The 907,124-nt window shown below is 59.2% G+C and carries 882 protein-coding genes, 11 tRNA genes, 2 riboswitches and 1 other annotated feature (1 of these 896 running past the window's edge); of the genes, 393 read left to right on the plus strand and 500 right to left on the minus strand.

All coding sequences use genetic code 11. The annotated features are described in order from the left end of the window. Positions 1-45 precede the first annotated feature (45 nt). The 4 genes from ccoN to ccoP are packed head-to-tail and all read left to right on the plus strand — an operon-like array spanning position 46 to position 3,442. On the plus strand, positions 46-1,668 hold the full coding sequence (gene ccoN / locus FB593_RS02025) for a cytochrome-c oxidase, cbb3-type subunit I (RefSeq protein WP_003515308.1): 1,623 nt from the start codon (positions 46-48) through the stop codon (positions 1,666-1,668). 10 nt (positions 1,669-1,678) lie between these two features. Then, positions 1,679-2,410, plus strand: coding sequence for a cytochrome-c oxidase, cbb3-type subunit II (gene ccoO / locus FB593_RS02030; protein ID WP_003515307.1), 732 nt, complete (start codon positions 1,679-1,681; stop codon positions 2,408-2,410). A 12-nt stretch (positions 2,411-2,422) separates the two neighbouring features. Beyond that, complete coding sequence (locus FB593_RS02035) at positions 2,423-2,575, plus strand: CcoQ/FixQ family Cbb3-type cytochrome c oxidase assembly chaperone (RefSeq protein WP_003502810.1); 153 nt, start codon at positions 2,423-2,425, stop codon at positions 2,573-2,575. Positions 2,576-2,578: 3 nt separating this feature from the next. After that, complete coding sequence (ccoP, locus tag FB593_RS02040; protein WP_003515305.1) at positions 2,579-3,442, plus strand: cytochrome-c oxidase, cbb3-type subunit III; 864 nt, start codon at positions 2,579-2,581, stop codon at positions 3,440-3,442. 48 nt (positions 3,443-3,490) lie between these two features. Here the strand turns inward: ccoP and FB593_RS02045 are convergent, their stop codons facing one another. Both FB593_RS02045 and FB593_RS02050 read right to left on the minus strand, forming a co-directional pair. Then, complete coding sequence (locus FB593_RS02045; RefSeq protein WP_003515303.1) at positions 3,491-3,847, minus strand: VOC family protein; 357 nt, start codon at positions 3,845-3,847, stop codon at positions 3,491-3,493. 11 nt (positions 3,848-3,858) lie between these two features. After that, positions 3,859-4,263, minus strand: a complete 405-nt coding sequence (locus FB593_RS02050; protein WP_019566249.1) for a polyketide cyclase — start codon at positions 4,261-4,263, stop codon at positions 3,859-3,861. A gap of 121 nt (positions 4,264-4,384) precedes the next feature. Here FB593_RS02050 and ccoG point away from each other — a divergent pair, with 121 nt between their 5' ends. From ccoG to gndA, 5 genes are all read left to right on the plus strand, one after another. After that, positions 4,385-5,968 (plus strand): cytochrome c oxidase accessory protein CcoG, encoded by a 1,584-nt coding sequence (gene ccoG, locus FB593_RS02055; RefSeq protein WP_113473141.1) that lies wholly within the window; start codon positions 4,385-4,387, stop codon positions 5,966-5,968. Further along, positions 5,965-6,465, plus strand: coding sequence for a FixH family protein (locus tag FB593_RS02060; protein ID WP_065660933.1), 501 nt, complete (start codon positions 5,965-5,967; stop codon positions 6,463-6,465). The genes ccoG and FB593_RS02060 overlap by 4 nt, the downstream gene beginning before the upstream one ends. Further along, positions 6,462-8,753: a cation-translocating P-type ATPase gene (locus FB593_RS02065; RefSeq protein ID WP_113473142.1), complete on the plus strand. Its 2,292-nt coding sequence runs from the start codon at positions 6,462-6,464 to the stop codon at positions 8,751-8,753. The genes FB593_RS02060 and FB593_RS02065 overlap by 4 nt, the downstream gene beginning before the upstream one ends. Then, the gene (gene ccoS, locus FB593_RS02070) at positions 8,750-8,908 is read left to right on the plus strand and encodes a cbb3-type cytochrome oxidase assembly protein CcoS (protein ID WP_003515291.1); all 159 of its coding nucleotides are present in this window, start codon (positions 8,750-8,752) and stop codon (positions 8,906-8,908) included. The genes FB593_RS02065 and ccoS overlap by 4 nt, the downstream gene beginning before the upstream one ends. Before the next feature lie 158 nt (positions 8,909-9,066). Next, complete coding sequence (gene gndA / locus FB593_RS02075) at positions 9,067-10,497, plus strand: NADP-dependent phosphogluconate dehydrogenase (RefSeq protein WP_065687357.1); 1,431 nt, start codon at positions 9,067-9,069, stop codon at positions 10,495-10,497. A 68-nt stretch (positions 10,498-10,565) separates the two neighbouring features. Here the strand turns inward: gndA and FB593_RS02080 are convergent, their stop codons facing one another. The 3 genes from FB593_RS02080 to FB593_RS02090 all read right to left on the minus strand — a co-directional run bounded on the left by FB593_RS02080 (position 10,566) and on the right by FB593_RS02090 (position 14,705). After that, the gene (locus FB593_RS02080) at positions 10,566-10,892 is read right to left on the minus strand and encodes an RcnB family protein (protein WP_003515287.1); all 327 of its coding nucleotides are present in this window, start codon (positions 10,890-10,892) and stop codon (positions 10,566-10,568) included. A gap of 192 nt (positions 10,893-11,084) precedes the next feature. Then, positions 11,085-12,116 carry an L-glyceraldehyde 3-phosphate reductase gene (gene mgrA, locus FB593_RS02085; RefSeq protein WP_013636166.1) on the minus strand — a complete coding sequence of 344 codons (1,032 nt, stop codon included), beginning with the start codon at positions 12,114-12,116 and terminating at the stop codon, positions 11,085-11,087. A gap of 123 nt (positions 12,117-12,239) precedes the next feature. Continuing rightward, the gene (locus FB593_RS02090) at positions 12,240-14,705 is read right to left on the minus strand and encodes a beta-mannosidase (protein ID WP_112152898.1); all 2,466 of its coding nucleotides are present in this window, start codon (positions 14,703-14,705) and stop codon (positions 12,240-12,242) included. A 499-nt stretch (positions 14,706-15,204) separates the two neighbouring features. Here FB593_RS02090 and FB593_RS02095 point away from each other — a divergent pair, with 499 nt between their 5' ends. Next, positions 15,205-16,257, plus strand: coding sequence for a LacI family transcriptional regulator (locus tag FB593_RS02095; RefSeq protein ID WP_112292177.1), 1,053 nt, complete (start codon positions 15,205-15,207; stop codon positions 16,255-16,257). Between the two features lie 21 nt (positions 16,258-16,278). On the opposite strand, the gene znuA is transcribed toward FB593_RS02095, so the two are convergent. After that, entirely contained in the window at positions 16,279-17,265 is a 987-nt protein-coding gene (gene znuA / locus FB593_RS02100) for a zinc ABC transporter substrate-binding protein ZnuA (protein WP_111799657.1), read from the minus strand. Positions 17,266-17,369: 104 nt separating this feature from the next. Between znuA and znuC the strand changes: the two genes are divergently transcribed. The 3 genes from znuC to zur are packed head-to-tail and all read left to right on the plus strand — an operon-like array spanning position 17,370 to position 19,499. Further along, positions 17,370-18,287: a zinc ABC transporter ATP-binding protein ZnuC gene (gene znuC / locus FB593_RS02105; RefSeq protein WP_113473143.1), complete on the plus strand. Its 918-nt coding sequence runs from the start codon at positions 17,370-17,372 to the stop codon at positions 18,285-18,287. Continuing rightward, positions 18,280-19,098 carry a zinc ABC transporter permease subunit ZnuB gene (gene znuB / locus FB593_RS02110; RefSeq protein WP_013636161.1) on the plus strand — a complete coding sequence of 273 codons (819 nt, stop codon included), beginning with the start codon at positions 18,280-18,282 and terminating at the stop codon, positions 19,096-19,098. Before znuC ends, znuB begins: the two co-directional genes overlap by 8 nt. Further along, a complete protein-coding gene (zur, locus tag FB593_RS02115) occupies positions 19,095-19,499 on the plus strand; it encodes a zinc uptake transcriptional repressor Zur (protein WP_025593459.1) in 405 nt (134 codons plus the stop codon). Before znuB ends, zur begins: the two co-directional genes overlap by 4 nt. 39 nt (positions 19,500-19,538) lie before the next feature. On the opposite strand, the gene FB593_RS02120 is transcribed toward zur, so the two are convergent. After that, positions 19,539-20,072, minus strand: coding sequence for a gamma carbonic anhydrase family protein (locus FB593_RS02120; protein ID WP_013636159.1), 534 nt, complete (start codon positions 20,070-20,072; stop codon positions 19,539-19,541). A gap of 37 nt (positions 20,073-20,109) precedes the next feature. Next, on the minus strand, positions 20,110-20,799 hold the full coding sequence (locus FB593_RS02125) for a fumarylacetoacetate hydrolase family protein (protein ID WP_003515271.1): 690 nt from the start codon (positions 20,797-20,799) through the stop codon (positions 20,110-20,112). A gap of 138 nt (positions 20,800-20,937) precedes the next feature. Between FB593_RS02125 and dusA the strand changes: the two genes are divergently transcribed. Beyond that, the gene (dusA, locus tag FB593_RS02130; RefSeq protein ID WP_145166289.1) at positions 20,938-21,948 is read left to right on the plus strand and encodes a tRNA dihydrouridine(20/20a) synthase DusA; all 1,011 of its coding nucleotides are present in this window, start codon (positions 20,938-20,940) and stop codon (positions 21,946-21,948) included. Positions 21,949-21,953: 5 nt separating this feature from the next. Here the strand turns inward: dusA and FB593_RS02135 are convergent, their stop codons facing one another. Next, positions 21,954-22,754: a DUF72 domain-containing protein gene (locus FB593_RS02135; RefSeq protein WP_145166290.1), complete on the minus strand. Its 801-nt coding sequence runs from the start codon at positions 22,752-22,754 to the stop codon at positions 21,954-21,956. A gap of 56 nt (positions 22,755-22,810) precedes the next feature. Further along, positions 22,811-25,732 (minus strand): excinuclease ABC subunit UvrA, encoded by a 2,922-nt coding sequence (gene uvrA / locus FB593_RS02140; protein WP_145166291.1) that lies wholly within the window; start codon positions 25,730-25,732, stop codon positions 22,811-22,813. Positions 25,733-25,997: 265 nt separating this feature from the next. On the opposite strand from uvrA, the gene FB593_RS02145 reads away from it, so the two are divergent. After that, positions 25,998-26,573, plus strand: coding sequence for a single-stranded DNA-binding protein (locus FB593_RS02145; protein ID WP_186447874.1), 576 nt, complete (start codon positions 25,998-26,000; stop codon positions 26,571-26,573). A 66-nt stretch (positions 26,574-26,639) separates the two neighbouring features. On the opposite strand, the gene FB593_RS02150 is transcribed toward FB593_RS02145, so the two are convergent. Together FB593_RS02150 and FB593_RS02155 are read right to left on the minus strand one after the other, a co-directional pair. Beyond that, complete coding sequence (locus FB593_RS02150) at positions 26,640-27,788, minus strand: HPP family protein (RefSeq protein ID WP_145166292.1); 1,149 nt, start codon at positions 27,786-27,788, stop codon at positions 26,640-26,642. A gap of 123 nt (positions 27,789-27,911) precedes the next feature. Next, positions 27,912-28,541, minus strand: a complete 630-nt coding sequence (locus FB593_RS02155) for a MarC family protein (protein WP_145166293.1) — start codon at positions 28,539-28,541, stop codon at positions 27,912-27,914. A gap of 217 nt (positions 28,542-28,758) precedes the next feature. On the opposite strand from FB593_RS02155, the gene gyrA reads away from it, so the two are divergent. Beyond that, positions 28,759-31,551 (plus strand): DNA gyrase subunit A, encoded by a 2,793-nt coding sequence (gyrA, locus tag FB593_RS02160; RefSeq protein WP_145166294.1) that lies wholly within the window; start codon positions 28,759-28,761, stop codon positions 31,549-31,551. A gap of 94 nt (positions 31,552-31,645) precedes the next feature. Here gyrA and FB593_RS02165 read toward each other — a convergent pair whose 3' ends face one another. From FB593_RS02165 to FB593_RS02175, 3 genes are all read right to left on the minus strand, one after another. Continuing rightward, positions 31,646-31,906, minus strand: coding sequence for a hypothetical protein (locus FB593_RS02165; RefSeq protein WP_003515258.1), 261 nt, complete (start codon positions 31,904-31,906; stop codon positions 31,646-31,648). 84 nt (positions 31,907-31,990) lie between these two features. Further along, on the minus strand, positions 31,991-33,505 hold the full coding sequence (locus FB593_RS02170; RefSeq protein ID WP_003515257.1) for a D-alanyl-D-alanine carboxypeptidase family protein: 1,515 nt from the start codon (positions 33,503-33,505) through the stop codon (positions 31,991-31,993). Positions 33,506-33,653: 148 nt separating this feature from the next. Continuing rightward, positions 33,654-34,364 carry a hypothetical protein gene (locus FB593_RS02175; RefSeq protein WP_145166482.1) on the minus strand — a complete coding sequence of 237 codons (711 nt, stop codon included), beginning with the start codon at positions 34,362-34,364 and terminating at the stop codon, positions 33,654-33,656. Between the two features lie 137 nt (positions 34,365-34,501). Between FB593_RS02175 and FB593_RS02180 the strand changes: the two genes are divergently transcribed. The 3 genes from FB593_RS02180 to FB593_RS02195 all read left to right on the plus strand — a co-directional run bounded on the left by FB593_RS02180 (position 34,502) and on the right by FB593_RS02195 (position 35,682). Beyond that, entirely contained in the window at positions 34,502-34,765 is a 264-nt protein-coding gene (locus FB593_RS02180) for a hypothetical protein (RefSeq protein ID WP_003515255.1), read from the plus strand. Positions 34,766-34,780: 15 nt separating this feature from the next. Next, positions 34,781-35,008, plus strand: a complete 228-nt coding sequence (locus tag FB593_RS02185) for a hypothetical protein (RefSeq protein WP_145166295.1) — start codon at positions 34,781-34,783, stop codon at positions 35,006-35,008. A 584-nt stretch (positions 35,009-35,592) separates the two neighbouring features. Next, positions 35,593-35,682 (plus strand) — tRNA-Ser (locus FB593_RS02195). Positions 35,683-35,816: 134 nt separating this feature from the next. Here FB593_RS02195 and FB593_RS02200 read toward each other — a convergent pair. After that, positions 35,817-36,155, minus strand: coding sequence for a hypothetical protein (locus FB593_RS02200; protein WP_003515252.1), 339 nt, complete (start codon positions 36,153-36,155; stop codon positions 35,817-35,819). 319 nt (positions 36,156-36,474) lie between these two features. Between FB593_RS02200 and FB593_RS02205 the strand changes: the two genes are divergently transcribed. The 9 genes from FB593_RS02205 to FB593_RS02245 all read left to right on the plus strand — a co-directional run bounded on the left by FB593_RS02205 (position 36,475) and on the right by FB593_RS02245 (position 46,679). After that, positions 36,475-37,563, plus strand: a complete 1,089-nt coding sequence (locus FB593_RS02205; RefSeq protein WP_025593441.1) for a septal ring lytic transglycosylase RlpA family protein — start codon at positions 36,475-36,477, stop codon at positions 37,561-37,563. Positions 37,564-37,639: 76 nt separating this feature from the next. Further along, positions 37,640-38,812: a D-alanyl-D-alanine carboxypeptidase family protein gene (locus tag FB593_RS02210; RefSeq protein ID WP_145166296.1), complete on the plus strand. Its 1,173-nt coding sequence runs from the start codon at positions 37,640-37,642 to the stop codon at positions 38,810-38,812. Positions 38,813-38,949: 137 nt separating this feature from the next. After that, the gene (gene tmk, locus FB593_RS02215) at positions 38,950-39,624 is read left to right on the plus strand and encodes a dTMP kinase (RefSeq protein WP_003515249.1); all 675 of its coding nucleotides are present in this window, start codon (positions 38,950-38,952) and stop codon (positions 39,622-39,624) included. Then, entirely contained in the window at positions 39,617-40,642 is a 1,026-nt protein-coding gene (locus tag FB593_RS02220) for a DNA polymerase III subunit delta' (RefSeq protein ID WP_038490997.1), read from the plus strand. Before tmk ends, FB593_RS02220 begins: the two co-directional genes overlap by 8 nt. A 104-nt stretch (positions 40,643-40,746) precedes the next feature. Next, entirely contained in the window at positions 40,747-42,297 is a 1,551-nt protein-coding gene (metG, locus tag FB593_RS02225; RefSeq protein ID WP_145166297.1) for a methionine--tRNA ligase, read from the plus strand. Between the two features lie 11 nt (positions 42,298-42,308). Further along, the gene (locus tag FB593_RS02230) at positions 42,309-43,091 is read left to right on the plus strand and encodes a TatD family hydrolase (RefSeq protein ID WP_145166298.1); all 783 of its coding nucleotides are present in this window, start codon (positions 42,309-42,311) and stop codon (positions 43,089-43,091) included. Positions 43,092-43,093: 2 nt separating this feature from the next. Then, positions 43,094-43,924 carry an MBL fold metallo-hydrolase gene (locus FB593_RS02235; RefSeq protein ID WP_065658521.1) on the plus strand — a complete coding sequence of 277 codons (831 nt, stop codon included), beginning with the start codon at positions 43,094-43,096 and terminating at the stop codon, positions 43,922-43,924. A 21-nt stretch (positions 43,925-43,945) separates the two neighbouring features. After that, positions 43,946-45,727, plus strand: a complete 1,782-nt coding sequence (locus FB593_RS02240; protein ID WP_081308757.1) for a chloride channel protein — start codon at positions 43,946-43,948, stop codon at positions 45,725-45,727. Positions 45,728-45,905: 178 nt separating this feature from the next. After that, a complete protein-coding gene (locus tag FB593_RS02245; protein WP_065658520.1) occupies positions 45,906-46,679 on the plus strand; it encodes a class I SAM-dependent methyltransferase in 774 nt (257 codons plus the stop codon). Between the two features lie 65 nt (positions 46,680-46,744). Here FB593_RS02245 and FB593_RS02250 read toward each other — a convergent pair whose 3' ends face one another. Then, positions 46,745-47,125, minus strand: coding sequence for an RDD family protein (locus tag FB593_RS02250; RefSeq protein ID WP_013636091.1), 381 nt, complete (start codon positions 47,123-47,125; stop codon positions 46,745-46,747). A 118-nt stretch (positions 47,126-47,243) separates the two neighbouring features. On the opposite strand from FB593_RS02250, the gene FB593_RS02255 reads away from it, so the two are divergent. From FB593_RS02255 to FB593_RS02310, 12 genes are all read left to right on the plus strand, one after another. After that, positions 47,244-47,738, plus strand: a complete 495-nt coding sequence (locus FB593_RS02255) for a ribonuclease H family protein (protein WP_065658519.1) — start codon at positions 47,244-47,246, stop codon at positions 47,736-47,738. 278 nt (positions 47,739-48,016) lie between these two features. Further along, positions 48,017-49,039, plus strand: a complete 1,023-nt coding sequence (locus tag FB593_RS02260; RefSeq protein ID WP_003515239.1) for a substrate-binding domain-containing protein — start codon at positions 48,017-48,019, stop codon at positions 49,037-49,039. Between the two features lie 119 nt (positions 49,040-49,158). After that, a complete protein-coding gene (locus tag FB593_RS02265; protein WP_145166299.1) occupies positions 49,159-50,652 on the plus strand; it encodes a sugar ABC transporter ATP-binding protein in 1,494 nt (497 codons plus the stop codon). After that, a complete protein-coding gene (locus tag FB593_RS02270) occupies positions 50,649-51,593 on the plus strand; it encodes an ABC transporter permease (protein ID WP_019566277.1) in 945 nt (314 codons plus the stop codon). Before FB593_RS02265 ends, FB593_RS02270 begins: the two co-directional genes overlap by 4 nt. A 1-nt stretch (position 51,594) precedes the next feature. After that, complete coding sequence (locus tag FB593_RS02275; RefSeq protein WP_013636086.1) at positions 51,595-52,563, plus strand: ABC transporter permease; 969 nt, start codon at positions 51,595-51,597, stop codon at positions 52,561-52,563. A gap of 3 nt (positions 52,564-52,566) precedes the next feature. After that, positions 52,567-53,589, plus strand: a complete 1,023-nt coding sequence (locus FB593_RS02280) for a LacI family DNA-binding transcriptional regulator (RefSeq protein ID WP_003515235.1) — start codon at positions 52,567-52,569, stop codon at positions 53,587-53,589. A 33-nt stretch (positions 53,590-53,622) separates the two neighbouring features. Beyond that, on the plus strand, positions 53,623-54,672 hold the full coding sequence (locus FB593_RS02285) for a sugar phosphate isomerase/epimerase family protein (protein WP_065687373.1): 1,050 nt from the start codon (positions 53,623-53,625) through the stop codon (positions 54,670-54,672). An 11-nt stretch (positions 54,673-54,683) separates the two neighbouring features. Further along, positions 54,684-55,853 carry a Gfo/Idh/MocA family protein gene (locus FB593_RS02290; RefSeq protein ID WP_145166300.1) on the plus strand — a complete coding sequence of 390 codons (1,170 nt, stop codon included), beginning with the start codon at positions 54,684-54,686 and terminating at the stop codon, positions 55,851-55,853. A gap of 128 nt (positions 55,854-55,981) precedes the next feature. Then, positions 55,982-56,836, plus strand: coding sequence for a sugar phosphate isomerase/epimerase family protein (locus tag FB593_RS02295; RefSeq protein WP_186447875.1), 855 nt, complete (start codon positions 55,982-55,984; stop codon positions 56,834-56,836). A gap of 153 nt (positions 56,837-56,989) precedes the next feature. Beyond that, positions 56,990-58,675, plus strand: coding sequence for a GMC oxidoreductase (locus FB593_RS02300; protein ID WP_145166301.1), 1,686 nt, complete (start codon positions 56,990-56,992; stop codon positions 58,673-58,675). After that, positions 58,675-59,235: a gluconate 2-dehydrogenase subunit 3 family protein gene (locus FB593_RS02305; RefSeq protein WP_080798554.1), complete on the plus strand. Its 561-nt coding sequence runs from the start codon at positions 58,675-58,677 to the stop codon at positions 59,233-59,235. The genes FB593_RS02300 and FB593_RS02305 overlap by 1 nt, the downstream gene beginning before the upstream one ends. Before the next feature lie 68 nt (positions 59,236-59,303). After that, a complete protein-coding gene (locus FB593_RS02310) occupies positions 59,304-59,699 on the plus strand; it encodes a c-type cytochrome (RefSeq protein ID WP_003515228.1) in 396 nt (131 codons plus the stop codon). Positions 59,700-59,859: 160 nt separating this feature from the next. Here FB593_RS02310 and FB593_RS02315 read toward each other — a convergent pair whose 3' ends face one another. From FB593_RS02315 to FB593_RS02325, 3 genes are all read right to left on the minus strand, one after another. After that, positions 59,860-61,020, minus strand: a complete 1,161-nt coding sequence (locus FB593_RS02315; protein WP_145166484.1) for a glucoamylase family protein — start codon at positions 61,018-61,020, stop codon at positions 59,860-59,862. A gap of 224 nt (positions 61,021-61,244) precedes the next feature. Further along, complete coding sequence (locus FB593_RS02320) at positions 61,245-61,628, minus strand: response regulator (RefSeq protein ID WP_025593416.1); 384 nt, start codon at positions 61,626-61,628, stop codon at positions 61,245-61,247. After that, the gene (locus tag FB593_RS02325; protein ID WP_321186266.1) at positions 61,625-63,832 is read right to left on the minus strand and encodes a GAF domain-containing protein; all 2,208 of its coding nucleotides are present in this window, start codon (positions 63,830-63,832) and stop codon (positions 61,625-61,627) included. Before FB593_RS02325 ends, FB593_RS02320 begins: the two co-directional genes overlap by 4 nt. Between FB593_RS02325 and FB593_RS27780 the strand changes: the two genes are divergently transcribed. Beyond that, positions 63,770-63,931, plus strand: coding sequence for a hypothetical protein (locus FB593_RS27780; protein ID WP_236735600.1), 162 nt, complete (start codon positions 63,770-63,772; stop codon positions 63,929-63,931). The genes FB593_RS02325 and FB593_RS27780 overlap by 63 nt on opposite strands. 39 nt (positions 63,932-63,970) lie before the next feature. Here FB593_RS27780 and FB593_RS02330 read toward each other — a convergent pair whose 3' ends face one another. The 6 genes from FB593_RS02330 to FB593_RS02355 form a co-directional block, all read right to left on the minus strand. Further along, positions 63,971-64,396, minus strand: coding sequence for a response regulator (locus tag FB593_RS02330; RefSeq protein ID WP_003515224.1), 426 nt, complete (start codon positions 64,394-64,396; stop codon positions 63,971-63,973). 11 nt (positions 64,397-64,407) lie between these two features. Further along, positions 64,408-65,517, minus strand: a complete 1,110-nt coding sequence (locus FB593_RS02335; protein ID WP_121556571.1) for a PAS domain-containing protein — start codon at positions 65,515-65,517, stop codon at positions 64,408-64,410. 232 nt (positions 65,518-65,749) lie between these two features. Continuing rightward, entirely contained in the window at positions 65,750-66,526 is a 777-nt protein-coding gene (locus FB593_RS02340) for an ABC transporter permease (protein WP_113473206.1), read from the minus strand. Continuing rightward, positions 66,513-67,280 (minus strand): ABC transporter ATP-binding protein, encoded by a 768-nt coding sequence (locus FB593_RS02345; RefSeq protein ID WP_034502326.1) that lies wholly within the window; start codon positions 67,278-67,280, stop codon positions 66,513-66,515. The genes FB593_RS02340 and FB593_RS02345 overlap by 14 nt, the downstream gene beginning before the upstream one ends. Before the next feature lie 63 nt (positions 67,281-67,343). Beyond that, entirely contained in the window at positions 67,344-68,345 is a 1,002-nt protein-coding gene (locus FB593_RS02350; protein WP_162760828.1) for an ABC transporter substrate-binding protein, read from the minus strand. A 48-nt stretch (positions 68,346-68,393) separates the two neighbouring features. Beyond that, a complete protein-coding gene (locus FB593_RS02355; RefSeq protein ID WP_113473207.1) occupies positions 68,394-69,476 on the minus strand; it encodes a 4-oxalomesaconate tautomerase in 1,083 nt (360 codons plus the stop codon). A 105-nt stretch (positions 69,477-69,581) separates the two neighbouring features. On the opposite strand from FB593_RS02355, the gene FB593_RS02360 reads away from it, so the two are divergent. From FB593_RS02360 to FB593_RS02390, 7 genes are all read left to right on the plus strand, one after another. Next, complete coding sequence (locus tag FB593_RS02360; RefSeq protein ID WP_003515217.1) at positions 69,582-70,478, plus strand: LysR family transcriptional regulator; 897 nt, start codon at positions 69,582-69,584, stop codon at positions 70,476-70,478. Positions 70,479-71,192: 714 nt separating this feature from the next. After that, entirely contained in the window at positions 71,193-72,566 is a 1,374-nt protein-coding gene (locus FB593_RS02365) for an ISNCY family transposase (protein ID WP_112392152.1), read from the plus strand. A gap of 469 nt (positions 72,567-73,035) precedes the next feature. Next, on the plus strand, positions 73,036-73,602 hold the full coding sequence (locus FB593_RS02370) for a YceI family protein (protein WP_112289961.1): 567 nt from the start codon (positions 73,036-73,038) through the stop codon (positions 73,600-73,602). A gap of 111 nt (positions 73,603-73,713) precedes the next feature. Continuing rightward, entirely contained in the window at positions 73,714-74,103 is a 390-nt protein-coding gene (locus FB593_RS02375; RefSeq protein WP_003513000.1) for a hypothetical protein, read from the plus strand. A gap of 5 nt (positions 74,104-74,108) precedes the next feature. Continuing rightward, positions 74,109-74,615 carry a sigma-70 family RNA polymerase sigma factor gene (locus FB593_RS02380; RefSeq protein ID WP_112391580.1) on the plus strand — a complete coding sequence of 169 codons (507 nt, stop codon included), beginning with the start codon at positions 74,109-74,111 and terminating at the stop codon, positions 74,613-74,615. Then, positions 74,612-75,391, plus strand: a complete 780-nt coding sequence (locus tag FB593_RS02385; RefSeq protein ID WP_112289957.1) for an anti-sigma factor family protein — start codon at positions 74,612-74,614, stop codon at positions 75,389-75,391. Before FB593_RS02380 ends, FB593_RS02385 begins: the two co-directional genes overlap by 4 nt. A gap of 3 nt (positions 75,392-75,394) precedes the next feature. Beyond that, positions 75,395-76,036, plus strand: a complete 642-nt coding sequence (locus FB593_RS02390) for a cytochrome b (protein ID WP_112289955.1) — start codon at positions 75,395-75,397, stop codon at positions 76,034-76,036. On the opposite strand, the gene FB593_RS02395 is transcribed toward FB593_RS02390, so the two are convergent. Both FB593_RS02395 and FB593_RS02400 read right to left on the minus strand, forming a co-directional pair. After that, on the minus strand, positions 76,037-76,687 hold the full coding sequence (locus FB593_RS02395; RefSeq protein WP_145166302.1) for a pyridoxamine 5'-phosphate oxidase family protein: 651 nt from the start codon (positions 76,685-76,687) through the stop codon (positions 76,037-76,039). Positions 76,688-76,985: 298 nt separating this feature from the next. After that, positions 76,986-77,636, minus strand: coding sequence for a glutathione S-transferase family protein (locus tag FB593_RS02400; RefSeq protein ID WP_065704583.1), 651 nt, complete (start codon positions 77,634-77,636; stop codon positions 76,986-76,988). A 268-nt stretch (positions 77,637-77,904) separates the two neighbouring features. On the opposite strand from FB593_RS02400, the gene FB593_RS02405 reads away from it, so the two are divergent. Beyond that, positions 77,905-78,561 carry a peroxiredoxin gene (locus tag FB593_RS02405; RefSeq protein WP_003512980.1) on the plus strand — a complete coding sequence of 219 codons (657 nt, stop codon included), beginning with the start codon at positions 77,905-77,907 and terminating at the stop codon, positions 78,559-78,561. A 63-nt stretch (positions 78,562-78,624) separates the two neighbouring features. Here the strand turns inward: FB593_RS02405 and FB593_RS02410 are convergent, their stop codons facing one another. Further along, the gene (locus tag FB593_RS02410) at positions 78,625-79,077 is read right to left on the minus strand and encodes a DUF5680 domain-containing protein (RefSeq protein ID WP_112289952.1); all 453 of its coding nucleotides are present in this window, start codon (positions 79,075-79,077) and stop codon (positions 78,625-78,627) included. A gap of 166 nt (positions 79,078-79,243) precedes the next feature. Between FB593_RS02410 and FB593_RS02415 the strand changes: the two genes are divergently transcribed. Genes FB593_RS02415 through FB593_RS02430 form a run of 4 tightly spaced genes read left to right on the plus strand, consistent with a single transcriptional unit; the run spans position 79,244 to position 82,086 of the window. Continuing rightward, positions 79,244-79,699 (plus strand): YaiI/YqxD family protein, encoded by a 456-nt coding sequence (locus FB593_RS02415; protein ID WP_003512976.1) that lies wholly within the window; start codon positions 79,244-79,246, stop codon positions 79,697-79,699. A 25-nt stretch (positions 79,700-79,724) separates the two neighbouring features. Continuing rightward, on the plus strand, positions 79,725-80,384 hold the full coding sequence (locus FB593_RS02420; protein ID WP_013636061.1) for a DUF1345 domain-containing protein: 660 nt from the start codon (positions 79,725-79,727) through the stop codon (positions 80,382-80,384). A 33-nt stretch (positions 80,385-80,417) separates the two neighbouring features. Then, complete coding sequence (fghA, locus tag FB593_RS02425) at positions 80,418-81,251, plus strand: S-formylglutathione hydrolase (protein ID WP_112289950.1); 834 nt, start codon at positions 80,418-80,420, stop codon at positions 81,249-81,251. Between the two features lie 49 nt (positions 81,252-81,300). Beyond that, positions 81,301-82,086, plus strand: coding sequence for a DUF3658 domain-containing protein (locus tag FB593_RS02430; RefSeq protein ID WP_081626714.1), 786 nt, complete (start codon positions 81,301-81,303; stop codon positions 82,084-82,086). A gap of 21 nt (positions 82,087-82,107) precedes the next feature. On the opposite strand, the gene FB593_RS02435 is transcribed toward FB593_RS02430, so the two are convergent. From FB593_RS02435 to crcB, 5 genes are all read right to left on the minus strand, one after another. Further along, entirely contained in the window at positions 82,108-82,596 is a 489-nt protein-coding gene (locus FB593_RS02435) for a hypothetical protein (protein ID WP_013636057.1), read from the minus strand. A 60-nt stretch (positions 82,597-82,656) separates the two neighbouring features. Further along, positions 82,657-83,451 carry an ATP12 family chaperone protein gene (locus FB593_RS02440; protein WP_003512964.1) on the minus strand — a complete coding sequence of 265 codons (795 nt, stop codon included), beginning with the start codon at positions 83,449-83,451 and terminating at the stop codon, positions 82,657-82,659. A gap of 30 nt (positions 83,452-83,481) precedes the next feature. Beyond that, positions 83,482-84,150 carry an HAD family hydrolase gene (locus tag FB593_RS02445; RefSeq protein ID WP_003512962.1) on the minus strand — a complete coding sequence of 223 codons (669 nt, stop codon included), beginning with the start codon at positions 84,148-84,150 and terminating at the stop codon, positions 83,482-83,484. A 6-nt stretch (positions 84,151-84,156) separates the two neighbouring features. Further along, positions 84,157-85,146, minus strand: coding sequence for an RluA family pseudouridine synthase (locus FB593_RS02450; protein WP_003512960.1), 990 nt, complete (start codon positions 85,144-85,146; stop codon positions 84,157-84,159). Positions 85,147-85,212: 66 nt separating this feature from the next. Next, positions 85,213-85,590, minus strand: a complete 378-nt coding sequence (gene crcB, locus FB593_RS02455) for a fluoride efflux transporter CrcB (protein ID WP_013636055.1) — start codon at positions 85,588-85,590, stop codon at positions 85,213-85,215. Between the two features lie 202 nt (positions 85,591-85,792). Between crcB and FB593_RS02460 the strand changes: the two genes are divergently transcribed. Together FB593_RS02460 and FB593_RS02465 are read left to right on the plus strand one after the other, a co-directional pair. Next, positions 85,793-86,083 (plus strand): hypothetical protein, encoded by a 291-nt coding sequence (locus FB593_RS02460; RefSeq protein ID WP_019565563.1) that lies wholly within the window; start codon positions 85,793-85,795, stop codon positions 86,081-86,083. 119 nt (positions 86,084-86,202) lie between these two features. After that, a complete protein-coding gene (locus FB593_RS02465) occupies positions 86,203-86,631 on the plus strand; it encodes a plastocyanin/azurin family copper-binding protein (RefSeq protein ID WP_065688278.1) in 429 nt (142 codons plus the stop codon). Positions 86,632-86,693: 62 nt separating this feature from the next. On the opposite strand, the gene FB593_RS02470 is transcribed toward FB593_RS02465, so the two are convergent. Then, a complete protein-coding gene (locus FB593_RS02470) occupies positions 86,694-87,683 on the minus strand; it encodes a copper chaperone PCu(A)C (RefSeq protein WP_019565561.1) in 990 nt (329 codons plus the stop codon). Positions 87,684-87,771: 88 nt separating this feature from the next. Then, a complete protein-coding gene (locus FB593_RS02475) occupies positions 87,772-88,152 on the minus strand; it encodes a hypothetical protein (protein ID WP_081308534.1) in 381 nt (126 codons plus the stop codon). Between the two features lie 173 nt (positions 88,153-88,325). On the opposite strand from FB593_RS02475, the gene FB593_RS02480 reads away from it, so the two are divergent. The 5 genes from FB593_RS02480 to FB593_RS02500 all read left to right on the plus strand — a co-directional run bounded on the left by FB593_RS02480 (position 88,326) and on the right by FB593_RS02500 (position 94,235). Further along, positions 88,326-88,511, plus strand: coding sequence for a DUF3008 family protein (locus FB593_RS02480; RefSeq protein WP_003496099.1), 186 nt, complete (start codon positions 88,326-88,328; stop codon positions 88,509-88,511). A gap of 124 nt (positions 88,512-88,635) precedes the next feature. Beyond that, a riboswitch (glycine riboswitch) is annotated at positions 88,636-88,723 on the plus strand. A 154-nt stretch (positions 88,724-88,877) separates the two neighbouring features. Beyond that, positions 88,878-90,017: a glycine cleavage system aminomethyltransferase GcvT gene (gcvT, locus tag FB593_RS02485; protein WP_111783086.1), complete on the plus strand. Its 1,140-nt coding sequence runs from the start codon at positions 88,878-88,880 to the stop codon at positions 90,015-90,017. Positions 90,018-90,045: 28 nt separating this feature from the next. Beyond that, positions 90,046-90,408, plus strand: a complete 363-nt coding sequence (gene gcvH, locus FB593_RS02490; protein WP_003512948.1) for a glycine cleavage system protein GcvH — start codon at positions 90,046-90,048, stop codon at positions 90,406-90,408. Then, a complete protein-coding gene (gcvP, locus tag FB593_RS02495; RefSeq protein ID WP_003512945.1) occupies positions 90,408-93,272 on the plus strand; it encodes an aminomethyl-transferring glycine dehydrogenase in 2,865 nt (954 codons plus the stop codon). The genes gcvH and gcvP overlap by 1 nt, the downstream gene beginning before the upstream one ends. A 159-nt stretch (positions 93,273-93,431) precedes the next feature. After that, a complete protein-coding gene (locus tag FB593_RS02500) occupies positions 93,432-94,235 on the plus strand; it encodes an endonuclease/exonuclease/phosphatase family protein (RefSeq protein ID WP_113473209.1) in 804 nt (267 codons plus the stop codon). Positions 94,236-94,279: 44 nt separating this feature from the next. Here the strand turns inward: FB593_RS02500 and FB593_RS02505 are convergent, their stop codons facing one another. Continuing rightward, the gene (locus tag FB593_RS02505) at positions 94,280-94,783 is read right to left on the minus strand and encodes a hypothetical protein (protein WP_013636046.1); all 504 of its coding nucleotides are present in this window, start codon (positions 94,781-94,783) and stop codon (positions 94,280-94,282) included. A 194-nt stretch (positions 94,784-94,977) separates the two neighbouring features. On the opposite strand from FB593_RS02505, the gene FB593_RS02510 reads away from it, so the two are divergent. Continuing rightward, positions 94,978-96,255 carry an MFS transporter gene (locus FB593_RS02510; RefSeq protein ID WP_113473210.1) on the plus strand — a complete coding sequence of 426 codons (1,278 nt, stop codon included), beginning with the start codon at positions 94,978-94,980 and terminating at the stop codon, positions 96,253-96,255. A 60-nt stretch (positions 96,256-96,315) separates the two neighbouring features. On the opposite strand, the gene FB593_RS02515 is transcribed toward FB593_RS02510, so the two are convergent. The 5 genes from FB593_RS02515 to cysG all read right to left on the minus strand — a co-directional run bounded on the left by FB593_RS02515 (position 96,316) and on the right by cysG (position 101,241). Beyond that, positions 96,316-97,128 carry a ferredoxin--NADP reductase gene (locus FB593_RS02515; protein WP_003512938.1) on the minus strand — a complete coding sequence of 271 codons (813 nt, stop codon included), beginning with the start codon at positions 97,126-97,128 and terminating at the stop codon, positions 96,316-96,318. A 146-nt stretch (positions 97,129-97,274) separates the two neighbouring features. After that, positions 97,275-97,781, minus strand: a complete 507-nt coding sequence (locus FB593_RS02520) for a DUF934 domain-containing protein (RefSeq protein ID WP_038492802.1) — start codon at positions 97,779-97,781, stop codon at positions 97,275-97,277. Between the two features lie 10 nt (positions 97,782-97,791). After that, positions 97,792-99,462, minus strand: coding sequence for a nitrite/sulfite reductase (locus tag FB593_RS02525; RefSeq protein ID WP_003512935.1), 1,671 nt, complete (start codon positions 99,460-99,462; stop codon positions 97,792-97,794). 8 nt (positions 99,463-99,470) lie between these two features. Next, positions 99,471-99,785 carry a DUF2849 domain-containing protein gene (locus FB593_RS02530; RefSeq protein WP_003512933.1) on the minus strand — a complete coding sequence of 105 codons (315 nt, stop codon included), beginning with the start codon at positions 99,783-99,785 and terminating at the stop codon, positions 99,471-99,473. Next, complete coding sequence (gene cysG, locus FB593_RS02535; RefSeq protein ID WP_113473211.1) at positions 99,778-101,241, minus strand: siroheme synthase CysG; 1,464 nt, start codon at positions 101,239-101,241, stop codon at positions 99,778-99,780. Before cysG ends, FB593_RS02530 begins: the two co-directional genes overlap by 8 nt. Positions 101,242-101,503: 262 nt before the next feature. Between cysG and FB593_RS02540 the strand changes: the two genes are divergently transcribed. Next, positions 101,504-102,091, plus strand: coding sequence for a deaminase (locus tag FB593_RS02540; RefSeq protein WP_038490910.1), 588 nt, complete (start codon positions 101,504-101,506; stop codon positions 102,089-102,091). Positions 102,092-102,155: 64 nt separating this feature from the next. Next, entirely contained in the window at positions 102,156-103,001 is an 846-nt protein-coding gene (gene mazG, locus FB593_RS02545) for a nucleoside triphosphate pyrophosphohydrolase (RefSeq protein WP_145166303.1), read from the plus strand. A gap of 200 nt (positions 103,002-103,201) precedes the next feature. Here the strand turns inward: mazG and hflX are convergent, their stop codons facing one another. The 8 genes from hflX to dusB form a co-directional block, all read right to left on the minus strand. Further along, positions 103,202-104,626 carry a GTPase HflX gene (hflX, locus tag FB593_RS02550; RefSeq protein ID WP_019565550.1) on the minus strand — a complete coding sequence of 475 codons (1,425 nt, stop codon included), beginning with the start codon at positions 104,624-104,626 and terminating at the stop codon, positions 103,202-103,204. 108 nt (positions 104,627-104,734) lie between these two features. Next, positions 104,735-104,977 (minus strand): RNA chaperone Hfq, encoded by a 243-nt coding sequence (gene hfq, locus FB593_RS02555; RefSeq protein ID WP_003496145.1) that lies wholly within the window; start codon positions 104,975-104,977, stop codon positions 104,735-104,737. Between the two features lie 184 nt (positions 104,978-105,161). After that, entirely contained in the window at positions 105,162-106,538 is a 1,377-nt protein-coding gene (trkA, locus tag FB593_RS02560) for a Trk system potassium transporter TrkA (protein WP_003512920.1), read from the minus strand. Between the two features lie 50 nt (positions 106,539-106,588). After that, positions 106,589-107,953: a sigma-54-dependent transcriptional regulator gene (locus tag FB593_RS02565; RefSeq protein ID WP_003512918.1), complete on the minus strand. Its 1,365-nt coding sequence runs from the start codon at positions 107,951-107,953 to the stop codon at positions 106,589-106,591. Continuing rightward, positions 107,943-110,204, minus strand: coding sequence for a sensor histidine kinase NtrY-like (locus FB593_RS02570; RefSeq protein WP_145166304.1), 2,262 nt, complete (start codon positions 110,202-110,204; stop codon positions 107,943-107,945). The genes FB593_RS02565 and FB593_RS02570 overlap by 11 nt, the downstream gene beginning before the upstream one ends. Positions 110,205-110,353: 149 nt before the next feature. Next, positions 110,354-111,805, minus strand: a complete 1,452-nt coding sequence (gene ntrC, locus FB593_RS02575) for a nitrogen regulation protein NR(I) (protein WP_003512914.1) — start codon at positions 111,803-111,805, stop codon at positions 110,354-110,356. Then, positions 111,802-112,950: a two-component system sensor histidine kinase NtrB gene (locus tag FB593_RS02580; RefSeq protein ID WP_003512904.1), complete on the minus strand. Its 1,149-nt coding sequence runs from the start codon at positions 112,948-112,950 to the stop codon at positions 111,802-111,804. The genes ntrC and FB593_RS02580 overlap by 4 nt, the downstream gene beginning before the upstream one ends. Then, entirely contained in the window at positions 112,947-113,933 is a 987-nt protein-coding gene (gene dusB, locus FB593_RS02585; RefSeq protein WP_255610144.1) for a tRNA dihydrouridine synthase DusB, read from the minus strand. The genes FB593_RS02580 and dusB overlap by 4 nt, the downstream gene beginning before the upstream one ends. A gap of 305 nt (positions 113,934-114,238) precedes the next feature. Here dusB and FB593_RS02590 point away from each other — a divergent pair, with 305 nt between their 5' ends. Together FB593_RS02590 and FB593_RS02595 are read left to right on the plus strand one after the other, a co-directional pair. Then, complete coding sequence (locus FB593_RS02590) at positions 114,239-115,426, plus strand: bifunctional 2-C-methyl-D-erythritol 4-phosphate cytidylyltransferase/2-C-methyl-D-erythritol 2,4-cyclodiphosphate synthase (protein ID WP_111799050.1); 1,188 nt, start codon at positions 114,239-114,241, stop codon at positions 115,424-115,426. Next, positions 115,423-115,932, plus strand: coding sequence for a CinA family protein (locus FB593_RS02595; RefSeq protein ID WP_013636037.1), 510 nt, complete (start codon positions 115,423-115,425; stop codon positions 115,930-115,932). Before FB593_RS02590 ends, FB593_RS02595 begins: the two co-directional genes overlap by 4 nt. Here FB593_RS02595 and FB593_RS02600 read toward each other — a convergent pair. Both FB593_RS02600 and FB593_RS02605 read right to left on the minus strand, forming a co-directional pair. Then, positions 115,914-116,369, minus strand: coding sequence for a type II toxin-antitoxin system RatA family toxin (locus FB593_RS02600; protein WP_003512897.1), 456 nt, complete (start codon positions 116,367-116,369; stop codon positions 115,914-115,916). The genes FB593_RS02595 and FB593_RS02600 overlap by 19 nt on opposite strands. A 9-nt stretch (positions 116,370-116,378) precedes the next feature. After that, entirely contained in the window at positions 116,379-116,948 is a 570-nt protein-coding gene (locus tag FB593_RS02605; RefSeq protein ID WP_113473213.1) for an AAA family ATPase, read from the minus strand. 246 nt (positions 116,949-117,194) lie between these two features. Between FB593_RS02605 and FB593_RS27425 the strand changes: the two genes are divergently transcribed. The 3 genes from FB593_RS27425 to FB593_RS02615 all read left to right on the plus strand — a co-directional run bounded on the left by FB593_RS27425 (position 117,195) and on the right by FB593_RS02615 (position 119,245). Beyond that, positions 117,195-117,371 carry a hypothetical protein gene (locus FB593_RS27425; protein ID WP_003512893.1) on the plus strand — a complete coding sequence of 59 codons (177 nt, stop codon included), beginning with the start codon at positions 117,195-117,197 and terminating at the stop codon, positions 117,369-117,371. A gap of 114 nt (positions 117,372-117,485) precedes the next feature. Further along, entirely contained in the window at positions 117,486-118,220 is a 735-nt protein-coding gene (locus tag FB593_RS02610) for a helix-turn-helix transcriptional regulator (RefSeq protein WP_145166305.1), read from the plus strand. Positions 118,221-118,315: 95 nt separating this feature from the next. Continuing rightward, the gene (locus FB593_RS02615) at positions 118,316-119,245 is read left to right on the plus strand and encodes a DMT family transporter (RefSeq protein WP_145166306.1); all 930 of its coding nucleotides are present in this window, start codon (positions 118,316-118,318) and stop codon (positions 119,243-119,245) included. Between the two features lie 78 nt (positions 119,246-119,323). Here FB593_RS02615 and lipA read toward each other — a convergent pair whose 3' ends face one another. The 11 genes from lipA to FB593_RS02670 all read right to left on the minus strand — a co-directional run bounded on the left by lipA (position 119,324) and on the right by FB593_RS02670 (position 130,714). After that, positions 119,324-120,295 (minus strand): lipoyl synthase, encoded by a 972-nt coding sequence (gene lipA / locus FB593_RS02620; protein ID WP_003512887.1) that lies wholly within the window; start codon positions 120,293-120,295, stop codon positions 119,324-119,326. A 104-nt stretch (positions 120,296-120,399) separates the two neighbouring features. Next, positions 120,400-120,648: a GlsB/YeaQ/YmgE family stress response membrane protein gene (locus FB593_RS02625; RefSeq protein WP_003512885.1), complete on the minus strand. Its 249-nt coding sequence runs from the start codon at positions 120,646-120,648 to the stop codon at positions 120,400-120,402. An 81-nt stretch (positions 120,649-120,729) separates the two neighbouring features. Then, the gene (gene lpdA / locus FB593_RS02630; RefSeq protein WP_013636031.1) at positions 120,730-122,175 is read right to left on the minus strand and encodes a dihydrolipoyl dehydrogenase; all 1,446 of its coding nucleotides are present in this window, start codon (positions 122,173-122,175) and stop codon (positions 120,730-120,732) included. 58 nt (positions 122,176-122,233) lie between these two features. Next, the gene (locus FB593_RS02635) at positions 122,234-122,878 is read right to left on the minus strand and encodes an SGNH/GDSL hydrolase family protein (RefSeq protein WP_013636030.1); all 645 of its coding nucleotides are present in this window, start codon (positions 122,876-122,878) and stop codon (positions 122,234-122,236) included. 12 nt (positions 122,879-122,890) lie between these two features. Then, complete coding sequence (locus FB593_RS02640; RefSeq protein ID WP_013636029.1) at positions 122,891-124,261, minus strand: pyruvate dehydrogenase complex dihydrolipoamide acetyltransferase; 1,371 nt, start codon at positions 124,259-124,261, stop codon at positions 122,891-122,893. Positions 124,262-124,275: 14 nt separating this feature from the next. Then, positions 124,276-125,697 carry a pyruvate dehydrogenase complex E1 component subunit beta gene (locus FB593_RS02645; RefSeq protein WP_003512876.1) on the minus strand — a complete coding sequence of 474 codons (1,422 nt, stop codon included), beginning with the start codon at positions 125,695-125,697 and terminating at the stop codon, positions 124,276-124,278. A 17-nt stretch (positions 125,698-125,714) separates the two neighbouring features. Further along, positions 125,715-126,758, minus strand: coding sequence for a pyruvate dehydrogenase (acetyl-transferring) E1 component subunit alpha (gene pdhA / locus FB593_RS02650; protein WP_003512874.1), 1,044 nt, complete (start codon positions 126,756-126,758; stop codon positions 125,715-125,717). Positions 126,759-126,911: 153 nt separating this feature from the next. Further along, positions 126,912-127,229: an FtsB family cell division protein gene (locus FB593_RS02655; RefSeq protein WP_003512872.1), complete on the minus strand. Its 318-nt coding sequence runs from the start codon at positions 127,227-127,229 to the stop codon at positions 126,912-126,914. A gap of 336 nt (positions 127,230-127,565) precedes the next feature. Then, the gene (eno, locus tag FB593_RS02660) at positions 127,566-128,840 is read right to left on the minus strand and encodes a phosphopyruvate hydratase (protein ID WP_003512870.1); all 1,275 of its coding nucleotides are present in this window, start codon (positions 128,838-128,840) and stop codon (positions 127,566-127,568) included. A 147-nt stretch (positions 128,841-128,987) separates the two neighbouring features. Then, on the minus strand, positions 128,988-129,833 hold the full coding sequence (gene kdsA, locus FB593_RS02665; RefSeq protein ID WP_113473216.1) for a 3-deoxy-8-phosphooctulonate synthase: 846 nt from the start codon (positions 129,831-129,833) through the stop codon (positions 128,988-128,990). Next, complete coding sequence (locus tag FB593_RS02670; protein WP_112289924.1) at positions 129,833-130,714, minus strand: VOC family protein; 882 nt, start codon at positions 130,712-130,714, stop codon at positions 129,833-129,835. The genes kdsA and FB593_RS02670 overlap by 1 nt, the downstream gene beginning before the upstream one ends. A gap of 211 nt (positions 130,715-130,925) precedes the next feature. Here FB593_RS02670 and lexA point away from each other — a divergent pair, with 211 nt between their 5' ends. Beyond that, on the plus strand, positions 130,926-131,648 hold the full coding sequence (gene lexA / locus FB593_RS02675; RefSeq protein WP_065657947.1) for a transcriptional repressor LexA: 723 nt from the start codon (positions 130,926-130,928) through the stop codon (positions 131,646-131,648). Between the two features lie 440 nt (positions 131,649-132,088). After that, the gene (locus tag FB593_RS02680) at positions 132,089-132,772 is read left to right on the plus strand and encodes a glutathione S-transferase family protein (protein ID WP_019565539.1); all 684 of its coding nucleotides are present in this window, start codon (positions 132,089-132,091) and stop codon (positions 132,770-132,772) included. Positions 132,773-132,788: 16 nt separating this feature from the next. On the opposite strand, the gene FB593_RS02685 is transcribed toward FB593_RS02680, so the two are convergent. Continuing rightward, positions 132,789-135,224 (minus strand): ComEC/Rec2 family competence protein, encoded by a 2,436-nt coding sequence (locus FB593_RS02685; RefSeq protein ID WP_112289922.1) that lies wholly within the window; start codon positions 135,222-135,224, stop codon positions 132,789-132,791. Between the two features lie 306 nt (positions 135,225-135,530). On the opposite strand from FB593_RS02685, the gene gltA reads away from it, so the two are divergent. Beyond that, positions 135,531-136,820 carry a citrate synthase gene (gene gltA, locus FB593_RS02690; RefSeq protein WP_003496202.1) on the plus strand — a complete coding sequence of 430 codons (1,290 nt, stop codon included), beginning with the start codon at positions 135,531-135,533 and terminating at the stop codon, positions 136,818-136,820. Positions 136,821-136,950: 130 nt separating this feature from the next. Here the strand turns inward: gltA and lpxB are convergent, their stop codons facing one another. From lpxB to FB593_RS02760, 15 genes are all read right to left on the minus strand, one after another. Further along, positions 136,951-138,132 carry a lipid-A-disaccharide synthase gene (gene lpxB / locus FB593_RS02695; RefSeq protein WP_113473218.1) on the minus strand — a complete coding sequence of 394 codons (1,182 nt, stop codon included), beginning with the start codon at positions 138,130-138,132 and terminating at the stop codon, positions 136,951-136,953. Then, complete coding sequence (locus FB593_RS02700; protein ID WP_003512855.1) at positions 138,129-139,010, minus strand: LpxI family protein; 882 nt, start codon at positions 139,008-139,010, stop codon at positions 138,129-138,131. The genes lpxB and FB593_RS02700 overlap by 4 nt, the downstream gene beginning before the upstream one ends. Before the next feature lie 3 nt (positions 139,011-139,013). Beyond that, positions 139,014-139,829, minus strand: a complete 816-nt coding sequence (lpxA, locus tag FB593_RS02705) for an acyl-ACP--UDP-N-acetylglucosamine O-acyltransferase (protein WP_013636021.1) — start codon at positions 139,827-139,829, stop codon at positions 139,014-139,016. Further along, on the minus strand, positions 139,826-140,293 hold the full coding sequence (gene fabZ / locus FB593_RS02710) for a 3-hydroxyacyl-ACP dehydratase FabZ (RefSeq protein WP_013636020.1): 468 nt from the start codon (positions 140,291-140,293) through the stop codon (positions 139,826-139,828). Before fabZ ends, lpxA begins: the two co-directional genes overlap by 4 nt. Beyond that, entirely contained in the window at positions 140,286-141,353 is a 1,068-nt protein-coding gene (lpxD, locus tag FB593_RS02715) for a UDP-3-O-(3-hydroxymyristoyl)glucosamine N-acyltransferase (protein WP_145166307.1), read from the minus strand. The genes fabZ and lpxD overlap by 8 nt, the downstream gene beginning before the upstream one ends. A 49-nt stretch (positions 141,354-141,402) precedes the next feature. Further along, positions 141,403-143,727 carry an outer membrane protein assembly factor BamA gene (bamA, locus tag FB593_RS02720; protein WP_065704631.1) on the minus strand — a complete coding sequence of 775 codons (2,325 nt, stop codon included), beginning with the start codon at positions 143,725-143,727 and terminating at the stop codon, positions 141,403-141,405. 199 nt (positions 143,728-143,926) lie between these two features. After that, positions 143,927-145,048 (minus strand): RIP metalloprotease RseP, encoded by a 1,122-nt coding sequence (gene rseP, locus FB593_RS02725; RefSeq protein WP_019565535.1) that lies wholly within the window; start codon positions 145,046-145,048, stop codon positions 143,927-143,929. Positions 145,049-145,097: 49 nt separating this feature from the next. After that, positions 145,098-145,931: a phosphatidate cytidylyltransferase gene (locus FB593_RS02730; protein ID WP_065657951.1), complete on the minus strand. Its 834-nt coding sequence runs from the start codon at positions 145,929-145,931 to the stop codon at positions 145,098-145,100. Then, positions 145,931-146,674 carry an isoprenyl transferase gene (locus tag FB593_RS02735; protein WP_003512842.1) on the minus strand — a complete coding sequence of 248 codons (744 nt, stop codon included), beginning with the start codon at positions 146,672-146,674 and terminating at the stop codon, positions 145,931-145,933. The genes FB593_RS02730 and FB593_RS02735 overlap by 1 nt, the downstream gene beginning before the upstream one ends. Positions 146,675-146,738: 64 nt before the next feature. Further along, the gene (gene frr, locus FB593_RS02740) at positions 146,739-147,296 is read right to left on the minus strand and encodes a ribosome recycling factor (protein ID WP_003512840.1); all 558 of its coding nucleotides are present in this window, start codon (positions 147,294-147,296) and stop codon (positions 146,739-146,741) included. A gap of 66 nt (positions 147,297-147,362) precedes the next feature. Continuing rightward, entirely contained in the window at positions 147,363-148,085 is a 723-nt protein-coding gene (gene pyrH / locus FB593_RS02745) for a UMP kinase (RefSeq protein ID WP_003502561.1), read from the minus strand. A gap of 97 nt (positions 148,086-148,182) precedes the next feature. Next, positions 148,183-149,109 carry a translation elongation factor Ts gene (gene tsf / locus FB593_RS02750; RefSeq protein WP_003512838.1) on the minus strand — a complete coding sequence of 309 codons (927 nt, stop codon included), beginning with the start codon at positions 149,107-149,109 and terminating at the stop codon, positions 148,183-148,185. Positions 149,110-149,471: 362 nt separating this feature from the next. Then, entirely contained in the window at positions 149,472-150,239 is a 768-nt protein-coding gene (gene rpsB, locus FB593_RS02755) for a 30S ribosomal protein S2 (protein ID WP_003512836.1), read from the minus strand. A 6-nt stretch (positions 150,240-150,245) separates the two neighbouring features. Continuing rightward, positions 150,246-150,371, minus strand: coding sequence for a hypothetical protein (locus tag FB593_RS27785; RefSeq protein WP_003512833.1), 126 nt, complete (start codon positions 150,369-150,371; stop codon positions 150,246-150,248). A gap of 61 nt (positions 150,372-150,432) precedes the next feature. Next, a complete protein-coding gene (locus tag FB593_RS02760; protein ID WP_019565533.1) occupies positions 150,433-151,275 on the minus strand; it encodes a cell envelope integrity EipB family protein in 843 nt (280 codons plus the stop codon). A gap of 116 nt (positions 151,276-151,391) precedes the next feature. Between FB593_RS02760 and FB593_RS02765 the strand changes: the two genes are divergently transcribed. The 4 genes from FB593_RS02765 (at position 151,392) to FB593_RS02780 (ending at position 154,354) form a co-directional block, all read left to right on the plus strand. Continuing rightward, the gene (locus FB593_RS02765; RefSeq protein ID WP_145166308.1) at positions 151,392-151,862 is read left to right on the plus strand and encodes a RidA family protein; all 471 of its coding nucleotides are present in this window, start codon (positions 151,392-151,394) and stop codon (positions 151,860-151,862) included. After that, positions 151,859-152,599: a glycerophosphodiester phosphodiesterase gene (locus tag FB593_RS02770; RefSeq protein ID WP_112674431.1), complete on the plus strand. Its 741-nt coding sequence runs from the start codon at positions 151,859-151,861 to the stop codon at positions 152,597-152,599. The genes FB593_RS02765 and FB593_RS02770 overlap by 4 nt, the downstream gene beginning before the upstream one ends. Further along, complete coding sequence (locus tag FB593_RS02775) at positions 152,596-153,795, plus strand: GNAT family N-acetyltransferase (protein WP_112674433.1); 1,200 nt, start codon at positions 152,596-152,598, stop codon at positions 153,793-153,795. The genes FB593_RS02770 and FB593_RS02775 overlap by 4 nt, the downstream gene beginning before the upstream one ends. Positions 153,796-153,922: 127 nt before the next feature. After that, positions 153,923-154,354 carry an HIT family protein gene (locus FB593_RS02780; protein WP_111789258.1) on the plus strand — a complete coding sequence of 144 codons (432 nt, stop codon included), beginning with the start codon at positions 153,923-153,925 and terminating at the stop codon, positions 154,352-154,354. Positions 154,355-154,527: 173 nt separating this feature from the next. Here FB593_RS02780 and FB593_RS02785 read toward each other — a convergent pair whose 3' ends face one another. Further along, positions 154,528-155,382 carry an urea carboxylase-associated family protein gene (locus FB593_RS02785; protein ID WP_111789259.1) on the minus strand — a complete coding sequence of 285 codons (855 nt, stop codon included), beginning with the start codon at positions 155,380-155,382 and terminating at the stop codon, positions 154,528-154,530. 110 nt (positions 155,383-155,492) lie between these two features. Here FB593_RS02785 and FB593_RS02790 point away from each other — a divergent pair, with 110 nt between their 5' ends. After that, complete coding sequence (locus FB593_RS02790) at positions 155,493-156,383, plus strand: LysR family transcriptional regulator (RefSeq protein ID WP_145166309.1); 891 nt, start codon at positions 155,493-155,495, stop codon at positions 156,381-156,383. Here FB593_RS02790 and FB593_RS02795 read toward each other — a convergent pair. From FB593_RS02795 to FB593_RS02835, 8 genes are all read right to left on the minus strand, one after another. Continuing rightward, positions 156,362-157,312: a phosphatase PAP2 family protein gene (locus FB593_RS02795; protein ID WP_145166310.1), complete on the minus strand. Its 951-nt coding sequence runs from the start codon at positions 157,310-157,312 to the stop codon at positions 156,362-156,364. The genes FB593_RS02790 and FB593_RS02795 overlap by 22 nt on opposite strands. Positions 157,313-157,589: 277 nt before the next feature. Further along, positions 157,590-158,540: a phosphatase PAP2 family protein gene (locus FB593_RS02805; protein WP_112289906.1), complete on the minus strand. Its 951-nt coding sequence runs from the start codon at positions 158,538-158,540 to the stop codon at positions 157,590-157,592. A gap of 68 nt (positions 158,541-158,608) precedes the next feature. Next, the gene (locus FB593_RS02810) at positions 158,609-158,953 is read right to left on the minus strand and encodes an AzlD domain-containing protein (protein WP_003512818.1); all 345 of its coding nucleotides are present in this window, start codon (positions 158,951-158,953) and stop codon (positions 158,609-158,611) included. Next, positions 158,950-159,708, minus strand: coding sequence for an AzlC family ABC transporter permease (locus FB593_RS02815; protein ID WP_112289903.1), 759 nt, complete (start codon positions 159,706-159,708; stop codon positions 158,950-158,952). Before FB593_RS02815 ends, FB593_RS02810 begins: the two co-directional genes overlap by 4 nt. Before the next feature lie 158 nt (positions 159,709-159,866). Further along, a complete protein-coding gene (gene clpA / locus FB593_RS02820; protein WP_145166311.1) occupies positions 159,867-162,383 on the minus strand; it encodes an ATP-dependent Clp protease ATP-binding subunit ClpA in 2,517 nt (838 codons plus the stop codon). Between the two features lie 10 nt (positions 162,384-162,393). After that, positions 162,394-162,747 (minus strand): ATP-dependent Clp protease adapter ClpS, encoded by a 354-nt coding sequence (gene clpS / locus FB593_RS02825; RefSeq protein WP_003512812.1) that lies wholly within the window; start codon positions 162,745-162,747, stop codon positions 162,394-162,396. Between the two features lie 293 nt (positions 162,748-163,040). Continuing rightward, positions 163,041-165,629: a cell cycle histidine kinase CckA gene (cckA, locus tag FB593_RS02830; protein WP_003512808.1), complete on the minus strand. Its 2,589-nt coding sequence runs from the start codon at positions 165,627-165,629 to the stop codon at positions 163,041-163,043. A gap of 165 nt (positions 165,630-165,794) precedes the next feature. Further along, positions 165,795-166,082, minus strand: coding sequence for a hypothetical protein (locus FB593_RS02835; protein ID WP_111799036.1), 288 nt, complete (start codon positions 166,080-166,082; stop codon positions 165,795-165,797). A 232-nt stretch (positions 166,083-166,314) separates the two neighbouring features. On the opposite strand from FB593_RS02835, the gene FB593_RS02840 reads away from it, so the two are divergent. Next, positions 166,315-167,553 carry a flagellar biosynthetic protein FliO gene (locus tag FB593_RS02840; RefSeq protein ID WP_162701216.1) on the plus strand — a complete coding sequence of 413 codons (1,239 nt, stop codon included), beginning with the start codon at positions 166,315-166,317 and terminating at the stop codon, positions 167,551-167,553. A gap of 128 nt (positions 167,554-167,681) precedes the next feature. On the opposite strand, the gene dksA is transcribed toward FB593_RS02840, so the two are convergent. After that, positions 167,682-168,101: an RNA polymerase-binding protein DksA gene (gene dksA / locus FB593_RS02845; protein WP_003512796.1), complete on the minus strand. Its 420-nt coding sequence runs from the start codon at positions 168,099-168,101 to the stop codon at positions 167,682-167,684. 268 nt (positions 168,102-168,369) lie between these two features. On the opposite strand from dksA, the gene FB593_RS02850 reads away from it, so the two are divergent. The 4 genes from FB593_RS02850 (at position 168,370) to FB593_RS02865 (ending at position 172,254) form a co-directional block, all read left to right on the plus strand. Next, positions 168,370-168,879 (plus strand): SixA phosphatase family protein, encoded by a 510-nt coding sequence (locus FB593_RS02850; protein WP_035198195.1) that lies wholly within the window; start codon positions 168,370-168,372, stop codon positions 168,877-168,879. Between the two features lie 131 nt (positions 168,880-169,010). Continuing rightward, positions 169,011-170,489, plus strand: coding sequence for a YcjX family protein (locus tag FB593_RS02855; protein ID WP_112959047.1), 1,479 nt, complete (start codon positions 169,011-169,013; stop codon positions 170,487-170,489). After that, complete coding sequence (locus FB593_RS02860; RefSeq protein WP_145166312.1) at positions 170,486-171,565, plus strand: YcjF family protein; 1,080 nt, start codon at positions 170,486-170,488, stop codon at positions 171,563-171,565. Before FB593_RS02855 ends, FB593_RS02860 begins: the two co-directional genes overlap by 4 nt. Positions 171,566-171,693: 128 nt before the next feature. Then, the gene (locus FB593_RS02865; protein ID WP_003512790.1) at positions 171,694-172,254 is read left to right on the plus strand and encodes a hypothetical protein; all 561 of its coding nucleotides are present in this window, start codon (positions 171,694-171,696) and stop codon (positions 172,252-172,254) included. A gap of 14 nt (positions 172,255-172,268) precedes the next feature. Here FB593_RS02865 and folK read toward each other — a convergent pair whose 3' ends face one another. The 3 genes from folK to folP form a co-directional block, all read right to left on the minus strand. Beyond that, positions 172,269-172,784, minus strand: coding sequence for a 2-amino-4-hydroxy-6-hydroxymethyldihydropteridine diphosphokinase (gene folK / locus FB593_RS02870; protein ID WP_080798678.1), 516 nt, complete (start codon positions 172,782-172,784; stop codon positions 172,269-172,271). Positions 172,785-172,788: 4 nt separating this feature from the next. Next, the gene (gene folB / locus FB593_RS02875; protein ID WP_013636000.1) at positions 172,789-173,154 is read right to left on the minus strand and encodes a dihydroneopterin aldolase; all 366 of its coding nucleotides are present in this window, start codon (positions 173,152-173,154) and stop codon (positions 172,789-172,791) included. A gap of 79 nt (positions 173,155-173,233) precedes the next feature. Continuing rightward, positions 173,234-174,019 carry a dihydropteroate synthase gene (folP, locus tag FB593_RS02880; RefSeq protein WP_113473854.1) on the minus strand — a complete coding sequence of 262 codons (786 nt, stop codon included), beginning with the start codon at positions 174,017-174,019 and terminating at the stop codon, positions 173,234-173,236. A 179-nt stretch (positions 174,020-174,198) separates the two neighbouring features. Between folP and FB593_RS02885 the strand changes: the two genes are divergently transcribed. After that, positions 174,199-174,825 carry a DUF922 domain-containing Zn-dependent protease gene (locus FB593_RS02885; RefSeq protein ID WP_038490810.1) on the plus strand — a complete coding sequence of 209 codons (627 nt, stop codon included), beginning with the start codon at positions 174,199-174,201 and terminating at the stop codon, positions 174,823-174,825. A 308-nt stretch (positions 174,826-175,133) separates the two neighbouring features. Here FB593_RS02885 and FB593_RS02890 read toward each other — a convergent pair whose 3' ends face one another. Together FB593_RS02890 and FB593_RS02895 are read right to left on the minus strand one after the other, a co-directional pair. Further along, entirely contained in the window at positions 175,134-175,454 is a 321-nt protein-coding gene (locus FB593_RS02890; protein ID WP_003512782.1) for a 2Fe-2S iron-sulfur cluster-binding protein, read from the minus strand. Between the two features lie 127 nt (positions 175,455-175,581). Further along, a complete protein-coding gene (locus FB593_RS02895) occupies positions 175,582-175,950 on the minus strand; it encodes an Hpt domain-containing protein (protein WP_003512780.1) in 369 nt (122 codons plus the stop codon). Positions 175,951-176,429: 479 nt separating this feature from the next. Here FB593_RS02895 and FB593_RS02900 point away from each other — a divergent pair, with 479 nt between their 5' ends. Beyond that, complete coding sequence (locus FB593_RS02900) at positions 176,430-182,981, plus strand: hypothetical protein (RefSeq protein WP_145166313.1); 6,552 nt, start codon at positions 176,430-176,432, stop codon at positions 182,979-182,981. 104 nt (positions 182,982-183,085) lie between these two features. On the opposite strand, the gene FB593_RS02905 is transcribed toward FB593_RS02900, so the two are convergent. Continuing rightward, on the minus strand, positions 183,086-184,003 hold the full coding sequence (locus FB593_RS02905; protein WP_145166486.1) for a PhzF family phenazine biosynthesis protein: 918 nt from the start codon (positions 184,001-184,003) through the stop codon (positions 183,086-183,088). Between the two features lie 306 nt (positions 184,004-184,309). On the opposite strand from FB593_RS02905, the gene FB593_RS02910 reads away from it, so the two are divergent. Together FB593_RS02910 and FB593_RS02915 are read left to right on the plus strand one after the other, a co-directional pair. After that, complete coding sequence (locus FB593_RS02910; protein WP_003512774.1) at positions 184,310-185,083, plus strand: NAD kinase; 774 nt, start codon at positions 184,310-184,312, stop codon at positions 185,081-185,083. Positions 185,084-185,104: 21 nt separating this feature from the next. Further along, the gene (locus FB593_RS02915; RefSeq protein WP_111783317.1) at positions 185,105-185,605 is read left to right on the plus strand and encodes a hypothetical protein; all 501 of its coding nucleotides are present in this window, start codon (positions 185,105-185,107) and stop codon (positions 185,603-185,605) included. 80 nt (positions 185,606-185,685) lie between these two features. Here FB593_RS02915 and FB593_RS02920 read toward each other — a convergent pair whose 3' ends face one another. The 4 genes from FB593_RS02920 to FB593_RS02935 form a co-directional block, all read right to left on the minus strand. Continuing rightward, on the minus strand, positions 185,686-186,156 hold the full coding sequence (locus FB593_RS02920; protein ID WP_013635994.1) for a cysteine hydrolase family protein: 471 nt from the start codon (positions 186,154-186,156) through the stop codon (positions 185,686-185,688). 73 nt (positions 186,157-186,229) lie between these two features. Continuing rightward, a protein-coding gene (gene prfB / locus FB593_RS02925) for a peptide chain release factor 2 (RefSeq protein WP_097102382.1) occupies positions 186,230-187,361 on the minus strand; the annotation gives its coding sequence in 2 pieces (ribosomal slippage) (positions 186,230-187,291 and positions 187,293-187,361; 1,131 coding nt in all). 98 nt (positions 187,362-187,459) lie between these two features. Beyond that, positions 187,460-189,904, minus strand: a complete 2,445-nt coding sequence (locus FB593_RS02930) for a penicillin-binding protein 1A (RefSeq protein ID WP_003512768.1) — start codon at positions 189,902-189,904, stop codon at positions 187,460-187,462. A 329-nt stretch (positions 189,905-190,233) separates the two neighbouring features. Then, a complete protein-coding gene (locus tag FB593_RS02935) occupies positions 190,234-191,505 on the minus strand; it encodes an N-acetylmuramoyl-L-alanine amidase (protein ID WP_041694533.1) in 1,272 nt (423 codons plus the stop codon). 645 nt (positions 191,506-192,150) lie between these two features. Here FB593_RS02935 and FB593_RS02945 point away from each other — a divergent pair. Further along, a complete protein-coding gene (locus FB593_RS02945; RefSeq protein WP_145166314.1) occupies positions 192,151-195,096 on the plus strand; it encodes an Rne/Rng family ribonuclease in 2,946 nt (981 codons plus the stop codon). Positions 195,097-195,302: 206 nt separating this feature from the next. On the opposite strand, the gene FB593_RS02950 is transcribed toward FB593_RS02945, so the two are convergent. From FB593_RS02950 to FB593_RS02960, 3 genes are all read right to left on the minus strand, one after another. Then, a complete protein-coding gene (locus FB593_RS02950; protein WP_025593304.1) occupies positions 195,303-196,007 on the minus strand; it encodes an SDR family oxidoreductase in 705 nt (234 codons plus the stop codon). A gap of 147 nt (positions 196,008-196,154) precedes the next feature. Next, complete coding sequence (locus tag FB593_RS02955) at positions 196,155-196,520, minus strand: antibiotic biosynthesis monooxygenase family protein (RefSeq protein WP_065688247.1); 366 nt, start codon at positions 196,518-196,520, stop codon at positions 196,155-196,157. After that, entirely contained in the window at positions 196,517-196,843 is a 327-nt protein-coding gene (locus FB593_RS02960; RefSeq protein WP_065688246.1) for an NIPSNAP family protein, read from the minus strand. Before FB593_RS02960 ends, FB593_RS02955 begins: the two co-directional genes overlap by 4 nt. A gap of 74 nt (positions 196,844-196,917) precedes the next feature. Here FB593_RS02960 and FB593_RS02965 point away from each other — a divergent pair, with 74 nt between their 5' ends. Continuing rightward, the gene (locus FB593_RS02965) at positions 196,918-197,601 is read left to right on the plus strand and encodes an ArsR/SmtB family transcription factor (protein ID WP_038490782.1); all 684 of its coding nucleotides are present in this window, start codon (positions 196,918-196,920) and stop codon (positions 197,599-197,601) included. A 30-nt stretch (positions 197,602-197,631) separates the two neighbouring features. On the opposite strand, the gene FB593_RS02970 is transcribed toward FB593_RS02965, so the two are convergent. Beyond that, on the minus strand, positions 197,632-198,789 hold the full coding sequence (locus FB593_RS02970) for a pyridoxal phosphate-dependent aminotransferase (RefSeq protein WP_025593298.1): 1,158 nt from the start codon (positions 198,787-198,789) through the stop codon (positions 197,632-197,634). Between the two features lie 171 nt (positions 198,790-198,960). Between FB593_RS02970 and FB593_RS02975 the strand changes: the two genes are divergently transcribed. The 5 genes from FB593_RS02975 to aat all read left to right on the plus strand — a co-directional run bounded on the left by FB593_RS02975 (position 198,961) and on the right by aat (position 202,780). After that, on the plus strand, positions 198,961-199,728 hold the full coding sequence (locus FB593_RS02975; RefSeq protein ID WP_038490779.1) for a DsbA family protein: 768 nt from the start codon (positions 198,961-198,963) through the stop codon (positions 199,726-199,728). A gap of 124 nt (positions 199,729-199,852) precedes the next feature. Further along, the gene (gene aroQ, locus FB593_RS02980) at positions 199,853-200,290 is read left to right on the plus strand and encodes a type II 3-dehydroquinate dehydratase (RefSeq protein ID WP_019565501.1); all 438 of its coding nucleotides are present in this window, start codon (positions 199,853-199,855) and stop codon (positions 200,288-200,290) included. Between the two features lie 25 nt (positions 200,291-200,315). Beyond that, positions 200,316-200,801: an acetyl-CoA carboxylase biotin carboxyl carrier protein gene (gene accB, locus FB593_RS02985; protein WP_003512759.1), complete on the plus strand. Its 486-nt coding sequence runs from the start codon at positions 200,316-200,318 to the stop codon at positions 200,799-200,801. A gap of 12 nt (positions 200,802-200,813) precedes the next feature. Further along, the gene (accC, locus tag FB593_RS02990) at positions 200,814-202,160 is read left to right on the plus strand and encodes an acetyl-CoA carboxylase biotin carboxylase subunit (protein ID WP_145166315.1); all 1,347 of its coding nucleotides are present in this window, start codon (positions 200,814-200,816) and stop codon (positions 202,158-202,160) included. 5 nt (positions 202,161-202,165) lie between these two features. Continuing rightward, positions 202,166-202,780: a leucyl/phenylalanyl-tRNA--protein transferase gene (aat, locus tag FB593_RS02995; protein WP_003512757.1), complete on the plus strand. Its 615-nt coding sequence runs from the start codon at positions 202,166-202,168 to the stop codon at positions 202,778-202,780. Positions 202,781-202,796: 16 nt separating this feature from the next. Here aat and FB593_RS03000 read toward each other — a convergent pair whose 3' ends face one another. From FB593_RS03000 to gatB, 5 genes are all read right to left on the minus strand, one after another. Then, positions 202,797-203,234, minus strand: coding sequence for a DUF2155 domain-containing protein (locus FB593_RS03000; protein WP_013635979.1), 438 nt, complete (start codon positions 203,232-203,234; stop codon positions 202,797-202,799). 145 nt (positions 203,235-203,379) lie between these two features. Then, complete coding sequence (locus FB593_RS03005; RefSeq protein ID WP_013635978.1) at positions 203,380-203,778, minus strand: NADH:ubiquinone oxidoreductase subunit NDUFA12; 399 nt, start codon at positions 203,776-203,778, stop codon at positions 203,380-203,382. Between the two features lie 109 nt (positions 203,779-203,887). Beyond that, positions 203,888-204,361: a GNAT family N-acetyltransferase gene (locus FB593_RS03010; RefSeq protein ID WP_065661078.1), complete on the minus strand. Its 474-nt coding sequence runs from the start codon at positions 204,359-204,361 to the stop codon at positions 203,888-203,890. After that, positions 204,358-204,855: a GNAT family N-acetyltransferase gene (locus FB593_RS03015; protein WP_003512751.1), complete on the minus strand. Its 498-nt coding sequence runs from the start codon at positions 204,853-204,855 to the stop codon at positions 204,358-204,360. Before FB593_RS03015 ends, FB593_RS03010 begins: the two co-directional genes overlap by 4 nt. Before the next feature lie 159 nt (positions 204,856-205,014). Then, entirely contained in the window at positions 205,015-206,520 is a 1,506-nt protein-coding gene (gene gatB, locus FB593_RS03020; protein ID WP_111799024.1) for an Asp-tRNA(Asn)/Glu-tRNA(Gln) amidotransferase subunit GatB, read from the minus strand. 151 nt (positions 206,521-206,671) lie between these two features. Here gatB and FB593_RS03025 point away from each other — a divergent pair, with 151 nt between their 5' ends. Beyond that, positions 206,672-207,004 (plus strand): DUF1294 domain-containing protein, encoded by a 333-nt coding sequence (locus FB593_RS03025; RefSeq protein WP_186447876.1) that lies wholly within the window; start codon positions 206,672-206,674, stop codon positions 207,002-207,004. Here FB593_RS03025 and FB593_RS03030 read toward each other — a convergent pair. Further along, complete coding sequence (locus FB593_RS03030; RefSeq protein ID WP_065704678.1) at positions 206,986-207,495, minus strand: GNAT family N-acetyltransferase; 510 nt, start codon at positions 207,493-207,495, stop codon at positions 206,986-206,988. The two genes, FB593_RS03025 and FB593_RS03030, sit on opposite strands and share 19 nt — an antisense overlap. Before the next feature lie 299 nt (positions 207,496-207,794). Here FB593_RS03030 and FB593_RS03035 point away from each other — a divergent pair, with 299 nt between their 5' ends. After that, entirely contained in the window at positions 207,795-208,052 is a 258-nt protein-coding gene (locus FB593_RS03035; RefSeq protein WP_145166317.1) for a YjhX family toxin, read from the plus strand. A 59-nt stretch (positions 208,053-208,111) separates the two neighbouring features. Here FB593_RS03035 and gatA read toward each other — a convergent pair whose 3' ends face one another. The 3 genes from gatA to FB593_RS27430 form a co-directional block, all read right to left on the minus strand. Next, positions 208,112-209,593, minus strand: a complete 1,482-nt coding sequence (gene gatA / locus FB593_RS03040; RefSeq protein WP_003512742.1) for an Asp-tRNA(Asn)/Glu-tRNA(Gln) amidotransferase subunit GatA — start codon at positions 209,591-209,593, stop codon at positions 208,112-208,114. A 55-nt stretch (positions 209,594-209,648) separates the two neighbouring features. After that, complete coding sequence (gene gatC, locus FB593_RS03045; RefSeq protein ID WP_003512734.1) at positions 209,649-209,936, minus strand: Asp-tRNA(Asn)/Glu-tRNA(Gln) amidotransferase subunit GatC; 288 nt, start codon at positions 209,934-209,936, stop codon at positions 209,649-209,651. Positions 209,937-210,061: 125 nt separating this feature from the next. Further along, positions 210,062-210,766: a metal-dependent hydrolase gene (locus tag FB593_RS27430; protein ID WP_003512733.1), complete on the minus strand. Its 705-nt coding sequence runs from the start codon at positions 210,764-210,766 to the stop codon at positions 210,062-210,064. 84 nt (positions 210,767-210,850) lie between these two features. On the opposite strand from FB593_RS27430, the gene FB593_RS27435 reads away from it, so the two are divergent. Both FB593_RS27435 and ruvX read left to right on the plus strand, forming a co-directional pair. Beyond that, positions 210,851-211,153 (plus strand): alkylphosphonate utilization protein, encoded by a 303-nt coding sequence (locus FB593_RS27435; protein ID WP_003512732.1) that lies wholly within the window; start codon positions 210,851-210,853, stop codon positions 211,151-211,153. Between the two features lie 15 nt (positions 211,154-211,168). Further along, the gene (gene ruvX / locus FB593_RS03055) at positions 211,169-211,648 is read left to right on the plus strand and encodes a Holliday junction resolvase RuvX (RefSeq protein WP_003512731.1); all 480 of its coding nucleotides are present in this window, start codon (positions 211,169-211,171) and stop codon (positions 211,646-211,648) included. Here the strand turns inward: ruvX and FB593_RS03060 are convergent. The 5 genes from FB593_RS03060 to FB593_RS03075 form a co-directional block, all read right to left on the minus strand. Next, positions 211,600-211,917, minus strand: coding sequence for a DUF6105 family protein (locus FB593_RS03060; protein ID WP_003512730.1), 318 nt, complete (start codon positions 211,915-211,917; stop codon positions 211,600-211,602). The genes ruvX and FB593_RS03060 overlap by 49 nt on opposite strands. After that, positions 211,914-212,075 carry a hypothetical protein gene (locus tag FB593_RS27440; RefSeq protein ID WP_013635969.1) on the minus strand — a complete coding sequence of 54 codons (162 nt, stop codon included), beginning with the start codon at positions 212,073-212,075 and terminating at the stop codon, positions 211,914-211,916. The genes FB593_RS03060 and FB593_RS27440 overlap by 4 nt, the downstream gene beginning before the upstream one ends. Before the next feature lie 258 nt (positions 212,076-212,333). Next, positions 212,334-212,978, minus strand: a complete 645-nt coding sequence (locus tag FB593_RS03065; protein ID WP_003512728.1) for a TetR/AcrR family transcriptional regulator — start codon at positions 212,976-212,978, stop codon at positions 212,334-212,336. A 135-nt stretch (positions 212,979-213,113) separates the two neighbouring features. Next, complete coding sequence (locus tag FB593_RS03070) at positions 213,114-213,725, minus strand: GNAT family N-acetyltransferase (RefSeq protein WP_003512727.1); 612 nt, start codon at positions 213,723-213,725, stop codon at positions 213,114-213,116. 139 nt (positions 213,726-213,864) lie between these two features. Beyond that, entirely contained in the window at positions 213,865-215,517 is a 1,653-nt protein-coding gene (locus FB593_RS03075) for an acyl-CoA dehydrogenase family protein (protein WP_145166318.1), read from the minus strand. A gap of 129 nt (positions 215,518-215,646) precedes the next feature. On the opposite strand from FB593_RS03075, the gene FB593_RS03080 reads away from it, so the two are divergent. The 4 genes from FB593_RS03080 to dprA are packed head-to-tail and all read left to right on the plus strand — an operon-like array spanning position 215,647 to position 219,704. Next, complete coding sequence (locus FB593_RS03080; RefSeq protein WP_003512724.1) at positions 215,647-216,588, plus strand: aspartate carbamoyltransferase catalytic subunit; 942 nt, start codon at positions 215,647-215,649, stop codon at positions 216,586-216,588. After that, positions 216,585-217,877 (plus strand): dihydroorotase, encoded by a 1,293-nt coding sequence (locus tag FB593_RS03085; protein WP_013635967.1) that lies wholly within the window; start codon positions 216,585-216,587, stop codon positions 217,875-217,877. Before FB593_RS03080 ends, FB593_RS03085 begins: the two co-directional genes overlap by 4 nt. A 48-nt stretch (positions 217,878-217,925) precedes the next feature. Beyond that, positions 217,926-218,543, plus strand: a complete 618-nt coding sequence (gene plsY / locus FB593_RS03090; RefSeq protein ID WP_003512722.1) for a glycerol-3-phosphate 1-O-acyltransferase PlsY — start codon at positions 217,926-217,928, stop codon at positions 218,541-218,543. A gap of 21 nt (positions 218,544-218,564) precedes the next feature. After that, on the plus strand, positions 218,565-219,704 hold the full coding sequence (gene dprA / locus FB593_RS03095; protein WP_145166319.1) for a DNA-processing protein DprA: 1,140 nt from the start codon (positions 218,565-218,567) through the stop codon (positions 219,702-219,704). Here dprA and FB593_RS03100 read toward each other — a convergent pair. Next, entirely contained in the window at positions 219,660-219,890 is a 231-nt protein-coding gene (locus tag FB593_RS03100; protein WP_019565491.1) for a hypothetical protein, read from the minus strand. The genes dprA and FB593_RS03100 overlap by 45 nt on opposite strands. Before the next feature lie 258 nt (positions 219,891-220,148). Here FB593_RS03100 and topA point away from each other — a divergent pair, with 258 nt between their 5' ends. The 6 genes from topA (at position 220,149) to rpmG (ending at position 227,801) form a co-directional block, all read left to right on the plus strand. After that, entirely contained in the window at positions 220,149-222,833 is a 2,685-nt protein-coding gene (gene topA / locus FB593_RS03105; RefSeq protein WP_003512719.1) for a type I DNA topoisomerase, read from the plus strand. After that, complete coding sequence (rnr, locus tag FB593_RS03110) at positions 222,830-225,184, plus strand: ribonuclease R (protein ID WP_003512718.1); 2,355 nt, start codon at positions 222,830-222,832, stop codon at positions 225,182-225,184. Before topA ends, rnr begins: the two co-directional genes overlap by 4 nt. 46 nt (positions 225,185-225,230) lie before the next feature. After that, entirely contained in the window at positions 225,231-225,674 is a 444-nt protein-coding gene (locus FB593_RS03115) for a DUF983 domain-containing protein (RefSeq protein ID WP_003512717.1), read from the plus strand. Between the two features lie 20 nt (positions 225,675-225,694). Further along, entirely contained in the window at positions 225,695-226,363 is a 669-nt protein-coding gene (locus FB593_RS03120) for an NUDIX domain-containing protein (RefSeq protein WP_003512714.1), read from the plus strand. A 17-nt stretch (positions 226,364-226,380) separates the two neighbouring features. Further along, entirely contained in the window at positions 226,381-227,544 is a 1,164-nt protein-coding gene (locus FB593_RS03125) for an MFS transporter (RefSeq protein ID WP_019565488.1), read from the plus strand. An 89-nt stretch (positions 227,545-227,633) separates the two neighbouring features. Beyond that, on the plus strand, positions 227,634-227,801 hold the full coding sequence (gene rpmG / locus FB593_RS03130) for a 50S ribosomal protein L33 (protein ID WP_003496403.1): 168 nt from the start codon (positions 227,634-227,636) through the stop codon (positions 227,799-227,801). An 880-nt stretch (positions 227,802-228,681) separates the two neighbouring features. Here the strand turns inward: rpmG and FB593_RS03135 are convergent. Then, on the minus strand, positions 228,682-230,052 hold the full coding sequence (locus FB593_RS03135) for a PleD family two-component system response regulator (RefSeq protein WP_019565487.1): 1,371 nt from the start codon (positions 230,050-230,052) through the stop codon (positions 228,682-228,684). 18 nt (positions 230,053-230,070) lie between these two features. Beyond that, entirely contained in the window at positions 230,071-230,442 is a 372-nt protein-coding gene (locus FB593_RS03140) for a response regulator (protein WP_003496409.1), read from the minus strand. Between the two features lie 131 nt (positions 230,443-230,573). On the opposite strand from FB593_RS03140, the gene FB593_RS03145 reads away from it, so the two are divergent. The 3 genes from FB593_RS03145 to FB593_RS03155 all read left to right on the plus strand — a co-directional run bounded on the left by FB593_RS03145 (position 230,574) and on the right by FB593_RS03155 (position 233,639). Continuing rightward, positions 230,574-230,882 (plus strand): DUF3572 domain-containing protein, encoded by a 309-nt coding sequence (locus tag FB593_RS03145; RefSeq protein ID WP_019565486.1) that lies wholly within the window; start codon positions 230,574-230,576, stop codon positions 230,880-230,882. Positions 230,883-230,951: 69 nt separating this feature from the next. Further along, positions 230,952-232,235 carry a DNA polymerase IV gene (locus FB593_RS03150; RefSeq protein WP_162760883.1) on the plus strand — a complete coding sequence of 428 codons (1,284 nt, stop codon included), beginning with the start codon at positions 230,952-230,954 and terminating at the stop codon, positions 232,233-232,235. 165 nt (positions 232,236-232,400) lie between these two features. After that, the gene (locus tag FB593_RS03155) at positions 232,401-233,639 is read left to right on the plus strand and encodes a L,D-transpeptidase family protein (RefSeq protein ID WP_145166320.1); all 1,239 of its coding nucleotides are present in this window, start codon (positions 232,401-232,403) and stop codon (positions 233,637-233,639) included. 12 nt (positions 233,640-233,651) lie between these two features. Here FB593_RS03155 and dnaE read toward each other — a convergent pair whose 3' ends face one another. The 26 genes from dnaE to FB593_RS27790 form a co-directional block, all read right to left on the minus strand. Further along, on the minus strand, positions 233,652-237,152 hold the full coding sequence (gene dnaE, locus FB593_RS03160) for a DNA polymerase III subunit alpha (RefSeq protein WP_111799016.1): 3,501 nt from the start codon (positions 237,150-237,152) through the stop codon (positions 233,652-233,654). Between the two features lie 483 nt (positions 237,153-237,635). Beyond that, a complete protein-coding gene (locus FB593_RS03170) occupies positions 237,636-238,319 on the minus strand; it encodes an ABC transporter ATP-binding protein (protein ID WP_145166321.1) in 684 nt (227 codons plus the stop codon). Positions 238,320-238,334: 15 nt separating this feature from the next. After that, positions 238,335-239,642: a lipoprotein-releasing ABC transporter permease subunit gene (locus FB593_RS03175; protein ID WP_003512696.1), complete on the minus strand. Its 1,308-nt coding sequence runs from the start codon at positions 239,640-239,642 to the stop codon at positions 238,335-238,337. A gap of 122 nt (positions 239,643-239,764) precedes the next feature. After that, a complete protein-coding gene (gene proS, locus FB593_RS03180; RefSeq protein ID WP_019565481.1) occupies positions 239,765-241,087 on the minus strand; it encodes a proline--tRNA ligase in 1,323 nt (440 codons plus the stop codon). Positions 241,088-241,772: 685 nt separating this feature from the next. Further along, positions 241,773-242,078 carry a DUF1467 family protein gene (locus FB593_RS03185; RefSeq protein WP_162697977.1) on the minus strand — a complete coding sequence of 102 codons (306 nt, stop codon included), beginning with the start codon at positions 242,076-242,078 and terminating at the stop codon, positions 241,773-241,775. 148 nt (positions 242,079-242,226) lie between these two features. Next, positions 242,227-243,894: a ribonuclease J gene (locus tag FB593_RS03190; RefSeq protein ID WP_003512693.1), complete on the minus strand. Its 1,668-nt coding sequence runs from the start codon at positions 243,892-243,894 to the stop codon at positions 242,227-242,229. 207 nt (positions 243,895-244,101) lie between these two features. Next, entirely contained in the window at positions 244,102-244,842 is a 741-nt protein-coding gene (locus tag FB593_RS03195; protein WP_025593259.1) for a biotin--[acetyl-CoA-carboxylase] ligase, read from the minus strand. Positions 244,843-244,868: 26 nt separating this feature from the next. Further along, positions 244,869-246,311 carry an NADH-quinone oxidoreductase subunit NuoN gene (gene nuoN, locus FB593_RS03200; protein ID WP_003512691.1) on the minus strand — a complete coding sequence of 481 codons (1,443 nt, stop codon included), beginning with the start codon at positions 246,309-246,311 and terminating at the stop codon, positions 244,869-244,871. An 18-nt stretch (positions 246,312-246,329) separates the two neighbouring features. Beyond that, positions 246,330-247,841: an NADH-quinone oxidoreductase subunit M gene (locus FB593_RS03205; RefSeq protein WP_013635953.1), complete on the minus strand. Its 1,512-nt coding sequence runs from the start codon at positions 247,839-247,841 to the stop codon at positions 246,330-246,332. Beyond that, positions 247,841-249,838 carry an NADH-quinone oxidoreductase subunit L gene (nuoL, locus tag FB593_RS03210; protein WP_013635952.1) on the minus strand — a complete coding sequence of 666 codons (1,998 nt, stop codon included), beginning with the start codon at positions 249,836-249,838 and terminating at the stop codon, positions 247,841-247,843. Before nuoL ends, FB593_RS03205 begins: the two co-directional genes overlap by 1 nt. A gap of 7 nt (positions 249,839-249,845) precedes the next feature. Next, positions 249,846-250,154 carry an NADH-quinone oxidoreductase subunit NuoK gene (gene nuoK, locus FB593_RS03215; protein ID WP_003496445.1) on the minus strand — a complete coding sequence of 103 codons (309 nt, stop codon included), beginning with the start codon at positions 250,152-250,154 and terminating at the stop codon, positions 249,846-249,848. Positions 250,155-250,183: 29 nt separating this feature from the next. Continuing rightward, the gene (locus tag FB593_RS03220; RefSeq protein WP_003512680.1) at positions 250,184-250,798 is read right to left on the minus strand and encodes an NADH-quinone oxidoreductase subunit J; all 615 of its coding nucleotides are present in this window, start codon (positions 250,796-250,798) and stop codon (positions 250,184-250,186) included. Between the two features lie 141 nt (positions 250,799-250,939). Further along, positions 250,940-251,431, minus strand: a complete 492-nt coding sequence (nuoI, locus tag FB593_RS03225) for an NADH-quinone oxidoreductase subunit NuoI (protein ID WP_003512679.1) — start codon at positions 251,429-251,431, stop codon at positions 250,940-250,942. 36 nt (positions 251,432-251,467) lie between these two features. Beyond that, the gene (gene nuoH, locus FB593_RS03230) at positions 251,468-252,514 is read right to left on the minus strand and encodes an NADH-quinone oxidoreductase subunit NuoH (protein ID WP_013635951.1); all 1,047 of its coding nucleotides are present in this window, start codon (positions 252,512-252,514) and stop codon (positions 251,468-251,470) included. A 12-nt stretch (positions 252,515-252,526) separates the two neighbouring features. After that, positions 252,527-254,608, minus strand: a complete 2,082-nt coding sequence (nuoG, locus tag FB593_RS03235) for an NADH-quinone oxidoreductase subunit NuoG (protein WP_145166322.1) — start codon at positions 254,606-254,608, stop codon at positions 252,527-252,529. Between the two features lie 156 nt (positions 254,609-254,764). Further along, positions 254,765-256,069: an NADH-quinone oxidoreductase subunit NuoF gene (gene nuoF, locus FB593_RS03240; RefSeq protein ID WP_003502381.1), complete on the minus strand. Its 1,305-nt coding sequence runs from the start codon at positions 256,067-256,069 to the stop codon at positions 254,765-254,767. A gap of 10 nt (positions 256,070-256,079) precedes the next feature. Continuing rightward, on the minus strand, positions 256,080-257,189 hold the full coding sequence (locus tag FB593_RS03245; RefSeq protein WP_019565474.1) for an NADH-quinone oxidoreductase subunit E: 1,110 nt from the start codon (positions 257,187-257,189) through the stop codon (positions 256,080-256,082). A gap of 16 nt (positions 257,190-257,205) precedes the next feature. Next, positions 257,206-257,466, minus strand: a complete 261-nt coding sequence (locus FB593_RS03250; protein WP_113473846.1) for a hypothetical protein — start codon at positions 257,464-257,466, stop codon at positions 257,206-257,208. Continuing rightward, a complete protein-coding gene (locus FB593_RS03255; RefSeq protein ID WP_003512668.1) occupies positions 257,466-258,656 on the minus strand; it encodes an NADH-quinone oxidoreductase subunit D in 1,191 nt (396 codons plus the stop codon). The genes FB593_RS03250 and FB593_RS03255 overlap by 1 nt, the downstream gene beginning before the upstream one ends. 1 nt (position 258,657) lies before the next feature. Then, on the minus strand, positions 258,658-259,086 hold the full coding sequence (locus FB593_RS03260; RefSeq protein WP_038490727.1) for a GFA family protein: 429 nt from the start codon (positions 259,084-259,086) through the stop codon (positions 258,658-258,660). Beyond that, complete coding sequence (locus FB593_RS03265) at positions 259,083-259,685, minus strand: NADH-quinone oxidoreductase subunit C (protein WP_003512657.1); 603 nt, start codon at positions 259,683-259,685, stop codon at positions 259,083-259,085. The genes FB593_RS03260 and FB593_RS03265 overlap by 4 nt, the downstream gene beginning before the upstream one ends. A 21-nt stretch (positions 259,686-259,706) precedes the next feature. Beyond that, positions 259,707-260,291 carry a NuoB/complex I 20 kDa subunit family protein gene (locus FB593_RS03270; protein WP_003512655.1) on the minus strand — a complete coding sequence of 195 codons (585 nt, stop codon included), beginning with the start codon at positions 260,289-260,291 and terminating at the stop codon, positions 259,707-259,709. Beyond that, positions 260,282-260,647, minus strand: coding sequence for an NADH-quinone oxidoreductase subunit A (locus FB593_RS03275; RefSeq protein WP_003512653.1), 366 nt, complete (start codon positions 260,645-260,647; stop codon positions 260,282-260,284). Before FB593_RS03275 ends, FB593_RS03270 begins: the two co-directional genes overlap by 10 nt. Before the next feature lie 435 nt (positions 260,648-261,082). Next, a tRNA-Asp gene (locus FB593_RS03280) sits at positions 261,083-261,159 on the minus strand. A 41-nt stretch (positions 261,160-261,200) separates the two neighbouring features. Continuing rightward, positions 261,201-261,277, minus strand: a tRNA-Asp gene (locus FB593_RS03285). 89 nt (positions 261,278-261,366) lie between these two features. Beyond that, on the minus strand, positions 261,367-261,498 hold the full coding sequence (locus FB593_RS27790) for a hypothetical protein (protein WP_003512651.1): 132 nt from the start codon (positions 261,496-261,498) through the stop codon (positions 261,367-261,369). Between the two features lie 226 nt (positions 261,499-261,724). On the opposite strand from FB593_RS27790, the gene FB593_RS03290 reads away from it, so the two are divergent. Next, positions 261,725-261,800: transfer RNA gene (locus FB593_RS03290), tRNA-Val, on the plus strand. 311 nt (positions 261,801-262,111) lie between these two features. Next, on the plus strand, positions 262,112-262,252 hold the full coding sequence (locus tag FB593_RS27445) for a hypothetical protein (RefSeq protein WP_003512649.1): 141 nt from the start codon (positions 262,112-262,114) through the stop codon (positions 262,250-262,252). Positions 262,253-262,460: 208 nt separating this feature from the next. On the opposite strand, the gene FB593_RS03295 is transcribed toward FB593_RS27445, so the two are convergent. The 5 genes from FB593_RS03295 to clpP form a co-directional block, all read right to left on the minus strand. Beyond that, complete coding sequence (locus FB593_RS03295; RefSeq protein ID WP_112289856.1) at positions 262,461-264,659, minus strand: esterase-like activity of phytase family protein; 2,199 nt, start codon at positions 264,657-264,659, stop codon at positions 262,461-262,463. 358 nt (positions 264,660-265,017) lie between these two features. Then, positions 265,018-265,293, minus strand: coding sequence for a DNA-binding protein HupB (gene hupB / locus FB593_RS03300; RefSeq protein WP_003496481.1), 276 nt, complete (start codon positions 265,291-265,293; stop codon positions 265,018-265,020). Positions 265,294-265,581: 288 nt separating this feature from the next. Next, the gene (gene lon / locus FB593_RS03305) at positions 265,582-267,999 is read right to left on the minus strand and encodes an endopeptidase La (protein WP_003512645.1); all 2,418 of its coding nucleotides are present in this window, start codon (positions 267,997-267,999) and stop codon (positions 265,582-265,584) included. Between the two features lie 412 nt (positions 268,000-268,411). After that, complete coding sequence (gene clpX / locus FB593_RS03315; protein ID WP_003512644.1) at positions 268,412-269,689, minus strand: ATP-dependent Clp protease ATP-binding subunit ClpX; 1,278 nt, start codon at positions 269,687-269,689, stop codon at positions 268,412-268,414. 291 nt (positions 269,690-269,980) lie between these two features. Continuing rightward, complete coding sequence (gene clpP, locus FB593_RS03320) at positions 269,981-270,613, minus strand: ATP-dependent Clp endopeptidase proteolytic subunit ClpP (protein ID WP_003496491.1); 633 nt, start codon at positions 270,611-270,613, stop codon at positions 269,981-269,983. A 455-nt stretch (positions 270,614-271,068) separates the two neighbouring features. Here clpP and FB593_RS03325 point away from each other — a divergent pair, with 455 nt between their 5' ends. Next, on the plus strand, positions 271,069-272,316 hold the full coding sequence (locus tag FB593_RS03325; RefSeq protein WP_065688229.1) for a sensor domain-containing diguanylate cyclase: 1,248 nt from the start codon (positions 271,069-271,071) through the stop codon (positions 272,314-272,316). Positions 272,317-272,401: 85 nt separating this feature from the next. Further along, positions 272,402-273,655, plus strand: coding sequence for a cytochrome P450 (locus FB593_RS03330; RefSeq protein ID WP_025593249.1), 1,254 nt, complete (start codon positions 272,402-272,404; stop codon positions 273,653-273,655). Between the two features lie 58 nt (positions 273,656-273,713). Here the strand turns inward: FB593_RS03330 and FB593_RS03335 are convergent, their stop codons facing one another. The 4 genes from FB593_RS03335 to FB593_RS27450 form a co-directional block, all read right to left on the minus strand. Further along, the gene (locus tag FB593_RS03335; protein WP_113473845.1) at positions 273,714-274,082 is read right to left on the minus strand and encodes a cupin domain-containing protein; all 369 of its coding nucleotides are present in this window, start codon (positions 274,080-274,082) and stop codon (positions 273,714-273,716) included. A 15-nt stretch (positions 274,083-274,097) separates the two neighbouring features. Next, complete coding sequence (locus FB593_RS03340; RefSeq protein ID WP_035198148.1) at positions 274,098-275,381, minus strand: O-acetylhomoserine aminocarboxypropyltransferase; 1,284 nt, start codon at positions 275,379-275,381, stop codon at positions 274,098-274,100. A gap of 73 nt (positions 275,382-275,454) precedes the next feature. Then, positions 275,455-275,889: a CoA-binding protein gene (locus FB593_RS03345; protein WP_025593243.1), complete on the minus strand. Its 435-nt coding sequence runs from the start codon at positions 275,887-275,889 to the stop codon at positions 275,455-275,457. A gap of 497 nt (positions 275,890-276,386) precedes the next feature. Beyond that, entirely contained in the window at positions 276,387-276,533 is a 147-nt protein-coding gene (locus FB593_RS27450; RefSeq protein WP_162633688.1) for a hypothetical protein, read from the minus strand. A 239-nt stretch (positions 276,534-276,772) separates the two neighbouring features. Between FB593_RS27450 and FB593_RS03355 the strand changes: the two genes are divergently transcribed. The 6 genes from FB593_RS03355 to FB593_RS03380 all read left to right on the plus strand — a co-directional run bounded on the left by FB593_RS03355 (position 276,773) and on the right by FB593_RS03380 (position 281,740). After that, positions 276,773-277,609, plus strand: coding sequence for an EamA family transporter (locus tag FB593_RS03355; RefSeq protein WP_019565462.1), 837 nt, complete (start codon positions 276,773-276,775; stop codon positions 277,607-277,609). Between the two features lie 251 nt (positions 277,610-277,860). Then, positions 277,861-278,325, plus strand: coding sequence for a 50S ribosomal protein L13 (gene rplM, locus FB593_RS03360; RefSeq protein WP_003512633.1), 465 nt, complete (start codon positions 277,861-277,863; stop codon positions 278,323-278,325). 2 nt (positions 278,326-278,327) lie between these two features. Next, entirely contained in the window at positions 278,328-278,795 is a 468-nt protein-coding gene (gene rpsI / locus FB593_RS03365; protein WP_003512631.1) for a 30S ribosomal protein S9, read from the plus strand. 131 nt (positions 278,796-278,926) lie between these two features. Further along, a complete protein-coding gene (gene speB / locus FB593_RS03370) occupies positions 278,927-279,880 on the plus strand; it encodes an agmatinase (protein WP_145166324.1) in 954 nt (317 codons plus the stop codon). A gap of 71 nt (positions 279,881-279,951) precedes the next feature. After that, positions 279,952-280,884, plus strand: a complete 933-nt coding sequence (gene argC / locus FB593_RS03375; RefSeq protein ID WP_019565461.1) for an N-acetyl-gamma-glutamyl-phosphate reductase — start codon at positions 279,952-279,954, stop codon at positions 280,882-280,884. A gap of 10 nt (positions 280,885-280,894) precedes the next feature. Next, on the plus strand, positions 280,895-281,740 hold the full coding sequence (locus tag FB593_RS03380; RefSeq protein WP_145166325.1) for an aminoglycoside phosphotransferase family protein: 846 nt from the start codon (positions 280,895-280,897) through the stop codon (positions 281,738-281,740). Between the two features lie 6 nt (positions 281,741-281,746). Here the strand turns inward: FB593_RS03380 and FB593_RS03385 are convergent, their stop codons facing one another. Further along, a complete protein-coding gene (locus FB593_RS03385) occupies positions 281,747-282,865 on the minus strand; it encodes a COX15/CtaA family protein (RefSeq protein ID WP_003512619.1) in 1,119 nt (372 codons plus the stop codon). Between the two features lie 227 nt (positions 282,866-283,092). On the opposite strand from FB593_RS03385, the gene FB593_RS03390 reads away from it, so the two are divergent. Together FB593_RS03390 and uppA are read left to right on the plus strand one after the other, a co-directional pair. Beyond that, on the plus strand, positions 283,093-283,305 hold the full coding sequence (locus tag FB593_RS03390; RefSeq protein WP_003512618.1) for a DUF2842 domain-containing protein: 213 nt from the start codon (positions 283,093-283,095) through the stop codon (positions 283,303-283,305). A gap of 98 nt (positions 283,306-283,403) precedes the next feature. Continuing rightward, entirely contained in the window at positions 283,404-284,636 is a 1,233-nt protein-coding gene (uppA, locus tag FB593_RS03395; RefSeq protein WP_003512617.1) for a polysaccharide biosynthesis GNAT family N-acetyltransferase UppA, read from the plus strand. A 21-nt stretch (positions 284,637-284,657) separates the two neighbouring features. Here uppA and uppB read toward each other — a convergent pair whose 3' ends face one another. Beyond that, positions 284,658-286,922, minus strand: coding sequence for a polysaccharide biosynthesis protein UppB (uppB, locus tag FB593_RS03400; RefSeq protein WP_145166326.1), 2,265 nt, complete (start codon positions 286,920-286,922; stop codon positions 284,658-284,660). Positions 286,923-287,131: 209 nt separating this feature from the next. On the opposite strand from uppB, the gene uppC reads away from it, so the two are divergent. The 6 genes from uppC to FB593_RS03430 all read left to right on the plus strand — a co-directional run bounded on the left by uppC (position 287,132) and on the right by FB593_RS03430 (position 293,016). Continuing rightward, complete coding sequence (gene uppC, locus FB593_RS03405) at positions 287,132-287,704, plus strand: polysaccharide export protein UppC (protein ID WP_003512614.1); 573 nt, start codon at positions 287,132-287,134, stop codon at positions 287,702-287,704. Between the two features lie 17 nt (positions 287,705-287,721). Beyond that, positions 287,722-288,864, plus strand: coding sequence for a polysaccharide biosynthesis type 4 glycosyltransferase UppD (uppD, locus tag FB593_RS03410; protein WP_038490701.1), 1,143 nt, complete (start codon positions 287,722-287,724; stop codon positions 288,862-288,864). A gap of 221 nt (positions 288,865-289,085) precedes the next feature. Then, the gene (gene uppE / locus FB593_RS03415; protein WP_003512611.1) at positions 289,086-290,639 is read left to right on the plus strand and encodes a polysaccharide biosynthesis glycosyltransferase UppE; all 1,554 of its coding nucleotides are present in this window, start codon (positions 289,086-289,088) and stop codon (positions 290,637-290,639) included. Continuing rightward, positions 290,636-291,877: a polysaccharide biosynthesis O-antigen ligase family protein UppF gene (gene uppF, locus FB593_RS03420; RefSeq protein ID WP_065661100.1), complete on the plus strand. Its 1,242-nt coding sequence runs from the start codon at positions 290,636-290,638 to the stop codon at positions 291,875-291,877. The genes uppE and uppF overlap by 4 nt, the downstream gene beginning before the upstream one ends. A 78-nt stretch (positions 291,878-291,955) precedes the next feature. Further along, the gene (locus FB593_RS03425) at positions 291,956-292,105 is read left to right on the plus strand and encodes a hypothetical protein (protein ID WP_003512607.1); all 150 of its coding nucleotides are present in this window, start codon (positions 291,956-291,958) and stop codon (positions 292,103-292,105) included. Positions 292,106-292,335: 230 nt separating this feature from the next. Then, on the plus strand, positions 292,336-293,016 hold the full coding sequence (locus FB593_RS03430) for a hypothetical protein (RefSeq protein WP_112289845.1): 681 nt from the start codon (positions 292,336-292,338) through the stop codon (positions 293,014-293,016). Positions 293,017-293,112: 96 nt separating this feature from the next. On the opposite strand, the gene FB593_RS03435 is transcribed toward FB593_RS03430, so the two are convergent. Further along, the gene (locus FB593_RS03435; protein ID WP_112289842.1) at positions 293,113-293,649 is read right to left on the minus strand and encodes a DUF1269 domain-containing protein; all 537 of its coding nucleotides are present in this window, start codon (positions 293,647-293,649) and stop codon (positions 293,113-293,115) included. A gap of 219 nt (positions 293,650-293,868) precedes the next feature. Between FB593_RS03435 and FB593_RS03440 the strand changes: the two genes are divergently transcribed. From FB593_RS03440 to FB593_RS03450, 3 genes are all read left to right on the plus strand, one after another. Next, positions 293,869-293,945: transfer RNA gene (locus FB593_RS03440), tRNA-Pro, on the plus strand. Between the two features lie 138 nt (positions 293,946-294,083). Next, on the plus strand, positions 294,084-294,344 hold the full coding sequence (locus FB593_RS03445; RefSeq protein ID WP_003512603.1) for a hypothetical protein: 261 nt from the start codon (positions 294,084-294,086) through the stop codon (positions 294,342-294,344). 170 nt (positions 294,345-294,514) lie between these two features. Beyond that, positions 294,515-294,718 carry a hypothetical protein gene (locus FB593_RS03450; RefSeq protein WP_013635930.1) on the plus strand — a complete coding sequence of 68 codons (204 nt, stop codon included), beginning with the start codon at positions 294,515-294,517 and terminating at the stop codon, positions 294,716-294,718. A 59-nt stretch (positions 294,719-294,777) separates the two neighbouring features. Here FB593_RS03450 and FB593_RS03455 read toward each other — a convergent pair whose 3' ends face one another. The 7 genes from FB593_RS03455 to FB593_RS03485 form a co-directional block, all read right to left on the minus strand. Beyond that, positions 294,778-295,275 carry a ferritin gene (locus tag FB593_RS03455; protein ID WP_145166327.1) on the minus strand — a complete coding sequence of 166 codons (498 nt, stop codon included), beginning with the start codon at positions 295,273-295,275 and terminating at the stop codon, positions 294,778-294,780. Between the two features lie 116 nt (positions 295,276-295,391). Further along, on the minus strand, positions 295,392-295,847 hold the full coding sequence (locus FB593_RS03460) for a pseudoazurin (RefSeq protein WP_065658036.1): 456 nt from the start codon (positions 295,845-295,847) through the stop codon (positions 295,392-295,394). Continuing rightward, positions 295,844-296,665 carry an ABC transporter ATP-binding protein gene (locus FB593_RS03465; protein ID WP_112289837.1) on the minus strand — a complete coding sequence of 274 codons (822 nt, stop codon included), beginning with the start codon at positions 296,663-296,665 and terminating at the stop codon, positions 295,844-295,846. Before FB593_RS03465 ends, FB593_RS03460 begins: the two co-directional genes overlap by 4 nt. Further along, positions 296,662-297,714: a FecCD family ABC transporter permease gene (locus FB593_RS03470; protein ID WP_065704973.1), complete on the minus strand. Its 1,053-nt coding sequence runs from the start codon at positions 297,712-297,714 to the stop codon at positions 296,662-296,664. The genes FB593_RS03465 and FB593_RS03470 overlap by 4 nt, the downstream gene beginning before the upstream one ends. Before the next feature lie 120 nt (positions 297,715-297,834). Next, positions 297,835-298,929, minus strand: coding sequence for an ABC transporter substrate-binding protein (locus FB593_RS03475; protein ID WP_112289834.1), 1,095 nt, complete (start codon positions 298,927-298,929; stop codon positions 297,835-297,837). A gap of 312 nt (positions 298,930-299,241) precedes the next feature. Then, a complete protein-coding gene (locus FB593_RS03480) occupies positions 299,242-299,796 on the minus strand; it encodes a dual specificity protein phosphatase family protein (RefSeq protein WP_003512595.1) in 555 nt (184 codons plus the stop codon). A gap of 138 nt (positions 299,797-299,934) precedes the next feature. Then, a complete protein-coding gene (locus FB593_RS03485) occupies positions 299,935-300,522 on the minus strand; it encodes a YqaA family protein (protein WP_112289831.1) in 588 nt (195 codons plus the stop codon). Between the two features lie 515 nt (positions 300,523-301,037). On the opposite strand from FB593_RS03485, the gene FB593_RS03490 reads away from it, so the two are divergent. Beyond that, positions 301,038-301,682, plus strand: coding sequence for an exopolysaccharide biosynthesis protein (locus FB593_RS03490; RefSeq protein WP_003512591.1), 645 nt, complete (start codon positions 301,038-301,040; stop codon positions 301,680-301,682). A 3-nt stretch (positions 301,683-301,685) separates the two neighbouring features. On the opposite strand, the gene FB593_RS03495 is transcribed toward FB593_RS03490, so the two are convergent. Continuing rightward, positions 301,686-301,964, minus strand: a complete 279-nt coding sequence (locus FB593_RS03495) for a hypothetical protein (protein WP_013635921.1) — start codon at positions 301,962-301,964, stop codon at positions 301,686-301,688. Between the two features lie 176 nt (positions 301,965-302,140). On the opposite strand from FB593_RS03495, the gene FB593_RS03500 reads away from it, so the two are divergent. Continuing rightward, a tRNA-Asn gene (locus tag FB593_RS03500) sits at positions 302,141-302,215 on the plus strand. A gap of 91 nt (positions 302,216-302,306) precedes the next feature. Here FB593_RS03500 and FB593_RS03505 read toward each other — a convergent pair. Next, the gene (locus FB593_RS03505; RefSeq protein WP_065658039.1) at positions 302,307-302,699 is read right to left on the minus strand and encodes a DUF2934 domain-containing protein; all 393 of its coding nucleotides are present in this window, start codon (positions 302,697-302,699) and stop codon (positions 302,307-302,309) included. Between the two features lie 169 nt (positions 302,700-302,868). On the opposite strand from FB593_RS03505, the gene FB593_RS03510 reads away from it, so the two are divergent. Next, entirely contained in the window at positions 302,869-303,108 is a 240-nt protein-coding gene (locus tag FB593_RS03510) for a hypothetical protein (protein ID WP_013635919.1), read from the plus strand. Positions 303,109-303,177: 69 nt separating this feature from the next. Here the strand turns inward: FB593_RS03510 and FB593_RS03515 are convergent, their stop codons facing one another. From FB593_RS03515 to FB593_RS03525, 3 genes are all read right to left on the minus strand, one after another. Beyond that, positions 303,178-303,621, minus strand: coding sequence for a TIGR02594 family protein (locus tag FB593_RS03515; protein WP_081308529.1), 444 nt, complete (start codon positions 303,619-303,621; stop codon positions 303,178-303,180). A 113-nt stretch (positions 303,622-303,734) separates the two neighbouring features. After that, positions 303,735-304,292, minus strand: a complete 558-nt coding sequence (locus tag FB593_RS03520; RefSeq protein WP_111783320.1) for a methylated-DNA--[protein]-cysteine S-methyltransferase — start codon at positions 304,290-304,292, stop codon at positions 303,735-303,737. A gap of 131 nt (positions 304,293-304,423) precedes the next feature. Beyond that, positions 304,424-304,711, minus strand: a complete 288-nt coding sequence (locus FB593_RS03525) for a DUF982 domain-containing protein (protein WP_003512562.1) — start codon at positions 304,709-304,711, stop codon at positions 304,424-304,426. 189 nt (positions 304,712-304,900) lie between these two features. On the opposite strand from FB593_RS03525, the gene FB593_RS03530 reads away from it, so the two are divergent. The 4 genes from FB593_RS03530 (at position 304,901) to sseA (ending at position 309,688) form a co-directional block, all read left to right on the plus strand. Next, a complete protein-coding gene (locus FB593_RS03530; RefSeq protein ID WP_113473838.1) occupies positions 304,901-306,340 on the plus strand; it encodes a cryptochrome/photolyase family protein in 1,440 nt (479 codons plus the stop codon). Positions 306,341-306,462: 122 nt separating this feature from the next. Continuing rightward, positions 306,463-307,500: a cysteine synthase A gene (locus tag FB593_RS03535; RefSeq protein ID WP_003512558.1), complete on the plus strand. Its 1,038-nt coding sequence runs from the start codon at positions 306,463-306,465 to the stop codon at positions 307,498-307,500. A gap of 12 nt (positions 307,501-307,512) precedes the next feature. Continuing rightward, entirely contained in the window at positions 307,513-308,250 is a 738-nt protein-coding gene (locus FB593_RS03540) for an alanyl-tRNA editing protein (protein ID WP_065658041.1), read from the plus strand. A gap of 16 nt (positions 308,251-308,266) precedes the next feature. Further along, a complete protein-coding gene (sseA, locus tag FB593_RS03545; protein ID WP_025593211.1) occupies positions 308,267-309,688 on the plus strand; it encodes a 3-mercaptopyruvate sulfurtransferase in 1,422 nt (473 codons plus the stop codon). A 138-nt stretch (positions 309,689-309,826) separates the two neighbouring features. Here sseA and FB593_RS03550 read toward each other — a convergent pair whose 3' ends face one another. Together FB593_RS03550 and FB593_RS03555 are read right to left on the minus strand one after the other, a co-directional pair. Continuing rightward, positions 309,827-310,471 (minus strand): dihydrofolate reductase family protein, encoded by a 645-nt coding sequence (locus tag FB593_RS03550; protein WP_065658043.1) that lies wholly within the window; start codon positions 310,469-310,471, stop codon positions 309,827-309,829. A 54-nt stretch (positions 310,472-310,525) separates the two neighbouring features. Next, positions 310,526-311,410, minus strand: coding sequence for a DUF4344 domain-containing metallopeptidase (locus FB593_RS03555; RefSeq protein ID WP_113473836.1), 885 nt, complete (start codon positions 311,408-311,410; stop codon positions 310,526-310,528). Positions 311,411-311,572: 162 nt separating this feature from the next. Here FB593_RS03555 and FB593_RS03560 point away from each other — a divergent pair, with 162 nt between their 5' ends. The 3 genes from FB593_RS03560 (at position 311,573) to FB593_RS03570 (ending at position 314,677) form a co-directional block, all read left to right on the plus strand. After that, positions 311,573-312,040, plus strand: coding sequence for a DUF1203 domain-containing protein (locus FB593_RS03560; protein ID WP_013635908.1), 468 nt, complete (start codon positions 311,573-311,575; stop codon positions 312,038-312,040). Positions 312,041-312,138: 98 nt separating this feature from the next. After that, positions 312,139-312,474 (plus strand): PilZ domain-containing protein, encoded by a 336-nt coding sequence (locus FB593_RS03565; protein ID WP_003512551.1) that lies wholly within the window; start codon positions 312,139-312,141, stop codon positions 312,472-312,474. A gap of 214 nt (positions 312,475-312,688) precedes the next feature. Further along, entirely contained in the window at positions 312,689-314,677 is a 1,989-nt protein-coding gene (locus FB593_RS03570; RefSeq protein WP_003512549.1) for a bifunctional 2',3'-cyclic-nucleotide 2'-phosphodiesterase/3'-nucleotidase, read from the plus strand. A 45-nt stretch (positions 314,678-314,722) separates the two neighbouring features. On the opposite strand, the gene FB593_RS03575 is transcribed toward FB593_RS03570, so the two are convergent. After that, positions 314,723-315,274, minus strand: coding sequence for a DUF2087 domain-containing protein (locus FB593_RS03575; protein ID WP_145166328.1), 552 nt, complete (start codon positions 315,272-315,274; stop codon positions 314,723-314,725). A gap of 200 nt (positions 315,275-315,474) precedes the next feature. Continuing rightward, complete coding sequence (locus tag FB593_RS03580) at positions 315,475-316,443, minus strand: LysR family transcriptional regulator (protein ID WP_080798799.1); 969 nt, start codon at positions 316,441-316,443, stop codon at positions 315,475-315,477. Positions 316,444-316,592: 149 nt separating this feature from the next. Between FB593_RS03580 and FB593_RS03585 the strand changes: the two genes are divergently transcribed. Continuing rightward, positions 316,593-317,210, plus strand: a complete 618-nt coding sequence (locus FB593_RS03585) for an FMN-dependent NADH-azoreductase (RefSeq protein ID WP_080798803.1) — start codon at positions 316,593-316,595, stop codon at positions 317,208-317,210. A 42-nt stretch (positions 317,211-317,252) separates the two neighbouring features. Here FB593_RS03585 and FB593_RS03590 read toward each other — a convergent pair whose 3' ends face one another. From FB593_RS03590 to ilvA, 3 genes are all read right to left on the minus strand, one after another. Then, positions 317,253-318,518: a sensor domain-containing diguanylate cyclase gene (locus FB593_RS03590; protein WP_035251754.1), complete on the minus strand. Its 1,266-nt coding sequence runs from the start codon at positions 318,516-318,518 to the stop codon at positions 317,253-317,255. A gap of 117 nt (positions 318,519-318,635) precedes the next feature. Then, a complete protein-coding gene (locus FB593_RS03595; protein ID WP_013635901.1) occupies positions 318,636-318,944 on the minus strand; it encodes an HlyU family transcriptional regulator in 309 nt (102 codons plus the stop codon). Positions 318,945-319,020: 76 nt separating this feature from the next. Continuing rightward, on the minus strand, positions 319,021-320,295 hold the full coding sequence (gene ilvA, locus FB593_RS03600) for a threonine ammonia-lyase (protein ID WP_080800450.1): 1,275 nt from the start codon (positions 320,293-320,295) through the stop codon (positions 319,021-319,023). 79 nt (positions 320,296-320,374) lie between these two features. Between ilvA and FB593_RS03605 the strand changes: the two genes are divergently transcribed. Both FB593_RS03605 and FB593_RS03610 read left to right on the plus strand, forming a co-directional pair. Then, a complete protein-coding gene (locus tag FB593_RS03605) occupies positions 320,375-321,832 on the plus strand; it encodes a TrkH family potassium uptake protein (protein ID WP_162760882.1) in 1,458 nt (485 codons plus the stop codon). Positions 321,833-321,939: 107 nt separating this feature from the next. Further along, on the plus strand, positions 321,940-322,194 hold the full coding sequence (locus FB593_RS03610) for a heavy-metal-associated domain-containing protein (protein ID WP_003496638.1): 255 nt from the start codon (positions 321,940-321,942) through the stop codon (positions 322,192-322,194). A gap of 281 nt (positions 322,195-322,475) precedes the next feature. Here FB593_RS03610 and FB593_RS03615 read toward each other — a convergent pair whose 3' ends face one another. The 16 genes from FB593_RS03615 to FB593_RS03690 all read right to left on the minus strand — a co-directional run bounded on the left by FB593_RS03615 (position 322,476) and on the right by FB593_RS03690 (position 338,350). Then, positions 322,476-323,969, minus strand: a complete 1,494-nt coding sequence (locus FB593_RS03615; protein WP_113473835.1) for an ABC transporter substrate-binding protein — start codon at positions 323,967-323,969, stop codon at positions 322,476-322,478. Positions 323,970-324,210: 241 nt separating this feature from the next. Further along, positions 324,211-325,221: an ABC transporter ATP-binding protein gene (locus tag FB593_RS03620; protein WP_065688216.1), complete on the minus strand. Its 1,011-nt coding sequence runs from the start codon at positions 325,219-325,221 to the stop codon at positions 324,211-324,213. Between the two features lie 12 nt (positions 325,222-325,233). Next, positions 325,234-326,298, minus strand: coding sequence for an ABC transporter ATP-binding protein (locus FB593_RS03625; protein WP_145166329.1), 1,065 nt, complete (start codon positions 326,296-326,298; stop codon positions 325,234-325,236). Between the two features lie 141 nt (positions 326,299-326,439). Next, positions 326,440-327,345 (minus strand): ABC transporter permease, encoded by a 906-nt coding sequence (locus FB593_RS03630; protein ID WP_013635895.1) that lies wholly within the window; start codon positions 327,343-327,345, stop codon positions 326,440-326,442. Then, positions 327,335-328,279, minus strand: a complete 945-nt coding sequence (locus FB593_RS03635) for an ABC transporter permease (protein WP_003512536.1) — start codon at positions 328,277-328,279, stop codon at positions 327,335-327,337. The genes FB593_RS03630 and FB593_RS03635 overlap by 11 nt, the downstream gene beginning before the upstream one ends. 72 nt (positions 328,280-328,351) lie before the next feature. Then, complete coding sequence (cueR, locus tag FB593_RS03640; RefSeq protein WP_013635893.1) at positions 328,352-328,840, minus strand: Cu(I)-responsive transcriptional regulator; 489 nt, start codon at positions 328,838-328,840, stop codon at positions 328,352-328,354. Positions 328,841-328,851: 11 nt separating this feature from the next. Then, positions 328,852-329,874 carry a 2Fe-2S iron-sulfur cluster-binding protein gene (locus FB593_RS03645; RefSeq protein WP_065704746.1) on the minus strand — a complete coding sequence of 341 codons (1,023 nt, stop codon included), beginning with the start codon at positions 329,872-329,874 and terminating at the stop codon, positions 328,852-328,854. A gap of 12 nt (positions 329,875-329,886) precedes the next feature. Next, a complete protein-coding gene (locus tag FB593_RS03650; protein ID WP_162633698.1) occupies positions 329,887-332,391 on the minus strand; it encodes a heavy metal translocating P-type ATPase in 2,505 nt (834 codons plus the stop codon). Positions 332,392-332,638: 247 nt separating this feature from the next. Continuing rightward, positions 332,639-332,724: transfer RNA gene (locus FB593_RS03655), tRNA-Leu, on the minus strand. 141 nt (positions 332,725-332,865) lie between these two features. Continuing rightward, positions 332,866-333,594 carry a hypothetical protein gene (locus tag FB593_RS03660; RefSeq protein WP_013635890.1) on the minus strand — a complete coding sequence of 243 codons (729 nt, stop codon included), beginning with the start codon at positions 333,592-333,594 and terminating at the stop codon, positions 332,866-332,868. Between the two features lie 116 nt (positions 333,595-333,710). Continuing rightward, positions 333,711-334,244 (minus strand): MerR family transcriptional regulator, encoded by a 534-nt coding sequence (locus tag FB593_RS03665; protein WP_003512531.1) that lies wholly within the window; start codon positions 334,242-334,244, stop codon positions 333,711-333,713. 275 nt (positions 334,245-334,519) lie between these two features. Then, positions 334,520-334,858, minus strand: a complete 339-nt coding sequence (locus FB593_RS03670) for an integration host factor subunit alpha (protein WP_003512530.1) — start codon at positions 334,856-334,858, stop codon at positions 334,520-334,522. A gap of 243 nt (positions 334,859-335,101) precedes the next feature. Continuing rightward, complete coding sequence (locus tag FB593_RS03675) at positions 335,102-336,073, minus strand: beta-ketoacyl-ACP synthase III (protein WP_003512529.1); 972 nt, start codon at positions 336,071-336,073, stop codon at positions 335,102-335,104. A gap of 4 nt (positions 336,074-336,077) precedes the next feature. Then, positions 336,078-337,139 carry a phosphate acyltransferase PlsX gene (gene plsX / locus FB593_RS03680; RefSeq protein ID WP_003512528.1) on the minus strand — a complete coding sequence of 354 codons (1,062 nt, stop codon included), beginning with the start codon at positions 337,137-337,139 and terminating at the stop codon, positions 336,078-336,080. 99 nt (positions 337,140-337,238) lie between these two features. Further along, positions 337,239-337,802, minus strand: a complete 564-nt coding sequence (locus FB593_RS03685) for a YceD family protein (RefSeq protein ID WP_003512527.1) — start codon at positions 337,800-337,802, stop codon at positions 337,239-337,241. A gap of 8 nt (positions 337,803-337,810) precedes the next feature. Then, a complete protein-coding gene (locus tag FB593_RS03690) occupies positions 337,811-338,350 on the minus strand; it encodes a ubiquinol-cytochrome C chaperone family protein (protein WP_003512525.1) in 540 nt (179 codons plus the stop codon). Between the two features lie 270 nt (positions 338,351-338,620). Between FB593_RS03690 and FB593_RS03695 the strand changes: the two genes are divergently transcribed. Continuing rightward, a complete protein-coding gene (locus FB593_RS03695; protein WP_065661135.1) occupies positions 338,621-339,151 on the plus strand; it encodes an outer membrane protein assembly factor BamE in 531 nt (176 codons plus the stop codon). 75 nt (positions 339,152-339,226) lie between these two features. On the opposite strand, the gene FB593_RS03700 is transcribed toward FB593_RS03695, so the two are convergent. The 12 genes from FB593_RS03700 to FB593_RS03755 form a co-directional block, all read right to left on the minus strand. Then, positions 339,227-341,365 (minus strand): sodium-translocating pyrophosphatase, encoded by a 2,139-nt coding sequence (locus FB593_RS03700; protein WP_145166330.1) that lies wholly within the window; start codon positions 341,363-341,365, stop codon positions 339,227-339,229. 219 nt (positions 341,366-341,584) lie between these two features. Next, complete coding sequence (locus FB593_RS03705) at positions 341,585-342,808, minus strand: MFS transporter (protein ID WP_025593088.1); 1,224 nt, start codon at positions 342,806-342,808, stop codon at positions 341,585-341,587. 21 nt (positions 342,809-342,829) lie between these two features. Then, positions 342,830-343,327 carry a transcription antitermination factor NusB gene (gene nusB, locus FB593_RS03710; protein ID WP_013635887.1) on the minus strand — a complete coding sequence of 166 codons (498 nt, stop codon included), beginning with the start codon at positions 343,325-343,327 and terminating at the stop codon, positions 342,830-342,832. Between the two features lie 4 nt (positions 343,328-343,331). Next, positions 343,332-343,778, minus strand: a complete 447-nt coding sequence (gene ribH / locus FB593_RS03715; protein ID WP_025593086.1) for a 6,7-dimethyl-8-ribityllumazine synthase — start codon at positions 343,776-343,778, stop codon at positions 343,332-343,334. Positions 343,779-343,941: 163 nt separating this feature from the next. After that, entirely contained in the window at positions 343,942-344,574 is a 633-nt protein-coding gene (locus FB593_RS03720; protein ID WP_145166332.1) for a LysE family translocator, read from the minus strand. Between the two features lie 262 nt (positions 344,575-344,836). Further along, on the minus strand, positions 344,837-345,448 hold the full coding sequence (locus FB593_RS03725; RefSeq protein WP_003512512.1) for a riboflavin synthase: 612 nt from the start codon (positions 345,446-345,448) through the stop codon (positions 344,837-344,839). After that, positions 345,448-346,689: a bifunctional diaminohydroxyphosphoribosylaminopyrimidine deaminase/5-amino-6-(5-phosphoribosylamino)uracil reductase RibD gene (gene ribD / locus FB593_RS03730; RefSeq protein ID WP_145166333.1), complete on the minus strand. Its 1,242-nt coding sequence runs from the start codon at positions 346,687-346,689 to the stop codon at positions 345,448-345,450. The genes FB593_RS03725 and ribD overlap by 1 nt, the downstream gene beginning before the upstream one ends. 2 nt (positions 346,690-346,691) lie before the next feature. Next, entirely contained in the window at positions 346,692-347,171 is a 480-nt protein-coding gene (gene nrdR / locus FB593_RS03735; RefSeq protein ID WP_003512508.1) for a transcriptional regulator NrdR, read from the minus strand. 12 nt (positions 347,172-347,183) lie between these two features. Continuing rightward, a complete protein-coding gene (gene glyA / locus FB593_RS03740; protein WP_003512506.1) occupies positions 347,184-348,473 on the minus strand; it encodes a serine hydroxymethyltransferase in 1,290 nt (429 codons plus the stop codon). 210 nt (positions 348,474-348,683) lie between these two features. Next, positions 348,684-350,015 carry a L,D-transpeptidase family protein gene (locus FB593_RS03745; RefSeq protein ID WP_013635882.1) on the minus strand — a complete coding sequence of 444 codons (1,332 nt, stop codon included), beginning with the start codon at positions 350,013-350,015 and terminating at the stop codon, positions 348,684-348,686. A 375-nt stretch (positions 350,016-350,390) separates the two neighbouring features. Beyond that, a complete protein-coding gene (gene ldtR / locus FB593_RS03750) occupies positions 350,391-350,900 on the minus strand; it encodes a transcriptional regulator LdtR (RefSeq protein ID WP_025593036.1) in 510 nt (169 codons plus the stop codon). A 234-nt stretch (positions 350,901-351,134) separates the two neighbouring features. Further along, positions 351,135-351,572, minus strand: a complete 438-nt coding sequence (locus tag FB593_RS03755) for a DUF6163 family protein (RefSeq protein ID WP_003512497.1) — start codon at positions 351,570-351,572, stop codon at positions 351,135-351,137. A gap of 181 nt (positions 351,573-351,753) precedes the next feature. On the opposite strand from FB593_RS03755, the gene hemB reads away from it, so the two are divergent. The 5 genes from hemB to FB593_RS03780 all read left to right on the plus strand — a co-directional run bounded on the left by hemB (position 351,754) and on the right by FB593_RS03780 (position 354,965). Beyond that, positions 351,754-352,767 (plus strand): porphobilinogen synthase, encoded by a 1,014-nt coding sequence (gene hemB / locus FB593_RS03760; RefSeq protein ID WP_003512495.1) that lies wholly within the window; start codon positions 351,754-351,756, stop codon positions 352,765-352,767. A 115-nt stretch (positions 352,768-352,882) separates the two neighbouring features. After that, entirely contained in the window at positions 352,883-353,341 is a 459-nt protein-coding gene (locus FB593_RS03765) for an RDD family protein (protein WP_038490628.1), read from the plus strand. A gap of 176 nt (positions 353,342-353,517) precedes the next feature. Beyond that, positions 353,518-354,285 (plus strand): arginyltransferase, encoded by a 768-nt coding sequence (locus FB593_RS03770; RefSeq protein ID WP_038492769.1) that lies wholly within the window; start codon positions 353,518-353,520, stop codon positions 354,283-354,285. 72 nt (positions 354,286-354,357) lie between these two features. Then, positions 354,358-354,579 (plus strand): AbrB/MazE/SpoVT family DNA-binding domain-containing protein, encoded by a 222-nt coding sequence (locus FB593_RS03775; protein WP_038490623.1) that lies wholly within the window; start codon positions 354,358-354,360, stop codon positions 354,577-354,579. Continuing rightward, positions 354,576-354,965, plus strand: a complete 390-nt coding sequence (locus FB593_RS03780; RefSeq protein ID WP_038490620.1) for a type II toxin-antitoxin system death-on-curing family toxin — start codon at positions 354,576-354,578, stop codon at positions 354,963-354,965. The genes FB593_RS03775 and FB593_RS03780 overlap by 4 nt, the downstream gene beginning before the upstream one ends. Before the next feature lie 64 nt (positions 354,966-355,029). Here FB593_RS03780 and parC read toward each other — a convergent pair whose 3' ends face one another. Beyond that, positions 355,030-357,282: a DNA topoisomerase IV subunit A gene (gene parC / locus FB593_RS03785; RefSeq protein WP_013635880.1), complete on the minus strand. Its 2,253-nt coding sequence runs from the start codon at positions 357,280-357,282 to the stop codon at positions 355,030-355,032. Between the two features lie 230 nt (positions 357,283-357,512). Here parC and FB593_RS03790 point away from each other — a divergent pair, with 230 nt between their 5' ends. Continuing rightward, on the plus strand, positions 357,513-358,703 hold the full coding sequence (locus tag FB593_RS03790; RefSeq protein WP_003512485.1) for a hypothetical protein: 1,191 nt from the start codon (positions 357,513-357,515) through the stop codon (positions 358,701-358,703). A gap of 43 nt (positions 358,704-358,746) precedes the next feature. Here FB593_RS03790 and FB593_RS03795 read toward each other — a convergent pair whose 3' ends face one another. The 3 genes from FB593_RS03795 to aspS form a co-directional block, all read right to left on the minus strand. Next, complete coding sequence (locus FB593_RS03795) at positions 358,747-360,228, minus strand: SulP family inorganic anion transporter (protein WP_145166334.1); 1,482 nt, start codon at positions 360,226-360,228, stop codon at positions 358,747-358,749. Positions 360,229-360,302: 74 nt separating this feature from the next. Next, positions 360,303-360,358: a sequence feature (sul1 is cis-regulatory element that is thought to sense ions involved in sulfur or methionine metabolism; They are found in Alphaproteobacteria), on the minus strand. A 76-nt stretch (positions 360,359-360,434) separates the two neighbouring features. Next, positions 360,435-361,889, minus strand: coding sequence for a cell envelope integrity protein CreD (creD, locus tag FB593_RS03800; RefSeq protein ID WP_003512481.1), 1,455 nt, complete (start codon positions 361,887-361,889; stop codon positions 360,435-360,437). A gap of 256 nt (positions 361,890-362,145) precedes the next feature. Then, on the minus strand, positions 362,146-363,933 hold the full coding sequence (gene aspS / locus FB593_RS03805) for an aspartate--tRNA ligase (RefSeq protein ID WP_003512477.1): 1,788 nt from the start codon (positions 363,931-363,933) through the stop codon (positions 362,146-362,148). Positions 363,934-364,113: 180 nt separating this feature from the next. Here aspS and FB593_RS03810 point away from each other — a divergent pair, with 180 nt between their 5' ends. The 8 genes from FB593_RS03810 (at position 364,114) to FB593_RS03845 (ending at position 371,917) form a co-directional block, all read left to right on the plus strand. Next, the gene (locus FB593_RS03810; RefSeq protein WP_113473830.1) at positions 364,114-365,385 is read left to right on the plus strand and encodes an MFS transporter; all 1,272 of its coding nucleotides are present in this window, start codon (positions 364,114-364,116) and stop codon (positions 365,383-365,385) included. An 82-nt stretch (positions 365,386-365,467) separates the two neighbouring features. Next, a complete protein-coding gene (gene rnd / locus FB593_RS03815; RefSeq protein WP_003512471.1) occupies positions 365,468-366,628 on the plus strand; it encodes a ribonuclease D in 1,161 nt (386 codons plus the stop codon). Positions 366,629-366,765: 137 nt separating this feature from the next. Next, entirely contained in the window at positions 366,766-367,380 is a 615-nt protein-coding gene (locus FB593_RS03820) for a hypothetical protein (RefSeq protein WP_065704759.1), read from the plus strand. A 185-nt stretch (positions 367,381-367,565) separates the two neighbouring features. Continuing rightward, positions 367,566-368,594, plus strand: a complete 1,029-nt coding sequence (locus tag FB593_RS03825; RefSeq protein WP_003512469.1) for an adenylate/guanylate cyclase domain-containing protein — start codon at positions 367,566-367,568, stop codon at positions 368,592-368,594. A gap of 149 nt (positions 368,595-368,743) precedes the next feature. Further along, positions 368,744-370,099: an esterase-like activity of phytase family protein gene (locus FB593_RS03830; RefSeq protein ID WP_065658055.1), complete on the plus strand. Its 1,356-nt coding sequence runs from the start codon at positions 368,744-368,746 to the stop codon at positions 370,097-370,099. Positions 370,100-370,258: 159 nt separating this feature from the next. Next, the gene (locus tag FB593_RS03835; protein WP_003512467.1) at positions 370,259-370,606 is read left to right on the plus strand and encodes a hypothetical protein; all 348 of its coding nucleotides are present in this window, start codon (positions 370,259-370,261) and stop codon (positions 370,604-370,606) included. Between the two features lie 176 nt (positions 370,607-370,782). Beyond that, the gene (locus tag FB593_RS03840) at positions 370,783-371,097 is read left to right on the plus strand and encodes a hypothetical protein (RefSeq protein ID WP_003512466.1); all 315 of its coding nucleotides are present in this window, start codon (positions 370,783-370,785) and stop codon (positions 371,095-371,097) included. 187 nt (positions 371,098-371,284) lie between these two features. Beyond that, the gene (locus FB593_RS03845; RefSeq protein ID WP_145166335.1) at positions 371,285-371,917 is read left to right on the plus strand and encodes a DapH/DapD/GlmU-related protein; all 633 of its coding nucleotides are present in this window, start codon (positions 371,285-371,287) and stop codon (positions 371,915-371,917) included. 47 nt (positions 371,918-371,964) lie between these two features. Here the strand turns inward: FB593_RS03845 and ppx are convergent, their stop codons facing one another. The 4 genes from ppx to FB593_RS03865 form a co-directional block, all read right to left on the minus strand. Further along, on the minus strand, positions 371,965-373,488 hold the full coding sequence (gene ppx / locus FB593_RS03850) for an exopolyphosphatase (protein WP_112289783.1): 1,524 nt from the start codon (positions 373,486-373,488) through the stop codon (positions 371,965-371,967). Further along, positions 373,485-375,683, minus strand: coding sequence for an RNA degradosome polyphosphate kinase (locus FB593_RS03855; protein WP_112290000.1), 2,199 nt, complete (start codon positions 375,681-375,683; stop codon positions 373,485-373,487). Before FB593_RS03855 ends, ppx begins: the two co-directional genes overlap by 4 nt. A 98-nt stretch (positions 375,684-375,781) precedes the next feature. Next, positions 375,782-376,510: a DnaA regulatory inactivator HdaA gene (gene hdaA, locus FB593_RS03860; RefSeq protein ID WP_065658059.1), complete on the minus strand. Its 729-nt coding sequence runs from the start codon at positions 376,508-376,510 to the stop codon at positions 375,782-375,784. Positions 376,511-376,512: 2 nt separating this feature from the next. Next, positions 376,513-377,652: an AI-2E family transporter gene (locus FB593_RS03865; protein ID WP_013635868.1), complete on the minus strand. Its 1,140-nt coding sequence runs from the start codon at positions 377,650-377,652 to the stop codon at positions 376,513-376,515. A gap of 296 nt (positions 377,653-377,948) precedes the next feature. Between FB593_RS03865 and purM the strand changes: the two genes are divergently transcribed. From purM to FB593_RS03880, 3 genes are all read left to right on the plus strand, one after another. Beyond that, entirely contained in the window at positions 377,949-379,022 is a 1,074-nt protein-coding gene (purM, locus tag FB593_RS03870) for a phosphoribosylformylglycinamidine cyclo-ligase (protein ID WP_003512456.1), read from the plus strand. After that, positions 379,019-379,693, plus strand: a complete 675-nt coding sequence (purN, locus tag FB593_RS03875; protein WP_145166336.1) for a phosphoribosylglycinamide formyltransferase — start codon at positions 379,019-379,021, stop codon at positions 379,691-379,693. The genes purM and purN overlap by 4 nt, the downstream gene beginning before the upstream one ends. 133 nt (positions 379,694-379,826) lie before the next feature. Then, on the plus strand, positions 379,827-380,762 hold the full coding sequence (locus FB593_RS03880) for an omptin family outer membrane protease (protein WP_145166487.1): 936 nt from the start codon (positions 379,827-379,829) through the stop codon (positions 380,760-380,762). A gap of 412 nt (positions 380,763-381,174) precedes the next feature. Here the strand turns inward: FB593_RS03880 and FB593_RS03895 are convergent, their stop codons facing one another. Further along, positions 381,175-381,801: an NUDIX domain-containing protein gene (locus FB593_RS03895; RefSeq protein WP_025593009.1), complete on the minus strand. Its 627-nt coding sequence runs from the start codon at positions 381,799-381,801 to the stop codon at positions 381,175-381,177. 66 nt (positions 381,802-381,867) lie between these two features. Then, a complete protein-coding gene (locus FB593_RS03900; RefSeq protein WP_186447877.1) occupies positions 381,868-384,087 on the minus strand; it encodes a molybdopterin-dependent oxidoreductase in 2,220 nt (739 codons plus the stop codon). A gap of 29 nt (positions 384,088-384,116) precedes the next feature. On the opposite strand from FB593_RS03900, the gene FB593_RS03905 reads away from it, so the two are divergent. After that, positions 384,117-384,980, plus strand: a complete 864-nt coding sequence (locus FB593_RS03905) for a 23S rRNA (adenine(2030)-N(6))-methyltransferase RlmJ (protein ID WP_115063971.1) — start codon at positions 384,117-384,119, stop codon at positions 384,978-384,980. Positions 384,981-384,989: 9 nt separating this feature from the next. On the opposite strand, the gene FB593_RS03910 is transcribed toward FB593_RS03905, so the two are convergent. Further along, positions 384,990-385,925, minus strand: a complete 936-nt coding sequence (locus FB593_RS03910) for a lysylphosphatidylglycerol synthase domain-containing protein (protein ID WP_041694364.1) — start codon at positions 385,923-385,925, stop codon at positions 384,990-384,992. Positions 385,926-386,124: 199 nt separating this feature from the next. On the opposite strand from FB593_RS03910, the gene FB593_RS03915 reads away from it, so the two are divergent. Beyond that, positions 386,125-386,898: a ribonuclease T2 family protein gene (locus FB593_RS03915; protein WP_003512443.1), complete on the plus strand. Its 774-nt coding sequence runs from the start codon at positions 386,125-386,127 to the stop codon at positions 386,896-386,898. 33 nt (positions 386,899-386,931) lie between these two features. Further along, positions 386,932-387,528, plus strand: a complete 597-nt coding sequence (locus tag FB593_RS03920; RefSeq protein ID WP_003512441.1) for a glutathione S-transferase — start codon at positions 386,932-386,934, stop codon at positions 387,526-387,528. 115 nt (positions 387,529-387,643) lie between these two features. Here the strand turns inward: FB593_RS03920 and FB593_RS03925 are convergent, their stop codons facing one another. Then, positions 387,644-388,300: an outer membrane protein gene (locus FB593_RS03925; RefSeq protein WP_003512439.1), complete on the minus strand. Its 657-nt coding sequence runs from the start codon at positions 388,298-388,300 to the stop codon at positions 387,644-387,646. A gap of 346 nt (positions 388,301-388,646) precedes the next feature. Between FB593_RS03925 and FB593_RS03930 the strand changes: the two genes are divergently transcribed. From FB593_RS03930 to FB593_RS03950, 5 genes are all read left to right on the plus strand, one after another. Beyond that, positions 388,647-389,435 carry an SDR family oxidoreductase gene (locus tag FB593_RS03930; protein ID WP_003512437.1) on the plus strand — a complete coding sequence of 263 codons (789 nt, stop codon included), beginning with the start codon at positions 388,647-388,649 and terminating at the stop codon, positions 389,433-389,435. Next, positions 389,432-391,483, plus strand: a complete 2,052-nt coding sequence (uvrC, locus tag FB593_RS03935) for an excinuclease ABC subunit UvrC (protein WP_162705198.1) — start codon at positions 389,432-389,434, stop codon at positions 391,481-391,483. The genes FB593_RS03930 and uvrC overlap by 4 nt, the downstream gene beginning before the upstream one ends. A gap of 102 nt (positions 391,484-391,585) precedes the next feature. After that, positions 391,586-392,173: a CDP-diacylglycerol--glycerol-3-phosphate 3-phosphatidyltransferase gene (pgsA, locus tag FB593_RS03940; protein WP_003512433.1), complete on the plus strand. Its 588-nt coding sequence runs from the start codon at positions 391,586-391,588 to the stop codon at positions 392,171-392,173. Continuing rightward, positions 392,173-392,427 (plus strand): molybdopterin converting factor subunit 1, encoded by a 255-nt coding sequence (gene moaD, locus FB593_RS03945; protein ID WP_019565410.1) that lies wholly within the window; start codon positions 392,173-392,175, stop codon positions 392,425-392,427. Before pgsA ends, moaD begins: the two co-directional genes overlap by 1 nt. Positions 392,428-392,431: 4 nt before the next feature. Continuing rightward, the gene (locus tag FB593_RS03950; protein ID WP_013635855.1) at positions 392,432-392,887 is read left to right on the plus strand and encodes a molybdenum cofactor biosynthesis protein MoaE; all 456 of its coding nucleotides are present in this window, start codon (positions 392,432-392,434) and stop codon (positions 392,885-392,887) included. Positions 392,888-392,947: 60 nt separating this feature from the next. Here the strand turns inward: FB593_RS03950 and FB593_RS03955 are convergent, their stop codons facing one another. Next, entirely contained in the window at positions 392,948-393,844 is an 897-nt protein-coding gene (locus FB593_RS03955; protein ID WP_003512428.1) for a branched-chain amino acid ABC transporter permease, read from the minus strand. Positions 393,845-393,903: 59 nt separating this feature from the next. Here FB593_RS03955 and FB593_RS03960 point away from each other — a divergent pair, with 59 nt between their 5' ends. Next, on the plus strand, positions 393,904-394,455 hold the full coding sequence (locus tag FB593_RS03960; protein ID WP_013635854.1) for a CGNR zinc finger domain-containing protein: 552 nt from the start codon (positions 393,904-393,906) through the stop codon (positions 394,453-394,455). Next, a complete protein-coding gene (locus tag FB593_RS03965; RefSeq protein WP_013635853.1) occupies positions 394,452-394,964 on the plus strand; it encodes a hypothetical protein in 513 nt (170 codons plus the stop codon). Before FB593_RS03960 ends, FB593_RS03965 begins: the two co-directional genes overlap by 4 nt. A gap of 295 nt (positions 394,965-395,259) precedes the next feature. On the opposite strand, the gene ndk is transcribed toward FB593_RS03965, so the two are convergent. Together ndk and FB593_RS03980 are read right to left on the minus strand one after the other, a co-directional pair. Further along, entirely contained in the window at positions 395,260-395,682 is a 423-nt protein-coding gene (gene ndk / locus FB593_RS03975; RefSeq protein WP_003502118.1) for a nucleoside-diphosphate kinase, read from the minus strand. Between the two features lie 103 nt (positions 395,683-395,785). Next, the gene (locus tag FB593_RS03980; RefSeq protein WP_013635852.1) at positions 395,786-396,481 is read right to left on the minus strand and encodes a glutathione S-transferase family protein; all 696 of its coding nucleotides are present in this window, start codon (positions 396,479-396,481) and stop codon (positions 395,786-395,788) included. Between the two features lie 256 nt (positions 396,482-396,737). Between FB593_RS03980 and FB593_RS03985 the strand changes: the two genes are divergently transcribed. Together FB593_RS03985 and abc-f are read left to right on the plus strand one after the other, a co-directional pair. After that, complete coding sequence (locus tag FB593_RS03985; protein WP_186447878.1) at positions 396,738-397,784, plus strand: GGDEF domain-containing protein; 1,047 nt, start codon at positions 396,738-396,740, stop codon at positions 397,782-397,784. Between the two features lie 70 nt (positions 397,785-397,854). After that, positions 397,855-399,738, plus strand: a complete 1,884-nt coding sequence (gene abc-f, locus FB593_RS03990) for a ribosomal protection-like ABC-F family protein (RefSeq protein WP_145166338.1) — start codon at positions 397,855-397,857, stop codon at positions 399,736-399,738. A 25-nt stretch (positions 399,739-399,763) separates the two neighbouring features. Here the strand turns inward: abc-f and FB593_RS03995 are convergent, their stop codons facing one another. Beyond that, complete coding sequence (locus FB593_RS03995; RefSeq protein WP_112154981.1) at positions 399,764-401,701, minus strand: GGDEF domain-containing phosphodiesterase; 1,938 nt, start codon at positions 401,699-401,701, stop codon at positions 399,764-399,766. Positions 401,702-402,449: 748 nt separating this feature from the next. Here FB593_RS03995 and FB593_RS04000 point away from each other — a divergent pair. Further along, a complete protein-coding gene (locus FB593_RS04000; RefSeq protein ID WP_003512408.1) occupies positions 402,450-403,376 on the plus strand; it encodes a Gfo/Idh/MocA family protein in 927 nt (308 codons plus the stop codon). 42 nt (positions 403,377-403,418) lie between these two features. Here FB593_RS04000 and FB593_RS04005 read toward each other — a convergent pair whose 3' ends face one another. The 3 genes from FB593_RS04005 to FB593_RS04015 all read right to left on the minus strand — a co-directional run bounded on the left by FB593_RS04005 (position 403,419) and on the right by FB593_RS04015 (position 406,573). Then, the gene (locus FB593_RS04005) at positions 403,419-404,447 is read right to left on the minus strand and encodes a sensor domain-containing diguanylate cyclase (RefSeq protein WP_145166490.1); all 1,029 of its coding nucleotides are present in this window, start codon (positions 404,445-404,447) and stop codon (positions 403,419-403,421) included. Positions 404,448-404,604: 157 nt separating this feature from the next. Continuing rightward, a complete protein-coding gene (locus FB593_RS04010; protein WP_003512404.1) occupies positions 404,605-405,054 on the minus strand; it encodes a DNA polymerase III subunit chi in 450 nt (149 codons plus the stop codon). Between the two features lie 25 nt (positions 405,055-405,079). Beyond that, positions 405,080-406,573 carry a leucyl aminopeptidase gene (locus FB593_RS04015; protein WP_145166339.1) on the minus strand — a complete coding sequence of 498 codons (1,494 nt, stop codon included), beginning with the start codon at positions 406,571-406,573 and terminating at the stop codon, positions 405,080-405,082. Positions 406,574-406,886: 313 nt separating this feature from the next. Between FB593_RS04015 and FB593_RS04020 the strand changes: the two genes are divergently transcribed. The 7 genes from FB593_RS04020 (at position 406,887) to FB593_RS04050 (ending at position 415,310) form a co-directional block, all read left to right on the plus strand. Then, positions 406,887-408,056, plus strand: coding sequence for an LptF/LptG family permease (locus FB593_RS04020; protein ID WP_003512402.1), 1,170 nt, complete (start codon positions 406,887-406,889; stop codon positions 408,054-408,056). After that, entirely contained in the window at positions 408,053-409,141 is a 1,089-nt protein-coding gene (gene lptG, locus FB593_RS04025; RefSeq protein WP_013635845.1) for an LPS export ABC transporter permease LptG, read from the plus strand. The genes FB593_RS04020 and lptG overlap by 4 nt, the downstream gene beginning before the upstream one ends. After that, positions 409,141-411,522: an LPS-assembly protein LptD gene (locus FB593_RS04030; protein WP_013635844.1), complete on the plus strand. Its 2,382-nt coding sequence runs from the start codon at positions 409,141-409,143 to the stop codon at positions 411,520-411,522. Before lptG ends, FB593_RS04030 begins: the two co-directional genes overlap by 1 nt. Before the next feature lie 297 nt (positions 411,523-411,819). Next, positions 411,820-412,767 (plus strand): peptidylprolyl isomerase, encoded by a 948-nt coding sequence (locus tag FB593_RS04035; RefSeq protein WP_038490548.1) that lies wholly within the window; start codon positions 411,820-411,822, stop codon positions 412,765-412,767. Positions 412,768-412,786: 19 nt separating this feature from the next. Beyond that, positions 412,787-413,809: a 4-hydroxythreonine-4-phosphate dehydrogenase PdxA gene (gene pdxA / locus FB593_RS04040; RefSeq protein ID WP_025592978.1), complete on the plus strand. Its 1,023-nt coding sequence runs from the start codon at positions 412,787-412,789 to the stop codon at positions 413,807-413,809. After that, complete coding sequence (gene rsmA / locus FB593_RS04045) at positions 413,809-414,639, plus strand: 16S rRNA (adenine(1518)-N(6)/adenine(1519)-N(6))-dimethyltransferase RsmA (protein WP_013635841.1); 831 nt, start codon at positions 413,809-413,811, stop codon at positions 414,637-414,639. The genes pdxA and rsmA overlap by 1 nt, the downstream gene beginning before the upstream one ends. A 56-nt stretch (positions 414,640-414,695) precedes the next feature. Further along, complete coding sequence (locus tag FB593_RS04050) at positions 414,696-415,310, plus strand: alpha/beta hydrolase (protein WP_112289770.1); 615 nt, start codon at positions 414,696-414,698, stop codon at positions 415,308-415,310. Positions 415,311-415,337: 27 nt separating this feature from the next. On the opposite strand, the gene gmk is transcribed toward FB593_RS04050, so the two are convergent. From gmk to fabD, 7 genes are all read right to left on the minus strand, one after another. Continuing rightward, positions 415,338-416,000 carry a guanylate kinase gene (gmk, locus tag FB593_RS04055; RefSeq protein WP_003512388.1) on the minus strand — a complete coding sequence of 221 codons (663 nt, stop codon included), beginning with the start codon at positions 415,998-416,000 and terminating at the stop codon, positions 415,338-415,340. 4 nt (positions 416,001-416,004) lie between these two features. Beyond that, positions 416,005-416,892: a YicC/YloC family endoribonuclease gene (locus FB593_RS04060; RefSeq protein WP_145166340.1), complete on the minus strand. Its 888-nt coding sequence runs from the start codon at positions 416,890-416,892 to the stop codon at positions 416,005-416,007. 68 nt (positions 416,893-416,960) lie between these two features. Further along, positions 416,961-418,181, minus strand: coding sequence for an endolytic transglycosylase MltG (mltG, locus tag FB593_RS04065; protein ID WP_003512383.1), 1,221 nt, complete (start codon positions 418,179-418,181; stop codon positions 416,961-416,963). Positions 418,182-418,544: 363 nt separating this feature from the next. Then, positions 418,545-419,807, minus strand: coding sequence for a beta-ketoacyl-ACP synthase II (gene fabF / locus FB593_RS04070; RefSeq protein ID WP_112289994.1), 1,263 nt, complete (start codon positions 419,805-419,807; stop codon positions 418,545-418,547). A gap of 246 nt (positions 419,808-420,053) precedes the next feature. Then, the gene (locus tag FB593_RS04075; RefSeq protein ID WP_003502080.1) at positions 420,054-420,290 is read right to left on the minus strand and encodes an acyl carrier protein; all 237 of its coding nucleotides are present in this window, start codon (positions 420,288-420,290) and stop codon (positions 420,054-420,056) included. 350 nt (positions 420,291-420,640) lie between these two features. Next, complete coding sequence (gene fabG / locus FB593_RS04080; protein ID WP_003512379.1) at positions 420,641-421,378, minus strand: 3-oxoacyl-[acyl-carrier-protein] reductase; 738 nt, start codon at positions 421,376-421,378, stop codon at positions 420,641-420,643. A 99-nt stretch (positions 421,379-421,477) separates the two neighbouring features. Continuing rightward, positions 421,478-422,422 (minus strand): ACP S-malonyltransferase, encoded by a 945-nt coding sequence (fabD, locus tag FB593_RS04085; protein WP_065661162.1) that lies wholly within the window; start codon positions 422,420-422,422, stop codon positions 421,478-421,480. Between the two features lie 222 nt (positions 422,423-422,644). On the opposite strand from fabD, the gene FB593_RS04090 reads away from it, so the two are divergent. The 5 genes from FB593_RS04090 (at position 422,645) to rplI (ending at position 426,456) form a co-directional block, all read left to right on the plus strand. Then, a complete protein-coding gene (locus tag FB593_RS04090) occupies positions 422,645-423,688 on the plus strand; it encodes an aldo/keto reductase (RefSeq protein WP_111783327.1) in 1,044 nt (347 codons plus the stop codon). Positions 423,689-423,979: 291 nt separating this feature from the next. After that, the gene (gene rpsF / locus FB593_RS04100; RefSeq protein ID WP_003512373.1) at positions 423,980-424,441 is read left to right on the plus strand and encodes a 30S ribosomal protein S6; all 462 of its coding nucleotides are present in this window, start codon (positions 423,980-423,982) and stop codon (positions 424,439-424,441) included. 13 nt (positions 424,442-424,454) lie between these two features. Beyond that, positions 424,455-424,703 carry a 30S ribosomal protein S18 gene (gene rpsR / locus FB593_RS04105; RefSeq protein ID WP_003496832.1) on the plus strand — a complete coding sequence of 83 codons (249 nt, stop codon included), beginning with the start codon at positions 424,455-424,457 and terminating at the stop codon, positions 424,701-424,703. 188 nt (positions 424,704-424,891) lie between these two features. Continuing rightward, complete coding sequence (locus FB593_RS04110; RefSeq protein WP_025592960.1) at positions 424,892-425,866, plus strand: hypothetical protein; 975 nt, start codon at positions 424,892-424,894, stop codon at positions 425,864-425,866. 14 nt (positions 425,867-425,880) lie between these two features. Further along, complete coding sequence (gene rplI / locus FB593_RS04115; RefSeq protein ID WP_003512362.1) at positions 425,881-426,456, plus strand: 50S ribosomal protein L9; 576 nt, start codon at positions 425,881-425,883, stop codon at positions 426,454-426,456. Positions 426,457-426,721: 265 nt separating this feature from the next. On the opposite strand, the gene FB593_RS04125 is transcribed toward rplI, so the two are convergent. From FB593_RS04125 to FB593_RS04135, 3 genes are read right to left on the minus strand one after another with little or no spacing between them, the layout of a single operon-like run. Continuing rightward, the gene (locus FB593_RS04125; RefSeq protein ID WP_003512361.1) at positions 426,722-427,789 is read right to left on the minus strand and encodes an HlyD family secretion protein; all 1,068 of its coding nucleotides are present in this window, start codon (positions 427,787-427,789) and stop codon (positions 426,722-426,724) included. An 18-nt stretch (positions 427,790-427,807) separates the two neighbouring features. Continuing rightward, entirely contained in the window at positions 427,808-429,508 is a 1,701-nt protein-coding gene (locus FB593_RS04130) for an MFS transporter (RefSeq protein WP_186447879.1), read from the minus strand. Then, positions 429,505-429,960 (minus strand): MarR family winged helix-turn-helix transcriptional regulator, encoded by a 456-nt coding sequence (locus FB593_RS04135; protein WP_003512359.1) that lies wholly within the window; start codon positions 429,958-429,960, stop codon positions 429,505-429,507. Before FB593_RS04135 ends, FB593_RS04130 begins: the two co-directional genes overlap by 4 nt. 310 nt (positions 429,961-430,270) lie before the next feature. Here FB593_RS04135 and FB593_RS04140 point away from each other — a divergent pair, with 310 nt between their 5' ends. After that, positions 430,271-431,767, plus strand: coding sequence for a replicative DNA helicase (locus FB593_RS04140; RefSeq protein ID WP_003512358.1), 1,497 nt, complete (start codon positions 430,271-430,273; stop codon positions 431,765-431,767). A gap of 91 nt (positions 431,768-431,858) precedes the next feature. Here the strand turns inward: FB593_RS04140 and FB593_RS04145 are convergent, their stop codons facing one another. The 3 genes from FB593_RS04145 to FB593_RS04155 all read right to left on the minus strand — a co-directional run bounded on the left by FB593_RS04145 (position 431,859) and on the right by FB593_RS04155 (position 433,812). Next, positions 431,859-432,161: an AzlD family protein gene (locus FB593_RS04145; protein ID WP_003512357.1), complete on the minus strand. Its 303-nt coding sequence runs from the start codon at positions 432,159-432,161 to the stop codon at positions 431,859-431,861. Continuing rightward, the gene (locus FB593_RS04150) at positions 432,158-432,862 is read right to left on the minus strand and encodes an AzlC family ABC transporter permease (protein ID WP_112289762.1); all 705 of its coding nucleotides are present in this window, start codon (positions 432,860-432,862) and stop codon (positions 432,158-432,160) included. Before FB593_RS04150 ends, FB593_RS04145 begins: the two co-directional genes overlap by 4 nt. Positions 432,863-432,954: 92 nt before the next feature. Beyond that, entirely contained in the window at positions 432,955-433,812 is an 858-nt protein-coding gene (locus FB593_RS04155; protein ID WP_035251674.1) for an AraC family transcriptional regulator, read from the minus strand. An 86-nt stretch (positions 433,813-433,898) separates the two neighbouring features. Here FB593_RS04155 and alr point away from each other — a divergent pair, with 86 nt between their 5' ends. From alr to rarD, 13 genes are all read left to right on the plus strand, one after another. After that, positions 433,899-435,074: an alanine racemase gene (gene alr / locus FB593_RS04160; protein ID WP_013635829.1), complete on the plus strand. Its 1,176-nt coding sequence runs from the start codon at positions 433,899-433,901 to the stop codon at positions 435,072-435,074. 65 nt (positions 435,075-435,139) lie between these two features. Beyond that, positions 435,140-435,406, plus strand: a complete 267-nt coding sequence (locus FB593_RS04165; RefSeq protein ID WP_065658079.1) for a type II toxin-antitoxin system ParD family antitoxin — start codon at positions 435,140-435,142, stop codon at positions 435,404-435,406. Positions 435,407-435,603: 197 nt separating this feature from the next. Continuing rightward, the gene (radA, locus tag FB593_RS04175) at positions 435,604-437,004 is read left to right on the plus strand and encodes a DNA repair protein RadA (RefSeq protein ID WP_003512347.1); all 1,401 of its coding nucleotides are present in this window, start codon (positions 435,604-435,606) and stop codon (positions 437,002-437,004) included. Positions 437,005-437,099: 95 nt separating this feature from the next. Further along, a complete protein-coding gene (locus FB593_RS04180; RefSeq protein WP_003512345.1) occupies positions 437,100-437,687 on the plus strand; it encodes a CvpA family protein in 588 nt (195 codons plus the stop codon). A gap of 138 nt (positions 437,688-437,825) precedes the next feature. After that, the gene (gene purF, locus FB593_RS04185) at positions 437,826-439,319 is read left to right on the plus strand and encodes an amidophosphoribosyltransferase (RefSeq protein WP_003512343.1); all 1,494 of its coding nucleotides are present in this window, start codon (positions 437,826-437,828) and stop codon (positions 439,317-439,319) included. A gap of 150 nt (positions 439,320-439,469) precedes the next feature. After that, a complete protein-coding gene (locus FB593_RS04190) occupies positions 439,470-440,210 on the plus strand; it encodes an SDR family NAD(P)-dependent oxidoreductase (protein WP_019565381.1) in 741 nt (246 codons plus the stop codon). Positions 440,211-440,435: 225 nt separating this feature from the next. Further along, positions 440,436-441,821: a cysteine--tRNA ligase gene (gene cysS, locus FB593_RS04195; RefSeq protein WP_013635827.1), complete on the plus strand. Its 1,386-nt coding sequence runs from the start codon at positions 440,436-440,438 to the stop codon at positions 441,819-441,821. A 317-nt stretch (positions 441,822-442,138) separates the two neighbouring features. Next, positions 442,139-442,447, plus strand: a complete 309-nt coding sequence (locus tag FB593_RS04200) for an endonuclease domain-containing protein (protein ID WP_038492745.1) — start codon at positions 442,139-442,141, stop codon at positions 442,445-442,447. Continuing rightward, positions 442,444-442,920, plus strand: a complete 477-nt coding sequence (locus tag FB593_RS04205) for a GFA family protein (protein WP_113473814.1) — start codon at positions 442,444-442,446, stop codon at positions 442,918-442,920. The genes FB593_RS04200 and FB593_RS04205 overlap by 4 nt, the downstream gene beginning before the upstream one ends. Next, positions 442,917-443,381 carry a GFA family protein gene (locus tag FB593_RS04210; protein ID WP_003512324.1) on the plus strand — a complete coding sequence of 155 codons (465 nt, stop codon included), beginning with the start codon at positions 442,917-442,919 and terminating at the stop codon, positions 443,379-443,381. Before FB593_RS04205 ends, FB593_RS04210 begins: the two co-directional genes overlap by 4 nt. Further along, positions 443,378-443,857, plus strand: coding sequence for a GFA family protein (locus tag FB593_RS04215; RefSeq protein WP_038490509.1), 480 nt, complete (start codon positions 443,378-443,380; stop codon positions 443,855-443,857). The genes FB593_RS04210 and FB593_RS04215 overlap by 4 nt, the downstream gene beginning before the upstream one ends. A gap of 3 nt (positions 443,858-443,860) precedes the next feature. Beyond that, complete coding sequence (gene pip, locus FB593_RS04220; protein WP_113473813.1) at positions 443,861-444,817, plus strand: prolyl aminopeptidase; 957 nt, start codon at positions 443,861-443,863, stop codon at positions 444,815-444,817. Between the two features lie 215 nt (positions 444,818-445,032). Continuing rightward, a complete protein-coding gene (gene rarD, locus FB593_RS04225; RefSeq protein ID WP_145166341.1) occupies positions 445,033-445,941 on the plus strand; it encodes an EamA family transporter RarD in 909 nt (302 codons plus the stop codon). Positions 445,942-445,998: 57 nt separating this feature from the next. Here rarD and FB593_RS04230 read toward each other — a convergent pair whose 3' ends face one another. Next, positions 445,999-447,759 carry a peptidoglycan D,D-transpeptidase FtsI family protein gene (locus FB593_RS04230; RefSeq protein WP_065658082.1) on the minus strand — a complete coding sequence of 587 codons (1,761 nt, stop codon included), beginning with the start codon at positions 447,757-447,759 and terminating at the stop codon, positions 445,999-446,001. A gap of 194 nt (positions 447,760-447,953) precedes the next feature. Further along, complete coding sequence (locus FB593_RS04235; RefSeq protein ID WP_003512311.1) at positions 447,954-448,574, minus strand: TIGR00730 family Rossman fold protein; 621 nt, start codon at positions 448,572-448,574, stop codon at positions 447,954-447,956. Positions 448,575-448,730: 156 nt separating this feature from the next. Here FB593_RS04235 and FB593_RS04240 point away from each other — a divergent pair, with 156 nt between their 5' ends. The 6 genes from FB593_RS04240 (at position 448,731) to FB593_RS04260 (ending at position 456,486) form a co-directional block, all read left to right on the plus strand. Then, positions 448,731-450,734 (plus strand): LysM peptidoglycan-binding domain-containing protein, encoded by a 2,004-nt coding sequence (locus FB593_RS04240; protein WP_145166342.1) that lies wholly within the window; start codon positions 448,731-448,733, stop codon positions 450,732-450,734. 109 nt (positions 450,735-450,843) lie between these two features. After that, on the plus strand, positions 450,844-452,730 hold the full coding sequence (locus FB593_RS04245) for an ABCB family ABC transporter ATP-binding protein/permease (protein ID WP_112289745.1): 1,887 nt from the start codon (positions 450,844-450,846) through the stop codon (positions 452,728-452,730). 164 nt (positions 452,731-452,894) lie between these two features. Beyond that, the gene (locus FB593_RS04250; protein WP_003512305.1) at positions 452,895-453,593 is read left to right on the plus strand and encodes a phosphatidylserine decarboxylase; all 699 of its coding nucleotides are present in this window, start codon (positions 452,895-452,897) and stop codon (positions 453,591-453,593) included. 23 nt (positions 453,594-453,616) lie between these two features. Next, the gene (pssA, locus tag FB593_RS04255) at positions 453,617-454,486 is read left to right on the plus strand and encodes a CDP-diacylglycerol--serine O-phosphatidyltransferase (RefSeq protein WP_003512304.1); all 870 of its coding nucleotides are present in this window, start codon (positions 453,617-453,619) and stop codon (positions 454,484-454,486) included. A 172-nt stretch (positions 454,487-454,658) separates the two neighbouring features. After that, positions 454,659-454,790: a hypothetical protein gene (locus FB593_RS27800; RefSeq protein ID WP_003496883.1), complete on the plus strand. Its 132-nt coding sequence runs from the start codon at positions 454,659-454,661 to the stop codon at positions 454,788-454,790. Between the two features lie 403 nt (positions 454,791-455,193). Further along, the gene (locus FB593_RS04260) at positions 455,194-456,486 is read left to right on the plus strand and encodes a response regulator (protein WP_145166343.1); all 1,293 of its coding nucleotides are present in this window, start codon (positions 455,194-455,196) and stop codon (positions 456,484-456,486) included. A 75-nt stretch (positions 456,487-456,561) separates the two neighbouring features. Here the strand turns inward: FB593_RS04260 and FB593_RS04265 are convergent, their stop codons facing one another. Together FB593_RS04265 and FB593_RS04270 are read right to left on the minus strand one after the other, a co-directional pair. Beyond that, positions 456,562-457,323 (minus strand): SOS response-associated peptidase, encoded by a 762-nt coding sequence (locus FB593_RS04265; RefSeq protein ID WP_112289740.1) that lies wholly within the window; start codon positions 457,321-457,323, stop codon positions 456,562-456,564. 10 nt (positions 457,324-457,333) lie between these two features. Beyond that, on the minus strand, positions 457,334-457,657 hold the full coding sequence (locus tag FB593_RS04270) for a YnfA family protein (protein WP_111803707.1): 324 nt from the start codon (positions 457,655-457,657) through the stop codon (positions 457,334-457,336). A 106-nt stretch (positions 457,658-457,763) separates the two neighbouring features. On the opposite strand from FB593_RS04270, the gene FB593_RS04275 reads away from it, so the two are divergent. From FB593_RS04275 to FB593_RS04315, 9 genes are all read left to right on the plus strand, one after another. Further along, positions 457,764-458,180 carry an NUDIX hydrolase gene (locus tag FB593_RS04275; RefSeq protein WP_111803601.1) on the plus strand — a complete coding sequence of 139 codons (417 nt, stop codon included), beginning with the start codon at positions 457,764-457,766 and terminating at the stop codon, positions 458,178-458,180. A gap of 178 nt (positions 458,181-458,358) precedes the next feature. After that, positions 458,359-458,799: a TIGR02301 family protein gene (locus FB593_RS04280; RefSeq protein ID WP_111789338.1), complete on the plus strand. Its 441-nt coding sequence runs from the start codon at positions 458,359-458,361 to the stop codon at positions 458,797-458,799. A gap of 105 nt (positions 458,800-458,904) precedes the next feature. Then, a complete protein-coding gene (locus FB593_RS04285) occupies positions 458,905-459,162 on the plus strand; it encodes a hypothetical protein (RefSeq protein ID WP_003496894.1) in 258 nt (85 codons plus the stop codon). A gap of 14 nt (positions 459,163-459,176) precedes the next feature. Beyond that, positions 459,177-459,944 (plus strand): hypothetical protein, encoded by a 768-nt coding sequence (locus tag FB593_RS04290; RefSeq protein ID WP_112289737.1) that lies wholly within the window; start codon positions 459,177-459,179, stop codon positions 459,942-459,944. 190 nt (positions 459,945-460,134) lie between these two features. Continuing rightward, positions 460,135-460,983: a YgfZ/GcvT domain-containing protein gene (locus tag FB593_RS04295; RefSeq protein WP_026330793.1), complete on the plus strand. Its 849-nt coding sequence runs from the start codon at positions 460,135-460,137 to the stop codon at positions 460,981-460,983. A gap of 2 nt (positions 460,984-460,985) precedes the next feature. Further along, complete coding sequence (locus FB593_RS04300; RefSeq protein WP_019565368.1) at positions 460,986-461,621, plus strand: YfbR-like 5'-deoxynucleotidase; 636 nt, start codon at positions 460,986-460,988, stop codon at positions 461,619-461,621. Continuing rightward, positions 461,618-462,136, plus strand: coding sequence for a tyrosine phosphatase family protein (locus FB593_RS04305; protein WP_019565367.1), 519 nt, complete (start codon positions 461,618-461,620; stop codon positions 462,134-462,136). The genes FB593_RS04300 and FB593_RS04305 overlap by 4 nt, the downstream gene beginning before the upstream one ends. Before the next feature lie 79 nt (positions 462,137-462,215). Beyond that, positions 462,216-463,037 (plus strand): mechanosensitive ion channel family protein, encoded by an 822-nt coding sequence (locus tag FB593_RS04310; RefSeq protein WP_019565366.1) that lies wholly within the window; start codon positions 462,216-462,218, stop codon positions 463,035-463,037. Positions 463,038-463,237: 200 nt separating this feature from the next. Then, entirely contained in the window at positions 463,238-463,921 is a 684-nt protein-coding gene (locus FB593_RS04315) for a metal-binding protein ZinT (protein ID WP_038490476.1), read from the plus strand. Between the two features lie 117 nt (positions 463,922-464,038). Here the strand turns inward: FB593_RS04315 and FB593_RS04320 are convergent, their stop codons facing one another. The 3 genes from FB593_RS04320 to FB593_RS04330 all read right to left on the minus strand — a co-directional run bounded on the left by FB593_RS04320 (position 464,039) and on the right by FB593_RS04330 (position 466,774). Next, entirely contained in the window at positions 464,039-464,857 is an 819-nt protein-coding gene (locus FB593_RS04320; RefSeq protein WP_003512280.1) for an ABC transporter permease, read from the minus strand. After that, positions 464,854-465,642 (minus strand): ABC transporter ATP-binding protein, encoded by a 789-nt coding sequence (locus FB593_RS04325; protein WP_003512279.1) that lies wholly within the window; start codon positions 465,640-465,642, stop codon positions 464,854-464,856. Before FB593_RS04325 ends, FB593_RS04320 begins: the two co-directional genes overlap by 4 nt. An 88-nt stretch (positions 465,643-465,730) precedes the next feature. After that, positions 465,731-466,774, minus strand: a complete 1,044-nt coding sequence (locus FB593_RS04330; RefSeq protein ID WP_065661179.1) for an ABC transporter substrate-binding protein — start codon at positions 466,772-466,774, stop codon at positions 465,731-465,733. A gap of 292 nt (positions 466,775-467,066) precedes the next feature. Here FB593_RS04330 and FB593_RS04335 point away from each other — a divergent pair, with 292 nt between their 5' ends. The 4 genes from FB593_RS04335 to FB593_RS04350 all read left to right on the plus strand — a co-directional run bounded on the left by FB593_RS04335 (position 467,067) and on the right by FB593_RS04350 (position 473,127). Next, the gene (locus FB593_RS04335; protein ID WP_112391614.1) at positions 467,067-468,620 is read left to right on the plus strand and encodes a VOC family protein; all 1,554 of its coding nucleotides are present in this window, start codon (positions 467,067-467,069) and stop codon (positions 468,618-468,620) included. A 241-nt stretch (positions 468,621-468,861) separates the two neighbouring features. Continuing rightward, a complete protein-coding gene (locus tag FB593_RS04340; protein ID WP_162760876.1) occupies positions 468,862-471,633 on the plus strand; it encodes a DUF2339 domain-containing protein in 2,772 nt (923 codons plus the stop codon). Further along, positions 471,630-472,274 carry an HD domain-containing protein gene (locus FB593_RS04345; protein ID WP_097102068.1) on the plus strand — a complete coding sequence of 215 codons (645 nt, stop codon included), beginning with the start codon at positions 471,630-471,632 and terminating at the stop codon, positions 472,272-472,274. Before FB593_RS04340 ends, FB593_RS04345 begins: the two co-directional genes overlap by 4 nt. 10 nt (positions 472,275-472,284) lie before the next feature. After that, entirely contained in the window at positions 472,285-473,127 is an 843-nt protein-coding gene (locus tag FB593_RS04350; RefSeq protein WP_111798966.1) for an MOSC domain-containing protein, read from the plus strand. Between the two features lie 31 nt (positions 473,128-473,158). On the opposite strand, the gene FB593_RS04355 is transcribed toward FB593_RS04350, so the two are convergent. Beyond that, a complete protein-coding gene (locus tag FB593_RS04355) occupies positions 473,159-473,893 on the minus strand; it encodes a class I SAM-dependent methyltransferase (protein WP_065658094.1) in 735 nt (244 codons plus the stop codon). A gap of 176 nt (positions 473,894-474,069) precedes the next feature. Here FB593_RS04355 and FB593_RS04360 point away from each other — a divergent pair, with 176 nt between their 5' ends. Beyond that, a complete protein-coding gene (locus tag FB593_RS04360; RefSeq protein ID WP_003512255.1) occupies positions 474,070-475,284 on the plus strand; it encodes an MFS transporter in 1,215 nt (404 codons plus the stop codon). A gap of 2 nt (positions 475,285-475,286) precedes the next feature. Here FB593_RS04360 and recO read toward each other — a convergent pair whose 3' ends face one another. The 11 genes from recO to rpoZ all read right to left on the minus strand — a co-directional run bounded on the left by recO (position 475,287) and on the right by rpoZ (position 484,788). Then, positions 475,287-476,051 (minus strand): DNA repair protein RecO, encoded by a 765-nt coding sequence (gene recO, locus FB593_RS04365; RefSeq protein WP_025592903.1) that lies wholly within the window; start codon positions 476,049-476,051, stop codon positions 475,287-475,289. A gap of 56 nt (positions 476,052-476,107) precedes the next feature. After that, the gene (locus FB593_RS04370; protein WP_025592901.1) at positions 476,108-476,485 is read right to left on the minus strand and encodes a response regulator; all 378 of its coding nucleotides are present in this window, start codon (positions 476,483-476,485) and stop codon (positions 476,108-476,110) included. 136 nt (positions 476,486-476,621) lie between these two features. Beyond that, positions 476,622-477,374 (minus strand): Crp/Fnr family transcriptional regulator, encoded by a 753-nt coding sequence (locus FB593_RS04375; protein ID WP_003512249.1) that lies wholly within the window; start codon positions 477,372-477,374, stop codon positions 476,622-476,624. A gap of 182 nt (positions 477,375-477,556) precedes the next feature. Beyond that, complete coding sequence (gene era, locus FB593_RS04380) at positions 477,557-478,507, minus strand: GTPase Era (RefSeq protein ID WP_013635798.1); 951 nt, start codon at positions 478,505-478,507, stop codon at positions 477,557-477,559. An 83-nt stretch (positions 478,508-478,590) separates the two neighbouring features. Next, positions 478,591-479,304, minus strand: a complete 714-nt coding sequence (gene rnc, locus FB593_RS04385) for a ribonuclease III (RefSeq protein WP_003512245.1) — start codon at positions 479,302-479,304, stop codon at positions 478,591-478,593. After that, on the minus strand, positions 479,301-480,047 hold the full coding sequence (gene lepB / locus FB593_RS04390; protein WP_003512243.1) for a signal peptidase I: 747 nt from the start codon (positions 480,045-480,047) through the stop codon (positions 479,301-479,303). The genes rnc and lepB overlap by 4 nt, the downstream gene beginning before the upstream one ends. Positions 480,048-480,258: 211 nt before the next feature. Further along, the gene (gene acpS / locus FB593_RS04395) at positions 480,259-480,663 is read right to left on the minus strand and encodes a holo-ACP synthase (protein ID WP_003512241.1); all 405 of its coding nucleotides are present in this window, start codon (positions 480,661-480,663) and stop codon (positions 480,259-480,261) included. Beyond that, positions 480,660-481,238: a DUF2062 domain-containing protein gene (locus FB593_RS04400; RefSeq protein WP_003512239.1), complete on the minus strand. Its 579-nt coding sequence runs from the start codon at positions 481,236-481,238 to the stop codon at positions 480,660-480,662. Before FB593_RS04400 ends, acpS begins: the two co-directional genes overlap by 4 nt. Before the next feature lie 446 nt (positions 481,239-481,684). Next, positions 481,685-481,831 (minus strand): hypothetical protein, encoded by a 147-nt coding sequence (locus FB593_RS04405; protein ID WP_003496944.1) that lies wholly within the window; start codon positions 481,829-481,831, stop codon positions 481,685-481,687. Between the two features lie 197 nt (positions 481,832-482,028). Next, complete coding sequence (locus FB593_RS04410) at positions 482,029-484,263, minus strand: RelA/SpoT family protein (protein WP_003512236.1); 2,235 nt, start codon at positions 484,261-484,263, stop codon at positions 482,029-482,031. 132 nt (positions 484,264-484,395) lie between these two features. Next, positions 484,396-484,788, minus strand: coding sequence for a DNA-directed RNA polymerase subunit omega (gene rpoZ / locus FB593_RS04415; RefSeq protein WP_003512234.1), 393 nt, complete (start codon positions 484,786-484,788; stop codon positions 484,396-484,398). 391 nt (positions 484,789-485,179) lie between these two features. Between rpoZ and FB593_RS04420 the strand changes: the two genes are divergently transcribed. Then, positions 485,180-485,749: an NYN domain-containing protein gene (locus FB593_RS04420; protein ID WP_013635795.1), complete on the plus strand. Its 570-nt coding sequence runs from the start codon at positions 485,180-485,182 to the stop codon at positions 485,747-485,749. 224 nt (positions 485,750-485,973) lie between these two features. Beyond that, positions 485,974-487,473 (plus strand): globin-coupled sensor protein, encoded by a 1,500-nt coding sequence (locus FB593_RS04425; protein ID WP_113473812.1) that lies wholly within the window; start codon positions 485,974-485,976, stop codon positions 487,471-487,473. Positions 487,474-487,632: 159 nt separating this feature from the next. On the opposite strand, the gene smpB is transcribed toward FB593_RS04425, so the two are convergent. Next, a complete protein-coding gene (gene smpB, locus FB593_RS04430) occupies positions 487,633-488,115 on the minus strand; it encodes an SsrA-binding protein SmpB (protein WP_003512228.1) in 483 nt (160 codons plus the stop codon). Positions 488,116-488,277: 162 nt separating this feature from the next. Beyond that, positions 488,278-489,162, minus strand: a complete 885-nt coding sequence (gene dapA, locus FB593_RS04435; protein ID WP_145166344.1) for a 4-hydroxy-tetrahydrodipicolinate synthase — start codon at positions 489,160-489,162, stop codon at positions 488,278-488,280. A 387-nt stretch (positions 489,163-489,549) separates the two neighbouring features. Between dapA and FB593_RS04440 the strand changes: the two genes are divergently transcribed. Beyond that, positions 489,550-491,622, plus strand: a complete 2,073-nt coding sequence (locus FB593_RS04440; RefSeq protein ID WP_174027526.1) for a lytic transglycosylase domain-containing protein — start codon at positions 489,550-489,552, stop codon at positions 491,620-491,622. Positions 491,623-491,767: 145 nt separating this feature from the next. On the opposite strand, the gene FB593_RS04445 is transcribed toward FB593_RS04440, so the two are convergent. The 3 genes from FB593_RS04445 to FB593_RS04460 form a co-directional block, all read right to left on the minus strand. Further along, positions 491,768-492,814 (minus strand): porin, encoded by a 1,047-nt coding sequence (locus tag FB593_RS04445; RefSeq protein ID WP_038490442.1) that lies wholly within the window; start codon positions 492,812-492,814, stop codon positions 491,768-491,770. Between the two features lie 592 nt (positions 492,815-493,406). Beyond that, positions 493,407-494,471, minus strand: a complete 1,065-nt coding sequence (locus FB593_RS04450) for a porin (protein WP_113472877.1) — start codon at positions 494,469-494,471, stop codon at positions 493,407-493,409. A gap of 778 nt (positions 494,472-495,249) precedes the next feature. Beyond that, positions 495,250-495,340: transfer RNA gene (locus FB593_RS04460), tRNA-Ser, on the minus strand. A 163-nt stretch (positions 495,341-495,503) separates the two neighbouring features. Here FB593_RS04460 and FB593_RS04465 point away from each other — a divergent pair. Then, the gene (locus FB593_RS04465; RefSeq protein WP_003512218.1) at positions 495,504-495,845 is read left to right on the plus strand and encodes a hypothetical protein; all 342 of its coding nucleotides are present in this window, start codon (positions 495,504-495,506) and stop codon (positions 495,843-495,845) included. Between the two features lie 94 nt (positions 495,846-495,939). Continuing rightward, a complete protein-coding gene (locus tag FB593_RS27455) occupies positions 495,940-496,116 on the plus strand; it encodes a hypothetical protein (RefSeq protein WP_164876626.1) in 177 nt (58 codons plus the stop codon). A 3-nt stretch (positions 496,117-496,119) separates the two neighbouring features. Here the strand turns inward: FB593_RS27455 and FB593_RS04470 are convergent, their stop codons facing one another. Continuing rightward, entirely contained in the window at positions 496,120-496,920 is an 801-nt protein-coding gene (locus FB593_RS04470; protein ID WP_145166345.1) for an aldolase/citrate lyase family protein, read from the minus strand. A gap of 7 nt (positions 496,921-496,927) precedes the next feature. Further along, a complete protein-coding gene (locus tag FB593_RS04475; RefSeq protein ID WP_145166346.1) occupies positions 496,928-498,145 on the minus strand; it encodes an NAD(P)/FAD-dependent oxidoreductase in 1,218 nt (405 codons plus the stop codon). A 328-nt stretch (positions 498,146-498,473) separates the two neighbouring features. On the opposite strand from FB593_RS04475, the gene FB593_RS04480 reads away from it, so the two are divergent. Further along, a complete protein-coding gene (locus tag FB593_RS04480; protein WP_013635784.1) occupies positions 498,474-498,821 on the plus strand; it encodes a hypothetical protein in 348 nt (115 codons plus the stop codon). A 159-nt stretch (positions 498,822-498,980) separates the two neighbouring features. Beyond that, a complete protein-coding gene (locus FB593_RS04485) occupies positions 498,981-500,093 on the plus strand; it encodes a pyridoxal phosphate-dependent aminotransferase (RefSeq protein ID WP_013635783.1) in 1,113 nt (370 codons plus the stop codon). A 412-nt stretch (positions 500,094-500,505) separates the two neighbouring features. On the opposite strand, the gene FB593_RS04490 is transcribed toward FB593_RS04485, so the two are convergent. Then, positions 500,506-500,772 carry a sel1 repeat family protein gene (locus tag FB593_RS04490; RefSeq protein ID WP_003496982.1) on the minus strand — a complete coding sequence of 89 codons (267 nt, stop codon included), beginning with the start codon at positions 500,770-500,772 and terminating at the stop codon, positions 500,506-500,508. A 481-nt stretch (positions 500,773-501,253) separates the two neighbouring features. On the opposite strand from FB593_RS04490, the gene FB593_RS04495 reads away from it, so the two are divergent. The 5 genes from FB593_RS04495 (at position 501,254) to amn (ending at position 504,444) form a co-directional block, all read left to right on the plus strand. Continuing rightward, complete coding sequence (locus FB593_RS04495) at positions 501,254-501,592, plus strand: DUF2147 domain-containing protein (protein WP_013635782.1); 339 nt, start codon at positions 501,254-501,256, stop codon at positions 501,590-501,592. Positions 501,593-501,713: 121 nt separating this feature from the next. Continuing rightward, entirely contained in the window at positions 501,714-502,310 is a 597-nt protein-coding gene (locus FB593_RS04500) for a hypothetical protein (RefSeq protein ID WP_145166347.1), read from the plus strand. A gap of 159 nt (positions 502,311-502,469) precedes the next feature. Beyond that, positions 502,470-502,652: a hypothetical protein gene (locus FB593_RS27460; RefSeq protein WP_013635780.1), complete on the plus strand. Its 183-nt coding sequence runs from the start codon at positions 502,470-502,472 to the stop codon at positions 502,650-502,652. 10 nt (positions 502,653-502,662) lie between these two features. Then, positions 502,663-502,836 (plus strand): hypothetical protein, encoded by a 174-nt coding sequence (locus FB593_RS27465; protein WP_003509979.1) that lies wholly within the window; start codon positions 502,663-502,665, stop codon positions 502,834-502,836. 102 nt (positions 502,837-502,938) lie between these two features. Next, a complete protein-coding gene (gene amn, locus FB593_RS04510) occupies positions 502,939-504,444 on the plus strand; it encodes an AMP nucleosidase (RefSeq protein ID WP_003512205.1) in 1,506 nt (501 codons plus the stop codon). Between the two features lie 212 nt (positions 504,445-504,656). Here amn and FB593_RS04515 read toward each other — a convergent pair whose 3' ends face one another. From FB593_RS04515 to FB593_RS04525, 3 genes are all read right to left on the minus strand, one after another. Then, positions 504,657-505,127, minus strand: a complete 471-nt coding sequence (locus tag FB593_RS04515; protein WP_019564049.1) for an OsmC family protein — start codon at positions 505,125-505,127, stop codon at positions 504,657-504,659. Between the two features lie 59 nt (positions 505,128-505,186). After that, the gene (locus FB593_RS04520) at positions 505,187-506,563 is read right to left on the minus strand and encodes an aspartate aminotransferase family protein (protein ID WP_065688154.1); all 1,377 of its coding nucleotides are present in this window, start codon (positions 506,561-506,563) and stop codon (positions 505,187-505,189) included. 210 nt (positions 506,564-506,773) lie between these two features. Then, entirely contained in the window at positions 506,774-507,682 is a 909-nt protein-coding gene (locus tag FB593_RS04525; protein ID WP_013635775.1) for a diacylglycerol/lipid kinase family protein, read from the minus strand. A gap of 235 nt (positions 507,683-507,917) precedes the next feature. On the opposite strand from FB593_RS04525, the gene FB593_RS04530 reads away from it, so the two are divergent. Together FB593_RS04530 and mgtE are read left to right on the plus strand one after the other, a co-directional pair. Beyond that, a complete protein-coding gene (locus tag FB593_RS04530; RefSeq protein WP_013635774.1) occupies positions 507,918-509,162 on the plus strand; it encodes an MFS transporter in 1,245 nt (414 codons plus the stop codon). 286 nt (positions 509,163-509,448) lie between these two features. Next, entirely contained in the window at positions 509,449-510,822 is a 1,374-nt protein-coding gene (mgtE, locus tag FB593_RS04535) for a magnesium transporter (RefSeq protein ID WP_097171704.1), read from the plus strand. 68 nt (positions 510,823-510,890) lie between these two features. Here the strand turns inward: mgtE and FB593_RS04540 are convergent, their stop codons facing one another. Both FB593_RS04540 and FB593_RS04545 read right to left on the minus strand, forming a co-directional pair. Further along, positions 510,891-511,727 (minus strand): undecaprenyl-diphosphate phosphatase, encoded by an 837-nt coding sequence (locus tag FB593_RS04540; RefSeq protein ID WP_003512187.1) that lies wholly within the window; start codon positions 511,725-511,727, stop codon positions 510,891-510,893. A gap of 120 nt (positions 511,728-511,847) precedes the next feature. Then, a complete protein-coding gene (locus FB593_RS04545; protein ID WP_013635769.1) occupies positions 511,848-512,237 on the minus strand; it encodes a winged helix-turn-helix transcriptional regulator in 390 nt (129 codons plus the stop codon). 103 nt (positions 512,238-512,340) lie between these two features. Here FB593_RS04545 and FB593_RS04550 point away from each other — a divergent pair, with 103 nt between their 5' ends. Beyond that, positions 512,341-513,357, plus strand: a complete 1,017-nt coding sequence (locus FB593_RS04550; RefSeq protein ID WP_013635768.1) for a zinc-binding alcohol dehydrogenase family protein — start codon at positions 512,341-512,343, stop codon at positions 513,355-513,357. Positions 513,358-513,412: 55 nt separating this feature from the next. On the opposite strand, the gene FB593_RS04555 is transcribed toward FB593_RS04550, so the two are convergent. The 4 genes from FB593_RS04555 to FB593_RS04570 form a co-directional block, all read right to left on the minus strand. Further along, a complete protein-coding gene (locus tag FB593_RS04555; RefSeq protein WP_003512182.1) occupies positions 513,413-514,153 on the minus strand; it encodes a pentapeptide repeat-containing protein in 741 nt (246 codons plus the stop codon). A 302-nt stretch (positions 514,154-514,455) separates the two neighbouring features. After that, positions 514,456-516,120, minus strand: a complete 1,665-nt coding sequence (locus FB593_RS04560) for an electron transfer flavoprotein-ubiquinone oxidoreductase (RefSeq protein WP_145166348.1) — start codon at positions 516,118-516,120, stop codon at positions 514,456-514,458. A gap of 505 nt (positions 516,121-516,625) precedes the next feature. Continuing rightward, positions 516,626-517,390, minus strand: a complete 765-nt coding sequence (locus FB593_RS04565; RefSeq protein ID WP_145166349.1) for an isocitrate lyase/PEP mutase family protein — start codon at positions 517,388-517,390, stop codon at positions 516,626-516,628. Between the two features lie 218 nt (positions 517,391-517,608). Beyond that, positions 517,609-518,529 carry a cation diffusion facilitator family transporter gene (locus FB593_RS04570; RefSeq protein WP_038490406.1) on the minus strand — a complete coding sequence of 307 codons (921 nt, stop codon included), beginning with the start codon at positions 518,527-518,529 and terminating at the stop codon, positions 517,609-517,611. Between the two features lie 143 nt (positions 518,530-518,672). On the opposite strand from FB593_RS04570, the gene FB593_RS04575 reads away from it, so the two are divergent. Further along, positions 518,673-519,461 (plus strand): SDR family oxidoreductase, encoded by a 789-nt coding sequence (locus tag FB593_RS04575; RefSeq protein ID WP_145166350.1) that lies wholly within the window; start codon positions 518,673-518,675, stop codon positions 519,459-519,461. Positions 519,462-519,483: 22 nt separating this feature from the next. On the opposite strand, the gene FB593_RS04580 is transcribed toward FB593_RS04575, so the two are convergent. After that, complete coding sequence (locus FB593_RS04580) at positions 519,484-520,461, minus strand: sensor domain-containing diguanylate cyclase (protein ID WP_186447880.1); 978 nt, start codon at positions 520,459-520,461, stop codon at positions 519,484-519,486. A 299-nt stretch (positions 520,462-520,760) separates the two neighbouring features. Between FB593_RS04580 and FB593_RS04585 the strand changes: the two genes are divergently transcribed. From FB593_RS04585 to FB593_RS04600, 3 genes are all read left to right on the plus strand, one after another. Further along, positions 520,761-522,059 carry an Hsp70 family protein gene (locus tag FB593_RS04585; protein ID WP_003512167.1) on the plus strand — a complete coding sequence of 433 codons (1,299 nt, stop codon included), beginning with the start codon at positions 520,761-520,763 and terminating at the stop codon, positions 522,057-522,059. Between the two features lie 43 nt (positions 522,060-522,102). After that, complete coding sequence (locus tag FB593_RS04590; protein WP_003512166.1) at positions 522,103-523,002, plus strand: uracil-DNA glycosylase; 900 nt, start codon at positions 522,103-522,105, stop codon at positions 523,000-523,002. Positions 523,003-523,155: 153 nt separating this feature from the next. Continuing rightward, positions 523,156-523,347: a hypothetical protein gene (locus tag FB593_RS04600; RefSeq protein ID WP_003497027.1), complete on the plus strand. Its 192-nt coding sequence runs from the start codon at positions 523,156-523,158 to the stop codon at positions 523,345-523,347. Between the two features lie 161 nt (positions 523,348-523,508). On the opposite strand, the gene FB593_RS04605 is transcribed toward FB593_RS04600, so the two are convergent. Next, a complete protein-coding gene (locus tag FB593_RS04605; RefSeq protein WP_003512165.1) occupies positions 523,509-524,447 on the minus strand; it encodes a DMT family transporter in 939 nt (312 codons plus the stop codon). 493 nt (positions 524,448-524,940) lie between these two features. Between FB593_RS04605 and pepN the strand changes: the two genes are divergently transcribed. The 3 genes from pepN to FB593_RS04620 all read left to right on the plus strand — a co-directional run bounded on the left by pepN (position 524,941) and on the right by FB593_RS04620 (position 530,628). Further along, complete coding sequence (pepN, locus tag FB593_RS04610) at positions 524,941-527,589, plus strand: aminopeptidase N (RefSeq protein ID WP_112289714.1); 2,649 nt, start codon at positions 524,941-524,943, stop codon at positions 527,587-527,589. A 143-nt stretch (positions 527,590-527,732) separates the two neighbouring features. Beyond that, on the plus strand, positions 527,733-528,053 hold the full coding sequence (locus tag FB593_RS04615; protein ID WP_111798950.1) for a carboxymuconolactone decarboxylase family protein: 321 nt from the start codon (positions 527,733-527,735) through the stop codon (positions 528,051-528,053). Between the two features lie 238 nt (positions 528,054-528,291). Then, positions 528,292-530,628, plus strand: a complete 2,337-nt coding sequence (locus FB593_RS04620; protein ID WP_019564062.1) for a PAS domain-containing sensor histidine kinase — start codon at positions 528,292-528,294, stop codon at positions 530,626-530,628. 62 nt (positions 530,629-530,690) lie between these two features. On the opposite strand, the gene FB593_RS04625 is transcribed toward FB593_RS04620, so the two are convergent. Continuing rightward, positions 530,691-533,660, minus strand: a complete 2,970-nt coding sequence (locus FB593_RS04625; RefSeq protein WP_112289712.1) for a bifunctional [glutamine synthetase] adenylyltransferase/[glutamine synthetase]-adenylyl-L-tyrosine phosphorylase — start codon at positions 533,658-533,660, stop codon at positions 530,691-530,693. A gap of 322 nt (positions 533,661-533,982) precedes the next feature. On the opposite strand from FB593_RS04625, the gene FB593_RS04630 reads away from it, so the two are divergent. Next, positions 533,983-534,846 carry a MipA/OmpV family protein gene (locus tag FB593_RS04630; protein WP_162692001.1) on the plus strand — a complete coding sequence of 288 codons (864 nt, stop codon included), beginning with the start codon at positions 533,983-533,985 and terminating at the stop codon, positions 534,844-534,846. 113 nt (positions 534,847-534,959) lie between these two features. Here the strand turns inward: FB593_RS04630 and FB593_RS04635 are convergent, their stop codons facing one another. The 21 genes from FB593_RS04635 to FB593_RS04735 form a co-directional block, all read right to left on the minus strand. Beyond that, the gene (locus tag FB593_RS04635; RefSeq protein ID WP_003512153.1) at positions 534,960-535,385 is read right to left on the minus strand and encodes a thiol-disulfide oxidoreductase DCC family protein; all 426 of its coding nucleotides are present in this window, start codon (positions 535,383-535,385) and stop codon (positions 534,960-534,962) included. 191 nt (positions 535,386-535,576) lie between these two features. Beyond that, entirely contained in the window at positions 535,577-536,986 is a 1,410-nt protein-coding gene (locus FB593_RS04640) for a sensor histidine kinase (RefSeq protein ID WP_113472890.1), read from the minus strand. A gap of 9 nt (positions 536,987-536,995) precedes the next feature. After that, on the minus strand, positions 536,996-537,754 hold the full coding sequence (locus FB593_RS04645) for a response regulator transcription factor (protein ID WP_145166351.1): 759 nt from the start codon (positions 537,752-537,754) through the stop codon (positions 536,996-536,998). Positions 537,755-538,025: 271 nt separating this feature from the next. Beyond that, positions 538,026-539,579, minus strand: a complete 1,554-nt coding sequence (locus FB593_RS04650) for a Do family serine endopeptidase (protein ID WP_003512147.1) — start codon at positions 539,577-539,579, stop codon at positions 538,026-538,028. A 156-nt stretch (positions 539,580-539,735) separates the two neighbouring features. Then, a complete protein-coding gene (locus tag FB593_RS04655) occupies positions 539,736-540,200 on the minus strand; it encodes a cytochrome c-type biogenesis protein CcmH (protein WP_019564066.1) in 465 nt (154 codons plus the stop codon). Beyond that, entirely contained in the window at positions 540,197-542,191 is a 1,995-nt protein-coding gene (locus tag FB593_RS04660) for a heme lyase CcmF/NrfE family subunit (protein ID WP_003512142.1), read from the minus strand. The genes FB593_RS04655 and FB593_RS04660 overlap by 4 nt, the downstream gene beginning before the upstream one ends. Continuing rightward, on the minus strand, positions 542,188-542,700 hold the full coding sequence (gene ccmE / locus FB593_RS04665; protein ID WP_003512141.1) for a cytochrome c maturation protein CcmE: 513 nt from the start codon (positions 542,698-542,700) through the stop codon (positions 542,188-542,190). Before ccmE ends, FB593_RS04660 begins: the two co-directional genes overlap by 4 nt. Continuing rightward, positions 542,697-543,851, minus strand: coding sequence for a c-type cytochrome biogenesis protein CcmI (ccmI, locus tag FB593_RS04670; RefSeq protein WP_019564067.1), 1,155 nt, complete (start codon positions 543,849-543,851; stop codon positions 542,697-542,699). Before ccmI ends, ccmE begins: the two co-directional genes overlap by 4 nt. A 143-nt stretch (positions 543,852-543,994) precedes the next feature. Beyond that, the gene (locus tag FB593_RS04675; RefSeq protein ID WP_025592860.1) at positions 543,995-544,423 is read right to left on the minus strand and encodes a membrane protein; all 429 of its coding nucleotides are present in this window, start codon (positions 544,421-544,423) and stop codon (positions 543,995-543,997) included. A 107-nt stretch (positions 544,424-544,530) separates the two neighbouring features. Continuing rightward, entirely contained in the window at positions 544,531-545,931 is a 1,401-nt protein-coding gene (locus FB593_RS04680) for a sensor histidine kinase (protein ID WP_003512137.1), read from the minus strand. Beyond that, positions 545,921-546,592 carry a response regulator transcription factor gene (locus FB593_RS04685; protein ID WP_003512135.1) on the minus strand — a complete coding sequence of 224 codons (672 nt, stop codon included), beginning with the start codon at positions 546,590-546,592 and terminating at the stop codon, positions 545,921-545,923. Before FB593_RS04685 ends, FB593_RS04680 begins: the two co-directional genes overlap by 11 nt. 96 nt (positions 546,593-546,688) lie before the next feature. Next, the gene (locus FB593_RS04690; protein ID WP_003497070.1) at positions 546,689-546,943 is read right to left on the minus strand and encodes a hypothetical protein; all 255 of its coding nucleotides are present in this window, start codon (positions 546,941-546,943) and stop codon (positions 546,689-546,691) included. A gap of 139 nt (positions 546,944-547,082) precedes the next feature. Then, positions 547,083-547,289, minus strand: a complete 207-nt coding sequence (locus FB593_RS04695) for a hypothetical protein (RefSeq protein WP_003512133.1) — start codon at positions 547,287-547,289, stop codon at positions 547,083-547,085. A gap of 34 nt (positions 547,290-547,323) precedes the next feature. Continuing rightward, positions 547,324-551,127: a baseplate multidomain protein megatron gene (locus tag FB593_RS04700; protein ID WP_145166352.1), complete on the minus strand. Its 3,804-nt coding sequence runs from the start codon at positions 551,125-551,127 to the stop codon at positions 547,324-547,326. 17 nt (positions 551,128-551,144) lie between these two features. Then, positions 551,145-551,579 carry an NlpC/P60 family protein gene (locus FB593_RS04705; protein WP_145166353.1) on the minus strand — a complete coding sequence of 145 codons (435 nt, stop codon included), beginning with the start codon at positions 551,577-551,579 and terminating at the stop codon, positions 551,145-551,147. Next, on the minus strand, positions 551,576-552,460 hold the full coding sequence (locus FB593_RS04710) for a DUF2163 domain-containing protein (protein ID WP_113472867.1): 885 nt from the start codon (positions 552,458-552,460) through the stop codon (positions 551,576-551,578). The genes FB593_RS04705 and FB593_RS04710 overlap by 4 nt, the downstream gene beginning before the upstream one ends. Then, the gene (locus FB593_RS04715) at positions 552,457-553,095 is read right to left on the minus strand and encodes a TIGR02217 family protein (RefSeq protein WP_003512120.1); all 639 of its coding nucleotides are present in this window, start codon (positions 553,093-553,095) and stop codon (positions 552,457-552,459) included. Before FB593_RS04715 ends, FB593_RS04710 begins: the two co-directional genes overlap by 4 nt. 90 nt (positions 553,096-553,185) lie before the next feature. Beyond that, positions 553,186-553,767, minus strand: a complete 582-nt coding sequence (locus FB593_RS04720) for a phage tail tape measure protein (RefSeq protein WP_003512118.1) — start codon at positions 553,765-553,767, stop codon at positions 553,186-553,188. Between the two features lie 97 nt (positions 553,768-553,864). Then, complete coding sequence (locus FB593_RS04725; RefSeq protein ID WP_025592848.1) at positions 553,865-554,086, minus strand: rcc01693 family protein; 222 nt, start codon at positions 554,084-554,086, stop codon at positions 553,865-553,867. After that, positions 554,083-554,439 (minus strand): gene transfer agent family protein, encoded by a 357-nt coding sequence (locus FB593_RS04730; protein ID WP_145166354.1) that lies wholly within the window; start codon positions 554,437-554,439, stop codon positions 554,083-554,085. Before FB593_RS04730 ends, FB593_RS04725 begins: the two co-directional genes overlap by 4 nt. Then, on the minus strand, positions 554,439-554,846 hold the full coding sequence (locus FB593_RS04735) for a phage major tail protein, TP901-1 family (RefSeq protein ID WP_003512111.1): 408 nt from the start codon (positions 554,844-554,846) through the stop codon (positions 554,439-554,441). Before FB593_RS04735 ends, FB593_RS04730 begins: the two co-directional genes overlap by 1 nt. A gap of 107 nt (positions 554,847-554,953) precedes the next feature. Here FB593_RS04735 and FB593_RS04740 point away from each other — a divergent pair, with 107 nt between their 5' ends. Beyond that, a complete protein-coding gene (locus FB593_RS04740; RefSeq protein ID WP_186447881.1) occupies positions 554,954-556,153 on the plus strand; it encodes an MFS transporter in 1,200 nt (399 codons plus the stop codon). A gap of 7 nt (positions 556,154-556,160) precedes the next feature. On the opposite strand, the gene FB593_RS04745 is transcribed toward FB593_RS04740, so the two are convergent. From FB593_RS04745 to FB593_RS04800, 11 genes are all read right to left on the minus strand, one after another. Next, on the minus strand, positions 556,161-556,556 hold the full coding sequence (locus FB593_RS04745) for a DUF3168 domain-containing protein (protein WP_121556471.1): 396 nt from the start codon (positions 556,554-556,556) through the stop codon (positions 556,161-556,163). Further along, positions 556,553-556,888, minus strand: a complete 336-nt coding sequence (locus tag FB593_RS04750; protein ID WP_065658132.1) for a phage head closure protein — start codon at positions 556,886-556,888, stop codon at positions 556,553-556,555. Before FB593_RS04750 ends, FB593_RS04745 begins: the two co-directional genes overlap by 4 nt. A gap of 3 nt (positions 556,889-556,891) precedes the next feature. Continuing rightward, positions 556,892-557,461: a head-tail connector protein gene (locus FB593_RS04755; RefSeq protein ID WP_121556470.1), complete on the minus strand. Its 570-nt coding sequence runs from the start codon at positions 557,459-557,461 to the stop codon at positions 556,892-556,894. 112 nt (positions 557,462-557,573) lie between these two features. Beyond that, on the minus strand, positions 557,574-558,842 hold the full coding sequence (locus tag FB593_RS04760) for a phage major capsid protein (RefSeq protein WP_041694343.1): 1,269 nt from the start codon (positions 558,840-558,842) through the stop codon (positions 557,574-557,576). Positions 558,843-558,879: 37 nt separating this feature from the next. Further along, positions 558,880-559,470: an HK97 family phage prohead protease gene (locus FB593_RS04765; RefSeq protein ID WP_065661221.1), complete on the minus strand. Its 591-nt coding sequence runs from the start codon at positions 559,468-559,470 to the stop codon at positions 558,880-558,882. Between the two features lie 41 nt (positions 559,471-559,511). After that, positions 559,512-559,832, minus strand: coding sequence for a DUF6107 family protein (locus FB593_RS04770; protein ID WP_003512100.1), 321 nt, complete (start codon positions 559,830-559,832; stop codon positions 559,512-559,514). Positions 559,833-560,019: 187 nt separating this feature from the next. Continuing rightward, positions 560,020-561,186, minus strand: a complete 1,167-nt coding sequence (locus tag FB593_RS04775; protein ID WP_112155261.1) for a phage portal protein — start codon at positions 561,184-561,186, stop codon at positions 560,020-560,022. A gap of 186 nt (positions 561,187-561,372) precedes the next feature. Next, entirely contained in the window at positions 561,373-561,696 is a 324-nt protein-coding gene (locus FB593_RS04785; protein ID WP_003512096.1) for a Dabb family protein, read from the minus strand. Positions 561,697-561,739: 43 nt separating this feature from the next. Beyond that, the gene (locus FB593_RS04790) at positions 561,740-562,378 is read right to left on the minus strand and encodes a hypothetical protein (protein WP_065688296.1); all 639 of its coding nucleotides are present in this window, start codon (positions 562,376-562,378) and stop codon (positions 561,740-561,742) included. Positions 562,379-562,828: 450 nt separating this feature from the next. Then, on the minus strand, positions 562,829-564,088 hold the full coding sequence (locus FB593_RS04795; RefSeq protein ID WP_003512090.1) for a DNA-packaging protein: 1,260 nt from the start codon (positions 564,086-564,088) through the stop codon (positions 562,829-562,831). Beyond that, positions 564,085-564,612, minus strand: a complete 528-nt coding sequence (locus tag FB593_RS04800; protein ID WP_038490345.1) for a hypothetical protein — start codon at positions 564,610-564,612, stop codon at positions 564,085-564,087. Before FB593_RS04800 ends, FB593_RS04795 begins: the two co-directional genes overlap by 4 nt. Positions 564,613-564,865: 253 nt before the next feature. Here FB593_RS04800 and FB593_RS04805 point away from each other — a divergent pair, with 253 nt between their 5' ends. Further along, a complete protein-coding gene (locus tag FB593_RS04805; RefSeq protein ID WP_162701110.1) occupies positions 564,866-566,506 on the plus strand; it encodes an alpha/beta hydrolase in 1,641 nt (546 codons plus the stop codon). Positions 566,507-566,532: 26 nt separating this feature from the next. On the opposite strand, the gene FB593_RS04810 is transcribed toward FB593_RS04805, so the two are convergent. Next, entirely contained in the window at positions 566,533-567,372 is an 840-nt protein-coding gene (locus FB593_RS04810; RefSeq protein WP_003512086.1) for an SDR family oxidoreductase, read from the minus strand. Positions 567,373-567,515: 143 nt separating this feature from the next. On the opposite strand from FB593_RS04810, the gene FB593_RS04815 reads away from it, so the two are divergent. Beyond that, entirely contained in the window at positions 567,516-567,887 is a 372-nt protein-coding gene (locus FB593_RS04815; protein WP_013635728.1) for a winged helix-turn-helix transcriptional regulator, read from the plus strand. 103 nt (positions 567,888-567,990) lie between these two features. Here FB593_RS04815 and FB593_RS04820 read toward each other — a convergent pair whose 3' ends face one another. Continuing rightward, entirely contained in the window at positions 567,991-568,422 is a 432-nt protein-coding gene (locus FB593_RS04820; protein WP_003512084.1) for an Lrp/AsnC family transcriptional regulator, read from the minus strand. A 147-nt stretch (positions 568,423-568,569) separates the two neighbouring features. On the opposite strand from FB593_RS04820, the gene FB593_RS04825 reads away from it, so the two are divergent. Next, positions 568,570-569,670 (plus strand): saccharopine dehydrogenase family protein, encoded by a 1,101-nt coding sequence (locus FB593_RS04825; protein ID WP_003512083.1) that lies wholly within the window; start codon positions 568,570-568,572, stop codon positions 569,668-569,670. A 140-nt stretch (positions 569,671-569,810) separates the two neighbouring features. Here FB593_RS04825 and FB593_RS04830 read toward each other — a convergent pair whose 3' ends face one another. Beyond that, positions 569,811-571,271 (minus strand): protein adenylyltransferase SelO, encoded by a 1,461-nt coding sequence (locus FB593_RS04830; RefSeq protein ID WP_145166494.1) that lies wholly within the window; start codon positions 571,269-571,271, stop codon positions 569,811-569,813. Positions 571,272-571,448: 177 nt separating this feature from the next. Here FB593_RS04830 and FB593_RS04835 point away from each other — a divergent pair, with 177 nt between their 5' ends. From FB593_RS04835 to FB593_RS04845, 3 genes are all read left to right on the plus strand, one after another. Next, positions 571,449-572,519, plus strand: a complete 1,071-nt coding sequence (locus tag FB593_RS04835; protein ID WP_246662299.1) for a sensor histidine kinase — start codon at positions 571,449-571,451, stop codon at positions 572,517-572,519. A 63-nt stretch (positions 572,520-572,582) separates the two neighbouring features. Further along, complete coding sequence (locus FB593_RS04840; RefSeq protein WP_145166355.1) at positions 572,583-574,301, plus strand: glycoside hydrolase family 32 protein; 1,719 nt, start codon at positions 572,583-572,585, stop codon at positions 574,299-574,301. A 57-nt stretch (positions 574,302-574,358) separates the two neighbouring features. Beyond that, complete coding sequence (locus FB593_RS04845) at positions 574,359-574,532, plus strand: hypothetical protein (RefSeq protein WP_003512077.1); 174 nt, start codon at positions 574,359-574,361, stop codon at positions 574,530-574,532. A gap of 22 nt (positions 574,533-574,554) precedes the next feature. Here the strand turns inward: FB593_RS04845 and FB593_RS04850 are convergent, their stop codons facing one another. Then, positions 574,555-575,943 (minus strand): MFS transporter, encoded by a 1,389-nt coding sequence (locus FB593_RS04850; protein ID WP_186447902.1) that lies wholly within the window; start codon positions 575,941-575,943, stop codon positions 574,555-574,557. A gap of 175 nt (positions 575,944-576,118) precedes the next feature. Between FB593_RS04850 and FB593_RS04855 the strand changes: the two genes are divergently transcribed. Continuing rightward, on the plus strand, positions 576,119-576,367 hold the full coding sequence (locus FB593_RS04855; protein ID WP_003512073.1) for a hypothetical protein: 249 nt from the start codon (positions 576,119-576,121) through the stop codon (positions 576,365-576,367). Between the two features lie 28 nt (positions 576,368-576,395). Here FB593_RS04855 and cueR (FB593_RS04860) read toward each other — a convergent pair whose 3' ends face one another. The 4 genes from cueR (FB593_RS04860) to FB593_RS04875 form a co-directional block, all read right to left on the minus strand. Further along, on the minus strand, positions 576,396-576,821 hold the full coding sequence (gene cueR / locus FB593_RS04860; RefSeq protein WP_145166357.1) for a Cu(I)-responsive transcriptional regulator: 426 nt from the start codon (positions 576,819-576,821) through the stop codon (positions 576,396-576,398). A gap of 139 nt (positions 576,822-576,960) precedes the next feature. Continuing rightward, the gene (locus FB593_RS04865) at positions 576,961-577,569 is read right to left on the minus strand and encodes a class I SAM-dependent DNA methyltransferase (RefSeq protein WP_145166358.1); all 609 of its coding nucleotides are present in this window, start codon (positions 577,567-577,569) and stop codon (positions 576,961-576,963) included. 34 nt (positions 577,570-577,603) lie between these two features. Beyond that, entirely contained in the window at positions 577,604-578,425 is an 822-nt protein-coding gene (blaOXA, locus tag FB593_RS04870; protein WP_003512067.1) for a class D beta-lactamase, read from the minus strand. A gap of 150 nt (positions 578,426-578,575) precedes the next feature. Next, complete coding sequence (locus tag FB593_RS04875) at positions 578,576-579,055, minus strand: YcgN family cysteine cluster protein (RefSeq protein WP_019564095.1); 480 nt, start codon at positions 579,053-579,055, stop codon at positions 578,576-578,578. Between the two features lie 255 nt (positions 579,056-579,310). On the opposite strand from FB593_RS04875, the gene FB593_RS04880 reads away from it, so the two are divergent. After that, the gene (locus tag FB593_RS04880; protein ID WP_003512063.1) at positions 579,311-581,506 is read left to right on the plus strand and encodes a transglycosylase domain-containing protein; all 2,196 of its coding nucleotides are present in this window, start codon (positions 579,311-579,313) and stop codon (positions 581,504-581,506) included. A 178-nt stretch (positions 581,507-581,684) separates the two neighbouring features. After that, the gene (locus FB593_RS04885) at positions 581,685-582,143 is read left to right on the plus strand and encodes a VOC family protein (protein WP_003512061.1); all 459 of its coding nucleotides are present in this window, start codon (positions 581,685-581,687) and stop codon (positions 582,141-582,143) included. Between the two features lie 6 nt (positions 582,144-582,149). On the opposite strand, the gene FB593_RS04890 is transcribed toward FB593_RS04885, so the two are convergent. Beyond that, entirely contained in the window at positions 582,150-583,049 is a 900-nt protein-coding gene (locus FB593_RS04890; RefSeq protein WP_025592816.1) for a LysR family transcriptional regulator ArgP, read from the minus strand. A 296-nt stretch (positions 583,050-583,345) separates the two neighbouring features. On the opposite strand from FB593_RS04890, the gene FB593_RS04895 reads away from it, so the two are divergent. Next, a complete protein-coding gene (locus FB593_RS04895) occupies positions 583,346-583,954 on the plus strand; it encodes a LysE/ArgO family amino acid transporter (RefSeq protein ID WP_065661234.1) in 609 nt (202 codons plus the stop codon). Here the strand turns inward: FB593_RS04895 and FB593_RS04900 are convergent. Further along, positions 583,951-585,339, minus strand: a complete 1,389-nt coding sequence (locus tag FB593_RS04900) for a M20 family metallopeptidase (RefSeq protein ID WP_112681499.1) — start codon at positions 585,337-585,339, stop codon at positions 583,951-583,953. The two genes, FB593_RS04895 and FB593_RS04900, sit on opposite strands and share 4 nt — an antisense overlap. A 108-nt stretch (positions 585,340-585,447) precedes the next feature. Here FB593_RS04900 and FB593_RS04905 point away from each other — a divergent pair, with 108 nt between their 5' ends. After that, a complete protein-coding gene (locus FB593_RS04905) occupies positions 585,448-586,035 on the plus strand; it encodes a DUF1214 domain-containing protein (RefSeq protein ID WP_112681500.1) in 588 nt (195 codons plus the stop codon). Then, on the plus strand, positions 586,028-586,576 hold the full coding sequence (locus tag FB593_RS04910; RefSeq protein WP_013635715.1) for a membrane protein: 549 nt from the start codon (positions 586,028-586,030) through the stop codon (positions 586,574-586,576). Before FB593_RS04905 ends, FB593_RS04910 begins: the two co-directional genes overlap by 8 nt. A gap of 20 nt (positions 586,577-586,596) precedes the next feature. Here the strand turns inward: FB593_RS04910 and FB593_RS04915 are convergent, their stop codons facing one another. Beyond that, the gene (locus FB593_RS04915) at positions 586,597-586,785 is read right to left on the minus strand and encodes a hypothetical protein (RefSeq protein ID WP_038490312.1); all 189 of its coding nucleotides are present in this window, start codon (positions 586,783-586,785) and stop codon (positions 586,597-586,599) included. A gap of 555 nt (positions 586,786-587,340) precedes the next feature. Here FB593_RS04915 and FB593_RS04920 point away from each other — a divergent pair. Further along, complete coding sequence (locus FB593_RS04920) at positions 587,341-588,249, plus strand: DUF2336 domain-containing protein (RefSeq protein WP_186447882.1); 909 nt, start codon at positions 587,341-587,343, stop codon at positions 588,247-588,249. A gap of 58 nt (positions 588,250-588,307) precedes the next feature. On the opposite strand, the gene FB593_RS04925 is transcribed toward FB593_RS04920, so the two are convergent. From FB593_RS04925 to FB593_RS04935, 3 genes are all read right to left on the minus strand, one after another. Next, positions 588,308-588,661: a DUF1491 family protein gene (locus FB593_RS04925; RefSeq protein ID WP_145166359.1), complete on the minus strand. Its 354-nt coding sequence runs from the start codon at positions 588,659-588,661 to the stop codon at positions 588,308-588,310. A 113-nt stretch (positions 588,662-588,774) separates the two neighbouring features. Next, positions 588,775-589,698: a peptidoglycan-binding protein gene (locus FB593_RS04930; protein WP_186447883.1), complete on the minus strand. Its 924-nt coding sequence runs from the start codon at positions 589,696-589,698 to the stop codon at positions 588,775-588,777. Further along, positions 589,670-591,199: a sensor histidine kinase gene (locus FB593_RS04935; protein ID WP_038490306.1), complete on the minus strand. Its 1,530-nt coding sequence runs from the start codon at positions 591,197-591,199 to the stop codon at positions 589,670-589,672. Before FB593_RS04935 ends, FB593_RS04930 begins: the two co-directional genes overlap by 29 nt. Positions 591,200-591,684: 485 nt before the next feature. Here FB593_RS04935 and FB593_RS04940 point away from each other — a divergent pair, with 485 nt between their 5' ends. Continuing rightward, positions 591,685-592,110, plus strand: coding sequence for a DUF5330 domain-containing protein (locus FB593_RS04940; protein ID WP_025592804.1), 426 nt, complete (start codon positions 591,685-591,687; stop codon positions 592,108-592,110). Positions 592,111-592,306: 196 nt separating this feature from the next. Beyond that, the gene (locus tag FB593_RS04945) at positions 592,307-592,723 is read left to right on the plus strand and encodes a SufE family protein (RefSeq protein ID WP_025592801.1); all 417 of its coding nucleotides are present in this window, start codon (positions 592,307-592,309) and stop codon (positions 592,721-592,723) included. A gap of 4 nt (positions 592,724-592,727) precedes the next feature. On the opposite strand, the gene FB593_RS04950 is transcribed toward FB593_RS04945, so the two are convergent. The 10 genes from FB593_RS04950 to FB593_RS04995 form a co-directional block, all read right to left on the minus strand. Then, positions 592,728-593,585 (minus strand): DUF6456 domain-containing protein, encoded by an 858-nt coding sequence (locus tag FB593_RS04950; RefSeq protein ID WP_065661238.1) that lies wholly within the window; start codon positions 593,583-593,585, stop codon positions 592,728-592,730. Continuing rightward, complete coding sequence (locus FB593_RS04955; protein WP_003512040.1) at positions 593,578-594,000, minus strand: helix-turn-helix domain-containing protein; 423 nt, start codon at positions 593,998-594,000, stop codon at positions 593,578-593,580. Before FB593_RS04955 ends, FB593_RS04950 begins: the two co-directional genes overlap by 8 nt. 390 nt (positions 594,001-594,390) lie before the next feature. After that, complete coding sequence (gene ros, locus FB593_RS04960) at positions 594,391-594,819, minus strand: MucR family transcriptional regulator Ros (protein ID WP_003512037.1); 429 nt, start codon at positions 594,817-594,819, stop codon at positions 594,391-594,393. 431 nt (positions 594,820-595,250) lie between these two features. Then, entirely contained in the window at positions 595,251-595,583 is a 333-nt protein-coding gene (mnhG, locus tag FB593_RS04965) for a monovalent cation/H(+) antiporter subunit G (RefSeq protein ID WP_003512029.1), read from the minus strand. Further along, on the minus strand, positions 595,580-595,966 hold the full coding sequence (locus FB593_RS04970; RefSeq protein WP_003512027.1) for a cation:proton antiporter: 387 nt from the start codon (positions 595,964-595,966) through the stop codon (positions 595,580-595,582). The genes mnhG and FB593_RS04970 overlap by 4 nt, the downstream gene beginning before the upstream one ends. Beyond that, positions 595,963-596,442: a Na+/H+ antiporter subunit E gene (locus tag FB593_RS04975; protein WP_013635705.1), complete on the minus strand. Its 480-nt coding sequence runs from the start codon at positions 596,440-596,442 to the stop codon at positions 595,963-595,965. The genes FB593_RS04970 and FB593_RS04975 overlap by 4 nt, the downstream gene beginning before the upstream one ends. Next, positions 596,439-598,016 carry a Na+/H+ antiporter subunit D gene (locus FB593_RS04980; protein WP_145166361.1) on the minus strand — a complete coding sequence of 526 codons (1,578 nt, stop codon included), beginning with the start codon at positions 598,014-598,016 and terminating at the stop codon, positions 596,439-596,441. Before FB593_RS04980 ends, FB593_RS04975 begins: the two co-directional genes overlap by 4 nt. Before the next feature lie 19 nt (positions 598,017-598,035). Next, positions 598,036-598,413 carry a Na+/H+ antiporter subunit C gene (locus tag FB593_RS04985; RefSeq protein WP_003509263.1) on the minus strand — a complete coding sequence of 126 codons (378 nt, stop codon included), beginning with the start codon at positions 598,411-598,413 and terminating at the stop codon, positions 598,036-598,038. Then, positions 598,413-598,832 carry a Na(+)/H(+) antiporter subunit B gene (locus FB593_RS04990; protein ID WP_003512013.1) on the minus strand — a complete coding sequence of 140 codons (420 nt, stop codon included), beginning with the start codon at positions 598,830-598,832 and terminating at the stop codon, positions 598,413-598,415. The genes FB593_RS04985 and FB593_RS04990 overlap by 1 nt, the downstream gene beginning before the upstream one ends. Then, on the minus strand, positions 598,829-601,198 hold the full coding sequence (locus FB593_RS04995) for a putative monovalent cation/H+ antiporter subunit A (protein ID WP_145166362.1): 2,370 nt from the start codon (positions 601,196-601,198) through the stop codon (positions 598,829-598,831). The genes FB593_RS04990 and FB593_RS04995 overlap by 4 nt, the downstream gene beginning before the upstream one ends. Before the next feature lie 205 nt (positions 601,199-601,403). On the opposite strand from FB593_RS04995, the gene msrB reads away from it, so the two are divergent. Further along, entirely contained in the window at positions 601,404-601,811 is a 408-nt protein-coding gene (gene msrB / locus FB593_RS05000) for a peptide-methionine (R)-S-oxide reductase MsrB (RefSeq protein ID WP_003512009.1), read from the plus strand. A 116-nt stretch (positions 601,812-601,927) separates the two neighbouring features. Next, a complete protein-coding gene (locus FB593_RS05005) occupies positions 601,928-602,554 on the plus strand; it encodes a LysE family translocator (protein ID WP_065688115.1) in 627 nt (208 codons plus the stop codon). A 20-nt stretch (positions 602,555-602,574) separates the two neighbouring features. Here the strand turns inward: FB593_RS05005 and FB593_RS05010 are convergent, their stop codons facing one another. The 4 genes from FB593_RS05010 to FB593_RS05025 all read right to left on the minus strand — a co-directional run bounded on the left by FB593_RS05010 (position 602,575) and on the right by FB593_RS05025 (position 604,829). After that, positions 602,575-603,072: a GNAT family N-acetyltransferase gene (locus FB593_RS05010; RefSeq protein WP_065688114.1), complete on the minus strand. Its 498-nt coding sequence runs from the start codon at positions 603,070-603,072 to the stop codon at positions 602,575-602,577. A gap of 108 nt (positions 603,073-603,180) precedes the next feature. Then, positions 603,181-603,849: a PAQR family membrane homeostasis protein TrhA gene (trhA, locus tag FB593_RS05015; protein ID WP_003512005.1), complete on the minus strand. Its 669-nt coding sequence runs from the start codon at positions 603,847-603,849 to the stop codon at positions 603,181-603,183. A 187-nt stretch (positions 603,850-604,036) separates the two neighbouring features. Continuing rightward, positions 604,037-604,357 (minus strand): TraR/DksA family transcriptional regulator, encoded by a 321-nt coding sequence (locus FB593_RS05020; RefSeq protein WP_003512004.1) that lies wholly within the window; start codon positions 604,355-604,357, stop codon positions 604,037-604,039. 61 nt (positions 604,358-604,418) lie between these two features. Beyond that, positions 604,419-604,829: a universal stress protein gene (locus FB593_RS05025; RefSeq protein ID WP_003512003.1), complete on the minus strand. Its 411-nt coding sequence runs from the start codon at positions 604,827-604,829 to the stop codon at positions 604,419-604,421. Between the two features lie 272 nt (positions 604,830-605,101). Here FB593_RS05025 and FB593_RS05035 point away from each other — a divergent pair, with 272 nt between their 5' ends. Next, positions 605,102-605,962 (plus strand): VOC family protein, encoded by an 861-nt coding sequence (locus FB593_RS05035; protein WP_112289658.1) that lies wholly within the window; start codon positions 605,102-605,104, stop codon positions 605,960-605,962. 83 nt (positions 605,963-606,045) lie between these two features. Further along, positions 606,046-607,230, plus strand: a complete 1,185-nt coding sequence (locus FB593_RS05040; RefSeq protein WP_013635695.1) for an AI-2E family transporter — start codon at positions 606,046-606,048, stop codon at positions 607,228-607,230. Positions 607,231-607,237: 7 nt separating this feature from the next. Here the strand turns inward: FB593_RS05040 and FB593_RS05045 are convergent, their stop codons facing one another. The 4 genes from FB593_RS05045 to FB593_RS05060 form a co-directional block, all read right to left on the minus strand. Continuing rightward, the gene (locus tag FB593_RS05045) at positions 607,238-608,314 is read right to left on the minus strand and encodes a bifunctional transcriptional activator/DNA repair enzyme AdaA (RefSeq protein WP_065688112.1); all 1,077 of its coding nucleotides are present in this window, start codon (positions 608,312-608,314) and stop codon (positions 607,238-607,240) included. A 116-nt stretch (positions 608,315-608,430) separates the two neighbouring features. Continuing rightward, positions 608,431-609,156 carry a polysaccharide deacetylase family protein gene (locus tag FB593_RS05050; RefSeq protein ID WP_019564112.1) on the minus strand — a complete coding sequence of 242 codons (726 nt, stop codon included), beginning with the start codon at positions 609,154-609,156 and terminating at the stop codon, positions 608,431-608,433. Positions 609,157-609,208: 52 nt separating this feature from the next. Continuing rightward, positions 609,209-610,117, minus strand: a complete 909-nt coding sequence (locus FB593_RS05055) for a dihydrodipicolinate synthase family protein (RefSeq protein ID WP_003511998.1) — start codon at positions 610,115-610,117, stop codon at positions 609,209-609,211. Between the two features lie 105 nt (positions 610,118-610,222). After that, on the minus strand, positions 610,223-610,624 hold the full coding sequence (locus tag FB593_RS05060; RefSeq protein WP_003511997.1) for a DUF930 domain-containing protein: 402 nt from the start codon (positions 610,622-610,624) through the stop codon (positions 610,223-610,225). Positions 610,625-610,847: 223 nt separating this feature from the next. On the opposite strand from FB593_RS05060, the gene FB593_RS05065 reads away from it, so the two are divergent. From FB593_RS05065 to FB593_RS05090, 5 genes are all read left to right on the plus strand, one after another. Beyond that, on the plus strand, positions 610,848-612,947 hold the full coding sequence (locus FB593_RS05065) for a S9 family peptidase (RefSeq protein ID WP_145166364.1): 2,100 nt from the start codon (positions 610,848-610,850) through the stop codon (positions 612,945-612,947). Positions 612,948-613,442: 495 nt separating this feature from the next. Then, positions 613,443-614,453, plus strand: coding sequence for an ABC transporter substrate-binding protein (locus FB593_RS05075; RefSeq protein WP_145166365.1), 1,011 nt, complete (start codon positions 613,443-613,445; stop codon positions 614,451-614,453). Positions 614,454-614,717: 264 nt separating this feature from the next. Further along, positions 614,718-615,626 (plus strand): ABC transporter permease, encoded by a 909-nt coding sequence (locus tag FB593_RS05080; RefSeq protein ID WP_003511991.1) that lies wholly within the window; start codon positions 614,718-614,720, stop codon positions 615,624-615,626. After that, positions 615,619-616,725 carry a quaternary amine ABC transporter ATP-binding protein gene (locus FB593_RS05085; RefSeq protein WP_145166366.1) on the plus strand — a complete coding sequence of 369 codons (1,107 nt, stop codon included), beginning with the start codon at positions 615,619-615,621 and terminating at the stop codon, positions 616,723-616,725. Before FB593_RS05080 ends, FB593_RS05085 begins: the two co-directional genes overlap by 8 nt. A 366-nt stretch (positions 616,726-617,091) precedes the next feature. Then, entirely contained in the window at positions 617,092-617,373 is a 282-nt protein-coding gene (locus tag FB593_RS05090; RefSeq protein ID WP_003511987.1) for a hypothetical protein, read from the plus strand. A gap of 10 nt (positions 617,374-617,383) precedes the next feature. On the opposite strand, the gene dmeF is transcribed toward FB593_RS05090, so the two are convergent. Then, complete coding sequence (gene dmeF / locus FB593_RS05095; protein ID WP_025592771.1) at positions 617,384-618,394, minus strand: CDF family Co(II)/Ni(II) efflux transporter DmeF; 1,011 nt, start codon at positions 618,392-618,394, stop codon at positions 617,384-617,386. 79 nt (positions 618,395-618,473) lie between these two features. Continuing rightward, a complete protein-coding gene (gene dmeR / locus FB593_RS05100; RefSeq protein WP_003494395.1) occupies positions 618,474-618,746 on the minus strand; it encodes a Ni(II)/Co(II)-sensing transcriptional repressor DmeR in 273 nt (90 codons plus the stop codon). A gap of 127 nt (positions 618,747-618,873) precedes the next feature. Here dmeR and FB593_RS05105 point away from each other — a divergent pair, with 127 nt between their 5' ends. The 4 genes from FB593_RS05105 to FB593_RS05120 all read left to right on the plus strand — a co-directional run bounded on the left by FB593_RS05105 (position 618,874) and on the right by FB593_RS05120 (position 621,019). Next, complete coding sequence (locus FB593_RS05105) at positions 618,874-619,227, plus strand: hypothetical protein (protein WP_003511979.1); 354 nt, start codon at positions 618,874-618,876, stop codon at positions 619,225-619,227. A 96-nt stretch (positions 619,228-619,323) separates the two neighbouring features. Then, positions 619,324-619,737: a MerR family transcriptional regulator gene (locus tag FB593_RS05110; protein WP_003511977.1), complete on the plus strand. Its 414-nt coding sequence runs from the start codon at positions 619,324-619,326 to the stop codon at positions 619,735-619,737. Positions 619,738-619,942: 205 nt separating this feature from the next. After that, on the plus strand, positions 619,943-620,431 hold the full coding sequence (locus FB593_RS05115) for a GNAT family N-acetyltransferase (RefSeq protein ID WP_065661247.1): 489 nt from the start codon (positions 619,943-619,945) through the stop codon (positions 620,429-620,431). 21 nt (positions 620,432-620,452) lie between these two features. Next, positions 620,453-621,019, plus strand: a complete 567-nt coding sequence (locus tag FB593_RS05120; RefSeq protein ID WP_145166367.1) for a type 1 glutamine amidotransferase family protein — start codon at positions 620,453-620,455, stop codon at positions 621,017-621,019. A 104-nt stretch (positions 621,020-621,123) separates the two neighbouring features. Here FB593_RS05120 and FB593_RS05125 read toward each other — a convergent pair whose 3' ends face one another. The 6 genes from FB593_RS05125 to FB593_RS05150 form a co-directional block, all read right to left on the minus strand. Continuing rightward, on the minus strand, positions 621,124-621,438 hold the full coding sequence (locus tag FB593_RS05125) for a hypothetical protein (protein WP_112289646.1): 315 nt from the start codon (positions 621,436-621,438) through the stop codon (positions 621,124-621,126). Between the two features lie 4 nt (positions 621,439-621,442). Next, a complete protein-coding gene (locus FB593_RS05130; protein WP_112289643.1) occupies positions 621,443-622,159 on the minus strand; it encodes a CbtA family protein in 717 nt (238 codons plus the stop codon). 11 nt (positions 622,160-622,170) lie between these two features. Then, complete coding sequence (locus FB593_RS05135; RefSeq protein WP_003494386.1) at positions 622,171-622,353, minus strand: CbtB domain-containing protein; 183 nt, start codon at positions 622,351-622,353, stop codon at positions 622,171-622,173. A gap of 165 nt (positions 622,354-622,518) precedes the next feature. Continuing rightward, a riboswitch (cobalamin riboswitch) is annotated at positions 622,519-622,744 on the minus strand. Between the two features lie 91 nt (positions 622,745-622,835). Then, positions 622,836-623,756 (minus strand): c-type cytochrome, encoded by a 921-nt coding sequence (locus tag FB593_RS05140; protein ID WP_003511962.1) that lies wholly within the window; start codon positions 623,754-623,756, stop codon positions 622,836-622,838. Positions 623,757-623,842: 86 nt separating this feature from the next. Beyond that, the gene (locus tag FB593_RS05145) at positions 623,843-624,277 is read right to left on the minus strand and encodes a c-type cytochrome (RefSeq protein WP_025592760.1); all 435 of its coding nucleotides are present in this window, start codon (positions 624,275-624,277) and stop codon (positions 623,843-623,845) included. Positions 624,278-624,392: 115 nt separating this feature from the next. Then, positions 624,393-625,022, minus strand: coding sequence for a LysE family translocator (locus FB593_RS05150; protein ID WP_003511960.1), 630 nt, complete (start codon positions 625,020-625,022; stop codon positions 624,393-624,395). A gap of 133 nt (positions 625,023-625,155) precedes the next feature. On the opposite strand from FB593_RS05150, the gene FB593_RS05155 reads away from it, so the two are divergent. Next, positions 625,156-625,881, plus strand: a complete 726-nt coding sequence (locus FB593_RS05155) for a helix-turn-helix transcriptional regulator (protein ID WP_112289641.1) — start codon at positions 625,156-625,158, stop codon at positions 625,879-625,881. Between the two features lie 105 nt (positions 625,882-625,986). Here the strand turns inward: FB593_RS05155 and FB593_RS05160 are convergent, their stop codons facing one another. Next, positions 625,987-626,856 (minus strand): metallophosphoesterase, encoded by an 870-nt coding sequence (locus FB593_RS05160; protein ID WP_112289638.1) that lies wholly within the window; start codon positions 626,854-626,856, stop codon positions 625,987-625,989. A gap of 132 nt (positions 626,857-626,988) precedes the next feature. Continuing rightward, on the minus strand, positions 626,989-627,591 hold the full coding sequence (locus tag FB593_RS05165; protein WP_003511955.1) for a superoxide dismutase: 603 nt from the start codon (positions 627,589-627,591) through the stop codon (positions 626,989-626,991). A gap of 220 nt (positions 627,592-627,811) precedes the next feature. Here FB593_RS05165 and FB593_RS05170 point away from each other — a divergent pair, with 220 nt between their 5' ends. Continuing rightward, positions 627,812-628,156, plus strand: coding sequence for a hypothetical protein (locus FB593_RS05170; RefSeq protein WP_186447884.1), 345 nt, complete (start codon positions 627,812-627,814; stop codon positions 628,154-628,156). 4 nt (positions 628,157-628,160) lie between these two features. Here FB593_RS05170 and FB593_RS05175 read toward each other — a convergent pair whose 3' ends face one another. Beyond that, positions 628,161-628,703, minus strand: a complete 543-nt coding sequence (locus tag FB593_RS05175; protein WP_003511952.1) for a GNAT family N-acetyltransferase — start codon at positions 628,701-628,703, stop codon at positions 628,161-628,163. A gap of 95 nt (positions 628,704-628,798) precedes the next feature. Here FB593_RS05175 and FB593_RS05180 point away from each other — a divergent pair, with 95 nt between their 5' ends. Continuing rightward, entirely contained in the window at positions 628,799-629,686 is an 888-nt protein-coding gene (locus FB593_RS05180) for a LysR family transcriptional regulator (protein ID WP_112289632.1), read from the plus strand. A 174-nt stretch (positions 629,687-629,860) separates the two neighbouring features. Here the strand turns inward: FB593_RS05180 and FB593_RS05185 are convergent, their stop codons facing one another. Continuing rightward, positions 629,861-632,209 carry a methyl-accepting chemotaxis protein gene (locus FB593_RS05185; RefSeq protein WP_003511949.1) on the minus strand — a complete coding sequence of 783 codons (2,349 nt, stop codon included), beginning with the start codon at positions 632,207-632,209 and terminating at the stop codon, positions 629,861-629,863. A 260-nt stretch (positions 632,210-632,469) separates the two neighbouring features. Then, on the minus strand, positions 632,470-633,351 hold the full coding sequence (locus FB593_RS05190; RefSeq protein ID WP_003511946.1) for a branched-chain amino acid aminotransferase: 882 nt from the start codon (positions 633,349-633,351) through the stop codon (positions 632,470-632,472). Positions 633,352-633,744: 393 nt separating this feature from the next. On the opposite strand from FB593_RS05190, the gene tam reads away from it, so the two are divergent. Continuing rightward, positions 633,745-634,515, plus strand: coding sequence for a trans-aconitate 2-methyltransferase (gene tam, locus FB593_RS05195; RefSeq protein ID WP_025592746.1), 771 nt, complete (start codon positions 633,745-633,747; stop codon positions 634,513-634,515). 192 nt (positions 634,516-634,707) lie between these two features. Here tam and FB593_RS05200 read toward each other — a convergent pair whose 3' ends face one another. Beyond that, a complete protein-coding gene (locus tag FB593_RS05200) occupies positions 634,708-635,076 on the minus strand; it encodes a VOC family protein (protein ID WP_112289629.1) in 369 nt (122 codons plus the stop codon). A 49-nt stretch (positions 635,077-635,125) separates the two neighbouring features. Next, the gene (locus FB593_RS05205; protein WP_019564133.1) at positions 635,126-635,836 is read right to left on the minus strand and encodes a helix-turn-helix transcriptional regulator; all 711 of its coding nucleotides are present in this window, start codon (positions 635,834-635,836) and stop codon (positions 635,126-635,128) included. Positions 635,837-636,022: 186 nt separating this feature from the next. Here FB593_RS05205 and FB593_RS05210 point away from each other — a divergent pair, with 186 nt between their 5' ends. Continuing rightward, the gene (locus FB593_RS05210) at positions 636,023-636,850 is read left to right on the plus strand and encodes an aldo/keto reductase (protein ID WP_112289626.1); all 828 of its coding nucleotides are present in this window, start codon (positions 636,023-636,025) and stop codon (positions 636,848-636,850) included. A 22-nt stretch (positions 636,851-636,872) separates the two neighbouring features. On the opposite strand, the gene FB593_RS05215 is transcribed toward FB593_RS05210, so the two are convergent. From FB593_RS05215 to FB593_RS05225, 3 genes are all read right to left on the minus strand, one after another. Further along, positions 636,873-637,484 (minus strand): LysE family translocator, encoded by a 612-nt coding sequence (locus FB593_RS05215; RefSeq protein WP_112289624.1) that lies wholly within the window; start codon positions 637,482-637,484, stop codon positions 636,873-636,875. A 125-nt stretch (positions 637,485-637,609) separates the two neighbouring features. Then, positions 637,610-638,416: an AraC family transcriptional regulator gene (locus tag FB593_RS05220; RefSeq protein WP_113291410.1), complete on the minus strand. Its 807-nt coding sequence runs from the start codon at positions 638,414-638,416 to the stop codon at positions 637,610-637,612. Between the two features lie 70 nt (positions 638,417-638,486). Then, positions 638,487-639,245: an SDR family oxidoreductase gene (locus FB593_RS05225; RefSeq protein WP_038490216.1), complete on the minus strand. Its 759-nt coding sequence runs from the start codon at positions 639,243-639,245 to the stop codon at positions 638,487-638,489. Between the two features lie 103 nt (positions 639,246-639,348). Here FB593_RS05225 and FB593_RS05230 point away from each other — a divergent pair, with 103 nt between their 5' ends. Further along, on the plus strand, positions 639,349-639,780 hold the full coding sequence (locus FB593_RS05230) for a winged helix-turn-helix transcriptional regulator (RefSeq protein WP_145166368.1): 432 nt from the start codon (positions 639,349-639,351) through the stop codon (positions 639,778-639,780). 9 nt (positions 639,781-639,789) lie between these two features. On the opposite strand, the gene FB593_RS05235 is transcribed toward FB593_RS05230, so the two are convergent. Next, the gene (locus FB593_RS05235) at positions 639,790-640,182 is read right to left on the minus strand and encodes a hypothetical protein (protein ID WP_003511926.1); all 393 of its coding nucleotides are present in this window, start codon (positions 640,180-640,182) and stop codon (positions 639,790-639,792) included. A 311-nt stretch (positions 640,183-640,493) separates the two neighbouring features. Here FB593_RS05235 and FB593_RS05245 point away from each other — a divergent pair, with 311 nt between their 5' ends. After that, on the plus strand, positions 640,494-642,056 hold the full coding sequence (locus FB593_RS05245) for a helicase HerA-like C-terminal domain-containing protein (protein ID WP_065658168.1): 1,563 nt from the start codon (positions 640,494-640,496) through the stop codon (positions 642,054-642,056). A 60-nt stretch (positions 642,057-642,116) separates the two neighbouring features. Here FB593_RS05245 and FB593_RS05250 read toward each other — a convergent pair whose 3' ends face one another. Continuing rightward, positions 642,117-642,467 carry an Atu4866 domain-containing protein gene (locus FB593_RS05250; RefSeq protein WP_186447885.1) on the minus strand — a complete coding sequence of 117 codons (351 nt, stop codon included), beginning with the start codon at positions 642,465-642,467 and terminating at the stop codon, positions 642,117-642,119. A 14-nt stretch (positions 642,468-642,481) separates the two neighbouring features. After that, entirely contained in the window at positions 642,482-643,204 is a 723-nt protein-coding gene (locus FB593_RS05255) for an SDR family oxidoreductase (protein WP_003511923.1), read from the minus strand. Between the two features lie 122 nt (positions 643,205-643,326). Between FB593_RS05255 and FB593_RS05260 the strand changes: the two genes are divergently transcribed. Beyond that, positions 643,327-644,223 carry a LysR family transcriptional regulator gene (locus FB593_RS05260; protein ID WP_145166369.1) on the plus strand — a complete coding sequence of 299 codons (897 nt, stop codon included), beginning with the start codon at positions 643,327-643,329 and terminating at the stop codon, positions 644,221-644,223. A 47-nt stretch (positions 644,224-644,270) separates the two neighbouring features. Here the strand turns inward: FB593_RS05260 and FB593_RS05265 are convergent, their stop codons facing one another. From FB593_RS05265 to FB593_RS05275, 3 genes are all read right to left on the minus strand, one after another. After that, on the minus strand, positions 644,271-645,053 hold the full coding sequence (locus FB593_RS05265; protein ID WP_025592729.1) for a VOC family protein: 783 nt from the start codon (positions 645,051-645,053) through the stop codon (positions 644,271-644,273). A gap of 100 nt (positions 645,054-645,153) precedes the next feature. Then, on the minus strand, positions 645,154-645,642 hold the full coding sequence (locus FB593_RS05270; protein WP_145166370.1) for a DUF1579 domain-containing protein: 489 nt from the start codon (positions 645,640-645,642) through the stop codon (positions 645,154-645,156). A 26-nt stretch (positions 645,643-645,668) separates the two neighbouring features. Further along, a complete protein-coding gene (locus FB593_RS05275; protein WP_003511917.1) occupies positions 645,669-646,397 on the minus strand; it encodes a DUF899 domain-containing protein in 729 nt (242 codons plus the stop codon). A gap of 149 nt (positions 646,398-646,546) precedes the next feature. Between FB593_RS05275 and FB593_RS05280 the strand changes: the two genes are divergently transcribed. The 4 genes from FB593_RS05280 (at position 646,547) to FB593_RS05295 (ending at position 649,404) form a co-directional block, all read left to right on the plus strand. Further along, positions 646,547-646,993 (plus strand): MarR family winged helix-turn-helix transcriptional regulator, encoded by a 447-nt coding sequence (locus FB593_RS05280; protein ID WP_019564141.1) that lies wholly within the window; start codon positions 646,547-646,549, stop codon positions 646,991-646,993. Between the two features lie 100 nt (positions 646,994-647,093). Then, entirely contained in the window at positions 647,094-647,516 is a 423-nt protein-coding gene (locus tag FB593_RS05285) for a YciI family protein (protein ID WP_038490203.1), read from the plus strand. Between the two features lie 25 nt (positions 647,517-647,541). Next, complete coding sequence (locus FB593_RS05290; protein ID WP_019564143.1) at positions 647,542-647,730, plus strand: hypothetical protein; 189 nt, start codon at positions 647,542-647,544, stop codon at positions 647,728-647,730. Between the two features lie 159 nt (positions 647,731-647,889). Beyond that, entirely contained in the window at positions 647,890-649,404 is a 1,515-nt protein-coding gene (locus tag FB593_RS05295; protein ID WP_113472847.1) for an ABC-F family ATP-binding cassette domain-containing protein, read from the plus strand. Between the two features lie 43 nt (positions 649,405-649,447). On the opposite strand, the gene FB593_RS05300 is transcribed toward FB593_RS05295, so the two are convergent. The 3 genes from FB593_RS05300 to FB593_RS05310 all read right to left on the minus strand — a co-directional run bounded on the left by FB593_RS05300 (position 649,448) and on the right by FB593_RS05310 (position 651,071). After that, positions 649,448-650,209, minus strand: a complete 762-nt coding sequence (locus FB593_RS05300) for an RES family NAD+ phosphorylase (RefSeq protein WP_186447886.1) — start codon at positions 650,207-650,209, stop codon at positions 649,448-649,450. Beyond that, complete coding sequence (locus FB593_RS05305; protein WP_003511907.1) at positions 650,169-650,552, minus strand: MbcA/ParS/Xre antitoxin family protein; 384 nt, start codon at positions 650,550-650,552, stop codon at positions 650,169-650,171. Before FB593_RS05305 ends, FB593_RS05300 begins: the two co-directional genes overlap by 41 nt. Positions 650,553-650,648: 96 nt before the next feature. Then, positions 650,649-651,071 carry an organic hydroperoxide resistance protein gene (locus FB593_RS05310; protein WP_003511906.1) on the minus strand — a complete coding sequence of 141 codons (423 nt, stop codon included), beginning with the start codon at positions 651,069-651,071 and terminating at the stop codon, positions 650,649-650,651. Between the two features lie 193 nt (positions 651,072-651,264). On the opposite strand from FB593_RS05310, the gene FB593_RS05315 reads away from it, so the two are divergent. Together FB593_RS05315 and FB593_RS05320 are read left to right on the plus strand one after the other, a co-directional pair. After that, complete coding sequence (locus FB593_RS05315; RefSeq protein WP_038490190.1) at positions 651,265-651,723, plus strand: MarR family winged helix-turn-helix transcriptional regulator; 459 nt, start codon at positions 651,265-651,267, stop codon at positions 651,721-651,723. A gap of 78 nt (positions 651,724-651,801) precedes the next feature. Beyond that, on the plus strand, positions 651,802-652,671 hold the full coding sequence (locus FB593_RS05320; protein ID WP_145166371.1) for a hypothetical protein: 870 nt from the start codon (positions 651,802-651,804) through the stop codon (positions 652,669-652,671). A gap of 43 nt (positions 652,672-652,714) precedes the next feature. Here the strand turns inward: FB593_RS05320 and FB593_RS05325 are convergent, their stop codons facing one another. The 3 genes from FB593_RS05325 to FB593_RS05335 form a co-directional block, all read right to left on the minus strand. After that, positions 652,715-653,653, minus strand: coding sequence for a calcium-binding protein (locus tag FB593_RS05325; protein ID WP_111798909.1), 939 nt, complete (start codon positions 653,651-653,653; stop codon positions 652,715-652,717). Positions 653,654-654,008: 355 nt separating this feature from the next. Then, positions 654,009-654,734, minus strand: coding sequence for a L,D-transpeptidase (locus FB593_RS05330; protein WP_013635657.1), 726 nt, complete (start codon positions 654,732-654,734; stop codon positions 654,009-654,011). A gap of 159 nt (positions 654,735-654,893) precedes the next feature. Then, positions 654,894-655,802, minus strand: coding sequence for a L,D-transpeptidase (locus FB593_RS05335; protein ID WP_019564146.1), 909 nt, complete (start codon positions 655,800-655,802; stop codon positions 654,894-654,896). A gap of 167 nt (positions 655,803-655,969) precedes the next feature. Here FB593_RS05335 and FB593_RS05340 point away from each other — a divergent pair, with 167 nt between their 5' ends. Further along, positions 655,970-658,690: a heavy metal translocating P-type ATPase gene (locus FB593_RS05340; RefSeq protein WP_112391609.1), complete on the plus strand. Its 2,721-nt coding sequence runs from the start codon at positions 655,970-655,972 to the stop codon at positions 658,688-658,690. Positions 658,691-658,735: 45 nt separating this feature from the next. Here the strand turns inward: FB593_RS05340 and FB593_RS05345 are convergent, their stop codons facing one another. The 4 genes from FB593_RS05345 to FB593_RS05360 all read right to left on the minus strand — a co-directional run bounded on the left by FB593_RS05345 (position 658,736) and on the right by FB593_RS05360 (position 664,364). Continuing rightward, a complete protein-coding gene (locus FB593_RS05345) occupies positions 658,736-659,701 on the minus strand; it encodes an alpha/beta hydrolase family protein (RefSeq protein WP_003511897.1) in 966 nt (321 codons plus the stop codon). Between the two features lie 260 nt (positions 659,702-659,961). Next, on the minus strand, positions 659,962-661,587 hold the full coding sequence (locus FB593_RS05350; RefSeq protein WP_080799185.1) for a cisplatin damage response ATP-dependent DNA ligase: 1,626 nt from the start codon (positions 661,585-661,587) through the stop codon (positions 659,962-659,964). A 1-nt stretch (position 661,588) separates the two neighbouring features. Next, on the minus strand, positions 661,589-662,605 hold the full coding sequence (locus tag FB593_RS05355; RefSeq protein WP_035251638.1) for a ligase-associated DNA damage response exonuclease: 1,017 nt from the start codon (positions 662,603-662,605) through the stop codon (positions 661,589-661,591). 226 nt (positions 662,606-662,831) lie between these two features. Continuing rightward, positions 662,832-664,364, minus strand: coding sequence for an MDR family MFS transporter (locus tag FB593_RS05360; RefSeq protein ID WP_019564151.1), 1,533 nt, complete (start codon positions 664,362-664,364; stop codon positions 662,832-662,834). 141 nt (positions 664,365-664,505) lie between these two features. Here FB593_RS05360 and FB593_RS05365 point away from each other — a divergent pair, with 141 nt between their 5' ends. Both FB593_RS05365 and FB593_RS05370 read left to right on the plus strand, forming a co-directional pair. Then, on the plus strand, positions 664,506-665,021 hold the full coding sequence (locus tag FB593_RS05365; RefSeq protein WP_145166372.1) for a MarR family winged helix-turn-helix transcriptional regulator: 516 nt from the start codon (positions 664,506-664,508) through the stop codon (positions 665,019-665,021). Positions 665,022-665,102: 81 nt separating this feature from the next. Then, positions 665,103-665,762 carry a glutathione S-transferase family protein gene (locus tag FB593_RS05370; RefSeq protein ID WP_003511889.1) on the plus strand — a complete coding sequence of 220 codons (660 nt, stop codon included), beginning with the start codon at positions 665,103-665,105 and terminating at the stop codon, positions 665,760-665,762. A gap of 97 nt (positions 665,763-665,859) precedes the next feature. Here the strand turns inward: FB593_RS05370 and FB593_RS05375 are convergent, their stop codons facing one another. Further along, positions 665,860-666,480 (minus strand): glutathione S-transferase family protein, encoded by a 621-nt coding sequence (locus tag FB593_RS05375; RefSeq protein ID WP_013635651.1) that lies wholly within the window; start codon positions 666,478-666,480, stop codon positions 665,860-665,862. Positions 666,481-666,725: 245 nt separating this feature from the next. Further along, a complete protein-coding gene (locus FB593_RS05380) occupies positions 666,726-667,718 on the minus strand; it encodes an asparaginase (protein ID WP_111789401.1) in 993 nt (330 codons plus the stop codon). Positions 667,719-667,791: 73 nt separating this feature from the next. Here FB593_RS05380 and FB593_RS05385 point away from each other — a divergent pair, with 73 nt between their 5' ends. Next, complete coding sequence (locus tag FB593_RS05385; protein WP_003511884.1) at positions 667,792-668,544, plus strand: DUF3750 domain-containing protein; 753 nt, start codon at positions 667,792-667,794, stop codon at positions 668,542-668,544. Between the two features lie 7 nt (positions 668,545-668,551). On the opposite strand, the gene FB593_RS05390 is transcribed toward FB593_RS05385, so the two are convergent. Next, complete coding sequence (locus tag FB593_RS05390) at positions 668,552-669,895, minus strand: chloride channel protein (protein WP_162632935.1); 1,344 nt, start codon at positions 669,893-669,895, stop codon at positions 668,552-668,554. A gap of 146 nt (positions 669,896-670,041) precedes the next feature. Between FB593_RS05390 and FB593_RS05395 the strand changes: the two genes are divergently transcribed. Both FB593_RS05395 and FB593_RS05400 read left to right on the plus strand, forming a co-directional pair. After that, on the plus strand, positions 670,042-670,314 hold the full coding sequence (locus tag FB593_RS05395) for a YlcI/YnfO family protein (RefSeq protein WP_003511882.1): 273 nt from the start codon (positions 670,042-670,044) through the stop codon (positions 670,312-670,314). Then, entirely contained in the window at positions 670,311-670,610 is a 300-nt protein-coding gene (locus FB593_RS05400) for a type II toxin-antitoxin system RelE/ParE family toxin (RefSeq protein ID WP_065661272.1), read from the plus strand. The genes FB593_RS05395 and FB593_RS05400 overlap by 4 nt, the downstream gene beginning before the upstream one ends. Positions 670,611-670,613: 3 nt before the next feature. On the opposite strand, the gene betA is transcribed toward FB593_RS05400, so the two are convergent. From betA to betI, 3 genes are all read right to left on the minus strand, one after another. Next, positions 670,614-672,263, minus strand: a complete 1,650-nt coding sequence (betA, locus tag FB593_RS05405) for a choline dehydrogenase (RefSeq protein ID WP_065658185.1) — start codon at positions 672,261-672,263, stop codon at positions 670,614-670,616. A 69-nt stretch (positions 672,264-672,332) separates the two neighbouring features. Then, positions 672,333-673,814: a betaine-aldehyde dehydrogenase gene (betB, locus tag FB593_RS05410; RefSeq protein ID WP_019564156.1), complete on the minus strand. Its 1,482-nt coding sequence runs from the start codon at positions 673,812-673,814 to the stop codon at positions 672,333-672,335. An 11-nt stretch (positions 673,815-673,825) separates the two neighbouring features. Then, a complete protein-coding gene (gene betI / locus FB593_RS05415; protein WP_003511878.1) occupies positions 673,826-674,446 on the minus strand; it encodes a transcriptional regulator BetI in 621 nt (206 codons plus the stop codon). Positions 674,447-674,792: 346 nt separating this feature from the next. On the opposite strand from betI, the gene FB593_RS05420 reads away from it, so the two are divergent. The 3 genes from FB593_RS05420 (at position 674,793) to FB593_RS05430 (ending at position 678,119) form a co-directional block, all read left to right on the plus strand. Continuing rightward, positions 674,793-675,032: a type II toxin-antitoxin system ParD family antitoxin gene (locus FB593_RS05420; protein ID WP_025592709.1), complete on the plus strand. Its 240-nt coding sequence runs from the start codon at positions 674,793-674,795 to the stop codon at positions 675,030-675,032. A gap of 182 nt (positions 675,033-675,214) precedes the next feature. Continuing rightward, positions 675,215-677,017 (plus strand): GGDEF domain-containing protein, encoded by a 1,803-nt coding sequence (locus FB593_RS05425; protein ID WP_013635646.1) that lies wholly within the window; start codon positions 675,215-675,217, stop codon positions 677,015-677,017. 88 nt (positions 677,018-677,105) lie between these two features. Next, the gene (locus FB593_RS05430; protein WP_186447887.1) at positions 677,106-678,119 is read left to right on the plus strand and encodes an NAD(P)H-quinone oxidoreductase; all 1,014 of its coding nucleotides are present in this window, start codon (positions 677,106-677,108) and stop codon (positions 678,117-678,119) included. 390 nt (positions 678,120-678,509) lie between these two features. Here the strand turns inward: FB593_RS05430 and FB593_RS05435 are convergent, their stop codons facing one another. From FB593_RS05435 to FB593_RS05455, 5 genes are all read right to left on the minus strand, one after another. Further along, entirely contained in the window at positions 678,510-679,550 is a 1,041-nt protein-coding gene (locus FB593_RS05435) for a sulfate/molybdate ABC transporter ATP-binding protein (protein ID WP_145166373.1), read from the minus strand. 11 nt (positions 679,551-679,561) lie between these two features. Further along, entirely contained in the window at positions 679,562-680,431 is an 870-nt protein-coding gene (gene cysW, locus FB593_RS05440) for a sulfate ABC transporter permease subunit CysW (RefSeq protein WP_003511871.1), read from the minus strand. Further along, positions 680,424-681,281: a sulfate ABC transporter permease subunit CysT gene (gene cysT / locus FB593_RS05445; RefSeq protein ID WP_038490139.1), complete on the minus strand. Its 858-nt coding sequence runs from the start codon at positions 681,279-681,281 to the stop codon at positions 680,424-680,426. The genes cysW and cysT overlap by 8 nt, the downstream gene beginning before the upstream one ends. A 201-nt stretch (positions 681,282-681,482) precedes the next feature. Further along, on the minus strand, positions 681,483-682,508 hold the full coding sequence (locus tag FB593_RS05450; RefSeq protein ID WP_003511869.1) for a sulfate ABC transporter substrate-binding protein: 1,026 nt from the start codon (positions 682,506-682,508) through the stop codon (positions 681,483-681,485). A 245-nt stretch (positions 682,509-682,753) separates the two neighbouring features. Continuing rightward, the gene (locus FB593_RS05455; protein WP_025592702.1) at positions 682,754-683,194 is read right to left on the minus strand and encodes an RrF2 family transcriptional regulator; all 441 of its coding nucleotides are present in this window, start codon (positions 683,192-683,194) and stop codon (positions 682,754-682,756) included. A 204-nt stretch (positions 683,195-683,398) separates the two neighbouring features. Between FB593_RS05455 and FB593_RS05460 the strand changes: the two genes are divergently transcribed. Genes FB593_RS05460 through cysN form a run of 3 tightly spaced genes read left to right on the plus strand, consistent with a single transcriptional unit; the run spans position 683,399 to position 686,643 of the window. Beyond that, positions 683,399-684,181 (plus strand): phosphoadenylyl-sulfate reductase, encoded by a 783-nt coding sequence (locus FB593_RS05460; protein ID WP_186447888.1) that lies wholly within the window; start codon positions 683,399-683,401, stop codon positions 684,179-684,181. A gap of 27 nt (positions 684,182-684,208) precedes the next feature. After that, positions 684,209-685,162 (plus strand): sulfate adenylyltransferase subunit CysD, encoded by a 954-nt coding sequence (gene cysD, locus FB593_RS05465; RefSeq protein ID WP_003511863.1) that lies wholly within the window; start codon positions 684,209-684,211, stop codon positions 685,160-685,162. Continuing rightward, positions 685,162-686,643 carry a sulfate adenylyltransferase subunit CysN gene (gene cysN / locus FB593_RS05470; RefSeq protein ID WP_003511861.1) on the plus strand — a complete coding sequence of 494 codons (1,482 nt, stop codon included), beginning with the start codon at positions 685,162-685,164 and terminating at the stop codon, positions 686,641-686,643. The genes cysD and cysN overlap by 1 nt, the downstream gene beginning before the upstream one ends. Before the next feature lie 79 nt (positions 686,644-686,722). On the opposite strand, the gene FB593_RS05475 is transcribed toward cysN, so the two are convergent. Further along, a complete protein-coding gene (locus FB593_RS05475) occupies positions 686,723-686,950 on the minus strand; it encodes a hypothetical protein (protein ID WP_112289584.1) in 228 nt (75 codons plus the stop codon). Between the two features lie 94 nt (positions 686,951-687,044). Here FB593_RS05475 and FB593_RS05480 point away from each other — a divergent pair, with 94 nt between their 5' ends. Together FB593_RS05480 and FB593_RS05485 are read left to right on the plus strand one after the other, a co-directional pair. After that, positions 687,045-687,275 (plus strand): hypothetical protein, encoded by a 231-nt coding sequence (locus FB593_RS05480; protein WP_236742465.1) that lies wholly within the window; start codon positions 687,045-687,047, stop codon positions 687,273-687,275. Next, entirely contained in the window at positions 687,272-687,592 is a 321-nt protein-coding gene (locus tag FB593_RS05485; protein ID WP_112289581.1) for a hypothetical protein, read from the plus strand. Before FB593_RS05480 ends, FB593_RS05485 begins: the two co-directional genes overlap by 4 nt. Positions 687,593-687,752: 160 nt before the next feature. On the opposite strand, the gene FB593_RS05490 is transcribed toward FB593_RS05485, so the two are convergent. Then, positions 687,753-687,829 (minus strand) — tRNA-Pro (locus tag FB593_RS05490). Between the two features lie 264 nt (positions 687,830-688,093). On the opposite strand from FB593_RS05490, the gene FB593_RS05495 reads away from it, so the two are divergent. Both FB593_RS05495 and mqo read left to right on the plus strand, forming a co-directional pair. Beyond that, positions 688,094-688,513 (plus strand): hypothetical protein, encoded by a 420-nt coding sequence (locus FB593_RS05495; protein WP_003511854.1) that lies wholly within the window; start codon positions 688,094-688,096, stop codon positions 688,511-688,513. A gap of 389 nt (positions 688,514-688,902) precedes the next feature. Beyond that, positions 688,903-690,636, plus strand: coding sequence for a malate dehydrogenase (quinone) (gene mqo, locus FB593_RS05500; RefSeq protein ID WP_025592695.1), 1,734 nt, complete (start codon positions 688,903-688,905; stop codon positions 690,634-690,636). Between the two features lie 119 nt (positions 690,637-690,755). Here mqo and FB593_RS05505 read toward each other — a convergent pair whose 3' ends face one another. The 3 genes from FB593_RS05505 to FB593_RS05515 all read right to left on the minus strand — a co-directional run bounded on the left by FB593_RS05505 (position 690,756) and on the right by FB593_RS05515 (position 692,367). Further along, positions 690,756-691,667, minus strand: coding sequence for a S1 family peptidase (locus tag FB593_RS05505; protein ID WP_145166375.1), 912 nt, complete (start codon positions 691,665-691,667; stop codon positions 690,756-690,758). 88 nt (positions 691,668-691,755) lie between these two features. After that, on the minus strand, positions 691,756-692,136 hold the full coding sequence (locus FB593_RS05510; protein WP_065661283.1) for a hypothetical protein: 381 nt from the start codon (positions 692,134-692,136) through the stop codon (positions 691,756-691,758). Positions 692,137-692,292: 156 nt separating this feature from the next. Further along, positions 692,293-692,367, minus strand: a tRNA-Gln gene (locus FB593_RS05515). Between the two features lie 202 nt (positions 692,368-692,569). Between FB593_RS05515 and FB593_RS05520 the strand changes: the two genes are divergently transcribed. Then, a complete protein-coding gene (locus tag FB593_RS05520) occupies positions 692,570-693,478 on the plus strand; it encodes an MBL fold metallo-hydrolase (protein ID WP_065661284.1) in 909 nt (302 codons plus the stop codon). 123 nt (positions 693,479-693,601) lie between these two features. On the opposite strand, the gene FB593_RS05525 is transcribed toward FB593_RS05520, so the two are convergent. After that, positions 693,602-694,522 (minus strand): DUF1499 domain-containing protein, encoded by a 921-nt coding sequence (locus FB593_RS05525; RefSeq protein WP_112673315.1) that lies wholly within the window; start codon positions 694,520-694,522, stop codon positions 693,602-693,604. Positions 694,523-695,028: 506 nt separating this feature from the next. Here FB593_RS05525 and FB593_RS05530 point away from each other — a divergent pair. The 3 genes from FB593_RS05530 to FB593_RS05540 all read left to right on the plus strand — a co-directional run bounded on the left by FB593_RS05530 (position 695,029) and on the right by FB593_RS05540 (position 697,372). Continuing rightward, entirely contained in the window at positions 695,029-696,393 is a 1,365-nt protein-coding gene (locus FB593_RS05530) for a dicarboxylate/amino acid:cation symporter (RefSeq protein ID WP_145166376.1), read from the plus strand. A gap of 192 nt (positions 696,394-696,585) precedes the next feature. Beyond that, the gene (locus tag FB593_RS05535; RefSeq protein WP_162719771.1) at positions 696,586-696,918 is read left to right on the plus strand and encodes an MliC family protein; all 333 of its coding nucleotides are present in this window, start codon (positions 696,586-696,588) and stop codon (positions 696,916-696,918) included. Between the two features lie 181 nt (positions 696,919-697,099). After that, positions 697,100-697,372: a hypothetical protein gene (locus FB593_RS05540; protein ID WP_003511845.1), complete on the plus strand. Its 273-nt coding sequence runs from the start codon at positions 697,100-697,102 to the stop codon at positions 697,370-697,372. Here FB593_RS05540 and ppdK read toward each other — a convergent pair. Next, entirely contained in the window at positions 697,350-700,076 is a 2,727-nt protein-coding gene (ppdK, locus tag FB593_RS05545; RefSeq protein WP_003511838.1) for a pyruvate, phosphate dikinase, read from the minus strand. The genes FB593_RS05540 and ppdK overlap by 23 nt on opposite strands. Positions 700,077-700,304: 228 nt before the next feature. On the opposite strand from ppdK, the gene FB593_RS05550 reads away from it, so the two are divergent. Then, positions 700,305-701,282 (plus strand): VOC family protein, encoded by a 978-nt coding sequence (locus FB593_RS05550; protein ID WP_112751902.1) that lies wholly within the window; start codon positions 700,305-700,307, stop codon positions 701,280-701,282. Positions 701,283-701,555: 273 nt separating this feature from the next. Here the strand turns inward: FB593_RS05550 and FB593_RS05555 are convergent, their stop codons facing one another. The 3 genes from FB593_RS05555 to FB593_RS05565 form a co-directional block, all read right to left on the minus strand. Further along, a complete protein-coding gene (locus FB593_RS05555; protein ID WP_112496964.1) occupies positions 701,556-705,023 on the minus strand; it encodes a chromosome segregation SMC family protein in 3,468 nt (1,155 codons plus the stop codon). 84 nt (positions 705,024-705,107) lie between these two features. Then, the gene (locus FB593_RS05560; protein WP_003511833.1) at positions 705,108-705,788 is read right to left on the minus strand and encodes a DsbA family protein; all 681 of its coding nucleotides are present in this window, start codon (positions 705,786-705,788) and stop codon (positions 705,108-705,110) included. A gap of 128 nt (positions 705,789-705,916) precedes the next feature. Continuing rightward, a complete protein-coding gene (locus FB593_RS05565; protein ID WP_003511832.1) occupies positions 705,917-706,429 on the minus strand; it encodes a DUF721 domain-containing protein in 513 nt (170 codons plus the stop codon). A gap of 97 nt (positions 706,430-706,526) precedes the next feature. On the opposite strand from FB593_RS05565, the gene mutY reads away from it, so the two are divergent. Next, positions 706,527-707,630 carry an A/G-specific adenine glycosylase gene (mutY, locus tag FB593_RS05570; protein WP_112751901.1) on the plus strand — a complete coding sequence of 368 codons (1,104 nt, stop codon included), beginning with the start codon at positions 706,527-706,529 and terminating at the stop codon, positions 707,628-707,630. Next, a complete protein-coding gene (locus FB593_RS05575) occupies positions 707,627-708,238 on the plus strand; it encodes an HAD family hydrolase (RefSeq protein WP_112751900.1) in 612 nt (203 codons plus the stop codon). The genes mutY and FB593_RS05575 overlap by 4 nt, the downstream gene beginning before the upstream one ends. 336 nt (positions 708,239-708,574) lie before the next feature. On the opposite strand, the gene FB593_RS05580 is transcribed toward FB593_RS05575, so the two are convergent. Then, positions 708,575-709,717 carry a site-specific DNA-methyltransferase gene (locus FB593_RS05580; protein WP_003511827.1) on the minus strand — a complete coding sequence of 381 codons (1,143 nt, stop codon included), beginning with the start codon at positions 709,715-709,717 and terminating at the stop codon, positions 708,575-708,577. 232 nt (positions 709,718-709,949) lie between these two features. On the opposite strand from FB593_RS05580, the gene FB593_RS05585 reads away from it, so the two are divergent. Next, positions 709,950-711,050 carry a hypothetical protein gene (locus FB593_RS05585; protein WP_065661290.1) on the plus strand — a complete coding sequence of 367 codons (1,101 nt, stop codon included), beginning with the start codon at positions 709,950-709,952 and terminating at the stop codon, positions 711,048-711,050. Here the strand turns inward: FB593_RS05585 and FB593_RS05590 are convergent. Both FB593_RS05590 and FB593_RS05595 read right to left on the minus strand, forming a co-directional pair. Next, the gene (locus tag FB593_RS05590; RefSeq protein WP_145166497.1) at positions 711,010-711,471 is read right to left on the minus strand and encodes a DUF1284 domain-containing protein; all 462 of its coding nucleotides are present in this window, start codon (positions 711,469-711,471) and stop codon (positions 711,010-711,012) included. The two genes, FB593_RS05585 and FB593_RS05590, sit on opposite strands and share 41 nt — an antisense overlap. A gap of 215 nt (positions 711,472-711,686) precedes the next feature. Next, positions 711,687-712,367 (minus strand): GntR family transcriptional regulator, encoded by a 681-nt coding sequence (locus tag FB593_RS05595; protein ID WP_013635630.1) that lies wholly within the window; start codon positions 712,365-712,367, stop codon positions 711,687-711,689. Between the two features lie 191 nt (positions 712,368-712,558). Here FB593_RS05595 and FB593_RS05600 point away from each other — a divergent pair, with 191 nt between their 5' ends. Next, positions 712,559-713,248: an HAD family hydrolase gene (locus FB593_RS05600; RefSeq protein ID WP_145166377.1), complete on the plus strand. Its 690-nt coding sequence runs from the start codon at positions 712,559-712,561 to the stop codon at positions 713,246-713,248. Between the two features lie 196 nt (positions 713,249-713,444). Here FB593_RS05600 and FB593_RS05605 read toward each other — a convergent pair whose 3' ends face one another. Then, positions 713,445-713,984 carry a hypothetical protein gene (locus FB593_RS05605; RefSeq protein WP_003511819.1) on the minus strand — a complete coding sequence of 180 codons (540 nt, stop codon included), beginning with the start codon at positions 713,982-713,984 and terminating at the stop codon, positions 713,445-713,447. 276 nt (positions 713,985-714,260) lie between these two features. On the opposite strand from FB593_RS05605, the gene thrC reads away from it, so the two are divergent. From thrC to FB593_RS05625, 4 genes are read left to right on the plus strand one after another with little or no spacing between them, the layout of a single operon-like run. Continuing rightward, positions 714,261-715,658, plus strand: coding sequence for a threonine synthase (gene thrC / locus FB593_RS05610; protein ID WP_003511817.1), 1,398 nt, complete (start codon positions 714,261-714,263; stop codon positions 715,656-715,658). A 19-nt stretch (positions 715,659-715,677) separates the two neighbouring features. After that, positions 715,678-716,976: a M16 family metallopeptidase gene (locus tag FB593_RS05615; RefSeq protein WP_003511816.1), complete on the plus strand. Its 1,299-nt coding sequence runs from the start codon at positions 715,678-715,680 to the stop codon at positions 716,974-716,976. A 33-nt stretch (positions 716,977-717,009) separates the two neighbouring features. Further along, positions 717,010-717,609 carry a GNAT family N-acetyltransferase gene (locus FB593_RS05620; RefSeq protein WP_003511814.1) on the plus strand — a complete coding sequence of 200 codons (600 nt, stop codon included), beginning with the start codon at positions 717,010-717,012 and terminating at the stop codon, positions 717,607-717,609. Continuing rightward, positions 717,606-720,521, plus strand: a complete 2,916-nt coding sequence (locus tag FB593_RS05625) for an EAL domain-containing protein (protein ID WP_003511812.1) — start codon at positions 717,606-717,608, stop codon at positions 720,519-720,521. The genes FB593_RS05620 and FB593_RS05625 overlap by 4 nt, the downstream gene beginning before the upstream one ends. A gap of 123 nt (positions 720,522-720,644) precedes the next feature. On the opposite strand, the gene FB593_RS05630 is transcribed toward FB593_RS05625, so the two are convergent. From FB593_RS05630 to FB593_RS05640, 3 genes are all read right to left on the minus strand, one after another. Further along, positions 720,645-721,751, minus strand: a complete 1,107-nt coding sequence (locus FB593_RS05630) for a putative zinc-binding metallopeptidase (protein ID WP_145166378.1) — start codon at positions 721,749-721,751, stop codon at positions 720,645-720,647. 167 nt (positions 721,752-721,918) lie between these two features. Next, positions 721,919-722,110 (minus strand): CsbD family protein, encoded by a 192-nt coding sequence (locus FB593_RS05635; protein ID WP_003511808.1) that lies wholly within the window; start codon positions 722,108-722,110, stop codon positions 721,919-721,921. A 107-nt stretch (positions 722,111-722,217) separates the two neighbouring features. Next, positions 722,218-722,823: a YqgE/AlgH family protein gene (locus tag FB593_RS05640; RefSeq protein WP_003511807.1), complete on the minus strand. Its 606-nt coding sequence runs from the start codon at positions 722,821-722,823 to the stop codon at positions 722,218-722,220. A 162-nt stretch (positions 722,824-722,985) separates the two neighbouring features. On the opposite strand from FB593_RS05640, the gene FB593_RS05645 reads away from it, so the two are divergent. Continuing rightward, positions 722,986-723,834 carry a protein-disulfide reductase DsbD domain-containing protein gene (locus FB593_RS05645; protein WP_065661292.1) on the plus strand — a complete coding sequence of 283 codons (849 nt, stop codon included), beginning with the start codon at positions 722,986-722,988 and terminating at the stop codon, positions 723,832-723,834. A 122-nt stretch (positions 723,835-723,956) separates the two neighbouring features. After that, positions 723,957-724,442 carry a peroxiredoxin gene (locus FB593_RS05650; protein WP_003511803.1) on the plus strand — a complete coding sequence of 162 codons (486 nt, stop codon included), beginning with the start codon at positions 723,957-723,959 and terminating at the stop codon, positions 724,440-724,442. A gap of 64 nt (positions 724,443-724,506) precedes the next feature. Here the strand turns inward: FB593_RS05650 and FB593_RS05655 are convergent, their stop codons facing one another. The 12 genes from FB593_RS05655 to coxB form a co-directional block, all read right to left on the minus strand. Further along, positions 724,507-724,815, minus strand: coding sequence for a Dabb family protein (locus FB593_RS05655; protein WP_013635620.1), 309 nt, complete (start codon positions 724,813-724,815; stop codon positions 724,507-724,509). A 128-nt stretch (positions 724,816-724,943) separates the two neighbouring features. After that, the gene (gene rnhA, locus FB593_RS05660) at positions 724,944-725,384 is read right to left on the minus strand and encodes a ribonuclease HI (RefSeq protein ID WP_003511799.1); all 441 of its coding nucleotides are present in this window, start codon (positions 725,382-725,384) and stop codon (positions 724,944-724,946) included. Further along, positions 725,381-726,349, minus strand: a complete 969-nt coding sequence (locus FB593_RS05665; RefSeq protein ID WP_145166379.1) for a homoserine kinase — start codon at positions 726,347-726,349, stop codon at positions 725,381-725,383. The genes rnhA and FB593_RS05665 overlap by 4 nt, the downstream gene beginning before the upstream one ends. Positions 726,350-726,441: 92 nt before the next feature. Next, entirely contained in the window at positions 726,442-727,488 is a 1,047-nt protein-coding gene (gene ispH, locus FB593_RS05670; protein ID WP_019564182.1) for a 4-hydroxy-3-methylbut-2-enyl diphosphate reductase, read from the minus strand. A gap of 63 nt (positions 727,489-727,551) precedes the next feature. Next, positions 727,552-728,286 carry an SURF1 family protein gene (locus tag FB593_RS05675; protein ID WP_112289559.1) on the minus strand — a complete coding sequence of 245 codons (735 nt, stop codon included), beginning with the start codon at positions 728,284-728,286 and terminating at the stop codon, positions 727,552-727,554. A 10-nt stretch (positions 728,287-728,296) separates the two neighbouring features. Then, positions 728,297-728,683, minus strand: coding sequence for a DUF983 domain-containing protein (locus FB593_RS05680; protein WP_019564184.1), 387 nt, complete (start codon positions 728,681-728,683; stop codon positions 728,297-728,299). 100 nt (positions 728,684-728,783) lie between these two features. Beyond that, complete coding sequence (locus FB593_RS05685; RefSeq protein ID WP_003511788.1) at positions 728,784-729,659, minus strand: cytochrome c oxidase subunit 3; 876 nt, start codon at positions 729,657-729,659, stop codon at positions 728,784-728,786. Positions 729,660-729,722: 63 nt separating this feature from the next. Then, positions 729,723-730,352 carry a cytochrome c oxidase assembly protein gene (locus tag FB593_RS05690; protein WP_003511786.1) on the minus strand — a complete coding sequence of 210 codons (630 nt, stop codon included), beginning with the start codon at positions 730,350-730,352 and terminating at the stop codon, positions 729,723-729,725. A gap of 42 nt (positions 730,353-730,394) precedes the next feature. Then, positions 730,395-730,526, minus strand: a complete 132-nt coding sequence (locus tag FB593_RS27805; protein ID WP_013635615.1) for a hypothetical protein — start codon at positions 730,524-730,526, stop codon at positions 730,395-730,397. Further along, entirely contained in the window at positions 730,526-731,479 is a 954-nt protein-coding gene (locus tag FB593_RS05700; RefSeq protein ID WP_019564185.1) for a heme o synthase, read from the minus strand. Before FB593_RS05700 ends, FB593_RS27805 begins: the two co-directional genes overlap by 1 nt. 381 nt (positions 731,480-731,860) lie before the next feature. Continuing rightward, positions 731,861-733,555 (minus strand): cytochrome c oxidase subunit I, encoded by a 1,695-nt coding sequence (gene ctaD / locus FB593_RS05705; protein WP_112289556.1) that lies wholly within the window; start codon positions 733,553-733,555, stop codon positions 731,861-731,863. 17 nt (positions 733,556-733,572) lie between these two features. Further along, a complete protein-coding gene (gene coxB, locus FB593_RS05710) occupies positions 733,573-734,436 on the minus strand; it encodes a cytochrome c oxidase subunit II (RefSeq protein ID WP_019564187.1) in 864 nt (287 codons plus the stop codon). A 441-nt stretch (positions 734,437-734,877) separates the two neighbouring features. Between coxB and FB593_RS05715 the strand changes: the two genes are divergently transcribed. The 4 genes from FB593_RS05715 (at position 734,878) to FB593_RS05730 (ending at position 738,291) form a co-directional block, all read left to right on the plus strand. Further along, positions 734,878-735,402: an invasion associated locus B family protein gene (locus tag FB593_RS05715; RefSeq protein WP_145166380.1), complete on the plus strand. Its 525-nt coding sequence runs from the start codon at positions 734,878-734,880 to the stop codon at positions 735,400-735,402. 79 nt (positions 735,403-735,481) lie between these two features. Beyond that, positions 735,482-736,897 (plus strand): metalloprotease TldD, encoded by a 1,416-nt coding sequence (tldD, locus tag FB593_RS05720; protein WP_003511774.1) that lies wholly within the window; start codon positions 735,482-735,484, stop codon positions 736,895-736,897. 275 nt (positions 736,898-737,172) lie between these two features. Continuing rightward, positions 737,173-737,610, plus strand: a complete 438-nt coding sequence (locus tag FB593_RS05725; RefSeq protein ID WP_003511773.1) for a bleomycin resistance protein — start codon at positions 737,173-737,175, stop codon at positions 737,608-737,610. Positions 737,611-737,616: 6 nt separating this feature from the next. Then, a complete protein-coding gene (locus FB593_RS05730) occupies positions 737,617-738,291 on the plus strand; it encodes an HAD family hydrolase (protein WP_145166381.1) in 675 nt (224 codons plus the stop codon). 35 nt (positions 738,292-738,326) lie between these two features. Here FB593_RS05730 and pdxH read toward each other — a convergent pair whose 3' ends face one another. Next, positions 738,327-738,947, minus strand: coding sequence for a pyridoxamine 5'-phosphate oxidase (pdxH, locus tag FB593_RS05735; RefSeq protein ID WP_003511768.1), 621 nt, complete (start codon positions 738,945-738,947; stop codon positions 738,327-738,329). Positions 738,948-739,003: 56 nt separating this feature from the next. Between pdxH and FB593_RS05740 the strand changes: the two genes are divergently transcribed. From FB593_RS05740 to FB593_RS05755, 4 genes are all read left to right on the plus strand, one after another. Beyond that, positions 739,004-739,453, plus strand: coding sequence for an RT0821/Lpp0805 family surface protein (locus FB593_RS05740; protein WP_003511767.1), 450 nt, complete (start codon positions 739,004-739,006; stop codon positions 739,451-739,453). 212 nt (positions 739,454-739,665) lie between these two features. After that, entirely contained in the window at positions 739,666-740,775 is a 1,110-nt protein-coding gene (locus tag FB593_RS05745; RefSeq protein WP_113472840.1) for a DnaJ C-terminal domain-containing protein, read from the plus strand. Positions 740,776-740,906: 131 nt separating this feature from the next. Further along, positions 740,907-741,725, plus strand: coding sequence for an enoyl-ACP reductase FabI (fabI, locus tag FB593_RS05750; RefSeq protein ID WP_003511762.1), 819 nt, complete (start codon positions 740,907-740,909; stop codon positions 741,723-741,725). Positions 741,726-741,756: 31 nt separating this feature from the next. Beyond that, a complete protein-coding gene (locus tag FB593_RS05755; protein WP_003511761.1) occupies positions 741,757-742,350 on the plus strand; it encodes a histidine phosphatase family protein in 594 nt (197 codons plus the stop codon). A 199-nt stretch (positions 742,351-742,549) separates the two neighbouring features. On the opposite strand, the gene FB593_RS05760 is transcribed toward FB593_RS05755, so the two are convergent. Next, positions 742,550-742,810: a DUF1344 domain-containing protein gene (locus tag FB593_RS05760; RefSeq protein ID WP_003511760.1), complete on the minus strand. Its 261-nt coding sequence runs from the start codon at positions 742,808-742,810 to the stop codon at positions 742,550-742,552. Positions 742,811-742,893: 83 nt separating this feature from the next. On the opposite strand from FB593_RS05760, the gene FB593_RS27470 reads away from it, so the two are divergent. The 3 genes from FB593_RS27470 (at position 742,894) to ribB (ending at position 745,473) form a co-directional block, all read left to right on the plus strand. Next, complete coding sequence (locus tag FB593_RS27470) at positions 742,894-743,160, plus strand: hypothetical protein (protein WP_162715930.1); 267 nt, start codon at positions 742,894-742,896, stop codon at positions 743,158-743,160. Between the two features lie 103 nt (positions 743,161-743,263). Then, positions 743,264-744,361: a chorismate synthase gene (gene aroC, locus FB593_RS05765; RefSeq protein ID WP_145166382.1), complete on the plus strand. Its 1,098-nt coding sequence runs from the start codon at positions 743,264-743,266 to the stop codon at positions 744,359-744,361. An 11-nt stretch (positions 744,362-744,372) separates the two neighbouring features. Then, on the plus strand, positions 744,373-745,473 hold the full coding sequence (ribB, locus tag FB593_RS05770; protein WP_003511757.1) for a 3,4-dihydroxy-2-butanone-4-phosphate synthase: 1,101 nt from the start codon (positions 744,373-744,375) through the stop codon (positions 745,471-745,473). 162 nt (positions 745,474-745,635) lie between these two features. Here the strand turns inward: ribB and FB593_RS05775 are convergent, their stop codons facing one another. After that, complete coding sequence (locus FB593_RS05775; RefSeq protein ID WP_038490068.1) at positions 745,636-746,829, minus strand: winged helix-turn-helix domain-containing protein; 1,194 nt, start codon at positions 746,827-746,829, stop codon at positions 745,636-745,638. 115 nt (positions 746,830-746,944) lie between these two features. Between FB593_RS05775 and FB593_RS05780 the strand changes: the two genes are divergently transcribed. The 7 genes from FB593_RS05780 to dxs all read left to right on the plus strand — a co-directional run bounded on the left by FB593_RS05780 (position 746,945) and on the right by dxs (position 753,085). Beyond that, positions 746,945-747,625 carry an energy-coupling factor ABC transporter ATP-binding protein gene (locus tag FB593_RS05780; RefSeq protein WP_013635602.1) on the plus strand — a complete coding sequence of 227 codons (681 nt, stop codon included), beginning with the start codon at positions 746,945-746,947 and terminating at the stop codon, positions 747,623-747,625. Next, the gene (locus FB593_RS05785) at positions 747,622-748,227 is read left to right on the plus strand and encodes an energy-coupling factor transporter transmembrane component T family protein (RefSeq protein ID WP_065688063.1); all 606 of its coding nucleotides are present in this window, start codon (positions 747,622-747,624) and stop codon (positions 748,225-748,227) included. Before FB593_RS05780 ends, FB593_RS05785 begins: the two co-directional genes overlap by 4 nt. Before the next feature lie 31 nt (positions 748,228-748,258). After that, positions 748,259-748,822 carry a biotin transporter BioY gene (locus FB593_RS05790; RefSeq protein WP_065661301.1) on the plus strand — a complete coding sequence of 188 codons (564 nt, stop codon included), beginning with the start codon at positions 748,259-748,261 and terminating at the stop codon, positions 748,820-748,822. 26 nt (positions 748,823-748,848) lie between these two features. Continuing rightward, positions 748,849-749,784: a histone deacetylase family protein gene (locus tag FB593_RS05795; protein WP_003511750.1), complete on the plus strand. Its 936-nt coding sequence runs from the start codon at positions 748,849-748,851 to the stop codon at positions 749,782-749,784. 2 nt (positions 749,785-749,786) lie between these two features. Then, the gene (locus tag FB593_RS05800) at positions 749,787-750,041 is read left to right on the plus strand and encodes an exodeoxyribonuclease VII small subunit (RefSeq protein ID WP_003503059.1); all 255 of its coding nucleotides are present in this window, start codon (positions 749,787-749,789) and stop codon (positions 750,039-750,041) included. Between the two features lie 102 nt (positions 750,042-750,143). Beyond that, the gene (locus FB593_RS05805; RefSeq protein ID WP_003511747.1) at positions 750,144-751,067 is read left to right on the plus strand and encodes a pirin family protein; all 924 of its coding nucleotides are present in this window, start codon (positions 750,144-750,146) and stop codon (positions 751,065-751,067) included. Between the two features lie 98 nt (positions 751,068-751,165). Next, positions 751,166-753,085: a 1-deoxy-D-xylulose-5-phosphate synthase gene (gene dxs / locus FB593_RS05810; protein WP_003511745.1), complete on the plus strand. Its 1,920-nt coding sequence runs from the start codon at positions 751,166-751,168 to the stop codon at positions 753,083-753,085. A gap of 41 nt (positions 753,086-753,126) precedes the next feature. Here the strand turns inward: dxs and FB593_RS05815 are convergent, their stop codons facing one another. Then, entirely contained in the window at positions 753,127-753,489 is a 363-nt protein-coding gene (locus FB593_RS05815; RefSeq protein WP_111796210.1) for a nuclear transport factor 2 family protein, read from the minus strand. Between the two features lie 107 nt (positions 753,490-753,596). Here FB593_RS05815 and FB593_RS05820 point away from each other — a divergent pair, with 107 nt between their 5' ends. Beyond that, the gene (locus tag FB593_RS05820) at positions 753,597-754,391 is read left to right on the plus strand and encodes a helix-turn-helix domain-containing protein (protein WP_111796211.1); all 795 of its coding nucleotides are present in this window, start codon (positions 753,597-753,599) and stop codon (positions 754,389-754,391) included. 6 nt (positions 754,392-754,397) lie between these two features. Beyond that, positions 754,398-754,706: a putative quinol monooxygenase gene (locus tag FB593_RS05825; protein WP_065688061.1), complete on the plus strand. Its 309-nt coding sequence runs from the start codon at positions 754,398-754,400 to the stop codon at positions 754,704-754,706. 54 nt (positions 754,707-754,760) lie between these two features. On the opposite strand, the gene FB593_RS05830 is transcribed toward FB593_RS05825, so the two are convergent. Continuing rightward, positions 754,761-755,144: an ACT domain-containing protein gene (locus FB593_RS05830; RefSeq protein ID WP_065688060.1), complete on the minus strand. Its 384-nt coding sequence runs from the start codon at positions 755,142-755,144 to the stop codon at positions 754,761-754,763. A 126-nt stretch (positions 755,145-755,270) separates the two neighbouring features. Further along, positions 755,271-757,292, minus strand: a complete 2,022-nt coding sequence (locus tag FB593_RS05835; RefSeq protein WP_145166383.1) for a methyl-accepting chemotaxis protein — start codon at positions 757,290-757,292, stop codon at positions 755,271-755,273. 277 nt (positions 757,293-757,569) lie between these two features. On the opposite strand from FB593_RS05835, the gene FB593_RS05840 reads away from it, so the two are divergent. Beyond that, positions 757,570-758,322: a TlyA family RNA methyltransferase gene (locus FB593_RS05840; RefSeq protein WP_019564205.1), complete on the plus strand. Its 753-nt coding sequence runs from the start codon at positions 757,570-757,572 to the stop codon at positions 758,320-758,322. After that, entirely contained in the window at positions 758,319-759,569 is a 1,251-nt protein-coding gene (locus FB593_RS05845; RefSeq protein WP_025592642.1) for a class I SAM-dependent RNA methyltransferase, read from the plus strand. Before FB593_RS05840 ends, FB593_RS05845 begins: the two co-directional genes overlap by 4 nt. Here FB593_RS05845 and FB593_RS05850 read toward each other — a convergent pair whose 3' ends face one another. From FB593_RS05850 to FB593_RS05860, 3 genes are all read right to left on the minus strand, one after another. Beyond that, entirely contained in the window at positions 759,570-759,884 is a 315-nt protein-coding gene (locus FB593_RS05850; RefSeq protein WP_111798837.1) for a hypothetical protein, read from the minus strand. Positions 759,885-759,974: 90 nt separating this feature from the next. After that, positions 759,975-760,733 carry a crotonase/enoyl-CoA hydratase family protein gene (locus FB593_RS05855; protein WP_003511725.1) on the minus strand — a complete coding sequence of 253 codons (759 nt, stop codon included), beginning with the start codon at positions 760,731-760,733 and terminating at the stop codon, positions 759,975-759,977. A 10-nt stretch (positions 760,734-760,743) separates the two neighbouring features. Then, positions 760,744-762,528 carry an acyl-CoA dehydrogenase gene (locus FB593_RS05860; protein ID WP_111798836.1) on the minus strand — a complete coding sequence of 595 codons (1,785 nt, stop codon included), beginning with the start codon at positions 762,526-762,528 and terminating at the stop codon, positions 760,744-760,746. A gap of 223 nt (positions 762,529-762,751) precedes the next feature. Between FB593_RS05860 and FB593_RS05865 the strand changes: the two genes are divergently transcribed. Next, positions 762,752-763,747, plus strand: coding sequence for a transporter (locus FB593_RS05865; RefSeq protein WP_003511722.1), 996 nt, complete (start codon positions 762,752-762,754; stop codon positions 763,745-763,747). Positions 763,748-763,850: 103 nt separating this feature from the next. On the opposite strand, the gene FB593_RS05870 is transcribed toward FB593_RS05865, so the two are convergent. The 4 genes from FB593_RS05870 to FB593_RS05885 all read right to left on the minus strand — a co-directional run bounded on the left by FB593_RS05870 (position 763,851) and on the right by FB593_RS05885 (position 767,580). Further along, a complete protein-coding gene (locus FB593_RS05870; protein WP_003511720.1) occupies positions 763,851-764,375 on the minus strand; it encodes a BA14K family protein in 525 nt (174 codons plus the stop codon). 224 nt (positions 764,376-764,599) lie between these two features. Next, positions 764,600-765,064 (minus strand): BA14K family protein, encoded by a 465-nt coding sequence (locus FB593_RS05875; protein WP_003511718.1) that lies wholly within the window; start codon positions 765,062-765,064, stop codon positions 764,600-764,602. 181 nt (positions 765,065-765,245) lie between these two features. Next, positions 765,246-766,328 carry a hybrid-cluster NAD(P)-dependent oxidoreductase gene (locus tag FB593_RS05880; RefSeq protein WP_013635587.1) on the minus strand — a complete coding sequence of 361 codons (1,083 nt, stop codon included), beginning with the start codon at positions 766,326-766,328 and terminating at the stop codon, positions 765,246-765,248. A gap of 7 nt (positions 766,329-766,335) precedes the next feature. Next, positions 766,336-767,580: an aromatic ring-hydroxylating oxygenase subunit alpha gene (locus FB593_RS05885; RefSeq protein ID WP_003511714.1), complete on the minus strand. Its 1,245-nt coding sequence runs from the start codon at positions 767,578-767,580 to the stop codon at positions 766,336-766,338. Positions 767,581-767,912: 332 nt separating this feature from the next. Here FB593_RS05885 and FB593_RS05890 point away from each other — a divergent pair, with 332 nt between their 5' ends. The 3 genes from FB593_RS05890 (at position 767,913) to FB593_RS05900 (ending at position 771,045) form a co-directional block, all read left to right on the plus strand. Beyond that, positions 767,913-768,521 (plus strand): DUF6656 family protein, encoded by a 609-nt coding sequence (locus FB593_RS05890; protein ID WP_112751889.1) that lies wholly within the window; start codon positions 767,913-767,915, stop codon positions 768,519-768,521. A gap of 64 nt (positions 768,522-768,585) precedes the next feature. Continuing rightward, positions 768,586-769,563 carry an L-threonylcarbamoyladenylate synthase gene (locus FB593_RS05895; RefSeq protein ID WP_111796218.1) on the plus strand — a complete coding sequence of 326 codons (978 nt, stop codon included), beginning with the start codon at positions 768,586-768,588 and terminating at the stop codon, positions 769,561-769,563. A 48-nt stretch (positions 769,564-769,611) separates the two neighbouring features. Continuing rightward, the gene (locus FB593_RS05900) at positions 769,612-771,045 is read left to right on the plus strand and encodes an FAD-binding oxidoreductase (protein ID WP_112751888.1); all 1,434 of its coding nucleotides are present in this window, start codon (positions 769,612-769,614) and stop codon (positions 771,043-771,045) included. Between the two features lie 27 nt (positions 771,046-771,072). Here FB593_RS05900 and FB593_RS05905 read toward each other — a convergent pair whose 3' ends face one another. Then, positions 771,073-771,591 (minus strand): hypothetical protein, encoded by a 519-nt coding sequence (locus FB593_RS05905; protein ID WP_003511706.1) that lies wholly within the window; start codon positions 771,589-771,591, stop codon positions 771,073-771,075. 288 nt (positions 771,592-771,879) lie between these two features. Between FB593_RS05905 and FB593_RS05910 the strand changes: the two genes are divergently transcribed. The 3 genes from FB593_RS05910 to FB593_RS05920 all read left to right on the plus strand — a co-directional run bounded on the left by FB593_RS05910 (position 771,880) and on the right by FB593_RS05920 (position 774,855). Then, positions 771,880-773,037: a PA0069 family radical SAM protein gene (locus FB593_RS05910; protein WP_145166384.1), complete on the plus strand. Its 1,158-nt coding sequence runs from the start codon at positions 771,880-771,882 to the stop codon at positions 773,035-773,037. 337 nt (positions 773,038-773,374) lie between these two features. Continuing rightward, positions 773,375-774,028, plus strand: a complete 654-nt coding sequence (locus tag FB593_RS05915) for a ribonuclease HII (RefSeq protein ID WP_112289534.1) — start codon at positions 773,375-773,377, stop codon at positions 774,026-774,028. Positions 774,029-774,165: 137 nt separating this feature from the next. Further along, on the plus strand, positions 774,166-774,855 hold the full coding sequence (locus FB593_RS05920) for a hypothetical protein (RefSeq protein WP_003511701.1): 690 nt from the start codon (positions 774,166-774,168) through the stop codon (positions 774,853-774,855). 219 nt (positions 774,856-775,074) lie between these two features. On the opposite strand, the gene FB593_RS05925 is transcribed toward FB593_RS05920, so the two are convergent. The 12 genes from FB593_RS05925 to FB593_RS05980 all read right to left on the minus strand — a co-directional run bounded on the left by FB593_RS05925 (position 775,075) and on the right by FB593_RS05980 (position 786,979). After that, positions 775,075-775,560 carry a F0F1 ATP synthase subunit B gene (locus FB593_RS05925; protein WP_003511699.1) on the minus strand — a complete coding sequence of 162 codons (486 nt, stop codon included), beginning with the start codon at positions 775,558-775,560 and terminating at the stop codon, positions 775,075-775,077. Between the two features lies 1 nt (position 775,561). Beyond that, a complete protein-coding gene (locus FB593_RS05930) occupies positions 775,562-776,203 on the minus strand; it encodes a F0F1 ATP synthase subunit B (protein WP_065661314.1) in 642 nt (213 codons plus the stop codon). Positions 776,204-776,284: 81 nt separating this feature from the next. Continuing rightward, positions 776,285-776,512 (minus strand): F0F1 ATP synthase subunit C, encoded by a 228-nt coding sequence (locus FB593_RS05935; protein ID WP_003494147.1) that lies wholly within the window; start codon positions 776,510-776,512, stop codon positions 776,285-776,287. Positions 776,513-776,585: 73 nt separating this feature from the next. Next, positions 776,586-777,335, minus strand: a complete 750-nt coding sequence (locus tag FB593_RS05940) for a F0F1 ATP synthase subunit A (RefSeq protein ID WP_003511697.1) — start codon at positions 777,333-777,335, stop codon at positions 776,586-776,588. 60 nt (positions 777,336-777,395) lie between these two features. Continuing rightward, on the minus strand, positions 777,396-777,761 hold the full coding sequence (locus FB593_RS05945) for an AtpZ/AtpI family protein (RefSeq protein ID WP_003511695.1): 366 nt from the start codon (positions 777,759-777,761) through the stop codon (positions 777,396-777,398). Between the two features lie 270 nt (positions 777,762-778,031). Further along, complete coding sequence (locus FB593_RS05950) at positions 778,032-779,183, minus strand: cell wall hydrolase (protein ID WP_186447889.1); 1,152 nt, start codon at positions 779,181-779,183, stop codon at positions 778,032-778,034. A gap of 146 nt (positions 779,184-779,329) precedes the next feature. Continuing rightward, positions 779,330-781,249, minus strand: a complete 1,920-nt coding sequence (locus FB593_RS05955) for a potassium transporter Kup (protein WP_013635578.1) — start codon at positions 781,247-781,249, stop codon at positions 779,330-779,332. A 15-nt stretch (positions 781,250-781,264) separates the two neighbouring features. Beyond that, complete coding sequence (gene corA / locus FB593_RS05960) at positions 781,265-782,242, minus strand: magnesium/cobalt transporter CorA (RefSeq protein ID WP_013635577.1); 978 nt, start codon at positions 782,240-782,242, stop codon at positions 781,265-781,267. Between the two features lie 337 nt (positions 782,243-782,579). Beyond that, positions 782,580-783,731 (minus strand): Mrp/NBP35 family ATP-binding protein, encoded by a 1,152-nt coding sequence (locus FB593_RS05965; RefSeq protein ID WP_019564221.1) that lies wholly within the window; start codon positions 783,729-783,731, stop codon positions 782,580-782,582. Between the two features lie 127 nt (positions 783,732-783,858). Continuing rightward, complete coding sequence (locus FB593_RS05970) at positions 783,859-785,082, minus strand: CmpA/NrtA family ABC transporter substrate-binding protein (RefSeq protein WP_003519038.1); 1,224 nt, start codon at positions 785,080-785,082, stop codon at positions 783,859-783,861. A 78-nt stretch (positions 785,083-785,160) separates the two neighbouring features. Next, on the minus strand, positions 785,161-785,901 hold the full coding sequence (locus FB593_RS05975; RefSeq protein ID WP_025592618.1) for a helix-turn-helix transcriptional regulator: 741 nt from the start codon (positions 785,899-785,901) through the stop codon (positions 785,161-785,163). A gap of 208 nt (positions 785,902-786,109) precedes the next feature. After that, positions 786,110-786,979 carry an IclR family transcriptional regulator gene (locus FB593_RS05980; protein ID WP_162760770.1) on the minus strand — a complete coding sequence of 290 codons (870 nt, stop codon included), beginning with the start codon at positions 786,977-786,979 and terminating at the stop codon, positions 786,110-786,112. A gap of 84 nt (positions 786,980-787,063) precedes the next feature. Here FB593_RS05980 and FB593_RS05985 point away from each other — a divergent pair, with 84 nt between their 5' ends. From FB593_RS05985 to FB593_RS06000, 4 genes are all read left to right on the plus strand, one after another. Then, positions 787,064-787,834, plus strand: coding sequence for an SDR family NAD(P)-dependent oxidoreductase (locus FB593_RS05985; RefSeq protein WP_113472837.1), 771 nt, complete (start codon positions 787,064-787,066; stop codon positions 787,832-787,834). Further along, on the plus strand, positions 787,834-788,748 hold the full coding sequence (locus FB593_RS05990) for a 2-dehydro-3-deoxygalactonokinase (RefSeq protein WP_112289531.1): 915 nt from the start codon (positions 787,834-787,836) through the stop codon (positions 788,746-788,748). The genes FB593_RS05985 and FB593_RS05990 overlap by 1 nt, the downstream gene beginning before the upstream one ends. 77 nt (positions 788,749-788,825) lie before the next feature. Then, a complete protein-coding gene (locus FB593_RS05995; protein WP_113472878.1) occupies positions 788,826-789,455 on the plus strand; it encodes a 2-dehydro-3-deoxy-6-phosphogalactonate aldolase in 630 nt (209 codons plus the stop codon). Between the two features lie 4 nt (positions 789,456-789,459). Continuing rightward, entirely contained in the window at positions 789,460-790,347 is an 888-nt protein-coding gene (locus FB593_RS06000; RefSeq protein WP_113472836.1) for an SMP-30/gluconolactonase/LRE family protein, read from the plus strand. Between the two features lie 94 nt (positions 790,348-790,441). On the opposite strand, the gene FB593_RS06005 is transcribed toward FB593_RS06000, so the two are convergent. Beyond that, the gene (locus tag FB593_RS06005) at positions 790,442-791,794 is read right to left on the minus strand and encodes a putative bifunctional diguanylate cyclase/phosphodiesterase (RefSeq protein WP_003519050.1); all 1,353 of its coding nucleotides are present in this window, start codon (positions 791,792-791,794) and stop codon (positions 790,442-790,444) included. 142 nt (positions 791,795-791,936) lie between these two features. Then, a complete protein-coding gene (locus FB593_RS06010) occupies positions 791,937-793,556 on the minus strand; it encodes a response regulator (RefSeq protein ID WP_162714258.1) in 1,620 nt (539 codons plus the stop codon). A gap of 407 nt (positions 793,557-793,963) precedes the next feature. Here FB593_RS06010 and mutL point away from each other — a divergent pair, with 407 nt between their 5' ends. Both mutL and FB593_RS06020 read left to right on the plus strand, forming a co-directional pair. Next, positions 793,964-795,784: a DNA mismatch repair endonuclease MutL gene (mutL, locus tag FB593_RS06015; protein WP_145166386.1), complete on the plus strand. Its 1,821-nt coding sequence runs from the start codon at positions 793,964-793,966 to the stop codon at positions 795,782-795,784. Positions 795,785-795,934: 150 nt separating this feature from the next. Further along, positions 795,935-796,156: a DUF2093 domain-containing protein gene (locus FB593_RS06020; protein WP_003519053.1), complete on the plus strand. Its 222-nt coding sequence runs from the start codon at positions 795,935-795,937 to the stop codon at positions 796,154-796,156. A gap of 229 nt (positions 796,157-796,385) precedes the next feature. Here the strand turns inward: FB593_RS06020 and lpxK are convergent, their stop codons facing one another. The 6 genes from lpxK to FB593_RS06050 form a co-directional block, all read right to left on the minus strand. Next, complete coding sequence (lpxK, locus tag FB593_RS06025) at positions 796,386-797,432, minus strand: tetraacyldisaccharide 4'-kinase (protein ID WP_145166387.1); 1,047 nt, start codon at positions 797,430-797,432, stop codon at positions 796,386-796,388. Between the two features lie 164 nt (positions 797,433-797,596). Beyond that, a complete protein-coding gene (locus tag FB593_RS06030; RefSeq protein WP_115064354.1) occupies positions 797,597-798,334 on the minus strand; it encodes an HAD family hydrolase in 738 nt (245 codons plus the stop codon). Beyond that, positions 798,328-799,650 (minus strand): lipid IV(A) 3-deoxy-D-manno-octulosonic acid transferase, encoded by a 1,323-nt coding sequence (waaA, locus tag FB593_RS06035; RefSeq protein WP_004432170.1) that lies wholly within the window; start codon positions 799,648-799,650, stop codon positions 798,328-798,330. Before waaA ends, FB593_RS06030 begins: the two co-directional genes overlap by 7 nt. Positions 799,651-799,865: 215 nt before the next feature. Beyond that, positions 799,866-800,105, minus strand: a complete 240-nt coding sequence (locus tag FB593_RS06040) for a DUF4170 domain-containing protein (protein ID WP_019564234.1) — start codon at positions 800,103-800,105, stop codon at positions 799,866-799,868. Positions 800,106-800,163: 58 nt separating this feature from the next. After that, positions 800,164-800,970 (minus strand): 3'(2'),5'-bisphosphate nucleotidase CysQ, encoded by an 807-nt coding sequence (locus tag FB593_RS06045; protein ID WP_004432172.1) that lies wholly within the window; start codon positions 800,968-800,970, stop codon positions 800,164-800,166. Positions 800,971-801,063: 93 nt separating this feature from the next. Continuing rightward, positions 801,064-802,410, minus strand: coding sequence for a TldD/PmbA family protein (locus FB593_RS06050; RefSeq protein ID WP_065658307.1), 1,347 nt, complete (start codon positions 802,408-802,410; stop codon positions 801,064-801,066). 116 nt (positions 802,411-802,526) lie between these two features. Here FB593_RS06050 and FB593_RS06055 point away from each other — a divergent pair, with 116 nt between their 5' ends. Next, a complete protein-coding gene (locus FB593_RS06055) occupies positions 802,527-804,356 on the plus strand; it encodes a monovalent cation:proton antiporter-2 (CPA2) family protein (RefSeq protein ID WP_004432178.1) in 1,830 nt (609 codons plus the stop codon). Between the two features lie 42 nt (positions 804,357-804,398). Here FB593_RS06055 and FB593_RS06060 read toward each other — a convergent pair whose 3' ends face one another. The 3 genes from FB593_RS06060 to FB593_RS06070 all read right to left on the minus strand — a co-directional run bounded on the left by FB593_RS06060 (position 804,399) and on the right by FB593_RS06070 (position 808,029). Then, positions 804,399-805,325 (minus strand): patatin-like phospholipase family protein, encoded by a 927-nt coding sequence (locus tag FB593_RS06060; protein WP_013635561.1) that lies wholly within the window; start codon positions 805,323-805,325, stop codon positions 804,399-804,401. A 189-nt stretch (positions 805,326-805,514) separates the two neighbouring features. Continuing rightward, positions 805,515-806,072 carry a 16S rRNA (guanine(966)-N(2))-methyltransferase RsmD gene (gene rsmD, locus FB593_RS06065; protein WP_004432183.1) on the minus strand — a complete coding sequence of 186 codons (558 nt, stop codon included), beginning with the start codon at positions 806,070-806,072 and terminating at the stop codon, positions 805,515-805,517. Further along, positions 806,053-808,029, minus strand: coding sequence for a pseudouridine synthase (locus FB593_RS06070; protein WP_145166388.1), 1,977 nt, complete (start codon positions 808,027-808,029; stop codon positions 806,053-806,055). Before FB593_RS06070 ends, rsmD begins: the two co-directional genes overlap by 20 nt. Before the next feature lie 71 nt (positions 808,030-808,100). Here FB593_RS06070 and FB593_RS06075 point away from each other — a divergent pair, with 71 nt between their 5' ends. Continuing rightward, positions 808,101-808,559: a nucleoside deaminase gene (locus tag FB593_RS06075; protein ID WP_097101644.1), complete on the plus strand. Its 459-nt coding sequence runs from the start codon at positions 808,101-808,103 to the stop codon at positions 808,557-808,559. Between the two features lie 52 nt (positions 808,560-808,611). Here FB593_RS06075 and FB593_RS06080 read toward each other — a convergent pair whose 3' ends face one another. The 4 genes from FB593_RS06080 to FB593_RS06095 form a co-directional block, all read right to left on the minus strand. Beyond that, positions 808,612-809,265, minus strand: coding sequence for a hypothetical protein (locus FB593_RS06080; RefSeq protein WP_019564237.1), 654 nt, complete (start codon positions 809,263-809,265; stop codon positions 808,612-808,614). A gap of 205 nt (positions 809,266-809,470) precedes the next feature. After that, entirely contained in the window at positions 809,471-812,374 is a 2,904-nt protein-coding gene (ileS, locus tag FB593_RS06085; RefSeq protein ID WP_145166389.1) for an isoleucine--tRNA ligase, read from the minus strand. 268 nt (positions 812,375-812,642) lie between these two features. Further along, positions 812,643-813,623 carry a bifunctional riboflavin kinase/FAD synthetase gene (locus tag FB593_RS06090; protein ID WP_145166390.1) on the minus strand — a complete coding sequence of 327 codons (981 nt, stop codon included), beginning with the start codon at positions 813,621-813,623 and terminating at the stop codon, positions 812,643-812,645. 43 nt (positions 813,624-813,666) lie between these two features. After that, complete coding sequence (locus tag FB593_RS06095) at positions 813,667-814,515, minus strand: TIGR01459 family HAD-type hydrolase (RefSeq protein WP_004432196.1); 849 nt, start codon at positions 814,513-814,515, stop codon at positions 813,667-813,669. 369 nt (positions 814,516-814,884) lie between these two features. Here FB593_RS06095 and groES point away from each other — a divergent pair, with 369 nt between their 5' ends. The 4 genes from groES (at position 814,885) to FB593_RS06115 (ending at position 818,533) form a co-directional block, all read left to right on the plus strand. Further along, complete coding sequence (gene groES, locus FB593_RS06100) at positions 814,885-815,181, plus strand: co-chaperone GroES (RefSeq protein WP_003494080.1); 297 nt, start codon at positions 814,885-814,887, stop codon at positions 815,179-815,181. A gap of 74 nt (positions 815,182-815,255) precedes the next feature. Beyond that, a complete protein-coding gene (gene groL / locus FB593_RS06105) occupies positions 815,256-816,890 on the plus strand; it encodes a chaperonin GroEL (protein ID WP_004432205.1) in 1,635 nt (544 codons plus the stop codon). A gap of 500 nt (positions 816,891-817,390) precedes the next feature. Further along, positions 817,391-817,825, plus strand: coding sequence for a hypothetical protein (locus FB593_RS06110; RefSeq protein ID WP_025592588.1), 435 nt, complete (start codon positions 817,391-817,393; stop codon positions 817,823-817,825). Between the two features lie 261 nt (positions 817,826-818,086). Beyond that, positions 818,087-818,533, plus strand: a complete 447-nt coding sequence (locus FB593_RS06115) for a DoxX family protein (protein WP_013635551.1) — start codon at positions 818,087-818,089, stop codon at positions 818,531-818,533. Between the two features lie 63 nt (positions 818,534-818,596). Here the strand turns inward: FB593_RS06115 and hisG are convergent, their stop codons facing one another. Genes hisG through hisS form a run of 4 tightly spaced genes read right to left on the minus strand, consistent with a single transcriptional unit; the run spans position 818,597 to position 822,326 of the window. Then, positions 818,597-819,289, minus strand: a complete 693-nt coding sequence (hisG, locus tag FB593_RS06120; RefSeq protein ID WP_145166391.1) for an ATP phosphoribosyltransferase — start codon at positions 819,287-819,289, stop codon at positions 818,597-818,599. Then, entirely contained in the window at positions 819,286-820,413 is a 1,128-nt protein-coding gene (locus FB593_RS06125) for an ATP phosphoribosyltransferase regulatory subunit (RefSeq protein WP_113291965.1), read from the minus strand. Before FB593_RS06125 ends, hisG begins: the two co-directional genes overlap by 4 nt. Before the next feature lie 16 nt (positions 820,414-820,429). Then, positions 820,430-820,798 carry a VOC family protein gene (locus tag FB593_RS06130; RefSeq protein WP_113292026.1) on the minus strand — a complete coding sequence of 123 codons (369 nt, stop codon included), beginning with the start codon at positions 820,796-820,798 and terminating at the stop codon, positions 820,430-820,432. A gap of 4 nt (positions 820,799-820,802) precedes the next feature. Continuing rightward, complete coding sequence (gene hisS, locus FB593_RS06135; protein WP_038489960.1) at positions 820,803-822,326, minus strand: histidine--tRNA ligase; 1,524 nt, start codon at positions 822,324-822,326, stop codon at positions 820,803-820,805. A gap of 156 nt (positions 822,327-822,482) precedes the next feature. On the opposite strand from hisS, the gene FB593_RS06140 reads away from it, so the two are divergent. Genes FB593_RS06140 through FB593_RS06150 form a run of 3 tightly spaced genes read left to right on the plus strand, consistent with a single transcriptional unit; the run spans position 822,483 to position 823,734 of the window. Beyond that, positions 822,483-822,710 (plus strand): DUF6290 family protein, encoded by a 228-nt coding sequence (locus FB593_RS06140; protein ID WP_013635548.1) that lies wholly within the window; start codon positions 822,483-822,485, stop codon positions 822,708-822,710. Beyond that, a complete protein-coding gene (locus tag FB593_RS06145) occupies positions 822,694-822,963 on the plus strand; it encodes a type II toxin-antitoxin system RelE family toxin (protein ID WP_111796761.1) in 270 nt (89 codons plus the stop codon). The genes FB593_RS06140 and FB593_RS06145 overlap by 17 nt, the downstream gene beginning before the upstream one ends. Before the next feature lie 6 nt (positions 822,964-822,969). Beyond that, entirely contained in the window at positions 822,970-823,734 is a 765-nt protein-coding gene (locus FB593_RS06150; protein ID WP_111796760.1) for a hypothetical protein, read from the plus strand. A gap of 51 nt (positions 823,735-823,785) precedes the next feature. Here the strand turns inward: FB593_RS06150 and FB593_RS06155 are convergent, their stop codons facing one another. Then, complete coding sequence (locus FB593_RS06155) at positions 823,786-824,703, minus strand: LysR substrate-binding domain-containing protein (protein ID WP_004432220.1); 918 nt, start codon at positions 824,701-824,703, stop codon at positions 823,786-823,788. Between the two features lie 82 nt (positions 824,704-824,785). Between FB593_RS06155 and FB593_RS06160 the strand changes: the two genes are divergently transcribed. Continuing rightward, entirely contained in the window at positions 824,786-825,829 is a 1,044-nt protein-coding gene (locus tag FB593_RS06160; protein WP_065688317.1) for a YeiH family protein, read from the plus strand. 15 nt (positions 825,830-825,844) lie between these two features. On the opposite strand, the gene FB593_RS06165 is transcribed toward FB593_RS06160, so the two are convergent. Beyond that, a complete protein-coding gene (locus FB593_RS06165) occupies positions 825,845-826,288 on the minus strand; it encodes a hypothetical protein (RefSeq protein WP_013635544.1) in 444 nt (147 codons plus the stop codon). Continuing rightward, the gene (locus tag FB593_RS06170; RefSeq protein WP_004432231.1) at positions 826,285-826,914 is read right to left on the minus strand and encodes a DNA-3-methyladenine glycosylase I; all 630 of its coding nucleotides are present in this window, start codon (positions 826,912-826,914) and stop codon (positions 826,285-826,287) included. The genes FB593_RS06165 and FB593_RS06170 overlap by 4 nt, the downstream gene beginning before the upstream one ends. A gap of 237 nt (positions 826,915-827,151) precedes the next feature. On the opposite strand from FB593_RS06170, the gene FB593_RS06175 reads away from it, so the two are divergent. Both FB593_RS06175 and FB593_RS06180 read left to right on the plus strand, forming a co-directional pair. Next, positions 827,152-827,925: a L,D-transpeptidase gene (locus tag FB593_RS06175; RefSeq protein ID WP_065658316.1), complete on the plus strand. Its 774-nt coding sequence runs from the start codon at positions 827,152-827,154 to the stop codon at positions 827,923-827,925. 263 nt (positions 827,926-828,188) lie between these two features. After that, on the plus strand, positions 828,189-828,848 hold the full coding sequence (locus FB593_RS06180) for an outer membrane beta-barrel protein (RefSeq protein ID WP_013635541.1): 660 nt from the start codon (positions 828,189-828,191) through the stop codon (positions 828,846-828,848). A 150-nt stretch (positions 828,849-828,998) separates the two neighbouring features. Here FB593_RS06180 and glcF read toward each other — a convergent pair whose 3' ends face one another. The 3 genes from glcF to FB593_RS06195 form a co-directional block, all read right to left on the minus strand. Continuing rightward, positions 828,999-830,300 (minus strand): glycolate oxidase subunit GlcF, encoded by a 1,302-nt coding sequence (glcF, locus tag FB593_RS06185; protein WP_145166392.1) that lies wholly within the window; start codon positions 830,298-830,300, stop codon positions 828,999-829,001. A gap of 3 nt (positions 830,301-830,303) precedes the next feature. Then, complete coding sequence (glcE, locus tag FB593_RS06190; RefSeq protein ID WP_141193561.1) at positions 830,304-831,506, minus strand: glycolate oxidase subunit GlcE; 1,203 nt, start codon at positions 831,504-831,506, stop codon at positions 830,304-830,306. A 91-nt stretch (positions 831,507-831,597) separates the two neighbouring features. Beyond that, entirely contained in the window at positions 831,598-833,046 is a 1,449-nt protein-coding gene (locus FB593_RS06195) for an FAD-linked oxidase C-terminal domain-containing protein (protein ID WP_236771116.1), read from the minus strand. A gap of 98 nt (positions 833,047-833,144) precedes the next feature. On the opposite strand from FB593_RS06195, the gene FB593_RS06200 reads away from it, so the two are divergent. Beyond that, positions 833,145-834,044 (plus strand): LysR family transcriptional regulator, encoded by a 900-nt coding sequence (locus FB593_RS06200; protein WP_112154738.1) that lies wholly within the window; start codon positions 833,145-833,147, stop codon positions 834,042-834,044. 9 nt (positions 834,045-834,053) lie between these two features. Here FB593_RS06200 and FB593_RS06205 read toward each other — a convergent pair whose 3' ends face one another. Next, on the minus strand, positions 834,054-835,328 hold the full coding sequence (locus FB593_RS06205) for a DUF3422 family protein (protein ID WP_145166393.1): 1,275 nt from the start codon (positions 835,326-835,328) through the stop codon (positions 834,054-834,056). Positions 835,329-835,618: 290 nt separating this feature from the next. Between FB593_RS06205 and FB593_RS06210 the strand changes: the two genes are divergently transcribed. The 7 genes from FB593_RS06210 (at position 835,619) to FB593_RS06240 (ending at position 843,295) form a co-directional block, all read left to right on the plus strand. Further along, positions 835,619-836,392 (plus strand): FadR/GntR family transcriptional regulator, encoded by a 774-nt coding sequence (locus FB593_RS06210; protein ID WP_004432249.1) that lies wholly within the window; start codon positions 835,619-835,621, stop codon positions 836,390-836,392. A gap of 102 nt (positions 836,393-836,494) precedes the next feature. Further along, positions 836,495-837,841 carry a glycosyltransferase family 4 protein gene (locus FB593_RS06215; protein ID WP_004432251.1) on the plus strand — a complete coding sequence of 449 codons (1,347 nt, stop codon included), beginning with the start codon at positions 836,495-836,497 and terminating at the stop codon, positions 837,839-837,841. Further along, the gene (locus FB593_RS06220) at positions 837,838-838,608 is read left to right on the plus strand and encodes an HAD-IIB family hydrolase (protein WP_145166394.1); all 771 of its coding nucleotides are present in this window, start codon (positions 837,838-837,840) and stop codon (positions 838,606-838,608) included. The genes FB593_RS06215 and FB593_RS06220 overlap by 4 nt, the downstream gene beginning before the upstream one ends. Before the next feature lie 274 nt (positions 838,609-838,882). Continuing rightward, complete coding sequence (locus FB593_RS06225; protein WP_013635535.1) at positions 838,883-839,323, plus strand: NUDIX hydrolase; 441 nt, start codon at positions 838,883-838,885, stop codon at positions 839,321-839,323. A gap of 161 nt (positions 839,324-839,484) precedes the next feature. Continuing rightward, positions 839,485-840,990, plus strand: a complete 1,506-nt coding sequence (locus FB593_RS06230; protein WP_025592560.1) for an inorganic phosphate transporter — start codon at positions 839,485-839,487, stop codon at positions 840,988-840,990. A 20-nt stretch (positions 840,991-841,010) separates the two neighbouring features. Next, entirely contained in the window at positions 841,011-841,748 is a 738-nt protein-coding gene (locus FB593_RS06235) for a 16S rRNA (uracil(1498)-N(3))-methyltransferase (RefSeq protein ID WP_162690617.1), read from the plus strand. 173 nt (positions 841,749-841,921) lie between these two features. Beyond that, positions 841,922-843,295, plus strand: coding sequence for a glutamate--cysteine ligase (locus tag FB593_RS06240; protein ID WP_065661338.1), 1,374 nt, complete (start codon positions 841,922-841,924; stop codon positions 843,293-843,295). Between the two features lie 207 nt (positions 843,296-843,502). Here the strand turns inward: FB593_RS06240 and FB593_RS06245 are convergent, their stop codons facing one another. Beyond that, positions 843,503-843,796: a DUF1127 domain-containing protein gene (locus FB593_RS06245; protein ID WP_003515205.1), complete on the minus strand. Its 294-nt coding sequence runs from the start codon at positions 843,794-843,796 to the stop codon at positions 843,503-843,505. A 204-nt stretch (positions 843,797-844,000) separates the two neighbouring features. Here FB593_RS06245 and FB593_RS06250 point away from each other — a divergent pair, with 204 nt between their 5' ends. Next, entirely contained in the window at positions 844,001-844,951 is a 951-nt protein-coding gene (locus FB593_RS06250) for a LysR substrate-binding domain-containing protein (protein ID WP_003515204.1), read from the plus strand. 80 nt (positions 844,952-845,031) lie between these two features. Here FB593_RS06250 and FB593_RS06255 read toward each other — a convergent pair whose 3' ends face one another. Then, positions 845,032-847,470 (minus strand): DUF1217 domain-containing protein, encoded by a 2,439-nt coding sequence (locus FB593_RS06255; RefSeq protein ID WP_026330621.1) that lies wholly within the window; start codon positions 847,468-847,470, stop codon positions 845,032-845,034. 366 nt (positions 847,471-847,836) lie between these two features. Here FB593_RS06255 and FB593_RS06260 point away from each other — a divergent pair, with 366 nt between their 5' ends. Continuing rightward, complete coding sequence (locus FB593_RS06260) at positions 847,837-848,403, plus strand: DUF6101 family protein (protein ID WP_003515202.1); 567 nt, start codon at positions 847,837-847,839, stop codon at positions 848,401-848,403. A gap of 77 nt (positions 848,404-848,480) precedes the next feature. Here FB593_RS06260 and ubiA read toward each other — a convergent pair whose 3' ends face one another. The 4 genes from ubiA to FB593_RS06280 form a co-directional block, all read right to left on the minus strand. Then, the gene (gene ubiA / locus FB593_RS06265; protein WP_003515201.1) at positions 848,481-849,434 is read right to left on the minus strand and encodes a 4-hydroxybenzoate octaprenyltransferase; all 954 of its coding nucleotides are present in this window, start codon (positions 849,432-849,434) and stop codon (positions 848,481-848,483) included. 120 nt (positions 849,435-849,554) lie between these two features. Continuing rightward, positions 849,555-850,355, minus strand: coding sequence for a MipA/OmpV family protein (locus FB593_RS06270; RefSeq protein WP_145166395.1), 801 nt, complete (start codon positions 850,353-850,355; stop codon positions 849,555-849,557). Positions 850,356-850,589: 234 nt separating this feature from the next. Further along, positions 850,590-851,846, minus strand: a complete 1,257-nt coding sequence (locus FB593_RS06275; protein ID WP_065661339.1) for an SAM-dependent methyltransferase — start codon at positions 851,844-851,846, stop codon at positions 850,590-850,592. Between the two features lie 167 nt (positions 851,847-852,013). Further along, entirely contained in the window at positions 852,014-854,338 is a 2,325-nt protein-coding gene (locus FB593_RS06280; protein ID WP_065658323.1) for a Tex family protein, read from the minus strand. Between the two features lie 201 nt (positions 854,339-854,539). On the opposite strand from FB593_RS06280, the gene purD reads away from it, so the two are divergent. From purD to FB593_RS06295, 3 genes are all read left to right on the plus strand, one after another. After that, a complete protein-coding gene (purD, locus tag FB593_RS06285) occupies positions 854,540-855,811 on the plus strand; it encodes a phosphoribosylamine--glycine ligase (RefSeq protein WP_065661341.1) in 1,272 nt (423 codons plus the stop codon). 157 nt (positions 855,812-855,968) lie between these two features. Beyond that, complete coding sequence (locus FB593_RS06290; protein ID WP_013635527.1) at positions 855,969-856,481, plus strand: plant virulence effector HPE1-like domain-containing protein; 513 nt, start codon at positions 855,969-855,971, stop codon at positions 856,479-856,481. A 327-nt stretch (positions 856,482-856,808) separates the two neighbouring features. Further along, positions 856,809-858,632 carry a methyl-accepting chemotaxis protein gene (locus tag FB593_RS06295; RefSeq protein WP_111782792.1) on the plus strand — a complete coding sequence of 608 codons (1,824 nt, stop codon included), beginning with the start codon at positions 856,809-856,811 and terminating at the stop codon, positions 858,630-858,632. A gap of 59 nt (positions 858,633-858,691) precedes the next feature. On the opposite strand, the gene FB593_RS06300 is transcribed toward FB593_RS06295, so the two are convergent. From FB593_RS06300 to FB593_RS06355, 12 genes are all read right to left on the minus strand, one after another. After that, positions 858,692-859,177, minus strand: a complete 486-nt coding sequence (locus tag FB593_RS06300; protein WP_145166396.1) for a DUF523 domain-containing protein — start codon at positions 859,175-859,177, stop codon at positions 858,692-858,694. Further along, positions 859,177-859,491 (minus strand): DNA-binding protein, encoded by a 315-nt coding sequence (locus FB593_RS06305; protein WP_003515190.1) that lies wholly within the window; start codon positions 859,489-859,491, stop codon positions 859,177-859,179. The genes FB593_RS06300 and FB593_RS06305 overlap by 1 nt, the downstream gene beginning before the upstream one ends. 1 nt (position 859,492) lies before the next feature. Continuing rightward, positions 859,493-859,837, minus strand: coding sequence for a type II toxin-antitoxin system RelE/ParE family toxin (locus FB593_RS06310; protein WP_003515189.1), 345 nt, complete (start codon positions 859,835-859,837; stop codon positions 859,493-859,495). A gap of 41 nt (positions 859,838-859,878) precedes the next feature. Beyond that, positions 859,879-862,221 carry a glycine--tRNA ligase subunit beta gene (glyS, locus tag FB593_RS06315; RefSeq protein ID WP_145166397.1) on the minus strand — a complete coding sequence of 781 codons (2,343 nt, stop codon included), beginning with the start codon at positions 862,219-862,221 and terminating at the stop codon, positions 859,879-859,881. A 98-nt stretch (positions 862,222-862,319) separates the two neighbouring features. Beyond that, positions 862,320-864,257, minus strand: coding sequence for a DUF2207 domain-containing protein (locus tag FB593_RS06320; protein ID WP_145166398.1), 1,938 nt, complete (start codon positions 864,255-864,257; stop codon positions 862,320-862,322). Positions 864,258-864,292: 35 nt separating this feature from the next. Further along, positions 864,293-865,558: a 3-phosphoshikimate 1-carboxyvinyltransferase gene (locus FB593_RS06325; protein ID WP_112290850.1), complete on the minus strand. Its 1,266-nt coding sequence runs from the start codon at positions 865,556-865,558 to the stop codon at positions 864,293-864,295. A gap of 84 nt (positions 865,559-865,642) precedes the next feature. After that, the gene (locus FB593_RS06330) at positions 865,643-866,194 is read right to left on the minus strand and encodes a LemA family protein (RefSeq protein WP_025592535.1); all 552 of its coding nucleotides are present in this window, start codon (positions 866,192-866,194) and stop codon (positions 865,643-865,645) included. Positions 866,195-866,272: 78 nt separating this feature from the next. Then, positions 866,273-867,235: a glycine--tRNA ligase subunit alpha gene (locus FB593_RS06335; protein WP_013635520.1), complete on the minus strand. Its 963-nt coding sequence runs from the start codon at positions 867,233-867,235 to the stop codon at positions 866,273-866,275. A gap of 100 nt (positions 867,236-867,335) precedes the next feature. Further along, the gene (locus FB593_RS06340) at positions 867,336-867,530 is read right to left on the minus strand and encodes an NfeD family protein (RefSeq protein ID WP_003515179.1); all 195 of its coding nucleotides are present in this window, start codon (positions 867,528-867,530) and stop codon (positions 867,336-867,338) included. Between the two features lie 20 nt (positions 867,531-867,550). Further along, complete coding sequence (locus FB593_RS06345) at positions 867,551-868,420, minus strand: S49 family peptidase (RefSeq protein ID WP_026330624.1); 870 nt, start codon at positions 868,418-868,420, stop codon at positions 867,551-867,553. 87 nt (positions 868,421-868,507) lie between these two features. Continuing rightward, complete coding sequence (locus FB593_RS06350; RefSeq protein WP_019564271.1) at positions 868,508-869,308, minus strand: tRNA1(Val) (adenine(37)-N6)-methyltransferase; 801 nt, start codon at positions 869,306-869,308, stop codon at positions 868,508-868,510. A 6-nt stretch (positions 869,309-869,314) separates the two neighbouring features. Then, positions 869,315-869,545, minus strand: a complete 231-nt coding sequence (locus tag FB593_RS06355; RefSeq protein ID WP_003515173.1) for a DUF2007 domain-containing protein — start codon at positions 869,543-869,545, stop codon at positions 869,315-869,317. A gap of 111 nt (positions 869,546-869,656) precedes the next feature. On the opposite strand from FB593_RS06355, the gene FB593_RS06360 reads away from it, so the two are divergent. The 4 genes from FB593_RS06360 to moaB all read left to right on the plus strand — a co-directional run bounded on the left by FB593_RS06360 (position 869,657) and on the right by moaB (position 874,172). Then, entirely contained in the window at positions 869,657-870,673 is a 1,017-nt protein-coding gene (locus FB593_RS06360) for a polyprenyl synthetase family protein (RefSeq protein ID WP_003515172.1), read from the plus strand. Between the two features lie 191 nt (positions 870,674-870,864). Next, a complete protein-coding gene (locus FB593_RS06365; RefSeq protein WP_013635516.1) occupies positions 870,865-872,709 on the plus strand; it encodes a tetratricopeptide repeat protein in 1,845 nt (614 codons plus the stop codon). Positions 872,710-872,715: 6 nt separating this feature from the next. Next, positions 872,716-873,600 carry a 4-(cytidine 5'-diphospho)-2-C-methyl-D-erythritol kinase gene (locus tag FB593_RS06370; RefSeq protein WP_121556401.1) on the plus strand — a complete coding sequence of 295 codons (885 nt, stop codon included), beginning with the start codon at positions 872,716-872,718 and terminating at the stop codon, positions 873,598-873,600. Positions 873,601-873,626: 26 nt separating this feature from the next. Then, on the plus strand, positions 873,627-874,172 hold the full coding sequence (gene moaB, locus FB593_RS06375) for a molybdenum cofactor biosynthesis protein B (protein WP_003515169.1): 546 nt from the start codon (positions 873,627-873,629) through the stop codon (positions 874,170-874,172). A gap of 44 nt (positions 874,173-874,216) precedes the next feature. On the opposite strand, the gene FB593_RS06380 is transcribed toward moaB, so the two are convergent. The 5 genes from FB593_RS06380 to FB593_RS06405 all read right to left on the minus strand — a co-directional run bounded on the left by FB593_RS06380 (position 874,217) and on the right by FB593_RS06405 (position 879,691). Beyond that, positions 874,217-875,095 carry a dienelactone hydrolase family protein gene (locus tag FB593_RS06380; RefSeq protein WP_019564276.1) on the minus strand — a complete coding sequence of 293 codons (879 nt, stop codon included), beginning with the start codon at positions 875,093-875,095 and terminating at the stop codon, positions 874,217-874,219. A 110-nt stretch (positions 875,096-875,205) separates the two neighbouring features. Continuing rightward, positions 875,206-876,234 carry an alcohol dehydrogenase AdhP gene (adhP, locus tag FB593_RS06385; RefSeq protein WP_003515167.1) on the minus strand — a complete coding sequence of 343 codons (1,029 nt, stop codon included), beginning with the start codon at positions 876,232-876,234 and terminating at the stop codon, positions 875,206-875,208. 149 nt (positions 876,235-876,383) lie between these two features. Then, positions 876,384-876,785, minus strand: a complete 402-nt coding sequence (locus FB593_RS06390; protein WP_186447903.1) for an MAPEG family protein — start codon at positions 876,783-876,785, stop codon at positions 876,384-876,386. Between the two features lie 114 nt (positions 876,786-876,899). Continuing rightward, positions 876,900-878,405 (minus strand): IMP dehydrogenase, encoded by a 1,506-nt coding sequence (gene guaB / locus FB593_RS06395; protein WP_003515165.1) that lies wholly within the window; start codon positions 878,403-878,405, stop codon positions 876,900-876,902. A gap of 284 nt (positions 878,406-878,689) precedes the next feature. Continuing rightward, entirely contained in the window at positions 878,690-879,691 is a 1,002-nt protein-coding gene (locus tag FB593_RS06405) for an MBL fold metallo-hydrolase (protein WP_186447890.1), read from the minus strand. Between the two features lie 193 nt (positions 879,692-879,884). Between FB593_RS06405 and FB593_RS06410 the strand changes: the two genes are divergently transcribed. After that, the gene (locus tag FB593_RS06410) at positions 879,885-881,282 is read left to right on the plus strand and encodes an MDR family MFS transporter (RefSeq protein WP_003515163.1); all 1,398 of its coding nucleotides are present in this window, start codon (positions 879,885-879,887) and stop codon (positions 881,280-881,282) included. Here FB593_RS06410 and FB593_RS06415 read toward each other — a convergent pair whose 3' ends face one another. The 3 genes from FB593_RS06415 to FB593_RS06425 form a co-directional block, all read right to left on the minus strand. Next, entirely contained in the window at positions 881,283-882,023 is a 741-nt protein-coding gene (locus FB593_RS06415; protein WP_112752194.1) for an RlmE family RNA methyltransferase, read from the minus strand. Further along, entirely contained in the window at positions 882,020-883,651 is a 1,632-nt protein-coding gene (locus FB593_RS06420) for a Ppx/GppA phosphatase family protein (RefSeq protein WP_162701140.1), read from the minus strand. Before FB593_RS06420 ends, FB593_RS06415 begins: the two co-directional genes overlap by 4 nt. Positions 883,652-883,817: 166 nt before the next feature. After that, positions 883,818-883,894: transfer RNA gene (locus tag FB593_RS06425), tRNA-His, on the minus strand. A gap of 361 nt (positions 883,895-884,255) precedes the next feature. Here FB593_RS06425 and FB593_RS06430 point away from each other — a divergent pair. Together FB593_RS06430 and FB593_RS06435 are read left to right on the plus strand one after the other, a co-directional pair. After that, positions 884,256-887,999, plus strand: a complete 3,744-nt coding sequence (locus tag FB593_RS06430; RefSeq protein WP_112391441.1) for a PAS domain-containing sensor histidine kinase — start codon at positions 884,256-884,258, stop codon at positions 887,997-887,999. An 85-nt stretch (positions 888,000-888,084) separates the two neighbouring features. Further along, the gene (locus FB593_RS06435) at positions 888,085-889,743 is read left to right on the plus strand and encodes an ABC transporter permease (RefSeq protein WP_013635506.1); all 1,659 of its coding nucleotides are present in this window, start codon (positions 888,085-888,087) and stop codon (positions 889,741-889,743) included. Between the two features lie 311 nt (positions 889,744-890,054). Here FB593_RS06435 and FB593_RS06440 read toward each other — a convergent pair whose 3' ends face one another. The 5 genes from FB593_RS06440 to FB593_RS06460 form a co-directional block, all read right to left on the minus strand. Continuing rightward, positions 890,055-890,867, minus strand: coding sequence for an ABC transporter permease (locus tag FB593_RS06440; RefSeq protein WP_003515157.1), 813 nt, complete (start codon positions 890,865-890,867; stop codon positions 890,055-890,057). A 4-nt stretch (positions 890,868-890,871) separates the two neighbouring features. Then, positions 890,872-891,780: an ABC transporter permease subunit gene (locus tag FB593_RS06445; protein ID WP_003515156.1), complete on the minus strand. Its 909-nt coding sequence runs from the start codon at positions 891,778-891,780 to the stop codon at positions 890,872-890,874. 11 nt (positions 891,781-891,791) lie between these two features. Then, positions 891,792-892,949, minus strand: a complete 1,158-nt coding sequence (locus tag FB593_RS06450; RefSeq protein ID WP_019564284.1) for an ABC transporter ATP-binding protein — start codon at positions 892,947-892,949, stop codon at positions 891,792-891,794. A 179-nt stretch (positions 892,950-893,128) separates the two neighbouring features. Further along, positions 893,129-894,226: a polyamine ABC transporter substrate-binding protein gene (locus FB593_RS06455; RefSeq protein WP_003515154.1), complete on the minus strand. Its 1,098-nt coding sequence runs from the start codon at positions 894,224-894,226 to the stop codon at positions 893,129-893,131. Between the two features lie 151 nt (positions 894,227-894,377). Further along, positions 894,378-895,793, minus strand: a complete 1,416-nt coding sequence (locus FB593_RS06460; protein ID WP_112290862.1) for a helix-turn-helix domain-containing protein — start codon at positions 895,791-895,793, stop codon at positions 894,378-894,380. A gap of 254 nt (positions 895,794-896,047) precedes the next feature. Here FB593_RS06460 and aceA point away from each other — a divergent pair, with 254 nt between their 5' ends. Next, a complete protein-coding gene (gene aceA, locus FB593_RS06465; protein ID WP_112290865.1) occupies positions 896,048-897,337 on the plus strand; it encodes an isocitrate lyase in 1,290 nt (429 codons plus the stop codon). A gap of 83 nt (positions 897,338-897,420) precedes the next feature. Then, positions 897,421-897,678: a hypothetical protein gene (locus tag FB593_RS06470; protein WP_003515151.1), complete on the plus strand. Its 258-nt coding sequence runs from the start codon at positions 897,421-897,423 to the stop codon at positions 897,676-897,678. Between the two features lie 66 nt (positions 897,679-897,744). On the opposite strand, the gene FB593_RS06475 is transcribed toward FB593_RS06470, so the two are convergent. Further along, positions 897,745-898,098, minus strand: coding sequence for a hypothetical protein (locus FB593_RS06475; RefSeq protein WP_236735589.1), 354 nt, complete (start codon positions 898,096-898,098; stop codon positions 897,745-897,747). Between the two features lie 97 nt (positions 898,099-898,195). Beyond that, on the minus strand, positions 898,196-899,083 hold the full coding sequence (locus FB593_RS06480; protein WP_112290867.1) for a LysR family transcriptional regulator: 888 nt from the start codon (positions 899,081-899,083) through the stop codon (positions 898,196-898,198). A gap of 83 nt (positions 899,084-899,166) precedes the next feature. On the opposite strand from FB593_RS06480, the gene FB593_RS06485 reads away from it, so the two are divergent. After that, positions 899,167-899,514 (plus strand): hypothetical protein, encoded by a 348-nt coding sequence (locus tag FB593_RS06485; protein ID WP_162696114.1) that lies wholly within the window; start codon positions 899,167-899,169, stop codon positions 899,512-899,514. Positions 899,515-899,624: 110 nt separating this feature from the next. Here the strand turns inward: FB593_RS06485 and FB593_RS06490 are convergent, their stop codons facing one another. Further along, a complete protein-coding gene (locus FB593_RS06490) occupies positions 899,625-900,806 on the minus strand; it encodes an NAD(P)/FAD-dependent oxidoreductase (protein ID WP_112153173.1) in 1,182 nt (393 codons plus the stop codon). 129 nt (positions 900,807-900,935) lie between these two features. On the opposite strand from FB593_RS06490, the gene FB593_RS06495 reads away from it, so the two are divergent. From FB593_RS06495 to edd, 6 genes are all read left to right on the plus strand, one after another. Continuing rightward, positions 900,936-902,372, plus strand: coding sequence for a glutamine synthetase family protein (locus FB593_RS06495; protein ID WP_013635499.1), 1,437 nt, complete (start codon positions 900,936-900,938; stop codon positions 902,370-902,372). 10 nt (positions 902,373-902,382) lie between these two features. Then, complete coding sequence (locus tag FB593_RS06500; RefSeq protein WP_038489865.1) at positions 902,383-903,669, plus strand: NAD(P)/FAD-dependent oxidoreductase; 1,287 nt, start codon at positions 902,383-902,385, stop codon at positions 903,667-903,669. Between the two features lie 26 nt (positions 903,670-903,695). Continuing rightward, on the plus strand, positions 903,696-904,046 hold the full coding sequence (locus FB593_RS06505; protein WP_038489862.1) for a hypothetical protein: 351 nt from the start codon (positions 903,696-903,698) through the stop codon (positions 904,044-904,046). A 137-nt stretch (positions 904,047-904,183) separates the two neighbouring features. After that, positions 904,184-905,659, plus strand: coding sequence for a glucose-6-phosphate dehydrogenase (gene zwf, locus FB593_RS06510; RefSeq protein WP_038489859.1), 1,476 nt, complete (start codon positions 904,184-904,186; stop codon positions 905,657-905,659). Positions 905,660-905,669: 10 nt separating this feature from the next. Further along, positions 905,670-906,368 carry a 6-phosphogluconolactonase gene (gene pgl / locus FB593_RS06515; RefSeq protein ID WP_019564290.1) on the plus strand — a complete coding sequence of 233 codons (699 nt, stop codon included), beginning with the start codon at positions 905,670-905,672 and terminating at the stop codon, positions 906,366-906,368. A gap of 123 nt (positions 906,369-906,491) precedes the next feature. Further along, positions 906,492-907,124 carry the beginning of a phosphogluconate dehydratase gene (edd, locus tag FB593_RS06520; protein WP_003515140.1) on the plus strand. 1,188 nt of this gene lie beyond the right edge of the window, so the window shows 633 of its 1,821 coding nt (coding positions 1-633); its start codon is at positions 906,492-906,494; the stop codon falls past the right edge of the window.

Consider the following 907,124-nt stretch of genomic DNA (forward strand, 5'->3'; position numbering starts at 1 on the left):
GCCAAGCCTTTCGTCGGTCTGCTTGCACGTTGGGGGAAACCAACAATGAATTACACGTTAGAAACCGCGATCGTGGCCCTTGGGGCTTTTCTCGCGCTGCTCGGGGCTGCTTTCGCTCACGACAGTCTTTTCGCCGCCCATATGTGGGTGCTGTTCTTTACGCTTCTGGTCAGCACGGTGCTTCTGCTGCGCCGTGTTTCTTTCGCGCCTGTCGATCAGGCCGCGCGCGCCCGGCTGAAATCCGAATATTTCGATGAGGTCGTGAAATACGGCGTCGTCGCTACCGTGTTCTGGGGCGTGGTCGGGTTTCTGGTCGGGGTCGTGGTGGCGCTTCAGCTCGCCTTTCCCGATCTCAACATCGCGCCCTATTTCAATTTCGGCCGGATGCGGCCGCTGCACACCTCCGCGGTGATCTTCGCTTTCGGGGGAAATGCGCTGATTGCCACGTCATTTTACGTGGTGCAGAGAACCTGTCGCGCACGCCTGTTCGGCGGCAATCTCGGCTGGTTCGTGTTCTGGGGCTACAACCTCTTCATCGTCATGGCTGCCACTGGCTATCTGCTTGGTATCACGCAGGGCCGCGAATATGCCGAGCCGGAATGGTATGTCGATATCTGGCTGACGATAGTCTGGGTCGCCTATCTCCTCGCATTTCTCGGCACGATCCTGACGCGCAAGGAGCCGCATATCTATGTGGCAAACTGGTTCTATCTGAGCTTCATCGTGACGATCGCCATGCTGCATATCGTCAACAACCTCGCCATTCCGGTGTCGTTCCTCGGCGTCAAGAGCTACTCCGCTTTCTCGGGCGTGCAGGATGCGCTGACGCAATGGTGGTACGGCCATAACGCCGTCGGCTTTTTCCTCACCGCCGGCTTCCTCGGCATGATGTATTATTTCATTCCCAAGCAGGTGAACCGCCCGGTCTATTCCTACCGTCTGTCGATCATCCACTTCTGGGCTTTGATCTTCATGTATATCTGGGCCGGTCCGCACCATCTGCACTATACGGCGTTGCCGGACTGGGCGCAGACGCTCGGCATGGTGTTCTCGATCATGCTGTGGATGCCGTCGTGGGGCGGCATGATCAACGGCCTGATGACGCTTTCGGGCGCATGGGACAAGATCCGCACCGATCCTATCGTGCGCATGATGGTGATGGCGGTGGCCTTCTACGGCATGGCGACCTTCGAGGGTCCGATGATGTCGATCAAGGCCGTTAACTCGCTCAGCCACTATACCGACTGGACCATCGGCCACGTGCATTCCGGCGCTCTCGGCTGGAACGGCATGATCACCTTCGGTGCCATCTATTATCTGACGCCGAAACTGTGGGGCAGGGACCGTCTCTACAGCCTGCAACTGGTCAACTGGCACTTCTGGCTCGCCACGATAGGCATCGTCATCTACGCCGCCGTGATGTGGGTGGCCGGCATCCAGCAGGCCTTGATGTGGCGCGAATACGATACGCAGGGCTTCCTCGTCTATTCCTTCGCGGAATCGGTCGCAGCGCTGTTCCCCTATTACGTGATGCGTGCGCTGGGTGGCCTGATGTTCCTCAGTGGCGCGCTGATCATGGCCTACAACGTCACCATGACCATCCTCGGTCGTCAACGCGAGGAGGGCGTCCGCAATGACGCCGCACCTTCGCTGCAGCCCGCTGAATAAGGAGAGGCCGATGTCCATACTCGACAAACACGGCGTCATCGAACGCAACGCCACTCTGCTTCTGGTCGGTTCGCTGCTCGTCGTCTCAATCGGCGGTATCGTGGAAATCGCGCCGCTTTTCTATCTCGAAAACACCATCGAGAAGGTGGAGGGCATGCGGCCCTACTCGCCGCTGGAACTGGCCGGGCGCAACATCTACATCCGCGAGGGATGTTATGTCTGCCACAGCCAGATGATCCGGCCGTTCCGCGACGAGGTGGAGCGTTACGGGCATTACAGCCTGGCGGCGGAATCCATGTACGACCACCCGTTCCAGTGGGGTTCCAAGCGCACGGGGCCGGACCTCGCACGCGTAGGCGACCGCTATTCGAATGAATGGCACGTGCAGCATCTGGCCGATCCGCGCTCCGTCGTGCCGGAATCGATCATGCCGTCCTACGCGTTCCTCAAAACCACGCCGTTGAAGATTACGGATATCTCGATGGAGCTGAAGGCTAACCGCGCCGTTGGCGTGCCCTATAGCGACGAGATGATCGAGAAATCAGCGGCTGATCTTCACGCGCAGGCCGATCCGAACGCCGATACGACCGAGCTTCTGGCGCGCTATCCGAAGGCGAAAGTCGGCGATTTCGATGGCGATCCAGCCAAGCTTACCGAAATGGATGCGCTGGTTGCCTATTTGCAGATGCTCGGCACGCTGGTCGATTTCTCGACCTATGACGATGCCGCCGGATATCGGTGAGGAGGCGATACGATGGAAACCTACACGGCCATGCGCCACTTCGCCGATAGCTGGGGCCTGCTTGCCATGACCCTGTTCTTCGCCGGCGTCGTCGTTTTCACCCTTCGTCCCGGATCGAAAAAAGCTGCGGACGACGCCGCCAGCATTCCGCTTAAGGAGGACTAGGATATGTCCGAAAAACACATTGATGACATCAGCGGCGTCGAAACCACCGGCCATGAATGGGACGGTATTCGCGAGCTTAACAATCCGATGCCGCGCTGGTGGGTCTGGACCTTCTACTTCACGATCCTCTGGGCCATCGGCTACACCATCGCCTATCCGGCATGGCCGCTGATCAATGGCGCAACGCAAGGGTTGCTCGGCTGGAGCAGCCGTTCCGAGATCGCCGCCGATATGGCGGACGCCAAACAGGCGCAGAGCGTCTATTCCGACAGAATCGCCAGTTCCTCGCTCGCCGAGATTGAGGCCGATCCGACGCTAAGGCAATTTGCGCTTTCCGGCGGTGCCGCCGCCTTCAAGGTCAATTGCATCCAGTGTCACGGTTCGGGTGCGGAAGGCGGGCAGGGATATCCCAACCTCAACGACGACGATTGGATGTGGGGAGGCAGCGTCGAGGATATCTATACGACGGTAAAGCACGGCATTCGTTTTGCCGACGATCCCGATACGCGCCTGTCGGAAATGCCGGCCTTCGGCGATATCCTCAAGTCCGAGGAAATCCGCGAGGTCGCCGCCTATGTCGTCAGCCTGACAGGAACGCCTTCCAACCCGGCACTCGTAGAACCCGGTAAACAGATTTTCGCCGACAATTGCGCCTCGTGCCACGGTGAGAACGCCAAGGGCAACCGCGAGTTCGGCGCGCCCAACCTGGCCGACGCGATCTGGCTGAAGGCCAGTGGCGAGCAGGGGATCGTTGCACAGATACGGTCGCCAAAACACGGGGTCATGCCCGCCTGGGGTGAACGGCTTGGTGATACCACGGTCAAGCAGCTTGCGATCTTCGTGCACTCGCTGGGCGGTGGCGAGTGAACGTCACAGCCAACAAATGGAAAGGGCCGCTCGATGCGGCCCTTTTTCTTATCGATCAGACCAGACGGCCAGTTCGTATCCATCCGGATCGGTGAAATGAAAACGGCGTCCGCCGGGAAAGGCGAATATGGCGACGCTGATCTGCCCACCGGCTGCCTCGACACGCCGGTGCGCATTCTCGATATCGGCGGCGTAAAGAATGACAAGCGGTCCACCCTTGGCTGACACAGGTGCCGTGGTGGTGAAACCGCCGGTCAGCCGGCCGTCGGAAAACTCGCAATATTGCGGGCCGTAATCCTTAAAGGACCAACCGAAAGCGCCGCCGTAAAATTCCTTGCTGCGCTCGATATCGGCGACGTTGAATTCGACATAGTCGATGCGCCGGTCATTCGTATTCGTGGTCATCGTTTTATCCTTCAATCCGTTTCGAGCAGCGACTTCAGTTTCTCCAGATCGACCCGGACCATCTCCGCATCCCGTTCGAAATCCTCGTCCGTCATGTCCGGCAGGCGAAGCAGGGTAAAGCTGACTTCGGCACCGCTGCCATTCGGTGTTACCCGCAGCGCGTTATACACCTTCATGCCATCCGGCAATGTCACGACGTGGTCTATCACGCCGAATTCGTTTAAGGGCGCGAAATTGACGCGGACCTCACCCAGCGGGCCGCCATCGGCGATCCAGTCCTCGCCGTCTGGTTTCAGACCGCCTGCTAGACCGGCGGCCCAGTGCGGCATGTTTTGCGGGTCGGAGGCGAAATCAAAGACATGGCTCCATGGTTTTTCCACCGACAGATGAATGATTTTTGACTGCATGACTGGCATCTCATCCTCCCTGTTTTAATGCAGGCCGCAGGCTGCGCCACTTTGTCCGCGCTTGATGTAAGTCAAGGATGTTTCGCCGGTGAGATGGGAGAAAGCAAGGAGATAAAAACGGACTGCAATCATGAACATCTATCCCGTCGGACAGGACCGCCCGCAACAGCCCGTCGAAAGGCTGGAAGCGGAGGCTGTCAATTCCGCAAAAACGCGTAAACCCCTTTATGAAGCGCGCAAGAAAATTTTCCCGAAGCGCGCGGAGGGCCGGTTCCGGCGGTTCAAGTGGCTGGTTATGCTGGTCACGCTCGGCATTTATTATCTGACGCCGTTTCTGCGCTGGGATCGCGGTCCCTATGCGCCCGACCAGGCGGTGCTGATCGATATTGCCAACCGGCGCTTTTATTTCTTCTTCATCGAAATCTGGCCGCAGGAGTTCTTTTTCGTCGCGGGATTGCTGGTCATGGCGGGTCTGGGGTTGTTTCTCATAACCTCCGCCGTGGGACGCGCGTGGTGTGGTTATACCTGTCCGCAGACCGTCTGGGTGGACCTGTTTCTGGTCGTCGAGCGGGCGATCGAGGGCGACAGGAATGCCCGCATGAAGCTCGATGCAGCACCTTTCACGTTCGGCAAGCTGCGCAAGCGGGTGATGAAACACGCAATCTGGCTGGTGATCGGCGTTCTGACCGGCGGGGCATGGATCTTCTATTTTGCCGATGCGCCGACGCTGGCGAGAGAGTTCATGACGGGGCAGGCACCGATGATCGCCTATACGACCGTCGCGATACTCACCGCCACGACCTATGTTTTCGGCGGGCTGATGCGGGAGCAGGTCTGTACCTATATGTGTCCCTGGCCGCGCATTCAGGCGGCGATGCTGGATGAGAACTCGCTGGTCGTGACCTATAATGACTGGCGCGGTGAACCTCGCACGAGGCACGCCAAAAAGGCTGCGGCCACAGGGGAGAGCGTCGGCGATTGCGTCGATTGCAATGCTTGTGTCGCAGTCTGTCCCATGGGCATCGACATAAGAGACGGGCAGCAGCTGGAATGTATCACCTGCGCGCTCTGTATCGATGCCTGCGATGGGGTGATGGACAAGATTGGTAAGCCACGCGGGCTGATCGCCTATGCGACGCTGTCCGAATACCAGTCCAACATGGCGCTTGCGACCAGCAACGGCCAGCACGCAATCCGGCCTGCGAATGTGCGCAAGGAGGACGGCGGGTTCAAAAACAGCATTCGCCATTTCGACTGGCGCATCGTCTTTCGCCCGCGCACGCTTCTTTACACGGCAATATGGGCTGCAGTCGGCATCGGCTTGCTGGTGGCTCTGGTGACGCGCGAGCGGCTGGCTCTTAACGTGCTGCACGACCGCAACCCGCAATATGTGCTGGAATCGAACGGGTCCATCCGCAACGGTTATACCGTTCGCATCCTCAACATGGTGCCGCAACCGCGCCTAATGAGCCTGACGATAGAGGGCATTCCAAGTGCGGTGATGAAGTTAAACGGCGTGCCGGATGCAGCCTCTCGCAGCTTCGAGGTGATGGTGGAACCGGACGAGGCGACAACGCTGAAGGTGTTCGTCACCCTGCCGGGCAGTCACGTCGCGCGGGCTGCTGAAAATTTCGAATTCATCGTCAGCGATACGGGCGGCCATGAGACGGCCCGTTACGACGCCGTCTTCAACGCTCCGGGAGTGAAAAAATGACAACGACCAATCGCCAGACGTCCGGTTTCATTTTCACCGGCTGGCATATGCTGGGTGTTATGGTGATGTTTTTCGGCATCGTCATCACCGTCAACATGGTGATGGCCTGGAACGCTGTCACCAGCTGGAGCGGGCTGGTGGTGCCCAATACCTATGTTGCCAGCCAGCAGTTCAACGCCAAGGCCGAGGCCGCCAAGGCAAGGGCCGCGACCGGTATCAAGGGCAGGCTGGTGGTGAATGAAAAGACCGTGCGCTACGAGGTGTTTCATCCAGATACCGGCCCTGTGGATACGGATACCGTAACGGCGCGTTTTCGCCGGCCGGTCGGCGAGCACCAGAATTTCGACATGGAGCTGACCCCGGTGTCTACCGGGGTCTTCACCGGCCCGCATGACATGCTGCCCGGCCAATGGATCGTTGAGGTCACTGCCGTAAAAGACGGCAGGATCATCGTGCATGAAGGCACGCGGATCGCGGTGATCAGGGGGCGTCAATGAGCTGTTGTGCACAGGGAACGGAAGGGTCGCTTCAACTCGGCGAACCCGTCAACCCACCATCATCAGAGGAGCTGATGCTGGCAAGCCGCGATCTGGGGCAGGGGCTGCGCCAGACAGATCTCAGCGTGCCCGGCGTTTATTGCGGCGCCTGCATCACCACCATCGAAACGGCGCTGCGCCGTCTCCGCCAGGTGGAGCAGGCGCGCGTGAACCTGTCCTCAAAACGGGTGGCGATTGTCTGGAAAGAGTATGTCGATGGCATCAGGACAGATCCCGCCGAACTTGCCCGCGCAATCCTTGCAACCGGATACCGGACGCATCTTTTCGCGAGCGGACAGGATGCTTCGGACGTGTTGCGCTCGCAACTGATCAGGGCGGTGGCGCTCTGCGGCTTTGCTTCCGCCAATATCATGCTTCTATCCGTGTCCGTCTGGTCCGGGGCCGATGCCGCGACGCGTGACATGTTCCACTGGATTTCGGCGATGATTGCCGCGCCGGCGCTGATCTATGGCGGCCGGTTCTTCTATCAGTCGGCCTGGAATGCGCTGAAGCATGGCCGCACCAATATGGATGTGCCGATCGCGCTCGCCATCACGCTATCCTACGCAATCTCGCTATGGGAGACGATTCATCATGGCGAACATGCGTGGTTTGACGCGACCGTGTCGCTGCTGTTCTTCCTGCTGATCGGCCGCACGCTTGACCATATCATGCGTGACAGGGCGCGCTCGGCAATTGCGGGCCTGGCCCGGCTTTCACCACGCGGCGCAACCGTTATCGGTGAGGACGGAACGCGGGAGTATCGCCCGCTTGGCGATGTGCTACCCGGCATGACGATTGCGATTGCTGCCGGTGACCGCGTGGCGGTGGATGCGATGGTCATTAGCGGAAGCAGCGATCTCGACATGTCCATTGTCAACGGCGAAAGCGCGCCGCGTCGGGTGGAGGCGGGCGATCTGCTCCAGGCAGGCACCCTCAATCTCACCGGTTCGCTCGCCGCGCGGGTGACCGCATCGGCAAAGGATTCGTTTCTGTCGGAAGTGATCGGGCTGATGGAGGCGGCGGAAGGGGGGCGGGCGCGCTATCGGCGGATTGCCGACCGTGCCGCGAGCTATTATTCGCCCGTCGTACATCTTCTTGCTCTCATGACCTTTCTCGGTTGGGGCGTTTTGGGCGGTGACTGGAAGCAGGCGATGCTGATCGCGATTGCGGTTCTCATCATCACCTGCCCCTGTGCGCTTGGCCTTGCTGTTCCGGTGGTGCAGGTGGTGGCGGCAGGCCGGCTCTTTCGGCATGGCATCATGGTCAAGGAAGGCTCGGCGATGGAGCGACTGGCCGAAATCGACACCGTTTTGTTCGACAAGACAGGCACCCTGACGGTCGGGAAGCCGCGACTGGTGGAAGCCGGCGATGTGAACCCCGCCACGATGGCGATTGCGGCTGGCCTTGCCGCCCATTCACGCCATCCGCTGTCCAAAGCCCTGCATGCAGCCTATGGCGGAATTCTACCGGTCTACGAAGCGGTGCGTGAAATTCCCGGCTCCGGTGTTGAGGCTCTCACGCCGGTGGGAACCTACCGGCTCGGCAACCGCCGTTTTGCCTGCCCGGATGAATCGCAAATGGAAAACGGCGACGCGCGATCGGAAGTGGTGCTTTCGCTTGACGGCGGGTATCTGGCGAGTTTCGGTTTCGAGGACAATCCGCGTCCTGGCGCCGTACAAGCACTGCGCAGCCTTTCTACGCGAGGACTGGTGCTGGAAATCGTGTCCGGTGACCGGGTCCCGGCCGTGAAGGCCATGGCGCAGCGTCTGGGCATTGCGAAATGGAACGCGGACCTGTCGCCGAAAGACAAGGCGGGGCGCTGTGCGGCGCTGGCCGGCGAGGGACGCAAGGTTCTGATGGTGGGCGACGGCATTAATGATGCGCCGGCGCTGGCCGCAGCACATGTTTCCATGGCACCGGCAACCGCCGCCGATATCGGCCGGCAGGCCGCCGACTTCGTGTTCATGCACGAGGATCTGGATGCCGTTCCTGTCGCCATCGAGACATCGCGGCGGGCCGGACGGCTTATCCGGCAGAACTTCGCGCTTGCCATCGGCTACAATGTCATTGCCGTGCCGATTGCGATTGCCGGTTATGCGACGCCGATGATCGCGGCCATCGCCATGTCGACATCGTCGCTCATCGTTGTTGCAAATGCGCTGCGTCTTGCGGGAACGGCTGAAGCCGTTTCTGCGCAACAGAGCGTGCCGACCGGATTTGCGGGCGAGGGGGCGCAACCGGCATGAACATGTTGATCTATCTCATCCCCGTCGCCCTGTTTCTCGGAGCGCTCGGGCTTTTCGCCTTCCTCTGGTCGGTGCGATCAGGGCAATATGAGGATATGGACGGCGCTGCCTGGCGAGCGCTGGACGATGGCGACGACCGGCCACGACCTTCCTAGTGGACGCGCATTGGTTACGACCTTCCCCCGACCTGTCGCAAATATGCAAAGCTGATTTGCGTCATCAAAATTTAATCGTTTCAGTCGCCCCTAGCCTTGCCGTTTGTTCATTACAGTGCCACAACACGACCACCTAAAAGCAAGATGGAGGCACATCCGTGGAACAGGCAGAAATCGGTTTGATCGGTCTCGGCGTCATGGGCTCGAACCTGGCGTTGAACATCGCGGAAAAGGGCAACAAGATTGCCGTATTCAACCGAACCCCTGAAGCGACGAAAAAATTCTACGCCGAGGCTGGGGACTTGCAGGGGCAGTTGATCCCTTGCGAAACCATCGAGGAATTCGTCGCCGCCATTCGTCCTCCGCGCCCGATCATCATCATGATCAAGGCCGGCGATCCGGTTGACCAGCAGATGGAAATTCTGAAGCCGCATCTCTCGAACGGCGACATCATGATCGACGCCGGCAATGCGAATTTCCGCGATACGATCCGCCGTTTCGACAACCTGAAGGATAGCGGCCTGACCTTTATCGGCATGGGCGTTTCCGGCGGTGAAGAAGGTGCGCGTCACGGACCGTCGATCATGGTCGGCGGTACCGAAGATAGCTGGAAGCGCGTCGAGAAGGTTCTGACCTCCATTTCCGCCAAGTATAATGACGATCCGTGCGTGGCATGGCTCGGCAACGACGGTGCCGGTCATTTCGTCAAGACGATCCATAACGGCATCGAATATGCCGACATGCAGATGATCGCCGAAATCTACGGCATCCTGCGTGACGGCCTGAAGATGAGTGCGTCTGAAATCGCCGATGTATTCGGTGAATGGAACAAGGGCCGTCTCAACTCCTACCTGATCGAAATCACCGAGAAGGTTCTGCGCGCTGCCGATCCGATCACCGGCAAGCCGATGGTCGATCTGATCCTCGACAAGGCCGGCCAGAAGGGTACAGGCAAGTGGTCGGTTATCGAGGCGCAGAACATGGGCGTCGCCGCAACTGCCATTGAGGCCGCCGTGGCTGCCCGTATCCTGTCGTCGCAGAAGGACGAGCGCGAAGCTGCCGAGAAGATCTTCGGCCTGCCGACCGTTGCAGCTGCACCGGCTGACAAAAAGGCCTTTATCGCTGATCTGGAAAGCGCGCTTCTGGCCGCCAAGGTCGGTGCTTACGCACAGGGCTTTGCCGTCATGTCGGCCGCATCGAAGGAGTTCAACTGGAACCTGCCGATGCCGACGATCGCCCGCATCTGGCGCGCCGGCTGCATCATCCGCTCGGAATTCCTCGATGAGATCACCTCGGCCTTCACCAAGGATCCGCATGTGGCCAACCTCATCGTGACGCCTGCCTTCTCCGGCATCGTCAAGGACACCGACGCCGCCCTGCGCCGTGTCGTTTCCTACGCGGTTCTCTCCGGTCTGCCGGTTTCGGCACTCGCTTCCGCGCTTGGTTATTTCGACGCCTATCGTCGCGCCCGCGGCAGCGCGAACCTTATTCAGGCGCAGCGCGATTTCTTCGGGGCGCATGGCTTCGAACGCACCGACGGTGTCGACAAGTCGCATGGCCCGTGGGGCAGCGGCGCCGACATTTTCTGATCGGCTATAACGATAAACAACAAAAGGCCCGCGCAAGCGGGCCTTTTTCATTTCATCCGTCGATTTACTTAGCGTGCCGCAGAAAGGCCAACGATCAGGCCGGTGACGGCGTTGATGAGCAGGAACTGGTTGTCGACGCGTACCCAGCGCTGGTCGCGACGCGGCTCTGCCAGGCGGTAACGGCGATAGTCGCGGCGGTCGACGAAATGACGACGCTCTGCTGGCGAGAGGCGCTGACCGCGATCCCAACGGTGCTTCTTGACGATGACCTTTTTGGTGGTCGTGTGACGCTCGACGGTTACACCGCGATGACGATCGTCGTGGCGGCTTTGTGCCTGGGCCATTGGAGCCGCAAGAACAGTTGCAGCCAGAAGAATGGTGACGAACTTTTTCATGAATGTTTCCTCTCGTGTTTCGATAAGGAGAACTTACGAATAAACGAATGAACGGAAACTGAATTTAAAATTACATTTATGTAATGGTTGTTAATGGTTAGACGGGGACGTTAATCTTTCTGTTGGAGATTTCAGTCCAGTTTTTGCGTCGATCAGGCTGCCCGTTGGAAACCGGGCAGCCTGTTTCAAGTATTAGACGCGTTCAGCGGATTTTGCCCAGAGGTTGATATCCGCGTCCTTCGCGTAACCGTCGATTTCCGCAAGCTCCTCTGTGGAGAAGTCGGCATTGTCGAGTGCCTTCACGCAATCCTCGACCTGTTCGACACGGCTCGCACCGATGAGCGCCGACGTGATGCGACCACCGCGCAGCACCCAGGCGATTGCCATCTGCGCGAGTGTTTGGCCACGCCGCTCGGCAATGCGATTGAGCGCGCGGATGTTTTCGACATTGCGCTCGTTGAGGAAGGCGGGGTTGAGTGACTTGCTCTGCGATGCACGGCTGCCATCAGGCACGCCACCCAGATATTTCGTCGTCAGCATGCCCTGCGCCAGCGGCGAAAAGACGATGGAGCCAATGCCAAGATCTTCCAGCGTATCGACCAGACCGTCTTCCTCGATCCAGCGATTGATCATGGAGTAGCTCGGCTGATGGATGATGCAGGGCGTGCCGAGATCTTTCAGGATCGCGGCGGCCTCACGGGTGCGTTTCGAGTTGTATGACGAGATGCCGACATAGAGCGCCTTGCCCGAGCGCACGATCTGGTCCAGTGCGCCGCAGGTTTCCTCAAGCGGCGTGTTGGGATCGAAACGGTGGGAGTAGAAGATATCAACGTAGTCCAGCCCCATGCGCTTCAGGCTCTGGTCGCAGGACGATATCAGATATTTGCGGCTGCCCCACTCACCGTAGGGACCGGGCCACATGTTGTAGCCCGCCTTGGACGAGATGATCATTTCATCGCGGTAGCCTCTGAAATCCGTCTTCAGGATTTCGCCGAAGGCAGTTTCGGCGCTGCCGGGTGGTGGGCCGTAATTATTGGCCAGATCGAAATGGGTAATGCCGAGGTCGAAGGCGCGACGGCAAATGGCCTGTTTGGTCTGGTGCGGTGTGTCGTTGCCGAAATTGTGCCACAGCCCGAGCGAGATCGCCGGCAGCTTCAGGCCAGTCTTTCCGCAATGATTGTATTTCATGGATGTATATCGGTTTTCGGCCGGTTGCCAAACCATGGGTCTTCCTCCACTTGCTGATGAATGGTTGCCGGAGAAGCCGGCAAACCTTTGAAAGATGAGGGCAGGCGCAACGTTGCCTGCCGTTCCGCTAAGGATGGTTAAGCCTTTCGCCGCGTGGTTTCAATGCGAGGATTGGCAGGTATAAAGATCGAAGATACGGAACTGCGGCTGTCCGCTGCCCGCCTTCGGGGTGAAGATGATCCGACGTGTTTCGCCAGCTGCGAGATCGAACAGATTGTCGGAATAACGCCCGGGCTGATCGGCCTCCAGCATGACGAAGAGGGCAAGACCTGCTGCGGTGACGTCGATTTCGAGCTGGCCGTTTTTCAATGTGCCGGTGGAGAACGTCAGTCCAGCGGGCTGGAGCTCCAGAGACTTGTAGGTGTCGCGCACATGATGGCCTTCGCCTGTCATGCCGTTGGATGCTATGAAGTTCCAGGCAAGAATGGAGCCATCAGGCAGGCTGTCCATGTCGATTTCGGTCAGCGTCGCCGCCTTGTCCGTTGCGCACGCGCCGTTGGCAGATTTCAGCGGCACGCGGTTACCCTCCATGGTGAGGGCGACAATATTCATGTCGATCTCGACGTCTTCCGCGGTGTCGTTGACCATGGAGAAGCTCACTCGGCGTCCATCCTCGGAGGGAATGGCCGAGACGGTCACCGGTTGGAAGAACCGGCGGGCAGCATAGTGCAGCGCCTTCCAGCCGCCGCCGTAGTCCAGGCTCGACCATGAGGCAACCGGCCAGGTGTCGTTGAGCTGCCAGTAGAGCGTTCCCATGCAATGGGGTTTCAGCGAGCGCCAGTAGTCGACCGCGGTTCGGATGGCCAGCGCCTGCTGTACCTGGCTCAGATACACGAAATTTTCGAAATCCTTCGGAAAGCGGAAATAGCGGAACATGGTGCCAGCGATGCGCTCATTGCCGCCGACATTCTTCTGGTGCAGTTCGATCACCGGGGAGGCGATGTTCATGTCTTTCTCTTCCGCATAGGTGCGGATGACAGGCATGGAGGTGTAGGACTGAAAACCGAATTCAGAGCAGAAGCGCGGCTTGACCGAGCGGTAATTGTCGAACGATTTGTTTTCGTGCCAAACGGACCAGTAATGCATGTCGCCGGAACCATCCGCATGCCAGGCATCACCATAATCGAGGTAGCCTGAAGCCGGGCTGGAGGGCCACCAGAGTGCTTCGGGGGCGGCTTTTTTCAGCGCCTTTTCGATGGTGCGGTTGAGGCGGTCGTAAGCCACGAGATAACGGTCGCGGTTGTTGCGGGGCTCCTCGAACCAGGTGAGGGCACCCACCAATTCGTTGTCGCCGCACCAGAGCGCGATGGACGGATGGGAGGAAAGGCGTTTTACCTGATAGTCGACCTCGTGTTCGACATTGTCGAGAAAGTCTTCGCTGCAGGGGTAAAGGTTGCAGGCGAACATGAAATCCTGCCAGACCAGAAGACCGAGACGGTCACAGAGATCGTAGAACCAGTCTTCCTCGTAAAATCCGCCGCCCCAGACGCGGATCATGTTCATATTGGCCTCGACGGCTGAACATAGAAGGTCTTCGGTTTTTTCGCGGCTGGTCAGCGAATAAAGCGCATCGGATGGAATCCAGTTCGCGCCACGGCAGAAGATTTCCCGACCGTTGATGCGGAAGGCAAATCGGCTACCGGCCTCATCCTTGTCCGTCAGAAGTTCAATGGTCCTGAAGCCGATCCTGCGGGTGACGGTTTCATCCGGCAACTCCACCGCCAACGTGTAGAGCGTCTGTTCGCCGCTGCCCGCCGGCCACCAGAGCGCGGGATCTTCCACGAAGAAGACGTGGCGCACCACCGTCTCACCCGCACCCACGCCGCAATCGAGCCGCAGCCTTTCGTCGTTGAGGGAAAGGTAGAGCGGAAGGCTCGCCGGACCTTCGGCAAACAGCGTGATGGCCACATGCAGCTCGACGCCGCCCTCGACATGATGTTGTGAGGTGACGACGTGTTCGACCCGTGCCGTATCGAGGCGCTTCAGCAGGATTTTGCCGTAAAGGCCGAGCGGAGCAATCGCAATATTCCAGTCCCAGCCGAAATGGCACTGTGGCTTGCGCAACATGTTGCCGTTGGCAATCGGCGAGTTGCCCTCATGATAGGGAATGTAAAAAGGTTGCCGCGCCTGCCGTTCCGCCCCGGCTGCGATGTTGGAGTGGAAATGGATACGAATGGTGTTTTCACCGGGCCGCACGGCGCGAGACACATCGGGACGGTAACGTCGGAAGCAATTGTCCGAACTCAAGACCGGGACATCGTTGACGAAGACGATCGCGACGGTGTCGAGATAATCGATATCGAGATACCAGCTGGCATCGGCGTCATCGAGGATGAAGGTCCGCTCTATGATCCAGTCCCGATGCGCGACCCATTGCACCGCATTTTCATTGGCACCGTGATAGGGGTCTGGAATGATGCCCGCGTTTTTGAGTGCGCTGTGAACGTCTCCCGGCACGGTAAGGTCGGTCGTGTAGTCTCCTTCCAGCGAGGTCAGGCGCCAGAGCCCGGCCAGATCGATGACGGTTTCGGGCGTGGAGGAAGAAATCATGATGGGACCCTGCATGGACGAATTCAAATAGGATAAGCTGGCCATTATGACGCAGGCTTGTGTCGGAATCTGGGGAAGATGCATGCCCGCCAGCCAGCCGTTATCCAGCTCGCTCAGCTCGGCAATCTCCTCCCTCCGGCAACGTTACCGTAAAATGATCGTTCCGTCATGTCTTCGGAGTGAAACTTCATGCGCGAAAAATGCCCGTTGGTACTATTGGAAAACCACGCGTACGGGTGCCTTGATATTTATTGACTTTTATTTATATATATCAAATAATTATTGTTACTATTTAATCTAGTTTATTGGCATTGTTTCTCTCTTGAGCGGAAGTTTCGCGAGCGCGTAAGGTCGGTAATCAGGAATACGCCCGTTCGATATTTTCCACGACCTACATCGTTATAGCCAAAGGCCCGAAGACTGGATCGGGTGTGACGGCGACCGGCGACGTTTGCCTTTGCAAGAAACAAAAAGCTATCTATGATTATTGTTCTGCAAAGCGTGGCGAAATGACATGAACGATACTGGTAATTCCGGCAGGGACGAAGCGAAGGCGACAACGGGTGAGCGCCCGACCTTGAAGACCATCGCCTACATGACGGGTCTTGGCATCACCACCGTGTCACGCGCGCTGAAGGATGCGCCTGACATCGGCGCGGAAACCAAGGAGCGCGTGCGGCTGATTGCCCAGCAGATCGGTTACCAGCCGAACCGAGCTGGTGTGCGCCTTCGCACCGGCAAGACCAATGTGATCGCCCTGGTGCTGAGCGTCGACGAGGAATTGATGGGCTTCACCAGCCAGATGGTATTCGGCATCACCGAGGTTCTTGCGACGACGCAATATCACCTCGTCGTTACCCCTCACACCCACGCCAAGGATTCCATGGTGCCGATCCGCTACATTCTCGAAACCGGTTCGGCGGACGGGGTCATTATCTCCAAAATCGAGCCGAACGATCCGCGCGTCCGTTTCATGACGGAGCGCAAAATGCCCTTCGTTACCCATGGGCGGTCCGACATGGGCATTGAGCACGCCTATCACGATTTCGATAACGAGGCTTATGCCTATGAGGCCGTGGAGCGGCTGGCGCAATGTGGGCGAAAGAGGATCGCCATCATCGTGCCGCCATCGCGGTTTGCGTTCCACGACCACGCCCGCAAGGGGTTCACCCGCGGTATCAGGGATTTCGGCGTTTCCGAATTCCCGTTGGATGCCATCACCATCGAGACGCCGCTCGACAAGATCCGCGATTTCGGCAAGCGCCTGATGCAATCAGACGATCGCCCCGACGGCATTGTCTCCATCAGCGGCAGCAGCACTATTGCGCTCGTGGCGGGGTTTGAGGCAGCCGGTGTCAGGATCGGCAAGGATATCGATATCGTGTCGAAACAGTCCGCAGAATTCCTGAACTGGATCCAGCCGCAAATCCACACAGTCAACGAGGACATCAAGCTTGCGGGCATGGAGCTTGCCAAGGCTCTGCTGGCACGCATCAACGGTGCGCCGCCAGAAACGCTGCAAAGCATCAGCCGCCCGGTCTGGTCCTCAATGGCGCCGAAGCCTTGATAGAAGGAACGCCTGTCCGGATCAGGACAGGCAATCCTTCAGCGAGCCGGCGATGCCGCGCATCATCTTGAAGTAGAGATCGGGACCCGGTTCAAGCGTGGCCGCTTCGGGATCGAGCGTTGCAGACTTTGCCGCCGTGCCTTCGGTTATGACGGAGATCAGTTTCGGCTCGAATTGCGGTTCGGCAAAAACGCAGGTCGCGCCAAGTTGGCGAACCTTTTCCTGCATCTCCCTGACGCGATCGGCACCGGGCAGGGTTTCGGGGCTAACGATGATCGATCCCGCCGTTTTTACGCCGTAGCGATGCTCGAAATATTGATAGGCATCGTGGAAGACGATGAAGGGCTTGTCCTTCACAGGCTTGACCGTTTCCGCAATTTCGCTGTCGAGCGCATCGAGATCGTCGATCAGTTTTTTCGTATTGGCCTGATAGGTTTCCGCGTTGCCGGCATCGGCGGCAATCAGTGCGGTTTCTATCGTCTGGGCCATGGCCTTGGCATTGGCCGGATCGAGCCACAGATGAGTGTCGTACGCGCCGTGTTCATGGTCGCCGTCATCGTGCGCGTGATCATGAGCATGAGCGTCTTCGCTTTCCGAATGGCCGGCATGTTCTCCATGGGCCTCTTCGCCATCGTCATGCGCCTCGAAAGGGCCGCCTTCGCGGAAGGGAAGCTTTTCCAGCCCCTTGGCGTCTTCCAGTTCGACCACTGTTGCCTTGCTGGTCAACGCCTCCAGCGGCTTTTGCAGAAATGCCTCCAGTCCAGGCCCGACCCAGAAGACCAGATCGGCCTTTTCCAGCGTGCGGGCATTGGAAGGCCGCAGATTATAGGTATGCGGCGAGGCTGCGCCGTCGACAATGAGTTGCGGTTCGCCCACGCCACGCATGATTGCCGCGACGAGGGAATGGACAGGCTTGATCGAGACCACGACATTTGGGGCGGCGGTGGCGCCGGAGGCGGCCGCCGCTATTGCTACCGATGCCATGAGCGGGATCACGAACGATCTCATGAAATGCACTCCACTTGAAGAAGTATAGTTATGTTATTACATTTATTGCGTAACTCTATAACGTATGCGATAGCGGTAAGCAACATCGCCGATCGGACAATCCCATGCTTCATTCCGCCCATGAGGGCAAAAAGATACTGGTGTCACTTTCCAATGCCGGCGTGCAGCGCAACGGTCGCTGGCTCGTGCGCGGCGTGGAGTTTTCCGTCAGCAAGGGTGAGATCGTCACGTTGATCGGGCCGAACGGTTCGGGCAAATCAACCAGCGCGAAAATGGCGATCGGTGTCTTGAAGCCGAGCGAGGGCGCGGTATCGCGCATTGCCGGTCTGAGGGTCGGGTATGTGCCGCAGAAGCTCTCTGTCGACTGGACCATGCCGCTTTCTGTGCGCCGGTTGATGACGCTGACCGGGCCTCTTCCCGCGCGCGAAATCGACGCCGCGCTGAACGCCACGGGTATCGCGCATCTGGCAAACGCGGAGGTGCAGCATCTTTCTGGCGGAGAGTTCCAGCGGGCGCTGCTTGCCCGCGCCATTGCGCGCAAGCCCGATCTGCTGGTTCTCGACGAGCCTGTGCAGGGCGTTGATTTCTCCGGGGAGATCGCGCTTTATGATTTGATAAAAAATATCAGGAATTCAAACAATTGCGGAATTCTGTTAATCTCGCATGACCTGCATGTCGTCATGGCGGAAACCGATACCGTAATATGCCTGAACGGCCATGTCTGCTGCCGGGGAACGCCGCAGGCGGTAAGCCAGAGCCCGGAATATATGCGACTTTTCGGTGGGTCGGCCACCAAGGCGCTTGCCGTTTACAGCCACCATCACGACCACACCCATCTGCCCGATGGCCGGGTGCAGCACGCGGATGGTTCGGTGACCGAACATTGCCACCCCGACGATGGCCATCATGATGCGCATGAGCAGCATCACGACCATAATCATGACCATGGGGACTGCGGCTGCGGCCACGAGCATGACGGACATGCCACTTCAAGCCACCAGCAGGGAGAGCGGCATGTTTGACGATTTCTTCGTTCGCGCCATGATCGCCGGCATCGGTGTTGCGCTCACCGCCGGTCCTCTTGGCTGCTTCGTTGTGTGGCGGCGCATGGCCTATTTCGGCGATACGATGGCCCATTCGGCACTGCTTGGCGTTGCGCTGTCGCTGCTGTTGCAGATCAACCTCATCGTCAGCGTCTTTCTTGTAGCCTCGGCGGTTTCGATCCTGCTGATTTTTTTGCAACGGCGGCAGGCGCTTTCCGCCGATGCGCTCCTCGGCATACTCTCTCATTCGGCGCTGGCGATCGGTCTCGTCATAGTTGCCTTCATGAGCTGGGTGCGCATCGATCTCGTCTCCTTCCTGTTCGGGGATATTCTGGCCGTTACCCGCAGCGATATCGCGCTGATTTGGGGCGGCGGGCTGGTGGTGCTGGTTTCCATGGTGTTCCTGTGGCGATCTCTGCTGGCCTCCACAGTCAATACCGAGTTGGCCGAGGCCGAGGGGTTGAACCCGGAACGCGCCAAGCTCATCTTCACGCTGTTGATGGCGCTGGTGATTGCCATCGCCATGAAGGTGGTCGGCATCATGTTGATCACATCGCTGCTCATCATACCGGCGGCGACAGCCAGACGTTTTTCTTCCACGCCTGAGGTGATGGCTGTGGTCGCGTCTCTGATCGGAGCGGTTGCCGTCGTTGGCGGCCTGTTCGGATCGCTGAGTTACGACACGCCATCAGGACCGTCCATCGTGGTTGCCGCCGTGATCCTGTTCGTTATAAGCCTGTTGCCGGCACCGGGTTTTTCCCGCTCCGCAGATGAAGGAGGCAAGTCATGAATGCGCAGAACCTTACCAAAAACCAGTCGCTGGTCATGAATGCCCTGTCGAATGCGCATGCGCCGCTCAGCGCCTATGTGATCCTCGACAAGCTGCGCGACGATGGTTTTCGCGCGCCGCTGCAGGTCTACCGGGCGTTGGAAAAGCTGGTGGAATATGGTCTCGTGCACCGGCTTGAAAGCCTCAACGCCTTTGTTGCCTGCACCCATACGCAAGCCGAATGCTGCTCGCATCATCATGGCACCGTCGCCTTTGCCATTTGCGAATCCTGCGGCCAGGTGAATGAGTTCCACGATCACGAGATTGACCATCGCCTCGAGCGCTGGGTCAAGGACAGCAAGTTCAAGGCGGAAAAGACCACTATCGAAATTCGTGGTCTGTGTGCCGCCTGCGCGGGGTAACACCGTTTGGCGACAGCGGGCGTTCTTGCCCGCCATCCGTCATTCTTCGATGACTTCCAGATCCTTCGAAAAACGCTTCCAGTTTTCGATGTAATTTTCCGCCGAGCGGCGGATGCTGGCGACGGCCTCGTCATCCAGCGTTCGGACGGCACGCGCCGGCGATCCGACGATTAGGGAATTGTCGGGAAACTCCTTGCCCTCCGTCACCAGCGCATTGGCGCCGACCAGGCAGTTGCGGCCGATCTTTGCGCCGTTCAGGATCGTTGCGCCCATGCCGACGAGCGAATTGTCGCCGATGGTGCAGCCGTGGATGATGGCGTGGTGGCCGATGGTGCACATTTCGCCGATCGTGGCGGCAAAACCGAGATCGCTGTGAACCATCACGCCGTCCTGAATATTGGTGCCGCGACCGATGCTGATTGGATCATTATCGCCGCGCAGCGTCGCGCCGAACCAGATGCCGACATCCTCGGCAAGTATCACCGAGCCAATGACATTCGCATCGGGCGCGACCCAGTAGCGATCCGTGGCGGGGGTCTGCGGCACCCGATCTGCGAGGCGATAAAGCGGCATGGCGGTTCTCTCCCTTTGGATTATGCGCCGATAGCGATCAGGCGACCGTAACGGACAGGGTGCCGACACCGTCTACACCACACTCGATCCGATCGCCGCGCACGATAGGGCCGACGCCTGCGGGCGTGCCGGTCATGATGACATCGCCAGCGGCAAGCGTGAACAGCTTTGAAAGCTCGGCAATCACTTCCGGCACTTTCCAGATCATCTGCGCAAGATCGCCTGTTTGCTTGCGCTCACCATTGACATCGAGCCAGATCGCACCGGTCGACGGATGGCCGATCTTGTCTGCGGGAACGATGGCGGAGACCGGCGCGGAATATTCGAACGCTTTTGCGCCCTCCCACGAGCGTCCCATCTTCTTCAAACCATCCTGAAGGTCGCGGCGTGTCATATCGATGCCAACCGCGTAACCCCAGACGTGGCCCAGCGCATCGCTTGCCAGAATATCCGCACCGCCGCTTTTCAACACCACGACGCATTCGACTTCGTAATGCACGTTCGACGACAGCGAAGGGTAGGGGAAATCCTGACCCGCAGGCAGAAGGTTGTCCGGATTTTTCTGGAAATAAAACGGCGGTTCCCTTGAAGGATCGTGGCCCATCTCGATGGCGTGATCGGCATAATTGCGGCCGACACAATAGACCCGCCGCACGGGGAACATCTCGTTTGTGCCCTCTACGGGCAGAAGAACGGGTTCTGGAACTGGAATGACGGTGGCGGCCATGGGATTTCCTGTCGTCTTTTTAGAACTGCAAGTCTTGTCCCCCGATTCCTGGGTGATTTCCAGTTCAAAATGACCGCAGCTGCAAAACTGGCTTTTTGCGGTCCTTTGCTGTAGAAGCCGCCGCAAAGAGGTTAATTCATGTACAGACAAGCGCTTGCAAACGGCGAAAAAATCTTTGCCGTGGCCCCGATGATCGATTGGACGGACACGAGGTGCAGATTTCTGCACCGGCAATTGTCGAAGCGTGCGCTGCTTTATACGGAAATGATCGTTGCCGACGCCATCATCCATGGCCAGCGCGACAGGTTGCTCAACTATCATACTCAGGAACATCCGGTTGCACTGCAACTCGGTGGGTCGGATCCGGTAAAGCTTTCGGAGGCGGTGCGGATCGCCGGCGATTATGGCTATGACGAGATCAACCTCAATGTCGGCTGTCCTTCGGACCGGGTGCAATCCGGCACTTTCGGCGCATGTCTGATGCGCGAACCCGAGATTGTCGCGCAATGCGTGACGGCGATGAAGGCCGTTGCGAAGGTGCCGGTCACGGTCAAATGCCGCATTGGCGTGGACGATCAGGAGCCGGAAGCCGTGCTGCCGGATTTTCTTTCGCGGGTTGTGGCGGCGGGCGCGGATGCGGTCTGGATCCATGCGCGCAAGGCTTGGCTGCAAGGGCTTTCGCCGAAGGAAAACCGTGAGGTGCCGCCGCTCGATTATGATCTCGTCTATCGCATGAAGCGGGAAAATCCTGACATCTTCATCGGTATCAACGGCGGTATCTCCGATCTCGATCAGGCAAGCCTCCATCTGCAGCATATGGACGGCGTGATGCTTGGCCGTGCGGCCTATCACAATACGTCCATCCTTGCCGATGTCGACCATCGCATTTATGGCGAAGAGGCCCGGCAAGCTGACTGGATGGGGCTGCGTGATGCGATGATGGCCTACGCCGCCGACTATATTGCCGCCGGCGGGCGCCTCAATCACGTCACCCGCCACATGGTCGGCCTGTTTCAGGGCATGCCCGGCGCGCGCCGTTTCCGGCAAATCCTTTCCAGCGACGCCACACGGCCGGGCGCTGGAACCGAGGTGATCGAGGCGGCGTTCGCGGCAGTCGATTTCAACCCGGCGAAAGAAATGGCTGGCTGAGCCAGTCAGACCAATTTCTGCAATACCTGTGCGCCGTTTGGTGCATTGACCTTGCCGCCGGTGATGAAGAAAGCGAAGACATCGCGAGGGGTCTTCTCTACTTTTCTATCGGGAGCGATCAGCGGCAGGTCATCCGGAACACCGCCCGCCGCATAGGTCTTGACCCGTTTTGCCCAATGGTCAATCTCGGCCTTCGGATAACAGGTCTCGATATCGTCTTCGCCCTTTTGCAGGCGGCAATAGACGAAATCGGCAGTTACGTCAGGCAGCATCGGATAATCGTGATGGTCGGCGCAGACGACCGCGACCTTGTGTTTGGCGAGAAGATCGATGAATTCCGGCACCTGAAATGTCGGGTTTCGCACTTCGACCACGTGGCGAAGGCTGACGCCGTCCTGTTTTTCGGGCAGCAATGCCAGAAACGCCCCGAAATCCTCGGCGTCGAATTTTTTAATCGGCGCGAATTGCCAGAGAATCGGGCCGAGATGGTGGCCGAGCTCCGTCAGTCCCTGCGTCAGGAACTTCGTCATGGATTCACCCGCCTCGGCCAGGACCTTGCGGTTGGTGACGAAGCGGCTTGCCTTCAGGGAGAAAACGAAATCCTCAGGAACGTCCGCCGCCCATTTGGCGAAGGTCTCGGGTTTCTGGCTGCTATAATAGGTGCCGTTCACCTCGATCGCCGTCAATTGCCGGCTGGCATGTTCCAGCTGGCGTTTCTTCGGCAGTTTTTCCGGATAAAACGTGCCTTCCCACGGCTCGAAAGTCCAGCCGCCGATACCGGTGCGAATCGTGCCTGATGTCGACATATACTATTCCTCCTCGGGCTATCGGCCTTACGTACCCTTGCTGCGAAAGGTGCGGATTACTCCGCAGCCTCGCGTTTTCCGGCTGGCCGGCGTTCCAGAAGTTCCTTCAGGAAATGACCGGTATAGGAGCGCTCGTTCTTGACGATGTCTTCCGGCGTTCCGGTTGCCACCACTTCGCCGCCGCCCGTGCCGCCTTCGGGGCCAATATCGATGATCCAGTCGGCCGTCTTGATGACTTCGAGATTGTGCTCGATTACCACGACGGAATTGCCCTGATCCACCAGCGCCTGCAGCATTTCCAGAAGCTTGTTGACGTCGTGGAAATGGAGACCCGTCGTCGGTTCATCGAGGATGTAGAGCGTGCGGCCGGTGGAGCGTTTTGACAGTTCCTTTGCGAGCTTGACGCGCTGCGCCTCGCCGCCGGAGAGCGTATTGGCCTGCTGGCCGACCTTGATGTAACCGAGGCCGACATCGAACAGCGCTTGCAGCTTGTCACGCACGGCCGGAACGGCGGCGAAGAATTCAACGCCTTCTTCCACCGTCATATCAAGCACGTCGGCAATGGACTTGCCCTTGAAGGTCACGTCCAGCGTCTCGCGATTATAACGCTTGCCGTGGCAGACGTCGCAGGTGACATAGACATCCGGCAGGAAGTGCATCTCGATCTTGATGACGCCGTCGCCCTGGCAGGCTTCGCAGCGGCCACCCTTGACGTTGAAGGAGAAACGGCCAGGTGCATAACCTCGCGCCTTTGCCTCCGGCAGACCGGCGAACCAGTCACGGATAGGCGTGAATGCGCCGGTGTAGGTGGCGGGGTTTGATCGTGGCGTGCGGCCGATTGGCGACTGGTCGATATCGATCACCTTGTCGATGAATTCGAAACCATCGATGCGGTCATGCTCGGCCGGAATTTCGCGCGCGCCCATCACCCGGCGTGCTGCCGACTTATAGAGCGTCTCGATCAGGAAGGTGGATTTGCCACCACCCGACACGCCGGTAACGGCGGTGAAAACGCCAAGGGGAACGGCCGCAGTCACATTCTTCAGGTTGTTGCCGCGTGCGCCAAAAACCTTGATTTCGCGGCCCTTCTTGGGCTTGCGGCGTTCTGCCGGCACGGCGACGCCAAGTTCGCCGGATAGATATTTGCCGGTCAGCGATTTCGGATTGGCCATGACCTCCTGCGGCGTGCCTTCGGCGATCACCTGACCGCCGTGGATGCCGGCGGCCGGGCCGATATCAACGACATAATCCGCCGTCAGGATGGCATCCTCGTCGTGTTCGACCACGATCACTGTATTGCCGATATCACGCAGATGTTTCAGCGTATCGAGCAGACGGGCATTGTCACGCTGATGCAGGCCGATGGACGGCTCATCCAGAACATAGAGAACGCCGGTGAGGCCGGAACCGATCTGCGAAGCAAGCCGGATGCGCTGGCTTTCTCCGCCGGAAAGCGTGCCGGAGTTGCGTGACAGGCTGAGATAATCCAGCCCGACATCGTTGAGGAATCGCAGACGTTCGCGGATTTCCTTGAGGATGCGAACCGCGATCTCGTTCTGTTTGGCGTTCAGATTTTCCGGCAGCGTCTCGAACCAGTCGCGTGCCATACGGATCGACATCTGGGTGACTTCGCCGATGTGCATCCTGTTGATCTTGACGGCGAGCGCTTCCGGCTTCAGGCGATAGCCGGCGCAGGCCGGGCAGGGGGCTGCCGACATATAACGCTCGATTTCCTCGCGCGCCCAGGCGCTGTCGGTCTCTTTCCAGCGACGCTCCAGATTGGGAACGATGCCTTCGAAATTCTTCACCGTCTTGTAGGAGCGCGCGCCGTCCTGATAGTTGAACTCGATCTTGTCGTCAGTGCCCTGGAGAATGGCGTGCTGCGCCTCTTTCGAAAGGTCCGTCCATTTGCTCGACAGCTTGAAACCGAAGGCCTTGCCCAGTGCCTCCAGCGTCTGGTTGTAATAGGGGGAAGACGACTTGGCCCAGGGGGCGATCGCGCCATCCCGCAGGGTGCGTGCAGGTTCGGGCACGATCAGGTTTTCGTCCACCTTCTGCTGCGAGCCGAGACCGTCACAGGTGGGGCAGGCGCCGAAGGGATTGTTGAAGGAGAAAAGCCTGGGCTCGATTTCCGGGATGGTGAAGCCGGAGACCGGGCAGGCGAATTTTTCCGAAAACAGCATACGCTCGTGGGTCTCATTGAGCGATTTGTTTGCGGAGCCGCCAGCCGAGGTTTCTTCCGGCGGCAGGGGCTTGTCGGCAAATTCGGCCACTGCCAACCCGTCGGCGAGCTTGAGGCAGGTCTCGAGACTGTCGGCAAGGCGTGCTGCCATATCCGCGCGCACGACGGCGCGGTCTACCACCACATCGATATCGTGTTTGTACTTTTTGTCGAGGACGGGAACGTCAGCGATCTCGTAGAACTGGCCATCCACCTTGACGCGCTGGAAGCCCTTCTTCATCAGCTCGGCGAGTTCCTTTTTATATTCGCCTTTGCGGCCGCGCACGATCGGCGCGAGAATATAAAGGCGCGTGCCTTCCTCGAAGGCAAGGATACGGTCGACCATCTGGCTGACCGTCTGGCTCTCGATCGGCAGGCCCGTCGCCGGCGAGTAGGGCACACCGACACGCGCAAACAGCAGGCGCATATAGTCGTAGATTTCCGTGACCGTGCCGACCGTAGAGCGCGGGTTCTTCGAGGTGGTTTTCTGCTCGATGGAAATCGCCGGAGAAAGCCCCTCGATGCGGTCTACATCCGGCTTCTGCATCATTTCGAGGAACTGGCGCGCATAGGCCGAGAGGCTCTCGACATAACGGCGCTGGCCCTCGGCATAGATTGTGTCGAAGGCGAGCGACGACTTGCCCGAGCCGGAGAGCCCGGTCATGACGATCAGCTTGTTGCGCGGTAGATCCAGATCGATACCCTTGAGGTTATGCTCACGGGCACCACGGATGGAAATCGTCTTCAGTTCACTCATGATAAAGCTCGGACAAAATTAACAGGCCTGATGGCGGCGCGTCCTTATGTAGTGACGCAACCGGACGTGTCGAGGTTTATTCCCTATCGATCGATGGCTTTTCGGCTCACTTGACTCGAATTTCGTGATTTAATAGAACAAAAAAGGAACAAATTGCAAGTGCGAATATACTCTCTGAGAAAGTCGGGATTATTCGCTGTGGATTGTTCCCCGTTGCGGTGCCCTTTGCGGGCGGCGATGGTTATTGTGTGCGGGATTTTTTGAAATGCAATTGCCGGTCACGATGGCTGGCGGACAGGATGACGAGATGGCTGGTAGCGTAAACAAGGTAATTCTGATTGGGAACGTTGGCGCCGATCCCGAAATTCGCCGGACGCAGGACGGCCGTCCAATCGCCAATCTGCGTATCGCCACCTCAGAGACGTGGCGGGACCGCAACAGCGGCGAGCGCAAGGAAAAGACAGAATGGCACACGGTCGTCGTTTTCAACGAAGGCCTGTGCAAGGTTGTTGAACAATATGTGAAAAAGGGCGCCAAGCTCTATATTGAAGGCCAGCTGCAGACGCGCAAGTGGCAGGACCAGACGGGCAACGACCGTTACTCCACCGAAGTGGTACTGCAGGGCTTCAACTCCACGCTGACGATGCTCGACGGTCGCGGCGAAGGTGGCGGCGGGAGCCGCAGCGGTGGCGACATCGGCGGTGGAGATTATGGCAGCGGCGGCAGTAACTACGGTGGCGGTTACGACCAGCAGCCGGCGGCCCGCGGCGGTGCCTCGCGTGGCGGCAGCCAGCCTTCCGGCGGCTTCTCCAGTGACATGGACGACGATATCCCGTTCTGATCGGGACCGTGATTGACGGGGCGGGAGCCGGTCGAAACCGGTTGCCCGCTTCAAGGTGGCGACGACCTATGCCGCGGCTTTGTCCGCCAGCATCGCAACCATGACATCGGACTGCGAAAGAATACCCACCATCTTGCCGTTGGCGTCGATCACCGGCAGGTAATGCAGCCCTTCCTCCGCAAAGCGGATGATTGCTTCCTCGATCGCCGTTTCCGGCTGCACGGTTCTAACAGGCGATGTCATGATATCCTTGACGGTATCGTTGGGTGCGCTTGTGCCTGAGAGAATAAGGCGCAGGCGCTGCAGGAAACCGATGGAAGGGCGGCCGTTTCTCCAGCTAGCCTTTTCAAGAAAATCCGTCTGAGTGACGATGCCAAGGATTTCGGCCCTGTCGTTGGTCACGGGCAGAGCCTTGAAATGGCGGTTGCGCATCAGTGAATGGGCGTGGCGCAGGCTATCATCCGGGGCGACGCCGACCACATCGCGCGACATGACGCTGGCGCAATCGAGGTGGAGGGCGCGGCGGCGCCAGGAGCGCAATTCCGTCTTGCGCAAAATCATCTCCAGCACATCGCGATCAATATCGAGAACCTCGTCATATTCCTTCAGCACCTCGTCCAGATCGGCTGAGGAAAAGCCGATTTTCTGTATCGGCGTCGGGTCTGCCGTGCCGTGGCTGGCCTTTCCCAACCTCAGGCCGTGCGGATAGGCGCGGCCGGTAGCATTGTTATAAACGAGCGCGAGGATGAGAAGGATGAGCGAGTTTCCGGCGACCGGCCAGAGAATAAAGCCATAGCCGAGACTATGCACGGCGGGGCCGCCGAGAACGGCCGTCAGCGCCACCGCGCCGCTTGGCGGGTGCAGGCAGCGCAGCGCCATCATGGCAGCAATGGCAAGGCTTATGGCAAGCGCGCTGGCAAGAAAAATATCCGGAACGAGTAAAGCCACCGTCACGCCCACGAAAGCCGACACGATGTTGCCGCAGAGGATCGACCAGGGCTGCGCAAGGGGGCTGGATGGCACGGCGAATAAAAGCACCGCCGAGGCGCCCATCGGCGCGATCATGGCTGGCAGGGTAGGGTCTAGGCGGAAAGCAAGGCTGCCCAGAAGTCCCGTCAGCGAAATGCCGACGAAGGCGCCCGCCGCAGCGCGCAGCCTTTCCCGGTTACTGACGGGAGCGGCATCCGGGATGAGGCGGCGCAGCGTGGATCGCATGGAGAGAGCTTTCTGGTGCGGAAAAAAGATGCGCGTCTTTTAACCGAGGCAGGAGCCGGATTCAAAGGGCGGATTTTTCGCAAATCCGGCCGGTTGCGGCATTTTGTTGCGAACCGATGGTCGTCAGAATGCGAAGGCCGATTTTATGCCGTCCACTACGAACTGCACGGAAAGCGCGGCAAGAAGGACGCCGAGCAGCCTTGTCAGGATCGCGCGGCCGGTATTGCCGAGAAAACGGTCCATGCGTTCCGAGACGATCAGGGTGGCGTAGACGAGGGCCATGGCGAAGGCGAGGATGAGAATAAGCACGAGCATTTCGAGCGTCGTCTTCATCGTTCCCGCCAGGAGCACGGTCGCGGAAATGGCGCCAGGCCCGGCGATCAACGGCAAGGCGAGCGGAAAGACCGCCAGATTGTGCAGATGGTCCTTGGTGATGGCAATCTCCGAGGTCTTTTCCTTGCGCTCCTGGCGTTTCTCGAAAATCATCTCGAAGGAAATCCAGAACAGCAGAAGGCCACCGGCGATGCGGAAGGCACCCAGCGAAATGCCGAGAAGGTTGAGGATGGTGAGACCGAACAGGGCGAAGATGGCGAGAATGCCGAAGGCGATGATCGAACCACGCAGGGCCACCTGGGCGCGCTGGTCGCGCGTCATTCCAACCGTGAGTGCGAGAAATACCGGCGCGAGACCGGGCGGATCGAGCGTGACCAGAAGTGTTGTAAGCGCGTTGATGAGCGTTTCGCTGCTGGCCATTCTTTCCCCGCCTGTTCTGTTTTTAGGCCGGAGCCTACGCAAGTCGTGCACGCTTTGAAAGGGAGCGGCGTCGCTTTTGCCAACCTAAATGGCGAAAAGCGGGGTATGTCTTGCAAATGACGCAAAAGACTGTTCAAAACTCGCCGGGAAATTGGCTTAACGTGGCTGTTTCCGCTATAAAAATCCATCCGATTCTTAACAGAGAATGTGATCCGTTTTGACTGACCAGAGCCCCCCCGGCGGCGGAAAACTTCCGCCAGGCATTGAACCGATTTCCATCATTGAGGAAATGCAGCGGTCCTATCTCGATTACGCCATGAGCGTTATCGTTTCCCGCGCGCTTCCCGATGTCCGTGACGGTCTGAAGCCGGTTCATCGCCGTATTCTTTACGGCATGTCCGAACTCGGCATCGACTGGAACAAGAAATACGTCAAATGCGCCCGCGTCACCGGTGACGTGATGGGTAAATTCCATCCGCACGGCAATGCGGCGATTTACGATGCGCTGGCGCGCATGGCGCAGGACTGGTCTCTGCGCCTGCCGCTGATCGACGGACAGGGCAACTTCGGCTCCATCGACGGCGATCCGCCGGCGGCCGAACGTTACACCGAGTGCCGTCTCGAAAAGGCAGCGCATTCGCTTCTCGACGATCTCGACAAGGAAACGGTGGATTTCCGCGACAACTATGACGGCACCTTGCATGAGCCGGTCGTCATTCCCGCGAAATTCCCGAACCTTCTGGTCAACGGGGCAGGCGGCATCGCCGTCGGCATGGCGACGAACATTCCGCCGCACAATCTTTCCGAAGTCATCGACGGCTGTATCGCCCTCATCGACAATCCCGCGATCGAGCTGCTTGAACTGATGCAGATCATTCCCGGCCCGGACTTCCCGACCGGCGCGCTCATCATGGGCCGTTCCGGCATTCGCTCTGCCTATGAGACGGGTCGCGGATCGGTCATCATGCGTGGCCGTGCGACCATCGAGCCGATGCGCGGCGACCGCGAGCAGATCATCATCACCGAGGTTCCCTATCAGGTGAACAAGGCGACGATGATCGAGAAGATGGCCGAACTGGTCAAGGAAAAGCGCATCGAGGGTATTTCCGACCTGCGCGACGAGTCCGACCGCCAGGGTTATCGCGTCGTCGTCGAGCTGAAGCGCGACGCCAATGCCGAAGTCATCCTGAACCAGATCTATCGCTACACGCCGCTGCAGACCTCCTTCGGCTGCAACATGGTGGCGCTGAACGGCGGCAAGCCTGAACAGATGACGTTGCTGGACATGCTGCGCGCCTTCGTGTCCTTCCGTGAGGATGTCGTCAGCCGCCGCACGAAGTATCTGCTGCGCAAGGCGCGCGACCGCGCGCATGTGTTGGTCGGTCTGGCGATCTCGGTTGCCAATATCGACGAAGTCATCCGCGTCATTCGTCATGCTCCCGATCCGGCTTCGGCCCGTGAGGAGCTGATGACGCGGCGCTGGCCGGCGCAGGATGTGGAAAGCCTGATCCGTCTCATCGACGATCCGCGCCACCGCATCAATGAAGACGGCACCTACAATCTCTCCGAAGAGCAGGCACGCGCCATTCTCGAATTGCGCCTTGCCCGCCTGACGGCGCTTGGCCGCGACGAAATCGGCGACGAGCTGAACAAGATCGGCGCGGAAATCAGCGAATATCTCGAAATCCTGTCTTCACGGCTGCGCATCATGCAGATCGTCAAGGATGAGCTTATCGCCATCCGCGACGAGTTCGGCACGCCACGCCGGTCCGAGATCGTCGAAGGCGGTCCTGACATGGATGATGAAGACCTCATCTCCCGCGAAGATATGGTCGTCACCGTTTCGCATCTCGGCTACATCAAGCGCGTGCCGCTGACCACCTACCGGGCACAGCGTCGCGGCGGCAAGGGCCGTTCCGGCATGGCGACGCGCGACGAAGATTTCGTCAATCGTCTCTTTGTCGCCAATACCCATACGCCGGTGCTGTTCTTCTCCTCGCGCGGCATCGTGTACAAGGAAAAGGTCTGGCGCCTTCCGATCGGTACGCCGCAGTCGAAGGGCAAGGCCCTCATCAACATGCTGCCGCTGGAACCCGGCGAGCGCATCACCACCATCATGCCGTTGCCCGAGGACGAAACGACCTGGGAAACGCTCGATGTGATGTTCTCGACGACGCGCGGCACGGTTCGCCGCAACAAGCTCGGCGATTTCGTGCAGGTCAACCGCAACGGCAAGATCGCCATGAAGCTGGAGGAGGAGGGCGATGAAATCCTCTCCGTCGAGACCTGTACCGACCAGGATGACGTATTGCTGACGACGGCACTCGGCCAGTGCATCCGCTTCCCCGTCGACGATGTCCGCGTCTTCGCCGGCCGCAACTCGGTTGGCGTGCGCGGTATCAACATGGCGGATGGCGACCGCATCATCTCCATGACCATTGTGGGCCATGTGGAAGCTGAACCGTGGGAGCGTGCGGCCTACCTCAAGCGTTCGGCCACCGAGCGGCGTGCCGCCGGGGTCGATGAGGAAGATATCGCACTGGTTGGTGAGGAAGTCGCGGAAGAAGGCGAACTCAGCGAAGAGCGTTATCAGGAACTGAAGGCACGCGAAGAATTCGTGCTGACCGTCTCTGAAAAAGGCTACGGCAAGCGTTCTTCGTCTTACGACTTCCGCACATCGGGTCGCGGCGGCAAGGGCATTCGCGCCACCGATACCTCGAAGACGACGGAAATCGGCGAACTCGTTGCGGCCTTCCCGGTGGACGAAGGCGACCAGATCATGCTGGTTTCCGATGGCGGCCAGCTGATCCGTGTGCCGGTAAACGGCATCCGTATCGCAAGCCGCGCCACCAAGGGCGTGACGATCTTCTCCACCGCCAAGGATGAGAAGGTGGTTTCCGTGGAACGTATCAACGAGCCTGAAGGCGACGAAGAGGCGGAAAACGGCAATGGCGAAGCTGTGGCAGACACTCTGCCGGATACGCCAGAGGCACCGGAGAGCGAGGCGTAAGCCGCCTCGTTTCTTCATTGTCAATCAACAAAAACCCCGCGGTGCAAAGGCTCCGCGGGGTTTTTCTTTGTCTCGTCCGGTTATGTTCGGTTTCTCAGCGGATCCGGATATGGACCGGTGCACGCCCGGAGCGGCGGCCGACATGAAGGTGGATATTGGCTTCCGGCTGATTGGCACGCCAGGCGCGCGCGCCATGCGACAGAAGCAGGCTGACGAGATCACGCGTCTTTGCCTTGGAGCGGTTAAGACCGAGATCGGCAATGCGCATTGCCGCCTCGTGAATGGGATGCAGAACCGACAGACTGCCTTGCCCGTTGCCAGACGCAATGTCCGAATAGTTCTCGTTAACTGCCATCTTGGAAAGCCTCGCTACACATTACACAATTCGAGGAGACAGGCGATGTTTCAACAAATAAGCCACCGCCTGCGCGAACGTCGATTACTGGAGTGACGCCCAGCAGCTGACGCCTTTCTTTTTCAATGCATTGCATGCATTTACCGCGGCGGCTTGGCCGTCGAAGCCGCCGAAGCGGGCGCGGTATACCTGGGAGCCTTCTCTGCTGAAGGCCACCGTGAAGGGTTTTGCGGACCGAAGGGCGGCGCCGCCTTTTTCCTGCGCATTCTGCAACAAGCCACGTGCCGAGTTTTCATCCGGCGATGCGCCAATCTGGATCACCCAGCCGCCCTGCGGAGCTTCAGCCTTTGCCGAAACGGAAGGGGTGGAGGGTACAGATGCTGGCGTGGACGCGGTGACGATATTGTCCACCTTGGTCGAGTTGGTAATCAACTTGCGGTCAGGCGCGACGGCTACCTGAGAAATAGGATCCTTGCCCTTCTGCCAGGTGGCGGCTTCCATGGCCTTTACGGCCGCATTGGACGAGGAGCCTGCAAAGGCAGTAACCGGCGCGTCCTCGTAACGGGTCTGCGGTACGGGGCCGGCATGGGGCAGGCCGGAATCTGTCGCAGCGACAGCTGCGGACGGAGCCGCGACTGCCACAGGTGGAGCAGCAACAGCCACAGCGACTGGCTCTTCGACAGGTGCCGATCTCGTCTGCGCAATCAGGTTGCTGTTGCCGCTGCGGGAGGCCTGCGGCAGGTAGGTCGCAACAAGCTTGCGCATGGTGGCGTCACGGGCAGCGCTCGAGCGGCCGCCAAGAACGACGGCGACGATGGAGCGACCGTCTAGCTGTGCCGATGTTGCAAGATTGCTTCCGGCAGCACGGGTATAACCGGTCTTGATGCCATCTACGCCGCGCACGGTTCCCACGAGACGATTGTGGTTGCCGATAACCTGCTTGCCGAAATTGAAGGTGCGCGTGGAGAAGTAGCCGTAATATTGCGGGAAATGCTGGCGAAGGGCGATGCCAAGGCGTGCCTGGTCACGCGCCGTCGTCATCTGCGCCGTGTTAGGCAGGCCGTTGGCGTTACGATAGGTCGTGCGGGTCATGCCGAGCGCACGGGCCTTGGCGGTCATCATTCTGGCAAAACGGTCTTCGGAGCCGCCGATATATTCACCGAGTGCGGTGGCCATGTCGTTAGCGGAACGGGTGACAAGCGCAAGAATTGCCTGCTCGACCGTGATGCTGCCACCGGCGCGCACGCCGAGCTTGGAAGGAGGCTCCTTGGCGGCGTTGGCCGAAACCGGCACCTTGGAATCGAGCGAAATGCGCCCGGAATTGAGCGCCTCAAACGTAAGATAAAGCGTCATCATCTTCGTCAGTGAGGCTGGATAGCGGAGGCCATCCGGATCTTCGCCATAGAGAACCTTGCCGGTCTTGGCATCAATGACGATGCCCGCATATTTCGGGTCCGCCTGTGCGGTGCCAACGGATGTTGCGGTTATGAACGCCGCAGCAAGGGTCAACGCAACGAACCTTACCAAAGACGTCGCACCCGCTTTGCGCGAATCTGCCCCAAATAGACTTTTCAACACTGCTGAACTCTTCAATCGCATATTTCTGTTCCGCTCGGACGCGCCCCGCCCGAGTGCTCCGGGAAGAAACTTTATCGGGATGGCGTTACCAAGTGGTTTATGAAAGGTATCCACGCTCCATAAAATGCGACTTTTCGGGCGCAATCTGTCTCACGCCTTTTCACGGATTTCAGTCTTTTACGAGGCGCTGCTCGATGTAGCGTTTCACGCCTGCGTCGAGTTCTTTCCATTGCGGCAGCAAGGTTGCGGAGAATCGGTAGAACAGGCTGAGGTCCTGGCCGGCGTGGATGTCCCTCTGGCAGTCGCTGCCCGTCGACTCCTGCTGGGTTTGCGGCAGAAGGCAGCGCACGACATAGTCGCTTTCGCCCACTCGCTGCCCGGTCAATATGACTTCCTTGCCGTAACCTGCGTCGGCACGCAGGCGGTGCAGTGTGAGGCCGTGTTTCAGCGGCACAGGCTCTCCTTCCGTCAACCGGGCATAGATCGGCCCGAAACGGCCGGACATGTCCTCAGACATCGTGCTTTGCGATAGCTGGATGAAAATAAGCCCTGATGCCTGCGCCGGATCATCGAAAACAGTGCGATTGGAGTCTTCATATCCCTTGAGATCCGGCCAGGTGAGATAAAGATCGGCCCGCTCTCGCTCTCCATCATGGCGGTCGGAAGGTACACGCAGCGTGTTTTTCGCAAGTTTCAGCCGGTCATTGCCGATTGTGATCTCCACCGCGTCGGTTGCTGTTGTATGGCCCGCCTGAAGGATTCGCTCGCCGTACCATTTAACGCCGATATTAAGAGCAGCAACAAAGCATATAATAATGACGGCAATGATGACGGCGCGCCGTATCAGGGAGGATGAAAGCAGGGGGGCTTCGTTGTGCATGAGCTTCCGACTTGTTCTTGCCACTGGACGCGTTTTCCACACTGAAAACAGACGGGCAAAGCTTTAACCTGCGGCGATCGCCATTGAAATGCTGTTTTGCCGCTGCTACCTGATAGGGTGCAAGCAAAGGACGGCATATGGCAGCTCGCGACAGATATTCCCGGAAACTCGAATGTTCTAAATGCGGTCATCAGGGTTTTGCCGAGGTGTCGGAATCGGATGAGAAAGACCGCCGTAACCTCGATTTTCGCGTTGATGAAATGCCGCGTGGCTTCCGCACCGAGCGTGCCTCGGTCGATCCAACGGAGTTCATGATCCGCTGCGGTCAGTGCGGTAACATATTCCGTTTCCTGCAAAAAACCGCCTATGCGCCGGGAGGCGAACCGCGCGTAAAGGCCTGAACGGAAGGTACCTGGATGACTGTACCGCAACAACCCAATGGGGCGCCGCCTAGGCGCAAGCCAATCTGGCCGTGGATCGTGCTGCTGGTACTGACACTTTGCGCCATCTATTCCTACAATCGCGCCAACGAGATCATACTAGAGCTGTCCGACACGTTACCGCCGGCGTTGCTGAACCTTCTCGAGGATATTTTCCGGGGCGGTTTTCGGCACGGCGATGGCGGACCGAGCATCGGTGTCTGAACCATAAAGCAGGTGACGCACCCCCAGCTTTTATCCGCCGGTCGCAGTTTTTCGGTAGTATAAAAGAAAAAAGCCCCGCAAACGGGCGGGGCAGGTTGATCGCTCGGGGAAAGTTGGGCAATGCCCGGGAGCGATGCGGCTATATAAATGACAATATTACTGACGCGATAGGCCACTTCCGTCCCAAACAGTACGCCGACGCATAAAATTTGCTCAAGCAGGAAGAATTTAGGAATATCAACTGTCCAAATCTGTCAGGCAACTTGACAGGAGGTCGTTTTATTCTTCGATTGCCTCGAATTGCACATATTCGCGCCTAACATAACGGGACATGAGCAGACGCATGGATAAATCCGGAATCTTCTTCGTGGCGCTTTTATTGGTGCTTGTGGCAATCGTGCTGAGTCTGGCGCTATTCCACTCGCCTCAGCAAAGTCCGGCACTTCCTTCGGGCGAGGGGTCTCTGCTGCCGCCGGCAACGACACAAGGACAATGAGGTGCTGACGGATGCGAAGAGGCTGTGCGCGCGTGCGCCATCGGGATTGACGGCCTTTTTCAAAACGCTATAAAGCCTCACCACCGATGGATGGGTGTCCGAGTGGTTTAAGGAACCGGTCTTGAAAACCGGCGTGCGTGAGAGCGTACCGTGGGTTCGAATCCCACCCCATCTGCCATAAAATTCCAAACAGACAGTTTGAAATCAACAGAACCGGCAGCGTTAGCGACGCGGTGTATTTTTAGCTTGGAAATTTATTGTATCACAGAAATGAAGAAACCCGCCTGTCGGCGGGTTCCGTTGATTAATGTATTAGAGTTCAGGACAGCCGCGTTCGTTCGCGAATGTGATGCGCTCCGGTCCTCGGCGGGTGAAGCCCTGGACGACGACGCGACCGGGGGTGACGCGCACGATTTCGGGGTCGCGCAGGCCTGCCTCGCGGGCGGCGGCGCGGGCTTCGCGTTCGCCGCAGCCACGCATGCGCGGAGGTCCTCGTCGGTCCATGTCGCGGTCGCGATCACGTATAACCGGGCGAACGCCGTCGGGGCCGATCCGCAGCTCCATGTCCTGCGCACTTGCGTGAATAGGAGCGGCAATGGACACCAGCGCGATGCCTAGTGCCAGGCCGGCGGTTTTTATTGACTTGATCATGTTCCCTCACTCAGCCGAAAACCGGCGGAAGCTCGTGTGTTTGCGAGGGGAAAACGCGGTCGGGCTTCGTTTGTTCCTTGAGCAGGAGACATCTCGAGACTGCGCGTTTACAGGCGCGTCGGGCTTCCCGCGCTGCGGAAAAGACATAAATCGTTAACCACGTTCATTACAATTTTATCGAATTTGCAGAAGTCGTTCGCATTTTTGCCACGTTATGCACAAGATTAAGCGACTGTTAGGTGCTTCGATGGCAGGGGCATGCATCGAGGCAAATGAGGGTGCGGTTCTTCGAGCCTGCAAGCAGCGTGGGGCAGACGATTTGAAATCTACGGTCAAGAAACTCGGCATCAACGCCAGATCGGGCGTGAAGTGGCTTGCAATTTCCGTGCTTTGCGCCGCGACAGCCTCGTGTTCCACCACCTCTGAGACCAAACCGAAGCAGAAGCGCAGCAAGGAATATTTCTCCGAATCGGAATATGGCGTCAAAGCCAGCCCGCGCGTGGCCGACGGCCAGAACATTCCCAAGGGCGGCGGGCGCGAGCTTCTCGGCAATGCCTATACCGTCAAGGGCCGACGTTATTTTCCGAAGGAAGAGCCGGGTTACAACAAGACCGGTCTTGCCTCCTGGTATGGTTCCGCCTTCCACGGCCGCCTGACGGCAAATGGCGAGGTCTATGACAAGGAACATCTTTCCGCTGCGCATCCGACATTTCCTCTGCCGAGCTATGCGCGTATCACCAATATGGAAAACGGTGCATCGGTTCTGGTGCGCGTCAACGATCGCGGACCCTTCCATGAAGGTCGCCTGATCGACGTTTCCAGCAAGACCGCAGATCTTCTCGACATGAAGGGCACTGGAACGGCGAATGTGCGGGTGCAATATGCAGGCCGCGCGCCGCTTGATGGGCACGACATGCCTTATCTGATGGCGTCCTATGTTCCGAAGGGCTCTCGTTCTCCGGGTGTTGCGCCGGAAGGGCAGATCGCGACTGGTGTCATGGTGGCTTCGGCTTCGCCGAATTTCGTGCCGGCCCCGACATCCAACCCGAATTACGGTGCTTCGACGCAGACGGCGCTGGTTGGCACCAAAAAGAATGCAGCGCTCCAGGCCATGCCGCTGGTCAACGGCCCCGCACCGGCCTTCGAACAATTTGCAATTCTGCCGGAAATCGGTCCGTTCCTGGCGGAGCGCCCGGAAGGCAATTTCACGCGTGAGCCGGCAGCACCTGGCGGCAACTATCTGCGCGTGCCAACGCCATCGTCCAAATATGCAGCGGCTTATTCCGAGGAGTCCTCTGCCGTTTCGAGAACATCACGTGCGTTCGACAGCGTGCTCGTCGATCGCGGAGCGCTCAACGAGGATTCCATACTTGCCCATGTGAAGCGTCAGCAGGCGAAGACGCGCTGACGGGTTGAAGAATTTATGGCTGACTTGCGTTTTCGTCGCGAGCGGCGGGTTGCGGCAGGGAAAGCTGGGCGGTTTCATGCACAAGGCCATTCATCGTTCTTTTCTCCCGGTCGCGGCAGCGCTCGCATTTGCGTTTTTCGGTAACGGTCCGGCGCAAGCGCAAACGCAAACAGCACCTTTCATCGCCAAGGCCGAACAGGCCTATATGATCGATGCCGAAACCGGCACGGTGCTGCTTTCCCAGAATGAAAATCAATCCTTTCCGCCCGCTTCGCTTGCCAAGCTGATGACTGTGGAGGTGATTCTGGATGCGCTGGCCAAAGGGCAGGTAACGCCCGAGACAGCTTATCCCGTTTCTGAATATGCCTGGCGCACGGGTGGTGCGCCGTCGCGGACCTCGACCATGTTTGCAGCGCTGAAATCCTCCGTCAGCGTCAACGATCTTCTGACGGGAATTATTGTGCAGAACGCCAATGATGGCTGCATCATTGTCGCCGAAGGCATGGCAGGGTCCGACTCCGCTTTCGCCAAGCGCATGACGGTGAGAGCCGGCGAACTCGGCATGAACCGCAGTGTCTTTGCCAATTCGACGGGTCTTCCCGATCCGGGCAACCAGACGACCGCGAAGGATATGGTGCTTCTCGCCCAGCATCTGCGCGATACCTATCCCGATCGCTATGGGCTTTTCACCAAGCCGGATTTCGAATGGAACCGGATTTTCCAGCGCAACAAGAACTCTCTGCTGGGTAACGGCATAGACGGTCTCGGGCTTGGTTTTGCGGAAGGCAGCGGTTTCGCAGCTGTCGTTTCGGCCGAGCGGGAAGGGCGCCGGGTCTATCTGGCGCTTGGCGGCATCGCCGACGACAAGACGCGCCAGGACGAAGCACGCCGGGTGGTTGACTGGGGGCTGACGGCCTTCGAAAAACGCCATCTTTTTGCAAAGGACGAAGCTGTAGGTTCGGTCAGCGTCTACGGTGGCGATGTCTCGCATATAGACCTGTCGCCCCGGGAAGATGTCAGCGTGCTGGTACCGGTCAATAATCCCGAGCGTATTTCCGGGCGGATCGTCTATCGCTGGCCGCTCAATGCACCGCTCGACACTGGTGCGAATGTCGGAACACTCAAGGTTTTTTCGGGCGAAAGGCTGTTGCGGGAAGTGCCGCTTTATACGAGAACGGCAGTCGGCAAGGGCACGTTGACCCAGAATGCAGCCGGGGCGCTCAAGGAATTGCTGCTGTTCTGGCTCTGATGCCTATCCCGCAAGCCGCAACTTTCCCTATGCTTTTGTTCAGACACCGGATTTTCTGAAAAGCGCTTCACACTTTTCGGTTCGATGCTGTAAACAGGCATTTCGATATTTCTGAGAATTCCTCACAGGACGTGACATTGGCCGAAAAGACCGGATTGTTCATCAGCTTCGAGGGCGGCGAAGGCGCTGGCAAGTCGACGCAGATTCGCACGCTTGCCGAGGCGCTTCGTGACCGTGGTTTCGATGTGATCGTAACCCGTGAGCCGGGCGGTTCACCGGGGGCGGAGGCCGTTCGCCATGTTCTGCTGTCGGGTGCTGCCGAATCCTTCGGCGTGCGCATGGAGGCAATCCTGTTTGCGGCAGCGCGCAACGACCATGTCGAGGAGGTCATTCGCCCGGCACTGGAACGTGGCGCAATCGTGCTTTGTGACCGGTTTCTTGATTCCTCACGTGTCTATCAGGGTACGACCGGCAATCTGGAGCCGGATTTCATCGAGACGCTGCAACGCGTTGCTATTGATGGCGTCGTACCGGAACTGACGTTGATCTTCGATATCGCCGCCGAAAAGGGCCTTGCCCGGGCCAGAAAGCGTGCGGACGAGGGTGCCGCACCGGACCGTTTCGAAAAAGAGGAAATCGAGACCCACGAGAAGCGGCGTGAAGCCTATCTGGATATTGCGCTTGCCGAGCCGCGTCGTTGTCGGATCGTCAATGCCGATCAGCCGGAAGAAAAGGTGACGGAAGACGTCATGTCATTTGTCGAGCCTTTGCTCGAGCGGCTGGAGACTGCGGCGGGCACGGCGCATGAGTGAGGTTCAGGGCGTTCTCGACGGCGCAATTGCGCCGCAGCAGAACACGAAGCTTTTCGGCCATGGCGAAGCGGAAGCGTTTCTTGCGCAGTCCTATCGCTCCGGCAAGGGCCACCATGCGATCCTGATCGAAGGCCCTGAAGGCATTGGCAAGGCAACACTCGCTTTCCGTTTCGCCAACCACGTACTTACCCATCCCGATCCAGCCACAGCACCGGATTTCCTGGCCGATCCCGATACGGAATCGCTTGTCAGCCGGCAGATCACCTCCGGTGCGTCGCATAATCTGCTGCATCTGACCCGCCCGGCGGATGAAAAGACCGGCCGCGTGAAATCCGCCATCACGGTGGATGAGGTGCGGCGGGCAGGGCACTTCTTCTCGCAGACCTCGGGCACAGGCAATTGGCGTATCGTCATCATCGATCCGGCTGACGATCTAAACCGCAATGCCGCAAACGCCATTCTGAAAATACTGGAAGAGCCGCCAAAGCGGGCGATGTTCCTCGTTTTGTCGCATGCGCCGGGCAAATTGCTGCCGACCATCCGCTCGCGCTGCATGCCGCTCCGGCTGCTGCCGCTTTCGGATGCGGATATGGTGCAGTCGCTCGATCATCTCGGTATCAGCCCGGCTGGCGAAAAGCGGGATGCGTTGCTTTCCGCCTCCAAGGGCAGCGTCGCGCAGGCGTTAAAACTGATGAATTACGGCGGCTCCGACATTGTGGAGGCGCTCGCCTCCGTCATGACGGCCGAAGGGCCCGGTGCACGCAAGCAGATGCACAAGCTTGCCGAAGTTCTGGCACAGAAGGATGGCGATATAGTTCTCGGCTTCTTCATGGAGCACGTGACGGAGGAGTTGATGGCGCGTGCGAGAGCGGCGGCGATGGCCGGTGATATCGCGGCGGCAGAGAAACATGCGCGCCTTTCGTCGACGCTTTCGGAACGCATTACCGTGGCGCAGGCCTATAATCTCGACAAGAAGCAGATGGTGCTTTCCATTCTGGAAGATGTTCGCGGCGTGTGAGACCCAAGAGATCGTACGGAACGTACGCTTTTGCTTTCGCTGTTGCGAACAATCGTTTAAGAGCGGTCTATCCAAAAAACAGCCTGTAAAGTCGATAGACCGTCATGACAGACAAGACACCCTTCTACATCACCACCGCAATCTCCTATCCTAACGGCAAGCCGCATATCGGCCATGCCTACGAGCTGATTGCGACGGATGCCATGGCACGCTTTCAGCGCCTGGACGGAATGGATGTTTTCTTCCTGACCGGCACCGACGAACACGGCCAGAAGATGCAGCAGACAGCGCGGGCGGAAGGCATTTCGCCGGATGAGCTGGCGCAGCGCAATTCCGACCAGTTTCGCGAGATGGGCAAGCTGCTCAACGCCTCGAACGACGATTTCATCCGCACCACGGAAGAACGTCATCACGAGACCTCGCGCAATATCTGGAACCTGATGGCCGACAGCGGCGACATCTACAAGGACAGCTATGCCGGCTGGTATTCAGTGCGCGACGAGGCCTATTACGGCGAGGACGAGACGGAAGTGCGCGCCGACGGCGTTCGCTATGGGCCGCAGGGCACGCCCGTCGAATGGGTCGAGGAGGAGAGCTATTTCTTCAAGCTTTCCGAATATCAGGACAAGCTGCTGAAGCTCTACGAGGAGAACCCGGATTTCATCGGTCCCGCTGAGCGTCGCAACGAGATCATCTCCTTCGTCAAATCCGGCCTCAAGGACCTGTCGATTTCCCGTACGACGTTCGACTGGGGCATCAAGGTTCCTGATGACCCGAAGCATGTCATGTATGTCTGGGTCGATGCGCTGACCAACTACATTACCGCTACGGGTTACATCGAAGACAAGAACGGTCCGCGCGCAAAATATTGGCCGGCCGACGTGCATATCATCGGCAAGGACATCATTCGCTTCCACGCGGTCTATTGGCCGGCCTTCCTGATGAGCGCCAAGCTGCCGCTGCCCAAGCGGGTTTATGCGCACGGCTTCCTGCTCAACAAGGGCGAGAAGATGTCTAAGTCGCTCGGCAACGTCGTCGATCCGGTCAATCTGGTCAACCATTTCGGTCTCGATCAGGTCCGCTATTTCTTCATGCGCGAAGTCTCCTTCGGCCAGGACGGCAGCTATAGCGAAGAGGGCATCGCCACCCGCATCAACGCAGATCTTGCCAATGGCATCGGCAATCTGGCCAGCCGCTCGCTGTCGATGATCGTCAAGAATTGTGACGGACAGATCCCGACGCCCGGGCCGTTGACCGATGAAGACAAGGCGATGCTCGCCTCCGCCGACGGGCTTCTGGCACTCTGCCGTGAGGAAATGGGCAAGCAGCTCATCCATCGCGCGCTTGCGGCCATCATCGCCGTCGTTTCGGAAACCGACCGCTATTTCGCGTCGCAGGAGCCGTGGGCTCTGAAGAAGACCGACCCAGAACGCATGGGCACAGTGCTTTACGTGACGGCGGAAGTCGTCCGCCAGATCGGCATTCTGTTGCAGCCCTTTATGCCGGGATCCTGCGAGAAGCTGCTCGATCTCGTAGCCGCCCCTGCCGACAAACGGGATTTTGCTGCACTTGGCGAAGCCGGACGTCTGGTTCCGGGAACGCCGCTTGAGGCACCGAAGCCGGTCTTCCCGCGTTACGTCGCACCGGAAGCGTGAAGACGACGACCATGCTGATCGATACGCATTGCCATCTGGATTTTCCCGATTTCGAGGCTGAGCGCGACGATATCATCGCCCGCGCCCATGCTTCCGGCGTTGCCCAGATGGTGACGATCTCGACCCGGGTGCGCCGTCTGCCCGAGCTTCTGAAGATTGCGGAAAAATACCCGTCGGTTTTTTGCTCGGTCGGCACGCATCCAAACAATGCCGACGAAGAACTCGACATTTCGGCCGACGAGCTTGTGCGGCTTGCCGAGAGCCACGACAAGATCGTGGCGATCGGCGAGGCGGGGCTGGATTATTTCTACGACACGCAAAAGCCAGAAGACCAGAAGACCGGCCTCGTTCGCCACATCGAGGCGGCGCGGAGAACCAAGCTTCCGCTCGTCATCCACAGCCGCAGCGCTGATGAGGACATGGCTGCGATTCTGCGTGAAGAAAGCGACAAGGGTGCTTTTCCCTTTATCCTGCACTGCTTTTCCGCAGGTCTCGATCTCGCTACCACCGGCGTCGAACTTGGCGGTTACGTATCCTTTTCCGGCATTCTGACGTTCCCGAAATCGCAGGATATCCGCGATATTGCAGCCACCGTGCCGCTCAACCGTCTGCTGGTGGAAACGGATGCGCCTTATCTCGCGCCCAAGCGTTGGCGCGGCAAGCGCAATGAGCCTTCTTATGTGGTGAACACGGCGGAAGTGCTGGCCGAGGTACATGGCATCTCGTTCGAGCGCATGGCCGAAATCACCACCGAGAATGCTTTCCGCTGCTTTTCGAAGATGACAAGGGTGTAGGCGTGGCAATCTACCGTCGCCGCTTTACGGTTCTTGGATGTGCGTCGTCTCCCGGCGTACCGCGCATCAACGGCGACTGGGGCGCCTGCGATCCTGAAAACCCCAGGAATCGGCGTACTCGTGCGGCCTTCATGGTGGAGCAGATCGGACCCGATGGCGGTAAGACCACCGTCGTCATCGACACCGGGCCTGATTTTCGCGAGCAGATGATTGCCGCCAAAGTGGAGGCCGTTGATGCGGTTCTATACACTCATGCCCACGCCGACCATTTGCACGGTATTGACGATCTGCGCATCTATTTCGCCATTCAGCAGAGCCGCATTCCCATCTATGCCGATCCAGTCACCATGGCGCGCATCTGGGATGGTTTTGCCTATTGCCTGGAAACGCCTCCGGGCAGCAATTATCCGCCGATCGTCGAGCCGAGGATCATCGCCGACATCGACGCGACCCTGATCATCGACGGGGCAGGCGGGGCGATACCTTTCAACGTGCACATGCAGCAGCATGGTGACGTGCACTCGCTCGGCTTTCGGATTGGTGATGTTGCCTATTGCACCGATGTCAGCGATTTTCCGACCGAAAGCGTGCCAAAGCTTGCCGGTCTCGACGTCCTCATCATCGATGCGCTGCAGCACCGTTATCACCCCAGCCATCTCTCGCTCGAACAGGCGCTCGGCTGGATCGATAGATTTGCACCCAAAAGGGCGATCTTGACCCATATGCACATTCCGCTCGATTATGACACGGTGATGCGCGAAACTCCTGATCATGTTGAACCGGCTTACGACCAGATGCGTTTCGAAGTCGAACTTGAGATTGAAGCGCCCTAATACCGCCTGAAAAGGAACAGCATGTCGACCCGGCCTTTCCGTGCACCCAGTATGGCGAGCTTCTTCGACAATCTGCGCTCCAGTCGCCTGCGGGCGATGTTCCGGCGCGGCGAGCTGGGGCTGGTGGCTCTCGCCGTCCTCATCGGCATTGCGGCCGGCCTTCTGGTGGCGTTGATCGGCGGATTGAGTACGGCCCTGCATGTGTTGGTCTTCGGTGTCGAGCGGCTGAGCAGCAGTGAACTCTCCGGCTGGATCGTGCTTGCCGGGCCGGTCATTGGCGGCATCGTACTCGGCCTGATCCTCTTCATTCTTTCGAAAACCCGCAAAAAGCCGATGGTCGACCCTATCGAGGCAAATGCGCTGCATGGCGGACGCCTTTCGCTGACGGACAGCATCATCGTCTGCGTGCAGAACATCGTCTCAAACGGTTTCGGCGCATCTGTCGGGCTTGAGGCAGGCTATACGCAGATCGCTAGCGGTGTGGCCTCCAAGATCGGCATCAAGCTGAAGCTGAGACGAGGAGACATGCGCATCCTCGTCGGCTGTGGTGCTGCTGGTGCCATTGCCGCTGCCTTCAACGCGCCTCTGACCGGGGCATTCTATGCCATAGAACTCATCATCGGCACCTATACCGTCGTGACACTCGCGCCGCTCATTGTCTCGGCGCTGGTGGCCAGCATCGTGGCAGGGCTTATCGGCGGACATGGCCTGTCCATCGATATCTATGATGCCAGCCGTGTGACGCCGCCGGATTATGTACCGGCCATCTTTCTCGGCGTGGTATGTGCGTTTATCGGCATCGTGCTGATGCAGACGGTCTCCCTTATCGAGGAAACGGCCCGCAAAAGCGCCATTCCCGGCTGGCTGCGTCCAACAATCGGTGGCGTGGCGGTGGGCGCACTTGCGCTGATTTCACCGCAGGTCCTGTCGAGCGGCCACGGTGCGCTCCATCTCAACATCGATGCCGATCTGACGATATACGGGCTGGCCGGGCTTTTCCTGCTGAAGGCTGCGGCGAGCGCGATTTCCATCGGCTCGAATTTCCGCGGTGGCCTGTTTTTTGCCTCGCTGTTCATGGGGTCGCTGGTCGGCAAGATTTTCGCACTCTGCGCACCCTATATCGGCTATGGCTCGACAGCACCCGTGGTCTACGCCGTGGTCGGCATGAGTGCTTTTGCCGCCGCCATTATCGGCGGTCCTCTGACGATGACGTTTCTGGCGCTGGAACTGACCGGAGACTTCCAGATCACGGCTTTGGTGCTGGCGGCCGTCATCACGACATCGCTCGTGGTACGCACCACCTTCGGTTACTCCTTCGCCACCTGGCGTTTTCACCTGCGGGGCGAAAGCATCCGCAGCGCCCACGATATCGGCTGGATCCGCGACCTGACGGTGGGCAAGATGATGCGCGCCGATATTCGCAAGGCCAATGTCAGCATGGGACTTCCCGCCTTCAAGGAGAGGTTTCCGCTAGGCTCGACGCAGCGGGTTATCATGACACATGATGACGGGCGTTATGCCGGAATGGTCCTCGTGCCGGAAATCTACGCCGATCCAATGGATCGCGATCCCTCCAAGATCAGCCTCGAGACCTACCTCAATTACAAGAACGACGTGCTGCTGCCGGCGATGAACGCACGTCAGGCGGCGGCAGCCTTCGATGCTACGGAGAGCGAAGCGCTGGTTGTCGTCAACGACAAGATCGAAAACCGACCCGTTGGCCTGCTGACGGAAAGCCATACGCTGAGGCGGTATAGCGAAGAGCTCGAGCAAAGGCGCCGGGAGGCGTCAGGAGAGTTATAAATCACATCAGGAAACTGCACTTATATCTTGAAATATATAGGTTTATTATGATCTATATCTCGGGGCCACAGACTTCTGATTTTCCAGCGATGTCGCATGGGCTAACTTGGCATCACATTGTGAAGCAAGCTGTCATTCGCCGCAGCGGATGCGATTTGAGTACTCAAAGGAATAGACCATGGATGGCGGCAACTTCGATCTCAAGGAGGAAATCCGCGATTATTGGTCGAAAAGATCAGAGACTTTCGATCTGGCCTTTGGACACAAGATAGCAGCTGGCGCCGAGGCCAATGCATGGCAGAAGCCGATCCGCGACCTGGTGGGACCTGAGCCGAAACATATCCTTGAACTGGCCTGTGGCACCGGCGAGGTGACGCGGCTTATTCATGATCTCGGCCATGAGGTCACGGCACTCGACTTTTCAGAAGCGATGTTATCCGTAGCGCGCGCCAAACATGCGGGAAAACCAAGGCTACGTTTCGTGATGGCGGATGCCGAAAACACCATGGAGCCGGATGCGTCCTATGATGCGATCATTTGCAGGCATCTGGTCTGGACACTGACGCAGCCTGAGGAGACCTTCCGCGAGTGGTTCAGGCTGCTTCGTCCGGGCGGTCGGCTCTTGTTTTTCGATGGTGACTGGGCAACGCCAAAACCGGCAGGGCGTCTCGCCAGCCTTTTGATCCGGCTCATCGATCTTTTGGTGGGGGCCGACAAGAATTACGATGGTGCCCAATGCAGCCATCATGCCGCAATTATGAAGGCGCTTCCGTTCGGGCAGGGGTTGCGCCCGCAGATGCTGACGCCGCTCCTGATCGCCGCCGGCTTTACCGGCATCGAACTGCACTCACATGCCCCGATTGCGAGAGCGCAGCGGAAAAACACCAACCTGCGCAACAGGCTGCGAACTTTCGTCTACCGTCGTTTCATCCTGACCTGCCGCCGTCCTTGAAACGGGAATGGTAATGGGAAACGGGAAAGGTGAAGGGCCGAATGTGAAATCACACAACCACAAACTCAGCGGTCCTTTACAATAGCACCACCCGAGAAATGGTCGCGGTACCAGGGCAGAAACCATATTGCGAGCGGGCCGAAGACCATGCGGTAGAGCGCTTGCGTAAAAGTCAGTCTTTCGCCGGTGCGCCGGACGACCTTTAATCGCATTAGCAGTTTTCCGGGAGTTGCCATGAAGGCGCTGCTTTCGAAGGCCGGGAAATAGCAAAACAACACGGATGCCAGCCATAAAAGCGTTACACCCATCAGGGGTGTCGGCGGTTGCCCCGCTGGAGCGTCCATATATTGCGGTAGCCACTCTGCGGCGATGAATGTCGGTGCAAACGCCACACTGATGAGCAAGATGAGATCGACTATTCCTGCGACGATGCGTTTGAAGATCATGTTTCATCCCTGGACGTGAATCTGACTCGAATAAGATGATTGTACAAGCTATCTACAGAAAACACCCGAAAGCGCTGTCAGTCTTTCCAAACGCCTTTGACGCAAGGAAACGAGCTACATGACTGCTCCACTCGTCATCTACGCGGATGGTTCATACGACCCCGTTGCATTATCGGGAAGCTGGGCATTCATCGTGTTTGAAACCGAGCGGCAGATCCATGCTGCGCGAGGAACGGAAATCGGACTTACGAACAATTCGTTTGAAGTCATGGCGGTCATGAATGCACTTTTATGGCTCGATGCACAGGCTCCAGGCCGGCCAGCCAAGCTCTGGACAGACTCCGCTCACGTGATGGAAGGTTGCCATCGCTGGCGCGAAATCTGGCGTAGCAACGGGTGGAAACGCATCAATCCAGATTCGCGAAAACGCAAACGACAGATACCAGATGGCGGTCTGTGGCAGAATGTGGATCGTTTGCTCCTTTGTAATCCGAACGTCGAGATAGCGTGGTGCAAGGGACATTCCGGTATAGCCGGGAACGACCTCGCGGATACTTTGGCCCGTACCAAGATGGTGGATGGGGCAATTAGTCTCACGCCAACCGGTCTATAGACGCACGCCAGCAGCTTGTTCTTGTTGAAGTAGCGGAGCTTCAAGCTGTCTGCACACGAACAAAATTGGGGCGTTATCAGCCCTGCAATCCACGCCAATATGATGCCGCTGTTCCTCCTTGAATTGCCACCCAATCTCTCCGCCAAGGCTCGGCAATTCGCTGTGGCAACGGGTGCATAAAAAATCCCAGCTGGGTTGACTCATTTATGAAACCGGTTACATTCCCTTATGTAAACGGTTTCATCGGTTAAAAACCGTGCTTGGAGGAGCAAATTTTCATGTTTAAACATTTGATGGCTGCTGCCGCTATGGTGCTGGCGGCGGGCACGTCCGTGCACGCTCAGGAACAGAGCTTCAAGATCGGTCTTTCCAATTCTTTCGTCGGCAGCGAGTGGCGCACGCAGATGATCGAGGAAGCCCAGGCTGCCGCAAAGGCGTGGGGCGAAAAGGGCGTGAAGGTCGAAGTCGTCGTTCAGAGCGGTAATGTCGATGTGCAGGGGCAGATCGGCCACATCCGCAATTTCATGAACCAGGGCGTTGATGCGATCCTCATCAATCCCGGCAGCCCGACTGCTTTTGATCCGATCTTCGCTCAGGCGAAGGCACGCAACATTCTCGTCATCGCAACCGACGCGGAAGTGTCTTCTAAGGACGCGATCTATGTCGGCATCGACCAGAAGGCCTGGGCGGCACAGTCCGCACAGTGGCTTGCGGATTCGCTGAAGGGCAAGGGAAGCGTCGTCGCGATCAACGGTATCGCCGGCAATCCCGCCAACGAAGCCCGCGTCGCCGGTTACCGCGAAGTGTTCAAGAAATATCCTGATATCAAGGTGCTGAACGAAGCCAATGCGAGCTGGGATCAGGCGCAGGGCCAGCAGGCGATGCAGAACCTTCTCGCCACCTATCCCGATATCAGCGGTGTGTGGGTACAGGACGGCATGGCCGATGGCGCATGGCGCGCAATCGAAGCCGCCGGCAAGACCAAGGACATCGCCGCGACAGGTGAAATCCGCAAGGACTTCATGACGCGCTGGGAGAAGGAAAAGTTCAACTCCGGCGCCTCCGTCAATCCTCCGGGTGTCATGGCCAGCGCGCTCAACGTTGCGGTTCTGAAGCTGCAGGGCAAGGAATTCAAGGACGGCATTTTCGGCGGTACCTACGGCAACGCCATCTATATTCCGATCCCCTTCGTGAGCAACGACAACCTCGCGGACAACATCAAGTCCGCCGAAGGTAAGCCGGGCTATTGGTCCGTCACGGCAACCGTGACGCCGGAACAGGCTGGCGAGTTCTTCAAGTAAGATCAGTCTCGGGCTGGCCGCAAACGCCAGCCCGAAACCTGAAATTCGAACGTGGACCGCGCATTGCGCGCGTCCGCCAGTGACGAAGCACAATGACAAGTAAAATTCGGGGACATGCGATGGCGAACGCTCTGGAAGCGGCCGGCATACAGAAGAATTTTGGCGCCGTGCGTGCGCTTTCCGACGGCAGGCTGACCGTTGGTCGCGGTGAAATTCACGCGCTGCTCGGTGCGAATGGTTGCGGCAAGAGCACGCTCTGCAAGATCGTTGCAGGTGCGGTCGCGCCGACCAGCGGCACCATCCGGTTCAACGGTGAAAACGTGCGCTTCAAAAGCCCGCGTGACGCCGAAAATGCCGGCATTGCGCTGTTTTATCAGGAGCTCAGCCTCATTCCGCAGCTTTCCGTCGCTGACAATATTTTTCTCGGTCGCGAACCGAAGCGCGGCGTTTTTGTCGACAGCAAGGCCCTGAAAGCCGAGGCGCGCAGGCTGATCGCGCTGTTTGACGGTGTTGCCGGCACCGGTCTGGAGCCGGATGCGATCGTCGGCAATCTGCCGCCCGATCAGCGCCAGCTCGTCGAAATCCTGAAAGTTTTCGCCCAGAATGCCAGCCTCATGATCATGGATGAGGCAACGGCGGCACTTGATGGCCGCCAGTCCGAGCGTTTTTTTGAGATACTCAGAGCCAAGAAGGCGGACGGTATCTCCACCATCATGATTTCCCACCGGCTCGATGAGGTTTTTGCTGTCTGCGACCGCATCACCGTCATGCGTAACGGTGCGACCATTTCGGAACTCGACACCGCCGCTACCACCCGCGAGGCCGTGGTACATGACATGGTCGGCGATGTCCGCGCCGCGCCTGCCCGCCAGCAGGGACGCGCAGGTGCAGCGCCCAGCCTGAAGGTGACGGACGTTGCGGGCGAGGGTGTTCGCGGTGTCAGTCTTGAAGCCTATCCGGGTGAAATCGTCGGTTTGGCGGGATTGCAGGGGCAGGGCCAGTCGGCCTTGCTGAAGGGCCTGTTCGGCGCAAGCCCCTTTGCCGCCGGGCAAATCCACTTCGAGGGCCGTGATGTCGCCATCGGCAAGCCTTCGCAGGCGGTTCATAACGGTTTTGCCTATGTGTCGGGCGACCGCGGGCGTGATGCCTCGCTTCAGGGCCGGTCGATCTTCGAAAATCTTGTTGCAGCTCTGATGGTGCGCGAAAAGATGAGACTGGTCCGGCCCGCGACGCTGAAGCCGCGTGTGCAGAAGGTCGCGGACGGCATGAAGACGAAGTTTGCCGGCATGGATATGCCTATCGGCACGCTCTCAGGCGGCAACCAGCAGAAAATCTTCATTTCCCGCTGGCTTGCCACCGCGCCGAAACTGCTGCTGCTCGATGATCCGACCAAGGGTATCGATCTTGGCGCCAAGGCCGATCTCTTCGCGCTGATGCGCCAGCAGGCTGACGCGGGCGCGACCATTCTTCTCTATTCCTCGGAAGATGCGGAAATCCTCGAATATGCCGACCGCATTCTCGTGTTCAACGGCGGACGCATTTCTGCGGAGCTGACCGGAGCCGACATGACATCCGTCAACATGACCCGCGCCGCCTATGGAGACGCCGCATGAATTCCCTCGGTTTTGTGCGCAAGCAACCCTGGATCATAACCCTCGTGGTTCTGGCCGTTCTCATCGGCGTCAACACGTTTCTGCAGCCGTCTTTCGTGCAGCCGGCCGTATTGCAGTCGAACCTGACGACATTTCTTCCCCTGATCCTGGTCGCCATCGGTCAGACCTATGTCATTCTGGCGGGGGATATCGACCTGTCGGTCGGAAGCATCGTAGCGCTCGCCAATGTCGTTACCGTCAGCGTCATCGCTGCACTTGGCGGAACGGCAGGTGCCGTCGTTGCAGGCATGGGAGCGGGAGTTGCGGTCGGACTGATCTGTGGGCTGGTCAACGGCCTGTTCATATCCGGCCTGCGTTTCCAGCCCATCGTCACCACATTCGCGACGGGCATCATCTTTGCCGGTCTGGCGATCTGGGTTCTGCCGCAGGCCGGTCTTCCCGTGCCGGAAGCCTATTGGCAGACCTATTCCGGCAGCTTCATCGGTTTGCCTTTCGTGCTGTGGATGCTGTTGGCTGGTATTGCCTTTACGCTCGTTGTGTCGCGCATTCCGTTTCACGTGCATTTGTTGGCCGTGGGCGGCAATCGCACGGGCGCTTTCCAGACGGGCCTGCGCCTCTCCGGCATTCGCATTGGCGCCTACATGATTTCCGGTCTGTTTTCGGCGCTCGCAGCGCTGTGCCTGACGGGCGAGACCGCCTCCGGCGACCCCTTGCTTGGTGCAAGCCTGGCGCTCTCCTCCATTTCGGCAGTGGTTCTCGGCGGCACAGCACTTTCCGGCGGCTTCGGCAGCTCGACAGGATCGATCGCCGGCGCGCTGGTGCTGGGCATGATCGGCAATGTGATTTTCTTTGCGGGCTTGCCCTTCGAGTACCAGACATTGGTGCAGGGGTTGATCGTGCTGACGGCACTTGCCGGCGGCGTTCTGGTGACGAGGCGTTGAAATGACAAATCCCGGTTTGAAAATCAAATCCATCATCACCGATCCGCTGACCATTGCGATTGGCGCGTCAGTCTTCCTGCTGCTGGTCGGCGAACTGTTGTCGCCCGGCTTCGCACAGGGGTCGCAGATCGTGCGGCTGCTGACGATCGCCGCCATTCTCGGTATCGTCGCGGCAGGCCAAAATCTTGTGATCCTCGGCGGACGCGAAGGCATCGATCTGTCCGTCGGCGCGATGATCTCGCTCGGCGCGGTCCTTGCCGGCAACATGATGAACGGACAGAATGTCGGAATACCGCTCGCCATACTGGTCGCAGGTGGCATTCCCTTCCTGATCGGCCTCATCAATGGCCTCGGCATCACCTTCGTGCGCATTCCGCCGCTGGTCATGACACTCGGCATGACAGCGGTGATCCAGGGCGGGCTCGTGGTCTATTCGCAGGGCGTTCCATCAGGTGCGGCGGCGCCCCTCCTGGCGGGTTTCATCAACCGGCCTCTCGTTTTCGGTATTCCCGGCGTCCTCTTCGTCTGGCTTGGCATTGCCGCGATCATGCTGTTCGTGCTGCGCCGCACGGCCTTCGGCTTCTCCATTTACGCCATCGGCTCCAACGAGCGGGCGGCGACGTTGGTCGGATTGCCCGTGTCTTTGATCCGCACGCTGCTTTACGGCCTGTCCGGCCTGTTTGCCGGTCTGACCGGGGTCTGCGTGATCGGCTACACCGGCACCTCCTTCATTTCTGTCGGCGACCAATATGTCCTTCCATCGATCATCGCTGTTGTCATCGGCGGCACTTCGCTTGCCGGTGGTGCGGGCGGATATATCGGAACCATGGCCGGGGCAGTTGCGCTCACCATTCTGCAAAGCGTACTGATAACGCTCAACCTCGATGTATGGGCCCGGCAGATCATATTCGGTGTCACGTTACTTGCGCTGATGCTGCTTTATGGCCGCCAAAAGCAGTTGCGTGTGTGACAGATGAGCAAAGACCAAGGTTCGAATATCAGGGAAGTTGCAGCTCTCGCGGGCGTTTCGATCGCGACCGTGTCACGGGCGCTGCAACAACCCGACAAAGTCCGCCCGGAAACGAGGAAGAAGGTTTTCGATGCCGTCAGGCAGGCGAACTTTGTTCCCAACGCCCAGGCCGCAAGCTTCAGGCGTCAATCCAACAACACTGTCATTCTTCTCGTTCGCGATATCGGCAACCCCTTTTATCTCGAGATCTACAAGGGCGTGGAGGAAGCGGCGGGGGAGGCGGGCTTCAAGGTGCTCATGGGCGACGCCCGTAACGACGAAAACCGCGTGGCGACACATATCGACATGGTCAGGCAGAAACATGCTGACGGCCTCATCCTGATGACCGGCCAGTTTCCTTCAGAGCTTCTCGGTCAGGGTGACGCGCTGCCGCCGATCGTCATCGCTTCGGAAACCGTGCCAGGCATCGCGCTGCCCACCGTCAAGGTCGATAACCGCGCCGCGTCCAAAAACGCCGTGCATCATCTGATCGAAGCAGGGCACACGAAGATCGCGCATCTCGCCGGACCTTTTCCGGAAAGTCTGGCACAGGAGCGTTTCGAGGGCTACCGCGACGCGCTTGAGGAAGCGGGTATCGGTTACGCGGATGAACTCGTCGTGACAGGCGATTACAGCATCGAAGCCGGTAGACAGGCGATTGCCGGACTTCTCGAAAACGGCATTTCCTTCACCGCCATCTTCGCCTCGAGCGACCAGATGGCGATTGGCGCGATCAGCGAGCTGCGCGGGCGCGGGCTGTCCGTGCCGACCGATGTCTCGGTCATTGGCTTCGACGATATAATTTTCGCCAATGCCTTCGAACCACCGCTAACGACAGTGCGCCAGCCCCGGCAGGAAATGGGCCGCAAAGCCATGGCGCTGATGGTCGACCGGCTTAATGGCAAGCGCACGGCCGAAACCATCGTGCTGGATACGGAACTGGTGGTGCGCGGCTCGGTCGCGCCCTGCCGTTCGCCGCACCGGTAGCGGCCAGACTGTGAATGCAAGGAGTGTAAGGACATGAAGACGATCAAAGGCCCGGCGATTTTCCTCGCGCAATTTGTCGGGGACAAGGCACCCTTCGACACGCTCGACAATCTCGGCCAATGGGCGGCTTCCCTTGGTTACAAGGGCATTCAGGTGCCGACCGATCCCAAGCTCTTCGATCTCGAGAAAGCTGCCGCTTCCAAGGCTTATTGCGATGATATCAAGGGACGTCTGGCCGAGACAGGCGTCGAGATCACCGAGCTTTCAACCCATATTCAGGGCCAGCTCGTCGCTGTTCATCCTGCCTATGACGAGATGTTCGACGGTTTTGCGCCCGCCGAACTGCGCGGCAAACCGCAGGCGCGTCAGGAATGGGCGGTCAACCAGCTGAAGTGCGCGGCGAAAGCCTCGCAGCATCTGGGCCTCGAGAGCCATGCGAGTTTTTCCGGCGCGCTGGCGTGGCCTTTCGTTTATCCGTGGCCGCAGCGCCCCGCAGGTCTTGTCGAAATGGCCTTTGCTGAACTCGGCAAGCGCTGGACGCCCATTCTCGATACATTCGAGGAGAATGGCGTCGATCTCTGCTACGAGCTGCATCCCGGCGAAGACCTGCATGACGGCATTACCTTCGAGCGTTTTCTGGAGGCGACCGGCAATCATTCCCGCGCCAACATCCTTTATGATCCCTCGCACTTCGTGCTTCAGGCGATGGATTATCTTGATTTCATCGATATCTACCACGAGCGCATACGGGCCTTTCACGTCAAGGATGCCGAGTTCAATCCGACCGGCCGGTCCGGCGTCTATGGCGGTTATCAAGGCTGGGTCGACCGGCCGGGGCGCTTTCGCTCACTCGGCGACGGGCATGTCGATTTCGGCGCGGTGTTTTCCAAGCTCACCCAATACGACTTCGAAGGATGGGCCGTGCTGGAGTGGGAATGCGCGCTGAAACACCCGGAGGACGGGGCGCGTGAAGGTGCCGGCTTCATTGAAAATCACATCATCCGCGTGACTGAGCGGGCTTTCGACGATTTCGCCAAAAGCGGCGCCGATGATGCCGCCAACCGTCGCCTTCTCGGGCTTTGAAAGGGATAGACATGTCCTCCGCAACAGCAAGATTTAATAGCCGCCGCATTCGTCTCGGCATGGTGGGTGGCGGTCAGGGTGCCTTTATCGGCGCGGTGCATCGTATCGCCGCGCGGCTCGACGACCGTTACGAATTGGTCGCCGGTGCGCTTTCCTCCGACCCGGCACGCGCCAGCGCTTCGGCAACCCTGCTCGGCATTGCGCCCGAGCGGTCCTACGCTTCTTTTGAGGAGATGGCGTCGGCCGAGGCCGGTCGTGAAGACGGTATCGAGGCGGTCGCCATCGTCACTCCCAATCACCTGCATTTCGCTCCGTCCAAGGTCTTTCTCGAATCTGGCATCCATGTCATCTGCGACAAGCCCGTCACCGCGACGCTGGAGGAGGCCAAGGAGCTGGCGAATATCGTGAGGGCATCCGACAGGCTGTTCATCCTCACGCATAATTACACCGGCTATGCCATGTTGCGGCAGATGCGGGAGATGGTGGCCAACGGCGCCATCGGCAAGCTGCGCCATGTCCAGGCCGAATATGCGCAGGACTGGCTGACCGAAGCGGTCGAAAAGACCGGCGCAAAGGGAGCGGAATGGCGCACCGATCCGAGCCGCTCGGGCGCGGGCGGGGCAATCGGCGACATCGGCACCCACGCTTTCAACGCCGCCGCCTTCGTGACCGGTGAAATTCCCGTGAGCCTCTACGCAGATCTCACTTCCTTCGTTCCGGGCAGGCAGCTGGATGACAGCGCCAATATTCTGCTACGTTACGAAAGCGGCGCGAAGGGCATGCTCTGGGCAAGCCAGATCGCTGTCGGCAATGAAAACGCCCTGTCGCTCAGGGTCTATGGCGATAAGGGCGGCCTTGAATGGCACCACCGCGTGCCGGACGAGCTTTGGTTCACACCTTACGGCGAGCCCAAGCGGCTGATTACGCGCAATGGCGCGGGTGCAGGCGCTTCCGCGAACCGTGTCAGCCGTGTGCCATCAGGGCATCCGGAGGGATATCTCGAGGGTTTTGCGACGATCTACCGTGAAGCCGCAGACGCAATCATCGCAAAAAGGGAGGGAAAAGCAGCCGCCGGGGATGTGATTTATCCCGGCATAGAGGACGGCCTTTCGGGTCTCGCATTCATCGATGCGGCCGTGCGGTCCAGCCTGACCTCGTCCTGGGTAGAGATCGACATCTAGATCACTGGATATCGAGGACTGACGACGCAGGGCATCGGAGGTTGTGCCCAGCATTACCCAACTAATTGTTCGGAAGATCACGGGCAGGCGTGTCGTCATATTGATCAAACGGAAAGGGAGTTACGCGTTTGAAAACGTTAAAGTCAAAATTCGCAAAGATGGCATTCGTCGTCGGACTGGCGGCCGGTATCGCAAATCCGGTTTTTGCCGATGACAGCAAGACGCTGCCGATCGCCGCGCAGATGTACACACTGCGCAACGCCGGAACGCTTGAGGAGCAGCTTGCCATCCTCAACCGCGCGGGCGTTTCCGCCGTGGAAACGGTGGATATGCAGAAGGTCAGCGCCAGCGAGCTGAACGCGCTTCTGGAAAAGCACAAGATCAAAGTCATTTCCTCGCATGTGCCGATCGACAAGCTTCGCGGCAATCTCGACGAGGTCATCAAAGAGCAGAAGGCTGTCGGCAATCCGGTCGTGACCGTGCCGTTCCTCAAGCCCGAAGACCGCCCTAAGGACGCCGCAGGCTGGACAGCCTTCGGCAAGGAACTTGGCGGATATGCCGACAAGCTTTCCGCGGCTGGCCTCTCCATGGCCTATCACAACCATGATTTTGAAATGGTCAAGTTCGACGGAAAGACGGCGCTTGAACTGCTGCTCGATGCGGCAGGCCCGAAACTGCAGAGCGAACTCGACGTCGCCTGGGTGGCGCGCAGCGGCAATGATCCGGCTGAGTTCCTCGGCACTCTGAACGGTCGGGTTTTTGCAATCCACGCCAAGGACAATGCACCGGCCGGCACTGCCGAAAACGAGCGCGGCTTTGCAACGATTGGCACCGGCGTTCTCGACTGGAAGACGATCCTGCCGGCGGCCAAACATGCCGGCGCACAGTGGTTCATCCTTGAACACGACCTCCCGCTCGATGCCGAAGCGGTCGTGACCAAGGGCAACGCGTTCCTGCGCGAGCGCCTGCCGACCATTCAGTAAACACTGCCAGTAAAACCAGAACCGCACCCCGGCGGCCGGTTTCGCCGGGGCGCATAAGGTTCGACAGACGCATGATGAAGTTTCCGCCGCGTTGCGACGGGGAGCGCATTGTCTCGTCGACTTTTTACCCAAGTACCAATCGGAGGAGTTATCATGACGGACAATCATTATGATGCGATTGTTGTCGGTTCAGGCATAAGTGGAGGCTGGGCTGCAAAGGAACTCACGGAAAAAGGCCTGAAGGTTCTGCTGCTGGAGCGCGGCAGAAACATCGAGCACATTACCGACTATCAGAATGCCGACAAGGAAGCCTGGGACTATCCCCATCGCAACCGCGCCACGCAGGAGATGAAGGCGAAGTATCCGGTGCTCAGCCGCGACTATCTGCTGGAAGAGGCCACGCTCGGCATGTGGGCCGACGAGCAGGAAACGCCCTATGTCGAAGAAAAGCGTTTCGACTGGTTCCGTGGTTATCACGTCGGCGGCCGTTCGCTGCTGTGGGGACGCCAGACCTACCGCTGGTCGCAGACCGATTTCGAGGCCAATGCCAAAGAAGGCATCGCCGTTGACTGGCCGATCCGTTATCAGGACATTGCTCCCTGGTATGATTACGTCGAGCGTTTCGCCGGCATTTCCGGCAGCCGCGAAGGCCTGGACATTCTTCCTGATGGTGAATTCCTGCCGCCTATTCCGCTGAATTGCGTTGAAGAGGATGTGGCACGCCGGTTGAAAACCGCCTTTAAAGGCACGCGACACCTCATCAATTCGCGCTGCGCCAACATTACCCAGGAACTTCCCGATCAGGAGCGCACGCGCTGCCAGTTCCGCAACAAGTGCCGGTTGGGCTGTCCTTTCGGCGGCTATTTCAGCACGCAGTCATCGACCCTGCCGGCGGCAGTCGCCACCGGAAATCTTACGCTCCGGCCTTTCTCCATCGTCAAGGAAATCCTTTACGACAAGGACAAGAAGAAAGCTCGCGGTGTCGAGATCATCGATGCCGAAACGAACCTGACCTATGAATACACCGCCGATGTGATTTTCCTCAACGCTTCGACGCTCAACTCTACCTGGGTTCTGATGAACTCGGCCACCGACGTGTGGGAGGGAGGGCTCGGCAGCAGCTCGGGCGAACTCGGCCACAATGTGATGGACCACCATTTCCGCATGGGCGCCACCGGCGAAGTGGAAGGTTTCGAAGAGTTTTATTTCAAGGGCCGCCGCCCGGCGGGATTCTATATTCCCCGTTTCCGCAACACCGGCGACGACAAGCGGAACTATCTGCGCGGTTTCGGTTATCAGGGATCCGCCAGCCGTTCGCGCTGGGAGCGGGAAATCGCCGAACTCAACATCGGAGCCGACTACAAGGAAGCGCTGACCCAGCCGGGCGCCTGGACTATCGGCATGACTGCCTTCGGTGAAATGCTGCCTTATCACGAGAACCGCGTGAAGCTGGACCACGACAAGAAGGACAAATGGGGCCTGCCGGTCCTGTCGATGAATGTCGAGATGAAGCAGAACGAACTCGATATGCGCGAAGACATGGTCAATGACGCAGTCGAGATGTTCGAAGCGGTCGGCATCAAGAACGTCAAACCGTCGAGGGGTAGCTATGCGCCGGGCATGGGCATCCATGAAATGGGTACGGCTCGCATGGGGCGCGACCCCAAAACTTCCGTGCTTAATGGCAACAACCAGGTCTGGGATGCGCCGAACGTCTTTGTCACTGACGGTGCCTGCATGACTTCGGCCTCCTGCGTCAACCCATCGCTCACCTACATGGCGCTGACGGCGCGTGCCGCCGAATTTGCCGTTTCCGAACGCAAGAAGGGTAACCTGTGATGAACAGACGTGAACTGCTGAAACTGATAGCCATTGCCTCCGGTCTTCCGTTGATCGGCGCTGACGTGGTCACTGCGGCGGAAAACGCCGCCAAGCCCGCCGGCGACGTCCACGTGTTCAGCCCGGAGGAAATCCGGCTTCTGGACGAGGTGGCTGAAACGATTATCCCTCGCACATCCACCCCGGGTGCGAAGGACGCTGCCGTTGGCGCATTCATGGCAGTTTATGCGGCCGATTGTTACACGGGCGAACAGCGGAAACTCTTCCTCTCCGCTATGGCTGACATCGAAAACCGCAGCCGGACGGAATACAAGAAGGCGTTTCTGGAGTTGACGTCGCAGGAGCGGCAGACGCTGATTTCTGCGCTGGACAAACAGGCCCGGGCGGAACAGACACCGACCGCACCGCATCCCTTCACACTCGTCAAGCAGCTGACGCTGCTCGGTTTCTTCACCTCGAAGATCGGCGCCACCGAGGTTCTCGTTTACGACGAAATCCCCGGCGGCTTTGAGACCTGCGTTCCCTACAAGAAGGGTACGCCCGCCTGGGGCACGACCTGAATTGAGAACAAGCCGCCCGCCTGCATTCGCAGGCGGGCGCGTTCATACGGCAGAACAAGGATGACACGATGCGCAAGAGAATGATCATCACGGCGGCAATGCTGGCAGCAAGCGCCATTCCCGCTTTTTCAGAGGGCGATGTTGCCAAGGGGGAGGCGGCCTTCAAGCGCTGTTCCGCCTGTCACGCCATCGGCGAGGGCGCGAAAAACAAGGTCGGCCCGCAGCTTAACGGGATCATCGGCCGCACTGCGGGCGGCGATCCGGACTATAATTACTCGAATGCGATGAAAAAAGCAGGCGGGGAAGGGCTGGTGTGGACACCGGAGGAACTGCGAGACTTTCTCAGCGCTCCCAAGAAGAAAATCCCCGGAAACAAGATGGCCTTGGCGGGCATCAGCAAACCGGAAGAACTGGATAATCTTATCGCCTATATCGAAAGCGCGTCTTCTAAACCAGCCGAATGACAGCACGCCGTTTATCGAACATCAAAACTCCCACAGTTTTGAGACGATGACCACGACTTTACCCTAGTATATCCTGCGCGCCGAAGGCCTTGCCAAGGAATTGCCAAGGCCTTCCGGCGTTGTCTTCAAGGATGCATTTGCGCTACTCAAACACCGGTTCTCAGGGGTCGGTCCGTCCTTCCTGCAGGCTCGACTTTTCGAACGACTTGTCCTGATGGAAGCCCAGTTTGGCCAAGCCGTTTTTCACCTCCGGCGCGTTCATGAATAAATCCCAGATCAGGCCGCTGCGATAGTTTTCCATCATCGCAACAACAGGCCCTTGATTGATCGCAAGATGCGTTCCGGACACCCAGCCGGTTGAGGGCTGGAATGAATCCATGAGGCCAAAGCGGCCGATGAGTGCACCATTGTTCCATTGCAGAAAACGCAACGCCGCCTCGCGTGAGCGATGAGAAAAGAAGGGCATGCTGGAGAGGGCTGCCGTTGTCGCAATGATGCCGTCATCGTCGGTCGGAGAATTTACGACATAGCCCTTTGGCCCATCACACGCAGACAGACCCCACCCGGCATCACTTGGGTAGCGCGTGCGGCAGTAGCGGTAATTGATCATGCAATGCGCGTAAACCTGCTCCAGATAGTCGTGACAATAAACGTCGCCGAGACCGCGCGGATCGAGTGTGCAGAAGGAATAGTGCGACAGGAAAAGCGGTCCTCCATACGGCTGGCCAAGCGGCAGCCGAACACCGAGATACATCGATCCGTTCCGGATTTCGCCATCGCTTGCCCATCCGGAATGATAAGACTCGGAGCTGATTGCATGCGTCCTTGAACCCGCCGCGAGCACATAACAGACGAGGGCCTCGTTCCAGCCAACAATCGGCAAGTTTTTCGCCCAGGCATACCGACGGCTCCAATGCCAGAACAGCGGCCCGGCCTTTCCCCTGGTAAACCAGCCCCATTCCACCGTCTCGACGACTTCATTTATGGACCGGCGTAAATCGATTTCGGAGGATGTCTGCGCGCCAAAAAACTGTCTGACGCAGATCAGCGCCTGAACCAGAAGAGCGGTTTCAACGAGATCTCCGCCGTCGTCGAATTTCGCGAAGGGTATCGTTCTTCCGCTGGACGCATCGATAAAGTGAGGGAAGGCGCCATGAAAACGCTTCACACTTGCCAGCGATCTCAACATCCTGCTCGCCCGGGCGATGGCTTCCTGTTCGGTTATCCAAGAACGGCGGACACCAACAATGAGCGAAAGAAAACCAAACCCGATCCCGGAGACCGACGCGATCTCATGGATCGCAACACCATCGGATCGCATACGATCCCGCGGTAGGCCACTCTCCGGGTGGCTCCCGGACCAGAAATATTCAAAGGTATTGCGATGCAAACCATCAAGTTCAGCAGGTAATTTGTCCGTCAATTCCAACCTCAGCGACCAGCGGCAATCAGTCGGCAGATCGACTGCCAAGCCTTATCCGACTCTGTCACCATCTCCAAATTTCAAGCGGAGCGGTGAATGCCGGTAGCCGCAAAAATTCTCGGCTACCGCAGCATCTGCCTTATCGTCTCCACGATCTGCTCTTCGCAGTAGGGTTTCGTAAAGAAAGCCGTATCTGCCGCGATCATATGACCGGGATCTTCGAGATGGCCGGAAACCAGGATAACTTTGATAGGGGGCCACCTGTCACGAACAATGGCTGCCAGTTGCAGGCCGTCGACGCCGCGTGGCATATCGATATCAGTGAAGACGATCCGAATGTCTGCGCGTGCCTCAAGGATATTAACCGCCTCCGTAGCATCTGCCGCAGCAAGCGCTGTGTATCCTGCGGTTTCAACCAGATCCACGGCGGCAAGGCGTAGCAGCGGCTCATCCTCGACGACGAGTATTGTTGCCACATCGGCAGCATTCGAGGTCACGGTCATCATGACTGTCTCAAATGGGAAACCAGTCCCTGCATCGTTACCCGCAGGCCGTCAGGGTCAAAATTGACCTCGACACCGCCTGTACCCATCAGACCAAGCTGGATGAGCTTCGATCCGAAACCTTTACCCGATGGAGCGGTCACCGGCGGGCCGTCCTGCTCCTTCCATTCTAGAACAAGCGCGTTCTCTGCGCCTGCATCTTCTATCGTCCATGAGATAACGACGGTTCCGGCATCAGAAGACCAGGCTCCATATTTCAAGGCGTTTGTGCCAAGCTCGTGCATCAGGAGAGCCAGCGACAGCGCAGTCCTGGGCCCGATTTCCATGTCTGTGCCCGATATGCGGTATCGCTCGGGAAGAGAAAGTTGGCGAAGCACGGAATCGATCACTGCCACCATGCGCGCCGACGACCAGTCCTGGTTCAGGAGAACCTCATGCGCATTGGAAAGCGCGCGCAATCTGCTCGTGAAGGCTTCGACAGGGGCTCTGTCGGTGACGGGGCGAAGCGTCTGTGTCGCAATCGCCTGAACCATGGCCATCGTGTTTTTGAGCCGGTGGCTGATCTCGTGATTGAGAACCTGCTGTTCCTGCTCGGCCCGAATCCTGGAGATCGCCTCACGCGTGCGGTCCGCTATCGCACGCACAAAATCACGCTCCTCGGACGAGAATTCATGCGGCTTGTCGTAGTGTACGAACATGACCCCCGCGAATGCGCCTCTTTCGATGATTGGCACATTCACGAGGACGGAGATGCCTAATGAGTGTAGAAGCTCGGCTGAAGCGGAGGTTCTCGGATCTGTCGCCACATCGGGTATGATGACCGTCTCGCCGCGCTTCAAATCCTGGATGTAGGATCCGTAATTTCTGAAATGATGGAGCCCCGCGACGGTGAACATTCCCTCCGCACACCAGTCGGGAAGCATCTGCACCGTCTCGGCGATAGGGTCAACGATGCCGTAGCCCGCCCGCGTCGCGCCTCTCAGACTCCGTGCCAAAATCTCGGCGGCGGCAAATGCCACTTCCGCAACAGTATCCAGCTCGCGGATCTTTTCGCCGAGTTCCAGGAATGCAAGCTGCCTGTCCTCCGACAGTTTTTGAGCGGTGGCGTTGCGTGCGACCTTGATATAACCCGGGACCTTGGGCGACGAATGGTTGGACATCGGCCGGATCGTGCCGTCCAGAAAGATACTGGAGCCATCAGCAGCGAGGTGCCATCGGCGGTCGGGTGCAACCCCTTCGGACGTGGCTCTGCTCACTTCAGCCGCAGGAACGCCGGCTGCCCGGTCCTCCTCAGTAAAAATCGACTCAAACGGCCGTCCGAGCATCTCGGCTTCCGACCAGCCAAATGTCTCCTGCGCTCCACCGAACCAGCTTGTAATGCGCTGGTCTTCATCGATCGTCATGATAATATAGTCTTTAGCGCCTTCGACGATCAGGCGAAGCTTCGTTTCGCTGTCACGTAAAGCCTCCTGGGCTTGCATACGGTCAGTGACTTCAACGAACATGATGACGAACGCGTCTTCACCAGTGGCTTGAACATAGCCGTCAAACCACCGGTCCATCGATCCGATCTTGCGGGTGAAACGCTTGCTTTGTTGGGTCTCGACGGCCTCCACCACATCGGAAACCCACTCATTCTCGAATTCTGGAAAGAGTTCGCGCATGGTTCGACCAGGCACATCATCGCCTGGCAATCCAAGAAGAGTGCTCCATGCGGGATTGACCGTCTCGTACCGCCAATCGACAATCGTTCCGTCGACGTCACGGATCACCGAGCCTACGACGATGCCTTCCTCCAATTGCTGGAAAAGCGCACCCCAGCGTCGCTCGGAAAGGAAGGTCGCAATCTGGTTCGAGGCGACCCTTCCGATCTGGTTCAGTAACTGCAGCTCGCTTTCCGTCCATGTGCGTGGTTCGCCATCGATTGCTGCGAGCGCGCCGATCACCATGCCATCAGGGAGGGTTACAGGCACTCCCATGTAGGAGATCACACCCAGATCGGTTATGGCCAGATTATTTCTAACGAGATCATGAACCGTCGCATCCCCGATGATCAAAGGCTGTCTGTCGCGAACCACATGCTGACAGAATGAATGCGTGAGTGGCGTTTCCGCTGCTTCAGCCCATTTGGGTGGCAACCCGACATGAGCGATGAAAACCTGCCGGTGCTCGTCCAGAATGGAGATCAAAGCCACTGGGCATTTCAGGCCGGTTTTGACGACCTCGATAATATCCTGGAATTCGGGTGGGCTCTGGACATCAAGCAGCCCAGAGTTTCGAACTGCGTCAATGCGTTCCGACGGTGAATTCAAGGTCAATCCTTATCCGCACAGGGGCGGCGTTGGTCAAGCCGACAAGGCGGCAAGCAGTTTGGGCGAAACAACAAGGCTGGGAGGAGGGGTAGCGGAGCGCTCTGCGCCAATAACGATGCCTTCAATGAACTGCAAGGCATTTTGCAAACCGTTCATAGTGTAGGGTTTCTCGATCGCTCCAAGTGCGCCCGCAAAGTCCTCAGGTATTCTCTTCAGGTTACCCGAAACAAAAACATAGGGGATGGAGCTCGAGGAAAGATATCGGCCGACTTCTATGCCCGTTGGACCATCCAGCAATTGAATGTCTACAAATGCGAATTGCGGCAGTGCCTTATTGGCAAGCTCGATAGCTTCCTTGCTGTCGGCAGCGATCCCCACAATCTCGTGTCCGGCATCCTCCACTTCGCTTTCAAGTTCCATTGCCAGCAGAGCTTCGTCCTCTACGATCAAGATTTTCACAGGAGATCCTTTCAGTCTTTTACAGAAAGCGTGACACGAACATCCGAGAGGCTACCTTCAACCGTCCGAACTATCGTAGCACGCAATTGTTTTACGCATGCTTCCAGCATCTTTTTGCTAAAGGCTGCTTCTTCCTTGTCCACTTCGCCCGGCGTGACGGTATCGGCAACCCTGACAAGGAAGTGGCCGTTGAGGCGCTTGACCTCCAGGTGCAATTGCCCGCCACGATCCTTCAATCCTCTGCGAATGGCGTCGCCGATGAGTTCGTTGATGATCAAGGCAAGGGGGGACGCCTTGGTCGCCGGAACCACAACCTCGTGAAGATCGGTGGTGAGGATGATGTCGGTTCGCTTTAAGGCGCCGATCTTGTCGAGCATCAATGTATTGGCAAAATCCGCGACATCGAAATGCCCTACATCTTCATCGTTCAGAAGCTTGCGCTGAACGGTGCTGAGTGCTTCGACCCTGTTCAGCACAGACATCAATGTCCGCTCCACAACATCGTTATCAGTCATCCGCGCCTGAAGCTTCACGATTGAGGCGATTGTCAGGAGGTTGTTTTTTACGCGATGATCAACTTCGTGGACGAGGGTTGTTTTTGCCCGCAATGCCTCAGTCAAATCCGCCGTTCGCAGCGCCACCTCTCCCTCCGCGATGTGGCGGGCGCGAGCGAGTTCGGCTTCCTTGCTCTTGATATCGGTGAAGTCGAGTTGCGAGGCGAAAAAATAGATGACGGTTCCGGAAGCATCGCGAACCGGACTTACGAAGAGAGCATTCCAAAACTCTGATCCGTCCTTGCGGTAATTAAGGATGTCGATTGCCAAATCCTGCTCCGCTGCGATTGCCTCACGCAGCTTCGTAACTGAGCCAGGATCCGTGTCTGGACCCTGGAGCAGACGACAATTTTGACCAACCAGCTCTTCGGCGGAATAGCCCGTCAATCTGCTGAAAGCAGCATTGCAGAAGATGATTGGATTGTCTTTCTGGAGCGGATTTGTGATGATCATGGGCATGCGGGTGGCCTTGAAGGCTGCCGCAAACGGATCTTCAGAAGCGTGGCTAGATACTAGACGCTCTCCAGCGTCTTGAGCATCCTGCCGGAGGAGATCATTATCTTTCATGCAAGGTCCTGAAGGTAACGGTCCCCTAAAATGTTTGAATGGGAATTTGGTTCCAACGACAAAGTGAATTATTCCTGTTTTACAGGGTAGGGGATCCACCATCTTTTTGCATATTGTCCGTGAGCAGGTCTGCCGGCGTCCGATAGCCGAGAAATCGGCCTGATGACGTCAGTAGAACAAAAACGGGGCGACCAACTGGCCGCCCCGCTTGATATGAGACTGGGTCGAAACCTCAAGCAGGCCGTTCTTCGCCCGCGGTCGGCCTCCAGGTGATCAGCTTTCTCTCGGCGACATCGAGAATAAGATCGATGACGAGAACAAAAATGGCGAGAATGATGATACCGGCGAAAACGCCGACCGCGTCGAAGTTACCTTCCGAACGGGCGATCAGGTAACCGAGGCCTGCGGAAGACCCGAGATATTCGCCGATGATCGCGCCAACCACCGCAAATCCGACGGATGTGCGCAGCGACGACAGAATCCAGCTGGCTGCCGCCGGAAAATAAACATGACGCAAGAGATCAGAGCGCTTTGCACCGAGAATGCGCGTGTTGGAAAGCACGACGGGGTTTACTTCGCGAACACCTTGCATGGCGTTGAAGAACGTCACGAAGAAGACGAGGGTGACCGCAAGAGCGACCTTTGACCAGAGGCCAAGCCCCAGCCAAAGGACGAAAATTGGCGCGAGGACCACACGCGGGATGGCATTCACGGCCTTGATGAACGGATCCAACACGCGGGCCACAAAGGGACTGAGTCCCAGCCAGACACCGGCGCCGACGCCGAGACCTGTACCGATGAGGTAACCGAGAACCGTTTCACTCAAGGTGATACCGACATGTTTGTAAAAGCCGGCATCGGCAACCCAGGTGATGACCTGCTTGACGATGTCGATGGGTGCCGGGAAGAAGAAGCGGTCGATCGCCCCGGAGCTTACCCCGAGTTGCCACCCACCCAGGAGCACGACCAGAAGCACGATCTGGATGATGCGAACATTAACGGCTTGCATAGCTTTTCTCCACTTCGCCGCGCAAAGACGCCCATATATCGCGATATAGGGTCATGAATTTCGGATCGAGCTTGATTTCGGCCACGTTGCGGGGCCGTTCCAGATCAACCGGGAAGCTCTCGATAACCCGGCTCTTGGGGCCGGCGGCAAGGACGACAACCCGGTCCCCGAGTGCAATCGCCTCTTCGAGATCGTGCGTGATCATGACCACTGCACGGCGATCCTCTTGCCACAATCTCAGGAGTTCATTCTGCATGAGGTGGCGCGTGTGAATGTCGAGTGCGGAAAAGGGCTCGTCCATCAGGATGACCTTCGGCTCGGTGATAAGCGCCTGCGCCATCTGGACACGTTTGCGCTGTCCGCCTGAAAGTTGATGCGGAAAGCGCTCTTCAAACCCCTTCAGGCCAACTTTTTCCAGCCAGGCCAGAACTTTGGTACGGCGCTCATGTTCGGATACGCCGCGGAACAGCAAGCCAAGCTCGACGTTCTGATAGGCCGTTTTCCAGGGAAGCAGCGCATCCTGCTGGAAGAGATATCCAATGTTGTTCTGCACGCCCTGCACGGCCGAACCATCGATGGAGACCTTTCCCTGCGCCGGTTTCAGCAAACCCGCGATGGCATTGAGAATGGTGGACTTGCCGCATCCGGTTGGGCCGACAATCGAGAGAAACTCACCATCTCCAACTTTCAGGTTCACATCCTGGACCGCAACGAACGCGCCAAAGGCCATTGTTACGTTCTCGATTGCCACCATTGGCTGAAGATTGAGTTCCGCCACGGGTTCTAACTTTCTAATTGGCAAAGACATTGAAGACCCTCAGTTTACGCCCTTCGAAGCCGCAGCCTCGACGAACTTGTTGGTGTAGGTCGTGTTGAGATCGATCGTGGCCTTCGCGACTGCGTCGTTGAAGCTTTTCAAAACCGCCAACGGGGTTTCCAGATCGGCCTGGTTGAAGGTTCCATCTTCGGAGAAGATCGCCTTGGCGGCTTCGACGGCCTTGATGTAGGTCTGCTTGTCGCCGGACACGAAATCATCGGGAAGCTTTGCAACGATTTCCTCGGCGGAATGCTCCTTCATCCAATGCAGCGCCTTTACCGTGGCATTGGTAACCTTCTGGATCACCTCGGGATGTGCATCGATGTATTCCTGCGTCGCATACAAGACGGAGGTGGGGTAGATCCCGCCGTAGACATCCTTGGCGCCCTGATCGCTGCGGGCATCGATCAAAATCTTGCCAAGACCACGCTCAACCACGATCGTCGCAGCCGGATCGTAATTGACCAACAGGTCAATCTTGCCCTGCTGCAGAGCGGCAACAGCAGCAGCGCCAGAGCCAACGCCGATGATGGCGATGTCGTTGTCGCTCAGATTGTGCTGCTTCATGTAATAACGAATGAAGAAATCGGACGAAGACCCGGGCGAGGTGATCCCGACCTTTTTGCCCTTGATGGTTTCAGGTTTTGCCGGATCGAAGTCTGTATCGTTCTTTCCTGCGAGAACCAGCCCGGAATTGCGGGCAAGCTGAACGAAGCCAACCACGTGCTTGTTCTGGGACTGCATCTGAATCGTGTGATCGTAGAAACCGATGGCTACATCCGTGGACCCTGCGACGAGCGCCTGCAGGACTTTCGAACCGCCTTGGGCAAAGTTCTCGGTCGTCACCTCAAGGCCCTCGTCCTTGTAGAAGCCGAGGCTGGCCGCCACCGGAAAAGGCAGGTTGTTGAGGTTGTACGAACCAACACTCATTCTGACGGATTCTGCATTTGCCGACGCTGCCAGCGCACAGAGCGCCGCTGTTGCAAGCAAGTATTTACGCATGAGGGTCTCCTCCCAGTTTTGCTATGTTTTGAGCCAGTATGGCTTTGTCTAGGCTGCGTCTTCAATCGCAGCGTTTGGTTTGGCGAAGGCAAAGCCTTCGAAAAGTCTGCGGGCCGTTCTCACAAGCCCGGCTGTTATTGCTCCGTTCCGCATCTCAAGTTGCACGTCCAGCCGACCGGCGGGATGCTCGATGCAGATCTGGGTCGGAACAGATCGATTTCCCGCTTGTTCAAATGCCACGGAGCCTTCCGTGATCGCTGCGGTTGCTATGCCAACGGCGCCGGTCGTTGCCAGGGCAGGGTGGCACTCATTGGGCATGAAGTACCGGACAGACAGAGTGCCTCCCTTGCGGGCCGGCGCTATGATCACGGGTTTTGGTATGACCATATCCGTTACATCCCCCATCCCCATCAATTTGCCTGCCTGAATGCGAATGCGGGTCAATCGTTCGATGAGATCGCTATCGGAAGTCAGGGTCTGCGGATCTTCATATCCCGTGACGCCGAGGTCCGCTGCACGCATTAGGACCATCGGAATTGCGCAGTCTATCGCCGTCACATCTATTCCCTCAACCGTGTCGACAGGGTTTCCGGTCGGCAACAGTTTTCCGGTTTTCGCACCCGCCGCATCCACGAAAGTCAGGGCGATCGGTGCAGCCAGACCCGGAACGCCGTCGATGGATGCGTCTCCGAGATAAATTACTTCGCGACCACGCGTCGGCACCTTTGCCTCGATCAATTTTCCGGTGTTCACGTTGTGAATGCGAACCACGGTATCGCTTCCCCGAGCCTCGACAAGTCCCGCTTCGATCGCAAAGGGACCGACCGCGGCCAGCATATTTCCGCAATTGGGCGAATAGTCGACATACTGCCTGTCGGTACGAACCTGGGCGAAGAGATAGTCGATGTCTGCGCCTTCGACGGTGGAAGGACCTATGATCGCTACTTTCGAGGTGACCGGATTGCCGCCTCCTATCCCGTCTATCTGCAGCGGATGACCGGAACCCATGATGGACAAAAGTGCCGCATCCCGTTCCGCTCGATTACGCGGAAGGTCAGACGCCAGGAAGAACGGTCCACGAGATGTTCCGCCGCGCATCAGCACACAGGGTATCTTAAGCAGGTCGTTCATTTATCGCCTCAATCTTGCATTTGGTGGATCAATCCGCCTTGTTGTTGCAATATGAGCAAAAGAATCTAATCTGTTAAATGCAATGTTCGGAGGTATTATTGCGATATGAGCATCAATTGCGAAATTCTGGATCTAAGAGCATTTCAAGCAGTAGTTGAGCTTGAAAGTTTTCATAGGGCTGCCGACGCGTTGCATATTTCGCAACCGGCGCTTACCCGGCGCATCCAGAAACTGGAACAGGCCATTGGCGCGCCACTCCTGGAAAGGACCACACGCCACGTTGCCCCGACAGCGATGGGTCAGGAGGTAATGCCGCTTGTCCGGCGCATGCTGGAGGAGTTCGACGGATCGCTTTTTGCGATGAAAGATGGTGCACATCGGCGCGGCCTCATCACGATGGCCTGCGTTCCAACCGCAGCGTTTTATTTTCTACCCACCGTGATCAAAACATTTAGCAAGCAATATCCGCATATTAGGCTGCGTATCAGAGACCTTACGGCAAACGAGGGGCTGCAGGCGGTTGCGCGGGGCGAGGTGGAGTTCGGGATAAACCTCATGGGTAATTCTGATCCAGACCTGGCATTCGAACCTCTCATCGATGACCCATTTGTGCTGGCGATGCGGAAAGACCATCCTCTGGCGGCTTTCGAAACGATCCAATGGAATCAACTGGAGCCTTACCCGCTGGTTGTCGTCGATCGCTCCAGCGGCAATAGAACGCTTCTGGATGGCGCACTCGCTCGGCACAATCTAAAGCTGAACTGGTTTTATGAGGTGACCCATCTCAATACGTCGCTTGGCTTGGTGGAGGCTGGGTTGGGGATTTCCGTGTTGCCGCGACTGGCTACCCCACAGGATGACCATCCTTTCCTCGTCACGCGGCCGATCGTTAATCCCGTGGTCTCCCGAACCATCGGTATCGTGCAAAGAAGAAGCAGCGCCTTATCTCCCGCCGCGGAGAAATTCGTGGAAATGCTGTTGAAGACCTGGAAAACGCCTTAGGGTTTGCAGCCGTGCATATCACCGTAAAGGGTTGGGTCTGACGCCACGCGGTGTAAGGTCGAGAAACGGGCGAGGGTGACGCCGTCTTCTCAGCGATGGTTGCGTAGTCACGCCGCCTTACCGGCTCTTCTAATAGCGGACCGCCTTGGCGTTCTGGGTCATAGATATGGGTTTTGCTGTTGCCATTTTCGCTGTTGAAGGAAACGGCGACGTGCGCCGCGCCGATTGACGTCAGCAAGCTCAATACTGATCAACCGTACAATGTAGATGTGGTTGAAGATCATAGCCTGCTTATCGACTGACAAGGCATACTCGGCAGCAAGAGCGACGCAGCACCTTTATGAGACTTTTCAGTCCATGTATGATGAAACGCATTTGGTTTCGAGACGCGACACCAATCCATGAGAACATGCTCCATCAGTATCGCTTGAGGAAATAATGTGAGGCGGAAATTGAGTGGTGTTTTGTTTAGAGCGAAAGGATGCGTTACGCTTCGACCCAGTGCGATAACGCAACAACCAGATAAGGTTCAAAACGAGTTCTGAAGGTTGCTAAAGGGTCATTTGGACTGAAAACGCAAGACATTTAAACCAGAAAAGTTCCATAATCTATCTTATGCGATTATCGTATGTAGCCGCAAAGTTAAAGTGTCCTGTTTCTGCAAAGTTGGAATGTCACACTCCCCGGGTCTGATTGACACTTGGGAGATTGCAGATGGGACTGATTACGATGAGCGAGCGCGATTTGCGGCGGATCGAGGTTTTGTCGAAAGTCATAGCAGGTCGAATGACGATGGTATCAGCGGCACATGTACTTGCCCTGAGTGAGCGTCAGGTTCGTCGGCTGCTGGATCGGATCCAAACTGGTGGTGCGGCGTCGATCCGGCACAAGGCCATTGGTCGACCGTCGAACAACCGGATCAATGATGGTATTCGCGACTACGCTGTGGCGCTCGTTCGGGAGAGTTATGCGGATTTCGGACCGACCCTGGCGACCGAGAAGCTTGCCGAGCGTCATGGCCTGCAGGTCTCGCGTGAGACGGTTCGCAACTGGATGGTCGATGCTGGACTTTGGTTGTCGCGCAAGCAGCGGCGGACGTTTCACCAGCCGCGACTTCGACGTGAGGCCTATGGCGAGCTGGTGCAGATTGATGGTTCTGAGCACCGTTGGTTTGAGGATCGCGGGCCAGCGTGTTCGTTGCTGGTGTTCGTGGACGACGCGACCGGCAGGTTGATGCAGTTGCGTTTTGTGCGTTCCGAGAGCGCCTTCACCTACTTCGAGGCGCTGGCGCTTTATCTCAAGCGTCACGGCGCGCCGATTGCCTTCTATTCCGACAAGCATTCGGTGTTCCGGGTGGCAAAGAAGGACGCCAAAGGTGGCCAGGGAATGACCCAGTTCGGGCGGGCGCTGTGTGAGTTAAATATCGAGATTCTCTGTGCAAATTCAAGCCAGGCGAAGGGCCGTGTGGAACGGATGAACCGAACATTGCAGGATCGGCTGGTCAAGGACTTGCGATTGGCTGGCATCGACACGATGGACGCCGGTAATGCATTTTTGCCTGACTTCATGGAGGATTATAACGCACGATTTGCGGTCGTCCCTGCTCGATCTGATGACCTGCACCGACCGGTGAATCTCGCACCGGATCGGTTATCCGATATCCTTTGCAAGCGTGAACAGCGTTATGTTGGATCACAGCTGACATTCTCCTATGAACGCAAACGCATCATGCTGGAGGAGACCGACGTCACGCGCGGCCTTGTTGGTAAATATGTTGAGACCTATGCCTATGCGGATGATCGACTGGACGTGCGCTGGAGAGGGTACTCCCTGCCCTATACGGTATTCGACAAGGATCAGCGGGTCACGCATGCGGCGATCACCGAGAACAAGCGGCTCGGTGATGTCCTGGCGTATATCAAAGAGCGCCAGGACGAGCCCCCCGCGCCTGAGGTGAAGAGCAATAGCGATAAAAATGGTTACATCAAACGCGCTCGTGGACCCGGTCGTCGGAAAGACTTTACAAACGATCCGGCCCTTATTGCGCGGCGCCGGAAAGCATTGTCGCGGCAGCAAGCGGCGGAGTGAAGAGTTTCAAAGCTCAGAATGGGTGTTTCATCACCCGCCCCCGCCCTCTCCTTGCAATCGGAGAGCTGGTTCGGTCGGGGGCTGATCCGCGGTCTCAGTGTGGCATGTCTGAATAGCCGAGACGCCTCAATTGGACATTTCTACTTTGCACACCGGCGGACATTTCAACTCCTCTGCCACATCGTATGCAGTAAGCTGATGAAACTTTCTATGGTCCCGAGCGACTCACCTTCATCAGCGCCGCCTAGACACTCTGTACCTCGCTTGAGCACAATAGCGAGCAAAGGATTTAGAGAAAGCACCTATCCTTGAGTGGGCTTTGAACCCATGAAAGACATTGCTGACGAAATGCCCATGCTTTGGCTGATGCGGCAAAGATTTTGATGATCTGTCGGAACTGATGGGGATTAAATAGTAGCCAGCGGTGTTCTCACGGGTACGACCACGTACTCATGAAGGAGCCTGCGCCATGAAGTACCCTTACTCCATCACTCTCGTCATTGCGGCATTGGCCTGCACGCCTGTATCTGCAAGCCCGTTTTCGTCCGCCGCCGGACGTTACCGTATCGATCCCGCCTCGCACATCGGATTTTCGATTGCACAGGTTGCCGGTCCGGGCATCAACGGCACTATTCCCGATATATCCGGCCGCTTCGATATCGATCCGGACCAACCGTCCAAGTCCTATGTGGAAATCAGTTTGAACCCTTCCAGCGTGAAGACAGGCCAGGAGCGGGTGGAAAATTTCCTGCGGTCCAGCGCGGTTTTTAACATCGCCGCCTATCCGCAGATCGTGTTTCGCTCCAACCGCGTTACGCAGGACGGGCCGCGCAGCGCGGTGGTTGAAGGTGTGCTCACGGCCCGAGGCGTCTCCAGAGCCGAGACGTTTCACGCAACATTCGTTGAGCAGCAAAAGGGTTCCGTCACCTTCCATGTCACCGGAAATATCCCCCGCCTGCCCTATGGCATGGGCGTTGGCGTGCCGCTCTATTCGAACACGGTTGCCTTCGACATAGATTTGAAGGGCGTCAGATAAAAACGACGGAACGTCAAAAAAATCGGCGGGACGGGATTAATTGCCGCTGGCCGGTGTTCTGTCTTGTATCGGACATGGTGTCCGCACCGTTACCTCTCAAAGGACGATCTCATGCGTGAACATCATTTCATTCTGGCAGGCGCTCTCGCGCTCGCCTCCACTGCCGCGCTTGCCGAACCATACGCCGGTGGCGCGGTGGTTGAAACGGCGACGGCAAAGGGCACGATCCTGACTGACGCCAAGGGCATGACCCTTTATACGTTCGACAATGATGGCAATGGCTCGTCAGCCTGCTATGACGGCTGCGCGAAGAAATGGCCGCCGCTTGCGGCTGCCAAAACCGACAAGGCGGATGGCGACTACAGACCACTCGCCCGCAGGGATGGCACGATGCAGTGGTCGCATGATGGAAAGCCGCTGTATCATTGGCAGATGGACAAGAAGCCCGGCGATGTCACGGGTGATGGTGTTGGTGGCGTCTGGCACGTTGCCAAGGAATAGCACCCATGCCTGATTTTCTTGACGAGATCACAAGTTGCATACCGGCGCTTCGACGTTACGCGAATGCGCTCACGCACGACCGTGACACGGCTGACGATCTCGTTCAGGACTGTCTGGAAAGAGCCATCCGCAAAAAGGCGCTGTGGCGGCCGCAGGGGCCGTTACGTCCATGGTTGTACCGGGTGCTGGTCAACGTTTACCGCAACAATCTGCGCGGCAGAAACCGCCGGCCCTCGCAAATCCCGATTGATGATGTTGCCGAGCAGATGTTTGTGCCGGCGCCGCAGACGGGCCGGATCGCGCTTGCCGAAATGGCCCGTGCCATCGAAAAACTGTCAGGCGAGCAGCGTGAGGCCCTCCTCCTCGTCGTCGTCGAAGGTCTGAGCTATGCGGAAGCGGCAAAGGTTCTGGAAATTCCGTTGGGCACTTTGATGTCCCGTCTGGGGCGTGCCCGAACAGCCTTGGCCCGCATGACCCAAGAAGACCAGCCAAATCTCAAGGTGATAAAATGACTGGCAACGAGCCGCAGATAACCGAAGCCGATCTGATATCCTATGTCGATGGGCAGCTCGAAGACAAGCGACGTGATGCCGTTCGCTCCCACCTCGCCTCCAATCCGGCCGATGCGCGCAAGGTCGAGATATGGCAGCGGCAGAATGCGACACTTACGGCTCTCTATCGCCCTGCTGATATCGATGTTTTACCCGAGCGCCTCGATGTTTATCGGATGGAGCGGCGCTTGCGATCGGAGCGTGCAAATTGGCGCAATCTGGCAGCGGCATCCGTTCTCGTTCTGGCAGTTGGACTGACAGGTGGCTGGTTCGGGCGCGGACTTGTGTCGGGGGTCGAGGCACCTGCCCATTCCATCGTGGCGGATGCGACACAGGCGCATAAGTTGTTTGCAAGCGAGGTTCTGCACCCGGTCGAAGTTCGGGCTGATGCCGAGAACGGTTCCAGCCTGCCGAAATGGCTATCAAAACGGCTGGACCGTAAACTGAACGTGCCGGACCTCACCCGCCATGGCTTGTCCCTTGTCGGCGGCCGGGTGCTGCCCAGTTCCGAAGGCGCCGCAGCTCAACTGATGTATGAAGACAAAAGTGGGCAGCGTGTCACTCTTTACATCGTGGCTGCGGCTGAAACGAGCGATACCGCCATGCGGCGCTCCAATGTCGACGCGCTGGAAACAGTGTCCTGGGATGACGAAACAATCCGCTGCGCTCTGGTCGGCAGCCTGCCGTCCGACCGCATGGAGGCTATTGCCAAAGACACCTATCAACAGCTGAGTTAGCCGATGCAATATCTCAAGGGTCATTCCGATAGAGCGACGAGAGGCGTAAGGAGATGGCGAAACACGCCCGCCTCCTTTGGCTTGGTGGCGATCGTTTTCCATTGGACGATCGCGCTCCTATTCCTCGCGCAGCTTGCGCTGGGATATCTCATGAGCCGCGACATCGATCCGGTGCTTCAGTTCAATCTTTTTCAGTATCACAAGTCGATTGGGTTTCTGGTTCTGGCCCTCGCCGCCCCCCGCTTCATCTGGTCGATTTTCAGCAGGAAACCGCGGGCTCTGGATGGTGAAGGGATGGCCTCGAGGTTGGCCGCACGGTCGGCTCACGCCGCGCTGCTGTTCCTTACTCTCGCCGTTCCCCTTGCCGGTTGGGCCGTCGCGTCGACGTCTCCTCTGCAGATCCCCAGTTATGTCTTCGATCTTGTCGTCGTGCCGGGACTACCCATGGCGATCTCCGACCAAGCCGAGGCCTTCTGGACTGAGGTTCACGCTACTCTGGCCTATCTTGCCGCAGTTATCGTCGTTCTTCATGTGGCAGCGGCGCTGTGGCACCATTTCGTCCGCAAAGATCCAACGCTTCGGCGCATGATCCCTTTCAGGGCTGCTGAAGATAACAGGAGCCGCACCGCCTCCCCTCGAAAATAGCTAATAAAGTGTTCTCTGGTAGTCCTTTTCCAGATCGTCATCCAATTTCCGCATCTCATCCTTGTTGCTGGGCGCGCCCGTCGTTTCGTCAAGGATGATTTTGATGAGCGACGGGATCTCGGAGCGATCCTGAAAATGATCCGGGCTCCACAAATGAGACCGCCGAAACGCCTTGGCGCAATGCATGAAAACCTCACTCACCCTGACGACAATCGCGAGTTTGGGCGCACGATCATTGATGCTCATGCTTCTCAGAAGTTCCGGGTCGGTTGCGAGCTTTGCCTGCCCGTTCACACGCAACGTGTCGTCAAATCCCGGTATGACAAACAACAGCCCGACGCTTGGATTGGCAATGATATTGGTCAACGTATCCAGACGATTGTTACCCGGTCGATCCGGTATCGCGAGTGTGCGTTCATCAAGAATCTTGACGAACCCCGCAGGGTCGCCGCGAGGGCTTACGTCAGCACTTCCCGCCAGATTCTGCGTTCCTATGCACAGGAACGGAGAGCGTCTGATAAATTCCCGCGCATGCTCGCCAATGGTGTCCTGACACTTCAATATCGCCAGCGCGTGGGTCGCCTCGAACAACCCTCGAAGCGATGGCTCATCTGTTATTGCAAATTCCGGATCAAGTTCAAACGCCGTCATCATCCTCACCCTTGTGACGTTGCCCCGTTGTTCCCATCAGCTTCACCAGACGAAAACGCCTGGATATTGCTGACATATCGATTGTTCTTCTCTGTCCGCATTTGAGCTGCTTCTAAGTTTGAGGTACGTACCTCAAACTTAGCACTATCGCAGATTTCAATTTCAATCAAGAAGTAGAACCGGCGCCGATAGAGGCACAACAATCACCGAAACGGCTGCGGGAGCCTTTGAGGGCGGGCAATCCTGTACAGACCGTGTAGTTTGTTCTTACCTTAAGGCCCTCGCTATTCACCGACGTTCAAGCGGTCGAAGCGGCCTTGAAGACGGCAAGCTGGTCGGCAAAGGCGCGTTGATAGGCCGGACGCGCCTCACCGCGAGCCACATAGGCTGAAAGGTTTGGATATTCGTCGAGGATGCCTGAGCTTTTTATCCTTTGCAGCACCGATATCATCAACAGATCTCCAGCGCTGAACGCACCGTCGAGCCAGTCGTCGTCACCGAGGCAGCGGGAGAGTTCGCCGAGCCGCTTGCTGATATTTTTATCGATCATCGCTAAGCGCTCTTCGTACCAGCTCTTGTCGCCCTCCAGAAATCGGGCAATCGAGCGGTCAACGATTGGTGGCTCCACCGTGTTGAGCGCGGCGAACATCCAGGTTATCGCCCGTGCCCGCGCATTCACATCCCGCGGCAATAGGCCGGCATTGCGCTCCGCGATGTGGAAAATGATCGCGCCGGATTCGAACAGTACGAGGTCGCCCTCCTCATAGGTCGGGATTTGTCCGAACGGCTGAAGTGCCAGATGCGCAGGTTCCCGCATCGCCTTGAAGGAGAGAAGGCGAACATCGTAGGACAGCCCCGCTTCCTCCAGCGCCCAGCGGACGCGCATGTCGCGTGCCAGGCCCTTGCCGCCATCGGGCGAGCGTTCAAAAGCGGTGATCGTGATCGTCATTGCTGTTCCCCATCGCGTCTGTTTGGAGACTATTGGCTCATTGTGGTCGAGCATCAGCTTTTTGCGCCGGCCGGAAAAGGCAGCGCGTCAGAATAGGCGTTTGCCAGAACGAAAACAATCCTTGTACGTTTCCATGACAGGTCATTAGCGTGCCGTTTGCCGTGGAAAGGGCTGGCCATTTCGCGCAAAAACTCTAAGCTCCTGCGCCGGACGCGGATTGCCAAAACCTTCAGGATTTCGATTTAAATCATTAGGGAGAAACCATCAGATGAGCCTGCGTATAAACGACATCGCACCCGATTTCACCGCCGAGACCACACACGGTCCGGTGAGCTTTCACGAATGGATCGGCGACGGCTGGGCGGTCCTGTTTTCGCATCCGAAGAATTTCACGCCGGTCTGCACCACGGAACTCGGCGCGATGGGCGGCCTGCAGCCGGAATTCGAAAAGCGCGGCGTCAAGATCATCGGCATTTCGGTCGATCCGGTCGAAAGCCATGAGAAATGGAAAAACGACATCCGCACCGCGACCGGCTTTAATGTCGATTATCCGCTGATCGGCGACAAGGACCTGAAAGTCGCGAAGCTCTATGACATGCTGCCGGCGGGCGCTGGCGACAGTTCCGAAGGCCGCACGCCGGCCGACAACGCCACCGTGCGCTCCGTCTTCGTTGTCGGTCCCGACAAGAAGATCAAGCTGGTCCTCACCTACCCGATGACCACCGGGCGCAACTTCGACGAAATTCTTCGCGCGATCGATTCCATCCAGCTGACTTCTAAACATCAGGTGGCGACACCGGCAAACTGGAAACAGGGCGAAGACGTCATTATCACCGCCGCCGTCTCCAACGAGGATGCGATTGCCCGTTTCGGCTCTTATGACACTGTTCTTCCATACCTGCGCAAGACGAAGCAGCCCGGCTGATTTGAAATCGATAAAGGGGCGATGGATCTCCATCGTCCCTGTTTGATCTTACTCGCGGCGCGGCTACGGCTTTATCACGCCGCCGTGGTAGTCGAGCCGGTACACCTCAACGCTGTCCCGATATATGCGCTCCACGCCAGTAAAAGTCAGAAATTCGCCCTCATTGGTATCGACATAGATCATGTCTTCGACCTCGTGGGTGAAGCCGCCGAGGAAGCGCCCTTCCCTGTATAGCGTGGAAAGCGATCGCTGGATCACCCTGCCCGCCACCGCGCCGTCGATTAGCTCAGGGCGGATGATGCGGCCGTAATAATTCATGGCCCAAAGTGGAATTCCCTGATGCCAGACGAGCTCCTGACCGATGAAGTCGGTTCCGCCGAAATAGCTATCGATATAGTGCCAGTCGCCGCTTTGAAAACCTAGGTCGTGTGAGCCGATGCGGGTGGGCGTCGAGGATTTGTTGCCGCCGCCCACATAAGTGGCGGACTTGGCCTGCACGATGAATTCTTCCAGCATCGGGAATACCTCACATCAGGAACATAAAGTGAACATACTGGACTTGTGTGAAGGTCGCAAGCGTATTCCTTACCCTGCCTGTCGCCATATTTTCACAGATGGCGGGCTTGGTAATCGCAGCGTTTGCCCTTAAAAGCGATGCATAAATGATCCTCGAAGAGTGCCCATGTCGCAGACCCCGCAAATCTATGTCGATGCCGACGCCTGCCCCGTGAAACCCGAGATTCTCAAGGTGGCGGAACGGCATGGGCTGGAGGTGACATTCGTTGCCAATTCCGGTTTGCGCCCGTCGCGCGATCCGATGGTGAAAAACGTGATCGTATCGGCCGGTTTCGATGCGGCGGATGACTGGATTGCGGAGCGTGCGGGCGAAAACGATATCGTCATTACCGCCGATGTGCCGCTCGCCGGGCGTTGCGTTGCCAGGGGCGCGCTGGTGACGGGACCGACCGGCCGCGTTTTCGACCAAACCAACATCGGCATGGCAACTGCGATGCGCGACCTTGGCGCACACCTGCGCGAAACCGGTGAGAGCAAAGGATATAACGCGGCTTTCTCGCCGCGCGACCGGTCTGCTTTTCTGGAGACGCTTGACCGTTTCTGCCGCCGTGTCAAAAAATGACCGCGTAAACAGGAAGGCGCAGCCCATGACCCCGGCCAATCCGCAGAGCAACACCTACAGCCGCCATAAGCCTTTCTTCGTCGCTCTTTTTGTTGGCGCCTTCGGCCTTGGCTTGGCGCTGGCATTCGCACGGCCGCTCGCCATCGAAATTGCAGCCATTCTGTTTTTCCTGACCTATCTCGGGCTGGTGGCCTTTCGGCTTCCGAAATTAACGGCCCAGCACCTGAAAGCGCATGCCGATAGTGATGACCTGCCGGCAATGGCCATCATCGCCATTACGCTGATCGCTGCCACCGTCGCCGTCGTTTCACTTTTCCAGGCACTCAACCATTCCGGCGAAACCGTCTGGACGCTGCTGCTCGCCTTCGGCTCCGTGATTTTCGGGTGGCTGACAATCCACACCATGACCGCCTTGCACTACGCCCATCTTTACTGGCGTCCGGAAACCGTTGATGGCAAGCGCAAGCATCGCGGCGGCATGGATTTCCCGGCAACGAAGGAACCCTGCGGTTACGACTTCCTCTATTTCGCTGTTGTCATCGGCATGACGGCGCAGACCTCGGATGTTGCTGTAACCACGACACCGATGCGCAAGGTCACGCTGTTGCACTCCATCGTCTCCTTCTTCTTCAACACGGTTCTGGTGGCAGCGGCGGTCAATGCTGCGGTCGCGCTTGCGGGCTGAACCGGAAAAAACTCTTCATAAAGGAATGGCTTCATGAATATCATCTCGCAAAATACGGCCTTTGGCGGCATGCAGGGCGTATTTTCGCACCCATCCGAAACCCTGAAATGCGAGATGACCTTTGCAGTCTATGTGCCGCCGAAGGCGATCAGCGAGCCGTGCCCGGTTCTGTGGTATCTTTCCGGCCTCACCTGCACCCACGCCAATGTCATGGAAAAAGGCGAATATCGCCGCATGGCGTCCGAACTCGGGCTGATCATCGTCTGCCCGGATACCAGCCCGCGTGGCAACGATGTGCCTGATGAAGTGACCAACTGGCAGATGGGCAAGGGCGCCGGCTTTTATCTCGACGCCACGCAGGAACCTTGGTCGGAGCACTACCATATGTACAGCTACGTGACGGAAGAGCTGCCAGCCTTCATTGGCCAGCATTTCCGCGCGGATATGAGCCGTCAGGGCATTTTCGGCCATTCGATGGGCGGCCATGGTGCTATGACGATTGCGCTTAAGAACCCAGACCGCTTCAAGAGCTGCTCCGCCTTCGCCCCAATCGTCGCCCCCTCCTCTGCCGACTGGTCCGAACCGGCGCTGGAAAAGTATCTCGGAACGGATCGTACCGCATGGCGGCAATACGATGCCTGCTCGCTGGTCGAAGACGGCGCCCGTTTTCCGGAATTCCTGATCGACCAGGGCAAGGCCGACAGTTTCCTCGATAAAGGCCTGCGTCCCTGGCTGTTCGAAGAGGCGATCAAAGGAACCGATATCCGCCTGACGCTGCGCATGCACGAGCGTTACGACCACTCCTATTATTTCATCTCCAGCTTCATGGATGACCATCTGAAATGGCATGCCGAGCGACTGGATTGAGTGGCAATAAACGCGCAGGGCTTAAGTAAAAGAGCGGTGGAGCATCAGAATGTTGCATGTCGTACCGAGTCTATCGGCTAGAGGTTCTCTTGAAAAGGCACTCTCCGCGCGCAGACCGGGCGACGCAATTCTGGCATTCCGCGACGATCTTAGTTGTGGACCTATCGCTTCTATAAAGTCGGCAAAGAGGATGGCGTGGTGGCACGAATATTTAGACTGGCCAGAGACAGAAAGTGAGTTTGACGGATTCTGGGAACAGGTGGATGCCGCTCAGGATCGGATCGTACTTTGGTTTGGCAAATATTCATCAAGCGAACTTGCATTTCGGCTTGCATGGGCAGCGCACATGGATGGGCGGCCTTACGACGTCATCGACGTCTCCAACCTGCATCCTATAATTTACGGACAGGATATTGCGGATACGACGGCGACAGTTGCGAAAGCTGCTGCTCTACTGCTGCCGGAAGGCCTGGCGAAATTGATTGGAAGCGAACAACCCGCATCTGCCGAAGAGGATGCCCGATACCGCAACGAATGGGCACGGCTGCAAAACGAAAATGCGTTTTTCCGTATCGTAACCCCGACTGGCCTAGCCTCGGCAGATCAGGACCATTTTGACGTTTTTCTGATGCAGCAGGCGGACACGAGATGGAGAAAGGCTGCTTACATTGTAGGAAATGCCCTGTTGGAGAGTTGTGACCCATATTTTCAGACAGGAAGTTTGATGCTGACCGAGCGGCTTCAAACCTTGGTGGATCAGGCTCGGCTGGAAGCTGATGGCGATGTGTATGACCTGCATTCGTGCTTGATCAGATTACCCGAAGAAAAGCAGTAAGGTAACCTGCCTGGAGTGGCATCACGGAAACAACGCCGTCGCGAGCGTTGTCGGTCCGGGTCGGCTCAGCCGGAACTCGCGGATCACGCGCTCCGCGACGCCGTAAGCGAGATCCTGCTCGATCGACTGATTGTCGAAGCTGACGACGGTGGCTGTGAATTTGGCCTCGGCGATAACCTCGCCCGTCGCCACCGCGGCCGCACGAACGATGACACGGGCCGATGCCCGTTCTCCAAACAGGAAGGGGCCGCGGGTGACGGATGCGAGGCGAATGGTCAGCACAACGCGCGGTCTGATTTCGCCGCGTGCCGTCGTTTTGATGGCATTCTGTAGTTGCGCATGAATGGATTGCATCAATGCCGGCGCTACATCCGGCCGTGCCGCTACAAAGGCGCCGCGCACATCATAAAGCAGCCGGTCGGCATTGGTCGCCTCTGGTTCCAGCCTGAAAGACATGAGCGTGAAACACGCCAGCACAACAATGCCAAGGCGTTTCAATCGAGTGTTCATGATCTGCGGCTCCCCTAACGTGAGGTAACCGCATATTCGGTCATCAGGGTTAGAAAAGCGTTAAGGCGCGCTCTTCAACGCCTCCAGAACGTTGAGTGCTGCACGCATGTCGATGAGCCTGGTGGCGCGGCGCTCCAGCGCCTCCTCGTCCTCGCCCCAATGTTCGGCGGTCCAGTCCTCGTCAAGATGGGCCAGCGCCCAGGTTTCCTCCAGCGTCAACTGCCCTTCTGCCAGTGCCAGCGCCAGAATGGCGGAGCCGGTCAGCGACGTCATGGTGTGCAGGGCGGCAAGCGCTATCGGCGTATCGTATTTTTTGAGCGTCACGGCAAAGGCTGCAACGGCTTCCCGAGGCTGGTCGCGATGCATGACGCCTTCGACGAGAATGAAGCGTGCGCCGAGAACATTGGCCGCCCAGTCGATCACCGGATCCCAATGGTCCGCCTGCCGCGCCACAAGCGCTTCCGGTTGACCTGCGCGGTAGCACAGGAGATCGGAAGAGGAAAAGCGCAGTATGTCCTCGAAAACCGCCTGGGTGTCGCTGGCGATACCGTCGATGGCGGTGTTCACATGTCGCGAGACCGGCATGACGACCGGGTTCACCACTTCTTTCTGCGCATCCCATTCATCGCGAAGCAGATCCGCAAGCGCCTTCGATGGCAAGACAAGCGGCTTCTTGGCGGGCGTGCGCAAAGGTTTGCCATCGAGATGGATGGTGAAGCCGCCGTCTTCCACGTCAGCAACGGTAACGTCCTTATAGAAACGTTTCGGCAGGGGCCGCTGCATCTGGATTTGGGCGCGAAGGATCGGATCGGGGTGGCTGAGGCCTTCCGAAAGGTCGTTCAGGAGATCACGCATGGCACGTCCTCATCAGTCGAATAGAAAGGATCATTCAAGAATATCGGCGGGAACATGGGCCGGAATTTCGCTCGGATGGCTGACGACGGCGTCTGCGCCTGCCTTCCAGAGATCATCGACCGAGGCGTAGCCCCAGGCAACGCCGATGGCCTTTGCGCCGGCGGCCTTTGCCATCTGCATGTCATAGATAGCATCGCCGATGACGACAGTGTCGGCCGGAACCATGCCGGTTTCATGGCAACATTCCATCACCATGGCCGGATGCGGCTTGGAAGGGCAATCATCCGCCGTGCGCGACACGATGAAATGCTCGGCAAAACCATGCGTTTCGAGAATATGGGTCAACCCGCGACGGCCCTTGCCGGTGACCGCGCCAATCAGCACCTCATCCCGCCTGGCGAGCGTGTCGATCAAGGGCGCGATACCGTCGAACAGCGGCTCGATCATGCCAGGTCGGGCGCGGATCGGGTGATAGATTTCCCGATAGCGCTCAGTCATCGCGCGCGCCTCGTCATCCACATGCGCCTTACCGAGCATGCGGGCGATGGCGATGTCGAGCGTCAGGCCGATAATTGCCTTGGTCTGTGCAATATCAGGCCGTGGCTTTCCGAAATCGGCGAAGGTATCGACCATGACGGCATGGATAAGGCCGGCGCTGTCGACCAGCGTGCCGTCACAATCGAAAAGAACGAGTTTCATCTGATATCAGCCTTCCCTGTCGCCATCGGCCACGTCGAGGCCGAGCAGGTTCCAAGTCTGTACCATATGCGGTGGCAAAGGCGCGCTGACGCGAAGCCGGCCGCCATTCGGGTGCGGAATGTCGATATGGCGTGCATGCAGGTGCAGACGCTTTTGTACACCGCCCGGAAAATCCCAGTTCGGATCATCGATGTAATATTTCGGATCGCCGATGATCGGGTGCCCCATATGCAGTGCGTGAACGCGGAGCTGGTGGGTACGGCCGGTATAGGGCTCCATTTCCAGCCAGGCGAGGTTCTGCGCGGCGGTATCGATAACACGGTAATAGGAAATGGCGTGATCTGCCCCCTCCTCGCCGTGCTTGGCAATGCGCATGCGGTCGCCGTCGGGGGTCTGCTCCTTGACCAGCCAGGTGGAAATCTTGTCCTGATGCTTGCGCGGTACGCCGCGAACCAGCGCCCAATAGGTCTTCTTGGTATCGCGCTCGCGGAAAGCGGCCGTCAGCTTCTGTGCAGCACCTCGGGTGCGGGCCACTACCAGCACGCCCGACGTGTCACGGTCCAGACGGTGCACCAGACGCGGCTTTTCGCCCTTCGGGCTGGTCCATGCTTCCAGAAGCCCGTCGATGTGACGGTTGACGCCCGAGCCGCCCTGCACGGCAATGCCAGCCGGCTTGTTGAACACCAGAACCTTGTCGTCCTCATGCAGCAGCATGCGCGCCAGAAGTTCGCCGTCTGCCGAATGTTTGAGGTCCCTTGATCCGATCGGTCCGCTTTTGACCTTGAGGTCGGAATCAACAGGCGGCACACGCACCATCTGCCCCGGCTGCACCCGTGCGTCCGTCTTCACCCGGCCGCCGTCCACACGCACCTGTCCGGAGCGCAGCAGCTTTTGCAGCTGCCCGAACCCCAGACCCGGATAGTGAATCTTGAACCAGCGATCGAGGCGCATACCGGCCTCGTCGGCCTCGACCTTGATATGCTCGATACCTGCCATGAAATTTCCAGTCTCTCTGTCTTGATCGCGCGCCCTGTTATCCGGCGCACCGTTTGGAGCAAGCCTTTAGAACAAACTGCGGCCCAAGGCCAGCCCGGCAAAAACCGCCGCGATGGAAACCACCAGGCTTGCCGTGATGTAAACCGCTGAAAGGCCGAGCGCGCCACGTTCGAAAAGCGCTACCGCATCCAGCGAGAAGGACGAAAAGGTGGTGAAGCCACCGAGAACGCCGGTGACCAGAAACAGACGCATTTCCATGGACGCGTTCAGCCGCCTTGCAACAAGCTCAACCAGGAAACCGATGAGAAAGGATCCGACCACATTCACCGCCAGCGTTCCCCAAGGGAAAGTCATGCCGACAAGGCGCACACTCAACAGACCCACGAGATAGCGGAAAACCGAACCGATTGCGCCGCCTGCTGCGACAAGAGCGATATTCAGCATTTGGGGAATGTCTCCGGAGAAATACCCGACGGGTCTGTTGAAGACGTTTTCTAGAACATAGCCACGGGTGGTGAAACCCCCTCGTCCCGACCTTTTTTCGATTAAAACTCGATTAAATTGCACGTCCGCGATTTAGGCTTCCAACAAGAAGCAGGTGCTAATCTGCGGTTTTACGGGTCGGCGAAGGATGGCCGGAGGTTGGATGACACAGGTTCTTTCCGTTTCTGCAAACACTGCGGCCTACGCACTGGAGGCCGTGAAGCCGTCGCAGCGTGTATCGCGCAGAAGCGAGGTTGAGGAAGCCATTCACGAATTGGCGCGCAAGGCCGAACAGGGAGACGATTTCCAGTTGAGAGCCTTGCTCACCGCCATCAAGCCGCCGGCCTTGACCCTCTATTTCCTGACAAGCGCCAGCCATCGGCACGCCCCCCAGACAACACTCGATCAGGCCGTGCAGGCCTACGAAGAAAATCAATCCAATAAAAACTTATAATATCAATTCTATATCCATATTTATTAAATCGATTTATGAGTTTTTTGGTGCGCATTTCGCCCGTTCAGGTTGTTGTCAGATTCAAATTTTAGTCCTTCGGTACCAACTGGAGGAAGATCATGATTTATATTGCCCGTCACGTCACAGCCACCACGATCGCGCTCCTTGTTTCGGCGCCGGCTTTCGCGGCCACGACCATCAAGGTCACCGAAGGCGGTGAAGGTGGCGGACCAATGACACTCGTTATGGACCAGACGACGGTCAAAGCCGGTGAAGCCGTGTTTCATGTGCATAACGATGCCATGAGCGAGCAGCACGAAATGGTGCTCGTCAAGCTGAAGTCTGCAGACGAAAAAATACCGCTCAATACCGCGAAACACCGTGTCGATGAAAAACAGCTTAAAAGTCTTGGCGAAGTGGCCGACCTGAAGCCCGGCGGCGATGGTCAGCTCAAGGCAAAGCTTACGCCCGGCACATATCTCCTCTTATGCAACATAAAAGGTCACTACGAAGCGGGTATGCAGGCCAAGCTGACTGTTACAAAATAATATTGGTCGAACAAGCTGAGGCTGCCGGATGAGTATTGCGTTCCGGCAGCCTCTTTTTTGCGTCAGTTGTGCTGGTGAGCGTTCTTGTCGTCACCACCCTTGGCCGAGCCTGCGGAAAGCACAATCTCGACCTTGCCAGCCTTTTCAAAGATCAGCGTCACCGGCACCTTGTCGCCTTCGGCGAACGGCTTCTTCACGTTGAAGAACATCATGTGCAGGCCGCCGGGCTTCAGCTCCACTGTCTCGCCGGCGGGAATGACGATGCCGTCATCCAGCTTGCGCATCTTCATGACGTCGTTGACCATGGCCATTTCGTGAATTTCCGCACGGCCGGCGGCGGAGGATTCGACGCCGATCAGCTTGTCGTCGCTGGAACCGGTATTCTTGATCGTCACATAACCGCCGCCCACGGGCTGACCGGGCAGCATCGCCTTTGTCGCGCCAGCCGAAAGCTCGAGACTGCCAGCCTTCACCACGTCCATATCCATATCCATGGCCATAGCGGAATGATCATGCCCGCCGGCATGGGCTTTTGCGGTAACGCGGATGGTCGGCGCCGGGCTTTTCAACGAATGCGGATCGACGCCTGCGGCCGCCACCTCGTCCCAGGAAACCTTGCCTTTGTCGCCGCAAAGCTGCGTCACCTTGAAGGGAAGGTCCTGCCCGGCCTCTATGCCGGAGATTTTTCCCTGAACGGCAAAGGTGTCATAGAATTCATCCGGCAGATTGCCGCCCTTCCAGCGGATTTCGACCGCGCCGCTTTTGATGTCCTTTCCGTGGTTCTTGTAGGCTTTCTGATAGTCGCCCTTGATGACCTCAAGGTCCCAACCGGCCTTGGGCTGCGGCTTGGCAGTGATGAAGCCTTCCGGCAGCTTGATCTGCACTTCTGTGGTGGCAAGTCCGCCATCGCAGCCATGCGGCACCTGAAGTGCGGCAACGATGGTGCTTTCCTGTTCGGCCGAACCGTCAACGAAGGTCGTATGGGCGAAGGCCTGCGCCGTGGAGACGGAGGCGACGAACAGGGTGCAGGTGATGATCTTGGTGGTTTTCATTTGTTTGTCCTTGAGACTGCGGCGCCATTGGCCCGGGCAGCTGCTCCGTGCCGCCACCCGGCGGCGATGATCCTGTGAAACGAAGAGATCAGGCGGACAGGGTTGGTGGGCCGCGTGCGGACGGTTTGCGGATCGTCTGGACCGAGTGAAAGCCCCATTCCGCGGTCAGGCGATTGTCGAGCCAGGCGAATTCCGTCCTCAGCCAGCCGGCCGCATCGGGCACCGGCAAGAGAATGGACGAGGCCAGCAGGCAGGCCTCGCAAAACAGGATCGCATCGCTTGAATGGGCGGGGCCGTCATTGGGGTGCGAGGCATTTACCCCGCCGCTGTGGCCTAGGCAGATTTCGGCAAAGGTGCCGTCCGGCAGCCGGTAACTCTCATCCAGAAGAACGGCAGGTGCCGCGGCGAGCGCGGGCTTGTGGGCAAAACCAAGCGACAACATCAAAAGCGCACAGAAAATGCGAAGCATTTTCTCCACCCTTGTCAGCGGTCGTTTTCGATTTGCGTCCATCTTCTGGCGATACCCCTCTTTCTTTCCGATTTCAAAGGGGAAATTTGCCGCAGGCCCAACCGCTCAAAGGAACAATCGATACAGGGCGGCATTTCCTCTCCAATACGGATCGTTTCGGAAGGAGTACCGACATGCCAGCCAAATCGAAAGCCCAGCAGAAAGCCGCGGGTGCGGCGCTGGCCGCCAAACGCGGTGAAGTCAAGAAATCCAGTTTACAAGGTGCTTCAAAAAGCATGGAGAAGTCCATGACAGAAAAGGAACTTGATGAATTGGCGTCGACAAAGCGCAAGGGTCTGCCGGAGAAAAAATCAGACTGACGGCACGCCTCACGCATGGAACTCGCCGTGTATCTAGCCAGCGATGGCGCAGATGGAGCAAAAATCTGTTCAGATGCGTCATTTCGTCCTTGCCAATGACCGGGCTTCGAAGATAATGAGCCTCGCATCATCGTTGGGAGAAACCGCTTCATTGCGGTGCCGAAGGAGCAACCGCCCCGGAAACTCTCAGGCAAAAGGACCACCGGTGACGACGAAACTCTGGAGAGAAGCCACCTTTGATAAGGACGGCTCGCCGAAGGGATAACAATCTCAGGCGACAAGGACAGAGGGGGCTCTTGAACCCGGCGCGTTTTTCGCGTCATGACCTGAGCCCGCGCGATCTTTCGCGCAACCCTGGAGGCGTCCTTGGACGATACCGCCGAGCTTAAAATCACGCCGCTCCATTCCCTGCATGTTTCCCTTGGCGCCCGCATGGTGCCTTTCGCCGGTTACGACATGCCGGTGCAATATCCGGCGGGCGTGCTGAAGGAACATCTTCAGACCCGTACCTCTGCTGGCCTCTTCGACGTGTCCCACATGGGCCAGGTTATCGTGAAGGCGAAGTCGGGCAACAATGCCGACGCTGCAATCGCGCTTGAAAAACTGGTGCCGGTTGACATTCTGGGCCTAAAGGAAGGCCGCCAGCGTTACGGTTTCTTCACCGATGAAAACGGCTGCATCCTCGATGATCTGATGATCACCAATCGCGGCGATCACCTTTTCGTCGTCGTCAACGCGGCATGCAAGGACGCCGATGTCGCCCATATGAAGGCGCATCTTTCTGACACTTGCGACATTACCCTTCTCGATGATCGGGCGCTGATTGCGCTTCAGGGGCCACGCGCGGAAGCGGTTCTGGCCGAGCTTTGGGCCGGTGTTTCCGAAATGAAGTTCATGGACGTGCTGGAAGTTCCGCTGCACGACGTTCCCTGCATCGTTTCCCGTTCCGGTTATTCCGGCGAGGATGGTTTTGAAATCTCCGTGCCTGCCGAAAAGGCGGAAGAGATCGCCAAGGCCCTGCTTGAGCATCCTGATTGCGAGCCGATCGGGCTTGGAGCGCGCGACAGCCTTCGTCTTGAAGCTGGCCTTTGTCTCTACGGCAACGATATCGATACAACGACCTCCCCGATCGAAGCCTCGCTTGAATGGGCGATCCAGAAGGCGCGCCGCGCCGGTGGTGATCGCGAAGGCGGTTTCCCGGGGGCAGAGCGTATTCTCGGTGAACTCAAGGACGGCACATCACGTCGCCGCGTCGGACTGAAGCCAGAGGGCAAGGCACCGGTGCGCGGTCATTCCAAGCTTTTCGCGGATGCAGAAGGCAAGACGGAAATCGGCGAAGTGACTTCCGGCGGCTTCGGTCCGTCGGTCGAAGGTCCCGTTGCCATGGGTTACGTCCCTGCGGCCCATACTGCTCCCGGCACGGCGATCTTTGCGGAAGTGCGCGGCAAATATCTGCCCGTCACCGTCGCTGCCCTGCCCTTCATCAAGCCCACCTACAAACGATAATCTTCATCCCATCTCCGGAGAGAATACGATGCTGAAATTTACCGCAGAACACGAATGGCTGAAGTTCGAAGGCGATATCGCCACCGTTGGCATTACCAGCCACGCCGCTGAACAGCTTGGCGACCTCGTCTTCGTCGAATTGCCGGAAGTGGGCGCCACCTTCTCCAAGAATGGCGACGCGGCGACCGTTGAATCCGTCAAGGCGGCTTCCGATGTCTATTGTCCGCTGGATGGCGAAGTGGTGGAAATCAACCAGGCCATCGTCGACGATCCCTCGCTGGTCAATTCCGATCCGCAGGGTGCTGGCTGGTTCTTCAAGCTGAAGCTCTCCAACGCCGCGGATGCCGATACGCTGCTCGACGAGGCAGCCTACAAGGAGCTGATCGCGTAATGACGACGCCCACGGAATTCCATTTCACCGACTATCAGCCATATGATTTCGCCAACCGGCGTCACATCGGGCCGTCGCCGTCGGAAATGGCGGAGATGCTGAAGGTCATTGGCTACAAGAGCCTCGATGCCCTGATCGACGCTACCGTTCCCTCCTCCATCCGCCAGAAGGTGCCGCTGACCTGGGGTGCAGCGCTGACCGAACGCGAGGCGCTCGACCGCCTGCGCGAAACGGCCAACAAGAACCAGGTGCTAACCTCGCTGATCGGCCAGGGCTATTACGGTACAATCACGCCGCCGGTGATCCAGCGTAACATTCTGGAAAACCCGGCATGGTACACAGCCTATACGCCTTACCAGCCAGAAATCAGCCAGGGCCGCCTTGAGGCGCTGCTGAACTACCAGACCATGGTCTGCGATCTGACCGGCCTCGATGTCGCCAATGCATCGCTGCTCGATGAAGCGACCGCCGCTGCCGAAGCCATGGCGATGTGCCAGCGCGTCGCGAAGTCCAAGGCAACCGCCTTCTTCGTCGATGCCAATTGCCATCCGCAGACCATCGCGCTGATCGAGACACGCGCGGCGCCACTCGGCTGGAAGGTTATCGTTGGCAATCCCTTTACCGATCTCGATCCTGTCGACGTGTTCGGCGCGATCTTCCAGTATCCGGGTACCCACGGTCATGTCAGCGATTTCTCGGGCCTGATTTCCCGCCTGCACCAGACGGGTGCCATCGCTGCCGTTGCCGCCGATCTTCTGGCGCTGACGCTGTTGAAGTCACCCGGTGAAATGGGTGCGGATATCGCCATCGGCACCTCGCAGCGTTTCGGCGTTCCGGTCGGCTATGGTGGTCCGCATGCGGCTTACATGTCCGTCAAGGATGCACATAAGCGCTCCATGCCTGGCCGTCTGGTCGGCGTCTCAGTCGATGCGCGCGGCAATCGCGCCTATCGTCTGTCGCTGCAGACCCGCGAGCAGCATATCCGCCGCGAGAAGGCTACCTCCAACATCTGCACCGCGCAGGTGCTGCTTGCAGTCATGGCGTCGATGTATGGCGTCTTCCATGGCCCGCAGGGCATCAAGGCGATTGCCCAGCAGACCCACCAGAAAGCCGTTTTGATGGCCAAGGGCCTGGAGAAGCTTGGCTACGTCATCGAGCCGGAAACCTTCTTCGACACCATCACCGTCGAAGTCGGCCATATGCAGGGCGTCATCCTGCGCTCGGCCGTTGCGGAAGGTGTGAACCTGCGCAAGGTCGGCGCGACCAAGATCGGCATGAGCCTTGACGAGCGCACGCGTCCCGCGACGCTTGAGGCGGTCTGGCGCGCTTTCGGCGGCAATTTCTCGATCTCGGATTTCGAGTTGGAATATCGCCTGCCGAAGGAACTGCTGCGCACCAGCCAGTACATGACGCATCCGATCTTCCACATGAACCGTGCCGAAAGCGAGATGACCCGTTACATCCGCCGTCTGTCGGACCGTGATCTTGCGCTCGACCGCTCGATGATCCCGCTCGGTTCCTGCACCATGAAACTGAACGCAACTGCGGAAATGCTGCCCATAACGTGGCCGGAATTTTCCGACATCCATCCCTTCGTGCCAGCCAATCAGGCGCTCGGTTACAAGGAAATGATCGATGACCTCTCGGAAAAGCTGTGCTCGGTCACCGGTTACGACGCCTTCTCCATGCAGCCGAATTCCGGCGCGCAAGGGGAATATGCGGGGCTCCTGACCATCCGCAACTACCACATCGCCAATGGCGGCGCACATCGCGACGTTTGCCTCATTCCAACCTCGGCGCATGGCACCAATCCAGCGTCCGCGCAGATGGTTGGCATGAAAGTGGTGCCCGTGAAAGTGCGGGAAAATGGCGACATCGATATCGACGATTTCCGAGCAAAAGCAGAGCAGTATGCGGAAAACCTCTCGTGCTGCATGATCACCTATCCGTCCACCCATGGCGTGTTTGAGGAGACGGTTCGCGAGATTTGCGAGATCACCCATAAACACGGTGGTCAGGTCTATCTCGACGGCGCCAACATGAACGCCATGGTCGGTCTTGCCCGTCCCGGCGATATCGGTTCCGACGTCAGCCACCTCAACCTGCACAAGACCTTCTGCATCCCGCATGGCGGCGGCGGTCCGGGCATGGGGCCGATCGGCGTCAAGGCGCATCTTGCTCCCTATCTTCCCGGCCATCCGACGACGGACGGTCGTGAAGGTGCGGTGTCGGCTGCCCCCTTCGGCTCACCGTCGATCCTGCCGATTTCCTGGAGCTACTGCCTGATGATGGGCGGCGAAGGGCTGACGCAGGCGACCAAGGTTGCGATCCTCAACGCCAACTACATCGCCGAACGGCTGAAGGGTGCTTACGACGTGCTCTACAAGTCCGAAACGGGACGTGTGGCGCATGAGTGCATCATCGACACCCGCCCGCTGGCAGACAGCTGCGGCGTGACGGTGGACGACGTTGCAAAGCGCCTCGTCGACTGCGGTTTCCATGCGCCGACCATGAGCTGGCCGGTTGCCGGCACGCTGATGATCGAGCCAACGGAATCCGAGACCAAGGCGGAAATCGACCGTTTCTGCGATGCCATGCTGGCGATCCGCGAGGAAGCCCGCGACATCGAGGAAGGCCGTGCGGACAAGACCAACAATCCGCTGAAGAACGCACCGCACACGGTGGAAGACCTCGTAGGCGAGTGGGATCGTCCCTACAGCCGCGAACAGGGTTGCTTCCCGCCCGGCGCCTTCCGCATCGACAAATACTGGTCGCCGGTCAACCGCATTGACAATGTCTATGGCGACCGTAACCTCATCTGCACCTGCCCGCCGATGGAGGCTTATGCCGAGGCCGCCGAATAAAGACATCGGTACGAACGAACTTATGAAGGCCCGGAGCGATCCGGGCCTTTTTCGTTCCGGACACAAGCCCCAAGACCGGGCGACCACGTCACATGCGATTGATCGTAACCCGTTCCATGCTAAACCGGATGCTGCAATTTAAGCGGTGATGGAGTTTGAATGCGTTTGATTTGCCTGAATGGTTGGGGCGGAAAGCTCCATGACGAGCTTGTTCCCTATATCTCCGCGTCCGATCCCGACATTCTATGTTTGCAGGAAGTGGTGCATACACCGGCAGCCGAAGAGGACTGGCTGAGCTATCGCGATGACGGTAGGGACCTGCCACAAAGGGCGAACTTCCTTCGCGATGTCGAAGAAGCCCTACCCGATCATCTTGCAATCTTTTGCCCGGCGGCACAGGGTGACCTCTGGCACGGGGAGACACGATATCCCTCACAATGGGGGCTGGCGACTTTCGTGCGTAAATCCATCGCCATTGTTGCGCAGGCTCAAGGTTTTGTGCACGGCTGCTTTTCTGCGAATGGATACGGAGATCACCCGCGTTCGCGCACGGGCCATGCTGTCAGGGTTTTCGACTTCACGACCGGCCAGCCAGCCGTCATCGCCCATATGCATGGGCTGCGTGACCCCAACGGTAAACACGATATTCCCGCCCGTCTGATGCAGGCAAAACGCCTCGTGAAACTCGTCAAAGACATCGCGGAGGATGGTGACCGGATCATCGTCTGCGGCGATTTTAATGTTCTGCCTGAGAGCGACACCTTCACGGTATTGAAGGAACTGGATCTCATCGAACTCGTCACAACACGTGGTTTCACAGACACGCGCACCTCGCACTATGCCAAACAAAACCGTTTTGCAGATTACATGCTGGTCAATCCGGTTGTGCAGGTCGATCACTTTGATGTGGTGAGACAGCCAGAAGTCTCGGATCATTGCCCCTTGCTGCTCGAATTCAGCTAGAGGCTTAAGCCGCCTTATCGGTCGTTGTCTTCATCACGGTTTGGTCAGCGCACGAGCCGGATATCGCTCGTCACCACCGTCTTGCCGGTCCTGCCGTCCTTGTCGGTGGTGCGAAGCCGCAGGCCGTTTTGTCCAACTTTTTCGATTGTCATGGCTGCGACGCGGTCACCGTTGATGTCGCGGTTCCAGCGAACCGTCAGATTGATTGCATTTCCCTGTCGCGTACCGGAAAGGGCAGACGGTCGGCCGGAGGGTCCGGTGTAAGCGCCGCTGTAACGTCCACCTTTCTCCGACAGGTCGGCTGCAATTGCGCGCCTGACCACCAGAAGCCCACGGCATGTGCCGGACATATTGAGCGACGAGGTCCCCGCTTTGGAATTCAGCGTACAATTGACGTTGATTGGCGGCGTGCCAATGCGGGTGATCACGGTTCCCTTACCCGCCCATGTGCCTTTCAGCGACGAGAGGAATTCGCGTTCGTCCGCTAATGCCGGCTGCACACCGAGCAGCCCTGCAAAAAATAAACTCGTGATAGCCGTCGTTTTCATGGCGCGTATCCAATTTTTCACGAAGACTAACTCGCTTGCACCGTCAAACGTTCCTCCGGTTTATTTAGCAACTATCAAAAAATTCGAGAGGCTCATGTTTCTATCGTGCCGATGCAACCAAATGCAGGCATAGATGTTTCTCGCCAGCGTCGATCAATTTCTGATCACTACCGCATATTTTCGGAGCATATTTCATGACGACGATCGGCGTTTTGGCACCGCGCGGCAGCCTCCCCTCCGGCGGTCTGCCCCGCAGCGGTGGTATGTCAGACCGCGCGCTTTTTGCCCTTGCGGCGCTTAATTTCTTTCTGGCCGATGCCCGCGACGGGCTAGGGCCGTTCCTGGACGCATTTTTGGCGACACAGGGCTGGTCATCGCTTTCGCTGGGGATGATTGCCACGGTCGGTGGCCTTGTCGGTCTGCTTGCCACACCGCTCTGCGGCGCGTTGGTGGACGGCACGACGTGGAAAAGAACGTTGATTGCCATCCCCGTCGTTCTCGTGACCGTCGGCGCGCTGATTACGCTGATTTTTCCCGATGCGTGGATCGTCTGGACCGGCCAGATCATGACTGCGGTTGTCGGCGCCGTCGTGGGACCGGCTCTGGCCGGACTGACGCTTGGTTTGGTCGGTGAACGCCTGTTCTCCCGTCAGATATCGCGAAACGAATTCTGGAACCATGGTGGCAATTTCGCATCGCTCTTTGCCACTTACGTTGCCGTTTCCTTCTTCGGCCTTCATGGCGTCATCGGGCTGATGCTTCTGACGGCTGCCGGCGCACTTGTTGCCGCCGCCGCCATCGACCCCGACAGGATCGACCACAAGGTGGCGCGAGGCCTTGGCGAGGACAAGGGCGAGCCGGGGCCCTCAGGCATCAACGTGCTGCTTCACGAACGCGGTCTGATATTCCTCGCGATCATTCTTCTTATCTTCCACTTCGGCAACGCGCCGATGGGGCGGCTTATCGCGCAGAATTTCGCCATCGAACTGCAGACACCATTCCGCACGACAGCGATCATTACTGGCGTCGCGCAATTTGCCATGATCTTCGTTGCGGCCCTGGCGCCGTGGCTAATCCGTCGCTTCGGTCTTGCGACGGTGTTCCTGATCGCGCTTGCCGCCCTGCCGATCCGCGGTCTGCTGGCTTCCGCCTTCACCGATTTCTGGGTAATCTTTCCGGTACAGCTGCTTGACGGTATCGGTGCCGGCCTTCTGGGCATCGTGACGCCTGTGGCCGCCGAACGCATTCTCAAGGGAACAGGCCGGTTCAATGTCGGCCTTGCAAGCGTCATGATGGTGCAGGGCATTGGTGCGTCCCTCAGCAACGTCGTTGCCGGCTGGCTGGTCACCAAAGGCGGTTACGCCCTTTCGCACTTGGTCGGCGGCGGCATATCGGCCATCGCCATCGCTCTCTTCTTCATCTACCGAAACGAGATCGCCCCGAAGCAGGCCAACGAAGCACTGCCTCAGTAAACCGTACAAATAAAAAAGGAGGCCTCACGGCCTCCTTCAGCCAACTTGCGCGAATGTCGGTTATCCGACGAAAGCACGCTCGATGACGAACTCGGCAGGCTTGTTGTTCGCACCTTCGTTCAGGCCGGCCTTTTCAAGAAGCTCCTTCGTGTCCTTCAGCATGGCCGAAGAACCGCAGATCATGCCGCGATCGATAGCGGGATCGAGTGCGGGAACACCCAGATCCGCAAACAGCTTGCCGTTCTCAATCAGCGAGGTGATGCGGCCCTTGAAGGGATAATCCTCGCGCGTGACCGTCGCATAATGCTTGAGCTTGTCGCCGACGATCTCGTTCAGGAATTCATGGTTCCTGATTTCCTCAACCAGATCGAAACCGTATTTCAGTTCGGCCACATCGCGGCAGGTATGGGTGAGGATGACCTCTTCGAACTTTTCATAGGTCTCGGGATCGCGTATCAGGCTTGCGAAAGGTGCGATGCCGGTGCCGGTCGAGAACATATAGAGCCGTCTGCCTGGTGTCAGCGCATCCAGAACCAGAGTGCCTGTCGGCTTCTTGCGCATAAGCACGGTATCGCCGGGCTTGATCGCCTGAAGATGCGAGGTCAGCGGGCCATCCGGAACCTTGATCGAGAAGAATTCAAGTTCCTCGTCCCAAGCAGGGCTGGCGATGGAATAAGCGCGGTAGATCGGCTTTTCGCCGACCATCAGGCCGATCATGGCGAATTCGCCGGAACGGAAGCGGAAGCCGGCCGGACGCGTCATGCGGAAACGGAACAGGTGATCCGTATAGTGCTCCACCGACAAAACTGTCTCGGCGTAAACACCATCAGGTATCTTGATCGCGAAATCTTCCGTCTTGGCTGGCGCGTTCATTTCAGGTTCCGTCCATTCATTCGATAAGCGACATTCTTCGACCGGGCAATTATACCATTTTTGCCGCGGTTTGAAGGCATGAGAATATCAATACTGCCATGCGCGCAGAAAATATGCATATAAAACTCATATTTCCGCGCAACGCGTCATTGGGCCGCACGGCGGCGCCAGCTATAGGCCTCTCCACCGTTGGCCGGAAGGGCCGTCGGCTGGTAATAGACCGGGATTTCCGGCAGGCGATTTTCGGACAGGCGGCGGATCGCCGTCTCGTTCGTCACCGCAAAGCTGGTGAAGCCGGTGCGCAGCATCAGCGGCACCTGGTCGATCAAAACATCGCCAACCGCCCTCACCTCGCCGGCAAAATCAAGACGGCTGCGCAGCAACGAGGCATGGCTGAAACCCCGCCCGTCATTGAAGGCCGGGAAGCTGACGGCGACAAGGTCGATACGGTCGAGATAGGGCTCGAGCCGGGTGACATCGTCGGCAGGCGCAATCAGAACGCCGAGGCCGACATCATTGCTTTCAGCCGCACGGACAAGGAAATCAGCAAGCGACAGCACCGGTTTCTGCTCGGCAGTTGCCTTCACTTCTTCCGTTTCGATCACCCAGGGATCATTTTCCACGAAGCCGTCGCGGTTCCAGATTTTCGTCATGGCAATCTCCTCAGGCGGCTTCAGCGGCGGAACCGTAGAGCGCATCCTTGAACGGCTGCGGTCCGACGCGGCGATAGGCTTCGAGGAAGGTTTCTTCCTTCGAAAGACGCAAGCCCAGATAGGTGTCGACGATAGTTTCCACCGCGTCGGTCACTTTTTCCGGCTCGAAACCACGGCCAATGATCTCACCAATCGAGGTGTTTTCATCACCCGATCCGCCAAGCGTGATCTGGTAGAGTTCCGCACCCTTCTTCTCAACACCCAGAAGGCCGATATGGCCGACATGGTGGTGGCCGCAGGCATTGATGCAGCCGGAAATCTTGATCTTAAGCTCGCCGATTTCCGCCTGACGCTCCGGCGCGCCAAAACGGGTAGAGATTTCCTGCGCCACCGGAATGGAGCGCGCATTGGCAAGCGCGCAATAGTCCAGCCCGGGACAGGCAATGATATCGGTGATCAGCCCGGCATTGGCAGTCGCCAGTCCAGCTCCTACAAGTGCGCGATAGACCGGCTCGAGATCGGCCAGTGCCACATGCGGCAGGATGATGTTCTGCTCGTGGCTGATGCGGATTTCGTCAAACGCGTATTCGGCGGCGATATCGGCGACGAGTTCCATCTGCTCGTCAGTCGCATCGCCGGGAATGCCGCCAATCGGCTTCAGGGAAATCGTCACCATGCCGTAGTCCGGATGCTTATGCGGCTGGACGTTCTGCTCGACAAAACGGGCAAAACCCTCATCCGCCCGCTTCCAGCGCGCCAGGCTCTCCCAGCCTTCAGGACGGTCCTTCAATGCTGGCGGTGCGAAATACGCGGTAATGGCCGCAATATCGGCATCCGGCAGCTTCAATTCGGTGTTTTTCAGCTCCGCGAATTCAACCTCGACCTGGCGGGCCAGTTCTTCTGCGCCGGTTTCATGCACGAGGATCTTGATACGCGCCTTGTACTTGTTGTCGCGGCGGCCGTGCAGGTTGTAAACGCGCATGACGGCCGTGGTATAGGACAGCAGGTCTTCTTCCGGCAGGAAGTCGCGGATCTTCTTGGCGATCATCGGCGTACGGCCCTGCCCGCCGCCGACATAGACGGCAAAACCGATCTCGCCCTTGTCGTTCTTTTTCAGATGCAGGCCGATATCGTGAACCTGAATCGCGGCGCGGTCGCGCTCGGCGCCCGTTACAGCGATCTTGAACTTGCGCGGCAGGAACGAGAACTCCGGATGCACGGAAGACCATTGACGCAGGATTTCCGCATAAGGACGCGGATCGGCGACCTCGTCTGCGGCGGCGCCCGCGAAATGGTCGGCGGTCACGTTGCGAATGCAGTTACCCGAGGTCTGCAGCGCATGCATTTCCACGCTTGCCAGTTCGGAGAGTATATCGGGCGTGTCGGACAGGCGCGGCCAGTTGTACTGAATGTTCTGGCGGGTTGTGAAGTGGCCGTAACCCCGGTCATATTTGCGGGCGATATGGGCCAGCATCCGCATCTGCTGCGAATTCAGCGTGCCGTAGGGAATGGCGACGCGCAGCATATAGGCGTGGAGCTGGAGATAGACACCGTTCATAAGGCGCAGCGGCTTGAACGCGTCCTCGGCAAGCTCGCCGGACAAGCGGCGCTCGACCTGATCGCGAAACTGTGCCACGCGGCCTTCAACAAATGCGTGATCGAACTCGTCGTAACGGTACATATTCTTCCTCAGACTGCGATGAATGCTGCATCGGCCGGCTTGAAGCCGTTGGCATAGTGCATGGTCGGGCCAGCGGCGCGAATGCGCTCACGAAGCCGCGTCGGCCAAAGCTTGCCATTCTCCTCCACCACGTCGATGACATTCACGTCAACGACCTTGTTGGCGGAAAAATCCCGCTTGCCAATTTCCTCGAACGAAGCGACGGCCTCTGCGTGGCGGGCGACGATTGCGTCCTGCAGGTTCTCCGTCCATTCGCCATTGGCATCGAGCCATACAGCGATCCCATCGCCCAGGCGGTTGGCGGTCAAAACCTTGTCAGCCATTTGCATACTCCCTTTTAAGGTTCGCTGGCCGCGCAACAAGTGCGAGCGCCTCGGACCTGTCAAAATTGGCGCCCGCCACCGCATCGCCGATGATGACCATGACCGGACCGGTCAGTTCGTCGCGATGTTCGAGGTCGGGCAGATCGTTCAAAGTGCCATGCAGCAGGCGGCGATCCGCGCGGCTGGCATTTTCGATGACGGCTACGGTCGTTTCCACGCCCAGACCTGCCTCTATCAGCCTCGTCGCGACCGACGCGGCAACGCTGCGGCCCATATAGACAGCAATGGTAGCGCCGGAGACGGCAAGCCGCGCCCAGTCCGGCAGGACATCGCCAGTCAGATCGTGGCCGGTGGTGAAAATCAGCGACGAAGCGACACCGCGCAGCGTCAAGGGCAATTCGAAATCCGCAGCAGCGGCGAAGGCGGAGGTGATGCCCGGAACGATCTCGTAACCTATACCGGCATCGCGCAGCGCCGCCATTTCCTCTCCCGCCCGGCCGTAGACCAGCGGATCACCGGATTTGAGGCGCACGACGCGCTTGCCGTCTTTACCAAGACGCACCAGCAGGCGGTTGATCTCATCCTGCGACTTGCTGTGGCAGCCCTTGCGTTTGCCGACGGACAGCCGCTCGGCGTCGCGGCGCCCCATGTCAACGATTGCCTGCGGCACTAGCGCATCATAGACGATCACATCCGCTTCCATCAGCACGCGCTGCGCGCGCAGCGTCAGCAAATCTTCAGCACCGGGACCAGCGCCCACAAGCCAGACGCGGCCTTCGCTGCGCTCGGGCGATTGCAGCAAACGGTCAGCGGCATGGCGGGCGGATGATGTATCACCGAGAGCGACGGCATCTGCGACAGCACCGGAAAAGAACCGGCGCCAGAAATTGCGCCGCAACGCGCCCTTGGGAACATTCTGCTCGGCGGCGTCACGATATTGCACGGCGAGGCGCGCAAGCTTGCCCAGCGACGGAGACAGCATCTGATCGATGCGTGCACGGATCATCTGGGCAAGAACCGGGCCTGCGCCTTCGGTGCCAATGGCGATGGCGACGGGTGCGCGGGCGACGAGTGCCGGCGTGAAGAAATCGCAGAACTCCGGCTGATCCACCGCATTGGCGGGGATTTTCTTGGCGCGCGCAGCCGAAACGATCTCACGGTCCAGTGCCTCGTCCCCAGTGGCGGCAAAAACCAGCGTTGCGCCTTCAATCAGCTGGCTTGCGAAACCCAAGGCCCGATGATCGATGCCGTTTTCGCTGATATAGCGCGCAAAATCCGCTTCCGGCTCGTCGGCATAAGCAATGATATGTGCATTGGTATTGGCAAGCAGCCTTACCTTCGCAAAGGCCTCGTCGCCATTGCCGAAAACAGCGACCTGCCGTCCCTCAACCCGGAAGAACGCGGGGAAGGTCGAAAGGCGATCGCCAGAAGCGGAAAAATCATGTTCGTTGTGCATCGGGCATTTATCCCGCATTGCGGCGCAAGATTGAAGAAACAGAAATTCAAGCCTTTCCGACACCTGGATTTTTATTTCTCGAACACCCCTGTTTTTGAGGAAAACTAACCGGCGCACCTTTATCAACCCTGTCGAACGCCTCGAAATCCCATGAGAATCCCTTGACAAATTAGGCCCTCGCGCCGAACAAGAAGGGACTATTTTCGTCGATTTCTCCATGCAAAAACCGCTTCACTCTGAGGCGGTACGAAGGATCAGACCCTTGACCAGCTCGACAATTGCCGCCCGTCTTCTCGATGTTATCGAACACGATATCCTGCCCCTGACGGCGCGCGGCGTCAGCCTCGGCAACAAGGTTTTCGGTGCGGCGATCCTGCGCAAATCCGACCTGTCGCTGGTGATCGCGGAGACGAATAACGAGTTGGAAAACCCGCTCTGGCATGGCGAAGTGCACGCGCTGAAGCGGTTTTACGAGCTGGGTGAGAAACCGAACACCAAGGAATTGATTTTCCTTTCCACCCATGAACCCTGCACCATGTGCATGTCCGCCATCACCTGGGCCGGCTTCGACAATTTCTACTCCTTTTTCAGCCACGAGGATTCGCGCGACGCTTTCGCCATTCCGCACGACCTGAAAATCCTCAAGGAAGTTTTCGGGCTGGAGCCGGGCGGGTATCGCCGCAGCAACGCCTTCTGGAACTCTTTCTTCATTGCCGATCTGGTGGAGAGCGAAGACGATCCGCTGAAGACCGAGCTGAAGGCGCAGACGGCCCGCATCAAGGCTGCCTATGACGAGCTTTCCACCAGCTATCAGTCATCGAAGAGCGGCAACGATATTCCGCTGAACTAGAGCATTTCTAGACGGTTTTCCGCCTGGATATGTATGAAAATAAAGAACGAAGGTTTGAAAGACTATGGAAGCCTCGAAGGATATTTCCCGCCTGATCGAGATCATGGAAGCCCTGCGCCAGCCGGAAACCGGCTGCCCCTGGGATGTCGTCCAGACCTTCGAGACGATCAAGCCTTACACCATCGAAGAGGCTTATGAGGTTGCCGACGCCATCGAGCGCAGGGATATGGACGATCTTTGCGAAGAACTGGGCGACCTGTTGCTGCAGGTGGTTTTCCATGCCCGCATCGCCGAGGAACGGGGCGAATTCGCCTTTGGTGACGTGGTTGAGGCCATGACGTCCAAAATGATCCGCCGCCATCCGCACGTCTTTGCCGTTTCCGCCGCCAATACGCCTGACAGCGTCAAGCTGCAATGGGACCAGATCAAGGCCGAGGAAAAGCGCGAGCGTGCGGAACGCCGCGCCCGCCGCGGTATCACCGAGGATTTCAAGGCCGGCTTTTTAGGCAGTGTGCAGCGTAGCCAGCCGGCTCTGACCGAGGCCCTGAAGTTGCAGGAACAGGCTGCGCGTGTCGGTTTCGATTGGTCGGATCCAGCCCCCATTCTCGACAAGATCGAAGAGGAAATCGCCGAACTGCGTGAAGCGCTGGCGGAGGGGAAGCCGGAGAAGGTCTCTGATGAACTTGGCGATCTCATCTTCGCGCTGGTCAATATCGGCCGTCACGTCAAGGCCGATCCGGAAGACGCGCTGCGCGGCACCAACACGAAATTCCGGAGGCGTTTCAATCACATCGAGACGTCGCTCACCGAAAATGGCGAAACGCTTCAGGAAGCGAGCCTTGAGAGAATGGAAGACCTGTGGCAGGCGGCAAAACGCATCGAACGCTCGCTGGATATGGTTTCGTCCTGATAACCCAGATATGCCGAAAAATTCAGAGCGCCCGGTGCTTTCGACAGTGGTGACGAAAATCTAGACCTCTCCTGCGTCACGCTCTGGCCTGCCCCGAGCATCTGCGACGTCCTGATTGTATCTGTGTGTCTAGATCCTTGGGACAAGCCCAAGGATGACGTTGAGTATAAGGGAATATACCGCAATCGTTCTGGGAGCGTTTACTGCTCCCAGTCTTCCCGCTCGCGGATGGTTGCCTTTCCAAGCTTCCGTTCCAGCTCGGTGGCCTGCGCTTCCGACAGGCGCACATCAAGGGAAACCGAACCGTCCTCATTGTCTTCGCGGCTATCCACGATGGAGTTGCTGTAGACCCATGAGATCAGCGGCAATTGCTCGACGGAGAGGACAACAGTCGTTTCCGTCAGGACACCTGACAGACGGCCGGAAATCTCGTCCATCAGGGCATCGACGCCCTCGCCCGTGACCGCCGAAACGGCACGAATATCGGAGCGGCCCTCGGCACGTTCAATGATGGCGTCATGCGCTTCTGGTTCGAGACGATCGACCTTGTTCCAGACCTCGATGATGCGCTTTTCGGCTTCCTTCTCGTCAATACCGAGATCGCCAAGAATGCGCAGCACATCGGCCGACTGGGCGGCATTATCCGGATCGGACATGTCGCGCACGTGCAAAATAAGATCGGCTTCCAGCACCTCTTCCAGCGTTGCGCGGAAAGCGGCGACGAGATGTGTCGGCAGATCGGAGATGAAACCGACGGTATCGGACAGGATAACCGTGCGGCCATGCGGCAGCTTCATGCGGCGCAAGGTTGGATCGAGCGTCGCGAACAGCATGTCTTCCGCCAGAACGCCAGCGCCGGTAATGCGATTGAACAGGGTGGACTTGCCGGCATTGGTATAACCGACCAGCGCCACGATCGGGTGCGGCACCTTGCGGCGCTTGGCGCGGTGAAGCTGGCGGGTGCGCACCACCTGCTCCAGCTCGCGCTCGAGCTTGACGATGCGATCCTGCAGCAGCCGACGGTCGGCCTCGATCTGCGTTTCACCCGGACCCCCCATGAAACCCGCGCCGCCGCGCTGGCGTTCAAGGTGGGTCCAGCTTCTGACGAGGCGGCCCTTCTGATAGTTCAGATGCGCAAGATCGACCTGCAACGTGCCTTCCTTGGTGGAGGCGCGGCGGCCGAAGATTTCGAGGATCAGGCCCGTCCTGTCGATGACCTTCGCATTCCATTGCTTTTCAAGATTGCGCTGCTGCACCGGAGTCAAAGGATGATCGACGATCACCAGACCGGAATTGGTTTCATCCAGAAGATGGCCGATTTCCTCGATCTTGCCGGTTCCAAACAATGTCGCCGGACGCGGCTGGTTGACCGGCACGACAAGACCTTGCGTCACCTCAAGATCAATGGCGAGCGCCAGCCCCTTTGCTTCCTCAAGCTTGGCCTCAACAGACCGTACAGGAGAAACCGGACCCGCCACAGCATCACGGCTTTCGCGCTGCTGCTTGAGGACAGGCACAATGACCACCGCACGCATGTCGTCGCGGTGCTTTTCCTGTTCGGGAATGATCGATTCGTTCGAGGTGTCGCGCGTCGTAATGGGTTCAGCCTTATCAAGAAATGACATTGCAGCCGACCGCATCCGTGCGGACGACTATCTGGATTAACCTGATTGAACCGGAAATGTTCCCGGTTCAGGTCAGCTTATATCGAAGATACCGTTGAGGGAGCCTGATCAGGCTGCGCCTTCTTCGCTCTCGAACATCTGCATCGGTTGGCCGGGCATGATGGTGGAGATCGCATGCTTGTAAACAAGCTGCGAGTGACCGTCACGGCGCAGAAGCACGCAGAAATTATCGAAGGAAGTGACAACGCCCGTCAGCTTGACGCCGTTGATCAGGAAAATCGTGAGCGAAATCTTTTGCTTACGAACGGTATTGAGGAAAAGATCCTGAAGGTTTTGAGAACGTTCCGCCATGGCGCCGCTTCTTTCTTTTTTGCCGGCAGGGATACCGGAAAATAATCAATCAATAATAAGCCGGCCGAGTCTAGTCCCCCGCTTGGCCGACCTGCAACTCTGGTATCAAATCGTGTCCTGTTCCGCAACGGCGAAAACAGCCGAATGAGTACGAGTATTGACCTGCTTTTTCGATTCGAAACAGTCAGAAATATTGTATCGAAACCCGGAAAAGCTGTTCCACGTCGCGCACCGCATCGGCAGATGCAAACAGCACGACGCGGTCCTTCGCCTTGATCTTCGTGCTGCCGTCCGGGCGGATCACCACACCGTCGCGATAGATCGCGCCGATGCGCACGCCATCAGGCATATCGATGTCACGGAAGGACTGGCCGACCAGCGGCGAAGTCTCCAGCGCCTCTGCCTCGATTACCTCTGCCGAGCCGCGCTGAACGGCATAAACCGACCGGATACGGCCCTTGCGCACATGCTGGAGAACGCGCGAAATGGTAACGGCCCTGGGATTGATATAAGCGTCGAGACCGAGTGAATCCGCAACCTCGTGAAAGGACGAGCTGTTCAACAATGCAAGGTTGGATTTGCAGCCGAGCTGCTTGGCCATCACCGCCGCCAGTATATTGGTCTGATCGCTGTTGGTGAGCGTCACGATCAGATCCGCATCCTGAATATCGGCCTGCAGCAAAATCTTCTGGTCCAGCGCCGAACCATGCATAACAATGGTGTTGCTGAGCTGTTCCGATGCGGCAATAGCCCTGTCGCGATCCGCCTCGATGATCTTTACCCGCGTCTTAGGCTGCAACTCCTCGATCTTCTGCGCGACGAAGTGGCCAATATTGCCGGCGCCCGCAATGACGATGCGCTGCGCCTCCTGCTCCTCATGGCCGAAGAGGCCAAGGGTGCGGCGTGCGTGCTGGCGCTGACAGATGACATAAGCGAGGTCGCCGACGCGCAGCTGCTCGGAGGAGTGCGCGACCTTGAGGATGCCGTTCCGGTAGACACCCACCACGGTTGCGATAAGGTCCGGAAAGAGGTTGGAAAGCTGCTGCAGTGGCGTGTTGATGACCGGGCAGTCCTCCATGCACTCGATTGCCAGCATGAAGACCGTGTCGTCGGCGAAACGCACGACATCGGTGGCACCCGGAAAGGCGATGCGCCTGAGTACCATCTTGCCGACTTCGACTTCAGGCGAAATCGTCACGTCGATCGACATGTTTTCGCGGCTGAACAGATCGGCATATTCCGGTTTCAGATAGCTTTGGTCGCGGATGCGGGCGATCTTGGTCGGAACGCTGAACAGCGCATGCGCAACCTCGCAGGCGACGATATTGATCTCGTCATGCAGGGTCACGGCGATGATCATGTCGGCCTGGTCCGCACCCGCCTTTGCCAGCATGTCGGGATGGGCGCCATGGCCGACATAACCGCGCACATCCAGCGTCTCTGTAATGGCGGTAATGAGGGTCGCGGAGGTATCGATGACCGATACCTCATTATCCTCGCGCGACAGTTGTTCGGCAATGCCGTAACCCACCTGCCCTGCGCCGCAAATGATGACTTTCATGCTGTCTCTCTGACGGAATAATCGATTACGACGACTTGGGCCTTCGTCTCTTATACGCCGAGAGATTTCAGTTTGCGATGCAGTGCCGATCTTTCCATGCCGACAAATTCCGCCGTTCGCGAAATATTGCCGCCGAAGCGGTTGATCTGGGCAACCAGATAGTCGCGCTCGAACATTTCACGTGCTTCGCGCAACGGCAGGGTCATGATGTGCTGATCGCCTTGCGCCGAAATCTTCGGCAGCATGTCGCCAATATCCGCCGGCAACATGTCTGCCGAGATTGGTGCCTCACCGCCTTCGGGGCGTGCCAGAATCATCAGCCGCTCGATATTGTTGCGGAGCTGGCGAATGTTACCCGGCCAGTCATGCGTCTGGAGAACGGCCATGGCGTCATCGCCGATCTTGCGCGGGCGGATGCCGGCCTGTTCGGAAATCTGCCGCATGAACATGTCGACGAGGAAAGGAATATCCTCACGCCGCTCGGACAGCGCCGGCACCTTCACTGGCACCACGGCGAGGCGATGGTAAAGATCTTCGCGGAACTGGCCTTCGGCGATCAGGCTTTCGAGGTGATGGGCGGTTGAGGAGATGATGCGTACATCCACCTTTACCCGCTTGCCGCCACCAACGCGCTCGAACTGCTGATCGACCAGCACGCGCAGGATCTTGTTCTGGGTTTCGCGCGGCATCTCGCCGACTTCATCGAGATAGAGAACACCGCGATGGGCTTCTTCCAGAGCGCCCACCTTGCGCGGCTGCCCGGGCAGACCTTCGGTACCGAACAAGGCGATTTCCATGCGGTCCGGCGTGATCGTCGCAGCGTTCAGCGCAACGAAAGGTCCTGTAGCACGCGAGGATTTCTTGTGCACCATGCGCGCCACCAGCTCCTTTCCGGAACCGGAGGGGCCGAGAATCATGATGCGGCTGTTGGTGGGCGCCACGCGGTCAATGGTCTGGCGAAGTTGGGAAACCGCAAGCGACGCGCCGACGAGTTCAACCGCGTCGCCAGTGCGCTTCTTGAGTTCCTGCACCTCCCGCTTCAGCTTGGAGTTCTCCAGCGCGCGTTCGGCAATCAGGATCAGGCGGTCTGCCTTGAACGGTTTCTCGATGAAATCGAACGCGCCGCGCTTGATGGCGTTGACGGCGGTTTCGATGTTACCATGACCGGAAATCATCACAACAGGGATATCGGGATGGCGGCTCTTGATCTCGTCCAGCAGGGCCAGACCGTCGAGCTTCGACCCCTGCATCCAGATGTCGAGAAAGATGAGACGCGGAACTCGTTCGGAAATGGCGGCCAGCGCGCTGTCGCTGTCGAACGCCATGCGCGTCTCGTGGCCTTCATCGGAAAGAATACCCGCTACGATTTCGCGAATGTCCGCCTCGTCATCCACGACCAGAATATCAGACGCCATATGCTGCTTCCTTGTTATTTTTGCCGCCGACCGCCTCGATATAGGGCAGCAGCACTCTGATCATGGCACCGTGGCCATGGTCGAACTCCGGCGGGGCATCGTGGAGTTCCAGATACCCGCCATGCTCTTCGATGATTTTCTTGACGATGGCGAGGCCGAGGCCCGTGCCCTTGTCCCGCATCGTCATATAGGGTTCGAGAATGCGGTGACGGTTCTCGACGGGCAGGCCTCTGCCATTGTCGATGATGTCAGCCACGAACCGCGAATTGGCCTCGTCGAAGGATGCGCGCACCAGGATTTTGCCTGGCCGCTTTTCGCCTTCCACCGCCTCGATCGCTTCAGTTGCATTCTTGATGAGATTGCCGAACGCCTGTCCCAGCATGCGGGCATCGAACATGCCCTCCAGCGGGACATCGCCAAATTCCGTCGAGAATTTCGTGTCGGCGGCGCTTATTTCGCGCAGGAATGCCGCGTCCTTCAAGATCGAACGGAGGTCCGACTTTTCCTTCGTGGGCTTCGGCATGCGGGCAAAGGCCGAGAATTCATCCACCATACGGCCGATGTCACCAACCTGCCGGACGATGGTGTCCGTACACTGGTCAAAGATGGCGCGATCGTTCTCGTCGATCTGCTTGCCGAAGCGTCGTTTGATGCGCTCAGCGGAAAGCTGGATAGGTGTCAGAGGATTCTTGATCTCATGCGCAATACGCCGCGCGACGTCGGACCAGGCGGTCGAGCGCTGGGCAATGACGAGATCGGTGATATCGTCGAGCGTGATGACGAAGCTGTCGCGGCTGTCGCGCGCATCCTCACGGGTCACCTGCACATTGAGCGTCCGTTCCGTGCCGCGCCGCATGATGTTGATCTGCTTGCGGAAATTGCCGCGCGACCAGGTGTTGGCCTCGGTCACGACCTCTTCGATTTCAGGCGCGATATCAGATAGTTGCGCACCGATCAGCTGGTCGGAGGAAAGCGCCACGAATTCTTCAGCCGAAGGATTGACGATGGTGATCCTGCGATTTTCATCAATGCCGATAACGGCGGCGGTAACGCCCGACAATACGGCCTCGATGAAGCGGCGGCGATCATCGATGTCGTCTTTCGCTTCAATGATCTGTTCCTGTTGGCTGCGCAGTTCCGAGACCATCTTGTTGAAGGTGCGCGACAGGCGGCCAACGTCGCCATCGATGGCGCGAACGGGAACCAGCACATGCATGTTCCCGGTGGCGACACTGTCTGCGGCGCTGATGAGGAGACGGATAGGACGCACGATACGGTCGGCCACCGCAATCGCGGTCCAGATCGCCGCCAGAAGCACGATCAGCGCGAAACCGAGATAAAGGATTGCAAACGCAATCTGCAACGGCGCACGGCCGGCCTCCATCGCCTTGTATTCGGCACGGTTCTCTTCCATCAGCCGCATCGCGCCCATTACCTTGGGATCGACGGCACGCACGGTGTAAAGAAACGTACCGCTGATGCCCTCGAGCTTGATGATGGCGCCGACGAGATTGGTGATGCCAGGCGGAATAAGGGTTGGTTGACCAGCGGCGGCCTTTTCAAGCGCATCGTGCGGAATGGCCGGAAGCGGCTTTTCCGTCTTGATATCGGCTTGCGCGACGGCGTCGCCGTCTTCCTGCACCAGGAATGCGCCGAGAAGACCACGGCCCTTGGCCTGCCGGGTCATGAGATCGACGAAGCCGGTGCGGTCGAGATAAAAGAGCGCGCGATTGCGGTCGAGGTCGGTGGCCATCGACAGGGTCTGCCCCTGAAGATAACCGGCATTCTCCATCATATAGGCCTGGGCGATATTGCTGGAGGAATCGACGATCGACTGGGTACGTAGCGCAAACCAGCGGTCGAGACCGACATTCAGCGTCAGACTGGCGAAGATGGCGACAAGAACGGCCGGTGTAATCGCAACGATGGAAAACAGCACGACGATGCGCACATGCAATCGTGCCGCCGCCCTGCCCTTTTTCCGCGCTTTCAGCAGGCGGTTGATTTCCCGACCGATGAGAAAGATCAGTCCGATCACAAAGACCGAATTGATGACGACCGAGGCGATGACGACATTCGATGTCGGCGCAATCGGTGTTACGCCCAGAAGCACGAAAAGTGTCAGTATGGCGCAAACAAGGGCGACACCGGCAAGCACCAGCCCCGGCAGAGCGAAAGACATCCTGCGATCGGCTACCACCATTCCCGCTGCGTCTTCGGCAACGGCTTTTTCGGCGGCGGGTTTCCGCATGCATTTCTCCCAATCGCTGGCTAGCCAGCACCACATTCATGAAAATGGGCGAATCCGCCTCGTGCCGGCGAATCTCTCTCCATCCTAGTGTTTTCCAAGCAACACAATGTGGCGAAAATGCAACGACAACCGCGGCCTTGTCAACATTCTCAGCTGGGGCGGGAGCTGCGATACACGGAAACGCCAAGCTCGCGAATCTTCTTGCGCAGCGTATTGCGGTTGAGGCCGAGAAGATCGGCAGCCTTGATCTGGTTACCGCGCGTCGCCGTCAGGGCGGCGAGAATGAGCGGATATTCCAGTTCACGCAGAACACGGTCGTAGAGACCTGGCGGCGGCAGGCCTTCGCCGAAACTTGCGAAATAATCCCGCATGTTTTCCTCGACCGCCTGCGAAATGGTCAATGAGCCGGTGCGGACCGCCATCTTGTCGAGCGGGCTGTCTGGAACATCCGACTGCAATTCCTGCTCGATGATCTCGCGGGTGATGACTTCCTGCGGATAAAGCGCCATCAGGCGACGGATCAGGTTTTCGAGTTCGCGCACGTTGCCGGGCCAGGCATAGGCTTTCATGACTTCCAGCGCCTCGGTCTCGAATCGCTTTCCTTCCAGCCCCTCCTTTTCACCCGTCTGGATGAAATGGCGCACCAGATCGGGAATATCCTCAGCGCGGTCGCGCAGCGGCGGCAGCCGCAGCGGCACGACGTTCAGGCGGTAATAGAGGTCTTCGCGGAAAAGGCCCTGGTTGATCGACTGCTTCAGGTCCTTGTTGGTGGCGGCGACGATGCGAACATCGGTCCTGATCGGCGTGCGTCCGCCCACCGTCGTATATTCGCCCTGCTGCAATACGCGCAGCAGCCGCGTCTGGGCGTCCATTGGCATATCGCCGATTTCGTCGAGAAACAGCGTGCCGCCCTCGGCCTGTTCGAAACGGCCGGTCGAGCGGTTCTGCGCGCCGGTGAAGGCGCCCTTCTCATGGCCGAACAGTTCCGATTCGATCAGATCACGCGGAATTGCCGCCATGTTGATGGCGACGAAGGGGCCGTTGCGGCGCTTGCCGTAATCATGCAGCGCGCGCGCCACCAGTTCCTTGCCAGTGCCGGATTCGCCGGTAATCATCAGCGTCAGATCGGTCTGCATCAGGCGGGCGAGAACCCGGTAGATTTCCTGCATGGCGGCCGAGCGGCCGACGAGCGGCATGCCGTCCTGCATATCGTCGTCCAGTTTGGCGGGCTTGCGCTTCGGCTCCGACAGGGCGCGGCCGATGATGGCAATCAGCTCTGTCAGGTCGAACGGCTTGGGCAGGTAATCGTAAGCGCCCTTTTCCGAGGCCTTGATCGCGGTCATGAAAGTGTTTTGGGCACTCATCACCAGAACCGGCAGGTCCGGGCGGGCCTTCTTGATGCGCGGAAGCAGATCGAAGGCGTTTTCATCGGGCATCACGACATCGGTAACGACCAGATCGCCCTCGCCGGCAGAAACCCAGCGCCAGAGCGTTGCGGCATTGGACGTGATGCGCACATCGTAACCGGCACGGCTGAGCGCCTGATTAAGCACGGTGCGGATTGCGGCATCATCATCGGCGACGAGGATAGTAGCTGTCATCTGTCATTTCCTGTCGAGTTCGGCAAGATGCGGTCGTCCAACGCCACTTCAGGCGAGACGGGCATCAATACGCGGAAAGTCGTGCGATGGTTCTGGCTGTCGCATTCGACGATGCCGCCATGGGCGCCGATCAGTTTGGCGACAAGCGCCAGACCCAGGCCCGAACCATTCGTCTTGGTGGTAATGAAGGGGTCGAAGAGATGCGGCAGGAGATCGGCCGGCACTCCCGGCCCATTGTCATGGACGCAAAACTCAAGCGGCAGCGAGATGCGTTCGCGGCTGCCCGCCACGGACATGCGCATGCCGGGACGATATGCCGTCGTCAGCACGATCTCGCCCTCCGACTGATTCCCGACGGCTTCCGCCGCGTTTTTCACCAGATTGAGAAAGACCTGCACCAGCTGGTCGCGATTGGCATAAACCGCCGGCAGCGATGGATCATAATTCTCGGAAATCTTGATGTTGCGGGCAAAGCCAGCCTTGGCTATGGCCTTCACATGGTCGAGCACCGAATGGATGTTGACCGGCACGCGGTCCACCGGACGCTCGTCGGAAAACACTTCCATGCGGTCGACCAGCGAGACGATACGATCGGTCTCGTCGCAGATCAGCCGCGTCAGCGCACGGTCCTCATCGGCAACCGATGTCTCGAGAAGCTGCGCGGCACCACGAATGCCCGAAAGCGGGTTCTTGATCTCATGCGCCAGCATCGAGGCAAGGCCGGTGACAGAGCGTGCAGCAGCCCGATGGGTCAATTGCCGGTCGATCTTGTCAGCCATCGATCGTTCCTGGAAGACGACGACAACAGACCCCGGCTCGCTGACAACAGGCGCGACATAGAGATCGACGAGCTTGTCCTGTCCAAGCCGGGGGGAGCTCAGATCGACCCGATATTCATTTACCGGCGCGCGGCGTTCCCGCACCTGATCGATCAGCGCAAGCAGCGGACTGCCGAAGGGAATGAAGGTGGAGACGCGGTAGCGGGCGAGATGGGAGGCGCTGGCCCCGAAAAAAGCTTCTGCTTCCCAATTGGCAAAAGCGATGAAACCTTCGGCATCCACCAGAATAACGGGATTCTGCACCGCGTTCAGAACCGCCATGGCGAGCGGGTTCGCATCTGCCGGGCTGTGTTTATCAGCGCTCATGCGGCCTTCCTTGCGGCTTCTTCGCCCGCATTGTCGCAAAGGGCGGAGCGCAGCAGATCAGCCACTTCCCCCGTATCACGCGATGTCATGATTTTAGCCTTGTCGGTGGTGGCGATCTCCGTCGCGAAACGGTCGAGATACCAGCCCAGATGTTTGCGGGCATGCCGAAGACCGGCTTCCCTTCCATAAAATTCGAGCATCATGTCGTAATGTTCGACGGCGATATCGGCAATATCGGCGCGTTGCGGCGCTGCGTGTCCGGCCAGTACCGCCGGCAGCCAGGGTTGACCCTGTGCACCGCGACCGACCATAACGGCATCCGCGCCGGAACGGCTGAGGATTTCACGCGCATCTTCGGCGGTCTCGACATCGCCATTGGCGATCAGCGGCACGGAAATCACCTCGCGCACGGCGCGAATGGCATCCCAGTTCGCCCGTCCTTCGTAAAACTGCATGCGGGTGCGGCCGTGAATGGTGATGAGCTGGACGCCAGCGGCTTGAGCGCGGCGAGCAATTTCGGGTGCATTGATGGTGTTTTCATCCCAGCCGAGCCGCATCTTCAGCGTCACGGGCACATCGACCGCGCCGACGGTCGCCTCGATCAACGACAGCGCATGGTCAGGATCCCGCATCAAGGCTGAACCGGAGTACCCGCCCGTCACCTTCTTGGCCGGACAACCCATATTGATGTCGATGATGCCAGCGCCATTGTCAGCCGCAATTTTTGCCGCTTCCGCCATAAAATGCGCTTCGCGCCCGGCGAGCTGCACCATATGCGGAACCATCCCGGCATTTTTCAGCCGCGCCCAGGATTCCCCACGATTGGCGACAAGTTCCCGGCTTGCGACCATTTCAGTCACCACAAGGCCCGCGCCGTAACGCCAGGCGAGCTGACGGAAAGGCAAATCTGTCACGCCCGACATAGGCGCCAGCACTGCGCGATTACGGATCGCGACTGAGCCTATGCTGAACGGGACTGACAACTCCGGAAGGGGCAAGTGATGATCTTTCGTGCAGAAGAGTTATATGCATTATTTTTAGACAGTGTTTGCGCAGTTGCCAAGCACTTTTACAGGGTTGCACCTTTTATTTGCGCGTGGCCTGCCTGCCTGTTTTGCTGGCGGCGGCAATTTGTGCAGGTTTGAACAAACGGGATGACCGATCCTGCGGCATGTGGGTGCGGGTGGGCGGCTTATCGGGCTGGCCATTCGGGTTTTGAAACGCTAGAGCAGGACTGTCAACCATTAAGGGTTGCGCACAAAGCATAAGACCAATGCAGGAAAGTACTATGAAACTCGGCATCGTCGTTGTCGCCGCAGGACGCGGAGAAAGAGCCGGCTCCCCCGAGGAAGGGCCGAAACAATATCGCCCGATCGGTGGCAAGGCCGTGATCGAGCATACATTGTCGACCTTTCTTGCCTGGGCAGACACATCCCCTATCGTGGTCGTTATCCATGCCGACGATGCGGCACTCCTGTCACCAATCCTTGAACGGCTGAATGCCGGAAAGCGGATCGTCACCGTCACGGGCGGCGCAACCCGGCAGCAATCGGTGCTCGCCGGTCTGGAAGCGCTGGCCGCGCAAGACCTCACACATGTGATGATCCACGATGCCGTGCGGCCTTTCATCGCCGTGGACATGCTGGAACGCATCGTGGCGCTGCACAAGGCGGGCGCTGTCGGCGTTCTGCCTGCCCTACCTGTCACTGATACGCTGAAGCGTGGCGCAGGCGATTCTGTCGCGGAGACAGTTTCAAGGCAGGGTCTTTATGCGGCGCAGACACCGCAAAGCTTCGGCTATGGCGAAATCCTCGCCGCGCATCGCGCTGCTGCCACATCTGGAAAAACCGACTTTACCGATGACGCCTCGATCGCTGAATGGGCAAGTCTGCCGGTGACGCTGACCGAAGGCTCGGTCGACAATGTGAAACTCACTCTCAAGCGGGATATCGCCATGGCCGATGAAAAGCTCTCCTACGGACTGCCTGACGTGCGCACCGGCAATGGTTACGACGTGCACCAGCTGGAAGCAGGAGACGGTGTGACACTGTGCGGCGTCTTCATCGAACACGACCAGAAACTCAAAGGCCATTCGGATGCCGATGTGGCGCTGCATGCGCTGACGGATGCCCTGCTCGCCACCTGCGGCGCTGGCGACATAGGCGATCACTTCCCGCCTTCCGATCCGCAATGGAAGGGTGCCGCTTCGCGCATCTTCCTCGAACACGCGGCCAAGGTAGTCCGCGGCAATGGCGGCACGATCATGAACGCCGATGTCTCGCTGATTGCCGAAGCGCCGCGCATCGGACCGCATCGGCAGGCCATGCGTGAGGCGCTTTCCGACATGCTCGGCATCGCGCTGGAGCGCTGCTCGGTCAAGGCGACCACCAACGAGACGATCGGCTTCGTCGGCCGCCGCGAAGGTATTGCTGCGATTGCCACTGCCACTGTGGTCTACAAGGGCAGACCGCTATGAGCCTGTTTCCTGCGGATATAGAAGAACTGGCGCGGCGGATCATTTCTGACTTTACCGCCGGCGGCTTCATGGTCTCGACGGCGGAAAGCTGTACGGGCGGCCTGATTGCTGGTTCGCTGACGGAAATCGCCGGCTCTTCTGCCGTCGTCGATCGCGGCTTCGTCACCTACACGAACCAGGCCAAGATGGACATGCTTGGGGTTGGAACTGAGACGCTGGCGAATTTCGGCGCCGTATCCCGACAGACCGCGCTGCAAATGGCGCATGGCGCGCTATTTCGTTCCCGGGCGGATTTTGCCGTGGCCGTGACCGGCATTGCCGGTCCGGGCGGAGGTTCGGCTGAAAAACCGGTGGGGCTGGTGCATCTGGCCGCCAGGTCGCGCAGCGGTAAAATCCTGCACCATGAAATGCACTACGGAGAGATCGGGCGCACGGAAATCCGTCTTGCGACCATCAGAACGGCGCTCGAGATGCTGATTACCCTCAATCAGGCTGGGTCCGCGTAGATTTTATCGGCGCGGGTCTCGAAGGCTTCGGCGAACATGCGGAAGGCCCTGTCGAACATCGATCCCATGACCGCACCGAGCAGCCGGTTCTTGAATTCATACTCGATGAAAAAATGAATGGCCGAGCCGCCCTCTGCGGAGGCTTCAAAACGCCAGCGATTGTCGAGATATTTGAACGGGCCGTCGATATATTTCACGTCGATAGCGCGCTCTGCCGGGTTCAGCAGCACCTGCGTGGTGAAGGTCTCGCGAATGGCCTTGTAGCCCACCGTCATATCAGCCACCAGCAGAGTCTTGCCGTCCCGCTCCTTGCGAGAGCGGATGACCAGCGCTTCGCAAAGCGGCAGAAACTGTGGATACTTCTCCACATCGGCGACGAGGTCGTACATGCGGTCGGGCGAGTGTTTTACAAGGCGATGCGTTTCGAACTGTGGCATGAGCGGGAGTTAATCCTCGACAACAAGAAGATCAAGAAGGCGGCGAAGCTGTTTTCGGCTTTTAAGCTGGAATACCGGCACGTTGGGACCATAAAGCGCGAAATTCTGCTCGAAGATCGGAGCGTGTCGGCGTTCGAAATTCCAGATATAGCGCAGGAAATCGAGATCCAGTCTTTCGGGGCAGCCTTCAGCCATTTCAGGACGCGCCTTGCCATACCCCTTGGCAATCCGGGTGATGGCGCCCCAAAGGCAAAGCCAGCGCGGCATGCGCACCCAAAGGATGATGTCGGATCTCGGCAGACGCATGTCGAAAGACGATGGATTGCTGCCGTCCATCAGCCACCGGTCTTTGGTGACAATGGCGGCAATCCTTTGCCGCTGTTCTTGGCGCGGGCGTGCCTGCCAGCCTGGCAACCAGAAAATATCGCGATCCATGGAAATGTATTCAAATCCAAAGCGTCTTACGAGCTTCCGGGAAAGCGTCGATTTTCCGCCTCCGGAGCAACCGACGACCGAAATACGCTGCGCAGATGCGATAATCGCAGCCGCGTCCTCCACGTTTTCAAGATAGTTCGGCATCGAATAAACCTCGTCTTCGCCACCATGCCATTTTTAAATAGCGCGGCTATTACTCTGCGGCGGCATGGCCGGCGTCCGATGTTACGGAAATTTAACTATTGCAACCCCCTCGCAGGGATTGCTATTTATTTGCGACTAATATTACACCCATGGGATGCAACGGCGCTGGAACCTCCCATTTTCACCGCGCTTATTCATCCCTGGGTTCACACCCACATAACCCGCTTTGAGCCACTGAGTGAGCCGATGGACGATTTTTCCAACATCATCAACCTTCTCGAATCCGCCAAGCAACTTGCATCGATGAACGAAATGCCGATGCTTGCCTATCTCATCGACGTTGCGAAATGCGAGGCGAGAGAGAACAAGCCGGTTTTGCGCAAGCGCAAACGCGGCGAATCGACCGCCAAGGAAGAATGTTAGACGCCGGCTCGATAAAGCCGGCTGGCCCAATCTTCAAGACGATGTCATAATCAGGAATGAAATCGGCCGCTTTTCGAGGCGGCCGTTTCTTTGCACGATGGAAATGACAATCTCATGATCGCCGCATCCGCCGATATCAGGACCTATACGCAGGAGAGACCGAAGGAACGGCACGGCTTCGTGCAGATCGTTCTTCCGGTCTCGGGATGTCTGCGGATCGATGTAGCAGGGCTACAGGACGAATTGTCCACCGGGCGCGCGGTCTTCATTCATCCCAACACATCGCACACACAGGAAGCGACGACGATCAACCGGTCGCTGGTGGTCGATATCGACGAAACTGCTGTTCCCGAACAGGTGCTGGAGAGATTTGTCCACAAGCCGTTTCTCGATATCGCACGGGATACACGGCAGCTGATCGCTTACATGCGCGGCGTCATCGGATCGGATGGGCCGCGTGAGGATATTGCCAACCTCTGGGCACCGCTCCTGATCGACAGCCTTGCGACTGAAAAGACCGATATCCGCCACCGCCTGCATGCGCTGGGCGAGATCGTCAGAGCGGAGCCATTTTTCCCCTGGACCGTCGAGACGCTCGCATCCTGCGCCGCGATCAGCGATAGCCGCCTGCATGCGCTGTTTCTGGAAGAGTTCAGCCTCCCTCCTCACCGCTGGCTTGCAGAGCTGCGCATGGACAAGGTCTGCGCATTGCTGCGCCACTCCACATTGCCGATTGCGGAAATTGCCTTGCGGGCCGGCTTCTCCGACCAGACGGCACTGACGCGCGCCATGCGCAACGCGATGGGCAAAACGCCTGCCGCTTATCGCCGGGCCTTCGGCATTCACTGAAAGCACAGCACCTCTTCTCTCAGGAGTTTTTGTCAAGACAGCCGTACGTGGCTGTGGCACATCGCGGGCAATCGTGAATGCGGATGTGACATGACATGAACAAGACAAGCCTCGGTGTTATCTACGGCATGATGGCGGGCGCACTCTGGGGTGCGATCTTTCTCGCCCCGAAACTCGTACCGGATTTTTCCGCCCTGCAACTGTCGACGGCCCGTTACCTGACCTACGGGCTGATTTCGCTCGTCATCATCGGACCGCGCCTGAAACGGGTATCGGCCCATTTCGGTGCGCGCGAATGGATCGCGCTCGGCTGGCTGAGCATGATCGGCAACATCGCCTATTATGTCTTCATATCAACGGCGGTGAAACTGAGCGGCGTTGCCTTCACGTCCATCATCATCGGCTTCCTGCCGGTTGCCGTCACCATCATCGGCACGCGCGATCATGGCGCGGTATCGCTCAAGCGTCTGTGGCCGTCGCTCGCCTTTGGCGCAATCGGCATTATCGGCATATCCTGGCAGTCGCTGACGGAAAGCGATGCGGGGCTGGATGTATCCCGCCTGATCGGGCTGGCCTGTGCGCTTGGCGCGCTCGCCTCATGGACGGCCTTTGCGGTTGGCAATGCCCGCTGGCTGTCACGCCTTCACGATGTCAGCGCCGACGACTGGAACATGATGACGGGTGTGGTGACCGGCGGGCTGGCGCTGGCGCTCGCCATACCGGCCTTTGCTTTCGGCGGGGAAAGCCATAGTTCCGAGGACTGGCTGCATTTTGCGGCCATCGCCGCCGGTCTCGGGTTCACCGCATCCATTCTCGGAAATGCTCTCTGGAACCGCATGAGCCGCCTGCTGCCGCTCACCATGGTTGGGCAGATGATCCTGTTCGAGACGCTCTTTGCCTTGCTCTATGGTTTCCTCTGGGAAGGTCGTGGGCCAACAATCGTCGAAGTCCTGGCGATTTGCTCAGTCGTGCTGAGCGTCATCCTGTGCATGCGCGCGCATCGGCCGGAGAAGGTTGTGGTCTGACTTCAGGTGAAAACAGCAACATCATCCTCGGGATAGGCCCGAGGATGACGCGTGAGAGAAATTGGCCGCCCCGCCCACTTACTCCGCAGCGGCCAGAAGCTTCTTCTCGCGGGCTGCGCGCAGGCGTGCAAAATCGTCGCCCGCATGGTGAGAAGAACGCGTCAGCGGGCTGGAGGAGACCATCAGGAAGCCCTTGGTATAGGCGACCGTCTCATAGGACTTGAATTCCTCCGGCGTGACATACGCCTCAACCTTGTGGTGCTTGCGTGTCGGCTGCAGATACTGGCCAATCGTAAGGAAGTCTACGTCAGCACTGCGGAGATCGTCCATCAGCTGCAGCACTTCGTTGCGCTCTTCGCCAAGGCCGACCATGATGCCTGATTTGGTGAACATGGTGGGGTCCAGTTCCTTGACGCGCTGCAACAGGCGCACGGAATGGAAATAACGCGCACCGGGGCGAACCGTGAGGTAATTGCCGGGAACGGTTTCCATATTGTGGTTGAAGACATCGGGCTTCGCCGCGACGACACGCTCCAGCGCGCCGGGCTTTTTCAGGAAGTCCGGGGTCAGAATTTCGATGGTGGTGTTGGGAGACGCAGCGCGGATCGCCCAGATCACCTTTTCGAAGTGCTCCGCGCCGCCATCGGCAAGATCGTCGCGGTCGACCGAGGTAATGACGACGTGGCTGAGGCCCATCTGCTTGACGGCCTTGGCGACGTTTTCCGGCTCGTCCATGTCAAGCGCATTGGGCTTGCCGGTCGCGACGTTGCAGAAGGCGCAGGCGCGGGTGCAGATCTCACCCATGATCATGAAGGTCGCGTGTTTCTTGTCCCAGCATTCGCCGATATTTGGACAGCCGGCTTCCTCGCACACCGTCACCAGCTTGTGACTGCGCACCAGTTCGCGCGTCTCGTGGTAGCCCTTGGATGTCGGCGCCTTGACGCGGATCCATTCCGGCTTGCGCATGACCTCGGTATCAGGCCGATGGGCCTTCTCCGGGTGGCGGATACGCTTTTCTTCGGACGAAGTCCTGTCGAGAATAGTGACCATAAGAAACCTGTTTCTATCGCTTGCCGCGATCATCACATTTATTGACGCGATGCTTTAGAACAATTCCAGAAAAAGCGTAAGCCCCTTCCGGGCACGAAGCCTAGTCAGCGCCGTACCAGCTTAGCCATGAACAACAACAGGCTGGCGCCGATGAAGGACGTTACGAAATAACCGAGCCTGCTGTCCTGCACGAAAACGTCGAAGGTTCTCAGCACCGCAACGGCAACCACCGAACCGACGATGCCGAGAACGATATTCATGAAGATGCCGAAACGCATATCCATGAGTTTGCCGGCGAGCCAGCCGGCAAGACCGCCGATGATGATTGCCGCAATCCAGCCGATATTTTCCATTCCCGCGCTCCCTTATAGAACCAGCGTTGAGACATATGGGACACCCGGCACGGTTAGACAATGCCGGGCATCACGGGGCACTCATGCGTTCAGCACACGTCCGTAGGCGTCGAGCACGCTTTCCTTCATCGACTCGGAAATGGTCGGATGCGGGAAGATCGTGTGCATCAGTTCTTCTTCGGTGGTTTCGAGGTTCATGGCGACCACAAAGCCCTGAATGAGTTCGGTGACTTCCGCACCAACCATGTGCGCGCCGATCAATTCGCCTGTCTTCTTGTCGAAGATGGTCTTGACCATGCCCTGATCTTCACCAAGCGCCACGGCCTTGCCGTTGGCCGCAAAGGAGAAGCGGCCGACGCGAATATCGCGGCCCAGTTCCTTCGCCTTGGCTTCGGTGAGACCAACAGAGGCGACCTGTGGGTTGCAATAGGTGCAGCCGGGGATCTTGAGCTTGTCCATCGGGTGAACATTCGGCAGACCGGCGATCTTTTCAACGCAGATCACGGCCTCATGCTCGGCCTTGTGGGCGAGCAGCGGCGGGCCGGCGACATCGCCGATGGCGTAGACGCCAGGCACGTTGGTCTTGCCGTAACCGTCGATGACGATGAAGCCGCGATCGGTCTTCACGCCGACGGCCTCAAGGCCGATACCTTCGATGTTGGCGACGACGCCGACAGCCGAAATCATCCGGTCAGCGGTGATCTTCTCGGACGAACCGTCCTTCTTCTCGAGCGTCGCAGTAACCGAATTAGCAGCCTTCTCGACCTTGGCAACCTTGGTTTCCAGATGGAACTTGATGCCCTGCTTCTCCAGCTGCTTCTTGGCGAAGGCAGAGATCTCCGCATCTTCGACCGGCATCACCTGGCTCATGATTTCAACGACGGTAACGTCGACACCCATGGTGCGGTAGAAGCTGGCGAATTCGATGCCGATGGCGCCGGAACCCATGACGAGCAGCGACTTCGGCAGTTCTTCCGGCTTCATTGCCTCGAAATAGGTCCAGATCAGCTTGCCATCCGGTTCGATGCCTGGAAGCGCGCGCGGGCGGGCGCCTGTGGCGACGATGATGTGCTTGGCGGTATAGGTGCCCTCGCCCAACGTGTTCTTCGGAACCGGGCCCATCGGTTCGACGGGCTTCTTCTGGGTCTTGGAAACTACGATTTCACCGGGCTTGGTGATCTTGGCCTCGCCCCAGATGATATCGACCTTGTTCTTCTTGAACAGGAAGCCGACGCCGTTGTTCATGCGGTGCGCGATGCCGCGCGAACGATCAACGATCGCCTTGACATCAGGCTTGATCGAGCCTTCGAGCGTCAGGCCGTAATCCTTGGCGTGCTGAGCCGTATGCAAGACATCGGCAGTACGCAGCAGCGCCTTTGTGGGAATGCAGCCCCAGTTGGAGCAGATGCCTGCAAGGTGCTCGCGCTCGACCACGGCAACCTTCATGCCGAGCTGGGCTGCGCGAATCGCGGCAATATAACCGCCCGGTCCCGAACCGATGATGATGACGTCATAAGATTGAGCCATAGGTATCCTGCCTTGTCCTATCGGGTCACGGCATGCCGTTCCGAAACGAGAATTGTTGTCAAAGTCCGAGCATCATGCGAACAACGGGCTCCAGCCCGCGCCCGATGGCCCGCGTGTTTTCAGCATCGAGATGAACGCCGTCCACGGGCGTCGTGCGGGCAACTGACCCCGCATCGAAAAATCCGCAATCGAGATCGTCGGCCAAATCCCGGTAGACCGGGGCGAGCATCGCCGATTCATCGATCGCATCGCGAAAGATAGCGCCCATCACGGGGTTGGCCGTTTCGCACAGTTGCGGCGGCGCGACGATCAGAACATCCGGCGCTTCCCAGTCCGACACCTGCCAGACATGGTTGCGCACCAGTTTGACCAGCCGCTCCACACCCTTCATCGCGACGATGGCCGAGCCATGAATCGACGGTTTCAAGTCGTTGGTGCCGAGCATGATGATGACCAGATCAAGCGGCGCGTGGCTGTGCAAAAGCGTCGGCAAGAGCCTTGCGCCGTTGCGATCGCAATCAGCGGTATGATCATCATAGGCGGTTGTTCGTCCACCCAGCCCTTCGTGGATCACCTTCACATCAGGCCCGAGCGCCTTTTGCAAGACGCTCGGCCAAAGATCGTCATGGCTGTGCCGGCCACCCGTTTCCGCATCTGATCCCCATGTCAGGGAATCGCCAAAGCAGAGGACCGACTTCACCATCTCACTCTCCGATCAAACCAGCATGCCCATCGGGTTTTCGATGTAGCGCTTGAAGGCACCGATCAGCTCGGCTCCGAGCGCGCCATCGACGCAACGGTGGTCGGTAGAGAGCGTAACCGTCATGACATTGGCGATCTTGATCTCGCCGTTCTTCACGACAGCACGCTGTTCGCCCGCGCCGACTGCCAGAATGGTGGCGTGCGGCGGGTTGATGACGGCGGAGAAGCTCTTGACGCCCATCATGCCCATGTTGGACACGGCCGTCGTGCCGCCCTGATACTCCTCGGGCTTCAGCTTGCGCTCCTTGGCGCGCTTGCCGTAGTCCTTCATCTCGTTGGAGATGGTGGAGAGCGACTTCTCTTCCGCCTTGCGGATGATCGGCGTGATCAGGCCACCCGGAATGGAAACGGCAACGCCGACATCCGAATGCTTGTGCTTGACCATGTTGCTTTCCGTCCAGGAGACGTTGGCATCAGGCACATCGCGCAGCGCGAGAGCCAGCGCCTTGATGACCATGTCGTTGACCGAAAGCTTGTAGGCGGGCTTGCCGTCCTTTTCGGGAGCGGCGGCGTTGAGCTGGGCGCGCAGCGCCAGAAGCGTATCCAGTTCGCAATCCACCGAAACGTAGAAATGCGGAACGGTCTGCTTGGATTCGACCAGACGCTTGGCGATGACCTTGCGCATGCCGTCATGCGGCACCAGTTCGTAAGAACCCGGTTCGAACAGCTTGAGAACAGCTTCTTCGGACGGGCCCTTGGCAAGTGCGGCAGCCGGTGCGCCTGCCGATGCTGCGGCGGCAGGAGCTGCCTTCGCACCACCAGAAGCGGCGGCCTTTTCTACGTCTGTCTTGACGATACGGCCATGCGGGCCTGAACCGGACACGGCCGTGAGGTCGAGACCGGCTTCCTTGGCGAGACGACGCGCAAGCGGCGAAGCGAAGATGCGCTCGCCGGACTTTGCAACCGGGGCCGGAGTCGAAGGTGCGGAGGCCTGGTCGGCAGCTGGCTTTTCAGCCTTGGCCGGGACAGCTTCTTCCTTTGGCGCTTCGGCCTTTGCAGCTTCCTGCTTCGGAGCCTCGGCTTTGGCCTGGGACGCGGCAGGAGCAGCATTGCCACCCTTTGCTGCCTCAGCCACATCCTCGCCATCGGCGGCGAGGATAGCGATCAGGGCGTTGACCTTGACCGCTTCCGTGCCTGCGGGAACCACGAGCTTGGCGACCGTGCCCTCATCGACGGCTTCCACTTCCATGGTTGCCTTGTCGGTCTCGATCTCGGCGATCACGTCACCGGGTGCGACCTTGTCGCCTTCCTTGACCAGCCACTTGGCCAGATTACCCTCTTCCATCGTCGGAGAAAGGGCAGGCATGGTGATGTTTATCGGCATCGAAACGCCTCCCCTTACTTGTAGCAGACGGTTTTGACAGCCTGAACGACTTCATCGACGTTCGGCAAAGCCAGCTTTTCGAGGTTTGCCGCGTAAGGCATCGGAACGTCTTTGCCGGCAATCGTCAGGATCGGCGCATCGAGATAGTCGAAAGCGGCACGCATGACCTGGTTGGCGATGAAGTCACCAACCGATGACTGCGGGAAGCCTTCCTCGACGGTGACCAGACGACCGGTCTTCTTGACCGATTCGATGACGGTAGGCAGATCCATCGGACGGATGGTGCGAAGGTCGATCAGTTCGACGTCGATGCCGAGCTTTTCGAGTTCCGCCACCGCCTTGATTGCGTAGGTCATGCCGATGCCGAAGGAAACGATCGTCGCATCCTTGCCCTTGCGGTGAATGCGCGCCTTGCCGATCGGCAGCACGAAATCGTCGAGCTTCGGCACTTCGAAGCTCTGGCCGTAGAGAATTTCGTTCTCAAGGAAGATGACCGGGTTCGGGTCACGGATGGCTGCCTTCAGGAGACCCTTGGCGTCCGCTGCCGTGTAGGGCATGACGACCTTGAGGCCCGGAATATGGCTGTACCATGCGGCGTAACATTGCGAATGCTGAGCGCCAACGCGGGCAGCAGCACCCGAGGGGCCACGGAACACCATCGGCGCACCCATCTGGCCGCCCGACATGTAAAGCGTCTTCGCAGCCGAGTTGACGATCTGGTCGATCGCCTGCATGGCGAAGTTGAAGGTCATGAATTCGACGATGGGCCGCAGGCCCGTCATTGCCGCACCGACGCCGATACCGGCAAAACCGTGCTCGGTGATCGGGGTGTCGATAACGCGGCGTTCGCCGAATTCCTGCAACAGGCCTTGGGTAATCTTGTAAGCGCCCTGATATTCGGCGACTTCCTCACCCATGACGAAGACTTTTTCGTCGGCGCGCATTTCTTCGGCCATGGCGTCGCGCAGCGCTTCACGCACCGTCGTCATCACCATTTCGGTGCCTTCAGGAATATCTGGATCGGCAGCGACTTCGATCTTAGGTGCTGCCGGAACCTTTGCGGCTTCCTTGGCAGCGCTCGGCTCCTCGGATGCTTCGCGGGTCTTGCCGCCTGCGGCATCCGAATCGGAATTTGCAGCTTCAGCCTTCGGCTCTTCCTTCTTGGCAGAAGAAGAAATGTCGGCAGCGCTTTCGCCTTCCTGGATGAGAACGGCGATCGGCGTGTTGACCTTGACGCCTTCGGTGCCGGCGTCGATCAGCAGCTTGCCGATAACACCTTCATCCACAGCTTCCACTTCCATGGTCGCCTTGTCGGTCTCGATCTCGGCAATCACGTCACCGGAAGTGACCTTGTCGCCTTCCTTTTTAAGCCATTTGGAAAGCGTGCCTTCCTCCATGGTCGGGGAAAGGGCGGGCATAAGAATTTCTACTGGCATGGGTTTCCCTTTCCCGATCAGAGCAGAATGTCGGTGTAGAGCTCGGATACATCCGGCTCTGGGTCGTTCTGGGCGAAGTCTGCGCTATCGGCGACGATATCACGGACATCCTTGTCGATGGCCTTCAACTCGTCTTCGCTTGCCCAGCCCTGCTCCAGAAGCCGTGCCTTGACCTGCTCGATCGGGTCATGTTCGGAGCGCATCTTCTGCACTTCGTCTTTCGAACGGTATTTCGCCGGGTCGGACATGGAGTGACCACGGTAACGGTAGGTCAGCATTTCCAGAATGATCGGACCCTTGCCGGAGCGGCAATGTTCCAGCGCCTGATCGGCGGCGGCCTTTACGGCGCGCACATCCATGCCATCCACCTGGATGCCGGGAATGCCGAAGGACTGGCCGCGCAGCGAATAGTTCGACTGTGCGGTGGCCCGGGCGGTCGAGGTGCCCATGGCGTAACGGTTGTTTTCAACGATATAGATGATCGGCAGTTTCCAGAGAGCGGCCATGTTGAAGCTCTCGTAGACCTGACCCTGGTTGGCGGCGCCGTCACCGAAATATGTCACGGAGACATTGTCGTTGCCGCGATATTTATTGGCGAAGGCAAGACCGGTTCCGAGCGAAACCTGCGCACCGACGATGCCGTGGCCGCCGTAGAAATGCTTCTCCTTGGAGAACATGTGCATCGAGCCGCCCTTGCCTTTCGACAGGCCGCCCTTGCGGCCGGTCAACTCAGCCATGACGCCACGCGCGCTCATGCCCAGAGCCAACATATGGCCGTGGTCACGGTAAGCGGTGATGACCTGATCGCCTTCCTTCTGAGACATCTGCATGCCGACAACAACGGCTTCCTGACCGATGTAGAGGTGACAGAAACCACCGATGAAGCCCATGCCGTAAAGCTGGCCGGCCTTTTCCTCGAAGCGACGGATGAGAAGCATCTCACGATAGGCGTGAAGCTCTTCTTCCTTCGAAAAGTCCGGGCTGTTCTTACCGGTGAATTCGCCTGCAGCCTTTGCCGTTGTCTTTCGGCCGGATACGGACGCGGTTTTTCGCGGCGCCATTCATCCCTCCCTGAGTTGTCGTTTGAATGGATAGATTGGCGCGTACCATATGCAAGAAAATGCCACGCAGCAATGCTTTAAACGCATGGCACATATTCATGCTAAAGTGCTGTGAATAAATCACAAATCATTAATTAACTTGATTTCGGTTAATTAGAAGTAGGTATTCATGATGACAATTTCGTCCGTACGGGACATATTCAACTGATAACGGGAAATCTCGTCAATCATGTCACGTTCGAGAGAACCGTCGCTCAATAATTCGACCTGCCGCTCCAGCGCAACGCGCGCCTGCGTCAGCTTGGCAAGCTCTGCCGTTCTGGCAATACGCTGCCGCTCCAGCCGCTCCGTCGCCTGAAGGCCGAAGTCGCCGTGGATGGAATGATACCCGAAATAGGAAAGAAAAGCGATCGTAATGGCCGGAACGATCAAACGGCCGAATCGTCTCTTTTTATGATGTCTGGTCCACATGCCGGAGAGAAGCCTTAAAACGCATAATGTGAGTCTCGAGACTAATGCGGATTGTTTAACTATCCGTTGACCTTAAATTCCGCGCGACTGATAGACGCAAAAAAGCCCGCCAGAGGCGGGCTAATAATGACGACGATATCAGAGAGAGTTCGTTATGCCGAGCGTGATCCGGCATCAAGCCACAGCGCGTCTTCGCCGTGAAAAGAGTCCTTTCAACCCAGGGACCTGGGCTGACTGAACCCCGGATCAACTCGGGAGTGAGCAGTGCGGATAAACCGCCCATCCCTGAGACTGGCCCGCCAGGCGGCGGGCCATATCGCGAAACCCGAACGCGGATTATCCGCGCAGGATCGAACGGCCGGCGTAAGCAGCCTGCGGGCCCAGCATTTCTTCAATGCGGATAAGCTGGTTGTACTTTGCGAGCCGGTCGGAACGGGCAAGCGAGCCGGTCTTGATCTGACCGCAGTTGGTTGCGACCGCGAGATCGGCGATGGTGGAATCTTCCGTTTCGCCCGAACGGTGCGACATGACGGCGGTGTAACCTGCCTTGTGCGCCGTTTCGACTGCGTCCAGCGTCTCGGAAAGCGAACCGATCTGGTTGACCTTGACGAGGATGGAGTTGGCGACACCCATCTTGATACCGTCGCGAAGGCGGGCGGAGTTGGTGACGAAAAGATCGTCGCCCACCAGCTGGCACTTGTTGCCAATGAGATCGGTCAGCGCCTTCCAGCCATCCCAGTCGTCTTCAGCCATGCCGTCTTCAACGGAGATGATTGGATATTTCGCGACGAGTTCGGCCAGGTATTCGGCCTGCTCGATCGGCGAACGGGTCTTGCCTTCGCCTTCATAAACGTAATTGCCGTTCTTGAAGAATTCGGTCGCCGCACAGTCGAGACCGATGAACATGTCGTCGCCTGGACGGTAGCCAGCCTTTTCGATCGACTTCATGATGAAATCGAGTGCTGCCGGCGCGCTTTCGAGACCCGGTGCAAAACCGCCCTCATCGCCGACATTGGTGTTGTGGCCCTGTGCGGACAGTTCTTTTTTCAGCGTATGGAAGACTTCGGAGCCCATGCGCACGGCTTCGCGAATGTTTTCTGCACCGACCGGCAGGATCATGAATTCCTGGAAGTCGATGGGGTTATCGGCATGCGCGCCGCCGTTGATGATGTTCATCATCGGAACCGGCAGCAGATGCGCGTTCGGGCCGCCGACATAACGGTAAAGCGGCAGGCCGGAGGCTTCAGCGGCAGCCTTCGCAACGGCGAGCGACACGCCGAGGATGGCGTTGGCGCCGATGCGCGACTTGTTCGGCGTGCCGTCGAGCGCGATCATCATCTGATCGATCTGGATCTGGTTTTCAGCGTCGAAACCGCCAATCGCGTCGAAGATTTCTGTATTGACGGCTTCGACCGCCTTTTCCACGCCCTTGCCGAGATAACGCTTGCCGCCATCGCGCAGCTCAACCGCCTCATGCGCGCCGGTGGAGGCGCCGGAGGGAACGGCGGCACGGCCCATGGAGCCGTCTTCGAGATAAACGTCGACTTCAACGGTCGGATTGCCGCGGCTGTCGAGAATTTCGCGCGCGATGATATCGGTAATGGCAGTCATGGTCTCTCCCTTGGGAATGGAACAGATATTTTCCGTCGCCTGTCTTAGACGATGGCGAAGAAATTACAATGACGGTGGGCAGCGGAAACGGCCCGCCCGCCATTAAAATCGATTGGCACAAAAGTGCCCGCCGTCACGGTCAGCCGATCAGGCTTTCGTAATCGCGTCGAAAGCCAGAAGCTTTTCGAGCAGTTTCGGCATGTCCTTCAGGTGGACCATGTTAGGGCCGTCTGACGGCGCATTGTCCGGATCCTCATGGGTCTCGATGAAGAGGCCGGCCACGCCAACCGCAACGGCCGCACGCGCCAACGTCTCGACGAATTCGCGCTGGCCACCTGTGGAGCCGCCCTGCCCGCCCGGCTGCTGCACCGAATGGGTGGCATCGAAAACGACAGGTGCGCCGAGCGCTGCCATGATCGGCAACGAGCGCATGTCGGAAACCAGCGTGTTGTAACCGAAGGACGCGCCGCGCTCGCACAACATCACATTCGGATTGCCGCTCTCATTGAGCTTGGCAAGCACGTTCTTCATGTCCCAGGGCGCCAGAAACTGGCCTTTCTTGACGTTGATGACGCGGCCGGTCTTGGCGGCAGCAACGAGAAGATCGGTCTGGCGGCTGAGGAACGCCGGAATCTGCAGAACGTCCACCACCTCGGAAACGACGGCGCATTGCTCTTCCGTGTGGATGTCGGTCAGAACAGGAAAACCGAATTCCTTCTTGAGATCGGCAAAAACCTGCATCGCGTTATCCAGGCCGATGCCGCGTTTTCCGGAAAGCGAAGTGCGGTTCGCCTTGTCGAAAGAGGACTTGTAGACAAGCCCTATTCCCAGCTTGTCGCAAAGCTCCTTCAGGACGCCAGCGATCATGAAGGCATGTTCGCGGCTTTCCATCTGGCACGGACCGGCAATCAGCGAAAACCGCTCGGTATTCGAGAAGGAAACCTTGCTGGCGCCGTCGCCGGCAGTGACTTTAAGATTGTTCGTAACGCTCATCATTTTTCCTCGAAGGCGAAGGCAACGCCCTGACCGGGTGCCGCGGGCACCACCAGACGGCCGTCCGCTTTTGCGCAGGACACGCCATTAGCAGCAAGCACCGCCTCTGTCACGGCAAGATCGTGTGAAGAAAAGACGATGCCCGCGCCGCGCAATCCGCCTTCGTTGCCATCCTGAGCATTCAGGGTCTGCCCGCCGAAAGGCGGTTTTCCGGTCAATCTGATGCTGGCATTGCCGGTCGCGAAAACCATATCACCGCCCGGAGACCATTTGCCTTCACAGCCAAACACCGTCTCGATCAGGCCCGCCACCTTCGCATCGCCGCCGGTAAACAGGACGATTTCACTGAGGCCGGTGACACCATTGGCGTGGCGCTCCAGCATGGTGCGATCGCCCGGAAGGGCTTGAAGCCGTTGACAACTGAACAAAAAGAAATCCGCGGCCGCCCCGCTTGCCGCAAAAGCCAGCCGGAACGCCGCCTCGCCTTGCGAGCCATCCGGCATCCGAACAGGCCGCGAAAACTCGAAAACATCGCCCGCCGAAAGGCCGGCTGCCCGAAACCGCTCATGGTCAACCAAGGCGTCTTCAGTCTTGGCAACAAGAGCCGAAAAACCCTCCTGCCCGTCCCGTTGCCGGAAGGCCACATCCCTGCCGGTGAATACATCACCCCTCTCTATTGAGGCATTATATTTAGCCGGATCAGCAATTGCGAGCGGCTCCAGATAGGTGCCATCGGCGAAAAATACGCAGGCATTTTGGGTGCCGAAAGGATGCAGAGCCTCCGGCGCAACCGTAAAGCCAAGACTGACGAGGCGCTTCACGGCGACGCCTATGACTTCCACGGGCAAAACGAGATGGTCGACGCTATAGGGTTTCGTCATGAAAATGTATCCTGCTGGCCTTCCGCTCGGAGCATGCCGGGACGGGTTTGACCGCACAAAAGCACAATTGCGTGCTATGAGGCAAATCATCACAGCAACGGATGGCACCTTCACGAAATTTTAGGGGATTGCAGAACACATATGGAACATATAGTGTTCGTTCTGTATTTGTTTCGCGACTTCCACTACGATTCTAAAGGGTGTTTTCCTCATGCTCACGCGCAAACAGCAGGAATTGCTTCTCTTCATTCATGAACGAATGAAAGAGTCCGGCGTGCCGCCCTCCTTCGATGAAATGAAGGACGCACTCGATCTTGCTTCGAAATCCGGCATCCACCGCCTGATAACCGCTCTCGAAGAGCGCGGGTTCATTCGTCGGCTACCGAATAGAGCTCGGGCGCTGGAAGTCATCAAGCTGCCCGAGGCTTATACGCCGGGTGCAAGGCCGCAGCGCGGCTTTTCGCCGAGCATTATCGAAGGCAGCCTTGGCAAGCCCAAGACGCCGGAACCGGCCCCTGCCCCCAAGACGCCGGCCAACGATCTGGGCGGGGCTGTCACCGTGCCGGTCATGGGCCGCATCGCTGCGGGCGTGCCGATTTCCGCCATCCAGAACAACACCCATGATGTGGCCGTGCCAGTAGACATGCTTGGCACGGGCGAACATTACGCTCTTGAGGTCAAGGGTGATTCGATGATCGAGGCCGGCATTTTCGACGGCGACACAGTCATCATCCGCAACGGCAACACCGCCAATCCCGGGGACATCGTTGTGGCTCTGGTGGATGACGAGGAAGCCACGCTGAAGCGCTTCCGCCGCAAGGGTGCCTCCATTGCGCTCGAGGCGGCAAACCCAGCCTATGAGACCCGTATTTTCGGGCCCGACCGGGTGAAAATTCAGGGCAAGCTGGTGGGGCTGATCCGCCGCTACCATTGATCTTATCGAACCGAACGTGCTCACTTTACATTAGGCGTCATCGTGAAGATGGCGCCTATATATGGTTTGGCTGTTTCCAAACGTGGCGTGCTTTAGCGGGTGCACGAGGATATGCGCCATTCAGCCTATGCGCGTTGCCCTTTCCAAACTAAGTTCCTGCTCCATAAAGATGCTTCGGTTTCGCTACAGGCGTGGTGGCGAATGGGCTGCTCGCTGTAATTGTCGAAGCGATCCCATCCGCTGTTTTTTAGCGACGTTGTTCTGTCGTGTTGCGCAGTCAGATTTTAGTAGTCACCAAAGGGTGACTTATCGCAAGCCGCGCTCTCAGTGACCCCACATCACCATTCATCAACGGCGTTTATGGGAGCCATGGATAATTTTCGATATTCCGTGAACGCTTGGCAGGTGTAGAAATACGCGTCATATCCGGGAGATACGCGATGTACGATCTTTATATAGCCAACAAGAACTATTCTTCATGGTCGCTGCGGCCGTGGGTATTGATGCGCACGCTCGGTATCGCCTTTGATGAAAAGCTCATTCCGTTCGGCGAAGGCGTCTCCTTCTCCTCCTTTTCGCCGACGGGCAAGGTGCCCTGCCTGGTCGACGAGGGTATGACGGTTTGGGAAACGCTTTCGATCGTCGAATATCTTGCCGAAAGACACCAGGGTGTCTGGGCAAGCGACAAGCATGCGAGGGCCTGGTCGCGTTCGGCCGCAAGTGAGATGCATGCCGGCTTTTCCTCGCTGCGCAATCTCTATCCCATGTCGGTGGGCATTCGGGTCAAACCCAGGGGCGGCGATGCCGGGCTTAAAGCCGATATAAAGCGGATCGATGCGTTGTGGAGCGAGGGTCTCACAAAATTCGGCGGGCCATATCTCGCCGGTCAAAAGTTCACGGCGGTCGATGCTTTCTTCTGCCCGGTTGCATTCCGTTTCCAGACCTATGGCAGCGCGGATCTTTCGCCAGCAGCGAAAGCCTATTGCGACCGGCTGCTCGCCCTGCCTGCCATGCAAGAATGGTACGAGGCCGGTTTGAAGGAGAGCTGGCGCGACGCTGGTCATGAAGAGGAAGTTGGCGAGATCGGCGAATTGACTGAAGATTTGCGCGCCAAGGCCCGATGATCCATGCTGGCGGCTGTCATTGCGACGCCGCCAGCAGCCGGATGATGGGCTGCGGCAGATCACGGTCGAAACGTCCGCTTTTCCAGTCGTAATAACGGTGCTGGCTCCAGGGCCTGTCCGTTCCGGCGATTGCGGCGCGCAGCCCGCTCGCCACACCCTCCTCCCTCTTGTTAGCAAAATCTATTTCCACAGAACCGAGACGCCGCAAGATGTCACGGCTGAGCAGGAGTGCACCCGAGCGGCACTGCGAAAAAGAGGTTCTGCGGGAAACAACGACGATATCGGCAATATCGCAGGCTTTTCCGGCGAAGCGGCCATCGTCCAGAACGACGATCCACTCTCCGCTTGCGGCGCTCGCTACGCACCATATGTCTTTCCTGCAGGTGAAGACGCCAACTTTGGCGTCTTTGAGCGCCGCCGTCATCTCGCGTACCACCACAGCCATGTCTTCGGGCGACAGTTTCGATCTCGAGTCAGAACCAGCAGTATTTGCCATGCTCTCACCATTTATAAAATCTGGCGGCACGGTTTTTTCCGGCAGCAGCAGCGCCCTTTGCCACTGGCCGTAAACGAAGCCCTGCGGACGGGCTTTTGTGGTTGAGACCTTGCCGTCCTCCACGAGTGCCACCAATTCGCCGTCCTCGTGAATCAATAGATCCGGTAGATCACGATAGGCCGTAACTGCCGACACGCCGAAGGCGAAGAGCAGAAACGGGATGCCAAGAAGCGCAAGCCGGCTGCGCAGCAATGTCAGCAGCAGGAAACCCACCGAAGCCAAACCGACAAACCAGCCATGCGGACGCCCAGTCGCTGCGCTGCCGCCCCAGGAGGCCACCTCGTTTGCAACCTCGATGACGAGTGCCATGCCATAACCCATGATCTTCAGGAACGGCGCGTCGAGCCCGAAGGGCATCAGCAGCATTGCGATAAGAGCGAATGGCATGACGATCAGCGACATGAGCGGCATCGCAGCCAGATTGGCGAACAGTCCATAGGTGGTGACACGGTGAAAATGTTCGGCTGAATAGATCGCCGTCGAAAGGCCCCCGATCAGCGACGTCGTGATAACGCCGCCAATGACCGCGCCCATCATTTCCGCCACCTTCAGCCATGCGGGCTTGCGCCCGATGAACAGCCGTTCGCGATCCGTACGCCAACGGCTCCAGAAGGCATAGGCGGACACAAGCGCTATAGTGGCGGCAAATGACATCTGAAAACTCGGACCCATGATTTCCGAGGGCGAGAAAGCCAGAATGATCAGGGCGGAAATGGCAACGTTTCTGAGGCTGAGTGATGGCTGATCGAAAAGGACCGCGATCAGCATCACAGACATCATCAGCCAGGCACGCTCGGCGGAAACGGCAAAACCGGAAATCAGATAATAGGCAAGCGTCATCAGCAGTGCCGCGAAAGCCGCGATCTTCTTGACCGGCCAGCGCTGCGCAAAGGCGGGAAACAAGCTGAAAGCCAGTCTCAGGCCAACAAAGAATATGCCGGAGGCCAGTGCCATGTTGAGCCCGGATATGGCAACGATATGGGCAAGGCCGGAGAGCCGCAACGCCTCCATCGTCTCCGCCGATATAGCCTGTCTCTCATCGGTGATGATGGAGGCGGCGAAGGCTCCGGCATCACCGCCGATGGTGGTGCGGATGCGTTCGGCAATTGCGCTGCGAAGGCCGTAAAGCCGCATATCGGCCCATTCCAACCAACCCTTGTCAGGCCTTGCGTCACCAACGGGTGATACAAGCGCATCCGGTGATTTATAAAAGAAACCGGTCGCGCCTATGCCTCTGAAATAGGACGTGAAGGCGAAGTCGTTCAGTCCCGGCAAGGCCGGGCCGGACGGCGGCGAGAGGCGGACCTTGCCGCGAAGGGTTGCTCCGAGTGCGATCGGCTCGCCTCCGCCACGCGAAAGCACCGATATCCTCTGCGGCGGACGCGACAATGTCGGGTCCGCTGTTGCGGTCAGATCGACGACATATCGCCAGTAGCCGCGTGCATCGACCTCCCGGCGCGCCACGGTGCCGGTGATGGTGGTGGTGACGGGGGTATCCAGCACCACGGTCCCTGCCCGTCGGGTTTCTAAATCGGCCAGAAGCATGCCGAGCAATAGAAAAGCGAAAGGGCCGCAAACCGCCGCCGCAATGCCAGCCTTGTATCTCACAAAGAGCGCCAGAACGGCGACAAAAAGAAATGTGGCAATCAAAATGACCGGGGAAGGCGTGGCATCTAGAGAAAACCAGAGTACCGCGCCGCAGCCGATGGAAACGGGAATGAAAAGAAAATCGTGGCCGAATGCGCGCTCCTCGGCCAGGCACATGGCGATTTTTTCGGCCACGGTAGTGTTGCGGTTAATCTCGGGAATAATGGCGGGAGTGTCATGTGTTGCCGCATCACTGCTTCGGCGGAGAGGAAACAGAATTTCCCGTGTGCCGGGCAAGTCTCCCTGCATCGTTTTAGCATATTCGAAATGCTGTTTTTCCCCTTGACCGAGCAATCCCCACCGCCCCTTGCCGCACCAAAAACAGGTTTGCAGACCAGCGCTCGGGATTGCAATCCTTTACTTTAACGATGCGTTGACCGAGATTGAATTGCTGCTGCCGGGAAAGCCTGAAGCAACGCGATTGCGTTTGCCGCAATGCACAATTTGACCTTTGGATAGCTTGGCATCCGCGCAAGGATCATATAGCTAATCGGTAGACGCTTAACCGCGGGGCGTATCTCAACGCCCCCACCCGCATGTTTTCGGAGGATCAGTATGACGGAAAAAAGCGCTACAGTGACACTTGGCGAAAAACAGGTCGAACTCCCGGTCAGGGAAGGCACGATTGGACCAAGCGTCGTCGATATCGCCACGCTGTACAAGCACACGGGCTCCTTCACCTACGACCCCGGCTTCACCTCGACAGCCTCCTGCGAATCCAAGATCACCTATATCGATGGTGACGAAGGCGTTCTTCTGCACCGCGGCTTCCCCATCGAGCAGCTTGCCGAACAGGGCGACTTCTTGGAAACCTGCTATCTGCTGCTTTACGGCGAATTGCCGACGGCTGCGCAGAAGAAGGACTTCGACACCCGCGTAACGCGCCACACCATGGTGCACGAGCAGATGAGCCGCTTCTTCACCGGCTACCGTCGCGACGCACATCCGATGGCTGTCATGTGCGGCACGGTCGGCGCTCTCTCGGCCTTCTATCACGACTCGACGGACATTACGGATCCGCACCAGCGCATGGTCGCTTCGCTGCGGATGATCGCGAAAATGCCGACGATCGCCGCCATGGCCTACAAGTACCATATCGGCCAGCCCTTCGTTTACCCGAAGAACGACCTCGATTACGCTTCCAACTTCCTGCACATGTGCTTTGCCGTGCCTTGCGAAGAGTACAAGGTCGATCCGGTTCTGGCCCGGGCCATGGACCGCATCTTCATCCTGCATGCGGATCACGAGCAGAATGCTTCCACCTCCACGGTGCGTCTTGCCGGTTCGTCGGGTGCAAACCCGTTCGCCTGTATTGCAGCGGGCATCGCCTGCCTCTGGGGTCCGGCACATGGCGGCGCCAACGAAGCGGCGCTCAACATGCTCAACGAAATCGGCACGGTTGACCGCATTCCGGAATATATTGCCCGCGCCAAGGACAAGAACGATCCGTTCCGCCTGATGGGCTTTGGCCACCGCGTGTACAAAAACTACGACCCGCGCGCCAAGATCATGCAGAAGACGATGTACGAAGTGCTGGAAGCCACCGGCAACTCCGACGATCCGATCATGCAGGTCGCGCTCGAACTCGAAAAGATCGCTCTTTCCGATCCTTATTTCGTCGAGAAGAAGCTGTACCCGAACGTCGACTTCTATTCGGGTATCACGCTGAAGGCGCTTGGCTTCCCCACGACCATGTTTACCGTGCTGTTCGCACTGGCCCGCACCGTCGGCTGGATCGCGCAGTGGAACGAAATGATCGAGGATCCGCAGCAGCGCATCGGCCGTCCGCGTCAGCTCTACACGGGCGCCGGCAAGCGGGACTACGTTCCGGTTTCCAAGCGTTAAGCCGGGAAACCAACCAACATAAAAAAGCCGGCGGGTTTTATCCGCCGGCTTTTTTGTTGGATATGATCATCGATAAGAATAGCGAAACCTGCCCTGCCAACCCCAGGAAGCAGACAGGATCGCTACCGGTTCAGCCTTGCTGCTTGCGGCTGTTCAGCACATCGAGAAGGATAAGGGCGCCGGTTTCGCCAGGAGGCACTTCGGTGTGCAAACGCTCCTGCACCAGAGCATAGCCGTCCAGCATCGCCCGCCGTTCGGTGGTGTCGGACGAGAGCCGTTCGGCCCAGCGCAACATCGACCCTGCCCGTACCACCTCGTTGAAATATTCCGGCACCACGACATAGTCGGCAATCAGGTTCGGAAGCGCACCTGTCCAGGTTTTCACCCGTTTGCTCAGCATCGTGAAAATCCAGTCGGTTTTGTAGACCGATATGGTTGGTACGCCGACGAGCGCGAGTTCGAGAATAACGGTGCCGGAGGCGGCAATCGCCGCATCGGCGCGCGCAAATGCATTCCACTTGAAGGCGGGATCGATGCCGATTTCAGGCCTGATATCCTGCGGCCATGTTGCCGCCAGTTCGCGGATGCGGTTTTCCTGGCGCGGCACTGTCGGCAGCAGAAACTTCGTCGGGCCGTTGCGCTCGACATATGCTTTTGCCGCTTCTTGAAACGGCTCCATCAACCGGGTCGTTTCGGTGGAACGTGACCCCGGCAGGAGCAGAATGGTTTTCGGTTCGCCGTTGGCAGGCAGGGGCCGCTCAGCCCGCCTCTGCCGCACGGAGAGCACGTCTTGATCGACGCTGAGGCGATGGCCGACAAAGGTTGTCGGCGGGCCGCCGAGACGCCGCATCGCCTCCGGCTCGAATGGAAGCAAGGCCAGAACGTGATCGACATAGGACAACATCGCGGTGGCGCGATATTCCTTCCACGCCCAGACGCTGGGGCAGACATAATTGACGACCGGCAGATGCGGCAATTGTTTGCGGACTTTTCTCGCAACACGATGGGTGAAATCCGGGCTGTCGATGATCAGCAGAATATCCGGCTTGGCGACAATGATTGCCTGCGCAGTCTGGTTGATCCGCGAAATCAGCTTCGGCAGCTTCTTCAGAACCTGCGTGAAGCCCATGATGGAGAGTTCGGAATAATCGAACAGCGAAACCAGCCCCTGCGCCTCCAGAGCCTCACCGCCGACGCCCATCAACTCGACAGAACCCGAGTAATGGCCTTTCAGGGACCGGATGAGATCGGCACCCAGAAGATCGCCGGATACCTCGCCGGCTATAACCGCCACCTTCAACGTTGCCGTCATCCCACCATGTCTCCGCCCATCATGTCTTCACCGAGTGACGTATCGATACCGCAGACGAATATGCCGGCCTGATCTGCCGCCTTCAACATCTCATCGCGATCAAGTACCAGCGCGCGCCCGGCTTCAACGGCGATCCCCGCCAGCCCGGCCTTATGCGCGTTCTCCACCGTTTCCACGCCGATGGTCGGCAAGTCAGCGCGGATATCCTGCTGCGGCTTGCAGAGCTTCACCAGAACACCCTTGCGACGGGTCGAGATGCGGCCCTCAGCGCGTAATGCCGCGACACGCGCCAGCATCGCGTCTGTGCCCTCGACGCCCTCCAGTGCAACGATACGGCCGCCAACGGCGACTGCACCCTGCCCGACATCAAGCGTGCCGAGTGCCAGTGCGGCCTGCGCGGCCTTGCGTATGTCGCGCAGATCGTCTTCAGCAGGTTTATGCGCACCGAAAGGGCCGGTCGTAGCAAGCAGACCGGGTGCGATCTCGTGGGCGCCAATGACTTTTGCCCCAAGCGTGCCGATGACCTTGATGACCATCTGCAAAACGGCGTCATCGCCGCTCGACAGCAAGGTGCGGACGATGGATGGCAGTTTCAGCAATATGCCGATCGTGGGGCGGATTTCCCGCCATTCAGGGCGTCGCGCCACGGCGCCGGAAAGCACGACGCGGTCCACCTGGTTTTCGCGTAGCAGCCGACCAAGCCCGGCGACATCGCCGACGCTAATCACCGCATTGTCGAAACCGCTCCAGTCAAACTGGGAATCATCACGCAGCTGTACAATGAAGGGGTTCTCCCCCATCTCGCGCGCAGCCGCCGCGACATGCAGCGGCAGCTGGCCGCTGCCGGCCACGATGGCGAGACGCCCGCCGCCTGTCACGGCTCACTTGCCCCGGTTTGGCGAGGAAAGCGCGCGGTCGCTATCCGCACCGATGAAATCGAGGATTTCGATGACCTGGGGGCAATCGAGATATTCTGCGCGGTCAATCGCAGCCGCATTGCTGCGGATGGCGCCTTCGCCTTCGAAGATCTGCTTGAAGACGCGCCTTACCTTGTGAATATCCGCGCGGTCGATACCGGAACGCGTCATGCCAACGACATTCAGCCCGCCGAGAATGCCGGGATTACCGTTCAGCATGCCATAGGGAATGACGTCATAATTGACTGCCGACAGCCCGCCGATAAAGGCCTGACGACCGATTCGGGTGAACTGGTGCACGGCACAGCCGCCACCCAGGATAGCGCGGTCCTCGATGGTGACATGTCCCGCCAGCATCACATTGTTCGACAGGATGATATGGCTGCCGAGGCGACAATCATGCGCCACATGCGAATTGGCGAGGAACAGGTTGTCATCGCCGACAATCGTCTTGCCGCTGCCATCGGAGCTGCCCGCATTCATCGTTACGCCTTCGCGCATGATGCAGCGGGCACCGATCTCTAGCGTCGTTTCCGAGCCATCGTGGCGAATTGCCTGCGGTGTACCGCCAATAACGGCCATTGGATGGATGACCGAACCACGGCCAATGACGGTGAGACCGGAGACGACGGCATGATTGTGCAGCGTGACCTCGTCTTGCAGCGTGACTTTCGCGCCGACGTAGCTCAGGGCACCGATGACGACATTTTCACCAATAACCGCGCCGTCTTCGACAACGGCGGTCGGGTGAATTTTTGCCGAAGCCGCGATAGTGCTCATTGCTGGTCCTCGGGGATCATCATCGCGCCGACGTCAGCTTCCGCCACCAGCGCGCCTTCGACCTTGGCCTCGCAATGAAATTTGAAGACATTGCCCCGCTGGCGCTGCTTGACCACGTGAATTTCCAGACGATCGCCGGGAACGACGGGTCTGCGGAAGCGCGCGTTGTCGATTGTCATGAAATAGACGAGATAACCGCCTTCACCCTGGCTGCGGGCGCAGATCGCACCTGCCGTCTGGGCCATGGCCTCGACGATCAAAACGCCCGGCATGATCGGGCGATCCGGGAAATGACCGGTGAAATGCGGTTCGTTGACCGTTACGTTCTTGATGCCAATCGCCGAATTATTACCATCGATCTCGATGATCTTGTCGATGAGCAAGAACGGGTAACGATGCGGCAAAAGCTTCATGACTTCCAGAATGTCAGCCGCGCCGAGCGTCGTCTTGGTTTCTTCAGTCATCGTTTTTTTCTCCTGTTTTTTTATCACGCCCTTCAGCGCGCGCCAGAATATCGGCCATGTCGCGCAGGAAATACTTCATCGGACGCGCTGGCGTCCCACCATAACGGGCGCCGGCCGGAACGTCGGCTACAACACCGCTCATCGCCGCAATCTGCACGCCGTCACCAATAGTGATATGGCCGTTGATACCCGCCGCGCCGCCGATCATCACACCATCGCCGATGCGGGTGCTGCCCGCAATGCCGACCTTGCTGACGATGCCGCAATGGCGGCCGATGCGGACGTTGTGGCCGATCTGAACCTGATTGTCGATCTTGGTACCTTCGCCGATGACCGTGTCGTCCATCGTGCCACGGTCGATCGTCGTATTAGCGCCGATCTCAACATTATCCTGAATGATAACCCGGCCGATCTGCACGATCTTCAGCATGCCGCGCGGACCGGGCGCATAACCGAACCCGTCCTGACCGATGCGCGCTCCGTTGTGAATAATCACATTGTTGCCGATGAGAGCGGCAAGAATGCTCGCGCCGCCGGCAATCGTGCAATCACGCCCCACCTGAACATCCGCGCCGATGATGACACCAGGCCCGATCCGCGTACCGGCGCCGATATGGACACCAGCGCCAATCACGGCGAGCGGCTCGACAATCACGCCAGCTTCCAGCTTTGCAGACGGATCGACATGCGCGGTATGGGAAACTTCAGCTTCCATCACCACAATCGTACCGGGACGCATCGCGGCGGGATGCAACAAGGCACCTACCTGCGCAAAAAGCGTGTGCGGGTTTTTCGATATCAGCGCCGGGATGTGAGACGGCAGCATATCCGCAAGTGCGGCGTCACAAATGACGGCGCCAGCCTCACAGGTCGGCAACTCATCGCGGTTCTTGCGAGAAAGAATATAGCAGAGCTGGTCGGGTTTTGCCCGGTAGACCGGCGCAACGGACCTGATGATCCGTTCTCCCGCCGCCTCATCAGACAGTTCCGCCCCAAAACGGTCTGCGATGTCTTTCAATCGCAGTCCCTCGTGGGGCGGAAAAAACGCGTTGTATTCCATTAGCCGGACACTCCAGAACGTTCAAAGTTGCAGTTCTGGACTGCCGATATCAGAAAGTGTTGGACATGCCAAACCGGAAACGCTGTTCCTCGTCGTAGTCTTCCTTGGCGATCGGAACCGCATAGTCGACGCGGATCGGGCCGAAGGGCGATGCCCACATCACGCCGATACCGGCGGATGCGCGGATGGAGTTGTCATCCTTCACGCCTGCGCTGTTGGCAACCTTGTTGCCGTACAGCGTACCGGCATCGACGAAACCGGCGAGACGGAGGCCGAAATCTTCCGGAACACCTGGCATCGGAGCCGTGACTTCAGCAGAAGCCGCGAAGTAGGTCGTGCCGCCGATGGAGTCGGAACCGATACGCGGGCCAATACCATCATTCTTGAAGCCGCGAACCTGACGACCACCGAACTTGAACTGATCGAACACCAGCAGATTGTCGCCCGTCGGAACAACGTGACCCGCCTGACCGGTGAGCGAGCCGATAACATCATACTCGTCCGAAAGCGTGTAGTAGAAGCGCGCCTTGGCGTAGATCTTGTAATATTCGGAATCGCCGCCGAGGCCTGCAAATTCGTTCGTCAAGGCAGCCTGCCAGCCTTCGCGCGGCATGTTGCGGTCGTCGAGCGTATTGTAGTTCAGCGTGTTGGAGATGATGGACTGTGTCCAGTCACCGCCACGGATCAGAGCCTTATAGGGCTCGGCAAGATTGCTGCCGGTTTCCCAATCGCCCTCACCGTCGTAGTTGAGCTGCTTATAGGTGTACTTGAACGTCGTCGAGAGGTTCTCGGTGATCGGCGCCGTCACGCGCAGTGCGAAGCCCTGCTCGTCGTAATCGTAATAGTCTTCGCTGCGGCTCTGGCTCTTGAACAGGTCGAAACCTGCGGCCAGACGGTAACCAAGGAAATACGGCTCGGTGAAGGACAGCGTGTAGCTGCGTGCATCGTCTTCACCCGCACCGGCGGCGAGACGAATGTACTGGCCACGACCGAGGAAGTTCTTCTCTTCGATCGATGCTTCAAGCAGCACACCGTCGTTCTGCGAGTAACCCGCACCGATACCGAACGAACCTGTCGACTGATCTTCCACGTCGACAACGATGACGACGCGATCAGGCGCGCTGCCGCCGGCAGTCGAGACATTGACCTTCGAGAAATAACCGAGCGCTTCAAGACGGCGCTTGGCAGCCGTGATGACCGTCTGGTTGAAAGCATCGCCTTCGGAAATATCGAACTCGCGGCGAATGACGTAGTCACGCGTACGCGTGTTGCCACGGATTTCGATACGCTCGACATAGGCGCGCTCGCCCTGATCGACGATGTAGGTCACACCGATGGTGTTACCGGACATATCGCGGTCGCCGCGCGGCGTTACACGGGCGAAAGGATACCCCTCACCGGCAACGCGCTTGGAAATCGCTTCCATGCTCTGCTGGACTTCCTTGGCGCTGTAGCTAGCGCCTTGGCGGGTTTCCACGAGACCCTGAAGCTCGGAGCCGTCAATACCCGGAACAGTCGATTCGACTGCGACGTTGCCGAAGTCGTACTTCTTGCCTTCGTCGACCGTGATGGAGATGGTGTATTCGTTCTTGGACTCATCAAGCACCGCGTCGGACGACACGACCCGGAAGTCGGCATAACCACGGTTGTAGTAGAACTGGCGCAGCGCCTCTTCGTCGGCGCGCAGCTTGTCCTCGTTATAGACGTCCTTGCGCGTCAGGAACGACAGCATGTTGGACTTCTTGGTATTGATGACAGCGGCCAGACGACCGTCGCTATAGGAATTGTTGCCGACAAAATCGATGCGGCCGATCTTCGTGCGCTCGCCTTCGTTAATGACGAAAGCGATGTTCACACGGCCCTGACCAACGGAAACGGTCTGGGTGGTGATTTCGACGTCGCTGCGGCCGATCGCGGAATAGGCTTCCTTGATGCGCGCGATATCGGCAGTAACGATTGCCTGATTGAAGGGGCCGAGCGGCTGGGTCTGCACGACGCCAGCGAGCTTGTCGTCCTTGATCTTGCGGTTGCCGTTGAAAACCACCTGATTGACGAGCTGGTTTTCGTTGACCGTTACAACCAGCGTGCTGCCGGAAACGCGCATGGAGACATTCGAGAAGTAACCGGTGGCGTAAAGACGCTTCACCGATTCATCGATGTCCGAATTGGAAAAGTTCTTACCCGGCGCAATGGTGATGTTGGAGCGTACGGAGTCCGCACCGGATCTCTCAGCGCCGCGAACATCAATCTTGCTGATGACGGCTGCATTCGCAGCACCAGCAGAGGCAAGCACGCCGAGGCCCGCAACCGAAGAAACACCAGCAGACAGCGCAACCGCCGACACCGCGTTCAAAAATCTTGAACCAGCCTTCATTTCAATTCTTACCTTTTTACGTTGTCCCTCAGCGGGCGGAACCCGACTCCGGCCATGTGCGTCGTTTTACCTGCTTTTCCCCTACAAGCAAGTCAGAACGTTAAATTCTGTTTACTTCGTGATCCAGAGTGGCGCATTCGCCACTTCGGGATAAAAACAGGGTAAACAATCGACTAACAAAACCGTTAAAACACTATCCTCAGCCAATCAAGCTGCTGATATCATTCCATGTTGCAAAAACCATAAGACCCAAAATCATTGCCATGCCGATACGGAACGCAACCTCCTGCGCACCGGCACCAAGCGGTCTGCCGCGGATGGCCTCGATTGCATAAAACACCAGATGTCCGCCGTCCAGAACCGGCACAGGCATCAGGTTCAAAAGACCGATCGATACGGAAAGAACCGCTGCAAGCTGGATGACGGCCGAAATACCGAGCGTCGCCATCTGGCCCGAAGCCTGTGCTACGCGGACGGGACCGCCCAGTTGATCGGCGTTCATGCGCCCGGTCACGAGGTTACCGATGTAGTTGAAAGTACCGGTGATGACGTGGCCCGTTTCACGCACGCCCTCAAGCAGCGCCTCAGACGGCGAATACTCGATGTGGCGGAAATTGCCGCTGTTCTGGTCGGTGACAATGCCGATAATGCCCATTTCCAGCTTGTTGCCGAACTGGTCCGTGGTTTCGGTGCGGGTCGGAACCATCGGCAGCTTCAGCTCCTCGCCTGCCCTTTCGACGGTCACAGTGATCGGCGTACCCGGACGGATGCCGACATAACGGCGTACGTCCTCGAACGTCTTGACCTTTTCACCGTCGATCGCAACGAGGCGGTCACCGGGGTGCACGCCGGCGGCCGCAGCCGCGCTGTTTTCACGCACTTCCGCCACGACCGGATCGGCGATCATACGGCCATAGACACCGAACAGGACCGCGAAGATGAGAATGGCGAGAATGAAATTGGCAATAGGTCCGGCGGCAACCGTCGCCGCCCTTTTCCACAGCTTAGCGCCGGAAAGCGTCTGCGCCCTCTCCTCAAGCGACATATGCGACAGGCCGGAACTATCCGGCTTGCTGGACGCATCCTCGTCGCCGAAGAATTTTACATAGCCGCCGAGCGGTATGGCGGAAATCTTCCAGCGCGTGCCGTGCCTGTCGGTAAAGCCGATCAGCTCCGGGCCGAAACCGATGGAAAAGGCCGTGGAGCGAATGCCGCTCCAGCGGCCGACAAGGTAGTGGCCCATTTCATGGACGAAAACGAGCAGGGAAAGTACGAGGACGAAGGGCACGATATAGCCGGTCAGAAAACCGGTCGCCGCCATTATTGTGTTCATGACAATCTGCCCTTTATTTCATGACCTTGCGCGCCGATTAAAAGCCCGGCAACAGGCCGCCGCCCGATCCGGGCACGTCGCCGGTTGCCGCCGCATGCACGAAAGCAATGAGGAATACCGTAAAGCAGGCGAAAACAAGACCGTCAACCCGGTCCATGAAGCCGCCATGGCCGGGAATGAGATGGCTCGAATCCTTGACCTGAAAACGCCGTTTCACGAAGGATTCGAAGAGATCGCCTATCTGGCTGAACACCGAAAGAATGAGAGCGAGTCCAAGCAGCAGCAGGCTGATCCTGCCGTGATAGGCAAGAGACACCGCGCCGCCGCCGATCAATGCGGCCACCGCTCCGCCGATTGCGCCTGACCAAGTCTTGCCCGGTGAGATCGACGGCGCAAGCTTTGGCCCGCCGATGGCGCGCCCGACGAAGTAAGCGAGAATATCCGTCGACCAGACGACAGCGAAAATGAACAGGATGGCGACGAAACCGGTCAGCTCATCGCCGCGAATGGCGGCCAGCGATATGCCGCTCAGACCCGCATAAACGATGCCGCCCACCAGCCACCAGTTTCTGCCACGCAAGACGGGAAAAAGTGCCGCCGTTAGCGTGAAGCCAGAGAGCAGGGGCAGGTCGAGCGAAGGTTCGCCGAAAATCGTGTTGCCGGCGATGACGGCGACCGCAAACCAGCCCCAGGCATTGCCGGTGGAATTGGTTTCCGACATGCGGGTGATTGTCGCCCATTCATAATAGATGAGGATCGCCAGCAGACCGGCCACGACGCGGAACAGAATGCCGCCATACCAGGTCGCAGCCAAAATGACCGCCGCCATGACGATTGCGGATATGATCCGCAGTCTGAGTTCACGGCTCATCAGGCGCCTGCCACGGCAACCTGCTCGGCCAGAGCGCCAAAACGGCGATCACGCGTTGCATATTGCTCGATTGCGGAAAAAAACCGCTGCCGGTCGAAGTCGGGCCAATATTCGGGAACGAACAGGAACTCGGAATAGGCAGCCTGCCAGAGCAGGAAGTTCGACAGCCGTTCCTCGCCGCTGGTGCGGATGATCAGATCAGGATCCGGTATGCCTGATGTATCGAGTCTGGCCGAAATAATCTCCGGCGTGATCGATTCTGCATCCAGCCGGCCTTCGGCGACATCGCGGGCAATAGCCATTGTCGCGCGGGCAATCTCGTCGCGGCTGCCGTAATTGAAGGCAATCACCAGCGTCAGCCTGGTGTTGTCAGCCGTCATGTGTTCCGCTTCTTCGAGAAGACTGCGGATATCGTTTTTCAGCCCCTGCCTATCGCCGATGATGCGCACACGCACGTTTTCGCGGTGCAGTTCCGCAAGGTCGCGCCTAATGAAAGCCTTTAAGAGCCCCATCAGGTCGCTGACCTCGGATTCGGGCCTGCGCCAGTTTTCCGACGAGAACGCGAAAAGTGTGAGATAGCGGACACCGCAGTCGCCGGCCGCACGCACCGTTTCGCGCACAGCCTCGACCCCGCGGCGATGCCCCATCACGCGCGGAAGACCGCGCTGTTTTGCCCATCGCCCATTTCCATCCATGATGATGGCGACGTGCTCGGGTATTGAGGAACGTGTCGTCGTCGGCATATCGATCCAGTAACAGGCAGCGCGGAATTAAAACGAATAAAATACAGGTCTATCGCAAGCGATACTAGACCTGCATGATTTCCTTTTCCTTCTCGCCAAGCAAGCGCTCAATTTCCGAAATCGTGTCGTCGGTGATTTTCTGCACTTTTTCCGACTGTCCACGGCTTTCGTCCTGACCGATATCACCGTCTTTTTCGGCTTTTTTCAGACCATCCATGCCATCGCGACGCACGTGACGAATCGCCACCTTGGACTTCTCGGCGTAGTCATGAGCTACCTTGACGAGCGATTTGCGGCGCTCCTCGTTGAGTTCGGGCAGCGGGATACGCAGGTTCTGACCATCAACGATCGGGTTGAGGCCGAGATTGGATTCGCGGATGGCACGGTCGACGGCGTTCACCATCGACTTGTCCCAGATGTTGACGCCGAGCATACGCGGCTCCGGAACCGTGATGTTTGCGACCTGGTTTAGCGGAACGCGCGAGCCATAGGCCTCGATGGTCACCGGATCGAGAATGTTGGCCGAAGCGCGGCCGGTGCGCAGCGATGCGATATCGCTTTTGAATGCATTGATGGCACCATCCATGCGGCGCTTGATATCGTTGAGGTCAATACCACTCATCTTGATACTCCATCTCTATCGGCCGTGGCGGCCGGAATACGCCACAGGGGCGACATCGTTTTTTGATTATTTGTCGTGCACGATGGTCTTGCGGCCGCCGCCGGTCAATATCTGCGCGAAACCGCCCTTCTCGTGGATCGAGAAAACAATGATCGGGATGTGATTCTCGCGGGCAAGCGCGACAGCTGCAATATCCATGACCGCCAGTCCCTTGCCGAGCACTTCGCTGTGGGTCAGCTCGTCGAAACGGGTGGCTGTCGGGTCCTTTTTCGGATCGGCGGAATAGATGCCGTCCACCTGGGTGCCCTTGAAGATTGCTTCCGCGCCCATTTCCGCGGCGCGCAGCGCTGCAGCGGAATCGGTTGTGAAGAAGGGGTTGCCCGTGCCGCCGGCAAAAATCACCACACGGCCCTGCGCCAGATGGTGGAGCGCTGCACGCTGCGAGAAGCTCTCACAGATTTCCGGCATCGCGATTGCGGACAGAACGACGGTGTCAATGCTGAGCTTGCGCAGGGAGGTTGCGAGCGCCAGCGCGTTGATGACGGTGGCCAGCATGCCCATATGGTCGCCGGTAACGCGATCACCGCCCTTGGACGCCACGGCAACGCCGCGGAAAATATTGCCACCGCCGACGACAACGCCGACTTCAACGCCCATCGCCCTCGCCTCGGCAATATCGGAGGCGATACGGTCTGCAACCGCCACATCGATACCGAAACCCTGATCGCCCATAAGGGCTTCACCGGAAGCCTTGAGAAGAACACGTTTGTAGATCGGCTTGGAAGACATCATGACTCCTCGGAAATGTAACCGAAACGCGGATACACGAAGGGCACCGCGTTGTCACGCGATGCCCTCCCGTTTTCCCAAGATTGGGTAAATATAATCAGCCCTTGGCGACTGCAGCGACTTCTGCTGCGAAATCGCTTTCTTCCTTTTCGACGCCTTCGCCGAGCAGCAGGCGAACCATGCCCGTCACTTCGATGGCAGCACCGGCTTCCTTTTCAGCTTCCTTGACGGCAGCGCCGACAGTGATGTCGGGGTTGATGACAAAAGCCTGCGACAGAAGAGCGACTTCTTCGAAGAACTTGCGCATACGGCCATCAACCATCTTTTCGATGATGGCTTCCGGCTTGCCGGATTCACGGGCCTGCTCGATGAAGACGTTGCGTTCGCGCTCGGCCACGGCTGCGTCAACTTCCTCGGCGCGGATGGCGAGCGGGTTGGTTGCAGCGATGTGCATGGCGACCTGGCGGCCGATGGAGCTCAGAACGGCCTTGTCGCCGACCGACTTCAGGGCAACGAGAACACCGAGCTTGCCGATGCCTTCGCCGGCAGCATTGTGGATGTAGGTCGCGACAACGCCGTGCTCGACTTCGAGTGCTGCCGAACGGCGCAGCGTCATGTTCTCGCCGATGGTGGCGATCGCGTCCTTGATGCTGTCGGAAACGGACTTGCCGGTTGCCGGATAGGTGGCGGCGCTGACGGCTTCAACGGTGCCGTCGGTGGAGAGCGCTACCTGGGCAATGCCGCGAATGAGATCCTGGAACGCGTCGTTGCGGGCAACGAAGTCGGTTTCGGAGTTGAGTTCGACAACAACAGCCTTGTGACCCATGGTGGCGACGCCGATCAGACCTTCGGCAGCCGTACGGCCAGACTTCTTGTCGGCCTTTGCGATGCCCTTGGCGCGCAGCCAGTCGATCGCCGCTTCCATGTCGCCATTGGTTTCAGCAAGAGCCTTCTTGCAGTCCATCATGCCTGCGCCGGATTTCTCGCGCAGTTCCTTCACCATTGCGGCTGTGATTTCGGTCATTGTTTGCCTCTTATCGGTTCGATCGGTCAGCCGGCTGAATTCGCCGTGCCGAAGTTCTGGGTGATGAGTGTACCCGGCCGCACACCCTTTGAAACCGGGACGATTTCAGGAAAGGGGCATGCGCATTCCCAAGTGCTGCGGCGTCTCCATACATCGAAACGATGGGTGCCGCTCAAGTGTGACAGCGTTATGAAGGCTGCCACCGGATTTCATCCGCATCAAAACGCCAGAGACTTCACCGAAGCCCCGACGGAGCGGTTTGAAACGAACAAGGCCGTCAACCCATTTAAGGTCTTTGACGGCCTTGTCATATCCTGGTCGAGGAGACGGCGACACGAAATCGCCGCCAGACAGGGCCTATATCAGGCGCCAGCCTCGTCTTCGAGCGCGGGCTCGATCGGAGCTTCTTCCGAAGCGCCGATGTCGCGGCCGGACGAACCCTGCTGACGCAGGATGCCGTCGATGGCGGCGCGGGCGATCAGGTCGCAATAGAGCGAGATGGCGCGCGATGCGTCGTCGTTACCCGGGATCGGGTAGTCGATGTGATCCGGATCGCAGTTGGAGTCGATGATCGCAACGACCGGAATGCCAAGACGCTTGGCTTCTTCGATCGCGATCTTTTCCTTGTTGGTGTCGATGATGAACATCAGGTCCGGAACGCCGCCCATATCGCGGATACCGCCGAGAGCCTTTTCAAGCTTTTCGCGTTCGCGTTCGAGGGTCAGACGCTCTTTCTTGGAATAGCCGGTGCCTTCCGAGTTCAGAATCTCGTCAACCTTGCGCAGACGCTGGATCGAGTTGGAGATCGTCTTCCAGTTGGTCATCATGCCGCCGAGCCAGCGGGAGTTGACGTAATACTGGGCCGAACGCTTTGCGCTGTCGGCGATGATTTCAGACGCCTGACGCTTGGTGCCGACGAACAGAACGCGGCCGCCACGAGCAACGGTGTCGGACACGACCTGAAGGGCGCGCGACAGCATCGGAACGGTCTGAGCCAGGTCGATGATGTGGATGTTGTTACGGTCGCCGAAGATGTACGGCTTCATCTTCGGGTTCCAGCGATGTGTCTGGTGACCAAAGTGAACACCAGCTTCCAGAAGCTGACGCATAGAAAAATCGGGCAATGCCATGCCTAGTTACTCCTTTTCCGGTTTAACCCCCGCGAAGCGAACAGCGCCGATTTTCATCGACACCACCGGGCGGAACGGACCGGATTTCTCCCGGAACATCCCAAGCTTCGCGTGTGGAATGGTGAGGCGCATACAGTCGCCTCAGATAAAAAGCAAGCATTTCTGCGAAAAAACCACGCAAACGGTCCGTCTTTTAGCGAACCGGCTTGTTTTCGCAGGTTTCCGGCTTGAGGATATCAAGCTTCGCGAGCTTGCCGGTCAGAACGAAATCGCCGTAATCCATCGTCAGATCGCGGGTGATTCCGTTATCGTAAAGCTTGAACGACATGCGGTAGATCGGCAGGGCGTCGGTGCCGGTCTTGTCGTTGTAATAAGCGATCGTCACCGGCCAGAACGCGGCTTTGCCGAATTCGCCCGCCTTGCCGGCCTCGGCATCGCCGTCCTTCGGCATCTGCGCCTTGCCGACCAGCGTCGAAGTGATCAGGCTTTCATCGCCGTCATCCGAGCCGTCGAAAATACGGGATTCGAAGATGCGCTTTCCCTGCTTGGCGTTTTCAATGACCTGAAACATGTGCTCTGTCGGAAATTCGCTGGCGACGAGATCGATCTGACGGGGGTCCGGGCGGGTCAGATCAACCTTCACACCCTCTTTGTTGTCGATTGCAGCGCCCTGCACTTCCTTGTCCAGCTTGTCGTCGGTGTAGGACTTGGTCTCGAAGGTGAACTTCCGGGCCGCCAGGTCCTCGAAGGTCGTCGTCTGCTGGTCGGTCATGCGGACCGCGTCGCCGGTGTTGATCTGTGTCACGAAACGGAAATCCGTCTTGTAACCCTGACACGCAGAGCCGGTGAATTCATAGACCATGCGGCCCGTCATGCCCTCGATACCGGAACGATCCGTCGCGTCCTTGAGTTCGAGATCGTAGACGGCGCGATGGGCGATGAGGTCCGGAACCGTGACGGGCAAGGCATTGGCACCGTTCGACAGGCCGGTCATGAGCCCTGTGGCGGCAACGAAACCAAGCGTCCTGACAAACATTCAATATCTCCTGTTGGACTCGCTGCTCATATTGTACAAGCAACCGCCCGGCTTTTGGATCAACATCTTCTGAATGCCGGATTCTTGAAGGATTTACAACAAAACCGGAGACGAAAATGTCTGATGTCATCGAAGGCCGCCTCAAGGAACTGGGCTTTACTCTTCCCGTAGCGGCAGCACCTGCCGCAAACTACGTTCTGTTCACCATCAGCGGCAATCTTCTTTATGTATCGGGTCAACTGCCGATGGAATCAGGCAAGATTGCGGTGACGGGCCTTGTTGGCCGCGATGTTGACGTTGCAACCGCCCAGCGCGCCGCCGAATTATGCGCCGTCAACATTCTCGCACAGGTCAAGGCTGCCTTGAACGGCGACCTCTCGAAAATCCGTCGTATCCTCAAGCTGAACGGCTTCGTTGCCTCGGTTCCGGAGTTCGTTGAACAGCATCTCGTCATTAACGGCGCCTCCAATCTCCTCGCCAACGTTCTGGGTGATGCCGGCAAGCACGCCCGCGCCGCCGTCGGCATGGCCTGCCTGCCCTTCAATGCCGCCGTCGAGATCGACGCTATCGTGGAAATCGACGTATGACACTTAAACTTTCCTGGCTTATCGCCCAGCCCGTCGCCCATCGCGGTTATCATGACCTGAACAAGGCGGTCTGGGAAAACACGCTATCCGCATTTTCGCGCGCCATCGACGCTGGTTTTGCCATCGAATGCGACGTGCAGCTGGCCGCCGATAGCGTGCCGGTGATTTTTCACGACGACGACATGGCCCGGCTGACGGGTATCAAGGGCGACGTGCGCGAACATACCGCCAGTGAATTGTCTCTGCTTTCGGTCGGTCAGACCAAGGACCGCATACCGACGCTGAAACAGCTTCTGACGTTATGCGCCGGCAAGGTGCCGCTGGTGATCGAACTGAAAGGACGTCAGGGCGAAGGCGTCGATGACGGGTTTGCCGAAGCGGTGCTGGAAGATCTCGAGGGCTACAAGGGCCAGGTTGCTCTGATGAGCTTCGACCATCACCTCCTCAGAGACCTGAAGGCTGCAGGCTCGCCCTGGCCGCTCGGCCTTACCGCCGAAGGCGCCAAGCCGGAAGACTTCTTCAAACACGACGAGGCGATGCAGATCGGTGTTGATTTCATCTCCTATCATTGGGGTCATTTGCCCAACAGTTTCATCGAGGCGCAAAGAAAACTTGGGCTTCCCGTGATTACCTGGACTGTCAGGGATGAAAATGCGCGCGAGACTACCTATAAATATGCGGACCAGATGACATTCGAAGGTTTCGACCCGAGAGAGAACCCCTCCGCCACGGCATGACAGAAGACTATTCCATACGCGTTGCGCAATCCCTGAGGGATATCGATCCGGACAGCTGGAAACGGCTTTCCGGAACATCACGCAATGTGTCAGGAAAACCGTACAATCCTTTCATTTCCCACGCATTTCTATCCTCGATGGAAGATTCCTTATCGGCCACTGCCAAGACCGGATGGCTTGGGCACCATCTGCTTCTCGAAAACGCGTCGGGCGAACTCGTCGGAGCCGTTCCGGCCTATCTGAAGAACCACAGCAAGGGCGAATATGTCTTCGACCATGGCTGGGCGGATGCCTTTGAGCGAGCCGGCGGCCATTATTATCCGAAGCTGCAATGTTCGGTGCCGTTTACGCCGGCGAGCGGGCCGCGGCTGCTGGTATCCGAAACCGAAGACGAGACGCGCTTCAAACCGCTTCTTGCGTCCGGCCTTGTCCAGGTGACGGAAAAGATCGGCGTTTCTTCCGCGCATGTCACGTTTCTGGAAGACGCCGACCTATCCGCGCTTCTGCCCCGGGACTTCCTGCACAGGACCGATCAGCAGTTCCACTTCATCAATGACGGCTATCGCGACCACAACGATTTTCTTGATGCCCTTTCATCGCGCAAGCGCAAGGGGCTGAAAAAGGAACGTCGGGCAGCGCTGGAAAACGGCATCGAGATCGACTGGTTGACCGGAAGCGACCTGACAGAGGAGATCTGGGACCAGTTCTTCGCCTTCTACATGGATACCGGCAGCCGCAAATGGGGACGGCCCTATCTGACGCGGGAATTCTATTCGCTGATCGGCGAGCGCATGCCTGATGACGTTCTGCTGGTCATGGCCAGACGCGAGGGACGCTATATCGCCGGTGCAATCAATTTCATTGGCTCGGATGCGCTTTACGGCCGACACTGGGGATGTATCGAGGACCATCCCTTCCTGCATTTCGAGGTCTGTTACCATCAGGCGATCGATTTCGCGCTGTCGAAGGGTTTGAAGCGGGTGGAGGCGGGTGCGCAGGGTGAGCACAAGCTGGCGCGCGGTTATGTGCCGGTCACCACCCATTCAGCGCATTTCATCGTTCATCCGGGTCTGCGCCGCGCGATTGCCGATTATCTTCAGCGCGAGCGCGAAGAGGTCGAACATATTGGCGACTATCTGGAAGACCACACGCCCTTCCGCAAGGGTGAGCGACAGGAACACGAGCCGGATACATAAAGCGGTCGCGATCTTTCAGATTCGCTGCCTACGCTTTATGCCTTTGTTTTGTCGCATGTCGTTATCCGCAAAACCGCTACACGCTTTTAGGCGACATGTTTTAGTCCGTTACGAGGAGAGACCACCGATGACCGCCAGCGCCTATGATGACAACAATATCTTCGCGAAAATCCTGCGCGGCGAAATTCCGAGCCACAAGCTCTATGAAGACGAGCATACGCTGGCTTTCATGGATGTGATGCCGCAGGCACCCGGCCATCTTCTGGTCGTTCCGAAAACCGGCTCGCGCAATCTGCTCGATGCCGACCCGCAAGTACTGGCAAAGACCATTGCCGTGGTGCAGAAACTGGCAGTCGCGGCAAAGGAAGCCTTCGACGCTGATGGCGTCTTTGTCGCCCAGTTCAACGAACCGGCGGCTGGCCAGACCGTGTTCCACCTGCATTTCCACGTCATTCCGCGCAAGGAAGGCGAACCGCTGAAGCCGCATTCCGGCGCAATGGCCGATGGCGAAGTGCTGAAGGCCCATGCGGAAAAGATAAAGGCAGCGCTTGCCTCGTGATGTTTGCCAAGACGCCTACGCGTTTGGCAGAATGGCGGCATCCGCACACCGTCACCCCGGAGCTTATCCGGGGTGCGGCGCGATCCAGTCCTTGATCGCGCAATATTCCTCTCGGCGCAGACGCGCCTTGGCTGATTGCCGGATCTAGTCCGGCATGACGATCGTGGTGTTTATCAACATTCCACGGGTCGGTAGGCATTCCTCTCCGGCCAGGGCCAGCCTTCAAGCACCGCCATATCCGGCCGGAATATCTCTACCTTCAGGGGATAGCACGGAACCGCGTCGCTCGAATGGCTGGCACCACAATCGCCGCCGGGGCAAGCGGAGAGCGCGCCGATGAGATCAATTTCCGCGAAGAGTTCCAGATAGTCGCCCGGCCGCACCGGGCTTGCCTTCATGAAATACTGATGCGTATCGCGGGTGAAACCCGTGCACATAAAGACGTTCAGAACATCGTGTACATGCGGTTCCGCCTCGCCGAATGATAGGCCTTTGGCCGCGGCGAGCGCATTGGTGAGGTTCGAATGGCAGCAATGGTGATAGTCGCCGCCGCTCAACAACTTGTTGGTGTAGGGATCGCACCGGGTGCCGATCACATCATGCACGCCACCGCCATCTTCATCCCAGCCATACCATGACAAAGTATCATGGGTGATGGTCGCCATCGGTCGCAGGGACGGCAGATTGCTCCACAGGCGGTTGCCTACGGAAACATGGGTCGCATGCAGGGCGCGGGTTTTGCCGCTGAAAAAGCGCTCCGTAAGATCATGGGCATTCCAGAGGTTCAAATCCCCCACCTGTGGGCCTTCGGTGCTGACGATGCGGAAAAAGTGTCCCTTCGGAACATTGAAAGTGCCGCCCTCGCGCGGTGGCACGATGACTTCGTCTATCTTCACCATGGCTTTTTTAGCCTGTTCAAGACGCGCAAGGTCCGGTGTCTGAAGTGTGCCGTTCGGATAAACGACGACGGGACGGACGGCGCGGCGCGCGGCGGCATCAATGGGTTCGGCGGCGGACACGGGGGTCATGAAATCCTCGGATGGATGAAAATGTGACGCGAAATTGCGGCATGAATGGCGTGATGACAAGACGGGTTTTTCTTGCGCTCAGACCAAGTCTGACTTAGCCTCGCAGCATCATGAAACTGCCACCGCTCGCCACCCTCCGCGCGTTTGAAGCTGCGGCCAGAAGGACAAGTTTTTCCCTGGCCGCGCAGGAACTCGGCATGACGGCGACGGCTGTAAGCCAGCATGTGCGCAATCTGGAAACATGGCTCGGCGCGCCGCTTTTCGAGCGCCATGCGAGAGGCGTAAGACTGACGCCGGCGGGTCAGGAATTCGGCATGACGGTTTCGTCCGGCTTGGGGCAGATCGCTTCCGGTGCGGAACGGATCAGCCGGGGCCGCGACGGCATCACCGTTCGTCTGGCCAGCCTGCCTTCGGTGGTGGCGCATTTCCTGACACCCCGCCTGCCCCGTTTCCGCGCGCTCTATCCAGACATACAGGTGTCAATCAGCTATTCCGGCAGGAATGAGACCACGCAGCCCGATCTCAGCATCACCCACGGCCCACGCCCTGCACAAAAAGCCGTGGCGCTTTTCAGTGCCGAGACGCGCCCGACATGCACACCCGCTTACGCCACGAAATCCGGCCCCTTCGATGATGTCGCAAGCCTGCTGCGGGCCGAATTGCTGCATGACGCCACCGAGACGGCATGGCGGGACTGGCTGGCGACTGCTGGCCTATCCCTGTTCCAGGGCACTGGCCCAATCTTTGCCGACTTCAATCTTCTCGTGACCGCTCTCAAGGCGGGACACGGCATCGGCCTTTGCCCGACAGCGCTTCTTCGCGACGAAATCGCCGACGGTCAATTGACCGTGCTTTTCGATCGGGCGGCCGATGCGGACAAATATTACTGGTTGATTGAAGCAGAAGAGATGACCGCGTCAGCCCGGCTCCTATCTGATTGGCTGGTTGCTGAGGCCCGCGAGAGCGGAAACCGGAGCAATTACTCTGCTGCGATGACTTGAGTCGAAGCGCGAGCCTTCTCTCCGTTTCTTTCCCTTACCGAAAGCCACTTGAGCAGCCAGGCTGAAGCTGCACAGACGATTGCAAACGCGACGAGACCGCCGAAAATATCAGACAGATGATGACCGCCTTGAACGAGAACAGCGGGCAACATCAAGATATTGATCGGCAAGATCACCGCCATCACCAACCAGTGACGTGGAACGAACCAGACGGACATCGCCGCCATTAAGATATGAAACGAAGGGAAACCGATTAGCCCCAGCACGTTTTTGGGCGAAAGGTGAACAACCCCTTCCGTTATCAGGCGGTTCAACTCCTGCCCGTACGCATTATCAACAGCCAAGGGGATGGTCTGAGAAACCCATTGCGGCAGTAGCACATAGGCGGATGGTCCAAATGACGGGAAAAATATCCAGAAGATTATACTTGCAAAAGCGCCCAGCACTCCCGTCACAAGGAAGTGGTGCAACATCCGCTCCTTGCCTGTAAAACCAAGCGTAATAACGATCACCAGAAGCTGCGGCAACGACGTCGCATAAACGAAAAACAGGATCGTTCCGATCCACGGATGTGTCGCCGCCCAAGTGACGATGCCCATCCAACTATAACCGAAGGCTGCATCCACACGGAAAAGCACATGATCGATTGCTGGGAACGCGACAGGCAGGAACATGTAGTTAAAGACGGACGCGACAAGCGTAAAAAGAATGAACAGTCCGCCTGCGATTAGCGCGGCAGCTATGCGAAGATCACGCCCGCTTTTGCGATAGAACTGACCGAGAATAAAAACGCCGGCGCCCATCGATCCGCATAATAAATATCCGGCGTAGTCAACCGCGATGCCTTTGACAGCGATCAGTACCGTATCGATAACGAATAAGATGGTGATAAAGCCAAGTACAAAACGCTCTGCCGCAAATAGTCGCATGGAATAGCCGCCCCGGTTCCAATCGACGGGACAGTAGGGTATTTAGCTTAATATTCATATAATGAAAGTATTATAAACAACCCACCGGCCGGGAGCCAGATCGGCGCGGCCACGCCGGCGATAAAGCGATTGCCGGTCGCCAGGAATGCGATGAAACCGAATGTCGCCGCTCCGATGTGCAGCCACAGTAGCGATGCCTCCACGAGATGACCACATCGCCCCGGCTTCTGTCGGACCGGCTTGTTGCGGAGGCGCGCGAGTACGAAAACCGGGGCGATTATTCCGCCGCGAAGACTTGGGCAGGAACTGCTGCCGCCTTGCCGGCCCGTTCCTTTGCCGACAGCCAGTTGAGCAGACGGCTCGAGGCTGCGCAAACGATAACAAAAGCGAAGAGGCCGCCAAAAATATCCGAGAGATGATGTCCGCCCTGAACGAGAACGGCAGGCAGCATCAAAAGATTTAGCGGCAAAATCACCGCCATCACCAGCCAGTGACGCGGAACGAACCAGACGGACATCGCCGCCATGAAGATGTGAAACGACGGGAAACCGATCAATCCCAACACGTTTTTAGGGGTGAGATAGCTTACGCCTTCCTGCCCCAATCGCATCAGTTCCTGTCCATAGGCAGGATCGACCGCCATTGGAATTGTCTCGGTGACCCATTGCGGCAGATCCAGATAGGCTTTAGCGCCGTAGGTTGGAAAAAATATCCAAAAGACGATGCTGGCGAGAGCGCCAAGCACCCCCGTTACCAGAAAATGGTGCAGCATCCGATCCTTGCCGGTAAAACCCAGCATGATGACGATCAACAGCAGTTGCGGCAGCGACGTCGCATAGACAAAAAACAAGGTTTTGCCGATCCACGGTTGGGTAGCAGCCCAGATGACAACATCCCGCCAGTTATAGCCGAGCGCGGCATCCACGCTCAACAACAGGGGATCGATCGCCGGAAACTGAACCGGCAGGAACATGTAGTTAAACACAGAGCCCGCCAGCGAAAAAAGGATGAACAGCCCAGCGGAAACAAGTGCAGCCGCTATGCGAAGATCACGCTCGCTTATCCGGTAGAACTGGCCAATAAGAAAAACCCCGGTACCCGCCACCAGGCACAGAGAATATCCGGTATAGTCAACCTCAATGCCCTTCGTCATAATCAATGCAACATCGACAATAAATAATATAAAAATTACATTCAGTACAAAACGTTCTGCTATAAATAACTTCATAGAATTTGCCCCAGACCCCTTCAGCGGAAATCTAGGTTATTGGCCTTAATATTCGGATAAGACGAGTACTAAAAACCGAGCACAAACAACCCGGCTGCCAAAAGTGCGATGGGCACGGCTACGCCGACAATGACGCGTTGGCCGGCGGCCAGGAACGCTGTGAAACCGAGTGCTGCCGCGCCGATGCGTAGCCATAGCGGTGAAGCTTCAAGCGTTCCGGTTGGAAAGACGATCAGCTTGGCGGTGACGGCCATCACGAGCGCGGTGGCGACTGCCCTCACCCAGTATAGCGCCTCGGAATCCTCCTTCAGCCGGTTGCCGGCGAGCACGCCGAGCCAGCGCCAGAGATCGGTCGCCAGCCAGCCGGCAATGGCGATGAAGAGATAGGGCGCCCACCACTGTTCGGTCATCATGGTTCGCTCTCCGGTGAGACGGGAATGATCTTTCGACGAAAGACGAAACGGTCGATCAGATAAGCCACCGTGCCGCCACCGATCCCGGCATAGAGAATGTCGAATTCCGGCGCGATTACCGCAAAGACCGGTCCCGCGATCACACCGATGATGAAGGCGACCTTGACGACGGAATGGCGGGCGGTCGCCCAGATCGACGCTATGAAATAGACAGGCGTCAGAAAAAACAGCACGCCTGCGACAAGCGGTGGAAAAGCCGCGACGACGCCGTAACAAAGGCCGACAATGATAGCATTGACGACGGTAAGGGTGATGCCGAAACCGGCAAACCACGCAGCCCGTGCTTCGCGCGGTATCTGGGAAAGGTTTTGCGTGGCGAAGACCCAGGCGGTGATCGCCACGAAGTGGGAGAGGAACAACAAAATCCATGTCGGCGTTTTTGCGCCACGCATCTCTGGAACGATGGAGGCAACCATGGGCATCATTCGCACCGATGACAGCGTCACTGCCAGAAAACACGCGGCAAGATTGGCGCCGCCGACCATCGAGCCGATCAGGATCATCTTCGCCGGCAAAGCCCAGATAACCAGCGTCATAAACACCGCTTCGCCACGTTGAACGCCCGACTCCAGCGCGAAGGCGCTGAAACCGACGAAGGATGTCATGAGAATAAGCGAGGGCAGCGAGAATATGCCCCGCATTCCCCTGAAAAACCAGCCGCGCAGGGGGATGGTATTGCTGTCTGCTGATTGCATTGCTGGTCCACTAATGCATGTCGTCCGAAAGTGCGCAGCGGTTTCGGAATGATGAGAAAAATAAAGCGCGCTTCACGAATCCGGTAAAATGCGACGCGCTTCAGGCATGAAAATGCCGGGCTTTCGCCCGGCACCGTTTGTCGGTCGGAAGACCGTTATCATTTCTTCTTCGGCACCTTCGGCACCGTATTCGCCTTGCGGCGCGGCTTGCTCTCCTCGTCGGGCTTGCTCGCCTCGGCAACCAGAACATCCGCTTCCTCATTGGCAATCGCTGCCTTCGAGGCGGGCTTCGCCTTGGCCTTAGACGCCTTGCCCGGAGACTTGGCAGCATTGAGCTCTGCTTCCGGCTTCGGCTTTACCGGCGCTGTTTCCGGCAGAACCTCGAGCTTGAGGCCGTCGGAACCATCGTCCTTCTTGTCGACGGTGACGCTGACGACACCGCCCTTCTTGAGCTTGCCAAAGAGGATTTCGTTGGCGAGCGGCTTCTTGATGTGTTCCTGGATCACACGCGACAGCGGGCGAGCGCCCATCTTCTCGTCGTAACCCTTTTCCGCCAGCCAGGAGATCGCGTCTTCGTGCAGATCGAAGGTGACATTCCGCTCGGAGAGCTGGGTCTCGAGCTGCATGACGAACTTCTGTACCACCTTGTGGATAACGGCAGTCGGCAGCGGCGAGAACGGAATGATCGCATCCAGACGGTTGCGGAATTCCGGTGTGAACAGGCGGTTGATCGCCTCTTCATCCTCACCCGTGCGTCGCGAAGAACCGAAACCGATGGCCGATTTTGCCATTTCGGAAGCACCCGCATTGGTCGTCATGATGAGGATGACGTTGCGGAAGTCGATCTTCTTGCCGTTATGGTCGGTCAGCGAGCCATGGTCCATTACCTGCAACAGGATGTTGTAGATGTCCGGATGGGCCTTCTCGATTTCGTCCAGCAACACCACGGAATGCGGATGCTGATCGACGCCATCGGTCAAGAGACCGCCCTGGTCGAAGCCGACATAACCGGGAGGCGCACCGAGCAGACGCGAGACAGTATGGCGCTCCATATATTCCGACATGTCGAACCGCAGCATCTCGACACCGAGCGAGGCGGCGAGCTGCTTGGCCACTTCGGTCTTGCCCACGCCGGTCGGGCCGGAGAAGACATATGAGCCGATCGGCTTGTTCGGTTCGCGCAGACCGGCGCGTGCCAGCTTGATGGCGGTGGCCAGCGCCTCGATGGCGATGTCCTGACCATAAACGACCGAGCGCAGTTCCTTTTCGAGGTTGGCGAGAACCATCTCGTCATCCTTGGAAACGGTCTTCGGCGGAATGCGGGCCATCGTCGCGATGGTTGCTTCGATTTCCCGTTCCGTGATCAGCTTGCGGCGCTTGGACGCCGGCAGCAACATCTGCGCCGCACCGGTTTCGTCGATTACGTCGATCGCCTTGTCCGGCAGCTTGCGGTCGGAAATGTAGCGGGCCGACAATTCGACCGCAGCCTTGATCGCTTCGTTGGAATATCTGAGGTGATGATAATCCTCGAAGTAAGGCTTCAGGCCCTTCATGATCGCGATAGCATCATCGATCGACGGCTCGTTGACGTCGATCTTCTGGAAGCGACGCACCAGCGCGCGGTCCTTTTCGAAGAACTGGCGATATTCCTTGTAGGTGGTCGAACCGATGCAGCGGATCGCGCCTGACGACAGCGCCGGCTTCAACAGGTTCGATGCATCCATTGCGCCGCCTGACGTCGCACCCGCACCGATGACGGTGTGGATTTCGTCGATAAACAGGACTGCGCCGGGATATTCCTCGAGTTCCTTGACGACCTGCTTCAGGCGTTCCTCAAAATCACCACGATAGCGGGTTCCGGCCAGAAGAGTGCCCATGTCGAGCGAGAAGATCGTGTCATTGGCCAGCGCTTCAGGCACCTTGCCCTCAACGATACGCTTGGCCAAACCTTCGGCGATCGCCGTCTTGCCCACGCCCGGATCGCCCACATACAGCGGGTTGTTCTTGGAGCGGCGGCAGAGGATCTGGATGGTGCGGTTGACTTCCTCATGACGGCCGATCAACGGGTCGATCTTGCCGTTTTTCGCCTTTTCATTGAGGTTGACGCAATAGGCCTTCAGCGCATCCTGCTGTTTTTTGGCGGATGAGCCTTCTTCCTCGGGATTGCTGCGTGCAGCCTTGGGGTCGGCCTCCGGCTCGTCTGCGCCACGCGGAGCGCGGGTCTGCGACGTGCCCGGACGCTTGCCGATGCCGTGGGAGATATAATTGACCGCATCGTAACGGGTCATTTCCTGCTCCTGCAGGAAATAGGCAGCGTGGCTTTCGCGCTCGGCGAAAATGGCCACAAGCACGTTCGCTCCGGTCACTTCCTCGCGACCGGACGACTGAACATGAATGACAGCCCGCTGGATAACCCGCTGGAAGCCGGATGTGGGCTTGGAATCCTCGTCATAACCGGTCACGAGGTTGGTCAGTTCGTTGTCGACGTAATCGCTGACAGTCTTGCGCAGCGCATCGAGATCGACATTACAGGCGCCCATCACGGCAGCGGCATCCGCGTCGTCGATCAGCGCCAGAAGGAGATGTTCCAGCGTCGCATATTCGTGGTGACGCTCATTTGCAAAGGTCAGTGCCTGGTGCAGCGCCTTCTCGAGACTTGGGGAAAAAGTTGGCACGTTGCGATCCTCATTTCTTTTCCATGACGCATTGCAGCGGATGCTGGTGCTGTCGGGCGAAATCCATGACCTGGCTTACTTTCGTCTCTGCGACCTCATATGTAAACACCCCACATTCTCCTACGCCGTGCTGGTGCACGTGCAGCATGATGCGGGTCGCCGCTTCGCGATCCTTCTGGAAAAAACGCTCCAGAATATGAATGACGAACTCCATTGGAGTGTAATCGTCATTCAGTAAAAGAACACGGTACAAATTCGGTCTTTTCGTCTTTGGCTTGACGCGGGTTATAACGGACGTTCCGCGGTTCGTACCGCCGTCTTCCCCGTCGCCCTCGCCCTGCATGTAGATCGGCTCAGCGATCATCTTTCATCATTCTCCAAACCGTTCTCAAACCGGCAGTCATCACCAGGAGGGAGAACTTCGCCTCTACATATCTAGGTCGTTAAGATCGGATTTTAAGCCCCCTGTGAAACGGTGCAATCACTATTGCGTTTGCGAAGAGGCAAACCTTGGGAAAAACAGGGGGCTTGCGATAGCATTGCGGGAAAGCGCGGTGCTATCCGCCTTTCCTGACGTGGTTTGAGCCTTGACGCCAAGCGCCTGCAAGGGAATCGCGAGCAACAGCGGACCTAATCTCACGCCCGCGCCATCCACCGTCATTCCTTGTTGTCGAGCATTTCGCGAACGGCGATCGCCAGCTGTTTCAGCGAGAAGGGTTTGGGCAGGAAGCCGAACTTGGCATCCGCCGGAAGGTTTTTCGCAAACGCGTCCTCGGCATAACCAGAAACGAAGATGAATTTAAGATCGGGATAGGATTTGCGCAATTCCCTCAGGAGTGAAGGACCGTCCATCTCCGGCATGACGACGTCCGACACGACGATATCGACCTTGCCTTCCAGTTCTTCCATCACCTCCAGCGCCTCGACACCCGAACCCGCCTCATGAACGGTGTAACCACGGGTTTCCAGCATGCGTTTGCCGCCGCGCCGCACTGCCTCCTCGTCCTCCACCAGAAGCACGACGGCGGAGTTGCCGGTCAGATCCAGCGGCTCTTCCTTCACCGGTTCGGGCAGAGCCACAGGGGCGAGTGCCGCTTCACCGGGCTGCTGGCCCGGAACGTGCACCACTTCCACCACGTGGCGCGGCAAATAGATGCGGAACGCAGTGCCTTTGCCCACTTCCGATTCGGGATAGATGTAACCGCCGGACTGCTTGACGATGCCATAGACCATCGACAGGCCGAGACCGGTGCCCTTGCCGACATCCTTGGTGGTGAAGAACGGCTCGAAGATCTTGTCCATGATCTCCGGCGGAATGCCGGTTCCGTTATCGGCGACCTCCACCATGACCATGTCTTCCGCCGGGACTTCCGGCCGACCGAGCGCTGCGGCTTCATCCGCATCCACATTGCGCGTGCGGATGGTGATCTTGCCGCCATCGGGCATGGCATCGCGCGCGTTGACGCAAAGATTGATCAGCACCTGCTCAAATTGCGACAGGTCGGTCTTCACCGGCCAGAGATCGCGGCCGTAATCCACTTCCAACTTGACATTCGTGCCGGAAATCAACCGGTCTACTAGCATGCGCAGGTCGCCGATAACGTCGGTCAGGTTGAGGATCGCCGGGCGCATCGTCTGTTTGCGCGAGAAAGCGAGAAGCTGTCGCACCAGCACCGCCGCGCGGTTGGCGTTGCGCTTGATCTCCATCAGGTCGGCGAAGCTCGGGTCTGCGGGCCGGGCCTGCAACAGCAGATGGTCTGATGACAACAGGATCGCAGTCAGCACATTGTTGAAATCGTGGGCGATGCCGCCTGCCAGCGTGCCGACGGCGTTCATCTTTTGCGTCTGCGCCATCTGGGTTTCGAGCGCCTTCTGCTCCGTCACCTCGATCGCATAAACGATTGCCACCTCTTCGGGCGCCTCGTCGTCCTGATCGATTACGGCATTGACGTAGAAACGGAAATGGCGGCCCTCGTCGCTCGGATGGCGGGAATCGAACGGGGCGATATCGCCCTGCCGGTCCTTCGCCTCGGCCAGCGCCTGCTCAAGCCTGGGTTTCTCATTGTCGTGGATGATGGCTTCGAGGGCAACGCCGCGATCGATATCGTCACGCCCGACGACGCCGGAGAACAGCTTGAGGAATGGCGCGTTGATACGAAGAATGCGGCCTTCGCCGTCGAGCGAGGCAATCGCCATCGGCGTATTGTTGAAGAAACGCGTGAAGCGCATGGCGGACGAGGATTCCGTATCCTCCTGCCCTTTCGGACGCATCAGAACAATCGTCCGGCTTTCGCCGGGCGCGCCGTCCTTCGAGGTAACCTGATGCACGAGGCGGGCCGGCATGCTCTGGCCGTTGACCCGGCGCATGTCGAGATCGAGAATCTCGGTGCGCTTGGCTGAACCCTGCGGATGGACGGATTCGATCAGCGCCATACCCTCGCCGGCGACTATGTCCGACACAGTCATCGAACCGGGCGAAAATTGCGCGAGATCGATGCCGAGCCATTCGGACAGGGTGGCGTTCAGATAAACGATCTCACCCTTTCGACCTGCGGAAAAGAAACCGGCCGGCGCATGGTCGAGATAGTCGATGGCGTTCTGCAATTCGCGGAAGAAGCGTTCCTGATCTTCCCGCTCAGGCGTGATGTCGGCGATCTGGAAGACGTGCAGCGCCTCGCCGCCCGCATCCTTCAGCACCCGACCTTTCAGCCGGTACCAGTGCGGCCCGCCGGAAGTGGCCTCCCCGAGCGGCTTGAGCAGACGGAACTCCTCGTAACCGTCACGCCCCTCCCGCAAAACATTGATGAGGCGATAGAGCGCTTCGGTCGATTCCCGGCTGCGCGAGAGCAGCGTCTCCAGGCTCTGGATATCGCTCGCCTTCGTGGTGCCGCTCATCCGGCAATAGGTGGCGTTGGCGTAGACCATATGCCCCTTGGCATCGGTGATCAGCGTGCCGTCCGGGTGCGCCGACAGGAAACGGCGGGCCAGCCCGTCCGATTGCGACTGCGGCATGACCTCGATGAAACCGATGATCGACGACACCAGAAAAAAGATACCCATCATCGCCAGCACGCCGAGAATGCCGAGCACGATTTCGTTTTCCAGCGAATCCTTGAAATAGACGAAAGCGGCGGCGGCGGCGATGAGCACCAGCGCCAGCAGGAGAATCCGCAGAACCGTGCCGGAACGGGCACGCCTGTCCACCAGCGGAAGGTCGTTGTCGCTTGTCTCGCGCACCCGTGTCATCTTGGCCTCGCAGTCCTGCAGGTCGTCATTCGGTCAGCCCTATTTCCTCAACGGAATCGGGCAGTAGAATTTCTTGTAGCAACTCGCTTGACCGTCAAAAAGCTCCGCTGCACCACAAAGGCTTAAAATCGCACAGAGAAACGGCCCTAAAGAGGCGCAAATGCCTCAGAAGCCTATTTTGCGGCTGCAGGTCAGCGCTTTAACCTGGCATTGAATGCGTGGCGCGGAGCATACGATGTTGCCGTCCGCAACCGTGCAAACCGAGCATCCATCCGTGAAATCGATACAGGATGGATTGTCTCTTACGAACTCAATCATGTTCGCAGGATTTTCGGACGCCTTGTCATCCGCCGTCTCGGCCCGAGCGGGAAAAACAGATCCCGGCAATCCAAATAAAACAACAAAAATGAAAACTCTTACCGGAAACCCGTCAACGAGCAATTTCGCAAGCATTTACAATCGCTCCTTCGAAGAGAGAATTGCAACCTTCATTGCTCCCCGGCATTGAAGGGAAAGATATGACGCTTGGGTGGCGCCCGGCCGGCTGATGAGACGATCCTATGAAGCGATCCTGGGGACGAAATGAATAAACCTTGTATCACGCTTAAAAAAATCGTCTTTTCCTGCTTGGCGTTCACATTATAAGAACCACGGCAATATTAATTGCACGAAAAAATCTGAAGGGATGATCTCCATGATGGAAGATTTTATCGGCACCTATGGAAACAATCTCATCGTCGCCGTCGTCGGTGTCGGTCTAGCCCTGCTTGTTCTGGCAATTGTTCTCTGGATACTGCGCAGGCGCGGCGGGGCGGCCCCGTTTATCCGTGGCGGTCGCAACCGGCAGCCGCGCTTGCAGGTTCTCGATGCGACGGCGGTGGACGCCCGGCGCCGTCTGGTGCTGGTGCGCCGCGACAATGTCGAGCATCTAGTCATGATCGGCGGTCCAACCGATATCGTCATCGAGAGTGGTATCGGCGCGATCCCAATCGTCAGGGAAGTGCGCGAACCGCAGGAAGCGGAACTCAAGGCGCTGCCGCGTCAGGACAGCGAACCTAAAAGGGCTGAACCGCCGACCCCTCGCGAAAGCCGCCCAGCTTTGCCACAGCAGCCAATCGCAGCGGCATCTCCAGCCTCCTTGCCGGAAGAACCCGTAAAGCAGCCGCAGCGGCCGGACCCCCCCGCCCCGGCTGCTCGTCCGGCACCCACCCCTGCACCGGCCGCATCTCTGCCACCACGTCCGTCTACGCCGCCGCAACCGGTATCCACGCCCATGACGGCACGCGAGCCCGTTGCACCGATAAGACCAGCCGCTCCGGAAAGGGATATTACCCGTCCTGCGCCACCACCGGCATCGGTCATTGCGGCACCGGCCGCCGCTGTTCTACCTCTCGCCGCCGCATCACTCGACATGCCCGCCGAGCGACCGGAACAGCGCCGCCCTGATCCCTTCGTGCCGGCTCCTCTACCCTCGGCGCCGCCCGCACCGCCTGTCCAGGTGACGGTTCCTGAAGAACGGCCGACGGTTGTTGCCCCGCCGGTTTTTGCCGCGCGCGAACCGGTCATCGACCAAACGAATGCCGCAGAGTTTCTGGATGCCGCGCGCGAGCGCGTTCTACCCGGCCTGAAACCGGGGCAAGATGCGCCTGCGCCCTTTGCGCCAAAGCCCGAAAATCCGCCCGTCGTCTCCGCTAACGCCGAGCCGAAATTTTCCGATGACCTTGCCAGCGATTTCGAAAGCTTTCTTGAGGCGGAGATCGCCAAGAGCAAGGATGCCGATAGCGAACAGGCAGTCGCCGCTGCTGCGGAAAAGCCAAAAACCGAACCCGTCTCGCCGCCTGTTACCGGTGCAACGCCGGATGGCGACATGCAGAAGGAAATGGCGCGCATTTTCGGCGAACTTTCCGTTACCCGCGACCGCTGACAGGTTCACATCTGTCGGCAGACAGAAATTAAAAACAAAAAAAGGGCGCGGAAACAAATCCGTGCCCTTTGTCATTTTTGGTTCTGTTCGCTGGCCGACTCGCCGAAGCGCCCGGAACAACGCTGGCTTTATTCGTCGCGGTAGACTTTTTCACGACGCTCGTGACGTTCCTGCGCCTCGATGGACAGGGTCGCTATCGGTCGTGCGTCGAGGCGCTTAAGGCCAATAGGCTCACCCGTTTCTTCACAGTAACCGTAAGTGCCGTCATCAATCCGCTGAAGGGCAGAGTCGATCTTGGAGATCAACTTGCGCTGGCGGTCACGGGCGCGAAGTTCGATCGCCCGGTCAGTTTCCGAAGATGCCCGATCGGCTAGGTCGGGATGGTTGGCGCTTTCTTCGGCGAGATGTCCGAGGGTCTCGCGCGCTTCTCTCAGGATGTCGTTTCTCCAGGCCACCAGCTTCGCGCGGAAGTAGGCACGCTGGTTTGCATTCATGAACTCGTCGTCTTCCGAGAGCACATATTTGCTAAGATCGATCTTCTCACTCAACGCGATTCTCCTCGAAGAACATCTCAATGCGGCGGTGTATACTCCAATGATATAGGCTGATTCAAGTGTACAGATCAGTTTTCAGGCATTTTTAAAACTGACACAAAAATCATCTAAATGACTAATTTTTATCCTTTATTCGTATTCAAGCGATCTCTTCTTAAATCACTTAAACGCGACTTACCAACAGGAAAGAGGACTTGCGGTCATGCAACCCTATCCTGTAGCATTCCTCCATTGCCTCCCATTCGAACGTCGGTCCCCGCCCTTGACAGCATCTTCTCCGAGCCGAGTGTATCTTTTGCGCCACGCCAAGGCCGCCTGGGCGGCACCGGGAGAACGCGATTTCGACCGGGGATTGAACGAGGCCGGTTTTGCCGAGGCGGAGATCATCGCCGACCTTGCCGCCGACCGGCGCTACCGCCCGGACGTGCTCTTGTCCTCCACGGCCACGCGCTGCCGGCAGACCACGCAGGCCTGGCAGCGGGCCTTCAACGAGGGCATCGACATCGTCTATATCGACGAAATGTACAATGCGCGCAGCGAAACCTATCTTTCTCTCATCGCCGCGCAAACGGACGCACAGTCCGTGATGCTGGTCGGGCACAACCCCACAATGGAGGCGACGCTGGAGGCGATGATAGGCGAGGACCTGCTGCATGCCGCCCTGCCCTCCGGTTTTCCGACATCGGGTCTTGCGGTTCTCGATCACGACGACAGTGCCGGGAATGGTAAAAACCGCTGGCGGCTGGTCGATTTTCTCTCGCCCGGCAAATAGCCGCAGCAGCGTGCGACCAATGCGTTGCCGAAGCCGGGCCAGTTGAAAATCCATTGGCGCGCTTCTTTTTTGGGCAACCGCCCCTTCCTATATTGCAGCTGTGACCGTGAAAAATAGCTGGGAAACTGCCATTGCCGCCTTCTCTTACGTCCCTGACAGACAGTGCGCTCATTGCATTCGACAATCTGGCCGACCGTGCGAGCACCCTTACAAATCCGACATTGCGGCTTGGCGTCACCGGTCTTTCGCGGGCGGGCAAGACGGTTTTCATCTCCTCGCTCGTCCACAATCTTCTGAATGGCGGTCGTCTGCCGCTGTTTGAGGCCATGCGGTCCGGGCGCGTCTCGAATGTGCGTCTGGAGCCGCAACCGGACGATGCCATTCCCCGGTTTCAGTATGAGGACCATATTCAGGCTCTGGTACGCGACAGGCTCTGGCCGGATTCGACACGGGCAATCTCTGAACTGCGGATCACGCTCGACTACCAGAGCGCCAGCGGTTGGGGCCGTTGGTTTTCCTCAGGCAAGCTCTCCATCGATATCGTCGATTATCCCGGCGAATGGCTGCTCGACCTGCCGCTGCTTTCGCAGGACTACAAGAGCTTCAGCGACAGCACCGTCGCGCTGGCGCAAAATGGCATCCGCGCCGAACTCGCGCAGGAATGGTTGGCAATAGCCTCCTCGCTCGACATCAATGCGCCTGCCGACGAGATGACGGCGCGACGCCTCGCGGAAAGCTTCGCCGCCTATCTGAAGGCCTGCAAATCCGACGAGCGGTCGCTCTCCACCTTGCCGCCGGGCCGTCTGCTGATGCCGGGGGATCTCGAAGGATCACCGGCGCTGACCTTTGCGCCCCTGCCGGGCCTGACAGACGACAAGGCACCTAAGGGGTCGCTGCGCGCCATGATGGAGCGGCGCTACGACGCCTACAAGGCAATCGTGGTGAAACCCTTCTTCCGCGAACATTTCGCCCGCCTCGACCGGCAGATCGTGCTGATCGACACTCTTCAGGCGGTCAATCGCGGCCCGGAGGCGGTGCAGGATCTGGAACGGGCGCTGGGCGATGTTCTCGCCTGTTTCCGCCCTGGCACCAACAGTCTTTTGTCATCACTGCTGGGCCGGCGTATCGACAAGGTGTTGATTGCCGCTACCAAGGCCGACCACCTGCATCATGAAAGCCACGACCGGCTGGAACGGCTAACCCGCCGTCTGGTGGACCGCGCCATCACCACCATCGGCATGAATGGTGCCGGCATCGAGGTCATGGCGCTGGCTTCCGTGCGCGCTACGCGGGAAGCAAGCGTGAGACAGGACGGTCACGAGCTTCCGGTCATCGTCGGCACGCCGATGGCGGGTGAAACCATCAACGGCGAGATATTTGACGGCAACCGTAAAACGGCGATCTTTCCCGGCGACCTGCCCGAAGACCCGGAGCCGCTTTTCCGCAGCATCGACAGGGATGGCGACAAGGCGACGTTGCCGGACGTCAATGTCGTGCGTTTCCGCCCGCCCAATATCGATGAACCGGGCAGCGGCGGCATCCGGCTTTCCGTTCCCCACATAAGGCTCGACCGCGCCATGCAGTTCCTGTTTGGAGACAAGCTCGCATGAAGGCTCCCACACCAAACGATCCGCAGGCACGCCGCCCGGCGGCGTTCACGCTCGAAACCGAAGAAACGGCAAGCCCAACCGTCGCGCAAAAACGCGCACCGCGCAGCTTCGACACCGAGATTTCCCTGACGCCCGATGAGGATGATCCATTTTTAGCACCTGAAGAGACGGATGCCGCCGCATTGCCGGTGGCCGTGCCGAAGAAAAGCCGCTTCTCCTTCGGCAAGCTCGCGCTTAGTGCACTCGGCGTGCTGTTCTCGCTGGCCTTCGGGCTCTGGGCGGATCAGCTTATCCGCAATCTCTTTTCCCGCTCCGACTGGCTGGGTTACACGGCGAGCATTGCGCTCCTTGTTGCGCTTTTTGCCGTCCTCGTTCTGGTCGGACGAGAAGTGTTCGGCATCATGCGGCTCAACGCCGTCCAATCGCTGAAAGCCGATGCGGAGACGGCCAGCCTCGACAAGAGCCCGAAACCCGCCCGCGCCATCGTTACCCGCCTCAATGCAGTTCTCTCCCACCGCGCCGAAACGGCCAAGGGGCGCGCCGCACTCAAGGACACCGAAAACGACGTGATCGACGGGCCGCATCTGATTGAGCTTGCCGAACGCGAATTGCTGGTACCGCTCGACCGGCAGGCCCGCGCGCTGATCCTCAACTCCTCCAAACGCGTCTCCGTCGTTACCGCCGTCAGCCCACGCGCCGTGGTCGATCTCGCTTATGTGCTGTTCGAGGTGACAAGGCTGGTGCGCGCCATGGCGGAACTTTACGGCGGCCGGCCGGGCACGCTCGGCATGCTCAGGCTTTTGCGTGACGTCGTCGCCCATCTCGCGGTCACAGGTTCGATCGCCGTCGGTGATGGGCTTGCCCAGCAGGTTCTCGGTCACGGGCTTGCCTCAAAACTCTCTGCACGCCTGGGTGAAGGTGTCATCAACGGTCTGATGACGGCGCGAATCGGCATTGCGGCGATGGATCTGTGCCGCCCGCTACCCTTCAAGGCGGTAAAGCGACCCGGCATAGGTGATTTCATGTCTGACCTCACGCCCGATCTTGGTGGCGGAAAAACCGGTCAAAAAGCCTGATCAGCCGGACTTGTACGGCTCAAAGGTTACGGACGAAGCTGTAAATAAAGCCGAAATAAACCAAGCATTAACCATTCCGCCGGTAGATTGCCGCTTATCGAACAGGCTTCTTCGCCGGGGAAAGTATCATGTATTCGCGCTTCTTTTCGCTTGTGGGCGGACTTGCCGCCATATTGTCCGTCAGCGGCAGCTTCGGCCTGTCTGACGTCCATGCCGCATCGCGCGATCGCGACGACGTGTTTTTCCGTTCCGTTGCAGGAAGCTGGAAAGGTCCGGGCGAAATCGTCGCCGGCAAGTACAAGGGTACCAAGTTCACCTGCGACCTGACGGGCGAGCCGCTCGACGACAAGCAGACGGGCATCAAGCTCGCCGGCACCTGCCGCGTCGGCGTCTTCAGCCAGCCCATGTCCGCGGTCATCAGCCAAAAGGGCGGCTCTTACGAGGGCAAGTTCCTCGACGGCGCCGAAGGCAAGGGACTGGACATCATTTCCGGGCAGGTCAGCGGTGACAAGGTCGTTGTGGGCATCAATCGCGCCAAGCTCAACGGTGCCATGGTCGCCCGCGTCTCGAACGACAATTCGATGAACATCACCATTTCCGTCAAGGTCGCCGACCAGATGATCCCGGTTATCGGCGTCACACTCGCGCGCGACATCGATCAGATCGCCGTCGGTTCGATAAAGCCGTAAAACCCGCGACCTTTTCAGCCATCGCCAAGCGGGAGTGTCCACCACTCCCGTTTTTCGTTTGCGCTGATGATGCCGGTTTTATCCGCCTGCCGCAGCCATTCCCGCACGGGCTTGCCCCGGACTTCGAGATCGGGTGCGATATCGGCTAGCGGCATCAGCACGAAAGCACGCTCCGTCATGCGCGGATGCGGCACTTCAATGCTTTCCGTAACGACAACATCATTACCATAGGTCAGCACGTCGATATCGATGGTGCGCGGCCCCCAGCGCTCCGTTCTGACACGTTTCATGCCCTTTTCGATATCGAGGCACAATTGCAGCAGCGCGGGTGCTGAAAGCGAGGTTTCGACCAGCGCACAGCAATTGAAAAAATCCGCCTGGTCCGTCTTACCCCAGGGCGGCGTGCGATAAAGCCCGGAGACAGACAGCACCCGGCAATCGCCGTGTGCATCCAGTTCGCGCAAGGCTCTGGCCATTGCAGCGGCGGGGTCACCGATATTCCCGCCAAGGCCTAGTGCGGCAACTGTCATCCTGTCAGGCACGGTGTTCAACACTCACCTGCGCATAGTCGAGAATGCCGGGAACCGGCGCAGAGGGCTTGCGAACCGTGATACGCAGCCAGACAATCTGCGGATAACGCGCGCGCAGGGCCTTGGCGATATCGTTCGCGAGAGCCTCGATCAGGTAACGGCGCTGGCCGACAACGATCTTTTCGATAACGGCGAAGGCGACGCCATAATCGACGGTATTTTCGATATCGTCGGTTTCGAGCGCGTTACCCGCTTCAACCTCCATCTCGGCATCGACGAAAAAGCGCTGGCCCAGCACCTCCTCCTGCTCGAGAAGGCCATGACGGGCGAAAAAGGAACAGTTTTTCAGAATAATGGTGTAGCGGCTCATCGCATCGCCTCCATGGCGGGGTTACACCGGAATAGCCGGCCTCTTTTAAGGCATGCGGCACTCTCCGGCATCTATTGATCTATGCATCGGGCCTTGCCGACGCTTTGGCAAGAACCGCGTCGGCAATTGCCAGCGCATCGCGTGTTACGGCGACATTGTGCACGCGAAAAATCGCGGCACCCGCCAGCCTGAGGATCACTGTCGTCGCTGCTGTTCCGATATCGCGTTCGTGGGCCGCATCCCTGCCCGTCAGCGACCCGATGAACCGCTTGCGCGACGTCCCGGCCAGAACAGGCAGGTCAAACGCGGCAAGTTCGCCAAAGCGCGCCATCAGCTCGACATTTTCACGCTCGTCCTTGGCAAAACCGAAACCTGGATCGAGCACGATGGCGTCGCGGGCAATTCCCGCAGCTTCCGCCATCTCAAGCGAACGATTGAGGAATTCGAACTGATCCTCGATAACATCGGTGCGCTTCTGCCTGTCGCGCCCGGTATGCATGATGCAGACACCCGCGCGCGTGGCGGCAACCACGCCCGCCATGTTCCCGTCCTTCTGCAGGCCGAAAACATCGTTGACGATATGGGCGCCCGCCTCGATCGCCAGCCTTGCCGTGGATGCGCGGTAGGTGTCGACGGAAATCAGAACATCCGTCTCGCGACGGAGGCGTTCGATAACCGGCAGCACGCGATCCTGTTCCTCACCCTCGGTCACCTCGGCCGCGCCCGGGCGGGTGGATTCGCCGCCGATATCGATGATATCCGCCCCCTCCTCGACACAGGTCAGGGCATGGGAAAAAGCCGCATCAACGGCAAGATAACGGCCGCCATCCGAAAAGGAATCGGGCGTCGCATTGACGATGGCCATAATACGGCCACGTCCATCAAGTTTCAGGGAGCGACCATGGGCCGCTTGCCACACATTGCTGCCGGCTGTTATCACGTAACACGCGCCTTTCGGGAATAACGGAGTGTTATGCCAATTCTTATAAGTTCCGCTCCGCCTATGCAGCAAACGTTTTTCAAGTTCAACCGGAAGGCCGGGTTATGACGATATCTTCACGTGCTCTTTGCGCCGTTTTCGCTGGCGCATTAGCCTTTTCCATGCCCGGATCGGCCTTTTCCGAAACCATCGTCAGCAAGACCTATTCCTATTTTTCGATCAGCGGTAAAACCGCCGCTGACCTCGACAAGCAGCTTTCCAAGCATGGCCCGCTGACGCGCAACACCGGCGCACGCCATCCCGGTGCCACCGAGATCAAATTCGGCGGCGAACTCACCTATGTCGAGAAAAACGGCATGTGCAGCGTTGGAAGCACCAAGGTGTTGCTGAACACCCGTATTCTCCTGCCGCAATGGAAAAACCGCCGCCGCACCACGGCGGAACTGGCCTTCATCTGGGATACGTTGCTTGCAGATATCAAGCGCCACGAGGAACGGCACGCGGAAATCGCCCGCACCCATGCCCGCTCGCTCGAAAGGCAACTGACGGCGCTTCGTCCGCAAAAAGACTGTGAAACGCTGCAGGCGATGGTCGGCAAGATAACCCAGACCGTCATGGACGAGCACGACAAGGATCAGTTGAGGTTCGATATCGTGGAATCGAAAAACTTCGACGCGCGCATGACCCGGCTTTTGAAGAACCGGATCGAACAGGGCCAGAACCGGCGCTGAGCCGCCTTTCCGCCCATACTCCCCTGGACGCGAAACGCAACGCTAACATGACGTTACGTCATGTTCGATATCACCCGTGACTTCTCGTCATGGTGCGGTCAACGAGACTCATTGTAGCTTGTTCACATGGTTTTTAACGGTGGCGATCCGCAGGGGTCCGGCGTTCGAAACCACCTCCGGTTCTCCCGGTGCGCACTTGAGGCTCGCAGGTGTTTCCTCCCTCGCTTGCATGCTGCGTACCCGCCTCGCCCCGCTCCCCGCTAACAGGTGAGCGGGGCTTTTTCTGTGGCGTATAATTCGGCTTGCCGTCAGCCCTGACGTTCGGGAACGTGAACGACAAGGCCGTCAAGCTCGTCCTTCATCTTGATCTGACAGGAAAGACGCGAGGTCGGGCGTACTTCGAATGCGAAGTCCAGCATGTCCTCTTCCATCGGCTCGGGTCCGCCGACGCGTTCCGCCCATGCGTCATCCACATAGACATGACAGGTCGCACAGGCACAGGCGCCGCCGCATTCCGCATCGATGCCGGGTATGGAGTTGCGCACGGCATTCTCCATGACTGTGGAACCGTTGCTTACGTCGAGTTCATGGGGCGTGCCGTCAAAGGCAACAATGGTCAGTTTTGTCATGCCGGAGATCCAAAATGGTGTCTAAGAACTGTTCTAAACAAACACATAGAAAGGCCGGTTCGCCTTGGCAACCCGCTTCTCGCAGGCGCCAAGCGCAACCGGCCCTGTAAAACAGACTGGATTCGCCTTAACGGCAGAGCTTGAGGATGAAATTTTCCGCTTCGACAATCGCTGCCGCAAGTCTGGCTACAGCCGCGCTATCGTTGCCCTTGTCCTCCACTGCCGCCGCCGCCGTGGAAACGGTGGAGGCACCAACCGCCTGCGCGGCCCCCTTCAGACGATGGGCAGTTGCCTTGACTGTCTTGTCGTCAGCGCCGGCCATTTCATGCAAGGCAGCACGGGCGTTACGGCTGAAGAGTTGCAGCACCTCGATTTCAAGTTCCTTGTCGCCCATCGTCTGGCGGGCGAGATGTTCGAAATCGATTGGTCTTGTCGCGGCGGCCGGCGCACCACCAAAATTATCCGGAGCTTCGAAAGCAATACTGACGGCTGCCATATCTGAAATTCCTTTGTCTCGCCGTTTCCTGTTTCGTGTCACATCTGTGTCGTATTTACGCATTGAAGCCGGTGCTATCAGCTTAAATTACGGCGTGACGCGGGCGAAAATCTTCTGCTATGGTTAATTTATGTTAAACTTATGCGAAACAAGGCGTTCAGCGTGAAACTCAGGTTTAAAAACTGTTAAAAAGCCGACACTTCGCTGCTGCGGCAAACCCGCATTAATTGTTTCGAACACCTAAATGTGTCACTACGGTACTGCCGTTCCGACGAGGCTTATGCTCAAGCTTTGTTATTCCGGCACAGTGATGTAATTTCGCCCGAAAGCTGGACCACCAGCAATTCGGGATTGGTAATGGCGGAATTGTTCTCTTTAACGGGATAATGTTCCGCTGGCATGATGGCGGCAGTCCATTTGCGGGTCGCAGATGGTCAAACGGCATGAAGCCGGGCGTATGTGTAACGAGGCGTAACCGCATGGCGAATAACAAGATCAGCGACTCTGTCGACGAGACTGCATTTCAGGCGTTGGAAGACGCCCTGCAGCTTGGTGCTTTCGAAGACAAGCCGGAATCGCGGAAGACGACAGCGCCAAAGCAGCCGGAGGCCAGATTGAAGGAAGCAAGCAGACAGACCCCTGCTCCCGAGGCCGCGCGCGCGCCTGCCGAACAGGCGCCCAGATCCCCCAATCTGGAAGCTGCCAACGACGGCTCCAAGCGCAGCCCGGCCATGATCCTGAAATCGCTCGAAGGCGGCTCCATCGGCGGCGCGCTCAGAAACGCGACGATCATGTCGGTGATCTGGGCGCTCGGCGGCCTCGGCATCGCGCATCTTATCTACGGCAGTGCACTCTGGAACATCGGCTCGGTTGCCGATCTCGCCGCAATACCTGGGCTGATGGCGATCGTCGTCGGCATCGTCGTTCCGATCATGCTGTTCTTTGCCTTCGCGATCATGATGGCGCGTGCCCGCGATCTGCGCAACGCTGCCCGGTCGATGGCAGAAGTCGCCCTTCGTCTTGCTGAACCCGAAACTGTCGCCTCCGACCGGATCATGTCCGTCGGCCAGGCGGTTCGCCGAGAAGTCTCGGCCATGAACGACGGCATCGAGCGCACCATTGCCCGCGCGACGGAACTCGAAACGCTCGTCCATTCTGAAGTCAACGCGCTTGAGCGCAGCTATGCAGACAATGAACTGCGCGTGCGCAGCCTCGTGCAGGAACTGAGCGCCGAGCGTGACGCCATCGTCAACCATGCGGAGCGCATCCGCTCCTCCATTGTCGGCGCGCAGGAACAGATCAAGGAAGAGCTTTCAATCGTCGGCGAAGAGCTTTCGATGCGGCTTTCCACCACCGGCGAGGCCTTCGCCTCGATGATCGACACACGCTCGGCCGCGCTGCTCGAAAAATCGCGCGCCTCGACCGAGGCGATGGGCAGCCTGATTGCCGCCAAGACCGAAAACCTGCTTCAGGCACTGAATTCCTCGGGCGCAACGCTATCGAGCGAATTCGACATGCGTCTGCACAACCTCACCTCGACGCTGGACGAGCGCGGCGAAGTGCTGCTGGAACGCTTCGCGATCCACGCCTCGACGCTGGACAGCGGCGCGGAGAGCCTCAACAGCGCACTCGAGGAACGCACCCGCCAGCTTAACGAGACCCTTTCCACCCGCACGCTCGAACTCAACCGCAATATCGATCGCGGCCAGCAGATCATCGGCGGTTCGCTGGATAACGTGCTCGACAAGCTGTCCACGACGCTTGAAGAAAAAGGCCTGTCCTTCCGCCAGAGCCTGCAAAGCACGGCTGATGACGCGATCATGGATCTCGATCTTCGCTCCGGCCTCTATGAAGAACGCCTGCAGGCGACGGTCGGCCAGGTCAACTCCGCCTTCGACGAACATGTGGCGGATTTCGCCAGTGCCTTCGACCAGCGCGCCGGCAGCCTCGACAGCAAGCTGATGGAGAGCCTCGCCCGGATCAACGAAACCGTTGCCGGCGGCTCCGAAGCCCTCGACACCATGCTGACCAGCGGACTTGAGCGCATCGGCAACACCATGACCGATCAGTCGCTTGCACTTGCAACCGCACTGGGCACCGGCCAGGAAATGCTCGAAAGCGCGCTTGAGACCCGTACCCGCGCGTTCAGCGACGCAATCGGCCAGCGCACCGCTGAAATCACCGATGCCTTCACCAATTCGCACGAGAAGATCGACGGCGTGCTGGCGGAGCGCAGCAATGCCCTGTTTGGCGCGCTTTCGGCAAGCCAGGACCGTTTCGACGAGGCGCTTGCAAGCCGTTCGCTGGCAATTACCGGCTCGGTCTCCGGCACGGCGGAACGTCTAGCCGCGATGCTTGAGGAGCGTGCAGCCGCAATCAACAGCGTCGTTGCCGATGTCGAGCGCCGTCTTTCGGAAACGCTCGAAACCCGCGCCGCCGCCATCACCGGCGCCGTTTCCGGCATCGAGGACCGCATTTCCGATACGCTGGAAAGCCGCACGGCTGCCCTGCACGACGTCGTATCCGGTGCGGAAAACCGTATTGCCGAGACGCTGGATGGCCGCACGGCCGCTCTTTCCAGCGCCATTTCCGGCGTCGAGGAACGCATCGCCGACACGATGGACAGCCGCACGCTGTCGCTCGACATGACCTTCGCCAATGTCGAGGAGAGGCTGTCGGAAACGCTCGACAACCGTACCTCCGCTCTGTCCGGCATTGTGGCAAGTGCCGAAGAGAGGATTGCGGGCGCACTCGACAGCCGCACGTCCACCTTCGGCGACGTGGTTGCCGGTGCCGAGAGCCGTATCGCGGAAACGCTTGATGGTCGCACGGCAGCACTCAACGCCGTCGTTTCGGGGGCTGAAGAACGCATTGCGGATGCACTCGACAGCCGCACCATGGCGCTCGACATGGCGTTTTCCGGCGCCGAGGAAAAAATTACCGAAGCACTCGATACCCGCACCGCCGTCCTTGGCGAATTGGTGGCCGGTGCCGAGACCCGTATCGCGGAAACGCTCGATGGCCGCACGGCGGCGCTTAACGCCGTCGTCTCCGGCGTTGAAGAACGCATTGCGGATGCACTCGACAGCCGCACCATGGCATTTGACATGGCGTTTTCCGGCGCAGAGGAAAAAATTACCGAAGCGCTCGATACCCGCACCGCCGTTCTTGGCGAATTGGTGGCCGGTGCCGAGACCCGCATTGCCAGCGCACTTGACAGCCGCACGGCTTCGCTCAAAAATGTCGTATCCGGCGCGGAAGAGCGGATCACGGACGTGCTCGACAGCCGCACCATGGCGCTCGACATGAGCTTCTCCGGTGTCGAGGAAAAGATCGCCGACATCCTCGACGGACGCACTGCTGCGCTTCACTCGGCGGTTTCCGGGGTCGAAGATCGTATTGCCGATGCCCTGGACAGCCGCACTGCCGCCCTTTCCGGCATTGTCTCCAGTGCGGAAGAACGCATCGCGGACGCTCTCGACAGCCGCACCATGGCGCTCGACATGACGATTTCCGGCGTTGAGGAGCGTATCTCCGAGGCGATGGATGCCAGAACCGCATCACTGTCGCTCGCGGCCGCAGGCGTCGGCCAGCGACTGGAATCGACGGCTTTCACGCTTGAAAACGCACTCGCCAGCGGCCACGAGCGGCTGGAGACCATGCTCGGTTCGCAGGCCGAACGCATTGCCGGCTCGCTTGAGCGCAATAGCGGCCTGATCGAGCAGAGCGTCTCCGGCGCGGCCAGCCGCATCGAAAGCGTCGTGGAAGACGGCAGCAGCCGTTTTGCGCAGACGGTGGAAGAAGGCGTCTCCCGCCTCGAAAACAACCTCTCGCAATCGCATGAAGACATCCGTACCGCGCTCGAGCAGCGCCAGGCGGATATCGCCGCGACGTTGAGCTCAGCCACGACCCAGATGGGCGACATGCTCTCCGAGCAGGCGATGATGATCGGCACCACCGTTGCATCCAGCGCCAGCATGCTCGAACTCTCGCTCGAAACCCAGCAGGAGACGTTGCAGAAGGCCATAGACGGCAGTGCAGCCACGCTGGAACAGCGTCTTCGCAACAGCGCCGGCGATATTGCCGTCAAGATCGGTGAGGCCGCCCGCGAAATTGGCGGTGCGACGGATGCTCTCTCCTCGCGGATCGAAACCTCGATCGGAAGCGTCACGGGCAGGCTCGATGAGACCGGCACCCGCATCGAGACTTCGCTCGGTGCGCTGCAGGAGCGTGTGTCGAGCGATCTCGGCAACGTCAACACCTCTATCGAGGATGCCGGACGTCGCTTTGCCGACGCGCTGGAAGACAAGACAGCCGCCTTCGCCCGCACCAGCGACGATGCTGCTCAACGTATCGCCGGCATTCTGGACGAGCAGACGATACGGGTTGCCGACACGTTCGAAAGCCGCACCAGCCGTCTGGCGGAAACCTTCGATGCCGGTTCGGCCCGCATCGATGAACGCCTCGGCACCATGGACCGCGCGCTGACGATCGGCCTCGAAAACGTCAACCGCACCATCGAAGGCAAGGCGAGCGAACTCGCGGTCGGCCTGCGTGGGGCGGTCATTTCCGCCACCCAGAGCATCGACGAAGAAGCCGTTCGTTCCACTGCCCTGCTTGCGAAAACCGGCTCGGAATTCGCCGAACAGGTGCAGGCGCAGAACGACGCCTTCACCAAGGCGATCGAAGAACGCTCCGGCGAGATCGTCAACCGCATCTCGGATGCACAGACGCGCCTGTCCGGCCAGGCGGCAGCCGTCGCCCAGACCTTCTCCGAGGCGGGCAACATCATCGTCAACAAGGTTGCCGAGGCCGAAGCGGTCGTTCGCTCGCAGGTGGGCGTCATTTCCGAGACCCTGACCGGTGTCGAATCCGCTCTCGATGCGCGCGGCGAATCCATCCGCTCGGCGCTGGACAACCGCACCCGCGAACTCAACTCGATGCTGGCCAGCCGTTCTGCTGAACTGTCGCGCCTGATCGAAGAGAAGGCAAAGCCTGTCGTCGACGAATACGCCACCATCGGTCGCGAAGCCGCCGAAAAGATCGTCTCCGCCGCCCAGCAGAGCGCCGAACTTCTGTCGCAGAGCAACAGCGGCATGGTCGGCATGGTGGAACAGGCGATCAGCGATTATGCCAATGCCGGAAGCGAGGCAGCAAGCAAGCTTGTCGCGGCAACCCGCCAGAGCACGGACATGCTGTCGCAGACGCATACGGCCATGGCCGACGCCGTCGAAGAAGGTATCGACAAATACACCCGCACGGGCAGCGATGTGGCAAACAAGCTTGTCGCCGCCACGCGCCAGAGCACGGATATGCTGTCGCAGACCCATAACAGCATGGCCGAAATCGTCGAAAAGTCGGCAAACAACTTCAACTCTGCGGTTGAGCGCGCCGCGCAGGAATTCGGCACGGCCGACGAAGCGTTGAACGCATCGGCCACCCGCTTCTCCGAATCCGCCTCGCAGGCCGCCGACATGGTGTCCAGCTCCAGCCGTCTGCTGGAAGGAAAGATCGATCGTCTGTCGAATATTTCCGGCCAGACACTGGCGCAGGTTGCCGGCATCGTCGGACGTTTCGAGGAACATTCGAAGGTTCTCAGCCAGGCGTCCGAACTGCTCAATGCCGCGCAGTCGAGCCTTGTCGGTACGCTGGAAGAGCGTCAGGATGCACTTCGCAGCCTGTCTGTCGGACTAGTCAAGCGTTCCGAGGAAATCGAAACCGCCATGCGCGGCGTCGTCAGCGTGGTGGAAACCACGCTCAACGAGGCCGAGGAGCGTTCGCAGAACGTCGCCGGCAACCTGCGTGACAATCTGCAGGCATCCTTCTCCGATATCGGCCGTTCGCTCGACGAGACGGAACAGCGCGCCCGCTCGGCAGCACAGACCATGCGGGGTGCCCTCCTCGCCGCTGGTCAGGATGCCAGCCGTTCGATCGAGAGCACGCTTTCCGACGCGCAGAAATATTCCGACGAGCTGGTCAACCGCCTGCGTGGCGGTGTCGAATCCTCGCTTTCGGAAGTCGACAACTTGCTCGGCAGTGCCTCGGAAAAATCCAATGCCGCCGCCGCCAACCTCAAGGAAACGCTGCGTCAGGCAGTTGAGGAAGCTGTCAGCCGTTTTGCCGGCGCGACGGACGAAATCCGCCGCTCCAGCCACGATATCCGCCGCGAGCTGGATGCGACCCGTGCCGAACTGAAGCGTGGCGCGTTCGACCTGCCGGAAGAGGCCAAGGAAAGCGCCGCAGCGATGCGCCGCGCCGTTTCCGAGCAGATCAAGGCCCTGCAGGATATTTCCCAGCTTGTCGGTCGCTCGACCCAACAGATGGAAGTTTCCGAACCCGTCGCCCGCGCCATTGCCGCGACCCAGCCTGCCGCTGAACGCCGTGTCGAAGCGCGTCCGCAGCCGGCAGCAGCCACGCCGGCACAGCCACCACGCCCGGCTCAGCCGCAGCCGGCAGCCGCACCCGCCTTGCGTGGCACCCTGCCGCTTGAGAACCGCCAGGTCGAAAACCGTCAGGCGCCTGCCCCGTCCCAGGCAACTGCGGCTCCTGCCGCACGCCGCGAAGAAGGCGGTGGCTGGATCAGCGATCTTCTGCGCGGCGCCTCGCAGGAATCGGCCGCCGCTTCCGCACCCCGCGCAAGCGGCGATCAGCAGCCGACCCGTGCTGCCGATACCCGCAATCCGCGTCACATGGTGGAATCGCTGAACTCGCTGTCCGTCGACATCGCCCGCGCGATCGACCACGATGCCTCGGTGGAACTGTGGCGCCGGTACCAGCGCGGCGAACGTGACGTCTTCACCCGTCGCCTCTATACGCTGAAGGGCCAGACGACGTTTGACGAGATCAAGCGCAAATACGAGCGGGAGGCCGAATTCCGCACCGCCGTGGACCGCTACATCACCGATTTCGAAAAGCTGCTCGCTGATGTCGCCCGCACGGACCGTGACCGGACAGTCACCCAGTCCTACCTCACCTCCGATACCGGCAAGGTCTACACGATGCTTGCCCATGCGGCGGGTCGGTTCAACTGATCTCTGGTTAAGACCAGAAACAATAAAACCCCGGTCATGGCCGGGGTTTTTCTTTTTGGTCGGCAGGTAGCTTTTTGACTGTAGTTCAGTCGCTCACGTTGAAATCAGATCTCGAACGTACCCGATGCTACACGGACCGCGTGGCCACCGATGCGGGCGCGGGCGATTTCGTTGTCCTTGATGTCCATGCGCAGATGGATGTGGGAAGGACGTTCCATCTCCACGCCCTGCTCTATCAAGAGCGGATAGTGACCGTCTGTCAGGCCGTCGAAATGATGGATTGCACCGGAAAGGGCGGCGACGGCGGAACCGGTGGCGGGGTCTTCCGAAATCCCCATTTCCGGGGAAAACATGCGGGCATGGAACTTTGCCGCGTGATTGACGCCGCCGCGACAGTAGATATAGGCCGCCGTAAGGCGCCCCTCCACCAGCGGTGCGGTGCGCAGCCAGAGATTGGCGTCGAAATCCATTTCGCTGATAGCGGCAATATTGTGCAGCGGCACGAGCAGGAACGGCACACCGGCCGTCCAGATCGACGGTACGTGGTTCTCAAAGCCGAGATGGCCTTCGCTCACGCCCAGCGCATCGGCAAGTGCGGCATGATCGAGCGGCAGGGTGACGCGGGACGATTTGCGCGGCAGGTCGAATTCGGCGAAGCTGACCGCACCGGCGCGCATTTTCACCGCACAGCGGACCGGACCCACCTTTTCCTCCAGCACACAGACCATATCGATATCGTCGTCACCTTCATTGCGATTGCGCTCGGCAATAGCGATCGCTGCGCCAACAGTCGGGTGGCCAGCGAAAGGCAACTCGCCCGAAGGCGTGAAGATACGCAGCGAAGCCGCGTGGGCCGGGTTGCCCGAGCGGTTGACGAAAACGGTCTCGGAGAGGTTCATTTCTCTGGCTATCGCCTGCATCGTCACTTGGTCGAGGCCATCCGCGTCATACATGACTGCCAGCGGATTTCCCGCCATTTTGGTCTCGGTAAAGACATCGTAGATATTGTAATTCAGCACCACGCCCGTCTCCTGCCACTCGCCGTTCCGCTTGTTTCGCGCAAGTTGCCTCACGTCGCGCCGCATCGCAACCCTTGTCGAAGGCCGGAAACCAAGAAGCTGTGGACCGCACGCGGGCAAACCCGCCTGCTGCGAACGCCTGTCCGCCGGAAAGGCCTTGTCGCCTGCTGCCGTCTTCATGTACCAAGGATGCGTCTTGTGGCTTGCGATCGACCGTTTTATCGACGTTTGGAGATTATGAGCTGCTTCAACAGGTTACAGCATCGTCCGCATATCGATTCCGGTATGCGTCGTTGCCGAGGGAAGCGAATGTCGCATTCTAACTGTTCACTATCCTTCGTGGCCTCCGCAACCGAGGAGGCGCAGAGGGCGCTGGAGGAGCTGAAAGGCGCTTACGGCAACACACCCTTCGACGAGGCGGAAGTGATCGTGGCGCTCGGCGGCGATGGCTTCATGCTGCAAATTCTCAACGAAACGATGAATTCCGGCAAGCGGGTCTATGGCATGAACCGGGGATCGGTCGGCTTTCTGATGAATGACTACCGGGTAGACGGCCTGGTCGAGCGTATTGCGGTGGCGACCGGCAATGATTTTCATCCGCTGCGCATGACGACGACGGATTCCGACGGCGATGAATTTACGGCGCTTGCCATGAACGAGGTCAGCCTGTTCCGGCAATCGCATCAGGCCGCCAAGCTTCGTGTCGAGGTGGACGGCAAGACGCGGCTTGAAGAATTGATTTGCGACGGCATGATGGTTGCGACACCGGCGGGGTCAACAGCTTATAACTTCTCAGCCCATGGACCGATCCTGCCGTTGGAATCACCGCTGCTGGCGCTCACACCCGTCAGCGCCTTCCGGCCAAGGCGTTGGCGCGGCGCACTTTTGCCCAACAAGGTGACGGTCGATATTCACGTTCTGGAGCGCGACAAGCGTCCGGTGAACGCGGTCGCCGACCATACGGAGGTGAAATCCGTACGGCATGTGCGGATTGCGCAATCGCAGGACAGGACGGCCAGAATTCTCTCGGACCCAGACCGTTCATGGTCAGACCGCGTACTCGCCGAACAATTCAACAATTGACGCCAACCACTGATGATGGCCATGCCCCTGAAAAAACCTCTTCTCGCCGCCCTGATTTTCGCCGCCACAGCGCTACCCGTGCGGGCGCAAACGGAGGCCATCGACAACTTGCCGGTATCGGCGATCTTCGTTGTCAGCAGCGGCATGTGGGAAGAGCATAATCTTGAGCCGGTGAAAGGTCCTGACGGCCAGTTGCGGCCGCCGCCAGCGACGCCCACACGCGGTTATTACAAGGTGGTTGCAATCCGCCAGGGCGATGGCACCGCTAAAGTCTATCTGCAGCGCATCGCCACTAGCGCAAACGGACCGAACCTTCTCGAAAACATCGAGCTGGAAGAGTTCAGCCAGATGAAGTCCTACGTCACGGATATTCGCCCCGAAAGCTCAAACGGTGCATCGGCCTCGCCCGGCCTGTTTGTGACCGTCTATCTGAAAATCGATCCGCAGATCAGGGAAGCGGAAAGCTGGACGATCCTGATCGACGAACTCGGCGAGATGAAGATCGAAAAGGCCTCGAACTGAGGGCGAGAGAACGTCGGTTTGAACGGAATCGTTGGAGGTTCTCTACCTCCTGGATTATACGCAGTTTTACTGGAAACTCTCTACGCGTTAAGCTCATGCGGCCCGGCCAGAACCGCACCGAAATGATGTTTCCATAGTCTGGCGCCGAGTTCGCCGCTGCGATCGAGGCTGGAGCCCACCGTCAGCCATGGCAGAAGCGTGGGATGAAGCCCCGCATCGAACAGGGCAAAACCCGCAGCCAGCACGCAGGTATCGGCCTGAATGCCGCAGACCAGCACCCTGTCGAGCTTTAGAGACAGGAGGTGGTCGATAGCCGCCCTTGGCGGAGCGTAGCCGTGCTTTATGAAAATCCAGTCCGCCGCAACCAGCGAGCAGTCGTCCCTGCCCGGCTTCCAGCCGAGTTGCCGCTCGAAAGGCGTGACGCTTTCATCATGGCGCTCGACGCTGGCAACGCTTGGCATGGTGGCCGCCAGCGCGGATATTTCCGCCACAAGTGCAGCCGGCGGATTGAAGCTCGGCTGAACGTCGACGATGTAAAGCGCCTGTTTCATCCATCTCCTCCAACGAAAAACCCCTCGCAATGGGTTTGCGAGGGGTGATTTTTTCAAGCGACGCTGCGACGCGTCAGTCGATATCAGCCACTTCCACGTCTGCGCCGCCGCTGATGCGGTGCGCGAGGGCCGCTTCCATGAACTGGTTCAGATCGCCATCCAGCACGTTGCCGGGTGCGGTGCTTTCCACGCCGGTGCGCAGGTCCTTGATCAACTGGTAGGGTTGCAGAACGTAGGAACGGATCTGGTGGCCCCAGCCGATATCCGTCTTGGATGCGGCCTGAGCGTTTGCCGCATCTTCCCGCTTTTGCAGTTCCACCTCGTAGAGACGGGCGCGCAGCATGTCCCACGCCTTGGCGCGGTTCTTGTGCTGGGAACGCTCCTGCTGGCAGGCCACGGCAATACCGGTCGGTATGTGGGTAATACGCACGGCCGAATCGGTGGTGTTGACGTGCTGGCCGCCTGCACCGGACGAACGATAGGTATCGATGCGGCAATCGCTCTCATTGATGTCGATCTGGATCGAATCATCGACCACTGGGTAAACCCAGACGGAGGAGAACGATGTGTGGCGACGCGCATTGCTGTCATAGGGCGAGATGCGGACGAGGCGGTGTACGCCCGATTCCGTCTTCAGCCAGCCGAAGGCATTGTGGCCCTTGACGAGGATCGTCGCGGACTTGATGCCGGCCTCTTCGCCGTCATGAACTTCCAGCACTTCAACCTTGAAGCCTTCGCGGTCAGCCCAGCGGGTATACATGCGCAGCAGCATGTTGGCCCAGTCCTGGCTTTCCGTACCGCCGGCGCCGGAATGAACTTCGAGATAGGTATCGTTGCTATCAGCTTCACCGGAAAGCATGGCTTCCACCTGACGGCGGTTCGCCTCGCTCCTCAGCGCCTTCAGCGCATCTTCGGCGTCCTTGACGATCTCGTCGTCGCCTTCCATCTCGCCGAGTTCGATCAGCTCGACATTGTCCTTGAGCTGCTGCTCAAGCGCCTTCACGCCATTGATGCTGTCATCCAGCTGCTGGCGCTCGCGCATCAATTTCTGCGCTTCGGTGGCATCGTTCCAGAGGGTCGGGTCCTCTGCCTTGTTATTCAACCAGTCCAGTCGTCTTATCGCCTGGTCCCAGTCAAAGATGCCTCCTCAGCAGGCTTATGGCCTGCTTGATTTCGTCGACTACGTTCACAATTTCATTGCGCATTTCGCTGGTTCTTCGCCTTCATTTAAACTGGTAGCTCAAATAAATGCGGGGGGCGCGGATGTAAAGACCCGCGCCCCCCGCCAAACATAAGACTGGTATCAATAAAGACCGCCGCCACCGCCGGTGATAGCCTGCTGGGCCTGTGGCGAGGTCTTCAGAATATCCTCCTGCGACATGCCTTCCGCGCCGATCACCGAGAAGGTATCGGCCGGGCCGGTGCCCGGCTTGAAGGCTTCCATGATCGTATCAGGTTCGCCTTCCGAAGCGGCCATGCCGGTCTTGCGGTTGACGGCGATGAACTTCATGCCTTCAGGCACGATGAACTTGCTCGGTTCCAGGTGCTTGGCCGCATCGGCGATGAACTCGCCGAAGATCGGTGCCGACAGCGAACCACCGGTGCCGCCGCGCCCAAGCGGTGCGGGCGAATCGAAGCCGATATAAAGACCGGCAACCATGTCCGGCGTGTAACCGACGAACCAGGCGTCCTTTTCATCGTTGGTGGTGCCCGTCTTGCCGGCAACCGGCAGATCGACCTTGATCTTGCCCGCCGCCGTGCCGCGCTGCACGACACCTTCCAGCATGGAGGTCGTCTGGTAAGCGGTCATCGGGTCGAGAACCTGCTCGCGGTTATCAACGATGACCGGCTCGTCCTGATTTTGCCAGCTGGTGGCGTTGCAGCCCTCGCAGGCACGCTCCTCATGCCGGAAGATCGTCTTGCCGTAACGGTCCTGGATGCGGTCGATCAGAGTCGGCTTGATCTGCTTTCCACCATTGGCGATCACAGAATAGGCCGAGACCATGCGCATGATGGTTGTTTCACCCGAACCGAGCGACATTGCCAGAAGCGGCGGCATCTTGTCGTAGATGCCGAAGCGTTCGGCATATTCAGCCACCAGATTCATGCCCATGTCCTGTGCCAGACGCACTGTCATGAGGTTACGGGATTTTTCGATGCCTAGACGCAGGGTCGAAGGACCAGCGGAACCCCCGCCGTAATTCTGCGGCTTCCAGACCTGGCCGCCCGAAACAACCTCGATTGGCGCGTCGAGAATGACCGAGGCCGGGGTATAGCCGTTGTCGAGTGCAGCCGCATAGATGAACGGCTTGAAGGAGGAGCCGGGCTGGCGCATCGCCTGCGTGGCGCGGTTGAATTCCGACTGCGCGTAGGAGAAGCCGCCGACCATGGCCAGTACGCGGCCAGTGTGCGGATCCATCACCATCATGCCGCCCTGCACCTTCGGGGGCTGGCGCAGACGATATTCGTTGCCGGAACCGGACAGCGGCTGTGCGTAAACGACGTCACCAACAGCCAGAACGCCAACCGGCGACTTAGCCGTCGGCTTTTTACCTGTGGCATCGCGATAGGCCCAACGCATGTTTTCAGCGGAGATATGGCCGCGTGTGCGCTTGTCGCCATCCTCGGCATCAGGATCGACCTGCACGCCAATATCGATGCCATCTGCAGCAACGGCGAGGACAACCGCGATCTTCCATTCGGGAACGTCGCGAAGGCCCTTTACCTTGGCGAGCGCCGCAGTCCAGTCACCGGTTGTCTCGATCTTTTCGACGGGTCCGCGGAAACCGCGACGCTCGTCATATTGCACCAGACCGTCCTGAAGCGCCTTGCGCGCCTCCATCTGGATCTGCGGATCGAAAGAGGTGCGAACCGAAAGGCCGCCTTCAAGAAGCGCCTGCTCGCCGTATTTCTCGACGATCTGGCGGCGGACTTCCTCGGCGAAATAGTCAGACGCGAAGATATGCGCGCCGCCACGGCGCAGATTGACGCCAAGCGGCTGCTTCTTTGCATCCTCGGCATCGCCGACCGTGATGTAGCCGTTCTCGGCCATGCGGTCGATCACCCAGTTGCGGCGTTCCAGCGCCGCCTTCTCGCGGCGGATCGGATGGTAGTTGGCCGGGCCCTTCGGCAGCGACGCGAGATAGGCGGTTTCCGCGATCGTCAGTTCCGTGACCGATTTGTTGAAATAGGTGAGTGCCGCACCGGCGATACCGTAGGAATTCAGCCCGAAAAATATCTCGTTGAGATAAAGCTCGAGGATCTTGTCCTTGGAATAGGTCTGCTCGATGCGGAAGGACAGAAGCGCTTCCTTGAGCTTGCGGTCAAAGGTCTGGTCATTGGTGAGCAGGAAGTTCTTTGCCACCTGCTGGGTGATTGTGGACGCGCCGACCGGACGACGGCCGGAGCCGATATTCTGGAGGTTGACGAGAACGGCACGGCCGAGACCCCAGATGTCCACACCCGGATGGTTGTAGAAATTCTTGTCTTCCGCCGAAAGGAAAGCTGCCTTCACACGGTCCGGGATAGCCTGGATCGGCAGGAACAGGCGCTTTTCATGGGCGTATTCCGCCATGAGCGCGCCGTTGCCGGCGTGCACGCGGGTCGTCACCGGCGGCTCATAAGTGCTCAGAACTGCGTAATCCGGCAGGTCCTTCGTCACGCCGTGCAAATAAATTGCACCGGCGGCGGCGGCGCACAGGAAGAGCACGCTGGCCAAGCCGAAAAAATATCCAATCAGTCTGATCATACCAAGCTACCGATAATTCGAATCGTAACCATCAACGCCCGATGATACGGGCGCATCCTTGCATATCGCGTGCCGTTTTGCACACCATACCTTCGATGACAAGCCGGAACGACAGCATTCGCTGATATGTTACCGGGCCGACTGCCGCAATTGCGGTTCCAGCCGCAATGGCGGCGGATCACCACAGAATCCGCTTCCGCAATAACGCGGCGAATGTGAGTAAAATAGGGCTTCACCAACCTAATCGTCCGCAAGGCCCAAGAATTGAACAGCTTTTCGGCAGCAAGGGGCACGGCGACAACTGGGGCGCCGCTGACCTGCCCGGCCCGTCAGCCGCCGTTCGCCATGGCCTTGGTGCGGTATCGTCCGACCGCAGTTGCAAGCGTATCGGCGACCTTCTTGCGCCATTCCGCATCAAGAAGCAGTTTTTCATCTTCCGGATTGGAGAGAAAGCCGAGTTCCAGCAACACCGATGGCACGTCATGGGCGCGCAGCACCATGAAACCGGCATAACGATGCGGATTGTTGATGAGGCCGACCTGTCCCTCGAAGGACGATACAATATTTTCTGCCAGCGTCACCGAAAAGGCCTGCGTTTCGCGCCGGGTGAAATCGAGAAGGATATCGGCCACCTCAGGCGGCTCGCTGGAGGCTGCCACACCGGCAATCTGGTCGGACTTGTTTTCGCGCTCGGCCAACTCCTGCGCCCTGCGGTCTGAGGCGCGGTCTGACAATGTATAGACGGTCGCGCCCCGGATGCCCTTCTGCTTCAGTGTATCGGCGTGCAATGAAATAAACAGGTTGGCATTATTCTGCCGGGCGATCGTCACCCGTTCGGACAGAGCGAGAAACGTGTCGGAATCACGCGTCAGGAACGCCTTGATGCCAGGCTCCCGGTTCATCCGCTCCACAAGTTCTTTGGCAAAGGTCAGCGTGATGACCTTTTCCTCCGTGCCGGTTACGCCGCCGGAAGCGCCGGCATCGATGCCGCCATGGCCGGCATCAACAGCGATGACGAAATCCGTCTGCCGCGATGTCTTGTCGTCAGGCGTGATCGCCGCTGTCGAGACCGGCGCCGGCGCGCGCCATTGCTGCTCTTTCACCAGTTCGGCGAATTTGGCCTTGGTGGTGATCTCCGCATCCAGGACGAAACGGAACGATGTGCCGTCCTCGCCCTTCTTGGTTTCGGCAACCGCCACCTGAACCGGTTTTTTTGCCGTCAGCACGATGCGGGCGCTGTCTTGCCCCATGCTACCGAAGCGAATGTCCGAGAAAAGGCCGGTTGGCGCCAGAGCCGATGCGGGGAACGCAAAATTCACCGCCGGAAAGTCCACGACGATGCGGGCGGGCGAATCGAGATAGTGAATGTCGAATTCCGGCTCCTCGGCAAAATCGAGAACGATGCGCGTGCGCGCCTCGTCGCCGATGATGCGTGCCTGATTGGCGATGAGCGGCTCCACGGCCAAGGCCTGTGGAACGCAGGAGACGAATGCGGCGACCGAAAAGACAACCGGCAAGACAAGGGCACCCGCAAGCCGCGCGATTCGCGCGCCAAGCGGCACTGCCCCATCGAATATCGCTGCGCTGCGCGTGAAATTCATGGTCTTCAAGAAATTCCGTATTTCAGTCATTTTTCATAAATGGTGCGGCAAAGTGCCGGGAACGTCGTAATTTCTGCCACGCCGGACGCGTGTTTGTGCGTTTGCGCCCCACAATCGCAGGCGTTGGTGAACCAATTGTTAACCCGGAAATTCCACCAACAATATGGCATATTTAGCCAGCCTATTGCTATTATGACAGAGAAAACATACAACAAGGATGAGGGTTAAAAGTGTTGACGGGATAGATGCCCGCCGGCTGCCAATCGAAAAAGACGCTGGCGCTGCAAAACGGGCAATCATCTGCCGTCGTTACATTTATCCTGAAACTGGATCAATTCCGGCCGTGGCCGGAGACCTACCCGGTGGCAATGCCACCGCTGCTCTGAGGAGAGCAAATTCATCGGACCCCAAGGGGTCTATATATTATTGTCGTTCCGCCTGGCCAATGATGTCGCAGCAGTTTTCATATGAACCGGATACCAGGAGCAGGCCAAGCGCCTCGCCGTCGGTCCGGATGCTGCCAGTTTACAGAGGCCCGGCTGGAGACTTCATTTCCGGCACATCCTTGCACTCATATGAAAGGCTCGTCCGTGTGGCGGGCCTGTTCTCGTATAAAACAAGGCTGCGCCGAGGAGCACAGCTTACATGGCAGACAAAATGCTTATCGACGCCTCCCACGAAGAGGAGACACGCGTAGTCGTTGTCCGTGGGAACCGGATCGAGGAATTCGACTTCGAATCGGAGCACAAGAAACAGATCCGCGGCAATATCTACCTTGCCAAGGTCACTAGGGTTGAGCCCTCCCTTCAGGCGGCCTTCGTCGATTACGGTGGAAATCGCCACGGGTTTCTCGCTTTTGCGGAAATCCACCCTGACTATTACCAGATCCCGCTCGCCGACCGTCAGGCACTCCTCAAGGCGGAAGCCGAGGATCATCGCCGCAGCGACGACTTTGAATCGGCTGACGCCCCCGAGCCCGGCGCACCGGCTCTCGATCTATCGCAGGCGGACCAGCCGGATGTCGGCATCGTTGCCGTCAGCGAGACGACTGACGCCGTGGTCGTGGACGAAACCGTTGCCGCTGCCGCTGCCGAAGAGGTATCCGAAGACGTGACTGCTGTGGCCGTCGAGGCCGTTGCGGAAGAAGCACCGAAGAAGCGTACCCGCCGCCCCCGCGCCAAGAAGAAGGTCGCGGAAGAAGAAGCCGTTTCCGACACTACTGCTGAGGCCTCTTCCGAAGAAGACGGCAGCACGGGCGGCGAAATGGCTGCCATGGTCGATACAGATACGATTTCCGAGGAAGTCGAGGGCCTTCGCCGTGGCAATGACGATGATGACGACGACGATGATGACGATCATCACGAAAAGGAAGTGATCGAATCCGTCGGCGCCGAAGACGCCATGGAAGAGGTTCCCGATCGCGTTGCCCGCAAGCCGCGCAAGCAGTACCGCATTCAGGAAGTCATCAAGCGCCGCCAGATCCTTCTCGTGCAGGTTGCCAAGGAAGAACGCGGCAACAAGGGTGCCGCACTCACCACCTATCTGTCGCTTGCTGGCCGTTATTCCGTGCTGATGCCGAATACCGCACGCGGCGGTGGCATTTCCCGCAAGATCACCCAGCCGACCGACCGCAAGCGCCTGAAGGAAATCGCGCGCGATCTGGAAGTTCCGCAGGGCATGGGCGTCATTCTGCGTACTGCAGGCGCCAACCGCACCCGCGTCGAGATCAAGCGCGACTTCGAATATCTGATGCGCCTGTGGGAAAACGTCCGCACGCTGACATTGAACTCCACGGCCCCCTGCCTCGTTTACGAGGAAGGCTCGCTCATCAAGCGTTCGATCCGCGATCTCTACAACAAGGATATCAGCGAGATCATCGTTTCGGGCGAAGAAGGCTACCGTGAAGCAAAAGACTTCATGAAGATGCTGATGCCGAGCCACGCCAAGGTGGTTCAGCCTTACCGCGACATCCACCCGATCTTCTCGCGCTCGGGCATTGAAGCCCAGCTCGACCGCATGCTGCAGCCGCAGGTTACGCTGAAATCGGGCGGTTACCTCATCATCAACCAGACGGAAGCTCTGGTTGCCATCGACGTGAACTCCGGTCGTTCGACCCGCGAGCATTCCATTGAAGAAACGGCGCTGACGACCAATCTGGAAGCGGCGGAAGAAGTGGCTCGCCAGCTGCGTCTTCGCGACCTTGCCGGTCTTGTTGTCATCGACTTCATCGACATGGAAGAAAAGCGCAACAACCGCTCCGTCGAGAAAAAGCTCAAGGACTGCCTGAAAAACGACCGGGCGCGCATCCAGGTCGGCCGTATCTCGCATTTCGGCCTTCTGGAAATGTCGCGCCAGCGCATCCGCGCTTCGGTGCTGGAATCGACCACGCAGGTCTGCCAGCATTGCGGCGGCACGGGTCACGTTCGCTCGGAATCCTCCATCGCGCTGCACGTGCTGCGCGGCGTTGAGGAATATCTGCTGCGCAACACGACCCACAACATCACCGTGCGCTGCACGCCGGAAACGGCTCTCTATCTGCTCAACCACAAGCGCGGCACGATTGTCGATTATGAAGGCCGCTTCGGTGTGGCGATCATCATTGCCGCCGATGCCGGCGTCGGCGCGCAGCATTTCGCCATCGATCGTGGTGAAGCGGTTGAAAATCCGGTGAAGATCGAAAGCCTTATCCAGATGCTCCCGAGCTTCGTGGAAGAGGAAGACGATTTCGTTGTTGAGGTGGAAGAGGACGAAGAAGAGGAAGAAATCGTCAAGGCGCAGGCCAGCGAGCCGCGCCAGCAACAGCAGCAGGGCGACAATGGTGAAGACGGCAAGCGCAAGCGCAAGCGTCGTCGTCGCCGTCGTGGCAAGGGCGGACAGAACGACCAGAACGGTGCAGTTGATGCGCAGGCTGGCGATGACACCGGCGCTGATGATGCGGACGACGAAGATGGCGTCGAAACCGATGAAGCCGCAGACGACGCCGATGAAAACGGTGTGAACGAAGCTGCAAGCTCTGATGAAGAGGGCAAGCGCAAGCGTCGCCGTCGTGGCAAGCGTGGCGGCCGTCGCAACCGTGCTGAAGACGAGGCTCTCGATGCCGCAGGCACTGAGTCCGACGAAGAAGGCGAAAGCGAAGAGGTTTCCGCCGCAGCACCCGTAACCGAAGAGCCTACCGCTGCCGAAGTGGTGGAAGGTTTGGTTGCCGACGTTGGGGAAGCGGAAGCCCCGAAGAAACCGCGCCGCACCCGCAAGGCGAAGGCCAAGACCGAAGACGTACCGCCGGCTGAAGCGGCACCGCAGGCTGAAGTCGCGGCCAAAACCGTTGAAACGGTCGAGCCGGTGATCGTCGAGCCCGCAGTCGTTGTGGAAACCGTCGTCGATGTCGCCCTCGACGAAGTGGGTGAAGCCTCGGCCGATCTGGGTTCGGAAGCCGTAGCACCGGCGACGGAAGAAAAGGTTCGCGCGAACCGGGGCAGCAATGTCTCGAATTCGGAGCCGGTCGTGACCTCGTCGGGCACGCCCGCCAACCCTGATGGCGACGAGCCGAAGCCGCGCAAGGGCGGCTGGTGGCAGCGCAAAGGCTTCTTTTGATAGAAGACACTGAAACGAAAAACGCCCGCAACCATGTTGCGGGCGTTTTGCTTTGTTGGCGGATGTTAGGTTTATCTCACGCCGTAATCGATCCGGCATCCAGCCACGGCGCGTCTGCGCCGTGAAAGAAATCTCTCCCGATCAACGACTTGACCGCGTTGGCAAAGGACCAAGTCCGGGGTGACGGAAGCCCGATATGCCAATCGTCAAACAGACCGTGTCAAACCACCATCGACGCGGATGTTCTGGCCGGTGATGTAACCCGCACCTTCCGAGGCGAGGAAGGCAACGGTTGCGGCTATCTCCTCGCTCGTTCCGTAACGCTGCATCGGCACACCCTGGCGGCGCTCTTCCGTGGCTGGCAGGCTATCGATCCAACCGGGCAGAACATTGTTCATGCGCACATTGTCGGCCGCATAGGTATCGGAAAAAATCTTGGTGTAGGAAGCAAGGCCGGCGCGGAACACTGCAGAAGTCGGGAACATGCTGCTCGGCTCGAAAGCCCAGGCAGTCGAGATGTTGACGATCGACCCGGCTTTCTGTTTCACCATGAATGGAGCCACGATCCGTGTCGGGCGGATGACGTTCATCAGGTAGACATCGAGACCCGTGTGCCATTGCTCATCGGTGATATCGAGGATGGAAGCGCGCGGGCCATGGCCTGCACTGTTCACGAGAACGTCGATACGTCCGAATTTTTCGAGCGTCAGCTCCACCAGTCGATTGAGATCGTCGTTGGACTGGTTGGAGCCGGTGACGCCGATGCCGCCCAGTTCCTTCGCCAGCGCCTCTCCCTTGCCGGAGGACGACAGGATCGCGAGCTTGTAACCATCAGCGCTTAGACGTTTCGCCACGGCCGCGCCCATGCCGCTGCCGCCTGCCGTCACAATCGCCACTTTTTCTGCCGACATCGTTCTTCTCTCCATGTCCAATCGGGCGGACCGCCGCGTGGCAGCCCTTCTCCATCCATAACCCGCTCCATCTATAGCGGGTTTTGGCAGCGAGTTCGAACCAGAAAGCCTTGGACCGGCTTGCAAAAAAACTGATCTGAAGGCCCGTCAACGCCGCACTTGATTATCCGCCGCATGGACCTGTCTGCTGTCGGTCGGGGCCTCCTCCCTCACCTTCAAACCATAGTCCCGCATCACGGTGGCGATACGCAGGCGGTAATTGCAAAAGACGCCTGACCGTCCCAGCGACTGTGCTGCTCGATGCGGCGCGGTGTTGCGCCATGCCTTCACCGCCTCCTCATCCCTGAAGAATGACAGCGAAAGCATCTTGTCGGGATTGCTGATGCTCTGAAAGCGTTCGACGGACAGGAAGCCGTCGATGGTTTCGAGCTCGGCGCGCAGGCTGGCGGCAATATCGAGATAATGCTGTTTTTCGCCCTCAGCCGGCCAGACCTCGAAGATGACGGCGATCATCGTCCGCCTCCGCCGTGCGGCGCAGATGCCAGCCTCAGGAACAGCCTGTCCTCACGGCGGATGAATTGCTCGCGCCGGGCAAATTCATAATTTTCCCGCCCTGCCGGGTCGGCGGCAAGTCGCGCCCGGTAGGCTTCGTACGCGGCAAGGTTTTCGATGTTATAGACGCCGTAGGCAATAGTGCTCGATCCCTCTTTCGGCGCGTAATAGCCGATCAGATCGGCGCCGCAGCGCGGTATCGCCTCACCCCAGTTGCGGGCATATTGATCGAAAGAATCGACCTTGAAGGGGTCGATCTCGTAACGGATGAAACAGGTCAGCATCGTCGGTCTCCTCGTGTTCTGCCTTGCCTGTCTACGCCATTGCCTCACATCAATGCTTCGGCTATCATCGAACTATGAAAGACGGACCCTTGATCGCAAATGTCGCCGCCCTGATCGGCGACCCCGCCCGCGCCAACATATTGACGGCGCTGATGGACGGACGCGCGCTGACAGCAAGCGAGCTTGCCGAAGCCGCCGGCGTGACACTGCAGACTGCTAGCGGGCATCTGTCAAAACTCTCCGACGCCCAATTGCTCAAAGCGGAAAAACAGGGGCGGCATCGCTATTTCCGGCTTTCCGACGCGGATGTGGCGCAGGTTCTTGAAGCGCTGATGGGACTTGCGCAGCGCACCGGGGCCGTGCGCGTGCGTACCGGACCAAAGGACACCGCGCTTCGCGAGGCGCGCATCTGTTACGATCATCTGGCCGGAGAAAGTGGCGTGGCACTGCTTTCCACCATCACCGCAAAAGGTCTCGTCACGTCAGGCGACGATCCCGCACTTACGGATAGCGGGCGGGATTTCTTCTCGAGCTTCGGCATTGATCTTTCGCCGCTGGAAAAGGCAAGGCGCCCGGTTTGCCTGCATTGCCTGGACTGGAGCGAACGTCGTCACCACCTCGGGGGCGGGCTCGGCGCATCGCTTCTGAAAGCCATGCAGCAGCGCGACTGGCTGCGGCAAGGAAACGGGCGCGTGCTGACCTTCACCACAAAGGGTGAAAAGGCCTTTGCCAGCACCTTCGGTTGCTCGCCCGCCTGATCCCCGCCAAAGGGGAGAAGAACCGAGGGCTTATTTCAGCCAACCAGCAATGCGCCCAACGGCCTCGGCAATATCCGACACCGAACCCGCATAGGAAATGCGCAGCGCCCTGTGGCCCTCCTCTGGATCGAAATCCATGCCGGGCGTCGCCGCCACGTCGATTTCCGCCAACATGCGTTTGGCGAAATCCATGCTGTCATTGGAAAAGCGGCTGGTATCGACATAGGCGTAAAATGCGCCATCCATGGGAGACGCCAGCGGCAGGCCGATTTCCGGAAGGCGCGTCATCAGGAAATCGCGGTTGGTGCGGTAGCTTTCCCTGTAGACGTCCAGTTCTTCCGCCGCCGAAAAGGCTGCGGTTGCCGCCAGCTGGGATAGTTCCGGCGGTGAAATATACAGGCTCTGAGCAAGACATTCGACCGGACGGACGAGATTTTCCGGCAGGACCATCCAGCCGATGCGCCATCCGGTCATGCAATAATATTTCGAGAAGGAATTGATGACGACGGCATTGTCGGTGAGTTCGAGCGCGCTCGTTTCCTCGCCGACGAAAGTAAGGCCGTGGTAGATCTCGTCGGAAATGAAGGCGATATCCCGGCTTTCACAATAGTTTGCCAGCCGTTTCAGCGCTTCGCGGCCGGTGACCGTGCCGGTTGGGTTGGCCGGGCTTGCCAGGAGCACGCCCTTCAACTTGCAGCCCGCCCTGGTTTCCGCCCGCTCGAGGCTGGCAGGCGTCAGCGTATAGCCGGTTTCCGCCGTTACCGGCACTTCCACGACATTGAGGCCAAGCGCTTTCAAGATATTGCGATAAGCGGGATAACCGGGCCTTGCGATCGCGACATGATCACCGGCATCGAAAAGGCTGAGGAAGGCGAGGTTGAAAGCGGCAGAAGACCCGGTGGTAACGGCAATGCGCGCCGGATCGACGATAACCTGGTGGCGCAGCCGGTAGTGGCCAGCAATCGCTTCGCGCAATTCACGCAGGCCAAGCGCATCGGTATAGCCGATCCGCCCATGCTTCAGCGCCTCCTGCGCGGCCGCCAGAGAGGCTTTCGGTGCGGGATGGGAAGGCTGGCCGACCGCCATGGAAATGACGGGGCGTCCCGCCTGCCGTCGCCGGTTCGCCTCCGCCAGAATATCCATGGCGTGAAAGGGTTCGACTGCGCTCCGCTTCGACATCGTTATCAAGGGCATGCTCTTTCCTGAACCGTATTTCAGAGACTTGCCCCAGAATCACACGCTTCACAATCGTGCGACCATAATGCGGACAACTATTTTTGGCGTATGGCATTTGGCTTAAAGTAAGGTAATTGCATCATAACATTCATGAGGCATTGGCCGCACAGTATGAGGACCGATATGGCGCATCTTCTCCGTTCAACCCTTCTCGCCAGCGTAACGGCCCTTTCCATGGCTTTCGCTTCTCTGCCCGCCCATGCCCTCGATGACAAGCAGAAGAAGGAATTGGGCGAGTTCATCAAGCAATATCTGATCGAGAACCCCGAGATCATGCTTGAAGTTCAGGACGCGCTTGAACGCAAGCAATATGCGACCCGCAACGCCAAGGCGGCGGAAGCCGTGGCCGACAACCAGAAGACCATCTTCGAATCGAAATACGATCTGGCGCTCGGCAATCCGGACGGCGACGTCACGCTGGTCGAGTTCTTCGATTACAATTGTGGTTATTGCAAACGCGCCATGGGCGACATGGACAATATTCTGAAGACGGACAAGAAAGTACGCGTCGTGCTCAAGGAATTCCCGATCCTCGGGCCGGAATCGGTCGCAGCGCATCGGGTCTCCAACGCCGTCAAGCTGCTTGCGCCTGCCAAATATCCCGAATTCCAGCGCGCCTTGCTGGGCGGCCGCGGACGGGCGAATGAAGACAGCGCCATGGAAGTCGCGACGTCGCTCGGTCTCAAGGAGGCCGACATCCGCAAATCGATGGCAGAAAATCCCAACGACGCGCAGGTGCAGGAAACCTACAAGCTCGCCAACAGCCTCGGCATAACAGGAACACCGTCCTATATCGTCGGCAACGAGGCCGTTTTCGGCGCTGTTGGTGCGGACCCGTTGAAGGAAAAAATCGCCAATATGCGCAGCTGCGGAAAAGCCACCTGCTCCTGATTCCGCAAAAAGCCGCTGCATTCCCTGTGGATGCCGGGCCTGCCGGCTGTTTACGGCTTTCGGGGGCTTTTCCTTGAAGGCTGCGCAGTCTATAGGTGTCGCTGATTTTCTTATGGAAACACGAATGGGCAACATCATCATCGTCATCAACGGCCCCAATCTCAACATGCTGGGAAAAAGGGAACCGGGTATCTATGGTGGCAAGACGCTGAAAGACATCGAGAATGATTGTCTTGCTGCTGGTGCAGATCTCGGGTTCGCTGTGGAATTCCGCCAGTCCAACCACGAAGGCGTGCTCGTGGACTGGTTGCATGAGGCGGGAGAGAGAGCGGCAGGTGTCGTCATCAATCCCGGCGCCTACAGCCACACCTCGATCGCGCTGCATGACGCCATTCGTGCGATTTCCACGCCCGTCGTGGAAGTGCATATTTCCAACATCCACGCGCGGGAAGAGTTCCGTCACAAATCGATGGTATCGCCCGCCGCGAAGGGCATGGTCTGCGGTTTCGGACCATATGGCTACATCATGGCGCTTCACGCGCTGAAGAACATCACGGCATAAAAAGAAACAAAGAATAGGGTTTGTCATGTCTGAAAAGAAACAGGGTATCGACAAGGAACTGATCCGCGAGCTCGCGAATATCCTCAACGATACCGACCTTTCGGAAATCGAAGTGGAGCAGGAAGACCTGCGCATCCGCGTTTCCCGCGCCGCTCCGCCCACCACGGTATATGCCGCAGCGCCCACCGGTTACGCAGCACCGGCGCCAGCCCCTGCAGCAGCGGCAGTTGCCGCTCCGGCAGCACCTGCGGTCGCCGCAGCACCTGCTCGCAACCCGGCCAATACCGTTACCTCGCCAATGGTCGGCACGGTTTACCTGTCGCCTGCTCCGGGCGCACGTCCGTTCGTCGAAGTGGGCGCGACCGTCAAGGAAGGCCAGACCATCCTCATCGTCGAAGCCATGAAGACCATGAACCAGATCCCGGCTCCGAAGTCCGGCAAGGTCGTGGAAATCGTCGTCAACGACTCACAGCCCGTGGAGTATGGTGAAGCTCTCGTGGTCATCGAATAAAGGCGGTTCAGCATGGTTTCGAAGATCCTCATAGCCAACCGCGGCGAGATTGCGCTGCGCGTCCTGCGCGCTGCCAAGGAGCTTGGCATTCCGACAGTCGCCGTGCATTCCACCGCAGACGCGGACGCCATGCATGTGCGCCTTGCCGACGAAAGTGTGTGCATCGGCCCGCCGCCTTCGCGTGACAGCTACCTCAACATCCACCAGATCGTTGCGGCCTGCGAAATCACCGGTGCGGACGCCGTTCACCCCGGTTACGGCTTCCTGTCGGAAAACGCCAAGTTCGCCGATATCCTCGACGCGCACGGCATTACCTTCATCGGACCGACCGCAGAGCATATCCGCCTTATGGGCGACAAGATCACCGCCAAGCAGACGGCGCAGGAACTCGGTATTCCCGTGGTTCCCGGCTCCGACGGCGAAGTGAAGCCCGAGAATGCGCTCGAAATCGCCCGGACGATCGGCTTCCCGGTCCTGATCAAGGCGACGGCAGGCGGCGGCGGTCGCGGCATGAAGGTGGCGAAGACGGAAGCGGATCTCGACGAGGCGGTCTCGACGGCCCGCTCCGAAGCGGCAGCTGCCTTCGGCAACGACGCCGTTTACATGGAAAAATACCTCGGCAAGCCGCGCCATATCGAAGTGCAGGTTTTTGGCGACGGGGAAGGCAACGCCATTCATCTTGGCGAACGCGATTGCTCGCTGCAGCGCCGTCACCAGAAGGTGCTGGAAGAGGCGAACTCCCCGGCCCTCACCGTTGAACAGCGCATGAAGATCGGCGAAATTTGTGCAAGCGCCATGCGCAAGCTGAAATATCGCGGTGCCGGCACCATCGAGTTCCTTTACGAAAACGGCGAGTTCTATTTCATTGAAATGAACACGCGTCTTCAGGTGGAACATCCGGTGACGGAAGCGATCACCGGCTTGGACCTCGTGCAGGAACAGATCAGGGTTGCTTCGGGACAGGGCCTGTCGGTCACGCAGGCGGATATCGAATTCCATGGCCATGCCATCGAATGCCGTATCAATGCCGAGGACCCGCGCACATTCGTTCCCTCCCCCGGCACGTTGACCTATTTCCATACGCCGGGCGGCCTTGGCGTGCGCGTCGATTCGGGTGCCTATCAGGGCTACAAGATCCCGCCTTATTACGACAGCATGATCGGCAAGCTTATCGTTCACGGTCGCGACCGTGACGAATGCATCCGCCGTCTGCGCCGGGCACTGGACGAGTTCGTCGTCGACGGCATCAAGACCACGCTCCCGCTTTTCCAGGATCTTCTTCAGAACGAAGATATCCTCAGCGGCAATTACGACATTCACTGGCTGGAAAAATACCTGGCCGGTGATGCGTCTCACTAAGAGATATGGTTGGGCGGCGCAGCAAAAATAACGGCATAACCGTCGATATATTGCTGCGCGCCTATTCCGCCGGCCTGTTTCCGATGGCCGATTCGGCTGATGATCCCGAGCTTTTCTGGGTCGAGCCGGAAATACGCGGAATCATTCCGCTCAACGATTTCCACATTTCCAAAAGCCTCGCCAAGGCGATGCGCAAGAAGCCGTTCGAGATACGCTTCAATACCGCTTTCGAAGCGGTGATGGCAGGATGTGCGGCTGAAGCGCCGGACAGGCCGAGCACTTGGATCAACGCCACAATTCGCAAACTCTACACCGAACTGCACCAGATCGGCCATGCCCATAGTGTCGAGGCGTGGGATGGCAAGGAACTTGTCGGCGGACTTTACGGTGTATCGCTTGGGGCCGCATTCTTCGGCGAGAGCATGTTTTCCCGCCGCACCAACGCCTCGAAAATTTGCCTCGTGCATCTGGTGGAGCGGCTGAGAGCAAGCGGTTTCGTGTTGCTCGACACTCAATTCACCACCGAGCATCTGAAGACATTCGGCGCGATCGATGTGCCGAAGCAGCAATACGCGAAAATGCTCGATCAGGCCGTCAACCAGCCAGACCTGCAATTCTAAAAATCATAACGTAACGTTATTTGCTTGCCGTTGAGGGAGCGGGAACTTCGGAGTCCTGCTTGCAGCCCGTCAGCCATACGTCGTAGATCGGGTGCTCGACAGCATTGAGGCCGGGGCTGTCGGCGAACATCCAGCCGGTGAAAATCCGCTTGATCTTGCGGTCGAGAGTGATTTCATCCACCTCGATGAAAGCATCGATCTTCTGGGCTTCCGTCTGGTCGCGCGAATAACAGACCTTAGGCGTCACCTGGAGCGCGCCGAACTGAACCGTTTCGTCGATATAGACATCGAAAGACGTAATGCGGCCGGTGATCTTGTCGATGCCGGAAAACACTGCCACGCGGTTTTCAAGACGGGCGGCGGAGACGGGCGATACGAGGATGACAGCAGAGACCGCTGCAAACAGCGAGACTGTCAGCGCACGCAAAGAACGATCCCGCGTGAATATCCTCATACGATATGTCTCCAAAAAATTGCCTGTGTCGGGACGACGACCGGATCAACGCGTAAGGGCGGAATGTGGCAAAAACCGGTGAGGTCGTGTGCCAAGCGCGGCGTTTTGCACAACACCGCGCATCGCAATGCTCATTTTGCCCTGCTCAGTTGCCGGGGGTCCAGGCATCGTAGTCGCCGGTTACGCGCGGACGCTCGCCTGCGACCGCCAGCGATCCCTGTGGGCGATAGGCCTTGGATGTGCCGGTGAGGTTGGCCTGATGCGCCTTCTGCCATTCCCGCGGAACATATGTTTCCTGGCTCGGCGGCACGTCGGTGCGGTAGTGCATCCAGCCATGCCAGCCGGGCGGAATGGCCGAAGCTTCGGCATAACCGTTATAGATCACCCAACGGCGCGGCATGCCCCAGGAGGTGGTGCCGCCTTCGTAATAGGTGTTGCCCAACTCGTCCTGTCCGACCTTCTTGCCGAAACGCCAGGTGTGAAACCGCGTTCCGATCGTCTGGCCGTTCCACCAGGTGAAGATTTGCGTCAGGAGAGTCTTCATTATGCGTTCCTCGGGCTTGAATGCGCCGCAGCGATTTTCCGTGCACGGCACAAGACAAGCTTATGCCGCCCCTCACGGCGATTGTCCAGTATTTCCCGATATATCCGCGCTATTTCAGCTTCATCCTGAAACCGAGATGCCGCTTTTCGAAACCCAACCGCTCGTAAAAGCGATGGGCATCGAGCCTCGCCACGTTGGAGGTGAGCTGCACGGCTTTCATGCCCCTGGCGCGCGCTTCATCAAGGCAATAGTTGATCATGACTGCGCCGATGCCCCGGCCGCGCATGTCGGGCCGCGTCTGCACCGCTTCAATCACCATGGATTTGGCGCCGCACCCGATAAGCTTGGTCAGGATGGCCGTCTGGAAAGTGCCGACGATCTCGCCGTCCAGTTCCGCCACGTAAAGCGTCTCGGTGGGTGACGCCTCGATGTCGCGGAAGGCCGCGAGATAGTCCGGCAGGGCCGATTCGTCGGCCGTATCGCCGTGGCCTCCGATTTCGTCAGCGGCATAGATGGCCGCGAGTGCGGGAACATCCTCTTGCCGTGCCGCGCGGATTACCAGCGTATCTAATGTCGCATTCATCGTTTCAGGCTCTTTTCCATGACGATACCGGGAAAACCATCGATACCCGCCATGCGCTCGATTCGGTCAACCTCGGTAAATCCGACGCCTTCATAAAAGGCTATTGCGACAGTATTTTTGGGCTCCACTTCCAGACGCATGATTTCCGCATCCGGAAAGCAGGTTTCAAGCTCGGCGAAGAGATCGCGGCCGACCCCCTGACGCTGGAATTCGGGCCCGACATAAAGCTGGTGCAACAGGGCCGTCTTGCTCATCTTCGCAGACATTGAAGCATAAGCCATACCGCCGATCTGCCGGCCATTATCGGCCACCAGAAATTCGCCGCCCTTTTTCTCGATGCGGTCCTTCATGGCCTGTGGAGAATGCCATGCGGCAATCAGCTCCTTCACCTTGTCTGCGCCGTAGATCGCGTCATAGGTCGCATGCCAGGTGGTAGCCAGAAGCGCCCGGACCGGCTCGATATCGCGCTGGCTTGCCGTGCGTATGAAAAACATGATGTTTGCTCCGTCTCGAAACAGAAATGCCGGGCATAATCCCGGCATAAATCAATGTCAGTCCCAGTGCTCGACGTCATCCTCGGGCTTATGCCGAGAATGACGGATGAGAACTTGCTACTTCAATGCCATTGTACCGGCACGGGAAGCAGCGTCCGCTTACTCGTCCTCGATGCCGAGCTTGGCCTTCACCAGCGCCTGCACGGCCTGCGGGTTGGCCTTGCCGCCCGTCGCCTTCATGACCTGGCCGACGAACCAGCCGGCAAGCGCCGGCTTCGCTTTCACCTTCTCGACCTGATCTGGGTTGGCGGCGATGATCTCGTCCACGGCCTTTTCGATGGCGCCGGTATCCGTCACCTGCTTCATGCCGCGCGTCTCGACGATTTCGGCCGGGTTGCCGCCCTCGTTCCAGACGATTTCGAACACATCCTTGGCGATCTTGCCGGAAATGGTCTCTGCCTTGATGAGATCGATAATGCCGCCCAGCTGTTCGGGAGAAACCGGCGTCGTCTCGATGTCCTTGCCTGATTTGTTCAGCGCACCGAGAAGATCGTTGATGACCCAGTTGGCGGCGGCCTTAGGGTCGCGGCCGGCAGCAACCGACTCGTAATAATCGGCAATCGCCTTTTCCGAAACGAGGATCGAGGCGTCGTAGACCGACAGGCCAAGATCGGCGACGAAACGGGCCTTCTTGTCATCAGGCAGTTCCGGCAGATCGACCTTCAGCGCATCGACGAAAGCATCGTCGAATTCGAGCGGCAGCAGGTCCGGATCAGGGAAATAGCGATAGTCATGCGCGTCTTCCTTGGAGCGCATGGAACGCGTCTCACCCTTGCCGGGATCGAACAGGCGAGTTTCCTGATCGATGACACCGCCGTCTTCGAGAATGGCGATCTGGCGGCGCGCCTCATATTCGATGGCCTGGCCGACGAAGCGGATAGAGTTGACGTTCTTGATCTCGCAGCGCGTGCCGAAACCTTCGCCGGGACGGCGCACGGAGACGTTGACGTCGGCGCGCATCGAGCCTTCGTCCATGTTGCCGTCGCAGGTGCCGAGATAACGCACGATGGACCGCAGCTTGGTGAGATAGGCCTTTGCCTCATCCGACGAGCGCATGTCGGGCTTGGAGACGATTTCCATCAGCGCCACGCCCGAACGGTTCAGGTCCACGAAGGACATGGTAGGGTGCTGGTCGTGCATGGACTTGCCGGCGTCCTGCTCTAGATGCAGGCGCTCGATGCCGATCTCGATATCCTCGAAATTGCCCTGACGGTCCGGACCGAGCGAAATCGTGATGATGCCCTCACCGACGATCGGGTCCTTGAACTGCGAAATCTGGTAGCCCTGCGGCAAATCCGGATAGAAGTAGTTCTTGCGGTCGAAGATCGAACGGTTGTTGATCTTGGCCTTCAGGCCGAGACCGGTGCGCACCGCCTGCTTGACGCATTCCTCGTTGATGACGGGAAGCATGCCGGGCATGGCGGCGTCCACCAGCGACACGTTGGAGTTCGGCGCATTGCCGAAAGTGGTCGAAGCGCCGGAAAACAGCTTGGAATTGGAGAGAACCTGCGCATGCACCTCCAGGCCGATCACGATTTCCCAATCGCCGGTGGCGCCGGGAATGAAGCGTTTCGGGTCGGGGGTGCGCACGTCTACAAGGGTCATATGAAGCTCACGATATACGGGTTCTTTGGCTTTGGTGGGTAGAACAAATGGAGCGCGGGCGCAAGACATCTTGCACCCTGTCGCGCCAGGCACCGGATTTTCGCCGAAACCGGATACGCGTTTTTTACGGTTCTCAGTGTCAATTCACGTCATGACCATGATCGCTCTCTGCTTCATGACCTATATCGCCTTCAATCTTTTCGTCTTTCTTGTCTATTGGTGGGACAAGGAGGCGGCGAGAAACGGTGGCTGGCGCATTCGGGAAAGTACTCTGTTATTGCTTGCCTCAATTGGCGGCAGCTTGGGCGCAGTCTCGGCTCAACAACTGCTGCGCCACAAAACCCGCAAGGACCCCTTCCGCAGCATCCTGATATCCATCGTAATTTTACAGGTGGGCCTTGTCGCGTCCCTCGCTATCATGCCGGACTGGCCGATACGGCTTGTAACCGGCCTGCAGACGCTCTCTCAGAACCCCGGCCCATAAAGGCCGCTCTCGACCTCGACCAGCTGCTTTTGCAGGCCGACGGATTGCACGTCGCGATCAAGCTTCGGCGCATAGGAGACGGAGAGCCAGTGGACGCTGTAACCGTGATGACGGAAAAAGGCGACCGCCGGTTCGTTCTGCGCATGGGTTTCAAGCCGGATGGTTTCGAAATCACGTTGCAATATCTGCCGTTCGATATCCGCAAGCAGGAGGCTGCCTATACCCCTGCGCTGAAAATCCGGATCGATCCAGAAATCGGAAATCGCCTCGTTGAAATGTTCCCGTGCCGCCCATCCGGCAACCGCGCCGCCGAACTCGGCCACGCGGATGGCAAGCCAGGACGAGCGGGTGAAATTGGAAAAGGCACTGGCTGCGTTATCGTAAAGCGTCGTGGTAATGCCGAGCGCTGTTGTGGCCTGCCGCCATGCCCTGAGGCCGATGGCTGCCAGAACCTCCGCTTCCTGCTCCTGCGCATTGCGAATGACGATCAAGCCGCGCCCTCCATGGCCCAACGAAGTAAAGCACCGGCGGTGCGATTCGGCCAGTGCGGTTTCCACACCGCCCTGCCCGCCGGGTCGGGTGATGCCCCGTGGGACTTGACCGCACACGTCTCCCCCGCTAACCAAAAAGAGCAAACAAGGAGCTTTTATGTTCGCTCAATCGGAGTCCCGGTAACGGCCCTGCCCGCAAGTTTCTTGCGCGCCGGGCCATTATGAAACCGACCTGGATGCCTTAACGGCACCCGGACTTGTTTTCATGCGTCTAGAAGACGCCGACCGGATTTCCGACAATGGACATTTCCCGCGCCGAACAGCGCATTCTTCACCTGCTCGCCCAGGGCGGCAGCATCGAACTCGTTCGAGACGATCATCACAAAATCGAAAAACTCGCGCTCTATACGCGCGACGGCTGGATTTTCAGCGGCCTCGATCTCCTCACCTTCCGCAAACTGAAACGGAAGAGAGCCATCGCCTCGTCAGGCGGCAAGCCTTACCTCATCACGACGCGTGGCTTGGAACTCGTACGGGGTGAGCTGGACAATCGATAAAAACAAACGGGCGGCACTTGATGCCGCCCGTGACAATTATAGAGCTTTTGTTCAGCCGCTTACCACCACTTGGCAGGCGTGAACTTGCCGGCAGCCTGCTCGATGGCATGCGCCGTCTTGAAGAGCGTCTCTTCTTCGAAAGGCTTGCCGATGAGCTGCAAGCCGAGCGGCAGGCCCTTGCCGTCCAGGCCGGCAGGCACCGAAAGACCGGGAAGACCGGCCATGTTGACCGTGATGGTGAAGACGTCCTGGAGGTACATCTTGACGGGATCGGAAGCGAGTTCCTCATCGCCGACAGCGAAGGCGGAAGACGGGGTAATCGGCGCCAGAATGGCGTCGACGCCCTCATGGAAGACGTTTTCGAAATCGCGCTTGATCAGCGTGCGGACCTTTTGCGCCTTCAGATAATAGGCGTCGTAATAACCGGCTGAAAGCACGTAGGTGCCGACCATGATACGGCGCTGCACTTCCTTGCCGAAACCGGCTGCACGGCTCTTCTCGTACATGTCGGCAATGTCCTTGCCGTCGACGCGCAGGCCGTAACGTACGCCATCATAACGAGCGAGGTTGGACGAAGCTTCCGCGGGCGCGACGATGTAATAGGCAGGAAGCGCGTATTTGGTGTGCGGTAGCGAGATATCGACCACTTCGGCACCGGCATCGCGCAGCCATTCGACGCCCTTTGCCCAGAGCTTTTCGATTTCTTCCGGCATGCCATCGACGCGATATTCCCTGGGGATACCGATCTTCAGGCCCTTGAGCGACTGGCCGATGGCCTTTTCGTAATCCGGCACCGGCAGGTCGACGGAGGTCGTATCCTTTGCGTCAACGCTCGCCATCGTCTTCAACAGGATAGCGGCGTCGCGCACGTCACGTGCGATCGGGCCGGCCTGATCGAGCGAGGAAGCATAAGCAACGATGCCGTAACGCGAGCAACGGCCATAAGTAGGCTTGATGCCGACGGTGCCGGTAAAGGCCGCAGGCTGGCGGATGGAGCCGCCGGTGTCGGTTGCCGTGGCGCCGGCGCACAGATGCGCGGCAACGGCTGCGGCCGAACCGCCGGAGGAGCCACCGGGCACGAGCTTCTGCTCGGAGCCGTTGGCGCGCCAGGGGTTGATGGCCGGACCGTACCAGGAGCTTTCGTTGGACGAGCCCATGGCGAACTCGTCCATGTTGAGCTTGCCGAGCATGACGGCGCCCTGGTCCCAGAGGTTCTGGGTGACGGTCGATTCGTATTTCGGCTTGAAGCCATCGAGAACATGCGAACACGCCTGCGTGTGCACGTCACGGGTGGCGAAAAGGTCCTTCACGCCGAGCGGAACGCCTTCCAGCTCGCCCGCCGCGCCTGCGGCGATGCGGCCATCGGAGGCTTTCGCCATGTCGCGCGCCTTTTCAGGCGTCAAGGCAACATAGGCGTTCAGTGCGCCGTTGGCTGCGTCGATGGCGGCAATATAGGCGTCGGTCAGCTCGAGGGCGGAAAACTCTTTCGCCTTCAGCTTTTCGCGGGCTTCGGCAATGGTCAGGCTCGTCAGGTCGGTCATGGTCGGCAACGGCTTTCGAAATCTTGGAAAAATCGGGCGGCAAACGGCGGTCGGATTACTCGACCACTTTCGGAACCATGAAGAAGTCCCGGTCGGTCGCAGGCGCATTGGCGACGATGTCTTCCGCCTTGTTGCCATCGGTGACGACGTCGGCACGCTTTTTCATATCCACGGGGGTAACGGAGGTCATCGGCTCGACGCCGTCAACATTCACTTCCGAAAGCTGCTCCACGAAACCGAGTATGCCGTTCAACTGGCCAAGCATATTTTGTGCTTCGTCTTCAGTAACAGCGATACGGGCAAGGCGCGCAACGCGCTTTACGGTGGCGAGATCGACGGACATGGTTCTACTCCGGTCAGAATTTTCCTAACCGCTATAATCACCATGTCCGCCATTCGCAACGGTAGAAAGCATGTCGCGTAAAACTGTGTAGCGGTTTTGCTGTAGCGACATGCGTCAGCAAAATGTCAGAAGGACAGTATTTCACCCGGCTTCGGCGTGTGGACACGCGCATCCGAGCCTTCCATGCCGGCCACGAACTTCTCCGGCGTCTGGTCAACGATCGGGAAGGAACCATAGTGGCAGGGAATGACGTTGGCGAATTTGAAAAAGCGCTGGCAGGCGAGTGCAGCCACCGCACCACCCATGGTGAAGCGGTCGCCGATTGGCACGAGACCGATATCCGGCTGGTGCAATTCGTTGATGAGCTTCATGTCGGAGAAAATATCCGTATCGCCCATATGATAGACGGCCGGACCGTCTTCGAAATGCAGCATCAGTCCATTGGCGTTGCCTAGTGAATGAGAAACGCCATCCTCCGTGATCTGGGCGGACGAATGCAGCGCATTGGTGAAGGTTACGGAAAAACCGTCGAAATGTACCGTGCCGCCAGTATTACCCATATCGACCTTCGCCACGCCCTTGGTGGAAAGCCAGGCGGCGAGATCGGCATTGGCAAGCACTGTCGCGCCCGTTTCGCGAGCAAGCTGGACGGTATCCCCCACATGATCGCCGTGGCCGTGGGTCAGGAGAATATGGGTGATGCCTTCAGCCGCGCTTTTCGCATCCTGTCCGGCAAAACCGGGATTGCCGGTGAAAAACGGATCGATAAGGATCTTCGCGCTGCCGTTTTCAAGGCGGAAGGCGGAATGGCCGAGCCAGGTGATTTTCATGGGAAGTTCTCCTTTGTATTGCCCGTATATTATGACATAGGACGGCTTGAACAACCGCACTACCGATATTTCAGAGAGGCGACAATGGCCGCGGATAATGACGATTACGTGTATGACGAGGCGACCGGCGAATGGCGGCCTGCGTCCGAGCTGGCCGCAGAAGCTTTGCGCGCGAACGAAGTGCGCGATGCGGCAGGCAACGTGCTTGCGGATGGTGACCAGGTAACGCTGATCAAGGATCTGAAGGTCAAAGGCACCAATACGGTCATCAAGCAGGGCACTGTCATCAAATCGATCCGCCTGACCGGAAATCCGGAAGAAATCGATTGCAGGCACGAGACGGTCAAGGGTCTGGTGCTGCGCACCGAATTCGTCCGCAAAAGATAAAGGACAGCGTACGACATGGCGATACTTACCATCGAGGAGCTCGCGGAAACGCTTCAGCCGGCACAGGCGATTGCGGGCCTCGACCTTGGGACGAAAACCATCGGCCTTGCCATGTCGGACCTGTCGCGGCGCTTCGCCACGCCGCGCCCCGTCATCAAACGGGTCAAATTCACTCGGGATGCCGAGGTGCTGCTGGCCTTTGCCGAAAAGGAAAAGGTATCCGCTTTCATCATCGGCCTGCCCATAAACATGGATGGATCGGCCGGACCACGCGCTCAGGCAACACGCGCCTTCGTTCGTACCATGGGGGAAAAAACCGCCCTGCCCTTCATTTTCTGGGATGAACGGCTTTCAACGGTCGCCGCCGAACGTGTGCTTCTGGAAATGGACGTCTCTCGCGCCAAACGGGCCGAACGCATCGATTCGGCAGCCGCAAGCTTCATTCTTCAGGGCGCGCTGGACAGGCTTTCGGCACTCGCCCGCGCAACGGGCTGACGTCCCTGCCACCAATTGGCAATCTGTTTTCGCTTGCGGAAAGCAAGGATCGCAAAAACGATCAGGCTGTCGACCGCTATGGCGCGCGCGACCAGCGGCGGCAGGCTTTCCGGCGGCAGGCCGAGGATATTGCCGTAAATCTGGAATACCAGATCATGCGTCTGGCGCGTCAGCATGAAGAAGCCGAAGCTCAAGTCGTAATAGGATAGCCAGTACCAGCTGCCGAGCAATGCAACGGGACCGGCCCAGAGGATCAAAAACCACTTCATGCAGTCTGCTCCCGCGTGAAAATCGTATCGGGAATGCCAGCAAGCACCGCCCAGCGCACCAGAGCCATCAGGCAAAGGTTAAACGCTGGCGCGTCAATATCCAACGGCAGCATAGCAAAAAACGTCATCATGACGCCCAAAGCTGTCCAGCGGCTCACTTGCGGCTCCCTTATACGCAGTCATTGCGCATGGTTAACATTTTGTTAATTCACACTGGACCCGTAACCATGGCTAAGCAAATGAAAGCTGTCGGTATGGTTAACGGTGGCCGGTCCGGCTGTGGAAAACACCCCTCACGAAGCCAACGGCATGCGATGCCGCAAGGTTGCCGGACCACTGAAAACATGGTTGATTTTTCGTCAAATAACGGCCGATTTTGTTAAGGCGACCGTCTCGCCCGGCTCGTTACGCCGCGCTCAGCCGTAAACGCCGCGCACCAGTCTTTTGACGGCGGTTGCAATCTTGTCCCAGTCCTTGTCCGACTTCAACGGCACGCCGGCGAACTGGCCGCTGGTGGCGGCGGAAATCACGAGATGCTGGATGGCGGCGAACAATACGGCATTGACGGCTGCGGTATCTACGCCCTTGGGTGCTGCCAGCGATCCGCGCATGCGCTCCAGCCATTTGCCGAGCGATTTGGCACGGGCTTCGGCAAGCTGCCTGACCTGCGGCGAGCCATCCGACACTTCCCAGGCAATGATCTTGCAGACGAGAGGATCGCTGCGCAGCGCATCCATGAAATAAAGCGCCAGCTTTTCCATGAGATCGCCATAGGTCAACAGGAACATGCCGCCGGTATCTTCAGGAATACGGTCCTTCACCCAGGATCCAAGATCCTCGCCGATCGCCTCGATCAACCCTTCCAGACCACCGAAATAACGGTAGATCAGCTGCTTGTCGCATCCGGCGCGGCGGGCAACGGCATTGATGCCAAAACCCTGAAAGCCCTCTTCGGCCAGGAGCGACCGGGCCGCCTCAAAAATCGCCTTCTCGGTCGCGGCGCGATCCTTGATGCGCTTTTCCGGCTTGTCGGCTGAAATCACCTCTGCGGTCGCCAGCATGCTTCCCTACCCGTCTTTTAAAAGGCCTGACCCAACGGGTTAACAAAGCATGAAGACGAGGACAATGCAGCGCAGCGGCTGGGGAGAAGGTACCTGTGGATGAATTAAGATCGAGGACCCGTACCCCGCAAATAATCACTCCAGCGCCATTCCAAACCACACGGTGCCTGGTGTGTCGTGGGTTTCGAGACGTTTGAAGCCGCGGGTTTCCCAAAAGCGGATACCCGCCTGGTTGCGCTCGCTGGCGCCGAGGTGGATGCCGTAGACGTTGTTTTGTCTCGCCATATCCAGCCAGCGCGACAAAAGCCGCGTGCCGCCGCCCTTGCCCTGTGTGCGTGGCAGAAGGTTCAGGTGGATATGGGCCGGAAACGGATCAGTCAGCCAGGTTGGCGTGTGGCGCGGGTGGTGGATGAAATGTGCACGGCGCTGATCGGCGTCCCATGTTTGCTGGTCGCCAACGGGGTCGGGATAAAGGGCGCGCAGATGCGGCCACCACTCACGCTCCAGCCGCTCATCATGCAAGGCGGTATCGAGCGCGCCGGCGATGTAACCGCAGACACCCTCTTCGTCTTCCGCCACAAAAACGGCATCGGGCCACAGATGCAGATAAGGCACGGAATAAATATGCCCCACCATGCGGCCATCGCGATAAAGCGGGGTGGCATCCTGCCCGGCATCGCCGGTGGCAAGACTGATGGCGTAGAGCGCCTCTTCATCTTCAGGACGGGCGGAGCGGAAGGTCAGCATCTGCTATCGACCCCCATCTCCATGCGCGCGCACGCGCCCAACGACTTAAAGACAGAAATACGCCCCACTCCAACGCCTTTTCTCAAATCCGATACCCCTCCCACAGGGACTGCAACAACAGCCTTCCACCCTTTATCGGTCAGGACGCGGGCGGATACAATAAATCGATTATATAATTCGGATCAAAGCGAGAATCGAGCATGCCGTAAGTATGTCGCCAACCACCCGCCAGACGGGTTTCGAGGAAGGCGTCTGCGATCTTGCCGGCACCGAGCCGGCAAAGTTCGGCGGCAGCGGCAGCAAGTGCGAATTGTTCCACCAGCAGGCGGGCGGCACCCTCATCGCGTTCGGCAAGCGCGATTGCGGCGCGCAGCACATCCGTGGTCTTTTTGCCGGCGGGTCCGAGATCGCGCTCCAGCGTCTGGAAAACGAGATCGAACAGATCCTTGCCGCGCTGAAGAACACGCAGCACATCCAGCGCCATGACGTTGCCGGAGCCTTCCCAGATGGCATTGACCGGCGCTTCGCGGTAGTGGCGGGCAATCGGCCGTTCTTCCACATATCCGTTACCGCCAAGGCACTCCATCGCCTCGTAGATCAACGCCGGCGCGATCTTGCAGCACCAGTATTTCACAATCGGCGTCATCACTCGCGCATAGGCCGCCTCGGCGGCATTGTTGCGGGCGGCATCGAATGCCGATGCCAGCCGGAAGGAGAGTGCCGTCGCGGCTGCGACATCCAGCGCCATATCGGCGAGAACGCGCGTCATGATCGGCTGGCTGACCAGCGTCTTGCCGAAGACGGAACGGCCGCGTGCGAAATGCACGGCTTCGGCGAGCGAAGCGCGCATCATGCCTGATGATGCCAAAGCGCAGTCGAGCCGCGTCAGCGTCACCATGTCGAGAATGGTGCGCACACCGCTGCCGGGTTCACCCAGAAGATAACCGAAAGCATCGGTGAACTCGACTTCGGCGGAGGCATTGGAGCGGTTGCCGAGCTTGTCCTTCAGGCGCTGGAAATGCAGGCCGTTGGTGGAACCGTCTTCCAGATAACGCGGCACCAGGAAACAGCCCATGCCGTCGCCCATCTGCGCCAGCATGACGAAACCGTCGCTCATCGGCGCGGACAAGAACCATTTGTGGCCGGACAGGCGATAGATGCCCTCGCCCACCCGCTCCGCCGTGCTGCGGTTGGCGCGCACATCCGTGCCGCCCTGTTTTTCCGTCATGCCCATGCCGACGGTGACGGCGGTTTTCTGCAAGGCCGGCTTCTGCGAGGAATCATATTTCCGCGACAGTATCTTCGGCACCCATTCCTTCTGCACACGCGACGAGGTCATGATGGCGGCAACGGAGGCGCTGGTCATGGTCAAGGGGCACAGATGCCCGGCCTCGAGCTGCGAGGTCAGATAAAATTTGGTGGCGCGCGCCTTGTGTTCATTGCCGCGCGTTTCGGCTGCATTTTCCCAGACGCTGGAATGAAGACCCGATGACATGGAACGGCGCATCAGTGCGTGCCATGCGGGATGGAACTCAACCTGATCGAGACGTTCGCCGCGCGGGCCATGCGTGTGCAGCTGCGGCACGCCCTGATTGGCCATGCGCGCCAGTTCCTGCGCTTCGTGCGAGGTGACGTAACGGCCGAGCTGGTCGAACTCGTCCCTCAGATTGCGTGACAGGCCGGATGTGAGGTCGACGATCAGCGGATCGGAACGATAGGCATTGATACCGGACCATAGGCTAGGCTGGTTTAGTTCGGCGAGCGATTCTTCTGTCCGGTTCATGCCTGTCATTCGCATCCTTCTATCGGGATTCGTGCTTTATTGCGTGTATATGCCAAAACCCGGCTTATCGCATGCTTGCCCGCAAAGCCACCTGTCTTTATAGACCCGTTGACTATTGCGACCCGGAGGACAATTTCCATGGTCTATTTTCCCCACCGCCATCTCCTCGGCATAAAGGGGCTTTCCCATCAGGATATAACCCTGCTTCTCGACAAGGCCGACGAAGCGGTGAAAATCAGCCGTCAGCGCGAGAAAAAAACCTCGACGCTTCGGGGCCTCACGCAGATCAACCTGTTCTTCGAAGCTTCGACCCGGACACAATCCTCCTTCGAGCTTGCCGGAAAACGGCTTGGCGCCGATGTGATGAACATGTCGGTCAGCAATTCCTCGGTGAAGAAGGGCGAAACGCTGATCGACACGGCGATGACGCTGAACGCCATGCGCCCCGATGTGCTGATCGTGCGTCACTCCTCGGCCGGTGCCGCAGCCCTTCTCGCGCAGAAGGTTGCCTGCTCCGTGGTCAATGCCGGCGACGGCCAGCATGAACACCCGACGCAGGCCCTTCTCGACGCGCTGACCATTCGCCGCGCCAAGGGTGATCTTTCGGGAATAACGGTGGCGATCTGCGGCGACGTACTGCATTCGCGCGTTGCCCGCTCCAACATCATCCTGCTCAACCAGATGGGCGCGCGCGTGCGCGTCGTGGCTCCCGCGACGCTTCTTCCCTCCGGTATCCGCGACATGAGCGTCGAGGTCTTCCATGACATGAAGGAAGGCTTGAAGAACGCCGATGTTGTGATGATGTTGCGCCTGCAGCGCGAGCGCATGTCCGGTTCCTTCGTGCCTTCGGTGCGCGAATATTTCCACTATTACGGTCTCGATGCCGAAAAGTTGAAGGCAGCGAAAGAAGATGCGCTGGTCATGCATCCCGGCCCGATGAACCGTGGCGTGGAAATCTCATCCGAAGTGGCTGATGGTCCGCAGAGCGTCATCGAAAGCCAGGTGGAAATGGGGGTTGCCGTGCGCATGGCTGTCATGGAAACCCTGCTTGTCTCGCAAAATCAGGGTGAGCGCGTATGAGTGCCGTGACCGTTCTCAAAAACCTTCGCATCGTTGATCCCTCCCGCAATCTGGACGAGGTGGGCAGCATCGTCATCGGTGCCGACGGCACGATCCTCGACTCCGGCGGGCAGGCACACAACCAGGGTGTGCCCGAGGGTGCGACGGTTCGCGACTGCAAGGGGCTGCTGGCCGTTCCCGGTCTGGTGGATGCCCGCGTCTTTGTCGGTGAGCCGGGTGGCGAACACCGTGAAACCATCGAATCCGCTTCCCGCGCGGCAGCGGCCGGCGGCGTCACCAGCATCATCGTCATGCCGGACACCGACCCCGTTATCGACGACATTGCGCTGGTCGAATATGTGAAAAAGGCGGCACGCGACAAGGCGCTCGTCAATGTGCATCCCGCCGCAGCCCTGACCAAGGGCCTCAACGGCGAGGAAATGACCGAGATCGGCATGCTGAAGGAAGCCGGTGCGGTTGCCTTCACCAATGGCCGCAGGGCGCTTTCCGACACGCTGGTGTTGCGCCGCGCCATGACCTATGCGCGCGAATTGGGTGCGGTGATTGCACTTGAGACCCGCGACAAATATATCGGCGGCGGCGACATGAACGAGGGGCTTTTCGCAAGCTGGCTCGGTCTGTCCGGAATCCCCAAGGAAGCCGAGATCATTCCGCTGGAGCGCGACCTGCGCATTGCCGGTCTGACGCAAGCGATCTATCACGCCGCCAAGATTTCCGTGCCGGAATCGGCAGAAGCGATCCGTCTTGCCCGGCAGCGGGGCGTCAAGGCGACCTGCGGCATCTCGATCAACCATCTGACGCTGAACGAGAACGATATCGGCGAATACCGTACCTTCTTCAAGCTCTCACCTCCCTTGCGCGCCGAAGACGACCGCAAGGCCATGGTCGAGGCGCTGAAGGATGGCACGATCGACATCATCGTTTCCTCGCACGACCCGCAGGACGTGGACACCAAGCGCCTGCCCTTTTCGGATGCGGCAAGCGGTGCGGTGGGGCTGGAAACCATGCTGGCGGCGGCGCTTCGCCTTCACCATAGCGGCGAGGTTCCGCTGATGCGGCTGATCGATGCGCTTTCCACCCGCCCGGCGAAAATCTTCGGACTGGATGCGGGAACGCTTAAAGCCGGCGCGAAGGCTGATATCACGCTGATCGACCTGGACGAGCCTTGGCTGGTTGCGAGAGATCAACTGGTGTCGAAATCCAAGAATACGCCGTTTGAGGATGCCCGTTTCAGCGGCCGCGCTGTCGCCACTTATGTGGCTGGCAAAGCGGTTCATTCCTTGGCATAAGATCACGGGCATGGGATCACGCAGGCGCGCGACGAGAGGGAACGTTGAATGAGTGCTTTGACTGACTGGCAGACGGCGCCTGCCCTTCTCGCGCTTGCGGCGCTGATTGGCTATCTATTCGGCTCGATACCCTTCGGCCTGCTTCTTACCCGCATGGCGGGGCTGGGCGATGTGCGCAAGATTGGTTCCGGCAATATTGGCGCCACCAATGTGCTGCGCACCGGCAACAAGAAGCTCGCCGCAGCGACATTGCTGCTCGATGCGCTGAAGGGCACCGCCGCAGTGCTCGTCGCCAATGCGCTCTGGGGTTACGAGGCGTCGCTGGTTGCCGGTTTCTTTGCCTTTCTCGGCCATCTGTTTCCGGTGTGGCTCGGTTTCAAGGGCGGCAAGGGCGTGGCGACCTATATCGGCGTGCTTTTAGGCGCTGCCCCCCTGATGATGCTGGCTTTTGCGCTGATCTGGCTCGCAACCGCGTTCATCACCCGGTATTCCTCGCTGTCGGCGCTGGTTGCCATGCTTGTGATCCCGGTCGCCCTATGGATAGTCGGGCCTGAAAAGACGGCGCTTCTGGTAACGTTGCTGAGCGTGATTTCCTGGTGGAAACACCGGGAAAACATCGCACGGCTTCTGGCCGGCACGGAAAGCAGGATCGGGCAAAAGGGCTAAGGCCAGCTTTAGGGATACGTCATGCCGCATGAGGAAACGACACGGCAGGGCATCGAGCTTTCCGCGCGGCAGCGGGTCGCATGGCTTCGGCTGATCCGCAGCGACAATATCGGCCCCGTCACCTTCCGCGAACTCATCAATCATTTTGGCAGCGCTGAAAAAGCGCTCTCTGCCCTGCCCGATCTTTCAAAGCGCGGCGGTTCATTGCGCAGCCCGCGCATTGCCACACAGGCGGAAGCGGAAGACGAAATCGAAACGGCTGAAAGATTCGGCGCTCGCTTCGTCGGCATCGGTGAGCCGGACTACCCGCCTGCCCTGCGACAGCTCGACGGCGCGCCGCCACTGATCGCCATGAAGGGCTCGGCTTCCACCGCAACAAGACCTTGCGTCGGCATCGTCGGATCACGCAACGCCTCCATCAACGGCGCGAAATTCGCCGCGATGCTGGCGCGCGATTGCGGTCGTGCGGGCTATACGATCGCTTCCGGGCTGGCACGCGGCATCGATGCGGCAGCGCACCGGGCAAGCCTTGCAACCGGCACGGTGGCCATGCTGGCGGGCGGTCTCGACCGTCCCTACCCGCAGGAAAATTTCGGGCTCTTGCAGGACATCTACGAAGAGGGCGGCGCGACGATCAGCGAAATGCCCTTCGGCTGGGAGCCACGCGCTCGGGATTTCCCCCGCCGCAACCGGCTGATATCGGGCGTCTCGCTCGGCGTCGTCATAGTGGAAGCGGCGGAACGATCCGGTTCGCTGATCACGGCGCGGCTTGCCGGCGAAGCGGGGCGGCTGGTTTTCGCCGTACCAGGCTCCCCACTCGATGCGCGCTGCGAAGGCACCAACCGGCTGATCAAGGAAGGCGCGATGCTGACCACGGGGGCGGTCGATATTCTCGATGCGCTACGACCGCTGATGGAACCGCAATTGCCCTATGACCGCAAGGTCGAGGAACCACGATCCGATGAGGAAATGTCACCACCCGGAGATGACGAGCGTAGCATCGTTGCTGCCGCTCTCGGGCACTCGCCCGTCGAAACGGACGATATCATTCGCCACACGGGTTTTTCCGCAGCCACGGTTCACATGGTGCTGCTGGAACTCGATATTGCCGGGCGGTTAAACCGGCACGCCGGGGGGCGGGTTTCGCTCCTCGCGGATTGATAGCTTGCGCCGCCCGCTCTGGATATCGCCGACTTCCACATAGGCCATTTCAATCAGATAGCACAGCATGTCGGCGCCCTCGCGATTGGCGACGAGCCTCAGTTCCGCGAGCATCTGGCGAATGTAAGCCAAGTTCTCTCTGGTCCCTTCATTATCGGCATTATTGTTTGTTGCGTTCGGGACCATATATCCATCCTGGAATTTCAACCTGAAACAAAGATCATTACGTCAATTCAAATCATGTTGGTCACTATAACAAATTTACCAAAGATTGCAATACAACGACAGATTATCCATAGGTTGCAATTGCCTTGGAGCGATAAAATCGGGCTTGCCTCTTGACCCGCGCGCATTACCTGTCCATGTCGAATTATAAAGAAGGCGAATTGCGGCATTATGCCGTGACCCGGCTATGTTAACGGACCAGTTCCAGAGAAAAACAATATGAATGTCGTCGTCGTAGAATCTCCTGCCAAAGCCAAGACGATCAACAAGTATCTTGGTCCGGGCTACAAGGTTCTTGCATCCTTTGGCCACGTCCGGGACCTTCCTGCCAAGGACGGATCTGTGCTGCCCGACCAGGACTTCGAAATGTCCTGGGAGGTCGATAGCGCATCCGCCAAGCGCATGAAGGACATTGCCGACGCGGTGAAGTCCTCCGACGGCCTGTTTCTCGCAACCGACCCGGATCGCGAGGGTGAAGCGATTTCCTGGCATGTGCTTGATCTCTTGAAGAAGAAGCGCGTTCTCGGCGACAAGCCGGTGAAGCGCGTGGTCTTCAACGCAATCACCAAAAAGGCGGTACTGGACGCGATGGCGAACCCGCGCGACATCGACGTGCCGCTGGTCGATGCCTATCTTGCCCGCCGTGCGCTGGATTATCTCGTCGGTTTCAACCTGTCGCCGGTTTTGTGGCGCAAGCTGCCGGGCGCCCGTTCCGCCGGCCGCGTGCAGTCCGTTTCGCTGCGTCTCGTCTGCGACCGCGAAGCCGAGATCGAGCGTTTCGTCTCCGAGGAATACTGGAACATCAGCGCGCTGTTGAAGACACCGCGCGGTGACGAGTTCGAGGCGAAGCTGGTTTCCGCCGATGGCAAGAAGCTGCAAGGCCGTTCGATCAAGACAGGAGATGACGCCAACCGCCTGAAGGCGCTCCTGGAAGGCGCGACCTATATTGTCGATACGGTCGAGGCGAAACCCGTCAAGCGCAATCCCGGCCCGCCCTTCACCACCTCGACGCTGCAGCAGGCTGCCTCCTCGCGCATGGGCTTTTCGGCCTCGCGCACCATGCAGGTGGCCCAGAAGCTTTATGAAGGTATCGACATCGGCGGCGAAACCGTTGGTTTGATCACCTATATGCGTACCGACGGCGTGCAGATGGCGCCGGAAGCGATCGATGCCGCACGCCGCGCCATCGGCGAGCAGTTCGGCGACCGCTATGTGCCGGAAAAGGCGCGCTTCTACTCGACCAAGGCAAAGAACGCGCAGGAAGCGCACGAAGCTATCCGTCCGACCGATTTTAACCGCACGCCGGATCAGGTGAAGCGTTACCTCGATGCCGACCAGTTGCGTCTTTACGACCTGATCTGGAAGCGCGGCATTGCGAGCCAGATGGCATCTGCCGAAATCGAACGTACCACGGTGGAAATCCTTGCCGACAAGGACGGTGAAAAGGCCGGGCTTCGTGCCGTCGGTTCCGTCATCCGCTTCGACGGCTTCATTGCCGCCTATACCGACCAGAAAGAAGATGGCGAGCAGAGCGACGACGGTGACGATGAAGGCCGCCTGCCACAGATCAATGCGCGCGAGAACCTCGCCAAGCAGAAGATCAACGCCAGCCAGCACTTCACCGAGCCGCCGCCGCGTTATTCGGAAGCATCGCTCATCAAGAAGATGGAAGAACTCGGCATCGGCCGTCCTTCCACCTATGCGGCGACGCTGAAGACGCTAAGCGACCGCGAATATATCATCATCGACAAGCGCAAGCTCATTCCCCATTCGCGCGGACGGCTGGTGACGGCTTTCCTCGAAAGCTTCTTTGCCAAATATGTCGAATACGACTTCACCGCCGATCTGGAAGAAAAGCTCGACCGCATTTCCGCGGGCGAACTGGACTGGAAGCAGGTGCTGCGCGATTTCTGGAAGGATTTCTTCGCGCAGATCGAAGATACCAAGGAATTGCGCGTTACCAACGTGCTGGATGCGCTCAATGAAGTTCTGGCCCCGCTGGTCTTCCCCAAGCGTGAGGACGGCTCCGATCCGCGCATCTGTCAGGTTTGCGGCACCGGCAACCTTTCGCTGAAGCTCGGCAAATATGGCGCTTTCGTCGGTTGCTCCAATTATCCGGAGTGCAACTTCACCCGCCAGCTCACGTCCGATGGCTCGGAAGCCGAAGCTTCCGTGTCCAATGAGCCGAAAGCGCTGGGTGCCGATCCGATGACCGGCGAGGAGTTGACGCTTCGGTCTGGCCGTTTCGGCCCGTACATCCAGCGCGGCGATGGCAAGGAAGCCAAGCGCTCCTCGCTGCCCAAGGGCTGGAAGCCTGAGGACATCGACCACGAAAAGGCGCTGGCGCTCATCAACCTGCCGCGCGATATCGGCAAGCATCCCGAAACCGGCAAGATGATTTCCGCCGGGCTTGGCCGCTACGGACCCTTCCTGTTGCATGACGGTTCCTATGCGAACCTCGAAAGCATCGAAGATGTGTTCTCGATCGGCCTCAACCGTGCCGTTACCGTCATTGCCGAGAAGCAGAGCAAGGGACCGGGGCGCGGCCGCAACGGCACGCCTGCGGCGCTGAAGGAACTGGGTGATCACCCCGATGGCGGCCCGATCACCGTCCGCGACGGGCGTTACGGCGCTTACGTCAACTGGGGCAAAGTTAACGCCACCATTCCAAAGGGGCAGGATCCGACCTCCGTGACGCTGGACGAATCGCTGGTGCTGATTGCCGAGCGTATCGCCAAGACAGGAACCGGCGGCAAGCCCGCCAAGGCCAAGAAACCTGCTGCCAAGAAGGCCGATGGCGACACAGCCGCAAAGCCGAAGGCGACAAAAGCCAAGGCCGCAACGAAAAGCAAGACGGCTGCCAAGCCGAAGGCCGCAGCCAAACCCAAGAAGGCAGAATCGTGAGCAAGGCGCCGCGTCAGAGACAGGGTTCCGCCAGCGACGGCTTCGGACGTACCGGGCGCGGCAAGCGGGCAAATGAAGGTGAAGGCATCATCCATGGCGAGGTGCCTTCCCGCGAAGTGCTGCTGAAATTCATCGCCGAGCATCCGCAGCAGGCCTCCAAGCGCGAAATCGCCAAGGCTTTTGGGCTGAAGGGCGACGACCGCGTTGTGCTCAAGGCACTGCTGAAGGAGCTTGAAACCGATGGCATGGTGCAGAAGAGCCGCAAGACGCTGACGCGACCGGGTGGCCTGCCGCCGGTGACGGTTCTCGACATCACCACCCGCGACAAGGACGGCGAATTGATCGGCCGGCCTGCCGAATGGCCTGAAGATCAGGGCGCGGCCCCCGCCGTGCTCATCCGCCAGTCCTCGCAGGATCGCAGTAAGAAAGCCCCTGCCGCCGGTCTCGGCGATCGCATTCTGGCAAAAATATTCCCTTCCAAGGACAGCGTCGGCCCGGCCTACACGGCACGCGTCGTCAAGCTGATCGACCGTCGTCAGAACGCATTGCTTGGCGTGTTCAAGGAAACGGAAGGCGGCGGCGGACGCCTGATGCCGATCGACCGGCGCGGCGAGGAAATGGTCATCGACCCCGAGGGTGTCGGCGATGCCAAGGACGGCGACCTGATCGAGGTGGAAACCTCGCGCAACAGCGGTCGTTACGGCCTGACGCGCGCAAAGGTTCTTTCGGTCGTCGGCTCAGTCGCCTCGGAAAAGGCGATCTCGATGATCGCGATCCATGCCCACGGTATTCCGCACATCTTCCCGCCGAATGTTCTGGCCGAGGCGGATGCCGCAAAACCCGCGACCATGTCGCACCGTGAAGACTGGCGCGACCTGCCGCTGATCACGATCGATCCGGCCGACGCCAAGGACCATGACGACGCGGTCTATGCCGAACTCGACCCCTCGCCCGACAATCCTGATGGAGTGATCGTCACCGTCGCTATCGCCGACGTGTCCTGGTATGTGCGATCAGGCGCACCGCTCGACCGCGAGGCGCTGAAGCGTGGTAACTCCGTCTATTTCCCTGATCGTGTCGTGCCGATGCTGCCGGAACGCATCTCCAACGACCTCTGCTCGCTGAAGGAAGGCGTCGACCGCCCTGCCCTTGCTGTGCGGATGACGTTCTCGAAGGAAGGCCGCAAGGCGAGCCACACTTTCCATCGCATCATGATGAAGAGTGCCGCCAAGCTCTCCTACCAGCAGGCGCAGGCCGCAATCGACGGCCGCCCGGACGACAAGACCGGCACGCTGCTGGAGCCGATCCTGAAGCCGCTGTGGCACGCCTATGCCGTGATGAAGCGCGGCCGCGATCGCCGCCAGCCGCTGGAACTCGACATGCCGGAGCGCAAGATCCAGCTCAGGCCCGACGGCACGGTGGACAAGGTCGTCATTCCCGAACGCCTCGACGCGCACAAGCTAATCGAGGAAATGATGATCCAGGCGAACGTCGCCGCCGCAGAGACCCTGGAAAAGAAAAAGCAGCGGCTGGTCTACCGCGTGCATGACGCCCCCACACTTACCAAGCAGGAAGTGCTGCGCGAATTCCTCGGCACCATCGGCATTTCCATGGCCAAGGGTGTCGCGATGCGCGCCAATTCCTTCAACGGCATTCTGGCGCGCGCACTCGACACGCCGCACCAGATCATGGTCAACGAGATGGTGCTGCGCAGTCAGAGCCAGGCGATCTACAGCCCGGAAAATATCGGCCATTTCGGCCTCAACCTGATGAAGTACGCGCATTTCACCTCACCGATCCGCCGTTATGCCGATCTGATCGTGCATCGGGCGCTGGTCGGATCGCTAGGCCTCGGCGAAGGCGGCATCACCCCGCAGGAAGAGGCGACGCTGGACGATATAGCCGCCGAAATCTCGACCTTCGAGCGCCGCGCCATGGCCGCAGAGCGCGACACCATCAACCGGCTGATCGCGCACCATCTTTCCGAGCGCGTCGGTGAGGAGTTCGATGGCCGCGTCGCGGGTGTCACCAAGGCGGGACTATTTGTCGCGCTGCCGCAGTTTGGCGCCGACGGGTTTGTTCCTATATCTACACTTGGAACCGACTATTTCCTCTACGACGAAGCCCATCAGGCTCTGACGGGGGAAAAGACGGGTCTCGGTTATCAACTCGGCGATACGGTTCAGGTGCGGCTGGCAGAAGCGGTACCCTTGGCTGGTGCGCTGCGGTTTGAAATGCTGAGCCCGGGGCGCAAGATGCCGGTCGGCTCGCGGTCGTTCCACAAGGCAGGCCGGCGGACATCACGTCCTTCCGCCAAGCCGGGAACAAGGCCGCCGAGAGGACGTCGGTAACAAGACCGCGTCAAGCGGTTAAGACAAACGGGAGAAGGACTTCAGGATGAGTGCAAATCAGGGCTCGGAAACGGTTACCTTCGGAGATGGAAGCGCGGAGCGTCCGCTTGGCCGCTCGATCATGCGGGGCATGGCCAATCGCTGCCCGGCCTGTGGCAGCGGTCGCCTGTTTCGGGCCTTCCTGAAGCCAGTGGACAATTGCGCGGCCTGCGGCGAGGAAATGCATCATCACCGCTCCGACGACCTGCCGCCCTATATTTCCATCGTCATCATCGGCCATATCGCCGTTGGCGGCTTCATGATGACCGATCTCGTGCTTTCCGTTCCCATGTGGGTACACTTCGCTATCTGGGTGCCTATCACCATTTTGGCCGCGCTTCTGACGCTGCAACCGATCAAGGGTGGTGTCATCGGCCTGCAATGGGCACTTAGAATGCACGGCTTCGACGGAAAACAGCCAAAAGTGCAGATCGACGGCTCCTCCCACTGACGGCGGGCGGGAATTTGCACGTGTCCGAGCTTCCCTCGAACACCCAGGCGGCGAGCGGCCCATTGCGGCCGCGCGATGCCGCCTCAATCATCCTGTTTGATCGTTCCGGCCCTGCTATTCGCGTGCTGATGGGCCGGCGCAGTAATGCCCACATATTCATGCCCGGCGCTTACGTGTTTCCCGGTGGCAAACGCGATCCACGCGACCACGCCCTGCCCTTCTCCGGCGATCTGCACCCCGCCGTGCTGCGCAGCCTCACCACGTCTGCCGCGCGCCGCCTGAGCGCTGCCGGGGCACGGGCACTGGCGCTTGCCGCCGCGCGCGAGCTCGTGGAGGAAACCGGCGTCGATATGGGCATGGACGCTGATGGTCCGGATCTTTCGCGTTTTCGATATGTGGCGCGCGCAATCACCCCGCCCGGCAATATCAGGCGTTACGACACGCGATTCTTTTGCTGTTACGCTGACGAGTTGCGGCTGGATACCCGGCTAATCAGGGATTCAGATGAGCTGCACAATGTGCAATGGCTTGACATGACAGCGCTTTCCAGTCTGAACATGCCGAAAATCACACGCACGGTTCTCGAAGATGTCACAAAACTCATGATAGGTGATCCGTCACTGCCCTTTGAAAGCCCCGCGCGGCTCTATGTCACGCGCCACGGCCGATTCATTCGAGACTTTGTATAAAGGCCGTCATGTCACAAATGAAATGCGAAGCGGACGCCATTCACTGGCCCTCACTGATCGCCGCCATCTCCGCCATCAGTGCGGTCGGTGTCGCCATCGGCCTGGGCCTGCCGCTCCTGTCGATCATCCTTGAGAAGCGCGGCATCTCCTCCACCATGATCGGGGTAAATTCGGCAATGGCCGGCGTTGCGGCGATGATGGCAGCGCCGGTGACCACCAAGATCGCCCATGATTTCGGCGTGGCGCGAACGATGCTATTTGCCGTTGTCGTGTCGGCTCTGAGTGCGCTCTGTTTCTATTTCGCCGACGCCTTCTGGATGTGGTTTCCGCTGCGAATCGTCTTTCATGGCGCAACCACCACGCTGTTCATCCTCTCCGAATACTGGATCAACATGACCGCACCGCCGAAAAAACGCGGCATGGTTCTCGGCATCTACGCCACCGGACTTGCGGTTGGGTTTGCGGTTGGCCCGTTATTGTTTTCCGTGGTCGGCAGCGATGGCATCCTGCCGTTTCTGGTCGGGGCAGCAATCATACTGCTTGCCGCGATCCCGATCTTCCTTGCGCGCGGCGAAAGCCCGGAGCTGAGCGAAAGGCCGAACCACCATTTCGCCCGTTATATATGGCTGGTGCCGATGGCTTCTGCGGCGGCCTTCGTGTTCGGCGCCGTGCAAGCGGGCGGTCTGTCGCTCTTTCCCATCTATGCGACCCGCGAAGGCTTCAACGAATCGCAGGCGGCACTTCTGCTGACCGTGATGGGCATCGGCAACATGGTCTTCCAGATACCGATCGGCCTGCTTTCGGACCGGATGAAGGACCGGCGCACAATGTTGGCGCTGATGGCCTTTGCGGGCGTTTGCGGCACGCTGGCGCTGCCCTTGCTGGTGGATAGATGGATTCTCGTCGCGGCCCTGCTGCTGTTCTGGGGCGGCCTCGTATCCGGCATGTATACCGTCGGCCTCACCCATCTGGGATCGCGTCTCAAAGGGGCCGATCTGGTGGCCGCCAACGCCGCCTTCATCTTCTGCTATGCCATGGGCACTATAGCCGGACCACAGGCCGTCGGCATTTCCATGGATGTTGCGGGTACCGATGGTTTCGCCTGGGCGCTTGCCGTGTTTTTCGGGCTTTACGTGGTGCTTTATGCCTTCCGTTTTGTTTTCAGGGCAAAACAGACTTGACTTTTCAGGCGCGATACGTAGTTTCGCGCCAGATTTAGCCGAGGTGAGAAGCGCCTGCGGCTTCTCTTTTGTTTAAAGGCAGGACGACCATGGCGAAAGCTACAACAATCAAGATCAAGCTGCTGTCGACAGCCGACACCGGTACCTTCTACGTCACCACCAAGAACAGCCGTACGTTCACGGACAAGATGACGAAGACGAAGTATGACCCGGTTGTACGCAAGCACGTTGAATTCAAGGAAACCAAGATCAAGTAATTCTTGATCGGGTTCTCCGGCAAAAGCGCGCCCAACGGGCGCGTTTTTTGTTTGTACGGAAAGAATTGCCGCCAACGGCATTATTTGCGCCAGCGCCCTCGCAAGGCCCGCCACGGGCCAACGAATCGCAACCTTCCTAGTTGCGGTTCTTGAGTTTGGAACCCAGTCGGCGCTATCGGCACGGCGGGAAAGCTCTTTATCACCGTCTCGCCTAACCAGCGCCTCTCCTAATCAGCGCCTCATCGGCCAAATGCGCCAACCGCTGCGACAGCGCGCTGCCTGCGCGCGCAGCCGGATGTGCTGCGCTATAAGCGGCAGCACAAGCGCAGAATATTTTCGGAGATAAGGCGGTCGGCCAACGATGTGATCACGGCACGAGGAACCGATTCGGACATCGTCAGCCGACCGACCCCACGATCCAGGAGATGCGGCGGACCTGAGCATCATGGGGCATTCAAACTACGCAATACCAGCCCCTGACGACCGAAACATCAGCGGTGTAAACCGCCATCGTTTCTTCATCACTTGACGGAAAAACCGCCGGAAGAACTGTTATTCTCGATTGGGAGTGTGCGCAGAAGTAAAATAAAAATCAACAAATTCTTAAGCCAGAGATACATCACCTGGAAAACATGGTTAAATATACAACGCTGGCACACTATAGTTCCGTGAGCGATTGAATTCAACGTATTTTTCAACTTGAACTCTATTAACCCTGTTAGACTTCACCCCCTCATTGCAAGAAGATGAAATACTGGCAAGGTCAGGGACTTCGCGCTTGCTACAGTTTGCTGTCAGGTCTTTGGGCGGCTATCGATAACGGTAAACGTCGAAAGTCTCAAAAGGCGGCACGGATTGTCAGCGTCATGGGTCTGCGCCTTTAGGCGGCGGCCGCCACGACGCGGTTGCGTCCTGTGTGTTTCGCCTCGTAGAGCGCCCTGTCGGCCTGCTTCAGAAGCTCGTCCGGCGCGCCGAATGCTCCGCTGCTGGTGGCGATGCCGAGCGAAGCCGTGATACTCAACTCGCGGTCGATGGAACGAACGTGAAACGGCTTGTCCTCGATGATTGCCCGCAGGCGTTCGGCAACGCTTGTGGCAAGCTCCATCGGCGTGTCGGGCATCACAACCACGAATTCCTCCCCGCCATAACGGCAGGCAAGATCGGCGCCGCGCACCGTGCTGCGGATGCGGGCTGCAAACTCGCGCAGAACCTCATCGCCGACATCGTGGCCATAGGTATCGTTGACCAGCTTGAAGCGGTCGATATCGGTCATGCAAATGGAAATCGGGCGGCCACGCACGGCGGCGCGGTCGAAAAGTATTTTCAGATGATTGTCGAGATAACGGCGATTGTTAAGACCAGTCAGCCCGTCGACGATAGCAAGCTCCATCGTGTGCTGGAGATTGAGCCGCAGATGCTCGTTATAGCGCTTGCGCCGGATCTGCGTCAGAGACCGGGCGACAAGTTCGTTGGGATCGATCGGGCGGAGAATATAATCGTTCACGCCAAGATCGAGCGCCCGCGCCACCATGTCGTCCGCCCCCTGTTCCGCTACCAGAAGCAACGGCAGGAACCGGGTACGCTCCAGCGAACGAAGCTGCGAACACAGTCTCAGCGGATCGTAATCCTCAAAATTGGAATTGACGATGACAAGCTCGAAGGGGTTGCTCGCGGCCTTCAACAGGGCCGCCTGAGGCTCCGTGACGGCATCAACCTCGGCAACCGGCTTCAGCGCCCTGACGATACGTTCCTGCGAGCTGGCGCGGCCATCCGCCACCAGAACGCGGCCAGGCGTCTGCATGAGGCCATCGCTGCGCAGCATCTCCTCGATGCCGATCTCGCGCGCGGTCTCGGCCCGCAGCCGCAATTCGTCACTGACGGCCTTGAGGCGCACGAGGCTTTTAACACGGGCGATCAATTGAAGGTCGTTAACGGGCTTGGTCAGAAAATCATCCGCGCCGGCTTTCAGGCCGCGCACGCGGTCCGAGGGCTGATCGAGTGCGGTGACCATGACAACAGGAATATGCGCCGTTTTCGGATTGGCCTTCAGCCGTTCGCAGACCTCGAAACCGTCCATGCCAGGCATCATGATGTCCAGCAGGATGATATCGACCTGTTCCTGGTCGCAGATATCAAGCGCCTTGAAACCATCCTCGGCGGTTACGACGTCGAAATATTCCGCGACAAGCCGGGCTTCGAGAAGCTTTACGTTTGCGGGTATGTCGTCAACAACCAGAACTCTCGCCGTCATAACAGTTCCCCAACCGCCTTACGCATCGCCTAGATAGGTCTTGATGATTTCGATGAATTTCGGAACGGAGATCGGCTTGGACACATAGGCCTCGCATCCGCCCTGACGAATGCGCTCCTCGTCCCCCTTCATGGCGAAGGCGGTTACCGCAATGACCGGAATGACGTGCAGCTCATCATCCTCCTTCAGCCATTTCGTCACCTCCAGCCCGGAAACCTCCGGCAGCTGAATATCCATGAGAATGAGGTCGGGGCGGTGCTTGCGGGCAAGATCCAGCGCTTCCATGCCGTTGCGCGTCTGGATCGTCGTATAGCCAGACGCCTCGATCAGGTCACGAAAGAGCTTCATGTTCAGCTCGTTGTCTTCGACTATCATGACCTGCTTGGGCATGGTGGGCAGTCCCCGTTTCGCTTTGAAACCTTCTCCCAGACATATAGGGTGCCAGAGAACCGATTCCATCGTCCATTTGTTGCGCAAGGCTAGAACGATTTGGTTTCAAAATAGGTAACTTCGGTAGAGAAATGCTGAGAGATACAAAAAACAAAGACAATGCCGGAAAAGATCCGCAAGAAACGGCGGCCGCCATACTTGGCTGGCTGGCAAACGAGCCGGAAATGCTCGGGCGTTTTCTGGCGCTGAGCGGATTGCAGGCCAATATGCTGCGCCATGCCGCCCACGATCCCGGCTTTCTGGCGGGGCTCACCGATTTTCTGATGAGCCACGAACCAGACCTCATGGCCTTCTGCGCGGCGACCGACACATCCCCCGAAACGGTTGCCGCCGCCTGGCACCATTTTTCCGGCCCGGGGTTGGATTCGGGTGAGTATTGACAGGCCACCCCTTGAGCCACCGTCACGGCCGGAGTATGGTTGGCGACGTTCTGGTTTTGTTTTCGGCCCATGTCCACGTTGCATCTCTATGATCCCGGTTTTTGCCGCGACTGTCTGGTCGGCCAGCCAGCGGACCTGAGGCGTTGTCGCGCCTGTGGCAGTCCCCGCCTCGTCTACCATGACGAACTCTACGACCTCAGCATCGCTCATATCGATTGCGACGCCTTTTACGCCTCCGTTGAAAAACGGGACAATCCCGAGCTTGCCGACAAGCCGTTGATCATCGGCGGCGGAAAACGCGGCGTGGTTTCCACTGCCTGCTACATTGCCCGCATCCAGGGCGTGCGCTCCGCCATGCCGATGTTCAAGGCGCTGGAAGCCTGTCCGGACGCCGTGGTCATCAAGCCCGACATGGAAAAATACAGCCGCGTCGGCCGTCAGATCCGAACCATGATGCAGGATTTGACACCGCTCGTGCAGCCGCTTTCCATAGACGAGGCGTTTCTCGATCTTTCCGGAACGGAGAGGCTGCATCACGATCCACCTGCCCGGGTGCTGGCGAAATTTGTGAAACGGGTGGAAAAAGAAGTGGGCGTGACCGTCTCGGCCGGGCTGTCCTACTGCAAATTTCTGGCCAAGGTCGCGTCCGACCTTAAAAAACCGCGCGGCTTTTCGGTGATCGGCGAAGCGGAAGCGCTTTCCTTTCTGGCAGCACGGCCCGTCACGACGATATGGGGCGTTGGAAAGGCGTTTGCGGCGACGCTGGAGGCGGACGGCATTCGCATGATCGCGCAGTTGCAGGAGATGGAGGAAGGCGACCTGATGCGCCGCTATGGCGTGATGGGGCAACGGCTGTTCCGGCTTTCGCGCGGTATCGATGAACGGCACGTGCACAATAACGACCCCGTGAAAAGCGTGTCTTCCGAGACCACCTTCTTCAACGATATTTCTCGCCACGAGGACCTCGTACCGATCCTGCGGTCGCTTTCCGAAAAAGTTGCCTGGCGCCTGAAGAAGAGCGGCATTTCCGGCCAGACGGTTGTACTGAAAATGAAGACGGCCGATTTCAAACTCCGCACCCGCAACCGCAAGCTTGATGACCCTACCCAGCTTGCCGACCGCATATTCCGTACCGGCCTTTCGCTGCTTGCGAAAGAAACCGACGGCACCAAGTTTCGCCTGATCGGCATAGGCGTCAGTGATCTGCGTGATGCGGACCTTGCCGATCCTCCCGATCTCGTCGACAGGCAGGCGGAACGGCGGGCGGCGGCGGAAGCGGCAATGGACAAATTGCGCTACAAGTTCGGCAAGGGCAGCGTCGAGACCGGCTACACTTTCGGTACACGCAAATAGCGGCCATGCCGCTTGCAAACGCCGTGAAACCCTGCGGCCTGCAACACCCCGCCCCTATTTTAGATATTACACAAATTAGTGATGTGGCAGACGCTGTATCCTTAAACTTCATTAAACTTCGCGTGGTTGAGTAAACGAAGTTTTGTGCATGTGGTGTATTGCGTCATGTCCCTTCGCTTCCGTCTTCTGACCGGCATGCTGTCGGCCAGCATTCTTGCCTTTCCGGCGCTTGCCGCCGACAACAAGTCCCTGCAGATCGTCGTTTCGAAAAGCGATCAATCGCTGGCGCTTTACGAGAACGGCGAGATCGTTGCTACATCCAAGGTCTCAACCGGCAAGGCCGGGCATGAGACGCCGAGCGGCATTTTTTCGATTCTGGAAAAACGCAAATACCACGAATCGAACATCTACTCGGCCGCGCCCATGCCTTTCATGCAGCGACTGACATGGTCGGGCATCGCGTTGCACGAAGGCAAGGTGCCAAATTACCCGGCCTCGCATGGCTGCGTGCGCCTGCCTTCGAAATTCGCGCAGTCGCTGTTCGGCGAGACCCGCTACGGCGTGCATGTCATCATCACCGACCGGCCGGTTTCTCTGCGCTCCGTACAACATTCAGCCCTGTTTGAGCCGCGGGACGATGCCGATGACGGCAAGCTGCTTTTATCCGACGTCGAGCTGCGCCCCGCGACCTTCGACGCCGCATTGGGCACCGTTGAGGTGGCCGTGAATGAAAAAACACAAGCCATCAAACCGATGGCCAAAGGCAAGGAGCCCTCGCCCTTGCGCATCCTCGTCACCCGGCGCGGCGAGCGCGAAAAGGTGATGGATATTCAGGCCGTGCTGACCCGCCTTGGCTTCGATGCCGGCGCACCGGACGGCTATACCGGAGAAATGACGATCAGCGCCGTCAACGGGTTCAAGCGCTGGAAGGGGCTGAAAACCACCGGGCCGCTACTGACCGACGATTTCGTTGCTGCACTTTACGCGTCCGCCGGCGAAGATCATCCACCGAATGGCCAGATCATGGTGCGACAGGATTTCAAGCCGCTATTCGAGGCTGCGATCGACATCAAGGATCCCGAGGTGGCACTCGGAACGCATTTCTTCGAAGCCGTTGCCGTCAACCGCGCAGCCGGAACCGCCGAATGGAATGGCGTAACACTGGAAAACCATCTGCCGGCCGCAGCCCGCAAGCGGCTCGGCATCACCGTTACCGAAGCGCCCGGTGGCTTTGACCAGCTAAGCGCCGTACTCGGCCGCCTTGAAATACCGGCTGAAATTCGCTCCCGAATCGAGAAAGAGCTTTCAACCGGCAGTTCGATTACCGTTTCCGACCTCAGTCACCAGATGGAGACAGGGATGGGGACGGACTTCATTACCGTGACAAAGGAAGGGCCGGTTTGAGGGCTTGAGGCCTCACACCAGCTCCACATCAACAACGCCGGGGGCGGAGCGAAGTGCGGCGGCGATCTCAGGGGAAATACGATATTTCTCCGTCAGCTCCACCTCGATCTCACGGCTCCCCTCGTCCTTGATGACGATGAAATAAACCGATCCGTCACCTTTGGTATTGAGGTGGCGGGCGACGGTTTTCAGCGGGCCTGAATCGCGCACATAAACCCGCAACGCCTTTTGCATTTGGACGGATTTTTCCTCGAGCGATTGCGCCGTCTGGATGCGAAGACCGATGCCTTCCGGGCGCTCTTCCGCCTGCACGGTGATAACAAGCGATTTGCCCACCTCGAGCAGATCGCGAAACTGGGCAAGCCCTTCGGAAAACAACACCGCCTCATATTGGCCGGAGGCATCGGAGAAGGTGACGATACCCATCTTGTTGCCGGTCCGGGTCTTGCGTTCCTGCTTGCCGGTGACGGTGCCGGCCAGACGCCCGGCGGTCGCACCCTGTTTCACTGCGGCGGAAAAATCGGCGAAATTCTGCACCCGCAACTTTTCCAATACAGGGCGGTAGGTATCGAGCGGATGTGCGGTCAGGTAAAAACCGAGCACCTGATATTCGCGCAGCAGTTTTTCCGAGGCGAGCCACGGCTGGAACGCAGGCAGGATGAGCTTTTCCGGACCGCTTGCGCCGCCGGAGCCGAACATGTCCGACTGGCCGGTGACGCGGCTTTCCTGCGCGCGTTGCGAATAACCGATAATGCGGTCCAGCCCGCCGATCATCTCGGCGCGGTCGCGGCCAAAACAATCGAAACCGCCAGCGTTGATGAGGCTTTCGAGCACACGCCGGTTGATCTGCTTCGGATCGATGCGCAGGCAGAAATCCTCCAGGCTCGCAAATGGCTTGCCGTCGCGCACGGTAACGATGTGTTCCACCGCGCCCTCGCCCACGCCCTTGATGGCGGCTAGCGAATAATAGATGCGGTTCTCACCCGTCTCGAACTGCCGGAAGGACGTCTGCACCGAAGGTGCCACGACCTCTATACCGAGACGGCTGGCATCCTGGCGGAAATCATTGAGTTTTTCCGTGTTGGCCATATCCAGCGTCATGGAGGCAGCGAGGAACTCCACCGGATAATGCGCCTTCATATAGGCGGTCTGATAGGACACAATGGCGTAAGCGGCGGCGTGGCTCTTGTTGAAGCCGTAATTGGCAAATTTCGCCAGAAGGTCGAAGATGGTGTTGGCCTGAGGCTTCGACACGCTGTTTCTGATCGCGCCGTCCACGAAGCGCTCGCGCTGCTGGTCCATCTCCTCCTTGATCTTCTTGCCCATGGCGCGGCGCAGAAGATCGGCTTCGCCGAGCGAATAACCTGACAGAACCTGGGCGATCTGCATCACCTGTTCCTGATAGACGATAACGCCCTGCGTTTCCTTCAGGAGATGGTCGATGGTGGGGTGGATCGACTCCAGCTCCTCCTCGCCATGCTTGCGGGCATTGTAGACCGGAATGTTTTCCATCGGACCCGGACGATAAAGCGCCACCAGCGCAATGATGTCCTCGATGCAGTCCGGGCGCATGCCGATAAGCGCCTTGCGCATGCCGGCACTTTCCACCTGGAACACGCCGATGGTTTCGCCGCGTGACAACATCTCGTAGGTTTTGGCGTCGTCCAGCGGAATTGCGGCGAGATCCACCTTGATGCCGCGTTTGGCAACGAAATCGACGGCAACCTTCAGCACCGTCAGCGTCTTCAGACCGAGAAAGTCGAATTTGACGAGGCCGGCGCTTTCCACCCACTTCATGTTGAACTGGGTAACCGGCATGTCGGAGCGCGGATCGCGATACATCGGCACCAGCTTCGACAGCGGCCGGTCACCAATGACGATACCGGCAGCATGGGTCGAGGCGTGACGGTAAAGCCCCTCGATCTTCTGGGCGATATCCAGAAGTCGGGCAACGACGGGTTCCTTGTCCGCCTCTTCCTGCAGGCGCGGCTCTTCCTCGATCGCTTTTGACAGCGGCGTCGGATTGGCCGGGTTGTTGGGGACCAGCTTGCAGATCTTGTCCACCTGTCCATAGGGCATTTCCAGCACGCGGCCGACGTCGCGCAATGCCGCGCGCGCCTGCAACGAACCGAAGGTAATGATCTGCGCCACCTGCTCGCGGCCATATTTGCGCTGCACGTAGCGGATCACCTCTTCGCGGCGGTCCTGGCAGAAGTCGATATCGAAGTCGGGCATCGACACGCGTTCGGGATTGAGGAAGCGTTCGAACAGCAGCGAGAAGCGCAGAGGATCGACATCGGTGATGGTCAGCGCATAGGCCACGAGCGAGCCTGCACCCGATCCGCGGCCGGGGCCGACTGGAATATCCTGCTGCTTGGCCCATTTGATGAAGTCCGCAACGATCAGGAAGTAACCGGGAAAACCCATGCGTTCGATAACGCCAAGCTCGAAATCCAGCCTGTCGCGATATTCCTGCTCTGTGTAGCCAGGTGCCATGCCGAGGGCCGCAAGGCGAAGATCAAGACCTTCGACGGCCTGACGGCGAAGCTCTTCGGCCTCTGCCCGTTGCGCCGCTTCGGGATCGTCGCTGGCACCGGTGAAGCGCGGCAGGATCGGCCCACGCTTCTTCAGCACATAAGAACACCGCATTGCGATTTCGACGGTGTTTTCCAGTGCCTCCGGAAGGTCGGCAAACAGCTCCGCCATCTCCTCACGGCTTTTCATATAATGGTCGGGGGTCAGGCGGAACCGGCTGTCATCCGAAACGATGGCGTTATGCGCCACCGCCATCAATGCATCATGCGCCTCATAATCGGCCCTCGAAGGGAAGAAGGCCTCGTTGGTGGCGACCAGCGGAATATCATGTTCATAAGCAAGTCCAATCATACGCCGCTCATGGACGCGGTCGAAACCGGACTGACGCTGCAATTCGATATAAAGCTTGTCACCGAAGAGTGATTTCAGCGCCAGCAGGCGTTCTCTCGCCTGCGCCGTATGCCCTTCCTTCAGAGCCATATCCACCGGACCACCGGAGGCACCCGTCAGAACGATCAGCCCGGCATTGGAGGCCTCCTCCAGCCATGCACGGGTAATATGCACGGACTGGCCACCGCTTTCGCCCTCCAGATAGGCGCGGCTGATAAGGTCCACCAGCCGCTCGTACCCTCCGGCATCAGCCGCGAGCAGCACGATGGCTGGAAGCTTGGCAAGGTGGCTGTTGTGATTGCGGCGATCATCCACCGCATCCTGCATGTCGATCGACACCTGACAGCCGATAATCGGCTGCAAGCCCTCATCACGCGCCTTTTCGGAAAACTCCAGCGCGACGAAAAGATTGTTGGTGTCGGTAATGGCTATGGCCGGCTGGCCGTCTGCAACGGCCTTGGACATGATTTTCTTGAGGGGTAAAGCCCCCTCAAGCAGGGAGTAAGCGGAGTGAACCCGCAGATGGACGAAACCGGGTGTTTTCAGCGTTTCGCCAGAGGTCTCTCCACGCGTAACCGTCTCGCCCATATCGTCATCCTGTCATTCTGAATCGAGGGGGCGATTTTCCGATTTTCGGCCTTCAAAGTCCACCGCCTTTCGGCGTCTATACAGGCTTCTGCGCCGGTGTGCCCTTCACAGGGCAGTGAGGATCACCGAAAAGCTGGCGACGAACACAGCGATGGAGGCGAAAGCGGCAACGTCACGGATGAAATCAGTCATTGGTCTCTCCTTACTCGTTATGTTCTAACTTTGTTCTCATTTTGTTCGATTGTCAACAGGCTTTTATTGATAGTCTCCTTGCTAACGCGGCAGAATCGGCTGCGGTTCCACCTTCGTGAATGGCAAGCCACTGACTCCAAAGCAAAAAAACCCGGAGGCAAAAACACCTCCGGGTTCGTGAAAATTCAATTGTGGAAGGACGAGTGGCTTCGCGGGAAACCTGAACGTAGACAGACTCAGCCGCAGAAAAGATCGCAAAGGCGGCGCTATGGTCGCCTTACTGCATCACGATCAGAAGTCTACGATCTTGCCGTCTGCAAGCGTCACGCGGCGGTCCATGCGGTTGGCAAGCTCGTGATTATGGGTGGCGATCAGTGCGGCAAGGCCGGACTGGCGCACCAGCGCTTCCAGCGCATCGAACACGTAATGCGCGGTCTCGGGATCGAGATTGCCGGTCGGCTCGTCGGCGAGAAGCAGGAGCGGTGCGTTGGCAACGGCACGCGCGATCGCCACACGTTGCTGTTCACCGCCGGAAAGCTCAGCAGGGCGATGTTCGCCGCGATGGCCGACCCGCATGTAATCGAGCAGCGCGCTCGCACGCTTGCGGGCCTCGCCCTGCGTCAAACCGGCGATGAGCTGCGGCATCATCACATTCTCCACCGCCGTGAACTCCGGCAGCAGATGATGGAACTGGTAGACAAAACCGATGTCGCTGCGGCGGATCGCCGTGCGCTTTTCATCCGGCAGACCATTGCAGGGCGCGTCATTGATGAAGACCTCGCCAGCATCCGGATGCTCGAGAAGCCCGGCGAGATGCAGCAGCGTGGATTTTCCGGTGCCCGAGGGGGCAACAAGCGCCACCATCTCACCACTCTTCAACTCGAAATCGGCCTTGCGCAGAATGGAGAGCGACGTCTCGCCCTGACCATAGGTCCTCTCGACGCCGGCAAGCCGCAGCACTGATTTTTTTGCCATATTGTGAAGCGGTCCTTATTCGTAACGCAGGGCCTGCACCGGATCGAGCTTGGAAGCCCGCCATGCCGGAAAGATGGTTGCCAGGAAAGAAAGCGTCAGCGCCATGATGACGACGGTAATGGTCTCGCTGATATCCATTTCGGCCGGAAGCTGGCTGAGGAAATAGAGCTGCGGATCAAACAGCACCGTGCCCGATACCCAGGAGAAGAACTGCCGGATGGATTCCACATTGAGGCAGACGATGACGCCAAGTGCCACACCGGCGAATGTGCCGACGGTACCGATGGCAGCTCCCGTCATGAAGAAGATACGCATGACGGCGCCGGAACTGGCGCCCATGGTGCGCAGAATGGCGATATCGCTGCCCTTGTCCTTCACTAGCATGATGAGGCCGGAAATGATGTTGAGCGCCGCTACCAGAACGATGAGCGTCAGTATCATGAACATCACGTTTCTTTCCACCTGCAGGGCGGAAAAGAAGGTCTGGTTGCGCTGTCTCCAGTCGGTGATATAGATCTGCCGCTCAGCTGCCTGCTCCACCAGCGGGCGGATGCCGTCTACATTGTCGGGGCGACTGACGTAAAGCTCGATTGATTGCACCAGGCCTTCGGCATTGAAATAAAGCTGGGCTTCGGACAGCGGCATATAGATCATCGACGCATCATATTCCGACATGCCGATCTCGAAGACGCCCGAAATCTTGTAGGATTTGACGCGCGGGTTGACACCCATCGGCGTCACATCGCCTTCAGGCGAAATGAGGGTGATATCGTCGCCCGCCGTCACGCCAAGCTGTGCGGCAAGCCTTGAGCCAACCAGAACCCCGTCGCCCGCCATGAAGCCGACGAGATCGCCGGTTTTGACGTTGGTGGCGACTTCCTTGATCTTGTCGATATCGTCCTGGCGAACGCCGCGCACGAGCGCACCGGAGCCGGCGCCACCGCGACCGGAGGCCAATGTCTGCCCCTCTACCAGCGGCAGGGCCATCGTCACGCCCGGAATGGCGGAGAACTTCTTCGCCAGCTCATCGTAATTGTTGAAGGGCTGGTCGATCGGCTGGACGATCATATGGCCGTTGATGCCGAGAATGCGCGAAATCAGCTCGGTGCGAAAACCGTTCATGACAGCCATGACGATGATAAGCGTCGCGACGCCCAGCATGATGCCGACGAAGGAAAAGCCGGCGATGACGGATATGAACGCTTCCTTGCGCCGCGACCGCAGATAGCGCCAGGCCACCATGCGCTCGAAAGCAGAAAACGGCCGGGCGGTCCTTTCCCGGGCGGAAGGAGCCGCACCCTTGTCAGCCTCGGCTTTTGCCATGTCGTCTCCCTGATCTGAACTTGAAAGGCCGGTTTTCACAAAAAACCGACCCCTGATCTTGATCTCATAAAGCTGGAGCGGATTTCAGGCGAAAACCGCTCGTCACTTTCACCATTTCGCGCTTAGCCAAGCACCCTGTTCATTGCCGCTTCGATTGTGACGGTTTCACGGTCGCCGGTCTTGCGATCCTTCACCTCGACTTCACCGTTCGCTGCCGAACGTGGGCCGACGATGATCTGCATCGGCACGCCGATCAGGTCAGCAGTCGCGAACTTCTGGCCCGCGCGGTCGTCCGTATCGTCATAAAGAACATCCTTGCCGGCATTGGAGAGCGAGTAATACAGCTTTTCGCACGCCGCATCACAGGCTGCGTCACCTGCCTTCATGTTGATAATCACGACATCGAAAGGAGCGACCGAAGCCGGCCAGATGATTCCGTTTTCGTCATGCGATGCTTCAATGATGGCGGGAACAAGGCGTGTCGGGCCAATGCCGTAGGACCCCATGTGAACGGGGTGTTCCTTGCCATCAGCACCCTGCACCTTGGCGCCCATCGGCTCGGAATATTTGGTGCCGAAATAGAAGATGTGGCCGACTTCGATGCCGCGCGCGGAAAGGCGCTCGCCGTCGGGAATGGCGTCATAAGCAGCTTCGTCGTGCATTTCCGAGGTGGCGGCATAGTCGGCCGTCCATTCGTCGAAAACGCCCTGAAGGGCTGCGACGTCGTCGAAGTTGGTATCATCGGCGGGGATGGCGCGGTCGAGGAAGCTCTTGTGGCAGAAGACTTCGGATTCGCCGGTATCGGCCAGAATGATGAATTCGTGGCTGTGATTGCCGCCAATCGGGCCGGTATCGGCACGCATGGGAATGGCGCGCAGGCCAAGGCGCTCAAAGGTGCGCAGGTAAGCCACGAACATCTTGTTATAGGAGTGGATCGCGTCTTCCTTGGTGAGATCGAAGGAATAGGCATCCTTCATCAAAAACTCGCGCGAGCGCATGGTGCCGAAACGGGGGCGCACCTCGTCGCGGAACTTCAGCTGAATATGATAGAGGTTCAGCGGCAGGTTCTTGTAGGATTTCACATAGGACCGGAAGATGTCAGTGATCATCTCCTCGTTAGTGGGGCCATACAGCATCTGGCGGTCCTGACGGTCCTTGATGCGCAGCATTTCCTTGCCGTAATCGTCATAACGGCCGCTCTCCTGCCACAGCTCAGCGGTCTGCAGCGTCGGCATCAGAAGCTCGATCGCGCCCGAGCGGTCTTGCTCTTCGCGGATGATCCTGTTGACCTTGTCCAGAACGCGCTTGCCGAGCGGTAGCCAGGAATAGATGCCAGCCGATTGCTGCCGGATCATGCCCGCACGCAGCATGAGGCGATGGGAGACAATCTCCGCTTCCTTGGGGTTTTCCTTCAGGATGGGCATGAAATAACGGCTGAGACGCATGACGACTTCCATTGGTATGGGCAACAACACGCAAAGGCGCGGGAATCGCCCCGAATAGAGGGATATTGGCGCCGTACATAGCTGTTTCTGACCAAGAAGAAAACCCGCCATGCAAAGACCTGCCTAGGCGATTTCGTGGCATTTTCGCGATAGCTAATTCGCGTCAAAACGCTTTGGCCGGAATATTATTCTTGATCCGGTGCGACAAATTGCACCACAGGGAATTTTTTGCCGACTGTAACAAATATGCAAAAAATGAGATGACAAGCATGGGTGATTGGGCTAACTTTAGCTCACAAAAGAGGCAGGAAGTCTAAATTCTTGCCGTTTTCGCGGTCAGTCTTGGGAGGATTCGATCTTAGGCGCGCTTGTCGCTGCCCCGGTAACGGTTACAGATCACGCGAAACCTGAAAAACAAGGCTGAAATGCCTTGTTTTTTTTTGATTCCGGCGAAGTTCACAACCCCGAATGCTTATTCCGGTAAAATTGTGACAGCGAATTGCCCGCCAGACACTCTCATGGTGTGTGCACGACTGATATGACATCCATGTGACAGCACTGGCGCATCTTTTGGCGACCGTTCATAAAACGGCAGCACGGCTTATGTTGCCTTAAATCGCATCACGAAGCCCGCCACGCTGCAAATTCTACGGCGCGCTTAATCCTGGCGCGTGGGTGAAGTGCTTCAGTCGAAAACCGGGATAATTCTCGGAAGGTCGTCCATGCTGACGCCCAACCACCAGGTTACGCCGTACCAGAGCCCGCAGATCAAAGCCGATATCAGCGTTGTCCACAACACGATGCGCCCTCCCCTGAACCTTGACGGGGCGCTTGCAACCGTGCCGATCGCCACATCGCCGTCTTCCTCCTGGGTGCGAAGGCCCATCGGCAGCACAACGAAAAGCACCGTCCACCAGACGATGAAATAAATGGCGAAGACCGAAAGAAGCGGCATGACGTCCTCCTGCGTGATGCGCCCCTTGTAACGCATTCATCCGCGAACCGGAATCACTTCCCTGCAAGATGTGTAAAAAGCTGCAAGAGAGGAGAAGGAACGATCGCGGACAGCGATTGCGTCATGTCCGAGATGGTCCGGACATGACGGGGCGTGACGGTTTGAAAACCCGGGATTTTCCGGTTCAGACCTTGGTGACGAAAACCGTCACGATCGGCTTCTTGCCCCATGCCTGATTGGCAGCGGCGCGTACGGCGCGGCGCACTGACTCGCGCAGCAGCGCAAGGTCCTTGCGGCGGGCCCGGGGGATGCTTTCCACGGCGCCGAGTACGGCGTCATAGAGCGTATCTTCCATGTCCTCGCCCTCATCATCGAATTCCGGCAGGCCGAAAGGTACGACATCGGGATCTCCGAGGAAGTCGTAGCGGCTGTCCAGCAGCACATTGACGGAGACGTGGCCGGCGAAGGAAAGCTTGCGGCGGTTGCTGATCCCCATCTCGTCGAGGTCACCGATGAGGTTGCCGTCCTTGAAGACGCGGCCGTGCGGTGCGTCGTTGATGACTTCCGCAGGACCAGGCGCCAGACGCAGAATGTTGCCGTTACGAACCTTCGGCACCTGCGAAATGCCGGCCTGTTCAGCCAGTTCCTTCTGCGCCACCAGATGCGCCGCCTCGCCATGCACCGGTACCAGGATTTGCGGCTTGGTCCATTCGTACATCCTCAGAAGTTCGTTACGGCGGGGATGGCCGGAGACATGCACCAAAGCCTCATTGTCGGTAACGATATGGATGCCCTGCTCTATCAGGCCGTTCTTGATCTCGATGATCGCCTTTTCGTTGCCCGGAATGGCGCGCGAGGAAAATACTACCGTATCACCGGCAGCCAGCGCCACATTACGCATCTCATCGCGCGAAAGCTTGGCAAGGGCTGCCCGCGGCTCGCCCTGCGAACCCGTGAGAATGACGACCACCTTGTTGCGCGGAATATAGCCGTATTCGTCTTCAGCCAGGAACGGCTTGATACCTTCCATGATGCCGAGATCCTGCGAAACGTTGACGACGCGCTTCAGCGACGAGCCGAGCAGCAGCACTTCGCGTCCGGCAGCTTCCGCAGCCTGCGCGATGGAGCGGATACGGCCTACATTGGAGGAGAAGGTGGTGATGGCCACGCGACCCTCGGCATTTTCAATGATCTGGCGCAGCCCCTCAGACACTTCGTGCTCCGAAGGCGATACGCCGTCACGCAGCGAGTTGGTGCTGTCGCACATCAACGCCAGCACGCCCTCCTCGCCGATGGCGCGGAAACGCGCCTCATCCGTCAACGGACCGAGAGACGGCGCCTCGTCAATCTTCCAGTCGCCCGTGTGGATGACATTGCCAAGCGGTGTGCGGATGACCAGCGACATCGGCTCGGGGATCGAATGGTTGACGCCGACGGCCTCGATTTCGAACGGGCCGACATTGATGCGATCACCCGCCTTGAACGGGGTGATTGGAATTTCGGCACGGCTGCCCTCGTAGGCGCGCTTTGCCTCCAGCATGCCGGCGGTGAAACCCGAGGCATAGACGGGCACGTTGAGGCCCGGCCACAGATCGTTCAGCGCGCCGTAGTGATCCTCATGGGCGTGGGTGATGATGATGCCTTTGAGGTTCTTCTTCTGCTCGGCGATATAGCTGATATCGGGCAGAACCAGATCGACACCAGGCAGATCGAGACCGGCAAAGGTAACGCCGCAATCCACCATGATCCATTGACGCTTGCTTTCCGGACCGTAGCCGTACAGCGCCAGATTCATGCCGATTTCGCCGACGCCGCCAAGCGGCAGAAATACCAGTTCGTCCTGTTTAGTCATTGTTCTTCTTATCCATTCACGAGAGCGCGCTGGCGACGGCAATATGCCGCGCCCAGCCGCCCGTTTAACAGCATCGGACCTGAAACATCATCTGATCGACCGGGCCGATGCGGAGCCGGTCTGTCACCCTGCTTTTCATGAGCAGCAGGAAAGCTCCAACCTGTGGGAAGAGGTTCGGCGCGGGTCTTTGAAGACACGCCGTCCACCTCATCCAAAAAACACGTCGCCGGCGGCGATGGAGCGCCTTGTGCCCTCATCCTCATCCAGCAGCAGATAACCATTATCATCAATTCCAACGAAACGCCCGCCGATCGAGCGATCCGGAAAATTGACGGTGATATGTTCGCCGATACCGCAGGCAGCCGCCCGCCATCCGGCCATGACACCGGAAACGCCCCTGCCCTCATCCCAGCTTTGCAGCACATCCGCTGTCTCGCGGAAGAGATGCGCGAACAGCTCGTCGGGGGAGCACGACGCCCCGTGTTCGGACAGCATGGTGACGGGATAAAGCGGATTTTCAGGCTTGTGGGCGATATTGATGCCGATGCCGATGACGATGGCGCGGCGTCCATCCGGCAGAAGTTCGGCTTCCATCAGAATGCCGCAGGTCTTCCGGCGCCCGATCAGCACGTCATTCGGCCATTTTATCTCTAGCGGTTCGCCACCGGTCGGTAACACAGCGCGAATGGCGCGGTAGACGGCGAGCGCAAAGGCAAGCGGCAATGAACCGATGCGGTCCATTGGCGCGGGATCGATGAGAAGAAGCGAAGCGTAGAGATTGCCTGGTTCAGACACCCAAGGCCGGCCGCGGCGACCGCGCCCGCCAGTCTGGCGGATGGCGGTGATCCACAGATTGCCGCCATCGCCTGCCCTTGCCCGGGCGAAACATTCTATGTTGGTCGATGGCGTTTCCGCCATCGCCTCGTGCCGGAAGTCATCGATGGACATCCGGCCCGTATGCTTGTGCGTATTGCTCAAAAGAACGTCTTTGCCGCAACCGTGACTGCATTACCGAGCGCACCACCGAAGACGATGAAAGCGACGACGAACAGTCCAGAGAGCGCATAAACGATTTTCAGTTCGCCAGCTGGACGCTCGAAGCTGCCCTTGGCTTCATCGAACCACATGACCTTGACGACGCGGATATAATAATACGCACCGACAACCGAGCCGATCACACCGATGACGGCAAGCGGATAGAGTTTGGCTTCGATGGCAGCAAGGAAGACGTAGTACTTGCCGAAGAATCCGGCGAGCGGCGGAATGCCGGCAAGCGAGAACATCAGGATCGTCAGAACAACTGCCATGAAGGGGTTGGTCGACGAAAGCCCGGCCAGATCCTCGACATTTTCGACATTGCCGATTTCCTTGCGGCGCATGGAGAGAATGCAGGCGAAGGTGCCGAGCGTCATGACCATGTAGATGGTCATGTAGAGAATGACGCCCGAGATACCGGCCTCGGTGCCCGCCGCAAGACCAACCAGCGCGTAACCCATGTGACCGATGGAAGAATAGGCCATCAGGCGCTTGATGTTCTTCTGGCCGATTGCCGCGAACGAGCCGAGCAGCATGGAAGCGATGGAGATGAAGACGACGATCTGCTGCCAGTCGGCAAAGACCGGCTGGAAAGCGTCAACAACGATGCGAACGAAGATCGCCATGGCGCCGATCTTGGGAGCGGCAGACAGGAAGGCCGTGACCGGTGTCGGCGCACCCTCATAAACATCAGGCGTCCACATGTGGAACGGCACGGCCGAAATCTTGAATGCCAGACCGGCAAGAACAAAAACCAGACCGAAGACGAGGCCCAGCGAACGGGTCTCCGCCGTTAGAACCTGGGCGATTTCGGTAAAGCCGGTATTGCCGGTAAAGCCGTAAACCAGCGACATGCCGTAAAGCAGCATGCCCGAGGAGAGCGCACCGAGAACGAAATATTTCAGGCCCGCTTCGGTGGAGCGAAGGCTTTCCCGGTTGATGGCGCAGACGACGTAGAGCGCAAGCGACTGCAGCTCCAGCGCCATATAGAGCGAGATCAGGTTGTTGGCCGAAATCATCAGCAGGATGCCGAGCGTCGCCAGAACCAGAAGGACCGGATATTCGAACCGGCCGACCGGCTCAAAACGGCTCTGGCCGACAGAAAGGATCATGGCGGTGATCGAGCCGATCAGCGCCAGCACCTTCATGAAGTTGCCGAAGGCATCGGCGACGTAAACGCCGCCGAAAGCCACACCCGAAGCGGGCGCAAAGACGATCCAGAGACCGACGACGAGCAGCAGGGCCACGGAGAGGCCCGTGACCGTCGTTGTCGACTTGTCGCCCGAGAAGACGCCAATCATGAGCAGCGCCAGCGCGCCGACCGCTAGGATCAGCTCGGGCGTCGCGATGTGCAGACTGGCAAAAAGAATTTCAGCGGTCATGTCCAACGGGTCCTGTCGTCAATTCATAGAAAGCGCAACATTTTGCGCCGCCTGCAATGCAGCCGTATAGTTGTTTACCAGAAGATCGACCGAAGCGGCTGTCGCATCGAAAACCGGAGCCGGATAGACGCCGAAGAAGATCGTCAGCGCAACCAGCGGATAAAGGATGACCTTTTCGCGGGTTGACAGATCGAGCATCGATTTCAGGCTTTCCTTCTCAAGCGCACCGAAAATCACGCGGCGGTAAAGCCACAGCGCGTAAGCGGCCGAGAGGATGACGCCGGTTGCCGCAAACAGCGCGACCAGCGTGTTGGCGCGGAATACGCCGATCAGCGTCAGGAATTCACCAACGAAGCCGGAGGTGCCGGGCAGACCGACATTGGCCATGGTGAAGATCATGAAGGCGACGGCATATTTCGGCATGTTGTTCACGAGACCGCCATAGGCAGAGATCTCACGGGTATGCAGCCGATCGTAAACGACGCCGACGCAGAGGAAGAGCGCGCCCGACACGATGCCGTGCGACAGCATCTGGAAGATTGCGCCCTGCACGCCCTGCACATTGGCCGCGAAGATGCCCATGGTCACGTAACCCATGTGGGCGACGGAGGAATAGGCGATCAGCTTCTTGATGTCGTCCTGCATCATCGCCACCAGCGAGGTGTAGATAATGGCGAGAACCGACAGCGTGAAGACGAAGGGTGCGAAATAGTCCGACGCCAAGGGGAACATCGATAGCGAGAAACGGATGAAACCGTAACCGCCAAGCTTCAGCATGACGCCTGCCAGAATGACGGAACCCGCGGTCGGCGCCTGCACGTGCGCATCCGGCAGCCAGGTGTGCACCGGCCACATCGGCATCTTGACCGAGAATGCCGCGAAACAGGCAAGCCATAGCCACGTCTGCATGCCGGCCGGGAAGCCGTATTTCAGCAATTCCGTCATATCGGTCGTGCCGGACTGCCAGTACATCGCCATGATGGCGAGCATGGTCAGAACCGAGCCAAGCAGCGTGTAGAGGAAGAACTTGTAGGATGCGTAGACGCGATCCTTGCCGCCCCAGACGCCGATGATGATGAACATCGGGATCAGCGTTGCTTCGAAGAAGACGTAGAAAAGAACGGTATCCAGCGCCACGAAGACGCCGATCATGACGACTTCCAGAAGCAGGAAGGCGATCATGTATTCCTTGATGCGCTTTTCAACCGACTGCCAGCTTGCCAGCACGCAGAAAGGCATGAGGAAGGTGGTGAGGATGACGAACAGCATGGAGATGCCGTCGACGCCCAGATGATAGGCGGCGATGTTGCCGAACCATGCGTGTTTCTCCACCATCTGGAAACCGGGGTTCGAATTATCGAAGCCGATCCAGACGAACAGCGACACCAGGAAGGTGAAAACGGTCGTCAGCAGCGAGACGTTGAGAATGTTGCGGCGACCGTAAGGGCCGTTCTCATTGGTCAGCAGCAAGAGCACCACGCCGACGAGCGGCAGAAAGGTGACCGTTGAAAGAATTGGCCAATCGGTCATCAAAACGCACTCCCGAGCATCATCCAGGTGACAAGCGCCGCGATGCCGATCAGCATCGCAAAGGCATAGTGATAAAGGTAACCGGATTGCAGGCGGACCATGCGGTTGGTCACGTCAACCACACGCGCTGCAATGCCGTTCGGTCCATAATGGTCGATGACGGCCACGTCGCCCTTCTTCCACAGGAAGCGGCCAAGCGCCTTTGCGGAACGCACGAACAGGAAGTCGTAAAGCTCGTCGAAATACCACTTGTTCAAGAGGAACTGATAGAGGCCGCGATGGGTCGCTGCCAGACGCTTCGGCGTCTCCGGCGACTTGATATACATGTACCATGCGGTGACAAAACCAAGCGCCATGGCGAAGAACGGGCTCCACTTGACCCACAGCGGAACATGGTGGAACTCGTCAAGGATTTCATTTTCCGGAAGCGTGAAGAGAGCACCCTTCCAGAACTCGGCATATTCATGGCCGAAGAAATAACCTTCGAAGACAACACCGGCGAAAATCGCACCGACGGTGAGGATGAAGAGCGGGATCAGCATGACCATCGGCGATTCATGCACATGGTGCATCACGTCAGCCGAAGCGCGCGGCTTTCCGAAGAAGGTCATGAACGCCAGACGCCAGGAGTAGAAGCTGGTGAACAGCGCGGCGATGACCAGCAGCGTGAAGGCGAAACCCGACAGCACCGAATGGGACGCATAAGCGGATTCGATGATGACGTCCTTCGAGAAGAAGCCGGCAAAGCCGATCATCGTGCCCGGAATGCCCACACCTGTCAGCGCAAGCGTGCCGACGGTCATCGTCCAGAAGGTGATGGGGATATGCTTGCGCAGGCCGCCCATGTAACGCATGTCCTGCTCGCCATCGACGGCATGGATAACCGAACCGGCGCACAAGAACAGCAGTGCCTTGAAGAAGGCATGCGTGAAGAGGTGGAACACGGCCGCGCCATAAGCGCCGACGCCAAGTGCCACGAACATGTAACCGAGCTGCGAGCAGGTCGAATAGGCAATCACGCGCTTGATATCGTTCTGCACGAGACCGACGGTCGCTGCGAAGAAGGCGGTGATGGCGCCGACCAGCGTCACGACGGTGAGCGCATCATGCGACAATTCGAACAGCGGCGACATGCGGGCAACCAGGAAGACACCGGCGGTGACCATGGTTGCGGCGTGAATGAGGGCGGACACAGGGGTCGGGCCTTCCATCGCGTCCGGCAGCCAGGTGTGCAGCAGGAACTGCGCCGACTTACCCATGGCGCCCATAAAGAGCAGCAGGCAGACGCCCGTCATCGCATTGGCCTTGTCCAGCTGCATGCCGAACAGGTTGATGACGGTTTCGGTGGAAGCTGCACCTTCAGCCGGCAGATAGGTGCTCGCGGCAGCGAAGATGGTCTCAAAATTGATCGAGCCGAACAGCACGAAGACGCCTGATATGCCGAGAATGAAGCCGAAGTCCCCAACACGGTTGACGATGAACGCCTTCATGGCAGCAGCAGACGCCGAAGGCTTCTTGAACCAGAAACCGATCAGCAGGTACGACGCCAGACCAACGCCTTCCCAGCCGAAGAACATCTGCAGCAGGTTGTCGGAGGTCACCAGCATCAGCATGGCGAAGGTGAACAGCGAAAGATAGGCAAAGAAGCGCGGACGATGCGGATCGTGGTGCATGTATCCGATCGAATAGAGGTGCACCAGCGTCGAGACGGTGTTGACGACGACGAACATGACGGCCGTCAGCGTATCGATCCGGAACGCCCATTCGACGTCGATGCCGCCGGACTGGATCCAGCGCAGCACGGTGACCTTGATCACCTCGCCCGGCTCGCCATGGGCAAGCGCGACGGAGAAGAAAACGATCCACGACAGGACGGCGACCACGATCATCAGACCGGTGGTGACATATTCCGAAGCCTTGGCGCCGATCGACCGGCCAAACAGGCCGGCAATCAGGAAGCCGATCAGGGGAAGAAAGACGATAGCCTTGTAGATCATAGCCGTATCAGCCCTTCATCATATTGACGTCTTCGACAGCGATCGATCCGCGGTTGCGGTAGAAGACAACGAGTATTGCAAGACCGATGGCCGCTTCGGCGGCGGCGACGGTCAGAATGAACAGTGCGAAGACCTGGCCGACGATGTCGTTCAGGAAAGCCGAGAACGCCACCATGTTGATGTTGACCGCCAACAGGATGAGTTCGATCGACATGAGGATGACGATGACGTTCTTCCGGTTGAGGAAGATACCGAAGATGCCGATCGTGAAGAGGATCGCGCTGACCGTCAGGTAGTGGGAAAGACCGATTTCCATATTCTGTTTCCTTGGATCCGTTCGCGCCTTCAGATGCCCTGGCCCGGCTTGACCTTGACCGTGGTGACGGCGGTCTTCGGGTCACGGCCGACCTGCGTGGATATGTTCTGCCGCTTGATGTCGGTGCGGTGACGCAGCGTCAGCACGATGGCGCCGATCATGGCCACCAGCAGCACGAGACCGGCAAGCTGGAAGAAGTAGACGTAATTGGTATAGAGCACGTCGCCCAGCGCGGCCGTATTGGTGCGCACGGCCGGTGACGGGATCGGCATGGTAATCGATTTGGCGGCCTGCGGGTTGAGCACGCTGCCACCGACCACGACGATCAGTTCAGCCGCGAGGATGATACCGATCAGCGCACCGATCGGCGCATATTGCAGCACGCCGGAGCGCAGCTCCGCAAAATCCACATCCAGCATCATGACGACGAAGAGGAAGAGCACCGCCACCGCACCGACATAAACGACGAGCAGGATCATGGCGAGGAATTCGGCCCCCGTCAGCAGGAACAGCGCGGCTGCGTTGAAGAAGGTCAAAATCAGAAACAGCACCGAATGAACAGGGTTCTTCGATGCGATGACCATGAACGCAGACGCCACGGCGACGAAAGCGAATATATAAAAGAATACAGCGTGCAGACCCATGTTGGTGCCTTCTTGTCCTCATCCGGGCAAAGACCGCGCAATCGCGCGCTCTACCCGTTTCGTCCCCGCCGGCGATAACCGTGCAGGCTCTTTTACTCTTTCTTCGCTTTCCGGGGTCTCCCCCGGAAAGACGGTTGCGCCTTAACGGTAAGGCGCATCCAGTGCGAGGTTGCGCGCGATTTCACGCTCCCAGCGGTCGCCATTGTCGAGAAGCCTTTGCTTGTCGAAATAGAGCTCCTCGCGGGTTTCCGTCGCGAATTCGAAGTTCGGGCCTTCGACGATGGCATCCACCGGGCAGGCTTCCTGGCAGAAACCGCAATAGATGCACTTCACCATGTCGATGTCGTAACGCACCGTGCGACGGGTGCCGTCATTGCGGCGCGGACCGGCTTCGATGGTGATCGCCTGAGCGGGACAGATCGCCTCACACAGCTTGCAGGCGATGCAGCGCTCTTCACCGTTCGGATAACGGCGCAGCGCATGCTCGCCGCGGAAGCGCGGAGACACCGGGCCCTTTTCGAAAGGATAATTCACCGTGGCCTTCTGCTTGAAGAAGTGGCGCATCGTCAGGAAGATCGCACCGACGAACTCCTTGAGGAACAGTGAATTGACGGCTTGGGAAAGGCTGGCCATCTCAAACTCCAGATTTCTGAGCGAGGCGTACGGACATCAACCGGCCCACCCCGTCAGCTTCAATACGAATGCAACAATAACGACCATGGCGAGCGACAGCGGCAGGAATACCTTCCAGCCAAGGCGCATGAGCTGGTCATAGCGGTAACGCGGAACGAAGGCCTTCACCAGAGCGATCATGAAGAAAACCATGCAGCCCTTGAGCGCGAACCAGACAATGCCCGGAATCCAGTTCAGGAACCACACATCCACGATCGGCAGCCAGCCACCAAGGAACAGGATCGTCGTCAGGCAGCAGATCAGAACGATCGCAGCATATTCGCCGAGCATGAACATCATGTAAGGCGTCGAGCCATATTCGACCATGTGACCTGCAACCAGTTCCGATTCCGCTTCCGGAAGGTCGAAGGGCGGACGGTTGGTTTCGGCAAGGCCCGAGATGAAGAACACGATGAACATCGGGAACAGCGACAGCCAGTGCCAGTCGAGGAACGAAGCCGGCAGACCGATCATCGTGCCGAGGCCGGTACGCTGCGCCAGAACGATATCCGTGAGGTTGAGCGAGCCGACGCACAGAAGCACGGTGACGATGACGAGGCCGATCGACACTTCGTAGGACACCATCTGCGCCGCCGAACGAAGCGCGCCGAGGAACGGGTACTTCGAGTTCGAAGCCCAGCCGCCCATGATGATGCCGTACACTTCAAGCGAGGAAATCGCGAAAATGTAGAGAATGCCGACATTGATATTGGCAACGACCCAGCCATCGGCAAAGGGGATGACCGCGTAGGTGGCGAGCGCCAGCGTTACGGCAACCAGCGGCGCCAGAAGGAAGACCGCCTTGTTGGCGCCCGCCGGAATGACGGGTTCCTTCAGGATGAATTTCAAAAGGTCGGCGAAGGATTGGAACAGACCAAAGGGGCCGACGACGTTGGGCCCACGGCGCAACTGCACGGCTGCCCAGACCTTACGGTCGGCAAGCAGAAGGAAGGCGATGGCCACCAGAAGGCAAACGAGAAGCAGCAGGGACTGGCCGACCATGATCAGCGCGGGCCAGACGTAGCTCCAGAAAAACGATTCCATAATCCCCTACCCTTACTCTGCCGCAGCCTGGAAATTGTTGCGGGCCAATGCGGAACACTCGGCCATGACGGCGGATGCGCGCGCAATCGGGTTCGTCAAATAAAAGTCTTTTACCGGCGAGGCAAACGCAGACTTATTGAGGCTGCCCGCGCGAGCGGCAAGTGCCTCGACATCCGCGCCGTTGCCGGCAACGATCTCATCGGTTTCCGCCAGATGCGGATGCGCGACATAAAGCTGGCCGCGCAGCGCCGACAGCGAATCGAACGGCAGCTTTTTGCCGAGTACGTCGGAAAGCGCACGCAGGATCGCCCAGTCTTCACGGGCCTCGCCCGGTGCGAAACCGGCGCGGTTGCCCACCTGAACGCGGCCTTCGGTGTTGACCCAGATACCGGATTTTTCGGTATAGGCCGCACCCGGAAGGATGACGTCGGCGTTCATCGCGCCATGATCGCCGTGGCTGCCGATGTAGACGGTGAACTTGGCGCCCTTGTTCGACAGGTCGATTTCATCGGCGCCGAGCAGGAAGAGAACGTCCATGGACGTTACCATTTCGGCAGCAGCAGCACCGCCCTCGCCCGGCACGAAGCCGATGTCGAGACCACCGACGCGGGCAGCTGCGGTGTGAAGCACCGAGAAACCGTTCCACTCTTCGCTGATTGCGCCAACCGAAACGGCAAGCTTCGCAGCGGCCGCGAGAACGGCTGCACCATCGGCGCGTGCCAGGGCGCCCTGGCCGATGATGATCAGCGGGTTCTTGGCGGACTTCAGCTTCTCAACGAAGCTGTGAGAGCCATTGGCGAGATCGGAAAGCGTTTCCGCGCCGGAGCCTAGATATTCGTAGTTGTAGCGCAGTTCACCGGCTTCGCCGATCACGCCGATCGGGAAACCACCGCGACGCCAGCGCTTGCGGATACGTGCATTGAGTACGGCCGCTTCATAACGCGGGTTGGCGCCGACGATCAGCAGCGCATCCGCGTGCTCGATGCCTTCGATTGTGGAATTGAACAGGTAGCTGGCGCGACCCAAAGACGGATCAAGCGCTGCGCCATCCTGACGGCAATCGACATTGGCCGAGCCGAGCGACGCCAGAAGCGACTTCAGCGCGAACATTTCCTCGACGGAAGCAAGGTCACCGGCAATCGCGCCGATCTTGCTGCCGCTGGTTGCGGCAACCGCCTGCTTGATAGCGCCGAAGGCTTCGCCCCAGCTTGCGGGCTGCAAGCGGCCATCCTTGCGGACGTAAGGGCGGTCGAGACGCTGCGTCTTCAGGCCGTCCCAGATGAAGCGGCTCTTGTCGGAGATCCACTCTTCGTTGATTGCCTCGTTGACACGCGGCATGACGCGCATGACTTCGCGGCCACGGGTATCGACGCGGATTGCCGAACCGAGAGCGTCCATCACGTCGATGGTTTCGGTCTTGTTCAGTTCCCACGGACGGGCAGTGAAAGCGAAAGGCTTGGAGGTGAGCGCACCGACCGGGCAAAGATCGACGACGTTGCCCTGAAGCTCGGAGGTCATTGCCTGCTCGAGATAGGTGGTGATTTCAGCATCCTCGCCGCGGCCGATGAGGCCGAGTTCGGCGATGCCGGCAACTTCCGTTGTGAAACGGACGCAGCGCGTGCAGTGGATGCAGCGGTTCATTACCGTCTTGACGAGCGGGCCGATATATTTGTCTTCAACCGCACGCTTGTTTTCCGCGTAACGCGAACCGGCGATACCGAAGGCCATAGCCTGGTCCTGCAGGTCGCATTCGCCGCCCTGGTCGCAGATCGGGCAATCGAGCGGGTGGTTGATGAGAAGGAACTCCATCACGCCTTCGCGGGCCTTCTTGACCATCGGCGTATTGGTGAAAACCTCAGGCAATTCGCCATTCGGGCCGCCGCGAACGTCGCGCACGCCCATGGCGCAGGATGCGGCGGGCTTGGGCGGTCCGCCCTTCACCTCAATGAGACACATGCGGCAGTTACCCGCGACCGACAAGCGCTCATGAAAACAAAAGCGCGGAACTTCAGCACCAGCCTCCTCGCACGCCTGCAACAGCGTGAAATGATCCGGAACCTCGATCTCTTTACCGTCAACCTTGAGCTTTGCCATGGTTCTACTTACGTCCTGTTGCCTGTTCGTCCCGTGTCTCTCACACGGTCCGCAACAAATCCTTAATCGCGCCCGACACTTCATCTCGTCGGTCAGGCGCTTCATGGTTTTCCGGCGCCGGGATCATCCCCGCGCCGCATGCAAACTGCGAAAAGCTTATTCGGCAGCTTCCAGAACAGCGCCATCATCCATGGCCCTGTAGGTATATTGGTCGATGCGCTTTTCGATTTCCGGACGGAAATTGCGGATCAGCGCCTGTACCGGCCATGCGGCGGCGTCGCCGAGAGCACAGATGGTGTGGCCTTCAATCTGCTTCGTCACTTCGAACAGCATGTCGATTTCGCGCTTCTGCGCGTTGCCCTTCACCATGCGTTCCAGCACGCGCCACATCCAGCCGGTGCCTTCACGGCACGGCGTGCACTGGCCGCAGCTTTCATGCTTGAAGAACGCCGCGATGCGGGCGATCGCCTTGATGACGTCGGTGGACTTGTCCATGACGATCATGCCGCCGGTGCCGAAGGACGACTTCACTTCGCGCATGCCGTCGAAGTCCATGATGGCGTCCTTCATGTCCTCACCGCGCACGATGGGGCAGGATGCGCCGCCGGGGATGACGCCAAGCAGATTGTCCCAGCCGCCGCGAATGCCACCGCAATGGTGTTCGATCAGCTCACGGAAGGACAGGCCCAGCGCATCTTCGAAGGTGCATGGACGCTCGACATGGCCGGAGACCATGAACAGCTTGGTGCCGACATTGTTCGGACGGCCGATAGACGAGAACCATGCCGCACCTCGGCGCAGAATGGTCGGAGCAACGGCGATGGATTCGACGTTGTTGACGGTCGTCGGGCAACCGTAAAGACCCATATTGGCCGGGAACGGCGGCTTCAGGCGCGGCTGGCCCTTCTTGCCCTCGAGGCTTTCGAGCAGTGCTGTCTCTTCGCCGCAGATATAGGCACCTGCGCCGTGATGGACGTAGATGTCGAAATCCCAGCCGTTCTTGTTGTTCTTGCCGAGCAGGCCCGCATCGTAACATTCATCGATGGCGGCCTGAAGCGCCTCACGTTCGCGCATATATTCGCCACGCACGTAGATATAGGCGGTGTGTGCACCCATGGCGAAACCGGCGATAACGCAGCCTTCGATCAGCGTATGCGGATCGTTGCGCAGGATTTCGCGGTCCTTGCAGGTGCCGGGCTCGGATTCGTCGGCGTTGACCACGAGATAATGCGGACGGCCGTCGCTTTCCTTGGGCATGAAGGACCACTTGAGACCCGTCGGGAAGCCTGCGCCGCCGCGACCGCGAAGGCCGGAAGCCTTCATCTCGTTGATGATCCAGTCACGACCCTTTTCGATGATCTGCTTGGTGCCATCCCAATGGCCGCGCGCCATCACGCCCTTCAGGGACTTGTCCTTGAGGCCGTAGAGATTGGTAAAGATGCGATCCTGATCTTTTAACATGCTTCACCCTTTACCGCGGCTTCTTGCCGAAGACCCTGATATACTCGGCTTCGCCACCCTTGGCGAGCGCCTCGGCCTGCTTGATCCACTCATCGCGTTCGATGCGGCCCTTGAAATTCAGATAACCATCCACCCAGTCGCACTCGGCCTTCTTCCAGCCGGCAATCTGCGCATAGGTGAAGATGCCGAGCTCGTTAAGCGTGCCTTCGATCTTCGGGCCAACGCCTGAAATGAGTTTCAGGTCATCGGGCGCAGCGGGCTTTTCAATGCCTGCCGGACGGTCGGCTGACTCAAGCGACGGTCTGGATGCTGTCGCTTCCTTGCCTGCCGATTGCTGTTCCCCTGCCTTTGCGTTTTCCGCAGCAGCCTTGGGCTCGTTCGCAGGCGTCTTCAGCTTCGGATCGGTTTCCGGTGCGTCCGTCTTCGGCTTGGCGGCATTCGAAGGAAGAACGGGGGCTGCTTCCGCCGGAGCTTCCGCAGGCTTGTCGAGATTGGAGCGATCTGGCTTGATCTCTTCCGTCAGCGTCGTCAGGCCGCCAACGGGCACCGACTGGTGACGGTCGATCTGGGGACCTGTCTTGACCGTGTCACCCTTGCCTGCCTCGAACGTGTCGATGATCTCTTCCAGGCGCTCGGGCGTCAGATCCTCATAGGCATCCTTGAAGATGATGACCATCGGCGCGTTGACGCAGGCGCCCTGACATTCCACTTCTTCCCAGGACAGCGTGCCGCTCTCGTTGGTGTGCAGCGGATCATGGTGGATCTTCTTGCGGCAGACATCCATCAGCGCTTCGGAGCCGCGCAGCATGCAGGGCGTGGTGCCGCAAACCTGAACATGGGCGCGTGTGCCGACCGGCTTCAGCTGGAACTGGGTGTAGAAGGTCGCTACTTCCATGACGCGGATATAGGCCATATCCAGCATGTCGGCGATTTTTTCGATGGCGGCGCGGGTAACCCAGCCGTCCTGCTCCTGCGCACGCATAAGCAGCGGGATAACCGCCGATTGCTGGCGTCCCTCCGGATATTTCTGGATCGTCTTTTCCGCCCATGCGGTATTATCCGCGTTAAAGGCAAATGCCACGGGCTGGAACTGATCTTCGGCTAGTCGACGAACGGACATACTTCCTCACGCCTTTTCAGTTTAACGTCTCACAACGCGATCTCGCCACCGTGACGAATTCGCAGGCATAAGCCGCCTTGTCTTTCTGCATGAACACGATGAACTTGCTGCCATTGGGAACCGAGCCCTTGATCTCGTATCCCGAAGACAGAAGCTGCTTGATGGTGGAACCGCCGCTGCTTGATAGCGATACGCCCCCCTCGTCCGTCGCCGTCTGGGCGAGAGCGGAGGTCGACATCGCAGCAAGAAAAGCCAAGATGGCCAGCGGCAGACGCATCAGCGGTCGACCTCCCCGAACACGATGTCGAGGGAGCCGAGCACGGCTGTAACGTCGGCAAGCTGATGGCCCTTGCACAGGAAATCCATCGCCTGCAAATGTGCATAACCCGGCGCGCGGATCTTGCAGCGGTAGGGCTTGTTCGAACCATCGGCGACCACGTAGACGCCGAACTCGCCCTTCGGCGCTTCGACGGCGGCGTAAACTTCGCCGGCCGGAACGTGATAGCCTTCGGTATAGAGCTTGAAGTGATGGATAAGAGCTTCCATCGAACGCTTCATCTCGCCGCGCTTGGGCGGAACCACCTTGCCATCCAGCGAGGAGACCGGGCCGATGCGGTGCTTGCCGGAGAGAAGATCGACGCACTGCTTCATGATCTTCACCGATTCGCGCATTTCCTGCATGCGGATCAGGTAACGGTCATAGCAGTCGCCGTTCTTGCCGACGGGGATATCGAACTCCAGATCGGAATAGCACTCGTAGGGCTGCGCGCGACGCAAATCCCAGGCAGCACCCGAACCGCGCACCATGACGCCCGTGAAACCCCAGGCAAAGGCGTCTTCAAGCGAGACGACGCCGATATCGACGTTACGCTGCTTGTAGATGCGGTTGTCGGTCAACAGGCCTTCGATATTGTCGAGAACGGTAATGAAGGGATCGCACCATTTTCCGATATCTTCGACCAGTTCCGGCGGCAGATCCTGATGCACGCCGCCCGGACGGACATAGGCCGAGTGCATGCGGGCGCCACAGGCGCGCTCGTAGAACACCATCAGCTTTTCACGTTCCTCGAAGCCCCACACAGGCGGCGTCATTGCGCCGACGTCCATGGCCTGAGTCGTCACGTTCATGATGTGCGACAGGATGCGGCCGATTTCCGAATAAAGCACGCGGATCAGCTGGCCGCGCATCGGGATTTCGAGACCCAGCAGCTTTTCGACGGCGAGCGCGAAAGCGTGTTCCTGGTTCATCGGCGCGACGTAGTCGAGACGGTCGAAATAAGGCACCGCCTGAAGGTAGGTCTTGGTCTCGATCAGCTTTTCGGTGCCGCGATGCAGAAGACCGATATGCGGATCGACGCGCTCGACGATTTCGCCGTCCAGTTCCAGAACCAGACGCAGCACGCCGTGCGCGGAAGGGTGTTCCGGACCGAAGTTGATCGTGAAATTGCGGACGTTATGCTCAGTCATTCTAGTGCTCCGCCGAGGTGATCATGGCGATGAATTCGGGGCCGGTCATGTTCTGCGTGGTTTGCGCGAAAGAATAGCTCGAAGGCTTCTCATCCGTGAAAATCTGCGACGCAAAATGGAAACTGGAAGGGTTGTCGAAAGCCTGCAACGAGACGGCAAAATGCTTGCCATCCTTGGAGCGCCACATCAGCGTGCTGCCGCAATTTTTGCAGAAGCAGCGCTCGCCCCATTCCGACGAGGTATAAACACCGAAATGTTCCTCGTTCTCGATGGCGACGTCAGCGCATTCGACAGCCAGAAATGTTCCGCCGGACCAGCGGCGGCACATCGAGCAATGGCAAACGCCGAATTCGCGGGCGCCGATGCTGGCATTGAAGCCAACGGCGCCGCAAAGACATTGTCCGTGCTCTGTCGCGGGGGCTTCGCTCATTGCTTGGCCTTTTCATCACCCGGGAGAACATAGTCAGTCCCCTCCCAGGGAGAGAGGAAATCGAAATTGCGGAATTCCTGCTTCAGTTCGACCGGTTCATAGAGAACCCGTTTCAGAACGTCATCGTAGCGTACTTCCACAAAGCCGGTAACCGGAAAATCCTTGCGCAGCGGATGACCTTCGAAACCGTAATCGGTGAGGATTCGGCGAAGATCCGCATGGCCTTCGAAAGGAATGCCGTACATATCCCAGGCTTCGCGCTCGAACCAGTCTGCACCCATGTAAACGGAGGTTGCCGAGGGAACGCCCTCGTCTTCCGCCACCTGCAGCTTGATGCGCACGCGCAGATTCTGGCGCGGCGACAAGAGGTGATAGACAACGTCGAAACGCTTCTCGCGCTGCGGCCAGTCGACGCCGCAAATATCGATGATGTTGACGAAACCGCACTGCACATCGTCACGCAGGAACGTCAAAAGCGCGATAACGCTTTCCGTCGTCGTGTTCAGCGTCAGCTCGCCATAGGCGATATCGGCCGAAACCACGAGGGAACCACGCGCTTCCTTAACGTAAGCAGCAAGATCGTTTAGAGCTTCGCTCATTCCTTAATCCGTCCTTTGCCCTTAGCGCTCGATGGTACCGGTACGCCGGATCTTCTTCTGCAGCAGAAGCACGCCGTAAAGCAGCGCCTCCGCCGTGGGGGGACAGCCCGGAACGTAGATATCCACCGGCACGACTCGGTCGCAGCCGCGCACGACGGCGTAGGAATAATGGTAATATCCGCCGCCATTGGCGCAGGAGCCCATGGAGATGACGTAACGCGGCTCAGGCATCTGGTCATAGACCTTGCGCAGTGCCGGCGCCATCTTGTTGGTCAGCGTTCCCGCGACGATCATCACGTCCGACTGGCGCGGCGAGGCGCGCGGGGCGACACCGAAGCGCTCCATGTCGTAACGCGGGCCGGAAGCCTGCATCAGACCCTCGACGGCGCAGCAGGCAAGACCGAACTGCATCCACATCAGGGAGCCGGTACGCGCCCAGGTGATCAGCTCGTCGGTCGAGGTGACGAGAAAGCCCTTGTCGGCCAGCTCGTCGTTGATTTCCGTGAAGTAGGCATCGTTGCTGCCGACAGGCTTGCCGGTCGCGGGATCGATGATCCCCTTCGGCTGCGGTGCAACGAGCGTGCTGTTGTTCTGGCTCATGCCCATTCCAGCGCTCCCTTCTTCCACTCATAGATAAAGCCGATGGTGAGAACGGCGAGGAACACCATCATAGACCAGAAACCGAACCAGCCCATATCACCGAAGGACACAGCCCAGGGGAACAGGAAGGCGACTTCCAAGTCGAAGATGATGAAGAGAATGGACACCAGATAAAACCGGATATCGAACTTCATGCGGGCGTCGTCGAAGGCATTGAAACCGCACTCGAAAGCGGAGAGCTTTTCCGGGTCCGGCGCCTTATAAGCGACAGCGAAAGGCGCGATGAGAAGCGCCAGGCCAATGACAAGAGCGATACCGATAAAGATTGCGATCGGAATATAGGAACTGAGGAGTTCAGTCATGGTCTCTTCCCTGTCCGGCCGGGTGCCGGACCTGCCTTTGCGACTGAAAGTCTAAAGGCGCACAAATATGTTGCAACGCCAAAGTGGTTAGCGCAGCCGCGCTCTCTCTGCAAGAGTTTAGGCACCATTTCAAGACACCTGCCGCATTGATTGGCAACAATATTGCCGGAATTGACGCAAATTTGGGCCACAATTCCGGGCTAAGCCCCTCAAATACAATAATAATCGATTGAACGACGCAACCGCAAAAAAGTCACACGAATTTTACGTCAAAATGGCAGCGAAGTGACGATCTCTCGATATCGAAACTTGACTAAAAACAGCAGGAAAAACCGCGCTCGCAAATGCCGGAAACAGGCGCTGAAATCGCCATTGCCGATATGGCAGGACGATGCCTGCTTGCTTCGTTTGGGAGTGTCATTTCGGTGAAAGAAATGGCGCGAGTGACGGGGCTCGAACCCGCGACCTCCGGCGTGACAGGCCGGCACTCTAACCGACTGAGCTACACCCGCGCTCCACAGACATTCGTCTGCGTTTTTTCCGAGGAACAGGATGGCGCGAGTGACGGGGCTCGAACCCGCGACCTCCGGCGTGACAGGCCGGCACTCTAACCAACTGAGCTACACCCGCTTATCCTGACCGACAAGACCTTAGTCTCGCCGTACGAACCAGCCTCGGCTGTTCGTTGAGCGGCTAACTACGGCGTTCGTGCGGGGGTGTCAAGCAGGTTTCACGACAAAAGAATAAGCTTCTTCATTTTGATCGGAAAAAACTGAAAGGCCTTTGACCGGCATTGCAGCGAATGCCTTGTTTTCCGGGCTTTTCCCAACAAAAACAAAAAACTTGTCCACAGCCGGGGCGTCCGTAACGCGATTCCAGCATACCGCCAAAGGTAACGGCCGGGCTTTGTTTTTATCGAAAAGCCCGCAGTTCCCGGCTTTTTGCCGATCACCTCTGCCAGTGGGCAGAGCTGTCCGGAAAAAAAACAAAAAAACTTCACAAAAGCCCTTGCGGTTTTTTTCCGATCCGAATACATCACGGCCACCGACGCGGCAGACACGATCTGCAAGACGCGAAGGGCGATTAGCTCAGTTGGTAGAGCGCCTCGTTTACACCGAGGATGTCGGGAGTTCGAGTCTCTCATCGCCCACCATTTTCCAGCTTCTTCAAATTGTGCGCATTACCAAGCCGAAGCTCTTTCGGATGTCGGTGCGTTTTACCGTCAACTTCCTGCATCGGGAATCACGGCCCCTGCTCCCGATTCTGTAGACGGCCGCGGCCTTGGGCTGGTGGAGCGGCTTTTCCGGCGTGAGTCTATGCCAGATCGGCACTTCTGTTCCACATTCATACAGGCCGGCTCCAATAGGTGTGCCACCCCGCAACATACCGAAAAATAAGCAGATTCAGACTTTTTAAAGAGATTTCATGCATTGTTTTCGAGCCGTTTCATGATGAACGGTATAAATGATGGATGAAACCATGTCGGTCGACGCGTTTGTAACACTCGCGCTTATTGCGCTGCCTGTTTATATTTTTTTCCGCTGGGTCCAGCAGGACTCGGAAAAAGACAGCACTCCCAAAAGCAAGAATTCCATGGGGCGGTGATCTCTAGCGATCTGGTCCACTGCACATTCATGGAAGTCCTCCGGATAACACCCTCGATTATGCGATAGCGACGCGATCATGCCGGTTTTAACGGCTGGTATGCGACTCATCGTGGGTAATCGGCATTCCCCAGATCGGGGTTTCTTCCGCCGCACAAAAAAGCCGGGCTATGCCCGGCTTTTCTCATTTGCGATTCTATTCGGACCGATCAGTTGATCGCCTTCAGATCGACGGTAAAGAACAGCGTTTCGCCGGAAGATCCGTCGACGCCGTCATTGTCAGTGACGACATAGGCCGTTCCTGCCTTGTCGAAGGTGAAGCCTTCCAGCTTGTCAACGGTATAGCCATTCGTCTGGGACTTGAGGTCCGGCAGGAAATCATGTGCTTCCTGCTTGGCCACCAGCGGCAGTTCGCCACCGATCTTGCCCGGCTTAAGGTCAGCGATCGCGACGCGGTAAAGCTTCTTTATCTTTGCCTTGTCACCGACCTGATTGTCGCGCTCGACGATATAGACATAGTCGCCCTGTGCGGTGATTTCAGAAAGGCCGACCCAGCCTGCCTCGGTCTTGTCGAGCGGGTAACGCACGGCGCCCCATTCCTTGGACTTCGGATTGTAGGAGACGAGCTTGACGAAACCCTTCTCGTCCGTGCCCCATTCGCGCTGTACGGCCATCCACAGCGTCGCGTCGTCGCCCTTGCCGATCATGGTCACGCCTTCGAAACCGAAGCGGGTTTCGCCAGCCAGCAGTTCCTTCGGCAGAGCGATCTCAGCCTTGATCTCGCCCTTGGCGCTGACATTGTAGAGTGCGTGGGGCACGAGCTTGGCACTGTCACCTTCCGAGGCCAGCCAGAAGCCGCCCTTACCGTCAAGCGTAATGCCTTCGATGTCGAGTTTCTGGGCTGCGATACCGTCGCGCTTGATGCGCAGGGCGCTGGTGATGGTGGCGGGCTTCTTCGTTGCGTCGATGGTGTAGATCGACGGCTGGTTGCCATAGACCGAGTCGGACACGGCATAGAGGATGCCAGGCTTTTCAGCATCGCCCACCAAACCGGAGAGAGCGCCCCAGCCGATCGGTGCGCCGTCAACGGTGGCGGAAGCGAGCTGCGGGTAGGCAATCTGGCCTTCTGCGCGTTCATAGATCATGACATGCGAGCGAGCGCCGCCATCTTCGACGAGATCGGCTTCGTTGGCAGTGACGAGAAGATTGCGCGACGGAATGGCGACGGCACCTTCAGGCGAAATGCCCGAGGGCAGAAGCTGGACCAGTTCCGGTGTGCCGCCCGTATCCTTGTAGACCGCAGCGAGAGACGCGCGCTCGGCAAGAACGAAGAAGTACTTCTGACCATCGAAGGTTGCCGTCTCCAGACCTTCCGGCTCGATGCCCTTGGCCTTGGAGCGCTTTTCCGGATAGTGGCCGATGCTGGCGGCAGCGTGCTCAAGGGTGGCACCGGCTTCATAAAGAAGCTTGCCGGTCTTGTCGAAAATGGTGAAGCCGCGCGCGCCGCCCTGCCAGTCGCCCTCATTGGCGATGACGATTCGGTCATTGTCCAGCCACTTCACGGCATCTGGCTCACGCTTGCGGCCTTCCTGCTTGTCGGTGAATTTGATCTGGCCGTCCGTCTTCGTGTCGACGCCTTCCAGATCAACCGTGCCGGCGGAGAAATGCGTCTTTACCGTACCGGTCTTGCCGTCGATGATGACGATGTGGTTGTTTTCCTGCAGCGTGAGCGCGATCTCGCCATTGGCATTGATCGAGACGAATTCCGGCTCCGGATCTTCCGGGGAGATTTCGGCAAGGCCGGTCACGTCGATTTTCTTCAGCGTCGCGCAGTCAGCAACACCGTTCTTCAGACCGACCGTCACCAGATAACCGGCCGGCATCTGTGGCAGGGCGCCTTCGTTCACCTCTTCATCGCGTTCGTTTTCGATCGCGATAGCGGCGAAGGTCTTGTCCGGGGAAATTGCGACAGAATCTGGCTGGCCGCCGAGGTCGCAGCTCGCTTCAATCTTCTTGGTGGCGATATCGACCGTCACCAGCTTGCCGGACGGCTTGGCGCGGTTTTCGGACGTGTTGACACCGGCCAGAACCTTGGCGCCAGCAACGGCAACCGAGGTCGGTTCGCCTTCCAGCAGCAACGCGCCGCCAGCCTTGGGTGCCTTCGCGTCGGTGATGTCAACGAATCCAATGCCGCCAAGCGGGCTGTCCGAATAGATCAGCGTCTTGCCGTCTTCGCTGGCGGTTACGATTTCAGCTGAAGTGACGGCCTTCGCGTCCTTGTCCGCTGGCAGGTTCTTTACGACCGGGAAAGATGCGATGCGGTTGAAAACCGGCTCGGCAGCAGCCGGAAAGGCCGCGGACGTGAGCAGAGCAGCAGTCAAAGCCATCTGAGAAAGTCGGAACGCCATTATAAATCCCCCTTGGATCCAAAAAAACACCCTATGGCTTCTGCGTCAGAGACATGACAGCGGCATGACATTTCCTGCCGGAGGAATCAAAAAGCCCGACCATGAAGGCCGGGCTTTCCTGTTCGTGCGCACATTCCGCGTATCAGAGCGCCGTGTGACCGGATGGAGGCTACACAGGCGCGCTCTCCTACTTTCAAGTACATCTTGCCGGTTCGAAAAAAGGGCTATCCGAAAAATCATTTCGAAAAGCCGCCCGGTTTACGTGCCGGCATGATGGCGTCAGGGCGTCAAAACATGTGTCCTCGTGAACCTGAAAAGCCGCCCGCCCGCCGCCGGACGTCGCGGCCTTTCGGAAACCTTACGAGTTGACGGCGTCCTTCAGGCCCTTGCCTGCGGAAAACTTCGGTACGTTGCGAGCCGGGATATCGACTTCAGCACCCGTGGAAGGGTTACGACCCTTGGAGGCTTCACGACGGCTTACGGAGAAGCTGCCGAAGCCAGCGAGACGGATGTCGCCACCGCTCTTCAGTTCGTTCTGTACGGTTTCGAATACGGCATCAACAGCGGAAGCAGCATCTGCCTTCGTGAGACCAGCCTTTTCGGCAACAGCAGAGACGAGCTCGTTCTTGTTCATGTTTCCACCCCTTTCAATGGTTTGAAACGACTCAAATTAAGCCGGCGCAGAATACGTCTGTATCCGCGCGCAGCAACTCAAAAGCGCTGGAATCGCCTGAAAAACAAGGGGTCTGCGGGGTTTTTCACAAAAAAGGCCGACATTTCTGCCGGCCTTTCCCTTAAACGTGCCAATTTCGCACCAGTTCTGCGAGCATCAAAGAAGCATCGCGCCTTTCGGCATCTAACACATTGAATCTATGCACAGGTGTCGCGAAAACCGATTCTGGCTTTCACAACGACGTGGCAATCAATGTGCGATCGTCTGTCCGCCCTCGTCGACACCGTCGACAGTTGCGATAACAGGCGTTTCGATGCTGCCGTCCCACTCGATTGGCTCGGGCATGCGAAGCAGCGCGTGCTTGATGACCTCACCCATGCGAGACACCGGGATGATCTCCATCTCGTTCTTCACATTATCAGGAATATCCGCCAGGTCCTTGGCGTTTTCTTCCGGGATGAGCACCTTCTTGATGCCACCGCGAAGCGCCGCAAGCAGCTTTTCCTTCAGGCCGCCGATCGGCAGCACGCGACCACGAAGCGTGATCTCACCCGTCATCGCCACATCCTTGGAGACCGGGATACCGGTCATGATGGAGACGATGGCGGTTGCCATGGCAACACCGGCAGACGGTCCGTCCTTCGGGGTAGCCCCTTCCGGAACGTGAACGTGGATGTCGCTCTTGTCGAAACGCGGCGGTTCGATGCCGAAGTCCACGGCGCGCGAGCGGACATAAGATGCCGCTGCCGAAATGGATTCCTTCATCACTTCCTTGAGGTTGCCGGTGACCGTCATGCGGCCCTTGCCGGGCATCATCACGCCTTCGATGGTGAGCAACTCACCGCCGACTTCCGTCCATGCCAGACCGGTGACGACACCAACCTGATCCTCACGCTCGGCCTCGCCGTGGCGGAACCGCGGAACGCCCAGATAATCCGGGACATTGGCTGCGGTGACTTCCACGGACTTGACCTTGCCCTTGATGATCTCGGTCACGGCCTTTCGCGCAAGCTTCATCAACTCGCGCTCGAAGCTGCGCACGCCCGCCTCGCGGGTGTACTGCTGGATCACGATCATCAGAGCGTCATCGCTGACCGAGAACTCTTCCGGACGCAGGGCATGTTCCTTGATCGCCTTCGGCAGCAGGTGACGCTTGGCGATTTCGCGCTTTTCGTCCTCCGTATAACCGGCGATGCGGATCACTTCCATACGGTCCATCAGGGGACCTGGAATGTTCAGCGTGTTGGCCGTGGTCACGAACATCACGTCGGACAGGTCGTATTCCACCTCAAGATAGTGATCCATGAAGGTGGAGTTCTGTTCCGGATCGAGCACCTCCAGCAGTGCGGAAGACGGATCGCCACGGAAATCCATGCCCATCTTGTCGATCTCGTCGAGCAGGAAGAGCGGATTGGACTTCTTGGCCTTCTTCATCGACTGAACGATCTTGCCCGGCATGGAGCCGATATAGGTACGGCGGTGACCGCGGATTTCCGCCTCGTCACGCACACCACCCAGCGCCATACGCACATATTCGCGGCCGGTCGCCTTGGCGATCGACTTGGCGAGCGAAGTCTTGCCGACGCCGGGAGGACCGACGAGGCACAGGATCGGGCCACGGATCTTCGAAGCGCGAGCCTGCACGGCCAGATATTCAACGATGCGTTCCTTGACCTTGTCCAGACCGAAATGATCCTGATCGAGGACCGCCTCGGCGCTGTTGAGATCAACCTTGACCTTCGACTTCTTGCCCCAGGGCAGGCTGAGCAGCCAGTCCAGATAGTTGCGCACGACAGTCGCTTCCGCAGACATCGGGCTCATCTGGCGAAGCTTCTTCATTTCCGCCTCGGCCTTATCCTTGGCCTCCTTGGAAAGCTTGGTCTTGGCAATGCGCTCTTCCAGTTCGGCCATCTCGTCACGGCCATCCTCGCCGTCGCCGAGCTCCTTCTGGATCGCCTTCATCTGTTCGTTCAGATAATATTCGCGCTGAGTCTTCTCCATCTGGCGCTTGACGCGCGAGCGGATACGCTTCTCGACCTGAAGCACGGAAATTTCGCCTTCCATGAAGCCGAGCGCTTTTTCAAGCCGCTGCTTCACGCTGACGGTTTCCAGCATTTCCTGCTTTTCGGTGATCTTGATCGACAGGTGCGAAGCAACAGTGTCGGCCAGCTTCGAATAATCGTCGATCTGGCCGGCAGCGCCGACAACCTCGGGCGAAATTTTCTTGTTGAGCTTCACATAGCTCTCGAACTCCGAAACGACGGAACGCGACAGCGCCTCGATCTCAACCGGGTCTTCCGCAGGCTCCTGCAGCGGCGTCGCAGACGCTTCGTAGAAATCCTCGCGGTCGGTATAGGCCTCGATCTGGGCGCGACCCTTGCCTTCCACAAGCACCTTAACGGTGCCGTCAGGCAGCTTCAGCAGCTGGAGAACGTTAGCGACCGTGCCGACCTTGTGGATGGCTTCCGGGGACGGATCGTCATCGCTGGCGTTGATCTGGGTAACAAGCATGATCTGCTTGTCCGAGCCCATGACCTCTTCGAGAGCGCGAATGGATTTTTCCCGCCCGACGAACAGGGGAACGATCATATGCGGGAAAACGACAATGTCGCGCAGGGGAAGTACCGGATAGATACCGCCGGATGCCGCAGACGTGATGTTCGTCATATCATTTCCTTTCATGGTCCCTTTCAGGACACTTTGCCTGACGTCTTGGGGCGTCCGGCATATTCATTTCTCGAGACTGAAAGTGGAGTTTCGGAACGCCGATTTCAAGTCACCGGAAGAGACGACCCCGCGCAACGGCACGGCCGTAAAATTCAAACAAATACAGCGCCGGCTATTACTCCCGACATTTCCGGTTATCCCACAGGATCAGGAACCGGGTCGCCGACGGTAATTCACATTTCCGTCATATCGCGCTGCAAATCAGTTTTAAGACTTTATCAGCAAAGCGCAATCCGCTCCAAACGCAAAATCGGGTTACTCCAAGTTAGCGGCAAGTTTCGCACCTGCCACAACAGAAAAGGCCCACACGAGTGCGGGCCTTTTGAATTCATCAAAGCGTCGGATCGGTCAATCAAGCCGAAACATTGGCCTTTTCTTCCTGACGATCCGCATAGATGTAGAGCGGGCGAGCGATGCCGCTGACGACATCGTTGGAGATCACCACTTCGCGCACGCCTTCCAGCGTCGGCAGTTCGAACATGGTATCCAGAAGGATCTTTTCCATGATCGAGCGCAGACCGCGGGCACCCGTCTTGCGGGTAATCGCCCGGCGGGCAATCTCGCGCAACGCGTCCTCGTGGAAGGTCAGTTCCACATCTTCCATCTCGAACAGACGCTGATACTGCTTGACCAGCGCGTTCTTCGGCTCGGACAGGATCTGGATCAGCGCATCCTCGTCAAGGTCCTCCAGCGTAGCCAGAACCGGCAGACGGCCGATGAATTCCGGAATAAGACCGAATTTCACCAGATCTTCCGGCTCCAGTTCGCGCAACACCTCGCCAACGCGGCGATCGTCTTCCGCCTTGACGGTCGCACCGAAGCCAATCGAGGTCTTTTCGCCCCTGGCCGAGATGATCTTGTCCAGGCCGGCAAACGCGCCGCCGCAGATGAACAGGATGTTGGTCGTATCCACCTGCAGGAATTCCTGCTGCGGATGCTTGCGGCCGCCCTGCGGCGGAACGGAAGCGACCGTGCCTTCCATGATCTTCAGAAGCGCCTGCTGAACGCCCTCGCCCGACACGTCACGCGTGATGGACGGGTTATCCGACTTGCGGGAGATCTTGTCGACTTCGTCGATATAGACGATGCCGCGCTGGGCGCGCTCGACATTGTAATCCGCAGCCTGCAACAGCTTCAGGATGATGTTTTCCACGTCCTCGCCGACATAACCGGCTTCGGTCAGCGTCGTTGCGTCTGCCATCGTGAAGGGAACGTCGATGATGCGGGCGAGCGTCTGGGCAAGATAGGTCTTGCCGCAACCCGTCGGACCGACGAGCATGATGTTCGACTTCGCAAGCTCGACATCGCCATTCTTGGAGGCGTGCGCGAGGCGCTTGTAATGGTTGTGAACGGCCACCGACAGGATCTTTTTCGCCTGCTTCTGGCCGATGACGTATTCGTCGAGGATCTTGATGATGTCCTGCGGGGTGGGAACACCCTCGCGCGACTTCACCATCGACGTCTTGTTCTCCTCGCGGATGATGTCCATGCACAATTCGACGCATTCATCGCAGATGAATACCGTCGGTCCGGCAATGAGTTTCCGGACTTCGTGCTGGCTCTTGCCGCAGAATGAACAATAGAGTGTATTCTTAGAGTCGCCGCCGTTGCTGCCGCTGACTTTGCTCATATCACTTTCCTTCCAGCACGCCGCAGGTCCGCCAAACGGATCGCGGTCAACTTACCGCCCGCCGATACGGCCGCCCTTGGGTGCATCGCCGTATCCGCCTCGTTTCCCGGGGTACTAACCGGTATCAGATACATGAGCTGACAACCGGCTGCAACGAATTCCCCATCAAACCAAAGGCCACGTCATAAAAATTCAACACAGCCTTTATATATACTAATATCGCTTTCTGTTGCGGTTGAAAGCCCCGAAATTACTTTGCGGGGTTAAACAACCGTCAAAAAGCGTCGCGCCTTAATTCGCGGCGGCGCCTTCCATTTCCTGGCGCGAGGTGAGGATCTTGTCGATCACACCCCAGTCCTTGGCCTCGTCGGCATCCATGAAGTGGTCGCGATCAAGGGTTTTTTCAACCTCTTCCAGCGTACGGCCGGTGTGCTTCACGTAGACTTCATTAAGGCGACGCTTCATTTTGATGATGTCGCGAGCGTGACGCTCAATATCCGAAGCCTGCCCCTGGAAGCCGCCGGAGGGCTGATGCACCATGATGCGGGCGTTCGGAGTTGCGAAACGCATTCCCTTTTCGCCAGCAGCCAGAAGCAGCGAGCCCATGGATGCGGCCTGGCCGACGCAAAGCGTCGAAACGGCAGGGCGGATGAACTGCATCGTATCGTAGATCGCCATGCCGGCGGTCACGACGCCACCCGGCGAATTGATGTAGAGCGCGATTTCCTTCTTCGGGTTTTCAGCCTCGAGGAAAAGCAGCTGCGCGCAGACGAGCGAGGCCATCTGGTCTTCCACCGGTCCGGTGAGGAAAATGATGCGTTCCTTGAGAAGACGGGAAAATATGTCATAGGAGCGTTCGCCGCGATTGGTCTGCTCTACGACCATCGGCACCAGAGCCATGGCGGTATCAACTGGATTTTTCATGTCCGTCCTTTGTCAAACTCTGCCCTTCGCGGAAAACCGCTCCGGAATCACTTCTAACCTTCGTTCTCCCTACATAGAGTGTCCCTGCCCGGTACTTCAAGACACGAAGCCGCATATCCTTAACGGCTCAACAGCGTTTACGGGCGTTTTCCACCCGCGGGGTAACGGCTATGGAGAAGCCGATGCCAGCCGAACCATTCTCTGTCGCCCGCATTATTTTTTAACAGGAGCAAACCGCAAACGCAAAAACCGGTGTGTTGCCCAGATATAACTTCTCACTGGCAAGAACTCGTTAGGTATTTGCGGCTGATACTACGACCGCGAATTTCCGGTTTCCCGTCAGGGGGCGGGAGCCTCTTTTGAGGCGAAATGGCATCTCCACCAATTCGGCGGGCATTGCGCACATCGTGCCGCGAACCGCTTTTACGGCATGATAGCGCAGATAGGATTTTGCAATGCTGGATGCAAAGACGGGCATGCTGCTTTGGGCGTCGGAAACGCTGACCCTTGCCCTGCTGCTGGGAACCCTGTGGCTGCACCGCCCTGCCCGCCGGCACAATATCTATTTCGCAGCCGGTTTCGCCGCCACGAGCGCCGGCACGGTGATGGTGGCGCTGCGCGGCGATATTCCCAACTTCCTGTCGATCGAAGTCGGCAATACGCTTGCCCTTTCGGCCTTCAGTTTCTGGCTCGCCGGTCTCCTGTCCTTCGAACAGCGCAAGACCGCCGGCTGGATCGCCATTCCGCCGCTGTTATGGGTGGCGGGCATGCTGATCGGCCCCGTACGCGAAAACATGGTCCCGCGCATCCTGCTCTATCACATCTGTGCCGCCACCGGTTATTTCATGCTGGCCGGCATTCTTCTGGCCAGCAAGGCACGCGCGTCATTCAGCCGCAAGGTGCTGGCGGCCACCTTCATCGTGCAGGCATTTTGCGGGGCGCTCGTGGCGTCCATCGTCATTCCCGTCAACGCCGCCGCCCCCAACGCCATTCCGCTGACGGCAGCGCTCGCCTTTTCAGGCATTCTCGGCTTTACCATCATCGTCATGATGAGTGCCAAGATCATCATGGAAGACACGGAAACCCGCCTGCACCGGCTGGCCATGACCGACCACCTGACCGGCGTCCTCAACCGGCGAGGGCTGCTTGAAGAGTTCGAACACATCAAAAAAAGGTCGCCCGGCTCCAGCCGTTACGTGGCGCTGGCGCTGTTTGACATCGACCATTTCAAGAAGATCAACGACAAATACGGCCATCAGTCGGGAGACGCGGTGCTTGTGCATTTTTGCAATATGGCGCAGCGGGTCATCGGTGAGCGCGGCCTGTTCGTCAGGATGGGTGGCGAAGAATTCGCGCTCGTCGCCGAAGTGGAAAGCCCCTCCAGCACCGTGACGCTTGCGGAAGCCATCCGCAGCAACCTGCGCCTTTCGAAGATCAGCGCACGGGGCGAAAACATCGAGGTCACGACCAGCGTCGGCATATCCGAAGCCATGATCAAGGATGCGGACCTGAGCGTGATGATGACGGAGGCCGACCGCGCGCTTTACGCGGCCAAGAAGGCCGGCCGCAACCGCACTGTGATCCACGTCAATTCAGCCAATGTTGTCGTCCCCTCTCCGGACCGGAACGAAAACCCGATGGACAACAATGCCAACCGGCAGGTTGCGGCGCTGAACCGGATAGCGGCCATCGCCAACCGGTGACAAAGTAACCATACAGTGACATGCGGATAAACACACGGAACGGCACTTTCCCGCCCTTCCCAAAGTGCGGCGAGCGGAATAAACCATGGACATGACAGCGACATTTCCCTTTCTCAAAATCGATCCCGCCACGCGTCGTGTTTCACTCGATGCCCGCAATCCGGCTTTCTACAACGATCCGAACCCGGTCTATGCTGCCCTGCATGCCCAATGTCCCACTTTCTATTGGGAAGAGCAGCGGCAGTGGTTTTTCACCGAATACGACCATGTCAGCGCCCTATTGCGCGACCGCCGGTTCGGACGGCAGATCCTGCATGTTGCGAGCCGCGAGGAGATCGGTCTGGCAGAGCCGCTCGAGCATGTGAAGCATTTCGACGCCGCAGAGCAGCACTCGCTTCTGGAGCTGGAGCCGCCGGAACACACACGGCTGCGCACCCTCATCAACCGCGCTTTCGTTTCGCGGCATGTCGACAAGATGAAGCCGGAAATAGAGGAACTCGCCAACCGGCTGATCGACGCCTTCGAACGAAACGGCGAGACGGAACTGCTCTCTTCCTATGCCGATATCATCCCGGTCACGATGATCGCGCGCATGATCGGCATTCCCGAGGAAATGGGGCCGCAGCTTCTGAAATGGTCACATGCCTATGTCGGCATGTACATGTTCAAGCGCACGCCTGAGGACGAGCTTCTGGCCGACAGGGCCGCACATGAGTTTTCAGACTATGTGCGCAGTGTGATCGCGGAGCGCCGGGCGGAGCCGAAAGACGATCTGCTGAGCCACATGATCCATACGGAGCACAAGGGCCAGTATCTGACCGACGACGAGCTGATCTCGACCACCATCGTTCTGTTGAACGCCGGGCACGAGGCGACGGTGCACCAGATCGGCAATTCCGTGCGCATCATTCTGGAAAGCGGCATTGCGCCTGACACACTTTTCCACGACGAGACGGCAACGGAACGCACGGTGGAAGAAACGCTGCGTATCTGCGCGCCCGTCCATATTTTCCAGCGCTGGGTTCTGGAGCCGGTCGAGATCGATGGCGTGGAATTCAAACGCGGCGACAAGGTCAGCCTCATTCTGGCGGCCGCCAATCTCGATCCGGCCAAGTTTTCCGATCCCCTGGCATTCAGGCCGGACCGAAACGAAGGCGCCAACGTCTCCTTCGGCGCCGGCATCCATTTCTGCATTGGCGCGCCGCTGGCAAGACTGGAGCTGAACCTAGCCTTGCCTCTGCTTTTCAAGCGACTGCCGGGCCTGAAGATTGCCGAGCCACCCAAGGTCAAGGACGTCTATCACTTCCATGGTCTGGAACGGCTCGATCTCAGCTGGTGACAGCCACGCCGGGAACAACCTTTATCCCGGCGATGGACCAATAGAAATCATCCGGCCCCTACAACCGGATGACATAATCCTTGCGGGTCGTTTCGATGACCTCCCAGGTTCCCTTGAAGCCCGGCCGCAGGACCAGCCTGTCGCCCGGTTTCAGATCTCTCGCGGATCCGCCATCCTCCGTCAGGATCGAGTGACCCTCGAGAATGTTAAAATATTCCCATTCGTCATAGACCACCCGCCATTTGCCGGGCGTCGACTGCCAGATGCCGGCATAGATGCCACCGGGCGCTTCCTCCAGATTCCACGTGGTGAATTTGGGGTCGCCGGAAATCAGCCTTTCCGGTGCGGGTGCACTGTGCTCCACCTCCGCCTCGACATCACTGGCCGTAGCGGTTCGTGTATCTTCGAATGCGAGAAAATTCGTCATGACGACCCCGGTCTCTCAGAGCTTCGCAAGCGATTGTTCGAGATCGGCGATGATGTCCTTGACATCCTCGATGCCGATCGAGAGGCGCACCACATCCGGTCCGGCACCCGCCGCCGTCTGCTGTTCCGGTGTCAGCTGCGCATGTGTCGTGGAAGCCGGGTGGATGACGAGAGAGCGTGTATCGCCGATATTGGCGAGATGGGAGAAGAGTTGCAGACCTTCCACCAGCGCCTTGCCGGCGGCATAACCGCCCTTGATGCCGAAGGTGAAGACGGAACCAGCGCCCTTTGGCGAATAATGCTGCTGGATTGCGTAGTTGTCGCTGTCCTCCAGCCCGGCATAATGCACCCAGCCCACCTTGGGGTGCGCTTTCAGCCATTTGGCGACGGCCAGCGCATTGTCGGAGTGGCGCTGAACGCGCAGCGGCAGGGTCTCTATGCCCGTGAGGATGAGGAAGGCATTGAAGGGTGAGATCGCAGGGCCGAGATCGCGTAAGCCAAGAACGCGGCAGGCAATCGCGAAGGCGAAATTGCCGAAGGTCTGGTGCAGCACGACGCCGGAATATTCTGGGCGGGGCTGCGACAGCGACGGATATTTATCCGTGGCCGACCAGTCGAAAGTGCCGCCATCGACGATGATGCCACCCATGGAATTGCCATGGCCGCCGAGGAATTTCGTCAACGAATGCAATACGATATCCGCGCCATGCTCCAGCGGCCGCAACAGATAGGGGCTTGCCATGGTGTTGTCGACGATGAGCGGCAGGCCGTGACGATGGGCGACATCTGCAATCGCGGCGATATCCACGAATGTGCCGCCCGGGTTGGCGAGGCTTTCGATGAAGATCGCGCGTGTGCGGTCGTCGATCTGCCGTTCGAAACTGGCCGGATCAGCCGCATCGGCCCAGCGCACCTGCCAGTCGAAACCCTTGAAGGCGTGGCCGAACTGATTGATGGAGCCGCCATAAAGCTGGCGTGCCGCGACGAAATTGTCGCCGTGTTGCAGCAATGTGTGGAAGACCAGCAATTGCGCGGCGTGACCGGATGCAACGGCAAGTGCCGCCGTGCCGCCTTCAAGCGCTGCGACACGCTCCTCCAGAACCGCCTGGGTTGGGTTCATGATGCGCGTGTAGATATTGCCGAACTCTTTTAATCCGAACAGCGCGGCTGCGTGATCGGCGTCACGGAAGGCATAGGCCGTTGTCTGGTAGATCGGCGTCGCGCGCGCACCGGTGGTCGGATCGGGCTGTGCGCCCGCGTGCACGGCCAACGTTGAGAACCCGGGATTGCTGCTCGGCATGATGTTTCCTCCAATGATATTTTGGAGGGATCATAATGCCTTGCCGCCAAATGATAAGTCCAATCCGTACCAACTATCGCACAATATTGAGACGCGGATACTCAATTGCGGGGCAACGGTCCATCACCACGTTCATGCCGTAGGCCTCGGCCTTGGCCGCCGCATTGTCGTCTCTGACCGAAAGCTGGCCCCAGATCACCGATGGCCGCTGCGGCAGCAATATCGCCTCTTCGACAATTGCCGACAAATATTCCGGCGCCCGGAACACATCGACCATATCAACGGGTTCGGGAATGTCGGCAAGCCGCGCATACACCTTCTGCCCCAATATCTCCTTGCCCGCCTGACCGGGATTGACCGGAAACACGCGGTAACCCTTGGACAGCAGAAAGCGCATGACGCCGTGGCTCGGCCGATCCGGATTGGGAGAGGCGCCAAGCAGGGCGATGGTCCTGACATCCGTCAGAATTTTTCTGAGGTAATCCGGTTCATAGGTATCATGCTGCATGTCAACTTTTCCCTCTGCCATATCGCGCGGTTCAAGGACCTCATGCGCCGGCTCGACGCTCAATGGCCCAGCGAGAATTGCCTCTCCCGCATAAATCCGCGGACGAGCTTTTCGCACCGCTTTTTTGCGGCCGCTTTCCTAAATCTAGGAACCCTCATCCTTCTCTTGAACCCCCGCCCGAATGAAAATATTGAACAAGCCGGACTCGTGGTGTCACGAAAGTACACCTAGTTTGCGCAAAATGATTTCACAAAAACACCTTAAGCGGCGTTGTGCTGAGTATTTTTATCCAGTTTTTCAAAAGCATACATTTCGATGAATATTTGCTGAAACAACATTTGCGTGCATCTTATGCGCCCTTCGTCTCCTGTTTGTTTTCATTCCGTTCACCGATGCATTAGGCGTATCTAATTTTCAGAAAGTTATTCTGTAAATCAAGTTATAGGTAAAACTGTAACGTTGTAGCCAGCCATTCAGTAATGAATTGAAACTTCTTTTCATTTTGAGCCTGCATGTGCTCGCTTGATTGATACAGTTTCATCTTCTGGATACGGGCAATTTCGAGCAGGAATAATCGCCGCAATCGGTCGCATTTTTGCAAAAAACACGTTCCACAGCAAAACCATAAGCTGTGCATCCGGCATCGGCGCGTCTGCCCTGCTGATGAAATCGTGAGCACGGCCGAATTTCGCCTCTCGCACAGTTGCCCACTCCATCCCGCAACACGCACAGACCCGAAACTTGACACGCGTCATAATCCGCAAAGAAGCAACCGCTTACGACAGGAGGATTTGCGTCTCCCACAGCCACCACGGAAAATGGATTCCGGTTTTCAAGCCGATGCTGTAGGTTGCCCGGAATAGCCCATGAGCGAGTCTCTATCGTGACATTTGACATTCTAATTCTGGTGCTTCTGGGCGCGATATTGCATGCCGGATGGAATGCGCTGGTAAAATCCGGATCCGACAAGTCGCTGGACGCCTCGCTGATCGCGGCGGGCGCCGCAGCTTGTTCTTTACCCTTCCTGCCCTTCCTGCCGTTTCCTGCGCCGGTAGCCATTCCCTTTCTCATCGCCTCAGCCGTTCTGCAATTTGCCTATTTCCGCCTAGTCGCCGCCGCCTATACGATCGGCGATATCGGCCTCGTCTATCCCGTCATGCGTGGCGTGGCGCCGCTGATCGTCGCAGCGACGAGCAGCCTTTTTCTCAGCGAGATTTTAAGCCCGCTTGCGCTTGCCGGGATTGCCATCATTTCCGGCGGCATCCTGACGCTTGCCTTCGAGGCGCGGCGCGGCGGCGGAAAGGCGATCATTGTCGCGCTCATCAACGCCTTCGTGATTGCCTCCTACACCTTCGTTGATGGTGTCGGCGCAAGGCTTTCCGGCAATGCGATTTCCTATACGTTGTGGATGTCGCTTCTGCCGCCCGTCCTCCTCTTTGGTTTCGCCTTTTACCAGCGCGGCGTAAGCGCCGTTACGCAGCACGTGCGGCGAAACTGGTGGCGCGGCCTGATCGGCGGCGGCGGCTCCATCCTCTCCTATGGGCTGGCGCTCTACGCCATGACCAAGGCCCCCGTCGCCGTCGTCGCGGCGCTGCGCGAAACCTCAATTCTGTTTGCGCTGGTGATCTCCGTCGTCATCCTCAAAGAACGCGCCAGCGTCTGGCGTTATCTCGCTGGCGGCATCATCGCAGCGGGTGTTCTGGTCATGCGGCTGGGATGAAACAGGTAAATCTATGGGGTAAAATAATACCACATAAATAAACCATTGTTTTTATTGATTTATTTTTACAGTCAGCAAAATCCGTCATATTGACGCCTCATCCAGCACACCGTATAAGCGCGCCAGATCGGATTCCAAAGGGAATATGGTCATTTGCGGTCGCCTTCGGGTGACCAAACCAAGCAACAAGAAACGCCCGTATGCTCTTACTTTAAAAGAGGATGACGGGTCCACGTTAGAAAGTGAAATCCATGTCTACTTTCGTTCAGAAGCCTGCTGAGGTGGAGAAGAAGTGGGTCATCATCGACGCCGAAGGCCTCGTTGTTGGTCGCCTCGCCACCATCATTGCAACCCGCTTGCGCGGCAAGCACAAGGCCACCTACACCCCCCACGTCGATGATGGCGACAACGTCATCGTCATCAACGCGGAAAAGATTGCCTTCACCGGCAACAAGTACGCCGACAAGAAGTACTACTGGCACACCGGTCACCCGGGTGGCATCAAGGAGCGTACGGCTCGCCAGATCATCGAAGGTCGCTTCCCGGAGCGCGTCGTTGAAAAGGCCGTCGAGCGCATGATCCCGCGCGGCCCGCTCGGCCGTCGTCAGATGAAGAACCTGCGCGTTTACGCCGGCTCGAACCACCCGCACGAAGCACAGCAGCCCGTCGTTCTCGACGTAGCCGTGCTCAACAAGAAGAACGTAAGGAGCGCCTGATAATGGCCGATCTTTCCTCTCTGAAAGACCTCGCCCCTGCATCGGAAGCTTCTGCTCCTGTGCACGTCCGCAAGGTTGACACTCTCGGCCGCTCCTACGCGACCGGCAAGCGCAAGAACGCCGTTGCCCGCGTATGGGTAAAGCCGGGTTCTGGCAAGATCATCATCAACGGCCGCGATTTCACCACGTATTTCGCACGTCCGGTTCTGCAGATGATCCTTCAGCAGCCGATCGTTGCCGTTGCGCGCACGGGCCAGTTCGACATCATCGCTACCGTTGCCGGTGGTGGTCTGTCCGGTCAGGCCGGTGCCGTTCGTCACGGTCTGTCCAAGGCCCTCACCTACTTCGAACCGGGCCTGCGCGCCGTTCTGAAGAAGGGTGGCTTCCTGACCCGCGACAGCCGCGTTGTCGAACGTAAGAAGTACGGTAAGGCCAAGGCCCGCCGTTCGTTCCAGTTCTCCAAGCGCTAATCGCTTCTCGGAACCGTTCGTTCAAAACTTCGAAAAGGCGGGGCTTCGGCTCCGCCTTTTTTCATTGCCATCCTCCTTGTTTTTTCGGCGAGAAGACAGCACCCTCAGCGCGAACCGCAATGGGGTGATCAATGCCATCAAAAACCATCGACCATGCCTTCACCGCAGCAACGCTGACATCGGCTGCGACCGACCCGACCCATGCGGGCGTCCTCTCCTTCATGCGGCGCAAATATACCAAGATCCTCAAGGGCGTATCGACGGCCGTCTGGGGTGTCCCCTTCGATGCGGCGACATCAAACAGGCCGGGTGCCCGCTTCGGGCCGCAGGCGATCCGCCGCGCCTCCGCGATTTTCGACAACGACCCGGAATATCCCTTTGCCCGCGATCTTTTCGCCCATATGCCGACCATCGATTATGGCGACTGCCTGCTCGACTACGGCAATCACTGGAAAACGCCTGATACAATCGAAAAGGAAGCGCGCAAGATCATCTCCAAGACGGATTATCTGCTGACGCTTGGCGGCGACCATTTCATCACCTGGCCGCTGCTGAAGGCGCATGTGGCAAAGCACGGCCCGCTGGCGCTGGTGCATTTCGATGCGCATCAGGATACCTGGTTCGACGACGGCAAACGCATTGACCATGGTTCCTTCGTGGCCCGCGCCGTGCGCGATGGTCTGATCGATGCCGATCGTTCCATCCAGATCGGCATTCGCACCCATGCGCCTGAGGATTTCGGCATCCGCATTCTCCACGGTTACGAGGTGGAGGAGATGCGGGCGAGCGACATCGCCTCGCTGATCATCAAGCACACGGCAGGGATGCCCACCTATCTGACCTTCGATATCGATTGCCTCGATCCAGCCTTCGCTCCCGGAACCGGTACGCCCGTGGCCGGTGGGCCGACAAGCGCCAAGATATTGTCCGTCCTTCGCGGACTCGGCCAGCTCGATATTCGCGGCTCCGATGTGGTGGAGGTCGCGCCCGCTTACGACCATGCTGATATCACTGCCATTGCCGGAGCGACCGTTGCAATGTATATGCTTGGCCTGCGCGCCGAACGGCTGGCGAAGGCCGGCTGAACCGACGCCCGGGCGCTTAGCAAACTGAATCCGATTACACTCGCAACCCTCTGAAAAGTCAGGACAAGGACATGACAGCGAAGATCTTCATCGATGGCGAACACGGCACAACGGGTCTGCAGATCCGCACGCGCCTTGCTGGTCGCCGCGATATCGAGTTGCTGTCCATTCCCGAAGCCGAGCGCCGCAACGCCGCTATCCGCGAGGACATGCTCAACAACGCCGACATTTCGATTCTCTGCCTGCCGGATGATGCTTCCAGAGAAGCTGTCACCATGGTGGCAGGCAACAACAATGTCCGCATCATCGACACCTCGACCGCCTATCGTATCCATAAGGACTGGGCTTACGGTTTTGCCGAAATGGACAAGGAACAGGGCGAAAAGGTTCGTTCCGCCCGCTTCGTCGCCAATCCGGGCTGCTACCCGACCGGCGCGATCGGCCTTCTGCGTCCGCTGCGCGCCGCCGGCATTCTGCCCGATGGGTATCCCGTCAGTGTCAACGCCGTGTCCGGATATACCGGCGGCGGCAAGCAGATGATCGCGCAGATGGAAGATCAGAGCAGGGACGATGCGATCAGTGCCAACAACTTCCTCTATGGCCTGACGCTTGCACACAAGCACGTGCCGGAAATGACCATTCACGGCCAGCTGGACCGCGCGCCGCTGTTTGCACCCTCCGTCGGGCGCTTCCCGCAGGGCATGATCGTGCAGGTTCCGCTGTTTGCCGCCGACCTCAAGGACGGCGCGACCATCGAGACCGTGCATGCCGCGCTCACCGCCCATTATGCCGGACAGGACATCGTCAGCGTCGTTCCACTTGCCGAAAGCAAGGGGCTGTCCCGCATCGATGCCGAGGAACTGGCGGGCAAGGACACGATGAAGCTGTTCGTCTTCGGCACGCCGGGCGGCGAACACATCAATCTCGTCGCGCTGCTCGACAATCTCGGCAAGGGCGCATCGGGTGCGGCTGTCCAGAACATGGAGCTGATGCTCTCGGCATGAGGCTTTTTGCGTGAGCCGAGCTATCCCCTTTTTTCCGGCCTCGTGGAATATCGAGGCCGCAAAACAGATTGCCGATACGCCGGCCGGGGTGGTTTACGAAGTCAGACTTGGCAATGGTTCCCTTGCCATCGCCAAGGTACTTAAACACAAGGTTCTGAAAGACAGCCTTCGCGGGGCGGATTTCATCGAATGGCGGGCAGGTGTCGGCTGCGTGAAGCTGCTCGATCGCTCCGACGACATATTGCTCATGGAACATGCCGGCAATGAGACATTGCGCGACGTGCTTTTTCGCGACGGCGACGATGATGCCACGACCGCAATCGCCGCCGATGTTCTCCTTCACTATCACCAGCCTTCAACGCAGACGCCACCAGCAAGCCTGCTGACGCTGCCGCAATATTTCGAAAGTCTGTTCCGTAAAGCCGAGCACGATCGCAGCGAAGGCACCGACAGCCCCTACATCGAAGCCGCTTCGCTTGCCGAGGAGCTTATCGGGCACCAAAGCAATATTCGACCGCTGCACGGCGATCTGCATCACGAAAACATCATGCGCAGTTCGCGTGGCTGGATCATCATCGACCCGGCAGGCCTGATCGGCGATGCAGCACTCGACGTCGCCAACATGTTCTCCAATCCGCTCGACCGCTTCGATCTGACACGCAGCGAGGCACGCATCGCCTCCATGGCGTCGATTTTTGCGAAAGCGCTCAAACGGGACGAACGGGTGCTTCTACAATATGCCTTCGCCTACGGCTGCCTTTCGGCAGCATGGCACGAGGAAGATGGCAACACGCGCGAACGCGACGACGAAATGGCCGTCGCGACAACCATCAAGTCTGTCCTGAAGCAATTTTAAGGGTTTTCAATCCCTGATCTCAACCGCGACAGGTGCCGGGTATTCGCCGAGGAAGCCTCGCCAATGGGCGACTGCAAAACCAAGCACAAGCAGCGCCATGCCCTGATGGGCGAGCGCCACATGAATATCCACATGCATCAGAAGCGTGGTAATGCCAAGCGCCGCCTGAATGGAGATCAACACGAAGAACAGTACGGCGCGGCGGGCATGCGGCGTGCCGGGCAAGGCGCGAGCCAAGGACACCATATGCCACAGCGTGGCGGCAAACAGCGTATAGGCGCCGAGGCGGTGGACGAACTGCACCGTCTTCGGGTTTTCGAACAAGTTGATCCACCAGGGCTGTTGCAGGAAAAGATCGCCGGGCACCAGGGAGCCGTCCATCAGCGGCCACGTGTTGTAGGACAGGCCGGCATTCAGCCCCGCCACCAGCGCGCCGAGATAAATCTGGAACAGACAGAGGAAGGTCAGCAGCGCGGCAAAACGGCGGCCGGTCGTTTCATTGGCAGCATCGGGCGAATGGTGCGACAGGCCGCGCAATATCCACATGCAGCCCGCAAAGATGAGGCACGCGATCGTCAGATGCGTTGCCAGGCGATATTGCGAGACATCTGTACGGTTGACGAGGCCGGAAGACACCATCCACCAGCCGACGAAGCCCTGAAAGCCGCCAAGCCCCAGAAGGCCGATGAGCGGCAGGCGCAAGCGCCTTTCGATGCGGCCGGTCAGCCAGAAGAAGGCGAGCGGCAGGGCGAAGATGAGACCGATGGCGCGGGCAAGCAGTCGATGCGCCCACTCCCACCAGAAGATCGTCTTGAACTCATCGAGCGACATGCCCCGGTTGATTTCCTGATATTGGGGAATACGCTTGTAGAGCTGGAATTCCTCTTCCCATTCGGCAACGGAAAGCGGCGGAATGGCGCCGTGGATGGGCTTCCATTCGGTAATTGACAGGCCAGACTCGGTCAGCCGCGTGGCGCCGCCGACAAGCACGAGACAGAACAGAGTGAAGAGGACGACGCGCAGCCAGATGCGCAGCAGGCGGCGATCCTTCTCCTGTTTCTGCAGGGCAGCCTCCACCACCATTTCCGCAGAACCATTTGCCATCGTCATGCCGCTCGAATGCATCTTTGAGGTCTCCATCATACAGTCATGTTGATTAGCCCCAACCGGCACAACAAAACAAGGCCTCAGGGTTTGCGGCATCCGGTCGCGGCGGTATAGTTTCGCCAGACACTAGATCGTCCTGTCTCTGCTTCGAATCACCAATACGATCTAGATTTTTTGTTTTACGCATGTCTTTTCCCCAAAACCGATGACACTTTTGGGATACATGCTCGGTTACGGAAGATTTCATGCACCCTCGCCTCAGATCGCTCATCGGCACCATCGTCATCATCTGCCTCGTCGTCATCTACGCCGTAGCGGCGACAGCCATCGCGTCGGCGACGCTGGCGCAATCTCCATGGTGGGTGCATCTTGCCTACTTCGTGCTGAGTGGGCTTTTGTGGATACTGCCCGCCATGCTGGTCATCAAATGGATGGCCGGCTCCAAAAAACAGGAATAGGCACCTGCCTTCTACGGGACATCCAGAGGTCGCAATTTTATAAACCTCTTGTTTGCCGCTCAACGATATAGTCTCACCGAAACAACCGGAGAGCGTGGATGGCGGCTGAAGCGCCGGTCATAGTCAGCGAGGGTGAAGGACCAGCCGCCGTGCAAAACGAGCGGCGGGGCGCCGATCGCCTGGCTATCGATCTCGTCGACGATGCCTCCACTATCCGCGCCGACTGGGAACAGCTGGAGAGCGACCCGCTCAATTCGCTGCATCAGGGTTACGGCTGGTGCTCCATCTGGGGGCAAACGCAGGACAGACCCCTCCTCATCATTCGCGGCAGGCAAAGCGGAAAGACCGTGTTCCTGCTGCCGCTCGAAATCGTTCTGGAAGGCGGCATCCGCAAAGCACGTTTTCCCGGCGGCCGTTTCAACAATATCAATACCGGGCTTTTCGACCGGTCCTTCGCCGAAGCAGCCAGCCACAAAACGGCGGCAGCCATTGCCCGCGAAGCGCGAAAGCTGCTGCGTGGCCAGGCGGATATTCTGGCCCTGCAGAACATACCGCTGATCTGGCGTGGCAGGACCAACCCGCTCTCGCATCTGGCATCCGTCGAAAACCAGAACCCGGCCTTCCAGATTCCCCTACTGGCAAATTTTGAGAGCACGCTTCGGCAGATCAACGCCAAGAGGCGCCGGAAGAAATTCCGCATCCAGAGCCGGAGAGCCGAGGAAATGGGTGGTTACAGCCATGTGATCGCCCGTTCGCCACGGGAAAAGTGCGAATTATTGCAGACGTTTTTCCGACAGAAGGCAGCCCGGTTCGCATCGCAGGGCATTCCGGATGTTTTTCGCGATCAATCGGTAAAAGACTTTTTCTATGACCTCGCAAATTTTCCGGAGATCGGCACAGACAGTCTTCTGGAACTCCACGCCATTCGTCTGCATGGTCAAAATGAAGGTTTCATCGCTGCCATATCCGGCCTTTCGCGCAAGCAGGATCACATCATCTGCCAGTTCGGTTCTATCGATGAGACCTTCGCGGAAATCAGCCCCGGTGAGCTGCTGTTCTGGCTGATGATCGAACGGGCTTGCAGTGAAAATGCGGCGATCTTCGATTTCGGCGTCGGTGACCAGCCCTACAAACGCAGCTGGTGTCCGCTTTTCACCGTGCAGCATGATATTTTCCTGCCGGTGACGTTGAAGGGCCGCGCGGCGGCCTCTGCCTATGTTGCCATTGCCCGGACAAAGAGCCTGATCAAATCCAATCCGGCACTCTATGCGTTCATTCAGCGTTTCCGCGCCGGTCGGCCGAGCATGGACGCAACGCCCGCTGCCGACTGACCGGTTATCGGCCACAGCATCTCAGGCGGCGCTCAGACGGTCCGGTTTGCGCATGCCGGTCATCGGCAATGCCTGCTCGTAGCCGTGGGCAACCAGTTCTCCGAGGGTCTTTTCCAGCAATTCGCTATCATTACCGGGAACGGACACGACGATTTCCGCCGGCAGATTGCGCAGCATTTTCTCAAGGCTCGATATCTGAACCGCGCCGCACTCCACGAGAACCGTGTCATAGGCGTCGGAAAGCGCGCTGAGGATCATCGTCAGCCGGTCGATGGCGCGCATGGCCTCACGCGGCTGCGCATTGCCGCGCGGCACGATATGGGCATCGGAAAGCCGGTCGCCGTGAATGGTTTCGCCAAAGGCGGCGGCACCCGCCAAAAGGTCCATGACGCCCGGCAGTCCGGTCTCAGGCGCCATCAGGCGCGTCGGACAGGCCGATGCCGTCATATCGACGAGAACGACCGAACGGCCCATTTCGGACAGGGCGCGCGCCAGCATGACGGTGGTGGTCGAACCACTATCACCAGCTGGAGACACGACCGCTGCGACGGATTTGGCAAGACGGGTGGCGAGGAAAGACGCGACGGCGTCGATCGAGAAATTGTCGGCGTTGTCGATCTCTTCTTCCGCAGCGTCCGCTTTCGCAGCCATGGCGTCTGCAACTGGCAAGGCCGATGTGGCAGCGACAGCCGCGACCGGTATCTGCGCTTCCTGTTCGAGAATGGACTGGCGGGCAGCGGCAGGCATGGAACGAACCGCAGGCGGCGCATCCTCTTGACGTGCGGGGAGCGGTTGTTCCGGCGTATCCGGTGTCTCATCCGTGTCAGCACGCGCTTTGGCGGGTGGTGGCGGATCGGACAGCGGCGGGACATGGGTCTTGCCAACCGGCTTCAACGCCCGCCCGGTGAACAGTTCCACGAGCATGACGACGATGCAGGAGAGAAGGAAGGCCGCCAGCGTGACGACAATGGTGATGGCGCCGGTCTTCGGGAAATAGGGTTCGCGCGGCTCCACTGCCGTTGAAATCACGCGGGCATCGGCGGGCGTGGATTCGGCTGAACCGGCGCGCGACGTCGCCTCGCGATAACGGGCGAGATAGGTTTCAAGAAGCTGGCGCTGGGCCGAGGCCTCGCGCTCCAGGTCGTTGAGGCCAACCTGCTGCTCACCGGCGCGTACACTTTCCGATTTCAGCACGTTCAACTGCTGAACCAGTTGCCGCTCCCGCAGGCGGGACACATTGGCCTCGTTTTCGAGACTTGCGAGCACCTTGCGGGTCTCTTCCTGAATCTGCCGTTGTATGCCGTCAATTTGGCTGCGCAGCGCCTTGATACGCGGATGGCCTTCCAGCAGCGAGGAAGACAGATCGGAAATCTGGCTGCGCATGGCAGCCTCGCTTTCCTTCAGTCTCTGGATCATCGGCGAGGCGACGACGTCGGGGAAAGTATCGAGTGGGCGGCCGCTCGAAAGCGCGTTGCGCACGCCTTCTGCCCGCGCCTCCGCATTCGCCCGCTCGCCGCGGATACGGCCAAGTTCGGTCGAGATATCGCTGAGTTGCCGGGTGGCGAGCGTTTCGCCCTGCCCTGCCGACAGAATATCGGACGAGGCGCGGTAATCCGCGACCTTCCTGTCCGCATCGCGAACCTTCTCACGCAGACTGGCGATTTCCGGCTCCAGCCAGCGTGCCGCCTCCGTGCTTGTGTCCAGTTTCGCGCCGCTCTGCAGCGCGATGTAGGCCTTCATCATCGCGTTGGGGACTGCTGCCGCAAGCATGGGGTCCTCGGACGAGAACTCGACCGTGATGACGCGCGAGCTTTCGACCTGGTAGACCTGCAACCTCTCCTGGAACGCTTTCAGTATCCGTTCCTCTGGCGGCACCTGCTGCGGATCTTTCTTGACGCCGACAGCAACCAGCAGCTTCGAGACGAGAGAAGGACGCGCCGCCGGGTCAAGCTCCTGCCGCTCATAAAGCTTCATATCTTTCGCGACCTGCTTGATGAGGTCAACAGATTGCAGGATCTGCACCTGGCTGGAGATGGTCAATTCATCGAGCACGGGTTCGGCGGGCGCATTCGACTGCTGCGACGCACCGAAGGAGGCTGCGCGCGATTCGATGAGGACGCGCGCCTCGCCCTTGTAAGCGGGCGACATCATGCTTGCGACAACGAAGGCGGCGCCCCCGGCAAGCAGCGTGATCGCCGCTATCCTGCCCTTGCGCTGCCATATGGCAGCGACGAGCCGCGCGAGATCGATATCCACATCCCTGTCATCAATGCGATCGCCGTTCATACGGGCTCCGTAACCGAGATACACCTCGGGCGCTCAAATATAGAGGCCAATTTTCGCGAAGTTTAAGTCTTTCCGGTAACACAACAGTTAATTGTGACGAAACCCACGAAATAAAGCCGATATTACCGTCCTTGCGACTGGCTGTTTACCGCCCATTAACCCTAACAGAACGATAAGAATGCTCATAGTTCGACTCGGAGCCAGATGAGATGCCGCTCGCCGGATCACGACATGTCACCGCACTGACACTTGCCGTTCTAACGGCCCTTTCCGGTTGCGCGGCATATCAACCTGCGCCCAAGGCGTTTCACGAGGGCGCCCTGCAGCCCTATCATGTAGATAGCGGTGACAGGCTGCGCATCAACGTGTTCGAACAGACCGGGCTGACAAATACCTATACGGTCGATCAGGCTGGTTATGTCGCCTTCCCGCTCGTCGGTCAGGTTCCCGCCCGAGGCAAGACGCTGCCGCAGCTCGAAGCCGCCATTGCCGCCAAGTTGCGTCAGGGTTATCTGCGCGATCCCGATGTGACGATCGAGATCGATCGTTATCGCCCCGTGTTCATCATGGGCGAAGTCGGCCGTCCCGGCCAATATTCCTACGTGCCGGGCATGACGGCGCAGAACGCCATCGCCATCGCCGGCGGCTTCACGCCACGCGCCAATCAGGCCGATGTCGATATCACCCGCAAGATCAATACCGAGGTGATGACCGGCCGGATCGGGATCACCGCACCAATTCTTGCGGGCGATACGGTCTATGTGCGTGAACGCTTCTTCTGAAAAACGGAGCGGCTGACATGGCGGATGACGGTCCTCCCCTGCGCATCATTCACTGTTTCCGCTCTCCCGTCGGTGGCGTGTTCCGCCATGTCCGCGACCTGATCGAAGAACACGTCAAGCAGGGCCACAAGGTCGGCATCGTCTGTGATAGTTCGACCGGCGGCGCGCATGAGGAACGGCTTTTCGCGCAGATCGCCCCGATGCTGGAGCTAGGGTTGACCCGCCTGCCGATCAAGCGGTCGATAAGCCCCGGCGACCTGTGGGCGCTCGTTAAGTCCTACAACCATATCAAAAGTTTGCGGCCGGATATTTTGCATGGGCACAGCGCCAAGGGTGGCGCTCTGGCCCGGCTGATCGGCTCACTGTTGCGGGTGAACAAGTATCGCGTAGCCCGCCTCTATTCGCCGCACGGCGGCAGCCTGCATTACGATCGCAAAAGCCTTAAAGGGCAGCTGTTCCTGCGCATCGAGCGGTTTCAGGAGCATTTCACCGACGCCCTGTGTTTCGTTTGCAATTTCGAACAGGAAACCTACGAAACCAAGGTCGGCAAACCACGCACCCGCACGGCGATGATCTATAACGGCGTGCAGGAAAGCGAGTTTGAAACCGTGCCCACCCGCGAAGGGGCAGCGCGCTTTCTCTATATCGGCATGTTGCGTGACCTGAAGGGGCCCGACATCTTCATCAAGGCATTCGCCAAGATGGAACGCAGCATCGGCCAGCCCATGTCCGGCGTCATTGTGGGCGATGGGCCGGACAGGGACAAATATGCTGATATGATCGCCAAGGCCGGACTTTCGCAGCGCATTTCCATGCACGCCGCCATGCCCGCCAGACAGGCATTTGCGCTGGCGACGACTGTTGTCGTTCCCTCACGCGCCGAGGCGATGCCTTACATCGTGCTGGAAGCGCTTGCTGCGGGGAAAACCGTCATCGCCTCGCATGTTGGAGGCATAGCTGAGGTTCTGGGAGAAGACAGCGAGGCGCTCGTTCCGGCTGGAGACGCCGATGCGCTGGCAAAGATAATGGTCAAGGATGCCGAGAGCCCGGACTGGGGGAAACGGGTGATGCCCCGCCCCGACAGCTTCAAGGCGAAATTTTCAACGCCTGTTATGGCCGACGACATGATGAAGCTCTATCGTCACCTGCTTTCGCTCTAGAAACATTTCAAAAACACGATTTTTAATTGTATATTCTGCCGTCCTGTAGAAACTCATCATAAACGTTTCTTAGCATGTTTCGGCTAGTTTCCTGCTCGTAGAGCGCACGTATCCGCACGGATGCGAAAACTGTGCTCTACCACTTTGAAGTTGCGCATCGTTCCCTTCGAAAATCGATTCCGGTTTTCGGGCCGATGGGCTGGAGGGTGCGGACCAAAGCAATGACCAAGGCTGACAAGGGAAGACTTGAATTCGATCTGGCAACGTTGCGCCAGCAAATCTCCGAGCGCGATGCGGGTGAGCCTTCCGCATCGGAAAGCGTTGTTCTCAATCCGCTTGCACGGCAGATCGCCAACCAGCTTCGCGCCGGAAACCATTCGCCAAACATGGTCATAGGCCAATTGCGTCTTCTCGAATTTTCGATGCTGGCGATCATCGCGGCCATCGTCAACGGCATCGCTGCGCGGCAGGGGCTTGAAACCTTTCTTGCGGTTTTCGGCATTGGGGTGCTGGGCGCGGCGGTTTGCGTGTTTCTTTTGCAGGCCGGCGACTGTTACCAGTTGCCGACGCTGCGCGCGCCGCTGAAAATGTTTGCCCGCATTCAGGGCGCCGTCTGCCTGTCCTTCGTCACCGTCGCCGGCATCCTTCTCCTATTTTTGCCGGAAGCGCTGCATTCCTGGCAGACTTTTGCCATCTGGTACGCCACCGGCGCAATCGCCATTTTCACTGGACGGCTGATCCTCGGCTTCGCCATTCGCCACTGGGGCCGCAACGGCGTGATGGAGCGTCGCGCCGTGATAGTCGGTGGCGGCGATGCCGCCAAGGACCTCATCCGCTCGCTCGAACAGCAAACGGACAATGATATCCGCATCTGCGGCATTTTCGACGACCGGAAAAGCGAGCGTTCGCCCGATGTGGTTGCCGGCTACCCCAAGCTCGGCACCTTCGCGGAACTGGTGGAATTCGCCCGCCTGACGAAGCTCGACATGCTGATCATCGCCCTGCCGCTCAGTGCCGAGGCGCGTATCCTCCAGCTCCTGCGCAAGCTTTGGGTGCTACCCGTCGATATCCGTATCGCGGCCCATGCCAACAAATTGCGTTTCCGCCCCCGCGCCTATTCCCATGTCGGTGCGGTGCCGATGCTCGACGTGTTCGACAAGCCGATACGCGACTGGGATTCGGTGGGGAAAAGGGTGTTCGACATCGTTTTCAGCATTATCGGTATCGTTCTGTTGTGGCCGGTGATGCTGGGCGCGGCGATTGCCGTCAAGACGACATCCAAAGGCCCGGTGTTCTTCAAGCAGAAGCGTCATGGCTTCAACAATGAAACGATCAATGTCTGGAAGTTCCGTTCCATGTATACGGAACTCAGCGACCCCACGGCGAAAAAGGCCGTCACGAAAAACGATCCGCGTGTCACGCCGGTCGGGCGGTTCCTGCGAAAATCCTCGATGGACGAGCTGCCACAGCTTTTCAACGTTCTTTACGGCGATCTTTCTTTGGTCGGGCCGCGTCCGCACGCCGTGCACGCCCAGACGGGCGACCTGAAATATACCGAGGTGGTGGAGCATTATTTTGCCCGGCACAAGGTCAAGCCCGGTGTTACCGGCTGGGCGCAGATCAATGGCTGGCGTGGTGAGATCGACCACGGCGACAAGATCAAGTTCCGCACCGAATACGATCTCTATTATATCGAGAACTGGTCGCTGCTTCTCGATCTCAAGATCCTGTTCCTGACGCCGATCCGGTTGCTCAAATCGGAAAATGCCTATTGACCCACACCGGTTACCAGCACGCACCGGATTTTGACGCACCGCTTGCCGCCATGCGGCTGGTCGGCGCGTTCTTCATTGCCTTCGGCGTCTTTCTTTCCGGCTTCGTGATTTCCGAACCGGCGCCCTATGAGCTGATGATGGTAGGGCAAGTGGCCATCTGGTTCCTGCTGGGCTTGCGCCTTTCGCGCACCGTCGTCCTGCTTCTGTGCCTGCTGCTTGCCTTCAATGTCGGCGGTTATCTTTCGCTCACCACCATGGCCAATCTCGACGAGGGGCCGCTTTATCTCGCCGTATCGACCTTTCTGGCGCTGACCTCGGTTTTTTATGCTGCCATCATCGAGGACAAGCACCAGCGGCTGCTGCTGATTTTCCGGGCCTGGCTCGCCGCAGCTTTGATTACCTCCCTGCTCGGCATCATCGGTTATTTTCACGCCATTCCCGGTTTCGAGGTCTTTACCCTTTACGATCGCGCCAAGGGCGCCTTTCAGGACCCGAACGTCTTCGGCCCCTTCCTGGTGACGCCGTCGCTGTACCTGATTTACGGCCTGCTCTCCGGCAAGGCGATGCATGCGCCATGGCGGATCCTTGGCCTGCTCATTCTGTCTCTTGCCGTGTTCCTGTCGTTTTCACGCGCCGCATGGGGTCTTTTCCTGTTTTCCGCAGTGCTTCTGGTTTTCGTCATGCTGCTGAAAGAGCGTACGGCGGCATTCCGGCTGAAAATCCTCGTTCTGTTTCTCGTCGCCGTGGCATTGATGGTGGCAGCCGTCATCATCGCCCTGCAATTCAAGCAGGTAGCAGACCTGTTCTCCAGCCGCGCCTCGGCGGTGCAATCCTATGATGGCGGCCATCTCGGGCGTTTTGCCCGCCACTATCTCGGTTTCCTGATGGCGATGGAACATCCGCTCGGCATCGGCCCCATGGTGTTCGACGACATCTTTCCCGCCGCGGAACATAATATCTGGCTGAAGAGCCTGACCACGCATGGCTGGTTTGGCTTCGTCATCTATCTCACGCTGATCTGCTGGACCATTGCCGCCTGCTTCAAACTGCTGCTGCGCCAGCGGCCCTGGCAGCCGTTTCTCATCATTTCCTGGGTAACCTTTGTCGGGCATGTGATGATCGGCAACGTCATTGACACCGACCACTGGCGGCATTTCTTCCTGCTGCTCGGCATATTGTGGGGATGCATGGCTCTGGAAAAGCGCGAAAGCCTGCGCCAAAGCAGAAGTGCCACATAAAGTCCTTACCCTTACGGAACCTTACATTATTTCATGCGTTTAGCCCGCGATCATGATTGTCAAACGGGGAGACATCCTATGACGCAGACGAACAATCTCTATTTTATCATTGGCGCACTTCTGGTGGTTCTTGTCGGGCTTGGAGCCTATGTCTGGCACGAAGAAAGCAAACCGAAGGGGATCGAGATGAATATCGGCCCGAACGGTGTTTCCGTGCAGGAAAACTGAGCACTTCCAGTAAAAAATGCGTAGCGGTTTCATGACTGAAACCAAGGCATTGAGTGCGTCCAACGCTTCGTTTCATTAGAGACGCACTATATGTCCGCAAGCGTCGCGCAAAGTTCGGCTATTAGACCGGGTGCATCCCAAGCTTGAGACGGCTGGGGATACACCCGGTCTTCTTATGAGAGGAGACGAAAGGCGGGATCGAGAATCTTCGCCGAGCCGGTTCGGTATGCATGACGTGTATCGGCCTGATCATGGAAACAGTGAGCGCAATGGTCTCCTCCGTCGACCTGTCCACACGCATCAACTCCACCAAACTCGCACTCAAGGCCATCAAGGAGCAGGAGGACAATTCCGCTTCGACCTCCTCACCACGAACTGCGATCCTCGACTCCTACGGGATCGACACCTCGCCCTCCTCCACCAATACGCGGCTGACACAGCTTCTGGCGCAATATGCGCAAGTCTCCGGCACTGACGCGGAGACCGACGACACCAGCACGCAGGCGCCCTCCGGCGACATTACACAGGCCAGTTTCATGACAAGCCTGAAGGCGACGCTGGAAGAACTCTCCAAGGACCCCAGCAAAGCTACGCAAGCCAAGGCAATGCTGGAAGCGCTGGCCGCTGGAACGCTGACAGTCTCCGATCCGACCGAAGGCGCAAAGATAAAAGCCTGGGACGTGGAGGCCGACAAGACAACCACCTCAAAACCGGCAACCGAGATCACCACGACCGGCTGGAGCGATTTTCTGAAGGACCACCTCAAGCGCGACGGTTCCGCTTATGCCAAGACCACCGGTGGCGCCTATGTCGACAGTATTTCCGGCGACAATGCATTTTTTGGCAATGTCGGTAGTCGGTATTATTATCTGACCTGGCCGCAACCTAAAACCGGAACGCTGACGGTTTAAGCCAACGTTTCCGGCGAGGGTCGCAAAGAGCGCCACCGCACTTTTATAGATCTGCTGCGACATGAATCATGCCGCAGCATTGTCTCTCTGCATCGTTCAGACGGCAGGTGCTGCCGCTTGTTCCGTTCCGCCGGAAAGCGCCTTTTGCAGTTGCGCTTCCTGCTCTGGCGAAAGCGAGGTTTTGATGACCCGCCCACGAAGACCCTCCAGTTCCGCCATCACCTTTTCCGGCTGCACCTTGCGGATCAGCACGAACAACGCCGAAGAGCCATTCGGGATGGTTTCACCCAGAGATTTGATGAAATCGTCGTCGATGCCATAATCCGTCAACGACCCCGCAAGCGCACCCGTTCCCGCACCGATCGCGCCGCCAATCGCAAATCCCGCGAGCGGATTGAGGAACAGCAGGCCAACGAGGCCGCCCCAGAGACCACCGGAGAGAAAACCGGAGCTTGCACCGATCGCCGTCAGATTGACGCTCTGCTTCAGGTGCACCTTGCCGTTTTCATCGCGAACGACGACGACGGCATCTTCCAGATCGACCAGATATTCCTTTTTCATTCCAGCAAGTTTCAGAAGGATCCGGTCGGCCTCTTCCGTTCCGTCAAAACCGACAACGACGAGTTCGGACATGTTTCATCTCCCTGAATTTTAGTTTCGCTTAGATTGGAACGCCAAAGAACACGGCAGGTTCCCGCCATGATGGAAGGATGATGTGTCACGCGTTTGACGGGCAACATCTTCGGGAAGAAAGTCCCCTACCCACCGTCCACAGCCTTTGTTCCTTTTTTCAAGAAAAGGCTATTTTCCGCTTGCGCCCTAACAGGCTTATATATAAACGGCTTTCAGGTTCGGAGCGTAGCGCAGCCCGGTAGCGCACTTGACTGGGGGTCAAGGGGTCGTGGGTTCGAATCCCGCCGCTCCGACCATTAAAAACAGATAGATAGCCAGTTCCCCCAGAGCTGGCTATAATTTTTTCAGCCACATTCTCGCCGGCGCCATGCGCGAATTGACAAGATGCGGTCTGGGTGTGCGTTTATCCAAGCCTGAGAACGAGGTGTGCTGTGATGGTCAAAAAAACAAAAATTGAACACTCGGAATTCTCAGGCGAATTTGAAGACGACGGTATCACGGTTCTGGTTGATATCTACCGGCCGGCTGGCACCCAGCAGGATTGGACGCTCGAGGTTATCAGCGAGCATGATGATGTCACCACCTGGGAAGAACCTTTCACGACAGACAAGGACGCCTGGGAAGAATTCCTGGCCACCTGTGAGAAAGATGGAATTCGCAGCTTCCTGGACGGCGAAGATCCATCCGTTCATTGACGCTTGACACTGCGGTGCGAGGCCGTGGCGGGCGCGAGTGCATTCAACGATAATTCCAGAAATATACTCTTATTGCAAAGCCTGTGACCGTCCAGAGACGGCACGCATTTGCCTTGTTGACTCTCTGCTAAAATTAGAACATTTAGTGAACAAACGAGAGGTCAACCGATATGCCCGATGCGGAAAAAATCACCCCTGTACGGCCTGACGACATAGCTGGATATGTCATCCAGTGTCATGATGGCGATGCGAAGGCGGCTGTTGAAACGCTGCTGGGCGAAATCGAACATTTGCAGGAACAGCTTTCCCTTGCGGTTGCCATCATGGGAAAAGGCTATACGCGTGGATGGACGCCGGATTTAGGAAGTGACTGAACCAGCCACAAGCTGCGTTTGATGCAGCTTGTGGAATATCAGTGAATGCTGCGCAGCTTTCAGGCCTTTTCAGCCAGTTCGCCGATTTCGCGGTCAATCAGATAAAGCGCATTGGGACCGTCACTGATCAGCTCGATCTTGCCCATTATCGTGCGGCACAGGCTGTCCTCCTCATGCTGTTCGTTCACGAACCATTGCAGGAAGGATGTGGTCGCATGGTCTTTTTCAGACCGCGCGAGATCAACCGCCGCGTTGATGGCGGCGGTGACACGCGATTCGTGTTGCGCGACAATTGCAAACAACCCCTTGATATCGTTTGCAGTGACCTGTGGAGCCGGCAGCTCGGTGAAAATAACTGGAGCTCCGAGATCGTTCAGAAAGCTGAAGATGCGGTGCATATGCTTCAGCTCTTCGGCAGCATGGCCAAGCAGAAACTTGTAGCAACCATCGAGATTGCGCTCAGCCGCCCAGGCGGCCGCCTGAAGATAGGCGTGGTGGGCGCGCAATTCGCCGTTGAGCAGGTCGTTCAATGTCGTTTCGACTAGTTTATTTGCCATTGGTTTATCCTTGTTATGGTGATTGCAGCCAATTTTTTCGTGTGGGCTGCTTCACACACCCGGCGAGCGAGATTTGAGGGATCGAGCGTCCCATCCGGTCGAGCACGGAGATGGCGTCATTGCGCCGGCGTTAGCTGTGCCAGAGCCGCGTCCAGCCTTTCGCCCTTCATGACCAGTTTGGGGCGCAGCTTCTCCGCCTTTTGCCTGACCGCTTCCAGATTGACGGGCTTGCCGACCTGGATCACGCCGATCATCGCCATCATCAGATGCGGTGGGCAATAATAGAGATAGACGCCTTCCTTCTCGACGGTAACGGTGAAGGCCTCATCAAGCTTGCCTTTCCAGGGCGTTACGCCTTCCGGAACGGCATAGGACTGCACGTAATGGCTGGAATTTTGCGGCACGAAGGTGATGGTGTCGCCGGGCTCTGCCTTTACATAGGAAGGCTCAAACACCATGCTGCCGTCCGTGCCGTAATTGAGCATCAGCACCTTGTGTTCGGCAGCAAAGGACGGCGCGACAGAGAAGGTTACGGCCAAAGCCGCGGCAAAGGTCATCAAAAATCGTTTCATGCAATTATTCCTTCAAGGGTTTTGAAATGTTCGGGCAGCGGGTCGCCAGCCGGCTGAATGACGGGATTGCCGCGCCTGTCCCGCAAAACTTCCACCGTCACCCCGTAGGTCTCGGAAATGAGTTTCGGCGTGACGATATCTCCCGGCGCGCCGGTCGCCTTCAATGCGCCATCGGAAATCACCAGCAGGTTGTCGGCATATTGGCAGGCGAGGTTGAGATCATGCAGCACGACCAGCGTTACCCAGCCATTGGCGCGGGTTTCCTGCCGCACCAGATCGAGAAGCGACACCTGATGTTTGAGGTCCAGCGCGCTGACCGGCTCGTCCAGCAGCATCGCCTGCGGCTCGCGCATCAGAACCTGCGCGAAAAGCGCCATCTGCCGCTGCCCGCCGCTGAGGGAGGCGATCTCCCTGCCCGCCAGATGCGCTATTCCCGCCTGATGCAGGCGTGTCATGGCCAGGTCGAGCGTCTCGTCGTCAATATGCAGCGACAGACGCCCGAAACGGCCGAGTGCCACCACCTCCAGCACGCTGAGCGCAATATCGGCCGTGGTGTCCTGCGGCATGTAGGCAAAGCCATCGCGCCACTGCCTTATATACCGCCCCGCCCGCTCCCCGGCCCGAAGACGGCGGACGCCGAGGCTGATCGAACCGGCAGCAAGTGGCAGATCGCCGAAGATCGCTCTCAGAAGGGTCGTCTTGCCCGTTCCGTTTGGGCCGATGACGGCATGAATATGCCCCGCCTCCAGACGCGCCGACAGCCCTTTCACAACAGTCTGTCCGCCGCGCTCGGCGGAAATCGAATCGAGAACCATCATCGGCCGCGCCTCTTCGGAGCGAAAATCAGCCACATCAGAAACGGCACGCCGACAATGGCCGTGACGATGCCAACCGGGAACAGCGCACCGGGAACGATCGATTTGGAGAGGATCGAGGCAGCCGACAGCATCAGCGCGCCGCTCAGCACCGACATGGGCAGGAAGAAGCGCTGATCCTCGCCCACGGTCATGCGGGCGATATGCGGCGCGACCAGCCCGATAAAACCGATGACGCCGACGAAGCTGGTGGCCGTCGCGGTCATGATGGCGACGATGACGAGAACCTTCATGCGCAGCCAGCGGACATTGATGCCGAGGCTTGCCGCCCGCATCTCCCCCATTCTGAGCGCGGTCAGCTTCCAGCAATCCGCCATCAGCAGGGCGCAGCAGAGGGCGGTCACGGCAGCGGTCAGGCCAAGCGTCGGCCAGGTCGCCTTGGTCAGGCTGCCGAACAGCCAGAAAAGGATCTGCTGGGACAGCTCCGGTGAGGACAGGAACTGGATGAGCGACAGCAGCGACTGAAACAGGAAAAGAAGCGCGATGCCGCCGAGAATGATGGTTTCGGTCGTCATCTGCCGCATGGAGGCCAGCGTGAAGAGAAAAAGTGCTGCGAGCATGGAAAAGACGAACGCGCCCAGCGGAACGGCAATCATGGCATCCAGCCCGAGACCGCCAAGCGCCAGCACCAGCGCCGCACCGAAACCGGCCGCTGCGGCCATACCGAGTGTATAGGGGCTCGCCATGGGATTATTGAGCAGGGTCTGCATTTGCGCGCCACCTGCCCCGAGTGCCGCACCGACGGCAAGCGCCATCAACGCCATGGGCAGGCGAAGGCCGCGCACGATGGAATCGGTCATGGCGGCCCGTTCGCCAAGGCCGGTCAGCGACTTCACCACTTCGGCGGGCGACAGCAGCGAAGGACCAGTGGCGATATCGAGAACGAGGCTCACCGCCATCAATACGAAGAAGATAGAGACGACACGCCAGCGACGGCGCTCGCGCAGCCGGTGCGCACCGATGGCCTCGGCGTTGCGGGCAGCAATTGTCATGAAAACCTGCCTGAAAGGACTGTCTGGAAAAGCGGACGCCGCAACGGCGGCGTTCGCGAGATTTCGCCACTGTGGCGGCGAAGAAAGCACGTTTCTGCGCCGCCACAGGCAAGCGCGATATCAATCCTTGACGGCGATGGCGAAAGTGCCTTGAGGCGTTACCGGAAGGTACTTCTTGTAATAGCCGAGATAGTTGGCGATCGGATCGATGTCCTTGAACTGCTCGGGATATAGCTGCTTTGCGATGTACTGAACCATGGCGAAATCGGAGAGCGTGCGCGACGCACCCTGGTAGACACCGAACAGCTGGCCGTTCTTGATGGCGGGCAATTCGCTCCAGCCCTGACGGGCCTCAAATGCCTTGAGTTTCTCGCCTGCGTCTGCCGCCTTCACCGCCTGTCCCATGGGCAGCGCTGCCGGGTTCTTGTTGTTTTCGCGACCGGAAATGAAGATGGCGTCAGGCTTGGAAGCCAGAACCTGTTCTGGATTGATCGGTCCCCACCATTCGACGAAGGGAGCGGCAATGTTGTCGCCGCCAGCCGCCGTGGACATGGCGCCCCACATGTTCTTGCCGTAGGTGAAAGAATATTCGGCCGGGCCCTTGTTGCCGAACTCGACATAGACCTTCGGTTTCGGCTTTCCGGACTTGGCAACCCGGTCAGCGACCTCTTTCAACGAACCGGCATAGAAGTCGGCAATTTCCTTGCCACGCTTCTCCTGGCCGGTCAGGTCGCCAAAAAGCCGGGTCGAGGCGACGTGCCGCTCGACCGTCTGGGCGTTGTAGTCGACGACGACGACGGGAATGCCTTCTTCTTCCAGACGATCGGCATCGAGACCAAGCGCTTTGTATTGCCAGTCTGCCAGAATCACCAGATCGGGATTGAGGCTCAACACTTTTTCGACCGAGAAAGTCTGCGCTTCCACTTCACCGACATCGGCAATGTCGGCAAGCGAGGCGCGATGCGCGAGATGCATCTTCCAGTTGGCGGGTACCCAGCCTTCCCAGGCTTCGCGAGAAATGCCGACGACGGAATCATAGGCTTTCTCGCCGCCGACCGCCATGTAGTCCTCGAAGTAGAAACCGAGAACAACGCGCTTTGCTGGAAGGTCAACCTTTACTTCGCGTCCGATGACATCTGTGATGGTCTTTTGTTCAGCCATTACATAAGGGGCGGTAAAGAGAATAGATAAGAGCGATGCGGCAAGGCCGCTCATAAATGATTTTGGGGTCATGATGCGATCCAGAAGTTGAAACAACGTCGCTCTATAAAAGATGATTTAAAGAGTCAACTTAATTATTGGATCGCATAAGTTACTAATATATAGACAAAAAATGTGATTTCCGACGAATCTTGAGAGGGAGAAATCGGGTCGCCTGATGAAAGACAGGTTGCGTCGTTGATAACTCAACAGTTAAGAAACCAAGCGTTTGGGGCCCGTCCCGACCGTTGCGCGATCAGAACGGAACGCAAAATCCCGCTTCAGGAGATCGATCAGCAATTTTGCGGATGTTATGCCCGACCGTTTTCAAAACTCGTTTGAAGCAATTGTGAAGTCGTCGGCGATCGACATGTGTTCGACATTTTCCCAGGTCTGGTCCATGGCATAGGTCTCAGACAGATAGGGGATGCCGATATGGCCGTAGCGGACGGAAAGCTGGCTCTCAGCCGCCTTTTCACCGAGATACGCGACGCGGCCGAGATAAAGCGCGGTCGCAAGGCCTGTCCTGTCCGCACCGGACTTGCAATGGATGAGGATGGGCTTCGGCGCATCACGCATGATCGCGACCAACTGATTCACCTTGGTCATGTCAAGTTCGTGGCGGGCTGACATGCCAAAATCGATATGGGTCAACCCAAGCTCGCGCGAGGTTTTGATCTCATCCTTGTACCAGTCCTCGGATTCATTCTCTCCGCGCAGATTGATGACCGTCTTGATGCCATGGTCCCTGGTATAGCGGACCAGCTGCTCACTGCTTGGCTGGTTGGAGCGGTAAAGCTGCCCTGCCACCACCTCGTGAAAGTTGCCGAGAAGCTGGATGGCGAGGAGATAACCGCCTGCGGCAAGCACAGCAATACCCATGCCCCCCAAGGAGCACTTCCATAATCTTCGCATAATAAATCGGTTCTCTCATTGGACGAGACAACCGATACAGCTGGATTCTGACAGTAGGCTGAAAGTTATGCGACAGTATTGTAAGAGTAGAAAAACTGCGTTTCGTCAGCGCACGAAAACGTAGACCGCATAGATGGCGATGAGCGCTGCGGCCACAGCGGCGGCGATAATACCAAGGCGTTTTTCGATGAAGTGGCGCACCGGTTCACCGTATCTTTGCAGCAACCCGGCGAGGATGAAAAAGCGCGCGCCGCGCGTGACGACAGCCGAGAGAATGAAGAGGCCGAGGCTGATATTGGCCGCACCGGAGAGGATGGTGACAACCTTGATCGGCGGCAGATGCGCAAAGCCCGATGTCACCAGCAGGAGAATGATGGTCTCGTAATTTACCGAATTCTTGAGCTGCTCGAAGCTGTCCAGCTTGCCGTAAAATTCCAGAATTGGCCGCGCGATACTCTCGAAAGCATAGTGGCCGAGAAACCAGCCGGCAATGCCACCGAGAACGGAAGTGACCGTTGCGACGAGCGCATAAAACATCGCCTTTTTTGGCTTTGCCAGCACCATGGGCAGGAAAAGCACATCCGCCGGCACAACGAAGACGGAGCTTTCGACGAATGCCACGATCGCCAGCCACCACACGGCGCTTTTGCGCGCGGCAAGCGCCATCGTCCAGGCATAGATGTTTTTCAGCATTTAATGTCCTCGGGAAGATCGTTTTAGACCGAAGGCAAGGCGGGAGCCAAGGCATCTCAGTGGCGGTTTGTCAGCGGCGGACGTTCTGACTATCGACCGCCGCCAAATCAGCATTAGAGACAACGCAAGAGAATGGCAAATGTTGGAAGATTTATTTTTTGCGTTGCGGCAAACGAGAAAAACAAACAATTCCAGACCGCAGCGGCGGATGGTTGCTGCGATGCGAAATTTCATCCTCAGGTAGATAAACCGGCCTTTTTGCGGTAGAATAAGGTGTGGCGGAAAGAGGAGGAAGTTATCATGGACTATGTAAGCTTCATTACGTCGATCAATCCGGTCATACTGGTCATCCTGCTGATTGTTCTTCTCGCAGGCGCCTACAGCAGCTGGGTTTCCCACTGACAAAGGCGGGCAGCAGCACCGGTCCGAAAAGATGCTGATTTTCCATCGGCGGTAGGCATTTGGCCGGATGAATGTTATCAAACCCGGAGTTAAAGCAACTTCCGGGAAGCCTGATGTCGAACGAATTCGCATTCACTGATACGTCTGAAAAGCTCAGCACCACGCTCGAAAAGCTGATTGGGAAACTGCAAGGTCAGACGATCACATTGCGCGAGCTGATGGAGGCAATCGGCGAACAGGGCCTGTTGCTCATCTGTGCCATAGCTTCCCTGCCCTTCCTCATTCCGGTCTCTATTCCCGGCGTCAGCACCGTGTTTGGCGCAGCGATCATTCTCGTCAGTCTGGCCATCACCCTCAACCGTCTGCCATGGCTGCCGGCCAGGATTCTCGACCGGCAGATGGAAACGGCAAAGCTGGTACCGGCACTGCAGAAGGGCGTCGCCATCGTCTCCAGGCTCGATCGCTTCATCCGCCCGCGCCTTCCGGCGCTGACGGCGGGCATCGTCGCCAATAGAGTGAACGGACTTGCGCTGATGACCGCTGGCGTGTTGCTGATGATGCCGCTCGGCTTCATTCCCTTCTCCAACACCCTGCCGGGCGTCGCCATCCTGCTTTTTTCGGCGGGTATGATCCAGAGGGACGGTGTGACCGTTCTCGGCGGGTATCTGTTTCTCATCCTGACAGCGATTTATTTTGCAGCACTCGCCTATGCCGCCTTCTGGGCTGGACAGGGCCTCAGCAGCTCGATGGGCGGCTGAGGCTTATTGTCCACCTCTATTGCGGGTGTTGCGACCATTGCGTCGCGATGCCCACCAGACTGCCAGCCGCCGCCGCCTGCGGCGAACCGCCGGCAAATCGTGGGAAAGCACGATAAGACCAAGCGGGACCATCCAGAAACCGAGGATGGGCAAAAACCCGAGCGTTCCGCCCACCACCAGCGCCGAGCCGGTGGCGATCCTGCCGACGCGCGAACGCGGCATGGCAACGCTCCATTTTCCGAGATTGAGACGACCCGTTCTGTGGTCCATTCCAAATTTCATTCCATACTGCCCTTTAACATCTGGCCTGTGGATAATTTTTTCACCGTCGATAAGCCCGGAAAATCGGGACTCCGGCGAGATAAAACAAGATGAATGCGTTTTTTTTGAAAAAAGCGCTTGGCAAATCGGAAAAGCATTTGTATTACCCCGCTCACACCGCGCCAAGCAGCGCACGTTCCCTGGTAGCTCAGCGGTAGAGCATTCGACTGTTAATCGACAGGTCGCCGGTTCGAATCCGGCCCGGGGAGCCATTTTTTCCAAAATATGGCATGACGAGCGAGATGCCGCAGCATTCGCTCTATATCGATCTTGGCATAGGCGCGCAGCTGGGCGCCATTGACCTCAGGTCTTCTTCGCCACACGCTTCGTCGCAGTAGACGCGTTGGTGAGTGCCGGCGGATCGCTTGCCGGGAAACTTTCCTCTAGGCTTTCGGTCAGGTCGTCGTCTTTTCGGCTGGTCTCCGCTTTTTGCTCTTTCTGAAGAGATTTTACCGCTGGTGATTTGGCATTTTTTGCCGACGCCTTATCCGCAGTCACCTTCTTCTGGACCAAGGACTTGGCGGCAGCGGGTTTCTTCGCGCCATTTTTGCCATTGGTCTTTCCGGTTTCCGTGCTTGCCGAGACCTCCCGTTCCGCCTCCATCCAGTGGCGTTCGTGATGTCCCTCCGGCCTGCCTTCCCTCTCCCATATTGCGCGGGCTTTTTCGCGGATTGCTGCTTCGCGATCATGGTTCATAACGTCCTCCTCTTTGCGTCGCATCGGCTTTGACTGTGCCAATTGAAAAACAGAAATGGCCGGAAATTGTTCCGCGTCCGGAGATTGCGCATGCGCATTTCCCTGAAAAAAGGGAACCCTACTCACTGCAGGATCGTTTGTCCGGCAGGAACCCGCAGGAGGACCATCCATGAGCGATCCGAAACAGAAGAAAAACGAACCTCTCGATATCAAAGACGAAGATTTGCCGCGTTTTGAAACCGACAGCGAACTCAAATCGAAAGAAAGTGAGATTTACCCCGATGAATCCATAAGCCTGCGCGCACGCCGGCAGGCAGCGCGGCAACACGAGGATGCCTTCATCGTCGCCACAGACCTTGAGGACGATGACCAGCGCGATGCGGCACCCGGCACAAGGGAACAGCCATAGGGGCCTTAAAACGCATAAGGCGGGCCACAGCCCGCCTTTATAAGGATCGTCGTAAAATTGGTCCGGTCTTCAGCGACGCACAGAAACGATGGCCTTGCGGTTGAAGTTCGACACCTGTACCCGGCCGGACTGATTGCCGCCGAGAATTTGCGCTGTCTTGCCGCTCATGCTCTTCAATATTCCGGCGTGATAACCGCGGCCGTTGCGAATGACGACAACATCGCCCGGTTTGGCGGCGGCGACGGGTACGGCGTAACCGAATGACGTCCAGGATTTTGCAAATCCATAGGATTTGGGCGATGCGCGCCCGGCCTTGCTGGCAACGGCGTGCAGGAACAGGCCACACCACGGTGTGCTGCGGGGATTTGCCCCAAGAATATTCTTCAGGCTCTTGTTGTTTTTGGATTCATGCAGTCCGGTGTATTTTTCAGCCTGGTTCAGCATGCCAGCCGACGCGGGTGCCACGACTGTAAAAGCCAAGGCAACGGATAGAATTAACGCGGATACTCTCAAACGTCTCGCCCTTATGTTAGAGGGCGTCCGTGTATTGTGACAATTTAGCGACAATTTGACGAGAAAAGGGCAGAAATCAGACGGCTATTCATGTGGACTGATCTGTCATTGCTTTAAAACAGGCTGCCCTGTGCATCGTCAGCACGGCTGCGGCCGGCATTTTCGAGATCCAGCATACGTAATTTGGTGTTCGTTCCGCCCGGCGCGGAAAAGCCACCCAGCCGGCCGCCAGCCGCCAGAACACGGTGGCAGGGAATGATCAGCGGCACGGGATTTTTCGCCATGGCCTGCCCGACGTCGCGGGCCTTTTCCATGGAGAGGCCCAGCGTTTTTACGATACCGCCATAGGTCGTCGTGCGGCCCCAGCCGATATGCCGTGCCACCTGATAGACATCTAGAAAGAACCGCTCCTGCCCGGCAAGATCGAGTTCCACCGGCGTAAAATCAATCTCTTCACCATCGAAATAGCGGGTAACCATCGCAATCGCCTCACGGGCGCGTGTGTCGGGTACAGCAATGGAAGATGACGGCAGGCGTTTCTGGATAAGTTTCTCGGTTTCACCGGCATCTGCGCTGGGCAATTGCAGACGGGCGATACCGCGCTCTGCCCATGCGAGGCCGCAATGGCCGAGAGCTGTCGGGAAAACAATATAGCCGTAGTGGTTGGTCATTGCCGTATTCATCCGCTTTGCACGCGCACGATGCCATATCCTGCGTTCGACACAACCCGTTTCTGGCGGCGGATAAAACAAGGCCACCCGGCTTTACGGGTGGCCTTTCACATCTCAATCCGGCAACGCTGTCAGGATGCAAGTTTACCCTGATCTTCCACCTTGTTTCCGGCCTCCAGGAGGCATTGCGCCTGCCGGCTTGCGGTAACGAAGGCGGCGCGCGCAATCTCTCCAGCCACGTCCCCCATCAGCGAGGCGCGGCACAGACGCAGGGCCTGCTCATGCGCCTTGTCACCGCGTTGTGGCCATTCATGCTGGAGAAAATCGAAGGCCTCGTAAACGCCGTTGAAAATCCGGGGAGCACCGTTTTCCAAGGATATGGTAACAGGCTTTTCCCACTTAACGTCTTTCAGCAACATTGATTGTACTTCCATGCTCTATTAACCAGCGAAAAACGCCGGCTCCTCCAGTTGGTTCCCTTCACTTTCGGTTTCAAGGTCGAAAAAGTAGCCCTCGAAAAACCATGTGCCTCCAGCTTTCCATTCTACGCGATTTGAGGAACAAAGCGTTTCAACACTCGTTCAAGCGGAAGTGAACCGGATCCCTTCATGCCAACAAAATCCTCTCCTGTTATCGTCTGGTTCCGCAAGGACTTGCGTCTTGCGGACAATCTCGCCCTTCTTGCAGCGGTGGAGCATGGCGGCCCCGTCATACCGATCTATATCCGTGAGACATCCAGCGGCCCGCTGGGCGGCGCACAGGAATGGTGGCTTCACCATTCGCTTGCCTCTCTTTCCGCGATGCTGGAAAAATGCGGCAGCCGTCTACTGCTCAGAAGCGGCAACGCAGAGGAGACGCTGCGCCGGCTGATAGCCGAAACCGGCGCGGATGCAGTCCTCTGGAACCGTCGCTATGAGCCGACCGGCATGGCAACGGACAAGGCAATAAAAGAGGCGCTCGGGGACGACGGACTGACAGTTCGCAGCTTTGCCGGACACCTGCTGCATGAACCATCCCGGGTGCAGACCAAATCCGGCGGTCCCTACCGGGTCTACACGCCCTTCTGGCGGGCTCTGGAGGGCGGCGAGGAGCCACATACGCCGGCGGATGCACCGCAGAGCCTGAAGGCACCTGAGACATGGCCAAAATCGGAGAAACTCGATGATTGGAAGCTTCTGCCGGTCAAACCGGACTGGGCCAGGGGTTTCAGCGAGATATGGACACCCGGTGAAAATGCCGCGCGGGAAAAACTCGATGATTTCATCGATGGTGCCTTGAAGGGTTATGAGGAAGGCCGCGACTTTCCGGCGAAGGACGCCACGTCGCTTCTTGCGCCGCATCTGGCGCTCGGCGAAATATCGCCCGCCGCCGTGTGGCATGCGACGAAGGGGCTCTCACGCCATATCGCGTCCAACGATATCAGCCGTTTCCGCAAGGAACTCGTCTGGCGGGAATTCTGCTACCATCTGCTGTTCCACTTTCCCGAGCTGGACGAGAAAAACTGGAACGACAGTTTCGACGCCTTCGGCTGGCGGGACGATGACACATCTTTCAACGCCTGGACGCGTGGCATGACGGGTTATCCGATCGTGGATGCCGGCATGCGGCAATTGTGGAAACATGGCACCATGCACAACCGGGTGCGCATGATAGTTGCATCCTTCCTCATCAAACATCTACTTATCGACTGGCGCAAAGGCGAGAAGTGGTTCCGGGATACGCTTGTTGATGCCGATCCGGCCTCCAACGCCGCCAACTGGCAGTGGGTGGCGGGTTCGGGCGCGGACGCCTCGCCGTTCTTCCGCATTTTCAACCCCATATTGCAGGGGGAGAAATTCGATGCCGAGGGAGACTACGTGCGCCGCTTCGTGCCGGAGCTTGAAAAGCTTGAGCGAAAATACATCCACAAGCCGTTTGAAGCACCGAAAGAGGTGCTTAAAAAGGCGGGTATCGAGCTCGGCAAGACCTATCCCCTGCCGATCGTCGACCATGGGAAGGCACGGGAAAGAGCACTTGCATCCTACGCCGCAGTGAAGAACAACGCATAAAATTGGGTATCGGCAAAATTTTGCGTGGCGAAGCCTAAGGCGGGAAGATAATTTCTTGCCTTGAGGCGGTTGTAACGGGACATAACGGCACCTAATTTCCGCTCAGACAAGAAGGCTCAATCATGACCATTCATCCCTCTGCGCTCAGTGCTATCGGCAACACGCCGCTTATCCGTCTGAAAGCTGCCTCTGAAGCGACGGGGTGTGAAATCCTCGGCAAGGCGGAGTTTCTCAATCCCGGCCAATCGGTGAAGGATCGCGCCGCGCTTTACATCATCCGCGATGCGGAACGGCGCGGACAGCTGCGGCCGGGCGGCACCATCGTGGAAGGCACGGCAGGCAATACCGGCATAGGCCTGTCGCTGGTGGCCAATGCGCTCGGCTACAAGACTGTCATCGTCATTCCCGAGACGCAAAGCCAGGAAAAGAAGGACGCACTAAAACTTCTCGGCGCAAAGCTGGTCGAGGTTCCGGCGGCACCCTATTCCAACCCGAACAATTACGTGAAGGTTTCCGGCCGCCTGGCAAAACAGCTGGCCGCGACGGATGAAAACGGCGCGATCTGGGCCAACCAGTTCGACAATATCGCCAACCGTCAGGCCCATATTGAGACAACGGCACCGGAAATATGGGACCAGACGGACGGCAAGGTCGATGGTTTCATTTGCTCCGTCGGTTCCGGCGGAACGCTTGCGGGCGTGGCTGACGGCCTGCGCGATTTCAATCCCGACATCAAGATCGGCCTTGCCGACCCTGAGGGCGCCGCCCTCTACGAATTTTACAAGCATGGCGTCCTGAAGTCGGAAGGCTCCTCTATCACCGAGGGCATCGGACAGGGGCGCATCACCGCCAATCTGGAAGGCTTCGCGCCGGATTTCTCCTATCGTATTTCGGATGCGGAAGCCCTGCCGGTGCTGTTCGATCTGGTCACGAAGGAGGGTCTTTGCCTCGGTGGCTCCTCCGGCATCAACATTGCCGGCGCAATCCGCCTTGCCCGCGAGCTTGGTCCAGGGCATACAATCGTGACGATACTTTGCGACTACGGTAATCGTTATCAGTCGAAGCTGTTCAATCCGGATTTCCTGCGCTCCAAGGGGCTTCCGGTTCCCCAGTGGCTGGCAACGAAAAGCGAGATTGCGGTTCCGTACGAAACCGTTTGAGGACATGCCGAAATGCCTGTGAATGCCCTGTTCCGTGACGATTTTTATCTTTCCACCGCAGAAGCGATCGTCACGGCGGTGCATGAGGATGGCGGCCTCGAGCTCGACCAGACCTGCTTTTACGCCACGTCCGGCGGCCAGCCGGGCGACAGCGGCTTTCTCGAGCGGGCCGATGGTTCGCGCATAGAACTCGGCATTACCAAAAATGGCGCCGACAAGAGCGTTATCATCCATGTGCCGCTGGAAGGTCAGCCTTCCCCCGAGGTCGGTGAAAAACTGACCCTGCACGTAGACTGGCCGCGCCGTTACAAGCTGATGCGCATGCACACGGCCTGCCATCTGCTATCCGTCGTCTGCCAGTGGCCAATCACCGGTGCTGCCGTCGGCGAAGACGAATCGCGCGTCGATTTCGACATGTCGGAAACCATCGACAAGGATGAGGTCACGGCAAAGCTGATGGAACTGGTGAAAGCCAACCATCCCGTTTTCCTGCAATGGATTACCGACGAAGAACTTCAGGCCAATCCGGGCATCGTCAAATCCAAGAATGTGCGCCCGCCAATCGGCCTTGGCCGGGTCAGCCTTGTCTGCATCGGCGAAAATTCTACCATCGACAGCCAGCCCTGCGGCGGCACCCATGTTTCCGAAACGCAGGAAGTGGGCGATATTCACATTGCCAAGATAGAAAAGAAGGGCAAGGAGAACAGGCGGTTCCGCATTCGTTTCGGCACGCCTGAAGCTGCTGCCTGAAATCAGGAGAGACATCGTGAGCACGGATAAGAGCCGTTTCGTCGTTTCGGCGGACTGGGTAGAAAAGCAGCTCGGCACGGCCGGGTTTCGTCTCGTTGATGCCTCGTGGTATCTGCCGGCGCATAAACGCAACGGTGCGGAAGAATTTGCGGCGGGTCACCTGCCCGGTGCCGTGTTCTTCGATCAGGACAAGATCGCCGATCATGCAACCGGATTGCCGCATTCCCTGCCCTCGCCGGAGTTCTTTGCGGAACAGGCTGGAGAGCTTGGCCTCAGCGACACTGATACCATCGTGGTCTATGACGGCCCCGGTTTCTTTTCCGCACCGCGCGTGTGGTGGATGCTGCGGGTGATGGGCGTGCGCAAGGCCTACGTGCTGGATGGCGGTCTTGACGGCTGGAAGCGCGAAGGCCGGCCGCTAGAAACCGGCACGCCGGAAATCGAGCCTGCCACCTTCACACCCGATTTCAACGAAAAGCGCGTGACCTCGCTATCGACCATGCGCGGCATCGTTGACAGTGGCGAAAAGCAGATTGCCGATGCCCGCGGCGCGGGACGTTTCACCGGCGACGAGGCCGAGCCGCGTGCCGGCATGCGTTCAGGCCATATGCCTGGCGCTCGCAGCCTGCCCGCCACCGCATTTTCCGAGAACGGCCACTTCAAGGACCTCACCGCCATCCGCAAGATGGTGGCGGATGCCGGTATCGATCTTGGCAAGCCTGTGGTGACGAGCTGCGGCTCGGGCGTTACCGCCGCCGTCATTACGCTGGCGCTGGAATCGCTCGGCCACCAGGATAATTCGCTCTATGACGGTTCGTGGTCGGAATGGGGTGGACTGGAAGACACGCCTGTTGTCACCGGCCCTGCCGAACCTCTTCCCGTGGTGTCACATGGGCCGTTGAAGGCGCATGTGACGCAGCTTGAAATGACGGCGCCGCCGAAGGTCAGCCTTGCTATCCCCGTCAACATCCAGACGGCACTGATGCGGGTCACCGATATTCCCCTGCACTTCTACCGCTACATGTACTGGCGGGTGGGAAAACGTTGGCACTGGCAGAAACGCATGCGCATGAGCGATGCGGAACTGTCCGCCGTCCTCAAGGACCCGAAGAACAGCGTTACCGTCCTTTATATGAACGGTGCACCCGCCGGTTTCTTCGAGTTGAACAAGGCAAGCGACGAGGTAACCGAGCTTTCCTATTTCGGGCTTCTCGAAGAAGCAATCGGTGCTGGCGTCGGCAAGTGGTTCCTGTTGCAGGCGCTCTACGCCGCCTGGCAGGACAATCCGAAGCGCGTGACGGTGACCACCAACACGCTTGACCATCCGCGCGCGCTGCAACTCTACCAGATGATGGGATTTTCGCCTGTTGGTACCTATGAGGCCTGGGTAGAGCCGCTGTCCGATACGGAGCTTCTGGAAATCTCGCTGCGCAACTGAGTTCGTCACGTCGGGGATGGCCCGCGCTATTCCCCGACTGTAGAGCAGATCCGACTACTCCTCCCTCATTCCTGTGCTTGTCACAGGAATGAGGGAGTGGGAGGCAACCGCGTATGATACCATTGTGCAGTTTGCGACTCAGGCTTTATCGATAATCAAATGGGTAGCGCCCTCGCCGGCCACTGTTGCGGTGCAGCGATAACCAAGCGCAGGCAAATCCAGCCCGTCGAAGAGGTTTTCGCCCTTGCCGAGAAACACCGGGGCCAGCGCCAGATGCAGTTCGTCGATCATGCTTCCGGCCATATATTGCCGAATGGTCGAAACGCCGCCGCCGATCCGGACGTCCCTGCCGTTTGCCGCCTCCAACGCCATGTCGAGGGCGGCCTTGATGCCCGTGTTGACGAAATGAAACACGGTGCCGCCCTTCATCGCAAAGGAGGCGCGCGCATGGTGCGTCAGCACGAAAACCGGCACGTGATAGGGCGGCTCTTCCCCCCACCAGCCCTTCCAGTGTTCATCCGGCCAGGCACCGCGGATAGGGCCGAACATGTTGCGGCCCAAGATCCAGGCGCCGATATTTTCGAAACTCTTCTCGGAAAACTGCTCGTCCGTGCCGGTCGAGCCGCCTTGCTTGCCGAACATGCGGTGAAAGGTGCGGGTCTTGAACGCCCATTGATGCAGGGTTTCGCCATTCACACCCAGCGGGTTCTGAAGACTTTGATCCGGCCCGGCACCGTATCCGTCAATCGAAATGGCGAAATTTCGAACGACAACCTTCGGCATGGCAATATCCTCCCGTTTCAAGAGGACAGGTTGCCGTGCATCCGGTAACTGGCCTCAGATTTCTCTTTCCAGAGTGACGGCCGTCGGTGTATGCCCGCCGGCGGAACCTTTGTCTTCGGTAACGCTGTTGAGGAGATGATCGGCAATCAGCTCCGCCTGGAATTTACCCAGCTCGTAGCAATAGGTGATCTCACGTTTTTCGGCCGACCAGTACACATCGGGACGCCCGCAGGACTTCGCCGTCAACTTGACCTCGCCTTTCAAGCCGTAAGCGCCGAAACTGCGGCTGATAAGATCGAGAACCTTCGATTCCTTGACCATGATGGCATAAGGTTCCAGCTCCGGATCGCGCGGCGGCACATAGCTCACGGTAAATCTTGATGGCGTCTGCGCGCGGTGGGGCGTCAGAAAATCTTCCCACGCCGATGCGATACGCGGATAGGCGGCGCCACATTTGGCAAATTCGTCATTGGCGAGCCCCATCATGGTGGCAAGATCACCATAGCCGTCTTTGTCGCGGCCGACCATCAGGCAGGCCATGTTGCGATCGCGGCTCCTGTCGGGAACAAGCGCCGAAAACACCGGTGCTTCGTGCTGGGGCAAAGCCTCCGTCTCGCGCGCCAGATACCAGCTGTCGGTAGCGTTGACGAGTGCGGTATCAAGCCATTCCTCGTTGGCCTGAAGGATGAGCGTGCCCGCCAGCTGATCGGCAGGTGCTTGCGCGCTGCCGGTCTCCGGCGCGCCGAAATCCGAGATCAGCATGCGTGCACCCTCGTGATAAAGCGAGAAGATCGCATTGCCGATGACGAAATTGACCGCCTGCTGGAGCTGATCGTCGGACAGGCCATCGAGACCGGAGGCGACCTGCGCCTGCGTGTCGATCGGAACCGTCAAAGAAACGAAAGCCAGCGGAACGGCGGCCAGAAAACGACGGAACATAAAATCAGACCTTCCGGGATCGAGGAGCGCCACTGATTCCCGATGCTAACGAGTCACGCAATGGGCTGGTTGCATCACCCGTCAAGAATCGGGTGGATAGAGGTCTGTTTCGAGATCATAGCTGCAAAGAAGCAACGCCGATCCCAACAGAAGGACCTCGCCATGACCGATCTCGTCTTTACAGCAATGCCGGCTAAGGAAGCTGAAGCTTTCCGGGCGGGAGCCGCCGACGCCTATGGCAACCCGCCGGAAAAGGCCGTTTCTCCAGGCGGCATGCCGTGCCGCCATTGCCTTTCCCAGATTAATGAAGGCGAAGGAATGCTGATCCTCGCCTACCGGCCCTTCCCTTCGCTCCAGCCCTATGCGGAAACGGGGCCAGTCTTTCTTCACGCTGAGGCCTGTGAGCACTATCCGCAGACGGATGCCCTTCCCCCGATGCTTAACAGCCCCGATTATATCGTTCGCGGCTATGGCACTGACGACCGCATCGTCTACGGCACCGGAGCAGTGACGGCGACGGACGAAATCCTTTCACGCGCAGCGCATCTTCTGGAGCGGGCAGACGTCGCTTACGTGCATGTGCGCTCCGCCCGCAACAATTGCTACCAGTGCCGTATCGACACAGCATAATCGCGCGATTACTTGCAATTTTAAGCAAACGGCTAAACGGCTCTCAAACTTTCTACGTCATGATGCAAGCATCGGAAACAATTGATTTGAGTAGCGAAATGACAAACAACCTCAATATGGCGACCCGCACTGCGACCCGTAGCAAGACCCGGATCTACGCGACCGTGCACTATTTCAGCCAGTCGACCCGAGGCCGCGTGGTGGACCTGTCCGCCACCGGCATGGCGCTCGAACTGGACGGACCTTTCGCTGCCGCCAAGGGAAGCCGGGTGAAGGTGCAGAGTGAAGATCTGGGTTTCATCGAGGGTGTCGTGCAATGGCAGCACATGAACCGGCTCGGCCTGCAACTCAAACTTTCCACCAACACGCTGGCACAGCTGTCGTCTTATTTCCGCTTCTTCCACGAAGAAGTAAAACCGACTCTCGCCCGCTAAGCAGACGTTTCCGATAAGGGGAATGCGCAGACCGGACATAGCGCATTCCCGAAGCGCGCCATGCGCGCGCGGCCACCTTGTGACAAAAAATTTATCAAACGGTTGAAAACTGGCCCGTCCGTCACGGGCTTGTCATTTTGATGATGGACTCCTCGGGGATTGCTTCTACCTTGTCGTTTTCCTGACAGAGCAAGCTTCATACGAAGGAGTTCCCATGTCGTCGCTTCTCGCTCTCCACCCCATCACTCGCCGTTCGCTTCTGGGTGGCATCGCCGCCTCTTCGGCTCTGGTGCTGTTGCATCCCTTCGCCGCGCGCGCCGCAGCCAACCAGGCGCATCTGCGCATCATGGAAACGACTGACATCCACGTTCACGTCTTTCCCTATGATTATTACGCCGACAAACCGAACGACACGATGGGTCTGGCGCGCACCGCTTCGATCATCGGCGCCATCCGTGCCGAGGCCGGAAACTCGATGCTGGTGGATAATGGCGACTTCCTGCAGGGCAATCCGCTCGGCGATTACATCGCCTATGAGCGCGGCATGAAGGCCGGCGACAAGCATCCCGTCATCAACGCCATGAATGTCCTTGGCTATGATTGTGGCACGCTTGGCAACCACGAATTCAATTACGGCCTCGACTATATGTCCAATACGCTGGCGGGCGCCGGTTTCCCTTATGTCTGCGCCAACCTCACCAAGGGTCAGCTGGCTTCCGATCCCAAGCAGGATGAGCTGTTCTTCAAGCCTTACGTCATCCTTGAGAAACAGATCCGCGATGGTGCAGGCGTAACCAGCCCGGTCAAGGTCGGTATCATCGGTTTCGTGCCGCCGCAGATCATGATGTGGGATTCCAAGAATCTGGAGGGCAAGGCCCAGACGCGCGATATCGTCGAGGCGGCTAAAGCCTGGGTTCCGGTCATGAAGGAAGAAGGTGCCGATATCGTCATCGCGCTTTCCCATTCCGGCATCGATGGCAAGGGCCAGACCGATCGCATGGAAAACGCCTCGCTTTATCTGGCGGGCGTGGAAGGCATTGACGCCATCTTCACTGGTCACCAGCATCTGGTCTTCCCCGGTCCGAAGACATGGGACGGCATTGAGGGTGCGGATGCGGTCAAGGGTACGCTGATGGGCAAGCCGGCCGTGATGGCCGGTTTCTGGGGCTCGCATATGGGCCTCATTGACCTTCTGCTCGAAAAGGACGGCAAAAGCTGGAAGATCGTCGATTTCACCTCCGAGGCCCGGCCGATCTACCACCGCGACGACAATCGCAAGGTCGTTGCAGATGTCACGGACAAACCGGAGGTCATAGCCGCCGCCAAGGCAGATCACGAAGCGGCGCTCGCCTATGTGCGTCGCCCGGTCGGCAAGACGTCGGCGCCACTCTATTCCTACTTCGCGCTGGTGGCCGACGACCCGTCCGTGCAGATCGTCTCCAATGCCCAGACGTGGTACATCAAGGACATGCTGAAGGAAGGGCAATATAAGGATCTGCCCGTGCTTTCGGCAGCAGCGCCCTTCAAGTCTGGCGGTCGCGGTGGTGCGGATTATTACACCGATGTCCCTGCCGGTGACATCGCCATCAAGAACGTCGCCGATCTCTACCTCTACCCCAACACGGTGCAGGCGGTGCTGATCAACGGTGCGCAGGTGAAGAACTGGCTGGAAATGTCCGCCGGCATGTTCAACACGGTCGAGGCCGGCGCAAAGGATGCGCCGCTCCTAAACGCGGATTTTCCGTCCTATAATTTCGACGTCATCGACGGTGTCACCTACCAGATCGACATTTCCAAACCGGCAAAGTTCGACAAGGATGGCAAGGCCGTCAATCCCGACAGCAACCGCATCGTCAATCTGCAATTCGATGGCAAGCCGATCGACCCCGAGCAGAAATTCGTGGTGGCGACTAACAATTACCGTGCAAGCGGCGGCGGAAAATTCCCCGATATCGCCGCCGACAAGGTGATTTTCGTGGCGCCCGACACCAACCGCGACGTGATCGTGCGCTATATCATCGATCAGGGCACCATTAACCCGTCGGCGGATGCCAACTGGTCCTTCGCACCAGTTGCCAATACGACCGCCATCTTCGAGACTGGTCCGAAGGGTCGCAATTACGCGGCTGACATCAAGGGCGCAAAAATCGAGGATGCCGGCGACGGCGCCGAAGGTTTCGCAAAGTTCCGCCTCGTTCTCTAGAGCTTGCAGCCCTCCCGGCGTTTCATCGGCCGGGAGGGCATTTACTCAATTGCGGTCAGTCACGATACGCAACAGCAGTGGCAGTTCCGGCGGTGGCTTCTGCTCGATGCGTTGATAGTCGCTGCCATCGCGATTACGGCGGATGAGCCGGAGACCCGCCATGTCACGCCGCAGCATCGCGGCATCTCCAAACAGGTGCAGACCATCGAGAAAGCTGCTGAATTCGCGCTCTGAGAAACTGCGACCGGCTGGGATTCTTGCCCAAAGATACCAGAGGCACAGTTCCTGCTGGGAGCGGCGGGCCGGCCATTGTACCAATCTACCGGCAGCATCGAAAGTCCGCGCGGTCTTCAGCACCCTGCCTTCATTGGCAGGCATTGTCTCCGGTCGTGTCTGCGGTGGCGGCAAGCCACTTGTTACGGGTGGCGTGCGCGCGGCGCGCAGATGCTGAAAGTTGCGAAACCCGGCAGCCCGGCTCAGGAGATTGAGCATCTCCACATGGCTTGGCTGGCGGTCCATCCTGCCGATTTGTTCGCGTAGCGATTTGGCAAATGTGGAGAGGTCGGCGATATCAATGGAAAAGATCGAACGTGGCATGACTTACCCTCAAGTGCCATTCCGAAGAGGTGTCGCTGATCGCCGGCTTCCGACTAGGCACGGGATAAGTGCTGTCAATCTTTCAAAATGCAGGTTTAGCTTCCCTTGCGGGACGGCGATGCCTCGGTGAACTGCTGACCGTGTTTCCTGTATAAGGCAGGCCATTCACCTTCGTCAATTGGTCACTCAGTCAACCCATGTCACTCGGCGGCGACAGAAATAGTCCGCTGTTTGCCTCCGGCAATTATCCTGTTGAAATCCTTCTGGTTCGGGCATGCCGACAGACGCTGCTGAAAGGCCGTGGCAAGCCACTGGCCAGCGGGACCGGCGGGTGAATCCACCCGGCGCAGCGCAAAGATCGGATATTCGCCCTGCTCATAAGCTTCGAGATCAAGTGCCTTCAGGCTGCCATTGGTCAGGTCGTTGCGCACGATCGATGCGGGCAGACCGCCCCAGCCGAGACCGCCCTTGATGAGCTGGTATTTCGTGGCGATGTCGCTGACCCGCCATGTCTTGTAGGACAGCACGTTGAAATCGCGCCCCTTGGTCAGCCCCGACGCATCGGTGACGACGAGCTGGACCTCCTCGCGGACATCGCCCAGAACCAGCGGCCTCTCGATCTGTGCCAGTGGATGATCGGCGGCGACGACCGGCAGCATGAAGGAATGGCCGACCTTTTCGACGACGAGTTCGTCATCCTGGCGCAACAGCGCCCCGCCGATGCCAATCCCAGCCTTGCGGGAGAGCACCATATCCATAACCATGCCCAACTCACCCACATTGAGGCTAAGGGTAACGGTGGGGAATTCCTTGCGAAAATCGCGAAGCACCGCAACGACGGCTTCCGCCGGTACCATGGTGCTGATGGCGACAGAAAGCTCGGCCTCCAGCCCCTGCTTCAAACCCTTGGCACGCGCACGCATTTCCTGCAGACCGGCCACGATGCGCCTTGCATCTTCCAGCATGGCGCGACCCTCGTCCGTCAATCGAGGCTGGCGTACGCCATTGCGCTCGAACAGGGTGACTTCAAGCTGCGCCTCGAGATTGGCGATGGTGTAGCTGACAACAGACTGGGCGCGATTGAGCGCCCGTGACGCGGCAGAGAAACTTCCGGTTTCGGCAACCGTCAAAAACACCTGCAATTGGTCGAGCGTCGGGTTCGCGTCCATGTTCCATCCATTTCATCGATAGGTCGCTTCCACATTATCACAGTTTTCTTGATGGCATCAATTGGTCATATAGGGGGCAAAGGAAGGGCATCGTGCTCTCCCGCCCTCCCAAGGCGCCCGTCAATTCATCGCTTATGCAAGGAAAGACCATGTCCAACATTCTGCTCATCACCTCCAGCCCGCGTGGCGACGAGTCGGTTTCCAACAAGTTTTCCGGCGAACTCGCAAACAAGCTGAAGGCCAAGTCGGCTTCCAATACCCTTGTCCACCGCGATCTTGCTGCCGACCCCATTCCGCATCTCGACACCGTCAAGACCGCTGCGATCCGCAAGGCTCCAGACCAGCGCACGGCTGAAGAAGCGGTTGCAGCCGATTATTCCGACAAGCTGGTTGCAGAGCTTCTGGCCGCCGACACTGTCGTCATCGGCACCGGCCTCATCAACTTCAATATCTATTCCGGCCTGAAGTCGTGGATCGACAACGTCGCCCGCGCTGGCCAGACCTTCAAGTACACCGAAACCGGCCCGGTTGGTCTTGCCACCGGCAAGAAGGTCTACATCGTGCTGGCCGCCGCCGGCGTTTATTCCGAAGGCCCGGCTGTGTCGATGAACCACGCCGTTCCCTACCTCAAGACCGTTCTTGGCTTCATGGGCATGACGGATGTTGAAGTGATCTATGTCGAAGGTCTGGCATTTGGCCCGGAAGCCGTTGAAAAGGCCGTTGCGGCAGCCGAAGCAAAGGTTGCCGAACTGGCGCAGGCCGCCTGAGGCGCCAATTGACACGTGGTGATGCCGGCTCGATTGCCGGTATCAGCCGACCCACATTCCGTAACGGCCGTGCACCTGATCGCGGCCGTTATTTTTTGCCGCATAGAGCCGCGCATCGGCTTCCGATAGCAGCGCGCGGAAAAGCTGCCCGTCCTCGAAAGCCGTGGCGACGCCGATGCTGACAGTCAGCGGCGAACCGTCTGGCCGTTGCAGATCCTTCAATATCGCCGTCCGCAGACCTGCTGAAAAGGCAAGTGCCCCCTCATGGGTCATCGTAGGCAACAGGGCCACGAACTCCTCGCCGCCGAACCGGTAGAGATGGCCGTGCGGTTGCACGATGCGTTTCAGAACGGCGGCGAATTCCCGCAACATCTCATCGCCCTGCAAATGCCCAAAGGTATCGTTGACGGTCTTGAAGTGATCGATATCGACGATCAGCACGCTGACGGGACGTTTCTTTTCCAGACATTCCACGACGACGGACGGCGCATCGAGTTCCATGCGGGCGCGGTCAGACACACCGGTCAGCATGTCGCGGCCGGAACGGGACAAAAGCTCCTCGTAGCGTTCCCTGAAGGTGAGGTCGTTGAAGACATCGGCAACGCTGCGGCGCGTCAGGAAGCGGCCTTTCGCCGCCGTCAGCTTCAGATAAATGGCAAAGAGCAGAGCATAGATGGCAACGGCCACCATCTTCGCTTTCCAGCCATCGTAAAAGACATCGACCGGCGCGTTCAGCATATATCGCAACGCCGCGTAAAAGCCTGCCTGATCCAGGCTCAAAATCACCACGCCACAGATTGCAAAGCGCAGGACAATATGGCGCTGCAAATAGCGTCCCAGCTTTTCGTAAAACAGAATGATGGCGATGGCGTCGATATAAAGCAGGCTGGTTCCCCAGACCATCAGCACGCCCATCTCATCCAGAAATCCGGTATCTACCGACTGTCCGGGGACAATTGCCACCGTCGGATGGAAGCGGATGATCTGCACCATGATGATGGTGAGTATATTGCCGAGAAACAGGCCGTAGATCGGCTGGCGGACGACTGCCGCATCCTCGCGCATATAGAGCATGAGGATCATCATCAGTTTGCCGGCAAAAAGGATCGAGGAGCCGGGTGATACTACGCCAAATGGCAGCTCGACGTAAAAGACCGCCGCCAGGTAGGTTTCCAGGAAATGCATGACGCCCAGCGCGGTGAGAAAAACACCTATGCCGAGAATATGCCGGTAATGAAGGAATGCCGTCATTACCGAAAAATAGACGATGGCTTCCGCCACAAAGAGGGCCAGATTTGCCCATTGCATCGGCATACGCCCTATCGATCCACATCGCGCCGGTTCATCGGCGCGACTTCATGCCCTCTGAAGACGATAGGCTGAAGCAACCAACGGAATCTTAATGTCCAGCAGAAGAAACCGCCATCATTTTCCTGGGAAAAGCGATGCACCGTTCTGGTCGATGATCAGCTTTGCCTTGCGGATGGTGAACTCAACCGCATCGTCCATGCTGGTGAAGACATCGGCGCGCACGAATTCATGCACGAGCGTTTCCTCGCCGTCCTTTTTCTCGATGCGGCCCGCCAAACGGAACTGGCCGCCTTCCTTCAGCGGCGTCGCATAGATCAGATAGTCTCCATGCACATGCGGTTCCGACTGCGCTGCCTTCTGCGGCGCATCCGCGGACTGGCCGGAGCCGAAGGCCGAAAGGATTTTGGAAAAAAACGATGCCATGGCTTTCACTCCCTTAATCTGTCTCGCATTTCGAAGGGCGGATATGCTCCGCCCTTCCCCGTCGCTCTTATCCCGATCAGATGATCAGGTTCGACAGGATCTCGTTTTCGGTAATATCCTCATAGCCGAGGCCCGCAGCCTCGAAACGCTCCAGAAGCCCTGCAAAGTTTTCCTGCGCGTTGGTTTCGATGCCGATCAGGATCGAACCGAAATTGCGGGCCGATTTCTTCAGATACTCGAAACGGGCGATATCGTCGTCCGGGCCAAGCAGATTGAGGAAATCGCGCAGCGCGCCGGGGCGTTGCGGCAGGCGCAGAATGAAGTATTTCTTCACGCCGGTGTAACGCATGGCGCGTTCCTTGACGTCAGGCAGGCGCTCGAAATCGAAATTGCCGCCGGAGACGACGACGATAACCGTCTTGCCTTCCAGTTTCTCGCGGCCGAGCTTCTCCAGCGCGGCAATGGACAGCGCACCCGCTGGCTCCAGCACCACGCCTTCGAGGTTCAGCATCTCGATGATGGTCACGCAGATGGCGTTTTCGGGGATGAGCAAAACCTGCTCGGCCGGAAAATCCTTTAGCGCCTGGAAGTTGAGATCGCCGATGCGGGCAACGGCGGCGCCGTCGACGAAATTGTCGACCTTGGAGAGCGTTACCGCTTCGCCGCGCTCGAGGCTCCTTTTCAGGCTCGGCGCGCCTTCCGGCTCGCAGAACACGAAGTTGCCCTTTTCAACGGTGCCCGCCAGAAAGCCGGTAAGGCCTGCCGAAAGCCCGCCGCCGCCAACCGGCATGACAACCATATCCGGTTTGGTGCCTTCGGGAAGCTGGTCCATGATTTCGGCAGCAACCGTCGCCTGGCCTTCGATGATATCCTGATGGTCGAAGGGCGGCACCATGTAGGCGTCATTGTCTTCGACGTATTTGCGCGCGGCGGCGTAACATTGGTCGAAAATATCGCCCACCAGACGGATGCTGATGAATTCACCACCGAAGATACGGGTCTTGTCGATCTTCTGCTGCGGCGTGGTCACCGGCATGAAAACAACACCGTGAACGCCGAAATGGCGGCAGGCGAAAGCAAAGCCCTGCGCATGGTTACCGGCCGAAGCACAGACGAAAACCTTGTCCTTGCCAGCCTTCGCGACAGCCTTGCGGAGAAAGTTGAATGCGCCTCTAATCTTGTACGAACGAACCGGAGACAGATCCTCACGCTTCAGCCAAATCGACGCGCCATACCGACGGCTGAGATGTTCATTCAACTGCAACGGCGTTTCCGGGAATATCTCCCGCACTTCCCGCCGCGCTGCCTCCACAAGCTGCTTGTCCACGATTGTCAATCCATTGAAATTCATAATGGCACCCGCTATGCCATAGGAAGGCGTCAGAGACAAAGACTCATTTCACGCTGCCACGAACCCTGGGTTTCATTTCTTGAACAGCAATCTTCTGCGCTCGGTCATATATGTGGCGTCCATCTTCGGGCTCTATCTCGCGACGGCCATGTTCCTGCCCGCGCTAACGGACCTTTATTATGGCAATGACGACTGGACGGTGTTTGCGCTTTCAGGCTTCATGTGCGGCGGCTTTGCACTTGCCTGTGCGCTGGCCACGCGCGCACCGATCGCGTCCTTCAACAAACGTTTCGGCTTCCTGCTCGTCAACGTGCTCTGGCTTGTCTTTTCCATTGTCGGAGCGGTTCCGCTCTATCTGTCCGAGCTTGACCTGACGCCCGGTCAGGCCCTTTTCGAATCGGTATCGGCCATCACGACGACGGGATCGACCGCCATATCCGGCCTCGATAATGCGCCGCAGGGCATTCTTCTGTGGCGGTCGTTGCTCTGTTGGCTCGGCGGCATCGGTATTGTCGCGCTTGGCCTCTTCATCCTGCCGCTCTTGCGCGTCGGCGGCATGACCTTCTTCCGCATGGAATCATCCGACACCGGCAATGACCGGCCCTTCGCGCGGCTGGCAAGCTTCACCCGCGCTTTCGTGGCGATCTACATCATCATGACCATCGCCTGCACGGTGGCTTTCGATTTTGCCGGCATGTCGCATTTCGATGCCCTCAACCATGCCATGTCGACGGTTGCGACCGGCGGTTTTTCCACCCACGACGCCTCGTTTGCCTATTTCAACAACACGGCGCTGCTTTGGATTGCCACCATCTTCCTGATCTTCGGCAGCCTGCCCTTCTCGGTGATGATCCTGCTTGCGGTGCGCCGCAGGCTGGAGACGCTGCGCGACCCGCAGATAGCCGTCTTCCTTGGCTATCTCTGCGCGATTTCCATCGCTGTCGGCGTTTATCACCACTTTAGAAACGGCGTGCCGCTGGATACTGCGCTCAGCCATTCCTTCTTCAACATGACATCAATCCTCTCGACCGGTGGCTTTGCGAGCGACGACTACACCCTGTGGGGTCCGTTCGTTGTCGTCGTGGCCTTTTTCGCAACCTTCATGGGCGGCTGCTCCGGCTCGACGGCGGGTGGTATCAAGGCCTATCGTTTTCTGATCATGTTCAATGTCGTTCGGGCGGGCCTCAAAAAGCTGATCTATCCGAACGCGGTTTATTCGGTCCGTTACGGCCAGCAGGTGGTCGATCCCGACACGATTCGGACGATCTTCCTTTTCGTCAGCTGTTTCATCGCGCTCTGGATTGCCGGCAGTCTCGCCATGAGCCTGATGGGTTACGATTTCCTGACTGCGACCTCGGGCGTTGCGACCGCACTTGCCAATGTCGGGCCCGGCATCGGCCCGATCATCGGGCCTGTCGGCAATTTCTCCACGATCAGTGATCCGGCGCTCTATCTCCTGTCTGTCCTGATGCTGCTTGGACGTCTGGAAATCCTCACCGTTCTCGTGCTGCTGATGCCGATTTTCTGGCGCAACTAAAATGCCGGTGCGCTTATTTTGGCTGCCTTAATAAAGCGCTTGACCTTCCCACGTTGGAATAGTCCAGGCTCCTGCTGTTACAAGTTCCAACCCAAGGAGAACCGCCTATGTGCACCGCCCACCAGCATCACCCCGAAACCGCTGCCGCACCTGTTGATGCCGACCTTTCTTTCCACGTTGAAGACATGACCTGCGGTCACTGCGCCGGTGTGATCAAGGGCGCAATCGAAAAGACCGTCCCCGGTGCCGCCGTTCATGCTGATCCGGCAAGCCGCACGGTTGTGGTTGGCGGCGTCTCCGACGCGGCACGTATTGCTGAAATCATCACCGCTGCAGGCTATACGCCGGAAGCGCGCGCCTGATTTGACGAGATGCCGGCGGCGGCCTTCATCCCTGCCGCCGGATCGACCTGCCTGCCCCCGCTTCACGCCGAGCTTGCGTGACAGCCGCTGGACGATACCAACGTCCACCCCTTCTTACCTCCCCCAGGCTGCATATGCCCTCTCCCTTCCCAGGGATAACAGCGGAGGTTTTCCGGATTTCAAACCCGTATTCGTCAAACGCCGGCATCAATCGTCTCTGTGCACACGAAAAACCCGGCTCTTGCGAGCCGGGCTGGGCTTCATCGGCAATGTCGCACGCCTTACTTCGTTGCCAGATCCTTGGTCATGACGAAGTAGTTGATGGGGTGGGGCTTGTAATTTGCAAGCTTCTCCGAATAGGCGTCGAATACGGTCTCATGGATCAGGAAGACGGTGACGGCCTCCTCATACAGCTTCTTTGCCGCCTCGCCGTAAATTGCATACCGCTTGGCAGGTTCGGCCGTCGCATAGGCCGATTTGATCAGCTTGTCGGTGTCTTCGTTGCAATAATGCGAGATATTGTAGCTGCCGCCGCAGGTATAGTCGGCATTGAGGAAGCCGGCCGGTTCGGCAACATCGGTGGCATAACCGCGGGACAGGAGCGCCATGTCGAAATTACCGGACAGCAGATCTGGCTCGATTGCACTGTAATCGGCGACGCGAACATCAACCTTGATGCCGATTTCCTGCAACTGGGCCTGGATAATGGCCGCGACATCCTTCAGTTCCGTTTTTGCCGTATAGGCGAGGAGCGCGATCTTCAGACTGCCTGGCGCTACGCCTGCCTCTTTCAGCAGAGCCTTGGCTTTCTCGACATTATAGGCGGGCTCGACTTCCTTCGCGGCCCATGGCTCTCCCGCCGCGAAAGGCAGGGTAGCACCCTTTACCGCGCCTTCATAAATGCTGTCGGCGATACCGGTGGTGTCGATGGCCGCCTGGATCGCCTGACGCACTTTCACATTATTGAAAGGCGCCTTAGCGTTGTTCAGCAGAAGTTCCGTAATGCGCGGCGAAGGAATTGGCGCGACCTTGACGCCGTCGGTGGATTCGATGGTCTTGACCGTCCATGGTGGCACGAGGCGCGAAATCTGCGCTTCGCCGGTTCGGACCTGGGTGGCGCGGGTGTCGGCATCGGGAACGAAGTTGACGCGGCCTCCGGAAAGCTTCGGCATACCGCCCCAATAATCGTGGTTGGCGGAAAGAAGCATATACTGGCTGGGGTCGACCTCCGTGATCTTGAAAGATCCGGTGCAGGTCCCGACCGGATCGACTTTCCCGTCCTTATAAGCGGCGGGGGCAAGGATTGACGTGGCAGGGCTCGCCATTTGCGCCGGTAGCATCACCGATGGTTCGATGGTGGTTATCTTCACGCTGTCGTCGCCGCTCGCTTCGACAGAAGCAATCAACTTCGGCGAGAAGGCGCGGGCTGGAACCGGCGCCTTCAGAAGATTGGTCAGCGCATTGACTGCGGTTGCGGCATTGAGCGGCTCGCCATTCTGGAACTTCACACCCTTGCGCAGCTTGAATTCCCAGACCTTAGGGTCCGTCTGCTTCCAGCTTTCGGCAAGACTGGGCTCCAGTTTCATGTCGTAGCCGACCCGCACGAAGCTTTCGAAACAACCCGCGCGTGAGCCGAGATAGGCGTCGTCCGACGCCATTTGCCAACCGGTCTTGACACCGAAATTGTCGTCATAGGTAATCGTATCGGCCTTGGCCGTTTGAACTGAAAACGAAACCACAATGGCGCTTGTCGCCAAAAGTACGTGCTTTATCATTGAATATTCCCCTTTTTATTTTTGATGACAACGCTCAAAAGTCAGTCTTCTCACGAGATTTAATATCTTCATAAAAATAGATCTCGAAAGACATAAGAATATCCTTCGGATGCTCCACGAACATCCGCTTGAATATCATTCATTTTATGTTTTTATACTCGGAATTTAATTCCGATATTAATTCACAAACGCACAATTCATCTGTTTTTACAGAACCAGAAGACTGTAACTGCGCTGCTCCTCAGCCCCATTCGCGCCAGTGATGGCAACGAGCGAAATGCTCCCCGGCAACGTCTTCCAGAACCGGTTCCTGTTCGCTGCAAATCTGCGTCGCATATTTGCAGCGGGTGTGAAACTTGCAGCCACTTGGAGGATTGAGCGGGCTTGGCAGATCACCATCCAGAAGCATTTCCGGCGCATATAATCCGGTTTCATCAAGCATCGACGAGGCAATAAGAGCCTTCGTATAGGGATGCTTAGGCGCCCGGAAAAGCTCATCCCGGTCGGCGATTTCAACGATCCGCCCCAGATACATCACCGCGATACGGTCGCAGAGATAACGCACCACGCGCAGGTCATGGGAAATCATCAGCACCGTCAAACCATGACGACGCTTCATGTCCATCAGCAGGTTCAGGATCTGCGTACGCATCGAGGCATCGAGCGCCGATGTCGGTTCGTCGCACACAAGGAAGCTTGGATTGAGAAGAAGCGCGCGGCCTATGACCACGCGTTGCAACTGCCCGCCGGAACACTGGCTCGGATAACGGTCATAATAGGAGGCATCGAGGCCGACCTCCTCCAGCATCTTGAACACGCGCGCGATGCGTTCTTCGCGCGTGCCGATGCCGTGCTGGGCAAGCGGCGCTTCCATGCTTTGCCCTATGCGCATGCGCGGGTCGAGCGCGGAATAGGGATCCTGGAACACCAGTTGCACGACACGGCGCATGCGCCGCAGCGTCTCGCCCTGCATGTGCAGAATATCGTGGTCTCCGATGCTGACCTCGCCTTTCGTCGCGTTGGTCAACCGCGTTATCAGCCCGGCGACAGTGCTTTTGCCGCAGCCGGATTCGCCAACGAGACCAAGAACCTCACCCTCGCCGATCGTGAGGGAAACATCGTCCACGGATTTGACCACGCGATTGCCGAAACCCGATATCGGATAATATTTGCACAGGTTGTTTGCGACCACATAGGGCTTGATCTTGCCAGCCGCCTGAGGCTGGTTCGGTGTTTTCACTGTCGATAGCATCGCAACCCTCCTTCAGCAGACTGTGTGACTGGCATGGCTGCCGGCATGGTCGTCGTCGACCGCCCAGCACCGCGCCTTGCGACCTTCCGGCAAGGCATTCAAATCCGGCTCCGTTGCCATGCAACGGCCGCCCATGCCGGCCGATTGTGCAAGCGCGCAGCGGGGATGGAAACGGCAACCGCAGGACATGTCATGGGCCTGCGAGCTGGAGCCGGGGATCGTCAGCAGCTGCCCCTCGCTGTCGGTCGTCAGAAGCGAGCAGCTGATGAGCGCCTTGGTATAGGGATGTTGCGGCGCCTTGAGGATTGCCTGCGTCGGCCCTTCCTCGACAATGCGACCAGCATACATCACCGCAATCTGGTCCGCGAAAGCGGCAACGACCGAGAGGTCATGGGTGATGAGCAGCGTGGCAAGCCGCCGCTTCCGACGCTCATCGTCGAGCAGGCGCAATATTTGTGCCTGGACGGTGACATCGAGTGCCGTCGTCGGTTCATCGGCGATCAGCAGTTGCGGATTGCCGGAGAGTGCCGCAGCAATCATGACGCGCTGCGCCATGCCGCCGGAGAGTTCATGTGCGAAGCATTGCGCCCGCGCCGACGGATCGGGAATTCCAACATCCGAGAGCATGCCGACAACCCGGCCCAGTGCCGCATGCCGGCTCATCTTGCGGTGGACCCACAGTGGCTCGGCGACCTGCGTCCTGACCCGGCTGGTCGGATCGAGCATTGCCTGCGGTTGCTGGAAAAGCATTCCGATATCGGCGCCGCGCAACGCATCAAGCTCGGAGGGCGAGAGAGCGAGAATGTCGCGCCCGGCAAAGGAAATGCGGCCGGAGTTGATTTCCGCGCCGTGCGGCAACAGCCGCATCAGCGACAGAGCCGTCATGCTCTTGCCGGATCCGGATTCGCCGACCAGTGCAACGACCTCTCCGGCATCGACGGAGAGCGTCAGACCGGAAATAACAAACTTGCGGCCATTTGCAGACGGCACCGAAACGTGCAGATCCTCGATTTCCAGAAGCGGTGTCCGTTCCGGGGCGATGGCCGTATTGGCATGCGTGTGTCCTTCGATATTCATAAGAGTTCCCCTTATTATTATTGCATCGGAGGCATGGGCGTATTTTCAAGCGGCTTCAGACGATAATACTCTCCTTGGGGCTATCGTGCCCTGTGTATGTTTGATCGGCGCGGGCGCCGGTCATTGCTCTAACCGCAGGCGTCAATGGCCGTTCGGTTTCCTGGTATCCATGTTCAGGCCGTGGCCGATCCATGTCACGCTCAACGCCGACAGGAAAATCGCCAGACCTGGTGCGATCACGAGAATGGGCATACGTTCCGCATAGGCCTGCGCATCGGCCAACATCAGCGCCCAGTCTGCGGCAGGCGGCTGCACGCCGAGGCCGAGAAACGACAGTCCGCCCACCGTGATCAGCTTGTGGCCGAAGCGCAGGAAGGCAACTGCTGCGATGGGCCAGATCGTGTTGGGAATGACATGCCGGAAAATAATGAAGCGGCGTGTGCATCCAAGCACCTCGGCGGCGCGCATATATTCTCGGGAATTGATCGAAAGCGTCAGCCCGCGTGCCAGTCGCGCAAAAGGTGTCCAACCGACGATCGTCAGCGACGCGATCAATGTTCCATATCCCGGGCCGAAGATGGCGACGAGGAAAATGGCGATCACCACGTCAGGGATGGCGATGAGCAGATCCACCACCCGCATCAGGACTTCATCGACAACGCCGCGGCTGCGACCGCTGATGATGCCGATGAATGTTCCGATGGCGACCGACAGAATGACGGTGATGGCGGCAATCGTGACCGTGAAGCGTCCACCGATAAGCAACCGGCTCAAGACATCACGCCCGAGATGGTCAGTGCCCAGCCAGTAGGCGGCGCTTGGCGCATTCAACCGCAGGCGAAGGCTTTGCTGCGCGGGATTATAGGGCGAAATCCACGGCGCGATGACGAGCAGCACGATGATGACGAGAAAAATCGCCGAACCCGCGTAGAACGTCCAGTGCCGCCGGCGGATGAAATCCGTGAACCGGAAAAGTGTCGACGGGCGCTTGGGCAAGGTCATTGGCATGGCGGCTACCGGCGCGCTCGGGAAGTGACTAATGGTCATGTTGACCTCGCATTGCTGGATTGATCAGGACATAGAGGCCATCGGCCAGGGTATTGATCAGGATGGAAAGGGCGACGATGCAGATGAAACCGCCCTGCAGCATTGGGATGTCCCGATTGACCACGGCGTCGTAAAGAAGCCGGCCCATTCCGGGGATGGCGAATATCACCTCCACGACCACCGATCCGCCAAGCAGGCCCGCAAGCCACAGGGCAAAGAAGGTGACGATCGGAAGCGAACCGTTGCGAATGCCATGGCGCATGACCGTGCCATGCATGCCGAGACCGCGGCTGCGGGCCGCCGTGATGTAAGGCGCGCGCAGAACCTCAGCCATGGCGGCGCGCGTCACCTGCGTGAAATAGGCCAGTGGGCGCAGCGTCAATGTCAAAGCGGGAAGCACCAGCGAGCGCCAGCTATCCCAGCCCGCGGACGGCAACCAGCCGAGATAAAGCGCAAAGACGAGCGCCGACATCGGCGCAAACCAGTATTCCGGCGTGGCAACGAAGGTCTGGATCATCAGCGTTGCGAAATTGTCCAGCCGGCCACCCGGACGCATCGCCGCCAACGTGCCGAGCGGCAGGGCGACGGCGACCGCAATCGCCAGCGCCGTCAGTGCTAATGTCACGGACACGCCGAGAGAGCGCAAAAGCTCACCCGCCACCGGCTGGCTGCTGGTGAAGGAAAAGCCCAGATCACCGCGCAGCGCGCCCGACAGCCATGCGAAATATTGGACGTAAAGCGGCCGGTCGAGCCCGAGGCTTAACCGAAGGGCCTCGACTGCATGCGGATCGAGCGCCGTATCGCGCATGCGCGAAAACAGAATGGTGCGGGCAGGATCGCCACCGGCCATGTAGGGCAAAAGAAACGCGATGACGGAGACGATCATCAGCATAAGGCACAGAATAAGGAAGCGTTGTATTATCTGTATCCACATTGCCTGTTCTCCTTCGCCGAAAATGGCCATTGCACTGCAATTGATGATCGGTCCCCGCCGGGGAAATGCGGTTTATTTCATGAGGCGCGGCAAATCCGTCACCACACCGGACGTGCCCTTCAGCATGCCGGAACGCTTGGGCAGGATCGCCACCGGCGTAAAATCGGGGTCTTCAGATTGGGCAAGATCCTGAATGATCGGGCAATCCGGCTCACCATTGTCAGGGCAATAGGTCGCGATATTTCGCAGCGTGTCGGCCATCTCCCGAAGAGCATGCATCTTGGCCTCGAGATCTACGACATGTTCCATGACGATGCGCTTGACGTCGCAGGATGCACCGCCGGGATCGCGCCACAGGGTCATGAGCTGCCTGATCTTTTCGATCGAGAAACCGAGGTCGCGGCCGCGGCGGATGAAACGCAGCGTCTCCAGATCGTTGGTCGTGTAGACCCGATAACCGGATTCCGTGCGGTTTGCGGATTTGATCAGCCCGATCGTCTCGTAGTGGCGGATCATCTTTGCGGAAACACCGGATGCGGTGGCGGCTGTACCAATGTTCATCGATCCTGCTCCTATCTTTCCGGGGTGAAAAACACGTCTGCATGAATGTCGGCGGTGCGGATGCCCCTTGCCAGGAGCTGCGGCACCGTTGCCTCGATCATCGCCGGCGGTCCGGCCAGATAGGCTTTCCAGCCATCGAGATCGTCGAAGTCGTCTGCCACGGCGGAACCGACATAACCGCGCCGTATCTGCGCATGGTCTTCATTCGAGAGAACCGGAACGAAGCTCAGATTGCCGTGGCTTACGGCAAGTTCTTCGAAACGGTCGACCATATAGAGGTCACGCTCGGCGCGGGCGCCGAAATAGACATGGATCGGGCGTTCCCGGCCCGTGGTGCGATCAGTGGCAAGCGCTGCCTCTACCACCGCCTTCACCGGCGCCAGCCCCGAACCGCCGGCAATGCCGAGGATCGGTCCGCAATGCTTTTCCCGCAAATACGAAGCCCCGAAGGGACCGACCAGCACGACAGGGTCACCCGCCTTGGCGTTCGCGAAAATATGGCCACTCGTGACGCCGCCGGGGACATGCCGGATATGGAATTCGATCAGGTCCTCATCGATGCGGCTGGCAATGGAATAGTCACGCGGCGAACAGTCCGGATAAAGCAGGCGCACATATTGGCCGGCCTTGAAGGTAAACAGTTCGCGATCGTCGAGCCTGATGCGGATGAGCTTGATATCATGCGTCGCATCCACCGCTTCCGCGATGACGCCATCAAAGCGGCCGGCCGGAATATCGGCAAACTCATCCTCACCGTCGAGCCAGCCGATCGTCACGTCGCTCAACGGCACGGCGCGGCACGCGAGTGTCAGTCCTTCCGCCTTTTCCTCTTCTGTCAACGAAAAGGGCGTATGCTTGAGAAGGTCGATCTCGCCTGAGACGAGGTGCGATTTGCACGCCCCGCACCGGCCCATGCGACAGCCGTGCGGATAGGAAATTCTGGCGGCAAGGGCGGCCTGAAGGACGGTCTCGCCCTGCGCTGCCACAATGCTGCGTCCGATACGTGGCAAATAGACTGTGTTTCCAGGCGTCATCACATCCGCCCCCTATTCTGCCGCTGCGAGTTGCATGCCGGACGATCTGTCAAGCAGCGGCGGGCGGAAGCTTTTGAGACGCAGCGCGTTGGTCAAGACAAACACGCTGGAAAGCGCCATGGCTCCGGCAGCAAGAACAGGCGACAGCAAAACACCGTTGGCAGGATACAATATTCCGGCCGCCACGGGAACGAGTGCGGCATTATAGGCAAAGGCCCAGAACAGGTTCTGGCGGATGTTGCGGATCGTCGCCTTGGACAACGCAATGGCATTCGCGACGCCGCGCAAATCGCCAGACATCAAAACCACATCGGCGCTTTCTATCGCGACATCCGTACCCGTGCCGATTGCGAGACCGACATCGGCCGCCGCAAGGGCCGGCGCATCGTTGATGCCATCACCGACGAAGGCCACCCGCCGGCCATCGGCCGCAAGTCTTTTAACGGCCTCGACCTTGCCGTCAGGCAGTACTTCCGCCACCACTTCGTCGATACCAAGACGGCGGGCAATGGCTTCGGCCGTGCGGCGGTTATCGCCTGTTATCATCGTGACCTTGAGACCAAGCGCATGCAGCGCTGCTATCGCCTCCGGGGTCGTCGGCTTGATCGGATCGGCAACAGCGATGATGGCGGCCAGCCGGCCATCGACAGCGGCATAAAGCGGCGACTGCCCTTCCCTGCCCAGCCGGTCGGCATCGTCGGCGAACTTCACAATGTCGTAACCGAGCTTCACCATGAAGCGGTCGGCGCCCGCCTCGACCTTGCGGCCGTCAACCGTTGCCGCAACGCCGAAACCGGGGGTCGCCTCAAAGCCGGCCGCGTCGGCAAGCGTCAGGCCACCATGTTTTGCCGCCTCGACGATCGCTTCGGCTATGGGATGTTCGGAACGGCTTTCAAGCGAGGCGACAAGGCGCAACACCTCATCCTGACCGAAGCCTTCGGTCGTGGTGAAATGCACCAGTGTCGGCTTGCCGAGCGTCAGCGTGCCGGTCTTGTCGACGGCGATGACATCGGCATCACGCAAAGTCTGGAGAGCATCGCCGCGCCGGAATAGCACACCCATTTCGGCGGCGCGTCCGGTACCGACCATGATCGAGGTCGGGGTGGCAAGACCCATGGCGCAGGGGCAAGCGATGATGAGGACAGCGACGGCGTTAACCAGCGCAAAGGTCAAGGCCGGGTCCGGCCCGAGAATGAACCAGACGATGAAGGTGGCGAGTGCAGCGAGCATGACTGCAGGCACGAACCAGTTGGTCACCTTGTCCACCAGCGCCTGTATCGGCAGTTTGTCGGCCTGCGCTTCCTCGACCATGCGGATGATCTGCGCGATCAGCGTGTCGGCACCGACCTTCGTGGCGCGGAATGTGAAGGAGCCGTTTCTGTTGACCGTACCGCCCACGACTTCGGACCCAGCCGTCTTGGTCACCGGCACCGGTTCGCCTGTAATCATCGATTCGTCGACATAGGAAGAACCATCAAGCACCAGACCATCGACTGGCACTTTCTCGCCGGGACGGACGACGATGACATCGCCGGTCGCAACATCCTGCAGCGGCACATCGATGGTTTCACCATTGCGCATCACACGGGCCGACTTGGCCTGCAGGCCGACGAGCCGCTTTATCGCCTCGCTGGTGCGGCCCTTGGCGCGCGCCTCGAGGAAACGGCCGAGCAGGATAAGCGTGACGATCACCGCTGCGGCCTCATAATAGACATTGGCGGTGCCTCTCGGCAGGATTTCGGGCACGAAAGTGGCGACGACCGAGAACCCCCAGGCGGCGGAAGTGCCCAGCACCACCAGCGAATTCATATCCGGCGCCAGCCGCAGAAGTGCGGGGATGCCTTTTTTGAAGAACCGCAGGCCCGGCCCGAAGAGAACAAGCGTGGTCAGCGCGAATTGCAGATACCAGCTTTCCCGCATGCCGACGGTTTCCATCACGAAATCATGGATGGCGGGCACCAGATGCGAGCCCATCTCCAGAATGAAGACCGGCAGCGTCAGGGCAACAGCGGTGGCCAAGCTGATTTTCAAACCGCGCAATTCGGCTTCGCGCCGGTCCGGCTCGTCACCCTTGGCCTTGTCAGCGACGATCTCGTTTGCCTTGTAACCGGCTTGGCTGATTGCTTCGGCCAGCCTGGCGGCAGAGACGGCATTGCCGGCGACGCGGACGGTGGCCCGCTCCGTTGCGAGATTGACACTCGCGTCTGAGACACCGGAAACGGCCTTCAGCGCCTTTTCGACACGGCCGACGCAGGACGCGCAAGTCATGCCCTCGATATCGAGTTCGATGGTTTTCTCGTCGACGCTATAGCCTGCATTTCGCACGGCATCGACAACGGCCGAAACGTTGGGCGCTCCTGAAAAAGCAATATCGGCGCGCTCCGTCGCAAGATTGACCGAAGCCTTGACGACCCCCGGCACCTTGGCAATAGCCTTCTCGACACGACCGACGCAGGAGGCACATGTCATTCCCTCGATGGCTATCGAATGGTTCGCCTGTATCTGGATTTGTGACATGCGCATGACCTCTTTTTCTCTTTACAAAAAAAAGATAGGGCTTCCCATCGTGGCAAGGTCAATAGGCTCTTTTGGATGATTTTCACGGAGAAATGCCGCGAGCGTGAACAAGCCCATTTTTTAGGCTGACTCATCCGTCATGATGCAATCGATTGCCCGGATATCGACTATCCTGGCGCAGAATCCATCCCGAATGCCCGCATGTCGCAGGAAAACGGCAGAGAAATCTTTTAATTGGAGATGGAAATGGTGCGGACGGCGGGACTTGAACCCGCAAGACCAATGGTCGGCAGATTTTAAGTCTGCTGCGTCTACCGATTTCGCCACGTCCGCATTGTCGCGCCGCGTGCCAACAGGCCCCGGCGCTACAAAATTGCCTTGTCATTCCTCAGGCGCAGGATCGAACGAAACCCTGACCCCAAGCACCGACAGCGCCACATCTACACAGGCCGCACCGTTTCGGTCAACCGGGCCTTAGCCACACCAGGACTGATTTTTTGCCGAGACCGGATGAGCCAGGCCTTCCCGCACGAGTTGATCGGCAAAGGATACGCCCGAACGTGAAATCCGTTTGCGTTCCATGGCTTGCCCGCCGGCTGTTGCCGACGACGCCACATCGAATGCGCCGGCATTCAACATATCCCGCAACCGCACCTTGGCAATGAAACCGCGCTGACGCTCTTCCATGCATCGCGCCCGGTCGATCTGCGGGACCTCAATGCCGGCGAGCTGCATTTTCACGCCCTTCATCCAGAAGGTATTGCCATCGGCCACGCAATTTGTGAGACCTGAGCGACCACAAAAGGCAAAGGCGCCGCTTTTTTCTCCCAGCGAGACTTTTTCGACCGAAGGGCGTGTTTCCGGCAGGATAGCGGCAACCTGGCTCTGCTGTGCCGCAGGCGGCATGGCAATCGAGCGTGGCGGCACCGGACCATTGATCGGTGAAACCGGCGATGCGGGGCGGATGGCCGCCACCTTCTCCGGTGCGGCCGTCTCGCGTTTGGCGGCTACGGCGATCTTGGGGGAATTTGTCGTCGTGGATGTTGCCTTCGCGACATGCCGCTGCGGCATAAGACTGTCGCGATGTTCGTAAGCCTGAATGCCGCCGGCCACGACGCCCAGCATTAGCACCCAGGGCCAAACGCTGCCACCGGCCGATTTCTTCGCCGTACGGCGTCGCGTTGTCGGTTTTCGATTGCTCACGATCAGACTCCTTTTTACGGAGCCGCATTATCGGTCAAGAGAGTTTCTGAAAGGTTGGCATTCCAGAGCGCCTTCGCTTTTCCTGAAAATGCTCGAACAGAGTTGTGGAAAAACGATCAGCGAACCTGATCAAGCAGCCGCTTGCATTCGAGAAGATCGAACAGCGCCTCCTGCAACAGCGCTTGGTCATCCTTGCCGATGCCAGATTTGCCGACCGATATCTCGGTATCGCTGTTACCGCCGCCGAAGCCGAAAAATCGGCCGCTCGGCTTGGCTTTCGGGCGGCCGACGACCTCGTCTCCGTCCGGATCCAGCACGCGCGGTTCGGCAACTTCCTTTTCGCCGCTCGCTGCCATGATGGCTTCCATGGTAGCAAGATCGCCCGACGCGATTGCCGCCACGAAACGGTTTCCGTTGGTTTTCAGAAGTTTCTGCACACCTTTGATGGTGTAGCCGTGGTCATAAAGAAGATGACGAATGCCCTTGAGGAGATCGATATCATCAGGGCGGTAATAACGGCGGCCCCCGCCCCGTTTCATCGGCTTGATCTGCGGAAAGCGCGTTTCCCAGAAACGCAGCACGTGCTGCGGCAGGTTCAGCTCATCCGCCACTTCACTGATCGTCCGAAACGCGTCGGGGCTTTTGTCCAAACTTCCACTCCCATCCGGACCTTGAGCGCCATGCACCCAGCCGGACACTGAACAAGAACGCTTTTCACCAGCCGATACCGTGCATCATGTATTGCGAAAAATCGAACCCGATCCTCGCACCGATGCCCGTGGCGGCAAGATACCATTTATCTAAAATTGATTATGATGTGAGTCGACCAGATTTCAACGGCTTGCACGTCGAAATTCAAGCATGTTCACAAGAAGAATGGGGATAAAGGCTTGCCATGCGGCAAAAAACCCGTGTTACAGCCGGCTTACGCCCCGGCTTTCTGACCCTTTTGCTTGGTCTTGCGAGCTGTATGCGCCTTCAGGATTCGCTGTTTCAGCACGTTTGACGCCTTGAAGGTCATGACGCGGCGTGGCGAAATCGGAACTTCCTCACCCGTTTTCGGGTTGCGGCCGATACGCTCGTTCTTTTCCCTGATCTGAAATGTCGCGAAGGACGAGAGCTTGACGACCTCGCCGCGCGTGATCGCATTACAAATCTCGTCGATGATCGTTTCGACCAGTTCGGCGGATTCGGTGCGGGACAGCCCGACTTTACGAAACACAGATTCTGCAAGATCTGCGCGTGTCACTGTCTTCCCGGCCATTTTTCCCCACAAACCGTGTCTGAATTTTTCTCTAGGAGCCGCCGAGATTATTTCCCTTGTGGCGACCGGTCAAGGGATTGTTCCAGATTCATTTGAGGCTTTCGGCAATCAGTGCAATGGCTTAGAGCGACTGACGCGGTTTTGCCGCACGCGGGGGTCGCTTCAGCGCGTTTGAACGGGGTACTGGCGCAAAAATCACAACCGATTTTGTGCCAGCGCCCCGGTAAACGCTAAAATTTGCCGTTACCAGCGCAGCAGCACTGCGCCCCAGGTGAAACCGCCGCCCATGGCTTCCAGCATGACCAGATCGCCTTTCTTGATGCGTCCGTCACTGGCCGCAACGGCAAGCGCCAGCGGAATGGATGCGGCCGACGTATTGCCGTGTTTATCGACGGTGATGACGACTTTTTCCGGATCGATATTGAGCTTTTTTGCCGATCCGTCGATGATGCGCTTGTTGGCCTGATGCGGAACGAGCCAGTCGAGATCATCAGCCGTCGTGCCTGTCGCCTCGAAAGCCTGTTCAATGACGTCGGTGATCATGCCGACAGCGTGCTTGAACACTTCCCGGCCTTCCATACGCAGATGGCCGACCGTGCCGGTCGTGGAAGGTCCACCATCGACGTAAAGCTTGTCCTTGTGCGAACCGTCGGAGCGCAGCTGCGAGGTGAGGATGCCACGATCGCTGGAAGTACCCTCGCCTTCCCCTGCCTCAATTACGAGTGCGCCTGCACCATCACCGAACAGAACGCAGGTGGTGCGGTCCTTCCAGTCGAGAATGCGCGAGAATGTTTCGGCGCCGATCACCAGCACGCGCTTGGCCATGCCGCCGCGAATGTAAAGATCGGCGGTGGCCACGGCATAGACGAAGCCGGAGCAGACGGCCTGCATGTCGAAGGCGAAACCGTGGGTCATGCCGAGACGGTTCTGGATGTTTACCGCCGTTGCCGGAAATGTATTGTCCGGTGTCGAGGTTGCCAGAATGATGAGGTCGATGTCATCGGGCGTCAGGCCGGCATTGTCGAGCGCCGCACGCGCCGCAGCCTCGCCGAGCGAAGCGGTGGTCTCGCCTTCTCCCGCTATGTAGCGCTGACGAATGCCCGTGCGCTGCACGATCCATTCATCGGAAGTCTCTACGACCCCTTCGATTTCACTATTGGTCATGACACGCTTCGGAAGCGCTGCCCCGAAACCACGTACGATAGAGCGGATCATTCCCTTATTCCTCGTCAGCCACGAGAGCTTCGGGCGCCGGGGGCGGAAGCCGTCTTGCGTGGTAAATCTTCAGATCGTTTTCAATTTTTGCCGTAAGACCGTTATGGACCATGTCGTAGCCGACATCGACCGCGGAGGCAAAACCGATGGCGTCCGTGCCGCCATGGCTTTTGATGACAATGCCGTTCAGGCCGAGAAACACGCCGCCATTGACCTTGCGCGGGTCCATTTTTTCTCGCAGCACATCGAAAGCGCTTTTCGCGAGAATATAACCGATCTTGGCAAAGAAGCTGCGGGAGATCGCCTCACGCAGAAGCGTGGTGATCTGGCGCGCCGTGCCTTCGGCGGCTTTGAGCGCAATGTTGCCGGTGAAACCTTCGGTCACCACCACATCCACCGTGCCCTTGCCAATGTCGTCACCCTCGACGAAACCGCGGTAATCGATGGTGCCTAGATCGGCCTCGCGGATCAGCCGTCCGGCTTCACGGACCTCTTCCTGACCCTTCACCTCCTCGACACCGACATTCAGCAAACCGACGGTCGGACGGTCGATATCGAAAAGCGCACGCGCCATGGCGCCGCCCATCAGGGCAAAATCGAGCAATTGCTGGGAATCGGCGCCAATGGTGGCGCCAACATCGAGTACGATGCTTTCGCCTTTCAGCGTCGGCCATATGCCGGCGATGGCCGGGCGTTCCACCCGCGCCATGGTACGCAAACAGAATTTGGCCATGGCCATCAGCGCGCCGGTATTGCCGGCGGATACGACGACGTCCGCTTCACCGAGCTTCACGGCCTCGATGGCGCGCCACATGCTGGAGACATAGCGGCCACGACGAAGCGCCTGACTTGGCTTTTCGTCCATGGCGACCGAAATTTCACAATCGTGAAAGACCGATTTTTCCCGAAGTGCGGGATATTGTGCCAGAATGGGGTCGCACTTGCTTTTCTGCCCGTAGAGCAGAAAAGTCACATCGTTGTGCCGTTCAAGCGCCTTGGCGGCACCGGGTATGGCAACATCAGGGCCGAAATCGCCACCCATGACGTCAATCGCTATTCTGATCACTCGTCCCTTATCCTTTTTGCCGCCACTCAAGCGGATTTTGCGCGAAAATACCTGTTCCGGCCTGTGTTACAATAAAATTATTTCAGCCCGGCGGCGCATTCAGTCTTTTTTCCAGTCTTTCAACACGGCGAAAGGCGACGGACGCTTTTCTTCTTCAGGCTCATTTTCGGTCGTATCGGTAAATTCGATATCCGATTTGCGCGGATAGGGATCGATCGCAAGGGCCGCGAATTCCGCAACCGTCGCGCCAACATCAATGCTGTCGCCGGTGAACTGATCGGGAATGTCAGGGCCATTGGGGTCGAGTACGATCTCCCCTTCCTCATTGGTGACCATCCGCGCCAGCTTCGATCCTTCCGGCACGAAAATATGCTCGACGCTCTCGTCGATCTTGCTGGAAACCGGCTCCAGCGTCACGACGCAGGACTGGGTCACGGCCGCATGCACCTCGCCCTTGATCTTCACGCCATCCCTCTTCCAGCGGGTAACCTGCAGTTCCGCCTTCAGATATTCGACGGAAACCACATCCCAGAATTTCGCCAGTGCCTTCAGTTCCTCGGCATTGGCTTCAAGACCAATCCTCACCGGATTGGCGGAAATATGGCCTACCTTTACGGGGTAGGAAAAAGGCAGATCGTCATTTGCGGCGTGTCGCGCGTTCATCGTAAACCTCATAGTCCAGGCAAAGGCAGCTTCAGGCTTCCGGTTGCTATCGTTTCTTCGGAGCCTGCGGAAAGGTTGGAAGACGCCTCCATCATCCAGCCCGCAAGCCCGTCCAGTTCCGGTGCCTTCTCATCTGTCTGGGGGTATATATTGCGCCGGAGCGCTGCGGCAAGGGCAACGGGGTCGGATGCATCCAGCGCCGCCGCATAGGATTCGAGCCTCCCGTAGAACATGCCGGCAAATTTCTTCATGCGCTTCGGCACGCCCTGGTCGCCAATGCCGAGCTCACGGATGGAATGGTCGATATCCTGAAAAAAGGCGTCGACGATCTCCTGGGCGATTTCCTGCCCGCTCACACCGGAGGATTTGGTGCGGCGGAAATAGAGAATCATGATGATCGACAGCATCTCGAAGCGGCCCATCACCGTGTCCGGAACGCCGAGATCAAGATAAAAAGCGGGCGTGCGGGCCGCAGCCGTCAGGATCGCATATTGCCGGTCTACTATGGCGCGGTTGTTGTTTTTCTGTCTGAACAGCCCGAATATCATCGTTTTTTTCCGAACGGGGCTGGTGAATTCGCTCACCCGCCTATCGCACTTGTTGCATGATCGCCAAAGCTGGTTTACCGAAGCATCCACGAATTGCAATGCTGTCGCGGTCACGTTCGTCTTTCGGCTGAAACAGTCTAAGAGACCGGAAGAGTTTCCAAAGGCCGTGAAAGCGTTGAATTTGGGGGGTGATCGGGATTTTCCGTCCCCGGATTGACACAATCATGTGCACAGACACTGTGCACCACGCAATGCCGGAAGGTGCCATTCATGATCGCAGTCGGGGAAAAGCAGTTGAGCAAGCAGAAATCCGCAAGTCACGGCAAAATTCTGGGCAAGACCGCCATCGCAATCGTCGTCGCGTCCACCCTGCTTTCCGCCTGCACCAGCACCACCGATGTGTTCCACAACGGCTACGTCATGGACGAGCAGTCGCTTCAGCTGATCCCGGAAGGTTCCAGCCGCGAGCAGGTTCTGCTGACCATGGGCACGCCCTCCACCACGGCGACGTTCGGCAACGAGGTTTTCTATTACATCTCGCAGAAGCGTGTGCGCCGCGCCGCTTTCATGAAGCCGACGTTGGTCGAACAGAACATTCTCGCGATCTATTTCAACAAGGACGGCGTAATCGAGCGTAAGGCCAATTACGCGCTGCAGGACGGCAAGGTCTTCGACACGATTTCGCGTACCACGCCGACAGGCGGCAAGGATCTCACCTTCCTGCAGCAGCTGCTGTCCGGCGGCACCTCGGGCGCCAACATCGCCAAGAGCATTCTTGGCCAGAGCGGCAACACCCCCTGATCGGAAGACGGAACGAAAATTCAAAGGCCCGGAGATCGCTCCCCGGGCCTTTTTCTTTGTCGATGCTGCAAGTCCTTAGTGGGCGAGAACCGCCAATAGCAGTAGCGCCACGATATTGGTGATCTTGATAGCCGGGTTGACGGCCGGACCGGCGGTATCCTTGTAGGGATCACCCACCGTATCGCCCGTAACCGACGCCTTGTGGGCGTCCGAACCCTTGACGTGGCGCACGCCGTCCTTGTCGATGAAGCCATCCTCGAAGCTTTTCTTGGCGTTATCCCACGCACCACCACCGGAGGTCATGGAAATCGCCACGAACAGCCCGTTGATGATGACGCCAAGCAGCGATGCACCGAGTGCGGCAAAGGCAGAGGCCTTGGAACCTGAGATAAGCAGCACGCCGAAATAAACGACGAGCGGCGCCAGAACCGGCAGCAGCGACGGAATGATCATTTCTTTGATCGCCGCCTTGGTCAAAAGATCGACCGCCTTGCCGTAGTCCGGTTTTTCCGTTCCTACCATGATGCCAGGCTTTTCGCGGAACTGGCGGCGGACTTCCTCGACGATCGAGCTTGCCGCCTTGCCCACCGCCGTCATGGCGATACCGCCAAAGAGATACGGAATGAGGCCGCCGAACAGCAGACCGGCAACGACGTAAGGATTGGCAAGGCTGAAGGATATGTCGCCGATATCCTTGAAGTAAGGATAGGTATCGCCATTGGCAGCGAAATAGGACAGGTCGTTGGAATAGGCGGCAAACAGCACCAGCGCGCCGAGACCGGCAGAGCCGATGGCGTAACCCTTGGTCACCGCCTTGGTGGTGTTGCCGACGGCATCCAGCGCGTCGGTCGCCTTACGTACATCCGGGTCGAGACCGGCCATTTCGGCAATGCCGCCGGCATTGTCAGTCACCGGACCGAAGGCGTCGAGCGCCACGATCATGCCCGCCAGACCAAGCATGGCGGTGACCGCGATGCCCGTGCCGAACAGGCCACCGAGCTGGTAGGTGCCGATGATGCCGCCAACGATGACAAGCGCCGGCAGCGCCGTCGATTCCAGCGAGACTGCAAGACCCTGGATGACGTTGGTGCCGTGGCCCGTGACCGAAGCCTGTGCGATGGAATTGACCGGGCGTTTGTTGGTGCCGGTATAATATTCGGTGATGACGACGATCAGCGCCGTCACCACAAGGCCGACCAGCCCGCACAGGAAGAGGTTCGTGCCGGTAATCTCCATTCCGGCAACCGTGCCGATGGTACCCCAGCCCACGGTCGCGTAAGTTGCCACGGCAAGCCCCGCAATCGAGAAGACGCCGGTGGCAATCAGCCCTTTATAGAGAGCGCCCATGATGGAGTTGTTGGTGCCGAGCTTGACGAAGAAGGTGCCGGCAATCGAGGTCAGGATGCAGGCGCCGCAAATGGCCAGCGGATAGACCATCGCGCTTTCCAGTATCGGCGTTCCGGCAAAGAAGATCGCCGCAAGCACCATGGTTGCGACCACCGAGACGGCATAGGTCTCGAAAAGGTCGGCCGCCATGCCGGCGCAATCGCCGACATTGTCGCCGACATTATCTGCGATGGTTGCAGGGTTGCGGGGGTCGTCCTCGGGAATGCCTGCTTCGACCTTGCCGACGAGATCGCCGCCGACATCTGCCCCCTTGGTGAAGATGCCACCGCCGAGACGGGCGAAGATGGAGATAAGCGAAGCGCCGAAACCGAGCGACACCAGAGCGTCAATCACCTCACGCGATCCGGGCGCATGGCCGAGCACCGAGGTGAGGATGAAATAATAGATGGACACGCCAAGCAGCGCGAGGCCAGCCACCAGCATGCCGGTGATGGCGCCCGACTTGAACGCGATGTCGAGACCGGCGGCAAGGCTGTGGGATGCGGCTTGTGCGGTGCGCAGATTGGCACGGACGGAGACATGCATGCCGATGAAACCGGCAGCACCCGAAAGCACGGCGCCGATGATGAACCCGATGGCCGCGAGAGCCGACAGCAGATACCAGGCGAGAACGGCGACGATCAATCCGACGATGGCGATGGTGAGATATTGACGGGTGAGATAAGCCTGCGCACCTTCACGGATAAAACCTGCTATTTCACGCATACGCTCGTTGCCCTGATCGGCAGCGAGAACGCTCCTGGTCGTCCATGCCGCGTAAACCACGGACAGGACCCCACATAAAATCACTATGGGTATTACGGTCATGCGCACTTACCTCCCAAAAGGCCGGGTCTCACTCCCTCCCCGGCGTGGCGAACCATGTGCAAGGACAGGAGCGATCAAATGCGCGGCCTGTCCTGTCGTGGCCATTCTTCCCCTCCCAAGGAAAAATGACCTGCGCGGCAAGATTGCGTTGGCGAAAGGCGTGGCGTCAAGCCCACAAATTTGCCTGAAACATGAAAGGGGTAGAGATCGAAGGCGATCTTACGCGGCGTTTCTGCGCGGGGTCAGCAACAGCGACGCCACCAGCACGAGGCATAGCCCCGCAACCGGCCAGATAACGAGGTTCATGACCGACCAGCCCCAGGCCGTAAACACCTTGCCGGAAGAGAAGGACGACAGCGCTACCGTGCCAAACAGCACGATATCGTGAAAGCCCTGTACCTTGTCTGCCTCATGCGGGCGGTAGCTGGAGGTGATGATGGCGGTAGCGCCGATGAAGCCGAAGTTCCAGCCGAGACCGAGGAGAATGAGCGCCGCCCAGAAGTTCCACAATTCGATGCCCATATGGGCGACGACGGCGCAGGCCATCAGCACGACGAGACCGGCTGCAACGATTTTTTCCGCGCCGAATCGCGCAATCAACATACCGGTGAAGAAACTTGGGCCGAACATGGCGAGAACGTGCCACTGGATGCCGAGCGTCGCAAGTTCGGTGGGAAACCCGCAGCCGACTACCATGGCGAGCGGCGCGCCGGTCATCATGAAGGTCATCAACGCATAGGAACCGATGCCGCAGACCATGCCGGTGACAAACCGGTGCGTGCGCACGATTTCCGACAAGGGCCGTGCAGCCTGCGCGTGGATAGAGGCGGCCTTCGGGTCCGGCAATTTCAGGAATGCCAGAATGGCAATCGCGATGATGCCGAGCGGCACCAGCGCGATGAAAGCACCGGCGAAGGTGACCGGTGCGAAGACATCCTTGCCGAAAATGGCGAGCTGCGGCCCGATGATCGCCGAGACGATGCCACCCGCCAATATCCAGGAAATGGCTTTCGGCTTGTAGAAAGAGGGGGATGCGTCGGCAGCAGCGAAGCGGATTTTCTGTGTGAAGCCGCCGGAAATGCCGATCAGCAGCAGGCCGATCGCAAATAGCCAGAAGTCGGAGCGGAAGAGTGCCACGGCAGCAATGCCGCCGCCGATGGAGCACATCAGCGCGCCGACCATGAAGCCCGCCTTGCGGCCGAGAAAACGCGATGCTGCGGCAACGCAGATGGCGCCCAGCGCCACGCCGATGTTGAAACCGGTAAGCGGCGCCGTTGCCAGCGACTTGTCAGCCCCGAGCAACTGGTAACCGGCAAGCGCGCCGACCGAGAAGCTCATAGGCGCTGCCGAGCCCATGATCGCCTGTGCGGCGGTCAGGAGGAAGACGTTGCGCTTCGCCTCGTCCAGTTGAACTTCAAGTCCGGGGACGGAAACGGCGCTCATATCTTCCTCACCTAACGTATTTTAGCGTTTTGCCTCGCCGCGTACCTGCTTGGCAATGCGGTCCAGAACCGCGTTCACCAGCTTCGGCTCGTCGTGCTCGAAGAAAGCACGGGCGATTTCGACATATTCCGTAACGATGACGGCGACCGGCACGTCCTTGCGCTCCAGAATCTCGAAAGCGCCGGCACGCAGGATAGCGCGAACGGTGGCATCAAGACGCGACAGCGGCCAGTCTTCCAGAAGTGCGGAGCGCACCAGTGGGTCGATCTTCGTCTGATCGCGGACGACGCCGGACACGATGGACCGGAACCAGGAAGGATCGGCCTTCAGATAGGTATCGCCATCGACTTCCTGACCGAGACGATGTGCCTCGTATTCCGCCACGACTTCCATCACGCCGGTGCCGCCGACATCCATCTGATAAAGTGCCTGCACGGCCGCGAGGCGCGCAGCGCCACGCTGGTTGGCGGGCTTTACCGAAGGCTGGCGCGGTTCGCCGCCATTTTCAACATCCGACATGCGTTCAGCCACCCAGTTTTTTCTTGAGCTCGATCATCGTCAGCGCCGCGCGGGCCGCAAAACCGCCCTTATCCTTGTCAGAACGGCGAACACGTGCCCATGCCTGATCGTCGTTTTCGACGGTGAGGATGCCGTTGCCGATGGCCAGCGATTCGCTGACGGCGAGATCCATCAGGGCGCGGGAGGATTCGTTGGAAACGATGTCGAAGTGGTAGGTCTCGCCACGAATGACCATGCCGAGCGCTACGAAACCATCATATTCAGTGCCTTCGTTGTCGCCGCCATCCAGCGCCATGGCAATGGCAGCGGGGATTTCGAGCGCGCCGGGAACGGTGATGACGTCATAGGTTGCGCCAGCCTCATCCAGCGCGAACTTCGCGCCTTCGAGAAGAGCGTCTGCCATATCGTCGTAAAAGCGTGCTTCCACGATAAGAAGATGGGGTTTGGACATGGGATTTTCCTGAAAAAGTTCGGGCCGGATCATACCGGCTTTTGCGGCGGTCAAACCACGGCTGGCCGTTTTTGGCAAGTAATTTCATGTGTCACCCGCGCAAGAGGCCCCGTTTGCAAGACAATTGCGCAGTTTTCGCCTTATCCGGCGAGGCTTACGAAAATCAGGTTTTCTGGAAAGCCAGATGCACGCCAAGCCCCATCAGCACCGTTCCCGCAGTGCGACGGGCAAGCACCAGCACCCTGCTGGAACGCTTGAGCCGCCCGACCATCGCGCCCGCCAGAAGCACGCCAACCAGATCGGCGGAGGAAAAAATGAAATTGACGGCAATACCGAGGATCAGCAATTGCAGCCAGATCGGAAAGGCCGCCGCCGGATCAACGAATTGCGGCAGAAACGCCAGAAAGAACAGCGCCGTCTTCGGATTGAGCACATCGACGATGATGCTGTCGATGAAGGCGCGCCTTGCCGATTTCGGTTCGATGGTCAGATTGACGGCCTCACCTTCAAGCTTGCTGCGCAGCATCGAGAAGCCGAGCCAGATGAGATACAGCGCGCCACATAGCTTCACGGCCAGATAAAGCCACGGCACCGCCTGGAACAGCACCGAAAGCCCCGCCGCCGAGGCGACGATATGGAAATAGCAGCCGACATGGATGCCAAGCACCGCCATCAGCCCGGCAAACCGGCCGCGCGCCATGGTCTGCGCCGCCGCATAAAGCATGGCCGGGCCGGGAATATAGGCAAACAGGGCGGTGGTGATGAAAAAGGCTGTCAGCAGTTCGAAAGACGGCATGTCGTAATCCCCTCACCCCGTTTGGGCCTAAAGACGTCTTTATAGTGTTTGCGCGTCAATCGAAAGCGGAGTGCGGGACAACAACTGATCTGTCGCGATGGCGGAGGACTGTAAAGTCTATCCGGCATTCTGGCCTTGAGAGGTACTCCAGTCAACGCGCGTCTGCGCGGCGGCAAGAGTCTTTTCAGCCCAAGGATTTGGGCTGGCTGGATACCGGCTCAAGGCCGGGAGTGTATTTCAGCACAATAGATGCCGAACGGTGTTACGCCGAGGGGAACTCCGCAAGCCTTGCGGCATATCGCGCCATGGTGTCGACTTCGAAATTGACGAAATCACCCGGTTGGCGCTCACCCCATGTGGTGACGGTGAGCGTATGGCGGATCAGGAGCACGTCGAAATCCGTTCCGTCGACCGCATTAACGGTCAGAGAAGTGCCATCGAGTGCAATGGAACCCTTGGGCGCCACGAATTTCGCCAGATGGTCGGGCGCGCGCAGGCGGATACGGACCGCCTCACCTTCCGGCTCGACCGACAGAATCTCCGCCTTGCCATCGACATGGCCGGAAACGATGTGACCGCCAAGCTCGTCGCCAATCTTCAGCGCGCGCTCCAGATTGACGTGCGTGCCCTTCTGCCAGCCCGCAATCGTCGTCAGGCGCAATGCCTCTTCCCAGGCCTCGACCTCGTACCAGCGCTCGTTGCTGCCGTCTTCGGGCAGTTTGGTCACCGTCAGGCAGACGCCGCCATGGGAGATCGATGCGCCCATATCGATGGTCTTGGGATCGTAATTGGTCGCCACCCGCAGACGAATGCCTTCCGCCAGAGCTTCCAGCTCGGACACGGTTCCAACATCGGTGACAATTCCGGTAAACATCAAAGCGGCCTTTCGTAATCGAAGCAGCGATCCGGCCCGTAGGCGGTTTCGCTGACCAAAACATAATCGCCCGGAATATCGGCACGGCTGAGCGGCGTTTCAATCCCGCCTTCACCAACCACGACCGGGCTTTCAAACAGCATGATACGGTCCACGAGATCGGCTTCAAGGAACGATTTTGCGGCAAAAGCGCCGCCTTCGACCAGAAGTTCCGACATGCCGCGTTCAGCGAGAATGTGAAGGAGGTTCTCGAGGGCTGGCGCTTCAAGGATTTCCACGCCCGCGTCGATCAGTGGTTGGCGACGGTCGTGGCTACCCCCCTCTGCCCTGCCGGGCACCTCCCCCTCACGAGGGGAGATCGATAGGGCAGCATTTTTTCCGACACCAAAGGTGGGCGAATGAGTAACGGATACAAGATCTGAACGAGTCGGTCGCGGCGAGTCGATCTCCCCCCTTGAGGGGGAGATGCCCGGCAGGGCAGAGGGGGGTAGCGCAGCAACGACAACCGGCAAGTCCCTCGCCGTCTTCACCAGCTTAGACGTCAACGGTAGTTCAAACTTGCGATCAAGCACGATTCGGACCGGAGAACGATCTTCGAGACCTGCAATTCGAACGGTCAGTTCCGGATCGTCCGCTATCGCGGTACGGATGCCCACGAGGATGCAATCGCAGCGCGCTCTCAGTTCATGCACGGCGTGCCTGGCCTGCGGACCGGTGATCGCTACCTGCCCCTCCCCTTGTCTGCCGATCATGCCATCGGAAGAAATGGCAAGCTTCAGAATCACATGCGGGCGTTTTTTCACCTGGCGTGTGAGGTAACCCGCAAGCGCTCTCTTGCCTTGTTCGCGCAGCAGGCCGGTTTCCACGACAATACCCGCCTCCCGCAAGATGGAGTAACCACGACCGGAAACACGCTCGTCCGGGTCGTCAACCGCCACAACGACACGGGCCACGCCGTATTCGACCAGCGCATTGGCGCAGGGCGGCGTCTTGCCCCAGTGCGAGCAGGGTTCGAGGGTGACATAGGCTGTTGCGCCGCGCGCCGCTTCGCCGGCTATTTCCAGCGCCTGGCGTTCGGCATGGGGGCGGCCGCCAATTGCCGTCACCGCTTCGGCGATGATTTTTCTGTCCTTGACGAGAACGCAACCGACGGAGGGATTGGTCTCGGTTTGACCCTGATGGCGCAGGGAAACCTCGATTGCCCGGGCCATGAATTTTTCGTCATCGGCGCGGCTCGTCACGTCTATGCTCCGGCGTCTGTATCTCGGGCGATCTTGGCGTTGATTTCGGCAATCACGTTCTCGAAATCCTCGGCATGACTGAAATCGCGATAGACCGAGGCGTAGCGTACGAAGGCCACGTCATCGAGGCTCTTCAGCGCTTCAAGCACCTGGAGGCCGATTTCTTCCGAGGGGATTTCCGTCTCACCGGAACTTTCCAGACGGCGAGCAATGCCGGAGACGGCCCGCTCGATCCGGTCCCGGTCAACCGGGCGTTTGCGTAGCGCGATCTCGAAGGATCGCACCAGCTTTTCCCGGTCGAAGGGCAGCTTGCGGCCGCTTTTCTTGATGACCATCAGCTCGCGCAGTTGCACGCGCTCATAGGTCGTGAAGCGGCCGCCGCAATCGGGGCAGATGCGCCGCCGGCGGATGGAGGTGTTATCCTCCGCCGGACGCGAGTCCTTGACCTGTGTGTCTTCGGAACCGCAAAATGGGCAGCGCATCTCTTTACGTCCTTACATGTACGGATACATCGGGAAACGGTCAGTCAGGCCGACGACCTTTTCGCGCACCGCAGCTTCAACAGCAGCGTTGCCCTCATCCGAGTTGGCGACTTTCAGACCATCGAGAACCTCGACGATCAGCTTGCCGATTTCGCGGAATTCCGCTTCCTTGAAACCGCGCGTCGTGCCGGCCGGCGTGCCGAGACGCACACCCGAGGTGACGAAAGGCTTTTCCGGATCGAAAGGAATGCCGTTCTTGTTGCAGGTGACGTAGGCGCGACCGAGAGCTGCTTCAGCACGCTTGCCGGTGGCGTTCTTCTTGCGAAGGTCAACCAGCATCAGGTGGTTGTCGGTGCCGCCGGAGACGACATCAAGACCACCTTCGATCAGCGTTTCGGCAAGCGCCTTGGCGTTCTTGACGACCTGTGCGGCGTAATCCTTGAATTCCGGCTGCAAAGCTTCACCGAAGGCAACTGCCTTTGCGGCGATGACGTGCATCAGCGGACCGCCCTGCAGGCCGGGGAAAACGGCGGAGTTGAACTTCTTGGCCAGATCCTCGTCATTGGTGAGGATCATGCCGCCACGCGGGCCGCGCAACGACTTGTGCGTCGTCGTGGTGGCAACGTGGCAATGCGGGAACGGCGACGGATGCTGGCCACCGGCAACGAGACCAGCGATGTGGGCCATATCGACCATCAGATAGGCGCCGACTTCATCGGCGATCTCGCGGAAGCGCTTCCAGTCCCAGATACGGGAATAGGCGGTGCCGCCGGCAAGGATAAGCTTCGGCCGGGTTTCCTTGGCCTTGCGCTCCACCTCGTCCATGTCGAGCAGGTTGTCGCCTTCGCGCACGCCGTAAGACACGACGTTGAACCACTTGCCGGACATGTTGACCGGCGAACCGTGCGTCAGATGGCCTCCGGAGTTCAGGTCGAGACCCATGAAGGTGTCGCCCGGCTGGAGCAGCGCGAGGAACACGGCCTGGTTCATCTGCGAACCGGAATTTGGCTGGACGTTGGCGAAGTTGACGCCGAACAGCTTCTTGGCGCGCTCGATGGCAAGCTCTTCAGCAATGTCTACGAACTGGCAGCCGCCGTAATAACGCTTGCCCGGATAACCTTCGGCATATTTGTTGGTCATGATCGAACCCTGCGCTTCAAGCACAGCGCGGGAAACGATGTTTTCCGAGGCGATCAGTTCGATCTCGTGGCGCTGGCGACCCAGTTCCTTCTCGATCGCGCCGAAAATATCCGGATCGACTTCGGCAAGCGGACGGGAGAAGAAAGCATCTGTGTTCGACATGGTGAAGGCTCCTGAAACAGTAATGCGATGGCGTCTTAGCGCCCTGCCCGAACAAGAGCAATACGGGCAGCGAGATTTGCCCGTCAAACTGCGACGTTGCGACAAAAAACGGCAGCTGTTTTTTCAAAACCAGCAGCGAAAATGAAAAAAGCCACACCCGACGGGGTGCGGCCTTTCACTTAAATATAAAAACCTGATGGCAGCGCCGGATCAGTTGCGCGGCAACAGGTCGTCGTCGACAGGTCCAGCCGGCTGTTCGATGCCGGTGGTGGTGTTGAGCGCCAGTTCGGCGTTGCCGTCCTTTTCATAGATGTCGTCGCGGAACTGCACCACGCCGTCCTTCGCCGACCATGCGGTGATGTAGACGAAATAGACAGGCACTTCCTGCGCCAGCTTGATCGGTGTGTTGACGCGGGTGGCGATGACGCGTTCCATTTCCTGACGCGACCAGCCGGGCGTGTCGCGCAGCAGCCAGCTTGTGAGGTCGCGCACGTTCTGTACGCGCACGCAGCCGGACGATTCGAACCGCATCAGCTTGTTGAACAGACCCTGCTGCGGCGTGTCGTGCATATATTCGTTGTTCGGATTGTGGAAGTTGATCTTCGTCGAGGACATGGCGTTGATCTTGCCGGGGTCCTGGCGGAACATCAGGTTCGGTGCCTTTGGCGCAAACCAGTCGACCGCCGTCGGCGAAACTTCCTGCCCCTTGCCGTCGATGAGGCGGATGTTGTTCCGCTCCAGATAGGTCGGGTCCTTCTGCATCAGCGGCACGATGTCCTTTTCGACGATCGAGCGCGGCGCTGTCCAGTAAGGGTTGAGGATGACTTCGTAAATCTTGGAATTGATGACGTGCGTCGGGCGGCTGGCGCGACCGACGACGGCGGTGTTGCGCAGGACGACGCGCTCATTCTCAACCGCCTCGATGGCAGCGGCCGGAATGTTCACCATCAGGTGACGCTGGCCGAGATCGCCGGACATGGACTGAATGCGCACGAGGTTGGTCTGCAACTGGGCCAGACGGATCTGGGCCGAAACATTGAGCGCCTTGGTCGTGTATTCGCCGCTGACACCATCGGCGGGAAGGCCGTGGCGGGCCTGGAAGCGCTTCAACGCACCATCGACGTAAGAGTCGAAGGCGCTGGAAATGCCAGCTTCGCGCGGCAGGTCGCCGGAAACCATCAATCGCTGGCGAAGCGCCTGAACGGAAGGATCGGAAACGCCGATCTGGAGACGCTGCTGGGTGACGGGCACGTCCGGCCAGCCGCCATTCTGCACGATCTGCTGATATTGCATGATCGCCTGCTGCATGTAGACAGGCGCTTCCCGTCCGAGAACCGGGTTGTTGGAAACGACACCAACGGCGGAACGCGACGAATTCGCGTCGAACTGGTCATCCCAGTTGCCGCGGCGCGATGAGCCCATGAGATCGTTGAGTGCATTCTGCGCCAGGGCCGGCGCGGCAAGCGCGGCAACACCAACGGAAACAGCCGAGCGCAGAAGCGCACGGCGCGATACGGATTCGGAAACGGTTTTTTTTGTCATTCTACCTACCAGCCACTCTCTTCGGCATTCTCAACAATGCCTAAATCAATATGATTAACAAACACGTACAACGTGTCTGCCGGCCGGTAATGCTCAATACCCATGGTCTGGGCGCTATTGTCTGGCAGAACAGTCGGGACTTGCCACGACAGCAGGAGAAACCGCCGGCTCCTTCACCTTTGCGGGTCCCATATCAATATGGCCAATTCGTGTCACGGACCTTTTCTCACGAAGCTGTGTATGCCTGCAAAACAGGGCGAAAGCGCACCTGAGAGACCGGGCTTGACACGCACAGGTGAACGGCGCCTCCAACACGAATCCGCAAGCCGGAGGCAAACCGATGCCCCCGGCGCTAACAGTGAAACCGCCGCGGAATTAGAGACGATAAGCGATCGAGTCGTTCCAGAAGCGATCGAGGCGCTGCAGCAGCTTGTTCATTTCGGAGAACTCGCCGGTGCCGATGCCGCCGACCTTTTCGATCGAGCCGACGTGGCGCTCGTAGAGGTGAGCAACCGTTTCGGCGATTTCCTGGCCTTTTTCAGTCAGGCTGATGCGGACCGAGCGGCGGTCGACACGCGAGCGCTGGTGGTTGATGAGACCGAGGTCTACGAGCTTCTTGACGTTGTAGGAGACGTTCGATCCGAGGTAATAACCACGCGAACGAAGCTCGCCGGCCGTCAGTTCGGAATTGCCGATGTTGAACAGCAGGAGCGCCTGAACGGCGTTGACGTCATCGCGACCCTGACGATCGAACTCGTCCTTGATGACATCGAGGAGGCGGCGGTGGAGACGTTCCACCAGGTGCAGCGACTCCATGTAGAGCGAACGAATGGTATCTTCATGTGCGTCGGCAACAACGGCCTGCGGCTTTGCTTTGCTATTGATCATGACTGCCTCACTGTTTTGTTTGGCGGTGTGTTTGTTTGTCTCCCGCCTTGAGTGAGAACCTAATCAATGCGCATAAAATTCTACTTAAAAGCTACGATTAACAAATGCTTACCTGCATTTTCCCAAGTGGGTCAAACTTGTGGCGAAGCGGGACTGGCTTATCGCCATGCATTACAAATCAAAGACTTAGCAATAAAATTCGACCGAAAACCAGGCTTAATTGCTTTATTCTTATGGTAAATCAATTCTTGCGCGCTCTTCATTCTGGCGCTGATCGAGCCAAAAAGCGACCAGGAATAGTATATAAATGGTTGCCACGAGACCGTGCATGACGGGTACAAGCGTGTTGGCGCCGAAGATATATGGCCACACCTTATACATGGCGATCTGGGTGCCGGCACCCAAGACCCACATGACTGCCCCCCAGGAGGCGCCGAGCCAGAGACCGAGCGCCGCGACCGGGAAAATCACCGCAAGCGCACTACCCGCCACTCGCCATGGCAGGTTAAGCATATCGAACCGCCCATGCCCGCCGAGAGAATATCCCGTCAGCATCGCCCAATATTGCAGGCCGAACCAGAAACAGGAAACCGCGACCAGCCTCATGAAGACCAGAAAGAGGATTTCCGTCAGCGGACGTTTCGGCAGAGGTTGAGAATCAGGTTCCATGGCCGGAAGATACGGTTTCGACGGGCGGGCGACCAGCCCATATTGAATTCGGCGGCTTGCCTTGTCAAAGCACCCTCGCTCACCGGGGAAGTCCAGGGGGAAACATTGTCGCATTCGCACGGCGCTTGCTTCGTGTTATGCAGCTTTCCTGACTTGGGTGGGATACGAAGGACATTCTTACATGCAGGACAAAACGCATCTGGTCGACGCGATCACCGGCCATCGCCGCATGCGCCGCAATCGCAAGGCCGACTGGACTCGCCGTCTGGTTCAGGAAAGCCGCCTGACCGTCGATGATCTCATCTGGCCGGTCTTCATCGTACCGGGCAGCAATATCCTCGACCCCATACCGGCGATGCCCGGCGTAAACCGCATGAGCGTCGACAAGCTGGTCGAAGCGGCGAAGGAAGCCGCCGATCTCGGCATTCCGGCGATTGCGACCTTCCCGAATATCGAGATGGACTTGCGCGACGAGACCGGCTCGAATGCGCTCGAGGCCAACAACCTCATCAATCAGGCGACCATCGCGGTCAAAAAAGCGGTTCCGAATATCGGCATGATCACCGATGTTGCGCTCGATCCCTTCACCAGCCATGGGCATGACGGCATTCTGCGCGGCGATGAAATCGTCAATGACGAGACCGTGGATCAGGTCGTTCGTGCTGCAATCCTTCAGGCCGATGCCGGTTCGGACATTATTTCTCCGTCCGAGATGATGGATGGCCGCATCGGCGCCATCCGCCGCGGCCTGGATGCGGCCGGGCACCAGAACGTCGGCATCATGGCCTATGCCACAAAATTCTCCTCCGGCTATTACGGTCCGTATCGCGAGGCCATTTCGACGGCCGGACTGCTGAAAGGGGACAAGAACAGCTATTACATCAGCCCCGCCAACGGCATGGAGGCAATCCGCGACGCAGCGCTCGACGTGGAAGAAGGTGCTGACATGCTGATGGTCAAACCCGGCTTGCCCTATCTCGACATCTGTTGGCGGCTGAAAGAGAATTTCGGGCTGCCCACCTTCGCCTATCAGGTGTCCGGTGAATATACCCAGATCAAGGCAGCGGCCATGCATGGCTGGATCGACGGCGAGCGCGTGATGATGGAAACGCTTCTCTGTTTCAAGCGTGCAGGCTGCGATGGCATTCTGAGCTATTTCGCAGTGGAAGCCGCGCGCAAACTCGCGAAGGGCTGACAGCCGACGCTTATTGTATTCGGTCGTTTTCTTCCCATATTGTTTGCTGACACGGAATGCTGCCTGACGAAAAGCGCGTTTCGAGCTGTCATGTCTTCTCAGGAGAAAACGACCGATGAACCTCGACCAGAACCCTACCTATGTCGCACCGGACGACTGGCGCGCCTATAGCGGCGTACTGAGCCGACGGGTCTTCGCGTTCCTGATCGATTACGCGATCGTTCTCCTGCTTTGCATTCCAGCCGCCGTGATCGTCTTCTTTCTCGGCGTGATTACGCTGGGTCTCGGCTTCTTCCTCTATCCGGCCTTGTTCGTCATCGTCGCGGTCCTTTATTTCGGCGTGACGCTCAGCGGCCCGTCGCAGGCCTCACCCGGCATGCGGGCGATGGGAATCGCGATGGCGCGCATGGACGGACGGCGAATCGATTTCCTTCTGGCCACCGTGCACATTGCGCTTTTCTGGATCATCAACTCGGTTTTGACGCCGCTTATCCTGCTTGCAGGCCTGTTTACGGAGCGCTCTCGCCTCGTTCATGACTTCCTGCTCGGCACCGTCATGGTCAGAACCTACTGATATAAGGGAAAGCCACGAAAACGTGGCTTGCATATCAGGCAAATACCGCATGGTGCAGTTGACGTTTTCCGTCATTTTGCCATTCTGTGACATTATGCATGTCGCTTGAAGCGTCGCCGCACCCCGTGAAATCGCGGCGCGCTTTCACAACAGACGCAGGAGGCGATCACGGTTCGATGAACACGCAGGCGACGCCCTCTCCCCAATTCTATCTTACGGCACCGGCCACCTGCCCCTACTTGCCGAACCAGATGGAGCGGAAGGTTTTCACGCATCTGGTCGGCCCGCGTGCGTCGGAAATGAACGACCTTCTGACCCAGGGCGGCTTCAGGCGTTCACAAAACATCGCCTATCGCCCGGCGTGCGAAACCTGTCGAGCTTGCGTTTCCGTGCGCATCCTTGCCGAACAGTTCCAGCCGACGAAATCGATGCGGCGCGTTCTCTCCATCAACAAGGATGTCGTCGCCACCGTTCATGCCGCTGAGCCATCCACCGAACAGTTCTCACTGTTTCGCCGCTATCTCGACCATCGGCACCAGTCAGGCGGCATGTCCGACATGTCGGCGCTCGACTATGCGATCATGATCGAAGACACGCACGTCAACACTCGCATCATCGAATACCGTGTGCGAGAGCCCGGCTCCGGCATCGATTCCAGCAAACGAGGTGAACTTCTCGCCGTAGCGCTGAGCGATGTGATGAGCGACGGGCTGTCGATGGTCTATTCCTTCTTCAACCCCGATCTAGAAAAGCGCTCGCTCGGCACTTTCATGATCATGGATCACATCACCCGCACACGCGCGCTCGGCCTGCCGCACGTCTATCTTGGCTACTGGGTCGATGGTTCTGAAAAGATGGGCTACAAGACGCGCTACCACCCGCAGGAGCATCTGACACCGCGTGGGTGGGAGGTTTATGTGCCTGCGGTAGAGACAGCCGAATAGATCAGTCCAACAACGGCATTGTCTCCACCCTGACGACCATGTTATAACTTAGTTATAACAGGAGTTGGCGTCATGAACATCACAATCCGGAAAATCGGTAATTCCGAAGGCATTATCATCCCAAAAGAAGTCCTGGATCGCATGGGTCTCAAGACGGGTGATACCCTTGAACTAAGGGAAGTCTCCGGGAACATCGAACTCGTCCCTGAACAAGCGGATTTGAGCGAGCAGCTTGAAGCTGCCCGGCGCGGCATGAAGAAATACCATGTGGCGCTGAGAGAACTCGCAAAATGAAAAGAATTAAGTGGCTGTCCCGAACTTCCATTGAAATAATACATCGGGAACAACTTGTTGAACATGGTGGCCTGCAAGGTCTAAAAGACGAGAACGCACTTGAGGCAGCTTTGGCACGCCCCCTTCACAAAGCCGCCTACGGTGAGGAAGACGCTCTAAGGCTTGCATCCGCCTATCTTTACGGGATAGCCCGCAACCACCCATTTTCAGATGGAAACAAACGAACCGCGTTTCTAGCGGCCTACACCTTCTTGTTCATCAACGGCCATGAAATCCACGCCGAGCAAGCTGATGTCATCGCTTTTGTTCTCGACGTCGCTGCCGGCAACATTGATGAGGACGGCGTTTATCTTTTTCTACGCGACCACGTCGTCCCACTCGATTAAACGGAAGCGCCGCACGTCTTTCGATATGCGGCGCTTCTTCTGTTTATATCGAGAGAGGACGGATTTACCCGCCAAATTTCCCGCTACGCGGAAAGCCCTTCGGTACGGTGCGACCTACTGTGGCGCGGTCTGCCAGCCATTCGCGCAATTCCTCACCGACCTTGGTGAAGAGGCGCCCGGCCGTGTCGGACCAGCTCAAGCCGTCTGCGAGCGCGAAACATTTCACATCAACCACGCCGCCGTCCTTGTAGCGTTGCAGGCGCACGCCCTTGCCGCGTGACATTTCCGGCACCTGCGACAGCGGGAAGGCCAGAAGCTTGCGGTTTTCGCCAACGACGGCGACATGGTCGCCAGTAACAGGTACGGCGAGCTTGGCTTCGTCAGGCATGGCGACATTCATGATCTGCTTGCCCTTGCGGGTATTTGCGACCATTTCGCTTTCGGCCACGATGAAGCCGTTGCCGCCAGTCGAGACTAGCAGAAGCTTGCGCGACGGATCGTGAACGAAGGCCGTCAGGATGTCCTGATCGTTCTCCATATCGACCATGATGCGGATCGGCTCGCCATGGCCGCGACCGCCCGGCAGCTTGTCTGCGCCGAGCGTGTAGGCCTTGCCGCCGGTGGTCAGCAGCAGCAACTTGTCGGTCGTCTGCGCCGGGAAGGCGAGCTTCGGGCCATCGCCCTCCTTGAAGGTCAGAGCCGACGTATCGGACATATGCCCCTTCAGCGCCCTGATCCACCCCTTCTGCGAGATGACGATGGTGACCGGTTCCTTTTCGATCATCGCCTGCTGGATGGCCTCGATGTCGGCATCCGGCGCATCCGCAAACTGCGTGCGGCGACGGCCGATCTCGGTTGCCTTGGCATATTTCTTTTTGACCTCGCCGATTTCCCAGGCGACGGTCTGCCATTGCTTTTCATCGGAGGCGAGCAGCCCCTCGATTTCAGCCTTCTCGCTGCTGAGTTCGTCGAACTCCTTGCGGATTTCGAATTCCTCGAGCTTGCGCAGATTGCGCAGACGCATGTTGAGTATGGCTTCGGCCTGATTATCGGTGAGCGACCACTTGGCCATCATCACCTGTTTCGGCTCGTCCTCCTCGCGGATGATACGGATCACCTCATCGAGATTGAGATAGGCGACCAGCAGGCCGCCCAAAATCTCGAGCCTGCGATCGATGGCCGCGAGACGATGGCGGGAACGGCGGACCAGCACGTCCTTGCGGTGTGCCAGCCATTCGCTCAGAACCTCGTTCAGCGCCATGACCTTCGGCACCCTGCCAAGCGACAGTACGTTCATGTTGAGCGGCAGGCGGCTTTCAAGGTCGGACAGACGGAACAGCGATTCCATCAGCAGCGTCGCGTCGACGGTACGGTTTTTCGGAACCAGCACGATACGCACGTCTTCGGCCGATTCGTCGCGAACATCCTCAAGCAGCGGCAGTTTGCGGGCGAGCAGCAGCTCGGCGATCTTTTCGATCAGCCGAGATTTCTGCACCTGGAACGGGATTTCGGTGATGACGATCTGATAGCCGCCACGTCCGAGGTCTTCCGTTTCCCATTTGGCGCGCACGCGGAAACCACCGCGCCCGGTCTTATAGGCTTCGAGAATATTCTCGCGGCTTTCGATGATCACCCCGCCGGTCGGCAGGTCGGGGCCAGGAATGAATTCCACCAGCTTTTCAACCGTCGCATCCGGATGCTTGATGAGATGCAGAGCTGCGTCGCACAGTTCATGGGCGTTGTGCGGCGGGATGGACGTCGCCATGCCGACGGCAATGCCGGAGGCGCCGTTGGCAAGCAGATTGGGGAACGCGCCCGGGAGGACGACCGGCTCCTCATCTTCCTCATTATAAGTAGCGCGGAAGTCAACCGCGTCCTCGCCGATGCCTTCGAGCAGCAGCGCTGCTACATCGGTCATGCGTGCTTCGGTATAACGATAGGCGGCGGCGCCGTCGCCATCGATATTGCCGAAATTGCCCTGCCCGTCCACGATCGGATAACGCTGCGAGAAATCCTGCGCGAGACGGACCAGCGCATCGTAGACCGACTGGTCGCCATGCGGATGGAACTTACCGATAACGTCACCGACGATACGGGCGCATTTCTTGAAAGCCGAGTTGGGGCGGATGCCCATTTCGCTCATGGCGTGGATGATGCGGCGGTGAACCGGCTTCAGTCCATCGCGCACATCCGGCAGCGCACGATGCATGATCGTGGACAAGGCGTAAGCGAGGTAGCGCTCTTCAAGCGCCGCCTTCAAATCGACCGGATGAATGTTATCGTCTCCGCCTGACGGAGGTACAAGATTTTTTCCCATGGTGCTTGACTAGCGGAAATGCCGATTCCCGGCAAGGAATTCGGGGGGCTCGGCTGTGGACGAAACGATGCCTTTTGTGAGGATTTTTATTAACTGCGTTGCGAATGCCGCAATGCCGCCGTCATACGAATCGATCTAAATCCTGTAGACCTTTGAATAATCGCGAATATAAATGTCACCATTCACATTTAGAACACGGTGCACATCCGCACATTGAGGGAAGAAACACTATGAGACTGAAATCCACCCGGCAGATTCTTTTCGCAAGTGCCGCGCTTCTCGCGCTTTCCGCACCGGCATTCGCACTGGATGGCAATGACGTTCTGAAAAAGATCAACGCCGCCTACGCCGCGCAGGGCGGTGAAATCGCCGCCGGATCCGTCGCCGTCAACGGCGACACGGTGACGCTGAACGGCGTAACCTTTAATGCGGCTGCCGATCCGGCCAAAAAAATTCCGGTCGGCAACGTCACCCTTGAAGGCGTCGAGGAAAACAACGGCGGCTACAAGATCAAGAACGCGCGTTTCGACAATGTCGATTACAAGCAGGAAAACGTGGAGATCAAGGCTAACGACATCTACATGTCAGGTCTCACCATCCCTGCAGATGCGACGACGGGCACGATTGATGCGCTGATGTTCTACGACGAGGCGCATAGCGGTCCGATTTCCGTTTCCATCGACGGCAAGCAGGCTTTCTCGCTCGAGGAAAGCAGCGCAACGATGTCCGTCAGCGACGACAAGGCCTCGATCGGCTTCGATCTCGACGCATCCGGCTTCAAAGCCGATCTCAGCGAAGTCAACGATCCGGCCACGAAGGACGCAATTGAAAAGCTCAATCTGCAGGCCCTTTCCGGCAACATGACCATGAGCGGAAGCTGGGAAGTTGCCTCCGGCACCGTAGACGTCGAGGAATATGCCATCGACCTCGACAAGGTCGGCCGTCTCAACATGTCGTTCGGTTTCTCCGGTTACACACTCGCCTTCATCAAATCGATGCAGGAGACGGTGAAGGCGCAGGCTGCAAATCCGAACAAGGAACAGGCGGAACAGGCAGCGGGCCTTGCCATGCTCGGCCTGATGCAGCAGCTTTCCTTCGTTAATGCCGAAATCAGCTTCGAAGATGCCAGCATCACCAAGCGCGCCATCGACTACGCTGCAAGCCAGCAGGGTATGACCAGCGATCAGCTTTCCCAGACCATCAAGGGCATGGCGCCCATCATGATGGCTTCGCTCAACGTTCCGGAATTGCAGAACATGGTGTCGGCTGCGATCAACGCCTATATCGACAATCCGAAGAGCTTCTCCATCTCGGCCGAACCGGAAAAGCCGGTTCCCTTCCCGATGATCATGGGCGCCGCCATGGGTGCACCGAACACCCTGCCGACAATGCTCGGCGTCACGGTGACGGCAAACGAATAGCACAACAAAAAGCCCCGGTTACGCCGGGGCTTTTTACTTCTGGTCAGTGGATTGAGGCTGTCGCTCCATCCTGCTTGTCGTGCAGGGCGAAACGGTCGATCATATGGGCGCTCGCTTCGTTGACGCCGATCACCTCGACCGTCTTGCCGGTCTTGCGGAATTTCAGCACGACCTTGTCCAGCGCACCGACAGCCGAAATGTCCCACAGATGCGCCTGTGTGACGTCGATGGTGATCGTTTCCACGTCTTCGGCAAAATCGAAGGCGGCAATGAAGCTCTCCGTCGAGGCGAAGAAAATCTGCCCATCGACGCGGTAGATGCGGTGCCGACCATCCGCGACAAGCTCTGGACGAACGTGGAAGAGTTTTGAAACCTTCCCCGCGAAAAACACGCCGGAGAGAAGCACGCCTGCGAGCACGCCTTTTGCGAGATCATGGGTCGCCAGCACGGTCCCGACCGTTACCAGCATGACGATGCTGGAAGACGGTGGATTGCGGCTGAGATCGAGAATCGAACGCCACGAGAAGGTGCCGATCGAAACCATGATCATGACAGCCACAAGAGCGGCCATTGGAATGATGCGGACAAGATCATCCAGCACCAGAATGAGGAACAGCAGGAAGGCGCCCGCCACAAAGGTGGAGAGCCTGCCCCTGCCGCCGGATCTGACGTTGATGACCGACTGGCCGATCATGGCGCAGCCGCCCATGCCGCCGATCAGCGCGGAGGCGATGTTGCCTGTCCCCTGCCCGATGCATTCCCGGCTCTTGTTGCTGCCGGTATCTGTCATGTCGTCGACGATCTGTGCCGTCAGCAGGGATTCCAGGAGACCGACGGCAGCCAGCGCTGCGGAATAGGGAAAGATGATCTGCAGCGTTTCGAAAGTCAGCGGCACCTGTGGCAGGGCGAAGACCGGCAGCGTCGAGGGCAGCTCGCCGAGATTGCCGACGGTGCGGATATCCATGCCGAAAAACACCGCTACGCAGGTCAAAACGACGATGGCGACCAGCGGCGACGGGATGATTTTCGTGACCAGCGGGAAGAGATAGATGATCGCAAGACCAGCCGCGATCATGACGTAGGTTGCGACAGGCACGCCTATCAGCTCGGGCAATTGCGCCATGAAGATCAGGATCGCCAGCGCATTGACGAAGCCGGTCATGACTGAGCGAGAGACGAAGCGCATCACCCGCCCGAGCCTTGCAAAGCCCGCAGCGATCTGCAGCACGCCCATGAGGATGGTCGCAGCAAAGAGATATTGTAGGCCGTGTTCCTTCACCAGCGTCACCATCAGGACGGCTGTGGCGGCGGTTGCCGCGGAAATCATGCCCGGACGGCCACCGGTGAAGGCGCAGACGCAGGCAATGGCGAAAGAAGCGAACAACCCCACCTTCGGATCGACGCCGGCGATGACGGAAAAGCCGATTGCTTCGGGAATGAGCGCGAGTGCGACGACGATGCCGGAAAGCACATCGCCGCGAATATTGGAAAACCACTCACGTCTGTAAGTCTGAAATCTGTTCATTTGATTTTTTCGCAAAGTATGACGCACCGGCCGGAAGCATGTCCGGTAGATTGAAAAAGAATGTCGGTGCTTTGCGTTGTCTGGCGGATCGGCGGCCAGAAGAGCCACCCGGAATTTCACCGGGTCCGTGGTGAATGCTCCACCTATAGACGGCAAAAAAGCGGGCAGCAAGTTGTCTGCCCGCCTTTCGATGCTGGCGATGCGCCTTACGAGGCTTCGCTGCGACCAATATTGGTGTTGTGCTGGGTTGGGCCGGTTCCCGACCAGTCGACCCTGCGGGTTGCGAACATGGTGGCAGCAATGGCGATGAAAGATATCAACGCGCCGGCCAGCAGCGCATATTCATCCTCATTCAGAACCAGATACATGACCCCATAAGCCACCGCCAGAACCGTGAACAGGGCTATCCCGTTCTGACGGCTATCGGTTGCGCTTCCGAGATAGGAGGAGATCAGGAGCGCTGTCAGAAGCGACGCCGCAGCATAGGCGATGGTGAAGCCCGTATGTTCCGCAAGTGCGAGCAGCAGCACGTAGAAAACGATCAGCGCCAGCCCCGTCAGCACGTACTGAATCCAGTGCACGCTGCTGCCGCCCCTCAGTTCGACGATGAAGACGGCCAGGAACACCAGAGAGATGAAGCCTATCGAATATTTGAGTGTCCGGGCGATGATCTGGTAGAATTTCACGGGCTCGACGAGGTTGATCCTCATCAGGCTGTCGGTCAGCGGCAGGCGCGAACTCTCGACCACGCGGTCTATGCCCCTTGCGAGATAGGGGATTGTCCAGTTGGCCGTGAAATCCGAGGCTGTGACGGTCTTTTCCTCCGGCAGGAACAGGCCTTCAAAGCCGGGATGCGGCCAGTTGGCCTTGGCCGCCAAACTGGTGGTCTGGCCGGCGGGCGCGACGGCAAAGCTGCCGGAACCATTCAGGGAGAAGGCTATATCGAAATCGAAGCCTTTCTCGACAAGGCCTCTTTCGATCGATCTGTGCACGCCGGCATCGGACCTGATGGACATGTCCTGCGCACCCGTGCGGGGCGCTATGACAGAGATATCACGCATGCCGGGATCGAACGGCAATACGGAACCGCCATCGATCCTGACACCGGCGCTCGAGCGAATGCCGGTCATATCCTGTATGCTGAGAACGAGAATGGCGCTGTCGAGGCGGGGCGTGCCGGAGAAGCGGGCGAGATCCTGAAGGATGCCGGCACCGAACCGGCCTTTGAGGACAAGGTCGCCATTATAGACCGGCAGGCTGTAGATCGACAGCCGCTTCTCCTCGGTCTTCAGATCGGCCGTGACATCAAGCGTTTCCGGCATGACCAGCGCCCATTCGGTCGTGCGATCGACGATGCTCTGGCCGTTCACCTCGCGGCGTCTTTCCACGTCGAAAGGCACGGCGAGATAAGGGCCGTTCACCACCTGATCGCCACCCCAGCCGCTGGCGATACGGCCCGAAACATCCTCGGCCCGCGAGGCGCGCTCTTCCGTCAGCGCCCAGACGAGAAGCAGCGGTACGAGCAGAACCATCGATATGAAACCGATCATCAGAAACTTGGCGCCCGGTGAGCGCAGGCTGACGGCGAAGCCGTTGCGAGGCGGGGCTGGCGGCATCTGCCCACCGGCCGGGGCGAGATCTTTTTCCGATTCATGTGCCATTCTGAAATCCTTATAAATATGATCGCGCCGCAACCCCAAGCGAAGTTCGGCCGGCGCTGTCCCAAGTTTAAAATCCCCGATAGTCTTTGCGTCCCCAAAATGAGCGCAAAACTATACTGGGATCGGATTCCGGCTGATTACGTTCGGAATTCCGTTAAACTCGCGGTAAAATTGTGACTTTCCCACGTTCGTTGCAGAAACAGAAAGGGCCGGCGTCGCCGCCAGCCCTTTTGTTCAAAACCCGTGGCGGTTGAGATCAGTCCTTCTTGGACGGAACCACGCGCAGCGCCAGCTCGCGAAGCTGGGTCGGCGTTGCCGGGGACGGCGCGTTCATCAGCAAGTCCTGTGCCTGCTGGTTCATCGGGAACAGCGTGATTTCGCGCAGGTTCTTCGCACCAACCAGAAGCATGACCACGCGGTCGATACCGAAGGCGCAACCGCCATGCGGAGGCGCACCGTACTGGAAGGCGCGGTAGAGACCGCCGAAGCGCTCTTCCACGTCGCTCTGCGACAGGCCGACCTTTTCGAAAGCCTTGACCATCAGCTCGGGCGACTGGTTACGGATAGAGCCGGAGGCGATTTCGAAGCCGTTGCAGACCGCGTCATACTGGAAAGCCTTGATGGAGAGCGGATCCTGCCCTTCCAGCGCTTCCATTCCACCCTGCGGCATGGAGAAGGGGTTGTGGGCGAAATCGATCTTCTTTTCTTCGTCGTTGTATTCGAAGAAGGGGAAATCGACGATCCAGCACATTTCGAAACGGTCGCGGTCAATCAGGTTCAGCTCGTCGGCGGCACGGGTGCGCGCCTCGCCGGCAAACTTGTAGAACTTGGCGGGATCGCCCGCGACGAAGAAGCAGGCGTCGCCCGCCTCAAGGCCAAGCTGCTGGCGCAGCGCCTCGGTGCGTTCCTCGCCGATGTTCTTGGCAAGCGGACCGGAGCCGGCAACCTTGCCTTCTTCTTCCTTCCAGAAGATGTAGCCGAGGCCCGGCTGGCCCTGGCTCTGCGCCCAGGCGTTCATGCGATCGCAGAATGCACGCGAACCACCGGTCTTGGCCGGGATAGCCCAAACCTGCACCTTGGGGTTGGAGGCGATCATGTTGGCGAAAACCTTGAAGCCCGAGCCATCGAAATGTTCGGTCACGGCTTCCATGACAATCGGGTTGCGCAGGTCCGGCTTGTCGGAGCCGTATTTACGGATCGATTCGTCATAGGGAATGCGCGGCCATTCTTTCGTCACCGGCTTGCCTTCGGCAAACTGTTCGAAAACGGCCGTCATCATCGGCTCCATCGTGGTCCAGACGTCTTCCTGGGTCACGAAGCTCATTTCGACGTCGAGCTGGTAGAATTCGCCCGGCAGACGGTCTGCACGCGGGTCTTCATCGCGGAAGCATGGAGCGATCTGGAAGTAGCGGTCGAAACCGGCCACCATCAGAAGCTGCTTGTACTGCTGCGGGGCCTGCGGCAGCGCGAAGAACTGGCCTTCGTGGATGCGCGAGGGAACGAGGAAGTCTCGCGCGCCTTCCGGCGAGGATGCGGTGAGGATCGGCGTCGTATATTCGGCAAAGCCCAGATCGCCCATACCCTTGCGCATGGAGGAGATGATCTGCGTGCGCTTGACGATGTTCTTGTGCAGGGTTTCGCGGCGCAGGTCGAGGAAGCGATACTTCAGGCGAACATCTTCGGGATATTCAGGCTCACCGAAGACGGGCAGCGGCAGTTCCTTGGCAACGCCCAGAACCTCGATCTCCTGCGCATAAAGCTCGATCTCGCCAGTGGCCATGCCCTTGTTGATGGTGTCTTCGGACCGCGCCTTGACGAGACCGTCAATGCGGATCACCCATTCACCGCGCACGGTTTCCGCAACCTTGAAGGCCGGGCTATCGGGATCGGCCACGACCTGGGTAATGCCGTAGTGGTCGCGAAGGTCGATAAAGAGAACGCCGCCATGATCTCGCACGCGATGAACCCAACCGGAAAGGCGAACGGTTTCGCCGACGTCGGACTTGCGGAGAGCGGCACAGGTGTGGCTGCGGTAACGATGCATTTTAATATCCTGGAGCGTGTCGTGGGCCAGATGGGCGGCACTGTCGAAATTTGCCGGAAAAGCGCATGACCAGCCCGATTTGTCAAGGCAAAGCACAACAATGTCGCGTTCAGCCTGTCCTTTCGCGCACCTTCGCTTTAGATAGTGCTTATTCAGCCCGCCAAACCGAGTCGGCCCGCAATGAGCCAGATCAGACCTCTTATCCCGCTTCTCGTCACCGCCGGCATTCTGATTGGCGGCAACGGTCTGCAGGGAACCTATATCGCGCTGCGGGGCCTGTCCGAAGGGTTTTCGGCCAGCACCATCGGCCTCATCAGCGCCGCCTACAGCATCGGATTCGCGCTCGGCTGCATTTCGGTGACGCGCCTTCTGCGCAAGATTGGCCATATCCGCACCTTCGCCACCATGGCGGCGGTCGCATCGGCCGCCTCGATCGCCATGCCGCTTGTCCTTCATCCCTTGTTCTGGATGTTGATGCGCTTCGTCATCGGTATTGCTGTCGCCTGCCTTTTCGCCGCGATCGAAAGCTGGATCAATGCGCAGGTGACGAATTCCAACCGTGCGCGCACGCTGTCCATCTATCGTTTCGTCGATCTCGGTTCCGTAACGCTCGCCCAATATATCATTCCCGTCGCCGGCATTGACGGGCCCGTGGTGTTTTCGCTGATCGCCATGGCGCTCACGCTGTCGCTGGTGCCGATCTCGATTGCCGACAAATCCAACCCCGCGCCGCCGAAACAGATCCCGTTCAATCTTTTCGCGGTGTGGCGCATCTCACCGCTTGCCGTCGTCGGCTGCGTGGCTGTCGGCCTCAGCATGGCGGCGTTTCGCAACATCGGGCCAATCTATGCCGAACAGATCGGCCTTTCCGTCACCGCCATCGCCACCTTCATGAGTGCGGGCATCATCGGCGGCGTGGTCTTGCAATATCCGCTCGGCGTCTATTCCGACCGTTACGACCGCCGCATCATCATTCTCGCTACCACGGCCTGCTCCGTGATTGTCGGTGTGTTTCTCGCCCTGTTCGCCGGCTCGGACGAATGGAGCAACATCATCGGCGTCTTCGTGTTCGGCGCCTTTGCCCTGCCGCTCTATTCACTGAGTTCCGCCCATGGCAACGACCATGCCAAAGAGGGCGAACATGCGATGGTGTCTGCCGGGCTGCTGTTCTTCTGGTCGGTGGGTGCAACCGTCGGGCCGCTGCTCGCCTCCGTCCTGATCGATCAGTTCGGTCCCAAAGCGCTGTTCAGCTACACGGCCGCGATCCAGATCGTTTTCATCGCCTACACCATATACCGGCTTAGGGTGCGCGAGGGAGTACCCGTTGAGGAGCGGAACTGGCGGTTCCGCCCGCTTTTGCGCACCTCGGCCTATTTTCAGAAGCTGGCCGCCCCTGCACCACCCAAAAACGACGGGCCGACGCCAAAACCACCTGAGAAAAACGATCCTTGAGCCTTCAAAAGCGGGCTTTGTATTGACATGCGCCCGGCAAAGGGAAAGTAAGACGGATAATTTTCACGAGTGGCCATTTGCAATGATTGAAACGACTGCCGCCCTCGCCGAAGCCTGCACGGAACTGGCGAAATCGGAATTCATTACCATCGACACCGAGTTTCTGCGTGAAACGACCTTCTGGCCCGAGCTTTGTCTCGTGCAGATGGCGAGCCCTACCCTTGAGGTACTGGTCGACCCGCTCGCCAAGGGTCTCGACCTTACGCCGCTGTTCGAACTCATGGCCAATCCCGATGTCGTGAAGGTTTTCCATGCGGCGCGTCAGGATATCGAAATCATCTATCATCTTGGCGGGCTTATTCCGCACCCGATCTTCGATACGCAGGTCGCGGCCATGGTGTGCGGTTTCGGCGATTCGATCTCTTACGACCAGCTGGTCCAGAGGATCAAGAATGTGCAGATCGACAAATCCTCACGTTTCACGGACTGGAGCCGCCGCCCGCTGACGGAAAAGCAGCTGGATTATGCGCTGGCCGACGTCACCCATCTGCGCGATGTCTATCTGGCGCTCAAGGCGCAGCTGGAGCGTGAAGGCCGCTCGCTTTGGCTGACCGAAGAGATGGACATTCTGGAATCGCGCGAAACCTATGACATGCATCCCGACGATGCCTGGCTGCGGTTGAAATCGCGCCTGCGCAAGCCGACTGAACTCGCCATCCTCAAATTTGTCGCCGCATGGCGTGAACGTGAGGCGCGGTCGCGCAACGTGCCGCGCTCACGCGTGCTGAAGGACGATGCGATCTTCGAAATTGCCCAACAGCAGCCGAAGGACACCGAGGCGCTGTCGCGGCTTCGCACCATCCCGAAGGGCTGGGAGCGCTCTTCCTCCGGCACGGCCATCATCGAGACCGTGAATGCGGCGCTGGCACTTCCGAAAGAGGAAATGCCGAAGGCGCCGCGTCACAGCCACGCACCGGAAGGCTCCGGCGCTGCCGTGGAGCTGTTGAAAGTTCTCCTGAAGCTGACGGCAGACAAGCACGGCGTCGCAGCAAAGGTCATTGCCAACAGCGAAGATCTGGACAAGATCGCTTCCGAGGGCGAGGCTGCTACCGTGGCAGCGCTGACCGGCTGGCGGCGCGAACTGTTTGGCGATGTGGCGCTGAAGCTCATCAATGGCGAAGTGGCATTGCGTTTCGCCGGCAAGAAGGTCGAGGCGGTTGATGTGGCGGTGAGCGAGGCCTGATCGCCCGCGCCTCGCGCAGTTTTGCGCGTTGTCCGGACGCGAAAGCGCTTCTGCTTTTACCGGACCTGCGCCAACCCAAATTTTGCCCGCATCGCGGTCCATCTCTTTGCAGATGGTCTCGCTTTGAGGGTATTTCCATGAAACCTGCCCGTGCTCTGCTGTTGGCCGCATCTATCGCGGCCGCAGGCATTTTCCCTACTCTTTCATCCACGTCAGCGCGCGCCGATGACGGCAAGGTCGATCTTCAGGGCGAATGGACGACCGATTGCCTTAAGATCGGCAAGAACGATCGTCACGGCATCGTCACTCGCATCACCATACGCGGTGGCCGCATGCATGCTGTCTCACAGATTTACGCCCGCAGCAGCTGCCAGCAGCCCACGGTGCAGGTGCGTTACGAAGGCACGCTGGATGGTGGCCTGAAGGACAACGACAGCATGCTCTTTGCCCATACCGTCACCTCGATCGCCATGACACCCAACGACCCCGCGGTTGTCGAGCATTATAATGGTGACCCGAAGGGTATCGGCTGCGGGTTGACTGGCTGGAAAGAGAATATTCCCTTCGATGTCGATGGTCGGACCTGCGCGGCCATCACCTTTGCCAGCAAGGGAGAAACCCTGTTCGACCGGGCATGGATAGACGGCAACCGGCTGCGTTTTGCCGCCTTCCCCGTCACATGGTCGAACCGCTCGCCGGACGACCGTCCGCAATCCCCGCTTGAAACGGTCTATTACAGAACATCCTATTAAGAAGTAGAGCCGGGTTCACAGCCCTTTTGCGGCAACGGGGCAACAGCCTTTCCAATCCTTCATGTGACCTTACCGAATGGTCACTTTTTGCAGCGCATTTTCCACATTAATGTCGCATATGACTTGAACAGAAGCTTCGCCTGACGGGGGCACGACGCTTCCCTTCCCCGAGATCAAGAACCGACATGAGAAAATTGCTGCCCATTCTGGATTACGTGGTGCTCTTCGTTGCCGTGGCCGGCAGCGGGGTGGCCTACGCGTTTCTGGAATATGGCGGCGGCGCGCTCATTGGCGCCACCTATGCGCTGTTCGCCTGTGCGCCAATCCTCGCCTTCGAGCGTGGTTACGTGCTGCCCGGTCTGTCGCGGCAGGTTAGCGCATTGCCGACACCGGCCTATATTGCCGTCGGCCTCATCATCTACGCCGTCCTCGTCTTCTGTGGCTTCGGGCTTGGCGGTACCATTCTGTGGGTTAGCGGCATATTTCCCGGCACCTGGAAACGGGCGGTGCATGCCGAGGTGCAGACACTGATCTTCACCCTCATCGTCTGCGGCATCATCGTTTTCATCATGCGCGTGCGCGAACTGCTGGGCCGTGACATCTTCATCGATCTCATACTTGGGCGCTATCGCCGTCCAGTCAGCGAAGACCGCGTTTTCATCTTCATCGACCTCGTCGGCTCCACTTCGTTTGCCGAAACCCATGGCGACCTGAAGGCGCAGGAGTTTCTGGGCGAAATCTTCGCGAGCTACGCAGCCCCCGTCAGAAGACATGGCGGCGTCATTGACGACTACATCGGCGACGCGGCCATCATCACCTGGCCCTATCACATGGCGATAAGGCGGGCAGCCTGCGTGCGCTGTGTTTTCGATATCCAGGCGACCATCGAGGACAAGCGCGACATGTGGCTCGCCCGTTTCGGTGAAGTGCCGCGCCTTCGCTTTGCGATTCATGGCGGGCCGGTCATAACAGCCGAAATCGGCGTCGATCACCACAAGATCACCTATTTTGGCGACACGGTGAACACCACTTCGCGGCTCGAATCACTGAGCAAGATGCTCGGCCATCCCGTGCTGATTTCTGCCGATCTCGCCCATCAGCTGGTGCTACCCAAAGGTGTTCGCAGCGAATATCTCGGCGAACATGCTGTCAAGGGACGCGGGCAGACGCTCGGCGTGTGTACGCTCAGCCAATATCAGGCCCCAGCCGCCTGAAAAAACCCCTGAAAACAAACGGGTAGCTTCGTTTCCGAGGCCGCCCGTCATCAAAATTCATCAAAGCTTCAAACTGCAATCACCTGCCTGTCATGTGGCACCCCTATCGCCTCAGTCCTGTCTTCAACAGGCATTGAGGGGTCTCCACCATGAAGCATATTCTTTTCGCACCTTTCGCCGTTCTTGCGCTCGCAACCGCATCCCATGCAGAGCAGGAGTTTCCGGCAAAGCTGGTCTCGCACGCCATTCTGCCCGCCAACACCATCATCGCAGCACCTGCCGATGCGCCGGAATACCTCAAGACATCCGCCAAGTTCACGACGGCCGACCGCAAGCGCGCCGAGGGTCTCGGCACCGTGCCCGGCAAGGATGGCGTTCGCCCGACCGGCCTCTCCATGCCGTTCAACGGCCAGGCCATGCAGGGCTTTTCCGGAATCAAGGCCATGGCGGACGGCAGCTTCTGGAGCCTTTCCGATAATGGTTTCGGCTCGAAGCTCAACTCCAGCGACGCCATGCTGATGCTCCACCACATCAAATTCGACTGGGATGCCGGCAAGGTCAACGCGCTGGAGACGGTGTTCCTTTCCGACCCGGACAAGAAAGCTCCCTTCCCCATCGTCATGGAAGGTTCGACCAAACGTTACCTGACGGGCGCCGACTTCGACGTCGAATCCATTCAGCCCGTTGCCGACGGCTTCTGGGTGGGCGAAGAGTTCGGTCCCTACATCCTGAAATTCACCCGCGACGGCAAGCTGACCGACGTCATCGCAACCAAGGCCGGCGATATCGAGGTGAAGTCCCCGGATCATCCGACCCTGGCACTGCCCGGCAACCCCACGCAGAAAATGCCCGCTTTCAACCTAAAACGATCAGGTGGTTATGAAGGCATGGCGCTCTCCAAGGACGGCTCGAAGCTTTACGGCCTTCTCGAAGGCCCGCTCTACACCGCCGACGGTCAGGTCGAAAAGACCGAAGACGGCTCAACCGCCCTTCGCATCATCGAACTCGATACCGCCAAGAAGGAATGGACAGGCCGCACCTGGCTCTACCCGCTGGCGCAAGGTGGTGAAGCCATCGGCGATTTCAACATGCTGGACGAGAGCACCGCGCTGGTCATCGAGCGTGACAATGGCGCCGGCACCGCTGACAAGGCCTGCGCCGACCCGAAGAAGCCGGACGTAAACTGCTTTGCCGTACCTTCCAAGGTCAAGCGCATCTACAAGATCGAATTCAACGACGCCAATGCCGGCAAGGCGGCGCGCAAGATCGGCTATATCGATCTGCTGAAGATCTCCGATCCTGATAACAGGAAGCGTCAGGGCGGCGGCAACGGTTTCTACGACATGCCGTTCGTGACCATCGAGAATGTAGACCGTGTCGACGCCACCCATATCATCGTCGGCAACGACAACAACCTGCCCTTCTCGGCCGGCCGTGCGCTGGACAAGGCTGACGACAACGAATTCGTCCTCCTGGAAGTCAAGGACCTTCTCGACGCGAAGTGAGGAAAGGAGTGCCGGAATTCGTTCCGGCACCGTCAGCGCATCGGCGCAAGCTCAACTGAACGGAGCGTTCCTGCGGCCTGAAAAAGGAAGCGAGGCGCTCCGTTACTGTACCGACCCAACCTGACCCGGAACCCGGTTCCGAAACAGGAAAGACCCGTCATGCAGGACAATGCCGAACGACTGTATTACGCCCTGAGGAAAAGCTGGTCACTCGAAACCAGCAGCCTGTGGTCGAGAGAAAACCCAGCCAGGGGACAAGGTGGCGTTACAGCTCTTGTGGTGCAGGATATTTTCGGTGGCGACCTCGCCAAAACCGTCGTTAGCGGCGCCGACCATTTCTACAATATCGTCAACGGCACCCGCTGGGATTTCACCTTCACCCAGTTCGATATTCCGGTCGGTTACGAGGACAGGCCCGCCACCCGCACGGAGGCGATGGCAAGGGCCACGCCCCTGCAATATGCCTATCTCAGCGCCTGTATCAGGAAGGCGCTGGGGCACGGTTGAATAATAACGGCTTGTAGCGAGGCGACCGGTTTGTCTCGGCGACAAACCGATTTCGGTCTGTCGTGTTTTTCGTTTGCGGTTTAAAATCCACAACTTCAGCTTCTCCTCTCAAAGCAGACACAATCCATGGCATAGTACCGCAGGTAAACGAGGTGTGCCGAGAGGAGAGTTGTGCGATGAGTGAGAGCTGCCCGGTCCTGACGCCCGCCGAACGGCAGGTTCAGGATATATTGCAACGGACAGAATCGGCGATGGTGTCCACTATTTTCGCAGCGCTTGAGCGTGCAAGCAAACAGGCTGCTGACGAACTCCAGTCAATCGGGTCTGAAATACAGCCACCGCCTCATGACTATTTTGCCGCTGTCGCACACCAGCAGCTTTTCCTGCTGCTATGCGGAGCCGATCTGGAAACATTCGAGGGCGGAGATCCCGAAGTCGCGCGTCACATCATTCAGAATGCCCAAAACATATCCGACCATTACTGGAAGTAAAAAAGCTGCGACTGCGGATGGTTCCGGCGGTTGACGGCGCTGTGTGAAGCCTGATTTCGTTCCACGCAAAGCGCGTACACGATCTGCATTTCAAAAGGATATCTGGCCTAATCGGCTTGCCTTCGCAATTTCGCGTCATATGCCCTTCATAGTCGCCGGTTACGCAGGCCGAAATCCGGAGACAGGCATGCACTCAACCGCACAACTCAATCGCCCCAAGCTCGCAGAGACAGTTATCCATTCGACGGCAAGCATAAGGGACTCGAACATAGGTAGCTGCTGCGAAATTTTGGCCGATACCTCTCTGCACAACGTCGAACTCGGGAATTACTCTTACCTCGGACCCCGTTGTATTGTCGGTGATGCGACAATCGGGAAATTCTGCGCTATTGCCGCGGACGTCAGGATTGGCGCACCGAACCATCCAATGGACCGACCGTCCATGCACCGTTTCAGTTACTGCCCGGAATATTACGCTACAGAGGCGGTGCGCGACGACGCTTTTTTAGATCGCCGCAAGGAGGATCGCGCCGTCATCGGTCACGATGTCTGGATCGGTCACGGGGTCATCGTGCTGCCGGGCGTGAAGGTTGGAGACGGCGCCGTGCTCGCAGCAGGCGCGGTCGTCACCAAGGACGTGCCGCCCTACACCATCGTCGGCGGTGTTCCCGCGAAGATCATTCGCGAGCGGTTTTCGCAAACCGTGGCGGGGAAGCTTGCCAAAATCGCCTGGTGGGACTGGCCCTTCGAGACGATCATGGCGCGGCTAGCCTACTTTCAATCAAGCGATATCGACGCCTTTTGTCAGCGCTGGTCCTAGTATAGCTCCACAACTGTCTGCGGTGCCAAATGGCCGGCGTCTGCCCGTTACTCGAACACAAACGCCAACCGCTTGCCCGTCAGTTTCGCCAGTTGCTGCAGGCGTCCGTCCAGACGCTCGCCGGCAAAATCGCAATAGGCGTGTGGTACGACGAATTCCAGATCCAGATCCGGAGTGGTGGATTTGCGGAATTTCAGGTGATCAACGACACCGGGCATGGAGGCTGAGAAGAGGTAAACGACGCGCAGCAGGCCGCCGAGCAACTTGCCGAGTTCCAGCAGGCGGTCACCCGCCATGGCGGCGAGCGGCTGTGTGGTGCCGTTGTCGTTCAACCCTTCGAAGCGGTAATAATTAGCAAGCGCGATATAAGCGCGGCCCGGATGGGTGATCGCCACGAAGGAGGAGTGGGCGATGATGTTGAGCGCCTGCAGGCCGCGATAGTCCGGATGTGCACGCCAGCTGATATCGGCCAGAAGGCAGGCGGCCTGCCGGTAACGGCTTTCCTCTTCCGTCTCATCGATGCCGAAGACCGGAAAGGTGCGGCCGCTCCAGTCGGCGAGTTCGCGCGCATGTTCGGGCGAACGGGCACGCAGAATGGCAAGCTCGTCGGCCGTGACCAACAGCGGGTCGGTATCCCGCTCCGCTTCCGTCAGCAGCGAATAAAGATAACCTTCGCGCACGCCCTGCGCCGAGAAGGCGATCGTTGCCGGCTTCATCGCCTTTAGAACTTCACGCATGGCGATGGCGCCGAACGGCAGAAGCGAACGGCGGTTCTTGGAGACCGCCTGCCAGGCCGGGTCCTTGCTGTCCCTGGAGACGATGACTTCTTCCAGAAAATTCAGCATTTCCGCCAGCGGCAATTCATATCCCTGCATCATGTGCAGCGGATAACCTGTGATCTCCATGTGCAGCTTGGCGATGTTTCGCCACGTGCCGCCCACGGCATAAAAGGTACGCCCCTCGCCGGCCGCCAGCAGCTTTGCGAAAGATTTGACGTGCTTGCGGGCAATTGTCGTCGCCTTCTCCAGCGAGCCATCCGATTGTTCCGACAACCGAAGGCCGCCGAGCGGCAGGGTGATGCCCTCGCCGCAGTTCTTGCCCTTGATGTCGATGAGTTCCAGCGAACCGCCGCCCAGGTCGCCTGCAATGCCATCCGGGTCGTGGAAACCGCTGATCACGCCATAGGCGGAATAAAGCGCTTCCTTTTCGCCGGACAGCACCTCGATCTCGCAACCAAGTATGGCTTCGGCTTCACGGATGAAATCCGGGCCGTTTTCCGCTTCGCGCGCTGCCGCTGTCGCCAGTACGTAGAGTTGCTGCGCCTGCGCCTGTTCGGAAAGCGCATGGAAGCGACGCAGCGCCATCAAAGCCCGGCTAACGCCTTCCTCATGCATCCGACCCGTGAGGGCCAGTCCCTTGCCGAGACCGCAAAGGACCTTTTCGTTGAACAGCACGGCGGGCGCGCGGGAAAGACCTTCATATACGACGAGACGAACGGAGTTCGAACCAATATCTATGACGGAAACGGGGGCAAGGCCGGTCAGCCGCCCCTGTGCTTCTGATCGAGTCATTCAGCCTGTTTCTTGCGGGAAGAAATCAACCCGGCAATCAATTTGGGCGCACTTGATTTCAGGGCTTCACCACGTCCGGAAAGGCTGGGATTGGTCATGAAATAGTGCTGCGCGTTGAACGGTTCTTCGCCTTTACGCACCTCGATGCGCCTCGACGTTCCGTCCGCAAGTATCTCGTAGCTCTGCTGGTTGTCAATGAGATTGCCCAGCATAATCTGTGAAAGAACCTGCTCGTGCACGGTGGGGTTGGTGAGCGGCACCAGCGTTTCAACGCGGCGATCAAGGTTGCGCGGCATCATGTCGGCGGAGCCGATATAGACCAGCGCCTTGTCGGACGGCAGGCCGAAACCATTGCCGAAGCAGAAGATTCGGCTGTGCTCGAGGAAGCGGCCGACAATCGATTTGACGCGGATATTGTCCGACAGACCCGCAACCTGTGGGCGCAGGCAGCAGATGCCGCGCACGACGAGATCGATCTCCACGCCGGCCGCACTGGCGCGGTAAAGCGTATCGATAATCTCGGGATCGACCAGCGAGTTCATCTTCATCCAGATCGCCGCCGGCGCACCGCGCTTGGCGTGCTCAATCTCTTCATTGATGTGCTTCACGATGCGCGCACGCAGCGTATAGGGCGAAATGGCGAGCTTCATGCCCTCTTCCGGTTCGCCGTAACCCGTGATGAAGTTGAAGATATTCGCCATGTCGTGGGCGATCTTCGGGTTGCAGGTGAAGAAGGACAGGTCGGTGTAGATCTTGGCCGTGATAGGGTGGTAGTTGCCGGTGCCGAGGTGGCAATAGGTTCTGAGCTTGCCGTCTTCGCGGCGCACCACCATAGACATCTTGGCATGCGTCTTGAGTTCGATGAAGCCGAACACCACCTGCACGCCGGCCCGCTCCAGATCGCGCGCCCAGCGGATGTTCGCCTCTTCGTCGAAACGCGCCTTCAATTCGACCAGCGCGGTCACGGATTTGCCGGCTTCCGCCGCGTCGATCAGCGCGCGAACGATCGGGCTGTCGTTGGAGGTGCGGTAAAGCGTCTGCTTGATGGCGAGCACTTCGGGGTCGCGTGCAGCCTGCAACAGGAACTGCACAACCACGTCGAAGCTTTCATAGGGGTGGTGAACCACCATGTCTTTTTCGCGGATGGCGGCAAGGCAATCGCCGGCATGTTCACGCACGCGCTCGGGGAAACGGGCGTTGTAAGGCTCGAACTTCAGGTCGTCGCGCGGTGCGCGCACGATTTCCGAGATGGTGTTGAGGGCGAGCAAGCCGGGCAGAACGGCAACGCGATTATCAGGCACGCCAAGCTCGTGCACCACGAACTGGCGGAGCGACTGCGGCATTTCGCTGTCGGTCTCAATGCGGATAACCGAACCGCGGCGGCGGCGCTTCAGCGCGCTTTCGAAGAAGCGGACCAGATCTTCCGCCTCTTCCTCCACCTCGATATCGCTGTCACGGATGATGCGGAACGTGCCGAATCCCCTGACGGTATAGCCCGGATAAAGACGGTGAATGAACAGACCGACCACATCTTCAAGCGTGATGTAGCGGATGGCGTTTTTCTCATCCGGCAAACGAACGAAGCGGTCGAGCGCCGTCGGGAGACGCAACAGCGCTGTCATCGGCTCGCGGCCGTTGACGCTGTCGAGCTGCAGGCCCATCGAGAATCCGAGGTTTGGAATGAAGGGGAACGGGTGCGCAGGGTCGATGGACAGCGGCGTCAGTACCGGGAAAATACGTTCCTCGAACTCGGTGCCCAGCCAGGTACGATCCGCTTCGGAAAGTGCGGCAGGCCGCACGATGAAGATTTCTTCCTTGGCGAGATATTGCTGCAGAACCGCAAGCGAAGCCTGCTGCTCCATTTGAAGATTGTCGATTTCCTTCAGAATATCTTCCAGCTGCTCGGCTGGTGTCTTGCCGTCAGGTGTCTTGACCGTAATCTTCTGGCGCACCTGGCCTTCGAGGCCGGCGACGCGGACCATGAAGAATTCATCGAGGTTGGCGGCGGAGATGGACAGAAAACGCAGCCGCTCCAACAGCGGATGATCCGTGTTCAGCGTTTCTTCCAGAACACGGCGATTGAACTGAAGCCAGGAGAATTCGCGGTTGATGAAGCGCGCGGGGCTGTCCCAGAGGTTCTCGCCCTCGGTCATCGGCTGAACCTTGTTGAAGTCGTCCTGCACAATAGCGGCCATGTCCTGTACCATCCCCTGACTTTCCGTCCCGTGATCCTGCTGCATCCCGCGATCGTCCCTCTTGCCCGTATAACAGTTTGACGACGGAACTGTGACAGTCAATCGACCTCCAGCCCGCTACCTCTTGTCCCTTCGCCCATCGCGTTGAGGACTTCCGCCGCCAAGGGACGGGTTATCCTTGTTCCACGCGAGAGCGCCAGCCTGTCGATACGGTCCACAATCGTCTGCGCCGTATCGAGTGAACGCTCCATTCTGTTGACGATGTAGCCTATGAGTTTGTCATCCATATAAAGCTGCCGGTCGGCGAAGAGTTTCACCAGAACCTGTGCCAGAAGAGCCTCGTCGGGCTCGCCTGTCTCCACCACAGTCACGGCTTTCAGGCGTGAGCGCAGGTCCGGCAAGGTCACCGGCCATGCGGCCGGCCATTGCCGGCTGGTCATCAAAAGCGTGGTGCCGTGCTGGCGCACGCTGTTGATGACATGGAAAAGTTCGGTGTCGTCAAAACCGCGGCGATCGGCATCCTCAAACAGAACCGGTCCAGTTTCGGCAAGGCGCGCAGCGCCAACACCGGCTTGCGGGTGGATATCCTGCGCGCTGCTGATATTTTTCCAGATATTGGCGAGATGCGATTTTCCCGAACCCGGAGGCCCGGCCAGCACCACCACGGGCGAAGGCCAGTTCGGCCATTCATCCACAAGGCTGACGGCAGCCTTGAGCGAGTCGGACACGAGAAGATCGTCCCTTCCGGAAGCGGACTGGTGTGAGAATGCGAGCGGCAGCTGCTCGGCCTTCGACCGGGCGTTGTCGTTTTTGATTTGGTCAGTCATCGTTAGCCCTGAGAGTCAACCTTGCCGGAGGACGTTTCCTGTTCTTCCCAGGGAAGGTTGGCGGCGTGCCCATGGTAAAGATCGCTTTCAAGATATCGCGACAATGCAAAGCGGACAAGCACGCCAACGGCTGCCGCCGCTGGCACGGCGACCAGAAGGCCGACGAAACCGAAAAGCGCACCGAAGGCGAACAATGCGAACATCAGCCACACCGGATGCAGGCCGACGCTGCTGCCGACGAGCTTCGGCTGCAGGATGTTGCCTTCGATGAACTGGCCGGAAAAGAACACGGCAAGTGTCAGAAATACATAGATATAATCAGGCCAGAACTGCACGATGGCGACGCCGACGGCAAGGATGAGGCCGACCATCGAACCAATATAGGGAATGAAGCTGATAAGGCCGGAGAAAAGGCCGATCAGCAGGCCGAAATTCAGGCCCACCAAGGACAGGCCGACAGCGTAATAAACGCCAAGGATGAGGCAGAGCGACCCCTGCCCGCGCACGAAGCCGGCAATCGTCCTGTCCATGTCGCGGGCGATCTGGCGGACCGTATGCACGTAGTCGCGCGGTATCCAGCTATCGACCTTGTCGATCATCCGGTCCCAGTCAAGCAGCAGGTAGAAGGCGACGACGGGTGTGACGACCAGCAGCGACATGACATCGACCAGCGATTTGCCGGAATTCCAGATCTGCGTCAGCAGGGTGCCGATGAAGCCCGCGCCTTCGGTCAGCAGCTTGGAAAAATTCTCCTTCACTGCATTGATCTGGTTGCTCACCCAGTCAGGCAGCAGATTGGCGTCCGCACCGGCGATCAACTGCTGCAGGGACGAGATATATTGCGGGATGCGCGTGATGAATTCGGATGCCTGGGCGGCAATCAGCGGAATGATGATAATGAGCGACAGCGCGAAAATCAGCACGAAGGTGACGAGGATAACGACGGTGGCCATCAACCGGCTGAGGCCTCGGCGCTCCAGCCAGTCGGCAACCGGATCGAGAAAATAGGCAAGTGCCATGCCCGCCACGAAAGGCAGGAGGATAGAGCTGAAGACCATCAGGAAAAAGATAAAGACGGCAAGCACGCCTATCCAGAAAAAAACCTGCCGGCGCAGGCTCGTACCGCTCACATGGGGTTGCATCCGTTCATCCTCTTGTCGCCGTGCCGTCATTGCCCATGATGGAGATAGGATGCGCATATGCACATGGTCAAGGCCGGTGGCCCGGTAGCGATAGACACGGCGGTTGCCAGGTCTGTGCAACGACGACGGGTTTTCAAGTCTGCGCTGCGCATATCGCTGTCGAGAGGCCCGAGGCACACAAAACGTCAAACCGTCGCAAAGCCGTTAAAAACCGGAGCTTTTGCCACTCAAACCCTTGCATCAGGCCCCGTCCCGTGCGAATGGCGACGCCAAAGGAACCAGCGGAGACGAGAGCGATGAGCCAGTCGGGCAAGAACGGTCTTACCTATAGTGACGCAGGTGTGGATATCGACGCCGGCAACCTGATGGTCGAAAAGATCAAACCGGCGGTGCGCTCGACGCGGCGTCCCGGCGCGGATGGTGAAATTGGCGGCTTCGGCGGCCTGTTCGATCTGAAGGCCGCAGGCTTTAACGATCCGGTTCTGGTGGCCGCCAATGACGGCGTCGGCACCAAGTTGAAGATCGCCATCGACGCGAATTTCCATGACACCGTCGGCATCGATCTCGTTGCCATGTGCGTCAACGATCTCGTCGTGCAGGGCGCAGAACCACTGTTCTTCCTCGACTATTTCGCGACCGGCAAGCTCGACCCGGATCAGGGCGCTGCCATCGTTTCCGGCATTGCTGCCGGCTGCCGCGAATCCGGCTGTGCGCTGATCGGTGGTGAAACCGCTGAAATGCCCGGTATGTATTCCGATGGCGACTACGATCTCGCGGGCTTTGCCGTGGGTGCTGCCGAACGTGGCCAGCTTCTGCCCGCCGGCGATATTTCCGAAGGCGACGTCATTCTCGGACTTTCGTCCTCCGGCGTTCATTCCAACGGTTTTTCGCTGGTGCGCAAGATCGTTTCGATCTCCGGCCTTGACTGGGACGCCCCGGCACCCTTCGCAGATGGCAAGAAGCTTGGCGAAGCGCTGCTGACGCCGACGCGCATCTATGTAAAGCCGCTTTTGAAGGCAATTCGCGAGACCGGCGCGCTGAAGGCGCTGGCGCATATTACCGGCGGCGGCTTCCCGGAAAATATTCCGCGCGTTCTGCCCAAGCATCTCGCCGCCGAGATCGATCTCGACGCGATCGAGGTTCCGGCTGTGTTCTCGTGGCTTGCAAAAACCGGTGGCGTTGAAGCCAAAGAAATGCTGCGCACGTTTAACTGCGGTGTCGGCATGATCGTGGTCGTTTCGGCTGAAAATGCCGCCAAGGTCACCGATGCTCTGACGGCGGAAGGCGAGACCGTGTTCCCGCTCGGCCGCATGGTCGCCCGCGAAGAGGGTGCGCACGGCACGATCTACAAGGGCGCCCTTAGCCTATGATGAGCGCCGCCTCTCGATCTGGCCGCGCACGTGTCGTCGTTTTCATTTCCGGCAGCGGCTCTAACATGGTGTCGCTTGCCAAGGCCTGTCAGGAGACGGATTTTCCGGCCGAGATCGCCTGTGTAATTTCAGACAAGGCGTCGGCAGGCGGGCTGGAAAAGGCACAGGCGTTCGGTATTCCCACGCTCGTTTTCGAGCGCAAGACCTATGCCAGCAAAGCCGAGCATGAGGGCGCCATTCTGGCCGCACTTGGCGAGATTGCGCCTGATATCATCTGTCTTGCCGGTTACATGCGGCTGATCTCCGGGGATTTCATCGCCCCCTACGAAGGCCGCATCATCAATATCCACCCTTCCCTGCTGCCGCTTTTCCCCGGCCTGAACACCCACCAGCGCGCCATCGACAGCGGCATGAAGATTTCCGGCTGCACCGTACATTTTGTAACCGAAGGCATGGACGAAGGCCCGACGATCGCGCAGGGCGCGGTGCCGGTTCTTTCCGACGACACGGCCGAGACGCTGGCGGCGCGGATACTCACCGTCGAACACCAGCTTTATCCACTTGCCCTGAAGCAGCTTGCGGAAGGCAAGGTGCGGATGGAAGGTGGAAAAGCCATTTCCAGCGGCGACGCAAGTAAATCCGAGTATTCCAGCCTGATTTCTGTTTATTGATAAATATTTCACTAAAGTACAAAGATACTTAAAGTGATATTTCCTATAAAATAAACCGAACGTTTACCATAATCACCTTTAATGCCCGCAACGGCCCCGCATTTTGGAGCCCTCCGGTCATTCAGGAGCGATTATGCTAATTTCGAGGTTTTCCCTGCCGCTTTCGGCGGTTTTACTGGTGGGCACGAGCCTGCCGCTCGCCGCCGAGCAAAGCGCCATCACAGCCTCGCTCGATGCCGGTGTCCTAAACATCAAGGCCACCGAGACCTTTTTCAATGGAAGCCACAAAAACAGTCAACTCGACTGGAAAACAACAAATGCCATGGCGTTACGCGGATCGCTTGGACTTGAGCTGTCGCCCGAGTGGCGCATAAAAACGGAAGGTCGAATCGGCTTTGCTGGCGATGGCTACATGACCGACTACGATTGGCTGCCTCCCTATTACAGGGATACATCGAAAACTGGATGGAGCGACCGCTCACAGCACGGCGATACCCGCCTCGACCACTACCTGACCGGAAGCATCGAACTCAACAGAACACTGCTGGAAGACCCGCTGCAGCACCTCAGTGCCGGTATCGGCTTTCGCTATACCGACGTGCAGTGGTCCGCCTATGGCGGTGACTACATCTACAGTTGGAGAGGATTTCGCAATAATGTCGGTGAGTTCAACAATAGCGAAAAAGCCATCACCTACCGGCAGCAAATCCCCGTATTTTACGGCAATGTGACCGGTGGGCGCAAATTCGGGAACTGGTCGCTGAATGCCGGCCTCGAAGGCGGCGCAATGATCTATGCGAAAGCCACGGACGATCACTGGATGCGTTCGATCCGCTTCACCGACAAATTCCATGTTGGCGGCATGTTCGGAGCAAAAGCGGGCATCGCCTATGCCCTGACTGAGAATGCCTCCCTCTACCTGGATGGCGCATACGAATATACGAGCTTCGGTCGCGGTGACAAAACCCTCACACCGACTGGCGGAACTACCGGCCTGTTTTATAAAGATACGGCGGGCGGCGATATGCAGTCGCTTTTCGTTGGGGCCGGCGTAAAGGGCAGATTCTGAGTTGAAGGCCTTCGGTTGAGGCGGGAGAAGATGTTATTATCGCACGCAGAACGAAGCTGTGGCATGCCTCGTAAAAGCGATCGATCCTCAATCTCGTCGACACCTCATCTCTGCGATGCGGACAGAACGGTCGCAACGAAAAAAGACAACTCCGGATGAGGTCAAGGCGTGGAAAGAAGAAGGCCGCAAGTAATGGCCTTTGTCGTGGACGCCTCGGTAGTCGCGGCTTGGTTCCTGTCTGACGAGGACGGCACAATCGCCGATCACGTCTCCATCATCCGCCTGGCACGAAACATGCGCTTCCCGCCTATGATGCTGCCTACCTCTCGCTTGCGATTTCGCACAATGTGCCTTTAGCAACACATGACAGGAAGCTTGCGGCTGCGGCAAAGCTGGAAAACGTTGCGTTCGCTTAAGGTTTGCGTAGAGCCGCTCGATTCAACATCGCCCACTGCAACAGAATAATCGTCTTGGAATCGGTGATTTCGCCGGACGCGATCATCGCGAAGGCTTCGTCGAGGCCGTAGGTCAGAACCTCCAGATCCTCGCCTTCGGTTTCCAGACCGCCACCGCTGCCGGCCTGCACGTCGAGATCGATGCGGGCGACGAAGAGGCTGACTTTTTCGGTGAGCGTTCCCGGGCTGGCATACATGTCGAACAGGTATTCGACCTTTTCCACCGCGTAGCCAGATTCTTCCATCGCCTCGCGGCGAATGGCGTCGGCGGCGTTGTCGTCATCGAGGAGCCCCGCTGGCACTTCGATCATGAAGCTTGGATCGCCGTTCACGAAGACGGCAGGGCGGAACTGGCGCACCATCACCACGCTGTCGCGTTTGGCATCGTATAGAAGGATGGCGGCGGCGCTGCCGTGATCGTGGACTTCCCTGATGATGCGGATTGTCTTGCCATCCGGCATGCGCTGATCGAAAATTAGCTTCTGCATATGCACGAAGCCCTTCCACACCGTTTCCTTTTCTACCAGCCGGACCCTGCCGGAATCAGTGTCGGCCGGAACGTTTTTCGCTTGCGTCTGTGTCACCGGATATTCCCTTGCCTGTCGCGGAAGTGTTCAGCTTGGCCCTGTTGCGGTGCAATATCAAGCCTTTCAGGCTTCGTCGTCGCGGTGGAGCCACACCTTATTGTCGTGGAAAGCCGCGCCGCCATAGGGGGCGACGGCATCGGCGCCCGTCAGGACATTGATACCCTCGCCGTCCAGATGCGCCTTGTTGGGCCACAACCCTTCGGCAACCAGAACGCCGGGCCTCGCACCCTCAACGATTTTCGCGTGAAGACGCACTTCGCCGCGACCATTGCCGATACGCACGATGTCGCCATCGGCTATACCGTTGCGGGCGGCGTCCTCGGAACAGATCATCACTTCCGGACGGCCTTCCTTCTGCACGGAGGTTTTCGTTTCCGCGAAGGTGGAGTTGAGGAAGTTGCGCGCTGGCGATGTCGCCAGTCGGAAAGGATGCTCTCCGTCGGCGGTTTCGATGACATCTACCTGATCCGGGAATTTCGGAAATTGCGCAACCGGCCCCATCACGCCGATGTTTTTCGGCGGTTTGTTTGGAGACGGCCCTGTCGCCCATTCGGGGCTGAAACGGAATTTTCCGTCACCATAACCAAAGCCCTCGAGATAATGCGCCACCTCGAAAGAGGGCTGCGCATCGATCCATTTTTCTTCCGCCAACGTATCGAAATCGCCCCAGCCGCTGACTTTCAGCATATGATCGACATGGTCGCGGGCTGAAAGACCGAAGCCCGGCATGTGGTCGATACCAAGACGTTTCGCCAGTTCTTCTATGACGAAGAGATTGGTGCGCACGGTTTCCGGCGGCTCCACCAGTTTCGGGCCAAGCAGAATGTGGTTCTGGCCACCGGCGCGGTAGATATCGTCATGTTCAAGGAACATGGTGGCCGGCAGCACGATATCGGCCAACTCGGCCGTCTCCGTCATGAATTGCTCATGCACGGCAACAAAAAGATCGTCGCGCAGGAAACCCTGTTTCACCAGCCGCTGCTCGGGTGCGACATTGACGGGGTTGGTGTTCTGGATGAGCAGCGCCGTCACCGGGCCACCATGTCGCAGCGCTTCCGCATCCCCCGTCAGCACGCGGCCGATCTGCGACTGGTCGAGCTGGCGCACGTTGGGGTCGGCATAGGCTGTGCCCATCAGTTCCGCCTTGTTGAGCCGGAAGATATCGCCGTTATTGTGGAAGGCGCCGCCGCCTTCATATTGCCAGGAGCCAAGAACGGTGGCGATAGAAAGAGCCGCGTGCATGGCGACCGCGCCGTTGCGCTGGCGGGCGAAGCCATAACCCAGCCGGAAGAACGTCTTTTTCGTCGTGCCCACGAGCCTTGCGAAATCCTCGATTTCCTCCACGGAAAGACCGGTGATTTCGGACGCCCATTGCGGCGTCTTGGATTTCAGATGCTCTTCAAGTCCCGCCGGATCGTCAGCGAAGCGCGCCATGTAATCGCGGTCGGCATAACCATCGCGGAAGGCAATGTGCATGATGGCGCAGGCGAGCGCCGCATCGGTGCCGGGACGCAGGACGATGCGCATATCGGCCTGTTTCATGGTCGGATTGTCATAGATATCGACGACGACGATCTTCGCGCCACGTTCCTTGCGGGCTTTTACCGCATGGGTCATGACGTTGACCTGCGTGGCGACAGCATTCGTGCCCCAGATGACAACGACATCGGCCTTGCCGATTTCGCGCGGATCGGGCCCGCGCAGCGCGCCTGTACCCATCACATAACCCGTCCAGGCCATGTTGGTGCAGATCGATCCGAAAAAGCCGGAATATTTCTTGGCGTGACGCAGGCGCTCGATGGAATCGCGCTGAACCTGTCCCATGGTTCCGGCATAGAAATAAGGCCAGATGGCTTCGGCGCCGTGCTTTGCCTCGGCTTTGACGAAGGCGTCAGCAACCTCGTCCAGTGCCGCTTCCCAGGATATCTCCTGCCAGTCGCCGGCACCCTTCGCACCCTTGCGGCGCTTCGGGGTCAAAAGACGGCCGGGATGATAGATACGCTCGGAGTAACGCGCCACCTTGGCGCAGATGACGCCGGCAGTGTAAGTATTGGCATTGGCGCCGCGCACGCGGCCGATGCGGCCATCGGCATTGATGTCCACTTCCAGCGCGCAGGCGCTCGGACAGTCGTGCGGACAGACCGTGTGGCCGATGCGCGTGGCACTTTCGGCTTTCGGGGTGGCGTTTTTAGCGGAAATCGGGGTCGCAAGGTTCATGTCTTTTCTATATTGCATCAGCGACGCGGCAAAAAGGCCGAAGTGACGTCCATCAAGAATATTCATCATCCCCATCGGGAAGCGAGACACATCCCATGAACTATCGCCACATCTACCACGCCGGCAATTTCGCGGATGTTCTCAAACACGCCGTTCTCGCCCGTCTCGTCCGTTACCTGCAGAACAAGGACAAGGCGTTTCGGGTGCTGGATACTCATGCCGGCATCGGCCTCTACGACCTGTCGTCGGAAGAGGCGCAGAAGACAGGCGAATGGCAGACCGGCATCGGCAAGCTGATGGACGCCGATCTGCCGGCCCCTGTCGCCGAATTGCTGGAACCCTATCTTTCCACCGTGAGAGAGCTTAACCCCGAAGGCGGCATGCAGTTCTACCCCGGCTCGCCGAAGCTCGCGCGCATGCTGTTCCGCCCGCAGGACAGGCTTTCGGCCATGGAACTGCACCCGGACGACGCACGCGCGCTGTCGCGTCTGTTCGAAGGAGATTATCAAGTTCGGGTGACGGAGCTCGATGGCTGGCTGTCGCTTGGCGCGCATCTGCCGCCGAAGGAAAAACGCGGCCTCATCCTCGTCGATCCGCCCTTCGAGCTTGAAAATGAATATCAGCGGCTGGCGGATGGGTTGAACAAGGCATATCGGCGTTTCTCCACCGGCACCTATTGCCTGTGGTATCCGCTCAAAAAAGGCGCACCGATCAAGGATTTCCACGAGCGGCTGCAATCCTTCGACATACCGAAGATGCTGTGCGCGGAACTTTCCGTGAAAAGCGACCGGCTGGAAGGCTTGAGCGGCTCAGGCCTCATCGTCGTCAACCCGCCCTACACGCTGAAGGACGAGCTGCACACGCTGCTGCCATTCCTGAAGACGGTGATGGCGCAGGACAGATACGCCTCGCACCGCGCCTTCTGGTTGCGCGGCGAGGAAAAGCCGGAAGAGGATTGAGGGCTTACCTCACCCCTTCCGCGCCTGTGCAAGCTGCGATCGCTCAAAGAACAGGATCACGAAAAGCGCCATGATGAACGGGATGATGAGGTAGAACAGCCGGAACACCAGCAGCGCCGCAATCACGTCAGCCGGGTTCATATCAGGCAGGCCGGTGACGAACACCAGCTCCAGCACGCCAAGCCCGCCCGGCGCGTGCGAGATGAGCGCCGCTGAAAAGGAAATCAGGAAAATCCCGAGAATGACCATGAAACCGGGATTTCCGGCTTCCGGCAGCGCGAAATAGATGATGCCTGCAGCTCCGATCAGTTCGATCGGACCGATGACCAGCTGTTGCGCCACCAGTTTCGGCACGGGATATGGCAGAAAAAACGAACCGATTTTCAGCGGCCGCAGCTTCAAAAGACTGCCGAGCACATAAAGTGCGACGATGGCGAGCAGCAGGACGCCGGTTGTCGTTGACGCTTCCACGGGCAGGATGCCGGTAAAGCGCTCGGTAATGTCCGGTTCATAGACCAGCACCAGTCCGATGAGCATGATCGTTCCGATGATGAAGGTGAAGGAACAAAGGCCGACGAGAATGCCGACTTCGGCAGCGCTCAACCCCTTGGACGTATAGGCCCGGTATCGGACGACGGCACCGGAAAACACGGATGCCCCGACATTGTGGGAAAGCGCGTAGGTGGTGAAGGAGGTGAGCGTGATGAAGAACCAGTTTACCTTCCGGCCGAGATGCTGGAGAGCGATGCGGTCGTAACCGGCAAGGGCGGCATAGGCGACAAGCGTCGACAGGCCGGAGCACACCCAGTCCCGCGCGCGAATGGCCGTGAGGCTTTCCCATAGATCATCGAGTGAAAGACCGCGCAGCTCGTGATAGAGCAGCCAGGCCGAAAAACCGATCGTTGCCAGACCAATGACGGGCCAGATGTATTTCTTCAATGTCATGCGGTCATGCCCGCCTATTTCCCCCAGCTTCACCCCAACCCGATTTCCGCACTCCGCAGAAGATTCGTTCGACTCTATTCGTTATGCGGCGAAGCTTTCAACCTTTTTGCCCGTTTGCCTCGTTCACAAATTTATGTAAGACCGCTTTGTCGTCTGCGGGCGATACGAGGTCGTCCATTTTCCGGAGAACGTGCACGAAATGAAGCGTTATGCCGGTTTCATCGCCCTCGGTCTTCTGTCGCTTGCGGCCCTTTGGTTTTCGCGGGAAAATCCGGCCCCGACCGGTTCTGCAACCAACCGGCAGACCCAATCCCAAACGCAGCCCGCTGGCAATTCCAGGCCCGAAAAATCCCAGCCGGAAATTGCCCGACGAGACACGGGCAAAAACCCTGTGCCCGCCGGAACAGGCTTCGATTTTTATGTGCTTTCGCTCTCCTGGTCGCCGGCGTTCTGCGCCAGCTCCGAAGGTTCCGGCAATCGCCAGCAATGCGGCAGCGACAGGCGGTACGGTTTCGTCGTACACGGGCTCTGGCCGCAAAACGAAACCGGATACCCCGAATTCTGCACGAGCAGCGAGCCGGACCGTGTGCCCGACGCAATCGGCCGCACGATGTTCGACATCATGCCCTCCATGGGCCTGATAGGCCACCAGTGGCGCAAGCACGGCGCCTGCTCCGGCCTTTCGCAGAAGGATTATTTTTCGGCAACACGAACCGCCTTCGAGGCGGTCAAGCTGCCGGAGACGATTGCCTCCGGCGCTAAAGGCGCCACCCTTTCCGCCGACGCCATCGAAACCGCCTTCACCGACGCCAACCCCGGCATGTCGAAACGCGGCGTCTCGATCAGCTGCGACGGAAAACGCCTTGAGGAAGTCCGTATCTGCCTCAACAAGGACATGACATTCCGCGATTGCCCTGAGCTTGACCGCAAGGGCTGCCGCGTCAGCGCTACCGAAATCGTCCCCATTCGCTAATACCCACACATCAACATATGTCAGGACCCGACTATGGAACTGCTTTATTCCGTCACTTCCCCCTACTCCGCCAAGGTGCGCATGGCCGCCCGCCATCTCGGCATCGACATTACCAACGTCGCCGTCGACACCAATGCCGAGCCCGCGACGCTGGTTGACAACAATCCGCTCGGCAAAATTCCGGTCCTGCTTCTGGACGATGGCGGCTCGGTCTATGACAGCGTCGCGATCATGCACTATCTAGACCGCCTTTCGGGCGGCAAGCTCTACCCGAAAAAGAACGGCAAGCGCACCGAAGCGGAAATTCTGGAAGCGCTCTGCGACGGCATCATGGATTGCCTGCTGGCCATCGTTTACGAGCGCCGTTCCCGCCCGGAGGACAGAGTTCACCAGCCATGGATCGACAAGCAGTGGAAAAAGGCGGTGAAGGGTCTGGATCATCTCAACGCCAACCTGCCGAAAACCGGCAAGAAGCTGCATGGCGGACATTTCGCCCTTGCGGCGTTGATCGGTTATCTCGATCTGCGTTTTGCAGGTGAATGGGCCGAAGGGCACGAGGCGCTGGCGCAATGGCCGGAAACATTCGGCAAGCGTTTCGAAGCCTATAAGGACATGAGGGCTGCCGCCTGACGCCAATGTGAGCGCCATGCCTGGCCTGATCGCCGGGCATGGATGCTGTAGCTGATGGCAAAAACGAAAAAGCCGGGGCGTAAACCCCGGCTTTTCTTTACCGATCCTTGAAGGATCAGAACTTGACGCCGATACCGGCCTTGACGGAGTGGTCGTCGAAGCCGCGCGAGAACGCGCCGGAGTCCAGGCTGTAGTCCTTCTTCTGGTAGTCGCTGTAGCGATATTCCAGACGGGCAGTGATGTTGTCCGTAACCATGGCTTCAACGCCAGCACCAACGGTGTAGCCGAGGGCGGTTGCGCTGTCCTTGGAGGTCGCGTCACGTACCTTGTTGTCAGAGGCTGCGAGACCAGCCGTACCGTACAGCAGGAACGGGTTCATGTCGTAACCGACGCGGGCACGCAGCGAGCCGTTGACGCCCTGCTTGCCTTCGACGGCGTTACCACCAACCGTACCAGCGGAACCGCGCTCGCGGCCGAGGTTAACGTCTGCTTCGGCACCGTAAACGATCTGGCCGTTCTGCATGTTGTAACCGCCGTAGATGCCGCCGCCGGCGCCCTTGGCGTCACGGCCGTCGTTGCTGGAGCTGAAACGGCCCCAATCGTAGTTGGCGGTACCACCGAGGTAAGCGCCGGTCCAGTTCTTGACCGGAGCGGGCTGGTCGTAGGCTACCGGTGCCTGCGGCACGTCGTTTACGGCGTCAGCGGCGTGAGCAGCCGAGAAACCGGCGGCTGCAATGGTCGAAGCCATAATGGTTGCTACGAAAATACGCATGTTATTCTCCTTTCAGGACCGCGCCGTACTCAAAACATTGTTTTTAGACGCGGTAAATTCGTCGGGTTAATCGCCCCTCTGAAAATTGAATTTGATGGGAGAATGCGGAGATCAAAGAGCCAAAATGTGAATTGTTTGGGGCAGACACGTGACTAGAATTAGACGTTGCCTAATTGCCACAAGGGTTTTATTAACCCTACCGGAAACTTAATTTCCAATATATCGAATTTAAACTTAGTTATATTCAAATTAAATTTAAATTACATTACCAATAAAAATCCACACAATTCTTTTACGGCCCACGGACAGCTTGCGATTTGCGATTATATCCAGCAAATAGGCGTGTATGAGCAAATGCAGGTCCGCTGTGAAAGAAAATATACCGAAGACAGTCTTGATAACGGGTGCCGCCCGGCGGCTCGGGCGGGCGATCGCCACGGATTTGGCCTCGCATGGTTTTGCGATTGCCGTCCACGCCAATGCCTCTATGGGGCAAGCCGAGGAATTCGCTAACGAAATAAGGCAAAAAGGCGGCAAGGCCGTTGCCGTTCAGGCGGATCTGACACAATCATCGCCAACAATGGCGCTTGTCGAACAGGCATCTTCGGCGCTCGGCCCGATAGGCGTCGTCGTCAACAATGCATCCATTTTTCTGGACGATTCGGCAGAAACGCCCGATCCGGCAATCTTCGACGCGCATTTTTCCGTGCATGTGCGGGCGCCTTCCCTCATCGCGGCCGCCTTCGTTCAGCAATTGCCTCAGGATAAATCCGGACTGATCGTCAACATCATCGATCAGCGCGTACTTGCGCTTACGCCGCGTTTTTACTCCTATACGCTTTCGAAATCGGCCCTTTGGACAGCCACACGGACGATGGCGCAGAGTTTTGCGCCGCGGGTGCGCGTCAACGCCATCGGGCCGGGTCCCTCCTTCAAAAGCGAAAGACAGGCGCCAGAGGACTTTCAGGCGCAGATCGACGGCCTTATATTAAAGCGCGGTCCGGAGCCCGACGAGTTCGGGCGGACGATTCGCTTTCTTTTTGATACGCCGTCGATCACCGGACAAATGATCGCGCTCGATGGCGGCCAGCATCTTGGCTGGGAAACCCCTGATGTGGCGGAGATACCTGAATGAACGGAAAGAAGCTGCCTGACGGCGGTATTCTCTTCGATGAAACCGATGACGAAGACGACGATGCAAACCTTGCCGCGACAGACGCGGTCGAGGCACCGCGCGACGTTGCCGGCATGGACTGGAATGCCGGCTGGAAAAACGAATCCGGCCTGAAGGGCATGGATCTGATCGGCGAATTCGTCAAACACCTGCCGAACTCGCCGGGTGTCTACCGCATGTTCAACGAGGCGAACGACGTTCTTTACGTCGGCAAGGCGCGCTCGCTGAAGAAGCGCGTCGGTAACTATGCCCAGGGTCGCGTGCATTCCAACCGCATTGCGCAGATGGTGCGGCTGACCGCCCATATGGAATTCGTGACCACCCGCACGGAAACCGAGGCGCTTCTCCTGGAAGCTAACCTCATCAAACGCTTACGGCCGCGCTTTAACGTGCTTTTGCGCGACGACAAGTCATTTCCCTATATCCTGATCACAGCCGACAATCGTGCACCGGCGATTTTCAAGCACCGGGGTGCGCGGGCGCGCAAGGGCGACTACTTCGGACCCTTCGCCTCTGCCGGAGCCGTTGGACGCACGATCAATTCACTGCAACGCGCGTTCTTGATCCGCACCTGCACCGACAGCGTTTTCGAAACCCGCACGCGTCCCTGTCTTCTTTACCAGATCAAACGCTGTTCCGGCCCCTGCACACATGAGGTGAGCGATGAGGGGTATGCGGAACTCGTCAAGGAAGCCAAGGATTTCCTGTCCGGCAAGAGCCAGAGCGTCAAGACCGCGATTGCCCGGCAGATGAACGAGGCGGCCGAGGATCTCGACTTCGAGCGCGCCGCCGTCTATCGCGACCGGCTGGCGGCGCTCTCGCACGTCCAGAGCCATCAGGGCATCAATCCGGCCGGCATCGAGGAGGCGGATGTTTTCGCCATCCATCACGAGGGCGGCATATCCTGCATCCAGGTGTTCTTTTTCCGCACCGGCCAGAACTGGGGCAACCGCGCTTATTTCCCGAAGGCCGACCCGTCCCTGCCCGGCTCGGAAATCCTCAATGCGTTTCTGGCGCAGTTTTACGACGACAAACCGGTGCCGAAGCAGATCCTGCTTTCCGAAACCGTAGAGGAACAGGAATTGCTGGCCGCTGCTCTCGGCGAAAAAGCCGGACACAAGGTCACGATCAGCGTGCCGCAGCGCGGCGAGAAGAAGGACATCACCGACCATGTTCTTGCCAATGCGCGCGAGGCGCATGGCCGCAAGCTGGCGGAAACCTCGTCTCAGGCGCGGTTGCTGAAGGGGTTCGCGGAAACCTTCAACCTTCCCTACGTGCCACGCCGGATCGAGATTTACGACAACTCGCACATCATGGGCACCAATGCCGTGGGCGGCATGGTGGTGGCGGGGCCGGAAGGCTTCGTGAAAAACCAGTATCGCAAGTTCAACATCAAATCGACCGACATCACTCCCGGTGACGACTTCGGCATGATGCGTGAGGTCATGACCCGCCGCTTCTCGCGCCTGTTGAAGGAAGAGGGCAAGCCCGACCGCGCGCAGACGCTGACGCCCACACCCGAGGAAGCCGCGGACATGCCCTTCCCCGCCTGGCCGGACGTTATCCTGATCGATGGTGGTCAGGGACAGATGACGGCGGTGCGTGCCATCCTCGATGAGCTCGACATTCGCGACAGCGTGATTGCCATCGGCGTCGCCAAGGGTGTGGACCGCGAGGCGGGCCGCGAGCGCTTCTTTGCGGATGGCCGCAGCGATTTTTCCCTGCCGCCGCGCGATCCCGTGCTTTACTTCATCCAGCGCATGCGCGACGAGGCCCACCGTTTTGCCATCGGCTCACACCGGGCGCGGCGCAAGAAGGAAATGGTGCGCAATCCGCTGGATGAAATTTCGGGGATCGGCCCAGGACGCAAGCGCTCGCTGCTGCAGCATTTCGGTACGGCCAAGGCGGTTTCACGCGCAGGCCTCAACGATCTGATGAATGTCACCGGCATTTCAGAAGCCGTAGCGCGGCAAATCTACAATCACTTCCATGAGAGCAGTGGCGATTGAAGGCGCACTGTCGCAACGAACTGCTAAAAAAACATAATAACGTGTTGACCCTATGCGTCAGGGGCGGCATCAAGGCAGCTTATCCAGACTGACAGGTTTCCCATGGCTTCGCGCGCATACAGCATTCCCAACCTTCTCACCTATGCCCGCATTCTGGCGGTTCCCGTCATCGTTTTGTGTTTTTACATCGAAGGAAAGCTGGAAAGCTCGGATTTTGCGCGCTGGACGGCACTCTGGCTGTTCATCGTCGCCTCGCTGACCGATTTTCTGGATGGTTATCTGGCGCGTATCTGGAACCAGACCTCCAATATCGGCCGCATGCTGGACCCGATCGCCGACAAGCTGCTGGTCGCCTCAGTGCTGCTCTTGATGGCAGCGGACGGCACCATTGCCGGCTGGTCGCTGTGGGCCGCCATCACCATTCTCTGCCGCGAAATTCTGGTCTCGGGCCTGCGTGAATATCTGGCGGCGCTGAAGGTCAGCGTTCCCGTCACCCGCATCGCGAAGTGGAAGACCACCATCCAGATGGTGGCCATCGCCTTTCTTCTTGCCGGTCCCGCGGGAGACAAGGTTCTGCCCTACACGACCGAGATGGGAATTACGCTTCTCTGGCTAGCAGCAGCGCTGACCATGTACACCGGCTACGACTACTTCAAGGCGGGTCTCAAGCACATCGTGGACGAAGAATGATGGCGCGGATCGTTTATTTCGCCTGGGTTCGCGAAAAGATCGGCACGGCGGAGGAGGAGCTGGATATCCCCTCCTCCGTTACCACGGCCGGTGAGCTGATCGCCTATCTCTCAACCCTTGGTGAAAACTACGAAGCCGCCTTCGAATTTCCAGATGTGATCCGCGTTGCGGTCAATCAGGAGCATGTTGAACATGACGAGAGCATTGCCGGTGCGCGCGAGATCGGCATTTTCCCGCCCATGACGGGGGGATAACCGGATGCAGCCGACGGTCCGCGTGCAGGCACAGGATTTCGACGCTGCGGAAGAAACCCGCAGGCTGACGGAAGGCGACAAGAGCATCGGCGCGGTGGTGGCCTTCACCGGGCTTTGTCGCGATGATGGCGGCACGCTCGCGGCGCTGGAACTCGAGCATTATCCCGGCATGGCCGAAGCGGAAATGACCCGCATCGCGCAACTCGCCATCGAACGCTTCGACCTCCTCGGCCTCACCGCCATTCATCGCCATGGCAAGATCGCCACCGGCGAGAATATCGTCCTCGTCATTGCCGCTTCCCGGCACCGGCAGGCCGCCTTCGACGGCGCAAATTTCGTGATGGACTACCTCAAGACGTCCGCCCCGTTCTGGAAAAAGGAACATGGCAAGGATGGCACGAAGGGCGACTGGGTTGCCGCAAAGACGACCGACGACACGGCCAAGGACAAATGGCGGTAACGCTTTGTGTTTTCCCGCACTTCCGGACGAAAACCGGACGCCACCCCTCCTGGAAATGCTCTAGGGCGCTTCCACCCTGCTACGCATGACGATCAGCCAGCCCACCAGAAGTGCCAGAACCGCCGCATCCCGCCAGATAACCGGGCCGTAACCGACCCATAGCGTTTCCGCGAACCCGACGGCAGCAGCCCCGAGCGCGCAGACGAGCGGGCTTGCATAACCGCCCGCTGCCGAAATCAGCACGACCTTCAGGCCGAACACCAGACCGGCACCGAAATCCATGGTGCCGTAATAAAACGTGGCGAGGACGCCGGCGATGGCGGCAAGCAGACCCGCTGCACAGTAGGACAGCAGGAACACCCTGCCTGCATTTACCCCGCACAGTGACGCGGCGAAAGCATCGTCCGACACCGCCTTCCAGCGTCTGCCAAAGCCGGAACGCTGGAGGTAGAAAGTGCCTGTGAGAACGAGCAGGCAGAAGACAGCCGTGTTCAGCATCTGCATCGACGTCAGGGTGACGGCGAAGCTTCCATCGGCCCAGAATCGCACCGGTTCCGACAAAAGCGGCGGCAGCCATAATTGCCGCGTGCCGGCGGCAAGTCTGGCACTTTCGGTGAGCGCGATCAGCACGCCAATGGAGGCGACCGTCACCGCATTGGGCGAGGCTTTCGCCAGGGGCCGCATCACCGCCCTGCCGATGAAAGCCGCCGCCCACAGACCGCCGAAAAGACCGGCCCCTGCCCCAAGCGCGAGTGTTGCAGGCAAGATCAGCCACAGCCGGTTCCAGCCAAAATCGGCAAACAGCAGACAGGTCTGACCGGCGAAAGCGAAGATCGCGCCATAGGTGACATCGGCCCGTTTCGTGACCGAAAAGGCGATGGCATAGCCGAACGCCAGAACCGCATAAAGCGAGGCTACCGGTACGGCATTCAGCAATTGTTGCAGGAAATAAGCCAATCCGTCCTCCCCATCGCATTATAACTGTTAAAATCCATTTTGATAGTTATAATGTCGCCATGACATTTCGCTGGACAGAACATCGTTTCGCAGGCGGCGCATTGGCCCTCGATGTCGCCAATAGCGTCATCCTGCGCGCGGACGCGGCAAAATCGGTCGACCGTTTTGCTGTGCCTGAGCAGATCGCCACCTTTGCCGAGGCGTCGACCCGACTCGGAGCGGAGCGCGACAGGTTTCCCGCACTCATCGCGCCCGAAGCGGACATGAGGCAGGTATTTCTCGATCTTCGCGAGGCGATCGACGATTATTTCCGCTCTTCGATGACGAGTGGCGACGATGACGACGGTCGGCTGGCCGGGCTTCTCTTCGCATGCGGCACGGCACTACGGTTGTTTCCCCTGCGAGAGAGCCTTGCCAATGCGACCGCCCATTCAGCTCTGTCGCTGCTTGCGGCGGAGACGCGGAAACGGCTGCGGATTTGCGGCAATTGCGGTTGGCTTTTCATCGACCGCAGCAAGAACAGAAGCCGCATCTGGTGCGACATGACGGTGTGCGGCAACCGGCAGAAAGCCAGCCGGCATTATCACCGCAAGAAGGAAGCGCAGGCATGAAAGGAATAACCATTCCGTTGCTGGCGATCACTATGGTGCTCGGTCTTTCCGGTTGTCAGCGGGACGAGCCGCGCGATGTCGCGAAGGTTTCCGGCCGCATGTTCGTCTTTAACTACCGTGTGGCGATTGCCACCTACCTCGTGACCTTGCAGCGCATCGCCCCCATCCGCGACGGCAGCACACTGGAAGCGACCTTCGAAAATCCCCGCGGCGGCACCGAGCTGACGACCAGGGAGAAGATTTTCCCGGCAGATGAAAAGATCGCCGTTCAAAGTCCGCCGGTCGAATGCGTCAAGCAGGACCGCCCCTACAAGGTCACGATCCGCATCAAAGGGCCGGAAGGCGATGTATTGCAGACGATAGAGACCACCATCCGCTCCGACACCGACCAGTCGCTCCTTCCCGCCAAACCGCTGACGGTAGGGCCGCTCTACACACCCAATCCGGACGTGTTCAAAGCGGACGGCACGACGGATATGCGGCCTGTCGAGGGGTGTCCGGCGTCGTGACGATCGTCGGAGGAGACGAAGCGAAAATTGAACCTCCCCTCATTCCTGTGCTTGTCACAGGAATCTAGCCAGCCCACGTCCTTGGGCTGGACAGACTCTTTCGCCGCGCGGACGCGCGTCGGCTGGATTCCTGTGACAAGCACAGGAATGAGGGGGGGGCGGATGCTCGGCACAGGAAACAATCTACCTGCAAATAATACAAAAAAACGGAGCCTTTCGGCTCCGTTTCATCGAGTCTTTTCAGCGGCTTCATGCCATCGCCTGAGAGGGCGATTCAAGCCGTTGATATTTTGAATCAGCCAACGATTTCGGTTTCGGCGAACCAGTAGGCGATTTCCTGTGCGGCGGTTTCAGGAGCGTCCGAACCGTGAACGGAGTTTTCGCCGATGGAAAGCGCGAAGCTCTTGCGGATGGTGCCTTCAGCAGCCTGGGCCGGGTTGGTTGCGCCCATGATTTCGCGGTTCTTGAGGATAGCGTTTTCGCCTTCCAGAACCTGAACGATGGTCGGGCCGGAGGTCATGCCTTCAACGAGTTCGCCGAAGAAGGGACGCTCTTTGTGAACGGCGTAGAAGCCTTCGGCTTCGCGCTTGCTCATCCAGACGCGCTTGGAGGCGACGATGCGCAGACCGTTGTCTTCAAATACCTTGGTGATCGCGCCAGTCAGGTTACGCTTGGTTGCGTCCGGCTTGATCATCGAAAATGTGCGTTCAATCGCCATGTGTCCGTTTCCTTTTCCTATAGAGAAAGTGGGCGGTCTTTACCCGCCCAAAGGCCCGAAAACAAGGGGGATCAACCACATTGCGACGATGGCTGCAGACATTTCACGCCGCTGTCACACTGCGGCCTCTGGCGTCGTGGAGGTCAAGGCAGCCTTCGAACCAGTCACGGACGGGGTCGTTTTCGGAAAACAGATCCGCTCCGGTGGTAATCCTTGCCCATTGCAGCGCACCGAAAACAATGTAATCCGCAAACAGCGGCGATGAGCCGCCGATGAAAGGCTGGAAGCCCAGCATGCGGCGGATCGGCGCCAGGAGCGCTGGGAAGGCCGCGATTTCCGCCTCACGGTTCGCCACCACATCCTCGAGCGTCCGGCCGAGCGCCTTCGTCCTGCTGTCGCGGAAATAAAGGCGGTCAGGCTCATCAAGCATATTGTGGATATCGAGCACGGCAATGCGGGTGATGGCCGGGTGCAGCACCGTCTGCGACCAGCTTTCAACGAAACGCGCCATCGCCTTGCCGCCTTCCCCGTTAAACAGCGACGGCCGCTCCGGATAGGCCTCATCCAGATAAAGGGCGATCTCGAAACTGTCGCTCACCAGCTGGTCGCCATCACGAAGGATCGGCACGGTCCTCGAAAAACCGTCCTCCACCGTCGGGATGACCGTGAAGGGCAAGGGACGCTCCTCGAACTCCAGCCCCTTATGCGCCAGCGAAAGCACGGTTTTCCAGCAATGGGGAGAGAACGGCCGTGCGCTATCGCTTCCGCAAAGTGAATATAAGGTTCTGGAGGTCGTCATAGGCTGCACCCTCTTCTGCTACATCGATGATGCGATATAAAAACGACCGCCGCCTGAAATCAAATCAGGATTTGTCATACTACTGATCAAAAACCGCATCCGGCGCTCAACCGTCCCCTCCACGAGAATTGGGGTCTCACGGCAATGAAAACCTCGTCAGGTTTAGCCTATTTTAAACCGTTGCTTGTAAGAATAATCGTGTTCAACAATCGGTTATCACCGGTGCATTCATAATTTATTGGTATTGGGGCTGTCAGTGACGTCAACGGCGGGCGATAAAAAACGCGAGAAGGCAAGGAACGGTCTCGTCTTTACAAAAATTGCTCAGTTCATCGACAAGATGAATATTGCACCGCTGCCGCGAAACTACGAACTGATCTACGAAATATTGTCGGGGCATAACCCGGCGATGGGACGCGATATTCTCGCCCTTGGCAACGCGCCGCAACAGCATGAAATCGATATTGTCGGCCAGAGACACAATCTGCCGGGTTTTTCGAAGATCGAGGCCGAGCAGATGGCAGCGACGGCCTTCGAGACGCTGAAGCAGATTTCCGCGCGGCTGGAAGCCGGCCTGCAACGCACCGAAACATTTATTGCCAGTCTTTCCGGGCAAGATCACTCCGAGCTGCCTGCAACGGAGCGGCTTGCGCAATTGATGGGCGATATTCACGAGGAACAAACGAGTCTCCGGCATTTCGTTTCCATGGGGCTGATGAAAATCCGCGAGGTTGAGAAAAGCAGGACCGATCTTCAGGCGAGTTCCCTGCGTGATGCCTTGACGGCGCTTCCCAATCGGGCGGCTTTCCTCGAGAAGCTCGGCGACCTGTTTTCGGGCGCTCAGGCGGCATCAGCCACATCGCTTGTGCTGCTCAACATCGACCATTTCCGCGAAATCAACGGCAAATACGGCCCCACCGCCGGCAACAAGGCGCTGCGCCGGCTGGCTGCGCTTTTCCGCAAGACGATCAAGAAGGACGATTTCGTTGCCCGCATCGGCGGAAACGAGTTCGCTTTTCTGTTTGCCGGCGTCTCGCAAAATACAGCTGAAGCAATTGCAGAGCGGTTGCGGCAGAACGTCGAGGCGCTACGTTTCGTCACCAGTGAGGGCGACGGCGAGCATCTGACCGTCTCGATCGGCGTTGCGGCAGTGGACTGCACCGCGACATCAGCCGAATTTTTCAGCCATGCCGAGCTCGCCCTGCTGTCCGCACGCTGCGGCACGCGCAATTGCGTCATAGGCTACTCCCGGGACGTGGCTCAACGCAGCCGCAGCAGCTATCTGGCGCAGCTCGGCTGTTGAAGCTGCATATCTGATCTGGTGTGGCGCGCGCGCTCTTGCCTTGGCCACGCAGTTCGGCCAAAACGGCGCCATGATTACGATTACCGATCTCTCCGCCCGCATCGCCGGGCACCTGCTTCTCGACCACGCCAGCGTGACGCTTCCGGCTGGCGTGAAGGTGGGCCTCGTTGGCCGCAACGGCGCCGGCAAATCCACTCTTTTCCGGGTCATCACCGGTGACTTTTCAGCGGAAAGCGGTTCGGTAACGATCCCGAAACTCGCGCGCATCGGCCAGGTTGCGCAGGAAGCGCCGGGAACGGAAGAATCGCTGATTTCCATCGTGCTTTCCGCCGACAAGGAGCGCAGCGCGCTGCTGGCCGAGGCGGAAACCGCAACAGACCCGCACCGGATCGCGGAAATTCAGGTGCGGTTGGTCGATATCGACGCGCATTCGGCCGAAGCCCGTGCGTCCAGCATTCTTGCCGGTCTTGGCTTCGATCACGAGGCGCAGCTTCGCCCCGCCTCTTCGTTCTCCGGCGGCTGGCGTATGCGCGTGGCGCTCGCGTCCGTGCTGTTTGCCGAACCCGACCTCCTGCTGCTCGACGAGCCGACCAACTATCTCGACCTTGAAGGCACGCTCTGGCTGGAAGACTATATCCGGCGTTATCCGCATACCGTCATTATCATCAGCCACGACCGCGATCTGCTGAACAATGCCGTCAATTCCATCGTGCATCTGGACCAGAAGAAACTGACCTTCTATCGCGGCGGATACGACCAGTTCGAGCGCCAGAAAGCCGAAGCAGACGAATTGCAGATGAAGGCGAAGGTGAAAAACGACGCCGCGCGCAAACATCTGCAAAGCTTCATCGACCGTTTTCGCGCCAAGGCCACCAAAGCGCGCCAGGCGCAGAGCCGTATCAAGGCGCTGGAGCGCATGGGCACCGTCGCCGCCGTGATCGAGGACCACGTCCAGCCGATCACGTTCCCGGAGCCGGAAAAGCAGCCCGCCTCACCCATCGTCGCCATCAATGGCGGTGCCGTGGGTTACGAGCCGGGCAAATCCATTCTGAAGCAGCTCAATCTCCGCATCGATAATGACGACCGCATCGCGCTGCTCGGTTCCAACGGCAACGGCAAATCGACCTTTGCGAAATTCATCTCCGGTCGGCTTGCGCCGCAAGCGGGCGATCTTCGCATCGCCCCGGGCCTGAAGATCGGCTTCTTTGCGCAGCATCAGCTGGACGATCTCGTGCCGGACCAGACACCGGTAGAACACGTGCGCAAGCTGATGCCGCTGGCGTCTGAAGCGCAGGTGCGGGCGCGGGTTGCGCAGATGGGACTTGCGACGGAGAAGATGGCGACGGCGGCGAAAGACCTTTCCGGCGGTGAAAAGGCCCGGCTGCTGATGGGACTTGCGGCCTTCCATGCGCCAAATCTGCTCATCCTCGACGAACCGACCAACCATCTCGACATCGACAGTCGCCGGGCGCTGATCGAGGCGCTGAACGACTATAACGGCGCCGTCATCCTCATCTCGCACGACCGGCATCTCATCGAGGCAACTGTCGACCGCCTATGGCTGGTGGCCGACGGCACGGTGAAGACCTTTGAAGGCGACATGGAGGAATATCGCGACCTCGTCGTCTCTTCCGGAAAAAAGAAGGAAGAAAAGACAGAAGCCGCCGCCGACCAGACATCGAAAGCCGACCAGCGCAAGGCCAACGCCGAAAAACGCGCCCAGCTTGCGCCGCTGAAGAAAAAGATCAATGAAATCGAATCTTTGACGGCGAAGCTTGAGAAAGTGATTCAGTCGCTCGACAAGGAACTGGCGGACCCTGCTTTGTACGAAAAGGCACCTGCCAAGGCCGCGCAGAAAGTCAAAGAGCGTGGCGAAGCCGCGAGTAAGCTTTCGGACGCCGAGGAGCAGTGGCTGATGCTTTCGAGCGAATATGAGGATGCGATGACGCAGTGATGCGTCATCATGCTGGTGCGAAAATCTAAGCGCATTCCCTGCGAGGCTGCAGCCGCTCGAGCGGCACGGCGGGCGAATAAAGATACCCCTGACCGAAACGGATTCCCATCTGCATGAGCAGCCTGCTCTGCTCTTCCGTTTCTATACCTTCCGTCACCAGCGTGGCGCCGTAACGTTCGGCGCTTTCGAAGGCGAGCGCGATGGCCTCCCGGAACCGCGACTGTTCAAGCCGGGACGTCATCCAGTGATCGATCTTGACCTCCTCGAAGGGGAACCGCGCAAGCAGGGTGAGTGCCGCATAACCGGTGCCAAAATCATCGAGCGCCAGCCGCACGCCCGCTTCGCTCAATCTGTCGAAATTCTGCTGAACGATGTCGATGGCCGGTATCCTGCTCATCTCCGTCACTTCGATCGACAGACGGTGCGCCGGGACCCCCATCTCGTTCAAAAAGGCCACAACCCGCCCTCCGAAGCCCGCAGTGGCAAAAGACGATGCGGAAATGTTCACCGCCAAATGAAAGTCCGGGTCGAGGCCCCGCAGGTCGATGAGGTCGCGGACGACGGCTTCGATCGTCGACCATTCAAACTCCACCAGCAGCCGGTGACGCTCGGCAATCTCCAGCACATAATAGGGCGAAAGCGGCTGTCCGCACGCATCCACCGCCCGTAAAAGAGCCTCCGCGCCAATCATACGGCGATTGTGCATTTCGAATTTCGGCTGATAAAATATCGGCGGCTTGCCGGATCTGATCCAGTTGACCAGCATCTGGCGCACCCCCTCGTCCCGCGTGGCTTTATCGGCAAAGGAAAAGGGGAATATCTGCACCGGATTTTCGCTTCCTCGCAGCGCAAGACTAAGCTGCCGGAGGAAGGAAGCCACGTTCTGCCGGGAAAGCTTATCCAGATTAGCGGCACCGATTTTCAGATGCGGCACCGGTTCTGGATCCGCAGACCGTGAAAATGTACTTAACCCGTCGTGGAGACGCATTATCAGCCTTGTGCTTTCCGACTTCTCGAGCGAAATCCCCGACATGACGACTGCAAGCGTGGTATCGCCGAACATGAAGCTGCGCGGTGCATTGGAACTCGACAGCAGGCCGTTGTCATCGTTACAGATTTCCTGTGCCAGCCTCGGCCAGAAAAGATCGCCCCAATCCTCGCCCTGGCAGGCGGCGACATCGGCCATATTGACGATTTCTATGAGAAGGAGAGCGTGCGGAACGGCCGGCTCCTGCCGCATCACGACTTCGATATGGTCTTTAAGGGCGCGCCTGTTGGGCAGGCCCGTCAACGAATCCGTCCGCGCCGCAGCATCGCGTTTCCTTGCCTCTTCACGCGCCCGCGCCTCGCTGCGCAGCAACAGAAACAGACAGGCGATCATCGGCAACCCGACCAACGAGCCGAAGATGCGCCGTCCGACGTTACTGAGAAAAACGTCCTGATTTATCATGCTGAGACTGTAGGTCACGCAAACAGCGAACAACGCCGCGAAAATCCTGACCGCGAATACGCCGAAGACCTCGCGGACGCCGAGTTCAGTGAGACTGCGCCGGCGCATCCAGCCATACATTGCCATCCCGAAAGCCGAGATAATGCTCATATCCAGAAAAGCGGCCCCAAAGAGTGCCGGACCACCAAACAAAAATCGCCCTGCGGAGACGAGCGCCAGGCTTATCAAGCCGCCTTGCCAGGACCCCAACACGCCAGCCAGGAACAGCAGGTCAGAGCGGATATAGGGCTTGGAAGGCAGCTTGATGAACTCGGATACCAGTAGCGTCAGCAAGAAACCGGTAACCCCGAAGATGATGCCGTAGTAGATTTTATAACGAGCGTCATCGAGAGCGATGTTTCGCTGCAGAAGGATCAGCACCGACACCATGCCGACAAGCGCCGCAGCCTGGAGCAGCAGGAACGGCAACTCGGCGGCTGACGCGGCCGCCTGGGCAGCGATCAATTCCATCATCTCTGCATGTCCCCCGGTCATTACTATTCTTTTGCCGTGGTTCCGGCGTTTGACCTTCACAAATCCCGCGTTTATGCAGGAAAATCAGTACATATAGCCAATCGCTCCACACGACCTGTCGCTCCACCGCGGGCTGCCCCCGGCGAAATCGCCGGACAGGTGCCAACAGCAAGCGACTGACAAGACACGAGTTCGAGTACCTCCTCACCGCCGGCGTCGCACAATGCCGAGCAGGAAAATCAAGCAACGAAGCGAATCGCCAACCAACAACCGAACGAAAAAACCATCGAGACAGTCTAACTAACGAATTTTACGTCGACACTAAAGAACTTAGCGTAGATAAATATGCAACAATTACGCTGTATTTATCTAGTTGACAATTGCCTTCATTTAAATAATTACAAAATTCATATAAATATGTATTTTAAATTATGACTATAATACACTTAATAATGAAATTGAAATTGATTTACATATAAAATATACATTAATATTTCGGAACTTAACTTCGAGTTCGAATTTTAAAAGCATTAAATTATTAAAATCAATACTTTTAAATTTGAAACAATATTTTCACATTTCAAATATTAGGCAACATAAAATATGCATACCGATTTTTGCCATGCCGTTACGCACGGAAAAAAGACGGGACCTGCAAGGACGATCGCCTTGCTCCTTTGATCGTTTCTGTTAAAAAACTCGTAAAGTCACACTTTATCCCACGCATCATACAAATGGGTCCCACTTCATGTCAGCCACCAAGCTTGCCATCGTCGGCGTCGGCAAAATCGTTCGCGACCAGCACCTTCCCGCCATCGCAGGCAATCCGGATTTTGAATTGATCTGCACGGCCAGCCGCCACGGTACCGTGGATGGCGTCGCTTCTTACGGCACCATCGAGACCATGCTGGAGGCCGTCGAGGATATCGAGGCCGTATCGCTCTGCATGCCGCCGCAGTACCGTTACGAGGCTGCATACGCGGCGCTGAATGCCGGCAAGCACGTTTTCCTCGAAAAGCCGCCGGGCGCAACGCTTTCGGAAGTTCAGGATCTCGTTCGCCTTGCGGATTCGAAGGGTCTTTCGCTATTTGCAAGCTGGCACTCGCGTTATGCGCCGGGCGTTGAAGCTGCAAAGGCGTTTCTCGCCTCGACAAAAATCGACAGCGTGCATGTCATCTGGAAAGAGGATGTGCGCCACTGGCACCCCAACCAGGCATGGATCTGGCAGGCGGGCGGTCTCGGTGTGTTCGATCCCGGCATCAACGCGCTGTCGATCATCACCCACATCCTGCCCCGCGCGCTGTTCCTGACCAAGGCAACGCTTGAGTTCCCGGAAAACCGCGACGCGCCCATCGCTGCCGAGCTGCATTTTTCCGACGTTACGAAAATGCCCGTGCGCGCCGAGTTCGACTGGCGCCAGACCGGCAAGCAGAGCTGGGATATCGTTGCCGAAACGGCGGCCGGGCAGATGGTGCTTTCGGAAGGCGGCGCGAAGCTCTCCATCAATGGCGAGCAGGCGGTGTCGGAACCCGAGCGGGAATATCCGGCGCTCTACGAGCGTTTTGCGGAAATCATCAAGGCAGGACGCTCTGATGTCGATCTTGCGCCGTTGACTCATGTGGCCGATGCCTTCCTGCTCGGCCGCCACAAATTCGTGGATTCCTTCTACGACTGAGGAGCCGAAAGGCTTTTGGAAGCCTTCCGGAAGACAGGTGCATCAAAGGGCGCGGCTGACGAAACGGTCGCGCCCTGACTTTTTTGCCTGATACAGTGCCTCGTCAACGCTGCGCAAAAGCGTGGCGCGGTCAGCACCGGCCTGAGGGGCGATGGCGCCGCCAATGCTGAGACGCGCACCGACCGCCTGCCCGTCAACATCAAAGGGTTCACGGAAGGCTGCCAGAAGCCTGTCTGCCAGTCCGTTCATCACCTCAGACCTGCTGGGACGGGGTATGAAAATGGCGAATTCGTCGCCCCCCATGCGCACCACCGTATCTTCGCTGCGGATCGAATTGCGAATGCGGTCGGCGGCAGCGGTCAGCACCTTGTCACCCGCCGGGTGGCCGAACGTGTCATTGATCGCCTTGAAACCGTCCAGATCGAGATAGAGCACGCCGAAGGCCTCGTTCTCACGCAGAGCCGCGCCAAGCTGGCCATCGACAATCGCCTCCAGCGCCTTGCGATTGTAAAAGCCGGTCAACGGATCAGTCATCACCGCATCCCGCAATTCACGCTCCGCCAGACTCATTGTGAAATTAGCCTTCTGTAGACGCAGGAGTGCAGCCGCCAGCAGCGCGAAGTGCTTCAGATTGTCAATTTCGCTTTGAGAGAATTTTCTCGGCACCGTATCGACAAGGCAAAAGGCGCCGACCACAAGACCCGGTTCCAGCTCGATCGGCGCGCCAGCATAGGAACGCAATCCGGGACCGCCCTTCACATAGGACATGAAGCGGAAATCCGGATGCTGGGTCAGATCGGAAATGACCACGACATCCTGCCTGGCAATTACTCGGTTGCAGATCGACAGATCGCGCGGGCATTCCGAAAGTTGCATTCCCGCCTGTTCGGCAATATGGAGCCAGTCCTCGTCGACGATATGGACGGCCGCACGCGGGACGTCAAAGACGCCCTGCCCCAATCGAGACAGCACTTCCAGTTCCGGCATCTCGGCATTCTTGACGGACATGATTGACCGCACCGCGACCAGACGCTCTATTTCCCCGTCGGGCCGTGAAATCGCCTGTCCCATGATGATGTCCTTCTGCTGTTTCGTCTGTGGCAGCCGCCACCGTCCGTCACCTGTCGGCCGGATCAGACAGCTATGTCTGATTCGGCTCATAATGCGAAAACCGGCAGGCAGCGCCACATGCGAATTTTTGCCAGTCTTTTTGTGTGGGAAACTGTGATCAGGCCTTCTTCTGCCAGCGGCCTTCCGGCGACTGCTGCCAATAGGTCAGCGCATGACCTTCGGTCTTCAGCCTTTTCCAGTGGTTCCGCGCCATTTCCAGCTGGTAGGCATCATATCCGTCGAACATGAACACTATCCGCTCATAGCCCTCCACCGCCGGCGGTTCGGCACCGTCGACCAGAAAGCGGACACTCGCCTCGTTACCGTTCGCATTCGACGCCGTCAAAAGAATCGGCTGGTTTTGCGGCGCGGCAGAGCTATCCGTTGCGTGCGGCAGAAAACTGTCGTCACGAAAGGTCCACAGATGCGTGTCGAGGAAATCGCGGCGCTCCTCGTCCACCGTCTGGATCGCGACCTTCCAGCCGCGTTCCAGCGATTTTTCGAGCAAGGGCGGCAATGCATCCTCCAGCTTCGATTCCGTCAGATGGTAGAACAGGATTTCAGTCATCTGCGGACTTGCAGCTCCGGTCGCATCAATCTTCGTAATGGGCGCGAACGAGTTCGTTCAGCAGCCGCACACCGTAGCCGGATCCCCAGGACTGGTTGATCTCGGTCAACGGCGAACCCATGGCGGTGCCGGCGATATCGAGATGCGCCCAGGGTGTTTCGCCCACGAAACGCTTCAGGAACTGAGCGGCGGTGACAGAGCCCGCCAGACGGCCGGAGCTGTTCTTCATGTCGGCGAATTTGGAATCAATAATCTTGTCGTAATCCTTGCCCAGCGGCATGCGCCACAGCTTTTCCGCCGTAACATCGCCCGCCTGCGAAAGACGTTCAGCCAACTCGTCATCATTCGAGAAAAGGCCAGCCTGAAGATTGCCGAGTGCAACCGTGATCGCTCCCGTCAAGGTGGCGAGGTTGATCATGAATTTCGGGTTGAAACGCTCCTTGGTGTACCAGAGCGCATCGGCGAGAACCAGCCGGCCTTCGGCGTCGGTGTTTATGATCTCAATGGTCTGGCCGGACATGGAGGCGACGATATCGCCGGGACGCTGGGCGTTACCATCAGGCATGTTCTCCACCAGACCGATGACGCCGATCACATTGGCTTTCGCCTTGCGGGCCGCGAGCGTGTGCATGAGGCCGGTCACGGCGGCAGCGCCACCCATGTCGCCCTTCATGTCTTCCATGTTAAGACCGGGCTTCAGCGAGATACCGCCGGTATCGAACACAACGCCCTTGCCGACGAAGGCGATAGGCTCGTCCTTCTTGGAGCCGCCGTTCCACTGCATGACCGCAAGCCGGGGCGGACGCGCCGAACCCTGCGCCACACCGAGAAGCGCGTTCATGCCAAGCTTCTTCAGCTCCTTCTCGCCGAGAATTTCGACCTCGACACCGAGCTTCTTTAACTCTTCCGCCTTTTCAGCGAACTCGACAGGACCGAGAACATTCGGCGGCAGGTTGACGAGATCTCGCGCCAGGACAACGCCGCCCGCGACGGCCTCCGACACGGCAAAGGCCTTTTCCGCCTCCTGATGGACTGCCGTCACGATGACGATTTCTACTTTCTTCGGCGACTTCTCATCATCGGATTTCTTCTTGGTCTTATAGGCATCGAAGCTATAGGCACGCAGCAGCAGGCCAAGCGCAAAATCCGCAGCCGCCTGCGCACCGACATCGACGCCCGGGGCATCTAGATAGACGGCAACCTTGTCCGCCTTCCTGAAATTGGCGGCAGCGGTGCCGCCGGCACGCAACCAGTCATGGGCGACAAGTTTCGCCGGCTTGCCGAGGCCAATGACGAGAAGCCGGTCGGCGCCCGAACCCTGCGGCGCAATCACGTCGAGTGTCGTCATGGACTTTGCGGAAAAGCCCGAAATCTTTGCCGCCCGTTCAAGCACGCCGCCCGGATCGGCTTCCGATGCGCCGGCAGCTGCCTGCGCCTCACCCGAGGCTTGCAGCACAACGGCAAGGGTATTTTCAAGCGAGGCGGAATTGGCGAAAGAAATATCGAATTTGGCGGACATGTTTTCCTGCTCTTCGTGGATAACTTGCGTGTGCGCCCGATCATGGCCTTTTCGGCCCCCGGCGCAACCCTGCATTTTTAAAGGCTCACATTCTTTAAAGGCCGACATTCGCTAAAGGAAAGGCATTTTTGTGGAATGGCCGATCGCGTCATGAAACCGACAGCTTGTTCCACAAAAAGACACAGGCGGTGGAAAAATCATCGTGCAAAACATATTTGTGAGCGTGCCGGAATAGCCAATTGCAAACGATGCGATTAGATAGGCGGAAATCCGGCGAGCGATCGCGCAGAAAAACAATGTCGACAAGGGCAGTATGAAGCTTCTCGAGAACTATATCCTGCGACGGACAACGCAGATGTTTCTGGTCGCGCTGCTGCCGGTGCTGGCCATCATCTGGACCATCCAGGTTCTCCAGAGAATCAACCTCGTCACCGATACCGGCCAGTCGATGGGCTCCTTCATGGCGCTGGCGACGATGATCCTGCCGACGCTGATCCCCGTCGTGTTGCCTTTCGCCCTCGTCATCGGCATCACCCAGACGTTCACGGCGATGAACAACGATTCCGAGCTTGCCATCATCGATGCGGCCGGATCGTCGCGCTCTGTGATGTTTCGCCCGGTTATCATTCTGGCTGCCGTTCTAAGTGCGCTTTCCTTCACCATCACCAACTTCATCGAGCCGCCTGCCCGAAATTCGGCCAGGCAGATGGTGGCGGCTGCCTATGCCGACCTCCTCTCGTCGGTGATCGAGGAAAAGACCTTCCGCGCTGTTCAGGACGGCCTTTATGTGCAGATCGCCCAGCGTCAGGGCCGTATCCTCAAGGGCCTGTTCGTCGCCGATCGCCGCGATCCGAATTTCGATCTTATCTATTACGCCAAGGAAGGCATGATCGATGAAAGCGGCACGTCGCTGACGATGCGCGACGGCGAAGTCCAGCAGAAAACACCTGATGGCAAGGTCTCCATCGTCAAGTTCCTGTCCTATGCCTTCGACCTTTCGACCATGTCGGAAAAGCAGACTTCCGAACCGTCGCTTTCTCCGGGCGATGCGAGCCTCGGTTTCCTTCTCTCGCCAGACGAGAACAACGCGAGTTACAAGCGGTCTCCCGAAAGCTTCCGCAGTGAGTTGCACAAGCGCCTGTCGGACTGGATGTTCGCCTTCGCCTTCGCACTGATATCGCTGGTCATCGCCGCTGATGCACGCTCGCATCGTGAAGCGCGGATGCATCCGATGGTCGCTGCGCTGGTGACGGCCTTCATGCTGCGCTGGCTCGGTTTTTACGTCACCAACCAGGTCAAGCAGAGCGCGGCCTTCATTCCGCTGGTCTATGCCGTGCCGGGCCTCAGCGGCGCCGCCGCCGCCTTTATTCTCATCACGGGTCGCAAGCCGAGAATGCCGAAGATCATCGCGGATACGGCCAGCCGTCTGCGCCGTCTTTTCTCCAGCCGGCTGGCGCGAAGCTCGGGGAGCGGTAACGCATGATTTTCAGCACCCTCGCCCGGTATTTCCTCAAACGGTATCTGATCACGGCCATCTGGTTCCTGCTCGGCGTATCGGCAATTATCTATCTTGCCGATTTCAGCGAAACGGCGCGGCGCATGTCCAGCGTGCCGGGCTATTCGGTTCCAGGCGCACTTGGTCTCACCGCACTTCGCCTGCCGTTGATCCTGCAGCAGACTATTCCCTTCATCGCACTCTTTGTCGGCATGACGACGCTGATCTCGCTCAACCGGCGTTACGAGCTCGTCGTCACGCGTGCGGCAGGCGTCTCCGCCTGGCAATTCATCCTTCCTTTTGTCCTTGGTGCGGTGTTTCTCGGCATCCTGTCCGTCCTCGTCCTCAACCCAATCGCTGCATGGGGCCAGAACCGCTCGCTGTCGATGGAAGCCGGCTGGCGTAACGAAGGCAGCGGCGGACGCCAGCAGGACATCATTCCCTGGATGCGCCAGTCGAGCGGCGGCCAGGATACGATCATCGGCGCCAAGAGCTTCGAAGACAACGGAACGATGCTTCTCGATGTGGTTCTGATCCACCTCGACAAGGACGGCAACATCGTCTCCCGGCAGGACGCGAAGTCGGCAAAGTTGGAAGATGGTTACTGGCTTCTTAACGGCGTCGCGGAAACCCGTGCGGGACATGTGCCAGTTCGGCAAGAGAGCACGCGGATCAGTACCAATCTGAGACGGGAATTCGTTCAGGAACGCATGACGCAGACGGAAACCGTTGCTTTCTTTGATCTTTCTCACAAGATCGAAGTTGCAAAGTCTTTTGGACTGTCGTCGAAAGCGCTTGAGACGCAGTATCATTTCCTGCTATCGACGCCCCTGCTTCTGGTTGCGATGACCTTGATCGCCGCGACAGTTTCATTAAAGTTCAGCCGCTTCGCCCAGTCGCGCTCCGTGATTCTGGGTGGAATCGTTTCCGGCTTCGTGCTTTATGTAGTAACCGTGCTCGTAAGGGCATTCGGGAGTGGTGGCGTTGTCCCTCCCACCGTCGCGGTCTGGGTTCCAGTCATCGTGGCGTTGGCTTTGGGGGCAACCATTCTGCTTCATCAGGAGGACGGCTAGTGGCGGTATATGACCGCGGGAATATCAGGCGGCTTTGGACGGCCCTTCTGACAGGTGCCGCTGTGTGCGCATATTTGGCATCCAGCCCGGTCGCTTTCGGCCAGGGTGGTTTGCTTGCGCCCGGAAGCCAAGACGATTCGAAACTCCTGCTTACGGCAAATGAACTGACCTATAATCGCGATTCCCAGCGGGTCATCGCAAAGGGTGTGGTTCGCATGCATTATTCGGGCTACCGTATGGTGGCCCAGCAAGTGGAATATAATCAGCAGACGGGCCGCGTGATTGCGCACGGCAACATCGAGCTGATCGAGCCCGGCGGCAACAAGATCTATGCCGACGAGATGGATGTCACTGATGATTTCGGTCAGGGCTTCGTCAATGCGCTTCGCGTCGAGACCCCGGACAATACCCGCATCGCGGGTGAAAGTGCCGAACGGCTCGAAGGCGACCGCATGGTCCTCAATAACGGCGTCTACACTGCCTGTTTGCCATGCGCCGAACGGCCCGAAAAGGCGCCGCTGTGGCAGGTCAAGGCTGAACGTGTCATTCAGGACGGCAAGACCCATACGATCCGGCTGGAAAAAGCCCGCTTGCAGCTTTTCGGCCATTCGATCGCCTATGTGCCGTTCCTGACGGTTCCAGACAATACGGTGAAGCGGAAGTCGGGTTTCCTATTCCCGCAGATGAGCATGACCAACAAGCTCGGCTTCGGTTTCGGTGTACCCTACTTCCAGGTCCTTTCCGATACATCGGATTTGACCATTACCCCTACCTATTACACCAAGCAGGGCTTGCTGCTTCAGGCGGAGTTGCGCCAGCGTTTCGAAACCGGCATGCATACGCTGACGATCGCCGGCATCAGCCAGCAATCTTCTGATACATTTATCGCAGGAACTAGCGATGCGCTGAACGACCAGCGCGGCATGGTGGCAAGCAAGGGCAATTTCAGCATCAATCCGCGCTGGGCCTTCGGCTGGGATGCGATGGTGCAGACGGACAACAACTTCTCGCGTACCTATAATCTAAAAGGCTACAAAAACGACGTTCAGACGAACCAGATATATCTGAGCGGCATGAGTGAGCGAAACAGCTTCGATGCCCGCGGCTATTACTTCAACGTTCAGGATACGGACAATTCCGAACTGAAGGAGCGAAAGCAGGCCATCGTTCATCCTGTGATGGATTATCGATACTTCGTGCCGGATCCAATCTATGGCGGTGAACTATCACTCACCACGAATTTTACCAGCATCAGCCGGTCGACGCAGGATTCTTATGCTTTGGGCGGTTATCCACGCTTCAACGGCCTGGAGGGTTCTTACACACGCCTTTCCACCGAAGCCGAATGGAAGCGCACCTTCACGATGGATAGCGGCCTGCAGATCACGCCGATCCTTGCCGCCCGTGGCGATGCGCTATGGACGGATATGTCGGCGGCAAGCTTTACATCGGGTGGCACGTCCTATGCCTATCAGGGCATGATGCAGGACGATGCGGCGTTGCGAGGCATGGTAACCGGCGGTCTGGAAGTGCGTTACCCCTGGCTGTTCACGGCGCTTAACAGCAACCACGTGATCGAGCCGATTGCGCAGATTTTTGTGCGTCCGAACGAACAATATGCCGGCCGCTTCCCCAACGAAGATTCGCAGGCTTTCGTGTTCGACGCGACCAACCTGTTCGAACGTGACAAGTTCTCCGGTTTCGACCGGATCGAGGGCGGCACGCGCGCAAACATCGGTCTGCGCTACAACGGCACATTCGACAATGGCTACGGCATTCGCGCCATTGCCGGTCAGTCTTTCCACCTGGCGGGCGACAATTCTTTCGCCTCCTACGATCTCGTCAATGTCGGCGCGAATTCCGGTCTCGAATCCGACCGCTCGGACTACGTCGCCATGGCAGCCTTCGATGCGCCAATCGGTCTTTCGCTGTCGTCGAGCCTGCGCTTCGACAAGGACAATCTCGAGATCAACCGTTCCGAGACAGGCGTCAGCTATTCGGACCGCCGCCTCACCGGCAAGCTCAGCTATACGCAGGTCAAGGCGCAGCCGCAGTACGGCTACAATGAAGACCGCGATATCGTTCAGGCGTCCGGTACGCTGCGCATGGACGACAACTGGTCGCTGTTCGGCTCGATCAACTACGATCTGAACGGAAAATTTGCCGCCGAGCGCCGTATTGGCATCGCCTATCAGGATGAATGCACGATCTTGACGGTCAGCTACTCCGACGAGGGCAATATCACGTCCAGCCGGCAGGCCGCCAATGACTGGTCGATCAATGCCCGTCTGGCGTTCCGCACGCTCGGCGATGTCAGCATCGGCTCCGCAAACGAGGACTGGGCCGATATGGATATCGGCTGGAAACCGAACAATTACTGAGTTTAAAGGCAGGCCAGACAGCATCGTGGCCTGCCTTTTTGCCATCCAGCCAGTAAAAGTCACGGTTTTGCCGCAACAACGCGCCAGGGTTCGTCCGGTATAGAACCATCGGGTTTCTTTCAACAAACCGACACATTGCCGTCTTGCAGATCGCGATGATATATACGTGGCAAATTCGCGGTGCGGATGCACAGGTGCAGATCTGAGAAGCCGGGGTAAGGAATATTCCCCATTGGCAGACAGAACAGATTGGCGGGACGGGGAAACAGACCCCCGCCCTACGAAAGGGAGAAGGATATGATGAATTTCGGAAAGACGGCTTTGCGTGGCGCTGCTTTCGCCTTTGCGATATTCGCCGTTCCCATGGCCGTTGCGCCCTTTGCCAGCCAGGCCTTCGCCGACAGCACGGTCAAGATCGTCGTCAACAAGACCCCCATTACCAATGATGATATTGCCAAGCGCGTCGCCTTTCTGAAGTTGCAGCGCCAATCTGGCAATCTCAACGAAAAAGCGCGCGAGCAGCTGGTCGATGAGGCGCTGAAACGCGAAGAAATCGGCCGTGTGAAAATGTCCGTCAGCACCCAAGAGGTCGATGCGGCTTTTGCGCGCTTTGCTGCCAACAACAAGATGAACCCGCAACAGCTGACGCAGATCCTCGCCAAGGCCGGCGTCGGTGCAGACCATTTCAAATCCTTCATCGCCGTGCAGATGAGCTGGCCGCGCCTTGTGAACGCCCGTTATGGTGCGCGTGGCAAGATGTCTAACCAGGACCTCGTCACCCGCCTGAGGGAACGCGGCGACAAGCCGGTAACGACGGAATATTTCCTGCAACAGGTGATCTTTGTCATTCCGGAATCGAAGCGTAATGCCATTACTGGCAAGCGCAAGGCCGAGGCTGAAGCCTCGCGAAAGCGTTATCCCGGCTGCGACCAGGCCATGACTTTCGCGGCCACCATGCGGGACGTGGCGATCAAGGATCTTGGACGGATTCTGGCGCCCGAACTGCCGGAAGAGTGGAAGCCTCTCGTGGAAAAGACCAAGGAAGGCGGCACCACAGGAACACGCGTGACCGAAAAGGGCGTCGAATATCTGGCAATCTGCAAGCAGCGTCAGGTTTCCGACGATTACGCAGCGGAAATGGTGTTCAAGTCCGAAGACCTGATGAAGGCCAAGGGTGGCGAAAACCCGAACGAGAAGAAATATATGGATGAGCTGCGCAAGAAGGCGCAGATCGTCAACACCTGATACGAGAGCCGGCCTTTCCGTGACACATGCATCCCTGCCGCTTGCCCTGACACAGGGAGATCCAGCCGGTATCGGCCCTGATATCGCCATTGCCGCCTGGGCCAAGCGCCGGGAGAACGGCGTGGCGCCCTTCATCTTCATCGGCGATCCCGATGTGGTGGCGAGCCGTGCGGCGCTGCTTGGCATACCGGTCAATATCGAGACCTGCGAAGCGGCGGATGCCGTCGGCGTGTTTGACCGTGCTTTTCCCGTTCTTCCTCTTCCCGTAGGTTTCGAGGTTCAGGCCGGCCAGCCGCATGTCGGAGCCGCTCATGCGACGATCAAGGCGATCGAGCTCGCCGTTGCCTTGACGGTCGAGGGCAAGGCTTCCGCCGTCGTCACCAATCCGATTGCGAAATCCGTGCTTTACGAGGCAGGCTTCGGTTTTCCCGGTCACACGGAATTTCTCGCCGATCTGGCTTTACGCCTGACCGGCAAACAGGTGATGCCGGTGATGATGATTGCCGGACCCAAGGTCCGCGTCGTGCCGGTAACGATCCATATCCCAGTAAAAGACGTGCCTTCGGCGCTGACGGAAGAGCTGATCGTTACGACCTGCCGCATTATCGATGCTGATCTGCGGCAGAAATTCGGCATCGAGGCACCACGACTGGCGGTCGCCGGTCTCAATCCGCACGCGGGTGAAGACGGGGCATTGGGCACGGAGGACCGCGATGTGGTTCACCCTGCGACCATACGGTTGCGGAAAGACGGGATCGACGCTTTCGGCCCCCTGCCCGCCGATACGATGTTCCACGATGCCGCCCGCAGGCGCTATGATGTCGCCGTCTGCATGTATCATGATCAGGCCCTTATCCCGGCCAAGGCGCTTGGCTTTGACGATTCCGTCAATGTCACGCTCGGCCTGCCCTTCATCCGGACCTCGCCCGACCACGGCACCGCCTTCGGCATCGCCGGCCAGGGCATTGCCAGCGAAACGAGCCTTGTCGCAGCGCTGAAGATGGCGGCGGAGATTTCTCTTCGCAGCCGGGTCGGCGCATAATGGCCGCCATTGACGGATTGCCGCCGCTACGCGATGTCATTCAGCGCCACGGGCTAGACGCTAAGAAGTCGCTCGGGCAGAACTTCCTGTTCGATCTCAATCTCACCCAGAAGATCGCCCGAACCGCTGGGCCGCTTGACGGCGTGACGGTCATCGAGGTTGGCCCCGGGCCTGGCGGCCTCACCCGCGCCATTCTATCGCTCGGTGCCAAAAAGGTTATCGCCATTGAGCGGGACAGCCGCTGCCTGCCGGCACTTGCGGAGATCGAAGCGCATTATCCCGGACGTCTTGAGGTCATCGAGGGTGATGCGCTGAAGACCGATTTCGAGGCTTTGGTTCCCGCTGGCGAACCGGTGCGGATCATTGCCAACCTGCCTTACAATGTCGGCACGCAATTGCTGGTCAACTGGCTGCTGCCGAAAGAATGGCCGCCTTTCTGGCTCTCCATGACGCTGATGTTCCAGAAGGAAGTCGGCCAGCGCATCGTGGCAGAAGAAGGCGACAACCATTACGGCCGCCTTGGCGTTCTCGCCGGCTGGCGCACGGTTTCGGAAATGGCCTTCGACGTCCCGCCGCAGGCCTTCAGCCCACCGCCTAAGGTTACCTCGACGGTCGTGCATCTGCTGCCAAAGGAAAAGCCGCTGCCCTGCGATGTCGCGAAGCTCGAAAAGGTAACGGAAGCCGCCTTCGGCCAACGCCGCAAGATGCTGCGCCAGAGCGTGAAAAGCCTTGGCGGTGAAGTTCTGCTGGAAAAGGCAGGCATTGACGCGACACGACGGGCTGAAACGCTGTCGGTCGAGGAATTTGTGACGCTGGCGAACTGCCTGTAATTGAAGGCGACGTTTCGGCACTTCTAACGCGGGTGACAGAATTAGGGGACAAGCGCGTGGAGAGTGCCGGTTTTCACTACAAGCTCCACATGCCCGTCGGATCGCCTGATTGCGCGGTCGTGTTGCTACACGGTTCGGGAAGAACGGAGGAAGATCTCGCTTCGTTTGGCCGTGCCGTTTTTCCCAACGGCATTCTGTATGCTCCGAGAGGCATTGTGCCATGGGAAAATGGCTTTGCGTTTTTTCGCAGAAAGCCCGACAGACAACTCGATATCGACGACCTGAAACTTCAAGCCGCCGGGCTTTGCCGGTTTATCGAATTCGTATTTCAGCAGACGGGGCAAAGACCCTTTCTCGTGGGATATTCAAACGGTGCGATCATCGCGGCTGAAACAATCTGCCAGAATCGTCATCTGTCGAGGGGTGCAATTCTGCTTCGGCCACTATCCCCCCGCAATAACGAGCATTTTCCGAAGCCTACCGGATATCCTGCGCTCCTGCTGGCAGGTGCACATGATGAGCGGCGGCATCGCGATGATGCGCCCCATTTGGCCGATCAATTTTCGACTGCGGGCGCGGATGTGGTACTGGAGACACTCGACACAGGCCACGGCTGGGCAGCAGACGCGGCAGACGAGCGCCTGTCCCGGCAATGGCTACGTCAGCATTAGAGATAACAAGCTGCTTTAACTGCCAAATCAGAGCTGCGGTTCTTCCGCAAGCAGTCCGCGCACGAAATCGAACATGCCGTGGCGGCGGTCGCGGCGCACACGTTCGGCCTTGACTATCGCTTCTACGGCCTCGAAGGCCGCCTGCAGGTCGTCGTTGAGGATGACGTAGTCGTAATCGCGCCAGTGCTCGATCTCGGCGCGGGAATTGAGAAGCCGGGTCTGGATCACCGCTTCGGTGTCTTCGGCGCGGCGGTGCAGGCGCGATTGCAGCTCGGTCATGGTTGGCGGCAGGATGAAGATCGACACGACGTCGGCCTTCATCTTGTCCTGAAGCTGTTCGGCGCCCTGCCAGTCGATGTCGAACAGCATGTCGCGTCCGGCCGCCATCGCCACTTCCACCGGCTCGCGCGGCGTGCCGTAAAAATTGCCGTGAACCTCGGCCCATTCCAGAAGCTCATCGCTGTCACGCAGCCGCTCGAAGTCGCGCTTGGAGATGAAGTGGTAGTGGATGCCTTCAATCTCGCTCTGGCGGCGCGGGCGCGTCGTCACGCTGACGGACAGGCTGATGTTCTTGTCCTTGTCGAGCAGGTTGCGCGCTATCGTGGATTTACCAGCGCCCGATGGCGATGAAATCACCAGCATCAGCCCTCTGCGGGCAATCGTAACAGGGGAATTGTTCACCGGAACCATGGGTCTACTCCAGATTTTGGACCTGCTCGCGGAACTGGTCGATAACCACTTTCAGCTCTATGCCTGCTGCGGTTACCGCACTGGCGTTCGATTTGGAACAGATTGTATTCGACTCGCGGTTAAATTCCTGTGCAAGAAAATCGAGCTTGCGGCCAACTGGCCCGCCATGAGCCAAAAGTTCGCGCGATGCCTGGACATGTGCGTGTAGCCGGTCGACCTCTTCGCGCAGATCCGCCTTGGTAGCGATCAGTGCGGCCTCGGCGTGCAGACGGTCGCGATCGAGCCCGTGCATGCCATCGCCAATAAGGGCAATCTGCTGGGCAAGCCTTGCAGCGATCTGTTCCGGCTGGCGGGAAGGATCGTTTTCGATGAGGTTCACGAGTTGCTCGATCCTGTCGATCTGCCCGGACAGGATGGCAAACAGGGACGCCCCTTCCCGCTCGCGCATGTCCTTCAGCTTCTCGACGGCGGCGGCAAAGCCCGCAAGCACGTCGGCGTTGCGCGCGGCCTGCGCCTCGGCGTCATCTTCCGCCTCGCGAAAATCGACGAGCCCGCGCAGCGACAGTAGCGTATCGAAGCTCAGCGGCTTGTCGTCGACGACGTCGCACAGTTCTTCCTTGAGAGCGAGAACTGCGGCAAGAGCATCGCGGTTGATCACCGCCTCCAGCCGGTTTTCCGCAATCGCCAGCGTCAATCCCGCCTGAATATTGCCACGGGAAAGATGCTGTGCCGCGATTTCCCGTAGGCCCGTTTCCAGCGCTTCCAGACCGTTTGGCAGGCGCAGGCGCACATCGAGCCCCTTGCCGTTCACCGAGCGCAATTCCCACGCCCAGCGGTAACGGCCGGAGGTTCCTTCGCTGCGCGCGAACCCGGTCATCGATTGCAATGTCATATTCAGAAAGCCCCCATCATGCCGTGCAAAAAACCGGGCCTTGCGATGACAAGGCCCGGTCAGAACTATCAGTTATTGGCCGGTTTTTCCGCCTCGGTGCCGCCGGGCTGACCATCCACGACAACATCGGGATTGGCGCCGGAAGCCGCTTTTTCGGCCTCGATCTTGCGCCAGCGGCGCACATTGGCGTTATGTTCGTCCAGCGTCTTCGCAAACACATGGCCGCCGGTGCCATCGGCAACAAAGTAGATGTCATCAGTACGCCACGGGTTGGCAACCGCCTCGAGTGCAGCCCGGCCCGGATTGGCGATGGGAGACGGTGGCAGGCCCTTGATGACATAGGTATTGAAGGGCGTCTGCTTTTGCAGGTCCGACTGGTAGATCGGACGGTCGGACGGTTTACCGTCGCCGCCGAAGAGACCGTAGATGATCGTCGGGTCGGATTGCAGGCGCATGCCCTTCTTCAGCCGGTTGTAGAACACCGAAGCGACATGGGCGCGCTCGTCGTCCTTGCCGGTTTCCTTCTCCACGATCGAGGCGAGCGTCACGAATTCCTCGACCGTCTTGATCGGCAGGTCGGGGTCACGACGTTCCCAGATCATGTCGATCAGCTTCTCCTGCGCCGCACTCATCTGGTTGATGATTTCCTCACGCTTCGTACCACGGGTAAAGCGATAGGTATCGGGGCGAAGGCTGCCTTCCGGCGGCAGGGTGGCGGGCAATTCGCCATCCAGCACCTCGTCGGCGGCAAGCCGCGCGAACATCTGCTTGACGGTCAGACCTTCCGGCAACGACACGGAATAAAGGATCGATTTGCCCGACTCCAAGAGCATCATGATATCCTTCATCGATGCACCGGCCTTGATTTCGTATTCGCCCGCCTTCAGCGTCTGGTCTTTTTGCAGGTAGCTGCCCGTCATCAGGCGGAAGACACGGGCATTGGATACGACGTCATTGCGCTCGAGATTATTGGCGATCTCGATGAGGCCTGCGCCGTTGCGCACGGTGAAATGTGTGTTCGTCTGAAGCGGACCGGGCTCCTGAAACGCATTTATCATGTAATAAAAGGCTGCGACAGCAAGCACACAGACGGCAACCGCAAGCGTCATCAGAAAATTCAGGAAGATCACCAGCTGGCCATGGGCCTTGCGGGAGCGCTTCGGTGGAGCCGGCACTTTTTCCGGCCGAAGCGCTTCGGTCGGGGATTTCGGGATGATCGGGCCGCGATTGCCCTCACCCGCGCCGTCTCGTCCGTATGGTCCCTGGCTGTTCTGGTTCGTGTCGCTCACCGTCGGTCCTTTTCAGTTCGGCGTTGTCAGCGCTTTTTGCGCAGGTAATGCGGCAAAAACAGGTTCGGAATGCCTTCCTGCACCACATAGAGACATCGTGAAGACCTGATTGCTTCTTCACGAATCGTCGTTTCCGGCAAAGCCGGTCAAGGAAAGCCATCTGCGGCGGGAAATTCACCCGCAGCAGGAAATCATTCCGAAACCGGCAAACCGTCTTCCGTAAACGACTACAATATCGGCGCGAAAATCGAAATGGCTTTCGCAAGCCGCAATGCGTTCTTCAAAGAAGAGCGCTCTCAGGCACCCGGCGGGAGGGAGCCGCACCGCTTTAGGCGGTTTGCGGCGCCGGGTTTTCGTCGTGATTTATGCTTCGTAGCGACGCAGTACGAGGGAGGCGTTGGTGCCGCCAAACCCGAAGGAGTTCGACAAGGCGACGTTGACCTGCCTCTTGCGTGCCTTGTGCGGCACCAGATCGATCTTCGTCTCCACGTCGGGATTGTCGAGGTTCAGCGTCGGCGGAACGATGTTGTCGCGGATCGCAAGCGTGGCGAAAATCGCCTCGATAGCGCCAGCTGCTCCGAGAAGATGGCCGGTGGCCGACTTCGTGGAAGACATGGAAATCTTCGACGCCGCGTCACCAACCAGCCGCTCGACCGCGCCAAGCTCGATCGTATCGGCCATGGTGGAGGTGCCGTGGGCGTTGATGTAGTCGATATCGTCAGGCGTGAGGCCGGCGCGCTTCAGCGCCATCGCCATGCAGCGGTACGCGCCATCGCCATCTTCCGACGGTGCGGTGATGTGATAGGCATCACCGGAAAGGCCGTAACCGACGACTTCGGCATAAATCTTTGCGCCGCGCGCCTTGGCATGTTCCAGCTCTTCCAGAACGACGATGCCGGCACCTTCGCCCATGACGAAACCGTCACGGTCGCGGTCATAGGGACGGGATGCCTTCTGCGGATCGTCGTTATGCTGGGTGGAAAGCGCCTTGCAGGCGGCAAAGCCGGCAAGCGCGATGCGGCAGACCGGTGATTCGGCGCCACCTGCGACCATGACCTCGGCATCGCCGAACGCAATCATCCGGGCAGCATCGCCGATGGCATGCGCACCGGTCGAGCAAGCCGTCACTACGGCGTGGTTTGGACCGCGCAGCTTGTGACGGATTGAGACGTGGCCGGAAACCAGGTTGATCAGACGGCCGGGAATGAAAAATGGAGAAATGCGGCGGGGGCCCTTGTCGCGCAGCGTATAACCCGCCTCGACAATACCTTCCAGACCGCCGATGCCGGAGCCGATCAGAACGCCCGTGGCGATCTGGTCTTCGTCCGTTTCGGGATGCCAGTCGGCGTCCGCAAGCGCCATGTCGGCAGCGGCCACACCGAAAAGGATGAACGGATCGATCTTGCGCTGCTCTTTGAGTTCCATCCAGTCATCGGCATTGAACGTGCCGTTGGAGCCATCGCCGACGGGAATGCGACAGGCAATCTTTGCGGGCAAGTCTTCGACTTCGAACTCAGTCACGAGACGGGCACCGTTCTGGCCGGCAAGCAGCCGTTCCCAGGTGATTTCCGTTCCGCATCCAAGAGGAGATACCATGCCGGTACCGGTGATAACGACACGCCTCATCGCCAACGCTCCGCCCTTATCCAAATCATCGGTCTTTTTGCAACGCCACACACCATGGAATGGCGGGAACAGGCGCTGCACCATTTTGAATGTCCGCATAATCTTCCCCAGGCCGGAGCCGGTTCGGAAACTTATGCATTCGTCAGGACGCACGTCTTTCGGGCGCGTTCTGTTTCACGATAAAATATTGGCCCGGACAAGCCGGGCCAAGACGGGAGGTTGTTACACCTCCCCAATACAGGTCGATCAGGCCTGGGCCTTCTCGATGAACTTGACAGCGTCGCCAACAGTCAGGATCGAGTCAGCTGCGTCGTCTGGGATCTCGACGCCGAATTCTTCTTCGAAAGCCATGACCAGTTCAACGGTATCGAGCGAATCAGCGCCCAGATCGTCAATGAAGCTTGCGCCTTCAACAACTTTGTCGGCGTCGACGCCCAGATGATCAATTACAATTTTCTTTACGCGTTCTGCGATATCGCTCATGTCGGTTTCCTCGACCTTTATTTTGAAGGGAATGCCTTACGGCACCCTGCCCTGTTAGAAGCCCTCATGCGCCGTTCAAATCCGGCACTGCTGGCAAACCCGTTCAACCCGGTCCAAGCTAGACATCGTCGCGCAAAATCGCAACGGCTTCCTGTCTCTCCGGGACGACTGTTCACAGTCTTGGCCCGATTAACACGGTTTCAACCGGTCGAAAAGCCTGAAAACGCGCTAAGCACAACGTATGACAGGCAATTTCGCCGGAAACCGGCATGGAGGGTCTTGCGGCGCCCGACACCAAACAAGGTGCAGAAACAGCGCCGCAATCGTTTCAAGACGCCTTTCAGGTGGCGTCAGATCATCGCCATGCCGCCATTGACGTGCAAGGTCTGGCCGGTCATGTAAGCAGCTTCATTGGAAGCAAGATAAAGTACGGCCGAAGCGACTTCGGCGCCCGTTCCCATGCGCTTCATGGGAATGGCACCCATGATGGCGTCTTTCTGCTTGTCGTTCAGCTTGCCGGTCATCGCACTTTCGATGAAGCCAGGCGCCACGCAGTTGACGGTGACGTTGCGGGTGGCGATTTCCTGTGCCAGCGACTTCGAAAAACCGATCATGCCGGCCTTGGAGGCGCAATAGTTCGCCTGGCCGGGATTGCCGGTGACGCCGACGATGGAGGTGATGTTGATAATGCGGCCGAAACGGCGGCGCATCATCGGATGCGTCAGTTCACGCGTCAGGCGGAACATCGCGGTCAGGTTCACCTCGATGACGTTGTCCCAGTCCTCGTCGCTCATGCGCACGAACAGGCCGTCCTTGGTAATCCCGGCATTGTTGACAAGAATGTCGACGCCTTCCAGCTCGGCCTCGGCCTTTTCGCCCAGCGCCTTGACCTCGGCACGATCGGCAAGGTTGGCCGGGAAAATCTTGACGCGGTCGCCAAGTTCCGCCGCCAGGGCTTCGAGCTTTTCAACGCGCGTGCCGTGCAGGCCGACGGTTGCGCCCTGGCTGTGCAGAAGGCGGGCGATTTCCTCGCCAATGCCGCCGGTCGCGCCGGTTACGAGAGCCTTGCGGCCTGTCAGATCAAACATGTTCCGTTCCTTCTTTAGAGCAATTCCGCAAAAGCCTTTTAGCGGAATTGCATCGGGAATTACCGTAAAACAAAAAGCCGATGCGGGGCGAAGCCCGTCTCAACCGATAAGAGTGGCGAGAAGCTGGTCGATATCGGCAGCGCCGTTGACGGCAACGCCGTTCACCGTCTTGTCGATGCGACGGGCAAGACCCGTCAGCACCTTGCCCGAGCCGATCTCGTAAAGCTGCGTCACATTGTTGGCGGCGAACCATTCCACCGTCTCGCGCCAGCGCACCTGGCCCGTCACCTGCTCGACCAGCAAAGCGGCGATCTCATTGGCGTCGGAAACGGGGGCGGCACGCACATTGGCGATAACAGGCACGACCGGGTTATTCTTTTCGACAGCCGCCAGCGCCTCGCGCATGGCTTCCGCCGCCGGCGCCATCAGCGCGGAGTGGAAGGGCGCGGAAACAGGCAGCATGATGGCGCGCTTGGCGCCCTTTTCGGAAGCGATCGCAGCCGCCTTCTCGACAGCCGCCTTGCCGCCGGAAATGACCAGCTGGCCGCCGCCATTGTCGTTGGCGATCTGGCAGACGCCGAGAATGGCAGCCTCTTCACAGATTGCCGAAACAGCATCGTGCTCCAGCCCGATGATCGCTGCCATCGCGCCCTCGCCCACCGGCACGGCAGCCTGCATGGCATTGCCGCGGATGCGGAGAAGCCGTGCGGTATCGGCAACCGAGAAGGTGCCGGCAGCACAGAGCGCGGAATATTCACCGAGCGAATGGCCAGCGACATAAGAAACGGCGTCGGAGAGCTTCAGACCCCGCGCTTCCAGAACCCGCATGACCGCCATGGACACCGCCATGAGCGCCGGCTGGGCATTGGCCGTCAGCGTCAGCGTTTCTTCCGGGCCATTCCACATGATGTCGGAAAGCTTCTGGCCGAGCGCGTCATCAACCTCCTGGAACACAGCCCGTGCTTCCGGATAGGTATCGGCGAGTTCCTTGCCCATGCCGATGGCCTGGCTTCCCTGACCGGGAAATGTGAATGCAATACCCATGGGATGTGGTCCTTCTTGTCTGGCCTTGCCTTTATTCTTTTCGACTTCCATTCACATTCCGGCCTGCGGAGTCAAGGCTTGAAGCCCTTCGGCACCCCATCGACGCGGTTTTGCCGATCTATTTTCCCCTTTCTTTTCATCATATTTTTTCTTGCACTGCGGCAATTCCCCATTACTTTCATGCCACCTTTCAAATATCTGGCCAAGCACCGGGACATTTCCATGAAACAGAGACTATTGGGCCGCACGGGCATTTCCGTGTCCGAAATTTGCCTTGGCACAATGACGTGGGGCACGCAGAACACTGAAGCCGAAGCGCATGCGCAGATGGATTACGCGCTGGAGAACGGCGTCAATTTCTTCGATACGGCCGAGCTTTACCCCACCACCCCCGTTTCCGCCGAAACGCAGGGACGGACGGAAGACTATATCGGCACATGGTTCGAAAAGACCGGCAAGCGCGACCAGGTCGTGCTCGCCACCAAGGTCGCCGGTTCCGGGCGTGACTATATTCGCGGCGGGCGCGATATCGATGCGAGCGCCATCCGCGAGGCAGTAGATACCAGCCTCACGCGCCTGAAAACGGATTACATCGACCTCTATCAGATCCACTGGCCGAACCGCGGCACCTATCACTTCCGCGGCGCCTGGAGCTTTGATGCTTCCGGTCAGGAAAAGGAGCGCACGCTTGCCGAGATAACCGAAAAGCTCGACACGCTCGGCGAGCTGGTAAAGGCCGGCAAGATCCGCGCTATCGGCCTTTCCAACGAAAGCGCCTGGGGTACCCAGAAATATATCGATATTGCCGAGGCCCGTGGCCTGCCGCGCGTCGCAACCATCCAGAACGAATATAACCTGCTTTATCGCAGCTTCGATCTCGACATGGCGGAAGTCGCCCATCACGAAGATGTCGGCCTGCTGGCCTACTCGCCGCTGGCGGCGGGGCTGCTCACGGGCAAGTATCAGAACGGCGCACGCCCTGCGGGCTCGCGCGGCACCATCAACAAGGACCTCGGCGGTCGCCTGCAGCCGCATCAGGAAGCGCCGGTCAAGGCCTATCTGGAGCTAGCCGCACAACACGGCATCGATCCGGCACAGCTCGCCATCGCGTTCTGCCTGACACGCCCCTTCATGGCCTCCGCCATCATCGGCGCAACGACCATGGAGCAGCTGAAGGTGGATATCGCAGCAGCCGATGTGGCGCTATCGGAAGAGGTCCTGAAGGGTATTGCGGCGATCCATCGGCAATATCCGATGCCGATCTGACGACAGCGCAGCGCGCTTTTTCGCCTCCGGTCCTTGCATTCCGGGCAAAAATGGGTATAAGCGCGCTGTTCACAACACCCGGTCCAATTGGCTGGTGGCTGAACGGAGGGCTGGTTTCGGTAACGAAACAGCAGGAACCATAAGGTTTTTCCGGCCTCCCGTGTCTCCGCTCTCGACCGTCTCGAACAACGCTTTTCTTGCTTTAAGGCTTCGCAGCCTAACCAGGAGCAGTCGTTGAGGCTTAGCGCCGTTGCCGGGTGAAGGACGAAACGCAAGAAAGGCAAAGCTTAAATGGCTCTTTACGAACACATCTTCCTTGCCCGGCAGGATATTTCTGCCCAGCAGGTCGACGCACTTGTCGAGCAGTACAAGGGCGTTATCGAATCGTTCGGCGGTAAAGTCGGACGCGTCGAGAACTGGGGTCTGAAGTCCCTCACCTACCGCATCAAGAAGAACCGCAAGGCTCACTACGCTCTTATGGACATCGACGCTCCGGCGCCTGCGATCCACGAAATCGAGCGCCAGATGCGCATCAACGAAGACGTTCTTCGCTACATGACCATCGCCGTCGAAGCCCACGAAGAAGGCCCGTCCGCGATGATGCAGAAGCGCGACCGTGACGACCGTCCGCGCCGCGATGGCGACCGTCCGGATCGTGGCCCGCGTGAAGATCGTGGTCCCCGCGCACCGCGCGAAGGTGGCTTCGGCGACCGCGAAGACCGTCCGCGCCGTCCGCGCGAAGACCGTGCATAAGGAGAATTGACCAATGGCTGATACATCCTCTTCCCAGGCACGCCGCCCGTTCCACCGCCGTCGCAAGACGTGCCCCTTCTCCGGCGCAAACGCTCCGAAGATCGACTACAAGGACGTTCGTCTCCTGCAGCGCTACATTTCCGAGCGCGGCAAGATCGTTCCTTCCCGCATCACGGCCGTTTCCCAGAAGAAGCAGCGCGAACTCGCCCAGGCGATCAAGCGCGCCCGTTTCCTCGGCCTGCTGCCTTACGTCGTAGCGTAATGATTTGAAGCGAGGCCGCGCTTTGGCGCGGCCTCGTCTTCCACGATGCAACTGACTTTTAATCAGTAGGTTGCGAGTTCAAATCCTTCCGCGTTGGGCGCGGATCGATACCATAAAACCCATGTTGGGGACGACGATCCTGATTGGACCGGTCCTCTAACTGCTCAAGTTTCCAGCAGGACAGCGAAGTGCAAAAGTTGAACCAGACAGTGCTGATCACCGGCGTTCTCGCCGGCATATGCGCCGCGTTTCTAACGCTTGGCGCAACGGCACAGTCGTCCTTTTCCTTCCTGCTTTACGCCGGTTCCGCCATGCCCATCTTCATCGCCGGCATGGGCTGGGGAAATCGCGCAGCCGTCGTTGCGATCATCACCACGGCTATCATCGGCGCGCTCGTCATATCGCCGCTTTTCTCGCTGACCATTGCGATCTTCACGCTGATCCCGGCGGGCTGGCTTTCGCATCTTGCCAATCTGGCGCGCCCGGCCTCGGAACTCGGCGGCCCGGATGACCTGCTTGCCTGGTATCCGCTGTCCGGCATCGTCCTGCATCTCTGCCTTCTGGTTTCGGTTGCCGTCGTCATTCTCGGCTGGATGATCGGTTACGGTCCCGATCTCGTCGCGCGCATGGTCGATCTGATGATGACCTCCGTGCAGAGCCGCGAACCGCTGTTCGAACCCAATGTCGAGGCACTGGCGCAGACGAAGTCGCTGCTGGTTCTGATGCTGCCGATCGTTCAGGGCGGCCTGTGGGTCATCCTTTTGTTTGCGGCCTATTATTTCGCGGCCCGGCTGGTCGGTTCCTTCGGCAAGGGTCTTCGCCCACGCGAGGACATTCCTTCCGCACTGCGCATGCACCGCAACGCCATCTTCGTTTTTCTCTGCGGCATCGTCGCCATGTTCTTCGGGGGCGTCGCCGCGATGGTCGGCGCAGTCGTCTGCGGCACCTTCGGCGCGGGCTTCCTGATGGCGGGTTACGCCTCGCTGCACAAACGCGCGCGTGGAAAGGACTGGCGTCTGCCGGTTCTCATCCTCGCCTATCTCTCGGCGGTCTTTGTCTTCCCGCTGCTTATCATTCTCGTTTTGGGATTGAGCGACGTGCGCAGCACGATCTCCCTCACCCCAACGCGGAAAACTGACAATACGAACGAAACCAACACATAGAAAGGATCAAGAAGATGGACGTTATTCTTCTCGAACGCATCAACAAGCTCGGCCAGATGGGCGAAACCGTAAAGGTTCGCGACGGTTACGCACGTAACTTCCTGCTGCCGCAGGGCAAGGCGCTGCGCGCCAACGCCGCCAACAAGACCCGTTTCGAAACCGAGCGCGCAACGCTTGAAGCCCGTAACCTCGAGCGCAAGTCGGAAGCCCAGAAGGTTGCCGAAGCACTCGAAGGCAAGTCCTTCATCGTCGTTCGCTCGGCTGGCGAAACCGGTCAGCTTTACGGTTCTGTTGCTGCTCGCGACGTCGTTGAAATCCTCGGCGCCGAAGGCTTCAACATCGGCCGCAACCAGGTTGAACTGAACACGCCGATCAAGACCATCGGCCTGCACAACGTTACCCTGCACCTGCACGCCGAAGTCGAGCTTCAGGTCGAGCTGAACGTTGCCCGTTCTGCCGAAGAAGCCGAGCGTCAGTCCAAGGGCGAAAGCCTCACCTCCGCCGACGCCATCTACGGCGTTGACGAAGACGCCCTGCGTCCGGAAGACTTCTTCGATCCGGAAGCTGACGGCAACGACGACGACGAATAAGATTTGGCCTTGTGGTCATAAGGAAAACCCCGGATGGCGACATCCGGGGTTTTTTTGGTTTTGTGACTGGAGTGTGTGGAGGGATACCCCCCTCTGCCCTGCCGGGCATCTCCCCCACAAGGGGGGATATCGGCAGGGCGATCCCACATCGCTAATAGCCGCAACGTTGAGGTTGTCGAGCGCAAGCCACAACTCGATCTCCACCCTTGTGGGGGAGATGTCCGGCAGGACAGAGGGGGTGCCTCTCGGCAAACTCAGCGCCAGACTACCTCGCCGCCGTCTCCGCCCCCTCCGGCGCCACGCTCTTGTCCACATGCACGACCACCGACATGCCCGGCGACAGATCCGCTGCCAGCGGCTGGTCGGCGTCGATTGCGATGCGCACGCCGAGACGCTGGGCGATCTTCACGAAATTGCCGGTGGCATTGTCGGGCTTGATGACAGCGAATTCCGATCCCGTTGCGGGCGAGAACCGCTCGACGCGGCCGTTGAGCTTGCGGCGATGCAGGGCATCCACCGAGATCGTCACCGGCTGGCCGACCTGCATACCCGCGAGCTGGGTTTCCTTGAAATTGGCGATGACCCAGACATCATGCGGCACAACCGCCATCAACTGCGTTCCGGCTGTCACATACTGACCGGTGCGCACGCCGATTTCGCCGAGCCTGCCGTCCACCGGCGCGTGAATTTCGGTATTGTCGAGATCGATCCTGGCGAGTTCGACCGCAGCCTCGGCATTGGCGACAGCGGCCTGCAGGGAACTGCGGTTAACGATGATCGTCTGCAAATCCTGCCGCGAGACCTCAAGTGCCGCTTTCGCCTGCGAGAGCGATGCCCTCGCCTTTTCAAGCGCGGCATGAGCCTCTTCCTGCAGGCTGGAGGTGCCGGCACCGCTTTTGATGAGGTTGTCCTGACGGTCTGATGCCAGTTGCGCCTGTTTCAGAGATGCCTGCGCGCTATCGACAGCCGCCTCGCTGGAACGGATATTGGCGTTGGCGGCGTTTTCCTGCTGGCGGGAATTGTCCAGTGCCGCCTTTTGCGTATCCAGCGCGGCTCCCGCCTGCGCCTGCTTCTGGCGGTAGATGCGGTCGTCTATCTTCGCCAGCAATGTGCCCTGTTTGACCTCCTGATAGTCCTTCACCGGCACATCCACGACATAACCGCTCACCTGCGGGCTCATCGTCGTCACGTAACCACGCACGAAGGCGTTGTCGGTCATTTCGACGGTTGAGAGGAATGGCGGCAGGCGCCATGCATAGAGCACCAGGGCGACGCCGGCGAGGCCACCGAGCAGAACGAGAATGGAAACGGGGGTAAAAATCTTCTTCAGCATATTATCACTCTTGGAGGTTCAAGACTGTGGCGCCGGCGCGGCATCGACATTGTCCCGGAAAAAGCGGGGACGGATGCGCAGCCATGCAAGGTGGAGCAAAAGCGCCATGAGCGCCAGCGCCGCAACGGTGGAAATCAACAGGAACGTATCGTTATAGGCGAGCACATAGGCTTCCTTGGTAACCTGCTGGCCAAGGAGGGAAAGCCCCTCGGCCTTCAGCAGCGCCGGATCGGTGATGACGTGGCTGTAGGCGCCGGAAAGTTGCGACACGCGCTGGGCGACCAATGGGTTGGTGAGCAAGATATTCTCCACCAGAATATTGGAATGGAATTTTTCGCGCAGCGTCACGAAACTGCCGAGCAGCCCGGTCATCAACATCGATCCGGTGATCTGGGTGAACAGGAAGATGGTGATGAAATTCACCAGATAGGGCGCTCCGCGCGCAAGTGCGGCAGCGAACCCCTTTGCCATAACGGGCGGCAGGAACATGGCCGCACCGAAGGCGATCATCATCTGGCTCAGATACATCTGCGCTGGCCGCGTCAGGTTGTTGGACTGGCTGTCCAGAAAAGCGCCGGCCGCAATCAGGGTAAGCGCAATCACATGAGCGGTATCGACATATTTCGTCAGCATCAGCCAGGCACAGGCCGCACCGCCGAGAACCGTCGCCAAAAGCACCAGAGCATAAAGCGTGATCGTCTGATCGTTCAAAAGGCCAAGCTGCTGGTAGAAACTCACCGCCGTCGAGGATTGCTCGGAGGAAACTGCACGGTAGATGAGCAGAACCGCTATGACATGCAGGTTGGTTTTCGAAAAAATCCAGCGCAGGTCAAGCAGCGGGTTCTTGCGCGGCAACTCGATGACGACCATCAGCGTGAGAAGCGTGATTGACGTGGCCAGAAGCACGCCCAGCCACCATGTTTCGAACCACCAGTAAAACCGGCCAAGCGTGAGCATGACTGCAAGACAGCCAAGGCCACCCGCAAACAGAAGGTAACTCAGAATATCCGTGCGCTCGATGACTTTCGCGCGCGGCGGCGGCGTAACTTTCAACAGGTAGATCAAGGCGAGCGAGATCAGCGCGAAGCCCATTTCCATCGTGTAGAGGGCATTCCAGCCGCCGATTTGCAGCAAGGAAGGCGAGACGATGCGCGCGAGCGGTGCAGACAGCAAAGTTCCGGTGAGCGCGATGCTGAAGCCCAGCGAGAATTTCCGCGCCGGCGGAAAAGCCTCCAGAATGTAGAGAAAGCCGAGCGAAGAAAGAGGTGCCGCCGCCATGCCGCTGAGAAAGCGGATGACGATCGCCGAATGCAAATCTGTCACGAACAGGTTGAGGCATGAGGCGACGACGAAGACGATGATCGAAAGTTCGGCAAAGGGCCGCAGGCCATATTGCGTTCGCACCTTGAACAGCGCGATGGAAAACGTGGCATAGGGGGCCATATAGGCGGCGGAAAGCCAAGCGACCTCGGCCACCGTGGCAGAAAATTCGCCCTGCAACTGGTATAGATTGGCCATGACGAGGTTCATGCCCAACCCTTGGGTGATGAAGAACGCCAGGCCCGCAAAGATGAAACACAGCCGCAGCCACAATGGCCGCTCCACCGGTTGCGGCGCGGCGGCCGCAGCAGCAGATTCCGGCGCGCTCGCGGGCTTTACCGTCACGTCGGCATTTTCAGAGGCGGTCTCATCTGCCGTTTGCGGCACCACGGTACTCACGATTGCGCCCTCCCGCTTGCCAGATTTTGCAGATTGGCCGAAAGCCTGCGCATGACATCCAGCGCCATCGCCAGATCCTGCGAGGAAACATCGGCGGCGATTTCAGAACGGAGCGATTTTGCCACCGCCTGCACCGTTTCGGAGGTTTTCTCGCCCTCCTCCGTCATGTGGATGCGTTTGGCACGGCGGTCGGTTTCGTCGGAGCGGCGCTCGATGAGGTTCTGTTTCTCCATGCCGTCAAGCACGCGCACCAGCGTCGGCGTTTCGATTTCCATTTCCTCGGCAAGCTCCGTCTGGGTCAGCGGCCCACGTCGCGACAGCGCGAAAAGCGCACGCGCACGCGCCAAAGTCAGGCCGCTTTCCCCTACCCGCGCGTCAAAAAATGCGCGCAGCTTGCGGGTGAAGGCGGACACCTCGTCCAGAAGCTGTTCCTTGTCGGTTTCGCGGGACATGTCAGCAAGCCTTATAATTAGCACACTACTTATTTTCTGCCTATTTATTTGGAAGCCTGCCGATTTTCAAGTTTCTTTCACGTCGGGTCTGCCATGCGATAAACTCATGGCAGCGAATCACGTTGCCGGGAATTTCCCGCCCCTTGTCCCCACCCGCCTGTGGATTGCTGGGGACAACTGAAGATGTGATCCAGCTTCGCAGACAGGACGTCAGGCTGCCATAGAGTGTTGCAACAATATCATTGACTGCCATGGCCAAGGAAGCCAAACCCGAAGTGTAGTGGCAAGGCAAAGGGAGATCGTGCAAACCATGAACGACGCTGTGAGAAAGATCACCCCCGCGCAACCGGCGGAACCGCATTACCGCGAGGCGCCGAACAATATCGAGGCCGAACAGGCGCTGCTGGGCGCCATCCTCGTTAACAACGACGCCTATTACCGCGTGTCGGACTTCTTGAAGCCCGTGCATCTTTACGAACCGCTGCACCGCAAGATTTTCGAAGTGGCGGGCGACATCATCCGCATGGGCAAGACCGCAAATCCGGTGACCATCAAGACCTTCCTGCCCGCAGACGACAAGGTCGGCGACCTGACGGTGGCGCAATATCTGGCGCGTCTGGCGGCAGAAGCCGTTTCGATCATCAATGCGGAAGATTACGGCCGGGCGATTTACGATCTGGCGCTGCGCCGCGCGCTGATCCAGATCGGCGAGGATGTCGTCAACATCGCCTATGATGCGCCGCTGGACATGCCGCCGCAGGCGCAGATCGAAGACACCGAGCGCCGCCTGTTCGAACTGGCGGAAACCGGCCGCTACGATGGCGGCTTCCAGTCGTTCAACGACGCCGTGGCGCTGGCGATCGACATGGCGGGCGCCGCCTTCGAGCGTGACGGCAATCTTTCCGGCATTTCCACCGGCATCCACTCGCTCGACGCCCGCATGGGCGGCCTGCAGCGTTCCGACCTTATCGTACTTGCCGGTCGTCCGGGTATGGGCAAGACCTCGCTTGCCACCAACATCGCCTATAACATCGCGGCGACCTACGATCAGGAAGTTCAGCCTGATGGTTCGTTCAAGGCGAAAAACGGCGGCGTCGTCGGCTTCTACTCGCTCGAAATGTCGTCCGAACAGCTGGCAACCCGTATCATTTCAGAGCAGACGGAAGTGTCTTCCTCGAAAATCCGCCGCGGTGACATTACCGAGGCCGATTTCGAGAAGCTCGTCGCCTGCTCCCAGATGATGCAGAAGGTGCCGCTTTACATCGACCAGACCGGTGGTATCTCCATCGCCCAGCTTTCCGCCCGTGCCCGTCGACTGAAGCGCCAGCGTGGTCTTGACGTTCTGGTGGTCGACTATATTCAGCTGATGACCGGCGCCGGCAAGAGCGGTGAGAACCGCGTGCAGGAAATCACCCAGATCACCACGGGCCTTAAGGCGCTCGGCAAGGAACTCAACGTTCCCATCATCGCGCTTTCGCAGCTCTCCCGTGCGGTGGAAAGCCGTGAAGACAAGCGCCCGCAGCTTTCCGACCTGCGTGAATCGGGCTCGATCGAGCAGGACGCCGACGTGGTGCTGTTCGTGTTCCGTGAGGAGTATTACGTCAAGAACATGGAGCCGCGCGATATTTCCGATCCGAAATATGCCGAGTGGGAGGCCCTGTTCGACAAGGTGAAAGGCACCGCCGACGTCATCATTGCCAAGCAGCGTCACGGACCCACCGGCACAGTGAAACTCGCCTTCCAGTCCGAATTCACCCGCTTCGCGGATCTGGCCGACCCGAGCTTCAGCCAGTACGAAGAGCATTGATCTGAACCGAGGGCGAAACCGGGTCAGCGTTTCGCCCTGCCTGCTCTAAATCGAAACTGGGGAATCTTTTCAGAACTTTGGCGGGATTGCCTCACAATCCGATTCCGCGCAAAAGCGCCACGGTGACGACGCCGAGCGTTGCGGCTGGGAGCAGGCTGAGGCGGAGCGCCGCGACTGCCGTCACCGCGCAGGCGATTGTTTCCGCCATTCCGCTTGAGAATGCCGTTGGCGTCACCACAGCCATCAAGACCGCAGGCGGAACCACGCCGAGCGCTTTTTTCAGACGCGGCGTCAGGGTGAAATGGTTGACCAGCAGCAGACCCCCAAGACGCGTAGCGACGGTGGCCGCCATCATGGCGAGGATCGCCAGCAGGGTGTTCGTATCAAGCGTCATGCTGGCTGCTCCACCTCGTCCTCGCGGCCGAGGGCTGCGACGGAAAGCCCCGCAAGCGCACCGGCGGCTATGTACCAGGCGCCTGGGACCAGCGCGTGCGTGACAAAGGCGGCGGCAGCGCTTGCCAGCAGCACCAGGCCCGTTTCCCTGCCCTTCCAGAACCCCATCAGCAGCACGATGAACACGGCCGGAAAAGCGAAGTCCAGACCGATGACCGTCATGTCGCCCATCACCGAGCCTAAAAGTGCGCCCGTAAGCGTGGCGATGTTCCAGACGAGGTAGATTGACAGCGCAGCGCCGGTGAAAAATGCGGCCGTCAGCCTGCCGGCAACTGCCCTGAATTCCGACAGCGCCCAGGATTCGTCCGTCAGCACCAGCATGGCCGCATATTTTCGCCAGCCGGTAAAATCATCGAGCTTGCCAGCGATGGAAGCGCTCATCAGCACATGGCGAAGATTGACCAGCAGCGCGGCAAAACCGAGCGCGCTCCAGCTTGCCGGATGCGTCCACAGATCCATGGCGACGAATTGCGAGCCACCTGCAAAGACGAGAATCGACATCAGCGAAGCTTCCAGCGGCGACAATCCCTTGCCGACCGCGACTGCACCGAACACGGCGCCGATCGGCACCATGGCGACCAGCAGGGGTGCCGCAGCTCTCAGGCCTGCGCCAAGCTCTGCACGTTTTTCCAGCACGGACATTGCATTCTCCTTTTCAGAGACATGCGATTACGCCTGCAAGTTTTTCCAGTCTTGAATGAAAGTGACGTTGCGCTTCGGAATGGCCTCCAAAATCACGCCGTCCGGAATTGTCCCGGCGTGACGCCGGTGCGCGCCTTGAAATGCCGCGTAAAATGCGCCTGATCGGCAAAACCGCACAGCGCAGCCACCTCGGCCGGCATTTCGCCGGAACGCAGAAGACGGCGCGCCCGCCTTATGCGCACATCCGTCAGATAGGCATGCGGGGTGATGTGGAACTCTTTGCGGAAGGCCCGGATTAGATGCGCGCGGCTGAGACCAGCGATGGACGCCAATTCCTCAAGGCCGATATCGGTCTCGTAATTATCGGAGAGATAGTCGCGGGCGGTATGGACCGCCGTCTTCTCGCGGGTTTCAACGGCCAGGATAATGGCGCTGCCATGCCTGCCGAACAGTGCCGCCAGAACCGAGAACATGCCCTCATCTGCCTCAAGAGCGCCGGACTTGGCCTCCAGCCTGCGATGCGCCATCTGAAAAGCAGCGGCCATCTGCGGATCACGCGGGAGAAACCTTGGAAAGGACGGCATTCCGTGGAAAGCCCTGCCCGTCACATCCTCGATAATATCACGCAGCAGCGCTGCGTCGGGATAGATCATCCGATAACGATAACCGCCGCCACCCGGCGCACCATCGTGAATCTCGTCCGGATTGATGAGATAGAGATGCCCCGGCCCGGTCTGTTCCCTGGTGCCCTGAATGGTGGAAATCTGCGAGCCGCTTTCGATCGCGCCGATCGAGAAGGTATCATGCGCGTGCGGCGAATATTCATGTGTCAGGAACGTCGCGCTCAGACATTCCATGCCGCCAAAACGTGGGTCACGCCAGAAACGCGTCGTTTCCGTCGCTGCAACCGGCATGACGTCTATGGCCTGTTCCTGCGAAACATTGTGCATAGAACGACTTTAAACCAATCGGTCATTACCGTCTTGAACAAAAGTGCTAGGGTCCGAACCGGTTCCAAATCAACCGGACGCATGGCATGACAGACGACTTCGAAGACACATTTCCCGAACACGAAACCGACGCTTTCGAACATGCGCCGCTGAGGCTGACCGTCGATCTCGGCGCGCTTGCCGACAATTGGCGCGACATGAAAAAGCGGTCCGGCAAGGCGCGGACGGCGGCTGTCGTGAAAGCAGATGCCTACGGGCTCGGTATCGAGGATTGCGGCGCGACGCTCTACCATGCCGGCGCACGCGACTTCTTCGTGGCAACGGTGTCCGAAGGTGCGACCTTGCGATCCTATGCGCCGGAAGCGCGCATCTTCGTGCTGTCAGGCATCTGGCAGGGCCAGGAGCGTCAGGTCTTCGACAATGATCTCGTGCCGGTTCTGGCCTCGGAGGAACAGCTCTCCTTCTGGATGGCGACAGTTGCCGAACGCGGCGAACACCCCTGCGCGCTGCATGTGGATACCGGCTTCAACCGGCTTGGCCTGCCGCTGGACGACGCGCTGTTTCTGGCAGACGACGTGACCCGGCCTGCGAGTTTCGATCCGGTTCTGGTGCTCTCCCACCTCGCCTGCGCCGACACGCCGTCTTCGCCCATGAATAAGGTCCAGCTCGAATCATTCCGCAAGGTTAGCGCCGCTTTCGAAGGAATCGAATCAAGCCTTTCCGCTTCTGCCGGAATCTTTCTGGGGCCGGATTATCATTTCGATCTGACCCGCCCCGGCATTGCCCTTTACGGCGGCGAGGCAATCAACGATGTGGCAAACCCGATGCGGCCCGTCGCAAAGGCCGAAGCGCGGATCATCCAGATTCGCGAGGCCGGCGAAGGCCAGACCGTCAGCTATGGCGGCACCTATTTGCTGAAACGGGCGAGCCGCCTTGCCATCGCTTCCGTTGGTTATGCGGACGGCTACCAGCGGTCGCTTTCCGGTTCCGGCATTCCATTGCGCGAAATGGGCCATGGCGGTGCTTACGGCATAGTCAACGGCCACAAGGCGCCGGTCGCCGGTCGTGTGACCATGGATCTCACCATTTTCGACATCACGGACATACCGGCAAACGCTGTCCGCACCGGCGATTATATCGAGCTTTTCGGCCCGAAAGTGCCGCTCGATGAGGTGGCGCGCGCCGCCGGCACTATCGGTTACGAAATGCTGACGGGGCTTGGTTTGCGCTACGAGCGCCAATATCTGATGGCTGACGACTGAACCACGTCTTTAGCTCTTGGAAAGCGGAAGCGACCTGTGCTAAAAGAGAACAAAAGGAGATCGAAATGCCCGAAATCCATTTGAGCGAGCAGGACGAAAAGTTCATCGAAGAGCAGGTGGCTGCGGGTGTCTATAGCGATGCGGACGCCGTTATTCATGCGAGCCTGCAATTACTGAGCAGCGATGAAAGAAAAAGAGTCGCGCTTAAATTGCTGATACAGGGCATTGACGACGCTGAAGCAGGCCGGGTTCACCGCTATGCCTCACAAGACGACTTCCTGAGCGATATCAAACGCGTTTCCGTGCAGCAAAAAACGGGGACCTGTCATTAAAATCCGGACCCCAATCTGGACCACGCGGGCAAGGCGCGATCTTGCCGAAGACCATGGGCCGGGCTTCGCAGTATTGCCTATCGTGGGCGCGTCATCTTCTTTCGTGTTGACGAGGCCGATCTAACCGTTCTGCGCTTGCTGCACGGCCACCAGGACAATTCCGCCAAAGATTTCAAACAAGAAGAAAACTGACATAGATGGCCAAAGCCAAGACCCAATTCGTGTGCCAGAACTGCGGCACGGTTCATACCCGCTGGGCGGGAAAATGCGAAGGCTGCGGCGAATGGAATACCATCGTCGAAGAAGACCCGATGGGCGGCATCGGTTCCGGCCCCGGCAAGACGCCGAAAAAAGGCCGGGCGGTCGCGCTTACGGCGCTTTCGGGCGAGATCGAGGAGGCGCCGCGCATTCCGACCGGCATCAGCGAACTGGACCGGGCAACCGGTGGCGGTTTCGTGCGCGGTTCGGCGGTGTTGATCGGCGGCGATCCCGGCATCGGCAAATCGACCCTGCTGATGCAGGCGGCGGCTGCCCTTTCACGGCGCGGACATCGCGTCATCTATGTTTCTGGCGAAGAAGCGGTAGCGCAGGTGCGTCTGCGGGCCCAGCGGCTGGGTGCGGCGGAAACCGACGTGCTGCTGGCGGCAGAAACCAATGTCGAGGATATTCTGGCGACGATTTCCGAGGGCAAACGCCCCGATCTCGTCATCATCGATTCCATCCAGACGCTATGGAGCGACACGGCCGATTCCGCTCCCGGCACGGTAACGCAAGTGCGCACCGGCGTGCAGGCAATGATCCGTTACGCCAAGCAGACGGGCGCGACCATGGTGCTGGTGGGCCATGTGACCAAGGAAGGCCAGATCGCCGGTCCGCGCGTGGTGGAGCACATGGTCGACGCCGTGCTTTATTTCGAAGGTGACCGCGGCCACCATTACCGCATTCTGCGCACCGTCAAGAACCGCTTCGGGCCGACGGACGAGATCGGCGTGTTTGAAATGTCCGATCGCGGATTGCGCGAGGTCTCCAACCCGTCCGAACTGTTCCTTGGCGAGCGCAATGAGAAATCTCCCGGTGCCGCGGTCTTTGCCGGCATGGAGGGCACCCGTCCCATTCTGGTCGAGGTGCAGGCGCTGGTCGCGGCCACCTCGCTCGGCACGCCGCGCCGCGCCGTGGTCGGCTGGGACAGTTCGCGGCTCGCCATGATCCTTGCCGTGCTGGAAGCCCATTGCGGCGTGAAGCTCGGTCAGCACGACGTTTATCTGAACGTCGCCGGCGGATACCGCATTTCCGAACCGGCTGCGGATATGGCGATAGCCTCTGCGCTGGTTTCCTCGCTTGCCGGTCTTGCCCTGCCCGCCGATTGCGTCTATTTCGGCGAGATCAGCCTGTCGGGCGCGGTACGGCCAGTCTCGCATACGGGCCAGCGTTTGAAAGAAGCTGAAAAACTCGGTTTCTCTGCCGCACTTCTGCCGTCTGCTTCGGCTGAATTGCCGAAAGCGGGCAAGGGGCGCTGGACGGAAATAGAAAGCCTGCCGGACCTAGTGGCGCGCATCGCCGGTTCCGGCAACCGGTTCAAACAGGTTGAGGACGACTAAGATTGATCCTTTCGCCAAGGGAAACAGTGGTGTAAGAGGATCGCACAATTGGCAAGGCAGCGCCTGACAGGGCGTCGCACCTCCGGAGTTGGTATATGCCCATTACAATTTTCGACGGCATCGTCATCGCCGTTGTTCTTTTCTCCGCCATTCTCGCGATGGTGCGCGGTTTTTCCCGCGAGATTCTGTCCATCGCGAGCTGGGCCGGTTCGGTCGCCGCCGCCTATTATCTTTTCCCGATCCTGCTGCCCTATGCACGCAACTATACCGATGACGACAAGATCGCCATCGCCGGTTCGGCAGGCGTCGTCTTCCTCATCTCCCTCGTCGTCATTTCCTTCATCACCTCGCGCATTGCCGATTTCATCATCGACAGCCGCATCGGTGCGCTGGATCGCACGCTGGGTTTCCTGTTCGGCGCAGCGCGCGGCATTCTCTTGCTGGTCGTCGCGGTTGCCTTCTGGAACTGGCTGGTGGATGTGAAGACGCAGCCGCAATGGGTAACCCAGGCAAAGTCCAAGCCTTTCCTCGACGGGCTGGTGGGCAAGCTGGAAGCGGTTCTGCCTGACGATATCGAGCCGCAGATCCGCGCCCGTATCCTCGGAAAACCGCAGGAACCGGCAGCCGCGCAGACGCCTGCGGAAGATGTACCGGCGACAAATCCGCCGGCAACGAATAATTGACACAGTGTCACGCCTTGCAATGCATGCAAGGCGCGCTATTTGTGCTAAATATCAAGCACGACACAGACTGGCCGACCGGGAGACAAGCTCACCGGAGAGGTCTTTCGTTTTTCTCGGTAGAGAGCAAGGGCAAGCCGGATGATTGAGCCGCTTTCGCATTCCACTTTCAATGAAGAGATCGACGGCGACACGCTGCACGAAGAGTGCGGCGTGTTCGGCATTCTCGGCCACGCCGATGCCTCCGCCCTGACTGCACTGGGCCTGCATGCGCTTCAGCATCGCGGCCAGGAGGCAGCAGGCATCGTCTCCTTCGATGGCAAGCGCTTCCATCAGGAACGCCATATGGGCCTCGTCGGCGATCATTATACCGATCCGGCAACCCTTGCCCGCCTGCCCGGCTCCATCGCTATTGGCCATACCCGGTACTCCACAACAGGCGAAGTGGCGATGCGCAACGTGCAGCCACTGTTTGCCGAGCTGGAAGAAGGCGGCATTTCGATTGCCCATAACGGCAATTTCACCAATGGCCTGACGCTTCGCCGACAGATCATCGCCACCGGCGCCATCTGTCAGTCGACATCGGATACCGAAGTCGTGCTGCACCTCATCGCCCGTTCGCGTCACAGCTCCACTGCCGACCGTTTCATCGACGCCATCCGCCAGATGGAAGGCGGCTATTCGATGCTGGCGATGACCCGCACCAAGCTGATCGCAGCCCGCGACCCGATCGGCATCCGCCCGCTCGTCATGGGTGAGCTGGACGGCAAGCCGATCTTCTGCTCGGAGACCTGCGCTCTCGATATCATCGGCGCGAAATTCGTGCGTGACGTCGAAAACGGCGAAGTCATCATCTGCGAAATTCAGCCTGATGGTTCGATCACCATCGATGCGCGCAAGCCTTCGAAGCCGCAGCCGGAACGTCTCTGCCTGTTCGAATATGTCTATTTCGCCCGCCCCGATTCCGTCGTCGGCGGCCGCAACGTCTATACGACGCGTAAGAACATGGGCATGAACCTTGCCAAGGAAGCGCCGCTGGAAGCAGACGTTGTCGTTCCGGTTCCCGATGGCGGCACGCCGGCAGCGCTCGGTTTTGCACAGGAAAGCGGTATTCCGTTCGAATACGGCATCATCCGCAACCACTATGTCGGCCGTACCTTCATCGAGCCGACGCAGCAGATTCGCGCTTTTGGCGTCAAGCTCAAGCATTCCGCCAACCGGGCGATGATTGAAGGCAAGCGCGTGGTGCTGGTGGATGATTCGATCGTGCGCGGCACGACTTCATTGAAGATCGTGCAGATGATCCGCGAAGCGGGCGCGAAAGAAGTGCATATCCGCGTTGCCAGCCCGATGATTTTCCATCCGGATTTCTACGGCATCGACACGCCTGATGCCGACAAGCTGCTCGCCAACCAATATGCCGATGTGGACGCCATGGCGAAATTCATTGGCGCCGATTCGCTTGCCTTCCTGTCGATCGACGGTCTTTACCGCGCCGTCGGTGGCGAGAACCGCAACAATGCGCGTCCGCAATTCACGGACCATTATTTCACCGGCGACTACCCTACCCGCCTTCTCGACCAGAACGGCGAGGCGATGGGCAGCAAGATTTCCGTGCTGGCCAGCAACGGCTGATAATCTTGAAATAACAAGCGGCCACCGGCTTCCGGTGGCCGCTTTTTTGTGGCGGGCGATTGAAACAGTACCCGCTGCGGCGTTTTGATCGCTTGCGGTTGGCGTCAGGGGCTTCATAAAACAAGCGGAATGAATTTCGGAGGGGGCAAAATGACCATCAATCTCAAGGGCAGGATCGCGCTCGTCACCGGCGCGTCGCGCGGTATCGGCTATTTCACGGCGCTGGAGCTTGCCAAGGCCGGTGCGCACGTCATTGCCTGCGCCCGCACGGTCGGCGGCCTCGAGGATCTGGACGACGCCATCAAGGCCGTCGGCGGCACCGCGACGCTGGTTCCCTTCGATCTCGCCGACATGAACGCCATCGATGCGCTGGGCGCCAATATCTTCGAGCGCTGGGGCAAGCTCGATATTCTGGTCGCGAATGCCGGTGTTCTCGGCGTCATCTCGCCGGTCGGCCATATCGAAGCGAAAGTCTTCGAAAGGGTCATGACCATCAATGTCACCGCTACATGGCGGCTGATCCGCTCGGTCGAACCGTTGCTCCTGCGATCGGATGCCGGGCGCGCGTTGATCCTGTCTTCCGGTGCTGCCCATAGCTGTCGTCCCTTCTGGGGCGTCTATTCCACCTCCAAGGCCGCCGTTGAGGCACTTGCCCGGACCTGGGCTGCGGAAACAGATAAAACCGCCCTGCGCATCAACAGCATCAATCCCGGCGCGACGCGCACCGCGATGCGCGCCCAGGCCATGCCCGGCGAAGACCCCGCAGACGTGCCGCACCCTTCTGAAGTTGCCGCCGCCATTGTTCAACTCGCCTCGCCTGAGCTTACCGAAACCGGCAAGCTCTTCGTCGTGCGTGAAGGCAAATTCCTGGATTACCGCCAGCCGGAATAGGCTTTTGGTCAAGGCGATCTCTTAAGGTGCTTCTGGCGCCTGCGAGAAACGCTTGACCGCGAAACACCGGCACGCCATAAGGCAAGGCATGAAAACAACGATCTGCACCTGCTGCTGAATAATTTTTGCTGGTTCACCACCGGCCAGATCGTTTTCGTCTCCCCGCAAGGTCCAACAGACAAACGGTCCGGCCAGGACAATTGACTGCCTTTAGGGAACGCCCGCATGTCCTTGCGCCTGAAACTCCACAACACCCTGACACGCGAAAAGACGGAATTTGCGCCGATCGACGCCGACAATGTGCGCATGTATGTCTGCGGACCAACGGTTTACGATTTCGCCCATATCGGCAACGCGCGCCCGGTCATCGTTTTCGATGTTCTTTATCGGCTGCTGCGCCACGTCTATGGCGAAAGCCATGTGACCTACGCCCGCAACATCACCGATCTCGACGACAAGATCAACGCAAGGGCGCTGCGCGACTATCCGCATCTGCCGCTGAATGACGCCATCCACGCGGTGACGAAAAAGACCGCCGACCAGTTCCATGAGGATGTGGCAGCACTCGGCTGCCTGCAGCCGACCGTTGAACCGCGCGCCACCGACTACATCGCCGAGATGATCGACATCATCGAGAAGCTGATCGCACGCGGCCATGCCTATGCGGCGGGCGGCGAAGTGCTGTTCGACACCCGCTCGATGGCCGATTACGGCCAGTTGTCCAAACGCCCGCTGGACGAACAGCAGGCCGGCGCGCGCGTGGCGGTGGAAGCACACAAGAAGACCCCCGGCGATTTCGTGCTGTGGAAACTTTCCTCTGATAATGAGCCCGGCTGGGAAAGCCCCTGGGGCCGCGGCCGTCCGGGCTGGCACATCGAATGCTCGGCCATGGCCGGTCGCTACCTCGGCGAAGTGTTCGACATTCACGGCGGCGGGCTCGATCTCATTTTCCCGCATCACGAGAACGAAATCGCGCAATCCCGCTGCGCCCACGGCACGCAGGTGATGGCCAATGTTTGGATGCATAATGGCTTCGTGCAGGTGGAAGGCCGCAAGATGTCGAAGTCCGAGGGCAACTTCGTGACCATCTATGAATTGCTGCACACCGAAAAATTCGGCGGCCGCCAATGGCCGGGCGAGGTTCTTCGCCTTGCCATGCTGATGACGCATTACCGCGAGCCAATCGATTTTTCGGTGAAGCGTCTCGAAGAGGCCGAACGTCTTCTCGCCAAGTGGCCGGCGGCCGAAGCCTCCGACGCGGCACCGGACGAAACCGTGCTTGATGCGCTTGCCGACGACCTGAACACCGTTGCCGCCGTGCAGGCGCTTCACGCGCTGGCACATGCCGCCAATACCGATCCTGCCCGCCTGCCCGCCTTTGCGGCCAGCGCCGCCCTGCTCGGCGTATTGCCGAAGAAAGCGGAAGTGGACGAGGCTATCGTTTCGGCAGTCGATGCCCTAGTGCAACTGCGTCTGGAAATGCTGAAGGCGAAGAACTTTGCAGAGGCGGATCGTTTGCGCGACGAGCTTTCTGAAAAGGGCATTCAGTTGAAGGATGGCAAGGATAAGGAAACCGGGGAACGGACGACGACCTGGGAGTTGAAGCGGTAATTTGCTGCTGCGGCTTGGGACTTACCTCCCTCTGCCCTGCCGGGCATCTCCCCCTCAAGGGGGAGATCAGATGCCGCGCGCTAGTGCGATAAGTCCCCGCGCATTCCATAGGTAGGGTGCTAGCCGCTTGTCGATCTCCCCCCTTGAGGGGGAGATGCCCGGCAGGGCAGAGGGTGGTGATGCCCCACGACAGGCCCTTGATTTCGTCCACACCATGCTACAATCTCGCGGCAACCGATCAAGTCGCGAGCATCCCGATGCCCCATGCCAAGGTCAGCCCCCGACATCGGAAACATGCTCGGCAGATGCGCAAGGTCATGACAGGCGCCGAACTCAAGTTCTGGAACGCCGTCCGTGCCCATCGTCTTGCAGGTCTGTCTTTCAGACGCCAGCTGCCTGTCGCAGGATACATCGTTGATTTCACCTGCCCGTCGCATAAGATCATTGTCGAGTTAGACAGGTTTCAGCATGCGGAAGATGCTGCGGCAGACTATGATCGGCAACGAACGGAGACGCTGGAGCAGTGTGGCTGGCGGGTTCTGCGTTTCTGGAACGAAGATGTTGTGAAAGACATCGACAATGTCTGTCTCCACATTATCCGGACGGTAAAGGAGAGCCAACCATGACCACCTACACCGGCGGATGCCAGTGCGGCGCGATCCGGTTCCGCGCGACCGGCGATCTCAAGGACAGTTCCATCTGTCATTGCCGCATGTGCCAGAAGGCTTTTGGGGCCTATTACGCGCCGCTGGTTTCCGTGCGCGGCGTCAATTTCGAATGGACGCGGGGGGAGCCGAAACGTTTTCAGTCCTCCAGCGTCGTCAAGCGCGGCTTCTGCCCCGAATGCGGCACGCCGCTGACCTATGAGGCGCCGGATGGCATGGCGGTTGCGGCCGGTGCTTTCGACGATCCCGCCGCCTTGCCGCCCACCATTCAGTGGGGCGTGGAACGCAAAATCGATTTCGTCGACAGCATCCACACGCTACCCGCCGTCCCAACGGAAGACGATCTGACCTCGGTCGACTATCTGACCAACCTCGTTTCCTACCAGCACCCCGACCATGACACCGAGAGCTGGCCCCCGGAGAATAAACGATGAGCGAAACAGGCTTTTCCGGCGGCTGCCAGTGCGGCGCCGTGCGGTTTCATGCGGGCAAGATCGGTCGCCCCTCCATTTGCCATTGTCGCATGTGCCAGAAGCATTTCGGCAATTTCTTCGGTGCACTCGTCACCGCCGATCAGGCGCATCTGACATGGACGCGCGGCCAGCCTTCCCTCTTCCGTTCATCTGCGAAAATCCATCGCGGCTTCTGCAACAAATGCGGCACGCCGCTGACCTATCATTATCCTGGCGGCGTAGAGATCGCGATCGGCGCTTTCGATCATCCGGAGCGGATCGAACCGCAGGTGCAGGTCAATATCCACAAGCGCATGCCCTGGATCGAGCAGCTGTTTTCAAAACCTGCAATCGAGCAGAGCGTCGATGAGGCTGATATCACCTCCTTCCAACACCCGGACCACGACACCAAGGTCTGGCCGCCGGAAGATGACCGCGCATGAACGGTTCAGAAAGCCTCAGCGGCGGATGCCAGTGTGGCGCCGTGCGTTACCGGATCGATGGCGGGTTGCGCTATCCGCATCTGTGTCATTGCCGCATGTGCCAGAAGGCATCGGGCAACTATTTCATGCCGCTTGCAGCAAGTACCCGCGCGAAGTTTGGAATGACCCGTGGCGAGGCTTCGTGGTTCCAGTCGTCCGATCACGTGCGGCGCGGTTTTTGCGAACGGTGCGGCACGCCGCTTTTCTATGACATGCCGGACGCCGATTTCATCAACATCACGCTTGGTTCGCTGGACGAGCCGGAGCTGATAAAGCCCGAGGCGCAATCAAATCTCGACAGCAAAATGCATTGGTTCGGTGACCTTGACGGCTTGCCGGTCGAGCCGGAAGCTGCGCCGGATGAAAACCGGCTACCGGTCAACAACCGGCAACACCCGGATCGTGACACGGCCGAATGGCCACCCGAAGGAAAGTAAGACATGACCGAAGAATTGCGCAGCTTTTACCCCGAGATCGAACCCTTCGAGAGCGGCATGCTCGATGTCGGCGATGGGCACACGATCTATTGGGAGCGGGTTGGTACACGCGGTGCGAAACCGGCGGTTTTCCTGCATGGCGGTCCGGGCGGCGGGGTAAATCCCACGCATCGCCGCGTTTTCGATCCGGCACTTTACGACGTCATCCTGTTCGATCAGCGCGGCTGCGGTCGCTCCACGCCGCATGCGGAACTGGAAGCCAACACCACCTGGCATCTGGTTGCCGACATTGAAAGGCTCCGTGCGCTGTGCGGCTTTGAAAAATGGCTGGTTTTCGGCGGCTCCTGGGGCTCGACGCTGGCACTCGCCTATGCCGAGACTCATCCCGAACGCGTGAGCGAACTGGTGCTGCGCGGCATCTACACGGTCACCAGGCCGGAACTGGACTGGTATTACCAGTTCGGCGTTTCTGAAATGTATCCCGATCGCTGGGAAAACTTCATAGCGCCAATTCCTGAAGCCGAGCGCGGCGAGATGATGCAGGCCTATAATCGCTATCTCACCAGTACGGACGAAGCCAAGAAGCTCGAATGCGCGCGAGCATGGAGCCAGTGGGAAGGCGCAACCATCGCCCTTGTTACCGATCCGGCGCGCGTCGAGGATTTCGGCGAGGATAAATACGCCATCGCCTTCGCACGCATCGAGAACCACTTCTTCGTCAATGGCGGCTGGCTGGAGGAAGGGCAATTGCTGCGCGATGCCGGCAAGCTTCGCGATATTCCGGGCGTCATCGTGCACGGGCGTTACGATATGCCCTGCCCGCTGAAATATGCCTGGCAGCTTGCCAAGGCCTGGCCGAAGGCTGATTTCCATATTGTCGAGGCAGCCGGGCATGCCCTGAGCGAACCCGGCATTCTTGACCAGCTGATCCGCGCAACCGATCTTTTCGGGGGGAAATAGGCAGGCCTTTCAGATGCTTGAAGCGGCCTGATGAGATAACGATTCACGCAGATTTTTGTGCGTGGATCATCCGTTTGGTCGCAAAGTCGCCTGTTTCAAGAGCAAATCGCCTTTTATTCATGCAGTTTTTCTCATGAACGCTTCACGGAAATGAATTGGCCCGCGCTACGCCGATCCGTTATGAAGGGCCATCCCTAATAATTGGCGGTACTCCCATGGCACTCGATAAAACGCTTCCGGCCCAAGAGGGCGGCGATAGCGCACGCGGTTTTGCTTTCGCGCTCTCCGCATATCTGCTGTGGGGATTCCTTCCCATCTACATGAAGGCGGTTGCGCATATTTCGCCGATAGAGGTCATCGTGCACCGCGTCATCTGGTCGGTGCCGATCGGCGCCGCCGTCCTTATCGTTCTCGGTCGCACGGCGGAAATCCGCACTGCGCTGAAAACCCCTAAAATGCTCGCCATGGCAAGCCTCACGGCCGCGCTCATCAGCATCAACTGGGGCATATATATCTGGGCGATCGGCGCGGGCCGCGCACTCGATGCCGCGCTCGGCTATTTTATCAATCCGCTGTTCAGCATCTTCCTCGGCGCGGTACTGCTCAAGGAAAAGCTTTATCCGGCGCAGATCGCCGCCATCGGCCTCGTGGGGCTGGCCGTTGCGATCCTCACCTGGCATGCGGGCAGCCTGCCATGGGTTTCCATTGCGCTTACCGTGTCCTGGGGTTTCTACGCCTTCTTCCGCAAGACGCTGCCAATCGGCGCCACACAGGGCTTCCTGCTTGAAGTCATGCTTCTTTCCGTTCCGGCCGTGCTGGTGCTAGCCTGGCTTGCCGTTAGCGGACAGGCGCATTTCATGGCCGGCAATGCGACCGATACCTGGCTGCTTGCGGCCAGCGGCATCGTCACCGCCGTTCCGCTTATTCTTTACGGCAATGGTGCAAAGCTTCTGCGGCTGTCGACCATCGGCATCATGCAATATATCGCGCCGACGATGATCTTCCTCATCGCCATCTTCATCTTCAAGGAACCGTTCGACATGGTGCGGATGGCGGCCTTTGCAATGATCTGGGTGGCGCTGGCGATCTATACCGCATCTAGCCTGATGCGGCTGAAGCGATAACCTTCCGCGTCATGCCAGCTCTCCACATTCCCGTATCTGTAACGGGAATGTGGGTCTTCAATAATCGACCAGCAATTGCGGTGTCGCGTCATAACCGAAGCGCGGTTTGACGCCGAGAAGTCCAGCCGTCTGGGTGATGATTTCACGGGTCATGGGTGCGGCCGTCGAGGCAGCCGTGCGTCCTCCGTTCACGCCGGTTCTGGGCGCGTCGATCATCGTCAGCACGACATATTTCGGCTTGTGCATCGGAAAACCGGCAACGAAGGCGTTGAAATTGATATCCTTGGCATAACGGCCATTGATGACCTTGTCGGCGGTTCCGGTCTTGCCGCCAACGTGAAATCCTTCCACCTGCGCACCCCTACCCGACCCTTTGATGCCGTTCCAGTTGAAAAGGTAACGCATATCGGCGCTCGTCTTTCCGTTGATGACGGTGCGGGAAAGCACTGCCGCATCCTCTCGGGAACGCGGCAGGAAGGTCGGCGAAATAAGGCTGCCGCCATTGATGAGCGCAGCTGCTGCCACCGCCGTCTGCAAAGGCGTAGTGGCAACGCCATGGCCGAAGGAAATGGTGACGGAATTGATCTTCTTCCATGTTCTCGGCTGGGTTGGCGTGGCAACGCCAGGCATTTCCGTATCCATTCTGGAGAGAAGTCCCAGTTTCGTCAGGAACTGCTGGTGGCCTTCGACCCCGACCTTGTCGGCAACAGCCGCCGTGCCGATATTCGATGAATATTGAAACACTTCCGGGATCGACAGCGGGCGGTTCCGGCCCTTGAAATCCTTGATGGTGAAGCCTCCCATGCGGATGGGTCGCGACGCGTCAACCACCGAGTTGAGCGTTATGGCACCTGCATCCAGTCCCATGGCAAGTGTGAAGCTCTTGAAGGTGGATCCCATCTCGAAGGTCGCATTGCTCATGCGGTTGAACCAGCCCTTTTCATACTCCCTGTCGATGCTGCCATCGGCAAGGGTGCGGGAAGGCTCGTTCGGGTCGTAATCCGGCACCGATGCCATGGCCAGCACCTCGCCCGTCTCCACATCCAATATCACTGAACCGGCAGCCTCCGCCTGATAGGCGGTTTTCGCCTTGAGCACGACCTCACGCACGATATTCTGCACCCGCAGATCGATCGACAACCTCACCGGCTCCAGCGGTGCACCGCTGGCAAGGCCGGTCGCGCGCAAGTCGGCCAGGCCCTGCTGGTCGAGATAACGTTCCATCCCCGCAAGGCCCTGATTGTCGACATTGACGTGGCCGATGATATGCGAGGCTGCGGGGCCACCCGGATAAAAGCGCCGTTTCTCCGGCCGGAAACCGATGCCGGGGATGCCGAGGTTGAGAATATCGGCCTGCTGGCGCGGCGTCAGCTGGCGCCGCAGCCATTGAAAGCCGGTGTCCGAGCGCAATCTGCGGTGCGTCTCGCGCCAGTCGAGATTGGGGATGACGGTTGCAAGCTTCTCGACAACCTCATCCGCGTCCACGACCCGACGCGGATCCGCATAGAGCGACACCATGTTGAGATCGGTCGCGAGCAGAGTGCCGTTGCGGTCGAGGATATCGGGACGGGAGGCGACCGCTGTAGCGCCGGTATTGATCCATGCGGTCGCAATGGGTTCGGCAAGGCCGTATTGGACAAGCCGTGCTGCAACGACGCCGTAGATAACGGCAAAGACGGCGATCAATATTCCGAGCCGCTTTTTCGCGTCCACCCGGCGGCGGGCAGCGGAACCGAGGATCGCATCCCTGCCCTGAAACGGACTTCTCTGAATAATAAAATGCGCCCGGCTTTTCAGCCGCACCAAAAAAGCAATCATTCCCCAATGAGCCCCGCTATCATGGCGGCGAAAATCAAATTCCGCGCTCAGCCTACGCCTTGTAGACGCTGGCACAGGATCGGGCGCGGAGCCATGAAAACAGCGGGCGGGGCGATGCCGCAGTCAAATCTCTATTAATATACACTTAAAATTGTAACGAACCTCGTGGCGGCCCGTTAACATTTATTCGATGCCTAGAGACGGGAAATTACCGAAGGGTCGCCTTCCGGGTTCTGCTGCGCAAGCGCCCGGTCGATGATGGCGGGCACGATGTCCTTGACCTCATCGATGACCAGCGGGTTCAAAAGATGGGCGCGATGGATGAAACCCTGATCGCGCATATGCTGCACAAGTTCCAGCATCGGGTTCCAGAAGCCGTTGATATTGGCGAAGACAATCGGCTTGGCGTGACGACCGAGCTGCGCCCACGTCATGATTTCGACGATCTCTTCCAGCGTGCCGACGCCCCCCGGCAGCGTTACGAAAGCATCCGAGCGCTCAAACATCATATGTTTGCGCTCATGCATGTCCTTGGTGACGATAAGCTCGTTCAATTGTCCGAGAGAATGGCGTGTAGCCTCCATATCGACCAGAAATTCCGGTATGATACCCGTTACTTCGCCGCCGTTGGAAAGAACGCCGCTGGCGACCGCGCCCATGATGCCCTTGGTGCCACCGCCATAGACCAGGCGAATGCCGTTTTCGGCAATGGATTTCCCAAGCGCGCGGCCTGCTTCCATGTGAGCCGGGTCACGTCCGGGCTGGGAGCCGCAATAAACGCAGATGGATCGAATCGCTGTATTTTTGTCCGTCATGATGGGAAGGAACTATGCCGGATGCGACACGTCAAGAAAATTTGGGAAATCCCTTGCAAATATGGCCTTTTACGGCCACGCCGCTTGTCTGGGGCAAGGTAAGACGCTAGCAATCTGAACTCGTGTAAAAAGCTTACAATACCCGGAGATTCCAGGATGAAAAACAATAAAGCCGGTTTGCTGGCACTGATCGTGCTGGGCATCGCGTCCCTGCTCATGATCTTTTTCGTCCTGCCTAGAATTTCCAATGACGGCAAACCCATCGGCGATGCCATCAACGAAGCGGGCAACGCGGTGAAGAACAGCGTAGAAATGGGCAGTGACAAGGCGGGCGACATCCTGTCCGACGCCGCTCAGGAGACCGCCAATATCGCCGACAAGGTCGGGCGCCTCGCGGCTTCCGCAACCCAGTCGATCAAGGATCTGACCACGCTTTTCGCCGACAGCAAGGTTCCGTCCGACGCCGACTTTGCGGCAGCACGCAAGAAGGTCGAGGCATCGCTCAAGGAACTGACCAATATCGAAATTCCCGAGACGCTGGATGAAACGACGTCGCGCCTCATCACCACGGCGCGCACTGCGGCCGAACGCACCACCGCTTTCCTGCGCGGTCTGCCGGATAGTGCAGCGGCGGCGGCGGCGCAGGTTCGCCGTCTGGCGGGCGTCTTCACCGGCACCGACGATGGTGCTGCACAGCAGCCCCAACCCGCCGCTCCTGCCGCCGATGCAGCGCAGTCCACATCGGGCGCACCGACCTTTGACGTGCTACGCGTCGAGCCCGATGGTTCGGCTGTGGTCGCAGGCAAGGCACAGCCCGGCTCGAAGCTTGAAATTCTCAGCAACGGCAAGGTGATCGCGCAGACGACCATCGACGGATCGGGCGATTTCGCCGCCGTTTTTGACAATCCCCTGCCACCGGGCGACCATGAACTGGTGCTGCGCTCGACCGACGCCAGCGGCAAGGCAACGCAATCCGAAGAAGTCGCAACCGTTTCCGTGCCCAACGGCAAGGCGGGCGAACTCTTGGCGATGGTGTCCAAGCCTGGTGAAGCAAGCCGCGTGCTAGCAATGCCGGAGGCGGCACCTTCAGCACTCCAGCCCCCGCAAGCCGCGCAACCGGGTCAGTCGGCAACAGCTGCCGCCACCACGACGCCCGCGCCTGCCGCTAGTACCCCGGCTCCGTCCGCTGCCGCAGCTCCTCTGACTTCGACCGTTCAGGTAACCGCCGTCGAATTCGAAGGCTCGAAGATTTTCGTTGCGGGTTCCGCGCCTGCCGCTTCGAGCGTGCGCGCGCTGGTCGACGACAAGGAAATCGGCAAAAGCACCACGGAGGCCTCCGGCCATTTCGTCATCGAGGGCAATGTCGATCTTTCCGTCGGCAGCCATATCATCACTGTCGAAGAGCTGAATGCCGACGGCACGGTGAAGGTCCGCGTGCGCGTTCCATTCGAGCGCCCGCAGACCGACCAGGCAACCGTCGCCATGCAGGCACCGTCCGCAACGCCATCCGCCGCCACGACGACCGCGCCCGCTGAAAACCAGAGCACGGCAAGCGACCGCGCTGCATTCGAAAAGCTGCGCACGGATGTCGCCAAGGCCTTCGGCATTCTGTCCAATCTCTACAAGGATCAGGCCACACCGGCGCTCGACCAGGCCATTGCCGGCCGCTCCGCCGTGGTGATCGGCCTCAAGTCGCTCTCCGAGTTCCGCACTGCCGCAGGCACCGAGCCATCCTTTACCGCCTTTGCCGGCGATATCGCCGCCAAGGCACGTCAGCTGCTGACATCGGTAGAGGCATGGCCGAACGACGTTGCCGGGATCGGCAAGGGTATCGCCACGCTGGCAAGCCGCCTTGCCGACCTCCACATCATCGCCCCGCCCGCACCTGCACCGCAGGCGCCCGCCGGTCCGCAGACCTTCGAGCAGCCGCCGCTTGCCGAAAGCCAGAACAGCGTCATCATCCGCCGCGGCGATACGCTGTGGCAGATTTCCCGTCGCGTTTACGGACAGGGCGTGCGTTACACCACGATCTACCTCGCCAACGAGGATCAGATCAAAAATCCTGACCTGATCGAGCCCGGCCAGATTTTCGGTGTGCCGGAGAAGGCCCTGCCGAATGCGGAAGAACTTCATCGCAAGCGTCTGAAGAGCGGTTCCTGATCGTTCAAGACATTGCGGTGACCCCGCAACAACCCTACCTGTGACAAGCACGGCGGCTTTCTAGAGCCGCCGCCCTGCTGTCGGCTTCCGGCAGTGCCCGGAGCAAATGATGGCCACCAAGAAAAAAACCATTTCGGCGGATTCCAGCAATCCCACGCAGACCCTCATCAACCTCTGGCCCTACATGTGGCCGGAAGGCCGCCTTGACCTGAAAATGCGGGTAATCTGGGCGACGGCGTTTCTCGTTATCGCCAAGCTGGTGCTGATCCTCGTTCCCTATTTCTTCAAATGGGCAACGGATGCGCTGAACGGCAAGCTGGACATGGTCGGGCTGGTTCCGGCCTTCCTGCTCGGTGCTGTCGCGCTTGTCATCGCCTATAATCTGACGCGGCTGATACAGGTCGGGCTCAACCAGCTGCGCGATTCGCTGTTTGCCAGCGTCGGCCAGCATGCCGTGCGCCAGCTCGCCTATAGAACCTTCGTGCACATGCACCGGCTTTCCCTGCGCTTCCATCTGGAGCGCAAGACCGGCGGGCTTTCACGGGTTATCGAGCGTGGGACCAAGGGCATCGAAACCATTGTCCGCTTCACCATTCTCAACACCGCACCGACCTTCATCGAATTCCTGCTGACGGCGATCATTTTCTGGACCTCCTACGGCTTTTCCTATGTGCTGGTCACGGTTGTCACCGTCTGGGCCTATATCTGGTTCACCGTGCGGGCCAGCAACTGGCGCATCTCTATTCGCCGCGCCATGAACGACAGCGATACCGACGCCAACACCAAGGCGATCGATTCATTGTTGAACTTCGAAACCGTCAAATATTTCGGCAATGAGGAGATGGAGGCGGAGCGCTTTGACGTCGCCATGGAGCGTTACGAAAAATCGGCGATCTCGATCTGGACGTCGCTCGGCTGGCTGAACTTCGGCCAGGGCGTGATCTTCGGCATCGGCTCCACTGTCATGATGGTGATGTCGGCGATGGCCGTGCAACGCGGCGAGCAGACCATTGGCGATTTCGTGTTCATCAATGCGCTTCTGCTGCAGCTTTCGGTACCGCTGAACTTCATCGGTTTCGTCTATCGTGAAATTCGCCAAGGATTGACCGACATCGAACAGATGTTCGAACTTCTCGAAGTCGAGGCTGAGGTTACCGACAGGGCGGATGCGAAGCCGCTTGTGGCCGGACCGGGTGCCATTTCCTTTCGCGACGTGCATTTCGCCTACGATCCGGAAAGACCGATCCTGAAGGGCATTTCCTTCGATGTGCCTGCGGGCAAGACGGTGGCGATCGTCGGTCCTTCGGGTGCCGGAAAATCGACGATCTCGCGGTTGCTTTATCGTTTCTACGATATTCAGGAAGGCGCCGTCACCATCGACGGGCAGGACATTCGCCACGTGACGCAAAAGAGCCTGCGCTCGATGATCGGCATGGTGCCGCAGGATACCGTGCTGTTCAACGATACGCTCGCCTACAACATCCGTTACGGACGCCCTTCGGCAACGACCGAGGAGGTCACGGCAGCGGCGGATGCGGCCCAGATCAGCGCCTTCATCAGCAAACTGCCGGAGGGTTACGCCACCATGGTTGGCGAACGCGGCTTGAAACTTTCCGGCGGCGAAAAGCAGCGCGTGGCGATTGCCCGAACCATTCTGAAAGCGCCGCCGATCCTCATTCTCGATGAAGCGACCTCTGCGCTGGACACCCACACGGAACAGGAAATCCAGAGCGCGCTTGATATCGTTTCGAAAAACCGCACGACGCTGGTCATCGCCCACCGCCTCTCCACCGTCATCAGCGCTGATGAAATCATCGTGCTGAAGGAAGGTTTGATCGCCGAGCGCGGAACCCACGCCTCGCTGATGGCACAGAACGGGCTTTATGCCTCGATGTGGAGCCGCCAGCGCGAAGCCATCCGGGCAGAGGAAATGCTGCGCCATGTTCGCGAAACCGACGATCTTGGCGTTGTTGACCGCGGCGAACCCGCGCATTGACGGGCATAAACCCCTGACAACAGGGCGGCACACCAACCGGACCATTGCCGGGCGGGGAGTTTGGCTGTAACCAGCTAAGCGAACTTTGTCGCATGCCCGTATGGATGATGTCGTATCACGACCATATAAAGACGCGGCAGGCGGAAACCGGAGCAAGGAAACTTATGAATCTGTTCGACACCATTCGCAACACCATCGTACCGATCCACAAGGAAGGCTACGTCTTCGTGGCCGCCTTCTTCGTCGCATCGCTGGTGCTCGGCTGGATATCCGAACCGCTGTTCTGGGTCGGTCTGGTGCTGACGGCCTGGTGTGCCTACTTCTTCCGCGACCCCGAGCGCGTGACGCCGCAGGATGACGACCTGATCATCAGCCCTGCCGACGGCAAGGTGTCCGCCATCCAGACCGTCGTTCCGCCGCTGGAGCTGGAACTCGGCAAGGAGCCGATGGTGCGCATTTCGGTGTTCATGAACGTGTTCAACTGCCATGTGAACCGCGCGCCCGTGCGCGGCCGCATCGTCAATGTCGCCTACCGCCCCGGCCTCTTCCTCAATGCGGAAGTGGACAAGGCCTCCGAAGACAATGAGCGCAACGGCCTCGTCATCGAGACAGCGCATGGCAAGGTTGGCGTGGTGCAGATTGCCGGCATGGTCGCCCGCCGTATCGTCTGCTGGGTCAAGCCGAATGAACCAGTTGATGCCGGCGAGCGTTTCGGTCTTATCCGTTTCGGTTCGCGCCTCGATATCTTCCTTCCCGAAGGTTTTCAGCCGCGCGTTTCGGTGGGCCAGACGGCAATTGCCGGCGAAACGGTTCTGGCCGAGTTCGGCTCCGCCAAGGGTCCGGTCCTTAGCCGTCGCGGCTGACGAAAACAGGAAGGGCATGCGCCATGGAAACGCCGATCTCGGAGCCGCAACAGAACGGAAAACATGAGGGCCGCAACGACAGCGGCCGTGGGCCGCGCCTGAGGGAAATTCCCTTTCGCCTCGTGATACCCAACCTCATCACCGTTCTGGCCATCTGCGCGGGCCTGAGCGGCGTGCGCCTCGCCATTGAAGGCCGGTTCGAGCTGGCCGTGGGCATGGTGCTCCTTGCCGCCTTCCTCGACGGCATCGACGGGCGCATCGCCCGGATGATGAAGGCGACATCCAAATTCGGCGAACAGATGGATAGTCTGGCCGACATCGTCAATTTCGGCGTCGCCCCTGCCCTCGTCGTCTATATCTATATGCTCGATCAGGCGCGTTCGATAGGCTGGATCGCCGCCCTCATCTACGTGATTGCCGCAGGCCTTCGTCTGGCGCGCTTCAACGTCATGATCGAGCGCCCGGTGAAGGCGCCGTGGCAGAACGAATTTTTCGTGGGCGTTCCGGCCCCGATGGGCGCCATGCTGGTGCTTCTGCCTGTTTATCTCGGCTTCCTTGGTGTCGAGCCAGGCAAGCCCTTCGCCTATATCGCCGCCGCCTACACCGTGTTGATCGGTTATCTTCTCATCAGCCGCCTGCCGGTCTGGTCGGGGAAGTCAGGTACCAGCCGCATTCGCCGCGATCTGGTGCTGCCGATGATCCTCGTCGTCGTGCTTTACGTCGCGATGCTGATGAGCTTCACCTGGGAGGTACTGGTTCTGACGGTTGCTGCCTATCTCGTGTTCATCCCCATCAGCGCCCGCCTCTGGCACCGCCGTTATGGCACGCTGACGATTGAGGAGGACGCGCATGACGACGCCAATGGCGGCAACGGCCTTGATCGCGGTATTTGAAACCGCAGGTATTATTTTTCTCCCACGAACCGTCGTTTGATGTGACACAAAATGTCGCAGCCCGAAAAGCGGGCTTCGCTTTCTTTCGCCTCGAATCCGTCAAGATTACCCACGAAAGAAGTAGCTCACACGCATCGAAACGGCGATTGACGTGAATTGTGGAGAAAGAGAAATGACGAACGAGACGAAGGCACAGCCGCAGGCGAAGCCCGACCTCAACAGCCACTACCGACCGCTCGGACTGAAGGCCGTTGCGGCCGCAGCCCTGATGCTGAAGCGCAAGCCCGCCGCCAAAACCGCTTGAAAACATTCGCTTTTCTTGAAAGCACAGCATCCAAGGCCTCGCAGACTTTGCGATGGTAACGGTCAATCCGAAAAAAACACCCGGTTAAATGTGCGGCGCTAATATTAGCGCCGTCTCCGTTTGTACGGCCCCCATCAAGAACCGCGTAACCGGCCTGTTTTATAAAACTTCCCGATCTGTAACGAAGCTGCAACCAAAACGAAGTAAAGTATTCGACTTCCACGGGACGACTGTACGGATAGTCTCGCATCGACTACTGAGCATCAAAAAAATTTCTACTTTAGCGATTCTTCCTGCTACAGCGAACAAGGCCGATTTTCGATGCCGTTGACAGGCGGTATCGGACCAATTCGGACGTTGCGGGAAAACCAACGAAGACGGGCCATGGGGGGCTTCATACGGCATGCAGGATAAAATCCTTCTGATTGAAGATTCCGTCGCTCTTTCCATGCTGCTGAAGTCGCGGCTTTCGGAGGAAACGGCAGCCGAAGTGATCCATTGTGACAGCATGGCGCAGGCCGATATCCTGCTGCGCGCCCATGATTTCACGCTGGCACTCACCGGTCTCAATCTGCCCGATGCGCCGAAGGGTGAAATTCTCGCACTTCTTGCCGACCACAAGGTGCCGGCGATCGTCTTCACCGCCACGGTGGATGAGGAGGCGCGCAAGCGCTACGCCGAAAAGAAAATAATCGACTACATCGTCAAGGATGGCCATCGCACCGTTGATGCCGTGGTGAAAACGGTCGACCGGATTTTGACCAACAGACTGTTTTCCGTGCTGGTAGTGGATGACGTGCGGACGGCGCGTTCCGGCCTCGTGGAAATCCTCGAACGGCAGAATTTCAGGGTCAGCGAAGCCCATTCTGGCAAGCAGGCGCTGGAAATCCTGTCGCAGGACCCATCGATTCAGCTCGTCATCACCGATTACCATATGCCTGACATGGACGGCTACGAGCTGACGCGCCGCATCCGCGACAGCCGTTCCTCGGAAGACCTGCGGGTCATCGGCATCTCGTCCTCCACGGACCGGCTGCTTTCGGCAAGCTTCCTCAAGGCCGGGGCATCGGATTTCGTCTACCGTCCCTTCGTGCCGGAAGAATTGCAGTACCGCATCGACAACAATATCGAAACGCTGAAACAGCTGAAACGGCTGCGTGAACTGGCAGAGCGGGATCATCTCACCGGTCTGCCTAACCGCCGCTCCTTCTTCGAGCGTACGCGGGCGCTGATGGACGTCATCAACGACAATGACGAGAACGGCGCAGTCGCCATTCTCGACATCGACCATTTCAAGAAGATCAACGACACGCTGGGGCATGATGCCGGCGACAGGGCGCTGAAGAAGCTTGCCGAACTGCTGCACGACATGTGCCATGAGCAGCGCCACATTCCCGCGCGCCTTGGCGGCGAGGAATTCGCCGTGTTCCTGCGTGGGCTCAATGCGCATGCCGCCTATCAATTCTGCGAAGAGTTGCGCGGCGCCGTCGAAAAGAACGGCCGCCAGCTGAGCGGCAGCAGCCTGGCGCTGACGATTTCGCTCGGCGTCGTGGAAATCGAAAAGGGCGAACCCTTCGACAATCAGCTCAATGCCGCAGACCAGCTGCTCTACCTCGCCAAGGCGAACGGCCGCAACCGCGTCTATTCCGACATCATGATCCAGGAAGGCCTGCAGAAAATCGGGCGGAACGGGTAAGACGGGCGCAGGATGGTCAACTGTGGAGTGACCGGGTCGATCCGCGATGGCCAGCCTCGAATGCCAGCAAGCACATCAGAACAATGACATCTGGCCATCATCCTTAGGTAGCCTGATTTTCGCGAGCGGCGCGCTTTCCGGCACCGGCTCGATAAGGTCAGCGCCGACATTGGCGACCTTGTTGACCTTGTCCGATACCGGGATCATCTCGAAAAAATCATCCTGAACCGGGCGCATCAGGTCGGCCACCTCGCGCGGTTCCTGCGTCTTGCAATCCAGCCAGCGGCTGAAATCCTCTGGCGCGATTACCACCGGCATACGGTCGTGAATGCGGCCGATCGCGGCGTTGGCAGCGGTGGTTAGGATGGCGCCGGTATCGACCTCGGACCCGTCAGCGGAAGACCACGTCTCCATGAGGCCGGCAAAGGCGACAATGCCGCCGTTCTTCGGGCGGATGAAATAGGGCTGCGGCTTGCCGCCCTCCTCCTTCGGCGGGCGGCGCCATTCGTAAAAGCCGGTGGCAGGCACCAGCACGCGGCGATGGCGCATGGCAGCTCGAAAGGATGCCTTGCCGATGGCCGTTTCCGAACGCGCATTGATGAGCAGGGGAAAATCCTTCGGGTCCTTGACCCAGCCGGGCAGAAAACCCCAGCGCACCAGCATGGCCCGACGGTTGGGCAGGTTACTGCCGCGCTCCTGCCGTTCACCCTCCAGCACGATCAGGATCGGCTGTGTGGGCGCGATGTTGAAACGGGCAGGAAAATCCTCAAGGCCGATCAGGTCAATATAATCGGCAATCTCTTCCGGTGTCGCTTTGAGCACGAAACGTCCGCACATTGTCTGCTCCTCAGGCCCGGGGACCGAATAAAATGATAGCCGTGCCCGCGAGGCAGACGGCACCGCCAGCGATATCCCATCTATCCGGTACTTGCCCCTCAACACCCCAGAGCCAGAGAAGCGATGCGGCAATGTAAATCCCGCCATAGGAGGCATAGGCCCTGCCCGCGGTCTCGGTCGGCACCAGCGTCAAAGCCCAGGCGAAAGCGGCGAGCGCCAGCATTCCTGGAAGCAATATCCAGCCTGTCTTGCCAAGCTTCAGCCACGCCCAGAAGGAAAAGCAACCGGCGATTTCCGCAACAGCCGCCAGGGCATAAATAAGATAGACCTTCATTCCACCGTCTTCTGCGTGCACAATCGATCCGATTCCCGAATATACCATCGGTATTCCCGGACCAATATAGACAGGCCCAAGACGGCTGAAACAAGCGAAACCATTCATGACCCTTCGTATCAAGCCCCGCCCCGCCTCCTCCGCCATCGTCCGGAATGGAGATCGGCTGCTGCTCGTGCGCCGTATAAATCCGCCGTCGAAAGACATGTTCGCATTTCCGGGCGGGCGCGGCGAAGAGGGTGAAACGCCAGCCGAGACGGCGCTGCGCGAACTTCAGGAGGAAACCGGTATCGTCGCGCGTAAACCGCAGCTGTTTGCGACCTATGACCTGCCGTCGCGCGACCCCGAAGGTGCGCTGACGAGCCACTATTTCCTCTCCGTCTTTACCGTGGAAACGGATGCGGACCCGGTGGTGACGGCGGCCGACGACGCGGCGGATGCAGGCTGGTTCACATTGTCGGAAATCCGCCGGTTGCCGGCACCGGAAAGCGTCGTCGAATGCGCCGAGCGGCTGCTTGGATGATTGCCAGCCAGCCAGAATCGCTATTATCTAGAGGATGTCGCGCAACACTGTGCAGCAGTTTTGCGATAACGACATGATATAGACCTAAAGCTGACGGGGCGGTCTGAAAGACCGCGATGGCTTTAGGACCAATCCGCCCGCCGGGTGTTCACGAGTATGTGTGGGGCAGAATAAAATTTTGATACGGCCAACCATTTTCCTGTCTTTTTTCCTGACCATTCTTGCACCCGCCGGGCAAGACGGCGTCGCTCATGCGCAGCCTTCGAAGGCTGCTTCCAGTGAGGTTCGCCCGCCGGAAGCACAACCGCCCAAACCCGCTCCCTATGACGACAGGCTGGCACGGCTGTCGGAGATATTGGGGGCGGTGCAGTATCTTAGAACCCTGTGCCCTTCCTCCGGTCCGGAGGACTGGCGCAAATCGATGAGCGATCTTCTGGCGGCCGATACGGCCAACGAACCTGAAAGGCGCCAGCGCATGACGGCTGCATTCAACCGTGGATATCGTTCCTTTGCGGCCATCCACAGCAGTTGCACACGCGCCGCCGTCATGGCAGAAGAGGGCTACCGTAACGAAGGGGCAACACTCGCCCAGGAAATTGCGTCCAGGTTCGGAAATTAGCGGATTGTTAACCTCTTTTCGCCGCAGCCCGTGCCGTTTTGATAAAAGGCTGCTAGTGTTGTTAACAGGGTGGTAAGGACTTGCCCGCCCTGTCGAGGATGAAAAATGCAGACGAGCCGTAACGAAATCGACGACATGATCGTGCATGAAAAGATGCAGGTCGCTCTGGAACACCAGAACGAGGCATGGGCTGACGGCATGGCCGACGGCATCGAGCCGGAGATCATCGCCGATGCCGCAATCGCTCTGGCCATGCGCGAAACCATCCGTATGCACGGCGAAGCCGGTGCTGAAGCAATGCTGGAATCGCTGCGCCAGCGCATGCTTGAAGGCGAATTTTCCCCGCAGCGCGTGATACAGTAAAGTCGGGGTCTGTCATGTCTTGCCTGAGCAAGGGGCTTTTGCGCTCTTCCGCCATGCTGTCCATCTTGGCTGCCTTGACCGCCGGGTCCATTGGCTTGCCCAGCCGCGCCTTTGCGCTTTCCGAGCTGAAACCCGCACAAAATACCGAAGGCGAGCCGCAAACCCAAAGTGGCGAACAGCCGCAACGGCCCCAGGCTCCTGAGCCCGACGAGATCGAAGGTGATTCGGACGGCATTCCCCTGCCCGACCCTCTGGTCGACCGTTCCGCCGGTCAATCGACCCAGCAACCGGCCAAGCCGGGCAACACGCCGGAAATGTCGGTCGTTATCGAGCATGATATTTCAAAGGCGCCGGAAGCTGTGCGCAAGCTTCGCCAGCAGATCATCGACGCCGCCTCTTCGGGCGATATCGAAAAACTGCGGCCTTTCATCGCCGCCAGCGACAAGCAGTTCCGTATCGACGGCAATGACAGCGACGACCCGATAGCTGCGCTGAAAAGCTATTCCGGCGATCCGGACGGTCTGGAAGTGCTGGCGATCATCATCGATCTGCTTTCCACGGGTTATGCCCATGTCGACGCCGGCACCCCGGATGAAGCCTATGTTTTCCCCTATTTCTCCGGAAAGCCGCTCAATACGCTGACCGCGCCGGAAAAGGTCGAGCTGCTGCGCATCATCACGGCGGGCGATCTGGCTGATATGCAGGAATACGGTAATTACAGCTTTTACCGCATCGGCATTTCGCCCGATGGCAAGTGGAAGTTCTTCACCGCCGGCGATTGATCGCGCGGCGGTGCTTGCCGTTCTTTTGCAAAAATCCTAACTGTGCGGCATGAGCAATTCAGCAGAAGCGCGTCGCGGTTCTGCAAATGGAACTGCGCGAAAACAAAAAGAGAGCATTTCGGCAGATTGCCTCGGGCAGCCCTCAGCGACCCTGGCCGGAAATGCTTTCGATGAACCGAACGGTGATGCCATGCCTTCCGCCTTTCTTGCCGACCGCCGCCTGATTAGAGTTTCCGGCACGGGTGCCGAAGAGTTTCTGAACAATCTGATCACGGCCGATGTTGAAAACCTGCCGCAAGGCGAGGCGCGCGCCTCGGCACTTCTGACGCCGCAGGGCAAGATCCTGTTCGATTTCCTGATCGCGCGCGATGGGCCGGATTATCTGATCGAATCGGGCGCTGCCGAACAGGATGCGCTGCTGCGCCGCCTGACCATGTACAAGCTTCGCGCGCCCGTCGATCTCAAGGCCGAACCGATAGAAGGTGTCAGCGTTTTCTGGAGCGAAAGCGTGCCGGAGGCGGGCGCGAAGGACGGCCGTTTCGACAAGGCCGGCATCAATCTGTTCCGCGTGCCGGGTGCTTCGGCCTCGGGCGACATAACGGCATATGATGCCCTGCGCATTGAGTACGGAATTGCCGAATCCGGCCGGGATTACGCGTTGCAGGATGCTTTTCCGCATGATGTGCTGATGGATGTGAACGACGGCGTCTCGTTCAAAAAGGGTTGCTTCGTCGGTCAGGAAGTCGTCTCGCGCATGAAACATCGCGGCACGGCAAGACGGCGGGTCGTCACCGTTTCGGCTGAAAGCGCCCTTCCCGCGACCGGAACTGAAATCACCGCCAATGGAAAAACGGTCGGGGCGCTTGGAACCGTTTGCGGCAACACGGGACTTGCCATCGTGCGGACAGACCGCGTTGCCGATGCGCTCGCCTCCGCCACGCCGCTCATTGCCGAGAATGTTCCCGTGACTGTGGCCTTGCCGGCCTGGAGCGGCATCTCCTTCCCCGTCGTCGATCCTGCGGTACAGGCGGAGGAATAGGCGTGGCGCCCGCTAAAAGTCCGCGCGCCTGGCAGCGCATGCTTTCTGGACGGCGGCTCGACCTGCTCGACCCCTCACCGCTCGACGTAGAAATCGCCGATATCGCCCATGGTCTTGCCCGCGTCGCCCGCTGGAATGGCCAGACGCGCGGCGATCACGCCTTCTCCGTCGCCCAGCATAGCCTCATCGTCGAAAACATTTTCTGCCGCATGTGTGCGAATGCTACGCCCGACGATATGCAGATGGCGCTTTTGCACGACGCCCCGGAATATGTCATCGGCGACATGATATCGCCGTTCAAATCAGTGGTCGGCGGCGGTTATAAAACCGTGGAGAAAAGGCTGGAAGCGGCCGTGCATCTGCGCTTTGGCCTGCCGCCGCATGCCTCGCGCGAACTGAAAGACCGCATCAAGAAAGCCGATACGGTTGCCGCCTTTTTCGAGGCGACGGAGCTTGCCGGTTTTTCCATTGCCGAGGCACAGAAATTCTTCGGCCTGCCGCGCGGCATCACCCGCGATATGTTCGACATTATCCCGCTTCCCTCGACCGAGGCGCAGAAGCGGTTCATTGAACGCTTCGAGGCGATCGAGGCGATGCGCGTGGTCAAAACCGGCAACGCGGCTGGAGGGGTTAAATGACTTCCATCGTCGTATCGCCGTTGTCGCGAATTGCGGAAATGGCCGTGAAGCACAAAGCCCGTGAAATGGTGACGCTGATCGCAAAGGAGCAGACCTTTCACCGCCCGGCGGTGATCTCAGCCGAAAGGCACCTGACCCTTGCGATGAATGACATCAGCTTCAAGGGCACCGGCGATCTCATCGCGCCTGACGATGCGCATGTGCTGCGGCTGATCGATTTCGCCCGCGAATGGGACCAGTCCGCACCGCTTCTCATCCATTGCTGGATGGGCGTGTCGCGCTCTCCTGCCGCAGCCGTCATTGCAGCACTCAGCCTTTATCCGGATCAGGACGAGATGGCGCTTGCGCTCAGCCTGCGCACCGCATCACCCTATGCCACCCCCAATGCCCGCATCATCGCAATCGGGGACCGGTTGCTTGGGCGGGATGGCAGGCTGGTGGCGGCAATCAAGACGATCGGCAGGGGCGCGGATACGGACGGCAACGTACCCTTCGTGCTGCCTCTCTCCAACTGACGGCTCCGTTTTTGGCGGAACCCCTGCGGGATCCAGTCGTTACCAAAGTAGAACAGCAATAAGAATCACGGGATAATTCATGGAACAACAGGCAACGGATATCATCGTCGCATCGCAGGCAGCGGTACGGCAGGCGAGCACGCTGGCGGTGCAATATTCCTTTTCGATCATCGGTGCGCTGCTGCTTCTGATCATCGGCTGGCTGGCCGCGACTTTCCTGCAGCGCTGGGCTTTTCAGGGCCTGTCCCGCATCCGCGGCTTCGATGCGACGCTTGCCGGTTTCTTCGCAGGTGCCATCCGCTACGTGGTGCTTATTCTGGTGCTGGTCATGGTGCTTGGCCAGTTTGGTGTACAGACGGCCTCCATTCTTGCGGCACTCGGCGCTGCCGGCCTCGCCATCGGCCTGGCACTTCAGGGCACATTGCAGAACATCGCCGCCGGCATCATGCTTCTGGTGCTGCGTCCCTTCCGGGTTGGCGAATATATCGAGACTGGCGCCGTGAGCGGCACGGTGATCGAAATCGGCCTGTTTGCGACCGAGCTTAAAACCAGCGATGGGCTTTACCGCCTTGCGCCAAATTCCACCCTGTGGAACGTGCCAATCACCAATTACAGCCGCTTTCCCTCACGCCGCCACGAATTGAGCCTGACGGTTAAGAGCGACGAGGATCTGGCTGCGGCGCAGGACATGCTGATGCGTGTGGTGCGCTCGGAAAGCCGGGTACTGCTGGACCCCGCCCCCGTTACCTTCGTCGATTCTGTCAGCGCAGACAGCGCCACGGTGAAATTGCGCTACTGGGCGCGTAGCGACAATTACTTCGCAACCACGCGTGACGTGACGAAGGCAATGAAGCTCGCTTTCGATGAGCGCAAGGCGGAATTAACCGCACAAACCGCGTGAATTGAGAGCGTCCCAGCCGCTCCCTTCCCCATGCAACTTTTTCCCATATGAAAGCCGGCCATGAGCCGGCTTTCACCTTTTTTCGCGCAAGGGTGGCGGCAGGCGCTCTTGCGTCTGGCGAAGGACGTGTTTATACGACCTATGCGTAATGTTATTACATAACTTACCCTTCGATTTATAACCACATAAGGGCCAGAAGAATGCAAAAAACCATCACCCGCGTCACCGGCGCGCTTGCAATCGGTTCCATGCTGCTGATGACAGCCCCGGCACTGGCGGCCGGAAAAGACAAGACGTCCACCGCGCATAGTCACAGCCACGATCACAGCCATGGCCAGACCGAAGCCGAGAAACAGATCTACAAGGGTTACTTCGAGGATGCGCAGGTGAAGCCACGCATGCTTTCAGACTGGGAAGGTGACTGGCAGTCAGTCTATCCCTATCTGCTGAACGGTTCTCTCGATGGGATCATGGCGGAGAAGGCAGCCCACGGCGACAAGACAGCAGCCGAATATCGTGCCTATTACGAAATTGGCTACAAAACGGATGTCAATCGCATCACCATCAAGGGCGACAACGTGGCGTTTTATAAGGAAGGCAAACCAACGCAAGGCACTTATGTCAGCGACGGCCAGGAAATCCTGACCTACAAGAAGGGTAATCGCGGCGTGCGGTACATCTTCAAAAAGACCGGCGGCGATGCGGATGCACCGCAATTCATTCAGTTCAGCGATCACACCATCGCGCCTAAAAAAGCCGGCCATTACCACCTCTACTGGGGCAATGACCGCAAGGCGCTTCTGGACGAGGTGACCAATTGGCCAACCTATTATCCGTTCCAGATGGATGGCCCTGAGATCGTCGAGGAAATGGCGGCGCATTAAGACCGCACTCTTCCTGGTTTTCCGCAGCCTGTGGTCAAACCTTGAATTGTCACGATTTCGCCTTCCCCCCAGTGGGGAGAAGGCAACCAATGCGAGTTGATACGGCCCTTTCCCCGCTTACTGCCCCATGGTCGAGCGATGCGCCCAGCCGGTCATGCGCTTTTCGAGCCAGGCCATGATCGCATACATGACGATACCTTCCACGGCGAGCATCAACAGACCGGCAAAGACCAGTGGCACGTTGAACTGGCTTTGCGCCGAACTCATCATATTACCGAGGCCATAATTGGAGGCGACGGTTTCCGATACGACCGAGCCGACGAAGGCGAGCGTGATGGCGATTTTCAGCGAGCCGAAGAAGTAAGGCATGGAGCGCGGAATGCCGACCTTCAGCATGATATCCATCTTCCTGGCGCCAAGTGCGCGCAGCACGTCCTCCGTTTCCGGCTCGATGGTGGCCAAACCGGTCGCGACGTTGACGACGATGGGGAAGAAGGAAATCAGGAACGCAGTCAGAACCGCGGGAACAGTGCCGATGCCGAACCAGATGACGAGGATCGGCACCAACGCCACTTTGGGGATGGCATTAAAACCGATCATCAGCGGATAAAGCCCGGCATAGATGGTTTTCGACCAGCCGATAAAGAGGCCGATGGCGAGACCCGCCGCGACGGCAATCGCAAAACCGAGCGTGGTGGTATAGAGCGTCTGCAGTGAGTTCTTCCAGATCGGCGACCAATATTGCACGATGGCCTGCCCCACACGCACGGGCGATGGCAGAATGGTTGGCGGCATTTTCAGCGCGTAAACCAGCAATTCCCACATTGCAAACAGCGCCAGCGTATATAGCCAGGGGGCGGCCTTCACCCAGTTGACCCGGGCGATCAGCGGTTTCGACGGCGCGGTTGCCATGCTGCTTTCCACAAACGCACTCATGCCGCCACCCTCGCCTGCGCTATCTCGCCATGCAGTTCCTGCACCATGTCGTTGAAACCCTTGTCATACATGATATCCAGCTGGCGCGGTCGCGCAAAAGGCACGCGGTGTTCCGCCAGCACGCGGCCCGGCCTTGCACTCATCACGAAAATCTTGTCGGCGAGAAAGGTCGCTTCGCGCAGATCGTGCGTCACCAGAATGATGGTAACCCGCTGCGCCGTATGCAGATCGCGGATGACACACCACAGTTCCTCGCGGGTAAAGGCGTCGAGCGCGCCGAAGGGCTCATCCAGCATGAGAAGGTCCGGCTCGTGGATCAATGCGCGGCAGAGATTGGCGCGTTGCTGCATGCCGCCGGAAAGCTGCCAGGGGAACTTCGAGCCGAAGCCTTTGAGGCCGACGATTTCCAGCAGGCGTTCGGCTTTGGCGACATATTCGGCCTTATGCGCGCGCAGACGCCGGCGGTGCTTCTCGACGATCTCCAGCGGCAGCAGGATATTTTCGAGCGTAGTGCGCCAGGGCAGCATCGTCGGGTTCTGAAACGCCATGCCGACAATGGAAACCGGTTCCGTGACCTGCCGCCCGGCAACGATGACATTGCCCTTTTGCGGAATGTGCAGCCCCGTTACCAGCTTCATCAGGGTCGACTTGCCGCAGCCCGACGGGCCGACGACAGCAGCGAATTCCCCCTTGTCGACCGTCAGGTTGAGGCCGGATACAGCCAGCGTTCCGGCCGCCCCGCCGTAACGCATGTCGACATTGTCTATTTCCACAAGATGTGACATCGCAGTCCCCTTTTCAGCCCCCCATGCTATTTAAAAATTGCAAACCGCCCGGACCGGCAAGCGATCCGGGCGGTCGCCGTGACATCAATCAGGGAAGCATGCGCTCTTCCTTGGGCGGCAGGTAAGCCGCGTCGAAGACCTGCTCTGCCTTGACGTTACCTTTCAGACCCATGGAAACTTTCAGGGTCTCGAGGGAGGCAGCAAGCCGGGCCGGATCGACGCCGCCCATGCCATTTTCCACCACATAGGGCGTCTTGATGTTCATGCTGTTGGCCATGTTGAGGCGTTCCAGCTCAATCGCGCTGTCGAGCGTCTCGTTACGCTTGAGCACGGCCGCCACACCCTCTTCAGGGGCCTTGACGGAATCGGCGAAGCCCTTGGCCAGCGCCTTGAGGAAACCCTTGACGGCATCAGGGTTTTTCTCAGCAAAATCAGTGTTTACCAGCACAGCATTGCCATAAAGATTCAAACCATGCTCGGCCATCAGGATGGTCGAGATATCGTCATCGGCAATGCCCTGTTTTTTCAGGTTGAGGATCACCGAAAAGGCAAAACCGAAGACGCCGTCGACATCGCCCTTGGCGAGCATTGGCTCACGCACCGGAAAGCCGATCGATTCGATCTTGATCTTGCTGTCGTCCAGCCCCGCGACCTGCTTGAAGGCTGGCCATTGCGCAAAAGCGCCATCCGGCGGCGGCGCGCCGAGCTTCTTGCCTTCCAGCGACTTCGGGTCGCCAGTGACACCAAGCGACTTGCGGCCGACGACGGCAAATGTCGGGCGTTCATAGACCATGTAAACGGCCTTGACCTTCTGGCTCGGATCCTCATCGAGGAACTTGATCACCGAATTGATGTCGCCGAAACCCATCTGGTAAGCGCCGGTTGCCACGCGCGGAATGGCCTCCACCGAGCCGTTGCCGCTGTCGATCGTCACGTCGAGGCCTTCGGCCTTGAAGTATCCCTTGTCCAACGCCAGCAGGAAACCTGCGGCAGGTCCCTCGAATTTCCAGTCGAGCGTGAATTTCACCGGCGTTTCGGCATGGGCGCTCGTTACCGGCAGCGACAGCCCGGCAGCGGCACCGACTGCAGCAATGGCCAGAGCTCTCGACAACAACCTACGCGTTAATATCATCTGTTCCCCCTGATGGTTATGGTTGGATTGGTTGCATAAGACCCAATTCCAGCCATCAAGGCAAGATAAAATTGCATACAAAATAGCCGTTATTTTGTATGCTTATTTTAAAGGCACTCATGGTCAACCGGCAGGCAAAAAGCTCGATTTTTGCCCATCCCGCATGCAACGAAGCGACAGCAATATCGTTCACGCAGCGAACACAGCGTTCTCACTTGCCGGGGTTGCGGATCAGGCGCAGCGTGGGACAAATAGGGCCACAAACAGCAGGCAAAACGGCGGGGACGGCAAGATGAATTCTGCACTGGGCATACACCACATCACGATGATCACCCGGAAGGTGCAGGCGAATGTCGATTTTTACGCCGGTTTTCTGGGCTTAAGGCTCGTCAAACGCACTGCCGGTTTTGAAGATGCCATGCAGCTTCACCTGCTTTACGGCGACGGAAACGCCTCGCCCGGCTCGCTTTTGACCTTCCTCGTCTGGGAAGACGGTGGGCAGGGCCGCGTGGGTTATGGCCAGACGCTGGAAGTTTCACTGGCGATCGACCCTGCCAGCATTGGTTTCTGGCTGACGCGCGCGCTGAAATTCGGCATCCGCGCCGAGGGCCCATCCGACGAATTCGGAACCCCTGTCATCCGGTTGAAAGACCCTGACGGCCTGATCGTCAAGCTGGTCGGCACGAACGCCTTCGCCGATGCCACTCCGCATGTGACAAACGACATCCCGGCAGAAGACGCCATTCGCCGGATTTATGGCGCGACGATGTTGAGCGAGGTGCCGGAAGAAACCGTGGCGTTCCTTACAAGATATTTCGGATACCGGCAGGAAAGCCAGACAGGCGCGATCCGCCGGCTCATATCGCAAAGCGGCGACATCATCGACGTGCGCGACGCGACCGGCTTCTGGTCCAGCGCCCCGGGCACCGGCACTGTTGACCACATCGCTTTCCGCGCGAAGGATCTGGAAGAGTTGAACGCGGTTCTGGCCGAGCTAAAATCGCTGAACTCCAGCACGACGAATGCCCACGACCGGAAATATTTCCACTCGCTTTATGTCCGCGAACCGGGCGGCGTGCTGATTGAAATGGCGACCGACGCTCCCGGCATGACCGTGGACGAACCGCTGGAGGCACTCGGCGAAAATTTGTTCATCCCGCCACTCTTCATGAAGGACGAAGCGGATGTGCGCGTTGCGCTGCCGCAATTTTCGATGCCGGGCGAAGAACGTATCGTCTATCGCGACCTGCCCTTCGTGCACCGCTTCTATACGCCCGAGAAGCCGGATGGCAGCACCATCATCCTGCTGCACGGTTCCGGCGGCAGTGAAACCAGCCTGATGCCGCTGGCGCACCGGGCTGCTCCGGGCGCCACGCTTCTCGGCGTCCGTGGCCGCAGCACGGAGGAAGACATCGCCCGCTGGTTCCGGCGTCTGCCCGATTTCAGCTTCGACCAGAAGGATATCGTCTCGGAAGCGGAAGCCTTTGCCGCCTTCATTGACGGCGCCATTCGGTCCTATGGTCTGGATCGTTCGAAACTGCGCTTCATCGGCCATTCCAACGGCGCAAATTTCTATGCAGCCTTTGCGGCACTCTACCCGGAGCTTGCCGGGGATGCGCTGCTTTATCGCCCGTTGCCGATTCTCGATAGATGGCCGGAAAGTGATCTTACCGAACGCAACTTCCTGCTCGTAGCCGGAGAACGCGACAAATATCGCGACAGAGCGGCAGATGTGCAAGGCAGGCTTGTGGCCGGCGGCGCGCGGGCAGAAGTGCAAATGATCGATGACGGTCACGATCTTGGGTTTGCCGATATCGAAGCGGCACGGCACTGGCTTGCGGCGTGACATCTGACGATACTACGTTGCCTCGCGGTTTAGTCTCCCCCGCCGGCCAGAAAGCCACGGCAGCGGTATAAGGGGCAAAGGCCGTGAGATTGGGCAACGTTTTCCCCTCATCCGACCCTTCGGGACACCGTCTCCCCGGCGAGGAGAAGAAACAAACGGCAACCTCCCGCATCCCTCAACCAAGCCTTGCATAAATTCGCCAAAACGGCTTTAAAAACAGCTTAGTAATTGGAGAGTCTGTTTGGAAATCCCGTTTCTCATCCTCGCCGTCATCGCAGCCTTCATCTATACGCTGGTCGCAAGCATCCGCAATTCAAGCCGCATCAAGTCGCTGGAGCGTGAGCTTAACGGCCTGAAGCGGCTGATGGCCACCGGGGCGGCCTCTCCTCTTGCCGCACAGGCGGAGGCGGATGCAGCCGCGGAAAACCCGGATTTCAGGGCGGAAGAAGAAAACCGGGCTTTGCCGGAAGAAGAGTTCGTCGAAACGGAATATCCGTCCGAAACCGAAATGGCCGCGGCCATGGCGCCGGCGGAGAACCTTGCCAGCGCGGAAGAGACAAGTGCGCTTTCCACTGAGGCCGCATCCGCGTCAGCCCCGAAGGAAAGCTTCGAAAGTCTGCTGGGCGCACGCTGGGCAGTGTGGGCAGGTGGGCTGGCGCTGGCGCTCGGCGGCATTTTCCTCATCAAATATTCGATCGAGTCTGGGCTCCTGAGCCCGGCCGTGCGGCTTTCGCTCGCCGCCATTTTCGGCCTCGGTCTCGGTCTTGCCGGCGAAGCAATCCGCCGCAGGGCCGTACCTGGTATCGCCACCACCTATTCCAACGCCATGATACCTGGCGTGCTGACGGCAGCAGGTGCACTGACGCTGTTCGGCGTTATCTATGCCGCCTACGGCATTTACGACTACATAAGCCCCACTACCGCTTTCATCCTGCTCGGGCTTGTCGCCTTCGCCACTATTGGCCTTTCACTTCTGCACGGGCAGGCGCTCGCCGGTCTTGGCCTTTTGGGTTCGATGCTGACGCCTGCGCTGATTTCCACTGAAACCCCGAATATCTGGGCGCTCTTCGTCTTCCTCACCATATCCTGGCTGGCGACAGCAGCTGCTGCGCGCAGGCAGCGCTGGACCGTGGCTCCCTCGCTTGCCAATGCCGGTCTCGGCCTCTGGGCGCTCGGCTATATCGCCATCGCCGACACGATCAGTGCCGCACCTCCGGTCCTTGCGCTGCTCGTCATGCTGGCGGGTACGATCTTCCTCTGGCCCGGACGCTATTTCGACGCAGCACCTGCCGAAACGGGAGAAACCGTAACTTCCGGGCGGCGCGCCGTTCGCGCCATGCGGCTTTTGCTGCGCCCGTCGCTTGCCATCAATCTCACCGTCTCAATGGCCGTGATCCTGCCGGCATTCAGCTTTCTCGTCATCGGCGCCGGCATCGACCTTCATCCGGCCGTGATTGTCTCAGCGCTCATCGCAGGGCTGGCGGCCCTTGGTGCTTCCCGCCGCAACGCGGTCTGGCCCGCCATCATCGCAGCACTTGGCGCGCAGGCTGCGGTCTCGGTGATGTCTCGCTCCGGGCTCGATTTTATCGGCATCATCAACGATACCTCGATTGCGCTGCCGCCGGTGCGAACCGGCTACATGGCTGAAATCGCCATGGCGCTTGGTCTTGGCGCCATTCTTTTGCTCTGCGGTTTTTCCTTCCTTAAACGCAAGGGCGCGGACGATCCGGATTTCGCCCAGCTCTGGGCGGGGATTGCAGCTCTCTTCCCGGTCTGGCTCGGAACCGCGAGCTTCGTCGAATATGGAAATCTCGGTCGTGACTGGCTGCATGCAGCCTATGGCCTCGGCCTCGGTTTCCTGCTGATCGCCGCTGCAGAATGGCTGCACCGACAAAACAACGAGGCCTATCGCAAGCCGCTCAACATCCTCGTGCTCGGCTCCTTTGCCGCATTCGCGCTAAGCCTGCACACGCTGACTGAGGGGCTTACGACAACCATACTGCTTTCCGTCATCGGTTTCGGTTATGTGCTGGCAACCCGCCAGCGCAACTGGGATGTGCTGCCCTGGGTCATGGCGGTGGCAAGTGTTGCCGTTCTTGGCCGCATCGCCTGGGAGCCGACCATCGTCGGGCCGCAAAATCTTGGGCTCACGCCGGTCTTCAACGCGCTTCTGCCGGGTTACGGCATTCCGGCGCTGCTCGCTATCGTCTCCGCCTGGATGCTGCGCGACTGGCCGGGCTTCCGGGCAAAGAACTTCCTGCAGGCCATCGCCAGCCTGATGGGCCTGCTGGCGGTCGCAATCCTCATCCGCCATGCGATGAATGGCGGCACACTGGACGAAAGCGTGCCGACGCTTGGCGAACAGTCGATCTATACGCTGCTGACCATCGGTTTTTCAGGCGTACTGATGACGCTCGATTTGAAGAGCCCCAGCCCCGTGTTCCGTTACGGCTCGATGATTGCAGGCGTTATCGCCGTCATCAACGTGCTGGTGATGCATTTCTTCACGCTGAACCCCTATTTCACCGGCGAAAATACCGGCCGCATCCCGTTCCTCAACCTGCTGCTGATCGGTTACCTGCTGCCGGCGCTTGCCTATGGCGGCCTTGCCTATTACGCACGCGGCAAGCGGCCTGCAGCCTATGTCAGCCTGCTGGCCGTGGCGGGTGCCACACTCGGCTTTGCCTGGGCCACACTTTCGGTCCGCCGTTTCTGGCAGGGTGAAAACATCGCCAACTGGAAAGGCTTCCTGCAGGGCGAGACCTACAGCTACTCGGTGGTCTGGCTGTTGATCGGCGTATTGCTGCTCATCGTCGGTTCGCGCTTCAATGCCCGCAGCCTGCGTCTGGCATCCGCCGCCTTCGTGCTGATCTCCGTCGCCAAGGCATTCCTGATCGACATGAGCAATCTTGAGGGCGTGCTGCGGGCGCTGTCCTTCATCGGCCTTGGCGCCGTGCTGATAGGCATCGGTCTGTTCTATCAGAAAATCCTCACCCGGCAGCCGAAGACATGATCCCGGCTGAGGCTTTTGCGCCCTATGCGGCGCTTGCGCAGGACCTGATCCCGCATGCCGCCGATGCGGGTGACGGCTCACACGATCTTGCCCATATCCACCGCGTCTTCCGCAACGCCATGCGCATCCACGCGGGCGAAGGAGGCGATGGCACGGTGCTTGCGGCCAGCGTGCTTTTGCATGATTGCGTGGCGGTGGAGAAGAACTCGCCGCTTCGCGCGCAGGCCTCACGCCTTGCGGCGGAAAAAGCCTCCGGCATTCTGGCCGGGCTTGGCTGGCGTCAGGCCGATATTGACGCCGCCGCGCATGCCATCACCACACATAGTTTTTCCGCCAATATCGAGCCGCAGACGCTGGAGGCAAAGATCCTACAGGATGCCGACCGGCTGGACGCCATCGGCATGGTGGGTGCTGCGCGTTGCTTTTATATTGCCGGACGCATGGGTTCGGCGCTCTACGACCCGGCCGATCCGCTGGCAAAGGACCGTCCGCTTGATGATCGCGCCTTCGCCATCGACCATTTCGAAACCAAGCTGTTCAAGCTTGCGGATGGTTTCCGCACCGAAACCGGGCGAGAACTGGCAAAGGCCCGCCATGAGCGGCTGAAACAGGTGCTGGACCTGTTTCTCGACGAAATCTGAGGAGACCTGAATGCGTGTGACCGAACTCAACATCTACCCGCTGAAAAGCGCGCGCGGCATTGTCCTCTCGAAAAGCGATGTTTCGGCGGAAGGCCTGCCCGGCGACCGGCGCGCCATGCTGACCGACCCTTCGGGCCACTTCATCACCCAGCGCGAATTGCCTGATATTGCCACGGTTCTGGCACAGCACGCGGATGGCGGCATGGTGCTTTCGCGGGAAGCAGGTGGCGAGATTTTCGCCAGGCCTTCCGGGCAGCGCATGGATGTGGCCGTGTGGAAATCGATCGTCAGCGCCAATATCGCCGATAGCGAAACCAACGATACACTGTCTGAGTGGCTTGGGCGCGAGGTGAAGCTGGTGTTCTTCGATGACATCGCAAAACGCATCGCGAGCCGTGAATGGACCGGCAACGAAACGCCCGTCACCTTTGCGGACGGTTACCAGATCCTCGTCACCACCACCGCTTCACTTGCAGCCCTTAACGACAATATGCGTGCAAATGGCGAAGACGCCGTTGGCATGGAGCGGTTCCGGCCCAATATCGTGCTGGAAACGGACGAGCCGTGGGCGGAGGATCGCTGGGCGGCGATCGAGATCGGCGGCATCCGTTTCGACCTCGTCAAGCCCTGCGCCCGCTGCATCATGACGACACAGGACCAGATAACCGGCTCCCGCGATGTACCCTCCCCCATGAAGGCCATGGGCCGCATCCGCATGTCCGGCGACCGGCGTGTGCCCGGCCCGCTCTTCGGCTGGAATGTCACACCGCGCGGCGAAGGCAGGCTAGCTGTTGGCGATGTAGCAAAGGTAGTCGAGGAACGGCCGGACGGCTGGGCGATCAAGAGGCGTTAAGCAGCTGGGCCATGCATCTCACGATCTCGTATCAAGGCTTCCTCGCACCGACGATCAGGAAAATCGGACGGCGGTCTTCGTGTTTCATCTCCGGCCGCTCCGCCAGCAGGGCGGGATCGGGCCTCGGTTCCGCGAGCCGCGTGATCGCAAAGCCTGAAGTCAGCAGGGCGTTGAGAATGCCTGACACCGTGCGGTGATATTTGACGACATCATCCGCCATCCAGTTGGAATGGCGCACGCCCTCGTTCTGATAGTTATCGAGCGGCCAGTGCAGTATTTCGCCATCTTCGCCGTAGAACCAGTCCTGTTTGTCCAGCGCCGTGAACACGGGATGCTCGATGGAAAAGACAAAGTCGCCGCCGGATTTCAACACGGAGAAAACTCTCGCGAATGCCGCATCGAGGTCGCGGACGTAGTGCAGAGCGAGTGAGCTCAGTACCAGATCGAAGCTTTCCGGCGCAAAATCGATGTCCTCGATCGCGGCGCGGCGATATTCGATGCCGGGGCCGCCGTTTATCTCGGCGGCGCGGCGCAGCATATTTTCCGACAGATCGACCCCGACGACATGCGCCGCGCCCTGCTCTACGGCGTGGCGGCAATGCCAGCCAAAACCGCAACCGAGATCAAGAACTGTCTTGTCTTTCAGCGCTGGCAACATGGCGCGCAGCTCATGCCATTCGCCCGCCTGACGCAGTCCCTCCAGAGAGCGTGGCATGGCGCTGTAGCGCTCGAAAAACTGCGGGTCGTCGTAAATATTCTGCTTCATCGTTGCCTCACCTTGCCCGATGGCATTTCACCTGAGTGTCTCATCAATCGCACGAATAGTGCCGTCAAGAAAAGTTGCTAGTGGGGCAGCCTTGCAAAAGATAATATTCCTCTCATCAAAGGGGAATTTTGCGGCACAGCGTCCCACGGGGCGAGGTGCTGCATCGGGAGAGTTTCATGTCGCAAGCCACACGCCAAACCATGCCCTGGGCGATCATCGTCGCCGGGTCGCTGATCGCGGTCATGACCTTCGGGCCACGCTCGGCGATGGGCTTTTTCCAGCTACCCATGCTGGCCGATACCGGCTGGGACCGCTCCACCTTCGGACTTGCCATGGCGTTTCAGAACCTGTTCTGGGGTCTAGGCCAGCCATTCTTCGGCGCCATCGCCGATAAATTCGGCACCGGCCGTGTGCTCGTGCTTTCCGGCTTTCTCTATGCGGCTGGCCTCATCTGCATGTCCTTCGGCACGTCGCCCTTCTGGCTGCATTTCGGTGGTGGCGTGCTTGTCGGGCTTGGCATTGCCGCTGGTTCATTCAGCGTCATTCTTTCGGCCTTCGCGCGGCATGTTACGCCGCAGCAACGCTCGCTTGCCTTCGGCATCGGCACCGCGGCGGGATCGGCGGGCATGTTCCTGTTTGCGCCAATCAGCCAGGGCCTGATTTCCACCTATGGCTGGTCGGACAGTCTCGTCTGGCTTGCCGTGATGATGATGCTGGTGCCACTGCTGGCCTATCCGATGCGCGGCAATTCCTCGTCCGGTAGCCAGTCGCAGACGCAATTCAAGCAGACGGCAGGCGAGGCGCTGAGAGAAGCGCTCGGCCACAAGAGCTATCTGCTTTTGACCACCGGCTTTTTCGTCTGCGGTTTTCAGGTGGCCTTCATCACCGCGCATTTTCCGGCCTATCTCGGCGATATCGGCATCGAACCCCGCTATGCGGTCATCGCCATGGCGCTGATCGGCTTCTTTAACATCATCGGATCGCTGGCCGCCGGCGTCATTGCCCAGCGTTACTCGAAACCCTATCTGCTGGCCTATATCTATATCGCCCGCTCAATCGCCGTCACGGCTTTCCTGCTTCTGCCGCAAACGCCGCTTTCGGTCATCATCTTCGCGGCCGTGATGGGCATCCTGTGGCTTTCCACCGTGCCGCCGACCAATGCGCTGGTGGCGATCATGTTCGGCACGCGCCATCTCGGCATGCTGGGTGGCGTCGTATTCCTGTCGCATCAGATCGGCTCGTTCCTCGGCGTCTGGCTCGGCGGCTTCCTTTACGACAAGCTCGGCTCCTACGATCTCGTCTGGTGGCTCGGCGTCGGCATGGGGATTTTTGCGGCCATCGTGCATTGGCCTATTCAGGAACGACCCGCACCTCGGCCAGCGATGGCCTGAGGCTATACCGCCTTATCGAGCGCAGGCAGCACCGCCTTGCGCTCCAGTGCCTTCAACGCCGCCTGCACGAAACCGTCGCGGGCGGCGTTTTCATTGAGGCCGCGTGGATCATAAACATGGCGGTTGAGGAAATGGGCGGTGAGACGGAAGGCGGCCGCGAGGCTGTCGCGATCGGCGGCCTTCGACTGACCTTCGCTCAGGAAAGCGGGAAGCGAAAGCATACGCGCCGCATAGGGCGCCCCCGCCGTACTACAGACCGCCCTGCCCGTTTTGGGCGACACATAGATGAGATCGGTGCGCAGGCCCGTTGCCGCGCATTCCGTGAGATCGAGACCGAAACCAAGATCGTTCAGCACCGCCAGCTCGAAACGAACGAACAATTCGCCAGCATCGACCGGATCATGGAGATTGTCGAGAATGACGTCGAGCGCCTGATAGAGATGCGGATGCGGGTCACGCTCCGGCAAAAGGCGCAGCAACGCGCCCATGGCCTGCACACCATACACGGCGGTTGCCGTTTCCATCAGTTGCGCCGCCCGCAACTGCAAAGGCTCAATGCGGAATTCGCCGAGATGGTCGTCAAGCCGCGCCCGCCAGATCACATCCACCCGGTTTCCCGCCTGCAGCACCGGCTGCATGCTGCGGGAGCGCCCGCCGCGCACCATCCCCAGATGGCGGCCGCGCAAACGGGTCATCACCTCGGCGATGACGCTGGTCTCGCCATGACGCTTTACGCCGAGAATGATTGCCTCGTCCTGCCACTGCATGAAATCTGTCCGAATTCCGATTCAAGCCCGATCATAACCGATCTGACGGCGAAACGTTATTCTTTTACGGTGTCGCGCGCCGCAGCAACGAGCGTCGTCACGAAATCGGCGATTTCGTTTTCACCGAAAGGCTTGCCCAGCAGGGGCGCATGCACGAGATCTTCGGGAAAACCACTCGTGTCGCCATAACCACTGACGAAACCGAAGGGAATTCCGTGATCGCGAAGGTGGCGGGCAAAATCGTAACTCTTGCCGTCGGAAAGGCTGACGTCGAGAAGCACGCAATCGGCGCCATCCCGCCCTAATGCGTCCTGTGCCTGCGCAAGTGTCGTCGCAATCGTGATGGTTTCAACGCCGATGGACTGGAGAACCGCCTCGACGTCAAGCGCCACCAGATATTCATCTTCAACGATGATGCAGCGTTGTGGCACCATGTTTCTTCTTCTTTCAACGTGAAGGGAACCAGACGGATTTGCGCCGCTGTCGCCAATGTGATTTTCAAGCGCCATGTCGACAGAGTTCGCAAATTACGGACCCAACGTCATTTAAAAAAGACATGTCGAAAAAAGATCAGATGAAGGGTCTTGGCCGCTTTTCATCGTTTTGCCAACCGGCAACATGGCTCAGTCCGGCATCGTCCAGCACCAGACAGCCCTTGTCCGTCCAGCGAATCAGACCGCGATCGACAAGCTTTCTCAAGGTCTTGTTGGTGTGGACGATGGAGAGGCCGAGCGTATCGGCAACGTGCTGCTGGGTCACCGGGATCGGCGTTTCGCCCTGCACGAGATTAACCGCCTTTGCCTTGCTGTAAAGGAACGCGATGAGGTAGGCAGCACGCTCGATTGCTGTGCGTCGGCCGATGCTGAGCAAGTGGTTGTCGAGCATGCGCTCCTCGCTTGCTGCAATCCACGTCAGGTCATAGGCAAGGGTCGGATGATCGGTGAAGAGGTTGTTGAGTCGCGAGCGCTCGAAGACACACAGTGTCACCGGCGACAGCGCCTCCACCGAATGCTGCATTTCCCCCATGACCGTGCCCTGCAGGCCGACTAGATCGCCTGGCATGACATAATTGAGGATCTGCCGCCTGCCGTCTTCCAGTGTTTTATAACGGAAAGCCCAGCCTTGAAGGACAGTGTAGAGATGGGCGCTGTGCGACCCTTCCATCAAAATGACGGAACCGCTTTCCACCGCCAGTTCCCCTGTCTTGAAACGGGAGACGAAATCCAATTCGGAAGAGGAAAAGTCCCTGAAATGCGGCAGGTCGCGCAAGGGACAGTGCTGACACGGGGTGGTGGAAATTCCGTTCGGTTTTTTTGGCGACATGAATATCCATCATCGAAAAAAAGGTTGCGCCCAATCGTTTTGGAACAACCCACCCGAATGCATTCGGTTCCCGATAAAAGGTTGAAGATATTCAGAATGTTCGTTGTGTGCCGTTCCGTTTCCGGCCGGCACATCCACATTCCTGTGCCTGTCACAGGAATATGGGAGGAACCGTATGTGCCTTATCCCCGCGGAAATTCCAGGCCCATTTCGCGGAAACGTTCGGGGTCGTCGCCCCAGTTTTCGCGAACCTTGACGAACAGGAAGAGGTGAACCGGCTGTTCGAGGATTTCAGACAGTTCCTTACGCGAGGCGGTGGAGATCGCCTTGATCGCGTCGCCGTTCTTGCCGAGAGCGATCTTCTTCTGGCTGTCGCGCTCGACGTAGATCACCTGCTCGATGCGCACGGAGCCGTCCTTGCGTTCTTCCCACTTCTCCGTCTCGACATGCGAGGCGTAGGGAAGCTCCTGATGCAGACGCAGGAACAGCTTTTCGCGGGTGATTTCGGCGGCAAGCTGGCGCATCGGAAGATCGGAAATCTGGTCTTCCGGATAATACCACGGACCTTCCGGCAGGGTATCGACCAGATAATCCATCAGGTCTTCGCAGCCCGAACCGTTGGTGGCCGAAATCATGAAGGTCCGGTCGAAGGTCACGTGCTCATTGGCGGCGGCAGCAAGCTTCAGCAGGTCTTCGCGCTTCACCTGGTCGATTTTGTTAAGGCAGAGGATTTTCTTCTGCGGAACATCCTTCAGCCCCTCGAGAATCGCTTCCGCGTCACCCTTCAGGCCGCGTTCGCTGTCGATCAGCAGCAGGATGAGATCCGCATCCTTCGCTCCGCCCCAGGCCGAGGTGACCATGGCGCGGTCGAGCCTGCGGCGCGGCTTGAAGATGCCGGGCGTGTCCATAAAAACAATCTGCGCATTTTTGTGAATGGCGATGCCGCGCATAACGGCGCGCGTCGTCTGTACCTTGTGGCTGACGATCGAAACTTTTGCACCCACCAGCCTGTTGACCAGCGTCGACTTGCCGGCATTGGTCGGGCCGATGAGGGCCACAAAGCCGGAGCGGGTCGGAAGGGCGATGTCTTCGCCGGCAACGGCGGGGTTTTCGTGATCGGTCATGATATCCATTCAAGGTCTGAGGTATTCAACATGCGGCCACAAGGCTCGCCATGCGCTCGATTTTAGCGCCACTATCTTTCGGGCGCTCAGTTCTAGGTGGAGCTTTTCTGCCAGACGCCTTCGCGTTCCAGCAATCTGGTTGCTGCCACCTGTTCGGCTGCGCGCTTGGAACGCTCGACGCCGGTTTCCGGCTTTACGCCGGGAATTTCCACCGTCACGGTGAAGCTGGGATCGTGATCCGGTCCGGAGCGATCGTCAACCCGATAAGCGGGCGTAACCGCAAATCTGGCATGCGCCCATTCCTGCAATTCAGTCTTGGCATCGCGCCGTCCGGCATCCACGCGCGTTGCGCGGCCCTGCCAGTATTTCAGAATGAACTTGCGGGATGCCTCCAGACCACCATCCAGATAGAGAGTGGCGATCAGGCTTTCGACCACATCGGCGCGCACGTTCAGCATCGCCTTGCCGGTCAGCTTCTTCACATCCGATCCGGTGCGAATGAAATTATGCAGGCCCATTTCGTCGCCGATAGCGGCGCAGGATTCGGCGCTGACAAGCTGGTTGAGGCGAACCGAAAGCTCACCTTCGCTGGCGTTGCGGAAGGTAGAGAACAACAGCTCGGCAACACAAAGGCCGAGAACGCGGTCGCCCAAAAACTCCAGCCGCTCGTAATTGCCCGCCGCAGCGGAACGGGCACTCGCATGGGTCAAGGCCCGGTCGAGCCGGGCCTTTTCCTTGAATTCATATCCGATCAACGCTTCGAGACGGGAAATCTCCGCAATCGACAGCGGCTTGGTCTTGCTCATCCCACAACCTTGAAGAGACGGTCCCAGCGCATGTTGGACGGCCAGTCCCAAATGCGGCTGAACGGCGTGTCATTGCCCAGCGAGAAGAAGATGACGCTGGCGCGGCCGATCAGGTTTTCTTCCGGCACGAAACCGACATCGAAACGGCTGTCGAGCGAGTTGTCGCGATTATCGCCCATCATGAAATAATGGCCTTCCGGCACCAGGAATTCGCGGGTGTTGTCGCCGCGCGAATCGGGCGACTGGTCGAGCGTGTCGAAGGTGACGCCATTATCGAGCGTTTCGCGGAACACCGGTACATTGGCGCCCGGATCGGCACGGTAATCGGAGGTGAAGGTGCCATCAGGCTGCTTCGGAACCGGCTGGCCGTTGATGAACAGCACGCCGTTCGTCACCTGGATGCGGTCACCCGGCAAGCCGACGAGACGCTTGATGTAATCAACTTCAGGATTGGGCGGCAGGCGGAAGACCACGACATCGCCACGCTTGGGCTTGCTGAATTCGAGGATACGGCCGGAAAACAGGTTCGGCGAAAAGGGCAGCGAATATTTCGAATAGCCGTAGGAGAACTTGTTGACGAAAAGATAGTCGCCTACCAGCAGCGTCGGCATCATCGAACCTGAAGGGATCGTGAAGGGCTGAAACAGCACGGTGCGGATGACCATGGCCAGCAGCAGCGCCTGAATGATGACCTTGACGTTTTCCCAGAGGGCGTTCTGCTTCTTTTCAGCTTTTTCGGACACTTAAAGACCTGCCTGATTGTTTACCGGTTCCTGCGATTTGACGGAGGCGTCCGGGCCGTTGTTGCTCGCGACTGCGGCGGGGTGAAGCAATTTTTCACGCAGCCAGCGACGCTTTCATATTTCTGCGACTTCTCTAGAACCTTTCCAGCCGGAAGGGAAGCGCTTCTGTCATACGCCTGCAAATAGGCCGCCAATGCGGCAGCCGCCGGTCTCAGTCGCTCACGGGAAGCGCCTCGATAATCACAAATGCCTGAGCGTAAGGGTAATCGTCTGTGATGGTCAGATGGATATTGGCGCGGTGACCGGCGGGCAGCATGGCCGCCAGCCTTTCTGCGGCACCGTTGGTGAGCGCCATGGTCGGCTTGCCGCCCGGCAGATTGACGACCCCCATGTCCTTCCAGAAAACGCCGTTCGCAAGGCCGGTTCCGAGCGCCTTGGAACAGGCTTCCTTGGCGGCGAAACGCTTGGCGTAGGATGCCGCGCGGTTCTTGCGGCCATCGGACTTGGCGCGCTCGATATCGGTGAAACAGCGGTGCGTGAAACGTTCACCGAAACGGGTGAGCGAATGTTCGACGCGGCGGATATCGATCAGGTCGCTGCCCAATCCAAGGATCATTTCAACATCTCCAGAGACGCGTTTTTATTGGCGGCGCGATGCGCGAGATTTTCCATCTTGCGGCGCTGGAAACCGCTGATGAGGCTGTAGACGGTGATATAGGCGATGACCGCGCTCACGGCCGCGGGCAGAAGCGCACCGACGGTCATGGGTTCCAGCACCGGCCTCCATATCTGCCGGAATTCGAGGTGGCTGAACAGCGCAACGAAATCCACATGCGCAACCCCCGCCTCCTTCTGTCGTCCGAGCAGGAAATGCCCGAGTTCCCAGGTGGACGCCCAGATGAACGGAAATGTCAGGGGATTGGCGAATGTGGTGCCGAGTGCTGCCGCAACGAGATTGACGCGCATGAGGAAACCGAGCGCCATGGCGATAATGATATGCACGCCTAGAAACGGTGTCCACGCCACGCCGATACCGAGCGCGACACCGGCGGCAATCGAATGCGGAGACGCAGACAACCGCAGGAGACGCAGCTTCATATAGCGCAGCGAACGGGTAAATCCCGTGCGCGGCCAAAAGAGGTCACGAATCTTCTCTGAAAAACCAACGGGTTCACGGCGGCGAAACGGCATGAGGGCAGTCTATTTCATCGCCCCGGCTGAGCCAAGAGCATCGTATACGACACGGGGATTTCTTTTGCAGGCATATTTTCCCCGTCATTCCGGCCTTTAGCTGGAATTCCGCCCACGCCACGTGGCATCACCGAGTATACGAACCTTGCCGAACACTCTGACCTCATCCTCAGGCTTGTCCCGAGGATTTGCAACCGATTGATTGAATGCAAGGATATCAGATCCCTGGGACGAGCCAAGGATGACGTCGAGGAAACAAGCACCTCTCGCCGTCAAATTTGTTTCAAAAGCAGCGTGTCCTATCTTTTAGACCGGAAAACGGTGCACGCCCGTTCGTAACGCGCATTCACACAGCCTTAAGAGACACGAGAAGGTGCTGACCGACAACGGTCACCCGCCTTCCAAGTCCCATACGCATGGCGAACGGCTGCCATGCGCTGAGTGCATTACCGGCGGAACAGGCCGCGGTCGATTTCGCGCTGGCGGAACTCGAGGTCGACATTCGACACGGAGCCGCTGAGATATTCGAATTCGCGTTCCTGGGTCGTCTTGCCACGAACTGCACGGGCGATCTTGCGAAGCGGAGTAAACATGATTTCATGTCCTTTCAGTTTGGAAATGGCGTTTCTCATCGGGGTAGGACCACCGGCACGCCGCGTTTTCCGTTTTTCAATTTCTGAAAGGAAGATAGTCGCAAACCACATGCGCGACCAGAGACAGTAAAAGGCCGCTGCCATGCACTGAATGCATAACAGCGGCCTTTTGGAATGTGCGAATGATCAAAAATGCCTCAATCGAAGGCACGTTTGACCGTGGATACGCAATCGAGGTCTTTCAGCTGCGACAGCAGCTGGTTGAGTTGCCGCAAATCCCAGACTTCGACATCCAGCGCCAGTTCGGAGAAATCCGTGCCGATGCGGACCATATTCAGGGCGCGTATGTTGACATCCAGCGTCGCGATTGATTGCGCCACGGAGGCGAGCGTGCCGGGTTCGTTCAGCGCGTTGATCATCACCCGCGCCATGAAGCGCGACTTGTTCGCCTCATCAAGATCCCAGCGGACATCAATCCAGCGCTCCGGCTCATCGTCGAAACGCTGCAGCGCCGGCGCCTGAATGGGATAGATGGTGATGCCCTTGCCTTTTTCCATGATGCCGACGATGCGATCACCCGGAACGGCACCGGCGGCACCAAAATGCACATCGACATTGCCGGAAAGACCACGGATGGGCAGCGGGTCCGGTCCATCGAGCATTTCGGCTGCGCCATCGTCTTCCAGAACGGAGCGCGACTTTCCGGGGATCTTGAAGACCATACCGGAAGCGCTGCGCATGTTGAACCAGCCGTCGTCGCCGGTCATCTTCACCGTCACGCGCTCGTCCTGATAATCCGGATAGACTGCACGCAGCACGTCGAGCGAGGAGACCTCGCCGCGCCCGACGGCGGCGATAGCGTCTTCCACATCCTTCTGCGCCAGACGATGCAGCACGGGTTTCAGCGCGTCACGCGAGAAGGCCTTGCCGGCACGTTCGAAAGTGCGCTCCAGAATACGGTAACCGAGACCCGAATATTGCTTGCGAATGGCCATGCGCGTGGCGCGGCGGATGGCCGAGCGGGCTTTGCCCGTCACCACCACCTCTTCCCATGCAGCGGGCGGAACCTGCACGCCGGAGCGGATGATCTCCACCTCGTCGCCGTTGTTGAGCCGGGTCACAAGCGGCATGATCCGGCCGTTGATCTTGGCGCCAACTGTGGTGTCGCCGATATTGGTGTGCACCGCATAGGCGAAATCGATGGGCGTCGCGCCGCGCGGCAGCGCAATCAGCTTGCCCTTGGGTGTGAAGCAGAACACCTGGTCCTGGAACAGTTCCAGTTTGGTGTGTTCGAGGAATTCTTCCGGGCTGTCGCCTTCTGCCAGCGATTCGATGGTGTGGCGCAGCCAGGAATAGGCGTTGCTCTCCGGCGAGAGCAGATCGCCCTCCCCGTTTTCGCCGTCCTTATAGAGCGCATGGGCGGCAATGCCGAATTCGGCGATTTCGTGCATGCGCTTGGTGCGCAGCTGCAACTCGATACGCTGGCGCGAAGGGCCAACGATCGTGGTGTGGATGGAACGATAGTCGTTCTGCTTCGGCGTGGAGATATAGTCCTTGAAGCGACCGGGTACCACGCGCCAGCGGGTGTGGACGATGCCGAGCGCGCGGTAACAGGAGGGAATATCGTCCACCAGAATGCGGAAGCCGTAGACGTCGGACAGCTGCTCGAAAGAGAGCGATTTCGACTGCATCTTGCGGAACACCGAATAGGGCTTCTTCTGACGCCCCTTGACGCTGGCGCCGAGAAGGCCGTTCGCCACGAGTAGCTCGCGCAATTCGTCCTCGATCTTCTTGATGAGCCCTTCGTTGCGCGTTTCGAGCTCCTGAAGGCGGTTGGTCACCGTCTCATAGGCTTCCGGATTGAGGTAACGGAAGGACAGGTCCTCCAGCTCGTCGCGCATGTCCTGCATGCCCATGCGGCCGGCCAGCGGCGCATAGATTTCCATGGTTTCTTCGGAAATGCGGCTGCGTTTGTCCGCCGGCATATATTCCATGGTGCGCATGTTGTGCAGGCGGTCGGCCAGCTTCACCAGAAGAACGCGCACGTCGTCGGAAATGGCAAGCAGCAGCTTGCGCAGGTTTTCGGCCTGCTTGGCCTTACGCGTGACGAGATCGAGTTTCTTGAGCTTGGTCAGCCCCTCCACCAGTCTGCCGATATCCTCGCCGAACAGCTCGTCGATTTCAGCGCGGGTAGCGGTGGTGTCCTCGATCGTATCGTGTAGCAGCGCCACCGCGATGGTCGATTCGTCGAGATGCATTTCCGTCAGGATGGCGGCAACTTCCAGCGGATGCGAGATATAGGGGTCGCCATTGGCCCGCTTTTGCTGGCCATGTTTCTGCATTGCATAAACATAGGCCTTGTTCAGCAGGGCCTCATTCGCATCCGGTTTATATTTTTGAACCCGCTCAACGAGTTCGTATTGCCGCATCATGCGATATTCCACAAAAAGAAAGCGCGCCAACCTTGGGGTCGGCGCACAATGCTGCATCAATAGGGATCAGATTATGACGGCAAATATTGACAGACGGTAACCACCGCCTGCCAATGGCGTCATAAAGTCAGATCAATAGTCGTCATTTTTTTCCGGCGGCACAAGGCCTTCGATACCGGCCAGCAGTTCTTCTTCCGACATCTGGTCGAAAGTAACGGTTTCCGGCTGGTCGTCCTCTTCGCCATCGGCAGTAGCGGAGGCTGCGAGCGTAACCGGATCGGGCTCGGGCTCGTCCACTTCCACATGCTTCTGCAGCGAATGGATGAGATCTTCCTTGAGGTCGTCGGGCGAGAGCATCTCGTCGGCGATTTCGCGCAGAGCGACGACCGGGTTCTTGTCGTTATCGCGGTCAACCGTGATGGACGAGCCCTGGGAAATCTGGCGCGCACGGTGGCTGGCGAGAAGGACCAGCTCGAAACGGTTGTCTACTTTATCAATGCAATCTTCAACTGTGACGCGGGCCATTGCCTGTCCTTTGCGAGTCGTAATGTCGTGGATCAGAGCGCCGTGCTTTCTTGAGGATGCACAAGGGATGCTCTAACCTATTGAATCTGCGCTTCGTGCCTTGCGAAAAACGCTTTGGATTCCTCGCGACGAAGCCTTCCAGCTTCCGATACAGCCATTAGCCGCGGAATTCAAGTTTTTCCTGTCTTTGGCGTCTTTTGGCACCTTATTGCCCTTGTTTGGCGTCTGATGAACAAAATGTCTAGAAGAATTGTCTTGGAATACGGGTGAAGTTACCTTACTTAAAACGCAACGGCGCTACGCAAAATTCGTTGATACGACATGATTTTTCGCATTTGCGACCGGAAATAAAAGCCAGATAATGGCCTTTCCAAAAAAGGAATGGGATGGAATGTTCGATCCACGGGAGAAAATTGCGCTCTTTATAGATGGAGCCAATCTTTATGCAGCATCTAAAAGCCTGGGGTTCGATATCGACTATCGCAAGCTTCTTAAGGCGTTTCAGAAGCGCGGATACCTGCTGCGCGCCTACTATTACACCGCATTGATCGAGGATCAGGAATATTCCTCGATCCGCCCTCTGATCGACTGGCTGGATTATAACGGCTACAAGGTCGTGACGAAGCCGGCGAAGGAATTCACCGACGCGCTCGGTCGCCGCAAGATCAAAGGCAACATGGATATCGAACTTGCTGTCGATGCCATGGAACAGTCAGAGACCGTCGATCATCTGGTTCTGTTTTCCGGTGACGGCGACTTCACCAAGCTGGTGGACGCGCTTCAGCGCAAGGGCCGCAAGGTTTCCGTGGTGTCCACCATGGCAACGCAGCCCGCAATGATCGCCGACGATCTGCGCAGGCAGGCAGATCACTTCATTGATCTCATGACCTTGAAGGCCGAAATCGGGCGTGACCCGAACGAGCGCCCTGCCCGGCACGTCGAAAGCCCCGAAACGATCTGATCCCGGTTTTTAAGCCGCCGACCTAATGACAACGCGTCCGTCTGCAAGGCGGGCGCGTTTTTGTTTGGCTCCACAACCGTGTATTCCTGCCGGAAAATTCCTCTTAAAATTAACAAACATCAAATTCGGCCAGTCAAAATTATATCTTGGTTAATTTTAGACGTGTCTAAATCACCCAACGGCACCAACGACATGATTTCGGTGTCAAATCAGGATGTTCAGACATGCATGGCCAAGTAAAAACCAATCAACAACTCGACGAAAGACTTAATTTTCTGGGGCTTGGCCAGGAGCAACGGCAAAACCTTTCGGACATGAAGGGCGTCATTACAGGCTCGCTCGACGCCTCTCTCGACCGTTTTTATGCGAAGGCGCGCTCCGTGCCGGAAACGGCGAAGTTCTTTGCAAGCGACGCGCATGTCCAGCATGCCAAAGGCATGCAGATGAAACACTGGGCAAGAATTGCCTCCGGCGCCTTCAACTCGGACTATACCGATGCCGTGACGGCCATCGGCCGTACCCATGCAAGGCTGGGGCTGGAGCCGAGATGGTATATTGGCGGTTACGCGCTGATGCTTGATGGCATCGTCAAAGCCGTCGTCAATTCAGAACTGAAGGGCCTTTTCCAGGAAAAGAAGGCCAAGAAGCTGAACGACGCCCTGACGGTAACGATCAAGGCCGCCCTTCTCGACATGGACTATTCGATCTCCGTATACCTCGACGTGCTTGCCGCCGAGCGGCTGAAGGTCGAGGAACAACAGGCGCAGATGAAGAAGGAGCAGGAGCACGTTCTCGAACTGCTCAACAACGCCCTGAACAAGCTGGCGAATGGCGACCTCACCTCCAGCATCAATGAAAAGACTGCACCGCAATTCGAGGGGCTGATTGCCAATTTCAACGCTGCGGTTGGCAATCTCGCGGGTGCATTCTCGCAGATCGTCGAGGAAGCCAACAAGATATCAGGCAATACGCGCGAACTGACATCGGCTACCGACGACATGGCCCGCAGAACGGAGCAGCAGGCAGCAGCCCTTGAGGAAACCGCCGCCGCCGTGGAGGAAATCACCACCATTTCCAAACTTTCGGCACAGCGCTCCGAAGAGGCCAAGGCCATCGTCGAAAGCTCGGCCGCCGAAGCGGCGCGGTCACGGGATGTGGTGACGGAAGCGGTAAAAGCGATGGGCGCCATCGAGGAATCGTCGCAGAAGATTACCCAGATCATTTCCGTCATCGACGAGATTTCGTTCCAGACGAACCTTCTGGCGCTGAATGCCGGTGTGGAAGCCGCGCGTGCCGGTGAAGCAGGCAAGGGTTTTGCCGTCGTCGCCCAGGAAGTGCGCGAGCTGGCACAGCGTTCAGCCAACGCCGCGAAGGAGATCAAGACCCTCATCACCAAATCCTCGGAGGATGTGATGCAAGGCGTATCGCTGGTCAATAAAACCGGGCAATCGCTGAATACGATCGGCAACAAGGTGGATCATATTCAGGAACATATAACGTCGCTGACCAAGGCGGCCCAGGAGCAGTCCGTCGGCATTCAGGAAATCAGCGCCGCCATCAACAGCATGGACAATCTGACCCAGAAGAATGCGGCCATGGTGGAAGAAACCAACGCGGCCACGCATAATCTGAGCGATGTGAGCGCCAATCTGGCGGCACTGGTCAGCCGGTTCAGCGTTTCGGCGTCCACGTCCTATGTGGAGCGGACTTATAGGGCGGCGTGAGAGCTGTCTATTCTAGAGGCGAAAGCATCCCCGCTCTCATTTCTGTGCTTGTCACAGCAATCTAGCCAGCCCACATCCTTGGGCTGAAAAGAACTCTCTCGCCGCGCAGACGCGCGGCGGCTTGATTCCTACGACAAGTGCAGGAATGAGGGATGAGCTCTAGGCGTTGTTGCCCTTCAGCAGCCGCGACTTCTGCCGGTTCCAGTCGCGTTCCTTCTCCGTCTCGCGCTTGTCGTGCAGCTTCTTGCCCTTGGCCAGTGCCAGTTCCAGCTTCGCACGGCCCTTTTCGTTGAAATAGACCTTCAGCGGCACCAGCGTCATGCCTTCGCGGTTGATGCCGGCACGCAGACGGTTGATCTCGCGCTTGTTCAGCAGCAACTTGCGACGGCGGCGCGGCTCGTGGTTGAAGCGGTTGGCCTGCAGATATTCCGGCAGGTGGGAATTGATGAGCCAGATTTCATCGCCCTCGTCCGATGCGTAGGATTCGGCAATGTTCGCCTTGCCTTCGCGCAGCGCCTTGACCTCGGTGCCGGTCAGCACCAAACCCGCCTCATAGGTGTCGATGATTTCGTAGTTGAAACGAGCCTTGCGGTTTTCCGCAACGATCTTGTTCACCACGCGCTGGCTGCCTTTGGGGGCCATGATATTTCAATCCCTTGTTTTTCTTATTGCGCCTGCGGCTTGTCCGCCACGAGCGGTTTTCACGTTTCTATTTAGTATCGTCGTTACGAAAAGAAAAGGCGCGCGAAACGGCTTCTGTCGCGAAGCAGTCCCATTGCGCGCCTTTCGGGTTTCAGGTGTCCGTCAGTTCATCAGGCCGGCGTGCTTCAGCGCCGCGTCGATTGCCGCTTCCGTTGCCGGTTCCAGCGTGCTCATCAACGGCGAGCGGACCTTGCGGTTACCGCCACGGGTCTTTGAAAGCGCATATTTTGTGCCGCAGACACCAGGTTCCATGAAGATGGCCCGGTGCAGCGGCATCAGGCGGTCCTGATACTCCAGCGCCTTGGCGTAGTCGCCTGCAAGCATGGCCGCCTGGAATTCGGAACAGAGGCGTGGCGCAACATTGGCGCTGACCGAAACGCAGCCGACGCCGCCATGGGCGTTGAAGCCAAGCGCCGTGCCATCTTCGCCGGACAGCTGGATGAAATCCTTGCCGCAGAAAATCCGCTGTTCGGAGACGCGGTCGAGCTTGCCCGTCGCATCCTTGACGCCGACGATGTTCTTGTGCGCCTTTACAAGCGCACCCATGGTTTCCGGCGACATATCCACCACCGAGCGCGGCGGGATGTTATAGATGACGATCGGCAGTTTCACCGCTTCCGCAACTGCGGAAAAATGGGCGAAAAGCCCCTTCTGCGTCGGCTTGTTGTAATAGGGGGTGACCACCAGCAGCGCATCCGCGCCGGCATCCTGCGCGTGCAGGGCAAGTTCTATCGCTTCATCGGTATTGTTGGAGCCAGCGCCCGCGATGACCGGAACCCGTTTCGCCGCTACCTCGATGCACAGCTCGACCACACGTTTGTGCTCGTCATGGGACAGGGTTGGAGATTCCCCCGTCGTGCCCACAGGCACAAGTCCGTTGCTGCCTTCGGCAATCTGCCATTCCACATGGGCGGCAAATGCCTGTTCGTCCACGGCACCATTGTCCGTAAACGGGGTAATGAGGGCGGGAATTGATCCCTTGAACATACAAAGCTCCTGGCGCCGAGCCGGTTCATGCTTCGGCCGCATTCGATGGTTAAAACCGGCACACATTAGTGCCAGCCCTTGGCGCCGACAAGCGCAAAGGCAGCCTATTTTGTCCGAAATTGTCGGAAGTGTGACAGTCGCGGAAGCTCACGCGGCAGGCAAAAAACGAGGCGGTGGAATTTTACGCCGCTCGCAGACCGGTGAATAAAAGTTGATTGGAGCGCCGAGCGGAAAGTAAGGTTTCGTTAAGCACAGTCTCCGTAGATTCCAGAGCGGGATCTGAGGCGAAACTCATAGGTGCAACGCACTGGCGCATTTCGCAATCCCGCTGCAATGAAACGACAATACAAGAAGGTCGATTGTTTCCGTCCAGTGATGAAGAGCGGTATGAAAAAGACAGTTTGGGGATTGATGGCGGCAGGTCTTGCCGCGACCGTTTGGAACGCGCTGGCCGGCCCCGTGCCGGAAGCTGCCGTGCCGCTTCCCTATGTGAAGCCGAATGCGCCTGCTGTTCCCGCCTTCATGCCGGCCTCGCCCGAAATTACCGGCGCCATACCACGCCTTAACCGGCCTGACGATGCGAGCCAGCTTAAAGCCGGACTGGATGCGCTTTCCAGCCGCGACACGACACGCGCCATCGCGGTTCGTAACGCCATGCAGACAGGCAGTCTCGACCGACATATTCTTACCTGGGCGATTGCCATTTCCGGGCAGAAGGACGTGCCTTCCGCCGAAATCACTACAGCCCAGAGCGAGCTGGCGGGGTGGCCGGGTGCGGCGACGCTGCGCGCCAATTCCGAAAAGGCGCTTTACCGCGAAAATCCACCGGTACCCCAGGTGCTTGCCGCTTTTGGCAGCGGCCGGCCGGAAACAGCCGAGGGCACCGTTGTGCTCGCCAAGGCCCTCACCTCTTCCGGCAAGGCTTTGGAAGCACAACGCCTCATTCGCCAGCTCTGGGTGAGCGAAAGCATGAACAAGGACATGGAAGACCGCGTTCTTGCCGAGTTCCCCACTTATCTGACGCCCGCCGACCACAAGGCGCGGATGGATTATCTGATGTATCGCAGCCGAATCGGCCAGGCGAAACGTTTCGGTGATCTCGGCAAGGCGCAGTCGCTCTACAATGCCTGGGCCGCCGTGCTGCAGCGCTCAGGCAATGCCGTGGCGCTGCTGGGCAAGGTTGACGCCAACTTGCGCAGCGACCCTGCTTTTCTCTTCGCGCGCATCGAAAATCTCCGCAACCAGCAGAAATATCCGGAAGCCGCAGCACTTTTAAAGCAGGCGCCGAAGGACACGGCAAAACTCGTCAATCCCGGCGAATGGTGGAACGAGCGGCGAATCATCGCGCGCGGCGTCGCCGATCTCGGCGATTTTGCCGAAGCCTATCGCATCGTTGCCAATCATTCGGCCACGTCAGCCGTCGATGTTGCCGATGCGGAATTCCATGCCGGCTGGTATGCGTTGCGGGCACTGCGCGATCCCGCCACGGCCTCACGCCACTTCAACACCCTTTTGCAGACCTCGAACCGGCCACTTTCCGCCTCACGGGCCTATTATTGGCTGGGGCGGGCGGCGGAAGTGGGCGGGCCGGGCAATGCCCGCGATTTCTTCACCAAGGCGGCTGCCCATTCCGGCACCTTTTACGGCCAGCTTGCTGCCGCACGAATCGATGCAAAGACGCTGAACGTCACATACCCTGCTCCGAGCGCTGCCGACCGTGAACGATTTGCCGGCCGCGAAGCCGTGCGGGCCATCGACAGGCTGGAAGCCGCAGGCTACGGCTGGCGGGCTGACAGCCTCTACAGGTCATTGGCAGATCAGCTCGACAGCCCGGGCGAGCTTGCCATTCTGGCAGCAAGGGCAGAGGGCAACGGCAACCATCAGGTATCACTGCAAATCGGCAAGACGGCCTTCAGCCGCGGCATCGACGCGGCCGCCCTTGCCTATCCGCTCGGTGTCATTCCCGCCAGTGCCAATATTGCCGGCTCCGGCAAGGCGCTTGCCTATGCCATCGCCCGGCAGGAAAGCGCCTTCAACCCGGCCGCCGTCTCCGCTGCGAATGCTCGCGGTCTGCTGCAATTGCTGCCGGGAACCGCCAAGGGCGTGGCCGGACGCCACGGCCTGCCCTACACTCAGGCGATGCTGACCAGCGACGCCGGATATAACGCCACGCTCGGCGCACATTATCTCGGCGAACAGATCGACAGTTTCGGCGGCTCCTACATCCTCACCTTCATCGCCTATAATGCCGGCCCGAAACGTGTACCGGAATGGATCGCCCGCTATGGCGACCCGCGCGGCAAGCCTATCGACGATGTCGTGGACTGGATCGAGCGCATCCCCTTCCCCGAAACCCGCAATTACGTGCAGCGGGTGATGGAGAATTATCAGGTCTACAAGACGAGGCTGGGGCAACAGGCCGATATTGTTGATGACCTGCGTCATGGCCGGGCGGGATAGAAGACCGGTTCATCAGTTGACTACTGTCAAAATATCAAAGCACCGGCAGGCCCGGTGCTTTTTTTGTTTTCAGGATTTACCGCACTCAAACGAAAAAGCCCGGCTCAAGAGCCGGGCTTTCCATCACTGACAATGTCAGATCAGATTAGAACGTGCGCTGAAGGCGAACGAAGCCGGTCCAGCTGTCGCCGGTCGGACCATCGACGTCCTGGTAGTTTGCAGCGATCTTGGCATCGAGACCCTGGGTGATCTTGTAATCAACCGTCAGGCCAGCGCGCCATGCATCGTTGTCGCCGGTGAAGTCACCATCAGGAGCGATATCGATCGTGCCGAGGTACTGAGCGCCGGGGGTGATGGTCAGCTTGTCAGTTGCCTTGATTGCGTATTCAGCAGCAACTGCCCACTCGGACTCTTCGTAGTAGTAGTTTGCGCCAGAAGCCCAAACGCCAGAGAGACCAAACGTGCCAGGACCGATGTCAGCCGTCAGGATAGCGCGGATTGCACCATTTTCCTGGTCGGTGTCATAGGAGCCGAGCAGGTTGGCAGAAACTGCGCCGAACTTCGCGCCGATGATGCCGCTGACGCCAACGTTGTTCGGGCCTTCAAAGACGCCACCCTTGGCAACGCCGAGGTTGGAATTGCCATCACGTACCGAGTCGAGTTCTTCAACGCTGATACCAGCATAGAACGAACCAGCATCGTAGGTGTAACGCAGAGCGTTGCCACGGGTGGTGTTCGAAGACAGGATATCGGTTTCGCCGGAGAGATCGTCATCCCACCAGGTGTACATGTAACCGACCTTCAGGCCGCCGAGCTCGATGAAAGCCTGGTCGACGTTTACGCCGCGGCTCGAGTCGTTGTCAGCCTGGCCACGAAGACCGATGTAACCACGCAGAGCGCCGAGTTCGGTGTCGGTGCGGGTGTCGATGTTGAACTGGGCGCGCGTGAACGAGTTCCAGTCAGACGTACCGGACTGGTTACGACCGAAGTCCGTCTGGAAACGGATGTAACCGTCGAACTTCAGGCAGGTTTCGGTGCCGGGGATGTAGAAGAAGCCCGTGCCGAAAGCGTCGCAAACGCGAACGTATTCCAGGGGCTCAGGCTCAGCAGCGACGATAGCGTCGGCAGCGTGAGCGCCGGATACTGCTGCGAGAGCCGCAGCGGAGCCGATCAAAAGGCTCTTGATGTTCATGGTTGACCTCCAGTCAAACGCTTAATTTTCTAAGCAGCGGGTGGGGAAACACAACTAAATGCGTGCCGCTTATGGAGATGATTAGAGCCAAAACCGGCCGGGGAGGCAATCCCAATGATGACAAAAGGAAGACAGTAAGGGGACCTTAGTTTTGCATTGTTGCGAAATAGCTACAATTCTAACCGACGGGCAGCACTTCCTAACAAAACGTTAATAATTCATGCTTTTCAGCGACTTAAGCGAAATGCCGATAAATGAGATAAGTCATTCCTCATCCCACCGCCAGAATTCTGACATCGCTGCGCCATGGGAAATCGTCTGAAACGCGGTGCCATTGGGGGGAAATCGGGCTGTCGGCAGCAACGCTTCCATCCGCAGCAGGAGAGAATCAGTTCCCAGTTCGACAGGCCCAAAACAGTTGAGTGGCAGACGAAACGGCAACGATACAAACCGACTTAAGCCGTAACGGAAAGTCGCCGGGATATCGAAACGCCGGCCAATCGACGCTTTGCCTGCCCCTCGCCAATGTGCATCAAACGAAAAAGCCCGGCTCTTGAGCCGGGCTTTCCATCACTGACGATGTCAGATCAGATTAGAACGTGCGCTGAAGGCGAACGAAACCAACCCAGCTGTCGCCGCCGCCGTTTACACCTTCGGTGCCGTCTACGTCCTGGTAGTTAACCGAAACGAGCGTGGAGAGGCCCTGGGTGATCTTGTAGCCAACAGCTACACCAGCGCGCCATGCATCGCGATCGCCAACGAAGTCGTTGTCAGCGCCGATGTCGATCTTGCTGAAGTACTGAGCGCCGGGGGTGATGGTCAGCTTGTCAGTTGCCTTGATTGCGTATTCAGCAGCAACAGTCCACTCGGACTCTTCGTAGTAGTTGTTTGCGCCAGAAGCCCAAATACCAGAGATACCGAAGGTGCCCGGACCGATGTCAGCCGTAACGATTGCACGGATTGCACCATTTTCCTGGTCGGTGTCGTAGCCGCCGAGCAGGTTAGCCTTAACGGCGCCGAAGTTAGCACCGATGATGCCGCTTACGCCAACGTTGTTCGCAGATTCGAACGAACCGCCCTTGGTCAGAGCTGCAGAGATGTTGGAACCGCCGCGAGCAGCATCCAGCTCTTCAACTGCAACGCCTACGTAGAACGAGCCAGCGTCGTAGGTGTAACGGATAGCGTTCAGACGCGTAGCGTTCGAAGAAAGGCTATCGACTTCGCCGGAGAGACCATCATCCCACCAGTTGTAGTAGTAACCGACCTTCAGGCCGCCGAGTTCGATGAAAGCCTGGTCGACAACAACGCCACGTGCGGAGTCGTTGTTAGCCTGGCCACGAAGACCGATGTAACCACGCAGAGCGCCGAGTTCGGTGTCGGTGCGGGTGTCGATGTTGAACTGAGCGCGGGTGAACGAGTTCCAGTCAGACGAACCGGACAGGTTACGGCCGAAGTCGGTCTGGAAACGGATGTAACCATCGAACTTCAGGCAGGTTTCGGTGCCGGGGATGTAGAAGAAGCCGGTGCCGAAAGCGTCGCAAACGCGAACGTATTCCAGGGGCTCAGGCTCAGCAGCGACGATAGCGTCGGCAGCGTGAGCGCCGGATACTGCTGCGAGAGCCGCAGCGGAGCCGATGAGAAGGCTCTTGATGTTCATGATTGACCTCCAGTCAAAGTTTTTAAGTGGGTCTGGGTACTTTTGCCGAAGGACAGCATTCCCTGCCCCATTCCCGTGTTCTTAGAAGCCAAACGATCCACCGCCTCGCTTCTGGTCGTGAAAATACAAAAGGTTTCGCCGCTTGCAATCGCCAACATCCGATAAAGCGCATTTACGTACATGCTTCATTTCGGTTTGTTGCGGAAACAGCACACAGTGGGCACACGGCCCATAGGTGGCTTTACCATGCGTTAAGAAATGACTTGAAAATCCGTTAGTTAGCGCGGTTAACAAGGTCTTTCTAAACTATAGGCCTTTTCAGAGATCCCTTGCCCCGCAGGGGAAGGGCGACGGAAACTTTTGCCCCGTTCCGGCCCCACACTTAGTATGGCTCCCCGGTGCGCACATAGAAACAACAGTGAAACCCGAGCGGTTCGCCACCGATTCCCCGATCAACGATTCGGCTCGCAGGCTCCGGCACTTCAATTCTTTGGCCGATTGCGTCAGCAAGCGTTACGGGACGAGTCGCGAAAACGGCGCGGAATACGAGTGTGTGTCACTTGGGTACAGAGTGCTTTGTAACTGCCTGCAAGAAACGAGGGGCAGAATCGCGTCGGCGCATTAGCTCTCTCCACTATCCTGCGGTTTATCGCAGGGGGCCGGAGTTTCGCGAAACGCGCTGAAGAACGAACTGGCATGCGGAAACGCATGCTTTGGGTGCCTGCTGGGAAGAAGTAGCTGTTTAGGGAGATTTATAATTTCAGGCTTCGTGCCGAAATGGCGGAGAGGATGGGATTCGAACCCACGATACGCTTTTGACGTATACTCCCTTAGCAGGGGAGCGCCTTCGACCACTCGGCCACCTCTCCGGTGCGGCCTGATTATTGCTTTAAAAAAATGAATGCAAGGGTTTTTCGCCAAGAAGCCGAAAAACCTGTTGGCCGAACGCCCGCCAGCGAAACTTTGCGGGCCATTGGGGAACTTCTTCTCTTCCGGCACGTTCTGGCTTCGGTAACAAAAAGAGGTGTTCTAATGGCTCAGACCAAACTGAATGTTGTCGAAGATACGATCGAAAACCAGATTGCGGAGTTGCGTTCGCAGATTTCGTCTCTCTCCAAGTCCGTTTCCGCTCGTGCGGAAGGCGTTGGTGAAGATGCATCCGAATTTCTGGATGAGGCTCGTGGCCGCGTTCGCAAGGCGGCAAGCAATGTGCGCGCACAGGGCCAGAACGTTGTGGAAGCAGTCAAGGAAAACCCCGGCACTGCAACCTCGCTGCTGACGATCGTCGGCGCGCTCGGCTTTGCGATCGGTTATGCGGTCGGCGCTGGTACTCAGCAGAGTTCTTCGAACAGCAGCCTTTATCGCTGGCGTTGATTGCCGCACTAGAGGCTAGAATTCAGGCAAGGCGGGATTCGTTCCGCCTTGCCTGTTCGCATTTATTTCAGAGAATTGACGACCGGGGGCGGAAATGATGTTTAGCAGCGATCTTGAAGAAGCATTGTCGGATTTCGCGAGAGATCACGGCATTGACAGGGATGAGGCTATCCAGCGCATCGTCCGCGCCGCACTCATCAATAACGGTTATCTCGCTTCCGGCGAAGAAGGCATTCCGCCGGAAAAGCTGAACGCCAGCAACGATGACTAAGACTCAATATCCCGATTTGGATGGCGCAGGCGCTGCGCCGCCCTTGTAGCGGCTGGAAAGCGCTCGCAGTGTATTGGAAAACTCCGTGACATCGGCGCCAACAGCCACGAAAGATGCACCGAGTTCCAGATAACGGCGATTGAAGGTCTCGTTGAAGGTGAGAATGCCGGCAGCTTTGCCGGCCTCGACGATCTTGACGATCGCTGCCTCGATTACGGCCTGCACTTCCGGCTCGTCGAGCCTGCCGAGATAGCCCATATCCGCAGCAAGATCGGCCGGGCCGATGAAGATGCCGTCCACACCTTCCACCGCAAGAATATTGTCGAGATCATTGATCGCGGCGCGCGTTTCGGCCTGCACCAGCAGGCACACGCTGTCGGACGCACTGTCGGCATAATCGGTTATGGTGTTGAAGGCTGAGGCGCGGGCAACCGCTGCCCCCATGCCGCGAATGCCGCGCGGCGGATAGTGCATCGCGCTGACCAAATCTTCAGCCTGCGCCGCCGAATCGACCATGGGCACCAGAAGCGTGCGGGCGCCTGCGTCCAGCAGCTGCTTGATCATCCAGCTTTCGCCAACGGGCACACGCACCACCGGTTCGGCGGGCGATGTGGCGAGAGCGCGCAATTGGTCGATGATGCTGCGAAGATCGTTCGGGCCGTGCTCACCATCGATGACCAGCCAGTCGAAACCCGCTGTTCCGGCAATTTCTGCCGTGATGGCCTCACCCATATCGAGCCAGAGGCCGATTTGCGGCCTGCCGGCGTGAATGGCTGTTTTGAAACGATTTTCGGGAGCGGGCATGATGTCCTCAGGAAAGCAGTAATTTCAGATCGGCGGACGGGTCCGCCAGGATGGCGCGATCCGGCTCAGCGCCGGTATCGAGCAGTTTTTTGCCGGAAACATAAGCCTTGGCATCGTTGACGGCATCAACCGCCACGAATCGCCCGTCGCGGAAATACCAGACCGACCAGCTGCCTTCGCGCGCGCCGGGCCGCAGCACAGTTTCGTCGTAACCGAGGTTGAAGCCGGCGATCTGCAGCTTTACCTCGTATTGATCCGACCAGAACCAGGGTTTGGCATCATAGGCGACTTCAGCGCCTGCCAGTACATGAGCGGCGGCCTCGGCCTGATCAACCGCGTTCTGGACTGATTCGAGACGCACAAGCTGGCCCCGCCACGGCAGCAACGCGCAATCGCCCACCGCGTGGATATCCTTGTCCGAGCTGCGGGTGTGTTCATCCACCACGATGCCATTGCCGACATCGAGGCCCGATTCGCGGGCAAGGCGATCGTTCGGGGTTACGCCAATGCCGACAATGACAAAATCCACGTCAAGCACCGAACCATCGGAAAGCTCGGCAGCGGCCACCCGGCCATCCATGCCGACGAGCCGCACGAGGCCGGTCTTTTCGCGGATGGAGACGCCGTGCTCCTGATGGATGCCGCGCATGATATCGGCGGTTTCCTTTGCCGCCACGCGCTGGAGAATGCGGTCGGCCATTTCGATCAGCGTGACCTCGAGACCGAGCTTGCGGGCGACGGCTGCCGCTTCCAGACCGATATAACCACCGCCGATAACCAGCAGCCTGCGGCCGGGTTTCATTTCCTCAAACAGCCGGTCAGCATCGCGCTTGTCGCGGACGGTCAGAACCCCTTCGAGATCGCCGCCGATGCTGGCGGGCAGCTCGCGTGGTGCAGCACCGGTCGCCAGTACCAGCTTGTCGTAGGAAAGCGTGCTGCCATCCTGCATGCGAACGGATTTGGCAGCGCGGTCTATCTCCTCCACGAAGGTGGTGAGCCGGATATCGACATTGTTTTCCGCGTACCACTCCTCAGGGCGAAACATCAGCCGGTCGAAGCTCATCTCGCCTAAAAGGTATTTTTTCGACAGTGGCGGCCGTTGATAAGGATAGGCATCCTCCGAGCCGATGATGGTGATGGGGCGCTCATCCTTCAGCGCCCTGAGCTTTGCAGCCAGCGCGAAAGCGGCCTGCCCCGCCCCGACGATTACCAGCCTTCCCGCCACATTCCACTCCCAGAACAATCGCCAATGGGCAGATTTGCCGCACACTGCGAAGCCATATTCCGGGATCAGGCGTAACGCCAAGTACGGCCCGCGTCAACCGTACAGCGCCACCAGCCCGGTGCAAGTATGACACATTATCACCCCAGACTGCGACACCCTTGCAACCGGAAGGAGCCGGATGCATTTCCTCAAGGGAAACATCGGCTTCCGACAGGCGGTCTGGCCCATGTCGAGACGCAGAACAGACAATTGCGCGGATTTCCTTCACGCACTGGCAAGGAAGCCGCGTTAAAATCGGCATCAGGAAAAGGCAATCCGGGAGGTTGTCATGGCTTTACATATTGATCACCGTCAAAGCGTCCCGCAGGACGAACAATACGAGAAGTTTCAGATCGACCGGCCCGGAAAGATCACCTTCATCGGGCATCACCTCAGCGCCAAGGATACCATGCGCTGCCTGGTGCGCAGCATCTCGCTTTACGGCGCAGAGATCGAGGTCAGCCCGCATCTGGAGATGCCCACTAACTTCTATCTGGAAATTCTCGGCATTCGCGATGAGATCGGCTGCAACCTGATCCGCAGGGAAGAGGAAAAGGTCACCATCGGATTCAACATGTTGATCGACGCGGAATTCCTGCACCATGTGCGCAGGCTGAGTTTCGAGACCAGCGTCTGAGCCGCATCGGCCGATTCGCGGCCGAGTTTTTCTCTCACGGCGCGACGGTTGAAAAAACTGCTCCAAAACAGCCATCCGGCAACCGGGCGCGACTTGCGTCCGGTTTTTTTGCACCTATTGTGTGCCGGGTTTTCAAACAGGTACTGGAAATCTCAGCCAATGTCCGCTTTCTCACGTCTTACGCCGCTTGCCGTCTCTCTTCCTTCAACCGTTCCATTCGTCGGCCCGGAAGCCATCGAGCGGGGCCGCGGCCTGAAGGTGGAAGCGCGGATAGGCGCCAATGAAAGCGGGTTCGGTCCTGCTCCATCCGTGCTTATGGCCATGCGGGATGCGGCGGCCGAGACCTGGATGTACAGCGATCCGGAAAATTTCGAACTGAAGGAAGCACTCGCCATCCACCACGGCGTTTCGCGTGGCAATATCGCCATTGGCGGCGGTGTCGATGGTTTGCTGGGTGAGATCGCCAGGCTAATCGTTGAGCCGGGAACGCCGGTGGTCACCTCGCTCGGCGGTTATCCTACCTTCAATTACCATGTGAACGGCTTTGGCGGAAAACTCGTGACCACGCCATATGTCGACGATCACGAGAACCTCGACGGGCTTCTCGATCTCGTCATCCGGGAAAATGCACCGCTGGTCTATTTCGCCAATCCCGACAATCCGATGGGAAGCTGGTGGGAGGCAAGCGAGGTAGTGGCCTTTGCCCGTGCGCTGCCGGAAACCTGCCTGCTCATTCTGGACGAGGCCTATTGCGAGACCGCACCTGCCAGCGCCGTGCCAAGCATCGATGCCCTTATCGGCCAGCCGAACATCCTGCGCATGCGGACTTTCTCGAAAGCCTATGGGCTTGCCGGCGCCCGCGTGGGGTATGCCATCGGCACGCTCGGCAATGTCGAAGCCTTCGACAAGATCCGCAATCATTTCGGCATGGCACGCGTTTCGGTCGCCGGCGCATTGGCGGCGCTGAAGGATCAGGCCTATCTGCATGACGTCGTTGGAAAAATTGCGGTGGCTCGAGATCGCATTTCCGCGATTGCCCGCAGTAACGGCCTCTCGCCCCTGCCGTCGGCAACCAATTTCGTCACCATCGATTGCCAGCGCGACGGCACTTACGCCCGCGCCATCGTCGACGGCTTGATGGAACATGGCGTGTTCATCCGCATGCCGGGCGTGGCGCCGCTCAACCGCTGCATTCGTGTGAGTGTGGGACCTGATGACAAGCTTGATCTTTTTGAACAGGCATTGCCGAAGGTTATCAAGGCGCTGGGTTGAGGTTTCGCTTGCCTTCTCCTCATTCCTTTTCTTGTCACGAGGAATCGAGCCAGCCCAAGTCCTTGGGCTGAGAGGAATCTCTCGCCACACGGACGTGTGCCGACTGGATCCCCGTGGCAGGCAAAGGGATGAGGGTGGCGAGCCAGGCGGCATATGGTGCAATCGACCATTGCGTGCATCGATTCAACATCCTCTGACAAACCACTGTTCGCGAATCGTTTTCCATCAACCGACATCGCCAGACATAAGAAAACCGCGCCGGCCTTGTTCCTGCCGGTCGCGGTTTGATGTGTCAGCGCAAAAGCTCCTTTTCAAAGCCCTCGCCGCATTCCCCTTCGGGTTTACTTTCGTTTGTACCGGTCATCGGGACTGGAGGGAACCGGACCGGAAATTCTGTCGCGGATAAGGTGCGTCAGTGCATCGTCATCCAGTCGCGTGCGGCACGCAGCGCTTCGGCCAGTTCCGCCTTGGTCATGTTGCGAGCAAGATCTGCTCGCAGCGAAGCGGCTCTTTCCGATCCGCGGATCGCGGCGATGTTGAGCCATTTGTGGGCCGCGACCAGATCCACCTTGCATCCCCGGCCGGTCGCATAGACCAGGCCGAGATTGCAAAGGGTGTCGGCGCGGGTTTCGCCACCGGCAACTGCCATTTCGATATCGCGAATTTCAAAGCGTGCCATCGTTTTAATCCCTGTCTTCTCGCCTGTTTCATCAATTGCCTTCTTGTCGAGGCTAACCTTTGGAACTGCCGTCTTTTGCGGCTTTTTTGTTCTTCCGGCCGGCAGGTTTTCCCTGCGCTTTTGATGACCCCAATATGTCATGAGGCTTTCAACGGGCGCTTAAAAGGCATGATTAATGGGCCGCAAACAAACTGCAAACGATTGGTAAAATTGGGTTTTTGTTAAATATCACGAGGTGCGGAAATTAAGGACTTTCGAGCGAATTTTACGAAAACTTTAGAATTGGATTTCAACCCTTCATTCACCACGATCCAAACAACGGTTTTTCGAATTGCCCCTCTCCCACTCTCCTGACCGACGCAAATGCCGTCTCGCAGCTGGAATTTTCTGTTTCCTTTTACGTGAACGTCAAATACTATCCGCATGCCCGTGCGGAGGACGAAACGGGCAAAGAAAGCGCGACATGGACGGAGGAGTTTTTATGAAGCGTGTGATGATGATTGCCGCAGGCCTGCTGATCGGCAGCAACCTTGCTTTTGCTGCTGAGCCTATTGAAGGCAACTGGAAGACGGCGAGCGGCGAGACAGCCGTAATCGGCCCCTGCGGCGCAGCTTTCTGCGTGACGCTGAAGACAGGCAAACATGCGGGAAAACAGATCGGCAAGCTTTCCGGCAAGGGAAACAGCTATTCGGGCGATATTACCGATCCCGCCAATGACAAGACCTATAGCGGCTCCGGCACCGTTTCCGGCAATTCGCTGAGTATGAAGGGCTGCGTGCTGAAAATCCTGTGCAAATCCCAGACCTGGACGCGGTTGTGAGATAAGATGCGGCGGACAGGCTTGTAACAGCCTGTCCGTCGTCGCAGACGGACGTCGTGTGTAACGCATATATCCGTTGATGTATCGTCGCGACCCGAACGAACACTCTTAAGAGCGACGCATGCCTACCGCCGTTTCCATAATCCTGATTTCGGGTACGTCCCATGTCGGCAAAAGCACCCTAGCCGGCCTGTTAAGCGAAAAGCTCCACTGCGAGGCAATTTCAACCGACAGCCTGGCACGCCACCCCGGGAGGCCATGGCCGGGCATACCCGCGCCTGTGGAGGAATATTACAGGCAGCTGTCGGCAGAAACGATCCATTGGTTTCTGAAGGTGCATCACCAGAATATCTGGCCGCTTGTGCGCAGGCTGATCGAAAGCAAGACAGGCACCGGCAATATCGTCGTCTTCGAGGGCGCGGCCTTGCGGCCGGAATTTATAGCGCCCCTGCTGGGCAGAACGGTTGCCGGGGTCTTTCTTCACGCACAGAATGACTTTCTCTCCGACAGAATGCGCGCGCATGCGGGATATAAAGATGCGACGGCGGGCCAGCGCCGGATCATGGACGCCTTCATTGAGCGGTCCTTGCGCGAAAATACCGAAATGCTGGCATCCGCGCGACACCATCACGTCCCGATCGTCGACATCGCCAATCCCCAAGCATTCGATGGCCTCGTCAACGAACTTACAGCCCGTGCGGTAGCCTCTCCGGCGTGATGCAAAAGCAGGCAATTTGAGGCCGCTGAAGCCAGCCACCGCCCTAATTCACACTGGAAGTATCCCGTTAATCTCCCTGAACACCATATGAACCGGGGTCTCAGGGTGCGTTCAGTCCGAGTGTGGCAAAACTCTGTCCATGAACTCCAATAAAGGGGAATGGACATGACAAAGTTGATCAGCCGGCTGGCAATCTTCGCGTTTCTCATGGCGATCTTCGCCATGTCCTTCGCCTCGCTCGTCGTTAATCCCAACCGCAGCTTTCAGCGGGTGAATGCGGGTGCGGCGCTTGCCTGCCAGCACAGCCCGGCACCGGCCGCCAATTGCCCCGTCGTGCTGTGAGGACCGGCCGATGACGACGAGCTTTTCCAACGGCCTGTTTTCCGCACTGAGACTGGTGCTGATGGCATCGATCTTTCTAGGCCCGGTGGCGGGGCTTGCAGTTTACAAGGCAGATCCCCGCCCGGCATCAAAGGGCGCCGGTTTCGTGCTGCTGATGAGCCTGCAACGCGGCGCGCTCGGCTGAGATTTCACCGCCCGCCCTTTGCCGCAGCCATTTTTCCGTTTCTTTTCAGTTTCTTCGTATTTCTGTCGCTTGCCTGTCGAAATAGGCCTCCTATAATGGGCCATGACAATAGCAAAACGAACGATTCCGCCCTTCTCCTTCATCAGCCCCGAGCCTTTCGCGCCGCAGACGTTCACGGACCCGAAAGAAGCTGTCGAGGCTTTGACCGCGCTTTACGAACGCAATACGGCGTTCCTCATCAACTCCTTCACCGAACTTGCCAAGGGTGCGCCGATTACCGGCCGCTACCGCGCCTGTTATCCGCAGGTCAGCCTCGAGACATCCACTTTCGGTCATGTCGATTCGCGCCTTTCCTATGGCCATGTCACCTCCCCCGGCGTATACACGACGACGATCACCAGGCCGGAGCTTTTCCGCCACTACCTGAAAGAGCAGCTGGGGCTTCTGATCAAGAACCACGGCGTTCCGGTGACGGTTGCCGAATCGGCCACGCCCATTCCGCTGCATTTCGCCTTTGGCGAAGGCGCTTATGTCGAGGCGGCGGCGGCATCCTCGCTGTCCGACGTGCCGTTGCGCGATCTTTTCGACACCCCCGATCTCAACAACACCGACGATCTCATCGCCAATGGCGAATATGATCAGGTGCCCGGCGAACCCGCGCCGCTTGCGCCGTTCACCGCACAGCGTATCGATTATTCGCTGGCCCGCCTCAGCCATTATACGGCAACGAGCGCCAGCCATTTCCAGAACTTCGTGCTGTTCACCAACTACCAGTTCTATATCGACGAATTCGCCGCATGGGCGCGGCAGTTGATGAAGAATGGTGGCGAAGGCTACACGGCCTTCGTGGAGCCGGGCAACATCATCACCCCCGCCGGTTCCGACAGGCCGGATACGGATGCGGTGCTTGGCCGCCTGCCGCAGATGCCAGCCTATCACTTGAAGAAAAAGGGCCATGCCGGCATTACGCTGGTCAATATCGGTGTCGGCCCTTCCAACGCCAAGACGATCACCGACCATATCGCCGTGCTGCGCCCGCATGCCTGGCTGATGGTTGGCCATTGCGCCGGCCTGCGCAACAGCCAGCGCCTTGGCGATTATGTGCTGGCACACGCCTATGTGCGTGAGGACCACGTTCTGGACGACGACCTGCCGGTCTGGGTGCCGATCCCGGCTCTGGCGGAAGTGCAGCTGGCGCTGGAAGGTGCGGTTGCGGAAGTCACCGGTTACGAGGGCTTCGAGCTGAAGCGCATCATGCGCACCGGCACCGTCGCCACGATCGACAACCGCAACTGGGAGCTTCGCGACCAAGCGGGCCCGGTCAAGCGCCTGTCGCAATCGCGCGCCATCGCACTCGACATGGAATCGGCCACCATCGCGGCCAACGGCTTCCGGTTCCGCGTGCCCTACGGCACCCTCCTCTGCGTCTCCGACAAGCCGCTGCACGGCGAATTGAAGCTGCCGGGCATGGCGACGGAGTTCTACCGCACGCAGGTTGCCCAGCATCTGCAGATCGGCATCCGCGCCGTGCAGAAACTCGCCGCCATGCCAACGGAAACGCTGCATTCGCGCAAGCTCAGAAGCTTCTACGAGACGGCGTTCCAGTAAATTTGCGCATCCATGTCCTCAAGGTGGTGATGTTGCTCAGACACCTTGAGGCGCTGCAAAGGCTGGAAACCTCTCCGTCGTCACCCTCGGGCTTGACCCGAGGATCCACCAGCGATCGACTATGGATCCTCGGGTCAAGCCCGAGGGTGACGTTGAATTTGGGCCGAGCAAAATAATCCGCTACGCGCGCTGGGGACGCACCTACATCCGTCTCAAACCACCTTCACCGTCCCCTCCACACGCACGGGAAAATTCACCGACCGGGCGATGAAGCATTTGTCGTGGGCATCGTGGTGCAGCTCATCAGCCCGCGCAAGATCACCCTTCGAGATGGTGATGACCGGTTTCAACACCACCTCGCTGAATTGCCCCGCTCCATCCTTTTCCATAACCAGCGTGCCGTCGGCATTGTCGACATAGTCTTCAACGATGATGCCGTTGACGGAGCAGAAATGCAGGTACCATAGCTTGTGGCAGGCCGAGAGCGAGGCAACCAGCAGGTCTTCCGGGTTCCAGCGGGAGGCATCGCCGCGAAAGGCGGGATCTGAAGAGCCGGCGATATCCGCTTTTCCGGACGTGGAAATCGTGTAGTCGCGTTCATAGTCACGGTAGCCCGAGGTACCCTTGCCGCGATTGCCGGTCCACTTCACCTGAACGGCATAGTGATGTTCCTGTCCTGCCATTTCATTTCTCCCTTAGAGTTTTTTGTCGCATTTCCCGCACGTAAAACAACTACGCGCTTTTATTGGAAATGCTCTGGTGTATCGCGCAGGTGATCGAGCCCCTTGCGCAGAGTCTCGATGATCTGGTCCACCTCCGAGCGGCTGATCGTCAGCGCCGGTGAGGCCAGCATGCGGTCGCCGGTGGCACGCATGACGAGGCCGTTTGCCAGGCAATGGTTGCGCACGGCGGTGCCGATGTCATCCGGCTTGGCAAAACGCCTGCGGGTCGCCTTGTCGGCCGCAAGCTGCAGGCCACCCATGAGGCCGACATTCACTGCCTCACCCACCAACTCGTGGTCGGTGAGGCTTTTCCAGCCTTGCGAAAAATAAGGGCCGATATCATCCCGCACCCGTTCCACCAGCCCCTCATCCTCGATGATACGAATATTTTCCAGAGCAGCCGCGGCGCAGACGGGGTGGCCGGAATAGGTGAAGCCATGGTTGAAATCACCGACCTCGGACAACATCACATCCGCCACGCGGTCGGAAACGAGGACACCGCCAATCGGCAGATAACCGGATGACAGGCCCTTGGCGACGGGCGCGAGGTCCGGCTCCACGCCGAAATGCTGGTAGCCGAACCAGGAACCGAGGCGGCCGAAACCGCAGATCACCTCGTCGGACACCAGCAGAATGTTGCGCGCCTTGCAGATGCGGGCGATTTCCGGCCAGTAGGTTTCCGGTGGCACAATGACCCCACCGGCGCCCTGAATGGGTTCCGCCACGAAAGCCGCGACATTCTCTTCACCGAGCTCATCTATCTTCGCTTCCAGTTCGCGGGCCACCTTCAGGCCGAATTCCGCGGGTGAGAGATCGCCGCCTTCCGCATACCAATAGGGTTGGCCGATATGGGCGATACCCTCGATCGGCAGATTGCCCTGCTCGTGCATCCACTTCATGCCGCCGAGCGAAGCGCCAGCGACCGTAGAGCCGTGATAGCCGTTGCGGCGAGCGATCACCTTGGTCTTCGTCGGATGGCCGAGCGCCTTCCAGTAGACACGCGCCATACGGAACCAGGTGTCGGTGGCTTCCGAACCGGAATTGGTGAAGAACACATGGTTCATCTTCGGCCCGGCACGGGAAGCGATCTTCTGAGCCAGAAGTGTGGCTGATGGTGTCGTAGTGCCGAAAAAGGCGTTGTAATAGGGCAGTTCGTTCATCTGGCGCTGCACGACATCGGCGATCTCGCGGCGTCCGTAACCGATATTGACGCACCATAGTCCGGCAAAGGCGTCGAGATACTTCTTGCCGGTGCTGTCATAGATGAAGACGCCTTCTGCACGCTCGATGATGCGGGTGCCGCTCGCGTTCAGCTTACCCATATCGGAAAAGGGGTGAAGGTGATGGGCGGCATCGATGGCGGCAAGGTTGGACACCGGCTTGGAGACTTCATTCATGACAGATCGCACTCCCGCAAAGACGACGGCGCCTTCCGGAGCCGCACCCGACCGAACATGGCCGGGCGGCTTCGATTTGGCAAGACTGGCGTTTTTTGGGGGATCGAGACGATGAGTCGGCCTTGCCGCTTGTTTCTACTCCCCGCCGGGGAGAAGAAACGAGCGGCTATCTTGAAGCAGGTTCGATTGCACCGTTATGGAGGTGGTGCGCTACGCCAAGACCCCTCGCCCCACCAGCACCTTCAATTCGCCGGCATGGACTTCAAGTGCCACGTCGCGCTCCATCGGCAGCAATTCGCCATCGATGACGCAGCGCACGTCATGGCGCTTCTTGGGGAAATGAAGTTCCACACCCGTGACGGTCGTGGCCGTTACAGCAGCGTTTTCCTTCAGCTTGCCGCGCAGGATGTCGAAAGCGAGCCTTGCGACGCCCGAGGGGCGCAGGGGATCGGTGAGATAGAAGCCGAGATGGCCGCCCGAGACATTATCCGCGACCAGAAGCGAGTTCTGCCCGAATTCATTGTTGGAGACGGAAATTGCAGACACCTTGCGGCGCTGCGTCTTGCCATTGACCGTATATTCCACCTCGAAGACCGGCGGATTGAGAATGACGCTGATGGCGGCGCGGACGCTTGCCTTGATCTTGCCAAGGCGGGAGGCGAAGGCGAGGTTGTTGCGATAGCGCACCATGCGCGAATGCAGGCCTGCGGAAAACTGGTGGACGAAAAGACGGCCGTTGGCGCTGGCGATATCGACATTGGCGATCTCGCCATTCGCCAGTGTCTCCAGGACGTGGCGGATATCGAGCGGCAGCTTCAGCGAGCGGGCGAACAGGTTCATGGTGCCGGCCGGTACGATACCGAGCGCGATGCCGTGTTTCCAGGCGATACCGGCAGCGGCCGAAATCGTTCCATCACCACCGCCGGCAATGATGCCTTCGATATCAGGCTCATCGGCGGCGCGTTCCATCTCCTCTACGACTTCCTTGCCGGAGACCACGCGGCAGTCGATTGTGTGGCCGGCGCGGGAAAAGACCTCGCGGGCGTGGTCGCAGTAGGCATCCATATCCGTGGTGCGGAAGGTGCCGCCGTCACGATTGAAAATTGCAATGAGCTTCATATTTCCAACCTGATCCTGTGAGGCAGCCGCGCGTAAATGCTTGGGGTTATATAGGGTTCCAAACACCATCGCGTGAAGATGCTCTTTTGCCGAGAATCGCTCTACCGCAATGCATCATTTCATGTTAGATATCACTTAAGGTCATTTTCATGACCGCGCATCTCCAGTCAGGGCAGGCCGTTCCCATACGGTCTTGCCCTTTTTTCTGTGGGGTCCTCCCCCTTTTCAGGTCGCAATGAGCCATTCGAATTTGTCGGAAGCCCGCCTCGAGGCGGAGAGTGAAACCGTTGTTGCGGCAAGGCCTGCCGTGGCACTGACGCCGTTTGCCGTCGCACTCATCGAACTGGCGCTTGCCGCCGGCGGTTTCGGCATCGGCACCGGCGAATTCGCCATCATGGGCCTGCTGCCTGACGTCGCAACGACCTATGGCGTCACGGTGCCCCAGGCAGGTTACGTCATCACGGCCTATGCACTGGGTGTCGTCATCGGCGCGCCCATCATCGCGGTGCTGGCTGCGCGCATGACGCGGCGCACCCTGCTTCTCGGCCTCATGGGACTTTTCGCACTCGGGAATATCTTAAGCGCAGTCGCACCTGATTTCCTGAGCTTCACCGTGCTGCGCTTCATCACCGGCCTGCCGCACGGCGCCTATTTCGGCGTTGCAGCGCTGGTGGCCGCCTCCATGGCACCAATCCACAAACGTGCCCGCGCCGTTGGCCGCGTCATGCTTGGCCTCACCATCGCCACGCTGCTTGGAACGCCGCTTGCCACTTTCTTCGGGCAGATGCTTTCCTGGCGCGCGGCCTTCATGCTGGTCGGCGGCATCGGGCTGTTGACCGTCGCCCTGTTGTGGCTGTTCCAGCCGCGCGACAGGGTAGAGGAAGGTGCCAGCGTTTGGCGTGAACTCGGGGCTTTCCGCCGCGTGCAGGTGTGGCTGACGCTCGCCATCGCGTCGGTCGGTTTCGGCGGCATGTTCTCGGTTTTCAGCTATATCGCCAAGACCACCACCGATGTCGCGATGATGCCGGTTTCCACCGTCTCCATGGTCCTCGCCCTCTTCGGCATCGGCATGAATGTCGGCAATGTAGTCGGCTCGCGGCTGGCCGATATCTCGCTCAACGGCACGATCGGCGGCATGCTCGCCTTTAACGTGGTGGTCATGGCCGTGTTCGGCATGACGGCGCATGACCCGTTCATGATGTGTCTCTGCGTCTTTCTGATCGGCTGCGGTTTTGCCGCCTGCCCCGCCGTGCAGACGCGGCTGATGGATGTGGCAGCGGATGCGCAGACGCTTGCGGCTGCCTCCAACCACTCCGCCTTCAACATCGCCAACGCGCTCGGCGCATGGCTTGGTGGCATGGTCATCGCCATGGGCTATGGATATGCCTCCACCGGTTATGTGGGCGCTGTTCTTTCGCTTCTCGGGCTTGGCGTTTTCCTTGTGTCCGTCACCGTCGAACGGCGCGCAAAAGCCGGTTGAAAGCCGGTTTTTCAGCGGCCGGAACACCCGTTCCGGCACCTGCAATAAACCTTACGGAAATTTCACGATCGGCTCGCTTGACTCTTTTTGGTTTCGGGCGCAACACGGCGTTACGCGCAGGCTGTGACCCGGCACAGCGCGGATTTTAACGGAGCATCATTTGATGTCTAGCGACAGTAGTAGTCGATTGCCTTTGCCGAAAGCGGCGAACGGGAACTGATCCGGCACCTGTCGGCTCACCACCGCGTTCGTCGTAATCGGCGAATCGACGGAAAGGTGAGCAATCATGAACTTCCACACCCTCTCCCAGAGAGCCAGCAAGGCCGCACGTCTTCTCCGCAGCGGAAATGCCGGTTCCACCACCATTGCAGAACGCGTCGAGCACCTCAACACACTCGATACGCATGAGGCAGTCGCTGCCCTGCTCGCCATGCCGCAGGCAAAGGCCGTCGCCATTCTCGACCGGCCGGAACTGCATGACGCAGCCGCCATCATTGCCGGCATTCCGCTTGACCAGGCCGCCCGCTTCGTCAACCTGATGTCAGACGACCGCGTTGCCGACGTCATGGCGGAAATGGACGAAGAGCCGCGCGCAAAGCTGTTTTCCCGGCTGGATCGCACAACCGCGCTCTCCATCAAACATCTGATGGGTTATCCGCCGCGCACCGCCGGCTCGATCATGACCACGGAATTCGTCAGCGTACCGGATAGCTGGACGGTGGAACAGACCCTTTCGCACATCCGCGTCGTCGAGCGGTCGCGTGAAACGGTCTATGCCATCTATGTTCTGGCGCAGGACGGAACGCTGTCCACCGTCGTGACGCTGCGTCGCCTGCTGACCGGCGAGGCCGGCGCCTCCATTCTCTCCGTTGCATCGAAGGAAGGCATCGTCTGTGCCAGCCCCTTGATGTCGCAGGAGGATGTTGCCCGGCTCATCCGCAAGCACGACCTTCTGGCGCTTCCCGTCGTTGACGATCATTCGCATATCCTCGGCATCGTCACGGTCGACGACGTGATCGACACCATGATCGCCGACACCACGGAAGACGCCCACAAGTTCGGTGGTATGGAAGCACTCGGCAAGCCCTATATGGCAATGGGCTTTCCGGACATGATCCGCAAGCGCGCAGGCTGGCTGGCTGCCCTGTTCCTGGGTGAAATGCTGACGGCAAGCGCCATGCAGCATTTTGAAGGCGAGCTGGAAAAAGCCGTCGTGCTGACGCTGTTCATACCGCTCATCATGTCATCAGGCGGCAACTCCGGTTCGCAGGCCACCTCGCTCATCATCCGGGCGCTGGCGCTCGGCGAACTGAAGCTTTCGGACTGGTGGCGGGTGCTGCTGCGGGAAATCCCGACGGGCCTGACGCTCGGCTGCATTCTCGGCGCCATCGGCTTCCTGCGTCTGACCATCTGGCAGCAGGCAGGCTTTTATGATTATGGCGACCACTGGCTGCTGGTGGGCGCCACCGTCTTTGCCGCACTCGTCGGCATCGTCACCTTCGGCTCGCTTGCCGGCTCCATGCTGCCATTCCTGCTACAGCGTCTGCGGCTGGATCCAGCCAGCGCATCTGCACCGTTCGTCGCCACGCTGGTGGATGTCAGCGGCCTCGTCATCTACTTCTCGGTGGCGCTGGTCATCCTCAGCGGCACGCTGCTCTGAAACACAAAAGGCCCGCTCGAAAGAGCGGGCCTCTTCATTTGCAGAGTTTTTGACAGGGCAAGCACCCCTCAACCGCCGGCGCTGATAACGCCCGTTCCGAGAAGTCCCAAAAGAATGACGCCGATGACCACCCGGTACCAGACGAAGGGCATGTAGCTCTTGGTGGAGACCAGCTTGAGGAAGACAACGATCACGGCGTAACCGACGACGAAGGCGATCAGGGTTGCAAGCCCCGTCTGGCCCCAGCCTACAGGGTTCTCCTCGCCGATGCTTTTGAACAGCTGGTAGAAACCGGAACCGAAGACGGCGGGAACGGCGAGCAGGAAGGAATACCGTGCGGCCGCCTCGCGCGTGTAGCCTAAGAGCAGGCCGGCGCTGATGGTGCCGCCCGAGCGCGAGACGCCGGGGATGAGCGCCATGGCCTGCGCGAAACCGAACAGGATGCCATCACGCCAGATCAGCTGGTTCAGCTTGTAGCGCTTCTTGCCGATCCTGTCGGCGACGCCGAGAATGATGCCGAAGACAATCAGCATTACGGCGGTGATATAGAGATTGCGCAGCGAATGCTCGATGGCATCCTTAAAGAACAGGCCGAGCAGCACGATCGGCACCGAGCCGACGATGATCAGCCAGCCAAGCCGCGCATCGGACTTGTCATAGGGTCCGAGGCGAAGGTTCTGCCGGAGCCAGGCGGCGGCGATCCGCATGATATCGGACCAGAAATAGACCAGCACCGCCGCTTCCGTGCCGATCTGCGTAATCGCCGTGAAGGCGGCACCCGGATCCGCACCGGAGGGCAGAAACTCCCCGGCTATCCTCAGATGCGCGCTTGAAGAAACCGGAAGAAATTCCGTAAGTCCTTGCAAAAGGCCGAGAAATCCGGCCTCCAACCAACCGATGCTCATGTGATTTGATGTCCCTGCTGCGAATCGAATTCGCAGCATTATGCATCAAACCGGGCAAATCCGTGTTGCATCGCACCATGAAAAAGAAGTGCCGGAGGGCTTGGTTTTACCCGTTATTTTTCAGGCCGCCTTCTCCGCAGGCTCGGGATGAAGGGTGTATTTCGCACCGTTCTTGCACACAACATGGGCGTCGCCCCAGCTTTTCAGCGCCGAGATCACAGGCTTCATGGTTTCGCCAAGTGGCGTCAGCGCATAGTCCACGCGCGGCGGCACCACCGGGAAGACGGTGCGCGAAATCAGGCCCGCCTCTTCCAGTTCCCGCAGCTGCTTGGTGAGCATGCGCTGGGTGACGCTTGGGATGTGGCGGCGCAACTCATTGAAGCGCAGGGTGCCCTCGTTGATGAGGTGATAGAGGATCACGCCTTTCCATTTGCCGTCGAGAAAACTCAAGGCAGACTCCACCGGGCAGCCCGGAAAATTGCCGGTAAGCTTGGCGCGCGGTCGCGACATCACAGTATCCTTTTTGTATGTATCATCACAAAATGTGCATTCTTGCGATCGATGTTCATATGTATCAAGTAAGAGGCACGCAAACAAGCAAAGGAGACTGTTCATGCGCGCCATCGGTTACAAGACGAGCCAGCCCATCACCGCAACGGATGCCCTTATCGACCTCGACCTGCCGCAGCCGGAGGCGACGGGGCATGATATTCTGGTGGAGGTGAAGGCCGTTTCGGTCAATCCTGTTGACACCAAGGTTCGCCGCAACCAGGCGCCGGAAAACGGTGCTGCCCGCGTGCTGGGCTTCGATGCGGCGGGCGTGGTGAAAGCCGTCGGCGACAAGGTATCGCTGTTCAAGCCCGGCGACGAGGTGTTTTACGCTGGTGTCATCAACCGCCCCGGCTCCAACAGCGAATTCCATCTGGTCGATGAGCGCATCGTCGGCGCCAAACCGAAGTCGCTGAATTTCGAGGAAGCAGCGGCACTGCCGCTGACCGCGATCACGGCCTACGAGACGCTGTTCGACCGGCTACGGGTGACAGAGCCCGTTCCGGGTGCGGCAAATGCTGTTCTGGTGATCGGTGGCGCCGGCGGCGTCGGCTCGATTGCTATCCAGCTTCTGCGCGCACTGACCGATCTTACCGTCATTGCCACGGCTTCGCGGCCGGAAACGATGCAATGGGCCAAAGACCTCGGCGCGCATCATGTCGTCGATCACAGCAAGCCGATTGCCCCGCAGGTGGAAGCGCTTGGACTTGGTGCACCGGGCTTCGTATTCTCGACCACCCATAGCGACATTCACGCCGCAGACAGCGTGGCGACCATTGCGCCGCAGGGCCGTTTTGCGCTGATCGACGATCCGGCCGGCGGTTTCGACGCCATGGCGTTCAAGCGCAAATGCGTTTCAATCCATTGGGAAATGATGTTTGCCCGCGCGGTCTTCCAGACGCCTGACATGATCGAACAGCACAAGCTGCTCAATCACGTTGCGGAACTGGTCGATGCCGGCAAGATCAAGACGACGTTGACCGAGGTTTTCGGCACCATCAACGCCGCAAACCTCATCAAGGCCCACGCCTTGATTGAAAGCAACACGGCCAAGGGCAAGATCGTGCTTTCGGGCTTTTGATCTACACGTCACACGAAGTGGGAGGTGCGCGCCTGATAAAGCGCGCCCTTCCCGGTCAATCGTCTTCCGGATCTTCCGGGCATGGCCATGCGGCAGGCGTCGTCAGGCCGCTCGGCAGTTTTGTCTTGGCATCGCCGCAGGCGATGTCGATCTGTTTCTGCTCAAGGCCGGTGGCGGCGGAAAGATCGACCCCCTCTATGCGGGTCAACAGCAGGAAGGCGTTGGCAAAATCCACCGCGCCGCCGAGCTTTGCGCCCTGGAAGCTGGCACGCGACAGATTGGTCAGCGAAAATTTCGAGCCGGACAGGCTGGCATCTTCAAACTCGGCACGCCCGAGTTCAGCCTTGGTAAAATCCGCGCCGTCCAGCTTGGCCTTGTTGAAATTGGTCCGCTGCATTTCCGCATTGATGAATTTTGCGCTGGTGGCGTCGGCGGCGGAAAAGTCGCTGCGGTAGGCTTCCACCTTCGTCAGGTTGGCGCCCTGCAGGTTCGCCTCTCCAAGAGCCGTCCGGATGAGTTTCGCCTTTTCAAGATTGGCGCCCTTCAGCGAGGAGCCGCGCAAATCCGTATAGGTGAAATCCGTGCCGTACAGCATCGCCGAATCGAGGTTGCTGCCGCCCAGCATCAGGAGCCGCTTGTTGCATTCGCGCCAGTCGATGCCGGCCATGGCGTCGGCGCGGCAGCTGGCGGCCATCAGCGGGCTGCCACTGAGCGAAACGGCAACTACCATACCTGCCGCCAGACCGGCGACGATCCTTGTATTCCGCACGATATTCAGCCTCTGAAAGCCGGACATTCCATCACTCCTGCCGCCGGGCGACGGCCCAAACGCAACATATGCACATTCAAGGCGTTACCGCATTCCTGACCCACAATCCATGGACCATGCAAAGCTACAACACCCCAACATCCTATATGTAAGAAATCGAAGGGCAATCCACAAATACTAGGGGGGACGAGACTTTCGATGCCTCGCGCAGGCGATGTCATCCTTTCGCTTGTCGCGAGGATCCAACCACGTATCGTGAAATCAATCGGTTGCAGATGCCCGGGGCAAGTCCGGGCAAGACGAAGGTTGCCGGCAGACTAGCACCACGATCACATATTGGCGTAAACCGGCCCTTCGCCACCCTGCGGCGGGACCCAGTTGATGTTCTGGTTGGGGTCCTTGATATCGCAGGTCTTACAGTGCACGCAGTTCTGCGCGTTGATCACGTAGACCTCCTCGCCGTCCTTCTCCACCCACTCATAAACGCCGGCAGGACAATAACGCGTCGAGGGACCGGCATAGACGTCATGTTCGGAACGCTTCTGCAAGTCCATATCCTTCACCTGAAGATGCACCGGCTGGTCTTCCTCATGGTTGGTGGAGGACAGGAACACCGATGACAGCCGGTCGAAGGTCAGAACACCGTCCGGTTTCGGATAGGCGATGGGCTTGTGTTTGGAGGCCGGCTCAAGGCTCTGCGCATCCGTCTTGCCGTGTTTCAGCGTGCCGAAAACGGAGAAACCGAACAGCTGGTTGGTCCACATGTCGAGACCGCCAAGGCCGACGCCAACAAGCGTGCCGAACTTCGACCACAGCGGCTTGACGTTGCGCACACGCTTCAGATCCTTGCCGATGTCGCCGTCGCGCCATTCCGCCTCGATCTCGGCCACTTCATCATGGGCGCGACCGGCGGAAATAGCCGCGGCGATCTTTTCCGCCGCCAGCATGCCCGACAACACCGCATTATGGCTGCCCTTGATGCGCGGCACATTGACGAAACCGGCCGAACAGCCGATCAGCGCGCCGCCGGGGAAAGTCAGCTTCGGCACCGACTGATAACCGCCCTCGGTAATCGCGCGCGCGCCATAGGAAATGCGCTTGCCGCCCTCGAAAGTATCGCGGATCGCCGGATGCGTCTTGAAGCGCTGAAATTCCTCGAAAGGATAAAGATAGGGGTTCTTGTAATTGAGATGCACCACGAAGCCGACGGCGACGAGATTGTCCTCCAGATGATAGAGGAACGAGCCGCCGCCGGTCTTGAAACCGAGCGGCCAGCCGAAGGAGTGCTGCACGAGGCCCTGTTTGTGGTGTTCCGGCTTGACCTGCCAGAGTTCCTTGATGCCGATGCCGAATTTCTGCGGTTCGCGATCTTTCGAAAGGTCAAACCTGGAAATCAGCTGCTTGGCGAGCGAACCGCGCACACCTTCTCCAACAAGCACATATTTGCCATGCAGCTCCATGCCGCGCGTGAAGGCGGGGCCGGGTTCACCGTTCTTCTCGATGCCCATATCGCCGGTGGCGACACCGATAACTGCGCCTTCTTCATTATAAAGCACTTCGGTGGCGGCAAAGCCCGGATAGATCTCGACGCCGAGCGCTTCCGCCTTTTCCGCCAGCCAGCGACAGACCAGCCCAAGCGAGACGATGTAATTGCCGTGATTGTTCATGAGCGGCGGCATCATGAAGTTCGGCAGACGGATGGAGCCGGCAGGGCCTAAGAACATGAACTGGTCGTCCTTGACCTCGGTCTTGAAGGGATGCCCCTCTTCCTCACGCCAGCCGGGCAGAAGCCGGTCGATGCCGATGGGATCAACCACGGCACCTGAGAGAATATGCGCGCCGACTTCAGCACCCTTTTCCAGAACGACGACCGAAAGCTCCGGCTCGACCTGCTTCAGACGGATCGCGGCGGCAAGGCCCGCAGGACCCGCACCGACGATCACAACGTCGAATTCCATCGCTTCGCGTTCCGGCAGTTCCATCGCTTCCGTCATCTTGTCCTCTCACCTCGCCGGTCCCATCCGGCTGTTGTTATATCCGCTTCCGGCATTCGCACCGTGTTGCCTGCACTGGCCGAAAAGCCCGTCTGCGACAACACATTCGCCCTAGCCTGTCTTCGCAAAGCACGACGCCTTTGTCGAGCTTCCATAGCGGCAAAACATGTCGCACGCCACTCAATTGTCAGACAACCTGATGAGTATTTTATTACTTTTACGTGCACGTAAGATTGAGAATAGGAGTTGCGTGGGTGGGCGTCAAGGTTTGTCATTATTTGGTGGCAACGGGATTGCCAATTCCAAGGATTGCACCGAGCCTAAGTCGCCAGGGCGGTCAGGACGCTTCCCGCCGTTCATTGCAGCTCGCACTCCCAGCCATCCGGCCGGCCGAAAACTCGAGCTGCAAAGTGTTTTTCCGCCAAGGCCGATCCAGCCGGGCTAACGCCGCTCTTCCGACTTTGACCTCAGCAATGATGAGATCAGGTCAGTGCAAGAGTTGCTTTCAGGCAAAAACGCGTGCGCTGTTTTCCAAGTCTCCAGCCACTTTGATGTATGGCTTGGGGCCAAAACTGATCCGGGCCACACCAAGGTCTGCCAGCTCTCGGATATCTTTCAGGTCGCCCGATATCATAACATTGACCGGTAAAGTCGTGCGGTCGCATATTTCTTTGATCAGCTTTTTGTCTTTTAGCCCGGGCACGAAAAAACCATCTGCTCCTGCCGCCTTATAGGCTGCCCCGCGAGCGAGCACCTCATCCAGCAAGACCGCATGATCGATGCCCTCATCTGCCTTGAGAAACACGTCCGTTCTCGCATTGATGAAGACCGGGACACGGTGGTCTTCGGCAGCGCTGCGAATAGCTCGAAGCCGGTCCACCTGATAATCGACATCATAGAGGCCTGTCCCGTGCACCACCTGATCCTCGAAGTTCAATCCGATGACGCCGAGGGTGAGCAGACGACCCACGTTGCGCCTGACCGTTGCAGCATCACTCGAATAACCGCCTTCAAAATCCACAGTGAGAGGCAGATCGATGCATTTCATTATTCGAGCGACGACCGCCAGTGCGTCATCAAGCGGCATCTCTTCGCCATCCGAATAGCCTTGCGCGGCAGCAACGGACCAGCTTCCGGTTGCAATGGCCTTCGCACCGCTGCGGGCAACGGCCATCGCGCTTCCTGCATCCCAGATGTTATAAAGGACGATGGGATCGCCCGGAATGTGCAAGCTTCGAAACTTTTCTGCACGTTCAATCTGATTGCTCATTTTGGTGTCTCCCGTGTGCTATCTTTGAGCTTTCGCTCAATTTCGATCAGCCGTCGCCTGTTCTAAAGGCCGCGGCCGTTACCTGGAAACGACTAGCACCGGGAAAATGCTCAGAACGCCGATTTTCGGGCACCTATTTCTTTTTGTCTAAAATTACGAGAGTCCTCTACTTGCGAATCAGGATGAGTACCGCAAGCAGCTAAGATCAAACATCCCGTTCAAACCGCCCATTCCTCATCCGTCGTAAACACAATCGTCAGCCACCGATCCGTCCCCTCGCCGCCGAGTGCATCGCCGATCTCGTCGCGGATCGCGTCCCATTCTTCGAGACGCCGGGGTGGCCAGTTTTTCGGGACGATGAAGAAGAGTTCGATCTGGCGGCCTCGCCCCACGCGGGCGACATAGGAATAGTGCGAGGCGAAGCCGAATTTTTCGACGGTCTCGGCCGCTACCCTGTCCACATGCTGCTTGAATTCAAACGGCGTCACCAGAAGGATGTCGGCGAGCGCCTGCTTCACATTGCCGAGCGGCATGGGAATGATGATGAGGCAGACCAGCGCCAGAACGGCGGGGTCGATATAGGGCGCGATCCACTGATGCGCCGTTCCCGTCAGCCCGTAGCCGACGGCGAAGGCGAGGAACAGGGCTGCGCTCAGGAGCGCGCTCATCAGCCAGCTTTTGGCGTCCAGCGCCACGAAGGCCGATTTCAGTCTGCGGTTCTGGCGTTTGACGAACCATGCCATGATGAGCGAAACGGCAAAGCTGACGAAGGTGACGATGATGGCGTAATCGAACTCGATCGATCTGCCGCCGTCCATCAGGCTGTCGATGGCGTTGATCAGGGCATAGATCGCAGCGCCCATCAAAAGCGTGCCGTTGAGGCCGAGGACCATCGGCTCCAGATGCCAGAAGCCCATGGTGAAACGCTCTGCCAGCCGGCCACCGTGCCGTGGGGCGGCGGAAGCCGCGATCAGCCGCGCCACCAGCAGCGCCAGCACCGTCATGAAGGCATCCGTCAGGGCATAAACGCCATCGAACACCACCGCGAAAGAGCCGGAAAACAGGCCTGCACCAATGCCGAACGCGGCCAGAAGAACCGTGATGGCAATTGAGAATTTCAGCAGAGATTGTTCGGTCATGACGCGTATTTAACCTTCAAAAGCGGGCGCCGCCTTCCTATAAACAGCACAGATGGAGCGGGATAGCGAAAACTGTGGACGGTTTTCGCCTGTAGTCACGCTTCGATTCTTTGATCTGCTGCAAACAAGACAGGACAAAACCCATGGATCTCGGCATTTCCGGCAAACGCGCCCTCGTTCTCGCCTCCTCTCGCGGCCTTGGGCTGGGCATCGCCACAGCGCTGGCGAATGAAGGCGTGAATGTTCTTCTCGTTGGCAGAAGCAGCGAAAAGCTGGACGCGAACTGCAAGACGATCAATGCACTCGGCAAGGGCAAGGCCGACTGGGTGCGGGGCGATCTTGGCGATGAAAATTTCGTCGAGGCCATGGTTCAGGCCGTGAACGACAAGCTCGGCGGCATTGACATTCTCGTCAACAACACCGGTGGCCCGACGCCGGGTCTTGCGCAGGAGATCACGACAGAGAAGCTGGAGAGCTTCTTCCAGTCGATGGTGCTGCGCGTCATCACGCTCACCAATGCGCTGCTGCCGCAGATGAAGGAACAGGGCTTTGGCCGCATCCTGACCGTTGCCTCCTCCGGCGTGTTCGAACCCATCCCCAATCTGGCGCTCTCCAATACGCTGCGTGGGGCGCTGGTGGGCTGGAGCAAGACATTGTCGAGCGAAGTGGCCGGTTTCGGCGTCACCTCCAACCTTCTTCTGCCCGGCCGCATCCATACCGACCGCATCGACGAGCTGGATGGCGCCAATGCCAAGCGCCTGGGTAAAAGCATGGAGGAAATCCGCGAGGCTTCGGTCAAGAGCATTCCGGCAGGCAGGCTTGGCACGGTGGAAGAATTCGCCGCCGCCGGGGCTTTCCTCTGCTCGGTTCCGGCAAGCTACATCACCGGCACAATGCTGCGGGTGGATGGCGGCGCGGCGAAATCGAACTGACGCCGGTTAGACGCCGGAGCGGTCAAGAGGCCGCTCCGTAGACTACGAAGCGGTTTCTGCCGGTATTCTTGGCTTCGTAGAGTGCCGTGTCGGCGCGGCGCAGCACATCGCTCGCGCTCTCGCCGGGATCGGCAAAGGCAATGCCGGCCGAACAGCTGTAACGGAAATCCGGCACATCGCTCAGCGGCGATGCCTCGGTCAACGTCGCCAGCAGCTTCTGCATGGTGCTTTCCGCGCTCAGCATTCGCGAACCGCTGAGAACGAGCAGAAACTCCTCACCGCCGATCCGCCCCACCAGATCGTCCCGGCCGATGGCGGCGGAAAGCCGGGTGGCGAAATCCTTAAGGACGAGATCGCCGCAGGCATGCCCGAAACGGTCGTTCACCGCCTTGAAGTGGTCGATATCCATGATGATCACCGCAAGCGCCTGCGCCTTGTTGGGGCCAAGCATCTGGTTGAGGATATCCATGGCATAGCGGCGGTTGCCGAGGCCCGTGAGTTCGTCGCTCAGCGCCGATTTCAGCGCCCTGTCGCGCTCCTGCCGCAGATCGCGCAACTGGATGCCAAGCTCGGAAACATCGGTCACGACACACAACATCCAGCCGCCCGGCAGCGTCGTTTCCGTCGTCAGCATCCAGCGTCCATCGTTCAGGCTGGTTTCGATGGTGCGGTAAGGCAACTTGCCGCGCCTTGTCCGCGCCGAGCGCAACCACAGTTCGAAATCGGTGGTTTCGACCGCCGTTCCTGTCGAGCTGCGATACCCGCCGCGCATCAGCTCCATCCAGTTCGGAAAACCGTCCGGAGCCATGCCCAGCGCCTCGCGGAAGGCCGCATTGGCAAAGCGCAACTCGTCGCTGCCATCGAAAAGGGCATAACCCTGCTGCGATGACGCCATGAGGTTCATAAGCTGGGAATGGAAAATTTCCACGTCACCGCGAATGAGGACCTCCGGCCCGGGCGGCACATCTTGGTGGGCGGAACATGCCTGCTTGCGGGACATCTGGACTTCCGGGTTACAACGCGACAGCTACAATTAAGAAAGCTCCCTGAGGATATATCCTTTATTTATACTTTGCGATTGCGAAAAAATATTTAATTTGCATGGCGAAACTGTATTTATAACGGAAAATTACTTTATTCTAATGTTTTAATAAACCGAGAAGTGGCGCTTGCCATTCTGCCGGGCCTGTGCAATCAACCGCCCTCCTCTGACATCGGGATGCCAAATGCGTCCCTTATTCTCACGCCGGGCCGCCTTTGGGCCGGGCGAGCATTTCTATCGGCGACAAGGATATGGCGATGACGCAAAAGCGGGCACTGGGCCTCGATTTCGGCACGACCAACACGGTCATGGCTCTTTCCGACGGCGGCGGCGAAAGCCGCTCCATGCAGTTTACCAGCAGCGCGGGCACGGATGACAGCATGCGCACCGCGCTCTCCTTCATGAAGGATTCGGGCCTTGGTGCGGCTGCCCTGCACGTGGAAGCGGGCCACGCTGCCATCAGGCAATTCATCGACAATGCGGGCGATTGCCGCTTCCTGCAGTCGATCAAGACATTTGCGGCCTCGCCGCTCTTTCAGGGCACGTTGATCTTCGCCAAGCGCCAGAGCTTCGAGGATTTGATGGACGTGTTCCTGCGCAAGCTGAAAACCTATGCGGGCGCAGAGTGGCCAAGCGACGTCTCGACCGTCATCGCCGGTCGCCCCGTGCGTTTCGCCGGCAGCAATCCGGATGAGACGCTGGCGCTCTCCCGCTACAACGAAGCGCTGACGCGTGCCGGTTTTCCGGAAATCCACTATGTCTACGAGCCGGTGGCGGCCGCCTATTATTTCGCCCAGAGCCTGAAGAAGGACGCCAATGTGCTGGTGGCGGATTTCGGCGGCGGCACCACCGACTATTCGCTGATCCGCTTCGAGACCCATGCCGGCAAACTTTCCGCCACCCCCATCGGCCATTCCGGCGTCGGTGTCGCCGGTGACCATTTCGACTTCCGCATGATCGACAATCTGGTCTCGCCGGAAATCGGCAAGGGCAGCAAGTTCAAGAGCTTCGACAAGGTGCTGGACGTGCCTTCCGGCTACTACGTGAATTTCGGTCGCTGGAACCAGCTGTCTATCTTCAAGACCTCGAAAGAATTCACCGATCTGAAATCGCTGGTGCGCTCGGCGCTGGAGCCGGACAAGCTCGAACTTTTCATCGATCTCGTGGAGCATGACGAGGGTTATCCGCTTTATCAGTCGATTTCCGCCACCAAGATGGCGCTGTCCTCGGCCGAAGAAGCGGAATTCAACTTCGCGCCGCTCGGCAAGGCCGGTCGCAAAATGGTCAAGCGCAGCGATTTCAACAACTGGATCGCCGACGACCTCGCCAAGATCGAGGGCGCGCTGGACGAGGTTCTGGAGAAGACGCAAGTCGCGCCTGAGGCAATCGACAAGGTGTTCCTCACCGGCGGCACCTCCTTCGTGCCGGCGGTGCGCGAGCTTTTCACCCGTCGTTTCGACGCGGACCGGATCGAAACCGGCGGCGAGTTGCTCTCGATTGCCCATGGTTTGGCCATGATCGGCGAAAGCGGTGACATTCAGCGCTGGACAGCGTGATTTACGGGTTCCCCGGGCGGGGAACATGGGATAATTTCACCCCATGATCGCCGCTCACGACCTCTCCCCGGCCGAACTCGCCGCGCTTCTGCATTTCCATGCGGATGCGGGCGTGGACTGGTTGCTGGAAGACGGACCTGTTGACCGTTTCGCCGAATTTGCCGCCTCCCGCCCTGCCCGACCGGCAGCGCGTCAGGAAAGTTCTGCGCCCGCACACCAGATGGACAGCGGCACGGAGCGTCGTGCCGATGCTCCGCAGCGGCAGACGGCAGGTCGCAGCGCGCCGACGAGAGGCGCGCCGCCTGCTCCGGCACTTCAGCAGAATGTTGCCATGCCGGACGAACAGGCCGTGGCGGCTGCCCGTTTTGCGGCTGAAAGCGCAAGGTCGCTTTCCGAACTGAAAATCGCGCTTGAGGGTTTCAGCGGCTGCAACCTCAAGAACAGCGCCCGCAACACGGTATTCACCGAAGGCGACCCTGCTTGCGCCGTCATGGTGATCGGCCCGATGCCGGATGCGGATGACGACCGCGAGGGCCAGCTTTTTGCCGGCAAGACCGGGCTGCTGCTCGACCGTATGCTGGCCGCTATCGGCCTTGACCGCGCACGCATCATGCTCGGCAATGTCGTGCCCTGGCGTCCACCGGGCAACCGCCCGCCGACTCAGGCCGAAATGGATATCTGCCGCCCCTTCATCGAGCGCCAGATCGCACTTGCGGAGCCGAAACACCTGTTGCTTCTTGGCAACTTGACCGCACGTTTCTTTTTCGGCGGCACCGGAACGATCCATACGCTGCGCGGACAGTGGCGTGATGTCGCAGCCGGGCACCTGGTTTTACCGGCGCTGGCGAGCCTGCATCCGCAGGAACTTCTAAACGCACCTGCCAGTAAGTCATTGGCATGGCAGGATTTATTGGCGTTTCAGGCAAAAATCTCCGAAGGCTGATTGCCTGATTCTTAGTCAGAGTAAACGAAGTATGAAAAAAGCCATGCGTATTACGCATAACAGCGGCGCGCTGACCCGGCTTGCCGAATCCATGCTGCACTGCGATAAGCCAGCCTGTGTCTTGGGAGGAATTCGGTTTAAGGAACCAAGGCAATGACCACTCGCTTCCGTCCGGTACATTCCGGCTTTGAAACGCTCCGACTGGCGGGCCTCGGCCCTCGCTCCAGTCAGGGTTACCATCGTTTCGGCGCTGCCGCTAACGAACAGATGACCGCACGTGCTGCCATGCAGCAGGTTCGCGTGACACGTCCTGCAGCTGTCTTTGCGGATTTCCGCGAGCGCTGAGAGCACTCAGGCCGGTGTAAAACCGGTCCATATCTTTGATTGCGCGCTGGCGTCTTTCTTCGGGAAGGCGCCTTTTGCATTTGCGGGACTAGGCGCCGACACGACAACGGCTCTGGCGCCGACGATGCCGCATGTTTGCGACCTCGGCCAAATTTGGTGCGTCACCCCTGCGGCGTGGAGGCCTTGCGTGCCGCGCGTCTCGCCAGGCCCAGCTGGTGCTCGCGGAAAATGATGAAGATGCCGGCGAAAATCACGATTGCCGTGCCGATCAGCATGGTGAGCGTTGGAATGTCTCCGAACAGGATATAGGAGACCGCTATCCCGAAAACGATGGAGCTGTATTCGAAGGGCGCGATAGTGGAGACCTCCGCGTGGCGATAGCTCTCCGTCAGGAAGATCTGTGCAACGCCGCCACAAATGCCGCTGGTGATCAACAGCACGGCCTGCTTGGTATCCAGAGCGCTCCAGCCGAAGGGTACGCTGACGAGCGACAGCAAGGTAGCCGTCAGCGAGAAATAGAGAACGATGGTCGGCGTCTTTTCCGTTTCCACCAGTTGCCGCACCTGGATCATTGCGAGACCGCCAAGTGCTGCCCCGCATAGCACGGCAATCGCGCCCAGCCCCTCGCCCGCGGCAAAACCGCCTTCACGCAACAGGGTCATCTTCGGCCACAGGATAACCAGCACGCCCATCATGCCAACGAAAACCGCGCTCCAGCGGTAGATGCGCACCTTCTCGCGCAGGATGAAGGCGGCGAACACGACGGCCAGCAGCGGTGAGGCATAACCGATGGCAATGAATTCCGGCAACGGCAGCAGCGTCAGCCCGTAAAACCCGCAGGCCATGGAGAGAATGCCGAGAAACCCGCGCTTGAAATGGCCGATGAGATTGTTGGTGTGCAGCGCGCTCGTTAGCGCATGCAGCCAGGCAAGATAAACGACGATGGGGATGATGGCGAAAGCGGAGCGGAAGAAAGTGATCTGACCGGCCGGCACATCGGGACCGGAGGCCTTGATACAAGTCTGCATCACCAGAAAAAAGCCAACCGAAATCAGCTTCAGGCTTATCCCCCGAAAGGGATTTGTCGGTTCGGCGTTCATCGGCAGTTACTCATATCGGCTGCGCAAACACGCCATCGGGAGATTGTTCATGCGGGGGAGGACGACGCGGGGGAATTGGATTTGCACAAGGCTAGAGCATTCCCGAAGCGCTTTACAACAAAAAATGTTATTTACCCATGAATTCCGTTGATCTGGTGAGGCGCAGGATTGCTTTCCCCGGCTTGGGGCCTCCTCACCCCCATTGTTCAGGCCTTCAGCCCTGATGGCGACGTGAGAATCAGACCAAAAGCGACACGCGCTAAAATTTGAAGAAAATAAAATACAATTTCAGCAATCGTTCAACATTTGCTGACATGGTCCGCAGGTCCGGCAGCGACAGAATCGTCTGCAGGGCCGGCAAAGCCTTCCATGGCAGGACAGAACGTCCTCCCGATGCGCACATGATTGTGACGAATACTCTACCTATTTTACATCCGGGCTTTATGACGACATGATGCCCGGAGGACAACGACAAAGTTATTCAGGAACAGTCATGCGAACAGACACGGGCCAGATCGTTCACCTGGCAGATTACCGCCCCACCGATTTCGTTCTGGAGCGGGTGGATCTCACCTTCGAACTCGACCCCAAGAATACCAAGGTCGAAGCCCGTCTGATCTTTCATCGCCGAGAGGGCGTCGATGTGTCAGCGCCGCTCGTTCTCGATGGCGACGAGTTGACGCTTTCGGGCCTGCTGCTCGATCAGGTGGACATTCCCGCAAGCCAATATGACGCGACGCCTGATAGCCTGACGATCCGCGATCTGCCTGCGGAGACGCCCTTCGAGATCTGTGTCACCAATTACATCAATCCGCAGGTCAATACGCAGCTGATGGGGCTTTACCGCACCAACGGCGTTTATTGCACCCAGTGCGAGGCGGAAGGTTTCCGCCGCATCACCTATTTCCCGGACCGGCCCGATGTTCTGGCACCCTATACGGTGACGATCATCGCCGCGAAGGAGGGCAATCCCCTGCTGTTGTCGAACGGCAACTTCCTCGGCGGCGGCAATTACGATGAAGGCCGCCACTTTGCAGCCTGGTTCGATCCGCACCCGAAACCCAGCTATCTCTTTGCGCTTGTCGCCGGCGATCTCGGCGTGGTGGAAGACACGTTCACCACCCTTTCCGGCCGCGAAGTGGCGCTGAAGATCTATGTCGAGCATGGCAAGGAGCCGCGCGCGGCCTATGCCATGGATGCGCTGAAGCGCTCGATGAAGTGGGATGAGGAACGCTTCGGCCGTGAATACGACCTCGATATCTTCATGATCGTCGCCGTGTCCGATTTCAACATGGGCGCGATGGAGAACAAGGGTCTCAACGTCTTCAACGACAAATTCGTGCTGGCCGACCCGGAAACTGCCTCCGACGCGGACTACGCCAATATCGAGCGCATCATCGCGCATGAATATTTCCACAACTGGACCGGCAACCGCATCACCTGCCGCGACTGGTTTCAGCTGTGCCTGAAAGAAGGCCTGACGGTCTATCGCGACCAGGAATTTTCCGCCGATATGCGCTCGCGCCCGGTCAAGCGCATCGCCGATGTGCGTCACCTGAAATCGGAGCAGTTTCCAGAGGATTCCGGTCCGCTGGCCCATCCACCACGCCCCGATACCTATCGCGAAATCAACAACTTCTACACGACGACCGTTTATGAAAAGGGCGCCGAAGTCACCCGCATGATCGCCACGATCCTTGGCGAAGACGACTTCAAGAAAGGCATGGACCTTTATTTCGAACGTCATGACGGCGAAGCGGCGACTGTTGAGGATTTCGTCAAGAGTTTTGCCGATGCCAGCGGCCGCGACCTGTCGCAGTTTTCGCTGTGGTACACCGAGGCCGGCACGCCGCTCGTCTCCGTTTCTTCCGCCTACGATGCCGCCAAGGCGACCTTCAGGCTGACGCTGGAACAGACCGTCGCACCAACGCCCGGCCAACCGGTGAAGCAACCGCGTCATATTCCGCTGTCGCTGGCGCTGATTCTCGACAATGGCCAGATCGCCGAGCCGCAGGCTGTCACGGGCGGAGAATACCGCGACGGCGTGCTGCATCTGACCGAACGCAACCAGACATTCTCCTTCTCCGGCATTTCATCGCGCCCAGTGCTGTCGCTCAACCGCAGCTTCTCGGCGCCGATCAACCTGCATTTCGAACAGAGTGCTGCCGATCTGGTGCAGGTTGCCCGGCACGAGACGGATATGTTTGCCCGTTTCCAGGCGCTTACCGATCTCGCTTTGCCGGCGCTGATTGCCGCTACCAAGGCCGTGCAGAACGGCCAAGAAGTACGCTCGGACGCCGACCTCATCGCAACGTTGATCGAAATCGTCGGCGACGCTTCGCTTGAACCCGCTTTCCGGGCACAGGCGCTGGCGCTGCCGAGCGAAACGGACATCGCTCGCGAACTGGGCGGCAATACCGACCCGGACGCCATCCACAAGGCCCGCAACGCGACGATCAAGGCCATTGCCACGGCCGGTCTCGAAACGCTCCGCCGGCTCGCCGACAGTGACGGAAATGGTGAAGCCTACAGCCCCGATGCCGACAGCGCCGGACGGCGTTCGCTTCGCAACGGCGCGTTGAGCTTCCTTGCTTTCGCCGAGGGAACGCCTGACAGGGCGGCAAAGGCCTATGCCAGCGCCACCAACATGACCGATCTTGCGCATGCGCTTGGTGTACTGACCCAACGTTTCCCCGACAGCACGGAGACAAAAGAGGCGCTTGCCGCCTTCGAAGCCCGCTTTGCCGACAATGCGCTGGTTCTCGACAAATGGTTCTCGCTGCAGGCCGCCATTCCCGGCGACGGCGCGCTGGAACGTATCAAGGCGCTGATGACGTCGAAACACTTCATCGCCTCCAATCCCAACCGGGTACGGTCGCTGGTGGGCACGCTCGCCTTCTCCAACCCGACCGGTTTCCACCGCGCCGATGGTGCCGCCTACCGGTTCCTCGCCGAGCAGATCATAGCCATCGACAAGCGTAACCCGCAGCTTGCCGCGCGCATTCTCACCTCCATGCGCTCCTGGCGGTCGCTGGAAGCAAGCCGCGCCGAACACGCCAAGGCAGCACTTTCGACGATCGCCGAAGCAAAAGGTCTTTCGACGGATGTCAGCGATATCGTCGGGCGTATTCTGAAAGGATAATACCCGGCGAACATTCGCCAACTCCCCTATTCCGGACAATGCGTGTGCGCCGTCTTGATTTCCGTCAAGGCGGCGCAACGCATTGCGCGACACAATCGTCAGCGACAGGCCGGAACGCGGCCGCAAGCGGAAAGGGACTTCAGATGACGGATATTTCCAACACCAGCAATTCGTTCCAGCGTTTCATCACCGAGGCCCCGGCCCATCAGGCTGTCTGGCTTCAGGCCGTGCAGGGGCTGGGTGCGGCGTCCACGCTGGATGCCAAGACGCAATGCCTGGTCTATATCGGCATTCTCGCCGCACTGCGGCTTGAAGGCGGTGTGGAATTTCATGTGCTGGAAGCCAAAGCGCATGGCGCAAGCCGTGACGATATCATCAGCGCGGTGCTGACCGGGCTTCCTGCCGCCGGAAACGGCGTTCTCGGCGCACTTGGACCTGCTCTCGAAGCTTTCGACAGGGCTTGAGAACCACCGGCCGTAACACACCGGAACGTCCCAGACCGGCCATCCGGGTGTCGGTTTTTCCAATGCCCGCCGCCGCTGTGCAGACCGTAACGCGCTGTCCCGAAAAAATACGGAGTCGGTTCAAGGGGTTAAAATTCTTTTAACTTTTGCCTCTGGACACGGCGAATCGCATTTGATTCACTATGCATATTCGAGCGGCGGCGCTTCGAATCAGTGGGGATATCTTGAAGGCGGGACAATGACGAACGTGCGGCGGGCGACTGCGGGCGATGAGCGGCCGTATGCCAAATTTTCTGATCTTGCGGCCTGGGGCGAAAGGCTTTCCAGCGACCTGATGGGTTTGATGAACGGCTCCGACCGCCCGATGCCGCAGGTCGAGACCCTGCTGAAGCGCCTCATTCCCATTCTCATTCTTGCATTTCTCGTCGTCATCGCGGCGTCACGCATGCTGGGCATCGTTGCCGAATATAGCCGCATGGAAGAGGCAGCCCGCCACTCTACCGCACTGACAGCGCTGACGGCCAAAGCAGCCCTTATCAACAACGGTATTGTCTTTGCCTCGCAAGAGCGCACCCGCGCGGAGGCGAGCCTTGCCGCAGCGCTGCCTTCGGGCAGCCTTGCTGATGGCACCATGGTGCTTCTGTCGGGCAGCAACGGCCGGATTTTCGCCGGCGCCGGCAAGGGCGCCACGCTTTATATCGGCACCTCCCTGCCGGCTTTGCTTCCCGAAATCGCCATTGTTCAGCGTTTTCCCGGCGCGCCCGGCACCATCGAAACGAATATCGACAACCAGCCGCATTATGCGACGATGATCCCCTTCGGCGACGATGGAGGCATGGTCATCGCGGCGCGCTCGCTTGAGCCGATCCGTTCTTTCTGGCGCAGCGAAATCGCCATGAACGTGACGCTGTTTGCCGGAATCTCCTCGATCCTTCTCGTCGTGCTCTACGCCTATTACATGCAGGTCAAACGCGCCCGCGACGCTGACGACATCTTCGCTGAATCGAACCTGCGGGTGGAGACGGCGCTGTCACGTGGCCGCTGCGGCCTGTGGGACTTCGATCTTTCCACGCGGCGCATGTTCTGGTCCGGCTCGCTCTACGAAATCCTCGGCAGACCGCCGAAGGCCGCACCGCTGTCCTTTTCGGATGCGGCGCGCATGATGCATTCCGAAGATGGAAACCTCTACGAGCTTGCCCGTGCTGTCGGCTGCGGTGATCTGCGCCAGATCGACCAGATCTTTCGCATGCGCCACGCGAAAGGCCACTATGTCTGGCTGCGCGCCCGCGCCCAGGTCATCCGCACCAATAACGGCCCGCGCGTCATCGGCATCGCCATGGACGTGACTGAGCAGCACCGCCTTGCGCAACGTTATGCCGAGGCAGACCAGCGCCTTGCAGACGCCATCGAATCCACCTCGGAAGCCTTCGTGCTATGGGACAAGAATGACCGTCTCGTCATGTGCAACACCCATTACCAGAAGGCTTACGGCCTGCCGGACAGCGTTCTGGTAGCGGGCACCGAAAAGAGCGCCGTGCAGGCGGCTGCGGCACGCCCGGTTGTGGAGCGGCGCGTTGCGGACCCCGATCAGTCTGGCCTTTCGCGCATGACGGAAGTGCAGCTTGCCGATGATCGCTGGCTACAGATCAATGAACGCCGCACCCGTGACGGCGGCCTCGTCTCCGTCGGCACCGACATTACGCTTCTGAAGCGCCATCAGGAGCGCCTACGTGACTCCGAACGCCGGCTGATGGCCACCATCGGCGATCTTTCCGCCTCGCAGCATAAGCTGGAGCGGCAGAAGACGGAGCTTTCGGACGCCAACGCCAATTATCTCGCCGAAAAAGAGCGCGCCCAGGCGGCAAACCTCGCAAAGTCCGAATTCCTCGCCAATATGAGCCATGAACTGCGCACGCCGCTCAACGCCATTCTCGGCTTTTCCGACATCCTGCAAAACGAGATGTTCGGGCCGGTTGGCTCGCCGAAATATTCCGAATATGCCCGGGATATCCACGACAGCGGCAAGCACCTCCTAAATGTCATCAACGACATTCTGGATATGTCCAAGATCGAAGCGGGCCATATGCGGATCAACCGCGAGACAATCGATCTCGCGCCGCTTATCGAGGAAACCCTGCGGCTGACCGCCATCCAGGCGGAACAGAAGAACATCACCGTGCAGCAGAAGGTCTGCGCCGGGCTGACGATGCAGGGCGACCGCCGCGCCATGAAGCAGATCATGCTCAACCTTCTGTCCAATGCCGTGAAGTTCACCGGTAATGGCGGCCGCGTAGCGCTGCGCACCCATGTGCATCAGGCCGCCATGATCCTCACCATCGCCGATACCGGCATCGGCATTCCCGCCGAGGCGCTCGACAAGATTGGCCAGCCCTTCGAGCAGGTGCAGAGCCAATACGCCAAAAGCCAGGGCGGCTCGGGCCTCGGGCTCGCCATCTCGCGCTCGCTCGTCAGGCTGCATGGCGGCACGATGAAAATCCGCTCCTGCGAAGGCAGAGGCACAGTAGTAACGATTATCATCCCGCATGCGGCAGGGTGCTGTGGCACGGTGCATTGAGGAATATCGGGCTGTGCCCGCTGGGTTGCAGTAAGTGAAGGCAGAACGCGCGATACCCACCATCACCCGCCATTCTTCACCGTTGCCACAAACGCCTTCCTGACAACCTTCGCCAGCCGCTTCACCTCGCCCTCCAACGTGGAAATATCCGGGCAATCCCCGGCCCGGCAAACCAGATCGATAAGACCGGCAGGCGCTTCCTTCGGATTGAAAGCGCCGTCGATGCACAGCCGCACGATCTGCGATATCTCGGTGTAAAGCGCAGTCGCCGCCATGCAGTCGTCGAAGGATTGCTGCTCCATCACCGGGGCGGCCAGCACCTGCAATGCCTCTGCCGTGTTACGACCCGGTTCGTGCGGCTGGAGACCCTTGGCGGGACCGACCAAAGCCAGATATTGGGCGATGAATTCGAGGTCGATCAGCCCACCATTGATGAGCTTGAAATCCCAGATGTTTTCCGGCGGCTTTTCCTGTTCAATGAGACTTCGCATTTCCAGCACATCGGCTGAGACTTTCGCCACATCGCGCTTCTGGGACAGTACCGAGGCGATGATGCCGCGCGCATCTTCCATCAGCGAGGCTTCGCCACAGATCAGGCGAGCGCGGGAAAGCGCCATATGTTCCCAGGTCCAGGCTTCCTCGCGCTGGTATTTCTCAAAAGCGGAAATGCGCGTCGCCACCGGCCCCTTGTTGCCGGAGGGGCGAAGCCGCATGTCCACCTCGTAAAGCACGCCCTCGGCTGTGGGTGCCGATAGTGCGGCAATCAGCCTTTGGGTGACGCGAGTGAAGTAACGCACCACATCGAGCGGTTTTGCGCCGGTCGATTCATGGGCGGCATCGTCGTAATCGTAGAGGAGAATGAGGTCGACATCCGAACCCGCGGTCAGCTCGAAGGAGCCGAGCTTGCCCATGCCCATCACGGCCACGCGCCCGCCCGGATATGGCCCATGTGCCGTCTCCATCTCCGAGAGAACGGCATTCAGGGCCGCTTCAATAACCAGATCGGCAAGATGTGTGAAGGCGCGGGCGGCGATCTCGCCACGAATCGCGCCTGTCAAAAGCCGCACGCCGATGAGAAAGCGCTGCTCGGCGGCGAAAATACGGAGCCGGTCTAGAATATCCTCGTAGTGGCGGGCGTTGGAAAGGAAATTGCCCATGCGCTGGGCAAGATATTCGCGCGTCGGGATGTCACTCATCAGCGCCGGGTCCAGCATGCCGTCAAAAACATGCGGGCGGGCGGCGATGATTTCGGCAAGGCGCGGGGCCGACGACATGATCGTCACCAGCAGCGACAGCAGCGCCTGATTGTTGCCGAGCAGCGAGAAGAGCTGGATGCCCGCCGGTAGCCCGGAGAGGAAATTATCAAAGCGCAGCAGCGCCTCATCCGCCCGCTTGCTTTCGCCAAAGGCGCGCAGCAGATCCGGCGTCAGCTCCGTCAGCCGCTCGCGTGCCTCGACCGATTGCGTTGCCCGGTACCGGCCATTGTGCCAGGTGCGGATGACGCGGGAAATATCCTCCGGCCGCTGAAAACCAAGTGCTGAAAGGGTTTTCAGCGTATCTGGATCGTCCTTCTGGCCAGTGAAGACCAGATTGCCTGCCTCACCGGAGAGTTTCGTCTCCTGTTCGAACAGCGCCGAATAACGGCGCTCCACCAGCCGCAGCACCTTTTCCAGCTTCTCGGAAAACGCCTTGGTATCTTCAAAACCGAGCATGAAGGCAATGCGCTTCAGTTCGGTTTCGGTGTCGGGCAGCACGTGGGTCTGCTCATCGCGCACCATCTGAATGCGGTGTTCCACTTCGCGCAGGAACCAGTAGGCGTCAGTCAGGCTGTCGCGCGTTTCGGCATCGATCCATTTCGCTTCGGTGAGCGCCGCCAGCGCCTCCTGCGTCGCGCGGACCCTGAGCGCCGGCATACGGCCGCCGGCGATCAGCTGCTGCGTCTGCGCGAAGAACTCGATCTCGCGAATGCCGCCGCGTCCGAGCTTGACGTTATGGCCCTTAACCGCAATCGCGCCATGGCCCTTATGCGCATGGATCTGCCGCTTGATGGAGTGAATATCGGCAATCGCCGCGTAATCTAGATATTTGCGGAAGATGAAAGGCGTCAGTTCGCGCAGGAAATTGTCGCCGGCCTTCAGATCGCCGGCCACCGGCCGCGCCTTGATATAGGCGGCGCGTTCCCAGTTTTGGCCCCTGCCCTCGTAATAAAGCAGCGCCGCTTCCACGGGAATGGCGAGCGGCGTCGAGCCGGGGTCTGGCCGGAGCCTCAAATCGGTGCGGAAGACGTAACCGTCTGCCGTGCGTTCCTGCATGATACGCACGAGGCGGCGCATCATGCGGCCGAAATTCTCTGTCGCAGCATAGGGATCATCGATAATGCCGGCAGAGGGTTCAAAGAACACCACTGCGTCGATGTCCGAGGAATAGTTCAGTTCGCGCGCGCCGAGCTTGCCCATGCCAAGCACGATCAGGCCGGAACCTTCGCTTGGCGCGGCAACGTTCTTAAGTTTGAGCTTGCCGGTCTCATGGCCGACAAGCAGCAGGTGGTCGATGGCGGCCGACAGCGAAGCATCCGCCATGTCGCTCAGCCAGCGCGTGGTATCGCGGGCGGTGAAGATGCGCGCAAGATCGGCAAGCGCTGCGACGAAGGAAAGCCGACGCTTGGCGATCCTCAAGCGCGACATCACCTCGTTTTCGACGGGCACGCCGCCCTCTTGCCCCGGCTTCCAGCAATCGCGCGCTTCACGGACGAGATCGGCCAGTAGTGGCTCCAGCGGCTTCGAAATCGCGAGCGTCAGCAGCCCCTCATCCGCCGCGGCCATGTCGCGCAGATAGGGCGACAGCGTGAAAGCCGCAGCGATGAAGTCCTTCAGCGGGCTTTCGGCGGCAAGAAGCGCGGCCACAGCTGGCTCGCCCTTGGCGATATCCTTCAGCGTGGAGAGAACGGATTTCAGTTCCGTCTGCGTATAGGGGCGGATAACTCCCGGCAGAACCTCGCTCAGCCGCCTTTCAGCGGTTTCCCGTTTCGTCACTGTCTCTCTCCCTCTCCCGAGCGACCCATCCTTGCGCTTCGACCTGCCTGATTCTCAGGAAGGATCGCTCCCCGCAAAATCGTCCTGCCGCCACGCATTGTCGAAGCTTCCGGGCGCATACACTCCGCGTTGTAACAAATGCGTGGCGCTTTGCGATCAGGAAAACCGTTTTTGCCGATCTTTTCCGCGGTCTGGCCTGCGGAAGCGCCATTTCAGTCGTGGCCGGCAATCTCGCGTAATGTCTCGGCAATTATGCCCACGTAGCGTCCTGCTCAACGAAACCCGACTCCCAGGTTTTGCAACGCTTGATGCTGCAACGGATATGATCATGAAACAGATTTTTACAGTGAAATGGCAAAAGAACCTGCGTGCAATGGCGTTGTGCCTGACCGCGCTGCCCCTGGCGCAGGGCATCTGCACGCCCGTCCTCGCTGCCGATCTCGGCAAATCGGACAGGTTCGCCGAACCGCAGGGCGATTTCGACAATGCCCGCTACAGCAGTTCCAGTGAGTGGAAAATCACACTTGGCGTGGGTGCTGCCTACGCTCCCAAATATGAGGGCTCGGACAAGCTGGAAGCAGGCGCGGTTCCCCTGGTTTCCGTTGAGTATGGAGATACGCTGAGCATCGATTTCAGCGGCGTCACCGTAAACCTGCTGAACAGCAACGGCTTCAGACTGGGCGTCAAGGGCGGCTGGGAAGCCGGGCGCAAGGAAAAGGACGACAAGAAAAATCTTCGCGGAATGGGTGACATCAAGGCGGGCGGCGTGGTCGGCGGTGTTATCGCTTATGGCATCGATCCCTTCGAGGTCTATGCGAAGGTGGACAAGACCATCAGCGGGAGCGAAGGGTTGACCGCAACCGTCGGCGCCAGCGTTTCGCACAAAGTCGACCAGTTCATCCTTGGCGCGGACCTCTCCGCCACCTGGGCGGACGACAAGCACATGAAATCCTATTTCGGCGTCACCTCGGCCCAATCCGCCCGTTCCGGCCTGCGCCGCTATGACGCCAAGGCAGGCTTCAAGCGCATCGACGCCAGCGCCTCCCTCACTTATCTTATGACCGAGAACTGGTCGATCACCGGCGCCGGCGGTGTTGGCTTCCTGCTGGGCGATGCCAAGGACAGCCCGCTCTCCAAGAAGGACATCCAGCCCTTCGCGATGATTGGCGTGGCTTATACGTTCTGAGCCGATGGCGATGTGGCATTGCGGGGATGCGTAACCATCTCCGCAACGCCGTCACGTGTCTGTACCGCCACCTGAAATTGTCGCCTGCCCTGGGCGGAGGATCGTCGCTAAGTTCAGAGAATCCTGTCCCTGTATTCCGGCGGCGCCACCCAGCATTGCGCACGTTTTCCGAACCAACGGTAGCGATTGCGGGCGACAAAACGATAGACGGGATCACGCAGAAATGCGGGAATTATGCGCAACATGCCAAGCAGCCGCCAGGGCATGCCAAGCGCCTCATAGATCGCAAGAACACCGTCGCTGTCCTGTCGCACCCTCTCGCCATCGACGACGAGCAGGCTGACCGGATTTTTGGGGTCCATTCCGTGCCGCCGGTAGATTTCCGTGCCGACGGCTCCCTGCATGGAGGCCAGCCGGAAATATCCGGCCTTGTCATGCCGCAGTACGAATTGCGCATTCACCGAACACAGCACACATTCGGCATCGAACAGAATGATCGGTCCATGGTGGTCGCCGACCAAGGGGGCCATGTTTGCCATCAATCATAAGTCCTTTTGCCGATCGCGATGCGATCCCCTCATAAAGTGCAGCTGTAGAACCTTATAAGATATTCTTCCGATCATCTTTCAATTCAATCTCGAGAGACGATTATTTCTCGGAGGTGAACGAATTTCCGCACAAATAGCGGTGACCAGCCGGTGCTGGTGTCAGCGGCGTTGGACAGCGCGGCTTACTGGGTCGAAACGGGAAAGATCATCGAGACGGTCAGGCCCGGGCAGACGGAATTTGTAGTGTCGGTGTCCGACAGCGCGAGCGATCCGCCGTGCAATTCCATCACGGCCTCCACCAGCGACAGGCCGAGCCCCGTGCCGGGTTTGGAGCGGCTTTCGTCCAGCCGCACGAAACGTTTCAGCACCTCGCCGCGCTTGTCGGCGGGGATGCCGGGGCCGTTATCGGAGACGGACAGCACGATGGCGTCCGTTTCGCTCACCAGACGCACGATGAGTTTTTTGTCGCCCTCGCATTCGCAGGCATATTTCATGGCGTTGTCGATGAGGTTTGAAAGCGCCTGGCCGATCAGCTCACGGTTGCCCTGCACCGAAAGACCGGGTTCGATCTCGGCCTCAAGCGTAAGTCCCGCGTCCTCGGCCACCGGTTCGTAAAGTTCGGCGCTGTCGGCGGCGATTGCCGACATGTCCACATCGGTCATTTCGGCGGCGATGGAGCCGGCCTCGACGCGGGAAATCATCAACAATGCATTGAAGGTGCGGATCAACTGGTCGGATTCGGCGATGATGCCTTCGAGTGCCGCGCGCCGTTTCGTCTCGTCGTTGTCATCCAATGCGGCGGCCGCCTTGTTGCGCAGCCGCGTCAGCGGTGTCTTGAGGTCGTGGGCGATGTTGTCGGACACCTGCCGCAAGCCCTCGTTCAGCTTTTCGATACGGCCGAGCATGGCATTGAGCGAGCCGGACAGCCGATCGAACTCGTCGCCGGAGCGGCCCTGCGGCAGGCGCTGCGAAAGATCGCCGGCCATGATCTTCTTGGTCGCTGCCGACATGCGGTCGATGCGTTTCAAGGCATTGCGGCCGATGCCGAACCAGATGAGCAGCGCACCGGCGCTCATGATGGCAAGCGCCACCATCAGCGCATTGCGCACCAGCGCCCGGAATTTGGTGGGTTCGCCGAGATCGCGGCCGATCAGGATGCGCAGGCCGTTGTCCAGCATGAAGACATTGGCGGTCGCCATATGCTGCACGCTGTCGCCGCTTTCGGAATAACGTTCGTAACGGAAGGGGAAACCCGTCCAGCCCTCCTTGTCAAACACGCCGGGCTGCACGGAAGCGACGTTGCCTGCAAGGATTTCGCCATTGGGGCCGGCGATGATGTAAAGGCTCGCCCCCGGCTGGCGGGCACGGCGCTCCATCATCCGCAACAGCGGGTTGATGCCGCCGCGATTGTAGATGCGCTGCACGTCCGACACTTCCTGCAGCACCGCGTCACGCGTCTGCTGGTTCAGCAGCCGTTCGGAAAGGGCGGTGACATAAAAGACCAGAAAGGCGGCGCAGAGCGCAAACAGCAGGATATAGAGCGCAGAAAGGCGCACCGCTGTTGACCGGAACAATATTCTGAGGCGGACCATTTTCGCCAATCAGCCCTCGTCCTTCATCATGTAACCCGCGCCGCGAATGGTCTTCAGCAGCGGCTTTTCGAAGTCCTTTTCGATCTTCGAACGAAGGCGGGACACATGCACGTCGATGACATTGGTCTGCGGGTCGAAATGGTAATCCCAGACGTTTTCCAGAAGCATGGTGCGGGTCACCACCTGGCCGGCATTCTTCATGAGATATTCCAGCAGGCGGAACTCACGCGGCTGCAACAGGATTTCCTTGCCACCGCGCCGGACATCGTGGGAAAGCCGGTCAAGTTCGAGATCGCCGACACGGTAGACCATATCCTGTTCGGGTTTGCCCTTGCGGCGGCCCAGCACTTCGATGCGTGCGAGAAGTTCGGAAAAGGCGTAGGGTTTGGGCAGATAATCATCGCCGCCGGCACGCAGGCCGGTCACGCGGTCGTCCACCTGCCCAAGCGCCGAAAGAATGAGAACCGGCGTTTCGATGCCGCGCCGGCGCAGCTCGCTGATGACGGAAAGTCCGTCGCGGCGCGGCAGCATGCGGTCGATCACCATCACGTCATAGGAATTCTCGCAGCCCATGAACAGGCCGCTTTCACCATCGCTGGGGTGGTCGGCAACGATACCGACTTCCCGGAACGCCTTGGTCATATAGGCCGCAGCCTCGAGATCGTCTTCAATAACAAGAATCTTCATGTGCGGGACAATAGCGCCCTCGCCCTTTTCCGCACAACCGGAAACAGATGCGACAGACATTTCCTGAACCTTGTTTTCCATGAGATTTCCTCCTCGGTGCTGACTGGACCGGCTTTGTGGGTCCTTGTCTTCTCCCCCGCCGGGGGGAAGGTGGCCCGAAGGGTCGGATGAGGTAGCAAGGGCGCGGTCTATCGCTGGCCTTGCCCTTGATCCCGCTGCCGCGACCTTCTCCTCCCTAGCGGAGAAGAAACAAGCGGCACGCGCGTTCCACATACTCTGTCCCGCCCTCAAGGTGAGAGACAGTCCCGAGCGACGCCGGCTCGAAGACGAACCGGCGTCGCATCTCAGATTATCAACCCTGGTCGATATCCAGTGCGATGAAGCGGCTGCCGCTGTCCGTCTGGATCTGGAACAGCGCTTTGGAGCGTCCGTCCTTCTTCGCCTGCTCGAGAACCTTCTCGATATCGGCGGCAGAAGCCACCTGCTGGTTGTTGACGGAGGTGATCTTCTCACCCGTCTTCAGGCCACGGGCAGCGGCGTCGCTGTCCGGATCGACATCAGTGATGGCAAGGCCGTTGCCGTCGTCAGCGGGCGCAACCGTCAGGCCGAGGCTCGACAGCACCTTTGCGCTGGAAGGTTTGCTGCCACTGTCGTTTTCCTGGCCCGGCGTTGCTTTGGAGGCATCGTCGCTTGCGAGATCGCCAAGCGTCACGGTGACCGACTGCGACTTGCCGCCGCGCCAGAGCGAGATTTCAACCTTGCTGTTTGGCGTCATGCTGCCGATGCGGCGCGACAGATCGCGGGCATCCTTGACCGGGTCGCCATTGACGGCAGTGATGATGTCACCCTGCTTGATGCCAGCCTTGTCGCCCGGCGAACCGGACTGCGGCGAGACGACGAGCGCGCCCTTCGCTTCGGCAAGACCAAGCGACTCGGCAATGTCCTTGCTGACGGGCTGGATCTGCACGCCGAGCCAGCCGCGTTCGACCTTGCCGTCCTTTTGCAGGTCGGCGATCACGTCCTTGGCAACGGACGACGGGATGGCGAAAGCAATACCGACATTGCCGCCGGAGGGCGAGAAGATCGCGGTGTTGATGCCAACGACTTCACCGTTGAGATTGAACGCGGGACCACCGGAGTTGCCGCGGTTCACGGCGGCGTCGATCTGCAGGTAATCGTCATAGGGGCCGGAGCCGATATCGCGGCCACGGGCAGAAACGATGCCCGAGGTTACCGTGCCGCCGAGGCCGAAGGGGTTACCGACGGCTACGACCCAGTCACCTACGCGAATCTTGCTATCGTCGGCAAACTGCACATAGGTGAACTTGCGGTTCACATCGACCTTCAGCAGCGCCAGATCGGTACGCGGATCACGGCCAACGAGCTTGGCTTCGAGTTCGGTACCGTCATTCATCACCACCGTGTAGGCGGAGCCGTCATCGACAACGTGGTTGTTGGTGACGACATAACCGTCTTCGGAGATGAAGAAGCCGGATCCTTGAGCGACGGGGCGCAGCGGACCCTTGCCGTCACGGTGACGGTTCGGACCACGGTCGGGACGGTCCTGGTTGGGGCCGCCGAATTCCTTGAAGAAGCGCTTCAGGGGATGGTCGTCCGGCAGCTGGTCGAGACCACGGCCGCCGAAATTGAAGGAAAAGTTGCTGGAATCATCGGAAGCGGGCTGCACGTTCGACTGGACGCGAACGGAGACGACGGCGGGCGAAACCGCCTCGACCACATTGGCGAAGCTCGGAACCTGCGGCGCAGTCACCTCGACCGGAGCGGCAAAGGAATGAACGATCGGTGCGGCGATGCCTGTGGAAAGCATCAGCGCGGCAAGACCGCCAACGGTCGTTGCCTTCAGAACCGTCTTCAGCGAGGAGCGTCCGTTTTGCGAGTGAGACATGGTGTACCTTCTTTCTTCATTCAGACTGGAACCCGTTTGACCGGGGGAGAAGCGGTGGATGATGAAGATATAGGAGGCGACACCTTACAGCGAAGTGTCTGACGAATGAAAAAACCGTAATGTTGAAAAAGAACCGAGGACGGATATGAAAATCAGTTATTTTTCAATGAGATTACGAATTCTCTCTTCTTCGTCCGCGCTCAGTTTTTCCGGCCGCTCCTGGGTGGCGCGCCGACGCGAAAAAACGAGGATGGCGAATATTCCCGCAAGCGCCAGAACGATGGGCGCGCCCCACAAAAGTGCGGTGCGCATGCTGAAACGCGGTTTCAGCAGCACGAATTCGCCGTAACGAGACACGACGTAGTCGACAACAGCCTGATCGCTATCGCCTGCCACCAGCCTGTCCCGCACCAGAACGCGCAGGTCCCGTGCCAGTTCGGCATTGCTGTCATCGATCGACTGGTTCTGACAGACCATGCAGCGCAGTTGCGACGTGAGATTGCGGGCGCGCTGTTCCAGTGCGGGGTCTTTCAGCACCTCGTCCGGGTTGAAGGCGAAGGCCGGCCATGACGTAAACATGAGAACGAGAAGGAGCGTGAGCCCCGACACAACCTCCCTCATTCCGCCGCCTCCGGCATCGCGGCCGTTTTTGCCGGCTTCGCCTTGCGGCTCGGTGCGCCCACCCTCAACCGTCTGTCGGAGAGCGATATCAAACCGCCGGCCATCATGAACAGCGTGCCGCCCCAGATGCACAGGATGAAGGGTTTCCACCAGATGCGCACTACCATGCCGCCATCCGCCATCGGGTCACCGAGCGAGACGTAGAGCTGGCTGAGGCCGAACGTCAAAATGCCCGCTTCCGTGGTCGGCATTCGCCGTGCGGTGTAGAGCCGCTTGGAGGACCAGACGTCGGCCACTTCCACACCCGCCTTGCGTATGGTGAAATGGCCGCGATCCTCGGTAAAATTAGGGCCAACGGCATGGCGGATGCCATCGAAGGTGAGACTGTAGCCGCCCGCCTTCGCCTCCATGCCCTGCTTCATTTCAAGAACGGTTTCGGTCTCGAAGGTGGTGACGGTGACGATGCCAAGCACGGTGATGCCAAGCCCCATATGGGCAAGTGCGGCGCCGAAGGCCGAACGCGGCAGGCCCTTGAGGCGTCGAAAAGCGATGCCGAAGGCCAGTTTGCCGAAATTGGCCCGATACCAGAGATCGGCAAGCGCCCCGAAGATCAGCCAGAAACCGGCTGCGATGCCAAGTGCGGCGAGCACCGGGCCGCCGTTCTCCACGTACCAGAGCGTCAGCCCGGCAAGGGCAGCAATGGCGGCCGCCACATAAAGCCGCTGGAAAGCGCCGAGAAGATCGCCGCGCTTCCAGGCGAGCATCGGCCCGAAGGGCGTGACGATCAACACCGGGATCATCAGGAGGCCGAAGGTGAGATTGAAGAACGGCGCGCCGACCGAGATTTTTTCGCCTGTCAGCGTTTCGAGAATGAGCGGATAGAGCGTGCCGATCAGTACCGTTGCGGTCGAGACCGTCAGGATCAGATTGTTGAGGACCAGCGCCCCTTCGCGTGAGATCGGCGCGAACAATCCACCCACCTTCAGCGAGGGCGCCCGCCATGCGAACAGCGCGAAAGCTCCGCCGATGAAAACGGTAAGGATGCCGAGAATGAAGATGCCGCGGCTCGGATCGGTGGCGAAGGCGTGCACGGAGGTCAAGACGCCGGAGCGCACGAGGAAGGTGCCGAGCAGCGACAGCGAGAAGGTCATGATCGCCAGAAGCACGGTCCAGATTTTCAGCGCTTCGCGCTTTTCCATGACGAGTGCCGAATGCAGCAGTGCGGTGCCCGCAAGCCATGGCATGAAGGAGGCGTTTTCAACCGGATCCCAGAACCACCAGCCGCCCCAGCCGAGTTCGTAATAGGCCCAGTAAGATCCCATGGAGATACCTGCCGTCAGGAAGGTCCATGCGGCGAGCGTCCATGGCCTTACCCAGCGCGCCCAGGCCGCATCGATCCGGCCCTCCAGAAGTGCAGCGACGGCGAAGGAGAAACAGACGGAAAAGCCGACATAACCGAGATAAAGCAGCGGCGGATGTATGGCGAGGCCGAAGTCCTGAAGGATAGGGTTCAGGTCCTGCCCTTCGGCCGGCACCCGCTCCAGACGCATGAACGGATTGGAGGTGAGCAGGATGAACAGCAGGAACGCGACGGAAATCCAGGCCTGCACGGACAGCACATTGGCTTTCAGCGTTTCCGGCAGGTTGCGACCGAAGACGGCAACGAGCGCGCTGAAAAACACCAGGATCAGCAGCCACAACAGCATGGAGCCCTCATGGTTGCCCCAGACGCCGGTCAACTTGTAGAGCATCGGCATCAGCGAATGGGAGTTTTCCCAGACGTTGCGCACGGAGAAATCCGAAACCGCATAGGCCCGCGTCAGCGCCGCAAAGGACAAGGCCACGAGCAGGAACATCACGACGGAGCCGAGCGAGGCAATATCCATCAGCGCCCGGTCGTTGCGGCGCGCGCCGATCACCGGCAGCGTCGAGACGATCAGCCCCACGGCGAGTGCCAGAACCAGAACGTAGTGGCCGATCTCATTGATCATTTTATCGCTCCGGTCTTGTCGGCTGAAGCCCCCGCAGGAGAAGGCGCTGCGCCGGAAGGTTGCCCGCCCTCTCCGGTGTTCTGCCACAGGCCCTTGTCTTTCAGCCGGTCGGCCACTTCCTTCGGCATGTAGTTTTCGTCATGCTTGGCCAGAACGCTGTCGGCAACAAAGCCATGGGTCGCGGCATCGAAAACGCCTTCCGTCACCACGCCCTGCCCCTCGCGGAAAAGATCGGGCAGAATGCCGGTATAGCTGACGGGCACGTTTGCTTCACCGTCAGTCACCGTGAAGCTCACCGTGCGGCCCTCCCCGCGCTTGACGGAGCCTTCCGCCACCAGCCCACCTAGGCGGATGCGGGTGCCGGGATTGACCGGCGTCTTCTCCAGATCGGCCGGCATGTAGAAATAGGCTATGGACTGGCCGAAGGCGAACATGACGAGCAGCACGGCCGCGACGATGAAGCTCATGCCGCCGCCGATGATTGCGAGCCGTTTCTGTTTGCGGGTCATTGCGTCACTCCCTGCGGCATCGCGCGCCCTTGCCCGTCCATGCGAACGGGTCCGGCGGAAACTCCCAATTCCTTCGCCAGCGCCAGAAGCTGCTTACCCTCTTCGCCCTCAGGCGGGAAAACCTGCAAACCGGCTCTCAGTGCCTCGCCCGCCTTCGCTGCATTGTTCAAGACGGAGTAGGCGCGCACGAGGCGCATCCAGCCTTCGAAATCACCCGGATTTTCCTTGAGCTTGGCGTCGAGGCTCGCCACCATGCCCTCGATCATCGCCTGCCGGTCGGCGGGCGTCATGTCTTTCGCCGCCGCCACGTCGCCTGCGGTCGGGCCGGGCGCTGCCTCGCCGCCGGTTCTGGCGATATGTTCCCGCACCAGCGGCAACCATGGCGCACCGGCTGGTGCATCCGCCGCCAGTGCTGCAAAGGCCGCACGCGCCTCCTGCGCCTTGCCCGCCTGCTCCAGCGACAGCGCCAGATAAAAGCGGGCGCGTGGATTGCCGGGTTTCAGCCGCTCGGCTTCGGCAAAGGCCTCACGCGCAGCCTCGATGACGATGCCGTCATTGCTCGCCACCAGTGTTTCGCCAAGTCCCGTCAGCCGTTCTGTGCTCGGCCCTTGCAGACGAAGCGCGTTGCGATAGGCAAGCTCGGCATCGCCAAGCCGCATCGTCTTGAAATAGATCGGCGCCAGGATATCCCAGCCTGCACCGTCGTCGGGGTTTTCGGCCAGGTGCCGCTCGGCACGGGCGACCAGAAGGTTCATGTCGTTACCGGGTTGCTCCAGACGTGCCTCGAGCGGCATGTCCGGCACTTCCGGACTTCCCTTCCAGATGTAAAGACAGAGGCCAAGTGCGGGCAGCAAAACGGTAATCAGGGTTACGGCGAGATTGTGCCGCAGCGGCCGGGCGCTGCTTTCAGCGTCTTGACGGGTATCGGCTGCGGCAAGCAGCCGGCGGCCGATTTCGGCGCGGGCATATTCCGCCTCCGTCTCGCCGATCAGGCCAGCGGCACGCTCGCGGTCCAGTTCGGCAAGCTGGTCGCGATAGACTGCAACCTCGCCGTCGCGGCGCGTCTGCGACACCTCGGTCTTCCGCATCAGCGGGTACATCAGGACGATGGCGACAGCCGCCGTCAATATCGCAACGACAATCCAGAACATAAGGCTCAATTACTCGAATGCACGGCACATGGAAACATGAAGCGCGGAGATGACGCGAATTTGAGACATCACGCCGCACCGCCCGGCGTCCAGCTGCACCGCTATAGCCCTTCCTGTCACTCGGAAAGGTCCATGACCTTGATTTACGTCAAAGGAGACCAGCTGCCATCGGCATTGCGGCAGGCCGCACCGCGAACCCGGGTTTCCTTTTCATCGACAGTCAGCGTGTGGGAATACTGCCGGCAATTCTGGTTGCCCACCTGATAGGGCGCATTGGCAACCACCTGGCCGCTGGCATCGTCGCCGGTCCATGTCACCGGCGTACCGACCGGGGCGGTTTCCAGTGCGCGATATTCGGCCTCAAGCGCTTTGGTGCGGTCGCCCTTTTCGAGTTGCAGACCGCTTCGTCCGACAATGCCGCCCTGCATGTTGGCAAGGAACGGCGTTGAAGGTTGTGCCGAACCGCCGAACAGACTGCCACCGGCCGAGCGGGTGCCCGTGGTGGTGCAGGCGCTCAGCATCGATACGCACAGGATCGAGAGAAGTGCCGGGCGTGACACCAGCGAACGCATCGTCACGGAGCGGCAGCCATCATACACGTCAACCAAACCCTGTCCTCTTTTCCTTACCGCACCGCGCGTTATATATCGGCATTGAATTTCTTGCCTTTTTTCTTGCCTCACGCAAGCTCTTTCGAGAGGCCAGGCAAAATCAAATCGGCTTTCAGGCCACCTATCCCGCTGCGCGAGAGGGAAAAGTGGCCATGGTACTCAGACACCACTTCGGAAACGATCGACAATCCGAGGCCGGTGCCCGGACGGCTTTCGTCCAGCCGCCTGCCGCGCTTCATCGCTTCACTTATCTGCCCGGGCTCCAGCCCCGGCCCGTCATCCTCCACGATCAACTCCACCCATGAGCGCCGGCCCATTTCGGGGTCGGAGGACGGGTGAGTGCCGGTCGCAAGCGTGACAACGACTTTGGTCTGTGCAAAACGCGCGGCATTCTCGAGAAGATTGCCGACGATCTCCTCCAGATCCTGCTGTTCCATGCCCAGCACCGCCCCCGGATGCTCGAAATTCAGCTCGAACTGCTTGTCGGGGTTGAGGCGGCGCATGACGCGCACCAGCCGTTCCAGCGCCGGCTCCGCTTCCACGCGCGCAAGAATCGAGCCGCGCTGGGCGGCGATGCGGGCGCGCGAAAGATAGGATTGCACCTGCGCCTGCATGGCGTCAGCCTGCGCGCGCACCAGATCGCCATGCTGCGGCTCCAGCGTGCGGGCCTCGTTCAGAAGCACGGCAATCGGCGTTTTCAGCGAATGTGCGAGATTGCCGACCTGCATGCGGGCGCGCTCGACGATGCGCCGGTTGCTGTCGATCAGCGCATTGACTTCGTTCGCCAACGGCTGGATTTCGCGCGGGAATTCGCCTTCGAGGCTTTCCGCCTCCCCGCCCCTGATCTTTCCGAGCGCCAGACGGGCCTGATCGAGCGGCCGCAGACTGTAGAGAATCGCAAGGCCATTGACGACCAGACTGCCGACACCGAAGACGGCGAGCGCCAGATAAAGGCTGTTGGAGAAATTGCGCACATCGTCTTCAACGACATTCAGGTTGCCGGAAACGCGGAAACGCGCCGCGCGGCCTTCACCATCCAGCACGACTTCCGTTTCCGCCACCCGCACCTTGTTGCCCGCCTCGTCGGTCACGGCATAAAAACGCTCGTATCTGTTATCGAAGGGAGCATCGATAATGCTCGGCACCGGCAAGGACGCGACGCCGAGCGAAGAGGAGACCAGCGGTGCCGTCTGGAAATTGCCGAGCGGCTCCACCACCCAGTACCAGCCGGTATCGGGCTGCGAGAACCGGAGATCGCCGAGCTGCGGGCTGCCGGCCAGCGTATTCTCGTTCGAAATCGTCACGGAATTAATGACGTTATAAAGCTGCGCCCGCAGAAGATCGGTGAAGCTGCGCTCCACGCCCTGCCGGTAGAGCGTCGAGATCACGACGGCAATGACCACCAGCGCCAGCGCCGACCAGGCGGAGGCGAGAAGAAGAACGCGGGCGGTAAGAGAGCTACTTCGCATCTGCCGGCGCTTGCATCCGGTAACCGAGGCCACGGATGGTCTCGATCAGATCAACCCCGAGCTTCTTGCGCAAACGTCCGACAAACACCTCGATCGTGTTGGAATCCCTGTCGAAATCCTGATCGTACATATGTTCGACCAGCTCCGTGCGCGAGACGACCTCGCCCATGTGATGCATGAGATAGGAAAGCAGGCGGAACTCATGCGAGGTGAGCTTCAGCGTCACGCCGTTGACCGTTGCCTTGGAGGATTTGGTATCGAGCTTGACCGGTCCGCAGACGAGCTCGGAGGAAGCGTGGCCAGCGGCGCGGCGGATGAGCGCACGCACGCGGGCAAGAACTTCTTCCACATGGAAGGGCTTGGTCACGTAATCGTCGGCACCGGCATCGATGCCCGCCACCTTGTCGCTCCAGCGGTCACGGGCGGTGAGAATGAGGACCGGCATGGCCTTGCCCGCCGCGCGCCATTTCTCGACGACGGTGATGCCGTCCATCTGCGGCAGGCCGATATCCAGAACGATCGCGTCATAGGGTTCGGTATCGCCGAGATAATGGCCTTCCTCGCCGTCAAATGCCTGATCGACAACATAACCGGCTTCTTTCAGCGCGTCGGTCAGCTGACGATTGAGATTGGCATCGTCCTCAACCACGAGAATACGCATTATCCGCCCTTTCCTTACGTCCCGGCCCGCGCGCGCGTCGCCGGTCATGCTAACTGTGTCGGATTGTTTTCCGATATTTCGGCGATGCGGGCAAGGCTACATCGGCACGCGCATCGTTACCTTGCGCGGGCGCTCGCCATTACCCTGGACGAGAACGGTAACTACACAGGACTGACCGTCACCGGAGGGATAGACCGAAAGAAGCTGGCCACCGGTTTCGCGCACCACGCGGGCAACGGCCGCGCCGCAATCGCTTGCAGCCAGAATGTAATGGCCCTGCAAATCAGCCTCGGGCGCCGTGAAACCGGAAAGCCCGGCTGCAAGCGTCGCGATGATGAGAGGTGATGCCATTGCACAAATCTTCCAAAAAAATCGGCTGCGTCTCGAACCGTATTGTGACCGAATATGTAGCGCAAAGCGTCTGAATGGCAAATGAATGCCGCCCCCGACGCCACGACGCACGGCGGGGACGGTATGGGCGCTAGTGGCGTCAGCGGATGGCACGGGTTGCCGAAAGGCGGCCGTAAAGTGCGACGAGGCCGCCAATTCCGCCCGCAACGGTCACCAGTCCCTCCGCCAGCTCGCCGTGCAGGCCGGCGGGAAGATCAAGACCAGCGACGCTGAAAAGCGGTGCGAAAACCGCAACTAGGGCGCCCCATATCGTGCGCGATTGATACCATGCCTTGGTACTCTCCATAATCTCGTCCTTTGCGTTGTTTTTCAGGTGGTTGTCAGAGTGGGAGAACGGCGTGCGCCGCCACTCCCAGAGGCACCGCACGGCCGAGCTGACGGACACGCACGGAAATGTGATCCCGCAAGGTCGGGAAATCTGTGAGTTCGCCCGCTTTGGGGTACAGCCAGAAGGGTTCGGAGACCTCTGCCGTGCGTCGAACGGCCTCGCGATCCAGCACCTCCACGCGGTAACGCTCGAACGGCTCTTCCAGCGGTATCTCGCTCGCGTCCCAGCCATCGGCCTCCATCCGGCCTCGGCGCACCCAGCGCAGCAAAATGCCGTCCCTGCGCCGCTCGGCCGCAAGATGCACCGGCGCAAGCGGCGTTTCAGCCCGCAAGCCACCCTCGAAGACAAAAGGACCGGCGGGGGCGCCCGCCATTCCCGCAGCCTCGGCAATCCAGTTCAGCCGCCGTCCGCGTTCGGTCGCGGCAAGACCGAGCGGCTGCACCGCCGCGTCCAGCACCACAACAGGGGTGCCCACCGGCGCGCCAATGGCCAACGCATCTTCAGTGCCGCCAAGCCCACGCAACAAAGCGGAAAGCCGCCAGCGCGCGGGCGCAATTTCCTCTGCGCGCGCGAAAGCGATGATCTCCCAAACACCGTTTGCGGCCCTCACCGCCATGCGGTTCTCGCCGTTCAGCACCGAAAGCTCCGTGGCCGAGGAAAGCTCGCCGGATGGCAGATCGATCAGGATGGTGTTTTGCCGGTCGAAACGGCCGGAGGGGCCTGATGTCAGCGGCATGGCCAGCGTGCCGATCATCGCGGGCCGGTCAAGCACGGCGCACTGCCGGTAGCCCTCCGTGCCGGCGGAGGACGAAACGACGATTGGCCGCCATGGCCGTGCAAAAACGGCAATCTGCGCCGAATTTTCAGGCGCCGTGCCGTCATGGCGCGGCAGATCGAGAAACAGCACCTCCGGGGCAAAGCCTTCCGCGCCCTTTGCCCCGCCAACACGACGCTCATCCACAGCGCCCAAAAAAGCGGCGGATGCGGCGGAAAAGGCGCGCGCCTCCACCTGCCGTACAGCACCGTCCTCAATCCGGCTGACCAGGAACCTCCCTGCCGGAGCCTCCGAAAACACACTCTGCGGGAGACGAATGCAATCGCCGGGTTCCAGAGCGATATCTGCGGGCGGCAACGCAAAACGCAGTGTGCGCCGTGCCTGCCTGTTGTCACGCAACAGGGCCTCCGCCGCGGCTTCCGCCGTTTCCGCCGGGAGTGCGGCGTTAAGGTCGAGCCGCATGACGCGGCTGCCGGCATTGTCGATACGGCGCGAACGCACGCTCGCCTGCTCGTAGTCCAGCGCCGGATTGAACGAGGTCAGCACGGCCTCTGCGGCGAAATCGCTGTCATGGCCGCGATTTTCCGACCACAGCGGTTCGTCGTCCAGATCGGCCAGCACGGCAGCGTCACGCACGGGCAAAACCGCCGTATTGCGAGAGCGGAAGCGCAGGGTTCCGCCGTCCTCGGCCACATCCACCTGAAACGCCGCCATCAGCGGCTCCAGGAGGTTGCGGGCCGAGGTCACGTCGCCCTGCACATATCCCGTCAGATCGCCACTGACGGCAGAGACGTCGAAGCCGGAAAATCCATGGTCCGTCAGGATCGCGGCGATGGTATCGGCAAGCGTGGCAGTCCCAAGCCGGCCGTTCAGCCAATGGCCGGTACGCCAGTTGGCCCCATCGCTCCAGGCCGCGCCGTTCTGCGGAAAGGCGGGGAACGGCCGCGCATCCCAGGTCCACATATAGACGCGGTTATGATCCACCATCGCCGCATCCCCCTTCCCCCTCCAATGGTCGAGATGCGCCTCCAGAAACCGTCGCTGCTGGCTGTCGGCGCGGCTTCTGCGGGAAAAATAGGGATAAGCGTTTTCCGCCGATTTCGGATCGGGAAAGACATTCGGGCGCGTCGCACTCTTGTCCACCGCCGGGCAGCCGAGTTCGGTGAACCAGATCGGTTTCGACCCCGGCACCCATGCGGTTGGCGTCAATTTCTCCGCACCGCGCACCCGGTCAAAATGGGCATTCTGCCACCAGCTTCGCAGGTCCTTGTAGCGGAATACCCACGGCTTGCCCTTGAGACCATCAGTGATGGGCGTGCGCCGCCGCGCCGCGCGGTCGGCATGGCTGGCGTAATACCAGTCGAAACCCTCGCCCGCCGTGATGGCATAACGGAAGGCGCTAGCATCGTCCGGGCCGCTCATACCATCAGGATTGCCGTTTGTGGCATCCTCGTCGCGCCAATCGGAAAGCGGCATGTAATTGTCGATGCCGATCGCATCGATATCAGGGCTTGCCCACAGCGGATCTAGATTGAAGAACACGTCGCCGGAACCGTCCGCCGGCTGATAGCCGAAATATTCGCTCCAGTCCGCGCCATAGGTCAGTTTCGTTGCCGACCCGACAACGGCGCGCACATCCGCCGCCAGCCGCACCAGTTCCTCCACGAAAGGAAAGGCGTCGTTATGGTCGCGCAGGCTTGTCAGCCCGCGCAGCTCCGAGCCGATCAGGAAGGCATCCACCCCACCCGCCTGCGCCACCAGCGCCGCATAATGCAGCACCATGCGGCGATACCCCTCAGTGCGGTTGCAGAAGGTGGAAATCTCCGTGCGCGTGCCTGCACTGCGGTCGGGCGAACCTGCCAGGCCAGGTGCCGGAAAACAGGTGATGCGTCCGCGCCAGCCATAGGCGTCCTGCTCGCCTTTGCCGTAGGGGTCCGGCAAGCCGTTGCCGGCTGGCACATCCATCATCACGAATGGGTAAAGGCAAACCTTCAGACCACGCGCCTTGAGGTCGGCTATCGCCTGCACAACGCTTTTATCATCCGGCGTGCCACCATAGGCCGGGCCGCCGCCGTGATGGCTGACGAGATGCGCTTGCCCGCGCGAAACACCGGCGACGGACCATGCTGCACTTTCCCTGTCGCGACCCGCCACTTCCACACCCGGCAGAATGCGGCATTCGCCCGCGCGCATGTCGGTGCCGAACCAGCTCACCACCAGCGCCACGCTTTGCAGATTGGGGCACAGCGCCTGCAATTCGTCGATCGCGGCCTGCCAGTCGGTCAAGGCCGTCAGGCAATTGCGGTTCATGATGCGACTTTCGCCCATGCCGGTGCGTTCCGAAACCTGCGCCGTGGCGTAACCGTGTTCCGTCGCACCGGGAATGACGGTGATGGCACGGATGGCTTTTTCCAGCCGGCCGACCGGTCGCACCACCTCGAACTGCATCAGCGGAATGCGGTTGCCATAGCTGTCAAGCGGCAGGCGTTCGAACACGACATAGGCCAACCCGCGAAAGGCGGGTGCATTGCCTGCGCCCTGTTTTGCCTCGATCAGCGGATCCGGTAATTGCGTCTCGCTGCCGGGATAAAAGCGCATCTCGATGGCGCTCAGGTCCAGTTCCCGCCCATCGGCCCAGACACGCCGCACCATGGCCGCCTCGCCCTCGCACAGCCCGACGGCGAGATTGGCGAAATAGCGGAAGGTCTCGACCTTCGGGCCGCGATTGCCCTTGCCGCCACGACGCGTCACCTCGACGCTTTCCTCAAAGCGCGTCGCCCAGATCAGCGTACCGCCGATTCTCGCCGTGCCGTAAAGCCGGTTGATGGCCGCGCCTTCGTCCGCACCCGGAATACGCGCTGTGGAAAGCCGGGCGCCGGACACCGTCCGCCCGTTCGAAAGCAGCGCGCGGTCGACGGCATTGCCCGCCAGCGCGCCAGCCGCGCGGCCGATGATGGCACCCACGGGGCCGAAAACGCCGCCGAGTGCTGCACCCGCCGCCTGAAAGAGAATGGTCGCCATGGTCGCCTCGAAAAATGTCAGGGTTCGGGAAAACGGAAGACGCCGGCAATACGTCGCTTCCAGCCGGGCACCAGCGCCGAGCGCACCACTGCCACCTGTTCATAGGCATGGATGAAATGCTGCGGCACGGCGAGGATGCCGAGATGTTTCGCCGCTGCATCGGCCCGCCAGCGGAACAGCAGCAGGTCGCCCGGCATCGCCTCTTCCATATCAGGCACCGCCGAAAAATAACGTGTGGCTGCCTCCAGCAGCCGGTCCTCGCCGCCCCGCTCGGCCCAATCTGGTGCGTAGGGCGGCGGCAGTTCCGGTTCCTCGCCGTAAAGCGAGCGCCAGATGCCCCTGACAAGGCCGAGGCAATCGCAGCCAACGCCTTGCAACGACGCCTGATGCCGGTAGGGCGTGCCGATCCAGCCTTGCGCGAGCGCCAGCACTTTTTCTGAGGTACTGCTCATGGAAACAGCGCCTTGCCGTCATGGGTCTGGCCGCCGCTGGCGTAGGAATAGGCGAAATCCGCCCCCGGCAGATGCGGAAAGCCACGAAAGTTCAGGTGATTGGCGAATTTCGCCTTGCAGGTCGCAAAACTCTTGTCGCAACCGGCGATGACGGAAAAAACATCACCCGGCTGCGGCGGTTGCTCCGGAGCGAGCCACAAGGACAGAACCGTGCCGCCATCGCGTTTCTCGTGGCCGTCGAGATCGAAACCCTTGCCGGCAAGTTGGCCGCTCAGAAACTGCAATTTCCCACGGCTGTAGAAACCATCGGCGAAAGCGTCCAGCCCTGTCACCAGCAGGTTGCCCGCCGCGTCCATGCCCGCAACGCTGCCGGTGCCGGTAAATCGCTTGAGATCGACGCCGCATCGCCGATCACCAAGGGCGGCATCGCAGCGTCGCCCATAGACCCTGCCCTGCGGCTGGGAAAGACGATGGGCGATGCTCCGCAGCTCGGCACGAAACGCCCCGCCCGCCCGTGTCACCTCGCCGATTTCGCGCATGTTCAGCAGCACATGCTGTTCCGGCGCCTGCCAATTGACGAGGTAGAGCGCCACCTGCGCACCATCGAAACGTCCGGCGGCCAGATCGCTTTCGGAAATCGCCTCACTGGAAAAGCCGCCCGTCACTTCACCCGCACTCGCGCCAAGTCCGGCCTCGCTGTCGCTGTCACTTGCACCAAAGCCGCTTGCGGCCAGATAGGCGGTACCGGCGAAGGAAAGGGTCTCGTCATGGTCGGTAAAACCGATGACCTCGCCGTCCTTCAGCGTCACTTTCCAGCAATGGCAGGTGGTCGTGGCCTCGCCCGCCAGATGTTCGGCCAAAGCGGCAGGAATGGTCTTCATGGCAGGATTTCCATCAATGGAATGGAGGGAATGCGGCCCGCCTCGAAGGCGGTAAGGTTCACGTCGACGCGGTCGATTGCAAATCGCACCGGCACGTCGAATTCGAAACCGGCCCGGATTGCGGCACCGGCAGGCGGCGCCTTACCGGCGCGAAACGTCACCGTACCGGTCGCATGGTCGACCGAAAAATCCGACAAAGCGGCTTTCACTCCATCGACTGAGATGATGACCGAAGCCTCGACCGGCTTCGCCACCCGCCGGGTGAAGGAACCGCCCGCATCGGCATAGGTCTTCACCAGCTGAAAAGCCGTCGTCGTGCCGTCACCGGTGCCGATCTTCTGGTCGCTTGCAGCAGGTGTCTGGCCCGGCGGACATGATTTGAAATCCACCGGGTCGCGAAACCGAAAACCATGGAGTTCACCGCGCCGCGCCTCGAAAAAGGACAGCACCTCGTAAAGATCGGCAACGGAGCGAATGCCCGATCCTGCGTCATAGGCGCGTCTGGCATTCTTCCAACGCTGGTTGCGGTTCTCCCGCCCATTGGAAAGGTTGACGATATCGGTTCTCCTTACCGGCCCGCCGCTCACGCCAAGCGCCAGCCTCAGCGGAAACCGCACTTCATGAAATGCCGCCATGTCGTTGTTCCTGGATTCGTTTTGATAGTCTGGGAAAGATGGAAGGGTCACGCTCGACACAGAGGTCTTGCAGGGAGGAGGTCCAATCCGTCACAGGCCGCGCTGGCCACGCCCGACGCTGCGCGCCAGCATGGCGGCGATCTGGCCTTCGCTTTTTCTGAAGCTCGCCGCGTCCGTCGCCGTCACATTGAAAACGATCTGCGCGCCGCCGCCACCCGCCGGTGCGGCAACACCGAGCGCCCCATCCGAACCACGCTTCAGCGGCAGGATCGCCTCGGCACCCGCTTCGCCCATCAGGCCAAGCCCGCCGCCCATCGGGAAGAAGGCCGGGCTTGCGACCACACCGCCATCGGCAAAGGGCGTGATACTGCGTCCCGGCACCCCGCCATCGGCAAAGGCAAACAGCGAACCGCCGCCATTCAAAAGCCCGCCCACGGCATTGCCGATCATGTTCTCAAGCGGCTTCAGCCCGGCGGAAAGCGCAATGCCGGAGAGCCGTTCGCCAAGCCCGCGCAACACTTCATCCAACCCCTTGCCGCCCGTCGCCGCAGCCTGCATGGCAGAAGTCAACGCCGCCCCGAACCGCTCGGAACGCCGTTCGAGATCACCCATCACCTCCGAGAGCGCTTCCGCTTCCTCGCGACTGCCCGCAATCGATCCTTCGCCTGCCATCACGCTTGCCTTTCTGATTCAAAACGGAACCGTAGATGTTTGAATTGCCTGGTCGTTTTCACGAAAGATGCACGTCCCCCAAAATAGCAAACCACACTCACCCATCCGGAAACCGCCGCATCATCGCATCCATCGCCGGGCGGTCGAGGGTGTGGAAAGCGGGGCGGATGCCGCCGGTCATGGCAACGAATTCCCTTGGCGTCAGCTGCCAGAAGGTTTCGGAGGAAAGCCGCAGCAGGTGGAAACCGGTGTGTATTACCGCCTCCCAGGGAAAAGGACGCGGCGTCAGATCGCCCACCTCACCTGCTGCGGCACTCAGGGGTCCGGCGGCGTGCTCCTCGAACCGGCAAAGGTGGCTGTCAGGAGATCGGCGACGATGGCGGCGTGGCCGGCAACGCCGCCTTCCACCGTGGCTGCGGCCACGTCCTCATCGGAAAACACGTTGCCCGCGCCGCGCAGACCGGCGCCGATCACCCGTATCATATCGGCCGCCTTCATACGTCCGGCTGCGAAACGTTCGGCGAGCGCGGTGAGATCATCGGCCTGAAAGGCGGTTTCGAGTTCGGCGAGAGCGCCGAGCGTCAGGCAAAGAAGGCGCCTTTCGCCATCGATCAGCGCCTCAATCTCGCCGCGATGGCGGTTCGCCCGCCCGTAACGTAACCCTTGCGGCATCAAAGTGCTCCGAAATTAAGGAAACCGGCCGATTCCAGCGCGGTCTCGAATTGCACTTCGCCATCGTGGCGACCGGAATATTCGAGCGCGACGATCTGGAACGGCCCGGTGATCGTGCCAAAGTCAGGAATGACGATCTGCCAGCCCGGAATGGAGCCGGCGAAAAATGCGCCACGCACCAGCGCATCGCTTGCCTGATCCTTGAAGATGCCCGACGCCGTCAGCGATGCCCGCTGCACGCCGGCGCCGGCCAGAAGCTCGCGCCAGCGCCCGGCGCTTTCGCCGTCGGTAATATCGACCGCCTGCGCGTTGAAGGCCAGACGCTTGGTTCTGAGCCCCGCCACGGTCACATAGGAGCCGGCGTTGTTGAACTTCAGCAGCAGGTCCTTGCCCTTCTGCGCCACCATGGTGGTCTCCCTCTCGTTTCGATTGATGTCGTCTCGTTTGATGTTGCCGGGTCGCAACTGGCCTGCTACCAAAAGCATTCCCGCATCTCGCACCCGCGATTTTCATCATGTCTGATGCCACCCCCTTCACGTCTCGCGCGCGCCTTATCGGCGTGCTTGCGGTTGGGCAGGTCGTCAGCTGGGGCACCGGTTTCGACATGCTGGCCATACTGGGGCCACGCATCGGAGAGGAACTGGCCATCGCAAACGAGGTCGTTTTTGCCGGTCTCACCGTCATGATGACGATCAGCGCCCTCTGTGGCCCGCTTCTGGGAAGAACGCTGGTGCGCCGTGGTGCCGCCCCTGTTCTTGTGGCGGGTTCGTTGCTGTTCACGGCGGGTTTTGTCGTGATCGCCTTTGCGGGCGGCGTGATCAGCTATGTCCTCGGCTGGGTCGTGATGGGTCTGGCCGCGACCTGCGGCCTGACGACGGCGGCCCATACCGCTGTGGTGGAACGTGTCGGCGCGGAAAGTGGCCGGTCGCTGACGCTTCTGATGGTGTTTACCGGACTTTCGGCAGCGGTTTTCCTGCCCGTCACCACCGTCGCAGATCAGCACCTGGGCTGGCGCGGCACCCTTTTGGTATATGCCTGTCTGCAGATATTCGTGCTTCTGCCACTCTATGTTTTTGTCCTTCCCGGACGAAGGACGAGCAATACTCAGAGCACTTCGAAAGGCGCTGCGGTCTCGACATCGCCTGTCGATACGCGGCGCGCCTTTCTGCTTCTGGCGGCAATGACGACGCTTAGCGCCTTCACAGCCTTTGGCTTTTCGCCGCTCCTGCCTCTGCTGCTGGTCCATGCCGGCGCATCGCAATCGCTCGCCGTGCAACTGGCAGCCGTGCGTAGCGTGCTTGCGATCATGGCGCGCGGGTTGGATTTTCTGCTTGGAAAACACGGCAATCCTTTCGTCACCTGCATGATCGGCTTAGGTATGCTGCTCGCATCCTTCGTGCTGTTGCTCGTTTTTGCCCCGGCCATGCCCGCTTTCATCGGTTTCATCATTTTCTTCGGCTTTGGCGCGGGCGTGCTCACCGTCAGTCGCGCGGTGTTGCCGCTCGCAGTATTTTCACCGGAACAATATGGCCTTCAGGCTGCGCGTATCTCCCTGCCGCAGAACCTTGCGATTGCCGTGGCGCCCGTCATTTTCACGCTGGCGCTGGATCGCGGCGGGGTGGCGGCCATGCTCACCATCGCCGCCGTGCTGATCAGCATTTCGTTTCTGCTGCTGATCGTGCTCTGGCGCACCGTGCGCAAACACAATTCCTGAACCGACCCTATTCCGTTACCGCCCTGAAACGCATTTCTGCGAGGAAGTTCCGTGTCTTCGGCTCGCGCCGCGAACGGCTCGAGAGAAGCTGCAGATTGACGAGCGAGATACCGACAAGCGGAAGGGCGGCATCGTCGAGCAGGGTTTTCACCCGCCCGGCAATCTCACCCGCGTACCTGCGGCCATTGGCATCGCTCCAGATGTCCAGCGACAGAAAATGTTCTTCGGCCTTTTCCGTCGCCGTCGAGTAATCGCGGCTTTCAAGTTCGCCGATAACGATCAAGGGCAGGATGGCGCGCGGCAAAAGCCGGTCGACGATACCGCCGGGGATAAGCGCCATCAGAGCAGCGTCGCCGGAAAGTCTTGCGAAAATCGCCTGTAGAAGCACATTTGCGGCACTCACGGGCTTTCCTCCTCACAGCGGCAGACGATGAAACGGCGGGTCTCGTCCGGATCCATCACGGCCCGGATCGCCAGAATGCGCCGTCCCTTGCGAAAGCGCATGCCGGCGGCAATGTCGCTGCGCCAGACCAGCCAGACGCGGTGGGTGATTGTTACGCCCTCAGCCGAGGCCCGCTCATGCGAGGCATTCGAAACAGGTTCGATGGCCGCCCAGAGCGAACGCAGGAAACTCCAGCTTTCCGCGGCCCCACCCTGCCCGTCCGGTACCTCGCTGCGCACCTCCAGCTCCAACCGCGCCGTAAGCTTGCCGGGGTCGAGAAAAACGAGGTTCATGGCTCAGAGCCCCACACGGCAGAACGGCGACACCAGCCGCTCGTAACCGGGCGGAACCGCTGCGGGTTGATTTTCCAGAGCAACGGCACCGCGGAAGGCGAACATCTGGGCCACATGCATCAGCATGGCGCGTTTCAGCGTATCGGGAACATCAGTTCCCGCCTCACCGTAACCGGCAATGAAGTCGATCTCGATGCCGTTCATCACCCGTCCGGGTGCTGGCGGGTCGCGCAGCCACAGCCGCGCCGGGCGCGCCTCGCCGTCAAGCAATCTGTCGGCGGCTGTGATGTCGGCCGCGCGCCCTTGACCGTCAAAAACCAGAATCGTTTCGATGGTTTGCACCGGTCCCTTACCAATCGGAATCATGCCACTCGGCGGCCACCGGTCGAGATAGAGCCGCCAGGTCTGGCGTATCAGGCAAAGTCCCGTCGTACGTTCCAGATGCTCGCGGGCGGTAAGGATCAGCGCAGCCAGCAGCGCATCCTCGTCGCCGCCGTCGAGACGCAAATGCGCCTTCACCTCGGCAAGCGTCAGCGGCTCCGCCTGCGGCGGATGAATGAGGGCATAGGTCATGGGGTCTCCGGATATGGGACAGAAAGAAGTCCGGCCGAAAGCGTTTGGCGAAAATGTAGCATCCGCACGCCGTCACCCCCGACTTGGTCCGGGGTGACGGGGAAGATTGTGGTCAATTCACCCCGAACTTCACCAGCTTGATCGCCTCGAAGTTCTGAACGCCGCCGCCCACGCGCTTGGTGGTGTAGAACAGCACATAGGGTTTTGCCGAATAGGGATCGCGCAGGATGCGCACGCCGGTGCGGTCCACCACGAGGTAACCGGCGCGGAAATCACCGAAAGCGATGGCGAAGCTGTTTGCCGCGACATTCGGCATATCTTCGGCCTCCATCACGGGAAAGCCCATCAGCGAGGCGGGCTGCCCGGCGGCAGCGGGCGGATGCCAGAGATAGGCGCCGCTGGTATCCTTGAAGCGGCGCAGCGCCCCTTGCGTCTTGCGGTTCATCACGAAGTTGCCGTTCTGGCGGTGGCCTGCCTTCAGTCCATAGACGGCATCCAGCAGCACATCCATTGGCCCCGCGGAGGCGAAGCCACCCGCAACACCGGTGGCGACATAACCGATATTGCCCCAGCTCCAGCTGTCATTGGCGACGGCCGTATAGGAGAGGAAACCCTTCGGTTTGTTGGTGCCGTCGCCGGCGATGAACGCCGCTGCCTCCTGTTCTGCAAAGGCAATGTCCACTTCCGAGGCGATCCAGGCCTCGATATCCACGGCCGCATCATCCAGCAACCCCTGGGTTGCGGCAGGCATGGCGTAGAGTTCCATAGTCGGGAAGGAAAGTTCGGAGAGCTTCGGTGTTGTCGTCTCGGGGCGAGCCGCAGTTTCAGAAACCCAGCCGGTGGCAAATCCACCCGGCGAAAACGGCTTCTTCAGCACGGCAGTGGAAACCTGCCGCACGGTCGCCAGCGACCGGATCGGTGAAATCGCCGTCATGCGGCGGCCGATCTCGCCATCCGTTTCGGTGGGCAGCAGATAACCACCATCGGCGCCTGTCGATCCGGCAAAGGCCTTGGCCTCCAGATCGCGCAGCGCGCCCTCCTCACCCCGGCGGATATAGGCCTCGAAGGCGGCCTTGTGCTCATCCGTATCGAGGGAATGCGCCTGCTTGCGGCCGAGCGCCGGGCGCGCCTTCTTGAGCGCCAGATCGTCCATGATCTTGCGGTTGTCATCGAGCGCCTTGTCGATGCGGTCGAGCTTGTCGCGGGTCACGACGTCGGACCCCATCTTGCGTTCGATATCGGAAAGCCGCTGGTCGTTGGTGTCGCGGAAGGCCTCGAAGGCCTCCATGAACTCGTCGAAGGCCGCCGTCATCGTATCGGGCACGGCCTTCACCTGCGGCGCGACCGTCATTGCGGCCGGTTTGGTCATCTGGTCTGTCATGTCGCCATCCTTGTTTTCGGAAGTGTTTGGGAGGAAGTCAGCGTTTGAAGGCTGTGTCGAAAAGCGAACGCGCCGCGCGGCGCATGGTGCGCACCAGCTCGGTTTCGCGGTCGCGGAAGAAGCGGGCGTGTTTGACATCCGAGACCCGCGCGGACGGCAGCATCGGAAAGGTCACCACAGAGATTTCCCAGAGATCGGCCTCAAGAATGCGCCTGACGCCAGAGCGTGCCGCCTTGCCGGAGCGCCCCTCCTTGCTGGAACGTACCGTGCGAAAACCGATCGAAAGCCCGTCCAGCGCGCCTGTCTTCATCAGCGAATGGACCTCGCGCGAACGGGCGACGCCGGGGGCGAGAACACCTTCCACGTAAAGCCCGCGCTCATCCTCGCGGATGGTACGCCATGCGCCGATCGGCTCGGCAGGATCGTGCTGGTAGAGCATCCGGATACCGCCCGCACCGCGTTCCTCGATGGAGCGGCGGAAAGCGCCGCGCTCGATCACGTCGCGGCCGAGATCGACCTCGCCGAAGACGCTGGCATAACCGGAAAACGTGCCGTCGCCAGCTATGCCGCGCAGTTCCAGATTGGCGAATTTGCGCGTGGCGGGGCGCGGCCCGCGATAGACGTGCATGGGAAACTCCTGCGATGTGAAAAGGGGGTGCCGCGTGGAGGCTAAGCGCGCGGACGGGCGTTGTAACGGTCGGCCACGCGCACCAGCAGGCCAAGCCCCCACCAGGCCACCATGCTGGCAGCGGCAGAACCCGCCACCATGATTTCCCGGCCGGAAAGCGCGCCGGCAATCTCGAGTTGCTGCACGATCCACAGGCCCACGGGGCCGCCGAAGATCATGCCGCAGGAGACGCCGGTCACGAAACGGCTCGCCGCCTCGCGTTTGCTTTTCGGCAGAAGGTAGACGAGCGACACACCCGCGCCTGCGACGGCACCGGTGATGCGAGCGGCCCAGATGCCGCCTTCATTGGCGAATTCAGACATGGGTAATCATTCCGGTTTAGGATGTGAAAAATCGGACAGACGCGCCGCGTCGCCCGCAGGTCGGGTGTGCAGTTTCAAAACGCCATTTCGCGAGTCTTCAGAATCGCTTGAACGGCGAACCTCACAAAACGATTCCGCTGGTTCAGAAATTGGTCGAAGACGCAGCCCGGTGGCTCAAGCACGGTGGCTAATACCCCACCGCCTCCCGCTTTTCCTCGTCGGTCAGAAACGACGCTGCGCCGATCCTTGTCCACAGGGCGTCCCGCTCACCGGCAAGACCGGCGATCCTGTCAAGATCCGGTTCCAGCCGCAGCCCGGAGCCGAAAATCGGCGACAGCCAGCCGCAGAGCCGTGCCGCCGTGCGGTTGACGAGCGGCAGCACGGTGAGACGATAAAAAGCGCGGTTTGCCTCCTGGTAATTGGCATAGGTATTGTCGCCGGGAATGCCGATCAGCATCGGCGGTACGCCGAGTGCAAGCGCGATGTCGCGTGCCGCACCGTTGCGTGCTTCCAGAAAATCCATGTCGCGCGGCGAAAGCCCCATGGCCTTCCAGTCGAGACCGCCTTCCAGAAGAAGCGGCCGGCCTGCATTCATCGCGCCCTGATAACCTTCCTCCAGCTCGCGCTTCAGCCGCTCATATTGCTCGGTCGAGAGATTGCCACCCTCCTTTGGCTGATAGACCAGTGCACCGGAAGGGCGAGCGGAATTGTCGAGCAGACGTTTGTTCCACTGGCTTGCGGCATTGTGCAGATCGAGAGCCGCGCCCGCCGAAGCAAGTGGCGCGAACCCGGCCCGATCGTCCAGTGGATGAAAAAGCTTCAGGTGCAGCAGCCCCAGCCCGTCACGTTCAGAGGCAATGCGCCTGATGGCGCGGCCCTCGGCACGATAATCGTAACCCACGGGCCAGCCATCCTCGCCTTCGATGATGCTCACCCTGTCCGGCCGCAGAAGATGCAGCTCGCGCAGTCGTTCGCCGACCACTAGCGGCTCGATATAGGCGTTGCCAGCCAACATCAGATGGCCATACAGCGTCTCGAAAAAGTCCGGCCCGCCCATATGCGCGCTGGGCTTGCCTAGAAGTGCGAGCAGCGGATGATCGCCGATCTCCTCATCGCCATCGTAAAGCAGCCAGCTCACTGATGCGGAGGCTTCTGCCACCATGCGGGCGGCGCGGTGCGCTACCGGGTTTTTCATGAAGCCCTCGCGGGCGAGCGCGGCATAGGAGCGGCCGGACCAGAATGCCTGCCCACCCTGCGCCGCAACCGCCATGAAGCCGCCCGCCGCTGTCTTGCGTTCAGGCACGGCTCTGCCATCCGCCGGGCGCCGCCACGGCAGGGAAAACGGAAATCGCATGGAATTGTCCTTGTTTTAATGCGGGCTCAGTTTCCCGCCAGGCCCTCATCCCTGTGCTCGTCACAGGGATTCAGCCAGCCCAAGTCTTTGGACTGAAAGCACTCTTTTCGCCGCGCAGACGCGCGTCGGCTGGATTCCTGTGACAAGCACAGGAATGAGGGTGGAGGGCCCGAGTCTTGACGAAACTTACCGGATTGGCGCTTTCACTGCCGTATCGCTGTTGAAATCAGCGGCAACCCGCGTCTCGCGCAGCGGCTTCACCGTACGCGTCGAAAGATCATAAGCGGGGTCGGCTTTGTAGGCCGCGAGCGCCGCCTCGTTTTCGAACTCGCCATAAACGATAAAATCGACCGAATTGCCCCATTGGTCCTTCTTCACATTCTCGCCGATTTCGAGCTTCAGCGAATGCGGTATGGCGGTGAGGCCGGAGAGCCCCTTGCGCACGGCGTCGCGGTTTTCCTCGGGAACGGTGAAAAAAACGATATGGCGGATCACGGTGTCACCTGTCATGCAAAATTCGAATATGGCCCTTGCGGCGCTTGCTAACGGGTTATCATCTGCCCCGCGCCGGTTCAATCCGCGCCGCCAAAAGTGCGCGATGAAATGCCCGGCCGTAGTCCCCGACAAGCCGCGCCCGGTCGCGGCCATTGATGATGGCGCGCGCACCCTCCCAATCCTCACGCTTGCCCTCGAAGACATCGGCAAGTTTCCGGCCGGTAAAGCTGCCGGCTATCATGCCGTGGATCAGGATCGCGGTTGCCACATCCGGTTCCATGGCGCGCTCGGGACGCTCCAGAAGGTCCACACCGGTCAGCTGCGACATGGCCTCGTAATTGCGGCGATGCGTCAGTTGCACGAAACCGCGCCCGAGCCAGCTTCTGCCGTCGGCGTCTGGCCGCCAATAGGGTTTGCGCACCATGGGCAGCCTGCCTGCCGCAAAGGCCCGGTCCAGCCTTGCGATCGCCTCGGCATCGTTTGCCGCCAATGTCTCGCGCACCGGCTGCATGGTCGCAGCCGTCTCGTGAAAAGTGGTGGCCAGCATGTAGGCGAGCCAGCGGGGATCACCGCCCGGCAGGGCCTTGCCGAAGCCGGCCAGGATCGCCTTCGTCCCGTCAAGCTGTGTAGCTCGCAGGCGACCACCGTAGATGGAAATTCGCACCGACGCGAAGAATCGCGCCTCGTCATAGGCCACAGCCGGCTCCTGAAAATCGTGGGCGATATCACCCTTTGTTTTTTCCACATGACGGCCGTCAGAACTAAATCGATTTGAACAAATCCTAATCGATTTTAATCCGCTGACCGGGGTTTTGAGGTAAAAAATTCCTTGAGTTGCGGAACCTTAGCGCGCTAACTCCATTCACCGCGCACTTCCGCAGCGTTGACCATTCAAGGAGGAATGCCACCATGACAGCGACAATCCCCCAGACCGTTTATGACCGGCTCGAAAACGAGTGGCGCCAGATGCGCGAAACCGGTTCTCAGCCGAAACCCGCGCAGTCTCCGAAGAAGTAGGATCTGCCAGACGTCCGATTTTGGGCGTTAACGGCGACCCGGATTTCTTCTCCCCGCCGGGGAGAAGAACCAATATGCATCGGCTAGATAGGCAATTGGCTCTCATTCATGGGGCCAATAATCGCGGACATCACATCCCTCGCACCCTCGGCTCACTCGCCACAGTCGTCGTCAACGCCGTTATTGCCCAAACCAGCGCATCGAGCCGGTCGGGCGAGCGTCCGGATGAAAGACCGTCGGGTCCGAAATCCGCCATCTGGTCGGTTAGTTTTTCAAACCGTGCGGCGTGGCGTACCCTGCCCTGTTCGTAGAGTGCCGCCACCGGCTCGGCGCGGGTGAACTTGCCCCGGCTTGCCCGCACCAGGGTCAGCGGCAGATTGGCGTCTATGCTCTGCAACATTGCCCGCACCATCTCGCCGCCCTGATTGACTTCCGCAACCACCCGGTCGCCCTCATGACGGCGAACGGCGGCGACAACGGCCCGCGCCCAGCCGCCCGGTGTTTCACCTTCCACCGAACAATCCGCAAGCACGACCAACTTGCCTGATATGCCAAGCCCGGCCGCCACGATGCCGCAGCAGGAATTTTCACCGATACCGGCGGGCGGGTCTACCGCGACCACGATCCGCGCCAGCGACTCATGGTCGGTTTCCACAATTGCTTCCAGATCGGCACGTTTCCACAGCGCGCCTTCGCGCTCATCAATCAGTTCGCCGCCGATTTCCTGACGCCCCAGCCGCGTACCGCCGTAACGGTCGTGCATGGCTTTCAGGAAACCCGGTGAGAGATTTTGCGCATTCATCGCCGTCGGCATTTTGGCCACCCGGCTCGAAGGGTCGGCGAGAAGCGCCTTCAGGAGGGGAATGGGCCGTGGCGTCGTCGTCACCAATTGCCGTGGGGCCTCACCAAGACGCAGGCCAAATTGCAGCATGTCCCAGGTTTCCTGCGGATATTTCCATTTTCCAAGTTCATCGGCCCAAGCCATGTGAAATTGCGGGCCGCGCAGGCTTTCTGGGTCTTCCGAGGAAAACACCTGCGCCATGGCCCCGTTTGGCCAAATGAGCCGGCGGCGCGATACCTCGAAGGCGGGGCGGCAACGGCGGGCGATACGGCAGATGCCGGAAATGCCGTCGATCATCACCTCACGGGCATCCCCCAGGGTTTCCGCAACAAGCGCGATGCGCAGATCAGATTGCTTGCCGGCGGACGCAATCCTGTGCACCCATTCGGCCCCGGCGCGGGTCTTGCCGGATCCGCGCCCGCCGATCAGAAGCCACGTCCGCCAGTCACCCTCGGGCGGCTGTTGCGGCAGGTTGCCGATGAAACGCCAGTCGCGCAGAAGGGTGAAGACCTGCTTTTGCAGTTGGGGTTCGCTCGAAACATCCGTCATGTGTCAGCTTCTGTAGATGCACTACGAGCCAGATCGGCCTCCAGCCTCGCGTGGCATTTCTGTTCCGCCAGTTCGTCGATGCGTTTGAGGAAATGCGCCACCGCCATTTCGTAATCTTCGGTATCGGCTTCGTCCTCGCCGGCAAGAGCCTGCCTCTCTTCTGCCAGCACCCGTTGCAGGGCATCGATCCGTTCCAGTGTGCGCACAATCAGCGAAAGCTGATCCGTTGCGGCCTTCACGTCGGCGCGCGCCTGTTTGCCCGAGGCATCCTCCACCGTTGATAAAAATGCCGCTTCGCTTGTCTGCCGCAGGTTGCGGTACATGCAGAACTGTTCGCGCATCTCCACCGTCAGCTCGTTCAGCAATTGCCGCAGATTGCCATTGCGCGCCGCATCTTCGGCAGCCAGCTTGTCGGCCCGCGATTTTATCTCGGGTGCGGCCTCCAGCCTGCCCTCGCCGCCATAGGCGCAGCTTTCCTGCCAGACGCCGTGGAGCGCCAGATCGCAATTGCAGATATTTGCCATGAGGTGGACCTGCGAGAGAAATGACGTGTCGCGGAAAGAGCATCGGCTAAACCGACCTTTGCCGCTCAGCCGCAAATCTCCGACTGTGACCTAAACCTATCAAACCACCGTCACGCTGTAAAGGATTATTTTCCTATGATTGTGATTTTTATCCTTCGAACAGGGTTTGCACCCTCGCCCGCCGCATACTACACTCGTGCCAGACGGCGGGAAAAAGGGGCAAGTCAAGTTGTTGAAACAATGGGTTGGGCGGTTGTTTGCGGGTCTTTCGGCAACCGGCATCGTCTTTGGCACTATTCTGTTCTGCGCTTCGCTCACGCCGTCTCTTCTGCCGCGCACATGGCTGATGCAGGGTGCGCTGTGCGGATTTTCCTTTGCCATCGGTTATCTGATCGGCGTGGCGCTCACCGCCATATGGACCTATCTGGAATTGCCCCACCCCTCGCGCCATAACCGGCGCAGCATCCGCTTTCTCATCGCCCTTGCCAGCGCGATAACGGCGATCGCGTTTCTTTGGCAGGCGAAAGACTGGCAGAATTCCATCCGTATCCTGATGGAGCTCGATCCGTTACCCAGCGCCCACCCCACCAAGACCGGCGGCGTTGCGGTGCTGGTCTCCGCCCTCCTCATCGGCGCTGGACGGCTTTTCCAGCTCATCCGGCGATTCTTCTCGGTGCGCAGCCGTCACTTCCTGCCGCGCCGGCTCGCCAATGTGCTCGGTATCGCCGCCGCCATCGTGCTGTCATGGATGCTGCTGAACGGTCTGATCTTCGATATCGGCCTGAAGTTTGCCGATTCCTCGCTGAAACAGGTGGATGCGCTGATCGAGCCGGATGTACCGCGCCCTTCCGATGCGCTCAAAACCGGCAGCAGCGCTTCCCTGATGACATGGGAATCGCTTGGCCGCAGAGGCCGCGAATTCGTGGCCGGCGGGCCGGAGGCACAAGAGATTTCCGCCTTCACCCACCGCCCGGCCAGGGAACCGCTCAGGGTCTATGCAGGCCTGAATTCTGCGGCAACGCCCGAGGAAAGGGCAGCACTTGCGCTGGAGGAGCTGAAGCGGGTTGGCGGGTTCGAGCGCAAGGTGTTGCTGGTCGTCATTCCCACCGGCACCGGCTGGATCGATCCGGAAGCGCTTGATACGGTCGAATATCTGCACGACGGCGATATCGCCAGCGTTGCCGTGCAATATTCCTATCTTTCCAGCTGGATCGCGCTTCTGACCGAACCGGATTACGGTGTGGAAACGGCGCGCGCGCTGTTTCAGGCCGTCTACGGTTACTGGACCACCCTGCCGAAGGAGACGCGCCCGAAACTCTATCTGCACGGGCTGAGTCTCGGTTCGCTGAACTCGCAGAAATCATCCGATCTTTACGACGTGCTCTCGGACCCGTTCCAGGGTGCGCTGTGGAGCGGTCCGCCCTTTTCCAGCCCCACATGGCGCATGGCCACCAATGGGCGCGTGGCGGGTACGCCGGAATGGCTGCCGCGTTTCCGCGATTCCTCGGTCATCCGCTTCGCCAACCAATATACCACTGCGCATATGCCTGATGCGAAGTGGGGCCCGATGCGCATCGTCTATCTGCAATATGCCAGCGACCCGATCACCTTCTTCGAGGCCGCATCGCTTTACCGGCGACCGCAATGGATGGTTCATCACGGCCCTGACGTCTCCACATCCTTCCGCTGGTTCCCGGTCGTGACCCTGCTGCAGCTCGGTCTTGATGTTGCCGCCGCCACCACGGCGCCGATCGGTTACGGCCATGTCTACGCGCCGGAGCACTATATCGATGCTTGGATGGAGGTAACCGCACCGCAGGGCTGGAATGCGGATGATATCCAGCGGCTGAAGATGTTGTTCAAGGCCCGCCGCGGCTCCACCGATCCGGCGTGACGCGACGGGCGTGTGGTTTCTGAGCGTCAGTCCTTCAGCGCGGCCACATGGTCGGCCACATAGGTTTCCAGCGAGCGCGGTGCGTGGCCGGTCAAAGTCTCGACATCACCGGTGACCGCCGACGTCCAGCCTTCGCGCACCGGATAGAAGATCGACGCGAGGAAGGCGGCGTAATCCTTCGGAACGCCAGCGCCGGTCAGAATGCCGATAAAAACATCGTCCGAAACCGCGCTATAGCCGACCGGCTTGCCGATGGCCTTCGAGATGATCGTGGCCGCCTCGCCGTAACTGAAAGCCTTCGGCCCGGTCAGGTTGAACGCCTTATTGTCGAAAGCCGTCGAGGTCAGCGCTGCCGCTGCACTGTCGGCGATATCGCGCACGTCGATGAAGCTCGACTTGCCCTCACCTGCCGGAACGGCGATCTGGCCGTGTTCGATGCCGGCCTTCCAGTAGGTGTGGAAATTATCGGCAAACCAGTTGGGGCGCAGAATGACGTAAGGCGCGCCGGAAGCGATGATCTTCAGTTCCACCTGGCGATAGGGAATGGAATCGTCGGCATCGACGCCGAAGACGCTGAGGAACACGATCTTCACATTGCGGCGGGCAGCTTCCTCGACAACCGGCGTCAGCGCGTCGATTGCATCCAGACGCCCGCCAGCCAGGATCAGAAACAGGCGATCAACGCCATCGAAGGCATCCGTGTAGGTCGAGGCGTCGGTGTAATCGAAGCGCACCCCTTCCGCGCCTTCGGCTGCCTTGCCGGTGCGCGAGGCCGCTTTCACGCTTTCGCCCCTGGCCAAAAGCGCCTTTACCAGCGGCGTGCCGATGGTGCCGGTGGAACCGATTACGAGTATCTTGCCAGTCATCTCAAATCTCCGTAGTATCCAGTAGAAACCATGTTTCGAAAACATACGTACTGCGTATTCGAAATCAGGAAAAGAGAGCACTTTCCGGTTATCTGGTGTCCTCAAGGAAACCGACCCGGGCTTTTCAGAGCGGGATGAGACCCATGGAACATGTCTATGACGTTTACGAGGATCGCTGCCCCACACGCATGGTGCTGGACAGGATCGCTGACAAATGGGCGCTGCTGATCCTCGACAAGCTTCGGGTGAACGCGGTGCGCTTCAACCTGCTGCGGCGGGAAATCAAGGGCATTTCGCAGAAGGTTCTGTCTCAGACGCTGAAAAAGCTCGAGCGCGACGGCCTGATTTCGCGGCAGGCCTTTCCGACGGTGCCGGTCACGGTCGAATATTCTCTGACGCCGCTCGGGCGCACGCTGACCGACACGGTTGCGGCACTGGCCCACTGGGCGGAGGGCAATATGGACGCGGTGCTGGCGGCGCAGAAGGCTTATGATGAGAGGGGTGGGTTAGGGTAAGGCAAGCCCCCACCTTCCTGATTTCTGTGCTTGTCAAAGGGATGAGGGAGACGAGAGCATTGCGCGCACTCGTCCGCCTTTCGCCTGCCAAATCCTCCAACGCCTACCGCGAAATCCGTGTGGAAAGAATGATCGACGATAGCGTGCGTTCCACGCCGTCCAGCGCGCCGATCCTGTCGATCAACCGGTCAAGGTCGAGAATGGAAGGTGCTGCCAGAATGGCGATCAGGTCGAAAGTGCCGCTGACCGAATGCAGCGTTGTCACCTCCTTGATGGCGGTGAGCGCCGCCGTCACGCCGGGCAGCGCCTTTGGCCCGATGGTGATCAGCACATGGGCGCGCACCAGCCCGGAAAGATAGCTTTCCGAAAGTCTCAGGCCATAACCGGCGATCACCCCTTCGGCCTCGAGCCGCTCGATGCGAGCCTGCACGGTGGTGCGCGAAAGGCCGAGTTTGCGGGCCAGTTCCGCCACCGGCATGCGGGCGTTTTCGGAAAGCAGGGCGAGCAGCGCCCGGTCCTTGTCGGCAATCGTCATAATGACCAATCCTGTCGTCTAATTGTCCAATATTAACCCGCTATCCGCACATAGTGAAGCTGCGAATCGTCCAAAAAAGCTGGCATTCTGTCTATGAAGCGCATCCGGTGCGCAGAGGCATATAAATTTACTGCGGGGAACAAAAACATGAAAAACATCGTCGTCATCGGCGCGGGCAATATCGGTTCAGCCATCGCCTGGATGCTGGCTGTCACCGGCGATTATCGCATCACGGTTGCCGATCGCTCGGCAGACCAGCTGACGAATGTGCCGGCGCATGAGCGTGTCGACACTGAAATCGTCGACATTGGCGACCGTCCGGCGCTGGAAGCGCTGTTGAAAGGTAAGTTCGCCGTGCTTTCCGCTGCCCCCTTCCACCTGACGGCGGGCATTGCGGAAGCTGCGGTTACAGTCGGCACGCATTATCTCGATCTGACTGAAGACGTCGAATCCACCCGCAAGGTCAAGGCACTGGCGGAAACGGCTGAGACCGCGCTCATTCCACAATGCGGCCTCGCCCCCGGTTTCATCTCCATCGTCGCCGCAGATCTTGCCGCCCGGTTCGACAAGCTGGACAGCGTGCGCATGCGTGTCGGCGCGCTGCCGCAATATCCGTCCAATGCGCTGAACTACAACCTTACCTGGAGCACGGACGGGCTGATCAACGAGTATATCGAGCCCTGCGAAGCCATCGTCGAAGGCCGCCTCACCGCCGTTCCGGCGCTGGAAGAGCGCGAAGAGTTCTCGCTCGACGGCGTGACATATGAGGCCTTCAACACCTCGGGCGGCCTCGGCACGCTATGTGCGACGCTGGAAGGCAAGGTGCGGACGATGAATTACCGCACCATCCGTTATCCCGGCCATGTCGCGATCATGAAGGCGCTTTTGAACGACCTCAACCTGCGCAACCGCCGCGATGTGCTGAAGGACCTGTTCGAAAACGCCCTGCCCGGCACCATGCAGGACGTGGTCATTGTCTTCGTCACCGTCTGCGGCACCCGCAACGGCCGTTTCCTGCAGGAAACCTATGCCAACAAGGTCTATGCCGGCCCCGTTTCCGGCCGGATGATGAGCGCAATCCAGATCACCACCGCAGCCGGCATCTGCACCGTTCTCGACCTGCTTGCGGAAGGCGCCCTGCCGCAGAAGGGGTTTGTCCGGCAGGAAGAAGTGGCCCTGCCGAAATTCCTGGAAAACCGGTTTGGAAGATATTACGGCGCGCATGAGCCGCTGGCCCGGGTTGGGTGAGTTAAGGGGAGCAATCGGCCCCGACACTGTCATCCTCGGGCTCGTCCCGAGGATCTGCTGATGTCTCACAAAATCAATAGGTCGCAGATGCTCGGGACAGGCCCGAGCATGACGGCGAGCGGCGGAATGCCTCTCCCAAATCACGTCCCGCAAAAGGTCCGAAACACCTTCTCATCGCTCATCGGCGGCTGCATGTAGACGAAATTGTCCGGCCGTTCCTCAAATGGCGTGGCAATCGCCGCCAGCATGGCGTGGAACGGTTCGAAATCGCCGTCTTCCACCGCCGCCTCGATCAGTTCCTCGATGCGGTGGTTGCGGGGAATGATGGCCGGGTTGACGGCGAGCATCGCCCGCGACCTCTCGGAGGCAGAGACTTCTTCCCGCCCGGCCCGCTCCCGCCAGCGCGCCAGCCATGCATCCGCCGCCGCGATATCGATGAACATGCCGCGAAACGGCTCGGCATCGCCCTCTACCGCGTGAGAAAGACGCCGGAAGGTCAGCGTATAATCGGCTTCCGATGCCTGCATCAGCGAAAGAAGCGCCTGCACCAGCTCGATATCGCCCTCCTCTTCGCCCGTCAGCCCAAGCTTTTCGCGCATGCCGGCAAGCCAGCGCTTGGGAAACGCGGCGGCGAAATCAGCGAGCACGGCGTTTGCGAGTTCGGCTGCTTTCTCCACTTGAGGGTCAAGCAGCGGCAACAGGCATTCCGCCAGCCTTGCAATGTTCCATTGGGCGATGCCCGGCTGATTGTTGAAGGCGTAGCGCCCCTGTGCGTCGATGGAGGAGAACACCTTGTTCGAATTGTATTCGTCAAGGAAGGCGCATGGACCGAAGTCTATCGTCTCGCCGGAGATCGCCATATTGTCGGTATTCATCACGCCGTGGATGAAGCCAACCATCATCCAGCGGGCGATGAGTTCGCACTGCCTCTGGGCGATGCCCTGCAACAGGGCGAGATAGGGATTGTCCGCGTTTTTCACTTCGGGATAGTGGCGGTCAATCACATAATCCGCGAGATTTCTGATCCCCTCATCATCCTCGCGCGCGGCGAAGAACTGGAAGGTGCCGACCCTGATATGGCTTGCCGCAACACGGGTGAAAACCCCGCCCGGCAGACCCACCTCGCGCTGCACCCTGTCACCGGACAGGACGGCGGCGAGCGCCCTTGTCGCGGGAATGCCAAGCGCGAACATTGCCTCGGAGACGATATATTCGCGTAGCACCGGGCCGAGCGCCGCGCGCCCGTCGCCCCTTCGCGAAAACGGCGTCGGGCCGGAGCCCTTCAGCTGGATATCCCGACGTTTGCCGTGTTTGTCGATGACTTCACCGAGAAGAATGGCACGACCATCGCCGAGCTGCGGCACGAAACCGCCGAACTGGTGGCCGGCATAGGCCATGGCCAGCGGCTCGGCCCCTTGCGGTACCACATTGCCGGAAAAGATCGCCGCCAGCCTGTCGTCGTCCAGGCCTGAGACGTCGAGAAGAAGCTCGTCTGCCAGCGCGCGATTGAAGGCGATGAGGCGTGGCGCCTTCACCGGCGTTGGCAAGACGGCGGCGCTGAACCTTTCCGGCAGGCGGGCATAGGAATTGTCGAATGTGATCACGGGTAAACTCCCTGCTTTTACCTGATATGGCCCTTTTTCCGCCCGGTTGCGAGGGGTGAATAGCCACAATTACGGGAAGCCGCAGCGAAGTTTGGAAAAATCAATTTGAACTACAGGTATATTTGAACATACAAACATCCAATGAATGAGCCGCAATGCAAGCAGGATAAATTCGTGCCAGAGTTCCCCTATGACGACAGTGAAATGGGCGAGGCCATCCGCCGCTTCGACTGGGCGTCGACAAGCACGGGGCCGATAGAGACATGGCCGGTATCACTCAAAACCACCGTGCAGATGATCCTCAAGCAAGGCCATGCAATCTGTCTGTTCTGGGGGCCTGACCTCAACATCGTCTACAACGACGCCTACCGCCCGTTTCTCGGGCTGAAGGAAGAGGGTGCGCTCGGCAAGCCGTTTCACATCATCTGGTCCGATGTCTGGAACGATGTGAAACCCTTCGTGGATCAGGCACTCTCCGGCAAGGGCACGTTCGCCGAGGACATGCATCTCGTCATGGACCGCAACGGCTACCCCGAAGACACCTACTGGACCTTTTCCTACAGCCCGCTTTACGACGACCAGGGCAAGATCGCAGGGCTGATAGACATAGCCGTCGACACGACCGGAGCGGTGCAGAGCCGCAGCCGGGAGGATCTTCTGCGGCGCGAACTCGTCCACCGGGTCAAGAATACGATGGCGATCACCACGGCGGTCGTCAGCGCCACTCTGCGCCATTCGCAGACGCTTGAGGATGCGCGCGACACCATCAAAAGACGTATCGCAGCACTCGGCAACGCCCAGAACCTCATTCATGCTTCGGGAAAGGGTGCCAGCATCTCCGCGCTTGTCCGCGAGTCCGTTTATCCGCATCTCGACGACAAGGCGCGCGTAACGATTTCCGGACCGGACATGGAAATCGCGCCGCAACAGGCGCTGGGCCTGTCTCTGGCCATTTATGAACTGGCCACCAACGCGATGAAATATGGCGCACTTTCCAACGAGAGCGGCAAAATCGAAATCTTTTGGACGCTGGACGACGATGACCGCTTCGAACTGCGCTGGCGCGAGACGGACGGACCTGCGGTCAGGACGCCGACGCGTACGGGTTTCGGCTCGCGGCTGACCAACCAGATCGTTGCGGCTTACTTCTCCGGCGAAGGCCGCACCTTCTATCATCCAGATGGGCTGCTGTTCGAGCTGGATGGCAAATACGAAGCTGGCGACGGCGAAACCTCTGGCGGTTGAACTTTCTTTCGTCCCATTCGTTGCGTTTCCTGAACCAAAGTAGCAGCAACGAAAGGAACGGGAATGACCGTCGTTGAAGCCGTAGCCGCCGAGCCGGAAAGCGCAATCCGCATCCTGCACACCGATCTGCCTGTTAACGCCACTTTCCATGTATGGCTGAAGGCGAAAAAACCGGCGGAACCCGGCGCCGTCTCCTTTTCCAATGCGAATGGAAAATTCGCTGAGGTTTCAAGCCTCAACACGGAAGAGTTCGGATTTAGAATCTATCAGGTCTTCGGCGGCGGCCATGTGGAACTGAGCTACGATACTGTCACGACCGCCGTTTCCGTCATCTACTGGTTCACCGCCGCCGACGTGCTGGAAACCGGGATAACCGTCGTCCATACCAAGCCGGACAATGCCGCACCGGAACTGCCTGACAGCTACCACTTCCGCCCGCCCTTCGGCTGGATGAACGATCCGAACGGCTTTGGCCGGTTCGAAGGACGACCGCATCTGTTCTACCAGCATTATTCACACGGGCTGCGCTGGAACACCATGCATTGGGGCCACGCGGTTTCCTCCGATTACCTGCGCTGGAGGCATTTGCCGATCTTCCTCTTCCCTTCAGAGGACCTGACAACGCGGCCGGACAAGCGCGGCGGCGCTTATTCCGGCTCGACAATTCCTTTGGTCGAAGGTTCGGGCATCCGCGTGTTCTTCACCGAGCAGGTGCAGGATCGCATTCCCGAACAGCAGATCCAGCTCACCGCCACTTCTTCCGATCTCATCATGGCCGGACAGGCCGAAGTCATTCTCGGCCATCGCCCGGACGGACAGGGGCTGACGCCGGATTTCCGCGATCCTTACGTCTTTCGCGGCCCGGATGGACTTTGGAAAATGCTGCTCGGAAGTCAGAGCGACGGTGGCGGCGTCATCCTGCTTTACGAGACGCTGGACCCGACGGCGGCGTCAGGCTGGACCTATGTGGGCAAGCTTTGGGTGGAAACGCGCTACAAGACCACTGCCATTGAATGCCCCTGCCTTCTGCCGCTCGACGGCCCGGCCAATGCCCGATCCACGCGCTGGGTTCTGGTCTATGGGCTGATGCATTCCGAAGACCCTGAAACCGGCCGCAAGAACCTGACCATGGCCGATGTCGGCTGGTTCGACGGCAAGGTCTTCACCAAAGAATTCGGGCAGGAGCTGGATTTCGGCACCGACAATTACGCCTTCCAGGCGTTTCTGGATGGCGACAGCATCATCGGCATCGGCTGGCTCGCCAATTGGGCGGATGCCAATCCGGAGATCGATTTCCCGACATCCATGACGCTGCCGCGCCGGATCCACTATTCGAACGGCGAGCTACTGACCCCGCCCATCGGTGCGGCGGAAAGCCTGCGAAGCCATATTGTCGATCGCACGCGGCTGGCGGCCGGGGAGCGCGTCACCTTCATCAACGGTGCGGTGGAGATGCTGATCGAGCTTGCTTCGCCCGGCACACCGTTCGAGTTGGTGCTCGATCATCCCGTGGTCACACTGGGCCTCATCGCCGATGAAACGGGCCTGTGGATCCGCCATGATGACGGGCGCGATGCCCCCTCGCCGCACTATATCGCCAGAGGGGCAAGGGCCTCGCACATCCGCGTCTTTCTGGACTACGGATCCATCGAAGTGTTCGCCAACCGGGGCCGGTATGTGGGGACAAAACGCATAGAGGGTTTCGAGCCCGTGCGTTCAGCGCTCCTCAAGGCAGCGCCGGGGGCTGTAGTGCACGCCACCAGCTGGGCGCTGCGTCCGTGAGGAACCTTTTGGCGGATCTGCTGTTGATAAGCAGCAACCGCTCAAAGGAGAAACGGCATGACAAAAATCAGCGATTCCCGCGATCCCATCCTGTTTCCGACAGAAGCCAACGAAAACAAGACCGAGAAAAAACGCGCGGGCAAGGGTGTCGTCATCATTATTGGCGCAGTCGCGATCATGGCTTTCGTGGTGTATCTGGCGGCGATCACCATCGCCACCACGCAGTCTTAACGGCACACACGCCGCAGAGGCGTCAGCGCTGTCCGCTTCGCAAGCCGCGGGTTGTCAGGATCGCCAGAAGCGAGACGATGACACCCAGCCCATAGAGATAGAGCATCGGCATCGTCACATCCGCACGATCGATCTGCAGAACGAGACCGCTCGCGGCAGCGACGGTGCCGCTTGCGCCCGCACCGGCCGCGGCACCCAGCGTCGCGACCGTAGGCAGCAGCGCGCCCGTCATCTTGCGCTCCTCTTCCGGCGCGGCTTCCATGGCCGCCTGGCTGATGCCTGCCCAGGACATGCCGAAAGCTGAACCGATCAATATCTGCCCGATCAGCATTTCCGGCCAGTTCCCCGTCGCCAGCCCAAGCCCGAGCAGCGCACAGCCCGGCACCATCTGGTAGGGTCCGTAATTCAGGCAAAGCTGCCGCAGGCGGCCCGAACGCAGGCTGCCGATCAGCATTGCCACGAAGCTCCAGGCAAGCGGCATCGTCACGACGATAAAACCGGCGAAGGTCGGCTCATGGTGCCAGAGATTGATGGCGACATAAGCGAGATAGACGCTGCCGAGTGCATGGGCATAGGACATCAGGAACAGCACCCAGAAACCGCTGCCAAGTACCGTTTTCAACCGGAAGGAATCCCTGGGGAACAGGCCGGTGGAAGGCCGGATGCCCGCCTTCAGCGACGCCCACAACAGTGCCGCACCAACCAGCAGCGACATGATGCGCAGACCGGCATCCTCAAAGGCGGAGGGTGCGGAGAAAGCCAATGCACCAACAAGGCAAAGGAGCAGCGGCACCATCGGCTTGCGCGAGGTCGCGACCGACCGTTCTGCCGAGACCGCAATCGCCGTATAGGCCAGCAGCAGTACGATCAGCGGCGCAGACAGCAGGAATGTGGCGCGCCAGGAGATGTGCTCCGTGGCAAACCCGCCGGTGAGCGGCCCGACGAAGGACGCCACCGCCCAGATGGCCGCCTCGATGGCAAAGACCTTCGGCAGTAGAGCCGAGCGAAAGCCGGCAGGTATGAGGCTGTAACACACGGCCACGATCAGGCCATCGGCAAGTCCCTGCAACGCCCGGCCGATGACGACCCATAAAAAGCTGTCGGCGAGCGCCGACATGACGGAGCCGAAGGAAAAGATAAGGCAGCACAGGAACAGAACGCTGCGTGCGCCAAAACGCTCGCGAAACAGAACGGCGGTGACACCGCCTGCCACGGAACCGACGAAATAGAGGCTGTAGGCCCAGCTATAGAAGGCCGCGCCGCCAATCTCGCGCACCGCGACCGGCAGGGCCGTGACTACTGCAAACTGGTTGAAGGCATGCAGGCCGATACCGGAGGAAATGACGGTCAGAAGCGAGAGGTTCGCCCCACCAAGCAATTCCGACCAGCTATTTTTCTCCGTCATTTCCATACTCGTCAAAGCCGTATCCTTTCCATTCTTGCGATACGGCGGGCAAACTAGAACCTCAAGCACCATTGAGGTCAAGGCGCCTTTTCACCTATTCCGCTCGAGCGAACTTGCAGGCATCAGGAACCCTCTGCCTCCCCGGTCGTTTGCGCAATGACCAGACAGAAAGGATACCACCATGGACCGCAAGAAAATCACACCTCTCAACGAAGACGCCATGGACGAGGAACTGCTCGATCTCGATATCGACGCCCTTCCGGCAAAGGGAGAAATTCCGCAGTCCATCGAACATGAAATAGAGGAAGAAGAGGCCGAGAGCGAGGACGACCCCTATCAGGAAAGCGACGAGGCCCTTCCCGATGACGCGGAAGAGCGCGTGATCGACCGCAATCCCTCGCGCGAAGGCGGTGCGTTCGACGAGGTTTAGGGACTGGCGGCGGGGCGGGATGCGGCCGTCAGTGGGCCTTCGCAGGCTTCTGGGCGGCCTTTTCGACGCCTGCCGCTAGATCATCGAGGATCGGGCAATCCGGCCGGTGGTCGCCGCCGCAGCAATGGGCAAGGTGGGACAGCGTCTTCACCATGCCCTTCATCTCGGCAATCTTCTGTTCGAGATCGGCGATGTGGCCGAGCGCAATGTCCTTCACCGCCGAACTCTCGCGGCTCTTGTCCTGCCAGAGTTTCAGGAGCGTTTCCGTCTCCTCCAGCGAGAAGCCAAGCGTGCGCGCCCTCTTGATAAAGCGAAGATTATGCACGTCCTGCTCGCCATAGACCCGGTAGTTGTTGCCGGTGCGGGCGGCGGGGGTGATGAGTCCGATCTGTTCGTAATAACGGATCATCTTGGCGGAAACGCCGGATGCATCCGAAGCCTGTCCGATATTCATAATGCCACTTCCCTCAGGGAGACTTTCGCCCGTTTATGGCTACTATGTAAGGATTCCCATCATGGGAAGGTCAAGGGATAAGGACATTTTTTATCGCACACACAATCGTGAGTGCCTGGCAGGGCTCTGAATTCAATGGTTACGCCGCCACACGTCTGGCGAGATAAATCGTCGCCCCACCGCAATCGGGATCGTTGACGATGTGGTCGAGAAGTTGAAACCCGTGCGAGGCAAGCAGGCTTTCATATTCTTCGCGAGCGAGGCTGGCATGGTAAAGCGGTTTTCCCTGAAGGGTCCCCGTCGCTTCACCGTGTCCCGGCCCGGCCGTGAACATCAGTGCGGCGCCGTCATTGGCGTGCTGCCGGAAAATACCGAACATGCGGCGCTGATCGTCGGCCTTCAGATGGAAAAAACTATGCCAGGCAATCAACCCGTCGAAGCGGCAACTCAACACGAGTTCACGCATATCGGCGACCACCCAGCGCTTTTCCGGAAATCTGGTGCGGCAAATTTCTATCAGGGGATATGACGTATCGATGCCGGTCACGTCATATCCGTTGCCAATGAAGTAGCCGGCGATCGGCTCGCCTGAACCGCAGCCGATATCGAGGATGGATCCGCCCTGCGGCAAAAGCGACGTGAACCTATCCAGCCAGGGTTTTTCGGCGAGGGAACGACCGCGCAGCCTGTCGAAATCGGCCCCATGGTCGGTGTAGAGCTTGATCACATCGTTGGAGGCATCCGCCATGTCCGCTTTTCCTTGGGGCTGGCCGGCCGTATAATCATCTGTGCACCGCCAGCCGGGCAATATCGCGCAGGAAGGCGTCGCGCACTGCGGGGCCGAGCGGTTCACTCGACGGCTTGTCGGCAACGCGAAGCCTTGCGAAGACGATGTGCTGGCCTTCGCGCTCCGCCCAGCCAACGAACCAGCCGAAGGGGCGGCTTCGGTCGGGGTTGCCTTTTTCGTCGCGCATGAAGCCCGTGCCGGTCTTGCCGTGCACGCTCCAGCTCTCCGGCGCATCGAACACCGGCACGATCGCCCGCGTCTTTGCCTGCGCGTCGCGCGAAACCGGCAGATTTCCGGCCAGAAGGCGGCGGATGAAGCCCACCTGCTCGACCGGGGAAACGGTCAGGGAAGCACCGAGCCAGGAATGGGTGAGACCGTTATTCTTGCCGGGTTCACCGGATACATCGGCATTGCCGTAACCCAGACGTTTGACATAGGCGGCGAATTTTTCCGGGCCGAGGCGGCGGGTAAGTTCGCGCGAATACCACAGCACCGAATCCTGCTCCCATATGGTCGGATCAACCGTCTTGCGGTCCTGCGCGCGGGCCTCCGTGCCGGGTTTCCAGTCCCATGCGGGGGTCTTGTCATCCAGCAGGATGCCGGCGTCATAACCGATCAGAGCCAACGGCACCTTGAAGGTGGAGGCCGGCGCCACGCGCTGATCGCAGGCGCCCTGCTGGTTGATGACAGCGCCGGTCTCGATGGAGGTGACCAGCGTGCATTCAAAAGCCTGCGATTGCTGGGCGGAGGCGGAAAGCGGCAGAATACCCTGAAGGGCAATGCACGAAAGAACGATGGCGGGCAGCCGATAGCGCATGCGTTTTGATGTCCCTCGTCCGCATTCTGCGGATCATATGCCGGAATGGATGAACGGCGGCCCGTGTTTCAGGCATGCCGTGCTTCCGAAACATGCCTTAAGAAAACGATGGGGCAGGAATAGGACCAACACGAAAATTGGCGACTTCCGTCAGCTATTCTCTTTTTCGCCCGCCGTCTCACCCACTGTGAGCGGCCAGTCCACCACATAATCCTCGAAATCGTCAACCTCCACATCCAGCTCGTTGACGGTGCGGCCGCGCGCGGAAATGCCGGCCTGATGCACCGTGTTCACGTCGCCGGAGACGAGATAGTGCCACCAGTACAGATCCTTACCATCGCGCACCAGCGCGTAGGCACAGGTGGGCGGCAGCCAGCCGATTTCGTGCACCTTTTTCAAATCCAGCTGGATACAGTCCGGCACGGTGGCGCGGCGGTTCTCATAGTCGGAGCACCGACAGCTTTCACCGTCGAGCAGCTGACAGCGGACCGACGTGAACACCACTTCGCCGGTGTCCCAATCTTCCAGCTTGTTCAGACAGCACAGGCCGCAGCCGTCGCACAGGCTTTCCCATTCCTGGCCACTCATCTCTTCCAGTGATTTGGTTTTCCAGAACGGCGCGTCATTCATCGTTAACATTTCCGTTCCATTTTGATCTCTTGGAGGGCAAGGTTTAACCGATCCCTAATCCTTAATATCGTATCGCCAAGGGCTGGTTTGTACGATATTTTAGCATTTTGGCGAGTTGCAATGGGTCATTGACCCGCGAGAGGCCGCCGCGTCAAGCAATTCCAGCAGAACCATGTCATGGTTTTGCGTCCGGAATTGGATGAAGCGCAGAAACATCGACAATCCGCGTTGCGTTGAACAGGAAAACATCGCCAGGTGCAGGAAGAAAAAGACGATAAAAACGGTCGCAAAAAGCGGCACATCCTGCTGAGAATCGATAGCTTTATCGACTCCGGCCTGTGGACGGCTGCGGCAAGGCTGGTGGATTTCTGGGAAGACGTCACCATTGCCTCGCGCAAACTGCATGTGCGCGGCTGGAAGAAGCTTCTCGTCAACCTGACATGCGACGCGCTGACCTTCGGAACGGCCGGCTGTGTCGTTCTTCTGGCGCTTGCCATGCCCGCCTTTGAGGAGACCAAGAAGGACTGGCGTTATCGCGGTGATTTTGCCGTGACCTTCCTTGACCGTTACGGCAACACCATCGGCCATCGCGGCATCATCCATGAGGATTCCGTCCCGATCGACCAGATGCCGGATCATTTCATCAAGGCGGTTCTGGCCACCGAAGACAGACGCTTCTTCGACCATTTCGGCATCGATTTCATTGGCCTTGCACGCGCCATGAGCGAAAATGCCCGCGCCGGCGGCGTCGTGCAGGGCGGCTCGACGCTGACGCAGCAGCTTGCCAAGAACCTGTTCCTTACCAATGAGCGCTCGCTTGAGCGCAAGATCAAGGAAGCCTTCCTCGCGCTGTGGCTCGAGGCCAACATGTCGAAGAAGGAAATCCTCAGCCTTTATCTCGACCGCGCCTATATGGGCGGCGGCACGTTCGGGGCGGCAGCGGCGGCGCAATTTTACTTTGGCAAGAACCTGACCGATGTCACGCTTGCCGAATCCGCCATCCTCGCCGGCCTGTTCAAGGCGCCGGCCAAATACGCACCGCATGTCAACCTGCCCGCCGCACGTGCGCGCGCCAACACCGTGCTTTCCAACCTGGTGCAGAGCGGGCTGATGACCGAGGGTCAGGTGATCGGCGCGCGGCGCAATCCGGCCACCGTCATCGACCGCGCCGATGTGAAGGCCCCGGATTATTTCCTCGACTGGGCGTTTGACGAGGTACAGCGGCTGGCGGCGCAGGGCAGGTTCAAGGACCATACCGTCGTCGTGCGCACCACCATCGATACCGGGCTGCAACAGGCAGCCGAGCAGGCGATGGAGATGGAGCTGCGCGAGTATGGCGAGGGCTACCGCGTCAAGCAGGGCGCGATGGTGATGATCGAAAACGGCGGCGCGTTGCGCGCCATGGTCGGCGGGCGTGACTACGGCGAAAGCCAGTTCAACCGCGCGACCGCGGCGCTGCGCCAGCCGGGATCCTCCTTCAAGGTCTATACCTACTCGGCCGCCATGGAAAAGGGCATGAAGCCGGAGACGCTGATTTCCGACGCGCCCGTGACCTGGCGCGGCTGGTCTCCGCAGAATTATGGCCGCTCCTACGCCGGCAAGGTGACGTTGCAGGTGGCGCTTGCCAAATCCTACAACACCGTGCCGGTGCGTCTCGCCAAAGACGTGCTCGGCACGCAGGTGATCGTCGACACCGCCAAGGCGATGGGCGTCGCCACGCCGCTGCGCAGCGACAAGACCATTCCGCTCGGCACATCGGAACTGACGGTTCTCGATCAGGCGACGGCGTATGCCGTGTTCCCGGCCGATGGCATGCAATCGCGCCGCCACGGCATCGAGCAGGTGCTGGATTACGAGGGCAAGGTTCTCTACGATTTCGGCCGTGACGAGGAACCCGCCAAGCGGGTGCTTTCCGAAGAGGCCAATTCGAAGATGAACCAGATGCTTGTCACCATTCCCGTGATGGGAACGGCCCGGCGCGGCGCGCTTGAAAACGGCATCGTTTCCGGTGGCAAGACCGGCACGTCGCAGGCTTACCGCGACGCGTGGTATGTGGGCTTCACCGGCAACTACACCACGGCGGTCTGGTTCGGAAACGACGATTTCACGCCGATGAACAACATGACCGGCGGCGCGCTTCCCGCCATGACCTTCAAGCGGCTTATGGACTACGCCCATCAAGGCATGGAGCTGCGCCCCATTCCCGGCATCCAGAACCCGCTGCCGACAGGCGCGCGCCCGCAGCCTTCGGCCCAGGTCGCTGCCGCATCCGCCACCGCTGCACCCGCCATGCCGGCACTCACCCGCCCACGCTCGCTCTCGGCCGAAGCAACCCGCGTCATCCGTTCCATCGCCAAGAAGATGAAGGAAGCCGCGCCTTTGACCGTCATGACGCAAAAGGTTGCGGATGCGTCGTTGCGGGATGGCCCGGGGGATGCGGCCCGGCGGTGACGGCTTGGCAACCTTGGCTCATAATGAAGGCGTTTTTCCCTCCAGATTGCTGCCTGCACTCGGCTTTAGAAAAATCCACATTTGGTGCTTGACCTCAATCATGGTTGAGGTTGCACAGTCCGGTTGCAAAAAAGCGAATGCCCGAAAGGCGCAGCGCTAAGGCAATTGAGGACAGGAAATGGTGAAAGTAAAAGCATTGTTCGAGACGCATTTGACGGTTTCGAACCTGGAACGCTCGGTTGAGTTTTATCGTAATGTTGTCGGTCTGGAGCTGGCACAACGATTCCCTGAACGGAATGTGGCGTTCTTCTGGACCGGCGAACGTGGGCATTCGATGCTTGGCCTATGGTCCATCCAGTCCGCACCCATCAATATGAGACTGCACATCGCCTTCAGCGTCGATTTTGATCAGCTTCTCGCCGCACCGGACTATCTACGCCGGAACGGCGTAACGCCGCTCGGTTTTGACGGCGAAAACGAGATCGACGAGCCCGTCGTCTTTCCATGGATGCCGGCAGCCAGCGTCTATTTCAAGGATCCCGACGGCCACTCGCTGGAATATATCGCGTTTCTTGGCGGCGAAGCAAAACCGCAGATTCCGCGCGTGTTGAACTGGAGCGAATGGCAGACTATTTGATCTGCCTCAGGAAAGAAGCGCCGCCCGTGCTGTTTCCACCACATGGGCGGTGAGCGTGCCGAGGCGTTCAGCGGCGAGCCGATTGACCTGCCAGTAAAGCGGGATATCGAGCGGCGTGCCGGGAACGACTTCCACAAGCCGCCCCGCCTGAAGGTGCTCTCCCACCAGCTGCACCGGGTTAAGGCCCCAGCCCATGCCGGCAAGACTTGCCTTCACGAAACCGTCGGTCGAGGGCAGCCAGTGGGTGGGATAGGATATATCCTCACCCAGCGCTTTTTTGATCCAGCTGGCCTGCAGCCTGTCCTTCTGGTTAAAGGTGAGCCCCGGCGCGCGGGCAAGCGTGGCGGGCGTGACGCCATCGGAGAAATAGCGCGCCATGAAAGCCGGGCTGGCGGTGGCGTGATATCTGAGCACACCGAGAGCCAAGACCCGGCAGCCCTGCACAGGCTTGGCATGGGCGGTGACGGCGGCGAGCACCCTGCCCCCGCGCAGCCATTCCACCGTATGGTCCTGATCGTCCACCGCGATGTTGACGAGATAGTCGCTGCCACCGGTGAATTTCGAAACCGCGTCGAGAAACCATGTGCCGAGACTATCGGCATTGGTGGCAATGTTGAGTGTGACACGCTCTGCCGCCGCGCCCGCTTCCGAAAGAACCGGAAGCTGCCGGAACAGTTCGGTTTCCAGCATGCCGACATGGTCCATGTGCCGGCAGAGCCATTCGCCCTTTTCCGTCGCCACGCAAGGATTACCGCGCACGATCAGCACCACGCCGAGGCGCTCCTCCAGCTGCTTGATACGCTGGGAAACGGCCGAGGGCGTGACACACAGCACCTGTGCCGCCTTCTCAAAGCTGCCAGTCTGGGCCACGAGCGCCACGGCGCGCATGGAAGGATAGTCCAGCATCACAGGCCTCCTTGTAAAGGTTGATATGGGCGTGGTTGGCGGGAAGCGTCCGGGCAGTAGCAGTAGCACTCTCCTCTTCCCTCATTCCTGTCCTTGTCACAGGAATGAGGGTCAGGCGAGGTGCCGGCACATGAAATCGCCCTGTCGCATAGTTTTTGCCCGTCATTAGTTTTAATTACTTGAACTGAGTTTGTTTAATTTGATTAAACCATGTGAGGGAAATATCAAAGCACTCGGTCTGGAAGCGGTGGCATCATCCATCCGCACAGGAAGAGACAAAAGGCAGCAGCCAGCACATGAACATTCAAATCTTCTTCACCGGCCTGACGATGGGTCTCAGCCTCATCGTTGCCATCGGCGCGCAGAATGCTTTCGTTCTAAAGCAGGGGCTGGCGCGCTCCCATGTCTTTGCCGTCTGTGCCACCTGCGCGATTTCCGATGCGCTGCTGATCACCGTCGGCGTCTTCGGTTTTCAGCGGATAAGCGCCGTCATGCCAGCACTTGATCCCATCATGCGGTATGCCGGTGCGGCGTTTCTCATCTGGTATGGCGCGAAAAGCCTACATTCGGCCCTGCGTTCGTCGGAGGTGCTTTCGGTGGCAGAAAGGCGGGAGGCGAGCCTGTGGCAGACGCTTGCCATTTGCCTGGCGCTGACCTTTCTCAACCCGCATGTCTATCTCGATACCGTCGTGTTGCTCGGCACCATCTCCACGCAATTTCCCGGCTTTGAAAAAACCTTCGCGGCGGGTGCCGCCACCGGCTCCCTGCTGTTCTTCTTTTCGCTGGGTTACGGCGCGCGCTGGCTGCGCCCGATCTTCGAAAAGCCGTCCGCCTGGCGCATCCTCGAAGGGGTTATCGCCTTCACCATGTGGGCCATCGCCTTCAAGCTGGTCATGGGCGCTTAAAGCGGAGGGGTATCTCCCTCTCCGAGGTCCCAGTAAAGCCCGGCCATGATGGCAAGCGCCTCGCGGGCAATCTCTTTCGGCAGATGTTCGTTCGGCGCATGCTGCGAGCAGCCGGGATAAGAATGCGGCACCCAGATGGTGCGCAGTTTCAGTATATCGGCAAAGATATCGTTGGGCAGCGAGCCACCCAGATTGGGAAGAAGTGCCGGTTTCTTGCCCGTCGTGCGGGCCATGGAACTCAGAGTGAAGCCGACCCATGGGTCCTGCGGATCAAGCCGCGTGGCGCGGAAAATCTCGTCGCCGGCGGGTACGATCCGAACCATGCTGAACCCCTGCCGGTCGAGATGGCGGCGGATGGCGGGCAGCACCGCTTCCGGATCGATGCCGACAACGAAGCGCAATTGCAGCCGCGCCCATGCCCGTGGCGGAATGGCATTGACCGGCGCGCGCGGATTGCCGGTCTCGAAGGCCAGCACCTCCAGCGCACACCAGCCGAACACACGCTCGGCGGTGGAAAGGCCGGGCTCGCCCCAGTCAGGATCGATTTTCGGACCATCCGGGCCGCCATCGATCTCGCAATCGGCAAGCGCGTCACGCACGGCCTGCGGCAGCTCTTCGGGCACCAGTTCGGGCACGCGGATCTGCCCGGATGGGCCAACGAGGCTTGCCATGGCATGCGCCAGCTGCACGCCGGGATTGGACAGCGCCCCGCCCCAATTGCCGGAATGATGGCCGCCTTCCCGCGCCTCGATCACCAGATCGAAGGTAATGCCGCCGCGCGCACCGAGAAAAACGGTCGGCCGCTCCGCATTCAGGCGCGGGCCGTCGGAGGCGATCAGAAGATCGGCTTTCAGCCGCTCGCTATAGTCCCGGCAAACTTCCCTCAAGCCGGGAGAACCCCTCTCCTCGCCCATCTCGATCAGATATTTGGCGTTGAACCCAAGTCTTCCACGCGTCTCCAGCACCGCTTTCAGCGCCGCCATGTTGACCGAATGCTGCCCCTTGTTGTCGGCGGTGCCGCGCCCGTACCACCTGCCATTGCGCTCGGACATCACGAAAGGCGAAAGGCCTTCTGCCCAGCCGTCATCAAGACCACGCACCACATCGCCGTGGCCATAACCCAGCACGGTCGGCAGATTTTCACACTCGAAACGTTCGGCGATCAGAAACGGCAAATCCGCCGCCGGGTCGCGCAGGATCGTGCAGGAAAACCCCATGGCGGTGAAAGCGGGCTGCATTTCGCGCTCCAGATAGAGCGCCAGCTCGGCACCGCGCGCCTTATCCTGGCTTTCGGTGCGCAGCGAAACGCGACGCGCCAAGTCCTGCTCGAACCTGCCATCGTCGAAAAAGCGGGTGGCGTGGTCGATGGCGGCTTGTCGCGACATGGTGGAATCCCTCTTCTGGTCATTTCCATCAAGACTAAACAAGGCGTACCATTTTCCAAACAGGGAATCAGTGATAGTCCTCGACCTGTTCAAAAACGGGAAAACAGCGTGTTTCGAGTTCCATTCCTTGTCGGCATCGCCCTATTGATCGCCTTTGGCGGCGGCATTGCCGCGACGCTGGCAGCACTTGAGGCGACATCCGGCTTCGGCTCGATCCGCATCGGCTCATGGGATGCCTTTCCGGAAGCGCAGACGATCGAGGCCGATCCCTACGCCAAGTCGCACCGCGCCGATGCCGGCAAGCTGCTTTATGGAACGGCCGAGGGGCTGGCCTTCACCGCCTCCGTCGACAGCGACGGCCAGCGCCTGACCGGCGAATGCCGTTACCAGCTGGCGGGCGCCGTGCCGCCCTCACGGTTCTGGACGCTCTATACCGCAGACCAGCAGGGCAATGTTCTGGCGGAAGATGCCGGACGACCGTTTGCGCTTAATTCGCGCACGCTGTTGCGCAGCGCCGATGGCGGCATCGACATCGCCATTGCACCCGATGCCCAGACCTATAACTGGCTGGCTGTGCCGCAGGGGCAGACATTCAAGCTGGTCATGACGCTGCTCGACACGCCGGTTGCCGGCAGTTCCGGCCTTATCGACATCGCCATGCCGCAAATCCGCAAGCTGGGGTGTGGCAATGCTTAGGACCCTGCTCGCCATCCTCACCGGCCTTGTCGCCGCCGCCGTGCTGCATGTCGTCATTCTTCTGGCGATACCGCATTTCAGCAATCGCGACGCCTATACCCGCGCCTTGGCGGAGGGTAAGCCGCATCAGTTTCATCTTCTCGAAGAAACGACGGAGAAAAAGACACTGGGAAGCGGCGATCCCTTCATGCGGGTTGCCGTCTGCACCTTCAATATCGAGGAAAAGCCCGTCAGGCTGACGGCCATCGGCGCGGTGCCCTTCTGGTCGGTCGCGGTTTACGACAAGGCGTCGAACGAGGTGTTCAGCATGAACGACCGCACGTCCGCAGGCGGGGTGATGGATATTCTGGTGGCGGATTCTGTGCAGATCGCGGCCATTCGCAAGGCGCAGCCGCCATCGCTCTCACAGGCCATTCTGGCGGAATCGGATCAGACGGAAGGGTATGTGGTGTTGCGGACCATGGTGCCGCAGCCGAGCTTCGGGGAAGAAGCGGAACGGTTCCTGAACGAAGCGAAATGCCAGCCGACACCCTGGAAATAGCGCCGGTCAACCAAGCGTAATCAGGATTTGAAGACGGTTTCCGGTGCGGGCTTGCGCTTGCGCGCATCCTTGCCAGCCGGTTCCGTATCGCGTTTTTCATAACGCACGCCGGTAAACAGCACGACCTTTGCCGGGCCCATAACCTTGCCGGACATTCCGGCCGGGCGCAGGCTTCGTCGGGCTTCGGCGATTGGAATAATAACTGCCATGCTCGTCTCCTCTTCGGGAGTCAATGTTGCCCATGGGAACCGCGCAAGCCTCGTCTTGCGTCGGGAATTTCATCACCATCACATTGCGCATAATCCAGCCCACAGACTGGTTTTGGCACGACCCAAAAATCGATGGCGATTTTGCAAGGTGTCGTGCGCATATCAAGGCTTCGGCATGCCATTTTCGAAATTATTCTATCAATCAGAATAACATGGAATCCTAATACTGCCCATGAAATTAGAAACAGACAGAGGTTAATGATCCGTTAACCCTAATCGCCGGGCGCCAACTTATCCTTCATAAAGCTGCACCCGTTGAAAACAAAGGCGAGACGGCAAGGTTCCATGACGTTTTGTCCGTCACGAAGGTTTTAAAATTTCCTTGTTGATAAACGCACAATAACGCTTGCCACCCCCCATAGTTAACAGGGTGTCAACGGATTTGCTCTAATTTGAACCGATATTGTGTTTGCGTTTTTGTTGGGTAGTGCGTTGACCGACCGGTTTCGAGAACTTGAGAGGCCAAGAGCCGTGAGGAAGAAAGATGTGGTGCTAATGGCCACTGTCACGAATTTTGAGACTGTTCCCCATCCGTCAAAAACGGACCTTCGGCAGTTTGCCGAGCTTTTCATGCCGCTTTTCAACGCTTCCACCGAAGAGGCCAAGCGGGAAGCCATTGCAGCGCTTTCCCAGCATCCAAACGTGCCTTCGGCGGTTGCCTTCTTCATCGCCTGCCAGCCGATTTCCATTGCCGCCCCCTTCCTGATTTCGTCGAAGTGCCTTGATGACGACACGCTGATCACCATTGCCCGCACGCAAGGGGCCGCCCATGCGCGCGCCATCGTGCGGCGCGAGGATCTGTCGCCGACCGTCATCGACGCGCTAGTCGGCCTGCGGCACATGGAAGACCTGAAGCGACCCGATGACGCGACGCCTCCCGCCATGCCGGAGCCCGCCATTGCGCAGCCGGCAGACCCACAGATCAAATCCACCGCCGTGGAAGAGGAAATGCGCCAGCGCATCAAACGGATGGCGCATCAGCTCAGCCGCCCGGAAAGCGACGTTCTTGGCCTGCGCCGCCTGAGTGACGTGCAGGAAGCGCTGCTCGTGCGGTTCGCGCGCGAGCGTGATGCGCGGCAGTTTGCGGTGACGCTGGCGGATTCGCTGTCGTCCAGCTACTGGCTGTCGGAGCGCATCATGCTCGACATATCAGGCACGCAGCTCGCCACCACCCTCATCGGGCTCGGCATGGAATTTTCCGAAGCCGCCTTCATATTGCAATGCTTCTATCCGCATCTTGCCGCCGCCGAAGGCGACATGAGCCGCGCCGAGGCCATGCTCGACCGCCTCGAAATCATTGAATGCGAAGAGCGGGTGGAAAGCTGGCGGCGCGCCGACAGCTACACCCACGGCCGCGAACGACCGAACCACAGCGCACCTGTCATTCACAGAACGGGGACGTGAGGGTTAAGGCGGCCACCCCTCGCCCGGAGCAATTCCGGGCGCAAAGCTGCTGCACGCTTTAAATCTTCGGTTGGTCCACCAGCGTCAGGAGAGTGCCGATCTCGTCCGTTTCGATCTCGACGACCCATAGATCGCTGTCGAAGCGCCGCTCCCTTTCGAGAATAGCAGCACTTTCCTCCCCCTCCACACCTGCAAGACGCGTCTCGAAACGGCGTTCGGCCCGGACTTCCTCGTCCTCGGCAAAACTCTGCGGCGCGGGTCCATAGAGGTTTTCGCGGCCATCACGAAGGCGCTGGCGGATGAAGATCGCGCCGGCCTCTTCCGCACCCTTCTTTTCGACAGCGGCAAAGCCACCAGCGGAAAACACGCGGCGGATAAGGGCTGATACGAAGATTTCGGATTTGAGGCGCATTGGGGGTGCTTTCGATGGAGGCGGCAGGCCGCTGCCTGTCCGTGTTGTTACGCTCTCTTCTTTCCTCGTTCCTGCGCTTGTCACAAGAACGGAGAGAGTTGAGACCCAGTCCCCTAAAGCGCCCCGATCGATTTCAGCTTCTTCAGCACGGCTTCGCTCGGTTCACCGGTCTCCGGCAGGCGGTAGTGTTTTTCGAAATGGCGGATGGCGTTGCGGGTCTGCTCGCCGGCCACACCGTCCACCTTCACATCGGCATAGGCGATATTGATCAGTCCCTGCTGGATCTTTGCAATCAGATCGCGGCTCACCGGCTTTGAAGCGGCGGCAGCGCTGTTTAAGGAGACCGGTTCGGCCTTGGGACGAGGCGCTTCAGCCTTGCGGATTGCGGCTGCGACCGGGTCGATCTCAACGCCGCCGCCGGTGTTGGCGTCGGAAGGCCGATCCTTCGGAATTGCGGCGACGGTTGCGCCGTCGATCCTGAGCGCCGCCAGCACCCGTGTCGTCGGTTCGCCGGTCTGTTCCATGCCAAGCGTTTCTTCGAAGAACATGATGGCGGCAGCCGTGCGCGGTCCCATCTTGCCGTCCGCCTCGCCTTCGTAAAGCCCGCGTTTTTTAAGTTCGGCCTGAATATCGGCAACGATCTGCTGCGGCTTCTGGTTTTCCGCCGCAACCGATGTCGCGGGCGTCGCCGTTGCGGCCGCCGGTTCCTGTGCCGTTTCGGTTTCGCTCGGGCGTTCTATGCGGAAGGTCGTAACATGGCCCTGCGTACCGAGCGGCTCTGCCGCGCGATAGCCGGCAATGCCGTTCGGGTTTGCCGCATCGCGGGTACGCAGGAAAGGAGACGGGTGAACGCCCGGCTGGTACCAGAGCGCGTTGGCGGCGACAAAACCGAAGACGACCACGAAGACGCCTGAGCCGCCCACCAGTTTCGGACGGCGCAGGAGTTCGCGCCCGATGGCCGAAACCACCAAGGAAACAATCCCGGCGCCAATCTGGGCCGTTGTTTTCTTAGGCGATTTTCGCTTTCGCGGGGCCATCGTCACCATCCTTCCTCATAATCGCGGCCATTTCGCCGAGCCGTTTGATGCGCGGCGGAAACTCCACCATGCATTCGGTTTCAGCGTTTTCGCCACCTGCCATGCCGGAACCGTCGGCAGGCAACATGATCGTTACGACCGTCCCCGCGCCGGGCTGGCTGGTGATGGCGAAAGTGCCGCCATGCAGTGCTACCAGACCCTTGACCAGGGACAATCCCAGACCCGTGCCCTCATAGCGACGGGTATATTCATTCTGGACCTGCATGAAAGGCTGGCCCAGGAGTTCAATCTTGTCGGATGCGATGCCGATGCCGGTATCGCTGACCGTCAGTTTCAGCATCCTTCCTTCACGCGCAGCATCGATCGACACTACACCGCCGGCATCAGTGAACTTGATGGCGTTACCAGCCAGATTGATGAGAACCTGGCGGATGGCGCGCTGGTCGGCGGAGATTTCGCCGATACCGCGCTGAATGCGGCTGGTCAATGTCAGACCTTTTTCCTTCGCCTGCAAGCCGAGCATGGCCTCGCAGGACGAGATTGTTTCGCCGATCGGGAAGCTTTCCATCATCAGCTCGTAACGGCCCGCTTCCAGCTTGCTCATATCCAGCATGGTGTTGACCACCGACAGTAGATGCGCGCCGGACTGGCGGATCAAGCCGACATATTCCCGCTGGCGGTCGTTTTCCAGCCGGCCGAAATATTCGCCCGCCAGAATGTCGGAAAAGCCGAGGACGGCGTTGAGCGGGGTGCGCAGCTCGTGGCTGACGGCAGCGAGGAACCGCGACTTGGCGTCGTTAGCCGATTCCGCCTCCGCCGCCTTGCGGGCGACATCGCGGCGCAGAAGCTCCATCTCGGTAACGTCGGAGAGCTGGGCGACGACGCGGCGCAGCCTGCCGGCCGCATTGCGGATCGCCGTCATTTCCATACGCGCGTGAATGAACTGCGCCTGGCGCGATTTCGCACCGGTTTCGAACCGCAGTTCCACGCTGGACTTTTCCTCGCCCTGCCGCAGAAGGTCGAAAGCCTGCATCAGCTCGATGCGATCAGAAACATAGACATATTCGGCAAAGACATGGCCCTTGCAGGCCTGAAGATCGGCTGGAAACGTTTCAAGGTCGCGGCCGGAGACGCGCTCGACGAGGCCGTTTTCATTGATGGTGAGTACGAGGCCGGGCACCTGCGATGCCGCAACGAGGTCATCGTCGCCGGCTTGAGCGGACAGGGACGCTGCGCCACGGGCAGGACGCGAAAAGGCGATCAACAGGGCGGCTGCGGCCAGATAGAGCGCCAGCACCAGAGCGGCGCCGATGGGCAGCGCGATGGCGGGGCTGAAGACGAGGCTGAACAGGGCGGGAACGACCAGAAAGCCGACGGCGCTGAAGGCAAACAGGCGGCGCAGGCGCGCAACGGTGCCGGCGCGCCTTTCGGCGTCCTCCTCCATACGCGCAAGCCATCTGCCTGCGGCATGGTCGACCAATGCGACCGCTTTTTTTCTCATATTACGCAATACCAAACCTGAATCCCTGAGACGGATCTAACGGCTCCGACAATAGAAGCCCGCGACTTAAGGAATGGATAAAAAGAACGGCACCAAACAGCCGCGAAATGCGCCGCAGTCCCATTACGGAGCATTTCAACCAAGCTTTGCCAATCATGGTTAATGACGGGTAAGCGACGGATTTCGCTTTATTTTTGCCATCGCGTTAACCTTTGTGGCAGCACGGATGAGCACTTTTGCCCGGAACAGACGGCATCTGTCGCAATTATGCTTAACATGGACTGTTAAAATGCGACGGAATTGCTGGAGCCGGTCCCGATGCGAGGAGAATAGATACAATTTGAATTAAATTGCGCTGCTTTTTGCAATTGGCTGTTCGCCGGTCGCCTGTAGCCTCTCTCCAAGCCCGAAAAACGGGACAAAGGCCGATGACCCAAAACGGGCGGGGCTTCAAAACAAAGATCATCTGGCAGGGTAGTCTGACAATGTGGTTTCTGATCAAAGGAACATTCTGGTTTTCGCTGGTGCTGGTCGCGCTGTCCTATTTCGGTAGCAGCAACGATCCGACCAAGGAACCTTCGGCATTCGATATTCCCAGCGCCGTTTCGGCAGCCGGTGAGGCCTATCGTTATGTCAGCGCCATCTGCATCGAAAAACCCGACGTCTGCGTCAAGGGCGCCGAAACCTTCCACGCGCTCGGTGAACGGGCAAAGGAAGGCGCCAAGGTCGCCTATGAATTGCTCGACGCGCAGCTTGCATCCGGTGATAAAACGGCACCCGCAGCCGAACTCGCCAGCGAGAGCGAAAAACTGGCCGCAGCACCGGCGATCAGCGTCGAATTCCCTGGGAATGCCGACATGCTGAAGACCGGCACCATCATTCCCCTGCCGCAGAAGCGCCCCACCCCCTGATATTTTGCGCCGCCGCCTAACGCCACGCCGCCCCTTCTCTGCAGCCGGATATGTCCGCCTGCGTGACTGCCTGCCAAACTTGCCCACGGAAACCTGTTTTCCGTGGGCTTTTTCATGGTCCGCATGGTTCAAAACCGTCTGCACTTGCCCTATATCGTAGCAAAGCATGGCAATAACGAACGATACGGCGCGCAACATGGCCTCTCTCGATACGATCCTTGACGATTTCGCCTTCCTCGACGACTGGGAGGATCGCTATCGTTACGTCATCGAACTCGGCAAGGCGCTTCCCGACCTTGCGGAAGACAAGCGCACGCCTGAGAACAAGGTGCAGGGCTGCGCAAGCCAGGTCTGGCTCGTCAGCCACAGCGATGGTGCTGAAGATCCTCTCATGACCTTCGAGGGCGATTCCGATGCGCATATCGTGCGCGGCCTCGTCGCCATCGTTCTTGCCGTCTATTCCGGTAAAAAAGCTTCCGAAATCGCCGGTCTGGACGCCATTGAGGTGTTCGACAAGATCGGGCTGGTGGAACATTTGTCCTCGCAGCGCGCCAATGGCCTGCGTTCCATGGTCAAACGTATCCGCGAGGAAGCGAGACTTCTGACCGCCTGAGCCTTCATTCTGTTGCCATCGTTGGCGCCATCGGCGGGCGATAATCTTCGTCGCCCCAATGGTGGCTTGTCCTTCTGCTGCGTTGCGCTTGCGGCGCATAATGCCGGGCAAGCGATAGCAGAGCGGCCCGCAGCAGCAGTTTTGCCGAACGCGCCGGCCATTGCCGCTCGCGCTCCACGGCCTCCAGCCCCTTTTCAAAGCAGCAGATATCGATGGCGACACCTGAAAGTTCAGGCCCCATAGCATCGGCTGCACGGGAAAACCGCGTCCGGGCGGAAATCGCCGCATCGGTAAGATCGAGCTTGCCACCCGCCTCCCCCTTCGTGCGGCTTGCAATTTTCGGCTCCCATGTTGCCGTTACCTTTGGGTTCAATTGCGCGCGGTGAAAATCGGCAGCGAGGCGTTCGCCAGCCTGCAAGGCATCGCTGGGGAAGAATGCCGTGCCATCCTTTTCCTTCAGCCGTGAAAGGCCTGTCAGTGGCGAGCTATTGAGGTTGCGCCGGGCCGGCTGCCTGTCCTTGCCGACATCCAGAACCACCGTCTGCAAATCCCAGTGCTGGTGCTGAAAAATCTCGTCGCGATCCCTGGCTATAGCGCGCTTCAAATAGGAGGCGAGCGGCGGCGCGGCGGAGAGCGTGTTTTCGCGTCTTTCGATCAGCCCCGAAGAGAGGGCTAGCTGCACCGTGGCGGCCGGAAACCGCAACGCCGGACGCCGTGTCCTGCCGTTCCCGGCCTCCGGTCGCTGCAATACCATATCGCCGCGATCCTCCGATATCGCAGCCGTGCCCGCAGCAATGCAGCGCAGGAGCCGCAACAGGACAGGATCGGGAAGTATCGATGGAGCGCTTTTTGTCTCACTCATCCCGAACACCTTTCATCACGTTGAAAATGCTGCCGGAAAGCCGCTCCAGTGTAGCGACGAACTCGTCAAAGGCGGGTTCGTCACGACGATCCTCAACCACCTGGCAGGCATGGCCGACTGTCGTTCTGTCCCTGCCGAAACACGGGCCGATATCTGACATGGGAATACCGAGCTGCACATGGCACACATACATGGCGATCTGGCGGATATGGCATTCGGTGCGCCGCCTGTCCCGGCGCGCAGCCACACGATCGCCGGTCAATTGCACCATTTCCCCGGCCAGTTGCCGGACCAGCCGGCAAATCCGGGAAATCTCATCCCGCCCGGCAGCAGGCGGAAAACGGCGGAAATTGCTATCGGCAACCTGCACACAGGGCCGAAAGGGGGCAGGCAAAGACGATATGTCCGAAGGCATATGCAACTCCTTTACGAATAGGAATTAATTCATACCCCTGAGGATGGACGCGGGGAAGGGCAAATTTGGCGTCGAAAAACATGCGATTGATTTCGCTTTGTTTTTGAATAAAGGTGACGCCTAAACAAGGATTTTTTTCCTCTGTCGAAATTGCGCGCGGCAATAAAAAAGCCGGTCTAAGGACCAGCTGGACATAACACTAGGTGCAAGATGTGTATGGAGCGGGCATGTGCGCCCTGCCGCCATCTCCTGCTAAGGGAAAAGGTCACGGCGGCGAGTTAAGGGGCAAGGCCAGCAATATGCTGCCAAGGTCCCCTTTATCCGGCGCTTCGGGCCATCTTTCCCCGGACGGGGAGAAAATACAGCCGCGACACAATCCGTCTTAGAAAATCAACGGTTCGCCTTGCGGCGCTGACCGAGACCCATTTCCTTGGCGAGCCGCGAACGGGCTTCGGCATAGGCGGGAGCAACCATCGGATAATCGACCGGCAGATCCCATTTTTCGCGATATTCTTCCGGCGTCATGCTGTGATGCGTCGTCAGGTGGCGTTTGAGCGACTTGAACGAGCCACCACATTCCAAACAGACGATATGATCGTCCTGAACCGACTTGCGAACCGACACAGCAGGCTTCTGCTTTTCAACATTGACCGCCACCGATGCCGGTGCCGATGTTCCGCTGAGTGCCGTATGAACATCCGAAATAAGGCCGGGAAGCTCAGTTACCGGAACGACGTGGTTGCTAACATAGGCAGCCACAATATCCGCCGTCAGTTCGACCAGCAGATCCTGGGCGTTACCGTATGCAGTTTCCGTCATTTAAGTATCTCCTGTTATTTATCTCCAGACACGGATGAACGCCGCATCGAGCGATGTGAAGTTACCCGGTGCCCCTCCTTCGCCCTGTTGAAACCAACGTGAAATCTACCCCTAGATTTCAAGCGAAACCGGAAACGAATTGATCCGAGATTCAACTTGTAGCCCGCGACATGGCCAACAAAGGTCTGATCAACCATAGATTAGACATTAATAAAATGCCTATGCCGACCATGAAGAGGCTAGATGCAAATCGCAATAAGCAATTTTACACTTAATTTGGATAGCATCAAAACAGCAAAAGTCAAATTCCTATTATGATTTTTTCAGTTCAAAACAGTCTAATTGGAATACAAAAAATCACGGGTAATAAAATACTATGCCAAGTAGTAATGCAAAACGAAGACCCCCGATTATTAGGGGGTAATTCAACTTCAAATTTTCTTTAGGTCATCAACTACCGATTTATCAGCAAGTGGATAACCTGCCTTGTGTGCAGCCATTGCAAGAAGATGTGCGGAGACCGGTGCTGTCAGAACAAAGAAAAAGAAACCGGCAAGTGCCCGTGCCAGCGTCGATATTTCCGTGGAATGAATGCCGACAGCCAGCAGCAACAGGCCTGAGCCCACCGTTCCCGCCTTGGAAGCCGCATGCATGCGGGTGTAGACATCCGGCAGGCGATTAAGCCCGATTGCCGCAATCAGCGAGAAGGCGGCACCTGAGACCGTCAGTGCCGCAACCAGAATAGCCACGATCCAGCCCATCATCGACCGCCCCTTCTTTTTCCACGCCTGGATACTTGTTTTTCAGGCTTTTCAACAACTTCCGATGCCCGCTCGCCGTCCAGAACAGCCTTTGTCCTGCGCCTGCCATCTGCACCGCGCGACAGGACGAAGCGGGCAAAAGCCACCGTTGCGAGAAAACCCACCAGTCCGAGCGCAATGGCGATATCGACATAAAGATCGACGCCGGTGCGGATGGCGATAACCGCAATGAAGCCGATGGCGATACCGACCAGCATGTCGAGCGCGACGATTCGGTCCGGCAAGGTCGGACCGACGACGACGCGATATACTGTCAGCAAAAAGGCAGCGGACAGTACAACCGTGGCAAGTACAGTTGCAAATGAAACTATGAGTTCCGGCGTCATCCCTGAAACGCCTCCATGATCTTTTTTTCGAAGCCGTTTCGGATGTCATTCTTGGCGGCTTCGATATTGCTGCAATCGATCGCGTGGACGTAGAGCGTTGTTTTATCCTCGGAAACATCGACCGAAAGTGTGCCGGGGGTCAGCGTGATGAGATTGGCAAGCAGCGTGATCTCGAAATCCGTCGTCAGCCTGAGCGGATAGGCGAAGATACCGGGCTGCACATCGAGCTTCGGCCGCGTCACCATCACCGCCACCTTCCAGGCCGACAGCGCCAGCTCCTTGAAGAACAGCAGCAGCAGCGACAGCACGCGGACCGGACGCAGCCGATGACGGCCGCCCTTGGGGATCTGGTGACGGATAAGGCCCAGAGCCAGCGCCGAGACGATGAGGCCGAAGAGAATGTTCGCCGGCGTGACGCTGCCACTTACGGCGAGCCATACGCCAACGAAGAGCAGTAACAGGATGTAGCGGCTCATGGTCTGCTCCCTTCGGGAAACACCGACTGGATATAGGCTTCGGGGTTGCCAAGCCCCGCAGCCGCCTGCTGGCTGAGATTGAGCAGGCTTTCCGGAAACAGGCCGAAGAACACCACCAGCAATGTCAGCCCGACCAGCGGGACGAAAGAAGGGGCCGCCAGAGGCGACGCAGGCAGCGACGGCGCCTGGCCGGTTGAGGCCACTGCCGGGCGCCAGAAACATAAGAGGAAGACCCGCCCGAAGGCGATGGTGGCGATGAAGCCGGACAGGAGAAGGGCTGCGGCAAGCCACCAGGCGCCGATATCGATCGCCGATTTCATGAGAACCACCTTCGGCCAGAAGCCGGAAAACGGCGGCAGTCCGGAACCGGCGAAAAACAAGGCGAGCGCGAGGCCCGAAAACCACGGCGCCTGCCGATAAAGGCCACCGAGCGAAGTCAGGGTAAAACTGCCGGCAAGGCGGGCGGCGTGGCCGGCGGCGAGATAAAGCGCCGTCATCAGCACCATGGAGTGCAGCGCGTAAAAGATCGCGCCAGCAACGCCGGAGGGCGTGCCGATGGCGATGCCCGCCATCATGTAACCGATGCCCGATATGACGATGTAACCGAGCATGCGGCGGATATCGTTCTGTGCCAGCGCACCCATGGCGCCGAGCACCATTGTCAGCGCCGCAGAGATGGCGATGACGATACTCAGCTCCTCCCGCTCGACCGGAAACAGCATGACCATGACGCGCAGCAGCGCGTAGATGCCGACCTTGGTAAGCAGGCCGCCGAACAGGGCGGAAACGACGATGCGCGGCGTGTGATAGGAGGCGGGCAGCCAGAAATTCACCGGAAAGGCCGCCGCCTTCATGGCGAAGGCGAGAGCAAACAGGCTGGCCAGCGTCATCAGCGGAGCCGTGCCGCGCAGCTGCGTCGCCTTCAGCGCGATATCGGCCATATTGAGTGTGCCGAAGATGGCATAGAGATAACCGACCGTGATCAGGAACAGCGTCGTGCCGATGAGGTTGAGGATGGCGTATTTCAGCGCGCCATCGATCTGCTCGCGCGTGGAGCCCAACACGATGAGGCCGAAGGACGAGATCAGCAGCACCTCGAACCAGACATAGAGGTTGAAGAGGTCGCCGGTCAGAAACGCACCGGTGACACCCGCCATCAACAGCATCAGGAACGGATAAAAACCGTATCGCCTGCCGCTGGCGTCGATATCGGCGCTGGCATGGATGGCACCGGCCAGCGCTACGATGGCGGCGGCGAGCGACAGCAGCGTTCCGGTCAGATCTGCCGTAAAGGCAATGCCGAAGGGTGGCAGCCAGCGGCCCATGACCATGGTGAACGGCCCTTGGGTCACGACCTTCCACAGAAGCGCAGCATCGAGCAGTACCAGTAGAACAAGTGCCGTGATTGCAATGGGCGCATGCAGACGCATGGTGTGGCGCAGCATCATCAGCACCGCACCTGCGCCTATTGAGAGCGCGACGGGAAGGATGATCAGCCAGTCGGATAGCGGCACGGGTGCCGTGACAAGCGCTGCGGAAAGATCTGATATTGCGGAAGTGGTGGATGAAGCCATGTGTCTGTGCCCCGCCCGCTCAATAACCGAGCGGCGGCAAAGGCTCGCCTGCCGGTTCTGCGGTGCGCATTTCGTCGGTGTCGTCGGTCTGCAATTCCTGGAACGCGCGCCAGGTCAGCACCAGCAGGAAACAGAAGAAGGAAAAGGAAATGACGATTGCCGTGAGGATAAGCGCCTGCGGCAGCGGATTGGCGGCACCCGCCGGCAGCGTGTCCATGCCGGGCGGAATGATCGGCGGCACTTCGCGCGTCAGCCTTCCCGCCGTGAACAGCAGGAGGTTGACTGCGTTGCCGAGAATGGCGATGCCGAGCAGCATGCGGATGCTGTGGCGCGAGAGCATGAGATAGATCGCCACCGAAAAGAAGATGCCGACGAGAATGGAGAAAACAGCTTCCATCAGTCGCTATCCCTTTCTTCCAGAGCCAGCGCAATGGAGGTGATGGCACCGACCACGACGAGATAAACGCCGATATCGAAGGACATGACGGTGGAGAGTGGCACTTCCACACCGAGCAGGCTCGGATAGACCCACAGCCCGGTCATGAAGGGCACGCCGGCTGCAATCGAGACGAGACCAGACAACATCGCCAACAGCAGCCCCGCGCCGGCAATGGACAGCGGATGGTACACGATGGCGCGCCGGACTGCGGCCACACCATAAGCGATGCCGTAGATCGCCAGCGCCGAGACCGCGATCAACCCGCCGATGAAACCGCCGCCCGGCTCGTTATGGCCGCGCAGCAATACAAAGATGGAAAACAGCACCATGAGGCTGGTGACCACGGGGGCGACGGTGCGCAGGATAAGCGTGTTCAAGCCCGCGCTCCCTTCTTCTTCGCTATTTTTGCTGGTCCCTTGATGGCAGCAGCCGGGCGGATGCGGATGAGCGCGAGAATGGCCAGGCCTGTTATCATCACCACCGCAATCTCGCCCAGCGTATCCGTGCCGCGGAAATCGACGATGATGACATTCACCACATTCGCCCCGTGGGCGATGACCTTGGAATAGGTGTTGTAGAAATCGGTGAGGCGATTATCGAACGACGCTTCCGTCGCCCGCATCAGGAACAGGGCAAAGCCGGTTCCGCAGGCAATGGCGATGGTGCTGTCCAGAAGCTTCTGGCCAGGGCCGCGGTGGTCTGACGGCGACAGGCGAAGCCTTGTCATGACCAGCGTCAGAATGACCACGGAGAGGGTTTCGACCATGAATTGCGTAAACGACAGATCGGGCGCGCCGAACAGCAGGAAGATGACCGCCACCGCAAACCCCTGAATGCCGAGCGCGATGATGGCCGTAAGCCGGCTGGACGCCGTGAGCACAGCGACAAGGCCCGCAACCGCGATGCCAATGAAGGTCAGCTCATGGATTTTAATGTCGTGCGGCCACGCCGGCATGGACGGCAGTTCGCCATAGAGAAACAGCGGCGCAAGCAGCACGACGGCAATGACGGCGAAAGTGGCGGTGACGTAAAATTCCAGCCTGCCGGGCTGGATAAGCCTGACAACATGGAACGAGATTTTGACCAGCGTTTCGATGAAAACATCGAAGCCCCTGTCCGGCCCTGCACCCAGCGCCTTGAAGGTGCGCACCATCAGGCCGCGAACGGCGGAAAGCTGCATACAGAGGACGATGCCGAGCGCGATGGTCAGCAGCGACAGGCCGAGCGGCACGCCGATATGGGGAATGAGCGAGATTTCCACCGGGCGCGCCTCACCCGCGATCGCGCTTGCCATCGGCGTCGAAATGTAAAAATGCGAAAGGCCAGCGAAGAGAGCGATGGTCAGCCCCTTTATCGCCAGCAGCGCCGGGCCGAGCCACAGCAGCAGTGGTCCCTCATGCGCGTGTTTCGGGGTTTTCACGGGCTTGCCGAGGAAAGGTTTCAGCGCCACGGCAAAAGCGACGGCAAACATCAGCGCATTGCCGAGAATGGCGATGCCGGTGAACAGCACGGCACGCGGATTGCCATGCGCCAGCGCATAATAAATCTCTTCCTTGGCGAGAAAGCCGAAGAAGGGCGGCAGGCCGGCCATGGAGATGGCCGCTGCCAGCGCTGCCGCAAAGGTCATCGGCATGGCCTTTCGCAAGCCGCCGAGCTTCGTCACATCGCGGGTTCCGGTCTCGTGGTCGATGATGCCGGCAACCATGAACAGTGCGCCCTTGAAAAGCGAATGCGCCACCAGATAAAGCACAGCCGCCTCGATCGCGTGGTCCGAGCCGAAGCCGGTCAGCATCACCAGCAGACCGAGCGAGGACATGGTGGTATAGGCCAGCATCAGCTTCAGGTCGGTCTGGCGCACGGCCAGCAGCGCGCCGGTCAGCATGGTCAACCCGCCGAAGAACGGCAGCAGGATCTGCCAGGCAGCGGTATCGCCGAGAACGGGGTTGAGGCGCATCAGAAGATAGACGCCGGCCTTCACCATGGTTGCCGAGTGCAGATAGGCCGAAACCGGTGTCGGTGCCTCCATCGCGTTGGGAAGCCAGAAATGGAACGGGAACTGCGCCGATTTGGTGAACGCGCCGCCGAGAACCAGCAGCAGCGCAGCCAGATAGAACGGGCTGTCGCGTAATATATCGCCGCCACGCACCAGCATGGACAATTGCGTCATGCCGCTCATGTCCCAGATGAAGATCAACCCGGCGAGCAGCAGCAGACCGCCGCCGCCCGTTACCACCAGCGCCTGCAAGGCGGCACGGCGTGCGGCCGGGCGCGCATGGTCGAATCCGATCAGCAGGAACGAGGTTATCGAGGTCAGTTCCCAATAAACGAATAGCATCAACAGGCTGTCCGAAACCACGACGCCCAGCATCGCGCCCATGAACAGAAGCAGGAAAGACAGGAAGCGGCCCTGCTGCGGATGCCCCTTCATGTAACCGCCGGCATAAAGCACGATCAGCAGACCGATACCGGTGATCAGAAGTGCAAAGGTCAGCGACAGGCCGTCGATGAACCACGAAAAGCTGAGGTTGAAACTTGGAACCCAGACGTAACCGCCCGTGACCACGCCGCCAGCCGCCACCTGCGGCAGCATCAGTGCGAAGTGGACAAAAGCCAGCGCGGGCGCGATCGCCAATATCCAGACGGCATTGTGACCTAATCTTTTCACCAGCATCGGTGCGGCAAGCGCTGCCAGAAACGGCAAAAACAGCGACAGGAATGTCAGCTGCGTGACATCTGATGTCATTCACATCTCCCAGGGCTTCCCCTACCCCTGTACGCCCATGAATGGCGTTCTTTTCAAATCGTATTTTTCAGTTAAGGCATAGACACCGCCATCTCAACCCAAATCGACTCTCATACCTGCCCATAACGTACTCGTTATGACAGCTGCCCTCTTTCAATCTGCAGCGCCGATGCCTATTTCTGGCAGGAACAGAAAGGATCATTCCATGAGCGATCTGACATCCCCGAAAGTGAACAAGAGCGATGCCGACTGGCGCGAGCAGCTGACGCCGGAGCAATACCGCATCCTGCGTGAACACGGCACCGAGCGCCCATTTACCGGTCCCTACTGGGACACGTTCCAGAAAGGCCTCTATCGCTGCGCCGCCTGCGACGAGCCGCTGTTCCTCTCCGATACCAAATTCGATGCAGGTTGCGGCTGGCCGAGCTATTTCGAACCGGTGAAACCGGGTGCGGTGACGGAACATCGCGATGCGACGCTTGGCATGGTGCGCACCGAAATCCGCTGCGCCAATTGCGGCGGCCACCTCGGCCACGTCTTCCCGGACGGCCCACCGCCCACCGGCCTGCGTTATTGCATCAACGGCCATTCGATGGTGTTCGAACCCATCTGATGAGAGACAGGTAACGGCCGGTTGCCTTCCGGCCGTTCTTGCGAAGAAAATGACCGTCTCGACAGCCGGACCGGAGAGTGAGATTATCGCGATCTCACTCCTTCCGGATCACCATCATGGCGCTCGAAACCATCCTCATATTCATTCCCGCCTGCTTTGCCCTGAACATGGCGTTCGGGCCCAACAATCTCCTGTCGATGACGGTTGGTGCGCGATACGGCATGGCAACGGCAGTGATGGCCGCGAGCGGCCGGCTGGTTGCGTTTGCGGGCATGATCGCGATCGCCGCTTTGGGCCTCGGCGCACTTTTGATGGCTTCCGAAATGATGTTTTCGCTGATCAAATGGATCGGCGTTCTCTACCTGCTGTGGATCGGCTTCAAGCTCATCCGCTCAAGGGCGGATGTCACCGCTCCCGATATCTCCTCGGACAACGGAAATATTCTCAAGACCTATCTGCGGCAGGAGTTTTTTGTCGCCTCCGGCAATCCGAAGGCCATCCTGATCTTCACGGCCTTTTTCCCGCAATTCATCCAGCAGGACGCCTATTGGCAGAGCTTCGCCACGCTCGGGGCAATTTTCCTGCTGCTCGAGGTGGTGGCGATCACCGTTTATGCCTTTGTCGGTTCGCGACTGTCCGGTCTTATGCGCAATGCGCGCGCCCTGAAGCGCGTCAACCGGATCAGCGGATCGATGATGATGGCTTTCGGCGTCATGCTGGCCTTCGCCCGGCGCCCCGCCTGAGAGAAATCCCGGCCCGCGTACTAGTTCAATTTAAGCTCCATGCAGGTCAGGTCCAGCCAGCGGCCAAACTTGGTGCCCACTTCCGAAAACCGGCCGGCAACGGTGAAACCGAGGCTTTCGTGCAGGCGGATGGAGGCGGCGTTTTCCGATTCGATCGCGGCGATCAGCACATGCACATCGTTGCCGGAGGCGTGGTCGATGAGCGCCTGCATCAGCCGCTTGCCGATGCCGTGGCCGCGCGCGTCCTTGTGGACATAAACCGAATGTTCGCGGGTGTGGCGATAGCCGTCGAAGGCGCGCCAGTCGCCATAGGAAGCGTAGCCTGCAACCTTGCCGTCAAGAATCGCGACGATCACAGGAAAGCCGCGTGACTTGCGGGCGGAAAACCATTCCTTGCGGTTTTCCAGATCGACCAGCACTTCGTTCCAGATCGCCGTCGTGTTCAGGACCGCGTCGTTGTAAATCTCCATGATGCCGGAAAGATCTTCCACGGTGGCATCGCGCAGTTCCAAACTCATTATCGTTCGCCCTCATTACTTGTCTGCATTGCGCCCCCAACGTTCCGGGGCACGACCTTCAGGCGAGCATTAGGCGATGACGCGGATGGCTGTCCAGTGCTCTCTAGCTCAGGAAGACATGGGAACGAGGCTGAAGGAAGTGACCACGGCAAAATAGTGGACAACGGCGGCGGCAACGACGAAACCGTGCCAAATGGCGTTCTGGAATCGCAGCTTTTCCCAGACATGGAAGACCACGCCGAGCGAATAGATGACACCGCCAGCGACAATCAGCCAGAGCGTGACGGGGGCCAGATGCGTCGAGAGTGGCTGCACCACCATGATGCCGCTCCAGCCCATGGCGAGATAAAGGCCTATGGCGACCCGGTCGTAACGGCCGGGAAACAGGCATTTGAGCAAGATGCCGCAGATGGCGGCAAGCCAGATCAGCCCCAGCATGGTGGCAATCAGCGGCTCGTGGATACCGCGCATCAGGAACGGCGTGTAGGTGGCGGCGATCAGGATGAAGATCGCCGAGTGGTCCAGCCGGCGCAGGAACCATTTTACGTTGGAATGCGGCCAGATATTATAGGTGAAGGACACGGAAAGGCAGGCGACAAGGCCGAGTCCGTAAATCCAGGCGGCCGCGATGGCGCTGAGGCTGCCCCAGACGGTCGCGTAAAAAATCAGCGCCGTGGCGCCCACCAGCGCAAAAACGATACCCACGCCGTGGACGATACCATCGGCGACAATCTCGTGAAAATCATACTGGCGACCAAACCGCCACACGTTACTCATAGTCCATTCCCGTTTGCCTGCTTGTGGCCAAGCATGACGGCAATATTAGACAGGAACAAGACAGCAGCCGGTTAACGGCGATCAAATTGCGTTCCGGGCTGTTGCGAAAGGAGAGGTTGAGTGGCGGCCTCGCCGTTTCCCTCATTCCTGCGCTTGTCACAGGAATGAGGAGGGAAAAGGAGCGCCCTCACAAGGCCGCAGCGCATTCCTGGCAGAACGGCGTATAGGGCACGGCTTTCAGGCGGTCTTCCGAAATTTTCTTGCCGCATTTGACGCAGGTGCCGTAGGTACCGTTCGCGATGCGGTCCAGTGCGGCGTCGATGGCGCGCAGCTCGTCCTGGCCCACCTGCCCAATTTCATCCAGCACCTCGTCATTGCTGCGTTCAGCGGCGCGATCGTCGTCATCGGGGTTGCGCGGCTCTTCGAAATCCGCCTCGATTTTGTGCAGGCGGCTGTAAAGCTCGCGCTGGCGGTCGCGCAGGATTTTCTCGTAACTTTCGACATTCATGGTCTTCTCCTCCAGCCGGTGCGGGCGAAAATCGCCCGCAACCCCAAGATTTCAACTCACTTTACCTGTCAATCAGCACCGAGCACTTGGCATGGCGCACCACGCGGTCGGCGGTGGCTCCGATGAAATAATTGGTAAAGTCAGGCATATGCGATGCGATGATGATGAGATCGGCCTTGTGCTCTTCGGCAGCGGCAATGATTTCACGCGCCGGCGCGCCGCTTCTGATTTCGTGCTTGCCCTTGAAGCCGGCCTTCGCCTGAATATCCGCAAGTTTCGTCTTGGCATCCTTGATGGCATTTTCGATGAGGTCTACCGGCAGGTCGATCGCCATATAGCCGGGCAGTTCCTCAACCACATTGATGAGGACGATCTCGCCATCGGCATCCAGCAGCGCCCTGGCCTTGGCGAGAATCTTCTCTCCCTTGTCGATGGCGCTGAGGTCTACCGGTACGATGATTTTCTTGTACATGGCTATCTCCTTTGGCGTAATCTGCCGTTCACGTGTCGGGCTCACATTTCCCTGCCGATGCGCCCTTCGCCTTGATTGAAGTCAAAGCCGCGTCGGAGCAGCAACAGGGGCATTGTCAACGAATAGTGGACGGTCAATCGCCAGATGGCGATCTTTGCTGAACGACAAAACCCGCCCATATTCACCACAAATGAACGCCGCAAAGCGGCGTCGGCTGATGCAGACGCGCAAGTCCGCGTCGTCAGCACGCCGGATTCAATATGGAGATTATGATGAGTGAAATCAAACAATTCGCCCTGACGCGGCCGGCTTATGTCGGTCAGGCTCATCTTGTCGTTCACGATCTGCCGCGCATTTCGGAATTCTACCAGAAAATCATCGGCCTCTCCGTCATCGAAAAAAGCCCGAGCGGCGAGGTTCTTGGTGTCAACGGCCAGCCGCTGCTCACACTTTCCACCTCCGGCACAGTTGAACGCGCGCCGCGCAATGCCGCAGGCCTGTTCCACACCGCCTTCCTGATGCCGCGCCGCGAGGATCTGGCCCATTGGCTGGCCCATGCCGCGCACAACAATATCCAGCTTCAGGGCGCATCCGACCATCTGGTGAGTGAAGCGATCTATCTGGCCGACCCCGAAGGCAACGGCATCGAGGTCTATCGCGACCGGTCGCCGTCGGAATGGACCTACCAGCAGGACGGCACGGTGGAGATGGCCACGCTCCGCCTCGACCTACAGGCGCTGTATGACAGTGCGCCGAAAACGGCGTTCGAGGGCGCTGCCGATGGAACGGCCATCGGCCACATGCATCTGCAGGTCGGCAATATTCCGCAGGCAGATGAGTTTTATCAGGATGTGCTGGGGTTGAAGATCATGGCGCGTTATCCGGGTGCCAGCTTCTTCGGCTCGGGCGCTTATCATCACCATGTGGCCGCCAATATCTGGAACAGCCGCGGCGCCACGGCCCGCAAGGACAACATGACGGGCCTTTCGGGCTACTCGCTGAAGTTCAACGACAGTGCGGCGCTCGATACTGCAATCGCCGCTCTCGACCGGCTGGAAATAGCTACGGAACGACAGAGCGACGGTGTTGTTCTCAAAGATCCGTGGGGCATAGGCCTGAAGCTTTCCGCGTAAAGACCACGGGGCGGCAGAAATTTTTGCAGCTCCGGAACCGCCTCATTTTTCGAACGTTTGATGTCTTATTGGGGGACAGTTCGATGAATGAGAATGCCAGGCCGGAAAATACCGGCATATTGGGCAATATCGGGCGGCGCGCCGCAAACGCTCCGTCGACGAGGGCCGACCCTTTCGAGGGTCTGGCGTCCGGCTCGCACCGTGACGACGCGCGCAGCCAGCAACCGCTTGGCCGAGAAGCGCTCGATGTGGCCGTTGCATGGTCGGTGATCGGCATTTTTCTTGTCGTCATGATGGCGGTCATTCATGAATTGTCTCTGATCCTCATACCGGTGGTGCTGGCGATTGTCGTGGGCATGATCCTCGGCATCGCGGCGGAAAAGCTCAGTTCCTATGGCATTCCCGGTGCCGGTGTGGCGGTCATTCTCTCCGGCCTTGTCGCGGCCGTCATGTTTTTCGTGATCAATTCGCTGATCGACCCGTTGTCGCAGCTCGCCTCCGAAGGACCAGCGCTGATCGAACGCAGTATGGACCGCTTCCTGCCCTATCTTCAAAGCATTCGATGGCTGAACATTTCGGCAGCGACCTTCAGCATGGGGTCGATTTCAATGGAGTCGCTGATTTCGCGCAGCGGCGAGATAATTTCCCTGCTCGGTTCCAACGTCACCCCCGCAGTCGTTCAGGGCATGATCTTCCTCGCCGCGCTTTTGATGTTCCTCTACAGCCGCCTGCGGCTGCGCAAGGCGATCATCATGGCGTTTCCGGCCCGGCACCAGCGGCTGAGGGCCATTCGCATCATCGCTTCGGTGGAAGAAGTGCTCGGCACCTATTTTGCCACGGCAGCGCTGATCTATGCGGCGCTGGGCGTGACGATGGTGGCGATCGCCTATTTCGGCGGGCTGGCCATGCCGCTTCTGTGGGGGCTCTTCGCCTTCCTCTCCAGCTTCGTGCCGTTTCTCGGCATCACCGCCATGACGGTGTCGCTGGCGGTGGCAGGCATCATCACGCATGACAACATGGTGCTGGCATTGCTGCCATCCGCGATCTTCTTCACCATTCACCTGTTGATGGAAAACCTGGCCTTTCCGGCAGTGGTGGGCCGCAATATGGAGATCAACCCCTTCCTCGTCTTCGTGATGATCATCTTCTGGACGTGGATGTGGGGTGCTGCGGGCGCCATGCTGGCACTGCCGCTGTCGCTGATCGCCATGACAGTAACGCGCGAGCTGTTTCCTTCACGCCGCATCGTTCCAAACCTGCCGGCCTGAAGGCCGGTCAGGAGGCGAGAGGGATGCGGAGCTTATCGGCCATGCGCCGCTCGTGCTCGATCAGCCATTTCTTGCGCCACAGCCCACCGCCATACCCGGTCAGGCTGCCATCTGCGCCCAGCACCCGGTGGCAGGGAACGACGATGGCAATCTGGTTGGCGCCATTGGCGCGGGCGACGGCACGCACGGCGGATGGCCGTTGCATCGACGTCGCAAGCGAAGAATAGCTGACGATCTCTCCCGCCGGTATCTCCCGCAATGCGTGCCAGACATCGCGCTCGAAGGGTGTGCCGTGTCCGGCAAGCCGGGTTTCGAAGTCAGCCGAGTGCCCGGCGAAATAGGCCGCGAGTTCTGCTGCGATCTGGCCGGTGACCGGCGTCCTGCCCAGCACCATATCCGCGCCGGTGCGGGCCTTCAGCCGCTTCAATTCGGCCGGAAGCGCTGGACGGTCGGCAAATTCTAGAAGATGCAGGGCGTGATCATCGGCAACCACCAGCATCGGACCGATCGGCGTGTCGATCCAGTCGCCCTTCAGAAACCCCTTGCCCTTCATGGCGGCGGGAGAGGTGCCGAAGAACTGGTTGATGGCCGAGCGGAAACCGCTGCCGGATTCATATCCGGCATCGATCTGCGCGCCGATCACGGCCTCTCCTGATGCGAGGCTTGTCGCCGCATCTCCCAGCCGCCGCAACCTTGCGATTTCCAGAAAACTCATGCCGAAACGGCGTTTGAAGGTGCGGCGCACGGTAGAAGGGTCATGGCCCATCGCCACCACATCCTCCTCACGCCAGCGCCGCGCCGGTTCGTTTTCCAGTGCCGTCAGAAGTACGGTGACGGTTTCATCCGCCGTGCCATAGGAAAGCATCGGCTTGCAGCGCTTGCAGGGGCGGAAGCCAGCTTCCAGACATTCGGCGATGGTTTCGCGAAAGCGGCAGTTTTCGATCTTCGGCTTTCGCGCCGTACAGGTAAAGCGACAGAAAATCTTCGTCGAGGTCACGCACACATAGGCCACGCCCTCATAGGCGGGGTCCTTGTTAACAAGGGCGGAATATAGGGTTTCGGTGTTGGGGCGTTTGAACAGCATGGGAGGATGCTAGCGCAAATTTGAGCGGTATGCCGCCGAAAAACGGGCGTGGATGTGGGATGCTCATTTCCCTCGTTCCCGTGCTTGTTACAGGAATGAGGAGAGAGCCGCCGCGCTCAATTACCCGGCGGCGTAAACGACGGGTCGTCCAGCCTTGTGAACACCACGCCGCGCGCCTTCAGCGCCAGAAGGCCCCTCACCACGCCCTCACCCGCTTCGTGGGTAGGCTGGTTGATGTGGGAGATGATGACGTCGCCGTCCCTGGCCGAAGCGATGTGCTTTGCCGTGGCGGCCGCGCCCAGAAGCGAGCCGCCATCGCCATTGACGGAATAACCCGCCACCCGCATGCCGAGCCTGTTGATGGTGGCCATGGACGAGGTGGTGTATTTCGCCGTCGCACCGCGAAACCATTGCGGTTGAAGACCGGTCATGGCGACAATTGCCTGCCTGCCGCCCTCGACCTCCTGCTCGACTGCCGCTTCCGAACCGGCAGCGGCAATGCCGTAGATGGCAACGGGCTTATCCACCGCTGGCACATGGTTTTCGCCGTGGTTTTCAATCTCGAACAGATCCGGATGCGCCATCATTACGGCAAGCGCTTCGCTATTGTGCTTCAGCCAGCGGGCAGTGACAAAGATCGTCGCCGGTATCTTTTCCTGCACCAGCGTATCGAGAATGCGATGGTCGGTCTTGCCCATGCAGGCGTCCAGAGTCATCGCCACCCGCACCCTGCCGTCATGCCTCGGCGTCATTTTCAGCGTCGGCTCGACGAGACCCGTCCCCGCGAAGGCGGCAGTGGAGAGCGACAGGAAGAGAGCGGCAAAGGGCAGGCTACGCAGCATTTTTCAGTTTCCGAAGGGTAAGATGTGGCAATCCGCCTGCAAAACGCCCGAATTATGGCGCGGCTTCCAGCGTTGACAGAGCGTTCAGCACCTCTTCCACCCGCTGGCGCTCCGCGCTGGTGAGCGACAGGATTGGCCGGGGCGGCTCGCATGCCGTTACCGACAAAGCATTGGCGGCGGCGTAGATCACGCGGATACTGCCGAATTCCTTGAAGAGCGCCCAAAGCGGCTGGAAGGCCAGATCGAGCCTGCGCGTCTCCTCCGCATCCCCGGCCTGCGCGGCGCGCATCAACCGCAATGCCGGAACCGGCAGCAGGCCCGCAACGACGCTGTACCAGGCATCGCCACCGGCAAGCGTTGCTTCCGCACATCCCCAGTCGCCGCTGTAACCGATGGCGAAATCATCCGTCAGTTTCGGCCGCAGCCGCGCAAGCTCTCCCGCATAGTCGGAATCGGCCGGCAGCGGCATCTTTATGGCGCGGATATTCGGAATATAGGCGAGCCTGACCAGAAGCTCATCGCTGAAGGAGAATCGCGTCGTCGTCGGGTTGTTGTAGATGGCGAGCGGCAAATCGGTTGCGCCGGCGACGGCGGCGAAATGGTGATAGGCCTCTTCCTGAGTCAGCGGCGTATAGGAAACGGGTGCCAGAAGCAGCGCATCGGCACCGGCAGCTTCGGCATCCTTCGCCAGCGCCACGGCCTCATCGGTACGCAATGCGCCGACGCCTGCCATCAATGTGCGCCTGCCCTTGAGGACGGCATGGGCTGCCTCGACCGCGCGCCGCCTCTCGGCACGCGACAGATACATATAGGTTCCGGTGCTGCCGAGAATACCGATGGAATCGACCTCCGCCGCATCCAGCCGCTCGACGAGGGCGGAAAAGGCTTGACTATCCACCTGCCCGGCCTCGTCAGCGGGCGTGATCGGAAAAGCCGAAAGTCCCTTGAATTGCTTCGCCATGTTCTCGCCCCTCAATTCGATCGAAGGACAGCGTTACAGAGCCATTGGCAGGGCGGCAAGAAAAGCGGGGTTTAAACCGGCGACCGCGGACGAAGAATTCCCCGATCAGTCATAAAGATACAACTTCTTCCACTGCTCTTCGGGAATCTTGTCGCCGACACGGTAATCGAAGGACTGGATGGAGAGGCTGTCGCTTTTCAGCTGGCACTTGTATTTGAGCTTGTACCATTCACCGGCGCTTCTGAAGACTGCACCCGACGCCTTTATCGAATTCTTGCCAACCTCGGGATCACCGAAGGTATAGGCAATGACCTTATCCGGCTTCATGCCCTTCTGCTCCGTCGCGATCCGCTCCATCGCCTCTATGTCGCAACGCTGCTCCAGACGCTCCTCGGGGGCGAGCACGTTCAGCTGCCGCATGACGTTGGCGTCTATTGCGAAAGCGGGTGTAGATGCCTGCAAGGCAAGGAAAAACGCAGAAAGAGCAGCGGGAAGAAACTTTCGCATGGGATCCTGTCAGTTTTCGTTTGTTCTTATCGATGCACGGCAGGCCGGTGGCAGGCGCGTATCATCGCTGATTTGCCGGATATTGCCAAAATGTGATCGAAAACTGACGAAATTGTGCCCAAGCCTCATTTCACCTGTGGAGATTTGAAACTTGATCGGTGGTGAGGGGCACTCTACATCTTGGGTGCCGCCCACGCATTTTTCATACGAAAGCGAGTTTCCCTTGCCGATTTTCAAGAACCTGCCCGCAGCCCCGACCGCCGAAAAACGGCCCGTCCAGGATACGCATCACGGCATTACCCGCACCGATGACTACGCATGGTTCCGGGCCGATAACTGGCAGGCCATGTTCAAGGACCCTACCCTGCTCGACCCAGCCATCCGCGCCCATCTGGAGGCCGAGAACGCCTATATGGAAGCCGCAATGGGCGACACCAAGGCGCTTCAGGCAAAGCTGTTCGAGGAGATGAAAGGCCGTATCAAGCAGGATGATTCCTCTGTTCCGGTCAATGACGGGCCCTATGCCTATGGCACGCTGTTCGTGACCGGCGGCGAGCAGCCGCATTATTTCCGCACCCCGCGTGATGGCGGCGAAAAGCACGTGCTGCTTGATGGCGACAGGGAAGCTGAAGGCAAGGATTATTTCCGTCTTGCCGGCCTCGACCAGTCTTCCGATCACAGTCACGGCATCTGGGGTTATGACGACAAGGGTTCGGAATATTTCACGCTGCGCATCCGTAATCTCGAAACCGGTGAAGACCTTGCCGATGTCGTGGAAAATACCGGCGGCGGCGGGGCATGGGCGCCTGACGGCAAGAGCTTCTTCTATACGCTACAGGACGAAAACCACCGCCCCTCGAAGGTCTTCCACCACATCATCGGCGAGCCGCAGTCGGCCGACAGGCTGGTCTATGAGGAAAAGGACCCGGGCTTCTTCATGGGCGTTGGCGCGTCCGTGCTCGACGACTTCATCTTCATCGACATTCACGACCATGAGACCAGCGAATACCGCATTCTTTCCACCAAGGACCTGATGGCCGAGCCTGTCGTGGTTGCGGAGCGCGAGGAAGGTATCGAATATTCGATGTGCGAAGGCGGCGATGTCTTCTACATCCTCACCAATGACGGCGATGCCAAGGATTTCCGCATCATGGAAGCGCCCGTGACCGCGCCGGGCAAGGAAAACTGGAAGGAGGTCGTGCCGCATGAGCCGGGTCGCCTCATTCTCTCCGTCGATGCCTATGCCCGCCATCTGATCTGGCTGGAGCGCCGCGACGGCCTGCCGCGCATCGTTATCCGCGATCGCCGCACGGGCGAGGAACATTCCATCGCCTTTGCCGAGGAAGCCTATTCGCTTGGCCTGCATGGCGCTGCAGAATACGACACCGATGTCATCCGCTTCTCCTACTCCTCGATGACGACGCCGAGCCAGTTGTTCGACTACAATATGGTGACGCGCGACCGCACGCTGCTGAAAACGCAGGAAGTGCCTTCCGGCCATAATCCCGACGATTACATTACCCGCCGCATCATGGCGCCTGCCCATGACGGCGAGTTGGTGCCCGTCTCGCTGCTTTACCGCAAGGATGTAGCGCTCGACGGTTCGGCCCCCTGCCTGCTTTATGGCTACGGCGCCTATGGCATCACCATTCCCGCTTCCTTCTCCACCACAACGCTGTCTTTGGCAGACCGTGGCTTCATCTATGCCATCGCCCACATTCGCGGCGGCAAGGACAAGGGTTTCGAGTGGTATGAAACCGGCAAGATGAAAGACAAAGAGAACACGTTTAAGGATTTCATCGCGGCTGCCGATCATCTGGTCAAGGAAGGCTTTACCTCCTACGATCGCATTATCGCGGAAGGCGGTTCGGCAGGGGGAATGCTGATGGGCGCCGTCGCCAACATGGCCCCGGAAAAATTTGCCGGCATCATCGCTGCGGTTCCCTTCGTGGACGTGCTGACGACCATGCTTGATGACACGCTGCCGCTAACCCCGCCGGAATGGCCGGAATGGGGTAATCCGCTGGAATCGGAAGAGGAATATCAGTGGATCGCCGCCTACAGCCCCTATGACAATGTCGGGGAAAAGCCCTATCCGCCGCTGCTTGCGCTTTCCGGCCTCACCGACCCGCGCGTGACCTATTGGGAACCGACCAAATGGGTGGCGAAACTGCGCGAAAAGACGACGGGGGAAGCCCCGATCCTGCTCAAGACCAACATGGCGGCTGGCCATGGAGGCAAGTCGGGCCGTTTCCAGCGGCTGGAAGAAATTGCCTTCGAATATGCCTTCGCACTGAAGGTGGCGGGCAAGGACACCGTCTGACACGCTGAATGCAGAAACGGGCGGCGATCCAATCGTCGCCCGATCTTATTTTGGACGAAAATACCTGCAAAAATCTCGTTATTGAATATTTTTTCCACAAATTATCATACGCATCTTTTATTTAAATAACATCTTTATAGACATTAAATTTTTATTTCCAGTTGCTGCAACTCATAATATATCTTCCGCAAACGCAAATAATTCTCATGTATTACGTCACCGGAAAAAATGTTCCGGAAATCGAACGCATGGCTGCGTTGCGCCATTTCGCATTGCAATATCACTTTTCGGCCGTATTATCCGGGCCGTTGACATATTCATGCGCCTTTTCGCCGCCTTTCTCGCGGCAATCCTGCAGCACGTCTTGCGGATAATCTTATCGCCGGATTTTTTCGGCTTTTTCATGCGCCATGTCAGTTCGCCCTTGGCAATCCGGGCTTTGCAGTGCTCCCGCTTTGCCAACTGAAAACACTGCATCAGACTTGGAGGTCTCCCATGAAGAAACTCCTGGCCTCGACCATTCTCGTAACGGGCTTTACCATCGCTGCCGGTGCAGCAAATTCCGCCAACGCCGCAGAAACATGCGGCAGCGTCACCATCGCCGAAATGAACTGGGCGTCCGCCGGTGTTGCGGCTTACGTCGACAAGTTCATCATGGAAAACGGCTATGATTGCACGGTCAACGTCATTAGCGGCGACACCACTCCCACATTCACCTCCATGAATGAAAAGGGCCAGCCGGATATGGCGCCCGAAATGTGGGTGAATACCCTTGGCGCCCCCTATGAGGACGCCGTCAAGAAGGGCAACCTGGTCCAGGAAAGCAAAATCCTGAGTGAAGGTGGCGTTGAAGGCTGGTGGATTCCCAAATATCTCGCCGACGAACACCCTGATATCAAGACAGTTGAGGACGCACTCAAGCATCCCGAGCTTTTCCCCGCGCCGGAAGACGCCAGCAAGGGTGCCGTGTTTGGCTGCCCGCCGGGCTGGGGCTGCCAGCCAACGACCGCCAACCTGTTCAAGGCACGCAAGGCCGATGAGAAGGGCTTCGCCCTGATCGATACCGGCTCCGCTGCAGGCCTCGATGGCTCGATCTCCAATGCCTATGAGAAAAAGCAGGGCTGGCTCGGCTATTACTGGTCCCCGACGGCCATTCTTGGCAAGTACGACATGGTGAAACTGGACGATGGCGTGGCACTCGACCGCGAGGCCTACGACAATTGCATCGCCAAGCCTGATTGCGCCGATCCCAAGCCAAACGCCTATCCGGTGGCAGAGGTATTCACTGTTGTCACCAAGGACTTCGCCGAGAAGGCCGGTCCTTCCATCGACTATATCCGCAAGCGGCAGTGGGACAACGAGACCGTCGCCAAGGTTCTTGCCTGGATGGATGAAAACCAGGGCACCAACGAAGACGGCGCGGAATATTTCCTCGAGAACAACGAGGATATCTGGACGAAGTGGGTTTCGCCCGAGGTGGCGGAGAAGATCAAGGCTTCGATGTAACGCATCCGCAGGAGGGAAAAGCTTGGGTTTGTATCCGTAGCTTACCCCCCTCTGCCCTGCCGGACATCTCCCCCTCAAGGGGGGAGATCGACCTGCGGCAAGGCCTCGCTCCACTCCAACCTAGCGGATGAAGCGATGTGGCGCGTCTTGCCGATCTCCCCCCTTGAGGGGGAGATGTCCGGCAGGACAGAGGGGGGTGCCCGCACGCTCCAGCGACTCCATTGTCCCTCTCATCCCCCAAAACCCAAAGGGAAAACAACAATAATGGCCCTCTGTAACTATCTGCCGGATATGCTGTGCAAGTTTCCGGCCATCGATAACGGCACGATGCGTGTGGCACGCAAGACCATCGATGACGGTTTTCGCGATATCGTGCGCAATTACGGCGATGCGATCGATGTGATCGTGCATCCGCTGCAGCTCTTTCTCAACTCCTCGGAGCGGCTGTTCATCCAGACCCCGTGGATCGTCACCATGCTGGTCATTCTGGCGATCGTGCATCTGGCCGGGCGCAGCTTCAAGATCACCGGTGGCACGGCCATCTCCCTGCTCATGATCGGTGCAGTCGGCCTCTGGCGCGACGCCATGACGACGCTTTCCATCGTCGCCATCGCCACGCTGATCGCCATCGTCATCGGCCTGCCGCTCGGCATTTTGATGGGACGCTCCGAACGGTTGCAGCGTATTATCAATCCCGTGCTCGACGTGATGCAGACCCTGCCAAGCTTCGTTTATCTGATCCCCGTGGTGGTGATTTTCGGCATCGGCAAGGTACCGGGCCTGATCGCAGTGGTGATCTACGCCATTCCACCCGTCATCCGCCTGACCAGCCTCGGCATCCGCCTGGTAGACCGGGAAGTGCTGGAAGCCGCCGATGCCTTCGGCTCCTCCAACGGCCAGAAGCTGTTCAATGTGCAGCTGCCGCTGGCGTTGCCCACCATCATGACCGGCATCAACCAGACCATCATGATGGCACTCGCCATGGTCGTCGTCGCCTCCATGGTCGGCGTCGGCGGTCTCGGCAAGAATGTGCTGCAGGCCATCAACAACCAGTTTTTCACGGTGGGCTTCCTGAACGGTTTCGCTCTGGTCGCCATCGCCATCATGTTCGACCGGGCAAGCCAGGCTTTCGGCAAGCGCCTGCAGAAATACCGCGAGGTCTCCCATGGCTAAAAGCATCGAAATCAGGAATCTTTACAAGATCTTCGGCAAGCATCCCGAGAAGTACCTCGAAGCGGTGCGATCAGGCATGGACAAGGTCGAGCTGAACGACAAACACAACCATGTGCTTGGCCTCAACAACATCAACATCACCATGCCGGGCGGCAAGATCACCGTGGTCATGGGGCTTTCCGGTTCCGGCAAGTCGACGCTGATCCGCCACATCAACCGGCTGATCGACCCGACCGCAGGTGAGGTTCTCTACGACGGCGAGGACATTTGCGGCATGAGCACTTCGGCGCTGCGGAAATTCCGCCGTCACAAAACGGCGATGGTGTTCCAGAAATTCGGCCTCCTGCCGCACCGCACCGTGCTGGAAAACAGCGTCTATGGCCTCGATATTCAGGGCGTGCCACGCAAAGACAGCGAAGAGAAAGGCCGTTACTGGCTGGATCGTGTCGGTCTTGCCGGCTATGAGGATTATTATCCGAACCAGCTTTCCGGCGGTATGCAGCAGCGCGTCGGCCTTGCCCGTGCGCTTGCCAACGATGCCGATATTCTCCTGATGGACGAGGCCTATTCGGCTCTCGATCCGCTGATCCGTGTCGATATGCAGACGATGCTGCTGGACCTTCAGCAGGAGCTGAAAAAGACTGTGGTGTTCATCACTCACGATCTGGATGAGGCTTTGCGGCTCGGCGACCACATTGCCATTCTGAAAGACGGCGAAGTGGTGCAGCAGGGCGACGGCCAGAGCATCATCCTTTCCCCTGCGGATGGTTACGTCACCGACTTCGTGCGCGACGTCAACCGCAGCCGCGTGCTTCAGGCGACCACCGTGATGGAACCGCTGACGGCGAAACCCGAGGGCATGTCGGTGCCGGAAAACGCGACACTGGAAACCATCGCCCGCGATATGTCGGAGGCGAACGAAACCAGCGCCCATGTGGTGGATGAAGACGGCAAGCCAGTCGGCGCCATCGGCCTCGACACGCTGGTGGCGGCGATGGTCACGCCGGCACCTCAGGAGACGGAGGCCGGGGTGGCAGTCGTGGAGGAAGCGGAAAAAATCCCGGAACCGGCGGCGCCTGTGGAAAAGGAAACTGCGTAATCCGGCACCAACAGGATTTGCCTTTCTTTCAGAGGACCGAAACAGCCCCAGCCCCGCTGCGCAAAAGACATCGGAGCTGCCTGGCAGCGTCAAAACGCTCTTTCGTCATACCGGCCTAGAGCCGGTATGACGGGAGTGGGGTGTTTGGCGCCAGAGTTTGAGCGGCACAACAGGGTCGCCATGGCGAGCACGACGCGAAGTGTGGGCAAGGCCGGCAATGCCCGCCTTCCCATCCAACCATGCAAAAACGAAGCACCCCTTTGCCACGTGTCAAGCCGGGAACGACATTGCAATGCAGCAAGCGCAAGCTTCGGGCAAGCCGCCGCCGTTAACCATTTGTTAACTTTTGAACGCGGAATCACTGGCATGCAGATCGAAAGCAATATTGGCGGATACAATTATCAGGCTCGTGTCCGCGACATCGAAAAACCCGGCAGCGCGCAGAGCGCGCCCGAGGAACAGGCCGTTAAACGCGGCCCCGGCAACCCGACCGTTTCCAGCACCGTTCTTTCCCGTTCGCTGGCCAACGTGCTGTGGGCCGTCGGCAATGGCAGCGCGCCGGCCCACACGCAGGCTGCGACCTCCGCCGAGGACAAGGCAGAAGCGCAGGCCGAATGGGTGCGCAGCGCCTATTCCGAATACGAATAGATGATTCCGATCAGGCCCTTGCCGGGCTGACCTCCACCGTTACATGTGAGAGTTCATGTATGGCTGCAAGCTTCTGCTTGTAGAAAGCCGGTGCCTTCGGCACCTGCGAGTGGATGGCGACAATGGCGGCGTGATGCCCCGGCCCCACCTGCCAGACGTGCAGGTCGGTGATGCGATCTTCTTCCGTTTCCACGCTTTCACGGATTTCCTGCGGCAAGTCCTCCGTCAGCGGAACTGCATCAACCAGCGTCGTTGCCGTGGAGCGAATGAGTCCCCATGACCAGCGGGCAATCACCACACCGCCGACAATACCCATCAACGGATCGAGGAAGGACCAGCCGTTCCACTTGCCGAGCAGCAGCGCGACAATGGCGAGAACGGAAGTCAGCGCATCGGCGAGTACATGCAGATAGGCTGCGCGCAGATTATTGTCCCTGCCGCCCTTCGCTCCGTGCTCGCCGTGATGCGCGTGCGAGCCGTGATCGTGATGGGCGTGGCTGCCATGGCCGTGATGGGCATGCGAACCATGTGCGTGACCATGGCCATGGCCGTGATCGTGGTCATCCTTCAACAGCACGGCGCTGACGAGATTGACGATAAGACCGATGACGGCGACGAGGATCGCCTGATTGAAGTCGATCTGAACAGGATTGAAAAGCCGCATCGCACTTTCGACGGCGATGAGCAGCGCCACCACCGCCAGCACGATGGCGCTGGCAAAACCGGCGAGATCACCGAACTTGCCGGTGCCGAAGGTGAAGCGCGGATTGCGCGCCTCGCGCCGGGCATATAGATAGGCCAGCGCCGAGATGAGCATTGCGCCCGCATGGGTGGACATGTGCCAGCCATCCGCCGTCAGCGCCATGGAACCGAACCAGTGGCCGGCGACGATCTCCGCCACCATCATGACTGTGGTCAGCGCAATCACCATCCACACGCGCTTTTCATTGCGCTCATGGTTCCGGCCTAGGAAAACATGGTCGTGGCCGGACGCTGCGGAAAATTCGGATGTCGTCGTCATGTCGCTAATCCTGTTCGATCCTGGAATATTCTGTTTCACGCATCTTTTCCCAAAGCCGCGGACACTTTTGGGAGAGAGGTTAGCGGATGTAGGTCTTCAGCACCTGGGCCAGCTCTTCCGCCGCACGCGCCCGCTCGTCTTCATTTTCGGCGTGCACGACGTGCTCATGCAGATGTTCCTGCATCACCTCCCCCGTCAGGCCGGAAAGCGCACCGCGCACCGAGGCCAGCAATTGCAGCACCTCGCCGCAGGGCTTGGAATCGTCCAGGGCACGCTCCACCGCCTCCATCTGCCCCTTGAGGCGACGGATGCGAGCGAGAAGCTTCTCCTTGTTGCGGATCGTATGGGACATGAGTACCTCATATACTATAGGGGGGTATACTATATTGCGATGTTTTTTGGTTCAAGCCCTGCGCGACGCAACCTTCGCGAATGTTTCGACCCCTAAAAATACCCCATGAAACTTAGGGGACTCAGTCATGACGACTATCGCAGCAACAACCAGCAGCTATTACGCAACTCCGGTCCGGACCCTTGAGCCGACAAAGACCAGGGAAACAAATGCAACCACCGAGGCCCTGCTGGAACTGACACGGGCGGCACACCGCGCGATTTCCAGCGCCGAGAGCGTTGCCGTTTCCGCCGCACCTGCCGCCGCCAGCGTTTCCGCCGGCCTTGCCGCAGCACTTTGGAACCTGGACAGCGGTGCACAGGCCAGAACCGAACCGGCGGTAGATATCGCCGCATCAGCGCAGCCTGACGCCGCCTCCAGCATCGAGACAGAAGTTCTCAAAGCCCTGGCGCAGGCACTCGGCGTGGATGCCGCCGCCTGACACCCATTGAACGGCAGGCTGAAAAGCTATATCTCTAGAGACTAGAGCATCCGGTTCGTTCTTGTCCCGGCTGCTCTTGAGGATATGGAGAAGGCAATGCTGTCGATCGGTGAATTGTCCAAACGTACCGGCGTGAAGGTTCCGACGATCCGCTATTATGAGCAGATGGGCCTCATCCGCGAGGCAGATCGCTCGGAAGGCAACCAGCGCCGTTACGAAAAATCCGATCTCGAAAGGCTGGCTTTCATCCGCCATGCCCGCGATATCGGGCTCAATATCGACGCCATCAGAGAATTGATCGCGCTCAGCCAGCACCGGCAAATGCCGTGCGAGGGTGCGGATCGCATTGCCGCCGAACACCTCGCCCATGTGCGCGAAAAAATCACCAGCCTCAAGAAGCTCGAGCATGAGCTGGAACGTATCGTCTCCCATTGCCATGGTCATTCGATCGAGGATTGTTACGTCATCCGCGCACTTTCCGACCATGGCATGTGCGAAGGCGAGCATTGAGGCTGAAGAGCAGGCTTGACAGATTTCAGATTCGAGCGCATTGCATGGACATGATCAACGAACGCGCACCCATCTCCTGCTCGTACTTTTGGGCCTACCTGTAAAGGGCGGCTCGACAGATCATTTTGTCAACAAGCCGCCGTCAGGCGGCTTTGTTGTTTTTCAAGCGTCCTGACGGCACCGATAAAACCGAAGGACCAGAAAAATGACCGAAGATAGTTCCCTTACACTGGAAAGACCGCCCGTCGTCATCATTCGTGGCGCACGCAAGACCGATTTGCCTGAGCTCAATGAGATGATCACCCTGCTTGCCAACTTTCATGGGGATGCGGCGGCGATTACGCCGGCGAAACTGGAACGCGACCTGTTCGGCCCGCTTCCCTGGGTGCATGGGCTGGTGGCGGAAGCCGACGGCGCATTGATCGGTTACGCCCTGATGCTGCCGCTCTACAGGGCGCAGGAAGGCCGCCGCGGGCTTGAGCTGCACCATCTTTTCGTGCGTGACGGTCACCGCGGACATGGCACCGGCCAGCACCTGGTTTCCCGCGCCCGCGATATCGCCAAGCGCCTCGGTTGCGACTATCTTTCCGTCAGCGCCACGACCGGCAATGTCGCCGCGCATCGTTTCTACGAAAGCATGGATTTCGCGCCGCGCCCGGTCACTGGCATGCGCTACATGCAGTCTATCGCCTGATTGCAACCTTCGGAGACGGCCATGACACGGATTGCCATTGCGCTTGCGCAGGATTTTGCGGACTGGGAACCGGCGCTGCTTGCCGCCGCCGCGCGCGGCTATCTCGGCGTCGAGATCGTTTACGCAACCCCGGACGGCCGGCCCGTGGTTTCAATGGGCGGGCTCAACGTTACGCCCGACACATCATACGACGCGCTTGATCCTGCTAACATCGATGCGCTCGTCATTCCCGGCGGCCTCAGCTGGGAAAAGGGAACGGCTGCCGATCTTGGCGGGTTGGTACAGCGGTTTCGCGAGAAGGGCCGGCTGGTTGCCGGCATCTGCGCGGCTGCCAGCGCGCTTGCAGGCACGGGCGCCCTTGATGACGTCACCCATACCGGAAATTCGCTCGCCTCTCACAAGGCCTATCCGTCCTATCGCGGCGAAGCGCTCTATCGCGACCAGCCAAAGGCGGTCAGCGATGGCGGCATCGTAACCGCAGCCGGCAGTGCACCCGTCAGTTTCGCAGTGGAAATTCTGAAACACCTCGGCCTCTTTGGTCCGGAAGCCGAGGCGGAACTTCAGGTTTTTGCGGCGGAACACCGGTGAAGCTCACCTTGGTGTCGAGAGTTTTGCGGATCCTCCCACCCTCATTCCTGTGCTTGTCACAGGAATGAGGTGGTGTGGAAGTTAAGCCGTGAGACCATCACAAATCACCCCTGATCAAGCACCCGGCAGACACGGGGCGCGACATCCCCGCACTCCCCCGCAATCGCACGGCGGATATCGCGGCTGTTGAGATGCAGACTGCGACCGGCCGGCAAAGCCGAGCGTTTTATCTTGGCAAGGGCTGCGACCGTAAAGGCAGCCTCATTCTCATGAAAATAGGCGAGCGCCGCTTCCCGTTCCGGGCTGACGCCGAGGACTGCCTTGAAGGCAAGGCGATGCACGGCGCAGAAAGCGCCGTGACAGGGAACGGCAAAACGCAGCGCGTCGAGTTCCTCACTCCATTCGGCTGCGTCCTGCATGGTTTCAAGCTTGCTGGAAGCGCTTCAGGAAAAACGCGCTCAATGTTCCGAGCAAGGCCCAGAAGACAAAGCTGGTCACGGTGGCGGCAACGATGAACTGTCGTTCCAGCGGCAGCGGTGCCAGCGCATGTTGACCTTCCGGCGGCAGGGGCGCGCCCACCACATGTGGTGCAACGATCAACACCAGTGCGAGCACGATTGCCCAGGGTTCGCGGCGGAATGCGATCAGCGCAATGCCGCCTGCGGTCGCCGCCACCGTCGAAAGCCACCAGATTTGACGCGCCTCAAGCGCGGCCGCCGGGCTGCCCGGCAGTTCCGGCGGCAGGCCGATCATCGGCGCAAGCATGACGGCGGCAAAACCGGCCACACCCCACAAAAGGCCTTCGCGCCAGCCGGCATTGGTGCCGCGCAGCGAGATGAGGCCGGTCAGCACCAGCGCATAACCGATGGCGGTCAGCACGTTGGCGGCGACCGTATAGGCGGTGCGCTCGAAGCCGTCGGCCGGAGACCAGGCTTCCTCATTATGCTCGTGCGCGGGAACGGCAGCGCCGGTCGTGGCCGGAGCATCATGGCTGTGGGGCGCTTCGCCACCGGCATTTTCATAGGTTTCCGCCTTCAGGATCAGCGGCGTGGTGCCGAAAGCCTGCATGGCCGAAACGGCGAAGCCGCCAACGATGCCGACGAGGACGGCGGTAAAAACGATATTGCGAAAGAACGACATGCTTTTCCCCCTCAATGGCAAGGGAAAGCATTGGCATGACGTGTGTCATGCGCGGCGTTGTGAACGGCTTCCACATGCGAAAAGCCGACAAAACCGACGACGAACAGGCCAAGCACGATCGCCGTCAGCGATTGCGCGAAGCTGCCCGTTTTTGCTGAAACGGCGGCATTTGCCGTATTCTGGTTGATGGACATGGTGACCCCTCTTACGGCGCGACCCCGCGCCTTTAGACGCGGCGGAACGGCAAACGCCGTGCAGCCGCATGCGATACACTTCACCACGGGGATACGAGACTGACACAGGGCGGCACGTTCAAGCGCCACCACCCTGAAATTCCGCTCTTCCGGACACCCCGCCGGCATGGACATTTCCGTGATGGCAGGTCTCCTGGCTTACGGGTCAAAACCTGAAACACCTTCCCGGCATTGCCCTCGCCCATATCCGGCGAGATGCGTACCAGTGGCATTTCGTTTCAGGCTCTCCGCTCACAGTTGCGGGGGCAGCCACGAATGAGGATGTCTCCCTATCGTGTTCCCTTTTCACCTTCCGGAACGCCCGGAAGGAACCATCACAGGATCGTTATCCGATGGGTGTGGGTGGGAGTCAATGGCAGGCCGGCGTGAGAATCGCGCGCCGTGGCTGGATGCCGGATCAAGTCCGGCATGACGGCGAAGGGCTACCGTGCCGGGATGGCCTTCAGATAGGCGGCGATCGCATTGCGGTCTTCGGCCGTCAGATGCGCCATGTTCTGCTGCACCTTGACCATGGAGCCGCCGACGCTGTCGAATTCCGGGGTGAAGCCGGTTTCCAGATAGTTGGCAATATCGGCCGCCTCCCAGCTTCCGACGCTCTGCGAGCCGGGGGTAATATCGGGAATGCGGCCCTCGCCTTCGGGATTTGGACCACCGGCCAGCCATTTGCCATCGAGAAAACCGCCAAGTGCATTGCGCGGCGTGTGACATTCGCCGCAATGGCCCGGGCCTTCCACCAGATATTGGCCGCGCAGCAATTCGGCATTGGCATCGGCAAGCTCGACGCGGGGTGGCGCGGATGTATCGAAATAGAGGAATTTCCAACCGCCCAATGCCATGCGCATGTTGAAGGGGAACGGCAGTTCATGATCCGGCGCGTCATTCTGGCTGGCGGGCAGAACCCGCAAATAACCGAAGAGGTCGTTGATGTCCTTCTGCGTCATGCGGGCATAGGAGGCGTATGGGAAGGACGGGTAGAGATGTTCGCCGTTCTTGCCGACGCCGCGCGTCATCGCATCTCCGAATTCCGAAAGCGTCCAGCCGCCAATACCATGCTGCGGATCGGAGGAAATATTGGGCACATGGAAGGTGCCGAAGGGGCTTTTCAACGCTTGCCCGCCCGAAAGCGTCAAAAGCGCATCGCCCTTGGCATCTGGTGCCGCATGGCAACTTGCGCAGCCACCCGCCCAGAACAGCGTTTCGCCATTGGCAAGGTCCGGCTCGCCAAGGCTCACCCAGTGGCTGGGTGCCTGACGCACAGGCGCGGTGACCCAGGCGAAAATGCCGAAACCGGCAATGGCCGCCACCGCGATCCCGCCCGCGAGCTTCGTCCAAATGGAGGCCATGACCCCTCTCCCCATTATCACCTGATGAGATCAGGCATCATTCCCGCTGAAAAAAACGCCGCCGGGAAGCGGCGTTCTTAGTAGGATCACTTCTTCAGACGGTAGGTCTGGTGGCACGCACCACAATCGGCACCGAGGGTCTGCATGGCGGCGGTGACGCCTGCCTGATCGGCGGGAAGGCTGGCGAGGACCTTGTCCGCATCGGCACCGAGCTTGGCGGCCTTGGACTTGAAGTCATCGAAATTTTCCCAGATCGCGGGTGCCGCAGCACTGCCGGTCTCGCTGCCCGGGGGAAACTGGTCAGGGAAAGCCTTGGCGTTGGTGCTGATGGTCGTCACGGCAGCCTTCACGGCTTCGGCGTCATAAGGCTTCTGGCCCTTGGAGATGGCAGCAAGCGCCCCCATGGAGCCGCCGATCTGCTTCATCATGCCTTCACGTTTTTCGACTTCGCCGGCAGCGTAGACCGCTCCGGCGCAAAGACAGCCGAAAAGCATGGCCGCCGCGATGGTTTTCAGTTTCATACACTCTCTCCTTGATTCCGGCAGATGCCGAACGCGCGATAACGGCGCGAGGATGCCCTTTCCGCATGGCGAAAAGAAGTCACATTGCAGTGAATTTCCCCAAGAAAACAGAAGTCTAGGAGAGTGCTTCCCAAAGCGTAACCAGGGCTGCGGCAATCAGCATGAAACCGGCGGCGCGGCCGATGAAAATCGTCGCGGCAGGCGAGGAAACGAGCCATGCCCGGCTTTTATCCGCCGTCAGCGCCAGAGCGCCATAGACCGTGAACTGCGTGATGGCCACCATCGCGCCCATTACCAGCCCCTGCATCCAGATTGGACCATAGTCGGGTTTGAGGAATTGCGGATAGATCGCCATCATGAAGAGATAGGCTTTCGGATTGGAAAGGCAGGTGAGCACGGCCCGCCAGAACGCCTTTCTGACAGAGGCGCTCGCCTGCGCCTCATCGCCATTGACGGTGATGGCGCTGCGCATCAGGCCGACGCCGATCCAGACCATGTAAGCGGCGCCGGCGACCAGCAGCGGCAGGAACAGCGACGGCATCCAGGCGGCAAGCATGCCGACGCCCAACGCACCGTAAAGTGAATGCACCATGCCGCCGGCGCTCATGCCGCTTGCGGCGGAAAGCCCGGTTCTTTTGCCACCCGTCAACGCACTTGCCAGCACGAACAGCATATCCATGCCCGGCAGGATGATGATGCCGAACAGGACCAGAAAGAAAAGCCAGAGATTTTCGGCGTAACTCATGTCAGTATCTCCCAAAACAGTTTGCGACACATTCGGGAAAACTCATGTTTCTCAATGTGTTTTGCTGCTTATAGGAAAATCCAACTGACAGCGTTGTGTCAGTTGCGTTGGGAAACCACCGGGAAAAACGGCAATGCGCAAGGCATCGAGACTGTTCGAGATCATCCAGATCCTGCGGGTGGCGCGCAGGCCGATCACCGCGCAGACCATTGCCGAGGCACTGGAGGTCACGGTGCGCTCGGTCTATCGCGATATTTCGGCCCTTCAGACCATGCGCGTACCGATCGAAGGCGAACGCGGCGTCGGTTACATCCTGCGTCCCGGCTTCAACCTGCCGCCGCTGATGTTCTCCATCGAGGAGACGGAGGCGATCGTGCTTGCGCTCGCCATGGTCGCGCGCACGGGCGATACCGAATTGCGGCAGGCGGCCAAAAAGGTCAGCGACAAGATTGCCGCATCCCTGCCCGAACCCCTGTCGAAAACCCTGTCGGCCAATGCCCTGCACGCCTGGGGCAGCATCGCGCCCTCACCCGCCGGCGTCGATCTTGCCATGGTCAGGCGGGCGGTGCGCGACGAGGAGCGGTTGGACATAACCTATGGCGATGAAACCGGCGTGGAGACCCGGCGACAGATCCGGCCCATCGCCACGATCTATTATTCGGAGACGACCAATATCGTCGCCTGGTGCGAACTCAGGCAAGCGATCCGCAATTTCCGCTCCGACCGCGTTCTGACCTGCAAGACAACCGGCAGCTTTTTCAAGATGGAAGGCGAAAGGTTGCGGCAATTGTGGATGAGCGGCTGGCAGAGCAATCAGCTGAGGACTTCGGAACGAACGACGAATCAAGCCGGCGCGTAAAGCAACTGATTTAGCGCGTCTTTCAACCTTCGTTGTGTGTCGGTGCCCCCCGTCTCAACCGCCATTCCTGTGACAGTAATGACGGTTGAGAGGGTGGTGCTGACTTCAAAGCACGGCAGCGTTATGCTGCAAGTGCTCCAGCACCCTATCGTCTTCCCGCCCGAAACCGCGGATGACGATTCGGTCGGCAAACACATCGGCAATGGCGAAGGTGTTCTGGTCGGGCGTATCCACCATGCCCTTGAAGTTGACGAAGTGAGTGTTGCCCTGCACCCCGTAATTGCCCTCATGATTATGGCCGCTGAACCATGCGACGACCGAAGGATGTACATCCAGAAGATCGAGGATGCGGGGCGCGTCCCACATATTATGGGCGTTGTCCGGATAGACCGGATAGTGGCAGAGAATGACCACTTGTTCACCCGCCGCATCCGCCTTTTGCAGAACGGTCCGCAGCCATTCGAACTGTTCGTCGCTGAGCGACGCATTCCAGTCCTGCGCATTGATCGCACCCACCTCTTGCAGGCGCTTCAGACGCTCTTGCGCCAGCGTGCGGCGCGGATCGCCGGGCGGCGGGGCAAACAGGCTGACCTCGTTGCCGTCAAGCACCACGAAACGTATCTCACCGATGGTGAAATCGTGCCAGGGCGACGCCATGCCGAGGCGGGCATGAATGGCGGACAGGTGTTCGGCGGCAACGGCGAAATCGTGATTTCCCGGCAGCATCACCGAAGGATGGCGAAGCTGCTCGTAGACGCCAAGGATCGCATCGAAATTTTCAAAACCGCGATCGATGATATCGCCCAGCGTTACCACGAAGGCCAGTTCCTCGCGATTGAAGGCGTCGATCGCTTCGCCAAGCTTTTTCGGGCTTTCGGCATAATACCGGCCCATATCCGGGCGGGGTTCGGCATCGGCATATTGGGGATCGGCAACAATGCCGAATGAGAAGAGCGGTGTGGTTTTTTCAGTCATGATGCGCCGCGATAAACCGGGCGGATGACAGGCTTGTGACAAATGGGAGCGACACGCTGGATTGTCGACCTCAAAAGCAGAACACCCGGCCTTTGGGGGGCCGGGTGCTCAGAAAATTACAATCCGCAAAACTTACTTGGAAGCGGCTTCGTAACGCTCCAGGACGTAGTCCCAGTTGATGAGGTTGTCGACGAAGGCTTCGAGGTACTTCGGACGCAGGTTGCGGTAGTCGATGTAGTAGGAGTGTTCCCATACGTCGACGCCGAGGATCGGTTCTGCGCCATGAACCAGCGGGTTTTCGCCGTTCGGGGTCTTGGAGATTTCGAGCTTGCCGTTCTTGACGGAAACCCATGCCCAGCCGGAGCCGAACTGCGTGGTGCCGGCAGCGATGAAATCAGCCTTGAACTTGTCGTAACCGCCGAGATCGGAGGCGAATGCCTGTTCCAGCTTGCCCGGCAGCTTGTTGCCGCCGCCGTCCTTCTTCAGCCACTTCCAGAAATGGACGTGGTTGTAATGCTGGGCAGCATTGTTGAAGAGACCAGCATTGGTGCCAAAGGACTTCTTCACGACTTCCTCAAGCGAAAGGTCGGAAAGACCGGCTTCCGCCGCCAGCTTGTTGCCGTTGTCGACATATGCCTTGTGGTGCTTGTCGTGATGGAACTCGAGCGTCTCGCGCGACATGTATGGTGCAAGCGCGTCGTAGTCGTAGGGGAGTTCAGGAAGTTCGAAGGCCATGGTTTTTACTCCTTTTTGCAGCGGGTTACCGCTCCTAGAAACCGTGTGAGCGGACCATAGGAGCGAACCTCTGTTTGGGCAACCTGTGAAATATCAAAATGTTCCGACAAAAGAGAAAATTCCTCTCAAGCCAGCCGCCACCACATTTGTTTCACAACCCTGGCGTACTGTTTTCCACCCTATCGGTTCGCTTTTGATGAAATTGCAGGAAGGAAATTCCATGACCCGCCCCATGATCCATAGCGCGCTGCTTCTCGCCGCCTTCTCCTCGCTGGCGCTTCCGGCCGTCGCATCGTCTGACGATGCCTGGAAGGAATTCGTGGCGGATGTGCAGACGGCGTGCCTTGGCGCCGGCAAAGACATGATCGAGGACGCCAAGGTGGTGGTCGATCCGGTGGGCAGCGAGAATTATGGCCTCGCCGTCCTCACCGGCAAGGCCAAGGGCGCGGATGCGACGATCAGCCATATCTGCGTTTACGACAAGAAGACCAAGGCCGTCGAACTCGGCAGCGAGCTTGCCGGCGATACGCTGAAGGTTGAAATCCCCGGCTCTACCAAGCCCTGAGGTTTCAGAAACGGGGCGTGGTGTCGCCATCGCCCAGCGCGCGCTGCATCAGCACCGTGTCCAGCCACTGGCCGTGTTTCCAGCCGATGGACTTGAATGTGCCGACATGCTCGAAACCGGCGGCGCGGTGCACACCGATGGAGGCGGCGTTGGCGCTATCGCCGATGACCGCAATCATTTGCCGGAAGCCGCGCGAAGTCGCATCCTCGATCAGCGCATCGAGCAGCTTGCGGCCAATTCCCATGCCCTTCATGGCCGGATCGATATAAACGGAATTCTCCACAGCAGCACCATAGGCCGGGCGCGGACGATAGGCGCCGGCATAGGCATATCCGGCTACCTTTCCGTCGATTTCGGCGACGAGATAGGAGTAGTTGCCTTCTACCAGCAGTCGGCGGCGCTCAAGCATCATATCCACGCTTGGCGGATCGATCTCGAAGCTGGCGCGGCCATGCAGCACGGCATCCCGGTAGATTTCGGTAATGGCTGGAATATCCGCCTCCTCGCAGGGGCGGATGGTAAGGCTGGAAATTGTGGGAAGGGTCATTCTCGTGTCCTGTGGTCATTCACGGCATTATTGTGCATTGCGGCTCAGTCAAAATAAAGATTATCTGTCTTATACAAACGATAAGGTTTTCTTTGATGATGGACCTCGATCTGCGGCAGGTGCGCAGCTTCATGGATGTCGCCGATCTCGGCAGCTTTTCCGCCGCAGCCGACAAGGCGGGGCTGACGCAGCCGGCCACCAGCCTGCACATCCGGCTGCTGGAAAAGCAGCTCGGTGTGCGGCTGATCGAACGGGTTGGCAGGCGCGCGCAGCCGACGGCGGCGGGCCGGGACTTTCTCATCCATGCAAGACGGATTGCGGAAGAAGTGGCGCATGCCATCGATACCGTAGCCCCTCATCGCAGCGGCGTGACGGGACGCTTGCGCATCGGCACGGGCGCCACCGCCTGCATCTATCTTCTGCCGCCAGTGCTGGGCAAAATCCGCCAGGTGATGCCGGGGATAGACATCGTCGTGCAGACCGGCAATACCCACGATATACTGAGGCTTCTCGAAGCCAATACGATCGATGCGGCGGTGGTGGCCCTGCCGGCCAGCGGCCGCAGCCTCGATATCAGCGACATCCATCTCGATGAACTGGTTGCGGTTTTCCTGCTTGGCACCATCAGCGACGCAACAATCCTGAATGCCGAGACACTTTCGACACAGCCATTGCTGCTTTACGAGGGCGGCAATACGCGCAAGCTCGTGGATCAATGGTTTTCGGCAAGCGGCCGCACCGTGCAACCCGCCATGGAACTGGGCAGCGTCGAGGCCATCAAGAAACTGGCGGGCGCGGGCCTTGGCCTTGCCATCGTGCCACGCATGGCGATGGAGCATGAAGGTGCTGCATCGGGGCTTGAATGGCGCTCGCTCGAGCCGCCGCTCGAACGGCGGATCGCCCTTGCCCTCAGACGCGACAAGCACATGACCGCTCCACTAAGGGCGCTCGCTGCTGCATTGCCAAACCTGCAGAAACGATGAAGCCCGCGTCGATTTCGGACGCGGGCTTCGATCTGTTGATGCTTGCGACTTTTTTCTTTCGTCATGCCGCACTGGATCCGGCATCCAGCCACGGCGCGTCTGCGCCGTGAGAAGAGTCGTATGCGATCAGAGACCTGATCGCGCTGGACCCCGAAGCCAAAGGCAATCTCGTCCTCAGAACTCCGTCCAGTCATCACCCTTCACGGCCAGCGCGGCATTGCCACGCGAAGCAGTGACCGGGCGGGATCTGGACGGCTGGGAGACGGGTGCACGTGCGGGGCTTGCCTCTCGCATGTGCCTTGCCGTCTCGCGCAATGCGGAGGTCTGCTGACCGAGCTGGAATTGCGCCAACAAAGCCTGGAGATTGGCACATTCCTGCGCAAGACCCGCACCGGCCGCATTCATTTCCTCGACCATCGCGGCGTTCTGCTGCGTGGCCTGATCCATGTGATTGACGGCGGTGTTGACCTCGGAGAGACCGGCGGACTGTTCCTGCGCCGCGGTGGCGATGGCGTCCATATGGGTGTTGACGGACAGTACGAGCTGCTCAATCTCGGAAAGCCCGACGCCAGTATCGGCGACAAGCTTCACGCCTTCACCCACCGCAACGGCTGACGTGTTGATGAGCTGCTTGATTTCCTTGGCGGCCTTGGCGGAACGCTGGGCCAGTTCGCGCACTTCCTGTGCAACGACTGCAAAACCCTTGCCCGCATCGCCCGCCCGCGCCGCCTCGACGCCCGCATTCAGCGCCAGAAGGTTGGTCTGGAAGGCGATTTCGTCAATAACACCGATGATCTGGCCGATCTGGCGCGAGGAATGCTCGATGCGTTCCATGGCGGAAACGGCATCGCGCACCACCTTGCCGGAAAGATCGGCCTTTGCCCTTGCCTCACGCACCGTGTCACGCGCATCGCCTGCCCGCTTGGAGGTGGCCGAAACATTGGCGGTGATCTCTTCCAGCGCGGCAGCGGTCTCTTCCAGAGAGGCAGCCTGCTGCTCCGTGCGGCGGGAAAGATCGTCGGATGCCGACGAAACCTCGTGAGCGCCGCCATTTACCGTCTGCACGGACTGGCCGACACTTGTCAGCGCTTCGCGCAGTTGAACGACGGAGCTGTTGAAATCGTGCCGCAGCGCCTCGAATTGCGGTGCGAACGGCGTGGCGATCTCGCAGACCATGTCGCCGGAAGCGAGACGGCGAAGACCGCCCGCCAGCGAACCCGTGGCCTGATTGAGCCGTTCTTCGGCCTCGGCCTCGGCGCGCTGCTGCAACTCGATACGGTCCCGCTCGGCCCGCTCGCGATTGGCCAGGGCTTCGGATTCCAGCTGCCTGTTGCGGATTGCCGCCTCGCGGAAGATTTCCACGGCGCGGGCCATCTCGCCGATCTCGTCGCCGCGTTTTGCGCCGGCGACATCGATCGAAAGATTGCCGCCCGAAAGCTCCATCATCGCGTTGGTCAGGCGGCTGATCGGGCGGGTGACGCGGCCGACGATGACGGCAAGCGAGAGGATACAGAGCGCCAGCGTCGCGATGAAGACGACGAGATAGATCATCGCATCGATGAAGGCGTCCTGTTTGGCCTGTGCGGCATTTGCGTCCAGAACATCCATGGCGGCAGAAGCGATTTTCGCAATCGTGCCGAGGTTTTCGGTGACGGTGGTGCGCCAGCTGTCCATGGTGAAGGCAGGCGTGCGACCATTCATGAGATCGTCGATGAGCTTGGCGCGCTGCGTGCTGAAATCGCCCTTAAAGTAAGTCTTGTCCGCCGTGGCGTAGATATCCTTGAGCGATTGCGGCGTCGATTCATGCGTAACCAGATCGCCGGTCGCTTTCCAGGCGAAAGCCGCACCGGCATCGAATGCGCCGAGTTGCTGCATCTCCTGCGCCGTCAGTGGACGGTTCTGGGCAACGGCAGCGTTGAGAATGACGGTGGCGCTGCCGCCAAGGGCACGGGCAGACCAGCCGTAAGAGCGCAACTGGATCAAACCGGTCTGACCCTGATCGAGAGAGCGAACAGTGCCTTCAAGCGCCGTCGAGCCCGCCTCGAGCGAGGCGAGGAAATCGCCGCCGAGCGCCATGACCGTCTTGTCGAGCCCGCCTTCGCGCCGGTCGAGCGGCAGCGAAACGTTGGCGTCAACCTTCTTTCGCAATTCGACGAACTGCGCGTAGACATCTTTCACGCGCTTCAGCGGTGCCTGAAGCTGCGTGTCTTCAAGCGACGAAGACTGCGTGAGGAATGCCGTCATGGCAGCATCCACCTTCTGGCGTGCGGCCTGCACGCTGGCGACGCTGCCCGTCGATTTCGACGGATCGAGCGTCAGTGCCGTGGCGCTGTCGCCGCGTTCACTGCGGAAATTCAAAAGAGCGTTGAAAAGAAGCTTGTCGAGCGAGACGAGTTGCGCAACCTCTGAAAAGGTGCCGGCGCGATTGGCCGACCGCCACAACTCGTTTCCGACCAAACCGGCCAGCGCGAGGCTGATGGTAAGAAAAAATCCTACAAGTACATTACGAATGCTGAAAGACATCTGGCGGCCCTCGTTAGCCGGAAGGGAAGATGCTGCAAACTACGTGTGGTTTGTCTAAAATTGGATTAAATTCCCCTCAGTTTTCGCGGGAAAATACTGCACTGCAAAAACAAAAGGCCACGGCAAGCCGAACGCCTGCCGTGGCCCTGATCGAAATACGTGTCAGCTTTGCCCACCAGACAGAAAATCACATTCGATTTTCGTCCGTAACGATGCGCAGATCAAAGAGAGTCAGAGGGTCCGGCAGGACGCACGGCGCTCTAGACGTCTGCGCCGAGACGTGCCCAATCCATGTAAAGATCGAGCGCCTTTCGGGCGACCGGACCTGCCTGCAATGCGCGGTCATCCAGTTTCACGACAGGGGAAACCTTGGAATAATTGCCCGAGCAGAAGATTTCATCCGCCCCGCGGAAATCCTCGACCGACAGGGTCGCTTCGCGCACTTCGAAACCGGCCTGGCGCAGAAGGCTCATCACCCGCGAACGGGTGATGCCGGCAAGGAAGGTGCGGTTCGGAACCGGGGTGAAGACGACGCCGTCCTTGACCATGAAGACGTTGGACGATGCCGATTCAGCGACATTGCCGTTCATGTCGCACATCAGGGCGTTGTCGAAACCGCGTGCACGGGCTTCCAGAATGGCGCGGCCGCTATTGGGGTAAAGGCTACCGGCCTTGGCATCCGTCATCGCGGTTTCCGGTGAAGGACGGCGCAGCGGCGAGACGGTGAGTGTCAGCGATGCGCCGGCATTCATCGGCGCTTCGAAAAGGCACAGCGCAAAACGGGTGGAATTGGCATCGGGCGCGACGACGCTGCCCGGCGAACCGTGTTCTGCCCAATACATCGGCTTGATGTAGATTTCGGTCTTGCCGTCGAATTTATTGATGCCTTCCAGCGCCAATGCCTCGATCTCTTCCGCCGTCATGGTGGGCTTCATGCCCATGTTGGTGGCCGAGCGGTTGACGCGCTGGCAATGCAGATCGAGATCGGGAGCCACGCCATCGAACCAGCGCGCGCCGTCAAACACCGTGGAGGCCAGCCACATGGCATGCGAGGTCGGGCCGATGAGCGGCGGATTGCCGGGCAGCCATTGACCATCAACATAGGTCCAGGTGGTTGATCGGGGTGCGGTATCGACGGTCATGACTGTCTCCTGTCTTGAGCATCTCCGCCTTTCTGCAAAAAGCGAAAGAGCTCCATCTTTTTCGTCCTGCCACATTGCCGCACGCAAAACCGCTTCGCACTTTTGCTGGCAATGCTCTGAAATCGGCGGGAGTGAATGCCTCTGACCGGGTGAGGTCAAGTTTTAATTGCCGCCATGTCTTATTTTGATGGAAAATAACAAATGTATGCCCTGACAAAGACGTTTTGTGAGGCGAAACAAAAGGTTGATGAATAGATCCATCACAATAATTCATGCATTGGATGATGGCGGGGGGATTTCGCCCATGCGATGCTGGCAGTCTGACGGCGCTTGCAACGCCCTTTACAATTCTTGTTCGCCGATCCGAATGCAACACGTCAGCAGGAGAAAATCATGGCATGGTCCGCCCAGCAATATCTGAAATTTGAAGACGAGCGGACACGCCCGGCAAGGGATCTTCTGGCGCAGGTGCCGCTGGAGCGCGTGCTGAACGGTTACGATCTGGGCTGCGGCCCGGGCAATTCCACCGAGCTTTTGACCGATCGTTACGGCGTTAACGTCATCACCGGCATCGACAGCGACGACGACATGCTGGAAAAGGCGGCGGACCGGCTGCCCAACACCCGTTTCGGCAAGGCCGATCTCGGCAACTGGCGGCCCAGCCAGAAAGCGGACCTGCTTTATGCCAATGCGGTGTTCCAATGGGTGCCGGATCATCTTGCCGTTCTTTCGCAGCTGATGGACCAGCTGGAAAGCGGCGGCGTTCTTGCCGTGCAGATGCCTGACAATCTGCAGGAGCCGACACATCGCGCCATGGAGGAAACGGGAGCAGACGGCCCCTGGAAGGACAAGTTTGCGGATGGCAAATTACGCCGCAAACCCCTGCCCGCGCCATCAGCCTATTTCGATGCGCTGACACCGAAATCCGCGCGGGTGGATGTGTGGCACACCATCTACAACCACCCCATGAAGGATGCGGAAAGCATTGTGGAATGGGTGAAGGGCACGGGTCTGCGCCCCTATCTTGCCGCCGCCGGCGAGGAACACCGCGAGGCCTTCCTCAACGACTATACCAGGCGCATCGCAGCCGCCTATCCGCCCATGGCAGACGGCCGGCTGCTGTTGCGTTTTCCGCGCCTGTTCGTGGTGGCGGTGAAGAAGTAGCGTAGTTTTCGCCTCCCCTCATTCCTGTGCCTGTCACAGGAATCCAGCCGGCCCAAGTCCTTGGGCTGAAAAGGCTCTCTCGCCGCGCAGACGCGCGGCGCTGGATCCCTGTGACAAGCACGGGGATGAGGAGAGCTTAGAGTACGACATGGCTACGACACTATTTAGCCAATCGGCCTCAACGCATTATCTCTAACCCGCGAAGGCGTAGACCCTCAGACGATGGCCGTCGGGGTCGGCCGCAGTGAATGTGTAGCCGAAGTCCATCGTGCCGGGCTGCTGCAAAATGGCGATGCCCTTTGTCTTCCAGTCGGCGAAGGCTTCATCCACCTGCGCACCGCTTTCGACGCGGAAGGCAAGCTCGCCGCCACCGCCCGTTACCGATGCCTTCGGCTCCACCGTATGCCTCGACCAGAGGCCGAGCTTCATGCCGTTTTGAAGCACGAAAAGGGAGAATGTCGGAGAGGCTTCGACCGGCTCTGCGCCGAGCAGGGCTTTATAAAATTCCGTGCTGGCCGGCGGGTTGTCGACGTAGAGAATGGTGAAATCGGGATGGGTCATGGCTGTTCTCCTTGAGTTGCGGATGAACAGGTTCTAGACCCCCGTGCTGTCAGTTTTTGTCAGCATGATTTTGTTGCCGTCGCTGTTTTTCCCGCTCGCGCCACTCCTTCAGCAGGGACTGGCGGCGGCGGGGATAACGCTTGTCCAGAGGGTTGAAGCTCTCGATGCGGTCGGCCCGGAAACTGCGGAAATCCTGCCTCGTCTCGCACCATGCCAGCACCACCCGCACCAGATCGAAAAAAGCGAGCGCGAAGGGCCAGATCACCCGCTCCGTCAATTCTCCCTTCTCGTCGCGATAGGTCATCACGACCTTACTCTCCTTGCGAATAATATCGCGAATGGCGGCGAGATCGACGTGGATGGTGGCCATGGCCTGCCCGGGGCCGACAAGCAGGGTGGAATTATCGAGTTCCTCACGCAGGGCATCGGGCAAAACGGCGGCGATCTTGACGAGTGCGGCGCGGGCGGCCTGCGCCAACCCCTCATCGGCGCGGCCCGCGACCCATCGCGACCCGAGCACAAGCGCCTCGATCTCCTGCTGCGAAAACATCAGCGGCGGCAGCAAAAAACCGGGACGCAGCACATAACCCACACCCGCCTCGCCCTCGATGTCAGCACCCTGCGCCTGAAGCGTTGCTATATCGCGGTAAAGCGTGCGCAGGCTGACGCCGGTTTGCGCGGCCAGCGCCGTACCGCTGACCGGCATGCGGTGGGCGCGCAGGATCTGCAACAGATCAAGAAGCCGTTGTGAGCGCGACACGCGTGGTTCCTCCACATTCCGATCATGCCATCTACGACGTTTCGCCATCGACTGGTAGCCTCGCGCACAGCGCCTCGCAATGGCGAGACGCTTGAAACCAATGGCGCGGACACCAGTTAATAAAAGACGGATTCCCCATCCGGCAGTCCTTGCCGCCCATGTTTGCAATAAACAGGAGAGACATGCATGTATGACGTCAACGCGAATGGCGCGAACATTCCCGCCCTCGGTTTCGGCACCTTCCGCATTCCGGAAGAGGATATCAGGCGCATTTTGCCGGAGGCGCTGAAACTTGGTTTCCGCCATGTCGATACGGCGCAGATCTACAAGAATGAAGGTGCGGTTGGCGAAGTGATCGCGAAGTCCGGCATTTCCCGGCACGATATTTTCCTGACCACCAAGGTCTGGGTGGACCGCTACCGCCACGCTGATTTTCTCGCCTCCGTCGATGAAAGCCTGCAAAAGCTGAAGACGGATTATGTCGATCTCCTGCTGCTGCACTGGCCGAAAAGCGATGTGCCGCTGGCGGAAAGGATCGGCGCGCTGAACGACGTGCGCAAGGCCGGAAAGGTGCGCAATATCGGCATTTCCAACTTCAACGTGGCGCTGACGGAAGAGGCGGTCAAACTCTCCGACACGCCGCTTGCCACTAACCAGATCGAATACCACCCCTATCTGGACCAGACGAAGGTGATTGCGGCCGCGCGCAAACACGGGCTTTCGGTCACTGCCTATTATCTGATGGCGGATGGCAAGGTGCCTGATGATTCGGTTCTGAAGGATATTGGTGCAAGGCACGGCAAGACGACCGCACAGGTGGCGCTGCGCTGGGCGGTGCAGCAGCCGGATGTCGTGGCGCTTTCCAAGACCGCAACCGAAAGCCGCCTCAAGGAGAATTTCGACATTTTCGATTTTGCGCTCTCGGAAGAGGAAATGCAGGCGATCCACGCGCTTGCCAAACCCGATGGCCGCATCGTCAACCCCGGTCACCTCGCGCCCGACTGGGACGATTGACTGCGTTGAGCCCGGTCCGGTCTCACCGCTGCGTCAACGCCAGTTTCGCCCCGAGCGCCACAAACGCGGCGGCGAAACTGCGTCTCAGCCAGGTGAGCACGGCCGGGCGCGCCACAACCTGCCGCCTGACCGAGGCGGCAAAACAGCCGTAAAGCGCAAAGACCAGAAACGTCATGGCCATGAAGATCAGCCCGAGATCGACCATGCGCCACGTCGGAGAAACCTCCTCCGGCGCGATGAATTGCGGCAGGAAAGCAAAAAAGAAGATCGACAGTTTCGGGTTCAGGAGATTGATGAGGACAGCCTCACCGATGACCAGCCCCGCCTTGCGGTGCTCCTGCTTGTCGTCGATCTTCAGCGCCCCATCTTCCCGAAGCGTGTTCCACGCCATGTAGAGCAGGTAGGCGACACCCAGATATTTGATCACGCCGAAGGCAAGGGCGCTCGCGTGCAGAATGGCGGCAAGTCCGGTGATGGCGGCCAGCAGATGCGGCACGATGCCGAGCGTGCAGCCGAAAGCCGCGACGACGCTCGCCTTCGACCCTTGGGACAGGCCGGCGGCCAGCGTGTAAACCACGCCTGTTCCGGGAGAAGCGGCGATGATCAGGGATGTGATGAGGAATTCGGGCGTCATGGATTCTGCAAGTCCTGTTGAACGGAGGACAGGAGCATGACTGTGTCCGGCGCGGGGGTCTTGGATGAAATTGCAGCGTTGAGGCTTGGAGGCTCGCGTCTGTAGCCTTATTACCCCAACCTGCGCTACGAAACCGCCGCCCTATACGCCGCAGGCGTCACTCCGAACTGTCGCACGAAAAACCTGTTCAAATGGCTCTGGTCGGAGAAACCGGCGAAAAACGCCACCTCGGCGGGCGGTGCGCCTTTGGCCAGTGCACCCCGTGCCAGATGCAGGCGTCGCTGCAAAAGGTAGCTGTGCGGCGTCAGCCCCGTGGTCTTGCTGAAGGATCGCAGGAAGCGGAACTGGCTCATGCCGGCCTCCTGCGCCAGATCGGTTAGGCGCAATGGCCGGGCAGGATCGTCATCGATCCTGCTTTTCGCCCGTCTTATGCTATCGGGCGCTGCCGTCTCGCGTGGTGTTGCCACCGTTTCCATTGCACCCACGAGCAGCATAAGGAGGGTCTCGTCGCAGCGAAGGGTGTCACCCGGGCGATCAGTTGCCGTCACGGCTGAAAAAAGCGCACGGAACCGGTCCGCCAGAGGCCTGGTGTCGACCGGATAGGCGAATTCGAAAAAGCCGTGATCCTTTTCGATGATATCGGCAATGGCGGCCTGCACGATATCGATGTCGAGATAGATCATCCGCCAGGCGCGCCCGCCCTCTCCCAGCGGAATACCGTCATGAACCTCACCCGGATTGACGGTGATGACATGGCCGGCTTCAGCCTCCACCATGCCGCGCCCGCTCAGCGATTTCTGCGCGCCGCGCTCCACAAGGCCGATGCCGAACTGGTCGTGCATGTGACGTGGAAAAGAGCGGTCGCTATCCGCAACCACGGCAGCAATACCGGGCATGGCGGTTTTCGGCATGAGGAATTGACGGCTGCCCATGAAAAGCTGGCGCTCCCTTTAAAGAGCGCCACGCTATCACAGGCGATGCGTGCGAGACAGGGTCGGGCCTTTACGGATGCATGCCGTTGACCATCGAAAACACCTGATCGAAATTGCCGTTCTGCGCGGCGAAACGCAGCGGCTTGCAGCGTTCCACAACCACTTCCTTCTCATCCGGGCGACCGCCAAGAATGTCCATCACTTCCGAAATGAAGGCCTCGAGCGGCATGGCTCTTTCGTCGCTTGCCTGGCCTTCCCCCATCAGCGTCGTCTGCACATAGGGCGGCACGATTTCGATAACCTCAACCGAGGTTTCTTTCAGCTGTTCGCGAAGTGCGACCGAATAGGCATGGATGGCCGATTTGGTGGCGCTGTAGGTTGGGGTGACCACCATGGGCACGAAGGCCAAGCCGGAGGATACCGTCAGCACTGTCGCTTCAGGCTGCTTGAGGAAATGCGGCAGCAGCGCCGCCGTCAGGCGAATGGGCGCCAGAAGGTTGGTGGCGATGGTTTCCTCCGCCGTATCCAGATAGTCCGGGGCCGAGGAGATGTCCTCCGGCCGCATGATGCCGGCATTGTTGATGACGGCGTTGAGCGTCGGATGTGTCTTGATGAGATTGTCGGCGAAAGAGCGGATGCCTTCGGCGTCGGTCGCGTCCATGACCATCGCGGCCATGCCGGGATTGGCGGCCGTTACCTCATCCAGCACATTCTGACGGCGGCCGGAAATGACGACCTTGTTGCCCAGCCGGTGAAACGCTTCCGCCAGCGCCCGGCCGATGCCGGAGCCGCCACCGGTGATGAGAATGGTGTTGCCTGTCGTTTTCATCGAAAAATCCTCTGCCTGTTGGATGACGGGAAATTAGCGGCTATACTCTCCATTCGTAAGTAGGCACCCAAAAGAATTATACTTACCCAAAGGAGAGTGTGAGATGAAACGGTATGCCGCCGATCCCATGATCGAGAACAGGCGCAAGTCTCCGCCGCCCACGGAAACCGATCCGGTCATCGAGGCGCTGGTTGAGGATATCATCGCGAAAGTGGCGGACAAATGGACGATGCTGATCCTTGAGGTGCTGGAAGAGCATGGCACGCTTCGCTTTACGCAGATCGGCAGGCTGGTCGGCACCATCAGCCAGAAGATGCTGACGAAAACGCTGAGGCAGATGGAAAGCGACGGACTGGTGCGCCGCACCGTGCACCCAGTCATTCCACCGCATGTGGATTATAGCCTCACGTCTCTCGGAGAGACCCTTGGCAGCGCCTTTTGCGGCGTGTGGATATGGGCGGAAACCCACCATGCGGAAATAGAAGAGGCGCGGCGCCGGTTCAATGAACAGCCGCCGCGCCCCGCTATCGAATAAAATGTCGCCTTACGCGAACTGGCTGAGGCCCGGAACCGAAGCGATCACCTGATCGACAGTCTCATCACCCGCGTGCTGGCGAGCAACGGCGATGGTTTCCTTGGCGAGCGTGGTGATTTCGCTCATGCCGATGCCCTGGCTCATCAGTTGCTGGCCGAGACCCATGATGCCGCCGCCGCCGATCGCGCTCATCAATCCGCCCAGCAGACCGCCGCCGCCAGCGCCCTCGCCATTATACTGTGCCACGAGATCGCTGGCACCCGGAATGGCTTCGATCATGCGGGCGATCGGACCATCTGCCGCCTCGCGCTGGAGAAAACCCAGAATCATGCCAACAGCCTTTTCGGCCAGCGCAGGGTCTATGCCCGCCTTTGCGGCGATCTGGTCAACGACTTCGTTCATTCTTGCCTCCTGTTGAAAAACGACGCCAACACCGAATAACTGACGTTAACGTCAACGTAAAACAATCTCATGCCGCATTCAAGCGGGCGGCAGGCGGGTGCGGCAACTTTCATGAAGCGGTTTTTCTTCATCGCCATCAAGCAGTTGTTGCGCCTTGAAACTGTCCTTATAAGATCATCACAACCATACTATGAAAAGGCCGCTTTGGCAGTAGCGGCCAGAGGGTGCCGTAAAAGTTCAATTCGGACATGACCATCTTCAAATCGATCGCGATTTAAGGGGCATGCATCAGTCGCAGGAGAAAATGGTCGATGTTGCAGGACGGACAGATCTATATCGGGACCAGCCGCAATCCGGACGACAGCCTGAACAAGGGTGAATATCTGGAGCTGAAATTCGGCAACCGCCACGGCCTGATCACCGGCGCAACGGGCACGGGCAAGACCGTAACCCTGCAGGTTCTTGCCGAAGGTTTCTCGCAAGCCGGCGTTCCCGTTTTCTGCGCCGATATCAAGGGCGACCTTTCCGGCATCGCCGCCCAGGGCGAAGCCAAGGACTGGGTGCAGAAACGTGCCGAACAGATCGGTTTCACGGATTTTGCCTATGGCAAATCGCCGGTGATCTTCTGGGATCTCTACGGTGAAAAAGGCCATCGCGTTCGCGCCACCATTGCCGAAATGGGCCCGCTGCTGCTGGCGCGGCTGATGGATGCTTCGGAAGCCCAGGAAGGCGTGCTCAACATTGCCTTCAAGATCGCCGATCAGGGCGGGTTGCCGCTGCTCGATCTCAAAGACCTGCAATCGCTGCTGAACTACATGGGCGAGAATGCAAGTGCGCTGTCCAGCCAGTTCGGCCTGATTTCCAAGACCTCTGTCGGTTCGCTGCAACGCGGGCTGCTGGTTCTCGAACAGCAGGGTGCCGCAAACTTCTTCGGCGAGCCGGCGCTGAATATTGCCGACATCATGCGCGTCGGCACGGACGGGCGTGGCACGGTTTCGGTTCTCGCCGCCGACAAGCTGATGATGAACCCGCGCCTTTACGCCACCTTCCTGTTGTGGATGCTCTCCGAACTCTTCGAGGAACTGCCGGAAGTGGGCGACCCGGAAAAGCCGCGTCTGGTGTTCTTTTTCGATGAGGCGCATCTGCTGTTTAACGATGCGCCAAGGGTGCTCGTCGAGCGCGTGGAGCAGGTGGTGCGGCTTATCCGCTCCAAGGGTGTGGGCGTCTACTTCGTGACGCAGAACCCGCTGGACGTGCCGGAAACCGTTCTTGCCCAGCTGGGCAACCGCGTGCAGCATGCGCTTCGCGCCTATACGCCGCGCGAGCAGAAGGCTGTGCGCACCGCAGCCGATACGTTCCGCCAGAACCCCGCCTTCAACACAGCCGACATCATCACCACGCTCGGTACGGGCGAGGCTCTGATTTCGACCCTGCATGACAAGGGCGCGCCCTCCATCGTCGAGCGCACCCTTGTGCGGCCGCCCTCGGGCCGCGTCGGGCCGCTCACCGATGCCGAGCGCAAATTGCTGATGGATACCGGCCCGCTTGCCGGTCAATACGACAGGGATGTGGACCGGGAATCGGCCTTTGAAATCCTCAACGCACGCGCCCAGAAGGCTGCGGAAGCCGAAGCCGCCAAGCGCGCGGAAGAGGAAAATGCCTCCAGCCAGTCCGACAGTGCCTCGGGACGCTGGCGCCTGCCCGGTTTCGGCGACGAGGAACCCACAAAGGCCTCCACCACCGGCGCCCGCAAGACGAGCGGTTATCAGCGCGAAACCGTGATCGAGGCGGCAATGAAAAGCGCCGCCCGCTCGGTTGCCACATCCGTGGGCCGCGCCATCGTGCGCGGCATACTGGGAAGCCTGAAGCGTTAAAACAGATAAGCCGCCCGGCCTCGATCAGCCGGACGGATTTTTTCCTGTTAGCGTGACGATTCACGGCTCGCGATAGAAAATCATGCCGCCGTGGTAGAGCACATCGTCGATGAACTCGCCATCGGCAGTAAAGCCGGTATCATCCCAATAGTCGATATGGTTGCCCCTCACCTCGTAACGCCCCTGATAGGCGCTTTTGCGTTGGCCGCGCGCCTCGTCGTAGCGGCCATCAGGCAAAAGCTCCTGACGGATATGGCCGTCGCCGGTGACCCACATGCCGATATAGGGGTGGCTTTCGGTCTGGGCCATCTTTTCCATATTCCCTTTCACGGCACGATCCTCCTGATGGTGGCCGGTATCGGCGGCGGCCGTTGCGAGTACAAGGGCAAGCGATGTCGAAACAATCTTCATTGTCCCGATCCTCCCTATGCGGCGGTCGGGCGGACGACGATTTCATTGACGTCCACGTCGTCGGGTTGTTCGATGGCATAGCGGACTGCGCGGCCAATGGCGTCCGGCTTCAATGCTATGGCCCGGTAGCTTTGCATCAGCTCCGCAGCGGCCGGATCGGTGATGGTGTGGGCGAGTTCGCTTTCCACCACGCCGGGGTGAATGCAGGTAACCCGCAGGTCGCGGTTTTCCTGTCGCAGCCCGTCCGAAATCGCCCGCACCGCAAATTTCGTCGCGCAATAAACGGCAGCCGTGGGCGAAACGGCCAGTGCGCCGATGGAAGCGATGTTGACGATGTGGCCGGATGCGCGGGCGGTCATCTCAGGCAGAACGGCGGCGACGCCATAAAGCACGCCCTTGATGTTGACGTCGATCATGCGGTCCCATTCATCGACCTTGAGGGACGACATCAACGATAGCGGCATGATGCCGGCATTGTTGACGATGACGTCGATCCGTCCGAACGCCTTGCGTCCCGCCTCGGCAAAATCCTCGACACTCTGCCTTTCCGTGACGTTAAGGGGATGCACGACAACCTCAGCGCCCGTTTGGCGCAGTTCGTCGGCCAAAGCCTGCAAACGGTCCATGCGGCGCGCACCCAGAACCAGTTTCGCGCCTGCAGCGGCAAGTTCTCTGGCGATACCCTCACCTATCCCGCTCGATGCACCTGTTATGAGAATAACTTTGTTCAATGTCATGGCTTTCTCCTTGGCTTTACGGCCCGCTTTTTCGAGAGGAGACCGTTGCAGGAAAGATAAAGCTTTGCCATTGTCGTGATAATTACCTCAATGATAACCTCCATGGATAGATTTACTAACCAATGAATGTTGATCTCAACGCGCTTTCCACCTTCTGCATGGTTGCCGAGGAACGCAATTTTCGGGCTACGGCGGACAGGCTCGGCGTAACACGGTCAGCCGTCAGCCAGACCATCCGCAGGCTTGAAGAAACGATGGGGATAGCGCTCGTTCAGCGCACAACGCGCAGCGTTAGCCTGACGGAAGCGGGGCAACAGCTTTACGCCGATGTTTCGCCATCCATCGGCAACCTCATGCAAGCGACACAGGCCGCCTCTTCCCTGAGTGGAATGCCTCGGGGGCAATTGCGGCTTGCCGTTTCCTCGATAGCGGAGCGCTTCTTGTCCGGGCCATTGCTGGCGCGCTTTGCTGAAATCCATCCGGAAGTGCAACTCGATATTGTCGTGACGGACGAGGAATTCGATATCGTCGCCGAACACTACGATGCCGGCGTGCGTCTGGGGGAGCTGATCGCGCAGGATATGATTGCCGTTCCGGTTTCCGGGCCGCAGCGGCAGCTCGCCGTCTGTTCCCCGCAATATCGAGATCGCGTCACCTTACCGACGCAGCCGCGCGAACTGATCCATCACAAATGTATCGGCTGGCGGCCTCGTCCGGACGTTGCGCCATATCGGTGGGAATTTGCCGAAAACGGCCGGGAATTCGCGGTCGCTGTCCAGCCGGACTTCACCACCAACGACATGCAGTTGATGATAAAGCTGGCCTGTGCCGGCGCCGGCATCACATTCGGCATGGAAGAGACCTTCCGTCCCTACCTGGAGAGCGGCCAGCTTGTTTCCATGCTGGAGGACCATTCTCCGACTTTTGCGGGATTTTATCTCTATTATCCCAATCGACGTCATCTTGCGCCGAAGCTCCGCGCCTTTATCGATCACGTTCGGCTACCGAGAAACCGGTAATCTGCCGGAGTAGCCTCCGGCAGATCGGTATGTCAGCCCAAGAAGGGTTACTTCTTCTGCGACAGCAGCGAGAAGAATGCGCCCTGCGGGTCCTGGCAATTGACGATCCAGCTCTCGCCGGGAACCTCCATCGGGCCGTTGACGACCTTGCCGCCACCGGTGCTGACCCGGGTGATGGCGTCATCGATGCCGTCGACGTTGAAATAATAACCCCAATAACAGGTGGGCGCACCCGCCATGCATTTCATCATGCCGCCGACGACCTTGCCGTTATGGGCGAAGATGCGATACGGGCCCATTTCTGCGCCCATGTCAAAATCATGGTCCTTGGTCCAGCCAAAGACCTCACCGTAAAAGGCTATGGCGTCGTCGACATTGTTGGTGGCAAGTTCGTACCAGCCGACGTGACCCGGCAGGTTCTGCGTCTCCTGCGGAAAACCGCCGGTTTCCATCGGCAGCGGCGTCATGATGCACAGAACCGCACCGGAAGGATCAGCCACTACGGCGAAACGGCCGATCTCCGGGATATCCTGCGGCGGACGCCTGACCGAACCGCCCTTTTCCGCGAAAAGTTTTGCCGTGGCGTCCACATCGTCAACGCCGACATAACCGGTCCAGTTGGGCGGAATACCCTGGCCCTTGTGTTCTTCGGTCAGTTCCATGATGCCGCCCATGCCTTTGCCATCGGCTTCCAGCACCAGATAGGGCATTTCCGGCGAACCGAAATCCTTGGTCTGCCAGCCAGCGACATGACCATAGAAGCGGGCACCCTGCTCCATGTCAGGCGTCATCAGTTCAACCCATATGAATTTTCCGTGTGTATCGGACATTGAATCTCTCCGGGGTTATGGCGTCATTTTTCTGGCGATCGGCCGCCGCAGGACGCGGCAGCGCATTATTCGGCGCGATCGGGCAAATTCCGGCGGGGCGTCACGCCTTGCGCTGGAACTCCGATGTCATGAAGGTCTTGAAACTGCCATCCGGCTGCCGGACGCTGCCGGAAAAGCTGCGGTTATTGTCGTCGTGCAGCACCAGCACGTCGCGATAGGTATCGATGCGGCCGGAACCGTCAAAGGCCGGTCCTTCCGCTTCGAGGGTCAGGGTCTTGCCGTCGTCTTCCAGCCAGCCCTTGTAGACCCAGAGATTGGTCATCATCGACCCCACCCAGGTGCCGACGAAATGGCCCTTGGCCGGGTCGAAACCCACGGTGATGACAGCCGTCATCTCCGTCCCGTCAGGCATCTTGCCGGTGCCGTGCCCGATGATCCACAGCCCCCCGATGGAGCTGACGGTTTCGGTGAACCGCTGGGCGGGATCATCGGGATCGTATCCCTCATGCCCGGAACTGGCGGTCATGATCCAGTCGCCGACGATCCTGCCCAGGAACGCGTGTTCCTTCTGCGGCTTGGCATTTTCCATTGTCGTCTCCTCCTCCTCGTCCTATTTCAGTGGCAGCAAGACGCGGCCTTGGGCTCGTCCTCGTACTGGTCGTGCCGGCGCACCCAATCCATTACACCCTCTTCATTACGGCCTTTTGGCACCAGATCGAGCAGCATCAATGTACCGAGCGTCTCTTCCATGCCGCGGGCATAGGCGGAATAGCTATGGTAAATCCTGCCGTCCTCGCCCTTGGCAAAAATGCTGACGCCGTGCAGGTCCTTCAGGTCGCCCATCGGCTCGATCTCACGGTAATTGTAGGTGATCGCCCCGCTCTCGATATCCTCATCACGGAAGGAGGCCTGATAATCATAGTTGAAGTCGCTGCCGTTGGCCGAGACCCAAGGGAATTTCCAGCCCATGCGTTTTTTATAGGCCTCGATCTTTTCGAGCGGTGCGCGCGAGACCGCAACGAAACCCGCATCGCCATGCTTCAGGTGAACCATCGCACCATCGACATGGTCGGCGAAAAAGGAACAGCCGGTGCAGCCCTCCTCCCAGTCGGGCGCCAGCATAAAGTGGTATACGATGAGCTGGCTGCAATTGCCGAAGAGTTCCTTCAGCGATTTCGGGCCGGACGGCGCGTCGAAAATATAATCTTTCGTCACCTCTTCCCATGGCAATGCGCGGCGCGCCTCGTTCAGCCTGTCGCGCGCGCGGGTCAATTCCTTTTCCTTCACCAGCAGATCGCGGCGGGCCGCAAGCCACTCCTCATTAGAAACGACGGGATGAGACATGATCTTTCCTCCTTGGATCCGTCTTTCACCACGGCACGCTCCGCCTCCATGGTGGGCGCCGCCTGTGTCTGCATTGAAAGCCAGGAAAACCATCAGCAAGGCGACAGGTTCCGCTTGACTAATTACGTTGATATCAACATATATAGTCCATGTCAAACACCAGTGTGATTCCTTTTTCGGCAACTCTTTTAGTGCGGGACTCCTGTCTTTGCCTGCATGCGCAACGTGCGGCGCGGGCGCTGGCGCGGCTGTTCGATAACGCATTGAAGCCCGTGGGCATCAACAACGGCCAATTTTCCCTGCTGATGTCGCTCAACCGGCCGGAGCCGCCGCCGATGGGGCCGGTCGCCAATCTTCTGGCGATGGACCGCACGACGCTGACGGCAGCGCTGAAGCCACTGGAGCGGCGTGGACTGGTCAGTATCGAGCAAGACCCAAAGGACAAGCGCGGCAAGCGGCTGCGGCTGACGGTGGAAGGCATGGCCGTACTCACCGCCGCCTTCCCCATCTGGCAACAGACCCACGCCGAAATCGAGGCCCGCATCGGCAGCGGCGACCCCGACCGGCTGCGCCGCGACCTCATTGATCTCGGCTGACGGGAAAGCGGCATATTGCCACTTTTACCCGTGAAAATGTCATCTACCCGTCGTGCCGGACGGCGAAACTAACGAGGAAGACGCAACAAGGGAGGAAACCATGCGTGTTATCGTTTTTGTAAAGGCCACCCGCAGCAGCGAGGATGGCATAATGCCGACCACCGAACTGATGGAAGCCATGGGCAAGTTCAACGAGGAACTGGTCAATGCCGGCATCATGCTTTCCGGTGATGGCCTCCACCCTTCCTCCAAAGGCAAGAGAGTTGTTTTCGACGGTGACAGCCGTAGCGTGATCGACGGCCCCTTCCCGCACACCAACGAGCTGGTTGCCGGCTTCTGGCTCTGGAAGGTGAAGGACATGGATGAGGCCGTGGAGTGGGTGAAGCGTTGCCCCAACCCGATGCTGGAGCGCAGCGAAATCGAAATCCGCCCGATGTTCGAAATGGAGGATTTCGGCGACGCGGTGACACCTGAAATCGCCGAACATGTGGAAAAACTGCGCGAGCGCGTGGCAAAACAGTAAGGGCGCCGCGCTTGAGGGCTGGAGAATGCGGGTCGCCATATTCTCCGGCACCACCCTCCTCTTCAAAAGCCATTGCCTCGAACCCCTGCCGCTGTTAATTGTTGGATGGTTGAACACGTATCAAGAAAGGAGGCTTCGCATGGATATTTCCTGCTTCTGGCGCAACCGCCAGATCTGCCACCTTTTTGCCCTGCAGACGCGTTTGCAGGGCTGACCGGAACACCAAAACTCTGGTTTGCCCGAAAGGCCGCGCAGAATGCAGCTTGTCTGCCGTTGCGCATGTTTTCACGACGGATCACCTCGAACCGATATCCCGTACTGCATTGTCGCAGACCACGGTTCGTCACAGATCCGTTTTGCCAGAGACAATTTCATGACCCTTATCACGCTTCGAAACCTCGGAATCATTCTGGGAAAGCCGCTTTTTTCCAATCTTGGCCTCACCGTGAATGCCGGAGACCGCATCGGCATCGTCGCTGCGAATGGCCACGGCAAATCCACCCTGCTGAATTGCCTTGCCGGTGAACTGGACGCTACCAGCGGTGATATCACCCGGCTGCGCGGGCTGACGCAGTCCATCGTCCACCAGCACCTGCCCTCCCCGCTTCTGGAAAAGACGATGCGGGACGCCGTACTTTCCGCCCTGCCGGCGGATGAGATCGACAATGAGAGCTGGCGCGCCGACATTATTTTTGATGCCATGCTGGTGCCGGAACCCTATCGTCATCGCCGTTTGAAAGAGCTGAGCGGTGGCTGGCAGCGACTTGCCATGCTGGCGCGGGCGTGGATCACCGAGCCTGACGTTCTCCTGCTCGATGAGCCGACCAACCATCTCGACCTCGAAAAAATCAACGTGCTGGAAAGCTGGCTCGGTCAATTGCCGCGCGACACGGCGGTCGTCATCGTCAGCCATGACCGCGCCTTTCTCGACAATGTCACGAAGACCACGCTGTTCCTGCGGCCGGAAAATTCGGCACTGTTCCGGCTGCCTTACGGCCATGCGCGTGCGGCACTCGAAGAGGAGGATGCCGCCGATGAGCGGCGTTTCCAGCGCGACATGAAAACCGCGCAGCAATTGCGCCGGCAGGCCGCCAAGCTCAACAATATCGGCATCAATTCGGGCAGCGATCTTCTGACCGTCAAGACCAAGCAATTGCGCCAGCGTGCCGAGAAACTGGAGGAGAATGCGCGCCCAGCACATAGCGAGCGCTCCGCTGGCAAGATCCAGCTCGCCAATCGCGGTACCCATGCCAAGGTTCTGGTCACTCTGGAGGATGTGCCGGTCTCGACGCCGGACGGGACATTGCTGTTTCGCACCGGCCGGCAATTTGTCCACCAGGGCGACCGCGTCGTCATTCTCGGCCGCAACGGCGTCGGCAAGACGCGGCTAATCTCGCTTCTGAAAGCGGCGGTGATGGATGAAGGCCAAATACAGGACGGCATAAAGGCCACGCCTTCGCTGGTGGCCGGATATGTCGATCAGTCGCTTGCCGAAATCGACGACGACAGCACGCCATTTGCGCTCATGACGCGCCGATTCGACATTGGCGACCAGCGCATACACGGCCTGCTTGCGGGTGCCGGTATCGACATGGAAATGCAGAAACGTCGCATCGCAACGCTTTCCGGCGGCCAGAAGGCGCGGCTCGCCATGCTGGCGCTGCGGTTGGCCGAACCGAATTTCTACCTGCTGGACGAGCCCACCAACCATCTTGATATAGATGGGCAGGAAGCGCTTGAGGCGGAAATCATCAACCGTTCGGCTAGTTGCGTCTTCGTCTCGCATGACAGGAGTTTCGTGCGGGCGGTCGGAACACGTTTCTGGCTGATCGACAAGCGCAGGCTGGTGGAAGTCGACGATCCCGAAGCGTTTTTCGCGTCGGCATGAGGCCCGTCAAACGGGCTGAGAGTAAAAACAAGCGAAACGCCCGTCAGCCCAGCAGGCTGGCGAGGCGTGGATCACCGGAAAAATCCGCGACCGCAAACCCTGTTCTGCGCATCGGAAATTCGCACAGTGCCTGCACCCCGGTCTTCGACAGGCGGATGCGCCAGCTCATCCGTTCCACCGGCATTTTTTCGGCAAAGGCTTTCGGCGACAGTACCGCGATATTGAGGCCGCCTGCGGGATCGCGCACCGAGCGGTAGAGGATCGCCTCGATCTTCGCCAGACGCGCCTGCTCGGCCAGCGCCTGGCATGGCTCGTAATTCTGCAGGTCGGTCCACAGCGCCTCGTCCCGGTTCAGTTCCGGTTTCGTCAAATCCAGCGCCGCATCGGTGGCGATACGGGCGGCAAAGGCGGAATAGTCGGCGGGATTGGCAGGCAGCGGTGTGCCGGGAGATTCCGCATAAAACAGCAGCCGGTAGAAGGCCATTTCGGCAAGCGCGGTTTCCACCTTGGCTGCGGCGTAATAAACGCCTTCGGTAAAGCCAGCCCGGCGGAAACGCGAGCCATGTGGATAGGCCGCACCATACCGGAAGGGCGTGGCAAGAAGATAATCGAGCCCGGCGCATTCCGGCGGAAAGGGCCGCTTGCTCGCCTCCAGAATATCTTCCAGCAGCGATTGCTCCTCCACCGTATCCACCAGCTTCATGGTGGAAACCTGATGCTGCGCTTCCACCAGCCGCCAGTATTTTCCCGATGCGGCGCGCTTTTCAGACAGGAGCGCGTCGGGCGTCCAGATAGGAGAGGACATCGATCAATCCGGTAATGGTGGTGAGCCTCTCGGCAGGCACGGCGTTAAGCGCCGTATTGTGATTGCGCAGCCAGTTTTTGGCTACCGCCTCATCGCCGCCGGCGATTGCATCCAGCGAACGGAAAACCCGGATCAGCAGCACCGCAAGCTCGAAAGACTTGGCGCCCGGCTCCAGCAGGAAATCGAGCCGCTTCATGCGTGACACTGTCGGGGCGGAAACACCGAGAATATCCGCGGTGCGGGCGGCATTAAGGCCCAGCCGCTCGGCAGCGGTCATAACGGCCTTGGTGACGACCCTGCCCTGCGAAGCAGGATCCATGGCGGTCTTGGCGTGAATATTCATGGTATATATCCTTTCCTTAGAAAGAATATAGCACTTTTCTTTCCATAAACAAGAAGGCCGGGGATTAACCCGGCCTTGCTGCTGGAACTTGCTGGGTCAGGCCACAGAGACCGGCACTTCCGTGGAGGTGCGCATGGCGTGGCTGTAAGGGCACACGATGTGGGCGGCGGCTACCAGTTCTTCTGCCTTTTCGCGCTCAAGACCGGGAATGTTGACCTTCAGCGACACTTCGATGCCGAAGCCGGTGCCGTCTTCGCGCGGACCGATGCCAACGGTTGCCGTCACAGTCGTGTCTTCAGGAATCTTTACCTTCTGCTTGCCGGCGACAGCTTTCAAGGCGCCGAGGAAGCAGGCGGAATAACCGGCTGCGAAAAGCTGCTCCGGATTGGTGCCGCGGGCGCCATCGCCGCCGAGTTCCTTCGGAACGGTCAGCGTTACGTCGAGTACGCCGTCTTCCGACTTGGCGTTGCCGGCGCGGCCACCGGTGGCGGATGCTTTGGTCGTGTAGAGAATAGGCATGGCATTTACTCCCGTTGGGTTGGTGTTGGGTTTCTTATAATGCGCAATTCAATTGTGCGCAATATAATTTTGCACATTGAATAAAAAATTGTTTTTTGCGATAATTTCACGAAATTTCGCCGCGCATCCATGTGGCAGGAACCGAAAGGCAGGGCTGATTGTTCCCTTCCCGGTTGATTTTTGGAGCAGAACAATGGGCGCAGAGAGCGACGACACCAATTTGGAAAGCCTGTTGAGGCTGGACCAGCAGATATGCTTTGCCCTTTACGGCGCGGCGCACGCTTTTACCCGCGCCTATAAGCCGCTGCTGGACCCGATCGGCCTGACCTATCCGCAATATCTGGTCATGATGGCCCTGTGGGAAAAGGAAACCTCCACCGTGAAGGCACTCGGTGAAATGCTGGGCCTCGATTCGGGCACGCTTTCGCCGTTGCTGAAAAGGCTGGAACATGCCGGGCTGATCACCCGCAAACGCGGAACTGTTGACGAGCGGCAGGTGCTGGTGGCCGTAACGCCCAAGGGCGCCGATCTCAAAAAAGAGGGCGTGAAGATCATGGCGGCAATCGGCGACGCCACGGGCTGCGGGCTGGAGGAACTGGTGCAACTGCGGGACCAGGTTAATGCGCTTAAAGATGGGCTTGCGAGGAGTTAACCCCTGAAAAACCAGGGGTCATAAAGCATCTGTTAACCACTTCCCGATAAAGTTGCATCTATATTTTATGCAGCTAAAATGACTTGTGGCTGCGTTCCAGCCCCAGAAGCCGATGAAGGCATTTTGCGGCAGATTTCAAAAGGCATGGCGATGGCTTTTATCTCTGCAAATTCAATGGCGCTGACCATTCTCAATCAAACTTTTTCAGTGACAAAAATATCGAGCAAAGATGCCGCAAGCTCGATACTCGCGATGGTATCCGGAGGCCAGCAAAGAACTGCACAGGCCATTGAGACGATTTCGACGCTCGCTTCGCAGGCTACCAAAGCAAAGCTGGAAACCGTCGCAAAAAAAGAAACCGTCTCCGCCGCCATTCCGCAGGCGACGATGAGTGCCATGAACGCCGCCGCCACGAATATGATGTCGTCCTATTACGTCAATCCGATTGAGCGCACGGCGGAAAACGCAGAGGTCATTGTGAGAAGCCTCATTGTGAACGCCGCTAGAGCCAATCCGCACTTCGAGCCAGAACTCATCGTACCGCCGAGGGAGGAATATAACGATCAATATGCAGCATGGGGTGCGAAACGTATCGCCAATGGCGAAGATGAGGCTTTGGTGAAAAAACAGGTAGATTATTTTACCAGCGACCGCATTTATAATACGCAAGTAAGTGCAGCGGAATTTCGAAAATCGACTAACGGGTGGTTCTCTCAAGTTGCGCGCGAGTACATCAAATTCGACGTGATGGCCCTGAAAACTTTCTCCGGCTCAGCCCTTAGCCTGAAATATGATGAAAACGGATATATTTCCGTCACGCCCGGAAGCCTATATTACGAAAGCGGACAAAAAATGCTCAGCTATACTGAGAATGGTGAGCTGGAGATTTATGACACGGCTGGAAATATAACAAAAAAATACTCAAAATACGATCTGGACAACTATTAGCGATGAAGGGCTCCGCCGCCTGCTGCGACGTAGCCCATTCTGATCAGGCGTAAAGGCCAAACTCAAACATCGAACTGTCAAGTGCCGCAATCGAAACTCCGGTCAAGACAATTGACACTCGGCCCGTGCTTATAGTCGCATATCCACTGGCGTTTTCAACGATGGTCAAATCAGCAAATTCGTCCGCAATAAGGTTGTCAAAGCGCAATCGATCGATGCCTACTTCAAAATCTTCAATATAGCTGGTTGCGCCCTGAGTTCTGAATTGGAACGTATCTTGCCCAATGCCTCCCCACAGGTAGTCCAAGCCTTCACCGCCGTCTAGAAGATCTTTTCCGGCTTTCCCGTACAGATTGTCGTTTCCGGCGCCACCCCGTAATTGGTCGTCACCATCTCCGCCGAGAAGCCGGTCGCTCCCCGATCCGCCATACAGTTGATCGTTACCGGCTTCGCCAAGTAGCTCGTCGTTTTCTGCATCGCCATACAGAAGGTCGTTGCCGCCCTGGCCGTTGAGGTAATCATTTCCATCGCCGCCATACAACTTATCGTCACCTGCCGCGTACAGCTGTGCGGCCCAAGGATTGGCGCTGGTGGAGTCACCAAACAACCTGTCATTTCCCCCATTGCCATAAAGCGTGTCGTTGCCGCCGTCTCCTTCGACAGTTTCTCCCAGTTGGCCACCTATGAAGGTATTGTTGCTCTCACGACCGTAGATCGTCACGCCAGACGACATGGATGTCACGCTCGAAAAATCTACCGTTCCAGCAAAGTAAACCGGTTTTACAGGCCACTGGCTGAACTGGTTGAAATCTATCTTTTCAACGCTTTTCAGGCCGTTATCGCTAATCATTACGGCAGTCCATACGTAACGATAGGTTGGCGCGACATAAATCTTGTCCTCACCCTGACCGCCATCAAAGCGCTCCCATCCATTGCGCACGCCTCCTAGGCCACCATATGCGCTGCCGCCAAGCTGGAACACATCGTCCCTCACAACACCATAGCGATCACCGTAAAAAACTCGCCGTAGCTAGTACCGACCTGCCAACTATTTGAGAGATAAAGAGTCATGCCATTCACTCCTCGATTAACGACAGAGATATTAGAATGATTGCAATGCAGGAAATTCATTTCGAAAATACTTATGAATACCCAAACACACTATAGTATAAAATCAAAAAAAGTCACGGAATTTCTAAATATACTACAGAATTGATTATTAACATTAAAAACAATATCGATATATTAGAAATAAATAATGGCCACAACATGCTTCATGTTGCAGCCATTATTCGCCAGTTAATTTAGCGGATGCCTATCAGAGCTTCCAGTCAGACCTACTGCCAAACAACCACACGTGCCTTCTGCGGCACGCGGTCATAGAGGTCGATGACGTCCTGGTTCATCAGGCGTACGCAGCCGGAAGAGACGGCCTTGCCGATGGAGTTCCATTCCGGCGATCCATGCAGGCGGTAAAGCGTGTCCTTGCCGTTCTGGAAGATATAGAGCGCGCGGGCACCGAGCGGGTTTTTCAGGCCCGGTGGCATGCCGCCGTTCTTGGAAGAATATTTGACCAGTTCCGGCTGGCGGGCGACCATTTCGTCCGGCGGGGTCCATTTCGGCCATTTCTGGCGCCACTGGATGACGCCTTCGCCGGACCAGGCGAAACCATCGCGGCCGATGCCGACGCCGTAACGCATGGCGCTGCCGCCCTGCTCCACGACATAGAGGAAACGCGAGCGCGTATCCACGACGACGGTGCCGGGGCGTTCGCCGGTCGGATCGACTACGCGCTGACGATAATAACGCCGGTCGATCTTCTGGTAGGGAACCGCGGGAATGACGTAACCGCCATCCTCGACCGAACCGTACATGACGGCCAGTTCCGCATCGCTAACGCCCGACGAGAACATCTGGCGGAAATCGCTGCCGATGCTGCTCGCCTGCTGGCGAATGGCTTCACCCGTGCCGGAAGAAGCGCAGCCCGCCAGCAACGAAGCGGAGGAAATACCCAGAAGGGAAAGGAAAGTGCGTCTGGAAAGATCTGTGTCGGTGCTTGTCATAAGGCCGGATTGTCCCACATTTCGAACGGCTATATCGCCGTTGTACATCGTTTGTTCCACGTACACAGGCGTATTGCGAAAATAGTTAACCGACCGCTAAAAGCCAGTCAGAAGGCGCTGGGGGAACCCCACGATGCAGCGCTTTCTTTTAGAAAGTGGTCAGATAACCACAATCTGTGCGCCCTTCGGTACGCGCTCGTAGAGGTCGATCACATCCTGATTGAGCATGCGCACGCAGCCGGACGAAGTTGCCTTGCCGACGGACTGCCAGTCGGGCGTTCCGTGCACGCGGTAAAGCGTGTCCTTGCCGTCCTTGAAAATATAAAGGGCACGCGCGCCGAGCGGGTTGTTGAGACCCGGCGTCATGCCGCCATTGGCGGCGGAAATGGAGGTGAGTTCCGGCTGGCGCCTGACCATTTCGTCGGGCGGCGTCCAGCGCGGCCATTTCGCCTTCCACTGGATCTTGCCGCGACCCGACCAGGCGTAACCGTCGCGCCCGAGGCCAACGCCATACCGGATAGCCTTGCCGCCCGGCTGCACCAGATAGAGAAAATGCTGCTTCGTATCCACGACGATTGTACCCGGCGCTTCCGCCGTCTGGTAACTCACCTCCTGCCGGAGATAACGCGGATCGATGCGACCATAGGGAATGGCCGGCAGGGACCGGTCGTCATCGCGGATCGGGCCATACATGACCCGGTGCAGCGGATTGGAGACCGGAAGGCCATAGGCCATCGCCTGACCTTGCGCCTGCGGCACATTCAATCCCTGCACCTGTGGCGCGCTCAGGCCCTGCCCGCGCACCGGCGGACCGTATTCCTGATGGAAGCGGGTTCTGAACAGATCCGGCGGGCGCGTGGAAAGCTGACCCGGCTGTGGTGGCAGTTCCGGCTGGCGATTGGAGCTTACGGAATTGAAATTGAACACCGGCGCCGTTTCCTGAACGAAGACGTCCGGGTTCATCCGGCTCGTATCCGTCACGAAAAGGCAGCCGCTCAGGAAAGGCAGCAGCGCAATAACCGCCAGCGAGGCCGCCCGGCGGCAGTTTTTCAATAGGAGTGCTGTCATCTGAACCGCTTCATGAAACCAAGTTTGAAGGCATGATGCATTGCGCGGCTGGCGCGAGGCTGGTGTGTGCCTTTCAAAAAAAATCGGAAAAGCGCATTTTTGCCCTTGAACCTCTAGTTGCTAGAGGTGCCAGATTGGCTGTCGAGTGGAATTCAGGAGCTAGAACCATGAATATTTCGACACGCGGCAGTTTGAACGGGGAATCAGGAGACCTGACCTTCACGGTCGGCGGCATGGATTGCGGCAGCTGTGCGGCGAAGATCGAAACGGCGCTCTCCCGCCTGCCCGGCGTTGCCGACGTCAAGGTCTCCGTTGCGCGCGAAAGGCTGAACCTTTCGCTGGCGGAAGACAAAACGTCGGTCGCAAAAATCGAGGATACGCTGCGCAAACTTGGCTTCAAGCCCGCTTTGTTGCCGCAGGACAAGGCTCCGCGCGAAAAGATTGCGGCGGAACATTACGATCATGGGCATGATCATGACCATTCATCGTGCGGTGGTCATCACCATGCGGAAGCACCACCGAGCATTGAGCAGAACAATGCCCTGGCCTTCTCTGTCGGCGGCATGGATTGCGGCAGCTGCGCGGCCAAGATTGAAACCGCGCTCTCGCGTCTGCCCGGTGTTGCCGACGTCAAGGTATCCGTTGCGCGCGAAAGGCTGAACCTTTCTCTGGCAAACAACAAAACCCCGGTCGACAAGATCGAGGACACGCTGCGCAAGCTCGGCTTCAAGCCTGCCTTGCTGCCGCAGGAAAAAACCGCACTCGGCAAGGTCGAAGAACATAATCATGATCATGCGCACGACCATGACCATGGATCATGCGGCGGTCATCACGGCCATGATCACGATCACAAACATGATCATTCAGGCCACGACCATTCGAGCCATGACCACGCCGACCACGACCATTCAAGCTGCGGCGGCCACCATCATGACGATGCGAAGCACGCGCATAGCCACGGGAGCGTTGAAACCGTCGCGCAGAGCGCCGACATGGGCCACGCCCATGGCGCGGATGAAAAAGGCGTGTGGTGGCGCACGGCCAAGGCGCGCAACACCTTCACCGGCACCATTCTCGTGGCCGTTGCCTATGCTGCGGAGCTTGGCTTCCCGGCATGGGGCAGTTACGCCTTCATCGTCGCAACGCTGGTCACGCTGTTTCCCATTGCGCGCAACGCCTTCAACGCCGCGCGTTTCGGGGCAATCTTCACCATCGAGATGCTGATGACGATTGCCGCCATCGGCGCCATCATCATTGGCGAGGCGGAAGAAGCGGCGATCGTCGTGCTGCTGTTCTCCGTTGGCGAGTTGCTGGAAGGCTTTGCCGCCGCACGTGCCCGCTCGGGCATCAAGGCTCTCGGTTCCCTGCTGCCAAAAACGGCACTGGTGGAAGAAAACGGTACGCTTCGGCAGGTGGCCGCCGATAAGGTTCGCATCGGACAGGTGGTCGTGGCGCGTCCGGGCGACCGCATTGCCGCCGATGGCGTGGTGATGGAAGGCGAATCCAGCGTCGACGAATCGCCAATGACCGGCGAGAGTATTCCGGTCGCCAAGGAAAAGGGCGCACGCGTCTTTGCGGGTTCGATCAACCATGACGGTTCGCTGCGCATTCGGGTCGACCGCGCGCCGGAAGACAACACCATTGCCCGCATCATCACGCTCGTTGAAGAAGCACAGGACGCCCGCGCCCCGACCGAGCGCTTCATCCAGAACTTCTCGCGTTACTACATGCCGCTGATCGTCGCGATTTCCGCACTCACGATCGTGGTGCCGCCGCTTGTGGGCCTTGGCGACTGGGACACCTGGATCTATCGCGGTCTCGCCCTGCTGCTGATCGGTTGCCCCTGCGCACTCGTCATTTCCGTTCCGGCTGCCATCGCCTCCAGCCTTTCGGCTGCGGCACGGCACGGTATGCTGGTGAAGGGCGGTGCGGTTATCGAGATGCTGGCACGCACCGAAACCGTGGCCTTCGACAAGACCGGCACGCTGACGCTCGGCGAACCTGTCGTGACGGATGTGGTGGCTCTTGACGGCAACGAGGCCGGGCTGATCGCGCAAGCCGCGACTATCGAGAACGAGTCCAGCCATCCGCTTGCCAGAGCCATCGTCAACCATGCCAACAAGGCAGGCGTAACTCCCCTGCCCGGCTCGGAGATCAAGGCGATTTCCGGTCGTGGCATGCAGGGCACCGTCGGCGGCAAGCGCCTGTTTATCGGCGCGCCGCGTTTTGCAACCGAAGTCGGGACCGTATCGACGGAACTTGCAGAGCGCATTTCCGCACTGGAAAGCGAAGGCAAGACCGTGGCCGTCGTCATGGCCGAGGGTGCGGCAAGCGGTCTCTTCGCCATGCGCGACGAACCGCGCAAGGATGCGGCAGAAGGCATCAAGGCATTGAAGGAGATGGGTATTTCCTCGCTTATGCTGTCTGGCGACAATGCCCGCACGGCAAAGGCAATCGGCAACAAGCTGGGACTTGAAGCGCGCGGCGAACTCCTGCCGCAGAACAAGGTCGAGGAAATCCGCAAGCTTGCCCAGAAGAAAACCGTGGTGATGGTGGGCGACGGCATCAACGATGCGCCCGCCCTCGCGGCTGCAAGCGTCGGTGTCGCCATCGGCTCAGGCACGGATGTGGCGATGGAAGCGGCGGATGCAGCGCTGATGCGCAACAATGTCGGCGATGCTGCCCGCCTGATCGGCCTATCGCGCGCCACCATGCGCAATATCCACCAGAACGTAACGATCGCGCTCGGCCTGAAGGCGGTATTCCTGGTGACAACGGTTACCGGCCTCTCCGGCCTGTGGCTCGCTGTCTTCGCCGACACCGGCGCTACGGTTCTCGTCACCGCCAATGCCATGCGGCTGCTCGGCTACTTCAAGAAGAGCGCCTGACTTTACGAGAGGGCCGAAAGCTGCAAAGCGGTTTTCGGCCCTTTTTTATGCAAATTCGTTGAAAAAGCGGATGCTTTCCGTCACGGCACCCGGCACCACGCCATTGTGTGTGCCGGGCAGCAGTTTTTTGTCGACCTTGAATCCCGAATACACGGCGCGATCGACGAAAAGCTGGTGATCGGCGTCGAACGGGCGCTCCTCCGTGCCGCGCAGCAACAGCGCCGGGCATTTGAGGCTGGGACCGAAACAGACCGAAGAGCGCATGATGAATTCCCGCTCGTCGGTTTCGTCGAAACAGAGTTCGTCCGAATAGCGGTTGAAGTAACGCCATGAATTGACGCCCGCAGAAATCGGCGCGGCGGCACGGAATTTGCGGCTCATGGCGGCCAAGAGCGTCAGCGTGCCGCCATTGGAATGCCCGGCGATGAAGAAGCGTTTCCTGTCGATACCGGGCAGGCTTTCCAGATAGGTCGCCGCCGCCAGCGCATCCGCTGTTTCGTCGTAGAAACCGGAATAATTGCCGTTCTGGCCGTTTTCGCCCCGGAAGGACGGCAAAAGCACGACGAAACCCGCCTCCCAATAGGGCTTCATCATCGCCCAATGGCCGTCACCGGTGGCGTTGCCGCCGTGCAGGAAAAGCACCGCGGGTTTGAGTACCGTCGAGGGCTGATAATGGGAAAGCCAGGCCACAAGCTCGATGGAACCATCCGGCCCGCCACGATAGGTGACCCGTTCCGCGCCCGGCGGTGTGCCGAGCGGCGATGATTTTTCCGGAGCGGACATTTTGCGCAGCAAATGGGTATGGAACCGTTTGCGCGCCTCGCCGTAATCCTGCTTTTCCAGCGGCAGCACTTCGGGCGTGGGAATGCCCGCTTTCGCACCTGCGGGCAGAAGTGCCGCTGCTGACAGGCCCATGGCACCCACAAGCAGATTGCGCCGCGTCAGGCTCCTTAAGGTCGCGCCGCTTTCTTCCTGTCCGAATGCTGAGGAGAGAAAGCGTTTATCTGGCATATGCGCACCTGAGTGATCAAAACATTAGAAGCAGTTCAGCACTGCGGCGAGAGGCTGTCCAATCACGGATTCGCGAATGACAACAATGTATTCGCAGCCATCATGGCATTTTCTGGACAAAACATTCCCTTACTCCTGGGCTTGTTACAGGAATCCAGTCGACGCGCATCGGCGCGGCGGGAAGAGTCCCATCAGCCCAACGACTTGGGCTGGCTGGATCCCTGTGACAAGCACAAGGATGAGGGAGACAGCGGAGACCCCTACCCATCAACGCCATCGATCATCGCCACAAGCGTCGCCAGGCGATCCGCCTCCGCCGGGAGTTTGTCGGCGCGAAGCCTCGCAATGCGTGGAAACCGCATGGCAACGCCGGATTTGTGGCGGTTGGAACGGTTGATGCCCTCGAAAGCCACCTCCAGCACGAAACCGAAATCCGGCGTGGCGCGCACCGCGCGCACGGGCCCGAAACGCTCGACGGTATTGTCGCGCACGAACTTGTCCAGCACTTCAAGCTCCGCATCGGTAAAACCGAAATAGGCCTTGCCAACCGGCACCAGTTGTTCGCCATCTTCACCTTCCGCCCATACGCCGAAGGTGAAATCGGAATAATAGCTCGAGCGTTTGCCGTGGCCGCGCTGCGCATACATCATGACAGCATCGATATTGTAGGGATCGCGTTTCCACTTGAACCACGGCCCCTTGGCCCGGCCGGCCTGATAGGCGCTGTCGCGGCGCTTGATCATCACGCCTTCGATCACCGGATCGGGCGGCGCGGCGCGAAGCGTATTCAGCTCGTCCCATGTTGAAAAACCGATGAGCGGAGACAGGTCGAAGCGGTCATGCGGGGCATGTTCGATGATATCCGACAGGCGGCCACGGCGTTCTAGATAGGTCTGCGCGCGAATGTCGCTCTCGCCGTCGAACAGTAGGTCATAGGCGCGGATAAAGGCCGGATAGTCATCCTGCATCTTGGCCGTCACCGTCTTGCGGTTCAGCCGTTGTTGAAGGTCGGAAAAGGTGCGCGTGAGATTGTTGGAGCGCGCCGTGCCGCCAATCAGCAATTCACCATCCATCACGCCTTCGAAATCGATGGCATGGAGCACGTCGGGAAATGCGCCGGAAATATCGTCGCCGGAGCGGGAGTAGAGTTTGCGCGTCTCACCTGCGCGGGAAAGCTGCACACGGATGCCGTCCCATTTCCACTCGGCCGCATAATCGGCAGGGTCCAGACCATCGAGATCGCCGTCTGCAACCGGGGTGGCCAGCATCACCGAGTGAAAGATGGCGGGCGTTGCCAGAACCGGTCGCTCGGACTTGCCCTCCAGCCAGGCGAAAAGCGTCGTGTAAGGCGGCGTCAGACCGTGCCAGAGGGTTTCGATTTCGATGATGTCCTTATCTGCGAAATCCGCCAGTGCCTGCCGCGCCAGCCGCGCCGAAACGCCGATGCGAAGGCTGCCGGTTGCGAGTTTCAGGAAGGCGAAACGCGAGGAGGTATCGAGCCGGTCGAGCAGATCGCGCACCGCTCCGCGCACTTCGGTGCGGCCGAGCGAATTCATCAGCGTCACGACTTCGCCAAGACGGGGATCCTGCGCCTCGGAATCATCCAGACCGCCGATATTGCCCCAGACCAGCGAGATGGTCTCGGCCAGGTCGCCGACATAATCGTATGAATAGCGGAACAGCACCTCGTCCATGCGCTCCAGCACCAGCTCGCGCAGCATTGCGGGCTTGACGCTTTTGAGGTCCAGCGTGCCGGCAATCGCCGCCAGCCCATACCCCCGGTCCGGGTCAGGCGTATCGCGGAAATAGTCGGTCAAAAGCTTCAGCTTGCCGTTGCGCGATGGGGTGAGGACAAGTCGGTCGAGAAGGGTGGCGAAGGCTTTCATCTCAATCCCCCTCGTCTTCGTAACCGACAAGATGCAGCGGTTTGGCAGCAATGCCCTGCAATTCGCACCAGCGCACCAGCGCCTCCTCGCGACCATGCGTGACCCAGACGGCCTGCGGGCCAATTTCCTTGATGGTTTCCAGCAGTTCCGGCCAGTCGCAGTGGTCGGAGATGACCAAAGGCAGCTCCACGCCGCCCTGTTTCGCCCGCTGTCGGACCATCATCCAGCCGGACGCGAATGCGATCAGCGGCTCGTTGAAACGACGCGCCCAGCGCTCCTGAAATGCAGAGGGCGGGCCGACGACGATCGCGCCCTTGAAGATGGCGGGATCGCTTTTTTCAAGCGTCGCGGGGCGCAGCTCACCGAGATCGATGCCTTGCGACACGTAATAATCGCAAAGCCGCGCCAGCGCGCCGTGGATATAGATGGGATCGGCATAACCATTGTCGCGCAGGAGCCTGATAACGCGCTGCGCTTTGCCGAGTGAATAAGCGCCGACCAGATGGGTGCGCTCGGGAAACTGCTTGATGGAGGTGAGCAGCTTGCCGATTTCCACCCGCGGCAGCGGGTGGTGAAACACCGGCAACCCGAAGGTGGCCTCGGTGATGAAGACATCACACGGCACCGTTTCGAAGGGTGTACAGGTGGGATCGATACCGCGCTTGTAATCGCCGGAGGCAACGATGCGCATGCCGTTCATTTCCACGGAGATCTGCGCCGAACCCAGCACATGGCCCGCCGGGTGGAAACCGACAGTCACGCCGTTTACCTCCACCGTCTCCCCGAATGCGACCGCCTGCTCGCTGCCGCAGAAGTCCTCGCCGTAACGGATGCGCATGATATCGAGCGTCTGGCGTGTGGCCAGCACCGCCCCGTGGCCGGCGCGGGCGTGATCGGAATGGCCGTGGGTTATCAACGCGCGCGCCACCGGCCGCACCGGGTCGATATAAAAATCGCCCGGCGGGCAATAGAGACCCTTGGGCGTGGAGTTCAGGAGCTGTTCCGGCTTCATATTCATTGAGATAGGGCCGCCCGCGCGAATTTAAAGTGCTGCGAGCATAACGCGGAACGGGCGTTAAATTTCCAGGGGTGCAGTTTTGTTTTCGCGCTCAGAGGTCGCGGGTATATTGGAAAGGCCCGGAACCATCCCTCATCCTTGTGCTTCTCACAGGGATGAGGGAAGAGCTAGTTGCCGGAGGAAGGCACAGCTCGAGTTCACCGCGCCTTATAAGGACAGCCGCCCCCTACTCCCCCGCACTTTCCGCCGGCTTGGCCGCCTGTGCTGCGGCTGGCAACCGGACCGGTTTCAGCATCAGTGCTGCGGCAAGGCCGATGGCGGCGGTTGCGGCGGCTGCGAAGAACAGCGGCGTGAAGGCATCCGAATAGAGCGAGGCAACGGCGGCCTGGGATGCCGCGGGCAGTTCGGAGAGCATCTTCGGCGTCAATTCCTCAATCCGTCCGACACCCGGAATGGTCACGGCAACGCCCTTGAGGCTGGAGGTGACGATCGCGCCATAGACCGAGATGGCGATTGCTGCGCCGCCCATGCGGGTGAGCGTCACCGCGCCGCTTGCGGCACCGATATCGGCCTTCGGCGCGGAATTCTGCACGCCGATAATGGGTGCCTGCTGGCCGAGGCCGACGGCGAAACCCTGCGCCAGCATGAGAATCGCAATCAGCCAAAGCGGCGTTCCCGCATGCATCTGCGTGAAGAGCAGCATGGCGATGACATTGATAGTAAGCCCGGCCACCGAAAACGGTTTGTAGACGCCGGTGATCGAGATCAACCGCCCGGCCGACAAGGAACCCATGACGATGCCGCCGGTGACAGCGATGAAGAACAGGCCGGCATGGGATGGGGAAAGCCCGGTCGTGGTCTGCAGGAACAGCGCGTAATAATTGACCATGCCGATGCCAATGCCGCCGCTGGTCAATGAAACGATCATCAACAGCGGAAAGGTGCTGTCCTTGAAGAGCCTGAGCGGCACCACGGGTTCCGGCGCGCGACGTTCCACCTGCACCCAGAGGAATGCGGCGATGACGGCGAAAGCGATAATACCGAGGCTGGGACCTGCAATAAGCGAACCGAACAATTCGCTGCTGTCGGCCCAGAAGACGACGCTTGCGATCGTCGCTGCCAGCAGGACGGCGCCGAGATAGTCGATCTTCGGCTGACGCGCGGGACGGCGGTAGGGCAGCAGGAAAATCAGGCCGGTGATGACGATAAGCCCGAGTGGCAGGTTGATGAGGAAAATCGACCGCCAGCCGAACAGATCGCTCATCGTGCCGCCGAGAATGGGCCCGACGCTGCCCGACGCCATGATGGTGAGGCTGGAATAGCTCTGGTAACGGGCTCTTTCACGCGGTTCGAACAGATCCGCATTGACGGAGAAGATCGAAACCATGATGCCGCCGCCGCCAAGGCCCTGAAGCACGCGGGCCGCGATCAGGCTATCCATTGACCAGGCCAGCCCGCAGGCGAGCGAGCCGAGCGTGAAGATGATAACCGCCGCGATCATCACGTATTTTCGCCCGAACAGGTCTCCGAGCTTGCCATAAACAGGCATGACCGCGCTGGTCGCCAGAAGATAGGCCGAACCGATCCAGCCGAAACGCTCCAGCGCGCCGAACTCGCCGACGATGGTGGGCAGCGCTGTCGAGACGATCTGGTTGTCGAGGGTAGCCATGAACATGGCCAGCATCAGAAACAGGAAAACGATGAGCCTACGCCGGTGATCCGACACAAGCGGCGCCACGGGGGCAACGGACATATCCATGAAAAATCTCGTTGAGTTTCGGCAATTTTGCTGCGACAATTTGTGTGCTATTAGCATATATATGTCAATGGCAAGTTTTTGACATCCATGATATTGGCGCTAAATGTGATCGCAAATCGGGATTGAAAGGAACGGCTGAGCGTGTCGACTGAGGAAGACTGGAACGAGGATCTGCCCGAAGACATCAAGCGCATCGGCAATACGATGACGCGTATGCGCATCATGATCGGACGGCGCATCATCGGGCGCATGGCGCTTGCCAAGGTGGCTCCGGGTCTGGAACTCTCCCATATCGACGTTCTCGATATATTGCGCCGCACGGACGGCGATGTCACTGTTGGTGCGATTGCCGAGGGCATGCGCATCGACCCCTCGCGCGGCAGCCGGGTGGTGGCGGATATGGTCGGGCGCGGCCTGTTGAAACGCGGCGTCTCGCAGGAGGATGCCCGCCGCAGCATCGTTGAGATCACACCACTTGGCACCAGTCTGCTGCAGGAAATGCGCCGGACCAAGATGAGCGTCATCCAGGACGTGATGGATGGATGGCCGGAGGAGGATGTCGAGACATTCGCCCGGCTTTTCGATCGGTTCATCGACCGTTTCGAGGCCCGGCTGTCACCGGATACGGACCTCCTGACGGATCAGAAAAAATCATAGTTGACCCTGACATCCACAACTTCACTTTAAAAGGACGAGACCTTAACGTGCCGCCATCGAAAAGGTAAAAGGGTGACTTCGATGTTGACGATCTATGGTGTCTACCGTTCCCGCGCCACGCGCACGCTCTGGCTTGCCGGGGAACTGGGCATGGAATTCAAGCACGTGCCTGTCGTGCAGGCCCGCCGCGTTGCCGATCCCCTGGCCGCAGACGCGCCGCTCAACACGCTATCCCCCGCGTTTCTGGCCATCAATCCGATGGGCACCATCCCCTGCATCGAAGATGACGGCATGGTGCTTTATGAATCCATGGCCATCAACCTTTATCTCGTCCGCAAATATGGCGGACCGCTCGCACCGGTCGACCTGAAGGAAGATGCGGCGATGCTGCAATGGTCGTTCTTTGCCGCGACCGAAATCGAGACCAATTCGCTGAAGATTTCCTCCGCCATTGCCGAAGGGCTTTCGGAAAGCGATGCCGGCAAAGCGGTGATCGATGTCGCCGCGCGCCTCTTGAGGCGGCCCTTCCGGGTGCTGGAGCAACATCTTGCCAGCCACGATTATCTGGTAGGCGACCGTTTCACCGTCGCCGATCTCAACGTGGCGGAAATCGTCCGTTACGCGCAGGGCCACCAGCCGCTGTTTGACGCCCATCCGGCGCTGAAAGCCTGGCTGGAGCGCTGCCAGGCCCGCACGGCATTCAAGTCCATGTGGGACAGCCGGGCCGCCGAGGCGGCGTGAACGAAGGCACTAGTGGGGATAGTTGGCAGACCTCTCTTCGCACTCGACGTCATCCTCGGGACAAGCCCGAGGATGACGAAGCAAGCTTTTTAGCACATCACCCCTTCTCACCCGCCAGCGCCCGCTGCACGGCCGGGCGCTCGTTCATGCGCCTGAAGTGATCATGCACCTTCGGGAAGCGGGCGATATCCACGCCGTCGCTTTCCAGCCAGCCGGACATGACGAATAGATAGGGATCGGCGACCGAATAGGCGGTGCCCAAGACCCACGGGCCGTGCAGCATGCCGTGCTCGATCAGTTCGAAACAATCGGTCATGGTCTGCGGCACCTTCGCTTTCATATCCGCCAGGGAACTATCCTCGCTCGCCCAGCGGCTGCCGCGCCGGCCATGCGCATGGGCGACATGCACCGTGGAGGAAATGAAGGCGTTGAAGGCTTGCATCAGGGCGAATTCGAAGGGATCGTCGAGTGGGGCGAGTTTCTTCTCCGGAGCCATCTGCGCAATGAAGGCGAGGATGGCAGGCGTTTCCGTCAGCACCCCGCTTGCCGTGGCCAGCGCTGGCACGCGGCCTTTCGGGTTGATCTTCAGGAATGCCTCGGAGCGCTGCTCGCCCTCGGCGAAGTTGACGCGATGGGCCGTGTAAGGCAGGCCGGATTCCTCAAGCACGATATGGCTGGCGCGGGAGCAGGAACCGGGGGAGAAAAACAGTGTGAACATGGATATGCAACCTCCAGGGCAATGAGGGGCGCCTACCTCCTCGCGTGCAGACGCCAGCCCCTGCGGCGGCGATCTGGCAGACCATCACATGCAAGGGCAATCCATCATCCTGCCGGCAGCGGGCCGCGTCAAAGGTTATTTCTGACGCGCGTCGCGTTTAACCGAAGGCATACCGCGCGCCTTATTTTTTATCTTTACGCATGTTCCGGACGTAAAGCCGCAGCGCAGTTTTACAGGAGATGCCTCTAGAGGCCGACAACCCGGATATCGCCGACGTGGATGCCGTTCCAGTTGCGCATCTGCCGGTTTGCCATGGCAAGCAGCGCCTCGTTCTCGGCGCCATCGAAATATTTCGCCAGCATTGCGGCAATCATCGCTTCGGCCGCACGCGTCGTGCCGTCTTCGCATTTCACGGCCATGGCGATGCCCTTTTCCGGCAGTGCGGCCACGAACACGCCTTCCGCACCGGTCTTGGCGAAAATCCTGCCCGGCGCGATCTGCATCAGCCTGGTGCAGGTGCGGCCGGTGCCCGCCACGTAAAAGGGTTCCGCCATGCAGGCGTCAAAGAGCCGGCGGGAGGCTTGCGCGCGCCCGGCCTCCAGCCCCCTGCCCGTCGCCATCTTGGCAAAACCATGCGCCAGACCCTTGAGCGGCACGGCATAAGTGGGGATCGAGCAACCGTCCACGCCGCAATTGTCATGGCCAAGCGTCGCACCCGTCAGGCTTTCCATCGTCGCGCGAATTTCCCGCTGCAGGGGGTGGTCGTAACCGACATAGCCCTCGGGGTCGGTGCCTGTGTGACAGCAGGCGCAGATGAAGCCGGAGTGCTTGCCGGAGCAGTTATTGTGAAGTGCCGTCGGCTTTTCCAGCGTGCGGGCCTGATGGATGATGGTCTTCTGGTCGGAAGACCAGTGCGCGCCGCATTCCAGCGTATCCACATCCCTGCCCGCCCTTGCGAGCATGGAGGCGGCGAGCGCCGCGTGTTCGTCCTCGCCGGAATGAGAAGAGCAGGCAAGCGCCAGTTCGCGATTGCCGAAGCCATAGGCATCCGCCGCGCCGCTTTCCACCAGCGGCAGCGCCTGCATGGCCTTGCAGGCAGAACGCGGGAAGACGCCACGCTCGACATCACCAGCTGAAAACACGACGCCACCATCGCCATCCACCACCACTGCAAGACCCTGGTGGCGGCTTTCGACCAGACTGCCCCTGAGGACTTCGACGGTAACGGAATTGTTCATTTTTGCGGCCTCAAAAAGTTCTGATTTTATGTCGTTGATAGCGCAATTGATTTTTCGATGCACGAGGCTATCAGTGAAATTTGCAAAACGTCTGCTGCTGGCGATTGCCATCATCTATCTGCTGCCAGCTCTGGCATCGGCGGGGTTGTGGGCCATGAGGGATCACCCGCAGGGCTGGCGTGACGCGCGCTGGTCGTCCTCCGGCACCCTGCCGCAAGCAGGTGCCGACCGGCAGGCGGCGGTTTACGTTTTTTCCGCCATGACCGGTGGCTTTAAAGGCTCCGTCGCCAGCCATGCCTGGATCGTGCTGAAAAAGCCGGGCGCGACGGCCTACGATCGCTACGACAAGGTGGGCTGGGGAATGCCGATACGCCACAATGGCTATCCGGCGGATGCCTATTGGTATTCCAACACGCCGCGTCAGGTGGTGGCCATTCATGGGGCGGCAGCGGAAAAACTGATCCCGAAGATCGAACAGGCGATTGCCGACTATCCCTATGGCAAACCGGGCGGCTATCGTATCTATCCCGGTCCCAACTCCAACACTTTCGTTGCCCATGTGCTGCGCAGCGTGCCGGAGCTCGGTGTGGTTCTGCCATCAGACGCTGTGGGCCGCGACTATCTGCCCAACGGCGCGTTTTACCACGTCGCCGACGACTGGAAGGATGCGAGCCTCTCGCTTGGCGGGTTGTTCGGTATTTCGGCGGGCGCACGCAGTGGCTTCGAGGTCAATTTCCTCGGCCTCGTCGCAGGTTTCGATTTCAGCCGGCCCGGCGTGAAGATACCGGGACTTGGCTATTTCGGAGTGGCGGGTATCCGCGCGTAAAGTCGGGTCAGGTCTCAGCGGCCTGTGCTGCGCGTTTGGCGCGGATGCTCTGGGCAATAAAAACACGCGACAGGCCGTGATAGAGCGGCTCCCGGGAGAAAAGCCGGGAGGTTAGATATCCCAGCATCGATGCCACCATGATGGGGATGACGCCGTCATGATTGCCGGTCATTTCGAGGATGATCACGAAAGCCGTCATGGGGGCCTGCACCACGCCCGCGAAATATCCCGCCATGCCGACAATGGCGCCAAGGCCGATGCTCGTACCCAGCAAAGTCGCCATCGTACTGCCAAAGCCCGCGCCAACGGACAGCGACGGCGCGAATATACCGCCCGGAATGCCCGACATCATCGCCAGAAACGTGGCCGCCAGCTTTTCGATGAAGAAGAAGGCCGGTGCGGCCTGGCCCTCGATTGCGGCGCGCGCCTGTTCGTAACCCGTTCCGAAGGTCGCGCCATCAGTCGCAATGCCGATCACGGCGGAGGCAAGGCCGCAGGCGGCGGCAACCGCCAGCATCCGCCTTGACGGCATGGCCTGGGCGAAGCGCCGGATGCGCGCGGACAGGCGCAGCGCCCCCGCGCTGAACAGCGCGCCGAACGCACCGCCGCCAATGCCGCAGACCAGCACGAGCAGCCAGTCCATCATGGTTTTCGCCATGACGGAACTGGTGCCAAAGTAAGTATAGCTGCCGACCAGCGCCAGCGAGGCAAGGCCGGACAGGATGACGGCGGTAAGGACGAGGCCGTTTGCCCGGGATTCGTAGGTCTTGCTCATTTCCTCGATGGCAAACACGATGCCGGCCAGCGGTGTGTTGAACGCTGCCGCAATACCCGCCGCTGATCCGGCAAGAATAAGACCTTTTGCCTGTGCCATGCCGCCCCAGCGCGCCGCCTGAAGCATGATCGAGGCCCCGACCTGCACGGTTGGTCCCTCTCTCCCGATCGACGCACCGGACAAAAGCCCGACGACCGTCAGCGCGACCTTGCCGAAAGCGAGTTTCAGCGACAGGAGCCGCGAACGATCCGCGTCGTCACGCAGGTGCCGCGCGGCGATGGCCTGGGGAATGCCGCTGCCGCCTGCATTGGGAAAAACCGTCAGCGCCAGCCAGGCGCACAGCGTGAAACCGAGCGGCGTCACGACAAGCGGCAGCAGAAACGCCCATTCGCCGGAAGATGTTGCCGAGAAGAAAAGATGCTGGGCGCGATCCGCCGCCCAGGCAAAACCGACGCTGATAAGGCCCACCGCAATCGCGCCGATCCAGAAAACCGCCCTCGGCTTCCACACCCGCCATGAACCCCACACAACACGGGAACGGCGGAGCATCTTCAGCTTTTTGTAGTCGACGGGCATGGGGATCCAGATCGGTGATTTCAGTTATTGTCGGGCGGGAGACCCTTTTATCGGCCTGCCAGCCGGCGATTGCAAGTTTTGCATTTGACTCGTTGCGACAGATGGCAGAAGCTGCGCATCGCAAATGCAACGCATGGAGAGAAAAGATGAAAACCGCAACTTTGCCTTCGCTGCGTGTAACGGCGGATTTCCGCGAGGCGGCAGAAAGCGTTCTGAAAGACGGCGAGACGCTATCGTCATTTGTCGAGGATTCGGTCCGCAGGCAGGTGGAAATCCGCAAATCGCAGGCGGAATTCATTGCGCGCGGGCTGGCGTCGCTCGAACAAGCGGAGCGCACCGGTGTCTATTATAGCACCGACGATGTTCTTTCGATGATGCAAAGAAAACTCGATGCTGCGAAAGCCGCGAAACGGAAATGACATATCAGCTTCGTTATACCGAAGAAGCACTGGCGGATTTCGATCGCATCTATGATTTTCTGATCGCATACGACATCGATGTGGCCGAGAAGGCCATTCACGCCATAAGAGCAGGATTAGACATTCTCAGCGATTTTCCCTTCAGTTGCCGTAAGGCATCTTCTGAAAACGGGCTGATACGTGAACTCCTCGTGCCGTTCGGGTCATCCGGCTATATCGTGCTGTTCCGCATCGACGGCCCGGAAACAGTCACCATTGCCGCCGTTCGCCACCAGCGCGAGGACGATTACCATTGATCCTCACCGGTCGCTGACAGCCGCGCGCGGGTTTACCCACGGCTCCTGATTGGAGCGCGGCAGCGGGGTTTTGCCAAGGATGTGGTCCGCCGCCTTTTCGCCCGTCATGATCGAGGGACCGTTCAGGTTGCCGTAGGTCACGTGCGGGAAGATCGAGCTGTCGGCGACCCGCAGCCCCTCCACGCCGATCACCCGGCATTCGGGATCAACGACGGCCATGGGGTCGTTCCTGTCGCCCATCCGGCAGGTGCCGCAGGGGTGATAGGCGCTTTCCAGATGTTCGCGCAGGAAGGCGTCGATCTGTTCGTCCGTCTCCACCTTTTCGCCCGGCTGGATTTCCGGCCCGCGAAAATCGTCGAAGGCTTTCTGGCCGAAAATCTCGCGCGTGAGGCGCACGCAATGGCGGAATTTTTCCCAGTCTTCCGGGTGGCTCATATAGTTGAAGCGGATGACCGGGTCGTCATGCGGATCGGCGGAACGCAGCGTGACATTGCCGCGCGACTTCGACAGGTTGTAGCCGACATGTGCCTGAAAACCATGGCTTTTCGCAGCCGCCTTGCCATCATAGGAGATGGCGACGGGCAGGAAATGGTACTGGATGTCAGGCTGTTTCAGGCCGGGCGCTGAACGCAGGAAGGCGCAGGCCTCGAACTGGTTGGAGGCCCCTAACCCGCCTTTCGACAGCAGCCATTGCGCACCCGCGACCCCCTGCCAGAACCAGGGTAGCCAGGAGTAAAGCGACACCGGCTTGGTGGAGACCTGCTGGAAATAAAACTCCATATGGTCCTGAAGGTTTGCGCCGACACCCGGCCGATCCGCCTTAACCTCTATGCCCATGTCCTTCAGATGAGCGGCAGGCCCGATGCCCGAAAGCATCAGCAATTTCGGTGAATTAAAAGACGATGCCGAGACGATGACCTCACGATCGGCCCTGATGGTTTCCACCCCGCCCCTGCGCTCGATTTCGACGCCGACGGCACGGCCGTTCTCGATGACGACCTTGCGGGCGAAGCCATTGACCAGCGTGACATTACCGCGCTTCAGCGCCGGCTTCAGGTAGGCATTGGCGGCGGACCAGCGGCGGCCATTATGGATGGTCTGCTCCATCAGGCCGAAACCTTCCTGTTTGGAGCCGTTATAGTCGTCTGTCAGCTCGAAGCCTGCCTGCGCACCAGCCTGAATGAAGGCGTGGAACAGCGGATTGCTGACCGGCCCGCGCTGAACATGCAGCGGCCCATCCGTGCCGCGCCACCCCTCTTCGCCGCCATGGCTGTGTTCCATGCGCTTGAAATAAGGCAGCACATCCGCATAGGCCCAGCCATGCGCGCCCAATTCCTCCCAGCGGTTGAAATCCTCGGCATGGCCGCGCACGTAAACAAGGCCGTTAATGGAGGACGAACCGCCGATGACCTTGCCGCGTGGGGCGGTGATGCGGCGATTGTCGAGGTTCGGTTCGGGTTCGGAGAGATAGCCCCAATTGTAGCGCTTCATACTCATCGGCCAGGCGAGTGCGGCCGGCATCTGGATGAAAGGCCCGAAATCCGAGCCGCCAGCCTCAATGACAATCACCGAATAACGGCCGTCTTCCGACAGGCGATAGGCGATGGCGGAGCCTGCGGAACCGGAACCGACGATGACGTAATCTGCGTGCATGATTTGCTCTCTCTTCAATGAGCGTTGGTTCCGATTGACGGGCTGAGGGTGGGGTCCCCCCACCAAATCTCAATAAGGCGCGTCCACCTTGCCCGTGCTCACATAAACCGTCTTCAGCTCGCTATAATGCTCCAGCGCCGCCGCCGAATTCTCGCGCCCGAAACCAGACTGCTTGGAGCCGCCGAATGGGATTTCCACCGGGCAGAGATTGTAGGTATTGATCCACAGCGTGCCCGCCTCCAGCTGGTCGACCACGCGATGAGCGCGGGCCAGATCGGCGGTGAAGACGCCGCCGGCAAGGCCGAATTCGGTGGCGTTGGCGCGGGCCAGAACCTCATCCTCATCATCGAAATCCAGCACGCACATGACCGGGCCGAAGATTTCCTCGCGCGCGATGGTCATGTCATCGGTCACATCGGCAAACACGGTCGGCTGCACATAGGCGCCCTCGCCTGCAACATTGTTGGGAATGCCGCCGCCGGTTACTAGCGTCGCACCCTCCGCCTTGCCCTTTTCGATATAGCCAAGCACCTTTTCCTGCTGGGCTTTGGAGACCAGCGGGCCGAGATGGGTGGCGTAATCCAGGGGGTCGCCGAGGATCATCGCCTCAGTGCGGCGCTTCAGGTTTTCGAGGAAGCGGTCCTTTGCCTTTTTCTGCACGAAAACGCGGGTACCGTTGGAGCAGACCTGACCGGAAGAATAGAAATTGCCGAGCATCGCCCCGCCCACAGCGCTTTCGATATCGGCATCGTCAAACACGATCAGCGGCGATTTTCCACCGAGTTCCATCGTCACATGCTTGAGATGCCCGGCGGCGGCGGCGGCCACCTTGCGACCGGTGGGCACCGAGCCGGTGAGCGAGACCTTGGCGACATCCGGGTGGTTGACCAGAAGCGGGCCGGTATCGCGATCACCCTGAATGACGTTGAACAGGCCCTTGGGCAGCCCTGCCTCGATCAGGATTTCGGCGATCTTCAAAGCGCCGAGCGGGGTGTTTTCCGATGGCTTGAAGACCATGGCGTTGCCGGCAACGAGCGCCGGGGCCGCCTTCCAGCAGGCGATCTGCTGTGGATAGTTCCATGCGCCGATGCCGACACAGACGCCGAGCGGCACGCGCTTGGTATAGGCGAAATCGCCGCCGAGCGGGATGTAGTTGCCGTTCAGCGCGGAAGGCGCGATACCGCCGAAAAATTCGAAGGCATCGGCACCTGAGGTCGGATCGGCGACAATGGTTTCCTGGATCGGCTTGCCGGTATCCAGCGTCTCGAGCAAGGAGAGCGCCTCGTTGCGTTCACGCATGATATCGGCGGCGCGTTTCAATATACGCCCGCGCGCCATGGGGCTCATTGCCGCCCATTCCTTCTGGGCGCGTTTGGCCGATGCAATGGCGCGCTCGACAATCGCGGGCGTTGCCGCATGCAGCCTTGCAATGACTTCGCCGGTGGCCGGAAAGACGCTTTCGAAAAGCGTGCCGGCATTGTCTTCGACATAGTCGCCGTCAATGAAATGCGAGGCTTTGGGCTGCGCCCTGAGAGACGTCGCGATAGTCATGTCGAATACTCCTAGAGAATGCGGACGGACGGCTTCGGGCGCTGTCCATCAGGATATGGTTTGAGCTGCAAGTCGAAATAGTCTTCGACAAGGGCCGGCGCGGAGGCGAGCCCAAGCGGGGCCGAACGCAGGCTGTGCCTGATATACAGCCCGTCGATAAGGGCTGCCGCACCTTCCGCAATCCGCGCGGCGTCATCGGGCGGGCATAGCCGGTTTAGGCTTGCCATGAGGTTCGAGCGCAGGCGACGGGAATAGAGCACCAGCAGGCGGCGGGTTTCTTCCGAGCGCTGCGCCTCCACATAAAAGGCAAGCCATGCCGCCACCGTCTCGGGCGTGAACTGGTCGCTCTGGAAAGAGACGTGAACGATGGCGCTCAGCCGTTCGCGCGGGCCATTGGCGCGGGTCAGCGCCGCCACCGCATCGCGCCTCAGATCCCGCAGCAGGCTGCGGATGGTTTCCAGAAGAAGCTGCTGCTTGCTGCCGAAATAATGATGCGCAAGCGCCGGCGATACGCCCGCTTCCCGGGCAATATCCGACATTGTCACATTCAGCGAACCATGGTGGCCTATGGTGCGTAACGCCGCATCCACAAGCGCCTTGCGGCGCAAAGGCTCCATTCCGATCTTGGGCATAAGGGTCTCCTTGATGGCGGGCAAAATATTCTTGATTGATCAATCAATCAATAAAAAACGCGCCATTTCATGTCGCTGATTTGCCATGGATCAAAGAAAACCGGGCAAGGCCGGATAAGACTAGCCGCTCCCATGCTGAGGAGCCGCTCACAGGGGAAAAACTAAACCGTGATATACTGCAAATTGGGAATGGAACACGTTTCGTGCTAATATGCAGAGTGATACAAATTTCGCTGGAAGCGGCGCCAGACGAAAACTGAAAAAACGCCCGCAAGACCGCGATCCCCATCAGGTCCCGACACGGACCGGAGATGCCTTCGCAACGGTTGAACAAGGGAGTGATATCATGCCAATGGTGACAGTATCGATTTCCCCGGAACAGGCAGCAAGAATGCGCGAGGCCGTGAATAGCGGCGCCTACGCATCCGGCAGCGAGGTCGTAAGGGCCGCGCTGAGACTATGGGCGGCCTCTGCTGCCGCAACCGGCGCAGATACAGAGGCTGCAGCACCTGTCGAGGCGGATCGCGAACGCCTGAATGTTGCGGAACTTTACGCCGCTCACACCGGCCATGTGCGCCGGGCCTGAGGGCCTGCCGGATACCCCTGGCTATTGAGGGGCCCGTGACAAAACCTTCATTAAAGCTTCACAGTCGTGAAAGCTTTTGTTGACCTGTAATCTGCGATTGTCTGCTGAAAAGAGACAAGTTCCCGTGTGTGCATTTGACTTGTCATGCCACCAACGGGAACTGGCAATAGCGGAGAACAGAAATGCCGGCCGTAACGCTGGAGAACGATGTCATAAGGCGGTTTGCCTCCGGGCACATGTTTCCCATGGCGAAGCTTGTGCTTGAAACCGCGTTTCAGCCGATCGTCGAGGCGACGACGGGCACGATTTTCGGATATGAATCACTGATGCGCGGCCATGACCGGCTTGGGTTTTCCAATCCGCTCGCGCTTCTCGACCAGGCTGCCGAGGATGGCGAGCTGAAGGCCTTCGAGCAGATGCTGGCAAGCCGGGCGCTCGCTAAATTCTCCACCCTGGCGGATTTTTCCACCACCACCCTGTTCCTCAATCTCGATGTAAGGCTTATCCCGCACGGGGACGCCATTCTTGACAAGCTCGTTGGCCATCTGGCGCGGGCGGGCATTCCGGCCTCCTCCATCTGCTTTGAACTTTCCGAACGTTTCGACAATACCAGCGTGCCGGAGTTCAAGGCGCTGATCGCCCGCATGCGCAAGGAAGGTTTCAAGCTGGCGATCGACGATTTCGGCGCCGGTCACGGCGAGATGAAGCTTTTATGCGACTATCCGCTTGATTACCTGAAGATCGACCGGCATTTCATCAGCGGTGTCGATCATCTTCCGCGCAAGCAGCATCTCGTGCGCAACATCGTCAACATCGCTCATGTTCTCGGCGTCCGGGTCATTGCGGAAGGCATCGAAACCGAAGCGGAATTTCTCACCTGCCGCGAATATGGCGTCGATCTGGTGCAGGGCTGGCTGATCGCCAGGCCGACGGTTTTCACCAGCGAGCTTCCCGAGAGCTTTCCGCACCTCAACCGCGTGGGCGTGGCGCGGCGCAACAGCCAGTCGCTGGACGAAATCCTCATCCGTCGCGAAATAGAGCGTCTTCCCACCGTCTATGAGCATGACAGCGTCGACAGCGTCTTCGAATTGTTCCGCAGAAACCCGCAGCAGGCTTTTTTCCCGGTGCTCAACGCCAATGGCGAACCGCGCGGCGTCATCAACGAATATCACCTCAAGGAATACATCTACCGGCCTTTCGGGCGCGATCTCCTCAAGAACAAGATCTACGAGCGCACCATTTCCCACTTTGTCGATCCTGCGCCGATCGTGGGTCTCGACGCCGATGCCGATCAACTGATGAACATGTTCGCCAGCATGGGCGGCAGCGCCTGCATCATCCTGACCGAAAACATGCGTTACGCCGGCATCGTCTCAGCCGCATCGCTCATCAAGGTCATCAATGAAAAACAGCTCAAGATGGCGCAGGACCAGAACCCGCTGACGGCGCTACCGGGCAACCGCGCCATCGGCGGCTTCATAGCCGACAGCTGCGGCGATGGCGATGAGACCCGTTTCTTCTGCTATTGCGATTTCGACAATTTCAAACCCTTCAACGATAAATACGGCTTCAATGCCGGCGACCACGCCATCACCCTGTTTTCCGCACTGATGCGTCGCTACTTTTTCGCCGGCGACTGCTTTCTCGGCCATATCGGCGGCGACGACTTCTTCGTCGGCGTGCGTGACTGGGCGGTGGAGGAACTGACGGAAATCCTCGAGCGGCTGCTCAGCGATTTTCACGGTGAAGTGGCCGAACTCTACTCGCCAGAGGACCGTCAGGCCGGTCGCATGGTCGGGCTGGACCGTCGCGGCAATGAGCGGGATTTTGCCCTGCTGCGTTGCTCCATCGGCGTTCTCACATTGCCAAAAGGTTTGATCATCGCCAATCCCGAGCGCATCGGAAGCGAGATCGCCGGCATCAAGACAGCCGCGAAAGAAAACGAAGGCGGCCTCGTCATCCGGGTGTTCGGGGAGACAAAATGACATCAGCGACAAAGGGCCTCCTTCCCTAAGCGGTACATCTGTCCTAAATCTTCAGGTAACGCCGACAAATGAGGAATTGCCCCTGGCCATGCCCGAAAATGTGACCCTGCCCGAAAAAATGCGCTTCATCGACCTTTCCTCCCATGGTTGCCCGGAGGTGATGCAGCTTTCGCAAGCACCTTTGCCAACCCCCGCCAGAGGCGAAATCCTGGTGAGGGTCGAGGCGGCCGGCGTCAACCGCCCCGATGTCGCGCAGAGGCAGGGCACCTATCCGCCACCGAAGGACGCAAGCCCGATCCTCGGCCTCGAAATTGCCGGAGAAGTGGTGGCGCTCGGCGAAGGCGTCAGCGAATTCAAACCTGGCGACAAGGTCTGCGCGCTCGCCAATGGCGGCGGTTATGCGCAATATTGCACCGTACCGGCCGGGCAGGCCCTGCCCTTCCCCAAGGGGTACGACGCCGTCAAGGCCGCCGCGCTGCCGGAAACCTTCTTCACCGTCTGGGCCAACCTCTTCCAGATGGCGGGCCTGACCGAAGGCGAAAGCGTGCTCATCCACGGCGGCACCAGCGGTATCGGCACAACCGCCATCCAGCTCGCCAAAGCCTTCGGCGCTGATGTCTATGCGACGGCGGGTTCTGCGGAAAAATGCGAGGCCTGCGTCAAGCTTGGTGCCAAACGGGCCATCAATTACCGCGACGAGGATTTCACCGCCGTCATCAAGGCCGAAACCGATGGCAAGGGTGTCGATGTGGTTCTCGACATGATCGGTGCGGCCTATTTCGAAAAGAACATTGCCGCACTCGCCAAGGATGGCTGTCTGTCCATCATCGCCTTTCTGGGCGGCGCCGTGGCTGAAAAGGTCGATCTGCGGCCAATCATGGTCAAACGCCTGACCGTCACCGGCTCCACCATGCGGCCACGTACCGCTGACGAGAAACGCGCCATCCGTGATGAGCTTATCGAACAGGTCTGGCCGCTCATCGAAAGCGGCAAGGTTGCGCCTGTCATCAACAAGGTCTTCACGCTGGACGAAGTTGTGGAGGCCCACCGGCTGATGGAAACCAGCAATCATATCGGCAAGATCGTGATGCGAGTGTCCTGATCAGACCTCTTGCATTAATGACGAATCGTACTACCTTCTAGTTATGTTCAACGTATCGGAAGGAGGTGATCCAATGTCTAATGAGATTTCGGTCTCTGGTGCAGGCAATGGAAAGGGTGGGTTTTCGACGGGGCAGCCCTCGGCGTAAAAACCTCTTGCCTTCGGAACGTTGAGAAACAGTCCCGGGTCTGTAAACAGGACCAAGCTCATGGAAGGGTCGCCTCTGGCGACCCTTTTCCGTTTGTGGGGTGATCGGCGCGTTTACCCGGTTCCCTCATCTCTGTGCTTGTCACAGAGATCCAGCCAGACCAAGTGTTTGGGCTGAATGGATACCGGCTCAAGGCCAGTATGACGGGGAACCGCCAGCTGCCAATCGCAGCCGCATCTCCCCTACCTCTTGCCAAACACCTTCCACCGGGTCGGGCGAAACCGCAGTTCGGCACCTACCGCCACGGCGGCGTTGAGGGGCACCTCGATTTCGAGGTGATAGGGGTCATGGCCGTTATTGGCGATGTCGATTTCGGCGATGCGGGTGCCGGCGAGGCGGCGACAGGTGGTAACCTTGCCGTAAAGCGCGTTTTTCTCGTCGGTCAGCACCACATCTTCCGGACGGAAGAACAGCTCGCCCTCACCTGCGCCACTTTCGGCGACGCCGATGCTCTCGCCCTGAAACACCACCTGGCCGTCGCGGATCGTCACCGGCAGGCTGGAGGATTCGCCGATGAAGGAGAAGACGAACGGGGAATTGGGCGTGTCGTAGACGTCATCCGCCGTGCCGACCTGTTCGATCTTGCCCTGGCTCATGACGACGACGCGGTCGGCCAGTTCCAGTGCTTCTTCCTGATCGTGGGTAACGAAGACGGTGGTGTGGCCCGTGCGGTCGTGGAATTCGCGCAGCCAGCGACGCAGTTCCTTGCGCACCTTGGCATCGAGTGCGCCGAAGGGTTCATCGAGCAGCAGCACCTTCGGCTCGATGGCAACTGCGCGGGCAAGTGCCACGCGCTGACGCTGGCCGCCGGAAAGCTGGGTGGGGTAACGCTTTTCGAGGCCGGTCAGATGCACCATGTCCAGAAGCTCCGAAACTCGCCTGCGGATTTCCGCTTTCGGCGGGCGGGAGGCGGAAGGGCGCACCTTCAGGCCGAAGGCTATGTTGTCGGCAACCGTCATATGGCGGAACAGGGCGTAGTGCTGAAACACAAAACCGACATTGCGCTCCTGCACCGAGCGGTGCGAGGCATCCTCATCGCCGAAGAAGATGCGGCCTTGGGTCGGCTGCTCCAGGCCGGCGATGAGGCGCAGCAGCGTCGTCTTGCCGGAACCGGAGGGACCGAGCAGCGCGATCAGCTCGCCGGAACGAATGTCGAGCGACACGTCGTTCAGCGCCGGAAAGCGATCAAACTGCTTGGTGATGCCGGAAACTTTCACTTCCATGAATATGCCTTTCAATGCTTGCCGGCTGCGTTGCCCGCGCCAAAGCGTATTTCGAGAATGGTTTTGAGAACGAGCGTCACGAGCGCCAGACCGGCCAGCAGCGTCGCCACCGCGAAGGCCGCACCGATATTGTACTCATTATAGAGTATCTCGACATGCAGCGGCATGGTGTTGGTCTCGCCGCGAATATGGCCTGATACGACAGAGACGGCGCCGAACTCGCCCATGGCGCGGGCGTTGCAGAGCAGCACCCCGTACAGCAGTCCCCATTTGATATTCGGCAGCGTGACATACCAGAAGGTCTGCCAGCCGGTTGCGCCAAGCGAGATCGCCGCCTCCTCATCGCCATTGCCCTGCTCCTGCATCAGCGGGATCAGTTCACGCGCGACGAAGGGAAAGGTGACGAAGATGGTGGCTAGCACGATGCCCGGAACAGCAAAGAGGATTTCGATGCCATAACTCTTCAGCCATGGCCCGAGCACGCTGTGCGAAGAGAACAGGATGACATAGACCAGACCCGATATGACCGGCGAGATCGAGAACGGCAGGTCGATCAGCGTTATCAGGAATGCCTTGCCCTTGAACTCGAATTTCGCGATCGCCCAGGCGGCGGCGACACCGAAGATAAGGTTGAGCGGCACCGAAATGGCGGCGACAAGCAGTGTCAGACGGATGGCGGAGAGTGCATCCGGCTCGACGATCGCTTCCCAGAAGGCATCGGCGCCTTTGCGAAATGCCTCGAAGAACACCGATACCAGCGGCAGCACGAGGAAAGCCGCAAGGAACAGGAAGGCAATAGCAATCAGCACCAGCCGGGCAGGCAGGCTCTCGCTGGCGGGATCGCGGAACGGTCGGGACGAGGTGCGGGAAGCATCAGACATAACCGTACCTCTTGCGGCTCCAGGCCTGGATGAGATTGATGAGGAACAGCATGGCGAAGGAAATGATCAGCATGATGGTGGCGATGGCCGTCGCGCCCGCATAATTGAACTCCTCCAGCCGGATGACGATGAGGAGCGGTGCGATTTCCGAGACGTAAGGAATATTGCCGGCGATGAAGATGACCGAGCCGTACTCTCCGATACCACGCGCGAAGGCGAGTGCGAAGCCCGTCAGGATGGCGGGCGTGAGGCTTGGCAGCAGCACCCGGCTGATGGTCTGGAAACGGTTGGCGCCGAGCGTTGCCGCCACCTCCTCCACCTGCCGGTCTATTTCTTCCATGACCGGCTGCACGGTGCGGACCACGAATGGCAGGCCGATGAAGATCAGCGCGATGACGATACCGGTCGGCGTAAACGCGATCTTGATGCCGAAGGGTTCGAACAGCGAGCCGACCCAGCCGCGATTGGCATAAAGCGTGGTGAGCGCGATGCCGGCAACCGCCGTCGGCAGGGCAAAGGGCAGATCCACGATGGCATCAACGAAACGCCGGCCGGGAAAACGATACCGCGTGAGAACCCATGCGACGATGACGCCAAAAACAGCGTTCACCAGTGCGGCGATGAAGGCGGTGCCGAAACTGACGCGCAGTGCATTCAGTGTACGGCTATCGACAGCGATCGCAATAAAATCTGCAAAACCAAGTTTCGCCGTGGACCAGACGAGGCCGCCGAGCGGAATAAGAATGATGAGAAACAGATAGACGACCGTGTAACCGAACGTCAGGCCGAAGCCGGGTATCACGCTCGATTGACGCCACTTCCACCTGTTTCCGGATGTATTATTGCTCATCAACGCTCCGGATAATCTTTAGTTTGGCACATTTCCGGACAGAAAACCGGGGTCCACTTTTCCTGGAAATGCTTTCTGGGAGCCGGTGTTCCCCGGCCTTGTTATAAAGGATCGACCGGCACGGTGTCCGGTCGATCGATTTGTCGTTTTTCAAGTTCCCTTAAGCGGGGTGGGCGGATTTGTCTTCAGCCCATCATCCGCTTACTTGGCGGGCTTGTAAATCTGGTCGAAGATGCCGCCGTCACCGAAATGTTCAGGCTGCGCCTTGGCCCAACCGCCAAACTGCGGATCGTCGATGGTGACGAGCTTGATGTCGGGCAGCTGCTTCAGCAGATCCTTGGAGACAACTGCGGGGTTCGAAGGACGATAGAAGTGCTTCGCCGCAATGTTCTGACCTTCGTCGGAATAGAGATATTGCAGATAGGCTTCCGCCGCCTTGCGGGTGCCCTTGGCGTCGACGTTCGCGTCAACCACGGCGACCGGCGGCTCGGCGAGGATCGAGATCGGCGGCACAATGATGTCGAAGGCATCCGCGCCGAATTCCTGACCGGCCAGATAGGCTTCGTTTTCCCAGGCCAGCAGCACGTCGCCGATCTGGCGCTGCGCAAATGTGACCGTGGAGCCGCGGGCACCGGTATCGAGCACCGGAGCGCGCTTGTAGAGTTCGCCGACATAGGCCTTGATCTTGTCCTGATCGCCCTTGAACTCTTCATTCGCCCATGCCCAGGCGGCAAGGTAATTCCAGCGTGCGCCACCTGATGTCTTGGGGTTCGGGGTAACGATCTGCACGTCGCCCTTTACCAGATCGCCCCAGTTATGGATCCCCTTCGGGTTGCCCTTGCGGACGAGGAACACGATGGTGGAGGTGTAGGGCGAGGAATTATGCGGCAGGCGGCCGCGCCAGTCCTTGTTGATCTTGCCGGAATTCTGGACGATGGCATCGATATCGCTCTGCAGCGCCAGCGTCACCACATCGGCTTCCAGACCGTCGATGACCGAGCGAGCCTGCTTGCCGGAGCCGCCATGCGACTGCTGGATCGTGACATCCTCACCGGTATCGGCCTTCCACTTCTTGGCGAAGGCTTCGTTGAAATCCTTGTAGAGTTCGCGGGTCGGATCATAGGACACGTTAAGCAGCTTGGTCTGCGCGGCAGCCGAGCCGACACCTCCCAGAGCCAGCGATAGACCGAGAGCGAAAACGCTCAAACCGGACAGAAGCTTGGACATCGGTATTCCCTCCTGATGAAGATGGCTTAACTCTACTGGACCGGTAGAGTTGGTCAATGAGGCCGAATACGATCGAAAAAGTGTTTCCCGAGAGCGTTTCCACGGGCAACAAATACAGCGCAGCATAGGCGAAAGGCGCAACAAGCGTCGTGTAAAACTTTGCTGAATGCAAAACCGTTTCACATTTTTGACGATTTTTTGGCGTTACGGCGAAAAATATTCAGGGGTTTTAGACGATTTTTTCGTCAGGCCGTCAAAAGTTCGGGCACTTCCACGCCTGCAACGGCATCCGCAACGGTGGTGTTGAAAAGGATATTGCGGGTGGCATCGGCCACGCGGGCGAAGACGTGGCGTATTTCGCACTGCTTTTCGCCATCGCAATCCTCGCACCGGCGATAGGCGGTCTGCGACAGGCAGGGCAAGGGAGCGAGCGGCCCGTCGATGAGGCGCAGCACCTCGCCGAAGGTGATATCGGCAGCCGGGCGCGCCAGCAAATAACCGCCCTGCTTGCCGCGCCTGCTTTCGACGATGCGTTCCTTCTTCATTTCGAGAAGGATCTGTTCAAGGAATTTTTTCGGAATGGCCTGTTCGCGGGCAATATCGGAAATTTGCACAGGACAGCCGCCGTCGGCCTTTGCCAGCGAAAGAAGCGCCCTCAGCGCATATTTTGCCTTCTGCGAAATCATCGTGAAACCAGTAGAACACAAGCCCGGATACCCGGCAATTCCGGCTTAGCGCAGAAGTTGTCACAATTCAAATCCAAGCTGCAAAGAAGGTGAACGGGCATCTTTTGCTCATAGATCGTGCGCGTGAGGCATTTTTGCTCTGAAGTGCAGCGCACAAAGACTGTCATTTCTGTTCCAGAGGCCCGATTTCAACAATAATCGGCCATGGAAATCCCGGACGTGACAATGACGATCAATTCAGCAAATGCCTCTGCCGATACCGCTTCCCTCGACGCCACGCTTGCCGGGCTCGATCTTGCGGGACGACTTTCCTTTATCGCCGGTCTTGGCGGCCGTGCGGTCTTCACCACCAGCCTCGGCATCGAGGATCAGGTGATCACGGCGGCCATCGGCACCCACCGGTTGCCGATCGACGTCGTGACGCTGGAAACCGGCCGGCTCTTCAAGGAAACCGTCGATCTTATCGAGGAAACCGAGGAACGCTTCGGCATCGACATCCGTCGCTTCCGGCCCGAACAGGACGATATCGACGCCTATGCCGAAAAATACGGCCTCAACGGTTTTTACGAAAGCATCGAGGCCCGTCACGCCTGTTGTCATGTCAGAAAGCTGATTCCGCTCGGCAAGGCGCTGGAAGGTGCCACCTTCTGGATCACCGGGCTCCGCCGCGGCCAGTCGGGCAATCGTGCGACCACACCTTTCGCCGAATTCGACGCTGAGCGTAATATGATCAAGGTCAATGCCTTGGCGGACTGGGACATCGACCAGATCAAGGCCTATGTCGCTTCTGAAAACATTCCCGTCAATCCGTTGCATGCGCGTGGTTACCCCTCCATCGGCTGCGAGCCGTGTACACGCGCTATCAAGCCCGGCGAGCCTGAGCGCGCCGGACGATGGTGGTGGGAAAACGACGAGAAGCGCGAATGCGGTCTTCACGTCGCCGGTGCGGACCAGACGTCCGCCATTTCCGCCATCCCACAACGATAATCATTCAGACCAGTTCCGGAGTTTAAAATGTCCAACGCAGTCCACGAGACGGACAGCAAGAATACTGTCGCATCCAAGCCGCCGCTCGATCCGCATCTGAAGGCGCTTGAAAACGAAGCCATTCATATCTTCCGCGAAGTCGCCGCCGAATTCGACAATCCCGTGATGCTCTATTCCATCGGCAAGGATTCATCCGTGCTGCTGCATTTGGCGCGCAAGGCATTCTTCCCAGGCCGCGTGCCCTTCCCGCTGCTGCACGTCAATACGGGCTGGAAATTCAAGGAAATGATCGAATTCCGCGACAAGATCGTCAAGGAATATGACCTCGATCTCATCTCCTACACAAACCCGCGCGGCGCGAGCGAAAACGTGACGCCCTTCACCCACGGTTCGGCGCTCTACACCGACATCATGAAGACGGAAGCGCTGCGCCAGGCGCTGGACGCCGGTCAGTTCGATGCCGCCTTCGGCGGTGCGCGCCGCGACGAGGAAGCAAGCCGCGCCAAGGAGCGCATCTATTCCTTCCGCACGCCGGACCATAAATGGGACCCACGCAACCAGCGCCCTGAGCTGTGGAACATCTATAACGGCATGGTCCGCAAGGGCGAAAGCGTGCGCGCCTTCCCGCTCTCCAACTGGACCGAAGTCGATATCTGGCGTTACATCGAGGCGGAAAACATTCCGCTGGTGCCGCTCTATTACGCTGCCGAGCGCCCCTATATCGAGCGTGACGGCATGATGATCCTTGCCGAAGACGAGCGGCTGGAGCTGCTGCCCGGCGAAGAGATCCAGCACGGCTCGATCCGCTTCCGCACGCTCGGCTGCTTCCCGCTGACCGGCGCGATCCACTCCGAGGCGGCGACGCTTCAGGAGGTCATCGCCGAGCTGGAAATCGCCACTGTTTCCGAGCGGCAGGGCCGCGCCATCGATCGAGACCAGTCCGGCTCGATGGAGAAGAAGAAGCGCGAGGGCTATTTCTGATGACCGCCGCTGCTACCAACACCGCCTCCACGGCCACCATTCTGCCCTTTGCCGAACATTCGAAGGCGACGCGTGATACGCGCCCGCTTCGTCTCATTACCTGCGGCAGCGTCGATGATGGCAAATCGACCCTGATCGGCCGTCTACTGTGGGACACCAAGGCCGTCAAGGAAGATCAGGCCGCCACCCTGCACCGCGATAGCGGCAAGCAGAACGATCTCGGCCTGCCCGATTTCGCGCTGCTGCTCGACGGGTTGCAGGCAGAGCGCGAACAGGGCATCACCATCGACGTCGCTTATCGCTATTTCTCGACCGACCGGCGCGCCTTCATCGTGGCCGACACGCCCGGCCATGAGCAATATACCCGTAACATGGCGACCGGCGCTTCCACGGCCGATCTCGCCGTGCTTTTGGTCGATGCGCGCACCGGCATTCTGGAACAGACACGCCGACACGCCACCATCGCGGCGCTGATGGGCATCCGGCAATTCGTGCTGGCCATCAACAAGATCGACCTGACGAATTACGACAAGGCAGGTTTTGAACTGATCGCCCACGAATTCCGCGATTTCGCCTCCGACCTCGGCATCAAGCAGATCACAGCCATTCCAATGTCGGCGCTGAAGGGCGAAAACGTCGTGCTATCAGGCAAGGCCTCCATGCCCTGGTATGAAGGCCCGACACTGGTCGAAACGCTGGAGCTTGCCACGGTGCGCTCGGCGCAATCGGGTGGTTTCCGCTTCCCCGTACAGCGCGTGTCGCGCCCCGGCGAAAGTTTCCGCGGTTATCAGGGCACGGTTGCCGGCGGCTCGGTCAAGCCGGGCGACAGCGTTGTCGTGCTGCCGTCGGGCATGGTCGCGAATGTCAAGCAGATCGTCACTTTCGATCTGGTGCGTAACGCCGCCGTTGCTGGTGACGCGGTCACGCTCGTTCTCGACCGTCAGGTGGACGTCTCGCGCGGCGACATGATCGTGTCCATCGAGGCACAACCGCAGACAGGGCTTGCCTTCGACGCGCAGATCGTGGCGTTGCAGCCAGGTGGCATCGAGGCCGGCAAACGTTACTGGCTGAAAAGCGGCAGCCGCCGCCAGCGCGTCAGCGTGCAGCCGGTCAGCCAGCTCAACCTGAAAGAAGGCGAATGGCAGGCGCACGAGACATCGCTGCCGATGAACGCCATCGGCAAGGTGCGGCTCTCCTTCGACGAGACGGCGATCTTCGATGCCTATGAGCAGAACCGGGCAACCGGCTCCTTCATCCTGATCGACCCCGACACCAACAACACGGTGGCGGGTGGCATGATTGCCGGCAAACGCAGCGTTGGCGCGACGGAAGAACAGGGTGACCGCGTCATTCTCTCCCTGCCCGCCCATCTGGCCGAGAAGCTTCTGGCAAGCGAACTGCTGGCCAAGCACCGCGACGAGATCGACATCCGCCGCACGGATGGCGCGACAGCCTCACGGCTGATCAGCGATCTGGACTGAAAGACACGCGCACACAACAAAAAGGCGACCGTCCAAGCGGTCGCCTTTTTTGTTTGAAAGCCTTTGGATCAGGCCTCGTTTAAAACACGAACATGTAAAGCAGGATGATCACAAAAATCGGAACACCCATCGCCCACAGTGCAATACCTTTTAGCATGTTATCCTCCATCGTTGTTGTGGTGGGATAACGGTTGAGGCGCGGTTGCGTTCCCTGCGACTGCGCTGACGACGGGTTCATCGCAGTCGATAACGTCAAACGCATCAAGTTTTCGACGCTTTGTCGAGCCCAGAAGATGGCCAGCGTCATGGCGCTGTGTTCAGGCACGGTTAATGACCGACACCTCACTCTCTCAGCAATGGAACTGCGTGGTTCAGCGCACGTTAGTGTCCGTCATTGGGAGATGAAGATTATGAAAATTCTGACTGCAGCGATCTGCCTGGTTTCGGTGGGCATCCTAAGCGGCTGTGTCGATGATCGGGGCTACCGTAGCGGCGGATATTATACGACGGGCGTGTACTACCGCACCTATGAACGCGATCGCCACTACCGTGACTATGACCGTCGCGACTGGCGCGACCGGAGGGATTGGCGTGATCGTCGCGACTGGCGCGGTGATTACCGCTACCGATGATCGACTGGACCTACATTCAAGACCATTGGGATTGGGCGGGGCACATTCTAGAGGCCGTCATCATGGCGGCGATTGTTGCCGTTCTGTTTCGCGTGCTCGTTAGCTGGCGAATGGCGTGGATAATCGGGCTGGCCTTCGCCGCCGGTCACTTTCATGGCCGGGAAAAGCGGGACTACGAGGTGTCCGTAGAAATGCCTCCTCCCCATCTGGAGGGTTATTACTTCTGGAATTGGTCCTGGGATGGTTTAACCGACTTCTGGCCGACGGCTCTTGTTTGCGTTTTGCTCATTCTCCCGTTGGTGAGGAAGAGAAATTGACCTTCAGTGCAATCACCAAAGTCGTGATTTGCAGCCGCGGACGCCGAATGCGTTTACCCGTCGGGTTTTAAACCGTCAGGTCTCGGTACGATGCCTTGATCCAAGGATCTTCAGAAGTGTTGGGATCATTTGAAAGCCCCGGGAAATATTGGGCTTAAGCTGGTCGGAGTGAGAGGATTCGAACCTCCGACCCCGTCGTCCCGAACGACGTGCGCTACCAGACTGCGCTACACTCCGTGACCAGCGGCGCTTCTATAGACCAGCCTCCAGCATTCGACAAGCGGCATATTGCATTTTTTGTGACAAGTTTTCAACGCGCTGCCAAGGGCGGTCGCCAAGTGCCTGCCGCACCGGGCGGCGTGTGGGAAAACGTTACAAAAAAGCAATTGTGGCAGGAAATTTTCGTCAAGCGGCACAGCTCCCCTGCCCGTCGCCGCCAAATCTGCTAGGGGAACGTAATGACCGGCGGGAAGCCGGACACGGCACAAAGGACATTTCACCATGCTATTTCGCAGCGTAACGCTCGCAGGGCTCGCCATTGCGCTCTCCGCCTGCACGACATCGACGGGCTCTGCCCCTTCCTTCACCCAGAAGAGCCCCGTTGAAACGCGGTGGGTCGGTCAGTCCGCAGGTATTTTCTTTGCAAAATTCGGCCCGCCGCTGAGCGACACGGAAACCGGCAGCTCGACCATCTATAACTGGCGCGGCGGTTACAAGAAGGCCACCATTCCGGCCAAGTTCGAAGAAGGCAAGGACGGCAAGAAGGGTCGCCAGATTTCGCCCGCCCGCACCGCCTCGCTCTCCTGCACGGTTCAGCTCACCGTCTCCAGCGACTACACGATCACTTCGGTACGCACGGTTTCCGACCGCCCCGGCGTCAACGGCCCGAGCTATTGCGCGGAATTCCTCGCCGCAAACTGAGTTTTCGTCCAGCAGACGAAACGAGCCAAGGCCTGCCCTAACCGGCGGGCCTTTTCACTTTTTTGCGATTATTCTCATTTTTTCTGAATTTTTTTCACACGGACCAGCGCGACCTGATCCGCCAAGCGCGGCAAACGCCGAATTGACGGCGTTTTCGCGATATTCGCGCTTGAGACACTTTCAACCGTTTGAAAGCACCATCTAATCCTCGCGACCACAAAAATGACAATCCGCAAAATGGCAAAAACTGCCAATGCGACCTTATGTCCCGGCAAAATCACCGCAAAAGCGCTTGAACTGGAGTGAATAAGTCAGGGTTGTGCCTGTTTCGGCTTTGCTGTAACGGGGCGGCTGGGAGGAGTGTTTTTAACACAAAACAAGAATCAGGTATGGCCGTGACTCCCATCGATCAAGACAAATCCCAGCTCACTGATCTTTCCTCAGACGCGCTTCCCTCCCATGCGCTTCCAATGAACCGCAGACAGGTTCTCGGCACTGCGCTCGCAGGGCTTGCAGCGACAGCGCTGCCGACATCCTCGCTTCTCGCCAATACGGCTACCAAGAAGGTCGACGTGCTTCTGATCGGTGGCGGCATCATGAGCGCGACGCTCGGCGTGTGGCTGCGTGAACTGGAGCCAACCTGGTCGATGCAGATGCTCGAGCGGCTGGACGGCGTGGCGCTTGAAAGCTCCAACGGCTGGAACAATGCCGGCACCGGCCATTCCGCGCTTGCCGAACTGAACTACACGCCGGAAGACGACAATGGCAACATCAAGATCAGCCAAGCCGTCAACATCAACGAATCCTTCCAGATTTCCCGGCAGTTCTGGGCATGGCAGGTGCGTAACGGCGTTTTGAAGAACCCGCGCTCCTTCATCAACCACACGCCGCATATGAGCTTCGTCTGGGGCGATGAGAACATCGCCTATCTCGAAAAGCGCTACGAGGCGCTGAAGGCAAGCCCGCTTTTTGCGGGCATGGAATATTCCAGCGACCCCGAGCAGCTTAAGAAATGGGTGCCGCTGATGATGGAAGGGCGCGATCCTTCCCAGAAGATCGGCGCGACCTGGTCGCCGCTCGGCACCGACATGGAATTCGGCGAGATCACCCGCCAGTTCGTTTCGCATCTGCAAAGCGACCGGAATTTCGACCTGCAGGTCAACAGCGAGGTTTCCGATATCCAGCGCAATGCCGATGGCAGCTGGCGCGTGACCTATAGCAACCTGAAGACCGATGCTGAGCAGACCGTGGATGCGAAATTCGTGTTCATCGGCGCCGGCGGCGGTGCGCTGCATCTGTTGCAAATGTCCGGTATTCCGGAAGGCGACAATTACGCCGGTTTCCCGGTCGGTGGCTCGTTCCTGATCAACGACAATCCTGACGTGACGATGCAGCATCTGGCCAAGGCCTACGGCAAGGCCTCGGTCGGCTCGCCGCCCATGTCGGTTCCACACCTCGATACCCGCGTGCTTGGTGGCAAGCGCGTCATCCTGTTTGGACCTTTCGCCACCTTCTCCACCAAGTTCCTGAAGGAAGGTTCCTATTTCGATCTCGTCTCCTCCGTCACGACAAGCAATGCCTGGCCGATGGTGCGCGTTGGCATCGATGAATATCCGCTGGTGGAATATCTCGCCGGCCAGTTGATGATGTCGGACGACGACCGCTTTGCCGCGTTGAAGGAGTATTTCCCGAACGCGAAACAGGGCGAATGGCGTCTGTGGCAGGCGGGCCAGCGCGTGCAGATCATCAAGCGCGACGAGGAAAAGGGCGGTGTACTCAGGCTCGGCACGGAAATCGTCGCCGCGCAGGATGGCAGCATCGCCGGTCTGCTCGGCGCCTCCCCTGGCGCCTCCACGGCCGCACCGATCATGCTGAGCGTTCTGGAAAAGGTCTTCAAGGACAAGGTGGCGACACCGGAATGGCAGGCCAAGATCCGCCAGATCGTTCCGAGCTACGGCACCAAGCTCAATGACGACCCGGAAAAAGTGCAGCAGGAATGGGCTTATACGGCCGAGCACCTGCAATTGCCGACCCCGCCGCAGATCGATCTTGGCGCGCTGAAGGGCGCGGGAGCGGCACCTGCTGGCGCGCCGGTGAAGAAGGTTCCCGATATCGCGCTTTAAGGCGAAACTTCCAGCCTTGAAAAATAAAAACGTCGCGCCTTGTTGAAGACGCGGCGTTTTTTGTTGGGAACAAACTTGGCCAGTCATTCCTCCTTCATCCTCCGGCTTGTCCCGAGGATCTACAACAGGTTGATTTTGTTGACGTGCTTAAACACAGCTTTACCTTTGAGTTGCGGGAATGGATCGATGTAACTATTCTTTATCATCTCTCCAATGGTCATATTCATGGGAGGTTTGTTCCCGTATGTAACGTTGGAGACCACCGCGTGCTTCACGTTTTCTATGTCAGTGACATAAGCTATGCTTCGCTCTGGTTCCATACTAGCGCAGTTTATGCCGATCACGAAGCCTGACCGGTCGAACACCGGGCCGCCGCTAGCGCCGGGGTGCATGTGGAAGTCTACGTGATACAACGGCCAAGAAAGCAGATATTTGTCGCGCCCTTCCGGATAATACTCAACGACCTCGCCGCGATAGAATGCAGGATTCGTCACAAGCACATGCTTCCCATCGCGATCAACGATTTCTGTGTTGGGAAACGCGAAAGTAAAAACCGTTTCTCCTACTTCGGCTTTCGATATTCTGAGGGGAGCGCATTTTTCACATCTTGAACCCGCGTCAACTTGGCGTACGGCTACGTCACACCCATCGACGGTGCTCACAATGTGAATTCGCCGCTCTTCAAACGCAGAGCTATTGGAACGTCGCACCATCGTCATCAACGCAGATTTTTGCCTTACAAGCCCGTCTGGTGCAGTTCGATCCAGAACCTCATCGACAACGTGCTTTGCTGTAGCAATCAACCGTGGGGCTATGAAAAAGCCGGTTCCAAGCATCCTCACTGGATCGCCGGGCTTTGTTGGATACGAAAACAGCGGCACGACCATTCGCGTCGCATCATCCAAGACGTTTCCGCTATCATCTGTAATTTGATAAAAGGCGTTGTCATCCGTCCCTTCGAGAGGCGGCAACACTACCGGCGGTGACTCCGCTCTTTTTCTTTTAAATATCTCTAACCACGGCAATTTCAAAACTCGACCTCAAAAAGCGGATTGAGATGCTCAGAACCCGCGCTATGGCGGCTAGCAATAGAGAAAAAGAGCAATCCCGAGCGCCTAATTAACGCTCAGGCGGGACGACTTTTCGGGTTTCACGATGACCGCAAGCCTCATTTTGGCACGTAAGGGTATGCTGCTTGTGTCCAAATATTCCAAAAGTTGGATCATTTACGACCGAAGTTACCTTTAGTTGTCCGCTTTGGCAAAGGGGACAGGTTTCACCAGATTTTAGAGACTTTATCTCTGCCTGAAGCTTTTTAATTTCCGCATCTTTTTCGTGGAGGTCTTCTTTTGCATCGCTCAAAGCCATTTTTATGTCTGCAAGATTTCCATAAAGCTCGGCCATCTGAGCTTTGAAACCCGCCGAGTCCAAGTCCCTTTCGATGTCTCGTAAGTCTCTTGCGATTTTAATTGTCTGGCTGGCTAAACCCAGTGCGCCCATGATGTCCACTTCAATTGCCCCCGACTCGCAAATTTCAGTCACAATCTAGCGTGTCTTTGGGCGACTCAAAAGGCCATATGGACTGGCCACGAGGCCATAACACTTAGCTTATCCTAATATTCACTAAGTAACTTATTTTATTGATAAATAAGATGATGGCTGGGGCGCCAGGATTCGAACCTGGGAATGCCGGTACCAAAAACCGGTGCCTTACCGCTTGGCGACGCCCCAACAGGGCAGCTTGGGCGAAACGCCGCTGCCTGAACCGGGCCTGATTAGCAAAGCCTGCCCGACGCGGCAATGACCTGACGGCTTATTTTTTCACAAAATCCAAGCTTTTTGGATGCCGTGCCTGACATGGCATGTTAGGGCTTGGCGATTGCGCGGCTGAGGCTGCGGCTCTGCGTGGCATGGCATATTTCAGGAGGTCTTGATGGCGGACCCGGCATTCGATCTCGATTTCAGGCCGGCCTATGGCGAGGCGGTTCCCGTTGCCCCGCTCATCCAGCGCATCACCGTCAACAATCCTTCCGCGTTTACCTTCCATGGCACCAACTCCTATATCGTCGGCGACCGGTCCGTTGCCGTCATCGATCCCGGCCCGGAGGATGAGGCGCATTTTCAGGCGCTGATGGCGGCGCTTGATGGACGCGAGGTCACCCATATCTTCGTCAGCCACACACATCGCGACCACTCGCCGCTTGCGCAGCGGCTGCGGCAGGCGACCGGCGCTATCACGGTTGCGGAAGGCCCGCACCGCGCCGCCCGGCCACTGCATGTGGGTGAGACCAATCCCTTTGCCGAAAGTTCCGATACGGCTTTCGTGCCGGATGTGGCACTTGGCGACGGGCAGAGCCTTTCCGGCGACGGCTGGGCGCTGACGGCGCTGCACACGCCGGGGCACACCGCCAACCACGCCGCTTTCGCAGTGGAAGGCAGCGGCATCGTCTTTTCCGCCGATCACGTCATGGCCTGGGCCACCACCATCGTCGCACCGCCTGATGGGTCGATGAGCGATTACATGGCCTCGCTGGAGCGCCTGCTCGCCCGCGACGACCGGCTGTTCCTGCCCGGCCATGGCGGCCCGGTCAACGATCCCGCAGCCTTCATGCGCGGGCTTCGCGCCCACCGCCGCATGCGGGAACGGGCGGTTCTGAAGCGCATCCGGGAAGGCGACCGGCGGATCGCCGATATGGTGAAGGTGATCTATGCCAGCACCGACAAACGCCTGCACGGGGCTGCGGCACTTTCCGTACTGGCCCATATCGAAGACCTGATCGAAAAGGGCGAGGTGCGGACCGAGGGTGCGCCTTCGTTGCTGGGGGAATATTTTCCGGCGTGAGGCTAGCGTGTGGGCGTAACGCTCAGATCGGCGTCATCATATCCGGTTCAAACATTTCAACCACCGTCGCATTTTCCCGTCGTTCCGGCATTGAGCCGGAATGACGAAGAAGGAAACTAAGCCTCAATTGTCGTTCAGGCCCTGCATTTCCGCATCCAGCGCATCGAGATAGGCTTCTGCGATTGCTGCTCCCATGCCAAGATCGTGCGGGCCGTACCGGGAGGCAACGCGCACATCGACGATCGTGGTTTCCGCCTCTTCTTTCAGGCGGATGAGGATGTCGAAACGCAGGCCCCATATGCGCGTGCGCTTTTCGCCCTGCATCAGCACCACGCCGCTGCCGTTAAAGAAGGTGGGCTGCGGTGCCTCGACCGGCCGTGCCATGGGAACCGGCACGATGGAGGGCAGGTCCTCTACCGGCGCTTCCTCGGTGGGCTGCGACTTGTCCTGTTCGGGAACGCCGACGGAGGGCGGCTCCACCGTGCCGATGACGCCCTTGGTATGGGTGATGCGGATGCTCTGGGCGGCGGCCATTTTTTTGGCGGCGGTGTAGATGCGGTCTATCGCACCTTCATAACGGCGTCCGGCAAGGCTCGCATAGGCCACCGCCTGCGCGTCCCGGTCGGCTTTTGCAACAGTGGCCGGTCTTGACAGCCATTGCTGATTGGCAACGGGCGGCACCAGCCATTCCGGCGCATCGGCAAGATCGGTGGAGATGTCGTAAATCTTTGGCTGCTGCCAGTACAGAAATGCGCCGTAACCGACGACGCCGAGCGGCAACGCCGACAACAGCAGCGCGGCAAGCGCAGAAAGGCCGCCGCGCGCACCCGTGGTCCATAGCCGTTCAAGACCAACCAACGCCAGAAGCATCGCCACCAGAGCGATTCCAGCGGCTATCATCAGCAGGCCGACGAGATCGGGCGTCGTCAACGGTCCGAAACGGTGGATGCCGGCGGCGACAAGAAAAAGCGCCAGCGCCGCCATACCGAGATAGCGGGAAAGATAGGCTGCAACTGAAAAAGGCCGGACAAAACGCACAGTCATGGAAGCGGATATCCGTTAGATCGCATTGGCGTAAAAGCGTTGCACCCGAAATCTGGCAAGGGAATCACCTGCATATGATGTCATAGACCGGATTTGCGGTTAGGAAAACAAGGACGGGTCTGATCTGCGGGTAAAGTGCGTAAACCCACCTTTGTCGCGCCGGACTTGATCCGGCATCCAGCCACGGCGCGTCTGCATGGTGAAAGAAGCCTGCCGAGATCAAGAACTTGATCGCAATGGACCCCGGATCTGGTCCGGGGTGACGGAGTGGGACGCAACGGCCTCAGCCTACATCGTTTTGAGCGCGTGAAAGGCCACGTCCACGATAGAACGGAATATTTTTCCGCATTATCTCCCTTTAAGAGAATAATGCATCGGCAGTGCAACAAATACGCAAGCTCATCCCTTATTTGCTGAAGAAATCGGCGTATTCTTCGTCCCTTCCTTCGAGAATGCGTGTAAAAAGTGCATTATCCTCGTTTTCTTGCATAAAAAAGAGACAAGCCATGTCACAGGCAACGACGCCAGCCCGCTCATCCGGGCCAAAACCCTTTTATCGCAACTTCGGCTTTCAGGTTCTGATCGCCATGGTCATCGGCCTGCTGCTCGGGCTCGTTGCGCGCAATATCGGTCCTGATGCCGCCGGCAGCCCGAACTGGCTTTCCGTGACGTTTCAGACCATCGGCAGCATTTTCGTGCAGCTGCTGCGCGCGCTGGTGCCGCCGCTGATTTTCACGGCCATCGTCGCCTCCATCGCCAATCTCAAGAACCTCTCCAATGCGGCAAAGCTCGTCTGGCAGACGCTTCTGTGGTTCGCCATCACGGCGCTGATCGCCGTGGTCATCGGCATCGTCCTTGGCCTCGTCATTCAGCCGGGCGTGAACACCGCGATTGCCAATACGGCAGCGGCAGCCCCCTCCTCCACCGGTTCCTGGCTCGACTTCCTGAAGGGTCTCGTGCCGGCCAACGTGTTCGGCCTCGAGGCCTCGACCAAGGTCAATAACGGTTCCGCCAGCACCTCGCTGAACTTCAACGTGTTGCAGCTGCTCGTGGTGTCGATTGCTTTTGGTGTCGCGGCGCTGAAAGCGGGCAAGGCGGCGGAGCCGTTCCTTGCCTTCAACCAGTCGCTGCTTGCCATCGTGCGCAAGATCCTGTGGTGGGTCATCCGCCTCACGCCCATTGGCACCATCGGCCTGCTCGGTCGCGCCGTTGACCAATATGGCTGGACGACGCTTTCGCAGCTTGGCTGGTACGCGGCGGCCGTTTATATCGGTCTGGCCCTGGTTCTCTTCGTGGTCTATCCGGCGCTGCTTCTCGCCCATGGCCTGAAGCCATCGCGCTTCTTTGCAGGCGCATGGCCGGCAATCCAGCTCGCCTTCGTGTCGCGCTCCTCTATCGGCACCCTGCCCGTCACCGAAACCGTGACGGAAAAGAGCCTCGGCGTTCCGCGCGAATATGCCGCCTTCGCCGTGCCGCTCGGCGCCACCACCAAGATGGACGGATGCGCCGCCATCTATCCGGCGATTTCAGCGATCTTCATCGCCCAGTTCTTCCAGGTGCCGCTCGGCATTCAGGACTATGTGCTGATCGTGTTCGTCTCGGTGCTTGGCTCGGCCGCAACGGCGGGCCTGACGGGTGCCGTGGTGATGCTGACGCTGACGCTCTCCACGCTCGGTCTCCCGCTCGAAGGTGTTGGCCTGCTGCTCGCCATCGACCCGATCCTCGACATGGGCCGCACGGCCGTTAACGTCGCCGGTCAGGCGCTGGTACCCACCATCGTCTCCAAACGTGAAGGCATTCTGGACGAGGCAGTCTATAACAACGCCAAGGACATCGAGGCGCTCGATGACCACGACGCGGTTCCTGCCTGAACAAAGAACGACTGAAAGTGGTGCCGCCGGGGTGGTACCTTCATATCTCCATGATGGGCGTCGCTATCACTTTAGCGACGCCCACATTGACAATAATCCCAAAAATATTGAAGTATAAATTTGCGAATCATCAATTTTAACTGCAATTATCATAATATAATTATGGGAAACAAAATTGCACCGAGAAAAAATATGAAAAAATCGTCTATAATTCTCCTGAGTATTTTCTCCTTCATTGCATTCCCTAATTTGACCGCAGCAGCGGGAACAACTGTTGATTCCGTGTCCTATTCGTGCGCCAACAACGAAGTCCTACGTGTAGTTTACGTCAACGGCGCCGATGGAAAAAGCTTCGCGATCCTGCAGCAGATGGAAGAAATGATACCTATGGCGGAAACAATATCGGCGTCCGGAGCGGTTTATAACGCAATAGACCCGAACTATAGCTACACTTTGCGCACGAAAGGCAGCAACGCCTCGCTTGAAGATAGCAGGGGCACGATACTGGACGGCTGCTCAGAGTAATAATGCAAAACAAGAACGGGTGGCGGCCGCGGACATCCCTGGCGTGAAAAGAAGATTGCGGCATCAGGCAATAGACGATGCAACTTTCCAGTCTTCACCCGCTTTTCCCGATCATGAATCAGGCGTATCAATCGCGGCAATAAAAGTGCCGCCCGGCTGTCATGTTCTAGGGAGAAACAAAATGCGCGTTTCCATCGTCTTAGGTTCGCTCGCCGCTCTACTGGCGCTCACCGCCTGCCAGACGCTGACGCCGGAAGAGCGCCGGGCGCGGGATGAGGCGACATGCCGGGGTTATGGTTTCCGCCCCGGCACCGACCCCATGGCGGGTTGCCTTCTCGATCTGGAAATGGATCGTCGCGCCGACAACCGCGCCTGGCAGGCGCAGATGAACCGCGACATGTTCTATCGTCCGGTGGTGGTGGAGCGGCGGATCATCGTCCAACCAAACCCCTGACCGGAATGAAGGCGACATTGCTGGCGGTTTCACCCTGCCTTGCCCTTGCGGCAAGTGTCGCCTGCGCGGCGGCAAGACGCGCGATGGGCACGCGGAAGGGCGAGCAGGACACGTAGTCGAGATCCGCATCCTCGCAGAAATGGATCGAGGCCGGATCGCCGCCATGTTCGCCGCAGATGCCGAGTTTCAGCTCCGGACGCGTCTGGCGGCCGCGCTCGGCGGCAATGCGGATCAGTTCTCCCACACCGTCGAAATCGAGCGAGATGAACGGGTCGCGTTCAATAATGCCCTTGCGCTGATAGGTATTGATGAAACGTGCCGCGTCGTCACGGGAAATGCCGAAGGTTGTCTGCGTCAGATCGTTGGTGCCGAAGGAGAAGAACTCAGCAGCTTCCGCAATCACATGCGCGCGCAGCGCCGCACGCGGCAACTCGATCATGGTGCCGGTCAGATATTCGAGCGTCATGCCGGTCTCTTCCGCCACCTCGGCGGCCACAGTGTCGATGACGGCCTTGACGTAATCGAGTTCGGACCGGAGGCCGACCAGCGGCACCATGATCTCAGGCACGACAGGCGCACCGGTGATGCGCGCCGCCGCAACCGCAGCCTCAAAAATGGCGCGCGCCTGCATTTCGGCAATTTCGGGATAGGAAATTGCAAGCCGGCAGCCGCGATGGCCGAGCATGGGGTTGAATTCGTGCAGCGCATCCAGCCGCTGGCGGAATACGGTCTGCGGCATGCCCATGGCGGCGGCGACCTCTACGATCTCGCCATCGCTCTTCGGCAGGAATTCGTGCAGCGGCGGATCAAGCAGGCGGATCGTTACCGGCAGGCCGTGCATGATCTGGAAAAGCTCGGTGAAATCCGAACGCTGCATCGGCAAAAGCCGGTCAAGCGCTGCCCGCCTGCCCTTTTCGCTTTCGGCGAGAATCATCTCGCGCATCACATGAATGCGGTCGCCTTCGAAGAACATATGTTCGGTGCGGCAAAGACCTATGCCTTCTGCACCGAAGGCACGCGCGGCGCGGGCATCGGCCGGTGTATCAGCATTGGTGCGCACTGTCATACGGCGCAGATTATCGGCCCATTGCATCAGCTTGCCGAAGTCACCTGACAGTTCAGGCTGCGTCATCGGCACTTCACCTTTCATCACCCGGCCGGAAGAGCCGTCGATGGTGATGACATCGCCGCGTTTCAGCATGCAGCCAACGCCGATCAGCACCTTGTTGCGCATATCGACGCGCATCGAACCCGCACCGGTAACACAGGGAATGCCCATGCCGCGCGCTACCACGGCGGCGTGGCTGGTCATGCCGCCGCGCGTGGTCAGAATGCCCTCGGCGGCATGCATGCCGTGAATATCTTCCGGACTGGTTTCGATGCGGACCAGAATGACGCTTCGGCCTTCAGCTTCCGCAGCGACCGCTTCTTCCGAGGTAAAGACGATCTCGCCGGTTGCCGCCCCCGGGGAGGCAGGCAGGCCGGAGCCGATGATGGGCCGGGAAATACCGGGATCGATGGTGGGGTGCAGCAATTGGTCGAGCGATGACGGCTCGATGCGGCAGACGGCTTCCTCCTGCGAAATCAGCCCATCCTCGACCATATCGACGGCGATCTTCATGGCGGCGCGTGTGGTGCGCTTGCCGGAACGGGTCTGGAGCATCCAGAGCTTGCCGCGCTCGATGGTAAATTCCAGATCCTGCATGTCGCGATAGTGGGTCTCCAGCCGTTTGCAGATCACCATGAACTCGGCGAAAGCCTCCGGCATCAGCTTTTCCATGGAGGGTTTGTCGGAACCCGACGCCAGCCTCGCGGCCTCGGTGATGGATTGCGGCGTGCGGATGCCCGCCACCACGTCTTCGCCTTGAGCATTGACGAGGAACTCGCCGTAAAGCTCCGCCTCTCCGGTGGAGGGATTGCGGGTGAAGGCAACGCCGGTTGCCGATGACGAGCCGAGATTGCCAAAGACCATGGCCTGGACGTTGACCGCCGTGCCCCAATCGCCGGGAATATTGTGCAGGTGCCGGTAGGTTACGGCGCGATGGTTCGTCCAGCTGGCAAAGACTGCACCGATCGCGCCCCAGAGCTGAACATGGCAATCCTGCGGGAAAGCCTCTCCCAACTCGTCCTCGATCAGTTGCTTGTAAAGCGCAACGACATGCTGCCACTCGACCGCCGACATATCGGTATCGTATTCATGGCCGAGCCGGCCTTTCTCGTCTTCGAGAATTTCTTCGAACAGCTCATGGTCGAGACCCATGACGACATCGGCATACATCTGGATGAAGCGGCGATAGCTGTCCCAGGCGAAACGGGCGTCGCCCGCATCGTGGCCCAGCGCCTGCACCGTGCGGTCGTTGAGGCCAAGATTGAGCACCGTGTCCATCATGCCCGGCATTGAGGCACGCGCGCCTGATCGGACCGACAACAGCAACGGCGTCTGGCTGCCGCCGAATGTCTTGCCGGTCACGGCTTCCATGCCGTGAAGGCCGGCCATGACCTGCAGCTTCAGCTCTTCGGGGAGATCGCGGCCGTTCTTGTGATAAAGGGCGCAGGCATCGGTTATGATGGTGAGGCCGGGGGGAACGGGAAGGCCGAGACTTGCCATTTCGGCAAGGTTTGCACCCTTGCCGCCCAATATAGCAACGTCACCTGCCCGGCCTTCGGCAGCACCGTTGCCGAAGGTATAAACCCACTTTTTCATTCCACGCTCTCCACCCAGAAGCGTTGTCATTTTTCTATCATCTACAGCATTGGCAGCATGTTGGAAACGCCACAACGTCCAGTTTACATCGCAGTGCAGCATAATTGCGGCGAATTGCGCGCCAGAATTGCCGCAAAAGCAAAATAACAGCGTTACTGACGCATTCGTGTAGTGCGCAGAAACGGAGTGTTCCCTAAGCCATCCACATCGCCCAAAAAGAGATTATTCATGCAATTTACTCGCCGCCACACGTTGAAATTTGCCGGAATTTCTTGCGCCGCCACCGCCCTTGCCGGTGCTCTTAGAGCAGAAGGCGACCCACCCGCAGCAAGTGCAGGCACCGCCCTTCCCTTTGCGCTGACCACGCCGATGCATGTCAGTCAGGCAGCGCTTCGGGTGCGCGATCTCGATCCGATGATCGATTATTACCGTTCCGTGCTCGGGTTGAATGAGGTTGCGCGCAACGCACGGGGCGTGACGCTCGGCGCCGGCACCGTTCCCCTGCTTGATCTCGTTCACAAGCCAACGGCGGATTATGAAAGCCCCACCTCAGCCGGTCTGTTCCACATCGCCTACCTGATGCCAACCCGCAAGGATCTGGCGCGGTGGCTGGTACATGCGGCGTTAAGGCAGGTGCCGCTCACGGGCTTTGCCGACCATAATGTCAGTGAAGCGGTCTATCTCAACGATCCCGAAGGCAACGGCATCGAGGTTTACAGCGACCGGCCGAAGGATACATGGGTCTGGAGCGGCAGCGTGGTTAAAATGGGGACCGAACCGCTCGACGTCGATGATCTCGTAACGCTGACCGACACCAAAAAGAGCGACTACGAGGCCGCACCTTCCGGCATGCGCATCGGGCATATTCACCTGCGGGTCGGCGAGATTGCCACCGCACGCGCCTTTTACGAGGAAGCCGTTGGTCTCAAACCGACGCAGGATGCCCGTTCGGATGCCTCCTTCCTGTCATCGGGCGGATATCACCACCATCTGGCCGTCAACACATGGAACAGCCGGGGGGCGAAAGAGCGCAACGCCACCGAAACCGGCCTCGACTGGTTCTCTCTTGCCATCAAAAATCCCACGGACCTTGAAGCGCAGAAAATGCGGCTGCGGGCGGCCGGTTATGTGCTGGTGGAGATGGAAAACAAGGTTGTGGAAGCGATTGATCCGTGGGGCACGCGGCTGCGGTTGGTGCCGGCGTAAGAGGGCGGCAAGTCGGCTGGTCTCCTGTGACTGGTTGAGGAACGACGGACGGCTAGGCACAAGACCAAAAAAAAAGCCTTGCGAGGCCACGGCAGCGACCTCGCAAGGCTTTCCATCCGGTACAGGAAACCGGATGGGGGGTCTGGAAAGAGCCCAAATTCCTTTCAAAAAGACATAGCAAAATGCCGCGCATTGTCGCCCACCCGAATGGGTGATGCGGCCAGATAAATTCGCGATGGACAAGGCTTAAGGGGTAGACCCGGAACGGGAAACTCAGACGGCTTCGCGCAGTTGCTCGGCAGTCTGCAAATCCACGGAAACCAGTTGCGACACGCCCTGTTCGGCCATGGTGACGCCGAAGAGACGGTTCATGCGCGCCATGGTGATGGGATTGTGGGTGATGATGACGAAACGCGTTTCGGTGGAGGCAACCATTTCGTCCATCAGGTTGCAGTAACGCTCGACATTATGGTCGTCGAGCGGCGCGTCCACCTCGTCCAGCACGCAGATCGGTGCGGGATTGGTGAGGAAGACCGCAAAGATCAGCGCCATGGCCGTCAGCGCCTGTTCACCGCCGGAAAGCAGCGTCATGGTCTGCGGCTTCTTGCCCGGAGGACGGGCGAGAATTTCCAGGCCGGCTTCCAGCGGATCGTCGGATTCGATCAGCTGCAATTCCGCCGTGCCGCCACCAAACAGATGGGTGAAAAGCCGCTGGAACTGCGAATTGACCACATCGAAGGCCGCAATCAACCGTTCACGGCCTTCGCGGTTGAGGTTCTGGATACCGGCGCGCAGCTTGCGCACCGCGTCGATGATATCGTCGCGTTCCTTGATGAGGGCCGCGAGCTTGGCGGAAAGCTCCGCCTGCTCTTCCTCGGCACGCAGGTTGACGGCGCCCAGCCTCTCACGCTCGATCTTCAGCCGGTCGAGATCGCGCTCGACATCGCGAATATCGGGCTTCGGCTGGTCGGGACCAAGGCCGGTCAGGCGCAACGCCATATGCGGCTCGGTATTCAGCGTTTCGCGGATGCGATGTTCGGTTTCCTGCCGCTTCTCGCGGGCGGAAACAAGCCGCTCTTCGGCGCGGCCGCGCTTTTCACGGGCTTCTGCCAGTTCGGAAAGGGCGGTGGTGGCAACGCGGTCGGCGGCGCGTTGCAGGTTTTCCGCCTCCGCCAGCCGGTCCGCGGCCAAGCGGCGGGCGTCTTCGGTTTTCTGAAGCTCGGTCAGGAGGTTGCGGCGTTTCTCGTCGAACTCTTCCGGCGCAATGTCCAGTTCGGCGATTTCCTCGCGCGCCTCTTCCTCACGCTCACGCAGGGTGGCGATGTGATCGGCGGCACTGGCGGCCCGCGATGCCCAGGTGGAGCGCTCCTGCGCGATTGCCTGAAGCCGGCGCTGGCGGCTTTCCGCCTCGCGGCTCACCCCCTCGTGGCGGGCGCGCGCTTCTGCCAGCAGGCCACGGTCTGTGGCGACTTCCAGCTGGCTTTCACGCAGGCGCAGATCAAGGGCGGAAAGATCCGGTGCATCTTCCATTTCGATGCGGGCGTTTTCTTCCTGAACGACGATCTCGTCGATCTGCGCGCCGATCTGGTTCAGCGCTTCCGAGACGATATCCCGGCGGCGCAGAAGATCGCCCGAGGCGCGTTCGGCTGATGTCAGCGCCTCTCGTGCCTCGGCAAGATGACGCGTCACCAGCCGGCTTCTGTCGCGCACTTCCGAAAGCCGCAACTCGGCGCTTCTGATGTCGTCGGTCCTGATGGAGAGCTGTTCTTCGGCCTCCTCCAGACTGAAACGGGCCTCTTCCAGTTCCGTCTCGATTTCGGCGAGCCGGTTCTTTTGTGCCAGACGAAGGGCGGCGGCTCCCGGCGCATCAGCGCTGGCGATGTGGCCATCCCAGCGAAACAGCGCGCCCTCGCGCGTCACCAGCCGCTGACCGGCCTTCAGCGACGGCATCAGGCGCAAGGCTTCCGCAGTGTCGGCTGCAACGCCGATCTGGGCGAGACCGCGCCTTAATGCGTCCGGCGCCTGCGCATAGTTCAGAAGCGGCTTGACGCTCTGCGGCAAAGCAGGATCGCCCGCACCATCGCCATTGCCGGCCCAATAGGCGGGAGCAGCGGGATCAAGGGCACTTTCGAGGTCGTCGCCAAGGGCTGCACCAAGCGCTGCCTCAAAACCACGTTCCACCGTCATTTCTTCCGCCACCGGCGTGAAGCTGCCATTGGCGGCAGCACTGGCCGCCAGGATTTTGGTGATGGTGCGCGCTTCCGTATCCAGAGCGTTCAGCCGGTTTCTCGCCGTTTCCAGCGGGCCGCGCGCCAGCGCTTCGGCGGAACGCGCCTCGGCAACGGCGGCTTCGGCTTCCTCCGCCACGATCAGAGCGTCTTCCACCGCGATCTCGGCTGCCTCGACCGCCTCGCGGCGCTCCGAAGGATCGGGAAGGCCGGAGAGTTTTTCATCGACGGCATCGATCTCGGAGGATGCCTCCTGCGACTGGCGTTCCAGCCGGAGTTTACGATCGGAAAGCTCGCGGATCGCCCGTTCCAGCTGCTGGCGCCCGGCGGCGGCCTCGGCGCGCTCTGCGGTGATGGCAGTGAAAACGGTTTCGCTTTCAGTCAGTTTAGCGGCAGCTGCCTCAAAGGCTTCGCGCATCTCTTCGGCATGACGACCGGAATCGGCGAGAATTTCGAAAAGGTCTGCCTCTTCCTCATCGAGCCGCGCAAGGATCTGGGCGTTATCAGAGACAAGCCGTTCTTCGCGAACGATGTCTTCGCCAAGCTGCGATAGACGGCGCGCCAGCTCATCACGGCGGCGCAGCAGGCGGTTAGCCTCGTCATCCAGCTGGGTGCGGGCAATCTGTAGACGTTGCAGGGCGGCAGCGACACGCGCTTCATCCTCGCGCAATTCCGGCAGCTTCAGGCTGGCGATGCCCTGCTGTTTGGCCGCCTCCATCTGCGCCTGCGCCTTTTCGGCAACGATGTTCGTGGCTTGATTAAGCGCGCTTTCCGCTTCGCCTTCGGCTTCCTTGGCTTCTACCCAGCGGATATGCAGCAGGGTCGCCTCGCGGGCGCGGATATCCGCCGACAGCATCTTGAAACGGTTGGCCTGCCGCGCCTGGCGTTTCAGGCTTTCGATCTGGCTTTCAAGCTGGGCGGTCACATCCTCCAGCCGCTCCAGATTGGTCTCCGCAGCACGCAGGCGAAGCTCCGCTTCATGGCGGCGGGAATGCAGGCCGGAAATGCCGGCCGCCTCTTCCAGAAGCTGGCGGCGGGCCTGCGGCTTGGCATTGATGAGTTCGCCGATACGCCCCTGCCCCACCATCGAGGGCGAACGCGCGCCGGTGGAGGCATCGGCAAACAGAAGCTGCACATCCTTGGCGCGCGCTTCCTTGCCGTTGATGCGATAGACCGAGCCGTTTTCGCGCTCGATGCGGCGCGTCACCTGAATTTCATCGGCATCGTTGAAGGCGGCGGGCGCGGTGCGATCGGAATTGTCGAGATAAAGGCCGACCTCCGCGGTGTTGCGGGCCGGGCGATTGCCGGAACCGGAGAAGATGACGTCATCCATGCCGGATGCGCGCATGTTCTTGTAGGAGTTTTCGCCCATCACCCAGCGAAGCGCTTCGACCAGATTGGACTTGCCGCAACCATTGGGACCGACGACACCGGTCAGACCCGGCTCAATGATGAATTCCGAGGGTTCAACGAAGGATTTGAAACCGACGACGCGGAGCTTGTTGAACTTCATGCCGCTCCGCTCCGCCTGAAATAACGGCAATAAAAAACGGGCGAACGGAAATATCCGCCGCCCGTTCCTTTAAGGGTTCGGCGATCAGAGCAGCTTGTCGATGACAGCCGACATGGTTTCAACCGACATGTCTCCCGCGTATTTCTTGCCGTTGATGATGAAAGTCGGCGTGGAGTTGACGCCGAATTCCGTCGCACCGCGTTGCATCGTTGCGTTCACATCATCCAGAAGCTTCTGGTTCGTCAAGCAGGCCTCGAAAGACTCCTGTGAGAAACCGGCCATTTTCGACAATTGCAGCAGGGCCGCACGGGCATCCTGGGCTGTTGCCCAGCTCTGCTGCTGCTTGAACAGCATGGAAACGAACGGGAAATACTGTCCTTCCGGTGCGCAGCGCGCCAGCATGAAGGCAGCGGCGGCACGCGGATCGAACGGGAATTCGCGGATGACGAAATAGGCCTTGCCGGTATCGATGTATTTCTTCTTGATCTCGTCAAAGGTCTTGTTGTGGAAATTGGCGCAATGCGGGCAGGTCATCGACATATATTCGACGATCTTGACGGGAGCGTTCGCATCGCCGAGCGCCGCTTCCGGCAGCGGACCGGGCTTCAACACCGCAGCCATATCCACGTCACCGGTGGATTCAGGCAATTCCTGCGCCTGGGCAACGCCCGGCGTGAAGGCAAACGGCAGGGCCGTGGCAAGGGCAGCAAGTGCAACGCCGCCGAGAAGGCTGCGACGGGAAATGGTCAGTTCGGAAAAATGCATGAAAGCACCTGTTGGTAATAGACTCTATTGTCTGTTGATTCCGATATAGCGACGGCCTGTTCATCACAAGCGGGGTTTTGAACTCTTCTTGTCAAAGAATTGTGACCAGTCAAGGACCGTGCGCGACATCAAATCGTCCCGCCCCGCGGCTTCTTCTTCTGCATCACCGCCGTGCCGAGCCTTTCCACTGCCTTGCGCAGCGCTTCGCTCTCGATGCCGTCCATCATATCGTCGAGACGTTTTGCCGCATCACCGCGCAGCGGCGGCGGCTTTCGCCGGCGGGGAACGGGCTGCGATACCGGCTTCTGCACGATCCTGATCTGGCGTACCGCCGGAAAGCCAAAAAAGCCGTTGATGCGGGCGATGAGCTCGCCCTGTGCATGGGTGAGGAACAGAGCCCGCGCGCCTTCGCAGGCAATCGTCAGCACGCCCGGCTGGTAGCCGCCGCGATCCGGCCCTTCGTCGCGACGCGGCCAGGTAATCTTTTCCGGCCGCGTGCAATCGGCGAAGTCATCGCCGGCGATCTCGTCCCACGAGCCGAGCAGCGCCGTGTTGATGCCCGCCCGTTTCGACAGGAGGGGATCCATGATGCCATTGGCTATTTCGGCAATCTGGATGACGCCTTTGCGTGGATATCGCATTTTTCACTCGGGTTTCAGGACCGCACAGTCCGGAGCTTCTTGATAGGTCGGCATGAATGGCCCAACTATAGGCCGAATCGAAGAGAAACGGCAAACCATGCTTCAAAAAACCGCCCCGTCATCGCACGCGCAGATGCTGCTCGCATGGTACGACCGCCACCATCGCGAGTTGCCTTGGCGCACCTCGCCGGCCATGGCGGCACAAGGAAAACGTGCCGATCCCTATCATGTCTGGCTTTCCGAAGTGATGTTGCAGCAGACGACGGTGCAGGCGGTGAAACCCTATTTTCTGAAGTTCCTCGCAACGTGGCCTCATGTCAGCGATCTGGCGGCGGCACCGGTTGAGGATGTGATGGCTGCGTGGGCGGGACTTGGTTATTACGCCCGCGCCCGCAACCTGAAAAAATGTGCGGAAGCCGTGGCGAAAGAGCATGGCGGCGTCTTTCCCGATACCGAAGAGGGCCTGAAGAAGCTGCCCGGCATCGGCGACTATACATCTGCTGCCGTGGCGGCCATTGCGTTCAACCGGCAGGCGGCGGTGATGGACGGTAATGTGGAGCGCGTCATCTCCCGCCTTTTCGCGATAGATGCACCCCTGCCCGGCTCGAAACCCGCCATGAAGGCGAAGGTGGCGGAGCTTACGCCTTCCGACCGGCCGGGCGATTTTGCGCAGGCGATGATGGATCTCGGTGCGACGATCTGCACGCCGAAGCGCCCTGCCTGCGCGCTCTGTCCGTTCAATGGCGGCTGTCTGGCGCTTGCCCATGACGAGCCGGAGCGGTTTCCGGTCAAGGCCGCGAAAAAAGCAAAACCGGTGCGGCTGGGAGCCGCCTTCGTGGCGGTGAATGCAAGCGGCGAAATTCTGCTGCGGCGGCGCATAGAAAGCGGCCTTCTCGGTGGCATGACGGAGGTGCCGACAACAGCATGGACCGCCCGCGTGGATGGCGGCACCGACACGAGCCACGCGCCTTTTGCCGCGTCTTGGCAAGCGGCGGGCGTCATCGTGCATGTCTTCACCCATTTCGAGCTGCGGCTCACCGTCTATCGGGCACAGGTACCGGATGGGCTTGAAACCGGCGCGGATGACGGATGGTGGGAGCCGGTTACAAATCTTGACGCGCAAGCCTTGCCGACGGTGATGAAAAAAGTCATCGCACAGGCTATTCCATCCGCATTCGATGAAAGCAGGAAGTTTCGATGACCAAGATTGAGCATATCGTATTCGACATCGGCAAGGTACTGATCCACTACGATCCGCATATTCCCTATAGCCGCCTCATTCCCGATGCCGACGAGCGCAAATGGTTCTTCGAGAATGTCTGCACCCATGACTGGAACCTCGAACAGGATCGCGGACGCTGCTGGGAAGACGCCGAGGCGCTGCTGATGGAGCAGTTTCCCGAGCGGGAAGAGCATATCCGCGCCTTCCGCAAGTTCTGGCATGAGATGGTCTCGCATTCCTATGACGACAGCGTCGCGATCATGACCGGCCTGATCGATAACGGTCACGACGTGACGATGCTGACCAACTTCGCCTCAGATACCTTCCGCGAAGCGCAGAAGATGTTCCCCTTCCTCACCCTGCCGCGCGGCGTGACGGTTTCTGGCGATGTGAAGCTGCTGAAACCGGATGTGGCGATCTACGAGCTGCACGCGAAGGAATTTGGCCTCGACCCTGCCGCAAGCATCTTCATTGACGATACGCTTGTTAATGTCGAAGGCGCCAAGGCCGCCGGCTGGCAGGCGGTGCATTTTACCGGAGCGGAAAAGCTGAAGCAGGATCTGCAATCCTACGGCGTGGATGTCTGACAGACCATCAGATCCAAAAAGAAAATTGGCGCAGGCGGAAATGGCGGTCTCCTGCCTGCGCCAGTCCTGCCGCAAGCGGCATGGGACAGCAATGTTTTCGTGAACTTTCCGAACCGGATTTTCACAACCATTGCTTTGCGTAGGACACTATGACCGTTCTCTTGCGCGAAACTTGTCTGGCTAAATTTAGATATTCAAAAATACCAACGCCCGACACCGAAGTGCCGGGCGTTGGTCGTTCTCCATCCGGGACTGAAGGTACTAAACCGGACGGAGACGTATGCTGACAATGGCGGGCGGTGGATCGTTGCCTTCAGCCTTTTGGGCTTTAGACTGTCAGGCCTTTGCCAGTTCACTGCGGATGATTGTTCTCAGATCATCGATAGGCTTCAGCTGGTCGCCATCCTCGAAGTGCCAGAACGTCCATCCGTTGCATGCGTCGAGACCCTGCACCTTTGCACCAAGACGGTGAATGGAGCCGGCAGTCCCGCCGGATGCAATCGTACCATCGGCACGAATAATGGCGCTATAACGGCGCTTTGCATCGGTCAGCACCTGGCCGGGACGGACGAGACCGCTTTCCACCAGGGTGTTGAAGGCAACACGCGGTTCGGCCCTCTTGCCGGTCATAACGGTCAGCTCCGCCTTGCCGAGCGGCTCGACGGCGGCGATGCGGGCAGACGCCGCGTCGATGTAATCCTGTTCGCGTTCGATACCAACGAAGTGGCGGCCGAGACGTTTTGCAACCGCACCCGTGGTGCCGGAGCCGAAGAACGGGTCGAGCACGATGTCGCCAGGCTTGGTGGAGGCCATGATGATGCGTGCCAGCAATGCTTCCGGCTTCTGGGTCGGATGCACCTTCTTGCCGTCGTCACCTTTCAGCCGCTCATGGCCGCTGCAAATCGGGAACAGCCAGTCGGAGCGCATCTGAACGTCGTCGTTGGAGGCCTTCAGCGCTTCGTAGTTGAAGGTATAGCCCTTGGCTTTCGGATCGCGGCTCGCCCAGATCATGGTCTCATGGGCGTTCTGGAAACGGCGGCCCTTGAAGTTGGGCATGGGATTGGTCTTGCGCCAGACGATATCGTTCAGGATCCAGAAATCGAGGTTCTGGAGCATGGAGCCGACACGGAAGATGTTGTGGTAGGAGCCGATGACCCAGATGGTACCATTCGGCTTCAGCACGCGGCGGCAGGCCAGCAGCCAGGCGCGGGTGAAGGCATCATAGGCCTCGAAGGAGGAGAACTGGTCCCACTCGTCATCGACTGCATCAACCAGCGACTGATCTGGCCGGTGAAGCGTACCGCCAAGCTGGAGGTTGTAGGGCGGATCGGCGAAAATCGCATCCACCGACTGGCTCGGGAGGGCATCCAAGGCAGCGACACAATCACCTTTGATTATGCTGTCTTTCCAGGCGTCACTCTCGCCCGCACGATCAAAACCGGCACGCCGAAAATCGGCCAGCGGAAAAACTGCTGCCATTGGTACTCGCTCCATACGCTTACTCTCTACTGATGCTTATGGTTACCGAAGATGGTTATCAAAGCCTGAACAAGTCACGGAAAATGCGAAATAAATGGCTGTTGCGGCCGACACGCGCAATTTGCTGGCGCGGGCGGGGAACCCGAAGTGGCGCAAAAACGTTGTGCACAACGGGTTGTCCTGTTCCGCATGTCGGTGCTGGCAATACCGGCAACTCAGGGGGTAATCCGCAATGACGTCCGTAACGCGAGTGGCTTCTTTTTCAGTGCATGCCTTTTCCGCGGCTCTTCTTCTGGCGGCGCTGCCGTCAAGCTTGGGGGCGCAGGAGCCGGCACCGCTATACAACGTCGTCACCGACGCTGTGCTGTTCGATGGCGGCCCCTCGCTCGGCAACAGCGACAGGGTGCGGTGGGATTTCTACAAGGCCGACCGGGCCGGCGTGCGCAGCGACGTCAATGCCGGCGGCTCCTACGACGCCACCTTCGAAGCGAAGCTGCCGGCGGGCAAATATGTCGGCGTGGCAGCGCTGGGCAACATCCGTCGCGAAATACCCTTCGAGGTGAAGGAGGGAAGCCTAACGAGGCCAAAGGCGAATTTCGACGCGGCGGAACTGACGGTGGTGCCAAAACGCAGCCCCGGCGGCGATGTGGAAAGCCAGGCGAAAACCGAAATCACCAAGGACGATTTCAAGGACAGCGTCTACGGGCAGAACACGACCTTCGTGCCGGCGGGCGAACTCCTCCTCACCGGCAGCATCGGCCCTGCGCGTGCGCAGGAAACGCTTGCCATCAAGGCGGGCGAGACGATCAGCCACGACCTTGTCATCCCGAGCGGCGTGGTCGTTGCCAAGGCGGCCTATACGGACGGTGGCAAGGCTGTGGAAACGGACGATATCCGTTTCGAAGCGCTTTCAGCCAAGGAGACGCTTGATGGCACGCGCCAGACCATCAACGGCGTTTACGGCACCGGCAAAACCATGGAAATGCCTGCCGGTGATTTCGTGATGCGCGCGCGTCTTGGCAAGGTCACGGTGGAACAGCCCTTCACCGTAACTGCAGGAAAACGCACCGAGATCAACCTCAACCTCGATGCTGGTGTTCTGGCAATCACGGCACCGGGTGCGGAGCGGATCGACATCGTCGAAACGACCAAGGACCTTCAGGGTACGCAAAAGGAAATTTCCGGCCGTTATGGCAACCGGCATCAGGAGACCCTGCATCCCGGCGATTATTCGGTGAAGGTGAGCTACGACAAGAAATCCGGGCGCGAGCCGAAGGAGATCAAGGCGACGGTCAAGGCCGCCGAGAGAACCGAGACGAATGTGCCGGAGTAGCAGTAAGCCGCTGCCCGGCCGGGTGCGGCGGCGGCTCGCCAATCTTCACGCCGGTAAATCCTGATGCCGCGATGCGATCGCACAGCCTAATCCACTGGCAGCCGCGACAGGCCTGCCGGATGTCTCCGGCGGCAAAGGCCAGACGCATTTTCTCAAGCAGCTCCGGCGTCGCCCGCAGCCGCTTTCCGGCGGTAATTGTCTCGTTCAAAAGCGTTGAAACCGAAAGCCGGGCCGCCTCGTCCCTCTGGACCACGCCCTCGTTGAAACAGTGGGCATGGCTTTCGCACAACAGGCCAACGCAGATATCGTCCGGCCCATCGACCAGCTCGATATCCTCTTCGCCGGCGTTCAGCCGAGCGCCGACACGGTCGTAGTTTTCGACAAAACCGGAGGTATATCCCTTCCCCACATAGGTCAGCATGCAGAGAAGGTGATGGGGACGAAGGCGGACCGTCACAGGGCACGTTTCCGATCAAGGAAACAGATCGGCGGACAAAGGAAAAATCCGCTCCGTGATTTCGCCGTATCAGCAGCCATACATGCTCCCTTCACGCACCGCGGATCGTCATCGCGGGCGGATATCGATAACCGACTTTTCCGGCGGAGTCCAAACGAGCCCAGCCAATCGTTCCCGGCCTATCCGACGATGGCGAAGGCATCGTGCACCGAGCCTGAAGGGGTGCGGATTGCCTTGCGGCCGATCCATTGCACATGCCCGTCGAGAATTCGCACCGCCTCCTCGGCACGGCCGCCGCGCAATGCGTCGAGGATCGCGCGGTGATCGGTATCGGTGCGGCGCTCCCATCCGGCCCGCCAGGCGGAAAACAGGAACCGGGCGCTCGCGGCATGCAGGCCGTCGATCGCCTCCATCAGGCGCGGCATGTTGCAAGGCGCCGTGATGAGGCGGTGGAAGCGGCGATTGGCCTCTTCCCAATGCTGCACGTCGACCGCGCTATCGCCTTCGAGCGTGGCGGCCTCCGCCTGGTCGAGAATGGCTGAAGTCATGTTTGGAATGGCGTGGCGCAGCGCCAGAACCTCAAGCGCGGCGCGCATTTCCGCGACTTCGCGCACATCGGCGAGGCCGAAATCCGCGACCCGCACGCCGCGGCGCGGAATGCTGGCGGCCAAGCCCTGCGCCTCCAGCCTGCGGAACGCTTCGCGCACCGGCACATGCGATGCGCCGAATTCGGCGGCGATGTGATCCTGCCTCAAACGTTCACCCGGCGACAGCTCACCGCGCACGATGCGGTCAGCCAGTGTGCGGCTGATGCGTGCGGCAATGGTATCTTCGGGTCTGGTTTTCGCTGTCTTGGGCATAACATCCCATAACGCATCCGGCGCTGATCTGTGTAGCGGTTTTTGCACGCAGGAAACGCGCAAAGCCAAATCCCAGCTATGAGCCGGGCGCGACCGACCCTTGCGGGCCAGCCGGTTGAGCTTGACGCGGACTTGGTCTAAAAGCCCGGGCATCACTTTTTTCCAAGGCAAATCCGATATAGGGAGCGCCCATGAGCGGCTTCGACCTCATTATTTTCGACTGTGACGGCGTTCTGGTCGATTCCGAAATCATCGCCGCACAGGTGGAGTCCCGCCTTCTGACCGAGGCCGGGTATCCGATCTCCATCGAGGAAATGGGCGAGCGTTTCGCCGGCATGACCTGGAAGAACATCCTCCTGCAGGTGGAAAGCGAAGCCAGCATCCCGTTTTCCGCATCGCTGCTCGACAAGTCGGAAAAGCTGCTCGACGCGCGGCTGGAACGCGACGTGAAGATCATCGAGGGCGTCAAGTTCGCTCTGTCGCGCCTGACGAAACCACGCTGCATCTGCTCGAATTCCTCCAGCCACCGCCTCGACATGATGCTGACGAAGGTGGGCCTGAAGCCCTATTTCGCGCCACATATCTACTCCGCCAAGGATCTCGGAGCCGACCGCGTCAAGCCGAAGCCGGATATCTTCCTGCATGGCGCAGCCCAGTTCGGCGTTTCACCGGATCGCGCCGTCGTAATCGAGGATTCCGTGCACGGCGTGCATGGTGCAAAGGCAGCCGGCATGCGCGTCATCGGCTTCACCGGCGCATCCCACACCTATCCCAGCCATGCCGACCGGTTGACGGACGCGGGCGCGGAAACGGTGATTTCACGCATGCAGGACCTGCCCGCCGTTATTGCAGCGATGGCGGAATGGGAAGGCGCTTTTTAATCTCTGGCTTTGTCACAAACGCCACTTCGTCATGCTCGGGCCTGTCCCGAGCATCTGCAACGACTTGATTCCACGATACGTGTTCGGATCCTCGGGACAGGCCCGAGGATGACGTTGCGTATGAGCCATGGTTTGTTTGCGATCTGCCCGAAAGCCCGCAAAAGCAGCCTCCGGTTTTTACATTTCGCCCGTCAAATCACCGGCGCTTGGTCTTGGCCTTTGCGCCCTGCTCGGCAAAACCGATATAGACACTGACCGACCTCGGTGCGCCGCCCGGTCCGTTGGGAATGGCGACATGATCGTTGTTGAAGATGAACTGCGTGCCGGCACCGCCTGCAGCAACGTCGATGGCGAAATTGGTCGTTTCGCCGTAAATCTCGCCGTCGCCGTCCTTAACGGTGACGCGGATCGGTACGGTCACGCGGCCGGGCTTCGACATCGGGCCGGGAACGAGACGGCCCTGGGCCAGCACGTTTACCGTCAGCGTGGTTTCGTTCGCGGTACAAGAGCGCGTCGTGTCTGACAGCGAAACCTGATAGGCGAGTTTCTGCGGATCGTCCTTTGCGCCACCGGCATAGACGCGGTGGACGGCATTGGCATCGAGAACCGTGACCGTCGGGCAGTTGGCCTGCACCACCGGAGCAACGGCATTTGCCTGCGCCGCCGGAGGGTTGACGGCAAGCGAATCTGACGGATTGGAGGAATTGCATCCTGCAACAACGGCCAGAAGCGACATCGCGGCGGACAAACGCAAGAAATTCCCTGACACTCTTCTAATTCCCTCTCCATTGTCCCGGAACCGAACCGGAGACGCTGTTTATTGACCTTTCACGCAGGTTGGCGATGGTCTATAGCAGCGACGCCGGAAAAAATCGATTGGCATGTTTGGTTTTGCTTGAATTTTCAAAAAAGCCCTTCATTACCTCGCCAATCGCCTCATTCCGGCGGGATGCTGCTGATAAAGAGCCGGTAACGGCAACGGACAGACCGGTAAACGACAAGGGACTATCTCGTGAAATATGTATCGACCAGGGGTGCGGCCCCTTCGCTTGGTTTCTGCGACGCGCTTCTGGCGGGCCTTGGCCGTGATGGCGGGCTTTACGTGCCGCGCGAATGGCCCTCCATGTCGAAAAAGGAAATCCGCAACCTGCGCGGCAAGTCCTATCAGGACATCGCGTTTGAGGTTCTCTACCGTTTCACCGGCGGTGAAATTCCGGCCGACAAGTTCCGGGCGATGATCGACGACGCCTATGCGACGTTCCGCCATCCGGCCGTAGCACCCCTGACGCAGACCGGGCCGAACACCTTCGTGCTGGAGCTTTTCCACGGCACCACGCTTGCCTTCAAGGACGTGGCGATGCAGCTTCTCGCCCGCCTGATGGATTATACGCTGGCTGAGCGCGGCGAGCGCGCCACCATCGTCGGCGCCACCTCCGGCGACACGGGCGGCGCAGCCATCGACGCCTTTGCCGGGCGCGAGCGCACCGACATCTTCATCCTTTTCCCCAACGGCAAGGTCTCTCCGGTGCAGCAGCGCCAGATGACGACCTCCACCGCCTCCAACGTGCATGCGCTGGCGATCAACGGCAATTTCGACGATTGCCAGAACCTCGTCAAAGAAATGTTCAACGACGCAAAGTTCCGCGACGGCGTCAAGCTTTCGGGCGTCAACTCCATCAACTGGGCGCGCATCATGGCGCAGGTGGTCTATTATTTCACGGCGTCCCTGTCGCTCGGCGGTCCCGACCGGAAGATTTCCTTCACAGTTCCAACGGGCAATTTCGGTGATATCTTCGCCGGTTACGTCGCCAAGAAGATGGGCCTGCCGATCGACAAGCTTGTCATCGCCACCAACGACAACGACATTCTGGCGCGCACGCTGAAGACCGGCCGTTACGAGATGCGCGGCGTCACCCCCACCACCTCGCCCTCGATGGACATCCAGATCTCGTCCAATTTCGAGCGGCTGCTGTTTGAAGCCTATGGCCGCGATTCCGCTGCGGTAAAGGCATCGATGGATGGCCTCAAGCAATCCGGCGCGTTTGAAATCCCGCCGCATGCGCTGAAATTCATCAAGAAGGATTTCCGCGCCGGCCGCGCCACCGAAAAGCAGGTGGCGGCGACGATCCGCGATACGCTTGAGAAAACCGGTTACCTGATCGATCCGCATACGGCGACCGGCGTTTTTGTGGCGGAAAAACACGAAAAGGCATCAAGCCCGATGGTTGTCCTGTCCACTGCCCATCCGGCTAAATTCCCGGCCGCCGTAAAATCCGCTTGCGCAATCGACCCGGCGCTTCCAGTATGGCTAGCTGACATTATGAACCGGGAGGAGCGTTTCGACATTCTGGACGCAGAGCTGAAGACGGTGGAAACCTTCATCGGCAGCCACGCACGCGCCGGCAAATAGAGACGCGGAAAGACTTGATATGAGAGTTAATGTGACCCGGCTTTCGTCCGGGTTGACCGTTGTCACGGAAAGAATGCCGCATCTCGAAAGCGTTGCTCTTGGGGTGTGGATCAAATCCGGGTCCCGCAACGAGACGACTGCCGAGCACGGCATCGCCCATCTTCTCGAGCATATGGCCTTCAAGGGTACGGCGCGCCGTACCGCCCGGCAGATCGCCGAAGAGATCGAAAATGTCGGCGGCGAAGTCAACGCCGCGACATCGACGGAAACAACTTCATACTACGCCCGCGTCCTGAAAGACCACGTTCCGCTCGCCGTCGATATTCTTGCAGACATCCTGACGGAGTCGCTGTTCGACGAAGACGAGCTGGAGCGGGAGAAAAACGTAATCCTCCAGGAAATCGGTGCCGCCACCGATACGCCTGACGATGTGATTTTTGACAATTTTTCCGGCGTCGCCTATCGCGACCAGACCATCGGCCGCCCGATCCTCGGCACTCCGGAAACCGTGCAATCCTTCACCAGCGCCCAGATCAGGCATTATCTCGCCCGCAACTATACGACGGATCGCATCTTCGTCGTTGCAGCAGGTGCTGTCGATCACCAGAGCTTCGTGAAGCAGGTGGAAGAACGTTTTGCCTCGCTGCCGCAGCTGCCGGTCACCACGCCGGTTCTCGAAAAGGCGATCTATACCGGCGGGGAAATCCGCGAGACCCGTGACCTCATGGACGCGCAGGTGCTTCTCGGCTTCGAGGGCAAGGCCTATCACGCCCGCGATTTCTACTGTTCGCAAATTCTCGCCAATATTCTTGGGGGCGGCATGTCATCGCGCCTGTTCCAGGAAGTGCGAGAGTCCCGCGGCCTTTGTTATTCCGTTTATGCCTTCCATTGGGGTTTTTCCGACACCGGCATTTTCGGCGTGCATGCGGCGACCGGCGGCAACGACCTGCCGGAACTGATGCCCGTCATCGTCGACGAGTTGCGCAAATCTTCCCAGACCATTCATCAGGAAGAAATCGACCGCGCCCGCGCACAAATCCGCGCGCAACTGCTGATGGGTCAGGAAAGCCCGGCAGCCCGTGCCGGCCAGATGGCACGGCAGATGATGCTTTACGGCCGACCCATCCCCAATGAGGAGATGATGGAGCGCCTGAACGACATCACGCGGGAACGCCTGACCGATCTTGCAGGACGGCTGTTTTTCGATACAGTTCCGACATTGTCTGCAATTGGCCCGCTCGAACAGCTGCCGCCTCTTTCAGACATTACTGCCGCGCTTTCCGCGCAGCAGCCCGCAAGGATAAAAGCGAACGGCTGAGGGTTGCGGTTTCTTTCCGTACAGGGATGGTGAATGCTGCGTTTTCTTTCCCGACATAACGACACCCCGGAACTGCGCAGCGCCAACCATCTTCTCAGACTGCCGCGCTATGGCGATTTCAAGCAGTGGCACGTTCTGCGCTCGGAAAGCCGTCAGTTTCTCCAGCCATGGGAACCCACCTGGCGCCCGGACGAACTGACAGAAGGCTCCTTCCGCACGCGTGTGGTGCGCAACGGCCAGGAGTTTTCCTCCGGCACCGCAGTGTCGTTTCTGCTGTTCGAGAAGGAGACGTTGCTCGTTGGCGGCATCACCATCGGTTATATCAGGAGGGGTGCTGCACAAAGCTGCATGATAGGATATTGGGTGGGCGAACGCTACGCCGCGCAAGGCCATATGTCTGCCGCATTAAAATTGGTAATACCCTATATCTTCAACGGACTTCAGTTGCACCGTATCGAGGCAGCCTGTATTCCGGAAAACTTCAAAAGCATCCGGCTTCTCGAAAATGCCGGGTTCCAGCGGGAAGGCCTCTTGCGGGAATATCTGAAAATCAACGGCCAATGGCGGGATCATACGATGTTTTCCCTTCTTGCCGACAAGCAAAGCTCCAGTGGAACGAAGTACGATACATGACTTACACTCACTCTGCGCCGTGCCTGTCGAAACGTCTGGCGGCAATTGCACTGGCTGCGCCGTTCTTCCTGTTTTTCCTGCTTTTTTCGTCTCTTTCCTACGCCTTCGAGCCGGTGAAGATTTCCCGTGACGATACGGCGCTCGATCTCACCGCGACAACCGATATCTATGCCAATCAGGGTGAAGCCTTTCAGGTCTCGACCGCGCCCGGTCCGGATGGCATCCGCCGCCGTATCGAGGTGCGTGCCAGCTCCACCGACCATCAGGGCGACTGGGCCGTCTTCGCGCTCGCCAACGTCTCGGAAGAGCAGCTGGAGCGCGTTATCGTCGCACCGCATTTCCGTCTGGTGAATTCCAAGCTCTTCTGGCCCGATCTCGGCTCGCAGCGCATCATCGCGATCACGCCGAGCGAAGGCTTTGCGCTTGACCGGCAGCCAAGCCCGGATGCCGACGTGTTCCGCATCACGCTCAATCCCGGCTCCGTCATCACCTTCGTCGCCGAGCTGTCGACCCCGCAATTGCCGCAGATCTATCTGTGGGAACCGGAAGCCTACAAGGATACGATCAACGCCTTCACGCTCTATCGCGGCATCGTTCTCGGCATTGCCGGCCTGCTGGCCGTGCTCCTGACCATCCTGTTCGTCGTCAAGGGAACCTCGGTTCTGCCGGCGTCGGCCGCGCTCGCCTGGGCGGTGCTCGCCTATATCTGCGTCGATTTCGGCTTCCTTGAAAAACTCATCACCGTCACATCCAGCGATCAGCGAATATGGAGGGCGGGCGCCGAAGTGGCTCTCGCCTCCAGCTTCGTGGTCTTCCTGTTCACCTATCTCAATCTCAACCGCTGGCACGCGCATCTGGGTTATGCGACCTTTGCCTGGGTGGTGGGGCTGGCGCTGCTGTTCGGCGTCGCGATTTACGATCCTTCGGTCGCCTCCGGTATCGCGCGCGTCTCGTTCGCGCTGACGGCGACGGCCGGCATCGCACTCATCATCTATCTTGGCTTCAACCGTTACGACCGGGCGATTTTGCTCGTTCCGTCCTGGGCGCTCATCCTCGTCTGGCTGTTCGGCAGCTGGCTGACGGTGACCGGACAATTGGACAACGACATCGTTCAGCCGGCGCTTGGCGGCGGGCTGGTGCTGATCGTGCTTCTGATCGGCTTCACAGTCATCCAGCATGCCTTTGCTGGCAGCGCCTATCAGCAGGGCCTGTTTTCCGATCTCGAACGGCAATCTCTCGCACTGACGGGCAGCGGCGATACCGTGTGGGACTGGGACGTGACGCGCGACCGCATCGTCACCACACCTGATATTTCCAACCGTCTGGGGCTGGAGCCCGGCACGATGCATGGTGCTGCGCGCAACTGGCTGCCGCGCCTGCATCCTGACGATCGCGACCGGTTCAAGGCAACGCTCGACGTGCTGCTCGACCATCGCAAGGGCCGCCTCAATCACGAATTCCGCATTCGCGCTGAAGACGGACATTTCCATTGGCTGCAAATCCGCGCCCGCCCGGTTCTCGGCTCCAACGGCGAAATCATCCGCTGCGTCGGCACCATCACCGACATCACCGAGCAGAAGAACTCGGTGGAGCGGCTGTTGCAGGATGCGATGAATGACAATCTGACCGGGCTACCAAACCGGCAGGTCTTCCTCGACCGCCTGCAATCGATCCTCAACCTCTCTCCTGAAAGCGACGGCGTGCGCCCGACGGTGATGGCGATCGATATCGACCGTTACAAGCTGGTCAACGATACGCTTGGCATTGCTGCAGGCGACAATATCCTCATCGCGCTGACACGGCGTCTGCGCCGCCTGTTGAAACCGCAGGATACGCTGGCGCGTCTCGGCGGCGATGAATTCGGCCTGATCCTGACCTCGGAGCGCGATCCGCAGCGGGTGGCCGATTTCGCCGATGCGGTGAACAAGGCAATCATGGTGCCGATCAATTTCGCCAATCGCGAAATCATCCTCACCGCCTCCATCGGCCTCGTTTCATGGATCGACCAGCAGGAAAGTGCCGCAGGTCTCTTGAGCGATGCGGAACTGGCGATGTACCGCGCCAAGCGCGCTGGCGGAAACCGCGTCGAGCCGTTCCGTCCCGCTTTCCGCACGTCCGGCACCGACCGCCTGCAAATGGAAAGCGATCTTCGCCGCGCCATCGAGCGCAAGGAGCTGTCGCTCGCCTATCAGCCCATCGTCAAGCTTGACGATGGCGCGCTGGCCGGTTTCGAGGCGCTGATGCGGTGGGAACACCCCAAACGCGGCAACATTCCGCCGAGCGAATTCATCCCCATCGCGGAAGCCTCCGGCCTGATCGAACCGCTCGGCATGTTCGCGCTGGAAAGGGCAGCGACCGACCTGATGGACTGGCAGCATTCCATCGAGAAGATGCCGATCTTCATCTCCGTCAATATTTCCAGCGCGCAGTTGCTGAATAACGAATTGTATAACGACGTGCGCGGCATGCTGACGCGAACGCGCTGTAATCCGCAGCAGCTGAAGCTGGAGCTGACGGAATCCGTGGTGATGGAGAACCCGGAACAGGCGCGGCTGGTGCTTTCCAAGCTGAAGGAAACGGGCATCAGCCTCGCCATGGACGATTTCGGCACCGGCTATTCGTCACTTGCCTATCTCACCCGCTTCCCCTTCGACACGATCAAGCTCGACAAGGCACTGGTGGCCAATACCAGCGACAAGCGCAACGTGCTACTGCGCTCCGTTATCGCCATGGCGCGCGCTCTCGATATGCAGGTGGTGGCGGAAGGCATTGAAACGCCTGAGGATGCGGCGGAACTCTCACGCATGAACTGCCATTTCGGCCAGAGCTTCCTGTTCGGCACACCGGTTTCCGGCGATGCGGCGCTGAAGCTTTTGCGGGAGCGGTTCCAGCCGACGAAGCGAGCTTCGTAAGAGGTATTGGAATATGGGGTGGTAAAGGGCTACTCCATCCACCGCCGTCATTCCGGCATTGAGCCGGAATGACGGGAGAAGGAAACGACGCGTTTCCTGACTATGACTTCTCGTGTCTCGTATTCACTGCGCCATCGAGGACTGCTGCATCTGCCGTTGAGGCATCGCGTCGATCCTGCCGTGTAGCAGGTCGTGGATGAATTCCATCTTGCTCACAACAGGCGGGGCCAGCACGAAGGGATAAAGGTCCGCCTCCCCCATGCTGCGCTGGATCGAGTTGATGGCGACGCTGAGCGGAATCCAGGCCTTGACCAGTTGTGCGGCGCTACGGGCATTATAGGGATCGAAAGTGACCTCCGCCGCCATTTCCTCATGTCCGTCGGGGTCTATCGCCACACCAAAGGCGCGCGCGGTTTCCAGCGTATCGACGATGTGAAGATAATGCGCGAAACACTCGGCAAAATCCTCCCAGGGATGCACGGAGGCATAGGCGCTTATGAAGGTTTCCTGCCAGTTGGGGCGCGGCCCCTGCTCGTAATTGCGCTGTAGGGCCGCGGCATAGTCTTCGCGCTCATCGCCAAATACCGCGCGGCAGGCCTCCAGCCGGTTCTCATCACGAACCAGCTTGTTCCAGATGAAATGCCCAACCTCATGGCGGAAATGGCCAAGCATGGTGCGATACGGCTCGTTCATGTTGGTGCGCACCTGCTCGCGCGTCGCATCATCCACCTCTGCCGCGCGAATGGCGATCAGGCCCTCGTCGTGGCCGGTCATGGCGGGAATGACGGAACCGTCAGGTGCGACCTCGTCGACCAGAAAGTCGAAGACTAGCCCGCCGACAGGATCGGCATCGCGGTTGGGATGCGGCAGGCCGAGACGCAATATCGAATAGAACAAATGCCGCTGCGCCTGGCTGATGCCGCGCCATTGTTCGATACCCTCATCCGTCGCGATATTTGGCACGAGACGGTTATGGCTGCAGGCCGGGCAAAAGGCGTTCTGGCTTTCCGCCGGCACAGACCAGTTGCAGATGTCGTTCACCTCATTGGCGCAGAACCGCACCTGTCTTTCCGGCTGGGCAACAAGTTGCCAGTTCGGCTCTCCCGCAGGCGCCAGCGCTTCCATGGAAAGGCGCTCCGGCACGAAGGCCAGACGATGGCCGCAAGAGACGCAGAAACGATTGTCGAAGTGGACAGGCTGGCCACAGGAAGCGCAGGAGAAAAGCTTCATTCATGAAACCCTTGCGATGGATGAATTGGGTGAAGGGGAATATAAGAGACCAAGGTGAAAGGCGTAACAAACCCGCCCTTCAGGCCTCCAGACGACAAGAGCGCATGTGCGATAACACATGCGCTCCAAAGCACCGCATCAAAGACACGGGAGCCCGTCAGGCGACATTACATACGATCAACGACACCCTTGACCGCATCTTTGGCCTTGCCGACGTTCTTCTGTACCTTGCCTTCGGTTTCCTGAGCGGCACCCTTGGCGCGCAGCTCGTTGTTGCCGGTTGCTTCGCCGACGTTTTTCTTGACCTTGCCAGCAACTTCCTTGGCTGTACCGGCGATCTTGTCTGATGTGCTACCCATGTTACTGCTCCCTAGTTGAGCCGTACTGTCTGTGCGGCTTTCGGGATTGTTAACGTCAGGGATTGGGATTGGTTCCAGCAGTCGACAAAAGGAGCATCAGGAAAAAATCAGGCGTGGCCGGCTTCCGCAGAAAGCATGCGAGCATCCACACCCATAAGCGCAAGCGCCCGCTCGTATTTGTTGTCCAGTCCACGGTCGAAAATCAGCTCTTCCGCCGCCGGGCAATTCAGCCATCCATTATTGGCGATCTCGTTTTCCAGCTGACCCGGACCCCAGCCGGCATAACCGAGCATCATGGTAGCCTTTTGCGGGCCGCGACCATTGGAAATGGCGCGCACGATATCCAGCGTCGCCGTCAAGGAAATGTCGTCACTGACCGGAATGCTCGATTCACTTAAATAATCATCGGAATGCAGCACGAAACCCCGGCCGGATTCGACCGGGCCGCCGCACTGGATCGGAAATTCCCGGGTGCGGTTGGGCAGCATGATGGCGTCGTTGCTGTCCACCAGCTTCAGATGCAGCAGAATATCCGTGAAGGTGATCTGCTGCGGCCGGTTGATGATGAAACCCATGGCTCCAGCATCCGAATGGGCGCAGATATAGACCACCGAACGGGCAAAATTGCCATTGTCCAGCCCCGGCATCGCAATGAGGAACTGGCTGTCAAAAAAGCCACGTTCGCGTTTGTCCATCAGGGTTGAAAAGCTCACCGGCGCCTCCAGCTTGCCGAATTCCATCATTGAACGGGAAAGCGGCGTTCGCACTTCGACAGAGCACAGGATGCGGCATCGCGCCCGATCAATCAACCGAAAATGATGAACCGCACGAATTCGTAACTGGTCCATCGGGCGATGTTGGGTTAGACGGAAAGAATGAGCGTCAGGACATTCTTTCGATTTTCACATCTTCGCCTCGCCGTTGCCTTCGCCGCCCTTCTCGGGGGCGGGCAAGTAGCGCAGGCCGAAATTACCGACTGGGCGAGAAGTGAAGGCGGCCAGATGCGTGTGGCAAGCCTTGCCATGGATGCGGACGGCGTGGTGCGCGGCGTGTTGCAGATCGAGCCTAAAGACGGCTGGATAACCTATTGGCGCGAACCGGGCGAAGCTGGAATACCGCCCAAGATCACGCTTGATCCGGCAAGCGGTGTAAGCCTGACATCGATGGCCTATCCCGTTCCCAAACTCATCGAGAACGGCGATATCACCGATATCGGCTACGATCACGCCGTCAGCATTCCCTTTCAGTTGAAAGCCGTGGACGCCAAAGCGGGAGGCAATATCGACCTCAGCGCCTTCATCGGCGTCTGCCAGAATATCTGCATTCCCTTTGAGGCGACGTTTTCGATCAGCCGCGGCAATGCGGGCGATGACGACCACGAAGAGCGGCGATTGCTGGAAGAGGCGCGCGAGACGCTGCCAGAGGCTGCGTCCGACGATTTTAAGGTTGTCGATTTCCACATCACGCCCGATAAGACCATGCTTGGCGTGCAATTGCAGCTGCCGGAAAACGCGCCGAAGGAGACCGAGATATTCATCGCCGGCCCCTCCGGTTTTGCCTATTATGAGCCGCAGAACCTGGTGCGAGACAAGCGCAAGCTCTCCTTCTACATGAACATCAAGGGCTTGCCAAAAACCTATCAGGTGCAGGGCAACAGCTGGCCCATTCTTGTCAAATCCGGCGATCGGACCATGGAGACCATGCTCAATTTTCCAAAGCCCTGACCGTTCAGGCGACATATCCCGAACGGCTTTCTCAGCCATGGAATTTCCCGCGAAAACCGTATGACAGTTTTCTTTTCCTTGCTCTATAGTCGCGCGAACCAAACGGCCATAGGAGCATGGACATGACTATCAAGATCGGCGAAAAACTGCCTTCCGCAACCTTCAAGGAAAAGACCGCCGATGGCCCGGTGGAAACCACCACCGATGCGCTTTTTGGCGGCAAGACGGTGGTTCTTTTCGCCGTACCCGGCGCTTTCACTCCCACCTGCTCGCTGAACCACCTGCCGGGCTACCTCGAAAACCGCGACGCCATTCTCGCAAAGGGCGTGGATGACATCGCCGTCGTTTCCGTCAACGACTGGCACGTCATGGGCGCATGGGCACAATCGTCCGGCGGCCAGGGCAAAATTCACTTCCTCGCCGACTGGGACGCCGCCTTCACCAAGGCACTCGGCCTCGATGCCGACCTCTCCGGCGGTGGCCTCGGCGTGCGCTCCAAGCGCTATTCGATGCTGGTGAAAGACGGCGTGGTTACATCGCTCAACGTGGAAGAAAATCCCGGCCAGGCGACGGTCTCGGCCGCTGCAGCGATGATCGAGCAGCTTTAAGCCACCTCTCTGTCGTCGCGAATGAAGCACAGTATCCATTAAAGGGCGGTCAAACCGCCCTTTTTCACACGTTCATATCAAACACCAGAAGCCCGGCCAGACCGCCATCGGTCAGCGAGACCAGACGTTGACCGACTTCCATGTGTTGCGGGTGCGCCAGATATTCGTCGCGGGCTTCCGGGCTGTCCAACGTCACGATGAAGCCATCGACGAAACCGCCATTCAGGCCTTCCGGCGAAACGTTCTGGCCGTATTTCACGTCGATTATGCCGGGTATCACGTCCTTGAGGGCCGCAATTGCCTCAAACACCGCGTGTTTTTCAGAGGATGCCGTTGCAGCCTTGAACCGTAGAAATACACAATGCAGGATCATCTGAATGTCTCTCCTCCGCTGGAACATCGTCCAACTGTTTGACGACAAGATAGATCGGGTTTCAGTTTTCACAATCCCTTATCCTGGTTGGCCCGGATAAGGGCCGCATGGAAGAAATCAGACTTCCGTTACCGGCGTTTGAAAGGCTCCATGCCCTTGCGTGCCAATTCGTCGGCGCGCTCGTTTTCCGGGTGGCCGGCATGGCCCTTGACCCAGTGCAGCGTCACTTTATGGCGCTCCTGCGCAGCCTCCAGCGCCTGCCACAGCTCCACATTCTTGACCGGCTTGTTATCGGCGGTTTTCCAGCCCTTCTTTTTCCAGCCGAAAATCCACTTGGTGATGCCATCCTTGACATAGGCGCTGTCGGTATAGAGATCGACTTCGCAGGGACTTTTCAGCGCGTTGAGCGCCGAGATGGCCGCCAGCAGTTCCATGCGGTTGTTGGTGGTATCGGCCTCGCCGCCGGACAATTCCTTTTCGGTCTCGCCATATCGCAGCACGGCACCCCAGCCGCCCGGACCGGGATTGCCGGAGCAGGCGCCGTCGGTAAAGATATCGACATGTTTCATTCGCCAACCAGCCCGTATTCGGCGACATGGCTGATGGAGCGGTGGAACCGCAGCTTGCGCAGATATTCCAGCGGGTCTTTCTTCACCACCAGCGCGCCCGCCGGCGTCGTCAGCCAGTCATAGAGGCGGGTCAGGAAGAAGCGCAGCGCCGAGCCGCGTGCCAGAAGCGGCAAGGCATCCAGTTCCGCCTCGCTCAACGGACGCACCGACTGGTAACCTTCCAGCAGCGCCTTGCCCTTGGTGACGTTGTACGCACCATCCTTCTCGAAGCACCAGGCATTGAGGCAGATCGACACGTCATAGGCGAGCAGGTCATTGCAGGCGAAGTAAAAATCGATGAGGCCGGAAAGCTCGTCACCGAGGAAAAAAACGTTGTCCTGAAACAGGTCCGCATGGATGACGCCCGCGGGCAAATCCTTCGGCCAATTGGCGGCGAGATAATCGATTTCCGGGCGGATCTCTTGCTTCAGGCCCTTCTCCACCTCGTCGGCGCGGTCTTCAGACTTGTCCCACAGCACCTTCCAGCCATCGACGGAGAGTGCATTGAGGCGCTTGATCTCGAACCCCTCACCGGCAAGATGCATGGCGGCCAGCGCCTTGCCGACTTCCCGGCAATGTTTCGCTTCCGGTTTTCGCAGCCACATGCCTTCAAGGAAGGAGATCAGCGCCGCCGGGCGGCCGGACAATTCGCCCAGCAGTTCCCCGTCCTTGCGCGGCAGCGGCAAGGGGCAGGACAGACCCTTGGCGGCCAGATGCTGCATGAGACCGAGGAAGAACGGCAGATCGGATTTTTCCACGCGCTTTTCGTAAAGTGTCAGGATCAGCGGATCCTTCGTCGTATGCAGCAGGAAATTGGAGTTTTCGACGCCTTCGGCAATGCCCTTGTAGGATGTGAGGCTGCCAACGTCGTATTGTATGAGGAAATTCCTCAGATCATCTTCGGTGATGTCCGTATAAACTGCCAATTTCAAATCTCTTGATGAAGGATGGAGTGAAAATCTGAAGAGGGGATGACATATGCGCGGTAGGAACCACTCACATATCTCGCCATCCCGGTCTAGGCGCCAGTGGCGGCTTTCGGTGGCAGGGCATTGCTGGCATTGCCGTTCACGAAAGCCATGTCGTCCGTCGTCAGCTCGATGCTGCGCAGTTCGCGGTTGACGAGGAAATGTTCCGTTTCCTCCACCGTGACGGCCAGATCTAGCGTCGTATCGAAACGCGCCTTGAAGGCTTCGATGATCTCATCAACGATGACCTCCGGCGCGGAAGCGCCCGCCGAAAGACCGACGGTGCGGATATCGCCGATCGCATCCCAGTCGATTTCCGCCGCACGCTGCACCAGAACCGAATGTTTGGCGCCAGCGCGCAGCGCCACTTCCACCAGCCGCTTCGAGTTTGACGAATTGGGCGCGCCGACCACGATGAAGAGATCGCAGCCGGGGGCCGCCTGCTTCACCGCATCCTGACGGTTGGTGGTGGCGTAACAAATGCTGTCGGCGGCGGGCGCCTGAATGGCCGGGAAACGCTCCTGCAACCGGGCAATAACGCCTGCGGTATCATCGACGGACAGCGTTGTCTGGGTAACGAAACCGAGGTTTTCTCGGTCCACCGGTTCATAGGTGCCGGCATCCTCCACCGTCTCGACCAGCGAAACGGTACCTTCGGGCAGCTGGCCCATGGTGCCGATGACCTCAGGGTGACCGGCATGGCCGATCAACACGACATGACGGCCGAGGCGCTGGTGGCGCATGGCCTGCTTATGGACCTTGGAGACGAGCGGGCATGTGGCATCGAGATAAAACAGGTTGCGCGCCTGCGCATCCTCCGGCACGGATTTCGGCACGCCATGGGCGGAAAAGACCACCGGCTGCTCGCGATGCTCGGTGGGGATTTCGTGCAGTTCCTCGACGAAAATCGCGCCCTTGGCTTCCAGCCCCTCGACCACATATCGGTTATGGACGATTTCGTGGCGGACATAGACCGGCGCGCCATAGGCTTTCAGCGCCAGCACGACGATCTGGATCGCCCGGTCCACGCCCGCGCAAAAGCCGCGCGGTCCGCACAGCCTTATCGTCAAAGGGGGTTTGGAAACGGCGATGTTCATTCGTGCTCCTTGGCGTGCTCCTTGCCCTTGCCCGGTAGCCAGCCTTACCGGACAGGGCGCGCGTTATTCACCTTGCGCCTTACCGTTCCGGAAATAGGCAAAACCGGCGACGATGACAAGGGCCGCCGCCAGACCATACCACGTTATCGCATATTGCAGGTGATTGTTGGGCAAATCTATCAGCGTCACGCCGCCCTGTGGCCAGCCGCCGGGGTTCGGCGCATCGTCGGCATCCACGAACAGGTTGACCAGCCTGTTGGGCGGGATATCGGTGCTCGACGCCATGGCCGCCAGATCCTTCCAGTAGAAGATGTTCTTGGCGATATCGTTATCCGGCAGCAGGGAAGACGGTTTTGCAACGAGCGGCGCGCGCGCCAGCCCCTTGATCTCCACCTCGCCAGCGATCTGCCCTTCAGGCCGCTTCGTTGCCTCCTTCATCTCAAACGGCACGAAGCCGCGATTGACGAAGAGGATGCGGCCATCGGCAAGCGACAGCGGAGTATAGATGTAATAGCCGGTTCTGCCCTGGTGGGTGGCGAAGAAATGCCGCTCGCGGGCATGATCGAAAACGCCGGAAACGCTGACCCTGCGATATTCAATTTCGCCGCCGCTTTTGGCGATGACCTCGATCTGCGAGAGCGTGGCCGGACTTGCGTTGCGCCGCGCCTCGATATCGGCAATCAGCGCTTCTTTCCAGTAAAGCCGCTTCACCTGCCATGTGCCTAGCCCGAGAAGGATGGCAAGTGCCAAAAGGACGAGCGGCGCGGCAAACCAGATGCGTCTTTCCGCCGCCTTCATGTGGGAAACCTCATTCACGATCAAGCCTGCCTTCGCTTGCATTGTTGCGGTATTGCAGCGCAATCATGATGCCCTTCATCTTGCGCAGCAGCACGAGGGAGACGATCACCGCAAAAGGCAACCAGAGCATGACGTGCACCCAGACGGGCGGCGCAAAACGCTGATCGAACCAAAGCGCCAGCCCGACGACAAGGAAACCGACGATCAGCATGACAAAGACGGCCGGGCCTTCACCCGCATCGGCAAAGCCGTAATCCAGCCCGCAGGCACTGCATGCGGGTTTCGGGGTCAGGAAGCCGTCGAACAGCCTGCCATTGCCGCAACGCGGGCAGCAGCCCTTCAGCCCGACTTTTATTGGGTCCACCGGCGCAAAGCCGCCGTTTCCGGGTTCAGACATGATGGCCTCCCGCCTTGGGCCGGTTAAACCTCCGTCCGGCCCGCCTGTTTAAACACAAAGGGCGGCAGATGCCGCCCTCCGAGTCAGAAAACAAACCGCATCACTCCGCCAGCGGCGCGCCCCAGCCGCCCCAGATGTAGATCGCGAAGAACAGGAACAGCCAGACGACGTCAACGAAGTGCCAGTACCAGGCAGCTGCTTCGAAGCCGAAATGCTGTTTCGGCGTGAAGCCGCCGGCAATGGCGCGCAGCAGGCAGACCAGCAGGAAAACCGTGCCGACGAAAACGTGGAAACCGTGGAAGCCGGTCGCCATGAAGAAGGTCGCGCCATAGATCGAGTTCTTGAAGTCGAACGGGGCGTGCATGTATTCGTAAACCTGCACGGTCGAGAACAGGACGCCGAGCGCAACGGTGAGGACGAGACCGGTGATCAGCCCCTTGCGGTCATTGTGCAGCAGTGCATGGTGCGCCCAGGTGACGCAGGTGCCCGACAAAAGCAGGATGACGGTGTTGTAGAGCGGCAGGTGCCAGGGATCGATGACCTCGATGCCCTTTGGCGGCCACTGACCGCCGGTATATTCGAGGCGGGACGCCTGAATGGCCTCGTGCGGATAAAGGCTGGCATCGAAATAGGCCCAGAACCACGCGACGAAGAACATCACCTCAGAGGCGATGAACATGATCATGCCGTAACGCAGGTGAAGCGAAACGACGCGGGTGTGGCTACCCTCATTGGCTTCCTTGATCGTGTCTGCCCACCATGCGTACATGGTGTAAAGCACGATGACGAGACCGATATAAAACAGCCAGGGATTGGCCAGTTCCATGCCGAACAGCTTGAAGGAGCCAGCCGACAGGTAACGCATGTAACAGACGCCGCCGAAGGTCAGAATGAAGGCGCCGATCGAGGCCAGAAGCGGCCAGGGGCTTGGATCTATGATGTGGTAGTCGTGGTTCTTCTGATGCGTATCTGCCATGTGTGACAATCCCCTGGTATCTCTTCCCAGACCCGGCCCTGCTCAAAAGGCCCGAGTCTCCTCTCACAATTTGCTTTCGCCAGATTCAGTCTTTACCGGCAAGGACGCAACCGGTTTTTCGGTTTTGGCCGGATAAAACGTATAGGACAGCGTCAAAGTATGAATGTTCTTCGTTTCGCGCGCCGTGGCGATATCCGGATCGATGAAAAATACCACCGGCATTTCGAGCGTTTCGCCCGGCTGAAGCGTCGTTTCGGTGAAGCAGAAACACTCCACCTTGTTGAAATAAGCGCCTGCTTCCATGGGCGTGACGTTAAAGACCGCCGTGCCCGTGGTTGCCACCGCTGAGCGGTTCGTCGCCTTGAAATTGATCTGCACCGTCTCGCCGATTTTCGGCGTGACCAGCTTGTCGACCGGGCGGAAATCCCAGTTGAGGCCATTCGACGTATTGGCGTCGAAGGTGACGTTGATAGTCTTGTCGAGAATGACGTCGGAATATTGCTCGACGCGCTGGGTCGTGCCGTTATAGCCAGTGACGCGGCAGAACAGGCTGTAGAGCGGAACGGCGGCATAGGCCATACCGATCATAGCGCAGAAAAACACGAGACAGAGCACGAGGATGGAGCGATTGCTCACCCGCTGCGTGCCGGCCGTTGCCTTGTCTGCCCCGATATTTGCCCCAGTATTCGCCATGTCCCCCTCCTCTCCTCCGATCATGCCCTCACTGTCAGGCCGTCAATGCGAGCCGATCTTGATGATGGTGATGACGTAAAACAGCACCACCAGACCGGCGAGCAAGACGCCGAGCGCGACGTTGCGCCCGCGCCTCGATTTTTTCTGCGCCGCGCTCAGTTCCACGGTTTCCATCAAAAAACTCCCGAAATCACGGCTTTCAGTGCCGGAGCGAAATGATCGGCCAAAAGGCCGGAGAAGATGGCGAAGAGGTAAAGCACCGAATAGGCGAACATCTTCTTGGCGGGCAGCATTTTTTCGTCACCGTCAGGCATGCGCCGGACATCGAGCGAACAGTAAACGAAGATCACACTCAGCACGGCGGCGAAAATGCCATAACCGAGGCTCGCCAGACCGGTGAAATACGGCGCGACCGCAACTGCAGCCGTCAGCACCGCGTAGACGATCATCTGGTTCTTGGTGGAGCGCTCGCCCGCCACGTTCGGCATCATCGGAATGCCGACGGAGCCGTAGTCGCGCATCTTGAACAGCGCCAGCGCCCAGAAATGGGCCGGTGTCCACAAGAAGATGATGAGGAAGAGGATGACGCTATCAAGCGAGACGCCGCCGGTGACGCAGGCCCAGCCAAGCATGGGCGGGAAAGCGCCGGCAGCACCACCAATGACGATGTTCTGCGGTGTCGAGCGTTTCAGCCACATCGTATAAACGACGGCGTAGAAGAAAATGGTGAAGGCGAGCAGTCCGGCGGAGAACCAGTTGACCGCAAGCCCGAGGATGACCACCGAAAAGGCCGAGAGCGTCAGCCCGAAGGCCAGGGCCTCGCCAGGTGCTACGCGGCCGGACGGGATCGGCCGCTTGGCGGTGCGGCTCATCACGGCGTCGATATCTGCATCGTACCACATGTTGAGCGCGCCGGATGCGCCGGCACCGACGGCAATACAGAGAATGGCGATGAGGCCGAGGACCGGGTTGATGTGGCCCGGCGCCAGCACGAGGCCCGCAAACGCCGTGAAGACGACGAGCGACATGACGCGCGGTTTCAGCAACTCGAAATAATCGCGCGCGCCGGCTTCCGAAAGTTCGGAGCTTTCCAGGCCAAGCATTTCGCGATTGTCGATGACGGTCATTTCGTATCCTGTTTTTCTTCAGATGCCGCTTGCCGCGGCATCCCTTGCACCAGCCCGAAAACAGAGTGTCGTTTTCGGCGTGCACGGTGCGTCAATTCATTGGTCCGAACGTTCCGGCACGAGCAGCACCGGGGTCAAAGACCCGATGCCATGCGCCTGGCATATCGCCACGCCCGTTCCGTCGCCCTGCTGCGTCTGCCCATTCATAGTGGCAGTACTTGGCTTTTATCATGTCGCACGAAAAGCTTCGCTTGGACAAAATGCCTCACGCAGCAACAGACTCCGTCCGCCTCAAGGGAAACGGCGCGGATAAGCCCACACCATCCCCTCTTTTCAGCTTCCGGAGTTCGCAAGCCCTGCCTGCGCACTCCGGTCCGGCATTCAGCGAATGCGCGGAAGCTGTTCCCACTGGTGGTATGGCGGCGGAGAGGACAGCTGCCATTCGAGCGTCGTCGCACCTTCACCCCAGGGATTGTTGCCAGCGATCCGCTTCTTGGCGAAGGCTTCCCAAACACCGAAGAGGAAGATCAACACGGCAACGGCCGAGATATAGGAACCATAGGAAGACACCAGGTTCCAGCCGGCATAGGCATCGGGATAATCGATGTAACGACGCGGCATGCCGGCAAGGCCGAGGAAGTGCTGCGGGAAGAAGATCAGGTTCACGCCAACGAACATCACCCAGAAGTGCAGCTTGCCGATGAACTCGTTGTACATGTAGCCGGTGATCTTCGGGAACCAGTAATACCAGCCGGCGAAGATCGCGAAGACCGCGCCGAGCGACAGAACGTAATGGAAGTGCGCCACGACGTAGTAGGTGTCGTGCAGCGAACGGTCGAGACCGGCATTGGCGAGCTGGACGCCGGTGACACCGCCGACCGTGAACAGGAAGATGAAGCCGATTGCCCAGACCATCGGGGTCGAGAAGGTCAGCGAACCACCCCACATCGTCGCGATCCACGAGAAGATCTTGATACCCGTCGGCACCGCGATGACCATGGTTGCGAAGACGAAATAACGCTGCGCTTCCAGCGAAAGGCCGACCGTGTACATGTGGTGCGCCCACACGATGAAGCCGACAGCGCCGATGGCGACCATGGCGTATGCCATGCCGAGATAGCCGAAGACCGGCTTCTTGGAGAAGGTGGACACGATGTGGCTGATGATGCCGAAGCCGGGCAGGATCAGGATGTACACTTCCGGGTGGCCGAAGAACCAGAACAGGTGCTGGTAGAGGATCGGATCACCGCCGCCTTCCGGCGAGAAGAATGCCGTGCCGAAGTTACGGTCGGTCAGAAGCATGGTGATGCCGCCAGCCAGAACCGGCAGGGAAAGCAGCAGCAGGAATGCGGTGACCAGAACCGACCAGGCAAAAAGCGGCATCTTGTGCAGCGTCATGCCCGGAGCGCGCATGTTGAGGATGGTGGTGATGAAGTTGATGGCGCCAAGGATCGAGGACGCGCCGGCAACGTGCAGCGAGAAGATCGCAAGATCCACCGCCGGTCCCGGCATGCCGTTGGTCGAAAGCGGCGGATACATGGTCCAGCCGCCACCCACGCCGTAACCGCCCGCCGGACCTTCGACGAAAAGCGACAGGAGCAGCAGAATGAACGCCGGAACGATCAGCCAGAAGGAAATATTGTTGAGGCGCGGGAAAGCCATGTCAGGAGCGCCGATCATGATCGGGATCATCCAGTTGGCAAAGCCGCCGATCATCGCCGGCATGACCATGAAGAAGATCATGATGAGCGCGTGCGCTGTCGTGAACACGTTGAACATGTGCTTGCCGCCGTCGATGGCAGCGTCACCCTCGAAGCCGTAGACCATGGAGGCCAGACCGTGGAAGATCTGGATGCCCGGCTCCTGCAACTCCATACGCATGACAACCGAAAGCCCGCCACCGATGATACCCGCCATGATGGCGAAGATCAGGTAGAGCGTGCCGATGTCCTTATGGTTGGTCGACAGAAACCAGCGGGCGAAAAAGCCCGGCTTGTGGGAATGATCATGCGCGTGCCCATCATGAGCGGATTGACCATGCGAGTGATGATCGTCGTGTGCGGAAGGTCCAGCCATTGTCGTCACTCCAGGTCTCAGTTGGTTTCGTTGGCGGCAACGTCGACCGTGCGCGGAGCGCCATCGACGGAGGCCATCAGTGCCCGGTTCGCGCCGTTCAGATCTGAAGCGGCGGCGGCGTGCCAGGCATTGTACTGCTGTTCGGAAACCACCCGAATGGCGATCGGCATGAAGGCGTGGTCCTTGCCGCAAAGCTCGGAACACTGGCCGTAATAAAGGCCTTCCTTCTCCGGCTTGAACCAAGTTTCGTTGAGGCGGCCCGGAACGGCGTCGATCTTAACACCGAAAGCGGGCATGGCGAAGGCGTGGATGACATCCGTAGGCGCCGCCGTCACCAGAAGGCGAACGGTCTTGCCGACCGGAACGACCATTTCATTGTCTACCGCGAGAAGACGCGGGTAGCGGGCCTTGTCCTCCTTGCCTGCAGCTGCACGATCCTGCTCTTTCAGCAGATAGCTGTCGAAGGCGAGCGGCTCGGCGCCCTCGGCAGCCTTGTATTCGTAGTTCCAGAGCCATTGCGTCGCAGTCGCCTTCAGCGTCAGATCAGGGTTTTCCGGCTGCGTCAGCTGCGCGTTCAAAAGATTGAACGACGGGAAAGCGAGGAACAGGAGAATGAGAACCGGCGCAAGTGTCCACACCACTTCGATCGCGGTGTTGTGGCTGGTCTTGGACGGAACCGGATTTTTCGCTGCACGGAATTTCAAGGCGACGATAATGAGCAGCGCAAGAACGAAAAGCGTAACCGGAACAATGAACCAGAGCGTATATTGTTCAAACCAGCGTATTTCGTGCATGATCGGCGTGGCGGCCTCCTGCATGCCCATTTGCCAATGCACCGGCTGATCGGCGTGGGCGCCGACAGCCGTGAGCAGACAGGTCATCCCCGCCAATGCTGCGTAAATCCTATTCGTCACGGTACCCTCTCCCTCACGCGTCTGATCTTGATCAATTACAGACGCAGAATCCATGCTTATGGTACTAACTTCAAACCACAGTTTGTCCTCTGCCGCAATATGCGTAAGGACACGGATGTCAGCCAATTTCACCATTGTTCGTCGCAGCCGAGTTTCCCATGTCCCGTATCCCGCAAGATATTTCAGGTGCGCTTGGCAATGGTCAAAATCCGGCGCAGCCCATGCTGGCAGCGCTTTTGCAGCAGGCTTGAGCCACCAGGTACCGGCTGCCGCACGGTCAAATCAGGCGCCTGCACGTGGCAACAGGTCCTATTTCCGCCCAACTCGGCTGGAATTGAGGTACCAAGGCTTTTTTTTCCGGATTATGGCGTCAAAATAGCCGCACTGATTCGAATCCCAGAGGTATCCATGCGTCTTTCCCCGCTCGCGCGCACTTTTCTTGCCGCCGCCGGTCTTGCCATCATCGCTCCCGCCGCAGTGGCGCTGGCGCAACAGCAGCCGCCCGGAACGCCGAAGTCGACGCATGGAGCATGGTCGGTGATCTGCGACAAGCCGGCAGGCGCATCCGAAGATCAATGCGCCCTGATGCAGAACGTGATTGCCGACGACCGCCCGGAAGTGGGGCTTTCGGTGGTGGTCCTGAAAACCGCGGACCGCAAGTCGCGCATCCTGCGTATCCTCGCACCGCTTGGCGTGCTTCTGAAGGACGGCATGGAGCTTTATATCGACAACAACAACATTGGCCGCGCCTATTTCACCCGCTGCTTCTCCGAAGGCTGCTATGTCGAGGTCGATATTGACGACGAGCTGCTGAAGGTTCTGCGCGCCGGCAAGAACGCGGTTTTCGCGCTGCGTGAATCCGTCGATCAGGATCGGGTCGGTATTCCGATCGAGCTCACCGGCTTTGCCGAAGGCTACGACGCGCTTCCCTGAAGCCTCGTGTAAAGAGACAGCCTTGCGTCTGTCGGCTCCAGTGCCTAAATCGAAGGAACGATAAAGACTGGAGCCTTCAATGACCAACGACCTTGTAAATCTCTTCGATTGCGACGAGACGCAGTTGCGCAAGCTGGTCGCGGAAGCGCTCACCGGCGCAGACGATGGCGAGTTGTTCATCGAACATGCGCAGGCCGAATCGCTGACCTTCGATAACGGCCGCCTCAAGGGCGGCTCCTTCAATACCGACCAGGGTTTTGGCCTGCGCGCCGTTGCCGGCGAGACCGTTGGCTACGCCCATGCGGGTGAGCTGTCGCAGGCTGCGCTGAAGCGGGCGTCGGATGCGGTTGGCGCCGTGACCAGAGGTTATTCCGGTTCCTATGCCGCAGCCCCACAACGCACTAACAAAAAGCTCTACGGCGACGAAAACCCGATCGGCAGCCCGAGCTTCGAGGAGAAGGTGAAACTTCTCACCGATATCGATGCCTATTTGCGCGACAAAGACGCGAATGTCCGACAGGTGACGGCGACGATTTCCGCAAGCTGGCAGGTAGTGGATATTCTGCGCGCCGATGGCCATCGCGTCAGCGATGTCAGGCCCATGACCCGTATCAATATTTCCGTGGTCGCAGGTGAAGGCGACCGGCAGGAAAGCGGCTCCTACGGCATTGGCGGCCGCGTCGGCTTTGGCGATTTCATTACCACGGAGAACTGGCAGCGCGGTGCGGACGAGGCGCTGCGCCAGGCGCTCGTCAACCTGACCGCCGTCGATGCGCCCGCTGGCACCATGGATGTGGTTCTCGGCTCCGGCTGGCCCGGCGTCATGCTGCATGAGGCTGTGGGCCATGGCCTCGAAGGCGATTTCAACCGCAAGAAAACCTCGGCCTTTGCCGGCCTGATGGGCGAGATGGTGGCAGCCCCGGGTGTGACTGTGGTGGATGACGGCACCATCGACAGCCGCCGTGGTTCGCTCACCGTCGACGACGAGGGAACACCGTCGGCCTATAATGTGCTGATCGAGAACGGCAGGCTGGTGGGATACATGCAGGACCGCCAGAACGCCCGGCTGATGGGTGCAAAGGCGACAGGTAATGGCCGCCGGCAGGGTTATGCCTATGTGCCGATGCCGCGCATGACCAACACCTACATGCTGTCAGGCGACAAGACGCCCGAAGAGATCATCTCCTCCGTCAAGAAGGGCATCTATGCCGTTTCCTTCGGTGGCGGTCAGGTGGATATCACATCAGGCAAGTTCGTGTTCGGCTGCACCGAGGCTTATCTCATCGAGAACGGCAAGATCGGCGCGCCGGTGAAGGGTGCAATGCTGATCGGCAACGGGCCGGACGCAATGAAGCGCGTCTCGATGATCGGCAACGATTCGAAACTGGACACCGGCATCGGCAATTGCGGCAAGGCCGGGCAATGGGTGCCGGTTGGCGTCGGTCAGCCGCACCTGCGCATGGACCAGATCACCGTCGGCGGCACGAAGGCGTAGTTCCGGCCTCGAGCCGGAATCCAGCCTACCCGCGTCCGCTTGGCGAGATGAGCCGTTTCAGCCCAAGGACTTGGGCTGACTGTGTGCCGGATCATGTCCGGCATGAGGTGAGAAAAGCTGTGGCAGGCCGAAAAGTTGAACCTGCTTCAGCCCACAACTCCGCACATGGCTGCCATGATGAGGATTCCTCTGGCAAGTCACCCGGAAGACGATAATATCGCCCCATTACCGCAGGCCACGCCTCCCATAGCCGGGCCTGCGCGGCAAAGGAGACCATGACCATCATACGAAATGCCCTCGTCCCGGAACTAGCCGTCAGCGACTGGCAGAAAAGCCGCGCTTTTTATTGCGACCTGATCGGTTTTCATGTGGTTTATGAGCGCGCCGAAGAGGGCTTTGCCTATCTGGCGCTGGGTGATGCGCAGCTGATGATCGACCAGATCGGTGCGACCCGGACCTTCGTGGCGGAAAATGCAGCGCTTGAATTTCCGCTGGGCCGCGGCATGAATCTGCAACTTGCCGTTCCTTCCCTGCTGCCCATCCTCGCGCGGCTTGAGCGGGCGTCGATCGATCTTGTCCTGCCGTCAGAGGAAAAATGGTACAGGCGCGGCACAGTCGAGGTCGGCAACCGGCAATTCATCGTCGCCGATCCGGACGGTTACCTGCTCCGCCCGTTCGAAAGCCTCGGTGAACGCCCCTTCCGGTTCGGTTGAGCCGCCATGCTGCCTTTTCTCCCGCATGCTGTCGTTTTCGACATGGACGGATTGCTGATCGAAAGCGAGACGCTTTATCGCGATTCCTTTCTGGCCGCATCAGATGAGGGCGGCCACGGAATGCGGGTCGAGACCTATCAGAAGGTCTGCGGCAGCCCGTGGGATGTCATTACCGGCACCATTTTCGCCGATTATGGCGCCGATTTTCCGATCGACAGCTTCCGTGACGCCTGGCTCCGGCATCTTGCCGTGATGATGGCGGAAGGCGTGGCGCTGAAACCCGGCGTCGTCGAAATCCTCGATCTTCTCGACAGGCTCGATATACGCCGCGCCATCGCCACCTCCTCGCGGCACGATTCCGTCACGCGTCATCTCGGCCCCTATGACCTGCTCAAACGTTTCGATACCATCGTCGCCCGCGGCGACTATTCGGAGCCGAAGCCGTCGCCCATGCCATATCTTACTGCCGCAAAACGTCTCGGCATCGATCCGGGCCGTTGCCTGGTGCTGGAGGATTCCTGGCACGGCGTGCGCTCCGCCTCATCGGCGGGCATGATGACGATCATGGTGCCGGATGTCGCGCCGCCGACCGAGGAAATGCGGGAAAAATGCATCGCCGTTTCAACCGACCTTCATGCGGTTGCCGGTCTCCTGCAACAGGCGCCGTTATCAGAGGCATGAAGGCGCGGGCAAGGACGGCCTGCCCCCTGCAGCTTTCAAGGATACATGCGGACCTTGGACCACGGTTCATCCGGCGTCTCGCGGCGGAATTCGACACGGTCGTGCAGGCGGAACTTGCGGTCGTGCCAGAACTCGATGCTGACCGGGCGAATGCGGAAACCGGACCAGTAGGAGGGGCGCGGAATATCGCCGATCGCATATTTCGCGGTGTATTCGGCAACCGCCTTTTCCAGCGCAAACCGGCCTTCCAGCGGCCGCGACTGCTTCGACGCCCAGGCGCCGATGCGGCTTCCGCGCGGACGCGAGGCGTAATAGCTATCCGCTTCCGCGTCGGTAACGATCTCCACCTCGCCGCGCAGACGCACCTGCCGGCGCAGGCTTTTCCAGTGGAAACACATGGCCGCTTTTTTCTGGCCCAGGATCTCGCGCCCCTTCTGGCTTTCGAAATTCGTATAGAAAACGAAGCCACGATCGTCGACGTCCTTCAGCAGCACCATGCGCACATTCGGCAGGCCGTTTTCATCGACGGTTGCGAGTGCTACCGCGTTCGGATCGTTGATTTCGGAGGCCGTCGCGTCCTTCAGCCATTCGGCAAAAAGCGTGAACGGTTCATTTTCTTCAGTGAAGTCACTGGATGTTAACCCCGTTTCCGACATATTGACTAAAATGCTCCCGAGCTGATTTGGACCCCAGAGATGATCTCTGGCGAAAGATGGTGACCGTCATAGCAAAGTCGAACAGTCGAACAAAGGGCCTCCTTTCATCGATAGCGGAAGTTTCCGCCATCGTGTCAATGCTTGTGGTGCTGAGCGGATGCGTCAGCCTTGACCTGTTCGGCGGCGACAAGGTCGATCGCTCGCTTTCCACCGCCTCTGTTCCCAACCAGCCCAATAATAACCCGCAGACCGACGACGCGACCATCCGCAATGCGGTCACATCGGCGGATCTCACCAAACTCGCGGAACAGCCCCTGCCCTGGGCCAATGCCGCAACCGGCAGCGCCGGTGTCGTCACAACCATTCACGAAGACAAGTCCAGCGGTTTCGTCTGCCGCGATTTCAAGACGACACGCCACTCTTTCGAAGGTGTGGCGAGTTATGCCGGACAGGCCTGCCTGTCGGAAACCGGCGAATGGTTACTGACCCGCTTCGAACAGAAATAAACTGTTTACCCTGGCGCGCGGAATTAATCCGGCCGCATGGCGGCGCGCATTCCCCGTAAACAACTGCTTAGCAACTTATTGCCACAGTCGACGTTGTTTGAACCGAGGGCATGCATGCGAATGATCGCACGCATCCCTTTTCGGAGGGGTTTGTTTCAGGATTGCGCCATGAGCGGCTGCACGTGCCTGAGCCAACGTAACTGGTGTTTCGCATGCGCGATCCGTATTCTATCCTCGGCTTAAAACGTGACGCCCGTCACGAAGACATCAAGGCTGCCTGGCGCACGAAGGCAAAAACCGTCCATCCGGACGCCAATCGCGATGACCCTGACGCGTCGGCGCGATTCGCAGAGGTCGGGCAGGCCTACGATCTTCTGAAAGACCCCAAAAAGCGCGATCTTTACGACCAGGCCCGCAAGGCGGCCGAGAAAAAGCAGCGCGGCGAAACAATCATGCAGCAGCGGGAGGCGGCGCGCGAGGCCGCCGAGCGCGCCAGGGCCGCTGAGAAGCTGATGGAGGAACTGGCCCGTGCGGATGCCCGCAACAGGGCGCAAACCGGCCAGAAAGCCGATGCAAAACCCGAAACGGCCGAAGATATCGTCGAGCGGATTTTCGGCGCCGACGCGCAGAACGACCCCAAGGTGCAGCAGGCAGCCGAAGCGGCGAAAGCCGCAGCCACGGGCGTTAAAGGCGATGCGCCCAGTGCTGGCGAAACCACGCAGACGTCTGCAAGCGAAACCGCAGCTGCCTCTCTCGCCGCCAATCTCTTCAGCGCTCTCGTGCGCCGCTTCCGCCCCCCGCAGACGCCGCCGGAAAAGGCACCTGACATCACGGCGGAAGCCACCGTTACGGTCACCGAACTTCTGGAGCGCAAATGGATCACCGTATCCCTTGCCGACGAACGCGAGGTTCGCTTCCAGCTTGAACCCGGCATGACGGACGGTCATGTGGTGCGGCTAAAGGGCCAAGGGCTGAAGCTGCCGAACATTGCGCGCGGCGATCTGGCCGTCACGTTGCTGGCGGCACGCGACGACGCCTTTTCCCTTCGCGGCTTCGATATTCATACGACGCTGCCAATCTCTCTCAGTGACGCGGTTCTGGGTTGCGAGACGAGTATCCGGACGCCGCTTGGCGAGGAAACCGTGACCATTCCTGCCTGGTCCGGCTCCGATCGCGAGCTGCGGCTTGCCGAAATGGGGCTTGCGGACGGCAAGGGTGGATATGGCGATCTCGTCATCGAATTGCGCATCATCCTGCTCGAAAAGCCGGACGAGAAGGTGACTGACCTCATGCGCCACATGCGCGAAGGCCTTTATTTGTAAAAGTTTTGCGAATAGGCGGGACAACGCACCCTTTGTTACGTTCCCTAACAGTAGATGATCCTCGGCAATCTTGAACAGGATTGCAGCCTATGCCATAGGCAGGATCAATCGAAAGTATCAGGGAGCATACAATGGCTCAGGCATCCGGCCTTATGGCTGGCAAACGCGGCATCATCTTGGGTGTCGCCAATAATCGTTCAATCGCTTGGGGCATTGCCAAGGCTTGCGCGGACGCGGGCGCGGAAATCGCGCTCACCTGGCAGGGCGACGCGCTGAAGAAGCGTGTTGAACCGCTGGCGCAAGAACTGGGCGCCTTCATGGCCGGCCACTGTGACGTGACCGACCTCGAGACGATCGATGCGGTTTTTGCCGGGCTGGAAAAGCATTGGGGCAAGATCGATTTCGTCGTGCACGCCATCGCCTTTTCGGACAAGGACGAGCTGACCGGCCGTTATCTCGACACCAGCCGCGATAACTTCAACCGCACCATGGACATTTCCGTCTTCTCGCTGGCCGCCGTTGCCAAGCGGGCAGAGCCGATCATGAATGATGGCGGTTCGATCATCACGCTCACCTATTACGGTGCCGAGAAGGTCATGCCGAACTACAACGTCATGGGCGTGGCCAAGGCTGCACTCGAGGCCAGCGTGCGTTATCTCGCGGTAGACCTCGGCAGTCGCGGCATCCGCGTCAACGCGGTTTCCGCTGGCCCGATCAAGACGCTTGCGGCTTCCGGTATCGGCGATTTCCGTTACATTCTGAAATGGAACGAATACAACGCGCCGCTGAAGCGCACCGTTTCCATCGAAGAAGTCGGCAAGTCGGCGCTTTACCTGCTGTCCGACCTTTCGACGGCTGTCACCGGCGAAATCCACCACGTGGATTCCGGTTATCACACCATCGGCATGAAGGCCGTTGACGCGCCGGATATCTCGGTGGTCAAGGACTGAGCCGACCGAACTTTGAAACAGGGGTATCGCCTTGCTCGTCTATGTGATCCGGCACGGACAAACGGACTGGAATGCGATACGCCGGCTTCAGGGCCAGAAAGACATTCCGCTCAATGATTTCGGCCGCGCGCAAGCGGTCGGCAACGGCAAGGTTCTGGCGCAAATTCTCGGCGACTCCGCGCGTGATTTCGATTACGTGGCAAGCCCACTCGGGCGCACGCGCGAGACCATGGAGCTGATGCGCGGAGCGATGGGGCTCGATCCCCACGCATACCGCACCGATGACCGCCTCGTCGAAGTTTCCTTCGGCGACTGGGAAGGCCAGACCCTGCCGGAACTGAAAAAAGAATTTCCTGACCGGGTGAAAGCGCGCAAGGCCAACAAGTGGGACTTCATTCCCCCAGGTCAGCATGCCGAAAGCTATGAAATCCTGTCCTGGCGTATTGGCGCATGGCTTTCCTCAGTCGAGGTGCCGACGGTATGTGTCTGCCACGGCGGCGTAATCCGCTCGATCTTCCGCCTGGTTTCCGGCATGGACAAGGATGAAGCCTCTACGACGCAGATCCCGCAGGACCGGATTTTGAAGGTCGAGATCGACAGGAACAGTGCTGAGTGGATTTCGTGAGGGTATCGATCCTCCTCCGTCATTCCGGCCTCGAGCCGGAACCCGGCCAACCCAAATCTTTAGGCTAAAAAAACCAATCCCGCCACGCAGACGCTCGTCGGCTGGATGTCGGATCAAGTCCGGCATAATGGAAATTCTGGAGCTTCCCGACCGGGATTAGAGAGGTCCGCCTCGACAACAGGAGAGCCGAAACCGCAGTTTACTGCACGACCTCGAGATCATCGACCACGCGTTTTCCGTCCACTTCCGTGTAGAAAACAACGACCTTCACACCTGCCTTCAGGCCTTCGAAATTGAACTCTTCCGGCACACGGTAATTCTTGCCGTCGTTCAAGGTAATGGTCAGCGCATTCACGTCTATCTTGCTGATCGTTCCCTCGACATCGACGCTCTGGGCGTAGCTGTTGATAGGCATAAGCAAGTTGGCGGTGGCCAGAAGGGCGGCAATCATCATACGCATCGATCTAGCTTTCGTGAATTTGCGTGAAAACCTTACATGCATGAAGAATTGCCTTTCGAATGTGGCGGAAATTGCCCGCAACCATGACATTTTCGGCCCAATTGATGAACGGATTTTGGATCGCGTTCAAGTCGTTAGTGATTTTTACACCGCATTTCCCGGCAATATTGGAAAACCGCGAAACAGCGTGGAAAACACCAGCACCTTTACACTTTTGTCATCTGGAAAACCCTGCACCGTTTCCGCCGAATCATTCATCCGGCCAGTCGTCAGCCATCGTCACGCCTGTCGTTTTCCGGGCTGCTCGGCGTCGTGAACGCTGCGTCACCTTCTTATCGGACTTGCGATGAAAGAAAGGCTTTTGCCTTGGTCCGATTTTCTACTATGACAAATCCGCTTGTTTTAAACGGCCCCTGTCCGCAGGCGCGCCCTCGTTTTCCGGTCTAGAGAAATATGTCGCATAACAGCTTCGGTCATCTTTTTCGCGTTACCACCTGGGGCGAAAGCCATGGGCCCGCTTTGGGCTGCGTGGTGGACGGCTGCACGCCCGGTATCCGCTTCACGCTTGCCGAGGTGCAGCACTGGATGGACAAGCGCAAGCCCGGCCAAAGCCGCTTCGTCACCCAGCGCCGTGAAGATGACATCGTCAAAGTCCTGTCCGGCGTGATGCTGGATGAGGACGGCGAGACGATGATAACCACCGGCACGCCGATCTCCATGCTGATCGAAAATACCGACCAGCGTTCCAAGGATTACGGCGAGATTGCCCGCAGCTTCCGCCCCGGCCATGCCGACTTCACCTATGACCTGAAATACGGCATTCGCGATTATCGCGGCGGCGGACGCTCTTCCGCCCGCGAGACGGCGGCGCGTGTTGCCGCAGGCGCAATCGCCCGCAAGGTGGTACCGAGCCTCAACGTGCGCGGTGCGCTGGTGCAGATCGGCAAACACAAGATCAACCGTGACAATTGGGATTGGGACCAGGTCGATCAGAACCCATTCTTCTGCCCCGATCCGGCCATGGTGCCGGTGTGGGAAGAATATCTTGACGGCATCCGCAAGGCGGGATCGTCGATCGGCGCGGTCGTCGAAGTCGTGGCGGAAGGTGTTCCGGCCGGCATCGGCGCGCCGATCTACGCCAAGCTCGATCAGGATATTGCCTCCAGCCTGATGTCGATCAACGCCGTCAAGGGCGTGGAGATTGGCGAGGGATTTGCCTCGGCCGAGCTTTCCGGCGAGGAGAATGCCGACGAGATGCGCATGGGCAATGACGGCAAACCGATTTTCCTGTCGAACCATGCCGGCGGCATTCTGGGCGGCATCGCGACTGGCGAGCCCGTCATCGCCCGCTTCGCCATCAAGCCCACCTCCTCCATTCTGACGGAGCGCCAGTCCATCGACACCGACGGTCGCAATGTGGATGTGCGCACCAAGGGCCGCCACGACCCCTGCGTCGGCATCCGCGCCGTGCCGATCGGCGAGGCGATGGTGGCCTGCACCGTTGCCGACCATTATTTGAGAGATCGTGGCCAGACCGGCCGGTTGAAGTGAGGTAATCCGAAATGGCCTATGATCAGAAACGTGTCGTCGACGCTATCCGCGCTTTCGAAGCTGGCGAGATCGTTGTCGTGACCGACGACGACGACCGTGAAAACGAAGGCGATCTGATTATTTCGGCGGTTCATTGCACGCCGGAAAAAATGGCGCTGATCGTGCGCCACACATCCGGCATCGTTTGCGCGCCCATGCCGCGTGACGAGGCAAAGAGGCTGAACCTCAACGCCATGGTGGCGGAGAACGACAGCGCCCACACCACCGCCTTCACCGTCAGCGTCGATTTCAAGCATGGCACGACGACCGGTATTTCGGCGGATGACCGCACCTTGACGGTGCGCAATCTCGCCAACCCGAATGTCGGCGCGTCGGATTTCACACGGCCAGGCCACATTTTCCCGCTGATTTCCCGCGAAGGCGGCGTGCTGATGCGTTCCGGCCATACCGAAGCGGCCGTCGATCTCTGCCGGCTCGCTGGCCTGCCGCCCATCGGCGTCATCAGCGAGCTGGTCAATGACGATGGCACCGTGATGCGCGGTCCGCAGGTTCTGGATTTCGCCGAAAAACACGGCATGAAGCATGTTTCGGTCGCCGATCTGATCGCCTATCGCCAGCGCAAGGAAACGCTGGTGGAGATGGAATCCTCCTTCACCATCCAAACCCCGTTCGGACCGGCCAAGGCGCATACCTACTCCCTGCCATGGGACCGGATGCAGCATATGGCGGTGATTTTCGGCGATATCCGCGATGGCGTCGATATTCCCGTCCGCCTGCACCCTGAAAACGTTGCTGACGACGTGTTCGGCGACCGCCAGCCGGTGCAGCACTATATGCAGAAGATCGCCGAAGAAGGCCGCGGCGTCATCGTCTATCTACGCGAAGGTTCTGTCGGCGTCGGCCAGGTGGACGGACGGCGCAAGGCGCGTGATCCCGACGAAGCGCACGCACAGGCCCGCTCCCGCGAAAATGAGTGGCTGGAAATCGGCCTCGGCGCGCAGATTCTCAAAGATCTCGGCATCAGCTCGATCAAGCTGATGACGACCCGCGAGCGCCACTATGTCGGGCTGGAAGGCTTCGGGATCAAGATTTCGGCAACGGATATCGGGTGATTTAGGGACGTCGCGAGGGCGCTTCGATTTGGCGTCCTCTCCGCCCGTCCGGCGTCATCCTCGGTCTTGTGCCGAGGATCTGCAGACGCATCCTATACATTTTTCGTTGCAGATGCTCGGGACGGGCCCGAGCATGACGGAAGAGGCAGGCTCAAGGCGCAATTACACATCCCGCCACCCCTCCAGATAATTCACACTCTCCACTCCCGTAAACTTCGCAAGCCGCGACAATTCCGCGTCTAGTTTCTCGAGCCTTCCCGCTGAGGCGCGCACGCCCGGTTCCAGCCACAGGCGGCGCACATCCAGCGTGCTGCGCTTGCGGTCTGCCTTCATGTCGATACGGCCGATCAGCCGGTCGCCTTCCAGAAGCGGGAAGACGTAGTAGCCATATTGCCGTTTCGGCTCGGGTACGAAGACCTCGATACGGTAATAGAAGCCAAACAGCCGCTCCGTGCGGTTGCGGTCGCGCAACAGCGGATCGAAGGGGCTCAGCACACGGACGCGGGACGACGGCTCCGGCAGGTTGGCGACATCGGCGCTGAAATCCGCAAAAGCATAGGACGGACGGGCAGCACCGCCATCGCTTGCGAGAAGCGAGACCTCACACAGTTCGTCACGGTGGCTCTTGACCCAGTCCCTCGCCTCCTGCGGGGTAACGAGATCAAAAAAGGCGGCGATTTCGCCATGGGTGGCAAAACCCAGCCGGGTGAGCGCCTGCCGGCAGGCCCAGTCGACGAATTGCGTATGCTCCACTTCGCTTTCGTGGTGCTCGCCGGGAATGACCCGCTCCGCCAGATCATAGACCTTCTGGAAATTCACGCGGCCGGATATGGCAAGCTTGCCGGTGTGCCACAGATACTCGAGTGCGGTCTTGGAAGGATGCCAGTTCCACCAGCCGCCGGACTGATGCCCCTCCTCCTTCAACTCACGCGCCAGAACCGGACCCGTGGCGGCGATGCGCTCCAGCGTCTCGGCGAAAGCCGCATCAAACCCCTCACCATGCCATTTGCGCCAGCGCTCCTGAATGATCGGCTCGCGGCGGCGGAAGCGGTGCTTCCAATAGGGGTAAAATTCGGTCGGCACGATGGAGGCATCATGCGTCCAGTGCTCGAACAGCGCGCGGTCCTTTTCCAGCAGTGCTGTCAGATGTTCGCGCCTGTAGGTCTGGTTTCGGGAGAATATTATCTGGTGATGGGCGCGCTCCACCGTGCCGATACTGTCCACCTGCACGAAACCGATATCGGTAATGAGCTGCAGCAGGCCATCCTTGGAAAGCGCCTTTCCGGGCGGAGAGCAAAGCCCCTGCCGCGCCAGAAAAATCCGCTTTGCCGCTTCGTTTGAAACCTTGATCGTCATGAAGCAGAAGGTATGACGGCTTTTTCAGGATTGCAATGTTCTTTTTTTGTTCTTTGTTTCACTTCTGTTGATGACACGATATAGAACCGGAAAGCGATAGAGGGATGCATCAATCTTGGAAATCCGTTTCGACACCGCAGGCGTCGCCTTCGAGGGCAGGCAGGCTTTACAGCCCGTGTCCCTGACATTGACTGAACGGCGTATCGGCGTGATCGGCCTCAACGGCTCGGGCAAGACCACCTTTGCGCGGCTTATCAATGGTCTGACAAAGCCGACGCGCGGCAAGGTGTCGGTGAACGGTCTCGACACCGTCAAAGATGCGAGAGCGGTATTGCAGGCAGTCGGTTTCATCTTCCAGAATCCGCAGAACCAGATCATCCTGCCGATCATACGCGACGATGTCGCCTTCGGCCTCAAGCGACTCGGTATCGGCAAGACGGAGACAGAAACGCGGGTCAAGGCCGTGCTTGCCCGGCTCGGTATCGCTCATCTGGAAGAACGGCGCGCGCACGAGCTTTCCGGCGGCGAATTGCAGCTGGCGGCGCTGGCCGCCCTGCTCGTCACTGAACCGCAAATCCTCATTCTCGATGAACCGACCAATCAGCTCGACCTCAAAAACCGCGCGATCGTTGAGAAGACAATGGCTGCGTTGTCGCAGGCGCTTGTCGTCATCACCCACGATCTGCCGCTGCTTTCCGGCTTCGATCGCGTACTGGTTTTTCACGAAGGCGAGCTTGTTGCAGACGCCAACCCCGAAGAGGCGGTGGCACGTTATCTGGAGGTTGCGTCGCGATGAAGTCCCTTCATGTCGAAGGCACGGGCTGGCTCTACCGCGTCTCTCCACGCCTCAAGCTCGTGACGCTGATGGTTTTCAGCATTGCGCTATTTCTCACCCGCGATCTGCTTTTGCTGGGATGCGCCGTCGTCGTGGCCGCCGCCATTGTGCGCGAGACGCGGCTGCAATTCCGCGAGATCGGCCTGCGGCTACGCCCGGTGATGCTGACCATTCTCCTCGTTGCCGCCTTCAGCTATCTGCTGCTTCCGGTAAACGATGCGAGTGTCAATCTTTTGCGGCTGACTGCACTGGCGCTCCTCGCCACCGCCGTCACCATCACCGTCAGCATTTCGCAATTCATGGACGAAATCGCGCTTGCCGCCGCCCCGCTGGAAAGGCTGGGGCTGGTCAAGGCGGCCGATATCGGGCTCGCGGTCGGGCTCGTCGTGCGGTTCGTGCCTGAGATCGTCAATCGTTACCATGCCGTGCGCGATGCGCACCGGGCGCGCGGCCTCCCCGTTCGGCTGGCCACGATCATCGTGCCGCTCGTCATTATGACGTTGAAGGATGCGGATGCCATTGCCGACGCCATTGACGCGCGCGGTTTCAGAGGCCAAAGCTGACGGCAAAACAACCATCCGGAGTTCCCGAGCCATGACGACCCGCGACCTTGTGCTGATCTCGCTGTTTTCCGCCATCATCATCGCACTCGGACTTTTGCCGCCGATCACGCTTGGTTTCATTCCGGTGCCCATCACCGCGCAGTCACTTGGCGTCATGCTGGCCGGTGTCGTGCTGGGGGCGAAACGCGGCACGCTCGCGGTTCTTCTGACCATCCTCATCGCCGCCATCGGCCTGCCAGTCCTCTCAGGCGGACGCGGCGGCCTTTCCATCTTCACCACGCCGACCACGGGCTTCCTGATCGGCTGGATTGCTGCCGCTTTCGTCACCGGCACGCTCTCGGAAAAACTCGTCAATCGCGGCCAGTCGGCTCTGACGCAGGGTATCGGTTTCTTCATCGCCAGCCTCGCCGGCGGCGTGGTCGTGCTTTATGCCTTCGGCATCTCCTATCTGGCGCTGGTGGTCGGGCTCGGGTTTGAAAAGGCGTTCATGGGTTCGCTCGCCTTCATTCCCGGCGATGCGTTGAAGGCCGTGCTTGCCGCCCTTGCCGGCCGCGCTGTGATGGTCGGTTATCCGCTTTTGCCGCAGCGCACTTGATCAGCTTATTTCGGGAGGATTAGAGAATGGCGACCCGTCTTTACGAACATCCGATCTTCCTTGAACACATCACGCCGGAAGGCCATCCCGAGCGGCCGGATCGGCTGCGATCTCTGAACATTGCGCTCGAACATCCGAATTTCGAGCGGCTGGTCCGCAAGCAAGCGCCGCAGGCCAACGAGGATGCCGTGCTTCTGGCGCATCCGGAGGAGCATCTGCTGTCCGTCATGCGCCAGATTCCCGAGGAAGATGGCGAGATCAACCGCGTCGAGGCCGACACCTATGTCTCGCCGAAAAGCCTGCAAGCGGCGCTGACCGGTATTGGCGCTGCGATGGTGGCGGTAGATGACGTGTTTACGGGTGCCGCCGACAACGTCTTCGTTGCGTCCCGCCCGCCCGGCCACCATGCGGAAACCGCAAAGGCCATGGGGTTCTGTCTCTTCAACAATGCAGCAATCGCCGCCCGTCACGCCCAGAAGGTGCACGGCGCAGAGCGCGTCGCCATCATCGACTGGGACGTGCATCACGGCAACGGTACGCAGGATATCTTCTGGAACGACACGTCAGTGCTGTTCTGTTCCACCCACCAGATGCCGCTTTACCCGTGGAGCGGCGATAAAAACGAAACTGGCGTGAAGAACAATGTCGTCAACGCGCCACTTTCCCCCAATACCGGCAGCGAGTATTTTCGCGAGGCGTTCAAATCCCGCGTCCTGCCGGCGATTGCCGATTTTTCGCCCGATCTCATCATCATCTCCGCCGGTTTCGACGCGCATCACCGCGATCCGCTGGCGCAGATCAATCTGGTGGGCGAGGATTTCGACTGGGCGACGGGGCGGTTGCTGGAAATGGCGGACAAATACGCCTCGAACCGGGTCGTCAGCCTGCTTGAAGGCGGTTATGATCTGGAAGGGCTGGCGGAATCGGCGGCCATGCATATTTTGAGAATGATGAAGGGTTGAAAATGACGGAAAATGCCAACACAGCCGATGTCAGCGGTTATTCCTTCGAAAAGGCCGTCGCCGAGCTGGAAAGCATTGTTGCACGCCTGGAGCGCGGAGACGTGGCGCTGGACGAGTCGATCGCCATCTACGAGCGCGGCGAAGCCCTGAAAAAACATTGCGAGACGCTGTTGAACGCCGCCGAAAAGCGTATCGAGAAAATCCGTCTCGACCGCGCCGGAAAACCACAGGGCGTGGAGCCGCTGGACGGGGAATAAACACGTCCTGTTGAACGGGGGCGACACAGCGTTCAACATTACGGCGCTCCCACGTCGTATCGTTCGTGGTAAGCTTGCGTGTAACGATACGAGGAGCTTCGGATGTCCTTCTTTCCCGGCAACGATCCTGTCGCGGGTGATGCTTTCGCCTGCGACGCCATCGAAAACCTCATCATTCCGCGCACCAGCGATATTGGCGGCTTCGCCGTGCGGCGTGCGCTGCCGACGCGGCAGCGGCGGCTGGTCGGCCCATTCATCTTTTTCGACCGCATGGGTCCGGCCATCCTGAAGGCGGGCGAGGCGCTGGATGTCAAGCCGCATCCGCATATCGGGCTTTCCACCGTTACCTATCTGTTTGACGGCGAAATCAAGCATCGCGACAGCCTCGGCACCGAACTGGTCATCCGGCCCGGCGACATCAACCTGATGACGGCGGGGCGCGGAATCGTGCATTCGGAGCGCACGCCGGAAAACCTGCGCGGCCATCCGCTTTCCATGTCCGGCCTGCAGACCTGGCTTGCCCTCCCCGATCATATGGAGGAAATCGCTCCGGCTTTTTCCCATACCGCCCGGGAAGACATGCCTCTGATCGATATCAAGGGCGCATCCGGCCGGGTCGTTATCGGTGACTTCGAAGGCCTCACTTCCCCCGTTTCGGCTTTTACCGACACGCTTTACGTTGACCTGACGCTGGAACCGGGTGTGAAATTCCCGTTCTCCGCCGACCATGAGGAACGGGCGATCTACATTCTTTCCGGCTCTCTGGATGTCGCGGGTGACGTTTTTGCCGCCGACCAGTTGCTCGTCTTCCGGCCCGGCGACGACATTACATTGCAGAGCGGCAGCGGCGGCTGTCACATCATGATCTTCGGCGGTGCGGCACTCAACCAGCGCCGTTACATCTGGTGGAACTTCGTTTCGTCATCAAAAGAACGCATAGAGCAGGCCAAACAGGAGTGGAGAACCGGACGCTTCGATATCGTTCCCGGCGACGAAGAAGAGTTTGTCCCTTTGCCGGAGGGTTGAAATTCTATAGAAGTGAACGACATGCAGGGCTCAACTGCTGGCTTTCTATATGAAAGACGCACTGGTGCCCACCGCTGACACGAGAAAAGGCCGAACGATTGACCGGAATGCCACAGACCCCATTGCTTGACCGGGTGAATTTTCCATCCGATCTCAAGGAGATCGACGATCGCGACCTGCCGGAACTGGCAAGGGAGTTGCGCGACGAGATGATCGACGCGGTGTCGAGCACCGGCGGGCATCTGGGTGCCGGTCTGGGCGTGGTGGAGCTGACGATTGCCATCCACAAGGTGTTCAACACGCCTGAAGACCGGTTGATCTTCGATGTCGGCCACCAATGCTATCCGCACAAGATCCTGACCGGCCGTCGCGAGCGCATCCGCACGCTGCGCCAGGAAGGCGGGCTTTCCGGTTTCACGCGTCGGGCCGAGAGCGAATATGACGATTTCGGCGCCGGCCATTCCTCCACCTCCATTTCCGCCGGTCTCGGCATGGCGGTGGCTGCGGGGCTGGATCAGAGCGACCGCAAGGTTATCGCCGTCATCGGTGATGGCTCCATGTCTGCGGGCATGGCGTTTGAGGCGCTCAACAATGCCGGTGCGCTCGACGCGCGGCTGATCGTCATCCTCAACGACAACGACATGTCGATTGCGCCGCCGACGGGCGCGATGAGCGCTTATCTCGCGCGGCTGGCCTCCGGCCGCACCTATATGGGCTTTCGCGATTTCGGCAAGAAACTCACCGCCTATCTCGGCAAGACTATCGACCGCGCCATTACCCGCGCCGTGACCCATGCGCGCGGTTACGTAACCGGCGGCACGCTGTTCGAGGAGCTTGGCTTCTATCACATCGGCCCGATCGACGGTCATTCCTTCGATCACCTACTGCCTGTACTGCGCAATGTGCGCGACAACCAGAAAGGCCCTGTTCTCATCCATGTGGTGACGCAGAAGGGCAAGGGTTATGCACCGGCGGAAGCGGCAGCGGACAAATATCACGGCGTCAACAAGTTCGATGTCATTACAGGCGCGCAGGCGAAAGCCAAGCCGAATGCGCCGAGCTATACCAGCGTGTTTGCCGAAGCGCTTATCCAGGAAGCGACCCTCGACGACAAGATCATTGGCGTCACCGCCGCCATGCCTAATGGTACCGGGCTGGACAAGATGGCCGAGCTTTTCCCGGCCCGCACCTTCGATGTCGGCATTGCCGAGCAGCACGCCGTCACCTTCGCGGCGGGGCTTGCGGCTGACGGTTACAAGCCGTTCTGCGCGCTTTATTCCACCTTCCTGCAACGCGGTTACGACCAGCTGGTGCATGATGTGGCGATCCAGAGCTTGCCCGTGCGCTTCCCCATCGACCGCGCCGGTTTCGTCGGCGCAGACGGACCGACCCACGCCGGCTCTTTTGACACCACATTCCTTGCCACCCTGCCCGGCATGGTTGTTATGGCGGCGTCCGACGAGGCCGAGCTGAAACATATGGTTCGCACAGCCGCAGCCTATGATGAAGGCCCGATTTCCTTCCGTTATCCGCGCGGCGAAGGCGTGGGCGTTGAGATGCCCGCACGCGGTGAGATTTTGCAGATCGGCAAGGGCCGCATCATCAAGGAAGGCACCAAGGTCGCACTCCTTTCCTTCGGCACACGCCTTGCCGAATGCCTGGCGGCTGCCGAAGACCTCGATGCCGCCGGACTTTCGACCACGGTTGCCGATGCGCGCTTCGCCAAGCCGCTCGACCTCGACCTCATCCGCCAGCTTGCCGCTCATCATGAGGTTCTGGTGACAATCGAGGAAGGCTCTGTCGGCGGTTTCGGTGCACATGTGCTGCATTTCATGGCAAGCGCAGGCTTGCTCGACCACGGCCCGAAGGTTCGGACCCTGACGCTGCCCGACCATTGGGTGGAGCAGGCCAAGCCCGAGACCATGTATGCCAATGCCGGCCTCGACCGCGCCGGCATCGTTTCCACCGTGTTCAATGCGCTCGGCCAGCGTCAGGCCGGCGTCGGTTTCGCCGGCTGACAGCATTACCGGGACAGAAGGCGGGACGACCCGCCTCTGCCTCAGGATGCGGCGCCATCGAGAAAACCGACGACATTTTCAATCTGCCCCTCGGCATTTAGGCTGACGACATCGGTTCCGCCGGCAACATTTTCTCCGTCAGGCGAAATGAGACGCCATGAAAAACGGGTGAAGTTGCCGTGGCCATCCGGGGTGCCTGTGAGCACAAAGCGATATCCCGGAAATTTCTGCCGCGCCGCCTCGATCATCGCGGCAATCCCCTGCTGCCCCTCACCCTGCATCAAAGGATCTGTATAGCATGCCATTTCAGCCCAGCCTTGGCTGACGAGGCGCTGGCGGCGTTCATCGTTCTCCTCGTTCCAGACAGCGAGGTAGGTTTCGGCGATTTTGAGATGTTGCGTCATGATTGCGCTCCTTTTGGTTGACGGCCTGAGCATGCCGGGGGCTGTGACGCAGAACAATTACCTGCGAGGTAATCGCATTGCCGATATCTTCTGCTAGGCTGCGGGGCATGACACATCATCAAGAACATGTCGGCCAGGTGCTTAAGGAATGGCGGGCGCGCCGCAGATTGAGCCAGCTCGATCTGGCGTCCGATGCCGAGATATCGGCGCGCCATCTAAGTTTTGTGGAAAGCGGGCGATCTTCGCCCAGCCGTGAAATGCTGGCGAGGCTGGCAGAGCAGCTTTCCATGCCAGCCCGCGCCGCCAACCGGCTGATGCTGGCGGCAGGCTATGCGCCGATCCATTCCGAACGATCACTGGATGCGCCTGATATGACGGCCGTTCGTAAGGCCGTCGAAACCGTGGTGCAGGGCCACATGCCCTTCCCGGCACTTGCCGTCGACCGCCATTGGAATCTGGTTCTTGCCAATGATGCGATCAAATCGCTTCTCGCCGGCATATCCGAAGACCTGCTTCATCCGCCCCTCAATGTATTGCGGCTGAGCCTGCATCCTGATGGCTTGAGTTCACGCATCGTCAATCTTGCCGAATGGCGGCATCACCTGCTGGATCGCCTACGCCGCCAAGTCGAAGAGACCGGAGACGAGACGCTTTCCCGGCTGCACGCGGAACTTTCCGCCTATCCCGCGCCTGCAGCTCCACGGCATTCCGCCGGGGCCAATCCGTTGGCGATACCGCTCGAACTACGCGATCCGTTGTCCGGGGGCGTGCTGCGCTTCATTTCGACCACCACGGTTTTCGGAACCGCCACTGATGTGACGTTGTCCGAGCTGGTGCTGGAATGTTTCTACCCGGCCGACGCCGAGACCCGCGCCGCCCTAATGAACGGTACAAAGGAGTAACTATCCATGCACACCACCTATCTCATCGGCTTCAAGGTCCGTGCCGATCAGCGCGAACGTTTTCTAGGATTGCTGAATGATCTGCTCGACGCCATGCGACACGAGAACACCTTTGTGAACGCAACCCTGCATCGGGACGGCGAAAACGAAAACCACTTCCTGCTGCATGAGACCTGGAGCGACCATCAGGATGTCCTAGACGTTCAGGTTCATCGTCCCTATCGGCAGGCTTGGCACGATGCCTTGCCCGAGCTTCTAGATGCCCCGCGCGACATTTCCGTCTGGCACCCCGTGCGGGCCGATCACGCCGCGTGAGACTATCATCGTCCCACCAACGCATGGTGCATCAGTGTCGCTGCGAAATGGATATTAGATGAGCGAATGTCCCGCATTTTTCAGCAGAACGAAAGCTTTTTCCAGATCGTTCGATTTCACAAGCAGGTGGTCGCCATCGAAAGTCGAAACCACGAATATACCGATCTCATTGGTCGAGAGCGGCTCGATAACGGACAAGACGATGCCCGTTTCATCGAAGGCAAATGGCCCCTGTAGCTTTAGACAGGACCAACCCGTATCAAATCTGACATGCCCAGGTATACGATCTTCCCGGCAGACGATGGAAAGCTCATCATCGGTCCGGGTGATACTGACGAAGCCACCGCCATCGGCCCAGACCGGAATGGCTTCAGATGCCTCAAGTCGGGCCACCCCATATGCACCATCCAGAACTTTCAACTTGATCCTAGGTGCCATCTCGAAATCACCTTTGTTGGGAAACCGCGACAGAACGCGTGGTTGAGTGCTCGCGCCGTAAATCTAGCAACAAAAAGGGGGCTTCACAGCCCCCTGATTCACGCTTGATGATCGTGACCGTCAGGATCAGAACTCCGTCCAGTCCTGATCCTTTGCAGCCGGCGCTTCCGCTTTGCCGCCAAAGGCGCGGGCGAGGCTTTGGCCAAGGGCGCGGGCGGGTGAAGCGACCGGCCTTGCGGTTGTGGAGGCAGGCTTCACTGCGGCTTTTCTGACTGGTGCGGCGGGTGCGGGCTGGTAGACAGGCTTCACCGAGGACTGGCGAGGAGCAGAATATCCGCCGGCGCCGGCAACGGCACCGCGAACGCCGCCCACCTTGAACTGGCCGAGCAGGCTATTGAGCGCTTCCGCTTCACGGGCGAGCGAATGGCTGGCAGCGGTCTGCTGCTCAACCATTGCGGCATTCTGCTGCGTGCCCTGATCCATGGTGTTCACGGCCGTGTTGATTTCCTGCAGACCAGTCGCCTGTTCGCGGGCAGCGACGACGATGGCGCTGACATGGGCGTTGATCTCCTCGACTTCTGCCACGATGAGTTCGAGCGCCTTGCCGGTCTCGTCGACGAGGTTGACGCCGTTTTCCACCTGCTGGCTGGAAGCGCCGATCAGCGTCTTGATTTCCTTTGCGGCATTGGCGGAACGCTGGGCGAGTTCACGCACTTCCTGCGCGACGACGGCAAAGCCCTTGCCCGCATCACCCGCACGGGCGGCTTCGACGCCTGCGTTCAGCGCAAGCAGGTTGGTCTGGAAAGCGATATCGTCGATGACGCCGATGATGTTCCCGATTTCGCCCGATGATTTTTCGATCTCGCGCATGGCGGCAACCGCCTTGCGGACCACGATGCCGGATTTTTCCGCTCCGCTGCGGGCGCGCTGAACCAGATTGCCAGCGTCCTCAGCACCCCTTGCGCTATCACGCACCGTGGTGGTGACTTCTTCCAGTGCTGCGGCGGTTTCCTCGATGGAAGCGGCCTGCTGTTCGGTGCGGCGCGACAGGTCGTCGGCAGCAGAGAGCATTTCCGAAGCCCCGGCATTGATTGCAGCGGCATTCTCGCCAACTGCGCGCATGGCCTGCTGCAGCTTTTCGACAGCGCTGTTGAAGTCGATACGGATGGGGTCGATGTAGGAGGCGAACGGCGTTTCGATACGGTAGGCGAGATCGCCTTCCGCCAGAGCCGCAAGACCCTTGCCAAGCTCATCACGCGCAAGGGCGTTAGCGGCTTCGTCCTGGGCCTTCTCTTCCTCGTTGCGGCGGCGCTCGGTCTCGGTTGCGGAGCGCATGCGCTCGGTTTCGCCGGCAAGGCGGGATTTTTCCAGCCCGGCTTCCTTGAAGACGAGAACGGCCTTCGCCATTTTGCCGACTTCATCCTTGCGGTCGAGAGCCGGAACTTCCGTGGTCATATCGCCGTCGGCAAGCCTGCTCATAGCCGCCGTCATACCGACGATCGGCGTGACGATGGAGCGCGACAGGGCCCAGATGAGGGCCACGGCCAAAAGACCGGCAACCGCGCCGCCACCCAGAAGTGCGAGCTTGAGGTTGAGTGCGGCAGCATCCTGCTGTGCGGCGTAGCTTGCCGACAAGCCGTTCAGCTGGTCCTTGATCTTGGCGGCGGAGGCACGGAAACCGTCGAGCTGACCCTTGGCCTGATTGCGACCGATCTCGATGATTTCGGAAATCGGTGCTTCGGTCGTCTTGCGGGCGGCAAGCTGCGGTTCCGCCAGTTCCTTGAAGAACACGGTGGCGGATGCCTGCATGTCATCGATGGATTTCAGAATGTCCGGCTGGCCGGCGGCAAGCGCACGGGCTTCACCAAGCTTCTTCAGCATCAGATCGCGCTGGGCGAAAACATCGTTGTAGGTGCTGTCGCTGCGAAACAGCAGAAAGCCGCGCTGGTTGACGGCCTGTTCCAGCATTGCGGCCGTCGCACCGTCAACCGCATGCAGGATGTTGTTGGCCTTGTTGTTCTGGACCGTGACGTGCTCGCTCCCCAGCGTCTGCCAGAAGACCACCGCCGAGGCGAGCAGGCAAACGCCCATCAAGACGCAGAAGGTGACAATGAGCTTAATGTTGATGGGGAAATTTTTTAGCGACATCGCAAACTCTCTCGGCGACCTGATGCCACGGAGCAAGCGTCTGCGCTGCAACGGTCGCAATTTTGGAAATGGGAGGAGATGCCGTCATGGCAGGTTCCGACTGGCCGCACGGGCCTTGCAGACAAAGTGCAATACAAGCCTTTATATTGGATTAATCGCATATGCTGTTTAACGACCACGAAACGACCCTGCGCTGCGGCAAATGGTGCCGTTGCGAAGCCTTGCGCGCGATAAATCGCTTGCATCTGCGGGGTTTGGCGGTCATTGACACGGGACCATGTCCAAAACACCTGAAAATGAACGGCTTGACCAGCTTCTTGTTTCGCTCGGCCACTTTGCCAGCCGCTCGCGTGCGCGCGATGCGATTGCGCGCGGCACCGTGAGCGTCAACGGGAAAACGGCCACAAAGCCCAGCCAAACCGTTGCCGGAAACGTCAAGATCGCCATTACCGATCCGGCGCAGGCCTATGTTTCCCGCGCCGCCCTCAAGCTTACCGCCGCGCTCGATCACTTCGGGCTCGATCCGAAGGGCCATGAATGCCTCGACGTCGGCGCCTCCACCGGCGGCTTCACCGAGGTATTGCTTCATCGCGGCGCAAAACACGTCACCTCCATCGATGTCGGCCACGGGCAGATGCATCCACGGATCGAGAACGATCCGCGCGTGACCAATCTGGAAGGGCTGAATGCGCGCTTCCTGACAACCGACGACATTGATGACCGGTCCGTGGACTTCATCGTCTCCGACGTGTCCTTCATCTCCATAAAGCTCGCCCTTGCCCCGGCACTCGCACTTGCCGCCTCCGGCGCGCAAGCGGTTCTGCTGGTCAAGCCGCAATTCGAGGCAGGCCGTGATGCCATCAGCAAGGCCGGGCTGTTGAAAGAGCCGGAAACGGCGCCTGCCGTTGCTGCCGAACTGGAACGCTGGCTCGTTGAAGACATGGGCTGGAAGAGCCTCGGTCTCATCCCCTCGCCGATTTCCGGCGGCGATGGCAATATCGAATTTCTTCTCGGAGGCGAAAAGCCATGAGCACGCAGACCGTCAGTATCAAGAGCCTTGGCGCCCAGGGCGACGGCATTGCGCACTGTCCCGACGGCCCGGTCTATGTGCCCTTCGCCCTGCCCGGCGAAACGGTGGCGATCGCCAAGGTCAAGGATACCGGCACCATCATCTCGATTGCGGAAGCCTCCACGGATCGCCGCGAACCCGTGTGCCGCCACTTCGGCCCCGAGGGCGTTAACGGCACCTGCGGCGGCTGTTCGCTGCAGCATTTTGCCGACCAGCCCTACCACGCCTTCAAGCGGGAGCTGGTGGTTTCGGCGCTGAGATCGAAAGGCCTGACGCCGCCAGTAGACGATCTCGTCATCTGTCGCCCCGGCGAGCGCCGCCGCGCGGTGTTTGCCGCCCGCAAGACGGAAAAGGGCCTGCTGCTCGGCTTCAACCAGGCAAACAGCCATCACATCGTCGCCATCGAGGAATGTCCCGTCACCTCGCCCGGTATCGTCGCGCGGCTGGACGCCGTGCGCGCAATCGGCCTTTCCCTTGCGTCGAATGCAGAACCGTTCCGCATGACCGTTCTTGAAACGCTTTCGGGCCTCGACATTTCCGTCGACGGCATCAAATCCGTCGGCGACAAACAGCGGCGCACATTGACGGAAACGGTGCTGGCTATGCGTGGCATCGCCCGTGTCGCGCTATCAGGCGAAATCCTGATCGAACCGCAAAAGCCGATCATCGAATTCGGCGGCATTCCGGTTTCCCCACCGGCCGGCGGTTTCACGCAGGCAACCAAACAGGCCGAAGACGCCATGGCGGAACTGGTGCTTGCCCATGTTGGCAAATCCAAACGCATCGCCGATCTCTTCTGCGGTTCCGGCACGTTTGCGCTGCGGCTTGCGCGCGTCGGCCGCGTGCATGCGGTTGAGGCAGAGGACAAGCCGCTGAAAGCGCTCGATTTCGCCGCGCGCAACACGCAGGGCCTGAAACCCGTCAGCATCGAAAAGCGTGATCTTTTCCGCCGGCCGTTGATGACGAGCGAAATGAAGAATTACGATGCCGTTGTGTTCGATCCGCCGCGCGCCGGTGCGGAAGTCCAATGCAAGGAACTTGCGCGCAGCGCGGTGAAGAAAATCGTCGCCGTCAGCTGCAATCCGCTGACGCTTGCGCGCGACCTCGCCATTCTGGTGGAGGGCGGCTATCGCGTCACGCGCGTCACGCCGGTCGACCAGTTCTTGTGGTCGCCGCATGTGGAAGCGGTGGCGACGCTGGAGAAATAATCACCAGGCGGTGTCAACAGTGCCGTTGCCGACCACGCCCGAGCAACGGCAGGCGCCGCCAACGCGGCCCTGCTCGATGGGGCAGACATAGGGCCGACGACGATTGGCGCTGTCCGGCGGGGTGATGACGCAAACGAAACGCGCGCGGCGCTGGCGATCGCGGGAATTGCCGGAGTAATAATTCGGGCTGTCCTCTTGCGTGGACTGCGCCAGAATGACGTTGTTACTCGAACCCGGCAAAGGCACGGTCGCCGCCGCCTCTGCGACAGTCGCAGCGGAGAGGAGGACGGTCAGGGCGAAAACAAAGTTACGCATGGCGGGTGGCCTTCGAAGGATGACGTTGCGTTATCTAACCCAAGCCATATTACCCGGTTCCTTAACCGCAAGGAATTCCTGCCGGAACGCTTAACGCCGCATGAATGCCTCGAAAGCGGCCCGCGCCTCGGCACTCTGCAATTGCGCGGTGAAATGGCGGGCTTCCTCATCGATGCGGGCCAGCACATCTGCCGGATTGCCGCGCACGAGATCGCGGGCAATCTTCAGCGCCTGCTGCGGCTTGGCGGCAAGCCGCGTGGCAAGCGCCAGCGTTTCGCTTTCGACATGTTCCGGCGCCACGACTTTCCAAATCATTCCGGCCTGCAAGGCCTGTTCGGCGGTAAAACCTTCGCCCATGGCCAGCAGGGCAAAGGCGCGCTGATGGCCGATGAGCTTTGGCGCAAGCAGGCTGGACGCAGCTTCCGGCACCAGCGCCAGATCCACAAACGGCGTCTTGAACAGGCTGCGGTTGGAGGCAACGGTCAGATCGCAATGCAGGTTCAGCGTCGTGCCGATGCCGATGGCCAACCCATCGACGCCCGAAACCAGCGGCTTTTCGAAGGTTGCCAGCGCCTTCAGAAGATCGAGCACCGCGAGCTTGCCCTTTGCGCCAGACATGGCGAAGGCAAGAAAATCGGCCATGTCATTGCCGGCGGAAAAGCAGCCTTCCGTACCCAGAAACGCGACGACACGGATATCCGGGTCTGCATTGGCGGCCTTCAGAGCCTCTGCCATGCGCAGATACATTGCATCGGTGATGGCATTTTTCTTTTCCGGCCGGTTGAAGCGGATGGTCAGAACGTCAGGTGCATGACTGACCCGCTCGACGAGAATATGATCGTCCGACATGGTTTTCTCCTTAACCCAGTACGGCGCGGGCGGCGGCAAGGCTTGCTGCACCGGCAATGACGCGATCCCTCAGCGCTGCTGTTTCCGCCAGCAGGTTTTCCGCCGCAAACCGGCAGAGCGATGCGCGATGCGCTCCCCTGCCGTCATCCACCTGGGCCAGGGCGCCCTTGGCAAGATAGGCTCCGGTGAGCGCCAGCCCGAAGAGGCGCTGATAGGGCGTGGCACCGGCGAGCGCGGTTTCGGTTTCCCCCGCTTTCAGGCGTTGCAGCAACCAGTCGGTCGCCGTTTCGAGATCGGTGAGACTCGTTTCGAGATAACGGGCAGTCTCGCCGAGATCACTGCGGTTCGAGGCAGCAGTTCGGGCGACGATTTCACGCAATTCTGCGATGAAACCGCGCACCTGTGCGCCATCGGAAAGCGGCAGCTTGCGCACCACCAGGTCGATCGCCTGAATGCCGTTGGTGCCTTCGTAGATCGGCGCGATGCGGGCATCGCGCAGGTAACGCGCCGCACCGGTTTCCTCGATGAAACCCATGCCGCCATGCACCTGAATGCCCATGGAAGCGACATCGACACCGGCATCGGTGGAGAAGGACTTTGCGATTGGCGTTAAAAGAGCTGCGCGCTCCTGCCAGTGGGCGCGTTCAGCCACGTCCTCGGCGGCATGCGCCATATCGATGGCGTGGGCGCAGTTGAAGGAGATGGCGCGCGCACCTTGTGTCAGCGCTTTCATCGTCAACAGCGTACGGGCGATATCGGGATGCTCGATGATAGGGCTCATGCCCGAACCCTGCCAGCCGGGCGCCTTGCCCTGCGTGCGTTCCCTGGCGTATTCGATTGCCTTCTGTGTCGCCGCCTCGCAGATCGCCACGCCCTGCATGCCAACGGCAAGGCGGGCGTTGTTCATCATGGTGAACATGCAGGCGAGACCCTTGTTCTCCTCGCCGATCAGCCAGCCCAAGGCACCCTTCTCTTCGCCAAACTTTCCGTCCCCGAAGATCATCGTGCAGGTGGGCGAGCCGTGAATGCCGAGCTTGTGCTCCAGCGAATGGCAGAAGACGTCGTTGCGACTGCCCGGCGTGCCATCGTCTTCGGGCAGGAATTTCGGCACGAGGAACAGCGAAATTCCGCGCGTGCCGGCCGGCGCATCCGGCAGGCGGGCAAGAACGAGGTGGATGATATTGTCCGCAGCGTCATGTTCGCCCCAGGTGATGAAAATCTTCTGCCCGAAAATGCGGTAACTGCCGTCACCATTACGCTCGGCACGGGTTTTCAGCACGCCAAGGTCCGATCCCGCATGCGGTTCGGTGAGGTTCATCGTGCCGGTCCATTCGCCGGAGACGAGTTTGGGAAGATAGATGCGCTTCAGGTCGTTGCTACCGTGGGCAACGAGAGCTTCCACCGCGCCCATGGTGAGCGTCGGCGCAAGCGCGAAAGCCATGGAACCGGAATTCCACATTTCGAGTGCGGCGACATTCAGCATATGCGGCAGGTTCTGGCCGCCGAATTCTTCCGGTGCGGTGAGGCTGTTCCAGCCGGCCTCAGCCCAGCGCCGATAAAGATCGGCCCAGCCGTCCGGCGTTGAGACCTTGCCGTCGCTCAGCCGCGCGCCCTGTCGGTCGCCTATATCGGCAAGCGGGGCGACCTGCTCGGTGGCGAAACGGCCGGCCTCCTGTAATATGGCATCGACCACATCTTCACCGAGGTCTCCCAGAGCACCCCTGGACAACGCGTCTTGCAGACCCGCCACGTGTTTGAGTGTAAAGGCGATATCATCCACCGGCGCGGTATACATGCTGCCTCCTCCCGAAGCTCTTGCCTATCGTGCTGTTGCTTTCGGGCTAAATGATTTTTACGTAAACGTCAATTTGAAAATTCCCGCCTTTTAAGCGGGATTGTTATAAAACTGTCATATGAATTTGCTCAGCATGCGCTGACAGGTGCCGTGCCACCGCTGCCGTTTCCGTCTTGGGGCGACGGACGCCTCCCCTCCCATTCCGCCGGTCAGGACTACCACGATGGATCTCATAACGCCCGCTATCCCCGGCCTTGTCTGGGCCTATCAATTCCACCCCGGAACGGCGCCATGCCGGCGGCTTGCGCCCGATGCGGGCTTTGGCGAGATGGCGCAATGCGAGGGCTTCTTCTGGCTGCACCTCAATCTTGCGGATCAGCGGGTGGCGGGCTTTCTCGAAACGATCGATGGTCTCGATCCGGCAGCGCTGGCAAGCCTCACCACCCATGAAACCCATCCGTCCATCACGGTGGATGAAAAGTCACTTTATGGGACGTTGGTCGATTTCCAGCGCGAGTTCGATCAGGAAACGCGTGATTTCGGTTGGCTGCATTTCGCGGTCAGCGACCGTTTCATCATTACCACCCGTCTGCAACCGTTGCGCTCAGTAGACCGGCTGAAAGCGGCAGTCGACAAGAATTCCAACCGCTACCTCACGCCGGCCCATGTCTTCGAAGGCCTCGTCGCGGAATTCCAGCGTTCGCTGATCAGCCTGGTGATGGAAACGACCGAAGAGCTGAATGCCATCGAGGATCTGGTCTATGACAGCGAAAACCGCGACGAGCGGCGGCGGCTTGCGCCGCTCAGGCGCACGGTCGTTCGCCTCCACCGGCATCTGCGCACGGTGCTCACCCTGATGCGGCGGGCGTCTGCCGCCGATGAGGACGAGATGCCTGACGGTTTCGAGGATGTCGCCTCGCGGCTGATGGGCCGCCTCGAGGCCGTCGATCACGATGTCTACGCCCTTCAGGAACGCGCAAGGCTGCTGCATGAGGAAATCGATTCCAAGCTCTCGTCCGAAACCAACCGGCATCTTTATATCCTGTCGCTGATGACGGCATTCCTGCTGCCGCCATCGCTGGTCACCGGCTTCTTCGGCATGAACACGGATGAGTTGCCATTTACGGTCGGCACAGGCGGCACGATGGCGGCCAGCATCTTCATCGTGATTTCGGTTATGCTTGCCTGGTTCGTGCTGAAGCGGGCGCGCATTCTGTGAAAACAAAAAGCCGCCCGTATCCGGGCGGCTCGTAATAACTATCAGGCTGGTCAATCGCTACTCCGTCTTGCCGGATGAAGGCCGGAGTGACGGAGTAGTGCTATCAGCTGTAAGGCGAATAGCAGGGCTGGCGTGGGCCATTGTAGGGCTGGAACGTGTTGCTATAGGCATCGTAGGACCGATACCGGCCATAGCACCAGTTCACATGCGCCTGGCTCATGCCGGCACGACGGACCGGACGATATTCGCGGTAGACCGGACGCGGGCGATATTCCGGAACCGGACGGTAGACTTCGCGCGGCTGCGACAGTGCGCCGCCGATGATCGCGCCCGTCGCAAAGGCTGCGAGCGGGAACCAATAACCGTCGTGGTGACGATAACCCGGACGGTAGTCGCGATAACCGCGATGACCGCCGTACCAGCCGCGGCGTTCGCCGCCCCAGCCGCCACGATTGTCACGATCGCGCCAGTATTGCACATTGACGACATTCTTGCCGGCATCGTTACCCAGGGTCTCGACACTCTTCGGCGCCATCAGCAATGGCATTGCCTCAGCGGGAACAATCGCTCCTGCAACCACGATTGCAGAAAGACCGACAGCCAGGATATTCTTCACATAGCTTCTCATCTGACTTCCTCCATTCACGACGGTCGACAGGCCGTTGCACGTGAATAATAACACCTTTTTCTTTTTATCCAGCCAGTTTGTCGGTGCTGGCTGGAACATCACAGGTTGCAGGCTAGGCGCTTTCGCCTGAACCCAGCATTAACGGCGTTGTCACGCTTCGGTTACCGAAACTCGCCACCCGAAAGCAAAAGCCCGGATCAGATCCGGGCTTTCGAAAGGCGTGCTTAACGGCTGTATGGAGATACACATACACGACGCGGACCGCTATTCGGCTGGTAGCTGTTATCGTAGGCGCGGTAAGAGCGCCAACGGTTCTGGCACCAGGCAACATGGCTGCCGCCATAGGCCGGTCTCGGCTGCGCCATGGCACCGCCAATGATTGCGCCAGTGGCGAAGGCCGCCAGCGGGAACCACATTCCGTTGTGATAGCGGTAGCCCGGACGGCGGTCGCGATAGCCGCGATGGCCGTTATAATATCCGTCCCGCGACGGGCGCGGACGATACATGCGGTCGCCGTATCTACGGTCACCTCGGCGGTCCCATTCACGATACTGCACCGGCACCACATTCTCGGTTGAGATTGCCGGTTTCGCCATCGGAACAGGTGCCTGGAACGCCTGCGACGGCGTGAAGCTTGTCAGGAACAGGACAACCGCCGTAGCGACGCTCGTCGTGCGGAAATTCATCATGATCTTTCCTCCGTTTGCTGTAGCGCGTTGAACCGCGCTTTCTAACTACTCGGTCTTGTCGGAGGTAGGGGCAGCCCCATTGAAACACCCGAAAAGAATTCGATGACGTGCAAACGAGTTTTAAGACCTTTGGTTCCGGTTCAAAAATAGATTCCCGCATAAGACGCAGGATTTCGTGCGCTCAGGCTTCCACCTTCACGTCGGTCAACGGCCGCGAGCAGCAGGCGAGAATATAGCCTTCATCGATTTCGTCATCGAGAATGCCGCCATTGTGGTTCATCTCCACCTCGCCGGAGAGCTTCAGCACCCGGCAGGTGCCGCAAATCCCCGATTCGCAGGCGGCACCGATGCGCACACCGGCGGCGCGCGCCGTCATCAGAACGGTCTGGCCGGGCTGGCACGGCACTTCCTTGCCGGAAAGCGTAAACCCCACCATCGAGAGTGCTTCGCCATCCGCAACGGTGTGAATACTCTCGCCCACAGCAACCGGGGCGGCTGGCGAAAAGCTTTCCTGGTGGTAACGGCTCATGTCGAAGCCGGAAGCATCCAGCATGGAGCGGATGGCGGCCATGAAAGGCTCCGGTCCACAACAGAACACTGTGCGATCCATGAAATCAGGCGACAGAAGCGCAATCTTGGCCTTGTCGACCATGCCCTTCAAGCCAGACCAGAGATCCGTGCGGCCGCAATTTTCCACGATGAAACCGAGCGACAGTTTCGGCATGAAGCGGGCAAGATATTCCAGCTCGTGACGGAACACGATATCGGATGGCGAGCGCGAGCAATTGATGAAGGCGATGTCACTCTGCGGCGCGCGGTCGCTCATGTCGCGCACCATCGACATCATCGGCGTCACGCCGGAGCCGGCCGAGATGAACAGGTATTTGTCGCCGGGATGCCGGACATAAGAGAAATCGCCGAGCGGGCCGAGCGCCCGGATTTTCATGCCGGGCTTCAGATTGTCGAACATCCAGCGCGTGCCGATGCTGGTGGCCTGCGCCTTGACCGTGACCGACAGCGCATAGGGCCGCGACGGGCTGGAGGACAATGTGTAGGTGCGGTAGAGCGGCTCCTTGCCTACCGGCAACTCCAGTGTCACGAACTGGCCCGGCAGGTAACGGAACCAGTTCTGATCCTCCGACCGGAACAGGAATGTCATCACGTCAGGCGTCTCGGGCGTCACCGAAATGCATTCCAGCAGGTGGAGCTTGTCGCTCCACGGCTTCATCTCGTCTATGTGCTTGTAGGTCACAGCCATATTCATCTTCGCGTTACGCTACTGCCGAAAGGCGGGCCTTGTCGCCCGACAGCCGGTCAACCATGAAATCGGCATACCAGTTGACGAACTGCATCACGCCGCCCTCGTCTTCCATGGAATAGGGGCCGGGCTGGTAAGCGGGCGAGCGGATGCCGAAGGCGTTTTCCTCAACGATGCGGCGGTCCTGATCGTTGGTTTCGTTCCAGACGTGCGTGAGATCCTCGAGATCGTAATCCACGCCTTCAACCGCATCCTTGTTCACCAGCCATTTGGTAGTGACCATGGTCTCATTGGCGTTGAGCGGCAGCACGCGGAACGAAATGGTGTGGTCGCCGAGGAAGTGGTTCCAGGTCGTCGGATAATGGAACAGAAGCAGGGCGCCGATATGGCTGATGCTGACATCATCGGAAAGCGGCCGGCGCACGGCGCGTTTTCCCGACATGGTGTAGCTTTCCGCCTCGCCGATCAGCGGCATGCGGGCAACACGGAACTGGCCTTTCGGATCGATCTTGAAGCGGCTCGGCAGGCCGGCAGCCTCGCAGCGTGCCCAGTGGCCACCGATCTCAGGATCGCTTGCACCACCGTCCGTACCCGTAACGCTCGGGTTTTCAGGATAGGTGCGGCAGAGTTCCGGATGGTTGGCGGCGCAATGGTAGCACTCGCGGTTGTTTTCCCAGACGAGCTTCCAGTTACCCTTTTCGATGATCGTGCTTTCATGCGCGACCTTGGCTTCCCAGATGCGATGCGGCGCCATGTAGCTTTCGACCTCGGCGCGCATCGGCGCGAAATCGGCGGGCTGGTCTGCCAGGCAGATGAAGACGTAACCGGCAACGGTTTCGCAATGGACCGGCTTCAGGCCGAATTCAGCCTTGTCGAAATCATCGCCCATATGGCGGGCAAACAGCAGCTTGCCGTCCAGATCGTAAGTCCACTGGTGATAGGGACAGACGAGGCGTGCGGACTGGCCCTTATGAGAAGAGCAGACGCGGGAACCGCGATGGCGACAGGAATTATGGAGGGCGCGAATCTGTCCATCGCGACCGCGAATGATGACGACGGAATAGGCGCCGACCTGAACGGTGATGTAGTTGCCGGCCTTCGGCACTTCGCAATCATGGCCGACAAACAGCCAGTCGCGGTACCAGATGGTTTCCATGTCCAGATTGAAATAATCCGGGTCCGTGTAGAAAGACTGTTCCAGGCTGAAGCCTTCGCGGCGGTTCTTCAGCTGACGCAGTACGGTATCACGCAATTCCATGGCCAAATCCTCGATCAAACCGCCCTGCCCCACACCATTTATCGGACTGCGGAAGTGTGATCCCATCTAAACATCAGCGTTCATTTGCGGTAGCGCAGACAGCGACATCGGCTTCCGCATTGGCGACAAATTGCGACATGCGCCAATGGCCGTTGCACGCCATTCCGCTGCGAAATCCGGCAGCTATTCCCCGCCGGAAACAACGTCGCAATATGACGCATGATGTCGCGCAGCTCCCTCTCTACCCGTTAAAAAACGGGGGGTGTGGCGCAACGGAGTTTTAACATGCCCTAAACTATATTGCCTGATCGACAACAACGAGGGCGTTCCGGGTGGAGAAGGCGACACGCATACGTTATTTCGATGCCGGCAAACATTCGGTCACGCCGATACGTTCAAAGACCGCGCATTCGGATTTCCTGCGAACCGGGCGCATCAGCCGCTACGAAGAACGCTGGCTGCCGAGGGAACGCGTCTATTACAGCCATGAAGAAGTGGCGGCGATGACCGGGCGCAAGCTCGAGGCTGCTGCCGACGCCACCCATAGCCGTCTCAATGGCTTTCACCAGTCCATCCGTTTTCCCAAGATGGTTTTCCACCATCTGCTGGATGAGCGGCCGCATCTCGGCTATTGCCATGTCACGGCAGCGAAAACCAGTTTCGACGCCGAGCGTCATGTGCTCTGGTCATTCTATTTCGCGAATTTCTTCGCCGAGTTGAGCGGGGCCGAGAACTTCTTCGAAAACATCGATGCGCGCTATTCGCGGATGTATTTCGCAGTCGCCATCAACGCGCTTCCAAACAAGACCGTCGCCATCGATACCTCCTTCCATCGCGGCGGCCTGCTGTTCCAGACCCACGACCCGCGCGTAGCGCTCAAAAACGTGCTTATGCTCGGCGCCCGCTCGGACGAGATGCGCAAGATCATCAAGGCAATATAAAAGCCACGATAGCGCTTTCCATAAGGCCCTGAAATACGCTATTGACGCCCTGAAAGGCAGCATCATGGCGCGTCATATCGATATCGAAAACGAGCGGGAAACCGCCTTGCAGGCGGCCGTCGAGGAGCTTTCCCGCGGCCAGCCAATCGCCCTGCCCACGGAAACCGTCTACGGCCTTGCTGCGGACGCAACAGATCCGGCGGCCATTGCCCGCATTTACGAAACGAAAGGCAGGCCGCAGTTCAATCCGCTGATCTGCCATATGGCCGATATCGCCATGGCCGAACGTTATGCGGTTTTCGATCCCGTGTCGCGACGCCTCGCCGAAGCCTTCTGGCCCGGCCCGTTGACGCTGGTTCTGCCGCTGAAACCGGCAAGCGGCATTCACTCACTCGCAACGGCGGGGCTCGATACCGTCGGCATTCGCGTTCCGCAGGGTTTCGCCGGTGATCTGATCCGCCGGTTCGACAAACCTCTTGCTGCGCCCAGTGCCAATAGTTCAGGCAAGATCAGCCCCACCAGTGCCGCCCATGTCGAGGCCGATCTCGGTAACAGGATCAACCTCATTCTTGATGGCGGTGCTGCCTCCGTCGGTGTCGAATCCACCATCGTCAAAGTGGAAGACGACGGGCGGGTGCGGCTGCTTCGTCCCGGCGGCATCGTCACCGAGGAGATCGAGCGCATCACCGGCACCCAGCTCGAACGACCGGAAAAGGCATCAGCCGCCATCGAGGCACCCGGAATGTTAGCCTCGCATTATGCGCCTGGTGCAGCCGTTCGCCTCGACGCGACATCCGTTTCTGCCAACGAGGCACTGATCCGGTTCGGCGGCATCGCGGTTGAGGGACAAGAGACGGCCCGTACCGTTCTCGACCTCAGCCCTTCCGGCGACCTTGCCGAGGCGGCCGCCAATCTGTTCGATTATCTCAAAGCAGCCGATGCGAGCGGTGCCGCGACAATCGCGGTCACAACCATTCCCGCACACGGTCTTGGAGAGGCGATCAATGACCGCCTTTCCCGCGCCGCCGCGCCGCGAGGCTGACGGTACTTCACCATTTCGCCCACCGTTTCAAATGACAGCGAGACGCCAATGACAATCGCAGCCCCCTCCCCCGACATCCTCGACCGCTTCACTGCCATTGTCGGCGAAAAAAATGCGGTGCGCGACGCTGTGGAAATGGCGCCGCGTCTTGTGGAGAATCGCGGGCTTTACCATGGTGCGTCACCGCTGCTGCTCAAGCCCGGCACTGTCGAGGAGGTTGCAGCCATCCTGAAGCTCGCCAGCGAGACCGGCACGCCCATCGTGCCGCAGACCGGCAATACTGGCCTTGTGGGTGGCCAGACGCCGCGTGCTGACGGAACCGACATCCTCCTCTCGCTCGAGCGCATGAACCGTATCCGCGACATCGATCCGGTCGCCAATACCATCGTTGCGGATGCCGGCTGCATTCTCGACGACATCCACAAGGCCGCATCGACCGTGGAGCGGATGTTCCCGCTGTCGCTCGGTTCGCAGGGCTCGTGCCGCATCGGCGGTAATCTGGCCACAAATGCCGGCGGCACGGCAGTTCTCGCTTATGGCAATATGCGCCAGCTTTGCCTGGGGCTTGAAGTGGTGCTGCCGACAGGTGAAATCTGGGACGGGCTTCGCCGGCTGAAAAAGGACAATACGGGTTACGATCTGCGCGATCTCTTCATCGGTTCGGAAGGCACGCTCGGCGTTATCACCGGTGCGGTGCTGAAGCTTTTCCCCGTGCCGCTCGGCCATCAGGTGGGTTTTGCCGGTCTTCGATCCACTGAGGACGCGTTGAAGCTGTTCGAAATGGCCTCAAACCTCTGCGGCACGGCGCTGACCGGTTTTGAGCTGATGCCGCGCATCGGCGTGGAATTCACCGCCAAACATATTCCCGGCGTGCGCGATCCGCTACAAACGCCTCATGACTGGTACGCGCTCATCGATATCTCCACCTCCGATTCGGCTGAGACGGCTGAAACAATGATGCAATCGCTGCTGGAGCGCGGTTTTTCGGCCGGGCTGGTCGAGGATGCGGTGATCGCTTCATCGGAAGCGCAGCGTCAGGCGCTCTGGCATATGCGCGAGAGCATGTCGGATGCGCAAAAGCCGGAAGGCGGCTCTATCAAACACGACGTTTCCGTTCCGGTGTCGAAGATACCGGAATTCATGGCAACGGCGGAAAAGGCCGTTCTTGCCGCCATTCCCGGCGCCCGCGTCTGCGCCTTCGGCCATCTGGGCGATGGCAACATCCACTACAATATTTCCCAGCCGGTTGGTGCGGACAAAGCTGAATTCATCGGTCGCTGGCGGGATATGAACGAGATCGTGCACGGCATCGTGCTGTCGCTCGGCGGCTCGATTTCGGCCGAACATGGCATCGGCCAGTTGAAGCGCGACGAACTGGCCGCGATCAGGCCTGGCATTGAAATGGACCTGATGCGACGCATCAAACACGCCTTTGACCCCGCCGGCATCATGAACCCCGGCAAGGTGATCACCGCCCGCTAGGGACAGCAGCTTCATCATCGTTGCATGTTAGTTGGAAGTTCTCGCCGTCCAGGCGGGAACCAGTTCCGCATTCAGGCGGCGCGGCTTTTGCGCGTGCACGAGCTGTGTTAGGCCCATGCCGGATTTTGCGATCGCCACCGCATGTTTCTTCGGCATCAGGTAGCCGCATTCCAGGGGAGGACGTCGGCGCACTATCCGGCTGAAAAAGGGCCGCTTGTGATACCGGGACGGCGAGAAACGCGCGGGCTCGGCACAGACAGCCACATATTCGAGAATCTCTTCGATCCAACCGCTCTGCGGACGCGCACCCGGTTCGACCAGCAGGATCCAATGCCCGCGCGCCGAGCGCATGACATCCTCAATATCCCACTGCGCATAAAAACGGCAGCCAGCGGCATCGGCGACGCGCGACGATCCATCGCGCGAACCGTGATCGAGGATCACAACGTCGCTTACCAGCCCTTCCACGGCCCCGGTTACAAGCGCAGACAGCGTATGCGCCAGTTCCGGTTCCTGATCCCGGCATTCCATTATGACTGTCAACATATGCATAGCTCTAACGCATCGCACAATAAATTGCCACTGCACTGGATGTCAGAAAATCCGCGACCGTTCAGGCTTAACTCTAGCCTACCTTCAGGTGGGATTGATACAAACAAGACCCCGGCTGCGGGTCGGCCAGCTATCGATTTTGCATTTTTTGTTCTTGTAATGTTCTCGTTTCTGCGGTAGGAATTTAATCATTCGAAGAGGCAATGAAACGCCGGTTCGAGTGGAAACGGTTTAGGGCGTTGGCTTGCCTTGAGAGGCGTGCTGCACCCTGGGAGCATCCAGATGAGAGACCATACGCTTTCGGGGCAGGCTGCTTTCCAGCCGAGCCATACGCCTGACATTGCCAATGCGCTGGCCGATGCATCGGGCCTGCGCATCGAGATCGACCGTCGTCGCGGGCGTGGTGCCGGACTTAACCCGGGCGGGCGCTTCGAGGCCCTGCAGCGGGAGGTTTTCGACGATGGCTGGCAGACCCTCGAGGAGCTGCCGGAGTTCCGCACCGAAGTGCAGGTGGAAAAGCCGCGCAGCATCATCAGCCGCAACGAATCGCCTGACATCCCTTTCGACCGTTCCATCAATCCCTATCGCGGCTGCGAACATGGCTGCATCTACTGTTTCGCCCGTCCGACGCACAGCTATATGGGGCTTTCCGCCGGGCTGGATTTCGAGGCGAAGCTTTTCGCCAAGCCGGATGCGGCAAAGCTGCTCGAAAGGGAGCTGGCGAAGCCCGGCTACAAGCCGCGCGTCATTGCCATCGGCACCAATACCGACCCCTATCAGCCGATCGAGCGCGAATGGCGCATCATGCGGCAGATACTGGAAGTGCTGGCAAAGGCCGACCATCCCGTCGCCATCGTCACCAAATCGGCCCTGATCAAGCGGGATATCGATATTCTCGCGCCCATGGCCAAGAAAGGTCTCGTCAAGGTTGGTATTTCCGTGACGACGCTGGACCGCAAGCTGGCACGCAGCATGGAACCGCGCGCCGCCACGCCCGAAAAGCGGCTGGAAGCGGTCAAGGCGCTGACGGATGCCGGCATTCCCGTGGCGGTGATGATGGCACCCGTCATTCCCGCACTCAACGATCATGAGATCGAACGCATTCTCGAAGCCGGCAAGGCCGCTGGCGCAACGGAGGCCTCCTACGTGCTGCTGCGCCTGCCGCTGGAGGTCAGCCCCCTCTTCCGCGACTGGCTGCTGCGCAACTATCAGGACCGCTACCGGCATGTCATGTCGCTGGTGCGCTCCATGCGCGACGGCAAGGATTACGATGCGGAATTCGGAAAACGCATGAAGGGTGCTGGTCCCTATGCATGGCAGATAGGCAGGCGTTTCGAAATGGCGACGAAACGGCTTGGCCTCATCCGCCGCGGCATTCACCTGCGCGACGATATCTTCGTGCCGCCGGGAGGTGCCGGCGTGCAATTGTCGCTGCTTTGAAAATATGAGGCCCGCTTGGCCGATCGAGGGCGCAGTACGATGCGTGCAACGATACCCAGCGGTGCAGACACATAAGGAGTGGTGGCCCTTTCCTGTTGACGGGGCCATGCTCTTGACGAAATGCCCGGCGGGTTTTCCCTGGCCCGTCGGACATCACCCCCGGAACCCGCCGCCTCGCGTGCGATCGTTTTTCCTCCGCCGCCCCGTTGGAGGATCAAAGGTCATGACGACCTAAGGGGCACGGTTGGCCACGCCCCTTGACCCGGCTGGCCGCGCCCGTCATCGCCCGCTTCCGGGGGCTTGCAGGAGATCGGGTGTGTGTGCAAGTTTCTGCCGCATGAAACGCCGCACCACACCCGATTCTCCTGCCCTCTTTGATCTCGCCGATACGGGCCCCGATTTCTCCTTCGAACTTGAAGCGAGGAAGAAGGGGCTTTGGCCCGTGGCCGGCACGGATGAGGCAGGCCGGGGGCCTCTCGCGGGACCAGTGGTTGCGGCAGCTGTCATTCTCGATCCCGACAATATTCCTGGTGGTCTTGACGATTCCAAGAAACTGACCAAGCTGAAACGGGAAAGCCTGTTTCTGCAAATCATGGAAACATCGATCGTTTCCGTCGCCTCCTCTGGCCCCGGCCTTATCGACACCATGAATATCCTGCGCGCCAGCCTCGACGCGATGCGTCGCGCCGTACTCGGCCTCGAAATCGCCCCGGCCCTCGTGCTGGCAGATGGCCGCGACAAGCCGCCGGGCATCACCTGCGAGTCGAAGGCCGTCATCAAGGGCGATTCCCGCTCCCTCTCAATCGCCGCCGCTTCGATCATCGCCAAGGTGACCCGTGACCGGATGATGGAACGGGCCGGTGTAGTGCACAGCTCCTATGGTTTCGAAGGCCATGCGGGTTACGGCACACCAGCCCACCTGCGCGCCATAGAAAGCCATGGGCCCTGTCCGCTGCACCGGATGAGTTTCAGGCCGCTGAAGCAGGACTGATCGAAAACCACGATCCTGAAGCGGAGAATGCGGTCTCGCCCGGGATTTCAGCGCCCTGCCATGAGGTGACGATCTCCGTCTCCACTGGTAGAATTCTATCTCAATGCGTGGACTTGACGGGCTTTGGGAGAAGAGATTTGGATTTCATGAAACTGTTGAAGTCGCTCGAAGAACTTCTCTACGAGCTGGTTTCATGGCTCCTCTTCTATCCGCTGACAATGTGGCGATCGGTCGTCGCACCGCTCAGCATGATGCGCTACGCCGATAGCGAACTCGCGGATCGGCTCGAGGACCAGTATGACGACACACTGAGTCCGCCCCTCTTCCTCCTGATCACTCTGCTATTTTCGCAGGGGCTCTCCGCTTCCCTTCCGACCATTTACGATCCCACATTGGCCGCCCGGGAGCTTGGTTCGGGTTCGAACCTGCTCATAGCGCGTGGCGTTATATTCGGGATTTATCCGCTGTGTATGGCCGTCACGCTTCTGCGGTGGAAACGGGTGAGGATCACCCGAAACTCCCTGCGTCCGCCGTTCTTCAGCCAATGTTACGTGGCTGCGCCGTTTACATTTGTCCTGGTTCTGGGTTTCGATTTTGCATCCATGCCTCTGGAACATGGCCTTACGTTCGGGCTCGCCATTATCGCGCTCGCCACGATCTGGTATGCGCAGGCTCAGATACGATGGCTGATGCAGGATCTCGGCTTGGGCATCGCGAAAGCAGGCCTGGCTTTCAGTGGCGCATTTCTGGTTGCCACCGCAGCAGCTTTTGTACTGGCGGTGCTGATAGCGCTCGAGGCCAAGACAATCTATCCCGCGATCACTTAACAAGCCTCGACAAATTGGCAGCCACGAATTGCCGGCCAGCATCCAATCCACAAAGCCGATGCTTTTTCTCCAAAGGTCGACAGACATCGATAGACACGCTGCAAGCCGGCACCACAGTGTGCAACCGCGAGCTTGCCAACACCGCCCCTTGGTTGAGGCATAAAACAAAAAACCCCTCGCGGCGGGTGCCGGAGGGGTTTTGAATAGTACGAGATGAACTTAGTTCAGCTTCGACTTCACTTCGCCAATGGTGTTGGCGAAAAGTTTGGCCTTTGCGGCAGCGGTGGTCTTTTCGGCAATGAGCTTCTCGGAAGCTGCAATGGCGATGTCCACGGCGGCGGCACGAACGGCGCCGATGGCGTCTTCTTCGGCCTGCTTGATCTTCTGTTCCGACAGGGCCGTGCGGCGGACGACGAATTCTTCCGTCTTCTGCTTTGCTTCGGCGGTCAGGGCGGCCGCTTCGCGTTCGGCAGCGGCAACGATGCCGGCTGCTTCAGCTTCGGCTTCCTTGCGCTTGCGCTGGTATTCGGCCAGCAGGTGCTGTGCCTCTTCGCGCAGACGCTTGGCTTCGGCCAGTTCGTCCTGAATGTTCTGTGCGCGCTCGTCCAGGGACTTGGAGAGCATGCCCGGAACCTTGAGATAGGCGATCAGGACGAAGAAAAGGACAAGACCGACAAGAGCGAAAAATGATGCATCAAACGCCATATCAGGCTCCCTTCACAGTCGAAGCGGCTGCAATGGCGGCCTTGACGTCGGAATCCTTGACCTTGGCGCCAACCAGCTGGTCGACGATTGCGGTCGCGGTTTCCTCGGCAATGGCGCCGACATCCGCGAATGCCTGATCCCTGATACCCGCAATGCGCTTTTCGGCGGCGGCAAGCTTCTCGGCAAGTCCGGCTTCGATAGCGACGCGGTCGGCATCGGCTTTCGCCTTGGCGGCGTCACGTGCCGCGGAGCCTATCGAGCTTGCCTTGGCGCGGGCTGCCGCGAGTTCTTTTTCATAGGTTTCGACGGCTGCGTCGGCTTCGCTTTTCAGCCGTGCCGCTTCATCGAGATCCTGTGCAATGCGCCCATGACGGTTTTCAAGAATGCCGCCGACGCGAGGAACGATGACCTTCTGCATGAGCAGGTAGAAAAGGCCGAACGTGATCGCCAGCCACAGGACCTGCGATGCATAAGTAGACTGGTCGAACGGCGGGAAAACGCCGGAAGCACCGTGTTCGGCGCCGTGCGCTACACCGGTTTCCGTGTGCGTGGCTTCCGGTTGCGGCTGGCCGACAGCCGGAGTTTCCGTATGCGTTTCACCTACGGTCGGTGCTGACTGGGCATAAGCCTCGGTCACGAACATGCTCACCTCCAGGGGGACTGCAAATGCGAAGGATCACGGCACGCAATTTGCGCGAGCCGTGATCCAGACCTGATGCCGTTATTAGACAGCGAACAGGAGAAGGAGAGCTACGAGCAGCGAGAAGATGCCCAGAGCTTCCGTAACGGCGAAGCCGAATACCAGACGGCCGAACTGGCTGTCGGCAGCAGAGGGGTTGCGCAGTGCGCCGGAGAGGTAATCACCGAAGATACGGCCGAGTGCGAGGGACGTACCAGCCATGCCGAGGCATGCGAGACCTGCGCCGATGTACTTTGCTGCTTCCGCTTCCATGTGAGACTCCTTGAGATATTGGTTGTTGCGGCTATCTTTTGGCGCCCGTTGCCGGGGCCAGCGACTTTACTTCTCAGTGACCACCATGCACGGCGTCGTTCAGGTACATGCAAGTCAGTACCGCGAACACATAAGCCTGCAGGAAGGCAACGAGAAATTCGAGAGCGGTCATTGCGACCGTCATGATGAGAGGCAGGACTGCACCGCCTATTCCGAGCGCGCCGAGCGCACCCATGGAGGCGACGAAGCCTGCGAAAACCTTGAGCGTGATGTGGCCAGCCAGCATGTTCGCGAAGAGACGAACGGAAAGGCTGATCGGGCGCGACAGGAACGAAATCATTTCAATTGACGCGACAAGCGGCAAAAGCGCCTTCGGCACGCCAGAAGGTGCGAAGATGCCGAAGAAATGCAGACCGTGCTTGTAGAAACCGTAAACGACGACCGTGCCGATGACGAGGCAGGCAAGCGCGAAGGTGACGATGATCTGGCTGGTGACCGTGAAGAAATACGGGAACATGCCGAGAAGGTTCGCAGTCAGCACGAACATGAACAGCGAGAATACGAATGGGAAGAACACCATGCCCTTTTTGCCGGCGCCTTCGCGCAGCATGGAGGCGATGAATTCGTAGGACATTTCAGCAACCGACTGCATGCGGGTCGGGATCAGACCGCGGCTCGACGTTGCGAAATAAAGGAAACCGGAAGCGGCGGCCACGGTCGCGACCATGAAAAGCGACGCATTGGTGAAGGAAAAATCGACGCCGCCAATTTCGATCGGAATGATCGGCTGCACCAAGAACTGATGGGTCGGATCGTTTGCCACCGGCTGCCCTCTTTACCTGTCGCCGCTCATGGCGGCATCTCAACTGCAAGAAAAAACAGCTTAAACGCCGTCTTTTCCACCCTCGTCTCGCTTGTCGGCTCTCTCAAGCAGCGGCGGCTTTGCCACCGCGCCCGTGGAGCGCAACACATTCAATACGCCTGCGCAGAAACCGAGAAGAAGAAGAACGATCATCCCCCACGGCGTCGTGCCGACAAAATAGTCCAGAAGATAACCCAGCATAGCGCCGACCACGATGGCCGAAATGAACTCCGATGAGAGCTTCACCGCCATCGCAAAGCCTTTCCGGCTTTCCGCGGCATTGGTCTCCGCCCTCACTTCCGCCTCATCCTCCGCCTTCACCTTTGCCAACTCTTCGGCAAGGCGCTTGCGACGCTCGTCCAGACTATCGTCACGGTTGCCAGTCATCTTAAAATCCCACCCATTTTCTCCGTTCCAGCCATGCCAGAACCCTTTGGAGTTGTAAACGGTGACGGATTAAGCCTGTTCCAGCCCGCTCTGAAGTCGCGCGCAACATAGTTTTAGGGGCTTCGCTAGTCAAGGCACTGGCGAAGCTTGTTTTTTCACAAATTAAATATTTAAAAACAAAGACTTAACGCCAAATCGCCGTTTGTCGACGATGTTTCCCGCGGGAATCGGCATTTTTGACACGCAAATTGCGACAAATTGGCGGTGGTATCAGCTCCAGCCGCCACCATAGGTTCGATAAAAGAGGTGCAAGCCAATCCTGCCGACCTTCTTCATGGATTTTCCCCAGGCGGGACGAACATAGACGGCATGATAGTGAGTCGCCGAGCCCACTTCCGTCAGCCAGATTTTGCCGGCGGTGGTTGCCATGGCCACTTCGCGCGCCATTTTCCAGTGACGTTCGGAATTCACCCGGTCCTTTATATTGTCGCAGGCGAAGGAGAACTGGCAGCGGTTGCGCCAGTCCTTGTTCTGATAAACCACACCGCAGATGGTTTTCGGATAAGCGGGGTTGCGCACGCGGTTAAGGATCACCTGTGCCACCGCCGCCTGTCCCTTGACCGATTCACCGCGCGCCTCGAAATAGATGCCGGATGCGAGGCATTGCTGTTCGGCTGCGGAAAACACGGCAGCGGGCAGCGGCGTTGCCGCCCATGCGTGATCGTCCGCGCCGATCAACGGCACGAAGCGGCCGGCCTCCGGCTTTTTCAGAATGGCGTCGAACGGCGATTCACGGGCGAAATCCGGTTCGGCCGGCGCGTAAGCCGTGGCGAGAATATCGGGAGTCCTGTTGGTGACGAGTTCCGCCAGCATCGGAGAGACGCTTTTGTCGGCCTTCTTTTCTTCACGGCGGAAATAGAAGGAGGCAAGTTTGACGTCGCTGCCGCGTTTCGGTTTCACAAAAGCCGTGCGGTCCTTGCGCTTCAGCGGCTCTATATCCAGCATGCTGGTGCGTTCCAGCACGGAACCGGCGGTGAAGGCCTTTGGCGGCTGCATGATTTCGGTTGCGACGATGCGACCCTTTTTGGCGGCACGGTTGACGCGCTCGCTGTCGGGTGTCGTCTCGTCACCCTTCTTGTTGGTGACGAAAGCCACCTTGCGGCCATCGGGCAGGGTCATGCCGCTGCCATGCAACGCCGCCTCCCCTTCCGCATCGTTAAAGGTGAGCGAGGCATTATGGACAGAGCCTGCCGGAGACGCGGTCAGCACCATGCGCCATTGCTCGCCGCCATTGTCCAGCCCTGCCAGCAGGGAGGCCAAATCCGCGCGTGCGGCAATGGAAGGAAAGACGAGCCAGGCAGCAAGGCCGAAGACAACGGGTGAGGTCCATGCCTGAAGGGACGCAAAGGACCGACGACGCATTACTCTTTTCGAACGCAAAACCAGCACTCCGAACACCAGGAACCATATTTGTTACAGGTGTTCGAGAATCTCTTATTAACCTTGATGCTTGGTTAACGCCGCGCGCGGGCGCGGCTTCACGTTAATGTGTAACCACCTTCTAATAATCAGACGACGACGTGAGAACCGAGTTCCACCACGCGGTTGGCCGGAAGGCGGAAGTAGTCCGAGGGATCGGCGGCCGTTTCGGCAAGCGCGATGAACAGGCGGTTCTGCCAGCCGGGCATGCCCGATTTCGGATCCGGCACCAGCTTGCGGCGACCGAGATAAAACGAGGTGGACATGATGTCGAACTTGTAACCCGTGCGCCTGAGGTAACCGAGCGCCTGGGTGACGTTCTGCGTTTCCATGAAGCCGAAATGCAGTTCGACCACGGCAAAACGATCGCTCAACTTCGTCAGTGTGTAACGATTTTCGGGCCGGACGCGCGGCTGGTCTTCCGTGCGGATCGTCAAAATCACGTTCTTGTCGTGCAGGACGTGGTTGTGCTTGAGATTGTGCAGCAATGCAGCGGGTGCGGCATCCGGATCGCCAGTCAGGAAAATCGCTGTGCCGGGCACGCGCACCGGCGCATGGGCGCTTTCCTTTTCCACCGAAGCCACGAAAGCCTTCAGCGGCACATCGCTGCGGCGGGTTTTGGCGAAAAGGATTTTCGAGCCGCGCTGCCAGGTGGTCATGATGATGGTGAAAGCGATTGCCAGCAACACCGGCACGTAGCCGCCATCATGTATCTTGAGCAGGTTTGCACCGAGGAAAATCAGTTCCAGCAGCAGAAGCGGCGCCAGCACGCCAATCGCCAGCCAGATGGACCATTGCCAGCGCTTGCGAACGAATTCGAAGAACATCATGCTGGTGACGACCATCGCGCCGGTAACGGAAATGCCGTAGGCGGTGGCCAGTGCATCCGAACTTTTGAAGGTGAGCACCAGTGCGACGACGCCGAACAGCAGGATGGTGTTGACGGCGGGAAGATAGATCTGCCCGGTATTGGTTTCCGAAGTGAAGAGGATTTCCATGCGCGGCAGATAGCCGAGATGGATCGCCTGACGCACGAGCGAGAACGCGCCTGTTATAACCGCCTGGCTGGCGATGATGGTGGCGGCGGTCGCAAGAATGACGGCCGGCAGGATCGCCCATTGCGGGAACATCAGGTAAAACGGATTGGACATCGCCGCCGGGTCCTTGAGAACCAGCGCGCCCTGACCGAGATAATTCAGCGTCAGTGCCGGGAAAACCAGACAGAACCATGCCCACTGGATGGGACGGCGGCCGAAATGGCCAAGATCGGCATAAAGCGCTTCAGCACCGGTGATCGTCAGGAAAACCGCGCCCAGCACGACGATGCCATAAAAGCCTTCATTGGCGAGAAACTCGACCGCATGCCAGGGGTTGAAGGCATAGAGAATGCCGAAATCATCGGCGATGTGAATGAGGCCGGCCACACCCATGACCAGGAACCAGACAGCGGTGATCGGTCCGAAGAATTTCGCCACCGTTCCCGTACCGTGCGATTGGATCGCGAAGAGGCCGATGAGAATGCAGACGGAGATCGGAATAATAAAGTCGTCCATGGCCGGAGTGACGAGCTTCAGCCCCTCCACCGCCGAAAGCACTGATAGCGCCGGCGTGATCATGGCATCGCCCAGGAACAGGGCTGCGCCGATGAGGCCGAGCACGATGAGAACGCTGCGGTGAGTGCCCGCCGTCTTCATCAACAGCGCCAGAAGCGAGAGTGTGCCGCCCTCGCCGTCATTGTCGGCGCGCAGCAGGAGCGTGATGTATTTGAACGTCACGATGATCGTCAGAGACCAGATCATCAGGGATGTCAGGCCGATGACTTCTTCTCTCGTCACGCCATCATAGGCGATCGGCTTTAGCGCTTCGCGGAAGGCATAGAGCGGGCTGGTGCCGATATCGCCGTAGACGACGCCAATAGAACCAAGGATCGCGGCATAAAGCCCCTTGTTCTGATGCTTGTCATCCGAATCCGGCTTCTCGGTAAAGTCCTTGTCTGCGATTTGAGACATGATGATCCTGGCTCCTTAGAGCCAGCCCTTCCAACGGAAAAAGAGAAACGGGATGATTGCCGACATCAGCATGACGACGAGCGCGAGTGGATAGCCAAACGTCCAGTTCAACTCCGGCATGAGCTGAAAGTTCATTCCGTAAACCGACGCCACCAGAGTGGGCGGCAGGAACACGACCGACGCGATCGAGAAGATCTTGATGATGCCGTTCTGCTCGATGTTGATGATGCCGAGAGAAGCGTCCAGCAGGAATGTCAGATTGCCGGAAACGAAGGAGGCATGTTCGCTCAACGACTGGATATCCCGACCGATCGATTTGCTCTGTTCCCTCGCGTCCTTGTCCTGCTGGACCTGCGCACTTGTGGACAGGAAAGTCTGCAGGCGTGCAAGGGAAGCAAGGCTGTCGCGAACCTTGGAGATCAGCCGGTGATAGGCGGCAATGTTCGTCAGTCGGTCTTCCAGATAACGCGGTGCCTTGCGCTTGCTGCGCGCCTGGCTGCCGAGAAGATCGGCGGCGAGATTGTCGATGCCTGCCACCGAGTTTTCGAGAATTTCCGCCGTGCGATCGACGATGGTTTCCAGCAGTTTCAGCAACAGCGCGGTGCCGCTGCGCATCTCGTGCGGCACGCGGGTGATGGCGGCGGTGAAGAGGTGGAATGATTTCGGCTCGGCATAACGGATCGTCACAAGGCGCTTGCCGGCAAGAATAAAGGCGACATCTGTTAGGCGCGGACCGTCGGAATCTGCCTTCCAAACCAGAGAGGCGGTCATGAAGACGTTGCCATCTTCCATGTAAAGGCGGCTGGAAGGTTCGATATCCTTCAAATCCTCGCGGGTGGGCAGCTCTAGCCCCAGCAGTTTTTCAACATACTGCTCTTCCGTCCTCGTCGGATTGATAAGGTCGATCCAGACGATATCGTCGGGAATCTGTTCACGGCCGTCGTCTGGCGACAGGCTGATCGCCTCGCAGTTGGCGCGATAGGCTTTTATCAATCCGTTTCTCCGGTCCGCATCGCTGGCTTCAGCCGCAATGCTGCTTAACATATCCTGTTCAAGGTCGGCAAACCTTTGGACGACACTTCAGGGAACACCGGAACGAGCGGGATTTTCACATCCCGCCGGACTGACGGACCAAGAACCAAACGGCGCAGGGCTATGCTCCCAAAGCGAGACCCAATCAAGCAATATTTTCTCGCGACAGCATTGCAGGCGATGCATCTCTAGCGTTCAAATGCATCGGCCTTTCCCGAAGCCACCAGTTAACATATTGTTTCTAAAATATATCCAGGCAGGACAACCGTCCGGCCTTTTTTCTTCCTTAACCGGTACGTTATTCGAAAACGATTTTCGGGGCGGCTTTTCTTTCGCCCGCACCGATGCGGGCCCAGACTTTTTCCGCAATATCGCGGTAGATGGCGGCCTGCGGACCATCCGGCTCGGCGGCAACCACCGGCGTTCCGGCATCAGACATTTCACGGATGGAAATGGTGAGCGGCACTTCGCCGAGGAACGGCACGCCAATCCGCTCAGCCTCTGCCTTGGCACCGCCATGGCCGAAAATATCATAACGCGCGCCGGTATCCGGTGCGATGAAGTAGCTCATATTCTCGACGACGCCGAGCAGCGGCACTTCCACCTTGCGGAACATGGTGATGCCCTTGCGCGCGTCGATCAGCGCCAGATCCTGCGGCGTGGAGACGATGACGGCGCCGGCGAGCGGCACCTGCTGGGCGATGGTGAGTTGCGCGTCGCCGGTGCCAGGCGGCATGTCGAGCACCAGCACATCGAGTTCACCCCAGGCGACTTCACGCAACATCTGCATCAATGCGGACTGAACCATCGGCCCGCGCCAGATCATCGCCGCTTCCTCATCCACCAGAAATCCCATGGACATGACCTTCAGTCCGTAATTTTCCATGGGGATGATGATGCGGTCTTCCTGCTGCTGCGGGCGTCCTGAAATCTTCAGCAGTCGTGGCAGCGAGGGGCCGTAAATGTCGGCGTCGAGCATGCCAACCTTGAGGCCCAGCGCCTGTAGGCCCAGCGCCAGGTTGACGGCGGTCGTGGACTTGCCGACCCCGCCCTTGCCCGAGGCAACCGCGATGATCGCGCCGACGCCGGGAACGCCGACCTTCGACGAGCCGGGCTGCGCGGGCGGGCGGCCGGTTGCAGCCGCAGGGCGCGCAGGTGCCGGTGCCGGGCGCGCTGGTGCGGGTTGTTGTGTGCCGGGTTTGCGATCCGCCGTCAGCGCGACGACAGCACCGGCGATACCCGGAACGCCCTTGGCGGCCTGTTCAGCCGAAAGCCTCAACGGCTCCATGTCGGCTGCCCTGTCGGCCGGGACGGTAATAGAGAAATAGGCTTTCGCGTCGGCGATGAAGATTTCCGAGACCATGCCAAGCGCCACAATGCTTTTGCCGCTGCCCGGATAGATGACTGCCTCCAAAGCCGTTTCGACCTGGTGCTTGCTGACCTCTGCCATATGTTTACTCCGCTACATCATCCCGCCGGATATGGGCTGCATTCCGCGCCATCCATAGACAAACGCGGCCCGTTCGCCAATGCCAAACCGCAAACAGCGGATCATCGCGACGGTTTATTCGCAGACTTCAGATTTCGTCGTCCATATCAAGCGTTTCCGGATCGAAAACCCGACCATCGAAAAAACAGTCGGGGCCGAGGACAAGACCCGAGCGTGACGCCCCGACATGGACCGGCTCCCGCAACGTGCCTTCCAGCTTCAGGTTCGCGCCCGGCACCGGCACGAAAAGCGGCTTCATCGCCTTGCGGAAGATATCCGGCCGATAGGCATTGCGCGCGGCCTCCACCACGGCTGCATCGAACCGGCGATCGGGGGGCACCTCGCCCCAGCGCAACATCTGGCTGAAGAACCACAGCGCCTGGCTTTGCCAGGGGAAATTGGCGGCCTTGGCGCTTGTTACGAAAAACTCCTGAAAACGCTGCATGTCCCTTTGCGAAGTGGAAATATAGCCCGTCAGCGCCGGAAGCAGGAATTCGCCGTTCTCGTCAATATAATGGGGGGCGGCAAGAATGCCGGTAAGTTCCTCGATATTGGCGGAGTTGGCGCACCATTCGCCGGCGCGATAGAGCGAACGCAGCAAGCCTTCCAGCACAGTGGCGTTCTCTTCCGCCCAGGGCCGCTTCACGGCCAGTATCTTTTCAGGCGCATTGTGCCAGATCAGCGCTCCCGTGGTGACGATCCGCCCGCCGCCACCCAGCACCACAGCGCTGCCCGCCGGTTCGGCGGTACAGAGCGCATCGACCTTGCCGCTTTCCAAAAGTGCCGGCATAGCCTTCGGCAGGGCTTCGACGATTTCCATGTCGCGGCCGAGCAGCACACCGCAGCTTCCGAGCAGATAACGCAACGCATAAAACGGCGTGGACACGATATCCTCGATCGCAAAGACCGGCGGTTTTTCACCCGCCGCCCGGCGCGCGGAACAGACACGGGCCATCGCCCGCCCGAACGCGGCCGGGTCCGGCAGCTTCATGCCCTCCCGGTAAAGCTCGTCGAAAAATCCGTGCGAAACGGTCGTTGCCGATCCGCCAAGGGAAAGAGTGAAGACGCCGACAATATCGGCCGGCAGGTCATCGAGGCCAACCGCGGAACCGACGGGAACCGCGGCAGGCAAATGGGCGATCTGAACCTCGTCCTCGCCAAGTGCTGCAAGCACAGCGCGCGCGGATTGTTTTCGGATGAGTTCCAGTTCTACGCCTTCGTCGGCAGCAAAGCCTTTTTCGGCAGCGGCTATCAGTACGGCGCAATCGACAGTCGGAGAAAACCCCGCTTTTATCCTATGCCGTTCCGGCAAACGATTTCTCCTTCCCGGTGATTCGAAAGAAGGATCGCCCAGGAACCCATTTATCACAATGATAAATTTGCGGTTTCGCTATTTAATCAGACCGACACGGAGCGCCTTTGCGACGGCTTGGGTGCGGTTGACAGTATCGAGTTTTTTCGTCGCACGGTTCAGGTAGTGATTGATGGTATGTTCCGAGAGCATCATGATTTCAGCGATCTCGGCGCTGGTCTTGCCGGCGGCCGTCCAGTTCAGACAATCTATCTCGCGCTCGTTCAATGTCTCGGGAACCCGCAGATCAAGGCGGCGGATTTCAGATAGCCGGGCAAAGATGTGGCTGGAAATGTAAAAAAGTTCCGCTAGCTGGCTGGTGGGCAAAGTCGTTTTGTTACCGGAAAAGGACACCGCTCCCCGCATCGTGGTGATGTCGTGAACGGGAAACCACACCGAATTGATCATATCGAACCGCTCAAAAAGTCCGATGACCGGTTTCTTCGGCGCGTTTTCGTCGCCGCTAACCAGAAAATCCAGGGAGACGGAAAAGGGTGTGGTCGATTTCTTCAACTGCGCCATAACCCGGCTTCTCTGCAGCATGCCCTCTTCATCATAACGCTGCAAAAGCTCGGCCGGCCAGCTGGTGATGATGGTGCATTGCGACAATTCGCTCGCCATTTCGGCCGACAGGTCAAGCACCATGAAGGCCTTGAATCCCCAGGCTTCCGTCAGCCGTTTCAAAAACCGGAATATATCAAATTGCGTGTTGAGACCGGCGATCTCGCGAACGCAATCAACACCAATCGACTGAACGGCGGCCGTCTCTGTTTTCTGCATGAAGCGGTTCTTCAAAAAAGAGAAAATACCGCCGCAAAGGCCTGCCTTCGTGCGGAAATTGCGCGGATGTTACTCGCCAAAATGATTCATGCAAACAAAAGTTGAAACTTAATTCCGAATAATCGAAAATAAGATTTCACTTACACGCATCGCCGCGCGATCTGCCGTTTTTCAAGCGGAAACCAAAAGCTTCACGCATCCATTTTTCTCAACCATTCGCAACCGGAGATAATCTGCAGGCAAGTTCCGCCGAAATTTGATCGGCCGTTTCGCGCACCAAAGGACCCCATTTCCGCAGTTGCTCCACATCCACGCGATAGGCTGGGCCGGTGACGGAAATCGCCGCGAGAAAATTGCGCCCCGGCGCCCTTACCGGCGCGGCAACGCAGTGAATGCCGATCTCATGCTCCTGAAGGTCGAAACCGTAGCCATTGCTGCGAATGGCGGCCACATCCTGCGCCAGCATTTGCGGGGTTACGATCGTATTTTGCGTGAAGCGGTGGAAGTCCAGCTCTGCGGCAAGTGCAGCGAGATCATCAGGGGAGAGCATTGACAGCGCGGCCTTGCCCACCCCTGTGCAATAGGCGGGTGATGTCTTGCCCACCTGCGAATGCATGCGCAAAGTATGCTTGCCCTCCATCTTGTCCAGATAGGTGACTTGCCCGCCGTTCAGAACGGCAAGATGCACGGATTCCTGCGTCGCCTCCTGCAATGCCGCCAGATGCGGCGCGGCAACGCTGCGCAGATCATTGCTGCTCCAGGCCTTGGCGGCCAGTTGCAGCAGCCTCAGACCCACGACATAGGTTTGGTCGGCGACATGATCGACCAGACCTTCGGCCACGAGATGGGCGAGCTGGCGGTGCACCGTGCCGCGCGGCTGGCCGCAAGCCTCGACAACGTCGGTGAAGCGCATCGGTTTTTCGGCAAGGGCGATAAGCTCCAGAAGCGAGACAGCCTTACCAAGCGTGCCGGTTACGCTTTCCTTTTTTCGCTCCAAGGCAGGAACCACCTCATGCTCGCTGTCATTTGGGTTTTTGTGATCGGGCATGGCAACATCCACCGTCATCTGTCTTGACATAAGTCTGCGGCCAAGAGAATAATTCCATTTAGTAAAATCTAGTTCCAAATAATGGAACAATCAAGCCCCTCACTGGACGAGACGATGCCGATGATGCAAGCCCATTTCCCTGACCTCAAGGACGCGGGCGTGCTCGTCACCGGCGGCGGCTCCGGCATCGGGGCATCGCTGGTAGAGGCCTTTGCGGCGCAGGACGCAAGGGTCGCGTTCATCGACATCGCCGAAGAGCCGAGTGTGGCGCTCGTTGCGCGGCTTGCTCATGCCGCACGCCATCCGGTCCATTTCTTCAAGACCGACCTGCGCGATATTGCGGCGACCCGGCAGAGCGTGGAGGCGGCAGCAGCTGCAACCGGCGGCATCAAGGTGCTCGTCAACAATGCCGCATGGGACGACCGCCACGACATCGATACCGTCACAGAAGCCTATTGGGATGCCAATCAGGCCGTCAATCTCAAGCAGATGTTCTTCACGGTTCAGGCCGCCTTGCCACATCTGCGGCAGGCGCAGGACGCAGCCATCATCAATTTCTCCTCGATTTCATTTCTGCTGAACATGGGCGAGCTTCCTTCTTATGCGGCAGCCAAGGCCGGCATCATCGGCCTGACGAAAAGCCTGGCCGGACGGTTGGGGCCGGAAAATATCCGCGTCAACACGCTGCTGCCGGGCATGATCGTGACGGAACGGCAGAAAGAATTGTGGCTGACGGACGACGACGTCACCTCGACCACGGCACGGCAATGTCTCAAGCGCACGCTTGTCGCCGCCGATCTGGTGGGTCCGTGCCTGTTTCTCGCATCATCGGCATCGAGCGCGATCACCGCGCAATCCATAATCGTAGACGGAGGCCTGTTATAATGTCTGAACCCGCTTTTATCGCCGTCGACTGGGGCACGACCAGTTTCCGGCTCTGGCTGCTCAGCCGGTCCGGCGCGGTGCTGGCTGAGCGCAGAAGTGCTGAAGGCATGACGACGGCCATGCGGACCGGCTTTACAGAGGTGCTGCAATCGCATCTCGGTGCCATCGGCGCACCGGAAAAACTGCCGGTTCTTATCTGCGGCATGGCGGGTGCGCGGCAGGGCTGGGTGGAGGCCGGTTATATCGACGTGCCTGCATCGCTTTCAGCGGTTCTCGATGGTGCGGTGCGCGTGCCGGGTCAGGAGCGGGATGTCCGCATTCTGCCGGGGTTGGCGCAGCGGGACAAAAACGCACCTGATGTGATGCGTGGCGAAGAAACGCAATTGCTCGGTGCACTCAGCTCCGCCGGTGGCGGCAGGAAGCTGGTCTGCATGCCCGGCACCCATTCCAAATGGGTAACGGTGGATGGCAGCGACGTGACGGGCTTTGCCACCTTCATGACCGGTGAGCTGTTCGAGGTCATCTCGAAACAGACCATCCTTTCCCATGCGGTGTCGGAAGCCGAAGCCTTTACCGGCGAGCACGAGGTATTCAGGGCGGCGGTGCGTGACGTCTATGCCAATCCGCAGCTCGCCACCAACCGTCTGTTCACCCTGCGCTCCGGACAATTGCTGCACGGCCTCACCGCGACAGACGCCAAGGCCAAGCTTTCCGGCATCATGATCGGACTGGAAATCGCCGGTGCGCATTCCTCCGTACGGCGGGACACGCCGGTGGTGCTGATCGGCTCTGGCGCGCTCGGTGCGCTTTACGAGGGTGCATTCGCAGCCCTTGAGATTCAATATACTGTCATCGACGCAGACGAGGCCGTTCGGCGCGGGTTGTTAGCCGCCGCAAATGCCATCTGGTCATAGATTATTCAGTGGAGCGGAATTCCAGGCGAAAACCGCTCACGCTTTTCGCCATCCCGCTCAAGGACGAAAGACCCACCATGCGTATCCCCTTCCCCGCCATGAAATATCCGCTGATCGCCATCCTGCGCGGCCTTAAACCCGAGGAAACCGAAGGCGTCGTCGGCGCGCTGATCGAGACGGGCTTCCGCGCCATCGAAATCCCGCTCAATTCGCCCGATCCGTTCCGCTCGATCGAGATCGCCGCGAAGATGGCGCCCGCCGATTGCCTGATCGGCGCCGGCACCGTGCTCAGCACGGAAGACGTGGATGCGCTGGACGCCGCCGGTGGCAAGCTGATGGTCAGCCCCAACGCCGATGCCGACGTCATCACCGCCGCGCGCGTCAAGGGCATGGTGACGATGCCGGGCGTTCTGACTCCGACCGAGGCTTTGGTTGCCGCAAAAGCCGGAGCAACCGGGCTGAAGTTCTTTCCCGCCAGCATCATCGGCCCGTCCGGCATCAATGCGATCCGGACGATCCTGCCGAAGGATCTGGTCATTGCCGCCGTTGGTGGCGTCTCGGACAAGAATTTCGCCGACTATACCAACGCCGGCATCCTCGCTTTCGGGCTTGGCACCAGTCTCTACAAGCCCGGCATGAAGGCTGCGGAAGTGCGCGAGCGCGCCATCGTCACGCTTTCGGCCTATGATGCAGCAATTGGAGGATAAAAGCATGGCGACCGTTTTTCCCTTTGCCGGACGTGTTCTTGACGAAACGCCGATGACGCTTGGCGAAGGCCCGACTTTCGACCCGGCGACCGGCACGGCCTGGTGGTTCAATATCATCGGGCGCGAACTGCATGAATTGCATCTCGCTTCCGGCCGCAAAACGGTGCACGCCCTGCCCTTCATGGGCAGCGCACTGGCGAAAATCAGCGACCACAAGCAATTGATCGCCTCCGATGACGGCCTTTTCCTTCGCGATACGGCAACCGGCGTGTTGACGCTGCATGCGGAGCTTGAAAATGACATGCCCGACAACCGCTCCAATGACGGGCGTATGCATCCCTCGGGCGCGCTGTGGATCGGCACCATGGGCCGCAAGGCGCAAATCGGCGCGGGCAGCATCTACCATGTTGCCAGGGGAACCGTGACCAAGCTGTTTGCCGATGTCAGCATTCCAAATTCGATCTGCTTTTCGCCCGATGGCGCGACCGGATATTACGTCGACACCAAGGTCAACCAGCTGATGAAGGTGCCTCTCGATGCCGAGACGGGACTTCCCACCGGCAAGGCAGAGGTGTTCATTGACACCGCCGGCATCGACGGTGGCGTAGACGGATCGGTCTGCGATGCGGAAGGACATATCTGGAACGCCCGCTGGGGCATGGGTGCGGTCGATCGTTACGATGCCGACGGCAACCACATCGAACGCTATCTGGTGCCAGCGGGACAGACCACCTGCCCGGCCTTCATCGGCCCCGATGCGTCGCGCCTTCTCGTCACATCCGCCCGCGAAAATCTTGACGACGACGCCATTGCCGCCAATCCGCAGCACGGAAAGACATTCGAGCTCGGGATTGAGGTGAAGGGCAGGTTCGAGCCGCTCTACCGGTTGTGAAGCGCGGCGCGTGCCGCCTTCTCATTCCTGTGCTCGTCACAGGGATGAGGTTGGGGAGGTCCCTACAGCCTTATGTGCAAGGCCACTCCATTTCTCAAGGGATATCCGACAGGATCTCGCGATAGTTTTCGTGAAGGTAACGCTGCGTGGCGGCGGCATCGGCGGGGCGGCCGTAAAAATAGCCCTGCCCCATAGCGCAGCCGAGCGCGCGCAGTTTTTCCTCTTCCGCCTGTTCCTCGATACCCTCCGCGACGACCTCGAGATCAAGCCCTTCGCACATGGCGACGATGGCCTTGATGATATGTTCCGAAGGACGGTCGCTGCTGATGCGGGAGACAAAGGCGCGGTCGATCTTGACCTTGTCGAAGGTGAAGTCGCGCAGGCGGCCAAGGCTCGACTGGCCGGTGCCGAAATCGTCAAGAGAGATACGAACACCCGCACCCTGCAATTCGCTGATGATGCGCTGCGCGGTATCGGCGGATGTCATGACAGCGGTTTCGGTGATTTCAAGCTCCAGCCGGTGCGGATCAAGGCCGACACGCGACAGGATGGACAGAATATTATCCGCTGTGCCGGGATCCATCAATTGCGCGGACGACAGGTTGAAGGACAGGAAAAGCTCTCGCGGCCAGAACAGCGCCGCTTCCGCCGCCTTCCTCAGCAGCGCTTCCGACAGCGCGTCGATGAAACCGCGTTCTTCGGCCAGCGGCACGAAAACGGCGGGCGACACGAAACCGAGATCGGGGTCATTCCAGCGGGCGAGTGCCTCGAAACCGATGACCTTCGCTTCTTCCAGCCTGACGATGGGCTGGAAATGCACGTCGATCGCATCGGTGATGATGGCGTTACGCAACGCCTGTTCCAGCTGGGTGGCGCGCTTCATTTCCTGCGCAATCTCGCGCGAATAGACCGTTATCTGGCCACGGCCACGGCGCTTGGAGCGGTAAAGCGCAGTCTCGGCGCTTTTCAGCAAATCCTCGAAATCATCGCCGGCGAAGGGATAGATGGCAAAACCGAAGGAGGAGGAAAGCCGGACGTTGCGGTCGCCGAGATCGTAAGGCGCAGAAAGCACGTCCTTGATCATGTTGCCTATGCGCTCTGCGCCGGTGCGTTCGAATACCAGCGGCAGCACGAAGGCGAACTCGTCGCCATCATGGCGCGTCACGGCGGCGCCATCGGGAATGCAAGCCTTCAGCCGATGCGCGACCTGGCACAAAATCTCGTCGCCCGCCTGCACGCCGAAAAGATCGTTGATGGGTTTGAAGCCGTCAATATTCGCAATGCCGACGGTGAAGGGCGCGGGATCGCTGGAACGCTCGCTGGCGAGCATGCGGATCTTGTCCCGCAAACGGTAACGATTGCCAAGCCCCGTCAGCGGATCGCTGTAAGCCATCGCCTGCAGCTCGTTCTGGCTGACGTGCAACGCCTGCGGCTCTGCCCGTTTCATTTCTGCATCTCGTGAATCCCGTGTCGACCGCGATCACAATGCAGGGCAAGTATTAAAAAAGCCATAGAACCGCGCACCGAAAATGCGGCGGCGTCTCCGCAATGCCAGCGGCTCGAACACAAAAAGCCGAAATGGAGGAGCTTCAGGCTTGCAGCCGCAGGGCATCCTTGCCGAAAAGGCGCAGAAAAACGGCATCGACCATATCGGGACTGACGGGTTTCAGCAGCATGTCTTCCATGCCCGCCGCCAGGCATTTGTCGAGATCGCCCTCGAAAGCGTGGGTGATGACGCCGACGATGGGAATGCGCTCGTCGCCGGCCAGTGCACGCATACGGCGGGCGACCTCAAAACCGTCGATATCGCCAAGCGTGGTGTCGAGCAGGACGACGGACGGTGCCTGTTTCTCAAAAAGACGCAACGCCTCCTCACCCGACGTGGCAAGCCGCCACGACAGCCCCAATCCCTCAAGGATTTGTGAGAAGACGATCTGGTTGACCCTGTTGTCCTCAACGAGAAGTATCTCGCAGACGCCGCCGGTCTTGAGGATTTTGGGCAGGTCTTCGGTCATGATCTCCCAGTCCTCGTCGGAGGACTTTTCCTTCGGAGAAGATTTGAGGCCGACGGCGAGATAATGCAGCAGCGAAGCATCGATCTCCTCTTCCTCGATGGTGACGACCGGCAGGTCATGCGCGGCCGCGATATCGAGGCATGTGACGCTCATCTGGGCGTCGACGACGACGACATCGATGCCGACGCCTGCGGAAGCGGCGATATCGATGAAACTACGCTGTTCTTCCTCGCTCCTCACCACGGCATGATCCATGCCGCTCGCGGCCAGCCGGTGGCAGGCGGCTTCGGCAAAGCGCCCGTTTCCGGAAACCACCAGCACTGCCTTGCTTTTCAGCAGACCGCCTGCGGAATCGCGATCTTCATCCTTGCCATAGGTGGAGGCGACGAAATCGACATGTTCGAGCGAGGGGATGACGGGCATGCCGTTCGCGTCGATGGTGGCGAGCGCGGTCACGTCCTCCATCGTCGTGACCAGAAAATGCCGGCCAGGCCGACCCACCCGCTGCTTGCGGGTAATCGTCAGCACCTCTTCACCATTCGCGCGCCTCACCCTTTCGGGAAGGATGCTCGGCGTTCCGCTGTCCAGCACCATGCGATCGGCAGCGTCGATCCGGCCTGCGACCTGGCGCGAATGCAGGTCGAAAACCGTGCGGCCGAGAATGCTCTCTGCACTGGTCTCGACCATGGTGCAGGCGGCTTTATTTACGGCGACATAGGCGAGGTTCCGGTCCTTGACGAGGACCGGAAACGGCAGATTGTCGAGAATGTCTTCGATCAGTTGCACGCGTTCGAGGTCGATGCGCCACTGTTCTTCTCTTTTCTTCTGTTCGGAAATATCGGCAACGACGCTGATGCCCAGCCCGGAAGGCAGGCGGTTCATGACGAAGCGCAGGAAGCGCTCCCCCTTCAGCCGCTCGGTTTTTTCAGACCTTTCCTTCCAGTGCAGCGCCAGCCGCTCGCCAATCCATTCCTCACGTCCCAGCTGCCGGGCATTGGCGGACAGGCTTTCCGCTTCCAGAAGATAACAATCGTAAAGCGCGCTCAGATAGTCGCGCAGCCGCGCGCCCGGCCCGATAACGGCCTCTTGCAGTGGAAAAAAACTCAAAAGCTTCCGGCTTGCGAAAACGATGTGATCGTTCCGGTCGTAAACGACGATCGCCGCGCCAAGCGCGTCGCAAAGGGCATCAAGCATCACCGTATGAACGCCCGCGCCGGAGGACGCCAAATCACTCAACTGCAAACTCCCACCTGTTTTCAGGGTCAGGCTTATGTTTCTATTGGAATCGTCCGAGGCAAATGCCGGGATGAAACGGTAAATTCCGCAAAAGAGACATCAGGGTTCGCTACTTGAAGCAGTCTTGAGGGGAAGATGACGTTCACCCATATACGACGTCACACCACCCGGCGAAGGGGGGCCTCGTTCCTGCAGTCATTTCAAGCCGCCTCACCATATGCAAGGCCGATTAAAGGCGGATTAACGCTTAACCTGACGTTGAACGGAAATGATCAAACGCCGGGCAGGCCGCAAAACATGTGCAAACTTTCACGACTTGAGTTTTTTGCTTTCGAAGCCGTGACGAATCCGCGAAAATGATGATCATGGCCATCAAGCAGCTTTCAGAAACCCTCATCAACCAGATCGCCGCCGGCGAGGTCATCGAAAGACCCTCCAGCGCCACGAAGGAGCTGGTGGAAAACGCCATCGACGCGGGCGCAACGCGCATCGAAATCGCCACGGCAGGCGGCGGCAAGGGACTGGTGCGCATCACCGATAACGGCTCCGGCATGTCGCCTGCCGATCTGGAGCTTGCGGTCCGACGCCATTGCACCTCGAAAATATCCACCACGCTTGACGATATCCGCACGCTTGGCTTTCGCGGCGAGGCCCTGCCCTCCATCGGCTCGGTTGCCAAGCTTTCCATCACCAGCCGGCAACACGGCGCAGAACAGGGTTCGGTGATCTCCGTCAACGGCGGCAAAGTCTCCGAGGTCCGGCCCGCCGCTGCCAATGCCGGCACCATCGTCGAGGTGCGCGACCTGTTTTTCGCGACTCCCGCACGGCTGAAATTCCTGAAGACGGAGCGAGCGGAGGCAGCCGCCATTACCGAAGTCGTCAAGCGGATGGCAATTGCCTTTCCGCACATCCGCTTCGTGCTGTCAGGCACCGACCGCTCCACGCTTGAAATCCCCTCCACCGGCGACGATCATCTTGCCCGCATGGCGCAGATTCTCGGTGCCGAGTTCAAGGACAACGCCATCGAAATCGATGCCGGGCGCGAGGATGTAACGCTCTCCGGTTTTGCCGGCGTGCCGACCTTCAACCGCGGCAACTCGGCGCATCAATATGTCTTCGTCAACGGTCGCCCGGTGCAGGACAAATTGCTGTTGTCCGCCATTCGCGGTGCCTATGCGGAAACCGTGCCGCACGGGCGATATCCGGTCGCGGTGCTGTCCCTGACCCTCGATCCCGCCTTCGTCGACGTGAACGTGCATCCGGCGAAATCAGATGTGCGCTTCCGCGATCCCGGCCTGGTTCGCGGGCTGATCGTCGGTGCGATCCGCCAGGCGCTGACCCGCGACGGCGACAGGGCGGCGACGACTGGTGCCAGCCAGATGATGAACGCCTTTCGCCCCGGCTACAGCCCGTCCAATCTCCGACCGTCTGCCGCTGCGACATGGTCCGCCGCGGCCTCGCCTTCCCGACCGCTTGCCGTTTCCGGGAACATGCAATTTGCCGAGGCCGTGCAATCGCGCTTTTCCGACATCACCATGCCGACCGCGCGGGCAGAACCCCGCGAGGTTTACGAGGCCTCGGCAAGCCCGTCGCTCGAACCGTCACAATATCCGCTCGGCGCCGCGCGGGCGCAGTTGCACCAGAATTACATCGTCGCGCAGACGGAAGACGGCCTCGTCATCGTCGACCAGCATGCGGCGCATGAACGGCTGGTGTTTGAGGAAATGCGCAATGCGCTGCATTCCAGACGCCCGCCTTCACAGGTGCTGCTCATTCCTGAGATCATCGACCTTCCCGAAGAGGATTGCGACCGGCTGATGGACCATGCGGCTGGTTTCGATGCGCTGGGACTGGTCATCGAGCGTTTCGGGCCGGGGGCGGTCGCGGTTCGCGAAACGCCGGCGATGCTTGGCGAGGTCAACGTGCAGGGGCTGGTGCGGCAGCTTGCCGACGAGATCGCTGAATGGGACGCTGCCTCCACGCTTGCCAACAAGCTGGAATATGTCGCCGCCACCATGGCTTGCCACGGCTCGGTGCGTTCAGGGCGGCGCATGCGGCCGGAGGAGATGAACGCGCTTTTAAGGCAGATGGAAAACACGCCGGGTTCAGGACAGTGCAATCACGGTCGTCCGACCTATATTGAGCTAAAACTTTCCGATATAGAACGTCTCTTCGGCCGAAGCTGAGCCTTAACCCCGGGGGCAGCAGGCAGGGCTGGCCTTGGGCGTAGCTCAACGATATAAATTCAAGGTACTGGAGCATCCGGATTGTTCAGGAGAACGCTACGCCGTTTCGGGCTGGATGCACTGACAGGACATAGCAGGAGACGAAAACGGATGAACAGATTTGAGGGAGGCGGAAACCGCATCGCCGTCATCGAATATCTCGACGGTGACTTCCGGATCGTGCAGACCGGCTCGCATGTCATATGCGCCATCACCGGCAAGACCATTCCGGTCGACGAGCTGCGCTACTGGAGCGTCGCCCGGCAGGAAGCCTATGTGGATGCCAGCGCCTCACTGGAGGCAGAGCGCAAGGCTGGTAATTTGCCCGCCTGATCAGCCGCGGAAGCACGCCCGAAATGGCCGCGTGTGAGAACTCTTCTTTTCGCGCTGAGGGCTGCTTACCTCTCCAACCTCATCCCTGTGCCTGTCACAGGGATCCAGCCAGCCAAAGTCCTTGGGCTGAAAGGTGTCTTTTGGCCGCGCAGACACACGTCGGCTGGATTCCTGTGACAAGCACAGGAATGAGGGGGTGAGTGCCCGGCGGCTTGCGTTACGAGATGCTCTAAATTGACGTCCGCGCATTTTCCCGCAGCAAACGGGCGCGGCAATTCCGCGCCGCCGTCTCGATGATCGTTGTGGCCGCATTGGGATCGTCGAACACCATGTCGACCTCGATCACCAGGCTGTTCCACAGCAATTCTTCCGCACGGCCATGGTGCCCGTTAAGACGCACGGCGTCCTTGGCCGTTGTCACCAGCTGCAAGTTTTCCTTATCCGCGTCCTGCAGAAGATCGGCGATCTCGTCATCGCTGAAATGGTGATGGTCAGGAAAGGAGCGCTGCAGCACGATTTCGCCACCAAGCTCCTCGACAGTTCGGAAAAACTTGGCGGGATCGGCGATGCCAGCATAGGCCAGCACGCGCCTTCCCCTGAAATCCTGCGGTTCCTGCGGCTTTATCGCCGCGACGAAAACCGGTTTGGCGGCCTTTGCCGCGGTTCTGACCAGCGGATCGGCCGCATGGCCGTTACCGACCTTCAAGAGTCCGGTCATATGCCGCATCTGTTCGGCAAGCGGCGCCCGGACCGGGCCGCCCGGCACAAGATGGCCGTTGCCGATGCCGCGCATCGTATCGATAACGACCAACGCATAATCCAGCGTCAGGCGTGCGCTCTGGAAGCCATCATCCATGATGATGAGATCCACGCCCTCCTTCACCAACCGATGTGCACCTTCCACCCGCTTGCGGGAGATGACCGTCACCGCCTCGCGGGCAAGCAGCAGGGGTTCATCGCCGACATCAGCGGAGCGGTGCTGCGCGGGATCGACGAGGGTGGTGACATCAAGTGTGCCGCCATAACCACGGCTCAGGAAGCCGGGTTTCAGGCCCTTTGCGGTGGCGGCTCGGGCGATTGCCATTGCGGTCGGCGTCTTTCCTGCACCACCTACGGTGAAGTTGCCGATGCAGATGACCGGAACGGGAACGCTCGCCCGTTTTGCCGTGCGCATCCGCCGGCCGGCAATATTGCCGTAGAGAAGGGAAAACGGTGATAACAGCCAGGCTTGCCAGCCTGCTTTCTGCCACCAGAAAGGCGGCGCTTCAGAAACCATATATGCCTGCTCCCGGCCGCATCACCCACGGCATTGCGCTTAAATTCGATAAGTCACATGGGTATTTGCCAGAAAAAACCCTGAATTGCAAAACCCGGCTATACATGCGCAGCTTGTCTCTTCCCATCTTGTGCGACAAGTGGCGCGCACTGCGGGGACATGACCTAAACAACGCGTTCCGGAAGCAGGGTTTCCAGCGCGGTAATATCATCGAAACAATAATGGGCGTCGGCGCCAAGGCTTTCGCGCGAGCCGGTTCCGGTGAGAACGGCAATGCGCAATCCTGCGCCGGCATTTCTCGCCATGTGCAGATCGTGATTATTGTCGCCGACCACTGCCACGCGTGCAGGCGCAAGACCAATCGCGTCGCAGAAACCGAGAACCATGCCGGGTTGCGGCTTCGTGCCGTAACCGCTGTCATAACCCGCGACGAAATCGACATCGCTTTCGAAACCGAAACGGATCGCCGTCTGGCGGATGGATTTTTCGTTGTCGCTGGAGGCGATGCCAAGCTTGTAGCCGCGTGCCTTGAGCCTTGCGAAAAATGCCTTGAGATCGGTGACCGGCACGGATTTATCCGCTGCTTCAGTGAATAGCCGGTCGAGCCGCGCAGTCAACTCCACGACATCGCAAGGCGAACCGGCGGCGACGAGACCGGCAGCTATCTCCGCCGTATTGCCGGCAGCCAAAAGACTGTCGGGCACCACATGCCCGGTAACCGGATCCATGCCGCAGGCGGCGAGAAGCTGGTCCGCAAGAACGGGATCGCCCTTGGCGGCAATCGCCGCAAGTTCACGGTTCACCGGCCCCCAGCTTGCGTCATAACCCAACAGCGTACCGTCCTTGTCGAAAAGGACTGCCGCAATCGATTGGGTCGCATCAATTTCCATATCCGCTACCATGAGCCGATGGCACTCCGCGGTTGCAGCTTGGCGGTGACTGTGAGCGGGTTGATGTAGGGCTCCAGCGCCTTGACGGTGGCGGAAAGCGCGCCGCGCATGTCCTGAATGACCCGGTTGCCGGCATCGATCATCTTGTAGCGTTCATTGTCGTTGACCAAGAGGTAATGCACCGCCTTGGCCAGCATCTCGACATCGCGGACGATGCGCCCGCCGCCTGCGCGGATCAGCTTCTGATAGGCCTCGCGGAAATTCTGTACATGCGCGCCTGACAGTACGGCGCAGCCCAGCATTGCCGGCTCCAGCGGGTTCTGCCCACCCTCGGCCGTCAGCGAACGGCCGACGAAGGCAAGTTCGGTGAGCCTGAGGTAAAGCCCCATTTCGCCAATGGAATCCCCGAGGAAGATATCGGTTTCCGGCGTGATCACGTCGTTGCGACTTCTGCGCGCCACGGTCAACCCCATGCCCTTCAGCATGGCTTCCACGTCGTCGCCGCGCTCGGGGTGGCGCGGCACGATGATGGTCAATTGACCGTTGCGCGACTTGATCGCCGCATGCACGGTGGCTGCTGCCTTCTCTTCACCGTCGAAGGTGGAGATCGCCGCCCATGTCTTGCGGGTGCCGATCTGCCTGCGATAGTGCTCGAGCAGAGCTTCGTCGCAAGGCGGCGGATCCGTATCGCCCTTGAGGTTGCCGGATATAACCACCGGCCAGGAGCCGAGATCACGGAAGCGTTCAGCATCGACATCGGATTGCGCAACCACCAGCGCCAGCTTGGAGAACAGCGATTCCGCAATGTCGTGCCGGTTGTTCCAGCGGTCGAAGGAACGGTCTGAGAGCCGCGCATTGACCCGGATCTGCGGAATGTGCCGGCGCTCCAGCTCCATCATCGTCACCGGCCAGATTTCCGATTCAGCGGTGATGGCGGCATCCGGTGCCCAGTAGGCGAGGAAACGGTTGACCGCGATCTTGATGTCGAGCGGCACATATTGGTGGATCACATCATCGCCAAGCCGGGTACGGGTCAGCTCGGCCGAGGTGACGGTGCCGGTGGTCAGAAGCACGAAGATATCGCGCTTGCGTATTTCGCGGATCAGCGGAATGAGGGCGAGCGTTTCGCCGACACTTGCGGCATGGAACCAGACGAGCGGGCCACGGGGGCGCTCCGCGCTGGCGTAACCGAAACGTTCTAGACGGCGGCGCTTGTCTTCCTTGCCCTTTGCGGCCCGATAGGAAAGATAAGGCCGTGCAAACGGATAAGCGGCGATACCGGCAATCCTGTAACCGGAAAGAGCGAAACGTGCGATACGGCTGCTCATGACATTCTGCCCTTGATCATTCCGCGCAATGCCCTGCCCCTGTTCTTTGTTGTTATCGCCGCCTACTTCTTCTCAAATTGCGTCATTTTTTATCATCGGAAACAAAAGCGCGATCACGTTTTCTCGCAACCGAATTTCCTGCCTGCCATTCCGGGCAGGAATCACGGGAAAACTCGCCTTCACCCAATAGTATTACAACGCAAGGGCAAAAGGACTCAATTTTTATCGTCGGGATTGAGAAGACGGTGCATATGCACGATAAAATAACGCATATGGGCGTTATCAACAGTCATCTGCGCCTTGGATCTCCACGCGGTCAGCGCGGAAGCGTAGTCAGGATAGATGCCGACGATATCGAGCGCATTCAAATCCCGGAACTGAACATCCTGAAGATTTTCCAGTTCGCCGCCGAACACAAGGTGCAGCAGCTGTTTCTGTTTGCCAGATTCCGTCATGTCTTGTCTCTTTCTTAAGCTCTGAGAGCCCCTCATCTGCGGGATTTCCCGGCAAACGTCAACCATCGGACAGATGTGAAAACGCTTTCAAAAGCGCGGGAAGCGCATATTCTGCTGCAGCGCACAATGCGGGGTGGTTTACCTCGCGGCGATTATACATCAGGGGTTTTCCATCAAGTCCGACCAGACTGCCGCCTGCCCTTTCGAGGATCAGGTCTGCGGCGGCCAGATCCCACTCGTGCGAGTTCGCCTTGACCAGCGTTCCATCGATGCGGCCATCCGCCACCATCGCCAGCCGGTAGGCGAGCGAGGGCACATGCGGAATGCGCTTGACGGTGCTGCGCACCTCTTCCGGCAGATGCGTAATCACGTCTTCAGGTGCGGCCAGATGGAAAACGCCGGTGTTTTCACGGGCGGCTGAAATCGGCTTGCCATTCTTCAGCGCTTCGCCGCCTTCAAGTGCGGTGAATTCCTCTGCGAGTGCAGGCGCAACAAGGGCGGCAACGACGGGTCGGCCCTCATGCACCACGGCGACGCTGACGCACCAGGTATCCCGCCCACCGATGAAGGCGCGCGTTCCGTCGATGGGATCGATGACGAAGACGGTGGAGCGGGCCAGCCTTGTCGTATCGTCATCCGTCTCTTCCGAAAGCCAGCCATATTCCGGCCGGGCGGTACGCAGGATGGTTTCGAGAATTTCGTTTGCCGCGTAATCGGCCGCGCTGACCGGTGAAAGCCCGCCATTCTTCCACCAGACCTCGGGGTCCTTGCGGAAGAAACCGAGGGCCGTCTCGCCCGCCTTGCGTGCGGCTTCGAGGACCAGCCTCAGATCGGAAGCCCAGCGGGCCTCAGCCATATCGTTCATTTTGCCGTCTTTTCCGCGCGCCTCATACGGCGCGCCTGTTTTTCCCTTCGCACTTGCACACAAAGTGCTGGCGAAAACAACCCGCAGGTCGCCTCACTTGCCCGCGATCGTCATGCCTTCGATAGCAAGTGTCGGTGCTGCGACACCATATTTGCGGTCGATATCGTTAGCCGGCGTGACACGCATGAACATGTCCTTCAGGTTAGAAGCGATGGTTACCTCGGAAACCGCGAAGGATTTTTCACCATTCTCGATCCAGAAGCCGCTCGCACCGCAGCTATATTCACCTGTGAGCATGTTGGCGCCGTGGCCAATCAGTTCGGTGACGTAAAAGCCGGTTCCGACGTCCCTCAGCAGATCTTCCGGCGAAATATCGCCTGGCTCCAGCGCAAGATTGGTTGAGGACGGCGATACCGAAGTGCCACCGCGCACGCCGCGACCGTTGGTTTCAAGGCCGAGTTCACGCGCTGCCGAGGTGGAGAGGAACCAATGCTTCAGCACCCCGTCCTCGATCATCGTCATCTTCTCGCCCCGGACACCCTCGCCATCGAAAGGACGCGACGAGGGGCCACGAACGATCTGCGGATCGTCCGTCAGATAAAGGCCCTTTTTCAGAACCTGCTGCCCCATCCTGTCGCGCAGGAAGCTGGTCTTGCGGGCAACGGAAGCGCCATTGATCGCGCCGGCAATGGCGCCGACGAAACCGCGCGCGATGCGGGGATCAAAAACCACGGTAATATTGCTGCCGGTATCGACCTGACGCGGGCCGACCCGCCGCACGACTTTTTCGCCGGCGCGGCGGCCGATCTCTTCGGCTGCATCCAGATCGGCGTAATAAAGGCGGCTGTCGAAATCGTAGTCGCGCTCCATCTTCGTGCCCTCGCCGGCGATGACACTGACGGAACGGCTGAAACGGCTGCCCATGTAGCTGCCGGAAAAACCGTGCGAGGTGGCAAGGACGAGGCCGCCCATGCCGCTCGATGCGCCAGCACCGGAGGAATTGCTGACGCCCTTGACGGCAAGCGCCGCCTCTTCCGAGGCGAGCGCTGCCTCACGCAATTGATCTGTAGAGACCTCGGTCGCATCGAAAAGCTCGAGATCGTCGTAGGAGGTTGCGAGCCGTTCCCTGTCTGCCAGGCAGGCGAAGGGGTCTTCCGGCGAAACCTTCGCCATGGCCACCGCCCGTTCCGCCAGGGTCTTCAGGTCGAAGCCGGGATTGGCCGAAACGCTCGCCACCCGCCGCCCGACGAAAACGCGAAGCGAAAAATCATCGCTTTCGGAGGATTCGGTACTTTCCACCTTGCCAAGCCGCACGCCGACCGATTGCGAGCGAGAGCGGACGACGACGGCATCCGCCTCATCCGCGCCTGCAGCACGGGCAAGATCGACAAGCTCGCTGGCGCGATCGAGAAGTTTGGAAGAATCTATTTCTGAGGACATGAGTTGGCCTTTCATTCCTGTTCCATTTATTGTGCCATCAACCCCGCATCAAGGGCGAAACGCCGCTTTCTCCATCGACAAGGCTTTGTCGCCACCATATTCGAAAGTCAGCCAGCATGACCGAGCACGACGCTCTCTTTTCCGAACCCTTGCTGCTTCTGGCCGGCGCTGTCATCGCGGCGTCGATTTTTCGCAAACTCGGCCTTGGCACCGTGCTCGGTTATCTGGTAGCGGGCATCGTCATCGGGCCGTTCCTGCATCTGGTGACAGACGCGAAAGATATCTTCAACGTCTCGGAACTGGGCGTGGTTTTCCTGCTCTTCATTATCGGCCTCGAACTCAAGCCGTCGCGCATATGGCAGATGCGGCGCGATATTTTAGGGCTAGGGCTGGCGCAGGTGCTGGTGACGGGCAGCGTGCTGGCGTTGATTGCCTGGTGGGCCGGGCTGATCGACGCGCGCGGCAGCCTCGTTGCGGGTTTCGGCCTTGCACTCTCCTCCACCGCCTTTGCGTTACAGATTCTTGAAGACGATGGCGACATGAATACGCGGCATGGCAACCGCTCCTTCTCGATCCTGCTGTTTCAGGACCTCGCCATCGTACCGCTTCTTGCCCTTGTCACCATTCTTTCCAACCGCCCGGACGTGCCGACGGATTCGATGGCCTACGATCTCGTCGCCTCCGTTGTCGCGGTGGCTGGCATGGTGTTGGCCGGGCGTTATCTGCTGACGCCGATGTTCCAGATCATCGCCCGCACGGGTGCGCGGGAGGTGATGATCGCCGCCGCCCTCTTCGTCGTCATCGGTGCGGCCGCCATCATGGAGGCGGTTGGGCTTTCGATGGGCATGGGTGCGCTGCTGGCCGGGCTGATGCTGTCGGAATCTTCTTATCGGCACGAGCTGGAAGCCGATATCGAGCCGTTTCGCGGGCTGTTTCTGGCGCTGTTCTTCATGGCTGTCGGCATGTCGCTGCACATCAACATCGTCTACGAGCACATTCTTCTCATCCTGATCGCCGTGCCGGCGATGATGGCTGTGAAGGCGGCCGTAATCTATGGGCTGTGCCGCATCGCCGGTTCGTCCCGTTATGCATCGAGCCGTATCGCGCTGCTGCTGGCGCAGGGCGGCGAATTCGGTTTCGTGCTGTTTTCCACTGCTGCCGCCTCCCGCCTGTTTCCGCAGGCGACGGCTTCCATCCTTGTCGCCATCGTGACGCTTTCCATGGCGCTGACGCCGCTGCTGGCAGTGGTTTCTCGCCGGCTGACGGCGGAGGATGCCGATGAGGACACGCTGGACGAGGATTTTGACGGGGCTGGCGCCGATGTGCTGATGATCGGCTTTTCGCGCTTCGGCCAGATCGCCTCGCAAATCCTGCTTGCCGGTGGGCGCGACGTGACTGTCATCGACAGTTCGGCCGATCGTGTACGTCAGGCTTCCCGCTTCGGTTTCCGCATCTTTTTTGGCGATGGTACACGCAAGGACGTGTTGATCGCGGCTGGCATAGAGCGCGCCGATCTCGTGGCGGTCTGCACCCATAAAAAGGAAGTCACCGACCGCATCATCGACATGATCCAGTCGGAATTTCCAAGCGTGCGCATCTATGCCCGCTCCTATGACCGCATTCATTCCCTCGATCTCAGGAAAAAGGGCGTGGAATACGAAATCCGCGAGACTCTGGAATCCGGCCTGCTATTTGGCCGCCGCATTCTGGAAGGGCTGGACATGGACGGCGAAAGGGCGCTTGCCATTTCCGACGACATACGCGAGCGCGACGAGGAGAGATTGCAGCTACAGGCCGTGGAAGGGCTCGCCGCCGGCAGGCAGATGCTGCACAACAAGCCGGTGCGCGAAGTGAAGCCTGAGCCACTGATGAAGCCGAAGAACAAGGTGGAAAAGCGCGAGGAAGAAGAGGACGAAGACGAGGGTGAAATAGCAGTCACCCACTAAGCGGCACGCGCTCGCCCATAGCGAATACTCAAGGAGTACCGCTCAAGCCTCCACGCCCTGCCCGCGATGGAACAGTTCCACCTGCATTTCGATCTGCCGTTTCAGATCATCCTTGATCCCGGCGGAAGCGTTCAGAACTTCTTCCGATTTGAGGAAATCCAGCACGCCAAAACGGTGCACCGGTGGGCGCAGGAAAATATGCGGCGGGCGCAATCTGAGTTTCAGGGCAATGGCCGCCTGCATCATCAGCTGACTGGCGCCGAACAGGCTGTCCAGCCGGTTCGGCATGGTGGTGCCGTCACCTTCAGGGCCGCCAACCACATCGATGCCGACGATGATATCGGCCTGATCCATCAGATGCTCATAGGGCACGGGATTGAAGATGCCGCCATCGATCATGATGCGGCCGTTGACGCGCACCGGCATGAATAGAGCCGGAATAGCCGCAGAAGCCGCCAGCGCCTGGATGATCTCGCCGGTTTCCACCACCACTTCGGTCTGCGCATAATAATCCGTGGTCACCACTTTCAGGGGAATGGCAAGTTCGGAAAAATCTTTCGGCAGGGCCTGCGGCATCAAGGCGTGCAGAATGAGTTCGAGATTGAACTGGCCAAGACGAAAACCATCTACCGCATGGCGCATGGATGCGGGGCCTAGGCTCCAGAGACGGTTGGCGACCGAACCCTTCCGCCCCATGAGTTCGAGAGTATATTCGCGGATTTCCTTGCCGCTCATGCCGGCCGCCATGCCTGCTGCGATGATGGAGCCGATGGAGGAGCCGGAAAGCGCGACCGGGCGAATGCCTAGTTCGTCGAATGCCTCGATAACGTTGATGTGGCAGATGCCGCGTGCGCCACCGCCGCCGAGCGCCAGGCCGAATGTCGGCTCATGACCGCTCTCGCGGCTGGCATCGATTGCCTCTTGCCCGGCGTGAACCATTGTGACGCTGTCGTTTACACCCTGCTCCATGCCAAATACCCAAGACCCTTTCCACGGCAAAGCCTCTGCCTATTCGGCAAACAAGACAAGACAGTGACGTGACGGGAAAGTGCTGCCGTCAGAGCGTTTTCGCTTTTCTTCAAATCGCGAAAACACTCTAACTCTTTGTTTTGCGGCATTTCCGCACGGAAACCGGGGGCCGTTTTTGCTGGAAATGCTCTAGGGCTCGTAGCGGTAGAAGTGCATTTTCGAGTCACCGAAGATGCGGCTTTCGAGCGGTTTGAACACCGGCTCGACATTGACCACAACATCGCCGCGCTCTTCCAGAATGGCGAGCGCACCGGGTGCCAGCCAGCCGCCAGCATGGGCAGCGGCAAATGCCTTCTCCCCGTGGCCCTGGCCATAGGGCGGATCGGCGAACAGGAGATCGAAGGGCTCGATATTGTTGACGCCGCCAAGCTTGGTCGCGTCACGCCGCAGGATGCGGGCACGCCCATGCAGCCCCAGCGCATCGATATTTTCCCACAACAGCCCCCTGCCCTCAACGCCGTTTTCGACGAAGAGCGCCACACGACAGCCACGCGAAAGCGCCTCCAGCCCGACCGCGCCCGTTCCGGCAAAAACGTCCAGAACGCGCGTACCGTCAAGACTTTCCGGATAGGCATGGCTTAGAATATTGAAGAGGCTTTCCCGTGTCCTGTCGATTGTCGGACGAATGGAATTTGTTTTCGGCGCGGCCAGATTTCGGCCGCGGAACTCACCGCCTACGATCCGCATTACGTGTCATTCCCCTGCCACCAGAAGGTTTGCCACCCGGGCCTTTGCCGCCCGGTTTGCCGCCGCCGGGGCCGCTACCGCCACCGGGGCCTTTGCCCTTGCCTGAAAAACCCGAACGTTCGCCACGTTCACCCGGTTTTCCAAAAGAAGGCTTGCCCGATGCGGGCCTGCCGCCGGGTTTGCCACCCGGTTTTGCGCCTCTTGGCTTGTCACCGAAAGGCCGGTCGCCGCGTGGGCGATCACCGTCTTCGCGGGGCTTGTCGCGGAACGGACGCTCACCGAAAGGTTTCTCACCACGTGCTGTGCGATCTCCGAAGCTCTTCTCGCCGCGTGGGCGGTCGCTGCGCGGGCGATCACCCTCCTCACGTGGCTTGTCACGGAACGGACGGTCGCCAAACGGTTTTCCACCGCGTGCGGTGCGATCTCCGAAGCTCTTCTCGCCGCGAGGACCGTCGCCACGCGGGCGATCTCCCGCTTCACGTGGTTTGTCACGGAACGGGCGGTCACCGAAGGATTTCCCGCCGCGATCTCCAAAGCTCTTTCCACCGCGCGGGCCGTCGCCACGTCCACGACCGCCTTCCTCTTCGCGCGGGGAATCCGAACGGATCCACTCGCCCTCGGAATCGGCATGCCTGACGACGTTGCGGCGCGCTTCCGCCTGGGCGGATGGCTTCTTGAACAGGCTTTCCGCTTCCGCGCGGGCAGAAAACTTCCGCTCCTTGCCATCACGGGTGGGCTTTGCGCCGGGCGCCATCCAGACATTGGCCGTGCGGCTGGTGCCCGCGGGCGGGCGGGCGGGGCGGCGTTCTTCGCCATCCTCTTCGCCACGGGTTTTCGCGCCGAATTTCCCGGCAGGTTTGCCACCGAACTTGCCGGCTGGCTTGTCACCGCGCTTGGTGTCGAGACGGCCGAGCGCCTTTTCGCGGCGATCTTCCGGTTTGCCGGCAGCCCTGTCGAACCGCGGCTTCCCTTCCGGCGCATCGCTCTTTGCCCATTCGGACCGGGGCGCGCGCTTGGGCGTATTTTCTTCTTCATCGTCGGCGACAGGCGCATCGTAGATCGGCGCGTCGAAATTGGCGCCGGATTGTTCGATGAGGCGCGGACCAAGCTGGTCACGCAGCATGCGGCCACGCACTTCAAGCACCTTGCCTTCAGGCAGATCGCCAAGCTGGAACGGGCCGTAGGAGATACGGATCAGGCGGTTGACCTCAAGGCCGAGCGCGCCGAGCACGTTCTTGATCTCGCGGTTCTTGCCTTCGCGCAGACCCATGGTGATCCAGACGTTGTGACCCTGGGTGCGGTCGAGCGTCGCGTCGATAGCGCCATAAAGCACGCCGTCGACGGCAATGCCTTCCTTCAGCTTGTCGAGCGCTGCCTGATCGACTTCGCCATGGGCGCGCACGCGGTAGCGGCGCAGCCAGCCGGTCGTCGGCAGTTCCAGCACGCGCGAGAGACCGCCATCATTGGTCAACAGAAGCAGGCCTTCGGTATTGATGTCGAGGCGGCCGATGGAGAGCACACGCGGCAATTCACCCGGCAGATTGTCGAAAACGGTCCGGCGGCCTTCCGGGTCGGAATTGGTCGTCACCAGGCCAGCGGGCTTGTGGTAAAGCCACAGGCGCGTGCGCTCAGCCCCGCGGATGGGCATGCCATCCACTTCGATCTTGTCGGAAAGAGTTGCGTTCATCACCGGAGTGTCCAGCTTGACGCCGTTCAGCGACACGCGGCCTTCCATGATCATGCGCTCGATATCGCGGCGCGAGGCAACGCCGGCGCGCGCCATGATCTTGGAAATGCGCTCTGGCTTGGTGCCCATAACGGCTTCCTGCACCGGAGCCGCCTTGGCTTCTACCGGTTTCTTTTCACGCTCTGCGGCGGGCTTGCCGGGGCCTTTCGGCTTCTTGTCGCGGCTAAAAGTCTTGCCACCGTCACGCTTCGGCTTGTCTTTAAAAGTCATTTGCTGTTTGCCTGTTGTTTGGGCTGTCCTATCAGGTCCAAGCACAAGGGTTAAGAGGAAATTGAAACGCAATGGCCGAAAGGACGCATTTCATGGAACTGGCGCTGGCGGAAGCCCGTGCCGCCGGTGAGCGGCAGGAGGTTCCGATCGGCGCAGTCCTGGTTCTGGACGGTCGCGTCATCGCCCGTTCCGGCAATCGCACCCGTGAATTGAACGATGTGACGGCGCATGCCGAAATCGCCGTGATCCGCATGGCCTGCGAGGCGCTGGAACAGGAACGCCTGCCCGGTGCCGATCTCTATGTAACGCTGGAACCCTGCACCATGTGTGCGGCGGCGATCTCGTTTGCCCGCATCCGTCGTCTCTATTACGGTGCGGAAGACCCGAAGGGCGGCGCGGTGCATAGTGGCGTGCGATTCTTCAGCCAGCCGACATGCCACCACGCGCCTGATGTGTATTCGGGGCTGGCGGAAAGCGAAAGTGCTGAAATTCTGCGGAAATTCTTTCGCGAGAAACGTCTCGACGAATAAGCAGCCGGCGGGAGATGCAATCTTTCCCGCAGGCCATAAGCCCTTCATTTTATCAGAAGGGGTTCCACCAGGGTTTGCCGGTGTTTGCCATCGCCGCTTCTTTCTTGCGGCGCTTTTCCTTCTTCTGCTCCGGCTCACCGAGGTCAGTCAGCTGATCCTGCGGAACGCTACGATATTCCTGCGGCGGATCGGTCAGGAACTTGCGCTGGGCGTTGACGACAGAGCCACCCTGGGCATCTGCCTTGGCCTTGCGGAAGGCTTCCCATTTCTGGCTTTCGGTCATCTGGCCGGCCGTGCCGTTGCCGGCAAGCAGCGGTGAGCGGTAATGCGGATTGTTCTTATTGGCATCCGCCTCGTCGCGCAGGCGTTCACGGGTCTCTTCCGGCGATTCGACCCATTGCGGGTTGTTTTCGCGGCTTGCCATGTTCTGCTGCGGCGTCGTCAATTGCTCGGCGCGGGACTGGGCGGGGACAACGAGACCGGGACGCGGGCTGTATTTCAGGTTACGTTTTTCCTGATCGTTGCCGGTGATCGAAGTCGCGTTGCCGAGGTCGTCTACAAGCTGTTCTGCCGCAGTCTTGCCCGTACCATAGGTCGGGCTCGTGCAGGCGCTGAGCAGCACGCCTATCGCCGTGATACCTGCAACCGTGCGGAACATGCTCAAACCCTGCGCGTTATCCTGCCCAAAAGCCTTCATCGTCTTCATAAAAACCCTTCCAGCCGTCCGTCCCATTGCGCCAGACATCGTCTTTCGGCAGGCGGTAGCCCGCATTGCCGTGCAAATCCGGCCATTTTCAGGCAGGTGTACCGGATGAAGAGCTAAAGCGCAATTCATCCGGCCATTTTCCTCGCGCATCGGCCCGAAACTCGAAATCGATTTTTCGACAGGAACGATGCGCAGCAGCTTTAAATCATCCCAGCGCGGCAAGCTCGCGCAGTGCCGCCGCATCACGGGCCGAAACCTCCGGATAGTCCGGATCGGAACCGACATCGGTGGTGATGCGCCAGGAGCGTGCGCATTTTACGCCTTCCGCCAGCTTCTGCTCGACCACGACCTTTGCGACCTCCGGCAAGCGGAAGCCATCGGCAGGGCCTTCATCGCCGACCACCGAAATGGCCGAGGTGATGCAGATTTCGGCAAAATCCTGCCCGGAGAGAGCCGCCAGAAGATCGGCGTCGGCAATGTGCACGATGGGCGCTGCCTCAAGCGAGGAGCCGATACGCTTTTCACGGCGTTCCACTTCGAGCGCACCGGTGACGACCGTGCGGACCTTGCGGATTTTCTCCCACTTCGCTTCCAGCGCGTCGTTGTTCCACTCCGCCGGAATTTCCGGGAACTGGGCGAGATGCACCGATTCCGCATCCGGATAGCGCGAAAGCCATGCTTCTTCAGTGGTGAAGGGCAGCATGGGCGCAAGCCATGTGACGAGGCAATCGAACAGCTTGGCGATGACCGACAGCGATGCACGGCGCTTCAGCGACGACGGCGCGTCACAATAAAGCGTGTCCTTGCGGATATCGAAGTAAAAAGCCGACAGCTCCACATTTGCGAAATCGATCAGGGCGCGGGCGATCTTCTTGAAGTCGAAGGCGTCGTACCCGTCGCGCACGACCTTATCCAGCTCGGACAGGCGGTGCAGTACCAGCTTTTCCAGTTCTGGCAGATCGGCATAGGCGATCTCCTCGCCCTTATCGTGGGCAAGCGTGCCGAGCATCCAGCGCACGGTGTTGCGCAGCTTGCGATACGCGTCGATATTGGTCTGGATGATGGCCTTGCCCAGACGCTGGTCTTCCCAGTAATCGGTCGTCATGACCCACAGGCGCAGGATATCCGCGCCGGACTCTTTCATCACGTCCTGTGGTGCAACAACGTTGCCGAGAGACTTGGACTGCTTGCGGCCCTGCTCGTCCATGGTGAAGCCATGGGTGACGACGGCATTATAGGGCGCGCGGCCACGCGTCGCGCAGCTTTCCAGCAGCGACGAATGGAACCAGCCGCGATGCTGGTCCGAGCCTTCGAGATAGACATCCGCCGGCCACTTCATGTCCGGGCGGTCTTCCAGCGTGAAGGTATGGGTGCAGCCGCTATCGAACCACACATCGAGGATGTCCATGACCTGCTGCCATTTGGCGTGGTCATGGTCATTGCCGAGGAAACGTTCCTTGGCGCCTTCGGCGAACCAGGCATCCGCACCTTCAGCCTCGAAGGCCTCGAGGATGCGGGCGTTGACAGCCTCGTCGACCAGAACCTCACCCTGCTCGTCGGCGAAGACCGCGATCGGCACGCCCCAGCTGCGCTGGCGTGACAGAACCCAGTCGGGCCGACCTTCGATCATGGCGCGCAGGCGGTTCTGGCCGGATGCCGGAACGAAACGGGTCTGGTCGATGGCATCAAGCGAACGCGAGCGCAGCGTCGTGCCGTCGCCCAGTTCCTTGTCCATATAGACAAACCACTGCGGCGTGTTGCGGAAGATCACCGGCTTCTTGGAGCGCCAGCTATGCGGATAGCTGTGCTTCAGACGGCCGCGCGCGAACAGGTTATTGGCCGCGATCAGCGCCTTGATGACGCGCTCGTTGGCATCGCCCTTCTTGCCGTTATCATCCATGACGCGGGCCGCACCGCCTTCGGCAGACGGGCCGAAACCGGGTGCGTCCTCGGTGTAGAAACCGTCATCGCCAACGGGGAACGGGATGGCCGGCGAAACGCCGCGCGCTTCCAGCTCACGCTGATGCGCGGTCCAAACGTCAAAGTCCTCGCGGCCATGGCTCGGCGCGGTGTGCACGAAGCCCGTGCCTGCATCGTCGGTGACGTGGTCGCCATCGAGAAGCGGAACCGGGAAATCGTAGCCAAGCGACGCCAAAGGATGGGCGCAGGTGATGGCGGCCAGTTCTTCAGCTTTCACATCGCGCACGAACTTGAAGGTCACCTTCGCCTTGGCAGCAGCCTCATCGGCAAGCTTTCTGGCGAAGATCAGCTTTTCACCCGGCTGCGGCCCGAAATCGTTCTGCGCGCTTTCGACTTCGAACAGGCCATATTCGACCCGCGAGGAGAAGGCGATGGCGCGGTTGCCGGGGATGGTCCACGGCGTGGTTGTCCAGATGACGACAGAGACGCCGGAAAGAGCTGGCGCAGCGTCCTTCACCGGGAACTTCACCCAGATCATGTCGCTTTCAACGTCGTGATACTCGACCTCGGCTTCCGCCAGCGCCGTGCGCTCGACAACCGACCACATGATCGGCTTGGAACCGCGATAGAGCTGGCCGCTCTTGGCGATCTTCAGCAGTTCGCCGGCGATGCGGGCTTCCGCGTGGAAGTTCATGGTTGTGTAGGGGTTTTCGAAGTCACCCTCGATGCCGAGGCGCTTGAACTCTTCCGACTGAACCTTGATCCAGCCAGCCGCGAAGTCACGGCATTCCCTGCGGAACTCGTTGACCGGAACCTCGTCCTTGTTCTTGCCCTTGGCGCGGTAGGCTTCCTCGATCTTCCATTCGATCGGCAGGCCGTGGCAATCCCAGCCGGGCACGTAATTGGCATCGAAACCGCGCATCTGGAACGAGCGGGTGATGACGTCTTTCAGGATCTTGTTCAGCGCATGGCCGATGTGGATGTTGCCGTTGGCATAGGGCGGGCCATCATGCAGCACGAATTTCTCGCGACCGGCGGCGGAGGCGCGGAGCTTTTTATAAAGGCCCATTTCCTGCCAGCGCTTCACCGTTTCCGGTTCTTTCTGCGGCAGGCCGGCACGCATCGGGAAATCCGTCTGCGGCAAATAGAGGGTCGAGGAATAGTCGAATTTTTCTGCGGTGTCGCTCATAATTGTACCGTTGTTGCGCGCCGTGTCGGTCGCGCCGTCTCAATTTCAAAGAGGGCAAATACGGAAAGCGCCATGTCAAATGCCATGACGAGCGCCAAAATCCCGGACCTTCCGGCTCTTCAGAGCGGGCGGAAGGCCGGGCCAATAATTCGGCCTATCTGAACTTTAAACAGCAACCGGTATTGGGACATGGCCGGTTGTTTATGCGGTTTTCCGGCAAAAAGGAAGTGAAAAGCGACGACAATCCGGGACAGGATTATCTGCCCGCTCAAAATGCTATCTTCGCATCCAATTCACTGAGCGGCCGCACGCCTGACAGCATCGCCCGCGCCTCTTCCTCATCCCGCCTGATCTGCGCGACCAGAGGGTCCAAGCCGTCAAATTTCAGCTCGTCACGCAGGTGCCCGAAGAAGGATACCGAACACACCTCACCATAGAGATCACCGGAAAAATCGAAGACGTAGGTTTCCAGAAGTGCCGCACCGTTATCGGTGACCGTCGGGCGGTAACCGAAGCTTGCAACGCCATCGTAAATCGCTCCGTCGGGGCGGCGGAACCGCACGGCATAGATGCCGGCTTTCAGCTCCGTTTCGGGTAAAAGCGCCATGTTGGCCGTTGGGTAACCCAGAGTTCGCCCCAGCTTCTGGCCGCCGATGACTTCACTTTCCACCGTGAAACGATACCCGAGTTGTCCGGCGGCACCTGCCACATCTCCTTCGCACAGAAGCGAGCGGATACGGCTAGAGGAGACGACATCCGCGCCCTCGTCGCGAAAGGCATCCACGAGCGTCACGTCGAAGCCGTTGCGCTTGCCGGCCGCCATCAGAAATGCCGGGCCACCTTCGCGGCCCTTGCCGAAATGGAAATCAAAGCCGGTGACGACTGCGCTGGCGCCCAGCCAGTCGACCAGAATGGAATTGACGAACTCTTCCGCCGAGCGCTGCGAAAACTCGCGGTCGAAGGGGTATTCGATGACCGAGCGGAAACCGATGGCCTCGAGAATACGTGCCTTCAACGGCGCAGGCGTCAGGCGGAAGACCGGCGTTTCAGGGCGGAAGACGGAACGGGGATGCGGTTCGAAGGTCAGCACCAGTGCCGGAACGCCACGCGCCTCGGCCAGTTCCAGCGCCCGGTCCAGAACGGCGCGGTGGCCGCGATGCACACCATCGAAATTGCCGATCGCGATGACGCCGCCGCGCAAGCCTTCAGGCAGCGGCTCCTTTTTTTCATTGCGATGAAAGACGGTCATTGCAGTCGATCCATTTTTTACGCCGGCTTACGCCAGACGTTTCCTAGGCAAGGCGGGGCATCCACCAGCCGGGAGCCGCGCCCTGCCCCTTCAGATAGGCGTTCAGAAGCGCCTCGTCCGTCTGGCCATTCAGCGTATATTCGGCGGCGTGAATGCCGCCGCTGATATAAAGAAGGTTGAGGCCACTCGCAATTGCGCCCTTCACATCCGTCGGCATGCCATCGCCAATGGCGAGCACGCGATCCTTCGGGAAATCGCCGCGCACTTCTTTCGCCGCCGCAAGGCAGGCTTCATAGATCGGCGCGTGCGGTTTGCCGGCAATACGGACTTCGCCGCCAAGCTGTTCGTAATATGCCGCCATGGCGCCGGCGCAGGGAATGATGCGCTCGCCGCGCTCTACCACCAGATCGGGGTTGGCACAGATCATCGGCGCCTTGCGGGCGATGAAGCCTTTCAGCATTTCCGTATAATCTTCCGGCGTTTCCGTCTCGTCATCGAAGAAACCGGTGCAGACGACGGATTCCGCTTCCGCCTCGCCGACCCGTTCGACATCGAGACCTTCCAGCAGCGGCATGTCCCGCTCGGGGCCGAGCAGAAAGACTTTTCTCGGGCCTTCCGCGATCAGGCCGCGGGTTACGTCGCCCGATGTGATGATGCGGTCATAGGCCTCATCCGGCACGCCGAGAACGCGAAGCTGGGCGATGACACCGGGGGCCGGACGCGGCGAATTGGTGATGAGCACCACGGTCTTGCCGGCCTTGCGCGCGTCGTGCAGCGCAACCGCCGCATCCGGGAAAGCGCTAACGCCATTATGCAGCACGCCCCAGACATCCGAAAGAACAACGTCGAACCCATCAGTGATTTCGCCGAGGGTGAGAATGCGATGGGCCATGATATGCTTTCCGGGTGCGAAAAAAGGGTGTGCGTCACATGGCAAAGCAGGACGCCGATGGCAAGGAAAAAAGCGGCGCCAGGCCTGCCTCCGGACCACCGGCCACCATCCGAACATAAAACCCCTCTACGCCGAAAACGAAGGCTGCCTGAAAAAGAGCGATTTGTCCTCGCCCGTCATAGCGTGGAAATTTTCTGTCATGGAACGCTGGTAACCATAGGCCGTGAAATTTTTCCGGCAGTGCGTTCTTGACTCCGGGGGGACGCCTCCTTATCTCGGCTTTGCTGGCACTCCAACAAGAGGAGTGCTAACACCCATCACGTGAACCTTCAAAAGGTTCCTGAAGTCATTTGATCGAGGGATTAGGCAATGACAAGCACCAATTTCCGCCCGCTTCATGATCGCGTCGTCGTTCGTCGCGTTGAGTCCGAAGCAAAGACCAAGGGCGGCATCATCATTCCCGATACCGCCAAGGAAAAGCCGCAGGAAGGCGAAATCGTCGCCGTCGGTTCCGGCGCTCGCGATGAGGCCGGCAAGGTCGTCGCTCTCGACGTCAAGGTTGGCGATCGCGTCCTGTTCGGCAAGTGGTCGGGCACCGAAGTCAAGCTCGACGGCGAAGACCTTCTGATCATGAAGGAAGCCGACATCATGGGTATCATCGGCTGATTTCGCCGCACCCATCGTTTCCTTAAATTTCAAGCCGGACCCCGTCCGGCCATTCGAAACCAGGAGTTTTGAAAATGGCAGCCAAAGAAGTCAAATTCGGCCGCACAGCGCGCGAAAAGATGCTCAAGGGCGTCGACATTCTCGCTGATGCAGTGAAGGTCACCCTCGGCCCGAAGGGTCGTAACGTCGTTATCGACAAGTCCTTCGGCGCACCGCGCATCACCAAGGACGGCGTTTCTGTCGCCAAGGAAATCGAACTCGAAGACAAGTTCGAGAACATGGGCGCACAGCTCGTTCGCGAAGTTGCCTCCAAGACCAACGACATCGCCGGTGACGGCACCACCACCGCAACGGTTCTGGCCCAGGCCATCGTTCGCGAAGGTGCAAAGGCAGTTGCTGCCGGCATGAACCCGATGGACCTCAAGCGCGGTATCGATCTGGCCGTTGCAGAAGTCGTCAAGGACCTTCAGGCTAAGGCCAAGAAGATCAACACTTCGGAAGAAGTTGCACAGGTCGGCACGATCTCTGCAAACGGCGAGCGTCAGATCGGTCTCGACATTGCTGAAGCAATGCAGCGCGTCGGCAACGAAGGCGTCATCACCGTTGAAGAAGCCAAGACCGCTGAAACCGAACTCGAAGTCGTCGAAGGCATGCAGTTCGACCGCGGCTACCTGTCGCCTTACTTCGTGACCAACCCGGAAAAGATGGTTGCGGACCTCGAAGACGCATACATCCTTCTGCACGAAAAGAAGCTCTCGAACCTCCAGGCCATGCTGCCTGTTCTCGAAGCTGTCGTTCAGACCGGCAAGCCGCTCGTCATCATCGCTGAAGACGTAGAAGGCGAAGCCCTTGCAACGCTCGTCGTCAACAAGCTGCGTGGCGGCCTCAAGATCGCTGCCGTCAAGGCTCCTGGCTTCGGCGACCGCCGCAAGGCCATGCTGGAAGACATCGCCATCCTGACCGGTGGTACCGTCATTTCCGAAGATCTCGGCATCAAGCTCGAAAGCGTTACCCTCGACATGCTCGGCAAGTCGAAGAAGGTTTCGATCTCCAAGGAAAACACCACGATCGTTGACGGTGCTGGCCAGAAGTCCGACATCGAAGGCCGTGTTGCCCAGATCAAGGCGCAGATCGAAGAAACCACTTCCGACTACGACCGCGAAAAGCTGCAGGAACGTCTTGCCAAGCTCGCTGGCGGCGTTGCCGTGATCCGCGTTGGCGGTTCGACGGAAGTTGAAGTGAAGGAAAAGAAGGACCGCATCGACGACGCTCTCAACGCGACGCGCGCTGCTGTTCAGGAAGGCATCGTACCGGGCGGCGGCGTTGCCCTGCTGCGTTCTTCCACGAAGATCACCGTCAAGGGTGAGAACGACGACCAGGAAGCCGGCATCAACATCGTCCGCAAGGCTCTGCAGTCTCTGGTTCGCCAGATTGCAGAAAACGCAGGTGACGAAGCTTCCATCGTTGTTGGCAAGATCCTCGACCGGAACGAAGACAACTACGGCTACAACGCCCAGACCGGCGAATATGGCGACCTGATCCAGCTCGGCATCGTCGACCCGGTCAAGGTTGTTCGCACGGCCCTGCAGAACGCAGCTTCGGTTGCTTCGCTGCTGATCACCACCGAAGCCATGATCGCCGAACTTCCTAAGAAGGAATCGGCAATGCCCCAGATGCCTGGCGGCGGCATGGGCGGCATGGACTTCTAATCAGTCCTGTCACTGGAATACGAAAGGGCGGTCTTCGGATCGCCCTTTTTCGTTGCCGCCCATGCCCCTTGGGACAGCTGGCGCGATATCTTCACTTGCCGGGATCGGGCTTAAAAAATATTGTCTCTTTTTGAAACAGCGATAACTTTAGTCGGCTTGTTTTTGGCAGCGCGTGCAATAATCGGGTGCCGATAGAGGCGAATCACAATTGCCGATGGGGCGGATTTTCGCCCTCTCCAGTTTATAAGCACGACATTTAGTTGTCTTTTTTTCATATATTTCGCGATTACGATGAAGGAATACATATTATTTTTGATTTTCTCTCTGACAGGTTGTTGTGGGTAGAAGAAAATAAACTATAAGTCAGCGCCCGTGAGGGTGCCGCGGCGGGATGCAAGCATTGAAGGGGTTCGATGCTTGGCAGGCACGCTCGAATGCGGATGGCGATGAAAAATCAACTTGGCAGCGACGCTTGAGATTGCAGCGCTGGTACGATGTTCATGCGGGGGCGCGATTTGTTCGAAATATCAAGACGCAACGATGCTCTGCCTGCGGCCGCGACAACCATGCCGGATACTCAGACCCTCTCGCATTTCTTTATTTCGGAGGAATGGAGCGGCGATCTTTCGAGCGGCGTCATCAAGCTTGGCGAACATGCATCTTTCATGCATGGGCTGCCGCAGGGTGAGTGCGGCCTGCTCAGCCTGATCCGCTGTTATGATCGGGGTCACCACGACCGCGTGCTCGAAATTTTCGAACAGGCTTCCGCCGCACCCTCACGCTTCTGCTTTTCCACCGGCCTGTTCACCCTGCCGGCAATGCGGCAGCCGCTTATTTGCATGGGCGAATCCTCGGGTTTCGAGATCGGCCAGCAAGGGCGCATTTCGGGGCTCTTCCTGTTTCCGCGTTTCGAGGATATGCGCTTCGCCGCCTAGCGCGTTTCCAGTAAAACTGCGCAGCGGCTTTATGTCAGGAAAATTTGTTAAAACAAATAGATAGATCGAGTCGAATGGTCCCGTTCAAACGGGGATGCGCGCTCAATGTCATTGAACGACATTGTTGGTCGTTCACAAAATGAAGACAATTTGTCTTCTATTGTTCATCTTTATAGATGCATGATTTTCGGTCATTGATATCTCCAGACATCACCTTGCAGTTTAACCGGCGACACGCCGATCACTTACCGGAGATACTCCATGTCCAGCAGCCAGAACGCTCTCGTTCTCATCGCCCGCATTCTGCTTTCCTTCATCTTCATCTATTCCGGCTTCGGCAAACTCACCGATCCGGCTGGCACTGCCGGCATGATCTCGGGCGCCGGCATGCCTGCCGCAACCGCGCTTGCCTATCTTGCCGGCCTGTTCGAACTCGTTGCCGGTCTTGCCATTCTCGCCGGTTTCCAGACGAAGATCGCCGCATGGGCGCTTGCAGCATTCTGCGTGTTCACCGGCCTCGTATTCCACAGCGGCACCGTTGCCGTTCCCGGCTGGCCTGAGCCTGCTCTCGGCTGGATCAACACACTGAACGGCATCATGCTGATGAAGAACATCACCCTTGCCGGCGCCTATATCCTGCTCGCAACCTTCGGTGCAGGCGCCTACTCCGTCGACGCAAAGCGCGGCTTCGTTACCGCCCGCGCCTGAACCCATAGGCTGACCAAGAAAAAAGCCGCCGGATCGCTCCGGCGGCTTTTTTCTTTTATGCTATCAGACAGCCGCTTTTATTCGCGCCGCGATCTCCTGAACCGCCGGATCACCTTCGTGGTCCGGCTTGCGGGCGCGCACGAAACAGGCTTCCGAGCGGACGATGATGCCGTCGGAGAGGATTTTCAGGTGGTTAGCTTTCAGCGTCGAGCCGGTGGAGGTGATATCGACGATGATATCCGCCTGCCCTGCCGCCGGAGCACCTTCGGTGGCGCCAAGGCTTTCGACAATACGGTAAAGCTGAATGCCGTGCTGGCGCGAAAAGAACTGCTGCGTCAGCCGCCAGTATTTGGTTGCGATTGCCAAACGGCGACCATGACGGGCACGGAATTCCGAGGCCACATCGCCGAGATCGGCCATGCTGTCCACATCCAGCCAGATTTCCGGCACGGCGACAACGACATCGGCATGGCCGAAACCGAGGCGGGCGCAGAATTCCACCTGCGCATCGGCGTTGGTCAGCCCCTCTCGTACCAGGTCTTCACCCGTCACGCCGAAATCCACGCTGCCAGCACCAATTTCGCGGGCGATCTCGGAGGCTGAGAGATAGGCAATCTCGATATCGTCGCGCCCTACGATGCGGCCGCGATAGGACCGGTCGTTACCGACAGCTGCGACCTTCAGCCCGGCGCGTTCCAGAACGGCGGAGGCGTCTTCCTTCATCCGGCCCTTGGAGGGCAAGGCAATGGTGATCATGGCTTATCGCTCCCGCGCACCGTTTCGATGCGATCCAGCCAGAGGGAAAAGCCCACGGCCGGTATTTTTTCCTGCGCGCCTAGCAGCGTCAGCAGCCGGTCAAAACGGCCACCACCGGCCAAAACGCTATCGCTACCTTCTTCCATCACCTCGAAAACGAGGCCAGTATAATAATCGAGCGGACGGCCGAAGGCCGCGCCGTAGCTGACTGTTTCGAGATCGACCCCGGCATTCGCAAGGGCCGCGACACGCTTATCGAAAGCGGAAAGCGCACCGTCCAGTTTCAGCTTCGCCTTCGCGGCGAAATCGGCCAGAACTTGCGAGGCCTGCGGCAAGGGCGCCTGCAGGGCCAGAAACTGCTTGAGCAGTTCGAAACTCTCATCCGGCAGACGCGTGGCGGCAAGCGCCAGCTTTTCCCGCAGACGGCGAGCGATTTCCTGCGGCGAGCGGCTGGCATTGGTGGAATAGCCGGTTTCCTGCATTACCGTGTCGAGATAATCGACCAGCACCGCCTCTTCGCCCGTTGCCAGAAGTCCAGCGACCCGCGCGTCAAGGCCGGTCATGGGCTTGGGGTGCACGAGGCTTTCCAGCAGCGCGTCGAGCTGCGCCATATCGCCGAAAGCCTGCACCAGCCGTTTCTGCCAACCGAGCGGCAGGCCGAGCGCTGCAACGACCGCCTCGAACACCTGCTGGTCGCCCAGCGTGACGGCGAGCGAACGGCCAGGCAAAAGGCGTTTCAGAATGGCGGTTGCATCAATCACGGCGCGGGCATCGGCGGCGGCGATATCGGTATCGCCAAGATCCTCGATGCCGGCCTGATAAAACTCGTTCCCACCCTCCCGGCGCTGGCGGAAGACCTCACCCAGATAGGAGTAACGCTTCGGCGTACCCGTCGCTGTCTCGATATGGCGCAGGCAGACGGGAATAGTGAATTCGGGGCGCAGGCACAGGCTTTCGCCTGTCTCGCTCTCCGTCATGAAAATACGCCGACGCAAATCCTCGCCCGCCATATCCAGAAACGGTTCGGCAGGCTGGATCACAGGCGTGTTCACACGACTTGTGCGGCGCGCGGCGAATTCTTCCAGTAGCTCTCCGGAAAATTCCGGCATGTCGATCAGGGGCATGGAACGGTACTTTTCGTCACGGTTCGAGCGGCTGCATCATTTCGATGCGGTTTCCGAAGGGATCAAGGACATAAAACCGGTGATATCCTTCGAGCGGCTCATCCTCAACCACATGGTAGCCTGCAGTTTCAAGTGTTTTTCGCAAGATACTGAGATCGTCTACCAGAAAGGCAGGATGGGCTTTCCTGGCAGGTCTGAAATCCTGATCGACGCCGAGGTGGAGTTTTATCGGTCCAGATGAGAACCAACATGCGCCCCGCGCCGCCAGATTGGCGGGTTTTGCCTGCTCCGCAAAGCCGAGCAGGTCGCCATAAAAGGCGCGCGCCTCGTCTTCCCGGCCGACGGGCATCGCCAGTTGAAGGTGATCGAGCGCGAGGATCGCCATCGCCTCAGCGCCCTTCAGCGGCGCGGCGAACGTCCTCTGCATGATGCTCCAGAATCTCGCGAACCTTCGCCACCAGTTCGGCTTCTGGCGCGGTGATCTGTGCCACCCGCGCTTCGCGCCAGCTGGCATTGTCCTCGATCTCGCCGGAGAGGCGCTTGCCTTCGATCAGGTCCTTGATCTGCACGACGCCTTCGGCGCGCTCGTCACCGCCCTGGATGATGGCGATGGGGGAGCCGAGACGGTCGGCATATTTCAGCTGATTGCCGAATTTCTTCCAGTTGCCCTGGTACATTTCGGCGCGGATGCCCTCGGCACGCAGCGCCTGCGTGAAGCGCTGGTAACGGCCCATGCTGTCCACATCGCCATCCATGACGGTGATGAGAACCGGGGCGAGCGGCTTGACCTGACCGAGTTTGCCGAGGTTCTTCAAGGCCGTCATCAGACGGGAAACACCGATGGAGAAGCCTGTTGCCGGAACCGGCTGACCCATGAAGCGAGAGACGAGACCATCATAACGGCCGCCACCGCCGACCGAGCCGAATACGACCTTTTCGCCCTTTTCGTTGGTGACGTCGAAGGTCAGTTCGGCCTCATAGACAGGGCCGGTGTAATATTCGAGACCGCGCACGACGGAGGGATCGATCTTGATACGCGTCGCATCGTAACCGGCACCGGAAACCAGAGAGCCGATGATGTTCAGTTCATCGACGCCTTCCGCGCCTTTGGATGTGCCCGCAACCAGTTGTGCGAGATCATCGGCGCTTTCCGCATAATCCTTGATGCCGACGAAAAACAGAACCTTTTCGATCTGCTCTTCGCCGAGACCCGCACCCTTGGTGAAATCGCCGGACTCATCCTTGCGGCCGGGACCGAGCAGCAGCTTCACGCCATCAGGGCCGAACTTGTCGAGCTTGTCGATGGCGCGCAGCACGTTCAGGCGACGACCGGCATTTTCCTCGCCACCAAGGCCGATGGCCTCCATGACGCCGTCCAGCACCTTGCGGTTGTTGACGCGGATGACATAATCACCGCGCGCAATACCAAGCGCTTCCAGCGTATCGGCCATCATCATGCACATTTCGGCATCGGCCTGCACACCGGCAGCACCGACCGTATCGGCATCGAACTGCATGAACTGGCGGAAGCGGCCGGGGCCGGGCTTTTCATTGCGAAACACATAACCGGCGCGATAGGTACGGTAGGGCAGCTGGATTTCGTTGAAATTTTCCGCGACATGGCGGGCAAGCGGTGCAGTGAGATCGTAACGCAGGCTCATCCACTGGTCGTCGTCATCCTGCAGCGAAAATACGCCCTCGTTCGGACGGTCGCTATCAGGCAGGAATTTGCCGAGCGCATCGGTATATTCAAACAGCGGTGTTTCCACCGGATCGAAGCCGTAAAGCTCGTAGACCTTGCGGATCTTGTCGATCATTTCATTGGTGGCATGGATATCGGCAGCAGAACGGTCCACGAAGCCGCGCGGCAGGCGGGCTTTCAGTTTCTGAGGCTTTTTTGCTTTTTCGCTCATGATGCCGATCCGATATTTTCCTGAAATTATGCCGGTGTATTAGATGATGAAGCCCGGTGCGGCAAGCCGCAAAGCCTCTGGTTCTACTGGCCGCACGGGGCAAACAATGCTATATGGGATGCATGTATCCCATTTTATTCGAAAAGGGCGCAAGCAATGAGCAAACAGACTGCCATCCGCCTGCCGGACGAGACCTATGAACGGCTGAAAGCGCTTTCCGAGCGCACGGGCCGTACGTCCGCTTACTATATCCGCGAGGCGATTGAGAAACATATTGAGGATATGGAAGATCTCTATCTAGCCGAAGAGGCGACGCGACGCATCCAGCGCGGTGAATCAAAGGTGGTAAGCGCCGAGGAGTTCTGGCGTGATCTGGACAATTGAATACGATGTTCTTGTCCAGAAAGAGATGCGGAAAATCGATCCGCAGACGCGTCAGCGTATCCGCGCTTTCCTTCAAGAGAGAGTAGCGGCGCTCGACAATCCCCGCCAGACAGGTGCCGCCCTGCAAGGCTCAGAATTCGGCAGCTTCTGGCGTTACCGGGTAGGCGATTACCGTATCATCTGCGATATACAGGACCACAAGCTTGTCGTGCTGGTGGTGGAAATTGGCCATCGCCGCGAAATTTACCGTTAGGCATCAATGATCCTCGAAGCCCTGCAATATGCCGCCACGCGTGCGGCCACGCCGAACCCATTCCGGCCGCATATCCGCTATTCCGTCAATCTATGGGCGCGCGCCAATCGCTGCGCAACAGCATGGGCGGAGCATGAAAACAACAGCCAGCAATTTGTGCTGCAATCGGTGAGAAAACTCAAACCGAGACGGACGGCGGTGGTGCTCGGGTCGGGTCTGCTGCGCGACGTGCCATACGATGCGCTGGTGGCGATGTTCGATACCGTGGTTCTGGTCGATCTGGTGCATCTTGCCAGCGTGCAGGCGAAACTGCGCTTCAATTCCAAAAAGAATGTGCGCATCGTCAACCGCGATCTTTCCGGTTTTGACGATATCGTTGCCGGTAAAGAACCGGAACCGCTCGAGTTCCTGCGGCGGGTGCCCTATCTGGATTTCGTCGTCTCGGCCAACCTCCTGTCACAGATCGGCACCGGCGCGCGGCATCGGCTGGAGCGGGAGAAGATTGCCGGCGCGCCTGATGACCTTTTGCCGAGACTCATGCAGACGCATCTGGATGCGCTGGCCGCCCTTCCCTGCAAGGCGTGCCTGGTAACGGACACATCCTTTGACGTTATCGGCAAAGACGGCAGCCTGCACCAGCACGAGGACTTGCTGCATGGCGTTGATCTGTCCGCGCCGGCCGCCGCATGGGAATGGCCACTCGCTCCATTGGGAGAGGAAAGCAGGGACTATCGAATCGTTCATCACGTCGTTGCGCATGAGCTGACGTGATAGGCTCTGCCCGCGCACCGCGATCCCGATAATGCCGCGCGGCCTTTCGACCTACAAACCGGCAAGACCGGCCTTGTAGTCCTCCGAGGCGGCACGGCTGAGGCGTTCCAGTTCCATGGCGGCACGGCTGGTGTGACGTTCCTTGTGGCGCAACAGAGCAAAATTGCGGGCGGGCAGATCGATGCCGGCGCGGACCAACAATCCCTGGCGTAAGAAGAGGGAGGCGACGGAAGCGGAAACCGCCGTCGCCGCGCCGCCGGAGCGTGCCGCCATCACCACGGCCTCGTTGGAGGGCAGTTCCAGCATCACGGAAAGATCTGCCGGGTCGACACCCATCTGCCGCACCGCCGCCTCGAAGGCGGAGCGGGTGCCGGAACCCTGTTCGCGCAACACCCAGGACGTTCCGTATAGAATATCGAGGGCGGTGAGATAACGGCCGTCGGCGAAGGGGTGGGCGGAGCCGGTGACGACCAGAAGCTTGTCGGATACCACGGGCTGCACCATCAGCGCCGGCTCGTCGATCTTGCCCTCGATGAAGCCGACCTCAGCCAGCCCATCGAGCACGGCCTGCGTTACCGTTTTCGTATTGCCGATATCGAGTTTCAGCGTAACACCCGGATAAAGCTTCTTGAATTGCATGAGGATCGGCGGCAGCCAGTAGCTGGCAATGGTCTGGCTGGCGCAGACAGTGATTTCGCCGCGCGTCAGACCGCCCATTTCGGAGAGAATCAGCTCGGCGCTGCGCACACGCGCCAGCGTCGCCCTGGCCTCACCCAGAAACACCCGGCCGCTTTCGGTCAATTCGATATTGCGGCCGACGCGATGGAACAGCTCGACATTGTAAAATGCCTCGAGGTTCTTGATAGCGGAACTGACAGCCGAGGCGGTCAACCCGATTGCCTGCGCGGCCCTTGTCAGGTGCTCGCGTTCGGCGACGGCGATGAAAATGCGGAGTTGTTCAAAGGTCATGGCTTTTTCATTCGATTTTACCGAATAATATATGCCATATTATTTGATAGAATAAAACAGGCCATTCCGGCATTGTCTGGCCATGGCACAGCATCGCACCCTCACTCATCCCTTCCAGTCTTCTTTTCGTTCGCTGACCCCGCTTCTGCCGGGCATTTTGCTTTGCGCGGCGGTCAGTTGCGCTGCCATTCTGGCGGAACGCTTTCAGGTGCGGCTTGCCGGACATGCATGGCTCGGCGATCTGGTGCTGGCTATTCTGATCGGTACGCTTTTGCGTTCGCTCGTGTCGCTGCCAGCGGTTGCTTCGGCCGGCATCAAGTTCAGTGCCAAGACCCTGCTCGAGATTGCGGTGGCGCTTCTTGGCGCATCCTTGAGCCTTGCCATTCTAAAAGGCGCCGGCGGTTTGCTGATCGGCGGCATCGCTGTCATCGTCGCCCTTTCGCTGATCTTCAGCTATGCCGCCGGGCGGATGCTAGGGCTGCCACCCAAACTCGCAACCCTTATCGCCTGCGGCAATTCCATCTGCGGCAATTCGGCCATTGCGGCGGCAGCGCCGGCCATTGGCGCTAAGCCAGAAGATGTCGCCGCATCGATTGCTTTTACAGCCGTTCTCGGTGTCGCCGCCGTTCTGCTGATGCCGTTTCTGCCGCAGCTTCTCGGTCTTGATGCCACCCAATATGGCATCTTCGCGGGCCTGACGGTCTATGCCGTACCGCAGGTGCTAGCAGCCACCGCCCCGCTCGGCGCCGTTGCGGTGCAGACCGGGACAATCGTCAAGCTCATACGCGTCCTGATGCTGGGGCCGGTCATTGCTGCCCTCTCCGTCATCCACGGCCAGTCCGGCAAGGGCCGGCTGAAGTTGCAGCAGATGGTTCCGTGGTTCATCATCTGCTTCGTGCTGATGATCATGGCCCGTTCCTTCGGCCTTATTCCCGATGTTCTGCTAGGCCCCCTCGCCTCGCTCTCCAACATCCTCACCATCATGTCGATGGCGGCACTTGGACTGTCGGTCGACATTCGCAGCCTTCGCCATGCCGGGGGCAAGGTCATCGTCGCCGCCAGCCTCTCGCTCGTGCTGCTTGGAATCTTGAGCTTCGGCCTGATCGCGCTGACGCAAACGGCCTGAAGGTGCGGCGGGCCGTTATTTCTGAGTGCTGACCGTCAGGATATAATGCGCGCCGAGCCCGCGACGCGGTGATCCCAGGATAAGCGTCGGGCGGATCAGCCATTCGGTATCCGCCTTCGGCGTCAAAGTGGCGATTTTACCTTCGGAGTCGCTGAAAAAGATCGCGTCCTGATCCGGCGTCGAAAAATCAAAGATCGCCATCAGGACGAATTCGCTGGAAGAGGTAAGCTCGACCTTCATCGTCTGCCCGGCCTTGACCTTCAGGCGGTAGACATCGCCACGGCCGCGCCGTGTCCAGCCATCTAGTTTCAACGGCCCTGTGGGCGGCAGGGCAACTTCCTTGAGCCTTTCGCCGTCGTCCAGCCAGATGCCGTCGACGTTGCGGCTTTCCGCAAGGGATGGATGCGGTACGGCCGCCACGGCCATGGCAAAAGCCAGAAGAAGGGACTTTGCTTTCATGGACGTACAAACTCCCGCCGCATGGCCTCGATCGGCTCACGGCAATGACAGCCTTCGATATGATCGTTGACCATACCCATGGCCTGCATGAATGCATAGACGGTCGTCGGGCCGACGAAGGTCCAGCCGCGCTTTTTCAAATCCCTGGAAAGACGAATGGACGCGTCGCTGGTGGGGTTGGCCCTTAACGTCGCATAGTCCAGCCTTTGCGGCCTTTCTGCGGCGGAAGGCTCGAACCCCCAGAAATAATGGGCAAGCGAACCGAATTCGTCCCGGAGCGCTATGGCGCGACGGGCATTGTTGATGGTCGACACGATCTTGCCTCGATGGCGGATGATGCCCTTGTCCGCAACACAGCGCTCAATGTCGGCTTCACCGAACTGCGCCACTTTTTCGAATTCGAAATTGGCAAAGGCAAGACGGAAAGCCTCGCGCTTGCGCAACACCGTCAGCCAAGAGAGCCCGGACTGGAAGCCCTCGAGACATATCTTCTCGAACAGGCGGCGATCGTCGGTGACGGGATAACCCCATTCTCCGTCATGGTAGCGGCTGTAATCCTCAAGTCCCTGCTGCCAGAAACACCGCACGCGGCCATCCGCGCCCGTTTCAAGTCCCGCCTCGTTCATCCCGCAACCACCCTTTTTCGCTCCCGCCCGTGACCGGCGTGATGCGCGCACTTACCACTCATTCACCACGTTTCAAAACGGGTCGCTAACCTTAAATCCAGCTTTTTCTAATCAAGCGCTTTTTAATGAACAGCCATTTACGATTCGCTGGCGTCAAGGTGCGAACGTAGCCGGCAAGGCGGGCGAATGATCCCGCAATTGCTATTGTTGCGACATACCGCAGAGAGAGTCCACCCGATGACGATGAAGTCCGTTTTTCTGGCGCTGAGCCTCGTTTCCACCTTCGCCGCCCCGGCCGCCGCAGCCGGTGAGCGTTACCGGGAGCGCCCGCCTGTCGTCGTCAGTCCAGACCTTTCCGCCCCCTGGGTAACGCAGCTTGGTGGCGGCAATGTGCGGCCCGTGGTTTACCCGCGCGCGCCAGCAGCCCGCCAGCCTTTCTTCCAACAGCGCCAGGCCACCATGCCACAGCGCCCAAGCTCCGGCGTCACCTCGCAGCGCCCGGCCCGGGTACAGAACGCCGCCGTTCGCCCGAATGCGCCGGTGCGCACGCAGATCGCCCCGCAATTCCTGCCCCAGATCGTGAGCTACCAGACCACCCAGAAGCCCGGCACCATCGTCATCGATACGCCGAACCGCTTCCTCTATCTCGTCATGGCGGATGGCAAGGCCCGCCGTTATGGCGTCGGCGTCGGCAAGCCCGGTTTCGAATGGGCCGGAACGCACAAGGTGACGCGCAAGGCGGAATGGCCGAGCTGGACGCCACCGAAAGAAATGATCAGCCGCGAAGCGACGAAGGGACACTACCTTCCGGCTTTCATGGAAGGCGGCCCTGCCAATCCGATGGGCGCGCGCGCCATGTATCTCGGCTCCACGCTTTACCGCATCCACGGTACCAACCAGCCCTGGACGATCGGCAGCAACAATTCCTCAGGCTGCATCCGCATGCGCAACGAGGATGTCACCGATCTTTACGAGCGTGTGAACGTCGGAACAACAGTCATTGTGATATGACGGCAACGGTGCCGCTAATACGCGGACTTGCAGCCGACACCACGGCAGATCGCGCTTGAATTGATGCCCCGCAGCGGTACAATCGCTACTAGATTGATTGAAGGAGACTTGGCGGGGGACGCCAGGCGCCGGACCTCTCTCAGGGGGATGATGGAACGGCCTTGAAACGGGTGGTCAACTGACCGCCCGTTTTTCGTTTCTGTCATTTAAATGTTACTAAAAAGCGGTTTGGTGTGTCCTCAACACCAAACTGGATTCTCCCCATGCTGCGCCACGTTTCCATTCTTTGCGCCCTGCTGCTCAGCGGCGTTTCCTTCTCTTCCGCAATCGCGGGGGAATTTGAATTTTCCGGTTACGGCGGCTGGCAAAGCGCCCCGCACAGCGATGTCACGGTTTCGGACGGAACGGACTTCCGGGCGGGGTGGGAAGGCAAGTCATTTTCGAGCCCTGCCTATTGGGGGGTGCGCGGCACCTACTGGTTCGAGGAAGGCCAGCTCAACAATCTCGGCATCTCGCTCGATTACACCCATGACAAGGTCTATGCCGACGACCAGACGCTGGCGCGTTCCGGCTGGTCGCATTTCGAGTTCACCGACGGCCTGAACCTTTTGACGCTGAACGCGCTCTATCGTTTCCCGCTGGAGACCTGGCGCCTGACGCCTTACGTGGGCGCGGGCGTTGGCATCAACGTGCCGCATGTGGAGGTTACCCGGGCTTCCGGCAAAACCTTCGAATACCAGTTCGGTGGCGCAACCCTGCAGGCGCAGGCCGGCCTTAGCTACCGCATAACCGACAACTGGTCGACCTTCGTGGAATATAAAGGCACCTACTCCTTTATCGACGTGGATATCGACAATGGCGGCAAGCTGAAAACCGATATCATGACCAATGCGGTGAACTTCGGCGTGGCCTACAAGTTCTAAAGCTGGGATGGAAATAGAGGGCGCTTTCCGACAGGGTGCCAAGCTACCCTCAAACCCCACTCCTGTGCTTGTCACAGGATGAGCAGAGCGAACGACGCACCGGCCCGAACCTTGTGTCGGGTCCCATGGCCCTTACAAGCGAACGGCGCTCTAAGCCAAAAGCCTCGCGGGTTTCGGTCCGCCATAAGCCCAGTCCAGCAGCTCGACCGTGTGCAGGATCGGCATTTCCGTGCCAGTCGCGATCTGCGTGATGCAGCCGATATTGCCGGTGGCAATGACATCCGCGCGTGTGGCCTCGATGTTCCTCACCTTGCGCGCCTTCAGCTTTCCTGAGATCTCCGGCTGCATGATGTTGTAGGTTCCGGCCGACCCGCAGCAGAGGTGCCCTTCCGCTGGATCGCGGACGGTAAAACCAGCCGCTTTCAGCAATTGCTTCGGTGCCATGGTGATCTTCTGGCCATGCTGCATGGAGCAGGCCGAATGATAGGCAACCGTCAGGCCCTGGCGTTCCTTTTGCGGCAGGTCGAGCGTGGCAAGATATTCGGTGATGTCCTTCGCGAGTGCCGATACCCGTGCGGCTTTGTCCGCATAGGCCGGATCAAGCCGCAGCATATGGCCGTAGTCCTTGATGGTCGTGCCGCAGCCGGATGCGGTGATGATGACGGCATCGAGGCCGCCATTTTCCATTTCACGCATCCATACATCGACATTGCGGCGGGCGGCGGCGAGCGCCTCAGCCTCGCGCCCCATATGATGCACCAGCGATCCGCAGCAGCCTTCTCCCTTCGGCACGACAACCTCCACGCCAAGCCGCGCCAGAAGACGCAGCGTCGCCTCGTTGATACCAGGGTCAAGCACCGGCTGGGCGCAGCCGGTAAGAATGGCGACACGTCCACGCTTTTCGCCTTCGGCTGACCGTTCACCCGGACGGGCAGAAGCTGAAACGGCGGGCACGGAAGCCGGGGCGAGAGCGAGCATGGATTGCAGCGGTTTCAGCGCGGGAAACTTCGCGAGCACACCGGCGAAGGGTCGCGTGATCCGTGCCAGATGCAAGGCCAGCCGGAAGGGACCGGGATAAGGCAGAACTGCAGCCAGAAGATTGCGGGTCAGGCGGTCCATGAAGGGACGTTTATAGGTTTTTTCGATATGGGCGCGGGCGTGATCGACCAGATGCATGTAATCGACGCCGGACGGACAGGTGGTGGTGCAGGCAAGGCAGGACAGGCAGCGGTCGATATGGGTGACGACTTCGCGGTCCGCCGGGCGGCTATTTTCCAGCATGTCCTTGATGAGGTAAATGCGGCCGCGCGGACTGTCCAGCTCATTGCCAAGCGTGACATAGGTGGGACAGGTGGCGGTGCAGAAGCCGCAATGCACACATTTGCGCAGGATTTTTTCGGATTCCGCCACTTGCGGATCAGCCAGTTGCTCGGGCGTGAAGGATGTTTGCATGGTTCAGACGGCCCTTCCCATCTTGCCAGGATTGAAGATGCCCGCCGGATCGAGCTTTTCCCTGATGCGCGCAGACAATATGGCCTCCGCCGCCGGGCGCGGTTCGAATGCCGGCACGGTGGCGCGCACCGCGTCGCTCGCCCGCATCAAGGTGGCGTGCCCGCCGCCGAGCGCGCGGATGGCACCGCGCAGCAATTCCGCTTCGGGGTCCGCCTCCATCTGCATCCAGATGAGACCACCCTGCCAGTCATAAAAGGCATCGATGCCCGCTTCCATGCGCAAGGCAGCAACCAGCCTGTGGCCTTCGCTCGGCGCGACCGAGACTTTCCAGAGCGGTTTGGCATCTTGCCCGGCATAGGGCGCGACATTCCGCACCTGCCGCCATAAAACAGCACTCTCCTCGCCTTCCAGCAGCGCCCATGGGCCAACCCGATCCATGACGGAAAGGAGTTTCGCCGCGCGCGCCTCGACGGAAGCCCCGAGCCCTTCCAACCGCAGGATTGTCGCCGGACCTTCCGGCAGCGCGCCTGCGATGAAATGGGAGCGAACGCTTTCCGGCAGATGGGCCGCACCGGAAACCTCGACGCTCATCGCCATCGCCGCCGCCATGATCCGCGTCGCGGCCTCGTCGTCCAGACCGCAGACAACCACGGTTTTTTCCGCTGGCGGTTTCGGCAACACGCGGAAAGTTACTTCCGTGAGAAAACCGAGCGTGCCGTGTGAACCCGCCAGAAGCTTCGAGAGATCTAGCCCGGTGACATTCTTCATCACCCGGCCACCCGCCTTGATGACTTCCGCCTTTCCATTGACGAAACGGATGCCGAGCAGGCTGTCACGCGCCGCACCAGCCACATAACGGCGCGGGCCGGAAACATTGGCAGCAAAGACGCCGCCGATGGTCGGCTCGCCTGTGGTTCCCATGATCGGGCGGTGGTCCATCGGCTCGAAGGCCATCATCTGCCGGTTTTCGGCAAGGGCGGCCTCGACGGTGGCGAGCGGCGTGCCTGCTTTGACCGTCATGACCATTTCGGCAGGGTTGTAGGCGATGATGCCAGACATTGCGCGGGAGGAAAGCGTTTCATCTGCCTCGACAGCATTGCCGAAACCAGAGCGGGTGTTGCCGCCGATGATTTTCAGCGGGGTTTTTCGGGTCGTGTGGTCGCGGATGATGTCGGCGACCTGGGTTTCTGCATAAGGGGTCAGCATGGGGTGCGCTCCGAGCAAGAGATACCCTCCTCTGCCCTGCCGGGCACGGAGGGGTGAGCCGCACCCACCAAGGCTACAAAGCTAAAGTACATCATCCCCTCCCCTCCAGCGGGAACACCTTGGAAGGGTTCATCAACCAACCCTCGTCAAAAGCAGCGCGAACCGCCATCTGCTGGGCAAGATCAGCCTCGGCATATTGGTGCCGCATCAGGTCGCGTTTTTCGATGCCGACACCGTGTTCGCCGGTGAGGCAACCGCCCGCATCGACGCAGAGCTTCAGGATTTCATTGCCCGCCTCTTCGGCCCGGGCGGCGTCTTGCGGATCGTTGGCGTTGAACAGGATCAGCGGATGCATGTTGCCATCGCCCGCATGAAAGACATTAGCGACGCGAAGGCCGAGGCGGTCGGTGATTTCGCTTGTTTTTTTCAGCACATAGGAAAGCTGGGAAAGCGGCACCGTGCCATCCATGCAGATATAGTCCGCGATGCGGCCCGTTGCGCCGAAAGCGGATTTCCGGCCCTTCCAGATCGCCGCGGCCTCCATGGCCGACTGGCATTCCCTGACCGTCTTCACGCCGTGTTTTTTCGCAATGGCGACAATATCGGCCAGCATGGCGTCCATTTCCGCCTCCGAGCCTTCGACCTCGACGATCAGCAGCGCGCCGACATCCAGCGGATATCCGGCCTTGGCGAAGGCTTCGCAAATCTCGATTGCCGGCTTGTCCATGAATTCGATGGCGACAGGAATGATGCCCGCGCCGATGATGTCGGCCACGCAGGAGCCAGCTTCTTCGGAGGTTTCGAAACCAAACAGCACCGGGCGCGCGCCCTCCGGCTTGGCAATCAGCCGCACCGTCGCCTCGGTGACGATGCCGAGCTGGCCTTCCGAACCACAAACGAGGGCGAGAAGATCGTAACCGGCGGCGTCAAGATGCTTGCCGCCCAGCTCCAGCACCGTGCCATCGACAAGCACCATTTTTACGCCGAGCAGATTATTGGTGGTGACACCGTATTTCAGGCAGTGCGCACCGCCGGAATTCATGCCGACATTGCCGCCGATGGTGCAGGCAAGCTGGGAGCTTGGGTCCGGCGCATAAAAGAAGCCTTCCGCACCGGCCGCACCGGAAATGGAGAGATTGGTGACGCCCGCCTGTACCATTGCCGTGCGATTGTAAAAATCGAGTTCGAGGATCGCGGACATCTTCGAAAGGCCGATCACCACCGCATCTTCCTGCGGAATGGCGCCGCCGGAAAGCGAGGTGCCCGCGCCGCGCGGAACGACAGGAATGCCGTAACGGTGACAATATTTCAGCACCGCTGCGACCTCTTCGGTGGTTTTCGGCAAGGCGACGGCCAGCGGCAGGCGGCGGTAGGAGACGAAAGCGTCGGTCTCGAAAGGCACGAGCTCACGCGGCTCGTGCACGAGACAGTCCTCGGCCAGGATATCCTTCAGATCGGATATGATGCGGTCACGGCTCGATAAAACCGCCGCACGCGGCTCCAGAAACTTGATCGGCTGCGTCACCGCCCCCTCCTCCATGCACGTCTTGCCAAGTGGTATTGTTTCTTTACCACTTTGAAGGAGCGCAATCAAATGCTAAGGATTTTTTCCGTTCTGGAAATAGTCGGGAGGCAACTGTGACAAATCTGGGCGATCTGGAGGTCTTCGCAACCGTTGCCGCCTCCGGCAGCATGTCGCTTGCCGCCAAGGAGCTTGGTTATTCGCCCGCTGTTATTTCCAAGCGCATCAAGCGGCTGGAAGAAAAGCTCGGCGCACGGCTGTTCCAGCGCACGACAAGGCAAATCTCACTGACCGAAGCGGGCCAGGGCTTTTACGAACGGGTACTTGCCGTGTTGGAAGGGCTGGAGGATGCCGAGGATTTCGTGTCTGGGCGCGCCAACACCGTCAACGGCACGCTGAAAATCTCAGCTCCCACCTCCTTCGGTCGCATGCATATTGCGCCGCATCTGAAGACGTTCATGGAGCGCCACCCGGACCTGTCGGTCAATCTGGTGCTCAGCGACGAATTCATCGATATCATCGAAGGCGGTTACGATCTGGCGATCCGCATCGCCGATCTCAATTCCTCAAGCCTCGTCGCCCGCCGGCTGGCGCCGGTGCGCCGCGTGCTATGCGCCTCGGCGGAATATGTCACTGCCCACGGCATGCCGGCTGCGATCGAGGACCTTAAGAAGCACCGCTGCCTGCCGGCCCACAACAACGATATCTGGCGACTGGAAGGACCTGGCGGGGCGCTCAGCATCCGCCCGGAAGGCATGCTGGTCACCAATTCCAGCGAAGTGATCCGCGAGGCGGTGATATCGGGACTGGGAATTGCGTTGCGCTCCACCTGGGATATCGGCCACGAATTGCGCGCCGGCCGGCTGGTGCAGGTTCTACCCAGCTATGAGGGATCGCGAAACGTCACGCTGTCGGCGGTCTATCCAAGCCGGCAGTTCCTGCCCGCGAAGGTGCGGCTGTTCATCGACTATCTCGCCGGACTTTACGGCCCCTCACCCTATTGGGAGCATGATTGACGCCGGTATTCAGTGCCCGCCCTCGACATGGGAGCGGCGAATGCGGCGCACCACCCACCAGACGCCGAGCACGGCAAAGGGAACGGAAAGACCGGTGACCACGGCGGGATCAACCGGCAGCACGTCGTGGCTGATCGCCTTGGTGAGATAACCGATCAATCCGACGACGTAATAGGAGATGGCGGCGACCGACAGGCCTTCCACCGTCTGCTGCAGGCGAAGCTGCATGGCGGCGCGCTTGTTCATGGTGTTCAGAAGCACCGTGTTCTGCCGTTCCAGTTCCACGTCGATCCAGCTTCTGACGAGTGCCGTGGCGCGATAGAGCTTGCGCGACAGGTTGGCCTGCCGCTCCTCGACCGACTGGCAGGTGCGCATGGCGGGCGCCAGACGCCTTTCCAGAAAGCTGCCCATGGTCTCGTGCCCCTGAACCGGGGTTTCCGCAAGCGCGCGAATACGTTCACGCACGATGCCGTCATAGGCGCGGCTGGCGCCAAAACGATAGAGGCTGAGCGCGGCATTGGCTTCCAGTTCCGCCGCAAGCCGGGTCATCTCCGCCAGCAGCGCATCGGCCTCGTCGCGCGCGCCGTTTTTCATGCGCTGGGTGATTCCCGTCAGGCCATCTTCGATGCGACGGATTTCCGGCGACAGCGTCTGCGCCATCGGCAGTCCGAGCATGGCGAGCGTGCGATAGGTCTCGATATCCAGCAGCCGCTGCACCAGCCCACCGCGGCTGTAATCGCTCAAGCCACGGTCGATCACCAATATCTGCGTCAACCCGTCGCGATCCTGACGGAAATCGGTGAGGATCGCCGCCTGCCCGTCGCGCACGTCGCTGTAACAGAGGCTCGTCGGCTCGAACATGGTCTCCGCGTTGGGGGCCGTTGCGCCTTCTGGACGGATTTCCAGCCGTATGCCTGATATCAGGGAGCCGGGTGGTGAAAAACCGTCGCCGAACGGGTCGCCGACAATATCGCCGCCGAATTTTTCCGGCGCGGGGCCATCCCAGAACCATGTCGAGAATTCGGTATGCCGCTCCCAGCGCAGCGTGCCCTGCCCCCAGGGCATGGCATGGTGGCGGGCATCGCGTTCCGGCGGCGCGACACCCCGGCTGCGCGACATCTCCGCAATGACCGAGTGATGCACGGCAGAACCGCCATCCATCATGAAGGCAAGCTGGACGATGATGCGCGACGGCGCAAGAAGCACGGTCGGCCGCGCATGAACCTCGCCGAGAGCCAGCGATCTTTCCGGCGCGCTTGCGAAAGCAAATCTACCCTTGGCCATTGCGATATCGTCCCCGCCTGTTTCGCCGGTTTTCTAGAACATCCATCGCGATGACGACACCGCAATCGAAGCAGATGTAATTGTTTTGATGCACCTGACGGAGAAAACCCGCCATCACCACCCTGTGCGGGTGCTTTAACAAAAGCCAGTTTAAAAAGGCAGGTGCCGTGTTGCCGCAGGCATGGCGCAGAGCTTAGGGCAGAACTGGACAGAATATTTGACCAGTGCGATGCTTCGCTGATAATTTGCCCCATCGAATACGGGGCGGGACTTCGCCGGAGAATGTTGCGATGGACGAAACACTGTTCGCCCGAATAGAGCATAGCCGCACATCGCAGGAGGTGATCTTACGTTTCGAGGAGCTGATCCTCGACGGCATATTGCGGGATGGCGACCGGCTGCCCGGCGAGCGTGAACTGGCGCAGAAGCTCGATGTCTCGCGGCCAATCCTGCGGGAAGCGCTGAAAGAACTCGAAACGCGCGGCCTTCTCACCAGCCGGCACGGCGGTGGGACTTACGTGGCCGATATTGTCGGTCCGGTCTTTTCCGATCCCTTGAGCGCGCTGATCACACGCCACAGCCGCGCAACGCGGGATTTTCTGGAGTATCGCCGATATATCGAAGGCATGACCGCCGAACTTGCGGCACAGCGGGCGACGGAGCCGGACAGGCGCAACCTTGCGGCTATCGTCGAAAAAATGCGGGAGGCCCATGAGGCTGGCCGCTTCGAAGAAGAACTTGCAAGCGATGTGGAATTTCACAACGCCATCGGCGAGGCGGCACATAATATCGTGCTGATGCACACATTGCGGTCCTGCTACAGGCTCCTGAGCGACGACATCTTCTATAACCGCCATCTCATATTCAGTGTCGCAGGTGCGCATGACGAGGTGCTGAGACAGCATATCGCCATCCACGAGGCGATTGCGGGCGGTAATGCGGCAGGGGCAAGGGCTGCGGCGGAAACCCATATCGATTTCATCGTGGACACCACATCAAAGGCGCATCAGGCAAGGGAATGGGACCGGATTTCACGCCTGCGACAACAGCAGCGCAACGCCTGAAAACAGCTTCAGACGAAATGCGGCATCGCTTTTCTTCAGATTTTATGGAACCTTTTGTCCTCTTTGGTCTTTTTCTGGGGTTAATTGGAAAAATTTACCAAGATGGGACCCATGACGACCACGAGCGAAACTGAACGCTATCCAAGGATAGCTCTCATATCGACGCATGGCTATGTCGCCGCGCACCCGCCACTCGGCGCAGCGGACACCGGGGGACAAGTGGTTTATGTGCTTGAGCTTGCACGCAAACTCGGCCAGCTCGGTTACACCGTTGATCTCTATACCCGCCGCTTCGAAGACCAGCCGGAATTCGACGAGGTTGACGAGCGCGTGCGTGTGGTGCGCATTCCCTGCGGCGGGCGCGATTTCATTCCCAAGGAATATCTGCACCGGCACCTGATGGAATGGTGCGAAAACGCGTTGCGCTTCATCAAGAAAAACAACCTCAACTACTCTTTCATCAACAGCCACTACTGGGATGCGGGCGTTGCCGGGCAGCGGCTTTCCGAGGCGCTGAAAGTCCCGCATCTGCACACGCCGCATTCGCTCGGCCTCTGGAAAAAACGCCAGATGGAAACCGATTACCCGGAAAAGGCCGATACCTTCGAACTTGAGTTCAATTTCAAGGAACGTATCCAGCACGAACTCATCATCTATCGCAGTTGCGACATGGTGATTGCGACGACGCCGGTGCAACTCGACGTCCTGATCGAAGATTACGGTCTGAAGCGCAAGCACATCCACATGATCCCGCCGGGTTATGACGACAACCGATTCTTCCCCGTCTCGGATGCAACGCGGCAAATGATCCGGCAGCGTTTCGGTTTCGAGGGCAAGGTGGTGCTGGCGCTTGGACGCCTTGCCACCAACAAGGGTTACGACCTTTTGATCGACGGCTTCTCGGTTCTTGCGGCGCGCGAACCGGAAGCCCGCCTTCATCTGGCCGTCGGCGGCGAGAATATGGACGAGCAGGAAACCACCATTCTCAATCAGCTGAAAGAGCGGGTCAAATCGCTCGGGCTGGAGGACAAGGTGGCGTTTTCCGGCTATGTCGAGGACGAGGATTTGCCTGATATCTACCGGGCAGCCGATCTTTTCGTTCTGTCGAGCCGTTACGAGCCATTCGGCATGACCGCAATCGAGGCGATGGCGAGCGGAACTCCGACCGTGGTAACCATCCACGGCGGGCTGTTCCGCGCCGTCAGCTACGGCCGCCACGCGCTGTTTGCCGATCCTTTCGATAAGGAAGACCTTGGCATTACCATGATGAAGCCGTTCAAGCACGAGCGGCTGTATGGGCGGCTTTCCCGCATGGGGGCGCACAAGGCGCGTAGCCTGTTCACCTGGACGGGAATCGCGCAGCAATTGCTGGCGCTGGTGGAAGGCAGGCCGCTGATGCCGGTTCTGGAAGAATCTGATTGGGCAGAGCCATGGAACGACGGCGATTGAAACCGCTTCGCCTGTTTTCCACCGATCTCGACGGAACCGTCGTCGGCGATAACGCCGCTACGCGCCGGTTCCGCGATTTCTGGCATTCGCTGCCGGACGATCTTCGCCCGGTTCTGGTCTTCAACAGCGGCAGGCTGGTCGATGACCAGCTCGCCCTTTTGGAAGACGTCCCTTTGCCGAGGCCTGACTACATTATCGGCGGGGTCGGCACCATGCTGCACGCAAGAGAGCGGGGCGAGCTTGAAAGCGCTTATACGCATTCGCTCGGTACGGGTTTCGACCGGCAAAAGATCGCCGATGTTATGGCCGGTCTGCCGGGTGTGACCATGCAGGCGGAACGGTATCAGCATGGCCTCAAATCCAGCTGGTTCCTGCATGGTGCGGATGAGAAGACGCTCAGTGATATCGAAGACACGCTCGTTGCGGCGGATATCGATGCGCGGATCGTCTATTCCAGCAACCGCGACCTCGACATATTGCCCAAGGCCGCAGACAAGGGTGCGGCATTGGCGTGGTTATGTGGACAACTGCACATTGGTCTCGACGAATCAGTGGTTGCGGGCGATACTGGCAATGATCAGGCGATGTTCGAGTTGAATGGTATTCGCGGTGTGATCGTTGGCAATGCCTTACCGGAGCTTCTTTCGCTGGCGAACAATGACAGCCGTTTTTTCCTCTCGCGCGCGACCGAAGCTGACGGTGTGATCGAAGGTCTCCAGAATTGGGGATTGCACACTGGCCAACGCAGTTCCGGCAATAATTCATAGCGGTTTTGCGTTCTGAATAGCGTAAAACAGAAAAAATGCAGTATTCCCGCGATCGGTCGCTGACGGTTACGTACCGGGCAAAGCCTTCGTTCGCACCCCTGCCACATCCCCTGCTGCCTACGATCTTCAACGGCATGAAGACAATCGTGGGTTATGCGTGAGAGGGGATTGGCGGGACATAAAGGATATCTATATTAGCAGTTACGACTAACAGGCGAAGAAGGATCCACACGGATTGAAGATTTTGAATCGATTGGCGACAGATGTAGGCTTGATGTTGCGCAGACCGCCGCGACAGCAATATGCAGCGCTGTGCTATCGATCGTCCAAAAAACATCATGAGCCGGAAGTCCTGTTGCTGACAAGCAGGGATACGGGGCGCTGGGTCATTCCCAAAGGCTGGCCCATGGCCAACAAGAAGGCGCATGCCGTTGCCGAACAGGAAGCCTACGAGGAAGCCGGTGTCAAAGGCAGGGTGGATAAGGCCCCCTTCGGCTTTTATGAGTATGAGAAAAAGCTGAACAGCGGCATCAATGTGCTGTGCAAGGTTCAGGTACATCTGCTCGAAGTGGCGGAGCTGCAGGACAGCTTTCCCGAGAAGGATTCCAGACGGCTTGAATGGGTCACTCCCGAAGAGGCCGCCAAACGGGTTAACGAGCCGGAACTGAAAGCGCTCATGCTCACTTTCGACAAGCGGATGGCGCTTTCGAAATAGCGTCCACACCCGAATAGTGGCAATCTGCAGTTTGTTTTTCCAACATGGCTTTTACTGTCTTTCATTTTGGAAAGATGTGCGAGATGTAACAGTCTTTCTGTAAATTGCCTTCAGCCCGCGACATTGCCGGACGAATGGGAATGCTGGCGAACGAGGTCTGAATGGCAATAAAGCCGCCACCGAACATGAAGCCGACGCTCGACAAGGATCTCGAGAAGATCACCCGTGTCGAAGAGGCGACGCTGCATGTCACGCAGCAGCTTGCCGGCCTTGGTGCGGGGGTGATGTTTGTTGTTCTGGCGGCGATATTTGCGGGCGCCTTCGTCACGGGCACGGCGGGCGCCGTCATCATCATCGCAGCCGTTGCCATCGGCGCCTATATGGCAATCAACATCGGCGCGAACGATGTGACAAACAATGTCGGCCCGGCGGTCGGCGCCAAGGCGATGCCGCTTGCAGCGGCACTCATCATCGCCGCCATCTGCGAGATCGCGGGTGCCTTGATCACCGGCGGCAACGTCGTCGAGACCATTTCCAGCGGCATCATCAACATCCAGACCATTCCCGACCGCACCGTGTTTTCCTGGGCTATGTTGTCGGCCCTTCTCGCCGCCGGTCTTCTCGTCAATATCTCGACCTGGACGAAAGCGCCGATTTCCACCACCCACACGGTGGTTGGCGGCGTTGCGGGGGCTGGAATGGCGGCCTATGGCATCCGGGCAGTCGACTGGCTGTCGCTTGGCAGCATCGCCTTTGCCTGGGTTCTAGCGCCCTTTATAAGCGCGGCCATCGCCATCGCCCTCCTTGCCTTCATCAAGGAATTCATCATCTACCGGGAGGACAAGATCGACGCCGCGAAGCGTTGGGTTCCTGTTCTGATCGGCATCATGACCGGGGTCTTCACCGCTTATCTCATCTGGGTGGGGCTGAGGCAGATCGTGCATGTCTCGCTTGGCCATGCAAGCGGCATCGGGCTTTTGACCGGCCTCGTCGCCTGGCGGCTGTGCGTGCCGATCATCCGCAAACAATCGGTGGGATTGGAAAACCGCAACCAGTCGCTTCGAACCCTGTTCCAGTGGCCGCTCGTTCTTGCGGCTGGCCTCATGTCCTTCGCGCATGGGGCAAATGACGTTTCGAACGCCATCGGCCCGGTGGTGGCAATCGTGCGGGCACTGCACGACGAGGCAGTGGAGACGTCCGCCCGCGCGCCGCTCTGGGTGATGCTGGTCGGCGCATTCGGGCTTTCCTGCGGTATTCTTCTCTATGGCCCGCGCCTCATCCGCCTTGTCGGTGAACAGATCACCAAGCTCAACCCGATGCGCGCTTTCTGCGTTTCCGTGGCTACGGCGCTGACGGTTCTCGTCGCCTCACGCTTCGGCCTGCCGGTCAGCACCACCCATACGGCGATCGGCGCCGTGTTCGGCGTCGGCTTCTTCCGCGAATGGTACACGCAGGCGTCTCGACGGCGGCAGGAACTCGTCCAGGCCGGCACCAGTCAAATCCGCCGGGCCGATCGATATCTGGACAATCCTTCCGAGATACGCCGCCGTTATCTCGTCCGGCGATCCCACTTCATGACCATCATCGCCGCCTGGCTGGTGACCGTTCCCGCAAGTGCTACGCTTGCAGCACTGTTATATTGGCTTATGTCCTTCCTCTTTCTCTGACGCTGAAACCCAAAAGTCCCATGCGCGCAAATTTCCGGATGCAACGCCTGTTCGTCGAAACCCCGCTTGTTGCGGGCGCGGCGCAGGAAGCAACGACCGAACAGTTCAATTATCTCGCCAATGTGCTGCGCATGACCGATGGCGCGGAAATCCTGCTGTTCAACGGTCGCGACGGGGAATGGAAGGCGAGGCTCTCCTTTCCGAGCCGCAAGAAGATCACCCTCGTCCCTCTGGAACAGACACGGCCCCAGCCGCAGGCATCGGATCTGCACTACCTGTTTGCGCCGCTGAAAGTCGGACGCATGGATTATCTGGTGCAGAAGGCGGTCGAGATGGGGGCCGGTCTTTTGCAGCCGGTGATGACCCAGCATGTGCAGGGCAAGATCCACAATACCGAAAAGCTGCGCGCCAATGCCATCGAGGCCGCCGAGCAATGCGGCATCCTGTCGTTGCCTGACGTGGCCGAGCCGGTGAAACTGAAAGACATGCTCGAGACCTGGCCCCAGGATCGACGGATCATCTATTGCGACGAGGGCGATGCGGGCCAAAATCCGCTGCCTGTCCTGCAATCCATCAAGGAACGCAAAATCGCTCTTCTGGTCGGCCCGGAAGGCGGGTTTTCCGAAGAGGAAAGAGAGCTGCTGCGCAGCCTTACCTTCGTCACCCCCATCCCGCTCGGGCCGCGTATCCTCAGGGCCGATACGGCTGCGGTCGCAGCCCTTGCGGTCATTCAGGCATCGATTGGCGACTGGAATTGACCTATCTGGGACATGTCTTTATCGCAAAACCGCTGCACAGTTTTACGCGACATGCGCTGAACCATTGCGCTTCATGCATCTTTAAAAGAAATTCATTTGCCTCCGGATACGATCCGGCTCTATCTGCCACACATATGCCTCGCCGCAACAGAGACGTCATAACAAGGTAAGCCATGGCACGCGATACGACCGACCAGACACCCCTCTCCTCCGTCACGGAGCTTACAGATTATCTGGCCGGCGGTTGCAGAGCTGAAGCCGACTTCCGCATTGGCACCGAGCACGAGAAATTCGCCTTTTTCCGCGAGGGCAACCGGCCGGTTCCCTATTTCGGCGAGGCCAGCATTTCCGCTCTGCTGAAGGGCATGCAGGAAAAGCTCGGCTGGGAGCCGATCATGGATGGTGAAAACATCATCGGACTTGGCGAACAGCACGGCATGGGCGCCATTTCCATCGAGCCGGGCGGCCAGTTCGAACTGTCAGGTGCGCCGCTCGAGAACCTGCATCAGACCTGCAAGGAATCCAACCAGCATCTGGCGACCCTGCGCGAAGTGGCGGAGCCGATGGGCATCCGTTTTCTCGGCATTGGCGGCAGCCCGCTGTGGAGCTATGACGAAACACCGCGCATGCCGAAATCGCGCTACGCGATCATGACGCGCTACATGCCGAAGGTCGGGACCAAGGGTCTCGACATGATGTACCGTACCTGCACCATTCAGGTTAACCTCGACTTCTCTTCCGAAGCGGATATGCGCCAGAAGATGCGCGTTTCCATGAAGCTCCAGTCGCTGGCAACCGCATTGTTTGCTTCCTCGCCCTTTACCGAAGGCAAGCCGAACGGCCTGCTTTCCTGGCGCGGCGATATCTGGCGCGATACCGACAATCGCCGCTCCGGCGTACTGCCCTTCACCCTCAATGACGATTTCGGCTTCAAGGATTATGTCGAATGGGCGCTGGATGTGCCGATGTATTTCATCGTGCGCGACGGCAAGTATCACGATTGCACCCATGTCACCTTCCGCCAGTTCATGAATGGGGCTCTGAAGGGTGAAATCGCCGAATGGGAACCGACCATGGGTGACTGGACGAACCATCTCTCCACGCTGTTCCCCGATGTGCGCCTGAAGCGCTTTCTGGAAATGCGTGGTGCCGATGGCGGCCCATGGAGACGCATCTGTGCCCTGCCCGCTTTCTGGGTCGGCCTTCTCTATAATCAGGAAGCGCTTGACGCAGCCGATGCGCTGACAGCCGGCTGGAGTTTCGATGAGGTCATCGCCCTTCGCAATACCGTGCCGGCCAAGGGGCTGGCGGCGGAGATCGCTGGCAAGCCGCTTCTCGGTTTCGCCCGCGAGGTGCTCGACATTTCCCGCACCGGCCTCAAGAACCGCAACCGGCTGAACGGCGAAGGCCAGGACGAAACCGTGTTCCTGTCCTCGCTGGACGAGGTTCTCGCCAAGAAGACCACGCTCGCCGAAGACCTGCTTGCGCTCTATAACGGCCGCTGGGGTGGATCGGTGCTGCCAGTATTCGATGAATATCAGTATTAAAACATTTCGCTGAAACTGCGCAGCGGCTTTACGTCCGGACAATGCGCAAGACAGGCAAGGCGTTGCCATAAAAAAACCCGGTGCGGCCGAGGGGCCTGACACCGGGCAAAGGCAGGGTTATTGGCAAATCACCCTGCGGGGAAAACCTTATCGGTTCGCAAGCAATCCCGGCGTCTGGAGGTACGCCGGAATTGCACGAACACAAGCCTAGAGCGTCTTGAACCGCGTGACTGAGCGCGTGCGTGCGGCGCGGGTCAGATGGGCGGTCGGATCTTCGAGCAAGCCGGTATTGAGCGCGTTGGTCACATCCGAGCGCGCCAGCCCGATATCGGCGAGCAGGCGATCGTCAAGCTCCGTGAGACCATTTGCGACGATACGATTGTAGATGCGCTGCACAAACGTTTTCACGGTGGAAGCAACACCGAAAGCGATGCGACGCAGGGTGTCGCTCTGCTGGCCGGTTGCGAATTCCAGTTCCATTTTCCGTTCTGCCGTGCGCATAACAATGATCCTTCCGTAACGGCACGATGCGGCACCGCTCCCGACGCACCGTGCGCGGGAAGCTGCCTTGGGTTGGGGGCCTGACGATGTGCCCGCCCCGGGGTTGAGATTGATTTGCTGGGTGTCAAAATGTCGCAAGACTATTGATCAGTCCAACGAATGTTTCTAATGTGAGACATCAATCATTCTGATGGATGAGTATCAATGTCCGCACCTCTCGACATAGACCAGCTGCACACCTTCATCGCCATTGTCGATACCGGCAGCTTTACCAAGGCCGCTGAGCGCGTTTTCAAGACGCAATCCGCCGTATCCATGCAGATGCGGCGACTTGAGGAGCGGATCGGCAAACAGCTCTTTGCAAAGGACGGGCGCGGCAACCGCCTGACGGCCGAGGGCGAGAAACTGATGAATTATGCCCGCCGCATCATTCGCCTTAACAACGAGGCGATTGCGGCCTTCGATGACAACAGGCTAGAGGGCACGTTGCGCATCGGCACCCCGGACGACTATGCCGACCGCTACATGCCAGAGATCATCGGGCGTTTCGCCAAGACGCATCCGAATGTCGAGCTTTACATCGTCTGCGAACCTTCGGTGAGCCTTGCCGAAAAAATGGCGCGCGGCGAGCTGGATATAGCACTCGTCACCCACAATCCCCGCGCCCGCTCCTCCGATGTCGTGCGCACCGAGCCGCTCTGCTGGGTCACCTCCGCGAACCATCCGCTGAAGGATGATGCGCCAGTGCCGCTGGCTGTCGGCCGGCGGGACTGTCACTGGCGCCAACTTGCCTGCTCGGCGCTCGATGCCGACGGGCGGGATTATCAGGTGCTGTTCACCAGCTGGTCTTCCACCGTGGTTGCCGCCGCCGTGCTGGCAGGCATGGCGGTTTCCGTGCTGCCGGAATCGGCGCTGCGTACCGGCATGAAGGTTTTGACCGCCTCGGACGGTTTCCCGCCGCTGCCGCCGGTCCAGATCGGCCTGATGAAACGGCCCGGCCTGTCGCCCTCGCTGGTGAACGCCATTACAGACCACATCACCGCCTGCCTCGACAACATCTCTCCGATGAACGTCGCCGATGAGCTGGATAACGATGTGAAGACCTACCCGAAGATGCCGCGCCTGCGCGCCGGGCACATGCTGCCGGGCTGGTGAATGGGTCCGCAAATGCGGGCGTGTGAGACGCCTTAACCGGGTAAGCTCGGCCTTTCCATCGTCCGTCTTCGCTTTCCAGCCTACCGCGCACGCAGCGATGCGACAGCCAGCAGCGTGTCGCCGCTGATGCCCACCGAGCCGCTGCCGTTGAACAGCATCATGATCGGGTTGGTGGTGTTCTGCTTGTCGTCGTACATGATGGTAAAACGGGCGATCAGCTTCTTGACCTTATCGGGGTCCTGGAAGTCCTCGATGTCGAAATATTTCTTCATCATCGCCACCTGTGTATCGACCCCGGCATTGCCGAGTTCATCGGGAATGCCAAAGGTGGTCGTGATGAAGTTCTGGATCGCGGTGTCGGCAAGAATGGAGTAATAGGACGTTGTTCCCGCCGCCATTCGCTTGAAATAGAGCGCCAGACGCACGCCCGCATTTTCTTCACCTGCCTGCGTCTCCAGCGTCTGCGTCAGATAATTGTCCAGCGTCTCGTAGAGGCCGCGACGCGTCTGGATAGAGCTTCGATCCTCGCGCAGGATATTACCGTCCGTATCGAAATTGAACGCGGTGACGAGACGGCGAAAAGCCGGGTCCATCTCCTTGTTGAGATAGCTGTCCTTGTCATCCAGATTGGACGTGAACATTTTTTGCAGCTGGTCCTTGGTGACCTTCGTCGGGTCGATGCCAAGCGATTCCATCGCGAATTTCGTCAGGCGATCATTCCCCAGAAAATCGCTGAGCGTCTTGACCTTCTGTAGCTCCGAACGGAAAAATTCCGCCTCCTTCTTGGCGGCTTCCTTTTCCTGGTCTGTTCCGAAGGCTGATTTCTTCTTGATGTAGTCGACCGACATGCTCTGAATTTCAAGTTCGGACTGCGCAAGAACCGGAGAGCCTGGCGATCCGTCAGACTTGAAGTTGAAGAGTTCCGCGAGTTTGACGTAACGGTCGTCTTTCAGCGCATAAACGTAGCTCTTCTTGTCCAGCAGGTCGCTGGTCAAGGCTCTACGAACGTCCGCAATATTCACCTTCGTCGGATCGAGGCCGACCGCCTTGAGCGCATAGGTGTAAACCGCGCTGCTTTCCAGGAAGTCCGCAACGGATTTGACGTTGGCAATATCGCTCTTGAACAGCTTCAAAGCGTTTTCGTCAGCGGCTTCGTCCTTGTCGTTATAATGGTTCATGTACCCGTTGGTCGTGGTAACGGTCTGGGTCGTCGTCTGTGGTGCCGTACCGTCCGGCAGCGTTCCATCCCCCTTGAAATTGAACGCTTCGCGCAATGCGATGTAACGTTTGTCGCCATTGCCGAACTTGGCGATATAGTTGTTCGGATCGCTGAGATCGCTGGTCAAAATGTTCTCGATCGTCGCATTGACTATGGTCAAGTCATTCAGGTCGAATGCGACCTTGATGTAATTCACCAGACGCGGGTCTGCCATTAACTCATCGACGGTCTTGATCGAACCGATCTTCGATTCGAAATAATCCCTGTTCAGGGTGGCAACGGTCGGGGTCACACGCGGGGCACTGCCGACATAGGCCTGGGTCAGGATCTTGACGTTGTCGGCCGTCTGCGCCTGGCCGGCCGCAACGGTACCGTCATTGGCAAATTCGAAAGCCTGGGCCATCTGCGCCATCGTATTATATTGCGAGACGGTATTGGAGAGCTGGGTCTGCTCCGCCGTGATGGAGGCAAGGGTCGCCGCCCACTGGTCCTTCGGCGGCAGCACGGCTTCAAGCTGGGTGAGCTGATCCTGCCGGGTGGTTTTCTCTGTTTCAAGGGCGGTTCGCTGTTCGGCGGTCAGCGTGGTATCAGCCAGCGCGGTATCGATGGCCTTTATCCGATCCGTCACATCCCCATGCAACTCGATATTGCCCTTGGTCGTAAGCTTTTCCACGGCAGCGGAATAGGCCGCGCCGAACTTCTGGTTCAGATAGCTGTTCGGGTCATCGATATCGCTCGTCATCAATCCCTTGATGTGGGAATAGCTGTAGGTCTTCTCATCAACGCTGAAGACCTCGAAGATGTAGGCGCGGGTTCTATCGTTCTGAAGCAGCTGGTCCACGTTCGTGACCGTTCCGATGATCGCCTTATAATAACGGGTTTCTTCGGACAGGCTATCATCGAGGTTGGTGATCGAGGTGTCGTAAAGCCCGATCATCTTGTCGAGCTGCGCCTCCGTCTGCACCGTGGTGGTGGACTGCGTGAAGTTGAAGGATGCGGCAAATTCGCGATAACGTTCATCGGTCAGCTTGTTGGCAAAGCTGTTCTGGTCGTTCAGGTCGCTTTCCAGCACCTTCTTCATGAAGGCCTTGGCGTAGGTCATCTCGCCGAGACCGAAGGCATCCATGGCATAGGAATAGAGCTGGTAGTTATTGAGGAACTCGTCGACGCTTTTTACATTGCCGATGTTTTCCTTGTAATATTTCGTCTGCCGCTCGACGATCCCCTGCTGCGACACGCGTGAAATGCTTGCCTTCATATCGCGGTTGATGAGGTCGTAGCTCAGAAAAGTCGATACCATGCGAATGCCCCCTGGAGCACCGCGCATCACGCTGGATACGGCCGGCTCCGGTTTTGAATTCGCCCACCACACCTCCATCCGGACGCACGGCAGGCCTTGGCGCGACTGTGCATGACGCGCCTTGCCCGGAGCTTGAAAGAGCACAGTTTCGGGACTGAGAAAAATCGCATTGTCTCAATCGGCTTTACCTCAGCGAAACCATGCCACGGTGGGTTTTGCTAACCATTTGGGAATGCAAAGTTTTCTTAACCGCGATTTTTAAGCAGTCTCGAACATGCGGCGGATATTCTCCTGACATCAGAGGACGAAAAGTCCCGATGAGAAGACCGGAAACCGGCTCTCAGGTAAAACAAGGGTAGAATAAACATGACCAAGACCGTTCTGAAGCCCGACTGGGCCGTCGCCACACTCAGACTCGACCCGGCACGTTTTCCGCAACAGGTCACCTATGGCAGGGGCAATGGCGCAACCGATGTTGCCGTCACGCTCGATGAACGGGGCGCCGTTCTGCGAAAGGTCCTGTCCTCTTCCGGCCTGCCTTTGTCCTTCGCCCTGCCAGCCCGCGCTTTCAAGGGCGTTGCCGCCCGCGCCATCGACCATGGTGATGGACAGGTGACGGTGACGCTGGAGCTTCACCACGACGATCCGGAACTTTGCGTTCCGCTTCTCGTCGCCCATGATCTTTGCGACATCGCCGCCGACTGGCGCAGCTGGTCCGAGGCCTACCGCATTCCGATGCTGATGGTGGAGGCCGATGGCGTCGCCCGTCCGCTGGAAGAACATCTCGGCAAGGTGCGCACCAAGAACAGCCGCCCCCGTCGCCGGCACTCCTATTTCGCGGATCGTCGCCCGCGCTTCCTCGTGCGCCGCTCCACCGGTTCTCTCGGCATGAGCATGAAGATCGAGGGCAAGGAAATCATCGCTCGCAGCTGATAATCTTCAGACAAAACAATAAAAAGCCCGGCGCGGATATCGCGGCCGGGCTTTTTTGCATCTACCTTTCAACAACCTCACGCCAACAGAAGCGGCAGAATGAGACCGGCGAAAATCAGCACGCCGACGCGGTTGTTGGATTTAAACAGCACAAGGCATTGCGCCACGTCGTCGATATCGAGCACCCAGACCTGCCGGAAAAGCATGATGGCGGCGGCGGCAAGGCCGCTATAGGCGATCAGGTTAACGCCCGCTCCCCAGAAGGACAGGGCGATCATGACAAGGGCTGTGCCATAAAGAAAAACCAGCCAGCGATGTGTGTTGTCTCCAAACAGCAGCGCAGTTGAACCGATGCCCACTGCCGTGTCGTCTTCCTTGTCCTGATGGGCGTAGATTGTATCATAACCGATCGTCCAGGCGATGGAGCCGACATAAAGCAGGACAGCAGGCCAGGCGATGGACCCGAACTGCCCGGCCCAGCCCATCAGCGCACCCCAGGAAAAGGCAAGGCCGAGAAAAAATTGCGGCCAGTTGGTGAAGCGCTTGGCGAAGGGATAGATTGCCACGAAGACCAGCGAGAATATGCCGGTGGCAATCGCAAATCCGTTGAACTGCAACAGCACCACGAGTCCGGCGAGCGCCTGCAACACGATGAAGACCTTCGCCTGCGCCCTGCTCACGCGACCAGATGGCAGCGGCCGCGAGCGAGTGCGCGCAACGGCCATGTCGATCTTGTGGTCCGCAAGATCGTTATAGGTGCAGCCCGCGCCGCGCATCGCCACCGATCCGATGAAAAACAGCGCCAGATGCCAGATCAGCGTGCCCCAGGAAAAACCGCCGCTTGCTACCGCGGCATTGGCCGCGAGTGCTGCGGACCAGAAACATGGCCACATCAGCAATTGCCAGCCGATGGGACGGTCCCATCTTGCCAGCTGCGCATAGGGCCAGAGGGGTCTCGGCAAAATCCGATAGACCCAGTTGTTGGATGGTGCGTCGGAGACGCGGTCTGACAAATCGCTGTGGTGAACCATGGGAATGGTTCTACAGCATCGGCAGGCGAATCGGAATCGATTTCAGCACTTGGCCGTAGACACAAAAAAGCCCCGCAACGCTTTCGCGGCGGGGCTTGTGGTGGGCATATTCGCCTCGCCTCAGGGCAGCGTGAAGCCGAATTTGTAGCTTGCCTGGACGCCGACGACGAACTGGTTCTTGGAGCCGCGCTCACGCACCAGCGAGCTGTCGGCGGCATCGCCCGTCAGGCGGCGATATTCGGCGAAGGAACCAACTTCAGCGGCTTCCGTGACCTTCCAGGTGATGGCGGCGCCGACGCCGGCGGAATGCAGGCCGCCGCCGGGGCTGTAGGGCGATGGCGCGCCGGCCGCTGTCTGCGCGGCGCTTACGCCGTAATAGCGTTCATTGTATTTGCTGCTGACCCATGTGGCGCGCGGGCCGGCGGAAATCTGGATACCGGGGGCGATATCGGTGAAGACGTCGGCAGAGAGGTCGGCGACCACGCCGCTATGGCTGCGGATGCCCTGACGGGCTTCGCCGCGAATACGCAGCCAGTCGGTGGGATAAGCCTCGGCGAAACCGCCAAGCTCGCCGCCGCGCTTGATGCGGGTCATGCCTTTCAGATCGGCCGAATCCTTCTGGTCACGCGGAGACACCAGCTTTCCCGCAAGACCCATGCTGATCGGGCCATTGTCCAGCAGCGAGATCGAGGCGCTGTCGTTGCGCGAGGTGAAACGCGCGCCCTGACCCTGACGGCCGAGAGAAATGATGGGCGAAAAGCCGAATTCGTTCTTGTTGTCGCCCTGATATTTCGGCGCAGAAAAACCCGAACCGCCGAGCTTCAAATACCAGTCGCCGGAAAACCAGCCATCGGCATGGGCGTTACCGACGGCAAAAAGCGATAAAACACAAGCGGCGACGGCCGCTGATGACTTGAACATGAAAATAACCCCAGGAAACGCAATACAAACAGGTAATCGTAGAATTAGAGGGATTCCGTTTCCATTCCATTAACCAGCGCGAGAGGGCGGCGATTAGCTCTTCCGTCATTCCGGCCCTGAGCCGGAATTCAGCCGTCGCGCGTCTGCGCGGCAGGAAGCCTTCTTTCAGCCCGAGGACTTGGGCTGGCTGGATGCCAGATCAGGTCCGGCATGACGGCGGCGAATGGACAAGCCTTAGAACATAACCTTCTCAAGCGGCGGCCGCGTCTTTTCGAACTCCAGCAGCTTTTCCTCGTTGCGGGCAATGTAGTCGCGATTATGCGGAACGGCGTCGCGATCCTTGGCGAGCTGGATCTGGAAAATATGGAAATTTTCGTGGGTAAAGGCCATTTCGGACCCCGCCAGATAAAATTCCCACATGCGGAAGAAACGTTCGTCATAAAGTGCTACCGCCTCTGCCTTGCGCGCCACGAAACGTTCGCGCCAGTGCCGCAGCGTATGCGCATAATGCATGGGCAGGATTTCGATATCCTTCACCAGCAGCCCCGACTTCTGGATGGCCGGCAGCACCTCGGCAAGCGAGGGGATGTAACCACCGGGGAAAATATATTTTTCGATGAAGGGATTGGTTGCAAGTGCCGGACTGGGCTGGCCGATGGAATGCAGCAACATTACGCCCTTGTCGTCCAGAACCTCCGCCACCTTGTCGAAATAATCGCGGTAATGGGTCGGCCCGACATGTTCGAACATGCCGACCGAGACGATACGGTCGAATTTCTTCGAGGCAGGCAGGTAACGGTAGTCCTGCAATTCGAAACGAACATTGCCGGCAAGCCCACGTTTTGCTGCACGGTCACGGGAAACGCGCAGTTGCTCCTCGCTGAGCGTGATGCCGGTCACATCGGCACCTGCACTTTCGGCAATATACATCGCCATGCCGCCCCAGCCGGATCCGATCTCCAGTACGCTCTGGCCCGGCTCCGTCATCAGCTTGGCGGCGATGTGCCGCTTCTTGGCGACCTGCGCCTCATAAAGGCTGATGCCCGGCGGATTGAAATAGGCGCAGGAATATTGCCAGTCCTCATCAAGGAAGATGTCGAACAGCTTGGCGCTCAGATCATAGTGATGGGCGACGTTGCTCTTGTTGTGGTTTACCGGCAGATGCATCCTGATGCGGGCGGCGATGATGCGGGCCATACCACGCCACACCATGCCGAAGGACAGCGCCTCGCTTAGCGTGTTGCTTTTAACCAGCGCCAGAAAGTCGTAGATGTCGCCCTCGACGACCTGCATACGGCCTTCCATATAAATTTCGGCGAGTTTCAGCGCAGGATCGGCAGCGATCTCCTGCATGGCAGCTTCGTCGGTGAAATTCAGAACCACCCTTGTTCCGGTACCGTTACCAAATGTACGGCTACCACCCGGGCTATTGACGACAAGATTACCGTTCTTGATTATCTTTTCGAGAAGAACATGCAGAGACGACGCCATGGCACCCCCAATTGCTAAGTCTCACTTATCAATTTTTCTGACCGTATTCCTTTCGGCACAAGTTTCAAGATAGTCTTATTTCAAAAAAATTGAACGATTTCATCAAGCAAAAAGCCCCACCGGGGTTTCCGGCAGGGCTTTTCCATTGAAATTATTTCAACCGGAGGTCAGCGTCGCTTCATCGCTTCGGCCAGAGCCGCAGCAAGAGCACCACCGGATTGCGACCCTTCGTTGTGTCCCTGCGGTTTGGAATTCGCGTGGCGCATGGCGCCCGCATTGCCCTTTTCGCGCATTGGCTGGGGTGCCGCCTCGCCGCCGTCCTTGCGCATGGTGAGGGCAATACGCTTGCGCTTCACATCCACTTCCACGACACGGACCTTGACAACATCACCCGCTTTCACGACCTCATGCGGGTCTTTCACGAAACGGTCGGCCAGCTGCGAGACATGCACGAGCCCGTCCTGGTGCACACCGATATCCACGAAAGCGCCGAAGGCGGCGACATTGGTGACGGTACCTTCCAGCAACATGCCCGGTTTCAGATCGGTGATCTCGTCCACGCCGTCAGCAAAGGTCGCCGTCTTGAAGCTTGGGCGCGGGTCTCGGCCGGGCTTTTCCAGTTCGGCGATGATGTCCTTGACGGTGGGCAGGCCGAATTGCTCGTCGATGAAGCGCTTCGGATCAAGCCCCTTCAGCGTGGCGCTGTCACCCATCAGCGTGCGCAGGTCGCGACCGCAGGCGGCGACGATCTTTTTCGCAACGCCATAGGCTTCGGGGTGCACGGAGGACGAATCCAGCGGTTCCTTGCCGTTGGGAATACGCAGAAAGCCGGCGCATTGCTCGAAGGTGCGCTGGCCAAGGCGCGGCACCTTCAACAGCTCCTTGCGGCTGGCAAAGGGGCCGGTCTGGTCGCGGTGTGCAACGATGGCATCGGCAATCGAAGCACCGAGGCCGGAAACCCGCGCCAGAAGCGGCGAGGAGGCGGTATTGAGATCGACACCGACGGCATTCACCGCATCTTCCACGACCGCGTCGAGTGAACGGCTGAGACGGCCCTGATCGACATCGTGCTGATACTGCCCGACGCCGATGGATTTCGGCTCGATCTTCACCAGTTCGGCCAGCGGGTCCTGAAGGCGGCGGGCGATGGATACCGCGCCACGCAGGGACACGTCGAGATTGGGGAATTCCGCCGCCGCCCGTTCCGACGCGGAATAGACCGATGCGCCCGCCTCCGAAACGATGACCTTGGTGGGCTTTGCGCCGGAAGCCGAAGCCGGCATCTGTGTCAGCAGATCGGCGACCAGCTTTTCCGTCTCACGGCTGCCCGTGCCGTTGCCGATGGCGATCAGCTCGACATTGTGCTTGCGGATGAGCATGGCCAGTTCCGCCTGCGCGCCGCGCACGTCGTTCCTCGGCTGGAAGGGATAGACCGTCGTGGTGTCGAGCAGCTTGCCGGTGCCATCCACCACGGCCACCTTGACGCCGGTGCGGATGCCCGGATCGAGCCCCATGGTGGCGCGTGAGCCCGCCGGTGCGGCCAGCAGCAAATCCTTGAGATTGCGGGCGAAAACATTGATCGCCTCTTCTTCCGCACGTTCGCGCAATTCGCGCATGAGATCGAGCGAAAGCGACATGGAGAGCTTCACCCGCCAGGTCCAGCCTGCCACTTCCATCAACCATTGATCGGCGGGGCCGGCATTGCGGATATCGAAGGCGGCCGCGACGGTACGCTGCGCGGGTTTGACCGGAGAGGGATCATCCGCATCGACATCGATGGTCAGCGTCAGAATCTCCTCGTTCCAGCCGCGCAGCATGGCCAGCGCGCGGTGTCCCGGCACTGTCGCCCAGCGCTCGAAATGATCGAAATAATCGGAGAATTTTTCGCCTGCCGCCTGCTTGCCGTCGACCACCTTGGCGCGGAAAATGGCGTTCTGGCGCATATAGTCGCGCAGGCGTCCAAGAAGATCGGCGTTTTCCGTCATGGTTTCCGCCACGATGTCACGCGCGCCTTCAAGCGCTGCCTTCACATCCGCCACCTCGCCCTGCACATAGGCCTCGCCAAGCTTTGCCGGATCGGCTGCGCGGTTTGCCCAGATCGCTTCGGCCAGCGGACCGAGACCGCGCTCGCGGGCGATTTCGGCGCGGGTGCGGCGCTTCGGCTTGTAGGGCAGATAAAGGTCTTCCAGCTCCGCCTTGGTGCCCGCCTGCATGATCTTGACCATCAGGGCGTCCGTCATCTTGCCTTGACCGTTGATGGTATCAACAATGGAGGCGCGGCGCGCATTGAGTTCACGCAGATAGACGAGGCGTTCGGCAAGCGTTCGAAGCTGGGTATCATCCAGCCCTCCTGTCGCTTCCTTGCGGTAACGGGCGATGAAGGGCACGGTCGCTCCCTCGTCCAGCAACGCCACTGCCGCCTTCACCTGATCGGCGCGGGCGTTGATTTCGGAGGCGATGAGCGTGGCGAGGCGGGCATTATCTGCGGTCATGGGGTTCTCTGATGTCACATCTGGAGCGGCGAACATAATGTCTGATTGTGGCGTGACAACAAGAGGCGGCAACGATTCCACAGGAAAGGCTGAGTTCGAGGGAAAGACGGGCATTTGCGGCGCTTTCTCCTTGACCTTTCGCCCCCCTGCCCTTAACGCCCCTCAAACAAGGTTAAAGGCGAATTTGCAGGGGTGTTGACCATGAAAGTTCTGTTGATCGGTTCCGGCGGACGCGAACATGCGCTGGCGTGGAAAATCGCCCAGTCTCCCCTGCTCGATGAACTTTATGCCGCTCCCGGCAATCCCGGCATAGCCGACCATGCGACACTCGTTTCGCTTGACGTGGAAGACCACGCCGCCGTTATCGCCTTTGCCAGGGAAAAGGCGATCGACTTCGTCGTCGTCGGACCGGAAGCGCCGCTGGTTGCCGGTCTGGCAGATGATCTGCGTGCGGCTGGTATTGCCACCTTCGGGCCTTCGAAAGCAGCCGCTCAGCTTGAGGGTTCCAAGGGGTTCACTAAGGATCTATGCGCCCGTTACGATATTCCAACCGGGGCTTACCAGCGTTTCAAGACCGCCGAACCGGCAAAGCAATATGTCCGTGAACAGGGCGCACCCATCGTCATCAAGGCCGACGGGCTTGCCGCCGGCAAGGGCGTAACGGTTGCCATGAGCGAGGCGGAAGCGCTTGCCGCCATCGACGACTGTTTCGACGGCGCTTTTGGCGCTGCCGGCGCCGAGGTTGTGGTGGAAGCTTTCCTCGACGGTGAGGAAGCCAGTTTCTTCTGCCTTTCCGATGGCAAAACCGCGCTGGCGTTGGCAACAGCCCAGGACCACAAGCGCGTGGGTGATGGCGACACCGGCCCCAACACCGGCGGCATGGGCGCCTATTCCCCCGCCCCGGTGATGACACCAGCCATGGTGGAGCGCACCATGAAAGAAATCATCGAACCGACGATTTCTGGCATGGCGAAAGACGGCAATCCCTTCTCCGGCGTATTTTTCGCCGGTCTGATGATCACCGCCAAAGGCCCCGAGCTGATCGAATACAATGTGCGTTTCGGCGATCCGGAATGTCAGGTGCTGATGATGCGCCTCAAGAGCGACCTGCTGCCGATCCTCTACGCCACTGCTACCGGCACGCTGGACAAGGTAAAAGCGGAATGGCGCGACGATGCGGCGCTGACGGTTGTTCTAGCTTCCAAGGGTTACCCCGGTGCCTACGACAAGAACACGCCCATCGCCCATATTCCCGATGCCAGCGAAGAGGCAAAGGTGTTCCATGCCGGGACGGCGCTGAAGGACGGCAGACTGGTGGCGACGGGCGGACGCGTGCTGAACGTCACCGCCTTTGGCAAGAACGTGACGGAAGCGCAGGCGCGCGCCTATGCGCTGGCGGCCAAGGTGGAATGGGAAAACGGCTTCTGCCGTCGCGATATCGGCTGGCAGGCCGTGGCGCGCGAAAAAGTCTGACCATTCAAGGCATACAGCGGCCCGAGCGCAGATTTCGCTCAATTTTTACCAAGTTTGCTGACCTGATGGAAACGAAAGACCGATAATATCTGCCGAACATTGAAGGGCGCATTCTGTCTCGATCGTGAGGCTGCGCCGTCATTTCGGGGGTTTTTCGATGCGTCGTCTTCTTTTGACAGCGGTTGTCGCGCTGACCGGCGGGTCTGCGATGGCGTCTTCCATCGAATATGTAAACGGCACCCACACCAGCAATGGCAGCTTCGTTCGTCTCGACTGCGCCCGCTGCCAGCCCGTGAAGGACAACCCTGCCCCCGAGGGCTTTGCCATCCCCTCCATCGAGCCGGGCACGCAGCACACGGAAATGCGTGAAATCGAGGGTAAGCGCACGCTGGTGCGCACCGAGGCCTGGCTTGGCGGCGCGCCCGTCACCTTCGTCAGCACCAATCCCGCTTGGATGCCGCAGGAAACCCCCGGCACCGCAATTGCCACCTATGATGAGGGTGAAGCTGGCACTCCCCCCCAGGAAACGGCAGCCACGCCAGCAGGCATAGACATGACCGCGACCACGGCAGCGACGAAGACAATTTCGGCGGCCAATGCCACGGCACCGTCAAGCGCATCAGCAATGGCGGCACCCGATTTCCAGGATTTCAAATTGCGCGGCAATTGACCGACAGTGTCGGCGGCGTCTTTGATGACAAAAGTCAAATAATCGCGTCATCGCTGCATTTTTCGAAGTGCACGGCAACCATCCGGTGAATAATAAATTATGCATCCATTATTCTGCCAAGCACGCTCATAAAGCTTTTGCTAATTAAATATTTATTCAAATTTTTTGCCGCTAAGTGACCTCATAGTGCGATGCAGCACGACATGAGGGCTTGGAGCGGACTTTCGCTTTCAGGCTGATCACAGCGCATCAGGCGCCTTCCCATTTTCGAAACTTCGGCAGCGCGCGGCTTTTTCCGGCTCGCGACGCAAAAGCTTGTGAGCGCCCATGAAGAATCTTTCCATTTCCCGTCAGCTGATCGTGCTCGTGGTGGCCCTTATGGCCGCCTTCGCAGCAGCAACATTTTACCAGCTGAAATCCGCCACCGACGCGATCTATGAAGAACGCTACGGCATGCTGCGGACACAGGTGCAATCCGCCATTTCCATCCTGCAATCCTTCCACGACAAGGAAAAGGCCGGGACGCTTTCACACGAAGACGCCATGAAGCAGGCCTTCGCCACCGTCAGCGCCATGCGGTTCACCCCGGATGGCTATCTGTTCGGTTACGACTACGACGTGACGATGAAATTCCATCCCGACGCGAAGCGTGTCGGCGAGAACTACAAGGGCAAGCCGGACAGCAAGGGCTTCCAGTATCGTGACGAGCTCGTACGGCTTGGCCGCAACGGCGGCGGCCAGACGGATTTCTACGGTCCGAAGCCCGGCATGGAAGGCAATGACTACGCCAAAAGCTCCTACGCCCTTGCTTTTGAGCCCTGGCAGGTGGTGGTCGTGACCGGCGTTTACATCGATGATCTGAATGCCCAGGTTCGTGGCGAGGTGATGAGGGCGCTGTCCATCGGTGCCGCCATCTTCGTGCTGGCACTTGCCGCCGCCTTCTACGTTATCCGGGGGATCTCGAAGCCGCTCGGCGACATTCACAGGGCGCTGGGTGAAGTCGCCAATGAGAACGTCTCGCTCACCATACCCCATACCGGGCTGACCAACGAGGTGGGCATGATGGCGAAGGCCACGGCCTCGCTTCAGGACAAGGTGCGGGAGCGCCACGCCATGCAGCGCCGGGAGGAAGAACAGCAGCAGCAGCTCAACGCCGAGCGCCAGAACAACCTCGACATGCAGCGCGACGAGGCCGCATTGCAGGCACGTGTCGTCACCACCATTGGCGAGGCGCTGGAAAAACTCGCCGGCGGTGATCTGACCGTGCGTTGCGCCGATCTCGGCAACCGTTACGCCGCGCTGCGCGACAACTTCAACGAGGCATTGACCCATCTCGACGCCGCCATGGCCAAGGTGAATTCCAAGAGCATCGATATCGGCGGCTCGAAGGAAGAAATCCGCAAGGCCTCCAACGAGCTTTCGCAGCGCACCGAACGGCAGGCGGCAAATCTCGAGGAAACCTCTGCCGCGCTCGACGAGTTGACGGTTGCGGTACGCCAGACGGCTGAAGGTGCAGCCGACGCCGCCAAACGCGTCACGACAGTCAGTTCCGAAGCGATGCGCAGCGACCGGGTGGTGGAAGAAGCGATTGCGGCGATGAGCGGCATCGAACAATCTTCCGATCAGATTTCGAACATCATCGGCGTGATCGACGACATCGCTTTCCAGACCAATCTTCTGGCACTGAATGCGGGCGTGGAAGCGGCGCGTGCCGGGGAAGCGGGCAAGGGCTTTGCCGTGGTGGCACAGGAAGTGCGCGAACTGGCGCAGAAATCCGCCGCCGCCGCCAAGGAGATCAAGGACCAGATCGCCCGCTCTTCCAACCAGGTGGAAAACGGCGTGCGTCTTGTCGGCGAAGCCGGTGACGCGCTGAAACGCATCTCGGACCAGATCAAATCCGCCAACGAGATCGTCGGCAAGATCGCCCATTCGGCGGCCGAACAGGACACGACGCTGCGCTCTATCTCCACATCGCTCAACCAGCTCGACGTCGCCACCCAGCACAATGCGGCGATGGCGGAAGAGACCACGGCTTCGGCGGAAGCGCTGGCCGTCGATACCGAAGAGCTACTGAACCTCATCCGCGGCTTCCGCGTCTCCTCCGGCAACCAACTCCACGGCATGGCAGAGCAGATGCGCATGGCGGGGTGACAGACGCTGAGGTGATGGATAAACGAAAACGCCGGAGGAAACTCCGGCGTTTTTTTGTTTCAACGTGTCAGAGTATCCAGCCGGTCGATATCGGCAGGCGAAAAGACCGCAATTCCCGCTCTTTCAAGCAGTGCCGCCGTCACGCCATTGCCCGCATGTTTGATGCCGGAGAACGAGCCGTCATAGATCGCGACCGATCCGCAGGACGGGCTGCCGTCGATCAACAGCGCGTGCGTGCAGCCATTGGCTTTAGCAAGGGCCAACGCCTTTTCCGCACCGGCAATAAATTCCGCCGTGACATCGCCACCGGTTACTTCCAGCACCCGGGCGCGGCCTTCCAGCACATCGAGACCGGAAGCTCCCTTCTCGATCTCTGCCGGCGGGCGCGGCACGGACATGCCGCCCGCCATTTCCGGACAGATCGCCACCAGCCTGCCTTCATCCCGCCAGCGGTCTATCGCCGGGTGGACGAGAGTTTTGCCCTTGCCGTCATATCTGACCGGCTGGCCGAGAAGGCAGGCGCTGATTAGGATTTTGGTGATCATCAGGCCGCTGCGACAGCGAGATGTATACCCGAGTTCTTCTGAAGCGCTTGAATGACACTAAACAGATTATCGGCCCGGGGATTTCCCTTCGGGCCGAACATGCGCATCAGGCTTTTCGCAGGCACATCCACGTGTTTGGATAAAGTCTCGAAACCGATCGTGGCGTTGATGAAATCTCGCAATACCGACTTGCCGGTTTCGACATCTCCCTCCAGCAACAGTTCCACAGCATCCGACAAGAGAGCCGCCCGGAAGGCTGGGTCTTTTTCCGCCCTCGCCTTGACTGTCTGTTTGAATTCCCGCGTTAGCGCCATGTCAATCACCCATCCCGGCACCCTTGTGGGCGCCCTTTCTGGATTTATAATCCTGCCAAAAGGCCTTGGCCGCTTCGATATCGTTCTGCTGCCGTGCCTTGGTTCCACCAATCAGCAATATCACCAGCTCATCACCGTCACGCCCGAAATAGACACGATATCCGGGGCCATAATCGATCCGGTATTCGAGAACACCGGAGCCAACGGATTTTACGTTGGAGAGATTGCCCTGCCCCATCCGGGTCACGGCCATCGTTACCTTCGACGCTGCACGCGCGTCGATCTTCACGAACCATCGCTCAAATGGGCTCGATCCGTTAGGGTCCAGATATTCAACGACCTTCATGGAGAAATAGTAACATAAACATTACCATTGGCAACCCTGCCTCACCCCGTAATCTTCGAGAAATCCGCAACCGTTCCGGTGGCTTCACGAATGGCCTTCAACAGCGCCAGACGGTTTGCGCGGATGGCCGCGTCCTCGTCGTTGACGAGCACATCCTCGAAAAACTTGTCGACGGGCGCGCGAAGCGTCGAAAGCGCCTGCATGGCGGAGCGGAAATCTTCCGTCTCGACGGCCTTTGCGGCATCGGCGGAAGCGGTCTTGATCGCCGCGTAAAGCGCCTTTTCGGCGTCGAGCTTCAACAATTCTTCTGAAACGCTGTTCGCAACCACGGTGCCCTTCTTTTCCTCTGCGGCCAGAAGCTGGGTGGCGCGCTTTGCACCGGCCAGCAGGTTCCGGCCATCTTCGCCGGTGATGAAGGCGGTCAGCGCCTCGACACGGCGGGCGATCATCAGCAGGTCGTCGGATTCCGGTGTCACAACGGCGTCGATCAGATCGTAACGGGCACCGAGGTCGCGGAGGTAGACCTTGAGGCGGTCGTGGAAGAAGGAGAGGAGGTCATTAAGTGTTTTCAACGCCAAAGGTCCAATCTTATTGATTACCTCCGACTTGTTAGCCTCACTTCCAAGTTTAGATATCAAAGATGAAGTAGCACCATCAGAAACCAATCCCTTTGCTTCCAATTCAAAAACTTGATCAAGATTCTGCGGATATTGGCGTAAGGAGTTATTGACGAAAATTTCAGCAAGCTGAATCAACAAGGGCATCCGAAGCGGCAGACGCACATTCCGTTCCAGCAGAATGCGAACCACGCCCAGCGCCGCACGGCGCAGTGCGAAGGGATCCTTCGAACCGGTAGGCTTTTCATCGATGGCCCAGAAGCCGACGAGCGTGTCGAGTTTGTCGGCGAGAGCAACCGTGATCGCCACCTTGTCGGCTGGCAGGCGGTCGGAGGGACCCTGCGGCTTGTAGTGATCCTCGATCGCCGCGGCGACACTTTCGTTTTCGCCCTGCAAGGTTGCGTATTTTCGGCCCATCAGGCCCTGAAGCTCGGGGAATTCGCCGACGGCTTCGGTGCGCAGGTCGGCTTTCGCCAGCACCACGGCGCGGTCCACCAGAGCAGCATCGGCACCGACGACGGGGGCCAGAGCCTTGGCCAGTTCGCGAATGCGGGCCACACGCTGCCCTTGAGTGCCGAGCTTGGCATGGAAGGTAACGTTCAGCGCATCGAGCTTGGCCATGCGCTGGTCGAGCGGCTTCTTGAGATCGAGGCCAAATTTCGCAGCCGAATCCTTCAACGTCTCCAGATCGGGCAGATCGCCCTGGTCACGGTTCCAGAAATGGCGGGCATCCGACAGGCGGGCGCGGACGACCTTGCCGTTGCCATGGATGATTTCCTTGCCGCCGTCGCTTGCCTCGATGTTCGAGATGAGGATGAAGCGGTTGGAGAGACCCTCTTCCGCACCCTGATTGCGGGTGACAAAACACTTCTGGTTGGTCTTGATGGTCAGCCGGATGATTTCCGCCGGGATTTGCAGGTAATCCTCCTCGAAAGTGCCCATCAGCACCTGCGGCCATTCAACGAGGCCGGAGACTTCTTCCAGCAGGCCTTCGTCTTCCACCAGCTCAAGGCCGTTGGCAAATGCCAGATCCTTGGCATCGTGCAGGATGATATCCTTGCGGCGGTCGGCATCGAGAATGACCTTCGCCTTTTCAAGGCTGGAGACATAATCCTCGAAACGGCGCACGGTGATCGGACCCGGCGCATGGAAACGGTGGCCATAGGTGACGTTGCCAGCGACGATGCCGTCGATGACAAAGGGAATGACCTGGGTTTCGTCATGTTCGGGGCCGAACAGGCAGACGATGGATTGCAGCGGGCGCACCCAGCGCAGGCTCTCCGAGCCCTTGCCTTCAATGCCGGCATAGCTAGAGCCCTTCGGCATGGAGGCCGGGCCGGAGCGCATGGATTTCGGCCAGGGGAAGGAGCGGATGATGCCGGGCATCACCTCGGCGATGATCTCTTCCGCCGCGCGGCCGGGCTTGTTGATGATGGCGATGTAGAAATCGCCTTTCTTCGGATCGGAAACGACCTGAGCCTCGGAGACATCATTAAGGCCAGCGCCGCGCAGAAAGCCCTCAATCGCCTTTTCGTTGGCATCGGTGCGCGGACCCTTCTTTTCCTCACGCACATCGGCGGAGCGGGCATTGAGGCCGCGAATATCCAGCGTCAGGCGGCGCGGCGTCCAATATTCGCGCGCACCCTCATAGGTCAGCCCTCTCTCCACCAAGGCGTCAGTGACGAGTTTCTTCAGATCGCCCGCCGCCTTGCGCTGCATGCGTGCGGGGATTTCCTCGGAGCGAAGTTCAAGCAGAAGATCGGGCATGGGATAAGGACTTTAATCTGTTGCAAAAGAGTGTCGCGGACTTAGCAAGACCAGCGGCAAAAGTCATCAGCTATCGGTTAAATTACCGCCGGTGGACGTTACCAGCCGCCACCACCACCACCGCCGCCGCCCGAACCGGAAGAACCACCGCCACCGCCACCTGAAAAGCTGGAGGAAGATGAGCTGACAGGTTGGGGAATGGTGGAAGCGATTGTATTCGCCATGGAAGTGGAGAACCCACCAATCCGGTCTCCGAAGCTGCCGTAATTGCTGCCCAAATACCAGCCGGGCGCATAACTTGCCGCGGCGGCACCGGCAGCAGCCGTGGCAAGCCAGGTCTCGAAGGTGCGGCTCCAGGGTTTTTCCACGCCGAGCGCGACCGCATAGGGCAGCAATGTCTCAAAATGCTGCGGCGACATGGCGGGGGCATCCGCCATATTCATCCGGTCCTTTTCCGCCAGCGTCAGATAGGTTCTGAGGCCCTCGATGCCGTCCATCAGCTTGCGGCCGAGCGGCGTCGGCGCACCCATCAGGAACAGGAACAGCGCGTTGGTAAGCACGATGCCGCCGATGGCGGCCAGCGCCAGCGACTTGGTGTCATGCGTCACATCCAGCAGGATCTGCGTGGCAATGCCGCCAATGACCGAGAAAGCCACAAAACCGGCAAAGGCCAGCATGACGATGCCGCCGATGCGCTTGCTCAACGACGCGCCACGCGAGAACTGTCGGCCGATGCCGATCGACAGGATGCTGAAGAAGAAGGCGAAAAAGCCGAAGACCAGCACGGCGGCAATGGCGCTTTCATCGAGATCACCGAACACCAGCGTCGCGACGATGACGGCGACACTGAAGAAGATGCCGAAAACGATGTAACCGGCATTGCTGCGGTAATATTTGCCGCGGTGCTCTTTCTCTATCGCCGCGCGAAACTGCTTGCCGACCTTTTCGACTTCCGTTCCATGCGCCTTGTCGATGGTGAGCGTCTCGCCCGGACCACCGATGGAGGACAACAGCGTCTTCTGCCCGCTCGGCAACTCCGCCCCAGCCTGCTTTTGCGTGCGGCGGATGACGATGGAGTTCTTCAGATCCTCCAGAACGACATAACCCTTGACCGCCAGATCAAGTGCCGAGGCGGACAGCGCTGTCCAGCCTGCGCCGGAAAAACCCCTGTTATCAACGTAATTGACCAGAGCCGGCGAAAGCCCCTCCGGTGCATCCCAGCGCGGCACGACTACACCCTTGGCCGGATCACGGCCGACCGAGAACCATGCTCGCAGATAATAGAGCAGCACTGCGAAAAGCCCGCCGCCCGAAAGCAGGATGGCAAGATTGTCACGTAGCCACCAACCTGCCTCCTGGGAGGAGTCGGGGGCCGCAATGGCGCCCTTCGGTAACTTCACGGCAACTGTCATGCCCTCGCCCACTGAAAACGGGCGGGTAGAGGCAAAAAACACCTCGTTGCCTTCGCTCAAAATGCGCGCATCCTTGCCTTTGGCACCGAGTGGACCGGTGAAAACGGCAGTATCGGTGGCCTTCACGCCCTGTGGCAAAGTGATGGTGGCGGAAATCTCACCCATCGGAAACTGCCAGCCATTGCCGGTGACATTCCAGGTGAGTTCGTCATAGTCGCTGAAATAACGGATCTGCCGGGCGGTGGTGTAGGTGATCTGGAAGATATGCTCGCCGGTCGGAAGAAAACGATCGGCGCTGCCGGTATAAATGCGGATGCCGCCATCGATATTCTCGGTGCGCCAGTTCTCCGGCGCGCCATCGCGCTCCACGGAAACGACGTTAAAATCCACCTTGGTGCGTCGGTTATTCGCATCCAGCGCATAAAGCGGGAAATCGCGGAAGATGCCGCGCTTGATGTTCTGACCTTCAGCACGGGCGGTGATGGTTTCCGTCACCGTCAGTTCGCCACTCTTCGCAACCTCGACGACGGAATGATAGGAGCGGATGAATTCTTCCGCAAAGGCCGGGCATGCCGCGCCCAGGAAGACAAGCAGCGCGAGAAGTCTTGCGGCGATGGTCTTCACGGGGCGGTCTCCTCCAGCCGGTTTCAGTGCTGCGGCTAGGCAGCACTTTCCTTTTCGGTATAGTCTACGCCGAGCGAGGCGAGCGCCTTCCAGTAGCCCGGATAGGTCTTGCCAACGCAGGCAGGGTTCTGGATGGCGATGCCGCCGATCTTCAGCGCCGCCAGCGCAAAGCTCATGGCGATGCGGTGATCGGCAAAAGTATCGATGGAGGCATCGACCGTCTGACCCGCGAGCGCCGGATCGGCATGCACGATCAGGTCGTCGCCTTCCTCATGCGCCAGACCGTTACGGATTTCGTTGAGGCCGAGCGAGACGGCGCGGATACGGTCACATTCCTTGACGCGCAGATTGGCGATGCCGACGAAACGTACCGGCGTTTCGTTGAACGCGGCGAGAACGGCGATGGTCGGAATGGCGTCCTGCATCTGCGAACCGTCGATTTCAGCGGGCAGATGCGGAAACTGCGCCATGACCTCATAGGCCTTGGCATCCGGCTGGGTGAACTTGTCGGCGGGCGTGCCGATGTCGATCGCACCGGCGGTAAGAAGCTCCGCGCCCCAGAGATAGGTGGCGGCGGATGCATCCGGTTCGATGTGGAAATCGGTCGCGGTGTAGCCGGTCGGATGCACGCGCCAGATGGCGTTGCTGACCCGCTCCACCTTTGCGCCGAAGGCTTCCATGGCTGATGTTGTGAGATCGATATAACCCTTCGCGCCGATTTCCTCGCCCTTGAGGATGATATCGACAGGCTTGTCGCCGCAGGCGGCCGCCATCAGAAGTGCCGACACATACTGGCTGGAGAGGTTGGCATCGATGGTGACGCTGCCCTTCGGGAAACCCATGCCCTTGCCCCGCACGGTAACTGGCGGGCAGCCGGTCGGCGCATCCGCTTCGACGCCGAGGGCGCGCAGCGCTTCCACCAGCGGCATGATCGGGCGTTTGCGCATGTGCTCGTCGCCATCGATGATGACGGCGCCATCCACCAGTGCTGCAGCCGAAGTCAGGAACCGCGTGGCTGTGCCGGCATTGCCGAGAAAAAGCGGCTTTTCCGGCTGTTGAAGCACGCCTGTACCCTCCACCACGAAGGTCGTGGCGTCAGGTTCTGTCACCTTAACGCCCATGGCGCGCAGGGCTTCGGCCATATAGAGCGTATCATCGCTCTTCAACGCGCCGGTTAGGCGGCTTTTTCCCTTGGCGAGGCCAGCCAGCAGAAGCGCGCGGTTGGTGATGGATTTGGAGCCGGGCGGCTCTACCTTGCCGGAAAGCGGGTGGCCGGGCGGGGTGATGGTCAGTTCGATCATGATCTTCGTCTTGTCAAAGAATGCGGCAGAGAGCCGGGATATAGGAATGTCGGCGGGAGGATTTGGACCCGGGGAACGGTGGCCTTAGAATTTCACGGTCGGCACGGCGCGGTCTGCCGGGTTGTCGATCTCGAAATAAGGTGCCTTGGCAAAACCGAACTGGCCGGCGATCAGATTGGATGGGAAGCTTTCCACCCTGACGTTCAGATCGCGCGCGGCGCCATTGTAATAACGGCGCGACATCTGCAGTTCGCCCTCGATTGTTTCCAGCGAGCGCTGCAATTCCAGAAAGTTCGTGTTGGCTTTCAGATCAGGATAGGCTTCAGCGAGCGCAAAGAGCTTACCGAGCGCCTGCGACAGCATGCCTTCCGCCTGGGCGCGGCCTTCGACATCGCCAGCGGGCACGGCCTGGGCCCGGTTGCGCATGGCAATCACCTCCTCGAAGGTGCTTTTTTCATGCGCCGCGTAGCCCTTCACGGTCTCGATGAGATTGGGAATGAGATCGGCGCGGCGTTTCAACTGCACGTCGATGCCCGACCACGCCTCTTCCTTCATCTGCCTCGCCTTGACGAGCCCGTTATAGATGAAGACGACATAGAGCGCGATTGCCGCGATGATTGCCAGCGTGATGAACATTCCCGACCCCTCCTCAAGAGGCGCGAGCGCCGCAACGGCACCCGCACGTTAGACTGTTGCCCCGCCTTACATAAAGGTTCAGGCGGCCCTGTTCCAGTTCAACCCGCCCGCATCCGTGAGCAGGAAGGCTTCGCCGCAGGCTTTTGCCAGCGTGCGCACGCGCAGGATATAACTCTGGCGTTCCGTCACCGAGATCACGCCGCGCGCATCCAGCAGGTTAAAGACATGGCTTGCCTTGATGCACTGGTCATAGGCCGGGAACACGCATTTATGCAGGCGCTGATTATCATCATCACCCGGCGCGCCCGCGGCGAGAAGCGCCAGGCATTCCTTTTCCGCGTCGATGAAATGGCGATGCAGCATGCCGGTGTCGGCAAATTCGAAATTATGGCGGGAGTATTCCTGCTCGGCCTGCAGGAAGACGTCACCATAGGAGATTTTCTCTTCACCCTCGCGGCCGTTGAAGTTGAGGTCGTAGACATTGTCGACGCCCTGAACATACATGGCCAGACGCTCCAGACCGTAGGTCAGTTCGCCAGCGACCGGCGAGCATTCGATGCCGCATACCTGCTGGAAGTAGGTGAATTGCGACACTTCCATACCGTCGCACCAGCACTCCCAGCCGAGACCCCAGGCGCCGAGCGTCGGGCTTTCCCAGTCGTCTTCGACGAAGCGCACATCATGCAGCAGCGGATCGAGACCGATCGCCTTCAGAGAACCGAGATACAGTTCCTGAAGGTTGGAAGGGTTGGGCTTCAGAATGACCTGATACTGGTAATAATGCTGCAAACGGTTGGGGTTTTCACCGTAGCGACCATCAGAAGGCCGGCGCGAGGGCTGCACATAGGCAGCCTTCCACGGCTTCGGGCCCAGCGCACGCAGCGTCGTTGCCGGATGAAACGTACCCGCGCCCACTTCCATATCATAGGGCTGCAATACCGCGCAGCCCTTGTCGGCCCAGTAATTGTGCAGCGTCAGGATCAGCGCCTGAAAGGAACGCTTGGGGTTCATATGGTCTGGAATATCGGTCATTGCAGTCATCGCGGCGTTGTGAGGATAAGTAAGCACTGACTTACTTCGGATGCGGACTGGTGCCACGGCATGGCGAAGGGGTCAAGGATTTATGCGTGGAGACACCGGCTTACGTCTCATCCTCACGCTTCACGCGGTATTCGCCGGTTTCGGGATCCTTGATCAGCGTGCCGATGGCGCCGGTTTCGCGTTCCTTTTCGCGCTGCTTCGATTTTGCCGAAAGCTTTTCCGCATCGCGAACGAAGCGGCGGTAGAGGATGACGGATCCCACCACCAGAAGAACAATTGTAATAAGCTGCGCCATAAGGCCCTATTCCTGCGACATCATAGACCGAAACGCGACCACAATGCCTTTTCTTCGGCAACTTCCGCAAGTCCCGAGACGGCGCCTGCCGCAAGCCTTTCGGCATTGAGGCCGAGTGCCGCATTCACGCCCGGCACTTTTTTGCCGAACAGCGAGCGCCCACCGGTGACGAGCTGAAGCTTCACCTTCGTCCCGTAGCGGCGACGAAGAACCTCCCTCATGTCGCCCAAGCCGTCGATCAGGCCGAGATCAAGGCCACGCATACCGGTCCAGAACAGGCCGGAGAAGATCGTCTCATCGCCCTTCAATTTTGCACCGCGGCGCATCTTGACCATATCGATGAAAACATTGTGGATTTCGACCTGAAGCGACTTCAGATATTCGATGTCGCCCTCTTTTTCCGGCTGGAAGGGATCGAGGATGACCTTGTTCTCGCCGGCCGTATAGACGCGGCGCTCCACCCCGATCTTCTTCAACATTTCCGGGAAACCGAAACCACCGGAAACGACGCCGATCGATCCGACGATGGAGGTGGGGTCGGCGATGATCTCGTCGCCGGCAAGCGCGATCATGTAGCCACCGGAGGCCGCCACATCCTCAACGAAGATCAGGACCTTCTTGTCCTTTTCCTCGGCAAGCTGGCGGATGCGATTATAGATCATTCGCGCCTGCACCGGCGAGCCACCGGGAGAATTCACGGAAATGGCGACAGCTGGCGCGTCCTTGATGGCAAAGGCCTTTTCCAGCAGCGGTGCATAGGAGGCAAGATTGAGAGCGGGGCGGAACTGGTTGCCGCCAGCCATGATGGCGCCATGCATGCGCACAACCGGGATGACGAGTTCTTTTTTGCGAAAGCGTTTCGGCACCAGATACTTCAGAAAACCCACAATTCACTCCTCGCAGCATTTGCCTGTTCGTCACGGATGTATGTATTGCCCTGCAAAACACAATGGTTTGCGGCCGGAGGAACGGCGAATTTATAGGCCAGGCCCGATTGCCTTTACATTACGGCGATAGGCGGTGCGGCCATTATTCAGATCATCCACGATGGGCGTGAAAGCATGGCTACCGGTCTCGTGCATGACGAGCGGCGCCCGGAACGACAGCCGCGCCCGTGACCCCTTGATCGCTGTTACGAGCATGCGCACCGCGTCCTCACCGGGGCGTGGGTGGATGAGTGTGATCTCGATGCCGCCGAAACGGCTGCCACAGGCGGCAATGATCTCCGCCACCGATTGCGGCCGTGCAATAAGGGAAAGCTGCCCGCCTGGAACCGTGATCGCACCTGCGGTCCTGATCCAGTCCTCGAACAGGCCCTCCGTCATGGCGTGGGCCTCAGCCTTCAGCGCATCGGGCGTGCGGCGGTCGCCTGCATCATTATAGGGCGGGTTCATGATGACGTGGTGAAAATGCCCGTCCGGCAGTCCGGCCTCGACGCGCGCCTTGCCACGCAGTGTCACGTCGGCCTCACGCACGCTGACACGGGCGGAAAAAGCGGCATTTTCTGGCAATGCCAGGCTGCGGCGGGCAAATTCCACCATTTCCGGCGAACGTTCGAACAGGGTCACTTCGGCCTTTTCAAGCCGCGTGGCGACAGCGAAACCTGCCGCGCCCGCGCCCGCGCCGAGATCGGCTATGCGGCAGGCGCGCTCGTCCGCCACCATCGAGGCAAGAAGCATGGCGTCCATGCCGGCGCGGTGTCCCCTGCCCTTGGGCTGGAGAATGTGAAAACGGCCCCGGTGAAACGCATCCAAAGTTTCCGAAATCTCGCCGCCCACGTTCGTTTACGCCTCTTCGTTGCGCAATTCGTCGCCCAGACCGGCATCCACGAGAATGCGGCGGGCCTCACCGGCGCGGTCTTCCTCCACCAGGAACCGGCGGGGCAAAAGACCGAGCGAACCTTCCAGAATGCTCATTGCCTGATCGGCGACAAGGCAATGGATGCCGGCGTCCTTCATCAGGCTTTCGGCGAAGGATAACAGCACGGCATCGTTGGTACGGATCAGTTCACGCATGGATAAGCCCCAAATTCCCATTTTTTTGAATGGCTAGCGGCAATTCGCCCCTTGCCGCGACAGGCGCCAGTTTTTATTGTCGAACTCAAATTCGAACAGGAGTCCTGTCCCTTGGGCGTCGTCATACCGCTTGAAGAAAGCAAAAACAAACTCGCATCCGTCAAGCCGCTTGTCGACCTGACCCGTGCCGACATGGAACGGGTGAATCAGCTTATCCTTTCCAGAGCCGGTTCCGATGTCCAGATGATACCTGAGGTGGCCAACCATCTGATCTCGTCCGGAGGCAAACGCCTGCGGCCGATGCTGACGCTGGCCTCTGCCTCGATGTTCGGTTACGAGGGCGACCACCATATCAAGCTCGCCACCAGCGTGGAATTCATGCACACGGCGACGCTGCTGCATGACGACGTGGTGGATGAAAGCGATCTGCGCCGTGGCAAGTCCACCGCCCGCACCATCTGGGGCAACCAGGCAAGCGTTCTCGTCGGCGACTTCCTGCTCGGCCAGGCCTTCCGCATGATGGTGGACGTCGGCTCGCTGGATGCGCTCGACGTGCTGTCCACCGCCGCTTCCGTCATCGCCGAGGGCGAAGTGCTGCAGCTTTCGGTCGCCAAGAACATGGAAACGACCGAGGACGATTATCTGCAGGTGATTCGCGCCAAGACGGCTGCCCTTTTTGCAGCGGCCGCGGAAGTTGGCCCCATCGTCGCCAAAACCGACAAGGCAAGCCGCAGTGCACTGAAATCCTACGGCATGAATCTCGGCCTTGCCTTCCAGCTCGTTGACGACGTGCTGGATTACGGCGGCAAATCCGCCGATCTCGGCAAGAATACGGGTGACGATTTCCGTGAGGGCAAGATAACCCTGCCGGTCATCCTGTCCTATCGCCGCGGCACGCAGGATGAGCGCGCCTTCTGGCGCAACGCCATCGAAAACGGTGAAAGCAGCGACGAGAACCTCGAAAAGGCGCTCGGTCTCATCACCAAATACAACGGTCTTGGCGATACGATCGGCCGCGCCACGCATTACGGCACCATTGCCCGCGATGCGCTTGCACCGCTGCCGGAAAGCCCGTGGAAAAACGCGCTTCTGGAAGTCATCGACTTCTGCATCGAGCGTCTCAACTGACGCTGGAGGCCTCAGGCAAACGGCGGATGGACAAGACCGTCCGCCGCTGTTTCGGACTGGGTGTCCCGCAAGGGGAGATTGTGGCGCGGGCCATAATTTCTTGCGGGGTTGCTTCAAAAAAGCCATTCTATCGTGACCAAACAATGGAAACTGATTTTTCCGTGCTTCTGCACAAAGGCAAAGGTTCCCTCATGCGGCGTAAACCAGCACTTCGTCTTCTCTGCAGCGCGGCTCTTGCCGCCGCTCTCGCACTTGGCGCGGGTGCAAGCCCCGGCTTTGCGGAGACGAAAACGGAAGCCAAGGCCGTTACTTTCGATCCTGCCAAGGTAAATACCTTCTCCGGCGCATTCCTTGCCGCGCGCAATGCCGATGTCGATCAGGATTACCCCACCGCGATTTCGCTCTACAAGAAGGCGCTGGAATTCGATCCGGCCAATTCGGAAATCCGCCAGCGCCTGATGATCGCCGAACTGTTGAGCGGCAATTTCGAGGCTGGCGCCAAGATTGCCGATTCGATGAAGGACGATACCTCCGTCGAACGCGTGACGACCATCGTGCGCGGCCTCGACGCCATCAAGGACAAGGAATTCGTCAAAGCCGAGAAAATCCTGAAATATACCGGCCCGAACGATCTCGACCGCATGGTCAACACGCTTCTGACGGCATGGGCGCGCGCCGGTTCAGGCAAGCCCAAGGAAGCGCTGGCCCTCGTCAACAACATGAAGGGTCCGGGCTGGATTTCGATTTTCCAGAAATACAATGCCGCGGCGATCGCCCTTGTCTCCGGCAACACAGATGCTGCCCGCAAGAGCCTCAATGAGGCCGTGACGGATCGTGAAGGCGGGGCAACCGCTTCCGACACCTATATGCGCGCGGTGATGGCGCTTGCACGGCTGGAGGCTTCAGCCGGCAACAAGCAGAAGGCGCTGGACGCAATTGCGGTCGGCGACACTTTTGCGCCGAACTATGCGCCGCTCAAAGCGCTTCGCCAATCCATCGAGAAGGGCGAGAAGCCGCCGCAGCAGATCACCAATGCCGTTGAAGGCGCGGCTTCCGTGATGTTTTCCATCGCGGGTGCGCTGAACCGCGAAGGTGCCGAAGAGATCGTCACGCTTTACCTTCAGACGTCGCGGGCGCTCGATCCGCAAAGCGCCGATACGCTGATCCTTCTCGGCGGACTTGCCGAGGCGATGAAACAGCCCGACCGCGCCATCGCCTTCTACCGCGACGTGCCGAAGGATTCGCCGATGCACCGCATCTCCGAGCTGCAGCTCGGGCTGACGCTGGCGCAGACGGGCAAGGTGGAGGAAGCGCGCAACCACCTGCAATCCCTGCTGCAATCCGATCCGAAGGATATCCGTTCTTACCTCGCCTATGGCAGCGTGCTTTCCGACGCCAAGGACTACAAGGCCATGGCCGAAAACTACGACAAGGCTGTCGAGGTGATCGGTGCCGTGCCGCAGAAGTCGGACTGGACCGTGTTCTTCCAGCGCGCCATCGCCCATGAGCGCCTGAAGGAATGGGACAAGGCCGAGCCGGACTTCAAGCGTGCGCTCGAACTCAACCCGGAACAGCCGCAGGTGCTGAACTATCTCGGCTATTCCTGGGTGGACAAGGGTATCAACCTCGACGAAGCGATGAAGATGATCAGCCGCGCGGTCGAGCTTCGGCCGAATGACGGCTATATCGTCGATTCGCTTGGCTGGGCGCATTTCCGGCTGGGCGCGTTTGACCAGGCTGTCACCGAACTGGAGCGGGCAATCGAGCTCAAGGCCGGCGATCAGACCATCAACGATCATCTGGGCGATGCCTACTGGCGTGTCGGTCGCAAGATCGAGGCCGTGTATCAGTGGAACCGCGCGCTGATTGGCGACAATGACGATCTGGACAAGGCCAAGGTGAAGGAAAAGATTGCCAACGGCCTGCCGCCGCTGGAAAAGGACGCCGAAAACACCGCCAAGAAGGAGGCCGCGCCGCAGCCGCCGGCTCCGCCAGCACCGGCCCCTGTTGCCCCTGCCCCGGACAAGAAATCCTGACGCGACATGCGCGCGGATGACATTACCGGGGCTGTCGAAACAACCGAGGCGGCCCCGGCCAAGATCAATCTGGCACTGCATGTAACCGGTCAGCGGGCAGATGGTTATCATCTGCTCGAGACGCTGGTGACCTTCACCGAAGCAGGCGACGCGATCCATGTTCGCGATGCCGATGCCGACACTTTCTCCATCTCCGGCCCGTTTGGCGATCTGCTGCGCGCAGGCGATGGCGGCAACAATCTCGTCGTCCGTGCCAGAGACCTTTTGCGTGATGCGCTTGTGGCGGCAGGTCAATCGGCACGCCCGGTTGCCATCCATCTCGAAAAGAACCTGCCGGTCGCCTCCGGCATTGGCGGCGGCTCAGCGGATGCGGCAGCGACACTGCGGGCGCTGTTGCGGCACTGGAATGCCGGGATTGTTTCTGAAAATCTCGCACCCATCGCGCTTGCGCTTGGCGCTGACGTGCCGATGTGCCTTGAAAGCCGCCCACTCATCGCACGAGGTATCGGCGAGGATATCGAGCCGGTCTCCGATCTGCCGGAATTCTTTCTGGTGCTGGCCAACCCTCTGAAAGCGGTCTCGACGCCGGAGATTTTTCGGCGACTGCTCGACAAGGCCAACCCGCCCCTGCCGGAGCGCAAAGAAGGCGGCTGGATGGATTTTCTGGCGCAAAGCCGCAACGATCTGGAAGTCCCCGCCAAGGCGCTCCTGCCGGATATCGGCGCAATCGCCGGTATGCTGTTGCAGGAAGGTGCTTCCCTTGTGCGCATGTCCGGTTCGGGTGCCACCTGTTTTGGACTATTTCATTCCTTCGAGGCCGCCCGAAAAGCAGAAACATCGCTTCGAAACAAGCGCCCCGGCTGGTATTTTCAGGCGACGCGGACCCTCTGAAGACAACACAATTCGAGGATAAGGCCATGGCAGGCGAAAGACCCTTCATTCCCCTCGGCATCGCGGTTCTGACCGTTTCGGACAGCCGCACGCTTGAGAATGACAAGTCCGGCGACACGCTAGTCGCACGCATAGAGGAAGCCGGACACAAGGTCGCCGCCCGCACCATCGTGGCAGACGACAAGGCTGCTATTTTCAACACCGTGCGCGACTGGACGCTCAACGGGAGCGTAGATGTGGTCATCACCACCGGCGGCACCGGCTTTACAGGCCGCGACGTGACACCCGAGGCGCTGGAACCCCTGTTCGAAAAGCGCATGGACGGCTTTTCCGCCATCTTCCATCGCATTTCCTATGAAAAGATCGGCACCGCCACCATCCAGTCACGGGCGACCGGCGGCGTGGCAAACGCCACCTTCATCTTCGTGCTGCCCGGCTCTCCCGGCGCCTGCAAGGATGCCTGGGACGGTATTCTCAAAGCCCAGCTCGATTACCGCCACCTGCCCTGCAATTTCGTTGAGATCATGCCCCGGCTTGATGAGCATTTGAAACGCGGGGCTGGCGGCGTCTAGAGCGGGATTTCAGGGGTTGTCCGTCACAGCGGACCAAAACCCCATCACGCCAGATATTTTTTGAAGAACTCCGTCGTCCGGCCCCAGGCGAGATCGGCCGCGGCCTTGTCGTATCGCGCCGAGGATGTATCGTTGTTGAAGGCGTGGTTGACGCCGTCGTAAACGAAGATTTCGAAGGTCTTGCCGTTTTCCTCCAGCGCCTTTTTATACGCGTCGATACCGGCATTGATGCGCTCATCCAGACCGGCATACTGTAACAGCAGGGGCGCCTTGATAGCAGGCACATCGGCCGCCGGCGGTTGCTGGCCGTAATAGGCGACACCGGCATTCAGGCCTGCCGATTTGGTGGCGAACCGGTTGACCAGCCCGCCGCCCCAGCAGAAACCGACCGCACCAACCTTGCCGTTCGCACCCTGCCTTGCAGCGAGCCACACCCGACCGGCTTCGGCATTGGCGACTGTTGCCTCCATATCGAGGCCACTGAACATCTCCCGTGCCTTATCTTCATCCGAAGGCGTGCCGCCCTGCGGCGACAGGAAATCAACCGCAAGCGCCCTGAACCCCGCAAGCGCCACGCGTCTTGCCACATCGCGGATATGGTCGTTCAGGCCCCGGTTTTCATGGATGACGATAACCGAGCCAATGGGGCCGGAAACCGATTTCGGCGTGACGAGATAGCCCTTCATCTCGCCACCGGGGGCGGGATAGGTCACCTCTTCCGCAACGATACCCGCATCATCAGGCGCGACGATTGCCGCACGGGCGCTGTTGGCCGAAAGAAGCGGCGCGATTGCGGCAGCAGCTGCGCCGGACCCGGCAAGCAGGCTGAGCTTTTCCATGAATTTGCGGCGATCGAGACTGAGATGGGTATATTCATCGTAAGCGTCGATCATGGCCTGCGTAATCTTCGGCTTGTCGTCCATCGCTCTCTTCTCCCTGAACGCGCAGATGCACAGGGAGGATAGCGCAGATTGCTACTCGGTGAACAAGCGGCGGCACACTTTTGCGTGAGCGCCGCCGCTGGTCATCTGTCTCAGGCGGCAAGGTCCACGACGATACGGCCGTCGATCTTGCCCTCTTCCATGCGACGGAAGATGTCGTTGATGTTTTCGAGTTTGTCCCAGGAGAAGTGAGCGGCTACCTTGCCTTCACCAGCGAAGGAAAGCGCCTCCTCCAGATCCTGCCGCGTGCCGACGATGGAGCCACGCACCGTGATGCGCTTCAGCACCGTTTCGAAAACCGGAATGGAGATGAAGCCCGGCGGCAGGCCAACAAGTGCCATCGTGCCCTTGGAGCGCAGGAAACCGTAGGCCTGCTCCATGGCTTTGGGCGAAACCGCCGTCACGAGCGCGCCGTGGACGCCGCCGGTCGCCTTCTGCACCTGTTCCACCGCATCCGGCGCCCGACCGTTGACGGTGAAATCCGCGCCCAGCTTTTTCGCAAGCTCCAGCTTGTCGTCATAAATATCGGCGGCAACGACATGCATGCCCATGGCCTTGGCATATTGCACGGCCATATGACCAAGCCCGCCAATGCCCGAAATGACCACCCATTCGCCGGGCCTCACTTCGGTTTCCTTGAGACCCTTGTAGACGGTGACACCGGCGCAGAGCACGGGTGCAGCGGGGCCGAATTCCAGATTGTCGGGAAGTCGGCCAACGAATTTCGGATCGGCAAGCCCGTATTCCGCAAAGCTGCCATTGACGGAATAACCCGAATTCTTCTGACTTGGGCAAAGAGTTTCCCAGCCGGTACGGCACGGAATGCAGCATCCGCAGGCGGTGTAAAGCCACGGCGTGCCGGCGCGGTCGCCTTCCTTGATGCCGGTCACGCCAGCGCCGATCTTGGCGACGTAGCCGACGCCTTCATGGCCGGGGATGAATGGTGGATTGGGTTTGACCGGCCAGTCGCCCGTTGCGGCGTGCAGGTCCGTGTGGCAAATGCCGGTCGCCTTGTAATTGATGAGAATTTCACCCGGGCCGGGATCCGGTATCGCCACTTCCTCGATGGTCAGCGGTTTGCCAAATGCGCGGACAACCGCGGCCTTCATTGTTTTAGCCATGACATACTCCCTAATCTCTGCTCGCCTGAAATTCTCGACGGCGAGGCAGAGACTACCGGGGATGGGGCGTCACGGAATTGACCCATCGCAAATCGCAGCATTTTAGAGGCGCGATTGTCTCACTTATGAAGCAACCTTACGGTGCCATCTCACTCCAGCGCCAACCAGATGGCGAGCCAGCCCCAGAGGCAGACGAGAAGCGCGAAACCAATCGCGAACAACGGCGCACGATAACGCAGACGGTTGCTGGTGACGTGAACGAAGGAGTGCGCATAACGGGAAATCACGAACAGCCAGGCCAGAACGACGGTAACGATATTGTCCGCGTCGGTAATATAAAGCAGCAGGCAGACGGGGTGGAAGAGAACCGGAAGCTCGAACTGGTTGGCAATGTTTCGGTTGACCAGATAGCTTTCGCGCCCTTCCTGTCCCGTATCGCGATATCTGAGCGCGGTGTCGCGGTCCGTCAGCGTGTATTTTCTGCGGCGGTAAAGCAGTAGAGCGTAAAGAACGAACACGAGAAATGCATGGGCTATCATCGGCCAGAACATTGCGGTCGTTGGTGACATGCTTTCTCCTCCAATCACAATAACGCTCCCCGATCCGGCATGAATCGGGGAGCGCCAAATACTGAGACTATGTTGTTGCGGATTCGGTTCGAAAGATCAAACCGCGCCGGGGTAGTTCGGGCTTTCGCGGGTGATCGTCACGTCATGGGCGTGGCTTTCGCGCAAGCCCGCGCTGGAAATGCGCACGAAGGTGGCGCGCTCCTGGAATTCCTTGATCGTGCCGCCGCCGACATAACCCATGGCAGCCTTCAGGCCACCGGCCAGCTGGTGCAGGACGCCGGAGACCGGACCCTTATAGGGAACCTGACCTTCGATACCTTCCGGAACGAGCTTCAGCGTGTCGCGCACTTCCGCCTGGAAATAACGGTCGGCGGAGCCGCGCGCCATGGCGCCAACGGAACCCATGCCGCGATAGGCCTTGAAGGAACGGCCCTGATAGAGGAACACTTCGCCCGGGCTTTCATCCGTGCCGGCCAAAAGCGAGCCGATCATGACGGCGGAGGCGCCGGCGGCAATAGCCTTCGCCAGATCGCCCGAGAACTTGATGCCGCCATCGGCGATGACAGGAATATCTGCGGCATTGGCCACTTCGACCGAGGCCATGATCGCAGCAAGCTGCGGAACGCCAACGCCGGCGACGATACGGGTGGTGCAGATGGAACCGGGGCCGATACCGACCTTGACGCCATCGGCGCCGGCATCGATCAGTGCCTTGGTGCCGTCAGCGGTCGCAACATTGCCGGCGATGATGCGAACGGAGTTCGACATCTTCTTGACCACCGAAACGGCATCGAGCACGCGCTGCGAATGGCCATGCGCGGTATCGACGACCAGAAGGTCAACACCGGCATCGATGAGGCGTTCTGCGCGCTCGATGGCATCCGCACCGACGCTGATTGCGGCAGCGGCGCGAAGACGGCCCTGCGCATCCTTGGTGGCGTTGGGGTTGAGCTGCGACTTCTCCATATCCTTGACGGTGATGAGGCCGACGCAATTGCCCTTTCCATCCACCACCAGCAGCTTTTCAATGCGGTGCTTGTGCAACAGACGGCGCGCTTCCTGCTGATCGACGCTGCTTTCCTTGACCGTAACAAGGTTTTCGCGGGTCATCAGTTCATAGATCTTCTGCTGCGGATCGGATGCGAAACGCACGTCGCGGTTTGTCAGAATGCCAACGAGACGGCCATTCTTGTGGCCGCCGGCACCGCCGTTTTCAACCACCGGAATGCCGGAAATGCCGTGCGCCTTCATCAAAGCCTGTGCTTCTGCCAGCGTGGCATCCGGGCCGATGGTGACCGGGTTGACGACCATGCCGCTCTCGAACTTCTTCACCTGCCGGACTTCTTCGGCCTGTTCGATGGGGGTAAGGTTGCGGTGGATGACGCCGATGCCGCCGGCCTGCGCCATGGCGATGGCAAGACGGCCTTCCGTGACCGTGTCCATGGCGGAAGAGAGGATCGGCAGGTTGAGATCGATATCACGGGCAATGCGGGTGGCGATATTCGTCTGTCCCGGCATAACCTCGGAATGTCCGGGTTGCAGCAACACATCGTCAAATGTGAGAGCGTCCAAACCAGTGGGTGTTTGAATGATGCGTGCCATGACCAAATTCCTTCATAATGAAAATGCGTGGCCGTCCCGGAACGAAAAGTTCACCCCGGCGCCCTGCAAGGATTGCTTGGAAGTTGGCGAGGGCTGGTAACACGTTCATGACAGGAAGGAAATAGAAAAAACCCGGAATGACCTTCCGGGCTTATTCTGTTGCTGCATTGCAGCAGGCGTTAAAGAGCGTCCTGTGGATCCCTGTACCGCACGGCGCGCTTTAACTGCTTGTTTTTATGCATGTCGTTATCGCAAAACCGCTTAACACTTTTGCGCGATATGCATCAGATGTCGAACTGGTAGGACTTCGGCACGAAACGGTACCCCGTATCCAGCTTTTCCGCGTAACCGACAGCCGGGAAAGGCATGTGATAGCCGAGGAACGGCAGCCGGTCCGTGGCGATCATGTCGTAGACCTTCTTGCGGGTTGCAGCGGCCGCCGCCTTGTCCATGTCGAACTTCACTTCCCAATCCGGCTTTTGCAGCGACAGGACGAAATGGTTGGCCGTATCAGCCGTCAGGATCAGCTGCTTGCCTTCGGATTCGACACGGAAGATCATGTGGCCCGGCGAATGGCCAAACGCCGCAATGCCGGTGATGCCGGCAACCACGTCAGCGCCGTCGCCGATGAAGGTCGCCTTTTCCGCCAGCGGTTTGACGTTGGCGATGACGCCCTTCTGGCCGCCTTCGGCAGGCGTGCCAACCCGCTTCTCGTCCGTCCAGAAATCATATTCCGCCTGGCCGAAAACATAACGCGCCTTGGAGAAGGCCGGCGCGCCCTTTTCCATCAATCCGCCAATGTGGTCTCCGTGCATATGGGTCAGCACCACCACGGTCACGTCGTCAGGAGAGTAACCGGCAGCCGCCATGCCTTCGATAAGACGGCCATTACCAGCGCCACGGCCGGACTCGCCGAAACCCGTGTCGAACAGCACGAGGTCCGTGCCGGTATTTACGAGAACCGGCGAGAAGGAATTGACGAATTGCTCCTTCGGCAGAAAATTGTCTTCCAGCAGCTTGCCGACGGTTTCCGCCGACTGATCGGTGCCGAAGGTCTCGCCCGGATTGGGCGCGGCGCGCGCGCCGTCTTTCACGACAAGCACTTCGAAATTACCAAGCTTGAAGCGATTGGTTTCAGGCGGCATGGCGTGTTTAATCTCCATGGAAGTTTGCGGCTGGTTCGTCTGCGCCGTTGCGGTGCGCGCCATCAAAAGCGGCGCGCCGAGAACGCTTGCTCCCGCCACACCGATAAGGCCGCGTCTGCTCATGCTCAAGGATTGAGTCATCATTTTTCTCCCGATTCTCGCCAATGTCACTTTGCCCAACGGACAATAGAGCGAGAAAGTTGCAAGAAAACCGGCCTCACGCAGGTTTGATCGGAACTTCAGAAATTGATAATTAACGTGTTGGCAAGTCGGCCCATCAGGCGTAGGAGGAACTGCGATACCATTGTCGCAGCGGAGAGCCGCAGGCAGCCTCATGAACCGCATCATTCCCCTGATCCTGGCAGTCGCTCTCTTCATGGAGCAGATGGACTCCACCGTCATCGCAACGTCGCTTCCGGCCATTGCGGCCGATCTTCATGTGGGTCCGATCACGCTCAAGCTCGCACTGACGGCCTATATGGTGTCGCTGGCGATTTTCATTCCGATCAGCGGCTGGATGGCCGACAAATACGGCGCCAAGAAAATCTTCCGTTTCGCCATCGGCGTCTTCGTCGTCGGTTCGATCTGCTGCGCGGTCTCGTCATCGGTATTCGAATTCGTCGTTTCGCGCTTCCTGCAAGGCATGGGCGGGGCGATGATGACGCCCGTCGGCCGCCTCGTCCTCCTGCGGACGACGCAACGCAGCGAACTGGTTTCCGCCATGGCGCTTTTGACGATACCGGCGCTTGTCGGGCCTCTGACCGGCCCGCCGATCGGCGGCTTCATCACCACCTATTTTTCATGGCACTGGATTTTCCTCATCAACGTGCCCATCGGCGTTATCGGCATCTGGCTGTCGACGATCTTCCTGCCGGAAATCGAGACCACCAATCCGCCACCGATGGACGGCAAGGGTTTCGTGTTATCCGGTCTTGCAGCATCGGGCGTGGTTTTCGGCGTGTCGGTCGTCAGCCTTCCTGCACTGCCGCCCGCCATCGGCATCGCCTCGACGGTCATCGGTTTCATCTGCGGCTTTCTTTATGTGCGCCACGCGGCAAACCACCCTGCCCCCATTCTGGATTTCCGCATTTTCCGCAACCCGACATTCCGGGCGGCCACCGTTGGCGGCACCGCCTTCCGCATTTCCACGGGCGCCATTCCCTTCCTGATGCCGTTGATGTTGCAGATCGGTTTCGGGCTCAACCCGTTTCAGTCAGGCATGATCACCTTTGCCGGGGCAATCGGCGCGATCACCACGAAATTCATGGCCAAGCGGGTCTTTGCCGCAACGGGGTTCAGATCAACGCTGATCGGAGCCGGCATCGTCGGCGCCTTCACGACGCTCGCCAACAGCTTCTTCACGCCGGAAACGCCTTACCCACTTATCATGATCTGCCTGGTCACGGCGGGCTTTGCCCGTTCCTTCTTCTTTACCGGATCCAACGCGCTCAGCTATTCCGATATAGACGACAGCCAGGCAAGTCAGGCAACTTCGATGGCATCCGTGCTGCAACAGATCAGCCTTGCGCTCGGCGTGGCTTTCGCAGCCGCCATCCTGGAAGTCAGCAGCATGTTATCTGGCTCGCATCTGCAGCTCGCCGATTTCCACGTTGCCTTCACCATCGTGGCGCTGGTTTCGCTGTTTGCAATTGTGCCGATCATCCGCATGGACGCGCAAGCGGGCGCGGCCGTTTCCGGCCACCGCGGCAAGGTCTCGCAACCGGCAGAGTGATTAGTCTTCGTCCGCCTCATCCACGTGCATAACGGACTGCGTTGCGGCTGTCCGGCCCTTGAAATGCTTGGCGAGCAGGAACATTTCGACCGATTCCGAGCGCGAGGACGCCGGCTTGATATGCAGGACCTGCTTGAAGTTCTTCTTCAGCATGTCGAGCAAGGCCTTTTCCGTGCCGCCCTGGAAGGTCTTGGCGAGGAAATGGCCGCCTTCCGCCAGCACCTGAACCGCGAAATCGGCCGCGACTTCGCACAGATGCATGGTGCGGATGTGGTCCGTCTTCTGGTGGCCCGTGGTTGGTGCGGCCATGTCGGACAGTACCAGATCCGGCGTGCCGCCAACGGCCTGCATCAACTGGTCCGGTGCGGTCGGATCGAGGAAGTCGAGCTGCAGGATCTTCACGCCGGGGATGGGATCGATTTCGAGAAAATCGATAGCGGCGACGCGGATATCATCCTCCGTGGAATCGGTAACCTTAGAAGCGATCTGCGACCAGCTTCCGGGTGCCGCACCAAGGTCGATGATGCGGGTGGCGCCCTTCAGGATTTGGTGCTTGTCGTTGATTTCCAGAAGCTTGAAGGCGGCGCGGGCGCGATAGCCTTCAAGCTTTGCGCGCTGCACATAGGGGTCGTTGATATGACGTTCCAGCCAGCGGCGCGATGAGGCCTTGAGCTTGGTCTTCTTGACCTTCTGACCGATCTTTCGGCCGGTGCGATTGGTGCTTGTGGGCGCCTTGCTCATGTCAAACCTTCCGTTCTGTCCTGCCGTGCCATCTGCATGCGCCTTATCCGGTTACGCCGCCATGCGCCGTCATCCGCCATCATATCCGTCAACAGGCCTTCGCGCAGCCCGCGATCGGCCACACGCATGCGCCGCGCCGGCCAGCGACGGCGAATGGCCTCGAGGATGGCGCAGCCGGCCAGAACCAGATCGGCCCTGTCAGGACCGATGCAGGCATTGGCGGCGCGGCCGGCAAAATCCCATGCCAGAAGCTTGTCCTGCATCGCCGTCACCTCGGTATCTGAAAGCCAGAGGCCATCCACCTTGCGGCGATCGTAGCGCGGCAGGTCGAGGTGAACGCCCGCAAGCGTCGTCACCGTACCCGAGGTTCCGATCAGGTGAAAATCCTCGTGATGCGCAAGCGGCGCCAGAGGCGGGCACTGGAAGGCATCCAGCAGCCCTTCGACTTCCCGCACCATGGCGGCAAACACATCCGGCGTCACATCGCGGCCGCCATGGCGTTCCGAGAGGGTAACAACGCCGACCGGCAACGATGTCCAGTGGGTGATGTGGTTGGCGAGCCGGTTGGAACGGTTTTCGCCGACCTTGATGACCGCGATTTCCGACGATCCGCCGCCTATATCGAACAGCACCACCGAACGGGCTTCACGCCCGACCAGGGAGGCGCAACCCGAAACGGCGAGACGCGCTTCCGTCTCGCGGCTGATGATCTCAAGCTTGAGTCCGGTTTCCCGGGTAACCCGCTCCAGAAACTCCTCGCCATTGGTTGCTGCCCGGCAAGCTTCGGTGGCGATGAGGCGCATACGCCTGATCGGGCGTCCAGCAAGTTTCGAGGAGCAGACCTTGAGAGCCTCCACCGCGCGATCCATGGCATCGTCTGAAAGACGGCCGGTCGATACCAGCCCCTCGCCCAGCCGGACGATGCGCGAAAAGGCATCGACGACCCGGAACTGGCCGGGCCGTGTCGGCTGCGCGATCAGCAGTCGGCAATTATTGGTTCCGAGATCGAGCGCCGCATACATGTCCGTTGCGAATTCGGAGCCATGCTCTTGATGGCGGGCGCCGTGACGGGCGGACATTTCGGATTGTTGCCGGTGCGGTTCCTGAGCCGTCCCATTGGCGCGACCGTTCTGCTTGCCGACATGTCGGGGCGCATGGGAGGGAACCAGCGGGCGACCCTGCGGATCGCGGCTGCGCGGATCACGGTGAGCCCGCTTGCGGTTACGCGACTTGCGACCACCGGCAGGCGGCACGGAGGATGGAATGGTGGCATCCGTTGCGATGACAGCCTCTGGCTGTTCACTGGCAGCAGGCGGCGTCTGATGGGAGGTGCCTTTGCCACGGGAACGCCGACGCCGCTTTCTTTTGCGCGGTTCGGCATCCGGCTCGAGAGCCGATACATAGGGGGAACCGGCCGGAACATCCGCGGCAACATCATGCGACAGCACAGCAACGTCACGGGGTTTACCGTCACGCCTGTTTTTCTTGCCACGACGGGATCGCTTCGCTTTCCCTTTGTTTGCCACCGACGCCCCTTGTTCCGACGGCTTTGGGCCGTTTCCGGGGTCGATCACTGTCTTGTCCATTTCGCCGCGCACAAGCGTAGACGCTATGCTGCTGGCTTTCATAAGGTTTCGTTGGGCGGACAATACCAGCGCAAGAGATTTTAGCCAAATGGTTTTTGGAAGGGAGGAAACCGCACAGTCGACGCGCAGCAAAGACATGCGTTTGCGATAACCCAAATCGGGTTTGAAATCGCTGCAATGATTTTCAGGAATTTTAGGAAATTGGAGATGGTACGGTTGGGGGGTCTCGAACCTCCGACCTCAGGTGCCACAAACCTGCGCTCTAACCAACTGAGCTACAACCGCACATCAAACGCCGAACCGGCGCCACGGGGGGTGACATAAAAGGTGTTTTCGCTATTTGCAAGTCCCTCAGCGAATTTTGCGAAAAAAGGCTTGGAAAGGCAAGCGGTTTTCATGGCGCGAGAGCTGGCAACAGTCGATAGGCGGGTATACCGCTTGCAATCTGGAACGGGGCCAGAACGGGTCTCGCCGGGCCTGTTCATGTTAACTCTATTTGGCGATTCATTCAGGCGGCGGTGGACCGCGCCGCCCTGTGAAGTTATTTAAAATTCTGTTAACGTGGTGCCTCAGCGGGTTTACGTTTCAGCTTCATGAGGAAGCCGAAAGCCTCGCAAGGTCCGGTAGTGCCAGAATAGGTTTCGACATGCCCGCCGTCCAGTATCCCTTTATCGATATCGCAGTGCATGAACGGGTGCGCGAAGGTTTCGGGCGCGGCGAGGCGATGGCTTTGTTCTCGCTCGATCTTCAGAGTGCGCTCTGGGCCAATGGGCGCGGTGCAGCGCTGTTCGGCACGCCGATGGTCTATGATTTTCTGGAACAGGGACCCAAACGGCAGGACGTGACCTTCCGGCAGCTGGCCGCGACGGCGGCGCGTCTTTCGAAGACGGGCGACAGCCTGCCGTTTACCATTCGTATCAATGCGGGCTTCCGCAGCCTTGCCGTTACCGCCAAGGTGGAAATCATCGAGGCCGAACCGGGCCAGCCTGCTATTCTGTTTTCCGCCCTCACCGATCAGGCCGCACCCGACACGGCGGAATGCGCAAGGCGCATGATTGAAGGCTTTGACGATCCCGATATCCATATCGCTGTCATCAATGGCGATAACGAGGTCGTTGCCGCTTCGGCCAAGTTTGCGTCGCTCGGCATCACGCCGCATACGGCAAGGACGCTGGTTAGGATGGCCGCAGGTCAGGCTGGCCACCTCGTCAAACGGCCCGTGCCGACCGGCAAGGGTTACATGCCCGCCGCCGCCGGCCAGATCACGACATCGCCAGAACTCAATCTGTTGTTCGTGGTCGAAACCGCGCTCGGGACACTCGATCCCGTTAACGGATTTGCCGAAGACAAGCCGCAGGAAACCCCGGCCGCCGCCCAACCGGCTTTGCCGGTTGCCGAGACCGCGCCTGTTGCCGCAACGGCTGCCTCGTTCGATTCCGTGCTCGACGCCGTCGCCGGGATAGAAGATGTGGAGGACGTGCAGGAACTGCCTTCCGACGTCGAAGACGAAGTGACTGTGGAACAGGATGAGGAAACCGTCCTGCCATTGCTTGCAGCAAAAGAAGAAACGGATGCTCCGGCGGATGTCCCGCTGGAGGATGCCGATACGGCTGCGAATGCGATGACGGACGATATTGCCGATCTCTTCGAACTGGATGCGGATGAGGCAGAGGTTCCGGCAGCTGGTCAGGCTTCCAGCGAAGACCATACCGAACAGGCCCCGGACGTGGAGCGCGCAGAGGCGGAAGATGAGGTCGCTGAAACAATAGCGGCGCAGGACGCTGCACCCGTTGAAGAGGATCTCCCGGCGGCCGTGGAACCGACCGACGAACCCCAGCCTTTTGTCTTCAACGCCGGTGCGCGTGCATCCCGTTTCGTCTGGAAAATCGATGCCGAGGGCCGCTTCAGCTCGATCTCGCACGAATTTGCGGAGGCTGTGGGCGCGAAGGCGGCAGCTGTCGAAGGCATGAGTTTTGCCGATGTGGCGGCACTGTTCAATCTCGATCCGGAAGGCAAGATTCGCGAGCTTCTCGGCCGCCGTGATACCTGGTCTGGCAAGACGATCTATTGGCCGGTTGAAGGCACTTCTCTGATGGTGCCGATCGATCTCGCCGCCCTTCCCACCTATACGCGCTCGCGCGAATTTGACGGTTTCCGTGGTTTCGGCATCGTGCGGCTGGCCGATGCCGCAGAGGATCCGCACGCCACCGGCCTCACCTTCCTGCACGGCGAAGACATCCTTCAAACCGAGGTTTTGCCGCAGCCGGCTGCCGAGGATGAAGACGAGGGATTGCTGGCTTTTCTCGATGAGCTCGATGAGGAAACCCCGGCCGCTGAAGATGCGCCAGCCGAGATTTCGGACGAAGAGCGGCCCCACGATTACAGCCCGCCGGAATTCGAAGTGCCGGCCTTGGAAATCGTACCGACCCCGGAACCAGAGCCGGCGCCAACCTACTCCGACAAAGTCGTCCATCTGGAAGAGCGCCGCTGGCGCTCCCGCGAGGGCCTGACCGCAGGCGAGCAGGCCGCCTTCCGCGAAATCGGCCGGACGCTGGCACCCGTAGATGCCGTTTCAGACGAAGGCCCGAAGGCGGAAGAAGACGCTCCTTCTACCGATCCGGCTGCACAGCATATCCAAGACGATATCGACGCGGTAACGCAGGTGGACCTGCCGCCCGTGCTGGAAGAAGACGTTAATGTCGCAGAACCGGCTGAGGAAGACGATCTCTTCGCGGACTATGTTCGCGGCGAACGCCCTGCGGCCACGAACAAGCCTGCCGATGAAATCCAGATCGAAGAAAAGACAGTCGCCTTCACCGAGGTGGTACCGGCGGCCGATATCGCCGCTGCGATGGTTAGCCCACCGCTGCGACCCGCCGATGCGCTGAGCGCCGAAACGCTGGACCAGATGCCCGTGGCACTGCTGGTGCATGCCGGTGACAGGCTGATCCATGCCAATCCGGATTTCCTGCGGCTGACGGGCTACGGCTCTCTTGATGAATTGGACGAGGTCGGCGGACTGGAAGCCCTGCTGCAACGGCAGGAGCTTGAGGATATGCCTGATAACGAAGGCGGCATGGTCGTCGTCAGCGCCGAAAATGACATCATTCCGGTCAAGGCAAGGCTGCAATCCATCCGCTGGGAAGACACCAAGGCGCTGATGCTGTCGCTGGTTCCGCTGGAAGAAAAGCAGGCACCGGTTACGGCAGCCAACGAGAATACGTCAGCGGACGAAACGGCGAATGCCGACGCAGGCAGCGTTTCCGTATTGCAGGGCGAAGTCGAAGAACTGCATTCCATTCTTGAAACGGCAACGGATGGCGTGGTGCTTTTGGGAGACGACGGCGAAATCCGTTCGCTCAATCGCTCCGCCAGTGCGCTATTCAACTACGACAATGGCGAAATCGCAGGAAAGCCCTTCGTTACCCTGTTTGCGCATGAGAGCCAGCGCGCGGTGCTGGACTATCTCTCCGGCCTTGCCAATAACGGTGTCGCCAGCGTGCTGAACGATGGCCGCGAGGTGATCGGCCGCGAGGCATCCGGCGGTTTTCTGCCGCTGTTCATGACGATCGGGCGGCTCAAATCCTCGCACGGCTATTGCGTGGTCATCCGTGACATCACCCAGTGGAAGCGCACGGAAGAAGAGTTACGCAACGCCAAGCGCGTGGCGGAAACCGCCAATGCACACAAGACCGATTTTCTTGCGCGTGTCAGCCACGAAATCCGCACGCCTCTCAACGCCATCATCGGCTTCGCGGACATGATGGCGACCGAGCGTTTCGGGCCGATCGGTCATCCGCGTTATGTGGAATATTCCAATGATATCGGACGTTCGGGCCGGCATGTGCTCGATATCGTCAACGACCTCCTCGACATCTCCAAGATCGAAGCCGGGCAGATGGATGTCGATTTCATCGCGGTTCCGCTGAACGAGACGGTGGCCGAGGCGGTCTCGCTGGTGCAACCGCAGGCCAACAATCAGCGTGTCATCATCCGCACGGCGCTTTCGCAATCCGTTCCACAGATCGTTGCCGACCTGCGCTCGATCAAGCAGATCGTGCTCAACATCCTGTCGAACGCCATCCGCTTCACGCCATCAGGCGGCCAGATCGTGGTTTCCACCGCCTATGAAGCCAATGGCAGCGTCGCGCTGCGTATCCGCGATACGGGCATTGGCATGACCCGGGCTGAGCTGGAACAGGCCATGAAGCCGTTCCGGCAGGTGGCGTCATCGGGCAAGCGCGTGCGCGGCGATGGCACCGGGCTCGGCCTTCCCTTGACCAAGGCGATGGTGGACGCCAACCGTGCGAACTTCTCCATCACCTCGACACCGAACGAGGGAACGCTGGTGGAAATTACCTTTCCGTCGCAGCGGGTTCTTGCCAACTGAGGCCATGCGGGCGTAGCAATGCGGGAACCGCCGGCTAAACGGACAGCCGGTTGAGGCTTTCGCAGGACAGCAGGCTGGCATTTCCATGACGGTTTCCATTCCGGCAACAAGACGCGTTTCATTGTTGCCCATCACGGCGGTCATCGTCGCAGCCATCGCCGCCATGCCTGTTCTGGCGGTCTTCTGGCTGGCGCTGACCGGCAGCACGGAAGGATGGCAACACCTTCTAGCCAATGTTCTGCCGCGCGCCGGGTTTCGAACCTTCCTGCTGCTGGCGATGACGGCCGCAACGACGGCATTGTTCGGCATTGTCTGCGCCTGGCTCGTCACCACATTCGAATTCCCTTTGCGGCGGGTATTGTCGGCGGCACTTGTCCTGCCGCTCGCCATTCCCTCGTATCTGGCAGCCTATGCTTTCGGCGAGTTCCTGGATTTCACCGGCCCGGTACAAAGCGCCCTTCGCGCCGTCTTCGGCTATCACAGCATCCGCGACTACTGGTTTCCGGACGTACGCTCGCTTGGCGGCGCCGTGGTGGTTCTGAGTTCGGTGCTTTACCCTTATGTCTATCTCTCGGCCCGCGCCGCCTTTTCCATGCAGGGACGGTTTGCGGCCGAAGCTGCGCGCACGCTTGGTGCGAAACCGCTTGGCGTATTCTTTTCCGTTCAATTGCCGATGGCGCGGCCGGCGATCGCCATCGGTCTTTCGCTGGTCCTGATGGAAACGCTGAACGATATTGGCGCTGTCGAATATCTCGGTGTCCAGACGCTGACTTTCACGATTTACGAGACCTGGCTCAATCGCGGCAATCTTGCCAATGCCACACAGATCGCCGCCGTCATTCTGCTCATCGTTGGTGCGTTGATCTTCATCGAACGCAATGCCCGCGAAAAACAGCGCTTTGCCGCTCCAAAAGCCACGACCATAGCGCAACGCCACCGGTTGAAAAGCCTTCGCGGCTGGCGGCGCTGGTCTGCAAGCCTCTTCTGCATCGTTCCCGTGGCGAGTGGTTTCCTCATTCCCGTCATCGTTCTTGGCGGTTACGCCGCAAAAAGGCTGGATGCGCTGTTTGCGCCGAAGCTGCTGAAAGCACTCGGCCACAGTCTCGAGGTCTCGCTTTCCGCCGCCTTCGTCACCCTGATTGCGGCTTTCGTATTTTCCTATGCCATCCGCACCGAGCGCTCGCGCACGTCAAAGGTGGCCGCGCGACTTGGCTCCATGGGATATGGCGTGCCGGGAACGGTGCTCGCCATCGGCGTGCTCATTCCCCTGGCCGGTCTCGACAATCACGTCGACGGGTTTGTCCGCTCCCATTTCGGATTTTCGAGCGGCCTGCTGCTGTCAGGCACTGCCTTTGCCATCATCTACGCCCATTCGGTACGCTTCATGACCATGGCGGAGGGAACGCTTGATGCCGGGTTCCAGAAGCTCTCGCCGCATATCGACATGGCCTCGCGAACGCTTGGGCGCAACCGGTTGCAGACACTGTTCAAGGTGCTGCTGCCGAATATGCGGCCTGCGGCGCTGACAGCCTTTCTTCTGGTACTGATCGAATCCATGAAGGAGCTGCCGGCGACGATCCTGCTGCGGCCCTTCGGCTTCAACACACTCGCCACGCTGGTCTATGAAGACGCGTCCCGCTCAAGGGTGCAGGATGCCGCCGTGCCGGCGATCATCATCATTATTGCCGGGCTTATCCCCGTGCTTCTCGTGTCGAAATCGATGGATCATCCGGAAAACCGCTGAAGGCAACGCGCATGGCGGCAAAAAGAAAGGCGGCCTCTCGGCCGCCTGTACTAGTTGTGCTTTTTTAACGAGAGAAAGGGGGACAACCTCGCCATATGGAAATTATCAATCCCGGCTATCTAAAGTTTGACAGCCCTGCGTTGGGATTTACTTTCCGCCAACTCCTATTAACAAGCGGTTAAAACCAAAATCGATCAATTACCGACGATAATTCCTATTTTGAGACCGTAAAAGTCAAAAACTAAATTACAGGTTTCTAATTTTATCGACGCCTCAACAGTAACGCGTAGAAATCGGAGAGGAATATTCGATCAGTTGCGCGCGGCTGCGTGTTCGTCCTTCATCCGCTGGAGTTCCGTGCGTTTGGAGGCGATGGAAGCGACAATCACGCCGATTGTGACAAGCCCGATAAGGATCGTGCAGATGGCGTTGATCTCAGGTGTGACGCCAAGACGAACCTGCGAATAAATCTTGATCGGCAGCGTCGTCGCACCTGGACCAGTGGCGAAACTTGCGATCACGAGATCATCGAGCGACAGCGTAAACGCCAACATCCAGCCGGCGATGACGGCCGGGAAGATCAGCGGCAGGGTAATTTTGAAGAAGGTCTTGACCGGCGGGCAACCGAGATCGAGCGCTGCTTCCTCGAGGCTGCGATCAAAGGTCAACAGACGCGACTGCACGACGATTGCCACATAACACATGGTGAAGGTGGTGTGGGCGATGACCACCGTCCAGAAGCCGCGATCCACCCCAACGGCCACGAACAGCAAAAGCAGCGACAGACCGGTAATAACCTCCGGCATGACGAGCGGCGCATAGATCATGCCCGAAAACAGCACGCGTCCCGGAAAGCGCGCAAAGCGCGTCAGAGACAGCGCCGCCAGCGTTCCGAGGATGGTGCCGATGGTGGCGCTCAAAATACCGACACGAAGCGTCACCCAGGCTGCATCCATCAGCCCCTGGTTCGACCACATGGACTTGTACCATTGCAGCGAAAATCCGCCCCAGACGGTGACCAGCTTCGAGGCATTGAAGGAATAAACGATCAGGATGATGATCGGGATATAGAGAAAGGCAAAACCGAGGGTCAGGACGGTGATGTCGAATTTTCCGCGTTTCATGGCCTCACCCGACTTTCTTCTGCTGGTTCTGGAAGATGGCGATGGGCACCACCAGCAACAGTAGAAGCAGCACCGCAACGGCGGATGCCAGGGGCCAGTCGCGGTTGCCGAAGAATTCCGTCCAGAGCGTCTTGCCGATCATCAGCGTCTGCGCACCGCCAAGCAGATCGGGAATGACGAATTCGCCGGTTATCGGGATGAAACAGATCATCGACCCGGCCACCACGCCCGGAAGCGACAGCGGGAAGGTAATCTTCCAGAAGGCTTTCCAGGGCGGGCAACCCAGATCGGCCGCCGCTTCCAGAAGCGTATTGTCGAATTTTTCCAGCGCCGAATAAAGCGGCAGCACCATGAACGGCAGATAGGAATAGACGATTCCGATGAAGATCGCCGTCTCGGTGCGGAAGATATTGACCTGCTGGTCCGGCCCCAGAAAACCGAGCCATTGGAACAGCACCGTCAGCAGACCTTCGGGCTTCAGAATACCGATCCAGGCGTAAACGCGGATCAGGAACGAGGTCCAGAACGGCAGGATGACCAGCATCACCAGCGTTGGGCGGATGGATGACGGCGAACGCGCCATGGCAAGAGCCATGGGATAACCGATCAGCAACAGCAGGAAGGTGGAGATGAATGCGATGCGCAGCGACGAGAGATAGGCGTCGATGTAAAGCGGGTCTTCCGTCAGAAACAGGTAGTTTTCGAAATCCAGCTGCGAGAAGAACGCGCCAAGCTTCGAAAACCCTTCGAAGACTGGCGTATAGGGCGGCATGGATATCGCCGTATCCGAAAGCGATATTTTGAAAATGATAAAAAAGGGCGCTGCGAAAAACAGCATCAGCCAGAAATAGGGAACCGCGACGACCAGCCATCGCCAGGGACTTTGCCGGTTTTCAGGAGTGGTGATCGCCATAAAAGCCTCCCTCAGTGCGTTAGCACAAGACCGGAATCCTGTTTCCAGTTCAACCACACCATATCGCCAAAGGTGATCGGGCGATCCACGAGACGCGAGACATTCGCCTGCGCTGCACGGATGACACGACCATCGGCAAGCTTGACGATGAACACCGAGAAGTCACCGAGATAGCCGATATCCCAGACTTCGCCATAAGCGGAATTGACGGCACTGTCGGTGGGTTGATCGAGCGAGATGCGGACCTTTTCCGGGCGGATGGCGAAAGAAACCCGGCTTCCGGTGACAGCGGCGCATTCCTGCTCCACCGCAACTGTCAGCCCGTCGCAATCGAGTGTCACCAGTCCCGGCTTGCCGATATCGGACGCGTTAGTGACGACATTGGCGTCGAAAATATTGATGTCGCCGATGAAATCCGCCACGTAACGGCTGTTCGGCGCCTCGTAGATCTCGGCAGGTGTTGCCACCTGCACCACAATGCCCTTGTCCATGACCGCGATCCGGTCCGACACCGTCATTGCCTCTTCCTGGTCATGGGTGACGATCAGGAAGGTGAGGCCGAGATTGGTCTGGATGTCCATCAGCTCGAATTGGGTTTCCTCGCGCAGCTTCTTGTCGAGCGCACCGAGCGGTTCATCCAGCAAAAGCACCTTCGGCCGCTTGGCAAGCGAGCGGGCAAGCGCCACGCGCTGCCGCTGGCCGCCCGAAAGCTGGCTCGGCTTGCGCTTGGCAAACTCGCTGAGCTTGACGAGCCGCAGCATTTCCTCGACCCGCGAGGATATTTCTGCCTTGGGCAGACCGTCCTGCTCCAGACCGAAGGCAATGTTCTTCTCCACCGACATATGCGGGAAAAGGGCGTAGGACTGAAACATCATATTGGTCGGGCGCTTGTAGGGCGGCACGCCGGAAATATCCTTGCCCTGGAGGAGAATACGCCCATTGGTCGGTTCCTCGAAACCGGCCAGCATGCGCATCAGCGTGGTCTTGCCGCAGCCGGAAGGACCGAGCAGCGAAAAGAACTCCCGTTCGTAAATATCGAGCGTCAGATTATCGACGGCGACGAAATCGCCAAACCGCTTGGTGACGTTTTCAAAACGGATGAAGGGAACCGCATCGGGATTGTCCCAAGGGCTAAATTTGCGTTTGACCGGCCCCAGAGTTTTCGCCATTCACCCTACCCTCAAATCCCGTTGATTTTGTAGATTTGAGCATCGGATTTCCCGAAAACCGCGTCACACTTTTCGGTCCGATGCCATGAGGCGGGCAGCGCCGGCAGGTTGCGTGACCTGCCGGCAAGGTATCAGAGAAACAGGCCCGCCGGCCGTTTCTCAACCAGCGCGCGGAGCTATCAGCTACCGGTCTTTATCTGCGTCCAGACACGGTTCAAGACACGCTGTTCCTTCGGTCCGTAGGGTGAGATGGTGAAGAGCTTCTTCATCGTCTCGGCATTGGGGTAGACCGCCGGGTTCTTGGCAACCGACGGATCCATCAGCGCCTGCGAGGCAAGGTTGCCGTTCGCATACTGAACATAGTTGGACGCCTTGGCGATGACTTCCGGGCGCATCAGGTAATTTATGAAGGTGTGAGCTTCCTCGACATTCTTGGCATCCGCCGGGATGGCAAGGTTGTCGAACCACATATAGGTGCCTTCCTTCGGGATGACGTAGTTCACCTCGACGCCGTTCTTGGCTTCTTCGGCACGCTTTTTCGCCTGAAGAATGTCACCCGACCAGCCGATCGTGATGCAGCTGTCGCCATTTGCCAGCTCGTCGATATAGGCGGAGGAGTTGAAGGTCTTCACAAAGGGACGGATCTTCGAATAGACGGCACCGCCCGCTTCCAGATCGGCCGTTTCCTTGCTGTCCGGGTTCTTGCCGAGGTAATTCATCGCGATGGCGAAGGTCTCGTCCGATGCATCGAGAATATTGATGCCACAGGATTTAAGCTTTTCGGCATTTTCCGGCTTGAAGAGAATATCCCAGCTGTCGACCGGAACATCACCGAGAGCCGCCTTCACCTTGGCGACGTTATAGCCGATGCCTGTTGTGCCCCACATGTAGTTCACGGCATACTCGTTGCCGGGGTCGTATTTCGCCAGACGCTCGGAGACATCCGGCCACATGTTCTTCAGATTCGGCAACTTGGACTTGTCGAGTTTCTGGAAAACACCGGCATTGATCTGGCGGGCGAGGAAGGGGCCAGTCGGCACCACCACGTCGTAGCCGGAGCTGCCGGCCAGAAGCTTCGTTTCCACGAGTTCGTTGCTGTCGAATACATCGTAAACGACCTTTATGCCGGTTTCCTTGGTGAAATCGGTGAGGATCGATTCGTCGATATAATCCGACCAGTTAAAGACGTGAACGACCTTCTCCTGGGCCATTGCCGAGCCTGCAGCAACGAGCGCCGTCGTGAGAGCCAAAGTGAAACGGAGCGAACGGTTTTTCATGATTTCTCCTGTTAACGCATCCTCGTGACGGAAGCGTGATCCCCTTTTTTAGTGAGACTAGAAAGGAAAACAAAAGGGAGCAAGCGGGAAATGTGCAGCACAGCATTTTCAACCGAATGTGTTCCACCGGAAAAAAAGTGATGCGAAACCTCTACTGGAAGTCGAAAACACTAAGACCGGTCACCATTTCGTCCAGGCCGAGCGGCCTCGTCAGCGGGGCCTCCGCCCGCGACAGACAGCCCTGCCTTTCACACAGCCGGCACGAGGGACCAATGGCAATGGTCGGCCCACCTGCGCCGGCAGCCCCGTAGACCGTCTCCCCGGCCTGGGCGAGATCGCAGCCCAGAAGCACTGCCGTTCGCCGCACCCTTTCGCCGAAACCGGCCTGCGGGCCTTCAAGTGTGCGCGACACAGTCAGGAAGGCGTCACCGTCAGGCATCTCCACCGGCTCCACCAACACCTGCCCCGGCTGGGCAAAAGCTGCGTGGATATTAAGACGCGGACAGAGGCCACCAAACCGTGCCCTCGGGAAACCACCGGCGCCCGCAAGACGGAAACGGTTACCGGCATTGTCAGTCTCCATCAAAAAGAACGGGATTGCCGCAGCCGTCGGCCGTTGCAGGCTGACGAGCCTGTTGGCGGCCTGCTCGAACGACACATTGAAGCGCGACCGCAGGACATCGAGATCGTATTTCGCGCGCTGGGAGGCACTCAAAAACGCACCATAGGGCATCATCAGGGCGTGGGCGGCATAACGCGCCAGCTCGAAGCGGGCGATGCGCCGCGCCTCCTCCCCCTTCAGGCCAAGCGTCTCCAGCTCCGCGCCAATCTCGTCGCGAAGCGCCAGAAGACAGGTTTCCATCGCCATTTCCCTGAGCTGATCCGGCTGCGACAGGCGCTCGGACAAAAACAGCCGCATGGAATGGCGGTCATAACGCCGCCGCAGATTGGGCATGGCATGGACCGGCAGAGTTCTGACCACGATACCGTGGTTTTTCTGAAGCCATGCGCGAAGGCCCGCGGCGAGATCTTCGCCCGCCGACAATTGCCTGTGCAGTTCTTCTGCCGCCACATCGATGAAATGGACATAGGCCGGCCGGTTTTCAAAGACGTGCCGCACCTCGTCGATCGGCAGTCGGGTGGAGGAAAGCGCCGTCTCATGCCCTTCGCGCGCCAGAAGATCCGAGAGGTCGGAAAGGCGCTGCGCCTGTTCCCGATACGCCCTGTACAGCTTGACGACGCCACTTGCCGCATTGGGCGCGGCATCTGCCACCTCGATCAGCTCCTGCGGCGACGGCACCTCGCCCACCAAGAGCGGATCGGCGAAGACCTCGCGCAATTGCCCGGCGGAACCGGCACTCTCGCCTTGCAGGTCGTCCAGATCCACCTTGTAGACTGAAGCGAGCTTCAAGAGCAGCTGCACGGTCAGCGGCCGCTGATTGCGCTCGATGAGATTGAGGTAGGAAGGCGAGATTGCCAGCGCCTCGGCCATGGCCGTTTGCGTCAGGGCCAGACCATTGCGAATACGACGTACGCGCGGGCCAGCAAAAATCTTGTTTTCCGACACAGCCTCAACCTCACATCGAAAGACTCATACAAGTCTGTTACAAAATCGCCGGGCATGAGACTTTTACAAAATTTACAATTTTACAGCTCCACCCTGTCATGCACACTACAGCATAACCTCTTTCAAGTCACTGTTTTTATGTTTGTTCTGGCGCTCAAACTCATGAAAATGTAAATGTAGTCACATCGAACGGCGCTTCACACAGTTGAAGACAGCACGTTTCTGAAACTGCATTTGTCATGGGAGAGAGAAGTATGACGGATTTTTACAAACTTGTTCCGGGCGCACCGCAGGGACGCTTCGACGGCATTGAGCGCACTTATACCGCCGCCAACGTGGAGCGGCTGCGCGGCTCCGTTGAAATCCGCCATTCGCTGGCCGAGATGGGTGCCAACCGGCTATGGAAGCTGATCAACGAAGAGAATTTCATCAATGCGCTCGGCGCGCTTTCCGGCAACCAGGCCATGCAGATGGTTCGCGCCGGGCTGAAGGCGATCTATCTTTCCGGCTGGCAGGTTGCGGCAGATGCCAACACGGCCTCCGCCATGTATCCGGACCAATCGCTCTACCCCGCCAATGCGGCGCCAGAGCTTGCAAAGCGCATCAACCGCACCTTGCAACGGGCAGACCAGATCGAGACGGCAGAGGGCAAGGGCCTTTCGGTCGACACGTGGTTCGCGCCGATCGTTGCCGATGCGGAAGCAGGTTTCGGGGGACCGCTCAACGCCTTCGAGATCATGAAAGCATTCATCGAGGCCGGTGCAGCCGGTGTTCACTATGAAGACCAGCTGGCATCTGAAAAGAAGTGCGGCCATCTCGGCGGGAAGGTTCTGATCCCCACGGCGGCGCATATTCGCAACCTGACGGCGGCACGACTTGCAGCCGACGTCATGGGCGTGCCGACGCTGGTCATCGCCCGCACCGATGCGGAGGCAGCCAAGCTTTTGACCTCTGACATTGACGAGCGCGACCAGCCCTTCGTTGATTACGATGCCGGACGCACCGTCGAGGGCTTCTATCAGGTGAAGAACGGTCTTGAACCCTGCATCGCCCGTGCGGTGGCCTATGCGCCCTATTGCGATCTGATCTGGTGCGAGACCTCCAAGCCAGATCTCGAGCAGGCGCGCAGGTTTGCCGAGGGCGTGCACAAGGTGCATCCCGGCAAGAAGCTCGCTTACAATTGCTCGCCGTCGTTCAACTGGAAAAAGCACCTCGACGACGCGACCATTGCCAAGTTCCAGCGCGAACTCGGGGCGATGGGCTACAAGTTCCAGTTCATCACGCTGGCCGGCTTCCACCAGCTGAATTACGGCATGTTCGAACTGGCGCGCGGCTACAAGGAGCGGCAGATGGCGGCCTATTCCGAGCTTCAGGAAGCGGAATTCGCGGCCGAGGTTAACGGCTACACCGCCACCAAACACCAGCGCGAAGTCGGCACCGGCTACTTCGACGCCGTGTCGCTGGCAATCTCGGGCGGCACGTCTTCGACCACCGCGATGCAGGAATCCACCGAGCACGACCAGTTCCGCCCGGCGGCGGAATAAACTGGAAAACTGCCCTTCCCTTGAACGGGAAGGGCTTGCAAATCGCATCAAGAACCCCAACCAATAAAGAGAGGAGAAATGCCATGAATGCCCATAACCCCATCAAGACCCACGTCAAGGAACGCGCCGAGGAGCAGTCCTCCGCCATGACGCAGGATCAACAGGTCGCCATCCGCATGCTGGCCAACGATCTGCACCGCCTCAATCAGGCCGTCATGAAGGCAGTTGAGGCCGGTGTTTCCGTTGAACTCGTCCGCTCAGCCCGCCATCACGGCGGGGGCGGCAACTGGGGCGATCTTCTGATCCCGGTCATCGTCGCGCAGGGAAGTGCTGCTGCGTGAAACGAAAGACCGGAACATCGAGATCGATGCTCCGGTCTTCAATCCAAACAATACGACGTGGCGTCCTTAGAAACTTGCCGATACGGAAACGCCGATGCTTACATTGACGCCCATCGCCTCGGCACCCCCCTGGAGCTGAGCTGCATAGGGAGCGAAGCAGGCGAGTTGCGTCAGGGGAATTGGGTTGAGAATGGCCGGAGATTCCCAAGCGAGATGCATCGCTACGCCTCCCACAAGCTTTTCCCAGCCTGCGATCTTGGTTCCCGCTGCTGCCGGCGCAATCGACGTAACAGATTGCGAAAGAGCATCGGCGACGACTGCGGCGAGACCTTTGCTGACTGCTGCATAAAAGAGCTTTGCTGCTTCTTCCGGTGTACCTGCTGCGGACATCGCATTTACATAGGATGATGAAATTATCATGGCGGCCTCAACCTAAAAGGGTTATATTTACAAAAAACAACCTAAAGGCATTCAGGCCGGAGTGCAACTAAAAATAAATAAATATTAGTAGCACAATCTAAGGTGAATCCCCTCGTATGGGGCGGCTCTTGCGCCCGGCATAAAGATCGGAATGCCCCTTGATTAGACGGGTCATCCGATCCGCCACCGTCCTGATATCACGGCGGTGGCGATCGTCATTGTTCATGACGATCCACTGATTGTGACGAAGCGCTTCGATTTCGTCACCCTCACGCATCAGCCGCGCATCGGCATCGCCCACGAAACACGGCAGCACGGCAACCCCTGCTCCGGCCAGTGCCAGATCGAGCAGTGCCGTCGGCCTGCTAACCGTCACCACGATCTCATTACCACGGTTTTCATGCGGCCAGCGCAGGTAGGCGGAAATGGCGTTTTCTTCCGCCACCGCCAACCACCGGTCTGAAACGGAGCTGGCGGCGTTGCGCAACCTGTAGGGCGCATAGGCCACCTCCCCCGTCTTGATGGCAGCGAGGTTGCGTTCCTCGGGCTCGAAAGCGCGAATGCCGATGTCGTTTTCACGGTGCGCCAAAGACGCCCTTTGTTCGGCGATGAAAAGGTCGATGCGGAAATCGTCGCGATCCGTGCAGATGGCGGAGAAATTTACTGCAAGCAGCCAGGCATTCCAGGTGCCGACGGCAATGCGCACGACGGAAGAGGTCGACGACGCCTTTTGCCATCCCTCGATATCCTTTGCGGCGTTTTCCATCGCCTGAAGGCGGTCAAACAGCGCGCGGCCTCCCGGTGTCAACGCGTATCCCGTCTGGCTGCGCTGGAACAGCGCCTTGCCGATACGCTCTTCCAGTTCGATCATGCGTCGCCCGATAGTCGCAGGGCTCAAACCCGTCAGCGCCGCAGCACCCGTAAGGCCGCCGCTGCGTGACACATCGAGGAAAAGTTGGTATGAGTCCCAAGTGACGTTTTTCATTTATGAAAAACGTAGCGCATTTTCTTGCGCAGATAAAACAAAAAACGGCGTGCATCATGGCCCTCCGCAACATGGAGAGTGACATGCACGTATTTTATTCAGCATTGGCCATCATCGAAAACCAGACGCCGCGCACGCGGCGGGAAGCCATCCGGCAGGAAGAGAAATTCTATGCCGATATGGCCGAGGCATCCTGGCCGTGGCGGCTGTTTACCGCGGTTGCTGCAAGGGCGAAAGCGAAGAGCCTGACCTTAATAAAAAAGGGCGATCAGGGCAGCCACGGCACCGGCTGCGATTGCAGTCAGGCGAAAGGCCAACTGCCTGCTCTCGCTTTCGGCGCGGGCGATGGCAATGGCGCGAGGGCGGCGATGTGCGGATCTGTTCATGCGCGGGCTCCTGACGAAAAACTCAACCGACCCATGCCCTGTTAAGAGCCTCCAGCATGACATCATGTACAGCGGAACCACAACGAGATTCGGCTTTGCTGGCATTCTGTCAGGATGACTCCGTGCCTGTTAACAAGGTGTTAATACGAGCGGTTTCAGGCGAATTCACCTGCTGCCTGACCGGAGGCCCAGGCCCACTGGAAATTATAACCGCCCAGCCAGCCGGTCACGTCAACACATTCGCCGATGAAATAGAGCCCGGCCAAGGTTTTCGCTGCCATGCTGCGGGAATCGAGGCCGGTCGTATCCACGCCGCCAAGTGTGACTTCCGCTGTGCGATACCCCTCGGAACCGGCTGGCTTGATCTGCCAGTCCTGCACCTCATTTGCCAGGGTCGCCAGAGCCTTGTCTGACATATCGGCAAGGTTGCCGGTCAGCCCCGATTTTTCGACGACATGTTGCGCCAGCCGTTTCGGCAGGATTTCCGCAAGAGCGGTCTGGGCCGACTGGCGGCCGTTCTTCTGTTTCGCTTCCTTTAGCAAGGCGACGATATCGCGCGCAGGCTCCAGTTTCAGGCGGATCGTATCGCCCTCCCGCCAATAGGAGGAGATTTGCAGGATTGAGGGGCCGCTTAGGCCCCGATGGGTAAACAGCAGTGCTTCGTTGAAAGCCGTTTTGCCATGGGAAATTTCGGCTGGCACGGCAACACCGGCAAGGGGGCTCAGCCTTTCCAGTGCCGCAGGATCAAGCGTCAGCGGCACGAGGCCGGGGCGCGTCTCGATGAGCGACAGGCCGAATTGCTCGGCGATCTGGTAGGCAAAACCCGTCGCACCCATTTTCGGGATCGACTTGCCGCCCGTTGCGACCACAAGGCTTTCCGCCTCGATGACGCCGCCGGAGGTCGTCACGCGAAACCGGCCGCCATCATATGCGACATCAGAAACAGCGGTTTCGAGCCTCAATTTCACCTTTGCAGCCTGCATTTCGCCAAGCAGCATGCGGATGATGTCCTTGGCGCTATCGTCGCAAAACAGCTGCCCAAGCGTCTTTTCATGCCAGGCGATACGATGTTTTTCGACCAGAGCGATGAAATCGCGCGGCGTGTAACGGGCAAGTGCGGATTTGGCGAAATGCGGGTTGGCGGAGAGATAATTCTTCGGCCCGGCGTGGATGTTGGTGAAATTGCAGCGGCCGCCGCCGGAGATGCGGATTTTCTCGCCCGGCGCCTTGGCATGGTCGAGGATGATGACGGAGCGGCCGCGCTGGCCGGCGCGGATGGCGCACATCATGCCGGCAGCCCCCGCCCCCAAAATCAGCACGTCACATTTGTCTGCCATAGTTGTTTTCCGTTTGCTTCTCCCTTTCCTCTTTTCGAAGTGTCGCCCGTTGTCAATGGCGCTTTCCCCCTCGCCAATTGCCAAACTCCGGTTATGATGGCGCCAGTCGAAACACAGACCCGGTGATACATGCCCCCGAAGAAAACCATGCTCCGCCCGAAGAAACAGGCAACCATGGCAAAGAAACCTCCCCTCGACCTTTCCTCTACCCGTGGCGTTTCCTCCTGGCGCGAAGCTTCGCAATGGTTGAGGGCGCGCGGTATCGAGGATATTGAATGCATAACACCCGATCTTGCCGGGGTTGCGCGTGGCAAGATGATGCCGACGGCGAAATTTACGGGCGACACCTCGCTTGCCCTGCCCTCCGCCCTCTATCGCCACACGATCTCGGGCGAATATCCGGATGAGACGGCAAACTTCCGCTATGAGCCGCGCGACAGCGACCTGAAGCTTGTGCCTGATCTTTCCACGCTGTCCGTGGTGCCATGGGAAAGCGACCCGACCGCGCAGGTGATCTGCGATGTCGTGGATGCCGAGGGTAATTTCGTTCCCTATACGCCGCGCAACGTGCTGAAAAACGTGCTTTCGCTTTACACAGAGAAAGGCTGGAAGCCGGTCGTCGCGCCGGAAATCGAATTCTACCTGGTCGCCATGAATGACGACCCTGACTATCCGCTGCATCCGCCGAAGGGCCGCTCCGGACGCTCCATTGTCGGTGGGCAGAGCTATTCCATCGCCGGCATCAACGAGTTCGACGAACTGATCGACGATATCTATCACTTCTCCGAAAAACAGGGCCTCGAGATCGATACCCTGATCCACGAGGAAGGCCCGGCCCAGCTTGAAATCAACCTGCGCCATGGCGATCCGATCGAACTTGCCGACCAGGTGTTCCTGTTTAAGCGCACTATCCGTGAAGCAGCATTGAAGCATGGCATCTACGCCACCTTCATGGCCAAGCCCATGCAGGGCCAGCCGGGTTCGGCCATGCATATCCACCAGTCGGTGGTGGAGATCGACAGCGGCCGCAATATCTTCTCCAACAAGGACGGCGGCCCGTCCAAGGAGTTCTTCGCCTTCGTCGGCGGCATGCAGCGTTATGTTCCGAACGCGCTGGTGATGCTTGCTCCTTACGTGAATTCCTATCGCCGCCTGACACCTGACATGGCTTGCCCGGTCAACAATGCCTGGGGTTACGACAATCGGACGACGGCTTTCCGCGTGCCGATTTCCAGCCCGCAGGCAAGGCGTGTCGAAAACCGCCTGCCGAGTTCGGATGCCAATCCCTATCTCGCGCTTGCCGCCTCGCTTGCCTGCGGCTGGCTCGGCATCGTCAACAATATCGAGCCGACCGAACCGACCGCCGATACGGCCAATGAAGGCTCCATCGACCTGCCGCGCGGGCTGCTGGAAGCCGTGGCGCTGCTGGAAGGCGAAGAACAGTTCGAGCGGGTGTTCGGCCATGAATTCGTCGGCCTTTATGCGGGCCTGAAGCGCGGGGAATTCGAGACATTCATGCAGGTCATCAGCCCATGGGAGCGGGAATTCCTGCTTCTCAACGTGTGAGGTCTGAAGCATGACGTGGCAAAGCCCGATAGCGCCGGGGATTTCCTGGTATCAGGCAAGCGCCCAGGAGCGGCCGCAATATCCGGCGCTCGACGGGTCGAAAGCAGTGGACGTCGCGGTCGTCGGCGGTGGCTATACCGGGCTTCAGGCCGCCTTTAATCTTGCCGCCAACGGTGTCTCCGTCGCCTTGATCGAGGCGCATCGTTTCGGCGACGGCGCATCCGGCCGCAACGGCGGGCAATTTGGCACCGGGCAGCGCTCGTTTCCCGACGAGATGGAAGACGAGATCGGCTTCGAGCAGTCCAAGGTACTGTTCGATATCGCCGAGGATGCCAAGCACTACGTCCTCAACTTCGCCCGCGATCACGGCATCGACATGGAGTATCTGCCGGGGCAGCTCTATGTGGCGCACAAGGCTGCTTACGAAGACGATTACCGCAAAAGCGTCGATGCGATGAACAATCGCTACGGCTATCCGCATATTTCCTACATGGAGCGGGCGGACGCACGCAGACGTGTCGGCTCCAGCCATTATTTCGGCGGCACACGCGATACCGGCACCGGCCATATCCATCCGCTGAAGCTGCTGGTCGGGCTTGCGAAAGCCGCAAAAGAGGCGGGCGCCGGCATCCATGAAATGACGCCCGCCAAATCCATACGCCAGGCGGGCGGCAAGACCATCATCGAAACGCCCTCCGGCACGCTGACCGCAACGCGGGTGCTGATTGCGACCAATGCCTATATCGGCAATCTGGAACCGGTGACGGCGGCCCATATCATGCCCATCCGCTCCTTCATCGGCGCGACCGCGCCGCTTGACGCTTATCCCGACATTATTCCCGGCAAGGAAGCCGTGGCCGATTCCCGTTTCGTGGTGCGCTATTTCCGCAAGACGGTCGACAACCGGCTGCTGTTCGGCGGGCGCGAGGCCTATACGGCCGATACGCCGCGCGACATTTCCAGCCATATTCGCCGGCAGATCGCGGAAATCTATCCCGAACTCGGAAATGTCGAGATCACCCATTCCTGGGGCGGCTCCGTCGGCATCACCCTGCCAAGGCGGGTGTTCGTGCGGGAAGTCATGCCAGGGGTCACCTCCATCGGCGGTTATTCCGGACACGGGGTGATGCTGTCGAACTATTGCGGCAAGCTCTATGCCGATCTCGTTCTCGGCAGACAGGATATGCTGGCGGCTTTCGCGCGGTTGAAGGTTCCTTCGTTCCCCGGCGGCGCATCGCTGCGGGCACCGCTGCTTTTCCTGGCGCTCTCATGGTACGCGTTGCGAGACAGGTTTTAGGAAATCCGCCCACCTCTGGAGATCTTATGGAAAGACCTAGCGACAGGCTTGTAGCGATTGCGACCGGTTACGGGATGGCGGAAACCGCCGTGACGTGTTCGTTTCTGCGCGCCTATGGCATCCACACCACCGTGCCCTCGGCCCATATCGTTTCCGTGAACTGGCATTTGACGGTCGCTTTCGGAGGCATGGAAATCCAGGTGCCGGAGTGGCAGCGGCATGAGGCAAGACTGCTGCTGGACAGTATAGATGCCTCGCACAAGGTCGATGAGCCATCACCGCGATCATGGATGGGGAAAATCGCAGCAATCGTCGTTTTTTTCTTTTTTTCCGTTCCGCCGCCGGCCAAAGGCTTGTTCAAGAACCCTGCTTTCTAGCCGGCATCACTCAATGACAATCGCTACGGGTTTTCGACCCGTGAAACCAAAATTCATAATTTCACATAACTGAGACTGGCATTTTTAAATCGATTAGATTATGGATGCCCCAACCCTTGAAGATCGAGAGTATCGATATGAGCAGTCAGATCATTCCTGTTGAAGCTTTTGATTGTGTCGTTTTCGGCGGCACAGGCGATTTGGCAGAGCGCAAGCTTTTGCCGGCCCTTTATCACCGTCAGGTCGAAGGCCAGTTCACGGAGCCGACCCGCATCATCGGCGCGTCGCGTTCGGTCATGAGCCATGAGGAATATCGCAAATTCGCGCAGGACGCGCTGAAGGAGCATCTGAAGGCGGGCGAATATGATGATGCGCAGGTTGCGCTGTTCCTCAACCGGCTTTTCTACGTTCCCGTCGACGCAAAATCCGGCAACGGATGGGACGTGTTGAAGAAGCTGCTCGATGAGGGCAAGGAGCGCATACGCGCCTTCTATCTCGCTGTTGCGCCCGGCATTTTCGGCGATATCGCCGACAAGATCCGCGAACACAAGCTTATCACGCGCTCGACCCGCATCGTCGTCGAAAAGCCGATCGGCCGCGACCTTGCCTCGGCGCAGGAACTCAACGACACCATCGGCCACGTCTTCAAAGAAGAACAGATCTTCCGCATCGACCACTATCTCGGCAAGGAGACGGTGCAGAACCTGATGGCACTGCGTTTTGCCAACGCGCTTTACGAGCCGCTTTGGAATTCCGCCCATATAGACCACGTGCAGATCACGGTCGCAGAAGCTGTCGGCCTTGAGGGTCGCGCCGGATATTACGATACGGCCGGTGCGTTGCGCGACATGGTGCAGAACCACATTTTGCAATTGCTTTGCCTCGTTGCCATGGAGCCGCCCGCTTCCATGAACGCGGAAGCCGTGCGTGACGAAAAGCTCAAGGTTCTGCGCTCGCTGAAGCCGATCAACACCACCAATGTCGAAAAGCTGACGGTTCGCGGCCAGTACCGCGCCGGCGCTTCCGCAGGCGGCCCGGTGAAAGGTTATCTGGAGGAGCTGGAGGGCGGCGTTTCCAACACGGAAACCTTCGTCGCCATCAAGGCCGAAATCGCCAACTGGCGCTGGGCCGGCGTTCCTTTCTACATTCGCACGGGAAAACGCCTTGCGACCCGCGTTTCGGAAATCGTCGTCACGTTCAAGCAGATCCCGCATTCGATCTTCGACGATGCGGCCGGCAAGATCGAAGCCAACAAGCTGGTCATTCGCCTCCAACCGGACGAAGGCGTCAAGCAGTCGCTGCTCATCAAGGATCCCGGCCCGGGCGGCATGCGTCTGCGTCAGGTCTCGCTGGACATGAGCTTTGCCGAAGCCTTCAATGTGCGCAGCCCCGATGCCTATGAGCGGCTTTTGATGGATACCATCCGCTCCAACCAGACACTGTTCATGCGCCGCGACGAAGTGGAAGCGGCATGGGACTGGGTCGATCCGATCCTCAAGAGCTGGGAAGAACTGGGACAGGGCGTACAGGGTTATACTGCCGGAACCTGGGGTCCGAGCGGCTCGATCGCACTGATCGAGCGCGACGGCCGCACCTGGCACGACGCTGACTGAGGGCGCGGGTATGAGCGAAACAATCCATGTCTTCGACACAGCCGCTGAACTGGCGAAAACCTTGGCGGCGGATGTTGCCGCGCGTCTCGACGCGGCAACGAAAGAATACGGAACGGCAAGCATTGCCGTTTCGGGCGGTTCAACGCCCAAGCTGTTCTTCCAGGCGCTTTCCCATCATGATCTCGACTGGAGCAACATCAGCGTGACGCTGGTTGACGAACGGTTCGTGCCGCCAGAAAGCGAGCGCTCGAACCACCGGCTGGTCAGCGAGAACCTGTTGCAGGACAAGGCGAAGGCGGCCTATTTCGTGCCGCTGTTCCAGCCCGCGGCCTCGCCTGAGGATGCAGCGACGCTTGCGACCGTCAAGACCGAGGCGATCTGCGATCCTTTCGATGTCGTCGTGCTGGGCATGGGAACGGATGGGCATACGGCATCGTTCTTTCCCGGTGGCGACAATCTCTACGAAGCGCTCGACCTTGACGAACCGCGCGGCGTTTTGACCATGGCGGCGGAAACCGCGGGGGAAGAACGGTTGACGTTCAACTTCTCCAGCCTTCACGATGCAGGTTTTCTGGTGCTCCACATCGAAGGTGCAGCAAAAAAGGCGACGCTTGAAAAAGCACAGTCGGGCGAGGATGAGGACGAAATGCCGATCCGCGCCGTGCTGAACCGGGCAGAAACCGCCCTGGATATTTACTGGGCGCCATAACTGGATGCGATTGCCGCGCAAGCGGCCCCGCGACAGCGCCCGACGACACAAGACGAAAACACGATAACCGGTCCTTCATCTCCCGGAACGCCGGTTCTCGACCAACGAACAGGATGAACGCTCATGTCCGCCGATTCCCGCATTCAGGCCATTACCGCCCGCATCGTCGAACGCTCCAAGCCTTACCGCGAGACCTATCTAGAGCGGCTGCGGCTGCAGGTTTCGAAGGGCGTTCATCGCTCCACTCTCTCCTGCGGTAACCTCGCGCATGGATTTGCTGTCTGTTCCCCCGCCGACAAGGACCTCCTTGCCGGCGACCGGGTTGGTAATCTCGGCATCATCACCGCCTATAACGACATGCTGTCGGCGCACCAACCCTACGAGACCTTTCCGGCAATCATCCGCGAGGCCGCAGCGCAAGCCGGCGGCGTGGCGCAGGTCGCGGGTGCCGTGCCTGCCATGTGCGACGGCGTAACCCAGGGCCAGCCGGGCATGGAGCTCTCGCTATTCTCCCGTGATGCCATCGCCATGGCTGCCGGCATCGGCCTGTCGCATAACATGTTCGACGCCGCCGTCTATCTCGGTGTCTGCGACAAGATCGTTCCCGGCCTCGTCATCGCAGCGCTTTCCTTCGGTCACCTGCCCTCCATCTTCATCCCCGCCGGGCCTATGACCACCGGCCTGCCGAACGACGAGAAATCCCGCATTCGCCAGCTTTATGCAGAGGGCAAGGTTGGGCGCGCCGAGCTGCTGGAG

This window comes from Rhizobium sp. SJZ105 (genome assembly GCF_007828365.1).
Classification (GTDB): Bacteria; Pseudomonadota; Alphaproteobacteria; order Rhizobiales; family Rhizobiaceae; genus Agrobacterium; species Agrobacterium tumefaciens.

Excerpts from the sequence above, each read along its gene's own strand:
- ccoN (WP_003515308.1), top strand. The coding sequence starts at position 46 with ATGAATTACACGTTAGAAACCGCGATCGTGGCCCTTGGGGCTTTTCTC.
- ccoO (WP_003515307.1), top strand. The coding sequence starts at position 1,679 with ATGTCCATACTCGACAAACACGGCGTCATCGAACGCAACGCCACTCTG.
- FB593_RS02035 (WP_003502810.1), top strand. The coding sequence starts at position 2,423 with ATGGAAACCTACACGGCCATGCGCCACTTCGCCGATAGCTGGGGCCTG.
- ccoP (WP_003515305.1), top strand. The coding sequence starts at position 2,579 with ATGTCCGAAAAACACATTGATGACATCAGCGGCGTCGAAACCACCGGC.
- FB593_RS02045 (WP_003515303.1), bottom strand. The coding sequence starts at position 3,847 with ATGACCACGAATACGAATGACCGGCGCATCGACTATGTCGAATTCAAC.
- FB593_RS02050 (WP_019566249.1), bottom strand. The coding sequence starts at position 4,263 with ATGCCAGTCATGCAGTCAAAAATCATTCATCTGTCGGTGGAAAAACCA.
- ccoG (WP_113473141.1), top strand. The coding sequence starts at position 4,385 with ATGAACATCTATCCCGTCGGACAGGACCGCCCGCAACAGCCCGTCGAA.
- FB593_RS02060 (WP_065660933.1), top strand. The coding sequence starts at position 5,965 with ATGACAACGACCAATCGCCAGACGTCCGGTTTCATTTTCACCGGCTGG.
- FB593_RS02065 (WP_113473142.1), top strand. The coding sequence starts at position 6,462 with ATGAGCTGTTGTGCACAGGGAACGGAAGGGTCGCTTCAACTCGGCGAA.
- ccoS (WP_003515291.1), top strand. The coding sequence starts at position 8,750 with ATGAACATGTTGATCTATCTCATCCCCGTCGCCCTGTTTCTCGGAGCG.
- FB593_RS02080 (WP_003515287.1), bottom strand. The coding sequence starts at position 10,892 with ATGAAAAAGTTCGTCACCATTCTTCTGGCTGCAACTGTTCTTGCGGCT.
- mgrA (WP_013636166.1), bottom strand. The coding sequence starts at position 12,116 with ATGGTTTGGCAACCGGCCGAAAACCGATATACATCCATGAAATACAAT.
- FB593_RS02090 (WP_112152898.1), bottom strand. The coding sequence starts at position 14,705 with ATGCAGGGTCCCATCATGATTTCTTCCTCCACGCCCGAAACCGTCATC.
- FB593_RS02095 (WP_112292177.1), top strand. The coding sequence starts at position 15,205 with ATGAACGATACTGGTAATTCCGGCAGGGACGAAGCGAAGGCGACAACG.
- znuA (WP_111799657.1), bottom strand. The coding sequence starts at position 17,265 with ATGAGATCGTTCGTGATCCCGCTCATGGCATCGGTAGCAATAGCGGCG.
- znuC (WP_113473143.1), top strand. The coding sequence starts at position 17,370 with ATGCTTCATTCCGCCCATGAGGGCAAAAAGATACTGGTGTCACTTTCC.
- znuB (WP_013636161.1), top strand. The coding sequence starts at position 18,280 with ATGTTTGACGATTTCTTCGTTCGCGCCATGATCGCCGGCATCGGTGTT.
- zur (WP_025593459.1), top strand. The coding sequence starts at position 19,095 with ATGAATGCGCAGAACCTTACCAAAAACCAGTCGCTGGTCATGAATGCC.
- FB593_RS02120 (WP_013636159.1), bottom strand. The coding sequence starts at position 20,072 with ATGCCGCTTTATCGCCTCGCAGATCGGGTGCCGCAGACCCCCGCCACG.
- FB593_RS02125 (WP_003515271.1), bottom strand. The coding sequence starts at position 20,799 with ATGGCCGCCACCGTCATTCCAGTTCCAGAACCCGTTCTTCTGCCCGTA.
- dusA (WP_145166289.1), top strand. The coding sequence starts at position 20,938 with ATGTACAGACAAGCGCTTGCAAACGGCGAAAAAATCTTTGCCGTGGCC.
- FB593_RS02135 (WP_145166290.1), bottom strand. The coding sequence starts at position 22,754 with ATGTCGACATCAGGCACGATTCGCACCGGTATCGGCGGCTGGACTTTC.
- uvrA (WP_145166291.1), bottom strand. The coding sequence starts at position 25,732 with ATGAGTGAACTGAAGACGATTTCCATCCGTGGTGCCCGTGAGCATAAC.
- FB593_RS02145 (WP_186447874.1), top strand. The coding sequence starts at position 25,998 with ATGCAATTGCCGGTCACGATGGCTGGCGGACAGGATGACGAGATGGCT.
- FB593_RS02150 (WP_145166292.1), bottom strand. The coding sequence starts at position 27,788 with ATGCGATCCACGCTGCGCCGCCTCATCCCGGATGCCGCTCCCGTCAGT.
- FB593_RS02155 (WP_145166293.1), bottom strand. The coding sequence starts at position 28,541 with ATGGCCAGCAGCGAAACGCTCATCAACGCGCTTACAACACTTCTGGTC.
- FB593_RS02165 (WP_003515258.1), bottom strand. The coding sequence starts at position 31,906 with ATGGCAGTTAACGAGAACTATTCGGACATTGCGTCTGGCAACGGGCAA.
- FB593_RS02170 (WP_003515257.1), bottom strand. The coding sequence starts at position 33,505 with ATGCGATTGAAGAGTTCAGCAGTGTTGAAAAGTCTATTTGGGGCAGAT.
- FB593_RS02175 (WP_145166482.1), bottom strand. The coding sequence starts at position 34,364 with ATGCACAACGAAGCCCCCCTGCTTTCATCCTCCCTGATACGGCGCGCC.
- FB593_RS02180 (WP_003515255.1), top strand. The coding sequence starts at position 34,502 with ATGGCAGCTCGCGACAGATATTCCCGGAAACTCGAATGTTCTAAATGC.
- FB593_RS02185 (WP_145166295.1), top strand. The coding sequence starts at position 34,781 with ATGACTGTACCGCAACAACCCAATGGGGCGCCGCCTAGGCGCAAGCCA.
- FB593_RS02200 (WP_003515252.1), bottom strand. The coding sequence starts at position 36,155 with ATGATCAAGTCAATAAAAACCGCCGGCCTGGCACTAGGCATCGCGCTG.
- FB593_RS02210 (WP_145166296.1), top strand. The coding sequence starts at position 37,640 with ATGCACAAGGCCATTCATCGTTCTTTTCTCCCGGTCGCGGCAGCGCTC.
- FB593_RS02220 (WP_038490997.1), top strand. The coding sequence starts at position 39,617 with ATGAGTGAGGTTCAGGGCGTTCTCGACGGCGCAATTGCGCCGCAGCAG.
- metG (WP_145166297.1), top strand. The coding sequence starts at position 40,747 with ATGACAGACAAGACACCCTTCTACATCACCACCGCAATCTCCTATCCT.
- FB593_RS02230 (WP_145166298.1), top strand. The coding sequence starts at position 42,309 with ATGCTGATCGATACGCATTGCCATCTGGATTTTCCCGATTTCGAGGCT.
- FB593_RS02240 (WP_081308757.1), top strand. The coding sequence starts at position 43,946 with ATGTCGACCCGGCCTTTCCGTGCACCCAGTATGGCGAGCTTCTTCGAC.
- FB593_RS02245 (WP_065658520.1), top strand. The coding sequence starts at position 45,906 with ATGGATGGCGGCAACTTCGATCTCAAGGAGGAAATCCGCGATTATTGG.
- FB593_RS02250 (WP_013636091.1), bottom strand. The coding sequence starts at position 47,125 with ATGATCTTCAAACGCATCGTCGCAGGAATAGTCGATCTCATCTTGCTC.
- FB593_RS02255 (WP_065658519.1), top strand. The coding sequence starts at position 47,244 with ATGACTGCTCCACTCGTCATCTACGCGGATGGTTCATACGACCCCGTT.
- FB593_RS02260 (WP_003515239.1), top strand. The coding sequence starts at position 48,017 with ATGTTTAAACATTTGATGGCTGCTGCCGCTATGGTGCTGGCGGCGGGC.
- FB593_RS02265 (WP_145166299.1), top strand. The coding sequence starts at position 49,159 with ATGGCGAACGCTCTGGAAGCGGCCGGCATACAGAAGAATTTTGGCGCC.
- FB593_RS02270 (WP_019566277.1), top strand. The coding sequence starts at position 50,649 with ATGAATTCCCTCGGTTTTGTGCGCAAGCAACCCTGGATCATAACCCTC.
- FB593_RS02275 (WP_013636086.1), top strand. The coding sequence starts at position 51,595 with ATGACAAATCCCGGTTTGAAAATCAAATCCATCATCACCGATCCGCTG.
- FB593_RS02280 (WP_003515235.1), top strand. The coding sequence starts at position 52,567 with ATGAGCAAAGACCAAGGTTCGAATATCAGGGAAGTTGCAGCTCTCGCG.
- FB593_RS02285 (WP_065687373.1), top strand. The coding sequence starts at position 53,623 with ATGAAGACGATCAAAGGCCCGGCGATTTTCCTCGCGCAATTTGTCGGG.
- FB593_RS02290 (WP_145166300.1), top strand. The coding sequence starts at position 54,684 with ATGTCCTCCGCAACAGCAAGATTTAATAGCCGCCGCATTCGTCTCGGC.
- FB593_RS02300 (WP_145166301.1), top strand. The coding sequence starts at position 56,990 with ATGACGGACAATCATTATGATGCGATTGTTGTCGGTTCAGGCATAAGT.
- FB593_RS02305 (WP_080798554.1), top strand. The coding sequence starts at position 58,675 with ATGAACAGACGTGAACTGCTGAAACTGATAGCCATTGCCTCCGGTCTT.
- FB593_RS02310 (WP_003515228.1), top strand. The coding sequence starts at position 59,304 with ATGCGCAAGAGAATGATCATCACGGCGGCAATGCTGGCAGCAAGCGCC.
- FB593_RS02315 (WP_145166484.1), bottom strand. The coding sequence starts at position 61,020 with ATGCGATCCGATGGTGTTGCGATCCATGAGATCGCGTCGGTCTCCGGG.
- FB593_RS02320 (WP_025593416.1), bottom strand. The coding sequence starts at position 61,628 with ATGATGACCGTGACCTCGAATGCTGCCGATGTGGCAACAATACTCGTC.
- FB593_RS27780 (WP_236735600.1), top strand. The coding sequence starts at position 63,770 with ATGAGCGATGAAAACCTGCCGGTGCTCGTCCAGAATGGAGATCAAAGC.
- FB593_RS02335 (WP_121556571.1), bottom strand. The coding sequence starts at position 65,517 with ATGAAAGATAATGATCTCCTCCGGCAGGATGCTCAAGACGCTGGAGAG.
- FB593_RS02340 (WP_113473206.1), bottom strand. The coding sequence starts at position 66,526 with ATGCAAGCCGTTAATGTTCGCATCATCCAGATCGTGCTTCTGGTCGTG.
- FB593_RS02345 (WP_034502326.1), bottom strand. The coding sequence starts at position 67,280 with ATGGTGGCAATCGAGAACGTAACAATGGCCTTTGGCGCGTTCGTTGCG.
- FB593_RS02350 (WP_162760828.1), bottom strand. The coding sequence starts at position 68,345 with ATGCGTAAATACTTGCTTGCAACAGCGGCGCTCTGTGCGCTGGCAGCG.
- FB593_RS02355 (WP_113473207.1), bottom strand. The coding sequence starts at position 69,476 with ATGAACGACCTGCTTAAGATACCCTGTGTGCTGATGCGCGGCGGAACA.
- FB593_RS02360 (WP_003515217.1), top strand. The coding sequence starts at position 69,582 with ATGAGCATCAATTGCGAAATTCTGGATCTAAGAGCATTTCAAGCAGTA.
- FB593_RS02365 (WP_112392152.1), top strand. The coding sequence starts at position 71,193 with ATGGGACTGATTACGATGAGCGAGCGCGATTTGCGGCGGATCGAGGTT.
- FB593_RS02370 (WP_112289961.1), top strand. The coding sequence starts at position 73,036 with ATGAAGTACCCTTACTCCATCACTCTCGTCATTGCGGCATTGGCCTGC.
- FB593_RS02375 (WP_003513000.1), top strand. The coding sequence starts at position 73,714 with ATGCGTGAACATCATTTCATTCTGGCAGGCGCTCTCGCGCTCGCCTCC.
- FB593_RS02380 (WP_112391580.1), top strand. The coding sequence starts at position 74,109 with ATGCCTGATTTTCTTGACGAGATCACAAGTTGCATACCGGCGCTTCGA.
- FB593_RS02385 (WP_112289957.1), top strand. The coding sequence starts at position 74,612 with ATGACTGGCAACGAGCCGCAGATAACCGAAGCCGATCTGATATCCTAT.
- FB593_RS02390 (WP_112289955.1), top strand. The coding sequence starts at position 75,395 with ATGCAATATCTCAAGGGTCATTCCGATAGAGCGACGAGAGGCGTAAGG.
- FB593_RS02395 (WP_145166302.1), bottom strand. The coding sequence starts at position 76,687 with ATGACGGCGTTTGAACTTGATCCGGAATTTGCAATAACAGATGAGCCA.
- FB593_RS02400 (WP_065704583.1), bottom strand. The coding sequence starts at position 77,636 with ATGACGATCACGATCACCGCTTTTGAACGCTCGCCCGATGGCGGCAAG.
- FB593_RS02405 (WP_003512980.1), top strand. The coding sequence starts at position 77,905 with ATGAGCCTGCGTATAAACGACATCGCACCCGATTTCACCGCCGAGACC.
- FB593_RS02410 (WP_112289952.1), bottom strand. The coding sequence starts at position 79,077 with ATGCTGGAAGAATTCATCGTGCAGGCCAAGTCCGCCACTTATGTGGGC.
- FB593_RS02415 (WP_003512976.1), top strand. The coding sequence starts at position 79,244 with ATGTCGCAGACCCCGCAAATCTATGTCGATGCCGACGCCTGCCCCGTG.
- FB593_RS02420 (WP_013636061.1), top strand. The coding sequence starts at position 79,725 with ATGACCCCGGCCAATCCGCAGAGCAACACCTACAGCCGCCATAAGCCT.
- fghA (WP_112289950.1), top strand. The coding sequence starts at position 80,418 with ATGAATATCATCTCGCAAAATACGGCCTTTGGCGGCATGCAGGGCGTA.
- FB593_RS02430 (WP_081626714.1), top strand. The coding sequence starts at position 81,301 with ATGTTGCATGTCGTACCGAGTCTATCGGCTAGAGGTTCTCTTGAAAAG.
- FB593_RS02435 (WP_013636057.1), bottom strand. The coding sequence starts at position 82,596 with ATGAACACTCGATTGAAACGCCTTGGCATTGTTGTGCTGGCGTGTTTC.
- FB593_RS02440 (WP_003512964.1), bottom strand. The coding sequence starts at position 83,451 with ATGCGTGATCTCCTGAACGACCTTTCGGAAGGCCTCAGCCACCCCGAT.
- FB593_RS02445 (WP_003512962.1), bottom strand. The coding sequence starts at position 84,150 with ATGAAACTCGTTCTTTTCGATTGTGACGGCACGCTGGTCGACAGCGCC.
- FB593_RS02450 (WP_003512960.1), bottom strand. The coding sequence starts at position 85,146 with ATGGCAGGTATCGAGCATATCAAGGTCGAGGCCGACGAGGCCGGTATG.
- crcB (WP_013636055.1), bottom strand. The coding sequence starts at position 85,590 with ATGCTGAATATCGCTCTTGTCGCAGCAGGCGGCGCAATCGGTTCGGTT.
- FB593_RS02460 (WP_019565563.1), top strand. The coding sequence starts at position 85,793 with ATGACACAGGTTCTTTCCGTTTCTGCAAACACTGCGGCCTACGCACTG.
- FB593_RS02465 (WP_065688278.1), top strand. The coding sequence starts at position 86,203 with ATGATTTATATTGCCCGTCACGTCACAGCCACCACGATCGCGCTCCTT.
- FB593_RS02470 (WP_019565561.1), bottom strand. The coding sequence starts at position 87,683 with ATGAAAACCACCAAGATCATCACCTGCACCCTGTTCGTCGCCTCCGTC.
- FB593_RS02475 (WP_081308534.1), bottom strand. The coding sequence starts at position 88,152 with ATGCTTCGCATTTTCTGTGCGCTTTTGATGTTGTCGCTTGGTTTTGCC.
- FB593_RS02480 (WP_003496099.1), top strand. The coding sequence starts at position 88,326 with ATGCCAGCCAAATCGAAAGCCCAGCAGAAAGCCGCGGGTGCGGCGCTG.
- gcvH (WP_003512948.1), top strand. The coding sequence starts at position 90,046 with ATGCTGAAATTTACCGCAGAACACGAATGGCTGAAGTTCGAAGGCGAT.
- gcvP (WP_003512945.1), top strand. The coding sequence starts at position 90,408 with ATGACGACGCCCACGGAATTCCATTTCACCGACTATCAGCCATATGAT.
- FB593_RS02500 (WP_113473209.1), top strand. The coding sequence starts at position 93,432 with ATGCGTTTGATTTGCCTGAATGGTTGGGGCGGAAAGCTCCATGACGAG.
- FB593_RS02505 (WP_013636046.1), bottom strand. The coding sequence starts at position 94,783 with ATGAAAACGACGGCTATCACGAGTTTATTTTTTGCAGGGCTGCTCGGT.
- FB593_RS02510 (WP_113473210.1), top strand. The coding sequence starts at position 94,978 with ATGACGACGATCGGCGTTTTGGCACCGCGCGGCAGCCTCCCCTCCGGC.
- FB593_RS02515 (WP_003512938.1), bottom strand. The coding sequence starts at position 97,128 with ATGAACGCGCCAGCCAAGACGGAAGATTTCGCGATCAAGATACCTGAT.
- FB593_RS02520 (WP_038492802.1), bottom strand. The coding sequence starts at position 97,781 with ATGACGAAAATCTGGAACCGCGACGGCTTCGTGGAAAATGATCCCTGG.
- FB593_RS02525 (WP_003512935.1), bottom strand. The coding sequence starts at position 99,462 with ATGTACCGTTACGACGAGTTCGATCACGCATTTGTTGAAGGCCGCGTG.
- FB593_RS02530 (WP_003512933.1), bottom strand. The coding sequence starts at position 99,785 with ATGGCTGACAAGGTTTTGACCGCCAACCGCCTGGGCGATGGGATCGCT.
- cysG (WP_113473211.1), bottom strand. The coding sequence starts at position 101,241 with ATGCACAACGAACATGATTTTTCCGCTTCTGGCGATCGCCTTTCGACC.
- mazG (WP_145166303.1), top strand. The coding sequence starts at position 102,156 with ATGGAAGCCTCGAAGGATATTTCCCGCCTGATCGAGATCATGGAAGCC.
- hflX (WP_019565550.1), bottom strand. The coding sequence starts at position 104,626 with ATGTCATTTCTTGATAAGGCTGAACCCATTACGACGCGCGACACCTCG.
- hfq (WP_003496145.1), bottom strand. The coding sequence starts at position 104,977 with ATGGCGGAACGTTCTCAAAACCTTCAGGATCTTTTCCTCAATACCGTT.
- trkA (WP_003512920.1), bottom strand. The coding sequence starts at position 106,538 with ATGAAAGTCATCATTTGCGGCGCAGGGCAGGTGGGTTACGGCATTGCC.
- FB593_RS02565 (WP_003512918.1), bottom strand. The coding sequence starts at position 107,953 with ATGGCGTCTGATATTCTGGTCGTGGATGACGAGGCGGACATTCGCGAA.
- FB593_RS02570 (WP_145166304.1), bottom strand. The coding sequence starts at position 110,204 with ATGCGGAAACCCGCCGCCGAAAAAGCCGTTGCCGAAGACGCAGCGGGA.
- ntrC (WP_003512914.1), bottom strand. The coding sequence starts at position 111,805 with ATGACAGCTACTATCCTCGTCGCCGATGATGATGCCGCAATCCGCACC.
- FB593_RS02580 (WP_003512904.1), bottom strand. The coding sequence starts at position 112,950 with ATGAGCGCTGATAAACACAGCCCGGCAGATGCGAACCCGCTCGCCATG.
- FB593_RS02590 (WP_111799050.1), top strand. The coding sequence starts at position 114,239 with ATGAAACTCGGCATCGTCGTTGTCGCCGCAGGACGCGGAGAAAGAGCC.
- FB593_RS02595 (WP_013636037.1), top strand. The coding sequence starts at position 115,423 with ATGAGCCTGTTTCCTGCGGATATAGAAGAACTGGCGCGGCGGATCATT.
- FB593_RS02600 (WP_003512897.1), bottom strand. The coding sequence starts at position 116,369 with ATGCCACAGTTCGAAACGCATCGCCTTGTAAAACACTCGCCCGACCGC.
- FB593_RS02605 (WP_113473213.1), bottom strand. The coding sequence starts at position 116,948 with ATGCCGAACTATCTTGAAAACGTGGAGGACGCGGCTGCGATTATCGCA.
- FB593_RS27425 (WP_003512893.1), top strand. The coding sequence starts at position 117,195 with ATGGACGATTTTTCCAACATCATCAACCTTCTCGAATCCGCCAAGCAA.
- FB593_RS02610 (WP_145166305.1), top strand. The coding sequence starts at position 117,486 with ATGATCGCCGCATCCGCCGATATCAGGACCTATACGCAGGAGAGACCG.
- FB593_RS02615 (WP_145166306.1), top strand. The coding sequence starts at position 118,316 with ATGAACAAGACAAGCCTCGGTGTTATCTACGGCATGATGGCGGGCGCA.
- lipA (WP_003512887.1), bottom strand. The coding sequence starts at position 120,295 with ATGGTCACTATTCTCGACAGGACTTCGTCCGAAGAAAAGCGTATCCGC.
- FB593_RS02625 (WP_003512885.1), bottom strand. The coding sequence starts at position 120,648 with ATGGAAAATATCGGCTGGATTGCGGCAATCATCATCGGCGGTCTTGCC.
- lpdA (WP_013636031.1), bottom strand. The coding sequence starts at position 122,175 with ATGGCTCAATCTTATGACGTCATCATCATCGGTTCGGGACCGGGCGGT.
- FB593_RS02635 (WP_013636030.1), bottom strand. The coding sequence starts at position 122,878 with ATGGTGAAGTCGGTCCTCTGCTTTGGCGATTCCCTGACATGGGGATCA.
- FB593_RS02640 (WP_013636029.1), bottom strand. The coding sequence starts at position 124,261 with ATGCCGATAAACATCACCATGCCTGCCCTTTCTCCGACGATGGAAGAG.
- FB593_RS02645 (WP_003512876.1), bottom strand. The coding sequence starts at position 125,697 with ATGCCAGTAGAAATTCTTATGCCCGCCCTTTCCCCGACCATGGAGGAA.
- pdhA (WP_003512874.1), bottom strand. The coding sequence starts at position 126,758 with ATGGCGCCGCGAAAAACCGCGTCCGTATCCGGCCGAAAGACAACGGCA.
- FB593_RS02655 (WP_003512872.1), bottom strand. The coding sequence starts at position 127,229 with ATGTGGACCAGACATCATAAAAAGAGACGATTCGGCCGTTTGATCGTT.
- eno (WP_003512870.1), bottom strand. The coding sequence starts at position 128,840 with ATGACTGCCATTACCGATATCATCGCGCGCGAAATTCTCGACAGCCGC.
- kdsA (WP_113473216.1), bottom strand. The coding sequence starts at position 129,833 with ATGAGCGTTACGAACAATCTTAAAGTCACTGCCGGCGACGGCGCCAGC.
- FB593_RS02670 (WP_112289924.1), bottom strand. The coding sequence starts at position 130,714 with ATGACGAAACCCTATAGCGTCGACCATCTCGTTTTGCCCGTGGAAGTC.
- lexA (WP_065657947.1), top strand. The coding sequence starts at position 130,926 with ATGCTCACGCGCAAACAGCAGGAATTGCTTCTCTTCATTCATGAACGA.
- FB593_RS02680 (WP_019565539.1), top strand. The coding sequence starts at position 132,089 with ATGTACGATCTTTATATAGCCAACAAGAACTATTCTTCATGGTCGCTG.
- FB593_RS02685 (WP_112289922.1), bottom strand. The coding sequence starts at position 135,224 with ATGCAGGGAGACTTGCCCGGCACACGGGAAATTCTGTTTCCTCTCCGC.
- gltA (WP_003496202.1), top strand. The coding sequence starts at position 135,531 with ATGACGGAAAAAAGCGCTACAGTGACACTTGGCGAAAAACAGGTCGAA.
- lpxB (WP_113473218.1), bottom strand. The coding sequence starts at position 138,132 with ATGACGGCAACGTTGAAGGTGGCGGTTATAGCCGGCGAGGTATCCGGC.
- lpxA (WP_013636021.1), bottom strand. The coding sequence starts at position 139,829 with ATGAGCACTATCGCGGCTTCGGCAAAAATTCACCCGACCGCCGTTGTC.
- fabZ (WP_013636020.1), bottom strand. The coding sequence starts at position 140,293 with ATGACTGAAGAAACCAAGACGACGCTCGGCGCGGCTGACATTCTGGAA.
- lpxD (WP_145166307.1), bottom strand. The coding sequence starts at position 141,353 with ATGGAATACAACGCGTTTTTTCCGCCCCACGAGGGACTGCGATTGAAA.
- bamA (WP_065704631.1), bottom strand. The coding sequence starts at position 143,727 with ATGAAGGCTGGTTCAAGATTTTTGAACGCGGTGTCGGCGGTTGCGCTG.
- rseP (WP_019565535.1), bottom strand. The coding sequence starts at position 145,048 with ATGGCGGCGACCGGTTTTCTGACCGGCTATATCGTGCCCTTCGTCCTC.
- FB593_RS02730 (WP_065657951.1), bottom strand. The coding sequence starts at position 145,931 with ATGAGCCGTGAACTCAGACTGCGGATCATATCCGCAATCGTCATGGCG.
- FB593_RS02735 (WP_003512842.1), bottom strand. The coding sequence starts at position 146,674 with ATGCCGACGACGACACGTTCCTCAATACCCGAGCACGTCGCCATCATC.
- frr (WP_003512840.1), bottom strand. The coding sequence starts at position 147,296 with ATGAGTGGTATTGACCTCAACGATATCAAGCGCCGCATGGATGGTGCC.
- pyrH (WP_003502561.1), bottom strand. The coding sequence starts at position 148,085 with ATGTCTTCCAAGCCGATCTACAAACGTGTTCTTCTCAAGGCTTCCGGT.
- tsf (WP_003512838.1), bottom strand. The coding sequence starts at position 149,109 with ATGACCGAAATCACAGCCGCAATGGTGAAGGAACTGCGCGAGAAATCC.
- rpsB (WP_003512836.1), bottom strand. The coding sequence starts at position 150,239 with ATGGCATTGCCCGATTTTTCTATGCGTCAGCTTCTGGAAGCTGGTGTT.
- FB593_RS27785 (WP_003512833.1), bottom strand. The coding sequence starts at position 150,371 with ATGCGCCTCACCATTCCACACGCGAAGCTTGGGATGTTCCGGGAGAAA.
- FB593_RS02760 (WP_019565533.1), bottom strand. The coding sequence starts at position 151,275 with ATGTTTGTCAGGACGCTTGGTTTCGTTGCCGCCACAGGGCTCATGACC.
- FB593_RS02765 (WP_145166308.1), top strand. The coding sequence starts at position 151,392 with ATGTCTGATGTCATCGAAGGCCGCCTCAAGGAACTGGGCTTTACTCTT.
- FB593_RS02770 (WP_112674431.1), top strand. The coding sequence starts at position 151,859 with ATGACACTTAAACTTTCCTGGCTTATCGCCCAGCCCGTCGCCCATCGC.
- FB593_RS02775 (WP_112674433.1), top strand. The coding sequence starts at position 152,596 with ATGACAGAAGACTATTCCATACGCGTTGCGCAATCCCTGAGGGATATC.
- FB593_RS02780 (WP_111789258.1), top strand. The coding sequence starts at position 153,923 with ATGACCGCCAGCGCCTATGATGACAACAATATCTTCGCGAAAATCCTG.
- FB593_RS02785 (WP_111789259.1), bottom strand. The coding sequence starts at position 155,382 with ATGACCCCCGTGTCCGCCGCCGAACCCATTGATGCCGCCGCGCGCCGC.
- FB593_RS02790 (WP_145166309.1), top strand. The coding sequence starts at position 155,493 with ATGAAACTGCCACCGCTCGCCACCCTCCGCGCGTTTGAAGCTGCGGCC.
- FB593_RS02795 (WP_145166310.1), bottom strand. The coding sequence starts at position 157,312 with ATGCGACTATTTGCGGCAGAGCGTTTTGTACTTGGCTTTATCACCATC.
- FB593_RS02805 (WP_112289906.1), bottom strand. The coding sequence starts at position 158,540 with ATGAAGTTATTTATAGCAGAACGTTTTGTACTGAATGTAATTTTTATA.
- FB593_RS02810 (WP_003512818.1), bottom strand. The coding sequence starts at position 158,953 with ATGATGACCGAACAGTGGTGGGCGCCCTATCTCTTCATCGCCATTGCC.
- FB593_RS02815 (WP_112289903.1), bottom strand. The coding sequence starts at position 159,708 with ATGCAATCAGCAGACAGCAATACCATCCCCCTGCGCGGCTGGTTTTTC.
- clpS (WP_003512812.1), bottom strand. The coding sequence starts at position 162,747 with ATGATCGCTGAGCCGATCTACATGCAGGGCGAGGGCGACGGGGAAGAC.
- cckA (WP_003512808.1), bottom strand. The coding sequence starts at position 165,629 with ATGACACGGGTGCGCGAGACAAGCGACAACGACCTTCCGCTGGTGGAC.
- FB593_RS02835 (WP_111799036.1), bottom strand. The coding sequence starts at position 166,082 with ATGCTTGCGAAATTGCTCGTTGACGGGTTTCCGGTAAGAGTTTTCATT.
- FB593_RS02840 (WP_162701216.1), top strand. The coding sequence starts at position 166,315 with ATGATCTCCATGATGGAAGATTTTATCGGCACCTATGGAAACAATCTC.
- FB593_RS02860 (WP_145166312.1), top strand. The coding sequence starts at position 170,486 with ATGAAGGCTCCCACACCAAACGATCCGCAGGCACGCCGCCCGGCGGCG.
- FB593_RS02865 (WP_003512790.1), top strand. The coding sequence starts at position 171,694 with ATGTATTCGCGCTTCTTTTCGCTTGTGGGCGGACTTGCCGCCATATTG.
- folK (WP_080798678.1), bottom strand. The coding sequence starts at position 172,784 with ATGACAGTTGCCGCACTAGGCCTTGGCGGGAATATCGGTGACCCCGCC.
- folB (WP_013636000.1), bottom strand. The coding sequence starts at position 173,154 with ATGAGCCGCTACACCATTATTCTGAAAAACTGTTCCTTTTTCGCCCGT.
- folP (WP_113473854.1), bottom strand. The coding sequence starts at position 174,019 with ATGGCCATCGTCAATGCGACGCCCGATTCCTTTTCGGATGGCGGCCGT.
- FB593_RS02885 (WP_038490810.1), top strand. The coding sequence starts at position 174,199 with ATGACGATATCTTCACGTGCTCTTTGCGCCGTTTTCGCTGGCGCATTA.
- FB593_RS02890 (WP_003512782.1), bottom strand. The coding sequence starts at position 175,454 with ATGACAAAACTGACCATTGTTGCCTTTGACGGCACGCCCCATGAACTC.
- FB593_RS02895 (WP_003512780.1), bottom strand. The coding sequence starts at position 175,950 with ATGGCAGCCGTCAGTATTGCTTTCGAAGCTCCGGATAATTTTGGTGGT.
- FB593_RS02900 (WP_145166313.1), top strand. The coding sequence starts at position 176,430 with ATGGCGAATAACAAGATCAGCGACTCTGTCGACGAGACTGCATTTCAG.
- FB593_RS02910 (WP_003512774.1), top strand. The coding sequence starts at position 184,310 with ATGTCGCATTCTAACTGTTCACTATCCTTCGTGGCCTCCGCAACCGAG.
- FB593_RS02915 (WP_111783317.1), top strand. The coding sequence starts at position 185,105 with ATGCCCCTGAAAAAACCTCTTCTCGCCGCCCTGATTTTCGCCGCCACA.
- FB593_RS02920 (WP_013635994.1), bottom strand. The coding sequence starts at position 186,156 with ATGAAACAGGCGCTTTACATCGTCGACGTTCAGCCGAGCTTCAATCCG.
- FB593_RS02930 (WP_003512768.1), bottom strand. The coding sequence starts at position 189,904 with ATGATCAGACTGATTGGATATTTTTTCGGCTTGGCCAGCGTGCTCTTC.
- FB593_RS02935 (WP_041694533.1), bottom strand. The coding sequence starts at position 191,505 with ATGAATTTCACGCGCAGCGCAGCGATATTCGATGGGGCAGTGCCGCTT.
- FB593_RS02945 (WP_145166314.1), top strand. The coding sequence starts at position 192,151 with ATGGCAGACAAAATGCTTATCGACGCCTCCCACGAAGAGGAGACACGC.
- FB593_RS02950 (WP_025593304.1), bottom strand. The coding sequence starts at position 196,007 with ATGTCGGCAGAAAAAGTGGCGATTGTGACGGCAGGCGGCAGCGGCATG.
- FB593_RS02955 (WP_065688247.1), bottom strand. The coding sequence starts at position 196,520 with ATGATCGCCGTCATCTTCGAGGTCTGGCCGGCTGAGGGCGAAAAACAG.
- FB593_RS02960 (WP_065688246.1), bottom strand. The coding sequence starts at position 196,843 with ATGCTGACCTGTTTCATCCGTTACGAGATCGACCCCTTCAAGGTCGAT.
- FB593_RS02965 (WP_038490782.1), top strand. The coding sequence starts at position 196,918 with ATGAAAGACGGACCCTTGATCGCAAATGTCGCCGCCCTGATCGGCGAC.
- FB593_RS02975 (WP_038490779.1), top strand. The coding sequence starts at position 198,961 with ATGGCGCATCTTCTCCGTTCAACCCTTCTCGCCAGCGTAACGGCCCTT.
- aroQ (WP_019565501.1), top strand. The coding sequence starts at position 199,853 with ATGGGCAACATCATCATCGTCATCAACGGCCCCAATCTCAACATGCTG.
- accB (WP_003512759.1), top strand. The coding sequence starts at position 200,316 with ATGTCTGAAAAGAAACAGGGTATCGACAAGGAACTGATCCGCGAGCTC.
- accC (WP_145166315.1), top strand. The coding sequence starts at position 200,814 with ATGGTTTCGAAGATCCTCATAGCCAACCGCGGCGAGATTGCGCTGCGC.
- aat (WP_003512757.1), top strand. The coding sequence starts at position 202,166 with ATGGTTGGGCGGCGCAGCAAAAATAACGGCATAACCGTCGATATATTG.
- FB593_RS03000 (WP_013635979.1), bottom strand. The coding sequence starts at position 203,234 with ATGAGGATATTCACGCGGGATCGTTCTTTGCGTGCGCTGACAGTCTCG.
- FB593_RS03005 (WP_013635978.1), bottom strand. The coding sequence starts at position 203,778 with ATGAAGACTCTCCTGACGCAAATCTTCACCTGGTGGAACGGCCAGACG.
- FB593_RS03010 (WP_065661078.1), bottom strand. The coding sequence starts at position 204,361 with ATGAATGCGACATTAGATACGCTGGTAATCCGCGCGGCACGGCAAGAG.
- FB593_RS03015 (WP_003512751.1), bottom strand. The coding sequence starts at position 204,855 with ATGTTTTTCATACGCACGGCAAGCCAGCGCGATATCGAGCCGGTCCGG.
- gatB (WP_111799024.1), bottom strand. The coding sequence starts at position 206,520 with ATGACCCTTGTAGACGTGCGCACCCCCGACCCGAAACGCTTCATTCCC.
- FB593_RS03025 (WP_186447876.1), top strand. The coding sequence starts at position 206,672 with ATGACCATGATCGCTCTCTGCTTCATGACCTATATCGCCTTCAATCTT.
- FB593_RS03035 (WP_145166317.1), top strand. The coding sequence starts at position 207,795 with ATGGACATTTCCCGCGCCGAACAGCGCATTCTTCACCTGCTCGCCCAG.
- gatA (WP_003512742.1), bottom strand. The coding sequence starts at position 209,593 with ATGACCGACCTGACGAGCCTGACCATTGCCGAAGCCCGCGAAAAGCTG.
- gatC (WP_003512734.1), bottom strand. The coding sequence starts at position 209,936 with ATGTCCGTCGATCTCGCCACCGTAAAGCGCGTTGCGCGCCTTGCCCGT.
- FB593_RS27430 (WP_003512733.1), bottom strand. The coding sequence starts at position 210,766 with ATGAAAATCACCTGGCTCGGCCATTCCGCCTTCCGCCTTGAAAACGGC.
- FB593_RS27435 (WP_003512732.1), top strand. The coding sequence starts at position 210,851 with ATGGCCGCGGATAATGACGATTACGTGTATGACGAGGCGACCGGCGAA.
- ruvX (WP_003512731.1), top strand. The coding sequence starts at position 211,169 with ATGGCGATACTTACCATCGAGGAGCTCGCGGAAACGCTTCAGCCGGCA.
- FB593_RS03060 (WP_003512730.1), bottom strand. The coding sequence starts at position 211,917 with ATGAAGTGGTTTTTGATCCTCTGGGCCGGTCCCGTTGCATTGCTCGGC.
- FB593_RS03065 (WP_003512728.1), bottom strand. The coding sequence starts at position 212,978 with ATGCTGGCGACCGCAGAGGTGATTTCAGCCGACAAGCCGGAAAAGCGC.
- FB593_RS03070 (WP_003512727.1), bottom strand. The coding sequence starts at position 213,725 with ATGCTGACCTTCCGCTCCGCCCGTCCTGAAGATGAAGAGGCGCTCTAC.
- FB593_RS03075 (WP_145166318.1), bottom strand. The coding sequence starts at position 215,517 with ATGACAGGCATGAACCGGACAGAAGAATCGCTCGCCGAACTAAACCAG.
- FB593_RS03080 (WP_003512724.1), top strand. The coding sequence starts at position 215,647 with ATGGTCTATTTTCCCCACCGCCATCTCCTCGGCATAAAGGGGCTTTCC.
- FB593_RS03085 (WP_013635967.1), top strand. The coding sequence starts at position 216,585 with ATGAGTGCCGTGACCGTTCTCAAAAACCTTCGCATCGTTGATCCCTCC.
- plsY (WP_003512722.1), top strand. The coding sequence starts at position 217,926 with ATGAGTGCTTTGACTGACTGGCAGACGGCGCCTGCCCTTCTCGCGCTT.
- dprA (WP_145166319.1), top strand. The coding sequence starts at position 218,565 with ATGCCGCATGAGGAAACGACACGGCAGGGCATCGAGCTTTCCGCGCGG.
- FB593_RS03100 (WP_019565491.1), bottom strand. The coding sequence starts at position 219,890 with ATGGTCCCGAACGCAACAAACAATAATGCCGATAATGAAGGGACCAGA.
- topA (WP_003512719.1), top strand. The coding sequence starts at position 220,149 with ATGAATGTCGTCGTCGTAGAATCTCCTGCCAAAGCCAAGACGATCAAC.
- FB593_RS03115 (WP_003512717.1), top strand. The coding sequence starts at position 225,231 with ATGAGTGCAAATCAGGGCTCGGAAACGGTTACCTTCGGAGATGGAAGC.
- FB593_RS03125 (WP_019565488.1), top strand. The coding sequence starts at position 226,381 with ATGAAATGCGAAGCGGACGCCATTCACTGGCCCTCACTGATCGCCGCC.
- rpmG (WP_003496403.1), top strand. The coding sequence starts at position 227,634 with ATGGCGAAAGCTACAACAATCAAGATCAAGCTGCTGTCGACAGCCGAC.
- FB593_RS03135 (WP_019565487.1), bottom strand. The coding sequence starts at position 230,052 with ATGACGGCGAGAGTTCTGGTTGTTGACGACATACCCGCAAACGTAAAG.
- FB593_RS03140 (WP_003496409.1), bottom strand. The coding sequence starts at position 230,442 with ATGCCCAAGCAGGTCATGATAGTCGAAGACAACGAGCTGAACATGAAG.
- FB593_RS03145 (WP_019565486.1), top strand. The coding sequence starts at position 230,574 with ATGCTGAGAGATACAAAAAACAAAGACAATGCCGGAAAAGATCCGCAA.
- FB593_RS03150 (WP_162760883.1), top strand. The coding sequence starts at position 230,952 with ATGTCCACGTTGCATCTCTATGATCCCGGTTTTTGCCGCGACTGTCTG.
- FB593_RS03155 (WP_145166320.1), top strand. The coding sequence starts at position 232,401 with ATGTCCCTTCGCTTCCGTCTTCTGACCGGCATGCTGTCGGCCAGCATT.
- dnaE (WP_111799016.1), bottom strand. The coding sequence starts at position 237,152 with ATGGGCGAGACGGTTACGCGTGGAGAGACCTCTGGCGAAACGCTGAAA.
- FB593_RS03170 (WP_145166321.1), bottom strand. The coding sequence starts at position 238,319 with ATGGCAAAAAAATCAGTGCTGCGGCTTGCCGGCGTCGAGAGGACCTAT.
- FB593_RS03175 (WP_003512696.1), bottom strand. The coding sequence starts at position 239,642 with ATGGCAAAAGCCGAGGCTGACAAGGGTGCGGCTCCTTCCGCCCGGGAA.
- proS (WP_019565481.1), bottom strand. The coding sequence starts at position 241,087 with ATGCGTCTCAGCCGTTATTTCATGCCCATCCTGAAGGAAAACCCCAAG.
- FB593_RS03185 (WP_162697977.1), bottom strand. The coding sequence starts at position 242,078 with ATGCGTTACAAGGGGCGCATCACGCAGGAGGACGTCATGCCGCTTCTT.
- FB593_RS03190 (WP_003512693.1), bottom strand. The coding sequence starts at position 243,894 with ATGACTAAACAGGACGAACTGGTATTTCTGCCGCTTGGCGGCGTCGGC.
- FB593_RS03195 (WP_025593259.1), bottom strand. The coding sequence starts at position 244,842 with ATGTCCATCGATGACTTCCGGCACGAGGCGATGGCGGAAACGCCATCG.
- nuoN (WP_003512691.1), bottom strand. The coding sequence starts at position 246,311 with ATGACCGCTGAAATTCTTTTTGCCAGTCTGCACATCGCGACGCCCGAG.
- FB593_RS03205 (WP_013635953.1), bottom strand. The coding sequence starts at position 247,841 with ATGACCGATTGGCCAATTCTTTCAACGGTCACCTTTCTGCCGCTCGTC.
- nuoL (WP_013635952.1), bottom strand. The coding sequence starts at position 249,838 with ATGATCTACAAGGCTATCGTCTTTCTTCCCCTGATCGGCTTCCTGATT.
- nuoK (WP_003496445.1), bottom strand. The coding sequence starts at position 250,154 with ATGGAAATCGGTCTTTCCCACTACCTGACGGTCAGCGCGATCCTCTTC.
- FB593_RS03220 (WP_003512680.1), bottom strand. The coding sequence starts at position 250,798 with ATGGGTCTGCACGCTGTATTCTTTTATATATTCGCTTTCGTCGCCGTG.
- nuoI (WP_003512679.1), bottom strand. The coding sequence starts at position 251,431 with ATGGCCAGCCTTTCCCAAGCCGTCAATTCACTGTTCCTCAAGGAGTTC.
- nuoH (WP_013635951.1), bottom strand. The coding sequence starts at position 252,514 with ATGGAATCGTTTTTCTGGAGCTACGTCTGGCCCGCGCTGATCATGGTC.
- nuoG (WP_145166322.1), bottom strand. The coding sequence starts at position 254,608 with ATGGCAAAGCTCAAGGTTGACGGTAAAGAGATCGAGGTTCCGGATCAT.
- nuoF (WP_003502381.1), bottom strand. The coding sequence starts at position 256,069 with ATGTTAAAAGATCAGGATCGCATCTTTACCAATCTCTACGGCCTCAAG.
- FB593_RS03245 (WP_019565474.1), bottom strand. The coding sequence starts at position 257,189 with ATGTCCGTTCGTCGACTAGCCGAAGATCAGTTCCAGCCCGTGGCATTT.
- FB593_RS03250 (WP_113473846.1), bottom strand. The coding sequence starts at position 257,466 with ATGCGTCTGCCGCTGGCCATCTTGGCTTTTCTTGCTGCGATGTCGACC.
- FB593_RS03255 (WP_003512668.1), bottom strand. The coding sequence starts at position 258,656 with ATGACTGAGCATAACGTCCGCAATTTCACGATCAACTTCGGTCCGGAA.
- FB593_RS03260 (WP_038490727.1), bottom strand. The coding sequence starts at position 259,086 with ATGAGCGAAGCCCCCGCGACAGAGCACGGACAATGTCTTTGCGGCGCC.
- FB593_RS03265 (WP_003512657.1), bottom strand. The coding sequence starts at position 259,685 with ATGAGCGAAGCTCTAAACGATCTTGCTGCTTACGTTAAGGAAGCGCGT.
- FB593_RS03270 (WP_003512655.1), bottom strand. The coding sequence starts at position 260,291 with ATGGGCATGAGCCAGAACAACAGCACGCTCGTTGCACCGCAGCCGAAG.
- FB593_RS03275 (WP_003512653.1), bottom strand. The coding sequence starts at position 260,647 with ATGACTGAACTCCTCAGTTCCTATATTCCGATCGCAATCTTTATCGGT.
- FB593_RS27445 (WP_003512649.1), top strand. The coding sequence starts at position 262,112 with ATGATGGATGAAACCATGTCGGTCGACGCGTTTGTAACACTCGCGCTT.
- FB593_RS03295 (WP_112289856.1), bottom strand. The coding sequence starts at position 264,659 with ATGGCGTTCCGACTTTCTCAGATGGCTTTGACTGCTGCTCTGCTCACG.
- hupB (WP_003496481.1), bottom strand. The coding sequence starts at position 265,293 with ATGAACAAGAACGAGCTCGTCTCTGCTGTTGCCGAAAAGGCTGGTCTC.
- lon (WP_003512645.1), bottom strand. The coding sequence starts at position 267,999 with ATGACGAACATCACGTCTGCGGCATCCGGCGGTATCTATCCGGTACTT.
- clpX (WP_003512644.1), bottom strand. The coding sequence starts at position 269,689 with ATGAGCAAAGTCAGCGGCAGCAACGGCGGCGACTCTAAGAATACACTC.
- clpP (WP_003496491.1), bottom strand. The coding sequence starts at position 270,613 with ATGAAAAATCCAGTTGATACCGCCATGGCTCTGGTGCCGATGGTCGTA.
- FB593_RS03325 (WP_065688229.1), top strand. The coding sequence starts at position 271,069 with ATGCTGGATGCAAAGACGGGCATGCTGCTTTGGGCGTCGGAAACGCTG.
- FB593_RS03330 (WP_025593249.1), top strand. The coding sequence starts at position 272,402 with ATGGACATGACAGCGACATTTCCCTTTCTCAAAATCGATCCCGCCACG.
- FB593_RS03335 (WP_113473845.1), bottom strand. The coding sequence starts at position 274,082 with ATGACGAATTTTCTCGCATTCGAAGATACACGAACCGCTACGGCCAGT.
- FB593_RS03340 (WP_035198148.1), bottom strand. The coding sequence starts at position 275,381 with ATGCCGAGCAGCAATCCCGGGTTCTCAACGTTGGCCGTGCACGCGGGC.
- FB593_RS03345 (WP_025593243.1), bottom strand. The coding sequence starts at position 275,889 with ATGCAGCATGATACCTATGAACCGGATTACCTCAGAAAAATTCTGACG.
- FB593_RS27450 (WP_162633688.1), bottom strand. The coding sequence starts at position 276,533 with ATGCCGGATGCACAGCTTATGGTTTTGCTGTGGAACGTGTTTTTTGCA.
- rplM (WP_003512633.1), top strand. The coding sequence starts at position 277,861 with ATGTCTACTTTCGTTCAGAAGCCTGCTGAGGTGGAGAAGAAGTGGGTC.
- rpsI (WP_003512631.1), top strand. The coding sequence starts at position 278,328 with ATGGCCGATCTTTCCTCTCTGAAAGACCTCGCCCCTGCATCGGAAGCT.
- speB (WP_145166324.1), top strand. The coding sequence starts at position 278,927 with ATGCCATCAAAAACCATCGACCATGCCTTCACCGCAGCAACGCTGACA.
- argC (WP_019565461.1), top strand. The coding sequence starts at position 279,952 with ATGACAGCGAAGATCTTCATCGATGGCGAACACGGCACAACGGGTCTG.
- FB593_RS03385 (WP_003512619.1), bottom strand. The coding sequence starts at position 282,865 with ATGCATTCGAGCGGCATGACGATGGCAAATGGTTCTGCGGAAATGGTG.
- FB593_RS03390 (WP_003512618.1), top strand. The coding sequence starts at position 283,093 with ATGCACCCTCGCCTCAGATCGCTCATCGGCACCATCGTCATCATCTGC.
- uppA (WP_003512617.1), top strand. The coding sequence starts at position 283,404 with ATGGCGGCTGAAGCGCCGGTCATAGTCAGCGAGGGTGAAGGACCAGCC.
- uppB (WP_145166326.1), bottom strand. The coding sequence starts at position 286,922 with ATGAACGGCGATCGCATTGATGACAGGGATGTGGATATCGATCTCGCG.
- uppC (WP_003512614.1), top strand. The coding sequence starts at position 287,132 with ATGCCGCTCGCCGGATCACGACATGTCACCGCACTGACACTTGCCGTT.
- uppD (WP_038490701.1), top strand. The coding sequence starts at position 287,722 with ATGGCGGATGACGGTCCTCCCCTGCGCATCATTCACTGTTTCCGCTCT.
- uppE (WP_003512611.1), top strand. The coding sequence starts at position 289,086 with ATGACCAAGGCTGACAAGGGAAGACTTGAATTCGATCTGGCAACGTTG.
- FB593_RS03425 (WP_003512607.1), top strand. The coding sequence starts at position 291,956 with ATGACGCAGACGAACAATCTCTATTTTATCATTGGCGCACTTCTGGTG.
- FB593_RS03430 (WP_112289845.1), top strand. The coding sequence starts at position 292,336 with ATGACGTGTATCGGCCTGATCATGGAAACAGTGAGCGCAATGGTCTCC.
- FB593_RS03435 (WP_112289842.1), bottom strand. The coding sequence starts at position 293,649 with ATGTCCGAACTCGTCGTTGTCGGTTTTGACGGAACGGAAGAGGCCGAC.
- FB593_RS03445 (WP_003512603.1), top strand. The coding sequence starts at position 294,084 with ATGGTCAAAAAAACAAAAATTGAACACTCGGAATTCTCAGGCGAATTT.
- FB593_RS03450 (WP_013635930.1), top strand. The coding sequence starts at position 294,515 with ATGCCCGATGCGGAAAAAATCACCCCTGTACGGCCTGACGACATAGCT.
- FB593_RS03455 (WP_145166327.1), bottom strand. The coding sequence starts at position 295,275 with ATGGCAAATAAACTAGTCGAAACGACATTGAACGACCTGCTCAACGGC.
- FB593_RS03460 (WP_065658036.1), bottom strand. The coding sequence starts at position 295,847 with ATGAAACGATTTTTGATGACCTTTGCCGCGGCTTTGGCCGTAACCTTC.
- FB593_RS03465 (WP_112289837.1), bottom strand. The coding sequence starts at position 296,665 with ATGATGGTTCTCGATTCGATTTCCGCCGAGCGCGGCGGACAGACTGTT.
- FB593_RS03470 (WP_065704973.1), bottom strand. The coding sequence starts at position 297,714 with ATGACAATTGCTGCCCGCAACGCCGAGGCCATCGGTGCGCACCGGCTG.
- FB593_RS03475 (WP_112289834.1), bottom strand. The coding sequence starts at position 298,929 with ATGAGCGGCCTTGCCGCATCGCTCTTATCTATTCTCTTTACCGCCCCT.
- FB593_RS03480 (WP_003512595.1), bottom strand. The coding sequence starts at position 299,796 with ATGGGTATTGCTGTGCTTGCCGCAGGCGGTTATCTCCTCGCCATCCAG.
- FB593_RS03485 (WP_112289831.1), bottom strand. The coding sequence starts at position 300,522 with ATGCTGAAAAACATCTATGCCTGGACGATGGCGCTTGCCGCGCGCAAA.
- FB593_RS03490 (WP_003512591.1), top strand. The coding sequence starts at position 301,038 with ATGTCGAACGAATTCGCATTCACTGATACGTCTGAAAAGCTCAGCACC.
- FB593_RS03495 (WP_013635921.1), bottom strand. The coding sequence starts at position 301,964 with ATGAAATTTGGAATGGACCACAGAACGGGTCGTCTCAATCTCGGAAAA.
- FB593_RS03505 (WP_065658039.1), bottom strand. The coding sequence starts at position 302,699 with ATGAACCATGATCGCGAAGCAGCAATCCGCGAAAAAGCCCGCGCAATA.
- FB593_RS03510 (WP_013635919.1), top strand. The coding sequence starts at position 302,869 with ATGAGCGATCCGAAACAGAAGAAAAACGAACCTCTCGATATCAAAGAC.
- FB593_RS03520 (WP_111783320.1), bottom strand. The coding sequence starts at position 304,292 with ATGACCAACCACTACGGCTATATTGTTTTCCCGACAGCTCTCGGCCAT.
- FB593_RS03525 (WP_003512562.1), bottom strand. The coding sequence starts at position 304,711 with ATGTTGCTGAAAGACGTTAAGTGGGAAAAGCCTGTTACCATATCCTTG.
- FB593_RS03530 (WP_113473838.1), top strand. The coding sequence starts at position 304,901 with ATGCCAACAAAATCCTCTCCTGTTATCGTCTGGTTCCGCAAGGACTTG.
- FB593_RS03535 (WP_003512558.1), top strand. The coding sequence starts at position 306,463 with ATGACCATTCATCCCTCTGCGCTCAGTGCTATCGGCAACACGCCGCTT.
- FB593_RS03540 (WP_065658041.1), top strand. The coding sequence starts at position 307,513 with ATGCCTGTGAATGCCCTGTTCCGTGACGATTTTTATCTTTCCACCGCA.
- FB593_RS03550 (WP_065658043.1), bottom strand. The coding sequence starts at position 310,471 with ATGCCGAAGGTTGTCGTTCGAAATTTCGCCATTTCGATTGACGGATAC.
- FB593_RS03555 (WP_113473836.1), bottom strand. The coding sequence starts at position 311,410 with ATGTTCCGTCGTTTTCTGGCCGCCGTTCCGCTGGCTTTCGTTTCTTTG.
- FB593_RS03560 (WP_013635908.1), top strand. The coding sequence starts at position 311,573 with ATGACCGATCTCGTCTTTACAGCAATGCCGGCTAAGGAAGCTGAAGCT.
- FB593_RS03565 (WP_003512551.1), top strand. The coding sequence starts at position 312,139 with ATGACAAACAACCTCAATATGGCGACCCGCACTGCGACCCGTAGCAAG.
- FB593_RS03570 (WP_003512549.1), top strand. The coding sequence starts at position 312,689 with ATGTCGTCGCTTCTCGCTCTCCACCCCATCACTCGCCGTTCGCTTCTG.
- FB593_RS03575 (WP_145166328.1), bottom strand. The coding sequence starts at position 315,274 with ATGCCACGTTCGATCTTTTCCATTGATATCGCCGACCTCTCCACATTT.
- FB593_RS03580 (WP_080798799.1), bottom strand. The coding sequence starts at position 316,443 with ATGGACGCGAACCCGACGCTCGACCAATTGCAGGTGTTTTTGACGGTT.
- FB593_RS03585 (WP_080798803.1), top strand. The coding sequence starts at position 316,593 with ATGTCCAACATTCTGCTCATCACCTCCAGCCCGCGTGGCGACGAGTCG.
- FB593_RS03590 (WP_035251754.1), bottom strand. The coding sequence starts at position 318,518 with ATGCAATGGGCAAATCTGGCCCTCTTTGTGGCGGAAGCCATCGTCTAT.
- FB593_RS03595 (WP_013635901.1), bottom strand. The coding sequence starts at position 318,944 with ATGGCATCGTTTTTTTCCAAAATCCTTTCGGCCTTCGGCTCCGGCCAG.
- ilvA (WP_080800450.1), bottom strand. The coding sequence starts at position 320,295 with ATGAATTTCAATGGATTGACAATCGTGGACAAGCAGCTTGTGGAGGCA.
- FB593_RS03610 (WP_003496638.1), top strand. The coding sequence starts at position 321,940 with ATGTGCACCGCCCACCAGCATCACCCCGAAACCGCTGCCGCACCTGTT.
- FB593_RS03615 (WP_113473835.1), bottom strand. The coding sequence starts at position 323,969 with ATGATAAAGCACGTACTTTTGGCGACAAGCGCCATTGTGGTTTCGTTT.
- FB593_RS03620 (WP_065688216.1), bottom strand. The coding sequence starts at position 325,221 with ATGCTATCGACAGTGAAAACACCGAACCAGCCTCAGGCGGCTGGCAAG.
- FB593_RS03625 (WP_145166329.1), bottom strand. The coding sequence starts at position 326,298 with ATGAATATCGAAGGACACACGCATGCCAATACGGCCATCGCCCCGGAA.
- FB593_RS03630 (WP_013635895.1), bottom strand. The coding sequence starts at position 327,345 with ATGACCATTAGTCACTTCCCGAGCGCGCCGGTAGCCGCCATGCCAATG.
- FB593_RS03635 (WP_003512536.1), bottom strand. The coding sequence starts at position 328,279 with ATGTGGATACAGATAATACAACGCTTCCTTATTCTGTGCCTTATGCTG.
- cueR (WP_013635893.1), bottom strand. The coding sequence starts at position 328,840 with ATGAACATTGGTACAGCCGCCACCGCATCCGGTGTTTCCGCAAAGATG.
- FB593_RS03645 (WP_065704746.1), bottom strand. The coding sequence starts at position 329,874 with ATGACGCCTGGAAACACAGTCTATTTGCCACGTATCGGACGCAGCATT.
- FB593_RS03650 (WP_162633698.1), bottom strand. The coding sequence starts at position 332,391 with ATGTCACAAATCCAGATACAGGCGAACCATTCGATAGCCATCGAGGGA.
- FB593_RS03670 (WP_003512530.1), bottom strand. The coding sequence starts at position 334,858 with ATGGCCGGGAAGACAGTGACACGCGCAGATCTTGCAGAATCTGTGTTT.
- FB593_RS03675 (WP_003512529.1), bottom strand. The coding sequence starts at position 336,073 with ATGATCCGCTCTATCGTACGTGGTTTCGGGGCAGCGCTTCCGAAGCGT.
- FB593_RS03685 (WP_003512527.1), bottom strand. The coding sequence starts at position 337,802 with ATGAACGCGCGACACGCCGCAAATGACGATCTGCCTTTTTCCTACCCC.
- FB593_RS03690 (WP_003512525.1), bottom strand. The coding sequence starts at position 338,350 with ATGATATTCGGGCTGTTCAGACAGAAAAACAACAACCGCGCCATAGTA.
- FB593_RS03695 (WP_065661135.1), top strand. The coding sequence starts at position 338,621 with ATGATCGCAGTCGGGGAAAAGCAGTTGAGCAAGCAGAAATCCGCAAGT.
- FB593_RS03700 (WP_145166330.1), bottom strand. The coding sequence starts at position 341,365 with ATGACCGTAATACCCATAGTGATTTTATGTGGGGTCCTGTCCGTGGTT.
- FB593_RS03705 (WP_025593088.1), bottom strand. The coding sequence starts at position 342,808 with ATGAGCGCCGTTTCCGTCCCCGGACTTGAAGTTCAACTGGACGAGGCG.
- nusB (WP_013635887.1), bottom strand. The coding sequence starts at position 343,327 with ATGTCGGATGTTGAAAATGGCGGCGAACCGCGCCAGCCTTCGGTAAAG.
- ribH (WP_025593086.1), bottom strand. The coding sequence starts at position 343,778 with ATGTCCAAACCCCATCTTCTTATCGTGGAAGCACGCTTTTACGACGAT.
- FB593_RS03720 (WP_145166332.1), bottom strand. The coding sequence starts at position 344,574 with ATGCCGTCTTTCGAACTGCTGACAGCCTTTTTCATCACCACCGCCCTG.
- FB593_RS03725 (WP_003512512.1), bottom strand. The coding sequence starts at position 345,448 with ATGTTTACCGGAATTGTCACCGATGTTGGAACCGTGTCCGAGCTGGAA.
- nrdR (WP_003512508.1), bottom strand. The coding sequence starts at position 347,171 with ATGCGCTGCCCATTTTGCGGTTCCGAAGACACACAGGTCAAGGACTCG.
- glyA (WP_003512506.1), bottom strand. The coding sequence starts at position 348,473 with ATGTCGAACACAGATGCTTTCTTCTCCCGTCCGCTTGCCGAAGTCGAT.
- FB593_RS03745 (WP_013635882.1), bottom strand. The coding sequence starts at position 350,015 with ATGACAAAAAAAACCGTTTCCGAATCCGTATCGCGCCGTGCGCTTCTG.
- FB593_RS03755 (WP_003512497.1), bottom strand. The coding sequence starts at position 351,572 with ATGGAACCTGATTCTCAACCTCTGCCGAAACGTCCGCTGACGGAAATC.
- hemB (WP_003512495.1), top strand. The coding sequence starts at position 351,754 with ATGCAGGACAAAACGCATCTGGTCGACGCGATCACCGGCCATCGCCGC.
- FB593_RS03765 (WP_038490628.1), top strand. The coding sequence starts at position 352,883 with ATGAACCTCGACCAGAACCCTACCTATGTCGCACCGGACGACTGGCGC.
- FB593_RS03770 (WP_038492769.1), top strand. The coding sequence starts at position 353,518 with ATGAACACGCAGGCGACGCCCTCTCCCCAATTCTATCTTACGGCACCG.
- FB593_RS03775 (WP_038490623.1), top strand. The coding sequence starts at position 354,358 with ATGAACATCACAATCCGGAAAATCGGTAATTCCGAAGGCATTATCATC.
- FB593_RS03780 (WP_038490620.1), top strand. The coding sequence starts at position 354,576 with ATGAAAAGAATTAAGTGGCTGTCCCGAACTTCCATTGAAATAATACAT.
- parC (WP_013635880.1), bottom strand. The coding sequence starts at position 357,282 with ATGGGAAAAAATCTTGTACCTCCGTCAGGCGGAGACGATAACATTCAT.
- FB593_RS03790 (WP_003512485.1), top strand. The coding sequence starts at position 357,513 with ATGAGACTGAAATCCACCCGGCAGATTCTTTTCGCAAGTGCCGCGCTT.
- FB593_RS03795 (WP_145166334.1), bottom strand. The coding sequence starts at position 360,228 with ATGAACAGATTTCAGACTTACAGACGTGAGTGGTTTTCCAATATTCGC.
- creD (WP_003512481.1), bottom strand. The coding sequence starts at position 361,889 with ATGGCACATGAATCGGAAAAAGATCTCGCCCCGGCCGGTGGGCAGATG.
- aspS (WP_003512477.1), bottom strand. The coding sequence starts at position 363,933 with ATGCATCGTTACCGCAGCCACACCTGTGCCGCTCTCCGCAAGTCCGAC.
- FB593_RS03810 (WP_113473830.1), top strand. The coding sequence starts at position 364,114 with ATGAGCCAGATCAGACCTCTTATCCCGCTTCTCGTCACCGCCGGCATT.
- rnd (WP_003512471.1), top strand. The coding sequence starts at position 365,468 with ATGATTGAAACGACTGCCGCCCTCGCCGAAGCCTGCACGGAACTGGCG.
- FB593_RS03820 (WP_065704759.1), top strand. The coding sequence starts at position 366,766 with ATGAAACCTGCCCGTGCTCTGCTGTTGGCCGCATCTATCGCGGCCGCA.
- FB593_RS03825 (WP_003512469.1), top strand. The coding sequence starts at position 367,566 with ATGAGAAAATTGCTGCCCATTCTGGATTACGTGGTGCTCTTCGTTGCC.
- FB593_RS03830 (WP_065658055.1), top strand. The coding sequence starts at position 368,744 with ATGAAGCATATTCTTTTCGCACCTTTCGCCGTTCTTGCGCTCGCAACC.
- FB593_RS03835 (WP_003512467.1), top strand. The coding sequence starts at position 370,259 with ATGCAGGACAATGCCGAACGACTGTATTACGCCCTGAGGAAAAGCTGG.
- FB593_RS03840 (WP_003512466.1), top strand. The coding sequence starts at position 370,783 with ATGAGTGAGAGCTGCCCGGTCCTGACGCCCGCCGAACGGCAGGTTCAG.
- FB593_RS03845 (WP_145166335.1), top strand. The coding sequence starts at position 371,285 with ATGCACTCAACCGCACAACTCAATCGCCCCAAGCTCGCAGAGACAGTT.
- ppx (WP_112289783.1), bottom strand. The coding sequence starts at position 373,488 with ATGACTCGATCAGAAGCACAGGGGCGGCTGACCGGCCTTGCCCCCGTT.
- FB593_RS03855 (WP_112290000.1), bottom strand. The coding sequence starts at position 375,683 with ATGGCCGCTATTGTGCAGGACGACTTCAACAAGGTTCAGCCGATGACC.
- hdaA (WP_065658059.1), bottom strand. The coding sequence starts at position 376,510 with ATGACTGACCAAATCAAAAACGACAACGCCCGGTCGAAGGCCGAGCAG.
- FB593_RS03865 (WP_013635868.1), bottom strand. The coding sequence starts at position 377,652 with ATGCAACCCCATGTGAGCGGTACGAGCCTGCGCCGGCAGGTTTTTTTC.
- purM (WP_003512456.1), top strand. The coding sequence starts at position 377,949 with ATGAGCCAGTCGGGCAAGAACGGTCTTACCTATAGTGACGCAGGTGTG.
- purN (WP_145166336.1), top strand. The coding sequence starts at position 379,019 with ATGATGAGCGCCGCCTCTCGATCTGGCCGCGCACGTGTCGTCGTTTTC.
- FB593_RS03880 (WP_145166487.1), top strand. The coding sequence starts at position 379,827 with ATGCTAATTTCGAGGTTTTCCCTGCCGCTTTCGGCGGTTTTACTGGTG.
- FB593_RS03900 (WP_186447877.1), bottom strand. The coding sequence starts at position 384,087 with ATGAATATTCTTGATGGACGTCACTTCGGCCTTTTTGCCGCGTCGCTG.
- FB593_RS03905 (WP_115063971.1), top strand. The coding sequence starts at position 384,117 with ATGAACTATCGCCACATCTACCACGCCGGCAATTTCGCGGATGTTCTC.
- FB593_RS03910 (WP_041694364.1), bottom strand. The coding sequence starts at position 385,925 with ATGACATTGAAGAAATACATCTGGCCCGTCATTGGTCTGGCAACGATC.
- FB593_RS03915 (WP_003512443.1), top strand. The coding sequence starts at position 386,125 with ATGAAGCGTTATGCCGGTTTCATCGCCCTCGGTCTTCTGTCGCTTGCG.
- FB593_RS03920 (WP_003512441.1), top strand. The coding sequence starts at position 386,932 with ATGGAACTGCTTTATTCCGTCACTTCCCCCTACTCCGCCAAGGTGCGC.
- FB593_RS03925 (WP_003512439.1), bottom strand. The coding sequence starts at position 388,300 with ATGCGTATTTTCGTAGCAACCATTATGGCTTCGACCATTGCAGCCGCC.
- FB593_RS03930 (WP_003512437.1), top strand. The coding sequence starts at position 388,647 with ATGAGCAAATGCAGGTCCGCTGTGAAAGAAAATATACCGAAGACAGTC.
- uvrC (WP_162705198.1), top strand. The coding sequence starts at position 389,432 with ATGAACGGAAAGAAGCTGCCTGACGGCGGTATTCTCTTCGATGAAACC.
- pgsA (WP_003512433.1), top strand. The coding sequence starts at position 391,586 with ATGGCTTCGCGCGCATACAGCATTCCCAACCTTCTCACCTATGCCCGC.
- moaD (WP_019565410.1), top strand. The coding sequence starts at position 392,173 with ATGGCGCGGATCGTTTATTTCGCCTGGGTTCGCGAAAAGATCGGCACG.
- FB593_RS03950 (WP_013635855.1), top strand. The coding sequence starts at position 392,432 with ATGCAGCCGACGGTCCGCGTGCAGGCACAGGATTTCGACGCTGCGGAA.
- FB593_RS03960 (WP_013635854.1), top strand. The coding sequence starts at position 393,904 with ATGACATTTCGCTGGACAGAACATCGTTTCGCAGGCGGCGCATTGGCC.
- FB593_RS03965 (WP_013635853.1), top strand. The coding sequence starts at position 394,452 with ATGAAAGGAATAACCATTCCGTTGCTGGCGATCACTATGGTGCTCGGT.
- ndk (WP_003502118.1), bottom strand. The coding sequence starts at position 395,682 with ATGGCGATTGAACGCACATTTTCGATGATCAAGCCGGACGCAACCAAG.
- FB593_RS03980 (WP_013635852.1), bottom strand. The coding sequence starts at position 396,481 with ATGACGACCTCCAGAACCTTATATTCACTTTGCGGAAGCGATAGCGCA.
- abc-f (WP_145166338.1), top strand. The coding sequence starts at position 397,855 with ATGATTACGATTACCGATCTCTCCGCCCGCATCGCCGGGCACCTGCTT.
- FB593_RS03995 (WP_112154981.1), bottom strand. The coding sequence starts at position 401,701 with ATGATGGAATTGATCGCTGCCCAGGCGGCCGCGTCAGCCGCCGAGTTG.
- FB593_RS04000 (WP_003512408.1), top strand. The coding sequence starts at position 402,450 with ATGTCAGCCACCAAGCTTGCCATCGTCGGCGTCGGCAAAATCGTTCGC.
- FB593_RS04005 (WP_145166490.1), bottom strand. The coding sequence starts at position 404,447 with ATGGGACAGGCGATTTCACGGCCCGACGGGGAAATAGAGCGTCTGGTC.
- FB593_RS04010 (WP_003512404.1), bottom strand. The coding sequence starts at position 405,054 with ATGACTGAAATCCTGTTCTACCATCTGACGGAATCGAAGCTGGAGGAT.
- FB593_RS04015 (WP_145166339.1), bottom strand. The coding sequence starts at position 406,573 with ATGTCCGCCAAATTCGATATTTCTTTCGCCAATTCCGCCTCGCTTGAA.
- FB593_RS04020 (WP_003512402.1), top strand. The coding sequence starts at position 406,887 with ATGAAGCTTCTCGAGAACTATATCCTGCGACGGACAACGCAGATGTTT.
- lptG (WP_013635845.1), top strand. The coding sequence starts at position 408,053 with ATGATTTTCAGCACCCTCGCCCGGTATTTCCTCAAACGGTATCTGATC.
- FB593_RS04035 (WP_038490548.1), top strand. The coding sequence starts at position 411,820 with ATGATGAATTTCGGAAAGACGGCTTTGCGTGGCGCTGCTTTCGCCTTT.
- rsmA (WP_013635841.1), top strand. The coding sequence starts at position 413,809 with ATGGCCGCCATTGACGGATTGCCGCCGCTACGCGATGTCATTCAGCGC.
- gmk (WP_003512388.1), bottom strand. The coding sequence starts at position 416,000 with ATGGTTCCGGTGAACAATTCCCCTGTTACGATTGCCCGCAGAGGGCTG.
- FB593_RS04060 (WP_145166340.1), bottom strand. The coding sequence starts at position 416,892 with ATGACATTGCAATCGATGACCGGGTTCGCGCGCAGCGAAGGAACCTCC.
- fabF (WP_112289994.1), bottom strand. The coding sequence starts at position 419,807 with ATGAGGCGTGTCGTTATCACCGGTACCGGCATGGTATCTCCTCTTGGA.
- FB593_RS04075 (WP_003502080.1), bottom strand. The coding sequence starts at position 420,290 with ATGAGCGATATCGCAGAACGCGTAAAGAAAATTGTAATTGATCATCTG.
- fabG (WP_003512379.1), bottom strand. The coding sequence starts at position 421,378 with ATGTTTGATCTGACAGGCCGCAAGGCTCTCGTAACCGGCGCGACCGGC.
- fabD (WP_065661162.1), bottom strand. The coding sequence starts at position 422,422 with ATGGGTATTGCATTCACATTTCCCGGTCAGGGAAGCCAGGCCATCGGC.
- FB593_RS04090 (WP_111783327.1), top strand. The coding sequence starts at position 422,645 with ATGAAACAGAGACTATTGGGCCGCACGGGCATTTCCGTGTCCGAAATT.
- rpsF (WP_003512373.1), top strand. The coding sequence starts at position 423,980 with ATGGCTCTTTACGAACACATCTTCCTTGCCCGGCAGGATATTTCTGCC.
- rpsR (WP_003496832.1), top strand. The coding sequence starts at position 424,455 with ATGGCTGATACATCCTCTTCCCAGGCACGCCGCCCGTTCCACCGCCGT.
- rplI (WP_003512362.1), top strand. The coding sequence starts at position 425,881 with ATGGACGTTATTCTTCTCGAACGCATCAACAAGCTCGGCCAGATGGGC.
- FB593_RS04125 (WP_003512361.1), bottom strand. The coding sequence starts at position 427,789 with ATGCTGAAGAAGATTTTTACCCCCGTTTCCATTCTCGTTCTGCTCGGT.
- FB593_RS04135 (WP_003512359.1), bottom strand. The coding sequence starts at position 429,960 with ATGTCCCGCGAAACCGACAAGGAACAGCTTCTGGACGAGGTGTCCGCC.
- FB593_RS04140 (WP_003512358.1), top strand. The coding sequence starts at position 430,271 with ATGAACGACGCTGTGAGAAAGATCACCCCCGCGCAACCGGCGGAACCG.
- FB593_RS04145 (WP_003512357.1), bottom strand. The coding sequence starts at position 432,161 with ATGACGCTTGATACGAACACCCTGCTGGCGATCCTCGCCATGATGGCG.
- FB593_RS04150 (WP_112289762.1), bottom strand. The coding sequence starts at position 432,862 with ATGTCCGTGCTGGAAAAACGTGCAGAGCTTGGCGCAGGCCTGAGAGCT.
- FB593_RS04155 (WP_035251674.1), bottom strand. The coding sequence starts at position 433,812 with ATGCACAATGTTTCGCAGGAACAGGCCATAGACGTCATGCCGGTTGCA.
- alr (WP_013635829.1), top strand. The coding sequence starts at position 433,899 with ATGACAGACGACTTCGAAGACACATTTCCCGAACACGAAACCGACGCT.
- FB593_RS04165 (WP_065658079.1), top strand. The coding sequence starts at position 435,140 with ATGCCCGAAATCCATTTGAGCGAGCAGGACGAAAAGTTCATCGAAGAG.
- radA (WP_003512347.1), top strand. The coding sequence starts at position 435,604 with ATGGCCAAAGCCAAGACCCAATTCGTGTGCCAGAACTGCGGCACGGTT.
- FB593_RS04180 (WP_003512345.1), top strand. The coding sequence starts at position 437,100 with ATGCCCATTACAATTTTCGACGGCATCGTCATCGCCGTTGTTCTTTTC.
- purF (WP_003512343.1), top strand. The coding sequence starts at position 437,826 with ATGATTGAGCCGCTTTCGCATTCCACTTTCAATGAAGAGATCGACGGC.
- FB593_RS04190 (WP_019565381.1), top strand. The coding sequence starts at position 439,470 with ATGACCATCAATCTCAAGGGCAGGATCGCGCTCGTCACCGGCGCGTCG.
- cysS (WP_013635827.1), top strand. The coding sequence starts at position 440,436 with ATGTCCTTGCGCCTGAAACTCCACAACACCCTGACACGCGAAAAGACG.
- FB593_RS04200 (WP_038492745.1), top strand. The coding sequence starts at position 442,139 with ATGACAGGCGCCGAACTCAAGTTCTGGAACGCCGTCCGTGCCCATCGT.
- FB593_RS04205 (WP_113473814.1), top strand. The coding sequence starts at position 442,444 with ATGACCACCTACACCGGCGGATGCCAGTGCGGCGCGATCCGGTTCCGC.
- FB593_RS04210 (WP_003512324.1), top strand. The coding sequence starts at position 442,917 with ATGAGCGAAACAGGCTTTTCCGGCGGCTGCCAGTGCGGCGCCGTGCGG.
- FB593_RS04215 (WP_038490509.1), top strand. The coding sequence starts at position 443,378 with ATGAACGGTTCAGAAAGCCTCAGCGGCGGATGCCAGTGTGGCGCCGTG.
- pip (WP_113473813.1), top strand. The coding sequence starts at position 443,861 with ATGACCGAAGAATTGCGCAGCTTTTACCCCGAGATCGAACCCTTCGAG.
- rarD (WP_145166341.1), top strand. The coding sequence starts at position 445,033 with ATGGCACTCGATAAAACGCTTCCGGCCCAAGAGGGCGGCGATAGCGCA.
- FB593_RS04230 (WP_065658082.1), bottom strand. The coding sequence starts at position 447,759 with ATGATTGCTTTTTTGGTGCGGCTGAAAAGCCGGGCGCATTTTATTATT.
- FB593_RS04235 (WP_003512311.1), bottom strand. The coding sequence starts at position 448,574 with ATGACGGACAAAAATACAGCGATTCGATCCATCTGCGTTTATTGCGGC.
- FB593_RS04240 (WP_145166342.1), top strand. The coding sequence starts at position 448,731 with ATGAAAAACAATAAAGCCGGTTTGCTGGCACTGATCGTGCTGGGCATC.
- FB593_RS04245 (WP_112289745.1), top strand. The coding sequence starts at position 450,844 with ATGGCCACCAAGAAAAAAACCATTTCGGCGGATTCCAGCAATCCCACG.
- FB593_RS04250 (WP_003512305.1), top strand. The coding sequence starts at position 452,895 with ATGAATCTGTTCGACACCATTCGCAACACCATCGTACCGATCCACAAG.
- pssA (WP_003512304.1), top strand. The coding sequence starts at position 453,617 with ATGGAAACGCCGATCTCGGAGCCGCAACAGAACGGAAAACATGAGGGC.
- FB593_RS27800 (WP_003496883.1), top strand. The coding sequence starts at position 454,659 with ATGACGAACGAGACGAAGGCACAGCCGCAGGCGAAGCCCGACCTCAAC.
- FB593_RS04260 (WP_145166343.1), top strand. The coding sequence starts at position 455,194 with ATGCAGGATAAAATCCTTCTGATTGAAGATTCCGTCGCTCTTTCCATG.
- FB593_RS04265 (WP_112289740.1), bottom strand. The coding sequence starts at position 457,323 with ATGTGCGGACGTTTCGTGCTCAAAGCGACACCGGAAGAGATTGCCGAT.
- FB593_RS04270 (WP_111803707.1), bottom strand. The coding sequence starts at position 457,657 with ATGAAGGTCTATCTTATTTATGCCCTGGCGGCTGTTGCGGAAATCGCC.
- FB593_RS04275 (WP_111803601.1), top strand. The coding sequence starts at position 457,764 with ATGACCCTTCGTATCAAGCCCCGCCCCGCCTCCTCCGCCATCGTCCGG.
- FB593_RS04285 (WP_003496894.1), top strand. The coding sequence starts at position 458,905 with ATGCAGACGAGCCGTAACGAAATCGACGACATGATCGTGCATGAAAAG.
- FB593_RS04290 (WP_112289737.1), top strand. The coding sequence starts at position 459,177 with ATGTCTTGCCTGAGCAAGGGGCTTTTGCGCTCTTCCGCCATGCTGTCC.
- FB593_RS04295 (WP_026330793.1), top strand. The coding sequence starts at position 460,135 with ATGCCTTCCGCCTTTCTTGCCGACCGCCGCCTGATTAGAGTTTCCGGC.
- FB593_RS04305 (WP_019565367.1), top strand. The coding sequence starts at position 461,618 with ATGACTTCCATCGTCGTATCGCCGTTGTCGCGAATTGCGGAAATGGCC.
- FB593_RS04310 (WP_019565366.1), top strand. The coding sequence starts at position 462,216 with ATGGAACAACAGGCAACGGATATCATCGTCGCATCGCAGGCAGCGGTA.
- FB593_RS04315 (WP_038490476.1), top strand. The coding sequence starts at position 463,238 with ATGCAAAAAACCATCACCCGCGTCACCGGCGCGCTTGCAATCGGTTCC.
- FB593_RS04320 (WP_003512280.1), bottom strand. The coding sequence starts at position 464,857 with ATGAGTGCGTTTGTGGAAAGCAGCATGGCAACCGCGCCGTCGAAACCG.
- FB593_RS04325 (WP_003512279.1), bottom strand. The coding sequence starts at position 465,642 with ATGTCACATCTTGTGGAAATAGACAATGTCGACATGCGTTACGGCGGG.
- FB593_RS04330 (WP_065661179.1), bottom strand. The coding sequence starts at position 466,774 with ATGATATTAACGCGTAGGTTGTTGTCGAGAGCTCTGGCCATTGCTGCA.
- FB593_RS04335 (WP_112391614.1), top strand. The coding sequence starts at position 467,067 with ATGAATTCTGCACTGGGCATACACCACATCACGATGATCACCCGGAAG.
- FB593_RS04345 (WP_097102068.1), top strand. The coding sequence starts at position 471,630 with ATGATCCCGGCTGAGGCTTTTGCGCCCTATGCGGCGCTTGCGCAGGAC.
- FB593_RS04350 (WP_111798966.1), top strand. The coding sequence starts at position 472,285 with ATGCGTGTGACCGAACTCAACATCTACCCGCTGAAAAGCGCGCGCGGC.
- FB593_RS04355 (WP_065658094.1), bottom strand. The coding sequence starts at position 473,893 with ATGAAGCAGAATATTTACGACGACCCGCAGTTTTTCGAGCGCTACAGC.
- FB593_RS04360 (WP_003512255.1), top strand. The coding sequence starts at position 474,070 with ATGTCGCAAGCCACACGCCAAACCATGCCCTGGGCGATCATCGTCGCC.
- recO (WP_025592903.1), bottom strand. The coding sequence starts at position 476,051 with ATGCAGTGGCAGGACGAGGCAATCATTCTCGGCGTAAAGCGTCATGGC.
- FB593_RS04370 (WP_025592901.1), bottom strand. The coding sequence starts at position 476,485 with ATGGTGCCACAACGCTGCATCATCGTTGAAGATGAATATCTGGTGGCG.
- FB593_RS04375 (WP_003512249.1), bottom strand. The coding sequence starts at position 477,374 with ATGTCGCCAAAAAAACCGAACGGAATTTCCACCACCCCGTGTCAGCAC.
- era (WP_013635798.1), bottom strand. The coding sequence starts at position 478,507 with ATGGATATCATGACCGATCACGAAAACCCCGCCGTTGCCGGCGAAGAC.
- rnc (WP_003512245.1), bottom strand. The coding sequence starts at position 479,304 with ATGAGCAAGACCAAGCCGCTGTCGATTGCGGAGATTTCCCGTCTCGAA.
- acpS (WP_003512241.1), bottom strand. The coding sequence starts at position 480,663 with ATGATCCTTGGATTGGGCAGCGACCTGATCGATATCCGCCGCGTCGAA.
- FB593_RS04400 (WP_003512239.1), bottom strand. The coding sequence starts at position 481,238 with ATGCCGTTTCGCCGCCGTGAACCCGTTGGTTTTTCAGAGAAGATTCGT.
- FB593_RS04405 (WP_003496944.1), bottom strand. The coding sequence starts at position 481,831 with ATGTTTACTCCGCTTCGCAAGATCGCCCGTGCAGTTCGTGGCAAGACG.
- FB593_RS04410 (WP_003512236.1), bottom strand. The coding sequence starts at position 484,263 with ATGATGCGGCAATACGAACTCGTTGAGCGGGTTCAAAAATATAAACCG.
- rpoZ (WP_003512234.1), bottom strand. The coding sequence starts at position 484,788 with ATGGCCCGCGTCACAGTTGAAGATTGCATTGATAAAGTAGACAACCGT.
- FB593_RS04420 (WP_013635795.1), top strand. The coding sequence starts at position 485,180 with ATGTTCGATCCACGGGAGAAAATTGCGCTCTTTATAGATGGAGCCAAT.
- FB593_RS04425 (WP_113473812.1), top strand. The coding sequence starts at position 485,974 with ATGCATGGCCAAGTAAAAACCAATCAACAACTCGACGAAAGACTTAAT.
- smpB (WP_003512228.1), bottom strand. The coding sequence starts at position 488,115 with ATGGCCCCCAAAGGCAGCCAGCGCGTGGTGAACAAGATCGTTGCGGAA.
- dapA (WP_145166344.1), bottom strand. The coding sequence starts at position 489,162 with ATGTTCAAGGGATCAATTCCCGCCCTCATTACCCCGTTTACGGACAAT.
- FB593_RS04440 (WP_174027526.1), top strand. The coding sequence starts at position 489,550 with ATGAAAAAGACAGTTTGGGGATTGATGGCGGCAGGTCTTGCCGCGACC.
- FB593_RS04445 (WP_038490442.1), bottom strand. The coding sequence starts at position 492,814 with ATGAACATCAAGAGCCTTTTGATCGGCTCCGCTGCGGCTCTCGCAGCA.
- FB593_RS04450 (WP_113472877.1), bottom strand. The coding sequence starts at position 494,471 with ATGAACATCAAGAGCCTTCTCATCGGCTCCGCTGCGGCTCTCGCAGCA.
- FB593_RS04465 (WP_003512218.1), top strand. The coding sequence starts at position 495,504 with ATGGCTCAGACCAAACTGAATGTTGTCGAAGATACGATCGAAAACCAG.
- FB593_RS27455 (WP_164876626.1), top strand. The coding sequence starts at position 495,940 with ATGATGTTTAGCAGCGATCTTGAAGAAGCATTGTCGGATTTCGCGAGA.
- FB593_RS04470 (WP_145166345.1), bottom strand. The coding sequence starts at position 496,920 with ATGCCCGCTCCCGAAAATCGTTTCAAAACAGCCATTCACGCCGGCAGG.
- FB593_RS04480 (WP_013635784.1), top strand. The coding sequence starts at position 498,474 with ATGGCTTTACATATTGATCACCGTCAAAGCGTCCCGCAGGACGAACAA.
- FB593_RS04485 (WP_013635783.1), top strand. The coding sequence starts at position 498,981 with ATGTCCGCTTTCTCACGTCTTACGCCGCTTGCCGTCTCTCTTCCTTCA.
- FB593_RS04490 (WP_003496982.1), bottom strand. The coding sequence starts at position 500,772 with ATGGCACGCTTTGAAATTCGCGATATCGAAATGGCAGTTGCCGGTGGC.
- FB593_RS04495 (WP_013635782.1), top strand. The coding sequence starts at position 501,254 with ATGAAGCGTGTGATGATGATTGCCGCAGGCCTGCTGATCGGCAGCAAC.
- FB593_RS04500 (WP_145166347.1), top strand. The coding sequence starts at position 501,714 with ATGCCTACCGCCGTTTCCATAATCCTGATTTCGGGTACGTCCCATGTC.
- FB593_RS27460 (WP_013635780.1), top strand. The coding sequence starts at position 502,470 with ATGGACATGACAAAGTTGATCAGCCGGCTGGCAATCTTCGCGTTTCTC.
- FB593_RS27465 (WP_003509979.1), top strand. The coding sequence starts at position 502,663 with ATGACGACGAGCTTTTCCAACGGCCTGTTTTCCGCACTGAGACTGGTG.
- amn (WP_003512205.1), top strand. The coding sequence starts at position 502,939 with ATGACAATAGCAAAACGAACGATTCCGCCCTTCTCCTTCATCAGCCCC.
- FB593_RS04515 (WP_019564049.1), bottom strand. The coding sequence starts at position 505,127 with ATGGCAGGACAGGAACATCACTATGCCGTTCAGGTGAAGTGGACCGGC.
- FB593_RS04520 (WP_065688154.1), bottom strand. The coding sequence starts at position 506,563 with ATGAATGAAGTCTCCAAGCCGGTGTCCAACCTTGCCGCCATCGATGCC.
- FB593_RS04525 (WP_013635775.1), bottom strand. The coding sequence starts at position 507,682 with ATGAAGCTCATTGCAATTTTCAATCGTGACGGCGGCACCTTCCGCACC.
- FB593_RS04530 (WP_013635774.1), top strand. The coding sequence starts at position 507,918 with ATGAGCCATTCGAATTTGTCGGAAGCCCGCCTCGAGGCGGAGAGTGAA.
- mgtE (WP_097171704.1), top strand. The coding sequence starts at position 509,449 with ATGAACTTCCACACCCTCTCCCAGAGAGCCAGCAAGGCCGCACGTCTT.
- FB593_RS04540 (WP_003512187.1), bottom strand. The coding sequence starts at position 511,727 with ATGAGCATCGGTTGGTTGGAGGCCGGATTTCTCGGCCTTTTGCAAGGA.
- FB593_RS04545 (WP_013635769.1), bottom strand. The coding sequence starts at position 512,237 with ATGTCGCGACCGCGCGCCAAGCTTACCGGCAATTTTCCGGGCTGCCCG.
- FB593_RS04550 (WP_013635768.1), top strand. The coding sequence starts at position 512,341 with ATGCGCGCCATCGGTTACAAGACGAGCCAGCCCATCACCGCAACGGAT.
- FB593_RS04555 (WP_003512182.1), bottom strand. The coding sequence starts at position 514,153 with ATGTCCGGCTTTCAGAGGCTGAATATCGTGCGGAATACAAGGATCGTC.
- FB593_RS04560 (WP_145166348.1), bottom strand. The coding sequence starts at position 516,120 with ATGACGGAAGCGATGGAACTGCCGGAACGCGAAGCGATGGAATTCGAC.
- FB593_RS04565 (WP_145166349.1), bottom strand. The coding sequence starts at position 517,390 with ATGAGCAATCAGATTGAACGTGCAGAAAAGTTTCGAAGCTTGCACATT.
- FB593_RS04570 (WP_038490406.1), bottom strand. The coding sequence starts at position 518,529 with ATGACCGAACAATCTCTGCTGAAATTCTCAATTGCCATCACGGTTCTT.
- FB593_RS04575 (WP_145166350.1), top strand. The coding sequence starts at position 518,673 with ATGGATCTCGGCATTTCCGGCAAACGCGCCCTCGTTCTCGCCTCCTCT.
- FB593_RS04580 (WP_186447880.1), bottom strand. The coding sequence starts at position 520,461 with ATGTCCCGCAAGCAGGCATGTTCCGCCCACCAAGATGTGCCGCCCGGG.
- FB593_RS04585 (WP_003512167.1), top strand. The coding sequence starts at position 520,761 with ATGACGCAAAAGCGGGCACTGGGCCTCGATTTCGGCACGACCAACACG.
- FB593_RS04590 (WP_003512166.1), top strand. The coding sequence starts at position 522,103 with ATGATCGCCGCTCACGACCTCTCCCCGGCCGAACTCGCCGCGCTTCTG.
- FB593_RS04600 (WP_003497027.1), top strand. The coding sequence starts at position 523,156 with ATGACCACTCGCTTCCGTCCGGTACATTCCGGCTTTGAAACGCTCCGA.
- FB593_RS04605 (WP_003512165.1), bottom strand. The coding sequence starts at position 524,447 with ATGAACGCCGAACCGACAAATCCCTTTCGGGGGATAAGCCTGAAGCTG.
- pepN (WP_112289714.1), top strand. The coding sequence starts at position 524,941 with ATGCGAACAGACACGGGCCAGATCGTTCACCTGGCAGATTACCGCCCC.
- FB593_RS04615 (WP_111798950.1), top strand. The coding sequence starts at position 527,733 with ATGACGGATATTTCCAACACCAGCAATTCGTTCCAGCGTTTCATCACC.
- FB593_RS04620 (WP_019564062.1), top strand. The coding sequence starts at position 528,292 with ATGACGAACGTGCGGCGGGCGACTGCGGGCGATGAGCGGCCGTATGCC.
- FB593_RS04630 (WP_162692001.1), top strand. The coding sequence starts at position 533,983 with ATGATCATGAAACAGATTTTTACAGTGAAATGGCAAAAGAACCTGCGT.
- FB593_RS04635 (WP_003512153.1), bottom strand. The coding sequence starts at position 535,385 with ATGGCAAACATGGCCCCCTTGGTCGGCGACCACCATGGACCGATCATT.
- FB593_RS04640 (WP_113472890.1), bottom strand. The coding sequence starts at position 536,986 with ATGGTCCGCCTCAGAATATTGTTCCGGTCAACAGCGGTGCGCCTTTCT.
- FB593_RS04645 (WP_145166351.1), bottom strand. The coding sequence starts at position 537,754 with ATGGAAAACAAGGTTCAGGAAATGTCTGTCGCATCTGTTTCCGGTTGT.
- FB593_RS04650 (WP_003512147.1), bottom strand. The coding sequence starts at position 539,579 with ATGTCTCACTCGCAAAACGGACGCTCCTCGCTGAAGACGGTTCTGAAG.
- FB593_RS04655 (WP_019564066.1), bottom strand. The coding sequence starts at position 540,200 with ATGAGGGAGGTTGTGTCGGGGCTCACGCTCCTTCTCGTTCTCATGTTT.
- FB593_RS04660 (WP_003512142.1), bottom strand. The coding sequence starts at position 542,191 with ATGATCAATGAGATCGGCCACTACGTTCTGGTTCTGGCACTCGCCGTG.
- ccmE (WP_003512141.1), bottom strand. The coding sequence starts at position 542,700 with ATGACCCGCAAACAGAAACGGCTCGCAATCATCGGCGGCGGCATGAGC.
- ccmI (WP_019564067.1), bottom strand. The coding sequence starts at position 543,851 with ATGTTCTGGATTGTCGTTGCGATATTGACGGCGGCTGTCGCCATCGTC.
- FB593_RS04675 (WP_025592860.1), bottom strand. The coding sequence starts at position 544,423 with ATGCGTTCGCTGGTGTCACGCCCGGCACTTCTCTCGATCCTGTGCGTA.
- FB593_RS04680 (WP_003512137.1), bottom strand. The coding sequence starts at position 545,931 with ATGCGAAGTAGCTCTCTTACCGCCCGCGTTCTTCTTCTCGCCTCCGCC.
- FB593_RS04685 (WP_003512135.1), bottom strand. The coding sequence starts at position 546,592 with ATGCGTATTCTCGTGGTTGAGGACGATGCCAATCTCAATCGTCAGCTG.
- FB593_RS04690 (WP_003497070.1), bottom strand. The coding sequence starts at position 546,943 with ATGGCATCACCTCTCATCATCGCGACGCTTGCAGCCGGGCTTTCCGGT.
- FB593_RS04695 (WP_003512133.1), bottom strand. The coding sequence starts at position 547,289 with ATGGAGAGTACCAAGGCATGGTATCAATCGCGCACGATATGGGGCGCC.
- FB593_RS04700 (WP_145166352.1), bottom strand. The coding sequence starts at position 551,127 with ATGGCGACCATTCTCTTTCAGGCGGCGGGTGCAGCACTCGGCGGCGTT.
- FB593_RS04705 (WP_145166353.1), bottom strand. The coding sequence starts at position 551,579 with ATGAGCAGTACCTCAGAAAAAGTGCTGGCGCTCGCGCAAGGCTGGATC.
- FB593_RS04710 (WP_113472867.1), bottom strand. The coding sequence starts at position 552,460 with ATGAAGACCATTCCTGCCGCTTTGGCCGAACATCTGGCGGGCGAGGCC.
- FB593_RS04715 (WP_003512120.1), bottom strand. The coding sequence starts at position 553,095 with ATGGCGGCATTTCATGAAGTGCGGTTTCCGCTGAGGCTGGCGCTTGGC.
- FB593_RS04720 (WP_003512118.1), bottom strand. The coding sequence starts at position 553,767 with ATGGCAGGCGAAGGATCGATTGCGGGCAGTCGCGAGGAAGCGGAAGCG.
- FB593_RS04730 (WP_145166354.1), bottom strand. The coding sequence starts at position 554,439 with ATGCCGCAAGGGTTACGTTACGGGCGGGCGAACCGCCATCGCGGCGAG.
- FB593_RS04735 (WP_003512111.1), bottom strand. The coding sequence starts at position 554,846 with ATGGTGGCGCAGAAGGGCAAGGACCTGCTGCTGAAGTTCAACAACGCC.
- FB593_RS04740 (WP_186447881.1), top strand. The coding sequence starts at position 554,954 with ATGTCTGATGCCACCCCCTTCACGTCTCGCGCGCGCCTTATCGGCGTG.
- FB593_RS04750 (WP_065658132.1), bottom strand. The coding sequence starts at position 556,888 with ATGAACCTCGTTTTTCTCGACCCCGGCAAGCTTACGGCGCGGTTGGAG.
- FB593_RS04755 (WP_121556470.1), bottom strand. The coding sequence starts at position 557,461 with ATGACCTATGCCCTCATTCATCCGCCGCAGGCGGAGCCGCTGACGCTT.
- FB593_RS04760 (WP_041694343.1), bottom strand. The coding sequence starts at position 558,842 with ATGACAGACCAGATGACCAAACCGGCCGCAATGACGGTCGCGCCGCAG.
- FB593_RS04765 (WP_065661221.1), bottom strand. The coding sequence starts at position 559,470 with ATGCACGTCTATCGCGGGCCGCGCCCCGCCACGCGCAAATTCGCCAAT.
- FB593_RS04770 (WP_003512100.1), bottom strand. The coding sequence starts at position 559,832 with ATGTCTGAATTCGCCAATGAAGGCGGCATCTGGGCCGCTCGCATCACC.
- FB593_RS04775 (WP_112155261.1), bottom strand. The coding sequence starts at position 561,186 with ATGCGATTTCCGTTTTCCCTGCCGTGGCGGCGCCCGGCGGATGGCAGA.
- FB593_RS04785 (WP_003512096.1), bottom strand. The coding sequence starts at position 561,696 with ATGACAGGTGACACCGTGATCCGCCATATCGTTTTTTTCACCGTTCCC.
- FB593_RS04795 (WP_003512090.1), bottom strand. The coding sequence starts at position 564,088 with ATGACGGATGTTTCGAGCGAACCCCAACTGCAAAAGCAGGTCTTCACC.
- FB593_RS04800 (WP_038490345.1), bottom strand. The coding sequence starts at position 564,612 with ATGGCAAATATCTGCAATTGCGATCTGGCGCTCCACGGCGTCTGGCAG.
- FB593_RS04810 (WP_003512086.1), bottom strand. The coding sequence starts at position 567,372 with ATGACTGGCAAGATACTCGTAATCGGTTCCACCGGCACCATCGGCACG.
- FB593_RS04815 (WP_013635728.1), top strand. The coding sequence starts at position 567,516 with ATGGAACATGTCTATGACGTTTACGAGGATCGCTGCCCCACACGCATG.
- FB593_RS04820 (WP_003512084.1), bottom strand. The coding sequence starts at position 568,422 with ATGACGATTGCCGACAAGGACCGGGCGCTGCTCGCCCTGCTTTCCGAA.
- FB593_RS04825 (WP_003512083.1), top strand. The coding sequence starts at position 568,570 with ATGAAAAACATCGTCGTCATCGGCGCGGGCAATATCGGTTCAGCCATC.
- FB593_RS04840 (WP_145166355.1), top strand. The coding sequence starts at position 572,583 with ATGACCGTCGTTGAAGCCGTAGCCGCCGAGCCGGAAAGCGCAATCCGC.
- FB593_RS04845 (WP_003512077.1), top strand. The coding sequence starts at position 574,359 with ATGACAAAAATCAGCGATTCCCGCGATCCCATCCTGTTTCCGACAGAA.
- FB593_RS04850 (WP_186447902.1), bottom strand. The coding sequence starts at position 575,943 with ATGGAAATGACGGAGAAAAATAGCTGGTCGGAATTGCTTGGTGGGGCG.
- FB593_RS04855 (WP_003512073.1), top strand. The coding sequence starts at position 576,119 with ATGGACCGCAAGAAAATCACACCTCTCAACGAAGACGCCATGGACGAG.
- cueR (WP_145166357.1), bottom strand. The coding sequence starts at position 576,821 with ATGAATATCGGACAGGCTTCGGATGCATCCGGCGTTTCCGCCAAGATG.
- FB593_RS04865 (WP_145166358.1), bottom strand. The coding sequence starts at position 577,569 with ATGGCGGATGCCTCCAACGATGTGATCAAGCTCTACACCGACCATGGG.
- blaOXA (WP_003512067.1), bottom strand. The coding sequence starts at position 578,425 with ATGCGCTATCGGCTGCCCGCCATCGTTCTTTCGTGCATTGCCCTTCAG.
- FB593_RS04875 (WP_019564095.1), bottom strand. The coding sequence starts at position 579,055 with ATGAATGACGCGCCGTTCTGGAAAACCAAATCACTGGAAGAGATGAGT.
- FB593_RS04885 (WP_003512061.1), top strand. The coding sequence starts at position 581,685 with ATGGTGAAAGTAAAAGCATTGTTCGAGACGCATTTGACGGTTTCGAAC.
- FB593_RS04890 (WP_025592816.1), bottom strand. The coding sequence starts at position 583,049 with ATGCTGGACTATCCTTCCATGCGCGCCGTGGCGCTCGTGGCCCAGACT.
- FB593_RS04895 (WP_065661234.1), top strand. The coding sequence starts at position 583,346 with ATGAACATTCAAATCTTCTTCACCGGCCTGACGATGGGTCTCAGCCTC.
- FB593_RS04900 (WP_112681499.1), bottom strand. The coding sequence starts at position 585,339 with ATGTCGCGACAAGCCGCCATCGACCACGCCACCCGCTTTTTCGACGAT.
- FB593_RS04910 (WP_013635715.1), top strand. The coding sequence starts at position 586,028 with ATGCTTAGGACCCTGCTCGCCATCCTCACCGGCCTTGTCGCCGCCGCC.
- FB593_RS04915 (WP_038490312.1), bottom strand. The coding sequence starts at position 586,785 with ATGGCAGTTATTATTCCAATCGCCGAAGCCCGACGAAGCCTGCGCCCG.
- FB593_RS04920 (WP_186447882.1), top strand. The coding sequence starts at position 587,341 with ATGGCCACTGTCACGAATTTTGAGACTGTTCCCCATCCGTCAAAAACG.
- FB593_RS04925 (WP_145166359.1), bottom strand. The coding sequence starts at position 588,661 with ATGCGCCTCAAATCCGAAATCTTCGTATCAGCCCTTATCCGCCGCGTG.
- FB593_RS04930 (WP_186447883.1), bottom strand. The coding sequence starts at position 589,698 with ATGGCCCCGCGAAAGCGAAAATCGCCTAAGAAAACAACGGCCCAGATT.
- FB593_RS04935 (WP_038490306.1), bottom strand. The coding sequence starts at position 591,199 with ATGAGAAAAAAAGCGGTCGCATTGGTCGACCATGCCGCAGGCAGATGG.
- FB593_RS04940 (WP_025592804.1), top strand. The coding sequence starts at position 591,685 with ATGTGGTTTCTGATCAAAGGAACATTCTGGTTTTCGCTGGTGCTGGTC.
- FB593_RS04945 (WP_025592801.1), top strand. The coding sequence starts at position 592,307 with ATGGCCTCTCTCGATACGATCCTTGACGATTTCGCCTTCCTCGACGAC.
- FB593_RS04950 (WP_065661238.1), bottom strand. The coding sequence starts at position 593,585 with ATGAGTGAGACAAAAAGCGCTCCATCGATACTTCCCGATCCTGTCCTG.
- FB593_RS04955 (WP_003512040.1), bottom strand. The coding sequence starts at position 594,000 with ATGCCTTCGGACATATCGTCTTTGCCTGCCCCCTTTCGGCCCTGTGTG.
- ros (WP_003512037.1), bottom strand. The coding sequence starts at position 594,819 with ATGACGGAAACTGCATACGGTAACGCCCAGGATCTGCTGGTCGAACTG.
- mnhG (WP_003512029.1), bottom strand. The coding sequence starts at position 595,583 with ATGATGGGCTGGATCGTGGCTATTCTGGTTGCGGCACTGACGGTCTCA.
- FB593_RS04970 (WP_003512027.1), bottom strand. The coding sequence starts at position 595,966 with ATGACGCCGGAACTCATAGTTTCATTTGCAACTGTACTTGCCACGGTT.
- FB593_RS04975 (WP_013635705.1), bottom strand. The coding sequence starts at position 596,442 with ATGAGCCGCTACATCCTGTTACTGCTCTTCGTTGGCGTATGGCTCGCC.
- FB593_RS04980 (WP_145166361.1), bottom strand. The coding sequence starts at position 598,016 with ATGGCTTCATCCACCACTTCCGCAATATCAGATCTTTCCGCAGCGCTT.
- FB593_RS04985 (WP_003509263.1), bottom strand. The coding sequence starts at position 598,413 with ATGGAAGCTGTTTTCTCCATTCTCGTCGGCATCTTCTTTTCGGTGGCG.
- FB593_RS04995 (WP_145166362.1), bottom strand. The coding sequence starts at position 601,198 with ATGACATCAGATGTCACGCAGCTGACATTCCTGTCGCTGTTTTTGCCG.
- msrB (WP_003512009.1), top strand. The coding sequence starts at position 601,404 with ATGAGCGATCTGACATCCCCGAAAGTGAACAAGAGCGATGCCGACTGG.
- FB593_RS05005 (WP_065688115.1), top strand. The coding sequence starts at position 601,928 with ATGGCGCTCGAAACCATCCTCATATTCATTCCCGCCTGCTTTGCCCTG.
- FB593_RS05010 (WP_065688114.1), bottom strand. The coding sequence starts at position 603,072 with ATGAGTTTGGAACTGCGCGATGCCACCGTGGAAGATCTTTCCGGCATC.
- trhA (WP_003512005.1), bottom strand. The coding sequence starts at position 603,849 with ATGAGTAACGTGTGGCGGTTTGGTCGCCAGTATGATTTTCACGAGATT.
- FB593_RS05020 (WP_003512004.1), bottom strand. The coding sequence starts at position 604,357 with ATGAATGTCGAAAGTTACGAGAAAATCCTGCGCGACCGCCAGCGCGAG.
- FB593_RS05025 (WP_003512003.1), bottom strand. The coding sequence starts at position 604,829 with ATGTACAAGAAAATCATCGTACCGGTAGACCTCAGCGCCATCGACAAG.
- FB593_RS05035 (WP_112289658.1), top strand. The coding sequence starts at position 605,102 with ATGAGTGAAATCAAACAATTCGCCCTGACGCGGCCGGCTTATGTCGGT.
- FB593_RS05040 (WP_013635695.1), top strand. The coding sequence starts at position 606,046 with ATGAATGAGAATGCCAGGCCGGAAAATACCGGCATATTGGGCAATATC.
- FB593_RS05045 (WP_065688112.1), bottom strand. The coding sequence starts at position 608,314 with ATGCTGTTCAAACGCCCCAACACCGAAACCCTATATTCCGCCCTTGTT.
- FB593_RS05050 (WP_019564112.1), bottom strand. The coding sequence starts at position 609,156 with ATGCTGCGTAGCCTGCCCTTTGCCGCTCTCTTCCTGTCGCTCTCCACT.
- FB593_RS05055 (WP_003511998.1), bottom strand. The coding sequence starts at position 610,117 with ATGGCGAAGCAATTCAAGGGACTTTCGGCTTTTCCGATCACGCCCGCT.
- FB593_RS05060 (WP_003511997.1), bottom strand. The coding sequence starts at position 610,624 with ATGCGAAAGTTTCTTCCCGCTGCTCTTTCTGCGTTTTTCCTTGCCTTG.
- FB593_RS05075 (WP_145166365.1), top strand. The coding sequence starts at position 613,443 with ATGAAGAAACTCCTGGCCTCGACCATTCTCGTAACGGGCTTTACCATC.
- FB593_RS05080 (WP_003511991.1), top strand. The coding sequence starts at position 614,718 with ATGGCCCTCTGTAACTATCTGCCGGATATGCTGTGCAAGTTTCCGGCC.
- FB593_RS05085 (WP_145166366.1), top strand. The coding sequence starts at position 615,619 with ATGGCTAAAAGCATCGAAATCAGGAATCTTTACAAGATCTTCGGCAAG.
- FB593_RS05090 (WP_003511987.1), top strand. The coding sequence starts at position 617,092 with ATGCAGATCGAAAGCAATATTGGCGGATACAATTATCAGGCTCGTGTC.
- dmeF (WP_025592771.1), bottom strand. The coding sequence starts at position 618,394 with ATGACGACGACATCCGAATTTTCCGCAGCGTCCGGCCACGACCATGTT.
- dmeR (WP_003494395.1), bottom strand. The coding sequence starts at position 618,746 with ATGTCCCATACGATCCGCAACAAGGAGAAGCTTCTCGCTCGCATCCGT.
- FB593_RS05105 (WP_003511979.1), top strand. The coding sequence starts at position 618,874 with ATGACGACTATCGCAGCAACAACCAGCAGCTATTACGCAACTCCGGTC.
- FB593_RS05110 (WP_003511977.1), top strand. The coding sequence starts at position 619,324 with ATGCTGTCGATCGGTGAATTGTCCAAACGTACCGGCGTGAAGGTTCCG.
- FB593_RS05115 (WP_065661247.1), top strand. The coding sequence starts at position 619,943 with ATGACCGAAGATAGTTCCCTTACACTGGAAAGACCGCCCGTCGTCATC.
- FB593_RS05120 (WP_145166367.1), top strand. The coding sequence starts at position 620,453 with ATGACACGGATTGCCATTGCGCTTGCGCAGGATTTTGCGGACTGGGAA.
- FB593_RS05125 (WP_112289646.1), bottom strand. The coding sequence starts at position 621,438 with ATGCAGGACGCAGCCGAATGGAGTGAGGAACTCGACGCGCTGCGTTTT.
- FB593_RS05130 (WP_112289643.1), bottom strand. The coding sequence starts at position 622,159 with ATGTCGTTCTTTCGCAATATCGTTTTTACCGCCGTCCTCGTCGGCATC.
- FB593_RS05135 (WP_003494386.1), bottom strand. The coding sequence starts at position 622,353 with ATGTCCATCAACCAGAATACGGCAAATGCCGCCGTTTCAGCAAAAACG.
- FB593_RS05140 (WP_003511962.1), bottom strand. The coding sequence starts at position 623,756 with ATGGCCTCCATTTGGACGAAGCTCGCGGGCGGGATCGCGGTGGCGGCC.
- FB593_RS05145 (WP_025592760.1), bottom strand. The coding sequence starts at position 624,277 with ATGAAACTGAAAACCATCGCGGCGGCCATGCTTTTCGGCTGTCTTTGC.
- FB593_RS05150 (WP_003511960.1), bottom strand. The coding sequence starts at position 625,022 with ATGAGTTACGCCGAAAATCTCTGGCTTTTCTTTCTGGTCCTGTTCGGC.
- FB593_RS05155 (WP_112289641.1), top strand. The coding sequence starts at position 625,156 with ATGCGCAAGGCATCGAGACTGTTCGAGATCATCCAGATCCTGCGGGTG.
- FB593_RS05160 (WP_112289638.1), bottom strand. The coding sequence starts at position 626,856 with ATGACTGAAAAAACCACACCGCTCTTCTCATTCGGCATTGTTGCCGAT.
- FB593_RS05165 (WP_003511955.1), bottom strand. The coding sequence starts at position 627,591 with ATGGCCTTCGAACTTCCTGAACTCCCCTACGACTACGACGCGCTTGCA.
- FB593_RS05170 (WP_186447884.1), top strand. The coding sequence starts at position 627,812 with ATGACCCGCCCCATGATCCATAGCGCGCTGCTTCTCGCCGCCTTCTCC.
- FB593_RS05175 (WP_003511952.1), bottom strand. The coding sequence starts at position 628,703 with ATGACCCTTCCCACAATTTCCAGCCTTACCATCCGCCCCTGCGAGGAG.
- FB593_RS05180 (WP_112289632.1), top strand. The coding sequence starts at position 628,799 with ATGATGGACCTCGATCTGCGGCAGGTGCGCAGCTTCATGGATGTCGCC.
- FB593_RS05185 (WP_003511949.1), bottom strand. The coding sequence starts at position 632,209 with ATGTCTTTCAGCATTCGTAATGTACTTGTAGGATTTTTTCTTACCATC.
- FB593_RS05190 (WP_003511946.1), bottom strand. The coding sequence starts at position 633,351 with ATGACCGTCGATACCGCACCCCGATCAACCACCTGGACCTATGTTGAT.
- tam (WP_025592746.1), top strand. The coding sequence starts at position 633,745 with ATGGCATGGTCCGCCCAGCAATATCTGAAATTTGAAGACGAGCGGACA.
- FB593_RS05200 (WP_112289629.1), bottom strand. The coding sequence starts at position 635,076 with ATGACCCATCCCGATTTCACCATTCTCTACGTCGACAACCCGCCGGCC.
- FB593_RS05210 (WP_112289626.1), top strand. The coding sequence starts at position 636,023 with ATGTATGACGTCAACGCGAATGGCGCGAACATTCCCGCCCTCGGTTTC.
- FB593_RS05215 (WP_112289624.1), bottom strand. The coding sequence starts at position 637,484 with ATGACGCCCGAATTCCTCATCACATCCCTGATCATCGCCGCTTCTCCC.
- FB593_RS05220 (WP_113291410.1), bottom strand. The coding sequence starts at position 638,416 with ATGGGCAGCCGTCAATTCCTCATGCCGAAAACCGCCATGCCCGGTATT.
- FB593_RS05225 (WP_038490216.1), bottom strand. The coding sequence starts at position 639,245 with ATGAAAACGACAGGCAACACCATTCTCATCACCGGTGGCGGCTCCGGC.
- FB593_RS05230 (WP_145166368.1), top strand. The coding sequence starts at position 639,349 with ATGAAACGGTATGCCGCCGATCCCATGATCGAGAACAGGCGCAAGTCT.
- FB593_RS05235 (WP_003511926.1), bottom strand. The coding sequence starts at position 640,182 with ATGAACGAAGTCGTTGACCAGATCGCCGCAAAGGCGGGCATAGACCCT.
- FB593_RS05245 (WP_065658168.1), top strand. The coding sequence starts at position 640,494 with ATGTTGCAGGACGGACAGATCTATATCGGGACCAGCCGCAATCCGGAC.
- FB593_RS05250 (WP_186447885.1), bottom strand. The coding sequence starts at position 642,467 with ATGAAGATTGTTTCGACATCGCTTGCCCTTGTACTCGCAACGGCCGCC.
- FB593_RS05255 (WP_003511923.1), bottom strand. The coding sequence starts at position 643,204 with ATGACATTGAACAAAGTTATTCTCATAACAGGTGCATCGAGCGGGATA.
- FB593_RS05260 (WP_145166369.1), top strand. The coding sequence starts at position 643,327 with ATGAATGTTGATCTCAACGCGCTTTCCACCTTCTGCATGGTTGCCGAG.
- FB593_RS05265 (WP_025592729.1), bottom strand. The coding sequence starts at position 645,053 with ATGTCCGATACACACGGAAAATTCATATGGGTTGAACTGATGACGCCT.
- FB593_RS05270 (WP_145166370.1), bottom strand. The coding sequence starts at position 645,642 with ATGGAAAATGCCAAGCCGCAGAAGGAACACGCGTTCCTGGGCAGGATC.
- FB593_RS05275 (WP_003511917.1), bottom strand. The coding sequence starts at position 646,397 with ATGTCTCATCCCGTCGTTTCTAATGAGGAGTGGCTTGCGGCCCGCCGC.
- FB593_RS05280 (WP_019564141.1), top strand. The coding sequence starts at position 646,547 with ATGTCAAACACCAGTGTGATTCCTTTTTCGGCAACTCTTTTAGTGCGG.
- FB593_RS05285 (WP_038490203.1), top strand. The coding sequence starts at position 647,094 with ATGCGTGTTATCGTTTTTGTAAAGGCCACCCGCAGCAGCGAGGATGGC.
- FB593_RS05290 (WP_019564143.1), top strand. The coding sequence starts at position 647,542 with ATGCGGGTCGCCATATTCTCCGGCACCACCCTCCTCTTCAAAAGCCAT.
- FB593_RS05295 (WP_113472847.1), top strand. The coding sequence starts at position 647,890 with ATGACCCTTATCACGCTTCGAAACCTCGGAATCATTCTGGGAAAGCCG.
- FB593_RS05300 (WP_186447886.1), bottom strand. The coding sequence starts at position 650,209 with ATGTCCTCTCCTATCTGGACGCCCGACGCGCTCCTGTCTGAAAAGCGC.
- FB593_RS05305 (WP_003511907.1), bottom strand. The coding sequence starts at position 650,552 with ATGAATATTCACGCCAAGACCGCCATGGATCCTGCTTCGCAGGGCAGG.
- FB593_RS05310 (WP_003511906.1), bottom strand. The coding sequence starts at position 651,071 with ATGCCTATTCTCTACACGACCAAAGCATCCGCCACCGGTGGCCGCGCC.
- FB593_RS05315 (WP_038490190.1), top strand. The coding sequence starts at position 651,265 with ATGGGCGCAGAGAGCGACGACACCAATTTGGAAAGCCTGTTGAGGCTG.
- FB593_RS05320 (WP_145166371.1), top strand. The coding sequence starts at position 651,802 with ATGACTTGTGGCTGCGTTCCAGCCCCAGAAGCCGATGAAGGCATTTTG.
- FB593_RS05330 (WP_013635657.1), bottom strand. The coding sequence starts at position 654,734 with ATGACAAGCACCGACACAGATCTTTCCAGACGCACTTTCCTTTCCCTT.
- FB593_RS05335 (WP_019564146.1), bottom strand. The coding sequence starts at position 655,802 with ATGACAGCACTCCTATTGAAAAACTGCCGCCGGGCGGCCTCGCTGGCG.
- FB593_RS05340 (WP_112391609.1), top strand. The coding sequence starts at position 655,970 with ATGAATATTTCGACACGCGGCAGTTTGAACGGGGAATCAGGAGACCTG.
- FB593_RS05345 (WP_003511897.1), bottom strand. The coding sequence starts at position 659,701 with ATGCCAGATAAACGCTTTCTCTCCTCAGCATTCGGACAGGAAGAAAGC.
- FB593_RS05350 (WP_080799185.1), bottom strand. The coding sequence starts at position 661,587 with ATGAAAGCCTTCGCCACCCTTCTCGACCGACTTGTCCTCACCCCATCG.
- FB593_RS05355 (WP_035251638.1), bottom strand. The coding sequence starts at position 662,605 with ATGAATATGAAGCCGGAACAGCTCCTGAACTCCACGCCCAAGGGTCTC.
- FB593_RS05360 (WP_019564151.1), bottom strand. The coding sequence starts at position 664,364 with ATGGATATGTCCGTTGCCCCCGTGGCGCCGCTTGTGTCGGATCACCGG.
- FB593_RS05370 (WP_003511889.1), top strand. The coding sequence starts at position 665,103 with ATGTTGACGATCTATGGTGTCTACCGTTCCCGCGCCACGCGCACGCTC.
- FB593_RS05375 (WP_013635651.1), bottom strand. The coding sequence starts at position 666,480 with ATGTTCACACTGTTTTTCTCCCCCGGTTCCTGCTCCCGCGCCAGCCAT.
- FB593_RS05380 (WP_111789401.1), bottom strand. The coding sequence starts at position 667,718 with ATGAACAATTCCGTTACCGTCGAAGTCCTCAGGGGCAGTCTGGTCGAA.
- FB593_RS05390 (WP_162632935.1), bottom strand. The coding sequence starts at position 669,895 with ATGCCCGTCGACTACAAAAAGCTGAAGATGCTCCGCCGTTCCCGTGTT.
- FB593_RS05395 (WP_003511882.1), top strand. The coding sequence starts at position 670,042 with ATGAAAACCGCAACTTTGCCTTCGCTGCGTGTAACGGCGGATTTCCGC.
- FB593_RS05400 (WP_065661272.1), top strand. The coding sequence starts at position 670,311 with ATGACATATCAGCTTCGTTATACCGAAGAAGCACTGGCGGATTTCGAT.
- betA (WP_065658185.1), bottom strand. The coding sequence starts at position 672,263 with ATGCACGCAGATTACGTCATCGTCGGTTCCGGTTCCGCAGGCTCCGCC.
- betB (WP_019564156.1), bottom strand. The coding sequence starts at position 673,814 with ATGACTATCGCGACGTCTCTCAGGGCGCAGCCCAAAGCCTCGCATTTC.
- betI (WP_003511878.1), bottom strand. The coding sequence starts at position 674,446 with ATGCCCAAGATCGGAATGGAGCCTTTGCGCCGCAAGGCGCTTGTGGAT.
- FB593_RS05420 (WP_025592709.1), top strand. The coding sequence starts at position 674,793 with ATGCCAATGGTGACAGTATCGATTTCCCCGGAACAGGCAGCAAGAATG.
- FB593_RS05425 (WP_013635646.1), top strand. The coding sequence starts at position 675,215 with ATGCCGGCCGTAACGCTGGAGAACGATGTCATAAGGCGGTTTGCCTCC.
- FB593_RS05430 (WP_186447887.1), top strand. The coding sequence starts at position 677,106 with ATGCCCGAAAATGTGACCCTGCCCGAAAAAATGCGCTTCATCGACCTT.
- FB593_RS05435 (WP_145166373.1), bottom strand. The coding sequence starts at position 679,550 with ATGGAAGTGAAAGTTTCCGGCATCACCAAGCAGTTTGATCGCTTTCCG.
- cysW (WP_003511871.1), bottom strand. The coding sequence starts at position 680,431 with ATGTCTGATGCTTCCCGCACCTCGTCCCGACCGTTCCGCGATCCCGCC.
- cysT (WP_038490139.1), bottom strand. The coding sequence starts at position 681,281 with ATGAGCAATAATACATCCGGAAACAGGTGGAAGTGGCGTCAATCGAGC.
- FB593_RS05450 (WP_003511869.1), bottom strand. The coding sequence starts at position 682,508 with ATGTCCAAGCTTCTGTCCGGTTTGAGCGTTTTCGCTCTCGGTCTATCG.
- FB593_RS05455 (WP_025592702.1), bottom strand. The coding sequence starts at position 683,194 with ATGATTTCGCAGAAGGCAAAATATGCGCTGAGGGCGCTTCTTTCGCTG.
- FB593_RS05460 (WP_186447888.1), top strand. The coding sequence starts at position 683,399 with ATGGAAATCCCGGACGTGACAATGACGATCAATTCAGCAAATGCCTCT.
- cysD (WP_003511863.1), top strand. The coding sequence starts at position 684,209 with ATGTCCAACGCAGTCCACGAGACGGACAGCAAGAATACTGTCGCATCC.
- cysN (WP_003511861.1), top strand. The coding sequence starts at position 685,162 with ATGACCGCCGCTGCTACCAACACCGCCTCCACGGCCACCATTCTGCCC.
- FB593_RS05475 (WP_112289584.1), bottom strand. The coding sequence starts at position 686,950 with ATGACGCTGGCCATCTTCTGGGCTCGACAAAGCGTCGAAAACTTGATG.
- FB593_RS05480 (WP_236742465.1), top strand. The coding sequence starts at position 687,045 with ATGAAGATTATGAAAATTCTGACTGCAGCGATCTGCCTGGTTTCGGTG.
- FB593_RS05485 (WP_112289581.1), top strand. The coding sequence starts at position 687,272 with ATGATCGACTGGACCTACATTCAAGACCATTGGGATTGGGCGGGGCAC.
- FB593_RS05495 (WP_003511854.1), top strand. The coding sequence starts at position 688,094 with ATGCTATTTCGCAGCGTAACGCTCGCAGGGCTCGCCATTGCGCTCTCC.
- mqo (WP_025592695.1), top strand. The coding sequence starts at position 688,903 with ATGGCCGTGACTCCCATCGATCAAGACAAATCCCAGCTCACTGATCTT.
- FB593_RS05510 (WP_065661283.1), bottom strand. The coding sequence starts at position 692,136 with ATGGGCGCACTGGGTTTAGCCAGCCAGACAATTAAAATCGCAAGAGAC.
- FB593_RS05520 (WP_065661284.1), top strand. The coding sequence starts at position 692,570 with ATGGCGGACCCGGCATTCGATCTCGATTTCAGGCCGGCCTATGGCGAG.
- FB593_RS05525 (WP_112673315.1), bottom strand. The coding sequence starts at position 694,522 with ATGACTGTGCGTTTTGTCCGGCCTTTTTCAGTTGCAGCCTATCTTTCC.
- FB593_RS05530 (WP_145166376.1), top strand. The coding sequence starts at position 695,029 with ATGTCACAGGCAACGACGCCAGCCCGCTCATCCGGGCCAAAACCCTTT.
- FB593_RS05535 (WP_162719771.1), top strand. The coding sequence starts at position 696,586 with ATGAAAAAATCGTCTATAATTCTCCTGAGTATTTTCTCCTTCATTGCA.
- FB593_RS05540 (WP_003511845.1), top strand. The coding sequence starts at position 697,100 with ATGCGCGTTTCCATCGTCTTAGGTTCGCTCGCCGCTCTACTGGCGCTC.
- ppdK (WP_003511838.1), bottom strand. The coding sequence starts at position 700,076 with ATGAAAAAGTGGGTTTATACCTTCGGCAACGGTGCTGCCGAAGGCCGG.
- FB593_RS05550 (WP_112751902.1), top strand. The coding sequence starts at position 700,305 with ATGCAATTTACTCGCCGCCACACGTTGAAATTTGCCGGAATTTCTTGC.
- FB593_RS05555 (WP_112496964.1), bottom strand. The coding sequence starts at position 705,023 with ATGAAGTTCAACAAGCTCCGCGTCGTCGGTTTCAAATCCTTCGTTGAA.
- FB593_RS05560 (WP_003511833.1), bottom strand. The coding sequence starts at position 705,788 with ATGCATTTTTCCGAACTGACCATTTCCCGTCGCAGCCTTCTCGGCGGC.
- FB593_RS05565 (WP_003511832.1), bottom strand. The coding sequence starts at position 706,429 with ATGCGATATCCACGCAAAGGCGTCATCCAGATTGCCGAAATAGCCAAT.
- mutY (WP_112751901.1), top strand. The coding sequence starts at position 706,527 with ATGCTTCAAAAAACCGCCCCGTCATCGCACGCGCAGATGCTGCTCGCA.
- FB593_RS05575 (WP_112751900.1), top strand. The coding sequence starts at position 707,627 with ATGACCAAGATTGAGCATATCGTATTCGACATCGGCAAGGTACTGATC.
- FB593_RS05580 (WP_003511827.1), bottom strand. The coding sequence starts at position 709,717 with ATGGCAGCAGTTTTTCCGCTGGCCGATTTTCGGCGTGCCGGTTTTGAT.
- FB593_RS05585 (WP_065661290.1), top strand. The coding sequence starts at position 709,950 with ATGACGTCCGTAACGCGAGTGGCTTCTTTTTCAGTGCATGCCTTTTCC.
- FB593_RS05590 (WP_145166497.1), bottom strand. The coding sequence starts at position 711,471 with ATGCTGACCTATGTGGGGAAGGGATATACCTCCGGTTTTGTCGAAAAC.
- FB593_RS05595 (WP_013635630.1), bottom strand. The coding sequence starts at position 712,367 with ATGCCCAAGACAGCGAAAACCAGACCCGAAGATACCATTGCCGCACGC.
- FB593_RS05600 (WP_145166377.1), top strand. The coding sequence starts at position 712,559 with ATGAGCGGCTTCGACCTCATTATTTTCGACTGTGACGGCGTTCTGGTC.
- FB593_RS05605 (WP_003511819.1), bottom strand. The coding sequence starts at position 713,984 with ATGTCGCTTCTGGCCGTTGTTGCAGGATGCAATTCCTCCAATCCGTCA.
- FB593_RS05615 (WP_003511816.1), top strand. The coding sequence starts at position 715,678 with ATGAGAGTTAATGTGACCCGGCTTTCGTCCGGGTTGACCGTTGTCACG.
- FB593_RS05620 (WP_003511814.1), top strand. The coding sequence starts at position 717,010 with ATGCTGCGTTTTCTTTCCCGACATAACGACACCCCGGAACTGCGCAGC.
- FB593_RS05625 (WP_003511812.1), top strand. The coding sequence starts at position 717,606 with ATGACTTACACTCACTCTGCGCCGTGCCTGTCGAAACGTCTGGCGGCA.
- FB593_RS05630 (WP_145166378.1), bottom strand. The coding sequence starts at position 721,751 with ATGAAGCTTTTCTCCTGCGCTTCCTGTGGCCAGCCTGTCCACTTCGAC.
- FB593_RS05635 (WP_003511808.1), bottom strand. The coding sequence starts at position 722,110 with ATGGGTAGCACATCAGACAAGATCGCCGGTACAGCCAAGGAAGTTGCT.
- FB593_RS05645 (WP_065661292.1), top strand. The coding sequence starts at position 722,986 with ATGAGCGTCAGGACATTCTTTCGATTTTCACATCTTCGCCTCGCCGTT.
- FB593_RS05650 (WP_003511803.1), top strand. The coding sequence starts at position 723,957 with ATGACTATCAAGATCGGCGAAAAACTGCCTTCCGCAACCTTCAAGGAA.
- FB593_RS05655 (WP_013635620.1), bottom strand. The coding sequence starts at position 724,815 with ATGATCCTGCATTGTGTATTTCTACGGTTCAAGGCTGCAACGGCATCC.
- rnhA (WP_003511799.1), bottom strand. The coding sequence starts at position 725,384 with ATGAAACATGTCGATATCTTTACCGACGGCGCCTGCTCCGGCAATCCC.
- ispH (WP_019564182.1), bottom strand. The coding sequence starts at position 727,488 with ATGAACATCGCCGTTTCCAAACCCCCTTTGACGATAAGGCTGTGCGGA.
- FB593_RS05675 (WP_112289559.1), bottom strand. The coding sequence starts at position 728,286 with ATGAAGGCGGCGGAAAGACGCATCTGGTTTGCCGCGCCGCTCGTCCTT.
- FB593_RS05680 (WP_019564184.1), bottom strand. The coding sequence starts at position 728,683 with ATGTCTGAACCCGGAAACGGCGGCTTTGCGCCGGTGGACCCAATAAAA.
- FB593_RS05685 (WP_003511788.1), bottom strand. The coding sequence starts at position 729,659 with ATGGCAGATACGCATCAGAAGAACCACGACTACCACATCATAGATCCA.
- FB593_RS05690 (WP_003511786.1), bottom strand. The coding sequence starts at position 730,352 with ATGGCGAATACTGGGGCAAATATCGGGGCAGACAAGGCAACGGCCGGC.
- FB593_RS27805 (WP_013635615.1), bottom strand. The coding sequence starts at position 730,526 with ATGGAAACCGTGGAACTGAGCGCGGCGCAGAAAAAATCGAGGCGCGGG.
- FB593_RS05700 (WP_019564185.1), bottom strand. The coding sequence starts at position 731,479 with ATGACCGTCATCGACAATCGCGAAATGCTTGGCCTGGAAAGCTCCGAA.
- ctaD (WP_112289556.1), bottom strand. The coding sequence starts at position 733,555 with ATGGCTGGACCTTCCGCACACGACGATCATCACTCGCATGGTCAATCC.
- coxB (WP_019564187.1), bottom strand. The coding sequence starts at position 734,436 with ATGACCTGTCTGCTCACGGCTGTCGGCGCCCACGCCGATCAGCCGGTG.
- FB593_RS05715 (WP_145166380.1), top strand. The coding sequence starts at position 734,878 with ATGCGTCTTTCCCCGCTCGCGCGCACTTTTCTTGCCGCCGCCGGTCTT.
- tldD (WP_003511774.1), top strand. The coding sequence starts at position 735,482 with ATGACCAACGACCTTGTAAATCTCTTCGATTGCGACGAGACGCAGTTG.
- FB593_RS05725 (WP_003511773.1), top strand. The coding sequence starts at position 737,173 with ATGACCATCATACGAAATGCCCTCGTCCCGGAACTAGCCGTCAGCGAC.
- FB593_RS05730 (WP_145166381.1), top strand. The coding sequence starts at position 737,617 with ATGCTGCCTTTTCTCCCGCATGCTGTCGTTTTCGACATGGACGGATTG.
- pdxH (WP_003511768.1), bottom strand. The coding sequence starts at position 738,947 with ATGTCGGAAACGGGGTTAACATCCAGTGACTTCACTGAAGAAAATGAA.
- FB593_RS05740 (WP_003511767.1), top strand. The coding sequence starts at position 739,004 with ATGGTGACCGTCATAGCAAAGTCGAACAGTCGAACAAAGGGCCTCCTT.
- FB593_RS05745 (WP_113472840.1), top strand. The coding sequence starts at position 739,666 with ATGCGCGATCCGTATTCTATCCTCGGCTTAAAACGTGACGCCCGTCAC.
- fabI (WP_003511762.1), top strand. The coding sequence starts at position 740,907 with ATGGCTCAGGCATCCGGCCTTATGGCTGGCAAACGCGGCATCATCTTG.
- FB593_RS05760 (WP_003511760.1), bottom strand. The coding sequence starts at position 742,810 with ATGCGTATGATGATTGCCGCCCTTCTGGCCACCGCCAACTTGCTTATG.
- FB593_RS27470 (WP_162715930.1), top strand. The coding sequence starts at position 742,894 with ATGACATTTTCGGCCCAATTGATGAACGGATTTTGGATCGCGTTCAAG.
- aroC (WP_145166382.1), top strand. The coding sequence starts at position 743,264 with ATGTCGCATAACAGCTTCGGTCATCTTTTTCGCGTTACCACCTGGGGC.
- ribB (WP_003511757.1), top strand. The coding sequence starts at position 744,373 with ATGGCCTATGATCAGAAACGTGTCGTCGACGCTATCCGCGCTTTCGAA.
- FB593_RS05775 (WP_038490068.1), bottom strand. The coding sequence starts at position 746,829 with ATGACGATCAAGGTTTCAAACGAAGCGGCAAAGCGGATTTTTCTGGCG.
- FB593_RS05785 (WP_065688063.1), top strand. The coding sequence starts at position 747,622 with ATGAAGTCCCTTCATGTCGAAGGCACGGGCTGGCTCTACCGCGTCTCT.
- FB593_RS05790 (WP_065661301.1), top strand. The coding sequence starts at position 748,259 with ATGACGACCCGCGACCTTGTGCTGATCTCGCTGTTTTCCGCCATCATC.
- FB593_RS05795 (WP_003511750.1), top strand. The coding sequence starts at position 748,849 with ATGGCGACCCGTCTTTACGAACATCCGATCTTCCTTGAACACATCACG.
- FB593_RS05800 (WP_003503059.1), top strand. The coding sequence starts at position 749,787 with ATGACGGAAAATGCCAACACAGCCGATGTCAGCGGTTATTCCTTCGAA.
- FB593_RS05805 (WP_003511747.1), top strand. The coding sequence starts at position 750,144 with ATGTCCTTCTTTCCCGGCAACGATCCTGTCGCGGGTGATGCTTTCGCC.
- FB593_RS05815 (WP_111796210.1), bottom strand. The coding sequence starts at position 753,489 with ATGACGCAACATCTCAAAATCGCCGAAACCTACCTCGCTGTCTGGAAC.
- FB593_RS05820 (WP_111796211.1), top strand. The coding sequence starts at position 753,597 with ATGACACATCATCAAGAACATGTCGGCCAGGTGCTTAAGGAATGGCGG.
- FB593_RS05825 (WP_065688061.1), top strand. The coding sequence starts at position 754,398 with ATGCACACCACCTATCTCATCGGCTTCAAGGTCCGTGCCGATCAGCGC.
- FB593_RS05830 (WP_065688060.1), bottom strand. The coding sequence starts at position 755,144 with ATGGCACCTAGGATCAAGTTGAAAGTTCTGGATGGTGCATATGGGGTG.
- FB593_RS05835 (WP_145166383.1), bottom strand. The coding sequence starts at position 757,292 with ATGTCGCTAAAAAATTTCCCCATCAACATTAAGCTCATTGTCACCTTC.
- FB593_RS05840 (WP_019564205.1), top strand. The coding sequence starts at position 757,570 with ATGTCCAAAACACCTGAAAATGAACGGCTTGACCAGCTTCTTGTTTCG.
- FB593_RS05845 (WP_025592642.1), top strand. The coding sequence starts at position 758,319 with ATGAGCACGCAGACCGTCAGTATCAAGAGCCTTGGCGCCCAGGGCGAC.
- FB593_RS05850 (WP_111798837.1), bottom strand. The coding sequence starts at position 759,884 with ATGCGTAACTTTGTTTTCGCCCTGACCGTCCTCCTCTCCGCTGCGACT.
- FB593_RS05855 (WP_003511725.1), bottom strand. The coding sequence starts at position 760,733 with ATGTCGGACGATCATATTCTCGTCGAGCGGGTCAGTCATGCACCTGAC.
- FB593_RS05860 (WP_111798836.1), bottom strand. The coding sequence starts at position 762,528 with ATGTATACCGCGCCGGTGGATGATATCGCCTTTACACTCAAACACGTG.
- FB593_RS05865 (WP_003511722.1), top strand. The coding sequence starts at position 762,752 with ATGGATCTCATAACGCCCGCTATCCCCGGCCTTGTCTGGGCCTATCAA.
- FB593_RS05870 (WP_003511720.1), bottom strand. The coding sequence starts at position 764,375 with ATGAGAAGCTATGTGAAGAATATCCTGGCTGTCGGTCTTTCTGCAATC.
- FB593_RS05875 (WP_003511718.1), bottom strand. The coding sequence starts at position 765,064 with ATGATGAATTTCCGCACGACGAGCGTCGCTACGGCGGTTGTCCTGTTC.
- FB593_RS05880 (WP_013635587.1), bottom strand. The coding sequence starts at position 766,328 with ATGAATATGGCTGTGACCTACAAGCACATAGACGAGATGAAGCCGTGG.
- FB593_RS05885 (WP_003511714.1), bottom strand. The coding sequence starts at position 767,580 with ATGGAATTGCGTGATACCGTACTGCGTCAGCTGAAGAACCGCCGCGAA.
- FB593_RS05895 (WP_111796218.1), top strand. The coding sequence starts at position 768,586 with ATGGCGCGTCATATCGATATCGAAAACGAGCGGGAAACCGCCTTGCAG.
- FB593_RS05900 (WP_112751888.1), top strand. The coding sequence starts at position 769,612 with ATGACAATCGCAGCCCCCTCCCCCGACATCCTCGACCGCTTCACTGCC.
- FB593_RS05905 (WP_003511706.1), bottom strand. The coding sequence starts at position 771,591 with ATGTTGACAGTCATAATGGAATGCCGGGATCAGGAACCGGAACTGGCG.
- FB593_RS05910 (WP_145166384.1), top strand. The coding sequence starts at position 771,880 with ATGAGAGACCATACGCTTTCGGGGCAGGCTGCTTTCCAGCCGAGCCAT.
- FB593_RS05915 (WP_112289534.1), top strand. The coding sequence starts at position 773,375 with ATGAAACGCCGCACCACACCCGATTCTCCTGCCCTCTTTGATCTCGCC.
- FB593_RS05925 (WP_003511699.1), bottom strand. The coding sequence starts at position 775,560 with ATGGCGTTTGATGCATCATTTTTCGCTCTTGTCGGTCTTGTCCTTTTC.
- FB593_RS05930 (WP_065661314.1), bottom strand. The coding sequence starts at position 776,203 with ATGTTCGTGACCGAGGCTTATGCCCAGTCAGCACCGACCGTAGGTGAA.
- FB593_RS05935 (WP_003494147.1), bottom strand. The coding sequence starts at position 776,512 with ATGGAAGCGGAAGCAGCAAAGTACATCGGCGCAGGTCTCGCATGCCTC.
- FB593_RS05945 (WP_003511695.1), bottom strand. The coding sequence starts at position 777,761 with ATGACTGGCAACCGTGACGATAGTCTGGACGAGCGTCGCAAGCGCCTT.
- FB593_RS05950 (WP_186447889.1), bottom strand. The coding sequence starts at position 779,183 with ATGCGTCGTCGGTCCTTTGCGTCCCTTCAGGCATGGACCTCACCCGTT.
- FB593_RS05955 (WP_013635578.1), bottom strand. The coding sequence starts at position 781,249 with ATGTCTCAAATCGCAGACAAGGACTTTACCGAGAAGCCGGATTCGGAT.
- FB593_RS05965 (WP_019564221.1), bottom strand. The coding sequence starts at position 783,731 with ATGGCAGAGGTCAGCAAGCACCAGGTCGAAACGGCTTTGGAGGCAGTC.
- FB593_RS05975 (WP_025592618.1), bottom strand. The coding sequence starts at position 785,901 with ATGCAGAAAACAGAGACGGCCGCCGTTCAGTCGATTGGTGTTGATTGC.
- FB593_RS05980 (WP_162760770.1), bottom strand. The coding sequence starts at position 786,979 with ATGTCAAGACAGATGACGGTGGATGTTGCCATGCCCGATCACAAAAAC.
- FB593_RS05985 (WP_113472837.1), top strand. The coding sequence starts at position 787,064 with ATGCCGATGATGCAAGCCCATTTCCCTGACCTCAAGGACGCGGGCGTG.
- FB593_RS05990 (WP_112289531.1), top strand. The coding sequence starts at position 787,834 with ATGTCTGAACCCGCTTTTATCGCCGTCGACTGGGGCACGACCAGTTTC.
- FB593_RS05995 (WP_113472878.1), top strand. The coding sequence starts at position 788,826 with ATGCGTATCCCCTTCCCCGCCATGAAATATCCGCTGATCGCCATCCTG.
- FB593_RS06000 (WP_113472836.1), top strand. The coding sequence starts at position 789,460 with ATGGCGACCGTTTTTCCCTTTGCCGGACGTGTTCTTGACGAAACGCCG.
- FB593_RS06005 (WP_003519050.1), bottom strand. The coding sequence starts at position 791,794 with ATGAAACGGGCAGAGCCGCAGGCGTTGCACGTCAGCCAGAACGAGCTG.
- FB593_RS06010 (WP_162714258.1), bottom strand. The coding sequence starts at position 793,556 with ATGCTTGATGCCCTTTGCGACGCGCTTGGCGCGGCGATCGTCGTTTAC.
- mutL (WP_145166386.1), top strand. The coding sequence starts at position 793,964 with ATGGCCATCAAGCAGCTTTCAGAAACCCTCATCAACCAGATCGCCGCC.
- FB593_RS06020 (WP_003519053.1), top strand. The coding sequence starts at position 795,935 with ATGAACAGATTTGAGGGAGGCGGAAACCGCATCGCCGTCATCGAATAT.
- lpxK (WP_145166387.1), bottom strand. The coding sequence starts at position 797,432 with ATGGTTTCTGAAGCGCCGCCTTTCTGGTGGCAGAAAGCAGGCTGGCAA.
- FB593_RS06030 (WP_115064354.1), bottom strand. The coding sequence starts at position 798,334 with ATGGTAGCGGATATGGAAATTGATGCGACCCAATCGATTGCGGCAGTC.
- waaA (WP_004432170.1), bottom strand. The coding sequence starts at position 799,650 with ATGAGCAGCCGTATCGCACGTTTCGCTCTTTCCGGTTACAGGATTGCC.
- FB593_RS06040 (WP_019564234.1), bottom strand. The coding sequence starts at position 800,105 with ATGACGGAATCTGGCAAACAGAAACAGCTGCTGCACCTTGTGTTCGGC.
- FB593_RS06045 (WP_004432172.1), bottom strand. The coding sequence starts at position 800,970 with ATGAACGATATGGCTGAGGCCCGCTGGGCTTCCGATCTGAGGCTGGTC.
- FB593_RS06050 (WP_065658307.1), bottom strand. The coding sequence starts at position 802,410 with ATGTCCTCAGAAATAGATTCTTCCAAACTTCTCGATCGCGCCAGCGAG.
- FB593_RS06055 (WP_004432178.1), top strand. The coding sequence starts at position 802,527 with ATGACCGAGCACGACGCTCTCTTTTCCGAACCCTTGCTGCTTCTGGCC.
- FB593_RS06060 (WP_013635561.1), bottom strand. The coding sequence starts at position 805,325 with ATGGAGCAGGGTGTAAACGACAGCGTCACAATGGTTCACGCCGGGCAA.
- rsmD (WP_004432183.1), bottom strand. The coding sequence starts at position 806,072 with ATGCGGATCGTAGGCGGTGAGTTCCGCGGCCGAAATCTGGCCGCGCCG.
- FB593_RS06070 (WP_145166388.1), bottom strand. The coding sequence starts at position 808,029 with ATGACTTTTAAAGACAAGCCGAAGCGTGACGGTGGCAAGACTTTTAGC.
- FB593_RS06075 (WP_097101644.1), top strand. The coding sequence starts at position 808,101 with ATGGCCGAAAGGACGCATTTCATGGAACTGGCGCTGGCGGAAGCCCGT.
- FB593_RS06080 (WP_019564237.1), bottom strand. The coding sequence starts at position 809,265 with ATGAAGACGATGAAGGCTTTTGGGCAGGATAACGCGCAGGGTTTGAGC.
- ileS (WP_145166389.1), bottom strand. The coding sequence starts at position 812,374 with ATGAGCGACACCGCAGAAAAATTCGACTATTCCTCGACCCTCTATTTG.
- FB593_RS06090 (WP_145166390.1), bottom strand. The coding sequence starts at position 813,623 with ATGACCGTCTTTCATCGCAATGAAAAAAAGGAGCCGCTGCCTGAAGGC.
- FB593_RS06095 (WP_004432196.1), bottom strand. The coding sequence starts at position 814,515 with ATGGCCCATCGCATTCTCACCCTCGGCGAAATCACTGATGGGTTCGAC.
- groES (WP_003494080.1), top strand. The coding sequence starts at position 814,885 with ATGACAAGCACCAATTTCCGCCCGCTTCATGATCGCGTCGTCGTTCGT.
- groL (WP_004432205.1), top strand. The coding sequence starts at position 815,256 with ATGGCAGCCAAAGAAGTCAAATTCGGCCGCACAGCGCGCGAAAAGATG.
- FB593_RS06110 (WP_025592588.1), top strand. The coding sequence starts at position 817,391 with ATGCGGGGGCGCGATTTGTTCGAAATATCAAGACGCAACGATGCTCTG.
- FB593_RS06115 (WP_013635551.1), top strand. The coding sequence starts at position 818,087 with ATGTCCAGCAGCCAGAACGCTCTCGTTCTCATCGCCCGCATTCTGCTT.
- hisG (WP_145166391.1), bottom strand. The coding sequence starts at position 819,289 with ATGATCACCATTGCCTTGCCCTCCAAGGGCCGGATGAAGGAAGACGCC.
- FB593_RS06125 (WP_113291965.1), bottom strand. The coding sequence starts at position 820,413 with ATGCCCCTGATCGACATGCCGGAATTTTCCGGAGAGCTACTGGAAGAA.
- FB593_RS06130 (WP_113292026.1), bottom strand. The coding sequence starts at position 820,798 with ATGGCGATCCTCGCGCTCGATCACCTTCAACTGGCGATGCCCGTCGGC.
- hisS (WP_038489960.1), bottom strand. The coding sequence starts at position 822,326 with ATGAGCGAAAAAGCAAAAAAGCCTCAGAAACTGAAAGCCCGCCTGCCG.
- FB593_RS06140 (WP_013635548.1), top strand. The coding sequence starts at position 822,483 with ATGAGCAAACAGACTGCCATCCGCCTGCCGGACGAGACCTATGAACGG.
- FB593_RS06150 (WP_111796760.1), top strand. The coding sequence starts at position 822,970 with ATGATCCTCGAAGCCCTGCAATATGCCGCCACGCGTGCGGCCACGCCG.
- FB593_RS06155 (WP_004432220.1), bottom strand. The coding sequence starts at position 824,703 with ATGACCTTTGAACAACTCCGCATTTTCATCGCCGTCGCCGAACGCGAG.
- FB593_RS06160 (WP_065688317.1), top strand. The coding sequence starts at position 824,786 with ATGGCACAGCATCGCACCCTCACTCATCCCTTCCAGTCTTCTTTTCGT.
- FB593_RS06165 (WP_013635544.1), bottom strand. The coding sequence starts at position 826,288 with ATGAAAGCAAAGTCCCTTCTTCTGGCTTTTGCCATGGCCGTGGCGGCC.
- FB593_RS06170 (WP_004432231.1), bottom strand. The coding sequence starts at position 826,914 with ATGAACGAGGCGGGACTTGAAACGGGCGCGGATGGCCGCGTGCGGTGT.
- FB593_RS06175 (WP_065658316.1), top strand. The coding sequence starts at position 827,152 with ATGACGATGAAGTCCGTTTTTCTGGCGCTGAGCCTCGTTTCCACCTTC.
- FB593_RS06180 (WP_013635541.1), top strand. The coding sequence starts at position 828,189 with ATGCTGCGCCACGTTTCCATTCTTTGCGCCCTGCTGCTCAGCGGCGTT.
- glcF (WP_145166392.1), bottom strand. The coding sequence starts at position 830,300 with ATGCAAACATCCTTCACGCCCGAGCAACTGGCTGATCCGCAAGTGGCG.
- glcE (WP_141193561.1), bottom strand. The coding sequence starts at position 831,506 with ATGCTGACCCCTTATGCAGAAACCCAGGTCGCCGACATCATCCGCGAC.
- FB593_RS06195 (WP_236771116.1), bottom strand. The coding sequence starts at position 833,046 with ATGGAGGAGGGGGCGGTGACGCAGCCGATCAAGTTTCTGGAGCCGCGT.
- FB593_RS06205 (WP_145166393.1), bottom strand. The coding sequence starts at position 835,328 with ATGGCCAAGGGTAGATTTGCTTTCGCAAGCGCGCCGGAAAGATCGCTG.
- FB593_RS06210 (WP_004432249.1), top strand. The coding sequence starts at position 835,619 with ATGGACGAAACACTGTTCGCCCGAATAGAGCATAGCCGCACATCGCAG.
- FB593_RS06215 (WP_004432251.1), top strand. The coding sequence starts at position 836,495 with ATGGGACCCATGACGACCACGAGCGAAACTGAACGCTATCCAAGGATA.
- FB593_RS06225 (WP_013635535.1), top strand. The coding sequence starts at position 838,883 with ATGTTGCGCAGACCGCCGCGACAGCAATATGCAGCGCTGTGCTATCGA.
- FB593_RS06230 (WP_025592560.1), top strand. The coding sequence starts at position 839,485 with ATGGCAATAAAGCCGCCACCGAACATGAAGCCGACGCTCGACAAGGAT.
- FB593_RS06235 (WP_162690617.1), top strand. The coding sequence starts at position 841,011 with ATGCGCGCAAATTTCCGGATGCAACGCCTGTTCGTCGAAACCCCGCTT.
- FB593_RS06240 (WP_065661338.1), top strand. The coding sequence starts at position 841,922 with ATGGCACGCGATACGACCGACCAGACACCCCTCTCCTCCGTCACGGAG.
- FB593_RS06245 (WP_003515205.1), bottom strand. The coding sequence starts at position 843,796 with ATGCGCACGGCAGAACGGAAAATGGAACTGGAATTCGCAACCGGCCAG.
- FB593_RS06250 (WP_003515204.1), top strand. The coding sequence starts at position 844,001 with ATGTCCGCACCTCTCGACATAGACCAGCTGCACACCTTCATCGCCATT.
- FB593_RS06255 (WP_026330621.1), bottom strand. The coding sequence starts at position 847,470 with ATGGTATCGACTTTTCTGAGCTACGACCTCATCAACCGCGATATGAAG.
- FB593_RS06260 (WP_003515202.1), top strand. The coding sequence starts at position 847,837 with ATGACCAAGACCGTTCTGAAGCCCGACTGGGCCGTCGCCACACTCAGA.
- ubiA (WP_003515201.1), bottom strand. The coding sequence starts at position 849,434 with ATGGTTCACCACAGCGATTTGTCAGACCGCGTCTCCGACGCACCATCC.
- FB593_RS06270 (WP_145166395.1), bottom strand. The coding sequence starts at position 850,355 with ATGTTCAAGTCATCAGCGGCCGTCGCCGCTTGTGTTTTATCGCTTTTT.
- FB593_RS06275 (WP_065661339.1), bottom strand. The coding sequence starts at position 851,846 with ATGGCGTCGTCTCTGCATGTTCTTCTCGAAAAGATAATCAAGAACGGT.
- FB593_RS06280 (WP_065658323.1), bottom strand. The coding sequence starts at position 854,338 with ATGACCGCAGATAATGCCCGCCTCGCCACGCTCATCGCCTCCGAAATC.
- purD (WP_065661341.1), top strand. The coding sequence starts at position 854,540 with ATGAAAGTTCTGTTGATCGGTTCCGGCGGACGCGAACATGCGCTGGCG.
- FB593_RS06290 (WP_013635527.1), top strand. The coding sequence starts at position 855,969 with ATGCGTCGTCTTCTTTTGACAGCGGTTGTCGCGCTGACCGGCGGGTCT.
- FB593_RS06295 (WP_111782792.1), top strand. The coding sequence starts at position 856,809 with ATGAAGAATCTTTCCATTTCCCGTCAGCTGATCGTGCTCGTGGTGGCC.
- FB593_RS06300 (WP_145166396.1), bottom strand. The coding sequence starts at position 859,177 with ATGATCACCAAAATCCTAATCAGCGCCTGCCTTCTCGGCCAGCCGGTC.
- FB593_RS06305 (WP_003515190.1), bottom strand. The coding sequence starts at position 859,491 with ATGGCGCTAACGCGGGAATTCAAACAGACAGTCAAGGCGAGGGCGGAA.
- FB593_RS06310 (WP_003515189.1), bottom strand. The coding sequence starts at position 859,837 with ATGAAGGTCGTTGAATATCTGGACCCTAACGGATCGAGCCCATTTGAG.
- glyS (WP_145166397.1), bottom strand. The coding sequence starts at position 862,221 with ATGCCCGATCTTCTGCTTGAACTTCGCTCCGAGGAAATCCCCGCACGC.
- FB593_RS06325 (WP_112290850.1), bottom strand. The coding sequence starts at position 865,558 with ATGATCGAACTGACCATCACCCCGCCCGGCCACCCGCTTTCCGGCAAG.
- FB593_RS06330 (WP_025592535.1), bottom strand. The coding sequence starts at position 866,194 with ATGTTCATCACGCTGGCAATCATCGCGGCAATCGCGCTCTATGTCGTC.
- FB593_RS06335 (WP_013635520.1), bottom strand. The coding sequence starts at position 867,235 with ATGACTGCAATGACCGATATTCCAGACCATATGAACCCCAAGCGTTCC.
- FB593_RS06340 (WP_003515179.1), bottom strand. The coding sequence starts at position 867,530 with ATGGCGCAGCTTATTACAATTGTTCTTCTGGTGGTGGGATCCGTCATC.
- FB593_RS06355 (WP_003515173.1), bottom strand. The coding sequence starts at position 869,545 with ATGCGTGAACTGATCCGTACCAACGATGCCGTGCTGTTATCCTTCGCC.
- FB593_RS06365 (WP_013635516.1), top strand. The coding sequence starts at position 870,865 with ATGCGGCGTAAACCAGCACTTCGTCTTCTCTGCAGCGCGGCTCTTGCC.
- FB593_RS06370 (WP_121556401.1), top strand. The coding sequence starts at position 872,716 with ATGCGCGCGGATGACATTACCGGGGCTGTCGAAACAACCGAGGCGGCC.
- moaB (WP_003515169.1), top strand. The coding sequence starts at position 873,627 with ATGGCAGGCGAAAGACCCTTCATTCCCCTCGGCATCGCGGTTCTGACC.
- FB593_RS06380 (WP_019564276.1), bottom strand. The coding sequence starts at position 875,095 with ATGGACGACAAGCCGAAGATTACGCAGGCCATGATCGACGCTTACGAT.
- adhP (WP_003515167.1), bottom strand. The coding sequence starts at position 876,234 with ATGGCTAAAACAATGAAGGCCGCGGTTGTCCGCGCATTTGGCAAACCG.
- FB593_RS06390 (WP_186447903.1), bottom strand. The coding sequence starts at position 876,785 with ATGTTCTGGCCGATGATAGCCCATGCATTTCTCGTGTTCGTTCTTTAC.
- guaB (WP_003515165.1), bottom strand. The coding sequence starts at position 878,405 with ATGGCACGCATCATTCAAACACCCACTGGTTTGGACGCTCTCACATTT.
- FB593_RS06405 (WP_186447890.1), bottom strand. The coding sequence starts at position 879,691 with ATGACTCAATCCTTGAGCATGAGCAGACGCGGCCTTATCGGTGTGGCG.
- FB593_RS06410 (WP_003515163.1), top strand. The coding sequence starts at position 879,885 with ATGAACCGCATCATTCCCCTGATCCTGGCAGTCGCTCTCTTCATGGAG.
- FB593_RS06415 (WP_112752194.1), bottom strand. The coding sequence starts at position 882,023 with ATGAGCAAGGCGCCCACAAGCACCAATCGCACCGGCCGAAAGATCGGT.
- FB593_RS06420 (WP_162701140.1), bottom strand. The coding sequence starts at position 883,651 with ATGAAAGCCAGCAGCATAGCGTCTACGCTTGTGCGCGGCGAAATGGAC.
- FB593_RS06430 (WP_112391441.1), top strand. The coding sequence starts at position 884,256 with ATGCCCGCCGTCCAGTATCCCTTTATCGATATCGCAGTGCATGAACGG.
- FB593_RS06435 (WP_013635506.1), top strand. The coding sequence starts at position 888,085 with ATGACGGTTTCCATTCCGGCAACAAGACGCGTTTCATTGTTGCCCATC.
- FB593_RS06440 (WP_003515157.1), bottom strand. The coding sequence starts at position 890,867 with ATGAAACGCGGAAAATTCGACATCACCGTCCTGACCCTCGGTTTTGCC.
- FB593_RS06445 (WP_003515156.1), bottom strand. The coding sequence starts at position 891,780 with ATGGCGATCACCACTCCTGAAAACCGGCAAAGTCCCTGGCGATGGCTG.
- FB593_RS06450 (WP_019564284.1), bottom strand. The coding sequence starts at position 892,949 with ATGGCGAAAACTCTGGGGCCGGTCAAACGCAAATTTAGCCCTTGGGAC.
- FB593_RS06455 (WP_003515154.1), bottom strand. The coding sequence starts at position 894,226 with ATGAAAAACCGTTCGCTCCGTTTCACTTTGGCTCTCACGACGGCGCTC.
- aceA (WP_112290865.1), top strand. The coding sequence starts at position 896,048 with ATGACGGATTTTTACAAACTTGTTCCGGGCGCACCGCAGGGACGCTTC.
- FB593_RS06470 (WP_003515151.1), top strand. The coding sequence starts at position 897,421 with ATGAATGCCCATAACCCCATCAAGACCCACGTCAAGGAACGCGCCGAG.
- FB593_RS06475 (WP_236735589.1), bottom strand. The coding sequence starts at position 898,098 with ATGATAATTTCATCATCCTATGTAAATGCGATGTCCGCAGCAGGTACA.
- FB593_RS06480 (WP_112290867.1), bottom strand. The coding sequence starts at position 899,083 with ATGAAAAACGTCACTTGGGACTCATACCAACTTTTCCTCGATGTGTCA.
- FB593_RS06485 (WP_162696114.1), top strand. The coding sequence starts at position 899,167 with ATGCACGTATTTTATTCAGCATTGGCCATCATCGAAAACCAGACGCCG.
- FB593_RS06490 (WP_112153173.1), bottom strand. The coding sequence starts at position 900,806 with ATGGCAGACAAATGTGACGTGCTGATTTTGGGGGCGGGGGCTGCCGGC.
- FB593_RS06495 (WP_013635499.1), top strand. The coding sequence starts at position 900,936 with ATGCCCCCGAAGAAAACCATGCTCCGCCCGAAGAAACAGGCAACCATG.
- FB593_RS06500 (WP_038489865.1), top strand. The coding sequence starts at position 902,383 with ATGACGTGGCAAAGCCCGATAGCGCCGGGGATTTCCTGGTATCAGGCA.
- FB593_RS06505 (WP_038489862.1), top strand. The coding sequence starts at position 903,696 with ATGGAAAGACCTAGCGACAGGCTTGTAGCGATTGCGACCGGTTACGGG.
- zwf (WP_038489859.1), top strand. The coding sequence starts at position 904,184 with ATGAGCAGTCAGATCATTCCTGTTGAAGCTTTTGATTGTGTCGTTTTC.
- pgl (WP_019564290.1), top strand. The coding sequence starts at position 905,670 with ATGAGCGAAACAATCCATGTCTTCGACACAGCCGCTGAACTGGCGAAA.